Genomic DNA, 916,471 nt, shown 5'->3' on the forward strand with positions numbered 1-916,471 from the left:
CCGCTCTTGCGGGCTGGTTTCCAGGTACGGCACGTGCAACTCGATGGTGTGCTTCTGGCCGATCCGGTCCAGCCGGCCGATTCGCTGTTCCAGCAGGTCCGGGTGAGAAGGCAGGTCGAACAGCACCAGGTGATGAGCGAACTGGAAGTTGCGTCCTTCACTGCCGATTTCCGAGCAGATCAGCACTTGCGCGCCAAACTCTTCGTCGGCGAAGTACGCGGCGGCACGGTCGCGCTCGAGGATGTTCATGCCTTCGTGGAATACCGTGGCCGGGATGCCGGAGCGCACGCGCAAGGCATCTTCCAGGTCCATGGCGGTTTCGGCATGGGCACAGATCACCAGTACCTTGGTGCGCTTGAGCATTTTCAGTTGGTCGATCAGCCACTCGACGCGTGGGTCGAATTTCCACCAGCGTTCTTCTTCGCTGGCATCCGGTTGGGCCTGGAAGCTGACTTCCGGGTACAGCTCGGCGTGATCGCCCAGCGGCAGCTCGAGGTATTCGTCCGGGCACGGCAGCGGATAAGCGTGCAGTTTACGCTCCGGGAAGCCCTGTACGGCGGCCCGGGTATTGCGAAACAGCACACGGCCGGTGCCGTGACGGTCCAGCAATTCGCGGACCAGGCGGGCGCTGGCTTCGACGTCGCCATCGTTGACGGCGGTCAGCAGCGCTTCGCCTTCGTTGCCCAGGAAACCGTGGATGGTCTTGTGGGCTTCGGGCGAGAGGCGGCCCTTGTCCAGCAGCTCTTGCACAGCCTCGGCCACGGGGCGGTAATTTTCGCTTTCGGCGCGGAAGGCCTTGAGGTCATGGAAGCGGTTCGGGTCCAGCAGGCGCAGGCGGGCGAAGTGGCTGTCCTGGCCCAACTGTTCCGGCGTCGCGGTCAGCAGCAATACGCCGGGGATCGTCTCGGCAAGCTGTTCGACCAGCGCGTATTGCGGACTGACCTGATCCTCGTGCCACACCAGGTGATGGGCTTCGTCGACCACCATCAGGTCCCAGCCGGCGGCGAACAGCGCGTCCTGGGCCTTCTCGTCGTCCACCAGCCATTCCAGCGCCACCAGCGCCAGTTGCGTATCTTCGAACGGGTTGCTCGCATCGCTTTCGATGAAGCGTTCCTCATCGAACAGGGCGACTTGCAGGTTGAAGCGCCGGCGCATTTCCACCAGCCACTGGTGCTGAAGGTTTTCCGGGACCAGTATCAGTACGCGGCTGGCGCGCCCGGACAGCAGCTGGCGATGAATGACCAGACCGGCCTCGATGGTCTTGCCCAACCCCACTTCGTCCGCCAGCAATACCCTGGGTGCAATGCGGTCGGCCACTTCCCGGGCGATGTGCAACTGGTGGGCGATGGGCTGGGCCCGAACGCCACCCAGGCCCCAGAGCGGGGACTGCAATTGGCGGCTGGTGTGTTCCAGGGTGTGATAGCGCAGGGAGAACCAGGCCAGCGGGTCGATCTGGCCGGCGAACAGACGGTCGCTGGCCAGGCGGAACTGGATGAAGTTCGACAGCTGGGTTTCCGGCAGGGTGACGACTTCGTTCTGTCCGTTAAGGCCGTGATAGACCAGCAGCCCGTCGACATCATCGACTTCGCGCACGGTCATTTTCCAACCTTCGAAGTGAGTGATCACGTCGCCCGGCGAAAACCGTACACGTGTAAGAGGCGCATTCCGTAGCGCGTACTGGCGAGTATCGCCAGTGGCCGGGTAGAGCACGGTCAACAAGCGGCCGTCCTGTGCCAGAACGGTGCCTAAACCCAGCTCGGCTTCGCTGTCACTGATCCAGCGTTGCCCCGGTTGATACTGCTGCGCCATGCTGCCTGACTCCCGCCTTGAAAAAGCCGATTATCTTAACGGAATGATCCTCCAGACCAAAGAAATTACGCACGCAACGGGCTGTTATGGCGGCTGATCCTTCGACTGGTCTGATGGAACTTCAGCGGGTTTGGCGATCAAACAGGCTTGTACCTGCCGTGCGTAATGCCAACCGGGTCACAAGTTTCGGACCAGCGGTTCAAGCCGCCTGCGCCGCAGCCGATAGCCTGATGACAGGAGATTTCTATGTTGCTACCCACGCTCCCTTTGAGCGCCGTCCCCATCACTGCACAACAGGATCCAGTCCGCCAGCGACCGGACATCCCGCCCGTGGCCCCGGTACAGCAGACCTCCAGTGAAAGCACCATTGACCTGCAAAAGCGCGATCCTGAAGAGGCTGCGCTGTTGCTGCGCGAGGAGCAGCGTCGCCAGCAGGAGCGTGAAAGGCGCCGTCGCGAGGCCGATGAGGACCCCGAGGAACACCTGGCCATACCGGGAACCGAGCTCAACGCCGATAACACCGTGCCGGTGAAACCTCTGATAGACGATGAGGCGCGCCAGGGCCTGTGGGTCGATATCCAGATCTGATTTTCGGTATTTGTCTACGCGCGCAGGCTGGTCAACGCTGCCAACAGCCCCCATCATGAGCACATTCGCACTCACTGCATGATGCCGACACGCCATGAGCCAAGACGACAAACTGATTGACCTGAATACTGAGCGCGCCAAGCGTGTTCACGACCTCAACGAAAAGCGCCTCAATGAAGTCCGACAGGCGTTCGAGCAGGCGATGCCTCTGGGCAAAGCCAAAAAAAAGCCGAAGAGCAAACCGAAAAAGCGTTGACGCACCCCCCGATCCATTGATGTAGATCAGTTATTTCCCTTCCTTTTCGCTCGGTCCCGAGCGTTATTGACCCCGGTCAATGTTCATCCCTGCTCGAATGGTTAACTTGGCTCCAACACAACAGGGGCAGGACCAGGAGGCCAATCATGTTTTTCGACAATGTGGTGTTTGCTGGAATGTTGACGGTCGGCTTCATGTTGGTATTTTTCGCCGTTTTTGGATTATTCATCTGGAGAGACGCACACAAGCGCAAAAAACCGTAGGTCTTTCCGGCTGTAACGAGCACGCAAGGCATTTTGGGCGACTTCGGTCGCCCTTTTTTTTTGTGCCAGATTCTTGCCCACACACCAAAGCCCTGTTCGAGCCTGTGGGAGCAAAGCTTGTTCCCACAGGGGCTGGTATTCCGGGCATAAAAAAAGGTGCGATCCGCAAGGATCGCACCTTTTTTGTGAGCCGCTGGAATCAGCTGCCCAAGGCCTTGGAAGCCAGCCAGAACAACCCGGCCGACAGCGCCACCGTCGCCGGCAGGGTCAGCACCCAGGCCAGCAGGATGTTACGGACTGTGCCGCCTTGCAAGCCGCTCTTGCTGGCGATCATGGTACCGGCCACGCCGGAAGACAGCACGTGGGTGGTGGATACCGGCAGGCTGAAGACGTTGGCCAGGCCGATCATGCTCGCGGTAGTGATCTGCGCCGACATGCCTTGGGCGTAGGTCATGCCCTGCTTGCCGATTTTCTCGCCGATGGTCAGTACCACACGCTTCCAGCCCACCATGGTACCCAGGCCCAGTGCCAGGGCGACGGCCAGGATCACCCAGAACGGAGCGTACTCGGTGGTGGCGGTCAGATCCTTGCGGAGTTTGTTCAGATCGTCTTTTTCGCGGGCTGACAGGTTTGGCAACTTGCCGACCTTTTTGGCCGTGTCGTCCAGGCAGAGCAGGTAGCGACGAATCTCGATGCGGCTTTCCGACGGCAGCGAGTGATAGTCGGCAACACCTTTAAGGGTATCGAGCAGCGCATTGATGGTGGGTTCGGTCTGCTGCGGGTTGCAACGGAATTTCTCCGGCAGGTCGCCTGGCACGCTTTTGCCCAGCGCCAGGTATTCGCCCAGGGATTCGCTGTTGCGCTGGTAGAACTGGCTCAGGTGCAGGGTCGCATCACGGGTGCGCTCGATCTGGTAGGTGGTGCTGCTCAGGTCGAGTACGAATTGCGCAGGCACAATGCCGATCAGCACCAGCATGATGAGGCCGATACCTTTCTGACCATCGTTGGAGCCGTGGACGAAGCTGACGGCCATGGCCGAAATCACCAGCACCAGGCGGTTCCAGAACGGAGGATGCTTCTTGTCGTCGACTTTGCGACGTTGTTCCGGTGTCTTGTGCATCTTCGACAGCGGACGCCACCATTTCAGGCCAATCAGCACAACGGCCGCAACCAGGAAGCCGGCCATGGGCGAGAACACCAGAGAGGCGCCGATATCGATCGCCTTCTGCCAGTTGACTCCGTCGCCCAACGGGATGTCGTTGATCAACGCGTTGGCCAGGCCCACGCCGAGGATCGAACCAATCAAGGTATGGGAGCTGGATGCCGGGATACCGAAGTACCAGGTGCCCAGGTTCCAGGTGATGGCCGCTGCAAGCAGCGAAAACACCATCGCCAGCCCGTGTCCGGTGTTCACGTTGATCAGCAGTTCCACCGGCAACAGGTGAACGATGGCATACGCCACGCCCACGCCGCCCAGTAGCACGCCGAGGAAGTTGAACACACCGGAAAAGAACACCGCCAGGTGCGGCGGCATTGCTTTGGTGTAGATAACAGTGGCAACCGCGTTAGCGGTGTCATGAAAGCCGTTGATGAACTCGAACGCGAGGACAAAAGCCAGGGCGAGCAAGAGGCTCACGAGCACCCAAGCATCCAGTCCGCTGAATAAATCGATCATGAAGGTTTTCTGACCCGGTCATAAGGGGGCGCGATTATGCCAGAAAACCTCGTTGATCGATGCATTGCCTGCTCATCGGTAACATTCTTCAATGAAATATTTTGTAGGAGCCCACCTGGAAGCAGCTATCCCAAGGGGCGCGCAACCCATTGATTCCGGGGGTTAAAGCCAGGAGGCAAGGGGCGTCTCGCAGCTGAGCAGGAGCCCTGGCAGTAGTATGAAATATCCGAAAAGAAGGGGGATCAGGGTTTCCTCCACCGTTTGGTGGAAGGAGAGGGGGCCCGCTCATGACGGGCGTCCAGCTACGGCGTCCGGCCTGGGTGATGACCGGATACCGTTTTCAAGGATGCAAGTGTGTCATCGCTCTTCAGGCCTGAGTTCCTTTTCCATTTTCTGAAGTTCCTGGGAAAAGGCCTGGTCCTGAACAGTGGCGCGTTTACGCCAGGGTTTGCGTTCCGGTTCAGGTTGTGCGGCGTAGGTGGTGACTTCCCCGCCGTAAACTTCCTTGTAACGTTGTTCCTGGCGCTCAAGTTCCGCGCGCAGTTCGTCTTTCGTCACAGTATTACCTAGCAAAGTGAAATTGAATCTGGTGATACGCACTGCATGTATCCACGCAGACGGCCACGGCACCAGAGCTGACAGCTGACGTAGCATCAGGGCTTCGTGTTGTTGCCAATACAGGGGAAGCGGCCATGGGGGCTTCAGGCACCTGAGGACGGAAGAGACCGATAGGCCGTACCGTCACTGCATTGCATTATAGCGGTCCACCCGAGGAACACTATCGGGAAATATTAAAAGGGCGGATTGTTGTGTGTACCCATGTTTGCATGTGCAACTTGTGGCAATTACGTTTCAAGCAATACCACTGGTGCCGATACCCTCGCGCCGTTCAAGGCGACAAGTTCAATATTGCAACTTCGTTGTTCAAAGTCAAATGCGCCTGACGCTGCTCTTCAAACATGTTTCGGATTTTTCGAGCGGTCGGACGACGCCCGGAGACGGTTTGGTCGATTGCGATTATCGGCCGAGGGTTCGATAATCGAACGGTCTTGAAGGGGCCGCTCTTGTTGTTCCTCAGGCCTCCGTTTGTAATAACCGTCACCGTCGGGGAAGCACCAGACATGAACGACCAATTGCGCAACGCCTTCTCTTCAGTCGCGCCACCGATTGTCGCCTCACCGGCCAAGCGGATCCAGGCCTTGACTGGCGATCCGGACTTCATGACGTCCCTGGCCCGCGGACTGGCCGTGGTCCAGGCCTTTCAGGAGCGCAAGCGACACCTGACCATTGCGCAGATCAGCCATCGCACCGAGATTCCTCGTGCCGCTGTCAGGCGGTGCCTGCATACGTTGATCAAACTTGGCTACGCCACCACCGACGGGCGTACTTATTCGCTGTTGCCCAAAGTATTGACTCTCGGTCACGCCTACCTGTCGTCGACGCCGCTGGCGGTTTCTGCCCAGCCATACCTGGATCGCATGAGCGAGCAGTTGCACGAGGCCTGTAACATGGCGACGCTTGAAGGCGACGACATTCTCTATATCGCCCGCTCGGCCACCACCCAGCGGCTGATTTCCGTGGACCTCTCCGTCGGTGGGCGCCTGCCGGCCTATTGCACCTCTATGGGCAGGATTCTCCTGGCGGCCCTGGATGACGCTTCGCTGCGTGACTACCTCGACCATGCCGATCTTCAAGCCAAGACCAGCCGGACGCTGCACACCCCCGAGGCGCTGCTCGAGTGCCTGCAGCAGGTGCGACTTCAGGGTTGGTGCATCGTCGACCAGGAGCTGGAGCAGGGCCTGCGGGCCATTGCCGTTCCGGTCTACGATGCTTCCGGCCAGGTAGTGGCGGCGCTGAATGTCAGTACCCATGCCGGGCGTGTCAGTCGCAGTGAGCTGGAGCAGCGCTTTCTGCCCAGTCTGTTGGGGGCCAGCCGGGACCTGAGCGCGCAGCTGTTTGCTTAAGCTGTTCGATAAACGCACAGAGACGTCTCGGGTGAATTGACGGTATTTATCCGGCCTCATTAATGTCGCGGCAGCGTCATCCGGCGCGATCGGGCCCGATCCGGTGATCGAGGAGCCCGGCACAATAATAATGAGAGATACGATGAACCAGCCCCAGACCTCCGTAGGCCATTGCCTCGACGTGCAGTCCTTCATCAATGCGCAACCCATTTCGCGCTATCAGTGGCGGGTGGTGATCCTCTGTTTTCTGATCGTCTTCCTCGATGGCCTCGACACAGCGGCCATGGGCTTCATTGCCCCGGCCCTGTCCCAGGATTGGGGAATCGACCGCGCCAGCCTCGGCCCGGTCATGAGCGCCGCGCTGATCGGCATGGTCTTCGGCGCGCTGGGCTCAGGGCCACTGGCTGACCGCTTCGGGCGCAAAGTCGTCCTGGTGGGCGCGGTCTTGCTGTTCGGTGCATTCAGCCTCGCGTCGGCCTACAGCGCCAATGTCGAACAATTGCTGGTGCTGCGCTTCCTGACGGGGCTGGGCTTGGGGGCGGGGATGCCGAACGCCACCACCTTGCTGTCGGAGTACACCCCGGAGCGCAAGAAATCCCTGCTGGTGACCAGCATGTTTTGCGGGTTCAACCTGGGGATGGCCGGCGGCGGCTTCATCTCTGCCAAATTGATACCGGCGTTCGGCTGGCACAGCTTGCTGCTGATCGGCGGGATCCTGCCACTGGTGTTGGCGGTGATGCTGCTGTTCTGGCTGCCGGAGTCGGCGCGCTACCTGCTTGTGCGCAATCGTGGCGCCGACAAAGTACGCAAAGCCCTGGCGCCAATCGACCCGGCCACCATCGCCCAGGCGGCCAGCTTCAGTGTGCCCGAGCAGAAAACCGTGAAGGCTCGAAACGTGCTCGCGGTGATTTTCTCCGGCACCTACAGCGCCGGTACGGTGCTGCTGTGGCTGACCTATTTCATGGGCCTGGTGATCGTTTACCTGTTGACCAGTTGGCTGCCGACGCTGATGCGTGACAGTGGGGCGAGCATGGAGCAGGCCGCGTTCATCGGCGCACTGTTCCAGTTGGGTGGCGTCTTGAGCGCAGTGGGCGTGGGCTGGGCGATGGACCGGTTCAATCCCCACAAGGTCATCGGTTTTTTCTACCTGATGGCCGGGGTATTTGCCTACGCCGTAGGGCAGAGCCTGGGCAGCATCACCCTGCTTGCCACCCTGGTGCTGGTGGCCGGGATGTGTGTCAACGGCGCGCAATCGGCAATGCCCTCCCTGGCGGCACGCTTCTACCCGACCCAGGGGCGTGCCACGGGGGTGTCGTGGATGTTGGGTATCGGCCGGTTCGGCGCCATTCTCGGGGCCTGGATGGGGGCGACCCTGTTGGGCCTGGGCTGGAACTTCGAACAGGTACTGACCGCGCTGGTCATTCCCGCAGCGCTGGCGACCGCGGCGGTGGTGATCAAGGGCATGGTCAGTCATGCGGATGCGACCTGACTCGTAACCCGAGCTCCTCACCCCGGTGGTATCGAGCCTGCTCGCGATGGCGGTCTATCAGTAGCGAGCTTATTGCCTGCTACACCGCCATCGCGAGCAGGCTCGATACCCCCGGAATTCGTTTGCCAAGTAAATCGATAGCCAAACAACAATCTGTTCGATAAACGAACACTCAGTCGATTATCGGATTGTTTGGTCTTTCCCCGCAGCTTAATCTTCAGTCACTCCGGCGCTGAACCTCGCGCCTTTTTCTTCATGTCGGTCCACTGGAAAACGGGAGCCTGCCCATGGCTGAAATCCTTTCGCTGCACGACGCGGTGAAGCAGTTCGTCAACGACGGCGATACCGTCGCCCTCGAAGGCTTCACCCACTTGATTCCGACGGCGGCGGGGCATGAAATCATCCGCCAGGGCAAAAAAGACCTGACCCTGGTGCGGATGACCCCGGATCTGATCTACGACCAGTTGATTGGCGCCGGCTGTGCTCGCAAATTGATTTTCTCCTGGGGCGGCAATCCGGGCGTGGGCTCGCTGCACCGCCTGCGCGATGCCGTGGAAAAGCAGTGGCCGCAGCCCTTGGAGATCGAGGAGCACAGCCACGCCGACCTGGCCAACGCCTACGTCGCCGGCGCCTCCGGCCTGCCATTCGCGGTGCTGCGGGCCTACGCCGGCTCCGATCTGCCGAAGGTCAACCCGCTGATCAAAAGCGTGACCTGCCCCTTTACCGGTGAAGTGCTGGCCGCGGTGCCTTCAGTGCGTCCCGACATCACCGTGATCCACGCCCAGAAGGCCGACCGCAAGGGCAACGTGCTGTTGTGGGGCATCCTCGGTGTGCAGAAGGAAGCCGCCCTGGCCGCCAAGCGTTGCATCGTCACCGTCGAAGAAATCGTCGACGACCTGAACGCGCCGATGAATGCTTGCGTCCTGCCGACCTGGGCCCTGAGTGCGGTCTGCCATGTGCCCGGTGGTGCTCATCCGTCTTACGCCCACGGTTACACCGAGCGTGACAATCGTTTCTACCAAACGTGGGACGCCATCGCCCGGGACCGTGAGGCCTTTACTGCGTGGATCAACGAATACATCCATGGCACTCGGGATTTCAGTGAATTGCAGACCAAACTGGCAGCCGCTTCGGAGGCGAAACAATGACGTACTCCACCAACGAAATGATGACCGTTGCCGCGGCCCGTCGGTTGAAGAACAACGCCGTGTGCTTCGTCGGCATCGGTCTGCCTTCGAAAGCGGCCAATCTGGCGCGGCTTACATCGTCGCCGGATGTCGTGTTGATCTACGAATCCGGCCCGATCGGTGCCAAGCCCAGCGTGTTGCCGCTGTCCATTGGCGACGGTGAACTGGCTGAAACCGCCGATACCGTGGTGCCGACCGGTGAGATTTTCCGCTACTGGCTGCAGGGCGGGCGTATCGACGTCGGATTCCTCGGTGCGGCCCAGGTCGACCGTTTCGGCAACATCAATACCACCGTGGTGGGCAATTACCATCAGCCAAAAGTCCGTCTGCCGGGCGCCGGCGGTGCACCGGAAATCGCCGGTTCGGCCAAGAGCGTGTTAATCATCCTCAGGCAGTCGGCGCGTTCCTTCGTCGATAAGCTGGACTTCATCACTTCGGTCGGTCACGGCGAGGGCGGCGATTCGCGCAAGCGCCTGGGCCTGCCGGGTGCTGGGCCGGTGGGTATCATCACCGACCTGTGCATCATGGAACCGGAAGCCGGTACCCATGAATTCGTGGTCACTGCGCTGCACCCCGGCGTGACCCGCGAACAGGTCACTGCCGCGACCGGGTGGGCGATCCGTTTCGCCGACCAGGTTCAAACCACCGCCGAGCCGACCGACGTAGAGCTGCGCGCATTGCGCGATCTTGAAGCTCGCACGGCAGCGGCCCACGGCCAGGCACCGGGAGAAGCCTGATGCGCGACGTTTATATCTGTGATGCGATTCGTACTCCCATCGGCCGCTTCGGCGGTGGTTTGGCCGCGGTGCGCGCCGATGACTTGGCGGCCATACCGATCAAGGCGTTGATGGAGCGCAACCCGTCAGTGGACTGGAGCGCAGTGGACGAGGTGTTCCTCGGTTGCGCCAACCAGGCCGGCGAAGACAACCGCAACGTGGCGCGCATGGCACTGTTGCTGGCAGGGTTGCCGGAGAGCATTCCCGGCGTGACCCTCAACCGTCTCTGCGCTTCGGGCATGGACGCCATCGGCACGGCGTTCCGCGCCATCGCCAGTGGCGAAATGGAGCTTGCCATCGCCGGCGGCGTGGAATCGATGTCCCGCGCACCGTTCGTGATGGGCAAGGCCGATGCGGCGTTTTCCCGCAACATGAAGCTGGAAGACACCACGATTGGCTGGCGCTTCATCAATCCGTTGATGAAGGCTCAGTACGGCGTGGACGCGATGCCACAGACCGCCGACAACGTGGCGGATGATTATGGGGTGTCTCGCGCCGACCAGGATGCGTTTGCACTGCGCAGCCAGCAGCGCACAGCGGCGGCCCAGGCTGCAGGATTTTTCGCCGAAGAAATCGTACCGGTACGCATTGCCCACAAGAAAGGCGAAACGGTGGTCGAGCAGGACGAACATCCTCGCGCCGACACCACGCTGGAGGCCTTGAGCAAACTCAAGCCGGTCAACGGTCCGGACAAGACCGTCACCGCCGGCAACGCCTCGGGTGTGAACGATGGCGCGGCTGCGTTGATCCTGGCCTCGGCCGACGCGGTGAAGAAACACGGTCTGACGCCTCGTGGCAAGGTACTGGGCATGGCCAGTGCCGGCGTGGCGCCACGGGTGATGGGCATCGGCCCGGTGCCGGCGGTGCGCAAGTTGATTGAGCGCCTGGGCCTGGCGGTCGCCGATTTCGATGTGATCGAACTCAATGAAGCGTTTGCCAGCCAGGGCCTGGCGGTGCAGCGCGAACTGGGGCTGGCGGACGATGCGCCGCAGGTCAACCCGAACGGCGGCGCCATTGCGCTCGGCCATCCGCTGGGCATGAGCGGGGCGCGACTGGTGCTGACGGCGCTGCATCATCTGGAAAAGACCGGCGGCAAGAAAGGCTTGGCGACCATGTGTGTCGGCGTCGGCCAGGGCCTGGCATTGGCTATCGAACGCGCCTGACGCGTCGAACTACTCATAAGAAACCGAGGAATGCTTCATGACTGACAAGCCTGGTTACCGTCGCCCCCAAGCGGGCACCCAGCCGGAATATCTGCATCCGCCGTATCAGTCCACCAATCTGCGCTCGCCCTCCAAGCCGCTGGTGTTCCTGCCCCACTCGCTGTCGGAAATCACCGGCCCGACCATCGGCGCCGACCGTGTGCAGGAGAAGGACAATGACCTGACCGCCCAGCATGCCGGCGAACCGCTGGGGGAGCGGATCATCATTCACGGGCGTGTCCTGGATGAGAACGGCCATCCTGTGCCGGGCATTCTGGTAGAGATCTGGCAGGCCAACGCCGCCGGTCGCTATCACCATGATCGCGACAAACACGATGCACCACTGGACCCGAATTTCACCGGTACCGGTCGGGCCATCACCGATGCCGACGGCTGGTATCAGTTCCAGACCATCAAGCCCGGCGCGTACCCGTGGGGCAATCACCACAACGCCTGGCGCCCGGCGCATATCCACTTCTCGCTGTTCGGGCCAAGCATCCTGACGCGCCTGGTGACGCAGATGTATTTCCCCGGCGACCCGCTGCTGGCCTACGATCCGATCTACAACTGTGTACCGGACACCAGCGCCAAGGAACGCCTGATCGCCAGCTTCGATCTGGAAAAAACCATCCCTCACTACGCCCTCGGTTATCGCTGGGACATCGTCTTGCGCGGCCGCGATGCCACGCCGATGGAGAAATAAGATGACGCTTACCGCCACCACGTCCCATACCGTTGGCCCTTACTACCACATCGGCCTGACCTGGCTGAATCGCGAAGACATGACGGTCGCCGAAACCCTCGGCCAGCGCGTGGCGATCACCGGGCAGGTGATCGACGGTAACGGCGAGTTCGTCAATGACGCGATGCTGGAAGTCTGGCAGGCCAACGCTGCCGGCAAATACGCGCATCCCGAGGACGATCAGGACAAACCCCTGGACCCGAACTTCGAAGGTTTCGGCCGCGTGCCGGTGGACGCCGAGGGCCGCTTCCGGTTCACCACCATCAAGCCGGGCACTGTGCCGGGCCTGGACGGCACGACTCAGGCACCGCACTTGGTGGTACTGGTATTCGCCCGTGGGTTGGTCAAGCACCTGCTGACGCGTATCTACTTCGATGGCGAACAGGCCAACGAAGCCGATCCGTTGCTGGCCTGCGTTCCTGAGGAGCGTCGCGCCACCATCGTGAGCAAACCCGATGCGTCGGGTGTGTACCAGTGGAATGTGATCCTGCAAGGGACGGATGCCGAGACGGTGTTCTTCGACTACTGAGTGAGTGCTTGAGATTGCATCGCGAGCAAGCTTTGCTCCCACAGGGTTGTCCCTTGTTCTGGGGAGTACACCTCTGTGGGAGCCAGGCTTGCCCGCGATGGCGCCAGTACAGGCACAGCAAAACTGTGGAACGGGGCTGTTACGAAGTGTGTCTAGTCTTTTGAGTCCCTGAGAGTGAATAGCCCATGACCACCTTAACCAGCCATTACACCGGTGAAGAACGCAACAAGCGCATCTTCGCCATCGTCGGTGCCTCCTCTGGCAACCTGGTCGAATGGTTCGACTTCTACGTCTACGCGTTCTGCGCGATCTATTTTGCGCCGGCGTTCTTCCCGTCCGACAACCCCACGGTGCAACTGGTCAATACCGCCGGTGTCTTCGCCGCCGGGTTCCTGATGCGGCCTATCGGCGGCTGGATTTTCGGCCGGGTGGCGGACCGTCACGGGCGCAAGAACTCGATGATGATTTCGGTGCTGATGATGTGCTTCGGCTCGTTGCTCATCGCGTGCCTGCCCGCCTATAAGGACATCGGTGTCTGGGCACCGGGCTTGCTGTTGCTCGCCCGCCTGCTGCAAGGCTTGTCGGTGGGTGGCGAATACGGCACCACCGCCACCTACATGAGCGAAGTCGCGCTCAAGGGCCAGCGCGGCTTCTTCGCGTCGTTCCAGTACGTGACGTTGATCGGCGGGCAACTGCTGGCGGTGTCGCTGGTGGTGATCCTGCAACAGTTCCTCAACGAAGACGAACTGCGCGCCTATGGCTGGCGAATCCCTTTCGTAGTCGGCGCCGTGGCCGCGTTGATTTCCCTGTTCCTGCGCCGTTCCCTGAAAGAAACCAGCAGCAAGGAAATGCGCGAGAACAAGGACGCCGGCAGCGTTGCCGCGCTGTTTCGTGACCACAAGGCCGCGTTCATCACCGTGCTGGGATACACCGCCGGCGGTTCGCTGATTTTCTACACCTTCACCACCTACATGCAGAAATACCTGGTGAACACTGCGGGCCTGCACGCCAAGACCGCCAGTTACATCATGACCGGCGCACTGTTTCTCTATATGTGCATGCAACCGTTGTTCGGCATGCTGGCGGACAAGATCGGTCGCCGTCACTCCATGCTCTGGTTCGGCGCGTTGGGGACACTGTGCACGGTGCCGATCCTGCTGACCCTCAAAAGCATCAGCAGCCCGTTCCTTGCGTTCGTCCTGATTACCCTGGCACTGGCCATCGTCAGCTTCTACACCTCCATCAGCGGTCTGGTGAAAGCTGAAATGTTTCCACCCGAAGTGCGGGCGCTGGGGGTAGGGTTGGCCTACGCGGTGGCGAACGCGATTTTTGGTGGTTCGGCGGAGTACGTTGCCTTGAGCCTGAAAGCCCAGGGCATGGAAAACGTCTTTTACTGGTATGTCACGGTCATGATGGTGGTGGCGTTCCTGTTCAGCCTGCGCCTGCCGAAGCAACCGACGTATTTGCACCATGATCTTTGAGCCACTCCTTTGATCCAGCCGCGACCGGCCGTGAGGCCGGCGCACCCAAGGACTGTTTATGAGCGAACGACCGGGCAATCAGCTGTTCGATGCCTACTTCACCGCCCGCGACATGCGCGAGGTGTTCTGCGATGCGGGCCGGCTGCAGGCCATGCTCGACGTCGAGGCAGCACTGGCCCGGGCCGAGGCTCGGGTAGGGCTGATCCCCAATGATGCGGTGGCCCCCATCGAGGCTGCCTGTCGTGCCCAGCTGTACGATTTTTCGGCATTGAGCGAAGCGATTGCCAGCGCCGGCAACTCCGCAATCCCGCTGGTCAAGGCACTGGGCAAGCGCATTGCCAGCGAGCATGCCGAGGCCGAACGTTACGTGCACCTGGGCGCCACCAGCCAGGACGTGATGGACAGCGGCCTGGTCCTGCAACTGCGCCAGGCGCTGCAACTGATCGAGAGTGAGCTGGCGCAACTGGCTGTTATCCTGGCCCGCCAAGCCGAGCGCTACGCCGCCACACCGTTGGCCGGGCGCACTTGGCTGCAACATGCGACACCGGTGACCCTGGGTATGAAAATCGCCGGTTGGCTGGGGGCGATCACCCGCAGCCGCCAACGTCTGCTGGAACTCAAGCCCCGCTTGTTGGTGCTGCAATTTGGCGGTGCTTCAGGAACGCTCGCCGCATTGGGTGAACATGCGCTGCCTGTTGCCGAAGCCTTGGCCGCCGAGTTGCAATTGAGCCTGCCGGAGCAACCCTGGCACACCCAGCGCGATCGGCTGGTGGAGTTCGGCTCAGTGCTGGGCCTGATTGCCGGTAGCTTGGGCAAGCTCGGCCGCGACATCAGCTTGTTGATGCAGACCGAGGCCGGCGAAGCATTCGAGCCGTCGGCACCGGGCAAGGGCGGTTCGTCGACCATGCCCCACAAGCGCAACCCGGTGGGCGCGGCGGTGCTGATCGGTACGGCGACACGGGTGCCTGGGTTGTTGTCGACGCTATTCAGCGCAATGCCCCAGGAACATGAGCGCAGCCTGGGACTGTGGCATGCCGAATGGGAAACCTTGCCGGAGATTTGCTGCCTGGTGTCCGGTGCCCTACAGCAGGCGCGATTGCTGGCTGAAGGGCTGGAGGTTGACGCGGCGCGCATGGCCCGCAATCTCGAACTGACCCAGGGACTGGTACTGGCTGAAGCGGTGAGCATCGTCCTGGCCCAGCGCGTCGGACGGGACACTGCGCATCATCTGCTGGAGCAGTGCTGCAAGCGTGCCGTGACCGAACAACGTCATCTGCGGGACGTGCTGGGGGACGATCCCCAGGTTTGCGCACAGTTGTCCGCTGCCGAACTCGATCATTTGCTCAACCCCGCCCATTACCTCGGCCAGGCCCAGACCTGGGTCGCCCGGGCAGTGGCTGAACACCTTGCCTTGAAGGCCTGAAAGGAGATTGTTGTGGGATTCGTCAAACTCGCCGATGGCGAACTGAACTATTGCTTCGACGGGCAGCAAGACGCGCCGGTGCTGGTGTTGTCCAACTCCCTGGGCACCGACCTGCACATGTGGGACGAGCAGGTCGCGGCGTTCAGCGAACACTTTCGCGTACTGCGTTTCGACACCCGTGGTCACGGTCGGTCGCTGGTCACCGAGGGCCCTTACAGCATCGAGCAACTGGGCCGCGATGTGCTGGCGATGCTCGACGCGCTGGATATCGACAAGGTCCACTTCTGCGGTTTGTCCATGGGCGGTCTGATCGGCCAGTGGCTGGGCATCAATGCCGGCGAGCGACTGCACAAGCTGGTGGTGTGCAACACCGCTGCCAAGATCGGTGATCCGTCGATGTGGAACCCACGCATCGAAACCGTGCTGCGTGACGGCAAGGCGGCCATGGTGGCGCTGCGCGATGCCTCGATTGCCCGCTGGTTCACTCCGGACTTCGCCCAGGCCAACCCGGATACGGCGAGGAAAATCACCGACATGCTCGCCGCCACCTCGCCCCAAGGCTATGCAGCCAACTGCGCCGCAGTGCGCGATGCCGATTTTCGTGATCAACTGTCCTCGATCCTTGTGCCACTGCTGGTGGTGGTCGGCAGCGAAGATGCCGTGACGCCGCCGTCGGGGGGGCGTTTTATCCAGGAGCGGGTCAGCGGGGCGCAGTACGCCGAGTTCCATGCCGCGCATTTGTCCAACGTCCAGGCCGGCGCTGCGTTCAGCGAGCGGGTGTTGGATTTCCTGCTTGATTCCAGTCGCGCCTGAGGAGTTTTTTGTGGACGAGAAACAACGCTACGACGAAGGCATGCAAGTCCGCCGCGCGGTGCTGGGCGATGCCCATGTGGATCGCAGCCTCAATGCTTTGACCGAATTCAACAGCGAATTCCAGGAGATGATCACCCGTCACGCCTGGGGCGACATCTGGACCCGTCCGGGCCTGCCGCGCCACACCCGCAGCCTGATCACCATCGCCATGCTGATCGGCATGAACCGCAACGAAGAGCTCAAGCTGCACCTGCGCGCCGCGGCCAACAATGGCGTGAGCCGTGGCGAGATCAAGGAAGTGATCATGCAGAGCGCCATCTACTGCGGCATTCCTGCCGCCAATGCAACGTTCCACCTGGCCGAGTCGGTGTGGGACGAGTTGGGTGTCGAATCGCGGAAGTAGGCTCACCGTAATCCCGGTGGGGCAGTCGATGAAGATGTTGAATGTGCCACCGCTATCGCGAGCAGGCTCGCTCCCACAGTGGTTCAGTGCAATATGCAGATTCTGCGTACACCGCAAATCCCCTGTGGGAGCCTGCTCGCGAAAGCGGTGGGTCAGCTTGCATAGAAGTTGGATGTACCGCCGCCATCGCGAGCAAGCTCGGCTCCCACAGTGGTTTGGCGTCGCGTGCAGATAATGTGTTCATCACCATCCCCTGTGGGAGCGAGCCTGCTCGCGATAGCGGTGGGTCAGCCGTCACTTGAGCGACAGACCCACCGCAGCCGCTTTACAACAAGCTGATCGGGTAGCTGATAAAGAGGCGGTTCTCGTCGAACTCATTGCTGCTGTAGTCCCGACGGATCGATGCATTACGCCACTTTACGTTGAGACTCTTCAGCGCACCGCTCTGCACGGTGTACGCCAGTTCGGTCTCACGTCCCCACTCCTTGCCGTCGTCCACCGTGGCGGTGTGCACGTTGTCGCCGCTGATGTAGCGGTTCATCAGGGTCAGGCCCGGTACGCCGACGGCGGCGAAGTTGAAGTCGTGGCGCACTTGCCAGGATTTTTCCTTGGCGTTGTCGTAGCTGGAGTTGTAGCTGTCGTTGGCCAGGGTCCCGCCGCTGGTGCCGTTGACGCGCATCCAGGCATCGTCGCCGCTGAGTTTTTGCAGGCCGACGTAGAAGGTGTTGCCACCGTACTTGGCCGAGAGCATGGCGAAGGCGGTCTTGTTGTCCAGGTCACCGGCCAGGGCACTGCCGTTTTCCTTGCCGATGAAGTAGCCGAGGTTGGCGCCCAGGGTCCAGTCGCCGATGGGCTGGCTGTGGGTCAGGTTGAAATACTGCTGCTGGTAGATGTCGCTCAGTTCCGAGTACCAGACGCCGACCTGGGTGCGTTTGTCGTTGAAGGCGTACTCGCCGCCGCCGAAGTTGAAGCGATCGGAGGTGAAGGCCGGGCGGCCGTTCATGAACATGTCTTCCATGCTCGCATCGTTGCGCGGGCTGTTGGCGCGGAACTGGCCACCGTAGAGGCTCAGGCCGCTGATTTCGGTGGAGGTGACCTGGCCGCCACGGAAGGTTTGCGGCAGGGAGCGGCCATCGTCGGAACGCAGGATCGGCAACACCGGTGCCCATTCGCCGACCTTCAATTCGGTCTTCGACACCTTGGCCTTGAGGGCGACACCCAGGCGGCCGAAATCATCGGCCGGGCGGCCGTCATCGTGCACCGGCAACAGCTGTGTTCCTGTGGTGCCGCGACCGCCATCGAGCTTGATCGAATACAGGCCCAGCACGTCCATGCCGAACCCCACCGTGCCCTGGGTGAAACCGGACTTGGCGTCGAGGATGAAGCTCTGGGTCCATTCCTCGGCCTTGCCCTGGGCGTTGTTCGGGTTGGTGAAGTTGCGGTTGAAGTAGGCATTGCGCAGGGTCAACGTGGCCTTGGCGTCGTCGACAAATCCCGACTCTGCGGCCAGGACAGGCAGGGCAGAGCCGGCCAAGGCAACCGCGATGAGGCTGGGGAACAAATGTTGTGTGGACTTCATGGGCGTGTCTCTGTTTTTTATGGATGAAAAGAGCCGTTGCCGCAAACCTGGGGTTGCAGACGGAACGGTGGAGTCGAGGGGAAATAGCTGAGGATCAGCCGGGCGAGGCGGGGCGTGTGGTCATGGCGAGGAACCTGTCGTTCTTGTTATGTGTGAGGGATGGTGAAGGGCAGGCCGGGATCGCTTCAATTGGCGATAAACGGTTTTGGGCGATTATCGAACGGCAAAAACACCTGAGCTCAACCCAAAAACCTGTGGGAGCGAGCCTGCTCGCGATAGCGGCGTGTCAGACAACACAGCTGTGCCTGGTCCTCCGCTATCGCGAGCAGGCTCGCTCCCACAGTGGATTGGGGTGCTCCCAAATCCAGCGTCTACCCCCCAGTTCGGTGGGAGCGGGCTTGCTCGCGAAAGCGGTGGGTCAGCTTGCATCCGTGTCGAATGTGCCGACGCCTTCGCGGGCAAGCCTGCGGCGGCATGTCGCATTGGGCGTGGCGCAGATGATTGAATTGAGTGAGCTATTGGCTAATCGTGCGTTGGATATCGTCGACCCGCGTTAGCCAAGTGGGGTTTATCCCCCAGCTGGGCTGTGGGAGCAAAGCTTGCTCGCGATGGCAGTACTTCAGTTGGTCACCGCGTTTTGGCTCTTGCTTTTGATCTTGATCTTGATCTTGAATGCCCCATTAACCACGCTGGCTGAACGCAGGCATTGCGCAGTGGGCATCCCGGCATGGATGCCGGGATAGCCGCGCTGGGCCATGGATGGCCCTTCGCGGCGGGCACACCGAGCGTAGGCGAGGTGCCGAGTGGTGGGGCCAGCGTTCTTTGCTTACTTTCTTTGGCGTTTGAAAGAAAGTAAGTCGCCGTCAGGGCGAAACCCTAAGTGGCCGTTACCGCAGCAATGGATATGTACTCAGTAAACAAAACCCCGGCCGCCTTGCTCCCACACAACCCTGTAGAAACCCAAACAAAAAGCCCACCTCTCGGTGGGCTTCGTGTTTCAGCGTTCAAGCATCAAGTCAGAACAATTTCATCTTCGGCGCTTCTTCTTTCACCGGCTCGTTCTTGCCGGTCTCGGCATTCCAGCCGCCACCCAGTGCCTTGTACAGATTGACCTCGCTGGTCAATTGCGCCAGGCGGTCGGTGATCAGCGATTGTTGGGCGCTGAACAGCTGGCGTTGGGCGTCGAGGAAGGTCAGGTTGCTGTCGACACCAATGCGATAGCGACGCTCGGCCAGACGGTAGTAGTCCTGGTTGGCGGCGACGAAGTCGGTCTGGGCCTGCAACTGTTCGTTGTAGGTCTGGCGCGCGGCCAGGCCGTCGGAGACTTCCTGGAAGGCCGTCTGAATCGACTTCTCGTACTGAGCGACGTTGATGTCTTTCTGGATCTTGGCGTAGTCCAGGCTCGCTCGCAGGCTGCCGGCGTTGAAGATCGGCAGGTTGATCTGCGGGGCGAAGGTCCAGGTACCGGAGCCGCCCTTGAACAGGCCGGACAGGTCCGGGCTCAACGTGCCAGCGTTGGCCGTCAGGCTGATACTCGGGAAGAACGCGGCCCGAGCGGCACCGATGTTGGCGTTGGCGGCGAGCAGGTTGTGTTCGGCCTGGAGAATGTCGGGACGACGTTGCAGCAGGTCCGACGGCAACCCGGCCGGCACTTCGCTGAGCAGATCATCGCTCAGCGGTTGCGAGTTCAGGTTAGCCGGCAGGCCGGTGCCCAGCAGCAGGGTCAGGCTGTTTTCGTCCTGGGCCACCTGGCGGGTGTAGCGGGCCAGCTGTACGCGGGCGTTTTCCACTGCCGTGCGCGCCTGGCTCAGATCAAGCGCCGAGGCGACGCCAACATCGGCGCTGCGCGTGGTCAGCTTGAGGCTCTGCTCGTAGGTTGCCAGGGTTTCCTGGGTCAGCTTGAGCAGTTCCTTATCGGCCTGCCAGGTCAGGTAAGCGTTGGCGACGCTGGCTACCAGACTGATCTGGGTGCTGCGGCGGGCTTCCTCGGTGGCGAAGTAGCTTTGCAGCGCTTGCTCGCTCAGGCTGCGAACCCGACCGAACAGGTCCAGTTCATAGGCGCTGATGCCCAAGGTGGCCGAGTAGGAGCTGCTGATGGCCGCTTCACCGGTTTGCGAGGCCCGTGCCGGTACCCGCTGGCGGCTGCCGGAACCCGTGGCCGAGACCGCCGGGAACAGGTCAGCCCGCTGGATGTTGTACTGCGCGGCGTAGGCATCGATGTTCAGCGCCGCGACGCGCAGGTCGCGGTTGTTCTCCAGGGCGACCTGGATCAACTGTTGCAGGGCAGGGTCATGGAAAAACTGCTTCCAGCCCTGTTCCGCGGCAGCCTGACCGGCCGCCTTGGCCGGCTCGTAGGCCGGGCCTTGCGGGTATTGCGCCGCGACCGGTGCTTCGGGCCGCTGATAGTCGGGGATCAGCGAGCAGCCGCTGAGCACGACGGCGGCGATGGTCAGAGAGAGTAGCGACTTGCTCATTGCCCAGCCTCTTTAAAAGTTTCAGGGGTGTCGTCCTGCTTGCGACGACCTATCGACGATATGGTCACGAAGAACAGCGGCACCCAGAAGATCGCCAGGACGGTGGCGGTGATCATCCCGCCGATGACCACGGTGCCGATGGCATGCTGGCTGCCTGAGCCTGCGCCTGTGGAGATCGCCAGAGGGACGACGCCAAGGATAAACGCGAGCGAGGTCATGATGATCGGCCGCAGTCGCATCCGGCAAGCCTCGATGGCCGCCTCCTGCAGGCTCTTGCCATGCTCGTGCAATTCCTTGGCGAACTCGACGATCAGAATGGCGTTTTTCGCGACCAGGCCGATGGTGGTCAACAAACCCACCAGAAAGTACACGTCATTGGAAAGACCGCGCAAGCTGGTGGCCAGCAATGCACCGATGATCCCCAACGGCACCACGAGTACGATCGCAATCGGAATCGACCAGCTTTCATAAAGCGCAGCCAGGCAGAGGAACACCATCAGGATCGACAGGGCGAACAGCGCCGGCATCTGGGAGCCTGACAGTCGTTCTTCATACGACAGTCCGGTCCAGGAAATACCGACACCGGCCGGCAGCTTTTTGGCGATGGCTTCGACTTCGGCCATCGCTTCACCCGTGGAGTAACCCGGAGCCGGGGTGCCGAGCACTTCCATCGCCTCCACGCCGTTGTAACGGGACAGCTTCGGCGAGCCATAGATCCACTCGCCCTTGGCGAACGCGGTGAACGGCACCATGGTTCCCGCGCTGTTGCGCACGTACCACTTCTGCAGGTCTTCGGGGCTCATGCGAGCGCCTGCCTGTCCTTGGATATACACCTTCTTCACCCGACCACGGTCGATGAAGTCGTTGACGTAGCTACTGCCCAGGGCAATCGACAGCGTGTTGTTGATATCTGAAATGGTCACGCCCAGTGCGCTGGCCTTTTCGTCGTCGATTTCCAGCTGGTATTGCGGCTCGTCGTTCAGGCCGTTCGGACGTACCTGGGCCAGTACCTTGCTTTGGGACGCCATCCCCAGGAACTGGTTACGCGCTTCCATCAACTTCTGATGGCCAACGCCGGCACGATCCTGCAGGAACACGTCGAAACCGGTGGCGTTACCCAACTCCAACACCGCCGGTGGGGCAAAGGCGAACACCATGGCATCGCGGAAGGTGAAGAAATGCTGCTGGGCGCGGGCAGAGATCTTGAACACGCTGTTATCGGCGTTACGCTCTTCCCACGGCTTGAGCATGATGAACGCCATGCCCGAGCTCTGGCCGCGGCCGGCGAAGTTGAAGCCGGTCACGGTGAATACCGAGGCCACGCCATCACCTTCACCGCCATCCTTACCTGGACGCAGCAGGTACTCACGCATCTTGTCCACCACCACCTGGGTGCGCTGGGCGCTGGATCCGGCTGGCGTCTGGACCTGGGCAAACAGCACTCCCTGGTCTTCCTCGGGAAGGAACGAGGCCGGAATACGCATGAACAGCCAGATCATGCCGACGACGATAATCAGGTAAACCAGCAGGTACGGCGCTTTATGGCGCAGGATATTGCCGACACCCCGCTCGTAGCTTTGCACGCTGCGATCGAAGTTACGGTTGAACCAGCCGAAGAATCCACGTTTCGCCACGCCATGCTCACCCTTGGGAATGGGTTTGAGCATGGTCGCGCAGAGTGCCGGGGTGAAGATCAGCGCCACCAGTACCGACAGGGCCATGGCCGAGACGATGGTGATGGAAAACTGTTTATAGATCACACCGGTGGAGCCGCCGAAAAACGCCATCGGCAGCAGTACCGCCGACAGCACCAGGGCAATACCCACCAGGGCACCCTGGATCTGGCCCATGGACTTCTTCGTCGCCTCCTTGGGAGACAGGCCTTCCTCGCTCATCACCCGCTCGACGTTTTCCACCACGACGATGGCGTCGTCCACCAGCAAGCCGATGGCAAGCACCATGCCGAACATGGTCAGGGTGTTGATGCTGAAGCCGAACGCCGCGAGGATGCCGAAAGTACCCAGCAGCACCACCGGCACCGTCATTGTGGTGATGATGGTGGCGCGGAAGTTCTGCAGGAACAGGAACATCACCAGGAACACCAGGGCGACTGCTTCCACCAGGGTTTCCACCACCCCTTTGATCGACTCGCTCACCACTGGCGTGGTGTCGTAGGGGAACACCACTTCCATGCCTTGCGGGAAGAACGGCTTGAGGTCATTGATGGTCTTGCGCAGGGCCTTGGCCGTGTCGAGGGCGTTGGCGCCGTTGGCCAGTTTGACTGCCAGACCCGAGGCCGGGGCACCGTTGAACTGGGCGCTGATGCTGTAGTTCTCGCCGCCGAGGCCGACATCGGCGACGTCACCGACGCGCACTTGCGAGCCATCCGGATTGACCTTTAGCAGAATCGCCTTGAACTGCTCGGCGGTCTGCAGGCGGGTCTTGCCGATGATAGTGGCGTTCAGTTGCTGGCCGGGCAAGGCAGGCAGGCCACCGAGCTGGCCGGACGACACCTGGACGTTCTGCGCGGCGATAGCGGTTTTGACGTCCACCGGGGTCAGGGCATAGTTGTTCAGCTTGGCCGGATCGAGCCAGATCCGCATCGCGTACTGGGCGCCGAAGACCTGGAAATCACCGACACCGGCAGTGCGCGAAATCGGATCCTGCATGTTGGACACGATGTAGTTGGACAGGTCGTCCTTGGTCATGCTGCCGTCACGCGACACGACGCCGATCACCATCAGGAAGTTTTTCACTGACTTGGTCACGCGGATACCCTGCTGCTGCACTTCTTGCGGCAGCAACGGGGTGGCCAGGTTCAGTTTGTTCTGGACCTGAACCTGCGCGGTATCGGAGTTGGTACCCTGCTCGAAGGTCGCGGTGATGGTCATGCTGCCGTCGGAGTTACTCTCCGAGGACACATAACGCAGGTTGTCGATACCGTTGAGCTGCTGCTCGATGACCTGAACCACGGTGTCCTGCACGGTTTGCGCGGATGCACCCGGGTAGGTGACCTGGATCGCGATGGCCGGCGGCGCGATGCTCGGGTACTGGTTGATTGGCAACTTGAGGATCGAAAGAGCCCCGACCAGCATGATCACCAGGGCAATCACCCAGGCGAAAATCGGACGGTCGATAAAGAATTTCGACATGGTTTACTCCCCTTTGCCGCCGGCTGCTTTGTCAGCTGCCTGAGCGGGGGCCGGGTTCTTGGTGGCTGTGCTGGTGCTCACGTTGGTGGCTTCGGTGGCCTTGACTTCAACTCCTGGCCGTACGTACTGCAGGCCTTCGGTGATCAGGCGGTCGCCGGCCTTGAGCCCGTCTTCGATCAGCCACTGGCTGCCGACGGTGCGACTGGCCTTGAGCTGACGCAGTTCGACCTTGTTGTCCGGGCCTACCACCAATGCGGTCGGCATGCCCTTGAGGTCGCGGGTCACGCCCTGTTGTGGCGCGAGAATCGCCGCGCTGTTCACACCGGCCTGCAATTGCGCATGGACGAACATGCCCGGCAGCAGGGTGTGGTCAGGGTTGGGGAACACGGCTCGCAAGGTGACGGAACCAGTGGTCTGGTCGACCGACACTTCGGAGAACTCCAGCTTGCCTTCGTGAGCGTATGGACTGCCATCTTCCAGAGTCAGCTTGACCATGGCGGCGTTGTCGCCAGCCTTCTGCAACCGGCCGCTTTCCAACTCACGGCGCAGTTGCAGCAGTTCGACCGAACTCTGCGTCACGTCGACATAGATCGGGTCCAACTGCTGGATAGTTGCCAGGGCGTCGGCCTGACCGTTGCTGACCAGCGCGCCCTCGGTTACCGAAGAACGACCGATGCGGCCGGAAATCGGTGCATAGACCTTGGTGTAGCGCACGTTGATCTGGGCGGTTTGCAGGTTGGCTTCCGACTCGAGGCGGTTGGCCATGGCGGTGTCGAATTCCTGGCGGCTGACGGCCTGTTCATCCACCAACTGCTTGTAGCGATCGGCGATGGATTTGGTCGATCGCAGGTTGGCCTCGGCGCTCTTGAGGGTCGCTTCGTACACGGCCGGGTCGATCTGATACAGCTGCTGGCCGGCCTTGACGTCGGCGCCTTCCTTGAACAGACGCTTGAGGATGATGCCGTTGACCTGTGGACGGACTTCCGCGGCACGGAACGCGCTGGTCCGGCCGGGCAACTCGGACGTCAAGGTGAAAGGCTGGGTTTTGAGGGTTACGACGCCGACCTGAGGGGGTGGAGCGGCGGGGGCCGCCTCTTCCTTTTTGCATCCGCTGAGCAGTGATGTCAGGGCGATGGCGGTAACCAGAGCGGTAACAGCTGGCTTGAATTGCATGGAAATCCTCGGGTCAGGCGCGCAACAGGCGCACTCGAAAGGTGGAAGGTTAAAAAGGCAGCATTATTCAACGATAAAAAAAGGCAGCATTTTTCAATTAGTAGGTTGCTAAGAAATATACTTACGTACATGGTTGTTTGTAAACAGCCAAATTGCGTACCATCCAGCTTTACAAAAGCCTGACAAAGGCCCTGTTGACCGGAGACGCGCTCTATGCGCAAGCGTTCTCTATTCGCTCAGCTGACCTTACGCATTGCTGATGCATCCTGATTGAGGTGTTTACTGCCATGGTTCGTCGTACCAAAGAGGAAGCCCTGGAGACTCGCAGCCAGATACTCGAAGCGGCCGAAAAGGCTTTTTTCGAGCGTGGCGTGGCGCGCACGACGCTGGCCGACATTGCGACCCTGGCCGGTGTGACACGCGGGGCTATCTACTGGCATTTCAGCAACAAGGCGGATCTGCTCCAGGCCATGCTCGACACCTTGCATGAGCCGCTCGATGATCTGGCCCGTGCCAGTGAAAGTGAAGAAGAGCTGGACCCGTTGGGCTGCGTCCAGAAGTTGCTGGTGCGGTTGTTCCAGCAGGTGGCCCTGGATCCGAAAACCCGACGCATCAATGAGATTCTTTTCCATAAGTGCGAGTTCACCGATGAGATGTGCGATTTGCGCCAGCAGCGGCGCGAAGTCAGCCTCGACTGCAATGTGCGTATCGCGCTGTCGTTGCGTAATGCAATGAAGCGTGGACAGTTGCCGGGTGATCTGGACCCGGAGAGGGCAGCGGTTGCCCTTCATGCCTATATCGACGGCATCCTCTACCAGTGGTTGTTGGTCCCCGACAGCTTCGCCCTGGCTGGTGAGGCCGAGCGCTGGGTGGACATCGGGCTGGATATGCTGCGCCTGAGCCCCAGCCTGCGCAAATGAAACAAAATGCGTAATTGCGTCGATATGTGTCAATAGCGGATAGCACATACCCCGTCGGACTTTCAGCCCGACGGGGTACTTTATAGATGAACCGCAGGCAGATTGGCAGCGCGTAGGTCGCTACCGCCTACCGACCCTCTGGTCTATTCGACGATCAGGCGGACGGTGTAGTTGAAGGGCGGCTCGAGCATTTTTCGGGTGATTTCTGTTCTGCAAGTGAACTGGCCATTGCCGGTGTAGTTCGCTCGACTTTTCCAGTCCGGCTTGTAACTGGGTTCCAGGGCGCCAATAACGATGGGCGCCTGGAAGCGGGTTTGCATCTGGCACTCGAAATTGAAGTTGCTCATTTTGTAGTTGAGAACGAGTTCGATAGGTTTGACTTTTTTCAGCGTGGGCTGCCAGCCGGATGTTGGGTAAGTGTAATTTCTTTGGTGGGCCACACGGAGAATGTAAGTTGATTTTGGCAGTACGTCATGAGCACTTAAGGGGAAGTCCGCGTCTTGCGCTGGGTCAGTCAACAAGTTGGTCATGTTCAATGTGCCGCGAGTATTGTTTGTGATTTCCACGGTGACTTCGGTGGCGGCCATGGTATGGGCAACCATGGTGGTGCCCATTATCAGTGCAGGGATAAGATTTTTCAGGGGGTTCATAGTCATGGGTCTCTCATGAATGCAGGGCTCGCTGAAGCCTGCATGCGTTGGGCGTGTATGCTGTTGTGTTTGATCAAGTCAATGTTGTTGCTGATTTCCATTGATCAGCGTTTTGAATGTTTTCTAGAAATAAATATATATAAGCGTCAGTCCTTTGAGTGGGGCAGGTGTCGTTCGGGTTTTATTATTGGCGTTGTTCGAGGCGGGAATCCATAGTGAGCAGGTTTTGTCTTGTTATTTGATATTTCGGCTTTGAGTGAATAATGCAGGCTTAAAGTGGATAGGCATAAAAAAGCCCCGGCTCTTTCGAGTCGGGGCTTTTCAGTAGGGGGCGTTCTGGAACTTACATTACCGGATAATCGATATAACCCACCGGGCCTTTCCCATAGAATGTTTCCGGGTGTGGTTCATTCAGCGGAGCATCGGCTTTCAAGCGTGCCGGCAAGTCCGGGTTGGCAATGAAAGGCACGCCAAATGCCACCGCATCGGCCTTGCCTTCAGCCAGCCAGGCATTGGCGCTGTCCTTGGTGAAGCGCTCGTTGGCAATGTACGGGCCGCCGAAGGCTTGCTTGAGTTGCGGGCCGATGCTGTCGTCGCCTTCCTTCTCGCGGGAGCAAATGAACGCGATGCCACGCTTGCCCAACTCGCGGGCTACATAGCTGAACGTTTCCAGGCGGTTCTCATCGCCCATGTCATGGGAGTCGGCACGTGGCGCCAAGTGCACGCCAACCCGGCCAGCGCCCCAGACTTCGATGGCGGCGTCAGTCACTTCCAGCAACAGGCGAGCGCGGTTTTCCAGGGAGCCGCCGTAGTTGTCGGTGCGCTGGTTGGTGCTGCTTTGCAGGAACTGGTCGAGCAGGTAGCCGTTGGCACCGTGGATTTCCACGCCGTCGAAACCGGCGGCCTTGGCGTTCTCGGCGCCTACGCGGTAGGCGTCGACGATGTCGGCGATTTCAGCGGTTTCCAGGGCCCGTGGCGTCGGGTAATCGGCCAATGGACGCACCAGGCTCACATGGCCTTTAGGCTGTATGGCGCTGGGTGCCACCGGGGTTTCGCCATCCAGGTACGACGGATGGGAGATCCGGCCGACGTGCCACAGTTGCAGGAAGATCTTGCCGCCGGCACCGTGGATCGCCTTGGTCACGTTGGACCAGCCGCGCACCTGGTCGTTGGACCAGATGCCCGGGGTGTCCGGGTAGCCCACGCCCATTGGCGTGACGGAGGTGGCCTCGCTGAGGATCAGGCCGGCGGAGGCGCGTTGCACGTAGTACTCGGCCATCAACGCGTTGGGCACGCGGCCTGCGTCGGCGCGGCAGCGGGTCAGTGGCGCCATGATGATGCGGTTGTTCAGCTCGATGTCGCCGAGTTTGATCGGGTCGAAAATAGTCGTCATGAATTACAAGCCTCGAAAGTGGAAGGTAGAAGTCAACGAGTTGCCGGAGCCAGGTCGGGGTTAGCGCTCTGGCGGAAAGTAATCAGGGTGGTCAACAGCGCCAGTACCGCCAGCGCACCGGCGGCCAGGGGGACGGTGGTCAGGCCCAGGCCCTGGTCGATGACGCTGCCGCCGACCCAGGCGCCCAAGGCGTTGCCGATGTTGAAAGCGCCGATGTTCAGGGTGGAGACCAGGTTGGGCGCCTCTTTGCCGAAGGTCACCACGTTGACTTGCAGGGCTGGTACGGCCGCGAAGCACGCGGTGGCCCAGAGGAACAGAGTGATTTCGGTCGGGATCAGCGCCACGCTGGTCCAGCTCAAAATGGTGGAGACCACGGCCATGGTGATGAACACACCGATGAGCGTATTCGCCAGGCTCTTGTCCGCCAGCTTGCCGCCGATGATGTTGCCCAGGGTCAGGCCCAGGCCGATCAGCACCAGGGTCCAGGTCACGCCACGGGGCGACACGCCGGTGACTTCACCCAGCAACGGGGCGACGTAGGTGAACAGGGTGAACACCGAGGCGGAAAACAGCGCCGTCATGCCCAGGGACAGCCACAGGCCCGTTCCCTTGAGCGCCACCAGTTCCGAGCGCATGTCGAGCTTTTCTTCATCGCGCTTGGCCGGCAGGAAGCGGATCAGACCGATCAGCGCCACCACGCCGATGAGGGTCACGGCCCAGAAGGTCGAACGCCAGCCGGCTTCCTGGCCCAGCGCCGTACCCAGCGGGACGCCGAGCACGTTGGCCAGGGTCAGGCCGGTGAACATCAGGGCAACGGCCGAGGCACGCTTGTTGGGCGCCACCAGCCCGGCGGCCACCACCGAACCGATCCCGAAGAAGGCGCCGTGACACAAGGCGGTCACGACCCGGGCGAACATCAGCACGTTGTAGTCGCTGGCAATGGCGCACAGCAGGTTGCCGATGATGAAAATCCCCATCAGCGACACCAGGGCGGCCTTGCGCGGCAGCCGGGCGGTGGCCAGGGCCATGAAGGGAGCACCGATGGCCACGCCCAGGGCGTAGCCGGTCACCAGCCAGCCGGCGCCGGGTATCGATACACCCAGGTCAGCCGCCACATCGGGCAACAGGCCCATGATGACGAACTCGGTGGTGCCGATGGCGAAGGCGCTCAGGGCCAGGATAAGGAGTGAGAGGGGCATGGCGAATCCTTGTCAGAGCTCTTGGCTCATTTGCTTGAGGAACTGCTGGATCACTTCCTCGTTGCGTTTGAAGAAGTGCCACTGACCGACCTTCTGGCTGGTGATCAGCCCCGCCCGTTGCAACACCGCCAGATGGGCCGACACCGTGGACTGCGACAGGCCGCAACGCTGGTCGATCTGTCCGGCGCAGATGCCGAATTCGTGGTTGTGCAATTGTTCAGGGAACTGGACCTTGGGGTCTTTGAGCCAGTTGAGGATGTCTCGCCGTACCGGGTGTGCCAGTGCTTTTATTATTTCGTCGAGGTCGAGGGTCATAAGGGCAGTTCGTAGTGGGTTCAGAGGGATAGAACGCTATATCGCGATGAAGCGAACTTTAAATCGTTATTTCGCGATATACCAATATGGATTTGATCTGAATCCCGAACGAATCGCTATATCGGGTTATAACGATATTGGCGTGGCGGTGCTAAGCTGCACCTCATGAACTACCTCGCGCATCTGCACCTCGGCGGCTCCGGCCGGGAACAACTGCTCGGCAGTCTCTATGGCGACTTCGTCAAGGGGCCGCTGCAAGGCACCTATGACCCACGGATTGAAGCAGGCATTGCCCTGCATCGACGCGTCGATCAGTACACCGACCAACACCCGCTGGTAGATACCGCGTTGTCGCGTTTTTCCACGGTACGGCGACGCTACGCCGGCATCGTGCTCGACGTGTTTTTCGACCATTGCCTGGCCCGGGATTGGGTGCTGTATGGCGACGGGGCACTGGCGGACTTCACCTCCCGAGTGTACCGGGTGCTGGCCGACGAACCGCAGTTACCGGGACGCCTTGCGCACATCGCGCCCTACATGGCCGCAGATGACTGGCTGGGGTCCTACCAGGAATTCGAGGTGCTCGGGCAGGTACTGCGGGGCATTTCCCGACGCCTGTCCCGACCGGAGGAACTGGCGGGCGCGATGGAGGAGTTGATCCGGCTCTATGAGCCGTTGAGCGAGGATTTCCGCTTGTTCTATCCGCAGCTTCAAGCGTTTGCGACGAACCCCGCCACGCCGCAAATCTAAATGTGGGAGCGAGCCTGCTCGCGATAGCGGTGTAACAGTCAACATCGCTATTGAATGTCAGACCGCTATCGCGAGCAGGCTCGCTCCCACAGGGAATGGCGCCAGGGAGTGGATCAAGCCGCAATGGCAGGACGCATCGGGGCCAATTGCTTCTCGGGAACCGTACCGAACAAGGCCTTGTGCACCGCCTGCTGCGCCTGGAAGGCCAGGGCGGCACGTTCCTGTCCGTGACAGGTGATGGGTTGCAACAGGTGGATGTGCACATCACCCAGATCGTTGCTGAACAAGCGCATCAGATGCGACAACAAGTCGTCGTCGCCAATGAATGGCGCCAGCGAATCAGGCTCGCCATTGCGCAGGTAACGGATCGCCACGGGCTGCAACGCTACATCGGCATCAATGGCTGCCGACAGCAGGCGACCATGGAACGTGCGCAACGAGCGGCCATCGGTGGTGGTGCCTTCCGGGAACATCAGCAGCGGATGAGCCTGTTCCAGATGACGACTCATCTGCTTGCGGATCAACTGGCTGTCACCCGAGCCGCGCCGGATAAACAGGCTGCCGGCCTTGGCCGCCAGCCAGCCGGCCACCGGCCAGGTGCGCACTTCGGCTTTGGACAGGAACGACAATGGCGTGAGCATGCCCAGCAGGGGAATATCGGTCCAGGACACGTGATTACTGACCCATAACATCGGCCGTTGTGGCAACTGACCGTGGACGGTGACGGAAAAGGGCAGGGCATTACTCAGACGAGCCATGAAGAATCTTGACCAACGTTGACGACGCATCATGGAGTTGGCATGTCCCAGGCGTTCGAACAGACCGAACACGCAGGCCATCGCCAGGCCCAGCGCTACCACCAGCAGCACTCGCGCGATACGCGCGTACACCCGTAACCGACTCATCACACCGCTGCCTTGAAGTGGCGGGCGTAGCGTGGGCAGAGGTCGTCGCGCTTGAGCAGGATAAACACGTCGGCCACCTGGAAGTCTTCGTCCCAGCACGGCTCGCCGCAGATCTTCGCGCCCAGGCGCATGTAGGCCTTGAGCAGCGGTGGCATTTCGGCGATGACGTTGGACGGTACATCGAGGGCAGGCAACGGTTTTTTCGGCACGGCTTGAAGGTGGTCGGTGCACAGGTAGCGCTCGCGCAGGCGCTGCATGATCGCCTGGGCCTGGATGCCACCATCCTGCATCGGAATGCTCGCGCACCCCATCAGGTAGCTGTAGCCGCCTTCGTTCAGGACTTCGGCCAGTTCACCCCAGAGCACCGCGATGGTGCCGCCGTTGCGGTAGGCCGGGTCGACGCAGGTACGGCCGATTTCCAGGATCGGACCCTTGAGGTGGATCAGGCCGTGGAGGCTGAATTCTTCCTCACTGTAGAAACGGCCCAGGCTGCTGGCGGCCTGGTGATCGAGCAGGCGGGTGGTCGCCACGAGGCGGCCGGTGTTCAGGTCGCGTACGCCGATGTGGGCGCAGTGAACATCGTAGTCATCCATGTCCAGACCCATTTCCGCGCCCTTGAGCTTGGCGTTGAATTCGCCGCTGAAGACGTTGAAGCGCAGGGCTTGGGCTTCTTGCAAGGCTTGGGCGCCGACCAGGCGTTCGGCTTGCAGGCGGCGTTCATTGCCGGTGTCGCTGATGCGGGCGATCTGAGTCATAGCGAATCTCCGTGCGGGCTGTGCACCCGTCTTGGGGTTGAGCCAATCGACTTTCTTTATGCAGCCATGTTGTGCAAAGTCAGGCTATGTAGCCCCGGTGTCATCGCCATGAAGCTTCGGTGATGCTTATGTGACAGCCCTTCCAAGGAGCTCCCATGCCCTGGCAAACCCTGATTGAACATGCTGAACGACTGCCCGCCCAGCCGGACCTGGCCGAGGGCTACGCAACTTTGCTGCAACGCTTGGGGCCGGTGACGCCGTTCGAGTTGGCCGTGGCGGGTGCACGGTTGATGGCGACACCGGGGCTGGCGTTCCTGGTGGGTTATCAGGCGGCGTTGCGCGTGCTCTGGCCGAGCGCGCCCCGGAGTCTTGGCGCCCTGTGCGCCACCGAGCAACGCAGTCTGCGCCCGGCGGACCTGCAAACCCGCCTCAGCGATTTGCGCCTGAATGGGCGCAAGGATTTCGTCACCGCCGGCGACGCGGCCGAATGGCTGCTCATCGCCGCTCGCAGTGAAGGACCCGGTGAAACGCCGCGACTGAGCCTGGCGGTGGTCTATGCCGGTGAGCCGGGCGTAACCCTGGAGAAGCTGCCGGCGATCCCGTTGATGCCCGACATCAGCCACGGCCGCGTGTTGCTCGATGGCGCGCCGTGCGAGTTGCTGGCGGGGGATGGCTGGGACGCCTACGTCAAACCGTTTCGTACCCTGGAAGACATTTATGTGCTCAGCGCCATGACCGCCTGGCTGTATGGCGTAGGGCAGGAGTGCGACTGGCCGCAATCCTTGCAGTTGCGCCTGTTGGCGTTGTTGGCGGGGTGCGCAGAAGTGAGCCGCCATAACCCGTCCAGCAGCGTAGGGCATGTGTTGTTGGGCGGGCTTTTCGCGCAGTTCCAGGGCCTTGATGGCGAGTTGAATGAAGCGCTGGCCTCCGGGCCGGCGTCGTGGCGCGAGATGTGGGTGCGGGACAAAGCGGTGATGGACATGGCGGCTGGAGCTCGGGCGAAGCGGCTGGCCAAGGCGTTGGGATAGTCTTTTTTCGAGTGATAGCTAGCCCCTGTGGGAGCGAGCCTGCTCGCGATAGCGGAGTGTCAGTCACGTCAATGTCACCGGTCCGGTGCTATCGCGAGCAGGCTCGCTCCCACAGGGGACGACGCGGTCAGCAAAACTGTCATCAACCTAGACTAAGCTCGACAGGTTCAATCCTCCGAGCCCCACAGCATGTGCAAAGGCTGGTACCTGATTCCCATCCTGCTGTTCAACCTGAGCGTCCACGCCGAAGACTGGCCCGACGAGCAATGGCCAACCGGTCCGACGCCCGTCGGATCGGCCATCGAAGCCTTTGAGCAATACGCTTTTGCGCTGCGCGACGATGCCACCCGCCAAGGCATTCGCACTGACGCGCTGCTGGTGGTCCAGGACGGGCGCCTGGTCTATGAACGCTACGCCGGTTTCACCACCGCAGACACCCCGCACCTGACCTGGTCCATCAGCAAGAGCCTGATGGCGACGGTGTTTGGCGTGGCCTACGGTGAACAGCGGTTTGCCCTGCAGGATCCGGTAGCCAGGTATTACCCCGCGTTGAGCCACTCGCCGGACCTGACCCTGGCCGATCTTTTCCATTGGGCCTCGGGCCTGGACTGGCAGGAAGACTACGAATACGCACCGCTCCATTCCTCGGTGGTGGCAATGCTCTACACCCGGGGACGCCGCGACATGGCGGCGTTCACTGCGCAGCACGAGCGCTACCGTCCACCGGGGGAGTCGTTCCGTTATTCCAGCGGCGACAGCAACCTGTTGGCGGCGGCATTGAAAAATATCGTCGGCCCGGCGCGATACCCCGACTACCCCTGGACGGCGCTGTTCGAACCGCTGGGCATCCGCCATGCTGTCTGGGAAACCGATGCCAGCGGCACCTTTGTCGGTTCGTCCTACGCCTACCTCACAGCGCGCGACCTGGCCCGTGTCGGCTTGCTGATGCAGCGCGATGGCCGTTGGGGCGAGCGGCAACTGATACCCAGGGATTGGGTGGCGTTCAATCGCGAACCCTTCGCCCGGTTCCAGGCCGGCCAGGACGAGGCCGTGCCCGGCGGACACTGGTGGCTCAACCGCGCCGTCGACCCCACCCTCCGTCCCTGGCCCGATGCGCCGGCAGACACCTACGCCGCGCTTGGACATTGGGGGCAGGCGCTGTATGTCATCCCCAGCGCCCGGCTGGTCATCGTGCGTTACGGCGACGACCGCGACGGCAGCTATCGCCATAACGAATTGCTCAAGCGCGTCATGGCGGCGTTCGCCGCGGCGGTGCAACCATGAGACGCAGGCCGTTGCTGACCTTGATGGTGGCGTTGCTTATCGCGCTGCTCAGTTGGATCTGGATCGATCGGGTGGCGCTGCGTGCATTCCCCGACATCATCAGCGCCTACACCGCCAAAGAGTATTGTTCGTGCCGCTACGTGATGGGGCAACCGGCGGAGTACTGCCGGGGCTACGTGAAGCAATCGGTACCCATCAGCGATTTTCTCGAAACTCCTGAAACGAAGCGCGTGACGGTCGCCGGGTTGGGGCGCAGCCACAGCGCGCGGTGGTTGGGGGAGCGGCAGGGGTGTCGGTTGGAACCATGAACTTGGTGCAACGCGAACCCAATATGGCAAGCGGATGGATCTGCGGCTAGGGGACTCATCTGTGGCTAGGGGATATTTTTCTGTGGCGAGGGGATTTATCCCCGCTGGGTTGCGAAGCGACCCCAGGATCTATCAGCCACTGCGATGAATCAGGCTGGACGCAAGGGGGGTTGCTTCGCAACCCAGCGGGGATAAATCCCCTCGCCACAGATGAGTCCTCTGCCACAGATAAATCCCCTAGCCACAAGGAGTCTGCTGGCCGGGCGATTGGTTAAACAGACAGTTTGCAAGCGTCCTCGGCCCGGTTAAGGTTCGCCACAGGTTTATCTGTCCTCCGAGTGTGTATGTTCAAGCGGTTTCTTTCCCTCGCTGTCGCGACTTTGCTGCTGGCCGGCGCTGTGCTGCCTGCCCGGGCCGACTGGTACCTGGACGGTGAGTCGTCAAGGTTGTCGTTTATCAGCAGCAAGAACGGCAATGTTTCCGAGGTCCAGCGCTTCCTGGTGTTGCATGGTCAGGTCCAGCCCAAGGGGTTGGCGCGGCTGGAAGTGGAGCTGGAGTCGATCAATAGCGGCATCCCCCTGCGAGATGAGCGCATGCGCGCCGAACTGTTCGACATCAAGCAGTTTGCCGAAGCCACCATCACTGCACAGATCGACCTGTTGCCGATTCAGGACCTGGCCAACGGCGCACAGCTGGAGCTGCGCCTGCCGCTGACTGTGGACTTGCATGGCAAACAACATGAGTACAACGTCGAACTCCTGGCGACGCGGCTGGATGAGCGCCGCTTCCAGGTGGTGACCCTGGAGCCGGTGGTGCTCGACGCGGCGGACTTCGACCTGGCGCCGGGGCTGGAGACGTTGAGAAAAATGGCCGGGCTGTCGGCCATCAGCCTGTCGGTACCGGTGAATGCGGTGCTGATCTTCACGGCGCGCTGACATGAGTGGCCCGGTCTTTCCATGGCGTGAAGGCAATCGGTTCGAGCTGTTGATTGACGGCCCGCAGTTCTTTCCACGCATGCTCGTGGAAATCGCCCGTGCCCAGGAGCAAGTCGAACTGGAGCTGTACCTGGTGGAGGCGGGCGCCTGCGCCGAAGCGATGGTCCAGGCCCTTGTCCAGGCCGCTGAGCGCGGTGTCCGGGTGCGTTGCCTGTTCGATGACTACGGCAGTCTGGCGTTTACTCTTGGCCTGCGTAATCGTCTGATCGAGGCCGGTGTGGAACTGCGTTTCTACAACCGCCTGAGCTGGCGCCGCTGGGTGCTTAACTTCTACCGCGACCACCGCAAACTGTTGTTGGTGGACCAGCGTCTGGCGGTGGTCGGCGGTACCGGGGTGACCGACGAGTTCTGGAACCCTGTCGACGACCGCAGCGAGTGGCATGAAGTGATGGTGGAAATCGTCGGCCCGCTGGTGCTGGACTGGCAGATGTTGTTCGATCGCCAGTGGCTCGCCAACCGCCATCGCCAGGCCTGGAAGCCCGCTTCCAATTTCGGCCTGCCGCGTCTGCCCAGGGTTCCACCGGCGGGCGAGGGCATGGGCCGGGTGGCGTATGCGGATGCCCGTCAGCACCGCGATATCCTGCAATCATTGTTCCGGGCCTTGAACAGCGGCCAGAAACGCATCTGGATGGCGACGCCGTACTTCCTGCCGACCTGGAACGTGCGCCGATCCTTGCGCAAGGCCGCAGCCCGGGGCATAGACGTACGGCTGTTACTCACCGGCCCGCGCACCGACCATCCGTCCGTACGCTACGCCGGGCACCGGTACTACCCGCGCCTGCTCAAGGCCGGCGTGAAGATCTTCGAGTACCAGCCGTGTTTCCTGCACTTGAAGATGGTGCTGGTGGACGACTGGGTCAGCATCGGTTCCTGCAATTTCGATCACTGGAACCTGCGCTTCAACCTGGAGGCGAACCTCGAAGCCCTGGATTCCCGGCTCAGCCGTGCAGTAGCGGCAAGCTTCGAGCAGGACTTCACCCAAAGCCTGCAAGTCAGTCTCGACGCCTGGCAGCGCCGACCGTTGTGGAAGCGCCTCAAGCAGCGGTTGTGGGGGTTGGTGGACCGGTTGGTGGTGAATCTGCTGGATCGGCGGGGCTGATCCAGACACCCATAAACAACTGTGGGAGCGAGCCTGCTCGCGATAGCGGTGAATCAGTCAACCACTCAGTTGGCTGACATACCGCTATCGCGAGCAGGCTCGCTCCCACAGGGGAGTCATGTCGCTCTGGAGTCAGAGCAACTCAAAACTCTGCTGCTTCACATCCTGGGAGTCCAGGCCGATCTGCACGTTGAATTTGCCTGGTTCAGCCGCATACTTGAGCTGGGCGTTGTAGAACTTCAGGTCGTCTTCGCTGATGGTGAAGTGAATGACCTTCTTCTCGCCCGCCTTGAGCATCACCTTCTGGAAGTTCTTCAGTTCCTTCACCGGGCGGATGATCGAGCCGGTCACGTCCTGGATGTACAGCTGCACCACGGTTTCGCCGTCACGCTTGCCGGTGTTCTCCACGGTCACGCTGGCGTCGAGCTTGCCGGTCTTGTTCAGCGTGGTGGAGGACAGGGCCATGTCTGACAGGCTGAACTCGGTGTAGCTCAGGCCGTAGCCGAACGGGTACAGCGGGCCGGTGGTGTCATCGAAGTACTGCGAGGTGTAGTTGCCTGGCTTGCCCGGGGTGAACGGACGGCCAATGCTCAGGTGGTTGTAGTAGGTCGGAATCTGACCCACCGAGCGTGGGAAAGTGATTGGCAGTTTGCCCGACGGGTTGTAGTCGCCGAACAGCACGTCGGCGATGGCGTTGCCGCCTTCGGTGCCGCTGAACCAGGTTTCCAGGATCGCATCGGCCTGCTGCTTTTCTTCCCGCAACGAAAGCGGACGGCCGTTCATCAGTACCAGCACCAGCGGCTTGCCGGTGGCCTTCAGGGCCTTGATCAATTCGCGCTGGCTGGCGGGGATGTTCAGGTCGGTGCGACTCGACGACTCGTGGGACATGCCCCGGGACTCACCCACGGCGGCCACTACCACATCGGCTTGCTTGGCGGCTTCTACCGCTTCGTCGATCAGCACCTGCGCCGGGCGCGGATCGTTCACCACTTCCGGTGCGTCGAAATTGAGGAAGTTCAGGTAGTCGAGCACCTTCTTGTCGCTGGTGATGTTGGCGCCACGGGCGTAGATGAACTTGGCGTCACCGCCAAGGGCACGGCTCATGCCATCGAACAGGGTGACCGACTGCGCAGGGCGACCGGCGGCGGCCCAACTGCCCATCATGTCGATCGGTGCCTTGGCCAGCGGGCCGACCAGGGCGATTTTTGCGTTCTTCTTCAGGGGCAGGGTCTGGTTGCGGTTTTCCAGCAGGACCATGCTGCGGCGTGCCACGTCGCGGGCATCGCTGCGGTGCAGTCGGCTTTCGGCGTAGGTGTCGGCCGGGTCATCCTCGGCCTTGCCGATGCGCAGGTACGGGTCTTTGAACAGCCCCATGTCGTACTTGGCGACGAGCACTTCACGCACGGCGTTGTCGATGTCGCTCTGCTCGATCTCGCCGGATTTGAGCAGTCCAGGCAATTCCTTGCCATACAGCGAGTCGTTCATGCTCATGTCGATGCCGGCCTTGATCGCCAGTTTTGCCGCTTCGCGGCCGTCCCGGGCGACGCCGTGCTTGATCAGTTCGAAGATGGCGCCATGATCACTGACGGCCAGGCCCTTGAAGCCCCATTCCTTGCGCAGCAGATCGTTCATCAGCCAGGTGTTGGCCGTGGCCGGCACGCCGTTGATGGAGTTCAACGCGACCATCACTCCGCCGGCACCGGCATCGATGGCGGCGCGGTAAGGAGGCAGATAGTCCTGGTACATTTTCACCGGGCTCATGTCCACGGTGTTGTAGTCCCGGCCGCCTTCGACGGCACCGTACAAGGCAAAGTGCTTGACGCTGGCCATGATGCTGTCGGCCGCGTTGGCGCCGCTGCCCTGGAACGCCTTGACCATCACCCCGGCAATGCGCGACACCAGGTAGGTGTCCTCACCAAAGCCCTCGGAGGTCCGGCCCCAGCGTGGGTCACGGGAAATATCGACCATCGGCGCGAAGGTGATGTCCAGGCTGTCGGCCGCGGCTTCCTTGGCGGCGATGCGGCCGGAGTGGTAGATGGCGTCCATGTCCCAGCTCGAAGCCAGGGCCAGGGGAATAGGGAAAATGGTGCGGTGACCGTGGATCACGTCATAGGCGAAGAACATCGGGATCTTCAACCGGCTGCGCATGGCCGCGTCCTGCATCGGGCGGTTTTCGGCGCGGGTGATGGAGTTGAACGTGCCGCCGATGTTGCCGGCGGCGATTTCCTTGCGGATCATCTCCCGGGGCATTTCCGGGCCGATGCTGATCAGGCGTAACTGGCCGATCTTTTCCTCGAGGGTCATTTGTTTCATCAGGTTGCTGATGAAAGCGTCCTTGTTCTCTATGGGGGCTGGCAGGTTGTCGGCTAATACGGATTGACTGGCCAGACTGACAAACAGGCCCAGCAAACACAGCTTCTTCATGAATAGTTTTCTCGCAGGCCCAAAGGCGGTAATCAGGACACGCCGTCAGCCAAAATGTGAGGAGTGGCTATTGTTGTTCGGTCAAATGCAGCACACTTTCGAACCCATGGGGCTGAACTTAGTTTCGCACCGCGCATCTTTTAGCCCATCGATCCGTTTCAATCCAGTGTGGCGGCAGATTATGCCCCAGACACTGGGGATAGGTGGTCGTGTTTTCCAATGTAAAGGCAAGGGAGAGCTTCACCTGATGAATCTACGAATGAACCACCGAAGCGGCTTGCAAATGCTGGCCCTGATGCTGTTCACCTCGCTGCTGGCCGGCTGCGGAATCAACACTATTCCGACCCTCGACGAACAAGCCAAGGCTGCCTGGGGTCAGGTACAGAACCAGTACCAGCGCCGCGCCGATCTGATCCCGAACCTGGTGGAAACCGTCAAGGGCTATGCCGAGCATGAGCAGGAAACCCTGACCGCCGTCATCGAGGCGCGGGCCAAGGCCACCTCGATCCAGGTCGATGCCAGCACTCTGGACAACCCTGAGAAACTCAAGCAGTTCCAACAGGCCCAGGATCAGTTGACCGGTGCGCTGAGCCGCTTGATGGTGGTGTCCGAGCGCTATCCGGACCTCAAGGCCAACCAGAACTTCCTGGCGCTGCAATCGCAGCTCGAAGGCACCGAGAACCGTATCGCCGTGGCCCGCCGCGACTTCATTCTGGCGGTGCAGAAGTACAATACCGAGATCCGGACCTTTCCGGGGCGGTTGTGGCACAGCGTGATGTACAGCGACCTGCCGATCCGCGAAACCTTCGAGGCCACTAGTCCCGACGCCGAAAAAGCGCCGCAGGTGAAATTCTGATCGATACCCGGCAGCCTGAAGCGTTGTGGGAGCGGGCTTGCTCGCGAAGGCGGCAGCACATCCAATAATGTTGCCCGCTGACCCACCGCTTTCGCGAGCAAGCCCGCTCCCACAGAGGTTCCAATGCGTGTGTTGAAATTTGGCCTGGTGCTGTTGCTCTGGGTGTTTGCAGTCACGGCCCAGGCCGAGTTGAAGTTTCCGGCGCTGACCGGGCGGGTGGTGGACACCGCCCAACTGCTCCAGCCAACGGTGCGCGATCAGCTGGACGCGCAGCTCAAGGCCCACGAGCAGGCGACCGGCGAGCAGGTGGTCGTTGTCACGCTGCCGGACCTGCAAGGTTCCAGCATCGAAGACTTCGGCTATCAGTTGGGGCGCCACTGGGGCATCGGGCAGAAGGACAAGAATAACGGCGCACTGTTGATCGTGGCCCGGGACGACCGGAAACTGCGGATCGAAGTGGGCTACGGCCTGGAAGATCGCCTGACCGATGCCCAGAGTTCGGTGATTATCAACCAGATCATCACTCCGGCCTTCAAGACCGGCAACTTCAACAAAGGTATCAGTGACGGCGTGGCGGCGATGCTGGTGGTGCTGGGGGGCAGCCCACTGGAAGCGCCGGCCGCTGCATACGCTTCAGGCGAGCAGGAGGAGGGTGACTTCGTCTCGCGTCATCCGTGGACGTTCGTGATGCTGGTGATGCTGTTCATCGTCACGATCATGGTCGGCCAGGTGCTGGGGATCCTGCCTGCCGGACGGGGCGGCTCCAGCGGCTCGAGCGGAGGCGGCTTTGGCGGCGGCGGTTTCGGCGGTGGCGGGGGGGGCGGTTTCAGCGGTGGCGGTGGCAGTTTCGGGGGCGGCGGTTCGTCGGGCGGCTGGTGACAATAATAATGAGCAGGCACTTTTAACCATGGCATTACTGACTGAACACGAACAACGCAAGGTGGCCGAAGCCATCGCCCGGGTCGAGCGGGACACTGACGCCGAACTGGTCACGGTGCTCGCGGCACGTGCCGACGACTATGCTTACATCCCGTTGCTATGGGCCAGCCTGCTGGCCCTGGTGGTGCCGGGGGTGCTGTATTACCTGTCGGGCTGGTTGACCATGCACAGCCTGCTGCTGGTGCAATGGATCAGTTTCATCGTGCTGTGCCTGGTGTTTCGCATTCCGAAGGTCACCACCCACCTGATCCCTCGCTCGGTGCGCCACTGGCGGGCTTCCAACCTGGCTCGCCGACAGTTTCTCGAACAGAACCTGCACCACACCGTGGGCAGTACCGGAATGCTGATCTTTGTCAGCGAGGCCGAGCGTTACGTGGAGATCCTGGTGGACGAGGGTATTTCCAAACGCCTCGACAACCGGAACTGGGATGCCATTGTCGCGGCCTTCACCGAGCAGGTCCGCCAGGGGCAGACGTTGCAAGGCTTCGTGACCTGCATCGAAGCCTGCGGCGAATTGCTCAAGACGCATGTCCCGGTGACTCATGAGCGCAATGAGCTGCCGAACCGGTTGGTGGTGCTGGGCTAGAACCTGCCGGCGGAACACATTGGGGGAGGAAACTGTGGGGAACCTGTGGGAGCAAGGCTTGCCCGCGATGAAGGCGCCTCGGTCCCAGGGTAGGCTGCGGCGATAACTTCATCGCGGGCAAGCCTTGCTCCCACAGATAAATCCCCTCGCTACAAGAATTCCCCGTGCCCTGACACTTCATTCCTCTTAAAATACCCACCACTCCCGATCCGTCCGTCCCGAGGCCGCTTTTTCATGTCCGTCACTGCAACTCCCGCCCGTCCCGCGCCGGATCATCACGCCCAGTTCATTGAATTGCTGCAGGCCAGCCTCGAACAGAACGCGTTCATCAAACTGGTGCTGGCCAGGCATGTCGGCGACGAAGCGGACCTCCAACGACTGATCATCAAGCAGCTGACGGTCAAGGAGCAGCCTTGCCTGTCCTTCGTCTATCGTTACAAAACCCGCGACATCACCAAGAATTTCCCTCTGGCCGAGGGCGTGGCGGCCATCGCTGCGTTGTTGCCGACGTCTTTCAAGAACGCACATTTGCTGGCGGTCACCGACGAGGCGCAGCTGGAATACAGTAAAAAAGGCAAGTCTTCACTGTTCAGGAGCAAGCCCCAGCAATTGCGCGAAGTACCCTCGGTGGAACACAACCGTGAGAAAAACCGCTTCCTCGACCTGAGCCGACCGTTCCTGGCCGACCTGGGCGTGACCAACCACAAGCACGAGCTGATCCCGGCCATGTCGCGCAAGTGGAAGCAGATCAACAAGTTCATTGAGGTCTTCAGCCATGCGTTGACTTCCTCGCCTCTTGCCCTGGACAAACCGGTGCGGGTGTCGGACTTCGGTTCGGGCAAGGGCTACCTGACCTTCGCCATTCATGACTACCTGCGCAACACCCTGCAGGCCGAAGGCGTGGTGACCGGCGTCGAGTTGCGCGAGGACATGGTCCGGCTGTGCAACGAAGCCGCCGCGCGCCTGGAACACCCGGGCCTGAGCTTCCAGCACGGCGATGTGCGCAGCGTGGCGCCGGGCGCGGTGGACGTGATGATCGCCTTGCATGCCTGCGACATCGCCACCGACTATGCGATCCACATGGGCATTCGCTCGGGCGCTTCGATCATCATGTGCTCGCCGTGCTGCCACAAGCAGATCCGCTTGCAGATCCAGAGCCCGGCGCTGCTCAAGCCGATGTTGCAATATGGCCTGCACCTTGGCCAACAGGCGGAAATGGTCACCGACAGCCTGCGGGCGCTGTTCCTGGAAGCCTGTGGCTACGAAACCAAGGTGTTCGAGTTCATTTCCCTGGAACACACCAACAAGAACAAGATGATCCTGGCGGTCAAACGCGCCACGCCGGTCGATCCGGCCGAACTGCTGGCGAAGATCAAGGAACTGAAGGCGTTCTACCACATCAGCGAGCACTGCCTCGAAACGCTGCTGCGGGCGGACGGTTATCTCGCCTGAAGCGGGACAGATGCAACGCCGTGGGAGCATAGCTTGCTCGCGATGAACGACGACTCAATTGTTTTGCTGAACCTAGGCGCTGAATCGCAAGCAAGCTTTGCTCCCACAGAGCAACATTCGACCTCCATCGTCGTGCAGCCCGTCAGATGACGGGTAAAGCCTCCCCCACCGGACTACCTTTAATGCGTTCACCCCTCACGCATTCCAAAGGAGTCCAACCCATGGCCGCTAAGAAAATCCTGATGCTGGTCGGCGATTATGTCGAAGACTATGAAGTGATGGTGCCGTTCCAGGCCCTGCAGATGGTCGGCCATACCGTGCACGCGGTGTGCCCTGACAAGACCGCCGGGCAGACCGTGCGCACGGCTATCCACGACTTCGAAGGCGACCAGACCTACAGCGAGAAACCGGGCCACCTGTTTACCCTTAATCATGACTTTTTCGGTGTCGGCGTGGCTGACTATGACGCGCTGCTGATCCCCGGCGGGCGGGCGCCGGAGTACCTGCGCCTGAATGAAAAAGTCTTGCAACTGGTGCGCGATTTCGACGTGGCCGGCAAGCCGATCGCTGCGGTGTGTCACGGCGCGCAAGTGCTGGCGGCGGCGGGCATTCTGGAAGGGCGTGAATGCAGCGCTTATCCGGCCTGTGCCCCGGAAGTACGCCTGGCGGGCGGGACCTTTATCGACATACCGGTGAGCGAAGGTCATGTCCAGGGCAACCTGGCGACCGCACCGGCCTGGCCTGCTCATCCGAACTGGCTGGCGGGATTCCTGACGTTGTTGGGCACGGCCATCACTCTGTAGCGGGATCGACTGGCAGAGCCGGCGGGGCAGGTCTTTACTCTTGAGGCTCTTGACCTTTCAAGGAAATGATCATGTCCGGATGGTACGAAATCAGCAAAAACAGCAGTGGCCAGTTTCGGTTCGTGCTCAAGGCCGCCAACGCCGAAACGATCCTGACCAGCGAGTTGTACACCAGCCGCAGCGGTGCCGATGGTGGCATCGCCGCGGTGCAGAAGAACTGCCCGCTGGCCGAGCGTTATGAGCTCAAGGACACCAGGGATGGCCATCCCTACTTCAATCTCAAGGCCGCCAACCATGAGGTGATTGGCAGCAGCGAAGCCTATTCATCGGAGGCCGCCCGGGACAAGGGTATTGCCAGTGTCAAGGCGAACGGGCCGACCACGATGATCAAGGACAAGACCCTGTTGGCAATGTAGGAGCTGCCGCAGGCTGCGAGCTTTTGCTTTTGATATTCCACCCAGGATTCAATTGATTGTGGAAGGATCGCAGCCTCGTCTCACTCGGCAGCTCCTACACCTCCACCGGTACCGACAGCTTCGGATCGCCCAACGGATGGCTCTTGGCATCGAAGAACCGCAGCTCGATGTCCAACCCTTGGAACAGCTTGGCGTAGTGGCGCTTCTGGTGCTGGATGAATGCCTGGCTGCGGGGGTAGATCGAAATGGCCATGAGGCGGGGTTTCGCCTGGTGCAGGGCGCGGATGATGTGCTGGTCCTGCTCGCCCAGGGCGTGGCCGAACAGACACAGGTTGTCGCCATGGTGCAGCAGTTGGTCGTAGCAGAATGACAGGTAGTCGGAACTGCGGATGGTCTTGAGCTTGTCCTTGCTCGGGCCTTCATTGACGAACAACGGTACGTCGTCGAGGGTCTTGAGGGTGTTGTTGATGGCGAAATTGCCCAGCAGCGTGCCTTCGGTGGATGTGAGCTTACGCGCCGTGCCGTCCTGGTTGCGCACCAGGTGAAGACCGCCGTGCAGATACAACAGGCGCGGTTTGTCCGTGGTCACTTGGCTCAGATCGAAACTGTGGTCGGCGCCAGTGAACAGATCGGTAAGGGGTTGTGGCCCATGCTGGATCGCCCAGTGGTTGAGCAGGTCGTAGTTGGTGGTGAACACCGTGGCATACCGGCTCAACTCCTGGTTCAGCGTCGTCAGGGTCGACGGCTGTACCAGTCGCCATGGGATATGCACCGCGTGCACGGTGTTGATCAATGCTTCCTTGATCGCGTAGTAGCGATTGCGCGGAGCGGCTGAGCTGACGGCGAGGGCCTTGTTGACGCGGCTGGTGGTTTTCAGTGCACCGAGTACCTGTTCGAAGCTGCGGGTCTGCAGCGCGTCGAACACGCTCAGCTCCGACGGCGTCAGGGGTTTTTCCTCGACGGTGCGGGCGTTTTCGAACAGCGAGTCGTAGCCGAAATCATCCCATACGGCGCGGCTGGCACCATTGCCCACCAGCAACCCGCTGAAGGGAGTATGGGCGCGCAGGGTCTCCCAATCTTCAAGCCGGGCGTCGTATTCCTGGAAGTCGGTCATTGGAAAGTCATCTCAAAACGTGGCAAGGGCAGGGCGCGACTTTATCACGACCGACTCTTGAGCCAGATCAAGGAACGGCGTGACTGACTGGTCAATCCTGTATGCCCGTGCCTATCCGGCCTCTTTCAGGAGCGTGTCCCCATGAGTAGCACTTTTTTCATTCCCGCCGTGAACGTCATGGGGCTGGGTTGCCTTGACGAAGCCATGACCGCCATTCGCAACTATGGTTTTCGCAAAGCCCTGATCGTGACCGACACGGGGCTCGCCAAGGCCGGTGTTGCGGGCAAGGTGGCCGACCTGCTGGCGCAGCAGGACATCGAATCGGTGATTTTCGACGGTGCCAAGCCCAACCCGAGCATCGCAAACGTCGAGAATGGCCTGGGATTGTTGAAGGAAAGCCGATGCGACTTCGTCGTGTCGCTGGGCGGCGGTTCGCCCCATGATTGCGCAAAGGGCATTGCCCTGTGCGCCACCAATGGCGGGCAGATCCGCGACTACGAGGGTGTCGACCGGTCGGGCAAGCCGCAATTGCCGCTGATTGCCATCAATACCACTGCCGGTACCGCCAGTGAGATGACTCGCTTTTGCATCATCACCGACGAATCGCGCCATGTGAAAATGGCGATTGTCGACCGCAACGTGACGCCGCTCATGTCGGTCAACGACCCGGCGTTGATGGTGGCAATGCCCAAGGGGCTGACGGCTGCGACGGGCATGGATGCGCTGACCCACGCGGTCGAGGCTTATGTGTCCACGGCCGCCACCCCGATCACCGACGCCTGTGCCCTGAAAGCCATCACCTTGATCAGCAATAACCTGCGGCTGGCGGTGCGTGACGGTAACGATCTGGCGGCACGGGAGAACATGGCCTACGCGCAGTTTCTAGCCGGGATGGCATTCAACAATGCTTCGCTGGGTTTCGTGCATGCCATGGCCCACCAGTTGGGTGGTTTCTATGATTTGCCCCACGGCGTGTGCAACGCGGTGCTGTTGCCCCATGTGCAGAGCTTCAATGCCTCGGTGTGCGCCACACGCCTGACCGATGTGGGCCGTGCCATGGGTGTCGATACGCTCCGATCCAGCCCGGAAGAAGGCGCCCAGGCCGCCATCGCCGCGATCGTCAGCCTGGCCCGGGACGTGGAGATTCCGGCCGGCTTGCGTGAGTTGGGCGTGCGCCTCGTTGACGTGCCGGTGCTGGCCGCCAACGCTCTGAAGGACGCTTGCGGCCTGACCAACCCGCGGGCGGCGGATCAACGGCAGATCGAGGAAATTTTCCGCAACGCGTTTTAAAGACCCCGGGGCGGCATGGCCTTCACGCAGGCCATGGCCGCCACCGCAACAACGTGCACAACGTCGCCAACGGCCAGGCCTGTTGACTCGATATACCGATGCCCTGGATCAACCTGAACGCCAGGAACCCCTCTACCGAGGTACCAAACGGCAGGGCCAGGTTGCCCAGCCCGTACAGCCCCAATAATGCCGCCAGCAAGACCGGTTTACGCCCCAGGCGTTCGCTCAGGCTGCCCCATGCCAACATGGGCAGCGCCATGCCGATCAGGTAAACCGACAGGCCCGAGGACACCCGGGACGCATCGGCCACAAGACCCCGGGCAATATCAGGCAGTGCGGGTAAGTAGACGCTCATTCCCGGTTGTGCCAGGAAAACAGAGTGCAAGTGACGATCAGGGTGTACGGCTTTATCATCGAGGACTCAAGTCAGGGGCGGATATCGCGCCCGTGGGCCTGCAGCAGGTTGGTGATCTGTTCGCAAAAAGCCCGGATCACGCTCGTTTCCATGTCAGCACGCAGGGTTATGCGTATGGCCGCCTTGTCTTGTGGTACCGCGGGGAAAAACACTGCCGAAGTGAAGTACCCCAGTTCAGCCAGCTCAACCGCCAGGCGGCTGGCCAGGGCGGCTTCACCACAGGGCACCAGGCGTATCGCCATCGGGTTGCCGTGTTGTTCGGTACGGACAAGGTTGTCGAAGAAGCGGATATTAGCCTGCAAACGTTCCTGTAACGAGACCAGCTCCCGGCTGCGATGCAGGCGGATTGAGGCCATGCCGGCCCCAATGGCCGCTGCGTTCAAACTCTGGGACCAGTTGCTCGGTCCACCGTAACGTTGCACCAGTGTCTTATGCCGTTCGCTGCCGAACATGACCAACCCGCCACTGGCACCGAACGATTTGGCCAGTGAGGCGACGATCAGGGTGCGCTCGTCTACGGCGGGAAGACGCGGGCGAACCAGCCCCGCACCGCATTTCCCGACGGTGGACAACGCGTGGGAGTCATCCAGGTACAGGAACAGACCGTACCGCTGTTTGAGAAACAGCAGGCTGTCCAGGTCCGCCATGCCGCCCATGCTGTAGGCACCGTCAGTCACATAGGTGACGTTGCGCTCTCGTTTGCACAGGTCCTCGATGAAGTCCATGTCGTTGTGCGGACAGGTGATGACCCGGGTTTCATCGGCGCAGGCGGTCTTGAAGTAGTTCATCGAAGAGTGGGCACGCTTGTCGAACACCATGACAGGGGGACGATTGCCCGTCAGCGCACCGCTGGCCAGCAGCGGCAGGATTCCGGCGCTGGCCGCGCTGCAGGACAGGGCACTCAGGCAGCTGGCGCCGAACAGTTCCGACAGTTGGGTTTCGTACTGCGCCAGGATCGCCAATTTGCAGCGACTCTTCGAGTCGGCGACACGCAGGGTTCCGGTGTCCCAGAGTGCAGTCATGGCGCCATCCAGCACGGCGGGATGATAGTCCAGGCCCAGATAGGACGTTGTACAGAAGTGATGAAGGGTACGGCCGTACTGGTCGACGAGAACGTTGGGTGTCTTGACCTCGACGTTGAGCCCCGAGATTTTTCCGGCTTCGGCGCACTGCCAGTCCTGATCTGCGAGGGATATGACCTTTCGGTAGTTGGTGAAACGATGGGTAGGTTGCGCGATCTGGTTCATGGTGCAATTACATTCCTTGGTTGAGAGGTGCTGTCCGTGGGTTGTTTCAATATCTGTGTGTTTCCGGACTTTACAGACCACCGCACAGGGCTTTGAATCGGCTGTTTCCGGCGTATTTGAGGGCTGCCGGAGTCTTCCGTGTAGGACCTTGCCTATGGACGTGGACGGGAAATCCCTTCGGGGGAGTCGGAGCATGCCGGGTTTATCTGGATGTTCCCGGATCCGCTGCGTTTTCCTTGGCTTGGGCCGCTGTCAAGGCATAGGCAAACGGGCGTAACATCCACTTCTTTTTACGGAGGTCGCCTGTCGATGCTCTCAGGCCTCAATCACTTGACCTTGGCGGTCACCGATCTGGATCGAAGCGTCGAGTTCTATCGCGAGTTGTTGCAACTGCGTCTCGAGGCACTGTGGGAAGGCGGGGCATATCTGTCCCTGCCCGGATTGTGGTTGTGCCTGTCTGTCGATCCTCAACGTAAAACCGAACCCGGGGCGGACTACACCCATTACGCATTCGGCCTGGCAGCCGAACACTTTCCGGTGCTGGTGGCACGACTGAGCGCAGCGCAGGTAACGTCATGGCGGGACAACCGCAGCGAAGGTGATTCGTTTTATTTTCTCGACCCGGACGGGCATAAGCTTGAAATTCATGTGGGGGACCTCGCGTCCCGGCTGGAGGCCTGCCGAAAGGCTCCTTATGCCGCAATGGCGTTCTTCACGACGCCGTGATCGACCGGCTGTCATACCGACTAGCAAATAGATGGCCTATTGCAATCAATTTCTCGGGTGACCTGATTGCCTGCGCTATTCTCTGTTTTATCGTGGGTGTACGTCCGATCACCCAATTCGTCCACCGCTGCATTCTCCGGATGGCTTCCAGCTCCATGGATACTCGAGATTCCGCGCCGCTGGCCAGCTACATAGACCTTTTGCTGGACGCCGTGTGTGCCGTCGACGGCCAGGGGTGTTTCGTATTTGTCAGTGCCGCCTGCGAACGCATTTTTGGTTATACCCCCCAGGAGCTGATCGGTCGGCCGATGATCGAACTGGTTCACCCTGGCGACCGCCAGCGTACCCTCGAGGCGGCGCGGGAGATCATGGACGGCGAGCCCAAGCTCAACTTCGAGAATCGCTACCTGCGCAAGGACGGTCGGGTGGCGCATATCCTGTGGTCTGCGCGTTGGTCAGAAATTGATCAATTGCGCATTGCCGTGGCCCGTGACATTACCGAACGCAAACAGGCCGAGTCCCGACAGGCAGCGCTGTATGCCATTTCCGAAGCGGCCCATGTCGCGGCGGATCTGCTGGCGTTGTTCAAGCGTATCCACCTGATTATTGGCGAATGGTTGCCGGCGCTGAACTTCTCGGTGGCGCTGTACGATGAACAATGCGCTCAATTGAATTTTGCCTATCACGTCGACGATCAGGAGCAGCAACCCGAACTGCCGGGGACAATCACCGGGCGCTTGTGCACCGAGGTGATCCGAAGTGGTCAGCCGATCTTGCTGGCATCTGATTGCAATCCACTGCCACCGGTTTTTTTCGACATCGTGGCGCAGCCGGGCGCGCCGTGCTGGCTGGGTGTGCCGCTGAACTCGCAAAACGGCACGATTGGCGCGCTGATCCTCAAGAGTGCTCAGGATAATGAGCGCTACACCGAGGAGGACATGGAGTTGCTGCAGTACGTCTGTGCGCAGATCACCATCGCCATCGAGCGCCAGCAATTGCACGCTCGCTTGCAGCGTATGGCGCAATACGACCAACTGACCCAGGTAGCGAATCGCGAGTTGCTGCGTGAACGGTTCAAAGCCGCACTGGCGAGTGCCCGCACAGCGTCAGGGCGCATGGCATTGCTGTATATCGACCTGGACCGCTTTAAACAGGTCAACGACACTTATGGTCACAGCGTCGGTGACATGTTGTTGCAAGCAGTGGCCAGTCGGCTCCAGGGCTGTGTACGTGATTCCGACACAGTCGCGCGTATTGGCGGCGATGAGTTCGTAGTGTTGCTCCATAGCATCCAGGCTCTGGAAGATGCCCAGGGCGTGCAGGAAAAAATCCGTCAGGCGCTGACCCAGCCATTGCGCCTGGATGGACACTGGCTGAGCATCGAACCGAGCATCGGCGTGGCCTGTTTCCCAGACCATGGTGTCGAAGACGTGGCGCTGTTCCGTCACGCCGACGAAGCGATGTACGCCGCCAAGCGTCAGAATCACAGAGTCCTTGGCACCTGATTGCACGTCACCGTTCGTCGTGGCGCTGCTTGTTTATTCAAACCTTGCGCCCCTGATTCTTTCGAATGTCAGGCGGGCCCTGCTCGCCAACATCCACGCATCTGGAGGGCCAGACCATGCCGGATTTACGCCACATTCATCCCGCAAACTTCGCCCACGATCGAACCAAGGTGTCCGAAGCGGGTCGCAAAAGTGGGAGAACCACCATCATGACCGTCGACAAGCCCCCATTGAAAGCCGAAATCGGTCGCTGAGCAGTCATTGGTGGTTCTGATTCAGAGGCAGGGAGACCTGCCCGAACTTTTTATTACGAGGAGGGCGCGACCATGAGCCGGATGGCCACCTTTTTTCGCACCACCAGTCTCGTTGTGCTGATGGGCCTGGGTGCCAACAGTGCCTGGGCCCAATCGCCTGCCGAATTCATCAACGATGCCTCCGCCAAAGGCATGGCCGATATCGAGGCCAGTCGCATGGCCCACGGCAAAGCCGAATCCAGGGAGGTAAAGGACTACACCATCATGGTGATCAACGACCGCACCACCGCCAATCAGCATCTGGCAAAGATTGCGAAAAAACTCGACTTGCCTGTCGCTCCGCGGGAGGAAGTCGCTGACAAAGCCAAGACTATGATTCCGCAGATGCAGGAAGGCGAGTCGTTCGAAGCCGCTTATGCCGCTAGCCAGGTCAAGGCCACCGAGGAAGCCATCGCGCAGATCGAGCAGGAGGCCCAGACCACCGAAGTGCCGGAAATCAAAGCGTTTGCCGATGAAACCCTGCCTAAATTGCAGACCCACCTGGAAATGGCGAGGGCGCTGCAGGCCAGTCGCTGATCGTGGCACGTCCTATCTTCAGGGCCGGGGCATTCGCCCCCGGCTTGTCTTGCCCGCTGAAAGGAGAACCTCGATGTCAACACGCCGAGACCCCAACCAATACGCGATGCAGAACCCGCTGACCCAATATCCTCGCCCGCCTTTTCCCGACCAGCCGCAATCGCCGCCTGGCATCGATCAGGAGATGGTGCCCAAGCCCGATCATGGTGAAAAAAGCTATCAAGGCTTCGGCCGTCTGGAGGGTCGCAAGGCGCTGGTGACCGGCGGCGACTCGGGTATCGGCGGCGCGGCAGCCATTGCCTACGCCCGGGAGGGGGCTGACGTGGCCATCAATTACCTGCCCAGCGAAGAGCGTGACGCTCGGCAAGTCATCGAACTGATCGAAGCCGAAGGCCGCAAGGCCATTGCGATTCCCGGTGATCTCAAGGACGAAGCCTTCTGCGTCCAGTTGGTGAGGAGCGCCCACGAGCAATTGGGGGGCTTGGATATCCTGGTGAACGTTGCCGGTAAGCAGGAGGCGCAAAAGGACATCGCCGATATCACCACCGCGCAATTCGATGACACCATGAAAACCAACATCTACGCGATGTTCTGGATCTGCAAGGCCGCGGTGCCGCTGATGCCGGCAGGGGCAACGGTCATCAATACCGCCTCGATCCAGTCTTACGATCCGTCCGCGACGCTGCTGGACTACGCCACCACCAAGGCTGCCATCGTGGCATTCACCAAGGCATTGGCGGGGCAGGTGATCAGCAAGGGCATCCGTGTCAACGCCGTGGCGCCCGGACCGATCTGGACGGTGCTGCAACCCAGCGGCGGACAACCCCAGGAGAAAATTCCTACCTTTGGCTCCCAGGTGCCGATGAAGCGTCCCGGACAGCCGGCCGAATGTGCGCCGTTGTATGTGCTGTTGGCGTCTCAGGAGTCGAGCTACATCACTGGCGAAGTCTTCGGTGTGACGGGGGGTAATCCGCTGCCTTGAGGCTCGTTCAGGATGTTCAGGATGCGCGAGTGGCGCCATACCACTCGCGCATCGTGATCAACACTTATTCAGATCGATCTTGTTCTTCTTCTCCAACCCTTCAAGACTTTTAGCCTCGTCTTGTCCCATGGTTTGGTAATGCTTCCTCAGCGCTTCCAGTTGCTTGAGGTCCAGCGCCTCAAGCCCGAGCATTGCGTTTTGCGCTTCGCTGGTCGCGCGCAACAACTCGTCGATCTTTAGGTGCAGGATATCGGTGTCGCGGTTTTGCGTGTTCTGGATCAGGAACACCATCAGGAAGGTAATGATCGTCGTGGACGTATTGATGATCAGTTGCCACGTATCGTTGAACTTGAACAGAGGCCCGCTCAAGGCCCAAAGCACCAGTAGCACGATAGCCCCCAGAAATGTCTTGGGGCTCCCCGCCCAAAGGGACAGTTTTTGCGCGATTTTGGCGAAGGTCATTGCTGTGTTCCTTATGGGATTGCACCTGTCTGGTGTGACAGCAACGAAGTGGTGAAAATTCTACTTACATTTGACGGCGCCCTTGGGCGAACGTCTATCGTCCTGGCTGAAGACTTCCGCAACCATTTGCCGTCTGCATCGGTCTCTGCTTAAAGCCCTCAGCCGGAGTACACCATGAACCTTACGCGCACGTTCTGTCTCGCCTGCAGCCTGATCGTCCTGCAAGGCTGTTTCGACAACTCGGACAATGAAACCAAGGACAACACCGACGGCACCAAGTCTTCGGTGCAGATGAAAGAGTCCGACGCCCAGAAAAAATAGACATGGACCCGCCATCCCTGTGGGAGCGAGCCTGCTCGCGATGGCGATGGTTCAGCAACATTGGCGTTGCCTGGCACACCGCTATCGCGAGCAGGCTCCCACAGGTTTCGTATCCAGGCGCCAGCTTTTTATCGCCCTTGCTGCAACACCTTGAGTGCCGCCGAAGCCAGGAACCCGGAGCGGCTCTTTTCTTCAGGATGATGCAGAACGTATTCATCGATACGGTTAAGCAGGTAACCGGGCAGGGTGATATTGAGTTTCTGCGCCTTGCCCAGGTACTTGGTCACATCAATGTCCACTAATGCCCAGGTACAACCGGCATAGTGCGGATTGGCCGCGTGAACGGTGACTTTACTGGCTGACGGAATCGGCGAGCCGTCTTCGGCGAGTATCTCGAAATGACCTTCGATGGCCTCGCGGGCCATGGCCATGGCGTCATCCAGATCATCGCCTGCAGAAAAGCATCCGGGAATATCCGGTACTTCAACACCCCAGGCGTGTTCTTCATCACCCATGGAAATCGCAATCGGGTACAGCATGTTGATCGTCCTCCGGGAACGCAGGGCAACGGGGGTGTGGAGCAGAGCCTGTTGCAGAATACTAATGGCCGTTTTCTTGAGCAGGTCCTTCTTCGGGTGAGAAACGGTGACCAGTCCCGGTTTGGTCGGGTGCTTGAAATGATGATGGCGGCCTCGAACCCGCACCAGGTACCAACCGTCCGCGAGAATTTGGCTTATCAGAAATTGGCTGTTCACATCACCTCCGTGTGGTGAGCTTGGTGGTGACTATACCTACTATTATTTTGTGATCAACACTATAACCACCATGCCGAATTGGACGGGCAGACGTGTTCATCGCAACGAAGTCTAGAAGTCGCGGCAGATAAGGCCGGGGGGAGAGGGGGCGGGATTATTACCGGATATGAAAGGACGGGGAAAAAACGTAGCGAGAGAGCTTGCTCCCGCTGGACCGGGAGACGGCCCCGGACTGAAGGCTCACAAGGGCGAGCCTTTGCGATCATCCGCAGCTATGCCTGTTGTACGAACGTCACCCGCACCGCAAAACCAATCAACAGGCTCCCAAACAGCCACTGCTGCAGACGCTGAGCGGAAGGGGAACGCTGCAACCAGCGCCCAAGCGCCACCCCCACCAGTGCGTAGGTGCAGTCGAACAGCAAGCCAACGCCCACCAGGGCCACGCCGAGAGTTGCAAATTGCCCAAGTACCGGGCCGCCCTGCGGGTCGATGAACTGCGGCAGCAAGATCGAACAGAACAGCAATGCCTTGGGATTGAGCAGGTTGGTCAGCAAACCGCGCCGAATGGCCTGGCCCCAACGCTGCTTTGCGGGTTCGATACCGGCCGCTTCAAGGCTTGGCAACAAACGAGTCCGCAGGCATTGAAAGCCGATCCATAGCAGGTAGGCAGCACCGACCAGGCGCACCGCATCGAACGTCCAGGGAGCGGTCTTGAACAATGCCGAGAGCCCCAGTGCGGCTAATGCGACATGACATCCCCGAGCGATTCCCAACCCCACCGCCGTCGCCAGTGCCGGGCCTTTACCCTGACGTGCACCGGTTTGCAGCAACAGAATCATGTCGGGGCCCGGCAACAGGTACACCACCGTCAAGGCCATCAGGAACAACCAGAACTCTGCCATGCCACGCCTCCTCCATAACATTTGAGAGTGCCAGTCTAAGGTGGGAGGGCAGGGCAGGTGGTTGCGAAGTCAGCTTCTAAGTTGGCAAAAGTTGGCATAACCTGCCAATGATCAAGCAAAAGAAATTGGATAATGCCAAACCATGAAACTCGATGCCTTCGATCGCAAGATCCTCGCCGCGTTGCAACGCGACGGTCGCCTGAGCAATGTGCAATTGGCCGAGGAAATCGGTCTGTCACCTTCACCGTGCCTGCGCCGCCTGCGGATGCTCGAAGAGGCCGGCGTGATTCGCGGCTACCAAGCCATCCTTGACCGCGACGAAGTGGGCCTTGGATTGACGATCTTTGTCGGTATCAAGGTTGAACGGCATAACGATGAACAAGCCGAAGCGTTTTACCAGGCTGTCACGGCATTGCCGGAGGTTATTTCAGCGTTCCTGGTATCGGGAGAGTCGGACTTTCTGCTGCAGGTGGTGGTGCCGGACCTACGGGCGTACGACCGCTTTCTTACGGGGCGACTGCTCAAACTGCCGGGTGTCAGTGATATCCGCAGTAACTTTGCAATTCATACCGTGAAGACCCCGGGGGCGTTGCCGTTGGGGCATTTGCCTGGTGCCTGAATCATTCAGTCGAGATGTCGGGCCTCGCTTACGCTTGCCTGACGATATCGACCGATATCTCCGTCGCGGCAATCGTGCCTCTGTTTTCAAGCCAGTGTGTGGTGTTCCTGTCCTCTGGCCAACCCACTCCCGGCCCATAGTCCGTGGCAACTCCATTTCGATGGTCAGTGATTGTTCCTTGCAGTATGTAGACGGTGCCGGGCCTGTCTTTATGGTTGTGAAGCGGCCCGAAGACGCCACCAGGTTCGATGGTTACCATGCGCATTCTGAGTTGGCGTCCCTCCATGCCCTCGATCTCTGCACCGAGGTCAACCGTTGCGAGTAATGTCACCGAAACACCTTTTGTCTCAGGTACTGCCAGTTCGTTGTTCATCGTGCTCTCCTCTCTGTACATACACAGCCCGACCAGTAGCTGATACACGAAAAGGTGTGCTCACATGCATTGATGATAGGTCTATAAATATGCCGGCGCCAAAGTGTGCCTAGCGGCTACTCTGGTCTTCCAGACAATCCCTTGTGGAGCAGCGCAATGTTCAAGAACTTGAGTGGTCAGGTCGCATTGGTCAGTGGCACCGGCAGCGAACATGGAATTGGCCTGGCCATCGCGCGGCGGCTTGGGGACGCAGGTGCAAGGTTGATCATCACCGGCAGCAGTGACCGCATCCATGATCGAGTCGCGCAGTTGGGCGCGGCAGGTTATGAGGTGCAAGGACGCACTGCCGATCTTACTCAGCCGGCTCAGGTCGACGAATTGGTGATCTGGGCTGAATCGCTATGGGGGCGAATCGACATACTCGTGAACAACGCCGGTATGGCGATTCAGGGTGACGCTGAAACGTTCTCTGAAGTGGCCACTATGAGCGTCGAGACGTGGAACACCGCGATTGCCCGTAATCTGACCACTGCATTTTTGCTGACCCGCGCGGTGTTGCCGGAGATGCAGAATCGTCGTTACGGACGCATCGTGCAGATCAGTTCGACGACCGGTACCCGTGTCAGCAACCCTGGCGAGGCCGCATATGCGGCGGCGAAAGCGGGAATGGTGGGTATGAACATGAGCCTGGCGCTGGAAGTCGCGCCATACGGTATCACCGTGAACGCTGTTGCTCCCGGTTGGATCGCGACGCAGTCCAGCACAGCGGAGGAAATGAGCGCAGCGCAGTACGTTCCCGTCGGGCGTGCCGGTAGACCGGATGAAGTCGCTGCGGCGGTGGCTTTTCTGGCTTCCCCGGAGTCCAGCTACATTACCGGTGAGGTTCTCGTGGTGGATGGGGGCAACTGCCTCTCCGAGAATAAAAGCCCCAGGGTCGACGTCCCAGGCTTCGGAAAGTTTTAGCCAAGGGAGTGCATCGCTATTGGATTAGGACGCGTTGCAATTCCCCAAATTCAAGACCAAAAAAAACCGGCCATCCAGTGCCGGTTTTTTTATCCCCCGTCAAAACCACCACGACGCGAGACCCGAATTCGATTGGAGCGGGTGAAGGGAATCGAACCCTCGTTATCAGCTTGGGAAGCTGGAGTAATGCCATTATACGACACCCGCTCAGAGCGGCTGACTTTGTACCAGATGTGGGCGCGGATTTGAAGTTTTTCTTTGCCTGCGGTGAGGTTCCCGGTCCACCCAAGCCTCAAACCAGAGCGGTCATTCGCGAGCAAGCCCCATTGTCGAGGGGACGGGGCTTGCTCGCGAGGACGCGGTTTCAGATTGCCAGTGCATGGTAGCCCTGCACCTGGCTGTAGCGTGGTCGGCTTTCGTGGTGGCCCGGCTTGAGGAAGCCCAGCAAGGCGTTGCGGCTATCCCGGAAGGCGGCCTTGTGTTCCATGTCCAGGAAGTGCCCGGTGGCTTGCAGCGTGCTGAACGTACTGTGTTGCACATAGTCGGCGAACAGCCTGGCATCGGCGGCCGAGGTGTACTCGTCCCATTCACCGTTCAGGAACAGCACCGGCACGTTGATGTTTTTCGCCGCCCTTGCGTAGCAGCACAGGTCGCTCTGGAGCACTTCGCTGATGTGGAAATGCATCTGCCCATACTCATGCTCGGCCAGGCTGCTGACATGGCGATGGTTGAAGCGCTTGAACAGCGGCGGCAGATGTTTGCCGATGGTGCTGTTGACCAGATGCCCCACGCGGTCGCCGTCCAGGTTGCCCAGGTAATCGACGCCACGCTCGAGGTAGTCGCGCATCGGCGCGTTGAGAACCGGTGAGAATGAGCTGATCACTGCTTTTTCAATGCGCCGTGGACGGTGGGACAGCGCGGTCAACGTGGCGGCACCACCCCATGAGAATGACAGCACGTGTTCGGCGGCGAAATGGTCGATCAGCTCCAGCAGGATCTGGCCCTCGACCTCCTTCGTCAGCATCTTCTCGTGCCGGTTGTGGGGCTTGGACTTGCCCGCGTAGGGCTGGTCATACAGCACGACGTTGAATTGCGGATGAAGGTTCTTGACGGTCTGTGCAAACGACGCGGTAGTGGCCAGCGAGCCGTTGACCAGAATGATGGTCTTTTGTGCGGCGTCTGCGCGATAGAACTCCGTGTAAACCCGATACTGACCTTGTATATCCAGCACAGCGATTTCTGGCCTCATGTCATAGACTCCTGGCAAGCGGGTATGCGCGCAATGAGATTGCACGGGCAATGTGACAGGTAGGCATTCGCCTGGAAGATCAGGCCCAGGTCGATCCAATGGAACCGGTCGACGGGTATTGTTATTAGGCGGGCAGTCTGTCGGCGGGCAAGGCGGAACCAGAGGGTTCTGGCCGACAAAAAGTTTCTTAGAGGTATGGGGTGACTCATCGGTCACATTTCGGCCGACGGTTTGATTCAAGCAGGGGGACGGCCGTTGCGCAAGTGTCCTTTTGAAAATTGTTCGACACTTCTGCCCGGCGGTCATCGGCTCAGATCAGGCAGACCTCTTCTGGGGTCAAGGCGCGGTATTGGCCCTGCTCGAGATCTGCATCCAGCGAAAGCGGCCCCATGCGTTCGCGGTGCAGGCGCAGCACTTTGTTGTCGAAGTGGCCGAACATGCGCTTGATCTGGTGGTAGCGTCCTTCGACGATGCTCAGCCGCGCCGAGTTCGGACCCAGCAGCGTCAGCTCCGCCGGCTGGGTGGTGAGGTCTTCGAAGGCAAAGTACAAGCCACGGGCGAAGGTGACGGCATAGTCGGCAGTGATGGTCTGCTCGGTCTCGACGTAGTAGACCTTTGGCAGCTTCGTTTGCGGCTGGGTCAGGCGTCGCGACCAACTGCCGTCATTGGTGATCAGCATCAGCCCGGTGGTGTTGAAATCCAGGCGCCCGGCGATGTGCAGGTCGTCCTTGTCCGGTTCGTTCAGCCAATCGAGCACGGTGGGATGCTGCGGATCGCGCGTGGCACTGACGCAGCCAGCAGGTTTATGCAACATGAAATATCGCGCCGCTCGGCCTGCCTGCAGCAGTTCGTCGTCGACTTCTACGCGGCTGAACTCGCGGACCTGGGCGTGCGGGTCGCTGATCACCTGTCCGTCGATGCGCACCCGGCGCGCCACCAACAACAACCGGACCTGTTGGCGATTGAAGCGCGGCAGATTGCTGAGGAAACGGTCGACACGCATGGGGCAATTCAGGCCAGGGAGCGGAGGGCGGGAATCTTACGCGATCGGCGGCTGCTTGGCGCGCAATTGGCTTTCGACCTGGGCACAGCGCGGGCACAGGCAGGATTGATCGCGCAGCTCGACCGGCAGTGCCTCGAGCACGGCCGGGTCGATACTCACGCCGTAACACCAGCAGGTTCGGTCGGCTGTTTTCGGGTTGGCCAGGGTGCAGTCATTGGCGCCGCCGCAGGCAGGGCACAGGTCGGGTTTATTCATAACTGGAGTGAGGCATCTCAACGCAGGTTCGGTTGCTTCCGGTCTGTCGGGCACGTTGCAGCGCATGATCGGTCCGCGACAGCAGGCTGTGCAAGGTGTCATTCTCTTGCAAGGTGGTGAGGCCGATGCTGATGGTCGCCAACAGTTGCTTGCCACTGCAGAAATAGCGCTGCTTCTCGATGTGCTGACGAATCTTTTCGGCGATTTTCAGACCTGTCTGTCCGTCGGTGTCCTTGAGCAGGACGACAAAGGTGTCGGTACTCCAGCGACACACGATGTCCGAATGCCGCAGGCTATCGCTCAGGTCGCGGGCAAATCCGCTCAGCAGCTGGTCGCTGACGATGTGACCGTGGGTGGTGTCCAGCCGTTTGAAGTCGTCCAGCTCCATCAGCAGCGCCGTCAAGGGTTTGGGCTCGCGCTGGGCTTCGTGCAGGGCTTGCACGGCCAGTAGGTCGAAGCCACGACGGTTTGGCAATTCGGTCAGGCTGTCGAGCGTTGCCTGGGCGTCGATGCGGCGTTGATAGCCGCTGATGATCCGACATAGCACCGCCAGTACCACTAGCGTTACCAGCAGGCCAATCACAAGATTCAGGTACAGGACCTTCAGCAGGTGGTCCCGTATCGAGGTGTGGGCGACGTAATAGCCCAGCAGCGAAATCACCAGAAAGCCCGTCCCCAACAGTATCGCCAGTGTCAGGAGCGGTTTGCGTTGGGAATACAACGGCGAACGGGGCGGCATGGCGATTCCCTGAGCTGCGATCGGATGGATTCAGTTTAGTGGCTTGTAGGAGATGGCGACGGGATTTGTGGCGGACGCACTGTGGCGGGGGGGGGCGAAACGGGCAAAACGCTACATGTTTCAACTTATTGCGAAATCGCACCAGATTCCGTTTTTGTTGTCAGATTAATCGACAGTGCCGAAAGGCGGCTGCCGCCCATCAGCGTCGCTGATGTGGCCCATCCGCGGTCCAGGAGGCCGCCATGTATCGACGACTGCTGCTCATTGCGTTTCTCGGTTTGACTCTTTCGGCCTGCGTGCCTTACTACGACGGAGACTCGAGCTATTACCGTTCCGAGGTCTATACCTCACCAGCGCCGGTCTATTACGGTGGTGGGAGCTACTACTCGGCGCCGCGCTACTATTCGGCACCCAGGTATTACCAACCGGCGCCACACTACTATTCGGCACCGCGCTACTATCAACCCGGCCCTCACTACTATTCACCGCCGCGGGCGGCCTATCGGTCTTATCCGAGTCGGGGCGGCTGGGACGGCCGTGACCGGGGTGGTTGGGATGATAATCGGCGTGGCGGGCATGATCGGCGCGGTCGGGGCGATCATGATGGACGGGACAGTCACCGCTGATCTTCAGATTATTGAAAGCGGCGCATCGAGCGCCGTTTTTTTTGCCTGCAACAAAACCTGTGGGAGCGAGCCTGCTCGCGAAAGCGTCGGGTCAGTGACATTAAAGTTGGCTGATACGCCGCTATCGCGAGCAGGCTCGCTCCCACCCGGTTTCGCTCGGGACTTCTACTCATTGGCCAGATCCGCAAGCGGATGCCGCCCCTCCCAGGCTTTGTGGAAATGCGCCTCCACCGCCGCTTCAGGCACATGGTTGATGTCCGGCCAGTGCCAGTGGGGTTTCTGGTCCTTGTCGATCAACCGGGCCCGCACGCCTTCGCTGAATTCAGGATGTCGGCAGCAATTGAGACTCAGTGTGTATTCCATGCGAAACACGCTGGCCAAGGACAAGTGCCGTGCCCGGGCGATCTGCTCCCAGACCAGATGAGCGGTCAGCGGTGAGCCTTCGGTCATGGTCCTGGCGGCCCGGGCGATCAGCGGATCCGGATGATCCACCAGCAGGCTGAGGGCCTTCCAGGCGCAGCGCACGTCGCTGACATCCAGCCATTCGTCGATTTGCTGTCGACGTGGCAACCATTGGGCTTCGGGTAACCGGTCGAGGGCTTCGCGCTGCAAGGCCTTGAGCAGACTGTTGAGTTGCATGTCGGTCTGTTCCTGCCAGTTGAGCTGCAGCAGGCCTTCGATCAAGTCGTCCTGTTGCTCGTCCAGCAAGAATCGGTCGGCCAGGCCCAGGTCGATGGCATCCCGGGCGTTCATGTGGGCGCCGGTCAGCCCAAGAAACAGCCCGAGCTTGCCCGGCAGACGCGACAGGAACCAACTGGCGCCGACATCCGGGTATAAACCAATGCTGATCTCCGGCATCGCCAGGCGACTGCTCGGTGTGACGATCCGGGTGCTTGCGCCCTGCAACAGGCCCATGCCGCCGCCGAGCACATAGCCGTGCCCCCAGCACAGCAAAGGCTTGGGATAAGTGTGCAAGTTGAAGTCCAGGCGATATTCCGCTGCAAAGAACTGCGCCGCCAACGGCGGTACTTCGCCGGGATGGGCGCGGCAGGCTTCCACCAGGCTGCGAACTTCGCCGCCCGCGCAGAAGGCCTTGGCGCCGTTGCCACGCAGTAATACACAAACGATTTGCGGTTCCCGGGCCCAGGCATCAAGACGATCGCGCAGCGCGTTGATCATCGGCAAGGACAGGGCGTTCAAGGATTTTTCGGCGTCCAGGGTAGCGATGCCGATACGGGCCCCAGTGATGCCCGTGAGCTCTTCGAAGTGCAGATTCATCGTGACCTCGATCAGAAATTGAATATTCAGTATGAACGCTGCGTGGGAAAGTGCCGGTTCTGCGTCAGATCAATTGACAAGCCATGTAGGCTTTCCTAGGGTGCGCCCATTGTTTTTACCGGGTGCAATCATGACTGCTGACGAACGTATCAAACTCGAACCGAGCTGGAAGCAGGCGCTACGTGCCGAGTTCGACCAGCCCTACATGGCAGAGTTGCGCGAGTTCCTGCGCCAGGAGTACGCCGCCGGCAAGGAGATCTATCCGCCGGCTTCGTTGATTTTCAATGCCCTCAATTCCACGCCTCTGGACAAGGTCAAGGTCGTGATCCTGGGGCAAGACCCGTATCACGGTCCGGGCCAGGCCCACGGCCTGTGTTTTTCGGTGCAGCCGGGCGTACCGGCGCCACCATCACTCGTGAATATCTTCAAGGAACTGAAGCGCGACCTGAACATCGACATCCCCAACCATGGCTACCTGCAAAGCTGGGCCGACCAGGGCGTGCTGCTGCTCAATACCACCATGACCGTGGAGCGCGCCAATGCCAACGCCCATGCGGGCAAGGGCTGGCAACATTTTACCGACCGGGTCATCGAAGTGGTCAGTGCGCATCAGCCGCATCTGGTGTTCCTGCTATGGGGCGCCCATGCCCAGAGCAAGCAGAAACTGATCGACGCCACCAAGCACCTGGTGCTGACCTCAGTCCATCCGTCCCCGTTGTCGGCTTATCGTGGTTTCCTGGGATGCGGGCATTTTGGCCGGACGAACAAGTTTCTCGAACAGCACGGCGAGACGCCGATCGATTGGCGGTTGCCGCCAGTTTAAGTGTTCGACAGTGCGGGCCTCATCGCGAGCAGGCTCGCTCCCACAGAGGATGTGCGGCGCTGGCACAGATCAATGTGCGAGCCTGCTCGCGAAAAGGGCGACACGAATGATCAGTCGGGACCCGGTCGTCGCATCCAATACCTGAACAACGGCTCCGCCAGAAACAGCACGAACAGCAGCCGCATCACCTGCAATGCCGTCACCAGCGGTACCGACAATTGCAGCGTCTCTGCCGTCAGGCTCATTTCCGCGATGCCGCCGGGCATCATGCCGAGGGTCAGTGAGCGCAGGTCCAGGCGGGTCAGGGTGCTCAGGCCCAGGGCCGCCAGGGTGGCGATCAGCATCGTCAACACCGTGCCAATCAGGGTACGCCCCATGAACGACGGAGCTCGTCGAAAGAACTGCCGGTTGAAATGACAACCCAGGCCGCTGCCGATCAGCCACTGGCCAATCTGGCTGCCGCCGTTGGGCAGGCCGATGTGCAGGTCCCAGCCGATACTGACCGCCGCACTCACCAGCAGCGGCCCGAACAGCCATGGGTTGGGTTGACGCAGGCGTTCCCAGACCCAGGCGAGCAGGGCGCCCGCCGGGAACAACAGCGCCAGCCACAGCCAATCCACGGTGGTGGCGTGCTGCACCGGTGCGCCTTCGCCCAACAGGTATTTGAAGGCAGCAGGCACGCACAGCACCACCACCAGGACTCGCAAGCTCTGGCCCGCGGCGACGCGGCTCAGGTCCGCACCATTGCGCGAGCCAAGATTGACCATTTCGCCGGAACCGCCCGGCATGCTGGAGAAAAAAGCCGTGGCGCGGTCTTCGCCGGTGCGGCGCATCAGCCACACACTCACCACGCTGGACACGCTGGTGATCAGTGCGCCGAAGAAGATCAGGCCAAAGTGGTTCAGGACCTGTTCCATCACCACCGGGGTGAAATGCAGGCCAATACCGATGCCCACTACCCATTGGCCGCATTTGCGGCCCCCGGGGATTTCCATCAACTGCCACGGAGTCAGGCAGCGCACCAGGATGATCGCCAGCAACGAGCCGACCATCCAGGGCAAAGGCCAGCCGATCAGGCTGGCCAGGTAACCGCCGGCCAAGCCGACCAGCGGTGTTCCCCACCATTGTCTGAAGGTCGCTTCAGGCATCGGCCACGGCGCGTCGTTGGGCGCTGCGGCGACGCCAGATCCGCAGCAGTGGCATTAACAGCATGATCGCCGTCAGGATCCAGCAGCCGAGAGTGATCGGGCTCGACCAGAGGATTTCCAATGCACCGTTGGAAATCGACAGCGCACGCCGCAGGTTTTGCTCCATCAGACCGCCGAGGATGAAGCCCAGCAGCACAGGCGACAGGGGGAAGTCCAGCTTGCGCAGGATGTAGCCGAAGATGCCGATGCCGATCATCAGGAACAGGTCGAACGTGGTGGCGTGAACCGCGTAGACACCGATGCCGGTGATGATGGCGATGACCGGCACCAGTGCCCAGTTAGGCACTGCCAGGATGCGGGTGAACACGCGGATCATCGGGATGTTGAGGACCACCAGCATAATGTTGGCAACGAACAACGACGCGATCAGACCCCAGACGATGTCCGGCTGTTGCTGGAACAACAGTGGGCCCGGAGTGATGTTGTACAGCGACAGCGCGCCGATCATCACCGCCGTGGTGCCCGAGCCGGGAACGCCGAGCGTCAGCATCGGCACCAGCGCACCGCAGGCTGCGCCGCCGATGGCGGTTTCCGGGGCAGCGAGGCCGCGCTTGTCGCCCTGGCCGAAGGTGCCGCTGGTGCCGGCGATGCGTTTTTCAGTCATGTAGGCCACGGCACTGGCCAGCGTTGCACCGGCGCCTGGCAGCACGCCCATGATGAAACCAAGCACGCCGCAACGCAGGTTCACGACGAACACCGACGAGGCTTCCTTGAAGTTGAACATCATCCGTCCGGTGGCTTTCACCGCCTCCTGGCCGTGATGGGTTTTTTCCAGCATCAGCAGGATTTCGCTGATAGAGAACAGACCCAATACCAGCACGACGAACTGGATGCCGTCGGCCAGGTGGACGCTGTCACCGGTGAAGCGGTACACGCCGCTGTTGGCGTCGATTCCGACAGAAGACAGGAACAGACCGATCAACGCCGCGATGAACGTCTTGAGCGGTCGGTCGCCCGCCATGCCGCCGAGGCAGACGATGGCGAACACCATCAGGACGAAATATTCCGCCGGTCCAAAGGCAATCGCCCATTTGGCCAGCAGCGGGGCGAACAGCACCATGCCGCATGTGGCAATGAATGCACCGATGAACGAACTCCACGCCGACAGCGACAACGCCACACCGGCCAGGCCCTGGCGGGCCATCGGATAGCCATCGAGGGTCGTCATCACGGTGGAGGCTTCTCCGGGGATGTTGAGCAGGATCGAGCTGATGCGCCCGCCATATTCGCAACCCAGGTACACCGCCGCCAGCAGGATCAGTGCCGATTCCGGCGGCAGGCCCAGGGCAAACGCAATCGGGATCAGCAGCGCCACGCCGTTGATCGGGCCCAGGCCGGGCAGCAGGCCGACCACGGTGCCGATCAGAGTGCCGGTCAGCGCGGTGACGAGGTTGTAAGGCGTCAGTGCGACACCGAAACCCTGGCCGAGATAATTCAGGGTATCCATATCAATTCTCCAGGACGTCGAGCAGGCCCAGGGGCAGCGGCACGTCCATCAGCTTGTCGAACAACAGATAAAGACCGATGGCCATCAGGCTGATGATCACCACGCTCGGCACCCAGCGGCCGCCATACAGGCGAGCCATCGGCACCCCGATCAGGATGCTGGAGAGGATGAAGCCCAAGGGCTCGAAGGTTCCGGCGAATACCAGTAACAGCACCACGCAGATGCCGATCTTTTGCAGGGTTTCACGGTCCAGTTGCGGTTCGTCTTCGCTGTGCACGATGGGAACAGGACGGAACACCATGTACAGCAGTGCCAGGCCCATCAGTCCCAGCATCAGCAAGGGAAAGGCACGAGGGCCGACTGGTTCGTAGGAAAAAGCGGCCTGGTACGGCCAGGCCATCAGCGCGAGGCCAATACAGACCAGCAACAGCACCGCGGCAAAAATACGTTGGAGGGTGAGCATGACTAACTCCTGGGCAGCGCCGGGGGAGCCGGTGCCGCCGCGAGAACAGAGACGGTTACTGGATCAGGCCGAACTCTTTGGCCAGCACCTTGTAATCGGCCACTTGCTTCTTCACGTAGGTGTCCAGTTCCGGGCCGGTCATGGCGAACGGGAACAGTTCGCGCTGGTCACGCAACTTGGCAAACTCTTCGGAAGCCAGCAGCTTGTCGAACGCGTCTTTCCACCAGGCGTAGTCCTCGTCACTCACCTTCGGCCCGAGGTAGAAGCCGCGCACCACCGGCCACAGGATGTCGTAGCCTTGCTCGCGAGCGGTGGGGATATCTTTCATTTCAGGCTCGTCCAGGCGCTTCTCGGAGAACACTGCCAGCAGGCGCATGTCACCGCTCATGATGTGGGGCATGGAGTCGGAAATGTCCGTACTGCCCACCTGGATGTGACCGCCAAGCAGGGCGGTGGCGATTTCACCGCCGCCTTCGAGCGCCACGTAGCGCAGTTTGCGTGGGTCGATACCGGCGGCCTTGGCGACCAGTGCGGTTTGCATCCAGTCCTGGCTGCCGACAGTGCCGCCGGAACCGATGACGACGGATCCAGGATCTTTCTTCAAGGCCTGTACCAGATCGTCGAGGTTCTTGTAGGGCGAATCGCTTTTCACCGCAATGGCGCCGTAGCTGGTGCCCACGGCTGCCAGCCAGCGCACATTGGTTTCGTCGAAACGACCGAACTTGCCCTGTGCCAGGTTCAGCAGTGAACCACTGGACCAGGCCACCAACGTGCCGGCGTCCGCCGGGCGTTGCGCGACCACGGCGTTATAGGCTACCGCGCCGACACCGCCAGGCATGTAGGTGACACGCATCGGTTTGGTCAACAGTTTCTGGTTTACCAGCGCGCTTTGCGCCAGCTTGCAGGTCAGGTCAAAACCACCGCCGGGCGCTGCGGGGGCGATGCACTCCGGGCGTTTCGGTTCGGCGAGCAATTGTCCGGCGAACATCAGGCATCCGACGGCCAGGGCTACTTTACGCAGTGATAGGTTCATTCTCGTCTCCACAGGAGTTGTTGTTGTGTGTTGCAGTCTTTGCGCTGCCGAACCCTTTGGATCAGGCAACAGGTCCATAACAGGAACTTGAATCTATAGCTGACCCACCGGTACATGTCCGGGTATTCGCTGGCGGCACTGGCCACGAGGGGGTGGGTTGGGGCGGGAAAAGCGAGCAGGCATAGGCGCCTGGGGCTGCATGGACAGCATGGGGATACTCCGCTTTATTGTTCTTATGTGAAAACGCATCGGGGCGTTTCTCGTTCGCGATTGTGTAAGGCGATCGGCAGTCGAGACTGTCCGTAACAGGACTCTAATAGCCCAACCTTTCGCTAACCTTTCAAAAGCTTTCAGGATGTTTTTTGGCTTCACAGCAGCGGATGCGGCTGTAAACTTCGCGCCAGTGAATGGCGTCGACCATTCCTGAATCGAGGAAAAACCATGCGTGTTCTGCTCGTCGAAGACCATTTGCAGCTTGCCGAAAGCGTTGCCCAGGCGCTCAAGAGCACCGGTTTGACCGTGGACGTGCTGCATGACGGGGTTGCCGCCGATCTGGCACTGAGCAGTGAGGAATACGCGGTTGCGGTACTCGACGTCGGGTTGCCGCGCATGGACGGCTTTGAAGTGCTGGCGCGCTTGCGGGCCCGGGGGAAAACCCTGCCGGTGTTGATGCTGACGGCTCGCAGCGACGTCAAGGACCGGGTGCATGGCCTCAACCTCGGTGCCGACGATTACCTGGCCAAACCTTTCGAACTCACTGAGCTTGAGGCTCGGGTCAAGGCGCTGTTACGGCGTAGCGTACTGGGCGGCGAACGCCAGCAGCGCTGTGGCGGGCTGATCTATGATCTGGATACCCGTCGCTTTACCCTGGACGATGAACTGTTGGCCCTGACGTCCCGCGAGCAAGCCGTGCTGGAGGCGTTGATCGCGCGGCCGGGGCGGGTAATGAGCAAGGAGCAGCTTGCCGCCCAAGTGTTCGGTCTGGACGAGGAAGCCAGTCCTGATGCGATTGAAATATACGTTCACCGCCTGCGCAAGAAACTCGACGGGCATGCCGTGGCGATCGTGACGTTCAGGGGCCTGGGTTATCTGCTGGAAACCCGCGATGCATAAACCCGACAGCCTGCGCTGGCGACTCCTGCGCAACCTGGCGCTGTTGCTGGTGGTGTTGATGCTGGCCAGCGGCCTGAGCGCCTATTGGAACGGTCGTGCAGCGGCGGATACCGCCTATGACCGGACCTTGCTGGCCTCGGCCCGAACCATCGCCGCAGGCTTGTCACAACGCGACGGCAGTCTGAGCGCGGATGTGCCCTACGTAGCCCTGGACACCTTTGCCTACGACAGCGCCGGGCGCATCTATTATCAGGTCAATGACATCAACAAGAAGCTGATCTCCGGCTACGAAAACCTTCCCGGCCCACCGCCCGGCACCCCGCGCACGGACGATTACCCGGCGCTGGCGCGCTTTTACAACGCCCGTTATAAGGGCCAGGATGTGCGGGTAGTCAGTCTGCTCAAGGCCGTGAGCGAGCCGAACATGAACGGCATGGCGGAAATCCGTGTGGCGGAAACCGAAGAGGCGCGCATCAGCATGGCCCGCGGCCTGATGGCCGACACGCTGCTGCGTCTGGGCATGCTGGCGGTGGGCGCCCTGTTGTTGGTGTGGTTCGCGGTCAGCGCGGCGTTGCGTCCGCTGGAGCGCTTGCGTACGGCGGTGGAAGAGCGCCAGTCGGACGATCTACGACCATTGCCACTGGTGGAAGTGCAGCACGAGTTGTGGCCTCTGGTGCGGGCCCTCAACCACTTTACCGAGCGTTTGCGCGGGCAGTTCGAGCGTCAGGCGCAATTTATCGCCGACGCCGCCCATGAACTGCGCACGCCCCTGGCTGCGCTCAAGGCGCGGCTGGAACTTGGGCTGCGCGCCAGCGAACCGGCGATCTGGCGGGAGACCCTGGAAACCGCAGCCCAGGGCACTGATAGGTTGACGCATCTGGCCAACCAATTGTTGTCCATGGCGCGGGTGGAAAACGGTGCGCGGGCCATTGCCGAAGGGGGCGCGCAGTTGCTGGATCTCAGCCAGTTGGCCCGCGAGCTGGGCATGGCCATGGCGCCGCTGGCTCATGCGCGGGGCGTGGCATTGGCCTTGGAAGCCGACGAGCCGGTGTGGCTGCGCGGTGAACCAACGCTGTTGAACGAGTTGTTGAGCAATCTGGTGGATAATGCCTTGGCCCACACGCCCTCGGGTGGCAATGTGATTCTGCGGGTTGCCGCACCGGCGGTACTGGAGGTCGAGGACGACGGCCCCGGCATTCCTTTACACGAGCGCGACCGTGTCTTCGAACGCTTCTACCGGCGCAACCAGCAGGTTGCCGGCTCTGGCCTTGGCTTGGCCATTGTGGGAGAAATCTGTCGCGCCCACCTGGCCCAGATCAGCCTGCATGACGGGGTAGAGGGTGGGTTGAAGGTGCGGGTGAGTTTTATCCCTGGCTCAGACTGATCCTGAGTCGAACCTGGTTGTGGCGAGGGGATTTATCTGTGGCGAGGGGATTTATCCCCGCTGGGGCGCGAAGCGGCCCCCCTGCGTTGTATCAGACAAAACGCGGAGGGCCGCTTCGCAGCCCAGCGGGGATAAATCCCCTCGCCACAGATAATCCCCTCACCACCAGATAAATCCTTTCGCCACAGGTGATCCTCCTGGTCTAGTAAAACATCGACCGCGCCTCTTCGAGATTCGCGCATCGTTCCTTGTCGCTCGGGTCGATGCCCAGTTTCTGGAATGATGGCACCTTGAATACGTCGATTCGGCCAAGGGGATGATCGGTGTCCTTGTAGCAGTACAGCGCAGCGACCTGCACCAGGTCTACGTAGTCAAGTTGCCGGGATTCCCTGGCGAAATCCAGGTAAAGCCCTGGCAATTTCACCAACCTCTCCGGAAACTCCCAGACGCTGAGCAGCTTGTCCCCCAGCACAGGGTGAATCGTTTCGATGACATGGTTGAGGCTGACCGGGTCTGACAGCAGCTCATTATGGTCTTCGGCGTAGGTCAGGATCGGCAGTACGCCGATCTGGTGCACCAACCCTCCCAGCGCTGCCTGGTCGGGCTTGAGCTGCGTATAGGTCCGGCACAACGCATAGCTGACGCCGGCGATCTCCAGGCTTCTACGCCAGACATCGCGCATCTTTTGTTCTACCACCTCGGAGCGCGCGTGGAAAATCTGCTCCATGACCAAGCCGATGGCCAGGTTACTGCTGTAGTTGACGCCCAGTCGGGTGATGGCTGTGTGCAGGTCGGTGACTTCCTGGGTGGCACGCAGCAATGGGCTGTTGACCACTTTTATCAGGCGCGCCGAAAGCGCCGTGTCGCGGCCGATCACCTTGCTCAGGTTGCTGACGCTGATTTCCGGGTCTTCGGCGGCCCGGCGAATCTGCAGGGCCACTTCCGGCAATGTCGGCAGAACCAGGTCATCGTTATCGATGGCCTCTACCAAGTCCCGTTGGACCTTATCCGCCAAATCGCTCATTTCGATTCTCTAGGTATTGCCACAAATGCTGCGATCAGCGCTGGATTTCGCGGTCGCGGTCCAGTTCGTAAGGCAGGTCCAGCAATTTCAGTATCGGGCCTTCCAGGCTACCGAGGTGCACACTGCCCTCATCTGCTGCTTCGGCCTGCAACACCGCCAGCAGTTCAATGTTTTGCTCGGTGTGTGCGGCGATCACCACCTCACCGACGGCGCTCCCGTGGGCGGGGGAGAACAGGGCCGTGCCGGGTTCCGGCAGTTCGCCGGCGTCCAGTTGCAGGCGATACAGGCGTCGCTTGAGCTTGCCCAGGTACTGCATGCGGGCAACGATTTCCTGGCCGGTGTAGCAGCCTTTCTTGAAACTCACGCCGCCGACGGCCTGCAGGTTGAGCATCTGCGGAATAAAAAGCTCGCGTGTGGCAGGCATGACCTGGCCGATGCCTGCGCGGATCTGGCCCAGCAGCCACGAGTTCAGGTCTGTCTCGGTCAAGGTGGCGAGCAGACGGGTTTTCAGTGCGTCGGCCTGTTCGGCAGGAGCCCACAGTTCGACTCGGCCAGGGGACACACGGATGGCAATCATGGATTCGTGGCGGGCCACGCTATCAATATCTTCCGGCAGTGCCAGGCCCAGTTGGTCCAGTGTCGTGTCGGCGTTCTCCAGGCCGAAGCGAACCCAGGCTGTGCTTTCGTCGGTGAGCCTGGATTTGGAAAATACGGCGTATTTCTTCAGGTCCGCCAATTGCGGCTCGAGCAATCCGGTAGCCATTGCCATCAGTACACCGTCGCCTTCGAGCAGGATTCGAAAGCTCGACTGCATCCGGCCCTTCTGGGTGCAGCGGGCACCGAGGCTGGCCCGGCTGTCGCTCAGGTAGTTGAGGTTGCAGGTCAATTGGCCCTGCAGGAATTTGCCGGCGTCCACGCCGCGGACCGCAAGAACGCCTTCGTGGGACAGGGTGCAGAAAAAAGCGGAATCAGCCATGAGTCATCGCAGGGTAAAAAGTCTGGTGGACATCATAAGGGCGCGCCCTTGAAATGGGTAGTTCACAAAGGATCGGTGGTGACTGACCAAAGCCGTCTGTTTCACCGCGGCGGTGCCTGTATACTTGCGCTCTATTTGAGGAGCGCTCCATGGTCGAAGATGTAGAACTGAATCGCCTCTACTGGCACAGCCGCCGCGGCATGCTTGAGCTGGATGTCTTGCTGGTGCCTTTCGTGAAAGAGGTCTACCCCCACCTTAATGAAGTGGACCGTGCCTGCTATGTCCGCCTGCTCGAATGTGAAGACCAGGACATGTTCGGCTGGTTCATGGAGCGCAGCGAATCCGAAGATCCGGAACTGCAGCGCATGGTCCGGATGATCCTGGACCGTGTCCAACCGAAGTAATCGCTTCGAATGCCGCTGGCAGGCCTCCGGGCAACTGCTGGCGGCCTATGGCCTGGCCCAGCTCTTCGCACTGGGCTCGTTGCTCCTGATGTCTGTCTCGCCAGGGTTCTCAGGGCTTGGCGTTATGCTGTGCCTGGCCCACGGTGCCTGGACGATACCGCGCCACGTGTTGCTGACTCATCGCCAGGCATTCCGCGGATTGCGTCGGGATGTCAATGGCTGGCAGCTCTGGAGCAAGGCCAGTGGCTGGCAGGCGGTGCAGTTGCGCCCCGACAGCCTGGCACTGCCACTGATCGTGATATTGCGCTTTCGCTTGAAGGGCGAGCGGCGGATCCGCTCGTTGTGCGTGCCCCGCGACGCGCTGGCGCCCGATCTTCATCGGCGCCTGCGGGTGCGGCTCAGGTTCAGTCGGCGTAGGTGGGCGGCACCAGAATAGTGTCCAGTGCCTCGGGCAGCAGATTCGGATAATCGAGGGTGTAATGCAGCCCTCGGCTTTCCTTGCGCTCCATGGCTGAGCGAATCATCAGCTCGGCAACCTGGGCCAGGTTGCGCAATTCGATCAAGTCTCTGCTCACTTTATAATTGCTGTAGAACTCGTCGATCTCATCCAGCAGCAGGCGCACCCGATGCTGGGCCCTTTGCAGGCGCTTGTTGGTACGCACGATACCCACGTAGTCCCACATGAATCGCCGCAGTTCATCCCAGTTGTGGGCGATGATCACATCTTCGTCCGAGTCGGTGACCTGGCTGGCGTCCCACGAGGGCAGGGCGGCCGGGATAGCAATCTGTGGCAACTGTTCGAGAATGTCCGCCGCGGCCGAGCGGGCATAGACAAAGCACTCGAGCAGTGAATTGCTGGCCATGCGGTTGGCACCATGAAGACCCGTGAAGCTGGTTTCGCCAATGGCGTACAAGCCCGGAACGTCGGTGCGGCCCTGCTGGTCGACCATCACGCCGCCGCAGGTGTAATGCGCTGCCGGTACCACCGGGATCGGCTGTTTGGTGATATCGATGGAGAATTCCAGGCAGCGTTCGTACACCGTCGGGAAATGGCTTTTGATGAACGCCTCGGGTTTATGGCTTATATCCAGGTAAACACAGTCGATACCCAGGCGCTTCATTTCATGATCGATGGCCCGGGCGACGATGTCCCGCGGTGCCAGCTCGGCGCGCGCGTCGAAGCGCTGCATGAAGCGCTCGCCATTGGGCAGCTTCAAGTGCGCACCTTCGCCGCGCAGGGCCTCGGTGACCAGGAAACTCTTCGCCAGCGGATGATAGAGGCAGGTGGGGTGGAATTGATTGAATTCCAGGTTCGCTACCCGGCATCCCGAGCGCCACGCCATGGCGATACCGTCGCCGCAGGCGCCGTCGGGGTTGCTGGTGTACAGGTAGACTTTGGCTGCGCCACCGGACGCCAGGATCACGAAGCGTGCGCCGTAGGTGTCGACTTCGCCGGTGCCGCGATTAAGCACGTAGGCGCCCAGGCAACGATCGCCGGCCAGGCCCAGGCGTTTTTCGGTGATCAGGTCGACCGCGACTCGCTGTTCCAGCAGCTCGATATTCGGTCGCCGCTGGGCCTGGGCCAGCAGCGTCTTGAAAATCGCTGCGCCGGTGGCATCGGCCGCATGGATGATGCGCCGATGGCTATGGCCGCCTTCCCGGGTCAGGTGGAATTCAAATCCGCCGTCTTCAGTGCCGGACTGCTCGTCGCGGGTAAAAGGTACGCCCTGGTCGATCAGCCACTGGATGGCTTCGCGGCTATGCTCGACAGTGAAGCGCACCGCGTCAGGATTGCACAGGCCGCCACCGGCGTTGAGGGTATCGTCGACATGGGACTCGATGGTGTCGGTGTCATCCAGCACGGCCGCGACGCCGCCCTGTGCCCAGAACGTCGAACCGTTGGCCAGGTCGCCTTTGCTCAGCACTGCAATGCGCAGGTGCTCCGGCAACGTCAGTGCAAGGCTCAATCCGGCGGCACCGCTGCCGATTACCAGAACATCATGTTGGAACTGTAGGCTCATTCGATAGGTTTCCGCTCAAGGCGACCCGGGTCGGGGTTGGCGCAAGGCATCCGCTTCAGCGGAGTCAGGCAGCCACGCAGCCCACTAGTATATAGAGGGGTGGAACGGCACAATAGCCGGGCATTCATGGCAATGTGAGACCAGCGTGACAGAAAAGCGAAGCGCTTCGTCGGATCGCTTTTCTCGCGGACGGAAGACAAGGCCGCTTTTTCGAGGAAAAACGCGGCCGATCACATCATGGTTGCTCAATGTCTGCTTTGAACAATGACTGTAAATAGCGGGAACTTTTGCCGAGCGCCTACGTTCAATAGACGGTTGTCTGCAAAAGGGAGCAGCGTCGGGTTGGTGCAGGATATCGATACGAGTCCTTGCCGACAGGCCCGGCGACAGATTATTCGCGCAGCCGGGGAATCTCGCGCTGCGTTTTTCGTGCGTGCCGGGATCAGAGCGCGCCGGAAACTTGCTTGAAGGGGGAGAACTTTTGCGAAAAGCCCGAGTCTATGTTTGCAAGTCCGGTCAATTAGCCATGCAAGCCTCCTTCGAGCTTATCGAGGAGTGTTCATGCTAACCCAGGAAGAGGATCAGCAGCTGGTCGAACGTGTTCAGCGCGGCGACAAGCGAGCTTTCGATCTGTTAGTGCTGAAATACCAGCACAAAATTCTCGGGTTGATCGTGCGGTTTGTGCACGACACCCATGAAGCCCAGGATGTCGCCCAGGAAGCCTTCATCAAGGCCTACCGCGCACTTGGTAATTTTCGCGGGGACAGCGCGTTTTATACGTGGCTTTACCGCATCGCCATTAACACGGCGAAAAACTATCTGGTTTCACGCGGCCGTCGGCCGCCGGATAGTGATGTAAGTTCCGAAGATGCAGAGTTCTACGATGGCGATCATGGCCTCAAGGATCTCGAATCCCCGGAGCGAGCGTTGCTGCGGGATGAGATCGAGGGCACCGTCCATCGGACCATCCAGCAACTGCCTGAAGATTTGCGTACGGCATTAACTTTACGTGAATTCGACGGTCTGAGTTACGAGGACATTGCGAGCGTCATGCAATGTCCGGTAGGCACCGTGCGCTCCCGGATCTTCCGCGCTCGGGAGGCCATCGATAAAGCCCTGCAACCGTTGTTGCAGGAAAACTAAAGACAGCGGCGACAGCCAAGAGAGGAACGCCATGAGTCGTGAAGCCCTGCAGGAATCGCTGTCCGCAGTGATGGATAACGAAGCGGACGAACTGGAGTTACGTCGGGTATTGAATGCCTTTGACGATGTTGAAACCCGTGAGACCTGGGCTCGTTACCAGATCGCCCGGGCTGTCATGCACAAGGACCTGCTGCTTCCGCGCCTGGACATCGCTGCGGCCGTTTCTGCTGCATTGGCTGACGAAGCCGTACCGGCTAAAGCTTCCCGTAGCCCATGGCGTAGCCTGGGTCGTCTGGCAGTGGCCGCCTCGGTAACTGTCGCCGTTCTGGCCGGTGTACGTCTGTACAACCAGGATGAAATAGCCGGAGTTCAGATGGCCCAGCAGTCCAGCCAGCCAGGCCTGGTCGCTCCACTGGTCAAAGGCCCAGCGGTATTGGCCGGTTACAGCGAAAGCTCGGAAGCCGCCGGTCCCATGGTCAACGGTGTCTTGCAGGGTCAGCCAGGCTGGCACGATCAGCGTCTGCCCAACTACCTGCGTCAGCATGCCCAACAAGCTGCCCTGAAAGGGACTGAAAGCGCATTGCCTTACGCCCGTGCAGCCAGTCTGGAAAACCGTTAAGGATAACCCTTGCGCGCCATACCTCTATTTACGCTGCTGCTGGGTGGCTGGTGTGCTTTCCCAGCGTACGCCGATGAGGCTCAGGACTGGCTGAATCGTATGGGCCAGGCCGAGCTACAGCAAAGTTTCCAAGGCACCTTCGTTTACGAGCGCAACGGTAGTTTTTCTACCCATAACATCTGGCATCGTGTCCAGGATGGCAAAGTGCGCGAGCGGTTGCTGCAGCAGGATGGCTCGGCACAGGAAGTCCTGCGCATTGATGGAAATACTCAGTGTGTCAGTGGCTCCCTGATCTCAGGGGTTGGGAACACCGAGGGCACGGCCCGTGCGCTCGATCCGCAAAAACTCAAGAATTGGTACGACCTTGCCGTCATCGGCAAGTCGCGCGTGGCCGGGCGACCGGCTGTCATCGTTTCCCTGACGCCCAAAGACCAGCATCGTTACGGTTTTGAGCTGCATCTGGACAAAGAGACGGGGCTGCCGCTCAAGTCCCTGCTGCTTAACGACAAGGGGCAGTTGCTCGAACGTTTCCAGTTCACGCGCCTGAGCATTGCCGAGCCGGTGGACAGCGACCTGCAAGCCAGTGCCGAGTGCAAGGCAGTCGTCCGGGACGCCGGTAAGGCTGCTGTGGCGAAGGCCACCTGGCATTCGGATTGGCTCCCCCCCGGCTTCGAGTTGACCAACAGCGCCGTGCGCAAGGATCCGGAGACCGGCGCTCAGGTCAGCAGTCTGATGTACGACGATGGCCTGGCCCGTTTCTCGGTGTTCCTGGAGCCATTGAACGGCGCGACTGTCACCGACACGCGTACCCAGCTTGGCCCGACGGCAGCCGTCTCGCGTCGTCTCACGACACCCCAGGGTGAAATGATGGTGACCGTGGTCGGCGAGATCCCTATTGGTACGGCTGAACGGATTGCGCTTTCGATGCGGTCCGATGCCACGGCGACTCAGTAAAGTGCTGCCGTGGTCGTTCGGTCCTGATCGAATGCCGAAACTTCCTGTCAGCATTTTCATTTGCAAAACTTCTGTTTTTTTTCTATTAGGTCAGAGGTGCTTGGCTCTGTCCTTGCCTGTTTTTCCGGAACGATGACACCGGCGTATCTTTCCACCGGTATTCCTTGTTCCATATCGCTTAACCCTGCTCGTCGTAACGGGAGCTGTATGTCGATACCAAGCTTGAAAACCTATTTCTCCATCCTTGCCACCGTGCTGGTGCTCGGCCAGGCCGTTCCCGCCGTGGCGGACAGCTTGCCTGACTTCACCCAGTTGGTCGAAAACGCCTCGCCTGCAGTGGTGAACATCAGTACCACCCAGAAGCTACCGGATCGCCGCGTCTCGGACCAGCAGATGCCGGATCTGGAAGGGTTGCCCCCCATGCTGCGCGAGTTCTTCGAGCGCGGAATGCCGCAGCAGCCTCGTTCGCCTGGCGGTGGTCGCCAGCGTGAGGCACAGTCCCTGGGCTCGGGTTTCATCATTTCGCCCGACGGCTACATCCTGACCAATAACCATGTGATCGCCGATGCCGACGAAATCCTGGTGCGCCTGGCCGATCGCAGTGAACTCAAGGCCAAGCTGATCGGTACCGACCCGCGTTCCGACGTGGCGTTGCTGAAAATCGACGGGAAGGACCTGCCGGTGCTCAAGCTCGGCAAGTCCCAGGATCTGAAGGCCGGTCAGTGGGTCGTGGCCATCGGCTCGCCGTTCGGATTCGATCACACCGTGACCCAGGGCATCGTCAGTGCCATCGGTCGCAGCCTGCCGAACGAAAACTACGTTCCGTTCATCCAGACCGACGTGCCGATCAATCCGGGCAACTCCGGTGGTCCGTTGTTCAATCTGGCCGGTGAGGTGGTGGGCATCAACTCCCAGATCTACACCCGTTCGGGCGGCTTCATGGGCGTGTCTTTCGCGATTCCGATTGATGTGGCGATGGACGTGTCCAACCAGCTGAAAACCGAAGGCAAGGTCAGTCGCGGCTGGCTGGGTGTGGTCATCCAGGAAGTGAACAAGGACCTGGCCGAGTCGTTCGGGCTGGAGAAACCGGCGGGTGCGCTGGTGGCGCAGATCCAGGATGGTGGGCCGGCTGCCAAGGGTGGCCTGCAGGTCGGTGATGTGATCCTGAAGCTCAATGACCAGCCGATCATCATGTCTGCGGACCTGCCACACCTGGTAGGTGCCCTCAAAGCCGGTGCCAAGGCCAACCTGGAAGTGATTCGCGATGGCAAGCGCAAGAACGTTGAACTGACGGTTGGTGCCATTCCTGAAGAGGGCGCCGAGCTGGAATCGCAACCCAAGTCCGGCGTTGAGCGCAGCAGCAATCGCCTGGGTGTGGCAGTGGTCGAGCTGACGGCCGAGCAGAAGAAAGCTCTGGACCTGCAGGGTGGCGTGGTGATCAAGGAGGTGCAGGACGGTCCTGCCGCCCTGATCGGCTTGCAACCTGGTGACATCATCACGCACCTGAACAACCAGGCTATTGGCTCCACCAAGGAGTTCACCGAGATCGCCCAGGCCTTGCCGAAGAATCGCTCGGTCTCGATGCGGGTTCTGCGTCAGGGGCGTGCGAGCTTTATCACCTTCAAGCTGGCCGAATGATCGGTTAGTGGCTCAATGAAAAACCGCCTCGAGAGAGGCGGTTTTTTTGCGCCCGATGGATGGGGCAATCAATGGCGAGCAGGCCCTCTGTGGGAGCGAGCTTGCTCGCGAAGGGGCCGACACATCCCACATCACTGCAAGCTGACCTACCGCTTTCGCGAGCAGGCTCGCTCCCACAGGGGCAGAGCCGACCGCGAAACTTGTCTTCTCAGCCCATCATGTCCTTCACCATGCGCTCCTGCTCCATGAGCTCCCGCTGCCGGGCATCGATGCGTGACGACAGCGGGAAGTTGGTGCCGGCGCGCCGTTTGGCGAAGTCCAGTTGCTGGATGGCCTGGCGGTAGTCACCCACCAGGGCGAAGTACTCGGCGCGGGCTTGGTGCAAGCCAATGATGTTACCCGAAAGCCCGCGAGTCTCGGCGACCATGTACCAGACATCCGGATCGTCCGGGCGGGTCTTGAGCAGGGTTTCCAGAGCTTTTTCAGCGTCGGCGGGCCGGTTCTGCTTGAGCAGCAGGTCGACACGCACCTGATTGAGTGGGTAATTGCCCGGATACTGGGCCAGCATCCGGTCAACACGAGATTGAGCATCGGCCAGCTTGTTGCTGGTGATGTCCAGGTCGACCTGGGCCAGGTTGTAGATGATTTCGTTGGGTGACTTGGCCAGTAGCGGCGCGAGGTTTCCCCGGGCTTCGTTCAACTGGCCGCCCTTGATCTGCGCAATTGCCAGGCCATAGCGGGCCACGTCGTTCTTGGGGTTCTCATCCAGTTGCGCCCGGAAGCGCTTGGCGCCCAGGCCAGGGGTTTCTTCATAGATCAACTGGACCCGTGCGCGAATCAGTTGGTAACGCATGCTGTCTTCTATGCCGCCCGGCTTGGCTTGTTCGGCACGGTTGCGGGTGTCGGCGATCCGGGACTCTGTGACCGGGTGGGTCAGCAAGAATTCAGGTGGCCTGGCGTCGAAGCGGTACTGGCGCATCAGCCGCTCGAACATGGTCGGCATGGAGCGTGGATCGTAGCCGGCCTTTTCCAGGTTCTGGATACCGATGCGGTCGGCTTCCTGCTCGTTCTGGCGCGAAAAACGCCGTTGTTCCTGGATGGCGGCCGCCTGGGTGCCGGCAATGGCAGCGATCCCCGCATCACCACCGCCGGCGGCGGCAATCACGATACCGGTCAGCAGCGCGGCCATCATGGGGACCTGCATGCGCTGCTGGGCTTCGACGCCGCGGGCGAAGTGGCGTTGAGACAGGTGAGCCAGTTCGTGGGCCATCACCGAGGCATATTCGCCTTCGGTCTGGGCGTTGAGGAACAGGCCGCCGTTGACCCCGACGATCCCGCCAGGTGCGGCGAAGGCGTTGAGCTGCGGGCTGTTGATCAGGATGAACTCCAGGCGTCGGTCGTTGACCTGGCTGGTTTCAACCAGTTTGTACACGCTGGTCTCGACGTAATCCTTGAGCTGTGGATCGTTGAGCTGTGCGACCTGGCTGCGCAGCAGGGCCAGCCAGGCGCGACCCAGTTGGTGTTCCTGCTCCGGCGAGACAATGGCAGAACTGGCATCGCCAAGTGACGGCAGGTCGTCGGCGAAGCCTGGTGAGGCGAGCAGGCAAGCGAGCGTCAGCAGGGTGGGGCGCAGAAATGTCATGCACGGGGCCTTAGTCGACAAAGACCCTACTGTAGCCGGACACCGGCCCCGGGACCAGATATTCTAGGCGGCTCTACGACCTGCTGCGGAGTGAAACAATGACCGATGCTGTAGCCCACGATGCCGAACTGGATGCCAGCGGCCTGAATTGTCCGTTGCCATTGCTCAAGGCCAAGCTGGAGCTCAACCGCCTGGCCAGTGGCGCCGTGCTCAAGGTCATCGCCACGGACGCGGGCTCCCAGCGTGATTTCCGCACCTTCGCCCGGCTGGCCGGTCATACGCTGCTGCATGAAGAAGACGACAATGGCGTCTACCGTTACTGGCTGAAGAAAGCCTGAATAACCGATGGTGTTGCTTAAGGATTTTTAATGTTCAAAGTGTTACGCGACTGGATTCAGCGCTACTTCTCCGACGAAGAAGCGGTGGTGCTGGCAGTGCTGCTATTCCTGGGGTTCACTGCGGTCCTCACCTTGGGCGGCATGCTGGCACCGGTGCTGGCGGGGATGGTGCTGGCGTACCTGATGCAAGGCCTGGTCACGACGCTGGAGCGCCTGCGGCTGCCCGGAACCGTGGCGGTGTGCCTGGTGTTTGCCCTCTTCATGGGGCTGTTGGTGGTGTTCGTCGTGATAATCGTGCCGTTGCTCTGGCACCAGTTGGTGACGCTGTTCAACGAGTTGCCGGGCATGCTCGCCAAATGGCAGTCCCTGCTATTGCTGCTACCCGAGCGCTATCCGCATCTGGTATCGGACGAGCAGGTGCTCCAGACCATAGAAGTGGTGCGCGGCCAGATCGGCAAATTCGGCCAGTGGGCGCTGACGTTTTCGTTGTCCAGCCTGCCGCTCCTGGTGAACATCATGATTTACCTGGTGCTGGTGCCTATCCTGGTGTTTTTCTTTCTCAAGGACCGGGAAGTGATCGGGCGCTGGGTCCGCGGCTACCTGCCGCGTGAACGGGCGCTGATTACCCGGGTGGCCCAGGAGATGAATCGCCAGATTGCCAATTACATTCGCGGAAAGGTCATCGAAGTATTCATCTGTGGCGGCGTGACCTACATCGGCTTCGTGGCCCTGGGGCTCAACTACGCCGCATTGCTGGCGCTGCTGGTGGGTATTTCGGTGGTGGTGCCTTATGTCGGCACGGTGGTGGTGACCGTGCCGGTGGCCTTGATCGCACTGTTCCAGTGGGGCTGGAGCGATCAGTTCATCTATCTGATGGCGGTCTACGGAATCATCCAGACGCTGGACGGCAACGTGCTGGTGCCGTTGCTGTTCTCCGAAGCGGTGAACCTGCACCCGGTGGCGATCATTTGCGCAGTGCTGCTGTTTGGAGGGCTGTGGGGATTCTGGGGGGTATTCTTTGCGATTCCCCTGGCGACGCTGTTCAAGGCTGTGCTGGATGCGTGGCCGAGCAAGGAACCGATTGTGGCGCCGTTGCTCTAGCTGACTGATCAGGTGAGGCTGATGGCCTCATCGCGAGCAGGCTCGCTCCCACATGGATTGTGTAGAACCCTGTGGGAGCGAGCCTGCTCGCGATGGGGCCCGACAGGCAATAAAAAGCCTCAGGCCTTATCGAGCGCCTGAGCCGCCGCCAGCACGGCATCCACATGCCCAGGCACTTTCACACCGCGCCATTCCTGGCGCAGCACGCCGTCCTTGTCGATCAGGAACGTGCTGCGATCCACGCCCAGGTATTCCTTGCCATAGAGCTTTTTCAGCTTGATCACATCGAACAACTGGCAGACGGCTTCGTCCTTGTCGCTGATGAGCTCGAACGGAAATTCCTGCTTGCACTTGAAGTTCTCGTGGGACTTGAGACTGTCCCGGGAGACGCCGAACACTTCGGTGTTGGCAGCCTTGAACTGCGCGTACTGGTCGCGAAAGCCCTGGCCTTCGGTGGTGCAACCGGGGGTGCTGTCCTTCGGATAGAAGTAGATCACCACCTGCTTGCCTTTCAGGGCTGCGAGGCTGACGGTCTGCCCGTTGGTGGCGGGCGCCTGGAAATCGGTAACCGGCTGGTCGATGGCAACGGTCATGGGCGCTTCCTTACATTGGGTTTTGTGGGCGCCACGGTTCGATCAGTGCATCCAGGTTCATCGCGTCGGCGAAGTCCAGGAACTGATCGCGTAGCCAACTGATCTGGGTGCCGGCCGGAAGCGTCACGGTGAACGTGGCGTTGAGCATGGTGCCGCCGGTCTGCGGGGCCTGATAGGTGTCGCAGGTGAGGTTTTCCAGCTCGACGTGGTGGTCCGTGAAGAACTGGCACAGCTCGTTGATGATGTCCGGGCGGTAGGCCGAGCTCACATAGGCCACGTAGGGCAGGGCTTGGGGACGGTTTTCCAGCGCTGCGCTGCGCACCACGTTGACGGTGAAGGTGTGCTTCTTGGCCAATACCGGCAGGCTGCCTTCCAGGCGGGCCAGGGCGTCCCAGCTGCCGGAAACCTCAAGCACGAGCGCACTGCATTCGCCGTGGCGGGTCAGGCGTGAGGTCACGACGGCGCAGCGGTTTTCATGGCTGGCGCGGCACAGGACGTTGGTCAGCTCCATGGGGTTGGCGCCAAGGGCACTGATGACAAGGAATTGTTCGCGGACTGTGGGGGTGGACATGCAGCATTCCTAAAGCGATGAGCGGTCGATACCTACGCCATTCTGCAGGGGGCGGCCTGCGAAAACGAACGACTCAAGCCCTGTGCCTGGCGTTGCACGGTATTCCGCATACGCCGGGGCAAACGCAGGATCGGGGCTTGTGGCGACGAAAACGGAGGCTGGGAACCGGCCTGTGAACGTGTCGGTACCGATCAAAGTCTGAAGGGTAGCGAAAACCATCGCCAAGGGGAATGGGAGTTCGCTTGTACAAGCATCTTGGCGCCAGTACCATTACGGCTCTCTTTTTCCGGCAGGAGCGGTTTCATGATTGCGGGCAGTATGGTGGCACTGGTCACACCCATGGATGCACAAGGGCGTCTTGACTGGGCCAGCCTCAGCAAACTCGTGGACTTCCACCTTGAAAACGGCACCCACGCCATTGTCGCCGTCGGTACCACCGGCGAGTCGGCTACCCTCGATGTCAACGAGCACATCGAAGTCATCCGTGCCGTGGTCAAGCAGGTCAACGGTCGCATTCCGGTCATCGCCGGTACTGGCGCCAACTCGACCCGCGAAGCCGTCGAGCTGACCCGCAACGCCAAGGAAGCCGGTGCCGACGCCTGCCTGCTCGTCGTTCCGTACTACAACCGGCCGACCCAGGAAGGCCTGTACCAGCACTTCAAGCACATCGCCGAAGCGGTCGACATCCCGCAGATCCTCTATAACGTCCCGGGCCGCACCTCCTGCGACATGCAGGCCGAGACGGTGATTCGCCTGTCTACCGTTCCGAACATCATCGGCATCAAGGAAGCCACCGGCGACCTGAAGCGCGCCAAGGCCATCCTCGATGGCGTGAGCAAGGACTTCATCCTGCTGTCCGGTGACGATCCGACCGCGGTCGAGCTGATCCTGATGGGCGGCAAGGGCAACATTTCCGTCACCGCCAACGTCGCGCCGCGGGAAATGGCCGACCTGTGCGAGGCCGCGCTCAAGGGCGACGCCGAGACCGCACGGGCCATCAATGAAAAACTGATGCCGCTGCACAAGGACCTGTTCATCGAAGCCAACCCGATCCCGGTGAAGTGGGCGCTGGTGGAAATGGGCCTGATGCACGAAGGCATCCGCCTGCCGCTCACCTGGCTGAGCAACGCCTGTCACGAACCGCTGCGGCAGGCCATGCGCCAGTCCGGCGTCCTGGTTTAATTGAGGAAGTACACCGCATGAAGCGAATTGCCGGACTTTCCGCACTTGCCTTGATTATCTCCAGCACCAGTGGCTGTGGGTGGATCTGGGGCCCGGAAGGTTACTTCCGTGATCGTGGTAGCGATTACCTGAACGCGCAACAGACTGCACCGATGCAACTGCCGCCGGACGTCCAGGTCGCCAAGCGCCTGGATCCGCTGCTGCCGATTCCGCGTAACGTGGCCGACGACACCGCAAAGGGTGAATACGAGGTTCCTCGTCCGCAGCCGCTGTCGGCCATGGCCGATGCCAGCGACTACACCCTGCAGAAGAGCGGCGACTCACGTTGGGTCATGGCCCAGCATCCTCCGGCCGAAGTCTGGCCGGTGGCGATCCAGTTCTTTCAGGACAACGGTTTTCGCATCGATGAACAGCGCCCCCAGACCGGCGAGTTCACCACCACCTGGCAACATGCCGATGAACTGTCCGCCGCCATGGGCAAGCGCCTGAGTGCTGCCGGCGTCGCCAGCGACAGTGAGTCCCGCGTGCGGGTGCGTATCGAGCCGGGCGTGCAGCGCAACACCAGTGAAATCTATGTGGTCAGCGCCGAGCGTCCTGCCGGCAGCACCGCCGACGTGGCGTTCACCAACCGTTCGGTCAATACCGGTCTCGACGCTGCGCTGGTGGACGACATGCTTGCCAGCATGAGCCGTTCCGCAGAGCAGGGCGGTTCGGTTTCGATGCTGGCTTCCCGGGATTTCGACACGCCGAGCCGTGTCAGCCTGACCGAGGACGGCAGCGGCAACCCGGTGCTCAACGTCGGCTCCGACCTGGACCGTGCGTGGTCGAGCGTCGGCCGTGCGCTGGAGCAGGGCGAATGGCGGGTTGAAGACATCAACCGCAGCCTGGGCCTGTACTACATCAACCTCGCCGAAAAAGCCGAGAAGAAAGACGAGAAGCCCGGCTTCTTCAGTGGTCTGTTCGGCGGCAAGCCGGACAAGGAAGAAATCGAAGCCCGCGCCGAGCGCTATCAGGTTCGCCTGAGCAAGGTGGGCGACAACGTCCAGGTGACCGTCGAGAAAAACATCAATACCGTGGCGCCGGCCGAAGTGGCCCGCAAGGTGTTGGGTGTGATCCAGGACAACCTGGGCTGATCCGATGCGTTTTGCCGTTCTCGGCAGCGGTAGCCAAGGGAACGGCACGCTGGTAGCCAGCGCCGGTACGTATGTGCTGGTCGACTGTGGTTTCTCCCTGCGGGAAACCGAGAAACGCCTGCTGCGTCTGGGTGTGCATCCGGCGCAACTGAGCGCGATACTCGTGACCCACGAACATGCCGACCATGTGCATGGCGTGGGTTTGCTGTCCCGGCGCTACAATCTGCCGGTCTACCTCAGCCGCGGAACGCTGGGAGGGCTGCGAAAACCCATCGAGCCAGCCGGTTTCGTGGCCGGTGGCGAACAACTGCGCATTGGCGCCCTGGATATCGACGTGGTCAGCGTAGCCCACGATGCCCGGGAACCGACGCAATATGTGTTCAGCGACGGCGAGCGGCGTTTCGGCTTGTTGACCGACCTGGGATCGTATTGCGACAGGGTCATGGACAGTTATCGGGATCTCGATGCCTTGATGATCGAATCCAACCACTGTCGCGACATGTTGGCCCGTGGTTATTACCCGTACTTTCTCAAGCAACGGGTAGGCGGGGAACGCGGACATTTGAACAACCACCAGGCGGCGTACCTGGTGGCCGAGTTGGGCTGGCAGGGCTTGCAACACCTGGTCCTGGCCCATCTGAGCAGCAAGAACAACCTGCCGCAGCTGGCCCGGCAATGTTTTGTCGACACCCTCGGGTGCGACCCGGACTGGCTGCAACTGGCCGATCAAGATTCAGGGCTCGACTGGCGACATATCGCCTAGCCCATCTACTTAGCAAGCGGAGCCCATCATGGAAAAACGTGAAGAACTCTACCGCGGCAAAGCCAAATCGGTTTACAAGACCGACGACGCTGACCGCTTGATCCTGCTGTTTCGCAACGACACCTCGGCGTTCGACGGCAAGCGCATCGAACAGCTGGACCGCAAGGGCATGGTGAACAACAAGTTCAACGCCTTCATCATGCAGAAGCTCGAAGCCGCTGGCGTGCCGACCCAGTTCGACAAGCTGCTGGGCGACAACGAGTGCCTGGTCAAGAAGCTGGATATGATCCCGGTGGAATGCGTCGTGCGTAACTACGCTGCCGGCAGCCTGGTCAAGCGTCTGGGTGTGGAAGAGGGCATGAAGCTCAATCCTTACACCTTCGAGTTGTTCCTGAAGGACGACGCCAAGGGCGACCCGTTCATCAACGAATCCCACGTCGTGGCATTCGGCTGGGGCACCGCCGAGCAACTGGCGCGCATGAAGGAACTGTCCCTCAAGGTCAACGAAGTGCTGAGCAAGCTGTTCGACGACGCCGGCCTGCTGCTGGTGGACTTCAAGCTTGAATTCGGCGTGTTCAGCGATGGCTCCATCGTCCTGGGCGACGAATTCAGCCCGGATGGCTGCCGTCTCTGGGACAAGGCCACCAAGAAGAAGATGGACAAGGACCGCTTCCGCCAGGGCCTCGGTGACGTCATCGAAGCCTACGAAGAAGTCGCCCAACGCCTGGGTGTACCGCTGTAATCGACGCAAGCATCTGATAGCACGGAAAAAAATTCGCTCGGGGGTTCGCTTCCGGCGAATGTGCTGGTATGATGCGCGCCACTGGAGAGATGCCGGAGTGGCCGAACGGGACGGATTCGAAATCCGTTGTACTGGCGACAGTACCTAGGGTTCAAATCCCTATCTCTCCGCCATTATTGAATACGACTAAGCCCCTGAAATGGTTGAACATTTCAGGGGCTTTTTCGTTTCTGGCGTTTTAATGCTCCGCGGTTCATGTCGTCGAGCAGTAGACACATCTGGGCTGCAAAGCGACCCCGCTTTGTGAGCGCTCCGTACTCACATGGAGCAAGCCCCCTCGTCACGTCTGCATTACCGTACGGGATTTATCAACGATAACCATTGGGTTTCTGGACTAATCATCCAGATCAGGAAACACGATCTTGCCCAATACCCAAGGCTCCACGATGTCGCGATGAATCGTACGCAAGAACGACCCCCATTGCGAACGACTATGAGCATCGGGTCCAGTAATTGTCAGCAACAGATATTCATCTCTGAGATCATCGTATGCATAGATCAGCCAGAAGTCATTGGCTGGATCGTCTTTCAAGGCGGTGCGATAGTATTGACTATCCATTTTTGCCCAGCGGATTTGTGTCTTTTCAGTGCTCGCGAGATGAATGTGATACATCTCGCTCAAGTCGAGCCCTTCATCCCTGCCGAAGATGGCTGGGATTTCGCCGCATACTTTGTAGTTGTAAAAGTGTGCGGCGAAGTTTTTCCAGTTATGTATTTCTTCAAACAGAGCGGAAATTTTAATGGCTGGCATCAGGCCTACTTTGTAATAGGAAGCTTGCCAGTGATTACAAATTTATCGAATGCTTTTTGCCCATCACGCGCGGCCTGCCTGACATCAAGAAAAGTCAGCTCGTCGTGAATGACTTTTTTCTGCGGTTTATCGGCTTTTTTTGTGGTGGCCATCGGAGCCTCCGAGGTCTGTGTATTCATGCTGATCAGCTTATGTGAATAATCGTATCCGGGCAATGAGAGGTCGGGGGCACAAGTCCCCCGCGGCTTGCTGGGGGCTTTTCTATTAAGCAGGTTCTGCATCCAGTCGTCGTGCTATGACGTCTAGCACGTCGCAACCATCCCTTAAGGGAATGCAGCACAGTTGCGCAAAGTCTTGAAGTATGATTGCGTCGGTTGAAATGTCTCCTCGCATCGCGAGGTTTTCTAAAAGCTGGGTTACAGCGCGTATTCTATAGCCTGCCGTGTCGAGCAATATGTGTAAAGGAGCAGTGGTGTCGACGAAGAGAGGTTGATCATCGGCATTGCTTGTAAGAGCCATGTATTTGTTCATTTGGAACTCCATTTGATTGAAGCCAACTTAATCGTCGCCAAACGAAAAAGGTGGTGGCTGTACGCAGGTTGGCGAACCGGGACAAATGGAAAGACCGGCAGATCCGAAGATCTCCCGCGCACAGCCACCGGAAAGCAGCATATTGCGCGCAGAAGCAATCCGCAAACATGCGGGAGGTTTCTGCGTATTTGTCTTCGAGTCGCCAAACCCGAGTCGTCTTGCGACGGCACCTGAACTATGGGTTTTTCTGCCGAGATCATCAATAAGATGGTGTGTAAGACGATTCTTTGAATTGCGTAGGCGCAGGGCGTAAGAAAAAAGTCCCTCCACCGTTCGTCACCACCCTGTGACAATTGGGCTAATGTCTCTCTAGCAGAATGCACATCCTGCCGATAGGTAGGGCATACCTTAAAGAGGAGTGACACCCATGCCACGATTTTTCGCCGACCTGGGCTTTCGCTGGAAAATCACCTTGCCAATCGCTTTCCTGGCGTTGCTGTTGGTGTTGATGGGCTGGACGGGCGTGCGTGGCATCGATCAGGTGACTGACTCCAGTACGGAATTGACCAAGCGTTATCTGCCGGCCATCAGTCTGCTGCTTAATGCCGACCGCGATCTCTACCAGGCGTTTGTGGCCGAGCGCAGCCTGCTTGTCGGCAATGCGGGCGACCATGTGCAAGCACTGCGCGCCAGCCATGCCGAGAATATGAAGCAGGCCTATGATCGCGTGCACAAATACGCGGCGATGCAGCCGGGGGCCGAGGCGCTGGCGCTGGTCAAACAGTTCGATGACAGTTTTGCCCAGTGGACGCAGCTGTCGCGGCAAGTGGTCGAGCAGGCCGCGACCAATCCGCAGGCGGCCAGTGCCCTGAGTTTCGGCGACAGCGAACACCGGTTCGATACTATGCGCGATGCTATCGACAAGCTGGGCGAGCTGGAGGATCAGGCGTCGCTTAACGAGGGGCAGGCGGCGATCGACCATGGCGAGGCGGTGGGGCGGCAACAGGGTGGGATTCTGTTGATCGGCCTGCTCGGGTGCATCCTGCTGGTTTTTGTCCTGCCGCTTGTGGTGCTGCATCCCATGCGTCGGCTGCTTCACCGCGTCGAGCAGATTGCCGAGGGCGGCGGTGATTTGAAGGGGCGCCTTGAAGTACGTTCGGCTGACGAGTTGGGGCAGCTTGGCAGTGCTTTCAACCGTTTCCTCGACAAGCTCCAGCCGCTGATTGCCGAGGTAGGCCGGGTGACCGGGGAGGTCGATGCCGCGGCCCGCACCATGGCCAGTATGGCCGCGACCAATGATCAACTGATCAGCAGCGAACATGCGGCGCTGGATCAGGTCAGTACCGCCGCCACCCAGATGAGCGCGGCCGTGCATGAGGTGGCGCACAGCGCGGTGAACGCCTCGGACGCCGCCAAACAAGCCAGCAGCCAGTCCCGTGACGGCGCCGAAGTGGTCAGCAGCACTGTTGAGTCGATCCGCCAACTGGCCCAGGAGGTGGAAAGCGCCTCGGGTACCATTGGCGCTTTGGCCCAGGAAACCTCCAGCATCGGTGCCGTTCTCGAGGTGATTCGAGGCATCGCCGAACAGACCAACCTGCTGGCGCTGAACGCCGCGATCGAGGCTGCGCGGGCCGGTGAGCAGGGTCGCGGTTTTGCCGTCGTTGCCGACGAAGTCAGGGCCCTGGCGGCTCGTACCCAGGATTCGACCAAGGACATCCAGGTGCGTATCGAACGGCTGCAGAGCGGTGTGGCAAAGGCCGTGCAAGCCATGCAGGCCGGCAGCGACAAGGCCCGCGACAGCGTCGAGCGCGCCGCGGGCGTCGATCAGGTGCTCAGCGGCACCAGTGGCTCGATACAGCGGATCAACGACATGGCTGCGCAGATTGCCAACGCCTGTGAAGAGCAGAGCAGCGTTACCGAGGAGATTGCCCGCAACATCTCCGACATCCGCGACCTGTCCAATGAAGCGGCAGAGAATTCCGCCCAGAGCATGCAGGCCAGCCGGCAGCTATCCACTCTGTCGAAGAGTCTGGCGGAACTCACCGGCCGCTTCCGCACCTGAGTCGGCACCACCGTGTCTACCCGCAAGTCCCAGGCGGCACTCACCCGTGACCGCCTGCGGGCCCTGCATCAGGACGGCTTCGTGCTGTTGCCGGCAGTATTGGACACCGCGCAAATCGTAGCGGTGCGCCAGGCAATCGACCGGCTCAAACCCCTGCACTGGGACTACAGCGGTGTCATCGATCATTACAAATGCGTTTTCAACCGCGACCCATTCTGGTTGCCATTTCTGGACGTGGACGGCGTGATCGAACTGGCCGAGGCGGCCTTGGGGGATGATTGTCACGTCATCGGCCAGACGGCCTGGCGTTGCCATCCCGGTTTCATCGGGGCGCCCCTGCATCTGGATTACCTGCCGATGGCGTTGCCGCCAAGCCTGTTGGTCGACCCCGCCTTCGAGTTGCCGATGCAGATCTGTACCGCGCAGTTCTATCTCGACGACATCGATGCCGACTTGAGCCCGACCCGTGTCATCCCCGGCAGCCACCGGGCGGGGCGGGCACCCGTGGCGGGTGAAACCCAGTGGTCGGGGCATGCTGCGCAGCCGGTGTTGTGTCGTGCTGGCGATGTGCTGGTGTTGCGTAGCGAGTTATGGCATGCCGGCAGCGACAACCAGACCGCCGACCGCACGCGTTACCTGCTGCAAGTGCACTATGGCCGACGCATGGTGGCGCAGAAGTTTTCGCCTTACCTGCACTGGCAATTCAACCCGGCCGTCCTGGCGGCCGCGTCACCTCGCCAGCGGCGCCTGTTGGGCGAGCATCAGGAGGCTGAGTACGACTGATTCTCCGCTGCCGATTCCAGTCAGATCCAGACATCGTTGTCTGCCGTTCGCTCATGGGTTTCCCCCGTGTTGATGACCCCACGAGGTTCGATCAGCAACACTTTCACTTCCTGTGCGGCCCAGGGCTTGTGTTCGATGCCTTTCTTGACGACGTACATCTCGCCAGGGCCTATCGTCACCGCTCCGTCGCGAAAATCGATACGAAGCTCGCCCTCCAGCACGATGAAGGTTTCATCGGTGTCGGCATGGGAATGCCAGACGAAATCACCTTCGAGCCGGGCGACCTTGAACTGGTAGTCGTTCATCTCAGCCACGACCTTGGGGGCCCACTGATCCTGGAACAGGGCGTATTTCTGGGCAAAGTTGACAGGGGACTCATGGGTAGCCATCGCGCAATGCTCGCTGTGGGACTTGGATGGGCCGCAACAAGCTGCTCGACAGGCTGGGCCCGGCGGAGCAGCTCATAGGGGTAATGGTGCAACGCTGCTTCAGATTTCCTTCACTGGCGTCTCGCCCTGGACGTTCTTGATCAGCCCTATGACATGCAGGCAGTCAGCCTTGTTCACATAGGATTCGCCGCTGGCGATCGTTTCGTGGTTACCTGCGCGCAGGCGCCAGCGCCATTGGCCTTTTCCGCTGCTCTGGTTGCCTCGGGTCTGTCTGTAGATTTCAAAATACATCGGTTCGCTCCCTGCGATTGACTCATTCAAGACATGTTTTTGAACATGTCGTCGAAAGCCTAGCCAAGCTGAAAGTTTTCGCTATTGGAAATACGTTTCCAATGGTTATGAATTATTGCCGATAATGACAGCGTTCGCTCGAACCGACTCGAGCCGGGAGCAATAAGCATGAACCGCAACGAATTGCGCAAGGCTGACATCAACCTGATGGTGGTTTTCGAAACGCTGATGCTGGAGCGCAATGTGACACGGGCGGCAGAAAAGCTGTTCCTGGGCCAGCCAGCCATCAGTTCGGCCCTCAACCGATTGCGCGCTCGGTTCAACGATCCGTTGTTCATCCGCGTCGGCCATCGCATGGAGCCCACTGCGCGGGCGGAGGAGATTATCCAGCACCTGTCGCCGGCATTGGACTCGCTGTCGGTGGCCCTGAGCCTGACCCACGATTTCGACCCGACCAGCAGCAACATGACGTTTCGCATCGGCCTGTCGGACGATGTCGAGTTCGGCCTGTTGCCACCGCTGTTGCGCAGCCTGCGCCAGGAAGCGCCGCAGGTGGTGTTCGTGGTCCAGCACGTCGATTACTGGCGGATTCCCGATTTGCTGGCGTCGGGCGACATCACCGTGGGGATCAGCCAGACCCGCGGGCTGCCGGCCAATGCCAAGCGTAAATTGCTGCGACACATCCAGCCTTGCGTGTTGCGGGCTGACGCCTCGGAAACGCCGCTGACCCTGGACGACTATTGTTCGCGGCCCCACGTGCTGGTGTCCCATACCGCGAACGTGGCCGGATTTGCTGACGAATGGCTGGCCGAGATCGGCCGCAAGCGTCAGGTGGTCTTGTCCGTGCCGCAATACAGCGCGTTGCCGGCGTTGCTGGCCGGAACCGATATGATTGCCAGTCTGCCGGACTACACCGCCGTCGCCATGGCTGCTTCGGGCCAGTTGTTCAGCGAACCCTTCCCCTTCAAGACCCCGACCCTGGACCTGTCCATGGTCTGGCTGAGCCATGTCGACAGTGACCCGGCGGAGCGCTGGTTGCGCTCCCGGCTGGAGGCGTTCATGAGTGAGCGCGGGGTATCGGGGCAAGCGGTCGGTTAAAGCAATAACGCTGTACGTGGCGCTTCGCTAATTCCCTTGCCATAGGGTTCTGTGCTTGAGCGCCAAGTAGGGGTATCGTGCGTCGGCTGAATTCGCGTCGTCACATTTCGAACAGGAGTCGAACACATGCCTCACCTGCACATCGAGTACACCGCCAACCTGCCCGAGCTTAACGCCGACGTCGCACTGTTGCGCTTGAATAACACCCTGGTGGCGTCCGGTCAGTTCGCGGAGGCGGACATCAAGAGCCGGGCCGTGAAGGTCGAGCATTTCCGGGTGGGCACCGGTTTGGGCGAGCGTGGTTTCGTGCATGTGCAGTTGGCGTTGTTGAGCGGTCGTTCGCCGGAAATCAAGAAGCAGCTGGGGGAGAGTCTGTTGACCGTGGTCCAGGACCTGGGCCCATGGCCGGCCGGTCTCAGCGTGCAGTTCAGCGTAGAGATCGTCGATATGGATCGCGGCTGCTACGCCAAGGCCATCCTCGACAACTGAGGTTCAGGCGTCAGCCGGCTGCCGGCCTCGATCGCCTGTCCGCACAGCCAGGCGATCCGGCAGGGGGGAGCCGGCACCGGCGTGGCACAGGTTGATGCTTTGCAGGATGGTGCGCACATGAGCGTACATGCCTTCGGCCTTGAACGTGGGGCGCATGCCGGTGCGGGTATTGATGAACAGTTCGTCCTTGAAGCAGGTCCGCAGTTTCTTCAGGCAGTAACTCACCGTTGACTGGCTGACACACAGTGCCTCGGACACGCCGCTGACACTGCTTTGTTCGTACACGGCGCTAAACACCATGAGGTCCTGCATATCGAGCTTTCTGAGAGAGTTACTGTTTATTAGCATCCATTGCTTCTCGCTGTGCTCCTTGCGCGGATCTTGCGCAAACAAGATCCGTGATCCTAACGGAACGATGGTCCCAAGTGAATGCCGTGGGGGCTGTTTCGCTGTCGGGAACGGGACAGATAATGTAGGGAACACGACGAACAGCACGTCTTTGGCACTAGGTGGATTGTTTAGCGCATTCCCATCCACGCTCCATCAAATCCGGGTTTAACGACCCGGGGCGGCGTGGGACGCTCGCGGGGTGTGTTTACTGTGATGCGTTTATGGACGGTCGGCCCGCAGCATTCCTGTACCCATCATTTGCCGAGGTCGGTCCGGTCGGTCGACTCACGCCTGTCTTCGCACCGTCACTTTCCGCGCTGCCCTCCGAACTGGCTTTCTGGGCCCTATGGCATTGTCGCCATGCCCGTCCTCCGGACATTCGTATTTCCTGTTGATCCCTTCACGACGTCCGCTCATTGCGGGCACAGATTGACGGCGCCTTGGTGTCCGTCCGACATGAAAATACGAGCATTCTAATGAACAATGCCAATCCTGCTTTCGCGCCCGTTGAACACGCCCGGGCATTCCTGGCCCAGCACCCGGATATCGAACTGTTCGAACTGTTCATCCTCGACAACAACGGCGTGCCCAGGGGCAAGCTGCTGCATCGGGATGAATTGCTGGCGGTCTATGAAAGTGGTCGTCCGCTGCCGAGCACGATTCTTGGGTTGACCGTCAATGGCGACGATGTGGAAAACTCGGGGCTGGTGTGGGATGTCGGGGACATCGACTGCCGGGCCTATCCCATCAGCGGCAGTTTGCAGCGCATGCCGTGGCGGCTGATCCCCACCGCTGCCGTGCAGGTCGCCATGCATCCTCGGGAGGGCATGCCGGCAGCCATCGCCGACCCGCGTTATCTGCTCAGCCGGGTGATCGAGGGTTTGCAGGCCGATGGCTATTACCCGGTGATGGCGGCGGAGCTGGAGTTCTATCTGTTGGACGCGCAACGCGACAGCCAGGGGCGGCCACAACCGGCGCGGGATGCCGATGGTGGCCGGCCGCGCGCTACCCAGGTCTACGGTTTGCGCGAGTTGGAGCAGATCGAGCCGTTCCTGGCGGACCTTTATGCCGCCTGCAAACTCCAGGGCATTGCGGCTCGCACGGCCATTTCCGAATATGCCCCCGGTCAGGTGGAAATCACCCTCGAGCACCGCATCGATGCGTTGCAAGCCATGGATGAAGCGGTGCGCTACAAGCGACTGGTCAAGGGCGTGGCGCATAGACATGGCATGGTGGCGTGTTTCATGGCCAAGCCTTTCGATCATCTGGCGGGTTCCGGCATGCACATGCACGTCAGCCTGGCGGACCGCGAGGGCAACAACCTGTTTGCCAGCGAGGCCGCCGATGGCACGCCGTTGCTGCGCTGGGCGATAGCCGGGATGCTCGACACACTGCTCGATTCGTTACTGATGTTCTGTCCGAACGCCAACTCTTACCGCCGATTCCAGAGCAACAGCTACGCGCCTCTCTCGGCGACCTGGGGGGTGGACAACCGCACCGTGAGCTTGAGGGTGCCAGGTGGTCCGGCTTTTTCGCGGCACATCGAGCATCGCGTCTGCGGCGCTGACGCCAACCCGTACCTGGCGGCTGCGGCGATACTGGCCGGCATCCATCTTGGTATACGGGAGCAGTGCGATCCCGCTGCGCCCATTGAAGGCAATGGTTATGCACAAGCGACCGGACTACTGCCCACCGATTGGCTCACCGCGCTGCGCGCGCTTGAGGCTTCGGCCTGGGCGCGAGAAGCCTTCGGCGGCGAATTCCTTGGCGTTTACCTGGCGGTCAAACACGCTGAATACCGTCAGTTCATGGGCGAGGTGGGGGAGCAGGACTGGCGTTGGTATCTGAATTGGGCTTGAAGCAGTTGCAAGCAGCAAGCAGGTCATGGTCCTGCCGCTTGCCACTTAAATAATAATTTAATAGCAACTTTTTCACGAAAAATTGATGGTGGGCTGCCTAAAGTCTGTGCTGCCGTAGAAAACGTATTTTTCACATTTTCTAAGGCGCTTCTTCTCCAAAAAGCAACTTTCAGGAAAACGCCCACCATCATGCTGACCATTAAAGCCGTGCGCCCGGAGTGGGTGACGCTGCTCGCCAGTGCCTTTTTTTTAGTTGGCTTCAACGCCGTTCTCTGGCAGCACTTGCTGACGATTACGACAGTTGACGGTCGGGGCTTGCTGATGTGCGCGGCCTTTGGCGTGATGATTCTCTGCGCATTCAACCTGGTGCTGACGCTCGTGGCGTTCCGCCCGGTGCTCAAGCCCGTATTGATGCTGATGTTCCTGATCAGCGCCAGCGTGGCTTATTTCATGGCCCAATACGGTGTGATGATTGATGTCGGCATGCTGCGCAACTTTGCCGAAACCAATGCCACCGAAGTCCGTGACCTGTTGTCGCTGAAGTTATTTGTCTATCTCGGGTTACTTGGCATCTTGCCTTCCTGGTTATTGTTCAAGACACCAATCAAGTACCGTAGCTGGCCCAAAGAGTTGTTAAGTAAGCTGTTGGTCGGTGTGGCTTCGGCGGCGATGATTGGCGTGGTTGCCCTGGCGAATTACCAGGGGCTGTCTTCCCTGTTTCGCAACCATCACGAATTGCGCCTGATGATCGTGCCAAGTAACTACATTGGTGCTTCGGTCGGCTACCTGCGCGAGCAGGTCGTGTCGGCCAAGCAACCGTTCATCAAGCTGGGCGAGGATGCGAGTCGCAATCCGGCCTGGCAGACCCACGCTCGCAAGTCCCTGACCGTACTGGTAGTAGGGGAGAGTGCTCGCGCCGAGAACTTCGGCATCCTCGGCTATAACCGTGACACCACGCCGACGTTGAATCACGAGGCCGGCCTGATCGCTTTCACTGACGTGCATTCCTGCGGTACCGAAACCGCCGTGTCTGTGCCGTGCATGTTTTCCAATATGGGCCGCAAGAACTACGACGCCAGCAAGGCCAAGCATGAAGAAGGCCTGCTGGATGTGCTCCAGCGCGCCGGTCTGGACGTGATCTGGCGGGACAACCAGTCCGGCTGCAAAGGGACCTGCGACCGGGTTACCCTGCAGGATGTGAGCAATCTCAAGGACCCGACCCTGTGTGCCAACAGCGAGTGCCGGGATGAGATCCTGCTTCAGGGGCTGCAGCATTTCATCGACACCTTGGACAAGGACACCGTGCTGGTGCTCCACCAGATGGGCAGTCACGGGCCTGAGTACTTCAAGCGTTATCCCAAGGAGTACGAGCATTTCACGCCGGTTTGCGAAAGCAACGCGCTGAACAATTGCAGTCGCGAAAGTATCGTCAATGGCTACGACAATACGCTGGTGTACACCGACCACGTTCTTTCGACCCTGATCGATCTGCTACGGGCCAATCAGGACAAGGTCGATACGGCCATGCTGTACCTGTCGGACCATGGTGAGTCCCTGGGCGAATACAACCTGTTTCTCCATGGCACGCCCTACATGCTTGCTCCGGAGCAGCAGAAACATGTGGCGATGCTCGCCTGGTTTTCCGACGCCTATCAGAAGTCCTTCGCAGTGGATACGCATTGCCTGCAGTCGAGTCGGGAAAAGCCCTTGAGCCAGGACAACCTGTTCCACTCGATGCTCGGGTTGCTGGAGGTCAACAGCAAGGTCTATAACCGGGACCTGGATCTGTTCGCTGGTTGCCGCGGCGCGGTGATTGATGGTGTGTTGGCGCGCAAGTGATCGCCTACACCTTTTTTTCACGCCGCGTCGTTTAACCTGTCATCTGTCCATTTTCCAAGAGCCGTTTGTATGTCCGGGCTACCCCCCTCCACCGTCGAACTTGAGTTCGCCAGGCATCACGACCAAGAGCATGCGCAAGTCTGCTCCCGGCCGGCGCCTCGACGGCTGCGCCTGGCGTTCTGGCGCGATGAGCACATGGTGCGCAACGCCCTGAAGGTGGCCGGTGAGCCGGGACTGGTGCTGGACGTGGCGTGCGGGGCGGGGCGGTTCTGGCCAGTGCTGGCCGAACATGCCAACCGGGTGATCCTGGCGGCGGACCCATCTGCGGACATGCTCGAACACGCGCTTACCCACCATGGCGGCGCATTGCTCAAGCGGGTCAAGACCTTTCCGAGTTCGGCGTTTACCATCGGGCTGTCGGAAAACGCGGTGGATTGTATTTGTTGCCTGCAATTGTTTCGCCACGTGAGTGCCAGTGAGCATCGCCTGGCGCTGCTGCGCGAGTTTGCTCGGGTCAGTCGCGACACGGTTATCGTGTCGGTACAAATCGACGGGCGTTTCAAACTTGGTCACCCGCCACACCGAAACCTGGCAGGCAAGGCCGATGTCGAGGCCGAGTTCCTCCAGGCCGGTTTCAACGTGCTGTGGCACCAAGACTTTCTGCCTGGTTTTGCGTTGACGCGGGTTTATGTGTTGCGTAAGACCAGTTAGTTTTCAATGTAGGACTATTCTTGCCGTTGCGCAGGCGATTTCTCTCAGGCTCATGCTCTATGGATGCTCGCAATCGCTGACGGCGATATATACTGCGCGCCATTCTTCAAGGGAGAGCCGTGTGGCCATCGATATTCACTGGATTCGCGACAACGATAGCCTCGGTCGGTTTTGCACCGAATGGCAGCAGTTGCCCTTCGTCGCCCTCGACACCGAATTCATGCGGGTCGACACCTTTTACCCCATCGCCGGTTTGCTGCAGATCGGCGACGGCAAGCGTGCCTTCCTGATCGACCCCTTGACCATCGACAACTGGCAGCCCCTGGCGGCATTACTGGAAAACCCGGCTGTGCTCAAGGTGCTGCACGCCTGCAGCGAAGACCTTGAGGTCCTGCTGCGCCTGACCCGCAGCCTGCCCGCGCCGTTGTTCGATACTCAACTGGCTGCCGCGTACCTGAACCTGGGTTTCTCCATGGGTTACTCGCGGCTGGTGCAGGAGGTTCTGGGCATCGAGTTGCCCAAGGGCGAGACTCGCTCCGACTGGTTGCAGCGGCCGCTGTCCGAAACACAGATCAGCTATGCCGCAGAAGATGCGGTGCATCTGGCTGAGGTTTTCGTACAACTGCGTCCCAGGCTTTCGGATGAGAAGTACGCCTGGGTCCTGGAGGATGGTGCTGAGCTGGTCGCCAACCTGCGCCGCGAAGTCGATCCCGATGAGGTGTACCGCGAAGCCAAGCTGGCCTGGAAACTCTCCCGCGCACAACTGGCCGTACTGCGAGAGCTCTGCGCCTGGCGCGAGCGCGAGGCGCGGGCCCGTGACTTGCCGCGTAATCGCATCATTCGCGAACATTCGCTGTGGCCCCTGGCCCGCACCCAGCCGGATAATCTTGGCGCATTGGCGAAAATCGAAGACATGCACCCGCGCACCGTGCGTCAGGACGGCGAGTTTCTGCTGGATCTGATCAAGCGCGCTGCCAGTGTGCCGCCAGAGCAATGGCCGCCGGCCGTGGCCGAGCCGTTGCCCATCGAGGCCGCGGCACTGGTCAAGCGTCTGCGGGCCCTGGGGCAAGCTGAAGCCGAACGCCTGGGTATTGCACCGGAACTGATGCTACGCAAGAAAACCCTCGAAGCGCTGATCAAGAGCGGCTTCCCCGAGGGCCCTTATCAATTGCCTGATTCGCTGCGTGGCTGGCGTCGCGAACTGATGGGCCAGGCGTTGCTCGACAGCCTGGCCACTGCCGGAGAACAGCCTTGAAACGTATCTGCTCCATTTACCGCAGCTCGAAGAAAAACGAGATGTACCTGTATGTGCTCAAGAGTGATGCCTTGGCGCGCGTGCCCGAGCCGTTGATGGCGGCCTTTGGCAAGGCGACCCATGCCTTCGATCTGGTTTTGAGTCCTGAGCGGCAGTTGTCCCGGGAGGACATCAACAAGGTGCTGGAGAACCTGGACACCCAGGGTTATCACCTGCAGATGCCACCGGCCGAAGAAGAGTACATCGAGCATTTGCCTGAAGAGTTGCTGCGACGCAACGACCCGGTCTGACGCCGTACCGGGGTACCCGTCCAGGGATCCCTGGAGACACATTGGAATTTTTTGACGATCGCCGCATGGATGGAGCGACACTCTGTCGGCGTTCGTCTGCACTGTTTTTAAAGGTTTGATTCATGCGCGTTCTGATTGCCGAACACGACCACGCGGTATATGCCCAACTGTTGCGCCAGGCGGCGCCCGATATTGAAGTGCTGACCAGCGGTGACTCCGCTGAATTATCCCGGCTGGCCGCCGATTGCCCGGTCTGGTTTGGCCAGCCCGATCTGCTGGCTACCCTGCTGCGCCAGGGCCATCGGCCCCAGTGGCTGCAATCGACCTGGGCGGGCATCACGCCACTGTTGGCCGAGGGGCTGACACGCGATTACCGGTTGACCCGGGCGGTAGGTATTTTCGGTCAGTTGATGGCTGAGTACGTGCTTACCTACATGCTTGGCCATGAGCGCGAGGTGTTGGCGCGGCTGGTCAGCCAGGTCGAGCGCAAGTGGGACAACCGCCAGGGGCAGGGGCTGGCGGGGCGCAAGGCGCTGATCGTCGGGACCGGTGATATCGGTCAACGGGTGGCGCAGTTCCTCGTGCCGTTTGGTGTGCAACTCTATGGCATTGCCAGCGAGGCCAGGGAGCTGGCCCCTTTTGTCGAGGTCGGGGCGATGAAGGATCTGCCGCGTCTGGTCGGCGAAGTGGATTACGTCATCAACCTGCTGCCCAATACGCCGCATACCCATGACGTGTACGACGCGGCGCTGTTCAAGCAATTCAAGCCCACCGGATTGTTCATCAACGCCGGACGCGGCGTCGCCGTGGTGGACGCGGACCTGGTGCAAGCCTTGAAAGACGGGCACCTGGCCGGCGCAGTGATCGACGTTTGTCGTCAGGAACCGCTGCCGCAGCGTCATCCGTTCTGGACGGCATGGGGCTTGCTGTTGACCGGCCACAGCTCGGCACCGACGTCGCCGCCGCTGATGACGCAACTGTTCCTGGAAAACCTGCGTGCCTACCAGGCCGGCAAGGCCTTGCGCGGGGAAGTGGATTTCACCCGGGGCTATTGACCCCCCCCAAAAAAATCCATTGTGGGAGCGGGCTTCGATCTGTGCAGGATTACAGGGTGGAGTTTGCCTCCGGCCAATCGCCTTACCGACAGTCGCCGCCGCTTGGCCTGAAGAGGTCCCGGCACTAGACTGTCGGCCTTTTCACCACCTGATGTTGATACTTGAGCCATGGCCGCCAAAGTCGAACCTTTCTGGATACGCAAGACCCTCGATCAGCTCGATGCGCAGGAATGGGAATCGCTGTGCGACGGCTGTGGCCTGTGCTGCTTGCAAAAGCTCGAAGACGAAGATGACAACAGCGTCTACTACACCCGCATCGCCTGCAAACTGCTGGACCTGAAAACCTGCCAGTGCACCGATTATCCGCGTCGCCGCGAGTCCGTTCCCGATTGCATCCAGCTCACGCCGGGCAAGGCCGATGAGTTCAAATGGTTGCCGCCGACCTGCGCTTACCGGCTGGTCAGCGAGGGCAAGGACCTGCCGCTGTGGCACCATCTGGTCTGTGGCGACCGCGATGCCGTGCACCACGAACGTATTTCCCAGTCCGGGCGCATGCTGGCCGAAGGCAGCGTGCCTGAAGACGATTGGGAAGATCATCTGATTTTTCGCGCCGGCTGAATCGTCGGGCGTTGCATCACCGGGAGAGCCCATGGATGCAGGGTTGAAACGGATGCTGGCGATCGGCGGGCTGCTGGCGGTGTGCGGCCCGCTATGGGCGGCACAGAAGGTCGATCTGGATTATCACGTGCACCTGTTGCCGCAGAGCGATCAGGCCGAGGTGCGCTTGACCCTGGCTCGAGGTTCGGCGGTGCGCAGCCTGGATTTCGATCTCGGCGACGGCAGCCGCTACAGCGATTTCATGGCGGACGGTCAGTGGCAACTGACTTCAGGTAAAACCACGCGAGGCCTCTGGCGCCCGAGCGCCGACAAGTCCAGCTTGACCTACCGGGTGCGCATCAGCCATGGGCGCAAGAATGGCACCTTCGAAACCCGCATGACCCCTGCCTGGGCCTTGCTGCGTGGTGATGACCTGGTGCCGTCGGCCCGGCTCGACCAGCAAGACGGCGTCGAACTGGTGGCGCGCCTGGACGTTGAATTGCCCGCCGGCTGGAAAAGCGTCGAAACGCCCTGGCCACGTATCGGCAAGCGACGTTTTCGTATCGACAACCCTTCGCGGTTATTCGACCGTCCCACGGGGTGGATGCTGGCCGGCAAGCTCGGCAGCCGCCGAACGCGGTTGGGTGAAACCGAAGTCACTGTGGCCTCGCCCCTGGGCCAGGGCATGCGTCGGATGGACGTGTTGACGCTGCTGACCTTCGTCTGGCCGCAGGTGCAGGCGCTGATACCGCGCCACCCCACGAAACTGCTGATCGTCGGTGCCCAAGACCCATTGTGGCGTGGTGCCCTGGCCGGCCATGAGTCGATTTACCTGCACAGCCGTCCGCCGCTGGTCAGCGAACGGGGCACCAGCCCGTTGCTGCGGGAGTTGGTGCAGACCCTTGCCCGTGTCCACGACCGTGAACGCAGTGATTGGATCAGCGAAGGCCTGGCTGAGTACTACGCCATCGAGCTGCTGCGCCGCGCCGGCGGCATGAGCGACGAGCGTTACAAGACCCTGGAAGAGCGCCTGGCCCGGGATAGTCAGGGTGTGACGACCCTGCGCGGCGAACAGGTCAGCCCCGCGATGATCGCCAAGGCGGTGCTGTTGCTGCAGGAGCTGGATCGGGAAATTCGTTTGAAAACCCGTAACAAACGCTCGCTCGATGATGTGCTGCAGGCGGCGATGCGCCTGGAAACGGTCGACACCCGCGAATTCGTGCAGCTCAGCGAGAGCATTCTGGGCGGTGCGTCTACGGTGCTGGATAACCGGTTACTCCAGTAATACCGCCATCGCGAGCAAGCTTTGCTCCCACAGGTTTTGCACTGTCTGATTCTTGCCTGACTGGCATCAGGGCAAGCTTTGCTCCCAAAGGCAGCGGGGTTCCTGTGGGAGCAAGGCTTGCCCGCGATTGGCCTTTAGCTGCGCTACAAGTTCAAAGCCCGGTCTTCGGTGAATCCAACGAATCATTCCCGGTCACCGTAGCCGTGCCGGTTGCCGCCTCGGCGTTGGCCTTCATGCGGCTCAGTTCATCGCCGACCTGCTCGATCCGGACACGGGCGTCGCTCAGGTTCTGGCGGCTCTTCTCCAGCAGCGTCTTGGCCGAGCAATGCCCGGTGATGCCCCGCGCCAGCGCCATGCCGCCGATTGCCAGTTGAGCCAGACCGATAATGCCGCCACGACGCAAGCCCTTGCCCATCATCAGCACGCCGCCCGCCAGGGAGCCGGCGCGTTCCCAACCGTGGACGTTTTGCGCTGGGCGGGATTGGAACGGCGTGCTCTCGATTGGCTCGAACGGATTGTTATCGCTCATGGCCTGTCTCCAGTGTGGGAATTGGTATAAAACTGACTGCCCGAGGGAATCCGTCGTTCCATGGAATTTCCCACCGGTCAGCGGAATTGTGGCCCCGAGCGGGTGTTGTTGCCTTTGGCCATGCGGTCGTACAGCACGACGTTGACGGTAGCTGCCAAGTTCATGCAGCCGGTGGTGGGGATGTACACCACGTCTTCGCACCAGTCCCGGATGTCCTTGTCCAGCGAGCCGTCTTCGGGGCCGAAGATATACAGTGCCCGATCCGGGTGGGTGTATTCGGGCAGGGGGCGGGCACCCTCCACCAGCTCCACGGCCACTGGCACACAGCCCAGGGGCAGGATCTTCTTCAGATCGTCGATGCCGATCAACGGAATGTCGTAGTGGACTTTCTTGGTGTCGGTGACGAAGTCGGCGGCCCGCTCATAGCGCTTGCCGGTATAAAACACCGACGCCACGCCGTAGCAACCGGCGGCACGCATGACCGAACCGACGTTTTCCGGTGATTTTGGGTTGAACAGACCGATGCAGCTGTAGCGTTTGTTGGCCACGGGCGGGGTGCCTTTGGGAAAAGGCGCGATTATACGGGGAATGGGGGAGGGGGTCAGTTTCAATATGGGTGGTGAAGGTAGCATCGCTATCGCGAGCAGGCTCGCTCCCACAGGAAACCGCATTCCAATGTGGGAGCGAGCCTGCTCGCGATGAGGGCCTGACAGGCGCTCGGTACCTTGCCGGTTACTCGTCTTTCTTCATCAGCCCGGCCAGCGCCGCAAACGGGTTGTGAGTCGCCTTGGCGATTTTCGGGGTGCTCAGGGAGCCGTCGCCGAAGTACTGCTGGTCGGTGTAGCGAGAGTGCTCGTTGTCGTGGCAGTACAGGCACAGCAGTTCCCAGTTGGAACCGTCCTGCGGGTTGTTGTCATGGTTGTGGTCGCGGTGGTGAACGGTCAGTTCGCTCAGGCGCTTGCCGGAGAACTCACGGGCGCAGCGGCCACAGACGTGGGGGTACATTTTCAGGGCTTTGTCGCGGTAACCCATTTCCCGGTCGCGCTGGGCGTCAGCGAGGATGCGATCCAGCTTCGCGGTATTGGAAGGAGGTGTTGACGAACTCATGGGTTCACCTTTGTAGATAAGACTGATGACGGTTGAACGAAGTTTAGCTCAGCCCTTGAGCTTCTCGGCAATCCAGATGGTGTGGCGGGTGCCTTTGTTGCCATGGGCGAACACCTGCACCTCTTCGGCCTTGAAGCCGGCCTTTTTAAGCTTGTCGGAAAACTGCCGGTCAGCACTGGCCGACCAGACCGCCAGCACACCCTTGGGACGCAGGGCCTTCGCGCAGGCGGCCAGGCCGCCGGCCGAATACAACCAACTGTTGGCTTTCTGGGTCAGGCCTTCGGGGCCGTTATCGACATCGAGCATGATCGCGTCGAAACCCTGGGGCTCAGCTTGCAGCACTTTGGCTACATCTTCCAGGCGGATCACCGTGCGTGGGTCCTCCAGCGGCCGCCCGGCCTTTTCGCCCAAGGGGCCGCGATTCCACTCCACCACGCCGGGTACCAACTCGGCCACCACGACTTCGGCGTTCTTGCCCAGATGCTTGAGGGCCGAGGCGAGGGTGAATCCCATGCCGAGGCCGCCGATCAGCACGCGTGAGTCCGGACGCCCGGCGACCTTGCGGCAGGGAATCTGCGCCAAGGCATCCTCGGAGCCGTGCATGCGGGTGTTCATCAGCTGGCCGCCGTCACCGCCCTGTATCTTGATGACGAAGTCTTCGCCGTACTCGAACAGGCACAGGGCACCGCCATTGTCGGGGATGGGAGTGGTGTCGAGCAGAACGAAACGTTTCATGGAAATCTCATGAGGGAGGGCGGGCCGGTGCGGTAGGGTCTAGCCTGAAGGTGACAGTAGCCACGGAGCCACTGATGAAGTGCATCATTCTAACGGCCATTGCCCTGGCGGTGCTCTCAATAAGTTGTGCACAGGCCCAGCAGCCGACGATTCCGGTCAGCCCACCCAGCATTCCTGGTTCGCCCGGTACCCCCACTCCGATGCCCTACCCACCGGTCGCACCCAGCAGCGTGCCCAAGGCTGGTTCCGGCAATGACGGGCCACCCTTGCTGCCACCGATCGAGATACCCAGGCCGCCGCCGGATCAACCGCTACCGGGGATGGAGGTGAAGCCGCCCAAGGCCAAGTCGCCGGGGGGCTGAACTTCATTCGGTTTGGATGCCGCTCCCACAGGGGAGATGTGCCGCTAGACCTGCTGCGACAACAACTGCCCATCGGCCATGCGCAGGCGCTTGGAGAGGGAGACGGCGAGGGCGCGGATGATTTTCGCGGCGACCTTGGGGGCATCGTTGAGCATTTTTTCCAGGGAGTCCTTGCCCAGGTTCAGCAGTTGGCAATTACTGGCGGCGATGCAACTGGCCGAACGCCGTTCGCCATCCAGCACGGCCATTTCACCGAACGCCCTGCCACTGCGCAGGGTGGCGATGGTCACCGGTTGCCCGTCGGGACCAGTCTTTTGCACGGCCACCTGGCCAGTGTGGATGATGCACATGAAGCTGCCGGCATCGCCCTCACGGAAAATCGCTTCACCCTGGGCGATGGCGCTGATGCTGAAGTAGCCCGACGCGGCGGCGAAGTCGACAGGCAGCAATTGATCGAACAGGCCGCAGTCCATCAGCCAGTCGCGGATTTCATTGTTCAGTAAGGTCGGTTCTGGCATGGCTTACGGTCTTTTTTGGTGTTCTTTGCAAGAGTGGGATGATCCCTGTGGGAGCGAGCAGGCTCCCACAGTTCTGAATTGTGCCAAGGCTGGGCCCAGCTCATGGAGCTAAGACCCGGCCCTCAAGCAGAGTTCCTCAAGCCTTGCCCAAAATCTTCAACACAAATGCGTATTCGAGTGCTACGTCACGCAACCCCTGATAGCGACCGCTCATTCCGCCGTGGCCGGCACCCAGTTCGGTCTTGAGCAGCAACGGGTTGTCATCGGTCTTGGTGGCGCGCAATTTCGCGACCCACTTGGCCGCTTCCCAATACTGCACACGGCTGTCGTTGTAGCCGGCGATCACCAATAGCGCCGGGTACGCCTGGGCGCGGACGTTTTCGTACGGCGCGTAGGCCCTGATCCGATCATAAACGTCCGGCTCCTCCGGATTGCCCCATTCGTCATATTCGGTGACGGTCAATGGCAGGTCCGGGTCGAGCATGGTATTGAGCACATCGACGAACGGAACTTCGGCTATCGCGACCTTGAACAGCTCCGGGCGTTGATTGAGGACCGCGCCGATCAGCAGGCCACCGGCACTGCCGCCGCTGATCGCCAGTTGTCCGGCAGTGGTAAAGCCATTGTCGATCAGATGCTCGGCACAAGCGATGAAGTCGCTGAAAGTGTTGTGTTTGTGCTCCTGCTTGCCGGCGCGGTACCAGGCTTCCCCCAGCTCGCCGCCGCCTCGCACGTGGGCAATGGCAAAGGCGACGCCGCGGTCGAGCAGGCTCAGTCGCGCATGGGAAAACCATGGGTCGAGGCTTTCGCCATAGGCGCCGTAGCCATACAGATACAGCGGCACCGGTTGGCCGAGGGCCTCGCGCTTGGCCACCAGGCTGATAGGCACCTGCGTGCCGTCCGGTGCCGTAGCCCAAAGTCGCTGGCTGACGTAGCCATCGGCATCGAACGGACCCAGTACCGGGGTTTGCTTGAGGACCACCTGTTCGCCACTGGCCAGGTCCAACTGGCGGATCTGCGCCGGGCGGTTCAGGGCTTCATAACGCAGGCGGATGCGTTCGCTGGCGAACTCCAGGCTGTTCTGCACATGGAGGCTGTAGGCTGCATCCGGCAGTTGTACGCGATAAGCCGGCAAGTCCTGCGGATGAACCTCGATGATCGGCAGGCCTCCCTCCCGCAGGCTCAGCGTCATGGCGCCGGCATTCAGGCTCAGGCCATCGATCATTACCGTGTCGCTGTGGGGGATCAGGTTTTGCCAGTCGGCCTCGGTCGGCGCCGCGCCCGTGTCGGGGGCCTGGTACAGCGCGAAATTGATCCCGTCGCGGTTGCTGCGGATCAGCCAGGTCCATTGGCCGTCGAGCAGGCCGTGATCGACGTCATATTCGTGATTTTCAACCCGTGGCGCCAGGCAGGTGAAGGACTGCTGGGGTTGGGCGGCATCCAGTACCCAGACTTCGCTGGTGGTCTTGCTGCCCAAAGACAGGATCAACTGCCGCTCGGAGCTCGAACGGTAGCAATGCAGGAAGAAACGCCCGTCCAGTTCATGAAACACTTCTTCGGCGGCGGTGCCATCAAGGCGATAGCGCCAGAGTTTGTGGGGGCGGTGGGTATCGTCCAGTTCGCCGAAAAACAGCGTGAGACTGTCGTTGGCCCACGTCATGCTGCCGTCGCAGTTTTCGAAGGACAGTTCACTGACTTTGTCGTTGGACAGTTCTTTCACGAACAGTGTGTAGGTCTCGTCGCCCGTCGTGTCCAGGCTGTAGGCCAGGCGCTGGTGGTCGGGGCTGATGCTGAAGGCACCCAGGGAAAAGAAACCGCCATTGGCCAGCGCGTTCGGGTCCAGCAGCAATTGTTCATGGTGTTCGTCCACGGTCAGGCTGTCGTCCGCCGGGCGCGGGCAGCGGTAGTGGCGAGGGTACTCGTCACCGGCCGTGGTGCGGGTGTAGTACAAGTAAGGACCCCAGGGCGAGGGCAGGGACAGATCGGTCTCGAGGATCCGGCCCTTGATTTCCTGAAACAGTGTTTCGCGCAGTTCGGCCTGGTCGGCGAGTTGATCTTCCTGGAAGCGGTTTTCGGCCTTGAGGTAGTCGAGCACGGCGTCTGTGTCGCGTTCCTGCAGCCAGGCATACGGGTCGACACCGGCGTCCTTTCGGGCTACCGGGGCGTTGGAAACATGGGCGGATAAGGACATGAAAGGCTCTCGAACATATTCATGGCGCACGTCTGGGCAGCCTGACGGGCGAAAAGCCGTTACTATAAGCGCCTCTTTGCCTGCCTTGCCATGGACACCATGACCGAGAACGACTATCTGATTGCCTGGGGCCTCTATGCCTTCGCCGCACTGGGCTGCCTGCTGGTATGGATGCGCATCACCCGCTGGATGTGGCGCTGGTTGCGCGAGCCGCTGCGGTTGCTGATGGCGGTGTTGCTGTTCTGCCCCACCATTGTCGACCCGGTGAAGGACAAATTCGCCCCGGCCCTGGCCATTGCTGCCCTGGACATTCTGTTCAAGGTTGGCAACAACGTCTGGCGGGCGGCGTCCGACCTGCTCATGTACGGCATGATTGCCTTCGGCGTCTACTTGATCTTCGCATTGATCCGCTTCCCCATCGAGCGTGCTTCCAACGCTCGCAAGGAAAGGGCCGCCGCCGCGAAAGCGGCGGCCGCTGCGGCTGATGCGCAGGACGACGAGCCGCCGTTCGGCGTGGCCGGCGATGACCGTTACGGTCGCCCGCCAGTGCCGAGCAACCCCCAGCGTTCGCGTATCGAGCCGCGTCTGTAACCCGGCCCGCCCCTTCAAGCGAGAGTCCGAGCATGTGTGAGTTACTGGGCATGAGCGCCAATGTGCCGACCGATATCGTGTTCAGCTTCACCGGGCTGATGCAGCGCGGCGGCAAGACCGGGCCGCACCGGGACGGATGGGGCATCGCGTTCTATGAAGGCCGTGGCCTGCGCCTGTTCCAGGATCCGGCGGCCAGCAGCGAGTCGGAAGTGGCGAACCTGGTGCAGCGCTATCCGATCAAGAGCGAAGTAGTGATCGGGCATATCCGCCAGGCCAACGTCGGCAAGGTCTGCCTTTCCAATACCCACCCGTTCGTGCGCGAGTTGTGGGGGCGGAATTGGTGTTTTGCCCATAACGGCCAGCTAGCCGGTTTCCGGCCGGGAGTGGGTTTCTACCGCCCGGTGGGCGATACCGACAGCGAAGCGGCGTTCTGTGATTTGCTCAACCGCGTGCGCCAGGCTTTTCCGGAACCGGTGGAGGTGGAACAACTGCTGTCCTCGCTGATCCAGGCCTGTTCCGAGTACCGCAGCAAGGGCGTGTTCAATTGCCTGCTCAGCGACGGCGACTGGCTGTTCTGCTATTGCTCGACCAAACTGGCCCAGATCACCCGTCGCGCGCCGTTCGGCCCGGCGCGGCTCAAGGACGTGGATGTGATTGTGGATTTCCAGGCTGAAACCACGCCCAATGACGTGGTTACGGTGATCGCCACCGAACCCTTGACCGAAAACGAAACCTGGACCCGCTATGAACCGGGCCAATGGAGCCTGTGGCGACGCGGCGAATGCGTCAGCCATGGCCGCACCGAATAAGGACGTCACGTTATGTTGCTCAGTTATCTAAGGCTGGTGTTGTTTGCAGTGGGCCTGCTGGTCGGAGTCCAGGTGCCGGGTTTCATCAGCGATTACGCCAAGCGGGTCGAAGCGCACCTGATCGAAGCCCAGAACGGCTTGCAAGGGTTTCAGGGCACGGCCAACCAGTTTTTCAAGGGTGACATGCAGGCCCTGGTGGCTCATTACCGTGCCAGTGAGGACCCGATCTTTCGCAGCGATGCCGACAGCCTGAATACGCTGCTTGTGCGCCAGCAGGCATTGGACAAGCAATACCAGGCGATGCAAGGCCCGTGGTATATCCGTTTGCTGCAAGTGGCGCTGGCCGCCGATCCAGACATCCGCAAGGAAACCTGGAACGGCTACAGCTACCAGGTCCTGCTGACCCCTGAAGCGATGATCTGGGGGATCAGCGGCGCCATGCTGCTGTCGTTCGGTCTGGAATGCCTGTTCCGCCTGATCGACTGGGTGGTGCTGGGCGGCAAGCGCCTGCGCCAGAGCCGGCCGATTGAAGAGCGGAATTTGCGCGGGCTTTGACACAGCCCCGATAGAGCTTTTCTGTGGCAAGGGAGCAAGCACCCTCGCCACAAGGGTGATCAACCACGCCCCCCGTTTTCCCACCCAATCAACTTTTTCTTATGACCCGTCCGCAATTTTATTCGTTGGACGCGCCGCGCCGTGGGCCCAAGAATCGGGGCAACCGGTCTCAACGTTCCCATCGTTGAGGCTTATAACAATAAAACCGTGGAGAACCACCATGAGTGCCCCTGACACACTCGGCGTCCCCCAAACCCAGGCCCGTTCCGGCCCGTTCGACTGGTATCGCAACATCAATCAGCAGGAGCGCCGCACCTTCTGGAGCTGCAAGATCGGTTATGCCCTGGACGGCATGGATACGCAGATGCTCAGTTTCGTAGTACCGACCCTGATCGCAATGTGGGGCATCACCACCGGACAGGCGGGGCTGCTCCAGACCAGCACCCTGATCGCCTCTGCCCTTGGCGGCTGGGTAGCGGGTATTCTCTCGGACCGCATCGGTCGGGTCCGCACCCTGCAATTGACAGTGCTGTGGTTTGCGTTCTTCACCTTCCTGTGCGGCCTGGCCCAGAGTTACGATCAACTGCTGATTTCCCGTACCCTGATGGGCTTCGGCTTCGGGGGTGAATGGACCGCCGGTGCGGTGCTGATGGGCGAGGTGATCCGCGCCAAGGACCGCGGCAAGGCGGTTGGCATGGTGCAGGCGGGTTGGGCTCTCGGCTGGGGCATGACGGCAATCCTGTACGCGCTGCTGTTTTCGGTGCTGGCACCGGAAGACGCCTGGCGTGCCCTGTTCATGCTCGGCCTGGTCCCGGCGATATTCGTGATTTTCGTCCGGCGCATGGTCAAGGAACCGGAAATCTATAACCAGACCAAGGCTCGCGAGGAACCGAGCAATCCCGCGAAGTTCTACGAGATTTTCGCCCCAGGCATTCTTTTCACCACGATTCGCGCTTCGTTGCTGACCACCGGTGCGCTGGGTGGCTACTACGCCATCACCTCATGGTTGCCGACCTTCCTGAAGAATGAACGTGGCTTGAGTGTGCTGAGTACCGGTGGCTACCTGGCGATGGTGATCGTTGGTTCCTATGTGGGTTACGTCATCAGCGCCTATCTGACCGACATCCTTGGCCGCAAGAAGAACTTTGTCCTGTTCGCCATCGGTTCGTTCGTCATCGTGTTGCTGTACACCCAGATGCCTGTGAGCAACAACGTGATGCTCTGGCTGGGCTTTCCCCTGGGGTTCTTCGCGTCGGGGATGTTCAGCGGCATGGGCTCGTTCCTTACCGAACTGTTTCCGACCCGTATCCGCGGTTCGGGCCAGGGTTTCTGCTACAACATCGGCCGCGCACTGGCGGCGCTGTTCCCGCTGCTGATCGGCCTGCTAAGCCAGAAGGTGTCATTGAGTGTCGGCATCGGTGCATTCGCGGCCGTGTCCTACGGCGTGGTGATCCTGGCGGCCCTCAGCCTGCCGGAAACCCAGGGCAAACAGTTGGATGCCGAGTAACTGATAATCTGTGGGGCGCAGGCCCCACGGCCAGAAAAGAAACAACCTACAGGAGCGTTCACTGTGAACCGCCTGCTACTGAACTGCGACATCGGCGAAAGCTTCGGCAACTGGACCATGGGTCTGGACGCCGAGGTGATGCCCTTCATCGATTGCGCCAACATCGCCTGCGGTTTTCATGCCGGTGACCCAAGCATCATGCGCAAGACTGTCAGCCTGGCCCTGAACCACGGCGTGCAAATCGGCGCACATCCGGCCTATCAGGATCTGGCGGGGTTCGGCCGCCGCTCCATGGCCTATACCGCCCAGGAGCTGAAGGACCTGCTGCATTACCAGATCGGTGCTCTCGACGGTATCTGCCGGGCCCAGGGCGGGCGGGTCAGCTACGTCAAACCCCATGGCGCGATGTACAACGACATGATGGCCAACCCGGCGCAACTGCGCGCCGTCATCCAGGCCGTCGCGGCCTATGACCCGCAGTTGCCGCTGATGCTGATGGCGACCCGGGATAACAGCGCCGCCCAGGCCCTGGGTGACGAATATGGTCTGACGTTGTGGTTCGAAGCCTTCGCCGACCGTGCCTATGACCGCGCCGGTCACCTGGTTTCGCGACACTTGCCGGACGCGGTGCATCACGATGCCGAAACCATCATCGGGCAGGCCCTGGCCATCGCTCGTGGCGACTCGCTGGTCGCCAGCGATGGCAGCGCGTTGCTCCTGCACGCCAATACCTTGTGCGTGCACGGTGACAACGCCAGCTCCGTGGCGGCGGTGCAACGCATCTGCGAAGCGCTGGACCGGCAGCGTGCATCATGAGACCACGGGTGGAAGTGGTCGCGGTGGACTGCCTGATGGTGCGACTGTTCGATGAGATCGCCGAGACCAACATGCCGTGGATGCTCGCTGCCAGCGAGCGTCTGCGCGAGGTGTTCGCCGAATACCTGATCGACTTGGTGCCGTCCTACACCACGCTGATGGTGCATTACGACATGTTGGCGTTGAACCCGGCGCAGGCTCGGGACCTGGTCAACGAGGCGCTGAACAATCTCTCCCCCGACGCCCGCTCGGTCGGCCAGAGCCATGTGCTGCCGGTGTGGTACGACGCCAGCGTGGGGCCTGAGCTGAGTCTGTTGTCGAGTCGTAGCGGATTGACGGTGGAGCAGGTGATCCGTCGTCACAGCGAGCACGAATACCAGGTGTTCGCCCTGGGCTTTGCACCGGGATTCGCCTTCATGGGGCTGGTGAACGAAATGCTGGCCGCGCCGCGCCTCGACACGCCGCGCAAGCGAGTGGCAGCAGGTAGCGTAGGCATTGCCGAGCGCCAGACCGCGGCGTATCCGCTGGTGTCGCCCGGCGGCTGGAACCTGATCGGCCGTACTCCGGCCAAACTGTTCGATCGCGAGCGTGACGGCTACAGCTTGATGCAGCCCGGCGACACGGTGCGCTTTGTCGCAGTTGACCACGCCGAATTCATCGCACTGGACGGCGACGACACACCGCAGGAGGCCCTGGCATGAGCCGTTTGTTGATCGAGGCCAGCACACCGCTGTGCCTGTTGCAGGACGGCGGCCGTTTCGGCGTCAGACATTTGGGCGTGACCCAGGGCGGCGCGGCGGATTGGCTGTCGATGGCCTGGGCCAACTGGATGTTGGGTAATGCTCTGGACGCGACGACGGTGGAGATCACCCTCGGCGGCTTCACGGTAGTGGCTGAAGAGGATTGCGTACTGGCGCTGGCCGGGGCCGATCTCGGGGCGCGGCTGGACGGCCAGGCCGTGGCATCGTGGCGCTATTTCAGTTTGCGCAAAGGCCAGACCCTGGCGTTGACCCAACCTGTGCTGGGTGCCCGGGCGTACCTCGCAGCCCCCGGTGGGTTCGATGCGCCGGCGGTGCTGGGCAGCCGGGCGACGGTGGTGCGTGAAGAGCTCGGCGGCCTGGATGGGCTGGGGCGGGCGCTGGGCCGTGGCCAGCACTTGAGCTATTCAGGCCCGGTCACGCCTCGGCCGATGCCGGGCAGGCTGATTCCGGATTTCCAGCAGGCTCAGCCGCTGGAGCTGATCCTGGGGGCGCAGAATGGCGCGTTCAGCGGACGGAGCCTGTTCGACGCGTTCAACACGCCTTGGACGCTGGACAGCCGCGCCGACCGCATGGGCATCCGCCTGCTGGGCGCTGAGCTGGAGTACCAGGGGCCTGCGATGATTTCCGAGGGCATTCCCCTGGGGGCCGTACAGGTGCCGCCGGACGGCCAGCCGATCGTACTGCTCAACGACCGGCAGACCATTGGCGGCTACCCGCGCCTGGGTGCCTTGACGCCATTGGCCCTGGCGCGGTTGGCGCAATGCCTGCCAGGGACCCAGGTGCGGTTGCGGCCGGTGGTGCAGGAGGTTGCGCATCGGCAGCAGGTGGAGTGCTTGCGGGGCTTTTTAGACCGCTAGAAGCATCGCGAGCAGGCTCGCTCCCACAGGGATCTCATGTGTGACGGAGATCCAGTGTGGGAGCGAGCCTGCTCGCGATGAGGCCCGAATGCTCGACAACAGTCCTTACTTGGAAAGAAACCGCATCCCTTCCTCCAACCCTCGCAGGGTCAGCGGATACATTCGGTCCTCCACCAATTCCCGCACGATGTTGGTCGAGGCGGTGTAACCCCAGGTGTCCTTGGGGTAAGGGTTGATCCAGATGAGTTTCTTGTACTTCTCCATGAAACGCTGCATCCACACATGGCCCGCTTCCTCGTTCCAGTGTTCGACGCTGCCGCCGGCCTGGGTGATTTCATAGGGGGCCATGGCGGCGTCGCCGATGAAGATCACTTTGTAGTCGGCGCCATACTTGTGTAGCAAGTCTTGGGTCGAAGTGCGTTCCGAGGTGCGGCGCAGGTTGTTTTTCCACACCGACTCGTACACGAAGTTGTGGAAGTAAAAGTACTCCAGGTGCTTGAATTCGGTCTTGCAGGCCGAGAACAGTTCTTCGCAGATTTTCACATGGGCATCCATCGAGCCGCCGATGTCGAACAGCAGCAACAGCTTGACGGTGTTGCGCCGTTCGGGGCGCATCTGGATGTTCAACAGGCCGGCGTCCCGGGCGGTGTGGTCGATGGTGCCATCGATGTCCAGCTCTTCGGCCGCCCCCTGGCGGGCAAACTTGCGCAGGCGGCGCAGGGCGATCTTGATGTTGCGGGTGCCCAGTTCGACCTGGTCGTCGAGATTCTTGTACTCGCGCTGGTCCCAGACCTTCACGGCCTTGCCCTGGCGTTTGCCGGCGTCGCCGACGCGGATGCCTTCAGGGTTGAAACCACCGGAGCCGAACGGGCTGGTGCCGCCGGTGCCGATCCACTTGTTGCCGCCGGCATGGCGTTCCTTCTGTTCTTTCAGGCGCTTCTTGAATTCCTCGATCAGCTTGTCGAGGCCTCCCAGGGACTGGATCTGCGCCCGCTCCTCATCGGTCAGCGAACGCTCGAACTCCTTGCGCAACCAATCTTCGGGGATCAGCGCCTGGAGATGGTCGTCGAGTTTTTCCAGGCCGTTGAAGTAAGCGGCGAACGCTCGGTCGAACTTGTCGAAATGGCGCTCGTCCTTCACCAGGATCGCTCGGGACAAGTAATAGAATTCGTCCATGTCGGCGAAGATCACCCGCTGTTTCAGCGCGTTGATCAGGTCCAGCAGTTCGCGCACCGACACCGGCACCTTGGCGGCGCGCATCTCATTGAACAGGTTCAGCAGCATGGCAGTGGCCCTCGCGCTTGTTGACGAAGAGGGCTCAACGCGTGCCGCGACGGCTCATGAACGCCAGGCGCTCAAGCAGCTGCACGTCCTGTTCGTTCTTGACCAGGGCACCGGCCAGCGGCGGAATGGCCTTGGTCGGGTCGCGCTCGCGCAGTACCGCCTCGCCGATGTTGTCGGCCATCAGCAGCTTGAGCCAATCCACCAGCTCGGAAGTAGAGGGTTTCTTCTTCAGGCCCGGTACTTTGCGCACGTCGAAGAACACGTCCAGCGCTTCGCTGACCAGGTCCTTCTTGATGTCCGGGTAGTGCACATCGACGATTTTCTGCAGGGTGACGCGGTCCGGGAAGGCAATGTAGTGGAAGAAGCAGCGGCGCAGGAATGCGTCCGGCAGCTCCTTCTCGTTGTTGGAGGTAATAATGATGATCGGGCGCTGCTTGGCCTTGATGGTTTCATCGGTCTCGTAGACGTAGAACTCCATTTTGTCGAGTTCCTGCAGCAGGTCGTTGGGGAACTCGATGTCGGCCTTGTCGATTTCGTCGATCAGCAGAATGACCCGCTCTTCGGACTCGAAAGCCTCCCAGAGCTTGCCCTTCTTCAAGTAGTTGCGCACGTCATGGACCTTGTCCACCCCCAGTTGCGAGTCCCGAAGGCGGCTGACCGCGTCGTACTCGTACAGGCCCTGGTGGGCCTTGGTAGTGGACTTGATGTGCCAAGTGATCAGACGCGCGCCGAAGGACTGCGCCAGTTGTTCGGCCAGCATGGTCTTGCCGGTGCCCGGCTCGCCCTTGACCAGCAACGGCCGCTCCAGAGTGATGGCGGCGTTCACGGCCAGCTTCAGGTCATCGGTGGCCACGTAGGCGCTGGTGCCTTCGAACTTCATCTGCAATTTCCTCGAACGTGTCGCTGGCCCGGCGAGGCGGGGGGCGCGAAATAAAATGTCGTGCTCGACTATAGCGCGACGTCCCGCCGACTGTGAACGCAGACGCTGTATTCAGTCTCTGAATGGGGCGTCACATGTTGACCCGGTCTCGGCGGGTGGCCGGATAAAGGAGGGCGGTTGTGGCGAGGGCGCTTGCTCCCTCGCCACGTGCTAATCCTTCGACGGCGGCGGCTGCTCGTAGCGCGCGTTGAAGGCCTCGACGAAACCGTTGCGCAGGATCTGCAGGAAGGCTTCGAAGGCGCTGATGTCCTGTTGATGGACATTGCCGCTGAGTTCAACCCGGGTAGCGAACTGGTTCTTGCGCTGGTTCTTCAGGGCGGTTTCGCCTGCGCCGACCAATGCTTCCCAGATCGAGCGGAAAATGTTCTTTTTCTCGTTTTCCACGTCCTGCTGCCAATTGAATACATCCACATCCCGCAGCAGCGGTTTGATGTAGCCGCTGAGTTTGGCGTTGTTCGCCTCAGCCTCGATTACCAGGTCACCATGACCGGCGTTGAAGTCGAACTTGCCATAGGCCGCGGCGAAATCGTTCAGGCGCTTGAGTTCGACGTTCCTGGCCCTCAGGCGGAAGTCGAAATCCTCGAACTTGCTCAACGGATCGAAAGTGGCTTGCACCTCCAGCGGCGCGTGTTCGGCCACCAGGGCCTTGCCCTCGAAACGAGCGTCGCGCTTGCCTTCGGTGTCGACCACATTGGTCAGGTTATAGAAGCTGGCGTTGACGTCGGTTGCCCGCAGGTTGACTGGTGGCTTGGAGTTGAAGTTGCGAAAGGTCACTTTGCCGTCCCTGATCCGCACCTCGTTGAACGTAATGGGCAGCAGTTTGCTCAGTTGCTCGCGCCAGTTGGTGCCTTGGCCGGTCTGGGAGTCCTGTCGGTTGCCACCGCCATCGACAAAGTTCACTTCGGGCCGGGCGAACTCTGCCTCGGCCACCACTGCGTGGTCATACCACAGCGAGTGCCAGCTGACGGACAGATCAACCAGAGGGGCGTCGACGAACGGTACCGGGACCTTGCCGTCGACCTTGATGATTTTCAGACCGTTGATCCGGTAGGCCCCGCGCCATAGCGCCAGGTCCACGTCAACGACCTGGCCCCGGTAATCGCCCATGTCGGCCAGTTTGTCGTTCAGGTAATTGCGCACGAGGTAGGGCAACGTGAAATGCAGGGCCACCAGCACCGCAACGATGGCCGCGAGGGTCCATAGTGGCCAGCTGTATCGACGCTTCATGTCATTCAGTCTCCGGCAATATTAAAAGCATTGACCGTTACAGCACTGCGAACGTTCGGTGCAACTGGACGCCCTTGGGCAACGGGCATACCTTTAGGCGCTTGAATTCACGCATCACTAAGGACCTAGTCATGAGCCGTATCTACGCTGACAACGCCCATTCCATCGGCAATACGCCACTGGTGCAGATCAATCGCATTGCTCCGCGCGGCGTGACCATCCTGGCCAAGATCGAAGGGCGCAACCCGGGGTATTCGGTCAAATGCCGGATCGGCGCGAACATGATCTGGGACGCTGAAAGCACCGGCAGGCTCAAGCCGGGCATGACCATCGTCGAGCCGACCTCGGGCAATACCGGAATCGGCCTGGCGTTCGTCGCCGCCGCTCGTGGCTACAAGTTGATGCTGACCATGCCGGCCTCGATGAGCATCGAACGGCGCAAGGTGCTCAAGGCTCTCGGCGCCGAACTGGTGCTGACCGAACCGGCCAAGGGCATGAAGGGGGCTATCGACAAAGCTGCCGAGATTGCTGCCAGCGACCCGTCCAGTTACTTCATGCCGCAGCAGTTCGATAACCCGGCGAACCCGGCAATCCACGAAAAAACCACCGGCCCGGAAATCTGGAACGACACCGACGGCGCGGTGGACGTGCTGGTGGCAGGCGTGGGCACTGGCGGAACCATTACCGGGATTTCCCGCTATATCAAGAACACCTGCGGCAAGCCGATCCTCTCGGTGGCGGTGGAGCCGGAGAGTTCGCCGGTGATCACCCAGGCGCTGGCGGGCCAGGAAATCAAGCCCAGCCCCCACAAGATCCAGGGGATTGGCGCCGGATTTGTCCCGGAGAACCTGGATCTGTCGATGGTCGATCAGGTTGAACGGGTGACGGACGATGAGTCCAAGGCCATGGCTCTGCGCTTGATGCAGGAAGAAGGCATTCTCTGTGGCATCTCTTGTGGCGCGGCGATGGCCGTGGCCGCACGCCTGGCGGAAAAACCGGAGATGCAGGGCAAGACGATCGTGGTGATCCTGCCGGATTCGGGCGAGCGGTACTTGTCGAGCATGCTGTTCAGTGATCTGTTTACCGAACAGGAAAGCCAGCAGTAACCCAGTGGCGAAGCCTTCAACAGGACTGAAGGTGTTTTGACTGGCGTCAGGCAGGGTTCAGGTGACGCCTGTCAGGTTTATTGCGTCCTGCACAATAGTGAATATTGCGTCAGACGATTTTTACCCGGGGCAAGAGCATTTAGCATCGCTCCCCGCCATGTCGGGCAGTTGACGTTGCCCCCGTTGTTTTTTGACAAGGAGTTATGAATGACCGTTTCGTTTGTCGCCAAGGCGTCGGTACTGCTGCTGTTTCTGGGCAGTACCCTTTACGTGCACCTGCGCGGCAAGGCCCGTTTGCCGGTATTGCGCCAGTTCGTCAACCATTCGGCGCTGTTCGCCCCCTATAACACATTGATGTACCTGTTCTCCGGCGTACCTTCCAGGCCGTACCTGGACCGCAGCAAGTTTCCCGAACTGGATGTGCTCAAGGACAACTGGCAGGTCATCCGTGACGAGGCGATGCACCTGTTCGACGAGGGTTACATCCGGGCTGCCGAAAAGAACAACGACGCCGGCTTCGGCTCGTTCTTCAAGAAAGGCTGGAAGCGCTTTTACCTCAAGTGGTACGACAAACCGCTGCCATCGGCCGAACTGCTGTGTCCCAGGACCGTCGAGCTGGTCAACCGGATTCCCAATGTCCGCGGCGCGATGTTCGCACTGCTGCCCGGCGACAGCCATTTGAACCCGCACCGCGATCCGTTCGCCGGCTCGTTGCGCTATCACCTGGGGCTCTCCACACCCAACTCCGACGATTGCCGGATCTTCGTCGATGGCCAGATCTATGCGTGGCGCGACGGCGAAGATGTGATGTTCGATGAAACCTACGTGCACTGGGTCAAGAATGAAACAGCACAGACTCGGGTGATCCTGTTCTGCGATATCGAGCGCCCCTTGAGCAACCGCTTGATGACCCGTCTAAATCGCGCTGTCAGTGGCATCCTCGGCCGCGCCACCGCTCCACAGAATCTGGATGACGAACGCGTTGGCGGCATCAACCAGGCCTACGCCTGGAGCAAGTCGTTCAGCGATGGTATCAGCGGCCGGGTCAAGCAATGGAAACGCAAGTACCCCAAGGTGTACCGGGTGATGCGACCGGTGCTGGCGGTGCTGGTGCTCACGGCCCTTGGCTATTGGTTGTTCGGTTAACCGTTGCGCAATGCGTCGGGCGCTGGTTATAGTCAGCGCTCGTCGGGTTTTCGAACCCACCTCTCCAAAGAGATCGGCTCATGCCTGTATCCCCTGTCATCGCGGTTGTGGTTCCAGCGTTCAACGCTGGCGTCGTGCCGTGCGGGAATCAGCAGCCTGTGCAGATCGGTCAATACCCCCCTCCTGTCAGTAGCCCACCGGTATACGCCGTCGTATCACCGCCGGGTGTTGGCGTTCAGGGCTGATCGGCAACGGTTGCCATCCCCTGTGCCTGCCTGAAAAAACTACTGGACTTCAGCTTCGGCTGAGTTGGCTTTTGCCTGACTACAGGTGGTATCCATGTTTTCCCTATCCAAAAACGCCTTGTTGGCGGCGGCTTCCACGAGCCTGTTCGTCCTGCTGTGGAGCAGCGGGGCAATCTTTTCCAAACTGGGCCTGGCCCACGCTTCACCTTTTGCTTTCCTGCTGATCCGGTTTGCCATTGCGCTGTGCGCATTGGTGCTGTTGATCCCGGTGTTCAGGTTCAAGCTGCCCAAGGTCGGCAAGCCGATGATCTTTGCCGCCACTACTGGATTGGTGCTGCTGGGTGCCTATCAGATTTTTTATCTGCTGGCCCTGCAAATGAACGTGACCCCTGGCGTAATGGCCACCCTGATGGGCGTACAACCGATCCTCACGGTGGTACTCGTTGAACGTCAGCGCTCCTGGTCGCGTCTGTTCGGCCTGGCGCTCGGGTTGGTCGGGTTGGTCATGGTGGTGTACCAGGGCATCGGGTTGGCCGGGATCTCCTTGACCGGAATGCTGTGCGGCTTGCTGGCACTGGTGTCCATGACCGCCGGCTCGATCATGCAGAAACGCATTACCGATAATCCCCTCGGCACGCTGCCGGTGCAGTACCTGGCCGGGCTTTTGCTGTGCGCGGTGTTCGTACCGTTCCAGCCATTCCATTTCGAGAGCAACGGGGGCTTCATCATGCCGGTGTTGTGGATGGGGTTGGTGGTCTCGGTGCTGGCGACCTTGCTGCTGTACCGGCTGATTGCACGGGGTAATCTGGTGAATGTCACCAGCCTGTTCTACCTGGTGCCGGCAGTGACGGCAGTCATGGATTACCTGGTATTCGGCAACCGGCTGGCGCTGTTGAGCTTGCTGGGGATGGTGCTGATCATCATCGGGCTGGTGTTTGTGTTTCGTAAGCGCCGCTAGCCATTAGCGGTTCAGTGACTGCAGTACCGCCATCGCGGGCAAGCCATGCCCCCACAGGACGTCGCATAACCTGTGGGAGCAAGGCTTGCCCGCGATGACATGCTCAAATGCGCCGATGTGCTATCGCGCGGACACCTCGACCGGCTTCTGCGCCGCCGGTTTCAACACCAGCCACAACGCTGCCGCAATCAGCACCCCGCCATACAGATGCGCCATCCCCAACGGCTCATCCAGCAACAACGCCCCCCACAGCACGCCGAAGGGCGGGATCAGGAAGGTAACGGTCATGGATTTGACCGGCCCGATGGCGCTGAGCAACCGGAAATAAAGGATGTACGCCAGCGCGGTGCACACCAGCCCCAACCCCAGCAGTGACAGCCAGACGCTCCAGCCACCCCAGCTGGCCGGGGGTTGGCTGATGACGCTGTAACCGAACAGCGGCAGCAGGAACACTGTGGCGCCGAACATGCTCCCCAGGGCGGAGAGACGGCTGTCCAACCCGCCTTGATGATCGAGCCAGCGCCGGGTGAGGAATCCGGCGAAGCCGTAACAGGTGGTGGCCATCAGGCAGGCGAGGGCGCCCATCAGCAGTTGCAGGTCGAAGGCCACCGGGCCGGCGCGGGTCAGGATGCCGACGCCGAGCAGTCCCAGGAACACGCCGCTGACCTTGGCCACCGTGAGCTGCTCGCTGAAGAACAGCCCGCCGATCAACACCCCCATCAACGGCGTCGTGGCGTTGAAAATCGCCGAGTAACCGGCTGGAAGGGTCTGGGCCGCCAAGGAATAGAACGTCGCGGGAATGCCCGAGTTGATCAGGCCCAGCCCCATCGCGACTTTCAGCTTGCCACGGAAATTCCAGTCGACCCGCATCAGGGCCAGGATCACCACCAACCCGACGAAGGCGATGGAGACGCGAAAAAAGGCCGTGGGGATCGTGCCGATGACGGGCGCGATAATGCGCATGAACAGGAAGCTCGCCCCCCAGATGGCGGCCAATGACAGCAGACGCAGGAGATCGACGGGGTTCACGAAGGATTCCTTCCATGGTTGGCTCGCAAGTGTCGCCCTCCTGTGGACTGATGGCAATGGTTGCGTTGCCGCGTGATTGGCCTCTAAGCTCAGCCGCTCATGACAAGACGTCCCGCCGAGGTTCTACCTATGCCGCAGCCATGGCCCGCCAGCGATATCGCCCGCTCGATTCTCGACGGCTTCGACGATTATCGTGAGCATTTCCGGCAGATTACCGACGGTGCCCGTGCCCGGTTCGAGCAGGCCCGATGGCAGGAGGCCCAAGCGGCGTCGGCGGCGCGGATCAATCTGTATGAAGAAAAGGTCTTCGAAACCGTGGCCCGGCTGCGTACGGCCTTCGACGCCGAGGCGCTGATGGATGTCGGCTGCTGGCCACTGGTGAAAAGTGCCTATATCAGTCTGATCGACCTGCGTTTCGACGATGAGCTGTCCGAGACCTGGTACAACTCGATTTTCTGTGGCCTCTTCAGCCATGACCTGATCAGCGACGGCACCATGTTCATCCACACCACCCGGCCGAGTCTGCGCCGGGCCCGCTCCGCGCAGACCCGCACCTACAAGCCCCAGGGACAACTGGACCGGATGCTCGCGGGCATCTTCGCCGACTTCCGTTTCAGCGAGGACTACGCCGACCTGGCGGGTGACCTGCAGCGCCTCGAGGCCCAACTGCGGGAAAACCTGCCGGATTGGGTCTGCAAGGACCCGGAACTGACCGTGGAGCTGTTTTCGTCAGTGCTCTATCGCAACAAAGGCGCTTACCTGGTTGGCCGGATCTTCACCCGCGATGACCAATGGCCGCTGGTGATTCCGCTGCTGCACCGCGAGGGGCGGGGCATCCAGATCGACGCGCTGATCACCGACGAGGCCCAAGTCTCGATCATCTTCTCGTTTACCCGCTCATACTTCATGGTAGACGTGCCGGTGCCGGCGGAATTCATCGGCTTCCTCAAGCGTATCCTGCCTGGCAAACACGTCGCCGAACTGTACACCTCCATCGGCTTCTACAAGCACGGCAAGTCCGAATTCTACCGGGCCCTGATCAATCACCTGGCGACCACCGATGACCAGTTCATCATGGCGCCAGGAGTGCGTGGCATGGTCATGAGCGTGTTCACGTTGCCGGGATTCAATACGGTGTTCAAGATCATCAAGGACCGTTTCTCGCCATCGAAAAACGTCGACCGCGCCACGGTGATCGAGAAGTACCGGTTGGTGAAGAGTGTCGACCGGGTCGGGCGAATGGCCGATACCCAGGAGTTCGCCGATTTCCGTTTTCCCTTGGAAAAATTCGAACCGACTTGCCTCCAGGAGCTGCTGGACGTGGCGCCCTCCACGGTGTCAGTAGAAGGCAATACGGTGCTGATTCGTCACTGCTGGACCGAGCGGCGCATGACACCGCTGAACCTCTATCTGGAAAACGCCAGCGAGGCCCAGGTGCGCGAGGCGCTGGAGGACTATGGCCTGGCCATCAAGCAATTGGCGGCGGCGAACATCTTTCCCGGCGACATGCTGCTCAAGAATTTCGGCGTGACCCGCCATGGTCGCGTGGTGTTCTACGACTACGACGAGATCTGCTTCCTCACCGAAGCCAACTTCCGTCACATCCCCCAGCCGCGCACCCCTGAAGACGAAATGGCCTCCGAACCGTGGTACTCCATCGGTCCGCTGGACGTCTTCCCAGAAGAATTCCCACCCTTCCTGTTCGCCGACGCCGGGCAGCGCAAGCTGTTCGACCAGTTGCACGGCGAGCTGTACAACGCCGATTACTGGAAAGGCCTGCAAGAGGCCATTCGGGCGGGGAAGGTGATTGATGTGTTCCCGTATCGGCGCAAGGATCTGGATAGCGAATAACCTTTGGAGTTTGGGCAACACCCCTGTGGGAGCAAAGCTTGCTCGCGACAACGGTCCGAAAATTGACATTGATGCAAGTTGGACCCTCCGTCATCGCGGGCAAGCCTTGCTCCCACAGGGGCGCAAATCTGCGACAATCGCCCCCTGCATAAAACCGACGACCCTTGCGTACCTGATGACTGACCAAGCCCCCGCTATCGACAAACTGCTGAAGAACCTCGACCACGCCATGCTCGCCGACCGTCACCGGTTGCGGCGGCAGTTGCTCGAGCTGCGCAAGAAACCCGATGAGGCCAAGCTGGCCCAGTGGGTGGCGCGCATGCAGGCGTCGTGTGACCAGGTGCTGGCGCGCAAGGCCAGCCTGCCGTTGATTCGCTACGACGACAATCTGCCGATTGCCGCCAAGCGTGACGAAATCAAGGAGGCGCTGCTCAAGCACCAGGTGCTGATCATTGCCGGCGAAACCGGGTCGGGCAAAACCACGCAGTTGCCGAAGATCTGCCTGGAAATCGGGCGCGGCCAGCATGGCCTGATCGGCCACACCCAGCCACGCCGGATTGCCGCCCGCAGCGTGGCGAGCCGGGTCGCCGAGGAACTGGCGACGCCGTTGGGCGCGCTGGTGGGTTATCAGGTGCGGTTCGAAGACCAGAGCGACACCAACACCCTGATCAAGCTGATGACCGACGGCATCCTGCTGGCCGAGACCCAGAACGACCGCTACCTCGAGCGCTACGACACGATCATCGTCGACGAAGCCCACGAGCGCAGCCTGAACATCGATTTTCTGTTGGGTTATCTCAAGACCCTGCTGCCGCGCCGTCCGGACCTGAAAGTCATCATCACCTCGGCGACCATCGACCTGGAGCGCTTCTCCAGGCACTTCGATGACGCGCCGATCGTGGAAGTCTCGGGCCGCACCTTCCCGGTGGAAACCTGGTATCGCCCGCTGACCCTTGAGCAGGACGAAGAGGGCAACCGCGTCGAGGACGACCTGACCGTCGACCAGGCGATTCTCGCCACCCTCGATGAAATCGCCGCCCATGAGCGCAGCGAGCGCCGCAGCCCCGGCGATGTGCTGGTGTTCCTGCCGGGGGAGCGGGAGATTCGTGACGCGGCGGAAATGCTGCGCAAGGCCCAGCTCAAGCACACCGAGATCTTGCCGTTGTATGCGCGCTTGTCCCCGGCCGAACAACAGCGGATCTTCCAGTCCCACCCGGGCCGTCGTGTGGTGCTGGCGACCAACGTCGCCGAAACCTCGCTCACCGTGCCGGGCATCCGCTACGTGATCGATAGCGGCACCGCGCGGATCAGCCGCTACAGCTATCGCGCCAAGGTCCAGCGCCTGCCCATCGAAGCCATTTCCCAGGCCAGCGCCAACCAGCGCAAGGGGCGTTGCGGGCGGGTCGAGCCGGGGATTTGCGTACGGCTGTACAGCGAAGAAGATTTCCTCGGACGGCCGGAATTTACCGACCCCGAGATCCTGCGCACCAACCTGGCGGCGGTGATCCTGCAGATGCTCCATCTGCGCCTGGGCGAGATCACTGATTTCCCGTTCATCGAGCCGCCGGATGGCAAGGCCATCAGCGACGGTTTCAACCTGCTGCAAGAATTGTCGGCAGTGGACCGCAACAGCCAACTGACCCCGTTGGGCCGTCAGTTGGCGCGCTTGCCGGTGGACCCGCGCATGGGGCGCATGTTGCTGGAAGCGGCGAAGCTGGGCAGCCTGCAGGAAGTGCTGATTGTCGCCAGCGCCATGTCGATCCAGGATCCGCGAGAGCGTCCGCCCGAACGTCAACAGGCCGCCGACCAGGCCCACGCTCAATGGAAGGATCCGGACTCGGACTTTGCCGGGCTGGTTAATCTGTGGCGCGGTTTTGAAGAACAACGCCAGGCCTTGACGGCCAGCCCGTTGCGCAACTGGTGCCGCAAGAACTTCCTCAATTACTTGCGCCTGCGCGAATGGCGCGACGCCCATCGCCAGTTGAGCCTGATCTGCCGCGACATGCAGTTGAGCCTCAACAAGGACCCGGCCGACTACCCGAAACTGCACAAAGCGGTGCTCTCGGGCCTGTTGAGCCAGATCGGCCAGAAAACCGAAGACGGCGACTACCTGGGCGCTCGCCAACGGCGCTTCTGGGTCCACCCTTCGTCGGGGCTGGGCAAGAAGCGTCCGCAGTGGCTGATGACCGCCGAACTGGTGGAAACCACCAAGCTGTATGCGCGCATGGTCGCCAAGATCGAACCGGACTGGATCGAACCGCTGGCCGGGCACCTGATCAAGAAAAACCACTTCGAACCCCATTGGGAGAAGAAGCGCGGACAGGTGGTGGCGTATGAACAGATCACCCTGTTCGGGCTGATCGTGGTCGGCCGTCGGCCGGTGCATTACGGGCCGGTGGACCCGGTGGTGTCGCGGGAGCTGTTCATCCGCGAAGCCTTGGTGCGTGGCGAGATCCAGTCCAAGGCCAAGTGCCTGGCGGCCAATACCCGATTGCTGGAGCAACTCGACGAGCTGGAAGCCAAGGCCCGGCGCCGTGACATCCTGGCGGACGAGGAAACCCTGTTCGCGTTCTATGACGCACGGTTGCCGGCCGAGATCCACCAGACCGCGACGTTCGACAGTTGGTACCGGATCAACAGCCAGAAAGACCCACAGTTGTTGATCATGCGCGAAGAGGACGTGTTGGCTCGCGAGGCCAGCGAAGTGACCGCCGCGCACTTCCCCGACACGTTGCGCGTCGGCGACCTGACGTTGCCCCTCAGCTACCACTTCGAACCCAACCATCCCCGCGACGGCGTGACATTGCGGGTGCCGGCGCCGCTGTTGCCGATGCTGCCGCCGGAGCGCCTGGAGTGGCTGGTGCCCGGCATGATCGAGGCCAAGTGCATTGCCCTGGTGCGCAACCTGCCCAAGGCCCTGCGCAAGAACTTCGTGCCGGTGCCGGACTTCGTCAAGGCGGCGCTGCAACGCATTACCTTCGCCGAAGGTTCGTTGCCGCAATCCCTGGGCCGCGAGCTGCTGCGCATGACCGGCGCGCGGGTCAGCGACGAAGCCTGGGCCGAAGCGGCGCAGCAAGTGGAAGGTCACCTGCGCATGAACCTGGAAATCGTCGACGGCCAGGGCAAGTTCCTCGGCGAGGGTCGCGACCTGGCCGAGCTGACAGCGCGTTTTGCCGAAGCCAGCCAGGCTGCCTTGGCCGTGCCGCAAACCGCGAAAAGCCAGGCGCCGGTGGAAGCCAAAGTCTTCGCTCCGGTGGCGGAAAAGACCCAGCAGAAGATCGCCGGGTTGTCGATGACGGTGTATCCGGCGTTGGTGGAGGAGGGCGGTGTGGTCAAGGAGGGGCGTTTCCCTACCCCGGCCGAAGCCGAGTACCAGCATCGCCGCGCCTTGCAACGGTTGTTGATGCAGCAGTTGGCGGAGTCGGCCAAGTTCCTGCGGAGCAAATTGCCGGGGCTGACGGAACTGGGCTTGCTCTACCGCGAACTGGGACGCATCGACAACCTGGTGGAAGACATCCTGCTGGCCAGTCTCGACAGCTGTGTGCTGGAAGGCGAAGCGAACCTGCCCCGTGACGGCGCCGCGCTGGCGTCCCTGGCCGAGCGCAAGCGCGGCGGCTGGACCGAACACGCCGAACGCCTGGCGAAGCTGACCCTGGATATCCTCAAGCTCTGGCACGGCCTGCAAAAGCGCTTCAAAGGCAAGATCGACCTGGCCCAGGCCGTGGCGCTGAACGACATCAAGCAACAGCTCAGTCATCTGGTGTACCCGGGCTTCGTGCGCGAAACCCCGCATCAATGGCTCAAGGAGCTGCCGCGCTACCTCAAGGCGATCGAGCAGCGTTTCGAGAAGCTGGGCAGCCAGGTGCAGAAAGACCGGGTCTGGAGCGGCGAACTGTCGAACCTCTGGGCCCAGTACCAGACCCGCGCCGGCAAACACGCCCAGGAAGGCAAGCGCGATCCGCAACTGGAGCTTTACCGCTGGTGGCTGGAGGAATACCGAGTGTCGCTGTTCGCCCAGCAGTTGGGGACCAAGGTACCTATTTCGGACAAGCGCCTGGGCAAGCAATGGGGGCAGGTGGAGCCCTGAGGCAACACCATTGATCCCTGTGGGAGCGAGCCTGCTCGCGATGAGGCAGTGTCAGTCGACATCCCTATCAACTGACAGATCGCTATCGCGAGCAGGCTCGCTCCCACAGGGCCTTGCATCTTCCACAAGGGTTTTGTGTCTTGATTGAGGGAGAATGGGCCAAACGCCAGCGTTTATGGCAAACTTCGCGCCTATAAATGCCGGTCCCGTGGTTTTGAGCTTCAATTCCCCGGGCGGATCGGAATAAAGCGATGCCAGGTCTGCTTCCCCAGGATGGGAAAAGACCCTTTGCGTATTGGTACGTCGGTACCAATACTTTCTGCCTGAACAGATCAGAGACACGACCATGCATAACGTCGTCATCAGTGGCACCGGCCTGTATACCCCGGCCAACAGCATTTCCAATGAAGAGCTGGTGCAATCCTTCAACGCCTATGTCGCGCAGTTCAATGCCGACAACGCCGAAGCCATCGAGCGCGGTGAAATCGAGGCGTTGACCGAATCCAGCGCGGCGTTTATCGAGAAAGCTTCCGGTATCAAGAGCCGCTTTGTCATGGACAAGGACGGTATCCTCGACCCGCAGCGCATGACCCCACGCCTGCCCGAACGCTCCAATGAGCAATGGTCGGTGCTCTGCGAAATGGCCATCGGCGCCGCGAAGCAGGCGCTGGAGCGTGCCGGCCGTACCGTCGCCGACATCGATGGAGTGATCGTCGCCTGCTCCAACTTGCAGCGCGCATACCCGGCCATCGCCATTGAAGTCCAGGAAGCCCTGGGCATCGAAGGGTTCGGTTTCGACATGAACGTGGCCTGCTCCTCGGCGACGTTCGGCATCCAGGCCGCGGCCAACAGCGTGCAACTGGGCCAGGCTCGGGCGATCCTGATGGTCAACCCCGAAGTGTGCACCGGTCACCTGAACTTCCGCGACCGCGACAGCCACTTCATCTTCGGCGACGCGGCCACCGCGGTGATCATCGAGCGAGCGGACCTGGCGACCTCGCCGCACCAGTTCGATGTGGTCAGCACCAAGCTGCTCACCAAGTTCTCCAATAACATCCGCAACAACTTCGGCTTCCTCAACCGCGCCGCGGAAGAGGGCATCGGCACCCGCGACAAGCTGTTCGTCCAGGAAGGCCGAAAGGTGTTCCGCGATGTGTGCCCGATGGTGGCCGAGCTGATTGGCGCTCATCTGGAAGAAAACCAGTTGAACGTCGAGCAAGTGAAGCGCTTCTGGCTGCACCAGGCTAATCTGAGCATGAATCACCTGATCGTGCGCAAGCTGCTGGGGCGCGAAGCCACTGAAGAGGAAGCCCCGGTGATCCTCGACCGCTATGCCAATACCAGCTCGGCGGGTTCGGTGATTGCGTTCCACCTGAACCAGGATGACTTGCCCAGTGGCTCGGTTGCGGTACTCAGTTCGTTTGGGGCGGGGTATTCGATTGGTAGCGTGATCCTGCGCAAACATTGATCCAGTTGTTAGCGGATTTATTGTGGCGAGGGGATAATTCCCCTCGCCACAATAGTGTCAGGCATATGAGAGCTTGAATGACTACCACCAACGACACTCAACTACTCCAACGCTTGCTGGCGGGGGAGCAGCGTGCCTACAAGGAACTGGTCAGTACCTACCAGAGCCCGATGCGTGCGGTCGCTTATGCCATCGTTGGTAGCCGCCATGCCGACGAAGTGGTGCAGGACGCCTGGCTGTCGGTGGTGCGCAACCTCAGTGGTTTCCAGGGCCGTTCCAGTCTCAAGACCTGGTTGCTGACCATTACTGCCAACGCTGCGAAGGGGCGCTACAAGCAGAACCGTCGCGAGGTGTTGCTCGACGACCTGCCATCGCCCCATGGCACATTGGGCGATGATCGTTTCGCCGCCGATGGCCACTGGCTGCTGGCGCCGTTCGCCTGGCACCAGGACACGCCGGAAGCGCTGCTGACAGAGAGCGAATTGCGCGATTGCCTTGAGCACACGCTGCTCAGCCTGTCGGAACTGCAAGGCAGCGTGTTGACCTTGCGCGAACGCCAGGGGCTGGAGCTGGAAGAAATTTGTAATCTTCTGGACATCTCGCTCTCTAACGTACGCGTGCTGTTGCATCGCGCCCGGCTAAAGGTCTTCGCGACCGTGGAACATTTCGAGGAGACCGGCGAATGCTGACCTGCAAGGAACAAGTGGCGCGTTCCAGCGATTATCTCGACGGCCAACTGAGCTTTCGCGAACGCTTGATGGTCCGTCATCACTTGATGTTCTGTCCCAACTGCCGACGCTTCATTCGCCAGATGAAGCTGATGCAGGCCACCCTCAGAAAACTCCCCGAGCCGCCCGTCCCCGACCTGGATCACCTCGCCGAAAAACTCGCCGCCGAGCGCCGCCGGCATTCACGCTGAATCTTGAGTCACCACAACACCCTGTGGGGGCGAGCCTGCTCGCGATGGGGCCGTGCCAGCCGACATCCCCGTCAACTGACAGACTGCTATCGCGAGCAGGCTCGCTCCCACAGGGGGGCGGCTGAACGAAAAAAGCCTGGCGTTGCTGAATCGGACGGATGATGGGGCCGATGCGGCAACGTCAGGTTGAAAGATGCGCGTCGAGCTTCCTTGCCCGAGCTGTAGAGCGGTGATCAGAACTTCGCTTCAGCATCCAGCTGCAGGGTGTTGATCTTCGAGTCCTTCAGCGTGGCGTTGGTGTAGTCGGAATCGGCCATGAAGTACGTCGCGCCGAGCGAGAAGTTCTTGTCCAGTTCGTAGCTCGCTTTCAGCTTGCTGCCACGCGAACCGGTGAAGCCGTTGGCGAAGTCGGAGTCGGTGAAGGCACCGACCACGGCGTTACGCTGTACGTCGCGATAGTTGTAGTCCAGGCCGAAGCCGAAGACTTTGGTCTTGGCACCCACCAGCCAGCCCATGTCCTGATCGTTGCTGGCGTCCTTGTTGTTGACCACCTGACCGTACAACGACAGTGGCATTGGCAGGCCGCCGATGTCGAGCTGGCCAAAGCCTTCATACAGCTTGAATTGTTCGTTCGCACTGTTGCCGTTGATGGCCAGGCGGCAGTTGTTGGCCGAGCAGGTGTTGTTGATGTCGTTGTCGTTATCGTAGGCGTAGATACTGCCACCCAGGGTCATTTTCAGATTGTCAGTGATCGCGAAGCGAGCGCCCAACTGGCCTGCGTAGAGTCGCAGATCGTGACGGAACTGCTTGCCTTCGCCGTCCACGTTGTCCTTGAGGGTGTAGTGGCCGGCGCTGCCGAACAATTCGGTGTTGGCGCCCAGCGGGTACTTGTAGGAAGCCGACAGACCTTCGGGGCTGATGTCGCTATCCCAGATGATGTCGCCCATGCTCACCCATTGCTGGGGCATTTTGCCGCCCACGAGGTGCAGGTTCTTGATGGCGTCCGGGTGGTAGTCGACGTAACCCTGGTCCAGCCACAGGTCCTTCTTGGTGAAGTTGTTGTCCAGACTTTGGTTGGTGGAGCGCGAATCGTTGTCGCTGCCGGTGGCGATGCGGATGCCGGTGTCCACTTGCGGGTTGATTTCGCTGTAGGTACCCAGACGAACGCGGATACGTTGGCGATCCTGGTCACCGGTGTTCGAGACGCCGTCGTTTTTCACGGTTTCATGACGGAAGCGCACGTCACCTTTGAACTGGGTCTTGGCCGCCCACGCCAGTTTCTGGTCGAAGGAGCTCAGCTCGTTGGCTTTCTTCGCGGTCGCGGCGATCTGTTCGTTGGTTTCCTGCTGAGCCTGGCGAGCGATCTGTTGTTCTTTTTGATCCCGGGCCAGTTCGGCTTGCAGTTCGGTGTACTGCGCGGTGGTAATCGAACCGTTGGCCTTGAGCATGTCGAGCAGTTTGGCGTCGACTGCGGCGCTGGCCGGTACACTCATGGCCAGCAGCAGACCCCCGCACAGGGCCGCCGCAGTTTTCGTGGAAGCAAGACGCATATCAATCTCCGAAGGATGAGAGGGGATGACGGGATCATCCGGGACACAACCGACCGTTGAAGGACGGAAACCGTGACCGGGTTAGAACCCGGCGCTCTAAAAACTGGCGCCAGTATCGCGATGGTTTATGACAAGGTGGTGGCAATGTGATGGCGCGCCGGTGACGATTCAGTGGCTTTTCTGAACGTGTTCCGGCAGGTCTTGTCGTCGTCGCGAGATGTGGAACTCGCGGTGATAAGCGATACTTGCGAGGCTCTGAATCGCGAAGTGGAGAAGAATCGATGCCGTTGCAGCGCCTGCACAGACTGTCTGAAATATCGCCACGCACCTGGGATGCCCTGGTACCGCAGAGCCAGCCGTTTCTGCGCCACGCCTTCCTCAGCGCGCTGGAGGACAGCGGCAGTGTCGGCCCGCATTCCGGATGGCAGCCCGAGCATTTGTTGCACACGGACGGTGACCGGTTGATCGCCGCATTGCCCAGCTATCGAAAGTGGCATTCCTACGGCGAGTACGTGTTCGATCATGGCTGGGCGGACGCTTGCGAGCGTGCCGGCATCGACTATTACCCGAAACTGCTGACTGCTGTGCCTTTCAGCCCTGTCAGCGGACCGCGTCTACTGGCGGCGACGGTCGAGGACGGTTTTGAGTTGCTCAAGAGTTTGCCGGGCTACCTGGAAATCGAAGGGCTAAGCAGTGCGCACATCAACTTTACCGATCCCTTCACCGATAAGGCGCTGGCCGCGCAAGAGGACTGGATGCAGCGGGTCGGCTGCCAGTACCACTGGCATAATCGCGACTATCGGGACTTTCAGGATTTTCTCGACGCACTCAGCTCCCGAAAGCGCAAGCAGATGCGCAAGGAGCGCGAACAGGTGGCGGGGCAGGGCATTGACTTCGAGTGGTTCGAGGGGCATCAACTGGACGAGGCGCAGTGGGATTTTGTCTACGCCTGCTACGCCAATACCTACGCCGTGCGCCGACAGGCTCCGTACCTGACCCGGGGATTTTTCAGCCTGCTGGCCGAACGCATGCCCGAGGCCATTCGCGTGGTGCTGGCCAGGCAAGGATCACGGTCTGTGGCGATGGCGTTCAGTCTGGTAGGGGGTGACAGTTTCTATGGGCGCTACTGGGGCTGCCTGGCAGAATTCGACCGCCTGCACTTTGAAACCTGTTTCTACCAAGGCATGGACTACGCGATTGCCCAAGGTTTGCGGCGATTCGATGCCGGTGCCCAGGGCGAGCACAAACTGATTCGCGGTTTCGAGCCGGTGATTACCCGCTCCTGGCATTACTTGCGCCATCCGGGGTTGAAAGCGGCGGTGGCGGATTTCCTTATTCGGGAGCAGGCGGGAGTATTGGCGTATGCCGAGGAGGCGAGGGGGGCGTTGCCGTATCGGCAGTGCTGAGTCCACTGGCTGAAATGGACCCCAGTGGCGAGGGGATTCATCCCCGCTGGGCTGCGAAGCAGCCCCAAGAGAGATCCAACTCAATCTGCCTGATACACCGAGGTGTCAGGCTTTAGGGCTGCTGCGCAGCCCAGCGGGGATGAATCCCCTCGCCACAGATAAATCCCCCTTGCCACAGGTGGTTGAGTCAGGTTTCAGTCGATCCCCACAAACCCTCCCGTCTGATGCTGCCACAACCGCGCGTACAACCCGCCATGGGCCAGCAGTTCGGCGTGGCTGCCGGTTTCGGCGATGCGGCCGTTTTCCAGCACCACCAGCCGATCCATCCGGGCAATGGTCGAGAGGCGGTGGGCGATGGCGATCACGGTCTTGCCTTGCATCAGCGTCTCGAGGCTTTCCTGGATCGCCGCTTCCACTTCCGAGTCGAGTGCTGACGTCGCTTCGTCCATGATCAGGATCGGTGCATCCTTGAGCAGCACCCGGGCAATGGCGATGCGCTGGCGCTGGCCGCCGGAGAGTTTCACGCCGCGTTCCCCCACATGGGCGTCGAAGCCGGTGCGGCCCTGGGCGTCCGACAGCAGCGGGATGAACTCATCGGCACGAGCCTTGCGCACGGCTTCCCAGAGCTGTGCGTCGGTGGCGTCGGGCTTGCCGTAAAGCAGGTTGTCGCGAATCGAGCGGTGCAGCAGCGAGGTGTCCTGGGTGATCATGCCGATCCGTTCGCGCAGGCTCTCCTGGCTCACCTCGGCGATGTCCTGGCCGTCGATGAGGATCCGCCCGGCCTCGACGTCATAAAGACGCAGCAGCAGGTTGACCAGGGTGGATTTCCCCGCGCCGGACGGGCCGATGAGACCAATCTTTTCCCCGGGCTTGATCACCAGGTTCAAGTCGCCGATCACACCGCTCTGCTTGCCGTAGTGGAAATCCACATGCTCGAAACGCACTTCGCCCCGGCCTACGACCAATGGCCTGGCGTGTTCGCGGTCGGTGACGCTGACCGGTTGGGCAATGGTCTGCAGGCCGTCCTGGACCATGCCGATGTTTTCGAAGATGCCGTTGACTACCCACATGATCCAGCCGGACATGTTGACGATACGGATCACCAACCCGGTCGCCAGGGCAATGGCGCCGACGCTGATCAGTGACTGGGTCCACAGCCACAGCGCCAGACCGGTGGTACCGACGATCAGCAGCCCGTTCATGCTGGTAATAACCACGTCCATGCTGGTCACCACGCGGCCGGCCAACTGGGCTTTTTCGGTCTGCTCCTGGATGGCTTCGCGAGCGTATTGCTGTTCGAAATTAGTGTGGGCGAACAGCTTCAGCGTGGTGATGTTGGTGTAGCCGTCGACGATCCGGCCCATGAGCTTGGAGCGGGCATCGGACGACACCACCGAGCGCTCTTTGACTCGTGGCACGAAGTAATAGAGCGAGCCGATGTAGGCGGCGATCCACAGCAGCAGGGGAATCATCAGGCGCCAGTCGGCTTCGGCGAACAGCACCAGCGAGCTGATGGCATAGATCAGCACGTGCCACAATGCGTCCACGGCCTGCACCGCTGAGTCACGCAGGGAGTTGCCGGTCTGCATGATGCGCTGGGCAATGCGTCCGGCGAAGTCGTTCTGGAAAAAATTCAGGCTCTGCTTGAGCACATAGCTGTGGTTCTGCCAGCGGATCAGGCTGGTCATGCCGGGGCTCAGGGTCTGGTGCACCAGCAGGTCATGCAAGGCCACGAAAATGGGTCGCAGGACCAGCGCCACCACTGCCATCCACGCCAGTTCCAGACCATGGATCTTGAAGAAGTCGACGTTGGGCGTGCCTTGGGCCAGGTCGATGATGCGACTCAGGTAACTGAACAGCGCCACTTCGATCAGTGCGCCGATCAGGCCCACCACCAGCAGGACGGCGAAGCTCGGCCAGACTTGTCTCAGGTAATACGTATAGAAGGGCAGGACGCGGTTCGGCGGGGCAGAACTGGGGGCGTCGTGGAAGATGTCGATCAGCTTTTCGAAACGGCGATAAACCATGGTAAACAGCCCGGGCAGGGCGCTCCTTGTTTGCTGTGAGCGGCGCGGGATCGCCGTCGCCGCTCAGGCTTGCCCTGTACCTTCAGTCAGTCGATGCGCTTGGCCGACTTGATGATCACAGGGTCGATCGGCACGTTTTGCATGCCTTGCTTGGTGGTGGTCTGGGAGTTGACGATGATGTCCACGACGTCCATGCCCTTGACCACTTTGGCGAACACGGCATAACCGGCGTCACGGCCTGGGTCGAGGAACGCGTTGTCCGCCACGTTGATGAAGAACTGGCTGGTGGCCGAGTTCGGATCGGAAGTGCGGGCCATCGACAAGGTGCCGCGAACGTTATGCAGGCCATTGCTGGCTTCGTTCTTGATCGGCGCCTTGGTGTCTTTTTGTTGCATCTGCTGGGTGAAGCCACCGCCCTGGGCCATGAAGCCCGGGATCACACGGTGGAAAATCGTGTTGTTGTAGAAGCCGCTGTCCACGTACTCGAGGAAGTTCTTGGTACTGATGGGCGCCTTGACCGGGTCCAGTTCGATTTCGATCTGGCCGTTGGTGGTGTCCAGCAACACGTGTGGTGCGGGTGCGGCCATCAGGTTGGCGGCAAACAGGATGGAGCCGGCGGCGAGGGCGATCTTTTTCAGCATGGGTTCATTGATCCTGGGTGGTGGAATCGATTGCGATCAAAAAGTCGAGCAGGGTTTGGTTGAAGCGTTCGGGTTGGTCCAGCGGAGTAGCGTGCCTTGAATCGGTGAAGACCACCAGCCGTGCATCGGGCAGCAGTTTTACATAGGCTTCTTTCAGTGCCACCGGGGTGTAGTCATGGTCGGCGCAGATGACGAGGGTTGGACAGGCCACCTGCGAAAGTCGTTCCTGGACACCCCAGCCCACGACGGCATCGAAGCTGGCGAGATAAGCATGTTTGTCGTTTTTTGCCCAGCGCCGGGCCATTTCAAAGCGTAAATCCGCCTGATCGGGTTTGGGAAACAGCTTGGCCCCCAGAGCCTTGCCGATGGTCTCCAGGCTGAGGATACGCATCAGGCTCCAGCGCTTGAACCACTGCCAGCAGTCGTCCAGGGTGCGGACCTTAACTTGCGGCGCGCTGTTGACGATGCACAGGCTCTTGACCCGCCCGGGCTCATCCACGGCCAACTGAAAGGCGATCATGCCACCCATGGACCAGCCCACCAGGTGCACCGGGCCCAGGCGCAGGTGTTCGATCAGGGCAATCAGGTCGGCGCTGAAACCTTCAATGCTGTAGGGACCGCGGGGTTTATCGGAGCGTCCATGGCCGCGCACATCCACCACGATCAGGCGGTAATGGGCGGATAACACCGGGATCTGTTTTTCCCAATCCAGGGTGCTGGAGCCCAGCCCATGGACCAGCAGCAGGGGGGCGCCGTGGCCGTATTCCTCGTAGTGCAGATTGCAGTCTTCGTGTGCGAAATAGGCCATGGCGAACTCCTTGTCAGGCTTGTTCAGGGGCGGCGAACGGCGCATCCAGCGGCGCGGTATCGAAGGTGCGCAGCAGTTCGATGAGGATCTGCGTGGCCGGGCCCAGGGGTTTTTCCTTGTTCGAATACAGGTAGAAACTCGGGTTGCGGCTGCCCCCCTGGTCCAAGGGTAGCCGCTTGAGCGTGCCTTCCCGCAGTTCCCGCTCGATCATGTGCCGGGGCAGCCAGGCAAAGCCCAGGCCGCTGCTGACGAAGGTCGCGGCGGTGGCAAGGCTGCCGACGGTCCAGCGTTGCTCGGCACCGAGCCAGCCGACGTCCCGGGGTTGCTGGCGACCGGAATCACGGATCACCACTTGCAACTGGCTTTCCAGGTCCTGGAACGTCAGCTCACGATTGAGTCGATGCAACGCGTGTTCGGGATGGGCCACCGCGACGAACTCCACGTCGCTCAGCTCCGCCCCGAGGTAGCCGGGGATGCTGAAGCCAACGATGGCCAGGTCAGCGACGCCTTCGAGCAGCACCTCTTCCACGCCCGACAGCACTTCTTCACGCAGGCGCACCCGGCAGCCGCGGCTCTGCGGCATGAACGCCGCCAGGGCTCGGACGAGGCGGGCACTGGGGTAGGCGGCGTCGACCACCAGCCGTACTTCCGCTTCCCAGCCTTGTTCCATGTGATGGGCCAGGTCTTCCAGTTGGCTGGCCTGTTTCACCAGTTGCCGGGAGCGCCGCAACAGCACGCCACCGGCTTCGGTCAGCACCGCTTTGCGTCCATCGATACGCAGCAAGGGCACGCCGAGCTGATCCTGCATGCGGGCCACGGTATAGCTCACCGACGATTGGGAGCGGTGCAGCACGTCGGCGGCCTGGGCGAAACCGCCGTGGTCCACCACGGCCTGCAACGTTCGCCATTGATCAAGGGTCACGCGGGGCGCTTTCATATTGAGCTCCTCTTGTCCTAAGCTGGCGGTCCCTTGGTGGAGACAACCGAATGAAGAAAATCTGTTGTGCAGTGCTGGCCATGTTGCCGCTGACTGCGTTCGCGTACCCGATCGACGTGGAAAAACACCTCGACGGTCTGAAGATCGACTACACCGCCTACGACACTGATGCCGACATCGGCTCTATCCAGGTCAACAACTACGGCAGCACCGACGCGGCCTGCACCGTGGTGTTTCGCAATGGTCCGGAAGCCCCTCGTACCCGCAAGGTCGAGGTGGCCGCCGGCAAGTTCAAGAACGCCACCGCCAAGTTCAACCGCAACATCATCAAGCTGCGCATCGAACTGACCTGTAAGCCAAAGTAATCCGAAACTGGGACGCTGGTTCAGCTTATAAACGAATTTATCGATGCTTTGCAGCAAATATTTGCGCTTTTTCATCGATATAGTCCCTATTAGTCTCTGCTCCATCGACTGACAACTCATTCAGATGGAGCCTACATCCCATGTCCCGCGTTCTGATCATTGAAAGCAGTGCCCGCCAGCAAGACTCGGTTTCCCGTCAACTGACCCAGACCTTCATCAAGCAGTGGAAAGCCGCTCACCCGGCCGATGAAATTAATGTCCGCGACCTCGCCGTCAATGCCGTGCCTCATCTGGACGCCAACCTGTTGGGTGGCTGGATGAAGCCCGCCGAGCAGCGCAACGACATCGAGAACGCCTCGCTGGAGCGCTCCAACCAACTGACCGATGAGCTGTTGGCCGCCGATGTACTGGTGATGGCCGCGCCGATGTACAACTTCGCCATCCCCAGTACCTTGAAAGCCTGGCTCGACCACGTGCTGCGTGCCGGCGTGACCTTCAAGTACACCCCCACCGGACCTCAAGGCCTGCTGACTGGCAAACGTGCTTTCGTGCTGACCGCCCGCGGCGGCATCCACGCCGGTGGCAGCTCCGATCACCAGGAACCCTACCTGCGCCAGGTCATGGGTTTCATCGGGATCCACGACGTGACCTTCATCCATGCCGAAGGCATGAACCTGGGCGGTGACTTCCAGGAGAAGGGCTTGAATCAGGCCAACGCCAAACTGTCCCAGGTCGCCTGACTTGTTAATCCTCGGGTAATCGTTGAGTGGTCTAGTGGCTTGGCGATTCCCTTCAAGCCGTTTCGCGCATCAAACCTCCCTTTGCACTTATTGCTCCTGAGTGCCATAGCCCGATTGAACGCATTGGCGAGATCGGGCTTTTTTTTGGAAAATGGTTTTTGACCGCTCTTCACTCTATGCTGGGCGCACAGTATGGAGGCTGTGAAGATGTTTAAACTCAGGCGGAAAACATGGGCATTGCTGTTGGTCTACATCGTAGGGGTCAGTGGCTACATCTATTACCTCTATGTTGAGACTCAGGGAATCCTGACTGACAACATCAACAGCAAGCTGCTGCATGCCGCGCTGGGTGCTTCGGCCATCCTCGGTGACGGCTATCATGACAACCTGATCGACAAACAGTCCAAATCGCCGGCGCAGGACTGGGACGCCATTCAGCGGCTTTCCAGTTTCAACGAGTCAATGGGCACTGCCTTTGTCTACAGCGTGATCAAGCGTGATGGAAAGGCGTATCTGATCAGTTCCAGCGCATCGAAGAAGGAAATCGAGGAGAAGAACTTCGTGCGATTCTTCGATCCTTATCCCGATGCCAGCCAGGCGCTACTCGACAGCTTTGAGCGCAGCGAGCCTACCTGGATCGACTACTCGGATCATTGGGGGGACTTTCGCGCCGTCTTCGTTCCAATGAAGTCGAAGGACGGTACGATTTATGTGGCGGGGGCGGAGATGACGCTGGCGGACTACTACCACCAACTCAATCAGGATTCGCTGCACCATATCATTCTTGCCATTCTGGTTTTTCTCGCATTCAGTCTCTTCCGCACTCGCGGTCATCTCCAGCAGTTGCAAACGAACGAACGGATATTGAACGAGGCAAAAAATGCCGCCGAGGAAGCAGACCGTTCAAAAACCAGATTTTTAGCCACCATGAGTCATGAAATCCGTACCCCCATGTACGGGGTCATCGGCGCAACCGAACTGCTGGCACGTTCGCCCCTGACCGTCGAGCAGAACAACCTTCTGAAGACGATTCATACCAGTGGACGAAGCTTGTTGTCGCTGATCGACAACGTTCTCGATCTTGCAAAAATCGAAGCGGGCAGACTTGAGTTGAAGCCTCGTGTATTTGAAGTGCGAACGCTGGTTTCATCCAGCGTTGAAATCATCCAGCAAAACATCAAGGACAAGCCGATCGTCATTGAGACTCAGGTTTCCGCAAGCGTACCCCGTTGGGTTAAAACCGATCTCGATTGCCTGCGCCAGATACTGGTCAATCTGCTGGGCAACGCGGTCAAGTTCACCGAAACCGGAAAAGTATCGCTCGTGGTCACGACGAGCCAACACGACGCTGGTGCCCGACTCGACGTTTCCATACACGATACCGGCATAGGCATCCCCGAAGAGCGGCAAGACAGTCTGTTCGAGCCCTTCGTTCAGCTGAAAGGACAGGCCAGTCAACGTTTCAGTGGGAGTGGCCTCGGTCTTTCAATCTGCAAGAAACTGGTCGAAGCCCAGCAGGGGACTTTATCTTTTACCAGCCAAGCGGGTATCGGTTCTACGTTCTCCTTCTCGCTCCCCCTGGAGCCATTCCGAGGCTCGGAAATCCCCTTGGGCGAGGACCAGGTGGCTGTGGGTTTCGACTCATCTTTTGCCAAGCGTTACCCGCTCGATATCCTGCTGGTGGAGAACCATCCGGTGAACCAGAAAGTGGCCATGGGGATGCTGGAAGCGCTAGGGTATGCCCCGGATCTTGCACCCGATGGCCTGGAGGCGGTCAGGCGTTGTGCGATTTCGAGGCCCGAGGTCATTCTCATGGACATCAACATGCCTGGTATGGATGGGGTGGAAGCGATCCGCAAGATCCGTACGCTGCCCCAGGGCAGTGCTTGTTACATGGTTGCCTTTACCGCGAGTGTCTTTACCCATGAGGTCGAACGTTTCAAGGCGGCCGGTGCCGACGACATTCTTGCCAAACCGGCGAATTTCCAGGCCATGACTAGGGTGCTTCAGCGTGCAGCCAACGATCGCCAGCAACGCCAGGTCCGTACGCCGGAAGATGAAGTTTCCTCTTGAAGTGGACCTGGGGATAAACGCCATCACCTGAACAGTCAGTGTCGCAGAACTCTGTGACGAGGGGATGAATCCCCTCGCCACAAGAGCTGTGTATAGCTTCTATTTTTTCTTAACTGGCAGGCATTGGCGTATGGGCTATCTACTTTTTGTGACGTTGATCCAGGCTTTTTCCTTCAGCCTGATCGGTGAATACCTGGCCGGGCACGTGGACAGTTATTTCGCGGTGCTGGTCCGAGTGCTGCTGGCCGGGCTGGTATTCATTCCCTTGACCCGCTGGCGCCAGGTTGAAGCGTCGTTCATGCGCGGGATGCTGTTGATCGGTGCCTTGCAGTTCGGCGTGACCTACGTTTGCCTGTACCTGAGCTTCCGGGTGCTGACGGTGCCCGAGGTGCTGCTTTTCACCATCCTCACGCCGCTGCATGTGACCTTGATCGAAGACGCGCTGAACCGCCGTTTCAATCCCTGGGCACTGGTGGCTGCGCTGGTGGCCGTGGCCGGCGCGGCGGTGATTCGCTATGACCGGATCAATCCGGATTTCTTCATGGGCTTTCTTCTGCTGCAACTGGCCAACTTCACCTATGCGGCCGGGCAGGTGCTGTACAAGCACCTGGTGGCCCGTCACCCGAGCGCCCTGCCGCACTACCGGCGTTTCGGCTACTTCTACCTCGGTGCGCTGGCGGTGGCGTTGCCGGCTTTCCTGCTGTTCGGCAAGGCGGATTTCTGGCCCGAAGCACCACTGCAATGGGGCGTACTGCTGTTCCTCGGCCTAGTCTCCACGGCACTGGGGCTGTACTGGTGGAACAAGGGCGCCTGCCTGGTCCAGGGCGGAACCTTGGCGGTGATGAACAATCTGCACGTGCCTGTAGGGCTGTTGTTGAACCTGCTGATCTGGAACCAGCACGAGGCATTGGGCCGGTTGTTCCTGGGCGGCGGTGTCATTCTGCTTGCGGTGTGGATCAGTCGGTTGAGCCTGCGCAAGCCGCAGCCTGTCTAGTCGCCAGTTGTTCGACCAGGAAGTCGATGAAGGCCCGGGTTTTCTGTGGCAGGCGCCGGGCTGACGAATACACCGCGTTGATGCTGATCGCCGGCGCTTGCCATTCGCACAGCACCGGCACCAGCCGCCCGGCCGCCAGAGCGTCTTCCACAATGAAATCGGGCAACAGCGCAATGCCCATGCCGGCCTCGGCGGCCTGCGCCAGCAAGTCGCCGTTGTTGACGTGCAAGGGGCCGGTGACATTGACCCGTTGCGTCTCCTTGCCATTGCTCAATTGCAGGCTCACGCCACTTTGCAGGTAGCCGTAGTTGAGGCACTGGTGGGTGCGCAGGTCCTGGGGCGTCTGCGGGACGCCCGCACGGCTTAGATAGGCCGGGGCGGCAACCATGATGCGCGGCGCCGGCGCCAGTTGCCGGGCGATCATGGTCGAGTCGGGCATGCTGGCGATGCGAATGGTCACGTCGAAACCGCCGCGCACCGGATCGACCTGCTGGTCGCTGAGTACCACTTGCAGTTCGATGTTCGGATGCCGCTCATGGAACAGCGGAATCAGCTTGCCCAGCCGTCGCAGGCCGAACGACATCGGCGCGTTGACCCGCAACACCCCGCGTAATTCACCGATCCCGTCCCGTGCCCGCTGTTCGGCCTCATCCAGTGCAGCCAGAACCTCTCGGGCCGCATCGAAATACTCAGCGCCTGCTTCGGTGAGATGCAGGCTGCGCGTGGTGCGTTGCAGCAATTGCACGCCGATGGATTCTTCCAGCGCTTGAATCTGCTTGCTGACCTTCGACCTCGGCACATCCATGGCCCGGGCGGCTGCCGCGAAGCCGTTCTCGCCCACAGTGACGACGAACGCGCGCATGCATTCGATGCGATCCATGATTGTTCCTTTTTTAGAATCAATGATTCTCGATTTTAGGTAATTGTCCCTTTTATGGCCAGCCCCTAAAGTACACCCATGCCGACGACATCACCGCTGAAGCGAACGTCGACAAACCCTAACCGATTGAAATCTCGACATTAAAAAGGAACACACCATGTCTATCCGCGAACTGCTGAATCCAACCAACTCCGCCCTGATCCTGATCGACCACCAGCCACAAATGGCCTTCGGCGTACAGTCGATCGACCGTCAGACCTTGAAGAACAACACCGTCGGCCTGGCCAAGGCAGCGAAGATCTTCAACGTACCGACGATCTACACCTCGGTCGAAACCGAAAGCTTCAGCGGCTACATCTGGCCTGAGTTGTTGGCAGTCCACCCGGATCAGAAGCCTATCGAGCGTACTTCGATGAACTCCTGGGAAGACAAGGCGCTGGTCGACGCGGTGAAAGCCACCGGCCGCAAGAAACTGATCATCGCGGCGCTGTGGACCGAGGTCTGCCTGACCTTCCCGGCACTGGAAGCACTGGCTGAAGGCTACGAGGTCTACATCGTCACCGACGCCTCGGGCGGCACCAGCAAAGAGGCGCACGACATGTCGGTACAGCGGATGATTCAGGCCGGTGCGGTGCCGGTGACCTGGCAACAAGTGCTGCTGGAATACCAGCGTGACTGGGCACACAAAGAGACTTACGAGGCGGTGATGGAGCTGGTGCTGGAACACAGCGGCGCTTATGGCATGGGCGTGGACTACGCCTACACCATGGTGCACAAGGCTGCGCAGCGTCAGGTCAAGTAACTAGACAACAGCTACAACCCCTGTGGGAGCGAGCCTGCTCGCGATAGCAATCAGTCAGACGACATCAATGTCGCCGGGGATTGCCAATCGCGAGCAGGCTCGCTCCCACATGGGTTTATGGTGTCCATGACTTTTGGCTATGACACATGACCTGTGGGAGCCGAGCTTGCTCGCGATGACGGCGGCACATTCAAAAGAGATGTGACTGACCCACCGCCATCGCGAGCAAGCTAGGCTCCCACAAGGATCGGTGGTGAATTCAGATCACCTGCTTCTGCCCCTCCGGCACATGACTCGCCCCCAGCACCGCCGGCAGCAACCCCGAACGCAAATCCATGCCGCTGGGCTGTTGGTACAGGTTCAAGCCGAACTCCGGCATCACCGCCAGCAGATAGTCGAAAATATCCCCTTGGATGCGTTCGTAGTCGGCCCATGCGGTGGTGCGGGTAAAGCAGTAGATTTCCAGCGGGATGCCCTGGGCCGTGGTCTGCATCTGGCGGACCATGCAGGTCATGTTCGGCTGGATTTCGGGGTGGCTCTTCAAGTAAGCCAGGGCATAGGCCCGAAAGGTGCCCAGGTTGGTCATCCGGCGACGGTTGGCCGACATCGCCGCAACATTGCCCTGGGCTTCGTTCCAGGCCTTGAGCTCGGCCTGTTTGCGGCTGATGTAATCGGTCAGCAGGTGCACCTGGGTCAGGCGCTGTTCTTCCTCATCGTGCAGGAAACGCACGCCGCTGGCGTCGATGAACAGGCTGCGCTTGATCCGTCGTCCACCGGATTGCTGCATGCCGCGCCAGTTCTTGAACGATTCGGACATCAGCCGCCAGGTCGGGATCGAGACGATGGTCTTGTCGAAATTCTGCACCTTGACTGTGTGCAGGGTGATGTCCACCACATCACCGTCGGCGCCGACCTGGGGCATTTCGATCCAGTCGCCGACTCGCAACATGTCGTTGCTGGTCAGTTGCACGCTGGCGACGAACGACAGCAGGGTGTCCTTGTACACCAACAGGATCACCGCCGACATCGCACCCAGGCCCGATAACAGCAACAACGGCGAACGATCGATCAGGGTGGCGACGATGATGATCGCGCCAAACACATACAGCACCATTTTCGTCAGTTGCACATAGCCTTTGATCGAGCGGGTCCGAGCATGTTCGGTGCGGGCGTAGAGATCCAGCAGGGCATTGAGCAGGGCGCTGAGAGTCAGCATCATGAACAGGACGGTGAAGGCCGTCGCGACATTGCCGAGGAACACCAGGCTGGTTTTGCTGAGCCCGGGCACCAGGGGCAGACCGAACTGGATGAGCAGCGAGGGGGTCATCTGCGCCAGGCGATGGAAGACCTTGTTGTGGCGCAGGTCGCTGACCCAATGCAGGGCCGGCTGGCGACCGAGCAACTTGGCGCCGTGCAGAATCAGGTACCGCGCCACGCGTCCGAGCACCAGGGCAATGGTCAGCAGCAACACCAGGGCGAGGCCGGAATGCAGGAGCGGGTGCTGGTCGAGGGCGCCCCAGAGGTCTTGGATATTGAGCCAGAGCTGTTTGATGTCCATGGGCGAAACGGGTCTTCTATTGAAATGCGACGGGGGATTAGAGCATTTAAGCCTGTCGAAGTGACCGTTGATGGCGGCTCGGGCGTGAAAAAAGCCACTGATTGTCGCCGTTTGCATAAAGAAACTCGGCCTTCGCGCCTGAAACCGTTACCCTATGCAGCTGTTTTTTTGCATTTCTTCGAGGTAGCACCCGTGTTTTCCGAATTCGCCCTGCACGAACGCCTGCTCAAAGCCGTGGCCGAGCTTAAATTTGTCGAGCCAACGCCAGTGCAGGCAGCGGCCATTCCGCTCGCGCTCCAGGGGCGTGACCTGCGGGTGACGGCGCAGACCGGCAGCGGCAAGACCGCCGCGTTCGTGTTGCCGATCCTCAACCGCCTGATCGGCCCGGCCAAGGTCCGTGTCAGCATCAAGACTCTTATCCTGTTGCCGACCCGCGAACTGGCCCAGCAGACCTTGAAGGAAGTGGAGCGCTTCTCGCAGTTCACCTTCATCAAGTCCGGCCTGATCACTGGTGGCGAAGACTTCAAGGTCCAGGCTGCCATGCTGCGCAAGGTGCCGGACATCCTGATCGGTACGCCGGGGCGGATGATCGAACAACTGAACGCCGGCAACCTCGATCTGAAGGAAGTCGAAGTGCTGGTGCTGGACGAAGCCGACCGCATGCTCGACATGGGCTTTGCCGAAGATGTGCAGCGCCTGGTAGACGAGTGCGCCAACCGCCAGCAGACCATGCTGTTCTCCGCCACCACCGGCGGCTCGGGCCTGCGGGAGATGGTTGCCAAGGTGCTGAACAACCCGGAGCACTTGCAGCTCAATGCGGTCAGCCAACTGAACTCCACGACTCGTCAGCAGATCATCACGGCTGACCACAACGTCCACAAAGAACAGATTGTGAACTGGTTGCTGGCCAACGAAACCTACGAAAAAGCCATCGTGTTCACCAACACCCGGGCCATGGCCGACCGCATCTACGGCCGCCTGGTGGCACAGGAATACAAGGCGTTCGTGCTGCACGGCGAGAAGGACCAGAAGGACCGCAAGCTGGCGATCGATCGCCTCAAGCAGGGCGGTGTGAAGATCCTCGTGGCCACCGACGTCGCCGCGCGCGGCCTGGACGTGGAAGGCCTGGACCTGGTCATCAACTTCGACATGCCCCGTAGTGGTGACGAGTACGTGCACCGCATTGGCCGTACCGGGCGCGCCGGCAATGACGGCCTGGCGATCTCGCTGATCTGCCATGGCGACTGGAACCTGATGTCGAGTATCGAGCGCTACCTCAAGCAGAGCTTCGAGCGCCGCACCATCAAGGAAGTCAAAGGCACCTACGGCGGACCGAAAAAGGTCAAGGCCTCGGGCAAGGCCGTTGGCGCGAAGAAGAAAAAGGTCGACGCCAAGGGCGACAAGAAGAAGACCGCCGCCAAGGCCCCGACCAAGCGCAAGACCGCCAACCGTCCGAAGGCCGACGCCCCGGCGCTGGTCAGCAAGGACGGCATGGCCCCGCTCAAGCGTCGCAAGCCGCAGGTGCCTGCGGCTGAGTGAATCGGCCGTAAGGCTGTATAAAAGAACCGGACCTTGGGTTAATGCCAGTCAGTTAAGGATCAAATGGCACAACCCCTGTGGGAGCAAAGCTTGCTCGCGATAGCGACAGATCAGTCAACGTTGTTGCTGACTGACTTACCGCAATCGCGAGCAAGCTTTGCTCCCACAGGTTTGTGGCTTAACTGATCGGCATTAGAACCTTGGGTCCGGTTTTTTTATGCGTATTCGCCAAGCAATCAACCTGCCTTCTTCCCCGCATCCTTCAATTCCTCCAGGCGCTTATCAATCAACTGGCACTTGTCCGGCACCTCCTTGCTGGCGGTTTCCAGATCCATGGCCTGCAGCTCATCATTCATTTCCTTGGCCTTGGCCGGGTTCTGTTGGGTGAGCTTGCTCACTTCCTGAGCGAGCTGTTCACGCTTGGCGGTGGCTTCTTCCGGGCTGCAAGTGGCCCAAGCGGGCAGGGCGCAGGTGAGCGTGGCGGCGAGGGTGAATGTCAGAAGGATTTTCATGATGTGGGTCTCGTATTCCTTGTTGGGCAGGTAATGGGTTGAGGCCGATGTCGGGTGGAAAGTTCATTGACCGCCGTCCTGGTGACTTCTTTTCGGAATGGCCCTGGCCGATATTAAACAGTCGACTACCATGGAAAAACGACCGATGGCGTTGCGCCTGCAATGCTGGGCCGCTTCTTGACCAGGATTATTCAAAGGAATGAAAGCTATGACCCTTAGAGCGGTATTCAGCCGACTGATGTTGTGCCTGTGCAGCGTGTTCGCGGTCTCATCGACTTATGCGGAAAGCGTGATCATTGCTACTCCGCAACGAGGTGTGGGGATTGAAGTGGATGTATTCGATAGTCCTGATGCCATCAATGGAAAACCGTCTGTAACCAGCAGTGTGCCAGCCACTTCGGTTGGGTTGTTTACACCCGCAGTGCAATCGTTCAAAGGCAAGCTGTATATGTTCTGGGTCAGCGATAATGATACCGCTCATATCTATTTTTCCACTTCGGTGGAGGGAAATAATTGGTCTCCTCCACAGCCCATCCCCGTCGCCAACATCCTGGGTAATGTTTCAGTAACGGTGTTCAAGCAAAAGCTGATACTGACCTTTACCGGCCAGGCTCAAATAAACAGCATCAGTTCCGAAGATGGCATGAGCTGGTCCAGCGTCAGTCCTGTCACGGCCTCCAGTGATGCGGCCTATAACAGTCCTGTGGTGTACAACGGACAATTGTTTGTTTTCTACTGCGAAGAGGACGATAGCACTGTTTACTACGTAACCTCGGACGACGGTCTTCAGTGGAGCCAGCCAAATCTCGGGTTCAAGGAGAATGCTTACAGGATCCTGAGCATAGTGCCGGTGGTTTATAACGGTGAACTGTTGCTCTACTACTCTTATGATATTGGCCATTTGGCCGTGCGTGCCTACGACCGCAGTGCTCATTGGGGTGATGAGCAAACGCTGTCGGGTATAGCCAATGAGCTTCTGTTGAGCCGCGCAACAATGATTGGCAACCGAATTTTCATCAGCAGTGGCACTAATACGTTCGCTTCAACCGACGGGGTCAACTGGAGTCCCTATTTTTCCAAAACGTTCGGGGATTTGACGGGCGCGCCGGGACTGGGTGTTTCCTATGCCATTACCACAGGCGATCTGACGACGGACAACCCGCAGCTGCCTGCGGACCTGGCGACGGGGCTCAGCCATACCGACTATGCAACCTTCGCCTGGCGGAGCTTTTTCGCCCTGAACAATACGGCCAAGACCCCGTTGCCGGCTAACCGTGGCGTCGGCAATCCCGACAGCAGCTTTGCCGATTCGGGCAAGGCTTCACAATCTCCCAACCCCTTGTTGTGGCAAACCTTTGCTCACCGTACCGAGCTGTTTCCGGGGGCAAAAGAGCAAAAAAACTCCGCAGGCGGTCCTATGCGCCCGTTTGGTTCCGAGCCTCAATACAGCTACATCCAGTTCCCCACCGGAGCACCCTTGGCGGCAGGCGCTACCTATGCCCATTACAACAATCTGGACGAGGCGACCCAGATAGGGCAGAACGCGATATTTTTCCCGGTCAACCCGCCGAATGCGGCGAAGACAGGAAGCGACTATGCCCCTTCGAACGACAGTCAGATCCTGTTCGAGGCCAAGGCCAACCCTGTCGTTTACGAATACGCGAGAACCCTGAGCAGTCTTCCAGACCATATCGTGCTGCCCGACGGTGCGGTGGAGGTCAAGGCAGCATGGCGCAAGCTGGCAGACATTCCGGTAAAGAATCGCGCGCGCTACCATACGGCGACGGTGGTGACCTATCAGGGTAAAGATGATGCGCCGGTGGCGCACAATGAAGACTACGCGCTGGTCGCCCTGCATATCATCCACAAGACGCCCAACTATCCGACTTTCATATTCGCAACGTTCGAGCACGAGGATGCCCTGACCTTGTCCGATGGCAAGTCGCCGAGCGGACTCTATTACATCGCCAACTACAACACGATTGCCTACCCCGGTCTCGATCCTGCAGACAATCCCCCGACCGCCACCTTCTCCGACGGCAACAAAACCCATACGGTCCCTTTGCCTAAGGCGGGGCTCGTCGCCATGGCAAATCTGATTCCGCCGGTCTACTCCAACAGTAACGGGATTCCCGAGGGGCAGGCCGGCCCGATCCGAGTGGTGCAACCGCCGACCATTTATTCCGAGGTTGAAGCGGTGAACAACAGGGTCAAACAGCTCATGGACGGCAGCAGTGAGTTCGATAATTCGGTCTGGAAGCACTATCGCCTTAAAGGCGTGCAAGCCATCCCGTCGAGCACTCAAACCGATCCGGATTACTACCTGGCCAATATCATGGTCGAAAGTAGCCAGCCGGGGATTCAGCTGTTTCGTGGAAGCAATGTATTCCCGATTCCGAATGACAACACCCTGACCAATGCGCGCAACCACGCGAACATCAATGTGCCGGATTACGCTCACAGTACTCAAAGCCTGACCATGGGTGGCTGCATGGGGTGTCACGGCATTGCCCAGAGTTCGCTGAAACAAGGTTTCAGTTTTCTGTTCGATGCCATCAATCCTACGCTCGGTAATAAACAAACCGGCTTTGCGAACCCGGAGACCGTAGGCTTGCCGGACCCGCGCACGATGAAGGAACGAGCCCTGAAATACTCTTTCGGTCCCCGGAATAGGGAGGCTATTGAGAAGGAGGCAAGTAGCAGACAAACACCTTGAGCGGTGAAGCGCGCAAGCACGGATAACCCCGCCTGCTGAAGCGGGCACCGCGCGCTTCGAAAAAAACCGGACGCAGGGTCTAATGCCACTCAGTTAAGCCACAAACCTGTGGGAGCAAAGCTTGCTCGCGATTGCGGTAAGTCAGCCAGCAGCAATGTTGACGGGGCTGTCGTTATCGCGAGCAAGCTTTGCTCCCACAGGTTTTGCGCCGTTTGATCCTTAACTGACTGGTATTAGACGCTGGGTCCGGTTTTTTTATGGGGACAGTGGCCACGTTGTCTGTCCGGTCGCGACTATTGGCCACTGAATAGGAGGCATCTGATTTCAGATCAAGGGTTCCAGCCAGTAGCCTAAAAACTCGAATATTTAATTGACGTCAATATGATGGCTAACTAGTATCGCGCCACTATTTTGATGTCACTTATATCGAGGGATCGAACATGTCCTCACCCGCCCTTTGGGCGAGGTTGTGCCTGGTTTTGCTGTGCCTGTCTCCGCTTACCCTGGCTCACGCCGCCCCCACCCCCGGTGAAACCGACCTGATCCGCGAGCGCCAGAACCGTTTGCTCGAAGAGCAGCGTCGTCGTCTGGAAGAGCTCAAGGACCTGCCCGGCCAGGAGGCGAAACCGACCCGGCCGGCCGCGCCAGTCGATACCCGTTGCTTCCCCATCAAGACCATCGAACTCAAGGGCGCCGACAGCCTTTCGGCCCGTGAGCGCGAGCGGCTGCTCAAGCCCTACATCGGCCAATGCCTGGGCGTGCCCCAGCTCAATGAACTGCTCAAGGTCATCACTGACCACTACATCGAGAAAGGCCTGGTCACCAGCCGTGCCTACTTGCCGCAGCAGGACCTGTCCGCTGGTCACCTGCAGGTGCTGGTGGTCGAGGGCCGGCTCGAAGGCTTGAAAGGCGCCGAAAACAGCCAGCTGTCGGCGCGTGAATTGGCCATGGCGTTTCCCGGCAAGACCGGCGATCTGGTCAACCTGCGGGAAATCGAGCAGATGGTCGACCAGCTCAATCGCCTGCCATCGAATCAGGCGCAGATGGAACTGACCCCCGGCCAGAACGTCGGCGGCAGCGAAGTGCTGGTCAAAAATACCCCGCAGAAGCCTTGGCGCGCCGGGCTGTCCCGGAGCAACGACGGCCAGCGCAGCACCGGCGAGCAGCAGTGGGGCACCCGCTTCGAGTGGGACAGTCCACTGGGCCTGGCCGACCAACTGATGTTGCGCGGCGGTCATGACGCGATGAGCGATCACCAGCACACCTCGCGCAACGCCATGCTCTATTACAACCTGCCGTTTGGCTGGTGGAACGTCAGCTACACCTACAGCCAGAGCGAGTACCGCTCGCAGATCGCGGCCAACGGTTTCAACTTCAAGCAGACCGGCGACAGCCAGAACCATCAGCTGCGGATCGAGCGAGTGATCTACCGCGACGCCCTGAGCAAGACCTCCCTCAACACCGGGCTGGCGTACTTGCGCAGCAACAACTTCATCGAAGACAGCAAACTGGCCCTCAGCAGCAATCGCCTGAGCGAAGCGCAGTTCGGTATCAACCACGGCCGTCGAGTCGGCAGTGCCTTCGTCAACCTGGACTTGGGCATGCAGCAAGGCATCGGCGCCTTCGATGCCCAGGCCAACCACGACCCGGCACCCGGCCAGGCTGACGCCCGCTATCGCAAATACACCGCCACGGTCAGCTATCTGCAACCGTTCAAACTGTGGGACGAGTCTTTCAGCTTCAGCAGCTTGATGACCGGCCAGTACAGCGAAGACGTGCTGTTCAGCCCGCAGCGCCTGAGCTTGGGCGGGGAGTCCTCGATTCGTGGCTACAAGGACCAATCGTTGGCCGGTGACAACGGTGGCTACTGGCGCAACGACCTGCGCTGGAGCCGCCCGGTGACCCTGGAATGGCTGCGCCCGGTGTTCGCCGAATACGGCACCAGCCTGGGGTATGACCAGGGCGTGATCAGCGGGACCCGCTACAACGGCGATCAGCACGGGCGCATGTCGAGCAACTCGCTGGAGCTGTTCGCCCGTGGGCAGCACCTCACCACCAGCGTCACCTTCGCCCACTCCCTGGAACGCCCGGATGCGCTGACCGAGCGTGAAGCGCCGATCTATTTCCGCGTTGATCTATCCATTTAATTCTGTTGCAACGAGACCTGATCATGGACGACCGCCAATACGCCTTGCTGGCCCGCCAACCTTCTGCTGCCCTGCAAAACCGCGAACGGTTCTGCGGCATGCCCAAGCGCGGCCTGGCATTCCTGCTGGCCAACGTCATGTTCTGGCAGCCGATGTGGGCCCAGGCGGGCGGCATTGTCGTCAGTGGGTCGGGCACCAGCCTCGGCCAGGCGGGCAACGGCGTGCCCATCGTCAACATCGCCAAGCCCAACGGCAGCGGCCTGTCCCATAACCAGTTCAAGGACTACAACGTCGGCAGCAACGGCGTGATCCTCAACAACGCCACGTCGCGGACCCAGTCCACTCAACTGGGCGGGATCGTCCTCGGCAACCCGAACCTCAACGGCGCGGCCGCCACCACCATCCTCAACGAAGTCAACGGCGGCAGCCCGAGCCAGTTGCGCGGCTACACCGAAGTGGCGGGGCAGTCGGCCCACGTCATCGTCGCCAACCCCTACGGGATTACCTGCAACGGCTGCGGTTTCATCAACACCCCCCAGGCAACTTTGACCACCGGCAAACCGGTGGTGGAAAACGGCCAGTTGACGCGCTACCAGGTCGACCAGGGCAGCATCACCGTCGAAGGCGCGGGCCTCAACGCGACCAACGTCGACCGCTTCGAAATCATCACTCGCAGCGCCAAGATCAACGCCGAGATCCAGGCCAGGAACCTGACCATCGTCACCGGCCGCAACGACGTCGACGCCACCAGCCTCGATGCCACCGCCCGCGCTGACGACGGCAGCACCAAACCGCAACTCGCCATCGACTCCTCGGCCCTGGGAGGCATGTATGCCGGGGCGATCAAGTTGGTGGGCACCGAGGCCGGTGTCGGCGTGAAGCTGGACGGCAAGATGATCGCCAGCGGTGGAGGCATCCAGCTCGACGCCAACGGTCATCTGAGCCTGGCCGACACCTCGGCCACCGGCGCGGTCAACGTCAAGGCCGCCAGCGCCGACGTGCAAGGCGCGGTCTACGCTGCCAGCGTCAACGTGCACACCAGCGGCGCGCTGGACGTGCAGCAGAGCATTGCCGCCCGCGACCAGATCAGCTTGAGCAGCGGCGGGCAGTTGACCAACAACGGCGTCATCGAAGCCGGGGTCAATGCCGACATCACCCGTAACGTCACAGGCGATGTCAGCCTCACCGCGCAGAATCTCAACAACAGCGGCAAGAGCGTGATCGCCAGCCGCAACCTGACGACCCACGTCACGCAGACCCTGAACAACCAGGGCGGGACCTTGAGCGCCGGACAGGCCTCGACTGTAGAAGCCGGAACCCTGGACAACCAGAACACGGGCCGGGTACTGAGCAGCAAAACGCTGACCGTCACCGCCGACACCCTGCTCAACACCCAGGGCGTCGTCAGCAGCGATGGTCACCTCACGGCCACTGTCGGGCAGTTGAACAACCACGCCGGCCAGATCCAGTCCGCCCAAGACATGCAACTGACTGTCGAGGCCCTGGACAATAGCCAACAAGGCCTGCTGAGCAGTCAGGCCGGGCTGCGGGTGGATGGCGCGCAACTGAATAACGCGGCTGGCCTGCTCACTGCGGTGGGCCCGGTGCACCTGGAAACCAGCGAAGTCGATAACACTGGCGGGCGCATCTCCAGCAAGAGCGACCTCAGCGCAAACGTCGCCGAACTGACCAACCAGGGCGGCGAGCTGGTTGCCCAGGGCCCGTTGACCGTCAACGGCCAGGGCCTGGATAACCGCAACGGCGGCCTGGTCGGCGCGACAGGCGCGCTGACCCTCAACGTCGACGCCGTGGACAACCGTGGCGGGGAGATTTCCAGTTCGCTGGGGATCGACATCGACGGTCTGCGCCTGGACAACAGCGACAACGGCAAGGTCCTGGCCGGCACCGACCTGGGTCTGAAAGTCGCGGAAATCATCAACCAGACCAAGGGCCTTCTGTTCAGCACCGGCACCAGCACCGTCACCGGACAAAGCCTGGACAACAGCGGCGGCAGCCTCGTCGCCCGCCAAGGCCTGGATATTCGCCTCGACAACGCCCTGAGCAACGTCGCTGGCCTGATCAGCAGCGAAGGTACCCTGATCGCGAATGCCGGCAGCCTCACCAACACCCTGGGCAGCGTCTCCAGTGCCGGCGCCCTGGGACTCAAGCTCGACAATGCCTTGCTCAACCAGGGCGGCGAGATCGTCACCGACGCCGGCCTCACGGTCAAAAGCGCCAGCCTCGACAACCGCAATAGTGGCACCATCAGCGGCAAGCAAGGCGTGCTGGTCGAGACCGGCGCGTTCGACAACAGCCAGTCCGGCCGCCTGAGCAGCGCTACCAGCCTCGACCTGAGCACGCAGAAACTGACCAACCAGGACGGTGGCCGCATCGCCAGCAACGGCGCACTCACCGCCAGCGTCACCGGTCTTGACCAGCAGGGCGGCCAACTCTTCAGCAACACCGCCCTGACCCTGGACCTCAACCAGGGCCAGCTCAACAACCAGGGCGGCCTGATCAACGCACCGCTGCTGATGCTCAAGCACCTTAAGAGCGTCAACAACGACGGCGGCGAGATCTCCAGCGCCCAGGCGTTCACCCTGGCCGCGCAAAGCCTGGACAACGACAGCGGCAAACTGCTGAGCAACCAGGCCCTGACCCTGCGCGTCGATAACGCCCTGACCAACCTCAAGGGCCTGATCGCCGCCGCGGCACTGGACGTCGAAGCCGCAAGCCTGAACAACAACGGCGGCACCCTGACCAGCCGCGCCAACCTCGACCTGGCCCTCAGCGGCCAGTTGAACAACCAGGGCAACGGGCTGATCAGCGCCACCGATGCCTTGACCGTCACCACCAGCGGCCTGAACAACCAGCAAGGCTCGTTGCTCGGCAGTGCCATCGCCGTCGACTTCGGCGCCACCACCGGCGACCTCAACAACAGCGCGGGCCTGATCACCACCGCCGGCACCCTCAGCCTCAAGCACCTGCGGGACCTGAACAACCAGAACGGCGAAATCTCCAGCAGCCAGAGCCTGGACCTGAACACCCGCGACCTGGACAACAGCGCCGGCCAACTCATCAGCAACGGCGTGCTGACTGTGGGCGCCCGCGACGTCATCAACCAAGGCGGTTTGCTGTCCGGCTTCAAGGGCCTGGGCCTGACCGCTGCAAGCCTGGACAACCGCAACAGCGGCACCCTGTCGAGCCGCGACGAAGACCTCAGCGCCACCCTCAGCGGCGCGCTGCTCAACGGCAACGCCGGCGCACTGGTCGGCAAGAAACAACTGACCGTCAGCGCCGCCAGCCTGGACAACGGCGGTGGCATCCTCTCCAGCGGTGGCGACCAGACCCTGACCGTCACGGGCGGTGTGCTCAACAACGCCCAGGGCGGCCTGATCGACAGCGGTAACGCCCTGGTCATCAACGCCATGACCCTCGGCAACGCCGGCGGCACCGTCAACGCCCAGAATGCTCTGAGCGTCACCGGCACCACCCTGGACAACACCGGCGGCCAGCTGATCGGCAACGCCGCCGTGACCCTCGACCTGCTCGGCGCCCTGACCAACACCAACGGCAAACTCGCCAGCGTCGGCCCGCTGCGGGTCGACCGCGCCACGCAGATCACCAACCAGGGCGGCCAGATCGCCAGCCAGGGCCTGCTGACCCTGCTCACCGCCGGCCTGGACAACCGCAACCGCGGCACCGTCGCCGCCAATGACCAACTCATCCTGACCAGCACCGGCACCGTGCAGAACGACGCCGATGGCCTGATCTACAGCCAGAACGGCGGCGTGCAGATCGACGCTGCCAGCCTCACCAATGGCAAGGGCACCGTGCAGAGCCAGGGCGCCATGACCCTGACCGTCGCCAACGACCTCGACAACCAGAGCGGTCGCCTTCAGGCCAAGGCCGGCGACCTGATGGTCGTCGCCCGCAACCTGGACAACCGCGGCGGCGTGCTCGCCAGCCTGCAGGGGTTACTCACCACCCAACTGAGCGGCGTACTGAAAAACGGCTACGACCTCAACAACAACCGTCAGGGCGGTATTACCCAGGCCCAGCGCCTGAACCTGATCGCCCTGGGCGGCCTCGACAACTACGGCGGGCGCCTCTCGGCGCAGACCGGCGACGCCAGCGTCACCACGCGCAACTTCGACAACCGCAACGGCGGGTTGTATGCCAAGGGAAAGATCAGCGTCACCGCCAACGATTTCGACAACAGCGGCGACAACGACGGGCAGATTGCCGGTAGCCAGATCGATCTGGATCTGACCGGGGCGTTGAACAACCGGTTGGGCATCATCGAGAGTGACAGCACCCTGGCGATCAAGGCGGCGAGCCTGGATAACCAGACGGGGCAGTTGCGGGCGTTGGGGGTCGGGGGCAAGACCAACTTCCAGATCGGCGGGCTGTTCGACAACCGCAACGGCATCTTGGAAACCGCCAACAGCGATCTGACGCTTGGCGCCGCCAGCTTCCTCAACACCGGTGGCAGCCTGCTACACGTGGGCACAGGGCTGTTCGACATTTCCAGCGCGAACGTCATCGGCGCCGGCGGCACGCTCGTTACCCGTGGTGGCCTGACCATCAACATCGACACATGGCGCAACAGCGATGTCATCCAGGCCGGGCGCCTGAACGTCAACGTCAACAACTTCACCCAGACCGCCAGTGGCCAACTGTTGGCCTCCGACAGCTTTACCGGCAGCGGCGTCAACTGGTTCAACGAAGGCCTGCTTGCCAGTAACGGCAGCATGAACATCGGCCTGAGCGGTGCCTACTGGGGCGCTGGTCGCCTGAGCAGCCAGGGCACCCTGGGGCTTGGCGCCGCGCAAGTGAGCCTGAACAGCGTCAGCTCCAGCATCGCCGGCGGTGGCAACACCACCGTCAACGTCAGCGGACAACTGGATAACGCCGGCCGGCTGACCTCCGCCGCCAACCTGGTGGTCAACGCCGCTGGAGTGAACAATTTCGGGACGTTGGGCAGCGGTCAGGGGCTGACCGTCACGACGGGGTTGCTGGTGAACAATCAAGGGTTGATCTTCAGCGGCGCCGACATGGGCCTGCGGGTCGACACGCTGAACAACCTCGACGCCAATATTTACAGCTTGGGCAACCTTACCGTTGACCGCAACGGCCAGGGCGCCCTGGCGAGCAGCATCCTCAACCGGTCCGGCTCGATTCAAAGCGACGGCAGCATGAGCCTGGCGGCCAGCACGATCCAGAATATCCGCACCTTGCTGACCGTCGGCAATGCTGGGATCTACGCCGCCAGAATCGACGAAGCCACCTGCATCGAGGGCTACAACGCCGGGGACTGCAGCGGTAAACAGAACCACGTCTGGGAAATCCTGCAGCGGGAGAAAACCGAAGTCACCGCCGCCAGCGCCGCCTCCAGCATCACCGCTGGCAGCAACCTGACCCTGCGTGGCGGCGATCTGCTGAACCAGAGCAGCACCATTGCCAGCGGCGGCAACTTGACCGCGTCACTGGCCAACCTGACCAACAGCGGCGTCGAAACGGGTGAAACCGAAACCTCGCGGACTTACATGTCCGAACGGACCCGAAATGCAGGTGGCTGGTATAGCGCGGCGAGCAACTTCAACAACCAGTACTGGTTCGAAAGCGCAGGTTACAACGCCAATAACCTGGGCGGCCTCGAGGGAGGCATCGCCAGTTTCATCGGCATGACCGAAACGGAGCTTGGGCAATTTCGCAAGACCACCCAACTCGCCGGCGGCGACCAAAGCTACGCGGCCGTGATCCAGGCCGGCGGTGCGGTCAACATCTCGACCCAGAACAACATCGACAACAACGTCGTACGCCCGGGCTACAGCTACATTGGTAGCGGCCCACGCACCAGTACGGCGGCGGCAGGCAGCCAATACTCGACCCGCATCACCCTCAACCAGCAACTGCCCCCCAACCTGGCGCAACAGCAAGTCAATCCGGTCGCCTTGCCCGGTTTCAGCCTGCCCTCCGGCCAAAATGGCTTGTTCCGCCTGAGCGGGCAGGATGGCAGCGCTCCGGCCAGCAGCGGTCCACAAAGCTGGACCCTGGGCACCGTAAGCCTGACGCCGGCCCAGAGTCAGCAGACACCGCCCACTGGCCAGGCGAGCACCTTCGACACCAGCACTACCGTGACAGGCACCTTGCCCGGTCGTAGCGCCGACTTCACGCTCAACCGCGTCCAGGGCCTGCCCATCAACACCGTGGCGGCCAACCCGCACAAATACCTGATCGAAACCAACCCGGTGCTCACCGACCTCAAGCGCTTCATGAGTTCGGACTACCTGCTCCAGAACCTCGGCTACGACCCGGACCAGAGCGCCAAGCGCCTGGGCGACGGCTTGTATGAGCAGACGCTGATCCAGCAAGCCGTGGTCGCCCGCACCGGCCAACGCTTCATCGACGGCCAGACCTCCAACGAGGACATGTTCAAGTACCTGATGAACAACGCCATCGCCAGCAAACAGGAACTCAACCTGTCCATCGGCGTGAGCCTCACCTCCGAACAAGTCGCGGCCCTGACCCACGACATCGTCTGGATGGAAAACGCCGAGGTCAACGGCGAACAGGTCCTGGTGCCGGTGCTGTATCTGGCCAACGCCAACAACCGTCTCGCGGCCAACGGCGCGTTGATCCAGGGCAGCGACGTGACCCTGATCGCCGGCAAGGACCTGAACAGCGCTGGCACTCTGCGCGCCAGCAGCAACCTGTCGGCCAAAGCCACCAATGACCTGGTCAACAGCGGCCTGGTGGAAGCCGGCAACCGCGTCGACCTGCTGGCGGACAACAACCTCGTCAACAAGGCCGGCGGCATCATCGCCGGACGCGACGTCAGCCTTACCGCTACCCGCGGCGACGTGATCAACGAACGCACCGTCACCACCCACGAAAGCGACAGTGGCTATCGCAGCGAGCGCACCGACTTCATCGACAGCGCCGCCCGCATCGAAGCCGCCAACAACCTGACCCTCAACGCCGGACGCGACATCAACAACGTCGGCGGGGTGCTGAAGAGCGGCGCCGATACCACCCTGAGCGCCACCCGCGACGTCAACCTCACCTCGGCCGAACGCGTCGCCAGTGGGACCCGCGGTCTGCATCGTGATGAAGACATCAAGCAATACGGCTCCAGCCTGGACATCGGTCGCGACCTGACGGCGAAGGCAGGGCGTGATCTGACGGCGGTTGCGAGCCAGATCGATGCCAAGCGCGATATCAGCATGAGCGCGGTGGGTGATCTGACGTTGGCGTCGGCGGCGGATGAGCAGCATTCGTATGGGAAGACCAAGAAGGTTACGGCTCAGGAAGACCATGTGAGTCAGGTGTCCACCAGCGTGACGGCGGGTGGGAATGTGATGCTCAGTGCCGGGAAGGATTTGGGGTTGATTGCCAGCAAGGTCAATGCTGGGGATGAAGCCTATCTGGTGGCGGGCGCGAACCTGGTGCTGCAATCGGCCGAGGATTCGGATTACAGCTTCTATAGCAAGACCAAGAAGTCGTCTTCCGGGAAGAAGTTCCGGCTGGATGAGACCAGCTCCGTTACCAACGTAGCCAGTTCGGTGACGTCCGGTGGCAACAACGTGCTGAGCGCCGGCAACGATCTGCTGATCAAAGGCAGCAACGTCACTTCCGAAAAAGGCAGTGTCGGTCTGGGGGCGGGCAACGACGTGCAAATCCTCGCCGTTACCGACTCCAACAGCGCCCGCCATGAGCGTAAGAAAAGCAAAAGTAGCTGGGGTGGCTTGAAGTCGAGCAAGGTCAAGGATCAGTTGGCCGAAACCCAGACCACCGCCGTCGGCAGCATGATCTCCGGCGACACCATCGCTGTCGTCGCCAAACGCGATGCCACCGTCACCGGCTCGGCCTTGGTCAGTACCGACGACCTCACGGTACGTGCGGGACGTGACCTGACCATTGACGCGGCAGAAAACACCTTTTCCCGCACCCAAATGCACAAGGAAAAAAATCGCGACCTGACGGGTGTATTAACGGGTAACAACCTGGGCCTCGATGACATCACCGGCAACCAGCACCTGTCGATCAGTAATCAGAAACACAACGGCACGGCGTCACAAACCACTTTGACCGGCAGCACCATAGGTTCCAGCAAAGGTAACGTCAGCCTCGTGGCGGGTGGCGACCTCAACGTCATCGCCAGTGACCTGGTCAGCACCAAAGACATGAGCCTGCGTGGCTCGAATGTCACCATCGCAGCGGGCATGGAAACGGCGACGCAAAGCACCGTCGACAAGGCCAACAGCCTGGCGGTGGGTCGTGTCGTCGGTGGTGCGATCATCGATACGGTCAACACCATTCGCTCTTCCGTCGAGGCCGCGAAGGATACGGATGATCCTCGCCTCAAAGCGGTGAAACTCGCCCAGGCAGCCTTGGCGGCCTACAACCTCGGCGGTATGGCGGAAGACGCGAATGCTCAGAAAACCGGTTTCGCCGATAAACAGGGCGGCACTGCGAGCAACGGTTCGCTGATCAAGATCGGCACGGAACTCGCCAGCACCCATAGCAAAAGCACCAGCGATTACGCCAGCCAAACGGCCAAGCAAAGCACCCTCAACGCGGGCAGCACCTTATCCATCATCGCCAATGGCAATGCGGCGGAAGACGAGGGTGATCTCCACGTTATCGGCAGCAGCATCAAGGCGGGCAACACGTCATTGCTTGCCAGTAACAACATCATCCTGGAGAGCGCGCAAAACACCGCCAATTGGTCCAACCACAACAGCAACAACAAAACCGCCATTGGTGCCAGCTTCAACATCGGCCAGCAAAACGGCTTCACCCTGGACCTGGGCGCCCAGCTCGCAAAAGGTATGGGCAACGGCAGCTCCGTCACCCAGGTCAACAGCACGGTGAACACCGGTTCGCTGTTGCTGCGCAGTGGTGCCGACACAACGTTGGCAGGGGCTCAGGTCCATGCCGACGAAATCAAGGCGCTGGTCGACGGCAACCTCAACATCGTCTCCCGTCAGGACACCCAGGACCAGAAGAGCAAACAAAGCAGCGGCGGTTTCGGCGCCAGCATCTGCATCCCACCGTTCTGCTACGGCACACCTGTCGCGGCCTCGGCAAACGTGGCCGCGGGCAACATGAACAGTGAATACAAAGCGGTTACGGATCAGACCGGTCTCTTCGCCGGCACGGGCGGCTACACGGTCGATGTCGGCAAGACCACCACCCTCGAAGGCGGTGTGATCGCCAGCGATGCTTCGGCCGACAAGAACACGCTGATCACCGACCGGCTCATCGCCACCGATATCAAGAACGTCAGCGAAATCCACGCCCAATCCGCAGGAGCCAGCATCTCGGGCAGCTATAGCGGCGCCGGCGCTTCAGCTTCGGTGGGGGGGCTGTACGGGATCTCCCTCAGTGAGTCGGATAAGAGCCACACGCGTAGTGCCGTGAGCGAAGGCACGATCATCGTTCGCAATCCGGAAGGTGCGAAGGATGTTGTCGGGTTGAACCGCGATACGGCGAATGCCAATGAGACGCTCGATAAGCCTGATGAAAAGGCTATGAATGACCGCATCGAGTTGGTGAAGAGCTCGGTGGAGTTGGTTAAGGGCGTAGGGGACGCAATTGCTGCGGCGAAGATCGAGGAAGCTAAGAATTCCAATAGTGAGACATTCAAAGCCGCACGGCAAAAGTTGCTCGATAACGGCGTCGTTAACCCAAGTGATGATCAAATCTTCAAGCAGGCTCAAAGTGATTATGGCGTTGGCAGTAGTTTCCAAAAAGCCAGCCAGGCAGTCACAGCCATCGTTCAAGGACTGGTGGGTGGAAGTATTGGCGGTGCTATAGGGGGCGCAGCTGCGCCTTATCTGGCGCAAGCGGTCAAGGACATGACCGAGGGGGATGCAACAGCCAACTTAATGGCCCATGCGGTTTTGGGGGCTGTGATCGCCAGAGCTGGCGGTAACTCGGCTTTAGCGGGCGCAACGGGGGCTGTTGCTGCCGAGGTGACCGCACGCCTGATCCGGAACGAGCTCTATGCCGGAGTGAGCGACGAAGAGCTGACGCAAGAGCAGAAACAAACCATTTCTGCGTTAGCCACATTAGCCGGGGGTATTGGTGGAGCAGTTACAGGCAAGGATGCTCTGTCTGCCGTGGCATCTGCTCAGATCGGGAAGAATGCGGTAGAGAACAACTTCCTGAGTCCCGCTGATCAGACGTTACTGGACAAACTAAGGCAGCAGAGGTTGAGCGGCGATACTCGCGTCTCGGTTGCCAAGAAACTGGTCGAGCTGGATAGGTTGGATCAGATTTCCAACGCATTGCTGGAACGTTATCGTCTGCACAGCGACACGATGTCCGATGCTGACAAGGCACAGCTCAACGCCTACCTGCAGGAGTACACCTACGCACTGATAAATGCTTATGGCCCAGAAGCGGCACAAGCAAAAATCAACGCGATGACTCGGAGCGGGCCATTAAAACAAAGCGATACCGTCGCCTATGCCAGCTACGGTGCGGATAAGCAGGCTTCATTGGATAGGCTGTACCCAGGCGGAATCATCGATCAGATGGGGCGCCCATTAAGCCAAAACGAGCAGCTTTATCTTGATTCACTCGGCACTCTGCGTATCAATCAGGATTACCAAGCGCTTGCCGATGTAGGGACCCCGGCGCTGTACCTGATGAGCGGCAGCCTGGGCGCGAGCATCCGTCTGCTCGCTGCCGAAAGTGGGGCGCTTCAGATCGCGTATGGGGGGGTACAGGCCTATCAAGGAGATGCGTGGGCGGCCGCTGGCAATATTGTGATGGGGGCTCTGAACGTTGTAGGTTCGGGGGTCGCCGGGGGGGTGAAAGGGGCGGGAGTTGGGGGAGCGGTAAAAGAAACCGGTACCCTTACAAGTGGGGCAAAAGGAGGCTCTTCAGAAACAGTTCCCTACTTCAGGGTTGAGGGAGGTGGGTCCGGAACACAAACCAGCCAATACCGCATCAGTGCAAATGATGATGGAACCATCAGCATCAATCCTGGGTGCACGGGCCAACTTTGTGTGAGCGTAGGTAATGCTGACCATTCCATTTACTATTTGACGAACAGACGGCCTGATGGTTCTGTAGTGGTCTTCGACGTTGATGCGGCTCTTCACAAGGAAATTATGGACCGGGTAATCCCTCAGCGGCCCGTTGTTGGTATTCCGAAAGATCCTGATGCGCCGAAGAGGGTAGACAAAGGCCAGCCCGGTTACTCCCTTGAGCTGCCAAAAATGTGGGAGTCGTTACTCGAAAAACACTCGAGTAACGCTCGTGTTTATACACAAGAGGAATTTTTCAAGGAGTTTAAGCAATGACGGTGAGTCAATCAGTGTTTGAGGATCTTTGGGGAGGGGAGAAAAGTGTCTGCTTTTTTGTGCACTCCGGAAAGTGTTATTGGGTTGTGGATGAGAAGTACAATTTTTCTCTTGATGCAGAGAAAGACTATCGCGCCTACCTTGAAGATGGCGAAATAACCAAAGAGCAATATGAGCAGTCTTGCAGAAGTTTCAGAGGTGGCATTCTGAAAATGACGGCGGAAAATTTTCCACAGTATTTGAAAAATTCAAGTGGAAAGATTTTATCTCCAAGTGATTTAAGTGATTTTATAGGCGCGGATTTCGAGGTTTTTGAAAAGATTGAATATTATTTTTTAACCGGTGAAGGTTTGACCCAAGATTTGTTTAAGCGTGCCAATATAATTCATTCCAGATTTCCTAGGTTCTACATAAATTTTGACAGAAAAATTTTTATGCACATGGATGACGCGCGTGTTCATGAAAGTCTGGCTTATCCAGACTGGATCGCTGAATGCTTTGATTTTAGCTTTTTGATTCCGGCTAGCGAGCGGTATTGGGTGGTGGCGGGAAATGACTATTGGAAACTTCGGTTTGTATAAGCGAGAAGGTGCATCCTTATTAGGGTGGGTCACGATTGTTTGGATTAAAGTCAGCTATTTTTGAGAAGCGGGGGCAGACCAAGTTTTCAAGTTCGGTCTTCCATCTGGGGTAATTAGGTCTTGGTAGTTAATAATTTGCTGCATAAATCGCATTTATGATCGGGCGTCGAGTTTGGCTGGATGCTTACGGCGACCGGGGAATTACCCAGTTTTATAGCTAGAAAACGTGGTCTGTCCCCTTCTTCTACCTTTTTCTATCTTTGGGGTTCTGGGGATTCCAAACCGATAAAGTAGGCTGATATGTACTCTCGACAGATATTGGATTTAGGCGCTAAATTTGAAGGTCGTTTGGAAGCTGTTTTTCTGGAGGGGGCGTTAGATTATATAAAATATAATGAGGAAAAATTAGCTTTGGAAATTCTCTGTGAGCATATTTGCGAATATGATGTTGTCTTATCTGCTGATGAGCTAAGGGAAATTCGGTTGTTGGCCTCAGTCATGGGGTTTGATATTGAAAAAGCTCCTTTTAAGTATCTGCGGGCGTTGACGAAGCTTGAAAACTAACAGTTCGTCAGGGACAGGCCATGATTAAGTTGGCTGAAAATCGGTTCGCCTTTTCATTGTGGACTGTCCCTGAGGTGTCTAAATATCGATTTTGGCCTGTTGATAAAGATTGGAAGTTAACGATGTGCTTGGAGCATTTATGAAGAAAACCACGCTGCTGTTGCTGTCCCTTGTCCTGACGTTACCAGGCTGCAAATCCAACGTCCGAGATTCTTCCCCAACCCTGCTCAACAACGGCATCCAACTCCAGCAAAACAAAGTGACCGCCGACGCCCAGCACGCCAAGGTCATCATGAAAGCGACCGGTAACGTCGTCCCGGTAGAGTTTTCGATCAGGCGCGCAATGGATCCTGACCAGCGCCTGGATGTGCAGGGAACGGTGGTGGATTCCGGTCGCGGCAAAGTGTTTGGCTGGATCGCCAAGCTTAACGAAGCGACTCACAGCGCGATCTTGAAGCACTTCCCTCAGTTGGAAGTACAAGCGGACCCCGATCAGCCATTCGAAGTATCGGGTTACGCCAGTGGTGAGAGTATCAACCGTGGCTACCGCTGTGGTCCGATCAACACCACGTTCACGCCGGAGAAAGGTAAGGTTTATCTGGCGGAGTTTCAGTTTGTGGGTCAGGGCTGTGAACTGCATGTCTATGACACCACACAGCCTCAGCAGCGCATTCTTGTTACGAGCGCACCTAGCCTCTGATCTGGTTAGCCAATGCGAAACGGGTGACCGCGCGTCTGCTGTTCGGTCGAGCAGGAGCAAGCCCCCTCGTCACAGGGGGCTTTGCTCGACTGAGGTTAGATGAGTCTTCGCATCAACCGTGGCAGCAACTATGAGGCTTCGCATCCTCGTACTTATCATGATGCCGCACCCAATCCATGATCTCGTCCTCATTACGCCCCTTCGGCGTCAAGTCAAGGTAGTGGTAGGTCCCGACCAGCATGTCCAGACCTCGCGCGTAGGTGGAGTAGGTGTGAAAGATTTCGCCGGCTTCGTTGCGATAGAAGACGCTCAAGCCGGGGAGTTCGCCTTCGGCGGTGTCGGTTTTTTCGTAGTTGTAGGTGGCTTTACCGGCGGCGGTGTCTTCGGCTTTGAAGCTGACGCCGAAGTCGTAGTTGAAGTCGCAACCGTTTGAGGAGACCCAGTCGAAGGCCCAGCCCATGCGGCGTTTGAATGGCTGGAATTCGGCGAACGGCGCGCGGGAGACGGCTACTACGGCGACGTCGTGGTGGGCCAGGTGTTGGTTGGCGCCGTCGATGTGGTCGGAGAGGAAGGAGCAGCCTTGGCAGCCTTCTGTCCAGCCGGGGCCGAACATGAAGTGATAGACGATCAGTTGGCTGCGGCCGCCGAACAGGTCGGCCAGGCTGAGTTCGCCGTCAGGCCCCTGGAAGCGGTAGGGCTTGTCGATCTTGACCCAGGGCAGGGCGCGGCGTTCGGCGCTGAGTTTGTCCCGTTCGCGGGTGAAGGCTTTTTCGTGGGTCAGGTGTTGTTGACGGGCCTTGAGCCATTCTTCCCGCGAGACGACTGGATGATTCTCTACATTCATGGTGATTTCTCCTGGAGGCAGGGCGTTTCAACCAGTGGTCGTCTGGCCCTGGATGAATTCGACAGACCGTTGGTCGGTTGTCGAGACGGTCCGCCTGGAAGCCTGGCTGAACGGTGGCGTGGCGCCTCGGTCACAACTTGAGTAGACATCTCACTCTTTGGAGGATGGACCAGGATGACGACTTATAACTGGGACTTGATCGAACGGTTGTTGCACGAAGTGCAGAACGGTGCCGGCCACAGTTTTACCCCTCGGCCTTATGCGGAGCAGTACGCGGCGGCGAAGGCGGCTGCAGGCGAGGAGATCGAGAACCTCGATCATCTGAAGGCGGTCGCCGGGGAGTATGAGAAGTTGCTGCTGGAGCGTGGCTTCATTGAGCCTCGGCCGGAGGAAGAGGGCGGCAATGGCGAGAATTTCGTGCTGACGGTACGGGGTTCGCGCTTGTTGAGCCTGATCGACAGCAGCATTCCTGGTAATGATCATCCGCGCCAGGTGTTGGATGAGCAGGAGGATGCGCTGGATGAGTTTACCTTTGATGATCTGGCTTCGAAGGCGCAGATTGCCTGAGGGTTGTACACAACATTTGTGGGAGCGAGCCTGCTCGCGATAGCGGTGTGTCAGTCGCCATGTAGCAGGATGACACTCCGCTATCGCGAGCAGGCTCGCTCCCACAGGGGTTCTCAGTGTTTTTGAGAGCTTGTTCGTTCAGTTTCTTGCCGCTTTCAGACATTTCAAGTCACTGAAATCTTTCTTCACCCCGTCGATCTTCTTCAGCAGCCGTTCGCGCTGGGGCGGGGTGCTGTCGGCCATCAGGTCTACCAGCAGGCTGCGGGCCTGGGCTTCGGTGTTGTTGTAGGCCTCGCGGTAGGCCGGGGTCCAGAGGCTTTCGCGGTTGACCAGCAGTTGCTCGATGCGTTTCGGAAAGTCGGGGGCGTGGCGCTGGGCCACGGCGGCGCTGAACTGGTTTTGCCAGTGGGCGCGGTTGGCAATCCATTGCTGGTTCTGGTCGCCCAGGGCGGTGGACCAGGCCACCACGCGCTGGCGTTGGGCGATGTTGAGGGGGCCGAGCCAGTCGTTCAGGCGTTTTTCCATGCGCTCGCTGCGTTCCTGGATCTGCTGTTGCAGCGACGGTTTGAGGTATTCCTGCTGGCGCTTGCGTTGGTCCCTGGTGAATGCAGCGTCCATGTCGTCGACTTGTTCGTCGTTCAAGCCTTGCAGCAATTCGATGGCTGACGGCGTGATTTCCCGAGCGGTTTCAGCGATGGCGGCCTTGGCTTCCTCGGTGCGCTGCTGCAGGGCTTCATCGGTCACCTGGTTGGTTTGGACCATGCTCCTCAAGCGGTCCAGCCAATCGAGGTAACCGGGCAATTGCGTGGTGCAGTGCCAGCTCAGGTGCTCCTTGAGGCGTTCGTTGAACCAGTCTTTTTGTTCGCGGTTGATATCCAGGTAGTCGTTGAGGGTCCAGGGGATGATCAGGTCGAGGTTGCGGTAGGCCAGGCCGATGCGGCTGCAGGCCGTCAGCAACAGCAGCAGGGCGATAAACAGGACGGTGCGTGCAAACCAGCGCGACATGAGCGAGTCCTTGCGAAGCCATCGGTGTTTTGTTTGAGCATGGCAGGCGCGCGGCAGTTCAGCCTAGTAAAACGGATGGGCCATCTTCAGGGTCAGCAGGCCGTCGCATTCGCTGTTGTGGCCGGAGTAGGCCGAACAGCTGCTGCCGCTGAGGCTGGAATCGCTGTAGATCAGGTCCAGGTCGATGCCGCGCCACGGACGGGAAATTTTCAACGACCAGTCGCTGAAACTGCCTACATAGCCATCCTCGACCGAAACCGGTGTATTGAGCTGATGGGTGGTGTACTTGGCGCTGACGCCGATGCCGAACGGCACGTTACCGCCCAGGTCTGCGAACAGCGTGCTGTTCTGTTTGTCCGGATCGTTGCTCAGGGCTAGGCCGAAACGGCTGCCGAGCACAGTCAGCCCGCCATAGAGTTCCTGGCTGTCGAGGGTGTCGACGGTGGGATAGCTGTAGTGGATAAGGCCGACTTCGTAGCCAAGGGTCTGGTCGAAGGGATGCTTGAACCCCATGTAGGAATCCACCTCGAGGTTGGCGGATGAGGTCAGGCCGGCGCTGGGCGACCATTGTCCAAAGTACCAGCCGCTGTCGTGACTCAGGTCCAGGCCTCCGTGAAACGAGCCAGTGCTCGAAGGCGTGACGAGGCCTTGGGCCATGCTACGGCTGGGGTTGGTGCCGAGCTTGAGGTCGAAGTCGCCGAGTTCGCGCTGGAAGATCTGTCCGTGAGCAGGCGGGCAGGTCAGCAGGCTGATGCTCAGCAGGGTAATGGGGAGGCGCATGCTTCACTCCGTGAATAGCGAGGAGCAGAATAAGCTGGAACACTTGAGTTAGAGAGGTGCAAGCATACCGGCGAATACCCGGCGATGAAGGCCGTTCGTCGATTTTTCCGAGTGGGATGTGGCAGGGGAGGTTCCAGTCCAAGCGCTTCGAAGCTCAAAGCGCTTTGGGACCAGGTGATGCGGGGATTACTTTTTGCCCAGGCTGATCTGCTTGGACGGGCCGAATGTCTGGCCGCTGACGCCTTTGGCGATTTGCTGGATTTCACCGCCGGACTTGAGGAACGCAGCGATCTGGTCGTTGATCGATTCGCTGGTTTCAACGGCTGGAGCTGGCTTTGCTTTGCTGTTGGATGCTTTTACGCGCATGGCGGCCATTAACCTGTCGATAATTAATTGGGCCAGGTATCGTACAGGAAATACGTGACCCTTGCTTGGCTGATATCCCGTTGAGTGATCTGGATAGGGCCGGATAATGGCTGGATTTATGCCGCAGTCGTTGCCCTAAGCCACTGTTTTAAATAAAAACCGACAAGGAAATATAACGTCGAGCAGCCTGTGCGAATCAGTCGCATGGTGTGTCGTCCGCCTGACGAATGGCCGCTTCCGGCAGGATAACGCTGGCAGATCAAGGTCGGGACGGGCGCTTTCCCGCCGGTCACGAATCGCACCGCAAAACCGGGTAGAATGCCGCCCACGCAATGAGGGTATTCGGAAATGGCTTTAGTCGGGCGCTACAACAGTTTGCAAGTGGTTAAACACACGAACTTCGGTTTATATCTGGACGGTGGTGCGGACGGCGAAATTCTTTTGCCCAATCGTTATATCCCCAAGGATATTCCCAGCGAAGATGAAGATTGGCTCAATGTCTTTATTTATCTGGACAGCGACGACAAACTGATCGCGACCACGGAAAAACCCAAAGTCCAGGTCGGCGAATTCGCCAGCCTGAAAGTGGTTGAAGTCAACAGCATCGGTGTGTTCCTCGATTGGGGACTGCCCAAGGATCTGCTGCTGCCGTTCTCGGAAGAGAAACGCCAGATGACTGCCGGGGATTATTGTGTGGTGCACGTCTATCTCGACAAGCACACCCGCCGCATCACCGCCACGGCGCGCCTTGACCGCTACCTGGACAAGACTCCGGCCAACTATGCGCCGGGGCAGGAGGTGGATCTGCTGGTTGCCGAGGCCACCGACATGGGCTTCAAGGCGATCGTCAATAACCGCCACTGGGGACTTATCCACAAGAACGAAGTCTTCAAGTTCCTGCGCCCAGGCAAGCAGGAAAAAGGTTACATCAAGGAAGTCCGCGCAGACGGCAAGATCAGCCTGAGTCTGCAACCGGTGGGCCAGGAAGCCGCCACCAGCTTGAATGCCAAGATCCTCGCCAAGTTGCGTGACAACAACGGCACCCTGCCGGTCAGCGACAAGAGCGATCCGGCGCTGATCAGCAGCCTGTTTGGGGTGAGCAAGGGCAACTTCAAGAAAGCCATTGGTGCGCTGTACAAGAATGGACAGATTGTCATTCATGCGGATCGCATTGAGTTGAGCTGATCTGCAGCCTGACAAAGTGACTTGTGGCGAGGTGGTTTGTGGCGAGGGGATTTATCCCCGCTGGGCTGCGTAGCAGCCCCAAGCCCTGACATCTCGGTGTGCCAGGCAGAACAAGTTGACTGTTTTGGGGCCGCTTCGCGCCCCAGCGGGGCGGTGCGACGTTTCGCTAAATCCCCTTGCCACAAGCGCTGGGTCTAGCCTTTTGATCTGGCTGTATACAAAATCCTGCACCTTTAGCATGCACTCACGCCCTGTTCGTGGGCGTATCCATCTTCTCGGCTGCCTTTCAGCACTGTCGTACACCTCGGTTTGTCTCACATCCTCCGCCTATGGCACGCATTCTGCGTACCGCTTCGTATACAAACCATGCCGGCTCCCGTGCGCAGTATGGTGAGCAACTCATCCCGGGGGCACGGCGGTACTCATAAGGAGCCCCGCGATGTCCGAGCAATTACCCAACGGTTATAGCCCCCGTCTCTATAACGAAGACTTGGGCCCGCTGCCGCAGAAATGGAATTGGTACAACATTTTCGCGTTCTGGATGAGTGATGTGCACAGCGTCGGTGGTTATGTGTTCGCCGCCAGCCTGTTCGCATTGGGGTTGGCGAGTTGGCAGGTGTTGATTGCGTTATTGGGCGGGATTTGCATCGTGCAGGTGATCGCCAGCCTGGTGGCCAAGCCGAGCCAGCAGGCGGCGGTTCCGTATCCGGTGATCTGTCGGCTGGCGTTCGGCGTGTTCGGGGCGAATATCCCGGCGGTGATTCGCGGTTTGATTGCCGTCGCGTGGTACGGCATTCAGACGTACCTGGCGTCCAGTGCGCTGATCATCGTGGTCCTGCGGTTCTTTCCCACAATGGAAGTGTATGCGACGCCGCATTTTGCCGGTTTATCTTACCTGGGCTGGTTTGGTTTCCTCAGCCTGTGGTTTGTCCAGGCGCTGGTGTTCTGGACGGGCATGGAGTCGATCCGCCGTTTCATCGACTGGGCGGGGCCAGTGGTCTACGCCGTGATGTTTCTGCTGGCCGGCTGGATCGTGTGGAAGGCCGGTTGGAGCAACATCAGCTTTACGCTGGCGGAAAAATCCCTGTCCGGCTGGCAGGCGTTCGGTCAGGTGATCGTGGCGACGGCGCTGGTGGTGTCATATTTTTCCGGGCCGACCCTGAATTTCGGCGATTTCAGTCGCTACTGCCGGAGCATGTCTGACGTGCGTCGGGGTAATTTCTGGGGGCTGCCGCTGAATTTCCTGGCCTTCTCGCTGGTCACCGTGGTGATTGTTTCCGGAACCTTGCCGGTGTTCGGCGAAATGCTCCATGACCCGATCGCCACCGTAGCGCGCATCGACAACGATGTGGCGGTGTTGCTCGGGGCCTTTGCCTTCGTGACGGCCACCGTCGGCATCAATATTGTCGCCAACTTCGTCTCGCCGGCCTTCGACTTTGCCAACGTCGCACCCAGCAAGATCAGTTGGCGTGCCGGTGGCATGATCGCTGCGCTGGCGTCGATTTTCATCACGCCCTGGAACCTGTTCAACAATCCTGAAGTGATCCATTACACCCTGGATGTGCTGGCAGCTTTCATCGGTCCGTTGTTCGGGATTCTGCTGGTGGACTTCTATCTGATCAAAAAGCAGTCGATTGACGTCGATGCGCTGTTCAATGACGGCCCGAGCGGGCGCTATTACTACAGCGGCGGTATCAACTGGACGGCGGTCAAGGCGCTGGTGCCAGCGACGTTGATGGGGGTGGCGATCACCTTCACGCCGCTGTTGCAACCGATGGCCAGCTTTGCCTGGTTCACCGGCTGTTTCCTCGGCGGGGTGTTGTATTTTGCCCTGGCGCGGCGTGAGCCGGCCGCGCAACCGAGCCCATCGTTCAGTTCGGTTGGCCAGGCCTGATCAACGCAGGACGGTTTGAGCACAAGGGTTTACCGCGCTCCGGCGCGGTAGCAACAACCCACCGGCCAGCACCAGGCCGCAGCCGGCAACGATCAGCGCCGGTTGCAGACCCCCGCTGAAGTGGCTGCTCAGCGCCGCCAGCAACGGTCCACTGAGCTGGCCCACGGCAAAACAAGCGGTCAACAGCCCGGCGTTGCGCTGGGTGGCGTGGGGGGCCAGTTCCCGGGAGCGCAGCATCACCAGTTGCATGCACGCCAGGAACGGCGTGCCACACAGGATGACCCCAAGCGCCAGCCCCGGCCCGCTGCCCAACAGGCAGGCGAACACTCCGGCGGCCTGTAGCCATAACGTGCCGATCAACCAGCGACCAGTGGTGTTTGGGGTTGGTCGACGCAGGCTCACCAGCAGCACACCGAGGGCGGCCGCCAGGCCGAAGCAGGGCCAGAACAAGTCGGCCTGCCATTGACCATGGAATTGCGCCGAAGCCATTTGCGACAGGAACGTGGCGGGGATGATGTAGCCCACGCCGTACAAGGCGTACACCACGCCGAGCCGGGCAATGCCACGGTTCGCTGATGAGCCGGTCGGCGGCGCAACGGTCATGGCAGCAGCGGGTTGCGGCAGGATCGGTAGCACCACCAGCAGCATCGCCAGAGCCACACCGGCATACACCAGCCACAGTGTGGCGGATGTCTGGCCCAACAGGTTAGAGCTCAAGGCCAGCAGGCCTGTGAGAAAAATCCCCAGCCCCGGTCCGGCAAATACCAGCGCGCCCAATCGTGGTCGTCCCGCCGCGGCTGCCAGAGGTTGGCTCAAGGCCGTGATCATCACCAGCACCCAGGCACTTGCCACGCCCGTGCCGAAGCGCAGTGCAAGGTGCGGCCAGAAGCCCCAGGCCCAGAACGACGCCAGGGTCAGCAGCACGCACAGCCACAGGCCGCCGAGCAAACGTCGGCGCACCTGCTCCGGGCGGCGGGCGAACATGGCGTCCAATGCGCCGAGGAAATAACCCAGGTAATTGGCGGCGGCAATCAGACCGGCGGCGGTCAAGTCGATCTGACCTTCGCCGATGAGATGAGGTAACTGAGGTGTGAGGGCGAAGCGGCCGATGCCCATGGCCATCATCAAGGCAATGAAGCTGGCAAGCAGGCGAACAAGGGGCGACATGGTTGTTCTCCACATTGAGGCGAATGACCGTCAGGCTAGAACCGATTGACTTTCATTAAAAATGAATAATAGTGAGTAACTTGTTCCTTTTTGGAGAATGTCGTGGAGTTCAGCCAGTTGCGGATTTTCCAGGCGGTGGCCGAGGAAGGGTCCATCACCCGCGCCGCCGAGCGCCTGCACCGGGTACCGTCGAATCTGTCGACCCGGCTCAAGCAGCTCGAAGAGCAATTGGGTGTGGATCTTTTCCTGCGGGAGCGTCAGCGCTTGCAGCTATCGCCTGCGGGAAAAGTCCTGTTGGACTATGCGGCCAAGCTCTTTGCCTTGCATGACGAAGCCCATGCGGCCGTGCAGGGTGGGCAACCGGCCGGGGAGTTTGTGCTGGGCACCATGTACAGCACAGCGGCGATTCATCTGCCGGACCTGCTGGCCGGTTATCACCGGGCGTATCCGGCGGTGAATCTGCAAGTACAGTCCGGGCCCAGCGGCGAATTGCTCGAGGGCTTGCTCACCGGGCGGCTCGATGCGGCGCTGGTGGATGGCCCGCTGGAGCTGGCGGGACTGGACGGCGTGCCGTTGTGCGACGAGCGATTGGTGGTGATTACCGAGGCCGATCATCCGCCGGTGCGCAGTGCGCTGGATGTCCAGGGCCGCTCGGTGTTTACCTTTCGCCGGGGCTGTTCGTACCGCATGCGCCTGGAAGCCTGGTTTGCCCATGATCATGCAACCATGGGGCGAGCGATGGAGATCGAGTCATACCAGGGGATGCTGGCGTGCGTGATAGCCGGGTCCGGAGTGGCGTTGTTGTCCGAGTCGATGCTGACCAGCATGCCGGGTCGCGAGCGGGTGGCAGTGCACCCACTGGCCGAGCCGTTTGCCAGCGCCACGACCTGGCTGATGTGGCGCAAAGGCATGGTCGGAGCCAACCTGAACGCCTGGATCGAGTTGCAGCAACAGGCCTGGCCACGGATGCCCGTGGCAACGGCCCAATCGGCTTGAACTACGGGCGTGGGATTTGGATCAATTCAGTAACAGATCATTGCAAACAGAGACGAGCATTGCGCAGCACATCGGACTATTATCAACGCGAAGGGGCCACAGAAATCTGCCGCTCGCACGACCCTGAGGGGGCACCACGATGAAAGAGAAAATCCAGAACTGGCTTCACGACTTGGGTGTCGCGCTCGGGCTGATCGAACCGCCCATGCAGCCGATACCGATTCGCACCGATGACGAGCAACGCCGCCGCTAACCTGTGGCGAGGGGATTTATCCCCGCTGGGCTGCGAAGCAGACCCCAAACAAACCCACTCCATTCGTCTGTCATGTTGGAATAATCCTGATGCGAGGGCCGCTCCGCGGCCCAGCGGGGATAAATCCCCTCGCCACAACTGCGTCTATTTCTATTTTTGCCTTAAGCAAATAAAAAAGGTGTGGTCACCGACACCACACCTTAGAAGAAAACTTTTCTCAGTTGTAGATCAAACCATCTTCGCCACCACGTTCGAGCGTGGCGACAACAGACTGACCACCACAAAGCTCACCAGCGCCACGCCCAGGCTGTAGTAAATCGGCGTGTTGGCGTCCAGGCCATCCTTGAGCATGAAGAACAGCGCCGTCAGGAAGCCCAGCGACATACTGGTGATCGCCCCCGCCGTAGTGGCGCGTTTCCAGTAGATGGCGCCGATCAGCGGGATCAGCATGCCGCCCACCAACAGGTTGTAGGCCAGGGTCAGGGCACTGATCACGTCGCTGACCACCAGGGCGATGCCTAACACAACCACCCCCATCAACAGCGTCGCGATGCGGTTTTCATGGGCGTCGCCGCCGGTGTTTTCGCGGCCTTGGCGCAGACGGGGCAGCAGATCCTGGACCACGGTGGTCGAGGCCGCGAGCAGGCCCGCCGCGGCGGTGGACATCAGCGCTGCCAGTGCGGCGGCGACCACCAGCCCGCGAATGCCACTGGGCAGGCTGGTCTGGACGATGCTGGCGAAGGCGTTGTTGACGTTGGCAAGGTCTGGCAGCAACACCTTGGCCGCCATGCCGATCAGCGCCCCGGCCAAGCCATACAGGACGCAATACAGGCCCGCTGCGGTGCCGGCCACTTTTGCCACGCCTTCGCTGCGAGCGGTAAACACCCGCTGCCAGATGTCCTGGCCGATGAAGATGCCGAAGAAGTAGATCAAGAAGTAAGTGATGATGGTGTCCCAGCCAATCGCGGTGAAATCGAAATAGCTGGCCGGCAGTTTCGCCACCATCGCATCCCAGCCGCCGGCGTCCATGATGGACATCGGCATCAGCAGGAACACCAGGCCGACGGTCATGATCAGGAACTGCACGATGTCGGTGAGGGTCAGCGACCACATGCCGCCGATGGTGGAATACAGCACCACCACACCGCCGCCCACCAGGATGGAAGCCCAGAAGGGCAGGCCGAATAGCACCTGCATGACGGTGCCAATGGCGATGGTCGAGGTGGCACCGATCATCAGTGCGTAAACCAGCATGATCAACGCACTGGCGTGGCGTGCGGCCGGGTTGTAGCGACGCTCCAATACCTGGGTAACGGTGTAGATCTTCAGCTTGAGCAACGGCTTGGCCAGGAACAGGCTCAGGCCGACGATCCCCAGGCCGATGGCGCCGCACAGCCAGAACCCGGAAATCCCATGGACATAACCCAGGCGCACGGTGCCGATGGTGGACGCGCCACCCAGCACTGTGGCGGCCATGGTGCCCAGATAAAAGCCCGGGCCGAGGTTGCGCCCGGCGACCAGGTAGTCGTCACGGGTCTTGGCGCGGCGCATGCCGTACCAGCCGAGGGCGATCATGCCGGTGGCGTAGATGAGAACGACGATTAAATCCAAAGCCATGATGGCGTGTCTCCGATTGTCTTTTTTATAGTGAAGTCGGGGCGTGTGCTGCCTTTGTGGCGAGGGGATTCAGCGACCCGTCGCACCGCCCCGCTGGGCTGCGGAGCGGCCCCAAAGGCAGTCAACTTGATCTGTCTGTTACACCGAGGGGTCAGGGTTGGGACCGCTGCGCGCTCCAGCGGGGATGAATCCCCTCGCCACAGGGTCAGCGCTCGGCTGGTTCTTGTTACGCGGATCATCCGGCCCATACACCGCCTTCGGTTCCGGGAACATCCCGAGCAACACCAGGTACACCACCGAAGCCAGGCCCAGCGTTACCGGCAGGCTGATGTCGATGCCGCCGGCCAGTTCGCCCAGCGGGCCGACGAACTGCCCCGGCAGGTTGACGAAGCACAGCCCGACCAGCGCGCTGGGGATCCAGGCCCCCAGGCCACGCCAGTTCCAACCGTGGCTGAACCAGTAGCGGCCGCCGGTTTCGCCCCGGGTGAACACTTGCAGGTCATCCGGGCAGTAGAAGCCGCGTCGCACCAGCAGGCCAATGATCATGATCACCATCCACGGGGTGGTGCAGGTGATGATCAGCACGGCGAAGGTCGACACGCTTTGCACCAGGTTCGCCGCGAAGCGTCCGATAAAGATGAAGGCAATCGACAGCACGCCGATCAACAGCGTCGCCTTGACCCGTGACAGCACGCGAGGAAACACGCTGGACATGTCCAACCCGGTGCCGTACAGCGACGTGGTGCCGGTGGACATGCCGCCGATCACCGCAATCAGGCATACCGGCAGGAAGAACCAGGTCGGTGACACGGCCAGCAGCCCGCCCACGTAGTTGTTCGCCGCGATGTAGTCCGGTGCCTTGATCGCCACGATGGTGGCGGTGGCGAGGCCGAACAGGAACGGAATCAGCGTCGCCAGTTGCGCGGCGATCACCGCTGCCATGATGCGACGCTTGGGCGTGTGGCGCGGAATATAGCGCGACCAGTCACCGAGGAATGCGCCGAAGGAAATCGGGTTGCTCATGGCTACCAGCGCCGCACCGATGAACGCTGCCCAGAAACCCGGCTGGCCGAGGCTGACCGTACCGGCGAACTGGCTGTCAAAGGTCGGCGCGAAGGCGAAGATGCCCAGCAGGAACAGCAGGCTGGCGGCCCACACGGCGATACGATTGACCCATAGCATGAAGCGGAAGCCATAGATGCACACCGTCAGCACCAGCAGGGCGAACAGGCCGTAGGCCAAACCCAGGCTCAGGTCGGTTTCCGGCACGCCGACCAGGCGTTTGGCGCCGCCGATCAGCGCATCCCCGGAACTCCAGACAGACAGCGAGAAGAACGCGATGGCGGTCAGCAGCGACAGGAACGAACCGACGATCCGCCCATGTACGCCGAAGTGCGCACCGGAAGACACGGCGTTGTTGGTGCCGTTGAGCGGACCAAACAGACCCATGGGGGCGAGGATGATCGAACCCACCAGCACGCCCAGCACAATCGCCCAGACCCCGGCCTGGAACGACAGGCCGAACAGCACCGGGAAACTGCCGAGCACGGCGGTGGCGAAGGTATTGGCTCCGCCGAAGATCAGGCGAAACAGGTCCCCCGGGCCGGCGGTTCGTTGGTGGTCCGGAATCTGTTCGACTCCGTTGGTTTCGATTTGCGTAAGGCTGTTGTCGTTATTGTTATGCATGATCTGCTCCGATCATAAAGGCGCGCCCGTCGTGTGCGGGCGTCACCTGTTGCTAAGGGATTGGCAGCCCTTCCGGCATTGCGGACAAATGTTCGTGACAGGCCAGCCATAGGCCTTGTTGTTCTTGGCGAAACACAATGGTCTCGCGCTCCTGGCTAAAGTGAAGCTCCCCTAGCATGCGCAGCTCGGTGGCCACGTCATGGATGAAAACCGCCACGTCCCCTTGCAGGCTGACGAAGGCGTTGCTCGAGGTGCACGAGAGCACCTCGAAACCCTCCTCGGACCGCCAGCGGTCCCACAACACCTGGTAGGCATCGCGAGACAGCAGGGGCTGTTCGAGGGTGTGGAACACGAAGCTCGCGTCAACGGTGAACGCGTCGAAGTAGGCGTCACGATCGTTGCGAGCGAAAGCCGACACCAGCTCCGCGGCGGCCCTGAGTACTTGATCCTGTTCGTTCATGACGACGCCTCAGCGATGGGCCACGCCGGGCAGTACGCAGAGCATCTCGTACAGCAGGTTGGCGCCCAGCAGCGAGGTGTTGCCGGTGGTGTCGTACGGTGGCGAGACTTCCACCAGATCGCAACCGACCAGGTCGAGGCCCTGGCAGCCGCGCACGATTTCGATGGCCTGGATGGTGGTCAGGCCACCGATTTCCGGGGTGCCGGTACCGGGGGCCCAGGCTGGATCGATGCCGTCGATGTCGAAGCTCAGGTACACCGGGCCGCCGCCGACTTTCTCCCGGACTTCGGCCATCAGCGGTGCCAGGGAATGGTGCCAGCACTCTTCGGCCTGGACCACGCGGAAACCCTGGCGGCGGCTCCAGTTGAAGTCATCGGCGGTATAGCCCTGGGCCCGCAGGCCGATCTGCACCACGCGGTCGCAATCGAGCAAGCCTTCTTCGACGGCGCGGCGGAAGGTGGTGCCATGGGCGATTTTCTCGCCGAACATGTGGTCGTTCACATCGGCGTGAGCGTCGATATGCACCAGACCGACCTTGCCGTGCTTCTTGTGGATGGCCCGCAGGATCGGCAGGGTGATGGTGTGATCGCCGCCCAGGGTCAACGGGATGACGTTGTGTTCGAGGATCTTGTGGTACGACTCCTCAATGATCCGTACCGCGTCCAGCAGGTTGAAGGTGTTGATCGCCACGTCGCCGATGTCGGCCACCGACAGCGAGTCGAACGGCGCGGCCCCGGTGGCCATGTTGTAGGGGCGGATCATCACGGATTCGGCGCGGATCTCCCGGGGCCCGAAGCGGGTGCCGGCGCGCAGGGAGGTGCCAATGTCCAGCGGCACGCCGACGAAGGCAGCGTCCAGGCCGGCGGCAGTCGGTACATGGGGAAGTCGCATCATGGTGGCGATGCCGCCGAAGCGCGGCATTTCGTTGCCGCCCAGTGGTTGGTGAAGAATCTTGTCCACGGGTAGGGCCTCATCGTTTGTTTTAGTTATCAGGGGCCGATTCTGCGAAAAGCCGTGGCCGCGAAGAATCGCTGGGGGCAAATACTTAGTTCAGATTTTTCTAAACTAATGCGGAGCGGGGCGATAGACTCCAGTCCAGCAAGGCTGGCCCTGATGGATACCCTGTGGCGAGGGGATTTATCCCCTCGCCACAAGGTTTTGCAGTGAACGCCGGTATGGAGAACCCCCAATGACCAACGCTCTACCCGACCTGAAACTGCTGCGCATTTTCGTCAGCGTGGTCCGGCACCAGGGATTCGCCAATGCCCAGCACGAACTCAATCTCTCTACATCGGCCATCAGCACTTACATGAGCCAGCTTGAGTCGGCCCTGGGCCTGGTGCTGTGTCATCGCGGTCGGGGCGGGTTCAGCCTGACCAGCAAAGGCGAGCTGTTCCATCAGGAAACCCTGCGCCTGTTGGGCGAGCTCGAAGGTTTCGAGCAGTACGCCGCCGCCCTGAAGGGCGAGCTGCGTGGCACGTTGAACCTGGGGGTGATCGACTCCACCGTCAGTGACAAGGCCCTGCCGTTCGCCGAGGCCATCGGCGCCTACAGCCTGGAGCATCCGGCCGTGCACCTGCACTTGTCGGTCATGAGTCCTTACGAACTGCAACTTGGCGTGCAGGACAACCGCCTGGACCTGGCCATCGGTGCGTTTTCCACGCGCATGAGCGGGTTGGTCTACATGCCGCTGTACCGCGAGCAGCACTGGTTGTACTGCAGCAACCGCCACCCGCTGTTCAACGAACGGCGTATCCCCGAACAACTCATCACCCAGCAGCGCATGGTCGGACGCGGTTACTGGAGCCAGGCCGAGCTGGCCCGCCACGGCTTCAAGCACAGCGCCGCGACGGTGGAGAGCATGGAGGCGCAGCTGATCCTGGTCCTGTCCGGCGCCTACATCGGTTACCTGCCCGAGCACTACGCCCAGGCCTGGGTCGACAAGGGCGACTTGCGGGTGCTGCTGCCGGCCACGTTCGGCTACCAGGCGCCGTTTTCGATGATCATGCGCCGGGGCCGCAGCCGCGAGCCGTTGATCCAGACTTTCCGCGATCTGCTTAAAGCGCAGCTCCACCAGGCCTGAGGTGACGATGTCCAGAATCCACTGCCCGCGCTGCCACAGGCCGCAAAGCCACTGCTTGTGCCCGCTGATACCCAGCCTCGACAGCCGTACCCGGGTCCTGTTACTGCAACATCCCAGCGAAGTGAACCACGCCTTGAACACCGCCCGGCTGGCGGCGCTGGGGCTCAACAATGCCGAGTTGATCGTGGGCGAAGTGTTCGAGCATCTGCCTGCGTTGCTCAATCGACCGTGTTATCGGGCCTGCCTGCTGTTTCCCGGTGAAGATGCGCAGCCGATGCAGGCCTATGGACCGTCCGATGATCCGCTGCTATTGGTTGTGCCAGACGGCACTTGGCGCAAGGCGCGCAAGTTGCTGCACCTCAATCCTTTGCTGGCGGCGTTGCCGAGGGTGACGCTGGTCGAAGGCGGGATATCTCGTTACCGCTTGCGCAAGGCACCGGGGCCGGGCGCGTTGTCGACGGTGGAGGCGATTGTCCAGGCGTTGCAGGTACTGGAAGCGCCGATGAGTTTCGAGCCGTTGCTCAGACCGTTCGAGGCGTTGATCGAGGGACAGATCGCGGCCATGGGGGAGGAGACTTACCAGCGTAACCACACCCACTGATGATCGTTCCCACGCTCCGCGTGGGAATGCCGCCAGGGACGCTCAGCGTCCTCCCAAGCGTGACGCGGAGCGTCACAGGATGCGTGCCCACGCAGAGCATGGGAACGATCAGGCCATTACCGCTCGCGCATCGCCTCGGTCCGTGCCTTCAACACCGGCTTGAGCAAGTAATCCAGCACACTTTTTTCCCCGGTAATAATGTCCACCGTCGCGACCATCCCCGGGATGATCAGCAGTGGCTTGGTGTCGCCGCCCAGATGATTCTTATCGGTACGCACCTGGATCAGGTAGAAGCTGTTGCCCTTGTCGTCGGTGATGGTGTCGGCGCCGATCAGTTCGAGCCGGGCGCTCAGCCCGCCATAGATCGTGTAGTCGTAAGCGCTGAACTTGACCATGGCTTTCTGGCCCGGATGCAGGAAGGCCACGTCTTGCGGGCGCACCTTGGCTTCGATCAGCAGGTTGTCCTCCATGGGCACGATTTCCAGCATGTCGCTGCCCGGCTGCACCACGCCACCGATGGTGTTGACCTTGAGCTGCTTGATCACCCCATGCACCGGTGAAACCACGGTGGTGCGGGTCACACGGTCGTCGATGGCGATGCTCGAGGCGGTGATCTTCGACAGATCCGTGCGTTTCTCGTTGAGCTCCTTGGCCGCGTCGGAACGGAAGGTTTGCTCCGATTCGTCGATCTTGCTCTTGATTTCGTTGATTGCCGATTCGGCCCGGGGAATCGCCAGGGTGGTGGCGTTGAGCGAGCCGCGGATCTCCACCGCACTGCGCTTGAGCCGCAGGATTTCCACCGGTGATACCGCGCCGGTGCTCACCAGCGGCGCGGACATGTTCATTTCCTCTTGCAGCAGGGCCAGGCTGGAACTGAACTGGCCTTGCTTGGAACGAAACTCCGCCAGCTCCTGAGTCTTCTGCCGCAGTTGCTCGGTCAGGGTCCGTTGTTCGCTGGCCAGCAATCGTTGCCGTTGCTCATACAGCGCGCGCTCGTCTTCGGCCACTTGCGGAGCGTTGGCGGTCACTTCGGCCGATACCTGAAACGGCCGCCCCTCAGCCTCCGCCGACAGCCGCTGGACCTGCGCCATCAACGCATAGCGATCAGCCTCGCTCTCGCCCTTGTTCGACCGATACCGCGTATCGTCCAGGCGCAGCAGGGTGTCGCCCTTGTTCACCATCTGGCCTTCGCGGACGAAAATCTCAGTGACGATGCCGCCCTCCAGGTTCTGGATCACCTGGACTTTGCTCGAGGGAATGGCCTTGCCCTCGCCGGTGGTGACCTCTTGCAGGATCGCCAATTTCGCCCAGACCAGTGCAGTAACGATCAGCCCGGCGGCCAGCCACACGGTGACGCGGGATCGGCGGGGTGAATCCTGCAGCGCCGCACCGGCGGTTTCCGGCATGAACTCGCTTTCGGCACTTTTGCTGAAACTGCCGAAGTAGCTTCGGGCGGCTTGATCGGATGTTTGGGCAGACATGGGGATACCCGTCGGTTAAGTGAAGTAATGCTGGGCACGGCTTTTGTGGCGAGGGGATAAATCCCCTCGCCACAAAGATTCGGTGGTGCTTGCTAGGCCGTTCCGGAACCCACCCGCCCCTTGCGCAGCGCATCGATCACCACTTCTTTCGGCCCATCCGCGACGATCCGGCCGTTGTCCAGCACCACCAGGCGATCCACCAGGCTCAGCATCGAGGTGCGGTGGGTGACCAATAGCAAGGTCTTGCCCTGGATGTGGGTGTGGAGCTTTTGTCGCAAGGTGTCTTCGCTGCTGTTGTCCATGGCGCTGGTGGGTTCGTCCAACAGCAGGATCGGTGGATCGAGCAGCAGGGCCCGGGCCAGCAGCACGGCCTGGCGCTGGCCGCCGGAGAGCAGTTGGCCGCGCTCGCCCACCGGGCGGTCGAAGCCCTGGGGATGCTGGCGGGCCAGTTCGCTGACGCCGGTCAATTCCGCCACTTCGAGCATGCGTGCATCGCTGATGTAGCGGGCCCCGAGGGTCAGGTTGTCGCGCAGGCTACCGGCCAGCAGCGGCAGGTCATGGGCGACATAGCCGATCTGCTGGCGCAGGTCGGCGACATCCAGTTGCCGCAGGTCCAGGCCGTCGAGGAGCAGTTGGCCCTCTTGCGGTTCGTAAAATCCCATCAGCAGACGCGCCAGGGTGCTTTTGCCCGAGCCGCTGCGACCGATGATTCCGACCCGCTCACCGGCCGTGAGATGAAAGCTCGCGTTCGACAGTGCCGGTGTGCTCTGGTCGTTGTAGTGGAACGTTACGCCTTGGACCTCCAGTGCCCCCTGCAATTGGGTGCGGTCCAGCGGCCGCTGCTTGGCATCGCGTTCCTGGGGTAACGCCATCAGGGCGTCGGTGCTGCGCATGGTGAGTTGGGCCTGCTGGTAACGGGTGATCAGCCCGGCGATCTGCCCCAATGGCGCCAGGACCCGGCTGCCCAGCATATAGGACGCCACCAGCGCGCCGACGCTGAGGTTGCCGGCGATGATGCTGTAGACCCCGGCGACGATGGTGGTCATGCCGGCCAGTTGTTGCAGGAACAGGGTGCCGTTGGTCGCCAGCGCCGAGAGGTTGCGTGCGTGGCTGTCCAGGCGAGTGAGGGCACCATGGGTGCTTTCCCATTGATGCTGGCGCTCGCTTTCCGCGCTGCAGGCCTTGAGGGTTTCCAGACCGCCGAGGGTTTCGATCAGCAAGGCCTGGCGCTGGGCACCCAGGGCCAGGCTCTTCTGTACGGTGTCTCGCAGGCGCACCTGGATGATCATCGCGAAGATGATCGTGATCGGGAACGCCACCACTGGAATGACCACCAGCCAGCCCCCCAGCAAACCGATCACCAACAGCATCAGCACGGCAAAGGGCAGGTCGATCAAGCTGGTGAGGGTCACGGCGGTGAGAAATTCCCGCAGGCCCTGGAAGTCATGGATGCTCTGGGCGAACCCGCCGATGGTCACCGGCCGGGCCTTCATCGCCATGCCGGTGATGCGCTCGAACAGGGTGGCAGAGAGAATCACGTCGGTTTTCTTGCCGGCGCTGTCCAGCAGGTGGGCGCGCACCACTCGCAGCACCAGTTCGAAGCCGGTGCCAATCAACAGCCCTACGGCCAATACCCACAGGGTGGACGTGGCCTGGTTCGGCACCACGCGGTCATAGGTCTGCATGACGAACAGCGGCACCATCAACCCCAGCAGGTTGATGAGCAGACTCGCCAGGATCGCGTCGCTATACAGCCAGCGCGACAGCTTCAAGGTGTCGCGAAACCAGGCTTCGACCCGTGGCACCAGGGGCGAACGCAAGTCTTCGAGTTCATGGCGTGGCCGGGCAAACAGCGCCTGGCCACTGTAATCGGCAGTCAGTTCCTCGCGGCTGACCCATTGCTCACCGCCATCGGCTTCGCACGGCAGGATCAATGCCTGGCCGTTCTCGTGCCAGCGTCGCAATACCGCGCAACGACCACCGGCCAGGATCAGCATCACTGGTAGATTGAGGGGGGAAATCTCGGCAAGGCCACGGCGCAGCACACGGGCCTGCAAACCGGCCCGGGCCGCTGCACGAGGCAGCAGGTCCAGGCTCAGCCGTTGGTGCGCCATTGGAAGCCCGGCGCTGAGGCTGGCGCGACTGACCGCCGCGCCATGGAGTTTGCAGAGGATCAACAGACCATCCAGCAGAGGGTCATCGAAGCTCAGGCGCGGGTCGGCGCCGGGGATAGCGGGTTCCATGCTGGTCACATTGATCGCTCCCAGTGGGCTACTTCAATTCGGGCAGCCGTGCTTCGCTCTTGACTTCAGTCTGGGCGATGGCATCGGCCGGCAGCACGATCCGTTGTTTGCTCAACAACAGGCCCATGTTCGCCAGCACCCGGTACATCGAGTATTCCTCGGTGTAGCGCACTTCGGTGTAGCGACGGTTGGCGTTGTACAGCTCGTTTTCGCTGTCGAGCAGGTCGAGCAGGGTCCGCTGGCCGAGGCCGAACTGATCCTGGTAGGCGGCGCGCACCCGGGCGGTGGTGTCGGCGTATTCCCGGGCGGTGGGGGTCTGTTTGCGAGCGTTGAGCATCGCGTTCCAGGCCAGGCGCGTATCTTCGTTGAGCTGGCGCAGGGCGTTGTTGCGGATGTCCATGGCCTGGTCGATCTGGTGCGCGTCGGATGCCAACCTTGCCTTGTCGCTACCGCCGCGGAACAGGTTGTAGTTCATCACCACACCGACCCGCCAGTTGTTGTCATGGCCTTCTTCGCCACCGATGTTGTTATTGGCGCCCACCGCAGCTTCGGCGTCGAAACGGGGGTAGAACGGCGACTTGGCCACTTCATATTGGCTCTCGGCGGACTGCACGTCAGCCTGGGCCGATTTCAGGTAGGGGTGGTTTTCCACCATGCTCTGCTGGGCTTCGCGCAGGTCGGCGGGAATTTCACCTTTGGTCGACGGCGGTGTTTCCAGCTCATCGGGCATGCGCCCGACCACGCTGTAGAAGTTCGCCTCGGCGTCGGCCAAGTCGACCTGGGCTGTGTCGTAGTTGTTTTCCGCCAGCGCCCGACGGGCATTGGACTGATCGGAGTCAGCCGCGCTGCCTACTCCGCGCTGGGTGCGCAGGCCGATCTGGTCGTTGACCCGCAGATGCGCCTGCAGGTTGTTCTTGGCCAGGGTCACCAGTTCGCGACGCTTGAGCACTTCGAGGTAGACCTCGATGGTGCGCAGGGCCAGGTCCTGAGCGGTGCCTTGTGCGTAATAGGCCCGGGAATTGACCACGCCCTTGGTGCGTTCCACCTCATTGCTGGTGTTGAACCCGTCAAAGAGCATCTGCCGCAGGCGCAGTTCCGACTGGGTGTAGTTCAGGGTGTTGGTGTTGTGATTGCCTTGGGCGCGGGTGTTGGGGTTGTCGCTATAGCCACGGCCGTAGCCGGCATTCAAATCCACCGACGGAAAGAAGCCCCCCCTGGCGACCTTGACGTCTTCATTGGCCGACAGACGGCTGTCCACCCGTTGCGCCAATTCAGGGTGAGTCGCGATGGTGCTCTGGATCGCTTCGGTCAGCGACATCGCCTGCGCAGAAGAAGAGCAGGCTATCGCCAGCAAAACCGCGCTGCAAAGAGGGGATAAAACGCGCATGGGGTGCATCTCCTGAGATCTGTTGTGCTTCTGTGTCGCCAGAATATTGACGTATTTAAGATCAAAACCGTTTCAACCTTGTAACAACACAGCTAAGAACATCCTGCGGGAAACCTAAGAAGAATTTCTCATAAGACTTATGCCGAAAAAAACTTATGTACACGGAAAAAAGCGGCACATTGTTCAAAGGCGAATCCTTTGAAATTGCGGGCTCTGACGGCTTTTGGACGTCAAATAAAAGTTCCCTTGGAACTTTGAAACCAACATGAAGAGATGCAAACAGGGCAGGGCGAGCAGGCTTTTAAAGCGACGGTTTTTTGTCATTGTGGCGGATGGCTAGCGCTTCTGAAGCCTGTGGAAGCTGGCAAATTTTCCAGATTTCCTGACTGCCTCTGAGCACGGATTCTTCACCCAAACAGGTGCCGACCGCGGTTGGCAACGGAGGAATGCACATGGCAGCGCTCATCGGTACCGTCAGCAAAATTGTGGGGCAGGTTTTCGCAGAGACTGCCGCGGGCCAGCGGCGGCCTTTGGTCGAAGGGGATCGGCTGTATGCCGGCGATCACCTGATCACCGGTGCCGAAGGGGCAGTGGCCGTACACCTTGAGAACGGCCAGGACCTGACCCTGGGTCGTGAAAGCAACCTGACCCTCACCCCACAACTGCTGGCCCACCAGGCCCCTCATGTCGACGCGCCTGAAGTGGCGACGCCGACGGCCGGGCAACTGACCGATGTGCAGAAACTGCAGCAAGCCATCGCTGCCGGTGCCGACCCGACCCAGACTGGAGAAGCCACGGCCGCTGGCCCCGGTGCTGGTAATGCGCCCGGTGCTTTGGGTGGGGGGCATAGTTTTGTCCTGCTGGAGGAGGTGGGCGGCGCGGTCGCACCGCAGATAGGCTTCCCTACGGCCGGGTTCAACGGGATTCCCGAGTTTCCACTGGTCCGTCTGGCTGGCGATGAGAACGGCAACAATCAAACCGTGCCACCGGTGACCCCTGAACCTCCGGACAATCCGGTGACCCTCGACGGCCTGAGCGTGGAAGGAGGCGAACTGACCGCCAACGAGGCCAACCTGCCCGATGGTTCAGCCAGCAATCCGGGCGCATTGGTACAAAGCGGCACGTTCACCGTCAACGCGCCTGACGGGTTGAGCAGCCTGAGCATCGGCGGTATCGGCGTGATCGTCGGCGGCGTCCCTGCAGGTTTTCCTCAGGCCATCACCACCGCACTGGGCAATACCCTGACCATCACTGGTTACAATCCCGCCACCGGAGTGATCAGCTATACCTACACCCTTCTCGACAACGAAACCCATCCTGCTGGCGAAGGTGCCAATACCCTCACCGAACAGTTCCCGGTCGTGGCCGTGGACAGCGACGGCGACAGCGCCAGCGGCACCCTGGACGTCAATATCACCGACGACGTGCCCCAGGCGGTCGACGACAACAACGCCAGCACCGCATCGGAAACCTTGGTCACGCTCACCGGCAACGTGTTGCCCAACGATCACCAGGGCGCTGACCGCATTCCCACCGGCCCCGACAGCGGGCCGATCATCGGCGGGACGTTCACCGGCACCTACGGCACCCTGGTGCTCAACCCTAACGGAACGTACACCTACACCCTGGACACCAGCGACCCGCAATTCGTGGCGCTGCATGGTGGAGGAAGCGGTACCGAAACCTTCACCTACACCCTGACCGATGCGGACGGTGACACCAGCACTGCGAACCTGGTGCTGCAAGTGCACAACAACGACGATCCGGTGATCATCACCGGCCTGGACACCGAGGGCGGCGAGCTGACGGTGCAGGAGAAAAACCTCAGCGACGGCACGAGCCCGGATGCGTCGGCCCTGACCCAGAGCGGCACCTTCACCGTGACCGCGCTGGACGGCGTGCAGACCTTGAGCGTCGGCGGTATCACCGTCGTCAGCAGCGGGGTGGCGGCAGGTTTTCCACAGTCCATCACAACGGCATTGGGCAACACCCTGACCGTCACTGGCTTCAACGCAGTCACAGGGGTGGTCAGCTACAGCTACACCTTGCTGGACAACGAAGCCCATCCAAACGCCAACGGTGCCAATAGCCTCAGCGAGCAGTTCACTGTCGTCGCCACGGATGACAACGGCACCACGGCGACCGGCAATCTCGATGTGAACATCGTCGATGACCTGCCTCACGCCGTGGACGACAGCAACGCCGGTACTGCGTCGGAAACCAACCTGACCCTGACCGGCAGCGTCCTGACCAATGACACCGAAGGCGCAGACCATGTCGCTTCGGGGCCCATCACACCGGGCACGTTCACCGGCACCTACGGCACCCTGGTGCTCAACGCCGACGGTTCCTACACCTACACCCTCAACCCTGCCGACACGGATTTCAAAGGTCTGCACGGTGGCGGCAACGGTACCGAAACCTTCACCTACACCCTGACCGATGCGGACGGTGACACCAGCACTGCGAACCTGGTGCTGCAAGTGCACAACAACGACGATCCGGTGATCATCACCGGCCTGGACACCGAGGGCGGCGAGCTGACGGTGCAGGAGAAAAACCTCAGCGACGGCACGAGCCCGGATGCGTCGGCCCTGACCCAGAGCGGCACCTTCACCGTGACCGCGCTGGACGGCGTGCAAAGCTTGAGCGTCGGCGGCATCACCGTCGTCAGCAGCGGGGTGGCGGCAGGTTTTCCACAGTCCATCACAACGGCGCTGGGCAACACCCTGACCGTCACTGGCTTCAACGCAGCCACAGGGGTGGTCAGCTACAGCTACACCTTGCTGGACAACGAAGCCCATCCCAACGCCAACGGTGCCAATAGCCTCAGCGAGCAGTTCACTGTCGTCGCCACGGATGACAACGGCACCACGGCGACCGGCAATCTCGATGTGAACATCGTCGATGACCTGCCTCACGCCGTGGACGACAGCAACGCCGGTACTGCGTCGGAAACCAACCTGACCCTGACCGGCAGCGTCCTGACCAATGACACCGAAGGCGCAGACCATGTCGCTTCGGGGCCCATCACACCGGGCACGTTCACCGGCACCTACGGCACCCTGGTGCTCAACGCCGATGGTTCCTACACCTACACCCTCAACCCCGCCGACACGGATTTCAAAGGTCTGCACGGTGGCGGCGACGGCACTGAGACCTTCACCTACACCCTGACCGATGCGGACGGTGACACCAGCACTGCGAACCTGGTGCTGCAAGTGCACAACAACGACGATCCGGTGATCATCACCGGCCTGGACACCGAGGGCGGCGAGCTGACGGTGCAGGAGAAAAACCTCAGCGACGGCACGAGCCCGGATGCGTCGGCCCTGACCCAAAGCGGCACCTTCACCGTGACCGCGCTGGACGGTGTACAAAGCTTGAGCGTCGGCGGCATCACCGTCGTCAGCAGCGGGGTGGCGGCAGGTTTTCCACAGTCCATCACAACGGCGCTGGGCAACACCCTGACCGTCACTGGCTTCAACGCAGCCACAGGGGTGGTCAGCTACAGCTACACCTTGCTGGACAACGAAGCCCATCCCAACGCCAACGGTGCCAATAGCCTCAGCGAGCAGTTCACTGTCGTCGCCACGGATGACAACGGCACCACGGCGACCGGCAATCTCGATGTGAACATCGTCGATGACCTGCCTCACGCCGTGGACGACAGCAACGCCGGTACTGCGTCGGAAACCAACCTGACCCTGACCGGCAGCGTCCTGACCAATGACACCGAAGGCGCAGACCATGTCGCTTCGGGGCCCATCACACCGGGCACGTTCACCGGCACCTACGGCACCCTGGTGCTCAACGCCGACGGTTCCTACACCTACACCCTCAACCCTGCCGACACGGATTTCAAAGGTCTGCACGGTGGCGGCAACGGTACCGAAACCTTCACCTACACCCTGACCGATGCGGACGGTGACACCAGCACTGCGAACCTGGTGCTGCAAGTGCACAACAACGACGATCCGGTGATCATCACCGGCCTGGACACCGAGGGCGGCGAGCTGACGGTGCAGGAGAAAAACCTCAGCGACGGCACGAACCCGGATGCGCCGGCCCTGACCCAGAGCGGCACCTTCACCGTGACCGCGCTGGATGGCGTGCAGACCTTGAGCGTCGGCGGTATCACCGTCGTCAGCGGCGGGGTGGTGGCAGGTTTTCCACAGTCCATCACAACGGCGCTGGGCAACACCCTGACCGTCACTGGCTTCAACGCAGCCACAGGGGTGGTCAGCTACAGCTACACCTTGCTGGACAACGAAGCCCATCCCAACGCCAACGGTGCCAATAGCCTCAGCGAGCAGTTCACTGTCGTCGCCACGGATGACAACGGCACCACGGCGACCGGCAATCTCGATGTGAACATCGTTGACGACCTGCCCACCGCCCACGCCGATTCCGCCTCGGTGAATGAAGGCGGGACGGTCAGCGGCAATGTCCTGGACAACGACGTGGGCGGTGCCGATGGGCCCGCTGCCAGTGGCGCGGTGATCGGCGTACGCGCCGGTGACGACACCTCGACTCCGGCGATTGGCGGCCTCAACACTCAGATCAACGGTACCTACGGTTACCTGACCCTGGATGCCAATGGCAATGCGGTCTACCACAGCAATCCGGACACCGTCAGCGCACCCGGCGCCACGGACGTGTTCACCTACACCGTGCGTGATTCCGATGGCGATGAAAGTACGACCACCATCACCATCGACGTGCACGACGTCTGCCTTGTCGCCACACCGGATCAGGACATCAGCGTCCACGAAAAAGCCCTCGACCTGAATCAGGACGGCCAGGACCTGGCCCCCGGCACCGTCACCGGCAGTGATCCGAGTGCCACCAACGAAACCGCCACCGGCAGTCTCGTGGGGGCGGTGACCGGTGCTGTTGGCGCCGTGACCTTCGCCCTGGTGAGCGACGCCACCGGCGCCCATGGGCAGTTGCTGCTCAACCCGGACGGTTCCTACACCTACACGCTGACCTCGCCTGCCACGACAGCGCCCAGTGCCAACGACGGTCCGAACGTGACGAGTGAAAGTTTCACCTATCAAGCCACGGACTCCCTGGGCAACACCGTCACCAGCACCATCGTCATCAACATCGTCGACGATGTGCCCAAGGCTTATTGCGATACCGCCGCAGTAGTGGAGGGCGGGACGGTCAGCGGCAATGTGCTGGACAACGATGTGCTCGGCGCCGACGGCGGTACCGTCATCGGCGTACGGGTTGGCAGCGATACTTCAACCTCGGCGGTTGGCGGCCTCAACACCCAGATCAACGGTACCTATGGCTACCTGACCCTGGATGCCAGTGGCAATGCGGTCTACCACAGCAACCCGGACGCCGTCGGCGCATCCGGCGCCACGGACGTGTTTACCTACACCGTGCGCGATGGTGATGGTGATGAGAGCACCACCACCATCACCATCGATGTGCACAACAGCTGCCTTGTCGCCGAAACCGACCACGACGTGACCGTCTACGAAAAAGCCCTCGACCTGAACCAGGATGGCCAGGACCTGGCCCCCGGCGCTGTTACCGGCAGCGACCCGAGCGGCACCGGCGAAACGGCCAGCGGCAGCCTTGTCGGTTCGGTGTCGGGTGCCACTGGCGCGGTGACCTTCACCTTGGTGGGCAACGCCACAGGGGCTTATGGTCAACTGCTGCTCCATCCTGACGGCTCCTACACTTACACCCTGACCTCGCCCGCCACGACGACCCCACACACCAATGACGGCCCGAACGTCTTGAGCGAAAGCTTCACCTATCAGGCCACGGACTCCCTGGGCAACCACGTCACCGGCAGCCTGGTGGTGAGTATCGTCGACGATGTGCCCACCGCTGTTGCATCCGAACGTTCGGTGACGGCGGTGGAGATCGATTCGAACCTGCTGATCGTGCTCGATGTGTCCGGCAGCATGGCCGATGATTCCGGCGTACCGGGGCTTTCGCGGCTGGACCTGGCGAAGCAGGCCATCAGCGCCTTGCTCGATAAATACGATGACCTGGGAGACGTGAAGGTCCAGCTGGTGACCTTCAGTAGCAGTGCCACTGACCAGACTTCAGTGTGGGTCGATGTGGCCACCGCCAAGACACTGCTCACCAGCCTGACGGCTGGCGGCGGGACCAACTACGATGCGGCAGTGGCGACGGCCAAGACCGCGTTCGTCACCTCCGGACAACTGACCGGGGCGCAGAACATCGGTTATTTCTTTTCCGACGGCAAGCCGACGTCGGGGCAGGAAACCGGTGCGGCCGATGAAGCCGCCTGGAAGGCCTTCCTCGACGCCAACGGCATCAAGAACTACGCCATCGGTCTGGGCAGCGGCGTCAGCAATGCCAACCTCGACCCGCTGGCCTACGATGGCAGCACCCATACCAACACCGACGCCGTGGTGGTGACCGATCTCAACCAGCTCAATTCGGTATTGTCCGGCACTGTGCAAGGTGTGCCGGTCACCGGTAGCCTGTTGGGCGAGGGCGGTACATTCGGTGCCGACGGCGGGTATGTCAAAAGCCTGGTGGTCGACGGCACCACGTACAGCTATGACCCGGCCGCCAACGGTGGCCAGGGTGCATTGACGGCCAGTGGCGGAGCCGACCATGGCACGTTCAACAGCCTGAACAACACCGTGACCATCGCCACTGCCCATAACGGTACGCTGGTTATCAACCTCGACAGCGGCGAGTACAGCTACACCTCCCAGACCACCACCAGCACGGTGATCAGCGAAAACATCGTCTACACCGTCAGCGACAATGATGGTGACCTGGCAAGCTCCAGCCTGGTGATCAACGTCGTGCCCAACAGTCCACCCGTGGCGATGAACGACAACGTCATCACCAACGTGCTGTCGGGCAATATCGTGGTACCGGGGGAACTGCTGCTGGGCAATGACAGCGACGCCAATGGCGATCCGCTGACCGCGTCACCCACCAGCTTCAACACCGGTTGGGTCGGCAAAGGCGCGGACTTCACCGGCAGCACCGGCACGGTCAGCTTCACCGGCAACAACGTGCAGTCGATCAACCTCGACCGCAGTACCTTTGTCGCCAACGCTGCCGCCATGACCGCGGTGCTGGTGGTCAGCGGTGCACTGGGGATGGTGTCCAACAACAATACCAACGATGAGGACCGCCTCAACATCAGTCTCAAACAGGGCGAAACCCTGACGCTGGACCATAATCTGTCGGCCGGCCATATCGCCATGGAATACTCCCTCAATGGCGGACCGTTCATCGCCATCAACGATGGGGCTTCGTTCACCGCAGCGGCGGACGGCAACTACCAGATCCACGTCACCAATATCCCCAACCCTGGTGGCGGCAACGTCAACGCCGCGGAAAACTACCAACTGACCCTGACCGTCAACTATGCCAGCGCCCAGGACAGCACGCCGGATTACCACGGCAGCTACACCGCCAGCGATAACCACGGCGGCAGCGACAGTGCGGCGGTGAGCATCAGCTACCAGTCGGGCCATACCTTGAACGGCACCACGGGAGACGACGTGTTGCTGGCCGGCAATGGCGACAACCTCCTCAACGGCGGAGATGGTAACGACATCCTCAGTGCCGGTTCGGGCAACAACACCTTGCACGGCGGAGCAGGGAATGACTTGCTCTACAGCGGCGCCGGCAATGACCTGCTCGATGGCGGTACCGGCAACGACACCGCCAGCTACGCCCATGCCACTGCCGGCGTCACGGTGAACCTGGGCCTGCTCGCCGCGCAAAACACGCTAGGCGCCGGTACCGACACCCTGGGCGGTATCGAAAACCTCGTCGGTTCGAACTTCAACGACACCCTCACCGGCGACGGGGCCAACAACCGCATCGACGGCGGACTGGGTCATGACGTGCTCAATGGCGGTGGCGGCGATGACATCCTGATCGGCGGCTTGGGCAACAACACCCTTACTGGCGGCAGCGGCGCCGATACCTTCCAGTGGATGGCAGGTAATAGCGGCCATGACGTGATCACCGACTTCACCCCCGGCCTCGACAAACTTGACCTGTCACAACTGCTGCTGGGAGAGAACGGCACCAGTGCTTCCCTGGATGACTATCTGCACTTCACCATCACTGGCAGCGGCGCATCGGTCATCACCAGCATCGACGTCAGCGCCACCGCTGGCGCGACGCCGAACCAGACCATCGACCTGGCCGGCGTCGATCTCGCCAACCACTACGGCGTGACACCGGGCGCAGGGGGGATGATTGCGGGCGGGGCGGACACGGCGACCATCATCAACGGGATGTTGAATGATCATTCGTTGAAGGTGGATACGGTATGAGGTAAGTCGTACTGTGGCGTTTGGTGTGAACCCTGCGAGAGCAAATTCCCTCACCACAGGATGTGATGGCGACCGAGGCGAACTGACGTTATCCGGCGTTCAGTTCGCCCACTGCCAACTATTGATGACTATTCCGGGTATTGGCCGTCGCGCGCTCATCTCGGGTCAGCACAATCAGAGTGAACGTCACCGACTTGCCGTTGGATGTCGCGATTACCGTCACGAAACCGATTTTGTTGCCGGCGATCAGCTTCGGTGACACTGCGTCGCCATGACTGCTGGTCGTGGCTGTCGGCGTCTGATCGGCCCCGACGAATAGGGTTCCGGTTCCACCATCATTGGTGATCGTGTAGGTGACCCAGGCAGCCTCTACTGGATCTTGGTCCTGATTCGAAGTCCGTGTCGTGAGGGGGAGGGCGAACTCAGTACCTTCTGACGCGAACTGTCCATGCCCAGCGATCACGGATAGATGCTCCACATCCTCCGTCGGGTCACCCTCTTGCGACACCACCCGCAAGTGGAACGTAGCCGTCCTATCGCTAGACGTGGCGGTAACCTGCAGCGTACCCGCCTTGGCGCCGGCCACCAGCGTTGGCGACGTAGCATCACCCTCGGCGTTCGTCTGCACGGTCGGTGTCTGGTCGCCCCCGTTGAACCGTGTCCCTGTCCCACCGTCATCAGTGACCGCGAAGGTAACCTCCGTACCCACGACAGCCGCGTTCAAGGGGTCTGTGGCTCGTGCGGTCAATGGTTTCGGAAACCTGCTGTCCATTGAGACGGCCTGGAAATTCCCCGCTTGCGTTTGTAGCGACTGAACCTCGCCTGGCCACCGCGACATCACGTTCAGAGCGATGTTGTTCGCTCCGCGTATCTGTCCTGTATCGGACAATAGCCGTACCCGGCCATTGGTGATGTGGCCGTCGGCGGCTGTGTCATCCACGCGCAGCGTCGCCGACTGTGCTGCGGTCCAGTTCGCTGCGCTTGGCAGGGTGCATGACGCGGCGTTGCCGTTCTCGGCGATCCACTTGGTAGTCCCGCTCTGGCAGGACACGTCGGTGATCACAGTGTGTGCGGGAGCGTTGTAATACAGCTGTTCGCCGGGTGCCCCTACCACCGGGGATTTGCCGTCCACCTGCGTCACTCGCACCGGAACCTGTACGCCAACCCCTCCCGGCTTGGCCAACGGTATGGTCAGCTGTCCCACCGGGATACTGCCCTCGGGCAACTTGCCACCGAAATACTGCGCGATACGGGGCCAGATGCTGCTCATCTGCGCGCCGGTGTTGTACCCCGAACTGTAACCATAGTTCAGGGCAATAACTGCATTGGTCCGCGCATCGATCACTGGCGACCCGGAAGACCCTGACTCGGTATCGCAGTTGTATTTTGCGAAATCAGCGAAGCCGTTGTTATTCACTGCGGTCACCCAGCAGGGACGTCCGTCATCGTGAAAGCGCGAGATCCGCTTCGGCCCGCCCCTGGGATGCCCCGCAATGTAGACCGGGTCGCCAACCTCCGAGATACGGGTATCCACGCCCAGATAACCGAAGGAATCCAATACGCCGCTGTCAACCACATCCGGATCCAACTCAAGTAGCGCAGAATCGGTAAAGTTATGAGAGGTCAAGATCCGCGCCACTGGCACCTGGACAGCAGGCCGCACAGCATCCGAATCGCAGCTGGGTTCCTCGTAATCGAACGCCACGACCATCCGACTCGGATCCGGATTTTCACCAATGACATGCAGGTTGGTGAGCACAAGGTTTCCAGGCCCTATCCGCCATGCAGTCCCATAGCTGGGCCCGGTATAAATCCTGCCGACTGCGCGTGAGCGCCGGTATTTTGCCGGGTCCGACTCCTGTACGCATCGAGCCTTCTCAAGCTGACTTTCCCCGATGATCTGACCTGGAGTGATCGGGGTGGGAGGCGCAGTCTCCACGGCAGCGACCGCCGCCCCGGCGCCCAGTACCAGCCCAAAGAAGGCCAGCGGCACTGAAATTTTTTTCGGTTGAGTCAGCATGGCGGAAGCTCCGGTCGCTTAGGGACGATGGAGCGATTAATGAAGTGGAACCTGTTCTCTGCCTACTGTCAGGTCTGACAGGCTGAGCAGATTGCTGACGGATGGTCGGCGCTGCTGGAGGTTTGCCTTGTGGCGCGGACAGGGGATATTGATCGTTCCCACGCTCTGCGTGGTAATGCAGCCTGGGCGTCCCCAGGAGCCGAACGCAGAGCGTCCCTTGAGGCATTCCCACGCAGAGCGTGGGAACGATCAAGGGCGGAGTGGCTAGCGATGTTCGACGTTGTCGAGTGCCCGGTTCGCGAGCAATGCACCCAGTTCAATCAATTGCTGGATGCCCAGCGCCACATGCCGCCGAGAACCGTTCAGCTCGAAGGCCAGATCACTGACCATGGCATTGGCCGAGGCCAGGGTTTCGCTGAGGTTGGCGAGCAGGATTTCAGTGTCGATACCGTTGACGATGGTAAAGAGTTGATCGAAGGGCGGATTGATCTCGGACCCGCTCGGTTTTGGTTTCAAGTAAAAGTCGAGGGCGCGATCGGCGGTTTTGTCGTAAGAGGATGTGGGGTCGGTATCCGGGGTGCTGGGCATAAGGTGGAGCTCCATGCATGACCACCATTGAACAGATGTCAAGAAAGCCATCGTCAAGGTGATGCTATATGTCATGTGGCATACGGGCTACCAAACCCGATCACTGATTTGTCAGCGATGGACAAACGATAGAGCCTGTCCTCTTGGCACACAAGCCGGCGAATTCTGGCGTAGTCGTAGGCAATGGCGTAAGACGACGTAGCCCGTCCAGCAGTGTCCTACTGTGAAATAAACATAGGGGCGCAATGCCGGTCAGTTGAGCCACAAACCTGTGGGAGCAAAGCTTGCTCGCGATGATTGATCGTTCCCACGCTCTGCGTGGTAATGCAGCCTGGGACGCTCTGCGTCTCCAAGAGCCGAACGCAGAGCGTCCGTTGAGGCATTCCCACGCAGAGCGTGGGAACGATCAACTGCTGCTGGGAGAGAACGGCACCAGTGCCTCCCTAGACGACTACCTGCACTTCACCGTCACCGGCAACGGCGCATCGGTCATCGCCAGCATCAACGTCAGCGCCACCGCCGGCGCCACGCCGAACCAGACCATCGACCTGGCCGGCATCGACCTCGCCAGCCACTACGGCGTGACACCGGGAGCAGGGGGGATGATTGCGGGCGGGGCGGATACGGCGAAGAACCGCATTACGCAAACGAAGCCCCGCGCGCCGAAATCGAAGCCACGCCGGTCGGCCTCAAGGCGCACATTGCCCGTCAGTTGGCCTCCGACGAAGAATTCGAGCTGCCCTGCGAGCTGGACCTGGGCGATGACCTGGACGACTCGGAACTGCGATAGAGCCTGGCTCCCGGGGGCTCAGGTCGGCGAGCCTTCTTCCAGCTCGCGGGTATCGGGGTAATCCTTGGGAGGGCGCAATCCCGGAGGAAATCCGAAGGCGTCCAGGAACAGTGGGGCAGGTCCTAAGGATTCAACTCCAACATGAGGAATAAACCAGTTGTGAGGGCGCTTATAGACATAGCCGTATTTGATGCTGACCGTGTAATAGCTTCCGTCTCCTGAATTTTGATGCGTCCAATATTCCGATAGGTTGGGGTCGGGAACACCGCTTTCGTTTGTGCCACCCAGCGTCCAGTTATACCCCTGTTGCATATCCCCCCATTCCCCAAACAGGGTCCCTAACCCCCGCACGCCCTGTCCTGAAGTCAAATGCCCCGGTGCAGGCAGTCTGCCACGGCCCGCGGCGGCGGACCACGTCTCGTAGCCATAAAGTCCTGTGAACCATAAGGCCGCTTGTTTCATTGCAAAGGTGGCACGGTTGGGGGTCGGTTGCGCAGCGTCCGTTACCGTAAAGGTAACTTCATGATAAGTGATTCTTGTCACTTCACCGGTTTCTGCATGGATGGACGCCCATGCGGAATTCGATGCAGAAAACAAATAAGGAGGCCGTCCTCCTGCCACGTTTATTTTGAAACGTGCGCCATTGAAGCCTGTAGTCGGGAAGCCGCTATCGGGCGCGAACGAATACTCCGCGCCACGAGGCGAAGCGGTCAGCGAGACCACTCTGATGGCCTCCACCACCGTGAGGGTGCGTGCGTTGGAGTAGACATTGCCACTGTGATAGAGCGACTTTGCGTACAGCCGGCGAGGGCCCAGTTCGACCGTTATCTCGAGTTCCCAAATGCCGGACGCGTTATCAGCGGTTGCCTCACCCTTGGAGACAGGGTTGGGGTCATTGCCTTCGAAAATTTCGACTTTCCGGCCTTTGCTGGCTTGGCCCGACAGTTTCAAAGTGGTGCTGACGGTGGTGGTACCGTCCGGGATCTCCACCTCGTTGGCGTCCTGGACGCTGTCGAGGGTAGGGAGGACCAGCGCAGAGCCAAGATGAATATCCAAACGTTTGGTAGGCGACCGGTTGACGTTGCCCAACTGGTCGAAAACCACGAACTCCGCCAGCGTATTGGGATTGTCACCCGCCTGTTGAAAGGTGTCGGTGAACAGGGTTTTCACCACCGGTATCGAACTGTCGGTGATTTCCCATTCAACCGTCGCATTGCCCAGCAGAAGGCGAATATGGTCGTAGTCTCGCCGGTGGCTGTAGTCGAAGCCGAACTCCACGCCCTGCGCCGCCCGCTCGGCGCTGACCCCATCGTTGACAACGTCGGGCGGGATCACCAGATCCAGGCCTGTCGGTGCCGGCTCACCGGGTGCGCGCAGGTGATACAGGACATGCAGGTCCCTGGAGGGCGCGGCGTTTTCACCGGGGCGGGTCACTTTGTAATGCAGCCTGTTGACCCCATGAATCAACTGCCCATGGGGGATGTACAAGGGGAGGCGATCCTGCTCTTCCCCCGGATCTACGGTCTTGCCGGCGACGGGAGTGGGATCGTCATTGACGAACAGGTCAGCGCGATCATAGGCCGCCATTGTCCAGGATTGACGCTTGAGCTCCGTCCACGGATCAATCAGGCAGAGAAGCCCCTGAGGCTGGCCGTCGTAAAGGCTTTTGGGAATCCCACCATCGGCGATGCCGGCCGGTTTCACTGGGGTGATCCAGCCTGGAATGATCACGGGATACAGCTCGAACAAATCGTCCAGGGTAGAAGATTGGATATCCATCGGATTCTCCTGGCAGGTAACGGACGTTAGGGGTATCACACGTCAGGCCGAGGCAATTGCCTACTGTCAGAACTTACAGGTGAGCGCGGATTTAAGACGAGCGGTGGTGTGGAGTTGGCGGATGCCTCCCCAGAGTTGCTCGGGGGCAGACTTCTATGGTGAGAGGCTTATCCCAGTCCGACTGCGCGACAGTCGCAAAACGGTTGACGGGGTTGTTCTGTTGCACCGCGTCGTCCGGTTTGGGGGCGCTTCGCACCCCAGCGGGGATGAATCCCCTCGCCACAGGAGGTGTATTGTCTTGGCTAGCGCTGGTTGATCGTTCCCACGCTCTGCGTGGTAATGCAGCCTGGGACGCTCTGCGTCCCCAAGAGCCGAACGCAGAGCGTCCCTTGAGGCATTCCCACGCAGAGCGTGGGAACGATCAAGGGCGGAGTGGCTAGCGCTGTTCGACGTTATCCAGCGCACGGTTCGCTCAGCTCGAAGGCCAGATCACTGACTATGGCATTGGCCGAGGCGAGGGTTTCGCTGAGGTTGGCGAGCAGGACTTCAGTGTCGATGCCATTGACGACGGCAAAGAGCTGATTGTTGATCGTTCCCACGCTCTGCGTGGTAATGCAGCCTGGGACGCTCTGCGTCCCTCAGGAGCCGAACGCAGAGCGTCCGTTGTGGCATTCCCACGCAGAGCGTGGGAAGGATCAAGGCGGACGCCCGGTTCGCCTCTTTTGAACAGGAGCTACTCCTGCTTCCCCCGGATCGTGTAGGTTCGTGACGGAAAGGTCACCGCCTCGGCTTCGACGTTGCGTTGGTCAAAGGCAGCCTTGAAACCCACCGTTAGCGTACTGCCATCGCGTAACCCCTGAAGGTCGCCAAGCGATGCGGTGCTATTGGTTGCGAAGCCATCTGATACCCATTTGTCTGAGACCCGGCTCCCGTTGGCATCTCCCCATAGGGTGCGTTCATAGTCCGAGCCATCGATCTTCGTACCTGCCAGGTGCAGCCATACGTACTGGCCTGCCGCGATATGTGGCCAACTGTCGATTCGCACGCTGGCGCTGCCGGTTAACGTGTTCACGTCCAGTTCCGGACCGTCACCATTATTGGCCGCTTGCAATATCTTCGGCTTGGCTCGCAGCAGATCGTCTTGGGAGAGAGGCAGTACCATCAGACTGAGTGGAATCGACGTCGCTGGTTCCACGTTGTGGTGGATGACCGTGTAGGTGACCGTCACCGACTTGCCCAGGTTAAAAGCCATCACCGTGTTGGGGATTGGGATTTCCAACCCGGCGCTGACCAATGATTCGTCCGAAGTGTATGAACCCCCCGCCGGTGTTCCCGGTGCACCGGCCCAGGTGACCTTCAGTTTGTCGTCGGGAAGCAAGCCGATGCTGGTTGGCACCATGACGGTCAGCGAGTCCTCGGCATCGATCGGGTTCAAGGTGGTGCCATCGGCCTCTTTCACCGAAGGAGGGAACGGTAAGACCTGCCCATGGACGGTATATGTACGCAACGGGAAGGTCACCGCCTGGGATTCGTCCGTGCTTTGGCTGAGCGCGGCCTTGAATTCCACGCTCAATACACTGCCGTCGCGCAGGGCCTGCAAGTAACTGTAGGGGACCGGGGCTTTCAGGTAGCGGCGATCATATTCCGACGGCGTAACCCGCGACGGGGCCTTCCACACCGTGTAGTCGTGCCTGGTGCCATCGGTTTTTTCTCCCCTCAGACGCAACCATACGTACTGGTTCTTGGCCATGTGCGGCCAGCCTTCAATGCGTAACTCGACATCGGGGTTTGCCAGGGCCAGGTCAAGCTCAGGCCCTTCGCCATTGTTGGCCGCTTGCAATATCTTTGGCTTGGAGACCAGCAGATCGTCCTGGGATAGAGGCAGTACCGTCAGACTGAGTGGAATCGACGCCGGCGACTCCACGTTGTTGCGGATGAATGTGTAGGTAACCGTCACCGACTGGCCCAGGTTAAAAGCCACCACCGTGTTAGGGATCGGGATCTCCAACCCGGCGCTGACCAACGATTCGTCCGAGGTGTATGAACCCCCGGCCGGTGTTCCCGGCGCACCGGCCCAGGTGACCTTGAGTTTGTCGTCGGGAAGCAAGCCGATGTTGGATGGCACCCTGACGGTCAGCGAGTCCTCGGCATTGACCGGGTCGAGGGTATTCCCGTTGGCTTCTTTTACCGAAGCGGAGAGGGGGGCTATCTGATCGTCTGGATTGAAGCTGAAGACGCTGCCGTCCGTAGCCGAAAGGTCAACACCAACGACAGGCAGGAAGCGCCCCGTGTGCAGGAAGTAATCCTTCTGAAAAAAGACCGCGTTGGGTTTTGCTGCGACGGTTGTGTAGAAAAAGGCTTCTAGCGGAAGTTGCTCTCCGATGTCCTGCGGCCATTTGGCGAGGATGATTTCATTCTGCTCTCTCTGTACAGCGGGATCCAACAAAGCTCTGGCCTTGAGGCTGACATCAAAGGGTATTGTTTCTCCTGTGAAGCTGCACAACGTATGTTTACTGGCCAGCGCATTGAAATGCGCTAGCCATTGGTGTTCGTCAGTAATGCCTTGTTCGGCGCACGGTATGCTTGTTTGCGGTGCGCCGGAATGTTCATTGCAACTGTCCGAGCGATAAAAAGTGGCCCCGTCATAAGGATAGGCACAGCGTACCGTGAGCGGGTGGGCGGTGGGGGCCGCTAACTCTTTCAGGATCAAGCCCTGGTTCTTGGCCCAGGCGAGTTTGGGCACATACACATCTGCCCGCATATAGGAAAATGACACACCGTTGCGCTGTATGGAGCCGGGACTGGGATTCCACGCCCGAAAATCCAGTGAGGCATCGGTGGTTCGAATCAGCACGCCACTGCAGTTGTAGGCGGGTGTATCGCCCTGGCACGCCGCTGCCGTATTGGCGTACCGGGCATTGAGCCGAGACGCTACTTGATAACCGGCGTACAACTGATCCTGGGTATTGAAACCAAAGACCGCATCCGGAGCATGGTTCAGATCCATTCGCAGGACCGGCAACCACTCTCCGGTAGCGGTGAAGTAATCGCGTTGGTCCTTTTGCGCGTCCAGCAGGGCCCCTGTTTGTGTCGTGTCATAGAACAGGCCCTGCAAAGGCAGCCGTTCAGGTGCCTGGGCATCCCAGTTTCTGATCTGCAACAGGTTAGGCTTGGCGGCCCACTCGGAATCGATGAGTTGGTGGGCGACCAGGCTGGCCTTGAACTGCGCGGCCACGCGGCTGCTCAACGAGCATTGCTGCTCAGGCTGTTGGGTCTGTTGCTGAAAATGCGTGAGCCAACTGGAGGCGTCACTGATCCCCAATGCGGCGCATGAACTGGGATCTTGCGTGGTGTTCGTCGCAGTTGGCAATCCACAACCATGGTCGGGGCGATGACCTGAAACGGTCATTTCGAAGGGGTAGGCGCACAACACGTCGAGAGATTTACCCACGCCAATGGCCGTGAACGAATCGGAAAACACGATTCCATTTTTTTGCGACAACTGGCGAGTATCGAGATCGGCCCGTAAATAGTTGAAGCGCTCGGCACCTGATTGGATGGACGCGGCGTCATGTGTCCAGAAGGTGTCCGAGCCTTGACTTCCACGTACCAACACGCCACTGCAGAAGTAGGCCGGCTTGTTGACCGGGCATTCGGCAACGGTGTTCTTGTAGCGGTTGTTGAGCAGTTGCGCGACTTCGGGGCCGGTGACCGCAAGCGTCGGGACACTGGCGAACAGCAGGGTGAGTACCAGGGTTTGCATGAACACAATGGGATAGCGCATGAGCTTGATGCTCCTGGTAAAACCCTTCAATCAGTCACTACCACCCTTCATTATCCGGGTTGGGGGTGATGCCTTGGATCAGTGCCTGCGTCGATGTGCCCAGGACCGTTTGATCCTGCGGTTCGAAACTGAACGGATGACCATCGGTGGCGAGTAGATTCAAGCGCACGATAGGCAGGAAGTTTTCCGCGTGCAGGAAGTAGTCACGCTGAATGAACGCGGCGTTCGCGAACCCCGTTGCGCTTCCCGAGGTATAAAAAAGCGCTTCGAGTGGCAGCTCTTTGGGAATGTCGTCGGGCCAGGCCGCGATGATTATTTCGTTCCATTTCAGTATCGCTGGGGGACTGCTGAAGGTCGGGCGTACAGCGATGCTGAGTTGGAACTGAGCAGGGTTGCTAGCGAATGCACAACTGTTTCCCGGGTTGCCGGCGTACCTGGATTGCCAGGCGGCGACCGTCGTCACGCCCTGAGACTCGCAGCTTGCGCGGCAACTGTCAGGAATCGAGGCGGTCCCGGCGTTGGCCGGATAAGCGCAGCGCAGGGCCACCGGATAACCTGTCGGGGCGAAGGTTTCCCTGAATATGAATCCCTGGGTGCCCGCGAGCTGTTGGGTGCCGACATCGGCTCGTACGTAAGAAAATGAAACACCGTTACGACTGATCGAATTCGGGCTGGGATTCCAGGCGCGAAAACCGGCCGAGGCATCGGCGGCCCGAATCAGGACACCATTGCACCTGAACGCCGGTTGCTCGCCCTGGCAGCTCGCAGAGACATCGCCATACCGCGCATTCAACTTCGATGCGACTTGATAGCCGACGTACAACTGGTCCTGCTGGTTGAAGCCGAATACGGCCCCCGGTGCCTGACTCAGGTTCATGCGCAAGATGGGCAACCAGTCACCCGTTGCGTTGAAATAATCCCGCTGATCCTTTTGGGCGCCGAGCAGGGCATCCGCCTGCGTTACATCGTAGAACAGACCCAGAATCGGCATCTGCCTGGGAGCGTTGGCATCCCAGTTCCTGATCTGAACTTGCATAGGCAGGACCGACCAGATGCTGTTGAGGCTTTCGTGGGCGATCAGGCTGGCCTGGAATTGTTCGGCCTCAAGGCCGCTGAAAGAACATTGGCCAGTAGGCCGCAGGTTTTGCTGACGAAAATGTTCGAGCCAGCCTTCAGCGTCGCTGACGCCTTGGGCTGCGCAGGAAGCGGGATCCGTTGCCGTACTGGCATTGGCCGCGATCCAGCCACAGCCGAAGTCGGGCCGGTCGGCTTGCGGGGTAAATTGGAAAGGGTAGGCACACAATACGTCCAGGGCTTTGCCCTGGCCGATGGCCGTGAATCCATCGCTGAGCAATACGCCGTAGGGCAGCCCCAGGGATTGCGTGCCAATGTCGGCGCGCAGGTAGGTGAAGCCTTGTGCGCCCAGTTGCGACGATATCGGATCATGTTTCCAGAACTCCCCCGATGCCGGACTTCCCCGGGCCAATACGCCGCTGCAGGCATATGCCGGTTTTTGCGCTGCGCACCCGGGGGGGGCAAACTGGAAATTACGATTGAGCAACTGTGCGACTTCCGGGCCTGTCGCCGCATCGACCGTCATGGCTATCAGGGCGACAATCGACACCAGCCAAGCGACTATCCGATGAGTCATTCCTTTGCTTTTGGCTACGAATAACCCATTCATGGCGAGTAAATACCTACCACTTGATGGTGTGTCTGGGTGTCCGAGCCATCGGCATTGTCGTTGACGGAGTCGCCGTTGAGGTCGTACTGCCAGGCTGTTCCGGCGCCCAGCGCGGTGCCGGTCCAGACGGGGTAGTTCAACCAGCCCAGATAGGTTCCCACACCTTCTTGCAACCCCGCTTTGTACAGCGTCCAGAATTGCTTGATCTGCGTCAGCGTCACGGGCTCGAGGCCGGCCTGCGCACAAAGGTTTTTCATGCCTTCCCAGTCTGCGTTATGGGTCAGGAAATGCAGTTCCTGTATGCCCTGGATCGTCAGTGAATAATGCTGGGTTTGGGGCGGTGTGCTGCTGTCGGTGGCGCTGATGGTGCATTGCCCGTTGCGCCGGGCAGTGACCTGGCCGCTGCTCTCATCGACAAGCGCGATGTGAGCGTCGCTGCTGCTGAAGGTATAGGGACCGCTCCCCCAATCCGCCGTGCGCGTCAGGCGAGCGTAGTCCGGCACTTGCAACGGCGGCTTTTCGACGGCGGCGATGTAGTTCCTGCCGCTCAGGTCGAGCTTGGCGTCGGCTTCGAAGCCTGCATACAGCCTCAGTGGCAGCACCGCAGATTTCTGTGCCGGCCCGACGCCTTCGAATTGCACCTCGTAGTAGATCTCCACGACGTCGTCCCGGGCGTTATCGATAAACACCTGGGCGGTTACGGGAAACTCAACGTCCTTATCCACCGCACCGGCAGCGATTGGAATGTAGTCGATGAGTTCGTCATAAAAGTACAGCGTGACGATGTCGCGAAACTTCATTGGGATGTAGGGTTCGATGCGGACTGTCGCACCCTCGGGCGGAAGGTTCGCCGGGTCCAGCACCTCATCCGGCGCTTCGTCCACGGACGCTTCTTTCAGATCATCCAGAGTCGTTGGCATGTCGACGTTTCCTGAGGAGGTAGAGGATTACCGAACGAGGCCGGCCAGCCGATTGGCTTTGAGTGCAAGACCTCTTGAAGCCGAGTTGGCCGTGTAGGAAACCTGGCCCTCCAACTTGTCTTGCTTGGCACTGCTGTCTCCCCCTCCATCGGGATGCCCCCAGGTCACCACCCGACCGTCGGCAGTCAGCGCCACGAAGCCGTGGGTGTTGCTGTAAAGCGCCTGCACTTGCGTCAGTTCTCCTACGACGCTCGTGGTATCGCCGCCGACTGTTGCATTACCCCACGCCACCACCGTGCCGTTTTTCCGCAAGGCGGCAAATGCCATCGACGAGCCGGTCACCTGGACGATGTCATCCAGTGTGGCGATATCGTCTGGCACTAGACCACCTTCCGCTGGCCTGCCCCAAGCCACGACATGGCCGTTTCCTCGGCGTGCGGCGAAGGCGCGCCAGGTGGAGGATATTTCAACGATGTCGGTGAGCCCTTCAATCAAAGGGTCAATCGTGCCGCCATATTCAGCGGTTCCCCAGGCGACGACCTGGCCGGTGGCGCGCCGGGCGGTGAAGGCTTGGGCATTGGCGCAGCTCAACTCAGTGATATCGGTCAAGGCCGCGATCTCGGGCGGTACGCTGGCACCATAGGTATCGTGACCCCAGGCGACGATCCTTCCGTTGCCTCGATGGGCGGCAAAGGCCCCGAAGCTGCCGATAACGGTTTTGATATCGGTGAAGCCTTCGATGTCGGAAGGCACTGTTCCACCGTTATCGGCAAGACCCCAGGCCACCACCTGTCCGGTGGCCCGTATCGCCGCGAAGGCCTGCCCGGCGGAGATCACTTCAAGAATGTCGGTAAGATTACCGATTGCCTCGGGAATCGTGCCGCCGTCGGTTGCGACGCCCCAGGCAACTATTCGGCCATTGGTTTTCAATCCGGTGAAGGCCGTGGCGTTGCCCACGACCTGGGCGAAGTTCAATGGATCGATCCCGGTCATGGCCCCACCTTCGGTCTCGGTTCCCCAGGCCACTACGGCACTGTTGGCGCGCCGGGCCGCATAGGCGCTGCGGGTGCAACTCACTTCAACGATGTCGGTCAGGGTGATGATGGTAGCGGGGATCTTGCCGCCATAATCCTCGTTGCCCCAACCGACGACGTCACCCACATCGCGATGGGCGACGAATGCCGCGAACCCGGTCACGGTAGTGTCTATCCCGTTGCCGATGATGTTGGCCGGATTGAGGGCAAGTTGATCGTCGGTCGTGCGTACCTGAAGGGGTTGATGCGGCTGGGTGTCGCGCCAGGTGGCGGCCGTTGTCCAGGCCGTTTCGGTGGGGTACTTCCACTGGGCCTGTATCGGTTGACCGGTGGTGGCATTGAATGCGCTCAAGATTCGGCTGGCGGCGGAGGCCCTGTAGGTGCTGCGGGTATAGCGGGCACCCATGACCTTCAGGGTTCCAGACCCGATCACGCGGCGAACGTCGTACTCGGTCGGTGTTGACGGACCGTCCGTGCCACCGGCCTTGCGTGCGACCGTGTAGTCCAACGCAATGCTGTTGCCCTCATTGGCGTTGATTACCGCGTGGGGCACTTTGATCGACGCCAACTCCTTGTCGGCTTCCGTTGGCAGGACTGTGTGTGAGTAATAGGTGGTGGCCTGTCCCTGCACCGTTACGGTGATTTCATCATCGGTCTTCAATTGTGCGGTCGCCGGGATGATGACAGTGGCACCGTTGGGGTAGGCGTCATCGGGATTCAGCTGGTCCTGTCCCGGGCCAGTCGCTTCCCTGAAGGTTGCCTCAGGCAGCCTGAACGCCTGGTGTTGTACCAACAGCTCGTAATCCTCGCCGGGTTGGTCGCCTCCTTCGAGCAACTCGACCCGGTAGCTGACGATGACGGTTTTATCCTCACTGGCCAGCACGATACTGCGGGGTACCGGGAACTCGACGGGCTTGCCCTTCATACTGCCGGTGATCGATTTGTCATCGGTGTGAGTTGTTGCGCCATCGGTGGTGGCCCACGTGACATAGAAGTGATCGCCGGCATTTTCTGCACGGTTGGGTTCGATGTCGATGTGGGCGCCGCCCGTTGCATCGGCCGGATCCAGCACATCATCGATGGCCTCGCGTACCTTGGCCGGATCCAGCAGCGGCTGTCGCGCTTCACCGATCACAAATTCCAAGGGGGTTGCATAACTGTACTTACCCGTGTCGAAGCGCAGGATGTCGTATTTGACGGTCAGTTCTTCACCACGATGAGCCTCGAAGTGCTGCTGCACAAATGCAGCATTGAGGGGGAAATCCACATTCTTGCCGGCGTTCAGCGCAGTGAGGGTCTTCGAGTCGTCGAAGAGTTTTGTGCCTTGGGCGTCGAACAACTGCCAACTCACCACATCCCCGGATTTGGTCGGGTTCGCCACGGGGGCGGGACACGTGACCTTGCTGGTGCCGTTGGGCAGGTCGCCCGGTTCCAGCGCGCCGTTCTGCTCGCCGACGACGATGGCCCTGACCAGTTCGAACTGTGGCTCGCCCACATTCACGGGCGCTGCATGTCGGGAGCCACGGCTGACGATCTCGCCGTTTTCGTCGCTGAGCAGGTTGTAGGAAAGGTCAAGCGTGCCGCCCTCAAGGGTCTTGAGGTGGCGACCGTCGACGGGAATGAAGAAGTCCTCCTTGGACTCGACTTCGTCCCGGCTGGGGAAGTACCACTCCAGTTCCGGTTCGTAGCTGCTTTGGTCGGGACGGGTACCGAACCATTTGAGTTCGATGGCCATGTCTTCCTCGATGCGCTCATCGAATGGAATGCGGATCCGGGTACTGGTCAGGTCCGGATCGAGCGCACCGCCCTGGGCGTCCTCGGCAATGGGCGCCGCCAGGAGATTGGGCTCGCCGATGATGTTGATGAAGCGGCCCTTGGATTGCTGGATGATCGTGCCACCGCGTTCCAGTTTGTAGGAGAACACTGCCTGGGTCTTGGCCAGGGCGCGGGCGGCGCTGTTGGGCAACAGGACATTGACCACGGTGGGCGGGTTTTCTTCGATCGCTTGACGAGCGGTTTCCTCGATAGGGTCACCGTCGAGCGTGGTGCCCTTGATGCGCATGATGATCACATCGTTCTTGGCGAATAAGGTGGTATTGGCGGCCCAGACCTGTAGTTGGAGCGCTGCATCGCCGAGGGTGTCCAGGTCGAGCAGGTTGCCGTCGGCCTGTTCGAGAATCGGCGCCTCCAGTCGCGAGTTGCCGGTGTCGACCACCAGGCGCGTCTCTGGGCACCAGTCCTCGGAAGCATTGTTGACTCGGTCATGGATCTTGAACGTCACGGCCAGCCCCTCGGGGCCGGAGTCTCCGGCTTCGTCGCGAATGACCGTTTCGCTGACATGGACGATGATGGGGTTGTTGCCCGGATCATCGATCTGCGCCTGGCTGACCGGATCGGAGATCACCTCGACGCCGCCCCAGCTCAAATAGATCAGGTCGCCCTCGGCAATGTTGGGGTAGGGCTGCGGGCTGGGGCTGCCCGGCTTGGCCTTGATGGTGATGTCGACGCCGTTCCGGGCGTCGTCGTCGTCCACCCCGTTTTCGACGAGCTCGGGGTCAATGTCCATATACAGTTCGGAATGCGAACCAGGGTCCGGATCGGTATCCTGGCCGCCGGGCAGTTCCAGCTTGACGTACAGTCTGACCGGTGGGGTGTAGGTTTCTTCTGTCTGGCTGGGCCGTTTGACCACATAGGTCAGCTCGTAGGAACCGGTCTGGAGGCGTCCCGGTGCGACCCACAAGGTCACGCGTTCACCCACTTCGACAGGTTGGGTGATGGTGTGCTGATCGACCTGGCCGCCGTCCAGCAGCAACTTGACGTTGTCGCCTATGCCCGTGCCTGTGATCGGCCAGCTGGGAATGTGGACCTTGAGTCCCTTGTTGGGATGAGTGCCCAGGACGGCGGCAAGGTTGAGGCCCCACTCACCGGAGGGCAGGTCCTGCTCGGAGCGTCCGGGAATGTCCGGCGCGCGCAGTGCCAGCGGAGCAGGGTATTTTCTGGGTTGATTCAGCATGGGGGGCACTCCAGTCGCGGCGGGGACGATGGAGTGATTTATGCCCGGGGACGAGGGGAGTGGCTACTGTCAGAACTTACAGGTGTGGGGCGGTTGTAGACGAATGGTCGGTGTTGGGCATGTTCCCTGTGGCGAGGGAGAGCTCCCGTTCGGTCGGTCCGACGCCTCGGGCGCAGCGACCGCCGAAAAGAAGGCCTGCTGCGCAGTCCAGCCGGAGCAAGCTCCCTCGCCACAGAGGTGGTGTGTCAGCCAGCACGGTCTGATCGTTCCCACGCTCCCGCGTGGGAATGCCGCCTGGGATGCTCCGCGTTCCGTTTCTGGAGTTGAATGAAAGAGCCTACTGGCCCGGATCGACGTTATCCAGCGCCCGGTTCGCCAGCAATCCCCCCAGCTCGATCAATTGCTGAATACCCAACGTCACATGTTGTCGAGAACCGTCCAGTTCGAAGGCAAGATCGCTGATCATGGCATCGGCAGAGGCCAGGGTTTCACTGAGGTTCGCGAGCAGGCACTCGGTGTCGACGCCATTCACAACGGTGAAGAGCTGGCCTGGCGGCGGATTCGTGTCGGGCTCGGGTTTGAGGTAGAAGTCGAGGGCGCGTTTGGCGGCTTTGTCGAAGGCTGCTGGGTTCGGATCGGTGTCTGGCGGATTGGGTGTTGGTTTGAACATGGTTGAAGCTCCAATGCAATGAAAGAGGAACCATCACCCTCTCGCTACCAAACGAATTAGGGTGGCGGCCATACGAAGGTTGGTAGACCGGGCATTGGAACCGGCGTCTCCGGAGAGACCCTGCGCATGGCCACCAAAAGGCAAAGCGCATGGATGCGCTTGCAGGAGGTGACGCTATGCACCAACGACCCGGGCTACCAAACCCGATCACTGATAAATCAGCGACCGGAAAACGATAGAACCCGCTCACCAGGTGCACAAGCCGGCGGATTCTGGCGCAGTTGTAGGCAATGGCGCAAGAAGGTGTAGCCCCGAGCGGCCGTGTCCTACATCAAGGCTTACAGTCTTTCGAAAATAAATGCGTCCCCTTTTTCGCCCTTTTTCGCCTAAGCCTAATGTGTTGAATTCCTTTTATAGCTGGCGTATTCGGATGTTATCCACATCGATAGCACCCAGTTGATCTGACCACAATAACAGCTGACTGGATACCTTGAGGAGAGTGCCCTGTTTTGAATATGGCGCCCAGTCACGAGTAAGATTGACGTTAAACTGAAACCCAGTGTTCTCAGATCCAGCGGCCCAAAACATTAAGCGGCTGCTGCCTAAAACGCTACGGGCGACAAAACTGACCTCATAAAGCACACCCGCTTGGAGTGTAAGATCCAATACTGCCATCCCAATCTCTGCCGGAATGTCATGAACAATTCGGCCAAAATAATTACCAGCCTCGTTATAGACCCCAAACCCATTTCCGTTGTGCCAACCATTGGCATTCCCACCATCAAACGGGGTGTAATGAACCACCATCGGCTCTTCATTTCGAACCGTGTAGGTTCGCAATGGGAAGGCAACTGCCTCTCCCTGGTTGCTACTTCGATTGAACGTCACCTCCAACACCACTTTGAGCGCTGAACCAACGCGCAGTTTTTCAAGTTCTGTCCGAGGGATTTCCTTGGACAACCCGGTCGATACATCGCCCGACTCCAGCTCTGTGCCGGTGTAAAGCGTAATCGTGTAATCCGAGCCATTGCTGGCAGTTCCTTCGCAGCGCAGCCAGACCCGCTGGCCGGCGGCAATCAGCGGCCAGGGTGCCGCCGTGACCCTCGCATCGCCGCTGAAGCTACCCAAATCCAGCTCGCTACCGATGCCACCCTGTGCCGCTTGTGGAATCAGCGGCATCGCCAGGCTGGCCATAGGCATCGCTTGTACATTCAACGTCAAGGGAGCCGAGGGCGGCAGATCCACGCCACCCTGATTGACCGTGTAGGTCACCGTCACCGCTTTGCCCAAGCTAAACGCCACTACACTGTTGTCGATCGGGATTTCCCAGCCGTCCCTGACCAGCCATTCATCCGAGGTATATGAACCCTCGGCCGGCGTGCCCGGTGCGCCGGTCCAGGTGACTTTCAGCTTGTCGCCAGGCAGCAGCGCGGGGTTGGATGGCACGATAATCGTCAGCGTGTCCTTGGCATTGACCGGATTCAGGGTCGCACCACTGGCCTCTTTGACCGAGGGTGCGCGGAGCTCCAGGGCCGAGCCGATGCTCAGGTGCCGGACGATGGAGTTGCCCAATGAAGTCGTGCCCCGGGTAATGGAGTAGCTGACATCCACCGTCCCGTTCAGGTTGCCGCTCACATAAGTGAACGGCACGGTAAAAGGCACCACCTTGCCCGCCGTATTCGCGGTCAGGGTTCTTGGCTGGTCCGGGGCATTGCTCGACGAGCCGCGCCAGCGCAGCACGACGACATCCCCGGGCAGGGTGGCGGTGTAGGTCGCGATTACATTAGCGCCGATGGCGGGATTGACGTCGTCAGGATCCAGCACATCGTCGGGGGCTTCCACCACCGTGGGAATCGGCAACGACGGCGCCGCGACGCCCACGCTCAGTTGCAGGAAATCCGAATCCGGTTGGCCGTTCACGCTGTAGTACACGGTCAGCGAACCGCCATCGAGGCGCTTGACTTGCTCTTTAGCCAGGTTCGCCAGCACCGGTTCGCCGACCGCCTCCCCACCGACGATGGCGATCACCTCATGGTAGGTCGGCTGGGTGGTGGCGGTACGGCCTTCACACACGATGATGATCTCGTCGCCAGTGGTACGTCCCGGATAGTCGGGAATGGACAGGGTGTAGTAATTCAGGTCCGGGTCCAGGGTTCCCGCGACGGCTTCCACGATCTCGGGCGGCAGGTAGCGACGAGTATCGCCCGTCACGGTCACCGCCGCGCTTTTCGAGGGACGGTCCACCTCACCGCTCCTGACCCGCACGTAGCCTACCGAGGCTCGTCCCTGGGAGATGGCGGCGACATCGGCATGGGGAATAGTGAAGTCGTAGAAGTAGGGAATGGTTGCAACCGTTTGCTCCAGCGGGCCGACGATCACCGACGAACCGTCGGCGGCGGTGCCACGCCAGGTCAGGCGCAGGAGATCACCCACGACATGTTCGTGGCGGTTGGTGTTAACACGAGCGATGACGGGTTCGCCGGCCAGTTCGGCGAGGTCGATTTCGTCCACCGGCAGGCCGTTGACCAGCACCAGTGGCGGGTCGAGCCGGTCATTGTTCACATCGACCAGGACGTGGGTCACCGCAGACCAGCGCCAGTACCCGCCGGGGTAGTTGCCGCACTCATCCACCACCTGGTAGGCCACGGCGAGGCCATCGCTGTCGTCGGCTCGCTCGATGACCTCAAGGGGGATAGTGACGATGATTTCCCCACCCACCTCACCCTCGGCCACCGTGTGCTCGACATTTTCCGCTCCCCAGGCCACGTTGATCTTGTCATTGCGGCGCATGAACAGGTACGGCTTGATGGTGATCGGCACACCGGCCGCGGCCTCTTCGGGGCCAACGCCGTTGTCGAGGATGTCCTGGGGGATCGAATACTCCAACCCCGAGTGTCCCGGGGTGCCCTGATCCTCATCGAAACCGCCGGGCGGGTCGAGTTTGACCAGCAGTTTCCACTGCGGCTGCGACTCTTCAGGCACCGTCGTACCCACCCGCAGTACACTGTAGAACACCGGAAAAGCGTCACCCCTGACGATATGCCCCGCGTCGATACGAAAAACCAGGCGCGCCCCTTTCTGGTTCAGATCGATCTCGGTGCTCCAGACCGGTGTAGTGGTGTCTTTCCAGTAAAGGCTGAAAACATCACCGATCTCCATCTGGGTCCAGGGATCGACGATGCACAGCAGTCCTCCTTCCACCAGCCTGGCCGGAATACCCGCGTCATAATCCTCGACGAAAAGTGTCCAGCCCGGAAACCAGGGCGGCTCAAGGCCGGCAAGCGGTTGGCTGTCTGGTGAATAGCTTGGGGGAAATCGCTTTTCCATGGGGGTACACCTCGGCTGGTTGAGGGGCCGCCAATAAAGCAGTAGAGGCGCAATGCACGTGGGGATTATTAGGACGCGCCGGGATGAGGGCGTCTACTGTCAGATCTGACAGTCATCGGGGATGTTGGAGTGACTGATGAATCTGTGGCGAGGGAGTATCGCAGGGACATCAGGCCTTTTTGTTCTGCTCGACCTCCTTGCCGCAGGTATCGATGAAAAAATCCAGAGTGTTTGAATAGCTATACGCTCCGGTAGCGTGCTTGAGGGCGTAGCGTACTTTTACGGATTGCCCGATATGGCCTGTCACGAATTCGGCATCCACTCGAAACGTCACAGGTTTACCGGCAGACACCGTTGTGATGGGTATCCAGCCGCTGGTACTGGCGGAAGGATTGGAGCCGGTCCAATAGTAAGTCAGGATGTCGCCTTTGACCGTGCCCGTGTAGTCGACCAATGCCCGGACCTTATCGAAGATTTTCGAGGGATCGAGGATGCCGTTTTCGACCCCCTCGACCGTGGGGGGCGGTAGCGTAGCCATCAAGGCCTGGACCGTGACCAGCAGATGTTCGGATTCGCTTTGTCCGTAGACACCCACTTGGTCGTTGGACACCTGATACCACAGATCAAGGCGGCCGTTGGCAAGTACGCTGATGTGCTCGTCGGATACGTACAGCGTGACCGCTTTGTCTTCGGCTTCACTCCTGCTGACACTATGGGTTTGCGGATACACATAAGGCGTGCCGTCGGATCGCGTGCCTTCCCAGATCAGCTCGATGAAATCTCCATCGGCGATACCTGGGTACGAGATGTCCACGTTGGCCATCAGCGTGTCAGGTTCCAAGATATCGCCCAGTTGTTCGTGAAGGACCGGGGCGGGGTGGGCATAAAGGTCGCCCACCACATTGGCAAATGCGCGCTTGGACGAAAGAGGCGGATCTCCGTTTTCCTTGGTCAGCACATACGACGCTTCGGCCGATCCCATGGCAATGGCGCGGACTTCTGCGTAAGGCACCTTCAACGCAAGGATGGTGGGTGTTTTCGTGATCTGCTGTGCCTGGATGTGGATCAGCGGCTTGCCGACTTGTGGCGTGCCGATCCATGTCATGGTCACCGTATCGCCGATTTTGAAGTCTTCCGTCCGGACCAGGATCTGCACGGTGACGTCCTGCTGGTTCAAGGTCTTGAGATCGATGATCCCGTCGATCGCCTCCTCGATGATCGGTGCTTCCAGGCGCCAGGCCCCGGCATCGACTCGTACGGTTGTGGAAATCGACCATTTTTCCGAATAGTTCCACACCTCGTCGTGCACCACGTACTGTACCAGCAGGGCGTTGCTGTCGCCGCCGGCTAGTATCGCGGCCTGATCGGCGATGATTTCGATGGGTTGTGTGCCCGCGGCCTGCTCCGGTGACAGGCTCAGGGGGTCGAGGAAGACACTGCCCCATTTCACCTGGATGACGTCACGCACGGCAATGTTGGGGTAGGGCTGGATTGTCATGGGCACGCCCTTGGCGGCCCATTCGGCATCGACGCCTTGAGTGATCACTTCGGGTGGCAACTGCACCCTCTTGAGTTCCGAGTGCCCCGGCAGATGCGGTTCCTTGTCGCGACCGCCGGGTCGGTCCAGCTTGACCAGAAGCCGTAGGGGCGCGGATGGATCGTCAGGTGTCGTTTCATTTTTGCGCAGCAGTACGTAATAGCACTGTTCGATCCAACCGGGCACAAACCATTGCCGGTCCACGAAGAAGAACAATCTCTCGTTCTGGTCAGCGAGCAGTTCGTGATGCCAGACATTGTTCGAGTCCAGGTAGACATCGATGATGTCACCCTCCTGCATGGGCGACCACGGATCGATGATACAGAAAGCACCCTCTGTGTGATCTTCAACCACGGCCAGATTGATGCCGCCATCGCCGTCTGCGACAGGGCTGGTCATGCCCGCGATCATTAGAGGCCACAGTGCCCGCTGACCGTCGGTGGAGGACCTGAATGGCGGTAGGTAAAGACGGAAAGAGGTCACGGCCAGCTCCTGGTCCAGAACGATGCGATGGTGTTGAATCGCAAGGCGATGGAGCACATTTGACGTGACGGCGACCGCGCCTGACTACTGTCAGAGCTTACAGGTGTGGCGTGTTATTCGACGAGTGGTAGGCGAAGCCAAGGGCATGGGCGCCTGCTGTTCTCTCAAGCAGGCGGTCTCACCATCAAGGCCTGCGCAAAGTCTTTTGCTTGAGGATATAAACCGTCACCAACACCGCACTCGTCAACATGAACCCCCGTGCCCACGGCAAGGGCACCAGGTAGCACGACAGCAGAATGCTCGCCCACATCAACCCGATAGCGTAGACCTTGCCCTTGAGCGGGATGCCGTTGCCGCTGAGGTAGTCCTTGATCCACGGACCGAGTCGCGGGTGCTCCACGAGCCATTGGTAGAAACGCGGCGAGCTGCGGGCGAAGCAGGCCGCCGCCAGCAGCAGGAAGGGCGTGGTGGGCAGCACCGGCAGGAAAATTCCGATCACCCCCAATGCCACGCTCAGCCAGCCGATGGCCAGCAGCACGTAACGCAACATCAGGGGGCGGTTGCCTATGGGGTTGTCCATAGGCCGCGTCTTAGTGGTGACGAGGCTTGAGGATCGCCGGCTTCTCGTCCGGAGCGTTGCACAGCAGGTACAGCGCGGTGAGGGCTTCCGGGATCTGTACGATCATGTCGTCCATCAGGTTGGCATCGGCGGCGATGTCGGAGAACTCCGGTTGTTCGTCGAACAGGCCGGAACCGACCATGATCGGCAGCAGCATTTCGCTGACTTCCTCTTCGGCGGTTTCGAACCAGGCCGCTTCGCGCAGGAACACCCCTTCCATGAAACCGATGCACCAGCCGCGCAGTTCCGAGTCGTCCGGGTCATCGCCCAGGTCCAGCTCGCAGGGCAGCTCGAATTCTTCGTCGGAGGCCAGTTGACGGGCAATGTGGGCCTTGAGGCCAACCAGCGTGGCTTCGATTTCGATGCGTTGGGCTTCGTCGGTGTAATGTGGCTCTTCGGCGAAGAGGGCGTCGATCCACTCGCGATCCGGCACCTGCTCGGAACAGATCGACAGGGCGGTCAGGTAGCCGTGAGCGGCCACGTAGTCCAGCGCTTCCTCGTGCAGCTCATCGGCGTCGAGGAAGACTTGCAGGCGGGTCAGTTGCTCAGCGAAGGACATTACGGGCTACCTTGGGGGAATAAACAATGCGGGAATTCTAGGCCTTCTTGAGCGCCCAGGCCAGCCGCTTGGCTGATTTGCCTGTGGCGAGGGGATTTAGCGAAACGTCGCACCGCCCCGCAGGGCTGCGAAGCGGCCCTGAAGCCATACGCTCCGGTGTGTCAGGTAGATTGAGTTGCATGTTCTGGGGCCGCTTCGCAGCCCAGCGGGGATAAATCCCCTCGCCACAGAGTGCAATGTCAGGCCTTACAGATCTTGAACACCTCTTGTCAGCAACGCCCTCTGCACAGAGGGCCTCGGGTATACTGCCGCGCTTTGTGATGCCCTGCGGTGTCCCACCGGCTCGAAACTCGCACTTACGATTTGCCGGTGCAGCATGTTCGATTCTGAACCAGCCTTGCAGGGATGTTTTGGTGATTTTTGGAGTTTCTATGCTCGAACAGGCTCAACGCGTCCTCAAGGACATCTTCGGCTACGACAGTTTTCGTGGCCGCCAGGGTGCCATTATTGAGCGCGTGGCCAGCGGTGGCGATGCCCTGGTGCTGATGCCCACCGGCGGCGGCAAATCCTTGTGCTTCCAGGTCCCGGCGTTGTTGCGCAACGGTCTGGCGGTGGTGGTTTCGCCGCTGATCGCCTTGATGGACGATCAGGTCGCGACGCTCGAGGAACTGGGCGTCGCCGCGGCTTCGCTGAACTCCACCCTGAGTGCCGAGCAGCAGCGGGACCTGGCGGCGCGGATCCGGCGCGGTGAGCTGAAAATGCTCTACCTCGCCCCGGAGCGCCTGGTACAGCCGCGCATGCTGGCTTTCCTGCAGAGCCTGGAAATCGCCCTGTTTGCCATTGACGAAGCCCACTGCGTGTCCCAGTGGGGTCACGATTTCCGGCGCGAATACCTGCAGCTGGGGCAGTTGGCGGAGCTGTTCCCCGATGTACCACGCATCGCCCTGACCGCCACCGCCGACAAACGGACCCGGGAAGAAATCGTCGAGCGCCTGCATCTGCAAGACGCCGAGCGGTTCCTTTCGAGCTTTGACCGCCCCAACATCTTCTATCGCATCGTGCCCAAGGAGCAGCCACGCAAGCAGTTGCTGGCGTTCCTCGCCGAACGGCGCAGCGATGCGGGCATTGTCTATTGCCTGTCACGGAAAAAAGTCGACGAAGTCTCGGCGTTTCTCTGTGAACAGGGGTTTCCGGCGTTGCCCTATCACGCAGGACTGCCCAACGAACTGCGGGCCTATCACCAGAAGCGCTTTCTCAACGAGGAAGGCTTGATCATGGTGGCCACCGTGGCCTTCGGCATGGGCATCGACAAGCCCAACGTGCGTTTTGTGGCGCACCTGGACCTGCCCAAGTCCCTTGAGGCCTATTACCAGGAAACTGGTCGTGCCGGCCGTGATGGCTTGCCGGCCGACGCCTGGATGGCCTACGGCCTGCAAGACGTGGTGATGCTCAAGCAGATGCTGCAGAACTCCGAAGGTGACGAACGCCACAAGCGCCTGGAGCAGCACAAGCTCGATGCCATGCTCTCGCTGTGCGAAGAAACCCGCTGCCGCCGCCAGACCTTGCTGGCCTATTTCGACGAAGACATGCCCCAGCCGTGCGGGCACTGCGACAACTGTGTCGACGGCGTGGAAACCTGGGACGCCACTGAACCGGCGCGTCAGGCGTTGTCGACCATTTTCCGCACCGGGCAGCGCTATGGCGTGGGGCACTTGGTGGATGTCTTGCTGGGCAAGGACAACGAGAAGGTTCGCAGTTTCGGCCACCAGCATCTGTCGGTGTATGGCGTAGGCAAGTCCCGCTCCGAAAGTGAATGGCGTTCTCTGTTCCGCCAACTCGTGGCCCGTGGCCTGGTGGACATCGACCTGGAAGGCTACGGCGGCCTGCGTCTGAGCGAGACCTGCCGGCCGTTGCTCAAAGGCGAGGTGAGCCTGGAACTGCGCCGCGATCTCAAGCCGGCGACCGCGATCAAGAGCAGCAAGAGCCAGGCCAGCCAACTGGTCCGCGGCGAGGAGCGCGATCAGTGGGAAGCCTTGCGTGCCTTGCGGCGCAAGCTGGCCGAGGAACATGCCGTACCGCCATACGTCATCTTTCCCGACTCGACGCTGCTGGAAATGCTGCGCAGCCAACCCACCTCCCTGGCGGAGATGGCCCGGGTCAGCGGCGTCGGCGCGCGTAAGCTGGAGCGCTATGGTGAGGCTTTCCTCCAGGTGTTGGGCGGCGAGGCCGAGGCGCCGAAGGCGGTGGCCGATGTACGCCATGAGTTGATCACCCTGGCGCGGGCCGGCATGACCCCGTTGCAGATCGCCGGACAGCTCCAGTGCTCGGAGAAAAACGTCTACACGATGCTTGCCGAAGCCATCGGCCAGCAGCAATTGTCGCTGGAACAGGCCCTGGATTTGCCCGAGGAACTGATGGGCGAGGTCCAGGATGCGTTTCTGGATGGCGAAGGCGAGTTGCCAGCGGTGGCGGAAGTGGCGGCGCTGTTCGCCGGTCGGGTGCCGGAAGGTGTCTTGTATTGCGTTAGGGCTGCGTTGCAGTCGGAATTTGAAGTCTGATCAGTAAGTTGCATGCCTTTAACGATTCAGTGCGGGGCAGGCCTTGCTTGAATCCAAAGTGCATGCTTAGCTGACTAATAATTAGTATTTCTCCTATTTCAGATCTGATGAGTTTTTTATGTCGTTAACCGATCAACACCGTTTTGGCATGCAATTGGCGCAGATGTCCCGGGGCTGGCGTGCCGAACTGGACCGTCGCCTGGCCGGACTGGGTCTGTCCCAGGCGCGGTGGCTGGTGCTGTTGCACCTGGCCCGCTTCGAACACGCCCCGACCCAGCGCGAACTGGCCCAGAGCGTTGCCGTCGAAGGCCCGACCCTGGCCCGTTTGCTCGACAGCCTGGAAAGCCAAGGGCTGGTGCAGCGCCAGGCCGTCGCCGAGGACCGCAGGGCCAAGAAAATCGTGCTCTGCTCGCCGGCACGGCCGTTGATCGAACAGATTGAAACCATTGCCACGCAATTGCGCAGGGAGCTGTTCGAAGGCATCGACGAGGAGGACATGCGGGTGTGCATGCGGGTTCACGGCAGAATTCTGGCGAATCTGGAAAAATCCTGAGGTACATCTGCCATATCCCGACTTTTGAGATTCGATGATTAGCGAACTATAACCAGTACTAAGCGATCGTATTGGAAGCGCTCGAATCGTAAAGGGATACCCATGCTTGAAAGTTTGCAGTCCACGTTGCGCAGTTGGGTCAACGTGTCAGTTGTCTTGGGTGCATTGGGATATCCGGCTTTGGCGTCTGCGCTGGGGCTGGGAGAAATCACGCTCCATTCCGCCCTGAACCAGCCGTTGCGCGCCGATATCGCACTGGTCGATGCGGCGGGACTCAGCGAGGGGGATCTGTCGGCCAGCCTGGCTGGTCCGGACGACTTCAATCGTGCCGGCGTGGAGCGGGTGTTCTTCCTCAGCAACCTGCGCTTTACCCCGGTGATACGCGGCGAGCGCAGTTTCATTCGGGTCACTTCCAGTAAACCGGTGGAAGAACCTTTCCTCAATTTCCTGGTGCAGCTCAATCAGCCCAACGGACGTCTCCTGCACGAATACACCGTGCTGATCGACCCACCGGGTACGCCGGGTATCGTGCCTGCATCCGACGAGCCCGCGGCCTCTCCCAAGTCTTCGATCTCGACTCCGGCGCCGGCCATCAAGCCGCCCCCGGCGACCCAAGGCAAGCGCTATACCGTCGTGCAGGGAGACAGCCCCTGGGTAATTGCCAAACGCCTGCACGAGGCTGGCAGCGGCGCCTCGATCCATGAGTTGATGCAAGGAATTCAGGCCCTGAACCCAGGCAGCGACCGACTTTCTATCGGCCAGCGCTTGCTGCTGCCCGATTCGGCCGTGTTGCCATCCCCGACGGAAACCGCCGCCGCGTCGACCGCCGTTGCCGTCGACGAGCAACTGGCGGCCAGCGTGCTGCAGAATCAGCAGCAACAGAAAACCGTCGACGAGTTGCGGGCCCGGCTTCAGGCCCAGGACGAAGAAATTGCCGATCAGCGCAAGCAGATCAGCGAACTGCAGGCGAAACTGGCTGAGGTCGCGCCGGGCCCGGCTACGCCTACTGCGTCGCCAGCCGTGCCTCCGGTCACTGAGACGGCGAAAGACATGCCGGTGGCTGAGCCGCAGCCAGTGACAGCGCCCCCTCCTGCGGCAGAGCAGCCGGAGCCCGACGGCATCAATTGGCTGTGGGTGGCAGGACTGGTGGGGCTGTTGGGATTGCTTGCATTGCTGCTGTTCATCCGTCGTCGACAAGAGCAGGCTGGCGTACAGCCGATGTCGGAGCGCCCTGAGCCGATGCTCGAAGATGCTGTCGACACCTATGCAGCGGCGGCTGATACGGAGCAGCCCGAGGTCGCTTCGTCTTTCAATAACGGTGATGCGCCGTTGGGAGATGTGCTGGAAGGGGTCGGGATCTACCTGACCTATGGCCGCTTCACCGAAGCCGCGGGGTTGTTGCGCGCGGCGTTGCTGGCGGAACCGGAGCGCACCGACCTTGGCCTCAAGTTGCTGGAGGTGCTGGGCAAGCAGGGCGACACCATCGGCTTTCAGGCCCAGGAACATCATTTATCGGCGCAGGGCGTCGATGCCAGGACACTGGAAGACATCCGCGGGCGTTATCCGAGAGTTGCTGTGGTCGCCGCGCCCATGGTGGTGATGCCGCCGCCAGAGCCTCAAGCACCTGAAGCCCTCGCTCCTGTGCCTGTACACGTTCCCGGCGATGAGTTCGAGCTGGATCTGGATGCGCTGTCCATGGAGAGCAACTGGGACCTGACCGATGAGCAGGACGGCGCCGAGGAAAAAAACGCCATCGCGACGCCTGCCGTTGACGTCTCTGAGGAGTTGTCTCTGTCGGGATTCGACGAGCCGGAGCTGCAATGGAGCGCGCCACTGGAAACCGAGTCGCTGGACGATGCCTTTCTAGATGGGTTCGCCGATGAAGAGCAGGTGCTGGAGCTGGAGGCGCAGCCTCTTGAGCCTGAGTCTGACTTATCGTCCCTGGCGTCCATGTCCCTCGAGCCCGAAGCGCCGGAACACGCTGAAAAACTGGAGCAGGCGCAGAACTGCATTGATGATGGCGACTTGAAGACAGCGATCACCCTGCTTGAAGAATTGCTCCAGGAAGGCGACGAACCCCTCAAACAGACCGCCCGAGTGCTGCTGGCCGGGATTCGCTGAAGGCACGGCTTCCCGTGTGGGAGCGAGCCTGCTCGCGATAGCGGTGGGTCTGCTGGCATTGGTGTCGAATGTGCTGCCGCCATCGCGAGCAGGCTCGCTCCCACAGGTATTGAGCATCGTCTATCTCGGGGGCGAACGGTCAAAGGCGAGTATCATGGCGGCGCCTTCGAAGCCACGAGTGGACGTGCAATGACCGAGCAAAAACCGGAAGTCATCATTACCTATTGCACCCAGTGCCAATGGTTGCTGCGTGCTGCCTGGCTGGCCCAGGAACTGCTCAGTACCTTTGGTGACGATTTGGGCAAGGTGTCCCTGGTGCCGGGCACCGGCGGGGTGTTCCACATCAGTTGCGACGGTGAGCAGATCTGGGAGCGCAAGGCTGACGGCGGTTTCCCCGAGGCCAAGGTGCTCAAGCAACGGGTCCGCGACCGGATCGACCCGGAGCGGGACCTGGGCCACAACGACCGGGTTCAGTGAGAGGGGGCTTCGCTGCCTGTCACCGGTTTCTTCGCGCCGCTTAGCTGGCTCGACACGACGATGGCGGCGATGATCAGCACGCCTCCCAGCAGCATGCGCAGGGTCGGGGTCTCGCCGAACAGCAGCCAGGCCACGCTGATGCCGTAGACCGGCTCCATGGCGAACACCACCGCCGCTGTGCGGGCCTTGATCACGCTCAGGCTGGCGACGAAGAGGCTATGGGCCAGGCCGGTGCAGAACACCCCGAGCAGGCCGATCCACAGCCAGTCGAGCGGGCGTACCGCGCTCAGTTGTGGCGCGGCGATCGGCAGCAGGCATGCCCCGACGACCAGGTTCTGACACAGCGCCGCCTGCACGGGTGGTACAGCGCCTGCGCCGGCGCGGTTGGTCAGCGACAGCAGGGAAAACAGCAACCCCGACGCCACAGCCCACAGCAGGCCGGTGGTGGCGCCGCTGGCCAGGTCGAAGTCCGGGGTGACCAGCACCAGGCCAATGCTTACCAACACCACCAGCAGGATTTCATTGGCCCGAATCCGCTCGCGAAACACCAGCCCTTCGAGTAGCACCGTGAAGGCCGGAAAACTGGCAAACCCCAGTGTGGCGATCGCCACTCCGGCGATTTTTACCGCGATGAAAAAGCTCACCCAGTGGCCGGCCAGTAGCAGCCCGCTCAGCAGCAGTCGCCAGCCGTCCCGTATCTGGAGTTTCTGCCATGGGGTGCTGCTGGCGAAGCGGGCGAAGGCCGCCAGGGCCAGCACGGCAAACAGGGCGCGGCCAAATACGATGATCGCCGGCGAGGCGGCGGCGAGTTTGCCGAACACACCGGTCAGGCCAAACATCAGTGCGCCAATGTGCAGGGCGCCCAGGGCGGTACGGGGAGTCATTGCAGTCCTTAGATCAGCCATCACTATTCCCTGTGGGAGCGAGCCTGCTCGCGAAAGCGGCCGATCAGTCAGCATTTCTATCAACTGACACACCGCATTCGCGAGCAGGCTCGCTCCCACAGGGATCAATATTTAAACCCTTTGGATGAGTGGGTGTCTGTCGCGATCCTGGCGTTTTTTAGCGTCAGGCTAGCGCGAACGCCGCAGTTTGCCTGGCGACGTGCCGAATTCGCGCAGTATCGCCGCGGCGAAGGCGCTCTGGGAGCTGTAGCCGACCCGGTGGGCAATCTCACCGATGGGCAGATCCGAGTCGCGCAGCAGTGCTACAGCCTTGTGCAAGCGGCGGCTGCGGATGTAATCCATCGGGGTTTGCCCGCATTCGGCGACGAAGCGTGCGTGCAGGCGAGCAGCGGAAAGTCCTGCGATCCGGGCCAGGTCAGCCACTTGCAGCGGGTAGGCGGCGTATTGGTCAATGTGCGCGTCAAGGGCAGCATAGGGTAGGCGTCGGCGGCCGGTCGCTTCCTGGCGAACACCGTTGAGGCTGGCCAGGAGCAGTACCGCTCCTTGCTGGGCGATCAGCGGATCGTTTACCGGGCTGCCCGCGAGCCAACTGACCAATTGGCTCTGTCCCGCATCCAGGGGCAGGCGGACGGTGCTGTCCAGCAAGCGACGGCTGGCGTCGGCGTGATCCCCCAGGCACTGAGCGACCCACTCATCGTCCGGCACATCCAGCACCAGGCAATGGCTGCCACGAGGGCTACCGCAGGCATGATGAGCACCGGCCGGCACCACCACGAAACTTTGCTGTACCACCTGGCTGCCACGCCCCTCCACCTCGAAATCCAGCGCGCCCGACAGTCCGAAGACCAGTTGGGCGTGGTCATGGCTGTGGACGATCAGGTCGTGGCTGTAGTGGCGCAACGTGAGGATCGGTCTCATCGCGGTCTCCCGGGGCAGGCCGCCAGCATACACCGAAGGTGTATCGCGTGGCCTTGTCATGCAACCGACATGTGTCTGTCATGGGCCATTAACCGCCGGTGTGCACAGTGGTGAAAACGATCAGAGGGGGTGCCCATGACCAGCGCCGAGCTCGCCAGACCCAGCCGCAAGCAGCGTGTCCGCACCCTGTGGATATCCGATGTGCACCTCGGTACCCGGGATTGCCAGGCCGAACATTTGTCGCAGTTCCTCAAGGGCTATCACGCTGACAAGATCTATCTGGTCGGTGACATCATCGATGGCTGGAAACTGCGCGGCGGCATGTATTGGCCCCAAGCCCACACCAACGTCATCCGGCGTTTGCTGACCATGAGCAAGCGCGGTACCGAGGTGATCTACGTCACCGGTAATCACGACGAGTTCCTGCGCCGCTATTCGAAGCTGATCCTGGGCAATATCCAACTGGTGGACGAGGCGGTGCACGTCACCGCCGACGGCCGGCACTTGCTGGTAATTCACGGCGACCAGTTCGATGTCATCACCCGTTACCACCGTTGGCTGGCGTTTCTCGGGGATTCAGCCTACGAATTCACCCTCACGCTGAACCGCTGGCTCAACCATTGGCGGGCCCGCTACGGCTACGGTTACTGGTCGTTGTCGGCGTACCTCAAGCACAAGGTCAAGACCGCCGTCAGCTTCATCAGTGACTTCGAAGAAGCCATCGCCCATGAGTGCGTGAAGCGCGAATTGCATGGTGTGGTGTGTGGCCACATCCACCACGCCGAGATCCGCAAGGTGGGTGAGGTCGACTACCTCAATTGCGGCGATTGGGTCGAATCCTGTACGGCGCTGATCGAGCATTGGGACGGCTCGATCGAGTTGTACCGGTTGGCGGATGCCCAGGCGCGCGAAGCTCAGTTGAAGGCGCTCAAAGTCGCCGAACCGGCCTGAGCCTGACACTTCCTCCAGGCAGAAGGCTTCTGTAGGAGCTGCCGAAGGCTGCGATCTTTTTCCAGGCGATAAAGAATCAAGATCAAAGATCGCAGCCTTCGGCAGCTCCTACCACGGAACCTTGCCCCGCAGCATGTCGCGGTACATGACGAAATCGCCAAGCAGGCTGTAGAGCGGGTGTTGGAAGGTCGCCGGTCGGTTCTTTTCGAAGAAGAAGTGCCCGACCCAGGCAAAGCCGTAGCCGGCCACCGGCAAGGCGATCAACCACCACCAGGCCGTTGCGGCGATGGCCAGGACGAGAATCAGTATGACCAGGGAGGTGCCGATGAAGTGCAGTCGTCGACATGTGCTGTTGCTGTGCTCGCCCAGGTAGTACGGATAGAAGTCAGCAAAACTCTTGAATTGTCTGATGTTTTCCAAGACTGCAGGCTCTTTGGTGAGGGTTCTGTTTTTCAAGTCTAGAGCGCCCCTCTGCAACGGCCAGTGACAATGAGCGCCACTTTAGTATCCTTCGCAAATCCGGCCGTACTTTGCGGCTTGTCATGCAAGTGATACCTCATGGGTGAACGAACGACTTCTTCAAGCTGGGCGATGGGGATTGTCAAGGCGCTGGAAATGGACGGCCTGGATTGTCGTGTGCTGTTCAATCAGTTGGGACTGGACTTTGATGCGCTGGAAGATCCGGACGCCCGTTTCCCCCAGGACTCGATGACGCGGCTCTGGCAACTGGCGGTGGAGCTGTCGGGCAACCCGTCCATTGGCTTGAACATGGGCAAGGTAGTGCGCCCGGCGTCGTTCCATGTGGTCGGTTACGCCCTGATGTCCAGCCGGACGTTGATCGAAGGTTTCCAGCGATTGGTACGTTACCAGCGGATCATTGCCGAAAGTGCCGACTTGAGTATCCGCCAGTTGGATGGCAACTATGCCCTGATTCTGACGGTGCACGGAGATCATCTCCCAACTACCCGGCAAAGTACCGAGGCGTCTCTGGCTTGTGCGCTAAGCCTGTGCAACTGGCTGACCGGACGCACCTTGCATCCGGTGAAGGTGCTGTTCCAGGGGGCCGAACCGGTTGATCGTGCGCCTTACCAACAAGTGTTCTGTGCGCCGTTGGTGTTTGGTGCGCCCTTCGACGCGCTGGTCTTCAAGCGGGCCGACATGGAGGCACCGCTGCCCACGGCCAACGAGGCCATGGCGCAGCTCCACGATCGGTTTGCCGGTGAGTACCTGGCGCGTTTTTCGGAAAGCCGGGTGACCCACAAGGCGCGCCAGGTGTTGTGTCGGTTGTTGCCCCAGGGGGAACCCAAGCGTGACGTGGTGGCGAAGGCGCTGCATTTGTCACAGCGTACCTTGCAACGGCGCCTGCAGGAGGAGGGCACGAGTTTCCAGGCCCTGCTCGACGATACCCGTCGCGAACTGGCCGAGCAGTACCTGGCGCAGCCGGCCATGACCTTGCTGCAGATCGCCTATCTGTTGGGGTTCGCCGACCCGAGCAATTTTTTCCGCGCCTTTCGCCGCTGGTTCGATGTCACGCCCGGCGAGTATCGGGCGACGAGATTGGCCAAAGAGGTCAGTGACGCCAGAACGCCGGGATGCACAACACGAATACCGTGATGATCTCCAGTCGGCCCAACAGCATGCCACCGGACAGAATCCATTTGGCGGCATCCGGCAGTGGTGCGAAGTTGCCGGCCGGGCCAATGGTCTCACCCAGCCCCGGGCCGACGCCGGACACGGTGCTGGCCGCGCCGGTCAGCGCCGTCATCCACTCCACTCCCAGCAGCGACAGCAGCAGGGCGATCACGCAGATGGTGATGGCGAAAAAGAACGAGAACGTCAGGATCGAACGCACGATTTCTTCGTCGAGGCGGTGACCGTTGTATTTCTGCTTGATCACCGCACGTGGGTGAATCAGCTGCATGAGGTTGGCCCGGAGCAGGATATAGGCGACCTGGAAGCGAAAGATTTTGATCCCGCCGGCCGTCGATCCCGAGCAGCCGCCGACGAACCCCAGGTAGAAGAACAGCATCAGCGAGAAGTTGCCCCAGAGGCTGTAGTCCCCCAAGGCGAAACCGGAGGTGGTGACGATCGAGGTCACGTTCAGGGCCACGTGTCGCAGTGCGTCCAGCCAATGCAGGTCGGTGGTCGCCCAGTACCAGGTGCCGAGCACCAGCCAGGTCACCAGCAGCACGCCGATCAGGCCCTGGACCTGTTGGTCCCTGATCAGCGCCCGGCGGTTGCCTCGCAGCATCGAGACGTACAGCGCGAACGGCAGGCTGCCGAGGATCATGATGACGATGACGACCCAGTGCACCGCCGGCTCGGTCCATTTGGCCAGGGACAGGTCCGAGGTGGAGAAACCGCCGGTCGAGATGGCCGACATCGAATGGTTGACCGCATCGAACGGGCTCATCCCGGCCCACCAGAGGGCCAGGGTGCCGAGAATGGTGATGCCGACATAGGACGCCACGATCAGCCGTGCAACCATGTGGGAGCGAGGCATGACCTTTTCCGAACGGTCCGAGGATTCGGTCTGGAACAGGCGCATGCCACCAATGCGCAACAGCGGCAGGATCGCCACCGCCATGCCGATGAAGCCGATCCCGCCGAGCCAGTGCAGCAGCGAGCGCCACATCAGGATGCCCGGTGACATGGTGTCGAGGCCGCTCAGGACTGTGGCACCGGTGGCCGTGATTCCGGACATGCTTTCAAAGAACGAGTCCGTGTAGCTGATGTGCTGGGTCAGCAGGAACGGCAACGCGGCAAAGATGCACACCACCAGCCAACTGCTGACCGTCAGCAGATACATGTCTCGCGGGCGCAGGTGCACGTGCTCGGGGCGTCCGGGCAGCACCAGAGCCAGGCCGGCGACGAAGGTGATCATGCTGGACCAGAGGAACGAAGGCAGATCCCCGGTGCGCTCGAAGATCAGCAGGGTGGCCATGGGCACGACCATGAAGATCGCCAGGGTGATCAGGAATATGCCGATGATGAAGCCAATGATCCGCAGGGTCGGCAACGCCATGAAGTCCGCTCGGGCTGAAAGGGAAGGGCGCCATTCTACCGACGGCTCGCGGCATGTAAACCGCGCCCGGCGCGACTGGCCTGTGCATCGTCTGCTAATTTGCGCTAACGAACTTGCCGTACAGAACACTAGAATAGCCAGACATTTTTTCAGGGAGGTGGCCGATGCAGGCTCTCGATGCTTTGCTCAACCGTGTTTCCGTTCCACGCCTGGTGGAACCGGCACCCACGCCTGAACAACGGGAAATCATGTTCGCCGCGGCGATGCGCGCTCCCGATCATGGCCAGTTGCGGCCCTGGCGTTTTCTGACGGTTGAAGGGCAGGCTCGTTATCGCATGGGCGAACTGCTGGCCGACGCGGCGCGATTCAATGATCCGCTGGTGTCCGAGGCGGTTGTGGAAAAGGCCCTCAATGGTCCGCTGCGGGCGCCGTTGGTCGTGGTGGTGGTCGCACGTTTGCAGGACCATTTCAAAGTCCCGAAAGCCGAGCAATTGCTGGCGGCCGGCTGCGCTGCCCACGGGATCCTGCTGGCGGCCTATGCCCTGGGTGTTGGCGGAGTGTGGCGTACGGGTGAACTGGCGTACTCGCCGCACGTGGCCAAGGGGCTGGGTCTTGACGTGGGGGAAGAGGTGATCGGTTTCCTGTACCTGGGCACACCGCAGAAAGAAGCGCGGACGGCACCGAAGGAAGACATTGCTGAATTCGTTCGCGAGTGGACTGGGTTGCAGTGATGGAATGACGAGCTTTTGTGGCGAGGGGATTTATCCCCGCTGGGCTGCACAGCAGCCCCCAAACTGCCTACATCAGAAGTAATCTGACACACCGCAGGGACTGATTTTGGGGCTGCTTCGCAGCCCAATGGGGATAAATCCCCTCGCCACAGACAAAGCCTTTCCCCACAGGGTTATGCAGGTACAGCAGTTATTTGCAAACGTCCGCAATCGCCTCGGCCAGCCGGTCCAGGCGAGTCGCATCGATGCCGGCCACGTTGGCCCGCCCCGTGCCGACCATGTACACGCTGTGCCGCTCACGCAATTGCTTGACCTGCTCGGGCGCCAGGCCGGTGTAGGAGAACATGCCGCGTTGCACCCCGATATGGGAGAAGCGCTCCCGCAGGCCGTGGGGTTCGAGGGCGTCCAGCAGGCCACTGCGTAGCTGGGCGATGCGCAGGCGCATGGCTTCCACTTCGTCGGCCCACAGACGCTTGAGTTCCGGAGTACCCAGGATCGTCGCCACCACCGCTGCGCCATGATCCGGCGGTGTCGACCACAGGTTGCGGGCGATGTTGGCCAGTTGGCTGCGGATGTCCACCAGCTTGTCGGCGTCGCGGGCGCAGACGATCAACGCACCGGTGCGATCGCAGTACAAGCCGAAGTTCTTCGAGCAGGAACTGGTGATCAACACCTCGGGCAATGCCTGGGCGAACAACCGGACTGCCCAGGCATCCTGTTCCAGGCCGTCGCCGAAGCCCTGGTAGGCGAAGTCGATCAGCGGCAACAGCTCACGACTGCGCACCACCTCCAGTACCTGGCGCCATTGATCCTGGGACAGGTCGAAACCGGTAGGGTTGTGGCAGCACGCGTGCAGCAGCACCACGTCACCCTTTGGTGCCTGGCTGAGGGTTGCCAGCATCGCCTCGAAATCCAGGCGATTGTCGCTGCCCACGTAGGGGTAGTGGCTGGCCTTGACGCCCGCGGTGGCGAAAATGGTTTCGTGGATTGGCCAGGTCGGGTTGCTCAACCATACGCCACGGCCTGGCAGGCACTGTGCAATGAAATCGGCACTCAGGCGCAGGGCGCCGGTGCCGCCCGGGGTCTGGGTGGCACCGGCGCGTTGTTCGGCGATCTGCCGGGCGTCGGCACCCAGGACGAGCGCAGTGATCAACCGCCCGAAAGTGGCGTCGCCATGCCCGCCGATGTAGGTCTTGGTGGTCTGATGATCCACCAGCCGTCGCTCGGCCTGCTTCACCGATTCGAGAATCGGCGTCAGGCCCTGGGCGTCTTTATAGACGCCCACACCCAAGTCGAACTTGTTCGGGTTGCTGTCCGCACCATAGGCCTCCATCAGGCCGAGGATCGGGTCGCCGGGCACCCGGCCGATGGCGTCGAAATGCATTACTTGCGGCCCTCGGCGGTCTTGGCCACGTCATCGGTGCGGGCGGCCATGATGAAGTCGTTGCGGTGCAGGCCCTTGATGGAGTGGCTCCACCAGGTCACGGTGACTTTGCCCCACTCAGTGAGCAGGCCTGGGTGATGGCCTTCGGCCTCGGAGATTTCACCAACGGCGTTGGTGAATGCCAGGGCGTGCTTGAAATTCTTGAACAGGAAAACCTTTTCCAACTGCATCACGCCGTCGCGCACTTCGATGTTCCAGTCCGGGATCTGCTTGATCAGTACCGGCAGTTCTTCGTCGCTGACCTGTGGGGCGTCGGCACGGCAGGCTTCGCAATGGGCTTGGTTCAGAGTGTTCATGGTGTGTTCCTGGATCGAATTGGGTAGAACGTCGATGCACCCACGCTAAAGCAAAGCCGTGCAGTGCAACAGACTCACTTGGGATCAAAAAACGCCATTCAGGCGGCTTTCGGCGGAAATTTTGGTGTGTGCAGGCCCAGTTCCCGACCGCGCTTGACCATGCCCATGATGTCTTCATGGGCCAGGTCGAACAGACGCTTGAGCTCTGGCAGGACGAAATACACCGGTTGCAGGATGTCGATGCGATACGGCGTGCGCATGGCCTCCAGCGGATCGAAGGCCTGGTGCTCCGGCTCGTCCGACAGGCAGTACACGGTTTCCTTGGGTGAAGACAGGATGCCGCCACCGTAGATGCGTCGGCCCTGCGCTGTTTCCACCAGCCCGAACTCGATGGTCATCCAGTACAGGCGCGCCAGGTAGACACGCTCTTCCTTGGACGCCTGCAGGCCGAGCTTGCCATAGGTGTGGGTGAATTCGGCGAACCAAGGGTTGGTCAGCAGCGGGCAGTGGCCGAAGATCTCGTGGAAAATGTCCGGCTCTTGCAGGTAGTCCAGTTCTTCCCGGGTGCGAATGAAGGTCGCCACCGGAAACTGTTTGCTGGCGAGCAATTCGAAGAAGGTCTGGAAGGGGATCAATGCGGGTACCCGGGCAACTTGCCAACCCGTGGTTGCACCCAGCACCTTGTTGATTTCGCCCAACTGCGGAATGCGGTCGTGGGGCAGGCCAAGCTTGTCGATGCCGTCCAGGTATTCCTGGCACGCACGGCCTTCAATGACTTTCAGCTGGCGGGTGATCAGCGTATTCCACACCGCATGTTCTTCGGCGGGGTAGTGGATAAAACCTAGCGCATCGGGCTCACGGGCCACGTACTGCGTCTGCTTCATGCTGCTCTCCTGCTGATTTCCCTCGAGGGGAAGACTGTTTGTTGTTATGTCCAGCGATGTATTAGAGATAACCCGAAGTTTTCGTAGGTGCAGCAGGGCGGTGCAGGTGTGTCCGAGGTAATAGAGGTTATTTCGTAAACTTTTCGTTACGATCGCCCTTGAGATCCAGTCGTGCCTGGATTTTTCTATGGGAATTTGCCTGGAGTCGTCACATAATCTTTACAAGAATTTGCGTCGCTCGGTAAAAAAACGGGTGACAAAGAGCAGTCACCGAACCCTTGGGTCTTTTTATGCGCATCAAAGTCCACTGCCAGAATCGCATCGGCATCCTGCGGGACATCCTCAACCTGCTGGTGGAGTACGGCATCAACGTCGCCCGGGGCGAAGTTGGTGGCGAGCACGGTAATGCGATCTACCTGCACTGCCCGAACCTGATCAACATTCAATTCCAGGCGTTGCGTCCGAAATTCGAAGGTATCGCCGGCGTGTTCGGCGTCAAGCGGGTAGGGCTGATGCCCAGCGAGCGTCGGCACATGGAGCTCAATGCGTTGCTCGGCGCCCTGGAGTTTCCAGTGTTGTCCATCGACATGGGCGGTTCCATCGTCGCCGCGAACCGGGCGGCCGCTCAGTTGCTCGGGGTGCGGGTGGACGAGGTACCGGGAATTCCGCTGTCGCGCTACGCCGAGGATTTCGATTTGCCGGAACTGGTGCGAGCCAACCAGTCGCGCATCAACGGGCTGCGGGTCAAGGTCAAGGGCGATGTGTTCCTGGCCGACATCGCCCCGTTGCAATCGGAGCATGACGACAGCGAGGCCATGGCTGGTGCGGTGTTGACGCTGCATCGGGCCGACCGGGTCGGTGAGCGCATCTATAACGTGCGCAAGCAGGAGTTGCGTGGCTTCGACAGCATCTTCCAGAGTTCGAAAGTGATGGCTGCGGTGGTCCGCGAAGCCCGGCGCATGGCCCCGCTGGACGCGCCGCTACTGATTGAAGGCGAAACCGGCACCGGCAAGGAATTGCTGGCCCGGGCCTGCCACCTGGCGAGCCCGCGCGGGCAGTCGCCACTGATGGCGCTTAACTGTGCCGGGCTGCCGGAGTCCATGGCCGAGACGGAACTGTTCGGCTACGGTCCCGGCGCCTTCGAAGGCGCCCGTGCCGAAGGCAAGCTGGGGCTGCTGGAGTTGACGGCTGGCGGTACCTTGTTTCTCGACGGGGTGGGGGAAATGAGCCCACGCCTGCAGGTGAAGTTGCTGCGCTTCTTGCAGGACGGTTGCTTCCGGCGGGTCGGCAGCGATGAAGAGGTATACCTGGATGTCCGGGTGATTTGCGCGACCCAGGTGGATTTGTCCGAACTCTGTGCCCGGGGGGAGTTTCGCCAGGACCTGTATCACCGCTTGAACGTCTTGTCCTTGCACATTCCGCCGCTGCGCGAGTGCCTCGATGGCCTCGCGCCGCTGGTGGAGCACTTCCTCGACCAGGCCAGTCGCCAGATCGGCTGTGCGCTGCCGAAACTGGCCACGGCGGCGATGGACCGCCTCAGTCATTACCATTGGCCGGGCAATGTCCGGCAACTGGAGAACGTGCTGTTCCAGGCCGTTTCCCTGTGTGACGGTGGGACGGTGAAGGCCGAGCATATCCGTCTGCCGGACTATGGTGTGCGCCAGCCCCTGGGTGACTTTTCACTGGACGGCGGGCTGGACGAGATTGTCGGGCGATTCGAGAAGGCGGTGCTGGAACGGCTCTATTCCGAGCACCCCAGCAGCCGGCAACTTGGCAAGCGGTTGGGGGTGTCCCATACCACCATTGCCAATAAGTTGCGCGAGTATGAGGTGGGTAAAGAGCCTGGGATGTAATCCGTTACCTGTGGCGAGGGGATAAATCCCCTCGCCACAGGTAACGGCGGGTCTGCCCCACGGTAATCCTTTGCCTTTGAGCGGCATGACACCGCCGGTTTTTCGTCTTCGATACATTTCATTTTTCCCCGCAAAATTCTGCAAGCCCTTTGTTTGCCGGGCCAGGAGCCGCCAGAAAAAAAGTTGGTCTGCAAATTGCTTAAGGCTGTGCAACACAGCAGTGGGCGGCAAACGTCCGGCATGCAGAGGAACGACAGTGGACAAGTACCTTTATGTGGCAATGACCGGCGCCAGCCAGAACGCACTGGCGCAGCGGGCCCATGCCAACAACCTGGCGAACATCTCCACCAATGGTTTTCAGAAAGACCTGGAGCAGGCGCGCTCGATGCCGGTGTTCGGCGACAGCTTTCCGGCGCGGGCGTTTGCAATGTCCGAGCGGCCTGCCACCGATTTCACCCCGGGTGCGCTGGTGGAAACCGGTCGCGACCTCGACGTGGCGGTCAGTGGGCCGGGCTGGATGGCCGTGCAGAACCCCGACGGCGGTGAAAGCTACGTGCGCACCGGCAGTCTCAACGTTGACGCCCTGGGCGTGCTGCGGGCCGGCAATGGCATGCCGGTGATGGGCAATGGCGGTCCTATTGCCGTGCCGCCGGAGCAGAAAATCGAAATCGGCCAGGACGGCACCATCAGTATCCGTGCCATGGGCGAGGGCCCGCGCGTGATGGCTGAAGTGGACCGTATCAAGCTGGTCAACCCGGACCTCAAGAACATGACCAAGGGCCTGGACGGTTCTATCCGTACCAAGGATGGCCAGCCGGCACCGATCGACGCCAGCGTGCAATTGGTGTCGGGCTTCCAGGAAGCGAGCAACGTCAATGCTGTGGACGAGATGACTTCGGTGCTGGCCCTGGCCAAGCAATTCGAGCTTCACGTGAAAATGATGAACACCGCCAAAGAAGGCGACGAGGCCATGGCTCGGGTCTTGCAGATCTAACCATTAATTAAAGCGTCGCGCCGAAAATCAGGCGTACGAGGAGAATCGAATGCTTCCGGCTCTGTGGGTTGCCAAAACAGGTCTGTCCGCCCAGGACACCAACCTGACTACCATTTCCAACAACCTGGCGAACGTCTCGACCACGGGTTTCAAACGTGATCGTGCCGAATTCCAGGACTTGCTGTACCAGGTCAAGCGTCAACCGGGTGCCCAGTCGACCCAGGACAGCGAACTGCCGTCGGGCCTGCAAGTCGGTACCGGTGTGCGCATTGTCGGTACCCAGAAAAACTTCACCGCCGGCAGCCTGCAAACCACCGAGCAGCCGCTGGACATGGCCATCGACGGTCGCGGTTTCTTCCAGATCCTGCAACCGGACGGCACCACGTCCTACACCCGTGACGGTACGTTCCACCTGGACTCCAATGGCCAGATCGTCAACGCCAGCGGTTTTGCCCTGGAACCGGCCATCATCATCCCGAACGATGCCCAGACCTTCACCGTGGGCCGCGACGGGACCGTGTCCATCACCGTGGCGGGCAACCCGGCCGCTCAGGTGATCGGCAACCTGCAGACCGCCGACTTCATCAACCCGGCCGGCCTGCAAGCGGTGGGTAACAACCTGTTCCTGGAAACCGCTGCCAGTGGTGCGCCGCAAATCGGCACCCCGGGTTTGAATGGTTTCGGCACCACGCTGCAGAACACCCTTGAAACGTCCAACGTGAGCACCGTTGAGGAGATGGTCAACATGATCACCACCCAGCGCGCCTACGAGATGAACTCCAAGGTGATCTCCACTGCCGACCAGATGCTTTCGTTCGTTACGCAGAATCTGTAATCACTTCTATAGGGCGGCCTCAGGGTCGCCTGCAACACCGAGAGGTAGGGTCATGAAACGCTTTGTATCTGTTCTGGCATTGAGTGGGGTCACCGCGCTCGCCGGCTGTGTCGCGCCTACGCCAAGGCCCAATGACCCGTACTACGCCCCGGTGTTGCCGCGCACGCCGCTGCCGGCCGCTGCCAACAATGGCTCGATCTACCAGGCCGGTTTCGAGCAGAACCTGTACAGCGACCGCAAGGCATTCAGGGTCGGTGACATCATCACCATCACCCTGAACGAGCGGACCCAGGCGAGCAAGAACGCTAACTCCCAGGTGGACAAAACCAGCAATACCAGTGTCGGCCTCACTTCGTTGTTCGGCTCCAGCCTGACCACCAACAACCCCATTGGCAGCAATGACCTGAGCCTCAACGCCGGTTATGGCTCCGACCGGGCCACCAAGGGCGACAGCAAGTCCGGCCAGAGCAACAGCCTGACCGGCTCCATCACCGTGACCGTCGCCGACGTATTGCCCAACGGCATCATCGTCGTGCGTGGCGAGAAGTGGCTGACCCTCAACACCGGTGACGAGCTGGTGCGCATCGCCGGCATGGTTCGCGCCGACGACATCGCTACCGATAACACCGTTTCTTCCACCCGTGTGGCGGATGCGCGCATCACCTACTCGGGTACCGGTGCCTTCGCCGATGCGAGTCAGCCGGGCTGGTTCGACCGTTTCTTCCTCAGCCCGAAGTTCCCTTTCTAGGTGGTCCAGTTGAATCTTAAGCGGTTGAACCTCAAACAGCTGTTGATGGGTGTGTTGGTGATGTCGGCAGCCTTCACCGCTCAAGCCGAGCGTCTGAAGGACATCGCCAGTATTTCCGGCGTGCGTTCCAACCAGTTGATCGGCTACGGCCTGGTCGTGGGCCTGAACGGTACCGGTGACCAGACTACCCAGACCCCGTTCACCCTGCAGACCTTCAACAACATGTTGTCGCAGTTCGGCATCAAGGTGCCGCCAGGCTCGGGCAACGTCCAGTTGAAAAACGTCGCGGCGGTGTCCATCAATGCCGATCTGCCGGCGTTCGCCAAGCCCGGCCAGCAGGTGGATGTCACGGTTTCGTCCATTGGTAACTCCAAGAGCCTGCGCGGCGGTACGCTGCTGATGACGCCGCTCAAGGGTATCGACGGCAACGTCTACGCCATCGCCCAGGGCAATCTGGTGGTGGGCGGTTTCGATGCCGAAGGACGCGACGGTTCGAAGATTACCGTCAACGTTCCGTCGGCCGGCCGTATCCCTGGCGGTGCGTCGGTGGAACGTGCGGTGCCGAGCGGTTTCAACCAGGGCAACAGCCTGACACTGAACCTCAACCGCTCCGACTTCACCACCGCCAAGCGCATCGTCGACAAGATCAACGACATGCTCGGCCCAGGCGTGGCTCAGGCCATTGACGGTGGCTCGATCCGCGTCACCGCGCCCCTGGATCCGAGCCAGCGGGTCGACTACCTGTCGATCCTGGAAAACCTCGAGGTCGACCCGGGCCAGGCGGTGGCGAAAGTCATCATCAACTCGCGCACCGGCACCATCGTGATTGGCCAGAACGTCAAGGTTTCGCCGGCCGCCGTGACCCACGGCAGCCTGACCGTGACCATCACCGAAGACCCGATCGTGAGCCAGCCGGGCCCGCTGTCCAACGGTCAGACTGCCGTCGTGCCCCGTTCGCGGGTCAATGCCGAACAGGAAGCCAAGCCGATGTTCAAGTTCGGCCCGGGCACCACTCTGGATGAAATTGTCCGGGCAGTGAACCAGGTCGGCGCGGCACCGGGCGACCTGATGGCGATTCTCGAAGCCTTGAAACAGGCCGGCGCGTTGCAAGCCGACCTGATCGTGATTTGAGGAGCGGGCCATGGATATGCGCAAGGGCGCTTTGATCAGTGGGGACTCGGGCTCCTACTCGGACCTGAACCGCCTGAACCAACTCAAGGTTGGCGACAAGAACAGCGATGGCAACCTGCGTAAGGTGGCCCAGGAATTCGAGTCGCTGTTCCTCGGCGAAATGCTCAAGTCCATGCGTTCCGCCACCGAGGCATTGGGCAAGGACAACCCAATGAATACGCCTGAAGCCAAGCAGTATCAGGAAATGTACGACCAGCAGTTGGCCGTTTCCATGTCTCGCGAGGGTGGCGGTATCGGCCTGGCCGATGTCCTGCTGCGCCAGATGTCCAAGAACAAGCCGCTGGCGCCGGGCGAAGCAGCCGCTGCGTCGGCTGCCAAGCAGCAAGAGGCGCTGGACAAGGTCAAGGCGGTGCCCACCCCGGTGGCTGCCGGAACATTGCCCACCAACGGGCCATTGTCGCGCCTCAGCGGCCAGCGTCCGCTCTGGGCTTCGCGGGCCGTCAGCGCACCGCAAGGGGCGGGCGAGGGCAGTCATCGAAACGACATGGAGCTGCTCAACCAGCGTCGACTGGCCTTGCCGCCGAAACTGGCCGACCGTCTGTTGGCCGGGCTGGTGCCGTCGGCTATCAATGCGCCGGTCCAGAACATCCGCTCGGATCGCGCTGTCAGCGCCACCCAGTCCACCTCCGGCGAAATGGCCAATGGCGACTGGCTGGCCGCGCTCAAGGCCTCCGGGTCGAGTGGGGACATGCAGGTCTATGGTCGCGCCGTGGCACAACCACCACTGGCGCCGGCCCGCAAGGCCTTCCGGGATGCCGACGAATTCGTCAACGCCATGTTGCCCATGGCCAAGGAAGCGGCGGCCCGCATCGGCATCGATCCGCGATACCTGGTGGCTCAGGCGGCCCTGGAAACCGGCTGGGGCAAGTCGGTCATGCGCCAACCCGATGGCAGCAGCAGCCACAACCTGTTCGGCATCAAGGCCAGCCAGAACTGGAAGGGCGATTCGGCGCGGGCAATCACCAGTGAGTTCCGCAATGGCGAGATGGTCAAGGAGACGGCCGAGTTCCGTTCCTACGCCTCGTATCGCGACAGCTTCCATGACTTGGTCAATCTGCTGCAAAGCAACAGTCGCTATCAAGCTGTGCTGAAGTCGGCCGATAACCCGGAACAGTTTGTACGCGAGTTGCAAAAGGCCGGTTACGCCACCGACCCGCACTACGCCAGCAAGATTTCGCATATAGCCCGGCAGATGACCAGTTCCCAGAACTACGCATCCGCAGGCGCCACCACGACTTTATAAGGTCTGAACCATGAGTTTGCTCAATATAGGGATGTCGGGTCTGTCAGCCAGCCAGACCGCGTTGGTGACCACGGGTAACAACATTGCCAACGTCGATACCGCCGGATATTCGCGTCAGCAGACCGTGCAGACCACCAAGGCCTCCAATCAATACGGCAACGTGTTCATCGGATCCGGCACGACCCTGGCCGATGTGCGCCGGGTCTACAACTCCTACCTTGAAGCGCAACTGAAAACCACCACCTCGCTCAACAGCGATGCGGCGGCTTATCAGGGCCAGATCACGCCTCTGGACTCCTTGCTCTCGGACAGCGGCACCGGCCTCAACGGCGCGCTGACCAAGTTTTTCGCGTCGGTGCAGAACGTCAACGCCAAGCCTGGTGACGATGCGTCCCGCCAGTTGCTGCTCAGCGATGCCCAGGCCTTGAGCAATCGGTTCAACTCGATTTCCAGTCAGTTGACGGAGCAAAGCGAAAACATCAATGGCAACCTGTCGAGCATGGTTGAACAGGTCAACAAACTGGCTTCCACCATTGCTCAGTTGAACAAGAAAATCGCCGAAGTTTCCAACTCGGGCGGCGCGCCTAACGACCTGCTGGACTCCCGTGGCGAAGCCATTCGCCAGCTTTCCACCTTCACCGGTACCCAGGTCGTGGAGAACGGCAGCAGCCTGGACATCTACCTGGGGTCCGGTCAACCGCTGGTGATGGGCACTGTCACCAATACCCTGGAGGCCGTGCCGGACAAGAACGATCCGGGGCGCACGGGTATCCAGCTCAACAGCAGCTCCAGCTCCATGGACCTCACTTCGGTGCTCACCGGTGGCGAAATCGGCGGCCTGATGCGCTACCGCAGTACCGTCCTCGATCCGGCCATGAACGAGTTGGGCCGCGTCGCGCTGGTGATTGCTGACCAGATGAACACCATACAGGCGTCGGGCATCGACCTGAACGGTGCCTTTGGTTCCAACCTGTTCAACGACATCAACAGTACCGCGCAGGTCAGTCAGCGCAGCGTTGCCGCGCTGAACAACAGTGCAGGTTCCGGCAATTTCAACGTGGCCATCACGGACGCCGGCCAACTGACCACCAACGACTACAAGGTCACGTTCACCAGCGGTACCAACTACACCGTCCAGCGCCTGCCCGATGGCTCGTCGATGGGCGCGTTCAGCACCGCGACGACGCCTGCGCCGGAGATCGACGGCTTTTCGCTGACCTTCGCCAACGGCACCGCAGCAGCCGGCGACTCGTTCAAGATCACCCCGACCCGCAACGCGGCGGGCAACATCAAGACCGAGATGACCGACTCCAAGCGGCTGGCGATTGCCGCGCCTCTGGGCGCAGCCATCGTGCCGGGTGGCAGCGGCACGCTGACCATCCCTGCCAGTGGGCAGCCGACCCTGACGACGAAGCTGGATATCTACGACGCGGCCACGACGACGGTCATTCAGAACGGCATCAAGACGTCCATGCCGGTCAAGGTGGTGTTCGGAGCGACCTCGGCCGACGGCACCAGCCAGGCCTACCAGTTACTCGATGCCAAGGGCGTACAGATCAGCAATGGCACGATCAAGCCCGGTGAGAGCAATACATTGAGCCTGAGTGTTCCGCTCAAGGACGCCAGTGGCAACCCGATCATGGATTCGGCCGTGCCACCGGTACAGCGCACGGTCACCTTTGACATGTCCATCGCCGGTTCGCCGTCCAATGGTTCCTCCATCAATGTCAGCCTCTCCCAAGCTGGCAGCCTGGACAACCGTAACGGCAGCGTCCTGGCCGGTTTGCAGACGGCCAAGACCGTCGACACCGGCTCCTCCAGCGGCGGTATTTCCCTGAACGATGCCTACGGCAAGCTGGTGGAGGGCGTAGGCTCCAAGGCCGCCCAGGGCAAGCTCGACAGCGCTGCCACCGGCGCGATCCTGAACAACGCCAAGAGCGCGCGCGACTCGCTGTCAGGCGTGGATCTGGACGAGGAAACCGGCAACCTGGTCAAGTTCCAGCAGTACTACACCGCGTCTTCGCAGATCATCAAGGCGGCGCAGGAAATCTTCAGCACATTGATCAACAGTCTTTAAGGAGCCGTAGCCCATGCGCATCTCTACCTCACAGTTTTACGAAAGCACGGCTGCGAACTACCAGAAGAACTTCGCCAATGTGGTCAAGACCAGCGAAGAGGCCAGCAGCCTGGTGCGCGTGAACACTGCTGCCGATGATCCGGTGGGTGCTTCTCGCCTGCTGCAGTTGGGCACGCAGGCGTCGATGCTGTCCCAGTACGAAACCAACGCCAATACCATCAAGGCGACCCTGGGGACCACCGAAGCAGTGATGACCAGCATTGGCAATGTGCTGCAGCGAGCCAAAGAGTTGGCCGTCGGCGCCGGCAACGCCGGTTATACCGATGCGGACCGTCAGGCCAACGCTTCGGAGTTGGGACAGATCGAAGAACAGCTATTGACGCTGATGAACAGCAAGGACGAGAACGGCAAGTATATTTTCGCTGGCTCCAAGGGCGATACCGTTCCATTCACCCGCAACAATGATGGTACTTACAGCTACAACGGTGATCAGGTGACTCTGGATCTGCCTGTCGGTGACACCATGTCCATGGCCACCAACAGCACTGGCTGGGAAGTTTTCCAGCAGGCCGTCAATACCAGCCGCAGCCAGGTCACCATGACCGCGCCGGCGGTGGATGATGGGCGCGTGGTATTGTCCAACGGCCAGGTGTCGTCCAACGTCACCTACAACAACCAATTCCGCAGTGGCGAGCCCTACACCGTAGAGTTTGCCAGCGGTACTCAGTTGAAAATCACAGACTCAAGCGGTAACGATGTGACTGCCGAAGCTAGCCAGGGCGGTGCTTTCGACCCTGCCAGCAAGAGCGGCCAAGGGGTGACGTTCCGTGGTGTGGAGCTGACCCTGAACATCAACCTGCAAACCGGTGATACAGCCGGTGCCGTGTTGCCCGGGCATACCTTCACATTGGCTGCCAAGCCGGACACTTTCGTCCCGACACGCAGCCCGGGCAATTCGACCGCGACGCAGATCACGGACAGTGCCATCACCGACCCAGTGGCATACCACGCCAGTTTCCCTACTGGTTCGGCGGTACTGAAATTCACCAGTGCGACCGATTTCGATCTCTACGCCGCCCCATTGACCGCTGACAGCCAGCCGGTTTCCAGCGGTACCCTGGTCGGCAACGTGGCAACCGCTTCGGGCGTGAGCTTTACTCTGAATGGCGCGCCAGCGGCTGATGATCAGTTCAGTATTGCGGTCAACACCCATGAAACCCAGAACATTCTGGATACCGTAAGCCAACTGAAAGCCGCGTTGAATACTCCTACCAATGGTGACCCGATCGCGGTGCAGAAGCTGCAGGCCTCGCTGGCCTCTGGCATTGGCAATCTGGCGAGCGGTACCGATCAGTTGTCCAGTGCACTGAGTTCGGTAGGGGGGCGTGGCCAGGCACTGGACACCCAGAGCGATACCAATCAAAGCTTGATCAAGGCCAACACCCAGACCCAATCGTCAATTCGCGATTCCGATGCGGCCGAGGTAATGACCCGCCTGACCTTGCAGCAGACCATGCTTCAGGCCTCTCAGCTGGCCTTCAGCAAAATTGCCCAGTTGGGCCTGTTCAACAAGATCTGAGCCGGTATCAACCGAGCCGCCAACCGTCTTTCTAAGCGGTTCCGGGGCTCCGGCCTGAAAGGGTCGGAGTCCGCCGCTCGAGATTTTTGCCGTGAAGCCACTTCCCCTCGTCAGCATCGTCATCCCCGCATATAACCCCCGTTTTTTTGACCAGGCACTGCTAAGCGCCTTGGCCCAGACCTACGAACACGTCGAAATCATCGTTTGCGACGATTCGCCTGGCGATGAGATTCGCCACATCGTCGAGTCTTTCACCGAGCCGGCCCATCCGGTCCGTTACCTGAAAAATCCACAGCGTTTGGGACTTCAGGGCAATCTGTTGCGTTGTGTCGAAGAGGCGCAAGGCGAGTTTATCAAGGTGCTGTGTGATGACGACCGGCTGTTTGCGCCGAGTATCGCCATCCAGGCCCAGGCGCTGATGGATCATGCTGATGTAACCGTGGTGTTTGCGCTGCGGTTGTTGTGTGACGCGGGTAACTTCATTTTGCCGCCGCGTATTGATAACTGCCGTTTTTCGCCAAGCGATGCCGTGCTCAAGGGCGACGACATGCTGGCGATTCTCGAAAGCACGCCGACCAATTTCATTGGGAATTTCAGTTCTGCCCTGATGCGTCGCGTCGATGTGCTGGAGTTGTTGCCTGCGTTGATTCAGGACGGCGCCGGTTTTGTCGCCATGCTCGACTTCGCACTGTTCGTCTGCCTGATGCGGCGTGGCAATCTGATCGCGTTGAGCACGGTATTGAGCGTCGAGCGCAAGTATGCAGAGCGTTTGGGCAGAACCCCTGAAATGCTGAAGGCTGCCAAGGTGGAGTGGGAGTGGTTGGCACAAATGCTCTCTGCTCGCAGTGGTGAAGCCGCACCAGCATCGGGATGGGTGCGCTATATCGAGTTGAGCAAAACCACTGATAAGCCTCATGCCTGGCAGGAACTCTGTGTTACCCGCGTACTGGGCAACCGCAATACCGTCGTTAATGGCCGGGTAGGGGCGCAGAGTGAGAGTTACGCGGACTTTTACCGCGAGTGGTTGGCCATTCGCCGGTTCAGCGAGGCGGAGCAGCGTGTCATGCCGGCGCGCATCGATAGCTGGCCGTTTCGTCCGAACATCGTGCCCGTGATCATCGATGCCCAGGGCGATGCGACGTCGCTTGCGAAGACATTGTGCAGCCTTGATGGCCAACTGTACCCGGCACAGGCCGTGGTGGTCCTTTCCGATGCCCATTGCGAGGCCGGCGAGCGAGTGTTGCAGTTGCCCTACCAAGCCGATTGGCCGCGCCAACTCAATACCATAGTTGCACAGCTCGAAGGTGCGCACTGGTTCTACCTGTTGCAAGCGGGCGACATCCTGCGCGATTCGACATTATTGATCCTGGCCGAGCGTGTGGCGGGTAGGCAGGGAGTTCTCTGCATATACAGCGACGAAGGGGCGCTGGTGGATGGGGAGTCCTTCGAGCCAGTGTTCAAGCCGGATTTCAATCTGGACTTGATGCGTGCCTATCCCTACATCGGGCGAACCCTGGCCTTCGAGCGTGAGCGGTTCATGACCCTGGGCGGTTTCGATCCGGCTCGTGGTGAGTTGGCGCCTCAGGATCTGGTATGGCGTCTGGTCGAAGAAGCTGGCCCACAAACCATTGAGCACATTGCCGAAATCCAGGTCGAATCCACCCTGAGTTTCGCCCAATGGCTATCGTCGCCCGAGGTCATCGAGGGCAATGCCGCACTGGTCTGCGCGCACCTGGATCGCATCGGCGTGAGCCATGAGATTCAGCGGGATACCCTGCCGCTGATCAATCGCATCAGCTACCACCATGATGCTCGTCCGTTGGTGTCCATTATCGTGCGCACCGGTGACTCGCTTGCAGCACTGCAGCATTGCACCGAAAGCCTGATCGAACGCACGGCCTACACTCACTACGAAATACTGATCGTGGACAGCGGTGTCCGTGACCCGGCCATGCTCGACTGGCTGGCAAGCATGGCCCAGTTGGGCGCGAGCATGTTGCGCGTGCTGCGTTATGCCGGCGATGACAGCGACGCCGCAGTGCGCAACTTTGCCGCGGGCCAGGCTCGGGGCGAATACCTGCTGCTGCTCAGTCCGCAGGTTGTCATCTGTGAAAATGACTGGCTGGATGAGCTGCTCAATCATGCCAGGCGCCCGGAAGTCGCGGTGGTTGGCGCACGGATACTCAGTCCCCAGGGCGCGATTGTCGGCGGTGGACAGATCCTTGGTCTGGCCGGGCCGGTGGGCACGCCGTTTCATGGTGAATCGGCGGCCTCCCGCGGCTACATGCAACGTTTGCATACGACGCAGAACTGGAGTTCGGTCAGCAGCGATTGCCTGATGGTTCGCAAGCAAGTATTCGAGGAACTGGGCTGCCTCGACGAGGCAACTTTCAGTCTCGGCCTCAGCGATGTCGACATGTGCTTGCGCGCGGGCAAGGACGGGTACCTGGTGGTCTGGACGCCCTATGCCAGTGTCATGCAGGTTGCCCCTCAGTCGACGTCTGTCAAGCCTGAAGAGGCGACATTGCTGGAGCGTGAGCGCGAAGTCTTCTATCGCAAATGGTTGCCGCAGATCGCACGGGATCCGGCCTACAGTCCCTCTCTGGGGCTTGGGGCGTCAAGCTTCAGCCTCGAACCCTCATTGCGTAACAACTGGAACCCGTTCTGTACCCGTGCGCTGCCATTGATACTGGGGCTGCCGGTCAACGCCACTGCGGTCGGCCATTATCGCGTCACGGCCCCCTTGGCCGAACTTGAAGCTGCCGGACGGGTGATTGCCCGGATCGCCTACGAGTCGCCCTCTACTGTCGACATCGAGCGATTGTCACCGGATAGCATCGTATTGCAAGGGCGATACAGCGAAGGTTCTGCCGGCGATATCCTGCGAATGAAGAAATATTCCAGCGCCTTGCGGATCTTCGAACTCGACGACTATGTGGTCAGTGCTCCCAAGAAAAACACCCACGCTCGCAACAAGCCGGTCAACACCGAACAGATGCTTCGTGAGGGCATTGGCCTGTGCGATCGCGTCGTGGTGACGACCCAGGCGCTGGCCGATGCCTTGTCCAGCATGCACAGCGAGATTCGCGTCGTGCCCAACATGCTGACACCCGAGCCGTGGGCCCGGTTGACCAGCCGTCGCGGTACGTCATCCAAACCACGGGTTGGCTGGGGCGGCGGGACCAGCCACAGCGGCGATCTGGAAATCATCGCCGACGTGGTCCGTGAACTGGCCGATGAGGTGGAATGGGTATTCTTCGGCATGTGCCCGGAGGCGTTGCGGCCCTATGTCCATGAGTTCCACGGCTCAGTTGCGCTGAACCACTATCCGTTCAAGCTGGCCAGCTTGAATCTCGACCTGGCCCTGGCCCCCTTGGAGTTCCACATCTTCAACGACTGCAAGAGCAACCTGCGTTTGCTGGAGTACGGCGCCTGTGGCTATCCGGTCATCTGCACCGACACCAAGGCCTACGACGGCTTCCTGCCCTGTACCAAAGTGCGCAGCAACAGTACCGAGGAGTGGATCGGGGCGATTCGCATGCACCTGGCCGATCCTGATGCCAGCTATCGCATGGGCGATGAACTGCGCGAAGCGGTGCTGCGTGACTTCATGCTCAGTGGGGATAATTTGCAGCATTGGTTGTGGGGGTGGTTGCCGGATTGAATGTCGCGTACTGCGGGAGCGAGTCGGCTCGCTCCCGCAGGTTTCCTTCTATTGATCGTTTTGCCTGACTCTCTGTTCCCTGCCTCCAGATGGGTGTTATCGAGCTGGCGCGTTTCCTGCAAGTCCCCCCTCATATCGCCATAAAACGAGCGCTTGCGACGAACTCGGAGCGCTCTGAACGGCATTGACGGTGTAATCCCTGCGCCCGCAAAGCGAAACAACGCTTGGCCGAGCCTGGTGATGAACGAGAGGGGAGACGATGAAGGCAGTTATCCTGGCAGGTGGGCTCGGAACGCGAATCAGCGAGGAGTCGCACCTCAAACCCAAGCCGATGATCGAGATCGGTGGCAAGCCAATTCTTTGGCACATCATGAAGCAGTATTCCGCCCATGGAATCCACGACTTCGTCATTTGCCTGGGCTACAAGGGCTACGCCATCAAGGATTTCTTCGCCAACTACTTCCTGCACACCTCCGATGTCACCTTCGACATGTGCAACAACCGCATGGACGTTCACCAGAACTACAGCGAGCCGTGGCGGGTGACCTTGATCGATACCGGTGAAGACACCATGACCGGCGGGCGGCTGCGTCGTGCGGCACGTTATCTCGAAAACGAAGAGGCGTTCTGCTTCACCTATGGTGACGGCGTGTCGGACCTCAACATCGGCGCTTTGGTGGATTTCCACCTGTCCCACGGCAAGCTGGCCACGGTGACGGCGGTCCAGCCGCCAGGGCGTTACGGTGCGTTGGAGCGCGACGGCGATAGGGTTCTGGGTTTTACCGAGAAGCCTCGCGGTGACGGCGGCTGGATCAATGGTGGTTTCTTCGTGCTCTCGCCGAAGGTCCTGCCCTACATCTGCGACGATCAGACGTCCTGGGAAGTCGAGCCGCTGGCGGCATTGGCCACACAGCAGCAACTCCAGGCCTTCCAGCACGAGGGTTTCTGGCACCCCATGGACACCTTGCGGGATAAAAACCATCTCGAGGCCCTGTGGCAAAGCGGGGAGGCTCCTTGGAAGCAATGGACTTGACCCCGGAATTCTGGCGTGGCAAACGCGTGCTGGTGACCGGCCATACCGGCTTCAAAGGCAGCTGGTTGACGCTGTGGCTGCAAAGCCTGGGGGCCCAGGTCAGCGGTTTTTCCCTGGCCCCGGCCACCGAACCGAGTCTGTTCGAACTGGCCCGGGTGAGCGAGGGCATTGATGATCGACGCGGTGACTTGCGGGATCTCGGCGCTCTTTTGGAACTGCTTGCCGATGTGCAGCCGCAGATTGTCCTGCACCTGGCAGCCCAGCCGCTGGTGCGGGAGGGGTATCGCGACCCGTTGGGCACTTACTCCAGCAATGTCATGGGGACCCTTAACCTGCTCGAGGCGATTCGTCAGGTTGGTGGCGTGCGCGCCTGTGTATTGGTGACCACCGACAAGGTCTATGCCAATCAGGAATGGTTGTGGCCGTACCGCGAAAACGAAGCCTTGGGCGGCCATGATCCCTACAGCAGCAAGGCCTGCTGTGAACTGCTGGCGCAGTCCTACGCCGCGTCGTTCTTTTCGGCTGAGCGGTATGCCGAACACGGCCTGGCCCTGGCCACGGCACGGGCCGGTAACGTGCTGGGCGGCGGCGATTTCGCCCCTGAGCGCCTGATTCCGGATGTGCTCAAGGCCTGGTCGGCGGATGAGCCCGTGACGTTGCGCTACCCCCAGGCAGTTCGCCCGTGGCAGCACGCCCTGGAGCCGCTGGCTGGCTATCTGCAACTGGCTGCCAGGCTTCATGAACAAGGCCCGGAATTCGGCGGTGCCTGGAATTTCGGGCCTGGCGAGGCGGACATGTGTAGCGTCGGCGAAGTTGTCCAACTGCTTGCCGAGCGCTGGCCGCAAGCGCCAGGGCTGCGGATTGAATCGAGCGACCTGCATGAAGCCGGCCTCTTGCGCCTGGACAGCAGTCGAGCCCGGACACTGTTGGGCTGGCAGCCGCGTTGGTCTTTGCAGCAGTGCCTGGCGCAGACCCTGGATTGGCACCTGGCCTGGCAGAACGGTGACGACATGCGTCAGGTCAGCCTCGGCCAGTTGAATTTGTACCGAGGCGCGCTGTGAGCGAGTTCACGTTGAAGGCACTGCCACTGGCCGGTCTATTCAGTGTCCTGCACAAACGGTTTGAGGATCAGCGCGGGCATTTTTCCCGGCTGTTCTGTGAAGGCAGTCTGGACGCGTTCGGGCAACCGTTTCATATCCGGCAGATCAACCATTCCTGCACGCGCGAGCAGGGCAGTGTGCGTGGCTTGCATTATCAGGACGCGGCGCAACCGGAATCCAAGTTGATCACTTGCCTGCGTGGTGAAGTCTGGGACGTAGCCGTGGACTTGCGCCCCGATTCCGAAACTTTTCTGCACTGGCACGCCGAGCATTTGAAGGCGGGTGACGGTCGCAGCCTGTTGATCCCGGCGGGGTTTGCCCATGGATTTCAGACCCTGACCGACGATGCTGAGTTGCTCTATCTGCACAGTGCTGACTACACACCGGAGCATGAAGGTGGTTTGTCGGTGAACGATCCGCGGCTGGCGATCGCCTGGCCGCTGCCTGTCAATAATCTGTCGACCCGGGACAGCAACCATCCCTTGCTCGATGAGCATTTCGCTGGAGTGCGTGTATGAATTGCCGAGGTTGCGGGACTGCCCTGGCGTTGCCACTGATTGATCTCGGCACGTCGCCGCCGTCCAACGCATATGTGCGTGCTGACCAACTGGAGCAGGCCGAGCAGTGGGTACCCTTGAAGGTCGCTGTTTGTCAGCACTGCTGGCTGGTACAGACCGAGGATTACACGCGCGCCGACAGCCTGTTTGACGCCGAGTACGCCTATTTCAGCTCGTTCTCCAGCACCTGGCTGGCCCACGCCGAACGGTATGTCGACGAGATGGTCGAGCGCTTTGGTCTGGGCGTCGACAGCCGGGTGGTGGAAGTCGCTGCCAACGACGGCTACCTGTTGCAGTACGTGGCCAGGCGCGGCATTGCGTGCCTGGGCGTCGAGCCAACCCGCAGCACCGCCGAGGCGGCGCGTGCGAGAGGCCTGGAGATTCGCGAGCTGTTCTTCGGTCGCGATACCGCTTCGCAATTGAAAGGCGAGGGCTGGGCGGCCGACCTGATGGCGGCCAACAACGTGCTGGCCCATGTGCCGGACATCAATGACTTCCTCAGTGGCTTCGCCACGCTCCTCAAGCCAGCCGGGGTAGCCACCTTCGAATTTCCGCAGTTGCTCACGCTGATGGCCGGACAGCAATTCGACACCCTGTATCACGAACATTTCTCCTACCTGTCGCTGACCGCTGTACAAACCTTGTGCGAGCGCAACGGCCTGGAGGTGTTCGACGTCAGCCAACTGGCGACCCACGGCGGTTCGTTGCGGGTGTTCGTCCAGCGCGCCGATGGCGTTCGTCGCCCGGTGCTGGCTACGGTGCAACAGCAGTTGCAGGCTGAACTTGATGCTGGCGTCAAAACCCGCACCTATTACGCAACGCTGGCGCCGGCCGCCGAAGCCATCAAGCACGGTTTGCTGCGTTTTCTGTTGCAGGCCAAGGCCGAAGGCAAGCGCGTGGTGGGTTACGGCGCGGCGGCCAAGGGCAATACGCTGCTTAACTACGCCGGGGTCAAGCCTGATCTGTTGGCCTGGGTGGCCGATGCCAATCCGCATAAGCAGGGCAAGTACCTGCCGGGCAGCCGGATTCCCATCGTATCGCCTGAGCGTATAGCGCTGGAAAAGCCCGATTACGTCCTCGTCCTGCCCTGGAACCTGTTGGGGGAAGTCAGCCAGCAGTTGGCTGAGGTTCGCCAATGGGAGGGGCGATTCGTCATCGCTGTGCCTGAGTTGACAGTGCTATGAAAATTTTGGTGACCGGAGCCACCGGGTTCGTCGGCCGTCATCTGGTCGAGGCCTTGCTGGCGCGTGGTGGTCAGGTAAGGGCTGTAGCGCGTCGGATCGAGTCGGCCCAGGCATTGCCGTGGTTTGACCGGGTCGAGTTCGTGACGGCCGATGTTCACGACGAAGGGCTGGACGTCGCCGGTCTGATTGACGGGGTCGATGCATTGGCGCACCTGGCGTGGCCGGGGCTGCCGAATTACCAGGCGTTGTTTCACTTCGAACACAACCTGATGGCCGATTATCGGTTCATCAGGCAGGTGGTTAAAGCAGGTATTTCCCAGGTCATGGTCACCGGCACCTGCTTCGAATATGGCATGCAGAGCGGGCCACTCGACGAGCAGACGATGCCGCAACCGGCCAATCCCTATGGGATGGCCAAGAATACCTTGCGCCTGTTCCTCGAGCAGTTGCAACGCGAGTGTCCGTTTACCTTGCAGTGGGCACGTCTATTCTATCTCCATGGTGCCGGCCAGAATCCCAGTAGCTTGCTGGCCGCACTGGATCGGGCCATCGATGCCCAAGCCACGACATTCGATATGTCTGGCGGTGAACAATTGCGTGATTACCTGCCGATCGAAACGGCAGCCGCTTACCTGGCGCAGTTGCTAGGGCGGCGTGAATTCAATGGTGTGGTCAATTGTTCGAGCGGCCAACCGGTATCGGTGCGGACGTTGGTCGAAGCACGTCTGCGGGAGCGAGAGGCCGCCCTTTGTCTGAACCTTGGTCATTATCCGTACCCGACTCACGAACCCATGGCGTTCTGGGGTGTGGCCGAACGTTTGCAAACCTTGTTGGGGGCTCCACATGATGCGTGAGCTGTACCGGGCCACCGGTCTTCCCGTTCTGCAGAACCGTACCTTTGTCGATGAGCCGTCAGCCAAGGCCTCGGCGAGTGCCGATATGGTGTTGGTCCAGAACGAAGTGAGCGGGTTGGTATTCAATCAGGCATTCGATGCCGACAAACTCAGCTACGACAGTGATTACCAGAACGAACAGGCCCATTCGGGCCAGTTTCAGCGACACCTGGCTGATGTGGAGAGCATCATCGCCCGGCATTTCACCGGCCAGAAATTGATTGAAGTCGGTTGTGGCAAGGGCTATTTCCTGGAACTGCTCAAGGGCCGGGGCTATGCCGTCACCGGCATAGACCCGGCCTACGAGGGCGACAGTGTCGATGTGATCAAGGCGCCGTTCACTCGCGAGCTGGGCCTGTCGGCCGATGCGGTAGTGCTGCGTCATGTACTGGAGCATATCCAGGACCCGGTGGAGTTCCTGGTCGAAATAGCAGCGGCCAACCAGGGCGGACAAATCTATATCGAAGTGCCGTGCCTGGACTGGATCCTGGAGCATCGCGCCTGGTTCGACCTGTTTTATGAGCACGTCAACTATTTCCGCCTCGACGATCTGCGTCGGATGTTTGGCACGGTGTACGAGGCTGGACATCTGTTCGGTGGCCAATATCTGTACATCGTTGCCGACTTGGCGACGTTGCGCCTGAGACCGGAACAACCGGTGTCGAAACTGACCTTGCCCGACGGATTCACTGGCAGCCTGGGGCGTACCGTACAGATTATCCAGACCTCCCCGGGCCAAGGCTCTGCTATCTGGGGGGCATCTTCCAAAGGGGTAATCTATTCGCTGTTCCTGCAGCGGGCCGGTGTCGCGGTGGACTGCGTGGTGGATATCAATCCGGCCAAGCAGGGACGGTACCTGCCATTGAGTGGTATGCGCGTCTCTTCGCCCGACGAGGCGATGCACCTCCTGCCCGAAGGGGCAAACGTATTTGTGATGAATTCCAATTACCTCGAAGAAATCAGGCGAATGACGGCTGGACGCTACGTCTACCACGCCGTTGACAGCGCTTCGTTCCAATAACCGCGAGATTCGAACATGACCGACAACACCATTCATAACGCTTTCCAAGCCCAATGCCAGACCGAAATTGCCGGTCAGGGCCAAGACCAGAAACTTGTCAGCCTGGCCAAGGAGTTCTTTAACGAGTCGGCCAAGCACAAGTACAGCTACCACTTCTCATGGATGGGCCGGCCAATCATCCAGTTGCCGCAGGACATGATGGCGATGCAGGAACTGATCTGGCAGATCAAGCCTGATCTGATCATCGAGTGCGGCATCGCCCATGGTGGTTCGATCATCTACTACGCCTCGTTGCTGGAGCTGCAAGGCCACGGCGAAGTGCTCGGCATCGACCTGGATATTCGTCCTCACAACCGCGAGGCCATCGAAAGCCATCCGATGAGCAAGCGCATCACGATGATCGAAGGGTCGAGCATCGATGCCGCGATTGCCGAGCAGGTTCATGCCGCCGCCCAAGGCAAAAAAGTCATTCTGGTACTCGACTCCAATCACACCCATGACCACGTGCTCGAAGAGCTGCGCCTTTATGCACCGCTGGTGTCGGTAGGCAGTTACTGCGTGGTAATGGATACAGTCGTGGAAGACATGCCTGCGGACTTTTTCCCGGACCGTCCATGGGGCCCGGGGGATAACCCGAAGACTGCGGTGTGGAAGTACCTGGAAGAAAACGGCGACTTCGAAATCGACCGGCAGTTGCAGAACAAGCTGCTCATCACTGTTGCACCGGACGGCTATCTGCGTCGGGTCCGTTAACTCATCCGTTTCAAGTCATTGGCGTCTGGCAGGTTGTGGGGACAGGAAATATGCAGGTTCGAAACACTCTTCAAGACAACGTAGCACCGCTGAGCGAGCGGTTCACGGTGGTGGTCATTTCCCATAACCGCAGCGCATTCCTGCGGCGTACGCTGCATTACTACAGCAGCTACCCCTGCTCGGTGCTGGTGCTGGATTCCTCGGTCGAATGTGATGAGCAGATAGCCCGGGACTTTCCCTCGGTCGACTACCGGCATTTGCCGCAATTCACCTACAAGGGGCTGCAGGACAAACTGGTTTATGGGGTCAGCCAGGTCACAACGCCTTACATGGTGTTCGCCGCCGATGACGACTTCCTGTTGCACGATGCTTTGACCGAGTCGGTGGAGTTTCTCGAAGCCAATCCCGATTACGGGCTGTGTCACGGTTACGGGATCATGTACCTCTCCTGTGCAACCGAGGTGTGTTACTTCCGTCGTGATCGCAAGGTGCATGAGGATTACAACAGCGAACTGGCCGAAGACCGGGTCATCCGTTTCATGGATCAGTTCCTGCCGCCGTTCTATGCCGTGACTCGTACCGACCTGCTGCAGCAGTGGTACAGCTTGTTGCCGCCAGGGACCAGTTTCGAATGGCAGGAAATCGGACACACCTTTTACCTGCTGGCTTGCGCCAAGGCACGGATCCTGCCGATCCCGTTCGCTGTTCGCGAACTCAATTATGGCGGCTCCGAGCACAATACCAACGTGCTGACTGTGCTGAGCTACAAGGACGCAAAAAGCGTCGCCGAGCGAGAGCAGTTTGCCGAGTTCCTGGCGTCCCTCCCTACGCCGCTCATTGAACAGGCCCCCGGGCGTGTCAAACAGATCGCTCTGGACAGCTTTGCAGCCATGGCTGATTGCTTGCTCCAGGGGCGCTCACTCAAAGGTACGCAGATCATTCGCTCGGCCTGGTTGGAGGCTGGTGGCGAGCCTGTGCGCTCATTTGGGCCGCAGCAGTTTGTCGAAATGCCTTTCTACAACCAGCGGGTATTCGATCTGCTGACCGGGTTTGAATTCCTCCTGCATGCCATGCCGGCAGGGCGCCTGCAGCTTCAGCAATTGGAAGGCATTCTGCTGCGTCAACAAGAGTTGATGCGCGTACAGCCCAACGACAATGAACGCACGATACGCAGCCGTTTGTGGGAAGCCCAAGGCCTGTACGCTTTCAACCGTACTGTGGTGAAGCGCCTGGCCGAGTCGTTGAAAAACAGTGACGAGCCCGAGGAAGCGCTGAAGTTGTTGGCCTGGGGCGAGCAACTGGACTCGGTACCGGGCCAACAGGATCGGCAACTTCTGGAGAACATGCACTCCGGGCGGCTGCTGAGCTGGCTCGAAGCGCGTAATCCCGACACGCAGCAGCTCAAGGCCATTAACGGCCATCTGGCTGAGCATCAGGGCGGGCCTCGCTTCAGTATCCTGTTGTTGGACCTGGACGCTGACATGTTCAAGTTGCAGGCGACTTTCGACAGCCTGGTCAACGGTCAATGCAAAGCGTTCAACGTCGTGGTCTTCACCACCGGCGACCTGCCGGCGACTACCACGGTGCGTGACACCGTACACTTCGTCAAAGTCAGCACCACCAACTATGTCGATCGCATCAATCAAATCATCGGTCAATCCACGGCCGACTGGCTGATGCTTGCCGAGGCCGGTGACCAGTTCACCGCCAGCGGCCTGCTGCGCGCGAGCCTCGAACTGATCGATGCAGAAGGCGTGCGCGCCGTGGCCATGGACGAAATTCAGCGCAAGGCCGATGGCAGTCTTGGCGACGTGTTCCGTCCCGGGGTCAACCTTGATCTGCTGCAATCGGCCCCTTCATTCATGGCTCGGCATTGGTTGATTCGTCGTGAAGTCCTGGCTCAGGCCCGTGGATTTACCGCCGAATACGTCCAGGCCCTGGAGCTGGATTTGCTGTTGCGCCTGATCGAGGACGCAGGGCTGGCAGGGTTGGCGCACCTGGCCGAGCCGTTGTTGATCTGCAACGCCCCAACAGAGCAGGAAAACCCCCAGGAACGTCAGGTCCTGAAGCGTCACCTGGCCGCACGGGGTTATCGTGCCCAGGTCAGCTCGGCTCAGCCGCTGACGTATCAGATCGATTACCAGCATGCCGAGCGGCCACTGGTGTCGATCATTCTCGAAAGCCGTGATAATTTCGAACAGGTACAGCAGGCGCTGGTCAGCGTGCTGCAACGGACCCGTTACCATCGCCATGAAATACTGATCGCTGATAATCACAGCCAATCCGAAGAACTGGCTCAATGGTTGGACAGTCTGGAAGGCAAAGGCGACCGGATCCGCATCCTGCGCAGTGACCGCCGCCTGAATACATCGGCTTTGTATAACTGGGCAAGCACCCAGGCCAAGGGCGATTACCTGGTGCTGTTGTCGGCCCAGGCGCAAGTAATCAACGCCAACTGGCTCGACAGCCTGCTCAACCAGGCCCAGCGGCCTGAAGTTGGGATCGTTGGCAGCAAGCAGATGGACATTCGCGGCATCACCACCCAGGCGGGCCTGGTGCTCAAGCCTGACGGTGGGGTGGGCTCGGTATTCATTGGCGAGCGCAAGGACGCCAAGGGTTACCTCAACGGCCACCAGGCGGAGCAGAACTACTCAGCGGTGTCCGGTGCCTGTCTGATGATCCGCAAGGCGCTGTACGAGGCTATCGGCGGTCTGGACGAAGGACCCTTTGCCGAGGCCTTTGCCGATGTCGACTTGTGCCTGAAGGCGGCCGATGCAGGTTTTCTCACGGTCTGGACGTCCCAGGCGCAGATGCTGCATCCCGGCACATTGCCCGACGCGCCGCAGGCAGCCGAGGCCTTGCAAGAGAAATGGCAAGCCCGTTTCGAACACGACACAGCCCGTAATCCCAATCTGGCTTTGATTGGTACCGGTTTTGCGCTGGGTACTGCCGTGGCTGTGGATTGGGCGCGGTTGCTTGCGTAGCTCATCCGTCTCCTGTCCCCAACCCAAGAGCCCTTGCAAAAAGGGCTTATTGGGAAAAATCTCGTGACCTGCGAGTCATAACGCGCATCTTCACTGTATTGTATTGACCGGGAAGATGGCGCCTGGCCCTCATCAGGCCCAGTGATAGCCCTCCGTACTTCCCGATTGTCGGCGCCCCTCGATTCGTTGCGAGCGGTGGTATTGGGCTGTTTTTGATTGGGAAGCCGTAATGATTGGCATAAAAAGCATTGCGAGCTACGTTCCTGTAGCCGGCGTGGACAATTACGCACAGGGTGCGAAGTTTGAGAAGGATGAAGAGTTCATCCTGGGCAAGATTGGTTCCGCTTTCTTACCGCGCAAGGATGATGGACAGGAAACCTCGGACCTGTGTGTCGAAGCGGCCAATGCGTTGTTTGCCAACAATCCCGGTTTGAAACGCGAAACCATCGACGTTTTGATCGTGGTCACCCAAAATGGCGACGAAGAAGGATTGCCCCATACGGCAGCCATCGTTCAGGACAAGCTTGGCTTGCCTACTACCGTGGCTGCATTTGATATCTCCCTGGGCTGTTCGGGTTATGTCTATGGCATTTACGCTATCAAGGGCTTCATGGAAGCCGCTGGCCTGAAAAATGGGCTGTTGATAACGGCTGATCCGTATTCAAAAATCGTCGATCCGGAAGATCGGAACACGACGATGCTGTTCGGCGACGCCGCCACCGCCACTTGGATGGGCGAAAACGCACCGTGGCAGTTGGGCAGGTCCAAGTTCGGCACCGACGGTTCCGGTGCGCCGCACTTGAAGGTCAGCGACGGCGTGTTCTTCATGAATGGCCGGCAGGTGTTCAACTTCGCCTTGCTCAAGGTGCCGGCTCACTTGCATGAGTTGCTTGCCGACTCCAATCTCCAGCCCGATGATATCGATGCATTCTGTATCCATCAGGGTAGCGCCGCGATTGTCGATGCCGTTGCGCGGCGTTTTGAAGGCGAACCCGAGAAATTCATCAAGGACATGGTCGAGACCGGGAACACCGTATCCTCGAGCATCCCGTTGCTGCTGGAAAAACATGTGCTCGACTCCAATTGGAGGCGTGTGGCATTGAGTGGTTTCGGCGTTGGGCTGTCCTGGGGGTCAGCGATTATCTATCGCCCTTGAACCACCTGAAACCCGTGCATAAAAAATAGCGTCCAAGGGTGTAACCTTGAACGCTATTTTTTTGCCCAATGGAAAGTCGAGACACCATGAGCGAGTTCTTTGAGCGCAATCTCCAGGTGATCGAGCAGCGCTGGCCAGCCATGGCCGAGCGTTTGCTGTTGGAGGAAGTCGACGGGTTGCAGGCCGATCTGGTGGAGGGACTGGGCTCGACCTTGAGCATCAATGGCATTCAATTGACCAGTCGACATGACCGCCGTGCCGAGGCTGAGCTGCAGGCGTCCAGCCTGCCGTCGGACGCTGCCGTCGTGCATCTCTATGGCACGGGATTGGGGGATTTGCAGAGCCGTTTGCTGGAGCGGGCAAAGCTTGAGCGCCTGCACGTGAATATTCTTAACGGCTCGGTGTTCGCCTTGGTGCTGCGGGTGTTGGATCAATCGCAGTGGCTCGATGATCCGCGAGTCGAACTGTTTTACGCAGGAGACCAAGCGGAAATTCAGTTACCTTTCTTCGCCTTGCCCGCCGAACTGGTACTGGCCGATGACTTCAGTGCAAAGATTCGCGACCGGTTGGTTAGTGAAACCCATCTGACATTCAACAATCGGGAGTTCGACCCAGCAGCCCCTGAAATCATTGAGCGTCTGCATTCCACCTTCCATCTCGTGCAGGGGGATCGCGACGTGGGGGAGCTGTTCGGCTCTTTCAAAGAGCGCGAAGCGTTTGTCATCGCTACCGGGCCTAGCCTCGAACGGCATTTCGAGAGACTGCGCGGCTTGAGTGAGCAGGCCGAACGACCATTGTTGATCTGTGTTGATACGGCCTACCGGCCATTGATCAACCATGGGATCCGACCGGATATCGTGGTCAGCATCGATCAACGTATTACCGCACGCCATCTTCCGCCTGACGACACCGATGAGATTGCGCTGGTTTACCTCCCAATGGCCGACCCGTTGGTGATTGGCGCTTGGCGGGGGCCGCGTTATGTCGGTTATTCCGCCAGCCCGATCTATCACCGGATGCGTCAGCAATTGAGCCGGCATGAGTTGTATGTAGGCGGCAGCGTAATCCATCCGGCCGTTGATCTGGCCGTGAAGATGGGGGCGCTACGGATCACTCTGTTCGGTGCCGACTTTGCGTTTCCCCATGATCGGACTCACGCAGGTTGGAGCGATGGCGACCTGGGCCCCCAGTTGGAGGTGGCCAGGCACTGGGTACTCGACGGACATGGCCAGAGGGTCAAGACACAGCTCAACTTCCGTAGCTATTTGTGTGAGTTGGAGCGATTTATCGCCGGACATCCTCAGGTGCGTTTTTATAACAGCAGTCGGGACGGGGCGATGATCGCCGGTACTGATTTCCATCCGGAGTTTACGAAGTGAGCGGGCTTCAAGAGGTGATCGATGAGGCCCGTGACTGTGCCGGACTTTTTCGTCTGGGACGGGATGTCGAGGCAGGACTGGCCATGGTCGCGCTGGTTGAAGCGGCTCAACCCTGGATTGAACGGATGCCAGGCGATGTCCAGTCGTCTTGGGGCGTGTTGTTAGGGGTGATGTTCACTGATCAGCAGTCGCAGAACTGGATTTCGTTGGCCGACTATCTTGAGTATGAGCTGGTGGAATTGCTGAGCACCGGGCTGGCTTTTTGAGCACTTTTCAATTGATCGGCGCTGATGGCCCTCCTGGGGTCAGGTTCGGACGGTTCCCTGGCGCCATTTTTTTTACCTCCTGAGCGCAGCCAAGTCCTTGATTTAAGAGGGGTGGCACCCTGATGGCAAAAATTTTGAAAAAACTGCTAAAGCAAGTTCCGAATACGACGATAACTATTACGAAGGTTCTCTAGGCCACACCCGGCGGTTGCCAGGGCCGGAAGCCGCAGTACCCAACCAACGAGGAATTCGTCATGGCTTTAACAGTAAACACCAACGTCACATCGTTGAACGTTCAGAAAAACCTGAACCGCGCTTCCGATGCTCTCTCCACCTCGATGACTCGTCTGTCTTCCGGCCTGAAAATCAACAGCGCCAAGGACGACGCCGCCGGCTTGCAGATCGCTACCCGTATGACTTCGCAGATCCGCGGTCAGACCATTGCGATCAAAAACGCCAACGACGGTATCTCCATCGCTCAGACCGCTGAAGGCGCTCTGCAGGAATCTTCCAACATCCTGCAGCGTATGCGTGAACTGGCTGTACAGTCGCGAAACGACTCCAACGGCACCGCAGACCGTACCGCTCTGAACAAAGAATTTGCTCAGATGTCGGACGAACTGACCCGTATCGCCAACTCGACCAACCTGAACGGCAAGAACCTGATCGACGGTTCCGCTGGCACCATGACCTTCCAGGTCGGTTCCAACACCGGTACTGACAACCAGATCACCCTGACCCTGGACAGCGGCTTCGACGCAGCGACTCTGAGCGTTGACTCTGGCACCATCGTGATCAGTGCTGTTGACAGTGCCTCTGCCGAAACCAACACCGCTGCTGCTATCGACGCGATCGACGCGGCTCTGGCAACCATCAACTCCAGCCGTGCGGATCTGGGTGCTGCTCAAAACCGTCTGACCAGCACCATCTCCAACCTGCAGAACATCAACGAAAACGCCAGTGCTGCACTGGGTCGTGTACAAGACACCGACTTTGCTGCTGAAACTGCACAGTTGACCAAGCAACAAACTCTGCAACAAGCATCTACCGCAGTTCTGGCCCAGGCCAACCAACTGCCATCCGCTGTACTGAAGCTGCTTCAGTAATAGCTGGATGAACTTTAGCGGGGGAGTGCGCTTGCGTACTCTCTCGCTTTTTCCGTTCAAGAGGTGATGGACATGGATATGAGCGCCAAGCTGAACTTGTCTTATCCAGCGGCGAAACCGACGCCCACCGTGGCCGCCAAGTCGTTGGAGAAGCCTCAAGCCGATCCCGCTGTCGTGACACCGGTCAAGAAAGCCCCTAAAGACGCTGCTGCCGACCAGGAAACACTCAAGAAGGCTGTGCAGGAGATCGAAAAGTTCGTTCAGTCGGTCAAGCGTAACCTGGAGTTCTCAATTGATGAGCCTTCAGGCAAAGTGGTAGTCAAAGTAATTGCCAGTGGTTCCGGTGAAGTGATTCGCCAGATCCCGAATGAAGAAGTTCTGAAACTGGCCAACAGTTTGAATGATGCCAATAGCCTGTTGTTCAGCGCGGAAGTCTGACAGCTGGCACGAATTTTGTTGTTCTGTTCTTTTGGGCGTTGTAGTGGTCAAAAGGCCGGCGGCATACTGAAGGGAGTTTCACATGGCAAGTCCAATTCTACCTGGCTTGGGTTTAGGCTCGGGCCTTGATACCACCGCAATCGTCAAGGCGCTGGTGGATTCCGACAAGGCGGCCAAGCAAGGTCAGATCGACCGCGCCACCAAGACCAATACCGCCAACATTTCTGCGATTGGCACCCTGAAGTCACTGCTGGCTACGTTCCAGTCTTCGCTCACAAGCCTGGGCAGCACGACCACTCCTCAATTCACCGGGGTCGCTGCCACTTCGGCCAACACCAGTGCGCTGACGGTGACGGCCGGTAACTCGGCGGTGAGTGGTACCTACTCGATCAACGTAACCAAGCTGGCGACCTCTTCAAAAGTAGCAACGGCGGCATTCGCCGGTGGTACCTCCAGTGCAGTGGACCCCGGTACCTTGACTATCACTCAGGGGTCTACCAATTACGCTCTTGACGTTCCGAGTGGCTCGACGCTGCAGTCGGTTCGGGACGCAATCAACAGCAAGTACTCTTCCAATGGTCTCACCGCCAACATCGTGACCGATAGCTACGGTTCGCGTCTGGTGGTGGGGTCGACTAAGACCGGTGCGGGCAGCGACATTTCCCTCAGTGGCATTACCGGCCTGGAAGCGGATGGTTCTGTCCTGATGGGGACGCCGAGTGCAACCTCATCCGGTTCCATCGGCCTCGCCCAGGACGCAGAGTTCACTGTCGATGGGCTGGCAATGACCAGTCCTACCAACAAACTGGACAACGTTGTCTCAGGGTTGAGCATGACGCTGGTCGTTGCCGGTAGTGGTCCGACAACGGTAACGGTTGCCACCAACTCCGACGGCTTGAAAGCTTCGATTCAGAAATTCGTCGATGCTTACAACGCCATTGCCAAGGCTGTGACCGCCCTGACCAAGCCGTCGACCGATGCTGATGGTAACCCGGTTTCAGCTGCGTTGACCGGTGACTCATTGCCACGATCTTTGCTGGCGGCCATGCGTGCGCCTTTGTCGGAAACCGGTGCCGGCGACAAATTGACCGTTTTGTCTCAGCTTGGGATCACCACCAACCAGACAACGGGTGCCCTGGATTTCGACAGTGCGAAGTTCACTACGGCGCTCAACGATAAGCAGTTGGGTGGAGAAGTCCAGACGCTGTTCACCGGGGACAATGGCTTGATCGAGCGCATGCAGAACGCCCTCAAGCCTTACACCGAGACCGGCAGGAAGGACTCAAACGGAAAGACCGTCGATAACATTTTGACGACTCGATCCAAAAACCTCGATCTGATCAAGTCGAAACTGGGCGATGATCAGTTGGCACTGGATCGCCGGATTGAAACCCTGACCGCGGTGCTGACGAAAAAGTACAACGACATGGATACCCTGGTCGGCAAGCTGAAAGCCACCGCCAGCAACATCACGTCCATGTTCGAAGCACTGACGGCACAGCAGAAAAACAGCTGAGTTTGATTGATGCAAAAAGCCCGGTAGCGTTCTTGAGTGCTCCGGGCTTTTGGCTTTTTCGATCTAAAGTTTTTTGACGCGGCGTCGATATGGTGTTTATACGAACCGCAGATTTTGATGAGGTAGAACATGAATCCAATGTTAGCCCTTCGCCAATACCAGAAGATTGGCGCTCAGGCGCAAACCTCCGAAGCAAGCCCCCATCGTCTTGTACAGATGCTCATGGAGGGCGGGTTGGATCGTATCGCCCAGGCCAAGGGGGCGATGGAGCGTAAGGATATCGCCAATAAAGGTGTTCTGATCGGCAAGGCGATTGGCATCGTTGGCGGCTTGCGTGAGGGCCTGGACCTGGAAAACCAGGCCGAAGCGGTGGCTGAGCTGGACGCCCTCTATACCTATATGATGAAGCGCTTGGCCGAAGCCAACGCCAAGACCGACCCGAAGATCCTCGACGAAGTCGCCGGTCTGCTGCGCACGGTCAAAGATGGCTGGGATGCCATCGCCGCGCCTGGTCCGCAATTCTAAGGAGTGCTCCCATGAGTCTTGTCCTGCAGCGAATAGAACAAACCCGCGACGCCCTGGTTGATGCCCTGGCCGAGCGTAACTGGGAAGCCATTGGTCAATTGGACCTGGCATGCCGTACCTGCATGGAAGACGTCATGAGCGAGTCTGGGCTGGACGAGGCGGCGTTGCGCAATAATCTTGAGGAGTTACTGGGGGTCTACAAGCAACTGCTCGAGGCGGCGACTGGGGAGCGTCAGGCGATAGTCGACGAGATGTCGCAAGTCCATCAAGCACAAAACGCTGCAAAGGTTTACCATCTGTTCGGTTAATGCTTAGTTAATCCGAACAAAGTGCGCCATAAATTTGACTGTGCACCGTTTTTTGACTTAACTAGTAGCTGTTTACAGATTTCAGGCGTCTACAGGCATGACAAGTCTGCAAGCGTCTAGCTTGCCCCCTAAATTTCGGGCACTGAGTTGACTAGGGAAGTTGCTATTGCATGTGGCGTGAAACCAAAATTCTCCTGATCGATGACGACAGCGTCCGCCGCCGTGACCTGGCGGTGATTTTAAATTTTCTTGGCGAAGAAAATTTACCTTGCGGAAGCCATGACTGGCAGCAGGCCGTCGGCTCGCTGGCGTCCAGTCGTGAAGTCATTTGCGTCCTCATCGGGACCGTAAATGCCCCCGCAACTCTATTGGGCTTGCTAAAGACACTCTCAACCTGGGATGAGTTCCTTCCGGTTTTGTTAATGGGCGAAAATTCTTCCCTTGACTTGCCAGAAGACCAGCGTCGTCGAGTGCTTTCCACGCTCGAGATGCCGCCCAGCTACAGCAAATTGCTCGATTCGCTGCATCGCGCCCAGGTTTACCGCGAGATGTACGATCAGGCCCGTGAGCGCGGCAGGCATCGCGAACCCAACCTTTTCCGCAGTCTCGTCGGCACCAGCCGGGCGATCCAGCACGTGCGCCAGATGATGCAGCAGGTCGCCGATACGGACGCCAGCGTGCTGATCCTGGGCGAATCGGGCACCGGCAAGGAAGTGGTTGCGCGCAATCTGCATTACCACTCCAAGCGTCGCGAAGCGCCGTTCGTGCCGGTGAACTGCGGAGCAATTCCGGCCGAGTTGCTGGAAAGCGAGCTGTTCGGGCACGAGAAGGGTGCCTTCACTGGCGCGATCACCAGCCGGGCCGGGCGTTTCGAACTGGCCAACGGCGGCACGCTGTTTCTCGACGAGATCGGCGACATGCCGTTGCCAATGCAGGTCAAGCTGCTGCGGGTCCTGCAGGAGCGCACCTTCGAGCGCGTGGGCAGCAACAAGACCCAGAGCGTCGACGTGCGGATCATCGCTGCGACCCACAAGAACCTCGAAAGCATGATCGAGGTCGGCAGTTTTCGCGAAGACCTCTACTACCGCCTCAATGTATTCCCGATCGAAATGGCCCCGCTGCGTGAGCGCGTCGAGGATATTCCGCTGCTGATGAACGAGCTGATTTCGCGCATGGAGCACGAAAAGCGCGGTTCAATCCGCTTCAATTCGGCGGCGATCATGTCCCTGTGCCGTCATGGCTGGCCGGGCAACGTTCGCGAATTGGCCAACCTGGTGGAGCGCATGGCGATCATGCATCCCTATGGTGTGATCGGTGTGGCTGAGCTGCCGAAGAAATTCCGCTACGTCGACGACGAAGACGAACAAATGGTCGATACCCTGCGTAGCGACCTGGAAGAGCGCGTGGCGATCAACGGCCATACACCGGATTTCACCAGCGGTGCCTTGCTGCCCCCGGAAGGCCTCGATCTCAAGGATTACCTGGGTGGCCTGGAACAAGGGCTTATCCAGCAGGCCCTGGATGACGCCAACGGTATTGTCGCCCGTGCAGCGGAACGCTTGCGTATCCGTCGCACCACCCTGGTGGAGAAGATGCGCAAGTACGGCATGAGCCGTCGCGAAGGAGATGAGCAGGCGGATGATTGACGCCTGTTCATGACCGCCTGATTTTTTATGATGAGGGAATTTATCCCCGCTGAGGTGCGTCGCGGCCCCAAAAACTGGGCCGCTTCGCGCCCCAGCGGGGATAAATCCCCTCGCCACGGAGTTCCAGCTACAGCTCGGTTCATGTTTACCACCTTCCGGCACGGGTATTGCTAAAGCTCTCTCAACAGTCCGTTTAACTGACGGTCAGCCAAGCGAGAGAGTTCGATGAACCAAGCCGCCCACGTCCAGATGTCTCCTGTCCCTGAGTCGGGGCTCATGCCGTCCGCCGAGCAGGCAAGCCGCGCTGGGCTCGAGCAGGCGTTTTCGCTGTTCAATCAGATGTCCAGCCAGTTGACCGATTCCTACAGTCTGCTCGAGGCCCGGGTCACTGAGCTCAAGGGCGAGCTGGCGGTGGTCAGCGCCCAGCGCATGCAGGAGTTGGCGGAAAAAGAGCGTCTGGCCAACCGGCTGCAGAACCTGCTCGACCTGTTGCCTGGCGGCGTCATCGTCATCGATGCCCATGGTTTCGTTCGCGAGGCCAATCCGGCGGCCTGTGAGCTGCTCGGGTTGCCGCTTGAAGGTGAGCTGTGGCGACACGTCATTGCGCGTTGCTTTGCTCCTCGCGAGGACGATGGTCATGAAGTGTCCCTCAAGGACGGCAGGCGCTTGTCTATTTCGACGCGCTCGCTGGACGCCGAACCCGGCCAGTTGGTGCTGCTCAACGACTTGACTGAAACCCGTCACCTGCAGGACCAGTTAGCTCGTCACGAGCGCCTGTCGTCCCTGGGGCGCATGGTGGCATCCCTGGCTCACCAGATTCGCACGCCGCTGTCCGCTGCGTTGCTGTACGCCAGTCATTTGACCGAACAGCAGCTACCGATGGAAACCCAGCAGCGCTTCGCCGGACGTCTGAAAGAGCGCCTGCATGAGCTCGAACATCAAGTGCGGGACATGCTGGTGTTTGCTCGCGGTGAGTTGCCATTGACCGACCGGGTAACCCCGAAAACTCTCCTGCAATCCCTGCAGGCCGCAGCATTGACCCATGTGCGGGATCTGCCGATCCGCTGGCAGTGCGACAGCCATGCCGGGGAAATTCTCTGCAACCGCGACACCTTGGTGGGTGCGGTCTTGAATCTCATCGAGAATGCCATTCAGGCCGGTGGCGAGCACGTACGACTGAAGGTTCATCTGTACAGCCGTGACAGTACCTTGCACCTGTGTGTCAGTGACAATGGCGGCGGTATCGAGCCGGCGGTGCTGGCACGTCTCGGCGAGCCGTTCTTCACGACCAAGACCACCGGGACCGGCCTCGGCCTGACTGTGGTCAAGGCTGTGGCTCGTGCGCATCAGGGAGAATTGCAACTACGTTCGCGACTGGGGCGTGGTACCTGCGCGCTGGTGCTCCTGCCGCTGTTTTCCGGCGCGTCGGAGGTGGAGTGAAGTCGATGGTGATCAAGGTGTTGCTGGTTGAGGATGACCGGGCCTTGCGTGAAGCATTGGCCGACACGCTGGTGCTGGCCGGGCACGACTACGTTGCGGTCGGTTCGGCAGAGGATGCGTTGCTGGCCGTGGGTCGGGACACCTTCAGCCTGGTGGTCAGCGATGTGAACATGCCGGGCATGGACGGCCATCAATTGCTGGGACTGTTGCGTGCTCGCCAACCTCAGTTGCCGGTCTTGCTGATGACGGCCCACGGGGCGGTCGAGCGAGCGGTGGACGCCATGCGCCAGGGAGCTGCGGATTATCTGGTCAAGCCATTCGAGCCCAAGGCGCTGCTCGATCTGGTGGCTCGTCATGCGCTCGGCGTTCCTGTGGTCGAGGGAGAGGGGCCGGTGGCGCTCGAGCCGGCCAGTGCCCAATTGCTCGAATTGGCCGCACGGGTGGCGCGCAGCGATTCCACTGTGTTGATTTCCGGTGAGTCGGGTACCGGCAAGGAAGTGCTGGCGCGATACATTCACGAGCAATCCCGACGCGCCAACGAACCGTTCATTGCCATCAACTGCGCGGCGATTCCCGATAACATGCTTGAGGCGACGCTGTTTGGTCACGAGAAGGGTTCGTTTACCGGTGCCATTGCGGCTCAGGCCGGCAAGTTCGAGCAGGCCGATGGCGGCACGATTCTGCTCGATGAGATTTCCGAAATGCCCTTGGGCCTTCAAGCCAAACTATTGAGGGTGTTGCAGGAGCGGGAAGTTGAGCGGGTAGGGGGACGCAAGCCCATCAGTCTGGACATCCGTGTGGTGGCGACCACCAACCGGGATCTGGCCGGTGAGGTGGCGGCAGGACGTTTTCGGGAGGACCTTTATTACCGCCTGTCGGTATTCCCTCTTGCCTGGCGTCCATTGCGCGAGCGTACTGCCGATATTCTGCCACTGGCCGAGCGTCTGCTGGCCCGGCACGTCAATAAAATGAAGCATGCGGCGGCCAGGCTTTCGCCCGAGGCGCAGGCCTGTCTGATTGCTTATCCCTGGCCTGGAAACGTGCGGGAACTGGATAACGCCATTCAGCGTGCGCTGATCCTTCAGCAGGGTGGTCTGATCCAGCCGGAGGATTTCTGTCTGGCAGGTCCTGTGGCGTGCGCGCCGTTGCCGGCGCCGGTACCAGTCCCACCGAGGTTGGAAGTGGAGAGCGAGTCGGCCGGCGCGTTGGAAGACGACCTGCGTCGACGCGAATTCCAGATGATCATCGATACCCTGCGGGCCGAACGCGGTCGTCGCAAAGAAGCGGCCGAACGCCTGGGTATCAGCCCACGCACCCTGCGCTACAAGCTGGCGCAAATGCGTGACGCAGGGATGGATGTCGAGGCGTATCTGTTCGCCAGTTGAATTGTGTAAACCAGCAAATTCCTTGTGGGAGCGGGCTTGCTCGCGAAGACGTGGCTCAGTCGATGCATGTTTCGACTGACAGGCCGCTTTCGCGAGCAAGCTCGCTCCCACGCAGATCTGTGTGAGCATTTGTTTCATGTCGCCATGGAGCTGGCACCCTTGTTGCTAACACCTGTGTACCCATTGAGTAAGCGTCAAAAAAACGCGGGCCGCCAGAGAGAGTAGACCATGAGCCAAGGTATTGAATTTAATCGGTTGATGCTGGACATGCGGGCCATGCAGATGGACGCGATGTCGCAGCCCAAATCGGTCGCGGCCCCCCAGGTGGGCGGCAGCAGTTTTTCCGACATGCTTGGTCAGGCCGTCAATAAAGTGAACGATACCCAGCAAGCGTCGAACCAATTAGCCAGTGCTTTTGAAATTGGCAAAAGTGGCGTTGACCTGACCGACGTGATGATCTCTTCGCAGAAAGCCACTGTCTCGTTCCAGGCGCTGACCCAGGTTCGCAACAAACTGGTCCAGGCCTACCAAGACATCATGCAGATGCCGGTCTAAGGAAACTATTGAGTCATGGCAGAAGCAGCCGTAGATAACGTTCCGGCCAAGGCCACCCCACCAGACGGCAAACCGCCGCTGTTCGGGCTGTCCTTCCTGGAAAACCTCTCCGAGATGACCATGTTGCGTCAGGTAGGCCTGTTGGTCGGCCTGGCTGCCAGTGTGGCAATTGGTTTCGCCGTGGTGCTGTGGTCCCAGCAGCCAGACTACCGTCCCCTGTACGGCAGCCTGGCGGGCATGGACGCCAAGCAAGTCATGGAAACCCTGGCTTCCGCCGACATCCCCTATACCGTCGAGCCGAATTCCGGCGCTTTGCTGGTCAAGGCCGACGATGTGGCACGTGCGCGTCTGAAGTTGGCTGCCGCTGGCGTGACGCCTACCGATGGCAACATCGGTTTCGAAATCCTCGACAAGGACCAGGGCCTGGGTACCAGCCAGTTCATGGAAGCGACTCGTTATCGTCGCGGCCTGGAGGGCGAGCTGGCGCGTACGATCTCCAGCCTGAACAATATCAAGGGCGCCCGCGTGCACCTGGCGATTCCGAAAAGCTCGGTGTTCGTGCGCGACGAGCGCAAGCCAAGCGCCTCGGTCCTGGTTGAACTGTACCCAGGCCGCTCTCTTGAGCCAGGGCAGGTCCTCGCCATCGTCAATCTGGTGGCGACCAGTGTGCCCGAGTTGAGCAAGTCCCAGATCACCGTGGTCGACCAGAAGGGCACCCTGCTGTCCGACCAGGTGGAAAATTCCGAGCTGACCATGGCCGGCAAGCAGTTTGATTACAGCCGTCGCATGGAAAGCATGCTGACCCAGCGGGTGCACAACATCCTGCAACCGATCCTGGGTAATGACCGCTACAAGGCCGAAGTTTCGGCAGACGTGGATTTCAGCGCGGTCGAGTCGACGTCCGAGCAGTTCAACCCTGACCAACCGGCGTTGCGCAGCGAGCAGTCGGTGAACGAACAACGCACCGCCAGCAACGGCCCGCAAGGTGTACCCGGTGCACTGAGCAATCAGCCGCCGTCGCCGGCCAGCGCGCCGCAAACCACTGGGGGCGCTACTGCCGCCGCCGGCATGATACAACCAGGCCAGCCGCTGGTGGACGCCAACGGCCAGCAGATCATGGATCCGGCCACCGGCCAACCGATGCTGGCGCCGTACCCGGCCGACAAGCGTCAACAATCGACCAAGAACTTCGAGCTCGACCGCTCCATCAGCCACACCAAGCAACAGCAGGGCCGTGTGACGCGCCTGTCGGTTGCGGTGGTGGTGGACGACCAGGTCAAGGTCAACCCGGCCAATGGCGAAACCAGCCGTGCACCCTGGAGCGCCGACGAATTGGCGCGCTTCACTCGCCTGGTCCAGGACGCCGTCGGTTTCGACGCCAGCCGTGGCGACAGCGTCAGCGTGATCAACGTGCCGTTCTCTTCGGAGCGCGGTGAAGTCATCGCCGATATTCCGTTTTATTCGCAACCCTGGTTCTGGGATGTGGTCAAGCAGGTATTGGGCGTGGTGTTCATCCTGGTACTGGTGTTTGGCGTGCTGCGTCCGGTGCTCAACAACATTACCAATGGCGGCAAGAACAAGCAGTTGGCTGGCTTGGGCGATGTAGAGCTGGGAGGCATGGGCGGCCTGGATGGCGAGTTGGCTAACGATCGCGTCAGCCTCGGCGGACCGCAGAGCATTCTGCTGCCAAGCCCGAGCGAAGGCTATGACGCTCAGTTGAACGCCATCAAGAGTCTGGTGGCAGAAGACCCGGGTCGTGTGGCCCAGGTCGTGAAAGAGTGGATCAACGCAGATGAGTGATAATCGAGCCGCTGTTGCCAAATTGTCCCGGGTCGACAAAGCCGCGATTCTGCTGCTGTCCCTGGGATCGACCGACGCTGCCCAGGTGCTGCGCCACATGGGGCCCAAGGAGGTCCAGCGTGTGGGCGTGGCCATGGCCCAGATGGGGAACGTGCACCGCGAACAGGTCGAACAGGTGATGAGCGAGTTCGTCGACATCGTTGGCGATCAGACCAGCCTGGGCGTGGGTTCCGACGACTACGTGCGCAAGATGCTCACCCAGGCCCTGGGCGAGGACAAGGCCAACGGCCTGATCGACCGTATCCTGTTGGGTGGCAACACCAGCGGCCTGGACAGCCTCAAGTGGATGGAACCGCGCGCCGTTGCCGACGTGATCCGTTACGAGCACCCACAGATCCAGGCGATCGTGGTGGCTTACCTTGACCCCGACCAGGCCGGTGAAGTGCTGGGCAATTTCGACCACAAGGTGCGCTTGGACATCATCTTGCGGGTGTCTTCGCTCAATACCGTGCAGCCAGCGGCCCTGAAGGAATTGAACCAGATTCTCGAGAAGCAGTTCTCGGGCAACTCCAATGCCTCGCGCACCACCCTGGGTGGCATCAAGCGTGCGGCAGACATCATGAACTTCCTCGACAGTTCGATCGAAGGTCAACTGATGGATTCGATCCGCGAGTTCGACGAAGACCTGTCCGGTCAGATCGAAGACCTCATGTTTGTGTTCAACAACCTGGCCGATGTCGATGATCGTGGCATCCAGGCGCTGTTGCGCGAAGTGTCCTCCGACGTGCTGGTCCTGGCGCTCAAGGGATCGGACGAAGGCGTCAAGGAGAAGATCTTCAAGAACATGTCCAAACGGGCGGCCGAACTGTTGCGCGACGATCTCGAGGCCAAGGGCCCGGTGCGCGTCAGCGATGTGGAAACCGCGCAGAAGGAAATCCTCACCATCGCCCGCCGCATGGCCGAAGCCGGAGAGATCGTGCTCGGTGGCAAGGGCGGCGAAGAGATGATCTAAGGTCGTTATGTCTGCCAAGAGTGATGATTCATCCAGCGACCTGATCCGCGCCCGGGATGTCGGTGGTTTCGACGTCTGGTCGCTGCCCAGCTTCGATCCCCATGTACCCGAGCCTGAACCGGAGCCGGTGGAAGAACTGCCGGAGATGGAAGAGGTGCCGCTGGAGGAAGTCCAGCCGCTGACGCTCGAGGAGGTCGAGAGCATTCGCCAGGAGGCCTACAACGAAGGCTTTGCCATCGGTGAAAAGGAAGGCTTCCACAGCACCTCGCTCAAAGTCCGCCAGGAAGCTGACGTGGCGCTGACGGCCAAGCTGCGGGCATTGGAATCGCTGATGCTCAACCTGTTCGATCCTATCGCCGAGCAGGACACCCAGATTGAAAAATCCCTGGTGGGGTTGGTGCAACACATTGCCAGGCAGGTCATTCAGCGTGAACTGGCCATCGATTCGAGCCAGATCGAACACGTCATGCGCGAGGCCCTCAAGCTTTTGCCGTTGGGCGTTGGCAACGTCCGGCTGTACATCAATCCCCAGGATTTCGAGCTGGTCAAAGCCCTGCGCGAGCGTCATGAGGAAACCTGGCGCATCGTCGAGGATGAAACCCTGTTGCCGGGCGGTTGCCGGGTGGAAACCGAACACAGCCGCATCGATGCGACCATCGAAACCCGCATCAGCCAGATCATGGCCAAGCTGTTCGACCAGTTGCACGAGCAGGCCCTGCATCCGGCCGCCGCCGATCTGAGTCTGGAATTGCCCGACGAACCCCCGGTCGTTTTTCCCGTCGACCCTGACGGTGCCGAGTTGATTGCTGCTGAGCCGGATGGCCGCGATGCGTCTTGAGCGCACCAGCTTCGGCAAGCGTCTGGGCGGCTACGCCGAAGCCACCGAGCTGGCCGGCCAGCCGATTCTCGAAGGACGGCTGTTGCGTATGGTCGGCCTGACCCTCGAAGCCGAGGGCCTGCGTGCCGCCATGGGCAGTCGCTGCCTGGTGATCAACGACGACAGTTACCATCCGGTGCAGGTCGAGGCTGAGGTCATGGGCTTCTCCGGCAGCAAGGTATTCCTGATGCCGGTGGGCAGTGTGGCCGGGATTGCCCCTGGCGCGCGGGTGGTTCCCCTGGCCGATACCGGTCGCTTGCCCATGGGCATGAGCATGCTCGGACGGGTGCTGGACGGGGCCGGTCGGGCCCTGGACGGCAAGGGCGGGATGAAGGCCGAAGACTGGGTGCCGATGGATGGCCCGACCATCAACCCCCTCAAGCGCGACCCCATCAGCGTACCGCTGGATGTGGGCATTCGTTGCATCAACGGTTTGTTGACGGTCGGGCGAGGCCAGCGTCTGGGCCTGTTCGCCGGTACTGGGGTGGGTAAAAGTGTCCTGTTGGGCATGATGACCCGCTTTACCGAGGCCGACATCATCGTAGTGGGGTTGATTGGCGAACGGGGTCGTGAGGTGAAGGAATTCATCGAACACATCCTCGGTGAAGAAGGCCTCAAGCGTTCTGTCGTAGTGGCATCGCCGGCAGATGACGCGCCCTTGATGCGCCTGCGGGCCGCCATGTACTGCACGCGCATTGCCGAATATTTTCGCGACAAGGGCAAGAATGTCCTGTTGCTGATGGATTCGCTGACCCGTTTTGCCCAGGCCCAGCGGGAGATCGCTCTGGCCATCGGTGAGCCGCCAGCGACCAAGGGTTATCCGCCTTCCGTGTTCGCCAAGCTGCCGAAGCTGGTGGAGCGCGCCGGCAACGCCGAGAAGGGTGGCGGTTCGATCACGGCGTTCTACACCGTCCTGTCCGAAGGCGACGATCAGCAAGACCCCATCGCCGACTCGGCGCGGGGCGTGCTCGATGGTCATATCGTGCTATCGCGGCGGCTGGCCGAAGAAGGTCATTACCCGGCCATCGACATCGAAGCGTCCATCAGCCGGGTCATGCCATCGGTCATCAGTGCCGAGCACATGAAACGTGCCCAGCAGTTCAAGCAATATTGGTCGCGTTACCAGCAAAGCCGCGACCTGATCAGTGTCGGCGCCTATGTGCCCGGCGGCGACCGTGAAACCGATACCGCGATCAATCTCTATCCGGCGATGGCCGTTTATCTTCGCCAGAGCCTGAATGACAATATCGGCATGGGCGCCAGCGAAGCGCACCTGCAAACCATCTTCGCTCCGGTCGCCGGCGGGTAATCGGCCATGGCCACGAGTCGTGCGGCGCGCCTTGCGCCAGTGGTGGACATGGCCGAAAAGGCCGAGAAAACCGCTGTTCAGCGACTGGCTTATTTCCAGGGGCAGGTGGCGGTCGCCGAAAGTAAGCTGGCGGACCTCGAGAACTTCCGTCTCGAATATCAGAAACAATGGATCGCTCGTGGCAGTCATGGCGTTTCCGGCCAGTGGCTGTTGGGGTACCAGGGCTTCCTTGCACAATTGGGTACCGCCATTGACCAGCAGCGCCAAAGCCTGGTCTGGCACCAGAACAACCTGGATAAGGCGCGTCAGAGCTGGCAAGAAGCTTTTGCCCGGGTAGAGGGGCTGCGCAAACTGGTGCAGCGCTATATCGATGAAGCGAGGCAGCTGGAAGACAAGCGCGAGCAAAAACTGCTGGATGAGTTATCCCAGCGCCTGCCGCGCCAGGATTCGTTTTGAACGTGAAGTCGGGATTTTGTCGGTTGGGTTATCCAAAACCTTGCTCAGTCCTTTACCAGATGCTAAACCTTGTACACGTATGTCCATGACAGGGAAGCCAACTATGTCAGTCGTTACCGAAGTATCCGATGATGGGAAGAAGCTGACGATTTCGATCAAGGGTCGATTCGATTTTGGCCGGCATCAGGAATTTCGCGAGTCCTATGAAAAGCTCAACCGCAAGCCTGAAACCTACGTCGTGGACCTGAAGGATACAACCTACCTCGACAGCTCTGCGCTGGGGATGCTGCTCTTGCTCCGTGATCATGCCGGTGGTGAAGATGCCGACGTGAATGTCACCAACTGCGGCGCGGATGTGCGCAAGATTCTCGCGATTTCCAATTTCGACAAACTGTTCGATATCGACGGCCCGCAAGACGACAAGTCGGAGAAGGACAAGTCGCAGGCAGCGCCAGCCCATCAGGACAAACATCATCACGACGAATTCCACCCGGGAAAATCCCATCCGGGTAAAGCCTGATCGACAGCCATGTTGTCCGATCTGGAGTCGCTGACGGTCCTGATTGCCGAAGACAGTGCCGCTGACCGACTGCTGCTGTCGACCATTGTTCGCCGCCAGGGGCATCACGTGATCACCGCAGCCGATGGCGCCGAAGCGGTCGAAATCTACACGGAGCAACGTCCGCACCTGGTGCTGATGGATGCAATGATGCCGGTCATGGATGGATTCGAGGCTGCTCAGAAGATCAAGCAATTGGCCGGTGACCAGTTGGTGCCGATCATCTTCCTCACGTCATTGACCGAAAGCGAAGGCCTGGCCCGTTGCCTGGAGGCTGGCGGTGACGATTTCCTGGCCAAGCCCTACAACCATGTGATCCTGGCCGCCAAGATCAAGGCCATGGACCGTTTGCGCCGGTTGCAGGCCACGGTCGTGGAGCAGCGCGACCAGATCGCCTTGCACCACAACTACCTGCTCAACGAGCAGCGGGTCGCCAAGGCGGTGTTCGACAAGATCGCCCATTCCGGCTGTCTGAGCGCGCCGAATATCCGCTACCTGCAATCGCCCTATGCCCTGTTCAACGGCGACCTGCTGCTGGCTGCGTTCAACCCGGCCGGCGACATGCATGTCCTGCTGGGGGATTTCACCGGACACGGCCTGCCGGCGGCGGTCGGTGCGATGCCGCTGGCGGAAGTGTTCTACGGAATGACCGCCAAAGGTTATGGCTTGGCGCAGATCCTGCGGGAAATGAACGCCAAGCTCAAACGAATCCTTCCGGTGGACATGTTCTGTTGTGCGACGCTGCTCTGCCTGGGCTTCCAGCGCTGCACGGTGGAAATCTGGAATGGCGGCATGCCCGACGGGTACTTGCATGACGGTCTCACTGGGGTGCGCACGCCACTGCCGGCGCGGCACTTGCCATTGGGGGTGCTTACGCCTCAGCTATTCGATGATCGGACCGAAGTGCATCCCATGGCGGTGGGCGATCGGGTCTTCCTGCTGTCCGACGGCGTGATCGACACCAGCGATGACGATGACCAGTTGTTCGGTGTGGAACGCTTGCAGCAGGTATTTGCCGCCAACCGTGAGCCCGATTGTCTTTTCGAAGATATCCAGCAGGCCCTGCGGGACTTTCGCGGCGAAGCCCGCGATGATTTCAGCATGGTTGAAGTGCGGATGGTCGCGCCGACGCAACTCAATCCGCCGCCACCGGTCTACTCCGATAGCGGCCAGTCCAGTCCGCTGGACTGGTCAGTGAGTTTCGAGTTTCGGGCCGAGACCCTCAAGCGCTTTAACCCGATGCCGTATTTGCTGCAATTGCTGCTTGAGGTGCATGGACTGAGGGCTCAAAGTGGCGCGCTTTACAGCGTTCTTGCGGAGCTTTATTCCAATGCCCTGGAGCATGGGGTGCTGGGGCTCGATTCGAGCATCAAGCGCGATGCATCGGGCTTTGCGCGCTATTACATGGAGCGCAGCACCCGTCTGGATGAGCTGGATGCCGGTCACATCCGGATACACTTGCATGTCACGCCCCACGGCGACGGTGGTCGACTGGTGATTGAGGTTGAAGACAGCGGTGAGGGCTTCGATGTTGCCCGCGTGTTGGCCCGGCCGTTGGACAGTGATCGGTTGTCGGGACGTGGTGTAAGCCTGGTGCGTCAGTTGAGCCATCGGGCCTGTTGGTCAGACGATGGTCGTAGTGTCCGCGTGGAGTTTTTCTGGGAGGCTCTGGCATAATCCGCGTCACTGTTGGTCAGGGAGCGAACAAGTGAACGAGATTCATCTGGACCGCGACGTGCTCAGCACGTTGAAGGAAGTCATGGAGGATGGGTATCTGGAGCTGCTGGATACGTTCCTCAACGACTCCGAGGCACGCCTGCGCGTGTTGCATGAAGCCCGCGACGCCGAAAGGCTGAGCGCCACCGCCCATAGCTTCAAGGGCAGCAGCAGCAACATGGGCGCCATCCGCTTGGCCGAACTGTGCGGCGAACTGGAGCAGCGAGCCAAACAACCGTCCTTGGGCGGCATCGAGAAGCTGGTCAGCGAAATCGATAGCGAATTTGCCCACGTGCGAAATCTTTGCAGGGAAGAGCGCGAAAGCTTTCACTGCTGAGTGATTGATTATCTGCCGGACATCGCCGCTGTCCGAACGTTGGCCCGCCCCTTGCATTGTCCAGTCTCGACTGTACCTATGATTTCAGTGCAGCGGAGACCTTTTTATGCCCGTTACGCCCAATACACTGCTTCAGGCCACTGCCCAGGCCAAGCCACAGGCTGCCGTCAATCCGCCGGCAGCGGCTCCGGACCTCGGCAATAGAGCCTCCAGCTTCGCCCAGGTCTTCGCCCAGCAAGCTCCCGTCAAATCCTCGTCGGCCTTTGAGCCTGCGATGAAGCCGGTGCGCGACAAGACGCCCGACGGCGGCGTCAAAAAAGACTCCAGCGATGAAACGGCTGCCGCTCCGGAGCCGACCGTTGCCGATAGCGGCAAATCCTTGCCCGCCGACAAGCCGGTCAAGGCCGATAGCGCGACAGACAATGACGCCGACGGCGACACCGAGACTCCGGTGGCGGACGCTGTCCCTGCCGATCCTGCTGTCGACCCGATTTTGCCGCCGGACGCGGCTGTGCCTGTGGTTCAAGCCGACGTGGTACCCACGCCTGCGGTAGACGCTTCGACTGTGCCGCAGGTCGCGGCTGCGGTGGCGACCCCGGTCGTTCCCCTGGTCCCGGTAGTCCAGGCCGCGCCGCCGGAGGATCCGAAGTTCGACCCCGAGGCCGATCCGCTCGATGCCTTGCCGGCGTTGCGATTGGCGATGGAGCAGGGCGGTCACGTCTCCGCTACCAGCCAATCCAAAAACACCGCCCCGGCTGCGCTCGACGGTGAGCCGACGTCGGCCCAGACGTTTGCCGCCGGTATGGCAAGCATGCTCACGGTGCAGGCCGATCAGAACAGTACCGGTCCTGGCAGCCAAGGTGGGGAAAAAGCCTTCAGCGGCCTGATCGGCGAGGGTCTCAAGGATCTGGGCGCGGCTTCCAGTGACACCCGCGTGGATGATTTTGCCAACCGCCTGGCCGCCCTGACCCAGGCCGCTACGCCCAAAACCGCCAATGCGGTGCCGGTCAACCAACCCATTGCCATGAATCAGAGTGGCTGGACCGAAGAAGTGGTCAACCGGGTGATGTATTTGTCGAGCGCCAATCTCAAGGCCGCCGACATCCAGTTGCAGCCTGCTGAACTCGGTCGTCTGGACATTCGCGTGAACATGGCGCCGGATCAACAGACCCAGGTGACCTTCATGAGTGCCCACTCCGGTGTTCGCGAAGCCCTTGAGGGCCAACTGCATCGCCTGCGGGACAGTTTCGCCCAGCAAGGCATGGGCCAGGTCGACGTCAACGTGTCCGATCAGTCCCGTGGCTCACAGAACCCGGACCAGCAGGCGCAGCAGCAGGCCCAGACCGGACGCACATCGTCATCCGGTGGGCGAGTGGATTCGACAGATGAGCATCTGCCGGTCAGTGTTGCTGAGGTGGCGACCGCTACCACCAGCGTCATCGGTACCAGCGCGGTCGATTACTACGCCTGACCCGGGTGCGGTAACCCCTTGTGGGAGCGGGCTTGCTCGCGAAGGCGGTGTGTCAGTTGATAGTCATGTCATCTGACACACCGCCTTCGCGAGCAAGCCCGCTCCCACAGTTGTTTTAGGGTGGCGCAAATTGCTTCTGGCATAACACTTGCTCCTGCCTTGCCATGCAACCGTAAACCCCCCGATTAGTGACGGATTATTGGCATGGCGAAGAGCGAAGCAGCAGCTGTAAAAGACCCTGCAACCAAAGGCAAACTCAAGATGATCATCCTGATCGTGGTGGGTTTGCTCCTGGCGATCGGTGTGTCCGTGGGGGCAACCTGGTATTTCATGCACAACGCTCAAAGCAAGGCGGCGGCTGTGGTGGAAGCCGCACCGGTGGGCAAGCAGCCGGCGATTTTCGAGCCCATGGCACCTGCATTTGTCACCAACTACACCCAGAATGGCCGTCAACGGTACATGCAGGTCAGCATCACATTGCTGGGCCGCAACCAGGCTGACCTGGAAGCGCTGCGGGTGCACATGCCGCTGATCCGCAACAACCTGGTGATGCTGTTCTCCGGACAGAATTTCGACACCCTCGCTACCCCCGTCGGCCAGGAAATGCTCCGTCAGAAAGCCACGGCCAGCGTGCAGGAAGTGGCTCAGAAAGAGCTCGGCAAAGTGGTGATCGAACAGTTGCTTTTCACTAACTTCGTATTGCAGTAGGAACCCGCCATGGCCGTGCAGGACCTGTTGTCCCAGGACGAAATCGACGCGTTGTTGCATGGTGTCGACGACGGCCTGGTGCAGACCGAAAACGCTGCTGAACCGGGCAGCGTCAAAAGCTACGACCTGACCAGCCAGGATCGCATCGTTCGCGGACGCATGCCGACCCTGGAAATGATCAACGAACGTTTCGCCCGCTATACCCGCATCAGCATGTTCAACATGCTGCGTCGCTCGGCCGATGTGGCGGTCGGTGGCGTGCAAGTGATGAAGTTCGGGGAGTATGTACACTCGCTCTACGTGCCCACCAGCCTCAATCTGGTGAAGATCAAGCCCTTGCGCGGCACCGCGCTGTTCATCCTCGACGCCAAGCTGGTATTCAAGCTGGTGGACAACTTCTTCGGCGGTGACGGTCGTCATGCCAAGATCGAGGGCCGTGAGTTCACCCCGACTGAGTTGCGGGTGGTGCGCATGGTGCTGGAGCAGGCCTTCGTGGACCTGAAGGAAGCCTGGCAGGCGATCATGGAAGTGAACTTCGAGTACATCAACTCGGAAGTGAACCCGGCCATGGCCAACATCGTCGGTCCGAGCGAGGCGATCGTGGTATCGACCTTCCATATCGAGCTCGACGGTGGCGGCGGGGACCTGCATGTGACCATGCCGTACTCCATGATCGAGCCGGTGCGCGAAATGCTCGACGCCGGTTTCCAGTCCGACCTCGACGATCAGGACGAGCGCTGGATCAACGCCCTGCGCCAGGACGTGCTGGATGTCGACGTGCCGATCGGCGCGACGGTTGCCCGGCGTCAGTTGCGGCTGCGGGACATCCTGCACATGCAGCCGGGAGACATCATTCCTGTCGAAATGCCGGAAGACATGATCATGCGTGCGAACGGCGTGCCGGCCTTCAAGGTCAAGATGGGCTCTCACAAAGGCAACCTGGCGTTGCAGGTGATCGAGCCGATCGAACGCCGCTGAGCAATGTCGAACGCTTTGATTTGTAGCTGAATTTACGTTTTTAACTGATTTTTGCCCGCCGAGGACAAATGATGGCTGATGATATGAACAACCAGGACGACCAGTCGCTGGCTGATGAGTGGGCTGCTGCCCTGGAAGAAGCCGGTGAAACCGGACAGGCCGACATTGACGCCTTGCTGGCCGCCGACACGGGTGCCCAAGCGTCCAATCGCCTGCAGATGGAAGAGTTTGGCAGCGTGCCGAAAAGCAACGAGCAGGTGACGCTGGACGGGCCGAATCTGGACGTGATTCTGGATATCCCTGTGTCGATTTCCATGGAAGTAGGCAGCACCGACATCAACATCCGCAACCTGCTGCAACTCAACCAGGGCTCGGTGATTGAGCTGGATCGCCTGGCGGGTGAGCCGCTGGACGTGCTGGTCAACGGCACCCTGATTGCCCATGGCGAAGTGGTGGTGGTCAACGAGAAGTTCGGCATTCGCCTGACGGACGTGATCAGCCCGAGCGAACGCATCAAGAAGCTGCGCTGAGTGAAAGGTCTTTTCGCTATCGCCTTGATGCTGCCATTCAGCGTTCTGGCGGCCGAACCTGCGAGTACCGCGACCACGGCGTCGACGGCCGGCAGCGGCATGGCCGGACAGCTCACGCAACTGGTGCTCGGCCTGTTGCTGGTGCTGGGGGTGATCTTCTTGCTGGCCTGGCTGTTGCGGCGCGTACAGCAGGCGGGGCCGACCGGCAAAGGGCAGGTCATCGATATCGTCGGTTCGCGGGCGCTCGGCCCGCGGGACCGGTTGGTGCTGGTGCAGGTCGGCAACGAGCAGATCCTGCTGGGCCTCAGTCCGGGTACCATCACTGCGTTGCATGTCCTCAAGGAGCCGGTGCAGGTGCCCGCCACCGACCAGGCCACCCCCGAATTTGCCCAGCGCCTCATGGAATTGCTGGGTAAAGACCAGAAGGATAAGAAGTAATGCCGTTGCGCATTCTGTTGGCGCTGGCCTTGATGCTGGCCGCGCCGCTGGCGTTCGCCGCCGATCCGTTGTCGATCCCGGCAATTACCCTCGGCACCAACGCCCAGGGGGCCCAGGAATACTCGGTCAGCCTGCAGATCCTGCTGATCATGACCGCGCTGAGTTTCATCCCCGCGTTTGTCATGCTGATGACCAGTTTCACCCGGATCATCATTGTCTTTTCGATTCTGCGCCAGGCCCTGGGGTTGCAGCAGACGCCGTCGAATCAGATCCTCACCGGCATGGCGCTGTTCCTGACCATGTTCATCATGGCCCCGGTGTTCGACCGGGTGAACCAGGATGCGCTGCAACCTTACCTGGCGGAAAAGATCACTGCCCAGGATGCGGTGGCCAAGGCTGAAGTGCCGATCAAGGATTTCATGCTGGCCCAGACCCGCAGCAGTGACCTGGAGCTGTTCATGCGCTTGTCCAAGCGTACCGACATCGCCAGTCCCGATCAGGCACCTCTGACCATCCTGGTGCCCGCGTTCGTCACGTCCGAACTGAAGACCGCGTTCCAGATCGGTTTCATGATTTTCATCCCGTTCCTGATCATCGACCTGGTAGTCGCCAGCGTACTGATGGCGATGGGGATGATGATGCTGTCGCCGCTGATCATTTCCCTGCCGTTCAAGATCATGCTGTTCGTGCTGGTGGATGGCTGGGCCTTGATCATCGGCACCCTGGCTGGCAGCTTCGGCGGTGTTTAGACCATTTGCAGGTAGGGCGATATGACTCCTGAAGTAGCGGTAGACCTGTTCCGCGAAGCGCTCTGGTTGACGACCATGATGGTCGCCATCCTGGTTATTCCCAGTCTGTTGGTGGGTCTGCTGGTTGCGATGTTCCAGGCCGCGACCCAGATCAACGAACAGACCCTGAGCTTCCTGCCACGCCTGCTGGTCATGCTGGTGACGCTGATTGTCTCCGGGCCTTGGCTGGTGCAAACCTTCATGGAATACATCCTGCGGTTGTACGGCAGTATTCCGCAGTTGATCGGCTGACCCGATGTCGATGCTCGCGCTGACGGACACCCAGATCGGCTCCTGGGTAGCGGCTTTCGTCTTGCCGCTGTTTCGCGTTACTGCCGTGTTGATGAGCATGCCGGTCTTCGGTACGACCCTGGTGCCGAGACGCGTGCGCCTGTATTTCGCCCTGGCGATCACGGTGGTCATCGCGCCCGGTTTGCCACCGATGCCGCCGGTTCATGCCCTGGACCTCAGTGCGCTGATGCTGGTGGCCGAACAGATCCTCATCGGGACCCTGATGGGGTTTTCGCTGCAACTGTTCTTCCAGGCGTTCGTGGTGGCCGGGCAAATCATTTCGATTCAGATGGGCATGGCTTTCGCGTCCATGGTCGACCCCACGAACGGCGTGAACACGGCGGTGATCGGTCAATTCCTGACGATGCTGGTGACGCTGCTGTTTCTCGCCATGAACGGGCACCTGGTGGTGTTCGAGGTGCTGACCGAGAGTTTCACTACGATGCCGGTGGGCAGCGCGCTGCTGGTCAACCATTTCTGGGAGGTCGCCGGCAAGCTCGGCTGGGTCCTGGGGGCTGCGATGGTATTGGTACTACCCGCGATCACGGCTTTGCTGGTGGTCAACATCGCGTTTGGGGTGATGACCCGGGCGGCGCCACAGTTGAATATTTTTTCCATCGGCTTTCCGCTGACCCTGGTGCTGGGCATGGTGATCTTCTGGGTCACTCTGGGGGACATTCTCAATCAGTATCAGCCCCTGGCCACCCAGGCCCTGCTGCTGCTACGCGAAATGGCACAGGCACGCTGAACCATGGCCGAAAGCGAGAGTGGCCAGGACAAGACAGAAGATCCCACGGACAAGCGCAAGCGCGAGTCCCGGGAGAAAGGCGAGATTGCGCGCTCCAAGGAGCTCAATACCCTTGTCGTGATGCTGGCCGGCGCTGGAGGACTGCTGATCTATGGCGGGGGATTGGCCCTGGACCTGCTGGAAATCATGCGCCTGAATTTCTCCCTGCCGCGCGAAGTACTGCTCAGTCCGGGGGCCATGGCGCAGTACTTGTTGCACTCGGGGAAAATCGCGATTGTGGCGGTGCAACCGATCCTGATTTTCTTGCTCCTGGCCGCTTTCATCGGCCCGATTTCACTCGGGGGGTGGCTGTTCGCCGCCGGTAGCCTGGCCCCCAAGTTCAGTCGGATGAATCCACTGTCGGGCCTCAAACGCATGTTTTCCACTTCGGCTCTGATGGAACTCCTCAAGGCCTTTGGGAAATTCCTGTTGATCCTGTTCGTGGCGTTGACCGTGTTGCAGTCGGACATCGACGACCTGCTGCGCATCGCCCATGAGCCGTTGGAACAGGCCATCATCCACAGCGTGCAATTGGTGGGCTGGAGCACCTTGTGGATGGCTTGCGGCCTGATTCTGATCGCAGCCATCGACGTGCCGATCCAGCTGTATCAGAGCAAGCAGAAACTGATGATGACCAAGCAGGAGGTCCGCGACGAGTACAAGGAGCAAGAGGGCAAGCCAGAGGTCAAGCAGCGGATTCGCCAGTTGCAACATGAGGTGTCCCAGCGACGGATGATGTCGGCGATCCCGACTGCCGACGTGGTCATCACCAACCCGACCCACTATGCCGTGGCGCTCAAGTACGACCCGGAAAAAGGCAACGCGCCGGTGTTGCTGGCCAAGGGCAGCGATTTCCTGGCGCTGAAGATCCGTGAGATCGCCGTGGCCAATGAAGTGATGCTGCTGGAGTCGCCGGCCCTGGCGCGGTCGATCTATTACTCCACCGAGCTCGACCAGGAAATTCCTGGCGGGCTGTACCTGGCGGTGGCCCAGGTGCTGGCCTATGTCTACCAGATCCGCCAGCACCGCGCCGGCAAGGGCAAGCGCCCCGATCCACTCAAGGATTTGCCGATCCCGCCGGATCTGCGCCGCGATCCAGAATAAGGTGTGCGCCGGGTCCTGCTGGTGACAGACCCTGTGGGAGCGAGCCTGCTCGCGATAGCGGCCTTCCAGTCAATTCCGTCATCACTGAACTACCGCCATCGCGAGCAGGCTCGCTCCCACAGGGTCCTTATTTGTGCTCCCGGGCTTGTATTTCCAGGTCTGGCAAAAGTTGGAAGGCTTCTTGCAATACCCCGTCTGCGCCTGTACCGGGCGTCAAAAGTTTGCTTCACAGGAACGGGGAATTTTGGTGGATCGCTCTCAGATACTCAGCGCCGCGCGCAGCAATGTCGTAGACCTCAGTCGGGGCAATCTGGGCGTCCCGCTGTTGCTGATGGTCATGCTCGCCATGATGATGCTGCCGGTGCCACCGTTCCTGCTGGACGTGTTCTTCACGTTCAACATTGCCCTGTCGATCGTGGTGTTGCTGGTGTGTGTGTATGCCCTGCGCCCGCTGGATTTCGCCGTGTTCCCGACCATCCTGCTGGTGGCCACGCTCTTGCGCCTGGCGCTGAACGTGGCGTCCACCCGCGTGGTCATGCTCCACGGCCAGGAAGGTCACGCCGCCGCAGGTAAGGTAATCCAGGCCTTTGGTGAGGTGGTGATCGGCGGTAACTACGTGGTCGGTATCGTGGTCTTCGCCATCCTGATGATCATCAACTTTGTGGTGGTCACCAAGGGTGCCGGGCGTATTTCCGAGGTGAGTGCGCGTTTCACCCTCGACGCCATGCCCGGTAAGCAGATGGCAATCGACGCCGATCTCAACGCCGGTCTGATCGATCAGAGTCAGGCCAAGCTTCGTCGTCTGGAAGTGGCTCAGGAAGCCGAGTTCTACGGCTCCATGGACGGTGCGAGCAAGTTCGTACGCGGTGACGCCATCGCGGGCCTGTTGATCCTGTTCATCAACCTGATCGGCGGCGTGGCCGTCGGTATCTTCCAGCATCATATGAGTTTCGGTGATGCGGGTAAGGTATATGCCTTGCTGACCATTGGTGACGGTTTGGTGGCGCAATTGCCATCACTGTTGTTATCCACAGCTGCGGCGATCATGGTGACCCGTGCTTCGGGCTCCGAAGACATGGGCAAGCAGATCGGTCGGCAGATGTTCGCATCGCCCAAGGCCCTGGCCGTGGCTGCCGGACTGATGGCAGTGATGGGCCTGGTGCCAGGTATGCCGCACCTTTCCTTCCTGAGCATGGCAGCCGTGGCGGCAGGCGGTGCCTATCTGTTCTGGAAGAAGCAGAACGTGCAGAAAGTCCAGGCACTGGAAGAGGTCAAGCGCCAGCAGGAACTGTTGCCATCGCCGGCCCGTGCCCTCGAGACCAAGGAGCTGGGCTGGGATGACGTGACCCCTATCGACATGATTGGCCTGGAAGTCGGCTATCGCCTGATTCCGCTGGTGGATCGCAACCAGGGCGGCCAACTGCTTGCGCGGATCAAAGGGGTACGCAAGAAGTTGTCCCAGGACCTGGGCTTCCTGATGCCCACCGTGCATATCCGCGACAACCTCGATCTGGCGCCCAGCGCCTATCGCCTGACGCTGATGGGGGTGATCCTGGCTGAAGCCGAGATCTACCCGGACCGCGAACTGGCGATCAACCCGGGTCAGGTCTATGGTTCGCTCAACGGCATTACCGCCAAGGATCCAGCTTTTGGCCTTGAAGCGGTGTGGATTGAAATCAGTCAGCGGGCCCAGGCCCAGTCCCTCGGTTACACCGTGGTGGACGCCAGTACGGTAGTTGCGACCCATTTGAACCAGATTTTGTACAAACACTCCAGCGAGCTGATTGGTCACGAAGAAGTCCAGCAATTGCTGCAGGTGCTGGCCAAAGGCTCGCCGAAGCTGGCCGAAGAGCTGGTGCCCGGCGTGGTTTCGTTGTCGCAGTTGCTCAAGATTTTGCAGGCGCTGCTGGCCGAACAGGTGCCGGTACGTGACATCCGCAGTATTGCTGAAGCCATCGCCAACAACGCATCCAAGAGTCAAGATACCGCCGCCATGGTGGCTGCGGTGCGGGTCGGCGTATCCCGCGCAATCGTCCAAAGCATTGTAGGCACTGAGTCGGAGCTGCCTGTGATCACGTTGGAGCCAAGGTTGGAACAGATATTGCTCAATAGTCTTCAGAAGGCAGGGCAAGGCTCGGAAGAGGGCGTTCTGCTGGAGCCAAGCATGGCCGAGAAGCTGCAACGTTCGTTGATCGAGGCAGCCCAGCGGCAGGAGATGCAAGGCCAACCGGTGATCTTGCTGGTGGCGGGTCCGATTCGTGCGATGCTTTCGCGATTCGGTCGCCTCGCGGTTCCGGGGCTGCATGTGCTGGCGTACCAGGAAATACCGGACAACAAGCAAGTGACCATTGTTGCGACAGTAGGGCCCAACGGCTGAGGTAGTGGGTTATGCAAGTGAAGCGTTTTTTCGCCGCCGATATGCGTCAGGCCATGAAGCTGGTTCGTGACGAACTGGGCGCCGAAGCAGCCATCATCGGCAACCGCCGGATCGCCGGCGGTGTCGAGCTGACGGCTGCTCTGGACTATAAGCTGTCTGCGCTGGCCCCGCGGGTTCCGAACATGGAGCTTGAGGATGAGCTGCGCAAGACCCAGTCGCGAATCGCAAGCGCCCAGGCCGAATTGAGCCTGCGCAGCAGCGAAGGCGAGGCTGTCGCGGGTACCAATCGTCAATTGTTTGCCGGTCAGCCGTTGACCGCAGGCCTGCCGCTGACCGCTGCCGAACCGCTGATCGAGCCGACCCCGGCCGAGCCGCGTCGCCCTGCGCCTGCCCCGGCCGCAGCGGCGCCTGGTGTCGATCCGCGTGCGCTGGACTCGATGCGTTTCGAACTCAACAGCCTGCGCGAGCTGATGGAAGTCCAGCTCGGCTCCCTGGCCTGGAACCAACTGCAAGGCAGTCGTCCAGCCCAGGCCAACCTGTGGCGCCGCCTGCAACGCATCGGCCTGTCCGGCCCGCTGGCCCGCGACCTGTTGGCGCTGATCAACGATATCCATGAACCTCGCCAGGCCTGGCGCATGCTGCTGGCGCATCTGGCGCGCATGATCGCCACGCCGGAAGTCGAGCCGCTGGAAGAGGGCGGGGTGATTGCCATGGTCGGCCCGGCCGGCATGGGCAAGACCACTACCTTGGCCAAGCTCGCCGCCCGTTATGTACTCAAGTACGGTGCCCAGAGCATTGCCCTGGTCAGCATGGACAGCTTCCGTATCGGCGCCCAGGAACAGCTCAAGACCCTGGGCCGGATTCTCAACGTGTCGGTGACCCATGTGGATCCGGGTCAATCCCTGGCCCAGGCGCTCGAACCTCTCTTGCGCAAGCGCGTCGTGCTGATCGATACCGCAGGCTTGCAAGCCAGCGATCCGGCTCTGCGCATGCAGCTTGAAAGCCTGGCCGGGCGCGGCATCAAGTCAAAAAATTATCTCGTGTTGGCAACCACCAGCCAGAAACAGGTTCTAACCGCCGCCTACCACAGCTACAAACGCTGCGGATTGGCCGGTTGCATCCTGACCAAGCTGGACGAAACGGCAAGCCTGGGCGAGGTATTGAGCCTGGCGATCGGTCACGATCTGCCGGTGGCGTACCTGACTGATGGACCGCGGATCCCGGATGATTTGCATCTGCCGCGTCGCCACCAACTGGTCAGCCGTGCCGTGAGTGTGCAAATGCAGGACGAACCCAGCGAAGAAGCCATGGCTGATATGTTCGCTGATATCTACCACAGCCCGACCAAGCAGGTTGGCTGAGGTAATCATGAATATTTTTTGTACCTACATCGATGGTCTGCCAGGCAATGTTCCGTATGTGAACGCGCAGCCAGTAATGTGGCCTCCGTCTAAGTAAGACAGGTAAAGAACGAACATGGGCAGCATGCATCCCGTACAGGTGATCGCGGTGACCGGCGGCAAAGGTGGCGTCGGCAAGACTAACGTGTCAGTGAACTTGTCCCTGGCTCTGGCAGAGCTTGGCCGACGGGTCATGCTGCTGGACGCCGACCTGGGCCTGGCGAACGTCGACGTGCTGCTGGGGCTCACTCCCAAACGCACGCTGGCGGACGTCATCGAAGGCCGGTGCGAGCTGCGCGACGTACTGTTGCAGGGGCCGGGCGGGATTCGCATCGTGCCGGCGGCTTCCGGCACCCAGAGCATGGTTCATCTGACCCCGGCCCAGCACGCTGGCCTGATCCAGGCATTCAGCGACATCGGCGACAACCTCGATGTGCTGGTGATTGACACGGCGGCGGGTATCGGTGATTCGGTCGTCAGCTTCGTGCGCGCCGCCCAGGAAGTGCTGCTGGTGGTCTGCGACGAACCCACCTCCATCACCGACGCCTATGCCCTGATCAAGCTATTGAACCGCGACTACGGCATGAACCGCTTCCGCGTCCTGGCCAATATGGCCCAGAGCCCCCAGGAAGGGCGCAACCTGTTTGCCAAGCTGACCAAGGTCACCGATCGCTTCCTGGACGTTGCCCTGCAGTACGTCGGCGCCGTGCCGTACGACGAGAGCGTTCGCAAGGCCGTCCAGAAGCAACGTGCCGTCTATGAAGCTTTTCCCCGTTCCAAATGCGCGCTTGCGTTCAAGGCTATCGCCCAGAAGGTGGATACCTGGCCACTGCCGGCCAATCCGCGCGGGCATCTGGAATTTTTCGTCGAGCGTCTCGTGCAACAAACAGCAGGGCCCGTGTTATGACAGCCAGCGGTTACAACCACCTCTACAAAAAATCGGCACGGGACGCCCAATACGAGTTGATCGAGCGTTACGCGCCCCTGGTCAAGCGCATTGCCTATCACTTGCTGGCGCGGTTGCCGGCCAGTGTCCAGGTCGAAGACCTGATCCAGGCGGGCATGATCGGCTTGCTCGAAGTGGCGAACAAATACGACGCGAGCAAGGGTGCCAGTTTCGAGACATACGCAGGCATTCGCATTCGCGGCGCGATGCTCGACGAAGTCCGCAAGGGCGACTGGGCACCCCGTTCGGTGCACCGCAATACCCGCATGGTCAGTGACGCCATTCGCGCTATTGAAGCGAAAACCGGACGAGACGCTAAAGATCACGAAGTTGCGGCCGAACTCCAGTTGAGTCTCGATGATTATTACGGGATTTTGAACGATACCTTGGGCAGCCGCCTGTTCAGTTTCGACGACCTGTTGCAGGACGGCGATCATGAAGGGCTGCACGAGGATGGCGCGAGTACTCACATGGAGCCTGCGCGTGACCTGGAAGACGAACGTTTCCAGAGCGCGCTGGCCGATGCGATTGCCAATTTGCCGGAGCGTGAGCGACTGGTCTTGGCGCTGTACTACGACGAAGAGCTGAACCTCAAGGAAATCGGTGAAGTCCTGGGGGTCAGCGAATCGCGGGTCAGTCAGTTACACAGCCAGTGCGCCGCCCGTTTGCGGGGGCGTTTGGGGGAGTGGCGAGCGCGCTGACAGTCGGTGCGGGGAGGTTGCGAACAGGGTTTGCGTGGCACGCGTTGCGCAGTCTCGATCCGTTGTGTCCCGCACCGTTGTCGAATGCTGTACCGGATTGATTGAAATGGCGCGTTCAGGTGCTGCACGCGTTTAAGACTGCTTGGAGGTCGAATTGGACAAGAACATGAAAATCCTCATCGTTGATGACTTTTCAACGATGCGGCGGATCATAAAAAACCTGTTGCGTGACCTTGGGTTCACCAACACGGTCGAGGCTGACGATGGCACCACTGCCATCCCGGTTCTCAACAGCGGGAGCATCGACTTTCTGGTGACTGACTGGAACATGCCCGGCATGACCGGTATCGACTTGCTGCGCCATGTGCGCGCTGATGAAAAACTCAAGCACCTGCCGGTGCTGATGGTCACCGCCGAAGCCAAGCGCGAGCAGATCATCGAAGCGGCCCAAGCCGGTGTGAACGGCTATGTGGTCAAACCCTTCACGGCCCAGGCGTTGAAAGAGAAGATCGAAAAAATCTTCGAACGCATCGGTTAACGGCGCCACGGGGGAGCTATGGAGAATAACGAAGCTTCAATGGGCGATTTCGAATCGACCCTGAAAAAACATGCCCGCGAACTGGTCGACAGCCTTGAAAAAGGTCGTTTCGGCGATGCTGTCCAAATGATCCACGAGCTCAATCAGACCCGGGATCGTGGTCTGTACCAGGAAGTCGGCAAGCTCACCCGTGAACTGCACAGCGCGATCGTCAACTTCCAGATCGATCCGAACATGCCCCAGGCCGAGGAGGTCTCGCAGATCACTGACGCGACCGAGCGGCTGTCCTACGTAGTCAAACTGACCGAGGCTGCCGCCAACCGCACCATGGACTTGGTGGAAAGTGCCACGCCTCTGGTCAACGGCCTTGGCGATGAAGCCCAGGCCTTGAGCGTCGACTGGGGCCGTTTCATGCGTCGTGAAGTAGGCGCGGAAGAATTCCGGGAGCTGGCACGTCGGGTCGACGGTTTTCTGACACGCAGCAGCGCCGATAACCGCGCGGTCGCGAGCAACCTCAACGATATTCTGCTGGCTCAGGACTATCAGGACCTGACCGGCCAGGTGATCAAGCGCGTCACCCAATTGGTCACCGAAGTCGAAAGCAATCTGCTCAAACTGGTGTTGATGGCCAGCCAGGTCGACCGCTTTGCGGGCATCGAACACGACCGTGAAGCGATGCTTGCTGAAAAAGATCCACAAAAACATCTCTCTCAGGGTGAAGGTCCGCAAATTCATGCCGATAAAAGAGAAGACGTTATGTCCGGTCAGGACGATGTGGACGATTTGCTGTCCAGCCTTGGATTTTAGCCCTGTTTTAGGAGCACCCCATTAATGAGCTTCGGCGCCGATGAAGAGATCCTTCAGGATTTCCTGGTTGAGGCCGGCGAGATTCTAGAGCAACTGTCCGAGCAATTGGTCGAGCTGGAAAGCCGACCGGATGATGCGGATTTGCTTAATGCAATCTTTCGCGGTTTCCACACTGTAAAAGGAGGCGCCGGCTTCCTTCAGCTCAACGAGCTGGTGGAGTGCTGCCACATTGCCGAGAACGTGTTCGACATCCTGCGCAAGGGTGAGCGTCGCGTGGATTCGGAATTGATGGACGTGGTGCTCGAAGCGCTGGACGCGGTCAACAGCATGTTCAGCGAGGTGCGTGACCGTTCACCGATCACCGCCGCCACCCCTGAGTTACTCGCTGCGCTGTCGCGCCTGGCCGAGCCGCAATCGGCTGACGAAGTCGCTCCGGTCGAGACCGCGGTTGAAGAACCCGTCGCCGAGGAGCCAGTCGCCGAGGAATCGGGCGATATTACCGATAACGAATTTGAACAGTTGCTGGACTCCCTGAGTGCCGTCAAGGCCGAAGCCCAGGCCCAGGCCCAGGCTCCTGTCGCTGCTGCGCCCGCCGATAGCGGCGTGGCCAGCGATGAGATCACGGATGCGGAGTTCGAGTCGCTGCTCGATCAACTGCACGGCAAAGGCCAGTTCGCCGTCGATGCGGTTGTCCCGACGACAGCCCCTGCCGCGCCGAAACCCGCGGGCGACAGCTCCGACATCACCGACGATGAATTCGAAGCCTTGCTCGATCAGTTGCATGGCAAGGGTACTTTTGCCGTTGATGCCCTGGAGTCGGCCATTGCCTCCTCGCCGGCTCCGAACAAGCCTGCCGCCGCAGCGGCCGGCAGCGACCTGATCACCGATCAGGAATTCGAATCGCTGCTCGACGATTTGCACGGCAAAGGCAAGTTCAGCGAAGTCGGCACGGCCTCTGCCGCGCCAACTGCCGCTCCGGCAACCAAGGCGGCGCCAAAACCTGCTGCCAAGGCACCGGAACCCAAGGCCGAGACGCCGGCACCGGCTCCCGCACCCAAGCCTGCTGCCGCAGCTGCGCCTGCCCGTGCACCGGCCGCGTCTGCACCGGCAGACAAACCAACCAGCGAAGCCGAGACCACCGTTCGGGTCGATACCGCGCGTCTGGACGAGATCATGAACATGGTCGGCGAACTGGTGCTGGTGCGTAACCGCCTGGTGCGCCTGGGCCTCAACAGCCAGGACGAAGCCATGTCCAAGGCCGTGTCGAACCTCGACGTGGTCACGGCCGATCTGCAGACCGCCGTCATGAAGACCCGGATGCAGCCGATCAAGAAAGTCTTCGGACGCTTCCCGCGTCTGGTACGTGACCTGGCTCGCCAGCTCAAGAAAGAAATCAATCTGGAACTGGTGGGTGAAGAAACCGACCTCGACAAGAACCTCGTCGAGGCCTTGGCCGACCCGCTGGTCCACTTGGTGCGCAACGCGGTCGACCATGGCATTGAATCACCGGAAGAACGTGAAGCCGCGGGCAAGGTCCGTAGCGGTAAGGTGATCCTGGCCGCCGAGCAGGAGGGCGACCACATCCTGCTGTCGATCTCCGACGACGGCAAAGGCATGGATCCCGAGGTGCTGCGTGCCATCGCCGTCAAACGCGGCGTGATGGACAAGGACGCCGCCGACCGCCTGAGCGACACAGAGTGCTACAACCTGATCTTCGCCCCCGGCTTCTCGACCAAGACCGAAATTTCCGACGTGTCGGGTCGTGGCGTGGGGATGGACGTGGTGAAAACCAAGATCTCCCAGCTCAACGGTTCGATCAACATCCACTCGGTCAAAGGTTCTGGCTCGAAGATCCTCATCAAGGTCCCGTTGACCCTGGCGATCATGCCGACCCTGATGGTGATGCTGGGCAACCAGGCGTTTGCTTTCCCTCTGGTCAACGTCAACGAGATTTTCCACCTTGATCTGTCGCGCACCAACGTGGTGGACGGCCAGGAAGTGGTAATCGTGCGAGACAAGGCGCTGCCGCTGTTCTACCTCAAGCGCTGGCTGATCAGCTCCGCGGCGCATGTGGAGCAGGGCGAAGGCCATGTGGTAATCCTTTCGGTGGGCACCCAGCGGATCGGCTTCGTCGTTGACCAGCTCGTGGGCCAGGAAGAAGTGGTTATCAAGCCATTGGGCAAGATGCTCCAAGGCACCCCGGGCATGTCCGGCGCTACCATCACCGGCGACGGTCGCATTGCGCTGATCCTCGATGTGCCGAGCATGCTCAAGCGTTACGCCGCGCGGCGTATTTGATTCTGGAGGGGGGCGGCCCAGCGCCGCGCCTCGTCTAACGGAGTGTTTATGGTAGTTAAAGTCCTGGTGGTGGACGATTCGGGGTTCTTCCGCCGCCGCGTCTCGGAAATTCTCTCGGCGGACACGACGATTCAGGTCGTCGGTACCGCGACCAATGGCAAAGAGGCAATCGATCAGGCACTGGCACTCAAGCCGGACGTGATCACCATGGACTATGAGATGCCAATGATGGACGGCATCACCGCAGTGCGGCATATCATGCAGCGCTGTCCGACTCCGGTATTGATGTTCTCGTCCCTGACCCACGAAGGCGCCCGTGTCACCCTCGACGCGCTGGACGCCGGTGCGGTGGATTTCCTGCCAAAGAACTTCGAGGACATCTCGCGCAATCCCGACAAGGTTCGGCAGTTGCTGTGCGAGAAGGTCCACAGCATTTCCCGCAGCAACCGCCGTGTGAGTGCCTACACCCCACCGGCTCCCGCGCCTGTGGCTGCACCGAGTCCTGCACCGTCGTCGGGTAGCTTCAATCCGCCCCCGGTTCGTAGTACCCCGACCCCTGCGCCCGCACGCCCGGCCCCGGCCAGTGCATCGTCGCCGGCCCCCAAGCGCAAGGCCTACAAACTGGTCGCCATCGGCACTTCCACCGGTGGTCCGGTGGCGTTGCAACGGGTCCTGACCCAGTTGCCGGCCAACTTCCCGGCCCCCCTCGTGTTGATCCAGCACATGCCAGCGGCCTTTACCAAGGCGTTCGCCGAGCGCCTGGACAAGTTGTGCCGCATCAGCGTAAAGGAAGCCGAGGACGGCGATATCCTGCGCCCTGGCCTTGCGTTGCTGGCTCCAGGTGGCAAGCAGATGATGGTTGACGGGCGCGGCGCGGTGAAGATCCTGCCGGGTGACGAGCGCCTGAACTACAAGCCATGTGTGGACATTACCTTCGGTTCCGCAGCCAAATCATACGGTGACAAGGTTCTGGCGGTGGTGCTGACCGGCATGGGCGCCGATGGTCGCGAAGGCGCACGTCTGCTCAAGCAGGGCGGCAGTGCGATCTGGGCCCAGGACGAAGCCAGTTGCGTGATCTATGGCATGCCGATGGCGATTGTCAAAGCGGACCTGGCCGACGCGGTGTACGGGCTGGACGACATCGGTAAGTACCTGGTCGAGGCGTGCCTGTAATGGATGTCCTCAGCCTGATCGGCATCATCATGGCGTTCGTTGCCATCATTGGTGGCAACTATCTGGAAGGCGGTCATCTCGGCGCCCTGGCCAACGGCCCTGCCGCATTGATCGTGCTCGGTGGCACCATTGGCGCCGCATTGTTGCAATCGCCCATGAGTGCGTTCAAGCGCGCCATACAGGTGCTGGTCTGGATTCTGTTTCCTCCGCGGGTCGACTTGGCCGGCGGTATTGACCGCGTCGTGAACTGGAGCCTGACTGCCCGCAAGGAAGGCCTGCTCGGCCTGGAAGGCGTGGCCGATGCCGAACCTGACAACTACTCGCGAAAAGGCCTGCAGTTGCTGGTGGACGGCGCCGAGCCGGAAGCCATTCGCAGCATCCTGGAAGTGGATTTCTACACCCAGGAAAGCCGCGATATCGAAGCGGCCAAGGTTTTCGAAAGCATGGGTGGTTATGCGCCTACCATCGGCATCATCGGTGCGGTGATGGGCCTGATCCACGTGATGGGCAACCTGGCCGATCCCTCGCAACTGGGTAGCGGTATCGCCGTGGCGTTCGTTGCCACCATCTACGGTGTGGCCAGTGCCAACCTGGTGCTGCTGCCGATTGCCGCCAAACTCAAATCAATTGCCTTGCGCCAGTCGCGTTATCGCGAAATGTTGCTGGAAGGAATTCTGTCGATCGCCGAAGGTGAAAACCCGCGCTCCATTGAATTGAAGCTCCAAGGCTTCATGGATTAATGGGAGTAATGGACCATGGCGCGTCGCAGGCATCATGAAGAGCACGTCAATCATGAACGTTGGCTGGTGTCCTACGCCGACTTCATCACATTGCTGTTCGCCTTTTTTGTGGTCATGTACTCGATCTCCTCGGTCAACGAGGGCAAGTACAAGGTCATTTCCGAGGCATTGATCGGCGTCTTTACCGACTCGGACCGCGCCCTCAAGCCAATTCCCATTGGCGACGAACGGCCCAAGACGACCACGCCGGCCAAGCCGCTGGTCCGTGACTCCGAGCAGGTCGATGCCGGCATTGCCGGTGGCAGCGACCCATTGAAAAGCATCGCCGACGACATCAGTGCGGCATTCGGCGACCTGATCAGATCCAACCAGATGACCGTTCGCGGCAACGAGTTGTGGGTGGAAATCGAACTCAACTCCAGCCTCTTGTTCGGCAGCGGCGACGCCATGCCCAGCGACATGGCGTTCAACATCATCGACAAGGTGGCGGCGATCCTGAAGCCGTTCGACAACCCGATCCATGTGGAGGGGTTCACGGATGACCAGCCGATCCGCACCGCGCAATATCCGACCAACTGGGAGCTGTCTTCGGCGCGTTCGGCGAGCATCGTCCGCATGCTTGCCATGCAGGGTGTGAACCCCGGTCGCCTGGCATCGGTGGGGTATGGCGAGTTCCAGCCGGTGGCCAACAACGCCACCGTCGAAGGGCGGGCAAAAAATCGGCGCGTGGTGTTGGTGGTGTCACGCAACCTTGATGTACGCCGTAGCCTGACCGGTACCGGCACGGCCAACGCAACGCCGGACGCCGCATTGAAGCGGGCTGGCACACAAACTGCACCAACCCCGGTCAAGACACCGGGAAGACAGAGTGCCGTCAATTCTCCGTCACCCGCTTTATAACCGAGCTATTTCTCGGCCGAGCCCGTTTCGGTCGGGAGGAACGATCCGAATGAGAGTCTGGGCAGTTGCCAATCAAAAAGGTGGAGTGGGTAAGACCACTTCTTCCATCGCTTTAGCCGGATTACTGGCAGAGGCGGGCAAGCGTGTGGTCATTGTCGATCTGGACCCCCATGGCTCGATGACCAGCTATTTTGGCTACGATCCCGATAGCCTGGAGCACAGCAACTACGACCTGTTCCTGCACAGGGGCAATGTGCCTGAGGGCTTGCCGGGGCAATTGTTGCTGTCCACGAGCGACGAGCGGATTTCGCTGTTGCCTTCGAGTACGGCGCTGGCCACCCTGGAGCGGCAGTCGCCGGGGCAGGGCGGCTTGGGACTGGTGATCGCCAAGAGTCTGGCGCAACTGTGGCAGGATTTCGATTACGCGATCATCGACAGTCCGCCCCTGCTGGGTTTGCTGATGGTCAACGCCTTGGCGGCCAGCCAGCAACTGGTGATCCCGGTGCAGACCGAGCACCTGGCGGTCAAGGGGCTGGAGCGGATGGTCAATACCTTGGCGATGGTCAACCGCTCACGCAAACAGTCGCTGCCGTTCAATATCGTGCCGACCCTGTTCGACCGCCGTACCCAGGCGTCCATGGGCACCCTGCGCGTTTTGCGGGATATGTACCCGGATGAAATCTGGCAAGGCTACATCCCGGTCGACACGCGCTTGCGCGATGCCAGCCGCGCCGGTGTGACCCCTTCCCAGTTCGATGGCAAAAGCCGTGGCGTACTGGCCTACCGGGCCTTGCTCAAGCACCTGCTGGCCCAGCAGCTTGTTCCTCAGCAGGTGGCCTGATTGAACACGTCTAAACGCTCTGCAGGCTCAAGTCTGATGGCACCCATGCCGATAACGTTCATATGCGGCGCACTGTTTTCATGAGCCGCCCGATCAAGACAACCTCGCGTCCGCAAATGGCCTTGCAGTCCTACCTGGACGGGCTGTTGCAGGAAGCGACCGAAGAATTGCCACCGGAACCGATCGTGCCCGAGGCTTTGCCCGCGCCGGTCGAAGCCGAAGGGGTGCTGGATGAGTTTCAGGCGGCGGTGCTTGAGGAGCAGGCCCGTGATGCACGCAAGTCAGTGATTGCCGCAGCGGTGGAGGCACCGTTCGCCAGGCCAGCGGTGAAAGTCATGGAGGCACCGGCGCCAGTGCTGGCGGCGGTTTCCACCGTTGCACCGTTGTTGCAGGGGCTGGTGACGCCGGTGGTGGAAGTCCATCTGCCACCGAGCAACACGCCACCGCCGGTTGAGACTGACGACCGTCCGGCCTGGGCCGCGGAGCCGTTCGAGTGCCTGCTGTTCGATGTGGCCGGGTTGACCCTGGCGGTGCCACTGGTGTGCCTGGGGTCGATTTACTCCCTGGCCGGGCATGAATTGACGCCGCTGTTTGGCCAGCCGGATTGGTTCCTTGGGATCCTGCCGAGCCAGGCCGGCAACCTGAAGGTACTGGATACCGCGCGCTGGGTGATGCCGGACCGTTATCGCGATGATTTTCGCCAGGGCCTGCAATACGTGATTTCGGTACAGGGTTACGAGTGGGGATTGGCGGTGCACCAGGTCAGCCGTTCGCTGCGCCTGGACCCGAACGAGATCAAGTGGCGCAGTCATCGAGGTCAACGGCCATGGCTGGCGGGTACGGTGATAGAGCACATGTGCGCCTTGCTGGACGTTTCCGAGCTGGCCGAGCTGATCGCCAGTGGCGGGGCAAAACACCTGGGCGGCACCAAGCCGGTCCAGAAACCGAAATAACACAGTCGGTGGCGCACAGCGTCACGGCGCAGAACATACCGCCACAGGCGGTTTTTCGAGGGGTCAGGGTATGAATGATAAGGCGTCGTCTCTCAAGGGTTCCGAAGATCCGATCCTGCAATGGGTCACCTTCAAACTCGATAACGAAACCTACGGCATCAACGTAATGCGCGTGCAGGAAGTGCTGCGCTATACCGAGATCGCTCCGGTTCCGGGTGCGCCAAGCTACGTGCTGGGTATCATCAACCTGCGTGGCAACGTGGTCACGGTGATCGATACCCGCCAGCGTTTTGGCCTGAACTCCACCGAGGTCAACGACAACACTCGTATCGTCATCATCGAGGCCGACAAGCAGGTGGTCGGTATCCTGGTCGACAGCGTTGCTGAAGTGGTTTACTTGCGTCAGTCGGAAATCGAAACCGCGCCTAACGTCGGTAACGAAGAATCGGCCAAGTTCATCCAGGGCGTCTGCAACAAGAACAACGAGTTGCTGATCCTGGTCGAGCTGGAAAAAATGATGAGCGAAGAAGAGTGGTCGGAACTGGAGAGTATCTGATTGATTCTTGAGGTAGCAGTCATTGTCCTGTTCCTTTTCTGGGCAGGCACGCTGGCGATGTTCCTGGCGTATATACGAGCCCAGCGGCAGATCGCCGCTCAGCAGGCCCAAGGCGATGCGCTGCGTGATCAGCGCATCAAGGACCTGGCCAAGCGTGTCGACGATTACCAGAACGGTACCGTGCGCATGGGTGAAGCCATCCATGAGCTGCGTGCCGTGGTCGGCCCGTTGCCGGACAAACTGGCCCAGTTGGAACAGCGAGACCCCTCGAGCCTGTCCTTCGCCCAGGCCGCACGGCTGGTGGGCATGGGCGCCAGTATCGACGAGCTGACCCAGGCCTGCGGCTTGACCCAGGCCGAGGCGGAGTTGATGAGCAAGTTGCATAGGGGCTGATGATCGCTTCCAGTCAAGGATCAAACGCCCTGGAACCTGTGGGAGCAAAGCTTGCTCGCGATAGCGGTAGGACAGTCAATGGCATTCTCGACTGGCGGTGCCCAATCGCGAGCAAGCTTTGCTCCCACAGGCTTCTTCGCTGTAGCCATGTGGCCTGGAATCAGTAATCATCCCCGCGCTCCGTCACATCCTTCTCCACACTCGGTGCATGCGGGTCGAACCCTTTGGGAAACTTGCCCTTGAGTTTCCAGGCAAACGCGATGATCTCGGCGATGGTGAGGTACAACTCCTGCGGAATACTCTCCCCCAGTTCCAGCCGGGCCAGGAGCTTCACCAGTTCGGCATTCTCATAGATCGGCACTTCGCTTTCCCGGGCGATCCGCAGGATTTCCTCGGCCAGGGCTTCATCGCCCTTGGCGGTCAGGGTCGGTGCGTGGTGGCCGTCGTATTTGAGGGCGATGGCCTGGCGCGGTTCGGTGTGGGTTGTCATGCGGTTTCGTCCACCCAGCGTTGTTCGAGTCGGGTCTTGGGGCCTTTGGGCGGGATGCCGACATGGCAATCCAGATCTGCAACGTTCACGCCGCAGGTCACCAGACGCTCGCGCAGTGCCGCGAGGTTGCGTCCGATCAGGTCTGCGGTGTAGGGCCGTTCCGCCCATAACTGGCTCGACAGGCTGCCGCTGAGCAATTGCGCCTGGACCTGCAGCGGCCCCAGCGGCTCCAGATCGAATGCCAGCTCGACCCGCCAGAGCTGCTGCTTGGCCTCGCGATCTTCTCGCCGTTCGTTGGGTTGTTCCCGCGGCGGGGTTTCCTCCCGTTGAAACTTGACCTGCAACGGCACGATGTCTTGCAGGTTGCGCATCGGGATCTCCAGTTGCCAGGTGCTCATCAACCGCCCGTCGTCGGTCAGTCCCGTCTGCTCCAGGCTCGACAGTTGGTGACTCTGCAGGCGCGACACGGCAGCCGCGGCGAGGCGCAGCAGGTGTTCCAGGTCACCTTCGTCGTCCTGGCCCTTCAGCAGGCGCGAAGGCAGGGGGAAGCTGGTGGGTTGCGGCTTCGCGCTGACCTGGCCGAGGGTGCCCAGGGCGTTGCGCACGAAGCTGGGCAGGGCCTGGGCCAAAGTGTTGGCGGCAATGACTGCGCCGAGATTGGTGGAAGCGGGCAGGGTCGTGGTCAGTTGGGCGATCAACTTCAGCAGGTCACCCTTGAGGTCCGCAGCCAGGCTCGGAGGTTGTCCGGCCAGCAGTTTGCTTTCCAGGAATACACCGCTGGCGGCCAAAGCCTGGGCCAGGCCCTTGGGCGTGCTCAATTGCTGCACATCCGGCAGGTTGGCGAGCAGGCGCGTCACCGCGGCACGCAGCTCGACGCCGGTCCCATCCGTGGCGGGCAGCTCCTGCAGGGCGCTGATCAGGCTGTCCAGCGAACCCTGGCGACTAACCTGGGTCAGCAGTTGCTGGCTCACGGCCAGTTGTTCCTGGCGGTTGCTCAGCGCAATGAACTTCAAGGCCTGGGCGTCCTGCACCTGGGCACTCAACAGCATGCCGATACGCAGCGGCTGGGGGCTGTCGATATCCAGGGTGCTGCCGGCCTGAGCGGTGTTGAGCAGGCTCACCAGCGACCGATACACCGCCGGTTGTCCAGGCAACTGGGGCAACGCCTGGCTGGTAATCACCTTGCCTTGCAGCAAGGTGCCGACCGGCAACTGCGTGGTGTCGATCCGGGTCAGGGTCGCAACGCTGGAGGCAACGGCCTGTTGTACGGTAATCGCCAGATTGCTGGCGGATGGCTGGGTCACCGCCAGGCTGGTGCCTTGTGGCAACGGCTGGGCGCTGGTGGCCTGTACGGTGGTCTGGCGGCCGCTATCCAGGGTGACCTTGAGCAATAGCTGGAAAGTCTGGTCCGCCTGCTTGAGCGACAACACCTCCGCACTGGCCGTCTGGCCGGCAGCGATCAGGCCCTCGACGGGCGTCAGCAATTTGAGCAGCTCGCCACCGACCGCCGGCGTACGCGTTGTTACCGTGGGCTGGGGCAGCGGCTGGATGTTCATGTCGCCTGTCATCTGCGGTCTTACCCTGGAACTAATTGAGAACGCCCTCTGGGGGCATGGCATGTATAATGCCGCCCGTCTTTCAGGGAGCGGCGAAAACCTTGCAATTGTTTGACGCAGCTCTGTGGAACAGGCCATCAATGCATCTATGCTGCATCTCTTTAACGGCCGCTGCACCGCCGACTTAAACCGTATAAGGCCCGCGATCCCTTGACCAGTCCTCTCTTGCAAACTGTCGGCCTCGCTTGTGAGCGTGACTTGCGGCTGCTTTTCGAACATCTCGAATTGAGACTCTCGCCTGGCGATATGGTGCAAGTCAGTGGCCCCAATGGCAGTGGCAAGACCAGCCTGCTGCGTCTGCTGGCCGGGTTGATGCAGCCGACCGCCGGCCAGGTGCTGCTCAACGGCCAGCCCTTGCAGGACCAGCGCAGTGAACTGGCCCGCAACCTCCTCTGGATTGGCCACGCCGCCGGGATCAAGGATCTGCTGACCCCCGAAGAAAACCTCAGCTGGCTCTGTGCGCTGCATCGACCCGCCGACCGTGAGACGATCTGGCAGGCGTTGGCCATGGTGGGATTGCGCGGCTTCGAAGACGTGCCGTGCCATACCTTGTCCGCCGGTCAGCAACGTCGCGTGGCCCTGGCCCGGTTGTACCTGGACAGCCCGCCGCTATGGGTTCTCGACGAACCGTTCACCGCCTTGGACAAGCAGGGCGTGGCGCAGCTTGAGGAACACCTGGCCCGGCATTGCGAGGGCGGTGGTATGGTGCTCCTGACCACCCACCACACACTGGCCCGGATGCCGTCCGGTTATCGCAGTATTGATCTGGGGAACTGGGCCGTATGAGTGTGTTTGGCCTGTTGCTTGCCCGCGAAGCGCGCCTGTTGTTCCGCCGCCCGGCTGAACTGGCCAACCCGTTGGTGTTCTTCGCGATCGTCATTGCGCTGTTCCCGTTGGCCGTCGGACCGGAGACTCAATTGTTGCAAACCTTGTCGCCAGGACTGGTCTGGGTGGCGGCGCTTTTGTCGGTCCTGCTCTCGCTGGACGGGCTTTTCCGCAGTGATTTCGAAGACGGTTCCCTGGAACAGTGGGTCCTTTCGTCGCACCCCCTGGCCCTTCTGGTTTTGGCCAAGGTACTGGCACACTGGGTTTTTTCCGGCCTGGCGCTGGTATTGCTCTCGCCGCTGCTGGCGATGATGCTGGGGTTGCCCGCCGCGTGCATGCCGGTGCTGCTGGTCTCGCTGCTGCTGGGCACACCGGTGTTGAGTTTGCTCGGTGCGGTGGGGGCAGCCCTGACTGTGGGCTTGAAGCGCGGCGGCCTGTTGCTGGCGTTGCTGATCCTGCCGCTGTATATCCCGGTGTTGATCCTCGGCAGTGGCGCCTTGCAGGCCGCCTTGCAGGGCATGCCGGCGATCGGTTATCTGCTCTGGCTGGGGAGCCTGACCGCCCTGGCGATAACCTTGACACCCTTTGCAATAGCCGCTGGCCTGAAGATCAGCGTCGGCGAATAATAATGAGGCCTGGTCAAAAAACGACCACTTCCTGTGAAGTTAAGGCAGACCCGGCGGCGCGTGACTGCGTGCCGTAACCGTGATGGAAACAGCAATGAACTGGACCTGGTTTCATAAGCTCGGCTCACCCAAGTGGTTCTACGGCATCAGCGGCAAATTGCTGCCCTGGCTGAGCATCGCCGCACTGTTGCTGATTGGCATCGGCGTGGTCTGGGGCCTGGCGTTCGCGCCGCCGGATTATCAACAGGGCAACAGCTTTCGCATCATCTACATCCATGTGCCGACGGCGATGCTTGCCCAGTCCATCTACGTGATGCTGGCAGTGTGTGGCGTTGTCGGGCTGGTGTGGAAGATGAAGCTGGCCGACGTGGCCTTGCAATGCGCCGCGCCTGTCGGCGCCTGGATGACCGCCGTGGCGCTGGTCACCGGCGCCATCTGGGGCAAGCCGACCTGGGGCTCGTGGTGGGTCTGGGATGCCCGACTGACGTCGATGCTGATCCTGCTGTTCCTGTACTTCGGTCTTATTGCGCTGGGCAACGCCATCAGTAATCGTGAGAGCGCCGCCAAGGCCTGCGCGGTACTGGCGATTGTCGGCGTGATCAACATCCCGATCATCAAATACTCGGTCGAGTGGTGGAACACCCTGCATCAGGGCGCGACGTTCACCCTCACGGAAAAACCGGCGATGCCCGTGGAAATGTGGCTGCCGCTGCTGCTGACCGCCCTGGGTTTCTACTGTTTCTTCGGCGCGGTGCTGTTGTTGCGCATGCGCCTGGAAGTGCTCAAGCGCGAAGCCCGGGCCAGTTGGGTGAAAGCCGAAGTACAGAACAGCCTGGAGGCCGCTCGATGAGTTTCGCTTCATTCGGCGATTTCCTCGCCATGGGCCATCATGGCCTGTATGTCTGGTCGGCCTATGGCATCTGCCTGGCGGTGCTGGTCCTCAACGTGGCGGTGCCGATCCTGGCCCGCAAGCGGTATTTGCAACAAGAGGCGCGTCGTCTGCGCCGGGAGAATGGTCAGTGAATCCGCTGCGCAAAAAACGTCTTGTCATCATTCTGGCGATCCTGGTGGGTGTCGGTGCTGCGGTCGGCCTGGCCTTGAGCGCCCTGCAGCAAAACATCAATCTGTTCTACACCCCGACCCAGATCGCCAATGGCGAAGCGCCCAAGGACACCCGCATCCGGGCCGGCGGCATGGTGGAGAAGGGCTCGCTGGTGCGTTCCGGGGATTCGCTGGACGTGAAATTCAACGTCACCGACTTCAACAAGACCGTGACCATTACTTATCGCGGCATCCTCCCGGACCTGTTCCGTGAAGGACAGGGCATCGTTGCCCTGGGCAAGCTCAACGCCGATGGCGTGGTGGTGGCCGACGAAGTGCTGGCCAAGCACGACGAAAAATACATGCCGCCGGAAGTGACCAAGGCTCTGAAAGACAGTGGTCAGTCGGCGCCCGCTCCCGTGAAGGAGGGCTGATCGATGAACACTGGCATCTTTATTCCCGAGTTGGGCCACCTGGCGATGATCCTGGCGCTGTGCCTGGCGCTGGTGCAAGCCGTGGTGCCGCTGCTCGGTGCGTGGCGCGGCGATCGCTTGTGGATGAGCCTGGCCCAGCCGGCGGCATGGGGCCAGTTCGCCTTCATGGTGTTCGCCTTCGGTTGCCTGACCTACGCCTTCATGACCGATGATTTTTCCGTGGCCTATGTCGCGAGCAACTCCAACAGCGCCTTACCCTGGTACTACAAGTTCAGTGCGGTGTGGGGTGCCCATGAAGGTTCGCTGCTGCTCTGGGCCCTGATTCTCGCCGGCTGGACTTTCGCCGTCTCGGTGTTCTCCCGGCAACTGCCCCAGGTGATGCTGGCCCGGGTGCTGGCGGTAATGGGCATGATCAGCACCGGTTTTCTGCTGTTCCTGATCGTCACGTCCAACCCGTTCGAACGGATCCTGCCGCAGATGCCGATGGATGGCCGCGACCTCAATCCGCTGTTGCAGGATATCGGCCTGATCGTTCACCCGCCGATGCTCTATATGGGCTACGTCGGCTTTTCCGTGGCGTTCGCCTTTGCCATCGCCGCGTTGCTGGGCGGTCGCCTCGATGCTGCCTGGGCCCGCTGGTCGCGTCCATGGACCATCGTCGCCTGGGCCTTCCTCGGCATTGGCATCACCCTCGGTTCGTGGTGGGCCTACTACGAACTGGGCTGGGGCGGCTGGTGGTTCTGGGATCCGGTGGAAAACGCCTCGTTCATGCCTTGGCTGGTGGGCACGGCACTGATTCACTCACTGGCGGTCACGGAAAAGCGTGGCGTGTTCAAGAGCTGGACCGTGTTACTGGCCATCGCCGCATTCTCCCTGAGCCTGTTGGGGACCTTCCTGGTGCGTTCCGGCGTGCTGACGTCGGTGCATGCCTTCGCCTCGGACCCCGAGCGCGGGGTGTTCATCCTGATGTTCCTGCTGTTCGTGGTCGGCGGCTCGCTGACGTTGTTCGCCCTGCGGGCGCCAGTGGTCAAGAGCCAGGTTGGCTTCAACCTCTGGTCCAGGGAGACGCTGCTGCTGGGCAACAACCTGGTGCTGGTGGTGGCCGCGTCGATGATCCTGCTGGGAACGTTGTACCCGCTGGTGCTCGATGCGCTCTCCGGGGCCAAGCTGTCGGTCGGGCCGCCGTACTTCAACGCCCTGTTCATTCCGCTGATGGCGATCCTGATGGTGGTGATGGCAGTCGGTGTACTGGTGCGCTGGAAAGACACGCCGGTCAAATGGCTGCTGGGCATGCTCACGCCGGTGCTGCTGGGCACCGCCGCCCTGGCGGTGGTGGCCGGGATCGCTTATGGCGATTTCAACTGGGCCGTGCTGGCGACCTTCGTGCTGGCAGCCTGGGTATTGCTGGCCGGAGTTCGGGACATCTTCGACAAGACCCGTCACAAAGGCCTGGTCAAGGGCCTGCCGACTCTGACCCGCAGCTACTGGGGCATGCAGGTCGCCCACCTGGGCATCGCCGTCTGCGCCCTGGGCGTGGTGTTGTCCAGCCAGAACAGCGCCGAACGCGACCTGCGCCTGGCGCCGGGAGAGTCCATGGACCTGGCCGGCTACCAGTTTGTTTTCGAGGGCGCCAAACATTTCGAAGGCCCGAACTTCACCTCCGATAAAGGCACGGTGCGGGTCACTCGTGACGGCCAGGAAGTGGCGGTGCTGCATCCCGAGAAACGCCTGTACACCGTACAGAAATCGGTAATGACCGAGGCCGGAATCGACGCCGGGTTTACTCGCGATCTCTATGTGGCATTGGGCGAATCCCTGGGCGATGGCGCCTGGGCGGTGCGGGTGCACGTCAAGCCGTTCGTACGCTGGATCTGGTTCGGTGGTCTGCTGACCGGACTGGGCGGGGCGCTGGCGGCGCTGGATCGGCGTTATCGAGTCAAGGTGAAAACCCGGGTGCGTGAAGCCCTGGGTGTGACGGGAGCCACTGCATGAAACGTTGGTTGATGGTACTGCCGCTGGCGCTGTTCCTGGTGGTGGCGGTCTTTCTGTACCGGGGGCTTTTTCTGGACCCGTCCGAGTTGCCCTCGGCGATGATCGGCAAGCCGTTCCCGGAGTTCAGCCTGCCGTCAGTGCAGGGCGACAAGACGCTGACCCGCGCCGATCTGCTGGGTAAGCCGGCACTGGTCAACGTATGGGGCACCTGGTGCATTTCCTGTCGGGTCGAGCATCCGGTGCTGAATAAGCTGGCCGAGAAAGGTGTGGTGATCTACGGCGTCAATTACAAGGACGTCAACGTTGATGCCTTGAAATGGCTCGCCGAGTTCCACAACCCGTATCAACTGGACATTCGTGATGAAGAGGGCTCCCTGGGCCTGAACCTGGGGGTCTACGGGGCTCCGGAGACCTTCTTCATCGACGCCAAGGGCGTCATCCGTGACAAGTTCGTCGGTGTGATCGACGAGCAGGTGTGGCGCGAAAAACTCGCCGCCAAGTACCAGGCTCTGGTGGACGAGGCCAAACCATGAAGCGCTGGTTAGCCGCCGTCGTCCTGGGGTTGAGTCTCGCGGGCGTGGCCCATGCCGCCATCGACACCTACGAATTCGCCAACGAAGGCGAACGCGAGCGGTTTCGCGAGCTGACCAAGGAACTGCGCTGCCCCAAGTGCCAGAACCAGGACATTGCCGACTCCAACGCCCCGATTGCCGCCGACCTGCGCAAGGAAATCTTCCGCATGCTCGGCGAGGGCAAGGACAACCAGCAGATCATCGACTTCATGGTGGACCGCTACGGTGAGTTCGTGCGTTACAACCCGGCCCTGTCCTCCAAGACCGCGCTGCTCTGGTTCGGCCCCGCCGGGTTGTTGCTCGGCGGTTTCGTCGTCATCGCGCTGATCGTGCGCCGCCGCCGGGTGCAGCGAACCGCCGCTCCGGACACGCTTTCCGTCGAAGAGCGCCAGCGCCTCGACCAACTGTTGGATAACACCAAGCATGATTGATTTCTGGCTCGCCGCAGGTCTGCTTCTCCTGATTGCCCTGAGTTTTCTGTTGATCCCCGTGCTGCGCGTCCGTCGCGCCCAGCGGGAGGAGGACCGTACCGCGCTCAATGTGGCGCTGTATCAGGAGCGCGTCGCCGAGTTGCAGGCCGAGCAGGCGGAGGGCGTGCTCAACGCTGCGCAACTGGATACGGGACGCGCCGAAGCCGCCCGGGAACTGCTCGCCGATACCGAGGGCGCCGAGACGCCGCGCGAATCGCGCATGGGCAAACCGTTGCCGTTTCTTGCCGCCGTGCTGGTGCCGGTGCTGGGCCTGGGCCTGTACTTGCATTTCGGCGCGAGCGACAAGGTCGAACTGACCCGCGAATTCGCCCAGGCGCCGCAGTCGATGGAAGAAATGACCCGGCGCCTGGAAAGGGCGGTGGCGGCACAGCCGAATTCCGCCGAGGGCTTGTATTTCCTGGGGCGTACCTACATGGCACAGGATCGGCCAGCGGATGCGGCGAAGATCTTCGAGCGTACCGTGGCGGTGGCGGGGCGGCAGCCCGAGCTGCTGGGGCAGTGGGCCCAGGCGCAGTATTTTGCCGATGGCAAGAAGTGGTCGGACAAGGTCCAGGCCTTGACCGACGAGGCCCTGAAGCTTGATCCCAAGGAAGTCACCAGCCTGGGCCTGTTGGGTATCGCTGCCTTTGAAGGCGAGCGTTATCAGGACGCGATTGATTACTGGGGGCGTCTGCTGGCGCAACTGCCGGAGGGCGACAAATCCCGCGAGGCGCTGCAAGGCGGCATTGCCCGCGCCACCGAGAAGCTGCAAGCCAGCGGCGGCAAGGTGACTCAGGCTCCGGCGGCCAAGACTGGCGCGCTGCTCAAGGTACGTGTCGACCTGGCGCCTGCGCTCAAGGCCAAGGTGCAGCCGGGTGACAGTGTATTCATCTTTGCCCGCGCGGTTTCCGGCCCGCCTGCGCCGCTGGCGGCCAAGCGCCTGACTGTCGCCGACCTGCCTGTCAGCGTCGAGCTGGGGGACGCGGACGCGATGATGCCGCAACTGAAACTGTCGAACTTCCCTGAAGTCCAACTGGTGGCGCGTATTTCCCGAGCCGGGCAGCCGACTTCCGGTGAGTGGATCGGCCGCAGCCAACCGCTGGCGAGCAGTACCACGGCGCCGCAACAACTGACCATCGACAGTCCGGACCAATGACAGGAACCTGCACCATGACCGCCATCGCCCGTATCACTCTGCTGACGCTCGTCCTGGGCTTGAGCGCATGTGCGGTTCATCGTCCGCCGGAGCCCTCGACACCGCTGCCACCCATTCCGCCTTCGGGGCCGACCACCAAACCGGTGCCGTCCACCGCACCAGGCAAACCGGTCACTCCGAACAAACCGGCCAAGCCGTTGCCGCGCACGTCTGCCAGTTTCGCCCCGCCGCCCGGGGGCAACAGTCACTGGGATGCCAAGCTTGGGGTCTATGTACTGGATAACCAGCCCAATACCTTCTACCGTCAGCGCACCTACTACCGTTGGAACAACGGCTGGAGCCGTTCCGTCAGTCCGAACGGGCCTTGGGAAGACACTACTATCGAAGGCGTACCGGGGGGATTGGGGCGCCAGTTCCACTGAAAAGTGCTTGCTCCTCTGACCTGCAGGAGCTGCCGAAGGCTGCGATCTTCTCGCTGGAGACTCAATTGTCTGGGCACAGATCGCAGCCTCGCTTCGCTCGGCAGTTCCTACATCGCTCCTGCAAGGTTCGACCTGTCATCCCCATCGTCGTAGAATGCGCGCCTTTGTGAGCTATCGGAGCACCTGACCATGACGACCACCCCGACCGGCGACTACCTGGAAACCCTCTACGAAGGCTACGGCCAACGTTTCCGGATGGACAAGCTGCTGCACGAAGTGCGTACCGAGCACCAGCATCTGGTGATCTTCGAGAACCCGCGCATGGGGCGAGTGATGGCACTCGATGGCGTGATCCAGACCACCGAAGCCGATGAGTTCATCTACCACGAGATGCTCACCCACGTGCCTCTCCTCGCTCACGGCAAGGCCAAGCGTGTGCTGATCATCGGTGGCGGTGATGGTGGCATGTTGCGCGAGGTGACCAAGCACCTGAGCGTCGAGCACATCACCATGGTGGAAATCGATGGCACAGTGGTAGACATGTGCAAGGAGTTCCTGCCCAACCATTCCAAGGGGGCCTACGACGACCCGCGACTGAACCTGGTGATCGACGACGGCATGCGTTTCGTCTCCACCACCCAGGAGAAGTTCGACGTCATCATTTCCGACTCCACCGACCCGATCGGCCCGGGTGAAGTGCTGTTCTCGGAAAACTTCTACCAGGCTTGCCACCGCTGCCTGAACGACGGTGGCATCCTGGTGACTCAGAACGGCACGCCATTCATGCAACTGGGCGAAGTGCAGACCACCGCCGGCCGACTACGAGGCCTGTTTGCCGACTGGCATTTCTACCAGGCTGCCGTGCCGACCTACATCGGCGGCGCCATGACCTTCGCCTGGGGCTCGACCGATAGCGCATACCGCAAACTCTCCCGTGAAACCCTGCACGAGCGGTTCATCGGCAGTGGCATCGTCACCCGCTACTACAACCCTGAGATTCATCTCGGTGCGTTTGCCATGCCGCAGTACGTGTTGCAGGCGATCAACAAGCCGAGTAACGACTGATTTGGCTGAGGGGGCTTTTTGTGGCGAGGGGATTTATCCCCGCTGGGCTGCTAAGCAGCCCCACTAGTTGCAACTTGGTGTGTCAGGCTGATTGGGTTTCTGGGATGGGGCTGCTGCGCAGCCCAGCCGGGATAAATCCCCTCGCCACAATAGGGGCGGCCTGATATTGAGGTTGGTTCAGGCATTTTGTGTTTCCAGATATTCATTGAACAAAATTTTCACAAAATCTTGCGGACAATCTCCCGCGCTTTTATTGCCGCCGGTTATTTAATGGCAATGCCGTAGCCGTTCGTGCAACATCTGCGCTCTTGCGCAAACCCCGGGCCAGGCTTTGGTCAGCGGAGGGTGTGCCTTGGTACTTTGTCACTTTCAACTCCAATAGGGTCCTCAAACGACATGGCAATTCCGGACGCCCTGAGTCAGCAGCGAAGCACGCATCGCCTGTTGCAACCAACCGTCAAATCGCACCTGGCCTACACATTGCTCTGCGCCCTGGTGATGATGGTGATGTTCAGCCTGCTGCGCGTGGCGCTGCTGGTCTATAACCGCCAGATGATCCTCGATACCCCGGCCTCGACTTTCGTTGAAGCCTTCGCCAACGGCCTGCGTTTTGACCTGCGCCTGGTGGTCTACCTCAGCGTTCCGCTGCTGTTGGCGCTGTTCAGTGTCCGCGCCATGGCGGCCCGCGGCTTCTTTCGTTTCTGGCTGACCGTCACCTCCAGCATTGCGTTGTTCCTGGGCTTGATGGAATTGGACTTCTACCGTGAGTTCCACCAACGCCTCAACGGTCTGGTGTTCCAGTATGTGAAGGAAGACCCGAAAACCGTGATGAGCATGCTCTGGTACGGTTTCCCGGTGGTGCGCTACCTGCTGGCCTGGGCCGGTGGCACCATTATCCTGAGCCTGGCGTTCAAGGGCGCAGACCGAGCAACCCGTCCGCGTGGCCCCTTCAGCGGTGGTAGCATCAGTACCCGTCAGATCGCGCCGTGGTACGGCCGAGTAGTGGTGTTCGTCGTCTGCCTGATGATGGCCGTGGTTGCGGCCCGTGGCACCCTGCGTCAGGGGCCGCCGCTGCGTTGGGGTGACGTCTATACCACCGATTCGAACTTCGCCAATCAGTTGGGCCTCAACGGCACGCTGTCGCTGGTGACGGCGGCCAAGAGCCGGATGTCCGAAGACCGTGACAACATCTGGAAAGCCACCCTCGAGCAGCCATTGGCGCAGCAAACCGTGCGCGACATGCTGGTGTTGCCCGACGACAAGCTGGTGGATACCGCCACTGCTGCCGTGCGCCGCGACTACACGCCGCCGGCCGACAAGACGCTGCCGATCAAGAACGTGGTCGTGATCCTCATGGAAAGCATGGCCGGTCACTCGGTAGGCGCCCTGGGCGCACCCGGCAACATCACGCCTTACCTGGACAAACTGTCCAAGGAGGGCCTGCTGTTCGACCGCTTCTTCTCCAATGGCACCCATACCCACCAGGGCATGTTCGCCACCATGGCGTGCTTTCCGAACCTGCCCGGTTTCGAATACCTCATGCAGACGCCGGAAGGCAGCCACAAGCTGTCGGGCCTGCCACAGTTGCTCAGTGCCCGTGATTACGACGACGTGTATGTCTACAACGGCGATTTCGCCTGGGACAACCAGTCGGGTTTCTTCAGCAACCAGGGCATGACCAACTTCATCGGGCGAAACGACTTCGTCAACCCGGTGTTTTCCGATCCGACATGGGGCGTGTCCGACCAGGACATGTTCGACCGTGGCCTGATCGAGCTCAAGGCGCGGGAAAACGGCAAGCCGTTCTATGCGTTGCTGCAAACCCTGTCCAACCACACGCCTTATGCTCTGCCGACCCCGCTGCCTGTGGAGCGGGTCACCGACCGTGGCAGCCTCAACGAACACCTGACCGCCATGCGTTACTCGGACTGGGCGCTGGGCCAGTTCTTCGAGAAGGCACGCAAGGAGCCTTACTTCAAGGAGACGCTGTTCGTCGTAGTCGGCGACCATGGTTTCGGTAACGAGCGCCAGATCACCGAGATGGACCTGGGGCGATTCAACGTACCGATGCTGTTGATCGGTCCGGGTATCCAGGAAAAATTCGGCCAGCGTAACCACACGGTGGGTACCCAGGTCGACATCGTCCCCACCATCATGGGGCGGATCGGCGGACAGGTGCGCAACCAGTGCTGGGGCCGTGACCTGTTGAACCTGCCGCAAGGCGATGCCGGCTTTGGTGTGATCAAGCCGTCGGGGAGCGAACAGACTACAGCGATCATTCGTGACGACAGGATCCTGGTACTGCCGAAAGACAAGGAGATGGCACCGAAGATGTACCGCTATGAGTTGGGTTCCAACCCGCATGCGGAAATTATCCCGCAAGCGCAGGACACTGCGCAGATGAAGCTGCAACTTGAATCGTTCCTGCAAACCGCTACCAAGAGCCTGCTGGATAACACCGCCGGCGTAGTAGATGGCAAGCCGGACTGATTAACGACGACGCATAAAAAAGAGGCCTTTTAAAAAGGCCTCTTTTTTTGGCTATTGATTTATATCTTGCCCAGTAACAGCAGTATCAACAGCACTACTAACACTACGCCGATGATGCCGGACGGGCCATAACCCCAACTTCTGGAGTGTGGGAAGACCGGCAGGCCGCCGATCAGCAGGAGGATCAGAATAATGATGAGTATTGTGCCCATTGTTGATTTCCTTATTGGTCAGTTTTGGAGTGATAGAACTTTCAACTGCCAGCACGCTGCATTAAATCGGGGCGGCTTATTAAATCCGACCGTAACGTCCTGTAAAAAATTCAAAGTTTTTTAGGCACTGTACGAAAAGTCTTGAGACGAAGGTCAGGCAAGGCGAAAACAGCCGTGCAAGCGCGGTATATTGGAATACGTGAGCATTCCGAGGCTGTTTTCAACGCAGCATGAACGAGTATCAAGGCTTTTCGTACAGAGCCTGGTGCCAGGCAGCCAGAAAACCTGTGGCGAGGGAGTGTGCTCCCGCTGGGCGGCGAAGCGGCCCCAGTATCGTCCGACTGCTGCGCAACCGAGCGGGGGCAAGCTTCCTCGCCATGGCCTCCACAACCCATTACGGTTTGCCCCCGCCATTCAGCAATCTGATGGAGCGTGGGTCCCGCTGGCGCCTTCGCTACACTCGGCCCATCTCTCCCGGAACAACAAGGCTGTTTCCTATGCAAAATCGCATGATGATCACCGGTGCCGGCTCGGGCCTGGGCCGCGAAATCGCACTGCGCTGGGCCCGCGAAGGCTGGCGCCTGGCCTTGTCGGATGTCAGTGAGCCAGGCCTTCAGGAAACCCTCAGGCTGGTGCGTGATGCCGGCGGCGACGGCTTTGTCCAGCGCTGCGATGTGCGTGATTACAGTCAACTGACGGCGTTCGCTCAGGCCTGCGAAGAGAAGCTCGGCGGCATTGACATCATCGTCAACAACGCCGGCGTAGCCTCGGGCGGGTTCTTCAGTGAGTTGTCCCTGGAAGATTGGGACTGGCAGATCGCGATCAACCTGATGGGTGTGGTCAAGGGGTGCAAGGCCTTCCTGCCGTTGCTGGAAAAGAGCCGCGGCAAGATCATTAACATCGCGTCCATGGCGGCACTGATGCAGGGGCCGGCCATGAGTAACTACAACGTGGCCAAGGCTGGAGTGGTGGCGTTGTCGGAAAGCCTGCTGGTCGAACTGGCGCAGCAGGAAGTCGGCGTGCATGTGGTCTGTCCGTCGTTCTTCCAGACCAACCTGCTGGACTCCTTCCGTGGTCCGACCCCGGCCATGAAGGCCCAGGTAGGCAAGTTGCTGGAAAGCTCGCCCATCACCGCCGCCGATATCGCTGATTACATCTTCCAGCGGGTGGCCCAGGGTGAGTTCATGATCCTGCCTCACGAACAGGGCCGCATGGCCTGGGCGATGAAGCAGAAGAACCCGCAGTTACTGTATGACGAAATGACCACCATGGCCGACAAGATGCGCGCCAAGGCCCGACAGAACCCGACTTGACCTTGATATGCAGTGTCCTCAGGATGACGCCATCCGGCCTTCCTGATGGACAACTGCATGCTCAACTATCTGTGGTTCTTTCTCGCTGCGCTGTTCGAAATCGCTGGCTGCTTCGCGTTCTGGATGTGGTTGCGCCAGGGCAAGAGCGCCTGGTGGATCGCACCGGCGGTGCTCAGCCTGACGGTATTCGCCCTGTTGCTGACCCGCGCTGAAGCGACCTATGCCGGTCGTGCCTACGCCGCCTATGGCGGCATCTACATCATCGCCTCCATAGCCTGGCTGGCGATGGTGGAGCGGGTACGACCGCTGGGTTCCGACTGGATCGGCGTGGCGCTTTGCATGCTGGGCGCCAGTGTGATTCTGTTCGGCCCTCGTTTCTCGGGGCCTTGAAAACGGCGCGGTCCGAGCCGTTCTTGCAGGAAGTTTCCTTCAGTTCTCAGAGTCTTGTTTGTAGGGGTTTACTGAATTCTTCTCCGTGTCTTGTGAACAGGAAACAGGCCGGGCATGGTCAGGGTTCAGACCTTCTTAAGGACAAGAACCATGCTCGTACTAAGCCGTGCCGTGGGTGAACTGATTTCCATCGGTGATGATATTTCCGTTCGTGTGCTGTCGGTCAACGGCACCACTGTGCGGTTTGGCGTGGAAGCGCCGCGGCACATAGATGTTCATCGCTTCGAGATATACGAAAAGATCCAGAGAAAGAAGAGTCAGGTCGCCCGCAAGGCGTGCTCAGTCAAATAGGTGTTTGGGCACGTCGTGCTTGAGCATCAATTGACACTGCTCGCTCTCCGGATCGAAGACGATCATCGCCTGGCCCTTGGTCAAAGCCTGTCTGACGCGTAGCACACGGGTTTCCAGGGGAGTGTCGTCACCGTTGTCGGTGCCGTCGCGGGTCACGAAGTCCTCGATCAGGCGAGTGAGCGTGTCGACTTCGAGTTGGTCGTGGGGGATCAGCATGGTGGACCTCGGCTGGATAATGTCGCAAATGCTACGGCCTATGGACCTTCGCGGCTAGCCTTGGATTTGCGGTGCCTATTGCGGCCTCATCGCGAGCAGGCTCGCTCCCACAGTGGATCTACGCCACTCGTCCCTGTGGGAGCTAGCCTGCTCGCGATGGCAATCCCCGGAAAGCAAGAGTCCTCTGTCAGTTATCCGAACGCTGCCCCACCAGGCTATCCACCGAAGGCACCCGGGTATCGCTCTCCATCTGCGCATCGTGTTCGATCTGGTGGCTGAAACGGTCCAGAGACCCCTGGGCCGGTTGCGCATCGCTGGCGAACACCGGTGGGCTGAGGATATAGGCACCGAGCAGACGGCTGAGGGCGGCCAGGCTGTCAATATGGGTGCGTTCGTAGCCATGGGTGGCATCGCAGCCGAAGGCGAGCAGGGCAGTGCGGATGTCATGGCCAGCAGTGACGGCCGAGTGGGCGTCGCTGAAGTAGTAGCGGAACAGGTCGCGGCGTGCCGGCAGTTCGTTCTCCTTGGCCAGTTTCAGCAAGTGTCGTGACAGGTGATAGTCGTAGGGCCCGCCCGAATCCTGCATTGCCACGCTCACGGCATGTTCGCTGGAGTGCTGGCCGGGCGCGACGGGCGCGATGTCGATGCCGACGAACTCACTGACGTCCCAGGGTAGCGCTGCGGCTGCGCCACTGCCGGTTTCCTCGGTGATGGTGAACAGGGGGTGACAGTCGATCAGAAGCTCCTCGCCGCTGTCGACGATTGCCTTGAGCGCCGCCAGCAACGCCGCGACTCCGGCCTTGTCGTCCAGGTGACGCGCGCTGATGTGGCCGCTCTCGGTGAACTCCGGCAGGGGATCGAAGGCGACGTAATCGCCGACACCCACTCCCAGGGTTTCGCAATCGGCACGGGTGGCGCAGTACGCGTCCAGGCGCAATTCAATGTGATCCCAACTGATGGGCATTTCATCCACGGCGGTGTTGAAGGCGTGCCCGGACGCCATCAAGGGCAATACGCTGCCGCGGATCACGCCGGTGTCGGTGAACAGGCTGACCCGGCTGCCTTCGGCAAACCGGCTGGACCAGCAGCCCACCGGCGCGAGGGTCAGGCGACCGTTGTCCTTGATGGCCCGCACCGTGGCGCCGATGGTATCCAGGTGGGCCGACACGGCCCGGTCGGGACTGTTCTTGCGACCCTTGAGGGTGGCGCGGATCGTGCCGCGGCGGGTCATTTCGAAAGGTATACCCAACTCTTCGAGGCGTTCGGCGACATAGCGCACGATGGTGTCGGTGAAGCCGGTCGGGCTGGGGATGGCGAGCATTTCCAGCAGGACTTTTTGCAGGTATTCGAGATTCGGTTCGGGGATTTTGCTGATCATGGAAACTCCTGAACGTTTGCGTATCCGATCGTTCCCACGCTCTGCGTGGAAATGCAGCCGGTGACGCTCTGCGTCATCTGGACGCGGAGCGTCCCTTGAGGCATTCCCACGCGGAGCGTGGGAACGATCAGTCCACTATGGGGGGTGTCAGACCACCCCCTGACTATGGGGAAACAGCAGATCCACAAAGCGTTCGGCAGTGGGTTGTGGTTCGTGGTTGGCCAGGCCGGCGCGTTCGTTGGCTTCGATGAACACGTACTCGGGTTGATCGGCAGCCGGCACCAGCAGGTCGAGGCCGACCATGGGGATGTCCAGGGCGCGTGCCGCGCGTACCGCCGCATCGGCCAGGGTCGGGTGCAGGGTGTCGGTGACGTCTTCCAGGACGCCGCCCGTGTGAAGGTTTGCAGTGCGTCGTACGAACAAGTGCTCACCGGACGGCAGCACGCTGTCGTAGTCATACCCTGCGGCACTCAGCGTGCGCTGGGTTTCGGCGTCAACCGGAATCTTGCTTTCCCCTCCGGTGGCCGCCTGTCGTCGACGGCTTTGGGCTTCGATCAAGGCACCAATGGTGTGCTGGCCGTCGCCGATGACTTCCGCAGGCCGCCTGATCGCCGCCGCCACCACTTCAAAGTTGATCACCAGGATGCGCAGGTCGAGCCCTTCGTGAAAGCTTTCCAGCAACACCCGGCTGTCGAACTGCCGGGCCGCCTCGATGGCACTCTGCACTTCTTCGATGGTGCGCAGGTCCACCGCCACGCCCTGACCCTGTTCACCATCCAGCGGCTTGACCACCACCCGCTCGTGTTCGTCGAGGAACGCCAGGTTGTCATCGGCATTGCCTGCCAACTGTTGTGCCGGCAGGTTCAGGCCGGCGTTCTTCAGGACTTTATGGGTCAGGCTCTTGTTCTGGCACAAGGTCATGCTGATGGCGCTGGTCAGGTCACTCAGGGATTCGCGGCAACGTACCCGACGGCTACCGTGGATCAGGGTGAACAAACCGCCTTCGGCGTCGTCCACCTGTACTTCGATGCCTCGGCGGTGCGCTTCCTCGACGATGATCCGCGCATAAGGGTTGAACTGGGCCTCGGGTCCAGGCCCCAGGAACAGTGGTTGATTGATGCTGTTCTTGCGCTTGATGGCGAACGTCGACAGGTTACGAAAACCGAGCTTGGCATAGAGGTTCTTGGCCAGGCGATTGTCATGCAGTACGGACAGATCGAGATAACTCAAGCCGCGGCTCATGAAATGCTCGATGAGGTGACGCACTAGCACTTCGCCAACACCGGGTCGTGAACACTGCGGGTCCACGGCCAGGCACCAGAGGCTGCTGCCATTTTCCGGATCGTTGAAGGCTTTCTGGTGATTGAGCCCCATGACGCTGCCGATGACTGCGCCACTGTCATCGTCTTCGGCCAGCCAGTAGACCGGCCCGCCCTGATGACGTGGCGTCAAGCGCTGTGGATCGACCGGCAGCATGCCACGGGCCTGGTAGAGCTGGTTGATGGCTTGCCAATCGGTGTCGTTCTGGGCGCGACGAATCCGGAAGCCGCGAAACACCCGTGTGGCCTGTCGATAGTCGCTGAACCACAGGCGCAAGGTGTCGGAAGGGTCGAGGAACAACTGCGCCGGTTCCAGCCCCAGAACCTGCTGGGGGGCCGCGACGTACAGGGCAATGTCACGTTCGCCGGGTTGTTCGTTGAGTAACTCCCGGCCCAGTGTCGCCGGGTCCGGGAAGGTGTGGCCGATCAGCAGTCGGCCCCAGCCGCAATGCACCGCAATCGGGGCGGCGCCCAGTTCGCTGCCGTCTACGGCCAGGCGCGCCTGCAAGCGTTCGTAGGAAGGCGCCTGGCCGCGCAGCAGCCGTTGGTTGTGAACCGTTGTGTGGGGTTTCATCGATCAGATTCCTTGCTCGCTGAGCCACAGGTTCAGCGCCGCCAGTTGCCACAGGCGGGAGCCGCGTAGCGGGGTCAACTGACCGTTGGGGTCGGTGAGCAGGCGGTCGAGCATGGCCGGGTTGAACAGGCCGCGATCCTGGCTCGGATCCAGGAGCAATTCGCGGACCCAGGCCAGGGTGTTGCCTTCCAGGTGCTTAAGTCCCGGCACCGGGAAATAGCCTTTCTTGCGATCAATGACTTCGCCGGGAATTACCCGCCGGGCCGCTTCCTTGAGGACTTGCTTGCCGCCGTCGGGCAGTTTGAATTTCGCCGGAACCCGCGCCGAGAGTTCCACCAGCCGGTAATCCAGGAACGGTGTGCGTGCTTCCAGGCCCCAGGCCATGGTCATGTTGTCGACACGCTTGACCGGGTCGTCCACCAACATCACGGTGCTGTCCAGGCGTAGGGCCTTGTCGACGGCAGCATCGGCGCCCGGTTGAGCGAAGTGTTCCTTGACGAAGTCACCGGCGGCGTCGTTGGCGGTCAGCCATTTCGGCTGCACGGTGGCGGCGTACTCTTCATAGCTGCGATCGAAGAACGCGGCGCGATAGGCCGCATAGGGATCGCTGGCGCCGTCCACTTGGGGATACCAGTGATAACCGGCAAACAACTCGTCGGCGCCCTGGCCGCTTTGCACCACTTTGCAGTGCTTGGCCACTTCCCTCGATAGCAGGTAGAAAGCGATGCAGTCATGGCTGACCATTGGCTCGCTCATGGCGCGGAAGGCTGCCGGCAGTTGCTCGATGATTTCTTTTTCGTCGATGCGCAGTTGGTGATGGCGGGTGCCGTAGTGCCTGGCGATCAGGTCCGAATACTGGAACTCGTCACCCCGTTCGCCGCCGGCATCCTGGAAACCGATGGAGAACGTGGACAGGTCGTCCACGCCCACTTCTCGCAGAAGCCCCACCAGCATGCTCGAGTCCACGCCACCGGAAAGCAGTACCCCTACATCCACGGCGGCCCGCTGGCGAATGGCGACGGCTTCTCGGGTGCTGTCGAGCACGCGGTCGATCCAGTCTTCCAGGTACAGGTTCTGCTCATCTGGCCGGGGACCATAGGGCAAGGTCCACCAGGTTTTCTGCTCGATGCTGCCATCGGCTTCTACCCGCATCCATGTGGCAGGCGGCAGCTTTTCAATGCCGGCCAGCAGGGTGCGAGGTGCCGGGACCACGGCATGGAAATTCAGGTAATGGTTGAGGGCGACCGGGTCGAGCATCGGGCTGATGTCGCCGCCCTTGAGCAGTGCCGGCAACGCCGAGGCAAAGCGCAGGCGTTGGCCTGTGCGGGAAAGATACAAAGGCTTGACGCCGAGACGGTCGCGGGCGATGAACAGGCGTTTGGCATCACGCTCCCAGATGGCGAAGGCGAACATGCCGTTGAGCTTGGGCAGCAGCGCTTCGCCCCAGGCGTGATAGCCCTTGAGCAGCACTTCGGTGTCGCCACCGGAGCAAAAGGCGTAGCCCAATGTCTCCAGTTCGTTGCGCAGTTCCGGGTAGTTATAGATCGCCCCGTTGAAGGCCAGGGACAGGCCCAGTTGATTGTCGATCATCGGCTGGGCCGAGGCATCGGACAAGTCCATGATCTTCAGGCGTCGGTGGCCCAGGGCAATCGGGCCCTGGCTATGGAAACCCCACGCATCGGGGCCGCGAGGGGCCAGGTGATGGGTCATTCGCTCTACGGCCGCAAGGTCCGCAGGTTGTTGATCGAAACGTAACTCTCCAGCTAATCCGCACATATCCTAAAAGGCCTTGTGTTTGCTGGGTCTAGGCGCATCTACCTCGAATCAAGTACCAATTTTGTACCGTTTTTCGGCAAATCCAGCTTTTCAAGCTCCGCAAAATCACTCGAGGAGCTGATCCACTTGGCATAGGTTGAAAGCAGCACTTGGACGCTGTGTCCGAGTTGCGCAGCGATGAATGCCGGGTTCATTCCGGACATCAGGCACATCGTTGCGTAGGTGTGCCTGGTGTCGTACATCCGGCGATATCGAATGCCCGACTTGCGCAGCGCTGCCAACCAATAGCGCTTAGCCCCTGTTTCGGAACGGATGTACAGCTCTGATCTTTCACCCGATCCTTCCGGCGCGAAAACGTAATCAGAGCGCGCCGCCGTAAGAGGTCTGGCTTTTTCGAGTGCCTGTAGCGCTCGATCGTTCAATAAAACTTCCCGAGACACCTTCGTCTTCGTCCTCTCCTTGATCTTGCCGTACAGCCTGATGCGGCACACCTTGGCGCGCCTCGAGCGCGTATCAACCTCGCTCCAGCGCAGGGCCATCGCCTCGCCTGGACGCATTCCTGTATAGAAAGAAAACTCAAAAAAACACGCGTATATGGTCTGTAGACCACTCGTCACTTCGTATAGCTTGCCGATCAGATCATCCGCCTCTTCACGGCTGAATGGATCGATCTCTCGCTTGATCACCCTGGTTGGCGGGATCGAGTTCGCCGGATTCCTCAGAATCAACTCGTCTTTCACGGCCTGGGATAGCAGCCCGGTAACAAGCCGGATGGCCCCCTTCCTGCGGATCGGCGAGGTCCAAGTAATCGCGTTGACGACCTTGCGTATCAGGACCGGTGTGATTTTGTCGAGCGGGTACTGGGCAAGGTATGGGACCCAGTAGTTTTGCATGGTGCCGCGGTAGTTTTTGCGGGTGCTGTCTTCGATCTGAAGGCTGTTCAGCCAGTCCTGGGCATAATCGAAAAAGATCGGCATATGCCCATTCGAGTCGCTTCGACTGTTCGGGAACAGCTCCCGGTACTTCTCGGGCGTCAGCGCGCCAAGCTTCGCCAGCTGCGTCACTTGAGCACGTAGAGCCTCGGCTGCTGCGATTCCCTTTGGGGTTTGCGGCAGAGCGAGCGTTTCGCAGTGCCGCTTCTTGTTCCAGGAGAACCTGATCCGGATCGACTTTCCGACAAGCTCAACTCCGGTGGGCAGCTCCATTGGCTCTCTAGCCATTCGTCATACCTCCATTTGCTGTACATGATTCGTCCGTCGATCTTCGACCAGACGCTGGCGGGGATGATGTTACGTTCTCGCTTGCGCTGCAGGGCTTTCGGTGTGGTGCCCAACAGTTCGGCCATTCGCTTCTCGGTGACCTTGTCGTGGCCGGACTCATCGCCCAGCTTTTCGGCTGTTGCCATGGTGGTTCTCCGCGCCGCGCTCGGCGGCAGACGTTTAATGAAGGGTTACGCTGTCTTGCCCAACGGCAACCTGGCGTGCCTGTTGCTCTGTGCGAAAGGACATGTGCTGCTTGATACCGCCGCAGTCGGCGACCACCCACCAATAACCGCCAAAGCGGTGTGGGCCTTTGATGATCCTGGTGATGGTCATGGGTGTGCTCCATGCCGCGCGTGGCGGCAGAAGGTGGTGATGGGGTTAATCAACCTGGTACCAGACGCCGCAATCGACGCCGTCGGCGATCAGTGATTTGTACATGGCCTGCACGCCGGCGTAGCGCCGGTTGCCTTGGCCGGGAAACGGAGCGCCGAGGTGGAACGCCCGGGCGTGGTATGTGCTGGCGGACTGCATCCATCCCTCAAGGCCTGCATCGTGCAACGTCTTTTCGCGCAGCAGGCCGACGCGGAGGTAGACGCGATCAAGGTTGGCGCTGCCGCCGTCGTCAGGAGCAGCCACCGCCGCTGCTTTCCCGGCCTCAATGGCGCGCGCGACCGCAGCCGCCAGTTCCGGCAACTGTTCTTTTTTCATTGGGTATACCTCGCCCGCCATTCACCGGCAGGCATGTAGGGGGAGTGGGGTTATAGGGCCAGTTCGGCCTGGGCTTCTCGTTGCCAGATCGGCGAACTGTTATGAGCTTCGATCCGGTCAGCGATCACGTTTGCTCGCTGGCCGGCGGTGGGTGGCGCATACATGCCGAAGCGGCTGATGCTGCCGCCGTTCACTGCCGCGTTTGTTGAGTCGGCGGAGGCGAAGGGCAGGTGCTGGAAGATTGCGGGGTCGAGCATACGCAGTCCGTGTAACCGGCACAGCGGTCGTCCCTGGTCGTCGCAGACAGCGTCCATCGCGACGCCCATCCGCTTCCACCATGATCCAGTGCCTGGTGTGGCCCATTGCCCAGAACTGCCCAGGGCAACTGTTCGCCAGCACCTCGCCAGCCGCCGCAGCCGCTCGAGCGATTCATGCAAGTGCCAGACAGGCACGCCGCGAAGCTCCTCTGGCCATTGCCGAACAAGGTCGTCGTTGGCCTCCTCGTCGCCGTCGATGACGTCCGGGATGAGCGCCCAAGTGAATCCGGGGTGTCGGTGCCAGTCTTCGACCCAGCGTGTATAGCCGTCGACGTCAACTTGGCCGCCTTTCTTCCACACTGTGAACGCGCCGTTATCGAAAACGAACGACTTGCACACATCGGCGACAATCCCGAGATCGTCCTTGCGTGGGAACGGTACCAGGGCGTGCCGGCCGGCCAAGAACTTAGCGGCATCCTCGCGCTTACCGCCGACAGGCGTGCCGTGGTAATGAATCATCCGCTGAGCCTCACGGTTTCAATCTCGACGCCCTGGTGCGTGGCAATGATCGTTTGATCGCCGCCCAAGGTACTGGATAGGTGATCCGCGATCTGTTCGTGCCAGCCAGTCTTGATCAGAGCTGTCGCCGCCTTGATGTGCTCGACGTGAATCATGGCGTTTGATCGCAGTTCTAGCCGGTAGAGGATCGTTTCGCCGTCGGAAGGGCAGACGGCCGCGAAGGTGTGTCGATAGGTATTCATGGCCTCGGCCCCCTGTACACCAGCCAGGCCATGTAGAGCAGGGGGAGGATCATGGCTGAACCCTCTTGAACTCGACGACCCAGACCCAGGGGTTGGCGTCCCAGTCGCCTCCAGTGGATACCCAAAGGTCATGCCATGCCGTTCGCAATGTAGGGCGACCTTCAACGCCTGATCCTGCGTGGCACATGTCGTACCGGTCTTGGCCATCGGTCAGCGCATCAAGATCAATACCTTCGCGCTCGATTTGCGCATCGCTGATGTCCTGCAAACGCTCAATCCGGACGGCGGTGATCTCCAGCAGAATGCGACTTGCCCAGCGCGGCATGTGTATAGAGGGTCGGCCTTTCCCTGGCGTGAGCATCGAGCATCCGGTCTGTCGGACCGCCCCATCCGCCGGGTATCGGATCGGCTCGCCTTGGCTCAGGTCTCGCGGCGCTATCGCATCAACCTGTGCGTCAGCTACCCAAGCCTCGCGCACCCACAGTCGGTCGCCTGGTTTGCCGTATGGACAGCGGTTGACGTCTTTACCGGTCTCCCACCATGCGCCCATTGGTTTTCCTTCGGCGGAGGTGGTGTGAGCGTTGGCGCTCGGTTGAGGCTTGCAGGCCCGCCGCGTGACCGTCTTCCGGTCTTCCAAGATGGCGCGCACCATCGGCGCCGAGAACAGGATCGGCCGCTCCTTGTTTGCGGTCATGGCATCACCTTCTGGCCGAGCAGCACATCGCTGACGACCTCCCAGAGTTGAGCAGGCGACCATTGGTACCGGTCGAAGTCGGTGTCTGGCTGAACGCCGTAGACGCAGGTCGAATGGGCGCCCTCCGAATACTCGCCGCGCTTCGCCATGATCGTGGCGACTCGACCATCGCCGCCAGGCTCTGTGCGGTGATAGTGGTATGCCCGAGTGTTGTAGTCGTTGCCGGCTTCCACGGTTATCGTGCCATCCGGTATCAGGTGGGCGCGGCCGTCTGGAGTCCACGGCCTGCCGCCACCTGGTGTGCGGGCGCCCTCATGCAGATACAAAACGAAGCCGCCTTCGTCGCTCCGCTCCAACTCAAAGCAGTGATTGATCTGCTTGCCAACGATCACTCGGGAGGTGAAGTTGAAGCGGTGGTCATGGATCGCCGAGTACTTGAAGCATGCCCGGCGCGGCAGCTCTGGGTGCCACACGTGCAGGCGCTGATTGCCTTCGAGCTGAACCTGCACAAAGCCCAGGCCGTGCAGGGTGATCTTATCGGTCATTACGTCGTCGATGATCATCAATAGTCTTCCCAGTTCAAGCCTTGGATGTATTCGTTCGGGATGGCCACGACCGCGTCCGGTATCGCGCTTTCGACCTGGGTATTGCCGAAATACCCGATAGCTGCCCTCGCTCGCTCCATCGACAGCTGGGCATGCTTCAACTGCCAGGCTTTGCGTGTCTTGTAGGAGCGCAGTGCCAACGCCTTGTCGGTGTAGGCGAAGCGACGGCCCCACTCAGCTCCCTCTTTCAGCACGCGCTTGCGACGTTTCTTGATAGCCTCAGCGGTCCAGCTGTATTGCGGGCCCTTGATCAGGTCGCAGGTGTGGGTGTCGCCGATGTAGTAGCACTGCTCGGTTTCGCCGATGACCTGGTAGGTGATGCAGTGCACCTCGAGCCCTTCCGGGCCGATGGTGTCGATGTAGCGGTAGTGGTCCGGCCAGGCTTTCGCAATTTCTTCAGGCATGACTTCGTCCTTGCCGCTATAGCGGCTGACTTTGAAGGGGGAGGGGTTACTGCTGGTTTGTTTGGCGCGCGTACTGACGTGCAGCCTGCATTTCTGCATCGGTGGCCTTGCGGCCTGACACCCACATGCCGTCCGGATGCTTCTTGAATGTCCAGCCGTAGTGGGCGTTCGCCTCGTCGATCATGATGGCGAACTCGCCGCCGCGGGCTGCGATCATGCCTTTGATGGGTGCATCCTCTGGGCGATGGGGCGCGGGCTGAACCAAGCGCATTTCATTGGGCGCCAGGGTCGGGTCGACCACAACGGGAAAGCCGAACGCCGTGGCGGGCCGCTCAGTCCGGCACCAGAAGGCCAGCACCTTTTCGCCGTCACCGCTGAATGGCGCAAGCCACTGGCCGTCGACACGCTCGTGAGAGAAGGAAAGGTGAACGGCGCGGGTTCGCTCTTTGCCGTCTTCGAAAACATCGCCTGGCACGCGCAGCATCGACAGCGGGCGTAGCTCCTGGTCCAGTGTTTCGAGTTGTTGGATCAACTGCCGAACTGTCTTCGGCGCACCCCATTCCACCGGCTCGGCCTTGCGCTGGGTCAGCTCATCAATCCGCTGATCCGCTGCGTTCAGGCGCTGCTGCAGGGCGTCACGCTCGGCTGTGACCCGGTCGAGTTTGTCAGTGCTGGCGCTGGCCTCGATCATCGGCAGCCATCCAACAGGTGTGCCGACGCCCTGCGTGAAGTGGTCGTGAGTCCAGCACCATCCCGCGAAACACCAGGCATCCTCGCCATCGTTGTCGAAGTTGTTCGCGCCAATGGTCGGAGCTTCGTCAGCATCTTCAGTTGAATGCTCATCGAAGGCGACCAGCAGGCGAAGCAGCGTTCCATCCTTCGGTGCGCTTTCCATGTCGCGCCATTTCGGATCGTGGTTTTCTTGGGTTCCGCACTTGGTGCAGACCAGCAAGAACTCGCCGTCGTCAGTCCATGCGTGATCGCACACCGACTTTGCATCGGCTTCCGGTGCGGCAGGGGCTGATCCAACCATGGCAGCCCAGCAGAGCTTCGCGCGGAACGCCGCTTGCTGACAGCCGCTCATCTCTTGGTACTGCTCCCAGACTTCATCTTCGGTGAAGCACTCGTTCGGCACCGACTCAAAACCGTTGATAACCATGGTTTCGGTCGGCTCGACCGGTACCAGTTTCCATTGACTGTTCATCCTGCAATCTCCATCGATACCAGATCATGGGCATTCACAACCCGCATGCCGAGCTCGCGGGCTATGTGCACTTCGAGCCGGGCGCCTTTGGAGTTTTCCCAGCCGGGCAGCACCGCGACCTGGCCGCACAGGCCCAGGCGGGTCAGGTCATAGGCCATGTAGTCGGCCCAGTCGGCACCTTCCACGACGCCGTGCTCTGCCGGGTTTTCGACGACGTAGCCACGGGCACGCAGCTCGGCGGCCATCTTGTTGAAGGCGGGAAAGTTGAAATCTTCGAAGCCAGTCATCGGCCCGGCCAGGTACAGGCGGTTGGCGCGGCTTGCGGCTAGCGTGATCCCGCCCTTGGTCATCTGCTTGCCACGGTCCAAACCCATGGCATAGGCCTCGTCCTGGAACGCAATCAGGTCATCTGAGAACCGCTCGATCTTGCCGACGTAATGCTGGTGGAGGCGCTCGATAGCGGCGTGGTCTTCCGGGTGGTTTCGGTTTTCTGCGGGCATGGCTATGTCCTTGCCGGGGCATGCCCGGGCGGTGGAGTGGGGGAGTTATGCGGCGTCAGTCGTTGCTGGTGAGAATGGCGAATGCTGTTGCTGCCACTCGCGGAACTTGTCCATTGCCAAGGGCTTTAATTCGGTCGGATCTGAAATCTACGCCCATCGCAACTCTGCCGATCGCCTTCCTTTTTCTTTCAGGCATGAAGGGCTCCCGCAAAGGGTTGACCGTCTCGATCGCTTCGGCATGAATTCCACCAGGCATATTTCGCACTGGGCAAACTTGATCGATCCTCGGCCCCAATCTCCCGCAGCTACATGGATAGCTTTGTGGCAGGCCTGACAAAGCACTTGCACATTCTCCGGGGCATTGTTCGTCGGGTTCCGGTCCTTGTGATGCCTCTGAAGGGTCTTTTGCGTACCACATGTCTCGCACTCCTTCGCTTCGAAGGTTCGCTGCGCCTGTTTCCTGCCAGAATTTGAATTCTTCATTGTTCAGAGGCTCCAAACTCGTCCAACCTATCGGCCAATTCATCAGCCACTCGACCCATTCCGGGTTCAACTGGCCACCGTCGGAGGCCATCACCGCATGGTCGATTCGATCGTTCACGCGGCTCTTGCCGGACTTGCGTGTCAGGCTCGCCTGTGACGATCCTTTGCTCGCGCTCGCACACGGAGTCGGCCAAGACCTGGCTGATACTGCCTCTATCAGCGTTCCGCCTTCCCGGCTCTTGCGCGGGGTCACTCTGCCACCTTTCGTTGCCAGTGTTGCCGTTGGCGCTGGCCACTGTTTCACGGCGCTGCTCAGGCCCCGCCCGGCATTCATGCTGCTTCCAGGCTGATTGTGGTTGCCGTGCACGGTTATCGTGGGCCACAAGCCAGCAGCGGTCCCGCTGATGGGGCGCTCCGCAGTCGGATGCTGAAACAATGCACCACTGCGCGTCATACCCCATTTCGGCAAGGTCACCGAGGACCACGGCAAGTCCTCTTCCCACAAGCAGAGGTGAGTTTTCCAAGTACGCCTTTGCAGGTCGTACTTCGTCGATGATTCGCGCCATTTCGCGCCAAAGGCCGGAGCGAGACCCATCGATGCCGGCGCCAGTCCCGGCAGCTGATATGTCCTGACACGGGAATCCGCCAGAAACCACGTCAACAAGGCCTCGCCAAGGTCTTCCGTCAAAACTGCACACGTCAGACCAAATCGGGAAAGCTGGGAGGGCTCCATCGTTTTGTCGTTGCGCCAGAACTTGTGCGGCGTAGGCATCACGCTCAACGGCGCAGACGGTGCGCCACCCGAGCAGGTGGCCGCCGAGTATTCCTCCACCAGCGCCTGCGAAAAGAGCCAGCTCATTCATTGATCCTCCGTGCAGCCTCTGGCCTCGCCAGGGTGGCGTGAAGTGGGTTTGTGGGCTATTTCTTCTGGTAGGTCTTGGTCAGCGTTGAGTTCACGCTGTTGCCGCGCTTCAATACGACGCGAGCGATGGCGGTTACTTCCAGGTTTCACCCGTGATAACCGCCCAGACAGTTCGCTGCGAAACGCCAAACTCCTTTGCCATTGCGCCACTACTGTTGGTTCGGCAGTAAGGCTTGTAGCGCCTTCGGATTTCGGCGGCCTGGTCTTTGGTAAGCCTGGCTAGTGAATGCAACTCCCCTGTCGGGCGGTTGCAACGCTTTCGGTCAGCCATTTCCTTCATGTTCTCAGCATGCGTGCCCGGGGTCAGATGAGATGGCTCAATGCAAGATGGCGTGTCGCAAGAGTGGAGCAATTCCAGTCCTTCAGGTATCGGGCCGATATTCAGCTCGTACGAAACGCGATGGGTCGCCCGATTCTTTCCTTCATGCCATGCGTAGCCATAACCGCCAGGATTCAAGCCGCCTCGCCAGATCAGGCAGTCACCGACACGCTCTGATCTGGCTTTTAGCGATTCATGTGTCGCCATTGATTTAAGCCTCGAACGGACAAGCTTCGGTCAGAACTCTGCGGACGGGGCGGACGCGGAGCTCGCTGTACTTGGCGAAGTTGAACTGAATGCCATCATCGAAGCCCATGCCGAATGCGCCGTAGGCGGAGCGCTGCGAACTCGACCAGTAGGCGCGATCCTGGAACGCCTCAGGCCCGCCTTCCTGGAAGGCTTCGATGCTGGTCTGGGTTGGCGACTCTTCGGTGTACAGCAGGCCGACCGGCTCGCTGTTGGGGTTGTCACCGCTGCGCCCGTACTGCCAGTTCTCTTCGGTGGTCGGTTTGAAGTAGCGATACTGCAGCTCCTGCACATCGCGGGCCGGGATCGCCCAGTCAGTAAAGCCGCCGATATCCAGGGCCAGGACCTTCTGAGCCAGTTCGCTGCCAGCGGCGGCCATGGCTTCGGTGTTGGCCCGGCTGTTGGTGAAGCTGTCGGCGCCCTCGATCTTCTCGCCGTACTTGCCCCAGGCGCCCACCAGCTCATGCTGAGCGCCGGCGGTGATGTTGAGATAGCGCTTGCCCGTTTCCGGGTCGCGGGTGATCCCAGTGACGTAGCCGCCGCCATAGGCCTGGCCGATTGTCGGGAGGCTCACTGCGGGTACTGCTTGAGCTGTTGCGGACATGGTCTTTCCTCTTTTCGAAGGCAACAAAAAAGGCGCTTCTGCGCCCTGGTGCCGGATCAAGAACGGATGAATGAAGGATTAAATAAAGAATCTGCGGACGGGGCGGACACGGAGCTCGTTGCCCTTGTCGTTGTGGTTCTGACTGCCACCAACGAAGTACATGCCGAATGCGAAGTAGGCGGAGCGCTGCGAAGATGACCAGTAGACACCCTCACTGATCAGGTCATTGGCCCAGGCCTGGTACAGCTCAGCAGCCGCAGGCAGATAGAAATCATTGTGCCCATCTGCCGCATACTCGGCGCAGGCATTGGCCGCTGGATAGTCTTTATCGTCGAAGCACATCAGCTCTGTGTTGAGCTTGCCGTCAGTCTTGCTGGTACCGGGCAGGTCAGTGTTGCGTGGGCCCCATTGGTGTTCGCCAATGTCTGCCTTGGCGAAGATCAGGTAGTGCGCCGGGACATTGCCGCGAGCCGGAACGAATCCGCCATTCAAGCCGCCCTGGCCGGGCCAGTACTCACCCAGTGCGGGAACGGAGAGGGGTTCTACTGGCTGAACATTCGCCGCTGGCGGTAGCACCTGTGCGAAGACGCTTGCCATCGCCAGCTTTGCCAGGGATGACGTCGGCATCTTGATCGATGCGTCGCCGTACTTCAGGGTGATCATTTCGGGCTTCATGGGTATTCCTCAGGATGACGCCAGGCCCGTCACCGGGGGATCGGCGTTTTTTGTGGTTATTCGTCGTGACAGATGCGAAGGGATTCGCGGTTGTAGGCGAGCTGCAACTTTGCCGACACGTTTTCGGGTATGACGTATTCGTGTCGCGGTGGTGCGAGAAACTGCGCTGATACTGCTGGGCCGAGGGCGTGCAAGTGGTGAATCATCAAGGTCATCGCCTCGCCCTGCTCCTCGATGCCGTGCCAGGCCATGAGATCAGCCAAGGCCTGACGGGTGCCGGCCATGGTGTGGAGTCGCAATTCCTCCTCGCCGCGAGTCTTTCGCCTCGCCGCAGTCTTTGCCGATCGTTCTTTCTGCGCGGCTGCCATGGCCTACCTCATCAATTCCACTGGCCGGCAAGTCCAGCCAGGTCTGTCGTTTGCGTTGTTGGGTGCGGAAACGTCTCACCGAATCGATCCGCCCTCTGCCAGTTCAATCAGGAACTTCGCGGCAATCTGCTCAATCTGCGGGGTATTGAGCTTGTGCCCAAGCGTCCTCAGCTTGTCGCGGACTTGGACGGGAGTGCGTCGGACCGAGCCGTACTCTGTGGCCACCGTCGCATTGTCGCGGATCACTTGGGCCAGCTCGCTTTCCTTCTGCTCAAACTCACGACGAGCACCCTTGCGCCGGGTGATTGATGAGTTCCACATGCTGACCGGCTTTGGCCTGGTTTCACTGAGTCCGCACTGGCGAACTTGTCCGCCAGAATTGAAGAAGGCCGCTTTCGCAGCCTCCAGTTCTGCTTGGCGGTCATAGCCAAGCTGGATGAGTGTGTCCACCATAGCGATCTCCGAATCAATCGAATGGAATGTCGTCCCAATCATCGGGTGGAGAAGACTGGTCTTGTGATTGGCTGTAGGTATCGGTGCTGACTTGACCTTTTGGTCGGCGATCGATCAGCGGTTTTGCCATCACGGCCTGAACCATTTTTTCCAGCTTTGCAGGTGTCGCCACCTTGCTCAGAATTTCGCTTGCCGTCTTCTCGCTCTCGGCGGAGAAGGGGGCGTAGATGGTTGGGCGCGGTAGGCCTTTTTCGCTGGTCTTCTCGATTTCCATCTGGAGGAGAAGCCCGATCGGCTTGTTCATAAGCGCTGGGAAGCCTTGTATCTGGACCTTTTCGCGCTGTTTCGTTTCGCTATTCCACTTCTCGACTGTCACTGGCGCCGGATCTCCTGAGCCATTCAGTCGCAAGCAGGCGAGAATCGCACTGACAGTCTGGGCCCCACCGTTGTTTTGCTGCATCTGCCCGTCTTTCAGATAGCTGGTGTTGATGTAAAACTGGGCCTCACTGCCGCCGTCAGTTTTAAAGGTCAAGCCAAGGCCGACAGATCCGGTCTGACCTTTCACCAGTTCGGCACGGGTGAACGTGCCGATGTATTTGCCAGCGTCATCAATGAACGCTGATTTGTTGTCGGCAGCGCACGCAGCGTTGCGATCGAGTGCAAACATGGGTGGATCTCCTTAAGCGGCTTGTAGCGTAGGTATGTCGTAATAGGCGCAGATCGCGGCATCTACTGCCGCCAGATCGTTTTCAATGAAGGGATCGTCGAACATGCCCATGGGGGCCTTTGTTGTGTCCGAGCCGTTATTTCTGGTGCTGAACAAGTGCTGGCCGTCCTGCACAACAGCGCGTAAGACAATGGAGACCATGCCCTCCAGGGTTATTTTCTCGTCCAGCATCTTGCCGATGGTCTTCATCTTGATTTGTCCAGCATCCGTCTCTTCGGTGTGGCTCAAGATGTAGACGCGAACGTCATCCGGAAGGCGCAGAAGGGCTTCGAAGATGTTCCAGGTATGGCGACCTATCTCGGTGAATTTATCGAACCCTTTTTCCTCGCTGCGCCGCATGAACTCGTTTGCAAGGATGTATTGAAAGTCATCGATGATGATTACCTTGCGACCACCCTTTTCAACGGACGCCCTGGCTCTGCCGATGATGTGGCTCCAGTCATCAGTCACGTAGGCCTTCCATGCTTTGGCGTCACGAAATGGGAGAGGCTTGGGGATGACTTGAATCAGGGATGATTCTGCGGGCTTCAGGTTTCGTAGCGAACTGCTTTTCCCGCTGCCGGATTTGCCAAGGATGATAGATACGGTTGCCATGGCGACCTCAGATTGGTTGGTTGTCCCACTGCTGCTGTATGCGGCGGGCTTCGTCTTCGTATTCTTTGCGCTGGTCACCGGTGAACCGTTCTGGCGAGAACTCGCCGACCGTGGCCCAGTCACGCCGGGCTGTCATCGCGGGACTCATGAGGCCCTCCTATGGCTCAGGCCCATCAGCTTGGCGGCCTCTTCCATGTTGATTGGCTGCACGATCCCCATGTTGCTGGCGACTCGCTTGATCGTGATCAGGCCGTCAAGAGTGCGAGCTCGATCGATGTATGCAGCCAGCGTGATCAGCTTTTGCTTGCTGCTGCTTATTGCCATGCCCAGTTCCACTTGATTGAGCTGCCTGGTGTCTTTGCCCAGAATCGTGCTCAACGATTGGTGAAGCTGATCCAGCTTTGCGGTCGCGAACTGGGCCTCGATGTCCGAGCGCTTTCGATCATCAATTGCCGTGGCCAGACGCGATTCGAGATCACGAACCAGGGCTGCGGCATCGCCGAGTTTTGACATCCGCTCACGATCCGCCTGCCGCTGAGCCTCGCTGAGCTCATGGCGTTCAGCTGCGGCGCTCGGGGCTGCATATGCGCTCAGCCGCATCTGTGCTGAGAGCGGAATATCTTGATTATCTTTGGACATGACTCCTCCAGCGTGGCCAGTTCAGGCCGCGGTGTTGGTGAGGTTCAGTGGGGGGGGGAATTACAGGGGCTCGCCGGTAAGCTGCTCGCCTATAGAAACCAGTGCATCAAACAGGAAGTTCTGCATGGCGTACGACTCGTCACGCAGCTTGTGGCGCAGATGAATGAACTCTTCGATGAGCGTGCCGCAGAGCATCTTCGTTCCCATCATGAGCGTGCGTTTGCTGATGAAGATTCGCTCGTTGTGGGCGCGGCCCAGCACCTCTTCACCCAGAAACTCGGTAACGATGATGGGGTATTCGTCGACTTTGTACCCGATCCTGCGGCAGAAGCTGATCGCCTTATCCATGCGCATCTGGTCAACGCTGTTCAGCGGCATGTGTTCGACTTCAGCCAGCGAGTCGAGAAGGTTGCCGCGACATGCGGTTACTGCTGTATGGTTCAGGTTTTTGGTGAACGTCTTCGCGAGAACTCGCACCACGGTCGAGAACTCTTCGCTTGGCGAAGTGTTGGAGAAGTCGATAGACCGCTCATAGAGCCCATCACCAGCGGTAACCACCTTGGATATCGCGTGCTTGTCAGTGAGACGGCTCAGTCCTTGCCGGATGTAGTGATCGGCATAGAACGAATGTTTGATCGTCCGGTCCTCGGTAAGGTCAAGCGAAGATTTGATGTTGTAGGTGTACATGGATGGGTTGGAAAGCTTCAGCGCCCGGATGCCTTTGTAGAAGACAAATTCAGAAGCCCCGGCGTGCACATCAATCCCATCCAGTCTGTGCAGAGGTTCGGAGCCGAGAATGATTTCGCTACGATTGACCCAGGCATCGTGAAACTCTTTGCTTCTCACGACGATCAGCGTTTCATCGTCGGCGGGCTCCGGCTCCTGATCTGTCACAAAGCACTCGCCTTGTTCGTCCAGGGTGTTGCAATACAGCTCGCGAAAGGCTTGCCAGGTTTCCCAGGTCTTGCCGACTTCGGTGGTGAACCCCAGGGCCTGGCCGTTCATAGTCACGAAGGTGAATTCGTCGACGCGGATCTTCTCCTGGCGCGTGCCGAACTCCATTTTGTCCATGCCGGCGTATATGGTGATAGAGCCGCCCTGGCGCAGGATAATGGAGATAGCGTACTTCAGGCCGGTGCCGAAGAAGCCGATTGCCCCTTCGCCTTCCTTGGAGGAAACGCCGAAAGTGGTGATGCTTTTCGGGTCAATGACGCCCTTGTTACGGAAGGCCACGATTTTTTTCGACATGACTGTCTCCCGCGCCATCCTTGCGGGGCGCCTGATTTGATTTGGTGAAAGTTGGTTACTTGATTTCGAGCAACCGGGCGAGTGCGCAGGCTTCGTTGTGATCGCGGCGGAACCCAACGACCTTGCCGGTGCGGCTGTCAACCACATGGAAGAAGTCGCGACCCGCTGGCTTTACGACAAAGCGGAAAACAGCCGCCGGTGCTTGCCGCCCGATCAGGCGATAGAAGTCTGCGGTTGCGAGCATGGAACGTTGATGCAGGCCGGCGACGATATCGCGGCGTGTTTGGATGCTCTGATGCATGGCGACCTCCAGTGTTTGGGGTTAGGCGGCTTCGGCTTTCGGTTCATCCTTGTCGTACTTCTCGCCGCAGAACATGCAGTAGTTAGCCAGCATGCTCATCGACCGCTTCTTGCCCTTCATCACGCCAGCCTTGGTCGGGGCCTGAAACGTGACTTCAATGGGCATGACCTGCTTGAACTGCGCCCTCTGCCCGCCAAACAGCATTGCGTAGCCGGTCAGCCGAGCACTCAAACCCTTGAAGCCTTCCGGGAGTTCGGCGGGCAACGCCTCAAGCAGCCGCGCTTCGGTATCTTGTTTGCAAGTACACATCGCTGGTTTCCTCTGTAGTTGATCCAACAAATTCCGGCTGCACACGATCCTTCCGCTGGTTGCCGTTGGGCGCGGTGTCATGTGCATGCGGGATTGGTCGGGGGAGGGTGCCGGTCTTTCCCGGCTGTCACGGCGCTTGTGCCAGATCAAGGTAGCTCGCCAATACCAGGTTGGCGCTGACTCTGCGCAATGCGAGTTAAGCTATTCGCCGGTTGATGCAGGTGGGCGGTTATAGGCCGCAGTTTCGTCCGCATCGGGGTGTGATCTGGCCGGCGCTGATCTCCGGCTTGTTGGAGTTGCCGCTTCAGGTCGTGAGCCCGAATCCAACCGGGCCTTGGCGCTTCAGCCTGCGCATTCAGATCACACTCCGATGCGCTCTCAAGGAGAGGGTCGGACAATTTATGCGGTGGCTTTGAGGATCGCGGCATCTGCAACAGCCAGAGCTGCGTGGTACTTGTCGATACGGGCGGCGCCGAGCCGTGCAAGGCCGACAAGATTTGTCAGCGCCTCTAACAGATCAGGCGAGGCAGCCATGACCTTGGCTCGGGCCAGAGCCTCGTCATACGTGATTTCGCAGTCAGCAATGATCGGATGTGCGTCACGCTGAACTACCAGCGCAACACCCTGATAGGAGATTGCGGCGACCGCCGTATCAATGATCCGGTACCCGCCAGTTACTGCTGTTGTGTCGACTTCAAGAGCCATGTCATGTCCTCGGTTGATTTCCCGTCTGGCCCTGTCGCTAAGGCCAGCCAGCGAAATCGTCACTCCTCAGATTTCCACTTCAGCACCGCTTCCCGCTTTTCCTGTTCGCGCAGGTGGCTCCACTTGACGCCGTTCTTTTTCAGCCAGTCTTCAAAGCTAATTTTTGGTGCGCTCATCGTCGTGCCCTCGGTTGTTTTCCCAATGCACCCGTCACCAGGTGCATCAGTGAAAAATTCCGTGTTTCTCCGCACCCGCTTACCAGGTCATTCACTCAGTTCGGTCAACACCTCGTCCGCCGTCGCAGTGGGCTGCGCGTGGGCAGGCTTTCGGGCCTGTCGGATCGCCGGTCGCCGGTAGAGGCAAGTGCGGTTTTGTTCATCGGTTTACTGACCTCCCACCGATGGAGCCGGGAGTGACCTAACCGGACTGGCCGGGTAGTCGTTCATGGCGCTGGTTGTTAAAGAGCGGCGGGTCTGTTGAGGCCCTGGCGAGGCGCTGTGGCGTCTCGATGGATGAACAATACCGATGGCATTATTATTCGTCAATACCGATGGCAATAATATTTTTCATGGGCAATAAAAAGCCCGCAGCAAGCGGGCTGGATTTATCTCGGATTCATTACCTTGCGTACATGCCCCACCAGAAGACGTGTCCGAGGATGACTATCTGCTCTTCCTGCATTTGCATGAAGCTGTAGTCCTCATCGGGATGGTCGTCGCGGTTGAAGCTGCGAAGCCGAATGCCGTGCGGGAGCCGGAAAAGCTGTTTCACGCGGAGCTGGCCGTTGTGGTTGATCGCATATAGATCACCATCGATGACGTCGCCAAGAGCCGTCTTACCGAGGTCAACACCCACGGTTGCGCCATCGCGGAGCACTGGCGTCATGCTGTTGCCGCGAACGGTGACGCACTTTGCGTGGCCGAACTGAACATTGTTCTCCCTGAGGTTCTTCTTCTTGAACCGAAGGCTCTCCCCAATATCCTCCTGGATAACAAATCGCCCCGATCCGGCTGCGAGCTCTACTTCCCGCAAGAAAGGCACCTCCACCTCATCGTCGCGCACTGGGGTTTTCTCATCCCATTCATCAATGTCGTTGAGTTGAGACGCATTCGATGACACATCACGGAAGTCGTCATCTACAAACTTCTTTACCGCCGCCCTGGCCCTCAGATCAGTAGCGAAGCCCACCAGGTCGGATATCTGTTCGGCCAGGCGAGGGCTGAATTCCTCAACCGGAACGCTCAGTATTTTGGCGAACGCCGCTGCGGCCGGTGCATTGAGCGGATTAATACCGTTCAGGTAATGGCTCACAGAGCTCTGGTTCATATCAAGAGCATGCGCAAGCTTTTCCTGGGTAAGGCCGAGCTCGCGCTTCTTCGAATTGAATATCGCCTTGAGCCGCTGGGACTCGGCTTTTCTTTCGGGATCTAGGGTTTTCTTGGTCATCCGCAAATCTTATTCCTGCTGGTAATACTATCCAAATGCCAACGGCATTTACTTTGTTAAATGCCATAGGTAATATCCGCCCATGAGTAACCCATGGGAGAAGACCATGAATCGCGTTCACATCAAGGATTTCGCAACGAAGCTCGGCCAGACCGAGGCGGCGATCCTGCTCGGCATGACCCAGGGCGGCCTCAGTAAGGCTATTCGGGTCGGTCGAGACGTTTACGTCACTGAGCACCCAGACGGTACCTACACCGCCGAGGAAGTGCGCCCGTTCCCAACCCAAACGGTTGCAAAGAAAACCGCCGCTTAAACCCACCTTGCATGCTCAAAGGAGCCAAACGATGCACTTCGACCCAAGCCACATGCACGACAAACCCACAAAGGTCCGCCTGGATGAGGTGGCCGACGATCTGCTGACCGCTATGGCCAGATTCCAGCGGACCCAGAAAGCCGTGCTCGCCCGCGAAATTCTTGAGCGCGGCCTGAACCAAATGATGGAAGAGCTTAACGCGAAAACAGACGTGGCCTGAAGTTGCCGAGGAGGCCCTGTGCCTGAAAGAAAGCCGCTGGAAATCCAGCTCGACTGGCAGGGACTCGCTGATCTGGAGCTACTGGCCAGACGCAACGGGTTAACACCAGAAGAGATGGCCGCATCAATCATGAATCGGGCGCTTGATCGAATGACGCGCCCGCCAAAAAGCCGCAGCAACGTCGCTTCCATAGGACGCAAGGGCTGATAAGTCCCCAAGGGACTATTGAGGATCTGCCAATGAAACAACCAAGCAGTAAATCGGACGCACAAAAAAGCCACCGGGCAAGGGTGGCTTTTCGTGCAGCAATTTCAAATCAGTTCTGGAGCGAATAATGCCTATTCCCCAATCAATCGTCAACACCAACCAATCCGCGACACGTTTTATGCAATCACAAAACGTGTCGCAACCCGTTTCGATGAGCAGTCTTGAGCTTGTCAACTTCATCAATAGCCAGCGAGGCCAGGACGACCCCATTCTGGATCACGCCGACTTCATGAAGAAGGTGCCCAGAGTGCTCAGGAAAGATGCCGGAAATTTTTCCGACATCTACCTCGACTCGATGAATCGAAAGCAGAAATGCTACCGATTCCCCAAGCGCGAATCGTGCCTGATGGCTATGTCGTATAGCTACGACCTTCAGGCGGCCGTGTTCGATCATATGACAGAGCTTGAGGAGCAGCTTTCCAAAAAGGTAGCACTCCCGTCCTACGCTGAAGCGCTTCGCCTGTATGCCGACCAAATCGAGCAGACAGAGGTGCTTCGCATCGAGAACCACCATCAGGCCGAGAAGATCGCCAGCCTTGAATCCATCTTCCAGGTCGGTATGACCCCTACGCAGTTCTGCAAGCGTCTGAACGGCGTGAACTGCCAACAGGTCAACAACGCGCTACTGGCCCGCAAGTGGATCTTCAACTCAGAGCGAGATGAGAGGCGCTCGGTCAAGTTCCGGGTTGGATCAATCGCCCGCGACAAGTACCTCACCGAGAAGGTGACCAATATCTCGAACGAGGGCATGGACACCTTCGCCAAGTACACGCCGATCCTGCTCAAAGAGGGAGCCAAGCGCCTGCATGACCTCTACATGGCACAGAAGCTTCCGATGAAGAAGACCTGGGACGGCCAGTTCTGCCATTGCAAGGCTACAGAGGAGGACTTGGCATGAAAGAGCCCACCTACCAGCAATTGATCGAGCGGGCCGCCCAGACCGCGCTTGAGCACTATCAGGCGCAGAACACTAAAAAGGCCCTCAAGGCTGAACTGCGCTCGCTGTACGACACCTACTTCCAGGCCCATGGCCGGCCTGACGGCAAGTTTGACCCATACAACGACGCCTTCGTCCCTGTGATGGATTTCACCGAGGCGCAGTTCCAGCGCGTTCGTGCTGCCAAGAAGGCCGAGTACAACGCCAAGCGTCGCCACCACACCGCGCTGCGTGCGCTCGAAGCTTTCCGGCCAGCCAATATCAAGGGGGTCGCATGATGCACTACTTCAAGAGAAACATTGGCGACTACCACAAGAAGGCCGGTCGCCTGACCATGCTTGAGCATGGCGCCTACACGCTCCTACTTGATGCCTGCTACGACCGTGAGCGCTTCCCTACTTTCGAGGAAGCAATCGACTGGTGCTGGGCACGCAACAAGGAAGAAATCGACGCAGTTGAGCTTGTTTTGCGCAAGTTCTTCGATCTCATTGATGGTCGGTACGTGCAGGCTCGAATCCAGGAAGAAATCAGCGCCTACCATGCTACAGCACTGAAAAATAAGGAGATTGCAGAGAAGCGTGAGGCTACTCGACGCACGAAGCGTGCACCAGTCGTGCACGCTTCGTGCACGGATGGTCACCTAACCACTAACCATAAACCACTAACCATTAACCAAGAACCAATAGATCAAAAGCCTTGCGCACCTGCGGTGCTTGAGCAGGAGGATCTGTTCCCGAAGTTCTGGTCGCTCTACCCGCGCAAGCAGGACAAGGCCAAGGCTCAGAAAGCCTGGGCGAAACTCAAGGTAACTGATGACCTGTTTGCCCTCATCGCCACAGGCCTGGCCGCTCAGGTCGTTTCTGCCGACTGGCTCAAGGAGGGCGGGAAATACATCCCCATGCCAACTACTTGGCTCAACGGCAAGCGCTGGGAGGATGAGGTAAAGCCTGCCAGCAACGTCCACCCGTTCCCGGCCTCTCGCCACACCGGCTTCGCTGATCGCGATTACACCGCCGGCCTGATCCCGCGGGAGGACGGCACCTATGCCTTCTGAAAACGTCGTCTCCGTCGCCTCGCCGGCCTACCCACCTGGCACCAGGGTCCAACCTGCCACCTGTGAAACCCACGGGGAGTACGAGCAGAAGGTCTTTTCGGTCCTGGGTCGCGATCTGAAGTCCGGTTGCCCGGAGTGCAGCCGCCTGCGCGCCGAGGAAGAGGAAGCGCGTCGCCAGGCTCAAGAGGCCACCGCGCTGCGCATCCGCATGGCCGAAAAGCTCGGGGCCGCCCTGATTCCGAAGCGCTTCGCGGGAAAGACATTCGACCAGTACCTCGCCAATACCGCTGAACAGCGCAAGGCCTTGAACACCTGCCGGCGATACGCGGCCGAGTTCGTGGACATCGCCGAGACTGGCCGCTGCCTGTTGCTGCTGGGTAAGCCCGGTACCGGCAAGACCCACCTGGCCGTAGCAATCGCCAACGAGATCATGGCGACCACCACCGCTACCGCCGTGTATCGCACCGTCGGCTCAGTGCTCCAGGCCATCCGGGCCACCTACGACAACGCCAGCGAGAAAAGCGAAAGCCAGATCCTGTCGAGCCTGATCAGCCCCTCACTGCTCATCCTTGACGAGATCGGCGTCAGTAAGGAGAAGCCCAGCGACTTCGAACTGACGACCCTGTTCTCAATCATCAATGGCCGCTACGAGGAGCTGAGGCCCACCGTGATCGTTTCCAATCTCGATGCCAAGGCATTGGCTGCGGCTATCGGAGATCGTTGCGCAGACAGGCTCAGAGAGGGCGGAGTGATCGTGATCCCGTTCGAGTGGGAATCGCAACGTGGCAAGGAGGGTTTTTGATGCGAGCCAATGTGAAAGACCTTCGCGCCTCTCTGATTTTGGCAGAGACATTTGCCAAGCACGGCGTGCTGTTCGTGCCGATGCCGGTCGCAGACGCCAAAGAGCTCGAAGAGCTCAAGGCTAAGGCCTGGCAAAAGTTGGATGAAATGGAAGCTGAAGCGGAGCAACGGACATGACTGACTACACCGAACTGAAGCGGCTGGCCGACGAATTGGTCGCCGCAAATGATCTCTTTAACGAAAGCCCGCAAGACAACGAGGTTGGCGATACTTGGAGCGTGGCGAACGACCGCTTTACTGAAGCTGCATCGCCTGAAGCCATCCTGGCCCTGATCGCCGAGCGCGACCAGCTCAAGGCCGAGAACGAGGCGCTTCGAGACGGAGCCAGCTTCAGGGCGATCCAGTCCCTGCGCCAAGATTGCGAGGCGCTGCGCAAGGCGCTCGGTGACTGTGCTGACGAGCTCTCGGCTGAGATCATCTGCAAGCACGGCGGACAGAAGCTCGAAGACATGCACCCTGTAACACGCCGACTTTACGAGCGTGACATGGCCGCTGTAACCGAAGCGCGCGCCGCCATGGGCCAGGGAGGGCAGTCATGAGAATCCCGACCTTCAATCCAAGAGGCATCCGCCCATGGATGATCAAGTATCCGCTTGCGGCCCGTGCCTTCTGCTTGGTGATGCTCCCGGTTGCACCATTCATTTATGCCGCTGCAATCCTATGGCAGAACCGTAGCGACTTCGCCGAGATGAGCATGCTCGCCCGGGCGGCCTTCTTGCCGTGGAGGAGGAAGCCATGACCAACATAATCCACAAACCCCGTCACTTCTGGTCGTCCGGCAAAAGCCGCATTCGCGAAGTGTTCCGCCTGGCCTACCTGTTCGCCACTGAGCTGGCCGCCGCCGGCGCCGTGGAAATCATTGTCCGTCCGGTGAAGTCCCGTCGCACCCTGGAACAGAACGCCAAGCTGTGGGCAATGCTAGGCGATATCTCCCGCCAGGTTGAATGGCCGGTGAATGGCGTCATGCAGAAGCTCGACAGCGAGGACTGGAAGGCGCTCATGACGGCAGCAGCCCGCCAGGAGATCCGCATGGCCCAGGGCATTAACGGCGGCGTGGTGATGCTGGGGGAGAGCACCAAGCGCATGAGCGTTGCCGAGCTGGGTGACGTGATCGAGTGCATGTACGCCTTCGGTGCCGACAAGGGTGTGGTCTGGAGTGAGCCGAAGGGGCAGATGCCCGAGCAATGGGAGGCGGCAGCATGAATGCATCCAAGCCATTCAAATTGGTTGCCGGTCTGATGCTGGTCATCGCGGTCACCGCCTTCACCCAGACGACCGATCATACGCATGGAGCCGTAGTGTTTCTGGTGGCGGGCGCGACCTTCCTGATGGGCTACTTCGCAGGGGAGGACATCTGATGCTCGCAGCCAAGCAGCCACGCCCGAAAAAGTGCCGCGTCGAATCGTGCAGGGCCTCATTCGTGCCTCAGCGCCTGGGTCAGCGGGTATGCAGCCCAGCGTGCGCAATCCTCGATGCTCCCACCAACCAGGCCAACCAGGAGAAGGCCCGCAAGTCGCTTGCCCAGGTCGAGCGCCGGGAGATCAAGGTACGCAAGGAGAAGCTGAAGAGTCGCGGCGACCACATGAAGGATGCAGAGAAAGCCGTCCGCGATTACCGCCGCACCTACGAACTGAGCATTGGCAGTGGGTGCATGAGTTGCGGCCAAAGCCAGGAAGAGATCAAGGCCGCCCAAGGCTGGAAGGTGGGCGGCGCTTTCGATGCTGGGCACTACCTCGGCAAGGGCGCCCGACCAGAGCTTCGCCTGGAGCCGAACAATATCTGGCTTCAGTGCAAGGCCTGTAACTCGGGCTCCTACATGCACGCTCGCAAGGGCTACACCGTTTCGCAGGGGTTCCGCGCCGGCCTAATCGCACGGATCGGCCTGGAAGCGGTGGAATCGCTCGAAGCTGACCATGAGCCGCGCAAGTACACAGTGGAAGAGTTGAAAGCAATCACCGCCGAATACCGGGCCAAGACCCGCGAACTGAAGAAGGGGCAGGCAGCATGACTCAGGTCGCGCAAATAACCGGAGGAGCGTCCCGCCCCTCGAAGGGCTGGCTTAAGCCGATGTTCCCCATCACCGGCAAAGCCCACTACTTCAGTCAGGAAAAGGAGTACGCCGCCATCACCGCCCATGGCCGTGCCTATTTCTGGCGGTCGCTCTGCGGTATCGACACCGTGAGTACCGACAAGATGCCCATGTTTGAGCCAGGGAACTGGGAACGCTGCAAGAAATGCGGACACAAGCTGAATCGGGGGAGCGAAGCATGAAAATCAACTCAGCGCGCCAGGCTTGGCACGACTGCAAGTACAACCCAGCCCCGGGCCAGGCCTCGGACGTTGTCCAGCTCGGCGTGGTGGTGCAGAACACCGAGCGCGGGCCGACGGCCAACCAGGCTGTCCATGGAGCCCTGGCGGGTCACATCCAGTCGGCAATCGCCAGGCTTCACCCGCAGATCCGTGTGTTTGGCGATTTCATGTATGCCGCCGCTCAGTGCGACGATATCCGGGAGGCGGCGGAGGAAGTGGTATTCGGCTTGGTGCAAAGCCGATCGCCGCGGATGACGGCGGCCAAGCGGGAAAAGCTCGAGTACGTGGTCAAGGGAGTGATGAGCCGGTACCGGTACATGCACCAGGGCGGTCAGTCGGCCAACGAAGACCCGCTCGCCAATGCCGAGAAGTTCAGGGCCTGGATGTGGCAGGTCTACGAAGTTCGCTTGGAGTCGTGCAACTGGGAGCGGGATTGGGGTGGTGTGCTGCAATTGATCTTCGAGTGCTGCGAGGATCTGGATCGGCGGGCATTGAGCCCGGTTGCAGCAGTGATTTATGAAATGCGGGAGGCGGCATGACCTTGACGGCTGAGCGTCTGCGCGCTGCATTGAGATACAGCCCAGTCGTAGGCGTGTTCGAATGGCGAAAGTCTGGCCGAAGGATTCGAGTTGGCGGTCTTGCTGGCGCGGTAGTGCGGCCAAGTGGGTATGTTCGAATCGTGCTAGACGGGATTCCCTACCCCGCGCACCGCCTTGCGTGGCTGTACATGACTGGCGAGTGGCCTGCCGACGAGGTAGATCATATCGACGGCGACAGGTCAAACAACGCATGGAAGAATCTTCGGCAGGCTACGCAGACTACAAACTCCTGGAATAAGAGGAATTCACAGAAGCCGTCCCTCGGAGCGAAGGGAGTTTCTTTTTTAAAAGGCACCGGGAGGTGGCAGGCGAGGATAGTAAAAAACGGGGAAACGTGGCGTAAAACCTATCCCACCCAGCAAGAGGCGGAGGCGGCGATCGTCGAAAAACGGAAAGAGTTGCACGGCGAGTTTGCCAATCATGGAAAGCATGGGTTTGAGATCGAAGAAATGATTGGTTGATGGCCTATTGACCTTCCCGTGCGGCTCAGATAGATTGATCACCACTGTTAGAGTTTTGCCTTCGGCAAATTACTCAAATACAGAACCCGGCCATCGCGCCGGGTTTTTTATTGCCTCAGTTTCACATGTAGCCAGGACAGCCCTCGGGAAGGCCTGGACGTCGATAGCCGGATAGTGCGACGTACGGAATCAACACCGGCAGCCCGCGCACTCTTACCTCACATGCTTGTAGAGTGGCGCGAGACAGGAAGGGCGAGATCGATGCATTGGGGCGTCGACGCTTGGATCGACTTCGGCAGACAGTGCGGAAAGACGCGCGCACCTATTCAGGCCCTCGACATTGATCGGGGGCTTTTCGTTTTCGGCCCCGCCACACCCATTGCCCCGAGCTGGGAGTTCTGCTGGAGCCACCTATTCCATCGTGCTGTTCCTCACCGCACTTTGCCCGCTCACACCGGGCCTTTTTATTCCTCGGAGAGACCAATGGCAGAACCAACGAGCACTGCCGCCAGCGTGTTGCTGGTGAAGTACGGCGTGGTCATGGCTGCTTTCATCGGCTCGATCCTGTCCCTCGGTTTTCTGAAAGACCTAACCCGGGGCCAGGCGGCAACCGCTGTAGCCACCGGCTTCTGGTTTTCTGTGTACCTGACGCAGCCTGTAACGCTATGGATTGCCCCAAAGCTCGACATGGATGTGAATGATGGTCTGCTGTGTGGCGTGGCATTCGTGCTGGGCCTGACAGCGATGAACATCATTCCAGCCCTGAAGGCCGCTTTGGGATCGTTCGTAACGGCGCGAGGTGCCTGACATGAACAGCATTCTTGTATCTGCGCTGGGCCTGGTTGATGCGGCCCTGTGCCTCGTCGTGGCCTTAGCCGCTTGTGACTACCTTCGCCGGCTGCGTCCAATCGACCAGCCGCTGCTAAGCGCTGCGTTCTACCTGGTCGCGATTGGCGCCTTCGGCTCATTCGTCACTTCCATGCAAGGCCACTGGGTCAACCCCATGGGCGCGATGCTTCATGCCGGGATGGTTGCATACGCCTGGGCCCGCCGTGGGAATGTTTGTGAGCTGAAGCAATAATCCGCGACACGTTTACGAATGCGCCAGATCGTGGCGCGCAAAAGGATTCACATGACCGACAAGCAACCAGCCGACTGGGAGCGCATAGAGCAGCTCTACCGGGCTGGTGTGCTGTCCCTGCGTGAAATCGCCATTGCGTGCCCAGGCCCAAACCATGTGGCAATCGCTCGGCGTGCAAAGAAGTTTGGGTGGGTTCAAGACCTGTCCGCGAAGATCAAGGCAAAGGCAAACGACCTTGTAACAAGGCAGGCTGTAACAGCGGATGTAACAGCAGAACGCGCTGTATCAGACAAGGCCGTCATTGAGATCAACGCCCAGGCCATTGCAAGCATCAGGATGGCGCACCGAGGCGATATCGCCCGGGGGCGTCGACTCACCAACAAGCTGCTGGATGAGCTTGAAGCGCTGACGGACGAGCAGGGCACCATCAAAGAGTTGATTGATCAGCTCAAGGATGGCGACCACGAAGACGGCGATGCGATGGCTGATGTCCTGAAGCTGGCCAGCAAGATGAGTGCTCTTCCGAATCGGACCAAGACCATGAAGGAATTGGCCGACACCCTGAAGACGCTCGTTGCCCTTGAGCGGCAGGCATTCAATCTTGATGAGGCTGAAGGCGATAAGCCGACCGGTGTGGATGCTGGCCGGGCCACTGTCGATTCAACGCTCATCGCCGCCCTGGTAGACAAGCTGGTGGACTGATGGCTATCAAACCGATCGAGTGGGACGCGCTGAGCCACGCTGAGCGCTCCGCCTTGGTCGCGGCTGGCGAGCATAGTCCGCTGGCCTTCACCAGCCTGTGGTTCAACATCACCCAGGGCGACAGCTTCAGGACGAACTGGCACCACCACTATTTCGACTACGCCGCCCGCAAGCTGCTTGCAGGCGATGCGCAGAACATCGTTGTGAACATCCCGCCGGGGGGGACCAAGACCGAGTTCTGGTCTGTGCACCTGCCGGTATACACGATGGTGAAGCACCGTCGGGTGCGCATCCTCAACACCAGCTACTCCAAGAGCCTGGTGGACGAGAACAGCGAGCGCAGTCGCGCCCTGGTCAAGTCGGCCGAGTTCCGCGAGTTCTACCCCTTCGAGATCGAGAAGGACAAGGTAGACGACTGGACGCTCGCCAAGGATGGGAAGCGCGTACACCAATTGTTCAGCCGCTCCAGTGGCGGGCAGATCACCGGTGTCCGTGGCGGCTACATGGGCGACGATTACAGCGGCCACATCCAGGCGGATGACTGGGACAAGATCGACGACCTCTTCAGCGAGGCGAAGCGCCGCAAGTCGCACACGCGTCTGGTGAACACCCTGCGCAGCCGCAAGGCGCACAGCGGCACGCCGTTCGTAGCGATCCAGCAGCGCGGCCACATCGACGACTCGACCGCGTTCCTGCTGTCTGGCGGCATGGGCTTGAAGATCGACCTGCACATCAAGATCCCGGCCCTGGTCAATCAGGAATACATCGACTCACTGCCTGACGGTATCCGCGAGCGCTGCATCAAGAGCGTGTATGGATCTGAGCAGGTTGATGGTTACTGGTCGTACTGGCCCGCCAAGGAAAGCGTTCACGACCTGATCGCGCTGCGTACGGCTCACCCGTACACGTTCAGCAGCCAGTACATGCAGGACCCCGACACGCTCGACGGCGGGATCTTCTCGGCTGATGACTTCCAGTACTACGGAGATGTAGACGCTGGTGCTGATCTGCCGGTGCCGGACAAGTTCGACTATCGCTTCATCACCGCGGACACCGCCCAGAAGACCAACACCTGGAACGACTGGACGGTGTTCGGGGAGTGGGGCGTGGCCGAGGGCCGCATATACCGGCTGAGCATGAAGCGCGGGCGGATGGATGCCAAGACGCTGCGCCGTGAGTTCGAGGCATTCGTCAAGGGTGCTTGGGCCAAGAACGGGAAGACCAACGGCATCCTGCGCCGGGTATACGTCGAGGACAAATCGAGCGGTACCGGCCTGATCCAGGAGATGGAAAAGCGCCTGCCGCTCAAGGTGACGCCAGTCCCTCGCGATCGCGACAAGCTGACCCGCGCCCTGGACGTTCAAGGCTTCCACGCCGCCAAGCTGGTGTGCCTGCCCTACGACGACAGCCAAAACTACGAGTTCGTGTGTGAAGTCGCGTCGTTCACCGCCGACGACAGCCACAAGTACGACGACCAGACCGACGTGATGATCGACGCCCTGTCCGAGGTTTACATCAAGGGCAAGCGCTCGATTCGCGACCTCCTATGACCATTGGTGAATACATGAGCAAGAAGGGCCAAGCGCCAGTCGGCAAAAAGCTGGGCAAGGCCCTTGTTCGGGCCCTGTCCGAATACAACTCAAGCATGAAGGCGACCAGCGACGGCCTGGTCAACGTTGTTTCCGGTCTGGGCACAGATAAGGCCAAGCGCTCACACAACCAGTTCCAATACGGCTTTCTGAACGATTTCCAGCAACTGGACGCGGCGTATCAAACCAGCTGGCTTGCCCGGGCGATCGTGGACTACCCGGCCGAGGACATGACCCGCGAGTGGCGCACCCTCAAATGCGACGACGCGGACATCATCCGGGCCGAGGAAGACCGGTTGAACCTGCCTGCCATGGTCAGCGAGGCAACAAGCTGGGCGCGCCTGTACGGTGGTGCTGGCATCCTCATGCTGACGAATCAGGACCTGACCAAGCCGCTCAATCCGGAGAGGATCAAGAAGGGCGACCTATATCGCCTGCTGGTCATCGACCGCTTCGACATGACGGCGCAGGACCTCAACCAGACCAACATCCTGGCCGCGAACTACCTGCAGCCAGAGTTCTACACGATCTCCGCCGGCGCCCAGCAGATCCACTGGACGCACTTCGCCCGGTTTGCCGGTGCCAAGCTGCCACGCCGCCAGCGCGCACAAACGCAGGGCTGGGGCGACTCAGAGCTGCGCAAGTGCCTCGACGACGTGATGGACATCGTAGCCAGCAAGGACGGCATCGCCGAGCTGATGCAGGAGGCGAACGTGGACATCATCAAGCGTGTCGGGCTCTCGGATGAGCTGGCGAGCGATCAGGACGACGTCATCACGGCGCGCTACGCCCTGTTCAGCATGATGAAGTCCTCGATCAATCTGGCGCTGCTCGACGACGATGAGACATATGACCGCAAGACCCTGGACCTTTCCGGGGTTGCGCCGGTGCTCGACTTGCTGATGACGTGGATCGCTGGCGCCGCCGGAATTCAGGTGACACGCCTGTTCGGTGAGTCAGCCAAGGGCCTTGGTAACACCGGTGAAGGCGATGACACCAACTACCACAACCAGCTGTCCTCGAAGCGCCTCACGCAGATCGACCCAGGCCTGCGCCAGCTCGACGAGGTCCTGGTCCGTTCCGCCACCGGCAAATGGATCGAAGACTTCAACTACGTCTGGAACCCGTTCAAGCAGCCAGACCTGGTGCAGATCGCCCAGGCCAACAAGGCCAACGCCGAGACGGACATCGCCTACAAGGATGCGGGAGTCATCACCACCAGCCAGATCCAGCGCAAGTTGCAGGCCCAGGAGCTCTACCAGTTCGACGACGACAAGATCGCCGCGCTGGAAGAGGACGAGGACCTGACCATGTTCAACGATCCGCCTGGAGGTGATGACGATGACGCACCCGTATGATTTGCCACCGGTGCGCAATTTGCTCCCAATGCCGCCGGTCAAGCCGCCAAAGCAGGAATAGCTGATGGACATGATCGGCATCCAGTACAACGCCAAGCTGCAGCGGCTGGTGAAGCAGGTCAAGGCGTCGATCAGCAAGGAAATCATGCCTCTGGTTCGCCAGTTGGCGCCGGAGTACACGCAGGACGCGGTGGCCACGACTGACGCCTGGTCTGACCTGATCCTCAACGCCATCTCCACGCTTGTGAGTCGCTGGAGTTCGCCGGCGGTACAGGCAGCAGGCGCCCGCATCGCTGGCGAGTTCGTTCAGTCGTCGCTCAAGAAGTCAGAGCGCGACCTGAAGAAGTCGGCCGGCATCGACGTATTCAGCGGCTCCAAGTCGATGCAGGACTACCTGCACGCCTCGGCGCAGCAGAACGCCCAGCTCATCAAATCCATACCGGCCAAGTACCTGGAAGAGGTGCAGACACTGGTCATGGCCAACATGCGCTCCGGCATGCGCCCTGGCTACATCGAGAAGGCGTTGCAGGAGCAGTTCGGCGTGACGCAGCGCCGGGCCAAGATGATCGCCCGCGACCAGACATCAAAGATCCAGGGCGAACTGGCCGAGAAGCAGCAGAAGGACGCGGGATTCGAGTACTTCCAGTGGATCGACTCCGATGACAGCCGGGTCAGGACCCGCCACCGGGAAATCGCCGAGAAGGTCACCGCGTACGGCAAAGGGATCTACCGCTGGGACGACCTGCCGCTGAGCGATAAGGGCGTTCCGATCAAACCCGGGTCTGACTATTCGTGCCGATGCATCGCGCGCCCAGTGAGCGCACGCGAGGTCAAGGCCAACCAAGACGCAGGCCGAACAGCGCCGGGCGTCCTTCGATAATTCACCCCATCCGCGAGGCCGCAACATGAAGTGCACGGTTTTCGACCGGGCTGGGTATCGCATCACCCAGCGAGAGTACACCGACGAGGGGTTCCTCAAGGTTCCGGGCCGGGTAGCACGCACCGGGATTCAGGAATACCTGGCTCGCGAGCTTGGACTTGATGGCGATCCGATGCGCGTTGTCCGGGTTTACCGGCCAGAGGAAGAGGTTTTCAGCGACTCATCGCTGGGCACCTACGACGCGTCTGACGTGACGAACAACCACCCGAAGTCGCTTGTTACGGCGGCTACCTACAAAGGCGTGGCGGTCGGCGTTGTACGCGGCCCTGGTCGCCGTGATGGCGACTTTGTGGTCTGCGACCTGATCGTCAAGGACCAGAAAACGATCGATGACATCAATTCCGGCAAGTGCGAGCTGTCCGCCGGCTACACCGCCATCTACGACGAAACCCCGGGGGTTACCGAGGATGGCCAGGCATACGACTACATCCAGCGCGACATCAAGATCAACCACGTCGCGATCGTAGAGAGAGCAAGAGCGGGCGCCAATGCTCGCGTTTTTGACCATAACCCAGGAGGCAACACAATGCCTGTACTTATCACCACCGATAGCGGGCGCAGCGTTGATGTTGCTGATCCTGCGAACGCCCAAGTGGTCGCCGACTCGTTCGACCGGCTGCTGAAGCGTGCCACTGATGCGGAATCCAAGGCTGATAAGGCCCAGGCTACCGCCGACAAGGCTGCCGAGGATCTGGCCGAGGCCCGCAAAGCTTCGAGCGATGTCGCCATCGGCGAGCGCGTCAAAGCCATCAGCGAAACCCAGGCCCTGGCCCGCAAGGTTGCCGGCGACGGTTTCACCTGCGACAGCCTCGACGTGATCGAGATCAAGCGTGCAGCGCTGGCAGTCAAACGCCCGAAAGTTGCGTGGGGCGACAAGTCCGTCGGCTACGTGGAAGCCGCCTTCGATGCCGAGTCCGAGAAGGACGATGACGAAGAAGACGACGACAAGAAGCCGAAGATGCCGACCGGTGACGCCGCGACCCTTCTGGCCCAGCTGACCCAGCTGGCAAAGGACGGTGCAACCACCAAAACCACGGCTGACGCCGCGCCAACCCCATACCAGGCGCACAAGCAAAGCTTGTCCGGCGCCCACAAACAGAAAGGAGCCTAACCATGCCAGTTCAAGGTGGTAACGCAATCAACCACGGCATCGCCTACGTGGGCATGGTCGCTGATGGCGAAGTGTCCAACGGCGTCTCCAAACTCAACAAGGGCACTGTCAACATCGCCTACGGCCTGGGTGTCGTGAGTGACGGTGACGACGGCGCCAAGCTGCCAGTCGCTGCATCGACTGCCGCCCAGTTCATCGGCGTTGTTCGCCGTGAGCTGAACCGCGCCTACACCTCTACCGACGTGTTCGGCGCTGTCGCCAAGCGTGACATGACCGTCGAGACCATGGCGCCCATCTGGGTTACTGCCCGCGTGGCGGTGGCCAAGGATGACCCGGTTTACCTGGTAGTCGGTGACGGCACCGGTGCCAACCAGGGCCAGTTCTCCAACGTGGTCGGCGCCGCCGCCACTCTGGCAGTCCTGATCCCGAATGCCAAATGGGTCAGCTCGGCCGGTGCCGGCGCTCTGGCTAAAATTTCTCTGAAGATCGGGGGCTAATCGACATGACCCAGCTTAAAAAAATCGTCGTAGCCATCGATGCCGCTATTGCGCACCAGATCGGCCGGGACGCTCACCAAGTGACCTTCGTCGACGGTCTGCCGACTCTTGACGACGGCCTGGCGTTCTACATCAGCCAGTTGGCGAACCTGGAAGCTCGTATCTACGAGGCCAAGTACGCTGCGATCAACTACATGGAGTTGATCCCCGTCGACACCTCGCTGCCTGAATGGGTAGATGAGTGGAATTACATCAGCTACGACGGCGTGACCATCGGCAAATTCATCGGCGCCAGCGCTGACGACTTGCCTGACGTAACCATCAACGCGAACAAATCCAGCGTTCCAATCGGCTACGCCGGCAACAAGTACAGCTACAGCCTGGATGAGCTGCGCAAATCGCAACAACTGCGCATCCCTCTGGACACCACCAAGGCGCGACTGGCCTTCCGTGGCGCCCAGGAGCACACCCAGCGCGTTGCGTACTTCGGTGATGCTGCTCGCGGCATGACTGGCCTGTTCAACAACCCGAACCTCGCGTTGTCGAACTCGACGCTGGACTGGTACGACGCTGCCACCACCGGTGACCAGATCGTCGCGGACCTGAACAAGATCCTGGTTGATGGCTACATCAACTCGGCGACCGTTCACCTGTTCGACACCGTCATCCTTGATGCTGCCCGCTTCGCATTCATCTCGAACAAGCGGATGGGCACCATCACCGACAAGACGATCCTCGAGTACTTCCGCACCAACAACCAGTTCACCGCGCTGACGGGTCGCCCGATCAACATCTTCAGCCGCCTGCAACTGTCCGCTGCCCAGCTGGCTGCCGCCGGCGTGTCCAACGGCAGCAAGGACCGCATCGTCGCTTACGAGCTGAACGACGAGAACCTTGGTATGCAGGTGCCGATCCCATGGCGCTCCCTGGCTCCGCAGTTCCACAACCTAACGGTTAGCGTGCCGTGCGAGTACAAGCTGTCTGGTGTGGAATTCCGCTACCCGTTCTCTGGCGCGTACCGCGACCAGTTCTAACCAGCCGATCCATGGCCGCCTCCGCTATGCCCGGGGCGGCGGCCAATGATTCCGGGCGAGGATTCGACATGTTCCTGAAGAACGAAGCAGCACGACTGATCACTATCAACCTCCTGGTGGGCGACAAAGAAACCAGCTACCCGATCCTGCCTGGTGAAAACCCAGCGGTTGAAGTGCCGGATGCGGTGGCAAAGATCGATTTTGTCAAAGCTCTGCTGAAGAACGGCGACCTGCGCCGCGTTGGCGCCGATGAGCTAGAAAGCGAAGAAGACGAAGACGAGGACGACCTCGAAGCCCTTCGCGCTGAGGCTGTAGAGCTCGGCATTGAAGTCGGCCGCTGGGGCGCTCCACGCCTTCGCACTGAGATCGCCAAAGCCAAGGCCGAGTAACACCCGGGCGCCTAGCGCCCACCCATTCAAGGTGAACGCATGCAGATCACACCAGAAATTGTCGCGTCATTCCGGCTGGTCCAGCTCGCGTTCACGGACACCACCAAGTGGCCTGAAGCTATCGTGCAGGAGGCGCTTTGCGAGGCCGACTGCGAAACCGGTAGCAGCCGCTGGGGTGCTTACGAGGATGATTGCCACAACCTCAAGCGTCGAGGCCTGTACTACTTCGCCGCTCACTGGCTGTCGGTCACTTACCCGACTGGGCTTGGCGCTACTGACCCGACAAATGTCCCGTCTACCGCCCGCCTCAACGTGGCGGCCAAGTCGATTGGCGATGAATCGGTGACATACCGGGTCGGCGCCATTCAGGAAACCGAGAACGACTGGCTTTCCCTCACCAACTACGGCGTTCAGTTCCTTCGCTTGCGCCGTCGGGTTGGCATGGGTGCCAAGGCGGTTTAGATGATTGACTTAACGCTGATCGGTTTCCAGGAGATGCAGGACGAACTCTCCAAGGAGTTGGCTGCACTGAGGTCTGACAAGGTGGTCACCGTCGGCATTCACGAAGAGGCCGGTAACGTCGAGTCGGGCGACATCACCATGGCCGGCCTGGGCGCCACTCATGAGTTCGGCGCCGAGATCAAGCACCCTGGTGGAACGTCCTACGGATACGCCAGCAAGGCAGCTGCCGACCGCGATGAAGTCCGCTTCCTGAAAACAGGTGCCGGATACATGCAGTTGGGCGTGACTCAGCCGCACAACATCACCATCCCGGCCCGGCCATGGCTTGAGCCTGGAGTGGCAAGCGCCACGCCCGAGGTCCTACTTACCATTCAGGACGGCATGGAAGCTGGTCGTTCTATGGAGCAGATCCTGGAAGGCGTCGGTGTTGTGGCTGCCGCCGCAGTGAAGGTCTACATGACCGAGCTGAAGACCCCGCCAAACGCCGCCTCGACCATCCGCAAGAAGGGCAGTAGCAACCCGCTGATCGATACCGGTGCAATGCGCCAGTCGGTCACACATAAAGTATCTATTGGGCCAGTGACGGAGGGCTTGGAATGAGCAGCACGCTAAGCATGGCCGGGCACGTCGACGATACCTTTGTCAGTGTTCCGGCATCGCGCACTGTTTCGGTGGATGGCCAGTGGGTAGAGGGTATATGGGTGCCGGGCACGACCGAAACGAAGAACTACACCGTCAACATCCAGCAGGCCAGCGACCGTGAGGTGGATTTCATCCGCCAGGGCCTCGAGCGCATCACCGATGTGCGCCGGATATACATCAACGACGGCGACATGCAGCTGATCGACCAGACCGGCACCTGGGAATTCCTGGGGCAGCAATGGAAGGCTACCGCGTGCGATAACCGCTACTGGCGCGACTACTGCAAGGTCATCGTCATGCGGATCGACGATCAGTCAGGCGGCCCAGCATGACCAACCAAGAATTATTCGCGAAGCTGCGACCGATCGTGATGCTGGCGACCGGTGTGCCTGAGTGCATCCTGGCCGACCAGATCGGACCGGGCAGCATGGGCGCGCCACAGGGAGCCTACGCAACGATTACTCCCAGGCAGTCACCAACTCGTAGAGGCCAGGCCAACATCGTCTCGCGCGATGTGCCGGGCGACCAAGTGGAGGTGGATGTTCGGGCGCAAATCATGTGCTCCTGTAGCGTCAACTTCTACCGTGGGGAGGCCTTGATGTTCGCTGAGCGGCTCATCGAAGCCAACAAGCGCCCCGACATCAGCATCATGCTGTTCAAGGCCAAGATCGGCTGGAACGGCACCGACGCTGTCAACAACCTCACCAGCCTGCAATCGGCCAACTTCGAGCAGCGGGCGCAGATAACCATACGCCTCATGTACGAGACCAGCAGCCTGCCGGTCATCAACAACATCCTGAGCGCCACCGTGGTGCTCGAGAACGAGAAAGCGCAGGTCCTCGAGACCTTCAGCGTGGATGTCGCCCCCACATAACCCAATGGAGCTAGCACAGTGAGCTATCCAGCTACCAACATCATCCGGATTAATGCCCGGATCAGCCCGGCAGGCCTGGGCAATGCGAACTTTGCCAGCGCCATGCTGTTCGCCCCTGAAACCGAGTTGCCGGCCGGTTTCGCCGTCGACACGTACCGGTCGTATTTCTCGCTGGTAGCGCTGTCCGAAGACTTCGCAGACACGACCGAGACCTACAAGGCTGCCCAGCGCTTGCTTGGCGGTATCCCTGCCACCCGTGAGTTGAAGGTATGGGGTGCGGCAACTGCTGACGCAACTCGCGCAGCCACGCTCAACAAGGCCAGGAACATCCTGTGGTGGTACTGGACCATGTGGACCGCGCCTATCCTTGCCGTCAAGGCGGACGTTCTGGCTATCGCCCAGTGGTGCGAAGACAACACCAGCATGTTCATCGACAACCAGACCGGCGCGTCGGTTGTCGAGATCCGCGACCCGGCTGATGTCGACGACATTGCCACTCAGTTGACGACCGCCGGATTCCGCCATGTCTATACCGCGGCGCACGCGACTGATGCCTACGCAGGGTCGGCCCTGGCCAAGCACTTCGCTGCGGTCAACTACAGTGCCGACAACTCAACAATCACCGGTGAGTTCAAGAAATCACCAGGTGTTGCTGCTGAATCTCTCAGCGGGACCGAGTACACAGCGATGCAGAGCGCCACCAAGAAGGCGACGTTCTACTCCGTCGTGGACAATCAGGGATCGATCGACTCGGGCCGGTGGCTGAACACCACCACGCACAGCACATACGGCGAATTCATCGACGATGTCGTGAACCTCGATGCGTGCGTCAACTTCCTGACCACTTCGCTCTACAACGCTACCGCCAATCAGACGACCAAACTGCGCCAGACTCCTCAAGGCCAGGCAGTGCTCATAGGCGCAGCCAGGGCAACCATGCAGCAGTTCATCAACAACGGCTATTTGGGCCCGCGCAACTACATCGACCCTGACGACGGCCTGGAGAAATACACCGCCGGCTTCGAGATCCTGACCAAGCCCGAGGATATCCTCGATCTGTCGGATGCCGATCGCGACGCCCACAAGTCCGCACCGCTGCGTATTCGCCTGTTCCGCGCCGGCGCCATCCACATTGTTGACGTCGATCTCGACGTTTATTGATAGGTGACCCCATGTCCTTGAGTAATTTTTCTACAGAACTGTGTGTCATCACGGTAAACGGTCGACAACTGCAGGATTTTGGCGAAACAGCCACGCCTGTGACTGACGCGCCAATCGATGCAAAAAGCCAGCTGCGCCGGGGGCAGGGCGGCAATGCCGTGCGCCTCGACCGCATCAATCCAGGGCGTGAGGTAAACGTTTACCTCAATCCCGGCTCGCCAGACTCTGCGTACATGCAGGGTCTGTTCAACTCGAAAGCCAACATCACGTACACCTACACACAGATCGGCACCCTGGAAACCGCGCTGGGCTCCGAAGGGGTCATCGTGAACGATGGCCAGCGCGGCCGAGCCGGCTCAACCATCACGGACGACCAGTTCACGATGCAGTTCAACATCTGGGAAGCGACAAGGGGCTGATAGATGAGCGTAAAAGCATTCACCATCGGTGGCGTGCAGTACAACGCCGCCATGGCCAGCGCCGTCGACCAAGATCGCCTGATGTCCCTGCTGTCCGCCGCCGTGCTGGAGCGATTCGCCACGGCGGCACAGGCGGACGTTGAGGTTGACGAAAAGGTCCTCTCCATGATGCTTATGTCGATGCGCCAGGAGGTTAAGGCCCAGGTTGCGCAGATGCTCATGGGCAAAGTGCTGATCAATGGCACCGAGCGCCCGGTCACCGTCGCCGACTTTGGCGGCAAGATGGTGCAGTACAACCAGCTCCTGGCCGAGTTGCTGCGCTGGAATCTCTCCGATTTTTTCGACTGGCTGCCAAGCGCCGTAAAAGACGCTCGGCAGGACGTTCAGGAAAGCCCAGCGCAGTAAATTGGTTCCTGATGCGGCCATGCGTCGGGATTGTCGGCATTTGTCCACCGCTCTGCACATGGTCGCAACTGACCGACGGATCACTTTCCATAGCGGACGTTGAGCGCTTCAACCAGGCCATGGACGAACTGCTGGATCAAAAAGAGGCAATCACGAATGGCTAGCAAGGTACTGAAGTCGTTCCTGATCGGCATCGGCTATGACACCAAGGCCCTTGAGGCGGGCGACAAGAAGATCAACGCCAGCCTGGGAAATATCAAGTCTGGGGCGCTGGGTATCTCGGCGGCGCTGATCGGAGCCTTCGGCACCGCTGCAGGCTCAATTGCAGGCGTGGCTGGGCGCGTGGATAAGCTGGCCATGTCCACGCAGAACCTGCGCACCTCCCAGGCTGCCGTCTACAACTACGGAAATGCCATCAAGTTGATGGGCGGGGATGCGTCCGATGCCATCGACACCCTGCAGCGCTTCGAGGAGATCCAGAACAACCTGCGCCTGAAGGGCGATGCCGGACCGATCAATGATCTGGCCACGGCTGGCATCGATGTCAGCTCGCTCTACGCCACCAGCACCGGTGAGGAATTCATGCGGGCGCTTGCGGAAATGATTCCGCGACTCGACGAAGGTCAGCGCGCCCAAGTCCAGGGTTCGCTGGGCCTGTCGGATGCAGCGTTTCGCTCCCTGGCCGGAGGCGTTGAAAAGCTCGACGAGACCATGAAGCGCGCCAGCGGGCTGACTGGCAGCGTCGACCAGATGACCGAAGAAGCAAGGAAGCTTGCAGACAACTCGGCAGAGTTCGGGTTGATCATCGAAGGCATCAAGAACGAGCTGGCTGACAAGTTCTTGCCGAGCCTGATCGGCGCCGGCAATGCGGTGAACAACTTTCTCAAGGAGTACCGCCCCGAGATCAGCAAAGCCATTGATTATGCGGCCGACAACGCCGGTGCAACCGCCTTGCTTGGCGGATCAGCTACAGCCGCAGTCACCGGCGCGGCGGCGGCAAAGCTCGGACTCAGCACAGTGGGCGGCGCGGTCAGCAAGGCGGGCACGGCAGGCGTGGCCTTCACCGGTAGCGCGATTGGCGCCAACGTGCTTAACCGGACGCTTGACGAGTATGTGCCCGGGTACGGCGCCGCCTCACGCAGCTTTGACGAACTGCTCAAGAGCATCACCGGGCTCAACCGAATCAAGGGTCCTATGGAGTTGTTTTTCGGCGGCGAAAACCCGGCAAGCAGCGACCAGCCCAGGGATACGGTAGGGCCTGACCAATATCCTGGCCAGGTAATTCGATCCCAGGACGATATCGACTATCTCAACCATCGCGACAGGTCGGCCTCGGACAGCCTCCCGCCAGCATCCGCATCAACACCTGAAGAGGATCGCCAGGCCAGCGCCGAGGCACTTGCTGGAGCGCTGAGTCGAACTCCTATCAAGGTGGAAAATCAGCTCGGCGTCACGCTGCAGCTCGATGGGCAGGCGCTGGAGACGAAAATCATGCAGGTCAACGAGCGGCAGAATTACGAAACCCTGAACGACCTGAAGACGACCACGGAGCGATAGCCCTTGAGCATCATCAACATCTTCACGCGCCAGGCGCCGACCATTGCCGGCTACTCGTTCGACGCGGTGCTGGAGGATACGTTCGAGGCTACGGTAACCATCACCTCCGTACCGATCGAGTCGGGGGTGAGAATTGCCGACCACCGCATCCTCAACCCCTTCAAGTGGGTGATGACTGGGGCAATCAGCAACAACCCGGTCAAGGTCCAGCTGACGGACTTTCTGGGCGGTGCTCTCTCAAACCTCACGGACAACCCCATCGTTTCCACGGTAGCCGGCCTTTCTGCTGGCTTCCTGGCCGGCAGTGATGAGACCCGGGCAAGCACTACCCTCGACTTCCTGCTCTGGCTCATGAGGTCGGCGGACCCGTTCGACATCGATGCCGGTGACATCCTGCTCAAGAACATGGCGATTACTCGCCTGTCGCGCACAAAGGAGCCGAGGAACGAGGTCGGCCTGGAGTTCGTTGTCGAGCTGCAGGAGGTCATCAGCCTGGACCGGATCGTGCGCGATACCGAGTGCTCGCTGCCGCAGCTCAGGGATGGTGACCCGTCCAAGAGCGCTCTTTCCAGGGCGATCAGCAAGGGGCAGGCAATCGCCAAGGAGGCGACTGATTCAGTTGCGAGCGCAGTCAATAACATAATCGACGGGGTGGTCTGATGCTTGTAATCCCTCTGCTTGCTGGAGCCGCGAACGCTCATCCGCGCTTTTCAGTCCAGCTCGGCGAAAATTTAATCGCGTTTGAGCTCGACTTCATTTCATACCTGGACGAGCCAGCATGGTCGATGAACCTGTTGCGAGACGGCAGCCGGATAGTTTCCGGCGCGATGCTTGAACCTGGCAGCGACATCATCGAGAGCTACCGCACCGGCATCGGACAGATGGTTTTCACCGGCGCCGATGTCACACTGGATAACCTGGGCATTGAAAACTTCCTGGTTTGGGTTCCCCCACTGGTGGAAATATGAGAGAGCGCGTTTGGTCGATTGATATCAACGGCCAGCCCTATATCAGTCCGCAGTCTGGGCGCCGGCAATTCCGGATCCAGTTCAGTGTCGACATATCTCCGGGCGATGCTGTTTCGTTCGCAGATATCCGCCTGTACAACATGAACAAGGATTCCCGAATAGCCCAGGGGTCTAGCATCGTCCTGCGTGCCGGCTACAGTGACAACATGGATGCGATATTCACCGGCTACGTGACAAATGCACTCCGCGAGCGCGAGCCCGGGGCGCCCGAGATCATCACGCGGCTGATTTGCCGGTCTGGGCAGCCCGCCGGCGACCGGGCATCTGCTCAACTGTCCTTCGGCATCGGTACCAGGGTTGAAGAGGTCATCCGTGCTCTGGCTGCTGCATGGCCGCTGCCGATCGATATCGACAATGCTCAGTTCGCCGATGCCAAGCCATTGTCATCAGGCCTTGTGGTTGATGGTGATATTCCAGCAGCTCTGACAGAACTGGCCTACGCCTACAAGTTCGACTGGATGCAGGACAGGGGCCGGATCGTCATCACAAAACCCAATCTGCCGCGCACCACCATCCCGGTGCAGGTTGATCAGTTCAGCGGCATGATTGGCATTCCAGAGGTATCGCGCGGGCCTGACGGGCTCGGCGTGTTCGTGACCGTCCAGCTCAACCCAGCACTGCGAATCAACGGGAAAATCAACGTTGAGAGCGAGTTCGCCACCTTCAACACAGGAAATCTATTCGTTACCGAACTTAGTGGCGATGCAACTGCTAACGGCGAATACAACATCTTCGCCATGAAACACTCCGGCGATTCGCATGGTGACCGATGGCAGACTGAGACCGATGGCCTGCGTGCCGGTACCACGCCCACGGCAGCCGAAACGGCGACCAAGGAGAACGGTAAGCTGATCTGGGGCGCCAGGGTTGACCAGGCGTTCCGCGTCAAGGTACGGGAGATCGGAGACCGTCTATCCATGGACCCGAACTGGATCATGGCCGTGATGGGGTTCGAGACCGGTTATACGTTCAGTCCAGCGGCCCGTAACCCGGGGAGCACGGCTACCGGACTGATTCAGTTCATCGAGTCAACAGCGCGCAGCCTGGGCACTTCCACCGCTCAGCTAGCGCGCATGACAGCGGTTCGCCAGCTGGATTTCGTGGAGTCCTACTTTCAGCCTTATTCGGGCCGCATCCGCAACCTTGGTGACGCCTACCTGGCCGTTCTGTGGCCGGTTGCAGTGGGTCGACCCGACTCCTACGTTATGTGGGAGCGCGATTCCGGCCCCTACCAGCGCGAGTACGCAGCGAACTCTGGCCTGGATGTGAACCACAACGGGTTCATCACTCGCGGCGAGGCCGTTGCGTCGGTGAATACCTCCTATCTGCGCGGCCAGCAGTTCGTCCGCTAGACCCCGATGCCGATGGCCTGATAAATATCCCGGCATCAGTCAAGGGGTAGCGGTCATGAATAAAGGAAGGGGATTTTTGTTTTGCGCGGCAACGCTGATGCTTTTGATCTGCTCGAGCGCGTTTGGCTCGGGCGGTGAGCAGGCGGCACCGGCGGAAAAAACGAAATGCTACGGCGTGACGGCCTACGTCATGTCAGGCAGGTTTGTTCGGGCCAAGGTTCACGCTCCTGAGGCAGCGCAGTTCCCGCCTTACAAAGCGACCGGAGTAAACATCCGCGAGCTCGGCCCATGCCAGTACGCGATCGACAGCTACGTCGATGTGCGGGCCTACGACGGCCAGATGCACCGCCATTACTACACCGTGACCATGCAGGGCGACCTGAATGGCGATGTGTGGCGGGCGGAAAACCTAATTATTGAATGATGCCGCTGCCTCCGGCGCGGAGGAGTCGGCAAAATGCTGAAGCCAGAAGGACGTGCAAAGCAGGCGCGAATGATTCGCGACGCTTTCCGCGAGCTGATGAAAGGGGTTCACACCTCGATCCCCGGGCACATCCTGACCTTTGATCCGGCTACCCAGCTTGCCCAGGTCCAGGTCGGTATCGTCAGGGTAGATATCAACGACGCCGAATTCACCCTAAAGCCAATAATCGAGACGCCGGTCTACTTCCCCGGCGGCGATTACTGCGTCGAGTATCAAATAGACCCAGGGTGCGAGGGCGACATTCTCATCTCCGAACGTTGTATTGACGGCTGGGTACAGGCCGGCGGTGTTGCAGCAAACCCGATTGGTCGATTCCACAACCTGCAGGACGCCATGTTCCTTCCGGGCTTTCGTTCTCGGCCCAATGCGCTGCCCGACTTCCAAAACAACGGCGTGCGTATCCGCAACCGAGCCGGCACCCAATTCGTCTGGCTGAAGAACGACAACAGCATCTCCATGGATAACGGGGTTGCCAGGTTCAACGTCCTTGCCGACGGCACAACCCTCATGCAGAACGGCGCCGGAAGCTTTCAGCTGCTGGCGGACGGTTCATTCCTGATCAACGGGCTGACCATCACGCCAGATGGAAATGTCATTACCGCCACCGGCGTCAACCTGAACCTGCATATCCACAGCGGTGTAACGCCCGGATCGGGCAATAGCGGAGCGCCAGTGACATGACCGTGCGCAGACTCGACGAAAACGGCGACATCGTGACCAGGGGGCAGCAGTTTCTCAGCGGAAAGGAGGAGATTGCTCAGACGGTCCTGACCCGGCTTCGCCTGTTCCTGGGGGAGTACTTCCGGGACATCACCGACGGCACGCCATGGTACGAGCAGATCCTTGGCAAGTTCACCAACCTTTCCGCCGCCGAGGCCGCGCTGAGAGCGCGCATTGCCAATACCCCTGGCGTGATCCGCCTCACCAGCTTCTCCGCTGATTTCGACATCACCACCCGCCGCTACAGCGTGACCGCTGGAATACTCACTGAGTTCGGCACGGATGAGGTAACACTGAATGGCTAGCCTGACTTCTACCGGCTACGTGCTCCAGACTCAGAACGACTGGTTCGCCCAGGAGCGTCAGTTCTACGTCGATATTGATCCGCTTTGGAACCTCGACCCATCTACACCAGACGGTCTGAAGATGGCGCACGACGCCGAGATCTTCTACGCCCTGGACGAGACCTTGCAGCGTGCGTACAACTCGAAAGACCCGAACAAGGCCAAGGGGGCCGACCTTGATATCGTCTGCTCCTTGACCGGTACGAAGAGGTCCAGCGGATCGCCTTCAAACGTGGCGCTGACCCTAACTGCCACCCCGGGCACCGTGATCCTGTCGGGTAGCCGTTTCGAGTCGGTCACCACTGGCAGTCGCTGGTCTACAGATCAAACTGTTACCGCTGACACGTCTGGCACGGCCACCGTGAACGCTACCTGCACAGTGGTCGGCCCAACCCAGGCCGACGCGAACACCATCACCAGGATCGTGGATGTGACTGCCGGCCTCGCCGCGGCAACCAATGATGACCCGGCCACACCAGGATCCGATGCTCAAAGCAACGAACAGCTTCGCGTCACGCGAGCTACTGCAGTTGGCCGGCCTGGCAACAATCAGATCGATTCCTTGATTGGCGAGTTGTTTAGCGTTGCAGGGGTTCGTCGGGTGAAAGTCTACGAGAACGACACGGACTCTGCCGCCGTCTCAATTGACAACCCATACGGGCTTCCCAAGCACTCCATAGCGCCAATTATCGATGGTGGAACCGATGATGATCTGGCCATGGCCATCTACCTGAAGAAGAATCCAGGAGCAACGCTGTATCAGGCCGGCACGCCATTCGAGGTAGAGGTCACTTCGCCGAAGTACCCAACCAATAAAAAGATCATCCGTGCAAGTCGCCCCATTTATGTCGATGGAGTTCTGCTTCTCAGCGTAAAAAACGACGGAACGCTGCCGGCGAACGCAGACCAGTTGATCAAGGAAGCGGTTCTTGAGTTCGCCTCTGGCGACCTGATCCCTGCTGATGTTGGGTTCAAAATCACCGGCTTCGATATTGGCGAGTCTGTTCCGTTCAGCACCATCCTGACTCCGGTCAACCAGGTGATCGGCTCCTACGGAAACAGCTATGTCGATATCTCGGCGTCCAATCTGAACGGATCAACAGGGACGCTTGCGATCGCCTTCAACGAGATGTCTCGATGGACTGAAAGCAACATCACTGTGGTGATTACGTGATGAACATCCCTGACCGGATCTACGCGCAGTACAACAACAAGCCCAAGGCAGTGGCCTGGTACGAGATCGCCAGGAAGCTCGGTGGGAGCATTGAGGCAGCTGCCGAGGCTGTTCGGAAAAGCTACGACATCGACAATGCCGTCGGCGAACAGCTGAGTGTCATTGGCCGGATCGTGGTCGCACCACGCAGCTTTATTGGTGCGATACCAATGATGCCGGGGCTTTTCGCCCTGACAGATGGCGACGAGTTTGGCGATGAAGGCGCCATGTTCAGCGACCTGACAATCGACCAAGACGGGCAGCTTTCGGATGAACTCTACCGCCTGGTCATCAAGGCCAAAATCATCAAGAACAATGGTGATGCCACCATCGAAAATATTCTGGATGGCATGAATTTCCTGCTGCCGAATGCGGATGTGCTTCGCGTTACTGATGGCGAGGATATGTCGTTCAGCATCGAGTTCTATGGGCAAATAACAAATCTGGAGCGGTTCGCGCTACTGAATGCTGGCCTGGTGCCAAAGCCTCAGGCAGTGAGATTCAACGGGTTCCTTGAGGGAATCGGCATGGTCGAATTTGGTGATGTAGATGCCGAGTTCGGTGACGAAGACGCAGAATTTGTAGGATTTATAGGGGTTTAACATGTCACTGAAGCTGAACGAGCGTTACCCAGGCCGGTTCGACAATCCGTCTGCCGGATACCCTCAGGGGTCATTCAAGAATCGCACCGCCCCAGGTGCTCTCGATGGTTCATACCTTGAGAAGGATTGGGCAAACGATAAAGAAGGATTCTTTCAGTCGCTCTTGAGCGCTGCCGGGTTTGTAGCGAACGGCGTCGTCGACTCTGTGGGGGCCTCTCAGTATTACGACGCCCTTGCTGCCGTTATCGGAACACTAGCACCCGCCGCACCTGACGCATCAACCACAGTTAAAGGCATCGTAGAGCTGGCCACAAGCGCAGAAACCCAGACTGGAACTGACTCAGTGCGAGCAGTAACACCATCCGGACTGGCATCTATCGCGACAACTTCAGCGCTTGACGCCACGACTGGAAGACTTGCACGGATTGGCGATTTTGGTCTAGGTGGAATAGGTCCTGATGCTGCAAACGCAGACACCATCGCCGCATCAGGTGTTTACACCGTGTCGGCAGGGACTGGGGGAACTCTGCCTTCGCCAGGATTGCTCGGAACATTGCTGCATTTGGAGCGCAACAGTTCCCTAGGCCGTGCGCAGATCCTTGCTGACTCTTCTGGAGTGCTGTGGAGCAGGACTACAGTGTTTGGCACTGGTTCTTGGCGCGCTTGGGCTACCATCACTCCAGGCCAGGCCACTACCTCTACTCAAGGTATTGTCGAGCTTGCCACTGCCGCTGAAACTACGGCAGGGACTGACACTGTCCGAGCAGTGGTCCCCAATGGCTTGCAAACCAAAATGTCTGGCGTGATATCGGGTCAATACCCAATTACTCCTGGTGCTCAAGCTGTTTTCAACCATAACCTCGGCGTAATTCCGTTTATGGTTGAGTTCAGTTTTGTTTGCCTAACTGCTGAAGGAGGTTGGTCGGCCGGAGATGTAGTTCACCGTGGTAACTGGTATCAAAATAGCGTAAGCACAGACGGCTCTCCGGGAATTTTTTGGTACGGGGAGACAACTACTCAAGTTACGTTTGGTAATGGATCCACTCAAATTCTACTGCCAACAAAAACCACAGGGTTTAGATTTGCGGCGACCGCCGCAAACTGGAGATTCGTTGCGAGGGTAATCGGATGAATTCCACACCAAAACTCTATGTTGATTCCAATGGTAAATATTTGGGGGCAATGGACGGCGATCTTCTGAAGGGCTCCCCTCACCCCTACCCAAATGGGAAAGAAGTAGGCTCTGCGCCTGACAGCGTTGAGGATCTCTGGAGCTTCACCGAAAAGCGCTGGATTATCACCGGGGAGACTCCAGATGAATGACGTCACCGTAAAGGCAACTATTGATGGCGTAGATTCGAATATAAGCATTTCCGATTTGAAGTTGCTTATTTCTCAAGCTCAGATGCCTTTTGTAATGGATGAGAACGCAACCTTCATTGACGAAGGTGAGTCTATGACGGGATGGAGCATCACAAACGGTTCGAAGACGCAGGCTAATAGCTGCATCAGAAATACCAAGTCTAGTGCCGCGGGTCCGGGGCTTTCATCCACGCTGTCCAAGCTGGTGCAGTATCCACCATCTGGAAAAGATTTCTTGATGCTGGGGGGTGTAAGGGCCAAGAAGGCAGCAGGTCAGTTCTCGGTGGTCTGGCTACTCAGCGGGACCAAGAGCATTTCGATATGGCTCGGCAGTGCTGATGCGGCGACAGCGACCCCTGGAGCAATTTCAATTCGCGGCATCACTGGTACAACCGCCAACGTGCTGCAAGTTGCCACTGGTGTTGACTACGAAAACGAACTGGTCGAATTCGCGCTGCACTTTGATTCAAAGTTCAATACCGTGAATTGCTACTTCATGCGTTCAGGACAACCTCCAGAGTTCGCCGGCCGTGTGAAGTGCGACTACTTTCAGGCACCCTCCATACAAACAGTCACCGGGAGTATGACCAGCCCAGGAAACTGGATAGAACACGATTATCTGATGATCTGCAAGCCAAACATAATTGGGATAGGTGATAGCATTGAAGATGGACGCGTGGCGTTCAGCGCTGACCCATCACTGAATGCTGTAAATCATCAAAGCACTTGGCGAGCACATGCAAATCTTCTTCCAGGCCTTCGCAATCGGATTGTGGTTGATAAAGGTGTTCCAGGAAATACGAGCGCTCAGATTCTTTCGCGCGTCGTTGCCGATGCTATTGAGCATGGCCCCCGGTGCATTTTCGTTGGGTGCTCCAACAATGATTATGCCAACTCCGTGTCCGCCGCTAGCCGAAAAGCAAACATACAGGCAACTGTAGATACGGTTACTCAGTCAGGAATAAAGTGTGCGCTCCGAAACAGCCTTTATGGAACGTCTACCCCAGTTGTCAGTGGGTCGGCAGTTACGAATGGCGCATATCTTAATTACCACAAGTCGTGGTGGGACAGCTACTCGTCGCAGATTTCAGGCGTTGACTATCTTGTAGATGTCATGGCTGCAATGAAGAATCAAGACGATTGGTATGTAAATCCAGCATATGCAGGGTCGGATGGTGTTCACCCAAATGTCGCTGGCTACACGGCCATGGGATCTGCTTTGGAGATATCAATCGCCTAGATAAGTCGAGGTTTAGTCAACGCTTCGGTAGACATTGCTCTACCGGAGACCCCTCATCAATTAGGTTTTCAACTTTTTCCGGATAGCCCATCTCCCCGCCACTACGGATACAGGTCGCTCTCTCCCAAAATTCATAGGCGAGAATGCAGACAATAAGTAAAACCAGCGCTGAAACGATCAACGTTTCGTTCTTGTTGATTTTTGTCACTGATCGCCTCATGCGGTTTTTGGTGTCGGACTGGGAGGATTATGCCACAGCTTTATCTTGTATCTAGATGCCCGCCTATCCGCGGGCTTTTTTTCGTCTGGAGAAAATTTATGACCGCTTCCGAAAGAGACCGCGACATCCTGGCCCGCACATTATTCGGCGAGGCCCGCGGCGAAGGGCTGGCCGGCCAGATCGCCGTGGCCTGGACCATTCGCAATCGCGTGTTCGATGGCAAGGACCGTTCGTGGTGGGGCGAAGGATACACCGGCGTCTGCCTGAAACCCTGGCAGTTCAGTTGCTGGAACAAGAACGACCCGAACTATCCGTACCTGAGTGGCGCCAAGGAGATTCCTCCGAAGCAGTTCGCCCAGGCACAGCGGGCGGCGGATCTGGTGATCTCCGGCGCAGAGCCCGACCTCACCAAGGGTGCGACTCACTACTACGCCACGACCATGCCGAAGCCACCGGCCTGGGCCGCCAAGGCCACGCAGACCCTGCGCCTGGGCAATCACCTGTTCTTCAAGGACGTGCCATGAACTCGATCCTGCTGCGAATCCTGCCTTATATGGCGGCGCTGGCCATTGTTGCCGGTGCGCTGTTTGGCGCATACCACCACGGCCTGTCGGTGAAGGACGCCGAGTGGCAGGCCAAGTGGTCGGATCGCGATACCCGGGACGCCGAGGCCCGGGCCGCAAACGAGTCTGCCGTCCGAGCGCGCGAGCAGGCCTACCAACATTCAATCGACAAGGCGGTTCAAGATGGGCAACGCACGATCGATCAACTCACTGCTGATGCCGCTGCTGCTCGCGCTTCTGCTGACGGCCTGCGCGGGGCCGCCGACGCCCTTGCCGCTCGACTCGCAGCCAGTCAAGCCGGCGGCCATTCCTGCACTGCCGCCGCAAGCCAGGCAGCTACCCGTGCCGTCCTGGTGCTTGCCGACGTGCTCAAGCGCGCTGATGAAAGAGCGGGAGACCTGGCGGGATATGCTGATCAAAGCCGGGGCCGCGGAGTGACCTGTGAGCAGGCGTTTGATGGCCTTTCGAAATAGGGATTGTGTTCGGTCGGCAGAACGCCGGAGGAAGGGTGTTCGATCTCGTACCAGTTTCTGTACCAACTGATGTTCCCTTGAGGGACTCTGCGGGGCCTAAGAAGGCGCTGAAACCCCTTGTCTAGCGCCTTCTGAATACTCCAGCTAATCCGCACATAAGTCCTTACCGGTTTTTCCGTTGGGGAGGGTACGCGCCGAAATGGCGGGTACCCTGGAACTGACCGATGGGATTGCCGTGAGTTTTAGATCGATGCGTTATAAGGCGACGGGTGGGGGCGGGTTGGCGGGATGTCGTAGGGCCTTTGTGGGAGCGAGCCTGCTCGCGATGGGGGCGGCATGATCAACATTAAAGCCAGCTGATCCATCGTCATCGCGAGCAGGCTCGCTCCCACAGGTTTGGCGGTGGGCGTTCAGCTGCGTCAGGCCTTGCCGCGGATCAGCGCCCTTAAGGCAAACCTGTTCGGATGGCAGGCCTCGGCCACGCTCCGGGGCAAGGGCAAAGGTTCGTTGTCCAGCCAGGCGGCGATCAGTTCGCCGGACAGTGGCGCGGTGATCAGGCCGCGGGAGCCATGACCGCTGTTGACGTACAGGCCATCGAGCCAGGGGCAGGGGGTGTCCGGGACCTGGCGGGCATCTTTGCTCAGGGCGTGATACGCCTTGGTAAATGCCCGGTTGTCCGCCAACGGCCCGACAATCGGCAGATAGTCCGGGCTGGTGCAACGAAACGCCGCACGGCCTTCGAGCTGCTCCGGATCCAGGAGGCCGGCGTCCAGGCGGTCCACCAGGTCGAGAGAGATTTCTTCGAGCATTTGCAGGTTGCCGGCATGTTCGGCGGCGGTGGGTGTCAAGTCATCGCTCTTGAAGTCGAAACTGGCCCCCAGCGTATGTTCGCCCATTCGCGGCGGGGCCACGTATCCCTCCGCGCAGACCACCGTGCGCAGGCTCTGGCTGCGGGCCGTCTGCGGCAGGCGGGTGATTTGCCCGCGTATGCGCTTGAGGGGCAGGTCGGCGGCTGCTTCGAAACGTTTTATCTCGGCAGCGCTAGCCAGGATCGCCACCGGTGCGCTGGCCAGGCAGCGCTCACCACCCCAGGCTTGCCACTGGCCGTCGACGCGGCGCAGATCCAGCACTTCACGGTGAGGCAACACCTCGATCGACGAGCCCGAGGCCTGCCAGCGGCACAGCGCCGGCGGATGTACCCAACCCCCTTCAGGGTAGAACAGACCGCCACAGGCCAGGCCGATGCCGGACAGCTCCTCGGCTTCGGGTTGCTCCAGTGTGTGCAGCAGATCGGCCGGGAACGCGGCGGCCAGTTGCGCCTGGCGCTCGGCTTCCTTGTGGTTGAAGGCCAACTGCAGGACACCGCAGCCGTCCCAGTCCATGCCCCGCTGCAGGTGTTCCAGCAAGCGCCGCGTGTAGCCGAAGCCGCTGAGGATCATCTGCGACAACGCCGTGCCGTGAGCGGAAAGCTTCAGGTACAACACCCCCTGGGGGTTGCCGGACGCTTCCTCAGCCAACCCGGCATGCCGCTCCAGTAACGTCACCTGCCAGCCACGGGCCGCGAGGCTCGCCGCGCTGGCGCAACCGGCCAGGCCACCGCCGATCACCAGGGCCCGGCGTTCGTCGGTGAGCGGAGCGGGGCGGGCATACCAGGGTTTTGCCGGAAGGGGGGCGGCCTGCTCCTGTGATTCCGGCCAGCCAAGGAACACGCCCCGCAGGATTTCCCATTTATGCCCGATGCCCGGCGTGCGCTTCATCTTGAAGCCCGCCGCGTTCAACAATCGTCGCACCCAACCGGTGCTGGTGAAGGTGCTCAGAGTGGCGCCAGGCGCCGCCAGCCGGGCCAGTTCGGCGAACAGCTCGGCGGTCCACATGTCGGGGTTCTTGGCTGGTGCGAAACCATCCAGGAACCAGGCGTCGATGTGTCCGTCCAGCTGTGGCAACTGTTCCAGGGCGTCACCGATTATCAGCGTCAGCGTCACCCGTCCGCCCGCCAGTGTCAGGCGCTGGAAACCTTGATGGATCGCGACGTATTGCTCAAGCAATTGATCGGCCTGAAGCTTGAGGGACGGCCACAGGGCAAGGGCCCGGTGCAGGTCTTGAGGGCTCAGGGGGTATTTTTCGACGCTGACAAAATGCAGTCGCGCCCCGGCGGGCGCGCATTGCTCGAACAACTGCCAGGCACACAGGAAATTCAATCCAGTGCCGAACCCCGTCTCACCGATCACCAACCTCCCGTGATCCGGCAACGCGGCGAAGCGCTCGGTCAGGTTGTTCTGTTCAAGGAACACATAGCGGGTTTCTTCCAGACCCGACTGGTCGGAGAAATACACATCGTCGAACACCCGCGAACGGGGCAGACCCTGGTCATCCCAGTCGAGTTGGGCGTGGTGCTGTACGGGGGGCATGGCAGGCTCAGTGAAATCCGGGACGCTATTCTAGCCTCGTTCCCACGCTCCGCGTGGGAATGCCTCTACGGACGCTCCGCGTTCGGCTCTACACCGGACGGCGTCCAATCCGCTAGTCTTGCCCCAACCCCAGGAAGGAGCTGCCTATGTTCGAATCCGCCGAAATCGGTCACGCCATCGATAAAGACACCTATGAGGCCGAAGTGCCGGCTCTGCGTGAAGCACTGCTCGAAGCCCAATTCGAGTTGCATCAGCAAAGCCGCTTCCCGGTCATAGTGCTGATCAACGGTATCGAGGGCGCGGGCAAGGGCGAGACGGTGAAGTTGCTCAACGAGTGGATGGACCCGCGGTTGATCGAGGTGCGCACGTTCGACCAGCAGACTGACGAAGAGCTGGCGCGGCCACCGGCCTGGCGTTACTGGCGGATGTTGCCGGCCAAGGGGCGCATGGGGATTTTCTTTGGCAACTGGTACAGCCAGATGTTGCAGGGGCGGGTTCACGGCGAGTTCAAGGACCCTCGGCTCGATCAGGCGATCAATGCCGCCGAGCGCCTGGAAAAAATGCTCTGCGATGAAGGCGCGCTGATCTTCAAGTTCTGGTTTCATCTGTCCAAGAAGCAGATGAAAGCCCGGCTCAAGGGGCTCAAGGATGATCCGTTGCACAGTTGGCGCATCAGTCCACTGGACTGGCAGCAATCCCAGACCTACGACAGGTTCGTCAAGTACGGCGAGCGGGTGTTGCGCCGGACCAGTCGAGATTACGCCCCGTGGCATGTGATCGAAGGCGTGGACACCTGTTATCGCAGCCTCACGGTGGGCAGGATCTTGCTCGAAGGCATGCGCCATGCGCTTGACCGGGTGAAGACCAGACCGGAAAAAGTCAACGTGACACCGCTACCGGCGCTGGATGACCAGGTGACCCTGATCGACAGCCTGGACATGACCTTGCGCCTGGACAAGGACGATTACGAGGAACAACTGATCACCGAGCAGGCCCGGTTCGCCGGCTTGCTGCGGGACAAACGCATGCGTCGACACGCCCTGGTGGCGGTGTTCGAAGGCAACGATGCGGCCGGCAAGGGGGGAGCGATCCGGCGGGTTGCCGCGGCGCTCGATCCACGCCAGTACAGCATCGTGCCGATAGCCGCGCCCACCGAAGAAGAGCGTGCCCACCCTTACATGTGGCGGTTCTGGCGGCACATTCCGGCGCGGGGAAAATTCACCGTATTCGACCGTTCCTGGTATGGCCGGGTGTTGGTGGAGCGGGTCGAAGGCTTTTGCAGTCGGGCCGACTGGCTGCGGGCCTATGGCGAGATCAATGATTTCGAAGAGCAGATTGCCGACGCCGGTGTGGTGGTGGTCAAGTTCTGGCTTGCCATCGACAAGGAGACTCAGCTCGAGCGATTCCAGGAGCGCGAGCAAATCCCCTTCAAGCGCTTCAAGATCACTGAGGATGACTGGCGCAACCGTGACAAGTGGGACGCCTACCGGTCGGCGGTATGTGACATGGTCGACCGCACCAGTACCGAAATCTCTCCCTGGACCCTGGTAGAGGCCAATGACAAGCGCTGGGCGCGCGTCAAGGTATTGCGCACCCTCAGCGAAGCGCTGGAGGCGGCTTTCAAGCGCAGCGAGAAACTGGCTCGCAAGAAATAGCCAATGGGCCTTTAGGGTTGATTCGTGCACGTGGGTTAACCGTACAGGCCGCTCGCGATGAGGTCGCATATGCGGGGTGAATGATTGTCGCAGTCGGTTATGGGGTGGATTTATGCTCGATCCATTCTTGACCGCCTACAACAATGAGGAACAGCCATGCGTGAAGTAGTGATCGTCGACAGCGTACGGACCGGCCTGGCCAAGTCGTTTCGCGGCAAGTTCAACATGACCCGCCCGGATGACATGGCGGCCCATTGCGTCAATGCACTGTTGACGCGCAACGACATCGACCCGGCCAGCGTCGAAGATTGCATCGTCGGTGCCGGCTCCAACGAGGGTGCTCAGGGCTACAACATAGGTCGTAACGTAGCGGTGCTTTCCCACCTGGGTATCGGCACCGCTGGCATGACCCTCAACCGCTTCTGTTCCTCGGGCCTGCAAGCCATCGCCATTGCCGCCAACCAGATCGCTTCCGGTTGCAGCGACATCATTGTCGCCGGCGGGGTGGAGTCCATCAGCTTGACGATGAAAAGCGTCAACACCGACAACCTGATCAATCCGCTGCTCAAGGAACAGGTACCCGGGATCTATTTTCCCATGGGCCAGACCGCCGAAATTGTCGCCCGCCGTTACCAGGTCAGCCGCGAAGCGCAGGATCGCTACGCCTTGCAGAGCCAGCTGCGCACTGCCCAGGCCCAGGCGGCCGGGTTGTTCAATGACGAGATTGTACCGATGGCGGTCAAGTACAAGGTGGAGGATAAAAATACCGGTGCGGTACAGATGCTTGACGGCGTGGTTGACCGCGACGATTGCAACCGCCCGGACACCACCTACGAAAGCCTGGAAGGCCTGAAGCCGGTGTTCGCCGAAGACGGTTCGGTGACGGCGGGTAACTCATCGCAGCTATCCGACGGCGCTTCGATGACCCTGGTGATGAGCCTGGAAAAGGCCCTGGCGCTGGGACTCAGGCCCAAGGCCTTTTTCCGCGGCTTCACCGTGGCCGGTTGCGCGCCGGATGAAATGGGCATCGGTCCGGTGTTCTCGGTGCCGAAACTGCTCAAGGCCAAGGGGCTGCGGATCGCCGATATCGATTTGTGGGAACTCAACGAGGCGTTCGCGTCCCAGTGCCTGTACAGCCGTGATCGCCTGGAAATAGACAATGAAAAATACAATGTCAACGGCGGCTCGATTGCCATCGGCCATCCGTTCGGCATGACCGGTTCGCGCCAGGTCGGACATCTGGTGCGGGAGCTGCAACGGCGCAACCTGCGCTATGGCATCGTGACCATGTGCGTGGGCGGTGGGATGGGAGCGACGGGGTTGTTCGAGGCTGTGCGTTAAACGCGAAGCTGAGAAAAGACACTATTTTTGGCGAGGGGATTTATCCGCGCTGGGCGCGCGACGCGTCCCCAAAACCAGGCGACTCGGTGTATCAGATAGATTGAGTCAGCTGCAGGGCTGCTTGGCAGCCCAGCGGGGATAAATCCCCTCGCCACAGATAAATCCCCTCGCCACAGGCTGGGCGGGGGTCAGCTGGCGATCTCAAGCGCCTTCTGCACCCGCTCTATATACGCCGCGACTTCTTGTTCTGCAGCCTCACGACTGGCAAACGGTCCTTCCTGGGTTCCTTCCCGGGTACTGAAATAGAATTCACCGTTTATCCGACAGATCCGGTCACTGGGAAAGACCATCGCAGGGGCGAGGTCCTGGGCGCGTTTGCCAAGCATGGGGGCTCCAAGAAGCGTAAATATCGGTTGTGTGAAGTTTATTCGTTGACATCAACTGGCGCTTGCTCAGCCGATGGGCGGCAATGTGCCATCTATCCTTCTCGCGAACGACCTTCGAACTGTTAGTGCGTAACTGTCCCTGTGTCGCCGACGCTTCTCCCCCTAGAATAGTCGCTCTTTTCTTGAGCCTCGGGGATTGCATGCACATTTCGTCCGGTCGCTGGGTCTACGGCCTGTTCCTCGCCCTGTTGACCGCGCTGTTGTGGGGAATCCTGCCGATCAAGCTCAAACAGGTACTGCAAGTGATGGACCCGGTCACCGTGACCTGGTTTCGCTTGCTGGTGTCCGGCGGTTTGCTCTTCATCTATCTTGCTGCCACCCGACGCCTGCCCAGCCGCAAGGTGCTTGGTCCGCGCGGCGGCTGGTTGGTGGCCATGGCGGTGCTGGGGCTGGTCGGCAACTACGTGTTGTACCTGATGGGGCTGAGTCGCTTGAGCCCCGGCACCGCGCAGTTGGTGGTGCAGATGGGGCCTATCCTGTTGTTGGTCGCCAGCCTCTTTGTGTTCAAGGAGCGTTTCAGCCTGGGGCAGGGGATGGGCCTGATGGTGCTGCTGATCGGCTTCACGCTGTTTTTCAACCAGCGTCTTGCCGAGTTGCTGACCTCCCTGAGCGAATACACCGCCGGGGTCTTGATGGTGTTGCTGGCGTCGGCTGTCTGGACGTTCTACGCATTGGGTCAGAAGCAGTTGTTGACGGTGTGGAATTCGTTGCAGGTAATGATGGTGATCTATCTGTTCTGCGCGTTGCTGCTCACGCCGTGGGTCCATCCGTTGGAAGCGCTGCAACTGAGCCCTTTGCAAGGTTGGCTGTTGTTTGCCTGCTGCCTCAACACCCTGATTGCCTATGGCGCATTTGCCGAGGCGCTGGCTCACTGGGAAGCCTCACGGGTCAGCGCGACCCTGGCGATCACGCCGCTGGTGACCTTCGCTGCGGTAGCCGTGGCTGCCTGGTGGTGGCCCGATTATGTGCATGCCGAGCAGATCAATCTGTTGGGGTATGGCGGGGCCGTGCTGGTGGTGGTGGGCTCAGCGTTGGTGGCGTTGGGGCCTTCGCTGATTGCCGGGCTCAGGGCCCGGCGTGAGCGGTTGGCGGTAGGGCGATAGACCGAGTTATCGTTCTTCGCGAGCAAGCCCCACAATGGATCTTGGTCGAACATACAACTTGTGTTCAATGAAGACCTATGTGGGAGCGGGCTTGCTCGCGAAGACGGACTGTCTGCCAGCAGAAAACTCAGCCCTGGCTACCGGCCTCCAGCATGTTTTCCGGTCGCACCCAGGCATCGAACTCCTCATCGGTCAGATAGCCCAACTGCAACGCTGCCTCGCGCAGGGTAAGCCCTTCGCTGTAGGCTTTCTTGGCGATCTCGGCGGACTTGTCGTAGCCGATATGCGGGTTCAACGCCGTCACCAGCATCAACCCACGCTCCAGGTGCGCCGCCATCTGCTCGCCATCGGGCTCGAGCCCGGCGATGCAATGTTGCTGGAAGTTGCTGCAGCCGTCGGCGAGCAGGCGGATCGATTGCAGCAGGTTGTGGATGATCACCGGCTTGAACACGTTCAACTGCAAATGGCCCTGGCTGGCGGCAAAGCCGATGGTCACGTCGTTGCCCATGACCTGGCAGGCCAGCATCGACAAGGCTTCGCACTGGGTCGGGTTGACCTTGCCGGGCATGATGGAACTGCCCGGCTCGTTGGCCGGCAATTTCACTTCGGCGAAGCCGGCCCGAGGGCCGGAGCCCAGCAGGCGCAGGTCGTTGGCGATTTTCATCAGGGTCACGGCCAGGGTTTTCAGTGCGCCGGAAAGCGTCGTCAGCGGCTCATGCCCCGCCAGTGCCGCAAACTTGTTTGGCGCGGTGACGAACGGCAAACCGGACAGCGCCGCCAGCTCAGCGGCAATCGCTTCACCGAAACCGTGGGGCGAATTGAGCCCGGTGCCGACCGCCGTGCCGCCCTGGGCCAGTTCACAGACCGCCGGCAGCGCGGCGCGGATTGCCCGTTCGGCATAGTCGAGCTGGGCGATGAAGGCCGACAACTCCTGGCCGAATGTGATCGGCGTGGCGTCCATCATGTGGGTGCGGCCGGTCTTGACCAGTTTCATGTGGCGCGCCGCCAGTTCCGCCAGCCCGCCGGATAATTCGCTGATGGCCGGCAACAATTGCTGATGGACGGCCTGCGTGGCAGCGATGTGCATGGCCGTGGGGAAGCAGTCGTTGGAGCTCTGGGAGCGGTTGACATGGTCGTTGGGGTGCACCGGGGTCTTGCCGCCGCGGGGGTTGCCCGCCAGCTCGTTGGCGCGCCCGGCGATCACCTCGTTGACGTTCATGTTGCTCTGGGTGCCGCTGCCGGTCTGCCAGACAACCAGCGGGAACTGATCGTCATGCTGGCCGGCCAGTACTTCATCGGCGGCCTGTTCGATCAATCGGGCAATGTCGGCGGGCAAGTCGCCATTGCGGTCGTTGACCCGCGCGGCGGCTTTCTTGATCAGGGCCAGGGCGTGCAGCACCGACAGTGGCATGCGTTCGTTACCGATGGCGAAGTTGATCATGGAACGCTGTGTCTGGGCGCCCCAGTAGGCGTCCTCCGGGACTTCAACCTGGCCAAGGCTGTCGGTTTCGATACGGCTCATTGGGTCAAACTCCTGATAGGTCTGAATGCGCAGTTTAGGCCCTGTGGGGCGGCGCCGGTTCCCTCAATCTAGGAGTGGTCGGTTCGGTCCGTCAATCGGAGACGGCAAGCGCCGGGGTTGAGGACCGGCGTTTTTTAGGCGCAGAATGACCGCCCTTGAGGTTTTACCTCGCCAGTTAGATAAGGAAACTCGATGACCCGTCTTCGCGCCATCTGTACCGCAGTTGCTCTGGTGTGTGCCAGCGGTCCTGTTCTCGCCGATACCGCCAGCCACAACGCCAGCGCCGAAGCGTTCCTGACCTTGGCACACGCCGACAAACTGGGCACTCCGGTGTACATGCAGGTGCAGCAGATGTTTGCCCAGCGCTTCGAACAGACCAAGGCTCCCGAGTCGAAAAAAGCCACCCTGGAAACCTACCAGGCCAAGGCCAACGCCGCGCTTGACCAAGCCATTGGCTGGAACAAGCTCAAGCCGGACATGGTCAAGCTCTACACCACCAACTTCAGCGAATCGGAGCTCAAGGACCTGGTGGCCTTCTACCAGTCGCCTCTGGGCAAGAAAGTCCTGGAAAAAATGCCACAGCTGACCCAGCAGTCGGCCCAACTCACCCAGGCCAAGCTTGAAAGCGCGGTGCCGGTGGTGAACAAGCTGCTGGCGGACATGACCGCCGAGCTCGAGCCGAAAGCTGCTGCCCCTGCCAAGAAGAAGCCTTAAACGGAGCCAGGTATGAGCATGCAACAACGCATCGAATCGACACTCGGCCTCCTGCAGCCCGAGCATCTGCAGGTGCTGGATGAAAGCCACATGCACAGCCGTGGGCTGCAGACCCACTTCAAGGCGGTGGTGGTAAGTCGGCAGTTCGAGGGGCTTAATCGGGTCAAGCGCCACCAGAAGGTCTACGGCACGCTGGGTGAGCTGATGGGCGAATTCCATGCATTGGCGCTGCACACCTACACCCCCGAAGAATGGGCACAAATCGACGCCGCCCCGGCTTCACCGACCTGTGCCGGTGGCGGGTAGGAGCTGCCGCAGGCTGCGATCTTTTGATTTTGATCTGAGTGCTCGCGATTCAACTGTCAGGGACAAGATCGCAGCCTCGTTGCACTCGGCAGCTCCTCCAGATTGGTTCAGGCGGGATAAACCCCTTCGCAGAGTTGGAATCCAGTCCTGTAACGCCAATGTTTTTGTTAGAATCCGCAACGCGCCGCTGACCCGGCGCGTTTTTTTTGCATCCGGTTCACCCTTTACGAGGGTAGCCACCTGGAGAAACACCCATGACACAACCCATTGTCGTGGCGGCACTGTATAAGTTCGTCACCCTGGAAGATTACGTCGAGCTGCGTGAGCCCTTGCTCAAGGCGATGCTCGATAACGGTATCAAAGGCACTCTGCTGATCGCCGAAGAAGGCATCAACGGCACGGTCTCCGGTACCCGCGAAGGCATCGACGGCTTGCTGGCCTGGCTCAAGAACGACCCTCGCATGATCGACATCGATCACAAGGAGTCGTACTGCGACGAGCAGCCGTTCTACCGCACCAAGGTCAAGCTCAAGAAAGAAATCGTCACCCTCGGCGTCGAAGGCGTGGATCCGAACAAGCAGGTCGGCACCTATGTCGAACCCCAGGACTGGAACGCGCTGATCAGCGATCCGGAAGTGTTGCTGATCGATACCCGTAACGACTACGAAGTGTCCATCGGGACATTCGAAGGCGCAATCGATCCCAAGACCACCAGCTTTCGCGAGTTTCCCGACTACATCAAGGCCAACTTCGACCCGGCCCGGCACAAGAAGGTCGCGATGTTCTGCACTGGCGGCATCCGCTGTGAAAAGGCCTCCAGCTACATGCTCAGCCAGGGTTTCGACGAGGTCTTCCACCTCAAGGGTGGCATCCTGAAATACCTCGAAGAGGTTCCCCAGGAAGAAACCAAATGGCGCGGCGACTGTTTTGTGTTCGATAACCGCGTGACCGTTCGCCACGATCTCAGCGAAGGCGACTACGATCAATGTCATGCGTGCCGTACACCGGTGAGCCTGGAGGATCGCGCTTCGGAGCACTATGTGCCTGGCATCAGTTGCCCGCATTGCTGGGACAAGCTGAGCGAGAAGACTCGCCGCAGCGCCATCGACCGGCAAAAGCAGATCGAACTGGCCAAGGCTCGCAACATGCCGCACCCGATCGGCTACAACTACAAGCAATCATCCTCCGAGGCCTGAACCATGCCGCCACGCCTGCTGTATGTCATGGACCCGATGTGTTCCTGGTGCTGGGGCTTCGCGCCGGTGGCCGAAGCATTGGTCGAGCAGGCGCGGGCCCGGGGTGTGGAACTGCATCTGGTGGTGGGTGGTTTGCGCACGGGCAGCGGTTCGGCCCTGGAGCCCACTACCCGGCGTTACATCCTGGAGCATTGGCAGGCTGTCACCGAGGCCACCAGCCAGCCGTTCAAGCTGGAGGGCGCGTTGCCGGACGGTTTTGTCTATGACACCGAGCCGGCCTGCCGGGCGCTGGTGACGGCCCGTAGCCTGGCACCGGACCTGGCCTGGAAGTTGCTGAAGCTGATCCAGCAGGCTTTTTATGTGCAAGGTCGCGACGTGACCCGTGCCAGCGTCCTGGTGGAACTGGCCGAACAGGCCGGGTTGCCACGCATTGAATTTGCCGCGGCGTTTGACAGCGCTGATCAACATGCTGCCACCGCTGCGGATTTCACCTGGGTGCAGGACCTCGGCATTGCCGGATTCCCCACGCTACTGGCCGAGCGCGACGGGCAACTCGCCTTGCTCACCAACGGTTATCAGCCCTTGAGCCAGCTGTCTCCATTGCTTGGCCGCTGGCTGGAGCGCGCGGCCTGTGCCTGACCTGCCGGATGGCACTTCTGAGCCACAGCGCGTCGATCGATTGAGCTGGGCGGAAATCCGTCGCCTGGCCTTCACACACAAGAAAGCCCTGTGGATTGCCAACGGCGTGGCCGTGCTGGCGACGCTGTGCAGTGTGCCGATCCCCTTGCTCTTGCCGCTGTTGGTGGACGAAGTGCTGTTGGGGCGTGGCGACGCCGCCCTGAAGGTGATGAACCACGCCTTGCCGACGGGCTGGCAGAGTGCTGCCGGCTATATCGGGTTGATGCTGCTGGCGACCTTGACCCTTCGGTGCGGCGCGTTGCTGTTCAACGTGTTACAGGCGCGCTTGTTTGCCGGGCTCGCCAAAGACATCGTCTATCGCATCCGTATCCGCCTGATCGGGCGTCTCAAGCGTATTTCCCTGGGTGAATACGAAAGCCTGGGCAGCGGTACCGTGGCCGCTCACCTGGTCACCGACCTGGACACCCTGGATAAATTCGTCGGCGAAACCCTCAGCCGTTTCCTGGTGGCGATGCTGACGCTGGTGGGCACCGCCGGCATCCTGATGTGGATGCACTGGAAACTGGCGCTGCTGATCCTGTTGTTCAATCCACTGGTGATCTATGCCACGGTGCAGTTGGGTAAGCGGGTCAAGCACCTCAAGAAGCTGGAGAACGACAGCACCTCGCGCTTCACCCAGGCATTGACCGAAACCCTGGACGCGATCCAGGAGGTGCGTGCCGGTAACCGCCAGGGCTTTTTCCTCGGACGCCTGGGCCAGCGCGCCCGGGAGGTGCGTGATTATGCGGTCAATTCCCAGTGGAAAAGCGACGCGTCGGGTCGCGCCAGTGGCTTGCTGTTTCAGTTCGGCATCGACATTTTTCGTGCGGCGGCGATGCTCACCGTGCTGTTTTCCGACCTGTCCATCGGCCAGATGCTGGCGGTGTTCAGCTACCTCTGGTTCATGATCGGTCCCGTGGAGCAGCTATTGAACCTGCAATACGCCTATTATGCGGCCGGCGGCGCATTGAGCCGTATCAACGAACTCCTGGCCCGGGCCGACGAGCCGCAGTACAGCGGCGGCATCGATCCGTTCAAAGGCCGTGATACCGTGGGCATCGACATCCAGGGGCTGAGCTTCGGTTATGGTGAGGAACTGGTGCTCGATCAGTTGAACCTGTCCATCTCCCCCGGCGAAAAGGTCGCCATCGTTGGCGCCAGCGGTGGCGGCAAGAGCACCCTGGTGCAGCTATTGCTGGGCCTGTATACACCGAAGTCGGGCAGTATCCGGTTTGGCGGCGCCACGCAGCAGGAAATCGGCCTGGAAACCATCCGGGAAAATGTCGCGGTTGTGTTGCAGCATCCTGCGTTGTTCAACGACACGGTACGAGCCAACCTCTCCATGGGGCGCGACTGCAGCGACGAGGCCTGCTGGCGGGCATTGACCATTGCCCAACTCGATACCACGGTGCGCGCGTTGCCCCAAGGGCTGGACAGTGTGGTCGGGCGTGCCGGGGTGCGGCTGTCCGGTGGACAGCGTCAACGCCTGGCCATTGCCCGCATGGTATTGGCCGAGCCGCGGGTGGTGATTCTCGACGAAGCGACCTCTGCACTGGACGCCGCCACCGAGTACAACCTCCATCAGGCGCTGTCGCGTTTCCTGAGCGGGCGCACCACGCTGATCATCGCCCACCGGTTATCAGCCGTGAAACAGGCGGATCGGGTATTGGTGTTCGACGGGGGGCAAATCGCCGAAGACGGCGACCATTTGCAGTTGATCGCCGAGGGTGGCCTGTACGCGCGACTCTACGGTCATTTGCAACAGATACAGCAGCCTTGAGTTTCCTGTGATTTTCTGCGCTTAGTATCCAAAAAAGTCAGCTGAACGCCCCCGGTTTCTTCGAATTTCCACCCAAAGCCTGTCGATTCTCCGATCCAGCCGTTCCAAGGGTCGAAAACTGGCCTAGGCTCTGGAATCAGAAGCGGATTTTCCCCGGGTGCTCATTGGCAATGCCTGTGCAAGGGACCTCATGAAGCAAAAGCGGACTCTCGGAACGCCTCGGTTGTTGGGCATCGTCTGGCCCTTCATTGCCGTTGTGCTATTTCAGGCATTGCTCGGGGGCGTCAGTCTCTACGTATTGTCGGCAGTTCGCGGCTATGTAGCGGGGGAAAGCCTCTGGTCCAAGGGGCAGAAAGACGCTATCTACTACCTCAACCTCTACGCCGACAGCCGTGATGAGGCGATTTTCCGCAAATACCAGCAAGCCATAGCCGTGCCCGAGGGCGGGCATGACTTGCGGGTGGCACTGGATCGTCAACCACCTGACCTGGAAGCGGCGCGGGCGGGTATCCTCCAGGGGGGAAACCACCCGGACGATGTGGCCAGCGTGATCTGGCTCTATCTGAATTTCCGTCATTTCAGTTATCTGGAAGAAGCCATCGATCTCTGGACGGTGGGCGACGGTTATCTGATCGAGTTGGATAATGTCGCCCGGCAGATGCACGAAAGCATTACCGAAGGGAGTGCTTCAGAGGCCGATATCCGGGGCTGGAAGGCGCAGATCTTTGCCATCAACGACTCCGTAACCCCAGCAGCCAAGGCTTTCAGCGACGCGCTGGGTGAGGGATCGCGCTTTATTCTGCGCCTGTTGCTGGTGATCAACTTTGCCACCGCGCTGGGGCTCATCGTCCTGGCGTTGTTACGTACCCACAAGCTGCTGGCCCAGCGACAGGTGTTCGCCAACGCTTTGCAACTGGAGAAGGAGCGTGCGCAGATCACCTTGCAATCCATTGGCGATGGCGTCATCACTACCGACGTCGAAGGCGCCATTGCATACATGAATCCCGCCGCCGAGGCGATGACCCACTGGAAGGCCGAGCATGCCACCGGGCTGCCCTTGGCCGCGCTGTTCAATCTGCTTGACGACAATGCCCAGACCGAAAGCCTGACGCTGATCGAACACATTCTCAGTGACCGGCTCGGTGGCGGCAGCGAACATTCCAAACTGATCCAGCGCCTGGATGGCAGTACGGTGTCGGTGACTCTGGTGGGTGCGCCGATCCGCCATGCGGGCAAGGTCAGCGGCGCCGTACTGGTCTTGCACGACATGACCCAGGAGCGCCAGTACATTGCCAACCTGTCGTGGCAGGCTACCCATGATGCGCTGACCGGCCTGGCGAATCGCCGGGAATTCGAGTACCGGCTGGAGCAGGCCCTGCATAACCTGACGCGCCAGGCCGGGCGCCATGCCTTGATGTTCCTCGACCTGGACCAGTTCAAGCTGGTCAACGACACCTGTGGCCACGCGGCGGGTGACGAATTGTTGCGGCACATTTGCGCGTTGCTGCAATCGGGCCTGCGGGAAAACGACACCCTGGCCCGGTTGGGCGGGGATGAGTTCGGTATCTTGCTGGAGAACTGTTCGCCGGAGGCCGCGGAGAAGATCGCCGAAGGGCTGCGCCAGACCGTGCAGAACCTGCACTTTGTCTGGAAAGGCCGGCCGTTCGTGACCACCGTGAGCATCGGCCTGGTGCACATCGCCCAGAACCCGACGACTTTGGAAGCTTCCCTGCGTGCCGCCGACATGGCCTGCTACATGGCCAAGGAAAAAGGCCGCAATCGAGTCCAGGTCTACCATGCCGACGATTCGGAGCTGTCCCTGCGCTTCGGTGAGATGGCCTGGGTCCAGCGCTTGCACATGGCCCTGGAGGAAAACCGCTTCTGCCTCTATGCCCAGGAAATCGCCGCCCTGGGGCCTGGCGACCATGGCGGCGGGCATATTGAGATCCTGTTGCGCCTGCACGATGAAGCTGGACGGATGATTTTGCCGGACAGCTTCATTCCAGCGGCGGAGCGCTATGGCCTGATGACGTCCCTGGACCGTTGGGTGGTGGAAAATGTCTTCAAGATCATCCGCCAGTGCCTGAACGATTCGCGGCAGGGCCCCATGGCGATGTGTGCGATCAATCTGTCAGGCACGACTATCGGAGACCAGGCATTTCTCGACTTCCTGCGTCAACAGTTCGCGGCGTATTCGATTCCACCGGAAATGATTTGTTTTGAAATTACAGAGACCAGCGCTATTTCGAATTTGGGCAGTGCCATTCGCTTTATCAATGAACTCAAGAGCTTGGGTTGTTACTTCTCGCTGGACGACTTTTGCGCCGGAATGTCTTCATTCGCTTACCTGAAACATTTACCTGTAGACTTCTTGAAGATCGACGGGAGTTTCGTAAAGGATATGCTGGACGACCCGATTAACCGTGCAATGGTCGAGGTGATCAACCACATCGGCCACGTCATGGGTAAGCGCACCATTGCCGAGTTTGTGGAAACTGCCCAGATCGAGCAGGCATTGCTGGAGATTGGAGTGGATTACGCTCAGGGGTATGTCATCGAGCGCCCGCAGTTGTTTACCTGTGACACGTTGCAATGCAGGCCGGCCCGGCCCCAGCCATTGTTATTCAAGGCCCCCGGCACGTTCCGCTGAGCCTCTTGTTGATCCGGAAAAAAATCACAATCAAAAGGAGCCCGACAGTGATCGACACATTCAACCGAACAGGCCCGCTCATGGACGCCAAAAGCTATCCGAAATGGGCACAGCAGCTCATTGCCGATTGCGGCGAGAGCAAGCGCCGGGTTGTCGAACACGAGCTGTATCAACGCATGCGCGACAACAAGCTCAGCGCCAAGACCATGCGCCACTACCTCATCGGTGGTTGGCCGGTTGTTGAACAGTTCGCCTTATACATGGCACAGAACCTCACCAAGACCCGCTTTGCCCGCCATCCCGGCGAGGACATGGCCCGTCGTTGGCTGATGCGCAACATCCGTGTCGAACTCAATCACGCCGACTATTGGGTGAACTGGAGCGCCGCCCACGGTGTGACGCTGGAGGATCTGCAGGCACAGCAGGTACCGCCCGAACTCCACGCGTTGAGCCATTGGTGCTGGCATACCAGCTCTTCGGACTCGTTGATCGTGGCCATCGCAGCGACCAACTATGCGATTGAAGGCGCGACCGGGGAGTGGTCGGCGCTGGTGTGTTCCAGCGGCATCTATGCGGCGGCCTTCGCCGAGGAAGATCGCAAGCGAGCCATGAAATGGCTGAAGATGCACGCCCAGTACGACGACGCCCACCCGTGGGAAGCGCTGGAAATCATCTGCACCCTGGGGGGCATGAATCCGAGCCAGGCATTGCAGACCGAACTGCGCCAGGCGGTGTGCAAAAGCTACGATTACATGTATCTGTTTCTGGAGCGTTGCATGCAACTGGAACAGTCGGAGGTCGCCGAAAAGTCGGCATCCCCACGCGAGCGCCTGGCGCTGGCCGGGAGCTGACGCCTAGCTGACGATGTGGGAGCGGGTCTGCCTGCAAAGAGGTGCGGTCAGCCAACGGGGAGGTTGGCTATCGGATCGCTGTCGCGAACAGGTTCGCTTCCACATTATTGTTTGATGTAATCAGACTCACATCGTATCCCTGTGGGAGCGAGCCTGCTCGCGATAGCGGTGGGCCAGCTAGTAGAAATATTGAACATGCCACCGCCTTCGCGTGCGGCTCCCGCACTCAGTCTGGCTCGCGTGTTCTCAATCAACCCGCCATTGCCAACCGATTCCGCCCCTCGCGCTTGGCCACATACAACGCGCTGTCGACCCGGCGGAGCAGGCTTTCCATGGACTCACCCGGCAGCAGCGTCGCGCAGCCGAGGCTGACCGTTAGCTCAATCCTGACGCCGGCTGCGAAATAATCCTGCAGTTGGGCGGCATAGCGCAATCGCTCGCCAATCGTGGCAGCGGCTTCCCGACCGGTATTGGAAAGCAGGATCAGAAACTCCTCTCCGCCGAACCTGAACACCATGTCCACGTTGCGCAACTGATCCTTGATCGACTCGGCAACGGCCTTGAGCACCTCATCGCCGGCGCCGTGGCCATAGGTATCGTTGATGCGCTTGAAGTGATCGATGTCTAGCATCAGCAGCGACAACGGTTGCATGTGACGCCTGGCCATGTCGATTTCCCGCCCCATGACCTGGTCCATGGCGATGCGATTGCCGGTTCCGGTCAACGGGTCGCGCAGGGCGCTCTGGGTTGCGGCGCGGTAGAGCAGGGCGTTGCGCAGTGGAAACAACAGGGTGGACATCACTGACTCGAGATCACTCTGCTCCGCGTCGCTAAAACGCTGATTGCGACGGAATACCAATTCGCCCAACTGTTCGTCTTCATGGCTGAGGTTGTAGCTGAGCAGATGATGTCCGCGTTGACCGAACTCCAGTCGCAGATCGCTGGGCTTGTGTTGATAGGCCAGTGCATCCAGGGGCACCAGTCGTTGAACCTCGCGGAAAAACAAGCCCAGGATCCGTTGTGGTTCCAGGCTGGTCTGCAATTGCTGACTCAATTGCTGGCGCAGTTGCGAAAGACTGACGGACCGCGCGACGAGCGGTGACGGCTGACCGAAGCCCAGGCGCTGCAGTTTGGCGCTGTCGAAATCAATCGCGTTGGTCTGGATGGGCGTTTTCATTTGGCGTGAGCCCCTAAGCAAATCTGTCCTGGCAGGCTGGGTGAGGGGGGCTTTGGGCTGCGCGTCGTACCGTCCCGTCAGTCCCATAGGATGCTGATTTGAGTTTAGTCTGCTTTCCTTGGCTGACGCAGGCCTCGTATCTATCTCCGTTCCCCGCCGGACATGGCGTGTTTGGAAGGGTTAGAGCGAAAGTCGTGCCAGTCTGTTCACTTCGGAAAAATCCATTACAAATCAATGAAGTGAAAAAAACACGAATATCCCCCCGGCGTTGCGCGACATGGCTTTGGCGGTTCGTCTGGCTTGCTACCGAAGAATTCGAGCGTTGCGACGGTAAACCGCCGCAACGTAGGGGCGAGTTTTTACTGCGCGTTGAAGGCCTGGCCGTTGACGCCTTTGCTGTCCGGTCCCATCAAGTACAGATAGACCGGCATGATCTCTTCCGGTGTCGGATTATTGAGCGGATTTTCCCCCGGATAGGCCTGGGCGCGCATGCTCGTGCGGGTGGCGCCAGGGTTGATGCTGTTGGCACGCACCGGCGCGACGGTATCGACTTCGTCGGCCAGGGTCTGCATCAGCCCTTCGGTGGCAAACTTGGACACCCCATAAGCGCCCCAGTACGCCCGACCCTTGCGACCAACGCTGCTTGAGGTGAACACCACGGACGCATCCGTGGACAACTTGAGCAGAGGCAGCAAGGTGCTGGTGAGCATGAACATGGCGTTGACGTTCACGTGCATCACCCGCATGAAATTCTCGCCGGACAGCTGTTCCAGTGGTGTGCGCGGGCCGATGATCGAGGCGTTGTGCAGCAGGCCGTCCAGATGACCGAACTCGGCTTCGATCATGGCCGCCAGTTCGTCGTATTGATGGGGCAGGGCGGTTTCGAGATTGAATGGAATCACCGCCGGCTGTGGATGGCCAGCCGCTTCGATTTCATCGTAGACCTGGATCAGGTTGGCTTCGGTCTTGCCCAACAGCAGCACGGTGGCACCGTGGGCGGCGTAGGCCTTGGCGGCAGCCGCGCCGATGCCGCGACCGGCACCGGTGACCAGGATGACCCGGCCGGCGAGCAGGTCGGGGCGGGCGGAATAATCAAACATAAAAACCTCACGAAACATAACGATGCGTGGTGATGCACGGTGTGGCGACGGGTTGTATTGTGGCGAGGGGATTTATCACCGCTGGGTCGCGAAGCGACCCCTTGCGTATTGCTTGATACAACGCAGTGACTGACATCTCTTGGAGGCGCTTCGCACCTCGGCGGGAATAAATCCACTCGCCACAAAAAATCTACTTACTTGTCTTGCCACACGAAGTAGTCAGTTCAGCAACTGCACAACGCGTTATCCAGCACTTCGCGCAACGCCAGCGGATGATCGATCACCACGTCCGCGCCCCAGTGCCTGGGGTTGTCGTCCGGGTGGATGTAGCCGTAGGTCACTGCGCAGGTCTTGGTGCCGGCGCTGCGCCCGGACTCGATGTCCCGCAGGTCGTCGCCGACGAACAACACGCTGGCCGGGTCCAGGTCGAGCATCTTGCACGCCAGGGTCAGCGGCTCTGGGTCCGGCTTGCTGTTTTTCACGTGATCGGGGCAGATCAGTACCTTCGAGCGTTCGGCCAGGCCCAGTTGCTGCATGATTGGCTCGGCGAAGCGCACCGGTTTGTTGGTGACCACGCCCCAGATCAGGTTGGCCGCTTCAATATCGGCCAGTACCTCGGCCATGCCGTCGAACAGATGGCTGTGGACGGCGCAGCCCTTGAGGTAGCGGTCGAGGAACTCCTGGCGCAGATCCTCGAAGCCCGGTGACTCCGGGTCCATGGAAAAGGTCACCGCGACCATCGCGCGGGCGCCACCGGAAATTTCGTCACGAATGTGCTGCGTATTCATCGGTGGCAGGCCACGGTCGGCGCGCATGGCCTGGCAGATGGCGATGAAGTCCGGCGCGGTATCGAGCAGCGTGCCGTCCATGTCGAAGAGAACCGCTTTGAGACGCATCGACTTATTCCTCGCGCAGGGTCTGGATCATGTAGTTGACGTCAACGTCGGCGGCGAGCTTGTAGTGCTTTGTCAGCGGGTTGTAGGTCAGGCCGATGATGTCCTTGACGGTCAGGCCTGCCGCGCGGCTCCAGGCGCCCAGCTCGGAAGGGCGGATGAACTTCTTGAAGTCGTGGGTGCCCCGTGGCAGCAGTTTCATGATGTATTCCGCGCCGATGATAGCGAACAGGTACGCCTTCGGGTTGCGGTTGATGGTGGAGAAGAACACCTGTCCACCGGGCTTGACCATGCGGAAGCAGGCGCGGATGACCGAGGAGGGGTCCGGCACATGTTCGAGCATTTCCAGGCAGGTGACCACGTCGAACTGGGCGGGCATTTCCTCGGCCAAGGCTTCGGCGGTGATCTGCCGGTATTCCACACTGACGCCGGATTCCAATTGATGCAATTGCGCCACCGCCAGCGGCGCTTCGCCCATGTCGATGCCCATCACCGTCGCGCCGCGCTGGGCCATGGCTTCGCTGAGAATGCCGCCGCCGCAGCCGACGTCGAGTACCTTTTTGCCGGCCAGGTTGACCCGTTCGTCGATCCAGTTGACCCGCAGCGGGTTGATGTCGTGCAGCGGCTTGAATTCGCTTTCGCGGTCCCACCAGCGGTGAGCCAGGGCTTCGAATTTGGCGATTTCGGCGTGGTCGACGTTGCTCATGTGCAGATCCTCGAAAAACTTGAAAAAGTCAGTTGCCCCGAGCCGTGGCTCAAGAGGCATGGTTATTCGTCGTGACCGCTGATGCGGCGACCCCAGGCCTGGGCCGTGGCGGTCAGTTGCGGTTCGTCCAGGCGGGTCAGTTGGCCGTCCTCAAGCAACGGCTTGCCGGCCACCCACAGGTGTTTCACGCAATCGCGGCTGGTGGCGTAGATCAACTGCGACACCGGGTCGTAGATCGGTTGTTGTGCCAGTCCCGACAGATCGAAGGCCACGAGGTCGGCGGCCTTGCCGACTTCCAGGGAACCGACGGTGCCCTCTATACCCAGCGCCCGCGCGCCATTGAGCGTGGCCATGCGCAACGCCTGATGGGCATCCAGGGCCGTGGCCGAGCCGGCGACAGCCTTGGCCAACAGGGCAGCAGTGCGGGTTTCCCCCAGCAGGTCCAGGTCGTTGTTGCTCGCCGCGCCGTCGGTGCCGACCGCGACATTGACGCCGGCCTGCCACAACCGCTCCACCGGGCAAAAACCGCTGGCCAGCTTCAGGTTCGATTCCGGGCAATGGATCACACTGCAATTGCTTTCTACCAGCAAGGCCAGATCGTCATCGCTGATCTGAGTCATGTGCACGGCCTGAAAACGTGGCCCCAGCAGGCCGAGTCGCCCCAGGCGAGCCAGCGGCCGCTCGGCGGTGTTATCCACGGCCTGCTGAACTTCGAAGGCGGTTTCGTGAACATGCATGTGAATGGCCGCGTCCAACTCTTCTGCAATCACGCGGATTTTCTCCAGGTTCTCGTCGCCCACGGTGTAGGGCGCATGCGGGCCGAATGCGACTTTGATCCGTGGATGGTGCTTGAGGTCGCCGAACAATTCGATGCCCTGACGAATGGCGTCGTCGGCACTGGCGGCCCCTGGAATCGGGAAGTCGAGGATCGGAATGGCGATTTGCGCACGGATGCCGCTGTTATGGACGCGTTCGCTGGCAACCTTGGGGTGGAAATACATGTCAGAGAAACAGGTGATGCCGCCCTTGATCTGCTCGGCGATCGCCAGGTCAGTGCCATCGCGCACGAAGTCCTCGTCGACCCATTTGCCCTCGGCCGGCCAGATGTGCTGTTCGAGCCAGGTCATCAGGGGCAGGTCGTCGGCCAAGCCGCGGAACAGGGTCATCGCCGCATGTCCATGGGTGTTGATCAGGCCCGGGCTGAGCAGCATGCCCGGCAATTCGCGGACCTGGGCAGCCTCGCATCTCAGGGCTTCGGCCCTTGGGCCGAGGAACACGATGCAACCGTCGCGGATGCCGAGGCCATGATCCTTGAGTACTACACCGGCAGGTTCGACAGGCACCAACCAGGTTGGCAGCAATAATAAGTCGAGCGCAACGGCAGGCTTGGGCATCGTGGATCGGTTCCGTGGGTTATAAAGGATGGCGAAGTATACCCGAGCGTCATCATGCAGGGATCGCTATAATCGGCGGCTTTGTTCAAGAGTGCGGAGTGTAGGATGCGCGATCAACTGTTGGCTGCGGAGAAGGTGAAGGCCATCGATTGGCGGGATGGCGCCCTTTACCTGCTGGATCAGCGTGTTTTGCCGTTCGAGGAAAACTGGATTGCCTACACCAGTGCGGCCGGCGTGGCCGAGGCCATACGCGCGATGGTGGTGCGCGGCGCGCCGGCTATCGGCATCAGTGCGGCTTACGGCGTGGTGTTGGCCGCACGGGCGAGGATGGCCGAGGGTGGGGACTGGGAAGCGGCGCTGGAGGCTGATTTCGCTTTGTTGGCCGAGTCCCGGCCGACGGCAGTGAATCTGTTCTGGGCCCTGGATCGGATGCGTGACCGGCTGGTGCGCTTGAAAACGCATGCAGAGCCGCTGGCTGCCCTTGAGGCCGAGGCTATCGCCATTCACGAAAGTGATCGTGAAGCCAACCTGACCATGGCCCAGCTCGGCGTCGACCTGATCCGCAAGCATCAGGGCAATGCCCAGGCCATCCTCACCCATTGCAATACCGGTGCCCTGGCCACCGGTGGCTTCGGTACGGCCCTGGGGGTGATCCGCGGTGCATTCATCGAGGGGATGGTCGAGCGGGTCTACGCCGACGAAACCCGTCCGTGGCTGCAGGGCTCGCGCCTCACGGCCTGGGAGCTGGCCAACGAGGGCATCCCGGTGACCCTCAACGCCGATTCCGCTGCCGCCCACATCATGAAGACCAAGGGTGTGACCTGGGTAATCGTCGGCGCCGATCGCATCACCGCCAACGGTGATGTGGCGAACAAGATAGGCACCTATCAACTGGCGGTCTGCGCCATGCATCATGGCGTGCGTTTCATGGTGGTGGCGCCGAGTTCGACGATCGACATGAGCCTGGCCAGTGGCGAAGACATCCCGATCGAAGAACGCGACGGGCGCGAACTGCTGGAAGTTGGCGGCAAGCGGGTCGGCGCGGAGGTTGATGCGTTCAACCCGGTGTTCGACGTCACCCCGGCTGACCTGATTGATGCCATCGTCACCGAGAAGGGCATCGTCGAGCGTCCGGACACCGCGAAGATGGCGCAATTGATGTGTCGCAAGCGGCTGCATTAAGACGGTTTTGTCAGGTGCATTGCCTTCGCGAGCAGGCTCGCTCCCACATGGAATTGCGGTGTGTCAGGAACCCCGGGCATACAAAACACTCCTGTGGGAGCGAGCCTGCTCGCGAAGAGGCCCTTGAAAGCTGTGAATCTTCTTGCATTTGAGCACAAATTCTTCAGTCGCAGCGCTTCTAAGCCCCTCTCGTCCCATATCAGCCTGTCACCGGTCAACTAACTATGCTCCATGCGCATCTGGGGGATAGGTGCGTGGCGGCTCTTGTGATAACATCCGGCGGTTTCCAGGGCCGCTTCACGAAGCGGTCTTTACTGCGCAGATCCATGGCATAACTCGTTGATTTGTCGTAAGTCGCTGCATGGCACCGCCCTGTAGCGGCGAGCTTCGTTCGTCCCGTCTGGATGTGACGAGGTTTCACCAGAAAAAGGAATCAGGCTTCTCATGGGCGAACTGGCCAAAGAAATCCTCCCGGTCAATATCGAAGACGAGCTGAAACAGTCCTACCTCGACTACGCAATGAGCGTAATCGTCGGGCGGGCGCTGCCGGATGCGCGCGATGGCTTGAAGCCCGTGCACCGGCGCGTGTTGTTCGCGATGAGCGAGCTGGGCAACGACTTCAACAAGCCGTACAAGAAATCCGCCCGTGTCGTCGGTGACGTGATCGGTAAGTATCACCCGCACGGTGACACTGCCGTTTACGACACCATCGTCCGGATGGCGCAGCCATTTTCCTTGCGCTACCTGCTGGTAGACGGCCAGGGCAACTTCGGCTCCGTGGATGGCGACAACGCCGCGGCCATGCGATACACCGAAGTGCGCATGACCAAGCTCGCCCACGAGCTGCTGGCCGACCTGCACAAGGAAACCGTGGACTGGGTGCCGAACTACGACGGCACCGAAATGATCCCGGCGGTCATGCCGACCCGTATCCCGAACCTGCTGGTCAACGGTTCCAGCGGTATCGCCGTGGGCATGGCAACCAACATCCCGCCACACAACCTCGGTGAAGTGATCGACGGTTGCCTGGCCCTCATCGACAACCCGGAGCTGACCGTCGATGAGCTGATGCAGTACATCCCCGGCCCGGACTTCCCGACCGCCGCGATCATCAACGGTCGTGCCGGCATCATCGAAGCCTATCGTACCGGTCGCGGCCGCATCTACATGCGTGCGCGCTCAACCGTCGAAGACATCGACAAGGTCGGTGGTCGCCAGCAGATCGTCATCACCGAACTCCCGTACCAGTTGAACAAGGCTCGCCTGATCGAGAAGATCGCCGAGCTGGTCAAGGAGAAGAAGCTCGAGGGCATCACCGAGCTGCGGGACGAGTCCGACAAGGACGGCATGCGTGTCGTGATCGAGCTGCGCCGTGGCGAAGTGCCTGAGGTGATCCTCAACAACCTCTACGCCCAGACCCAGCTGCAAAGCGTGTTCGGTATCAACATCGTTGCGTTGATCGATGGCCGTCCGCGGATCCTGAACCTCAAGGACCTGCTGGAAGCCTTCGTGCGTCACCGTCGCGAAGTGGTCACCCGTCGTACCGTGTTCGAACTGCGCAAGGCCCGTGAGCGTGGTCACATCCTGGAAGGCCAGGCCGTTGCCCTGTCGAACATCGACCCGGTCATTGCCCTGATCAAGGCCTCGCCGACGCCGTCGGAAGCCAAGGAAGCGCTGGTCAGCACGCCTTGGGAGTCCAGTGCGGTGATGACCATGGTCGAGCGTGCCGGGGCCGATTCCTGCCGTCCGGAAAACCTCGACCCGCAATACGGTCTGCGCGACGGCAAGTACTTCCTGTCCCCGGAACAGGCGCAAGCCATCCTCGAACTGCGCCTGCACCGCCTGACCGGCCTGGAGCACGAGAAGCTGCTGGCCGAGTACCAGGAGATCCTCAACCAGATCGGCGAGCTGATCCGCATCCTCAACAGCGCCACGCGCCTGATGGAAGTGATCCGCGAAGAGCTGGAAGTGATCCGCGCCGAATACGGCGACGTGCGCCGCACCGAGATCCTCGATGCGCGCCTGGACCTGACCCTGGGTGACATGATCCCGGAAGAAGACCGCGTGGTGACCATTTCCCACGGTGGCTACGCCAAGACCCAGCCGCTGGCTGCCTACCAGGCCCAGCGTCGCGGCGGCAAAGGCAAATCGGCTACCGGCGTCAAGGACGAGGACTACATCGCCCACCTGCTGGTTGCCAACAGCCACACCACGCTGCTGTTGTTCTCCAGCAAGGGCAAGGTGTACTGGCTCAAGACCTACGAAATTCCCGAGGCGTCCCGTGCTGCCCGTGGCCGTCCGCTGGTCAACCTGCTGCCCCTGGACGACGGTGAGTACATCACCACCATGTTGCCGGTCGAGGAATACACCGAAGGCCACTACATCTTCATGGCGACCGCCAACGGCACCGTCAAGAAGACCCCGCTGGAGTCCTTCAGTCGCCAGCGCAGCGTGGGCCTGATCGCCCTGGAACTGGACGAAGGTGACGTACTGATTTCGGCTGCCATCACCGATGGCGAGCGTGAGGTCATGCTGTTCTCCGACGGTGGCAAGGTTACCCGCTTCAAGGAATCCGACGTTCGCGCCATGGGCCGTACCGCCCGCGGTGTGCGCGGCATGCGCCTGCCTGAAGGCCAGAAGCTGATTTCCATGCTGATCCCCGAAGAGGGCAGCCAGATCCTTACCGCTTCGGCGCGTGGTTATGGCAAGCGTACCGCCATCAGCGAGTTCCCCGAGTACAAGCGTGGCGGGCAGGGCGTGATCGCCATGGTCAGCAACGAGCGTAACGGTCGTCTGGTCGGTGCAGTCCAGGTGCTCGATGGCGAAGAGATCATGCTGATCTCCGACCAGGGCACCCTGGTGCGTACGCGGGTCGACGAAGTATCGAGCCTGGGCCGTAATACTCAGGGCGTGACACTGATCAAGCTGGCCAGCGATGAAACGCTGGTGGGGCTTGAGCGGGTGCAGGAGCCTTCGGAAGTCGAAGGCGAGGAGCTGGAAGGCGAGGACGACGTGGCGTTCGACGGTACCCTGGGTGCCGATGTCGACGACATGGCCGGCGACGATCAATCGCTTGACGCTGCCGCAGACGAAGAAGAACCGCAGGAATAAGCGGACACGCAGGGGGCGGATGAAGATTCGCCCCCTTGTTGTTTGTCCCTTTTGAAAGTTTGCGAGACTGTGCATGACAGCGCAACTGTGGGAGCGAGCTGTGGGAGCAAGGCTTGCCCACGATAGCGATAGATCAGTCGACATTCATGTTGAATGCAAGTCTGTAATCGCGGGCAAGCCTTGCTCCCACAATGGACACCCGCTGATACCGTATTAATGTGTGACCACCAGATCAGAGCGAGATTGGATGTGAGCAAGAGAGCCTATAACTTCTGTGCCGGCCCGGCGGCGCTGCCTGAAGCGGTCCTGAAGCGTGCCCAGGGTGAACTTCTCGACTGGCATGGCAAGGGCCTGTCCGTCATGGAAATGAGCCATCGCAGCGATGAGTTCGTGTCCATTGCCACCAAGGCCGAGCAGGACCTGCGTGATCTGCTGAACATCCCGGCCAACTACAAGGTGTTGTTCCTGCAGGGCGGCGCCAGCCAGCAATTTGCCCAGATCCCGTTGAACCTGCTTCCGGAGAGTGGCAAGGCTGACTACATCGACACCGGTATCTGGTCGCAGAAAGCCATTGAAGAAGCCTCGCGTTACGGCCACGTCAACGTTGCCGCTACCGCCAAGCCCTACGACTATTTCGCCATTCCCGGTCAGAACGAGTGGAACCTGTCCAAGGACGCGGCCTACGTTCATTACGCACCGAACGAAACCATCGGCGGCCTGGAGTTCAACTGGATCCCGGAAACCGGTGACGTGCCATTGGTGGCCGACATGTCTTCGGACATTCTTTCGCGCCCTGTGGATGTCTCCCGTTTCGGCATGATCTACGCCGGCGCCCAGAAGAACATCGGCCCGAGCGGTATCCTGGTCAACATCATTCGCGAGGACCTGTTGGGTCGTGCCCGTTCCCTGTGCCCGACCATGCTCAACTACAAGGTCGCGGCCGACAACGGCTCGATGTACAACACGCCGCCGACCCTGGCCTGGTACCTGTCGGGCCTGGTGTTCGAGTGGCTGAAAGAACAGGGCGGTGTCGAAGCCATCGGCAAGCTCAATGAAGTGAAGCAGCGCGTGCTCTACGACTTCATCGACGCCAGCGACCTCTACAGCAACCCGATCAACAAGACCGACCGCTCCTGGATGAACGTACCGTTCCGCCTGGCCGACGACCGCCTCGACAAGCCGTTCCTGGCAGGTGCCGACGAGCGCGGGCTGCTGAACCTCAAGGGCCATCGCTCGGTCGGTGGCATGCGCGCCTCCATCTACAACGCCGTGGATATCAATGCGGTCAACGCATTGATCGCCTACATGGCGGAGTTCGAGAAGGAACACGGCTGATGTCAGAGCAAGAACTCAAGGCGCTGCGCCTGCGCATCGATGCCCTGGACGAAAAAGTCCTGGAGCTGATCAGCGAGCGCGCGCGCTGCGCCCAGGAAGTCGCCCGGGTGAAAATGGCCTCCCTTGCCGAGGGGGAAGTGCCGGTGTTCTATCGCCCCGAGCGTGAGGCTCAGGTACTCAAGCGGGTCATGGAGCGCAACAAGGGTCCGCTGAGCAACGAAGAAATGGCGCGGCTGTTCCGTGAAGTCATGTCGTCGTGCCTGGCCCTCGAGCAACCGCTGAAAGTGGCGTACCTGGGCCCTGAGGGGACCTTTACCCAGGCCGCCGCCATGAAGCACTTCGGCCACGCAGTGATCAGCAAGCCGATGGCGGCCATCGACGAAGTCTTCCGCGAAGTCGCGGCCGGCGCGGTGAATTTCGGCGTGGTGCCGGTGGAAAATTCCACCGAAGGCGCGGTCAACCACACGCTGGACAGCTTCCTCGAGCATGACATGGTGATCTGTGGCGAAGTCGAGCTGCGCATCCACCATCACCTGCTGGTGGGCGAAAACACCAAAACCGACAGCATCAGCCGGATCTATTCCCACGCCCAGTCCCTGGCTCAGTGCCGCAAATGGCTGGATGCCCATTATCCGAATGTCGAGCGCGTGGCGGTATCGAGCAACGCCGAGGCGGCCAAGCGGGTCAAGGGTGAGTGGAACTCGGCGGCGATCGCCGGGGATATGGCGGCCGGCCTCTATGGACTGACCCGTCTGGCTGAGAAAATCGAGGATCGTCCGGACAACTCCACGCGATTCCTGATGATCGGCAACCAGGAAGTGCCACCGACCGGGGACGACAAGACTTCGATTATCGTCTCCATGAGCAACAAGCCCGGTGCGCTCCATGAGCTGTTGGTGCCGTTCCATGACAATGGCATCGATCTGACCCGGATCGAGACCCGTCCTTCGCGTAGCGGCAAATGGACCTACGTGTTCTTCATCGATTTCGTCGGCCACCACCGCGATCCGCTGGTAAAAGGTGTGCTGGAGAAAATCAGTCAGGAAGCAGTGGCACTCAAGGTGCTGGGTTCCTACCCCAAGGCAGTTCTTTAAGGGCGGATAGCAAATGAGTGGCAACTTCCTCGCCCTGGCACAGCCAGGCGTGCAACAACTTTCGCCTTACGTTCCGGGCAAGCCCGTGGACGAACTGGCTCGCGAGCTGGATCTGGATCCGGCCAGCATCGTCAAACTGGCAAGTAACGAAAACCCGCTGGGTGCCGGTCCCAAGGCGCTGGCGGCGATCCGTGACGAACTGGCCGAGCTGACCCGCTACCCCGATGGCAACGGGTTTGCCTTGAAAAGCCTGCTGGCCGAGCGCTGTGGTGTCGAGCTGAACCAGGTGACCCTGGGCAACGGTTCCAACGACATTCTCGAACTGGTGGCGCGTGCCTATTTGGCGCCGGGCCTCAATGCGGTATTCAGCGAGCATGCGTTTGCCGTCTACCCGATCGCCACCCAGGCGGTCGGTGCCGATGCCCACGTGGTTCCGGCCAAGGATTGGGGGCACGATCTGCCGGCCATGCTGGCGGCCATCGACGCCAACACCCGGGTGGTGTTCATTGCCAACCCGAACAACCCGACCGGCACCTGGTTCGACGCCCAGGCCCTGGACGACTTCCTGCAGGACGTCCCGGAGCACGTGCTGGTGGTGCTGGACGAGGCGTACATCGAGTACGCCGAAGGCAGTGACCTGCCCGATGGCCTGGACTTCCTCGCGGCGTACCCGAACCTGCTGGTTTCGCGCACGTTCTCCAAGGCCTATGGCCTGGCATCGCTGCGGGTCGGCTACGGCCTGTCCACCGCCGTGGTGGCCGACGTGCTGAATCGCGTGCGCCAGCCGTTCAACGTCAACAGCTTCGCCCTGGCTGCCGCCTGCGCCGCGTTGCAGGATGAGGAATACCTGGCTCAGAGCCGTCGTCTGAACGAGACCGGCATGCAGCAGCTGGAAGCGGGTTTCCGTGAGTTGGGCCTGGGCTGGATTCCATCGAAAGGCAACTTCATCTGCGTCGACCTGGGTCGTGTTGCTGCACCGGTGTTCCAGGGCCTGTTGCGTGAAGGCGTGATCGTGCGTCCGGTGGCCAATTACGGCATGCCGAACCACCTGCGTATCACCGTTGGCCTGCAAGCGGAAAACAGCCGTTTCCTCGAGGCGCTGAGCAAGGTCCTGGCTCGTGGTTGATGTCACCTCGCTGCAACCTGCTGCACCTATGATCGGTCGCCTGGTGGTGGTCGGTCTGGGGTTGATCGGTGGTTCGTTCGCCAAGGGCTTGCGCGAAAGCGGTCTGTGCCGCGAGGTGGTCGGCGTCGACCTGGATCCGCAGTCGCGCAAGCTGGCGGTGGAACTAGGCGTAGTGGACCGCTGCGAAGACGACCTGGCGGCTGCGTGCCAAGGGGCTGACGTGATTCAGCTGGCGGTGCCGATCCTGGCCATGGAGAAACTCCTGGCACGGCTGGCGACCATGGACCTGGGGCAGGCGATTCTGACTGATGTCGGCAGTGCCAAGGGCAACGTCGTGCGCGCAGCCACCGAAGCCTTTGGCGGGATGCCGGCACGCTTCGTTCCGGGTCATCCGATTGCCGGTTCCGAGCAGAGCGGTGTGGAAGCTTCCAACGCCGGGCTGTTTCGTCGTCACAAGGTCATATTGACGCCTCTGGATCAGACCGATCCGGCTGCGTTGGCGGTGGTGGACCGCTTGTGGCGAGAATTGGGCGCCGATGTCGAGCACATGCAAGTCGGGCGTCATGACGAAGTCCTGGCCGCCACCAGCCATTTACCGCACCTGTTGGCGTTCGGTCTGGTGGATTCATTGGCCAAACGCAATGAAAATCTTGAGATCTTCCGTTACGCTGCCGGCGGTTTCCGCGATTTCACGAGAATCGCCGGTAGCGACCCGGTCATGTGGCACGACATCTTCCTCGCCAATCGCGAAGCTGTCCTGCGCACACTCGATACATTTCGCAGCGACCTCGACGCCTTGCGCGACGCGGTCGATGCAGGGGACGGGCACCAATTGCTGGGCGTTTTCACACGCGCCAGGGTGGCCCGCGAGCATTTCAGTAAAATCCTGGCCCGTCGGGCCTATGTGGACGCTATGAATTCCAACGATCTGATTTTCCTGGCACAACCTGGTGGCTCCCTGAGCGGGCGTATTCGTGTACCGGGCGATAAATCGATTTCCCACCGCTCGATCATGCTCGGCTCCCTGGCCGAAGGCGTGACCGAGGTGGAAGGCTTCCTCGAGGGCGAAGATGCCCTGGCGACGCTGCAAGCGTTCCGCGACATGGGGGTGGTCATCGAAGGGCCGCACCACGGTCGCGTGACGATCCACGGTGTTGGCTTGCATGGCCTCAAGCCTGCGCCAGGCCCGATCTACCTGGGTAACTCCGGCACTTCGATGCGCCTGTTGTCCGGCCTGCTGGCCGCGCAGGATTTCGACAGCACTCTGACCGGCGACGCGTCGCTGTCCAAACGGCCGATGAACCGCGTGGCCAACCCGCTGCGGGAAATGGGCGCGGTCATCGAGACGGCCGCCGACGGTCGTCCGCCGATGGTCATCCGTGGTGGCAACAAACTCAAGGGCCTGACCTACACCATGCCAATGGCCAGTGCCCAGGTGAAATCCTGCCTGCTGCTGGCCGGTCTCTATGCCGAAGGCAAGACCACTGTCACCGAGCCGGCGCCGACCCGTGACCACACCGAGCGCATGCTGCGTGGCTTTGGCTATCCGGTCACGGTCGATGGCGCTACGGCGTCCGTTGAGTCGGGCGGCAAGTTGACCGCGACCCACATCGAAGTCCCGGGCGACATCTCTTCGTCGGCGTTCTTCCTGGTGGCCGCGTCCATCGCCGAAGGCTCCGAGCTGGTGCTCGAGCACGTAGGCATCAACCCGACCCGCACGGGCGTGATCGATATCCTGCACCTGATGGGCGCCGACATCACCCTGGAGAACCAGCGTGAAGTGGGCGGCGAGCCGGTGGCGGACCTTCGCGTAAGAGCGGCTAAACTCAAGGGTATCGAGATTCCCGAGGCGCTGGTTCCGCTGGCGATCGACGAGTTCCCGGTGCTGTTCGTGGCTGCCGCCTGTGCAGAGGGGCGGACGGTGCTGACCGGCGCCGAAGAGTTGCGGGTCAAGGAATCGGACCGTATCCAGGTGATGGCGGATGGCTTGCTGGCCCTGGGCGTCAAATGCGAGCCGACGCCGGACGGCATCATCATCGATGGCGGCCAGATCGGCGGCGGCGAAGTCCATGGTCACGGCGACCATCGCATCGCCATGGCCTTCAGTGTTGCGTCCCTGCGGGCGAGCGCGCCGATTCGCATCCATGACTGTGCCAACGTCGCGACGTCGTTCCCGAACTTCCTGGCGCTGTGCGAACAGGTCGGCATTCGAGTGGCAAAAGAGGCACAGTCGTGAACATCAAGGCACCGGTCATCACCATCGATGGCCCGAGCGGTTCGGGCAAGGGCACCATCGCCGGGATTCTGGCCAGACAACTGGGCTGGAACCTCCTCGATTCCGGAGCCCTGTATCGCCTGCTCGCGTTTGCGGCCAGCAACCATGGCGTGGACCTGACCAACGAGGAGCTGCTCAAGGCTCTGGCGGCGCATCTGGATGTGCAATTCATTGCGGCGACCGATGGTCAACTGCAGCGAATCGTCCTGGAGGGCGATGAAGTCAGCGACGTCATCCGTACCGAAACCGTGGGCGCCGGGGCCTCCCAGGTCGCCGCGCTGCCGGCGGTACGCGAAGCGTTGCTGCAGCGCCAGCGTGCGTTCCTGGAGCCGCCGGGGCTGGTGGCCGATGGCCGCGACATGGGCACGGTTGTCTTTCCGGACGCGCCATTGAAAATTTTCCTCACCGCCAGTGCGGAGGAACGGGCTCGTCGCCGATATTTGCAGTTGAAGGGCAAAGGCGAGGATGTTAGTCTGTCGAGTCTGCTAGATGAGATCCGTGCACGTGATGAACGTGACACCCAGCGCGCAGTAGCCCCGCTCAAACCGGCGGCTGATGCGATACAGCTGGATTCCACGGAGTTGTCCATCGACCAGGTGTTGCAACGCATCATGAGCGAGATCGCCATTCGCGATATCGCCGGGTGACAGGAAGCTCCGCAGGGGACCAGTCATAGTCCTGCGGTGCTTCTTCTATATGAAACTAACCCACACCGTCTGGGGTGTGGAGGCGGGCGTATTCTTCGCCCTAATCAACAGGAATTAAAATGAGCGAAAGCTTTGCGGAACTCTTTGAAGAAAGCCTGAAAACCCTGAACCTTCAGGCAGGCTCCATCATCACCGGTGTTATCGTTGATATCGATTACCAAGCTCGTTGGGTAACCGTTCACGCTGGTCTGAAGTCTGAAGCACTCATCCCGCTTGAGCAGTTCTACAACGATGCTGGCGAGCTGAACATCAATGTCGGTGACGAAGTTCACGTTGCTCTGGACTCGGTTGAAGATGGCTTTGGTGAAACCAAGCTGTCCCGTGAAAAAGCCAAGCGCGCTGAATGCTGGATCGTTCTGGAAGCGGCTTTCGCAGCTGAGGAAGTGGTCAAGGGCGTTATCAACGGTAAGGTTAAAGGCGGCTTCACTGTCGACGTTAACGGCATCCGTGCGTTCCTGCCAGGTTCCCTGGTTGACGTCCGTCCAGTGCGCGACACCACGCACCTGGAAGGCAAAGAGCTGGAATTCAAGGTCATCAAGCTGGACCAGAAGCGCAACAACGTTGTCGTTTCCCGTCGCAGTGTCCTGGAAGCCGAAAACTCCGCCGAGCGCGAAGCTCTGCTGGAATCGCTGCAGGAAGGCCAGCAGGTCAAGGGTATCGTCAAGAACCTCACCGATTACGGCGCATTTGTCGATCTGGGTGGCGTCGATGGCCTGCTGCACATCACCGACATGGCCTGGAAGCGTATCAAGCATCCTTCGGAAATCGTCAACGTTGGCGACGAGATCGATGTCAAGGTTCTGAAGTACGATCGCGAGCGCAATCGTGTTTCCCTGGGCCTGAAGCAACTGGGTGAAGATCCATGGGTCGCTATCAAAGCCCGTTACCCAGAAAGCACCCGCGTCACCGCTCGTGTTACCAACCTCACCGACTACGGCTGCTTCGCTGAGCTGGAAGAAGGCGTTGAAGGCCTGGTACACGTTTCCGAAATGGACTGGACCAACAAGAACATCCATCCTTCGAAAGTCGTACAAGTCGGCGACGAAGTGGAAGTCATGGTTCTGGACATCGACGAAGAGCGTCGTCGTATTTCCCTGGGCATCAAGCAGTGCAAGTCCAACCCATGGGAAGACTTCTCTGGCCAGTTCAACAAGGGCGACAAGATCTCCGGCACCATCAAGTCGATCACCGATTTCGGTATCTTCATTGGTCTGGACGGCGGCATCGACGGCCTGGTTCACCTGTCCGACATCTCCTGGAACGAAGTGGGCGAAGAAGCCGTACGCCGCTTCAAGAAGGGCGACGAGCTGGACACCGTTATCCTGTCGGTTGACCCAGAGCGCGAGCGCATCTCCCTGGGTATCAAGCAACTGGAAAGCGATCCGTTCTCCGAGTACGTTCAAGAGAACGACAAAGGCGCAATCGTTAAGGGTATCGTGAAAGAAGTTGACGCCAAAGGCGCCATCATCACCCTGGCCGACGATATCGAAGCGACTCTGAAAGCCTCCGAAATCAGCCGTGACCGCGTTGAAGACGCGCGTAACGTTCTGAAAGAAGGCGAAGAAGTAGAAGCCAAGATCATCAGCGTTGATCGCAAGAGCCGCGTAATCCAGCTCTCGATCAAGTCGAAAGACGTTGAAGACGAGAAAGAAGCTATCCAGAGCCTGCGCGACAAGCCAGTTGCTTCGGATGCTCCAGTAGCGACCACCCTGGGTGACCTGCTGCGTGCTGCACAAGCGGAAAAACAGAACTGAGTTCTGATTTTCTGTAAAAAGGGCGACTTCGGTCGCCCTTTTTTGTGGCTGTGATTTCGTTCATTTCAGCTTTCCGACTGGGCATGCCTACGGGGGGGGGGGGCTCATGCATGCCACGATGAAACCAATTCTTTGATAGAACGGTCTCTTTTGTTAAGTGGATCAAATATCTATATGGCGATCAGGGGCCGTTTGAAATTGGATGGAAACCCTGCCTGTGGGACTTGAATGAACAGACTCTTTCTTGTGTTAGTGGTATTGGCGCTGGCAGCTTGCTCCACAAACGCCAAGACCCACGCAGTACGCGGTGTCAGCGGTATCGAGATCGATTGCTCAGGGTTGGGCTCCGGTTGGGATAAGTGTCATAAGCGGGCTGCCAGGGAGTGCAAGGGGGCGGGTTATAAAGTGATTACCCGATCCGACGATGCGAAGGATGAAAGCTCTTATCCCTTCGGCTTCAATCCGGCGGGTTATCTGACGCGGACGATGTTGGTCATGTGTCGGTAGCTTGAGGAAGATCCCGCATCTGTGTGGGAAGAGCGACAGGGGAATAAAGATGAATGTCAATACTTGGGCTGTTCAAATCCCTTCGACCATGCTAAAACCTTTTCAAGCGATTTTCCTAGCTGCTTGAAAAAGAAGGGAAAAATATGACGAAGTCGGAATTGATCGAACGTATTGTCACCCATCAAGGGCTACTCTCATCCAAGGATGTGGAGCTGGCTATCAAGACCATGCTTGAGCAAATGTCCCAATGCCTGGCTACGGGAGATCGTATCGAAATCCGTGGTTTCGGCAGCTTTTCCTTGCATTATCGCGCTCCGCGGGTAGGACGTAACCCTAAAACCGGTCAGTCTGTGAGCCTTGACGGCAAATTCGTACCTCATTTCAAGCCGGGCAAGGAGCTCAGGGATCGGGTGAATGAGGAGGAGGGTGATGAGTTTTGACGTCGCATAAAAGTAAAGAGGTATTTGTGGGGAACTTTAAGCGTTTGGTGCTTGTCGCACTAGGACTGCTCGTGGCTGCAGTCATTGTTCTGTTCGTGCTCGAAAACAATCAGCCTGTTGGTTTGCTGTTTCTTGGCTGGTCGGCTCCGCAGCTACCGGTTTCGGTTTTCGTGCTGGTGGCGCTGCTGATGGGTATGATCATTGGTCCGTTGCTGACATGGTTCAATGGAATGCGGCGGCGACTGAAATAACGGAGTGTGAGCCTGGTAGTCTTGTAGTAAGGATCGCTGCCAACAATATTTTTGACTACGGGTGTTTTGGTTTGTGTTTAATTTGAATCGGTTTGTTACGGTGTTCATCGGGGCTTTGCCTGCTGTCCTGTCTCTTCATGCGTTCAGTTTGTCTGCAAGCGTGATGTCAAACAAAGGTGGCGAGGCCTTACATGCAAAATGACCGTGCTGAAGTACGTGGCTCTGATGAGATAGATCTGATAGAGCTTGTGCGTGGGCTTTGGGCTCAGAAGTGGTTGATTGTGGGGGTGACGTTGTTGGTCACTATTGGCGCGGCCGCCTACGCATTTCTTAGTAAGCCAGTTTACGAAGCCAAGCTTTTCATTATGCCGCCTACTCAGAATGGTATTGCTGAGTTGAATTACGGGCGGGGGAAAAGTACTGATCTTGATACTTATTCCATTAGACATGTCTATGACGTGTTTGCTCGGAATCTTCAGGCGGAGTCGATTCGCCAAAAATTCTTCAATGAAATCTATCTTCCCTCGCTTGATGAGTCCCAACGAAAGGGAGCGCTTGATCGTGTATATGAGCGTTTCTCTCGAGAGCTGGTCGTCAAGGGACCGGGTAAGGATACTCCTGATCGTTTCTCGGTAACCGTACAAGGCGGGGACCCTGTCCGAGCGACAGAATGGGCTAAGGCCTATGTGCAGCGCGCCAGTGAGGCCGCGGAATCGGAGCTTATCAAGAACGTTACGACTGAGGCTTCTGTAAAGGCGCGGAATATCGAGCAGCGGATCGTTAGCTTGCGTGAAACCGCGCAGCGGCTGCGTGAGGATCGGATTCAACAGCTACGAGAGGCTCTGAAGATCGCCGAAGCGATTGGGTTGACAACTCCGACCATAAACTCTTCTGCTGCTGTTGATATCACTGTTGATACGGGTAGCAAGATGGATTATCAGCGAGGCAGCAAGGCGCTGGCGGCGGAAGTCAATGCGTTGGAGTCGAGGACATCTGATGATGCATTTATATCAGATCTTCGATCACTGCAAATGCGCTACAACTTTTACCGTAAGTTGAATATTGATCCTGAGCGTATTTCGGTTTATCGGCAGGATGGTAGTGTTGAGGTGCCGGAGAGTCCTATTAAACCCAAGAAAATGTTGATTGTTGTGTTGGGGGCGATCACTGGCTTTATATTGGCCGGGTTTATTGCTTTGATTCGTTTTGTTTTGCGTCCGACTAAATAGGGTAAAATTTGGTCGGCCGGATTTGAAGCCTGACTAGTTTAAGAGTCTGCCGTCATAAAGCTTTACGACGGCGGGCTTTTTCTTTTTTAGGGTGGGCGGTGTTTTTCAGTCAGGGGTACGATCCATTGGGGGCAGCGAAGCATCGCTGCTCTGGACGGGTAGCCTGAATGCCTTGGTTGTCGTGTTTTCGATGCTGGTGGATAATACGCTCTTGGAGCTGTTTTTTCACATAATTGTCCGAGATCAGCAATGGATTCTGTAGCTGGTGTATGGTGCAGCCCTAAGGGACGGTATGCGTAAAATGAGCTCACACCTAGACCGCAGAGATACTTTAGAATAGGGATGCAGAAGAAGCTATGCTAACAAAATATAAAGTTATGCGGGGCTTGTTTAAGCGCAGAGTGGTCAGAGATTTAATTTGGAAACTCGTGGCTTTTTTTAATAAAAGGCGATTGGGCGTTTTTTTTGAGGAGCAGATAAAGCGAAAGCATGAGTCTTTTGTTGAGTTTGATGAGGCGCACATTGCTTCGGTAGTCTCAGAGTTAGAGGCAAGCGGCGCGCTGGTTGGGCCTAGGTTGCCGGCGGAAGCGATTCAATATCTTTTGAAGTACGCTGAAGCGCATCCATGTTTTGCTGATCGGGATCAGACAAAAGGTTTTTATCTGAGAGACAAGGCGAAGGCAGAAACGTCGCTGAAAAAAGAGCTTCTTCTGGCTCAATACTTTAACGCAGAACACGATGCGATGATTGCTAAAATTGCCAATGATCCATATCTGCTTTCAGTCGCCGCAAGCTATTTGAAGGTTCCACCTAAATTAATGAGTGTCAATATGTGGTGGACTTTTCCGGCTAACGCAAGTGAGGAGGATAGGGCGCGTCATGCACATGTCTTTCATTTTGATTTGGATGACTTAAAGTTTGTTAAGTTTTTCTTCTATTTGACTGATGTGGATGATCAGGCAGGTCCGCATGTTTTTGTGAAAACTTCGAATAGAAAAATTAAATATAAGTCTCCGATGTTCAGGTCGCGTCGTTTTACGGATGAGGAGATCGTTTCAGGCTATGGAGAGGAAAATATAGTAAAGGTGTTGGGGCCTGCCGGAACCTGTTTGATAGAGGATACTATCACTGTACATAAAGGAATGACCCCTGTTTCTAGTGCCAGACTCATGCTGCAGTTCGAATATTCAATTAATACTTACTCGGAAATTAGCTGTGTTGGCGATAGGAATGCTCAAAAAATATTCGTATAGGCTGAGCGCATGGTCTTATCTTTTATTTGCCGGCGCTGCTTCTATGATTGCCGCACTTAAAGGTTTTGCCTATGCCCATCTACTTTCGGCAGATCAATACGCTCTAATAAATTACTATTTATTGATTGTAGGGTTGGGAGTGCTGGTTGTTGGGTCGGGAGTGATAATTAAATGTCATTCTGAAATGCCATTGCTTGTTGAGGATGAGGGGCGGTTGTCGGAGTTTTCCTCAAATGTGAAATGGTTTGGTAGTGGATGTTGGTTGGCTGCTCTTGTTGGATTGGTTGTATATAGTTTCTGGGCTGGAGCCCCATTTTCTATTTTGTTGCTGTCGTTTGTTCAGGTTCTGGTGTTTTTTATTTTTACTGTCGATTTAATGGTGGTAAAAAGTAAGAAAAATTTTGTGGATTATGCTAGGCGATTATTTTATCGAAATTTATTTGTTGCTTTGGCTGGTCTTGCTGTGGCGTTGGCTACAAAAAATGCTGAGTTTGCAATTTTGGCCGAGGTCAGCATAGGTGTTATCCTTTGTTTGAAGTCTCTTATGTTGTGGCTTGTGAATGCGAAACTCCCTGGTTGGGACTTTATAATTGATTGCCTTAAATTCGTTCCTGTTACGTGTGTTGGTGCTTTTATGCAGTATGTCGACAGGGTTTTTGCCGCATACTTTATGAGTGCGCAGGAGTTTTCTAGATTTTCTTATCTCTCTCTTGTTGTAATGGTGGGTCTATCAATACAGCAATTGATAAATACCCGAGTGATCACCTTGCTTCCCGAAATCTGTCGAGAGGATCCTAGTGCTGGATTCAAATATGTTGTCAGAATTTCTTTTTTTGTATCCATATTTTTGTCGGTAATATTGTCATGTCTTTTATGGCTTCTGCAGAGTCGCTGGTTCGCAACGGAATGGCTTGAGGTGGGGGTTGGCATAAGTATTGTTTTTTGGGGTTGTGCGATTTTACGGGCAGCTGATTTTTACTCATCTTATTTGTTAGTTATGTCTCAGAGAAACAAACTTCTGATGATTCAACTTGCTATGTTGGCTATTTTTTCCTTTCTGACGCTTCTCTACGGCTTTTGGTTTCGGTCTGAAGGTGTATTTGGGTATGTGCTATTGATGTGTGTTGGTTTTTCTGTATCGTTGATAGTTTTGGTTTATGCCTCTTGGAGAGTAAGTCTTGTTAAGAAAAATATATGATGGAATATATGTGCAGTTTCGGATTCTCTGCTTATTCATTTTGGCTCTTTCAAGAAGGTCGCTGATTTCTCCTTTTGCAAGAGTTTCCAAAGGGGGACGCATATTGATCGGACGGCGAACGACTGTAAAAAAAGCGCTACTGAATGCGGGCGCCGGAACGATTCAGTTGGGTGACGGCGTGTGGCTAAATGATGGCGTTGAGCTTTCGGCAATGGCGAGAATTTCTGTCGGTGAAGGGACGACAGTCCAACGGAACGTCACCATAAACGGTGACGTTTCTATTGGTTGCGAGTGTCTTTTAGCGCCAAATATTTTCATTTCCTCTGCCTCGCATGTGCATGACCGCTATGCTGGGGTGAGCATCCGGGAGCAGGAGCGCCGAATCGCTCGAGAGGATTTTCTAGCGAACTACAATAAGCCAATCGAGATTGGTGACGATGTCTGGGTAGGGGCAAATGCGGTTATAATGCCCGGTGTTAAAATTGGATCGCATGCGGTGATCGGTGCGAACTCCGTGGTGACCAGAGATGTTCCGGTAGGGGCGATAGTCGTAGGTGGTCCTGCAAAAATAATTAAGTTTCGCTTTGGGTTTGAGGGCGTCTAGATGTTAAGCAATAAAACGATTTTGGTAACCGGCGGCACCGGCTCTTTCGGTAATACATTTGTGCCAATGACCCTGGCCAAATATAACCCCAAGAAAATTATCATCTTTTCGAGAGATGAGATGAAGCAGTGGGACATGGCGAAGAAGTTTGAAGGCGATTCGCGTGTTCGCTTCTTTATCGGCGACGTTCGTGACAAAGAGCGTCTGTATCGCGCCCTTGACGGGGTTGACTATGTTGTTCACGCCGCCGCTACGAAGATCGTTCCCACCGCTGAGTACAACCCTTTCGAGTGCATCAAGACCAACATCAACGGTGCGATGAACCTGATCGATGCCTGTATCGACAAAGGCATCAAGCGCGTCGTTGCGTTGTCTACTGACAAGGCCAGCAGCCCGATCAATCTATACGGTGCGACGAAGTTGGCGTCCGATAAGCTGTTCGTTGCGGGTAATTCCTATGCTGGCGGTCATGAAACCCGCATGGCAGTGGTGCGTTATGGCAACGTCATGGGCTCGCGCGGTTCGGTGATCCCGTTTTTCATGTCGATCAAGGATAAGGGGGAATTGCCTATTACCGACGAGCGCATGACCCGTTTCATGATTTCGTTGGAGGAGGGGGTCGAACTGGTCTGGCACGCCTTTGAGGACATGGAGGGCGGTGAGATCTACGTGAAGAAAATCCCGTCGATGAAAGTGACTGATCTTGCTCGGGTCGTAGCGCCTGATGCTAAGCAAAAAATCGTCGGTATTCGTCCTGGGGAAAAATTGCACGAGCAAATGATCAGTGCCGAGGATTCATATTACACTTATGAGTACCCGGAGCACTTCAAGATTTTACCTGTTATCAATGAATGGGCGACTTGTCCGAGCCGTATCAAGGACGGTAAGAAAGTTTCAGAAGGTTTTGTTTACGCCAGCGACAATAATACTGAATGGATGAGTGACGAAGATCTGCGTAATTGGATCACCGCTAACGAAGCGAAGATCGGGAGTATCTGATTTATGATTCCATACGGTCGTCAGGATATAACCCAAGCGGACATTGATTCGGTAGTCGAGGTGTTGAAGTCCGACTTCCTTACGCAGGGCCCTATGGTGCCGCGTTTCGAGCAGCAAGTTGCTAGTCACGTGGGTGCCGGCTATGCATTGGCAATGAACAGTGCTACATCTGCGCTTCATGTCGCATGCCTAGCCTTAGGGCTTGGTCCGGGCGATCGTTTATGGACAAGCCCCATTACATTCGTAGCCTCTGCAAATTGCGGATTGTATTGTGGTGCTCAGGTTGACTTTGTGGATATCGATCCTCGTACCTACAACCTTTGTTCTCAAGCGCTGGAGCGTAAGTTGGAGCTGGCTGAGAGAGAAGGTACTTTACCAAAAGTGGTTGTACCGGTTCATCTCTGTGGCCAGCCTTGTGATATGCAAGCCATTCACAAACTGGCTAAACGATTTGGTTTCAAGGTGATCGAAGACGCTTCACACGCAGTCGGTGGAAAATACCAAGGCGAATATATAGGCAATGGTAGATACAGTGATATTACAGTCTTCAGCTTTCATCCGGTCAAGATCATTACAACCGCCGAAGGAGGGATGGCTCTAACCAACGACTCCGATTTGGCAGATAAAATGACTCTGTTACGCAGTCACGGGATTACGCGTGATCCGCAACTAATGACGCATGAAACTGACGGCCCTTGGTATTACCAGCAAATTGATCTTGGTTTCAATTATCGGATGACCGAGCTACAGGCTGCTCTTGGCATAAGCCAGATGGAGCGTCTGGACCAATACATTACCAGGCGCCATCAGCTAGCCGCTCGCTACAACGATTTGTTGGAAGCCTTGCCAGTAGTAATCCCTTGGCAACATGCAGACAGTTACTCAGGACTCCATCTGTATGTAATTCGCCTAAAGCTGGGCGAAATAGCTAAAAGTCATCGGCAAGTGTTCGAGTCTTTGCGTGAGCAAGGAATAGGCGTAAATCTTCATTACATTCCGGTCTACACTCAGCCATATTACGCGCAGATGGGATTCAAGCCTGAAGACTTTCCAATGGCGCAGGAATACTATCGTGAAGCCATCAGTATTCCAATGTTTCAGACAATGAGTAATGAACAGCAAGATCAGGTCGTCGCTGCTATTGCTAAGGCTTTGGCGACATGAGGTTGGCCGTCATTCCTGCCCGAGGTGGCAGCAAGCGAATCCCGCGAAAGAATATCAAGATATTTTGCGGCAAGCCGATGATCGCTTGGTCAATTGAAGGGGCGCTGACGAGTGGCTGCTTTGATAAAGTCATTGTCTCAACGGATGACGACGAAATAGCAAACGTTGCCAGGCAGTACGGAGCCGATGTGCCTTTCATGCGTCCGGCGGAGCTATCTGACGATTACACCGGAACCATCCCGGTCGTCCAGCATGCTATCGAAGCGCTCAAGGCTGATGGGTATGAGGCTCGTCAGGTGTGTTGCCTCTATGCTACCGCTCCTTTTGTCGACCCTGAAGATTTACGGCGTGGTTTGACTATTCTTGAACAGACGGAAAGCAAGTACGCGTTCTCGGTGACCAGTTACGCATTTCCAATTCAGCGAGCGATTCGTTTGACAGAGTCGGGGCACGTTGAAATGTTTGACGCTGAGCAGTTCAGCACTCGCTCTCAGGATCTTGAGGAGAGTTTTCACGATGCCGGGCAGTTTTATTGGGGGTTGACGAGCGCATGGTTGGCAGGGACTGTGATTTTCGGTCATGAGTCCAGTGCGGTGTTGTTACCACGTCACCGAGTACAAGACATCGATACGCCAGAGGATTGGACCCGTGCGGAGTGGCTGCATAGAGCCCTTCAAGCGGAGGCTGGGCGGCCGTGAATGGTATGAAAGTGGTGTTTCGGACCGATGCCTCGCTGCAAATGGGGAGTGGGCATGTCATGCGTTGCCTGACGCTGGCCGAGGCGCTGAAAGCAGAAGGCGCAGAATGCTACTTTATTTGTCGGGAGCTTCCAGGAAATCTCCTGCATATTATTCGCGGTAAAGGTTTCAACGCACATGGATTGATGACCGATGGGAGCTCCGCGCCTTCACTACAAATAGCTGACAAACCCTTGTATCACGATTGGCTAGGCGTAACTCAGGACCTTGATGCTGAGCAGTGTTCGTGTCTATTGGATATTTTGCAACCTGACTGGCTAGTTGTCGACCACTATGCACTAGATATAGCTTGGGAACTGAAATTAAAGCGGAAAGGAGTTAAGCTATTAGTCATAGATGATCTGGTAAATCGAGCGCATGCTAGTGATGTTTTGTTAGATCAGACTTTAGGGCGTGAGGCTGGTGATTATTTTTCTCTAGTGCCTTCCCGTTGTGCTGTTCTATGCGGATCAAGATATGCGTTGCTTCAGCCGGACTTTAGAAGGCTAAGAGTTAGCAGTTTGATCAGGAGAGCTCAGCACAGGCTTGAAAATGTGCTGATTACCCTGGGAGGTGTTGATAAAGACAATATGACGCGGCAGGTGCTTGAAGGATTAAAGCTATCAGCGCTACCTAAAAGTTGTCGGGTCACTATCGTGATGGGGGCAACGGCTCCATGGCTTGAAGATATTCAGCAGCTAGCGAACATGTTGCCTTGGCACACCGAAGTTAAAGTAAATGTTAGTAACATGGCACAGCTAATGGCTGATAGCGATCTCTCAATTGGAGCGGCCGGTTCGACATCTTGGGAGCGTTGTTGTCTTGGAGTGCCTACTATCATGGTCGTGTTGGCCGATAATCAGAGATTTGCCGCTGCTCAATTGGCCCGTGCAAACGCAGTCTTAATGATCTCATTGGATGGGGATGTCGTTTCGCAACTGGCACGGGCGGTTGATAATGTCGTCAATGATCCTGCGTTGCTAAAGTCGCTAAGTGAGTCTTCAAAGCAAGTCACTGACGGGGGCGGTTGTGAATTGTTAATAAAAAAAATAACTGAAGTCAGTCGTGTCGATGGGTACTAAAATGGAAGCGCTCGGTAAACTTCGTGAAATTAATGACGATGAGCTTGAGTTGATGCTCGCTTGGCGGAATGCTCCGAACGTTAGAGCTAATATGTACACAAGGCATGAAATCAGTCTTGAAGAACATTTAGCTTGGTGGAAGCGGGTTCAGCTTCGTAGCGATCAACGTTACTTTATGTATGAGCTTGATGGAAAGCCAACTGGAATAGTTGGTTTTAATGATTTGGATGTTGTGAATGCAATATCATCTTGGGCATTCTATGCTAGCCCCGAAGCTCCAAAGGGGGCGGGAAGTAAGATGGAATTTCTTGCCTTGGACTACGCATTTTATAATATGTATCTGCATAAGTTAATGTGTGAAGTGTTGGCTTTTAATTCGGCAGTAATAAAGCTTCACCAGAAATTCGATTTTAAGGTTGAAGGCATTTTGCGGGAGCACCATTTGGTTGATGGTCAATATGTGGATGTCTATAAGTTGGGGCTTCTCTCTCTCGAGTGGGAGTTACGTCGACCTACTATGTATGAAAAAATATTAAAATTATCCAAGGGTTGAATGTATGAATCCGGAAATTTCTATAAATGGACGCAAAATAGGGGGGGCGCACCCTCCATATGTTATTGCTGAGCTTTCCGCTAATCATAATGGAAAGTTATCCACTGCGCTCAAGATAATTGAAGCAGCCAAAAAGGCAGGCGCAGACGCGGTAAAGCTACAAACCTACACCGCCGATACCATAACCCTTGATTCCAAAACCTCTGAGTTTCAAATAAAGGGAGGTTTGTGGAGTGGTAAATATTTGTATGACTTGTATCGTGAAGCTCAAATGCCATGGGAGTGGCACACCTCCTTGTTCGAGTACGCAGGTAAACTAGGAATCACCATCTTTAGCTCCCCGTTCGATAATACCGCGATAGATCTTCTAGAAAGTCTGGGGGCGCCGGCTTATAAAATTGCTTCGTTTGAAGCTGTTGACTTGCCACTGATAAAATATGCGGCAAGTACAGGGAAGCCAATGATTATCTCGACTGGTATGGCTGACGCTGAGGAGATAGCGGAAGCTATAGACGCTGCTCGCGAGGGTGGTTGTAAAGAGCTTGCGGTTCTTCATTGTGTAAGTGGCTATCCTGCTCCGGCCTCTGACTACAATTTACGTACGATACCAGACATGATCCAACGTCATGGTCTAGTAACAGGTTTGTCTGACCATACCCTAGATAACACAACGGCGGTTACTAGCGTTGCACTGGGGGCATCGATCATCGAAAAACACTTCACACTGGATCGAAGCGGCGGCGGTCCAGATGATAGTTTTTCGCTCGAGCCATCTGAATTGCTAGCGTTGTGTCGGGATAGCAAAACAGCGTGGGCAGCGTTGGGTAAGGTTGATTATGGTTGTAAATCAAGTGAGCAGGGGAATGTTCAGTTCAGACGGTCTTTATATGTTGTAGAAGATATTGCAAAAGGTGAACGCATAAGCCTCAAGAATATCAGGAGTGTCCGTCCGGGGTATGGCCTGGCACCCAAGTATCTGGAGAGTGTTTTAGGTAAGGTTGCTGTGGTAGATATCAAGAAAAATACTCCTCTGAGTTATGATTTTTTAGATCAATAAATACGTGGTGAGTGAGTGGAATTGATAGTTACAAGTAAAAAATTAAGGCAAATGTTTTCGCCCATTATCATAGTTTTAATGGTGGCGCTGTTTTTTGTCGTCTTGGAGATATCCATTCCATTCACTTCTGCCTTTGCAGACGTATATCCCGCCTATGGAGTATATGCTCTATTTTACATCTTGCTCTCCCTCGCATATTTTGCTTTATCCTTGAGTTTGCATTTGCTTGCGCCTTGCTCAGTACCGAAACTTTTTCGCGAACCACCCCGAGAACTATATTTGGTGATGCGATTTTCATGTTGGGTTTCAATAGTGGGGCTCTTTTTTTTGATAATTGATCGCTCGCTTTATCAAGGAGTCGATTTTATTAATGATAATTTTGTCGAAATACGAACTCGCCTGAATAATGAAAGGGCGACCGGAGAGGGGGTTTCGTCGATTTTTAGTGTGGTTGGGAATCTTTTGCAGTTTTGGTATTATTTTGCGTTCGTGTTTTTGATTTATTACTATGAGTTTTTTTCAGTAGGACAAAGGCGCAAGTTGGCAATTTTAATTTTTGTTGCGCTGCTTACTGGGTCATATATTTTAGGGGGACGATCTCTGATAGCCGTACTGGCTGTAAGTTTCGTTGCGGTAATGATTGCTCGCGGGAGCTCTGGTCGTGAAATTTATTCTAAGTTGTTCAAGGTGAGATCTTTGATTTGGATGTTTGTTTCTGGAATGCTATGTCTGATAGTGATTATGTATGTCTTTTACGCTAGAGCCTCTGTCGGAGGAAATGACTCGGAGTCATATCTGAATAGCTTTGTTGATCATTTACATGGCATAAAAACTCAATCCTATGAAGCGTGCAGCGTGGGGATTTCATGTGATTTAAAGAATTATCTCCTACTCACGGCGCTATATGTAACTCATACATTTTGGGTGCTTTCGGAAAGTATTCAGTACATGCCTGGTGATGCGGGGGGCTCAGCGCTATGGGGTGGGGTACTGGCGTTGTATGCCAAAATTGGCGGTCCGGTAGACGGTAACTATCCATATGCTGGGTTATTCAACTCGCTACCAGGTTCCATTTACTATGAGTATGGCTGGCTTGGCGTTGCTGTAGGTGCTTCGCTCCTAGGAGCTATGCTTGCATGGATGAACTTTTTGTTGTTGCGCTCTGCGGGGGTGTTCAAGATTATTTTTTATGTTGCCTTATTGGATACTTTGCTGGTAGCGCCGGTGCTGTCATCCCTGAATGTTATCATGTTTATATTTGTCTTGGTGTCGCTGTGTGCGGCAAGTGTTATCTATATCTCTATTCGTTCGATGAGGATGTCACGATGAGAATTGGATTTGTTAATGTGTTCTCATTTCGACCTCACGTCGAGCATCTCTATTATTTAGCTACCACTGTCGCAAAAGATAATCATGAGGTTTTTTTTCTGACCTGTGATAGCGCGGTTTCTAATTGCTATTCTCGTGCTATTAAGGGTAAGCAAAAAATATCAGAGTGTCCTAAATGTATATTGGGTGGTGTTAGAAGCTTTCCTGTGCAAAATATTACCTCTTTGACTGGTAAGTCTGGAAGCTTGGATGAAGAAATTTTGGATGAGTTGGCACTGTCCAGTTCGTGTACTTTGAATCGAACTGAGTCTGAAGCAGAGTGGAACGAACCCCAAGTGGTTGCTATTAGGGAAAGTTTGTATGAGCCTATCGACAAAGTTTACGAAGGTGCATCGCGCTGGATAAAGGATAATAAGCTTGAAGGCGTTGTTTGTTTCAACGGGCGTATGGATTTGACGCGCGCGATAACTTATGCTTGTGAGCAAATGCAAATTCCTTACGTCACACATGAACGGACTTGGTTTGGCGATGGAATTCATTTAATTCCAAATGCAAATTGTTTGTCTCTTAGGGCTTTAAGTCAAATGGTCAAAGAGTACGATAATAAACCGCTGACTCTTACGCAGGCGAAACTGGCTGGTCGGCTAGCCGGAGAACGGTTTTTACAAACTAATTCTCTCGAGTGGCGGTTATATAATCAGAACCCGGAGCCTGCGCCTTGGCCATTAAATAGTGACGGTCCGAAAGTTCTGGTTATCCCAAGCAGTAAAAACGAATTTGCCGGACATAACGAATGGCGAACCGATTGGGAAGATAACACGAAGGCATTAGATGATTTGTTCGAAGCTTTTTCCATAAAGCCTGAGCAAGTGGTAGTCCGTTGCCATCCGAACTGGGCGGAAAATATCGGTCAGGCTGTGGGCGACCGTTCGTTGTCTTTATATAAGGAATGGACTGAAAGGAATAGTATTTACTGTATTTCCAGTGAGCAGAAAGCCAGTACCTATGATCTTATTCAGCAGGCCGATATTGTCGTTTTGAACGGTGGAAGTTCGGCAGTAGAGGCGGGGGTTTGTGGTAAGCAGGTGATTTGCATGGGACCGTCGACTTACCAGGAGGCTGGCTTTGTCAGGGTCTTTCGCGATAAGCAATCCTTGTATGCGAGTGGAGCACTTATACCTCTGGATCCAGATATGGTCATCCGTAAGACCTTGCGTTTCCTTTATCTGCGATCCCATCGTTTTCCTCAGTATGTGGAATATGTCCGTGCTTTGGAAACGACTCGTTACGAGTATTTTGAAGGGGCCGATCCTGAGCGACTCATCTCCATGCTGAGGACAGGTAAGATGGTTGCCGATGACTCTTCCTTTTCTACCGACAACCGGGATGAAGATGAAGTCGTTGCAGCTTTGAAGAATAAAGAGTGGAAGAAATTGGCAAGCCATACGGTAGAACGTATCAAGCTGAAGCCGCTTCCGATTCAACGACGTTTTGGACTGCGCTGGGTCGATAATGTTAGGGCTAAGATGCCAAGAGGAGATAGAGGTTGAGTGAGTTAGCTCGGGAACTGGTTTCCATAATCATGCCATCCTATAACGCAGAGGCGTTAATCGGGAAATCAATTCAGTCTGTGATTGACCAGGCTTATGATGACTGGGAACTGATTGTTGTAGACGACTGCTCGAAGGACTCGACTCGCCAGGTTGTTCAGTCATTTGTAGAGAAAGACTCGAGAGTCAAGCTTATTCCTTTAGATCGTAATAATGGTGCTCCCGCAGCCCCCAGAAATATTGGCGTTCGCAACGCGACAGGCTCATGGATAGCTTTTCTGGATGCAGATGACATCTGGCATCCAGAAAAACTGACCTTACAGATGGATGCACTTGAGAAACATAACGTAAGTTTTTGCTGCACCCAGATGAAAGATTTTACTGACGATAAGCTTTTGTCTTTTCAGAGTGTAGGAACTGTTGGCTGTGAACAGATCAGTTTTGCTAAGCAGCGGATAAAGGGGCGGATTCCGACTTCTAGTGTCGTTTTGAAAAAGGAGGTTATGTTGCGTTTTCCTTTTAACGAAGATATTCGCTATAAAGCTGTTGAGGATTATCATTGCTGGCTAAGAGTGCATGAAGCGGTAGGTGAAAGCATAAAGCTCTCTTACCCTTTGTTGAGTTATCGACGAATTGCCGGTCAAATTTCGGGCTCAAAGAAGTATATGCTCGAACGTATGTATATGGTGCATAAAGAATATCCGGGAACCTCCAGTGTTCAGGCGGCGTTTTATACGCTTACTCATGCATTAGGTGGATTTTATTATAGGGTCTTGAGGAAGGGATTATGAAACGTGTAATGGTGACTGGCGGCGCTGGATTCTTAGGCTCCCACTTATGCGAGCGACTGCTTGATCAAGGCGCGGAAGTGTTGTGTGTTGATAACTTTTACACGGGAGCAAAGCGTAATATCGCCCACTTGCTGGCTAATCCTTATTTCGAGCTTCTTCGGCATGATGTTACTTTTCCGTTGCATGTGGAAGTTGACGAAATATACAACCTGGCTTGCCCCGCGTCGCCGGTTCATTATCAGTTTGATCCAGTGCAGACCCTGAAGACAAATGTCCATGGTGCTATTAATATGCTTGGCCTTGCCAAGCGCACCAAAGCGAAAATCTTTCAGGCGTCCACCAGTGAAGTTTATGGTGATCCCGAGGTGCATCCGCAGCCAGAATCTTATTGGGGAAAAGTGAATCCTATTGGTATTCGCTCTTGCTATGACGAAGGGAAACGTTGCGCTGAGACTCTGTTTTCCGATTACCATCGTCAACACAACGTCCGTATAAAAATTGCACGCATCTTTAATACGTACGGTCCACGCATGCACCCAAATGACGGTCGGGTGGTGAGCAATTTTATCGTTCAGGCGCTTCGTGGTGAAGATATCACGATCTATGGTGAAGGACAGCAAACACGTAGCTTCTGTTATGTAGATGATCTTGTTGAAGGCTTCCTGCGCCTAATGAATACGGCCGACGAGGTCACTGGACCAGTTAACTTGGGGAATCCAGGAGAGTTTACAATTAGACAGTTGGCTGAGCGCGTGCTTGAATTGGTCGGTTCAAACTCTAAGCTTGTTTTTCAGCCGTTGCCCCAAGACGATCCACAGCAGCGGCAACCCGATATTAGCTATGCTAAGCAAATTCTCGACTGGCAGCCGACGATAATGCTTGATCAGGGCTTGGAGAAGACAATAAAGTATTTTGATAATCTGCTGTCGGAAAAATAATTAAAAGTTGGTTTTGATGAAAATTACAGTATTTGGTAGTGGGTATGTAGGGCTTGTCACGGGCGCTTGTCTGGCTGATGTTGGGCATTCGGTGATGTGTATTGATATCAATAAGGAAAAGATTGATGGGTTGAATAGGGGGGTTATACCCATCTATGAGCCTGGCCTAGATGAACTCATTTTCAATAACGTCCAGGCTGGACGGCTGAGATTTTCGACAGACGCGGTAGAGGGAGTTGAACACGGATTCTTGCAGTTCATTGCCGTTGGTACTCCTCCGGATGAGGACGGAAAAGCCGATTTGCAGTATGTTTTAGCAGTGGCTAGAACTATAGGCCTTTATATGAGCAGTGAAAAGCTGGTCATTGATAAATCAACTGTTCCGGTGGGCACCGCTGATAAAGTTAAGGTCGCGATACAAGAGCAGCTCGAAGCCAGGAATAAGGTCGTAGAGTTCAATGTGTGCTCCAATCCCGAATTTCTTAAGGAGGGAGCCGCCATTGATGATTTCACAAAGGGACCTCGAATTATCGTAGGTACTGATTCGGAAAAAGTCGTTGAAGCCATGCGTAATTGCTATGCGCCCTACAACCGGAATCATGACAAAATTATGTTCATGGATATTCGTTCGGCTGAGTTGACGAAGTATGCAGCTAACTCGATGCTGGCAACCAAGATCAGCTTCATGAATGAGTTGGCCAATTTGGCTGAGCGCCTTGATGCAGATATCGAAAGTGTTCGTCTTGGTATGGGCTCTGACCCACGGATTGGTTATCACTTTATTTATCCGGGATGCGGTTACGGTGGATCATGTTTCCCCAAAGACGTTCAGGCTCTGGCCCGGACGGCTCAGGAAACAGGCTATCAACCTGAACTCCTATTAGCTGTCGAGGCGGTCAATAATCGTCAGAAAGATATATTGTTTAAAAAGCTGCTTCAGGCGTTCGACGGGCAGTTGAAAGGAAAGTGCATTGCACTGTGGGGACTCGCCTTCAAGCCAAACACCGATGATATGCGAGACGCCCCTAGTCGAACGCTGATGGAGGCTTTATGGGCCGCGGGAGCCTCGGTCAAGGCTCATGATCCTGAGGCCATGGAAGAATGCAAAAGAATTTATGGCTTTCGCGATGACCTTGAATTGTGTCATTCGCGGGAGGATGCCGTCGAGGGTGCTGACGCTCTGGTCATTTGTACTGAATGGAAAGCTTACAGGGCACTTGAGCTTGATTGGTTGAAGAGAACGCTTCGTTATCCAATCGTTGTGGATGGACGAAACGTATTCAATCCAGCTGAGATGGCACGCGCAGGGCTCTTGTATTTTGCAATTGGGCGAGGGCTTACTGGCCGTGAATATCAATAGTCGAGGAGGGGGGCATAAGGTTCTGGTAACGGGAGCTAATGGATTCATTGGTAGAGCGCTGTGCCGGAAGCTTTTAGAGAGCGGCTACGAAGTGCACGCCGTAGTGCGGAAGCTGTCTGACCCTGTCGAACATGTAAGGTATCTGGTGGCGGATCTTGAAAGTAATGCCATGCTGGATATTAAAGACCTCGGTATTGACTGTATCGTTCACTTGGCTGGGCGGGCCCATATACTGAGCGAGCAAGCCTGCGGGGCTCTTGAGCGTTACCGTGCAGTTAATTGTGAAGCGACGGTGCGTTTGGCTCAGTGTGCTATCGACGCGGACGTGAGACGTTTTATATTTATCAGCTCAATTGGTGTTAATGGTTCGGAAACTGGCCTCGGCCCTTTCGATGAGCTGTCGATTGTGCAGCCACATGCGGATTATGCCGTTTCGAAATACGAAGCCGAATTGCAACTTGGGGCGATGCTGGCGCATTCTCCCGTTGAGCTTGTTATTGTTCGTCCACCATTGGTCTATGATGCAGGCGCCCCAGGAAATTTTGCCAGACTTTTACGGCTGGTTTCTGCTGGGTTACCGCTTCCTTTTGCAGCTGTAGATAATAAGAGAAGCATGGTGTCGCTTGGAAATCTGGTGGGATTTCTCGAGGTGTGCATAAAGCATCCAAATGCGGCGCGAGAACTATTTTTGATAGCCGATTGTCATGATTTATCAACGACCGAGATAGTGCAATCTATGGCCGAGGGCATGGGTAAGCGCTTACGTTTGTTTTCCGTTCCGATTCGCTTGGCGTCGTTCGGTGCGAAGCTGATTGGTCGTCAAAACTTATATGTTCAACTGTTTTGCTCGCTGCAAGTTAATTCAGCCAAAGCCCGTCGCTTGTTGGATTGGCATCCGGAGGAGAACGCACAGGACGCGTTGGTCAAGGTCGGACGCAATTGGCGTGAAAAGCGCTCCGATTGACATATTAGCTGGCTGTAATCAGGTTCGAAATGGGGCTTCGGTTTGGATCTTATGACTGTGACGTTGCTATTACTTTTACTAGTTGTGGGTTTTTCAGGTGCGCTTACCTGGTTACTGCGTCGTTATGCGTTGCTCCGAAGCATCATCGACGTTCCTAACGCCCGCAGCTCACATACGGTACCAACTCCTCGTGGAGGCGGCGTGGCAATTGTCCTCAGCTTCCTCTTGGCATTGCCCATATTGGTCACTACCGAATTCCTGACCTGGCCAGGTATGTGGGCGATGTTGGGTGCCGGGGCGGGAATTGCAGTGCTTGGGTTCCTGGATGATCATGGTCATATAGCTGCCCGTTGGCGTTTGTTGGGGCATTTTGCGGCGGCAGTCTGGGCGTTGTACTGGCTGGGCGGTTTGCCGGCAATTACGTTGTTTGGTCTTCATTTTGAGTTAGCTTGGCTTGGAGATGTTCTGGCTGTCTTTTATCTGGTTTGGATGCTCAATCTTTATAACTTCATGGATGGTATCGACGGTATTGCCAGCGTCGAAGCGATTTGTGCTTGTCTTGGAGCCAGTGTGCTCTATTGGATAGGTGGGTTTGAAACCCTGATTGTGGCTCCTTTAGTGCTTGCCATGGGGGTGGCGGGGTTTCTGTATTGGAATTTTCCCCCCGCCCGTATTTTTATGGGAGATGCGGGTAGTGGATTTCTCGGCGTTATTCTGGGAATCCTCTCGCTGCAGGCGGCCTGGGCCTCACCAAAGTTGTTATGGGTCTGGCTCATTTTATTGGGCGTATTTGTCGTTGACGCTACCGTAACCTTGATACGGCGCCTTTTACGAGGGGACAGGGTTTACGAGGCTCATCGCAGTCACGCTTATCAATTCGCTTCACGCCAATATGGTCGACATTTACCCGTGACACTGGCAGTGGCAGTGATCAACGTGTTTTGGCTGCTGCCTATCGCAGCATGCGTCATGCTATGGAGTCTGGACGGAGCGCTAGCTTTGGTTGTGGCTTATATACCGTTAGTATTGCTGGCTGTCAGGTTTCATGCTGGTGAGCTTGAGAAGGCCTGAGTTCAGGGTGAGGTTCACGTTTTTCGTTTATCCGTTGTCCAAAGGTCGATGGCATCGCCGCAGGCATCAGGAATGGATCTGTTTTAGGAGCTACCCAGGGGTGCATGAGGAATTTATGGGTAAATTGAGAACGGCTTTGCTGGGGTTGCCAAGACGCCACAAGCGGGCGATTCAGGTGGCTACAGACGTAATCCTGGTCTGGGTCGCGCTATGGCTCGCGTTTGTCGTTCGTCTAGGTGTGGAGGCATTGGCCACTCCGATCGAAACGCACCTTTGGCTTTTCGCATCCGCCCCTCTGGTCGCCATTCCGATCTTCATCCGCTTTGGTATGTACCGCGCCGTCATGCGTTACTTCGGCAACGACGCATTGATTACCATCTGTAAAGCGGTCAGCCTCTCTGCTTTGCTGCTGGCCCTCGTAGTGTATTGGTACAGCAATCATAAAACGGTCGTACCTCGCTCGATCATCTTCAATTACTGGTGGCTTAGCCTGATCATGATTGGCGGCTTACGCCTGATGATGCGCCAGTACTTTCTGGGAGACTGGTTCACCGCTGCCCAGCATGTCCCGTTTACCAACCGTGACGACGGCTTGCCCAAGGTTGCTATTTATGGCGCCGGAGCCGCTGGGAACCAACTGGTGGCCGCCCTGCGAATGGGGCGGGCAATGCGACCGGTCGCGTTCATTGACGATGACAGCAGCATCGCAGACCGCGTCATCGCCGGGCTTCAAGTCTACGAGCCCAAGCAGATTCAAAAAATGATCGATACAACGGGGGCGCAGGAGATCCTACTGGCAATACCTTCATCGTCCCGTGGTCGTCGTCGAGAGATCTTGACCTTGCTTGAGGGGTTCCCGCTGCATGTACGTAGCGTCCCGGGTTTCATGGACTTGGCCAGTGGCCGGGTCAAGGTTGATGACATCCAGGAGGTGGATATTGCGGACCTGCTCGGGCGTGACCCGGTCCCTGCGCAGCCTGATTTGCTTGAGCATTGCATCACTGGACAGTCGGTTCTGGTCACTGGGGCAGGCGGATCAATAGGCTCTGAACTCTGCCGGCAGATCCTGGCGCTCAAGCCCACCACGCTTTTGTTGTATGAACATAGCGAATTCAATCTTTACAGCATTTTGTCCGAACTTGAACCTAGAGCTGCCCGGGAGTCCCTGTCTGTTCGTTTACTTCCCATACTGGGATCGGTGCGGGATCAGGCCAAGTTATTGGATGTGATGAAGACCTGGAATGTCGATACGGTCTATCACGCTGCGGCTTATAAACATGTCCCTATGGTCGAGCACAATATTGCCGAGGGCGTCCTGAATAATGTCATCGGGACGCTGAACACTGCCCAGGCTGCATTGCAGGCGGGTGTATCGAACTTCGTCTTGATCTCCACTGATAAAGCCGTACGCCCCACCAATGTGATGGGTAGTACCAAGCGGCTCGCGGAACTGACATTGCAAGCCCTCAGCCGTGAGCTGGCGCCCGTATTGTTCGGCGACAACGCCAATGTGTCTCGAGTCAACAAAACTCGTTTCACCATGGTCCGGTTCGGCAATGTGTTGGGATCGTCCGGTTCGGTTATCCCCCTGTTCCATAAACAGATCAAATCCGGCGGACCGTTGACCGTTACCCATCCGAAGATCACGCGTTATTTCATGACCATTCCGGAGGCCGCACAGCTAGTGATTCAGGCAGGCTCCATGGGCCTGGGTGGTGATGTGTTCGTTCTCGATATGGGCGAACCGGTGAGAATTGTCGAACTGGCGGAGAAAATGATTCACCTGTCTGGCTTGAGTGTCCGCTCGGAGAAAAACCTTCACGGTGATATTTCAATCAAGTTCACAGGCCTGCGGCCCGGTGAGAAGCTTTATGAAGAGTTGTTGATTGGTGACAACGTCGTTGCTACCCAGCATCCAATGATCATGAGTGCCAACGAAGATCATCTTCCCTGGGATGTGCTCAAGGCCAGGCTGGCTGAGCTGCTGGCTGCGATTGAACACGATGACTACACCCGTGTTCGCCAATTGCTTCGGGATACTGTCAGCGGGTATGCCCCGGACGGAGAGATTGTTGACTGGATCTACCAGCAGCGTCGCCTTGAGCCATGATTATTACATAATCTGTAACGTACACATTTTTGACAGCGATTCATCATCGCCTAAGTTTGAGAGGCAGCTTCGGAAAAGCTGCTTCTCTCTTAACGATGTCATGGAGCGTCACTTATGCGTACAGGCTATTTCTACTCCCTGGTCTTTGCCCTGCTGACCAGCGCCTCTATTGCGGCCATTGCTGCACCCTCAGCCAGAACGGAGACGCCGCCGCAGGCAGTGGACATCGCGGCGAAGCCGCAAGACGCCAAAGTGAACCTTAACGAGGCGGATGCCCCTACGCTACAGCGAGAGCTGGCGGGTATAGGTGAGGCCAAAGCGAAGGCGATTGTTGCATACAGAGAAACAAATGGGGCGTTCTCTTCGGTTGAGGAACTGTTGGAGGTCAAGGGAATTGGCAAGGCGATCCTGGACAGAAATCTCGACAAGCTGGAAGTGAATTGAAGTGAGATAGCGAAAGAGGCCGGTCGAATGACTGGCCTTTTGCATTTTGGCGAAAAAGAAACCAAGCAACGATTCGGCGGCATCCGATAAGTAATAGAACTTGGCATAGATCATGATTACTCAATACCAATCGATTGTTGAACAATCAAGAGGCATTGAGCATGAAGACGGGTCTTTCCCTCGCCGACCAGATCACCCTCGAACTGCGCGCCGACATCATCGGTGGTTCCCTCCTGCCGGGCATGGCCTTGGTGGAAAACGATCTGGTCTCGGCCTATAACGCCTCACGCAATACCATTCGTGAGGCGTTGCATCGCTTGGGGCAGGAAGGGCTGACCCGTTATGTGCGCAACAAAGGGGTGATGGTCCGCAGGTTGGGCAGTGACGATGTACGGGATCTGTTCAAGGTCCGTCGCACCCTGGAGCTTCAGGCGATCATGAACAGCCAGCCATTGGGCGCGTATCGATCCAACCGGATGCTCGAGGCGCTTGAGGCGGCCGAGCTGGCCCGGGAGCGTGAAGATTGGCGCGCGGTCGGGACCCATAGCCTGGCTTTCCATCAACACATTGTCGGGTTGATGGGCAGCCCTTTACTCGACGAGTTTTTCACCAACGTGGTTGCGCAGTTGCGCCTGGCGTTTTTTTCGGCGCCTGATGAACCATGTTTCCAGGCGCCGTGGCTGGCCCGCGACCGGCAGATCCATGATTGGCTGGCTGAAGGCGACAAACAGGCGGCGCAGGAGGCAATGAGCCTCTATCTCGACGATTCCGAGCAAATGCTCCTGCAGTTGATGACTCCCATTAATAAACACTGATCAAAGGACCGCGCCATGTACAAAGACTATCCAGCCGCCTACCAGGTCAGCAAAGGCTCGGCCCTGCAGGTGGATAAACCCTTCTACGACCGCATCCGCGCCGAGCAGGACAAACGCACGCTGATCGAGCAATTCGAAGTGCCGATCCGCACCGGTCGTGCCTGGCATGTGCCGGCCGGCCACGTGTTTCGCGTCACCACTCCGGTAGGTCCGCAGGTAGGCGATTTCAACGTCTGGAATGCCCACGATCCGCGGGAGCGGTTGTGGGCGGCGCGCACCCGGCAACTGCAAGGCGCTCATGTCAGCACTCATGACCGGCTCTGGTCGAACCTGCCTTTCTTGAGACCCCTGGTGACCATCACCGATGACAGCCTGGCCGGCTACGGCATCGACGAGCATGGCGGACGGCTACACGACTTGCTGGGGACTCGTTGTGACCCCTACGTGAACAGGATGCTGACCGGTGAGGATTTCCATCATCACTGCCATTCGAACCTGACCCGTGCGGTATTGCCTCACGGTCTTACAGAGTTCGACGTGCACGATGTGTTGAATATTTTCCAGTGCACCGGGCTCAACCATGACGACATGTACTTCATGAAGGCCTGTCCGGCGCAGAAGGGCGATTACCTGGAGTTTTTTGCCGAGATCGATCTGCTCTGCGCCTTGTCCACTTGCCCTGGCGGTGACCTGTCATTGGCAATGTGGGGGCCGGACGCACAGGATCCGCTCAGTGTCTGTCGTCCGCTGGGCGTGGAGATCTATCAGTTGGAGGATGCGTTACTCGAAGGCTGGAGCCAGCCCGAGCGGGCGGCCTACAAGGGGTTGCATGGCTTGCAGATTGCCAAGGCGGATTGGGAGAAATAACACTTCTTTTGTGGCGCGGGGATTTAGCGAAACGTCGCACCGCCCCGCTCGACTGCGCAGCAGTCGTAAACCGGCCAAGCGGTTTTCCTGTTAGGGCTGGGTGCTCGGTTTTAGGGCCGCTGCGCAGCCCAGCGGGGATAAATCCCCTCGCCACAGAAAGCGGTACGCAGCTCAAGCCATCAACGATCCTTGGCCTCCTTCGCATCCATCTCCGCATTCCTCTCGGCCACGCGCTTGCGTTGCTCATCAGTCAGTTCGACCTTGTTAGCAGTGTCGCGCAGCATCATCAGGCCTCCGACGATCGAGCCGATTGCAACGATCAAAATCAGCCAGGCATACCAGGGCATAGGACTCTCCTTGAGGGCGGGCCAGTGGGCGTTGTTCACCCAATCCGCAACACCTACTACTTATGAGCGAAGGTTGCTCGCAGTGGTTCAATACTACCCCTGTTCTACCGGATGTATCTCATAACGCGGCCAGCAGGCCATCGTTCATTTTTACGAATTCTTTATTCCTCGACCCAACTCTCGATCTCGTTCCTTTACAGCCTCCCTGCCGACAATCACTCCACACGCGGCACGACGCCGCACCACGGAGAAACCCCATGAGTGTCCTGGACGGGGTGTCATTGCTGCTGGCAGTGGCGCTGTTCATTTATCTGCTGGTTGCGCTGTTGCGCGCAGACCGGAACTAGGAGCGGTTATGCACGGTTATGACTACGGGCTGATCATTGCCTTTTTCGCGCTGGTACTGATCCCGGCTCCATTTCTCGGGCGGTTCTTTTACAAGGTCATGGAAGGGCAGCGCACGTGGCTTTCCCCGGTTCTCGGGCCGCTGGAGCGAGGCTGCTATCGGTTGTCTGGGGTGGATCCTCAGGTCGAGCAGACCTGGCAGAAATACACCCTGGCCTTGCTCGCTTTCAACCTGGCGGGGTTCGTATCGCTGTTCGCGATTTTGCTGTTACAGGGGCATTTGCCACTCAACACCGAACAAATGCCAGGCATGGAGTGGACTCAAGCTTTCAATACGGCCGTCAGTTTCATGACCAACACCAACTGGCAGTCCTACAGCGGTGAAGCGTCCCTGAGCTACCTGAGCCAGATGATTGGTCTCACCGTGCAGAATTTTGTCAGCTCCGCCACTGGCCTGGCTGTGCTGGTGGCGCTGTGTCGCGGGATCGGGCGTAAGTCGGCCAGGACCCTGGGCAATTTCTGGGTCGACATGACCCGGGCCACCCTCTACGGACTCTTGCCGTTGTGTATGTTACTGGCCTTGTTCCTGGTGTGGCAGGGCGTGCCGCAGACGTTTGCGCACTATGTGCACGGCGTGACGATGCAAGGGGCCGACCAGGTGATTCCACTGGGGCCGGCCGCCAGCCAGATTGCGATCAAGCAACTGGGCACCAACGGCGGCGGTTTCTTCGGCGTCAACTCGGCGCATCCGTTCGAGAACCCGACAGCCTGGAGCAACTTGTTCGAGCTCGCTTCGATCATCCTGATTCCCGCCGCGCTGGTGTTCATGTTCGGCCACTACGTCAAGGATCTGCGTCAGAGTCGGGCGATCATCGCCTGCATGCTCGCGCTTTTCCTGATCGGTGGCGCGACTTCGCTGTGGGCCGAGTACCAACCCAATCCGGCATTGGCCGATGCGGCCGTGGAGCAGACCGCGCCGTTGGAAGGCAAGGAGGCGCGTTTCGGCACCACCGCGTCGGTGTTGTGGTCGGTGACCACCACGGCGGCGTCCAACGGCTCGGTCAACGCCATGCACGACAGCCTCAACCCCCTCAGTGGCATGGTCGCGCTGGTGAACATGATGGTCGGCGAAGTGATTTTCGGTGGGGTCGGGGCCGGGCTCTACGGGATGTTGCTGAACGTGCTGATTGCAGTGTTCCTGGCCGGCTTGATGATTGGTCGCACGCCGGAATACCTGGGCAAGAAGCTCGGTGCCCGGGAAGTGCAACTGCTGGTGGTGACTCTGCTGGTGATGCCGGTGAGCGTGCTGGTGCTGGGCGCCGTCGCCGCAAGCCTGCCCGGGCCTGCCGCTGCGGTGAGCAACCCTGGCGCCCATGGCTTCAGCCAGTTGCTGTACGCCTACACGTCGGCGGGGGCAAACAACGGTTCGGCATTTGCTGGATTTGGCGCCAACACGCCGTTCCATAACCTGATGCTGGGCCTGGGCATGTTGATCGGCCGTTTCGGCTACATCCTGCCGGTGCTGGCGTTGGCCGGCAGCCTGGCGCTGAAGAAAACCGCCCCGATCGGCCAGAACAGTTTCCCCACCCACGGCCCGCTGTTCGTGACCTTGCTGACCGTGACTATTTTGTTGATGGGCGGCCTGACCTTCCTGCCGACCCTGGCCCTGGGCCCAATTGCCGAACACCTGAGCATGGGCTTCTGAGGATCCGATGATGAATATGCCCGCACCCCACGCGGTTCCCACCCAGGCACCGCAAGCGAAAACCGCCATCTCCGCCCTGTGGCGGCCGGCTTTGATACAAGCTTTTGTCAAACTCGATCCGCGCCAGTTGCACCGTGCACCGGTGATGCTGGTGGTGGAGCTGACGGCAATACTCACCACTGTGCTGTGCTTGATTCCCGACAGTGCCGTGCCGACGTTCGTTGCCGCGCAGATCGCGCTCTGGCTTTGGTTCACCGTGCTGTTCGCCAACTTCGCCGAAGCCTTGGCCGAAGGGCGCGGCAAGGCGCGGGCCGACAGCCTCAAGGCTGGCAGCGAAGGCCTCAGCGCACGTTGTCGGACCGCCAATGGCTTTGAAGTCGTTCCCGCCACCCGTTTGCGCAAAGACGATGTGGTGCGTGTGGAGGCAGGGGAGATGATTCCGGGCGATGGCGAAGTGATCGAGGGCATCGCCGCGGTCAACGAGGCGGCGATCACCGGTGAGTCTGCGCCGGTTATTCGTGAATCCGGCGGTGATCGTTCAGCGGTCACCGGCAACACCCGGTTGGTCTCCGATTGGTTGTTAGTGCGCATTACCAGCAACCCCGGCGAGTCGACCCTGGACCGTATGATCGCCCTCGTCGAAGGCGCCAAGCGGCAGAAGACGCCGAACGAGGTGGCTCTGGACATTCTGTTGATCGGCCTGACTCTGATCTTCCTGTTGGTGGTGGTCACGTTGCAACCCTTCGCCCACTTCGCTAACAGCAGCTTGCCACTGGTTTTCCTGGTGGCGCTGTTGGTCACGTTGATTCCCACCACCATTGGCGGGTTGCTGTCGGCCATCGGCATCGCCGGGATGGATCGGCTGGTGCGCTTGAACGTGATCGCCAAATCCGGTCGCGCGGTGGAAGCGGCGGGGGACGTGCACGTGCTGATGCTGGACAAGACTGGCACCATCACGTTCGGCAATCGTCGTTGTGCAGCGGTTCATGCCGCTCCGGGGGTGAGCGTGAAGGAGTTGGCCGAAGGGGCGCTGTTGGCTTCATTGGCCGACGACACCGCTGAAGGCAAGTCCATCGTGGAACACCTGCGAGCGTTGCACCCGCAGCCCGAGCCTGCCCTGGAATCGCTGACCGCGGTACCGTTCAGCGCTGAAACCCGTTTGTCCGGTGTCGATCATCAGGGGCGGGTATATCGCAAGGGGGCGGTGGATTCGCTGCTGGATTTTATCGGCCTGCCGCGCAACCAGTTACCATCGATGCTGGCCCGAGAGGTCGACCAGATTGCCCAGAGCGGCGGCACGCCCCTCTTGGTGTGCGTGGACGGCAAGTTGCTGGGCGCGATCCATCTCAAGGATGTGGTCAAGCCGGGTATCCGCGAGCGTTTCGCCGAGCTGCGCAAGCTGGGCATCCGTACCGTGATGGTCACTGGCGACAATCCGCTGACCGCCGCCGCGATTGCCGCCGAAGCGGGCGTCGACGATGTGCTGGCCGAGGCCACGCCGGAGAAGAAACTGGCGCGTATCCGCCATGAGCAAAATGACGGTCGACTGGTGGCCATGTGCGGCGACGGCGCCAACGACGCCCCGGCCCTGGCCCAGGCCGATGTCGGCATGGCGATGAATGACGGCACACAAGCGGCGCGGGAGGCGGCCAACATGGTCGACCTCGACAGCGACCCGACCAAGTTGCTGGACGTGGTGCAGGTCGGCAAGGAGCTGTTGGTGACCCGTGGGGCACTGACCACCTTTTCCATAGCCAATGACATCGCCAAGTACTTCGCGATCCTGCCGGCGTTGTTCGCCTCGATTTATCCACAGCTCGGCGTATTGAACGTGATGCACCTGAGCAGCCCGCAGAGCGCCATTCTCTCGGCCATTGTGTTCAACGCATTGATCATTGTGGTGCTGATCCCCCTGGCCCTGCGCGGCGTGCGGGTGCAGGCGGCGAGCGCGGCGGCGTTGCTGCGGCGCAATCTGTTGATCTATGGCCTGGGTGGGATCGTGGTGCCGTTCGTGGGGATCAAGGGAATAGATGTGTTGCTGACGGCGTTGGGGCTGGTTTGAAGTTTGAAGCGTGCAGCTAACCCCTTGCCACAAATAGGTTTCAACTGAGGATCTCTGTATGTCTATGCTAATTCGTCCGGCCCTGAGCCTGTTACTTCTGATGACCTTTATCACCGGCATAGCCTACCCCTTGCTGGTCACCGCAGTGGCGCAAACCGCCTTTCCCGTCCAGGCCAACGGCAGCCTCGTCGAGGGTGCCGACGGCAAGGTGCGCGGCTCCCTGTTGATCGCCCAGGAATTCCAGGGGGATGCCTGGTTCCATCCACGTCCCTCGGCCGGCACCTTCGCCACGGTTGCCAGCGGCGCCAGCAACCTTTCCCCGAGCAATCCGGCGCTGGCCAAGCGGATAATCGATGATGCCCACACGCTTTTGGTACCGGGTCAGGGCCCGGTACCGCTGGCGCTGTTGACCACCTCCGGCAGCGGGCTGGATCCGCACTTGCCACCGGCAGCGATTGCCTATCAACTGGCGCGAGTCGCCGCCGCGCGCAACCTGCCGGTCTCGACCTTGCAGCAGTTGCTCGACACTCACATCGAGCGACCTCTGGTGGGGCCGCCGGTAGTGAATGTGCTGGCGTTGAACCTGGCGCTGGAAAAGCTGTAATCCCCCCTTGTGGGAGCGAGCCTGCTCGCGATAGCGGTGTATCAGTCACACATCTGCAAGCTGATATATCGTCATCGCGAGCAGGCTCGCTCCCACGAGGGTTCCATGGCGCCTGTGAGAATGGGCATACCATCAATACCCGAAAGCAAGAGAACCACACCATGAGCGACTCCGGCCGCGCCGACGCCCTGTTAGCCAAACTGCCCCGTACTGGCCGTGGTCGGCTCAAGGTCTTTCTTGGCGCGGCACCGGGTGTCGGCAAGACCTTCGCCATGTTGCAAGCGGCCCATACCCAGTTGCGTCAGAACGTGAAGGTCATCGCCGGCGTGGTGGAGACACACGGTCGAGCCGAAACCGAAGCGCTGCTCGGTGGCCTGGTGCAGCAGCCTTTAGTGCGCTCCGAATACCGTGGCGTGATGCTTGAGGAGATGGACCTCGACGGTCTGCTGGCCGCCCGGCCAAAGCTGGTGCTGGTTGACGAACTGGCCCACAGCAATGCTCCCGGAAGTCGCCACGCCAAGCGCTGGCAAGACATTCAAGAGCTGCTTGCTGCCGGCATCGACGTCTACACCACCGTCAACGTCCAGCACCTGGAAAGTCTCAATGACCAGGTACGCGGCATCACCGGGGTGCAGGTTCGAGAAACACTGCCGGATTGGGTCCTGCAGGAAGCCGATGAGCTGCTGCTGATCGACCTGCCGGCCCGAGAACTGCTGGAGCGCCTGCGTGATGGCAAGGTCTATGTGCCCGAGCAGGCCCGTGCGGCGATCGATGCTTTCTTCACCCAGACCAACCTGACGGCCCTGCGTGAGCTGGCGATGCAGACCGCCGCTGCGCAAGTGGACAACGATCTGGCGCTCGGCTATCGGCAACTGGGGCAGGCCGCCCCGGTGGTGCGTGGTCGATTACTGGTGGGAGTCGACGGCGATACCCAAGCCGAGCGCCTGGTGCGCCATGCCAGTCGCGTCGCCCAGCGTCGGCATCTGCCGTGGAGCCTGGTGCACGTGGACAACGGTGGCGCTCCGGACGAGACCTCGCGCCAGCGCCTGCAGAATGCCCAGCAACTGGCGGAGCGTCTGGGCGGTGAGGTGGTGCTGCTGCGGGCCGGCGAAGTGGCCAGGACTCTGATTCAGCATGCCATCGAACGTCGGGCCACGCTGCTCCTGGTCGGGCAGTCCCGACCGCGCCTGCGCAGGCGTTGGTTTGGCGGCGGCCTGGCCTCACGCTTGTTGCGCGATGCCCGGGGGCTGGAGATCAACGTGCTGGACAGCGATGAGCAACTGCGTCCAGCCCGCGTTTATTCAAGTCGCGTCCAGACTGGTTTCGACTACGTGCTGGCGTTGTTGGCGACCGTAGCGGCCAGTGCATTGGCCTGGGGCATTTCCGGGCTGCTGGAGTTGCCCAACATCTCCCTGGTGTTTCTGATGGCGGTCTTGCTGGTGGCGGTGCGCAGCAGCCTCGGCCCGGCGTTGGCTTGTGCGGCACTGTCGTTCCTGGCCTACGACTTTTTGTTCATCCCGCCGAACTTTTCCTTCACCATTCAGCGTGACGAAGATGTGCTGACGCTGGCGTTCTTCCTGCTAATGGCGGCCTTGACCGGCAATCTTGCTGCCCGTCAGCGTCGGCAGTTGCAGGCGCTGCGCGACACTCAGCAGGAAACCGGCGAATTGCTTGATCTGTCCCGCAAGCTCACGGCTGCCACCGACCGTCAGGCGGTGATCAGCGCCGCCGCGCAGCACTTCAACGGCTGGCATGACTTGCAGCTGTGTCTGCTCAATCGAGAAGGCCAGAGTGGCTGGAAGGTCGAGACCGCTGAGGCGCTGACGTTCGTCGAGGCCGAACGTGCGGCGGCCGATTGGGCCTGGCAGCACGACCAGCCGGCCGGCGCCGGTACCGGGACACTGCCGCTCGGGCGCTGGTGGTGGTGGCCGTTGTCGGTGGAGGGTGGACCGCTGGCGTTGCTGGGCGTGCGTTCGAAAGACGACAGTCCTTTGAGCGGTCAACGGCGTCGCTGGTTGGCGGCCCTCAGTCAGCCGCTGGCCCAGGCGCTGGCCCGGGCGCAGTTGGCTCAGGATCTCGAGGCGGCGCGCCTGCACGGCGAGACCGAGCAACTGCGCAGCGCTTTGCTGGCCTCGGTCTCCCATGATCTGCGCACGCCGTTGACCGCCATGCGTGGCAGCATCGACAGCCTGCTGGCACTGGGGGAGGCGATCCCGCTGGCGGATCGTCGCGAATTGCTCGAAGGCACCCGCGATGAAGCCGAACGCCTGGATCGCTACATCCAGAACCTGCTGGACATGACCCGCCTCGGCCACGGAGCCCTGAAACTGGCGCGGGACTGGGTGGCGCCGGCCGATATCGTCGGCAGCGCGTTGAACCGCCTGAGGGCGATGCTGGCGCCGCTGATGGTCAGCGTCGAGGTGCCTGCCCAATTGCCATTGCTGTATGTCCACGCGGCGCTGATCGAACAGGCCCTGGTGAACGTGCTGGAAAATGCCGCGCGTTTCTCGCCGCCCCACGGACGTCTGTCGCTGAGCGCAGGTGCGACGGACGGTGAAGTGTTTTTTGCCGTGGCCGATGAAGGGCCGGGGATCCCCGAGCAAGAGCGGGAGAAAATCTTCGACATGTTCTACACCGCTGCGCGCGGCGATCGGGGCGGGCAGGGCACGGGTCTGGGGTTGGCGATCTGTCAGGGCATGGTGGGTGCCCATGGTGGGCGCATCAGTGTGGGCGAAGGCCTCGATGGGCGTGGCACCTGCATCACCTTGCACCTGCCATTGCAGGCACAACCGGACATGGGCGATGAAGCTTGAGCCGGGCTGCGTTACTCTCTGCCATTTGATTTTCAGTGAACCGAATCCATGAGCCAAACCGCGACCCTCCTGGTCATCGATGATGAGCCGCAGATCCGCAAATTCCTGCGCATCAGCCTGGTCTCCCAGGGCTACAAGGTGCTGGAGGCCGGTACAGGGACTGACGGCCTGGCCCTGGCGGCATTGAATAAGCCTGATCTGCTGGTGCTCGACCTGGGCCTGCCGGACATGGATGGTCAGCAGGTGCTGTGCGAGTTCCGCCAATGGTCGACGGTGCCGGTGCTGGTGCTTTCGGTGCGGGCCAGTGAAGCCCAGAAAGTCGAGGCGCTGGACAACGGCGCCAACGATTACGTGACCAAGCCGTTCGGCATCCAGGAATTCCTGGCCCGCGTCCGCGCTCTCTTGCGCCAGGCACCGGCAGGCGAGGCCCGGGAAGCGGCGCTGACGTTTGGTCCGCTGACGGTGGACCTGGCCTATCGACGGGTCCTGCTGGACGGCGCCGAAGTGGCCCTGACCCGCAAGGAATACGCCGTGCTGGCACAACTGGCGCGGCACCCCGGACGGGTCATCACCCAACAACAGTTGCTCAAGGACATCTGGGGCCCGACCCACACCGAAGACAGTCACTACCTACGCATCGTCGTCGGCCACCTGCGTCAAAAACTGGCCGACGACCCGACGCGTCCCCGGTTCATTGCGACCGAGGCGGGGGTGGGGTATCGGTTGTTGGGAGAGGGTGGGCTTTAGTTCATCTTCGCCAGGGCGATTGCCTTCGCGAGCAGGCTCGCTCCCACGTTCGAATCGAGACAGGACTCCCTTGGTGAACACAGCCCGTTCAATGTGGGAGCGAGCCTGCTCGCGAAGAGGTCCTGAGAGCCGCTGAAAATCTCAGCTCTGTTCACTTTCATACCGATCCAGAGTGTCACTGGCAATCTCCCGCCCCAGAGCGATCAACTCCGGCGCCTTGTAGAACTCGAAGAACCGGCACACCCGTTTCGGTACGTTGATCAATACATCCGGCGGATACCCGGCGATTTTGTATTGGGCCAGCGAGGTTTGCATCACCTCGAAACTCTGGTTGATCAAATCCAGCAACGAGGCCGGGCCGACGTTATCGATGATGAATGAACCGGTGGCGGACTTCGGTGCGCCTTCAGTCTCGGGCGCGGCGGCCGGTTGCTGGCCTTCAGGCTCGGCGGATTCGAGCCAGGGGTTGATGTCGGCGGCCTCGGCCTTCAACGCTTCCTGCTCCAGCAGCAACAATTGCTCGGCCTGCTTGCGACGAAATGGCAATTTCGACCCCAGGGAACTGATGAGATTGTCGAATCGGCTCTTGAACGCAGCGGGACGCGGGATGACCGGCAGGCTGTATTGTCGCTGGTTGGTGGCATTGAGGTTGACTGCGATGATCAGGTCACAGTGACTCGATACTACCGGCACGATCGGCAGCGGATTGAGCAGGCCACCATCCACCAGCATGCGGTTGCCTTGCATCACTGGCGTGAACAGGCTGGGAATCGCCGCCGAGGCGCGCATTGCCTGATGCAGGCAACCTTCCTGGAACCAGATTTCCTGTTGGTTGGTCAGGTCCGTGGCTACGGCGGTGTAGGGAATGCGCAGGTCTTCGATATTGAGTTCGCCGACGATCTTGCGGATCTGTCCGAAGACTTTTTCTCCGCGGATCGCACCAAGGCGGAAGCTGACGTCCACCAGCCGCAAAACGTCCAGGTAGTCCAGACTTTCGATCCAGTCGCGGTAGTCCCTGAGCTTGCCGGCGGCATAGATTCCACCCACCACGGCACCCATTGAACAGCCGGCGATGCAGGCAATGTCATAGCCACGTCGTTCGATTTCCTCGATCACCCCGATATGGGCGTAGCCTCGGGCGCCGCCCGAACCCAATACCAATGCGACACGTTTTGTCATGACCCTGCCTCTTGTCGAACAGACTTCAACAATGCACTGATCGACGGCCCGGCTCAATCGTTGTGGCACAAACGTCGTTATTTGACACGCGGGAGTGACATTTTTGTATGCTCGCCCACACTTGAATTAAGGCGCTCGGCACAAGGCACTTTTTGCCTTTAAGGCCGTCTTACCAGCACGACTGTTTGACCTGACTGAGGTGTAATGATGAAAGCCCGGATCTGCCTGCCCCTAGTAGCATCCCTGATGGTTCTGGCCCTGGCTGGTTGTGCAGGCAAAACAGCTTATCGTGACAGCTGCGGTACCCAGCTCGATGCCGCCTGGCATGAACTGGACCTGGCCAAGGCCGAAGGCTTTGCCGGTACTGTCAGCTACTCCAAGGCCCTGTCGCTGCTGACCGGTGCCAAGACCCAGCAGCAGTTCGAAGCGTTCGAAGGCTGCTCCAGAAAGGCCGAGAAAGCTCGCTTCTACATCCGCGAGTCCCGTGCGGGACGATAAGATCAACGGCAAGTTATAAGCGACAAGCTGCAGGAGAGAAGCATGCGACACGCCTCTACTTGCAGCTTGAAGCTTGAGGCTTGCAACTGCGTACGGAGTACGCCCTTATGATCGATCGGCTGGTGGCCAGGATTCTTGGCCTGGAAGTCCGCCTGCTGGCCTGCCAGGCCCGCTTGAATGCCCATACCGACAGTGAAGCGCTGCATGACCTGCGGACCACGGTTCGCCGTTTGCGCAGCTTGCTCCGCCCATTGCGCGGCTTGCCGGGTGTTGAACAGCTGGAAACAGCCGCTTCAGCGGTTGGTGCCCTGACCACGCCGCTGCGTGACCGGGAAGTGCTGGCGGCTTATCTTGAGCTGCAGGGCAAGACCAGCGCGGCGCAACGGCGCCGGCTGCAGATGGCCCAGGCCTATCCAGCCGTGGCCGCTAGTCGGGAGTTGGCGCAGCTGTTGATGATCCTCGATGCATTTCCGCGCTTCGTTCGCGCTGCCCAGCATCAGGGGCTGCTAAAGGGCTTGCGCAAACGCATTGAAAAGCGTCTGGACAAACAATGGAAAAAACTCGGTGAAGCGTTGCGTGATCCGGCCCATGACCGCCACCGGTTGCGGCTGCTGATCAAGCGCGTGCGCTATGCGATCGAAGCCTACCCGGAACTCGATCGCCTGCCGGAATCGGCCATGCCACGACTCAAGTCCGCCCAAGGCGCCCTGGGCGATTGGCACGACTGCTGGCAATGGCTGGCCCAGGCTGAACGGGAACACGACCTGCAACCCTGTGTGCCGGTCTGGCGCACTACCATGACCCAGGCCGAAGCCAAGGCTGACAAGGTGCTCGATAAGCTGATCGCGAGCTGCTTCGAGAAATCCTGAAAAAACCACCCTCTATCTCCCTGTGGGAGCGAGCCTGCTCGCGATAGCGCCGGCTCAGCTTGCCCCATGCTGACCAACCCTCCGCCATCGCGAGCAGGCTCGCTCCCACAATGCTCTATGCGTTGATTAAAGTGTGGCGGCCTATCTGTCAGCCTCTTTGGCCGGAATGAGCGCTGTGTCGCTGATCCCGGCTGGTTAAGATCCTTCATCCTTCTCCGACGCTTTCGAGGTTGCCATGCGCTTTTCCGATTTGATCGATGCCGTGCGCCGTCAGCCAGACGCCGTGACCATCGCCCCTGAATGGGGTCAGGGACGCGCCACTTTTGGTGGGCTGGTGGCGGCACTGCAATATGAGGCGATGCGCGCACGGGTGCCGGCGGATCGTCCGGTGCGTTCGCTGGCAATCACCTTCGTTGGCCCGGTCGAACCGGACGTGCCCGTCAGTTTTGAAGTCGAAGTGTTGCGTGAAGGCAAAGCGGTCAGCCAGGTGCAGGGGCGCGCGATGCAGAACGGCCAAGTGGTGACAGTGGTGCAAGGCAGCTTCGGTGCGTCGCGCTCCTCCGTGGTGGCGGTGCAGGCCGACCCTGCGCCTGAGTTCAAAAGCATCGAGCAATGCCAGGAGCTGCCTTATATCAAGGGTGGCACGCCGGAGTTCATGCGTCACCTGGCGATGTGCTGGAGTGTCGGTGGTCTGCCATTCACCGGCAATAAATCCCGCAGCATGGGTGGTTGGGTACGGTTGCGTGGGGATGTCAAGGAAGAGCCGCTCAACGAGGCCCACATCCTCGCGCTGGTGGATGCCTGGCCGCCCGCGTTACTGCCGCACCTGACACAGATGGCGCCGGGTAGCACGCTGACCTGGACCATCGAATTCGTCCAACCGGTGCTGGCGCTCACGACGTTGGACTGGTGCAAGTACCTGGCCGAGATCGAGCACGCCCAGGACGGCTACGGTCACGTCGCTGCGAAGTTCTGGAGCGCCGATGGCCGCCTGATCGCCATGAGCCGGCAGACGGTGACGATTTTCGGCTGAGGTATGTGGGCGCTCAATGAGTGTGGCGCAGCAGTCCCAGCGAGGCGAATACCGCGATGATACCGATGCTGATGTCCGCCAGGTCAAGGTTGAGCGCGCCCGAGATGATCAGCAGCGATGCGATGATGAGCAATGGCACGGCGATCAGTTGCAACACCAGATGGGCTGGATTGAAGGTGTGCCAGTGCCAGCCTGCAAGGGTAGGGTGACGTTTGTGCATGATGCTGCTCCTTATGCCTGACATCTGTTGATACAAGAATAGGCATGGCGGGGCAGGGCGGCGAATCGCGGTTGGCTATGGGAGCGATAGAGTCAGAGTCAGTTCTCGGATGAAGCCATCGCGGGCAAGCCTTGCTCCCACAAAGCACGCTGGACCTGCGAGGGCCAAGCCTTGCTCCCACAAAGCACGCTGGACCTGTGAGGGCCAAGCCTTGCTCCCGCAAAGCACACATGGACCTGCGAGGGCCAAGCCTTGCTCCCACAAAGCACGCATGGACCTGTGAGGGCCAAGCCTTGCTCCCACAAAGCACACATGGACCTGTGGGAGCAAGGCTTGCCCGCGATGGCGGTTTCAGAGTCTGAGCTGCCCGATCGCCTTGCTCAATTCGCCCGCCAGGGTCGCCAGTTCATGACTGGTGGTGGCCGAGTCCACAGTCTGGCGTACGGTGTTTTCGGTCACGTCGCGAATACTAACCACCGCCCGGTTCATTTCCTCGGCAACCTGGCTTTGCTGCTCGGCCGCGACGGCGATCTGGGTGTTGCTCTCGCGCATCTGGGCCACCGCCCCGGTGATCTGCTCCAGCGCCTCGCCGGCCTCGCGGGCCTGTTGTACGCAATCGTCGGCCTTGTAGGAACTTTCCTGCATGAAGTCCACCGCGTCCTGGGTGCCCGCCTGCAGGGCCGAGACCATGGTGGTGATTTCATCCGTTGAGGTTTGTACCCGTTTGGCGAGATTGCGTACCTCGTCGGCTACCACGGCAAACCCCCGGCCCATTTCCCCGGCCCGTGCCGCTTCGATGGCTGCGTTGAGGGCCAACAGGTTGGTTTGCTCCGCGATGCTGTGGATCACACTGACCACGCTGTTGATCTTCTGGCTGTCTTCGGCCAGGCGCTGGATCATTTCGGCGGTCTGCTGCACCCCGGAGGAGAGGCCGGTGATTGACTGTTCCACACGATTGACCACGTCGCGACCATTACCAGCCAGGGTGTCGGCGGTTTTCGAAAGGTCGCGAGTGGCGCCGGCATGCTGGGCGATGTGATACACCGTGGCGGACATCTCATTGATCGCCGTCGCCGCCTGATCGGTTTCGCTCTGCTGCCCAAGCATGCCGTGGCGAACCTCGCTCATGCTCGAGGCCAATCGCGCCGCGCCGCTGTCCAGTTGCCGGGCGGTGCTGGCCACGGTATCGACTACCCGTTGATAACCGGCTTGCATGGCATTGAATGCGGCGGCCATCTGTCCCACTTCGTCCTCGCAGGCCAGGGGTACGCGGGCGGACAGATCGCCGGTTTTCTCCACATGCAGCATCACGTCCTTCAGCGTGTTGAGCTGGCTCAACAGGAAGCGGATCAACAATTGCGACGCACCCAGCATGGCAAGCATCAATACGAACACTGCTGCGGCGTATTGGCTGAAACGCTCGCCGAACACCTGGCTCAGGCTTGCACCCTGGGCCAGGACGGCGAGTTGTTGACCGTCGCCGCGTCGGATCACTTCTGCACCCAATAACGGTTGATTGCCGACTAGTGGCTTGATATCGAGATCGACCCAGCCCTGCGCCTGCGCCAGTGAAGGCAACGATTGATTATTGAATGTAGGCATCTGGCCTTGCTGGAAAGACAGCAGATTCTCGGCCTTGGGCAACGGCTGACCGACCGGCCAGGCGCTGAGCAGGCGCGCCTGGGCCTGGGCATTCACCCGGGCCGCATCATTGCGGGCCTGTTGTTCAAGCTGCAGTGCATAGAGCACGAGCAGCAAGGTGGTTACAAAGGCGACCGCGTTGACCGCCCAGAATTTGTATTTCAGCGAGATATTGCTAAGCCAGGCACCCATGGAAGGTCTTCTCTGATAGCGGAAACAGTTTTGGCAAGGTGCCATTATTTTGCCGCTATCCCGGGAGGTGGAGTGTTGATGTGGGTCAACAGACCTGATGCTAGGAACCATGGGCTGGCCCGGATTCCCTGTGGGAGCGAGCCTGATCGCGATAGCGGAGTGCCAGCCACTGACTTGCAAGCTGATTCACTGCTATCGCGAGCAGGCTCCCACAAGGGATTTGGGCGGCTCAGGAGATCGCGGGCAGCCCGAAAAACGCCCGCGCGCACGCTGTGCTGTGAGCGGCCAGGTCTTCTTGGGTCTCGCCCCGATGCAAGGCGATTTCCCGCAAAACCTCCGTCAGGAAGGCCGGCTCGTTGCGACCGTTCTTGGGTTTGGGGCGCAGGGTGCGGGGCAGCAGGTAGGGCGCATCGCTTTCGAGCATCAGCCGGCCGCGAGGGATCTCGCGTACCAAGGGGTGCAAATGCGTGCCCCGGCGCTCATCGCAGATCCAGCCGGTGATACCGATGTGCAGGTCCAGGTCAAGGTAGCTGAACAGCGCCTTTTTCTCACCGGTAAAGCAATGCACCACTGCGGCCGGCAGACGGTCGCGGAAGTCCCGCAGGATCTCCAGCAAGCGCTGGTCGGCATCGCGTTCGTGAAGAAAGACCGGAAGTTGCAGCTCCGCCGCGAGGGCGAGGTGTTCTTCCAGCACCTTCTCCTGCTGCGGACGAGGGGAGAAGTCCCGGTTGAAATCCAGTCCGCATTCTCCCACGGCACGGACGTGATCTTGCCCCAGCAGGTCCTTGAGATGCCTGGCGCTGTCGGTGGTCCAGTCGCTGGCGCTGTGGGGATGGATGCCGGCGGTGGAGAACAGGCGCTTGCCGGTCTCGTCCAGCTGTTGACACAGTTCGAGAGCCTGTTCGCTGCCCTCGATGCTGGTGCCGGTCAGGATCAGTTGGCAGACCCCTGCTTCATAGGCGCGCTCAAGCACCGCCTGGTGTTTATCGGTGAAACTGGGGTTGGTCAGGTTGACGCCGATATCGATGAGTTGCATGGTGCTACCTCGGCCCAAAGGCCGGAAAGCATATCAGAGCTGTAGATTTATAAGAAAAGCCAAGAACTACAACGAGTTGAGGCTGTCTGTTGAGGCCACGAGACAGGTCGGATTGGTATAAAAGCCATCACTGTGCCAGTCTTTCGCACTTTTCAGCGCCCCAAGGTGCTCTGTTTCTGTCGGCCCAAGCCTCGTTTTTCAAGAAGGCGGGTCGCGGTATCCCTTCCGGAGAGTGGATGACACGTCCCCAGGCGTTGCTACTGCTGTGTTGTTCGCTGCTGCTGCCGATGCCGGCCGAGGCGCGGCTGCCTGGCCCGGTGCAGGCGGTGGCGCCTGGGACGGTGCGTGACTTGGCGCAGATCCGCAGCAGTCGCGTGCTGAAAGTATTGGTCAATCAGAGCCGCAACAGTTCCGGTGAAGTCCAGGGGCAACCCATCGGCGTCGAATACCATCGGTTGCGGGCGTTCGAACAGTACCTCAACGGCCATGCCCGGGATGGCCAGGAAATCACCCTCAAGATCATTCCCAAAGCCAAGGACCAGCTACTCGGTGCCTTGCAGCGCGCAGAGGGCGACCTTGTGGCACCGGGGGAATTGCTCGAGCCCTTGCCCAGTCATGCGGTCAGTGCCAGCGATCCGATTCGCCGCGACGTGCCCTTGATGCTGGTAGGCATCAAGGGGGAGAAACGCTACACGCGGGTGGAGCAGTTGTCCGGCAAGACTCTGGCGTTGCCCAACGGCAGTGCGGCGGGGGACGCGGTGGGCCAGATCAACCAGAAGCTGGCGTTGCTCAAGTTACCGCCGGTGAAAATCGAATGGGTCGACCCCACCCTGGCGGTGGAGGATGTGCTGGAAATGGTCCAGGGCGGCATTTTCCATCTGACCATTGTCGAGCAACCCATCGCCGAGCGTTGGGGCAAGATCCTGCCCAAGTTGCGTTTCGACCGGCAGTTGCTGATCGGTGAGCCGGATAACGAACACTGGTTCGTTCGCCGCGACGCCGCCATGCTGCGGGCGAGCATCAACGGATTCCTGACGACCTACAAGGCACCGTCCAACGAGGATGCTGCTTTCCTGCGCATCTACCGCCGTTTGTACCAGGTTCATTATCCGCTGGCCCGGGCCGACCGCCAGCGGCTGGAGAAACTGCGCCCTGTGCTGCAAAAACACGCCGAAGCTCAGGACATGGACTGGCTCAACCTGGCGGCCCTGGCCTTCAAGGAGTCCGCCCTGCAGCCCGGCGCCCGCAGCGGCAGCGGCCCCACCGGGCTGATGCAGATCACTCCGGCGGCGGCCCAACGAGTCGGCGTTGGCAATATTCAGAACCTGGATGCCAATGTCCAGGCCGGTGCCAGGTACCTGGCCATGATCCGTCGCAAGTTTTTCTCCAGCCCAAAGCTTAACGAGCGCGAGCGCATGGCCTTTGTGCTGGCTGCCTACAACATGGGGCCCGAGCGTGTTCAGGGCATGCGTGCCGAGGCGCGGCGGCGAGGGTTGAATCCCAACCAATGGTTTTTCCAGGTCGAACGCATTGCCATGGAGCAGGTAGGAATGGGCGCCGTCAGCTACGTTAATAGTGTGAACAAATACTATCTGGCGTTTGATCGGGAGCGGGAGTCGTTGGAACCGAAGGATCAGAAGGTTGTAGTGCGCAAGTGATCGAATAAGTAGATTTGTATGGCGGACTTTTTGCGCTTTTCATATGGATTTAACTGATTAATATGGCGACCAACCCACACATTCCAAGGAAATGAACCTATGAGCTCCTTCATCAACAAAATCCTGTCTACCCGTGCCGGCTACGGCCTGACCGTGCTGCGCATCGCCGTCGGTGTCATTTTCGCTGCTCACGGCTCGCAGAAACTCTTCGGTATGTTCGGTGGCTATGGGCTGGCGGGTACCGCGCAGTGGATGGAAAGCATCGGCCTGACACCCGGCTACGTGATGGCCACATTGGCCGGTGGCACCGAGTTTTTTGCCGGGTTGGCCTTGATCGTGGGCCTGCTGGCGCGTCCGGCGGCATTGGGGCTGGCCTTCCTGTCCCTGGTAGCTATTTTCTCCGTGCACATCGGCAACGGTCTGTTCATGGCGAACAACGGTTATGAGTTTGCCCTGGCGTTGCTGGCCGCGAGCATTGCGGTGTTGATCGAGGGGGCTGGCAAGCTGTCGGTCGATCGTGCCATCGCCGGCTGATCACTGAGTCGAACCATCGAAGGCCCGTCTGGTACGGGCCTTTTTTGTGAGTGCAGATTCTTGACACTGGCCGGTTGGCTTCTCTAGGATGCTGCTCATGCGCCGATTTAAACAGCTACTTGCGGGGCGCCAGGTGACTCATCCAGTTACCGTCAGAAGCCTGGAACAGGCTTCGAAATACCGCTAAAGCGCTGGTTCGGTGTTGCCTCTCACCTGCCATGCAGACTTTTTGAGGCAGAGACACGACACGATGAACGCACCCAGTCCCCTTGTACGTCTTGCGCCGATCACGGCGAGCCTCCTGCAGCGCAATCCAAAAATCCTTTTGGGCGGTACCCATCAGCCAACGCTGTTGCGTTATCTCGATGGCTGGCCGCGGCGCAGTCACGGGCCCGCTGCATTCCTGATCCAGTTTGTCGAAGATGGCGAGTCCCTGGCACGTTTCGCCAACGACAGCTTCGATCTGGCGGTCATTCAGTCGCCCAGCGCTGCGGATGCCCCTGAAATGATCCGGCAGTTGACCCGTGTGGCGCGGCAAGGGCTGATCACCCGGCGTTGAGGCTGTCTGCCTTGGCCATCGCCCTGAGTCCGTTGGCGTGCATGCAGTTGAATACAATCCGGCTGCGGGTCGACCAGTCTGTGTTGATGATGTGGAAGCGCTGGATATAGCTGTTGCTGTTCCTGGACTCAAACCACTCATCTATCTTTTCACTGAAGTCGTCTGGAAGATGAAAGGGCAGCACGTATTTGGCGCATTGTATCGAGCGCAATACGAAGTCGGGTTTCTTCCGTGCCGATTGCTCATCCATGAATCTTTTCAAGGCTGCGGTAGTGTTCAGGTTCTGACCGCTCCATTGATGTTCCACGCCTTTCCAGTACTTTGCCCTTACGCGGTGATTGTAGGAAATTACAACGGTCCTCTCCGGACGATGGGTCCATATCTCTTCCAGCGTTGAACGCCGCCAGTTCCGGGGGAGCAGCCGTTGTCCGATTTTTGAATCGATCAGGCTGTGCAACTCCTGATGGATGGCTCGGTTGAAATGCTTGAATTTATGAAAGTTCAGGATAACGATTTCCTTTGCCCTCGCCGCCTTGTGGTCGGGATCATCGTAAAAATCATTCAACGGCGCCAGAACGTCGCCACCCACCGTACGTCCGGAGGAGGCGAGGTGAAACAGCTGGAAGCGTTTGTCGCTGCCGATGGGAGCGTTGGCGGAGAAGACCACGCGCAGGTCGAGCACACGAAAGCCTGCCAGGATCTGTTCGATGATCGGCACGTCCTGGGTCTTTTCCTGAGGCAAAGTGGGATTTGGCGCTTTTTTGTCTGCGCCGGAGTCATGGGTGCCGGGCAGAATAAGTTCGTCGATACGCAGTTTGCATAACTGAGGGGTGTTGTACATCCAACTGTCCAATCCATGGTGAGTAGCCTTCATGATTATTCATCCTTGAATAATGTTCTGAGCGAAAGGCGCAAGACAGCGCGCGCGGTCATTTTGCGCAGCGCTGTCATCTTGTCAAAGCTTCAAGTTTGCTGGGATGTTTCGAGGCGGCCTTTATCCGCCGGGTTATGGATAGGTGATGTCCACGACATACACCCGCTTCTCGCCTGTCGGTGTCTGCACCCTGACTTCAGCATCCAATGCCTTGCCAATCAGCGCCCGCGCCAGTGGCGAGTCGATACTGATCAGGTTCTGTTTCAGATCCAGCTCGTCAGGCCCGACGATGCGATAGCGGGCCTCGTTGCCGTCCTCATCTTCGACCGTGACCCAGGCGCCGAAATACACCTTGTTGGGATCGCTGGGTTTTTCGCTCACGACTTTGAGGGCTTCGAGGCGCTTGGTAAGGAAACGGACGCGGCTGTCGATTTCCCGCAGCATTTTCTTGCCGTAGGTGTATTCGGCATTTTCCGACCGATCACCCTGGGCCGCTGCCTCGCTGACAGCCTGGGTCACTTGGGGGCGGCGCACATGCCAAAGCTCATGGAATTCAGCGCGCATCCGCGCCTCGCCCTCGGGGGTGATCAGCGCGGTGCCAGCGGTGCGAGGTGGGCGATAACGGCTCATGGCAACTTCTTTGATGGGTGTGGACGGAAGTCTATCAACCCTCGCGCAACACTGTCAGCGGGCTGGCGTTGAGTGCCCGTCGGGTACCGAACACCCCCGCAGCGCCGATCAGTAACGCGCCCACCAGCGGCAACATCAGCAACCATGGATGCGGATGCCAGGGCAGGTCGAAGGCAAAGCGGTAGAGCACCAGGCTGACCAGTTCCGAACCCAGGGCCGCCAGCAACCCGCTGACCGCACCCAACAGGCCGAACTCGATGCGTCGAGCCTTGACCAGCAAGGGGCGCTCGGCCCCCAGGGCACGCAATAACGCGCCTTGGCGAATCCGTTCATCAAGGGTGGCCTGCAGGCCGGAGAACAGCACGGCCATCCCTGCCGCCAGCACAAACAGCAGCACGTACTCCACGGCCAGGGTCACCTGGGCCAGAATGCTGCGCAGTTGTTGCAGCAAGGCTTCGACCTGCAGGATTGTGACCGCCGGGAAGGCCCGGGACAGGTCGACAATCTGCTGGTCGTGACCGGCGGCCAGGTAGAAGCTGGTGAGGTAAGTGGCCGGCAGGTCCTTCAAGGTGCCGGGTTGGAAGATCATGAAGAAGTTGGGTTGGAAGTTGTCCCAGTTGATCTCCCGCAGGCTGGTGACCTTCGCTTCGCGGTTGACGCCTCCCACGCTGAACACCAGCCGGTCGCCGAGTTTGATCTGAAGGTTCTCGGCCACTTTGCCTTCTACCGAAACCCCCGGTATATCGTCCGGTGGCTGCTGCGGCCACCAGTTCCCGGCGGTGACAACGTTTCCTTCCGGCAGGTCCGCGGCCCAGGTCAGGCTCAGGTCGCGCTGCAGTGCCCGGTCCCCGGCCGAATCCTTGGTGACGAACTCCCTGGCCGGCTCGCCGTTGATGCTGATGAGGCGCCCTGGTACCACGGGATAGAGCGGGGCCGACTGTGCCGACAACTGCAACAGTTTGTCGGTGAAGGCCTGCTTGTCATTGGGCAGGATGTTCAGGGCGAAGTAATTGGGGGCGTTTTTCGGCAGCTGGTTTTGCCAGGTATCCAGTAATTCACCGCGTAACAGTGCGATCAACGCCATGGACAACAGGATCAGGCCGAATGCCAACGCCTGGCCGGCCGCTGCAAGGGGGTGGCGCAACAACTGGCCAAGCCCCAGCCGCCAGGGCAGGGATGCGCGGGCGAGCATCCGGCGCAGGCTCTGGAGCAGCAGCAACAGCAGGCCGCCGAGCACCAGCGCGGCGACGACACCGCCGCCGAGCAGGGCGAAGGTCAGCACCAGGTCCAGGCTCAGGCGCCACATGATCAGGCCAAGGGCACCCAGCGCGGCACCATAGACTGCCCAGGTGCTGGACGGGATGGGCAGCATGTCCCGGCGCAATACGCGCAACGGCGGCACCCGACCCAATGCGGCCAGGGGCGGCAGGGCGAACCCCGCCAGCGCCACCAGTCCGGTGCCGATACCGGCGATTGCTGGCAGCAGGCCACCGGGCGGTACGGTGGCGGGTAGCAGGTCATGCAGCAAGGCGAACAGTCCCAGTTGGGCGATCCAGCCGAGCAGGGCGCCGCTGAGGCTCGCCAGCAGGCCCAGTACCGTCAGTTGCAGGCTGAACAGCACCATGGTTTCCCGCCGTGACAGGCCCAGGCAGCGCAGCAGTGCGCTGGCATCGAAGCGTCGGCTGGCGAAACGATTGGCGGAGAGCGCGACCGCAACGCCGGACAACAGCACCGCCACCAGGCTGGCCATGTTCAGGTAGCGCTCGGCCTTGCCCAGGGCGCCACCGATCTGCCGGTTGCCGTCGCGGGCATCCTGCAGGCGCTGGTTGGCTTCCAGGCCCGGCTTGATCAGGTCGCGATAGGTTTGCAGGGCGGACGCCGGGCCTCGCCAGAGATCACGATAGCTGACGCGGCTGCCAGGCTGTACCACGCCGGTGGCTTCCAGGTCCTTGAGGTTGATCATGACCCGGGGCGTGAGGCTGTAGAAATTGCCGGCGCGATCCGGCTCGTAAGTCAGCACCCGACTCAGGCGCAAGGTGGTATTGCCGACGTCGATGCTGTCGCCGATCTTCAGGTCCAGTGCTGTCAGCAGCCGGGCTTCGACCCACGCCTCGCCAGGTTTCGGTCGTCCGCCGGATTCCTCCGGGGCGAAGGGCGAAGGTGCGCTTTTCAGCTCGCCGCGCAACGGGTAGAGATCGTCGACAGCCTTGACGCTGGAAAGCTGGATACCGTTGTCGGTGGCGACGACGCTCGAGAACTCCACGACAAGGGCATGCACCAGGCCCAGCTCGGTGCCGCTGCGGATTTGCTCGGGGCGGGCAGGCGAGCTGCCTTCCAGCAGCAGGTCCGCGCCGAGGAATTCGGTGGCGCGCAGCATCATCGCGCCGTTGAGACGGGCGCCGAAGTAGCCGATGGCGGTGCTTGCCGCCACCGCGACCAGCAAGGCGAAGAACAATACGCGCAACTCGCCGGCGCGGGCGTCGCGCAGCAATTGACGGACAGCGAGACTGAACAGGCGCAACAGCGGCAAGCGTGCCATCAAGGCTCCAGGGGCGCGACCATCTGGCCGGCTTCAAGTCGGATCAGGCGCCGGCAACGATGGGCCAGGCGTTCGTCATGGGTGACCAGCACCAGGGTCGTGCCGCTTTCCTTGTTCAGTTCGAACAGAAGATCGCTGATGCGCTCGCCGGTGTGGCTGTCGAGGTTGCCGGTGGGCTCGTCGGCGAAGAGCACGTCGGGCTCGGCAGCAAAGGCACGGGCAATTGCCACGCGCTGCTGTTCGCCACCGGATAGCTGGCGGGGCGAGTGGGTCAGACGCTGGCCCAGGCCGACCCGTTGCAACAGCTCGGTGGCGCGTTCGCGGGCATCCTTGCGACCGTCAAGTTCCAGCGGCAGCATGACGTTTTCCAGCGCGTTCAGGCTGTCGAGCAACTGGAACGACTGGAAGACGAAGCCGACGTGCTCGGCGCGGATCCGCGCCCGCTGATCTTCATCCAGCGCACTGAGGGCCTGCCCGGCAAGGGTCACTTCACCGCTGCTGGGCAGGTCCAGGCCGGCCAGCAGGCCCAGGAGAGTGGATTTGCCGGAACCGGATGCGCCGACAATGGCCAGGCTGTCGCCCTTGTTCAGTTCCAGGCTGAGTTCGTGCAGGATGGTCAGTTCACCTTCCGCGCTGGGAACCACTTTGCTAAGGTCCTTCGCGGTGAGAATGCTTGAGCCCATGGAGAATCCGATGCGTGTGTGGTTTTTGAGTGCCGGCCTGGCCTTGATGTGTATGGTCCAGAACGCAGCGGCGGGTACAGTCCTGATCGTTGGCGATAGTATCAGCGCGGCTTTCGGCCTGGATACCCGGCAAGGCTGGGTGTCGTTGCTCGAGCAACGGCTCAAGGCCGAGGGTTTTGACGACAAAGTGGTCAACGCGTCTATCAGTGGCGATACCAGCGCAGGAGGCCAGGCACGGCTGCCGGCGCTGCTTGCAGCCCATAAGCCGGACCTGGTGATCCTGGAGCTGGGCGGCAACGATGGCTTGCGCGGACAGCCGCCAACACAATTGCAACAAAACCTTGCGGCGATGATCGACAGCTCCCGCGCCAGCGGTGCGAAGGTACTGCTGCTGGGTATGCAACTGCCTCCTAACTACGGTCGGCGTTACACCGATGCCTTCGCCAAGGTCTACAGCACCCTGGCCGATGAGAAAAAAGTGCCTCTGGTGCCGTTTTTCCTCCAGGACGTCGGTGGGGTTCCGGGGATGATGCAGGGCGACGGATTGCACCCGTCCGTCGCGGCCCAGGGCAAGTTGCTGGAAAATGTCTGGCCGACACTGAAACCGCTGCTTTGACGCTTTTCTACAGGCGGTCTTTCGGCTAATGTGGCGCCCCCGATTTGGAGCCCCCGATGCCGCGTCCCGCCTGGTCCCTGTTTGCCTACCAACTGATCGAGCCTGACGAACAGCTGGACCTGTTCGCCTGCCAGGAAGTGCGGGTGCATCTGGTGACCCGGCAACTGGAGCTCGGTGGCTCGGCAGACCGGACGCTCTGCGGCAGCCTGCTGCCGGCCCAGCCGCGCTGGTCTGCCGTTGATCGCCGGATATTCCAGGATCATCGCCTGTGCTCGCTGTGCCGGGCGATCCTCGAGTCCCAGAAGCGCGGTACCTCACCGATCTGGCCGGAGCTGCGATTCGAGTTGTAGTCGCCAGGTTCCAAGGCTGGGCCTCTGTGGGAGCCGGGCTTGCCCGCGAAAGCGGTGGCACAGTCAATATCTGTGTGACAGACACTCCGCCTTCGCGAGCAAGCCCGCTCCCGGCCACCCTGATTGCGGGTTGGTCACAACATCCGAGAACTATGCCAATCCCCTGTGCGAGCCTGCTCGCGATGACGTCGGCACATTCAATGGCAATGCAACCAGACCCACCGCTATCGCGACCAAGCTCGGCTCCCACAGGACGCATATCGGACGCACCATCGCCGCTCTCCCCGTAATACCGGCCTGCGGTGTACAATCGCCGTTTTAATACCTCTATTCGATCTGCGAAGGATGTCCCGGATGTTGCTGCGCTTGCCTGCCGTCGCCCGCTGCCTGTCTCTTGCCGCCCTGTGTATGGCGGGGCCCGTTGCTGCACTGGAGCTGCCTCTGCCACCGCCGGGTGAGGACATCGTCGGCCAGGTGCAGGTGATCAAGGCCAAGTACGAAGACACCTTTGCCGACCTGGGTACCACCTATGACCTGGGTTACACCGAGATGGTCGCTGCCAACCCGGGCGTCGACCCCTGGCTGCCGGGAGCCGGTACGGAAATTGTGCTGCCGACCCGTTTCATCCTGCCGCCAGGTCCGCGCGAAGGCATCGTGATCAACCTTGCCGAGTACCGCCTCTACTACTTCCCCAAGGGCCGGAACGTGGTCTACACCTTCCCGCTGGGGATTGGTCGTGAAGGTTGGGGCTCGCCAGTCGCCCACACGAGCATCATTGCCAAGACGCCGAACCCGAGCTGGACCCCGCCAGCGTCTATCAGGGCCGAACATGCCGCCGACGGCGACCCGTTGCCAAGCGTGGTACCGGCGGGTCCCGATAACCCGTTGGGGCCATTCAAGTTCACACTGGGCACCCCGGGCTACCTGATCCATGGCTCGAACAAGAAATTCGGCATCGGCACGCGTACCAGTCACGGTTGCTTCCGTATGTTCAACAACAACGTCCTGCAGATGGCCAGCATGGTTCCGGTAGGTACGTCGGTGCGGATCATCAACGACCCCTACAAACTGGGCTTGAGCGGTGGCAAGGTTTACCTGGAAGCTCATACACCGGTCGACGACAAGGGCGACCCATCGGTGGTGGACAAGCACACCGCGGTGATCAACGCGATGCTCAAGCGTGAAGACATTACCAGCAACCTGCGCATGGACTGGAACGTGGTGCGTGACGTGGTGGCCGCCGAAGATGGCCTGCCGGTCGAGATCGCTGTTCCGAATACTGCTGCGCCGATGGTGTCGAGCGCACCGATCGACTTGCAACAATAAGGTCCTGTTTCGGCCCGCCGGGGTTTCGCGACGCCGGCGGGTTTTTTATTGCCGTGGGAAACGTCGGGCAATAAAAAAGCCGACCCAAAAATGGGTCGGCTCGATAACAATCCCGAAGGACTATTACTTGCGGCTGGTTTTTTCCAGCATGCGCAGAGCGCGCTCGTTAGCTTCGTCAGCAGTCTGTTGTGCTTTTTGAGCAGCAGCCAGAGCTTCATCAGCTTTACGGTAGGCTTCGTCTGCACGAGCTTGGGCGCGAGCTGCTGCGTCTTCGGTAGCAGTCAGACGTGCTTCGGTTTCTTTCGATGCGCTGCTGCAACCGGTAGCCAGAACTGCGGCCAGGGCCAGAGCAGAGAATTTCAGAACGTTGTTCATCGTTTTCCCCTTCAAGGACTTTCTATTAAGTGACTGTCTCCTCAGAGTGAGGAGTTAGCCGGCGTACATACTACCCATTACTTGTAGTAAGTAAACTGACGTAGCGCAAGAAGCAAAAAAATTGTAGGCGGTGATTCTTTTTCGAGCAATTTTTCTTGCTGTTGTTTGAAAAATATACAGCGCCAGGCCCTTGAATGGAGCACGCCAGTGCACAAAAGTTCCGCTGGCGAGAGGAACTCTTGCGGGGGCGCTAAAGTCGCTGTTTATTGATACGGTTACACTTTTGTTCATTTTTTGCGCAGCGTTCCGCCATCTTTATTGGTAAGGCCTGGTGACTTTAACTACGCGCGCTCGTCTCAAGACTCAACAACTGGCGATGTTCAGCTATTGCGCCTTCGCTGACTTCAGCGCAACGGTGGCGTTCAAGTCGCTAAATCCGACGAGGCTGCCCTCCGATCACAGGTGTGTCTTGAGCATTTGCGTCATTGATGCCTACTATTCACGACGTGCTCGGGTTTGAGTGATTGATTTTTTGCGCTCGGTGACCGGACAGGCACGGGGTGGCGTAGATGTTCCTTCGCCGGAAAAACATCGGTAAGGTAGGGGTCAGCATTCAGACCCGCGAGGAGTAGTGATGAGCGAGGCGTTGTCCATCCACCATGACCAGGCTGGTCATCAGTTCGAGACCACTGTGGACGGTCATCGTGCCTATCTGACCTATATGGACCTGGGCAAACAGACCCTGGATATCTATCGGACGTTCGTGCCCAACGCTCTGCGTGGCAGAGGGATTGCGGCGGCCCTTACCGAAAAGGCGCTGCAATACGCCGAGGACATGGGGTACACGGTGATCCCGTCCTGCTCTTACGTGGAGCGCTACATGGAGCGTCACCAGCGGCACGCGGCGAAGCTCTGACGCAACGGATTCCACAATAAAAAACGCCGGGTTGAAAGCCCGGCGTTTTTTATTGTGCGATGAAATGGCCGATCAGCTGCGCTGACGCTTTGGCAGCACGTCCTTGAGTTTGGCGTGCATGCTGCGCAAGGTGTTCTCGGTCGCACTCCAATCGATGCAGGCGTCGGTGATGGAGACGCCATACTGCAAGTCGGCGAGGTCTTTCGGGATCGCCTGGCAGCCCCAGTTCAGGTGGCTCTCGACCATCAGGCCGATAATCGACTGGTTGCCTTCCAGGATCTGGTTGGCCACGTTCTCCATCACCAGGGGTTGCAGCGCCGGGTCCTTGTTGGAGTTGGCGTGGCTGCAGTCGACCATGATGTTCGGCTTGATCTTCGCCTTGTTCAGCGCCTGTTCACACAGCGCGACGCTGACCGAGTCGTAGTTGGGCTTGCCGTTGCCGCCGCGCAGCACCACGTGACCATAGGCGTTGCCCTTGGTGGTGACGATCGACACACCGCCTTCCTGATTGATGCCGAGGAAGCGGTGTGGGCTGGAAACCGATTGCAGGGCGTTGATGGCGACGGTGAGGCCGCCGTCGGTGCCGTTCTTGAAGCCCACGGCCGAAGACAGGCCGGAGGCCATCTCACGGTGGGTCTGGGATTCGGTGGTGCGCGCGCCGATGGCGGACCAACTGATCAGGTCCTGCAGGTATTGCGGGGAAATCGGGTCGAGGGCTTCGGTTGCGGTGGGCAGGCCCATTTCGGCCAGGTCCAGCAGCAGTTGGCGACCGATGTGCAGGCCATCCTGGATCTTGAACGAGTCGTCCAGATACGGGTCGTTGATCAGGCCTTTCCAGCCGACGGTGGTCCGCGGTTTCTCGAAATACACCCGCATGACCAGATACAGGGTGTCGGAGACTTCCTCCGCCAACACTTTCAGGCGCTCGGCATATTCGTGGGCAGCCTTGATGTCATGGATCGAGCAGGGCCCGATGACCACGAACAGGCGATGGTCGGTGCCGTCCAGAATGTTGCGAATGACTTCCCGCCCCTTGGTCACGGTGCGCAGGGCAGCGTCGCTCAGGGGGATATCGCGCTTGAGCTGGTCAGGCGTGATGAGGGTCTCGTTGGAGGCGACGTTAAGGTCATTGATCGGTAAATCAGCCATCGTGTTACTCGTCAGGTCACGGGTGCCGGCCGCCAGCGATCCCCGCGCGGCGGTGCACAGCGGATTTAAGCGCGTCGGGGAGCCGAACCTTATCGCGTTACGAGGTTGCTCGACAATGGGCAGGGGCTGGTTTAAAGGGGATTTATCCCAGCTTTTGTGGGAGCAAGGCTTGTCCGCGATGAAGGCGCCTCGGTTCCATGGTAAACCGCGTAGACTTCATCGCGGGCAAGCCTTGCTCCCACAGCTTTACCAGAGGAGTCGCAAAGATGCAGGCAGGCGTAAAGCCCCGGATCGGGATTATCGGTACCGGGGCAATCGGCGGGTTCTACGGGGTCATGCTGGCGCGCGCCGGTTTTGATGTGCACTTTTTGTTGCGCAGCGAATTCGCAGCGGTGGCCGAGAACGGCTTGCGTATTGACAGCGCGGTCCACGGGCCCTTGAACCTCGATCCGGTCCAGGTGTATTACAGCGCGGCGGACATGCCGCCCTGCGACTGGCTGCTGGTCGGTGCCAAAACCACCAGCAATGCCGACCTGGCCCCGGCCATCGTCCAGGCGGCGGCTGACGGCGCGAAGGTCCTGCTGCTGCAGAACGGCCTCGATGTCGAAGAGGCGCTTCGTCCCTTGCTGCCTGAATCGCTGCATCTGTTGGGAGGCTTGTGCCTGATCTGCGTGCACCGCGTTGGCCCAGGCGTCATCACCCACCAGGCCCTCGGCTCGGTCAATGTCGGTTATCACAGCGGCCCTTGTTACGACCAGGCTGAACGCATGACGCTTGCCGAAGCGGCGGCAGCGCTGTTCCGTACCGCCGGCGTGGATGCCCAGGCGATGCCCGACCTGCAACAGGCGCGCTGGCAGAAACTGGTGTGGAACGTGCCCTATAACGGTCTTTCGGTGCTGTTGGGGGCCAGTACCACGCCGCTGATGGCCGACCACCACAGCCGCGGGCTGATCCAGACGCTGATGGCTGAGGTGGTGCGCGGTGCCCGGGCCTGCGGACATCACATTGCACCGGACTACGCCGGGTATTTGTTCGCGATGACCGAAAGGATGCCCGATTACTGGCCGAGCATGTATCACGATTATTCCCACAAACGTGTTCTGGAACTGGATGCGATCTACGGCCGACCATTGGCGTCGGCGAAAGCGGTGGGCTGTGAGCTGCCGAAAATCGAAGCCTTGTACCAGGCGTTGGCGTTCATGGACCGGCGCAACCGCTGATCGGGCGAAGGGGGAGCGATATGGCTAGCAACATCGATGACAAGCTGGTATTGGCGATTTCGTCGCGGGCTCTGTTCGATCTGAGCGAAAGTCACAAGGTGTACCTGTCGAGCGGCGTCGAGGCCTATCGGCAGTACCAGATCGAACATGAAGACGAAGTTCTCGAACCCGGCGATGCGTTCGCCCTCGTGCAAAAGTTGCTGAGCCTCAACCAGCATCTGGGGCGTGCCCGGGTCGAGGTGATCCTGGTGTCGCGCAACAGCGCCGACACGGGCTTGCGGGTGTTCAACTCGATTCACCACTATGGCTTGGCGATCTCCCGCGCTGCGTTCGTCGGCGGGCGCAGTCCTTATCCTTACCTCAAGGCATTTGGCTGTGATCTTTTCTTGTCCACCCATGCCGAAGACGTACGCAGTGCCCTGGACGCGGGCTTTGCTGCGGCCACCATCCTGTCGGGCGGTGCAAGCCGCGCCGCCAGTGAGGAACTGCGTATTGCCTTCGATGGCGATGCGGTGCTGTTTTCCGATGAGTCGGAGCGGGTCTATCAGACCGGCGGTCTGGAGGCGTTCCAGGCCAGCGAGCGGCAGTCTGCCCGCGAGCCATTGCGGGGCGGGCCATTCAAGGGCTTCCTGGCGGCGCTCAACGCACTGCAACGGGAGTTCCCGGAAGACGCCTGTCCGATCCGCACGGCACTGGTCACCGCCCGTTCGGCACCGGCCCACGAGCGGGTTATCCGGACCTTGCGCGAGTGGGACATCCGCCTGGACGAGTCGCTGTTTCTCGGTGGCCTGACCAAGTCTGCGTTTCTCGAAGCCTTTGCCGCCGATGTGTTTTTCGACGACCAGACGGGCCATTGCGAACTGGCTCGCGAGGTGGTCGCCACCGGTCATGTGCCCCACGGTATCAGTAACGAAGTGAAGCCCTGACTGTCCGGTTTTTCCGGGCCCGTCGCACTCTTCAAGGCACTGCTAAGCTGAATCCATCTCCGCCATTCTGGCACGCGAGGAGGTCACATGATTCGCTCGATGCTGTACGCCACAGACTTGGGGCTCTACGCCCCTTATGTGATGCAGCATGCCTTGGCGTTGGCACGGACGTTTGAAGCCGAGTTGTATGTAGTGCATGCGGTGGAACCGATGGGGCTGTTCGCCGAATCGGTGTTACAAAGCTATCTCGACGAGCAGGCGCTGAACGAATTTCATCGACAGGGTCTGAATACGGTGATGGCCAATATCGAACAACGGGTTCTCGACAGTTTCCGGGAGGAGTTGGGGGAGGGGCAGCAGGATTTGAAGCTGATCAGGTCGGTCAGGGTGTTTCAGGGCGATCCTTCCCAGGTCATTCTCGAACAGGCGGCGAAACTCTCTGTCGATTTGCTGATCGTGGGCAGTCACTGCCAGGGGGCCAGCGGTGAGACGCCCCTGGGCAGGACCGCCGCCCGGGTTTTGCAGTTGGCTCGGGTGCCGGTCTATATGGTGCCGCTGGTACAGCGTCGGCGCCAAGGGGAAGCTTGAGGCTTAATGATGGCCTTTTTATAAAAAGTTCTAGATTTATTGTTGCGACCATTCATATAGTTATATGTCGCCGCTGGCGCCCGTGGCGTCCAACTGCTTTGAGGGATACATATGAAGCTTCAACAACTGCGCTACATCTGGGAAGTGGCGCACCACGACCTCAACGTTTCCGCTACCGCACAAAGCCTCTACACGTCACAACCTGGCATCAGCAAGCAGATCCGCCTATTGGAAGACGAACTGGGCGTCGAAGTCTTTGCCCGCAGCGGCAAACACCTGACCCGCGTGACGCCGGCCGGTGAGCGCATAATCACCACGGCCGGCGAGATCCTGCGCAAGGTCGAAAGTATCAAACAGATCGCCCAGGAATTCTCCAACGAGAAAAAAGGCACCTTGTCGATCGCCACCACCCACACCCAGGCGCGCTATGCACTGCCTCCGGTGATCAGCAACTTCATCAAGCAATACCCGGACGTGGCGCTGCACATGCACCAGGGCTCGCCGATGCAGATTGCCGAAATGGCTGCTGACGGTACGGTGGATTTTGCCATCGCCACCGAAGCCCTCGAATTGTTCGGCGATCTGGTGATGATGCCCTGCTATCGCTGGAACCGTTGCGTGGCCGTACCACAGGGCCATCCGTTGACCAAGCTGCCGAAGTTGACCCTGGAAGCCTTGGCCGAATACCCCATCGTGACATACGTGTTCGGCTTCACGGGCCGCTCGAAACTCGACGAGGCCTTCAGCCATCGCGGGTTGACGCCGAAAGTGGTGTTCACTGCCGCCGACGCCGACGTGATCAAGACTTATGTGCGCCTCGGCCTGGGTGTGGGCATCGTGGCGAAGATGGCTGTCGATGCCAAGCTCGACAGCGACCTGGTGGTGCTGGATGCCAGCGAATTGTTCGAATCCAGCGTGACCAAGATCGGCTTCCGTCGTGGCACATTCCTGCGGGGTTTCATGTGCGATTTCATCGAGAAGTTCGCGCCGCACCTGACCCGGGACGTCATGGCCAAGGCCATCCAGTGTCACAACAAGCAGGAACTCGAAGAGCTGTTCGAGGGCGTCGAGCTACCTGTGCACTGACACCCGCCAGGGGCCTGTACGTTAATCCGGGTACACGAATTAGCCATACAGGCCACTAGATCGCTTCGGTGATAGCGAACTGTTGCCGGGCGCCCGCTACGACGATCTCCACTTCATCCCCTTCGAACTTGCCCAGCAGGCCTCGGCCCAGCGGTGAGCGAGGGGTGATGACGGTGATCGGCTGCCCCACCAGCGACACTTTCAATCCTGCGGCATCCGGTCCCAGGAACAGCCATTGCTGGCGCCCGTCTTCATCCTCCAGCCCGATCAGGGTTCCCACCTGGATGCCACGCTGCTCGTCATAGGCTCTGAGGGTCAGATTCTGGCAGAGGGCGAGGGCCTGACGGATTTCTTCCACGCGCCTGGCCTGTCCGGCGGCAAGGTAGGACGCTTCGAGGCCCAGGGTGTCGTATTTGTTCTCGGCGATGTTCTCTTCGTGGGTCGCGGTTTCGTAGGCAGTCTGCGCGGCGCGTTCGGCGATATCGAGATCGACCTTGAGCTTGTCGAGGATCAACTGGTGTACGGTCTGTTTGTTCATGATCAGTCGCAGAATTGCAAAACGTTGGCGCGGGTCTTCTCGCTCGGCGCGTTCCGGTCCTGTTCCAGCCAGAACTGGCATTTGGAGTTGGACTGATTGCGCGGGTTGCTGCGGGCCTGGTCGAGGGCCTGTCGTTGTTCGTTGCGCTGAAGGTTCTGCTGGTATTGCTCGAACATGGGACTCGGCGGCTCGGGAGGCGGTTGCACGATCGGAGGTTGCGCCAGTTGATGCACGGCGGCAGCTACCGGGGCGAGTTGTTCACCCAGGACGAATTTCGACAGCAACCAGCCCGTCAGCACGATGGCGAGGAACCCCAGCCACAGGCCCAGGGCGATGCTGACGGTCAGTTGCAAGGCGGTGAGGCGCGGGGCGGGAGGGTGATCGGGCATGGTTGCTTCCTGGCAAGGGCATGGATAGGCGACGATTGTCGCATGAAGATTAATCGCCGTCGGCTCTTCTGCATCATCGGTTTATTCGGGACAATCAAGGCTTTGCCACAGGGAATCGGGAATGGCCGTGCGTTGGGATATTTTTTGCACCGTCGTCGATAACTTTGGCGACATCGGCGTCACCTGGCGCCTGGCGCGGCAATTGGTGGCCGAACACCAGTGCGCGGTCCGGCTATGGGTCGATGATCTGCGTGCCTTCGAACGGCTGTGTCCGGAAGTCGACGTGACGCTGGCCGAGCAATGGCAACAAGGCGTGGATGTTCGCCATTGGCCCAAGGACTGGCCGGGCGCCGATGCCGCGGATGTAGTGATCGCCGCGTTTGCCTGCCAGTTGCCGGGTGCCTACATGGACGCAATGGCGGAGCGCCGGACCACGCCGCTGTGGATGAACCTGGATTACCTCAGTGCCGAGGATTGGGTGACCGGTTGCCACGGGTTGCCGTCGGTCAAATACCGGCATGTCCAGAAGTATTTCTTTTTCCCCGGCTTTCGCGAGGGGACCGGAGGTTTGCTGCACGAGTCTGGATTACTGGAGCGACGTCGGCAGTTTCAGCAGGATATCGCGGCGCAACGGATGTTTCTGCAAGGGCTGGGCGTCGAGCGGACGCCGGATGCGCGGCTGATTTCGCTGTTCGCCTACGAAAACGCCGGGCTGGCCAGCTGGTTCGATGCGATGGCCGGAGATACCCAGCCGTCCCATGTGCTGGTTCCCGAAGGGCGGGTGCTGGGAGATGTCGAGCGTTGGCTCGGGGTTGCCAACCTCAAGATCGGTGCATTGCATCGACGCGGCGCCCTTACGGTACAGGTGCTGCCGTTCCTCCGGCAGGACCAATACGATCAGTTGCTCTGGTGCTGCGATTTCAATGCCGTGCGCGGCGAAGACTCTTTCGTGCGTGCCCAATGGGCAGGTCGACCTTTCCTCTGGCATATCTACCAGCAGGAAGAAGACGTTCATCTGGAAAAGCTCGACGCATTTCTCAGGCTATATACCCAGGGGCTTCCAGGGCCGGCCGAAAAAGCGATGAGCGGTCTCTGGCGGGCGTGGAATGCCGGCCAGGACATGTCCGGACACTGGGAAACCACCTGCGAACAGCAACCGGCGCTGGCTGAACATGCCCGTGCATGGTGTCTGGAACAGGCCTCGCGACCCGATCTTGCCGCGGCGCTGGTGAAGTTTTATGGAAATTGGATATGATACGCGGCCTAGATTTTTGTAAATCCCATCCAAATTCGGATATTCGCAATGAAAACTGGTAAAGAACTCAAACCCGGTACCGTGATTCGTATCGACAACGATCCTTGGCTGGTTCAGAAAGCTGAATTCACCAAGTCGGGTCGTAACAGCGCGATCATGAAGACCAAGCTGAAAAACCTGCTGACCGGTTACAAGACCGAAACCGTTTACGGTGCGGACGACAAACTGGACGACGTGATCCTCGACCGCAAGGAAGCGACCCTGTCCTTCATCAGCGGCGACTCCTACACGTTCATGGACACCACTGACTACACCATGTACGAGCTGAACGCCGAAGACATCGAAAGCGTTCTGCCATTCGTGGAAGAAGGCATGACCGACGTCTGCGAAGCCGTGTTCTTCGAAGGCCGTCTGGTTTCCGTAGAGCTACCGACCACCATCGTGCGTCAGGTTGACTACACCGAAGGTTCCGCGCGCGGCGACACTTCCGGCAAGGTGATGAAGCCTGCCAAACTGAAGAACGGTACCGAGCTGTCGGTTGCTGACTTCATCGAAATCGGCGATATGATCGAGATCGATACCCGCGAAGGCGGTTCCTACAAAGGCCGCGCTAAATAAGCGAAGTCTTGTGTGAAAAAAAGCCCGACCATTGAGTCGGGCTTTTTCATTTCTGCGGGGGCCTGTCAGTCCCCTCGCCATCCTTCATTTCAGATGCTGTTTCAACTCTTCAGACACCTGCAGCATTGCTGAACGCACTGCCGGCACCTGGCTGACCACGTTGAGCAAGCCATAGTCGTGAATCATGCCGTTGTAGCGTACCGCTGTGACCGGCACACCGGCCGCATCCAGTTTGCGCGCATAGGCTTCACCTTCATCGCGCAGTACATCGGCCTCGGCGGTCTGTACCAGAGCGGGCGGCAGGCCCTTGAGTTGTGCGGTGCTGGCTCGCAGCGGCGAGGCATAGATCTCGTTACGTTGCCCGGCATCGGTGGTGTAGTTGTCCCAGAACCATTTCATCATGTTTTTGCTGAGGAAATGTCCCTCGGCGAATTGGTTGTAGGACGCGGTCTCGAAGTTCGCATCGGTCACCGGCCATAACAGCGCCTGGAAGCGGATCGCCGGCGTGCCCTTGTCCTTGGCCATCAAGGCCACGACGGCTGCCATGTTGCCGCCGACGCTGTTACCCGCCACGGCCAGGCGCTTGCCGTCGACATTGATCTGCTTGCCATGCTCGGCCACCCATTTAGTTGCGGCATAGGCCTGGTTGATCGCCACCGGGTAATGCGCCTCGGGGGAGGGCGTGTAGTTGACGAACACCGCCACGGCACCCGACCCCGCCACCAGGTCCCGAACCAGGCGTTCGTGGGTCGGGAAATCTCCCAGGACCCAGCCACCGCCGTGGAAGAACATGAACACGGGTAACTCACCCTTGACCCCGGCCGGGCGAACGATGGTCAGGCTGATCGACTGACCATCGACCTTGATGGTCTTCTCGCTGACATCCGCCTTCGGCAAGGCCAATTTCACCCCCGCCTGGGCACCGACCAGTACTGCGCGGGCATCCTTCGGCGACAGTTGTTCCAGGGGCTTGCCGGTGCCGGCATTCAATGCGTCGAGAAACGCCTGGGTATTGTGCTCGACGATGCCGTCGGCGAAGGCGCTGCTGACGCCAAGTGCGAGAAGGGTGCCGGTCAGGGCCTTGGTGAACGTGTTCATGGGAGTCTCCTTGATTCGGTCCGGATCGGTGGGTTTAAACGGTCACGTGCAGGCGAACATCAACGTTGCCGCGGGTGGCGTTGGAGTACGGGCAGACCTGGTGAGCCGCGTCCACCAGGCTTTGCGCGTCGGTCTGGTCCAGGCCGGGCAAGCTGATGTGCAGGTCGATGTCGAGGCCGAAACCGCCGGGAATCTGACCGATGCCAACATGGGCGGTGATCGAGGCGTCGTCCGGAATCTTGCGTTTGCTTTGGCCGGCGACGAATTTCAGGGCGCCGATGAAGCAGGCCGAGTAGCCGGCAGCAAACAGTTGTTCCGGGTTGGTCGCCGCACCGCCGGCACCGCCGAGTTCTTTAGGCGTGGCGAGTTTTACGTCGAGGATGTTGTCGCTGGAGATCGCACGACCGTCACGGCCGCCGGTGGAGGTTGCGATTGCGGTGTAGAGAGTTTGCATGGTGAGAGCCTCGTTTCTGGGGTGGTGTTATCGCGCTAAATGTTTGCGCGCTAAGTAGGTGTGAAGAGAATATAGTCAGCAAATATTTAGCGCGCAAGATAAATTTTTGGTCGAGGTTCTGCTTTTCAAACTCAATAGCCATGAAAGCCTTGAGTTAAAGCTGTTTGATTGGATGAAATTTTTTTAGCGGAGGCTGGAGTGACGCCATCGCGAGCAGGCTCGCTCCCACAGTGGTACTGGGATGTTCTCGGAAAACGCGTCCATCACAAACCCCTTGTGGGAGCGAGCCTGTTCGCGATAGCGGTGGGTCAGTTGAAGAGGGGCTGATGTCTTCGCAGACCTGCCCCCTGGAGATGGGGTTACAGACTGTCCTGCAAGTGGCTGCGCAGCGCCTGCAGCTCCAGTTGCAGCTTCTTCAGCTGTTCCATGGTCTGGCCGCTGGCGCCAAGGATGCACTGTGGAATATCCAGGGCCTTCTCTCGCAGGGTGCGGCCCTGTTCGGTGAGTTCGACGATCACCACGCGTTCATCTTCACGGCTGCGGGTGCGGCTCAGCAGGCCTTCGGCCTCCAGGCGCTTGAGCAGGGGTGTCAGCGAGCCGGGGTCGGTGAGCAGGCGCGTACTGATTTCACCGACGGTCAAGCCGTCTTTCTCCCACAACACCATCATCGCCAGATATTGGGGATAGGTCAGGCCCAAGGCTTGCAGCAACGGTTTGTAGACCTTGGTCATCATCAGCGATGTGGAATGCAGGGCAAAGCAGACCTGGTTATCGAGCAACAGGGCTTCGCAGGGTTCGGGGGTGTCGCGCTGGGAGCTCATGGCAAAACCTTCAATCGATAATCCAACGAATCTAGCGTGCGAACCTTTAAGGCGCCAGATAATTCCTGCGTTCTGATCAGATGTTGCGTTTCCCCACTGACACCAACTGCGTAGGATAGACGCCCTGATGAAGGGGGAACGTCCGTGATCGAAGTTGCATTGTATCTGGTGTTGGGAGCTGCATTGGGCACCTTGGGGGGATTGTTCGGGATCGGTGGTGGGCTGATCGCGATTCCGGTATTGGGCGTATGGTTCGGCCTGGACCAGCAGATTGCCCAAGGTACCGCCCTGGTGATGGTGGTCCCCAATGTGATGCTCGCGCTGTGGCGGTATCATCAGCGCAATCGCATTGAGTTGCGTCACGTGCTGCCATTGGCTTCCATGGGCTTCTGCTTTGCCTGGCTCGGCTCGATCTGGGCCGTAGGTGTCGACGCCGAAAGCATGCGAGTCGGATTTGTCGCGTTCCTGGTGGTCCTGGCGGCCTATAACCTGATCCGAATGTTTACCGGCACCGCACCGGCTTCAGCGCAGATGCGCCACGGCTGGCCATGGCTGGGGGTATTGGGGGCGGCATCCGGGACCATGGGCGGTCTGTTCGGTGTCGGCGGCGCCGTCGTTGCGACTCCGGTTCTGACCAGCCTGTTCGGTACCTCCCAGGTAGTCGCCCAAGGTTTGTCGCTGTCGCTGGCATTGCCCAGCACCGGCGTTACCCTCGCTACCTATGCATTCCACCATCAAGTGAACTGGTGGATCGGCTTGCCACTGGCCGTCGGCGGTTTGCTGAGCATCAGTTGGGGAGTGAAGGTCGCCCACGCGATGCCGGAGCGGCTATTGCGCGGACTGTTCTGCGGGTTCCTGGTGCTGTGCGCAGTGCTGCTCGCCTTTAAAGTTTGAAGCCTTCAACGATGTGCTCGGCCAGGCACTCGGTGATGGGCGATGGATTGTGCAGGTTGCGGATCAGCATGATGCTGGCCTCAGGCAGCTCCGGCAGGTTTTCGGCCTCGCCGAGTACGCGCATGTCCGGTGTCAGCAGGCTTTCCAGTTGCGCGGTGATCGCCAGGCCCGCGCCCACCACTGCCATCAGTGCCGACAGGCTGGAACTGTTGTAGGCCACCCGATATTCGCGGCCCATGGCATCCAGGGCATTGCAGGCCCATTGCCGGCAGAAGCAATCGCTATTGAACATCGCCAGTGGCAGCGGTGTTTTCTCATGGGCGCTGAAACACGCTGCTTCGGCCCAGACAAAGCGCTCCTTGCGCAATAACTGGCCGATTTCATCCCCTGGTTTACGGGTCACGATGGACAGGTCCAGGTCCTGGCGCAACAGCAACTGCTTGGACGATTCGCAGTGCACTTCAATTTCGATCAGCGGATAGAACTGGGCAAAGCGCTGCAGGATGCCGGGCAAAAAGCGCATCACGTAGTCATCCGGCGTGCCGATACGCACGGTGCCGACCATATGCGGTTCACGCAAGGTGTTGAACACCTCGCTGTGCAGCTTGAGGATGCGCCGGGCGTAACCCAATAGCACCTGGCCTTCGGCGGTGAGCTTGACCTGGCGCCCGTCACGCTCGAACAACCGGCGCTGCAAGACATCTTCTTCGAGGCGCTTCATCTGCATGCTGACGGCGGATTGGGTGCGATTGACCAATTCACCGGCGCGGGTAAAACCGCCCTGGTCGGCAATGGCGACGAAGGTCCGCAGCACTTCCGTATCGATGCTCGGGTAACTCGACAATTGATCAATCTCCGAGATGTATTGCATAAGAAACATTCGTTGGATTGATCTTAGCCTTGGGGCGAGACTTGAACCACCCCCAACGGAGGACATCACGATGAAAGGTCAGAAAGGATACGTATCGATAGATAGACATTCATTCCATTTTTCCCTCAGCGACCTGCTGCACAAGTTTAGCCGCTGGTATGAATTGCACCACGAGCGCGAATTGCTCGCCGGTCTGAGCGACGAGGCGCTCAAGGACATCGGCGTCAGTCGTGCAGATGTAGAGCAGGAAGTGGTTCGGCCATTCTGGGATGACCCAATGCACAAATGAGCCATCCCTCCCTACACAAATCAGTAACTGGTGAGGTAGGTTGCGAGCAGAGAAGGAGATCTCCATGCCCGCGACTGTGTCCTTTACCCTCAAACAGGCCCGGCGTCTGGCGTTGGCCGCTCAGGGATTCAATGGGCGGCTGGCGCCGGCTTCGGTGCAACCCGCACGTCTCAACCGCCTGATCGAACGCCTCGGCGTGCTGCAGATCGATTCGGTCAATGCGCTGGTGCGTTCGCATTACCTCCCGCTGTTTTCCCGCCTCGGTCATTACAACCCCGATCTGCTCGATCAAGCGGCCTGGAGCCAGGGGCGGCGTCGCACGCTGTTCGAATACTGGGGACACGAAGCGTCGCTGTTGCCCCTGTCGATGTATCCGCTGATGCGCTGGCGCATGACCCGCGCGATACGTGGCGAAGGCATCTATCAGCAATTGGCGCGCTTCGGCCGCGAGCGGCAGGATGTCATCCGCCGCGTCTTGGCGGCAGTCCGGGAACAAGGCGCCCTGGGCGCCGGCAGTCTATCCACACGGGCGGAAAAGGCTGGCCCCTGGTGGGATTGGAGTGCCGAGAAGCACGCGCTGGAGTGGCTGTTCGCCGCGGGCGAGGTCACGGTGGCCGGGCGGCGTGGCTTCGAGCGGCTCTACGACTTGCCGGAGCGAGTACTTCCGGCCTCGGTCCTGGAACAACCGGTTCCGGACGAGGCCCAGGCCCAACGCGCCTTACTGTTGCATGCCGCCGGAGCATTGGGCGTCGGCACTGAAAAAGACCTGCGCGATTATTTCCGTCTCGATCCGACCGACAGCCGTGGGCGACTGGCCGAGCTGGAGGAAAACGGTGAGCTGTTGCGTTGCCAGGTGCAAGGCTGGAAGCAGCCGGCCTGGTGTCTGCCGGGTGGGAAAATTCCTCGCAACGTGACAGCCAGCGCCTTGCTCTCGCCGTTTGATTCGCTGGTCTGGGAGCGCAATCGTACCGAACGGCTATTCGACTTCCGTTATCGACTGGAAATTTATACCCCGGCCCACAAGCGGGTGTATGGCTATTACGTGTTGCCTTTCCTGCACAACGAACGAATCGCTGCTCGGGTGGATCTTCGGGCAGAGAGAGCCCAAGGCCGGTTGGCGGTGCACGCCGTGCATGAGGAGCAGCCGGGGTTGGACGAGGAGGGGATACAGGTCTTGGCGATGAATCTGCGGCGCATGGCCGACTGGTTGGGGTTGGAGCGGGTTCAGCTCAATTGCCAACGGGCGAGTGGGGTTCGGTTGGCGGGGGCGTTGGCTGGAATCGACGGTGGTTGATCGGGCCCCATCGCGAGCAGGCTCGCTCCCACATTGACCGTGCTGTTCACAACTATTGTGTGCACCGAATCACCTGTGGGAGCGAGCCTGCTCGCGATGGCGTTTGAAAGACGTTAGCGCCGAACCTGCTTCAACGTCTCGGCAATCAGGAACGCCAGCTCCAGCGACTGATCGGCATTCATCCGCGGATCGCAATGGGTGTGATAACGATCCGACAGTCCATCCTCGGTAATCGGCCGCGCACCGCCGATGCATTCGGTGACGTTTTGTCCGGTCATCTCGATGTGAATGCCGCCGGCATAAGTGCCTTCGGCTTCGTGGACCTGGAAGAACTGCTTCACTTCGCCGAGGATCTGCGCGAAATCCCGGGTCTTGTAGCCGCTGCTGGCCTTGATGGTGTTGCCATGCATGGGGTCGGAGCTCCACAGCACCTGCTTGCCTTCGCGCTGCACGGCGCGCAATAGCTGGGGCAGATGATCGCCGACCTTGTTCGCGCCCATCCGCGCGATCAGGTTCAGCCGACCCGGGTCGTTGTCCGGGTTGAGCACGTCGATCAGGCGAATCAGGTCGTCAGGGTCCATGCTCGGGCCAACCTTGACCCCGATCGGGTTGTTCACGCCGCGCAGGAATTCGACATGGGCACCGTCCAACTGGCGGGTGCGGTCGCCGATCCAGAGCATGTGGGCAGAACAGTCGTAGTAATCGTTGGTCAGGCTGTCACGGCGCACGAACGCTTCTTCGTAGTTGAGCAGCAGCGCTTCGTGTGCGGTGAAGAAGCTGGTTTCGCGCAGTTGCGGCGAACTGTCCATGCCGCAGGCGCGCATGAAGGCCAGGGTTTCGTCGATGCGGTCGGCCAGGTGGCTGTACTTTTCCGCCAGAGCCGAGTTGGCGATGAAATCCAGGTTCCACTTGTGCACTTGATGCAGGTCTGCAAACCCACCCTGGGCGAACGCCCGCAGCAGGTTCAAGGTGGCGGTGGACTGGTGGTAGGACTGCAGCAGGCGTTCCGGGTCCGGTACGCGACTCCGCTCGTCGAAGCCGATGCCGTTGACGATATCGCCCCGGTAGGCCGGCAGGGTCACGCCGTCGATGGTTTCATCGTTGGCCGAACGTGGTTTGGCGAACTGCCCGGCCATGCGTCCGACCTTGACCACCGGGCAGCCGGCGGCAAAGGTCATGACGATTGCCATCTGCAGCAGCACCTTGAAGGTGTCGCGGATCTTTGCCGCGGAGAACTCCGCGAAGCTTTCGGCGCAATCGCCGCCTTGTAGCAAAAAGGCTCGGCCCTGGGTGACTTCGGCGAACTGGCGGCGCAGTTCCCGGGCTTCTCCGGCAAACACCAGCGGCGGATAGCTGGCAAGGGTCTGCTCGACTTGCAGCAGGTGCGCCGCGTCGGGGTAGCGGGGTTGTTGCTGGATCGGCAGGGCGCGCCAGCTGTCAGGGCTCCAGGGTTGGCTCATCATGATCTCTAGGTGATTGACGCTCGGACAGCCATGTTATCAGCAAATTAGTGCGTGACCTGTTCCCGTCGCTTGGCCGACAATCGCGCTTTTGCCGCCGTCCGCCCGGCAGCCATCAGGAGATGAAATGACAGAGGAGCGCGTCGAGCATCTGCTCGCCGAGGTGCACGACGAGTTCGGCATGATCCGGGTCCTCGAAGTGGCCGATTACCGGTTTCTCGAATTCGGCGATGCCATCGAGCAGAGCTGCGTGTTCACGGCCGATCCAAGCTGGCTCGAATATGACTACACCCGCGCAATGCTGATCGGCGCGTTGTGCCACGAGCAGCCGGAAAGCGCGCTGTTCCTGGGGTTGGGCGCCGGTACACTGACCCAGGCCTGCCTCAGGTTCCTGCCGCTGGAGGACGTCGAGGCCATCGAACTGCGTCCCGATGTGCCGCGCCTGGCCATCGAATACCTGGGGCTGGATGACGATCCGCGGCTGTACATCCGCGTCGGCGATGCCCTGGAGTTGTTGGAAACGGCAGAGCCTGCGGACCTGATCTTCGTTGACCTCTACACCGATGTAGGCCCCGGTGTGGGCCACCTGGCCTGGGGTTTCCTGGAAAACTGCCAGAAGCGGTTGAACCCCGGCGGCTGGCTGGTGATCAACCAGTGGGCCACCGACGACGGCAAGCCGCTGGGCGCGGCGCTGTTGCGTGGCCTGTATCACCGGCACTACTGGGAATTGCCGGTGAAGGAGGGCAATGTGATCCTGATCGTGCCGGCGGACCTGGAACAGGCGATGGATATGCAAGGTCTGACCGCACGGGCCGAAGCGCTTGCACCGCGATTGGGTTATTCGTTGCTGCCGTTGATCAAGGCTATCCGACCGGCAACCTGATACAACCGAGAATCCTGTGGCGAGGGGATTTATCCCCGCTCGGCTGCGAAGCAGGCGTTGGCTTTAAAACCCTATGGGCCTGCTTCGCAGTCCAGCGGGGATAAATCCCCTCGCCACATAGGTGAACCGGTTTAGTGGCTCTAAAAAAATCTCCCTTTTCAGGCGAATTCCGGTATAGTGCGCGCCGGCCTTTAGCCGGGCCGCGTCAAGGTAGCGCAATTTTTCGAAGCCAGCTTCGGTTGCATGTCCCCACAACGGATGCTTCCACGACGTTCTTTTTCATTCATTCGTTTTCGCAAATCCCCGCCGACAAAGCTGCCAGGGCGACTCTTGAGTCTCAACACGGCATGTGCAGCTTTGGAGCATGGGTCTTTGCGGATGCACTTAGAGGCAGACCCATGACCCAGGAAATCGGCGGCTTCGCCGCTCTTGAACTTCATCCCAATATTGTCGCTGCAGTAGTCGCTACCGGCTATGAAGAGCCTTCGGCCATTCAGCAGCAGTCGATCCCGATCATTCTCGCCGGTCACGATATGATTGGTCAGGCGCAAACCGGTACGGGTAAGACCGCCGCGTTCGCCTTGCCTATCCTGCACCGCATTGATCCGTCCAAGCGCGAGCCGCAAGCTCTGATCCTGGCCCCAACCCGTGAGTTGGCGCTGCAAGTTGCAACTGCTTTCGAAACCTACGCCAAGCAAATGCCGGGCGTAACTGTTGTGGCTGTCTACGGCGGCGCGCCGATGGGCCCACAATTGAAAGCCATCCGTAATGGCGCACAGATCGTTGTCGCCACCCCGGGCCGTCTGTGCGACCACCTGCGTCGCGACGAGAAAGTCCTGGCCACCGTGAACCACCTGGTTCTCGACGAAGCCGACGAAATGCTCAAGCTGGGCTTCATGGACGACCTGGAAGTGATCTTCAAGGCCATGCCGGAAACCCGTCAGACCGTACTGTTCTCGGCCACCCTGCCGCAGTCGATCCGTGCGATCGCCGAGCGTCACCTGAAGGACCCGAAACACGTCAAGATCCAGAGCAAGACCCAGACCGTCACCGCGATCGAACAGGCCCACCTGTTGGTTCACGCCGACCAGAAGACATCCGCTGTCCTCAGCTTGCTGGAAGTGGAAGACTTCGACGCCCTGATCATGTTCGTGCGCACCAAGCAAGCGACCCTGGACCTGGCCAGCGCCCTGGAAGCCAAAGGCTACAAAGCCGCTGCGCTGAACGGTGACATTGCCCAGAACCAGCGTGAGCGCGTGATCGACTCCCTCAAGGATGGCCGCCTGGACATCGTTGTGGCGACCGACGTGGCTGCCCGTGGCCTGGACGTTCCGCGCATCACCCACGTGTTCAACGTGGACATGCCGTACGATCCGGAATCCTACGTTCACCGTATCGGCCGTACCGGTCGTGCTGGTCGCGAAGGTCGTGCGCTGCTGCTGGTGACTCCGCGCGAGCGCCGCATGCTGCAGGTGATCGAGCGTGTCACCGGGCAGAAGGTGGCTGAAGTTCGCCTGCCGGACGCCCAGGCCGTTCTCGATGCTCGCATCAAGAAGCTGACCAACAGCCTGTCGCCGCTGGTGGCTGACGCCGAATCGACCCACGGTGATCTGCTCGATCGCCTGACTGCCGACATCGGTTGCAGCCCACGCGCCCTGGCCGCCGCCCTGTTGCGCAAGGCCACCAATGGTCAGGCACTGAACCTGGCTGCCATCGAGAAGGAGCGTCCTCTGGTGCCGAACAGCGCACCACGTGGCGATCGTCCCGAGCGTAGCGGGGACCGTCCGGACCGTGGCGACCGTGAGCGTCGTGCACCGATCCCGCTGGCCGAAGGCCGTGCCCGTTGCCGTACCGCGCTGGGTGCCCGTGACGGCATCGCCGCCAAGAACCTGCTGGGCGCGATCCTCAATGAGGGTGGCCTGGCCCGTGAAGCCATCGGTCGCATCCAGGTGCGTGACAGCTTCAGCCTGGTGGAATTGCCGGAAGATGGTCTGGAGAAACTGCTGACCAAGCTCAAGGACACTCGCGTAGCCGGCAAGCAACTGAAGCTGCGTCGTTATCGCGAAGATTGATCGGCCCTTGGGTTGATTGATCGAGCATGAAAAAATCCCCGACTGGTTCGGGGATTTTTTTTGCCTGTCGTCTGGTGTTCTTTCGGGTTGATTGGTGGTGCTTCATTCGCGAGCAAGCCCGCTCCCACACTTGACCTGTACCAACCGTGATATCCGCAACAACCCCAAACCCCACTGTGCGGGCTTGCTCGCGAAGGGCGCGACCCGGTCCTCTCAATCGAAGCGGTAGATATCCATCCCCAATGTCCCCATCGTGAACCCCTCGTGGACCACGCTGAATCTTGCGCCGGCGCCCCGGGCGAAATACAGCGGCAGCAGGTGCTCGTCGCTGGGATGACTGCGCACGGCATTGGGTGCCTGGCGTCGATAATCATGCAGCGCGGCCTCATCGTCGGCCGCCAGTTTTTCCACGATCCAGTCGCGAAAACCCTTTGCCCAGGGCTCGACGCTCTCGGGGCCGGCGTTCCAGTCGAGGTCGCGCAGGTTGTGGGTGATGCTGCCGGAGCCGATCAGCAGGATGTCCTGCTGGCGCAGGCTCGCAAGCGCCTGGCCGACCCGCGTCTGCAACACAGGGCCTTGGTCGCTGGGCAGTGAAACCTGCACCACCGGGATATCGGCCTGGGGATACATCAGGGACAACGGTACCCAGACGCCGTGGTCTGATGGCCGCTGCACGTCGAGCCGCGCCGGCAGGTGCGCGGCATTGAGCAGGTCTGCCACCCTGGCTGCCAGTTCCGGCTCTCCCGGTGCGGGATATTGCACTTGGTACAGGGCCGGGGGGAACCCGCCAAAATCGTGCCAGGTGCGTGGCTGTGGATTGGCGCTGACCAACAGCTCGCTGCTTTCCCAATGAGCGGACACAATGACGATGGCCGTGGGCCTGGGCAATTGTGCAGCCAGGCGAGCCAGCGCCGGGCCGCTGTCGCCGGGCTCAAGCGCGAGCATTGGCGAGCCGTGGGAAATAAACAGGCTGGGCAGCATGGACGAGCTCCTGAGCGTTAAGATGTGGTCATCTTCTGTCAGGTCAATGATCTAAATCTAATATAAGTTTTAACCTGTTTTGATCGAATTTTTGGAGCGAGTCATGGAGCCCGAGTTTTGGCATAAGCGTTGGTCAACGAATCAGATCGGCTTTCATTCATCGCAAGTGAACCCGTACCTGCAGCGTTTCTGGCCGCAGATGGGCCTGGAGCAGGGCAGCCGTGTGCTGGTGCCGTTGTGTGGCAAGACCCTGGATCTGTTGTGGCTCTCCCAGCAGGGGTATTCGGTATTGGGTGTGGAGCTGTCGGAAAAGGCCATCACTGATTTTTTCGATGAGCATCAGTTGGTGCCGAGTGTAAGCGAGGAGGGGGCTTTCAAGGTGTTCCGTGCCGGAAACATGGAAATCCGCTGCGGTGATTTCTTTGCCTTGGGCCAGGATGACCTGGATGATTGCGAGGCGCTTTACGATCGGGCTGCGTTGATTGCCTTGCCTGCGCAGATGCGTGAGCGATACACGGCACACCTGCAAAGCATCCTGCCGCGCTGCGTCGGGTTGCTGATTACCCTTGAGTACAACCAGGCTGAAATGCCCGGCCCGCCATTTTCCGTGAGTGATGATGAAGTGCAGCGGCTGCTGGGGAATAGCTGGAAGCTGGAGGTCTTGCAGGAGCAGGATGTGCTGGGGGAGAGCTGGAAGTTCCTGCAGGCCGGGGTGACCAGACTGGATGAGCGGGTTTATCGGATTTCCATGGGTTGATGGCGATGGGGGCCGGACAGCAGTACAAGAAAAAGCCCGCATTGCTGCGGGCTTCTTTTTGACGCTCTAACCTATCAGCCGCGGCGACGCAGTGCGTCGATGCGCTCTTCCAGCGGCGGGTGGCTCATGAACAGGCGAGCCAGGCCGTGCTTGATGCCACCGTTGATACCAAAGGCATTCAGCGTGTCGGGCATGTGTACCGGCAGGCCTTGCTCGGCACGCAAGCGTTGCAGCGCGCCGATCATGGCGCTGGTGCCGGCCAGGCGTGCGCCGGCGTCGTCGGCGCGGAATTCGCGTTTGCGCGAGAACCACATGACGATGGCGCTGGCGAGGATGCCCAGTACCAGTTCGGCGAAAATGGTTGCCACGTAGTAGGCGATGCCCTGGCCTTCTTCGTTCTTGAAGATCACCTTGTCGACGAAGTTGCCAATGATGCGTGCAAAGAACATCACGAAGGTGTTCACCACGCCCTGGATCAATGCCAGGGTCACCATGTCGCCGTTGGCGACGTGGCCGATCTCGTGGGCCAGCACGGCTTTGACTTCATCAGGGGAGAACCGCTCGAGCAGGCCCTGGCTGACAGCAACCAGGGCGTCGTTCTTGTTCCAGCCCGTGGCGAAGGCGTTGGCCTCATAGGCCGGGAAAATCCCGACTTCCGGCATCTTGATACCGGCTTCACGGGACAGCTGCTCGACAGTTTGCAGCAGCCATTGCTCGTGGCGCGTGCGCGGCTGGCTGATGATCTGCGTGCTGGTGCTCATCTTCGCCATCCACTTGGAGATGAACAGCGAGAACAGGGAGCCGGCGAAACCGAATACCGCACAGAAGATCAGCAGCTGATTGAGGTTGAGGTCAACCCCGTTGGCCGCCATGAACCCGTTGAAGCCGAAAAGGCTCAGGGTGATGCTGGCAATCAGCACGACCGCCAGGTTAGTGGCCAAGAACAGCAGGATGCGCATCATGGTGGTAGCAATCTCCTCATGCTAAAGATGTAGCGTTATGCGGGGTATATAAGGTGCAGCTGCAGGCTATTCAACTCGGCGACTATTTCAAACTGTGTCCTACAGACGTCCCAAATGAATGAAAGACTTTTCTGAAAGTGGCTGTGGAAAAGCCGGATGCTGCCCTTGCCCCGTGAACGTTGGGCCACGTCGCCCGTCCGCTGCTGAGGTTTCAGTGTAGAAGGCCTGCCGGAGCCGGCGGAGCGGATATGTTGCTGAATCAAACAGCGCGCGAGGTGAGGCGCCTCGCGCGCTACGGCTTACTGTCGGTAGGACTTGAGGAAATTGCCGATCCGGCCAATGGCCTGTTCCAGATCGTCGACTCGCGGCAGGGTCACGACACGGAAATGGTCCGGCCACGGCCAGTTGAACGCCGTGCCCTGGACAATCAGCAGTTTTTCCGACAGCAACAGGTCGAGTACGAATTTTTCATCGTTGTGGATCGGGCAGACCTTCGGGTCGATCCGTGGGAATGCATAAAGCGCGCCCATCGGCTTGACGCAGCTGACGCCGGGAATGTCATTGAGAAGCTCCCAGGTGCGATTGCGCTGTTCCAGCAAGCGGCCTGGTGGCAGGACCAGATCATTGATGCTCTGGTAGCCGCCCAGCGCGGTCTGGATCGCATGCTGGCTCGGTACGTTGGCACACAGGCGCATATTGGCTAGCATGTCGATGCCTTCTATGTAGCTCTGGGCATGATGCTTGGGGCCGGAGATGGCAATCCAGCCGGAGCGGAAACCCGCCACCCGGTAGGACTTGGACAAGCCGTTGAATGTCAGGCACAGCAGGTCCGGCGCCAGGGATGCGGTGCAGATGTGCACCGCATCGTCGTACAGGATCTTGTCGTAGATTTCGTCGGAGAACACCACGAGGTTGTGCTGGCGGGCCAGTTCGAGCATGCCCAGCAATACTTCTTTGGAGTACACCGCACCAGTCGGATTGTTCGGGTTGATGATGACCAGCGCCTTGGTGTTCGGCGTGATTTTGGCCTTGATATCCGCCAGGTCCGGGAACCAGTCGGCCTGTTCATCGCACAGGTAATGCACCGGGTTACCGCCGGACAGGCTTACGGCAGCGGTCCACAGGGGGTAGTCCGGCGCCGGTACCAGCACTTCGTCGCCGTTGTTGAGCAGGGCCTGCATGGACATCACGATCAGCTCGGACACCCCGTTGCCCAGGTAGATGTCTTCGATTCCGACGCCTTCGACCTGCTTCTGCTGGTAGTACTGCATCACGGCCTTGCGCGCGCTGAACAGGCCCTTGGAATCGCTGTAGCCTTGGGCGGTCGGCAGGTTGCGGATCACGTCCTGGAGGATTTCATCGGGCGCCTCGAAACCAAAGGGTGCCGGGTTGCCGATGTTCAGCTTGAGGATGCGATGGCCTTCCTCTTCCAGGCGTTTGGCGTGCTTGAGCACCGGGCCGCGAATGTCGTAGCAGACGTTGGCGAGCTTGTTCGATTTGCTGACCTGCATGGCGATGTGTTCCCGAAGATGAACGATCCAGGTGGCGTGTGGATGGCCGTGCTGGTGATCTTGCGTCTGAGGCGGGCCTGACGCGGCATGGCGTCACAATCCGTTTGAATACCCATGACGCGACTGCCAGACTGGCGCTGACGAGGCGCAATCATACGTGCCGCCCGACCCGCGGAAAAGCGTCGGATCGGGCTTTTTCAATTGCCGAGGTGGGATGATGGAAAAGTTGGAGAAAACCCTTGAGGAATGGCGCGCCATGCTCGACCCCGAGCAGTACAACGTCTGTCGCTTGAAGGGCACCGAACGGCCGTTCTCGGGTAAATACAACGGCACCAAGACCGATGGTGTGTACCACTGCGTCTGCTGCAACGAGCCGCTGTTCGATTCGCAGACCAAATTCGACTCCGGTTGCGGCTGGCCTAGTTTCTACGCGCCAATCGAGGGCAGCGCGGTAGTGGAGGTTCGGGATATCAGCCACGGCATGATCCGCACCGAAGTGGTCTGCGCCAAGTGTGATGCCCACCTGGGTCATGTATTTCCCGACGGCCCGCCGCCCACGGGCTTGCGTTATTGCATCAATTCAGTGTGCCTGGATCTCGTTCCCCGAGAGTAGATCTGTGGCGAGGGGATTTAGCGAAACGTCGCACCGCCCCGCTGGGCTGCGTAGCAGCCCCAATAGGCGTCTACCTGAAGGATCAGGCCGATGCATCCCTCCTTGGGGCTGCTGCGCAGCCCAGCGGGGCGGTGCGACGTTTCGCTAAATCCCCTCGCCACAGGTTTGTGTCAGGGTCTATGGAGGTGGCTGAATAATTAAATTGCACACAATTGAATTGCTCGCTATCTTGCACGCCAGTCCCATTTCTAAGGAGCCTTGCCATGAGCGACAACCTGCTGAGCATTCCCTGCACCACCATCAAGGGTGAGCAAAAGACCCTGGCCGATTTCGCCGGCAAGGCCGTGCTGGTGGTCAACACTGCCAGTCAGTGCGGTTTCACCCCGCAGTACAAGGGGCTTGAGCAGTTGTGGCAGACCTACAAGGATCAGGGCCTGGTGGTATTGGGCTTCCCCTGCAATCAGTTCGGCAAGCAGGAGCCGGGCAATGAAGGGGCGATTTCCGAGTTCTGCGAGCTGAACTTCGGCGTGAGTTTTCCGCTGTTCAAGAAAATCGAGGTCAATGGTGCCAACGCCCATCCGCTGTTTGTCCAGCTCAAGCAGCGGGCACCCGGTGTGCTGGGGTCCAAGGGCATCAAGTGGAATTTCACCAAGTTCCTGGTCGGCAAGGACGGTCAAGTGGTCAAGCGTTTTGCTCCAACCACCAAACCCCAGGACCTGACCCATGAGATCGAAGCCCTGCTCAAATGAATGACCTGCCCGTCGATTCGCTGAAGCTCGACAGTCAATTGTGCTTCAAACTGTACGCCGCTTCGCGGGCGGTGATCCGGGGCTACAAGCCGATGCTCGACCAGCTCGGCCTGACCTACCCGCAATACCTGGCGATGCTGGTGTTGTGGGAGTGGCAGGACGCTGCGCCGGAACAACCCACGGTCAAGGCCCTGGGTGAACGGCTGCTGCTGGATTCCGGCACGTTGACGCCGCTGCTCAAGCGCCTGGAGCAACTCGGCCTGGTCCAGCGCCAGCGTTCGGCCCGGGACGAGCGGGAGGTGCACCTGAGCCTGCTGCCGGCGGGTCTGGCGTTGCGCGAGCAGGTTGGTCCCCTCAAGGCCCGTCTGCTGTGCGACAGCGGGATTGATCTCGATCGCCTGGGGGAACTGCGTAAGGGGCTCGATCATCTGCTGGGGCAGATCAAAGCGCTGACGTAGTCGGCACCCATTGATCCAGCATCGCTGCCAGTTCTTCGCGGCGGAATGGCTTGGACAGGTAATCGGTCATGCCGGCACCCCGGCAGCGTTCTCGCTCCTCGGGCATGGCGTTGGCCGTCAGCGCGACAATCGGCAGGTCTGGCCAGCGACCGCTACGGCGAATCTGCCGGCTGGCTTCGTAGCCGTCCATCACCGGCATGTTGCAGTCCATCAGCACCAGGTCGAAGGTGTGCTGTTCCAGTTGTTCCAGGGCCTCGGCGCCATGGGCGGCGACAATCACTTCGCAGCCGAGCTTGACCAGCATGCCCTTGGCGACCAGTTGGTTGACCGGATTGTCCTCCACCAGCAGCACCCGTGCGCGCCTGGACGGCGGCAAGGCTTCGATCTGCGTGTCATCGATGGTGATCGTCTCGCTCTGCAGGGCACGACGCAGGATCTGATACAACGCATGACGTGCCAGTGGCCGGGCCTGTTGAAGCAGGGGAGCCAAGGCGGCGGCCTGCTCGCTGGGCATGAAGCTGCCGTAGGCGGTGACGAGCAGGATCGGTGCGTTGAAGGTTGGCCGCAGGTTGAACAGGCATTCAGGGCAGTCGGTAATCAGGACATCAGGCTTGAGGCCCAGTAGGTTGTCATCCACGGAGCGTCTCAAGTAGTCCAATCCCCAAGCGGGCAACAGCATGCCCAGTAGCTCGGCCAACCCGCTGCTGTTGGCGGTAATGGCGACGATATTGCCACGCAAGGGGTCGACCGGCGTCGCCGGGGTGTGGCAGGGCAGAGGCAGATCGGCATAGAACTGGCTGCCGAAACCGGCTTCGGAACTGATCGTCAAGCGGCCCTGCATGGCTTCGCAGAGATTGTTGGTCAGCGCCAGGCCCAGCCCGGTGCCACCGAACTGGCGGGTAATCCCGGCGCCGGCCTGGGTGAACGGCTGGAAGATTCTCGCCTGGGCATCCTGGGGAATGCCGATGCCGGTATCGCAGACCGCAATCCGCACCCCGCCTTCATAAGCGCTCAATCGCACATCGACCCGGCCGAAGCGGGTGAACTTGAGCGCGTTGGACAACAGGTTGCTGACGATCTGGCGCACACGGGTCGGGTCGCCGAGCACTTGCGCGGGGAATTGCGGATCAATCAGGCAGGCCAGCTCGACGCTGGGTGCGGCATTCTGCGAAAGCAGGTTGGCCGTGTCTTCGATCAGGGCGCCGAGATCGAACGGGATGCGTTCGAGTTCCAGCTGGCCGGCGTCGAATTTCGACAGGTCGAGAATGTCGTTGAGCAGCTCGACCAACACTTTGCCGGAGTCATGGGCGATCGATAGCTGTTGCTGTTGTTCGGCGGTCAGGGGGCCGTCCAGGGACAAGGCGATCATTCCCAGCAGGCCATTCAATGGCGTGCGGATCTCATGGCTCATGCTGGCCAGGAACGCGGAGCGTGCTTCGGCCATGTCCAGGGCGGTACGCCTGGCCACTTCCAGTTCTTCGTTGGACTGGCTGAGTCGGGCGTTGATGGCCTTGAGTTCGGCAGTGCGAGCCGAGACGATGTTTTCCAGCTGCGCCAGGTATTCGGTAAGGCGATTTTCGGCCATGCGCCGCTGCTGGATTTCGGTGGAGATATTTTCGAACTGCTGGTTGGCGACCGATACCAGTACGCCGATTTCATCGTATTGATGGCCTGAAGGGCATTCCAGGCTGCTCTGTTCGTTGTTGCTCGGGTCGCGGCTGCTCAGCTCGCGGATGACCCGTACCAGGGGTTTGGTCAGCATTACGTAGAACAGTGCCAGTAACAGGCCGGTCAGGATCAGACTGCGGGCGAACCCGTTGAGCAACGTGACTTCGGCCCGACGCAGAAACCGACTGCCGAAAGCATAGGTGTCGACGTCCAGTCGCAAAACACCCAGGGATTCGTTGGGCAGATGGTCCAGGTAGAGCCGGTCTTCGAACCGGCGCTGGGCGCCAAACAGAAAATCGCTGATGAAACGGTACCCGTTCTGCAGCTCGGGTCGTTTGACACTGGCCAGCACGGCATTGTTGTTATCGACCAGCTCGGCGCTGATGATGGCGGGCGAGCGCAACAGGCCCAACGCCAGCTCCTGAGCCAGTTCGGCGTCGATGTTGTAGGCAATGCGCGAGGCCGGGTTGTGGCTGATTTCCAGCAACGACAGGATCTCGCGGTTGATCGATGCGTCTTCGCTGGCATAATCGATGCCGATCTGCATCAGGCTGAGCAAGGTGCCCAGCACGAAGCCCACCAGGACGGTCAGTCGGGCCTGCTTATACGACAGCCGTTGGGTGAATCTGATGTCCATGGAATGGTGAACCACTTACGTTTCCCTTCGCCGGTCAAGCATAGCTGATCATCTCTGGATACCGGTGCGGCCGGTGTGTGCCGGATGGGATGAACCCATCCTTGAGAGCGGCGTTTCGGCGCAGCAGCGCCATCATTACTGTGAATTTGTCCGAGGAGAAGACGTGGACGCCCGATTGAATGCTTTTCTTGAGCGCGCCGATGCCGTGCTGGCCCGCATCGAGCCTCTGTTGCCCGCTCCCCGGCCCGCCATCGACTGGACCGCGACCCTGGCTGCCCGCTGGCAGCGCGACGGACGCAGCGGCTATCTGCTGCCCCTGCAGGTCAGCCTCGACATGCGCCTGTCGGACTTGATCGGCGTTGATCGCCAGGTCGAGCAACTGGGCCGCAACACCCGGCAGTTCATTGATGGCATGCCGGCCAACCATGCGTTGCTCTGGGGCTCGCGGGGTACCGGCAAGTCGTCCCTGGTGCGTGCCTTGCTGGCCGAGCACGCAGCAGATGGCTTGCGCTTGATCGAAATCGAGCGCGATCACCTGGCCGACTTGCCGCGGCTGGTCGAACAGGTTGCCAGGCTGCCCCAGCGCTTCGTGCTGTTCTGCGATGACCTGTCGTTCGAATCCGGCGAGGGCGATTACCGCGTGCTTAAAAGTGTGCTGGACGGCTCCCTCGAACAGGCGCCGGACAATGTGTTGTTGTACGCCACGTCGAACCGCCGTCACCTGGTGCCGGAGAAGGAAAGCGACAACGAGAACTGGAAGCGGGTCGACGGCGAGCTTCATCCCAGCGAAGCCGTGGAGGACAAGATCGCGTTGTCCGACCGTTTCGGGTTGTGGCTGTCGTTCTATCCATTTACCCAGGAGCATTACCTCAACGTGGTGGAACACTGGATCGGCGAGCTGGCGGCGAAGGCCGGGCTGGCTTGGCAACGTGACGATGCACTGGACGTTTTGGCGGTACGCTGGGCCACTGGGCGCGGCAACCGCAATGGCCGTTGCGCCTATCAGTTTGCCCGATATTGGGTGGGTCTGAAGCTGCTGGAGCACAAGGCATGATTGACTTGAAGAGTACGGGCACAGGCCTTGATGGCTACGGCTTGCTATCGGCACAACTGGAGTCCCTGTTGGCGGATGAGCGCGATTTCATCGCCAACGCTGCGCAGTTTTCGGCCTTCCTGTTCAGCCAGCTGGACGATTTGAACTGGGCCGGTTTTTACCTCAATCGCAACGGAGAACTGGTGCTGGGGCCGTTCCAGGGCCAGATCGCCTGTGTGCGGATTCCTTTCGGACGAGGTGTCTGCGGCGCTGCGGCGGCGACCGGCCAGACCCAGCGTGTCGAGGATGTCCATGCCTTCCCCGGCCACATTGCCTGCGACAGCGCCTCGAACAGCGAACTGGTGGTGCCGCTGGTCAAGGACGGACGGCTGATCGGTGTGCTCGACCTGGACAGCCCGAAACTGGCGCGCTTCAGTGAACAGGACCAGGCAGGCATCGAGCAACTGGCGCAGATTTTCCTGCGTTTGACCGATTGCTGAATGGATGGATCCCACTGTGGGAGCAAGGCTTGCCCGCGATGGCATGGCACGGTGGACATCATCGCCCACTGATCTGTCGACTCGCGAGCAAGCTCGCTCCCACAGGGATTGCGGCATGATCAGCATGAGCGCAATCCCGCCCGGGCCAACAGGCTGTCCGCGTCGACGTCGTCGATCTGGTGCGGATCGAGAAACTGGCTGGCGTAGCTCAGGTAGATCTGTTCATCGATGAACAGCCCGAACAGCTCGGGATCGATGTGGGCGTCACGGCACATGGTGGCCATGATGCCCAGGGCTTCGCTCAGTTTCTTGGCTTTCTTGTAGGGACGGTCGGCCGCTGTCAGTGCTTCGAAAATGTCTGCAATGGCCATCATGCGCGCCGGCAGGCTCATCTGCTCGCGCTTGAGCCGCTTGGGATAGCCGGTGCCGTCCATTTTCTCATGATGACCCCCGGCGATTTCCGCCACATTCTCCAGATGGCTGGGGAAGGGTAACTGGCTGAGCATCAGGATCGTCTGCACCATGTGGTGATTGATGACATAACGCTCCTCACGGGTCAGCGTGCCCCGCGCGATGCTGAGGTTGTAGAGTTCGCCACGGTTGTATTTCCATTGCGGAACATCCAGCTGGAAACCCCAAGGGTTGTCCGCCGGGATCAATTCGGCATCGTGGCGTTCGAACAGATGCTCGGGCTTGTCCGCCAACAATGGTTCCATGACAGGAAGCGCTGGCCTGGGCGTACGCGCCTGGCGCCGACTTTCCTCCCAGGAAACCCCCAGGCGGTCGTCGAGGGTTCGGGTCCATGGACGTTGTGCGATGCGTTGCAGGCGTTGCAGATCGGCGTCGGCCATGGCTTCGGAGCCCAGGTTGCAGCGGGCGACAAAGGAAAAGTCATCGTCGAGGCTGGCCAGCGTCGCATCGCGTGAATGGGTCAGTGCAGCTGGCTCGCCCCCCATCGCCATGGCTTGCCAGTAATCGACCCAGGCGTCGCGTTTCAGCACTTCGAAGCGGGTCCGGATTTCGTGGATGCGGTCGTTCAGGGTTTCCAGTTTGGTGGCTTTGTCCACCACGTATTCGGGAGTGGTGACTTTTCCGCAATCATGCAGCCAGGCAGCGATGTGCAGGGCTTCCCACTCATCTTCAGTCGGTCGATAGGCCTCGAACGCCGGTGCCTGGCTGTTGGCGGCGGCCTGGGCGAGCATCAACGTCAGGGCCGGCACTCGCTGGCAATGGCCGCCGGTGTAAGGGCTCTTGGCATCGATTGCACCGGCCAGCAATTGGATGAAGGAATCCAGCAGTTGTTTTTGCCTGGCCTGCAGACGCTGGCTTTCGATGCTCACGGTGGCGGCACCGGACACGGCCTGCAGGAACGCGATACGGTCCGGCTGCAGTTTTTCCAGGTCGGCTTCGGTGCCGCTGTCGGCGATCAGCAGCACCAGAACGCCCACGGTTTCCTGGTGACGGTTGCGCAGATGAATGCCGATCAGGTGGACCCGTGGAGAGTCCAGCGCCCTCAGGACGCCTTGCAGGTCCCCCGCCTGCTCGAAACCCAGGGAGGTGACGAGGTTATCCGCGTCAGCCAATTGCTGAAGCCAGGGAGGACTGTCGTTGCCGGTCAGGGCATGGCCTTGCAACTCGAAGGCGCCCAGGTCCTGCGGGGTCTGATCGATCACCAACCCATAGGGTTTTACCTGGTCGCTGTCGTTCTCGCGCAGGTAGATCAGTCCGGCCTGGGCCTGACCGATCTTCACGGTTTCGAACAGCACTCGCTCCAACAGCGGAGCGAAGCGGGTTTCGGCGCGCAGGCTGGCGGTGATTTCGAAGAAGCTTGCCAGGGTTTCTTTCATTCGGGCCATCGAGAGGCTCAGTTGATCGACCTCCAGCACCAGGGAGCGGCGGGACACCGGGTAATGAAAGTCGAAGCTGCGAATCGCATCGGCCTCCTGCACCAGCGCGTCCAAAGGCTTGACCAGTATCCTGGAGGTCAGCCAGCCCAGGGGCAGGCACAGCAGCAGGGTGGCAAGGGTAATCAGCGCGCCTTGCCAGCGCATGCGATAGGCATCGGCCAGCAGTTCATCTTCCGGGACCAGTAACGCCAGTTCCAGCCCCTGGGGACCGCCTTCTTGCATGTGGCTGCGGGAAACGATCCATCGACGGCCGGACACCTCCAGGCGCGAGGCATCATCGCGCTCGTCCAGCGCGGCGGCGATGGCCGGACTGAGGTCGCGGGCCTTGATCAGGCGAGCCGAGCGGTTGTCGGTGAGCAGCCGGTTGCTGTCCGGATAGCCCACTGCGTTGCCAAGTGGGTCGAGCAGCACAATTTCGGTGCCGGCGGTAACCTTGTGCTTGGCGAGGGTCTGGGACAGGGCTGCCAGGGTCAGGTCGGCACCGATGACCGCCTGGTTGCCGCTACGCTGGGCGAGGGTGGTGCCGATGTCGTGGCTGGAGAAAAACACGTAGGGCTCGGTGGTGATTTGGCCGGCAGTCTCCAGCGCGCTGCCAAACCAGCTTCGGCGGCGTGGATCAAAGGTGTCGTCGGGGTTGTCCTCGCGGGCGATGAGCGTCAGCGCCTGATCGTAGAACAATGACTGGGAACGAACCGGGCCTGCAGGGGTTGCGCGCTCCACGGTCCAGACCTGATAAAACGCATTGGCGGGCGCTTTCAGGGTGGTCTTCAGTGCCCCGGTGCGCAGTGGCCGGACCATCAGGAAGTTGCCTTTGTTATCGCCCAGGTACAACGACGCCAGGTTCGGGTTGTCACGCAATGCCTGACTGAAGGGCCCGAGCAGGGCCAGGCGCTGGTCCAGGCTGGATGCCTGTGTCGCCGGATACTCGGCCAGCAGGCTCAACACGTGACGGATCGGCTCGTAGGTGTCGTACAAGTCCAGGCGCACGTCCTGCTCAATCCGGTTGAACAGCTTTTCACTGCTGGAGAGGATGATCTGCGTCGTCTGCCGGTAGTTGAAGACGCCCAGTACCACACCCGTCAGCAACAGAAGCAATGTAAACATCACGCTGATGTGGACATGCAGGGGGAACCGGCGTTGTTCCGGACGCGGCGCGCTGGGCATTGCAATCCCTCCAGGAGTCAGGCGTTCTCAATGGTTTTGCACCGCGTTGTGCATTGAAGCGGGCCAGGCAAGGGCGCGGAGGGGAACACCATTGAGAACGCCCCAGGTGCGCACTGCTGAGTCAACAGCATAGTAAACACCAGTTTATTTTGCCTTGGCGATCTCTGTTTCCAGGATCTGCTCCAGCTCGGTCATGGCGTGTTCCAGGGCACTGGTGCATTCGTCGATCCGGTCGCGTGCCTGTACTTCATGGCAGGCCTGCTCCAGTGCCTCGCATCGCTGGATCAGCAAGGGTGACTGCACGATCCGGGCGGCACCTTTTATCTTGTGCGCCGCTTCGGTCAGTGCCTGGCGGTTCCCGCCGCGGGCGATATCGAGCAGTTCCTGGCGGTCCGAGTTGTTGCTGCTGAGCAGTTCTTCCAACAGGCGCCGGGTATACAAGGGATTGCCGCCGGTCAATGCGTCCAGATTCTGTACATTGAAAATGTTTGAGCGGCTGATGGGCTTGATGGCCTTCATCCATTGGCTCAAGGCGCTCAGGCTGATCGGTTTGAACAGACAGTCGTCCATGCCCGCGGCCTGGCAGCGTTGTTTTTCCTCAGGTTGTGCATTGGCGGTGAACCCGAGAATAGTGCAGGGCGGCAGTCGTTGTTCGGACTCGTGCTTGCGAATCGCCCCGGCAAGATCGTAACCGCTCATGACGGGCATGTTGCAATCGGCAATGACCAGGTCGAAGTCCCCTTCAAGCCAGGTCTTGAGCCCTTCAGCCCCGTCATGGGCAACATTATAGTGATGGCCGAGATACTCCAGCTGTTGCGACATCAACAAGCGATTGGCCGAATGGTCGTCCACCACCAGAACCTTCAGGGCGTTCGTAGCGGTTTCTATCACCGGTTCAGGGGGGGCGCCAGCCGTTACCGGGGGCAGGACGGTCAGCTCCAGGCAGACCCGGACCTGGGTGCCGGTGCCCGGCTGGCTATTCAAGTACAGGTTACCCCCCATCATCCGGCACAGGTTGCGACTGATCACCAGGCCCAGCCCGGCACCCTTTCGGGCCATCCGGCCGGTGTTGTCGGCCTGGGCAAAGGGTTCGAACAGACGTTGCAGGTCGGTGGGGCTTATGCCTATACCGCTGTCGCTGACCTCCAGTTGCATGTGCAGGGTATCGTCCTGGGCGGATCGGGTCAGTCTGACCTCGACCTTTACCCAGCCCTGTTCGGTGAATTTGAGTGCATTGCTGATCAGGTTCGAAAGTACCTGCTTGAATCGCAGAGGATCGACCAGCACATCCGGATCGTCGTCCGTCGGTTCGAACTGCAATGACAGCGCAAGATTCTTCTGCCGCGCCACGCCTTCGAATACCCGTATGACCGATTGCAGCATGGCCCTGAGATTGACCCGTTCGGGTGCCAGGCTCAGGTGACCCGATTCGATGCGTGCGATGTCCAGAATGTCACCTATCAGCTCCAGCATGCCGGAGGCCGATTCGTAGGCCACTGCGATTGTCGAGCGATCCACGTGGCCTTTGTCGGCGTGCATCAACGCCAGTTCAAGCATGCCGATCACCGCGTTCATGGGGGTGCGGATCTCATGGCTCATGGTTGCCAGGAAGGTGCTTTTGGCCCGGTTCGCGTCATCGGCCCGCTCCTTGGCCGCGCGCAGCTCGTCGAAGAGTTGGCGTCGTTCACTGATGTCGATCCAGCCACCGATGATGCCCTGCACCTGTGCGGCGGAGTTTCGGTAAGGCAGGATCCAGTGATAGATCGTCAGCTTCCGGTCCCCGATGTGCAGCGGCCGGTCCACGATCAGGGCGGTGCCTTCGGCCATGACGCGCTGATAGTCGGCCTGATATTCCTGGGCTTCGAAGGCATTGCTCATCGATCCGGGCATTACGTTCTTGCCGATGACGTCTTCGCGTTTTGTATCGAACACTTCCAGGTAGCTGTCGTTGCAGCTTTGCAGAACACCGTTGCGATCCCTCACGTAAATGGGGTGAGGTGTGCCGTTGACCAATGAGCGCATGAACTCGAGCTGATCGTTCAACGCCAGTTCGGCCCTTTGTCGTTGGCGGATCTGTCTTTGCATGTAGGCGTTCCAGGCCAATGAAATCAGCAATAGCAGGCCGACGCCCGCAACGATCTGGAAGAACAGGCGGTTATAGGTACGCCAGGTATGTTCCGACGCCGAGACGTAGCCTCGCCAGCGGTTGTTGATCACGCCCAGTTCGTCGGGGTCGATGCTGGTCAAGGCTTTGTCGAGAATGGCGTTCAGTTCGGTGGCGTCCTTGGCTGTGGCCAGAGAAAACATGGCCTGCTGGGTGCCGACAGTGCTGCTGATCTGCAGCCTCTCCCGGAACGAATGCGACGAGAGAAAGTAATTGGCCATGACCAGGGCATTCACGCTGCCGTCGGTCTGTCCCCGTGCAAGCAGTTCAACGGCGTGCGCGGGGTCGTTGGTCTCGACGATCCTGATTTCCGGATACCGCTTGCGCAACCACTCGATGACCGGATTGCCCTTGGCGATCGCCAGGCTCCTGGTCCCGAACTGGTCGAGTGTGACAGGCGTGTCGGACTGCTTTCTGGTCAGCAGGACGAACGAGCTGTCGACGTAGGGGCGACTGAATTTCAACTGCTGCTGTCGCTCGCTGCTCGGCACAAGTGCCGCAATCAGGTCGGCCTGACCGTTCAAGACAGCGGCGATAGCATCGCTGTCGTTGCGCTTGTGCTGAATTTCCAGACGCAAACCAGTACGCAGGCGGATCAACTCCAGCAGATCGGCGCTGATCCCGCGAAAATCGCCGTCCGAATCAAAGAAAGTGAACGGGGCGAAGGTTTCGTTCACGGCCACCCGAATTGCCGGATGCCCGGTCAGCCAGCGTCGTTCCCGTTCGGTCAGTTGAATTCTGTGTTCCGTGAGATAGAGGTCGGCGCCTGCGCTCCAGCGTTTGGAGATCGCGGCTTGCTCGGCGATCGGGATCTGGCTCAGCGTGGCGTTGATAATCTCCAGCAAGCGGGAGTCGCGACGTCGCAGCGCGAACCCGAACCCGTAAGATTCATGTTTGCCGAAGCTGGCCATCCGGATGTTGCTCAGGTAACCCTTGCTGATCATGTAATGGGTGGAAATGGTATCGCCGAGGAATACGTCGGCCTGGCCGAAGGCGACGGCGTTTATGGCGTTCTGATAGGACGGGTAGGCGGTGATGTGCGCCTTTGGGTAGAGTTTTTCAATGTCCTGCAACGGCAGGTAGTGATAGACCATGCTTAGCCGCAACCCCTCGAGATCCTCGCTCAGGGAGCGGGTTTCATTGGTTCGGGTGACGAGCACGGGCTGGTCCACGGCATAGGGAGCCGACAGGACAAGATCGGGGTCGCGGGCTTCGAAACCGTTGGCACTTCCCAGCAAGTCGATTTGCCCATGCTTGAGCGCCGCAATCGCTGCCTCACGGGAACCGAACCGCAGGACTTTGATCGGCAGGCCGGTTGCGTCGGCGACGAGCCCGGCGTAGTCGGCGGTCATGCCTTCGTAGTCGCGTCCGCTGGTGGAGAGATCGAAAGGCGGGTAATCCGGTGCGGAGGTTCCCAGGACCAACTCCTTTCGCCCCAGTAGCCAGGCACGCTGGGCATCATCCAGGCTGACCTCGGAGTGGGCCGAAGTGGAGCGTCCCAGCAGTGTGTAGTGCTCGGGCGCACCCGGCGCCGCAGCGAGAAATCCTGCATATAACCCTGCTATCAATAGCAGGAGGCATCCTTTCATGCATCTGAACATCCTGTTTATTCTCACACCAATGCGTTTCGTTTCGCCATTTCAATCAGTTCTACCAGGGACTTGACCTTGAGTTTTTGCATCAACCGTTTTTTATAGGTACTCACGGTTTTATTACTTAGGAACATGCCTTTGGCTATTTCCTTGTTGGTGCGGCCCTGGGCAAAAAGTTGCAGTACCATCAACTCCCGATCATTGACGTTCTTGAAAAGATCCAGCTCTATACTGCGCGGATCATCTGGGCGCACCGGATTCAATGCCTGACTGGGGAAATAGTTGTAGCCGGATAATACGGCCTTGATTGCGCTGACCAGCTCGCTGAGGTCTTCCTGTTTACAAACATAACCGGAGGCTCCGGACTGCATGCACCTGATACCGAACAGAGTCGGTGACTGTGCCGTGAGCACCAGTGTTTTCAGGGGGGTTGTCATGGCGTTGAAGCGCGAGAGGATCTCCAATCCGTCCAGCTTGGGAATGCTGATGTCCAGGATAACCAGGTCCGGCATGCATTCGCGCACCATTTGCATCGCATCGACGCCATTGTCGGTTTCTCCTACGACTTTATAACCCTCATGCTCCAGAAGCATGCGAACGGCGAGGCGAATGACCGGATGATCGTCGACAATGAAAACGGAGTTCATGAATAAAGTCCCTTGCGAGCTTAATAAAGCGCGCACCTTAGCCCAGTTACAGTCGCGGTCGTACGAGGAGACGGGCGTACATATTCAATTTCGGAAGTTTCCTACAAAAAAAGAAGCGGGGTACTACGAGGTAATTGGGTTTTTAGTAGGTAATGGGAATGAGAGGGGGGCATTTTTATGAGCGGACTATAGGTCAGGAAAAGGTTTTAGAGCGTCAGCTCTTATAAGCAGGGAGAAATTATGTCGTCAATACTGTGTAACCAGGCTCTGTACGAGAAGTCTTGAGACGAAGGTCAGGCAACGCGAGAACAGCCGAGCAAGCGCTGTGTACTGGAGTACATGAGCATTCCGAGGTTGCAACGCAGCATGAACGAGTACCAAGGCTTTTCGTACAGAGCCTGACGTTGCAAATCCGTTGTGGGAGTCAGCCGGCTTCCGAAGCGGAGTGTCAGTCGCCACGAGGGCAAACGGATCGGACGCTATCGCGAGCAGGCTCGCTCCCACGGGGGGAATGTCACTGGCGGGTACGGCCGGTCATCTCCTGTGCCATCTCGCTGGCGTAACTGTCGGTCATTCCGGCGATGAAATCGATCATCCGCAGGAACGCGGCGTGCAAGGGGCCATTGGGATCGGGTGCATTGTTCCCCAGCAGATCGAGAATACGACGATTCTTGAATGAAGGTGAGCGACCCCCATGCTGTTCCAGGGCCGCTCCGCAGAACCCGTTGAGCAGGATTTCAAGCGTGGTGTATGCACCGATTTCATTCAGGGTCTTGCGCTTGTCCTGGAATATTTTCTTGCGCGCCATGTCCTTGGCATTCAACACGCAACGCTTGGCCGGGCCATGCATATGCTCCACCAGGTCGCCCGGTAGCGTGCCGGCCAGCAAGGCTTCCTGCTGCTCGACGAACGCCCGGGCGGCGGCGTTGGTCAGGTGTTCGATAGCCTTGCCCCGCAGGATCGCCAGTTTGCGTCGTCGGGAATCCAGAGGTCCGAGTTGGCGGTAGGTATCCGGAATATCATCGCCCACCAGATCCAGGAGCAGCGATTCCACCTGGGAGTAGTCCAGCAGCTCCATTTCCACGCCGTCTTCCAGATCGATCAGCGCGTAGCAGATGTCATCGGCGGCCTCCATCAAGTACACCAGCGGATGCCGTGCCCAACGTTGATCCTCAAGCTGGGGCAGGCCTAGCTTGTGGGCAATCTGTTCCAGCAATGGCAATTCGCTCTGGTAGCAACCGAACTTGTGCTTCTTGTAACCCAGGGAGTCGGCATGACGGGCGGTCCAGGGGTATTTCAGGTAGGTACCGAGGGTGGCATAGGTCAGTCGTGTGCCTCCATCGAATTGATGGTATTCAAGTTGCGTGAGGACCCGGAACCCCTGGGCGTTGCCTTCGAAATTGAGAAAGTCGCTGCGCTCGGCCTCGCTCATGGCATCGAGCCAGCCGCGGCCTGCTGCCTGCTGGAACCAGTAGCGGATGGCGTCCTCGCCGGAGTGACCGAAGGGTGGATTGCCGATATCGTGGGCCAGGCAGGCGGATTGCACCACCATGCCCAGATCGCTCGGTTCGCACCAGTCGGGCAGGGCGCTACGGATGGTTTCCCCCACGCGCATGCCCAGAGAGCGCCCGACGCAACTGACTTCCAGCGAATGGGTCAGGCGCGTGTGGATGTGGTCGTTGCTGGAAACCGGGTGGACCTGCGTCTTGCGTCCGAGGCGACGAAAGGCTCCGGAAAAGATGATGCGATCATGGTCCTTGTGAAAAGGGCTACGGCCCAGCTCTTCCGGGCTGTGCACGGGTTTTCCGAGGCGTTCGCGAGTCAGCAGGGTATGCCAATCCAAGGCCGGTTGCTCCGTTGATATAGAGATGCCCTAGCTTCCCGGTTCGTGAAGCGTCCCGCAAGCCCATCAGGGCTTGCGTACGTTGCGGGCCAGTTTGATCAGCGGTACCAGCGTCGTTGCCAGCCGGATCAGGCGAACCAGGCCACTGCTGCGTCCGCTGCGGGTCCGTTTGCCACCGATGAAGCCGAGCAAGGACACGGCCGCCATGCCCCAGAGTGGCGCATGTTTTATACCGAAGCCTTCGTGCCAGCTCTGTCCAAGACCTCGTACCCGCTGCAGCGGTTGCAACAGCTGGCGCGTTTCCTGGCGGATTTCCTGGCGATGCATTTCCATGCGCAGGCGTACCAGTGCCTTGCGCATTTCCTGGCGGGTCCTGGCTTGAGGAATGTCAGGCAGACTCATGGCAGCAGGCGCTCCCGGTCATTGTTCAGTTCTTCGAGTGTGGCGTGGAAGGGTGTCGATTCATCGTAGATCGCTGCCCTGAGTCGAAGGCCGCAGAACAATGCCGCCAACAGATAGAACAGGCACAGGCCGATGATGCCCGCAAGGCGATAGGTGTCCCACACCAGAATCAGCACCAGGGTCGAGAGGCCTACCAGCAGCAGCAGGGCGAACACCAGCGCCAGGCCGGCGAACAGCAGCAGGCTGACAGTCCGGGCTTTCTGTTCCTGCAGCTCCATCCCGAACAGTTCGACGTGGCTGTGCAGCAGCCCGAGGAATGCTGCACCCAGGCGGCGCGCTGAAGAAGCTGTGCCCGATTCGGACGAGCTGGAGTCGTTGATATCCATCATCAGCGCCGTGTTGCCAGCAGGCCGATCAGAAAGCCCACGCCAGCAGCGATGCCGACAGACTGCCAAGGGTTGGCCTGTACGTACTCCTCGGTGGCGATGACCGCAGCCTGGCCGCGCTCACGCATGGAATCTTCGGTCAGCTTGAGAGTGTCGCGCGCGCGCAGGAGCGTCTCGTGGATCTGGTTGCGCAGCTCATCGGCCTGGTCCCCCGCCAGCGTAGCCGTATGGTCCAGCAGCCGTTCGGTGTCGCTGACCAGCGTCTGAAAATCTTCTATCAGGATTTCTTGAGCAGTCTTTGCCTGGGTTCTGGCCATGGGTGAATCTCCGTAAATGACGTCTGAATCGTTCGAGTGTAAGCCTTGCCGGAAGGTTCAGTGAAAGTGGCTGGTACAACTTTTGCTCTGTTTTGGCTCAAGGTTTTGCCATGTGCTGGTGCGTCGCCCCGTGTCACTGCGCTGAAGCTGGGCGCAGCCCGCAAAACCTTAACCCAAATAATCAAAACCCGCGAAGCACCTCGCAACGGAACATCGCATTGCCATTTTTAACGCACCAAAGCGGTTCGCCGGCTTTTAATCGGCAAGCGAGCCGTCTCAACTTGGTGCGTTGACGGGTCGAGCGAGCCGCTTTGGTGCTTCTTTCAACTTTTTCAGGTCTGCCAACACCATGGAAAATATGCAAAGCGCTGTGGACAGTCTGATCCACAGTTCCAACACTCTGTTCATCCTGCTGGGTGCGGTCATGGTCCTGGCCATGCATGCCGGCTTTGCGTTCCTGGAAGTTGGAACTGTCCGGCAAAAAAACCAGGTCAATGCGCTGTCGAAGATTCTCAGCGATTTTGCCGTCTCGACCCTGGCCTATTTCTTTATAGGCTACTGGATTTCCTACGGCGTGACGTTCCTGCAACCGGCCGCGGTGCTGAGCACCGATCACGGCTACAGCCTGGTGAAGTTTTTTTTCCTGCTGACTTTCGCCGCCGCCATCCCGGCGATCATATCCGGCGGTATTGCCGAACGTGCACGCTTTGCGCCGCAGCTGTGTGCCACGGTGTTGATCGTGGCATTCGTGTATCCATTCTTCGAAGGCGTCGTCTGGAATGGAAATTTCGGCCTCCAGGCCTGGTTGCTGGCCCGCTTCGGTGCCAGTTTCCACGACTTTGCCGGCTCCGTGGTCGTGCATGCCATGGGCGGCTGGCTGGCGCTGGCGGCCGTGCTGTTGCTCGGGCCTCGTAACGGCCGTTACCGGGAGGGGCGCCTGGTGGCGTTCGCGCCGTCGAGCATTCCATTCCTGGCCTTGGGGTCGTGGATCCTGATTGTCGGTTGGTTCGGTTTCAACGTGATGAGCGCCCAGACCCTGCCAGGGGTGAGCGGTTTGGTGGCGGTCAATTCGTTGATGGCCATGGTCGGCGGTACAGTGGCGGCATTGCTCGTTGGACGCAACGACCCCGGCTTCCTGCACAACGGTCCGTTGGCCGGGCTGGTGGCGGTCTGTGCCGGTTCCGATCTGATGCACCCGGTAGGCGCGCTGGCCACTGGTGCCATTGCGGGCGCCTTGTTTGTCTGGTGCTTCACCGCGGCCCAGGGCAAATGGAAGATCGACGATGTGCTCGGTGTCTGGCCCTTGCATGGGTTGTGCGGGGTCTGGGGTGGCATTGCCTGCGGCATCTTTGGCCAGGACGTCCTGGGCGGCCTGGGTGGGGTCAGCCTGGTCAGCCAACTGATCGGCACTGCCCTGGGCATTGTCATCGCATTGGTCGGCGGGTTCGCGGTCTACGGCGTGATCAAGGCGCTGTTGGGGCTGCGCTTGTCCCAGGAAGAAGAGTATTACGGCGCTGACCTGTCGATTCACAAGATCGGTGCGGTCAGCCAGGACTGAGTCGTCACGCGTCCTTGTCCTGGTTACCGGGATAAAAACCGTGTAGCAGGCGATAGCGATCGTGACGGACCTGATCCACGTGCTGTCGGACCTGCTGTTCCGGCAGCCCGAGCATGATCAGGGCGTGGGAGGCCAGCATCAGGCTCGACTCCAGCAGCTCCGGGACCACTTCGCTGGCCCCGGCGGCCTGCAATTCGGCCAGTTGACTGTCGTCGCGGGTGCGCACCAGGATCGGAACCTGAGGGTTGACCCGCCGGGCCGCCCTGAGCACGGTCAAGGCGATGTCGGTCTTGTCGACCGCGATCACCAGTAATCGTGCGCGGTTCAGCCCCACGGCGACCAGCAGATCCCCTCGTCTCGAATCTCCATAATGCACGCAGCTTTCCCCAACGCTGGCTTCCTGGATGATGACCGGGTCATCATCCAGGGCAACGAACGCCTGGCCCTCCCGACGCAGAAACCGAGCGATGGACTGACCGACGCGCCCGTATCCGCAAATGACCACATGACCCGACAGGTCCGCGTTCAGCGCGTTGATCTGGTCCAGTTGGGCTTCTTCGTTGGGTTTGCGATGCAGGCGTGCGGCGATGGTTGGTGCGGCCCGCAGCAAGAGTGGTGTGAGCAGCATTGAACAGAACGTTGCTGCCAGCAGCAGACCGCCGATGTCGGCGGGCAGGAGGCGGTTCTGTTGCATCAGCGCCATCAGGGCGAAACAGAATTCGCCGCCCTGGGCCAGGGCCAGGCCGCTGCGCCAGGCGGTTTCACCATCGCTGCCGCGCCATTTCACCAGGGCGGCGACCACACAGCCCTTGATGAGCATCAATCCCAGGGTCAGTCCGAGGATCAGCAGGCCGTCATCGACGAACAGTTGCAGATCGATCAGCATGCCGATGCTGACGAAGAACAGCCCCAGCAGAATGTCACGGAACGGGCGGATATCGGCTTCGATCTGGTGTCGGTAATGGCTTTCCCCCAGCAGCATGCCCGCCAGGAAAGCGCCCAGGGCCGGTGAGAGGCCGAGCAGATGGGTCAGCCAGGCGGTCAGCAACACGATCACCAGGGCCAGCAGCACGAACAATTCAGCAGAGCGGGACGCGGCGACTTCATGGAACAGGCGTGGCAGCAGCAGGCGGCTGGCCAGCAGCAAGCCGCCGAACAGGACCAGCGTCTTGCCCAGTGTCACGGGCAGTGCCCAATACCACGCCTGCGAACTGCTGCCGGCGAACACCGGCACCAGGGTCAGCAACAGCACCGCGACAACGTCCTGGAACAGCAATACGCCGATGGCGTTCTGTCCGTGGCTGCTGAAGATCTCCCCCAGGCTGGTCAGCTCCTTGCTGACAATGGCAGTCGACGACAACGCCAGTCCGGCCCCGAGCAGCAACGCGGCCAATACCGGCGCGCCGCAGAGCACCAGCAGCACACCCAGGAGCGCTCCCGAGCACACCACCTGGAGGCTGCCGAGGCCGAACACCACGCGGCGCAGCTCAAGCATCCTGGACAGAGAGAATTCCAGCCCCAGCGAAAACAACAGGAATACCACGCCGAGTTCGGCCAGGTCCGGCAGTCCCTCGCTGTCATTCACCCAGTCCAGGGCGGTGGGGCCTATGGCCAACCCGACGCAGAGGTAACCCAGCACCGGTGGCAGGCGCAGTCGTCTGAACAGGGCGATGACCACCAGTGACGAGGCGAGAATGATCAGCAGGTTGGCAAACAAGGGACACTCCGTTTCAAGGCTCGGTAGACAGCGTAGAAGGGGAAAGCTGACCAGGGTTGTCGAAAAGACATTTGCGTTCAGTGATTTGCATCAGCGTTTTGCCGATGCGGAATGCCCGGCTCGACGGTTTCCGAGGGTGCGCCTAGAATGACCGTCTATCTTTTGTGGGTCTACCAGCCATGCCTCCTGAATGCCAACTGTTCGGTACCCTGGGTTGTCATCTCTGCGAAGTTGCCGAAGGGGTGTTGATGCCTTTCGTTGAGCACGGCTTGCTGGTGGAACTGGTGGATATTGCGGAAAGCGAGGCGATGTCCGACGCTTATGGACTGCGCATTCCGGTGCTGCGCCGGGTCGATACCGGTGCCGAACTTGACTGGCCTTTCGATGACCCCGATCGGGTTGCCGCCTTTCTGCGCTGACCGGTCCGTCCGTCATGTCCTCATACCGCCATTGGCGAAAATGGTGCTCTTCGGTTACTGTATGCCTATACAGTTATCTGGAGTGCATCCCTTGGTCAATGTCGAACAATTGAAGAACAGCGTGAACAGGATGTCCGTGGACGTTGTGCGCGAGGCTGTCCTGGAACTGCGCCTGGACGGGCTGGTGACCGAAGGCAAGACACCGTTCAACAAGCTGCATTTCAACACCTGCTTCGCTGAGATCGAAGCGCTGTTCCAGCGTGCCGGATATCACAAGCAACTGGATGTGGTGGGCTATCAGGGCTTGTTGTATGCGCTGTACGACCCGGGTCGCTGGGAGGCGGTGGAAGTGCTGCGCTGGTTGAAGGAGTTCACCGAGGCGGCGGCACGTCCTGTCTCGCTTCCGGCGTGAGGTAATCATTGCTGGGCTGGCTTGTGCGACTGTCGGATAATGTCGCCCCGCAAAATGTTCAAGAGTGTCCGATGTCCGGTTCATCGTTTTCCGCTGCACACCATCAGGCCAGCACTTTATACCTGCCCCCCGGTTCCTGGCAGACGGTGCTGGATTGCCTGTGCGAGCATTTCAGTGCCATCAGCCGCGAGCAGTGGCGAGACCGCATTGCCCGGGGCCGGGTGCTGGACGCAGAGGGCAAGGCGATTCCTGTTGATCTGCCATACCGTGAAGGCTTGCGCATTCATTACTTTCGTGAAGTGGCCGACGAGAAGCCGATCCCGGTCGTGGAGTCGATCCTGTACGTTGATGAACATCTGGTAGTGGCGGACAAACCGCATTTCCTGCCTGTCACTCCGGCGGGGGAGTACGTCGAGCAAACCCTGTTGCGACGCTTGATCCGGCGGCTGGACAATCCTCATCTGGTGCCCTTGCACCGTATCGACCGGCACACGGCCGGGCTGGTGCTGTTCTCGGCCAATCCCCAGAGCCGATCGGCTTACCAGTCATTGTTCCCGACGCGAAGGATCGAGAAACGCTACCAGGCCATTGCCCGTGCGTTGCCTCAGCTAACCTTTCCGCGGGTGCATAGAAGCCGGATGATTGATGGCGAACCATTCTTCCGGATGCAGGAAGGAGCGGGCGAACCGAACACTGAAACGACCATCGAGGTTCTGGAAAAAAACGCTGAGCTGTGGCGCTACGGCCTGTCTCCGGTCACCGGGAAGAAGCATCAGTTGCGGGTTCATATGAATGCCCTGGGGGCGGGTATCTGCAACGACCCGTTCTACCCTGACGTGCTCAGGGATGTGGAGGATGACTACGCCAATCCCCTTAAACTGCTGGCCCAGGGGCTGCGTTTCATTGATCCGGTCACGGGTGAGGAGCGAGTGTTCGAAAGCGGTATTACGCTCCAGTGGTAGCTTCGCTTGTCGAGCAGTCATCAAAAAGCCCGCAATATTGCATTGCGGGCTTTTCTGTATCGGGTTGCAGCATCGGGGCTTACAGATCTTTGACGGTGCGAACCTGATCCTTGTTCACGCGGGTGTGCTTGCCGTCCAGTTGTTCGAACTCGTAGAAGCCAGTGTCTTCATCGTACTGGGGGGTGTCGACGGCCTGGATTTCGCGACCGTCATTCAAGGTAATCACTGTAGGCGATGCGCAACCGGCAAGAGTGGCGAGGCCCAGTGCGAGCATGAAAGTGGCGAGGGTCCGTTGTGTCATGGTACTTCTCCGAAAATGAATTCTTCAGGTTACTGACCTTCAGACGTATACATCTCACGCAAGTTCCTGGCTAGTGGCCTTTATGTCGCGTCAGCAGTTCCGGCGTGTTCAGGTTCGCCAGCCGGGGATCGTCGGCCGGACATTGCAATGCAATGGCGTGCAGTGTGCGCATGATACGGCCGGGGCTGCGTTCGCCTTCGCGCCAGGCCTCTTCGAACGCTGCCGCCAGGGCCAGTGGAATGACGCATAGCAGCGGTTCCCAATGTTCGCCGTGGCGCACCATCAGCGGCACGTGGGGATGCTGGCTGGCCATCGTGCGCATACTGTCGAGAAGACCGGAATCAATCTGCGGTACATCGCACGGCAGCACCAGCAGATACGGATGCCTTGCCACCTTTAGGCCGGCCCGGATGCCTGCCAGGGGGCCGGGATAATCGCCTTCATCGTCATGTACCAATCGATCGGCATACAGCGCATAACGTTCAGGGTTGCGGTTGCAGGAGATGATCAGGTCATCGCTCAATGCGCGGGTCTTGCGCTGGAGATGGACGATCAACGGCTCGCCCTGCCATTCCACCAGGCCTTTGTCCCGCCCACCCATGCGTTGTCCGCGGCCACCGGCCAACAGCAGGATGGAGCAGGGTGGCAGGGCAGTATTCGAGGTCATGGTGTGTCTCCGCACAGGCGAAAAAATGAAGCGCTGTGATATAACACCGGGCTGTTTCCCCTACAACTGGACGAGCTATGAAAGCCAAGGCTGATGTACCTTTCGTGCCGCTCAACATCGCGGTGCTGACTGTCAGTGATACCCGTACCCTGGAAACCGACACGTCCGGGCAGGTTTTCGTCGATCGGCTCTGTGCGGCCGGGCATAACCTGGCGGCGCGAGTCCTGCTCAAAGATGATCTGTACAAGATTCGGGCGCAAGTTGCGAGCTGGATTGCCGATGAGGTAGTGCAGGTGGTGCTGATCACCGGTGGCACCGGTTTTACCGGACGTGACAGCACCCCGGAAGCGGTCGCGTGCCTGCTGGACAAGCAGGTCGACGGTTTCGGTGAGTTGTTTCGGCAGATTTCCGTGGCCGACATCGGCACCTCCACCGTTCAGTCCCGAGCACTGGCGGGCCTGGCCAATGGCACGCTGGTGTGCTGTTTGCCGGGCTCTACCAACGCGGTGCGCACCGGTTGGGACGGGATTCTCGCCGAGCAACTGGATGCGCGGCACCGACCCTGCAACTTCGTGGCCCATCTGAAACAGGCGGCTCCTTGTGAATCCCGTGGGTAAACCTGGCAAGACCGGCGCTTTGATGGCTGTCGAAGTCGCATTGGAGCAACTGCTGGCAATGGCCGCGGCCACGCCGGTGACCCAGCACGAGCGCCTGCCGCTGGCTGAGGCGCAAGGGCGGGTGCTTGCGGAGGATCTGGTGTCGACCCTGGATCTGCCGCCGTGGCCCAACAGCGCCATGGACGGTTATGCATTGCGGCTGGCTGACTGGAAAGGTGAACCGCTGGCGGTCAGCCAGCGGATCTTCGCCGGGCAGGCTGCGCAACCGCTGGCTGTCGGGACCTGCGCGCGGATCTTTACGGGAGCGCCGGTTCCCGCCGGGGCCGACTGCGTGGAAATGCAGGAAAACGTCCTGGTTGAAAGCGACCAGCGAGTACGGTTTACCGAGTCCTTGTCCAACGGACAGAACATCCGCCCCCAAGGGCAGGAAACCACCGTTGGCGAACAGGTACTGGCTGCCGGCACTCGCCTGGGACCGATCGAATTGGGGCTGGCCGCATCCCTGGGCTGCGCGTCCCTGGATGTGATACGCAAGGTCCGGGTCGCGGTCCTGTCCACCGGTGATGAACTGGTCGAGCCCGGTCAGCCTCTGGGCCCCGGCCAGATCTATAACAGCAACCGCGTGCTGCTCTGTGGCTGGCTGCAGCGACTGGGTTGTGAAGTGGTTGACGCAGGTATCCTGCCGGACGACTTGTCGACTACCCGGACCCGCCTGGCCCAGCTGTCGGATGTTGATCTGATCCTGTCTACCGGTGGTGTATCGGTAGGGGAGGCGGATTTCCTGGGCGTGGTGCTACGCGAGGAAGGAGAGCTGACACTCTGGAAACTCGCCATCAAACCCGGGAAACCCCTGACGGTTGGGCACTTCCGTGGCGTGCCGGTCATAGGCTTGCCTGGAAATCCTGCCTCGACCCTGGTGACTTTTGCGTTGCTGGCCAGGCCTTACCTGCTGCGACGCCAAGGCGTTCAATCGGTGGTGCCGCTGAAGTTCAAGGTGGCGGCCGGGTTTGTCTGGTCCAAGGCAGGCAGTCGGCGAGAATACCTGCGAGGCCGTATGGAAAACGGCCGGGCAATCATCTACCGGAATCAGAGCTCCGGGGTTCTGCGCAGTGCGGCCTGGGCCGAAGGACTGGTAGAGGTGCTTGAGGGGCAGACGTTGGTCGAGGGTGATGAAGTGGGCTTCATCCCTTTGAGCGAACTTCTGGGCTAGTGACCTGCACGAAATAGCCACACAGGCCACTTATATCCCGTCTCGCAGATACAGACTTTTTGACGGCAGCTTTCACGGCAACAGACGCCATCGGAAATAAACTGTATTTGTGCGACGGGACACCACCTCTGCAGGCGGTGTATTCCGGCACAAGTCGATGTCCGATGCCTGCGTCCATCGCTTTATCGCGACAGCAGCGTCACCAGTTGATCGAAACGGCTGTTCGCGATCCAGCCCATAAGGCCGACGATCACTGCCGCCGCGCCGGCCGAGTAGGCAAGTCTGTGTCGGATTACCTTTACATCGGTACGGATTTCATCCATGTCTCGGCGGATGTACTTAAGGTGGGTTTCCAGTTCAACGACGCGCGGTTCCAAATCGACTCCTCCAACGGGATTGCTGCAACTTTTGCATTCGTTCTGAGCATCGGCCCGCTCGCCCCCGAGAGGTGCGAACTGTCGAGGCGACAGCTTGTATTCATGGCTATGCATGGGACGCTTCATCCCTTCGGCCACTATTGTTCGAACCACTGATCCGTACCCTGCGGGCCGTGACGTATCCATCCATGGGTTAGCACATCCTTGTGTAATAAGTGTTTTTTATCGGTCCAGCACAACAGAGTGCCAAGGTGTCTCAATACTGCTGGAGGGTCAATTGAGCTGTTTCGCCAAGTCTTGTAAGAAAACTCTTTGCGTGCGGAAACGTCGCTCCGATGCGCCGGCTGGCGGCTTAGCCGTGGACCAGGTATGGATATTTTCCGGTTAAATTGACGTGGCGAGGGCTTTTTCAGCCAAATGCGCGGTCCCAATCCCTGGAACCTTCCAACGACGGAGATAGGGATGAGCAAGGGCAAGGCGCTATTGATTCTGCATGGCAAGCAAGCGCTCAACGAAGAGGTTCGCGCCGCAGTGATGCTTAGGCGCAAGCAAGGCTGGGACCTGGCGGTCCGGTTGACCTGGGAGGCGGGCGATGCCCGGCGGTGTGTCGAAGAAGCGCTGGAGGCCGGTTATACGCGGCTGATTGCCGGTGGCGGTGATGGAACCTTGCGTGATATCGCCGAAACGCTGGCCCTCAAGCCCGGCGATGCCAGTCTGGTGTTGCTGCCCCTGGGCACCGCGAATGATTTTGCCCGGGCGATCGGGGTCCCGCTGGAGCCGGATCGTGCCCTGGATCTGCTGGACGTTGAACCGCACCCGATCGATCTGGGTGAGGTCGGCGGGCGGATTTTCCTCAACATGGCCACGGGCGGTTTCGGCAGCCAGGTCACGGCGAATACCTCCGAAGAGCTCAAGAAGGTACTGGGGGGCGCCGCTTACCTGTTTACCGGAATCACGCGTTTCAGTGAGTTGAGTGCGGCCTATGGCGAATTGCAGGGGCCCGGATTCAGTTGGCAGGGCGATCTGCTGGCGTTGGGCATCGGTAACGGCCGGCAGGCCGGAGGAGGCCATGAATTGTGTCCGCAGGCACTGGTCGATGACGGATTACTGGACATCAGTGTCCTGCCGGCCCCCCAGGAAGTGGTCAGCACGCTAAAGGACTTGCTGGCCGGTGGTCTGGGCATCGACAACATGTTCGTGCGTGCACGCTTGCCATGGGTGGAGATCAAGGTGGCCCAGGGCCTGGATATCAATCTGGATGGCGAACCCTTGCAGGTAGATGACCTGCGCTTCACAGTGCGTCCGAAAGCGCTGCGTGTACATTTGCCACCCGACTCGCCTTTGCTGGTCGCCTCGGCGCAGCTCAATCGTCCAGGCTGATAATCTGCTCACGCACAGCGAAAAGCACCAGGCCGGCCACGTCGTGGATCTGCAGGCGCTTCATGATCTGGGCCCGGTGGGTTTCCACGGTCTTGATGCTCAGGCTCAGGCCGTTGGCAATTTCGCGGGTGGATTTGCCTCGCACGATCAGCCGCAGTATTTCCAGCTGGCGTGCCGTCAGATTGTGGGTATGGGCAGGGGAGGGCGGATGCTTCTGCTGGGTGCGGGTCAGGGCCTGGTTGATCACGGTATGGGCGATGGCGGGACTCAGGTAGTGTTCATCGTTACGTAGTGCGTTCAGGGCGTGTTCCAGCTCAGTGGCCGTCGTATCCTTGAGCAGATATCCGTGGGCGCCGGATTCCAGCGCCTGCATGATCAGCGCCGGATCGGTATGCATCGACAGGATCAGTACCTTGCTGCGCGGCCGTGCCCGCTTGAGCTCGCGCAGGGCGTCCAGGCCGCTGGTGTTCTTCATGGAGATGTCCAGCAGCACTATATCGGGGTCCAGCCGTTCGACCAGCGCCAGCAGTTGGGTACCGTCACTGGCTTCACCGATGACGGCATAGTCGGGCAGGTCCATGATCAGTGCGCGCACGCCGGCGCGGATCAGTGAATGGTCATCTACCAGAAGCAAGTTACAAGTCAATGGAGAACCTTATTTTTATTGGCCCGTGCCAGGGCGCGAGGCGCCCAGGGAAAACGGGCTTCGATATGCGTGCCCTTGCCGGCTTCACTGGTGACTTCCAGCGTGCCGCCCAGCTGTTCGACTCGCTCTGACATGCCGGCCATGCCGCGTTGTCCTTCGCGAGCGGGGTGGGATGCGGGGGCGAAGCCATGACCGTCGTCGCGTATCAGCAGGAACAGGCCTTCTGGCAGGCGCTGCAGGCGTACCAGCAGATTATTCGCTTGGGCATGGCGCAAGACGTTGGTGACTGCTTCCTGAGTGATTCGAAAAGCGGCGACTGCCATTTCCTCCGGGATGCCCGTCATGCGCTGCTGGCAGTCGAGGCTCCATTTTACCGGGGTATTGGCCAATGTCTTGAGCAGGTGGGCGCGCAGGCTGGCTTCAAGCCCGAGGCTGGTCAACTGCCTCGGGTTGAGAATGGCCGATACATCGCGGACTTTGTTGAGGGTTTCGTCCAGGGTTTCGCCGAGTATCGAGCACTGCGCTTGCAGATCATCCGGCACTCGGCGCTTGAGCCACTCGCTCTGCAGTTTCGCCGCTGTCAGTAGCTGGCCGATGTCGTCATGCAGTTCGCGACTGAGCCGATGGCGCTCATTTTCCTGGACTTCGAGCAGCCGGTCGGCCAACTCCTGGGGTTGGAACTTGATGGACTTTCGCGACAACTGGTATTGGGTCCAGACACAGGCCAGGGCCGCAATATTCAATATCAGCAAGCCCAAGGGCAGTGTGCGGGCGAACAGATAGATCAGCAGGCAGCCGAGAGTCGAGCAGGTACACAGAAACAGTGTGAACCGGCGGGCGTTTTCTCGGGATGGTGGCCAGGTGATGAATGACTTGAGGCTGGCGTACATGACGGATGGAGCCAATGAATGTTCGCTGCGGGCGAGCCGGTCAGCACAGGGGACGGCCCGGGTCGGTAAATGGTTCAGGTCGAGGCTGGCTTCAGATTGACGGTATTTCCTGTCGTCGTGTTGAAGCCTCTGACGCGAGACATAGTACCACTTCATCCATGGTTGGTCGCGCTCGGCATGGCGGCTTGAAAGCACCGTGGAGCACGCGCGTCGGGCTGGGCCCGCATCGCCGGTATCACGCTTGTTTCTGTGAATAGGTAAGCAGGCTCAGTGGAGGTGCTGCGGTCAATATCTCGCAGGGATTCTGGCCCACCTGGAGCGCAAATGCTTCGATCAACGAGGTCTGTTCGCTGTTGTCCAGGCCGAGCTGGCCGGTGGCAGGATCGACCAATTCAAGTTGCCATGCCATCAGCGTGAAGCAGTCCTTCAATGCCTCCAGCGCCTGATCGTGCAATTCCATGTGGTTTTGCGCATGGCTGAGTAAGCCATGGATATGCAGAGAAAACTCCGAAACGGCTTCCAGCGCCAAGGCATTTGCCTTGTTTGCCAGCTTCAGCAGGGAGCTGAGCATGCAATCGATCGCGTCCTTGTCGTTGTTGATCAGTTGCAGGTGGCTCAGGCATTCCTCCGACTTGGCCAGAAGTGTCTCGGCTTCGGTCAGGAATTCGGGAAAGCGCTGGAGCCAATTCTTACGATCGTTCGGCATGCTTATCTCCACAACATCATGTCAGGCGAAAGGAAACCGCTTGAGGCGAACGACGGGACCGAGCGCTCGGCAACGAACGAACCTGCGTCGTTGCGCCCTTGCCTTGGGTAAGGACGAGCCTGCAAGCGATTGCACTGGCGGGATCGGCCGAAAGGCTGGAAGTCCGATGTCCTGCGGTCGCACACAAAGGCCTGACTCCGTTCAGCAATGAGAATGGCGTCACATTAATGGCTATTGGATATTGGGAATATCAGGTTGGACCTGATTGTACCTAGGGGAATCCCTTAGGCAGGGGAACCTTATGCGCAAAACGAGGTCGCGCGGCGGGGAGAACAAGCGGGGTGAAGGGTGAATGCAGTAAAGCATGATGTTAAGGTGATATCAATCCTGCGCGCAGCTATTTTGGTCAGGGGTCAAGATCCGCTTTGGGCGGCCGATAGCTGTTCTATTGGATTCATCCGAACAATCCCAGGAGTCATCGATGGCCAGCATTCTCGACACGGTAGATCAACGAACCCAGCTGGTGGGTGAGAATCGCCTGGAAATTCTCATGTTTCGCCTGGCGGGCCGGCAATTGTTCGCCATTAACGTTTTCAAGGTCCAGGAAGTGCTGCAACTGCCGAAGTTGACCCTGATGCCGCAACGCCATCCATTTGTCTGTGGCGTGGTCAACCTGCGAGGCCAGACGTTGCCGGTGATTGATCTGTCCCAGGCTATCGGCATGCGTCCATTGGTGCCGGGAGCCAACAGCACCATTATTGTGACTGAATACAATCGCTCGGTTCAGGCGTTCCTGGTGGGGGGGGTGGATCGCATCGTCAACATGAACTGGGAAGCGATCCTGCCGCCTCCGACCAGCGCCGGCCGTGAACACTACCTGACCGCCATCAGCAAGGTGGACGATCAGTTGGTGGAAATCATCGACGTGGAAAAAGTCCTGGCCGAAATCGTGCCGTACAATGCCAAGGTTTCCCGAGACAAACTCGAAGACCCGGTGCTGGAGCGTGCCCGTGGACGTGAAGTGTTGCTGGTGGACGACTCCAACGTCGCGCTGTCGCAACTGCGTGACACCCTGGGTCAGTTGGGCATAAAGATGCATATTGCCAGCGACGGATTGAAGGCCCTGAACATGCTCAAGGCCTGGGCCGACAGTGGTGAGGTGATGACCGATAAGCTGCTGATGATCTTCACTGACGCGGAAATGCCGGAAATGGATGGCTACCGCCTCACTACTGAAATCCGTAACGACCCGCGGTTGCGTGGGCTTTACGTGGTGTTGCATACCTCGTTGTCCGGCAGCTTCAACGACTCGATGGTCAAGAAGGTCGGCTGCGACAATTTCCTCTCCAAATTCCAGCCGGACAAACTGGTCGACGTGGTGCGCCAGCGACTGATGCTCGACTGAAGCCGATCGTGGTTTGCTTCGATGGCGGGCTCGTATATGGTGGCGTTTTTTCACCATCCGGGAGCTGACCATGTTGCGTCTGAGCGCGCTGTACCGTTATCCGTTGAAGTCCGGTAAGGGCCAGCCCCTGCAAGGGATTGGCCTGGACAAGCTCGGCCTGGACGGTGACCGGCGCTGGATGCTGGTGGATGAAGCCAGTGGGCGCTTCCTGACCCAGCGGGCCGTGGCGAAGATGAGCCAGCTCTCGGCATTGTGGAATGAGGCGGGAGGTCTGACCCTCAGTGCGCCGGGCTACGGCAGTATCGACGTGCCGCTGCCCTCTGCCCGGGAAGAGCAGCGCCGCGGGGTGATTATCTGGCGCGATACCCTGCGCGTGCCGGATGCTGGTGACGAGGCGGGGGCCTGGGTCAGCGAATTCATCGGCAACGCCACGCGCCTGGTGCATGTGCCGGTGGAACTTGCACGTACCACGGCGGCCGGTTATGGCAAGGACGACGACAAGGTTGCCTTCGCCGACGGATTCCCGTTACTGCTGATCGGCCAGGACTCGCTGCAGGATCTGTCGAATCGGGTCGGTCGTCCGATGGAGATGCTGCGTTTTCGTCCCAACCTGGTGATCGAAGGCAGCCAGGCGTTTGCCGAGGATGGGTGGAAGCGCATTCGTATCGGCGATGTGGTGTTCCGGGTGGTCAAACCCTGCTCGCGTTGCATCATGACCACGGTGGACCCACAGACCGGCGAGCGCGATCCGGGCCGTGAACCTTTTGCCACTTTGCAGCAGTATCGTTCGACACCGGACGGTCCGATGTTTGGTCAGAACCTGGTCAATGACAGCAATGGCCGGCTTGAAGTCGGCATGCCGGTTGAAGTGCTCGAGTAAATCCTGCGCAGTCCTCTGTAGGAGCTGGCGAAGGCTGCGATCTTTTGATATTGGTCTTTTGCTAAAGACTCAACTGCCTGGGACAAGATCGCAGCCTCGTTGCACTCGACAGCTCCTACGGGCGGTGTTCACAGGTAGGCAGTGTCGACAGCTCTTACGCGCGGTATTCACACAGGTAGGCTGTGTCGACCGCCACCTTGAGCTGGAACTTGCTGTCGGCCGGTACCTTGAACTGGCTGCCGGCCTCGAAGGTTTCCCATTCGGTGGCGCCGGGCAGCTTCACGGTCAGGGCGCCGGACACAACGTGCATGATTTCCCGCTGGGCCGTGCCGAACTCGTATTCGCCCGGAGCCATGACGCCGATGGTCGCAGGGCCTTCAGCCGTACCGAATGCGATCGACTTGACGGTTCCGTCGAAGTACTCGTTGACTTTGAACATGGGCGATTCCTCGAAAAAGGGCTGAAAAAGGCCGGCCAGTATGCACAAGGCTTCGACACTCGTCATCTGTGGCGCAGACCGATCAATCCGCCAGCACCAGGGGCAATAACCTTGCCGTATTGCGCGCATCTTCCAGGGCGCGATGCTGTTGACCGGAAAACTGCAGGCCGGCCAGTTGTAACGCCCCGTTAAGTCCCAGAGGCCGATCGAGCCGACGGGCCTTGGCAAAGCGTTGCTTGAGATTCATGTGGGGTACGTGGGCAAGAACACTGTGCAAGTGTTGCTGCTGCCATTCCTGGAGCAACTGTTTGCGATCATAGTCGCCCCAACTGACCCAGCCCCCCAGGTTCGCGTGGTAGGGCGCCAGCCAGCGTTCGAACGCTGGCCAGACCTCGGAGATGGGCGCCGCGCTGTCGATGCTGGCTTGGGTGATGTGCGTCAGCTCGCGGCAAAAGGACGTGAGCAGCGGTCGTCTCAGGGGGCGCACGAAACGCTGGAAATGATCCAGCTCGCGCCCGTCACGGTTCACCAGCGTGGCGCCGATCTCGATAATTTCCATTTCGGCTACCGGCCAGCCACCTTCATCGGTGGTGGCCTCCAGATCAATCACCAGCCATTGAGGCATCGTGGGGTTCCCGGTGTCGGCGTGCAGATGGCTTTGAGCGTAGTCAAATGCGATACATTCGCCTAGTGGCCTGTACGGTTAATTCGAGTACTCAAATTCTGCCCGAGCGCTTGCCTGGGTGGCCGGCTCGGCTTAAATTGCCGGCGCCACGACGACTGCGGGAGAGAATGGGTGGACGAGCAAAAAGCCCTGACGGTGATGCATGAGCTGGTTGGCCTCGGACAATTGACCGACCCAGGCAGCGCTCGCGGCAAACTGCTCCAGACCGCCGCCCATCTGTTTCGCAACAAAGGCTTCGAACGCACCACGGTGCGCGACCTGGCGAGCGCCGTGGGCATTCAGTCCGGCAGCATTTTCCACCACTTCAAAAGCAAGGACGAGATCCTGCGGGCGGTGATGGAAGAAACCATCCGCTACAACACCGCCTTGATGCGTGCGGCACTGGCCGAGGCGGGCAGTGTGCGCGAACAAGTGCTTGCTCTGATCCGCTGTGAATTGCAGTCGATCATGGGCGGCACCGGCGAGGCAATGGCGGTATTGATCTATGAGTGGCGCTCGCTATCTCAGGAAGGGCAGCGGCAAGTGCTGGCATTGCGGAATATTTACGAAGACTTGTGGCTCGAAGTATTGGGTCGGGCCAAGGATGCCGGGTATATTCGCGCAGACGTGTTCATTACCCGGCGTTTTCTCACTGGAGCATTGTCCTGGACCACTACCTGGTTTCGCGCCGAGGGTTGCCTGAGCCTCGACCAACTGGCCGAGCAAGCGTTGATTCTGGTACTGGAACAAAAACAATAATCAAGCGGCCGCTTCAAGGGGTCGCAGAGCTGGCTAAGTGGTTGAAACCGCCTAGCTTGAATGTATGCATGGACTTTTGGGGAGTGGTGCCTTGACGTTTTCGCCGAAGAGGATGACCTCGCGTGTCTTGCTGGCTGCACTGGCTGTTTTCCTGATGGTGCCGGCCTCGGCGGCGCAACTGGTCAGGATCGGAGCTGCGCATTTTCCACCCTACACCGTGCGCCCGGAAAACGGCGTCGACACCGGCCTGCTTCCGCAGTTGGTCGAAGCCCTGAATCACTCCCAGACCGATTATCAGTTCGAACTGGTACCGACGTCGATTCCCCGCCGTTTCAATGATTTCAAGCAAGGCCGGGTCGATATGGCGATCTTCGAGAACCCCGACTGGGGCTGGAAGGATGTGCCTCATACCGCAGTGGACATGGGGCTGGAAGATGCGGAAGTCTTCGTCGCCCAACGTCAGCCGGATCGCCAGCAGAGCTACTTCTCCGACCTGAGGGGCAAACGCCTGGCGCTGTTCAGCGGCTACCACTACGCCTTTGCCGAGTTCAACGCCGACCCCAAGTTCCTGATTGGCCAATACAACGCCACGCTGACGTACTCCCACGACAGCAACCTGCTGATGGTCTTGCGGGGGCGGGCGGACATCGCCCTGGTGACCCGTTCGTACTTGAACGATTACGTGCTGCGCAACCCCGAGGTCGGTCCCCAGTTGCTGGTGTCCGAACGTATCGACCAGGTTTACCACCACTATGCACTGATCCGGCCACAGGCGCCGATTACCAGTGAAACGTTTGGACAATTGCTGCAGAAGCTTCGGGATAACGGCCAACTGCTGGCGATTTTCAAGCCTTACCAGATTGAACTGGTGCCAACTCACGCTCATTGACCGCAGTCCCTGTTTCCCCTTCTTGCTCACGTCTCGCGAGGGACTTTGGTCATGGCTGTTTCCCCATCGACTGTTGTGAAATCTCACGCTATCGCCGGCAACCGGGTCGGTCTACTGTCAGACCTTACACGTGCCGGTCGCAACACGGATGGCCTGGCGATTGACGGCTTGTCGTACGGCACGTCAGTCTGGCCGGGTTTTTTACACGCAAACAAGGAGGTCATCGATGCCCTTTGCAACCCTTGACGGACAACCGCTTCACTACCTGGACCAGGGCCACGGCCCGGTGGTGGTACTGGGTAGCAGCTATTTGTGGGATCACGGCATGTGGGCACCGCAGATCGAAGCGTTGTCGCGGCAATACCGGGTGATCGCCCCGGACCTGTGGGGCCATGGTCAATCCGGGCGTTTGCCTGAGGGCACGACTTCCCTGGACGACCTGGCTCGCCAGGCCCTGGGGTTGATGGATCAGTTGGGTATCAATCGCTTCAGTCTGGTGGGGCTCTCGGTGGGCGGCATGTGGGGGGCACGGCTGGCGTTCATGGCTCCGGAGCGGCTCCAGGCGCTGGTGTTGATGGACACCTATGTGGGCGTCGAGCCGGAGCCGACGCGCCTGTATTACTTCTCGCTGTTCGACAAGATCGAAGCCAGTGGCAGCATTCCCGAACCGTTGCTGGACATTGTTGTGCCGATCTTCTTCCGACCAGGCATTGATCCGCAGTCGCCCCTGTACCGGCAATTGCGCACCGCACTGGCCGCGCTGCCGGCTGATCGTCTGCGCGACAGCATCGTGCCGTTGGGACGGATCATTTTCGGCCGGGACGATATCCTGCCGCGCCTGGGAGAGCTGGATGCCGGCAGTACTTGGGTGATGTGCGGTGACCAGGACAAACCACGGCCACCTTCCGAGTCTCTGGAAATGGCCGGGTTGATCGGTTGCCCCCATGCGCTGATCCCGGAGGCGGGGCACATTTCCAATCTGGAGAACCCAGGGTTCGTTACCGAGGCATTGCTTGAGTTTTTGCGTAGCTGATCCTCTGCAATCGCGAGCAGGCTCGCTCCCACATTGACCTGCCAAGCCCGCTGCCACAACGATTTCCAGGGTTGGTTATTTCGGTCCGAGGATCTTCACCAGTTTGTCCGGTGATGGAGCGCCTTGTTGCTGTTGCAGCTCGCCTTTGTCATCCATGTAGAAGATCGCCGGGGTGGCGGATAGCTCCAGCTCATCCATCAACTGCTGGTTGGCGTCAAGTTTGGCCTGAATGGTGGGCGGTATGTCTTTGAGGGGCTTGAGTGTGCTGCCCTTGCCGGATCTTTCATGGTCCTCCAGGGCTTTTTGCGGGTCCTTGGCCGCCAGCAGCGCGGCGGATTTCCCGGGGCTGTCTTCACGGATGATGCCCACCATGATGTGGCGCAACTGCACCTTGCCGGCCTTTACCCATGGCCGGGCCTGTTCCCAGAACATGTTGCAGTACGGGCAGTTGGGGTCACTGAACAGGTATACGGTGCGCGGTGCGTCCTTGTTGCCGTCGGCGATCCAGTTGCTCGCCTCCATTTTTGCCCATATTTCCTTGGCCATCGGTGCATAAACCAGTCTCTGCAGCGGCTCGGCGCTCAGGTCCTTGCCGTCGGCGTCGTACAGGTTGCCGAGCAGGACGTGTTGGCTGTCCGGGGTCAGGTACAGTGCCATGCCACGGTTCTGGTATTGCGCCGCGTAGCCGCGTAGCCCGTCCGGTGCCTCGAAGGTGCCGACGATCTTCGCGCCCTTGGCTTCGATTTTCTTGATGGCTGCTGGCAGTTCTTCGGCCTGTAGCAGCGGCGCTTGCGACAGCGCCGTGGCGACGGCCAGAGTCAGCAGGTGGCGGAGGCGGGGCATGGCGGTTTCCTTGTGGCGGTGTGGGGCGCCGTAGTTGAACCCGGCGTTTCGAAGTTTTCCAGGGCTCGGGCCAGGCTCGCCTCCGACAGTTCTCCCAGGTGACTACCCAGCAGTCGGCCGTCGGCGCTGTAGAACAGCGTCGTCGGCAGCGCCATGGAACCTACGGCCTGGCCGAGGCGACCGCTGCCGTCGAACAAGACGTTGTCCAGACTCAGGCCCTGGGTGGCGAGGTAGGTGCTGACGCTCTGCATGCTTTCGGCCTGGTTGACGAACAGGAAAGTCAGGTCCGGCCGCTGCTGTTGGGATTCTTCCAGTACTGGCATTTCGCGCCGGCATGGCGGGCACCAGGTGGCCCAGAGATTGATTACCAGGGGGCCGCCCTGATAGTCGGTAAGTTTCACGGTCTGTCCGTTGGCGTCGCGCAGTTCGATGTCCGGCAACCGGGTGCCCTGTTCATAGATCGTCAGTGCCATCGTCGCCACCAGCCAGAACAGCAGGCCGCTGCCGACGCCGAATCCCAATGGCCGGCGCAGGGCCGGTCGACGTCTGGCCCACAGTAACGTCCCGATCACCAGTGCCACGATGCCTGGCCAGGCCAGGAAGCCGCCGTCGCGCAAGTCGACGATCTGCCATGGATCGTTCTGGTAATGGTTCCAATAGGCGACGACAAAGCTGATCCGCGCGGCGATAAGCCCGATCAGGAACAGCACGAACAGCACCGACTCGGGGTTCTCGCCACCGCGCTTGGCCACTCGCCAGCCCACGAAGGTCGCCAGCGCCAGGGCACTGATCAGCAGCAGGTGGTTAAGGGCGATGGCGAAGGTGCCCAGGGTGAATGTCAGCATCAGTTCGTGTCCCGGGTACTGTTCCAGCGTTCCAGGAAGCCCTTGGCATCGACTTCCCCGGTGATGCGCTGGCTGCGGCGTTCTTCACCGTCGGCGCCGATCCACAGCAGGCTCGGCGGCCCGGGTACCTGATAACGCTTGAGCAACTCGCGGCTGGCGGCGTTGTCTGCGGTCACGTCGAGGCGCAGCAGGCGGACGTCTTTCAAGGCGTTCAGCACCTCGGCTCGGCCAAACACCTGTTTTTCCATGATTTTGCAGGATACGCACCAGTCGGCGTAATAATCCACGAGCACCCATTGACCCTGGGCCTTGGCCGCGTCCAGTTCCTGTTGCAGAACGGCAGGTTCGCTGACCGTGACGAAGGCGTCGTGGACGCTGACGGTCGCGCCGCCCTGGGCGCCGGTGTAGACCTTCAGGGGCTGGAAGAAGTCGTCACTACCACCGGCAGCACCCACCAGCAGCACGCTGCCCCACAGGCCAAACAGCAGTGACGCGCTGCCGCAGGTGTAGGCCATGCGGCCGAACCCTTCGGTCTGGCGCCAGGCGCTGTAGGCGGCGATCAATAACAACATCCCCCACAACCCGACCCACAGCGAGCCGTCGATGACCGGACGGATCATCAGCAGCGCGGTGCCCAGGAACAGGAAGCCGAACACGCCCTTGACCAGGTCCATCCAGGCGCCGGGCTTGGGCAGGAAGCGATTGCCCACGGTCACCAGCAGCAACAGCGGCAGGCCGATGCCGACGCCCATGGCGAACAGGATCAGGCCGCCGTGCAGTGCATTGCCGCTCTGGGCGATATACAGCAGCGCACCGGCCAGCGGGGCGGTCATGCACGGACCCACCAGCAGACCGGACAGTGCGCCGAGAATCCCTGCGCCCACCAGGCTGCCGCCGCGGCGCTGACGCCCGGCATTCTCCAGGCGGTCGCGCAACGTAGTCGGCAGTTGCAATTCGAAGAAACCGAACATGGGCAGCGCCAGCACCACGAACACCGTGGCGAAGGTGCCCAGCAGCCAAGGCTGTTGCAGCAAGGCCTGAAGGTTGGCGCCCAGCAGCGCGGCCAGCACACCCATGGCGGCGTACACCAGGGCCATGCTGATCACGTAGCTGCCCGCCAGAGCCAGGCCGCGTCGAGCCCCGGCACCGCTGCCGACGACCAGGCCTGCGAGGATCGGCAACATAGGCAGGGAGCAGGGCGTAAACGCCAGCAACAGCCCCAGGCCGAAGAACACCAGCAGGCTCCAGCCCAATGCCCGTTGCTGCAGGCCGCTGGCCAGGGCCTGGTCCGGCGCTTCGCCGTTGACCACTGCAGGGCCACCGCCGCCCAGGTCGACCACCTGGGTCTGAGGTGGGTAGCACAGTCCTGCATCGGCGCAGCCTTGGAATCCCACTTTGATCTTGCCGGTGACGCCTGCCGGAACCTTCAGCTCCAGTGCCTGGCGATAGACCTGTTGGTCGCCGAAAAACTCATCACTGTGGGCTTCTCCCTCGGGGAGTTCAGGTTTCTGCGCGTCGGCAAGACCATCGAATTTGAGTCGCTGCCGATACAGATAGTACCCATCGGCGATTTGCCAGAAGAGCTGGGTTTCCCCGGAGTCCAGGCGTTCGGAAGTAAACACGAAGGCTTTTTCCACCGGCAGGAAATCGGGTTTGGTTTCGAAGGGGTTGGCCGCCTGGGCCAGGCCCGAAATCAGCAGCAGCCACAGCAAAAACAATCGACGCATGGATAAAGCCTTAGAACGAAGCAAGTGGAAAGCACGATGGCGCCTGGCGATTAACCGTCGATTAAACGGCGAGGGCCGGTTTGCCGCAATGATCGCCCATGTTTGCCGCACTCGTCGCATAATGTCGGCTTAATCGGCCGGCGGCCTAATGTACCTTTTTCCACGAGGCTTACCATGCGTGTACTGGTTTGCGAAGACGATGAACTGATCGCCAGCGGGATCGTCGCCGGTCTCACGGCCCAGGGCCTGACCGTCGAGCACGTGGGGTCGGCCTCGGCGGCGCGGGCGATGATCGGCGTGGCCGAGTTCGATGTCATGGTGCTGGATCTGGGGCTGCCCGATGAAGACGGTCTTAAACTGCTCAAGCAATTGCGCCAGCAAGGGCTGGAGATTCCGGTGCTGATCCTCACCGCGCGGGATTCGGTGACCGATCGGGTCGACGGTCTGCAAGCTGGCGCTGATGACTATCTACTCAAGCCTTTTGACTTGCGCGAACTGGCGGCGCGCCTGCACACCTTGCTGCGACGCGTGGCGGGTCGCAGCATCAACCTGATTGAGCACGGTCGACTGACTTACGATCCCAGCAGCCGTGAAGCCCTCCTGGATGGCCAGCCGGTGGATTTGTCCCGGCGTGAGCAGTCACTGTTGCAGGCGCTGTTGCACAGCCGTGGCCGGGTGTTGTCCAGCGAGCAGCTCAAGGACAGCGTGTACGGCTTCAACGACGAACTGGAAAGCAACGCCCTCAACGTCCATATTCATCACCTGCGGCGCAAGCTCGGCAATGGAATTGTCGAGACTGTACGCGGGCTGGGTTATCGCCTCGGACCGGCCGATGGCGGAGAGTCCTCCAAGTGATGAGCCTGCGATTGCGCCTGAGCCTGACCCTGGGCGCGGCGTTCACCCTGATCTGGGCCCTGGCGGCGGCATGGATGCTCAGCGATCTGCGCAACCAGATGATGTTTTCTCTCGACCAGCGCCTGGTGGCATCGGCGCGGATGGTCGCCGGCCTGCTGGAGCAGTTGCCGCCGCTGCCCAGCAAGGGCGAGGGCACGCATTTCAGCGCCGAGCAGTTGAGCATTCCCGGTGGCATGGCTTGCCAGGTCAGTTCCTTGCGCGGCGAAATCCTGGCCCGCAGTCATGGCACCCCGGAACAGGTCCTGGAAGCCGAGAAAATAGGGTTTCACGACCAGATGATCGACGGCGCACCCTGGCGCAGTTTCACCCTGGCCCGGGGCGACGTGCGCATTACCACCGCCGACCGCCAGATCGAACGGGAAGCCCTGAACATGTCGATTCTGTTGGCGGCCTCGGTGCCGGTAGGGGTGGCGCTGCTCGGGTGCCTGTGCCTGCTGTGGTTGGGCATCGGCCAGGGCCTGGCACCGCTCAACCGCATGCGCGATGCGCTGATGCGCCGCAATGCCGACTCCCTGGAACCCTTGCAGATCCATCCATTGCCCAGCGAGCTGCGTCCCCTGCTGGAGACGCAGAATCAGCTGTTCCAGCGCATCGGCAAGACCATCGAGCGCGAGCGAAGGCTGACCGGCGATGCAGCCCATGAACTGCGCAGCCCTCTGACGGCCATCAAAACGCACCTGCAAGTGGCGCGCATGACCGAAGGCGTCGCGCGCGACCAGTCCCTGGCCAGGGCCGAGGAGGGCGCCGACCGCTTGCATCGCACGCTCGAGCAATTGTTACTGCTGGCCCGGGTGGAGGGCAGTCTGTCCTTCGACGATGGGGTACAGTGCAACGCCGAGCAAGTCGCGAGGCTGGCGATTCAGGATGCGGCCAGTGGCGATCCCGGGCGAATCAGGTTGCATGTGTCTGCTGGGGTATCCGATGCGCCGGTGCAGATGCCGGCGGTGTTGTCCATCGCGGCATTGCGCAACCTGCTGGATAACGCGCTGCGTCATACCCCGGAGGGCACCGAAGTGGAGCTGAGCCTGGAGATGATTGGTCAGCGGGTACGTTTCCAGGTCCGCGATCACGGTCCAGGCATCGCTGCCGACGATATCCAGCACTTGACCCAGCGCTTCTGGCGCAACGGTCAGAGCACCGGTTGCGGCCTGGGATTGGCAATCGTCCAGGCCATTGTCCAGCGTTGTGGCTGCAGCCTGCATTTCGACAGCCGTCCGGACGGGCTGCGGGTGGAATTGACGATGCCGGTGCAGGTGGGGGTTCGGTAGCTGACTGCTCGAAGCTTCCTGCAACCATTGCTATTGGCGCATCCGGGTCATCCGGGTCTATGTTTTTTCAGCTCGACTCAAGGACTGAGGAAAACAGCGACAATGGACACCTTCATCGAAATCAGCACCGCTGTGCCTGGCGATGCCGGCATCATCAGCCGGATCGCCGAGCGCTCCATCCGGGTCGGTTGTGCCGCAGAGCACCGTAATGACCCGCGCATTGTAGCCGCCTGGGTCCGCAATAATGCCCCAGCGCGTATTCGCCCCTGGCTGGCCGACCCGCGGTTGCGCCTGACCCTGGCACGCCTGCATGGGCGGCCGGTGGGCGTCGCGATGGCCTCGGTCAGTGGCCGGATCGCGTTCTGCTATGTGCAGCCGGAGTGGTTTCGGCGTGGCGCCGGGCGGGCGCTGGTGCAGGACATGGAAGCGTGGTTGTATGGCCGCGGACTGACCCAGGTGCGTCTGAACAGCACAGGCACCAGTCATGGGTTCTATCGCCGCCTGGGGTTTGAGCAAAGCGCCAAGGCGTTTGTCATTGGCGGCATCGCGGCCATTGCGATGCACAAGTCACTGGGCAAGCGGTTGAAGCGTTAGGCCAGGGCGCTGGATGCCCAATGCAGGCGGGTCAAGCCCATTCCTGTGGGAGCAAAGCTTGCTCGCGATAGCGGCCTCAATCGCGAGCAAGCTTTGCTCCCACGGGGCTCGCAGTGTGTCCGCGGTTACTTGAATCGCCGCTCCACGCCTTTCTCCACCAGGATCTTCGCCGAAATCTCCTCCACGGAAAAATGCGTGGAGTTGATGTGGGGGATGTTTTCCCGCCGGAACAGGTTTTCCACCTCGCGCACTTCGAACTCACACTGGGCGTAGCTCGAATAGCGACTGTTGGGCTTGCGTTCGTTGCGGATCGCGGTGAGGCGGTCCGGGTCGATGGTCAGGCCGAACAGCTTGTGCTGGTGGGCACGCAAGGCGCTGGGCAGTTGCAGGCGCTCCATGTCCTCTTCGGTCAGCGGATAGTTGGCTGCGCGGATGCCGAACTGCATCGCCATGTACAGGCACGTCGGTGTCTTACCACAACGCGACACCCCCACTAGGATCAGGTCGGCCTTGTCGTAATAATGCGTGCGAGCGCCGTCATCGTTGTCCAGCGCGAAGTTGACCGCCTCGATCCGCTCCATGTAATTGGAGTTGTGACCGATGGAGTGGGATTTGCCGACCGAGTAGGAAGAATGCTCGCTCAGCTCCTGCTCCAGGGGGGCCAGGAAGGTAGAAAAGATGTCGATCATGAAACCATTGGACGTTGCGAGAATCTCACGGATGTCTTGATTGACGATGGTATCGAAGATGATCGGGCGAAAGCCGTCGGTTTCGGCGGCTTTATTGATTTGCTGTACCATCGCCCGCGCCTTGTCGACGCTGTCGATGTACGGACGTGTCAGCTTGGCGAAGGTAATGTTTTCGAACTGCGCCAGTAGGCTTTGGCCCAGGGTTTCGGCGGTGATGCCGGTACCATCGGAGATAAAGAAAGCAGATCGTTTCATTTGCACCTTGGGCCTTAAGCTAATAGCGTTTCTTGGATATGATAGGCGCGATTTGCCGGCCGCCAATGGCCAGCATTCTCACTTATTTTCCAGGTCCAGGCCATATCGCCGGCCAACGCTCCCCAGGAGTCGCCGGTGCCTTGAGCTTTTCCAACACAGTTAGTGGAGAGATCACCTTGGTAGAGTACGTAGTTTCCCTCGATAAGCTCGGCGTCCATGATGTGGAGCATGTGGGGGGCAAGAACGCATCCCTGGGCGAGATGATCAGTAACCTCGCCGGCGCCGGTGTCTCGGTGCCGGGTGGCTTCGCCACGACAGCTCAGGCTTATCGTGATTTCCTGGAACTGAGCGGCCTGAACCAGCAGATCCATGATGCCCTCGATGCCCTGGATGTCGATGACGTCAATGCCCTGGCCAAGACCGGTGCCCAGATCCGTCAATGGATCATGGAAGCCGAGTTCCCCGAGAAACTGAACAGCGAAATCCGCACTGCCTTCGCCAAACTGTCCGAAGGCAACCCCGATATCGCTGTCGCCGTGCGCTCCTCGGCCACCGCCGAAGACCTGCCCGATGCCTCCTTCGCCGGCCAGCAGGAAACCTTCCTGAACATCCGGGGCGTGGACAACGTCATCCGTGCCGCCAAGGAAGTCTTCGCCTCTCTCTTCAACGACCGTGCCATTTCCTACCGTGTGCATCAGGGCTTCGACCACAAGCTGGTCGCCCTGTCCGCAGGCGTGCAGCGCATGGTCCGCTCCGAAACCGGCACTGCCGGCGTGATGTTCACCCTCGACACCGAGTCGGGCTTCCGTGACGTAGTGTTTATCACCGGTGCCTACGGCCTGGGTGAGACCGTCGTCCAGGGCGCGGTGAACCCGGATGAGTTCTACGTCCATAAAGGTACTCTGCAAGCCGGCCGTCCGGCCATCCTGCGCCGCAACCTGGGCAGCAAGGCCATCAAAATGATCTACGGCGACGAAGCCAAGGCAGGTCGTTCGGTGAAAACCGTCGATGTGGACAAGGCCGAGCGTGCCCGTTTCTGCCTGACCGACGCCGAAGTCAGCGAGCTGGCCAAGCAGGCCATGATCATCGAGCAGCACTACAAGTGCCCGATGGACATCGAATGGGCCAAGGACGGTGACGACGGCAAGCTGTACATCGTGCAGGCCCGCCCGGAAACCGTGAAGAGCCGTACCCAGGCCAACGTCATGGAGCGCTACCTGCTCAAGGAAACCGGCACCGTGCTGGTGGAAGGGCGTGCCATCGGCCAGCGCATCGGTGCCGGCAAGGTGCGGATCATCAAGGACGTCTCGGAGATGGACAAGGTCCAGGCCGGCGACGTGTTGGTCTCAGACATGACCGACCCGGACTGGGAACCGGTGATGAAGCGCGCCAGTGCCATCGTCACCAACCGTGGCGGACGTACTTGCCACGCGGCGATCATTGCCCGTGAACTGGGTATCCCGGCGGTGGTGGGGTGCGGTAATGCCACCCAACTGCTCAAGGACGGTCAGGGCGTGACTGTTTCCTGCGCCGAAGGTGATACCGGCTACATCTTCGAAGGTGAGCTGGGCTTCGACATCAAGAAGAACTCCGTGGATGCCATGCCGGAGCTGCCGTTCAAGATCATGATGAACGTCGGCAACCCGGACCGTGCCTTCGACTTCGCGCAATTGCCGAACGCCGGTGTAGGCCTGGCCCGCCTGGAGTTCATCATCAACCGCATGATCGGCGTGCATCCCAAGGCGTTGTTGAACTACAGCGGCTTGCCGCCAGAGATCAAGGGCAGTGTCGACAAGCGTATTGCCGGCTACGACGACCCGGTCGGCTTCTATGTCGAGAAACTCGTGGAAGGCATCAGCACCCTGGCGGCGGCGTTCTGGCCGAAAAAGGTCATCGTGCGTCTGTCGGACTTCAAGTCCAACGAATACGCCAACCTGATCGGCGGCAAGCTCTACGAGCCGGAAGAAGAAAACCCGATGCTGGGCTTCCGCGGTGCTTCGCGCTACATCAGCGAAACGTTCCGTGACTGCTTCGAACTCGAATGCCGTGCCCTCAAGCGCGTGCGCAATGACATGGGCCTGACCAACGTCGAGATCATGGTGCCGTTCGTGCGTACCCTGGGCGAAGCGAGCCAGGTAGTCGACCTGCTGGCGGAAAACGGCTTGGCCCGTGGCGAAAATGGCCTGCGCGTGATCATGATGTGCGAACTGCCGTCCAACGCGATCCTGGCGGAAGAGTTCCTCGAGTTCTTCGACGGTTTCTCCATCGGTTCCAACGACCTGACCCAGTTGACCCTCGGTCTGGACCGTGACTCCGGGATCATTGCGCACCTGTTCGACGAGCGGAACCCTGCGGTCAAGAAGCTGCTGGCCAATGCCATCGCCGCCTGCAACAAGGCTGGCAAGTACATCGGCATCTGCGGCCAGGGCCCTTCGGACCACCCGGACCTGGCCAAGTGGCTGATGGAACAGGGCATCGAAAGCGTGTCGTTGAACCCGGACTCTGTGCTGGAAACGTGGTTCTTCCTGGCCGAGGGCCAAGGCGCGGCCTGAGTGGAGCGGGGCCTCTAACGGCAATGCCGATGAGTTGAGCTGCAAATCTGTGGGAGCGAGCCTGCTCGCGAAAGCGCTGTGTCAGTCGCCATCAATGGGCCTGATCCACTGAATTCGCGAGCAGGCTCGCTCCCACAAGGCTTTGTCGCCAAGCCCCTTTGATTTAAGTAGGGCGGGCTCCTGTCGGAAGCCGCCCTTTTTTGTGCAAGAGTATTATGCAAAGCAGCAGCAACCTTTTTCCTGTCGCCCTGATCAGCGCCGAGCGGCGTGGCGATCTGAGCGAAGATGTCTACCGGCTGAAACCCGGCAACAGCCCGGACCCCAGCGTCGAACTGGCTGTTACCCGCCTGGGCATGGCCGACGCCGGACAGGTCCGCGGCGTCCCGGTGATCCTGTTGCACGGCAGCTTCTCCAACCGGCGCTTCTGGTACTCGCCCAAGGGGCTGGGCCTGGGTGCGTATCTGACGCGGTTGGGATTCGATGTATGGATTCCCGAGATGCGCGGTCATGGGCTGTCCCAGCGCAACCAGGACTATCGCAACAATCGTGTGGCTGATTACGCCCGCTACGACTTGCCGGCCATCGGCGCCTTTGTGCGCGAGCAGAGCGGGCAAGTGCCGCATTGGATCGGCCATTCCCTGGGGGGCATCACCCTGGCGGCGGCCTTGGGCGGCCAATACCTGGGCGAAGCGGCCGTAGCATCGGCGGCGTTCTTCGGCACTCAGGTCAGTCGCACCTACTGGCCGTTGAAAATCCCACCGGTGGAGTGGAGCGGGCGGTTCATCCTCAAGCGTTTTGCGCAGTTGTCCGGCTCCCGACTCAAGCGCGGTCCGGAGGACGAACCCATCGGCCTGGCTTTGGAGAGCATGCGTTGGTACGGCTTGTTCGGGCGTTTTGGCGATGCCGATAAGGACTGGTGGGCGGGCCTGGCCGAGGTGCCAGTGCCGGTGCTGGCAGTGAGCGCCGCCGGGGATCACCAGGACCCGACCTGGGCTTGCCGCAAGCTCTTCGAGCAGGTGGGTTCCGAGCACAAGCGGTTTGTCTGCCTGGGCCGGGAGCACGGCTTCGGTGACGATTTCGGTCATGTGGAGATGCTGGTCAGCAAGGCTGCCCACGCTGAGATCTGGCCTCTGGTGGCGCGTTGGCTGGAGGAGCAGAGTATGCCTTTACCGACACCCCGGCCGGTTCTAGCCGAGGCGGTTTGAGAGACGAGGGCATTTCGCTCTGGTCGGCTTGCGGCTAAGATATGACGCGTTAAACGGTTTCGGTCACAAACGGTTGCTCATTCAGTCTGACGTTCCAGCCCTTCAGGAGTTGTTCGATGAACCATTACCTCACGCCCGACCTGTGCGATACCTATCCGGACCTGGTGCAGGTGTTGGAACCGATGTTCAGCAATTTCGGCGGCCGCGATTCGTTCGGTGGCGAAATCGTGACCATCAAGTGCTTCGAGGACAACTCCCTGGTCAAGGAGCAGGTTGAACTCAAGGGCAATGGAAAGGTACTGGTTGTCGACGGCGGGGGCTCTCTGCGTCGGGCGTTGCTGGGCGACATGCTGGCCGAGAAAGCCGCGAACAACGGTTGGGAAGGGCTGGTGATCTACGGCTGCATCCGCGACGTGGACGTCATTGCCCAGACCGACCTTGGTGTCCAGGCCCTCGCCAGCCACCCGATGAAAACCGACAAGCGCGGTATCGGTGATCTTAATGTATCCGTGACCTTTGCTGGCGTGACGTTTCGTCCGGGCGAATATGTCTATGCGGACAATAACGGCGTGATCGTCTCGCCAAGCCCGCTGAAAATGCCTGAATGAAGCTTCACAGCTGTAAGGGATGAGGATGTTCGAGGAAGAAAACGCGCAGTGGGGGCTGGTGCATGCCCTGGTGCTGGATGGCAAGGGCGGCGCGCGTTCGATCGCCCGGACCGAGCTCGACGACCTACAGTTGCAGGCGCACGAAAGCCTTTGGCTGCATTGGGATCGCAGCCATCCGCAGACCCATACCTGGTTGCGCAAATCCAGCGGACTGAGTGAGTTCAACTGCGATCTGCTACTGGAGGAAAACACCCGGCCGCGCTTGTTGCCATTACCCGAAGCCGAGCTGCTGCTGTTCCTCAGGGGCATCAACCTCAATCCGGGCGCTGAACCTGAAGACATGGTTTCGGTGCGGATTTTTGCGTCCGCCCAGCGGGTGATCTCCCTGCGTCTTCGCCCTTTGCGCGCCACGGATGAGCTGCTGGCGCACCTGGCCGAAGGAAAGGGACCGAAAACCGCGTCGGAACTCATCCTTTATATGGCGCAGTACCTGACCAACAAGGTCCAGGATCTGGTTTCCCAGCTTTCGGAAATCGTCGATGGCGAAGAAGAAATGCTTGATGCCGACGAACGGTATACGCCCGAGCACGATGCCATTTTGCACATTCGCCGCCGAGCCGCCGGGTTGAAGCGATTCCTGGCGCCGCAACGGGACATTTTCGGGCAGATGTCGCGTATCAAACTGCCGTGGTTCGTCGAGGACGACGGCGATTACTGGAATGAATTGAACAACAGCCTGACCCGTTATCTCGAGGAGCTGGAATTGACTCGAGAGCGCGTGGGGCTTGTGCTGGAGGCTGAAGACCGGCGCCTTTCCGTGCGCATGAACCGGACGATGTATCGCTTCGGCATCGTCACCGGGATCTTCCTGCCGATGAGTTTTCTCACGGGCCTGCTGGGCATCAATGTCGGCGGTATTCCATTTTCCCAAAGCCCCTACGGCTTTCTGGTCGCCTGCCTGCTGATGGCCGGTGTGGCCCTGGGACAGTGGTGGCTGTTCCGTCGTCTGCGCTGGGTGTGACAGGTTTCATGTGACCCGACGAAATTTGATCGCGTCTTTCACAGACATCACGAGAGGTGCGTATGCACGATCCGTTTGAACAGTCTTTGCGCGACATGCTCAAGGCCTCGCCGTCCAGTCGGGACGACGATGCATGCCTGGGGCGTGTGCTGAAAACCGCCAACCGCCAGGTCGGCGCCGGCGATCTGTTCAGCCTGCTGGGCCGTTGGCTGCCCGCGCTGATGATCGCCTTGAACAACGGGTCGGCCCATGTCTCGCCGGTTTCCCGTCGTAAACCTGTTACCCGCACCGCTGATAAGGCTGACTGAATATGGAACTGAATCTCTGGACCCAGAGCCTCGTCGCGGCAATGACTGCGCTGTGGACCAAAGTGGCCAATTTCATCCCGAACCTCTTCGGTGCACTGGTGGTGGTGCTGTTGGGATTCGTCGTGGCCAAGTTGCTGGACACGCTGCTTTCCAAGCTGCTGGCCAAATTGGGTCTGGATCGCCTGATGGGCGGTACTGGCCTGACCAAGTTGCTGTCCCGTGGCGGCATCCAGGTACCGATCTCGACCCTGGTGGGCAAAATTGTCTACTGGTTCGTGTTGCTTATTTTTCTCGTTTCCGCGGCTGAATCTCTAGGTCTTGAACGGGTTTCGGCAACCCTCGACATGCTTGCGCTGTACCTGCCCAAGGTTTTCGGAGCAGCCCTGGTGTTGCTGGTCGGCGTGCTGCTGGCTCAACTGGCCAACGGGCTGGTGCGCGGGGCAGCCGAAGGCGTAGGGCTGGATTACGCCTCGGGCCTGGGGCGAATCGCCCAGGGACTGGTGATCATCATCAGTATTTCTGTCGCGATCAGCCAGTTGGAGGTCAAGACCGACCTGCTCAATCATGTGATCGTGATCGTATTGATTACCGTTGGTCTGGCGATTGCGCTGGCGATGGGATTGGGAAGCCGGGAAATCGCCAGCCAGATTCTTGCGGGAATCTATGTGCGTGAACTGTATGAGGTTGGGCAACAAGTGCGGGTTGGCGAGGTCGAAGGCCAGATCGAGGAGATCGGCACGGTGAAGACCACATTGCTGACCGAGGAGGGCGAACTGGTGTCGCTCTCCAATCGGATCCTCCTGGAGCAGCATGTGAGTAGCCGCTAACCTGGCAAACTCTGCTAATGTATGCCGCCGCAAAACGCCCGCTATCGCAGGCTGCGGCGCACATTGACCTAGACCGTCGGTCCGACTTGTTTTGAACAAACCCCAATCGTTGTCCATGCGCTATGACCCCCGTGATCTCTCTGATGAGGAGTTGGTCGCGCGCGCGCATACGGAGCTGTTCCACGTAACACGTGCTTACGAAGAGTTGATGCGCCGTTACCAGCGTACATTATTTAACGTTTGTGCACGTTATCTAGGGAACGATCGCGACGCTGATGATGTCTGTCAGGAGGTGATGTTGAAGGTGTTGTATGGCCTGAAGAACTTCGAGGGGAAATCTAAGTTCAAGACGTGGCTATATAGCATCACTTACAACGAATGCATCACACAGTATCGCAAGGAACGGCGAAAGCGTCGTTTGATGGACGCTTTGAGCCTTGACCCTCTCGAGGAAGCGTCTGAGGAAAAGGCGCCCAAGCCCGAGGAAAAGGGTGGACTCGATCGCTGGCTGGTTTATGTGAACCCGATCGACCGTGAAATTCTGGTGCTACGATTTGTCGCAGAACTGGAATTCCAAGAGATCGCAGACATAATGCACATGGGTTTGAGCGCGACAAAAATGCGTTACAAGCGCGCTCTCGATAAGCTGCGTGAGAAATTTGCAGGCATTGCTGAAACTTAAGTTCGGCGCAAATATCTCTTACGTGTAGGCAAGTTCTGATAGACTTGCCGCCGAGTTGTCCCCCGGTTTGCGGGACTGCTTCACAATCACCAGATGGGGATTTAACGGATGAAACTGAAAAACACCTTGGGCTTTGCCATTGGTTCTCTTATTGCCGCTACTTCGTTCGGCGCGCTGGCACAAGGCCAAGGCGCAGTTGAAATCGAAGGCTTCGCCAAGAAAGAGCAATTCGACAGCGCTCGTAACTTCAAGAACAACGGCAACCTGTTCGGCGGTTCGGTTGGTTACTTCCTGACCGACGACGTTGAACTGCGTCTGGCCTACGACGAAGTACACAACGCACGTTCCGACGACGGTCGTAACATCAAGGGCGCCAACACTGCACTGGACGCTCTGTACCACTTCAACAACCCAGGTGACATGCTGCGTCCGTACGTCTCGGCCGGTTTCTCCGACCAGAGCATCGGTCAGAACGGTTCCAGCGGTCGTAACCGTTCGACCTTCGCCAACGTTGGCGGCGGCGCCAAGCTGTACTTCACCGAGAACTTCTACGCCCGTGCCGGCGTTGAAGCTCAGTACAACATCGACCAGGGCGACACCGAGTGGGCTCCAAGCGTCGGTATCGGTGTGAACTTCGGTGGCGGCTCCAAGCCTGCTGCTGCTCCAGTTCCAGCTCCGGCTGAAGTCTGCTCCGACAGCGACAACGATGGCGTGTGCGACAACGTCGACAAGTGCCCTGACACCCCAGCCAACGTAACCGTTGACGCTGATGGCTGCCCAGCAGTTGCTGAAACCGTACGTGTTGAGCTGGACGTGAAATTCGACTTCGACAAGTCGGTCGTCAAGCCAAACAGCTACGGCGATATCAAGAACCTGGCTGACTTCATGAAGCAGTACCCAGCAACCACCACCACTGTTGAAGGTCACACTGACTCCGTCGGTCCTGACGCTTACAACCAGAAACTGTCCGAGCGTCGTGCAAACGCCGTCAAGCAGGTTCTGACCAACCAGTACGGTGTTGAATCGTCCCGCGTTCAGTCTGTTGGCTACGGCGAAACCCGCCCAGTTGCCGACAACGCCACTGACGCTGGCCGTGCTGTTAACCGTCGCGTAGAAGCGCAGGTTGAAGCCCAAGCTAAGTAATTAGCCCACAGCTTTGAAAAAGCCCGGCTTATGCCGGGCTTTTTCTTGCCTGCGATTTGCCCAACACGAAGTAAAAACCCTGTGGGAGCCTGCTCGCGGTAGCGGTATGAATGCACCGCCACCTTCATGAATGCACCGCCACCTTCGCGAGCAATGACGGGTTACAGGACTGAAGCCTGGCGCCATTCGGATTGGGATTTTGCCAGTTCAACTGCACCGGCCACTGCACCAATCACCAGGATCGCCGGGCTTTTGAGTTGAAACGCAACTGCGTCGGTCTCCATCGAAGCCAGGACGCTGCGGCAGTCTCGCTGATGAGGCAGGGAGGCGTTCTCGATCATGGCTACGGGGGTGTCCGCTGCCAGGCCACCCGCCAGCAGTTGCTCGCGGATCTCGCTCAGTTTCGCCACCCCCATGTACACCACCAAGGTCGTCCCGCCCTGTGCCAGGGCTTGCCAGTTCAAGCGGCTGCCGTCCTGGGTGTGGGCGGTGACCAGCGTCACGCCCCGGGCGATGCCGCGCAAGGTCAAGGGAATGTCGCACTGGGTTGCTCCCGCCAGCCCGGCCGTGATGCCATTGACCAGTTCCACTTCGACGCCATGCTCACGCAGCCATTGCGCCTCTTCACCACCTCGGCCGAAGATGCAGGGGTCGCCGCCCTTGAGGCGGACCACGCATTTGCCTTGGCGCGCATAACGCAGCATCAGCCGGTGGATGAAGGCCTGTGGCGTGGAGCGGCAGCCGCCGCGCTTGCCTACGGCGATGATGCGGGCACCGGAGCAATGTTCCAGCACCGCTTCGTTGACCAGATCGTCGATCAACACCACGTCGGCTTCGCGCAGGGCTCGCACGGCCTTGAGGGTCAGCAATTCAGGGTCGCCAGGACCCGCACCCACCAGCCAGACTTTTGCGTTCATAGTGTTTTCCTCACGATAGAGCGGCCGTCGGTTGCGCAGTGGCGACCAGCAGGCGCTTGATTTCCGGTACGCAGGAGCCGCATTGCGTGCCACAGCCCAGTTCCTGTTTCAGCCCTTGCAGGTCCAGCCCTCGTTCAATGCCAGCACAGATCGCACGCTGACTGACGTTCAAGCAGTTGCACAGCGTTTTGCTGCCCCCGGCCGCCGCGCCAGCATTGCCCGGTGGTGCACTCAACGGCGCCAGTAGCCAACGGCGCAGTTGCTCATCGGCACGACCTTCCTGCCACAGGTTCTGCAACCAATGGCGGGCAAGGGTTTCCCCGGCCAGGCGGATGGCCGTGATGCGACCGTTTTCGATCCGCACCCGTTTACCGATGGCGCGACGGGGATCGTCATAGGCCAGTACCGGCCCGTCGATCAGTCCCAGTTGTTCGTCGATCGTTTGCAGCAGTTCTGGATCAGGCGCTACGGCGCTGGCAGCGCGAATCAGCAACGCGGGACGTTCACGACCGGTCAGGCTCATACTGACGTAGGCAAACGCCTCACACAGCGGACGCAACGTCTCCAGATGCTGTTGGATATCGCCTTCGATCAGCGCGAAAAGCTGCCAAGGCAGGTTCACCGGTTCCAGGCGCACGCCGCTGTGCTTGAGTTCCGGTTGTTTCGACAGGGGATCGAATGCCGGTTGAGTCAGGGTATTGACCCCACCCTTGAGGAACCGGTCCCCCCAGTGCATTGGCAGGAACGCCTGGCCGGGCCGCACGCTTTCGTCGCTGTCCACGGCCACGATCACCGCGCCACGACGACTCTTGAGGCTGACCAGATCGCCCGGTTGCAGGCGCTGGCGCTGCAGTTCGTCGGGGTGCAGGCTGAGTACGGCTTCATTCACATGACCGAACAACTGCGCGGCGGTGCCGGTGCGGCTCATGCCGTGCCACTGGTCCCGCAGTCGGCCGGTGTTGAGGGTCAACGGGTAGCGCGCGTCCCGCAGCTCCCTGGCGGCGCGATACGGTTCGGCGACAAACCGCGCTCGGCCGCTGTCGGTGGGGAAAATGCCATCCACGTACAGACGCGCCGTCCCGACCGTGGCGCCCTCAGGGAAGGGCCACTGCTGGGGGCCAAGTCGATCAATCAGCCCATGGCTGATACCGGACAAGTCGAGATCTCGCCCCCGGGTCAACTGCTTGTATTCGTCGAACAACTGGGCTGGCGCGTCAAAGGCGAACAGGCTGGGCTGGCCCGGCCGCAGACGTTTCTCCAGGCGTTGTGCGAAATCCACGGTAATGGCCCAGTCTGGTCGTGCTTCGCCCGGTGCGTCGATAGCCCGGCGTACGTGGGATATGCGTCGTTCGGAGTTGGTCACCGAACCTTCTTTTTCACCCCAACTGGCTGCAGGCAGCAGCAGGTCGGCAAACCCGGCGGTTTCGGTGGTCCGGAAAGCCTCTTGCAGCACCACGAACGGGCAGGCCTGCAGGGCCTCCCGGACCGCCGTCTGGTCCGGCATCGATTGAGCCGGGTTGGTGCAGGCAATCCACAAGGCCTTGATCTTGCCGTTGCGCATCTGCTCGAACAACTCGATTGCGCTCAAGCCGGGGCTTGCGGGCAGTTGCTCGACGCCCCAGTACTCGGCGACTTCGGCGCGATGTTCCGGGTTGGCGGCTTCGCGGTGGCCTGGCAACAGGTTCGACAGGCTGCCGGTTTCCCGACCGCCCATGGCGTTGGGCTGGCCGGTCAGCGAGAAGGGCCCGGCACCCGCACGACCGATCTGCCCGGTGGCCAGGTGCAGGTTGATCAATGCACTGTTCTTGGCGCTGCCGGCGGTGGACTGGTTCAGGCCCATGCACCACAACGACAGGAAGCTGGGGGCCGTGCCGATGGCTTCGGCACACTGATGCAGCTGATCGACGCTGATGCCGCACATCTGGGCAACCATCGTGGGTGTGTAATCGCGTACCAGGTTCTTCAGGTCCGCAAAGCCCTCGGTATGGGCCTTGATGAAATCGCGATCGACCCAGTCTTCCCACAACAGCAGATGCAAAATCCCATGAAACAAGGCGACATCGGTCCCTGGCAGGATGGCCAGGTGCAGGTCCGCCAGGTCGCAGGTATCGGTGCGCCGAGGGTCGATGACTATGATCTTCATCTGCGGGCGGCGGGATTTGGCTTCTTCGAGGCGGCGAAACAGGATCGGGTGGGCGTAGGCCATGTTACTGCCGACGATCATGACGCAGTCGCTCAGTTCCAGGTCTTCGTAGTTGCAGGGCGGCGCGTCGGCGCCGAGGCTGCGCTTGTAGCCCACCACGGCCGAGGACATGCACAACCGGGAGTTGCTGTCGATGTTGTTGGTGCCGACCAGGGCACGGGCAAGTTTGTTGAAGGCGTAGTAGTCCTCGGTCAGCAATTGGCCGGAGATGTAGAACGCCACGCTGTCGGGGCCATGTTCGGTGATGGTCTCGGCGAATACGCCGGCAGCGTGCTCCAGGGCGCTGTCCCAGTCGGTACGGGCACGGGGCAGGGTTTTGCCCAGGCGCAGCTCGGGGTACAGGGCCCGCGCCGCGAGGTCGCCGGTCAGGTGCAGGGTCGAGCCCTTGCTGCACAGTTTGCCGAAATTGGCCGGGTGGGCGGGATCGCCACTGACGCCGAGGATGCGCTCGTTGTCGTGCTCGATCAGTACGCCGCAACCGACCCCGCAGTAACAGCAGGTCGAGGCAGTAGTCTGGCGGTTCATCAGCTTGCGTTCCTTAGCGCCAACAGCACCCGGCCATTCTCGACCCGGGCCGAATGATGATGGGCACAGCCCACGTCCGGCGCCTGGGCCTGGCCGGTCTCCAGGTCGATCTGCCAGTTGTGCAGCGGGCAGGCCACGCGCTTGCCATAGATCAAGCCCTGGGACAACGGGCCACCCTTGTGCGGGCAGCGGTCATCGAGTGCGAACACTTCATCGTCGCTGGTACGAAAAATCGCGATGTCGCCCTTCGGGCCGTTGATGATGCGCGAACCCAGGGCATTGATGTCTTCCAGCGCGCAGATATCCAGCCAGTTCATGCTGGCACCTCCAGGTTCTTCACGGGGATGACTTCAAATTCTTTCTTCAACTGGGGTTGTTCCAGGCGCTGTTTCCATGGGTCCTGCTCCAGCGAAAGGGAAAACTTCAGGCGCTCATGAAGGGCCTTGCGCCGCGCCGGGTCTTCGAGCACGGCTTTCTTGATGTGCTCCATGCCGACCCGCTGCATGTAATGCACGGTACGTTCGAGATAGAAGGCTTCTTCGCGGTACAACTGCAAAAAGGCACCGTTGTATTCGCGCACTTCCTCGGCGGTCTTGAGCTTGACGAAGAACTCGGCGACCTCTGTCTTGATCCCGCCATTGCCGCCGATGTACATCTCCCAGCCGGAATCGACACCGATAATGCCCACGTCCTTGATGCCGGCTTCCGAGCAGTTGCGAGGGCAGCCCGAGACCGCCAGCTTTACCTTGTGCGGCGACCACATGTTGAACAGGTCGTGTTCCAGTTCGATGCCCAGCTGCGTGGAGTTCTGCGTGCCAAAGCGGCAGAACTCACTGCCCACACAGGTTTTCACCGTGCGGATGGATTTGCCGTAGGCATGGCCGGACGGCATGTCGAGGTCAGCCCAGACACCGGGTAGGTCCTGCTTCTTGATACCCAGCAAGTCGATGCGCTGGCCGCCGGTGACCTTGACCATGGGCACGCTGTATTTGTCGGCCACGTCGGCAATGCGTCGCAGCTCCGACGGCGTGGTCACGCCGCCCCACATCCGCGGGACAACCGAATAGGTGCCGTCCTTCTGGATGTTGGCGTGGGCTCGTTCGTTGATCAGCCGGGATTGCGGATCGTCGTGGGCTTCACCGGGCCAGGTGGAAATCAGATAGTAGTTCAGCGCCGGACGACAGGTGGCGCAGCCGTTCGGGGTGCGCCAGTTCAAGTAGTTCATGGTGCCGGCGATGGTCAGCAGGTGCTCGTCGCGGATCGCCTGGCGGATCTGGCCGTGGTTGAGGTCGCTGCATCCGCAGATGGCTTTTTCGCTTTTCGGTTTGACGTCTGCCGCACCGCCGACGGTGTTGATGAGAATCTGCTCGACCAGCCCGGCGCAGGAGCCACAGGAGCTGGCGGCCTTGGTGTGTTTTTTTACGTCATCGACGCTGAACAGGCCATGTTCCTGGATCGCCTTGACGATGGTGCCCTTGCACACGCCGTTGCAGCCGCAGACCTCAGCGGAGTCGGCCATGCTCATGGCTTTGTCCTGGCCCTGATGGCCTACGTCTCCCAGCGCGTTCTCCCCAAACATCAGGTGATCGCGGATCTCGCTGATGGCAGCATTCTCGCGAATCTGGCGGAAGTACCAGCCGCCATCTGCCGTATCGCCGTACAGACAGGCGCCGACCAGCACGTCATCCTTGATCACCAGTTTCTTGTAGACGCCGCCGATGGGGTCGGAGAGGGTGATGGTCTCGGTGCCTTCTCCGCCCATGAAGTCCCCGGCGGAAAACAGGTCAATGCCGGTGACCTTGAGTTTGGTCGAGGTCACCGAGCCTTTATAGGTGGCGAAGCCCAGTTGAGCGAGGTGGTTGGCGCAAACCTTGGCCTGTTCGAACAGCGGGGCCACCAGACCGTAGGCGGTGCCGCGATGGTTCGCGCATTCACCGATGGCGTAGATGCGCGGATCATAGGTCTGCATGGTGTCGTTGACCAGGATCCCGCGGCTGCAGGGGATGCCGGATTTTTCCGCCAGTTCGACGTTGGGGCGGATGCCGGCCGCCATCACCACCAGATCGGCGGGGATGATGTCGCCGTTCTTGAACTGCACCGAGCCGACCCGGCCATTGCCAGCGTCGTGCAGGGCCTGGGTCTGCTCGCAGAGGCGGAATTTCAGGCCGCGATCTTCCAGGGCCGTTTGCAGCAGTTGGCCGCTGGTCTTGTCCAGCTGACGCTCCAGCAGCCATTCACCCAGGTGCACCACGGTCACGTCCATGCCCCGCAACTTCAGGCCATTGGCGGCTTCCAGGCCCAGCAGGCCGCCACCGATCACCACGGCATGCTTGTGGGTCTTGGCGGTTTCGATCATCGCCTGGGTGTCGGCGATGTCACGGTAGCCGATCACGCCGTCAAGCTTGTGGCCGGGAATCGGCAGGATGAACGGTGTGGAGCCGGTAGCGATCAGCAGGCGATCGTACTCGGCCTCAGTGCCGTCTTCGGCGATGACCCGACGCTTGACCCGGTCGATCTCCACGACCTTGCGGTTGAGCAGCAGGTTGATGTGGTTGTCCTGGTACCAGCTCAGGTCGTTGAGGACGATTTCTTCAAAGGTTTGCTCGCCGGCGAGCACGGGGGAGAGCAGGATGCGGTTGTAGTTGGTGTGAGGCTCGGCGCCGAACACCGTGATGTCGTACAGCTCGTTGCTCAGCTTGAGCAGTTCTTCAAGGGTTCGAACCCCGGCCATGCCATTGCCGATCATCACCAGTTTGAGTTTTTTCATCAGGGTTCTCCGCAAGCCCAGGCCCGGTTTCGTCACGTTTCATCACGGCGATCGGACTGGCTCGGCAATTTTCACGAAAACAAAAAAAGGCGTCCCGCTAGTGTGCTAGCGAGGACGCCTTTGTCCTGGTCCCGTTCTCTCGGGAAGCACCGCCTTCATCGTTGGAGGCGTTGCTTTATGTCTGTTGGGATGGGATATGCAGTGGTTGTGCCAAGTGGCTCCAAGGCACGGATTTATTGCGGGAAGCGTGGGGCGGGGGTGTTGGAAGGGGATTTATTGCACCGAATCAAAGCGTGTCGCCCGGTAATGGAGCGTGGCAGACGATAGCTTTGTAGTGGCAGGCAGGCCGCCATCGCGAGCAAGCTTTGCTCCCACAGAGGATCTGCTGCCACTGGGGATCTGCTGTGGGAGCAAAGCTTGCTCGCGATGGGCGCGACCGGATTTCAGCTATGAAATACCAGGAACAGCAACACAATATTCACCACCAACGACACCAATGCCAATGTCCGCCAGACCTTCAACGGCTCGCGCTCCAGCAGCGGCCTGGGCCTGACGCTCAAGCTGCGACGCTCGCCTTGCTCCAGCAATAACAGCCATTCCTCGGCGGTCTCAAAGCGCTCGTCCGGATCCGCTGCAACAGCGCGTTCCAGGCTTTGTCCGAGCCATTCGGGCAGGTCCGGCCGATAGCGGCTGGCACTGACCGGCACGCCAAAGCGTGGTCGCTGGAATGCCTCGACTTCGCCGTAGGGATAGTGACCGGTCAGCAGGAAATACAGGGTCACACCGACGGCATACAAGTCCTGTTGTGCCGTCGGTGCGACACCGCCGAAGGCTTCCGGGGCGATATAACTGGGTGTACCCGGCAACACGTTGGCCTGGTCTTCGGACAGGCCGGGGCAGTACGCCAGCCCGAAATCCAACAGCCGCAGTTCGCCGTCGTCCCCCAGATGCAGGTTTTCCGGCTTGATGTCACGGTGGTAGATCTGCCGTCGATGCAGCAGGCCCACCGCCCGCACCAGCCGTTGCGCCAGGTCCAGCCACTGAGCCAAGGGCAAGGCGCCGGCCTGGTGGAACCGTTCGGCCAGGGTCATGCCCGGATATTCGCGCATCACGTAATACAGATGCTGGCGCTGGGGAACGCCATGAACTTCCGGAAACTGCCTTCCGGCGACCCGCTTGAGAAACCATTCTTCCGACAGCAATGCCTGCCCGGCCCGGCTGTCGTCCCGTAGCTGTCCTGGCAAGGTTTTCAGCAGCCACGGCTGGCCCTGGCCGTCGTGTACCCGGTAGAGCAGCGATTGCTGGCTCTGGCCGAGCAGCCTTTCGACCTGCCAACCCTCGAACGCCTGGCCCGGTTTCAGCGCCGGGGGGAGGGGCCATTGCTGCAGTTGGATCAGCGCATCGCCGATGCTCGCTTCGCCCAGCGTATCGACCCGTACCAGCAAGGCACTGGCGTTGTCCTGGCTGCCGGCCAGGTGCGCGGCGTTGACCAGCGTCTGGGCGGCAAGATTCAAGTCCGGCTGGTCCCGAAGGATGCCGGCAATGGCCGTATCCCCCAGAACCGCCCAGACGCCATCGCTGAGCAACACGAAAGTCTCTTCAGTGCGCAGTTCGCCGTCGAGGAAATCCAGAATCAAATGTTGATCCAGCCCCAGGGCGCGCTTGAGCACATGTTGCATGCCCTGCTGCTCCCAGACGTGATCCTCGCTGACCCGTTGCAGATGATCTGCGTGCCAGCGGTAGACCCGGCAATCGCCCACGTGGGCGAGGGTGAAGCGCCGGCCTCGCAGCACCAGGGCACTGACGGTGGTGAGCAACGGCTGCCCGCCCCCGTTGGCCTGTAACCAGCGATTCTGTGCCAGCAACAGCCGGTCCAGCGCTTGGGCCACGCCCCAGGTTTGCGGTGTGGAGTAATAATCCAGGGCCAGTGCCTGCAAGGTCGAACGGGCGGCCAGACCACCGTCGGCGCATTGGCTCACGCCGTCGGCGATGGCGAACAGGTAGCCTTTACTGGCGGCCAGGGCCGGGGCCGGGGTGACCAGGCGCAGGGCGTCCTGGTTTTCCTCTCGCGGGCCGATGGCCGTGGCTTCAGCGAAGCTCAGTTGCAGACTCATGGTTGCTGTTTATACCCGAGCGGCAGTGACAGCTGCCGAGCCCCAGGTGGTTCTCCAGCGACGCTTGACGCCGTACAGGCCGAACCAGGCCAGCACGCCCAGGCTGGCGAACAACCACAACGCCAATTGGTAGCTGCCAGTGCTTTGCTTGATTGCGCCCATGCTCGCCGCCAGGGCAAAGCCACCGATGCCGCCGGCCATACCGATCAGCCCTGTCATCACGCCGATTTCGCGACGGAAACGTTGTGGCACCAGTTGGAACACGGCGCCGTTGCCGGCACCGAGACCGAGCATGGTGCAGACGAACAGCGCCAGCGCCGCGTAGGAGTTCGGCAAGTTGAAACCCACCGCTGCGATGCAGATGGCCGCCACGGTGTACATGCCCAGCAAGGTGCGGATGCCGCCGAAACGGTCCGCCAGGGCGCCGCCCAACGGCCGCATCAGGCTGCCGCCGAAGACACAGGCTGCGGTGTAGTAGCCGGCGGTTACCGGGCTCAGGCCATATTGGTCGTTGAAATAGCCGGGCAGCGCGCTGGCCAGGCCGATGAAGCCGCCAAAGGTCACGCTGTAGAAGAACATGAACCACCAGCTGTCACGGTCACCCAGAGCCTTGAGGTAGTCGGCCATGGATTTGGCTTTCGGTCGCTCGGGAGCGTTTTTAGCCAGCAAGGCGAAGGCGATCAGGGTCAGAACCAGCGGGACCAGCGCGAAGCCGAACACGTTGCTCCAGCCGAAGGCGGCTGCCATCAGTGGTGCGAAGATCGCGGCCAGCACGGTGCCCGAGTTACCGGCACCGGCAATGCCCATGGCCTTGCCCTGGTGTTGCGGCGGATACCACTGAGAGGCCAACGGCAGGGCGACGGCGAACGACGCACCAGCCATGCCCAGGAACAGGCCCAGCAGCAGTGCCTGCTCGTAGCTGTGGATGCCCAGTTTCCAGGCGCAGAACAGCGCGCAGATCACGATCACCTGACCCACCATGCCGGCGGTTTTCGGTGAAGTCCGGTCGGCCAGCAGGCCCATGAACAGGCGCAATACGGCGCCGGCCAGGATCGGTGTCGCCACCATCAGGCCTCGTTGCTGGGTAGTCAGATGCAAGTCCGTGGCAATTTGCACCGCCAGGGGCCCGAGGAGGTACCAGACCATGAAACTCAGGTCGAAATAGAGGAAGGCCGCGAACAGGGTCGGGGTGTGGCCGGATTTCCAGAAGCTTGAATTCATCGCGCACCTCAGCTGTAAAAGTCTCGAGAAATGAGTCAGTGCTCAGAGCAGTGCGCCGTCTGTGGTCGCACCACCGGCCCCGAAGAGCCAAAACAAAAAAACGCCGCAACCCGGATTGCCAGCGAGGCAAGAAGGGTGTGCGACGTCTTTGTCGTAGGTGGGGCAACCGCCGTTGGTTACCTGTGGGGATGCTTAAGCGAGATCTGTGCCAACAGCAGGTATCGAGGGGAGGTCATCGCGAGCAGGTGGATTGGGCGGTACTCGGAATCCTTGTGGGAGCGAGCCTGCTCGCGATAGCGCCGGGCCAGGCGCCGCGGGGTCTCAGCCCAGCAACTCATTCATCGCAATGATCTGCTCGGCCACCTGGATCAGCTTCTGCTGGCGACTCATGGCCTGGCGGCGCATCAGGGTATAGGCCTGTTCTTCGTTGCAGTCCTTCATCTTCATCAGCATGCCCTTGGCCAGTTCGATGCGTTTGCGTTCGGCCAGTTGCTGGTCCCGGGCCAGGAGCTGGGCGCGCAGGGCCTGGTCGCTTTCAAAGCGGGCCATGGCCACGTCCAGGATCGGTTGCAGGCGTGCGGCGTGGATGCCTTCGACGATGTAGGCACTCACCCCCGACTTGATCGCCTGGCGCATCACATCCGGGTCGTGCTCATCGGTAAACATGACGATCGGTCGTGGCTGGTCGCGGCTGACCAGCACCACTTGTTCCATGACATCCCGTCCGGGTGACTCGGTATCGATCAGGATCACATCCGGACGCACTGTTTCGACGCGTTCCGGCAGGTCGATGGTCAGTCCGGATTCGTCAATGACGTCGAACCCGGCTTCCACCAGGGCTGCCTTGAGGCGGCCGACTTTTTTCGCGGTGTCGTTGATCAGCAGGATACGCAGCATGGTCGGGCTCCTGTCAGCGGCTGGCGAAAAGGGGAGCCGCATCGCTCAAGGCGTGCAGTTTGAAGCTGCGGGCATACCCGGCCGGATTCGAGCCGTCCCAGATAGTGCCGTCGATCAACTGGCTGCTGCGCATGTCCGGGTGAGTGGACGAAATGCCCAGTGCCGTGCACGCCTGGCGATACAGTTCGAGCTGCTGGACCTCCTGTGCCACGGCCAGGTAGTCCGGGTCTTCCCGCAACAGGCCCCAGCGTCGGAACTGGGTCATGAACCACATGCCGTCGGACAGATAGGGCACGTTCACCTCGCCGTTACCATGGAAGCGCATGGCATGGGGATCCTGCCAGCTATTGCCAAGGCCATCGGCATAGATCCCCAGCAGACGGGGTTCGATGCAGTCCAGCGGGGCATCGAGGTATTCGGGGGCGCTCAACAATTGTGCGGTACTGCGGCGGTTCTCGGTGCTCTGCTCGATGAAACGGCTGGCCTCGAGGATCGCCATCACCAGCGCTCGCGCCGTATTGGGGTATTGCTCGACGAACCCGCGGGTACAGCCCAGGACTTTTTCCGGGTGATCAGGCCAGATGGTTTGGGTCGTCGCCAGGGTGAAGCCGAGGTTCTGTTTTACCGCACTGGCGCACCAGGGCTCGCCGACGCAGAGTCCGTCGATACGCCCGGCCTGCAAGTGCGCAATCATCTGCGGCGGCGGGACCACTACGCTGTCGACATCCGACAAGGGATGAATGCCCTGGGCGGCGAGCCAGTAGTAAAGCCACATCGCGTGGGTGCCAGTGGGGAATGTCTGGGCGAAGGTCAGTTTCGGGCGAGTTTGGTGCACGTGGCGTTCCAGTGCCTCAGGACTGGTCACGCCCATCGCCTGCAAGCCGTGGGAGAGGTTGATGCTCTGGCCGTTCTGGTTCAGCCCCATCAGTACGGCCATGTCGGTCGGCGCGACACCGCCGATGCCCAGGTGCACGGCATAGATCAGACCGTACAGGCTGTGGGCCGCGTCGATTTCACCGCTGACCAGCTTGTCCCGCAGGTTGGCCCAGGACGTCTGGCGCTTGAGGTTCAAGGTCAGGCCGTAGGGTTGGGCGAAGCCCTGGGTGGCGGCCACCACCACCGGGGCGCAATCACTCAAGGCCATGAAGCCGAGATCGATTGCGCTTTTTTCCGGAGCGTCGCTGCCGTTGACCCAGGCCAGGGGGTTGGCTGGAATTTCATTCATCTGGGCATCACCTTCCACATAAAAACGCGCCGTACCCGGATGACTGCCGGAGCAAGGCCGGATGACGACGCCGTTGTCCTTTAAACCGTGTGGCACTCATTCCATCGCTGGCATGAGCGTCGATGAGCAAAGGGGTGCAAGGCATATGCCATCGGCGCTGTTTTGCGCAGGCACCTCGCTTGAACCGCGGTTGCGCGGCTATAATCGCCGCCTCATTTCGTCGCCCGAGTCAAAGCCGCCCATGTACACCCTGGCCCGTGAACTGCTGTTCAAACTCTCCCCGGAAACCTCCCACGATCTGTCCCTGGACCTGATCGGCGCGGGCGGACGTTTGGGCCTCAATGGTCTGTTGTGCAAGGCACCTGCAACGTTGCCGGTGAATGTGATGGGCCTGCAATTCCCCAATCCGGTCGGGCTGGCAGCGGGCCTGGACAAGAACGGCGCGGCCATCGATGGCTTCGCACAATTGGGTTTCGGCTTCGTGGAGATCGGCACCGTCACGCCACGGCCACAACCAGGCAACCCCAAGCCACGGCTGTTTCGCCTGCCGCAGGCCGAGGCGATCATCAACCGCATGGGTTTCAACAACCTCGGCGTCGACCATCTGCTGACCCGCGTGGCTGCCGCCAAGTACAAGGGCGTGTTGGGCATCAACATCGGCAAGAACTTCGACACGCCGGTGGAGCGTGCCGTCGACGACTACCTGATCTGCCTGGACAAGGTCTACGCTCACGCCAGCTATGTCACTGTCAACGTCAGCTCCCCGAACACCCCGGGGCTGCGTAGCCTGCAGTTCGGTGACTCCCTCAAGCAACTGCTGGCCGATCTGGCCCGGCGCCGGGCTGAGCTGGCGGTGATCCATGGCCGGCATGTTCCGTTGGCTATCAAGATCGCGCCGGACATGACCGACGAAGAAACCGCCCAGGTGGCCCAGGCCCTGGTCGAGACCGGCATGGACGCGGTGATCGCCACCAACACCACACTGGGCCGCGAAGGGGTCGAAGGGCTGGAGCACGGTGACGAAGCGGGCGGGTTGTCCGGTGCGCCGGTGCGTGACAAGAGCACTCACACCGTAAAGGTGCTGGCCGGGGAGTTGGCGGGACGCTTGCCGATCATCGCAGCCGGTGGGATCACCGAAGGACGGCATGCCGCCGAGAAGATCACCGCAGGGGCGAGCCTGGTGCAGATTTACTCGGGCTTCATCTACAAGGGGCCGGCGCTGATTCGCGAGTCGGTGGATGCGATTGCGGCGTTGGGCTGATTTCGCAACTGGCAGATACTTCTGTGGCGAGGGGATAAATCCCCTCGCCACAACAGTGTTCGCAACTGGTTTCCGATGGGCATTAAAAAGGGCTCCTCGAAGGAGCCCCTGGGCCGGAGCCCGCCGTCCGGATGGGACGCGCGTGGTTAAATCGTTGTGTGGATCGAAATTGTCGAGTTCCTGAGTATTGAGCCCTGTGTCAGCCGACGGCGTGAAGTTCGTTGAGTCTGTGGATACCCGCAGTGCCGGTCATACCGTCCCAGTTGTCGCCGCGTCCTTCTCGCCAGCCATTGATCCAGGCTTGACGTACCGACGGTAGAGTAAAGGGGCAAAGCTCACGGGATTTACCACCAACACCATATTGGTAACCGCGTAAAAATGCTCTTTCCAACGGATCACGCTTAAGTCTTCTCATAGGGTATTGCCCTCACTTGTTGACTGTTACTTCGCGTCGGCCTCTGTTGAGGCCGGGGCAGAATCATTCTGCCGTTGGTGGCTCGTTGCCGGCGTGACGAGCCAAGGTGTTGGCGCCGTTGTGACGTCAACCTGTGTTGAGTTCTAACCAAAGCGTCACATGGATGGAATGATCGTTTTGTCATAAGCACGTAACATTAAAGATGTTAGGGCGATAAGTAACAGAGTGTTCGGCGTCCGCTTTTGAGCAAGACCCCTGTATGATCGGCCCTGCGCTGAAAGGCGTGGTCTTTTTTTGGATGAGAATGTCCCCCTGTTGCACTCGGGTACTATTCGACGAAAGGGGCGAGTTTTTCACTATTTGTTACACCGAATTTTTTATCTGCCCCTGCATCTAAGCTCTTTTAACCTGAGCGGCGAGGGTGGGACGGCACACCTTCGTGCCACCGGGTGCTCTTGAGAAAAGCACCTGATTGAACCTGACCCGGCAATGCGTTGCCCCGGTCCACTTAGCCAAAGGCTCTGGAACTCCCCATGTCCGATCGTTTCGAACTCTTCCTCACCTGCCCCAAGGGCCTCGAAGGCCTGCTTCTCGAGGAAGCCATCGGGCTTGGCCTTGAAGAGGCGCGCGAGCACACCTCTGCCGTTCGCGGCATGGCCGACATGGAGACGGCCTATCGCCTGTGCCTGTGGTCGCGCCTGGCCAACCGCGTGCTGCTGGTTCTCAAGCGTTTTCCGATGAAAAACGCCGAGGACCTGTACCACGGCGTGCTGGACGTCGACTGGCAGGACCACATGCTGGCCGATGGTACCCTGGCGGTAGAGTTCAGCGGCCATGGCTCGGGCATCGACAATACCCACTTCGGTGCCTTGAAGGTCAAGGATGCCATCGTCGACAAGCTGCGTACGCCCTCCGGCGAGCGGCCATCCATCGACAAGCTCAACCCGGACCTGCGTATTCACCTGCGCCTGGATCGCGGTGAAGCGATCCTCTCCCTGGACCTGTCCGGTCACAGCCTGCACCAGCGTGGTTATCGCCTGCAGCAAGGTGCCGCGCCGCTGAAGGAGAACCTCGCCGCCGCCATCCTGATCCGTGCCGGCTGGCCGCGCATTGCCGCTGAAGGCGGCGCCCTGGCCGACCCGATGTGCGGCGTCGGCACCTTTCTGGTGGAAGCGGGCATGATTGCCACCGACATGGCGCCGAACCTGCGTCGTCAGCAGTGGGGCTTCACCGCGTGGCTGGGCCATGTGCCGGCGCTGTGGAAGAAGCTCCACGAAGAAGCCACCGCCCGCGCCGCCGCCGGTTTGGCCAAGCCACCTCTGTGGATTCGCGGCTATGAAGCCGACCCACGGCTGATCCAGCCAGGTCGCAACAACGTCGAGCGTGCCGGCCTGAGCGAGTGGATCAAGATCTATCAAGGCGAAGTCGCCACATTCGAGCCACGTCCCGACCAGAACCAGAAAGGCCTGGTGATCTGCAACCCACCGTATGGCGAACGCCTGGGTGATGAGGCCAGCCTGCTTTACCTCTACCAGAACCTCGGCGAACGCCTGCGCCAGGCGTGCCTGAACTGGGAGGCGGCGGTGTTCACCGGCGCGCCGGACCTGGGCAAGCGCATGGGCATTCGCAGCCACAAGCAATATTCTTTCTGGAACGGTGCCTTGCCGTGCAAACTGCTGCTGATCAAGGTGCTGCCGGACCAGTTCGTCACCGGCGAGCGTCGTACGCCGGAACAGCGTCAGGCCGAGCGCGAGCAGGCCCGCCTTGACCAGGAAGAGCAGGATCAGGCGCCCCAGGTACCGCAAGAGCGCCAGTACAACAAGAATGGCAACCCGATCAAGCCGACCCCCGCCCCCGCGCCTGTAGTCGAGCAGGCGCGTTTGAGCGAAGGCGGGCAGATGTTCGCCAATCGCCTGCAAAAGAATCTCAAGCAACTGGGAAAATGGGTCAAGCGCGAAGGCGTGGACTGCTATCGGGTCTATGACGCCGACATGCCGGAATACTCCATGGCGATCGACCTCTATCACGATTGGGTACACGTGCAGGAATATGCCGCGCCAAAATCCATCGACCCGGAAAAAGCCTCGGCCCGGCTGTTCGATGCCCTGGCGGCCATTCCCCAGGCGCTGAATGTCGACAAGAGCCACGTGGTGATCAAGCGTCGTGAGCGCCAGAGCGGCACCAAGCAATACGAGCGCCAGAGTGCCCAAGGCAAGTTCACCGAGGTCAATGAAGGTGGCGTGAAGCTGCTGGTCAACCTCACCGACTACCTGGACACTGGGCTGTTCCTCGATCACCGGCCGATGCGCCTGCGGATCCAGAAAGAGGCGACCGGCAAGCGCTTCCTCAACCTGTTCTGCTACACCGCGACCGCCAGCGTCCATGCCGCCAAAGGGGGAGCCCGGAGCACCACCAGCGTCGACCTGTCGAAAACCTACCTGGACTGGGCGCGACGTAACCTGTCGCTCAATGGTTTTTCGGACAAGAACCGTCTGGAGCAGGGCGACGTGATGGCCTGGCTTGAAGCCAGCCGTGACGAATACGACCTGATCTTCATCGACCCGCCGACTTTCTCCAACTCCAAGCGCATGGAGGGCGTGTTCGATGTGCAGCGCGATCACGTCCAGTTACTGGACTTGGCCATGGCTCGCCTGGCGCCGGGGGGCGTGTTGTATTTCTCCAACAATTTCCGCAAGTTCCAGCTTGAGGAGAACCTCGGCGAGCGCTACGCGGTGGAAGAAATAACCGCCGCAACCATCGATCCCGACTTTGCCCGCAACAGCAAAATCCACCGCGCCTGGAAAATCATGGCTCGTTGAGAATTCCGGATTGGATCCACGAAGCCTTGTAAATCAAGGCTTCCAGCCGATTTTAGGACTGGTCAAAGTGATGGCTAATAGCTATAACTGAGGCTGTGGCCAGGCCTGTACCGACGCCTGCCCCTTTTCGAGTTGTGTCCTATGGCATTGCATCCGGTGCGTCCCAGGATCCTGGGCTTTATCAGCGAAGATGTATCGGCCTGGCTGGTGGCTTCACTGGTCTTCCTGGCCGGCGCGCTCCTGACTGGTTTGCTGAGCTGGGCGATGATGAGCCTGTTCAATCAGCAACTTCGCCAGCGCTTCGAGTTGCAAGCCGAGGAGCGCTTCAGTCGTATCGAGGAAAGGTTCCAGGAGCAGGAGCAGCGTCTCGACAGTCTGAGGCGTTTCTTTGCCAATTCGGCGGCGGTTTCCGAAAAGGAATTCCACGGCTACGCCGAACCGTTGTTGCGGCGTACCCAGGCCTTTGCCTGGGTGCCACGAGTGCTCCGTGACGAGCGTCAGGCCTTCGAACAGCGGGAACGGAACAGGCGAATCAACCCGTTCATCATTCGTGAAACCGACGGTTCCGGCGGTTTGCGTCGGGCCGCGGAACGGGACGAGTATGCGCCGATCCTCTATGTGCAGTGCCAGGCTTCCCAAGAGTCAACGCTGGGTTTCGATCTGCTTTCCCATCCATTGCGTCGCGCCGTGCTCGAGCGGGCTCGTCGCCAGAACAGCCTGGCGGTATCGCAGCCGCTGGACCTGGTGGGGGTCGACCCGGCCTTTGTCCGTGGCGTGTTATTGGTGGCGCCGGTCACCCGGGCCCTGTCAACGGAGCCTTTCGGTTACGTGGTAGCGGCCATCAGCATGCGCCAACTGGTGGGCGATGGTCTGCCTTCGGTCAGTCATGACAATCTTTCGATGCGTGTCCTGGACCTGTCCGAGGCCGACCAGGAGGAGGTGCTGTTCGATTCTCCCGAGCCGCCGGGGGACAGTGACCTGGCAGCGATCCGCGTGTTGCGCCTGGCGGATCGTGACTACCGGGTAGAGTTACGGCCCAGCCGCATGTTCCTGTCGACCAACCATTCCACGATGGCGAGCCTGGTGGTATTGGGCGGTTTGCTCAGTTTCCTGCTCAGTGCCTTGCTCTACGTCCTGGTCAGCCAGCGCCAACGGGCCCTGACACTGGTGGAGCAACGTACCCAGGAGCTGCGCGCCCGGGAGCAGGAACTACGGGGCACCCACGGCCAGTTGCGCGGTGTGCTGGACGCCGCGACCCAGGTTGCGATCATCGCCACGGATCTGCGTGGCGTCATCACCACGTTCAATGCCGGCGCCGAACAGATGCTGGGCTACCAGAGCTGCGAAGTCCTGCAGAGCATGACCCTCGAGAGCCTCCACGTGCCCCGGGAACTCCAGGCCCGGGCCGCAGAGCTTGGCGCCCGGTTCGGCAAGCCGATTCCTACCTGTCACGCGATGCTGCTGGAGGGGGGCGAGGCGGGTGGCCAGCAGGCCCGGGAGTGGACCCTGGTACGGCATGACGGCAGTCACTTGACCGTGAATATGCTGGCCACGCCGGTGCTCGACGATCAGGGGCTCTGGGTCGGACACCTGGCGATCTGCATCGACATCACCGAACGCAAGCGCGTCCACGAGGCCCTGGCGGCCCGGGACTTGCTGTTGAAAAAGCTCAGTGCCCACGTGCCAGGCGGCATCTACCAGTTCAAAATGGATTTCAACGGCCGCTTCAGTGTGATCTATGCCAGCGATGGCATTCGTGACATCTACGAACTGGAGCCCAGTGTCTTGGTCCAGAACGCGGAGACCGTCTTCTCCCGTATCCATCCGCTGGACAACGCGCGGGTCCGTGCGTCGATCCGGGCCTCGGCCGACACCCTGAGCCCATGGCGCGAAGAGTATCGGGTGCAACTGCCACGGCGCGGCCTGCGCTGGGTGCGTGGCGAGGCGACGCCCGAGCAACTGCCGGGCGGTGGCGTGTTGTGGCACGGCTATGTCTCCGATATTTCCGATCTCAAGCGAGTGGAAGAGGAATTGCGGGCGCTCTCCGTGACCGATGCCTTGACCGGTATCCGCAATCGGCGTTATTTCCAGGAGCGCTTGAGTTCGGAAATGATACGGGTCGAGCGCGGCTCCGGGGAGCTGTCGGTCATCATGCTCGACATCGATCACTTCAAGCGTATCAATGACCAGCACGGCCATGCGGTGGGTGACCGGGTGTTGCAGGCGGTTTGCCAGCGTGTCACCCAGCGCCTGCGGCGTACCGATGTCTTTTGTCGGTTGGGCGGGGAAGAGTTCGTGGTGCTGTGTCCCGACACCGACGGCGAAAGCGCCCATGCCTTGGCCATTGGGCTGTGGGAGGGACTGCGCGGGGCGGAGATCGAAGATGTGGGCGTTGTCACCGCCAGCTTCGGTATTGCCAGCTGGCGTGTCGGGGAGGGCGCGGATGCCCTGCTGTTGCGGGCTGACTCGGGTGTTTACGTGGCCAAGCAGGCCGGGCGGGATCGGGTCGAGATGCAGGTGGGGTAAACGACCGGTGAACAAGTGGGAGCGAGCTTGTCGCGATAGCGGGCGTGTCGGTTGACGGCTGTTTGGACTGATCCACCGTCATCGCGAGCAGGCTCGCTCCCACCCGGACCCCGGCGGACACAGACCCATGCACCCCATCAGACCCCTGTGGGAGCGAGCCTGCTCGCGATAGCGTCAGCTCAGCCCCACGCATGCCAGTTGAATGGCGGCTATCGCGAGCAAGCTTGGATCAGAGCGCCGAAGCCGTCTGCGGCAGTTTCGGCTGGCGGTACAGGTCCAGCAGGACCTGGTCCAGCACCGACGAAGCGCCCCATGGCTTCGGATCGTTGAGGATCGCCACCACCGCCCAGGTGTTGCCGTTGACGTCACGGCTGAACCCGGCAATGGCACGCACGGTGTTCAGGGTGCCGGTCTTGATGTGGGCTTCGCCGGCCATGGCCGTGGTCTTGAGGCGTTTGCGCATGGTGCCGTCGGTGCCGACAATCGGCATCGAACTGATGTACTCGGCCGCGTAGGGGCTGCGCCAGGCGGCCTGCAGCATTGCTGCCATTTCGCGCGCGCTGACCCGTTCGGCGCGGGACAGGCCGGAGCCGTTCTCCATCACCAGGTGCGGTGCGGTGATGCCTTTCTTGGCCAGCCATTGGCGCACGACCCGTTGCGCAGCCTTGGCGTCGTCACTGTCGGCTTCGTTGCGGAACTGCGCGCCAAGGCTCAGGAACAATTGCTGGGCCATGGTGTTGTTACTGTATTTGTTGATGTCGCGGATGATCTCCGCCAGGTCTGGCGAGAACGCCCGGGCCAGCACTTTGGCGTTGCTCGGGGTCGAGGCCAGACGGTCCTTGCCCTGGATGCTGCCGCCCAGTTCTTTCCAGATTGCCCGCACCGCACCGGCGGTATAAGTGGCGTGGTCCAGCAGCGACAGGTAGGTCTGGGAGCTGCAGCCATCGCCCAGCTGCCCGCCGACGGTCACGGCCACGCTGCCGTCCGGCTGGGGCACCGGGTTGTAGCGCACGCCGCCGGCGCATTGCTTGGAGTTGACTGCCTTGACCTGGTTGTCGATATGAATGCTGGCAATCGGTGGCTCCACCGACACCAGTACCCGGCCGCCATCATTGCGGGCAACGAAGCGCAACGCCTTGAGGTTGACCAGCAGGGAGTCGGGCTTGACCAGGAAAGGCTTGTTTTCGTCGTTGCCGTCGTCGTTGAACTCCGGCAATTGCGGCTGGATGAAGAAACCGCGGTCGAGCACCAGGTCGCCGGTGACCTGCTGTACGCCGTTGGCCCTCAAGTCGCGCATCAGCAGCCAGAGTTTTTCCATGTTCAGCTTGGGGTCGCCGCCGCCCTTGAGGTAGAGGTTGCCGTTGAGGATCCCGCCGCTGAGGGTGCCATCGGTGTAGAACTCGGTCTTCCACTGGTGATTGGGGCCGAGCATTTCCAGGGCGGCGTAGGTGGTCACCAGCTTCATGGTGGAAGCCGGGTTCACCGAGACGTCGGCGTTGTAGATGGTCGGGGTGCCTGGGCCATTGAGCGGCACCATTACCAGGGACAGCGCGTTGTCTTGCAGCTTGCTGGTCTTGAGGGCCTTCTGCACATTGGGCGACAGGGCAGTGTTGATCGTAGCGGCGCTGGTAGAAGCAGGGAGGGCCAGGGGAAGAAGAAGGCTGGCCAGAAGCATTGGACGCAAAGATTTGATCATTTGTAATAAAACCCTACGGGCGAGGGGAGAAAAACGAGGACATGAAAATGAACGTCCTCAACGGTCAAGAAAGTGTCGGCATTATGCCCCAACGCGCAACGGCATGTGCCGTGCCTGAGGCTTTCGTGAGGCAATTTTTTACCGACGGTAGGCCGATATGCCCGATCAACCGGGCAATCGTTGCACCAAACTGGTAAAGTGCCGGCCGTTATTACTTATGAGGATTGTTCTAATGGCGACTAACCGTTCCCGGCGTCTGCGCAAAAAGCTGTGTGTGGATGAATTTCAGGAGCTGGGGTTCGAACTGAACCTGGATCTCAAAGAAGATCTGGACGATGAGGCGATTGACGCTTTCCTCGACGCTTTCCTGAAAGAAGCCATGGAAGCCAACGGTCTGGGCTATGTCGGCGGTGACGACTACGGTCTGGTTTGCCTGCAGAAGCGTGGCTCGGTTTCCGAAGAACAACGTGCTGCCGTTGAAGCCTGGCTCAAGGGCCGTAGCGAACTGACCAACATGACCGTCAGCCCGCTGATCGACGTGTGGCACCCGGACATGCCGATCAACGCCAAGGCGTGATGTCCTGAACCGGCGGCCCGATTGGGCGCCGGTTTTTTTGCCTGATGATTGGGTTTTTGGTTGATCTTCAGGCCGCTATCGCGAGCAGGCTCGCTCCCACAATTGGATCGCGTTTCCCTGTGGGAGCGAGCCTGCTCGCGAGCTTTAGGCTTTACGCCAATTAAGAATCAGCAAGGTCAGCACCCCCGCCACAATCCCCCAGAACGCCGAACCGACGGAAAACAGCGTCAGTCCCGACGCCGTGACCATGAAGGTGATCAGCGCCGCTTCCCGTTCCCTGGCTTCGCTCATGGCGATGCTCAAGCCATTGATGATCGACCCGAACAGCGCCAGTGCCGCGATGGACAGCACCAGTTCCTTGGGCAACGCCGCGAACAACGCCGCCAGTGTGGCGCCGAACACCCCGGCAATCCCGTAGAAGATCCCGCACCAGACCGCCGCCGTGTAGCGCTTGTTGCGATCCTCGTGGGCATGGGGCCCCGTGCAGATGGCGGCGCTGATGGCCGCCAGGTTGATGCCATGGGAGCCGAACGGTGCCAGCAGCAGCGAGGCGATACCTGTGCTGGTGATCAGGGGGGAGGCCGGTACGTTGTAGCCATCTGCCCTGAGCACGGCGATGCCGGGCATATTCTGGGAGGTCATCGCCACGACGAACAGCGGAATGCCGATGCTGATGGTGGCCGCCAGGGAGAAGTGTGGCGTGGTCCAGAGCGGTGTCGCGACTTCAAGGGCGAAGCCGCTGAAGTCCAGCAGGCCCATCAGGCCTGACAGCGCGGTGCCGATCAGTAGCGCCGCCAGCACGGCATAGCGAGGCGACAGGCGCTTGACGATCAGGTAGGTGAAGAACATGCCCAGCACCAGGCCGGTGCGATGCTGGGTGGCGACGAAAATCTCGCTGCCGATCTTGAACAGGATGCCGGCCAGCAACGCCGCTGCCAGCGACGCCGGAATGCGCTTGACCAGGCGCTCGAAGCTGCCCGTCAGCCCGCAGATCGTCACCAGTACCGCGCAGGTGATATAGGCACCGATGGCCTCGCCATAGCTCACGCCGCCCAGGCTGGTAATCAGCAGTGCCGCACCGGGCGTCGACCAGGCGATGGTGACCGGCGTGCGGTAGCGTAACGACAGGCCGATGGAACATACCGCCATGCCAATGGAGATCGCCCAGATCCACGACGAAATCTGCCCGCTGGTCAGCCCCGCCGCCTGGCCGGCCTGGAACATCAGCACCAGGGAGCTGGTATAGCCGGTCATCATGGCGATGAACCCGGCAACAATGGCTGAGGGCGAGGTGTCGGCCAATGGGCGAAGTGGCGCAGTCGTGACTTCGGTCATGGTGGGCGGGGGTCCTTGGATAGATTATGTACTTGTAGGAGCAAGGCTTGCCCGCGATGACGGTGCCTGGGTTTCAAGGCTCACCGCGTCAGCTTCATCGCGAGCAAACCATGCTCCCACAGTTGCCACAGGTGTCACAGATTGAGGGTTTAAGCCTAAACTCAACCCAGTGGGCAATTGCAATACAGCCAAGCCCGTAAACAGCCGTACAGTCGTGTTGCCATCAGAGGTTGTGTACAATCGCCGTGTTTTTTACGCGATACTTGCCAGCGACCCGCTGTGCCGTATTACAGTCACGGTCAATTCGCCGCAGTTCTCCCGACCCGAGTGCCCATGAACGAACAGTTGCAGCCCCTCAAGAAACAACCGCGAGCAGGCAAAGCCGGCCGCAGCGGAACCCAGGACGATATCGTCTATGCACATATCTTCGAGGCTATCCTCGAACAGCGCCTGGCGCCGGGTACAAAGTTGAGCGAAGAGGCGCTGGGGGAGATTTTCGGAGTCAGCCGCACCATCATCCGTCGTGCGCTGTCGCGCCTGGCCCACGAGGGCGTGGTGTTGTTGCGGCCTAATCGCGGCGCGGTCGTTGCCAGCCCGAGTGTCGAAGAGGCTCGCCAGGTGTTCATGGCCCGGCGCCTGGTGGAACGGGCGATCACCGAGCTGGCGGTGCAGCACGCTACCGCCGAGCAGCTTGCCGAGTTGCGGCAGATGGTCAGCGACGAACGCGACAGTTTCTCCCGTGGCGACCGTGGCGCCGGCATCCGCCTGTCGGGTGAGTTCCATCTCAAACTGGCCGAAGCGGCGAGGAATGCACCGCTGATCAGCTTCCAGCGCAGCCTGGTGTCCCAGACTTCGCTGATCATTGCCCAATACGAAAGCGGCAACCGTTCCCATTGCTCCTATGACGAGCACACCCAGTTGATCGACGCCATCGAGGCGCGCGATGCGACGCTGGCGGTGGACCTGATGATGCACCACATGGACCACATCGACAGCAAGCTCAACCTCGACGAAGAGGGTGCGTCGGACGATCTGCACGCGGTGTTTTCGCACCTGTTGCAGAGCAAGAAGCCTGGGCGGTCGACGGCCAAGCTTTGATGGTCTGCTGAGGCAGTCATACCGAGTCGCCTTCATCGCGAGCAGGCTCGCTCCCACAGAGCGCCATAAATCCCCTGTGGGAGCGAGCCTGCTCGCGATAGCGGTCTAGCGTTGATGCACCAACCGCCCCGCCGCAAAGGTCTGCGCCACCGTTCGGTCATCCCCCAGCGTCATCAACACGAACAATATCTCGGCAATGTCCCGGGCCTGCTTCAGGCGATAGCTCAACAATGGCGTAGCGTTGTAGTCCAGCACCAGGAAGTCAGCATCGGTGCCCGGCTGCAAGGTGCCGATACGGTCTTCCAGGCGCAGGGCCCGGGCGCCGCCGAGGGTGGCCAGGTACAGCGATTTGAACGGGCTCAGCCGCGCGCCCTGCAACTGCATCACTTTGTAGGCTTCGTTCAGGGTCTGCAACAGCGAAAAACTGGTGCCGCCGCCGACGTCCGTGCCTAACCCCACGTTCACCTTGTGCTTCTCGGCCATCGGCAGGTTGAACAGCCCGCTGCCCAGGAACAGGTTCGAGGTCGGGCAGAACGCGATGGCCGAACCGGTTTCGGCCAGGCGTGCACACTCTTCGTCGCACAGGTGCACACCGTGGGCGAACACCGAACGTTCGCCGAGCAACCGGTAGTGATCGTAGACGTCCAGATAGCCCTTGCGCTCGGGAAACAGCGCCTTGACCCATTGCACTTCCTGCAGGTTTTCACTGATGTGGGTCTGCATGTACAGGTCCGGGTACTCCCCCAGCAACTGGCCGGCCAGCGCCAACTGTTCGGGTGTGCTGGTAGGGGCGAAGCGCGGGGTCACAGCGTAGTGCAGGCGGCCCTTGCCGTGCCAGCGCTCGATCAGCGCCTTGCTCTCGGTGTAGCTGGATTCGGCGGTGTCAGTCAGGTAGTCCGGAGCGTTGCGATCCATCATCACTTTACCGGCGATCATCCGCAGGTCGAGTTTCTCGGCTGCCTCGAAAAAGGCGTTCACCGACTGTGGGTGCACACTGCCAAACACCAGGGCCGTGGTGGTGCCGTTGCGCAGCAACTCTTTGATGAAGATATCGGCGACGGCTTCGGCGTGGGCCGGGTCGGCGAACTGGCGTTCACAGGGGAAGGTGTAGGTGTTGAGCCAGTCCAGCAGTTGTTCGCCATAGGCGCCCACCATGCCGGTCTGCGGCAGATGGATGTGGGTGTCGATGAAGCCGGGGGTAATCAGCGCGTCCGGGTAATGGGCGATTTCGATGTCCGCCGCCAGGCTCGGCAGCAGGTCATTGGCGTGGCCAAGGGCGCTGATCTGGCCGTTTTCCACCACCAGCAGGCCGTCCTCGAAATATTCATAAGAGGCTTCGAGGCCGACTTCGGCCGGGTCGGCGAGGCTGTGGAGCAGGGCGGCGCGGTAGGCTTTGCGTGTCGTGGGCATGGGCAATCTCAAGATTTGGCTTGGCTGCGACGCGAGGCCGGCAGCAGCTTGGCAATGGGTTCGGCGCGGGCGGTGTGCTGGCCGAAATCCGCGTTATAGGTGGCGATGATTTCACCGGCGATGGAGATGGCGATTTCCACAGGCAGCTTGCCTTTGACTTCGCCAATGCCCATCGGGCAACGCATGCGTTGCAAGGTGCCGCTGTCGAATCCGCGATCGCGCAGGCGGTGTTCGAACTTGACCCGCTTGGTCTTCGAGCCGATCAGGCCGAAGTAGGCGAAGTCGTTGCGCTTTAGGATCGCCGCGCTCAGCTCCAGATCGAGCTGATGGTTGTGGGTCATGACGATGCAGTAGCTGCCGGCGGGCAATTCATCGACCTCGTCCAGCGGGTCTTCGCTGACGATTTTCTGTACGCCATGGGGCAATTGTTCAGGGAACTCGGCTTCCCGCGAGTCGATCCAGCGCACCCGACAAGGCAGGCTCGCCAGCAGTGGCACCAGGGCCCGGCCGACATGACCGGCGCCGAACACGGCAATCTGCGCCTGCACCTGACCCATGGGCTCGAACAGCAATACGGTCACGCCGCCACAGCACTGGCCCAGACTGGCACCTAGGCTGAAGCGCTCCAGATGCGTGCCCTGCTGGCCGCTGGCGAGCATTTGCCGGGCGATCTCCATGGCCTTGTATTCCAGGTGCCCGCCACCGATGGTGTCGAACGTCTGGCTGGCGCTGATGACCATCTTCGAACCGGCGTTGCGCGGGGTCGAGCCGAGTTCTTCGATGATCGTCACCAGCACGCAGGGTTCACCGCGGGTTTGCAGGTCGGCGAGGGCGCTGATCCAGTTGTACATGTTCACCTCGACATCTCTTTTGTCTGTCCCGGCCTCATCGCGAGCAAGCTCGGCTCCCACAGGAACTCTGTTAACTCTGAGACCCCTTGTGGGAGCCGAGCTTGCTCGCGATAGCCGCGCCGCGGTCTAGAGCGAAGCCATCTCGGTTTCAGGCTCTACCGCCTTCACCTTCAACCCGCGCATCTGCTCACAGCCCCACAACACCCGTTCCGGTGTCGCCGGGGCGTCGATTTTCGGCTGGTGTCGGTAATCTCCCAGGCTCGCCACGGCATCCTTGATCGCACACCACGCGGCGATGCCGAGCATGAACGGCGGCTCGCCCACGGCCTTGGAATGGAACACCGTGTCTTCGGGGTTCTTGCGGTTCTCCACCAGCTTGACCCGCAGGTCCAGTGGCATGTCGGCCACGGCCGGGATCTTGTAGCTGGCCGGGCCGTTGGTCATCAGCTTGCCCTTGTCGTTCCACACCAGCTCTTCCATGGTCAGCCAGCCCATGCCCTGGATGAATCCGCCCTCGACCTGTCCGGTATCGATGGCCGGGTTCAGCGAGGCGCCGACGTCGTGGAGGATGTCGGTGCGCAGCATCTTGTATTCGCCGGTGAGGGTATCGACGATCACCTCTGCACACGCCGCACCATAGGCGTAGTAGTAGAACGGCCGGCCACGGGCCTGGCTGCGGTCGTAGTAGATCTTCGGGGTCTTGTAGAATCCGGTGCTCGACAACGAGACTTGGGCAAAGTACGCCTGTTGCACCAGCGCTTCGAACGTCAGGATGTGATCGCGCACCCGCACATGGCCGTTGTGGAACTCCACGTCTTCTTCACTGACCTTGTACTGTCGTGCGGCGAACTCCACCAGGCGCCGCTTGATGGTTTCGGCGGCATTCTGCGCGGCTTTGCCGTTCAGGTCGGCGCCGCTGGATGCCGCGGTAGGAGAGGTGTTCGGTACTTTGTCGGTGTTGGTCGCGGTGATCTGCACCCGGTCCATTTCCACTTGGAACACCTCGGCCACCACCTGCGCAACCTTGGTGTTGAGCCCCTGGCCCATTTCGGTGCCGCCATGGTTCAGGTGGATGCTGCCGTCGGTGTAGACGTGGATCAAGGCACCTGCCTGGTTGAGGAAGCTGGCGGTGAACGAGATGCCGAACTTGACCGGCGTCAGCGCCAGGCCCTTTTTCAGGATCGGGCTGCCTGCGTTGTAGCGACGGATCGCTTCGCGCCGTTCGGCGTACTGGCTGCTTTCTTCCAGCTCGGCGGTCATTTCCTCGAGCATGTTGTGCTCGACGGTCTGGTAGTAGTGGGTGACGTTGCGCTCGGTCTTGCCGTAGTAGTTGACCTTGCGCACCGCCAGCGGATCGAGCCCCAGGTGCCGGGCAATGGCGTCCATGACTTCTTCGATGGCGACCATCCCCTGCGGGCCGCCGAAGCCACGGTAAGCGGTGTTCGACGCGGTGTTGGTCTTGCAGCGGTGGCCGTTGATGGTCGCGTCGCCCAGGTAATAGGCGTTGTCGGCATGGAACATCGCTCGATCGACAATCGACGCCGACAGGTCCGGCGAGCAGCCGCAGTTGCCGGCCAGTTCCAGGGCGATGCCGTGCAGGCGTCCGCGGCTGTCGAAGCCCACGTCGTATTCGATGTAGAAAGGATGACGCTTGCCGGTCATCAGCATGTCTTCGACCCGGGGCAGGCGCATCTTGGTCGGCTGGCCGGTGAGGTGCGCGATCACCGCGCACAGGCAGGCCGGGCTGGCAGCCTGGGTTTCCTTGCCGCCAAAGCCGCCACCCATGCGGCGCATGTCCACCACGACCTTGTTCATCGACACGCCCAGCACCTCAGCCACCAGTTTCTGCACTTCGGTGGGGTTCTGGGTGGAGCAGTAGACAATCATTCCGCCGTCTTCGGTGGGCATCACCGAGGAGATCTGGGTTTCCAGATAAAAGTGCTCTTGGCCGCCGATGTGCAGCGAGCCCTGGATGCGATGTTCGGCACTCGCCAGTGCGGTGGCTGAATCGCCGCGTTGATGGGTATGGCTGTCGAGCACGAAATGCCGTTTGCGCAGGGCTTCGACCACGTCCAGCACCGGCTCCAGGTCTTCATATTCGATGATCGCGGCCATCGCCGCGTTGCGTGCGGTTTCCAGGTCCCTGGCGGCAACGGCCAATACCGGCTGGCCGACGAACTGCACATCGTCAATCGCCAGCAGCGGATCGCCAGGCAACAATGGGCCGATGTCCTTGAGGCCCGGGATGTCTTCGTGGGTAATGGCGATGCGCACGCCTTCGAAGGCGTAGCAGGGCGTGGTATCGATGCGCAGGATCCGGGCGTGGGCGCGGTCCGACAGTCGCGCGTAGACGTGCAGTTGGTTAGGGAATTCGAGACGATCATCGATGTACTGCGCTTCACCGGTCACATGCTTGGCGGCGCTGTCATGCTTGACGCTACGGCCGACGCCAGTGGTCAGGTCGCGGACGAACATCTCGGCCAGTTCGGCCTGGGTCTTTTCTACGGTGTGATGGTTAGACATAAGCGGTCACCCGAGTCTCGATGTGCGGCGTTTGCAGTTCGATGAAGTATTTGCGCAGCAGGTTGCGGGCGCCGAGCAGGCGATATTCCTTGCTGGCGCGGAAGTCCGACAGCGGCGTGAAATCTTCGGCCAGGGCGGCGCAGGCGCGCTCCAGGGTACTGTCGTTCCACTGCGCGCCGATCAATGCGGCTTCACAATGCTTGGCACGCTTGGGAATGGCGGCCATGCCGCCGAAGGCCACGCGGGCATCGCGGACCACGCCATTGTCGATGCGCAGGTTGAATGCGGCGCACACTGCGGAGATGTCATCGTCCAGTCGCTTGGACACCTTGTAGGCACGGAACGCCTGCTCGGCGCTGGCCCGTGGCACGATGATTTTTTCGATGAATTCGCTTTCCTGGCGGGCGGTGACCCGGTATTCGATGAAGTAATCCTCCAGCGCCAGGGTGCGACGGACCTGGCCCTTGCACAGCACGATCTGCGCGCCAAGGGCGATCAGCAGAGGTGGCGAGTCACCGATGGGCGAGGCATTGCCGATGTTGCCGCCCAGGGTGCCCTGGTTGCGGATCTGCAACGAGGCGAAGCGCTGCAACAGTTCACCGAAGTCCGGGTACTCGGCTTTGAGCGCCTCATAGCAATCGGAAAGCGCGGTGGCGGCACCGATTTCCAGGCGATCGTCGAAGCGCTCGATGCGCTTGAGTTCAGCGACGTTACCCACGTAGATCATCACCGGCAGGGTGCGGTGGAACTGGGTGACTTCCAGGGCCAGATCGGTGCCGCCGGCCAGCAGGCGCGCCTGGGGATAGGCGTCGTAGAGATCGGCCAGATCGGCCACGGTCAGCGGCACCAGGCAACGTTTATCGCCACAGTTGAGCTCGCCGGTTTCCTTGGGAGCGATGGCTTTGAGGCGAGCGATAGTCTCGGCCTCGCGGGTGTCGAACTGGTCGGGTTGCTTGCCGCTGCAGGCCTGTTCGGCGGCAGCCAGGATCGGCCGGTAGCCGGTGCAGCGACACAGATTGCCGGCCAGCGCTTCATGGGCCTTGTGGGCGTCAGGTTGATCGCTGTTCTTTTGCAGGGCAAACAGTGACATGACGAAACCCGGTGTGCAGAAGCCGCATTGCGAGCCGTGGCAATCGACCATCGCCTGCTGGACGCTGTGCAACCGGCCCTGGTGCTTGAGGTCTTCGACGCTGATCAACTGCTTGCCGTGCAGGGACGAGACGAAGGTCAGGCACGCATTGAGGCTGCGATAGCGAATGCGCGAGCGGCCGCTTTCATCCATGTCCAATTCGCCCACCACCACGGTGCAGGCACCGCAGTCGCCGCTGGCACAACCCTCTTTGGTGCCGGATTTACCAGCATGCTCGCGCAGATAGTTGAGCACGGTCAGGTTCGGGTCCAGGGTGTGCTCGCTACGGAGTTCCTGGTTGAGTAAAAACTGGATCACGGAAGGCCTCGCAGATTCATTATTGTTGTATCGACGTAGGCCGAATTTAGCAGGTCTGACTTTTCGGTCAACGTTTTTCTGACTTGAAGGTCAGGAAAATCCGGTTTGTCGATGAGCAACGTTCTATAGACACTGTAGAACCTTGTGGGAGCCGAGCTTGCTCGCGATGGCGGTGGCACATTCAACAGGGATGGAGGCCGGCATGGCCATTGCGAGCAAACTCGGTTCCCACAGAACCTTTTTTTGCTTGAAACGTGCCAAAAACCCCATACAGGCCCTGCGCCATGCCTTATCGAGTGCGCTACACTGCGCCGCTTGTGCAGATCGAAGAGTTTGAAGGACAACCATGACGTTCAAGGCCCCGGACAGCCTCGCCGAGCAAATCGCCCACCATCTCGCCGAACGCATCATTCGCGGTGAAATGAAGCCGGGAGAGCGCATCCAGGAGCAAAAGGTCACGCTGGCGCTCAACGTCAGCCGCGGCTCGGTCCGCGAGGCCTTGCTGATCCTGGAGCGACGTCATCTGATCGCCATCCTGCCGCGCCGTGGCGCCCACGTCACCGAACTCACCGAACATAACGTGCGCAGCCTCTGTACGCTCATGAGCGAGCTGTACATCCTGCTGGGCAACGCCGTGGCCCATGGTTGGCGGGATTCGGCCGACATGGCGCCGTTCCTGCAGATCCAGCAGCGCCTCAAGGAGGCCTTCGAGCGCCAGGACATCCGCATGTTCGTCGACGAGAGCTTCAGTGTGATGCGCGCGGCCTATCCGTTTGCCAATAACCCGTACTTGCAGGAAACCGTCGAGAACCTGCAGCCGGCCATGAGCCGCGCCTACTTCCTGGCCCTGGAACAGCGCAAAGCCGAGATGAGCGAGTTTCTCGACCTGTTCCAACGCTTGCTCGTCGCGGTGCTGGCCCGTGATCTGCCGCAGATTCGCATTGTGCTGATGGCTTACTGTCAGCGCAGTTGCGATCTGGTGGTTGCCGCCCTGACGAAGGCCTGAACGTGCGCCTCAAGTGCATCAAGCTGGCGGGGTTCAAGTCCTTCGTCGACCCGACCACGGTGAACTTCCCCAGCAACATGGCGGCTGTGGTGGGGCCCAACGGTTGCGGCAAGTCGAACATCATTGACGCCGTGCGCTGGGTGATGGGCGAGAGTTCGGCCAAGAACCTGCGCGGCGAATCGATGACCGACGTCATCTTCAACGGCTCCACCAGCCGCAAGCCGGTCAGTCAGGCGAGCATCGAGCTGGTGTTCGATAACTCCGACGGTACCTTGATCGGCGAATACGCGGCCTACGCGGAAATCTCCATCCGCCGCAAGGTGACCCGCGACAGCCAGAACAGTTACTTCCTCAACGGCGCCAAATGCCGGCGTCGCGACATCACCGACATCTTCCTCGGCACCGGCCTGGGGCCGCGCAGCTACTCGATCATCGAACAGGGCATGATCTCCAAGCTGATCGAGGCCAAGCCTGAAGACCTGCGCAACTTCATCGAAGAGGCCGCCGGCATCTCCAAGTACAAGGAGCGCCGGCGCGAGACGGAGAACCGAATCCGTCGCACCCACGAAAACCTGGCTCGCCTGACCGACCTGCGCGAAGAACTCGACCGTCAGCTCGAACGCCTGCACCGCCAGTCCGAGGCCGCGCGCAAATACCAGGAATACAAAGGTGAGGAGCGTCAGCTCAAGGCCCAGCTCTCGGCCCTGCGCTGGCAGGCATTGAACGAGCAGGTCGGTCAGCGCGAAGCGATCATCGGCAATCAGGAGGTCAGCTTCGAAGCCCTGGTGGCCGAACAGCGCAACGCCGATGCCGCCATCGAGCGCTTGCGTGACGGGCACCACGAATTGTCCGAACGTTTCAATCTGGTGCAGGGGCGCTTCTATTCGGTTGGTGGCGACATCGCCAGGGTCGAGCAGAGTATCCAGCACGGTCAGCAACGACTGCGCCAGTTGCAGGATGACTTGAAGGAAGCCGAGCGCGCGCGCCTGGAAACCGAGTCTCATTTGGGGCACGACCGCACTTTGCTGCTGACTCTTGGCGAAGAGCTGGAGCGGCTCACGCCAGAGCAGGAAATCACCAGTGCCGCTGCCGAAGAGGCTGCCGCGGCCCTGGAAGAAGCCGAACTGACCATGCACGGCTGGCAGGAGCAATGGGACCGGTTCAACCTGACTTCCGCCGAGCCGCGGCGTCAGGCCGAGGTCCAGCAGTCGCGCATCCAGCAGTTGGAAACCAGCATGGAGCGCCTGGCCGAGCGTCAGCGTCGCCTGGCCGAAGAGCGTGCGTTGCTTGCGGCAGACCCGGAAGACGCGGCGATCCTGGACCTGAGCGAGCAATTGGCCGCCAGCGAAGCCACCCTCGAAGATTTGCAGGCCAGTGAAGACGCCCAGGTCGAGCGGCTCGAACAACTGCGCCAGGCCTTGCAACTGGCCCTTCAGAATCAGCAGCAGGCCCAGGGCGAGCTGCAACGGCTCAACGGGCGTCTGGCCTCGCTGGAAGCCTTGCAGCAAGCCGCGCTGGACCCGGGCACCGGCGCCGCCGAATGGCTGCGCGACCAGCATCTGGCCGAACGCCCGCGGCTGGCCGAAGGGCTGAAGGTCGACGCCGGCTGGGAGCTGGCGGTGGAAACCGTGCTGGGCGCCGATCTGCAAGCGGTGCTGGTGGATGATTTCGCCGGCTTCGACCTCTCGGGGTTCACCCAGGGTGATCTGCGCCTGCTCAGCCCGGCCAGTGACGGCGTGCGGATGCCGGGCAGCCTGCTGGACAAAGTCGAGGCCAAGGTCGATCTGGCGCCTTGGCTGGGGCAGGTCAGGCCGGTGGAAAACCTCGAACAGGCTCTGGCGTTGCGCGGGCAACTGGCGGCGGGCGAGAGCCTGATCAGTCGCGACGGCTATTGGATCGGCCGGCATTTCCTGCGGGTGCGTCGGGCCAGCGAAGCCGAGAGCGGCATGCTCGCCCGGGGCCAGGAAATCCAGCGTTTGGGCGCCGAGCGCGACGAGCGCGAAGCCAGTGTCGAAGCCCTGGAAACCGAGTTGCAGAATCTGCGGGCGCAGCAGCGTCAACAGGAAAACGGCCGCGAACACCTGCGCCGGCTGCTGCAGGACGAGGCGCGCCAGCAGGGCGAGCTCAAGGCACAGCTCTCGGCCGGCAAGGCCAAGGCCGAGCAGTTGGCCTTGCGTCGTACTCGTCTGGAAGAAGAGATCGCCGAGCTGGGCGAGCAACGGGCACTGGAGCACGAACAGATCGGCGAGGCGCGCCTGCAACTGCAGGAAGCCCTCGATGCCATGGCGCTGGACACTGAGCAGCGTGAACTGTTGCTGGCCCAGCGCGACAGCCTGCGCGAACGCCTTGACCGGGTGCGCCAGGAAGCGCGTCAGCACAAGGATCATGCCCATCAGTTGGCGGTGCGCCTGGGTTCGCTCAAGGCGCAGTACGATTCCACGCGCCAGGCTCTCGAGCGTTTGGAAATGCAGTCCGAACGGCTGACCGAAAAACGCGAACAGTTGAGCCTGAACCTGGAAGAGGGCGAGGCGCCGCTGGAAGAGTTGCGCCTCAAACTCGAGGAACTGCTCGACAAGCGGATGAGTGTCGATGAAGAGCTCAAGACGGCGCAGATCGCCCTGGAGGACGCCGACCGCGAACTGCGCGATGCCGAGAAGCGCCGTAGCCAGGCCGAGCAGCAATCCCAGCTGATTCGCGGCCAGATGGAGCAGCAACGCCTGGAGTGGCAGGCCCTGACCGTGCGCCGCAAGGCCTTGCAGGACCAACTGCTGGAGGACGGCTACGACCTCAACGGCGTGCTCGCTACCCTGGTGGCCGGGGCTAACGAGAAAGACGCCGAGGAGGAGCTGGAGCGCATTGCTGCGCGGATCCAGCGCCTGGGCGCGATCAACCTGGCGGCCATCGACGAATACGAGCAACAGTCCGAGCGCAAGCGCTACCTCGACGCCCAGGACGCTGACCTGGTGGAAGCGCTGGAAACCCTGGAAAACGTCATTCGCAAGATCGACAAGGAAACCCGCAACCGCTTCAAGGATACCTTTGATCAGATCAATGGCGGTTTGCAGGCGCTTTTCCCAAAAGTTTTCGGTGGCGGCAGCGCTTACTTGGAACTGACGGGCGAAGATCTACTCGATACTGGGGTGACGATCATGGCGCGGCCTCCCGGAAAGAAGAACAGCACCATTCATCTGCTCTCCGGTGGCGAAAAGGCGCTGACCGCATTGGCCCTGGTATTTGCCATCTTCAAGTTGAATCCGGCGCCGTTCTGCATGCTCGACGAAGTCGATGCACCGCTGGACGACGCGAACGTGGGCCGTTACGCGCGTCTGGTAAAGGAAATGTCTGAAACGGTGCAGTTCATCTACATCACCCATAACAAGATCGCCATGGAAATGGCCGATCAGTTGATGGGGGTGACGATGCACGAGCCGGGCTGTTCGCGGTTGGTGGCGGTGGATGTCGAGGAGGCGATGGCAATGGTGGATGCCTAGCGGCGAGCGGCGAGCTTCAAGTGGCAAGCTGCAAGCGATGCAGCTTCGGCTTGAAGCTTGAAGCTGCTGTTATGTAGCTTGTAGCTGTTGGTCATGCTAGTTTAATGTCAATTTTTCGTGTGCGTGGGCAAAACGCCATTCAGAACATAGAGTTGGCGCCACGTTTTAAAGCGGTTTGCAAATAGCTAAGCCCCTTATTTTTCAGCATTTTTATAGAGGCACGGGATTACATGGAAATCGGTCTGCGCGAGTGGCTGATCGTCATCGGCATCATTGTCATTGCCGGTATTCTTTTCGATGGCTGGCGCCGCATGCGCGGCGGCAAGGGGAAACTCAAGTTCCGCCTTGATCGCAGCCTGTCGAACCTGCCGGACGACGATGACAATGCCGAACTGCTGGGGCCGCCCCGGGTGCTGGACACCCACAAGGAGCCGCAGCTGGACGAGCATGACCTGCCGTCGATGAGCGCGCCGGTGCGCGAACCCCGCGAGTCGGGCTCCAAACGCGGCAAGCGCAACAACGAACCGTCCCAGGGAGACCTGAACCTCAACCTGGACCTGGATGGCGGCCCGAGCTTCAGCAGCCGCGACGATTTCCCGGACGAGAGCAAGGCGTCGAGCAGTGACAAGGACCAGGCCCAGGCGGAAGAAGTCCTGGTGATCAGCGTGATCTGTCGCGATCCGGCCGGCTTCAAGGGCCCTGCGTTGTTGCAGAACATCCTGGAAAGCGGCCTGCGTTTCGGCGAGATGGACATTTTCCACCGCCACGAAAGCATGGCCGGCAACGGCGAGGTGCTGTTCTCCATGGCCAATGCCGTCAAGCCGGGGGTGTTTGATCTGGACGACATCGATCATTTCAGCACGCCGGCGGTGAGTTTCTTTCTCGGTCTGCCGGGCCCGCGTCATCCCAAGCAGGCCTTTGACGTGATGGTGGCGGCGGCTCGCAAGTTGTCCCAGGAACTCAATGGCGAATTGAAGGATGACCAGCGCAGCGTGCTGACCGCCCAGACCATCGAGCACTACCGTCAGCGTATTGTCGAATTCGAACGTCGGGCATTGACCCAGAAGCGCTGATCAGAGCGCCTCTGGTAGCCGCTTGTGGCAAACCGCTTTTGTGGCGAGGGGATTTATCCCCGCTGGGCTGCCAAGCAGCCCTCAAAATGTTGTGTTGCCACAGAGTTTGCGAGTGCTGCGCACTCGAGCGGGGATAAATCCCCTCGCCACAGGTTCTCTGCCGAGCGTTACTTGACTGATTGAAATGAGCAGCCTCGGCTGCTCTTTTGCTTTATGAGAGAACACCCATGAATGCCGTCGAAACCCGCATCCTAGAGCTGCGCACCGAACTGGAGCAGCACAACTACCGCTATCACGTCCTTGATGAACCCACCATCCCGGATGCCGAGTACGACCGGCTGTTCCATGAGCTCAAGGCCCTGGAAGCGCAGCACCCGGAGTTGGTGACCAGCGACTCACCGACCCAACGGGTCGGCAGCGTGGCGCTGTCGGCGTTCAGCCAGGTCCGTCACGAAATCCCGATGCTCAGCCTGGGCAATGCCTTCGATGAAACCACCATGCGTGAGTTCGACCGCCGGGTGACCGAAGGTCTCGATCTGCCGATAGGCGATCTGCTGGGCGGCGGTGCGGCGGTGGAGTACAGCTGCGAGCCGAAGCTCGATGGCCTGGCGGTCAGTCTGTTGTACCAGGACGGCCTGTTGGTACGCGGTGCCACTCGCGGCGACGGCACCACTGGCGAAGACATCAGCGTCAACGTGCGCACCGTGCGCAACATTCCCCTCAAGCTGCAAGGCAGCGGCTGGCCACCCGTGCTGGAAGTGCGCGGCGAGGTCTACATGTCCAAGGCCGGTTTCGAGCGCCTCAACGCCACGCAGTTGGAGGCGGGCGGCAAGACCTTCGCCAACCCGCGCAACGCGGCGGCCGGCAGCCTGCGCCAGCTTGACTCCAAAATCACCGCCAACCGCCCGCTGGAGTTCTGCTGCTACGGCATTGGCCAGGTGACAGCGGATATCGCCGATACCCACATTGGCAATCTCAAACAGCTCAAGGCCTGGGGCATGCCCATCAGCCGCGAACTGAAACTGGCCCACGGCATCGACGAATGCCTGGATTACTACCGCGACATCGGCGAGCGGCGTAGCGCGTTGCCCTATGAGATCGATGGCGTGGTGTTCAAGGTCAACAGCATTGCTTCCCAGCGTGAACTCGGCTTCCGCGCTCGCGAGCCGCGCTGGGCCATCGCCCATAAATTCCCCGCCAGCGAGGAGCTCACCGAGTTACTCGACGTCGAGTTTCAGGTGGGTCGCACCGGGGCCGTGACGCCTGTTGCGCGGCTCAAGCCGGTCAAGGTGGCCGGCGTGACCGTGGCCAATGCCACGCTGCACAACATGGACGAGGTGGCGCGCCTGGGATTGATGATCGGCGACACGGTGATTATCCGTCGCGCCGGGGACGTGATCCCCCAGGTGGTTCAAGTCGTCACCGAGCGCCGCCCGGAAAATGCCCGCCCGGTGGAAGTGCCCCAGCAGTGTCCGGTGTGCGGTTCCCACGTGGAGCGCACGCAATTGATCAAGCGCAGCAAGGGTCGCGAAACCATCAGCGAAGGCGCGGTCTATCGCTGCGTCGGGCGCCTGGCCTGTGGGGCGCAGCTCAAGCAGGCGATCATTCACTTCGTCTCGCGCCGGGCCATGGACATCGAAGGGCTGGGGGAAAAGAGCATCGAACAACTGGTGGACGAGGGCCTGGTGGGATCGCCGGCCGATCTGTATGCCCTGACCTTCGAACAAGCGGTCGACCTGGAAGGCTTTGCCGAATTGTCGAGCCGGAAGTTGTTGGCGGCCATCGTCGACAGCAAGAAGCCCAGTCTGGCGCGCTTCATTTACGCCCTCGGCATCCCGGATGTCGGCGAGGAAACCGCCAAGGTCCTGGCGCGCTCCCTGGGCTCGCTGGAGCGCGTGCAAGCGGCGTTGCCCCAGGTGCTCACTTATCTGCCGGACGTGGGCCTGGAAGTGGCGCATGAGATCCACAGCTTCTTCGAGGACCCGCACAACCGTCAGGTGATCGCGGACCTGCTGCGTCATGGTCTCGATATCCAGGACCAGGGCGAGCTGGGCGCCGAGTTCTCCGCCAGCACCACCCTGGGCGGCTTCCTCGACAAGCTGTACATCCCGTCGGTCGGACCGGGTGGTGCGCAGAAACTGGCAGACAAGTTCGGCTCCCTTGAGGCGGTGATGAACGCGGACTGGCTGGACATGCGCCAGGCCCTGCCGGAAAAGCAGGCCAACGCCGTGCGGGAGTTCTTTGCCATTACCGAAAACCGCCAGCAGGCCGAGGCCGCGGAACAGCAGTTGCGGGACTTCGGCATGCACTGGCGAAGCGAGAAAAAGGTGGTCGAAGGCTTGCCCGAGGCGGGTCACACCTGGGTACTGACCGGTTCGCTGGAATTGATGAGCCGAGACGTCGCCAAGGACAAGCTGGAGAGCCTTGGTGCCAAGGTCGCCGGGTCCGTGTCGGCGAAAACCCATTGCGTGGTGGCCGGGCCGGGCGCGGGCTCGAAGCTGACCAAGGCCAATGAACTGGGGCTCAAGGTGCTGGATGAAGAGGCGTTCGTGGCGTTTCTTGGCAAGCACGGCATCACGGTCTAGCCCTTGTGGCGCGGGGATAAATCCCTTCGCCACAGGGGTGCGTCACCAGGCTGAACGTCTGTGCCAGAAGACGATCTAGTGTTGCAGGCCCCAGGGAGAGATCGCCATGTACCGCTTCTTCGAACAACTGAGCTCACGCATCGCCGCGCCGTTCCTGGGTGACCGTTCGCGCAACAGCAAGGTCTGGCCGTGTCGCTGCGGCCAGTCGCTGTTTTTCCGCAACAGCCAGTGCCTGGCCTGCCTGGCGGCGTTGGGCTACCAGCCGGAGCAGAGTCGTCTTTCGTCCCTGCAACCCGGTGATCTGCCTGACACCTGGACCCTGGATGCCGACCCACAGGCCGGTCTGTTCCGTCGCTGTGCCAACCTCGATACCGCGGCAGCGTGCAACTGGCTGCTGCCGGCCGGGGGGCGCGACACCTTGTGCATCGCCTGCAGGCTGAACCGCACCATCCCCGACCTGTCGATCCCGGAGAACCCTGAACGCTGGCGCAAGGTCGAGACGGCCAAGCGCAGGCTGGTGGCGCAACTGATCACCCTCGGTCTGCCGGTCGCGCCGAAAAGCGTCGACGAATCCACGGGCCTGGCCTTCGACTTCATCGGCGTCGACCCTGACGGCACGCCACCGACCACCGGCCATGCCAGCGGCTTGATCACGCTCGACATCAAGGAAGCGGACGACGCCCACCGTGAGGCCGTGCGCCAGCAGATGCACGAACCGTATCGCACCTTGCTCGGGCACTTTCGTCACGAAGTGGGGCATTACTACTGGGATCTTCTGATTGCCAACAGTCACTGGCTTGAAGCATTCCGCGGATTGTTCGGCGATGAGCGCGCCAGTTATGCCGACGCGCTGGAGCGGCATTACCAGCAAGGAGCACCGTTGGACTGGCAAACCCGTTACGTCAGTGCCTACGCCACCATGCACCCCTGGGAGGACTGGGCCGAAACCTGGGCTCACTACCTGCACATGATGGACGCCGTGGACACGGCGCTGGGCTTTGGCATGAGTGCCCAGGACATGGACTTCGACTACCAACCGTTCCCACCCGATACCCTGTTCGATCCCGAGCACACCGGAGGCGCGGCGTTCCTGTCGTTCGTCAACGCCTGGATCGAACTGGCAGGCATGCTCAACGAACTGTCCCGCAGCATGGGCCAGCCGGATTTCTACCCGTTCGTCGTGCCGGCAACCGTCATCACCAAACTGCATTTCATCCATCTGGTGATCCAGGAGGAGGGCGGCCGGGCAGATGAGGTGCTGCTGTAGCGATGGGGTTTGGCGGGATGGCTGTGCTCTTGGCTCACCCACGATCTACTGTGGAAGCGAGTCTGCTCGCGATGGCGGCAGCTCATTCAGTCCTGATGCAAGCCGACCCACCGCTTTCGCGAGCAGGCTCGCTCCCACAGGGTTCTTCGGGGTGCTGCAGAAATCATCTCCACCCCCATAGCAAGTGCTTGAACATCTTCGCTTTTTTAATCCGGTGCGAACGGTTGTAACTTCCCGTCAGATAGGTACAATGGCGCGGCTCGCCGTCAGGCGGGCGTCGTTATGGTGACCCCATCGGTCCCCCCGCAACGATTACCCGTGAACCTGGTCAGATCCGGAAGGAAGCAGCCACAGCGGGAACATTGTGTGCCGGGGTGTGGCTGGTGGGGTTGCCTCCATAACGCCCCAGGCCTTCATTCGCAAGGTTTGTCAGATTGTCCCTTATTTCTCTTGTTCTGATCGAATTCGGTCGATGCCTTCTGCTGTCTGCTCTATTACCGTTGATCGGCACTGTCATTTCTGACAGTAGAATTTCACGTTGTGCCTTTCTAGGGTTCGTGTAACCGGCCAGAGGGCAGCGTGATGAACAACGACATGGTGTTGACGCAAAGCAGGGGGGCAATCGCCGTGAAGGTCGCGGCGGCGCTGGGATGGTTTGCATTGCTTCTCCAGCTTTACCTGGTCCTGGCCTCGCGCTGGCAGGCCGAGAAGAGCCTGTTGGGTGGCGTGGAGATCTTTTTCAGCTATTTCACGGTGCTGACCAATGTCCTGGTGGCGATCGTGCTGACCTGCGCGGCGACGACAGGAGACTCGGCGCTGCGACGTTTCTTTCTCCGGCCTTCGACCCAGACGGGGGTGGCGGCTGCCATTTTGCTGGTCGGGGTGGCGTACAACCTGCTCCTGCGCCAGACGTGGAATCCTCAAGGCTGGCAGTGGGTGGCTGATGAGTTGTTGCACGACGTGATGCCGGTGCTGTTCATGATCTATTGGTGGTTCTGTGTGCCAAAGGGAACCCTGCACTGGAGCAATGTATGGGCGTGGCTGATCTATCCACTGGTCTATTTCATTTACGCCCTGATACGTGGCGAGATGATCGGCTTCTACCCCTATCCGTTCATCGAGGCGAACAGCTTGGGTTATTCACAGGTGCTGGTTAATGCGGTGTTGGTGTTGGTGGGGTTCGTGGTGATTTCACTGGTGCTGGTCGCGGTGGATCGAGCGAAAGGCGGGCGCTGATTGACTGGTTATTTTTCTGGATGCCCATACACCCAGTGTTCGCCACCGATCCCTTGTGGGAGCAAAGCTTGCTCGCGATGGCGGTGGGTCAGCTTGCATTGATGTTGCCTGATATTCCGTTATCGCGAGCAAGCTTTGCTGCCACAGGTTGTGTGCGTCAGGTGCGGGTAGCCGGGGAGCGATCACGCCGGCTCAAGGCTTGGACAGCGCCTGATCCACCGCCGCGATCAGCTTGCCCAGGTCCTTCGGCGTGGCCTTGTGTATGACTCCGAACAGATAGGCGCGCTGTTCGTCTTCATCGTTCATGTCGGCGAAAAAGGCTTTCAGTTGCACGTCCAACACGTTGGCGAGCAGGAACAGGGCTTCGATGCTGGGCATGTAGATGCCGGTTTCGAAGCGGCTGATGGTTTTGGGGTCAAAACCGGTTTTTTCGCCAAGTTCAGCCTGAGTCAGCCCCGCTACTTTGCGGTAGCGTCTGATGGCTGCACCCAAACTTGAAATTTGCATCGCTCAATTCCCATTTAGAATCAAGAACTTAACGATAGATTTTCGCATTAGGCAACCGCGCAATCCATCACCTTGCTTTGCAAAATGTGATGCGTTTCGTAGAATCATCGTTTGGGACGGGCATTTGGTGACCTGCTTCAGATGCCGGAATGCGCAAAAAGAAATGGGCCGCGCGCTCATTGTCGTCGCGCCGGGCAGGCGTTCTGGACTTTCAGGTGGCACCGGCGACGCCGTGCTCCCGCTTTTCTCAAGGTGTTTGAGCCTAGTTGATTTTCGCCTGTCCGAAGGCGGTGCAACCGCGTGCGACAAATGAGCCTGACTCATGGATGACTGCTTCGATGGATAAGAAGTACCGCAGAGCCGTTGACGCCGCCGCGATTTTTTCCGAAACCGATGCGAGCGGGCGTATCACTTACGTCAACGACCAGTTCTGTAGCCTCTTCGGCTACCGGCGCGATGAACTGCTGGGGGCGAACCATCGCCTGCTCAATTCCGGTCATCACCCAGGCGAGTTCTTCAGTGACATGTGGCACACCATCTCGTTGGGACAGGTCTGGAAGGGAGATATCTGTAACCGCGCCAAGGACGGTACGTTGCATTGGGTCGACACCACCCTGGTACCGGTGATCGACGACGCGACGGGGCAGGTCGAGCGCTACCTGGCGATTCGTTTCGACGTCAGCGACAAGCGTCGACAATTGCACTCCCTGCAATGGCGAGTCGGGCACGACGTGCTGACCGGGCTGCCAAATCGCACCTACTTGTCTGAACTGCTGGACCAGGCCCTGGCGTTTTCCCAGTCGGAAAACTTCCCCCTGGCGGTCTGTATGCTCGACCTCGATGGCTTCAAGGCGGTCAATGACGGTCACGGCCATGCCAGTGGCGATCAACTGCTGATCGAGGTCGCTAGGCGATTGCGCAGCATCGTGCGAGGCGAAGATGTGGTTGCGCGGCTGGCGGGGGACGAATTCGTGCTGGTGTTGCGTCACGTGCCTGGGATGGATGAGTTGCATGGGGCTTTGAACCGGGTGCTGGTTGCCGTGTCCACGCCCTATGCCATTGACGGAAAAAGCATCAAGGTTTTCGCAAGTATCGGCGTCACGTTATTCCCTTGGGACAACGAAAACGCCGAGACGTTGCTGCGCCATGCCGATCAGGCTATGTACATGGCCAAGCAGAGCGGTCGCAACCGCTTCCATCTGTTCGATGTATCCAGGGACAAGGAGGTGCGGGCCACCTACCAGACCGTCGAGCGGGTTCGGCAGGCATTGGCCGCCCAGGAGCTGCGGCTGCATTTCCAGCCCAAGGTCAACATGCGCAGCGGTGCCGTGGTGGGGCTTGAGGCCTTGCTGCGTTGGAAGCACCCGCAACGTGGCCTGGTGCCGCCCCGGGAGTTCCTGCCGCTGGCGGAGGAGACCGACCTGATCGTCGAGATCGGCGAGTGGGTCATGGAGCAGGTCATGACCCAGTTGCAGCTTTGGCAGCAAGCGGGACCGGGGTGGCCGGTGAGCATCAACATCTCGGCGCGGCATTTCCAGCGGGCGGACTTTGTCGAGCGGCTGCAGCAGATGCTGGGGCGGCACTCGGACGTGGCGCCGCGGATGCTTGACCTGCAAATCGTCGAATCCGTCGCGGTGGAAAATCTCCAGCATGTCAGCACTTGCCTGCAGGCTTGCCAGGCCTTGGGGGTAGGGTTCTCCCTGGGCGGCTTCGGGACGGGCTACTGCTCTCTCAATGACCTCAAGCATTTGCGTACCCAGACCATCAAGATCGATAAGACCTTCATCCGCGACATTCTTGTGAACCGGGATGACCTGGCCTTGACCAAGGCTGTGATCGGTCTGGCCCAGGCGTTCGATCGCGAAGTCGTCGCCGAGGGGCTGGACAGCCTCGAGCATGGGCAATTGCTGCTGCGCCTGGGTTGTGAAGTCGCCCAGGGTTACTTCATCGCCCGGCCCATGCCACCGGAGCAGATACCGGGTTGGGTGGCGAGGTTTGTTCCGCCGCCGCAATGGCAGCAGCGTCCGGGCATTCAGGGGGAGCCGGCTTCAGCTTCGGATGCCGCGTTGCGGCCGGTGTAGAGCTGGATGATCGCGTCGATTTCCCCTGATGCCTTCATGTCCTGCAAGGTGCGCAGAATACGCTGTACCGGGATTTTCGGATCATTGCGCAGGTAGCAGCCCAATTGCTGTTCCTGGAGAATGGTCACCCCTTGCAGTTGGCGGTCAGCGGTGTGTCGTTGGTTGAACCAGTCCAGTGCCCATTGATTGCTCACGCCGTAGCGGTAGCGGCCGGCAAGCAGTTTTGCCAGCACCTGTTCCTGACTCCGTGCATCGTCGCGCCGCAGATGGCCACTGTCGAACAGGGGTTGCAAGGTCGGGTAGGTATAACCGAGCACGGTGCCTATGAACTGCTGCCCCAGCGTCGCCGGTGCCACCTTTGCCGGGGCACTGGCCGTACCGACCAGCAGGTCGCGCTGGAAGAACAGCGGCACGCTCCACAGGTAATCACCGCCTTTATCCTTCACCCAATCCTGGCTGACATAACAGCGTATGTCGACTTCGTCGCGTTCCATGGCGCCGTCGAGCCGGGCCCGGGACAGGACGTGAAACTCGGCTGGCATGCCCACCCGGGTCGCCAGACTGCTCATGACGTCAGGGAGTATTCCCTGCGTCGGGCGACCCTGTTCGATCTGCACCATGGGCATGGCCCAGCCGTCGGTCACGGCAAAGCGCAAGGGTAATTCGGCGGCGGAACATTCTGTCCCTAATAACAGCAAAGCCCCCATGGCCAAGCGCATAAGCTCTCCTGACGGTCTAAAAACGTGTCGACAACCGAGTCCCTGATCCAAGCTTAGTCAGATTAGAACGGTGCACCGGATGCAATTTCGCCCCTGCTCCGCTAGCATTAGCCGCTTATGTTCCTTCGTTGCGATGGTTTTCGATGAGTTATCAGGTTCTTGCACGTAAATGGCGTCCGCGCTCGTTCCGCGAAATGGTCGGCCAGACCCATGTGCTCAAGGCTCTGATCAACGCCTTGGACAGCCAGCGCCTGCACCACGCCTACCTGTTCACCGGGACCCGCGGCGTGGGCAAGACTACCATCGCGCGGATCATAGCCAAGTGCCTGAATTGTGAAACCGGCATCACTTCAACGCCTTGCGGCGAATGTTCGGTCTGCCGGGAAATCGACGAAGGTCGTTTTGTCGACCTGATCGAGATCGACGCCGCCAGCCGCACCAAGGTCGAGGACACTCGCGAGCTGCTCGACAACGTGCAGTACGCCCCGAGCCGTGGGCGCTTCAAGGTCTACCTGATCGACGAAGTGCACATGCTCTCCAGCCACTCTTTCAATGCGCTGCTCAAGACGCTTGAGGAGCCGCCGCCCTACGTCAAGTTCATCCTGGCCACCACCGATCCACAGAAGCTTCCTGCAACGATTCTGTCCCGCTGCCTGCAGTTCTCCCTGAAGAACATGACACCGGAACGGGTCGTCGAGCACTTGACCCACGTGCTGGGCGTTGAGAATGTGCCGTTCGAAGACGATGCGCTGTGGCTGTTGGGCCGCGCTGCCGACGGCTCGATGCGTGACGCCATGAGCCTGACCGACCAGGCCATTGCCTTCGGTGAAGGCAAGGTCATGGCTGCCGATGTGCGGGCCATGCTCGGTACCCTTGATCACGGCCAGGTCTATGACGTGTTGCATGCCCTGATCGACGGCGACGCGAAGGCGTTGCTCGAAGCGGTGCGCCACCTGGCCGAACAGGGGCCGGACTGGAACGGCGTGCTGTCGGAAATTCTCAATGTATTGCACCGTGTCGCCATCGCCCAGGCCTTGCCCGACGGCGTCGACAATGGCCACGGCGACCGTGATCGCGTGCTGGCCCTGGCCCAGGCGTTGCCCGCCGAAGACGTGCAGTTCTATTACCAGATGGGCCTGATCGGTCGTCGTGACCTGCCTCTGGCACCGGATCCGCGCGGCGGCTTCGAGATGGTGCTGCTGCGAATGCTGGCGTTCCGGCCTGCCGACACGGCGGATGCGCCGAGGCAGGCGCTAAAGCCAGTGGGGATCAGTCAGGCCACAGCTGATTCCGCCAAGCCAGTGGCTGCCGCGCCCGTTGCTGCGCCGGCAGTGGCTTCTGCTCCGGCTGCGGTGCCGCCGGTCATGGAAGCGGCCCCAGCGCCTGTCGTCGAGCCTGAGCCTGTTCCCGAGCCTGTCGCCGAAGTCGTTATCGATCTGCCCTGGAATGATCCGGTCGAGCCCGAGATCGTCCAGCAGCCTGTCGTCGAGCCTGTACTGGAAACCGTTGCCGAGCAGCCCGATCTGCCGCCGATGCCCCTGCCGACGCCCGACAGCGTGGTGCCGGAGGCGCCCGAGTGGGTCGCCGCACCGATGCCCGAGCCGACTGTCGCCGATGTTGATATGGCCACGCCGGGCGTGGACCTGGACGACGAGCCTCCGCTGGATGAGGATTACATCGAGCCTGACATGGACTCGGCCTATAGCTACCTGGACGATCTGGCCAGTGAGCACGCCGCCGAGCCGGCACCTGAGCCGGAGCCGGAGCCCGCGGCGATGCCGGCTACCGGACTGGCCCTGCAATGGCTGGAACTGTTCCCGAAATTGCCGATCACCGGCATGACCGGTAGCATCGCCGCCAACTGCACGCTGATCGCGGTGGAAGGCGACCACTGGTTGCTGCACCTGGACCCGGCCCACAGCGCCCTGTTCAACGCGACCCAGCAGCGGCGTCTCAACGATGCACTGAACCAGTATCACCAGCGCACCTTGACGCTGAGCATCGAGCTGATCAAGCCTGAGCAGGAAACCCCGGCCCAGGCCGCGTCCCGGCGTCGTGCCGACAGACAGCGCGAGGCCGAGGAATCGATCCACAGCGATCCGTTCATCCAGCAGATGATGCAACAGTTCGGCGCGGTGGTCCGTCACGATACTATCGAACCTGTCGAAGCCCCGGTCACCCAGGGCTCATAATTGAAGGCGCCGGGCCGAAAGGGCCGGGCGCGGTGTTTATCCAAGTACTTTCGAGGTGATTCCCATGATGAAAGGTGGCATGGCCGGCCTGATGAAGCAGGCGCAGCAGATGCAGGAAAAAATGGCCAAGATGCAGGAAGAGCTGGCCAACGCCGAAGTCACCGGCAAGTCCGGCGGCGACATGGTGACCGTGGTCATGACCGGTCGCCACGACATCAAGCGCGTCAGCATTGACCCGAGCGTGGTCGAAGGCCTGAGCGAAGATGACAAGGAAATGCTCGAAGCCCTGTTCGCCGCCGCCGTCAACGATGCCGTGCGCAAGATCGAAGCCAACAGCCAGGACAAGATGTCCGGCATGACCGCCGGCATGCAACTGCCGCCGGGCATGAAACTGCCGTTCTGATTCGCCATCCCGGTCGGGATGGGCTACACCCAATGCCAGGCATTGCGCCTGGCATTTTTGTTTCTGGTGCATGGCTGTGATGGTCGGAACCGTTGTAGGAGCAAAGCTTGCTCGCGATAAGCGCCGGGGCCCCCTGAGAGACCGCGTTGAATCCATCGCGGGCAAGCCTTGCTCCCACAGCGATAAACATCGAACGCCACCCCCCAGGCAATGGTCTGCTCCCTATACGTGCCCATTCAACGATCAAGGAGACGTTTCCATGTCACAAGCATCGACCTCCAACCAGCGCATCGTCCTCGCTTCCCGTCCCAAGGGCGCTCCCACCACGGAGAACTTCCGCATTGAACAGGTGACTCTGCCAGAGCTGGCGGACGGGCAGGTCCTGCTCAAGACATTGTTCCTATCCCTGGATCCCTACATGCGTGGGCGGATGAGCGACGCGCCTTCCTACGCTGCGCCGGTGGAAATCGACGAAGTGATGACCGGCGGAGCTGTCAGCCGCGTAGTGCGCTCGAAGCACCCGAAATTTCACGAGGGCGACCTGGTAGTGGGGGCCACGGGGTGGCAGAGCCACAGCATCAGCGATGGTCGCAACGTCATACCCATTCCATCCGGGTTGCCCAGCCCGTCGATGGCCTTGGGGGTGTTGGGCATGCCGGGCATGACCGCCTACATGGGATTGATGGACATCGGTCAACCCAAGGCCGGGGAAACCCTGGTGGTGGCCGCCGCCTCGGGTGCCGTGGGTTCCGTGGTTGGCCAGGTGGCGAAAATCAAGGGCCTGCGGGTCGTCGGGATAGCTGGCGGCAGCGAGAAATGCCAGTACGTGGTCGATGAGTTGGGATTCGACGCCTGCATCGATCACAAGAGTGAGCACTTTGCCGAAGAGCTGGCCCGGGTTTGCGACAAAGGCATCGACATCTATTACGAAAACGTTGGCGGCAAAGTCTTCGACGCGGTGCTACCGCTGCTCAACGCCAAGGCCCGCGTCCCGCTCTGTGGCTTGATCGCGTCCTACAACGATCAACATGCTCCGAGCGGGCCGGATCGCTTGCCGCAATTGCAGCGGACCTTGCTGACCAAACGGGTGCGCATGCAGGGCTTTATCGTGTTTGACGACTACGGTGACCGTCAGCCGGAATTCATCAGCGCCATGGCGCCATGGGTGCGGGATGGTCGGGTCAAGTTCCGTGAAGACGTGGTCGATGGTCTGGAGAATGCGCCACAGGCATTCATCGGGCTGCTGGAGGGGCGCAACTTTGGCAAGCTGGTGGTGCGGGTGGCACAGGATTGAGTATTTGACGCTGCTCAGAGGCGCGGGTATAAACCGCGTCTCGTTGTCATGTCGGACATTTCCTCGATGAGCTTCAGCCCTTTGATTCGCCAACTGATCGATGCCCTGCGAACCTTGCCGGGTGTGGGCCAGAAAACTGCCCAGCGCATGGCATTGCAATTGCTCGAGCGTGATCGCAGCGGCGGTTCGCGCCTGGCCCAGGCCCTGAGCCAGGCCATGGAAGGGGTTGGGCATTGCCGTTTATGCCGCACCCTGACCGAAGACGACCTGTGCCCGCAATGTGCCGATTCGCGTCGGGACGACACACTGCTGTGCGTCGTGGAAGGGCCCATGGATGTGTATGCGGTGGAGCAGACCGGTTTCCGTGGCCGGTATTTCGTGCTCAAGGGACATCTCTCGCCCCTCGATGGCTTGGGGCCAGAGGCCATTGGCATCCCCGAGTTGATGGGACGGATCGAAGAGGCGGGGACTTTTACTGAAGTCATCCTTGCCACCAACCCGACGGTGGAAGGCGAAGCCACCGCCCATTACATCGCCCAACTGCTGAGCAACAAAGGCCTGGTTGCCTCCCGCATCGCCCACGGCGTGCCGTTGGGGGGCGAGCTGGAGTTGGTCGATGGCGGAACGCTGGCGCACTCGTTTGCCGGGCGCAAGCCGATTACGCTGTAACCACCGTATGACCCCTCTGTGGGAGCGGGCTTGCTCGCGAAAGCGGTGTGCCAGTCAATAAATCATGTGGCTGTCACTCCGCTATCGCGAGCAGGCTCGCTCCCGCATTGGTCGGGGGTAGCTTTAGTATTCTGCGGCCGCACACAACCCCTGTGGGAGCGAGCCTGCTCGCGATGGCGGTAAGTCAGTTGGCGATAATGTGACTGATACACCGTTTTCGCGAGCAAGCCCGCTCCCACCGAACCGATGATGGTCGGGCGGTTATCGTTCGCTCAGGGAGAACTGCGTCAGGCAGAACGTTGGAATCCCCATGTCGGTCAGTCGCTGGGAGCCCAGCAATTCCGGCAAGTCGATGATCGCCGCCGCTTCGTGGACCTTGGCGCCCATGCGGCGGATCAGGTTGGCTGCGGCGATCAGCGTACCGCCGGTGGCGATCAGGTCATCGAACATCACCACTGAATCTCCCTCGCACAGGCTGTCGGCATGCACTTCCAGGAAGGCTTCGCCGTATTCGGTCTGGTAACCCTCGGCCAGCACATCGGCCGGCAGCTTGCCTTGCTTGCGGAACAGCACCAGAGGCTTGTTCAGCTGGTAGGCGAGGATCGAACCGATCAGGAACCCCCGGGCATCCATCGCGCCGATGTGGGTGAACTCGGCCTCGACATAGCGGTGGACGAAGCTGTCCATCACCAGCCGCAGGGCCGTGGGAGACTGGAACAGTGGGGTAATGTCGCGGAAGATCACGCCGGGTTTGGGGAAGTCGATTACGGGGCGGATCAGGGATTTGATGTCGAAGGAGTCGAAGACCATCGTCGAAGTGTCCTGGCAGGCTGCAAACGCGGCAGTATAGCGCGGCCAGGGAAATCCCTCAGCCGCGCCCGTTCATCAGCCTTCGATCGAGCCGCCGGCCAGGGCGCAGAGCTGGATCGGATCGAGAATGTGGATCTCCTTGCCTTCGGCGGCAATCAACTCATTCTGCTGGAAACGGGTGAACACTCTGGATACGGTCTCCACGGCCAGGCCCAGGTAGTTGCCGATTTCATTGCGCGACATGCTCAGGCGGAACTGATTGGCCGAGAATCCACGGGCACGGAAGCGAGCGGAAAGGTTGATCAGGAAGGTCGCAATGCGCTCGTCGGCGGTTTTTTTCGAGAGCAGCAGCATCATCTGCTGATCGTCGCGGATCTCCCGGCTCATCACCCGCATCAACTGGCGGCGCAACTGCGGTAGTTGCAGCGCGAGTTCATCGAGGCGGTCGAAGGGGATCTCGCACACCGACGTGGTTTCCAGTGCCTGGGCCGAGACCGGATGGCTTTCGGTGTCCATGCCGGACAGTCCCACCAGCTCGCTGGGCAGGTGAAAGCCGGTGAGCTGCTCTTCGCCGCTGTCGCTCAGGTTGAAGGTTTTCAACGCGCCCGAGCGCACGGCATAGACGGAGTCGAAGGTGTCACCCTGGCGAAACAGGAACTCACCTTTCTTCAACGGTCGGCCCCGTTTGACGATCTCATCCAGCGCGTCCATGTCCTCCAGATTCAGCGACAATGGCAGACAGAGAGGGGCCAGGCTGCAATCCTTGCAATGGGCCTGGCTGTGGGCGCGCAGTTTGACTGGCTCGGACATTTCTTTAATCCTTGTGGGGAAACACACATAAGGCGTAAGGGTAACCCAGCTCCGGGTCCTCGGCCAGTGCGGCTCCTCGTCAAATTGTCGCGCTCAGATGACGCGTGAGAAGCGCTGCCGGTTTTGCTGCTCCAGATAGCTATCGAACACCATGCATACCGAGCGCACCAGCAGGCGCCCGGCAGGCAATACCGTTATGTGGGAGTCATCCAGCTCGATCAGCCCGTCCTCGGCCATCGCCTGCAATTGCGGCCACAATGCTGCGAAATAGCGGTGGAAATCGATATTGAAGGTTCGCTCGATCTCTGCGAAGGCCAGCTCGAAATGGCAGATCAACTGCTGGATCACCGCCCGTCGCAGCCGGTCGTCGGCATTGCACAGCAGGCCGCGATTGGTCGCCAGTTGTCCGTCTGCAAGAATGTTCTGGTATTGGTTCAGGTCGCTGCTGTTCTGGCAGTACAGGTCGCCGATCTGGCTGATGGCCGACACGCCGAGGCCGATCAGATCGCAATGCCCGTGGGTGGTGTAGCCTTGGAAGTTGCGTTGCAGGGTGGCCTCTTCCTGGGCGATGGCCAGGTCGTCGTCGGGCAGGGCGAAGTGGTCCATGCCGATGTAGCGGTAGCCGGCGGAGGTCAGTTGTTCGATGGTGCCTTGCAGCATCGCCAGTTTCTGCTCCGGGTTCGGCAGGTCCTGGCTGTTGATGCGCCGCTGGGGCATGAAGCGCTCCGGCAGGTGGGCATAGTTGAATACCGACAGGCGGTCCGGTTGCAGGTCGATGACTTCTTCGACGGTACGGGCGAAATTGTCCGGGGTCTGCTTGGGCAGGCCGTAGATCAGGTCGACGTTGATCGAACGGAACTGCAAGGTCCGGGCAGCTTCGATCACCGCTCTGGTTTCGTCCAGGCTTTGCAGGCGGTTGACGGCGCGCTGCACGGCTGGATCGAGGTCCTGCACGCCGATGCTGACCCGGTTGAAGCCCAGTTCCCGCAACAGGCCCATGGTCGACCAGTCGGCTTCCCGGGGGTCGATTTCGATGCTGTAGTCACCAGAATCGTCATCCAGCAGGTTCAAATGCTGGCGTAGCGTGGCCATCAACTGGCGCAGCTCGTCATGGCTTAGGAAGGTCGGAGTGCCGCCACCCAGGTGCAACTGCTCGACGCGCTGGGCCGGATCCAGGTGGCAGCCGATCAACTGGATCTCTTGTTCCAGGCGTTGCAGGTAGACATGGGCGCGACCACGGTCCTTGGTGATGACTTTGTTGCAGGCGCAGTAGTAGCAGACGTTCGCGCAGAACGGCACATGCACGTACAGCGACAACGGTCGCATCGCCTTGCGGCTGTCGCGCAGGGCGTGGAGCAGGTCGAAGGTACCCACCTGGCCGGCAAACTGCGCCGCAGTCGGGTACGAGGTGTAGCGAGGCCCCGCTACGTCGTAGCGGCGGATCAGGTCAGAGTCCCAACGAATGGCGTCGAGCATGCGGGCGTTCCCCGGATAGGCTGGCATGAGCGCGAGTCTAGGAGGGTGGACGCTGGGGCGTGTTGATTTGCATCAACGGGGGAGTGCTGTTCAAGACCCTGTCGGATGGGGGCTAAGTGTGGAGTACAACTTGTGGGAGCCGAGCTTGCTCGCGATAGCAGTGGGTCAGTCAATTGAGTATTGATGGTGCCGTCCTCGATCGCGAGCAAGCTCGGCTCCCACAGGTGGCAGTGACAGGGAATCCCGATCAATGCCCCATGAGCCAATGCTGGTGCGGCCCTGGCAAGGTCCAGATGCCAAAAACAATCACCAGCAGGCCGCCGGCCATGCGCACGCTGCGTTTGCGCAGCAGGGCGGTGACGCGCTCGGCGGCCAGGCCGGTGGCGAGCAGTACCGGCCAGGTTCCGAGACCGAAAGCCAGCATCAGCAACGCGCTGTCCAGGGCGTTGCCCTGGCTGGCGGACCACAACAGGGTGCTATAGACCAGGCCGCAGGGCAGCCAGCCCCACAGCGCACCAAGCAGCAAGGCTCGGGGCAGGCTAGATACAGGCAGCAAGCGGTTGGCGATCGGTTGGATATGTCGCCACAAACCCCGGCCGACGCCTTCAATACGGGTCAGGCCACTCCACCAGCCCGCCAGGTACAGGCCCATGGCGATCAGCAACAATCCGGCCAGTACCCGCATGATCATCGCCGCCGGGCTGTTGGCGACTGCCCAGCCGGCCAGGCCGATCAACAGTCCGGCGATGGCATAACTCAGGATTCGTCCCAGGTTGTACGCCAGCAACAGCCGGAAGCGCCGGCTGCGTTGTTCCTTGGGGATCGCCAGGGTGAGGGCGCCCATCAGGCCGCCGCACATGCCCAGGCAATGGCCGCCGCCCAGCAGGCCGAGGATCACCGCCGAAACCAGTAATGGCGCCAGATCAAGCATGGGGCGGGGCCTTGTCGTCCGGCCCGTGGGTCTGGCCGTCGGCTTCGTCCACGGCGGCCTTGTGATTGGGATCCTGATCGTCGAACAGGATGCTGTGGGCCGGACCGTCGAGGTCGTCGTACTGGCCGCTGTCCACGGCCCAGAAGAAAATGTACACGGCGATGGCCACGATCAGCAGCGCGGCCGGGATCATCACGTAAAGAGCTGGCATTTCGGAACTCCAGGCTCGCGCGGCTCAGGCCGGCAGCGGGCGGGTATCGGGCGCAGCGTCGAACATCTGCACCTTGGGCTGGCGGGTCAGCCTGAGCGCATTCAACACCACGGTCAACGAGCTGATGGACATGCCGACCGCGGCCCATACCGGGGTAATCCAGCCGAGGGCGGCGAACGGCAACATGAGGCCATTGTACAGCGCCGCCCACACCAGGTTCTCGATGATCACCCGACGGGTGCGCCGGGCCAGGCTGAAGGCGTGGATCAGGGCATCGAGACGGTTGGACAGCAACACTGCGTCGGCGCTGGTCTTGGCCAGGTCGGTGGCCGAGCCCATGGCGACACTGATGTCCGCTGCCGCCAGCACGGGCACGTCGTTGACCCCGTCGCCGAGCATCAGCACCTTGCGCCCTTGCTGATGCAACTGTTGCAGCACTGCCAGTTTGTCATCCGGGCGCAGACCGCCCCGGGCTTCATCGATGCCCAGTTCTGCGGCAACACTGGCAACCATCGGCGAACTGTCGCCCGACAGCAGGAGGGTTCGCCAGCCTCGCGCCTTGCAGGCCGCCAGCAAGGCCGGGGCGTCGGCACGCAGACGGTCGTCGAGGACGAGCCAGGCCAAGGGCCCCCCGGTATCGCCCAGCAGCAGCCATTGGCCGGGTTCGTCTGGCATCTGCGGTACTGCCGCGGGACTCAACTCGCAGACAAAACCGGGTTGGCCGATGCGCAGGCGCTGTTCGCCGACTTGGCCCTCCAGCCCCAGCCCTGGCGTGCTTTGTACCTGTTCGGCGGCCAGCGGCGCGCGGCCAAAGGCCCGTGCGATGGGGTGTTCGGAGCGGTTTTCCAAGGCGGCGGCCAGGGCCAGGCACTGGTCGCTGTCGAGGTCTGCCAAGGGACGAATGGCGCGCAAGGCCAGGCGACCTTCGGTGAGGGTACCGGTCTTGTCGAAGATCACTGTATCGATCTGGTTCAGGCCTTCCAGCACATGACCCCGAGTCAGCAGCAGACCAAGCTTGTGCAGGGTGCCGGTGGCGGCAGTGAGGGCGGTCGGCGTGGCGAGGGACAGCGCGCAAGGACAGGTGGCAACCAACATCGACAGGACAATCCAGAAGGCGCGGGACGCATCCAGGTGCCACCACAACAGGCCGATGGCGGCTGCGGCGATCAGGGAGAACAGCAGGAACCATTGGGCCGCGCGGTCTGCGATTTCCGCCAGTCGCGGCTTTTCGGCCTGGGCTCGCTCCAGCAGCCGCACGATGGCAGACAATCGGGTGTCCTGGCCCAGTGCCTGCACCTCGACGGTCAAGGCGCCTTCGACGTTCAACGTGCCGGCGGTCACGGCATCGCCCGCCTGGCGGGGTTGTGGCAGGTATTCGCCGGTCAGCAGGGATTCGTCGATGCTGGACTGGCCGTCGAGAATCCTGCCGTCGGCCGGCAGGACCGCCCCCGGATGCACCAAGACCCGGTCGCCGGTACGCAACTCGCTGAGCAGGATGCGTTCGCTCTGGCCGTCGCTTTCGAGACGCAGGCACGAGGCCGGCAACAGATTGACCAGTTGCGCCGTGGCAGCAGCGGTACGCTCCCTGGCTCGTCGCTCCAGGTAGCGGCCGGCCAGCAGGAACAGCGCGAACATGCCCACGGCGTCGAAATACAGCTCGCCCACGCCAGTGACAGACGTCCAGATCCCGGCGATATAGGCGCTGCCGATAGCCAGGGACACGGAAACGTCCATGGTCAGGTGGCGGGTGCGCAGGTCGCGCATCGCGCCTTTGAAGAAGGGCGCGCAGCTGTAGAACACGATGGGGGTGGTGAGAAACAGCGCAACCCAGCGCAGGATGGTGTGCATCTCCGGGCTCAGGTCGATATTGAATTCCGGCCACGTCGCCATGGTCGCCATCATTGCCTGGAACCACAGCAGCCCGGCCACGCCGAGCTGGCGCAGGGCCAGGCGGTTTTGCGCGGCTAGTTGCTCGCTGGCCTGGTCGGCCTGGTACGGGTGGGCGACGTAGCCGATCTGGCGCAACTCGGCGAGCAGGGTGCTCAGCGGGAGTTCAGCGTCGGCCCAACGGACCTGCAGGCGATGATTGGACAGGTTCAGCCGTGCTTCAGCCACGGCCGGCAGGCTGCGCAATTGTTTTTCGATCAACCAGCCGCAGGCTGCGCAACTGATGCCTTCCATCAACAGCGTGGTTTCGGCCAGCTCGCCTTCGTGGCGCACGAACGACTGCTGCACGTCAGGACGGTCGTACAATGCCAGCTCATCGGTCAATTGGACGGGCAAGGTCTCGGGGTTGGCCGATGCTTCGCTGCGATGCTGGTAATAACTTTCCAGGCCGCCGGCGACAATCGCCTGGGCCACTGCCTGGCAGCCCGGGCAGCACAGCTCACGGGTTTCACCCAGAACAACGGCGGTGAAGCGGCTGCCGGGGGGGACGGGCAGGGCGCAGTGGTAGCAGGGCAGGGGCGTAGTCATTGCGTTTTCACAGAACGTTGTCCAATGATCGTTCCCACGCAGAGCGTGGGAACAATCAGAGCTACAGAAAGACGGCCTACTTCTTCAGGTCTTCAGCGCCTTGCAGCGGTTCATCACCCAGCAGGATGGCCTGGTCATGGTTGACCTGCTCTTCTTCGAACAGGCGCCAGGTCTTGTCGTTCTCCACCCCCAGCAATTCGACAAAGCGTCGTCCTTCGACCTTGTCCGTCAACTGACCGATGTACCGCCCCGGCTCGCTGTCGTTGCGGGTCAGGACGATCTTGCGGTCTTTCTCCGGCTGGGTCGGCGAAATCAGGCTCAACTCCAGGGTCTGGGGTCGACTGTTGCCGCTCAGGCGCAGGTCCACCTCGCCAGTGACACCATCCATCCGCACGTTGGCATGCAACTGCAGGGTCTGGGCCAGCAGTTCGCGCTCCAGCGAGCGGTTGATGCCCTTGCCGGCTTCGTAATAGTTGTCGTTGACCAGGTTGTCCGGATTCTTCACTGCAATGGTCACCATCGTCAGGCTCAAGGTCACCGAGCAGGTCAGGATCCCGATAATGATCCACGGCCACAGGTGCTTGTACCAAGGGCTGGTGGCGGTTGCTGCAGGCATGTTCAGTTCTCTCAACGAATTTGTGGGCCGATGAACCGGCTCTTGGCTTCGACATGAACGCTGTCGTCATCGGCATCCTTGAGGATGAAGGTCACCTCGTTGGTGCTCGACGGCAGTTGGTCCGGTGCGCTGGACAACTCCACCGGCTGGCTGAAGATATCGCCGGCCGCGACCTTGATTTCCCGTCGGCCTTGCAGCTTCAGGTCAGGCAGGCCGGTGGCTTCCAGCACATACGTGTGATCGCGCTGGTCCTTGTTCATGATCTTCAGGCTGTAGACGTTCTCGATCCGGCCTTCGGCGTTCTCGCGAAACAGTACGCGGTCCTTGCTGACGTCGAAACCCACCAGTGAACGCATGAAGAACGCCGTCACCAGCAGACTGATCATCGCCAGCAACACCAGCGCATAGCCGATCAGGCGCGGGCGCAGTTTATGGGTTTTTTGCCCTGAGAGGTTGTGCTCCGTGGTATAGCTGATCAGGCCGCGCGGGTAATCCATCTTGTCCATGATGTTGTCGCAGGCATCGATGCAGGCGGCGCAGCCGATGCACTCGATCTGCAGGCCGTCGCGGATGTCGATGCCGGTAGGGCAGACCTGGACGCACATGGTGCAATCGATGCAGTCCCCCAGGCCCAGAGCCTTGTAGTCGATACCTTTCTTGCGTGGGCCACGGCTTTCGCCGCGACGCGGGTCGTAGGAGACGATCAGCGTGTCCTTGTCGAACATCACGCTCTGGAAGCGGGCATAAGGGCACATGTAGATGCACACTTGCTCACGCAGCCAGCCGGCGTTGCCGTAGGTGGCGAGGGTGAAGAAGCCGACCCAGAAATACGACCAGCCATCGGCCTCACCGGTAAAGAACTCGAACACCAGTTCGCGGATCGGCGTGAAGTAACCGACGAAGGTCATACCGGTGACGAAACCGATCAGCAGCCAGAGGCTGTGCTTGGCGAATTTGCGCAGGAGCTTGTTGACCCCCATCGGCGCCTTGTCCAGCTTGATGCGCTGGTTGCGGTCGCCTTCGGTGACCTTTTCGCACCACATGAAGATCCAGGTCCACACGCTCTGCGGGCAGGTATAGCCGCACCACACCCGACCGGCGTACACCGTAATGAAGAACAGGCCGAAGGCGGCGATGATCAGCAGTCCGGACAACAGGATGAAATCCTGGGGCCAGAAGGTCGCGCCAAAAATAAAGAATTTGCGTTCCGGCAGGTTCCACCAGACAGCCTGATGACCGCCCCAGTTCAACCAGACGGTACCGAAGTACAGGAGGAACAAAAAGGCTCCGCCGACCATCCGCAGGTTGCGGAACAGACCGGTGAAGGCTCGGGTGTAGATTTTTTCCCGAGAGGCATACAAGTCGACGCTCTTGTTGGCATCCTTGGCAGGCGGGGTAACGTCATGTACCGGAATCTGATTGCTCATCAAATGCATCCCACGGCAGTGGAAAAGTGCCGAGGCCAGTGCGTGCCGACCACGGTCAGAAAGGGTGCTGCAATGGCGCAATGATACGCCTGTCGCTCTAGCCCAAGGGTGCGACCTTTGGTCGCGTTGGGCGCAAGGGGTGAATGGTGTAGCGGATGTAACAAGTCATGACCCAGGTCAATTGACTTGTCGAGTATAGTCGTCCAGCCGTAGCGGACGATTTGTAATATTGGTTATTAGGTGTCATAGCGGTGGGTGTGCAGGCATGCGCAAAAAAGGGCATATCGATACGCTCGGTATGCCCTTTGTTTTCTGATACTTGGCAGCTATCGCGGATCGACGTTATCCAATACCCGATTCGCCAATAAGTAACTCAGCTCGATCAATTGCTGAATGCCCAGGGCAATGTGACGTCGTGAACCGTCCAATTCGAAGGCCAGATCGCTGACCATTGCGTCAGCTGAAGCCAGGGTTTCGCTGAGGTTGGCGAGCAGGCATTCGTTATCGATATCTTTCACGATGGTGAATAGCTGGCCTTGTTTCGGAGCGTCTTGAGATTGTTCCTGTTTGGGTAGCAGGTAGTAATCAAGCGCCCGGTTGGTGGCTTCGTCGTATTTCTTGGAACCAGTATCAGCTTTGCAGGAGGAGGTGGAATCCGCCTTCGGCGGATTGGGTGTGACTTTGAACATGATGAACTCCTTTCGTAGGGGAACCATCACCGTCTGCCGCCAAGCAGATGGGGTGACGGATTACACAAGGTTGGCGGACCGGAACGAAAGGAACCCGGCATCCCCGAAGGGATCCTTGCGCAACCCGCCATAACATACGAAAGCCAATGCTAAAAGCATCGCAGTCATATTTGAAGGATTGTTACGCCTTTCGAGTACCGGGCCGCCAAGCCCGGTCGCTGAATCTGCAGCGACGGGATTACGATAGGACGGCATGACTAAGGCGCACAAGCGGGCGGATTCTGGCGTAGTTGTAGGTAAAGGCGCAAGGTTGCGTAGCCTGGACGAGCGCGATAGCCAGTGTGTAGGCACGGTCTGAAAGTTATCTGCAATTCGTGGCGAGGGAGCTTGCTCCCGTTCCGAGGGCGCAGCCGTCGTAAAGTAGTTAGCGCGGTCTGCCTTCAGGACTGCGCCGACGCGGTTGGGGCGTAACTGCACAGACCACTAGTGGCTTTAAAAGCCGTTCATAGGACAAAGGCTCGAACAGGTTTATCTTTATCTGAAATCGGGTATTCAGAAGCTCTTCAAGCGGGAGGCAGAGGGCGTTGAGTATATCCATCTGCGTACAGAAAAATTGAGTCTTCTGAAATGTATATTACTTTCCTGTCTGGATGAGGCCGGACAGAAGTGATCAATAATTCACGCAGGTCGCCGGAGGCCTTGGCTTCATCAAGAAAACTTGTGAGGTCGTCTCGTGTCGCTTTACATAGCGCTCCCTTGAATATTATTTTTTTGCCTTTGGTGGCAATGAGTTTGTGCGCCACATAGTAGTAGTCTGAGGTCAGATGAGCCTCCAGATCTTCAAGCGAGTCAAGTACTTGAATGAAGTCGCCTGACAAGGTGGGCTGTAGCATCAGCGAAAAAATCGCCTCGCTGTTTTCATTTGGACCTAAGTCAAGCTTTTTGAGTCCTTCCAGACGATAATCGCTTTTCATGTCAGTTCGGAATGTCATAGAAAATATGACCATCCGCTCCATTGTTGTACCACTTAATATGAGGTGTGTCCCCAAAGCCACCCTCGGGAGCCATATGTTGTTCGTAGCCTTTAGGGTATTTTGCCGCACCATCGGCCCGAGCGCTTTGGGTATGAGCTTTGTAGCGGTTCATGTTGCCTTGTGATTCTTTCAGGAACGCTTTGGCATCTGAGCTGGATTTTACCTTTACTTGAAATTTTTCTCCTTTGGTCATAGCCGTCCTGCTATCTATGACGGCCTGTTTCCATTCTTTTGAGCCTTTGGCCAAAGGTCGCATCTGTGATGCTTTTTGGTTCAATTTTCCCTTGTACGCGCTGCACGCCAAGCCTTTGGGGTCGATCCAGCTGAAAGTATTAGGGGCGTACTGATAAAGATTGAGACCACCTTCCAACCCAATCGGATCCGGCGTCGTAAACCTTCCGACATCCGGATCATAAAACCTGAACGTATTGAAATGCAGCCCCGTCTCCCGGTCCAGGTACTGCCCCTGGAACCGCAGGTTCTGCTCTTCGATGTAATACGGCTCGCGCACCTCTTCCAGCGTGTTGCCCCAGACACGATAGGTCGCCTGCCAGACGCTGTGCCCGTCGGCCTCGGTGAGCTGTTCCGGCAGGCCGTTGAGGTCGATGTGGTAGTAGCGGACCTTTTGCAGTGGGCCGGTGCCATCGACGCGGGCCAGGGGTTCGTAGCTGTTATCGTCGTAGAGGTACAGGCTGCTCTGCTGGTGGCGATGCTCCTGCAACAGGCGCAGGCCGTCCCAGGTGAAGCGGGTTTCACCGAGCGGATAACCGTTATTGTCATGCTCGTTCTTGACGATACGTCGGCCCAGGGGGTCGTAGGTCATGCGCACAATGCTGCCGTTTTCGTTGCGCACTTCGATCAGGCGACTTTCGGCATCGTAGGCAAAGCGTTGCAGGCCGCGTTTTGCGCTGCGTTTTTCGATCATCCGGCCAAAGGCGTCGTAGCGGTACCGCTTGTCCTCATACGTCAGCAATTTGTTATGCACCACCCGGCCGGCACCGGCTTGCGTGCCGTCCAGCAGGTTAGCGGCGGCGTCGTAGACAAAGGTTTCGCGTTGGCCGTGAAGGCTGTCCTGGCTGGCGATAATGCGGCCGGTGGTGTCGTAGTGCAGCAATTGGCGGTGCTGTGCGGCCGGTTGCTGGTCGAGTTTGCCGATCAGGTTGCCGGCGGGGTCGTACTCGAAGTGTTTTTGCACCGTTGCCGGCAGGAGCGACGGTTGGCTGGTGTGGCGGCGTTGGCGCGAGCGAAGGCGGCCGCTGCGGTCATACTCGCTGCGGGTGCTGATCTGCCCTTGGGTGCGCAGCACTTCACGGTGCAGGCGGTCGCGTTCGAAGTCGCTGATGACCTGGCCGTCGAGGTTGATCTGGTGCAGGTGGCCGCTGCCGTAGTACAGCCGGTTGAGCCAGCGGCCATCGGGCAGTTGGGTCTGGATCAGGTTGCCGAGTTCGTCGTAGCGGTGTTGCAAGCTGTCGGCGGCGCTGTTTTCGGTCAGCAACTGGCCGAGGGCGTCGTAGGCGAAGCTCAGGCTTTGGGCGTTGCCCTGGTGGTCGGTGAAGGTGACGGCGGTGAGCTGGTCCCGCGGGTCGTAAGCGTACTCAGTGCGGCCATCGTCGGTGATTTTGGCGATCAGCCGACCCACGGCGTCGCGCTCCAGTCGATGGACGATGGGCGGCGGAGGCGCTTCGGAGACGACTGCCAGGCCGGTGCCGTGAGGGGCCGGAACGGCCGTCACCGCCGCGAGGTTGTTCAGTCGGTCGTAGGCGTAGCGCTTGGCGCTGCCATCCAGATCCTGCTGTTCGGCCAATCGGTCGCCAGCATCCCAGGCAAACCGATAGCGTTCACCATTCTCATTGACCAGCGCCTGCAGTCGTCCATAGCTGTCATACGCAAACTGCACCTGCCGGCCCTGGGCGTCGGTGCGCTGGCGGACCTGGCCGCGGCGGTTGTGTTGGTAAAGAGTTGTGTGCCCGGCCGGGTCCGTATAGCCGGTCAATTGGCCGGCGACGTCACGCTGGTAAAGCTCGCTGCGGCCGTCCGGCAATTGGCTGCCGAGCAAGCGACCTTGGGCGTCGTAGCTGAACTGAGTGCGCTCGCCGAGGGCATCGGTGATGGTGTGCAGGTAGCCGCGATGGTCGTAGCTGAACCGCGTCGGGTAACCCGAGCAGCCGACATGCTCCACCAGTTGTCCGAACGGGTTCCAGCGCAGCTTCTTGCTCTTGCCGGTGGCGTCGATGATTTCGATGACCTGGCCGTGGGCGTCGTAGCGGTAGCGGGTGACATGGCCCAGCGGATCGGTTTCGGCGATGCAGTTGCCGCGCTGATCATAGCGGTACGTCCAGCTGTGGCCGGCGGCGTCGGTGTCCACCTGCGGCAGGGCCCAGTGTTCGAGCCAGAGGGTGGATTCGCTGCGACCCAGCGGGTCGGTTTCGCTGATCAGGTTGCCGGCTTCGTCGTAGCTGTAGGTGTAGTGCCCGCCCTGTGGATCGGTGGCGGCCAGCATCTGGCGCTCGTCGTTCCACTCGAACGACCAGGTCTGGCCGAGCGTGTCGGTGAATTGGGTGATCTGGTGCTGGCTGTTCCAATGGCGGGTGCTGACCCGCTGCAAGCTATCGCTGATGCGGGTGATGCCAGCCATGAGGTCATAGTCGAACTGGTAGGCATCGCCCTCGTCGGTCCAGTGACGGACCACGCGCCATTCCTGGTCCTCGATCAAGGCCCAGTCGTAGAAGCACTGCAGGCCCGTGGGCAACTGGTGCTCCACCATGCGCCGGCCCGCGTCGTAGGCGAAGCGTCGTTGCACCTGGCCGGTGGCGTCGCGTACTTCGGTCAGGTTGCCCGTCGCGTCATAGCCGTAGCTGACCAGCACTTCCCGTTGCTGGTCGGGGTACAGGCGTTCGATCTGGCTGACACGTTCACGTTCGTAAGCCAGCTCGACCTGTACCAGGTCGAAAGCGTCGCGCAGTCGTACCAGGCGCCCGATTTCGTCGTAGTCGAGGTAGATACGGTTGTCGTTGCGGTCGCCCAGTTGGCTGAGGCGCAGCAACGCCGCGTTCCCCGGTGCCGGTTCGAACAGACGATACAGGCCGTCCGCGCTTTCGATCAGCAATTGCCCGTTGGCATGGCGCCGCACGGCGAGGCCTTCGCCGGCGCTGAACACCGCACCGCCCAAGGGGATTGAGCCCATGTCGATGGGGCGGCCCTGTTCGTCGGTGTAGACCAGGGTCTCGCCGCCCTCGGGGTGGGGCAGGATCTCTACGTGTATTTCGTAGGGCACGCTCCAGCCGACGCCGAACAGCCCTTCGCCGCGCTCGTCACGGCTGTTATAGAAGCGCTGCCAATCGATCGGCTGAATCCCCGGCAGTACGAAATCCAGCTCTTCATCGCCGCCCAGGACCTTGGCCCCGGTGGCGGCATGCACCGGGTTCGACGAGCCCATGGCCGCGTTGGCCGCCGCGCCCATGGCACTGCTGACCGCCATCGACGCCGCTGCGCCGGCCAGCATGCATGGCAGCTTGCTGAAGAATTTGCCCTTGCTGCCCTTGAGCATCAAGAGGGCCGTTACTGCCAGGCCCACGCCCGGCGTCTTGCCGCTGCGGATCTCGCGCACCACCACGGTGCCGCCGCCGATGGTCACATCGGGGGAAATCAGCCCGGACGACACCACCTTGGCTTCGCAGGTACTGCGGTCGCCGCTGCGCACGGCGGGCTGGCCGTTGATGGTGACCTTGTCCGAACCTTCAGCCAGGAACTGCGGCGGCATCGGCGGGTGCTTCAGGCAGGTGATCATGTCCAGCGGCTTGGGCACGGCACCGGGGGCGGGTGTGGCGACGGTGGGCCGCCACATCTGCGAGAAGAAACTCTCGGCCATGTCCAGGTAGCTGGGCTCGGGCGCTTCCAGCTCGGTGCCGGCCGGTGCGACATGGGACTCGATGGCCCCGGCGGCGCGGGCGGCGGGAATGTTGTTGGTCAGGGTGTCGGTGGAGCCGGTGAGGATGTTGGCCTGCACCGTGGGCGGAAAGAGGGCGTTGCCGATGCCCTCGCAGAGATTGCTCAGGCCCTTGTCGGCGCCGGTCTTGCTCATGGCGAGACCAACGACCGCGCCGACCACGGCGCCGAGCAGGAAGCAGCCCAGGCCGCCGGTCGCGACCGTGATGCCGGTGGCCGCAACCACGGCAGCGGTGGCGACGGCCGTGATCGCGATGTTGGCCGCCACTTCCAGCACACCGCCGAGGATGTCGGCCATCATCGAGGTGTGATCCAGCGCATCGCCCAGGCGAGCGGCCCAGAGCGCGTCAGACATGCACGTTGCCCGTGCAGTGGGAGCCGCCGGCTTCTATCGGTTCAAGCGTGGTGATGCCTTCCATTGCATCTTCTCCTTGTCAGTCATGGCCTGCGTCTCCGTGCGCACCGGGCATTGGATCAGCTTCGGCCCCATCAGGCAATCGGCCGGTTTTTCATCTCGGCCAGCCGCACCGCGTAGTCAGGCCACCCACGGGTTGAGCAGCGTAACCCCGCTGGCCTCGAAGTCCGCTACGTTGCGAGTGACCACGGTCAGGCCATGGATCAGTGCCGTGGCAGCGATCAGCGCGTCGCATTCATTGCTGCGATCGGGCACGTGCAGCCGGGCGCAGCGCAGCGCCACGGCGCGGTCCACCGCCAGGATCCTGCCGGCAAAGGCGGGCAAGACGTGGTTGTCCAGCCAGGCACGCAGGCGGCTGCCCTGGCTCGGGTCCTTGCGTTCGAAGCGCAACACACCGGTTTCCAGTTCCAATACGGTAATCGCCGAAACATACAGGCTGGGCGCGGCTACGCTGCGGGCCCAGGCCTGCACGTTTCTGTCGGCCTGGGGTTTGCGCAATTCCGAAATGACGTTGGTGTCGAGTAAATACATCAGGACAGGTCTACCGCTCGAGGAGTGATGACGGCGCGCTCGGTGTCGAAATCGATATCCGGCGCATCGGGCATGACCAGCAGCTCGACAATGCTGGCGCCGATACCGGTCAGTTTCTGATACTCCTCAATGCTTAGCAGCACATGGGCCGGCTTGCCACGGTCGGTGATGATGACGGGCCCTTCGCGGGTCGCTTTTTTGGCACCACTTGTGTCGTGGTTGAATTCGCGGCTGGACATGGTAGTGATGGACATGGGCGTGCCCTCATTAAACTCTAATGTAGGCACGTTACTACTTGGGCTGATGAGCGGCAAGAGAAACGGCTGTGCTCTATCGGGGCTGGCTATGAAAAAGGCCCCGTCAATGTGCATTGACGGGGCCTTTCGTGTATCAGGCGTAAGCCTTACTGGGCGTCAGCGGCCGGGGCCTTTTCGCCGTGGGACAGGCTGTAGACATAGGCGGCCAGCAGGTGGACCTTGTCGTTGCCTTGCAGGTCGGCCTGGGCAGGCATCTGGCCCTGGCGACCGTAGCGGATGGTCTGCTGCAGTTGAGCGAAGCTCGAACCGTAGATGAACGCGGCCGGGTGCGTCAGGTTAGGTGCGCCCATGGCGGGAGTACCCTGGCCTGCCGGACCGTGGCAGGCCACGCAGTTGGCAGCGAAGATTTTCTGGCCGTTGGCCGGATCGGCCTTGGCGCCTTCCGGCAGTTTGCGACCGTGCAGGCTGGTCACCAGGTACGACGCCACGTCGGCGACACCTTGCTCGCCGACCACGGCGGCCCAGCCCGGCATCACGGCATGACGACCGCCCATGATGGTGGTCTTGATGGTTTCCGGCTCGCCGCCCCAGCGCCAGTCGGCGTCGGTCAGGTTAGGGAAGCCGTAGGCACCCTTGGCGTCGGAACCGTGGCAGACCGAGCAGTTGGAGGCGAACAGACGGCCACCCATCTTCAAGGCTTGCGGGTCCTTGGCAACTTCTTCGATCGGCATGGAGGCGAACTTGGCGAAGATCGGACCGAACTTGGCATCCGAGCGCGCCATTTCCTTTTCCCACTCATGCACGCCGGTCCAGCCGGTCTGGCCGTTGGCGAAGGCGGTCTGCTTTTCGTTGTCCAGGTAATTATAGCCTGGCAGCAGGCCTTTCCAGTTGCCCAGGCCAGGGTAGAGCACCAGGTAACCGAGGGCGAACACGATGGTGCCCACGAACAGCATGAACCACCATTTTGGCAGCGGGTTGTCGTATTCCTCGATCCCGTCGAAGGAATGGCCAACCGTCTCTTCGGTGGCCTCGCTGCGCTGGCCCTTGCGGGTCGACAGCAGCAGCCAGGTCAGGGAGAAGATCGTTCCCAGGCTGAGGACTGTGACGTACAGACTCCAGAACGTTGTCATTCTTTGTTACTCCTAGAAGCTTGCTCGACGTGCTTGACGGCTTCGGGATCATCCGCGAACGGCAGCAAGGTCGCGTCGTCAAACTCCGACTTGCGCTTGGGGCTGAACACCCACAGGGCCAGACCGATAAAAGCCACCATCACGACGACGGTGCCCAGGCCGCGAATCATCCCGATATCCATTAAGAATCACCGTTTGCTTTTGATGATGGTGCCCAGGCCTTGCAGATAGGCCACCAGCGCGTCCATTTCGGTCTTGCCCTTCACGGCATCCTTGGCACCGGCGATGTCTTCGTCGGTGTAAGGCACGCCCAGGGTGCGCAGGACTTCCATTTTTTTCGCGGTGTCTTTGCCGTCGAGCTTGTTTTCCACGAGGAACGGGTAGGCCGGCATTTTCGACTCGGGCACAACGTTGCGCGGGTTGTACAAGTGCGCACGGTGCCAGTCATCGGAGTAACGACCGCCAACGCGGGCCAGGTCCGGACCGGTACGCTTGGAACCCCACAGGAACGGGTGGTCCCAGACGCTTTCGCCAGCGACCGAGTAGTGGCCGTAGCGTTCGGTCTCGGCGCGGAACGGACGGATCATCTGCGAGTGGCAGCCGACACAGCCGTTGGCGATGTAGATGTCGCGGCCTTCCAGTTCAAGGGCGGTACGTGGCTTCATGCCTTCGACCGGCTTGTTGGTCACGTCCTGGAAGAACAGCGGGACGATCTGGGTCAGGCCGCCGATGCTCACGGCGATGACCATGAAGAAGGCCAGCAGGCCGATATTCTTCTCTACTGCTTCGTGCTTCATCAGTGAGCTCCAACTACGGCGATCTTGGCGGCGGCTTCAGCTTCAGCCGGGTCAGAAGCACGAACGGTGCGGTACACGTTGTAGGCCATGAACAGCATGCCGCTGGCGAAGAACGCGCCGCCCAGAGCACGGACGATGTAACCAGGGTGGCTGGCTTGCAGCGCCTCGACGAACGAGTAGGTCAGGGTGCCGTCATCGTTGATCGCACGCCACATCAGGCCCTGGGTAATGCCGTTGACCCACATCGAGGCGATGTAGAGCACCGTACCGATGGTGGCGAGCCAGAAGTGCGCGTTGATCAGGGGAGTACTGTGCATCTGCGCACGACCGAACAGTTTCGGGATCATGTGGTAGATGGCGCCGATGGAAATCATCGCGACCCAGCCGAGCGCGCCGGCGTGTACGTGGCCGATGGTCCAGTCGGTGTAGTGGCTCAGGGAGTTGACGGTCTTGATGGCCATCATCGGGCCTTCGAAGGTCGACATGCCGTAGAACGCCAGGGATACCACCAGGAAGCGCAGGATCGGGTCGGTGCGCAGCTTATGCCAGGCGCCCGAAAGGGTCATCATGCCGTTGATCATGCCGCCCCAGCTTGGCGCCAGCAGGATGATCGACATGGCCATGCCCAGGGACTGCGCCCAGTCCGGCAGCGCGGTGTAGTGCAGGTGGTGCGGACCGGCCCAGATGTACAGGGTGATCAGTGCCCAGAAGTGGACGATGGACAGGCGATAGGAGTAGATCGGACGCTCGGCCTGTTTCGGCACGAAGTAGTACATCATCCCCAGGAAGCCGGTGGTCAGGAAGAAGCCCACGGCGTTGTGGCCGTACCACCACTGGATCATCGCGTCGGTCGCGCCCGAATAGGCCGAGTACGACTTGAACAGACTGACCGGCAGCGACATGTGGTTGACGATGTGCAGCATGGCCGTCACGACGATGAAGGCACCGTAGAACCAGTTACCGACATAGATGTGCTTGGTCTTGCGCTTGACGATGGTGCCGAAGAACACCAGGCCGTAGGTCACCCAGACAATGGCCAGTAGAATAGCCAGGGGCCATTCCAGTTCCGCGTATTCCTTGGTGGTGGTAAAACCCATGGGCAAGGTAATGATCGCGCCGACGATGACCGCTTGCCAACCCCAGAAGGTAAAGGCCGCGAGGCTGTCGGAGATCAGTCGCGTCTGGCAGGTTCGCTGCACGACATAGTAGGAAGTGGCAAACAACGCACAACCACCGAAGGCGAAGATCACCAGGTTGGTGTGCAGCGGGCGCAGGCGTCCAAACGTCGTCCATGGCAGATCGAAGTTCAACTCCGGCCAGACCAGTTGCGAGGCGATGAAGACACCGAGCCCCATGCCAAGGATCCCCCAGACCACCGTCATGATGGCGAACTGGCGGACTACCTTATAGTTATAAGCAGTCGGACTGATTGCTGTGCTCATTCTAAGGTTCCACGGTTTGGGTGTTTTATTAGGATAAAAATCGGCCGCAAGTATGGAGAAAGCGGGGGGTCATTGCAACGCGCCATGACCTGGGTCAATGCTTTCAAAAGCTGATTCTGCGGCCTTTCCATGCGCCGCGTAAGGACAAAATGAGCCCTCGACAAAGTGTCGCGCCGAAGGAAAGAGGCGAGGGGGGCAGGTCGGTTGTAACGGGGTGTGTTCAAACACGGCGTTCGGGTGACACCGGGACATTGTCGTCACAGCCGGTATCTGCCTGTCTTTACGGCGTTTTGTCGAACGATTGTCGAACACATCGGGTCGGATCGACCTGAAACCAGCAGTCGCCAGTGCACGCAGAGGCAAGCTTAGACCCGATTCCGTGGAACCGAAAGAAAGACCTTGGGAGGGTGCGACAAATAGAAGCAGCTACGAGCTGCAAGCTGCAAGCGTCAAGTAGGTACTCGTCGCTTGCAGCTCCAGCTTTTGCCTTACTTGACGTTTGAGGCTTGCGGCTCGCCGCTCAACTGCTCATTCCCCTTCGAAAGGCTATAAACATAAGCCGCGAGCAGTTGCACCTTGTCATTGCCGAGCATTTCGTTCTGCGCCGGCATATGGCCTTGGCGGCCGTGGCGGATGGTCTGTTGCAACTGGGCCAGGCTGGTGCCGTAGATGAAGCCCGCCGGTTGTGTCAGGTTCGGCGCGCCCATGGCTTCGGTGCCTTGGCCGTTGGCGCCGTGACAGGCGGTGCAGGTGGTGCTGAACGTCTGTTTGCCGGCTTCCAGGTCGGCGCCGCTGTCGGCTGGCAGCGACAGGCCGGCCAGGTCATGACGTACATACGCTGCTACGTTCTTGACTCCGGCATCCCCCAGTATTTCGCCCCAGGCCGGCATCGCCGCCATGCGTCCCCCCATGATGGTGGTCTTGATGGTGTCGGCCGCGCCGCCCCAGCGCCAGTTGTTGTCGGTCAGGTTGGGGAAGCCGAAGGCGCCCTTGGCATCCGAGCCGTGGCAGACGGAGCAGTTGGAAGCGAACAGGCGGCCGCCCATTTTCAAGGCCTGCGGATCCTTGGCGACTTGTTCCAGGGGCATCGCCGCGAATTTGGCAAAGATCGGCCCGAACCGGGCATCGGCCTTGGCCATTTCCTTTTCCCACTCATGGGCACCGGTCCAGCCGTTCTCATAGCCAGGCAGGATGCCTTTCCAGTTACCCAGGCCTGGATAGAGGATCAGGTAGCCGACGGAAAACACCAGGGTGCCGGCGAACAACAGGAACCACCACTGCGGCAGTGGGTTGTCGTACTCCTCGATGCCGTCGAAGCTGTGGCCCATGGTCTGGTCGACGCTGCCCTTGGTCTCGCCCTTGCGGGTACCGATCAACAGCCAGGTCAGGCCGATCAGGCTGCCGAGGGTCAGTACGCAGATCCACGTACTCCAGAAGGTGGTCATGGCCGGGTACTCCTTGTTGCAGGGTCTTGGGGATGGGCGATGTCGGCGGGTGGTTCGTCGGCGAATGGCAGCAGGCGCGCCTGGGCGAATTCCGGGCCGCGCTTGCTGCTGAATGCCCACAGGATCAGACCGATGAAGGCCACGAACACCACGACCGTGCCCAGGCCGCGGATCATTCCAGTGCTCATCTCAAAAAACATGGGACTCACCTCTTGCTCTTGATGGCAGTGCCGAGCACTTGCAGATAGGCCACCAGTGCGTCCATTTCGGTCTTGCCCTTGAGCGAGGCCACGCTGCCGGCGATGTCGTCGTCGGTGTAAGGCACGCCGAGGGTGCGCATGGCACGCAGCTTGGTCTCGGTGTGGCTGCTGTCCACCGCCTGGGTCACCAGCCACGGGTAGGCTGGCATCTTCGACTCAGGCACGACGTTGCGCGGGTTGTACAAGTGCGCGCGGTGCCAGTCGTCGGAGTAGCGCGCGCCAACCCGGGCCAGGTCCGGCCCGGTGCGCTTGGAGCCCCACAGGAAAGGGTGGTCCCAGACACTTTCGCCTGCCACCGAGTAGTGGCCGTAGCGTTCGGTCTCGGCGCGGAACGGGCGGATCATCTGCGAATGGCAGCCGACGCAACCTTCGCGGATGTAGATGTCGCGGCCTTCCAGTTGCAGGGCGGTGTAGGGCTTCATGCCGTCCACCGGTTTGTTGGTCACGTCCTGGAAGAACAGCGGCACGATCTGGGTCAGGCCGCCAATGCTCACGGCCAGGACCATCAACAGCATCAGCAGACCGACGTTTTTTTCGATTGTTTCGTGTTTCATGGCGGACTCCTCAAGCCATCTGCGCGGCAGCGGCGGCTTCGGCAGGCTGATAGGCCCGCACGGTGCGCCAGGTGTTGTAGGCCATCAGCAGCATGCCGCTGAGGAAGACCGCCCCGCCCACCAACCGTACGATGAAGCCGGGGTGGCTGGCCGCCAGGGTTTCGACGAAGGAGTAGGTCAAGGTGCCGTCCTCGTTCACCGCGCGCCACATCAGGCCCTGGGCGATACCGTTGACCCACATCGAAGCGATGTAGAGCACGGTGCCGATGGTCGCGAGCCAGAAGTGGGCGTTGATCAGGCCGATGCTGTGCATCTGTGGCCGGCCGAAGACTTTCGGGATCATGTGATACAGCGCGCCGATGGAAATCATCGCCACCCAGCCGAGCGCGCCGGCGTGGACGTGGCCGATGGTCCAGTCGGTGTAGTGGGAGAGGGCGTTGACGGTCTTGATCGCCATCATCGGACCTTCGAAGGTCGACATGCCGTAGAACGCCAGGGACACCACCAGGAAGCGCAGGATCGGGTCGCTGCGCAACTTATGCCAGGCGCCCGAGAGGGTCATCATGCCGTTGATCATGCCGCCCCAGCTGGGTGCCAGCAGGATCAGCGACATCACCATGCCCAGGGACTGCGCCCAGTCCGGCAGCGCGGTGTAGTGCAGGTGGTGGGGGCCGGCCCAGATGTACAAGGTGATCAGTGCCCAGAAATGCACGATGGACAGGCGATAGGAATACACCGGACGCTCGGCCTGTTTGGGCACGAAGTAGTACATCATCCCCAAAAAGCCTGCGGTGAGGAAAAAGCCCACGGCGTTGTGCCCGTACCACCATTGCACCATCGCGTCCGTGGCCCCGGCGTACACCGAGTAGGATTTGGTGAAGCTCACCGGCAGTTCCAGGTTGTTGACGATGTGCAGGATCGCCACGGTCAGGATGAAGCCGCCGAAGAACCAGTTGCCCACGTAGATGTGCTTGGTGTTGCGCTTGGCCACGGTGCCGAAGAACACGATGGCGTAGGCGACCCAGACGATGGTGATCAGGATGTCGATCGGCCACTCCAGCTCGGCGTACTCCTTGGAGCTGGTGTAGCCCAATGGCAGGCTGATGGCTGCCAGCAGGATTACCAGTTGCCAGCCCCAGAAGCAGAACGCAGCGATTTTCGGTGCAAACAACTGGGTCTGGCAGGTGCGCTGTACCGAATAGAACGAGCTGGCAAACAGGGCACAGCCACCGAAGGCGAAAATCACCGCATTGGTGTGCAACGGACGCAGACGACCGAAGCTGGTCCAGGGCAAATCGAAGTTGAGCTGCGGCCAGACCAATTGGGCAGCGAGAAAAACCCCGAGCCCCATGCCGACGATGCCCCACACCACCGTCATAATGGCGAATTGGCGGACCACCTTGTAGTTGTAGGCGGTACTGATAGAAGTGTTCATGGTTCCCCATCCACGGTTCAGCCGAAGAGCGCGCCTGCGCAAGGCAGCGCGGCATCTTCGTCTGGAGTTATAGGCAGACTGAAAGCGAGGCAAGCATGGACAAACAGCACAAGGCCAGTATTGACGGGGATCAATGGGCGCGGTGCGTGGCACAACAGGGTTGGCTATGGACGGCCGCGCAATCGGATGCCGCTGCCGAGGCGCCCACCCTGATCCTTGCCCATGGGGCTGGCGCGCCTATGGACAGCGGATTCATGGACGAAATGGCCGCGCGCCTTGCTGCCCATGGGGTCAACGTGCTGCGCTTCGAATTTCCCTACATGGCCCAACGGCGCCTGGACGGCGGCAAACGTCCTCCCAACCCGGCCCCCAAGTTGCTGGAATGCTGGCGTGAGGTGTACGCCACGGTGCGGCCTTATGTCGCTGGACGACTGGCCATCGGTGGCAAGTCCATGGGCGGGCGGATGGCGAGTCTGTTGGCCGATGAATTGGGGGGTGACGCGTTGGTGTGCCTGGGCTATCCGTTTTATGCAGCGGGCAAGCCGGAGAAACCACGGGTCGAGCATTTGGCCGGGTTGAAGACCCGGACCTTGATCGTCCAGGGCGAGCGCGATGCATTGGGTAATCGTGAGGCCGTGCGAGGGTATGTCTTGTCACCTGTCATCGAGGTGATGTGGTTGGCGGCGGGGGATCATGATTTGAAGCCGCTGAAGGCCTCGGGGTTCAGTCATGAGCAGCATCTGGAGGCAGCGGCGCTGGGCGTGGCGGGGTTTCTTCTTCAGGTGTGAGGTGATTGGGCGGGCCTCATCGCGAGCAGGCTCGCTCCCACAGGGAATTGCATTCCAAATGTGGGAGCGAGCCTGCTCGCGATGGCGGTCTGACAGAACAAAGCCAACAGTCAGCGGTTGAACCGCTCCACCAAGGAGTACTGGGTGTTGGCCGTACGGGTCAGTTCTTCGCTCAGTAACGCCGAGCTGTGCGCCTGCCCCGAGGTCTGATCGGCCAGTTCCGAGATGTTGCTGATGTTGCGGCTGATCTCCTCGGCCACCGAGCTCTGTTCCTCTGTGGCGGCAGCGATCTGGGTGGTCATGTCGGTGATGTTGGCCACCGCTTCGCTGATGCCCACCAGCGCTGCGTCCGCTTCCATCACCCGTGCCACGCCTTCTTCGGCCTGGCGATGACCGGCGTCCATGGTTTGCACGGCATTGGTGGCGGTTTGCTGGAGCTTGGCGATCAAAGCGTGGATCTGCCCGGTGGATTCGCTGGTGCGTTGCGCCAGTTGCCGGACTTCATCGGCCACCACGGCAAAGCCGCGGCCCATTTCGCCGGCACGGGCCGCTTCGATGGCGGCGTTGAGCGCCAGCAGGTTGGTCTGGTCGGCGATGCCTTTGATCACATCCACCACGCCGCCGATCTCGTCGCTGTCTTTGGCCAGTTGGGTCACGGTCTGGCCGGTTTCGCCCACCACCACGGACAGGCGTTCGATGGCCTCGCGGGTTTCCCCGGCGATGTCGCGTCCGCGACCGGTCAGGCGGTTGGCTTCCTGGGTGGCGTCGGCGGTGCGTTGCACGTGGCTGGCGACTTCCTGGGTGGTCGCGGCCATCTGGTTGACCGCCGTGGCCACCTGTTCGGTTTCCACGCGCTGGCGTTCCAGGCCGCTGGAGCTGTTGTGGGCCAGGGTGTTGGACTGCCGCGCCTGCTCGTTGAGGTGCTCGGCGGTGTCCTGCAGACGGGTCAGGCAGGTTTTCAGGCGAGCCTCCTGGCTGAGGATCGACATCTCCAGGCGTGCCTGGACGCCACGGCTGTCGGTGTACATCCGGGCGATCAGCGGGTCGGACGTGGTCTGTTCGGCCAGGCGCAGCAGGCGCTTGATCCCGCGTTGCTGCCATTGCAGGCCCATCAGCCCCAGGGGCACCGACAGCAAGGCTGCCAGGGCAAACCCCCAGGAGGAATTGAGGAAGGCACCAACGACGAAGCTCAACTGGCTGACCAGGATGAATGGCAGCCAGTCCTGGATCATCGGCACCCATTTGTCGCTACGCGGGACCGCTGACTTGCCTTGGTTGATGCGTTGGTAGAGGGCTTCAGCCCGGCCGATCTGCTCGGCGCTGGGCTTGATCCGGACCGATTCGTAGCCCACCACCTGGTTGCCTTCGAACACGGGGGTGACGTAGGCGTTGACCCAATAGTGATCGCCGTTCTTGCAGCGATTCTTGACGATGCCCATCCATGGCAAGCCTTGTTTCAGGGTATTCCACATATGGGCGAACACGGCCGACGGGACGTCGGGGTGGCGCACCAGATTGTGGGGCGAACCAATCAGTTCTTCCTTGGAGAACCCGCTGATGTCAACGAACGCGTCGTTGCAGTAGGTGATCACGCCCTTGGCATTGGTGGTGGAGATCAACCGTTGCTGGGCCGCAAAGGTCCTTTCGCGTTGTGTGATAGGTTGGTTGTTACGCATGGTGTGATAATCCGCAAGGCTTTGAAAGGTTGTCGGCAACGTCCGGTGTTTGTTGAAGTTATTTTTCCCGTCGGTATCACGCCAGCATCGGGTAGGTAAATAGGGCGAAATGAAGCAGATTGAGACCGAAGTGGGTGGCTATTGCCGAGCCCAGGCCGCCAAAGCGATAGGCAAGGCCGTAGCCGACTCCCGCCAGGCCCGACAGCAACACCCATTGCCAACCCGCGCCAGCATGGACCAGGCCGAACAGCAGCGAGGCCAGGAGCAACGCCAGGTTGTCGCCCTGGGCCAGATGACTGAAGCGCCGGCTCAGGCCGCCTTGAATGTAGCCACGAAACAGCGCTTCCTCCACCACTGTCACCAGTAGAAGATTGTTGGCGACCCAGATCCATGCCTGGTCCGGCCACTTCGGAGCCCAGTGGATCATGCCCAGCATGACCGCCCCCCCCAGGGCCAATATCGCGCTCAGCGTCAGGCCCAGGGCTGTGGCCAGGACCGACAGGCCAAGCGTGCGCCGGCCTACGATCCATGGGCACGCCAGCAACAACCAGAAACCGATCAGTGGCTTGTCCTGATTGAAATACATGGCAAAGGCTACGGCATCGTCGGTCAAGCGATGGGCCGGGATTGCCCGGCCGTTGAAAAAGCCCGGCATCCAGTGCAGGGCCAGGGCCAGGGCCAGGACGAGGAAAAGGGCATGGCCGAGAAACCTGCCGACCGGTATCTGCTGCTGGCGAACCGCATAGCCGGCGAGTAGCAACAGTGCGATTGATATGGCGGCGGTCCAGGCCAGTGTTCCATAGGCCAGGGCCAGGCAGTAGCCGACTGAAAGGAGGGCCAGGTAGGGCCAGGGTAGAGCGGGCATATAACATCCTTTTAGGGCTGTGAAGCTTTGGCGAAAATGGTCGCAGCGCTTACGACGTTGCCATGTCGCGCAAAGAACACATATTTGTATCCATGCAGATTCATGCGTAGGTGTGGAAAAATCGCCGGCTGACTCAGATCCTTGAGTGCCGGCGGGGGGAGTATAAGCGGAGCGATACAAAAAGCGGTGATTGATCTGGTGATTGATACTTTTCAGCCAAGGACAGGGCTGTGGGAGCGGGCTTGCTCGCGAAAGCGCCGGGCCAGTCAATGCAGCAACAGAACGACTGCCTTCGCGAGCAAGCCCGCTTCTACAGGGATTGCGCTTTAACCGGCAATCAATTGCCGCAGGACGTAGTGCAGGATCCCGCCCGCCTTGAAATACTCCACTTCATTCAAGGTATCGATCCGACACAACACCTCGATCTGCTCCTGGCTACCGTCCTCGCGGGTGATCACCAGTGGCAGGTTCATCCGTGGCGTCAGTTCGACGTCGTTCAGGCCAAGGATGTCCACGGTTTCCTTGCCGGTCAGGTTCAGGCGCTTGCGGTTCTGGTCGAGCTTGAACTGCAACGGCAGTACGCCCATGCCCACTAGGTTGGAACGATGGATGCGCTCGAAGCTTTCGGCGATCACTGCTTTGACCCCCAGCAGGTTCGTACCCTTGGCTGCCCAGTCCCGACTGGAGCCGGTGCCATATTCCTGTCCCGCGATCACCACCAGCGGCGTGCCCTTGGCCTGATACAACATGGCGGCATCGTAGATCGGCATTCTTTCGCCGCTGGGAATGTAGATCGTGTTGCCGCCTTCCTCGCCGCCGAGCATTTCGTTGCGGATCCGGATGTTGGCAAACGTGCCGCGCATCATCACCTGATGATTACCGCGCCTTGAGCCGTAGGAGTTGAAATCCCGGGGCTCGACGCCCTGTTCACGCAGGTAGCGGCCAGCCGGACTGTCGGCCTTGATATTGCCGGCCGGGGAGATGTGGTCGGTGGTGACCGAATCGCCGAGCAGGGCCAGTACCCGGGCGCCTTCGATGTTGCGAATGGCCGGTGGCGGCCCGTCAATGCCGTCGAAGAAGGGCGGGTGCTGGATATAGGTCGAGTCCGGCTGCCAGACGTAGGTCGCCGCTTGCGGCACCTCGATGGCTTGCCATTGCTCGTCACCGGCAAACACGGCGGCATATTCCTTGTGGAACATGCTGGTGTCCACCCGGGCCACGGCTTCGGCGACTTCTTTGCTGCTGGGCCAGATGTCTCGCAGGTACACCGGATTGCCGTCGCGGTCGTTGCCCAGCGGTTCGCTGCTGATATCGATGCGCACGGTGCCGGCCAGGGCATAGGCCACCACCAGGGGCGGCGAGGCCAGCCAGTTGGTCTTGACCAGCGGATGTACGCGGCCTTCAAAGTTGCGGTTGCCCGACAGCACCGAGGCCACGGTCAGGTCGGCCTTCTGGATGGCTTTCTCGATTGGATCCGGCAGGGGGCCGGAGTTGCCGATGCAGGTGGTGCAGCCGTAGCCCACCAGGGCAAAGCCCAGTTGATCCAGATATTCGGTCAGGCCGGCGGCCTGGTAGTAATCTGTGACAACCTTCGAGCCCGGTGCCAGGGAACTCTTGACCCAGGGCTTGCGGGTCAGGCCTTTTTCCACGGCTTTTTTCGCCAGCAGCCCGGCGGCCATCATCACACTGGGGTTGGAGGTGTTGGTGCAGGAGGTAATGGCCGCGATCACCACCGCACCGTTTTTCAGGCGATGCGTGTGGCCTTCGAACTCGTACTCGGCCTCACCTACCTGATCGGCATTGCCCACCGCAACGCCACCGCCGCCTTCGCTTTCCAGGCGACCTTCTTCCTTGCTGGTGGGTTTGACCTGCAGTCCCAGGAAGTCGCTGAAAGCCTGGCCGACATTCGGCAGCGAAACCCGGTCCTGAGGGCGTTTCGGCCCGGCCAGGCTGGCTTCGACGCTGCCCATGTCCAGTTCCAGAGTGTCGGTGAACACCGGTTCCTTGCCAGGCAAGCGCCACAAGCCCTGGGCTTTGCAATAGGCTTCTACCAGTTTCACCGTGTCCGCCGGGCGCCCGGACAGGCGCAGGTAATCCAGAGTGACGTCGTCCACCGGGAAGAAGCCGCACGTGGCACCGTATTCCGGGGCCATATTGGCGATGGTGGCGCGGTCGGCCAGGGGCAGGTCGGCGAGGCCATCGCCATAGAACTCGACGAATTTGCCCACCACGCCTTTCTTGCGCAGCATCTGTGTGACGGTGAGGACCAGGTCGGTGGCGGTGATGCCTTCGCGCAGCTTGCCGATGAGTTTGAAACCGATGACCTCGGGAATCAGCATCGACACTGGCTGGCCGAGCATGGCCGCTTCGGCCTCGATCCCGCCGACGCCCCAGCCCAGCACACCCAGGCCATTGATCATGGTGGTGTGGGAGTCAGTGCCCACCAGCGTATCGGGGAAGGCATAGGTGCGACCGTCTTCCTCCTTGGTCCACACGGTGCGCCCCAGGTATTCGAGGTTGACCTGGTGGCAGATCCCGGTGCCCGGCGGCACCACGCTGAAGTTGGCGAAGGCGCTCTGGCCCCAGCGCAGGAAGGCGTAGCGTTCGCCGTTGCGCTGCATCTCGATGTCGACGTTCTGCTCGAACGCCTGGCGGCTGGCGAACTTGTCCACCATCACCGAGTGGTCGATCACCAGGTCCACCGGCGACAGCGGGTTGATCCGCTGGGGATCGCCACCGGCCTTCTCCACGGCGGCGCGCATGGCGGCGAGGTCGACCACGGCCGGGACGCCGGTGAAGTCTTGCATCAACACCCGTGCCGGGCGGTATTGGATCTCGCGGTCGGAACGACGTTCTTTCAGCCACCCGGCCAGTGCCTTGAGGTCGGCGCCGGTGACGGTTTTTTCATCTTCCCAGCGCAGCAGGTTTTCCAGCAGCACTTTCAGGGACATGGGCAGCTTGTCCAGGTCACCGAGGCTGCGGGCGGCGTCCGGCAGGCTGAAATAGTGGTAGACCTTGGCGTCGACCTGCAGTGTTTTAAGGGTTTTCAGGCTATCGAGGGATGGCATTGAAATCACTCCTTTGAGTCCGCACGGTTACGGACTGACGGGACGGACAGAGCCTTTAACCTAGCCCTGTTTCGAGCGTATGACTAATCACTGGACTCTATGGGCAGGTTCGGGGTTCCGAAGTCCGCTATCATGCGCCGATTTTCGTGACAGGCTTTGCTACGGAGTTTCAATGAACACGCTTTTCATGCACTGCCGGCCGGGCTTCGAAGGCGAGGTCTGTTCCGAGATCGCCGAACACGCCGCCAGGCTCAACGTAGCCGGCTATGCCAAGGCCAAACCGGCCAGTGCCTGCGCCGAATTCGTCTGCACCGAAGCGGACGGCGCCGAGCGGCTGATGTGCGGTCAGCGTTTCGCCGACCTGATTTTTCCGCGCCAGTGGGCGCGTGGTACCTTCATTGATCTGCCGGAAACCGACCGTATCAGTGTCATCCTGTCCCACATGGCGCAGTTTCCGGCCTGTGGCAGCGTGTGGCTGGAAGTGGTCGACACCAATGATGGCAAGGAACTGTCGAACTTCTGCAAGAAATTCGAAGGCCCGCTACGCAAGGCACTGACCGGTGCCGGCAAGCTGGTGGACGATCCGCACAAACCGCGCCTGCTGCTGACCTTCAAAAGTGGCCGTGAAGTGTTCCTGGGGCTGGCGGAGGCGAGCAACTCGGCGATGTGGCCCATGGGGATACCACGTCTGAAGTTCCCTCGGGAGGCGCCGAGTCGCTCCACCCTCAAGCTCGAAGAGGCCTGGCACCACTTTATTCCTCGGGATGAGTGGGATGAGCGCTTGCACAGTGATATGACCGGCGTGGACCTGGGGGCCGCGCCGGGCGGTTGGACCTGGCAACTGGTCAATCGCGGGATGCTGGTGACCGCCATCGACAACGGCCCGATGGCCGAAAGCCTGATGGACACCGGTCTGGTGCAACACCTGATGGCGGATGGCTTTACCTTCAAACCCAAGCAGCCGGTGGACTGGATGGTCTGCGACATCGTCGAAAAGCCGGCGCGTAATGCGGCGATGCTGGAAGAGTGGATCGGCGAGGGCCATTGTCGCGAGGCAGTGGTCAACCTCAAATTGCCGATGAAGCAGCGCTATGCCGAAGTGAAACGCCTGCTCGAACGCATTGCCGAGGGCTTCAAGGCCCGGGGGATCAAGGTGGAGATCGGGTGCAAGCAGCTGTACCACGACCGCGAAGAGGTGACGTGCCATTTGCGGCGGCTGGACAGCAAGAAGCCTGTGGGAACCAAGCCTGGTGGGAGCAAAGCTTGCTCGCGATGAGTCAACGCGGTCTTTCAGAATCGCGGCGCCCGCATCGCGGGCAAGCCTTGCTCCCACAACCTTGCTCCCACAGAACCGAAATATGCGGGCTTTGTTCCAACCCGACATTGCGCGACAATGCCGGCCAGTTTCAGGAGTAGACCATGAGTGAAATACACGACACGCCGGTCGACGGCACGCTGGATGCCACCGGCCTCAATTGTCCGGAGCCGGTGATGATGCTGCACCAGCACATCCGTGACCTGGTGCCGGGCGGGCTGTTGAAGGTGATTGCCACCGACCCCTCGACCCGCCGCGACATCCCCAAGTTCTGTGTGTTTCTTGACCACGAACTGGTGGCCCAGGACGAAGTGGACGGTACTTACCGCTACTGGATCCGCAAGAAGCTCGCTTAACTCGTCGAACGGCTGATGCGGATCTGCTTGCGCGCGCTGCGGGCCAGGCGGATCGACAGCATCAGCGCCGCGCAGCTCAAGCCCACGATCAGGCCTTGCCACAACCCGCTCGGGCCGCTGGCTGCGCCGAACCAATCGGTCAGGCCCAACGCATAACCCACCGGCAAGCCGATACCCCAATAGGCGAACAGGGTCAGGATCATCGTCACCCGGGTGTCCTGGTAACCACGCAACGCGCCGGCGGCGGTGACCTGGATGGCATCGGAAAACTGGAACAGCGCCGAGTATACGATCAGCATCGACGCAACCTCGATCACCACTGGGTCGGCGGTGTAGATCGCGGCGATGGAACCGCGCAGCGCCAACATCAGGCTCGCCGACAGGCAGGCATACGCCAGGGCCGCGCCCATGCCCACGCCAGCGGCGAAACGCGCCTCGCGAGGCTGGTCACGTCCCAGCGTCTGGCCGACCCGTACAGTCACGGCCATGGCCAGGGAGTAGGGAATCATGAACACCAGGGAACTGAAGTTCAGCGCGATCTGATGCCCGGCCACCACCGCGGCGCCGAGGCTGCCGATCAGCAGCGCAATTACCGCAAAAATGCTCGACTCGGCAAACACCGCGATGCCTATCGGCAGGCCGATGCCGAGCAGGCGTCGAATGACTGCCCATTGCGGCCAATCGAAGCCGCTGAACAAATGGCTCGACCGATAGGCCAGACCCCAGCGCGTCCAGCCGGCCATGCCCAGGGCCATGACCCACATCACGATAGCGGTGGCCCAGCCGCAACCGACGCCACCCATGGCCGGAACGCCCAAGTGCCCGTAGATGAAGATGTAGTTGAGCGGAATGTTCAGCGCCAACCCGCACAACCCCAGCACCATTGCCGGTCGCGTACGGCCCAGGCCGTCGCTGAAGCAGCGCAGTACATGGTACAGCGCCACTGCCGGCAGGCCGGTGCCGATCCCGCGCAGGTATTCCATGCAGGGACCGATCAGCTCCGGATCCACTTTCATGATGTGCAGGATCGGCTCGGCACTCAACAGCGCCAGCGTCGCGATCAACCCTACCACCAGCGCCAGCCACAGGGCCTGGCGCACCAACGGGCCGATCTCGTCGAAGGTTCCGGCACCGAAGCGCTGGGCGACTTTCGGCGTAGTGGCCAGCAGCGTGCCGGTCATCAACAGGAACACCGGCACCCAGATCGAGTTGCCCAACGCTACTGCCGCCAGGTCCCGTGGGCCGACACGTCCGGCCATCACCGCATCGACGAAGCCCATGGCGGTGGTCGCCAGTTGCGCCACCATGATCGGCAGCGCCAGGGCCAACAGTGTCTTGATCTCCAGGCGAACCCGGGCCGGGCGGGAGAGCAGGGTGGGGGTGTCGATCACGGGATTCACAGGGGAAACGTCCGAAAAAATAAGCGCAAGGCGGCGGATTCTACGCGTTGACGCAGTGGTCAGGAAAAAAGCTGTGTTGGGGATTTGTAAGCGGTCCCTTGGGTGCGCAACCTGTGGGAGCAAGGCTTATCCCAATGTCGGCAAAACCCGTGGGAGCAAAGCTTGCTCGCGATAGCGGTAAGTCAGCCAGCAATAATGTTGGCCGGCCTGCCGCTATCGCGAGCAAGTTTTGCTCCTACGGCTTAACTGACCGACATTGGGATAAGCCTTGCTCCCACAGAGAGCTGCGACTGCCCGCTCACCGTCATTCACTTCCGGTAATGCGCAGACACACCGGAACGCCTACACTGCCCACCCCGCCAAAGGAGCTTTGCCATGCTGATCGTCGCCGACGAAAACATTCCCCTGCTCGATGCCTTTTTCAAGGGTTTCGGTGAGATCCGCCGGGTGCCGGGGCGCGGCATCGACCGGGACATGGTCGCGCAGGCCGATGTGTTGCTGGTTCGCTCTGTCAGTCGGGTCAATCGTGAGTTGCTGGAAGGCAGCAACGTGCGCTTTGTCGGCACTTGCACCATAGGCACCGATCACCTGGACCTGGATTACTTCGCCGAGGCCGGTATTCGCTGGGCCAGTGCGCCGGGCTGCAATGCCCGGGGCGTGGTGGACTATGTGCTGGGCAGCCTGATGACCCTGGCTGAAATCGAAGGCGCGGACCTGGGCCAGCGCACCTTCGGCGTGGTTGGCGCAGGCCAGGTGGGCGGGCGCTTGGTCAATGTGCTCAAGGGCCTGGGCTGGGACGTGAAGGTGTGCGACCCACCCCGTCAGGCGGCCGAGGGCGGCGACTATGTGAGCCTGGAGCAGATCATCGAACAGTGCGACGTGATCAGTCTGCACACCCCCCTGACGCGTGACGGCGAGCAGCCGACCTGGCATCTGTTCGACGAGAAGCGCCTGAATAGCCTCAAACCCGGTACCTGGCTGATCAATGCGGCTCGCGGGCCCGTGATCGATAACACCGCGTTGCGCAACGTGCTGCTGGAGCGCGAAGACCTGCAAGCGGTGCTGGATGTCTGGGAGCAGGAGCCCACGGTGGATGTGGACCTGGCCGACCTGTGCGTGATTGCCACGCCGCACATTGCCGGTTACAGCCTCGATGGCCGCCAGCGCGGCACGGCGCAGATCTATGAGGCTTTGTGCGCGTTCCTGGAGGCACCGGTCGCGGTCAGCCTCGGCGATCTGCTGCCTCGCCCCTGGCTGGGCGGCGTCACCCTGGACGCAGCAACCGACCCTGCCTGGGCGCTGGCTGCGCTGTGCCGTGGCGTATACGACCCCCGTCGTGATGATGCGGACTTTCGCCGTAGCCTGGTGGGGACGACCAGCGAGCAGCGCAGTGCCTTCGATGCCCTGCGCAAACATTACCCGCCACGCCGGGAGGTCGACAGCTTGAAAGTACACATTGAAGGGCAATCAGCGGCGTTGCAGCAGATCGTGACCGCGCTGGGGGCCACCCTTGTCTAGGCACGGCCTTTGTGGGAAAGAAGGGCTGCTCCCGCTGACCCTGTAGGGTGCACCCGAGCGGGAGCAAGTTCCCTCGCCACAGGGCAGCACAGACCGAAGGCACAAAAAACCCGACATCAAGGTCGGGTTCAATCGAAGACGGGCTGTATCACTTTTGTTCGGCAGGCTTGACCAGTCGTTTTTCCAGTTCGCTGCAAGCTTTCTGGATCATTTCTTCCGTGATCGGTACTTCGCGCCCTTGCGCGTCGATGAACGAGCAGCCCAGGGACTGGTCCGGTTGCGTGCGGATCACTTGAATCTTGTCGTCGCTGCTGTGTTGCAAGGACATGGCCTGTCTCCTCGTCAGGTTGTGTGCCTAGTGGCCTTTATTCGAATCGGCCACGCAGGCCACTAATGTATTGTCGTCAGGTGACCGAGCCATGACACTCCTTGAAGGCCATGACGACAGTTCTACTCAAACAGAAACGCCAATACGTTTCCAGTCAGACTTTAGACCGATACCCTCTAGCGGATAGTCGTCGCGGTCATATTTAACCTGACTCATTCTGATTCAATAAGGTTCCGCCGCGCTTCGGTGCCGTTGACCGGTCCTTTTCCTGTTGCATTACTGGACGCTACTGATGCTTTCTTCCTTACATCGCCGGGCCATTGGCCTGGCCATTGGCTTTATCGCTCCTTACCGCAAACAGGTCGCCGGTGCATTGCTGGCGCTCATCGTCACGGCGGGCATCACCTTGTCCATGGGGCAGGGCATCCGGCTGTTGGTGGACCAAGGGTTCATGACGCGCTCTCCTCAACTGTTGAACCAGTCCATCGGCCTGTTCATGGTGCTGGTGATAGGCCTGGCGATCGGAACCTTTTCCCGGTTCTACCTGGTGTCGTGGATTGGCGAGCGCGTGGTGGCCGATATCCGGCGACAGGTTTTCAACCACCTGGTGTACCTGCACCCGGGGTTCTATGAAAACAACCGCAGCTCGGAGATCCAGTCACGGCTGACCGCCGATACCACGTTGTTGCAGTCGGTGATCGGTTCGTCCTTGTCGCTGTTCCTGCGCAATGCCCTGATGGTGATCGGCGGCATCGTGCTGTTGTTCATCACCAACCCCAAGCTCACCAGCATCGTGGCGATTGCCCTGCCGCTGGTGTTGGCGCCGATCCTGGTGTTCGGGCGTCGGGTGCGCAGCCTGTCCCGCCAGAGCCAGGACCGCATCGCCGATGTCGGCAGTTACGTTTCCGAAACCCTGGGCCAGATCAAGACCGTGCAGGCCTACAATCATCAGGTCCAGGATGAGCGTCGTTTTGCCGTCACGGTGGAGCAGGCGTTCGACACCGCCCGCAAACGCATCGCCCAGCGGGCCTGGCTGATCACCCTGGTGATCGTGCTGGTGCTGGGGGCGGTGGGCGTGATGCTCTGGGTGGGCGGCATGGACGTGATCGCCGGGCGGATTTCCGGCGGTGAGCTGGCGGCCTTCGTGTTCTACAGCCTGATCGTCGGCAGTGCGTTCGGTACACTGAGCGAGGTGATCGGCGAGCTGCAGCGGGCCGCCGGCGCGGCTGAGCGCATCGCTGAGTTGTTGCGATCGCAGAACATCATCCAGCCACCGACCTCGGATCTTGTAACGTTACCGGAGCGGGTCCGGGGCGATTTGCGTCTCGAAGGCGTGCGGTTCTCTTATCCGTCCCGACCGGAAAGCTATGCGCTCGATGGCCTGGACCTGACTGTCAACGCCGGCGAAACACTCGCCCTCGTCGGACCATCCGGTGCGGGCAAATCGACGGTGTATGACTTGTTGTTGCGTTTCTACGACCCGGCGCAAGGCCGGATTCTCATCGATGATGTGCCGCTGACCCGACTCGATCCCCTGGACCTGCGCCGTCATTTCGCCCTGGTCTCGCAAAATCCGGCCCTGTTTTTCGGCACCGTGGAAGAAAACATCCGCTACGGCAATCCCGACGCGACCGTCGAGCAGGTGCGCGAGGCGGCCCGGATTGCCCATGCCCACGACTTCATCGAAAAGATGCCCGATGGCTACCAGACCCACCTGGGGGACGCAGGGCTGGGGTTATCCGGTGGCCAACGCCAGCGCCTGGCCATCGCCCGGGCGCTGTTGGTGGACGCGCCGATCCTGCTGTTGGACGAAGCCACCAGCGCCCTTGACGCGCAGAGCGAACACCTGATCCAGCAAGCCCTGCCCAATCTGATGAAGAATCGCACCACCCTGGTCATAGCCCACCGCCTGGCCACGGTGAAGAACGCCGACCGGATCGCGGTGATGGACCAGGGCAGGGTGGTGGCGGTGGGTACGCATCAGGAGCTGGTGGCCAGCAATGAGCTGTACGCGCGGTTGGCGGCGTTGCAGTTCAATGTGGGGCATGCGGCGGTAGCCGACTGAACACGCACACCGGTGGGCGCGAGCCTGCTCGCGATGACGGCGGCATATTCAACATTGATGCAAGCTGACCCGCCGCTATCGCGAGCAGGCTCGCTCCCACAGGGGATTGTGGGGATAAAGCTGACCATAAAAAATGCCCGTATCGTTTGATACGGGCATTTTTGTTTTCAGGCATGGCTTGTCGCTTGAGCCTCACTGATCGTCAAAATACCGCTCATGCCAGTCCACCAGCGGTTGCGGCGAGTTGAGTTTCTGGCCGTAGATCACCGAGTACGACAAAACGTTCTGCACGTACTGGCGGGTTTCGTCGAAGGGGATGCTTTCGACCCAGACGTCGAAGCTCAGGTGGTCGGCGCCGCGCAGCCACTGGCGTACGCGACCCGGGCCGGCGTTGTAGGCGGCCGAGGCCAGGACACGGTTGCCGTTGAACTGACTGTGGACCTGGCTCAGGTACGCTGAGCCGATCTCGATATTCTTGTCCGGATCCAGCACCTGTCTGGGCGAGGCCAGGGGAATGCTGAACTTGCGCGCGGTTTCCTTGGCGGTGCCGGGCATCAGTTGCATCAGGCCGGTGGCACCAACGCCGGAGCGGGCGTCGTCCATGAAGGCGCTTTCCTGGCGGGTGATCGCGAACACCCAGCTTGAATGCAGGCCACGAGCCTTGGCTTCGCGCACCAGGGTATCGCGATGCGCCATCGGGAAGCGGATGTCCAGATCGTCCCAGTACTTGGCCTGACTGATGGTGCGGATGGCCGGGAAATACCATTTCAGATCGTAGGCCAGCTTCGCCTGGGCGACCATTTCGTCGCGGTTGAAATGCCGGCTGACGTGATACCACTCGCGGCGCCCGTCGACGATCTGCCCACGGGCATGGAACTCCAGGGCGCGGCGAATGCCAGGCGTGTTGCGCACTTTGTTGATCAGTGCCTGGCTCAGCACCAGGGGCTTGTTGGCGAGTGAGTAGGGCGATTGGGAGCGGTCCGCGGCCAGAAAGCCGTAGAAGTCCCGCTCGCGGGCAAGATGTTTGTAAAGCGTCAACGCTTCGGGGTTCTGCGGTTGAGCCAGTTCCAGGCTGCGAGCCTGCCAGTAGCGCCAGCGGTTGGTGCTGGCCAGTGACTCGGGCAGGCGACGGGTCAATTGATAGGCGTCGTTCCAGCGGCCCAGGCGCAGGAGCAGGCGCAGGCGCCACTCCGAAACAGTGTCGTCCCGCAGCTCCGGGTCATATTGAGTCATCACGTCGAGGGCGCGACTGTCGAAGCGCTTGGCCAGGGTCAGGCCGATCTCCCGGGCGATGGCGACTTTTTCGTCGCGGGAAAAATGCATGGTGCTGGCGTAGCCATCCAGCAATGCCATGGCTTTATCCGGATCCTGGCGGGCGAGGCGACGCAGGCCGAGGCTGACGATGTCCGACATCGGCTCATCGGCCGGGACGAAGCGTGAGGGCTGGTTGAGCAGTTCGGGTTTCTGCGCCACGTCCACCAGCAATTTGCCGCGAGGGGCGAGGGTGACCAGGCCGCTGACCAGGCTGTTGGCCAGTGGATAGTTGCGGGCCTGAGCCGCCAGTTTGGCACGCTCCCAGCGTTTCTGCTCGGTCAACTGGCCTTGGGAGGCCCACAGGCCGAACAGCGCGTCACAGGCCTGCGGCTGGGATTTTCCGGTGAGCCAGAGCTTTTCGGTGTTGGCGTAGCCCTCGGCCTTGAGGCCATGGCTGAGCTGATATTGGGCGTTAAGGCAGTCCAGCTCGGTGAAGTTGAGCTTGGGGTCGTAGTATTTGACGAAGGTTGCCCAGTCGCCGCGTTCGGCCAGCCAGCGCAGCCAGCGCAGTTTCATCCAGTTGGCCTGGGGCAGGTCGCCATGTTCGGCAAGAAACTTCTCGATTTCGGCGTTGCTCGCGCTCTTGAGGCGAGCGGTCAGTTCGTCGTAGGCCAGGTACGGTTCCAGTGGATAATCGCGCAGGGCCTGGCTGTAACGGAAATAGGGGCCGGTATCACCCTTGGCCAGGGCCCGCTTTGCTTCATCGTAATACTGGCGCTGGGTGGAAATATCCACTGCGTGAGCGGCTTGGGCAGCAGTGGCGCATATGAAAAAACAAGACAAAACAGTAATAAGGCGACTGCGCATGAGACATCCGGGCAGAAAAAACATGAAAAGCCCAAGGGAGAACCCAGGGTAACTGCCTGTAGCTTAGCCTTTTGCCAGCAACCGGCGAAAGCTTTGCGGGGCCGTCGGCGCAAGTTCGCAACATTTGTTATGCAGAGTGATTCAACGACGAAAATGGCGGACCCCTGAAGTCGCATCTCAGGTAGAATGCGCGCCCGGTTTTTGGAGAAGCTCATGACCCTGCTCAAATTCAGCGATGTGTCCCTTGCTTTCGGCGCGATGCCGTTGTTGGACAAGGTGTCCTGGCAGATCGCCCGTGGTGAGCGGGTGTGCATCATCGGTCGCAACGGCACCGGCAAGTCCAGCATGATGAAGCTGGTCAAGGGCGACCAGAAGCCCGATGACGGCTCGGTCTGGCGTGCCCCCGGCCTGAAGATCGGTGAGCTGCCCCAGGAACTGCCGCTGGCCGACGAGCGGACAGTGTTCGATGTGGTTGCCGAGGGCCTGGACGGTGTCGGCGCGCTGCTGGCCGAATATCACCACCTGAGCCAGAACATCGTCACCGATGCCGACCTGGAAAAACTGATGCATGTGCAGCACGACCTCGAAGCCCGCGATGGCTGGCGTCTGCAGCAACTGGTCGACAGCACCCTGAGCCGCCTGCAACTGCCGGCCGACAAGACCCTTGCCGAGTTGTCCGGTGGCTGGCGTCGTCGCGTCCTGCTGGCCCAGGCCCTGGTCTCCGAGCCGGACCTGCTCTTGCTCGACGAACCGACCAACCACCTGGATATCGGCGCCATTGCCTGGCTTGAAGAAGCCTTGAAGGATTTCCAGGGGGCGGTGCTGTTCATCACCCACGACCGTTCCTTCCTGCAGAACCTGGCGACTCGCATCCTTGAACTGGACCGTGGCGGCCTGATCGACTGGAACGGCGACTACGCCAGTTTCCTGGTGCACAAGGAAGCGGTGCTGGCGGCGGAAGAAACCGCCAACGCTTTGTTCGACAAGCGCCTGGCCCAGGAAGAAGTCTGGATCCGCCAGGGCATCAAGGCCCGTCGTACCCGTAACGAAGGTCGCGTACGCGCCCTCAAGGCCCTGCGCGTCGAGCGCAGCGAGCGTCGCGAGCGCACCGGCAAGGCCAACATCCAGCTGGAAACGGCTGAAAAATCCGGTAAGCAGGTGATGGTGCTGGAAAACGTCAGCTTCGCCCATCCAGGCGGACCGTTCCTGGTCAGGGACTTCTCCATGGTCCTGCAGCGCGGCGACCGCATCGGCCTGCTGGGCGCCAATGGCACCGGCAAGACCACCTTGCTCAAGCTGATGCTCGGTGGCCTGGTCCCGAGCAGCGGCAAGGTGGAAGAGGGGACGAAGATCGACGTCGCCTACTTCGATCAGTTGCGTCACCAACTGGACCTGGAAAAGACCGTGATCGACAACGTGGCCGAAGGCCGCGACTTCATCGATATTGATGGCCAGAGCCGCCATGTATTGAGCTACCTGGGTGATTTCCTGTTCAGCCCCCAGCGTGCCCGTACCCCGGTCAAGGCGTTGTCCGGCGGCGAGCGCGCCCGTCTGCTGCTGGCGAAGCTGTTCAGCAAGCCGGCGAACCTGCTGGTGCTCGATGAACCGACCAACGACCTGGACGTGGAAACCCTCGAGTTGCTGGAGGAGGTGCTGCTGACCTTCAACGGCACCGTGCTGATGGTCAGCCACGACCGGGCATTCCTCGATAACGTGGTCACCAGCACCCTGGTGTTCGAAGGTGAAGGTCAGGTTCGCGAATACGTCGGCGGGTATCAGGACTGGCTGCGCCAGGGCGGCTCGCCGCGCCTTCTGGGCGTTACCGAGAGCAAGTCCGGCAAGGCCGACTTGAATTCGGCCGTGGTCAAGGGCGAGCCTGCTCCGGTAGCTGCCGCAGTCCAGGCCCCGGCCAAGAAGAAGCTCAGCTACAAGCTGCAGCGCGAGCTGGAAGCGTTGCCGGGTGATATCGATGCCAAGGAAGCGCAGATCACCGCAGTGCAGGCCGAGATGGCCGATGCCGGTTTCTACCAGCGACCGGCTGCGGAAACCGCCAAGGTGATTGCGCACCTGGAGCAGTTGCAGGCTGAGCTGGATGCGCTGGTGGAGCGTTGGGCCGAGCTGGATGCCTGATTTGAAAGGCGGCCCTTTGTGGGAGCGAACCTGCTCGCGATAGCGGTGTGTCAGCTGACAGCGGTGTCGACTGTGCTGGCGCCATCGCGAGCAGGCTCGCTCCCGCGGGGGCTCATGGTGGTTATGCGCGCTTGACCAGGTGCACCGCCAGTACATCGCAAGGCGCGCCATGCAGCACGTCGTTGGCGGTGGAGCCCAGCAGCAACGCCAGGCCATGGCGACCGTGACTGCCGACCACGATCAGGTCGCAGCCCTGCTCCTTGGCCAAATGATGGATCTCCTGGCGCGGCTGGCCATAGGTCAAGTGGCTGTTCTCCCGTTTCAAGTCCGGGTATTTCACGATCAGGCGATCAAGGCGTTCCTTGGCCTGATCGAACTGCTGTTGCTGCAGTTGGGAAAGGTCCATGGGGACATCACCACCAAAGGCCATTGCCATCGGCTCGACGATATGCACCAGTGACAGCTTGGTTTCTCGGCCATCGCACAGGGCGCGAGCACGTTTGATGACGGGATCGCATTCTTCAGTGAGGTCGACGGCGACCAGGATGTGTTCGTAATACATGAAAAGCACTCCAGAGAATGGCGATACGGTTAAGTATGGCTGGTTTCAAGCGCATTGACGGCGACAGGGGTCAATGGCTCATCAGAATTCGGGAGTACTGATATGACGGTCTGGATAGTGGTGTCAATCCTGTTGGTGGTATTGAGCCCCCTGGCATGGTTGCGTCCGTCCCGTGTACAGAGCGGTCGCATGGCCCTTCGCATGGAGGCCCGTCGCCTCGGCCTGGCCATGCAATTGGCCCCCCAGGAGTGGCCGCACTGGCTCGATCCCCAGCCTCCAAACCCCTGCGCGCAGTACCATCGGCCCCGGCGTGGCAAGCAGCCAGCCTGTTGGAGTTACTGGCAGAGCGCGCCGGGCGTCTGGGTCAACCAATGGCGGGAAGTTTGTCAGGATGAGTCGTTACTCGAGCATTTTCGGAAATTGCCGGCCAACGTCTACAAGATCGAAGCCGACCGGCAAATGATCACCTTGTACTGGGGCGAGAAGGGCGAAGCCGTTGTTTTGCAGGATATTGCCGCAGTGCTCAAGGCCCTGGCCTGACGCAAAAAAAGCCCGACAGTCTCGTCGGGCGGGTTGGCCAGGCAGGCCGTAAACCATTCAAAACCGGGCGTTCGTTCGTAACGTCCTTGCGCCAAGCGCTTCGATCACCTATCCGCCAGCATAGCCGGTTGCATTCTCCACGCCCGGAATTAGGGCGACTTTTCTAATTATTGATTCTATGAATGTCTCGACATGCAGCGTTTTGTTGCGGATCTGCAGGGTAATGGAAATGACCGTCAAGTCGCGCCCGAGGCCTTGTTTAGGGCGATTGACAATTGTCGGAAATTCCGTGAAGGTGACGTACCCAAATCAAACGGGCGTATGAATTGAGCGTTTGTATTTTCCGAACGTTCCTACAGAACCCCGACTATCGCGTTGACGGGTGTGCCTGGCGGATTGGCGTAGCATCGACGGTAACGTCAATGCCGAACCAGTGGTCAGCGTTCAACGTGTACTGTTCAGCTTCCATATCGTGGAGATCAGTTGATGATTTACGAAGGTAAAGCCATCACGGTTAAGGCTCTTGAAAGCGGCATCGTCGAACTGAAGTTCGATCTCAAGGGTGAGTCCGTCAACAAGTTCAATCGTCTAACCCTGAATGAATTGCGTCAGGCTGTGGACACTATCAAGGCAGACGCTTCGATCAAGGGTGTGATCGTCAGCAGCGGCAAGGACGTATTTATCGTCGGTGCCGACATCACCGAATTCGTCGACAACTTCAAGCTGCCCGATGCCGAACTGATCGCTGGCAACCTCGAAGCCAACCGTATTTTCAGCGACTTCGAAGATCTCAACGTACCGACCGTCGCAGCCATCAACGGCATTGCCCTGGGTGGCGGCCTGGAAATGTGCCTGGCAGCGGACTTTCGCGTGATGTCTTCCGCCGCCAAGATCGGCCTGCCGGAAGTCAAGCTGGGCATCTATCCGGGCTTCGGCGGTACCGTGCGCCTGCCGCGCCTGATCGGTGCCGACAACGCCATCGAATGGATTGCCGCCGGCAAGGAAAACCGTGCTGATGACGCGCTGAAAGTCGGCGCCGTGGATGCGGTGGTCGAACCTGGCAAGCTCCAGCAAGCGGCCCTTGAAACGATCAAGCGCGCCATCAGCGGCGAGTTCGACTACAAGGCCAAGCGTCAGCCGAAGCTGGAGAAGCTCAAGCTCAATGCCATCGAGCAGATGATGGCCTTCGAAACTGCCAAGGGTTTCGTGGCCGGTCAGGCGGGCCCGAATTACCCGGCTCCGGTCGAAGCGATCAAGACCATCCAGAAAGCCGCGAACTTCGGTCGTGACAAGGCCCTGGAAGTCGAAGCCGCCGGTTTCGTCAAACTGGCCAAGACCTCGGCGGCACAGAGCCTGATCGGTCTGTTCCTCAATGACCAGGAACTGAAGAAAAAGGCCAAGGCCTACGACGAAATCGCCCGTGACGTGAAGCAGGCCGCCGTGTTGGGCGCCGGCATCATGGGTGGCGGTATCGCCTATCAGTCGGCATCCAAAGGCACGCCGATCCTGATGAAGGACATCAACGAACACGGCATCGAACAGGGCCTGGCCGAAGCCGCCAAGCTGCTGGTGGGACGCGTCGATAAAGGCCGCATGACCGCGGCGAAGATGGCCGAAGTGCTCAACGGTATTCGTCCGACCCTGTCCTATGGCGATTTCGGCCATGTCGACCTGGTGGTCGAAGCGGTCGTCGAGAACCCTAAGGTCAAGCAAGCGGTATTGGCTGAAGTCGAAGACAAGGTCAAGGAAGACACGATCCTCGCGTCGAACACCTCGACCATTTCCATTTCTCTGCTGGCCAAGGCCCTCAAGCGTCCGGAAAACTTCGTCGGCATGCACTTCTTCAACCCGGTGCACATGATGCCGCTGGTGGAAGTGATCCGTGGCGAGAAGTCCAGCGAACTGGCCGTTGCCACCACTGTTGCCTACGCCAAGAAAATGGGCAAGAACCCGATCGTCGTCAACGACTGCCCGGGCTTCCTGGTCAACCGCGTGCTGTTCCCGTATTTCGGCGGTTTCGCCAAATTGGTCAGCGCTGGCGTGGACTTCGTGCGCATCGACAAGATCATGGAAAAATTCGGCTGGCCGATGGGCCCGGCGTACCTGATGGACGTGGTCGGTATCGACACCGGTCACCACGGTCGCGACGTCATGGCTGAAGGCTTCCCGGACCGCATGAAGGACGACCGTCGTTCGGCTGTCGACGTGCTCTACGAAGCCAAGCGCCTGGGTCAGAAGAACGGCAAGGGTTTCTACGCCTACGAGACCGACAAGCGCGGCAAGCAGAAGAAAGTGGCCGATCCGTCGGTGCTGGAAGTGCTCAAACCGATCGTTTACGAGCAGCGCGAAGTCACCGACGAGGACATCATCAACTGGATGATGATCCCGCTGTGCCTCGAAACCGTGCGTTGCCTGGAAGACGGCATTGTCGAAACCGCCGCCGAAGCCGACATGGGTCTGGTCTACGGTATCGGTTTCCCTCCATTCCGTGGCGGTGCGCTGCGCTACATCGATTCGATCGGTGTGGCCGAGTTCGTTGCCCTGGCTGACCAGTACGCTGATCTGGGCGCGCTGTACCACCCCACCGCGAAGCTGCGTGAAATGGCCAAGAACGGCCAGAGCTTCTTCGGTTAAGCGCCCAACGACTAGAGCGAGAGAACATTTATGAGCTTGAATCCTAGAGACGTCGTGATTGTCGACTTCGGTCGTACGCCGATGGGCCGCTCCAAGGGCGGCATGCACCGTAACACTCGCGCCGAGGATATGTCGGCGCACCTGATCAGCAAACTGCTCGAGCGCAACGTCAAAGTCGACCCGAATGAAGTCGAGGACGTGATCTGGGGCTGTGTGAACCAGACTCTGGAGCAGGGCTGGAACATCGCCCGCATGGCCTCGCTGATGACTCAGATCCCTCACACTGCGGCCGGTCAGACCGTCAGCCGCCTGTGCGGTTCGTCCATGAGCGCGCTGCACACCGCCGCCCAGGCGATCATGACCGGTAACGGTGATGTGTTCGTCGTCGGCGGCGTCGAGCACATGGGCCACGTGAGCATGATGCATGGCGTCGATCCGAACCCGCACATGTCGCTGTACGCGGCAAAAGCCTCGGGCATGATGGGCCTGACCGCGGAAATGCTTGGCAAAATGCACGGCATTACCCGCGAACAGCAGGACGCCTTCGGCGTGCGCTCCCACCAACTCGCCCACAAGGCGACCGTGGAAGGCAAGTTCAAGGATGAAATCATCCCGATGCAGGGTTACGACGAGAACGGTTTCCTGAAACTGTTCGACTACGACGAAACCATTCGTCCGGAAACCACCCTTGAAAGCCTGGCGAGCCTCAAGCCTGCCTTCAACCCGAAGGGCGGCACCGTGACAGCCGGTACTTCGTCGCAGATCACTGACGGTGCTTCGTGCATGATTGTGATGTCGGCCCAGCGTGCCCAGGACCTGGGCATCCAGCCGATGGCGGTGATCCGTTCGATGGCCGTGGCGGGTGTGGACCCGGCGATCATGGGCTATGGTCCAGTACCGGCGACGCAGAAAGCCTTGAAGCGTGCCGGCCTGAGCATTGCCGATATCGACTTCTTCGAGCTCAACGAAGCGTTCGCCGCACAGGCCCTGCCCGTGCTGAAAGATCTGAAAGTGCTCGACAAGATGAACGAGAAGGTTAACCTGCACGGCGGCGCGATCGCCCTGGGTCACCCGTTCGGTTGCTCGGGTGCGCGTATCTCCGGCACGTTGCTGAACGTCATGAAACAGAACGGCGGCACTTTTGGCGTGTCCACCATGTGCATTGGCCTCGGCCAGGGCATCGCCACTGTCTTCGAACGCGTCTAAGCGTTGCGTCGATGGAAGCCGGGGCCAAGTGCCCCGGTTTTTTGTTTTTCCGGGTTTAATAAAAAAATTTTGTTTTTATTTTGAAAAGATTTCAGTGAGGGCCAAAACATGCCGATACAACCTGGGCTCTACCAGCATTACAAAGGTCCGCAGTACCGCGTATTCAGCATTGCGCGGCATTCCGAAACCGAGGAAGAAGTGGTCTTTTATCAAGCCCTGTATGGTGATTACGGCTTTTGGGTGCGTCCCTTGAGCATGTTCCAGGAGTCCGTCGAGGTTGACGGCGAACAAGTGCCGCGCTTTGCTTTGGTGCAGGCCGAAGAAAGCATTTTCCCCAAGCCTTGAGGCCAACCTGCGGGCAACCCTGCGCTTGACCTCACCTTGCAGCCACTATATATAGCGGTGCCGCGTCAGGCGCCAACCGCCTTTCACTTTTTAGAATTCAGGAATTTTCTGATCCATGGGCAAATCGCTGGTCATTGTGGAATCCCCGGCTAAGGCCAAGACCATCAACAAGTATCTGGGCAACCAATACGTGGTGAAGTCGAGTATCGGCCATATCCGAGACCTGCCCACCAGCGGTTCGGCTAGCGCCAGCAAGGAGCCAGCCGCCAAGCGCGGCAAGGCGGCTGCTGGTGAAGCGCCGGCGCTGTCGCCAAAGGAAAAGGCGCGCAAGCAGCTGGTCTCACGCATGGGTGTCGATCCGGAACATGGCTGGAAAGCCAAGTACGAGATCCTCCCGGGCAAGGAAAAGGTCATCGAGGAGCTGCGCCGGCTCGCCAAGGATGCCGACATCATCTATCTCGCGACGGACTTGGACCGCGAAGGGGAAGCCATTGCCTGGCACCTGCGCGAAGCCATTGGTGGCGATGACAGCCGCTACAAGCGCGTGGTGTTCAACGAAATCACCAAGAAGGCCATTCAGGAGGCGTTCTCCGAGCCGGGTGAGCTGGACATCGATCGGGTCAATGCTCAGCAGGCGCGTCGCTTCCTCGATCGCGTGGTGGGCTACATGGTCTCGCCATTGCTGTGGGCCAAGATCGCCCGTGGCCTGTCGGCCGGGCGGGTGCAGTCGGTGGCTGTAAAGCTGGTGGTGGAGCGCGAGCGGGAGATCCGTGCGTTCATCCCTGAAGAGTATTGGGAAGTCCATGCGGACCTTGGCACAGCCAAAGGCGCCAGCGTGCGCTTCGAAGTGGCCCGGGAGAAGGGCGAAGCCTTCAAGCCACTGAACGAAGCCCAGGCCATGGCTGCCCTGGAGAAGCTCAAGGCTTCCACCTACAGCATCGTCAAGCGCGAAGACAAGCCGACCAGCAGCAAGCCATCGGCACCGTTCATCACGTCCACGCTGCAACAGGCCGCGAGCAACCGCCTGGGCTTCGGTGTGAAGAAAACCATGATGATGGCCCAGCGTCTGTATGAAGCCGGCTACATCACCTATATGCGTACCGACTCCACCAACCTCTCGGCCGATGCCGTGGCGATGGCGCGTACTTATATAGAAAGCGAGTTCGGCAAGAAGTACCTGCCGGACACGCCAAACGTCTACAGCAGCAAGGAAGGCGCACAAGAGGCTCACGAAGCGATTCGTCCTTCCGATGCCAACACCGAGCCAAGCAAGTTGTCGGGCATGGAGCGCGATGCCGAGCGTCTCTACGAGCTGATCTGGCGCCAGTTTCTGGCTTGCCAGATGCTGCCGGCGCAGTACCTGTCCACCACCGTCAGCGTCGGTGCCGGAGATTTCGAGCTGCGCGCCAAAGGCCGTATTCTGAAGTTCGACGGTTATACCCGCGTCATGCCGCAGATTACCAAGCCTGGGGACGACGACGTCTTGCCGGATATGGCCCAGGGTGACGTGATGAAGCTGATCAAGCTTGATCCGACCCAGCATTTCACCAAGCCGCCGGCCCGTTACTCCGAAGCCAGCCTGGTCAAGGAGATGGAAAAACGCGGTATCGGTCGTCCTTCGACCTATGCGGCGATCATTTCGACTATCCAGGATCGCGGCTACGTTGCGCTGCACAACCGTCGCTTCTATTCGGAAAAGATGGGTGACATCGTTACCGAGCGATTGTCCGAAAGCTTCTCGAACCTGATGGACTACGGTTTCACCGCCGGCATGGAAGAGCATCTCGACGATGTGGCCCAAGGGGAGCGGGACTGGAAGAACGTCCTCGACGAGTTCTACGGCGACTTCAAGAAAAAACTCGAAGTGGCTGAAAGCCCTGACAGCGGCATGCGGGCCAACCAGCCGGTGATGACCGATATTCCATGCCTGACATGTGGTCGTCCGATGCAGATCCGTACGGCGTCCACCGGCGTCTTCCTGGGCTGCTCGGGCTACAGCCTGCCGCCCAAAGAGCGCTGCAAGGCGACGGTCAACCTGGTGCCGGGCGACGAAATCGCCGCGGACGATGAGGGTGAGTCCGAATCCCTGGTGTTGCGTGGCAAGCATCGCTGCCCGATCTGCAGCACGGCGATGGATGCCTATCTGCTGGACGAAAAGCGCAAGCTGCACATCTGCGGTAACAACCCGGATTGCGCGGGCTACGAGATCGAAGAGGGCACGTATCGCATCAAGGGCTACGAAGGACCAAGCCTGGAATGCGACAAGTGTGGCAGCGAGATGCAGCTCAAGACCGGCCGTTTCGGCAAGTTCTTCGGCTGCACCAACCCGACCTGCAAGAACACTCGCAAGCTGCTCAGGAGCGGTGACGCCGCGCCGCCGAAGATGGACCCGGTGAAGATGCCGGAGCTCAAGTGCGAGAAGGTCAACGACACCTACATCCTGCGTGATGGTGCGTCCGGCCTGTTCCTGGCGGCCAGTCAGTTCCCGAAGAACCGCGAGACCCGCGCACCCTTGGTGATGGAGATCGTGCCGCACAAGGACGAGATCGATCCGAAGTACCATTTCCTCTGCGAAGCACCGCAGAAGGATCCGGATGGCCGCCCGGCGGTGATTCGCTACAGCCGCAAGACCAAGGAGCAGTACGTGCAGACCGAGGTCGACGGCAAGCCTACGGGCTGGAAGGCGTACTACGACGGCGGTAAATGGACGGTGGAAGACAAGCGCTGATTGATGGAGGCAGGGGGCTTCCCCTGTGCCGATCAGTCAAGCAAACAACTGTGGGAGCGAGCCTGCTCGCGATAGCGGTGAATCAGGCAACATTGATGCTGATTGTTGCGCCGCTATCGCGAGCAGGCTCGCTCCCACAGGGTATCGCTTGATCCTTTGACTGTATTTGGCTTGCAGTGGTCTTGGTTGATCCATGACACTGTCGCCCTTGCGTGAAGCTTTCATGTCGTTGGGAGAATGCCGTCATGGCCCACGAGCTCTATACCCGCACCAACCAGAAAATCTACTTCGCCGGCCTGTCGCTCGAAGCGCTCGCCAGGACCGAGGATGGGCGCGCGATGAACTCCCCGGCGCTGCTCCAGGCCGGACGCGAGTCGGCCCTGTTTCACCTGTACGGTGCGTTACTGGGCTTGTGCCATGAAATAGCCGGTTTCTATCGGCTTCCCCTGGCGAGCGCCCCACGGGCCGAACTGTTGCTGACCCGGGAGGTGTTGCAGGACATTGCCATCCCGGAATTGGCTGAAATGATCGAGCTGGCTCATAACCCGGAAACCTGGCTGGCCAAGTTGCTGGCAGCCCACGCGGCGCTGTTCCAGCCACCACGGGCTCCTCGCAAGCCCAAGGGTGACGTGACCCAGCCATTGATCGTGGCGGTCAATCTGGATGAAGAAGAGCCGGAGCAGGAGCTCAGTCGGGAAGAGCTGGAGAGCTGGCGTCAGAACCTCAAGAGCCTGGCGTTGCGCTTCCGTGAAGGGTTGAACGAGTGCTGAAATTTCTTTCAGCCCAAGCCCCTCATTGATAACGCTTGGTCAAGTTACCGAGCGAAGCCTGGCCGATGACTATATAATCCTCGCCTTTCGTGGAGAACAGACTTTTATGCCAACGTCCTTTCTAGAAATTGTCGAACTTCCTGATGGCCGTATCGAGCTGCGCAGGGCTGAGGACGAGGGTTCCCTGGTGACTCTGAGCTTCTCCGAAGATGCCAAGGCGTTCCTGCAAGGCCAACACGTCGAAGTCGCCAAGGCGATGCTGAGCGTGGGTGTCCAGATGGCAGGGCGCCTGGTTGAAGGCGAATTCAATAACAAGGAAGAAGAGGGACCGCGGGTTCTGCATTGATCCCGTTTGTCGGTTTCCTGGAAGTGGTGTTGCTGCCTGGCTTCTCTGTCCTGGAGAAGCCCCTGTGTTTGTCTTAGCCCAGTCGAATGTTCAGGCTCTGTGCGTCCCCGGTGCGAGCGGCGCTGATCAACTGTTGTCGAGCCGTTGAGCTCAACGGGTTGAGCCAGCTGACCACCGTATGACTGCGACCCAGGCGCAAGGCTTCGCAAGTCAGCTGTTGAGCGCTCTGGGTGCCCCGTGGTTGCAGCAGCAGGATTCGCTCGCGATTAAGACCTGCGTCCCGCAACCAGGCCTGGGTGACGCTGGCTGGAGGCGCGATCAGCGTCAACCAGCGGGCTTCCTGGTCCTGGCTCAGCTCCCGCAGAATCGGTGCCAGTAGATTCAGGCAGTTCCCGGCTGCACCACGCAGTGACAGTTCACTGAAGGCCTCGGGCTCTACGCCCCAGGGGGCCTCGATCACATCTTTCAGGACTGGAGCCAGTGGCTGGGCCATGAAGGCCTCGAACAACGGGAGTTGCGTATGCTGTTGTGTTTGAGGGAACTGCATAAAGCCTCCTTTAGCGGCGGATGACGCCGACACTCAAGCCTTCGATGACCAGATCCTGTTCTTGCAGGTCCACTTCGATGGGTGCGAACTCGGGGTTCTCGGCAATCAGCCAGACCTTGCTGCCATCGCGCTTGAAGCGCTTTACGGTGACTTCGTCACCGATACGCGCCACCACGATCTGGCCGTTGCGGGCTTCCCGAGTGGTGTGTACCGCCAGCAGGTCACCGTCGAAGATGCCGATGTCCTTCATGCTCATGCCGTGTACACGAAGAAGATAATCGGCCCGTGGATGGAAGAAGGCAGGGTTGATGTTGCAGGACTCCTCGACATGTTGCTGAGCGAGGATCGGAGCACCCGCCGCCACACGACCGATGATCGGCAGGGTGGTTTCGTCAGCCTTGGCTTCGAAGCCGGGAATGCGAATGCCTCGGGATGCACCCGGGGTCATTTCAATCGCACCCTTGCGGGCCAGTGCCTTGAGGTGTTCTTCAGCCGCATTGGGCGACTTGAAACCCAGTTCCTGAGCGATTTCCGCGCGGGTCGGCGGATAGCCGTTGTCCTCGAGGCAGCGCTTGATGAAGGCCAGAATCTCTGCTTGGCGTGGCGTCAGCTTTAGCATATTGATCGCTCTGTCTTTTTATACAGTGACTGGGATTATATACAGTGAGCGCCGCTTGGCAATCCTCCTTTTTTCGCGGGCCGCTGGACGGTCGGTCGGGTGGTTCAGCCTGCTGGGGCTACAGGCTGGCAAAGGTGTGGTTAAATAGCTGACCGGGCGTTCGCAAAACGTCCCGTCAGGCTTGACAACCCCAAGGTCGAAACGTATGTTTCAAACAAGTGTTTGTCAGGCGGAGTAACCATGGCCCAGTCGGAAACCGTTGAGCGCATTCTCGATGCTGCTGAACAGCTGTTCGCGGAGAAAGGTTTCGCCGAAACCTCGTTACGCCTGATCACCAGCAAGGCCGGGGTCAACCTGGCGGCGGTGAACTATCATTTCGGTTCGAAGAAGGCGTTGATCCAGGCGGTGTTCTCGCGATTCCTCGGGCCTTTCTGTCTCAGCCTCGACCGTGAACTGGAGCGGCGCCAGGCCAAGCCGGACGTCAAGCCTACTCTGGAAGAGCTGCTGGAAATGCTGGTCGAGCAAGCGCTCGCCGTGCAGCCGCGCAGCGGTAACGATCTGTCCATTTTCATGCGCTTGTTGGGCCTGGCGTTCAGCCAGAGCCAGGGGCACCTGCGGCGGTACCTGGAAGACATGTACGGCAAGGTGTTCCGCCGCTATATGCTCCTGGTCAACGAGGCTGCTCCCCGGATCCCACCGATCGAGCTGTTCTGGCGCGTGCATTTCATGCTCGGCGCCGCCGCGTTCAGTATGTCCGGCATCAAGGCCCTGAGGGCGATCGCCGAAACCGATTTTGGCGTGAATACTTCGATCGAGCAGGTAATGCGCTTGATGGTGCCTTTCCTGGCGGCCGGCATGCGCGCCGAAAGTGGCGTCACCGACGTCGCCATGGCGGCCGCCCAACTGCGTCCGCGCAATAAATCCACGCCGGCTCTCGCCAAGGCGTGAACGGGTGGGCGCGGCAGCTTACATCCGCTAAGCTAGCCGCCCATGCCGACTCTCGTTTCTAATCCGTTTCAAATGTCACCGCACGACCACGACTTGCCGGGCCTGGCGCCTGACGGTGCGGTCGTGTCTGTACTGCCGTGCGGGTTCATCGTTACTAAGGAAATGCTATGACTGCTGGCCTGCAAGGCTCGTTGATGGTGGACGTCGCCGGTACCTGGCTGACGGCCGAAGATCGTCACCTGTTGCGTCAGCCGGAAGTGGGTGGGCTGATCATCTTTGCCCGCAACATCGAGCACCCACGCCAGGTGCGGGAACTGAGCGCGTCGATCCGCGCCGTTCGTCCTGACCTCTTGCTGGCGGTCGATCAGGAAGGCGGGCGCGTTCAGCGTCTGCGCCAAGGGTTTGTGCGGTTGCCGGCGATGCGGGCGATTGCCGACAATCCGAATGCCGAATACCTGGCCGAGCAGTGCGGCTGGATCATGGCGACCGAAGTGCTGGCGGTGGGTCTCGACCTGAGTTTCGCCCCGGTGCTGGACCTCGACTATCAGCGCAGCGCGGTGGTTGGCAGCCGTGCCTTTGAAGGCGATCCGGAGCGCGTCGCGCAGTTGGCGGGGGCATTCATTCGCGGCATGCGAGCGGCCGGCATGGCCGCCACGGGCAAGCATTTCCCTGGTCATGGCTGGGCCGAGGCCGACTCCCACGTGGCGATTCCCAACGATGAACGCAGCCTCGAACAGATCCGCGCCAATGACCTGGTGCCCTTTGCCCGATTGAGCAAGCAACTGGCCGCAGTGATGCCGGCCCACGTGATCTACCCCCAGGTCGATGCCAACCCGGCAGGTTTTTCCCGGCGCTGGCTGCAGGACATCCTGCGTGGCGAACTGCAATTCGATGGCGTGATTTTCAGCGATGACCTGTCGATGGCCGGTGCTCATGTGGTCGGCGATGCCGCCAGTCGTATCGAGGCCGCGTTGTCGGCCGGTTGCGACATGGGCCTGGTGTGCAACGACCGCGCCGCTGCGGAGTTGGCCTTGAGTGCCGCCCAGCGCCTGAAGGTCAAGCCGTCGGCACGGATCGCACGCATGCGCGGCCAGGCCTTCGCCACCGCCGAATACCGCCAGGATCCACGCTGGCTGACGGCAATCGGCGCGCTGAAAGCCGCCCAATTGATTGATTAAGGACGTTTTGTCATGACCATTTACGCAATTATAGGCGGCACTGGCCTGACCCAGCTCGAAGGCCTGACCATCCGCCGGTCCCTGGCGGTAGAAACACCTTATGGTGCACCGTCGGCCGACGTTCAGATCGGCGACTACGCCGGGCGCGAAGTGTTGTTCCTGGCCCGTCATGGTCACCCTCATCGGTTGCCGCCCCATCAGGTGAACTATCGCGCCAATCTCTGGGCACTGAAGCAGGCTGGCGCCGAGGCGATCCTGGCGGTCAATGCCGTGGGCGGGATTCATGCGGCGATGGGTACCGGGCACTTCTGCGTGCCTCATCAATTGATCGACTACACCAGCGGTCGCCAGCACACCTATTTCGCCGATGATCTGGAAGCGGTCACCCACATTGATTTCAGCTACCCCTACAGCGAGTCGCTGCGCCAGAAACTGATCGCTGCCCTCGCCGCCGAAGGCTGTAGCTACAGCAGCCATGGTGTGTACGCCTGCACTCAGGGGCCACGACTGGAAACGGTGGCCGAAATCGCCCGTCTGGAGCGAGACGGTTGTGACATCGTCGGCATGACCGGCATGCCGGAGGCCGCCCTGGCCCGTGAATTGGAGCTGGACTATGCCTGCCTGGCCCTGGTGGTGAACCCGGCGGCGGGCAAGTCCGCGGCGGTGATCACCATGGCGGAGATCGAGCAGGCGCTGCATGACGGAATGGGGAAGGTGAAGTCGACCCTGGCGCGGGTGTTGATGTAACGCTATCGCGAGCAGGCTCGCTCCCACACTGAAACTGCGATGTACTCGCTATGGCTGCACGACGCGAAACCTGTGGGAGCGAGCCTGCTCGCGATGGCGCCAAATCATTCAACATCGCAGTAGCCTGAGACACCGCTATCGCGAGCAGGCTCGCTCCCACACTGGAACTGCGGTGTACTCACTATGGCTGCACGACGCGAAACCTGTGGGAGCGAGCCTGCTCGCGATGGCGCCAAATCATTCAACATCGCAGTAGCCTGAGACGCCGCTATCGCGAGCAGGCTCGCTCCCACACTGAAACTGCGATGTACTCGCTATGGCTGCACGACACGAAACCTGTGGGAGCGAGCCTGCTCGCGATGGCGACGGAACATCCAGTATCGTAGTTGCCTGGGGCACCGCTATCGCGAGCAAGCTCGGCTCCCACAGGTATCGGGCCGCCATATACGGGCCTCAGCGCTTCTCCAGCTTATCCGGCAAGGGCGCGAACAACGCCTCGATATCGTCGCTCTGCAGCTTCCAGTCTCCGGCCACACGGCCGTCGAGCACGCCAGCGGCGAGGTCGGATTTTTCCTTCTGCAGCAGCTGGATTTTTTCTTCCACGGTGCCCCGGGCAATCAGCTTGTAGACGAACACCGGCTTCTCCTGGCCGATGCGATAAGCCCGGTCGGTCGCCTGGTTTTCCGTTGCAGGGTTCCACCATGGGTCGTAGTGGATCACCGTATCGGCTTCGGTCAGGTTCAGGCCCACGCCACCAGCTTTCAGGCTGATCAGGAAAATCTGGCGCTTGCCACTCTGGAATTCCTTGACGGGTGTGCGTCGATCCCGGGTCTGGCCGGTCAGGATGGCGTAGTCCACACCGCGTTTTTTCAGCTCATCTTCGATGAGCGCCAACATCGACGTGAACTGGGAAAACAGCAGTACCCGACGTCCCTCTTCGAACAGCTCTCCCAGCATTTCCATCAGGCTGTCGAGCTTGCCCGAGGTGCTGCCTCGGGCAGGTGGGGCATCGCTGATCAGTCGCAGGTCGCAACACACCTGGCGCAGCTTGAGCAGCGCTTCGAGAATGATGATCTGGCTGCGGGCGACGCCCTTGCGGGTGATTTCGTCGCGCACCTTCTTGTCCATGGCCAGGCGCATGGTTTCGTAGACGTCCCGCTGGGCATCGCTGAGTTCGACCCAGTGGACGATCTCGGTCTTGGGTGGCAATTCCGTCGCGACCTGCTCCTTGGTCCTGCGCAACAGGAAAGGCTTTACCCGGCCATTGAGGTGCTGCAGCCTGATGTCGCTGCCGCGCTTTTCGATCGGCACGCGGTAATCGCGATTGAAGCTCTTCACGTCCCCGAGCCACCCGGGCAGCAGGAAGTGAAAAAGCGACCACAGCTCGCCCAGGTGATTTTCCAGCGGCGTACCGGAAAGGCACAGTCGCTGCCGGGCATCGAGCTCGCGGGCGGCCTGGGCGGCCTTGCTGGTGGGGTTCTTGATGTATTGGGCTTCATCGAGGATCAGCACATGCAATGGCTGCGCTTTCAGGCGTTCGACATCCTTGGGCAGCAATGCATAAGTGGTGAGCACCAGGTCGTAGTCGGCCAACCGTTCGAAGTGCTTCTTGCGCCCGGCGCCATATAAGGCCAGCACCTTCAGTTGCGGCGTGAAGTGGGCGGCCTCGTCGAGCCAGTTGGGAATCAGGCTGGTGGGCATCACCACCATGCAGGGACGGTCGAGGCGGCCGGCGTTTTTTTCGCTGAGAATGTGCGCCAGGGTCTGTAGGGTCTTGCCCAGGCCCATGTCGTCCGCGAGGATGCCGCCGACTTCCAGTTGTCGCAGCGACTGCATCCAGCTCAAGCCTTCGAGTTGATAAGGCCGCAGCGTCGCGTTCAGGCCTTCTGGCACGGTGGCTGTGTAGTCCTTGATGTCCCGCAGGCGTTGGGCCAGGCCACGAATGTGTTCGCCGCCTTCCCAGCGCAGTGGCATGTCTTGCAGGGGATTGAGGCGCAAGGCATCCGCGCTGTTCAGGCGCAGCTTGGTGGTGCCGGGCTCGTGCAGGTAAAACTCGCCGAGGGTTGCCAGCACCGGTTTCAGCCGGCCGTAGGGCAGGGCCACTTGTTGCGGGCCGAACTCCGAGTTCGGACGATTCGGCAAGTTGACCAGGATGAGTTCGTCATCGCGGCGCCTCGCCAGGCGTTCCGGGTTGAACAGTTCGATGTGCGAGCGCATCAGGTTCAACAGGATCGGCAGCAGGCTCAATCGCTCGCCATTGACGATGATCCCCAGTTCCAGATCGAACCAGTCCCGCTCCGGGGTTTCCTCGACGGTGGCGTACCAGTCGTCCACGGCGGTCAGGTCGAAGCCGAAATCTTCATCGATCTGCAGCTCCCAGCCCTGGCTGCGCAGTTTCGGCAGATCATTGAGCGTGAACGTTAGCCAGGCGCTGTCGTTGACCATCTCGTACAGTTCGCCGGCACTTTCCGGTAGGGCCTTGCTTTGCCGGGTCGCGATCTTGAAGCCGAGGATCCGTAGCTGCTCGCGGTAGGACTGCTCCACATCGGTGTGGCGTTTTATTCGCAGCGTCTGTGTTTCCTGGCGAATCAGCACGTCAGTATTGCGTTGGCCGCTGACGTACTCGTCCAGATAGCTGAACGACAGGGCCGCGCGGTGTTGGATGTAGCGCTGCATCTTGCCGTTACGCGGCTCGAAGGCGCTGAACTCTATGCTTGCCAGCCACAGGCGCGGCACCGGCTGAACATTGTCCACCAGCACCTGCGGCGGGGCCTTGGGGTTGCGATTGTCCAGCACCGCCTGGAGTTTCTCCAGCAACTGGGCGTCTTTTTCGGCAGCCGGATAGGCCAGGGTTTCCTGGACTTGCAGCAACACCGCCGCGCAGTGCTTGCAGTTGATGCGCACCGGACAGGAGCACGCGGCTTCGAGCAGAATCAGTGTGCCCTTGGCTGACTCTTTAAGGCGAATGGTCTGACGATAAACATTGCCGCCGGAGCCTTCGCAACTGGCGGTGATGGTGCTTTCTCCGGCCTCGACGATCCTGACGCGGTTCTCCAGTGCGTAGCGGCGTCCGCGCTCCAGGCTCTGCTCCTTGAATCGATTGACCCAGGAAGGTGCAAGGGGTTTGCTCAGGGGCGAGGGCATAGGCGCGCCGATCAGTCCGGAATGACGTCAGGTGCCTGCCGTGGAGCGGGCGCGGTCAGCGAGGTGATCTTGATCAGCAAGGCCAGTTGGCCATTGTCCAGATAGTTGAGCTGGCCGTTCTTGGTATGGCTTTTCTGCTGCAGGCGTTCGCTCGCGGTGACCAGGCCATTGGCATCGATCCGGTTGATCCAGAAATCGGCATCCACGTCGGTGAAGCGTCCCAGTTTCAGCTCCAGGGTGCCTTCAATGGGAAACTGACCGAACTGTTCGGTGCCGTCGCTGATGGCCACCTTGCTGCCCTGTTCCCCGAGGTTCTGCTGCCAGGCCTTGTGCATCAATATCGTGTATTGGCCGCTGGCGTTGAGCTTCTCCACGATGTTCCCCAGTGCAGGGGTGCGCTGGCTGTCGGCGGGCAGGTGTTGCGCGCCGGCGTCCCAGTCTTCCGGCGCGGCGCGGCTGATAATCACCGGTTCGGCATTCTGGCGTATCAGAATCATTTCTACCTGATACAGGTCGTCGGCAAACGCCAGGGGAGCGACCAGGGTCATCAGCAAGGTCAATGAGCGAAACAGGCGCATGGGGCGTCCTTCAAGCAGTGGTCTGGGTAAGGCGCTCGAACAGCGCTTCTACGGTGTTGAAACGTTCTTCCGGGCGCTCCATGGGCACCATGAATTTGAACATCGTGGCGCCTTCGAATTTGTAGCGCTTTGGCTGGCCCTGGATCAGTTTGATCAGTACCAGCGGATCGACCGGCGTCTGGGCTTCGAACTCGATCCGGCCACCGTTGGGGCCACCGTCGACCTTCTTGATGCCCAGCTGTTCGGCCTGGAGCTTGAGCAGCGTGGTTCGCACCAGGTTCTTGGTCGGTTCCGGCAGCAGGCCGAAGCGGTCGATCATCTCCACCTGCAAATCCTTGAGGTCCTCCTCGTTGGTGGCCGAGGCAATACGCTTGTAGAGGATCAGCCGTGCATGGACATCCGGCAGGTAATCCTCCGGGATCAGCGCCGGCACCCGCAGGTTGATTTCCGGCCCGCCCCCCAGGGGCTGGTCGAGATTCGGCTGCTCACCCTTGCGGATCGACTTGACCGCCCGTTCGAGCATTTCCATGTACAGGGTGAAGCCGACGGCCTGGATCTGGCCGCTCTGGCCGTCGCCCAGCAGTTCGCCGGCACCGCGGATTTCCAGGTCGTTGGTGGCGAGCACGAAACCGGCCCCCAGGTCCTGGGTATTGGCGATGGCCTCCAGGCGTTTTTCCGCGTCGGGGGTGATCTGCTGGCGCGGTGGCGTCAAAAGGTAGGCGTAGGCCTGGTGGTGACTGCGCCCGACCCGGCCGCGCAACTGGTGCAACTGGGCCAGGCCGAACTTGTCGGCCCGTTCGATGATGATGGTGTTGGCGCTCGGCACGTCGATGCCGGTCTCGATGATGGTCGAGGCGATCAGCACGTTGAAGCGCTTGTGGTAGAAGTCGCTCATCACCTGTTCGAGTTCGCGTTCGCGCATCTGTCCGTGGCCAATGCCGATCCGCGCCTCCGGTACCAGCTCAGCCAGGTCGGCGGCGCATTTCTCGATGGTCTTGACGTCGTTGTGCAGGTAATAGACCTGGCCGCCGCGCAGCAGCTCACGCAACAAGGCTTCCTTGACCGTGCTCTTGTTCTGTTCCATGACGAAGGTGCGCACCGACAGGCGACGGGCCGGCGGTGTGGCAATGATCGACAGGTCGCGCATGCCCGACACCGCCATGTTCAGCGTGCGCGGAATCGGCGTGGCGGTCAGGGTCAGGATGTCGACCTCGCTGCGCAGGGCCTTGAGTTGTTCTTTCTGGCGAACACCGAAGCGGTGTTCTTCGTCGATGATCACCAGCCCGAGGTTCTTGATCTTCACATCGTCCTGCAGCAGCTTGTGCGTGCCGATGACGATGTCGATCTTGCCCTCGGCCAGGTCGGCCACGGCGGCGTTCACTTCCTTGGCGGACTTGAAGCGGCTCATCACTTCCACGGTGACCGGCCAATCGGCGAAGCGGTCGCGGAAGCTGTTGTAGTGCTGTTGGGCGAGCAGGGTGGTCGGCACCAGAATCGCGACCTGCTTGCCGCTGTGCACGGCAATGAACGCGGCGCGCATCGCCACTTCGGTCTTGCCGAAACCGACATCGCCGCATACCAGCCGGTCCATTGGCTTGGGCGCGAGCATGTCGGCGCGCACGGCTTCGATGGTGGTCTGCTGGTCGACGGTTTCCTCGAACGGGAAACCGGCGCTGAAGGTTTCGTAGTCGGCTTTCGGGTCGGCGAAGGCATACCCTTCGCGTGCGGCGCGGCGGGCGTAGATGTCCAGCAGTTCGGCGGCCACGTCGCGCACCTGCTCGGCGGCCTTGCGCTTGGCCTTCTGCCAGGTTTCCGAGCCCAGGCGATGCAGCGGGGCCAGGGCATCGTCGCTGCCGGTATAGCGTGCGATCAGGTGCAGGTTCGCCACGGGCACGTAGAGTTTGGCGCCTTCGGCATATTCCAGTGTGAGGAACTCCGCCGCCTGGTTGTCGATCTCCAGTGTCGCCAGGCCCAGGTAGCGGCCCACGCCGTGGTCGATGTGTACCACCGGCGCGCCTTCGCGCAGCTCGGTGAGGTTCTTGATGACGGCGTCGTTGGCGGCATCGGCGCGTTTCTCACGACGTCGGCGTTGCATGACGCGCTGGCCGAACAACGGGCTTTCGGCCACCAGCGCCACCGCCGGATCGTCGAGGACCAGGCCCTCGTCCAGCGGTGCGATGGTGATTGCCAGTCGATCCTTGCTTGCGACGAAATCCGGCCAGCTCTCGACCGATTTTGGTCGCAACTTCAGCCGATCGAGCAATTCCAGTAGTACTTCGCGTCGCCCGGCGGATTCGGCGGTAAACAGCACGCGGCCGGGAAACTCGTCGAGAAAACCTGCCAGCGCCGCCAACGGCTGCGTGGCCTTGGCTTCGATCGCCAGGTCCGGCAGGGCCTTGGCGGGGAAGCGTTCACGGCCGACGCCGGTCTCCACGTCCTGCTGGCTCGCCACCACGCGCGGCCAGTTCTTGAGACGGGCGAAGCAGTCCTCTACCGGCAGGAACAACTCGGCGGGTGGCAATAAAGGCCGGGAGGGGTCGACGCGACGCTCTTCGTAGCGATTACGCACGTCGTTCCAGAAGTTTTCCGCAGCCTGTTCGATGCCTGGCAACGAGAACACCTGGGTGTCCTGGGGCAGGTAATCGAACAGGGTGGAGGTCTCTTCGAAGAACAGCGGCAGGTAATACTCGATGCCGGCAGGGGTGATCCCGCTGCTCAGGTCCTGGAAGATCGGGCAGCGCCGGAAATCCACGTCAAAGCGTTCGCGAAACCGCGCCTTGAAGCGGGTTACCGCGTCCTTCTGCAGCGGGAATTCCTTGGCGGGCAACAGGCGGACCGACTGAACCTTGTCGATGGAACGCTGGTTTTCCGGATCGAAGGTACGCAGGGTTTCGATTTCGTCATCGAACAGGTCGATGCGATAAGGCAGCTTGCTGCCCATCGGGAACAGGTCGATCAATGCGCCACGTACCGCGAACTCGCCGTGCTCGTACACGGTGTCGACGCAACGATAGCCGCTGGCCTCCAGGCGGGTGCGCATCTGCTCCACATCCAGCTTCTGGCCGATATCCAGCACCAGGCTGCTGCCGAGCAGGAACCGGGTCGGCGCCAGGCGATGTAGGGCAGTGGTGATCGGCACTACCAAAACGCCATGACTGAGCTCCGGCAACCGATAGAGGCTGGCGATTCGCTGGGAAATGATGTCCTGGTGCGGTGAGAACAGATCGTAGGGCAGGGTTTCCCAGTCCGGAAAATGCAGAACCGGCAGATCCGGGGCAAAGAAACCCAGCTCCTGCTCCAGCCGCTCGGCGCTCTGGCTGTCGGCGGTCAGCAGCAGGGTGAAGCGCTTTGCAGCGCTGGCAGCCTCGGCAATGGCCAGGCTCAGGGCGGCACCGGGCAGATTGCCCCAGTGCTGTTTACCTGCCGTGGCAGGGAGAAGCGGAAGACGCAGAACGGGCACGGAAGGTTGAGCTCCAAGCGTTGCGACAAAGTCGACAATTGTAGCGGGGTAAAGGGGCGGCTGTCAGTCGCAGACTACCCGGGCAGAGGGGAAAACCACGGCGCGACAGGCGCGCATTGCTCCGGCGTGGACTCGGCGGCATAATGTAGCCCCTTTTTTCAGCCCCTACATGTGGAAGGTTCCCGTGACTCAGAAGCCCGACCAGTGTCTTGGTGAATGGATTGATCGTGAAGCACTCGCTGAAGCGATGATCCCTCTCATCGGTCAGCTCTACCGCAATAACAACGTGGTGAGCTCGATCTATGGCCGCAGCCTGATCAACCAGTCTGTCATCGCGATTCTCAAGGCTCACCGCTTTGCTCGCCACCGTTCTTCCGACGACAGCGAACTCTCCGTCCACGAAACATTCCCTCTGCTCAAAGCCATGAGCGAGCTCAAGCTCGGCGCGGCTTCGGTGGACCTGGGCAAGTTGGCGTTCAAATTCCGCAACGAAGGCAATGGCCGTAGCGCCGAGCAGTTCGTGCGTGAAGAGATGGCTGATGTGGTTGGCCAGCAGAACGTTTCGGCTCGCAAAGGCACTGATGTGGTCCTGTACGGCTTCGGTCGTATCGGCCGTCTGCTGGCGCGCATCCTGATCGAGAAAACCGGTGGTGGCGACGGCCTGCGCCTGCGGGCCATCGTGGTGCGTAAGGGCGCCGAGAACGACCTGACCAAGCGTGCCAGCCTGCTGCGCCGTGACTCGGTCCATGGTTCGTTCAACGGCACCATCACCATCGACGAAGAAAACAACACCATCACCGCCAACGGTAACCTGATCCAGGTGATCTACGCGAAGAACCCGACCGAGGTGGACTACACCCAGTATGGGATCAAGGATGCGCTGCTGGTGGACAACACCGGTGTATGGCGTGACGCCGACGGCCTGGGCCAGCACCTGGCCTGCCCGGGCGTCGACCGCGTTGTCCTGACCGCGCCTGGCAAGGGCAAGCTGAAGAACATCGTTCACGGCATCAACCACGGCGACATCACCGCGGACGACAAGATCGTCTCCGCCGCCTCTTGCACCACCAACGCCATCGTGCCGGTGCTCAAGGCAGTGAACGACAAGTTCGGCATCGTCAACGGTCACGTCGAAACAGTTCACTCGTACACCAACGACCAGAACCTGATCGACAACTTCCACAAAGGCGATCGTCGTGGCCGCAGCGCCGCGCTGAACATGGTCATCACCGAGACCGGTGCCGCCACCGCCGCCGCCAAGGCCCTGCCTGAACTGGCCGGCAAGCTGACCGGCAATGCGATTCGTGTGCCGACGCCTAACGTGTCGATGGCCATTCTCAACCTGAACCTTGAGAAAGCCGCCACCCGCGAAGAGATGAACGAGTACCTGCGCTACATGGCGCTGCACTCCGATCTGCATAAGCAGATCGACTTCGTCAATTCCCAGGAAGTGGTGTCCACCGACTTCGTGGGCTCGCGCCACGCCGGTGTCGTGGATGCTGAAGCCACCATCAGCCAAGACAACCGCGTTGTTCTGTACGTCTGGTACGACAACGAGTTCGGTTACAGCTGCCAGGTGGTTCGCGTGATGGAAGACATGGCCGGTGTGAACCCACCTGCGTTCCCACGCTAAGCGCTAGCCGCCCATAAAAAACGCCCCGACTTGTCGGGGCGTTTTTTTGTCTGTTGTTTTATGGTGCCTGAACTGGCCTCTTCGTCGGATCGCCGCCCGGAGCAAGCCCGCTCCCACATTTTGACCGCGTACACTCTGTGGGAGCGGGCCTGCTCGCGATAGCGGTTGATCAGGCGCCGCTAACGGCTGAAGCCTGCGCAGTCCGCAGTTGATGACGATTGCCCTTGAACAGCACCAGGGTAGCAATCAGCCCCAGCACCGCCGCACCGCTGAGCCATATCCCCGGCGCAGCCTTGTTGCCCAGTACATGAATCAGATAAGTGCATGCCGCAGGTGTGAATCCGCCGAAGGTTGCGGTCGCCAGGCTGTAGGCCAGGGAGAATCCGGTAGTACGCACTTCCACCGGCATGATTTCCGTCAAGGCCACCACCATGGCGCCGTTGTAGGATCCATACAGGAACGACAACCACAGCTCGACGATCAGCAGATGGTTGAAGCTGGGGTTCGCCACCAGCCAGGACAGCGCCGGATAGGCCGTCAGGATTGCCAGGATGGTTGCGGCGAGCAGTAGGGGTTTGCGTCCGACCTTGTCGGAAAATGCCCCCATCACCGGCAGCCAGAAGAAATTCGACAGGCCAATGCACACCGTGACCAGCAACGCATCCAGATCCGACAGGTTCAACTCGGATTTACCGAAAGTCGGTGTATAGGCAGTGATCAGGTAGAACGACACCGTTGTCATCACCACTAGCGCCATGCCGGCCAAGACGATGCCAAAGTTCTGACCGATGGAGCGGATGATTTCCGGCAGGGTAGGGCGGTGCTTTCTCGCCTGGAATTCAGGTGTTTCTTCCAAGGAACGACGAATCACGAAGATCGCCGGTACGATCATGCAACCCACCAGGAACGGCACGCGCCAGCCCCATTCACCCATTTCCTGCGGGCTCAGCCAATGATTGAGGCCCACCCCCAGCAGCCCGGCGAACACCACGGCAGCCTGTTGGCTGGCGGATTGCCAACTGACAAAGAAGCCCTTGCGCCCGGGTGTGGAGATTTCCGCCAGGTACACCGACACTCCACCGAGCTCGACCCCCGCGGAGAAGCCTTGCAGCAACCGGCCCAGCAGCACCAGCAGCGGTGCCACCACACCCAGGGCGGCGTAGCCCGGTACGCAGGCGATCAGCAGGGTACCGGCGGCCATCATCGCCAAGGTGATGATCAGACCTTTGCGGCGACCATGGCGGTCGATGTAGGCACCGAGAAAGATCGCTCCCAGCGGGCGCATCAGGAACCCGGCCCCGAAGGTGGCCAGGGACAGCATCAGCGAGGCGAAAGCACTGCCGGTGGGGAAGAACGTCTTGGCGATGGCCGTGGCATAGAAGCCATAGACCATGAAGTCGAACATCTCCAGGAAGTTGCCGCTGACAACGCGAAAAATCGCCTTGCCGTTGCTCGTGTTGGAAGACATTTAATGTACTCGCTCTGGTAGAACTTTTTGGAAATGCAGTGCCTGCGGGAACGAGCCTGTGGGAGCAAGGCTTGCTCGCGATGAACGAAGGCACGGTCTTGCAGGTGGACCGAGTCGTTTGCGTCGCGAGCAAGCTTTGCTCCCACAGGTCTGCTCCCATAGATCTGGTCCCACAGGTTGTTGCATCTGGACTGGCGGACACTGAAGCCCATAATGGCCATCGCGGTTTTGAGGGGGGGTGAAGATTTGTTAATTGGACGATGGGGCGTGCTTGTGGTCCTGGCGGGCCTTATGTCTGGCTGCGGCAACGGCGATACCCTGGAGCATTTCGGCGGCCCGACCATGGGCAGTCACTATTCCATTCAGTACGTCAGGCATTCGGCCACGCCCGGCCCGAAAGCGGTGCGGGCAGAGGTGGAACAGATCCTTGCCGACGTGGATCGGCAGCTTTCCACCTATCGCAGCGATTCGGACATCGAACGTTTCAATGCGTTGCCGGCCAACAGCTGTCAGGTCATGCCTGATCCGGTGCTGGAATTGATTCGCGTGGGGGAACAGTTGTCCTCGCAAAGTGGCGGTGCTTTTGACCTGACGGTGGAACCGCTGCTGAACCTGTGGGGCTTCGGTCCCCAGTCCCGGGAAGAGAAGGTACCAGGCGTCGAAGCCCTGGCCCAGGTGCGTCAGCGTGTCGGCCATGGTCATTTGCGTATCGACGGCGACCGGCTGTGCAAGGACGCCGCGGTGGAAGTCGATTTCAACAGTATTGCCGCCGGTGATGCCGTCGACCGGATCGCCGCGAGGTTCCAGGCCTTGGGCATCGACAGTTACCTGGCCGAAGCCACCGGAGAACTCAAGGCGGCCGGGCGCAAACCTGATGGTTCAGCGTGGCGTGTCGCCCTGGAGGCGCCTCGGGATGACCAGCAGGTGGCCGAGCGCGTCATCGAAGTCGATGGCTACGGCGTTTCAACATCCGGCGACTACCGCCGATATTTCGAACAGGATGGCACGCGTTATTCCCACGCCTTCGACGCACGGACCGGTGCACCGGTCCTGCACAACCTGGCGTCAGTCACGGTAATTCATCCTTCGGCGATGATGGCCGATGGACTGTCGACGCTGTTGCTGATTCTCGGGCCTGAACAGGGGTGGGACTATGCCGAGAAACACGATATCGGCGTGTTTTTCGTGCTGCGGGACAAAGATCGTTTTGTCACCCGCAGCAATGAGACGTTTGAACGGATCAGCCGCGGGAAAACCCAATGAACACAACAATGTCGGGTAGTGATGACAGGCTGGTGAAAGCCTAGGTGTGGCGAAATAGCGCAGGCAAAACTAGCCTACGACGCGACCAAGGGGTAATGTGCGCGGCGTTGACGCTTCGATAGACTGCGGCCGGGCGCGTGAGCCGGCCCAAAATTGTTCCTTCATGCCGCAACCCGGCGTGATTTAGCCGTCGGTGCCATATCGGGTGCCGCGGCCTGTTCTGAGGAGTACGCATGGCTGTCTACAACTACGACGTGGTGGTACTGGGTTCCGGCCCGGCGGGAGAAGGCGCGGCAATGAACGCCGCCAAGGCAGGACGCAAGGTGGCGATGGTCGACAGTCGTCGCCAGGTCGGCGGCAACTGCACCCACTTGGGTACCATTCCGTCGAAAGCCTTGCGTCACTCGGTCCGGCAGATCATGCAGTTCAACACCAACCCGATGTTCCGGGCCATCGGCGAGCCGCGCTGGTTCTCCTTCCCCGACGTGCTCAAGAGCGCCGAGAAGGTGATCTCCAAGCAGGTGGCCTCGCGCACCGGTTACTATGCCCGCAACCGTGTCGACGTATTCTTCGGGACCGGCAGCTTTGCCGACGAGCAGACCGTGGAAGTGGTTTGCGGCAATGGCGTGGTGGAAAAACTGGTGGCCAAGCACATCATCATCGCCACCGGCTCGCGCCCTTATCGTCCTGCCGACATCGATTTCAGCCACGCGCGTATCTACGATAGCGACACCATCCTCAGCCTGGGGCACACCCCGCGTAAGCTCATTGTCTATGGCGCCGGGGTGATCGGTTGCGAATACGCATCGATCTTCAGTGGTCTGGGTGTGCTGGTGGAACTGGTGGATAACCGTGGCCAGTTGCTGAGCTTCCTGGACTCGGAAATCTCCCAGGCCTTGAGCTATCACTTCAGCAACAACAACATCACGGTGCGCCACAACGAAGATTATGACCGCGTCGAAGGCGTGGATAACGGCGTGATCCTGCACCTCAAGTCCGGCAAGAAGATCAAGGCCGACGCCTTGCTCTGGTGCAACGGTCGTACTGGCAACACCGATGCCCTGGGCCTGGAAAACATCGGCGTGAAGGTCAACAGCCGCGGCCAGATCGAAGTCGACGAGAACTACCGCACCTGTGTGCCGAACATCTACGGTGCAGGTGACGTGATCGGCTGGCCGAGCCTGGCCAGTGCCGCCCACGACCAGGGTCGTTCGGCCGCCGGCAGTATCGTCGACAACGGTAGCTGGCGCTTTGTCAACGACGTGCCGACCGGTATCTATACCATTCCGGAGATCAGCTCGATCGGCAAGAACGAGCAGGAACTGACCCAGGCCAAAGTGCCTTATGAGGTGGGCAAGGCCTTCTTCAAGGGCATGGCGCGGGCGCAGATCGCCGGCGAGCCGCAAGGCATGTTGAAAATCCTGTTCCACCGCGAGACGCTGGAAGTCCTCGGTGTGCACTGCTTCGGTTACCAGGCGTCGGAGATCGTCCACATCGGCCAGGCGATCATGAATCAACCGGGTGAGCTGAACACGCTGAAGTACTTCGTCAACACCACGTTCAACTACCCGACCATGGCCGAAGCCTATCGGGTAGCGGCCTATGATGGGCTCAACCGGCTTTTTTGAGCGGCTCCGGCCGGTGGCCTGAGCCGGCCGGGGAGACCGATTTCAGCCATTCTCGAGCGTGGCGGTGGCCAAACCGGGAAAGTCTGTAATCAGGCTGTCAGCGCCAAAGTCGGCGAGTCTGCGCATCAGCGCAGGCTCGTTGACGGTCCACACCGACACATGCAGCCCCTGGCGCTGCGCCTTGATCAGGCGCTCGGGCGTGCATAAGGTCCAGTTCAACGCCAGAATCTCACAGCCGTAACTCTGGGCGACCTTCAGCGGGTCGAGCCAGGCGTACTCGGCTACCAACCCGCGGGAGATGTCCGGCGTCAACTCCAGGGCGGCCTTGAGCACTTCCCGGGAACTGGAGGTGATGGTGACCCTGTCCAGCAGGCCGAAGCGCTGGGCCATCTCGCGGATTCCCAGCACAGTGGCCGCTGCCCGGGTGCGTGAAGCGCTCTTGACCTCCAGTTGCCAATGCTCGAAATCACACTTCTCGAATAACTCTTCCAGGCGGGGGATCGGGCATGGCGTGATCCAGCCCGGTCCACCCTTGCGCGCATCGTAGGTCACCAGTTCGGCGGCGGAGTGCTCCACCACCTTGCCCCGGCGATCGGTCGTGCGCTTGAGGGTAGGGTCATGGATCACCATCAACTCGCCGTCCATGGACAGGTGCAGGTCCAGCTCGCAACGGCGCACACCGTGCTTGAGACATTCCTGAAAACCGGTCAGGGTGTTTTCCGGTGCTTCGCCCTTGGCGCCGCGGTGGCCATAAATGAGGGTCACGGTTCTTCCTTATTGATACCTGATTCGTTCAGTTCCCGCGCCAGGCGGCGTTCTTGCGCCTGTTTCTGCAGGATGTAGCGGGCCAGCAGTTGGCGCTGGGCGTCGGTCGGGCGTTCGAACTCGGTGCCCACGTCGTAGCCGTCGCCCTTGGGGTCGCAATGGGTGACCCGCGCTCGCAGCAACAGCCCCAGGGCCTGGGGCATGAGCACCAGTTTGATCGACAGGTGCGCGCCGATGGCGATGGGGGTTGCATACTGGAAGTCGATGCCGCCTTCGGAAATGATCACCGGCTGCGGTTCGCCGATTTCGCCGAGCACGGTCAGGGCAATGACCTGACTGAGCAGATCGATACGTCTGTTCATGACCTTGAGATAGGCCGCGATGCTGCGCTCGCGCTCGCTGATCTGGCGCAGCAGGTGCTGTGACTCGAACTCGCTCAGGTGCAATTCGCTGAGCAAGTTGAACAATGGAGAGGGATCCTGCAACACTTCCTGGTCAGCAGCTTCAGGAATGGAGAGGGGCCGAATTTCCAGTGCGATCATGTCCTCGATACGGTAGTATTCGCGGCGATCTTCTTCATCTAATGTCGACATGGCGAACCCATGGTAGCGGCGGTGGTCTGAGTGTAAAGCTGGTTTGAGACCCCCGCCACAAGGACGTTCCTTTTCCCTCCGAACAAGCCCCGACATGTTCAGACCTCTCTTCGTATTCATCGGCACGCGTTATACCCGTGCAAAACGTCGCAATCATTTCGTATCGTTCATTTCCCTGACATCCATCATCGGGCTGGCCCTTGGCGTGGTCGTGATGATTGTCGTGTTGTCGGTGATGAACGGCTTCGACCATGAGATGCGTACCCGCGTGCTGGGCATGGTGCCCCACGCCACCGTCGAATCCGGCGAAGCTATAAGCGACTGGCAGAGCCTGGCCGCCAAGGCCAAGCAGAACCCGCAGGTGCTGGCCGTTGCGCCTTTCACCCAGATGCAGGGGCTGCTGACCCACGACGGCAAGGTGTCCAAGGTCCTGCTCAACGGCATCGACCCCGGACTCGAGCGACAGGTGTCGATCATCGATAACTTCATGCAGCAGGGGCGGCTCGACGACCTGGCGCCGGGCAGTTTCGGCATCGTGATCGGCGACAAGGCCGCGACCAAACTGGGCGTGGCCATCGGTGACAAGCTGACCTTCGTCGCGCCGGAAGTCACCGTAACGCCGGGCGGTGTGTTCCCGCGCATGAAGCGCTTTACCGTGGTCGGCATTTTCCATGTCGGCGCCGGGGAGCTGGACGGTTACCTGGGCGTCACCAACCTCCAGGACCTGGCGCGCCTGCATCGCTGGAAACCGGACCAGGTCCAGGGGCTGCGGCTGAAATTCGATGACCTGTTCCAGGCACCACGTGCCGCGTGGGCCATCGCCCAGCAGCTCGGCGAAGACCGTTACTACGCCCGGGACTGGACCCGCACCCACGGCAACCTGTACCAGGCGATCCGCATGGAAAAAGCCATGATCGGCCTACTGTTGCTGCTGATCGTCGCTGTCGCTGCGTTCAACATCATTTCCACGCTGGTGATGGTGGTGAATGACAAGAAGGGGGATATCGCCATTCTGCGGACCCTGGGCGCCACGCCGGGACAGATCATGCGCATCTTCATGGTCCAGGGCACCGTCATCGGTGTGATCGGGACCCTGGTTGGCGCCCTGGTCGGAATGTTCGCCGCGCTGAACGTCAGTGCCGCGATTGCCGCCCTGGAAGGTCTGATCGGGCACAAGTTTCTCAACGCCGACGTGTATTTCATCGACTACCTGCCATCGCAACTGCAGGCCGACGATGTGTTGATGGTCTGCGGCGCCGCGTTGATCCTGAGTTTCCTCGCCACCCTGTATCCAGCCTGGCGTGCTGCGCGCACCCAGCCTGCGGAGGCGTTACGTTATGAGTGAGTCGGGCATGAGTGAAAAAGCGATCTTGAGCTGCCGCAACCTGGGCAAATCCTACGAGGAAGGCCCGGAGTCGGTAGTGGTGTTGTCGGACCTGCAGCTGGAACTGCATCCGGGTGAGCGGGTGGCGATTGTCGGTACCTCCGGGTCGGGCAAAAGTACCTTGCTCAACCTGCTGGGCGGTCTCGATACACCGACCGCCGGCAGTGTCTGGCTGGCTGGAGAAGAACTCTCGGCGCTGAACGAGAAAGGCCGTGGCCTGTTGCGCAACCGCTCCCTGGGCTTCGTCTACCAGTTCCACCATTTGCTGCCCGAGTTCACTGCCCTGGAAAACGTCTGCATGCCGCTGTTGATCGGTCGCACCGCGATTCCAGAGGCCCGCCAGCGCGCTACCGCGTTGCTGGAGCGGGTAGGGCTGGGCCATCGCCTGGAGCACAAGCCGGCGGAACTGTCCGGTGGCGAGCGCCAGCGCGTGGCGATCGCCCGGGCCCTGGTCAACAAGCCTGGCCTGGTGATGCTCGACGAGCCGACCGGCAACCTCGATTCCCACACCGCCCAGGGTATCCAGGACCTGATGCTGGAGCTCAGCACCTCGATGCGTACCGCGTTCCTGGTGGTGACCCACGACATGAACCTGGCCCGGCAGATGGACCGCGTCCTGCATTTGCAGGAAGGTTGCCTGACGCCTATCTGACCGCCCGCAACCCGGCGTCGGTAACACGCGCCGGGTCTTCAATTTTCTACGGTGCTCCGCGAATGTTCAGACCGTTATCGATCTTCATCGGCACGCGCTATACCCGCGCAAAGCGTCGCAATCGCTTTGTTTCGTTCATATCCATGACCTCGATGATCGGCCTCGCCCTGGGTGTGCTGGCGATGATCGTGGTGCTGTCGGTGATGAACGGCTTCCAGCGTGAGATGAGCTCGCGCATCCTCGGCATGGTGCCCCATGCCACGATTGTCGGGGTCAAGCCGATCGATGACTGGCAGCCAGTGGCCGCCGCCGCGCTGAAAAATCCCGAGGTGACCGCCGCCGTGCCGTTCACCGAGATGGAAGGCATGTTGAGCTATAAGGGCTCGATGCAGCCGATCCAGATCAGCGGCGTCGACCCGGCCCAGGAAGGCAAGGTGTCCATCGTCGCCCAGCATATCGTCCAGGGTCGTCTCGATGCCTTGAAACCGGGTGAGTTTGGCGTGGTGATCGGTGAAATCACCGCCCGGCGCTTCCGCCTGAACGTCGGCGACAAGCTGACCCTGATCGTGCCGGAAGTCAGCACCGCGCCGGGCGGTATCACGCCGCGGATGCAGCGACTGAATGTGGTCGGCGTGTTCAAGGTAGGCGCCGAGCTGGATGGCTCCATGGCCCTGATCCATCTGGCCGACGCTGCACAGATGCAGCACTGGCAGCCGAACCAGGTGCAGAGCGTGCGCCTGGCGGTGAAGGACCTCTACGCCGCGCCAAAGGTGTCCGGTGATATCGCCACGAGCCTGGGTACGGACTACAGGGCCGACGACTGGACCCACACCCAGGGCAGCCTGTTCAGTGCCATGAAAATGGAAAAGACCATGATCGGCCTGCTGTTGCTGATGATCGTCGCCGTGGCAGCGTTCAACATCATCGCTACGCTGATCATGGTGGTGAACGACAAGGGGGCGGACATCGCGATCCTCCGTACCATCGGTGCCACGCCGCGGCAGATCATGGCGATCTTCATGGTCCAGGGCACGGTGATCGGTATCGTCGGCACGGCGATCGGCGGTGTGCTAGGGGTGATTGCGGCGCTGAATGTCAGTGAGCTGGTGGGGTGGCTGGAGCGAGTCACCGGTCAGCATATCTTCAGTTCCGATGTGTACTTCGTCAGCAACCTGCCGTCTGAGCTTCAGCGTGGCGACGTGGTGTTGATCTGTGCCGCAGGCTTCATCCTGAGCTTCCTGGCCACCGTCTACCCGGCGTGGCGCGCGGCCAAGATCGAGCCGGCGCAGGCATTGCGATACTCGTAAGCCCCGCAGTCCCCTGTGGCGAGGGAATAAATCCCCGCTGGGCTGCGAAGCAGCCCAAAAAGCTCCCATTCAATCTGGCAGATCGGGTTGGCAGGTTTAGGGCTGCTTCGCGCCCCAGCGGGGATAAATCCCCTCGCCACAGGGTTGGCGTTCGGCTCAACCTATTTTGGCAACTCAATCACGAACCGCGTCCAGCCATCGGCTGATTCACAGTGAATCTCTCCGCCATGGGCGCGGATGATCGAGCGGGTGATCGCCAGGCCCAGGCCGGCATGTTCGCTACTGCCTTCCCGGCGGGCCGGGTCGGCGCGATAGAAACGGTCGAACAGGCGCGGCAGCAAGTCCGCCGGGATGCCTTCGCCGCTGTTCTCCACGCTCACGCTCAACGCCTGGGCAGTCTCGATCATTCGTACCCGCACTTCACCGCCCATGGGGGTAAAACGCAGGGCATTGTCCAGCAGATTGGACAGGGCCCGGCGCAACATGCCGCGATCCCCCTCGAGGCGACCACTGCCCTCGCGGCTCAAGCGAACCTGGGCGTCTTCGGCCAGTGGCGCAAAAAACTCCAGCAGCACATCCACTTCCTGCGCCAGTTCCAGCGGCTCGCGGTGAGGCGTCAACAGGCCATGGTCGGCCTTGGCCAGGTAGAGCATGTCGTTGACCAGTTGGGCCATCCATTGCAACTCTTCGAGATTGCTGTGCAATGTCTCGCGGTAATCTTCCAGTGTGCGCTCGCGGGTGAGGGTGACCTGGGTGTGGGTCAGCAGGTTCGACAGCGGCGTGCGCAGTTCATGGGCGATGTCAGCGGAGAACGCTGAAAGCCGTTGAAAAGCGTCATCGAGGCGTCCGAGCATGGCGTTGATGCTGTGGGCCAATTCCGCCAGTTCGGCCGGCATGCGGTCTTCGGGCAGTCGGGCATTGAGTGAGCGCGCCGAAACCCCGCCAGCGATTGCGCCCATGCGTCGTAGCGGCTGCAAACCGCGTCGGGCAACCCAGGCGCCGAGAAGGGCGGTGGCCAGGGCCGACAGGCCAACGGTCAGCCAGATCAGGCGCTGCATGCGTTGCAGGAAATGCTGGTGGTGGGTGATGTCCAGCAGCAGCGTCAGTTGTGGCGAGTCCGGGCGGTCGGGGTACAGCGCTGCATTCAGGACCCGGTAATCGGTGTCGGCGTCATTGAGGGTGGAAAGGCCAGGGCTTTCGGGCAGTCGGGCAGGAATCCGGATCGAACTGTCATACCAGCGCACGCCGTCGCTGTCTTTGATGCGCAGCGCCAGATCGGCCTGTCGGCTCAATTCATCTTCCAGGCGGCGCTGGGTCTGTCCGGCATCCAGATCCTGAAGGGCGCGCCGCAGACCGATCAACTTGTCTTCCAGCAACTGCTGGTCCAACTCGATGAAATGCGCCTCGCTGGCGCGGCTGAACAGTACCCCGGCAAACAAGGACACCACGGCGGTGCAGGCGGCGAACAACAGTGCCAGCCGGCTGCTCAACGACCACCGGCCTCTCACAGGCTGCGCTCTTCAAGCACATAGCCCATGCCCCGCACGGTGTGGATAAGCTTGCTGGGGAACTCATCGTCGATCTTGAGCCGCAGTCGCCGGATCGCGACTTCAATGACGTTGGTATCACTGTCGAAGTTCATGTCCCAGACCTGGGAGGCGATCAAAGATTTGGGCAGTACCTCGCCCTGGCGGCGCAGGAGCATTTCCAGCAGGGCGAACTCTTTGGCGGTGAGGTCGATGCGCCGACCGCTGCGTTCGACGCGGCGGCGGATCAGATCCAGGCGCAGGTCCGCCAGTTGCAGGCTGGTTTCCTGGGGCATCGAACCGCCCCGGCGCAACAGACTGCGGACCCGCGCCAGCAACTCGGAAAAAGCGAACGGTTTGACCAGGTAATCGTCGGCGCCCAGTTCCAGGCCGTGTACCCGATCCTGTACCGCATCCCGCGCCGTCAGGAACAGCACGGGGGTATCCAGCCCGGCTCCGCGGACCGCTTGTAGAATCTGCCAGCCGTCGCGTCCGGGCAACATCACGTCGAGGATCAGCAAGGCGTAGTCACCGCTCAGGGCCAGTTGCTGGCCGCTGATGCCGTCGGTCACCAGGTCGGCGTTGAACCCGGCTTCGCCCAGGCCCTGGCGCAGGTATTGGCCGGTTTTCGTTTGGTCTTCGACGATCAGCAGTTTCATAGGGCGGCTCAGGACAGGTTTCGGCGTGAGGTTATACCGTGCCAGGCACCGCTGCGGCCGAAGCTGACAAAGTTGTAATCAAGCCGTCAGCCGACTGGCAGCCCCACCGGGATAGAGTTTTGCGCAAGCTGAATATTATCCGGTTGGAGTATGGACATGTTGATGGGAAAACGTTTGATCCTGGCCGCTTGTGCGCTGGCCTTCAATGCGTCGTCATGGGCGTCGCCGGGCCAGCATTTCGATTTCGGCGAGCCTGCTCCGGCGGCCAGGGCCAGCCGCACCATTGATGTGGTGATGGGAGACATGACCTTCGATCAGCGCACACTCGACATCAAAGCTGGCGAAACCGTGCGATTCGTGCTGATCAACAAGGGCCGGTTGCTGCACGAATTCAATCTTGGCGACGCCGCGATGCACGCCGAGCACCAGCAGGAGATGCTCAAGATGCAGCAGAGCGGGCAGTTGATGCCGACTGGGATGGGGCATGGCTCCATGGATCATGGTTCGATGGATCATGGTTCGATGGGGCATGACATGGCCGGCATGAGTCATGACGACCCCAACAGCGTGTTGGTGGAACCGGGCAAGACCGCCGAGCTGACCTGGACGTTCAGCAAGGCCACACGCCTGGAGTTCGCCTGCAATATTCCCGGTCATTACCAGGCGGGGATGAAGGGTGACTTGACCGTCAGACAGTAAGCACTCAAAGGCTTGGGCAAAGGCTGATAGAATCCGCTGATTCTTCAGTCAGGTTTCCGTCATGCATCCCGCAGCCGAACATTCGCCGCTGGGCAAATCCAGCGAATACATCGCCACGTACACGCCGTCCCTGCTGTTCCCGATCCCGCGCACCGCAAAGTGGGCGGAGTTGGGCCTGACGGCCGATACACTGCCGTACAAGGGCGTGGATTTCTGGAACTGTTTCGAGCTGTCATGGCTGTTGCCGTCCGGCAAGCCGGTGGTGGCGATCGGTGAATTCGCGATTCCGGCGGACTCACCGAACATCATTGAGTCCAAGTCGTTCAAGCTGTACCTCAACTCGCTGAACCAGACCCCGTTCGCCGATACCGCAAGCCTGGAAGCGACGTTGCGCCAGGACCTCTCGGCTGCTGCGGGTAAACCGGTGCAGGTGCGGGTTCGCAGCCTCAAGGACGTGGAACGTGAGGGCGTCGTGGCGCTGCCCGGTGTCTGCATAGACGACTTGGATATCAGCGTCGACTCCTACGCGCATCCCCGTCCCGAGCTATTGCAATGCGATGAGTCGCGCATCGTCGAAGAAAGCCTGCACAGTCACTTGCTCAAATCGAACTGCCCGGTGACCAGTCAGCCGGATTGGGGCAGTGTTGTCGTGGAGTACCGCGGCGCGGCGCTGGACCCGGCCAGCCTGCTGGCTTACATCGTCAGCTTCCGCCAGCATTCGGATTTCCATGAGCAATGTGTGGAGCGAATCTTTCTCGACTTGCAGCGCTTGCTCAAGCCGGAGAAATTGACGGTGTATGCGCGGTATGTCCGGCGTGGCGGGCTGGACATCAACCCCTATCGCAGCACTGAAAGCGTGCAACTGCCGAACCTGCGGCTGGTTCGTCAGTAACCACCTGGCAGAGGGGATCCCCTGTGGGAGCGAGCCTGCTCGCGATAGCGATGGATCAGACAGCATTGAGGTCGGATGTGCTGCCGTCTTCGCGAGCAGGCTCGCTCCCACAAAGATGGCATTTCAGGTTGCAGTATAAAAAAGCCCCGCCATCGATGGAGCGGGGCTTTCTTTGTCCGGTGTTTCAGATCCCCATGTTGCCCAGCGTCAGCATGATGTTGCGCAACGTCCCTGCAACGGCTGGGTGGCTGACTTCGAAGCGTTCCACGGCCAGGTTCACGCCATCCACCAGGTTGGTGTTCTGAAGGGTGTTCTCCAGCTGGATTTCGGCTTCGATCTGAGCCATCAGTTGTTGCAGGTTTTCGCGCTCAGGTTCGGACAGGGGCGGGTTCTGGTCCAATTGCTCGCGCAGGGCATTGAGTTGTTCTTGCAGTTCGAGGCGCGCCATTGGCATTAACTCCCATAATTGATAAGCACAGCCATGGACCGCGACAGTGCGTCAAAAGTCCATGGCATGTCCTAAGAGTAATCCACCCTCACGCTCCCTGCATGATCCCGGTCAGGGCTTCTCGCCTTTGATCCGACGCAAACTGATGTCCGCCAGGCAGGTATCCAGTTCGCCCAGATGATCGATGACCGAATGCACCCCCAGGCTAAACAGCTCTACCGTGGCCTTGGCGCGCCTGATTTCCCGCTGTTGTTGGCTCAGGGCTTGCCATTCGCTGGGTGTCAGGCCACACAGCGAGCCGCAGGAGGCCAATCCGATGGTCCACAAACCGGCGTTGAGCCCTGACTGCAGCAAGCGGGGTTCGCCGCTGACCAATACACATCCGTCCAATTGCTGGACGTTCAGCGCCATCAGTGCCTGCCAGCAGGCATGAGGGGCCGGCCACGGATTATTTGTTGCAGGAAGTTGCGGCGATTTGACCCACGCCGGTAACGACGCCGCCAGGCCATGACTGACGGCTGGCGGCAGTTCATCGAGCCAGGCGCAGGGGATTTCCTGACGTTGCAGGTTCCGCAGGCTCTCGAGGGCGCCGGGTGTCGGTTGCGCGTGTTCGGCCGGTGCTGCCCCTGGGTGGCGAATGCGCGCGCCGAAATCCACCAGGCATCCGCTAAGGCCAAACAGTACGGCGGTGAGGCTGGGAGCGGGGAGAGGCAGGGCTTCGGCGCGCGGCATGGGGATCGTCCTTGAAATAAGCCGAGCCTAACGGGTTTCAATGACAGACCTGTGACAGAGAAATGAAAGGGTTGGTCATGGAAACGTCCTACAAGCAGCTTCTTTTTCCATGCTGCCTATCGACGCTTTCCACCTTATACTAGCGGCATCCTACCGCCTGGGCTCGGCGCCCTTGCTCGAATAAACCAAGGAGTTTTCCCTTATGCGCTGGAGCCATCGCCTAGCTCAGCTGTTTCTTTCCGCCAGTGTACTGCTGGTCCCGTTTGCCGCTCAGGCCGCTACGGAAGAAGATCCTTGGGAAAGCATCAACCGTCCGATCTTCACCTTCAACGATACCGTCGATACCTACGCGCTCAAGCCACTGGCCCAGGGTTATCAATACGTGACGCCGCAGTTCCTTGAGGACGGCATCCACAACATGTTCCGTAACATCGGGGACGTGGGCAACCTGGCTAATGACTTGTTGCAAGCCAAGCCGGCCGCCGCCGGGGTCGACACAGCCCGGTTGATTTTCAACACCACGTTCGGCTTGCTGGGCTTCTTCGACGTAGGCACCAAAATGGGCCTGCAGCGTAGCGATGAAGATTTTGGCCAGACCCTCGGCTATTGGGGGATGGGCAGCGGTCCTTACGTGATGCTGCCGTTGCTGGGGCCTAGCACGCTGCGCGATGCACCGGCCAAGCTCGTCGATAACTACACCACGCCCTATCCCTACATTGACAATGTGTCGGTGCGCAACTCGATCTTCGGCCTGAACGTCGTCGATACCCGTGCCAGCCTTTTGTCGGCCGAGAAACTGGTGAGGGGCGACAAGTACGTGTTCATCCGCAACGCTTACCTGCAGAACCGCGAGTTCAAGGTCAAGGATGGCCAGGTCGAAGACGATTTCTGATTCGATCCAGAAACAAATGGAAGGCGGCCTTGATGGCCGCCTTCCGTACTTTTGCGCTTTGTCTGGTCGGTTTGACCTTCCATTGAGTTACGCTTCGCTCGGTTCTTATAACTCTCTGTACTTTGACAAATAAAGACGGCAAGCGGCTATCCGCATGAGCTTGAAACGCCCCGCGGATGGGAGTACCGTCTGCGCCTTAGAAGGGCACCTCTGATGTAATAGTGTGTAGGGCAAAGGCCTGAAGCCGGTACGACAGAGTGGCTAGAAAGCGAATCCAGTAGTGCGTGCGAGGCCAGATGGCCCAGCCGGCTACGCCAACCTAATTCTGGCGCCGTTTGCCCACATGCCAAAAACCAGTGCCACGCTGCTGATAATCGATGATGACGAAGTGGTGCGAGCCAGTCTCGCAGCCTACTTGGAAGACAGTGGTTTCAGCGTCCTGCAGGCCAGCAACGGCCAACAGGGTCTTCAGGTATTCGAGCAAGACAAGCCCGACTTGGTCATCTGCGACCTGCGCATGCCGCAGATGGGCGGACTTGAACTCATTCGCCAGGTCACCGAGATCTCATCGCAGACGCCGGTGATAGTGGTCTCGGGCGCGGGTGTGATGAATGACGCGGTCGAGGCATTGCGTCTGGGCGCGGCAGATTACCTGATCAAACCCCTCGAAGACCTGGCGGTGCTTGAGCACTCGGTGCGCCGGGCTTTGGACCGTTCCAGGCTGTTGGTTGAGAACCAGCGTTACCGCGAAAAGCTGGAAACGGCCAACCGTGAGCTGGAAGCCAGCCTCAACCTGTTGCAGGAAGACCAGAACGCCGGGCGCCAGGTGCAGATGAACATGCTGCCGGTCAGCCCCTGGGCCGTCGGCGATTTCCGTTTTGCCCACCAGATCATCCCGTCGTTGTACCTGTCGGGGGATTTTGTTGACTATTTCCGGGTCGATGAGCGACGAGTGGCGTTCTACCTGGCGGATGTCTCCGGCCATGGTGCTTCGTCGGCTTTCGTTACGGTGCTGCTGAAGTTCATGACCACGCGGTTGCTGTTCGAATCCAAGCGCAACGGTACGCTGCCGGAGTTCAAGCCTTCCGAGGTCCTGGGGCATATCAACCGGGGCCTGATCAGTTGTAAGCTGGGTAAACACGTCACCATGGTCGGTGGAGTTATCGACGAGGAGACAGGGTTGTTGACCTATAGCATCGGCGGTCACCTGCCGTTGCCTGTGTTGTACACGCCAGACAGCGTTCGGTATCTGGAAGGGCGTGGTTTGCCGGTGGGCCTGTTCAACGAGGCGACCTACGAAGACCACGTGCTGGAATTGCCGCCGGTATTCAGCTTGACGCTGATGTCTGATGGCATTCTGGATCTTTTGACAGAACCTACACTCAAAGAGAAAGAAGCGGCCTTGCCTGAGCGGGTGAGTGCAGCGGGCGGCAGCCTGGAAGGCTTGCGCCAAGTGTTTGGATTAGCCACGCTAGGGGAGATGCCGGATGATATCGCCCTGTTAGTGTTGAGCAGGAACCTTTGATGAGTACTGGTAGAATCCAGTTCGCCGAGCAGGACGGCACATTTGTCCTGAAGTTTGTCGGTGAAGTGCGCCTGACCCTGTGTTCGGCGCTGGATGCGACTATTGAGCGGATCTTCACCGCGCTGAATTTCAGCGCCATCGTAATCGACCTGACTGAAACCCGCAGCATCGACAGCACCACCCTTGGCCTGCTGGCCAAGTTATCGATCCTGTCGCGGCAGAAGGTTGGCCTGCTGCCCACCGTCGTCACCACCCATAACGACATTACCCGTCTGTTGCAATCGATGGGGTTCGACCAGGTGTTCAACATCGTGAGTGACCCGGTGCCGTGCCCTGAGTGCCTGGATGACCTGCCTGACCAGGACCAGTCCGAGGAAGAAGTGCGGGTCAAGGTGCTCGAAGCCCACAAGATCCTCATGGGGCTGAACGAGTCCAATCGTGAAGCTTTCCATGATCTGGTGAACGCGTTGGAACGTCCCTGATCCTGGGATGACCTGGCGGGCCCCATCGCGAGCAGGCTCGCTCCCACAGGGATTGGGCTGTACTCAGATGAGGGTTACGCGAAACTTGTGGGAGCGAGCCTGCTCGCGATGACGTCTGTTCTGTCGTCCAATCCCTCAGTGCGAAGCCAAGCCATTCCAACATGAAAAGGGGGCGAACCCATCAAGGTTCGCCCCCTTTTGCATGCCTGTGAATCAACTCAGAGCTTGGCTTGCAGCAACGCCTCAAGCTTCTCCTGGTCCCGAGCAAACTGACGGATACCTTCTGCCAGCTTCTCGGTTGCCATGGCGTCCTCGTTGGACAACCAGCGGAACTGCGCTTCATTGAGGCTCAAGCGTGCTTCACCGGCCTGGCCCGGTGCCAGCTTGCGCTCCAGCTTGCCTTCGTCAGCGGCCAGCTTCTCAAGCAATTCCGGGCTGACGGTCAAGCGGTCGCAGCCGGCCAGTTGCTCGATCTGATTGAGGTTACGGAAGCTGGCGCCCATGACCACGGTCTTGTAGTCATTGGCCTTGTAGTAGTTGTAGATGCGTGTCACCGACTGGACACCAGGATCATCGGCACCGGTGTAGTCGTTGCCATTGGCCTTCTTGTACCAGTCGTAGATACGTCCCACGAACGGCGAAATCAGGAACACCCCGGCATCGGCACAGGCCGCGGCCTGGGCGAAAGAGAACAGCAGGGTCAGGTTGCACTGGATGCCTTCACGCTCCAACTGTTCCGCGGCGCGAATGCCTTCCCAGGTCGACGCGATCTTGATCAGCACACGATCACGGCCAATGCCGGCCTTGTCGTACAGTTCGACCAGGCGATGGGCACGCTTCAACATGGCGTCGGTATCGAACGACAGGCGCGCGTCCACTTCGGTGGAAATGCGCCCTGGAATCACCTTCAGGATCTCTTGTCCGACCGCCACACCAAAGCGGTCACTGGCCAGTCCCACATCTCCCTTGCAGTCCGCCACGCAGGCGTTCAACAGCTCGGCATAGCCGTGCATGGCCGAGGCCTTCAGCAGCAGGGAAGGGTTGGTGGTGGCATCTACCGGCTTGATGCGGGCAATGGCTTCGAAGTCGCCGGTGTCGGCCACGACGGTGGTGAATTGCTTGAGTTGTTCCAGCTTGGAAGTCATGAGCGTGCTCTGTCCTGTGGGTCTGTTGACATTACCCGAGGGCCGGCGGCCACTCAAGGGCGTGTGCGGGGATCGATGGCCCCTGTGGCAACAACCTGAAAACGGCTGTTTGAAAGGGCGGGGCAGGTACCGGTAGATACGATGCCAAAACCGCGTGCAGGTTCAACACGATCGCCTGATGGTCATGCATGTTGTGTGTTCAAGAACAGGCCCGCAATACTTGTTGGTAGTAGCGTCGTCGAGATCAGAATCAATCGCTGGCCCGCCCTTGTCATTGCCATATAGAGTTTGCGCGAATTCTGTTCCCGCTCCTGGGCAGAAAGCACGCCCTCTTGAGCCGTTTCTCTCATGAGCTTTTCCAGGCCCAGCAGCAACACGATACTGGCTTCAAGCCCTGTAGCGGTGTCCACTGTGGAAACACGCAGATTATCTGCGTCCACATGAACGGACTCCATGCTGTTCAGATCCCAGACTTTGCGCGAACCGAATCGATCGCTCAACGCCTTGAGCAGCAGCTTCTTATTGGTGTCCCGGCCATATAGCACAAGCATGTTCGATAGATTGATCTGCTGGGTTTGCAAGTAGCCGGCTATCTCGTTACAGGCCTGTATAACCGCATCCTGGGGTGTGTCCGATCGGATCAATAGCGGGGCGATGCCTTCGTCCATGCCATTGAAATCAGGCTGCAGATAATCGTCCGGGTCGGTTTGGGTAAATTCGGCCAAAACAAGACCGGCTGCCCGCAGTATGGCCTGAGTGGTTCGGTAGGAGTGATGAAGCTTCTTTGTTTTACCCGCCACATCCAGGCCGACACGCTTCCAGCTGAGTCGGCTTTTCAAAAAGCCCTGGTTGGGGTCGGCACATAAAAACAGGCTGCCTTCTGAGTCGGCCAAGGTGCTTTTGACTAGTTGAAACCAGGTCGGCGCGAAGAATTGGGCTTCGTCTACCAGGATGTGTTGATACTTATCGAGCTTGTCGAGCTTGTCGAGCTTCGTCAGACACAGATCCCGGGACAATGAACTCCATAAACGAGAGCCTTGCTTGCGCAATGCATCAGTGACCTGCCCGTAGAGCGCCCATACCTGGCCCCGTTCTTCCTTGCGCAAGGCAAACCCTTGGCCGGCGCGTTCGGCGTCCAGATAGCCTTGCTCGTCGCTAATCAATGACTCATTGATGAAGTCGAACTCGTCCAGGAGTTGTTCATTCCCGGGCTTCAAGTCCGGAAAGGATTTCCGATAATGGCCAATTTGGCTGGTGACTTCTTTAGGGAATACCATCTCTGGTTGCAACTCAAAATGGTTCACCCATTGCTGTCGTATCCATGCCAGCGCGGTCACGATTGTCAGGTTGCGCGGCAAACCCTCCGGGCTGGCCTTTTTCAAGCGGTGCTTGAGGTCTTTAACCACCGGCACATTGTGGATTAGCATCAATATCTTTTGATCTGGAAATTTTTTCGCCAAGATCAACGCCCGGTTAGCGGCAATCAATGTCTTTCCGCTTCCGGCAACGCCATTGACCAGCCGCACCGAGAAATCATTCAAGGTTTGCGTTTGTTCCTCAGGCAACTCCAAGTCCAACTTACTGGCCCACTCTTGTTGTGTGTCCAGGAAATAACGTGTGGTCTTTGCTGAGTTATCTCGTGAGAAATGCCGGCGGGTCGTGCAGATTGCCGGTATTTCGGCTTCTGGAAAATAGTGCCCCATGAGCGTGTCGCTGGCTTCGCGGCTCAGCGAGCTGAATAACTTGGGCAATTGTTCGTGGCCAAGCTCGATAAAGGTGCTCTTGGACATGAGCCGCGGGCCGTCAGGCGTTGAGTAGTGCTGCCACAGGCGTTTGGTCTGTTCGGGCGTGCAGTTCCACATGATGATCAGTTTGCCGAGTCGCTGCCCGGCCGGCATCTTGTCGGGCTCAGTCGCTTCGAGGTGCGAAACCAGCTCTGTAAAGGTCTGTTGTTCGGTAGCGGTGAACAGTTGATCGGGGTCTAGTGTGTCAAAAGAGGTTTCACACAACACAGTAGCCAGCCATTGATGTTGTGCATGTTGGAGGAAGAAGTCAGGGGCCCAGGCTTCCCGAGCGAGGCACTGGCGTACAACATGGTTATCATCCAGTTTGCGCAACGTACGTTTAACGTGAACATAGGCGCCAGTACTGCGCTGCCATTCAGGGATAAAGAGTGTCATAGGGGCAGTACCACTTTGCGGCATCGACTGATCAGACTCAAATACTCATCGGCCCATAGCTGCGTAACGTTGTTACTGCACTCAATCCCCTGGGCCAGCTCAGGCCCGATAATGATCAATTTGGTCATCGCCCGGGTGATGGAAACGTTCAGTCGCTCAGGCTGGAAGAAAAACTCTGCGACAGCACCAAGGAATGCCTCATCGCCGCTGGCCAATGACACGATGATAAGTTCGCGTTCCTGCCCCTGCATGCGTTCAACGGTATCTGCGACGATGGTTTGGGCGAGTTCGCGTCCAAAATGACGAGTCAATAACGTTCGAATCGCCCGGCCCTGAGCCCGGTAAGGTGTGACAATGCCGATATCTGCCGGGGCGACACCCATGGCATGGGCGACTTTGCAGAGTTCAAGTACATGCTGAGCATCCCGAAAGTTTCGGGTTTTTGCCGTTCTGTCAGTCGTGGGAATAAATATGGCGCTTGCCTCTGGATCAAAGACGCGATCCATCGGGGACTCGACCTCAACGTAGTTGAAGCGTCGGTCTTTATTGGGGCCCGCCGCACGTAACTTGCCTTCGTAGTAATTTTGGCCCGGCCATTCGGTCAACCATTGATTCATCCGGTAGGTTTCTTCAAGCATGACCGTGTGGTCGGCTGTTTGTGAGGTAAGACGGCCAAAGATCGACATCGATTCGCCAGAAAGGACCGACTGGGACAACAGCACCGGCGGCAGTTGTTTCTGGTCTCCAATGAAGATAAAGCGTCTACCTTTGCGCATGGCCATCAGCGCGAGGGGGAGGGTAATCTGACTGGCTTCGTCAAAGATCACCGTGTCGAATTTGAAATGTTCAAGCTGGCTGCAGGTGGCGAACGGAGTCGCGCCAATGACATAGCCGCTGCCGTCCGCAGGCAGGTTCTCCCAATCGGCGGGTGTTTTTGCCCAGTCAACGGTTTTGCTTACATCCTCAGGACGGCCACCAATCTTCACCGTTGGTATGTTGCGCTCGGCAATCTTTGCAAGGGCATTGTTGATAGCCATGTGCGTGTGAGAGGTGACAAATACCCGTTCCTGACGCTCGACCAGTAGCTGGGCAATAAGCGCGAGTGCACGGGTCTTGCCGGTCCCGGGTGGGCCTTGGATGCAAGCAATTTGCTCAGCGGCAAAGGCCATGGCGACAGCCCGGGCTTGATGTTCGTTACACTTGTTTTGGATGGCGAAACGTTCAGCGTAATCTAGGTCCGCGTCGTTGAACGTGATGGCTGGCGCATCGCCGAGCAGCGGGATAATCAGGTTGTCGGTATTGATTGAATCTGCAATATCTTCCAGGGTCTTTTCATAGCGGGGCGTCAGATCCAGCGCGTCCATATCCGCATAGCAAGGTCCGCCCTGGTAGTTGTCCCATACCGTATTAGCCAGTTTCTCGCTCAGCAGCCATCGCCCTTCTTCTTCGCGTTCAAAGGTCATCCTGGCGCACAACAGCCCGGTAGACGGATCGCCAAGGTGCAAACGCAGCATATCCCCTTCACGAAAGCGTGATTCGCTCTCATCAAGGTGCGCCCAAAGACAAGTAGCTTTGTCGGCTCTTTCTAGGTGCGTGAAGCCCTGAGTCAAACCCTTTTCAAGCTTCTCATGCAAGGGGCGCTGCCAGGTTTGCAAAAGTTGCTGAAGGTTCGCATCGCGCTCGGCATAGATAAATTTAAAAAGCTTTTTAATAAGCGGATGCTGCCCTTGCATGGCGATATTCGTCCCTGAACGGTGATGGCACAACAGTGTTGCATACTGTTGAAGCGAGGCGCGAGCGATATGGATCCAATATCCTCACGCGAACCCGATCGCACGATTGAATGCAACTGCAGCTCAGCGAATTTTCACCTAGGACGATGCTTGCCTCAGATGCGCGTATTAACGCCCCTCCAGCAACTGCCCCGCCTGGTCCAACAGCGCCAACGGATCCTTGGTCTTGTGAATGTCCACCGACAACAACTGCCGAAACCGTCGCGCTCCTGGAAAACCAGTGCCCAGGCCCAACACATGACGGGTGATATGGTGCATCGCCCCACCAGCGGCCAAGTGATTGGCAATATAGGGTCGCAGTTGTGCCAGCGCCTCGGCCCGGGTGATGACCGGCGAGGTGCTGCCGAACAGCTGTTGATCGACCTCGGCCAGCAGATAGGGGTTATGGTACGCCTCGCGCCCCAGCATCACGCCGTCGAAGGTCTGCAGATGCTCATGGCACGCCTCAAGCGTCTTGATCCCGCCGTTGAGCACGATTTCCAGCTCCGGAAAATCCGCCTTCAACCGCGCCACCACGTCATAGCGCAGGGGCGGGATATCACGATTCTCCTTTGGCGACAGCCCCTCCAGGATCGCGATCCGAGCATGCACGGTAAAACTCGTGCAACCGGCCTCGCGCACCGTGCCAACGAACTCACACAGCTGCTCATAGCTGTCCCGCCCGTTGATCCCGATCCGATGCTTGACCGTCACCGGGATCGACACCGCATCACGCATCGCCTTCACACAATCGGCCACCAACCCCGGGTGCCCCATCAGGCACGCACCGATCATGTTGTTTTGCACCCGGTCGCTTGGACAGCCGACATTGAGGTTGACCTCGTCGTAGCCATGCTCCTGGGCCATCTTCGCGCAGGCGGCCAGATCCCCCGGGACACTGCCGCCCAACTGGAGCGCCAGGGGGTGTTCGGTTTCGTGATGGCGCAGGAAGCGCTCATGGTCGCCGTTGAGCAGGGCGCCGGTGGTGACCATTTCGGTGTAGAGGAGCGCGTTTTTGGAGAGGATGCGCAGGAAGTAGCGGCAGTGGGCGTCTGTCCAGTCCATCATCGGGGCAACGCTGAAACGGCGGGACAAGGGCTGCGGGGGAGCTGGGTATAGAGACATCGGATATCTGGACGGGAAGGCGGAAGGCCGCAGTTTATCAGGAAAGCGCTCTGCGAGGTTTGAAGCTGCAGGATCGCGCAATGCCTGGTGGCGCGTTTCAAGGTCTGACACGTGCAGGCGAAGTGTCGTACCCGTTTCCGTATTCGATTATGGGCGCATTGTTATGCAGGTTGTGGTGTCCGCATTGATTTCCACAAGACTCAATGCCCCATCGTGAAAGGAACAGCCGGTGTCGATGTAGACGACATTACCCAGGCAGGTGACGCTCGATACGGTTGAGTGCCCGACGTAAAGCCGGCTTATTCCCCTGATGGGGTCATTATTCTGCTGTTCGATTTTTCCCCGGGCATACAGAGCTGTTTTCAGGGCGCGGTGGCGGCTGTCTTCTCCAAAATGTCCGGACAAGGCGTCTTTGGCAGTCTGCCAGTCGCCATCGTCGTGTAGTAACGGAGCTTCGGCGTGCACGATGCCCATTTTTCTTCCGTCTACCAGGTCAACTTCAATGATCAGCGGAAGTCCCTGGAGGACATTGGACAGTTCATGCTGGGTCGTGGCTGCCAGCTCATAGAGCCAGGCCCCGCCGTTTCGGGTATGCCTGGCAATGTCGCCCTGTCCGGACACACAGTCGATGAGCATCTGTTCATGATTGCCTCGGACCGCGTGAAACCAGGGCTCCGTGAGCCAGTTCATCACGTCCAGGGAGTCCGGGCCGCGATCGATCAGGTCGCCAACCGAGAAAACACGATCCCGTTCTGCCTTGAAATTGGCGTTAACCAAAAGCGACTTCAGAAGTTTGAAGTGTCCATGGACATCACCTACGACAAAGTCCCGGCCTTTTCCATTGGGGGAGAACGTTCTGATCGTGTTCATCGTCGGCATTTCATGTGGAGAGGGGAGAAGAAGCAGCTTGCTCGCTCTTCTGGCCCGATAACATTATTTTTTCAATTGATAGTCCTGGCCCCACACCCGTACAGAACTGATGGGCTCGTTCTGCCCATCGAAGATGAACTTCTGCCGCACGGCGGCCTTGGGTGGGACGGTGACTTCATCCGGGTTTTCCATTGCCTTGAGGCTGTTGGCATAACCTGCCTGGTCGATAGCCAGCAAGACGCCCGTCTGCCTGAGGTTGATCAGGCGCAGTTGCGTGTCGGTACTGTTCTTGAAACCGAGAGTGACTGTAAGGTTGTCATCACTGGGCTCCAGTTTCAGCACCTCGACGCCGATCCGATCTTTCATTTGTTCGCCGGAGGAAATGATCGCTGCGCCATCGGTGCCCTGGGCTGATTCGCGGCCATCGAGTACACCTTCGCTCACACCGCCCAACAAGTTCTTCCCTGCGGTGATGAACGATGAAACGGCGGCTTTGGTCGAGTCCTTGATGAGGCTGCCATCGGCCGGTTCAGCTTCGGCGAAGCACAAAGTGCTGGCCATGAGGCTGGAGACAAAGAAGAGGGAGCGTGACGGCAAGAGAGTCATACTAGAGTCCTTGAGAATGATCTGCAGCGTCGAGGCATGCAATGGCTGTCGAGTTTATCGCTGACCTACCCGCAAGATGAAATAAATCGATGCGGTTTCGAAGGGTGCAGGGGTTGAGCGATTCGATGATAGTGCGATCAGTTCATGGGGCAGCATCAGCTGCACTGGCTTGAATCGCCTGACCAATGCACTTCTCGAACACCTGCACCATGGGGCCAAGTGTGCAGTTGTAAGCTGCAATGTTTGCAAAGATCCACTCTTCCTTTTCGATGCCCCACCAACTGATTTCAAACCCGGCATTCATGATGAGATGTTCGAAGAGAATGCGTTGGGCACGTCCATTGCCTTCGCGAAAGGGGTGGACGACGTTGATATCGGAATAGGCATCGGCCACGGCAACGATCAGGTCCGCCCGGGACAGTCCTTCGAACCAATGGGCGGCGGCCATGTTGCTGAAAATTTTCCCGGCTTCTTTTTCCATGAACTGCGGCTGGCAGAAGCGTGTGTCTTGCTTGGCCATCCCGACGGTGCGCAGTTCTCCGGCCCACTCGTACAAATCCGAGAAGAGTTGCCGGTGGATGTTCTGGAGGTAGGCCAGGTCGTAAGGGGGAGGGTTGAATTCGACATGGTCCGCCGCGATGGCCGTGAGTTGTTGTTCGGCTTCGCTCAAGGTGGGTTCGTCGCGGATATCGAGTTTGTTGCGAAGGACAGTGGAGCCCGGGTAGCAATAGGCGTCTTCACCGACCCCATATTTGTCGGGCATCAGGTTCTGGTCTTGGTGAAGGTCTTCAAGACTTCTTCACGGGTCGGCATTTTGCATTCGCCATCGGAAAAGGTCACTTTGAAGCCTTCCAGGCGCAGGCTGGCCGCATAGTTGGACCGACGTGTCCTGGCCGCGTAGGCCTTCTTGGTTTCAAGGCTGATAGTGCCCATGAGGCTGGACCTCAAATCGCGTGGGTGAATGGATTATAACCCACCGATGACCAATGGCGCTTGCATCGCCCTGCTTCTCCAAATACTGTATGCATAACCAGTATCGAGAGCCCTCCCATGCAACTGATCGCCAAGCTCGGCATTCTCGCCGACGCTGCCAAGTATGACGCCTCCTGCGCCAGCAGTGGTGCACCCAAGCGCAGCTCTCGCGGTCGTGACGGGTTGGGGGCCACGGACGGCATGGGCATTTGTCATAGCTACACGCCGGATGGGCGCTGCGTTTCGCTGCTCAAGGTGCTGCTGACCAATTTCTGCCTTTATGACTGCCAGTACTGCGTCAACCGCCGCTCCAGCAACGTGCCGAGGGCGCGCTTTACGCCGGAGGAGGTGGTGCGCCTGACGCTGGATTTCTATCGTCGTAACTGCATCAGCGGGCTGTTCCTGAGTTCCGGCATCATTCGGTCGGCCGACTACACCATGGAGCAACTGGTACGCGTGGCGCGTCGGTTGCGGGAGGTGCATCAGTTTCGGGGCTATATCCACCTCAAGACCATTCCCGATGCCGATCCGTTGCTGATCGAGGAGGCCGGGCGGCTGGCCGATCGCCTGAGCGTGAACATCGAATTACCCAGCGAGGCCAGTCTCAAGCGCCTGGCGCCGGAGAAGCAACTGGTCACGATCCGCCAGGCCATGGGCACCATCCATCAGGGCCAGCAAGCAGTGGCCGGAGAAGCGCGGGCGCCTCGCTTTGCCCCGGCCGGGCAGAGCACCCAGGTGATTGTCGGGGCCGATGCCACGGACGATCATGCGATCCTGCGGAATGCCGAATCGCTCTACCAGGGGTATGGCCTGCGGCGGGTCTACTACTCGGCTTTCAGCCCGATTCCCGACAGCCCCGCCAGCGTGCCATTGGCGGCGCCGCCGTTGTTGCGCGAGCACAGGCTGTACCAGGCTGACTTCCTCATGCGCGGCTACGGCTACAAGGCGGGTGAAATCCTGGGGGGCGCCGGCAACCTGGACCTGGACATCGACCCCAAACTGGCCTGGGCTCTGGCGAACCGTGAGGTGTTCCCCCTCGACGTCAACCGTGCCGAACCCGCGTTGCTGGCGCGTATTCCGGGAATTGGCTTGCGCAGCGTGCAACGCCTGGTGGCGCTGCGCCGGGAACGACGGGTCCGCTACGACGATCTGGTGCAGTTGCGTTGCGTGCTGGAAAAGGCGCGACCGTTCATCGTCACCAGCGACTACCGGCCCGTCGACGCTCAGATGCGCAGCGGCCTGCTGCGGGCGCGCTTGCGTGAGCCCCAAGGGCCCATGCAAATGGGGTTGTGGGGATGATCGCGTTGGATTGCCAGGACGATTTCCTGGTATGGCGAGATCAGGCCCGCAAGCTGCTTGGCCACGGCATCGACCCCGCTGACGTGACCTGGACCCAAGGCCCCATGGCCGACCTGCTGGCCATGCCGACGCCGCTGCCGTCAGGCCCGGGTCCGTTCTCAGCGCGAGTGCCGGCGGCCTTGTTGACCCAGCTCGAGCAGGCTGGCCGTTACCAGGGCGAACAACGCTGGAGCCTGTTGTACGAAGTGCTCTGGCGCGTCGCCCATGGCGATCGCACGGCGATGCTCGCCGGTGATCGCCTGGGCAGCGAATTGCAGCGACGGATCAGGCAAGTCAACCGCGAGGCCCATCATCTCCATGCGTTTGTACGCTTCATACCCTTGCCGCAGGCGCTCGCCGAGCAGTTGCAACTGGACCTCGTAGCCTTTCACGAGCCGGCCCATGACATCCTCGAAAGCGCGAGCGGCCATTTTGCCGAGCGACTGGGCCGACAACGCTGGCTGATAGCGACGCCTCGCGATGGCATCCGGTTCGATGGCCAGGCCCTGGATTATCAGCGCCAATGTCCTGAGCCCTGGCAGCAGTGGGCGCGTCACGCAGAAGACCCGGACGCCGAGTTATGGCGTACTTACTATCGACACACCTTCAACCCGGCGCGGGTCAATCCGCAGGCACTCAGACAGCACATGCCCGGGCGATTCTGGCAACACTTGCCGGAGGGGGAGCTGATTCCCCGGCTGGTTGGGCTGGCGAGGCAGGGAAAGCAACGGGATGGGCAGGCGTTGGAGGTGGGGGAGAAGGTGGGGAAGCGGATCGTTTGGGGTGGCAATGGCTGAGGCCCCTGGGCCGGGGGCTGTGCTTTGCGTTTGAGTGACGGGAGGTTTCAGCTTATACCGATGCCTTGGCCTTGGCCTTGCCGGGCTTGGGCGAATCCATCATCTTATGTAATTCTTCAGCCATAGCGGCCAACTGTTTTTCCAAGCCTTTCACGTCGGCTTGGGTAACGCCGTTTGCGTAGGGTTTGTCTATTCGGGTCCGCTTTTGAGCTACTGGCGCCAAATGGTGGGCAGTCTGAGGTATCAGGGCCTGACGCAATAGATTATTAATAACGGTTTGATACCCAGCGCCGGCATTTTCGGCACATTCGCGAGCAGCCTCGATCACGTCGTCATCCCGCATGATGGTGATGCGTGTTTTGCCTTTGCTGCTCGCAACCGGGCCACGCTTGGCTTTGCTGAAATCGTATTCTTCTTTCATGGCTCAACCCTCCAGATACTGGCGCTGTTCATTGCTTGCCGCGAAGGATGGCTGCGCCCAAACCATACGACGAAATTTTTGTTTTCATCTACGGATTTGAGAGCCAATTCGTATCAGGGTAAGTCGTTGTGATTTCCCACGCCTCCCGGACATTTATGGACTCCCCTATCGGAAATTTCCCGCAATCCGCATCGCCCCCCGCCGACTATCCGCGAATCATCCCTCACGCTAAGTTTGGTCTGTCGCTGCACATTCAGCGGCAGGGTGTGGAAGCCCTCATAACTCCAGACGCGTAGCGTCGTTAAATTTAAAAGCAGGCACTTTTCTTATGTCTGCTGTTAGATTATGGCGGCTGTACGCGGGGCACCTTCGGGTGCGCCGGTTCCTGGATACGGTCTTCCACACCCGCGTACAGCTACCACCACCATCATGTGGAAGTGATGGTGGTAGTGACTTTTCAAATCCAGGAGGTCAACCGATGAAAAAATCACATCCAAACGCTTCGAAAGACGTATGCGTTCAACCTCAACCAAGATGTTCAGTTCCATCTCCTGCAAATCAATCGAACCGTCAACCGGATTCGATCTCATCGTCAGTGGCATCTCGATCTCCAACGCGCCATCTACCAGCCATCTCGCAGGAGTAAACAACCATGTCTCGCTACATGCCCATCACCGGTATCGAAAATAACTACCACGCCCTCCTGATCGACACGGAAGCACCCTTGGACGTGCTCCACGACACTGCCGCCTATCGCATCGCCGCCGTCACGCAACTGCTGGAAAACCTCGCAATGCGTTCCGACATCAGCACTGACGCCGTGGTCTTGCACGATTTCGCCCAGTTACTGGCGATCCCATTGCGCGACGGTTGTGACTTGCTGGATGTCATTGGGCGCCGACTGCATGCGCAGGTTCTGGCGTCATAACGAAGTGGGGCGACCGTGAAGGGCCGCCCGCTTTCAGTGCCGATTCGTAAAAAGTGTCAGCTTCGACCCTTCGTTCAGATCCGCTCCGCTCAAAGCCAGGTCAGTTCATCACCAGTACGAATACGGTGAATGCTGCCCACCGGCAAATGCCTTATTTGTGCAGATCCCAAACAGGTCCTGTGCCGTCCCCACTGTGTTCAAGCGCGGGACCTCTTTCTAGCATTCCTTCCCTCAACAACCAGGAAGGGAAATTCCCATGCAACGATTCACCCGCCGTTTCCTCGCCGCCTGTGCATTTTCCGGCATTGTCGCCAGCAGCGGCGCACTCGCTGAAAACCACCCAACCATCCGTGCCATGTCAGGCGCAACGCCGACCAGCCAGTTGCCTGTTGGTAAAACCGCGTTACTGGTGATCGATTTTCAGAACGAATACTTCACCGGTAAGATGCCGATTCCTGATGGCGCGGCTGCGCTGGCCAATACCCGTAAGCTGATTGCCTTTGCCGATGAGCACAAGATGCCGGTTTTCCATGTCCAACACATCGCCCCTGCGGGTTCGGCGGTGTTCGCGAAGGACGGTGAAAGCGTGAAGTTTCATCCGGACATGCAACCCAGGGCCCAGGATGTGGTGTTGCAGAAAACCACCGTCAGCGTCTTCGGCAGTACCGACCTGGACAAGCGTCTGAAGCGTGCCGGAATCGAGAACCTGATCATTTCCGGTCTCATGACCCATGCGTGTGTGGCGGGGGCCGCCCGGGATGCGGCGCCTTTGGGCTACAACGTACTGGTCGCCTCCGACGCGTCGGCGACTCGCGCGATTACCCGGGTCAACGGTGATGCCATCGACAAGGACGCCTTGCACAAGGCCGCGCTGGCTGAAGTCGAGGATACCTTCGGTGATGTCATGACCACCGAGCAGATCATCAATTTACCGATACGCTGAGTCGATATGAATCAGATGCTCGCCATGGGCGTGTTCCGTTGCATTGTGGAAACCCAAGGTTTTTCAGCCGCGGCTGAGCGGCTGGACACCACTCATTCCTCGGTGTCGCGACACTTGCAGCAATTGGAAAGCGCCTTGGGCGTGCGTCTGCTCAATCGCAATACCCGACGCATGAGCCTGACCGCGGCCGGCGAAAGGTACTACGCGGCTTGCGTGGATATCCTGGACCGCGTCGAGGCCGCCTCCCGTGCCGCCACTCAGGAGCAGGAGCGTCCTTCCGGCCTGCTGCGGATCAGCGTGCCGCTGGTAACCGGTACGTTGGAACTGGCCCATTGGTTGCCGGTCTTCCAGCAACGCTATCCGGACATCCAGGTCGACCTGTCCTGCTCCGATCCCCTTGTCGACCTGGTGGCCGATGGGGTCGATGTGGCGTTGCGGATCTGCGGGCCGTTGGCCGACAGCAGCCTGGTCGCCCGTTTGCTCGGGGTGTCATCGCAAGTCTTGGTGGCGGCGCCGAGCTATGTAGCCAAGTACGGTCTTGCGCACAGCGTCGTAGAGCTCAATGAGCACCGGCTACTGACGTATGCGTCGGCCACCCAGTGGTCGTTGGTCAGCGAGGGAGGGGAGTCGATGACACTGGATTGCGACAGTACCTTTCATACGGACACCATCACCGCCTTGCACGCGTGCGCCTTGTCAGGCGGGGGAATCGCGGCGTTCACCCTGGCGACGGTGCGGGACGATCTGCTGACGGGAAGGTTGGTGCGGATTCTGCCGGAATACACCCTGGGGATGAGGCACTACTATGCGCTGTACCCTCATGCCCGGAACTTGCCCCTCAAGGTCCGCGTGTTTGTTGATCACATGGCCCAGTACTACGAAGGAAAACTCTGAGTGGGGGATGGAAATGTCCTCCGGGAAACGGGTTCAGCTTTTCATGGCCAGCTTGGCGGCTTGTTGTACCTGGGCGGCAGACAGGCTCCCATTCTTGCTCAGTTTTTCCAGGGAGGCGCTCGCTGTCATCAGGCTGGCGGTGAGTGTCGAGAGCGTCGTCTGCAACGCGCTGATTTTCGTCTGCTTGGTTTCCGGGGACATACTCTGATCGGCTATGAGTGCCTGCATTTCTGACTGCTTTTCCTGGATTTTCTGCTTCAACTCCCGAATCATTTTCAGGAGCTTCTGCACCTGGTCAGGCAACCCGCTTTCTTCAATGTCCTTGTTGGCATTGGCGGAGCGTTCATTCGCGGCTTTTTGGAGGCCAACGCCTGACAGCGTCACTTTTACCCCTTCAACTTGCGTGCCGGTAGACGGTTTGGTTGCCGATGCCTCCGATATTTCATCCGCTGATTTATTTGGCTCTACGCTGAACACGGAGGGTTGGCTGCTGTTGTAGGTCGGTGCGCCGGTAATCATGTTCAGTCCCTGGATGAGTTGGATACTGGAAAGCTATCGGCATGTGGTTTAGCGCCTTTAGATCTTTTGGGACAGAGAATTGTTAAAGAGTGTATTCCCGGGAAAAAGACGACCAGGCACGTCGATTCCCGCTTGTTGACAGCGTACGTTCGTCTCTTCAAACAGCGTCTGCCGGCTATCGCAACGAAGCCCCCTCCAACGTCTTCCACAGCTTGCGCATCGTCGGGTTCCGATTGTCAATCGCACAGTACGAGCGAATCTCCAACTGCGTGCTCCATTCGTCGCCCCCGGCCCTGACAGCCCTGAACCCTGGCGCCTCGATGTACCAGATAGATTATGTTTGGCTGTCTAGGGGCTGCTTCGCAACCCAGCGGGGATAAATCCCCTCGCCACAGGATGATTTGCATCAAGCCTTGTTCCGTAGCCCGGCAATATCCCGCTTGGGTGGCGCGCCAAACAAGCGGCCATATTCGCGGCTGAACTGGGAGGGGCTTTCATAGCCCACTTTGAAGGCCGCGTTCGCCACATCCATGCGTTCGTTGAGCATCAGACGTTTTGCTTCGTTCAGTCGCAGCCATTTCTGGTACTGCAGCGGGCTCATCGCGGTGAGTTGGCGGAAGTGATGGTGGAACGTCGGGGCGCTCATTTGCACGCTCGCCGCGAGGTCTTCCACGCGGATGGGGGCGGTGTAGTTCAGTTTCAGCCAGTCGATGGCCTTGGCGATCCGGTAGCCTTGGCTGTCGACGGAGGCGATCTGCCGCAGCCGGGCGGCCTGCTCGCTCATCAGCAGTCGATAATGGATTTCACGCAGGATCAGCGGCGCCAGTACCGGTATTGCATCCGGCTCATCCAGCAGGGCCAGCAGGCGTACGAACGGCGCGAGCAGATCGGGCGTCACCGCGCCGATGTTCGCACCGACCCCGACGGGGCGATCCCGGGCGGGTGCCAGGCTGCCCTGGGCAACCAGGTCGGCGACCAGGCGCAAGTCGAGTTTCAAGACCAGGCCAAGGCAGGGCTGCTCCGGGCTGGCCTGGGTCACCTCGGAATCGGCGGGCAGGTCCAGCGAGGTGATCAGGAAGCGCGAGGCATCGTAGCCAAAGGCCTCGCCGCCGAGCCACAGTTGTTTTGCACCCTGGGCCACAAGGACGATGCTTGGTCCGATCATGCAAATGGCAGGCGGCGTCGGGGCTTCACGCCGAAACAGGCTGAGGCCGGCGATCGATGTTTCAAAGTCTCCCGTTCGGAGGGCCCGCGCGCCAATAGTGTCGGCGAGCGTCTCTTGCAATGATGTGCGGCGGATCGTCATGGTGGGCAGGCTTCATGTTGGCTTGAGAGCTTTAGGCAGAACATTACCTCGCCAAGCGAAGCGTTGACCATAGGGTACGTGCAGGTTCACAGAATCGGGCAAGAATCACAGAGAAATACTCTACCGGTCATCTGGAGATAACCGCTGAAATGATCGTGAGCTGCCGTGTGTTTCCCAGGTCATGAGCGACCCGGTCTTGCTGCCCGGCAAAAGCGCCACCTCCAGCGACAGGATACCTACCCGATGACCGATACCCCTTTGCCGAGATCACCCGGCCAACCCGCCTGGAGTGCTGTACTCGCCATGGCGCTCGCCGCGTTCGCACTCGTAGCGTCGGAATTCATGCCGGTCAGCCTGCTGACACCGATCGCGGCGGACCTGCATGTCAGCGAAGGGCAAGCCGGCCAGGGCATTGCCGTTTCCGGTGCCTTTGCGCTGATCACCAGTCTGTTCATTGCCTCGATTGCGGCCAGGGTCGCCCGTAAATGGCTGCTGTCGGGTCTGACGCTGCTGATGATCCTCTCCGGGGCGGTGGTCGCGCTGGCGCCTGATTACCTGACGTTCATGGTGGGGCGCGCCTTGATCGGGGTGGCGATCGGTGGCTTCTGGTCGCTGTCGGCGGCCACGGCCATGGCACTGGTGCCGGACAATCATCTGCCCCGTGCCTTGGCCATCGTCAATGGCGGCAATGCCCTGGCGACGGTGGTGGCGGCGCCGTTGGGCAGCTTCCTGGGAGCGATCATCGGTTGGCGTGGCGCGTTCTTCTGCATCGTGCCGGTTGCAGCGATTGCCCTGGTCTGGCTGCTGTTGCGGATGCCGACATTGCCGGTACGGCGCACTCGAACCCAACGCGGCAGCGGCAATGTATTCAGGTTGATGACCCGCGCGCCGGTTGCGTGGGGCATGTTGGCGGTCAGCTCGTTCTTCATGGGGCAGTTCATGCTGTTCACCTACCTGCGCCCGTTCCTTGAAAGCGTGACCCAAGTGAGCGTGTCACTGCTTTCGTTCATGTTGCTGGTCATCGGCGTGGCCGGTTTCCTGGGCACGTTCCTGATTGGCGCATTCCTGAAAAATGGCTTGTATCGGATCCTGATCACTATCCCGTTGTTGATGGCGGCGATTGCCATTGCGCTGGTGGGGTTCGGCGCATCCGTGGTTGCCACGACCGTCTTGCTGGGGTTCTGGGGGCTGGTGGCGACTGCCGCACCTGTCGGATGGTGGACCTGGCTGGCGCGGACTCTGCCGGACGATGCCGAGTCCGGAGGCGGGCTGATGGTGGCGATCGTCCAGCTCGCCATCGGGGCTGGCGCGACGGTCGGCGGCGTCCTTTTTGATTTGAACGGCTACCAGGCGACCTTCGAAACCAGCGCGGCGGTGCTGGGCGTTGCTGCGATCCTGGCCGTGTTGGCCGCCCGTGCTGCGGCTCGGGAATCGACAGCGATGCCGGAGCCTGCGGCATTTGGCGCGGCAGGTGGCTGAGCATTCAGGTGACCGTTGAGCGCTTGCGGTTGGTGGCCTATTGATATCTTGCTAAGCTCTACTTTTGCGATCTATCGAGCCGTCAGTTGTGTCTAGCGAACGAATTTCCCAGTTGGAGCAAGCCCTTATGGCCGTTATTGCTGCGGCGGGGAAAATGGGTATCTGCAGCGATGAGCTGTGCGCCCAGGCGGTGGGCGGATTGATGTCCGATCACTACTGGAGCTGGGCGAATGCCCAACATGCACAAGGCGCGGCCGACGAGATCGACAACGCCCTGAATGTTCTGCTGAGACGCCCGATGGCGCAAATGAAGTCGCCGGACACTGAAGTCGGTGACGGCGTGACATTCCAGTTGCCCTCTCAAGCCTGCAATTGAACCGCGTGGGTTAAAGCCCCAAACCTTCCTCTACCAGTGCAAGCAGCGCATCTTCGTCCAGTGCTACGGGCTCGGGCTGCGGTTTTACGCTCGACTGGACATGCCAGCGCGATTCGCCATGCGCACCGACGCTTCGCAGAAGGCAGCGTGTCTGCCCCTTCAGGTGGATTTCAATACAGCCCTCTCCATGAGAGGAGAAGCGGGCAATCGGGTCGAGCTCGATGCGGTGATGGTTCCCTTCCATCACCAGTTGATCAATGGCGTAGTTGTACGTCGATCCGCTGGAATGGCTTTCGAACACGTGAGTGGGATTGCGCCGAATCGTCAGCCCAGCCTCGCAGACCGGCGCCAGCCAGGTTTCGATCTGGTGGTACAGCTCATAGACCTGGGCGGGCCAATGTTCAATCGCCAAATCAGCGTTGTTATCAGTGTCGGCACGGCTTTGCCGGGTCTGCCTCAGTTTGGCTGCCAGCTCGTCTGCCTTGCTCATGTCGATGCTCCCTGTCGTAGTGATGAGGTGAGCTTAGTTGATGGGGGCAGCTGTTCAGTTGCGCTGGGTCAGGGGAAGGCTTTGGAGTGTAGGGGCGAGCAAACTCGCTCCCACGGGGTTCCGGTTGAACCTGATCTCAGCTTGGTATTAGCGCCGTACCTGATATTTCGGCGTCGCCTGCGTCGAGATTTCGTGGTCGCTTTCCTTGGTAGGTTGCGCAGTCATGTGCGGCAGCGAAGCGACGTGAACGGTTCGCGCAGGAATCGCGAAGCGCACGCCGATTTTCGCGAATTCTTCCATCATGCCCAGGTTGATCGCCTGCTGGATGTCCATGTAGATGTTGTAGCCGGGGTCCAGCACGATATACACCGTTTCGAATTCCAGCGCGCTCTGGCCGATACCGCGAAAGTGCGAGCGGTCGAAGCGGGTCTTTTCCTGCGCCTTGATGATGCGTTCGACGATGACCGGCACCTGCCTGAGCTGTTCCGTGGAGCAGTCGAGGGGCAGGGCGAATTCGAAAACGATGCGTCGTTCCTGAAGCCGTTTGTAGTTCTGGATGGTGGTGCTGATCATCTGCGCGTTGGCCATCACGATCTGTTCGCCGCCCAGGCTGCGGATCCGTGTGGTCTTCAGGCCGACGTGTTCGACGGTACCGGCCAGGGAACCGACGACGATGAAGTCGCCGACTTCGAAGGGTTTGTCCACGGCAATGGACAGCGAGGCAAACAGGTCGCCGAGGATGTTCTGTACCGCGAGCGCCACGGCGATGCCGCCGACGCCGAGGCTGGCGATAAACGCGGTGATATTCACACCGAGGTTGGAGAGCATCGCCAATAGCACCATGCCCCAGAGAAATACCTTCGCGCCCCACAGGCTAAGGGTCGCCAGGGCACTTTTCTGATGGATTTCGGTGTGGTTGTGGCGGGCAAAATAATGCAGGAGCGCTAGGGCGATCGCCCGGTTGGCCCACAGTCCCATCTGCAGGGCCGCCACTACGAACCAGAGACTGCTGACCCGACCGAGCCAACGCGCCGGCAAGTCCAGGACGCCGATGCCGATCAGGATCGAGGCCAGCAACAACAGAGTGTTGCTGGTGCTGGAGAGCACTTCGACGGCGATGTGGCTGAGATAGGCGTTCGGCTTTTGCGCCCGGGTCCGTACATTCCTCAGGAGGAAGCCGATGCTCACCCTGGCGACGATAAAGCTCACTGTCATCACGCCGAGGGCGAGCAGCCAGTTGGCGATGGAGATGCCCAGCAACTGGGTATCGGTAAAGATTTCAAGGGAGCTTGAGTCCATGGATCGGTCACCTGCGCCGTTGCGTTTCGGATTCCGGCCCTATCGAGTACAAGTCATTAGCGTGAGAGTCTGGACAGGGCCACGAACTTCATTAGGCGGTGTGAGGTATGGGCCGTTCAATTTTGTTACCTGCCAGCGGTTGCGGGCACCGAGAGGTGCGGCGTAATTTCCAGTGCAAGTCCGATGAAAGAGTGAAAGCCATGCACATGACTGCACTGAGTGACGATGATCTGGGCCCCTTGCGCGAAGCGCTCATCCTGGCCGGTTTGCCTGCGGATGACCTGAGCCTGCCCGGCCGGCGGTTTTTCAGGTTCAGACAGCAGGACAGTGACCTGGCGTTTGGCGGGATCGAGGGGGCGGGGCTGCCCACGGTTATCAGGTCCAGGAGCGTTCGCTGGCGCCCACGTCAATCGGCGCGACGGTTCAGTTCAGGAGCTTATGCCCGGCTTCGGCCACTTACCTGAGCAAGCGACTCACTTAACGCAACAGGTGTACCGCCAGTCCGGCCAGCCCGCACGCCACCAATACCTGGATCACGCCCCGCTTGTAGCGAAACAATGCAATGGCCGCCAACAGGGCAATGATTGCCGATGGCCAATCCAGCGCACCGGCAAAGCCGCTGGGCCAGAGCACGTGGTAGCCGAAGAAGCACGCCAGGTTGAGGATCACGCCGACCACTGCCGCGGTAATCGCCGTCAGCGGTGCGGTGAACTTCAGGGCGTTGTGGGTCGATTCGACCAATGGGCCGCCGGCCAGGATGAACAGAAACGAAGGCAGGAAGGTGAACCAGGTCACCAGGGTGGCCGCCACGGCGCCGGCGAGAAAGGCCTGTTCGGGGCCGAACACCTGCATCACATAGCCGCCAACGAAACCGACGAAAGCCACCACCATGATCAAGGGGCCTGGGGTGGTTTCACCCAGGGCCAGGCCGTCGATCATCTGTGTCGGCGTCAGCCAGCCGAAGTGTGTAACGGCTCCCTGATACACGTAAGGCAGAACCGCATAGGCGCCACCGAAAGTCAGCAACGCCGCCTTGGTGAAGAACCAGGCCATCTGCGTGAAGGTGCCTTCCCAGCCGAACATCAGAGTCAACAGGCCCATCGGCAAGATCCACAGCAAGGCACCGATGACTGCCAGACGGATCAGCCTGAAGCTGCTGAACCGGGCATGGTCGGGGGGTGGGGTGTCATCGTCGATCAGGGCTGGCCCGAAGGATCGATGCCCGGCGGCCTGGCCGCCGAGGCTGAATTTTTCCGGCGCCCAGCGACCACCGAAATAGCCGATGACGGCGGCCCCCATCACGATCAGCGGAAAGGGGACATTGAAAGCGAATATTGCAGCGAACGACGCGATGGCGATTGCCCACAACCCACTGTTCTGGAGCGCACGGGAGCCTATGCGGTGAGCGGCATGGGCGACTATTGCCGTCACGGCGGGCTTGATGCCATAGAAAATGCCGGCCACCACCGGCACTTCACCGAAAGCGACGTACAGCCATGACAATGTGATGAGGATAAACAGCGAAGGTAGTACGAAGAGCGCGCCAGCGATGACTCCGCCCCGACCACGGTGCATCAGCCAACCCAGGTAGGTCGCCAACTGCTGGGCCTCGGGTCCCGGCAACAGCATGCAGTAGTTGAGGGCATGCAGGAAACGCCGTTCGGAAATCCAGCGCCGGCGCTCCACCAGCTCCTGATGCATGATCGCGATCTGTCCTGCCGGCCCGCCAAAACTGATGAAGCCCAATTTGAGCCAGAACCAGAAAGCTTCGCGCAGGCTGACGGTCGAGGGGGCTTCGATGGTTTGGGAGGGTTTTTCCATGGTCGGCGGTGCACTTGCAGGTGGAAGGCGATCTACGTTATGGGGCGTTACGTAATTTGGATAGCCCCCGCCAGGGTTTCCCTGTAAAAAACACCTCCCTTCACCGGCTTGAAACATAGTCCTTGAACACTCACCGACCGAATCGACGTCACTGCTTTCTACAGGGCTGCCCAAGGAGCGGGTCAATGAAACAACGTTTTGCGATAGCCATGCTGCTCGCGCTGACTATGGGCTGCATGGGAACGGGCAATGCCCGTGAGTCACGTAATGCCCGGGCGGAATCCGTCGCCGGGGTATTCGATTACTACCTGCTGTCACTGTCCTGGTCCCCGACGTTCTGCCTCACTCACTCGGGCGATGCCCAATGCTCCGGCAAAGGCTATGGCTTTGTCCTGCACGGCCTCTGGCCGCAATACGCCAAGGGTGGCTGGCCGCAATCCTGTGAGCCGAGGGTGCCGCTTACGGTTACCGAGCGGGAAAAGGGCCTGACGCTGTTTCCGACCCGCAAGTTGCTGGAGCACGAGTGGACCAAGCACGGCACTTGCAGCGGCCTCGGCGCCATGGGCTTTCTGGAGGCGTCCGACAAGGCGTTGGCGAGGGTGAAAATTCCGTCGCAGCTGCAACCCCCCGGTTCCTCGTACTATTTTGAGGCCGAGGAGATCGCCCGGCTGTTCCGTCAACGCAACCCCGGTATTCCGGCCGATGGTATTGCAGTCATCTGCAACGGGCCGCAATTGTCGGAAGTCCGAGTGTGCATGGACAAAAATCTGGTGTTCACCCGTTGCGGCAGGGGCGTCAGGACGCAGTGCCGGGGCGGAGATATCCGGGTGCCGCCAGTGCGTTGACAGCTCTTGTGGCGAGGGGATTTATCCCCGCTGGGCTGCGAAGCGGCCCTGAACCCTGACTCCACGGTGTATCAGACAAGACATCGGTTGGGACTGCCAGGCAGCCCCGCGAAATAAATCCCCTCGCTACGAGAGTCGGGTGCTGATTTTGGATCCGCTTTTCCGCCCATCAGCTGGGTCGCACCGGCAAATTGCCGCCCTACAAGCGGTAGGCTAAGCTCTCGCCTATAGGGGGCTTTGAGCGATTCGCTCATGCTTTGCCCTCCCGGGAATCCGTTTGCCTATCCTCATCCATGATCCGCTCAATACCCCCGGCGGTGCCCTCAAGCGCCTGCCGTTGCTCAAGGCAGCGGTGGCGTTTATCGCGGCGGTCTGCCTGTGCCTGTGCGGTTTGCTTTATCTGCAACTGGAACAGTCCCGACGCCACGACCTCGAGGCCGCGGGTATTGCCTCGGCCAACCTTACCCGGGCCATGGCCCAGCAGGCCCAGGATACTTTTGTGCAGGCTGACCTGGTGCTGAGCAGCCTGACCGACTGGATTCAGGTCGATGGCTTCGGCCCGGCGCTGCAACCGCGTCTGCACAAAACCTTTGCCCGACGCGTGCAGTCACTGGAGCAGTTGCACGGCCTGTTTCTGTTCGACAAGAGCGGGCACTGGGTCGTTACCTCCTTTGATGACTTGCAAAAAGGCGAGGGGGTGGCGGACCGGGAGTATTTCGTTTTCCATCAGCAGAACGCTTCGTTGATCGCCCATATCGGGCCGGCTATTCGCAGCCGACAAAATGGCGATTGGATCATCCCCATCTCCCGGCGCGTGAATGATCAGGACGGCAATTTCCAGGGCGTGCTGCTGGCCGGGATCAAGATGTCCTACTTCGATAAGTTCTTCAAAAGCTTCAGCCTCGACGACAAGGACGAGATGACCCTGGCCTTGTCCGACGGAACCTTGCTGGCCCGCCGTCCCTTCGATGAGACGCAGATTGGCCGGACCGTGTCCCAGGAGAGCCTCTTTCGGCATGACCCGCGGATCAAGGACCCCGACACCGCGATGATCCGCTCCGCCGACGGCGTTGTCAGGCTGTATGATCACCGGCACTTGCAGGCCTATCCGCTGATGGTCACTGTCGCAATGTCCGAAAAGGCGATCCTCGCCGGCTGGTATGGCAAAGCCTTTCAGTCCAGTCTCATCGTGGCCCTGGTGGTCACGGGCATTTGCTTGTTCGGTTGGGTGTTTGTGCGCCAGGTGCGTAACAGCGAGCGGATCGAAGCCGACCTGCGCAAGGCCCAGGAAGCGTTGAGGCTGATTGCCACCCATGACAGCCTGACCGGGCTGGCGAATCGTCGGCTGTTCGAGCGGGCTCTGGACATCGAATTTGGCCGGGGCGCCCGCCAACGCTCTCCGTTAAGCCTGATCCTGCTCGATATCGACTACTTCAAGCGCTACAACGACGCCTACGGGCATGTGGCCGGGGACCATTGCCTGGCGGAAGTGGCGAAATTGCTCAGGGGTTGCTGCCATCGCAAGGCCGACCTGGCTGTACGTTATGGTGGTGAAGAGTTCGCCGTGCTGCTGCCCGATACCGACCTGCAGGGTGCCATGACGTTGGCTGAGCAGATCCGCCGGAGTCTCGTCGATAAGCACATCACTCATTCCGGGTCCCCCACCGGCTATCTGACGATGAGCCTGGGCTGCCACGCCTTCGTGCCAAGCAGCCTGGACAGTATCGAGGTCTTTATCCAGAGGGCCGATGCGGCGCTTTATCAGGCCAAGCACAGTGGCCGCAATCGGGTGGCGGTGTGGTCGATTGAAGGTGGCCTCGATACGCTGGAGCGTTCGGACCGTTGAGATCCGTTGGAATCATCGCCGGCTGAAGAAGGTCCATTGCTCAGGCAACTCGCCGTCAGTTGATCGGACAGGAGCAGGTAAATGGAGACCGCCGCCGATATTCCTTCCAATGTCATGCGCCACACGCCGATTACCCGGCGCCTGGTGGTCGCGGTCGCCGGGTTGTTTGTCCTGGGCGTCCTGGTGGCCGTTGCGGCATTGTTCAACATTGCACGGGAGCTGGACGCAGAGGACGTGCGCAAGACGCACTTCTACACCGAGCGCGCCGTGGAAAATCGCATCATTGCGTCAAAAAACTACATCACCAGCTACACCTACTGGACCACCGCCTATGAGCACCTCAACGGTGAGGTCGATGTGCAGTGGGCCTACGCGGAACAGAACATGGGCAAGACCCTGTTCACCAATGATGGGTATGAGGGTGTGTTCGTCGTCGACCGTGAGCGCACCAAATACGCGGTGGTGCGGGGGCAAAATGTTCAGGCAGAAGCGACAGCGTATCTCGACCTACCGTTAAAGGACCTGGTGGATCAGCTCCAGGGGCAGTCTGATCTCACCGTTCCTGCGGTCCGCTACACGTTGTTCGATGGCTGGCCAGCCATCGTCACCGCGTCGGTGATCCTGCCGAATGACGAGCGTCCCCGGGTCGACGCCAAGGGAACGTCGATCCTGTTGTTCGTCGACCAACTGACCTACGTCAAACTGCGCGCGCTGGGCAAGCGTTATGGCCTCACCGACCTGAATCTCAAGAAGGACAACGCGCTTGCGCCCGGTCAGCCTGCGGTGCCGCTGGACAGCACCGGCTACAGCCTGGTCTCCCGTCTCGAACAGCCGGGCCGGCAATTGCTTTGGTCCTTGATGCCACCACTGGGTGGGGCGCTGCTGATCCTTGTGCTGCTCACTGCCTACTTTTTCCGCTACGCCCTGCGTACTGCAAGGCAGGTGGATGCCAGCTACGACAGCCTGGAGCGTTCGACCCTGGCCCTGGAAGCCAGCGAGGAGCGTTTCCGGGCCGTGGCCGAGGCCGCTTCCGACTGGATCTGGGAAATCGATGCTCAACAGCACATCACTTATCTGTCGGGCCGCTTCAATACGGTCACCGGTTTTCCCGCCGAGCAATGGCGGGGCCAGGACATCGAGCAACTGCTGTATTGCGACACCACCCCGATTACCCTGTGGCTGGGGAGCCTGACGGAAGAACAGAGTGCGAGCAACCTGCGTTGTTCCTACCGCGATCAATCCGGACAACTGCGCTTTTGCCGGGTATCGGCGCGGCCAATCTACGACAGGTCCGAAGTGGTCGGGTACCGCGGCACCGCCAGCGACATCACCGATGAGGTGGCTGCCCACGCCCAGGTCCAGCATCTGTCGATGCACGATGCACTGACCGGGCTGCCGAACCGCAACAAGTTGGCGCGGCACCTGGATGAGGCGCTGGTCGCCAAGGAGCATTCCGCTCCCTTGACCTTGCTGATGGTGGATCTGGACAACTTCAAGCCGATCAACGACTCCTTGGGCCACCCTGCCGGCGACGCGGTGCTGCTGGAAGTTGCACAGCGCCTGCGTGACAGTACCCGTGAGCAGGACCTGGTGGCGCGACTGGGCGGCGATGAATTCGTCGTGGTGCTCAGCGGGATGGAGAACACTACTGAGATCGACCGATTCTGCGCGCGGTTGATCGAGAGCTTGCAGCAACCGATTCACTACGAAACCCATGCCCTTCACATCGGCGCCAGCATTGGCATTGCCGTGAGTCGTCGCCAGGGTTATGTGCCTGGCGAGTTGATTCGCTGTGCCGACATTGCCATGTATCAGGCCAAGTCCGAAGGCAAAAGGACCTGGTGTTACTTCGCCTCGCAGATGAACGACCAGATCCAGCATCGACGCCAGCTGGAAAGCGACCTGCGCCAGGCGCTGAAGAACAACGAATTCATCTTGCATTTCCAGCCACGCTACAAAGTCGACGGCCGGGAGATCGTAGCCGTCGAGGCATTGGTGCGCTGGCAACATCCCACCCAGGGCCTGCTCGGCCCCGACGCTTTCATTCCGCTGGCCGAGCAGACCGACCTTATTGTTCCGCTATCGCGTTGGGTGTTACGTGAGGCTTGCGAAACCGCGCTGACCTGGCCGGGGAACCTGATGGTTTCGGTCAATCTGTCGCCAGCGCAGTTCGAGCGCAGCGATGTGGTGGAGGACGTACGGCAGGTGCTGGTCGAAACCCGTTTCCCAGCGAGTCGCCTGGAGCTCGAGATCACCGAGAATGTGATGCTCAACGATGTGGACGGTGCCCTCCAGGTCATGAATACCCTGAAAGAACTGGGGGTGCGTCTGAACATGGACGATTTCGGCACCGGATACTCCTCCCTGGGGTACTTGCGCACCTATCCCTTCGATGGCATCAAGATCGACAAGCGCTTTATCGCGTCCATGAGCAACAGCAGCAACGACCGCGCGGTGGTCCAGGCGATCATCAACCTGGGCAAGGCGATGGGCCTGACCGTCACGGCCGAGGGCGTGGAAACCCTGGCCCAGTTGGGTTCGCTTGGTTCGGATCAATGCCATGAGGTACAGGGCTATTTCCTCAGTCGTCCGATCGATAAACAGGCTTTTTCGAACTTGTTGGAGAACCCGCAGGCGCTGCCGAAAACCGGTTCCTGAAAACCCCTGACGTCCTGGCACTTTGAGGTCCTTGCCCATGAAAAAGCTGCGCATCGCGACTTTCAATATCAATGGCATTCGCGCCCGGCTGCCCAACCTGCTGGAGTGGCTGGAGCGGGAGAAACCCGACATCGCCTGTCTTCAGGAACTCAAGGCGCTCGACAAGGATTTCCCGGCGGCCGAGCTGGAGTCGGTGGGGTATGGCTCGATCTGGCACGGCCAGGCATCCTGGAACGGCGTGGCGATACTGGCCCGAGACGCGCAACCACTGGAAAGCCGGCGCGGCTTGCCGGGCGATGAGGGCGACAGCCACAGCCGCTATCTGGAGGCGGCCGTACATGGCGTGCTGGTAGGTTGTCTTTACCTGCCCAACGGCAATCCGCAGCCAGGGCCCAAGTTCGATTACAAACTGGCGTGGTTTGAACGGCTGATTGATTACGCCCAGGCGTTGCAGGCCAGCGATCATCCCGTGGTGCTGGCTGGCGACTACAACGTGGTGCCCACCGACATGGATATCTACAACCCCCGTTCCTGGCTCAAGGATGCGCTGCTGCAACCCGAAAGTCGCGAGTGCTACCAACGGTTGCTGGATCAAGGCTGGACGGACTCGCTGCGCCAGTTGTACCCGGACGAGCGGATCTACACCTTCTGGGACTATTTCCGGCAGCACTGGCAGAAAAACTCCGGGCTGCGGATCGATCACCTGCTGCTCAACCCTGCGGCAAGCCCTTATCTGAGTGAGGCGGGCGTGGACGCCTGGGTCAGGAACCAGCCGCACCCCAGTGATCATGCCCCTACCTGGATCCGGCTGGCTTCTCGCAAGCGGCGCTGAAAGTCCAACGTATCTCGGTCCGTTGTTGTCTATGGAAGGGTAATGCCTTATATCTGGCGCCAAACACAGCATGCTGCCTGTCAGCCCTGCACCGGACCAGGAAAAGGACACCCTTATGAGCCAGCCCCGACTGAGCGATTCGCGCCGTTATCTGCAACGCTTGGGCTTCGACACCCCGCCAGCCCCGACGCTCGATACATTGCGCCAGCTTCAAAATCGCCACACGGCCGAATTCTCCTTTGAAACCCTCTCGACGCTGCTGCGCCAACCGGTGCCCATCGATTTCGAGTCGGTGGAGCGCAAGGTTTTCGAGCAGGGCCGTGGCGGCTACTGCTACGAGCTCAACCAGTTGTTCCTGGCCCTGCTGCAGGAACTGGGTTTCGACGCCCGCGGAATCACCGGCCGTGTGGTGATGAACGCCCCCGAGGGCGCTTGGACCGCCCGGACCCATCGCCTGAGCCTGGTAACGATTGGCGGCGTGCGCTACACCACCGATGTCGGCTTTGGTGGCATGGTTCCCACCGGGCCACTGCTGCTGGACAGCCGTGACATCCAGGCTACTCCCCATGAGCCGTATCGCATCGAGGACCATCCGGACGGCTACCTGCTGCGTGCCAACGTTGGGGGCGAGTGGCGACCGATGTACCTGTTCGACCTTCAACGCCAGGAGGAGATCGACTACACCCTGGGTAACTGGTACGTCTGCAACCATCCTGACTCCCCGTTCATGGGCCGGCTGATGGTGGCCCGCACTGGTGACGGTTTGCGCAAGACCCTCAACGGCAACAGCTATGCCGTGCACCGGATGGGGCAGGAGAGCGTGCGACGGCTTATCACCGATGCCGATGAACTGATCGATCTGTTGGAAAACGAATTCGGCCTGCGGGTACCGCCACGGGAATTGTTACGACCTGCGGTGGCGGGGCTTATCTAGTGGCCTGTACGGTTGATTTGAGTAAACGAATTAGCCACACAGGCCACTAGGGGGGCGTTTCGCTACTCGGGCAGGGCAAGTTCCCTTGCCGCGTTGATGCGGTGATGGAAAGTTGTATACAACTCTATGGACATTTGTCCTGAGTTTTGAATACAGTGTGCCCATAACAAAAAAACAGGGAACCCCCGAACCATGAAAACGCCCCATGTTTCACTCCCACGGCCCGAGGACGAAAACCTTGGTGTCGGCGCGAATATGGCTTACGGCCTGCAGCACGTGTTGACCATGTACGGCGGTATTGTCGCGGTGCCCTTGATCATCGGCCAGGCGGCAGGTCTGTCCTCGGCGGACATCGGCCTGTTGATTGCAGCGTCATTGTTTGCAGGGGGGCTGGCGACCCTGTTGCAAACCCTCGGCCTGCCGTTTTTCGGTTGCCAACTGCCGTTGGTGCAAGGCGTATCGTTCTCCGGTGTTGCGACCATGGTGGCGATTGTCGGAACCGGCGGAGAGGGCGGCTTCCAAGCCATCCTGGGGGCCGTGGTCGCCGCGTCCCTGATCGGTTTGCTGATCACACCGGTGTTCTCGCGAATCACTCGTTTCTTTCCGCCACTGGTCACCGGCATCGTCATCACCACCATTGGCCTGACGTTGATGCCGGTAGCAGCGCGCTGGGCCATGGGCGGCAACAGTCACGCCGCTGATTTCGGCAGCATGGCCAACATCGGCCTGGCTGCGGTCACGCTGGTGCTGGTGCTGTTGCTCAGCAAGATGGGCAGCGCGACCATTTCCCGCTTGTCGATTCTGCTGGCGATGGTCATTGGGACGGTGATCGCGGTGTTCCTTGGCATGGCGGACTTTTCATCCGTTGGCGAAGGCCCGATGTTCGGCTTTCCCACGCCATTTCACTTCGGCATGCCGACCTTCCACATCGCCGCGATCCTGTCGATGTGCATCGTGATCATGGTGACCCTGGTGGAGACCTCGGCCGACATCCTGGCGGTGGGCGAGATCATCGACACCAAGGTCGACTCAAGGCGCTTGGGTAACGGTCTGCGGGCCGACATGCTGTCGAGCATGATCGCGCCGATCTTCGGTTCCTTCACCCAGAGTGCTTTTGCCCAGAACGTCGGCCTGGTGGCAGTGACTGGGATCAAGAGCCGTTTCGTGGTCGCCACGGGAGGCGTGTTCCTGGTGGTACTGGGGTTGTTGCCATTCATGGGCCGGCTGATCGCTGCGGTACCCACTTCGGTCTTGGGGGGCGCGGGTATCGTGCTGTTCGGTACCGTGGCCGCCAGCGGCATCCGAACCCTGTCGAAAGTGGACTACCGCAACAATGTCAATCTGATCATCGTTGCCACCTCCATCGGCTTCGGCATGATCCCCATCGCCGCGCCAGGCTTCTACGACCATTTCCCGAGCTGGTTCGCGACGATCTTCCATTCGGGCATCAGTTCCTCGGCGATCATGGCGATCATCCTGAACCTGGCCTTCAATCACTTCACCGCAGGCAACTCCGATCAGCAATCAGTCTTTGCCGCCGGCACTGAGCGGGTGCTGCGTTATCAGGACCTGGCGGCGCTGCGTGAAGGCGATTATTTCAGCGACGGCAAGCTGCATGACTGTGACGGCAACGAGATTCCGGTGCTGGAAGAGCCTTCCCACCCGACCGCGGAGCATGGGCCGGTACGACTGAAAAGCAGTGAACATGTCTGACTTTGCCAACTGAGCATCAGCGGCAAATCCCCTGTGGGAGCGAGCAAGCCCGCTCCCACAGGTATTGTGGTGTTCACATAAAAAAACAGCTTGTGATCCTTGATCACAGGCTGTTTTTTGTTCGGTTACCAGCGACCGTAATGACCGCGTGGTGGGCCGTAGTAGTAGCCCCGTGGTGGCCCGTAATACACCGGCGCCGGGCGATAGTAGATAGGCCGCTCGATGTACACCGGCTGTGGCTCGTAATAGACCGGTGGGGGTTGTTGGACATAAACCGGTTGCGGCTGGACGTAGACCGGTTGTTGCACGTACACCGGCCGGTCACGGTTGATGAGCGCCGAGCCGACAATAGCCGAACCGACGATTGCACCAAACACTGCGGGTCCCTCCCAACCACCGCGACCATGGGCGGATGCCTGGCCGGTGACCGCGAGTGCCCCCATGAGCAGGGCGATGACAGGGAGTTTACGATTCATGGTGATTCCTCGTCTGGCCCCGTTTGTAACAGACCGATATAGGGTCACGGGGATACTTGCTCTGACAACGATTTTCCCAGGATTTGCACCGCCGTTGGGTAAATATTGTGTAAGGTCGGGCGGGCGGTGATCCCGCTTGTCAGAAAGTGAATGCAAAGGAAACAAACATGCAAATCAATCCCAACAAAGACACCCAGTTGTGCATGTCGCTGTCGGGGCGTCCCGGGAATTTCGGCCTGCGTTTTCATAATCACCTGTACGAGCAGCTGGGCCTGAATTTCTACTACAAGGCCTTCAGCAGTCGGGACTTGCCCGGTGCGGTCGGCGGTATCCGCGCGCTGGGCATTCGCGGGTGCGGGGTATCGATGCCGTTCAAGGAAGCCTGCATAGCCTTGGTCGATGAGCTGGACGCCTCCGCCGCGGCGATCCAGTCCATCAATACCATCGTCAACACTGATGGCCATTTGAAGGCGTATAACACCGACTACATCGCCGTCGCTCAATTGCTGCACACCCATGCCGTGCCCAAAGATTCGACCTTCGCCCTGCGCGGCAGCGGCGGGATGGCCAAGGCCGTGGCCAGCGCCCTGCGTGACGGCGGCTATAAGCAGGGGCTGATCGTTGCCCGCAACGAAACCGCCGGACGGGCCCTGGCCGAGTCCCTGGGGTATGAGTGGCAAACTGAACTGGGCGATCAGCATCCCCGGATGCTGATCAATGTCACGCCGATCGGCATGGCCGGGGGGCCGGAAGCCGATCATCTGGCGTTTGAGCCCGACGCTATCGCCGCGGCCGAGACCGTGTTCGATGTGGTGGCAATTCCGTCGGAAACGCCGCTGATCGTTCGAGCCCGGGCTGAGGGCAAACGGGTCATCACCGGGTTGGAGGTGGTTGCGATCCAGGCTCTGGAGCAGTTCGTGTTGTATACCGGTGTGCGGCCCAGCCTGGAACAGTTCGAGAAAGCCGTAGCGTTTGCCCGGTCCGCATAGGACCTATTCCAGCCGCGCGAGCCGTTCTTCCAGCGCCGCGATTCGGGCTTCGAGTTCTTCGATGCGCTCCAGCGACACGCCGCTGCCGGCACCGCGCTCCACCGGGTGCTGGCGGGCGGCGAGGATCGCTTCAATCTCCGCCGGGTCGCCCATGGCGTGGACGTAGCGGTCTTCCCGCTGTCCGGCCAGGCGTGGCACCAGCAGCGCCAGTCCTCGGGCAATCAGGCGTTCAAGTTGATGCAACACCTGGTCGGTGTCTTCGAAATCATGCATGCGACCGCTACGGGTCAATAGCTCGTTGACCGTTTGTGGGCCGCGCAGGAACAGCAGGCCCATCAGGATGACCTGGGCCGGCACCAGCTCCAGGGCCTTGTCGACCCGATGCTCCCAGCGGTCGGCGCGGCTGCCCATGACCAATTTGCTAAAGCCGCGGCCCTCCAGTGCCCGCAAGCTCTGGCCGACTTGGCCAGGTGTGAGGTTCATCACCGGTTCACGGCTGGTTTTCTGGTTGCAGGCCAGTACCAGGGCGTTGAGGGTCAGCGGGTAGGTTTCCGGGTTGGTGGCCTGTTTTTCGACCAGGGCACCAAGGATGCGGATTTCCGTGCTGTTGAGCCGTGGTTCTTCGGCCTGGCCTTGTTCTTCGATGCTCATCGCGCGTCCCCTATGCTGTGAAGCCGCCTAGCCTAATCCTTGCGCAATAAAAGACAAGGTGTGCAACAAGCCGTGGCTATAATCGCCTCCGTTTGATGTATTTCTTTCCTCTCACCTGCATGAGATCGCCATGACTATTTCCCTGTACGCCGCTTCCATCCCGGTTTTCAAGCAGATGCTCAACGCCATGAGCGACGTCCTGAACAAGGCCGAAGCCCACGCGACTGCGAAAAACATCGACCCGAACGCTTTCCTGCAAGCCCGCCTGTACCCGGACATGTTTCCGCTGGTGCGTCAGGTGCAGATCGCCGTGGATTTCGCCAAGGGCGTGTCCGCTCGCCTGGCCGAGATTGAAGTGCCCAAGTATGACGACAGCGAAACTACCTTCGCCGAGCTGCAAGCCCTGATCACCAAGGTACTGGCCTTCATCGATGGCATCAGCCCCGAGCAGGTCGATGGCAAGGAGAACATCGAGATCGTCACCCGTCCGGGCACGCCGAAGGAAAAGCGCTTTACCGGTCAGAACTACCTGCTGACCTACGGCCTGCCGCAATTCTTCTTCCACGTCACCACTACCTATGCGCTGCTGCGTCATAACGGTGTGGAAGTGGGCAAGCGCGACTACATGGGCGCGTTCTAAGCTCACAGCCATGAAAAAGCCCGGAACGGTGTGAGCCGTTCCGGGCTTTTTTGTGGCTGTCTGTCATGTCCTTGGCGTATATACCTCCGCTATCGCGAGCAGGCTCGCTCCCACATTGTGGTTGCCGCTGGCCCCTGTGGGAGCGAGCCTGCTCGCGATGACGGTGATGCATCCACCGCAACGGTTATGCCGTGCGCGCAAGCCTTTCTTCCTCACCCAGGCAAGCCGCTGCGGTGAACAGCACATCGGTGGAAGAATTCAATGCCGTCTCCGCCGAATCCTGCAGGACGCCGATGATGAATCCCACGGCAACCACCTGCATGGCGATTTCGCTCGGGATGCCGAACAGGCTGCATGCCAAGGGGATCAGCAGCAGCGAACCGCCGGCTACGCCAGACGCCCCGCAGGCGCAAACGGCCGCGACGACGCTCAGCAGCACCGCTGTCGGAATATCGACCACGATCCCCAGGGTATGTACCGCGGCCAGGGACAGCACTGTAATGGTGATGGCGGCGCCGGCCATGTTGATGGTCGCGCCCAGCGGAATCGATATCGAGTAGGTGTCCTCGTGCAGGCCCAGGCGTTTGCTCAACTCCAGGTTTACCGGGATGTTGGCCGCTGAACTGCGGGTGAAGAACGCAGTGATGCCGCTTTCGCGCAGGCAAGTGAATACCAGCGGATATGGGTTGCGACGCAGTTTCCAGAACACGATCAGCGGGTTGACCACCAGTGCGACGAACAGCATGCAGCCGATTAGCACGGTCAACAGGTGCAGGTAACCGAGCAGGGCGCCGAAGCCTGAGGTGGCCAGGGTCGACGCGACCAGCCCGAAAATCCCCAGCGGGGCGAAGCGGATCACCAGGCGCACGATCGCGGTCACGCCGTTGGACAGGTCATCAAGCATGGTGCGTGTGGTCTCGCCGGCATGGCGCAAGGCTATGCCCAGGCCAATGGCCCAGGCCAGGATGCCGATGAAATTACCGCTGGTCAGCGCCCGGACCGGGTTGTCCACCACGCTGAGCAGCAGGCTCTGCAGCACTTCACCGATGCCACCGGGAGCGGTGACAGCGACGTCCTGGGCGGACAAGACCAGGCTGGATGGAAACAGGGCACTGGCAACGACCGCAACCACCGCCGCCGCGAAGGTGCCCAGCAGGTACAGGAACAGGATCGGACGGATATGGGTTTCCTGGCCTTGCTTATGGTTGGCGATCGAAGCCATGACCAGCACGAACACCAGGATGGGAGCCACGGCCTTGAGGGCGGATACGAAGACCTTGCCAATGAATGCGGTGGATTTGGCTACGTCCGGGGCCAGCCAGGCCAACGCAATACCAATGATCAGACCGATGACGATTTGCGTGACCAGGCTGGTGCGTTTGAAGCGTTGCAAAAGGGACGGGGATAAAGCAGTCATACGGCTATCCATGTGTTTTTTGTTGTGGGCAATGGTCGACGTTCAGGGCAACAAGCGGGCAGGCCACATGAGCGGGACCGGAAGAAATGTTCGATGTTTGCGGGTCGCGGACTTTAGCACAGCCCGGTAAAGAATCTGACGGACCTGTGACGATCCGTCACTCAGGTGTTTGAGCACATTTGTCTGCGGCCCACATTCTGTTAGGCTTGGATTCTCTCACCTCTCTCTTCCTCCAGCGGGCCCTCAAGCCAACGCTGGTGTTGTCGTTTTGTCGGAGTTCTGCATGTTGTTACCCATTTTCCTGCTGTCGGCCGCCGGTTTCACCGTGCTGACCACGGAATTCATCATTGTTGGCCTGCTGCCATCCATCGCTCGCGACCTGCACGTCAGCATTCCCCAGGCCGGATTGCTGGTGACATTGTTCGCGTTTACGGTAGCGGCGTTCGGGCCATTCCTGACAGCCTGGTTTGCCCGTTTCGAGCGACGCAGGCTGTTTATCAGCGTACTGCTGATGTTCGGCCTGGCCAACACATTGGCGGCCGTTGCCCCCGATATCTGGGTCATGGCCATTGCCCGATTGATCCCTGCCCTCGGCCTGCCAGTGTTCTGGGCGCTGGCCAGCGAGACAGCGGTGGACATTGTCGGGCCGCAACACGCCGGACGGGCCATCGCCCGGATCGGCTTCGGCATTGTCTGCGCCACGGTATTCGGGATTCCGGTGGGAACGCTGATTTCCGATGCATTCGGCTGGCGCAGTGCTTTCGCGATCCTGGCCGTCATCGCTTTCGCCAAGGCGTTATTGCTGTTCATCTACCTGCCGAAAACCAACCTGCACTTGCATCAGGTCAGCTTCCGCTCGCAGTTCAAGATCCTGCGCAGTCCGTTGATGCAAGGCCATGTGCTGTTGTCGATCCTGGTGTTCAGCGGCATGTTCACCGCCTACACCTACCTGGCCGACATCCTCGAACGTCTCGCCGGGTTCGATGGCACGCTGGTCGGTTGGTGCCTGATGGGGTTCGGCGCCGTGGGGCTGGTGGGCAATTCCCTGGGTGGCCGGGCGGTGGATCGGCATCCCCTGATGGCGTCGATGGTGTTCTGCCTGTTCATGATCGGCGGTATGGTAGCGTTGGTGCCAAGCATTCATTCGGCCTTGTGGCTGGCCGCGGCGATGGCGATCTGGGGCGTGACCCAGGCCGCGCTGTTCCTGGTCAGCCATGTGCGATTGATGAAGGCAGCACCGCAAGCGCCAGCCTTTGCGGCGTCGCTGAACATTGCTGGTGCCAACCTGGGGATCGGTCTCGGAGCGATGGTCGGCGGGCGAGTCATCGATACATTGGGCCTGGGCAGCGTCGGTTTTGCGGCGGCCGGGTTCATTCTTGTATCGATCCTGCTGGCGCTGCTGCTGATGACCTTCAAGCCCCGGCCCGTTTGCAGCTAGTGGAACAACTCGCGGCGAGCACCTTCGGCAATCGCGACGATACCTGGATGGCTGACCTTGCGCTCCACGGAGATGGCATAGAATGACTCGCTTACCGCGTCAGTCTGACCGATCTCCTGCACGCCGTACTGGCGCTTCACTTCTTCGGCGATCACGCTCGGGCCGATGAAAATCCCGCTGCCTGACTGACCGAAGGCCTGCATCAACGCGCTGTCATCAAACTCCCCCACGATGCGCGGCTGGATCTGCTGCTCGGCGAACCAGCGTTGCAGGCGGCTGCGGACCACGGTTTCGGGGCCGGGAATCAGCAGGGGAGCGTCCTGCAGGCTTCGGGGGAAATCCTGCCCGTAGCGTTCGGCCAGCGCAGCGGTGGCGAAAAAACTGATGCCGCATTCCCCCAGTTTCTGGCTGTAGCCCTTGATGTCCAGGTGGCTGGGCATAGGACTGTCGGAAATCACCAGGTCCAGGCGCTGGATCGCCAGGTCCGCGAGCAGCCGCTCGAGTTTGTCCTCGCGGCAGGTAACGCGCAGCGGTTCGCTCAGTTCCATGGTTGGCGCCAGCAGTCTATAGACGATTGACTTGGGCACCACGTCCGCCACTCCGACCCGGAACAGCGTCTGCTGTTCGTTGGGCTGGGCGCGGAGCATCAACTCCAGTTCGCCCCCCAACTGGAACATGTGCTCGGCGTAGGGCAGCGTCTGGCGTCCGGCTTCCGTCAGCTCCAGTTGCCGTCCGACGCGGCGAAACAATTTGATGTTATACGTCTGCTCGAACAAGGAAATCTGTCCGCTGATGGTTTGCGGAGTCAGGTTCAACTGCTCGCACGCCCGCACGATGCTGCCTGTCTTGGCCACCACCCAGAAGTAATGCAGTTGTCGATAATTGAGCATGGGTTCACTCGGATTCGTAAAAACCGAAGTATAACCGCTGAAAATACGAATTTTCCTGAAGTATCGACGTCTCTAGAATGCCTGGCCATTGGTGAGCCATCTCCGGGCTCCGTGTTTCCTCAGAGGCTTCTAACCATGACATACAAATCCCTGGGGCTTGCTGCCTTGCTGGCAATGTCTTCAATGGCACTCGTGGGCTGCGAACAGGCGGAGAAAAGCGCTGAACAATTGGCCCAGCAGTTGAAGGAGCAAGCGGTCGATGTGGCCAAAAAAGCCATCGACGATACCCATAAAGCTGCCGAGCAGGCGCTGAACGACGCCACTGGCGGGTTGATCAGTCCCAAGAAAGAGCCGGCGGACGATGCTGAAAAAACCGAATCATCCACCCAAGCCATCTAACTCCGTCATATCGAGCCAGGACTGACCCATGGATTATCTTCTACAACTCGCTGCCAGCCCCACTGCCTGGATCGCCTTGGCGACCCTGGTTGTCATGGAAATCGTGCTGGGTATCGATAACCTGATCTTCATTTCGATCCTGACCAACAAGCTGCCCGCACAGCATCGTGCCAAGGCGCGGCGGATCGGTATCGGTATGGCGCTGATCCTGCGGCTGGGCTTGTTGAGCACCATCGCGTTCATTGTGCAGTTGACTGAGCCGGTCGTCGAAATCCTCGGCCAGGCGTTCTCCTGGAAGGACATGATCCTGATTGCTGGCGGTCTGTTCCTGCTGTGGAAGGCCACGACCGAGATCCACCACAGCATGGACCCGGCGCCAAACGATCCCAAGTCGGCCACCTCGGGCGTGACCCTCGGATTTGCCGCCGCAATCGGTCAGATCCTGATGCTCGACCTGGTATTTTCCATCGACAGCATTATCACCGCTGTGGGCATGACCGAGCACTTGCCGATCATGATCATCGCCGTAGTGGTGTCGGTACTGGTGATGCTGTTGGCAGCCGAGCCTCTGGCCCGATTCATCAATAACAACCCGACGGTGGTCATGCTGGCGCTGGGCTTCCTGATCATGATTGGCATGACGTTGATCGCCGAAGGTTTCGGCGCCCATGTGCCCAAGGGCTACATCTACGCTGCCATGGCGTTCTCGGCCGCGATTGAGGTACTGAACATGATGGCCCGTCGCGCCCGGCAAAAGGCGTTGGGCAACGAAGCCTGACAGCAGGCATGCACAAGCCGCCCGGGTCCAGCCCGGGCGGCTTTTTCTGACTTTTTGAAAGTGGCGATCAGTGTGCGGCGGCGTGGCGCTGGCTGGGCTCCGTGGGCTTTTCTGTGCTCGATGGGGACGGATGATGATAGCGACGGGTGATCCGCAACACGCCCCACAGCATCGCCGCCGCTACGCTCAGCCAGCCGAATAACAGCATCAGGATTGTCGTTGTCAGGCTCATGGGGGCCTCCCTCAGCCCCGGTCCGGGGCAATGCACTCAGTTCAATGGACAGTCTAGTCGTTCAAGTGTTGCAGGCAGTCGTTCGTGGTCGTCGGCGACGGACGGGTTGGTTCTATCGCATTAGCGAGACTGCTGTTTAAGGCTATACCCCGGCCTGTGGGCGCTTTATGATCGACGGCCCAAGCCTGGCCCGTTCATCGGGTACCTGAACTAGAGACTCATCATGTTGCCGGTCATTCCCTCTTTTCGATCACTGGTATTCGCGACGGCTTGCCTTGCAGCCCTGGCGGGTTGCGCGGGCAGCGTGCCGCCCCAGATCCAGCGCCTGCCCGAGCGGGTGGAACTCAACAGCGTGCCGTTCTATCGCGGCGATATGTACCAGGGTGCCCCGCAATCTCTGGCTGCAGTGTTGACCTCGCAAGGTACGGTGATTACCCCGGGGCTGCTGGAGAAACCGTTGCATCTGCCAGGTGGTGAAGCCGGCTTGCAGCAGAATATGCAGACCCTGGCACGAGAATACGGGCTGGTGGTGTATCCCCTCGACAGTGATTTGTCCGCATTGTTGGAGCAGGTTGCGGCGGGCAACCCGGTATTGCTTCGCTACACCGAAGGTACGGCATTTTGGTCTGGGCCCCGATACGGGATTCTCGCCGGCTATAACCGGCAGAAGCGCACGATCTTGCTGCGTTCGGGCATGAACCGGCGACTATTGATGAGCTTCAGTGGGTTCGAGTCGGCTTTCAAGGATGCCGGCGGCTGGGCGGTTCTGCTCCAGCGGCCCACGCAACTTCCGGCCAACGTCAACCCGCAGCGCTGGTTGAAGGCCGCGGATGAGTTGGCCGGGGCAGGGCAGGAGCAGGCGGCAGCGCGCGCCACCAAGACCCTGGGTGCAACGCATTGACGGTTTGCCCCGTTCGTCACCTGCCGGGCACGACCCCGCACGCCTGAAGTTCTTATCGTCAGGGTCCGGATTGTCCGGGCCATGATTCAAGGAGGCAGGTATGGCACAGTCGAAAACGCCCACGGGGCCCCATTCTTCCGAGCATTCATCCGCTGGTGACGAGCTGGGATTCGATCCGGATTCGCCGGACCTCGATGATCCGCAAGTCGATCCGATCGGGCCGGCCAAGGCCCCTCGTGACGAGAAAGACGATAAGGGGGAGCCCCGGGCCAAGGCCTATGATCCGCTTGGTGACCTGAAGCATTGAGCGAAAAAAAGCCCGACGAGTTGGGTCATGTTGCTCCCCAGGGTTTATGAGCCATTGTGGCGAGGGGATAAATCCCCCCCGCCACAGATGCCGGCGCATTCGTCAATTACTTGGAGGCTTCCACGACGCCGCTCTGGCGACTCTTGAGGTTCTTCGCCGCCTTGTACTGCATGGCCACCGCCGGCACATTGGTGCTCTTGCCCGTTTCCACCCAGCTACGAATCCGGCTGGCGTCGGCGAAGTGAGTGTACTTGCCAAAGGCATCGAGGATCACCAGGGCCATCGGCCGATTACCCATTTTCGTCACCAGCACCAGGCAGTGACCGGCCTGGTTGGTGAAGCCGGTCTTGGTCAACTGAATATCCCAATTATCCTTGTGGATCAGGTGATCAGTGTTGCGAAAGCCCAGGCTGTAAACCGGTTTGCGGAAGGTGACGGTCTTTTCCTTGGTGGTGCTCAATTCGCTCAGCAGGGGGTATTTGCGAGCAGCTATCAGCAGCTTGGTCAGGTCCCTGGCGGTGGATACGTTATGGATCGACAGGCCTGTCGGCTCGACATAGTGAGTGCTGGTCATGCCCAGTGCCTTCGCCTTGGCGTTCATGGCGGCGATGAACGCTGCGTAGCCGCCCGGGTAATGGTGCGCGAGGCTGGCGGCGGCGCGGTTTTCCGAGGACATCAGCGCAATCAGCAACACGTCGCGACGCGACAGTTCGCTGTTGAGTTTGACTCGGGAAAACACCCCTTTCATCTCCGGGGTGTTGGCGATGGTCATGGAGATGTACTCGTTAAGGTCCTGCTTGGCATCCAGCACGATCAGCCCGGTCATCAATTTGGTCACCGAGGCGATGGGTACCACCACGTCCGGATTGCTGGAATAGACGACTTTATCCGTTTGCAGGTCCAGCAACATCGCGCTGCCCGAAGCGACTTGCAGTTTTGACGTGTCTCGTGGAGCTGCGATGGTTTCCTGCGCGTTGATATCCTGCGTGATAAGCGCGCCTGAAAAAGCGATGAACAGGCTGAGGATCGAAATACGGATTTTCACGCGAATAGGCTCGGTAGAATTGAAGATGAAGAGGCCGTTCAGTAGCGGCTTTTGAAAAAAGCGCTGCATTTTATGAGTATGGGCGACAACAGCGCTACATGCCTGTACCACTGAGGCTTGCGAATAAATAAAGTTTAATAAAAGGGGGATCCAAACCAATGTGGGAGCGAGCCCGCTCGCGAAGTTGGCGTGTCAGCGCGTTGATGGCTGACTGACACACCGCTTCGCGAGCAGGCTCGCTCCCACAGGGTTTCGTTTTGGCGGGAGAAACTCAGCTATGCAGCGTCTCGGCCGCGTACAGCGTGTTTTCCAGCAGGCAGGCACGGGTCATCGGGCCCACGCCGCCGGGTACCGGTGTGATCCAGCCGGCACGGGGCAGGGCGGTCTCGTAGACCACGTCACCCACCAGCTTGCCGTCATCCTGGCGATTGATGCCCACATCGATGACGATGGCGCCTTCCTTGATCCACTCGCCCTTGACCAGGCCAGGCTTGCCGGCTGCCACGACCACCAGGTCGGCGCGTCCGACATGGCCGGCCAGGTCCTTGGTGAAGCGGTGGGTCACGGTCACGGTGCAGCCGGCCAGCAGCAACTCCATGGCCATCGGCCGGCCAACGATGTTGGACGCGCCCACGACTACTGCATCGAGGCCATAAAGGTCCACGCCCGTGCTTTCCAGCAGCGTCATGATGCCTTTTGGTGTGCAGGGGCGCAGCAGCGGGATGCGTTGGGCCAGGCGACCGACGTTATAGGGATGGAAGCCGTCGACATCTTTGTCCGGCCGGATGCGTTCCAGGAGTCTGGAGGCGTCCAGATGCTCAGGCAGGGGCAGCTGGAGCAGAACGCCGTCGATGTTCGGGTCATCGTTCAGGCGATCGATCAGATCAGCCAGCGCTTGCTGGGTGGTTTCGGAAGGCAGGTCGTAGGCCTGGGAAAGGAAGCCGACCTCTTCACAGTCTTTACGCTTGTGCGAGACATAAACCTGAGAGGCGGGATCGCTGCCGACCAGGATCACCGCGAGACCGGGCGTGCGCAGGCCTTGCTGGCGACGCTCGGTGACGCGTTGGGCGATCTGCTGGCGCAGGCTGGCGGCGATCGATTTGCCGTCGATAAGTTGTGCAGTCATTGCGCGTGGTTAACCATCGAGAGGGGAAAAAAAGAGAGCGCATTCTCGCATGCCGAGGCGTGAGGGCAAAGGCGCTTGGTCTGCAAATTCCCCTAACCCCTTTAATTAAATGAATTTTTTTTAAAAAAGAGTTGACGACCTATCAGGCCGTCTATAACATTCGTCGCACTTGTCGGGCACAGCCTAGCACTGGTTAAGAAGGTGGAGCGGAGTTGGTTGTTTTAACTCGGCAAAACTGAAAGCATTTAGTTTGTAGTCGTCAAAGAATACAGATTAAAAAGGCGCCCGTAGCTCAGCTGGATAGAGCATCCGCCTTCTAAGCGGATGGTCGCAGGTTCGAGTCCTGCCGGGTGCGCCATTAGGCAGCTTTGGCACAAGTAACGCAACAAGGCAATATGGTGGGCGTAGCTCAGTTGGTAGAGCACGGGATTGTGACTCCCGTTGTCGTGGGTTCGATCCCCATCGTCCACCCCATATTCTAGAAAGGCGCCAGATCTAACAATCTGGCGCCTTTGCTTTAAAAGCTTGCTACGCGGATGTGGTGGAATTGGTAGACACACTGGATTTAGGTTCCAGCGCCGCAAGGTGTGAGAGTTCGAGTCTCTCCGTCCGCACCATACAAGTCGCTATTTGAATAGCAGAGAACGGCGCAGTACCTGAAGAGGGCTGCGCCGTTTTTGTTTTCGGCATTCGGATGGTTTGTCGTCTGTCTTGTTTCGGGACAGGTTTGGCAATGGGTTGTTGCGATTGTGTTTCGCGATGATGCGCGGTATGCCCGTCGGTCTCCTGGCGGTACTCGAGTGCCGGGAACGTGCAGGTTCACGTTTCTATATATAGAAGCGTTGGCGCAGAGCCTCTGGAATGATCGGCTGTATTTGCAATCCGGGCGGGGCATGACTGTTTGCCTCGCTCCTAATGCCGGCGCCTGTTTTCCAGTCATTTTCAGTAGGGTGACTTCTTGAGTTTGACCTACTAGAATGCATGCCCTTGATTCTGGGGTCGGAAAACGCCCGGCCAACGTCTGTGCAACGAGGAATATCCATGCAAGTTTCTGTTGAAAATACTACTGCTCTTGAGCGCCGCATGAGCATCACCGTGCCGGCTGAGCGCATCGAGACTCAGGTCAACAAGCGTCTGCAGCAGACTGCCCAAAAGGCCAAAATCCCAGGTTTCCGTCCAGGCAAGGTGCCAATGAGCGTGATCCGTCAGCGTTACGAAGCTGATGCGCGCCAGGAAGCCGTGGGCGACGTGATCCAGTCTTCGTTCTACGAAGCTGTGGTCGAGCAGAAGCTGAACCCGGCCGGCGCGCCATCGGTCGAGCCTAAAGTGCTGGAAAAAGGCAAGGACCTGGAGTTCGTTGCCACTTTCGAAGTGTTCCCCGAGTTCACTGTTGCCGGTTTCGAGTCCATTGCCGTCGAGCGCCTGAGCGCTGACGTGTCGGATGCCGACCTGGACAAGATGCTGGATATCCTGCGCAAGCAGAACACCCGTTTCGAAGTGACCGATCGCGCTGCCCAGAACGAAGATCAACTGAACATCGATTTCGTCGGCAAGGTCGACGGTGAAGTGTTCGCAGGCGGTTCTGCCAAGGCCACCCAGTTGGTACTGGGCTCCGGTCGCATGATCCCAGGCTTCGAAGATGGCCTGGTCGGCGCGAAAGCCGGTGAAGAGCGCGTTCTGAACGTGACCTTCCCAGAGGACTACCAGAACCTGGACCTGGCTGGCAAAGCCGCCGAGTTCACCGTGACCGTAAACAGTGTTTCCGAGCCGAAGCTGCCTGAGCTGAACGAAGAGTTCTTCGCCCAGTTCGGTATCAAGGAAACCGGTCTGGAAGGTTTCCGCGCCGAAGTTCGCAAGAACATGGAGCGTGAGCTGCGTCAGGCCATCAAGTCCAAGGTCAAGAACCAGGTCATGGACGGTCTGCTGGCTTCCAACCCGATCGAAGTGCCGAAAGCGCTGCTGGACAACGAAGTGAACCGTCTGCGCGTGCAGGCTGTTCAGCAGTTCGGTGGCAACATCAAGCCTGATCAACTGCCGGCCGAGCTGTTCGAAGAGCAAGCCAAGCGTCGTGTCGTACTGGGCCTGATCGTTGCGGAAGTGGTCAAGCAATACGAACTCAAGCCTGACGAAGCCCGCGTTCGCGAGCTGATCCAGGAAATGGCTTCGGCCTACCAGGAGCCTGAGCAAGTCGTGTCCTGGTACTACAAGAATGACCAGCAACTGAACGAAGTCCGTTCGGTTGTGCTCGAAGAACAAGTTGTGGATACTGTTCTGCAGAAAGCTAGCGTGACCGATAAAGCGGTCTCTTACGAAGAAGCGGTCAAGCCGGTGGAAGCTCCACAAGCCGATTGATTGTTCTGCGGTAAGAAATACACACCATAAGCCAGCCTTCGCGCTGGCTTATGCGTATTCAAGACATAACTATTTGGGAGTGACTGCGAGACATGTCCCGCAATTCTTTTTATCAGCAGAGCTCTGACATCCAGGCCGCAGGCGGCCTGGTCCCGATGGTTATCGAGCAGTCCGCCCGTGGCGAACGTGCCTATGACATCTACTCGCGTCTGCTCAAGGAACGCGTCATCTTCCTGATCGGACCCGTTGAAGACTACATGGCCAACCTGGTCGCGGCGCAACTGCTGTTCCTTGAAGCGGAAAACCCGGACAAGGATATCCATCTTTATATCAACTCACCCGGCGGCTCGGTGACAGCAGGCATGTCGATCTACGACACCATGCAATTCATCAAGCCAGACGTTTCCACCATCTGCATCGGCCAGGCCTGCAGCATGGGCGCTTTCCTGCTCGCCGGTGGTGCAGCGGGCAAGCGTCATTGCCTGCCTAACTCGCGCATGATGATTCACCAGCCATTGGGCGGCTTCCAGGGCCAGGCGTCGGATATCGACATCCATGCCAAGGAAATCCTCCACATTCGTTCGCGTTTGAACTCGCTGTTGGCTCATCACACCGGTCAAAGTCTCGAGACCATTGAGCGTGACACCGAGCGTGACAACTTCATGAGCGCCGAGCGTGCAGCCGAATATGGCCTGATCGACTCCGTGATCAACAAGCGTCAAATGCCTGCCTGAGCCACTCAAAATGCAGGTGGTTGGGATGACCGGCCGCCTGCGGGCTTGAAAAAGCCCGCAATTGCCTTCATCTTGTGTTGCAAGCCTATCGGATTTGGATCGATCGAATGACTGACACCCGCAACGGCGAGGACAACGGCAAACTGCTTTATTGCTCTTTCTGTGGCAAAAGCCAACATGAAGTACGCAAATTGATTGCCGGCCCCTCGGTCTTCATTTGCGACGAGTGCGTCGACCTGTGCAATGACATCATCCGCGAGGAGGTGCAGGAAGCCCAGGCCGAAAGCAGCGCGCATAAGTTGCCTTCGCCTAAAGAAATCAGCGGCATCCTTGACCAGTATGTAATTGGTCAGGAGCGTGCGAAAAAGGTATTGGCCGTAGCGGTTTACAACCACTACAAACGCCTGAACCAGCGTGACAAAAAGAATGACGAGGTCGAACTCGGCAAGAGCAACATCCTGCTGATCGGTCCGACAGGCTCGGGTAAGACCCTGCTTGCCGAAACCCTGGCCCGTTTGCTGAACGTTCCGTTCACCATCGCCGACGCAACCACCCTCACCGAGGCGGGTTACGTGGGGGAGGATGTCGAGAACATTATTCAGAAGTTGTTGCAGAAGTGCGACTACGATGTCGAAAAGGCCCAGATGGGCATTGTCTACATCGATGAAATCGACAAGATTTCCCGCAAGTCCGACAACCCGTCCATCACTCGGGATGTATCCGGTGAGGGGGTACAGCAGGCCTTGCTCAAGTTGATCGAAGGCACGGTCGCTTCCGTTCCGCCCCAGGGTGGTCGCAAGCATCCGCAGCAGGAATTCCTGCAGGTCGACACCCGTAACATCCTGTTCATTTGCGGCGGTGCATTCTCCGGGCTGGAAAAGGTTATTCAGAACCGCTCCACTCGTGGCGGCATCGGCTTCAATGCCGAAGTGCGCAGCAAGGAAGAGGGCAAGAAGGTTGGCGAGTCCCTGCGTGAAGTCGAGCCTGACGACCTGGTCAAGTTTGGCCTGATCCCTGAGTTCGTCGGTCGTTTGCCGGTTCTGGCGACGCTGGACGAGCTGGATGAAGCTGCGCTGATGCAGATCCTGACCGAGCCGAAGAACGCCCTGACCAAGCAGTATGCAAAGCTGTTCGAAATGGAAGGTGTAGACCTGGAGTTCCGTTCCGACGCGTTGAAATCGGTGGCCAAGCGTGCCCTGGAGCGTAAGACCGGTGCCCGTGGGTTGCGCTCGATTCTCGAAGGTGTATTGCTCGATACGATGTATGAAATCCCCTCGCAGTCCGAGGTGAGCAAGGTCGTGATCGACGAAAGCGTCATAGAAGGCAAGTCCAAGCCGCTGTATATCTACGAAAACAGTGAGCCGGCTGCCAAGGCTGCACCGGACGCTTAAGTGTCCTGCTGGAACAAAGGAGGGGCCTTCGGGCCCCTTTTGCTTTTGGCGTCCTTTTGGAGCGTCTCAGGGCTCAATGCCAGGCCACCAGGCCGTGCAAGCAAAACGTGCTCGCGATAGCGGCGGACCAGCCGATATCGTGGTTGACTCACAGATCCCGATCGCGAGCAAGCTTTGTTCCCGCAGGCTCTGCGCCGTTTGATCCTTAATTGACTGACATCAGCCTTAGCGCTTGTTTTTTTTCAAGGCTGCCCCCATCTTGGTTTCAAGCTTACTTCCATCTGTTTCCGGCCTTGTGGCCGCCGTTGAGGCGAAATCATGAAGACAACCATCGAATTGCCTCTCTTGCCATTGCGCGATGTCGTGGTATATCCGCACATGGTTATCCCGCTGTTCGTGGGGCGCGAAAAGTCCATCGAAGCCCTCGAGGCCGCGATGGCGGGTGACAAGCAGATTCTGCTGGTGGCCCAGAGAAATCCTGCTGACGATGATCCTGGTGAAGATGCGCTCTATCGCGTAGGTACCATTGCAACGGTTCTGCAATTGCTCAAGCTGCCCGACGGCACCGTCAAGGTCCTTGTCGAAGGCGAGCAGCGCGGGGCGGTCGAGCGCTTCAGCGAAGTGAACGGCCATTGTCGCGCCGAAGTATCACTGATCGACGAAGCCGACGTGCCCGAGCGTGAGTCGGAGGTGTTCGTCCGCAGCCTGTTGTCCCAGTTCGAACAGTATGTCCAGTTGGGCAAGAAAGTACCGGCTGAGGTGCTCTCTTCGCTTAACAGCATCGATGAGCCTGGTCGGCTGGTCGATACGATGGCCGCCCACATGGCGCTCAAGATCGAACAGAAGCAGGAAATCCTCGAGATCATCGAATTGTCCGCCCGTGTCGAACACGTGCTGGCATTGCTCGATGGCGAGATCGATCTGTTGCAGGTCGAAAAGCGCATTCGTGGTCGCGTGAAGAAACAAATGGAGCGTAGCCAGCGCGAGTACTACCTGAATGAGCAGATGAAGGCCATTCAGAAAGAGTTGGGCGACGGTGATGAAGGCCATAACGAAGTCGAAGAGCTGAAAAAGCGCATCGACGCCGCTGGTTTGCCCAAGGATGCCCTCGCCAAGGCCCAGGCTGAGCTGAACAAGCTCAAACAGATGTCGCCGATGTCCGCCGAAGCTACCGTGGTGCGCTCCTACATCGACTGGTTGGTGCAGGTACCGTGGAAAGCCCAGAGCAAGGTGCGCCTGGACCTGGCTCGTGCCGAGGACATTCTCGACGCCGACCATTACGGCCTGGAGGAGGTCAAGGAACGTATCCTCGAATACCTCGCCGTGCAAAAGCGCGTGAAGAAAATCCGTGGTCCGGTGTTGTGTCTGGTCGGTCCTCCGGGGGTTGGTAAAACCTCCCTGGCGGAGTCGATTGCCCACGCCACCAATCGCAAGTTCGTACGAATGGCCCTTGGTGGCGTGCGCGACGAAGCGGAAATTCGTGGTCATCGCCGTACCTACATCGGTTCGATGCCAGGAAGATTGATTCAAAAGATGACTAAGGTCGGCGTGCGCAATCCGCTGTTCCTTCTGGACGAAATCGACAAGATGGGTAGCGATATGCGTGGCGATCCTGCCTCCGCATTGCTCGAAGTGCTTGATCCGGAGCAGAACCACAACTTCAACGATCATTATCTTGAAGTCGACTATGACTTGTCGGACGTGATGTTCCTGTGCACTTCCAACTCCATGAACATCCCGCCGGCGTTGCTGGATCGTATGGAAGTGATTCGTCTGCCGGGCTACACCGAGGACGAGAAGATCAATATCGCCGTCAAATACCTTTCGCCGAAGCAGATCCAGGCCAACGGCTTGAAAAAAGGCGAACTGGAATTCGACGAGGAGGCGATTCGCGACATCATCCGTTACTACACCCGCGAAGCCGGTGTGCGGGGCCTGGAGCGACAGATTGCCAAGGTCTGCCGCAAGGCGGTGAAGGAACATGCGCTGGAAAAACGCTTTGCGGTCAAGGTCACTTCGGACCTGCTGGAGCATTTCCTGGGCGTGCGCAAATTCCGCTACGGCCTCGCCGAGCAGCAGGATCAGATCGGTCAGGTGACCGGCCTGGCGTGGACTCAGGTTGGTGGTGAGTTGCTGACCATCGAAGCTGCCGTGGTACCGGGCAAAGGGCAACTGATCAAGACCGGTTCCCTGGGTGATGTGATGGTCGAGTCGATCACGGCAGCGCAGACGGTCGTTCGCAGCCGTGCCCGGAGCCTGGGCATTCCCCTGGACTTCCATGAGAAGCGCGACACGCATATCCATATGCCTGAAGGGGCTACGCCCAAAGACGGCCCTAGCGCCGGTGTAGGCATGTGCACGGCCCTGGTATCGGCACTGACCGGCATTCCGGTGCGCGCCGACGTGGCCATGACCGGTGAAATTACTCTGCGCGGGCAGGTACTGGCAATTGGTGGTTTGAAGGAAAAATTGCTGGCGGCACACCGTGGCGGGATCAAGATCGTGATCATTCCCGAGGAAAATGTGCGCGATCTGAAAGAAATTCCTGACAATATCAAGCAGGATCTTCAGATCAAACCCGTTAAATGGATTGACGAGGTCCTGCAAATTGCGCTGCAATACGCGCCGGAGCCCTTGCCGGATGTGGCTCCGGAGATTGTCGCGAAAGATGAGAAGCGAGAGTCTGACTCTAAGGAAAGAATTAGCACGCATTAATACGCATTTGCCTGGGGGGCTTCCTTGACAGTTTTTTAGAGCCCTTGTTATAAAGCGGCTCTTAAGTGTCTGTAGGCCATTCAGCACTCGTTTTTGCTTTCACCAAAAAAACTTAGAATCATCTCAAATAGATATAAGGGGACTTAGAGTGAACAAGTCGGAACTGATTGATGCTATCGCTGCATCCGCTGATATCCCGAAAGCTGCTGCTGGCCGCGCGCTGGACGCTGTAATCGAATCCGTCACTGGCGCTCTCAAGGCTGGCGACTCCGTTGTTCTGGTTGGTTTCGGTACCTTCTCCGTTACCGATCGTCCAGCTCGTACCGGCCGCAACCCGCAAACTGGCCAGGCACTGCAGATCGCTGCTGCCAAGAAGCCAGGCTTCAAGGCTGGTAAAGCACTGAAAGACGCCGTTAACTAAGTTTCATTGAGTTTATCCGGGTCGGGGTCATGCCTGGCTTGGCAAGCGGAGCGGTAGTGGGATCGGTTCCAACCGGTCTGTCGTGCCAGGGCTCGCGGGGTCGAGCCCGGTCCGCTCCGCCAGTTACGAGAAGGCGCATCCTCGGATGCGCCTTTCTTCTATCCGGATTCTACCCACGCTCCACGGTTGCCTAATTTGAAGTTCAACCGTTTCTGGGGGACGCATGCTGCAGAATATCAGGGACAATTCACAAGGCTGGATTGCCAAGACCATCATCGGGGTTATCGTCGCGTTGATGGCGTTGACCGGTTTCGATGCCATTTTCAGAGCCACCACCCACAGCAATGACGCGGCCAAGGTCAACGGCGAGAACATCAGCCAGAACGAGCTGAGTCAGGCGGTCGACATGCAACGCCGCCAGCTCATGCAACAGCTGGGCAAGGACTTCGACGCCTCTCTGCTGGACGAAAAGATGCTCCGCGATTCGGCGCTCAAGGGCCTGATCGATCGCAAGTTGCTGCTGCAAGGCGCGCACGATGCGAAGTTCGCTTTTTCCGAAGCCGCGTTGGACCAGGTGATCCTGCAGACGCCTGAGTTCCAGGTCGATGGCAAGTTCAGCCCGGAACGTTTTGACCAGGTGATTCGCCAGCTGGGTTACGGTCGCCTGCAATTCCGCCAGATGCTGGCCCAGGAAATGCTGATTGGCCAACTGCGTGCTGGCCTGGCCGGCAGTGGTTTCGTCACTGATGCCCAGGTACTGGCGTTCGCTCGTCTGGAAAAGCAGACCCGCGACTTTGCCACCTTGACCCTCAAGGCTGATCCGTCGGCAGTGAAGCTGACCGATGACGAGGTCAAGGCTTACTACGACAAGCACGCCAAGGAATTCATGACCCCCGATCAGGTGGTGATCGATTACCTTGAGCTGAAGAAAGCCGATTTCTTCGATCAGGTCAGCGTCAAGGATGAAGACCTGCAAGCGGCGTATCAGAAAGAAATCGCCAACCTGTCCGAACAGCGTCGGGCGGCCCACATCCTGATCGAGGTGAACGACAAGGTCACCGAAGCCCAGGCCAAGGCGAAGATCGAGGAAATCCAGGCTCGCCTGGCCAAGGGCGAATCGTTTGAGGCCCTGGCGAAGGAGTTCTCCCAGGATCCGGGCTCGGCCAACAATGGCGGTGATCTCGGTTACGCCGGTCCAGGTGTCTACGATCCGGCGTTCGAAAAGGCGCTGTACGCGTTGAGCAAGGATCAGGTTTCGGCACCGGTGCGCACCAGTTTCGGTTTTCACCTGATCAAGCTGTTGGGTGTCGAAGCGCCTGAGGTCCCGACCTTTGCCAGCCTCAAGGGCAAGCTGACCCACGAGCTGAAAACCCAGCAGGTCGAGCAGCGTTTCGTCGAGGCGGCCAAGCAATTGGAAGATGCTTCGTTCGAGGCTTCCGATTTGGCGCAGCCGGCCCAGGACCTGAAACTCACCGTCCACACGTCGGCGCCGTTTGGGCGCGAAGGTGGGGAAGGGATTGCGGCCAACCGCGCTATCGTCACTGCCGCGTTCAGCCCGGAAGTGCTTGATGAGGGTGCCAACAGCAGCGCGATCGAGCTGGATCCGGAAACCGTCGTGGTGCTGCGTGCCAAGGAGCATCGCAAGCCTGAGCAACTGCCGCTGGAAAGCGTGGAAGCTGCCATCCGTACTCAGTTGGCCAAGGAGCGCGCCAGTGAGGCCGCGAAGACCCGGGCCGATGAGCTGATCGCCAGCTTGCGCGAAGGAAAGACCCCGCTGGCCAAGCCTGTCGACGGTCAGAACTGGAAGGTCATCGAGGCGGCAACCCGCAGCCAGGAAGGTATCGAACCGACGGTGCTGCAGGCGTTGTTCCGCATGCCAAAGCCCGAGTCCAAGGACAAGCCGACGTTTGCCAGTGTGACCTTGCCTGACGGCAATCTGATGCTGGTGCAACTGCGCGGCGTGAATGAAGCGGCGGCACCCACTGATGCGGAGAAGGCCGAATATCGTCGCTATCTCGCATCCCGTGTTGGCCAGCAGGACTTTGCGGCTTATCGCAAGCAGCTGGAAAGCGAGGCGGACATCAAGCGTTACTGATGCCCTGATGGCTTGCTCAAAAGACCTCGGCTGAAAAAGCCGGGGTCTTTTTGTATCCACCCATTGCCAGATGACAAGATGTTCATCGGCCCACTGGATTTACGTCTTTTTCCCGTCAACAACCCCCAGTAGACTTGTAACCCCTTTGAGACACGAATACCCACGCTGCCGATGGGCGTTCTGTTGCACAATACGCCCCCGGACCGTTTTCCTCAGGATGTTCAATGTTCAGATCATTTCACATGCGCACCGTCGGACTGGCGCTGATGCTGGTTGCCGCAGCCGGTTGCTCGTCGAAGAAGGCTGCTATTTACGAGCATGAGAACTTCGATGATTCCGGTACGTTCTCCCGCACCTATCCGGTGAGCGACACGGTGACCTGCGAAGCGGGGCGCCGGGCCTTGCTCAGCCAGGGCTACATCATCACCAGCAGCGACCCGAAGCTGGTCAGTGGTCACAAGAGTTTCCAGCAGACCGGTGATACCCACATGGAGATCAGCTTCAACCTGGTCTGTGCCGAGGACGGTGGTGCTGGACATCATGCGACCATGTTTGCCAACGCGTTGCAGGACCGTTATGCGCTGAAGAAAATCAACAACTCCGCCAGCCTGGGCGTGGGTGTGTTGGGGTCGGTATCGATGCCGATCGGCTCCTCGGATGACTCGATGGTCAAGGTGGCCAGCGAAACCGTATCGGCGACCAAGTTCTACGAGCGTTTCTTTGCCCTGGTGGAGATGTTCCTGCCTGCGGAAGCGAAGAAAGGCGCGTCGGTTGCTGCAAAGCCCGATACTGAGTTGGGGGTACCGGAGCCCAAGGCCGAACCAGCTGCGTTGACACCGGCTCCGGCTCCGGTTCCGACGCCAGCGCCAGCGCCGACGCCTGTTGCGCCGGTAGAGCAAGCTGTCCCAGCCGAAGCCGCACCTGCAGCGTCGCAGCCTGTCGCCCCGCCTCCAGAACCTGCGCCGATTGCACCCAGCGAACCTGCGCCATACATAGGCCCGGAATCGACGCTGGAAGTCGTCACGCCACCCCCTCCCAGTGATTTGCCGCCGCCGACCGAGGCAATCCAGCCGCTTCCTTCATCCTGAATACCATGACAAGGCAGTCATTCCTTGTCACACCTGCATAGGTTGATTTCCCATCGCTGTGCTACGTTTAAAACATGAAGCCTTTGCTTCATGTTTTGTTCATAAAGCAGCTTTATTCTGACACCAAGGCCATCAGGCATCGGTTCAATGATATGGGAAGGATTCAAAATGGATGATTATCAGGAAGAGCTGCTGGAATACCAGGCCTACGAGCTGGACCCGCTGGAACCCGCCGAGGATGCGACGGAGTTATAAGGGGGGTCGCAAGCGGCGAGCTGCATGAAACTTGAACTTCAACTCGCCCTCTGGCTGCGGCGAAACTCTCCCGGCGTCTGGCCATTCCAGCGTTTGAAAGCGCGCTGGAATGCCTCGGCTGAGGCGAAGCCCAGCAAGTAGGCGATTTCGCCGAACGCCAGTTCGGTATCACGAATGTAGGTCATGGCGAGGTCGCGACGCGTGTCATTGAGGATCGCGCGAAATTGCGTGCCTTCTTCTGCCAGTTTCCGGCGCAGTGTCCAGGTCGGCAGCTTCAGGCGCGCTGCCACTTCTTCCAGGTCGGGTTCCCGGCCACCGTTGAGCAACGGCCCCAGCAGTTGAGTGATGCGTTCGCGCAGGCTGCGGGTGCGGGTGAGTTGTTCCAGTTCCCCCTCACACAGCAGAACCAGATGCCGCCAGGTGCTGGGGCAATGCTGCGGGTTGCGTCGGGCAAGGTCTTCCAGGCCCAGGCGCAGCTGGTTCTGGCCGGCGCCGAACAGGATCGGGCAATCGCCAAGTGTACGGTAGGCGTCCAGGTAAGCCGGAGCCTCGAATTCGATCTCGATGCGCTCGGCCCGTAGCGGGGTGCCGCTTACGCTGGATAACTGCTGGAGCCAACCGGCAATGATCGAGTCCACGACGAAGCGGTTATAGGCGTTATAGGGGCTGATGGAATAGAACCGTAGCCAGGCACCCCGGGCGTCCTCGTGAAAACTCGATTGGCCACGGTAGTTGGAGCCATACAACGGCTCGAAGCGGATCAAGCAGCGTGCCGCTTCGCGTACCGTCGGGGCCTGGGCCGCAGTAACGCCAGCGAGACCGGCCTGGCTCAAGCGGCTGAGCTGACCCATGCGCAGGCCCAGGGCCGCATCCTGGGTCTGCTGGATCGCAGCGTGACCGAGGCGCATATAGCGTGGAATCGATAATCGGGCCCGGGGCTCGGCCAGGCGCGCGGTGTCGAGGCCATACTGTTCGAGTAGGGGTTGGGGATCCTGGCCATGGCTGGCTACCGCATCGGCCAGGCTGTGGACGAAGCCCACGGACAGGTCGCCCAGGCGCATCGATGGCGGCTTCATGTTCACAACCACAAGTTCAGCAGGAGGGCGCCACGGGCTTCGCCGTCGGAGAAGTGCTGGCCGTCGTGGCTGATGAAACTCTGACCGGCGCTGCCGTTGTCCCAGAACTGGCCACGCAGAAACACGCTGACACCGCCCTTGGCCTGGCTGATGGGTAACTGACTGGTCAGCGTCAGGCGGTGCCAGGCCTGGCCTTCGCTCATCTCACCGGGCTTGAGACTCACCTCGCTCGGTGTGGACAGGCCTTTATAGCCGTTCCAGGGTTTGTTCCAGGTGTCACGCCCACTGATAAAGGCGGGCACCGCGATCAGTTGCGCGCCCTGATCGTTGAGTTGTCGGTAATAGCGCGGATACCAACTGTCGCTGCCGATCAGCACGCCCAAGCGTCCGGCGGGGGTATCGACGACGCGCAGGGCTTGCTGGCGGTCGGCCTCCAGCACATCCCGTTGCTCGAATACCGGATGCTGTTGACGTTGGGGCTGCCCGAGCGGTAGGCCGTCGCTGCCAAACACCAGGCTGCTGTTATACAGCGCACCTCGGCCGATCTTCAGTTCACCTTCGCTGACACTGGGTTCGGGCAATATGATGGAGCCGGCCACCAGGGTCACGCCGAACTCCCGGGCCAGCCCGCCGAACATGGCCTGGTAATCACGTGCCATGGTGTCGGCTTTCATGCGCAAGTAGGCATCGTCCAGGCGGTTATCGCCTTGGGCACTGATCAATCCTCGGATGAACGCCAGCGGGTTGCTGATCGCCAGCCAGTTCATGGCTTCCTTCAGTGTGCCGGCCTGGTACAGCTCGTCCTTTTCTCTGCTGATCATCAACCAGGTGCCGATGTGCTCGGGCAAGACCACGATGGTCTTGTCGCTAAGCAAACCCAGGTCGTGGGCGGTCTGCAGGTAGGCTGCCAGTTTGCGGCGCAGGTGTCCGGGGTTCTGGTAGTCGGTGGGGAACAGTTCAGGCTGGATGCCCAGCAGGTTGCCTCGATCGGCAGGGACACCCTGGTCGACCGCCAGGTTGATGCGCAGGTCAGAGAGGTAGTGCCCCGTCGGACGATCCGTCGTCCACAGTGCATAGCTCATCAGGGCGGCGATCAGGGCCAGTGAAAACAGCAGGTACAGAAGTTTACGCATGGAGAGCAGTCAGCGGCCGTGTACGATTCTTACGGGGCAGGGTACGGGAAAACCTGAAATTAGCAAAAGAGAAGTCCCTGTGTGGGAACGAGCCTGCTCGCGATGACGCCGGTTCAGCAAGCTCAATGGTGGCTGACACACCGTTATCGCGAGCAGGCTCGTTCCCACAGGAGAAATGGACAGGCTTCAACACTGATCGGCTGTTCAGTGACTCTTGGCCTTTCTGATCCGCAGCATGATCAACAACATGATCAGCAGTACCGGTGGTGTCATCCCCAGCAGTGCTTCGCGCGCCGATAGATCCGCCCCCAGCGTATGCAACCCGCTATAGACCAGTTTGAACAGGTTGATCAGATAGTAGGTGATGGCGATGATCGACAGCCCCTCTACCGCACGCTGGATCTTTATCTGTGCATCGGCCCGCGCATTGAGACTGCGCAGAATCTCTGCATTCTGGTCTTCCATCTCCACTTGCACCCGCGCCTGGAGCAGGTCGCCCAGGTTGGCAACGCTCATGGCCAGTTGTTCCAGGCGTTGCTCGGTCGCCGCGCAATAGCGCACGGTCGGCTTGAAGCGTCGCTCGATAAACACGCCCAGCCTCTGGCAGTCGCCCAGATGGCTTTCATGCAACTCACCCAGGCGCTCGAATACCAGTTGTGCGTAGGCCCGGGTCGCGCTGAAACGATGGCGATTTTTCACTGAGCTGCCGACGATCCGGCGAGACAGTTGCGCGATATCCTCCAGCAAGGCCTTGGCATGCACGCCGCTGGCATTGGCGTTGCGTTCGGAGAGTGTCACCAGGCTGCGGTCGAACTCGTTCAACTGTGGGTCCAGCGCCTTTGCGACACTGAGCGACAAGGACGCCATCATGCGATAGGTTTCGATCTCGAGCAGGCGCCGGATCATGCGTCCCTGGCGATAGGCGTTGAGCCGTCGATTGATAAACAGGAAGCGGTTGGTGCCGTCCTCGGTGAGGCGAAAATCGCTCCAGACCACGGCATCGCCACCCCCCACGCTTGAGCCGCAGGGATCCTTGAAGCCGTATTCGGACAGGTCGAGGCCGTCTTCCGAGCGCACCACCACCTGAACCGAATTGATGATTTGCCGAGTGTGACCTTCGATACCTTGCGCCAGGCATTCAGGTAGCGTCGTCCACTGCAATTGGTGACTGCTGGCGGGCACCACCAGGGTCAGGGTGAAGAACTCTGCGTGACGTTCCCACTTGAGCGGGTGTCCGTCGATCCGGGTGATACCCTGGGCTGCCTGATCCACCACGCTATCGGGGCAAAGCCGCTCTAGCAGGGCCGTGCATTGGACGCTATCGCCCAGGAACGCCAGATGGAAAACATGGGCCGGTTCGTCGAAATACAGCGACGGACGGGCGTGCAGTTCGTTGTGCAGGATCTTTCGCTGGGGATGCATGCGAGCGGCCTGTGTGGTTTGAATTGTTTTCTGTTCAGCCGCTTGGGCCACTGAGCATAGGACTGGCCCATCCCACTGGGAGTCACTTGGGTTCGCTCATCCATTGGTACTGGATCGCTGCACATTTGGATCAATAACTTGTCAGTTTCGGTCATTGAGCACGGTTGTTCCGGCTCTTAGGCTGTGGGGCATGACTGATGGAAGCCGCAGAGCTTCCACACTTTCCGTGATCGCCCGTTGTGGAGTTACCAATGACCGCCCCTCATTACCCGCATCTGCTGGCCCCGTTGGACCTGGGTTTTACCACGTTGCGCAACCGTACCCTGATGGGGTCGATGCACACGGGCCTCGAGGAAAAGCCCGGTGGTTTCGAGCGTATGGCGGCATATTTTGCCGAGCGTGCCCGTGGCGGTGTGGGCCTGATGGTGACGGGCGGGATCGGACCGAATGACGAGGGCGGCGTGTACTCCGGCGCCGCCAAGTTGACCACCGAGGAAGAAGCGCTCAAGCACCGGATCGTTACCCGGGCCGTTCACGAGGCCGGTGGCAAGATCTGCATGCAGATTCTCCATGCCGGACGCTACGCCTACAGCCCCAAGCAAGTAGCGCCGAGCGCGATCCAGGCACCGATCAATCCGTTCAAGCCCAAGGAACTGGATGAGGAAGGGATCGAGAAACAGATCAGTGACTTCGTCACGTGCTCGATGCTGGCCCGGCAAGCTGAATACGATGGCGTCGAGATCATGGGCTCGGAAGGGTATTTCATTAACCAGTTCCTGGCGGCCCACACCAACCACCGGACCGACCGTTGGGGCGGCAGCTATGAGAACCGCATGCGCTTGCCGGTGGAAATCGTACGACGGGTGCGCGAGGCGGTAGGACCGGACTTCATCATCATTTTTCGCCTGTCGATGCTCGACCTGGTGGAGGGCGGCAGCTCCTGGGAGGAAATCGTCCAGTTGGCCAAGGCCATCGAACAGGCCGGCGCGACGATCATCAACACCGGTATCGGCTGGCATGAGGCACGCATTCCCACCATTGCCACCAAGGTTCCCCGGGCGGCGTTCAGCAAGGTCACGGCCAAGCTGCGCGGTTCGGTAAGTATTCCCCTGATCACCACCAATCGTATCAATACGCCGGAAGTGGCTGAGCAGATCCTCGCTGACGGTGACGCCGATATGGTTTCCATGGCGCGACCGTTCCTGGCGGATCCGGATTTCGTCAACAAGGCTGCCGCTGGCCGGGCGGATGAAATCAATACCTGCATTGGCTGCAACCAGGCCTGCCTCGACCATACCTTCGGCGGCAAGCTCACCAGTTGCCTGGTGAACCCGCGGGCGTGCCATGAAACCGAACTCAACTATCTGCCAGTTACTCAGGTGAAGAAAATTGCCGTGGTTGGCGCCGGTCCGGCCGGGTTGTCCGCGGCCACGGTGGCGGCCGAGCGCGGGCACCAGGTGACGCTGTTTGATTCGGCCGGCGAGATCGGTGGCCAGTTCAACGTCGCTAAACGAGTGCCGGGCAAAGAGGAGTTCTTCGAAACCCTGCGTTATTTCAAGCGCAAATTGCAGACCACTCATGTCGAGCTGTGTCTCGACACCCGTGTAGATGTGGAACAACTGGTGGCTGGCGGTTACGACGAGATTATCCTCGCCACGGGGATCGCGCCTCGGTTGCCGGCGATTCCCGGGGTGGAACATGCCAAGGTGTTGAGCTACCTGGACGTGCTTCTGCAGCGCAAGCCGGTGGGCCGCAGCGTGGCGGTGATCGGGGCCGGTGGTATCGGCTTCGACGTGTCGGAGTTCCTGGTGCACCAGGGCGTAGCCACCAGTCAGGACCGCGAGGCGTTCTGGAAGGAGTGGGGGATCGACACCCGACTCGAGGCACGCGGCGGCGTGGCCGGGATCAAGGCCGAGCCCCATGCGCCGGCGCGGCAAGTATTCCTGTTGCAGCGCAAGACCTCCAAGGTCGGTGACGGCCTGGGCAAGACCACCGGCTGGATTCACCGCACGGGACTGAAGAACAAGCAAGTGCAGATGCTCAACGGTGTTCAGTACCTGAAGATCGACGACGAAGGCCTGCACATCCGTATCGGTGACAGCGGCGAGCCGCAGGTGCTGGCCGTGGACAACATCGTGATCTGCGCCGGCCAGGATCCGCTGCGTGAATTGCAGGAAGGCCTGGAAGCGGCGGGGCAGAGCGTCCATCTCATCGGCGGTGCCGACGTAGCGGCGGAGCTGGACGCCAAGCGGGCCATCAACCAGGGTTCGCGGTTGGCGGCGCAGTTGTAAGGCACCCGGGGTTGCCGCAGATCCCCTGTGGGAGCGGGCTTGCTCGCGATGACGGCGGCACATCCGACATTTCTGTCGACTGGACCACCGCTATCGCGAGCAGGCTCGCTCCCACAGGGGGATGTGGTGAGGCTGAATCTGCGGTCATCCGTGACCGCCTGTTAGAATGCGGGCCTCTTCGCGCCAGGCCTGCTTGCAATGCTTCTTTCTGCCCTTGACTGGCACCCCAGCCCCAAACTCGAACCCCTTCATCTGGACTGGCTCACCCGCGCCGGTGTCGAAGTGGCGGTGTTGCGCCTGGACCGGATCGATCCCCTGATCAGCGGCAACAAGTGGTTCAAGCTGGTTCACCATGTGCGCGCCGCACACGAGGCCGGTGCCGAGGGGATCATGAGCCTGGGCGGTGCCTATTCCAACCATCTGCATGCACTGGCCGCCGCAGGCAAGCGCTTTGGCTTTCCAACGGTCGGGCTGCTGCGTGGCCATCCCCGGGAAACGCCGACGGTGCTCGATCTGCAAGCATTCGGCATGCATCTGCACTGGTTGGGGTATGGCGGATATCGTGAGCGGCACGCCGCGGATTTCTGGACACCCTGGCAGGCGCGGTACCCCCACCTGCACCCGGTGCCCGAGGGCGGCTCTGGTTTGCCGGGCGCGCAGGGCTGCAAGGCCTGGGTGACCAGCGCCCGTGAACAACTGGAGGCATTGGGTTGGACGGATTATTACGGCTGGTGGCTGGCTTGCGGGACTGGAACGTCGTTGGCGGGGCTGGTGTTGGCCGAAGCGGGCGCGCATCCGGTCCATGGTGTGCTCGCGGTGCCCGAGGACCATGGTGTGGCGCAGCAGGTCGATGGCGTCGTGCGAGAGGCAGGCATTGCCGATCCACGTTATGAATTGCTCGACGGCAGCCGTGGCGGTTTCGCCCGGGCCGACGCGCAACTGAACGCCTTCATCGACGCCACTGGTGCCATCGAACTGGAGCCGCTCTACACCGGCAAGGCGTTGATGCTGCTCAAGTCGCACGTCGAGGCTGGCCGGTTTGCCCAAGGCACGCGCTTGATCTTCGTCCACACCGGCGGTTTGCAAGGCCGCCGGGGGGGGGCGTGACCTTCATCAGCCGCGCTTTGGCATCATCCGCAGCAGCGTGTTATCGCGCACGACGTAGTGGTGATAGAGCCCCGCCAGGGCATGCAGGCCGATCAGCCAGTAGCCGATAGTGCCGCCCAGTACATGCCAGCCTTCCAGCCGTTTGGCGAAATCCTTGTCCTGATCGATGAGCAGCGGCAGATCGAAACCGTAGAACATCACCTGATGCCCTTCGGCGCTGGTGATCAGCCAGCCCAGCAGCGGCATGGCGATCATGAACAGGTACAGCGCCCAGTGCATCAGGCGTGCAAGGATGGTTTGCCAGGCAGGCGAAGCCGGGAAGATGGCCGGCGCCTTGCCGATGCTGCGGGCGAACAGACGCAGCCAGACCAGCAGGAAGACCGTCAGGCCGAGCATGAAATGCGCTTCTTTGATCAGGGTTCGGCCGCCGCTGCCCTTGGGGAAGATCCCGCGAAGTTCAATGCAGGCATAAACCACAGCCAGCAGCACCAGCATCAACCAATGCAAGGTGACCGTGACGGTACTGTAGCGGCTTTCGGAATTTTTCCAGGGCATGCGGGGTATCTCCAGACATCAGGGTAAAGCGCCGTCTTGAGCAGCGTTGGGGGTTACTGTAAGCCCGTTTCGCTGGGTTTGCATGAGTCAGATCAGGTTTTGTCCATGGGAACCCGGTTTGCGTCCGCTGGCGAGCCGGGCTGCCCATCAAGGTATTTGGTGATGCGTCACGGCTTTGTGTCGGGAGGGTTCAGCAGCCAGTCGAACAGCAGCCTGACGTCGGTGTTGCCCGGTGCCGGTTTTGGCTGCGCCATGATGCGCCCGCCGCCGCTATCGATGCCGCCCGGGCACAGCACCGGCCGGTCGGGATCGCCGTCGAGAAAACTGACCAACACTTCACTGCCTGTCATCAGGGGCAGGTTGTCGTGGGGGCTCGATCGCGACATGGGCAGGGGAATGCCTTCGTCATCCGGGCCCCACAAACTGACAAGGACCTGACCTCGCTCATCGGGTCCCGCCGGCTGCCCGGCGGGACCGAGTACATGCGCCACGTGGTAGCCGGGAATACTGGGCCTGGGATGCTTGAGGGCGGGCCTGAACACGGTGGACCATGGGATGGCCGAGAACCTGTTTCGATAGTCCCGGGCAGACGACACGGGCGACTGATTCGCTTCAAGGATCGAGAACTGCCGCCCGCGATGCTGGACCTCGATGACCAGCCATTGATCGTTGAACGTCGATACCGGGTGATCGCTGATCTGCACTATGTGGCCGCTGCGCAGGGCCGGTTGACTGCTGTGGCCGTGGATTTCCCGCTGCCGGCAGCGCAGGCGTTCCAGGTTCCGGCGCCCGATCTGATAGGTGTGAGCCAACGCTGGATTGCCTCGCATCGCTTCGTGATCGGTGCCGTTGAGCCCATGATTCGCTGCGCTGGTTTCTGCGGGCGCCATTGCCCGCTCGGCGAAGCGGGCGGGCAGGGCAGGCAATGTCGGGTGGTGACGCTGGTACAGCCGCTCAAGTGCCGGTTGTTCATCGGCTTGCTTGCGCAGTGCCAGCTCGACCGCCCGCGCCGGGAAACTCTTGGGATCTTCGGCAAATACCAGGACATGGCCGGATGGCGAGTGTTCGAAGTGGTAATGAATGCCTTCTTGCTCGCACAGCCGCTGCAGCAACTCCAGGTCGCTTTCCTCGTACTGGATACAGAACGGGCGGGATGGGTACTGTCCGTGGGGCAGTTCGAAACGGTAGCTGTGAGCGGGCAGCGCATTGTCATCCAGCAGCCGTTGCAGGATCTGTACGACGCTGAGCTGATGGAAAACCCGTCGTCTCGGGCCATGCTCCAGACGCTGGAGATGGGGAACCAGTGCCAGGCGATAGCCGGTGCGGTTTGGTGCATGGGCGTTCAGGCTGACACTTTGGACAATGCCATGTACGCCGGAATCACCGTCCAGGCGCAGGAACGCTGGTTGCCCCAGCAGCGTGTCGGGATTGATCGGCGGCGTGAGGCCGATCAGTTCGAGGTCGAAGCGGTACGGTTGGTTGAGGGCCTCCCTACCGCTGAACCGCAGCACTTGCAGGCGCAAGTCGCTTTGCGTGAGTGTCAGGCTGAAGGGGCTTTCCGTGTCGTTGCGCATCGCGGTGCTTACTTGAAGAGAAGAAGCCGCGAGGGTACGAAACCGCGGGGCGAAACGGTGCTCCCGAATCGCTATTTCGGAAACTGCCTACAACACGTTGTGAAAATGTCGATTCGCCGGGGCGCATTTTTTGGTCGATCAGCCGGTTTAGGCCGTATAAACTTGCGCCACAGCGCCGGCCGGCAGATGTCTTGGCGCGTCAGACAAGAGAGTGAATGATGGGCGCACAGTGGAAGGTTAAACACAAAGAGGCGGCTGCCAACGCCAAGGGCAAGATCTTCGGCAAGCTGGTGAAGGAAATCACCATTGCCGCGCGCAACGGTGCCGATGTGGCGACCAATGCACACCTGCGGTTGGTGGTCGAGCAGGCGAAGAAGGCCTCGATGCCCCGCGAGACCCTGGAGCGCGCGATCAAGAAAGGTTCTGGCCAGCTCGGCGAAACCGTGCAGTACCACCGTGTGACCTACGAAGGGTTTGCGCCGCACCAGGTGCCGCTGATCGTTGAATGCGTGACCGACAACATCAACCGAACCGTGGCCGAAATCCGCGTCGCGTTCCGCAAGGGCCAGTTGGGCGCTTCGGGGTCGGTGGCCTGGGACTTCAACCATGTCGGCATGATCGAAGCCGCCCCGGACAGCCCGGACGCCGATCCGGAAATGGCCGCCATCGAGGCCGGCGCCCAGGATTTCGAACCGGGCGAAGAGGGTGCGACGCTGTTCATTACTGATGCGGCCGACCTTGATGCCGTGCAGAAAGCGCTGCCGGCCCAAGGCTTCACGGTGTTGTCCGCCAAACTGGGCTACCAGCCGAAAAACCCGGTCAGCGGCCTGACTGACGAGCAGATGGCCGAGGTCGAAGCGTTCCTTGAAGGCCTCGACAACCACGATGACGTGCAGGATATGTTTGTCGGGTTGGCGGGTTAACAGGATTCCCTGAAGAGCGAATGTCTTTGTGGCGAGGGGATTTATCCCCTCGCCACAAAGACATGCGTTCGATCAGCCGGTGGTCAAACAGCCGGCCAATACCCGCTCGATCTCCTCGAACCCCGGCCGCGCCAGCACGTCTGGCTGGCAGCAACGCGCCTTCAACGCCTGTAGCGCAGCAAGCTGCACCTCATCGCCCTCCGGCTCGATCCGCGCCAGCAACTCACCGAGCAGAATCCCGAAGGCCCGCACTTCGATGCGTTGCAGTGCGCGGGTTTGCGGGGTGTCTGCGGTGGCGTGGAAAGACGCCGCGCCAAAATCCCCCAGCAGGCAGTCGCCCTGGTCGTTGTAAAGGATGTTGTGCCCGTACAGATCCCCATGGGTGATGCCCTGGCGGTGCAGGTGTGCCGCCACCGAGGCGATGCCCCGGGCGATACGCAAAGCCGCAGAGGGGTTCAAGCGCAACGTGTCGGCATACACGTCGCGGCTGCAAGAGGCCAGGCTCGGCAGCCCGGCCAGGTTTCGGTAACTGGGCTCGATCAGCGCCATGACCAGCCCGGCCTGCCTTTCGGGATGTGCGGCGACCTGACCCAACACTTCAATCAGATTCGGATGCCGGCCCGCAGTGATACAGGCATGCATTTCATGCAGTGGGGAGCCGTCGCTGGTCATCTCGCCCTTGTACATTTTAACCGCGACGTTTCGCGCCGGTTGGCCTGCCGATTGCCACAGCGCCTGATGAATCACTCCCGAGGCGCCTTCGCCCAGTTGTTGTTGCAGGCTCAGTTGTGCCCAGTCGATGGGGTTGGTGCTGTGCAATGCGGCGTCATCGGCCTGGGCTTCCAGCGGGTTGCCGGCATAGGCGAGCCAACTGAGGCGGGGCAGTTCCAACAGCCATTGCGGCAGATCGACCAACTGATTGGCGGCGATGCGCAGCAGCTCAAGTCGGTGACACTGGGCCAGGCTGGCGGGCAATTGTTGCAGACGGTTGCCGGCCAGCATCAGTTTTTGCAGATGTGGGCGGTGTCCCAGCTCATCTGGCAGTTGGCTGATGCGGTTGTCCGTCAGGATCAGCCAGCGCAGCAGCGGTGGCAGAGCCGCGGCGGGGACGTGCTCGATGCGGTTGGCCTTGAAACCGACCATGGTCAATGCGGTACACCGGCCCAGGCATTCGGGCAGTTCGGTGAAGCGATTGTCCGAGCAGAACAGCACCCGCAGTCGGGTCAGCCGATGCAAGTCATCGGGCAGGGTTTCCAATTGGTTGCCGCTGAGGTTGAGCACCTCGAGGGAGTCCGCCAGGTCGAAGATTTCCCGGGGAAACTGTGTCAAGCCGCAGGCCAGGTCCAACCGGGTGATGCCTGACAGCTGGCCGGCGCGGAGTTGGGCGAGGGTGTTCATGGGAGGGGGCACCGTTGATCAAGAGAAGTCCGATGCCACCTAGTTTGTTACAAAAACCTTGTGGCGAGGGGATAAATCCCCTCGCCACAAATGCCAGTTCGGCTAGCGCTCGATATTGCGGCTCCAGCGCGCATTCCACGCCGGACGCTGTTCATTGACCTGGTCCCAGTCCACCGCAATCGCCGTTTCCAGATACTGCTTCATGGCTTCCACCTGGCCACGGGTCTTGTCGGTGGTGGGGGTGTTGGGGTTGGATGGGATCTGGTCGCCTTCTTCCAGGGCAATGGCCTGGGCTTGAGGTGTAAGCAGGAAGGCGGCGAGCTTCTGCGCCAGCTCGGGTTGGGTGTTGTGGGCGATGGCGCATTCGGCGACGTTCAGCACCACGGCGCCTTCCTTCGGTTGCGCATATTCCACTGGCATGCCCTTGAGTTTCAATGCAGTCACTTGGGTCGGCGTCAGCGGGAACAGCGCGGCTTCGTCGGTCTGCAGCATTTCGGAAATCTTCGCCGAGCTGGGGATGTATTCCAGCACGTTGCGCCCTACGGTGTTCGGCCAGGCCTTGAAGCCTGGCTCGACGTTGGTCTCGTTGCCACCCTGGATCCGGTTGAACATCAGAAAGCCGTGCAGGCCGAAGGTGGAGGAGGCCACCGACTGGAACACCAGTTTGTCCTTGAAGCGCGGATCGGCCATGTCCATCCATGACGTCGGGGCGCTCCAGCCTTTTTCCTTGAACAGGCGCGTGTTGTAGGCGAGCCCTGTCACACCGAGGCTGACGGCCGCGGCCTGATCCTTGATACGGCCCTTGGCGGGGATTTGTGCCAGGGGCGGGCTATCCTCGAGTTTGTCGCAAAGCCCCATGGAAATGGCGCGGTACATGATGCCGTCATCCAGGAATATGACGTGCATCTGTGGGTTGTCTTTGCTGGCCTGTACTTTCGCCAGGATGTCCGCCGAGGTCCCGGGTACGATCACCACTTTGACGTTGTTGGCCTTTTCGAAGGCCGGCAAGACCTTGTCGGCATAGAGGCGCTCCATGGTGCCGCCGTTCATGCCCAGGTAAAGCGTTGGCTCGGCGTGTGCCTGGCCGACGGCGAACAATGCGCTCAAGCAGGAAAAGCCCAGCAGTGCAGTGCGTTTGACGTGATTCATGGCGCGACCTTCCTCTATCAAGAAACGGGGATGGAGTGAAACCGTGTGATGGAAAACGCATCCAGCGACGTTTTCGATTCGCCGCAACAGATGATTTCGGTGAGCGCCTGGCCCACCGCCGGGCCGATCTGGAAGCCTGCCCCGGCGAAGCCGAACGCGTGCAACAGACCGGGTTGGGTGCTGCTGTGTCCGATCACCGGCTGGCGATCGGGCAGGTAACCCTCGGTGCCGCTCCAGGTACGAATCGCCTGGGCGCCCTTCAGGAACGGATAGAGATCGACCGCCTGGCGCAGGATCTCGATCACGGCATTCTGGCCAGGCCGGGCGCGAGCGTCGTCCAGGGCGAAGCCCTGGCCGCCGCCCAGTACGCAGTTACCTCGGGCAACCTGGCGCGCGTAGATTCCACCGCCTTCCACGCCGGTGCTGGCATCCATTACCAGGGGCAAGGGCTCGGTCACCAGCATCGCCGGGTGCCCGGCGTGCATGGGCACGGTTTCACCGAACTGTGCGGCGAAATGGCTGGCCCAGGCGCCGGCGCAGTTCAGTAGCCAGGGCGCGCGGAGCATCAGGCCCGTTTCGGTCCGCACGATAAAGCGCTGGCCGTCGTGCTCCACCAGGCTGACCGGGCATTGTTCATGAACCTGAGCGCCGTGCCGACGGGCGGCGTGGGCAAAGGCCGGGGACACCAGTCGTGGATTGGCGTGCCCGTCGTCCGGGCAAAGCGAGGCCCCGACAGCCACTGCGCCCACCCAGGGGAAACGCGCGTGCAGTGTTTGACGATCCAGCAGTTGCAAGTCGAGGCCAAAGCCCTGGCTGCTGACGGCGTAGTCCTGCAACGCACGCATGTCCTCGGCGCTGCGGGCCAGTTTCAGATGGCCGCTGCGCTGGTATTCGCCGTCGATGCCGATCAGTTGGGGCAAATGGCTCCAGATTTCGTGGGCCCGTTGCGACAGGGGCAGTTGAGACAAGGGCCGCCCCTGGCGTCGCACACCGCCATAGTTCACGCCACTTGAGTGCGAGCCGCAGAAGTCCCGTTCCAGCAGGGCCACCCGACGTCCGGCTTTGCTCAGGAACAGCGCCGCCGACGAGCCGACGATGCCGCCGCCGATGATCACCACGTCGACTTCGATCATGGTTCGATCTCCAGGCCAAACGGTACGGGTTTGACCGGTGCCTGGGCCCGCAAGCGGCCGATACCGCAGATGGGCCGTCCACTTTCGCTGGCGATGATCTCCGCCGCCGCGGTGCCACACATTCTTCCCTGACAACGGCCCATGCCGACCCGGCAATGAGCCTTGACCCGGTTGATTTCCCAATGGCCTTCGCCGATCACCCGGCGGATGTCGCCGACGCTGACTTCTTCGCAACGGCAAATCGTCAATTCGTCCGCCGCGTCGGCGGCCCAGCTTTGCGGAAAGGCAAAGGCACGTTCCAGGCCTTGCCGGAAGTGGCCGATGCGCTCCAGTTCTTTCTCCAACTGGGTGCAGCGCTGCGTATCGACTCGGTAGCCGCTGTCTTCGAGCAAGGCCAGGGCGGCGCGTTCGCCGGCTTTTTCGGCTGCGTCGGCGCCCATGATTCCCGCACCGTCACCCGCGAGGTAGACACTGGTCACGCTGCTGCGGCCAGCGCTGTCCCGCTGGGGCAGCCAGGCGCGGTTGAGGGAACTCCAGGTGAATTCGCAACCCAACAGGTCGGCCAGTTGGGTTTCGCTGCGCAAGCCGTGGGCGAAGGCCACCGCGTCGCAGTCCAGGGTTTGCTCGCCTTTTGCGTTGTGCCATTTCAACGACTGCACCCGTCGTTCGCCGTCGATACGCGACAGGCTCGCGCCTTGATGCACGGCGATGCCATGTGCGGTCAGCCAGCCCCGGTAGTAGATACCCTTGGCGAGCGTGGCCGGTTGCGCCAGCAGGCCGGGCAGGGCGCGGGCCTGGGCGCCCAGGGGGGAGCTGTCGAGCACGGCGACCACGTTGGCGCCAGCCTTGGCGTATTGATAAGCCACCAGATAAAGCAACGGGCCGCTGCCGGCGAACACCACGCGCTCACCGATGGCGCAGCCCTGGAACTTCAGGGCGATCTGCGCAGCACCGAGGCTGTACACCCCCGGCAACGTCCAGCCCGGAACGGGCAGGATCCGGTCGGTGGCGCCTGTGGCGACGATCAGGCTCGAATACTCCAGCCGGGCGGCGCGCCCCGCATGCAAAGTGTCCAGCACGCCGGATTCGGCGTTCCATACCAAGGTATCGGGACGATAGTCGAGCTGGTTGCGCAGCTCATCGATGGTCTGGTGGATCGACCGGGCCTTGTGCGCTTCGAAGCCATACAGCTTGGCTGGCGAGCGTTTGAAATTGTCCGGTTGCCGCCGGTAGATCTGCCCACCACCGCGCAAGGCTTCATCCAGCAAGACAGGGTACACGCCGTGGGCGACCAGGGTCTGGGCGGCACGGATTCCGGCGGGGCCGGCGCCGATGATGGCGATTGTTTTCATGATTGCCTCATCGACAAGATCGGGGGCCATGTGGCGCTGTCGAAGGCGCTATCGCGAGCAGGCTCGCTCCCACAGTGGAGCGGTGCGGAACGCCGATTTTGTGAGCGCCGCAAAACCCCTGTGGGAGCGGGCTTGCCCGCGAAGGCGGCGGCACATTCAACGAAAGTGGCGGCAGGCAGACCGTTATCGCGACCAATGAGGGACATGTTCATACCTGGCGTCCCGGTTCGCGGGTGATCTGCTGGCCGGCTTCGAGCAGGGTGGCGCAGGCGCGGACGCGGCGGCCGTCGCCGAGGCGGACCCAGCAGTCCTGGCACGCGCCCATCAGGCAGAACCCCGCCCGCGGTTCGGCGCTGAAATCGCTGCCGCGCAGGTGTTCGCCGCAGGTCAGTACGGCGGTCAGCAGCGTGTCACCCAACAGGCCGGTGGCCGGCTGGCCGTCGAGGGTAAAATCCAGGGCCGGGCGGTCGCCTTCGGCCAGTCGTTTCAGCAGCGCCATGGTGCCCTCATTGTTTACCCACCAGAACCCGATCCAGGCCATAGACCCGGTCGAGCAGAATCATGGTCAGCGCTGTAAGCGCAATGACCAGCGCCGACACCGCCGCCATCATCGGGTCGATGGATTCGGTGGCGTACACATACATGCGCACCGGCAGGGTTTGAGTCGCCGGTGACGTGACAAAAATCGACAGCGTGACTTCATCGAAACTGTTGATGAAGGCCAGCAACCAGCCCCCGGCCACCCCCGGCAGGATCATCGGCAAGGTGATTTGCCGAAACAGTGTGAAGCGCCCGGCACCCAACGATTGCGCAGCCTGTTCGGCGCTGCGGTCCAGGCCGATGGCCGACGCCAGCACCAGGCGCAGCACATACGGAGTGATGACCAGCACGTGGGCGAAGATCAGCCAGGTGAAGTTGCCATTGACCCCCATCAGGGCAAACAACCGCAGCAACGCCACACCCAGCACCAGGTGCGGGATGATGATCGGTGACAGGAACAGGCCATTGAAAAAGTCCCGGCCGGGAAATTCGAGGCGGGTGATTGCCAGCGCCGCCGGTACCGCGATCAACGTCGCCAGCGAGGCCGCGCAGAACGCCAGGGCCAGGCTGTTATAGAACGCATCGACGAAATCCGCGCGCTCGAACACGGCGCGGAACCAGCGCAAGGAAAACTCCGTGGTCGGCAGGCTCAGGGTGTTTTCCGGCGTGAAGGCGACGAGACAGACCACCACCAGCGGCGCCAGCATGAACACCACGACCAAGGCGTGAAACAACAGGGCGAAAGGACCGTTCCTGGACATGACGAGTTACCCCAGTGACTTCTTGTAGCGGCCTTCGATCATGCGGTTCCACGACAGCATGATCAGCAGGTTGAGCAGCAGCAGCGCAATGGCGATGGTCGCGCCCATGGGCCAGTTGAGTTCCGACAGGTACTGGTCGTAGATCAGCGTGGCGACCATCTTCAAACGGCGTCCGCCGAGCAGGCCGGGAATGGCGAAGGAGCTGGCGGCCAGGCCGAACACAATCAAGGTGCCGGACAGCACGCCGGGCATGATCTGCGGCAGCACGACCTTGCGGATCACCGTGAGCTGGCTGGCCCCGAGGGACAGCGCGGCCTGTTCCGCGGCCGGGTCGAGCTTCTGCAGCGAGGTCCAGACCGGAATGATCATGAACGGCAGCATCACGTGGACCAGGGCGATGACCACGGCAAATGGGGTATAGAGCAACTTCACTGGTGAACCACCGAGCACTTGCAGCGTCTGGTTGACCAACCCGTCGGCGCCCAGCAGCAGGCTCCAGCCGAAGGCCCGGACCACCACCGAGATCAGCAACGGGGTGAGAATCAGGATCAGGAAAATCGAGCGCCATGGCGCGCCCATGCGGCTGAGCACATACGCCTCGGGCACGCCGATCAGCACGCACAACAGCGTGGTCAGGGCGCTGATCCAGAAGGTGCGAAAAAAGATCTCGTAGAAGTACGAATCGCCCAGCAGGCTGATGTAGTGATCGAGGGTGTACGCGTTGCTGTCGATGCCCGACCCGTAGTCGAAGACGTTGAACGACAGCACCAGTGTCAACCCCAGGGGAATCACCAGCAAACCCAGGTACAGGGCCAGGGCCGGTGCGGACATCAGGTAGCCTTGTCGGCCCCGGCGCATTCCGTCCAGCAGCTTCATGCCGACACCTCGTCGACACTCAGCACCCGCAGCAGCGCCGGATCCCAGTCCAGGCCCACTGCCGTGCCTTCGCTCATTGGCGCAGAGCCGTCATTTCGGCGCACCACGCAAAGCTCACCCAGGCTGGTCGAGACGCCATACAACCATTGGCTGCCGAGGAAGAAGCGGCTGACGATCGTACCCTGCAGGCGGCCCGTGCCGGCGGCGCACAGGTCGATTTTCTCCGGGCGCAGGCTCAAGGTCAGTTCGCCCTGGCCCGACTGACAGGCTTGAACGTCGCCGGCGCCGTCGCGTTCGCCGGGCAGCAGGTTGGCCTTGCCAACGAAACCGGAGATAAAGGTGGTGCGTGGGTGTTCGTAAAGGGTGTAGGGCGAGTCGATCTGGGTGATGCGCCCGGCTTGCATCACCACGACGCGGTCGCTGATGGAGAGCGCTTCGGACTGGTCATGGGTGACCATCAACGTGGTGATGCCGACTTCCCGCTGGATGCGGCGGATCTCGAATTGCATCTCTTCGCGCAGGTTGGCGTCCAGGTTGGACAGCGGTTCGTCGAGCAACAGCACCGGCGGTTCGATCACCAGCGCCCGGGCCAGTGCCACGCGCTGACGCTGGCCGCCCGAGAGTTCCCGGGGGTAACGCTCGGCATGCCGGTCCAGGCGCACCAGTTTCAGTACCCGGTCCACTCGTTGCTGGAGTTCGCTGCCCGGCACCTTGCGCATGCGCAGGCCGAAAGCGACGTTGTCGCGGACGGTCATGTGGGGGAACAGCGCGTAGCTCTGGAACACAACACCCAGGCCACGGCTGGCGGGTTTGGCGTGGGTAATATCGCGGCCGTCCAGCAGGATGCGCCCGCTGCTGACTTCGACGAAGCCGGCGATCATTTGCAGGGTGGTGGTCTTGCCGCAACCGGAAGGGCCCAGCAGCGAGACGAATTCGCCTTTCTCTACCGCGAGGTCGGTGGCAACCACGGCGTCGATGTCGCCGTAGCGTTTACTCAAGTTTTCAAGTTGCACGAAAGCCATGACTGCGCTCCACCTGAGATTGTTATGCGTCGCCGTAAGGCGCGCTTTTTTGTAAGGGCAGATACGAAGGGGTGACGCAGGACACTCGGTGCGTTGGCGCTCGATCTGGATCGGCTGCCGTTGTTGTTCGAATCGCCCCTCTATGGACGCAGAGTAGGACGAAGAATAGGATGGGCTCAATGGCCTATTTCACTGAGGCGATGACTATTTTCAGTTTCATTCGATCAGTGAATTGATGAGTGAAAAACAAGATGAATGATTCCGCTGATCGGAATACAGAAAAAAGTGAAGTAGGGGTTGGCGCTGTCTCCAGGTTATTCGCCGTGTTGCGCAGTCTGGGTGACACCACCGAAGGCGGGGAGCGGGTAACCCTACTGGCCCAGCGCATCGGCCTGTCCCAGCCGACTACCCATCGCCTGCTGCGCAGCCTGATGGATGAGGGCATGGTCGAGCAGGACGGGCGCAGTAAACGCTATCGCCTGAGCCTGGACTTTTTTGCCCTGGCCGCCCGTGCCGGGAACACCGGCAACCTGCGTGAACTGGCGCGACCGGCCATGCTGCGGCTGTCGGCGTCCCTGGGGGACTCGTTGTTCCTGCTGGCGCGTAGCGGCTTCGATGCGATCTGCCTGGACCGCAGTGAAGGGCCATTCCCGATCCGCACCTTTACCGGTGACATCGGCGGCCGGGTGGCGCTGGGCGTGGGCCAGGGCAGCCTGGCGATCCTGGCATTCCTGCCGGAAGAGGAGCGCGACACGGTGATTCATTACAACTTGCCACGGCTCAAGGACTTTCATCTGTACGACGAAGTCTTCCTGCGCTCGGAAGTGGAGAACGTGCGCAGCCTGGGCTATGCCGGACGCAACACCGGGGTGTTGCAAGGGATGGCGGGGGTGGCGGTGCCGATCCTGGATCGCGGCGGCCGTGCCGTGGCGGCCCTGAGTGTCGCCACCATCAGCGACCGTCTGGGGCCGGATCGCCTGCCGACGGTGGTGGAGATGCTCAAGCGCGAGGCGGCGTTGATCGGCCCTCGGATCAACCCATTCGACCCGCTGCTGCGCCGGCCTTCGCAGGTGTTTGGGCAGGGGTGAAGTTCGGAGTCCTTTGTGGGCGAGCCTGCTCGCGATAGCGCTGGATCAGTCTGCACCCCTGTTGAATGCGCCGCCGCCATCGCGGGCAAGCCCGGCTCCCACAGGTAGGCGTCGGACCCCGATGCTGCGGCCATCCGCAGCTCCAGTGTGGGAGCGAGCCTGCTCGCGATAGCGCTGGATCAGTCTGCACCCCTGTTGAATGCGCCGCCGTCATCGCGGGCAAGCCCGGCTCCCACAGGTAGGCGTCGGACCCCGATGCTGCGGCCATCCGCAGCTCCAGTGTGGGAGCGAGCCTGCTCGCGATAGCGCTGGATCAGTCTGCACCCCTGTTGAATGCGCCGCCGCCATCGCGGGCAAGCCCGGCTCCCACAGGTAGGCGTCGGACCCCGATGCTGCGGCCATCCGCAGCTCCAGTGTGGGAGCGAGCCTGCTCGCGATAGCGCTGGATCAGTCTGCACCCCTGTTGAATGCGCCGCCGCCATCGCGGGCAAGCCCGGCTCCCACAGGTAGGCGTCGGACCCCGATGCTGCGGCCATCCGCAGCTCCAGTGTGGGAGCGAGCCTGCTCGCGATAGCGGTGGATCAGTCTGCACCCCTGTTGAATGCGCCGCCGCCATCGCGGGCAAGCCCGGCTCCCACAGGTACGGCGTCGGACCCCGATGCTGCGGCCATCCGCAGCTCCAGTGTGGGAGCGAGCCTGCTCGCGATAGCGGTGGATCAGTCTGCACCCCTGTTGAATGCGCCGCCGCCATCGCGGGCAAGCCCGGCTCCCACAGGTAGGCGTCGGCCCCCGACGCTGCGGCCATCCGCAGCTCCAGTGTGGGAGCAGGCTCCCACAGGAGATGGCGGCGGGGTCAGAAGTCCAGGGTCTGCTTGAGTTTTTGGGCCGCCGGCATGTCACTGGGAATCACCACCGCATAGTTGTACCCCGGACCGGACCAGTATTCGGCCTGCAACTCGCCGTCACGCCGGCTGCCACGAGGCAGCAGGAAATTCCTGGGTCCCGGCGGGCGTACGTAGAAACTGATCTTCTGACCGCTTTCGTCCTGGTAGACGATCATCGCCGCCGCGCCTTGTTCGGTACTGAGCAATCGGCCGCTGACCGGCTTGAAGCCGGCACCGGAAAGATCCGGCAGACGATTGGCATGGCTGAAGTAGCGGTCGAGCCAGCCTTGCATGCTGTTTTCGTCACTTGTCTGGTAATCGGCCGGCAGGATGCCTTGCTGAGCAAACAGCCGATAGGCCTGCATGGCGTCAGCCATGGGTTGGGCGGCGCTGAGGAGGGTCATCTGACGGGCCTGCCAGCCACCGAAACCACCCACGCTGACGGCCAGCAACAGCATCGCGGCGCTGGCCAAGTGTCGGCGGGTGCGTTGCTTCAGCCGTTGGCGGATCATCGCCGGGTCGAGAGCCGGGTTGGCCGGTTGCTGCAAGGCGCCGCTCAGGGCGGTGCGCAGGCGCAACGCGTCCTGTTGCCAGGCCCGGACCCGGGCGGCGACGTCGGGGTGGCCGCCGAGGTAGGTTTCCATAAGGTGCTGGTCGGCCTCGCTTAAACGGCGATCGACGTAGGCGTGCAGGTCGCTGTCGCTGGGGGGCATGTTGATCATTTGAGTATCCGCAAGGTGGGGCGGGTGATTTCGCCTTCGCTGAGTTGGCGCAATGCCTGGCGGGCGCGGGACAGGCGTGACATCACGGTGCCGGTCGGCACGCCGAGGATGTCGGCGACTTGCTGGTAGCTCAAGCCTTCCACCGACACCCACAGCAACAGCGCTCTCTGTTCGGTGTTGAGTTGGTCGAAGGCCTGCAGGGACGACTGGGCGATCACGCTGCGCTCGGCCGAGGGGTGTGTCTCGTCGCGGCCGGTGAAAAACTCCAGCATGCGGGCGTAGCGTCGGGAACGGCGGTGGGCATCGAGAAATTGCCGGTACAGGATGGAAAACAGCCAGGCCCGCAGATCGCCGTCTGGACGCTTGTCGTTCCATTTTGACAAGGCCCGCTCCAGGCACGTTTGCACCAGGTCGTCGGCATTGCTGGGGTTGCGCGTCAGCGACAGGGCAAACCGTCGTAGCCGGGGGATGAGCATGCGCAACTGTTCGTCGAGTTCGTTCATGGGCGTTTGGCGTCCGGTGAGCCGTCGCTGAGTGAGACTGGAAAGACGATCCTCGAACGAGGTTATTCCAGCGTAGGGAAAATAAATACGAAGCTTGGGAATAAAACCTTCAGGCCTTCGTCTGACGGGTCCTTTCCTTGAATGGCCTTGAGCCTTGGAGCTTCGTCATGGTTGACCCTTCTTCTTCTCCGGACCCAGCATCGGGTCGGCCGCCGTTGAGTGCCGCCAGTCTGACACTGCGTCTGGGTGGCATTGCGGTTATTGTTGCCGCTCTGGCGGGGGCATTTGCCTACGTCAATGGCACCCTTGACCCACAGCGCCTGACGCCCAAGGCGCTGGTCAATGTGCTGGAAAAGAACAATGGAGTTCATCCGGGCTTCCGGCGCAATCACTCGAAGGGTGTCTGTGTCGCCGGTTATTTCGAAAGCAGCGGCGAGGCGCGAGCCTATTCCAGCGCCCAGGTGTTCATGGACGCACGGACGCCGGTTGTTGGACGTTTCGCCTTGCCCAGCGGCAACCCTTACGCGCCGGACGGCAGCGTACCGATCCGCAGCCTGGCGTTGCGCTTCACTCAAGCCAACGGCCAGCAATGGCGTACCGGCATGAACAGCATGCCGGTTTTCCCGGTGGGCACGCCTGAGGCGTTCTACCAACTCCAACAGGCTCAGTCACCGGATCCTGCCACGGGGAAACCGAACCCGACGGCGGTGCCGGCGTTCTTTGCCGCCCACCCGGAAGCCGTGCCGTTTCTGCAATGGATCAAGACCGCCAAGCCTTCGGCCAGTTATGCCACCGAGACCTACAACGGCATCAATGCGTTTTACCTGGTCAATCAGGCCGGGCAACGTCAGGCGGTGCGTTGGGGCGTGGTCCCGCTGACCGCGGACGCGCCGGATGCGCCACCCGCCCAGGGCGCCGACTATCTGGAGCAGGACCTGACCAAACGTCTCGCCGCCGGACCGTTGCGCTGGCGGTTGAACATCACCCTGGCCAATCCTGGCGATCCGGTGAATGACGCCAGCAAGCCCTGGCCCACGGATCGCAAGGTGCTTAACGCCGGCACGCTGGTGCTGGAGAGTGCCCAGGCGCAGGACAACGGCGACTGCCGTGACATCAACTATGACCCGCTGATCCTGCCCAGCGGTATCGAAGGTTCCGAAGACCCGCTGCTGGCCGCGCGTTCCGCCGCGTATGCCAGTTCCTATCTGCGGCGTACCAGCGAAGTGAGCCGGTTGCCCGCCACCCAGGAGTCCCGCCCATGAGCGTCCCCCGTCACTTCGCACCCTTGGCCCGGTTGCTCCACTGGTTGATGGCATTGATGATCATCGCCATGTTGTTCATTGGCGCGGGCATGGTGGCCTCGGTATCCGAGCGTCATGAGTGGCTGCTCCAGTTGCACAAACCCCTGGGCATCGCGATTCTGCTGCTGGTGATTGTGCGCCTGGCGGTGCGCTTTACCACGCGCCCACCGGCACTACCCAGGGATCTGCCTGGCTGGCAGGTGCTGGCGGCAAAGGCCTCCCATGTCCTGCTGTACGCTTTGATGTTGGTCTTGCCGCTGTTGGGCTGGGGTATGATTTCGGCGGCGGGGGATCCGGTGATGCTCAGCAGTTCGCTGCAACTGCCCTCGATCCTGCCGGCGAATGCCCAGACGTTCGCGTGGTTGCGCAAGGCCCACGGGTACTTGGCCTACCTGCTGTTCCTGACCGTACTGGTGCATTTGGCGGCAGCACTGTTTCACGGCTGGGTGCGGCGGGATGAGGTGTTGGACAGCATGTTGCGCGGGCGCGATCGGGCCTGAATCCTGCCGGCCCCTGCAGGAGCTGCCGAGTGCAACGAGGCTGCGATCTTTCCCCTGGCAATTGAGTCCAGAGATCAAAAGATCGCAGGCTTCGCCAGCTCCTACAGACCCTCACACAGGTTGATGATCAGGTCGTTGGATCAGCGCAGCTCATCGACCATATCCGCCACAGTGCTCAACACATCTTTGCCCAGTTGCATAGAGCGCTTGCCGGACCAGCCGGTCTGCGGGTTCGGGTGATCGTCGTGGTCCTTGAACGGCATTTCCAGGGTCAGGGAGAGGCAGTCGTATTTCTGGCCGACCGCGTTGCAGGCCAGGGTCATGTTCGCCTGGCCCGGTTCGTCGCGGGTGTAGCCATGGGTGGTCTGGAAGTCCTTGGTCTGGTGCTTGAGGTGGCTGCGAAAGCGCTCTTCGAGCTTGGCAAGGCGTGGTGAGTAGCCGGGGTTGCCTTCGCAACCTGCGGTGAAGACGTGGGGGATTTCCTCATCACCATGAACATCGAGGAACAGATCGACGCCGTACTTTTCCATCTGCTGCTGTACGAAGAATACCTCGGGACTGATTTCCAGGCTGGCGTCCTGCCAGGCACGGTTGAGGTCCTGGCCCATGGCGTTCGTACGCAGATGGCCATGGAACGCGCCATCCGGGTTCATGTTCGGCACCAGATAGAGATCGGCCTTGGCCAACAGGTGGTTCAGTTGGGCGTCGTCCTGATCCTGCAGGCGTTCGACCACCCCTTCCATGAACCACTCGGCCATGTGTTCGCCGGGGTGCTGCTGAGCGATGATCCAGACCTTGCGCCGGCCTTCGGCACCGCTGCCCTTGCGCAGCAACTGGATATCACGTCCCTCGACGCTTTTACCGGTGGCCAGCAACTCGGCTCCAGCCTTGTGCTGCGCCTGTTCGATCAGCCAGTCATGACGGCCACGGCTGTAGGGCTCAAAGTAGGCAAACCAGGCGTGGGGCTGTTCGGCTTCAAGGTAAAAACGCAGTGAATCGCCTTCGAACTGAGTGGGAATGCGGAACCAATTGACGTGATCGTAGGAGGCGACGGTCTGGTAACCCGTCCATGCCTTGTTGTAGGACGATTGACTGGCGTTGAGCAGGCGGAAGGAATGTTCCTGGCCAACATGCAGGCCGCTGGCCTTGAAGTGGAACCACTGGAAGTGGGGGCTGCGGGTGTCGGGGCGGATTTTCAGCAGCGTTTGCAACGGGTTGCTGATATCCACGACCTGGATGTTGCCGCTGTCGAAATTGGCGCTGATATCAAAAGACGATTTAGCCACGGTCACGATTCCTTTGAGAGGATTTCCATGGCCATTACTTTACACGCAAGGAAGGGTAGATCGGGACGATTTGCGTCATGAAACAGGGGGCGTCCTCCCTGGACGCAGAAGCAGCTTAGAGAGTCCGCATCTGATTCTCAAGTGCTGGCTGTCGTTAGTTTTGACGGGTGAGGTGCGGTAAATGAATGATCATCACCGTCGTCAAATCGGTAACAGCCACTGAAGATCTCATCAGCCTGAAGCCATAAGCCGCAAACTCGGCAAAAAAAGACCCGGCAGGAGCCGGGTCAAAAACCGTGATTAGCCTGATGAGGAGATACCCCAGAAGTCCGACCTAAGGCCTTCTGGACTATCGACTGATCTCGCGACCAGTAGCTGCAATAATAATCATTATCATTTGCAAGTCAAATGTTTTTATTGCACGCATTGGAAAATATTTCCTGACCTTGTGTAAGCGCGCGCGCACTTTGGCACCGATGAGCGCGCACTTTGGCACTCACTGGGCAGCCTAGGCCGGACGCACGGGCCGATAGGCACGATCAGGGTAGTTGGGGGCACCATCTTTCCATGCCCGAACCTGCACCCTATAGGCTCTCCATTGGTCTGCTGTCCCTGGCTCAGCGCTGGGGTCGTTATCTTCCAGCATCAGAAGCTGCTCAGCGATAAATGCCAGCTCACCTGGCGTTGCTACCGTCGGGTCACCGTCACGCCATATCGCCTCAATTGCAGCGGCCTTGGCTTGCAACGTGTCTTCAGTGATTGCCCAGGTGCCGTCAGCCTGCGCCGTGTAGTCGTCGCTGTCGGGTCTGTAGCCCTGCATTTCGATGAACCCCTCGGGACAGACGGCATCCCCAACAGATTGAAACGAATGCCCAACCATCGCGTAAACAGGCAATGTCATCCTTTGATCCTCCAAACTTGAACTCGACATTGAGCACTAGTGATGTTCGATGCGGGCTGGGTGGGGTAAGTACCGATGCCCGAAACGGCGGTGGATGTCGCCAGGCCACCGGTCCCAGTACGGACAATAATGTCCGCCACCCGGCCTGCTGCCAGTACACCGAATGTATTGTCCGTTGAGGTGCCTGGAGAGGTTACCGCCACCGTCTCCCACACACCGGAGACCAATATTTGAGGAATGCAAATCACGGGAGCGCTACCGAACGGATTTGTCTCCACATATCGAGAGTTGTTGCTGATGGATGCTGGCGAGGCCGCATTCCCACCATTCGGGTAAAGATAGGTGAATGCGATGCTGGAGGACATTTGAAGCTCACCCCAGCCAAGCCACGTGCCTGAGCCCAATTGAGCCGACCGGGTATAGATGGTTCCCACCGAGTCGTTAAACAACTGCCATCGCCCGGACGAGCTTCCCCTCTCTTGATGCAACAGCGTACCTATCGCACCAGCATAAGGCAGAGTCCCCAGCGTAGAGGCAGCCACGATGTATGGACCGTTGATCCGGAGGGCGTCTATGTCTGCCGCTGAGCGAGCAGTATCAAGATCGGACTTGCTGTAAGCGTCAACGATTCCGTAGCCTGCCAGAGTCGTCGCCTTGCTGGCCTTACCCGCTAACGCATTCGTCATCGTAGTGGCAAAGCTTGGGTCGTTGCCCAATGCAGTGGCCAACTCTTTCAACGTATCCAACGCACCCGGTGAAGAGTCTACCAAGCCCGCGACGGCGGTCTGAATGGCACTTGAAGTCTCCGTCTTGGTAAAAGCATCCGTGATGCCGTACCCGGCTACAGTGGTGGGCTTGCCGGTGATTTTTGTCCAGGTGCTCATCGCCGTTTGAAGGGCTTGTATAGCCTTGAGCACCTGCGAATCGTCGGCGGGATTCAGCGTCAGACTTGCGCCTTGAATGAGGTTCACCAGCTCGCGCTGAATCGCGTTTAGCCACGCGGCAGTAATGAGCGTGGCATTGATGCCCGAACCTGGATTGCCCTCGGTGTATTCACCGGCAGCGTTTGCTGTCGTGGTACTGCTTCCAATTTTCTGCATTAGCTGGCTCCGTAACCAAATAGCAAAATGGACTCAGCCGGTTTCATTTGGCTGAGCCTGCATTCAAGTGATTTGTTGCCCCACGATGCCAAGGGATCGCCAGCAGCAGTTCTCCCAGCAACGGCATGGCTGACCGTGACAGCCGGGGCGTTTACGCGCCAAGCGAAGCTCCAGTCGCCACCATAGATAGGGTCGCCCGCACGTGCGCGACCGGCATATGCGGGGCGGAAGGTGGTGATGGTGATGTCATAGCCAAGAGATTTTGCGAGCGCGATAAAGAAGGGCTTGCTCTGTCCACCACGCGTTCCAAGCTTGCTGACGACTGCATTTATTCGCTGCTGTGTCGATTGCTGGATGCCAACAAGGCAAGGGTCAGGCAGCGCCAGGACTCTTTCCCAGTCCGTGAGACCCGCACCAGTGTCAGGAAAGATTGCGCCATAGACCTGGTCAGTGGCCTGCTCAGCCAGCGTCAATGCAGCAGCCTCCGCTTCGATCACCCCCGAAAGCGTTTTGGCGTTGGGATCGTAGGCTTCAAGCGGGAGCAGCAGACGCAGTTGATCAGCTAGGCGAGTCATACCATTGGCACCAGGGTTATGGTGCCCGGCCTGATCCAGCCGATTAGCGAACTGTCCAGCGACGCAGCCACGTTCCCCGCAGGGGACGTCACGGCCCGATCTGAGACGCCAGGCAAGCTACTCACCATCGTTTCGATCTGAGAGCGCCGAAGCCCTTCTTTCGGCTTCAACGCCCCCAGCAGCGCGTCATAGGCGCTCTGAGCGGCAGCTTGTACGTCAGCCAATTCGTAGCCATCTTGTAGCTCGACCTGGGCAATCGAATCGACGGTTCTTAGAGTGGGCAGAAATACCAGCACGTCTGCATAGACCGAACACAAAGACTCAACGTGCGCCTGGCACGCCGCGACTACTTCAGCGGACGGTAATCCATTGCTTGCGGTGATGACGATGTCGACCGTACCGCCACCGCGACGCCTGGGCAAAACCAGCGCGTAAGCAACACCATCGACCTCTTTGGCCCATCGTGCATAGTCGTAATCCGCACCACCTACGGCCGGCTTCTGCATCACGTCCAGGAGGCGAGCCTGCAAGGATTCAACTGACTCCTGATCTTCTCCACCCGTGGTTGCAGCGGAAAAGCTGGTCGATGCGTTCATGCCCAGCGGCGGACTGGTGAGCGTGAGCGCGCCCGTAAGGTTGTTGAGTTGTGAACCCGGTGTTTCTGCTCGGACCACAGCCGAGACAACCCCTGCTGAACTCAGGGTGACGTCTTCGGTAGTCAGGAAGACTGCGCCGGTCGCAATATGGGTTAGGCGAGAGGATGCGAACAGCGTCACACCTGGCGTACCCGTTAGCGGGACCGGTCCCGTTGACGACACGGCGCCCTTTAAATAAAGCCCACGCAATCCCGCTTCATGAATGACTTCATCGTCGTCGGCTTCGTCGGGAAATATCTGCCTGTAAAGCCACGTAAGTTTCTGATAATAGCCTTCAAGCGCCGCTGCAAAGGATGCAGAACGCACGTAATTATCGCTATCAGTGCCAATGTCCGCCTCGGCATTCTGGTTACGGATATCGCGCAGGATGTTGCTCAGTATCGCGTCGTATGTCGGAACGGTGAATGCCATCAGATGACCCTTACAGGATGCTGAAAAACTTGCTCGGCGCCTGCGCTGTCGACCACTGTCACCAACAGAAGCAGCCAGCCGTTATGCGGCTGTTCAACGTCGACAGAAACGGACGCGGCTCGTCCATCATCAATCAGCGGCTGTAGAGCCTCTGTTGCATATTGCTTAGCGAGAACACCGACCCTGGACAAGTCCTTGGAGCGGCGCAGCAGGTAGAGGCGCGAGCCCAAAGTGGGATCGGCCCACCAGGAGCCGAGTGGCACGGTGAGCCGGAGATAAATGGCGTTGGCAAGCGTTTTGATACGCTTGCCGGTTAAGTCGCCTGAGATTGGGTCTATGCCTGCGTCCATGCGAGCATGATGAGGGAGTGGCGTCAGGGCTGGATTAAGCTTCCTTATAAGAATCAGAAAGCCACCCAGCTCGATTATCACATGCTGATGGTGCCGCTTGAATTGGGAGCGATGCTGCCCTGAGCGAGGATGTTGCCGCCAGCCCCGATGCTGCCGTTGGTCACGATGTTACCTTTCACTGCCAGTCCCTTTTCAATCGTTACGGTGCCGCTCGTTTCTAGCAACGGCGTTTGAAACGAGACCTTAGTGGTGGCCTTCACGATCAGAGTGTCTGTCTCCACCTCGATCACCCTACCGCGCTTGAGATGCACCTTGTCACCCTCGTCGGTGTACAGAGCGACCTCCCCGTTATTCAGCGTCAGCCGATATCGGCCATCCTCGCTGGCAACTACCACGGCATGCTGACTACTCCCACCTACCGGGATGCAGATGTATTCAGCACCAGCCAGCGGCGATGACGTAAAGCCGTAATGCTGGAACAACTCTCCCGCCACGGTCTCACCGGCCAGGCCCTGCATCTGCACTCCGATCAGTTTGCCCTGAGTCGAAGCGCTGGCCACGGCTCGAAACGCCTGGCGCACGCTACTGCGCTCGCGGGCAGCCTGCTCCCGCATCATTCGTCCTAATGTTCTCACTAAAGCCCCTTAAGCATTTCAATGAATGCGGCGTCCGGGTTGTTCTTCCCTTTGTGCTTCTTCAGTTTGGCACCGTCGAGCACCCACATTTTGTCTTCCCGCAGGCGCAGTTCTGTGATCGCGCCCTGGCTTCGCGTGAGCCGCAGAGTGCGAGACATCAAGAAGTAAGTCCCGTCCAGCCCATGAGGCTCGCTCTTCACTCGCACGCGCTGACCTGGTGCCCACACGGCGCCATTGCCACAGCGATGACCCTTAACAATCGCCCGCATTTCGAATCCTTCCAACCGACTGTCAGCGAGCAATTTGCGGGCGCGAGTTGTGGCCATGTCCTGGTTCTCGGTGCTGCTGTCGATCACCACCTTAGGCCGGAAAATCCCCCGCTTGGCCAAAGTCTCGTCCTGGATCACTGACCGCAGGTGCGAACGAGTGGTGTCCAAGCCGTCATTGTCATACTGCCCATGCTGGCCGAGCAGCGTGATCTGGCTGTATCGATTGGCAATGGACCGACGAACGCCAAGGCGCTCCACGTTGTTACCCTGACCGTTGCGGTTCAGGATCAGTTGGGCCACTGGCGGAGCCTCGTAGTTCGGACCACCAACGACCAGTGTGCCGTCTGGCTCAAACCAAGGCCAAAGGCCGTTGGCCTCGGCGACCTGCATCAGCGCCTCCCAAGCCGACTGCCCTGGTTCAATCTGCACACGGCGCCGCGACTTGGCGGCGTCTGTCTGGATGCTTACCTTGCTGATTCCCAGCGGCTTCACCACCAGGTTGATAACCTCAATCAGCGACGCTTCCCGCATCGAAACGAACGGACATGAGCAATCGACCAGAGCAGCAGCTCCATCGCGACCATTGATGCGGATCGCGACGCCTTGGCGGTTCACGTCGTGCTCGAATTCGTCGATCTGGCCGGTCAGTACCCTGTCACGACCGAGGTTGAGCGTGCAGCTTGCCCCCTCGACCAGGACGGATGGCAAAGTGGCCGTGTCCTTGATGTAAAGCTCCAACTCAAAGGCATCGGATGGGGTGAGCAAATCCGACTCTACAGACCAGCCATCCCAGGTCGCGTGGGTGAGTCCACCGATGGTCAGCGTAATAGCGTCATTTTGCGTAGGCACGAAGCACCTCACCTGGCTGGATGTCGTAGGGAGCGCTCAGGCTCGGATTCAGTCGCGCAAGCTCGATGGCCCGCGAATGGTCGCCGTACCAGCGGTGAGCCAGCAGCCGCAAGTTCGCGGCTGACTCAACGGCACGCTCGATCAGTGGTGGACTCAGCAAGATCACAGAGCGGGCACGGGCCTGGATCAGAGCAGCCATGGTGCGCAGAGCATCGATCACCGGCAGAGCGGCCTCTACGTCGTACAGGCGCCTATGCAGCAGGATGGCCGACTCCAGGAGCGACCGGGACAGGTTGACCAGCGATTCCACATCGTCCGGACTGAGGGTCTGCGTGGTCGCTTCGTCTTCAATGATGGCTGCCACAGCCTGTGCGTTGGACAGCGCCGTCTCCGTGACGATCAGAACCACCAGTGCCAAACTGGCCGCTTCCACGGGATCGGCTGGCATGCTGTCAGGGATCAGTGCCGCATCTGGCTCAGTACCCTGACGGGCACTGACGAAAAGCTCTGTGCCTGCTCTCGATGCTTCTGCTGTCAAGCTGGTGCTGCCCGGCACCGTGGATGGGACACCACGCCGGGACAGCAACTCACGTGACGTTGACGGTGTGCTGTTTTGGATGACTGCTCGAATTTCCGTTGGCGTCCTGGCCAAGTCTACCAATGGGTCAAATGCTGCCATGGGATTGCTAGTTGCCATACTGACCACCTGCGATACCACCCCCATGATTTGGCTGCGCAGTTGCTGCAAGCGAAGACCAATGCCAGGCAGTCCCAAGGACTTTTCCATGAAGCCAGTCCAACCACCACCGATCCAACTCTGAATCTCGGTAACCAGAGAGTCGACTTTGGCCAGGAGGTCAAAAACACCGTCCTGCCAAGTAGTTTCGTCTTCGGCATAAGACGATTTGACCAACGTCCGTACCAGGTCACGATCAAAGAACGGCTCATCAGGGGAGCATTCCAGGAATTGAAGAGCCACCTCGGCGTAGTCCGGGCGCTCGGCGGTGTGCTGCACATCCAGAGTCTGGGTGACGACGGTGACACTACCGTAGATCGGATGCACCAATTCGCCTGGCCCGAGCACATCAAGTGCATCAAGTAGCGCCTTCAGCCCGAACTCATAGTTCGGACCGTTGAATATGACCCGCAGAGCGAAAACTCTACCGCCGCGCCCCATATCCTCAGCCGAGTCACCTTGTTTGTATGGGGTGCCATGCTGACCAGTAAACCACTGGGCTTGTAAGTTTTCGCCCGCAACGTCGAGTGGAACACCTCGAAACGAGGCGTCCAGCAAGTTCTCTTTCCAGCTCAATTTCCGCGCCTCACTTGAATGTCGGTTCGGCGCTCAACTTCGGCTTGAACCATTTCAGAATTAAGCCGCAACTCCAGAACCAGCGGCTTATCAATTAGAGAGCGCAACCGCTGTTCGGCCATGTTGTCGGCGCCCTGTTGAAGCGGGCCGATACCCGCCTGGGTAAGACGGCTGGCCGCGTTTTGCGCCCAACTGACGGCTCCGGCCGCTGAAGTGCCCCAGGCTGTTAGTCCGGATTGTTGATGCGCCAGACGTTGGGCTTGGCTGGTCAACCATTCTTGCGACTGATCGGGGTTCTGTTCGGCCAGGGCAATGCGATTGCTGTAGAACGCTGTTTGATAGGCACGCTGCCCGTCATTGATCAGTTTGTTCCTGGGGACCATCGCCAGGCGGTCTTCGTCCGTATTCTGGCCGGTAGAGCCGCTTATCTGCGTGGCGGTTAAACCGAGCATGATCGGTGCCAACCAGGGCGCAATAAAACCACCTGGCTTGCCCTTAGAAGAAGGTGTATTAGGAAGATCGGGCACACCAGATGTACCGAGATTCATACCGCCGCTTGGCCAATTAGTGACGAATACAGAAGTTACGCCTGCTGCTTCCTCCAGCACTTTACCAACAGCGATATTCTTTAGTGTTTCAGGGCCGCCCATGAACTTATTAATAAGTGCGCCTGCACCTGATTTGACGCCGCGACCGGCATAATAACCACCGACACCAGCCACAGCACTACCAGCCAATAGTTGCTCGCCCGATAGATTCAAGTCATCGAGCAAGTAGCTTCCAAAGTCTGCAAAGCCTTTGTTAAGTGGCTTCGCCATGCGATCAATAGCCTCGCCCAAGGTCGCCTTCATTCGAGCACCAGCGCCGGTGGCACTTTCAACGTTGTCCTTTAGGTCGCTCTCGAAAATTGGTTTAGCGTTTTGAATCTCGCCTGATTGCTGTTTGAATGTATCGAGTTTATTGCCGCCGAGCATAATGCGCATACCACGGATGGTATCCTGGTCCATGCCCTTGAACACCGTCCCCATAAACTTGCCGCGTTGTTCGTCGGTTTTCATCCCGTCGTATTTGCGTTTCAAATCCGCAAATACTTGCTCCGGGTTACGCGATGCACCTTTCGAGTCAAAGAACTTTACGCCGGACGCTTTCGTGACCTGGTCACGATAAGTTTTGTTGCTGAACACGCGCAGAGTCGACTCAGCGAGCGTGCCTAATCGTTCCGGTTGCATCTCAACGGTTGAAAGTGTCTCGGTAAATGCCAGGGCCTGTGCCAGCGACATGCCCGCAGCCTGTGCTGCACCACCGATTTTCGGGAACAGGTCGGCTAGGTTCTCCAGCTCGGCGTTACCCTGGCGTCCGGCCACCGTCATCTTTTGCAGCAGATCGAGCGCGACACCGGCCTTGTTCAAGTCCAGATTGAAGGCACTGGCACCCGCGACAACGGCTTTACCCAGTACCGCCGAGTCAGCCCCTGTGACTGCCGTCGCCTGGCCAATTGCATCGGAGGTCTCCTTGGAGGCGCCATAGTTCACGCCAGAAGCGATCAAGGTATTGAAGCCGCTATCGACGTCGGTCCGGTCGAGGCCGTACTTCTTCGCGATCCGGAAGCCTTCCTGGCGCCACTCTTCGCGATCCGCGTTCGTCATGCCTGCGGTCTGCTGGGTTCGAATCAGCGAACGATCTAACCTAGCGCTTCCGGTTAGCCCTGCACCGACACCAACGCCGATGCCCAAGCCGGTCAACTTACCCTGTGCGCTCTGGCCAAAGCCCTTCAACCGGTTGAACTCTTCACGCACACCAGCAGCCAGTCGCTTAAGCAGGCGCAGATTGCCGCCGCCTGATTGAGCGAGGCGCCGCATGCTGACTTCCGTCTTATCCACCGACTGGCGGAGCTGGTCCGCGCCTTCTTTGGCGGCCTTGGCCAATTCGGTTTTGGTCTCCCGCGCTGCCTGGCGTCCTGCTTGGCCCATGGCCTTAAGATCCGCACTGGTCTGAGTGACACCCTGCCGGAACACACCCTGTCCCTGCGCCGTCTCCCGCATTGCCTGACGCACGATCTTGTAACTCGTTGCGCCCGTCTGGGCGGACTTATTGAGGGCGGTCCCGGTCCTGTTCGCCTCATCCCCCAGCGCTTTGGCGCCGTCCCTGGCGGCTTTCTTCAGGCCCTGCTCAAGCGCCTGGACCTCGCGGCGACTGTTGCCGGAGGTCGCTTGAATCCGCAGGGCAACCCGTAAATCACTCATTGCTACGACTCCAGCAAGGTCTTACATAAAGAAGAAAGGCCCGTCTCCGGGCCTTGAATCAGTGGATGGTATGAGTCGGAGCCTTGGCCGGTTCCCATCCCAGCTTGGCGCCGCCACCAGGGCTGATACTGACGGTGAATCGGCCGTCACCTTCAGGCTGAAAGCCGAGACGTTGAGCAGATTCCCGTAGGTCATCCTGGAAGGCTTCCATGGGGCACCTTGCTCCGATCACCAACACCGAGGCACCGCGCCTGGCACGCAGGTTGTTCTCCAACGTTTGCAACTCGATTGCGCTCAGTGCTACGGATTGACGCTGGCTCATGATTTCTTCTTCCCCCTGGCGACATACCTGGACGTGTTCTTCTTGCGACCCAGCAGAAGGTCAATACGGGTATCAATCTCCGCCTGAGTCATGCTGCGAATCTCGTCTAAGCGGTAGCCGTGTCGGATAAGGGCGTGCTCGATCCGGCGCCAGGCAAGGGTGCTGCCTCGCTCGGCAGCGCGAGCTTTTTTTCCAGCGCCTCATCCGCCTCGGCAAGAATCGCCAGATCCACCTCCGCCAATTGCTCCAGGAGCAGTTCAGTGGTCAGCGATTCCGAGGGAATGTCGCCCAGCGACAGCAACTGACGGCGGTAAGCCTCGACTGTGATCAACTGGAGCGGGCCTTGGGGGTGAGCCTGCTGGGCGGCGACCATGTCACCGGCCACCGGCACGCGAAGCGTGAAGGTCTTATGGCGACTACCCGCAAACAGCACGCCGATACGCAGTTGGCCGGTGGCGGTCAAGCCATCCCAAGCTTTGGAAGTACTGGTCATTTTGATTACTCCGAAGACGAATATCTGAGGGCTGAAAGGGTGAGGTCGCGGGTGGCCTCTCCTTCGAGTTGGTACTTGCTGCCCATCTCGATCAGCGACACGCCGGTCCAGCTTTCTTTCTGGCCGCCGCCATCGACTGGCTCAATGGTGATCTTGGCGTCAAGCATGGCGCGCCAGTTCGGCTCCCCGGATTTCGGAATGGCCACTGACACGCGAAGGTCGTGCTCTTCCATGCCCGCAGCAGTACCGGAGGGGACGCCTGAGCGGTTCATGGTCTTGACGACGGTTCGCCCGGTTTTCAGGGTGTGGTCCAGGGACTTGATCTCATAGTCCGAACCGTTGATGGTCAGGACGATCTGCCCGACGTAGTTATCCGACATGGGATTGGCTCCTTGTTACAGCAGCAGGTCGATGCGACCGGCAAACACGTGCAGGCCGTTCACGACATCGGTTGGAATGGCGGCGTTCAGCCGGCTGACGTCCTGTGCCGAGCGCTCGACCACCAGGGACGGAGCATTGGCTTCGACTTCCTCGACGATCTCCAAAACCTCCAGCTTTTGCAGCACGTCGAGCAGTTCGCTGCGGACAGCGCCCGGCGTCTTTTTGGAAAGCTTGGAGCGAGGGAAGCGCAGGCGAATACGTTCGCGGCAGGCCTGGCGCACGTAGTAGAGGGTGCGAATGGTGGTGAGGTCGAGCAACGAGACATCCGTGGCTCCGGCCGCGCTCTTGGTGTACGTGGTGATCGCTCGAACAATCTGGACCAGGTCACCTGGGCCTACTTCAAGTGGAGTAACCCCGCTGTTGAGGCACGCTTCCTGCTCGGTACGGCCCAGGCGAACGGCAATAGGCGGCACCGCGATGCCGGTCAGTGCCAGGGTGTTGAGCGGACGCGCCGGATCCTCTTCAGAGGCAATCATGGCTGCATAAGCGGCCGCAACCTGGCGAGCCGTGGAGGTAGTGCCGGGTAGCAAGGCAATGGTAATGGCGCCGGAGTTCAAAGCCGTGGCCAAGGCAGCGGCGGCCGACATAGTCGAAGTCACCGCCGCCACACCGATGATGGACTGCTGCTCGATGGAGTCGGTATAGGTGTTGATATGGGTGCGCAGTGCGGTGAGCGCGGTCTGACTGAACCAGGCTGGCACCAGAATGGTGTAACCACCCAGCGCCGTCGCTGCCAGTGCCGCCGAGATATCGGGCTCGGTGTCGCCACTGATCGTCACACCGACGCAGGACACCGCAGCATAGCGATAGGCCGTAATTACTGCGCTCACCATTTCTTGAGCCACAGCGCCGAACTTGGCAAGGGCTTCGGGCGCACTGAATACCTGAGTTGGGACATTGGGCAGCGCGGTCGCCTCAGCCTCCAGCGGGACGATCAGGCAGATGCTCTGTCGGTTGGTGGGAAGGTTCCGCACCGCCAGAGCAAGGTTGAACTCCATGTACACGCCAGGTTTGCGAATGCTGGCCGGAATGGTGTCGAGGACTACGGTCATTACTTGGCCCCTTTAGCGGTGTTTTTGGCACTGCTTTTCGTGCTGGAGTCGGCCGACTCATCGACCAGCTCCAGCTCACCCGAAGCAATGCGGCGCTGGTAATAGGAATGGGCTGGCACCTCCACCGGCTCAGCCGGTGCAGGCATGATTTTTCCAGTGTCTGCCTGGCCTGCAACCGGCAGCAGCGGCACTGGGTGTTCTGTCGCAATCACGAGCATCACAAGTCCCTCAATTCGATCTTGTCGGTAGCAACGCCTTCCGGGTTGTCCGACGGGCTGTGGTAAGTCAGGTCGATGCCTTCGAGCATCGGCATTTCTTCTTCAGGAATGTCCCAATCCAGCGCGACAGCGAAGCTCTGGCCCAGCACCGAGAGGTGGCTGGTTTGGAACTTGCCATTCACCAGGTTGGCGAATTCGGTCGGCGAGACCCTGGCGCCGCCTTCCTTGTGCTGCCACCCTGTCAGGAGCCGCATACAGGCCTCCCAGATCCAGTAACTGCCAGGATCTCGGGCCACCGTGCCGCGTCGGGTTTCGCGCTCGCCGCGCACCGAGGCACTGGCAATGACCAACCGAAACACCACTGCCGCCTTGTAACGCCGGGTCTGGCCTGCCTTGCTGAACACTACCCGTGGGGTGGTGATCAGCACGCTGGGGGTGACCTTGAGCATGTCGACCAACAGGTCCGGGTCGCTCAGCTCACCGCCGTAGCTGTCCAGGTGCAGCCGTGGGAGCTGCTGTTTCAGCTCCGCAAGTCGCGCCTGGATGGCGTCCTCCAGTTCGCCCAGCATCACAAACCACCCAAGGTGCTACGGCTGAACATCCGAGGCTGCTGAGTGATCAGCGGACGTGACGAACCCGACTCGGATGCGCCGCGTTTTTCGTCTTCAGTGGCCAGGCTTTGCAGACGTTTGATGATGTCCAGGTAACGCAGGCGGACCGCCGATTCAGCACCAGCCTTTTCCCCATACAGGTGAAAGCGGGTCAGTTCCGGCAAGTCGTCTGCTACCCAGCCCGGCGCATCCTCACCGGGCTTCCGGTAGCGGAGGTAAAACTGCACCTCGCTTCGGGCTCGGGTCGCGGCATCGGCCATCCGGGCCATCGCCGCCACAGCCGCCGCAACGTCCTCGGCATCCCAACCATCCAGCGATTCCCCCCTTACCGCTGCCTCCAGCAACTCGGGATCAATCGGCCTACTGGTGGCAGGCACGGCCAGATCGGCCATCTCCTTGGCGCCGAAGCGATTGACCAGGATCAGTGCGGTAGGCAGCGAGAGGTTCATTTATCGTCTCCCTTTCCCGAACCACGCTTGGAGCGACCAGCCGGTTTATCAGCGTCCTGCTTATCGGTCGCTACAGCTCCTGAGTCAGCACCCGACGGCGAAGTACCTGGCGCAGCCTGCGACGTGCTCTGCGGCGCTTCAGCACCGCTGGAGTTGTCGAGCGTTGTATCGCTTTCATCGTTGGGCGCCTCCGGGCTGGCCTGTACAGGCTTGAGGTGTTGACTGATCAGCGACAGCAGCGTGTCCCCTGCGATGCAGATCACACCTTCAGTCGTGGGGTCTGCTGGTTCCAGCGCTTGGGCCTCTGCGACGATCAGGGCCGGGGCCGCTTTTTGCTGCTCCAGAATCCTCACCAGATCAGCAGATGCGGTTTTCAGCCCGGCGCGGGCGTTTTCCAGCGAGTGCTCCAGCGCGGCGATGGTGTTACCCATCTCCCCCAGCAGCGGTTCGTCCTGACCGGCGCTGGTGAACGGTTCGGCCTGCTCGGTCACTACCAGTTGTGGATCGTTGCGAAAGGCCTTGAGCTGGTCTTCGGTCAACGCTCCGTCGGCATAGAACACCCCAGCGGCCATATGCGCGATGCCACCACGGCGGAAGCCGTCACGGCGTGCAGTGATAACTACGCCCATGATCAGACCCCAGTGCCGGTGGAGCCGAAGGCCATTTGCCAGAAGCCGTAGCCACCGGCAGCGCGAGCCTCAGCGCCGAACTTGAACTTGCGACGGTTGAATACGTCGTCCGCTTCAGCATCGACCTGCTGCACGAAGACCGGGGCCTTGCGTTCCTGGTAGATGAACGGGCGTACAGGCTTGCTGGTGTCCAACAGGAACCAGGCGGTGTCGGAGGTCAGGCGCGATTCCACGACCAGCTCGGCGGTGCCCTTGTACGGGTTCGGCTTACCGTCCTCCAGGCGCTCGACCGTCAGCAGAGCGCGAGCGGTGTCTTCCAGCGCTGGCGGCACCAGGAGAACAGTCGGGATGGCGTTGATCGGGCGACCGTCTTCATCCTTGAACTTGCGCATGGCGGTTCGAGCCGCACCGTAGCTTGCCTGAGCGGCGGCGAGAGTCGAGACGCTGAGCACTTTGGTGCTCATGTTGCTGACACTGGAATCCGCCACCGGGTGATCGGTGTCGAAGAAGTATTGACCGTCGTAGCAAAACTTAGTGAAAGCGTTGTTCACCAGCTCATAGACGATCTCGTCAGGCAGTTGCTTGGCCGAGAAACCCGCCATCTGCGCTTGCGGCGCATAGATGCCCATCTGGTCATCTTCGATGTGGTTGCGGTCGACTTCGACGGTGGCCTCAAAGTCCTCGTTGACTACCGAATAGCTGTAGGCCTTGAGGTTTTTGATGTGCTTCTCGCCGATCCAGCGGCGCATCTTGGGAAAAGCCGACAGCCAGGCATAGAGGTTGCTGCCCGTACTGGACGGCACCTTCATGGCGATCTTGTCCCAGGTGCTTGGCGCAGACGTGAACGCGTTGTTGAACAGTGTTTTCAGGGCGACGAAAGCCGCCTGGATGGAAGATTTATTAACCAGCATGCGCAGTGCGCTCCTATATAAGAGGGTTACTCGACCCAAACACCGTCGGAATCGATGCCGACGATGCGGCCAGCAGCAGAGCGGGTACCGCTGCTGTCGGTCGCGGCAACGGTGGCGTCGTCGACGATGTAGGCGGTCTTGAACATTTGGGCTTGGGTGACGGTGCCGTCGTTAGCCCATTTGAATGCTCGGTTGCGACGAACCGGGACACTTACCGCTCCGTCGGCGCCTCCCGTGTTGTCCACCAGCTCTTCAGCACGCCCCACATAGGTCAGGCCTGCGCCGGGCTTGCCGGGGATGGCAAAGCCGCTGGCATTCAGAACAACCATGGAGCCACCGAAGATGCGCAGACCGGCACCGACGCCAATGGCGACGATGTCGGTGTGCTTCATGGGGGTATTGCGGTCAGCAGTCAGCGGCATGACTTAGGCCTCACTCTTCAGGGTCTTGGCGAACTCGACCGGGTCCACACCGAACTGAGCACACATTGCTGCCTGCTCGGCGTTCAACGCGGTGGCGGTGCCTGGATTGTTGGGCTGGATGCCGGACAGGCCGGACACGTCAGCGACGACTGGCGCGGCTTGGACGTAAGAGCGGAAACGGTCCAGGCCGCCTTGCTCGGCGCAGGCCGCACGGTGGTAGTCGGCGGTGGCCGGGGTGATCTTGCCCGCCTTCAATGCCGCTTCAATTTCGGCGTTGATGGACTTGTCGCGCTCGGTGCGCTGGTGGGTAGCCAACGCCGTTTCAGCATTGAGCGCCCGGGTTTGCACCGCGTCGTAGTCTGGACGAGGCACGAAACGACTGAGGTCCGGCTGCTCGCTGTTACGGGCGGCGGCAGCGGTTTTCAATTGAGTGGCGGCCGCGATGGCTTCGTTTTCCGTAGCAGACTCGGCAATGCCGAGCGCCGCACACAGGGCGATGGGTAGTGGCACGTGATGCTCCTGGGTTTCGTGGTTGAGAGCGGTGAGAAAGAGGTTGGGCTTGTTGGTCAGCCCGATGCTGACCATGCGGCTAATGCGCATGAAGGTCAGGTCGTAGTCGAAGACCGGAGAAAGGAAGCGGTACTCGCGGATGGCTACCTGAGCAGCGGCAGTCGGGGTCCAGGCGATGTGACCCCAAAGAGCGCCGTCGCGGATCTCCAACTGATCAATCCAGCCAGAGGCGGGAGCAGGCTGCCCAACCGGCGCCAGGATCTCGCTGGCATGCTCCCAGTCGACGGCCAAGTCGATGCCACGCGATGTGAACGCATCGAGCACCAGGCGCTGAGCGAGGTCGTCAAACAACCAGGTGCGACCATCGCGGCCGATCACGGTTGGACCAGGGGGGATAAGCTCGACCCATTCGGGGGCTTTGCCGTCGGCAGAGGCCGTGGCCGAAAGGTCAGTATTGAGTGCGAGTAATGTCTTCATGCCGCTAGTGTCAGCGGCGACCCGTGGAGGGTGAGTTTAAGGTCGGCTTAAGATGTCAGTGTCTGACGGAAACCGATTGGGGATTTAGTGCGGGGCGGCCATTCTATACCGCATTTCACAAACTTCGCTCGAACCATCAACCCCGAATAGTGCTGAGAGCAAATCTAACGCTTGTCTAACGCTACGCACCGACAACAGCCGCCCCGGTTGTACCGTAGAAGCCCCTCAAACGCCGCCTAAGCGCTTAGATTTGATCGCCCTCAAATGCCCCCTTTAGGTAGTTTCCGACGATCTCAGCCACTTCCAGTTCGTCATCGGCGGACAATCCAAGGTAGGGACGTGCTGGCATCTCGGTTGATCGCGCACCATGCGTGACCCACTGGGCAAAGTTGGAAGCGCTCTTCTTCACAAACCGATTGCCGACGCCGTCCTTGCCCGCCTTGAAGTAAACCTGCTGGGATCGGGCCGCGTGATGGATGGCTCCGCCGAACTGGTGGATGGCGCCATAGGGGCGGTCGGTGCCAAAGTCCAACTCGTTGTTGGATACCTGGTGCCGGAACGAGTCCTGCAACATGCCGCTTTCGCGCAGGATCTTTTCCTTGTTGCGTTTCTTTCGGGCCAGTGTCGACGGTGACAGTGGAGCCCAGGGCGAGCCGTCCGGCCCGACCTTGCGCCGAAACCTGTCATCGGTGGAAAGGTGCAGGTATTCGGCAATGTCATTCAGCGGGGTGGTGACATCGCCCAGGCGCTCGATCAGCTCCAGCAGCGCCTTGCTCGCCTGGTCGGTCGTGGTGGTGACGGTGAGGATTGAACCTGCCATGGGCGCCTCTACTTAGACCGGCGATAAAGACGGACACCTACCCGCAGACTGGCCAGCAGATCATCCGCCCCCGCGCCGTCGTGGAAGGTCGATGTCCAACCATCGCTGCCCGCCTCAAATACGACAGCCTCTGGCTCGGCCTGTCCTGCCACGGCGAAGTGCGCGATATAGCGCTTGCGAAAGACGGCACGCTTCTGATCCTCCAGCCAGTCGAGGCGGGCCCATATCTCGTCAGGTTCACGGATGGCCCGAGCCAACAGCAGCAGATCACCAGGTGGAAGGCGCAATTGGCCTTTCGCACCCTCGAACAGCTCGCGACCGATCACCAGCGGATCTCCCGCCAGATCACGGAACACCGCCGGAGCATCGGCTTTGGCACCAAACGTCTTCAGGAAGCGCTCCACTTGCGCGGCTGGCTTGAGGCCTTGCGGCATGCGCTCGACCTCAGCAGCAGGCCTGGCGCCTGGCAGCGGGCGCACCGGAGTGCGGCTAGGCACGCCCGGCGCCGGTTCGACCTTTTGGCCTGGCTCCCGGATCTGAGGCACTGCACCGCTCAGCCTGGATTGACCAGGTGCGTAGTCGAAGCCTGGATCGATGCCCACCGGCACCCTGACTGAGCGAGGGCCAAGCGGGCTGTTCATGCCCACCACCTTCTGCTCGTACTCAATGGCGGGGGCCGGGCCGACTTTCAGGCCCTGCCGTTCCACGTCGCGCTGGCTGACCATGAACTTCTTGCACTTGCAGCCCCAGCCGTTCTGCGGGCTGTGAGTGGACCACCACGGATCGTCCAGGGGCAACACCGTGCCATTCCAGGACAAGTGCATTGGTCGTGGATGGGCGCTGTCCCCGTGGCGATACAGCCCGTATGGCCTGGCCTTCCTTAATTCAGGGTCCGCCATCTGCGCTTCGCGGCCTGCGTTGTAGCTCTGGCGCAGGTTGGTCTCGTAGATCACGCGGGTACGCCAGCCACGGCCACCGTTGTACTGCCAGCCATGCTTGGCGACGACCTGGTCAAAGTCCTTGCGGAACTGTTCCAGGGTGCCGCCACCGGCTATGGCCTTTTCAACCGAGCCCCGCAGGTCAGTCAGCAAGTCCCGCTTGGATGCACCGGCCACCACAAAGGCCCAGTCGTGCTCTTCTTTATATACGTCCGCCCAAGCCCGCGTCGGCAGGCTGGTCTTGCCACGAAAGAAGTCGATCTGTTCCTGGAACGGGAGAGAGCCGTGGGAGACCGCCATTACAGCCCCCTCAGCACGTCATAGCGCCCGGCGAGGTTGGCCGCGATCAAGCCGTCCGCCATGGCGTCGGCCAGGTCGGCACTGTTCATGGCTGGATAGGCCTCGATCAGTCGGTCCCGGAAATCCTCCAGGCTGTCCGAGGCGTCCAGTAGCTCTTTGATTGCATCGACCATGTCATCCATTCCGACCGCTGCCTGACGCTCCAATGCTTGCACCTGGTTGTCCACGATGTCCCGCGTGGACGGAGAGCCCGCAGCCGACTGCTCGCGGTTGGTTGCGGTGGCCAGCGCGGACGGCTGGGCGGCTTGAGCGGTGACGCCAAGGATCTCTGCACCTTCGGCCGGGGCCGGAAGGTTCAGCCTGTCCCTGATCACCGACTGCTCAACGCGCAAGCCCAGCGGCACCAGATCCTTGAGCGCACTGACCAGGAGCTGGACGTTTTCCGGCTCCGGAACGTCGACGATCAAGCGCGGGTATGGCCGACCAGGTGCATAGTTGAGGTCACAGTATGGGCGCACCAGGTGCCGGTTGAGCGTATTGCTCAGGGCCTTTGCATCGGCGGTGAGCAAGTCCAGGCGCACCTCGTTGTGGACCTTGGCTTGTGCCAGGCTTGCGCCGTCGTCGGCACTCATGGTCTGGCCGACCACCGCCTTGCTGACTTGCTTGTCCCACCACTCAGCCAACCCCTTGAAGAACTCGCCAGCCCCGGCGACGTTGGCCGCAGCCTGGAAGTCGATGCGCATGGAATCGGGAATCACGGCCGCAGCATCGCTGCCCAGGTTCGCCACGGCCGACAACAGCACGCCGATATCGTCGGCACTGGCACCAGGGCCGTAGCGACCGACGCGCATGGGAATGCCGTAGATGTCCGCAAAGCCCATCCAGTCCTTCCACGTCCACGCTTTGCACATATATGCAACGGTCGCCAGCCTGGCCAGGCCGCCACGGATGGGCAAACCTGAACGGATGCGAGGCAGGTGCGTGATGAACTTGTACGGCGCGAGGGCGAGTCCGTACATAGGGTCGGCCTCATCGAGCAGGCGCAGCTCACGCCCGGTGGCCTGGTCGAACTGGAAAAAGCGCTGGTCGCGTTGCTCATAGCGCTCCGGCATCCATTCCTTTCCGCTGCGATCCCAGATGATTTCCGACACGGCATAGCCCTTGCCCAAGGCGTCGACCAGGTCCGCTTGCAGCTCCCCGAACTCCGGCTGGGCAACCAGCGCTGTGAGGGCTTCGGCCCGGCGCACATCTTCAGCGTCATCGCTGGCCGCTTCGATACGGACATTCAAGCCAGCGACTGCCAGCTTGCGGGTGCCCAGCACCGACGCGTAGTGCAGATCCCGCTCTTCCATCTCTTCTGCGAGGGTCAGATAGTCATGAGCCTGGCCTTCGACAGCGCCCTGCAGGATGGATGCAAGCCGACCTGGTGTGAGGCCGCTGGCCACTGATGAGTGCCAAACCTGCCGCACGCCGGTCAGCCTTGGGGCGGCCAGCTCTTGAGTAAGCTGGCCGAAGTCGATTGGTCGGCCGTGTTGATCCACGATGCGCGATTGAGCCATTACCAGATGCCTTTTCTGTTGCGCCAGTTACCGCCTGATCCGACCTTGTGGCCTGATTGGGCGCCGGGCTGGACGCGGTGATATTCGAATATTTCGGTTTCTTGGCGAGATGCGTAGTCGGCCAGAACGGCTGCGATACCGGCGTCACCGTGACGTTTATCGCCGCTCTTAGAGCCATCGCCCTTTTCGGTGGTGCGCTTCTCCGGGATGCGGGCAACGCCTTTCACGATCCGGAAAGCCCGGATATCGCCGGTCACATCGCGGTCGGCCGGGATCTCGTCGAAGGTGCCGTCCTCAAGCGCTGCCTTGAATGGCGGCATGTTGTCGCGATACCAGCCCTCACTGAGCATGACCCGCTCAATGCGGTTGAATCCGTACCGCACGGCCGCGCTCTCGGCGAGCTGCGATCCGTTGCCCCTGGCATCCGGAGCGCCTTTGAGGAAGTTGGGCAGGCGGTCGACGATGTAGAACAAGATCTGCTCTTGCTGCTTGAACGGCACGTTTCGCAGCTCGACCAGGAAGGGCGTGCGCTTGCGCAGGTTCTGCTCTTTGACTAGCGGCCAGATCACCGAGAGGTCGCCACTACGGGCGAAGTCGTGCCCGTAGTAGCTATAAACGTCGGTCGGGATCTGGGAAAGGAGCGGCAGCAATTCGCGCTCGCACCACTCCAGCGACTCGGCCATGCGCAGATGCTCAGCGATGGTTTCGTATCCTGGAGGGTATTTGAGCCGGACCACCGGCACATCCTTGCTGGTCCGCTGCTCGATGAGCGCCATGCTCAGGTATGCACCGCCACCCTGACTGGGGACGCAGTCCAGCTCTTCTTCTGCCGCATCGCCGTAGAAGTCGTAAACATCCTGCACCCAAGCTTTCTCTTCCTCGGGGTCGTATGGGATGCCTTTGCGTAGACAGACGCGCTTGTAAAGCCCGTCCGCCACGGCTTCGCGGAAGGTGCAACGAAACAGCTCGCCCTTGCGCTTGCCAGCCCGGATCTCTTCGATCAGGTCATTGAACGGGTTTTCTGCGCCGTCGTGGGTACTGATCACATGCACTTCACCGCCCCAGATCAGCAGAGCGAGCGCCGCCTTGAGCAACTGGGCCAGATCCGCATGGAATCCGGCCTCATCAATGACCACCACGCCCTGTCGCCCCCGCAGGTTGCTCGGGCGACTGGTCAGGGCCACGATCCGGTGCCCTGATGGGAAGGCGATGGCGTAGGTCTTGATGTGCTTGTCAGGGTCGCTGTCAGGCCAGATGCCTTCTTCGATTTCCCCGGCGGCATAGTTGAAGGCCCGCGCCCAAAGGGCGCAGGCCTGGATATACTCGACCGTCATGTCCTGGTTGTATCCCAGGTAATAGACGTTCTGGCCGCCCGCGGGTTTTTCGGACGCGCACACAAGGACGTTATCCGCAGCCTCAGCCCACGTGAGGCCAATACGGCGGGACTTCTCACCGACCTTGAGCGGCGCCCTGATCCCGATCCAATCCTTTTGGTAGTCCAGGAGCACGGCCGGAGCGTCCAAGCCTGCGGTGTTGTCCAGGACAACAGGAATGCTCATGCTTTTTTCCTGCGGCCGAGATACCACGCCATCGTCAGGAAAATCGCGACATTAAGGTCGCAGGACAGGAGCTGATTAGCGTTGCTCTCGTTGGCTCCCAGTGCTGTCAGGCCCGCACAGATTGCAAAGGAAATGAGGTAATTCATGAGGCCATCCCTAGAATCTCGCGGCGGATCTCGTCGACCGTCGCTGCATTGAGCCCACCTTTCTTGGCGATTTTTTCCACCCGAGCAGCGGCCGCTTCGGCCTTCTCGCGGAATTCGGCCTGCCACTTTTTCTGAACCACGGAAGCGCGTCCCAGCTCTGCAACGGCCTTGGCCACCTTGGGTAGATCGATCTGGTCACCGTCGGACATGAGCAGCTTGAATAGATGTTCCTGGACGAGCCGCATCAGGGCCTCGTTGACAGCACCTTCTTCATCGGGGGCGGCCTGAACCACGGCACGGGCCTGCTCGCTGGCCATCTTCAGGGCGGACAGCTTGTCCTCAAACTCGGTGCCATACCGGTGTAGCGCCGATTTGCCGATGGAATAACCACGGCTTTCCAGCTCGCCGGACAGCAGCTCGTAACCGGAAAAGTTGTTCTCGACCAATGACTGATCAAGCCAAGCCTTCACTTCGGCCGGGAGTGCGGCCACCTTGCTACGGGGCGGCATGGGTCACGACCAGTATTTTTCAGGGCGAGCAATGCCCGGATTGCAGGGGATGGTGTACTCGGCGATGTCGACGCCATAGTGGGTCAGCCCACAGATCCATACACCATTCGGCTGCTTCACCAGGGTGACCAGCGACCGGTCAGCCAGGTAGTCCAGTTCGCGGCGCAGCTCCAGCGCCGTGGAGTCTGGATAGATGCCTTGGATGGTAGAGAGCACCACTGCTTCGTGGGGATCGACCGGGCGACTGGTGTTCAGGGTAAGCAGGATGTACCAGCGCAGCGATTCGCGGCGGGTTTTGGCTGGGTCAATCATTGACGCGCTCCTTTGAGCTGGACGTTTTCAAGCTTGAGCGCCAAGGCATCAAGCTTGGCTTCGATCACGGTCTGGTTGCGCACGTAGTCTTCTCGGCGCACGTAGTTCAGGGGCATCTCACCGCGCAGGCGCTCCAAGCCGATCTCGACTTGACGCAACCGCTCCGAGTCCTTGGCTACGGCGTTGAAGCGGTCATCCATGACGGCAAAGCGCTGGTCCAGGCGTCGTTCGGTCTGGGCCAGCAGCAACTTCACCAGCCCGGCGAACATGGCCAGTAAGCTGACGCCAGAGGCGAGCAGTTGCCAGGCTGGTATCTCGATAGTCGGCATCATCGGCGCATCCGCTCCTGGCGATCCTGGCATTCCACACACAGTTCAACACCGGGGATGATCTGCCGTCGGGCTTCTGGAATATCCCCACCGCAGTCCTCGCAGTGCTCCGCAGATGGCCGTTCAGATATTTTCTTTTGTTGTGCCAAATGCGCCGCTATGACCGCAGCGCGGTGGTCGTCTTCGCGCTTAGAGGCAATGTCAATTACGTCCATGAGTATTCCAGTCGATCAGGTGATTGAGTTGTGCGCGGCAGGCGGCGGCGCGCTCACCGTTGCGGGTGTGGTTGAACAACAGGGCTGCTTGGGTAAGTCCGGAAGCCAGGCTGTCAGTGGCTCCGGCTCCTCCGGTCGACGCAGCAGCTCCGCTGGAGCCGGTGCTGGCTTGCATTGTTGTAGCACTGGCAATTCCAAGGGCGCTGTTCCACACCCGGATAAAGCCATTGGTAAAGACAGCAGGAGGCAACGGCTCAAGCTGCGCATCGAGCGCACGCCGGTAGTTGGTGGTGACATTGGCGATTTCCTTGTTGAGTTTTTCGGTGGTGCGGCGCAGCACGTCCTTCTGGTCGGCCAGTTGGTTGGCCAGGCTGTTGCCTCGGTTGGTCTCCGCCAAGAGCCGTTCCGATGCCGCTTCAGCCGCTTGCTTCGCCGCCAGGGCCTGACGAGCCACCTCGTCGGCGTGCATCGCCTTGAGGTCGCTGAGCGCCGCATTGCCTTCGGCCTGGGCTTTACCAAACCCGTCGCTGTAGCCATCCTGGTAGTTCATATGTGCCGTCCACTGGAACAAACCCGCGACGGCGGCTATCAGGGCCAGCGGAACAAGCGCCCTCACAAACGTATTCATGAACAGCTCCCCTTGCCCCAACCGGCCTGGATGTAGATGGGCTCCCACTGACGCAGAATCAGCCGTGGGTATGCCCGGTTTTCTTTGAATGCGGCTGCTGAGCGCCCCGCGTTGAAGCGCTCAACCGAACCGAACCAAGTCAGCTTGTCGGCGCCCTTAGCCGAGGCCAGCTTGCGGTCACGGATCAGCCACCCGAGGCCGCCGTTGTAGGAAGAGAGGATCATGGCCGCCTGCTCGCAGGAGTCGGCGGCAGTAATCCGGCTGGCCAGCCAATGGTCGTAACTGACAAGTGCCTGCATCGACCAGGTGGGGTTATACGGCTCGTTCTTCCCCAAGACCTTTGGGAACGTTGCAGCCAGCCAGGCGGCGGTCGAGGGCATCACTTGGCCCAAGCCTTGCGCGCCGACAGGCGAGCGCGCATCGAACTTCCAGCGGCTTTCCTGGTGGATCTGGCCAGCAAACATGGCGACCGGTGCGTCCAACCCCCACTCAGCCTGCGCGATACGGGTGAGGTCGCGCTGGTATCGCTCCGCAACGACGGGAATGTCAGCAAGCGCCATGATTGGCACCAGAGCCCCGATGACCAATCCGATTAGTAAGATTCGCCGCATGGTCAGAGCCCCAGTGTCAGACCGAGGATGCAGGCCATCACGACCAGGGCGCGGCGCAGGCCTGCCCAGGGTTGGTGGACTCGCATTACCTGGTTAGGGCGGGCATAGGGAAACAGCGCCCGGTCGATCCAGTAACCCAGCACACCGCCGCCCGTTACCAGACCGGCCTTGTACAGAACTACTGGGAGTTTGGTTGGCGCGATCAACGCCAGGACGATCAGCATCGCCAGGGTGATGACGATCCAGTTGGTCATGCGAGGCGCACGGGGGCGCCCACGTCCTTTTCGAAAGTTCATGCGCGAAACTCACTTGATGGTTTGATGGATGAACGCAACCCGGCCAGGTGCTGGGCGGCTACTTCGGGATTACCGCGAGAGCGCTGGGGCTCGTGGTATGCGGCATGCGCGATGGGTTTGGCTTTTGGTGTCGGTCGTAACTTCTCACGCTGACGGACCGTTTCCGCATCGCGCTCTTCGGCGATGGAAACGTGCTTGAGTGCCAAGTCCAGCCAGTCCGATGGGCATGCCTGGATAGCGGCTTTGCGACCCTCCTGAGATGCAGTTGCATGAATCAGGGCGGCGTACGCACGGGGCGAAGTTGGCTTTGGCTGGGTGGACATGACGCGAATCCGTCTGCGAGAAGTACCCGGCTAGATTCGCGTCTATTGAGAGAGGGGAGAGTTTCTTAAACGCACAAGAAAAAGCCCCGCACTTGGCGAGGCTTCGGAGGTCGTCAGTTCACTATGATCAGGTACAACAATGCGGCTGAAGTAAAAAACGATACTATCAGTTTTAGGCGTGACCCTTGGGTCACTCGATGCCGTACGTAAAGATAAACTGTTGCCACGTAAAATTGCCCAAACAGCACAGGCACAGCCCACATATAGGCAGGCTTCGAATATCCTGCGCGCCTAAGCATATGAACATCCAGGACGATGACACAGCACCACGCGAGTATCGCAACGACACCTACTGTCGGGATTTTAGCTACAGGTGCGGTGTACACCATCACAACCCAAAGTGCAGGAAAAACCGCCACCAACCAAGCCCATAGCTGAAACATGCTTTCTTTGCGAATGGGGGGAGGCAGTGTGAGACCGCTAGCGAGGTTCGTTTCGCTCAGCGGCCCCCAATCGAGCATGCCCGTTTGCCAAACTAGAGTATCGAGACGTAACTTGTTCTGTCGCACAAGCTCCTGCATCGCAGTGGTTGTTACTGGCCCCTTCCTGGTGCCCGAATCATCGTAAAACCACTGCTCGTCTGACATTAATGAATGCTCCCTTTAGGTTCGTCGAAACCAAACAAATCGGGCTCGTTGCGGCGATGCAGTGCCCGTTGCCGGGCGATGATGTCATAAATTGTAGGAGAGGCAAGCCGATACTTCCTAACCAGGTCAGACGGCTGGATATTATTGTCCCGCCAATCACGAAATATCGACGCATCCCGCATGGCCTTCTTGAGCGCCTCACCGCGTGGCAAATAAACCACGCTGCCCCCCATCACATCGCAAATCGCAAAGACCACGAAACGGGCGATCTCAGGGACATCAGTTCGTTCACCCAACTTGGCGCGCAACTCAGCTTCAGCGATCTCAACCATTTCCTTAAGCGTGCCTTCCCAACGCAATAGGACTGCGGGGTCTTCCATGTGTGCCAAGACTTTGTTCGGGTCCAGGCTGTCCGTATCATCGGGGAACAGAGATTCCGTCATGATGCTTGAGCCCCCCGGCGCTTAGCGTCGTACCCAAGAGCCGCAACTACACCCTGGAGTTGCTTTGGGTTCAGCCATTCTGTTCGCTCAACTTTGTACATCCGCTTGGCCATGCCATCGGCATAGGCCCAAGTGCGGCCAGCGGTGGTCAACAAAGCACCGATCTTGTTTATCAACTTCTCACGCTCCGGGCTCGCCTTTGGTGCAGCTCGACCGGTGTTCTTCTTGGGCTTCCAGCCCAGCCGCTCAAACTCGCTGAGCACTGCGGCCATCTGTGCTGGCTTCAACCCCTTGGACGATTGTGCGCCTGTGACGCGCATAAGAAGTGCGCGGTAGGTGTCGTCATCAATTCCCAAGTCTTTTTTGGCGATGTGGATCTTTGATAACTGAATGCTTCGTGTATTCATAGTGTTCATCCTTCCATATGGACGCCTATCCTGACCGGGAGGCGATTAGTGCAGGCGCGTGATGTCCTTGTTATTGGCAACCAGATGTTTTTTCAGAGAGGTAAAGCTCTTCCACGACCAGTCGTACGTGTAGAACTTGATTGCTGCCAACCGTGTTGCCTCACGCTTTCCGTACATTTTCCGGTAGAACTCAATGCTCTTTTTCGAATGGAGAGAACGAGTCACCTTGCGATAAAAGCGGCGGGTTTCCTCATGCTCAGGCTCACCGGTTTTGTTATCGCACTTCAACCAGATACCTTTGATATACCCGTTAACGTAGACCGTTGTGCCCCAGCTCTTCTTTCCTGGCTCTGTGATCTGCACAACGTCGACTTCGAAGTCATCACACTTCAGTTTCATGGATCCGTATGGGCTGTCCATCTGCTCTTTCAGTTCATTCCAGTCTGCCTGTTCCATCGTGTTCCTCGGCTGCTCATCAGTACCGGGCAACCACACCCGGCAGACCGCCCCGGTTTCCCGAGACGGTTTCGCTTTAATGGAGGGTTGGTTTGAGAATCAGCTTCTCGCGCATTGCCATGCAGATATCGCAGTCGCAGCCACCAAGGTGACGCTCAGAGGTTTCAAGAGGCAGCCGGGCAATCAGCCTGGCTGACTGGACCATCGCGGTTGCGACGCGGCCAGCTTTGCTGCCGTGGATCTGTGCTTGGTTATCAACAGAGATGGAAACGCCATCGGTGCTGTCTTCTACAACGATTTGGAACTTGCTCATTCGCACTACTCGCTAGGTTCGGATGTTGGCTGGCAGATTTATTAGGGACAGATCAGTGCAGGGTTGATGGCGCGCTATCCGCCACGAAGATGCTTGCGATATCCAACGGGATCGGCGCGTACTGATCCGATTCCCCGATACGCTCATAAACCCTGATGTAGCTCTTCGAACCCACCACCTGGACGGCCTCGCCGATGGCAGTCATTGCCCGCTTCCAACGGTCATCCAGGATCTCCAGCCGACGCAGCGCGAGTACGCGACCGGTGCTGATCTCGCCAGCCTTGTCAGCACGAAAGGCCTCGTTGACCAGGACGCGCACCTCGCTACGTGCATCCTGGGTCCACTCCGCCGCGCACTCGTCGATGAGAACGCGAGCGGCTTTAAGGCGCTCATCGAACTTGATGGAGTCCTGGACGGCGTGGACGATCTTGAATTGCCCATCAAACGAGAACAGGGTTACGTTCCCTTTCTTGCCACCGATGGTCGCCTTGTACTGCTCTGCCGACATCTCTACGAATGCCTTGATGTCACCGAATGCGGCGACCTTGAACTTTGCCAACGCGCTGGAGACGGCCTTAGCGCCCTCGACAAGTTCGTTGACCAACTGATCTCGGGCCAAGTCGATTGGCTTGATCAGCACTTCCGGAACCAGGTGGCCCCTTGCGTCCTTCCGAAAACCTTCTGGGATGTTGTTCATTGCTGTTGTTCCATGTCTGTTGGTTTAGAGGCCCTGTCTTGCAGCTCCGCAAACGCTGCCATGGCCTGTTTTTTTGACTCTTCGATCTCGTTGTCCGACTTGAGGGCCGCATCTGGATTAGCCCGGCGCTTCATCCTCGCCATGAGCTGATCTAATGCTTCATTCCCCGTCCGGATCTGTTCTTCTGTCCGCTTCTGTTTGATGTAACGCTGCTCAACTGGCTGAATCGGCAGCTCCCGCAGCAACAGGGCTGGAGGAGGCCAACGCTCACAGTTGGCAAACAACGTTTCGAACGCTTTGGCGATGCGTGAGGCGTCCTGTTCCTCGTTCCACTCCCGCCCTTTGGTCATAGCCACAAGCCAGATGTCCGCTGTTTTGGTGGCGGCATCTGCCGCTGGAGCGCCATCGAGCCGTAGAGCGAGCAAGCCAGTTACACCCTTCGCGATTTCGCGCTTGAGCCAACCGTTACCCATTCGCCCAGTTCTCCAGTGCGTTGATCGCTGCTGCGGTCTGGCTTTGCGGACGCTGGCGCGCCGGTAAGGTGTGGCTCTCTGGTGCCAAAACCATCGCTCCACCAACCGCGGCGGGCTGATACTGGGTCATGACCTGGTACAGCCAGCCATGCCCCTTGAGCGGCGTTGTAAGCCTGCCGGACTCACGGGCTATCAGCGCTTGATCGATAGCCCACAACCAACATTCAGGCGGGGCTTCGAACACCTGGCCGCTGCGCTCGATGCGCTGTGCCTGGACATCTGGCAACAGCTCTCCGAGCAGCTTCGCAACTCGATCCAACGTCAGCTCGCGGGCCTCGGGACGGAACAACCCGAGGTAACGCACCAGGGCATTACCGAGAGGGCCGGACATCTTGAATGCAATCCCCAGCGCATCGCGGGCGCCGTCATGCGCAATCAGGGCATCGAGCGAAAGTGTGGTGCCGCAGTTCGGGCAACGGGTGCGCATCAATGCACCCCCTGATAACGAATGCGAAGTACACCGCCACAGGCTGAGGCCATGGGGGCCGGATGGGTCTTGAACCAGGCGATCTGAGCGTCCGACCATTCGCCTTCCGCTTCGCTTTCAGGCATAGACCGGTGATAGGCCTCCACCTGATCGCGAAACTGACCAGCTTCCGCCGCTGTAGGGAAGGCAGCAATTTGGAAAGCACCACCTTCGAACTGAGCATCCAGCACCTCGACAAGCCACACACCAGCCTTGCGGGAACCAAACGTTAGACTCTCAGTCGTATCTGCCGCAGATACGTCCAAAATTTGAGGATCAACCGAAAAGCTGGACTCCAGCTCGCTCGCCCGGATCTGCGCAAAACCGCGTGAGGCGGCGAAGCCAATCACTCGGCCTTCGCTGCATAACCGAAACATACGGCCGCTCTCATGGATCTGAATCTCAGGCTTAGTGGACGGTTGCATAGCCATCGCCTCCGCAGTTCGGATTGTTTGGGCATTGCTGGCATGCGCGCCAGTGCTGCATCGCCATGGGGTTGTGCGTAGGCGCAGGGCGTTTATAGAAGCCTTGGCATTGCTCGACGGTCAAAGTGTCGCCAACAGCAACGCAATCGATCCGCCCCAGCACTTCCATTACACGGCGTTCAACTCCAGCGGTGCTTGGGCTGGTGTACTTGTTTACAAGAATCAGGCTGACCGCTGTGCGACTCATCCCGATTCGCTCACCAGCCTTGGCGCGATTGGTCGCCGCAGCCTCGGCGGCAAGTAGGCGTACGAAAAGCGGCGGTTCGTCACCCCACCCGGAAATTTTTACTTGGCTCATTGCAGACCTCCAGACTCGCCCGGTGTTGCCAGCTCCAACTGAGTGCGCTGCACCAGATCAGGGGACGGCTTGACTGTCGTCTTGCCACCATCAGTAAGCTTCAACCATTCGCCAAGCAGATCGCGGGTACGCAACAGCGCAACACCTGGTTCCACCAAGCTGCGATCAGCATCTATTGAGCCTGTAGTTTTGGCGTATACCAGCTTGTTCAAGTTCGGGTCATAGACTTGAAGCGAATCGAGTTTACGAATCTCAGGTGGGCGAGGCCCCGTGTGTTTGCCCGGAACAAGTTGGTAAGTCTCAGGGGTGTTCCTGTCGCACTCGGTCTTATCGAGATATCCAGCTTCGGCCAAAGCGTGGAGGTATTGGCGAACCCTGATAATTGTCATAGGAACGCCACCGGCAGATGCTGTATGCAACACGGTGTCAGCAGTGAAGGCTCCCTTGAGAATTCGAATGCTGCGCCAGATATTTTCAGTGATCAGATGGAGATAGGTGCGCTCACCCTTCCTATTTAGCCGAGGATATTCAACGCCTTCGTCGCGCACCAATGAGTACACACGACTCTCTTTCCCGTCTGGCGATTCAACAAGCTGAATGATTCCAGCCTTTGCCAACACACTGAAAAAGTCGTTGATCTCTCTTGGCATCTGACCACTACGCCTGGCGATATCATTGATCGAGAACGCTGGGCCGAGTATACGAATGGCTTCCCAAATACGCTGACGTGGCTCTTTTCCACCAGTTACGACAAGGTGTGGTTTACGACCGACCATTTAGATAGACCTCCGGACAGGGGCTTCGCCAGTAAACCACCCGCGCTTGCCCCACGTAGCCAGGTCGACCCGGTCCCACATGTTTGCAGAGGCTTCGCATTGCACTTTGTAAAGGTTCACTGCAACTCGGCGCAGGCATCCGCGAACGGATTGGCACAGGTCCTCAAGCAGATCCTCGCCAATTTCAAGATCCGGATAATTCGACTTCGACAGCTCAATGACATCTTCGACCGATGCCCGCTGGGCCGGCACCCACTCCACTACTCGATTGTGGAGACGTTCGAGTTTTGCCAAAGAAGTTGGCACGCGCTCTTCACCGATTAGGACGATTGTTCCCTGGCTTGCGTTGTAGAGGTCGGTGAGAATGTTCGCGATTGCTTTGTCCAGCATGTACTGAACATCGTCAACGATCAGTGGCCGCCTGGACCGTGACAGCTGTTCCGCGATCTGCTCCATCATTTCGCCGACGGTGCGACCCGGTGCAACAGCCATGTCTTTAAGGACTGCCATCAAGAAGCCTTTCTTGGACCAGGTTTCTTTACACTCAACGTAGTACGCACGGTGCTGATTTGCAGCAAAGGACGCCGCGACAGATTTACCCAAGCCACTCGGTCCATACATCACGACCAGACCAGGCAGGCCCGCCGGACGAGCTTGCGCACGTTTTACCGCTCCTGCGAGTAGGCCAACATTGGTAAGGGCTACGATTTTAGTTACACTCATTGTGCTTCTCCTTTCTCTAGCGTGCGTCAACACGCTGGTCTCCAATAAACGCGGGCTCTCAACCCGCGTGTTTTTCAATACCTTCCATCAGCTCACGCTGATAAGTCAGATCCGGGTGGGTGGAATAGCTCTTCCACCAACGCGCTTCAAAATCATCAAGTTCTTCGCCAGATGCTTGGCGCGTATCCAGCTTCTTCCAAAGTCGATAACGCGCTACGTCGTTATCTGGAATCTCAAAGCTCGGCCGTTGCGCGACTACTTCCCTGGCATATTCCAGCGCCGCTGCTCGCTCGTCTTGTTGCAGGGCCGCTGAGGGTGCGGTGGAAGGAGCGATCATTTCCACGCGATGCCCTGTAAGCACCTCCAGCTTGTCTACGGCACGCTTGAACTGGCCTTTTTCACGCTTCTCACGTGCCTGCTCGACCATTGTTCTCGGCATGTAGTCCGTGGTGTTTCCATCAAGCTGGGCGGCACCGATCAGTTCCCCGTCTAACGTGTACGCCCAGATCTGGCTAGCATCTCTAACGTCGTAGGCAATACGTATTTCTTGATCATGAAAGGCCGTTAGATCGGGGGCGAAATAGGTGTTACCTGACCAGGCAATTTCGCCCCGTCGAGATTTCCTGATGACCTGCGGCCGCATCAGTGAATCCACCAACGAGCTAGGTGCGACGATTGGTTCCCATCCTTCAGATATCGCGGCCTGCCATGCTTCATTCGGGGTCATGTGGCGTAATACGCCAGTCTCAGGGTCGCGAAACTTGGAAAGCCCACGGTGCGGTGTGCTGTTGTAGGCGGCGATTTCGTGTTCCATGCCTGACATGAATTCGGCAAACGTCGGCAAGACCTGGCTTTTCCCCATCTCGCGTAGCTCTTTACGGCCGATACGATGCACACGGGTCCCCGCGTGTTTGTCCATATCCGCCCCGATATAGCTGGTTAGTTTCTTTGCTGCGCGTACCCAAATGGTTTGGTGCCCCCGCTCAGAAAGACCGCGAGCCTGACTGTTGTAGGGAAGCGAATGGGTCATCGTTCCGCCGATGCGATCTACGACCTCTCGCACGGTGTCGTTGGCAAAGCCGGACCCGTTGTCGACATAGAAAATGGCGAACATGCACTCACGAATAGCGTCGCGCAGCGCGTCCAGCACGCCGATGGCGGATTCGGATTCTCCGACCGAAACGCCAACAACTTTTCGGGTTGCCACGTCGAGTACCGTTGTGATTTCAGGGCGGTACGGTTTGCCTGTTAGAGGATTGATTACCTCGGCATCGAACTTATGACCGTCCGCTGTGTACACATCTCCAGGAAACAGGCTTTTCGTAGATCGCCGCCGGAACGATTGCAGGGATTTCAACTCCTGGGGGCTCATACGCCCAGCGTTCAAGGCGTCTGGAGATAGTTTTTTCAAGAACCGCTTTACAGCGTGGATACTTGGTACGGTCCCGCCGTACCCGCTGGCAAACTCCATATAACTCGCCGCCACGCTTGGCTTTGTTGGACGCTGGTAGCACCGAAGGAACTCTTTAGCCCACTCGGGAATCGCGAGATTTGGTCGCTGCCTCAACGGAGCCAATCCACTCTCACCGTGAGCCTTATACGCAGCTATCCACCGTTTCAGCGTTCGTTCGGATAGGCCTCGATCTCCAGTCTTGCGGTCATTAGCAAGGTCCACACGCTCCATCAGATAGGGACTCAATGCGCAGTCGCGTGCCTGTTTGACCAAAATGTCTATTGCGCGGCTCTGAGACACGGCGACGGACATACGCTCGATCTCACGAACGAAGCAAAGCCGAGCAACCATCACCGCTTTTTGTGTGTCGTTCAGCCGGTCGCTCACTTTGACGGCTTGCGAGGTATTGACCGCTGGAAGGCTCTCTTTTGGTGCCGCTGCATCTCCACTTACCGATAGAGCAAGCAGCGCCGTCTGGGTTTCTACAGGCAATTGGCTGAACGAGTATTCCACCGCCTTACTGCCCAATCGGCGCTGTCCTTCCCAGCCCATACGCTCTGCGAGCTTCCTGATTCCAGGTACTGTTCCCGGTAGGCCTGGCAGCCCCGCCAATTCTTGAAGCGTATAGAAACTACGCATCTCGGTTACCCTGCTTGGTTTTACTGTTACCAACCGGACTAGATCCGGTATGCTTTCGATATACCGAATTCGCTTCCGCACGATTCGGGCGTTGGCGGATTGGTGATCCGTCAGCGTTCCACCGCTCGGGCCACAGTTGCTCAGGCTTCAGGCCCAAAGCGTCGGCAATCGCACGCTCCACCCTTGGGTAGGGGCGCTGCTTGGCGTTGCGGATGGCTCGCTCGTTCAGATCGTGATCTCTCGCAAGATCGGCAAAGCAGGTGCCGCGTACACGGAGTTGGAATTTGATCCACTCCCACCGGCTTTCCAGATCAAGAGGTATGTCGAAGGTTTTCATTCAATAACCATCATCTAGGGTGGTTTTTTTCGGCTTTCTAACGGCCGGTTTAGGACAATATATCCCGTATACGGGAACCGGTAAACCGAATTCGGGAGTTTTTATTCCTGTTTTCGAGATGTATCAACCCACATTCGGATAAACCCTTTTGAAATCAGGCAGTTACGGCGGAAAAAATAACGTCCCCAGTGGAACGGATGCAGTTTCTTTTCCGAATTCGGGAATAGAAACTCGCATAGCGCAGGTCGCCAGCCTTTTTGATTCCCGAAAACAGGCTGCGGAGTCTGCGAATGTGGCGCTGTCCTCTCTAATGAGATGGATTTCGGGCGAAGGTATGCCTGCGTTCAACTCGCTGGCCCTTCTGGCATCCGCTAAGGGGGTTTCACTGGATTGGATTGCTTCGGGCAAGGGGCATATGTTTGCAGGCGTACAGCCCCAGCAGAGCGCCGAGGACCTGGAGGACGTATATGCGTACGTTCCGCTCTATGACGCCAGGATAAGTCAGGGCCATGGGGCGTGGACCGAAGGTGCTCGGGTCCTGACAATGTTGGCATTCACGAAATACAGCCTAAGAAAGAAAGGACTTGTTCCAGCCAACCTGGCTGCGGTGCGTGTAGACGGTGATTCAAACGAACCGATAATGAAGGATGGGGATACTGTGATGGTGGATCTGTCACGTAACCACATTCAGGGTGACGGCTTCTATGTAATTCGCCTTGATGACTTGCTATACGCCAAGCGTTTACAGCGCCAGTTGGACGGTGGGGTGACGGTAATCAGCGCTAACTCGGCGTATCATCCTATCCACGTTCCCGGCGAGCACCTCGACAGACTGCACATCGTTGGCCGGGTGGTTTGGTCTGGTGGCTGGATGATTTGAACCGCCTATGCCAAAAAGCCCGCACCTTGGGGCTTTTTTCTTCTTGTAGCTTCTTTTCCCTCGGTGCGCATGCTTTGGCACTGTTTCTTTAGCCAAGCCCTTATTTTTCCCGGCTCGGCCCGTTTCTTCCGGGTTCTTCCCACCTGTTTCTTTTAGTGCCAATCACATAACCCCCTCACACCTTGGCATCCGCGGAGCCGTTTTCGTTGACTACGCTGCTTAACGAGTGGGGTAGCCGTCCAGGGACCGATCCAGCATGACTTTGGCCAGATCAATCATATGCACCACCGAAAATGCCAGATCCCGGCTCGAACCCTGTAGACGGTTGGCCGACTCGTGAGCGGTGGCTGCCGCGCAGCGCAGCAGGTCGCACGCATGAACAAGGGCTTCTTCGCCATTGATGTTGCGGTTCACGTCGAAAAAGCGGTGTTCCTGTTCATCCGAAACACCCGGTTTCAAGTAATAGTCCAGGGCCCGTTGGGCGGCCGGGCAATCCTGTAGCGAGGGGAATGGGGTATTGAAAGGGTTGCTGGACTCGTCTTTGTTGAAGGTATCCATGGTGTCGAGGTTCTCCGTAGTGGGCTGAAATCCTCGATCCAGAATAGTACGCATCGTAATTGTGACGGAAATTTAAATACTACAATATGTGTTTTGATGGTCGGAGTCCTCCACGTATCGTGCCGCTCATGGATAAATGGATAGAGTTGGTCAAGGCCAAAATGAAGGAGCTGCGCGTCACGCAAGTGGTGCTCGCAGAACGTCTGGGAATGTCACAGGGCGGCGTCGGCCATTGGCTGACCAAGCGCCGGCAACCCAGTGTCGAAGACATGAACCGGGTCCTGCAGGAGTTGGGGATGGAGTTCCTCGAAGTGGCGATGGTGATCCGCGAGCCGGATACCTCGACCGAAGAGGGCATGACCCTGGCGCAGAAGTACAATCCGTACTTCCGCTACCCGGTGAGTGACTGGCACGACGTCGGCGAAATCCGCGAAATCGATCCTGATCGATACAGCCAGGCGCGTTTTGAGTTGACGGATTACCACGCCCAAGGAGACGCATTCTGGCTGGTGGTGATGGGCGATGCGATGACCGCACCGGCCGGGTTGAGCATTCCCGAGGGCATGTCGATCCTGGTGGACCCGGCCATCGAAGCCGTGCCTGGCAAGCTGGTGGTTGCCCAGTTGCCGGGCAGCAGCGACGCGACCTTTCGCAAACTGATCGAAGAGAGCGGGCAGCAGTACCTGGTTCCGCTCAATCCGACTTACCCGAAAAGCCTGTACACCGAGCAATGCCGCATCATCGGTGTGGTCGTGCAGGCCACCATCAGGTTCTAATCGGATCGGCCCTTGGACGGGGCCGATACCTACTCCTCGAATGCCACCAGTGCGCTGCCCTCGCTGACCATTTCCCCTTCCTGGCAATACAGTGCCTTGATCACTCCGGCCTTGGGCGCACGAATGCTGTGTTCCATTTTCATCGCTTCCAGGACCACCAGTTGCGCGCCTGCCTCTACTGTTTGGCCGGGGCTTACCAGCACCCGCACGATGCTGCCGTTCATGGGCGCGATCAGACCGCCCTCGTGGCTGTGGCTCGCTTCGGCGGCGGCCAGCGGGTCGTACAGCTCGACGCGACGCAGATCACCCTGCCATTGCAGATACAGGCTGTCGCCCTGGCGGATGGCCCGGTGGCTTCGACGCAGGCCGTTGTGGCCGACCACCAGGTGCTCGCCGCGTAGCTCGGCGATTATGCCCTGGACGTCCAGCGTCATCGCCCGATCCTGATCTTCACAGCTCAAATGCAACGTGGTTTCCCCTGGCAGTCCCAAACGCAGGCCGGTGATATCGGACCAGGGGGAAGCGGCGTCGTCGGGGCGTATCCGCGGTGTCAGACCCAAGGCGAAAGCCTGGGCGGCTGCGGACCAGAAGTCGTCATCCAGTTCATCAGGTGCTGGCAGTAACTGCGCCTGGTAGCGTGGGATAAAGCCGGTGTCCAGCTCAGCTGCGGCGAAGGCCGGGTGGGCAATGATGCGACGCAGGAAGCCGATGTTGGTTTTCAAACCGCCGATGGCAAACTCGTCGAGCATGCTCAACAGCCGCAACCGCGCCTGTTCACGGTCCTCGCCCCAGGCAATCAGCTTGCCGAGCATCGGGTCGTAGAAGGGCGAGATCTCATCACCTTCTTCGACGCCGCTGTCGACCCGTCGCCCCGGTCCTTTGGCCGATTCGCGGTACAGCGCCAGGCGGCCGGTGGCCGGCAGGAAGTCGTTGGCCGGATCTTCGGCATAGAGCCGAACTTCGATGGCGTGGCCCCGCAGTGGGACTTGTTCCTGGGTGATCGGCAGCGGCTCGCCTTGGGCGACGCGAATCTGCCAGGCCACCAGGTCCAGGCCGGTGATCGCTTCGGTAACCGGGTGCTCGACTTGCAACCGGGTGTTCATTTCCATGAAGAAAAACTCGCCCCGCGAATCCAGCAGGAACTCCACCGTGCCGGCCCCGACGTAGCCAATCGCCTGGGCCGCGCGCACGGCCGCTTCGCCCATTGCACACCGCAACGCCGGGGTCAGGCCTGGGGCTGGCGCTTCTTCCACGACTTTCTGGTGACGGCGTTGAATCGAACAGTCGCGCTCGTTGAGGTACAGGCAATGGCCATGCTGATCGGCGAACACCTGAATCTCAACGTGACGTGGCTTGAGCAGGTATTTTTCCACCAGCATCCGCGAGTCACCGAACGACGATTGCGCCTCGCGCTGTGCCGAGGCCAGGGCTTCGGCCAGTTGGCTGACGTCCTCGACGACTTTCATGCCCTTGCCGCCACCCCCGGCGGTGGCCTTGAGCAGCACCGGATAACCGATGCGCTCGGCAGCGGCGCGGAACGTCTCCAGATCCTGGGCTTCGCCATGGTAACCGGGCACGAGGGGCACGCCGGCGGTTTCCATCAAGGCCTTGGCCGCGGATTTGCTGCCCATGGCGTCAATGGCCGAGGCGGGCGGGCCGAGGAAAATCAGCCCGGCGTTTTCGATGGCCCGGGCGAACCCGGCATTCTCCGAAAGAAAACCGTAGCCGGGGTGGATAGCCTGGGCGCCACTGGCCTGGGCGGCAGCGATCAATTTGTCGATTTGCAGGTAGCTATCGGCCGCCTTGCTGCCGCCCAGGTCGACCCGGATGTCGGCTTCACGGGTATGGCGGGCGTCGCGGTCGGTGGCGCTGTGCACCGCAACTGTGGTCAGACCCATGGCTTTGGCGGTACGCATCACACGGCAGGCGATTTCACCGCGATTGGCCACCAGCACGGTGGTGAGGACTGGGGCGCTCATCGACGGGGCTCCTTATGTTTCGATGGGGCAGGTTTCGAAGGGGCAGGGGGCGACTCGGCCTGCCAGTTCGGCGGCCGCTTCTGCAGAAAGGCGCGCAGGCCTTCCTGCCCCTCCGGGCTGACGCGGATGCGGGCGATGGCATTCTCGGTGTAACGTCGCAGCGCCGGGGTCAGGGCGCCGTTGCCGACTTCGCGCAACAATTCCTTGCTGGCACGCATGGCCGCCGGGCTGTTAAGCAACAGGTTATCAATCCATTGCCCAACTTGATCGTTCAGCATCTCGGGCGGGTAACTTTCCGACAGCAAACCAATCTCTTTCGCCCGTTGTCCGCCGAAACGTTCAGCGGTGAGGGCGTAACGCCGGGCAGCCCGTTCGCCAATCGCCTGCACCACAAACGGGCTGATCACCGCCGGCGCCAGGCCGATGCGCACTTCCGACAGACAGAACTGCGCGTCATCGGCGCCAATGGCCATGTCACAAGCGCTGATCAATCCCAGTGCGCCGCCAAACGCCGCGCCTTGGACGACTGCCAGCGTAGGAATTTTCAGCTTGGCGAGGTTGTACATCAGCTCCGCCAGTTCCCGGGCGTCGTCGAGGTTGGTGTGGTAGTCGAGCTCGGCCGACTGCTGCATCCAGGCCAGGTCGGCACCGGCACTGAAATGTTTGCCACGACCGCGGATCAGCAGGAAGCGCACGCTTTGATCGCTGCTGACCTGGTCCAGAGCGAGAATCAGCTCGCGGATCATTTCGGCGTTGAACGCATTGTTTTTCGACTCGCGGCTCAACCACAGGGTGGCAACTCCGCGCGAGTCGGTCAGCAATTCGAGGGTGTTGAAATTGTCCATGGGCATTCCCCGGTTACATCCGGAACACGCCGAAGCGGCTCGGTTCAATAGGTGCGTTCAGTGACGCGGACAAGGCCAGGCCTACTATGTCGCGGGTCTGGGCCGGGTCGATGACGCCGTCGTCCCACAGTCTCGCGCTGGAATAGTAGGGGTGACCCTGTTCTTCGTACTGATCGAGAATCGGTTGCTTGATCTCGGTCTCCTGGGCGGCGCTGAACGGATGGCCGCTGCGTTCAGCCTGTTCGCGCTTGACCTGCACCAGCACGCCGGCGGCCTGCTCGGCGCCCATCACGCCAATTCGCGCATTTGGCCACATCCACAGGAAACGTGGGTCGTAAGCTCGTCCACACATGCCGTAGTTACCCGCGCCGAAGCTGCCGCCAATGATGACCGTGAACTTCGGTACCCGGGCACAGGCCACCGCGGTGACCAGCTTCGCGCCATGTTTGGCGATGCCGCCGGCTTCGTATTTCTGCCCGACCATGAAGCCGGTGATGTTCTGCAGGAACAGCAACGGGATGCCGCGCTGGCAGGCCAGTTCGATGAAGTGCGCACCCTTTTGCGCAGCTTCGGCGAACAGGATGCCGTTGTTCGCCAGAATCGCGACGGGGTAGCCGTGCAGATGGGCAAAGCCGCACACCAGTGTGGTACCGAACAGTGCCTTGAACTCATCGAACACCGAACCGTCCACCAGGCGTGCGATCACTTCCCGGACATCGAAAGGCTGCTTGGCATCGGCCGGCACCACCCCATACAGCTCGTCGCTCGCATACAGCGGGGCAATCGGGGTGCGTGTCTGCACGTCGCCAAGCTTGCGCCAGTTGAGGTTGGCGACACTGCGGCGGGCCAGCGCCAGGGCATGTTCATCGTTGTCGGCGTAGTGGTCGGCCACGCCGGAAATCTTGCAATGCACATCGGCGCCGCCCAGGTCCTCGGCGCTGACCACCTCGCCGGTGGCGGCTTTTACCAACGGTGGGCCGGCCAGGAAGATGGTTGCCTGTTCGCGGACCATGATCGCTTCATCGGCCATTGCCGGAACGTAAGCCCCCCCGGCCGTGCACGAGCCCATGACCACTGCCAACTGCGGGATACCCTGGGCGCTCATGTTGGCCTGGTTGAAGAAGATCCGGCCGAAGTGCTCCCGGTCCGGAAACACTTCGTCCTGGCGCGGCAGGTTGGCGCCGCCGGAATCCACCAGATAAATGCAAGGCAGGCGATTCTGTTGGGCGATGGTTTGGGCGCGCAGGTGTTTCTTCACGGTCAGTGGGTAATAGGAGCCCCCTTTGACCGTCGCGTCGTTGGCGACAATCATGCATTCGACGCCTTCCACGCGACCGATGCCGGCGATCACCCCGGCAGCAGGGACGTCTTCGCCATAAACCTCGTAGGCAGCCAGCGGACTGATCTCCAGGAAGGGCGAACCGGGATCCAGCAACCGGTTGATGCGCTCCCGAGGCAGCAACTTGCCCCGGGAGGTGTGTCGTTCCTGGGCCTTGGGACCGCCGCCCTGTTGGACTTGTGCGAGCAGGGTGCGCAAGGCGCCGACCTGTTCGAGCATGGCGTCGCGGTTGGCGATGAACTCCGGCGAGCGTGAGTTGAGCTGGGTGTGCAGAATCATGGCTACTCCGTAGCAGCTTTGAGCTTCAAGCTACAAGTAAAAGCGCGGCTCTCTTGCCGCGTATGGCTTGCCGCTTGCCACTGACGAAATTCATTTCGTCTCGTTGAACAGTTCGCGTCCGATCAGCATCCGACGGATCTCACTGGTGCCGGCACCAATTTCGTACAACTTGGCGTCACGTAGCAGACGCCCGGCCGGAAACTCGTTGATGTAACCATTGCCGCCCAGGATCTGGATGGCGTCGAGGGCCATCTGCGTGGCGCGCTCGGCGGTGTAGAGGATCACCCCGGCGGCGTCCTTGCGAGCCGTTTCACCGCGCTCGCAGGCCTGGGCCACCGCATACAGATAGGCCCGGCTGGCGTTGAGCTGGGTGTACATGTCGGCCACCTTGCCCTGGATCAGCTGGAATTCACCGATGCTTTGGCCGAACTGCTTGCGGTCGTGGATGTAGGGCACGATCAGGTCCATGCACGCCTGCATGATCCCGGTGGGACCGCCGGACAACACCACGCGTTCGTAGTCCAGGCCACTCATCAGGACCCTGACGCCGCCGTTGAGCACACCGAGAATGTTCTCTTCCGGCACTTCGACGTCGTCGAAGAACAACTCGCAGGTGTTGGAGCCACGCATGCCGAGCTTGTCGAACTTGTTGCTGCGGCTGAAGCCTTTCCAGTCGCGCTCGACAATGAATGCGGTGATGCCGTGGGGGCCCTTTTCCAGGTCGGTCTTGGCGTAGATCACGTACGTGTTGGCGTCGGGGCCGTTGGTGATCCAGGTCTTGCTGCCGTTGAGCACGTAATGGTCGCCACGCTTGTCGGCCCGCAGCTTCATGGAAACCACGTCGGAACCGGCGTTCGGTTCGCTCATGGCGAGGGCGCCGATGTGTTCGCCGCTGATCAGTTTCGGCAGGTACTTGGATTTCTGCTCGTGGTTGCCGTTGCGGTTGATCTGGTTGACGCAGAGGTTGGAATGGGCGCCGTAGGAGAGAGCGACCGAGGCCGACCCGCGGCTGATTTCCTCCATTGCCACCACATGGGCCAGGTAGCCCAGGCCGGCACCACCGTATTCCTCCGGTACGGTGATGCCCAGCAGGCCCATGTCACCGAATTTGCGCCACATGTCGGCAGGAAACAGGTTGTCGACGTCGATCTGCGCCGCCCGTGGCGCCAGCTCGGCCTTGACGAAGGCCTGCACCTGGTCGCGCAACATGTCGATGGTTTCACCGAGGGCAAAATTCAGGGATGGGTAGCTCATGGGACACCTTTGGCTTTTTTATCGGGTGTGGAGAGGGAAGGGAGTGCTCTCACCTTTACGTTAACGTAAACCTGCAATAAATGGCTGTCAATCACCTTTACGTTAACGTCAACTTGGTCCAGAGTAGGTGCGGCTGACAGCGTGACCCTGTGGGAGCCGAGTTTGCTCGCGATGAACGATAACGCCATTTTCCGGCATTGAACCGAGGCGCCTTCATCGCGAGCAAGCTTGGCTCCCACGGGCTTTGGCTTCACAGGTTCAAGCGTAGCAACCCACTAATAAAGACAAGAGGGGGCGTCATGGATCAACCCGGTTCGCATTCGCAGCTCAGCTACACCCGCGGCTCCCAGGCCAAGGCCTTGTTGACGCAGACCATCGGCCAGGCTTTTGACCAGACCGTGGCCCGTTACCCCGATAACGAGGCATTGGTGGTTCGCCATCAAGCGCTGCGCTATACCTGGCGGCAATTGGCCGAAGCGGTCGATCTGCATGCCCGAGCCTTGCTGGCGTTGGGCCTGAAGACCGGTGACCGTCTCGGCATGTGGGCTCCCAACTGCGCCCAGTGGTGCATCAGCCAGTTCGCCAGCGCGAAGATCGGCGTGATCCTGGTCAATATCAATCCGGCCTACCGCAGCTCTGAACTGGAATACGTGCTCAAGCAGTCCGGGTGCCAGTGGCTGGTGTGCGCCGGGGCGTTCAAGACCTCGGACTATCACTCCATGGTGCAAACCCTGGCGCCGGAGCTGGCGGAACAACCGATCGGGCAGTTGCACTGCGAACGTTTGCCGGACCTGCGCGGCGTGATCAGCCTCGATCCCCGGCCACCGTCAGGTTTTCTGCCCTGGTCGCAACTGGCTGACCTGGGTGCAGCGGCTTCGCCGGAACGGTTGGTCGAGCGCCAGGCCAGCCTGCACATCGAACAGCCAGTGAACATCCAGTACACCTCAGGTACCACCGGATTCCCCAAAGGCGCGACCCTCAGTCACCGCAACATTCTCAACAACGGCTACATGGTTGGCGAAAGCCTGGGCCTTGGCGCCGATGACCGCTTGGTGATCCCGGTGCCGCTCTATCATTGCTTCGGCATGGTCATGGGGAACCTGGGATGCATGACCCACGGCAGTACCATGATCTACCCCAGCGACGCCTTTGACCCCTTGCTGACCCTGAGCACCGTGGCCGAGGAAAAAGCCACCGCGCTGTACGGCGTGCCGACCATGTTCATCGCCATGCTGGATCAGCCGCAGCGACGGGGATTCGATCTGTCCAGCCTGCGCACCGGGATCATGGCCGGCTCGACCTGCCCGATCGAAGTGATGCGACGGGTGATCAACGAGATGCACATGAACGAGGTACAGATTGCCTATGGCATGACGGAAACCAGTCCGGTGTCGTTGCAGACCGGTCCTTCAGACGAACTGGAGTTGCGCGTTACCACCGTCGGCCGCACCCAACCGCAGTTGGAAAGCAAGATTGTCGACGAAGCCGGCGATATTGTCCCCCGTGGCACCATCGGCGAGTTGTGTACCCGTGGCTACAGCGTGATGCTCGGTTACTGGAACAATCCCAAAGGCACTGCCGAGGCCATCGACCGGGATGGCTGGATGCACACCGGGGACCTGGCGACCATGGACGAGCAGGGTTACGTCTGCATTGTCGGACGCAACAAGGACATGATCATCCGGGGTGGCGAGAATATTTACCCGCGTGAGTTGGAAGAGTTCTTCTTCACTCACCCTGCGGTAGCCGATGTGCAAGTGATCGGTATCCCTTGTTCGCGCTACGGCGAAGAGATCGTGGCCTGGATCAAGTTCCATCCCGGACACAGTGTTACCGAACAGGAGTTACAGGCCTGGTGCAAGACGCGCATCGCCCACTTCAAGACGCCACGTTACTTCAAGTTCGTCGAGGAGTTCCCGATGACGGTAACGGGCAAGATCCAGAAATTTCGCATGCGTGAAATCAGCATCGAAGAGTTGCGCGATCGATAAGACTCGCCACAACACCTGTGGGAGCCTGCTCGCGATAGCGGTCTGTCAGTTGATAGGGATGTCGATTGACACGGCCTCATCGCGAGCAGGCTCGCTCCCACAAGAAAAGCCAATCGCCAGACAGCACAAAGGGGAGCCGAAGCTCCCCTTTAATTTTGTCGTCGCGTGCTCTTTTTTTATTATTGAGGGGCGGCCTGTTGTTGTTTTTGGTAGCCGTGACCCTTTACCGCTGTTTTTGGCGATCCCCATCCGGGATCAAGAGCAAACGTATTTTTTTGAGCGCTGATCTGCCTTTTCGCCATGCGATCCAACCGATTCGGGTCCTACCTGAAGGTAGCCTTATTGTTCTCTGCCCGGTTGCGGGTTGCTCCTGGAAGCACCCTGAAAAGCCCATCTTCTCCAAAAAAATCTGTTAGCTGCGTCTCTGCCGTGTTGTTTTTGTTATGTCAGAGTCGTTTCGTCTTGTTTTTATTGGGTTTGCCGCTTTTTTTATTCTTGTTATGCCAGAGAGATAGCAGGTGTCGTGCCAACTTTTAAAAATCCTTATAAATCAATGTGTTGAGTTTTCAGGATGAAAGGGCACGTGCGGTAGATCTGACAAATTGTTTCCGTGTTACTCGTTTCACCTTCCTGGCGATGGGGTGCGGTAACACCTTCATTGAGCGCTGCGTGCCTTGGCGACGCGCGAGCCGGTCGGGCGTCCGAGTACGTCGCAGATCTGTCGGCCCGCGACGATCAACGCATCCAGGTCGACGCCGGTTTCAATGCCCAGGCCATTGAGCAGGTACAGCACGTCTTCGGTGGCGACGTTACCGCTGGCACCCTTGGCGTACGGGCAACCGCCGAGACCGGCGATGGAACTGTCGAATACGGCGATGCCTTCAAGCAGACTGGCGTACAGGTTCGCCATGGCCTGGCCGTAGGTGTCATGGAAATGACCGGCGAGCTTGTCCCGGGGAACATCCGCCGAAACCACTTCGAACATCTTGCGTGTGGCGCCGGCGGTGCCTGTGCCGATGGTGTCGCCCAGGGATACCTCGTAACAGCCCATTGCATAGAGCTCCCGAGCGACCCAGGCAACTTGCTCGGGTTTGACAGCGCCTTCGTAAGGACAGCCCAGCACGCAGGACACGTAGCCGCGTACGCTGATGCCATTGCGCCTGGCGGCCTCCATGATCGGTACGAAGCGCTCCAGGCTTTCCTTGATGGAACAGTTGATATTGCGTTGGGAGAACGCTTCGGATGCGGCGGCGAATACCGCCACTTCCTTCACGCCGGCCGCCAGCGCGTCTTCAAAACCACGCAGGTTCGGCGCCAGGGCTCCATAAGTGACACCGGGTTTGCGTTGGATCTGGGCGAACACCTCGGCGGAACCGGCCATCTGCGGCACCCATTTGGGCGAGACAAAGCTACCGACTTCGATGTAACCCAGGCCGGCGGCACTCAGCGCATCCACCAGGCGCACCTTGTCGGCGACGCTGATGGGTTGCGCTTCATTCTGCAGACCGTCGCGGGGGCCGACTTCGATCAGGCGTACAAAGGAGGGAAGGGGCATGGGGATAGACCTTTAATGGGTTGCCAATATACCGGGGGCGACGGCGATCCAATGTGGGAGCGAGCCTGCTCGCGATAGCGGTATGTCAAACAACATTGATGTTGGCGGTTAAACCGCTATCGCGAGCAGGCTCGCTCCCACAATGGGTATGACAGCTATACAGCTTCCTGACCCTTGAGCGTCTGCTCCAGCGCCTGGATGCAGCGTTCTTCGGCGGTGTCGAGCTCCAGTTTCATCTGTTCGATGTCCAACAGTTGCTGCTCGAGTTGCTCACGGCGCTCGGTGATTTTCGCCAGCATGCTGTGCAGTTGTTTCTGGTTACCGCTGGACGGGTCGTAGAGCTCGATCAGCTCGCGGCACTCGGCCAGGGAAAAGCCGATGCGCTTGCCCCGCAGGATCAACTTCAGGCTGACCTTGTCCCGCGGAGAGTAGATGCGCTCCTGACCCCGTCGCTCGGGACTCAACAGGCCTTGCTCTTCATAAAAACGGATGGCCCGGGTAGTGATGTCCAGTTCCCGGGCGAGGTCGGAGATGCTGTAGGTCTGACTGCTCATGGAAGCGCTCGAAACGATAGGGGCTGGCGCTAAGCTAATGTCAGGTTGACGTTCACGTCAAGCAATGAAACCTATGGGAGCGAGCCTGCCCGCGACAGCGGTGGATCGGCCTGCATCCCTGTTGACGGACCTGACGCCATCGCGAGCGGGCTCGCCCCACCTTTGATCTTTATGCGCTCTCAAGCTTTTTCTCATGGGCCGTCACCTGTTGGCACAGCTCGATCATCTGCTCGCGCATCCAGCGGTTGGCCGGGTCCTGGTCGGTGCTTTCGTGCCAATAGAGATGGGTTTCAACCGGCGGCACATCGTTGACCGGCAGCTGGAAAGCGTGCAAGTCGTGACGACGGGCAAACCGTTCGGGAACGGTCATGACCATGTCGGTCTGCTGTAACACCTGGGAGGCCATCAAGTAATGCTGTGAGCGCAGGGCGATCTTACGCTGGATGCCCATCTTGCCCAGGGCCAGGTCGACATAGCCCAGCCCATTGCGGCGGCTGGAGATATGCACGTGGGTCTGGGCGAGATAGTCATCCAGGCTGATTTTTTCCTTGCCCGCCAAGGGATGGCCCTTGCGCATGGCACATACGTAACGGTCTTCCATCAGTTTGACGTGACGCACCTGCGGGTCGGTATTGAGCGGGGCGTCGACGGCGAAGTCGAGGCGGCCGGCGGCCAGTTCCTTGGTGGTTTCACGGCGCTTGGACAGGAAACTCTCGATGGCCACGGTCGGCGCCAGGCGTCGCAGGCGCTGGAACAACGGGGGCAGGATCACGCCTTCGGTGAGGTCGGTCATGCTGATGCGGTAGGTCTTGACGGCCTGCAGCGGATTGAAAATCCGGCTTTCCTGCACCGACACCCGCAGCAGCGACAGCGCATTGCGCACCGGGCCGATGATGTTCTGGGCCATGGGCGTGGGCACCATACCCTGGGCGGTGCGCACGAACAGTGGATCGTTGAAGGTTTCCCGAAGGCGCGCCAGGGCGTTGGACACGGCCGGCTGAGTGATGCCGACGATCTGCCCGGCGCGGGTCAGGTTGGCTTCGGTATAGATCGCATCGAAGACGATGAAGAGATTGAGATCGACCTTGCTCAGATTCATGGCGCTGCACTCTTGTTTTTAGACGGTTTCTCGGGCGTGTCGTGAGGTGTCGTGTGGCGATGGAAATCAGTGAACCATATATCGGTGATGAATGTTAATACACGCCGAGAATAGGTTAGGTAAATTTTCGTAGCTGAACTAGCATCGATTCCATGATCTGAAATCAACCTCTGCCAAGAAGGTGTTGCCCATGGATTTTGCCTATTCCCCCAAGGTTCAGGAATTGCGTGAACGCGTCACGGCGTTCATGGATACCTACGTCTATCCGGCCGAAGCGGTGTTCGAACGGCAAGTGGCCGAAGGTGATCGCTGGCAGCCCACTGCCATCATGGAAGAGCTCAAGGCCAAGGCCAAAGCCGAAGGCCTGTGGAATCTTTTCCTGCCCGAGTCCGAACTGGGCGCCGGCCTGACCAACCTGGAGTACGCACCGCTGGCGGAGATCATGGGTCGTTCGTTACTGGGGCCGGAGCCGTTCAACTGCTCGGCGCCGGACACCGGCAACATGGAAGTATTGGTGCGTTACGCCAATGAGGAGCAGAAACAGCGCTGGTTGCAGCCGCTGCTGCGGGGCGAGATCCGTTCGGCCTTCGCCATGACTGAACCGGACGTGGCGTCCTCGGACGCCACCAACATGGCCGCCCGCGCGGAGCGCGAGGGTGACCAATGGGTGATCAACGGCAAGAAGTGGTGGACCTCCGGCGCCTGTGACCCGCGCTGCAAGATCCTGATCTTCATGGGGCTGAGCAACCCGGACGCGCCGCGCCATGCCCAACACTCGATGATTCTGGTGCCGGTGGACACCCCCGGGGTCAAGATCGTGCGGCCGCTACCGGTATTCGGTTACGACGATGCGCCCCACGGCCACGCCGAAGTGCTGTTCGATAACGTGCGGGTGCCCTACGAAAACGTTCTGCTGGGTGAAGGACGCGGCTTTGAAATTGCCCAGGGGCGCCTCGGCCCGGGCCGTATCCATCACTGCATGCGTTCCATCGGCATGGCCGAGCGGGCGTTGGAGTTGATGTGCAAACGCGCCGTCAGTCGCACCGCTTTCGGTAAACCGCTGGCGCGCCTGGGTGGCAACGTCGACAAGATTGCCGACTCACGGATGGAAATCGACATGGCTCGTTTGTTGACCTTGAAGGCGGCTTACATGATGGACACCGTCGGCAACAAGGTGGCGAAAAGTGAAATCGCCCAGATCAAGGTGGTCGCGCCGAATGTGGCCCTGAAGGTCATCGACCGTGCGATCCAGATCCATGGCGGTGCCGGGGTGTCCAACGATTTCCCGCTGGCCTACATGTATGCCATGCAGCGCACCTTGCGCCTGGCCGACGGCCCGGACGAAGTCCATCGCGCCGCCATCGGCAAGTTTGAAATCGGCAAGTACGTGCCCAAGGAGATGCTGCGCAGCGAGCGCTGAGGGCTCTGTAACCACAGACCCCGTGGGAGCCGAGCTTGCTCGCGATGGCGATGGGTCAGCCGACTGGGAGGGTGACTGTGACGCCGTCATCGCGAGCAAGCTCGGCTTCCACACGGGATCTGTGGTGAACACACATTTCGCAGTTATTCCTTGACGCTCATGTACTCCTCGGCCCAGCGGATGTATTCCTCGGGCTGGGTGTAGGTATGGGTCAGTTCGGTGGCGCTGAGGTCCGAGGCCTGGGTGAAGATCTGCCGTTGCTCGCGAAGGCTGTCATAGGTGGCCTTGATCGCGGCGAAGTAGGCCCCGTGACCGTCAATGGTGACCCGCACGCCCAGCTCGGCCAGGCGTTTGTCGTCGCGCAGAAGCGGATTGCCATAGGTGACGAGCATCAAGGGCACCGTCAGATTTTCGCTGATCTTCTCCAGGTGCTCGAAGTCCTGCACGCCCACCATGCAAATCCCGTCCGCACCGGCTCGTTCGTATTGCCGGGTACGGCTGATGATTTCCTGGACCGGCAGGATCCCGGCATTGGTGCGGGCGATGATTGCCATCTCCGGATCGACCCGGGCTTCCAACGCTGCGCGGATCTTGCCAACCCCTTCCGCAACGCAGATCAGGTCGGTGGATTTGCGGCCAAACTGGGCCGGTAGCAGCGTGTCTTCGATGGTGAGGGCTGCCACGCCGGCGCGTTCGAGCTCGATGATGGTTCGCATCACGTTCAGAGCATTGCCATAGCCATGATCGGCATCGGCGATCACCGGTAGTTGGGCTACTCGGCCGATGCGGGTGGCCTGTTCGGCGAACTCGCTGAGGGTGATCAACGCAAAGTCTGGTGCACCCAATACTTGTAACGACGCAACCGAGCCGCCGAGGATTCCCACTTCGAAACCCAAGTCGGCGGCAATGCGCGCCGACATCGGGTCAAACACCGATGCGGTGTGGTAGCAGGTCTGGGAAGCCAGGAGTTGGCGGAAGCTGCGGCGCAAATCTTGATGGGATAGCCTGGACATATGAGTTCCACCAATGGAATGGAAGGGCTTGAGCAAAAGTGTCAACGCCGAAAGAACCAAAGGCTATCATGTGGCAGGAGTAAAGATGATGACGAATGCGCATGGGCCATGTTTGCCGCGCATCAAAAAGGCCGCAGACCCGGAAAGTCTGCGGCCTGGGCCGATCATCCGATAGCTACTCAGTCCTGGGGCGGCAAGCTCCAGATTTGCTTGATTTCATGGATGTTTCCCACGTTGAAGCGGGTTGGGAACCCCGGAATGGTGCAGTGGATCTCGCTGGTGAGCTGCATGGCGGTATCGACCACATTGGTCGCCGCGCGCAACAAGGGGCTTTCATCCCAATTACTCATCGGATTATTCACGGTTTACTTCCTTTTTGGGTTATTGGACAGCGAATGACTGCCCAGGGGGGAGCAATGACAGCATCTGTGTAAACAGTGCGGTCTCTTGCGCAGCGATGCCGGGGTAAAGCGGCATGTAATGTTCGTCAAAACACCAGGCTTGGTCAGCGTGGGTCGAATGTTCAGGATGAATAAGCAGACTCAGCGATGCGGACATTGATAGGGGGGCGATTTGCTTATGGATTTCCCTAAGGGGCGGCATATATAAGACTTCGCCGGGCGAAAGTTTGATGCTGCGCGGTTTCCCCAGTCGAGGTATCTTGCCTGCTTGCAGTGGCAGGTCGTCCAGTATTTCGCGGATGACTGTCGTGTAGCCGTCGCCACTGTAGCCGACGGTATACATTTCAAAATCATGACTGTGGTTCAGGTTGTAGATAAAGGTTTCACGTTCATCATGCAGGTTGACCGGTGACCAGAATCCCAGGCGAAGAGTGAACAGGTCATCGCTGTGCAGTACAAAGGCATAGGCATTGTAGAGGCTGCTGCGGATACTGAAGCCATCCTGCTGGATCGAGGCATAAAGATGCTCGCTTAATAAGCAGCGGTTTGAAGCCAACTGGCGCAGGTCGTCAATGATGCAGCTCTTGTCGCGCTGCAGATCATAGTTATATAAGCGCGCTATAAATGCGTCCAGGTTCATGCCACCTTCTCCAGTGGAGACAGCAAGTTATCCAGGCGCGGGTTCTTGAGTTTTTTTAACAGCGGGACATAGCTCAATGCCTTTTGCGGATCGGCCTGGTAAAGCAGCTGAAGGGCTTTCCACGCCACTGCCGGGTGATAGTGATAGACCAGCTCTTCGGCAACCCGCGATCCTCCTGGGTCGCGGACGGTTTCGAGCAGTTCCAGGCTCACCAGAAACCGGGCGGCGCTCTCGTCGTGAGGCAACCAGGCTATTTTCTGCAACGAAAGGCGATCAAATACGCTGATGTCGGCACTTCTGTCCAGCAAGTTGATTCGGCCCGCTAGTCGGGCAGTTTCCCGCTCTGCCGGAGCGTAGTCGAATAAGGTTCGACTGCCATCAACAATGAGCGGGTGTTGCTGATCAATGATAACGCTGTCGAGTTTTTCAAGTTGATGCTCATGGCGCACATAACGCTGCACTTCGAACGGTTGATCAAGTGTAAACAGAATGCTGTGTCCGGGAACCGAGTAAAGCGGCGAAAGAGCATTATCGGAAGTGAGTGTCCGGATGCTGATATTGCCGATATTCGTGCAATGCAATACGAGAGTTCCGGTGTGCGGATTGGAAATGTTCATGATGGTCGCACGCCGGGACTGTGCATTGGCAAACGCCGGTTGGGTATGCAAGTGGTTGATCAGTTGGTTGACTTGCGCGGTCATGTCGAGCGTTTTTATTTCTTTCGCTATATACTCTGGCGAAAAATTTTTACTAATAAGATTCTTGATCATGAGCGTTTTCGCTGCAGTAGGTCGATGCGCGAAAGTATGGTTTTTGTGCGAAGTGGCGGCAACTAAGGAATTGTCGACAAGTATTACGAATTAACTAAGGCGTTTTTATGCAGGGTAGGGAACCCTGCCGACAGGCCGCCAGTGATCCTGGGGGCCGCAGGTGGCTCATGTGTACTCGCTACGCCGCCACAGCCTGTCGTTCCCGCCCGAGCAGCGGCACGGCGCGTACCGTGTCGCCTGGCTGCATTTGCAGGCGCTTGGCGGTAAGACGGTCGACGACCAGGCTGTGACCGTTGTGATGGCCCCGGGCGCTGGTGACGCGGCAGTTTTCCAGGCGCCGGTTGTGGATCAGCCAGACGGGTGCCTGTTCGTCCGGTGAGCCGACGGCCAGGACCAGTGACTGGCTGTCGCGGATGCTGCGGATGGTCGAGACCGGCGCTTCGATCACCGGGCCGCCGTCGAAAATATCGATGTAACCCTTATGCCTGAAACCCTCGGCGCCAAGGATCTTCAAAGCCGGTTCGGTGTTCGGGTGGGCCTTGCCGATCACAGCCTGGGCCTGTTGGGTAAGCAGGCAGGTGTACAGCGGCTGGCGCGGCATCAACTCGGCGATGAATGATTTGTTGCCCATGCCGGATAACTGATCGGCGTAGGCGAAGTCTTTCTGGAAAAAGTGTCGTCCCAGGCTGTCCCAGAACGGCGAGCAACCGTGCTCGTCGGCATGGCCGCGTAACTCTGCGATCAGTTTTTCCCCGAACAGCTGAGAGAACTCCGCAACGAACAACAGACGTGCCAGGGACAACAGCCGCCCGTTATGACCCCGGCGCTGGGCGGGATGCAGGAACAGCGAGCAGATTTCCGACTGCCCGGTCATTTCGTTATTGAGGAACAGGGTGGGGATCTGTCGCTGGATGCCCAGCTCTGGCGCCGCACTGACCGTGACCCCGACCCGATAGTTGTACCACGGCTCACGCAAGCCCACCGCGCCGGTCAGGGCGCTGATACCAACCACTTGCCGGTCATCGTCCTCCAGCACGAACAGGTAGTCGGCGTCGGCCCGCTCGACCTGACCGGCAAAGGTACGCTGGGCCCAGCGTATGCGATGAGCCAGGCGTTCTTCATTGGCCGGCAGGCTGGTGAATCCCGGGCCCGCGCAGCGGGCGAGGTCCAGCAATGAAGGCAGGTCGGTGATGGCGACCGGACGGACAATCATGATGCAGCTCCTTCATCGTGTCGGCCTGGGACACGACGTTGCATGGCGTTCATAAGGCAACCACCCGGATCTGCTGTCCGTCAGTGATTTCCAGTGCTGCGAGCATCTCGGGCGTCAGGGTTACAGTGCCCTCGGTGCCAACGTCCAGTTCAGCCACGATCGCCCGGTAATGTCCCAGGTTGTCGTTGCTCACCAGATAGCGACCCCGGGCGTCAATCTGCGGGCTCTGCCGGGCCGAAGCCATACGACTTTCGGCGATGGAGCGAATATTCGCGACGCGGGCGTGCAGCGTCGGTCCGCCATCGAAGAGGTCCACGTAGCTGTTGGTTTCGAAACCCTCGCGCGCCAGGATGTCGAAGGCTTCCTGGCCGTCAGGGTGCACCTGGCCGATACAGGCCTGGGCCGCTGGCGGCAACATGGGGACATAAATGGGGTACTGGGGCATCAGCTCTGCTAGGAAAGTACGGCTTTGCAGACCACACAGGCGTTCGGCTTCGGCGTAGGGCAAGTCGAAAAAATGCTGGCCGATGGCGTCCCAGAACGGTGACTGGCCGTCTTCGCTGCTGAAACCGACGATTTCCGTGATGACCGATTCGGCGAAGCGTTGCGGGTGAGCGGCGATGAACATCAGCCGGGCCCGGGACAGCAGTTCCGATTCCGGCGTACGCACCCGTTCGGCGTTGATGTGAAAGCCGCGCAGCAGGGTCTGGCCGTTGAGGTCCTGGCACAGAGACAGTGCCGGTACGCCGTGGTGGATGTTCAGTTCCCGGGAGGCGCTGGAAAACGGTCGGTTGCGCAGGCTATAGAACGGTTCGTTGCAACCGGTGCTGGCGAGAATCTCCGAACAGCCGACCAGGCGCCCGGAGACCAGGTCTTGCAACACGAAAAAATAATTCTCCCCCGCCGGGCTTTGTACGTCGGCGTCGAACGAAGCGCACGAGTCGAGAATTTTTCCCCGCAGGCACTCGGTATCGTCTGGAAGCGAGGTGACCCCCACCAGGCTGTCACGGGCCAGCTGCTGCAGTTGTTGCAGATCGCTTAACTGAACTGGACGTAAGGCCAGCATGGATTGCACTCCTGTTCCAGGGCCCGGTGACTGCACCGGGCTTGACGATCACTGTCGATGTCCACGCGTTGTAACGATTACAACCGCAGCGGCGGCTGGCCGCCCCTGCGACCAGCTCCTGATTTCAATGGCCCGTCGGGTCGGGCAGGGCGTTGTGGCTGCCGAACTTGATGAGTACGCACAGATAGATCAGACCCGCTGCAATCCAGACCAGGCCCAGCTTCTGCGCATCCACGCCCATGTTGTACATAATGGCCGCGACGATGCCGAAGCCGACCAGCGGGCAGATCAGGTGACGGATCAGTTGCCCGGACCGCTGGCGGCGCCAGTAGTGGTTGATCACGGTAATGTGCAACAACATGAAGCCGCTCAATGCGCCGAAGTTGACCAGGGACGTCAGGGTGTCCACGGCGTTGATGAACAGGTAGCAGATCAGCAGCGACAGCACGGCAACCAGATAGATGCTCATGTAGGGCGTGTTGTGTTTCGGATGGACCTTGGCCAGTACCTTGGGCAACTTTCCGTCCCGGGCCATGCCGAACAACAGACGCGACACCGCGGCCTGGGAGGTGATCGCCACCGCCACGCCCCACGCCAGCGCGGTGGCGACGGCTGTCAGGGTTGCCAGCCAACTGCCGGCCGCCAGTTCGGCGATTTCATAGAAAGCGGTGTCGGCGGACTTGAAGCCCATCCCGGCCGCCAGGTCCGTGGCGATCCAGGTCTGCACCACGAAAATCGCGCCCATGACCAACAGGGTCACCAGTGCTGCCTTGCCAATGCTGCGTCCCGGATCATCCTTGATTTCTTCTGCCAGGGTGGAGATGGCATCGAACCCGAGGAACGACAACACGGCGATCGACACGGCTTGCATCAGCAGGGCGAAGTTGAAGTGTTCCGGGCTGTACAGCGGCGCCAGGGTCATCTGGCCGTTACCGGCTCCGCCGTGCAGGGCATTCCAGGCGTAGAACAGGAAAATGCCCAGCACCACCAGTTGGGCAAGCAGAAAAATGATGTTCATCCGTGCGGTGAAGGTGATACCCCGCAGGTTGACGAAGGTCGCACTCACCAGGAAGGCCAGGATGAAACCGACCTTGGGAATGTCCGGATACAGGTGATTCAGTGCCATGGCGGCGTAGACATAGAGCAGCGGCGGGATCAGCAGGTAGTCCAGCAGCATCAACCAGCCGGCAATGAACCCAACGTGTGGGTTAAGGCCCCTTTGGGCGTAGGAATAGACGGAACCGGCAACCGGGAAGGCTCGGGCCATGCTGCCGTAGCTCAGCGCGGTGAACAGCATCGCCACCATGCCGATGATGTACGCCAGCGGCACCATCCCCGGCGCCTCGGCGTTCACGTAGCCATACACGCCAAACGGTGCGATGGGAATCATGAAGATCATCCCGTATACCACCAGGTCCGTCAGCGACAGGCTGCGCTTCAATTCCTGTTTGTAGCCAAATGCCTCGATACTCACAAGCCGTTCTCCCTTTCAGCCAATCGTTGATTTTGTTTTTCTATCGTTTGTTGTTGCCCGTCACAGCAGCGGCGCCAGGTAGGCGCTCCAGGTGCGCACCGCTTCGGGACTACGCAACAGGTCATTGCGCACTTCGATCAACACCGCATCCAGGCCGCGACTATCGCCGTGGACCGGAACGGTCATGTCGCTCAACGGGTTGATCCGGTAAGGCTGGTTGCCTGCCACCCGCAGCGAATGCTGGCTCAGCCCATCGACGATGCGCTGTGCGTAGTCCACTGCTTCGGCGAACAGTACGCCGGCTTCCAGGGCGCGCGGCTGGCCATAGAACACGGGGGTGAAACTGTGGATGCCCACCACCCGCGTCGGTCGGTTGTCGGCCAGGCGCTGGTCGATCAGCGACCGCAAGCGGTCATGGAACGGGTGGAACAGGTACTGCTGACGGTACTGCCGCGTGGCTTCGTCCAGGGACTGATTGCCCGGGACCTGATAGATCTCGCTCTGGGGCGGGATGCTGTCCGGCACGTGGAGCGGGCGATTCAGGTCGATCAGCAGGCGTGAATAGTTGGCCGACAGCAAGGTCGCGCCCAGCGTCTCGGCCAGGTGTTCGGCCAGGGCCAGGGCACCGATGTCCCAGGCAATATGTTCATGGGCCGCGGTCTCGTCCAGGCCCAAATCGTTCAGCGCGGCGGGGATGAAGCGGCTGGCATGTTCGCACACCAATATCAATGGGTGTTCGGCGTTCTCCCGGATCAGCCGGTAGGGCGGCTCGGTGTAAAGCCCCGACTCGGCGCACTCAATAGATTCGCGCATAGTGCTCACATCGCTCGGCAGGTGACAGCGCCTGGGTCAAGGCCAGTTCCTGGGCCTTCAAGGCGAAGTAGGTTTCGACCAGCGGGCCGGGCAGCGCATCCACCAGTGCCCCGCTGTGACGCAGGCAATCCAGTGCCTGGGCCAGGGTGGTCGGCAGGGCGATAATGCCACGAGTCCGGCGTTCTTCTTCATCCAGGTCGTCGGGTATTTCATCGGTGACGGCACTGAGCGCCAGTCGTTGTTCGATGCCCAGTCGTCCGGCGATCAGCAGGGCCGCCATCGCCAGATGCGGTGACGCGGTGGCGTCCATGGCGCGGAATTCCAGGTTGTACTGGTTCGCCAGCGGCTTGCCACCCAGGCTCACGGTCGGGCAGATGCGCAGCGCCGCCTCGCGGTTGCGCTGTCCCAGGCAAGCGTAGGATGCGCTCCAGTGATGGGGTTGCAGGCGTTCGTAGGAAACCGGCGTGGGCGCGGTCAGCGCACACAGTGCCGGCAGATGCTGCAGTACACCGGCGGCCCAGTGACGACCAAGGCTGGACAGACCGTTGCTGCTCGCGTTGTCGTGGAACACGGGATCACCGTCCAGGTCTTGCAGGCTCAGGTGCAGGTGTACACCGTTGCACACGGCATCTGCCGATGTCTTGGCGGCGAAGCTCGCCTCCAGGCCCATCTGACGGGCGATCTCGCGGGTGATTTCCCGCACGTTCACCGCACGGTCGGCGGCGGCGACGCCCAGGGTCGGGCGGCACGTAATCTCGTATTGATGCTTGCCGTATTCGGGCAGGAACATTTCCGGCTCGACGCCCCCGGCCCGCAGGGCACTGAGCAGCCACCCGGCGAAACCGGCCTGCTGGCGCTGGGCCTGGAGGCTGAAAGCCAGGCGATCGGGTAGGGGCAGGGGGGACTTGAGATTGAACTCATGTTCAAACGCGGCGAAGACCTGCAAGCCCAGCTCGGTGCGATAGCGTTCCACTTCGTCGTGCAGCAGCGTACGCGGGCAAGCGCCCCAGGGCCGGCCGTCGGTCTCGCGCACGTCACAATGAATGAAGTCCAGCGCCGGGGCCTCGGCGTCAGGGCCATTGCTGATGGTGACCCGACTGGACAGGTCCGGCACCAGCCGCAGATCGCCATACGCCCCCCAGGGGTTGCTCGAGGCAATGATGTCCTGGGGCGTCAGCGCACTGTTGGCCGGCACCCAGCCACAGCCGGCAGTGACGTAGTGGGACAGTTCATCGCTGGGAAAGGAGCGCCCGCGGGTCACGCCGATCAAGTCGGTGCTCACCAGCGTGGTGACGGGCAGCGGCGCGAGTGTTGCGGCTTCGAGACGGCTCACGGTTGCATCTCCTGCAAACGACCGAGCACGGTGTCGGTGTCGGTGATCCAGCAATAACCCTTGATGGCGTTCAGGCAGGCCAGGTGACGCTGTTCGGTATACGTGGCGCAGGCGTCCTCCACCAGTGTGACCAGATAACCGCGGTCGGCGGCGTCGCGCACGGCCATGTCGACGCACTGGTCAGTGACGATGCCGGCGACGATCAGGTGCCGGACCTGCAGGTTGCGCAACACATAGTCGATATTGGTGGAGTTGAAGACCCCCGAGGAGGTCTTGGGCAACACGATCTCGTTTTCCTGCGGCGTCAGCTCGGCGATGATCTGCGCCTGCGGGCTGCCCTTGGGCAAGTGCATATCCGACAGCTTGTGATCCAGGGAGCGGTCGCGGCCATCGGCAGTGAGGCTTTCGATGTGGGTATGCAACACGTTTTGCCGGGCTGCACGCACCCCGTCGAGCAGGCGTTGCTGGTTGGGAATCACGCTCTGGCGGGCGCGGCGAATGAAATAGCCGGCTTCGGGCGTGTCCAGATGAGCATCGAACTGCGGTTCCAGCCAGGCGCATTGCATGTCCACCAACAGCAACGCCGTATGGTCGCGGGTGAACGGCAGATCCCGGGGGGAGCGGTGAGGGAGTGAGAACATCCTTATTTTTCCTCCAACAGGTGCGTGTTGAACTCGGTGCGCAAGGCGTCGATACCGTCCAGGCGTTCGGCCAGGCCAGGACATTGCAACGTCAGGCAGGCGATCAGTGCTTCGACCTGGGCCAACGCCGGTACCAGGCTGTCGAAGGCCGAAACCGACTCCACCGGCGCGCTGATAATCAGGTCGGCCAGTTCGCGCAGGGGCGAGGCATAGACGTCGCTGAACAGTACGACCCGGGCATGGCGTTCCTTGGCCGCGCTGGCGACACGAAGGGCCTGGGCCTGGTAGCGACGATAATCGAAGATCAGCACCACATCCTGGCGTTGCACATCGAACAGACGGTCGGGCAGTTGGGCGTTGTCTTCCAGGGCAAAACAACCGGCCCGCAGCAGGCGCAGGTGATTGAGCAGGTAATGGGCGAGAAAGCTGCTGAAGCGTCCGCCGAAGCAATGCACCTGGTGCCGGGTCTCGAGCAGCCATTGCACGAGAATGCGCACGTCTTCTGGCTGCGTCAGGGCTTGGGTTTCCAGAAGACTGCGCTGGCTGGCCACCAGGTATTGGCTCCAGGTGTCGCCTTGCTGCAATTTGGTCCGAGGCTGCAACATCGTGCGGGGAGAGCGCAGGCGGTGGTCCATGTCGACCAGCAGCGCGTCCTGAAACTCGGCATAGCCACCGAATCCAAGTTTCTTTACCAGGCGCACAATGGTCGGATCACTCACGCCGGCATGTTCGGCCAGGCGCGACATCGGGCCCAAGCCATTGCGCGGGTAATGATCAAGCAGCGCACGTACGACCTTGCGTTCCGACGGCGTCAATATCAGACCGGGATCGGTAATAAGGTCCCTGAGAGGCGGCATCCGTGCTCCTTGCTGGACGGGGTGTTGAATTTATTTCATAACTTCTTAAAACAGTATTTATGTAGCCAGTGCTACATGTCCAGTGGTTTTTACGTTTCGTTTAAAATGCCCAGAAATGGTGCGAAAGTCCTGTAGGGCGGGGGCTTGGGATGAGTGGAGTGGTATGTCAGCCATTGCTTTTTTCCGTGTCAGACATAACGACTTTTTGTCTCGGATATTTGATTTCATATAAGGTGCCGTATACGAAAAGATCCCAGTATCCAGTCTCCGCTAGTGTGAGTATTCCGCGTGCAAGCCACTCGTCTGACCTTGATCAGTCATGCCCGAACCGTCGCCCAGAAACAGGCGCGTTTCGCCCTGGACGAATCACTGGACGCTGATTGGCTGGCCAGGCGCCTGAAGGCCGGCCACGGCTATCGGAACGCTTCGCACATCCTGTGTGGGCCTGAGTTGCGCACCCGCCAGACAGCCGCGTTGTTCGGCGACGAGTTCCAGGTGGTCCAGGTCCTGGCCGATTGTGATATGGGGCGGTGGCGCGGGTTATCCATCGACGCGTTGCTCCAGGCCGAGCCGGAACACCTGCAAGCCTGGCTCAATGATCCCCATGCCACTCCCCATGGCGGCGAGTCCATCGACGGGCTGTGCCGTCGTGTCGGGGACTGGCTGGCAAGCCTGGAAAATGAACCGGGACACCTGCTTGCCATCACTCATCCATTCGTGATCCGGGCGGCCCTGATGAATGTGTTGCAATGCCCGGCAACCACCTTCAACCGGATCGACATCGAACCGCTATCCTCTCTGGAACTGCGCTTCAATGGGATGTGGCGATTGCGCACGTTGGGGTCTGAGCAGGGGGCACGTGAATGAAGAGACTTTCAGTCATCGGCATCGGCGCGGGTGATCCGGATTACCTGACGATGCAGGCAGTAAAAGCCCTGAATCGGGTAGATGTGTTCTTCCTCATGGACAAGGGACCGACCAAGCACACCTTGCTGGACCTGCGGCGCGACATCTGCATGCGCTACATCGTTGATCGTCCTTATCGTTTTGTCGAAGCCTGCAGTCCTGAACGTCAACGCGGCGACCCGGACTACGCCGGCAGCATCGAAGATCTGAACCGCGCGAAGCAGGCGACGTTCGCAAGGTTGATCGACGAAGAGCTGTCCGACGGGCAATGCGGTGGATTTCTGGTATGGGGCGATCCGTCGTTGTACGACAGCACTGTTCGCATCTTGCAGGCCCTTCTCGAGACGGGGCGCTGCGACTTCGAGTTCGAAGTGATCCCGGGTATCACCAGCGTCCAGGCCCTGGCGGCGCAGCACAAAGTACCGTTGAACAGCATTGGCGGCGCGTTGGAGATCACTACGGGGCGGCGGTTGGCGGCGGGGCAGGTGGGCGACGCGGCGAGCGTGGTGGTGATGCTCGACGCCGAGGATGCGTACCGCCAGGTGAGCGATCCCGATACGCATATTTACTGGGGCGCTTACGTCGGGACGCCGGACGAGCTGCTCATCGCCGGGCGGTTGGGGGACGTGGCCGATGACATCGAGCGCACCCGCAAGGCAGCGCGGCTGGCAAATGGGTGGATCATGGATACCTATTTACTGCGCAAGCGTTGATATCCAAATGGCGCCGCTGCATCAACTTTGTGGCGAGGGGATTTATCCCCGCTGGGCCGCGAAGCGGCCCCCTTACTGTTTCAGGATGATCCCATCATGTTTGAGGCTGCTTCGCAGCCCAACGGGGATAAATCCCCTCGCCACAACGGTGCCCGCCAGTTTTGATCGCTGCCCATCCGGGGTCACCCGCGCCCAAACCGCTCCCGATACGCCGACGGTGCCAACCCCACCACGCTGCGAAACGCCACGCGAAAGCTTTCCACCGAACGGTAGCCGCACAGATGGGCAATGTTGTCGGTATTGTCCCTGGTGCTTTCCAGCAGCTCCCGGGCGCGCGCCAGGCGTTCATGCTGCAGCCAGGCCCTGGGCGACAGACCGCAGGCCTGGGTAAAGCGGCGCAGGAACGTTCGTTCGCTCATGGCCGCCTGACTGGCGAGTTCGCGCACGCCGAGGGGTTCGTGCAGGTGTTCACGGGCCCACTGCATGACCCCGGACAAATCACTACGTGGGGTGCGGCTGACCGGCGACGGAATGAACTGCGCCTGGCCGCCGGTGCGTTGTGTCGGCATCACCAATCGGCGCGCAACGGCGTTGGCGACTTGGGCACCGAAATCCCGCGCCACCAGATGCAGGCAGGCATCGATGCCTGCGGCGCTGCCGGCCGAGGTGATGACCTGGCCTGAATCCACGTACAACACATCCGGATCGACCAGGATGGCCGGAAAGTTTTCGGCCAGTTCATCGGTGTAACGCCAGTGGGTCGTGGCTCCCAGCCCGTCCAACAGTCCGGCGGCCGCCAACACGAATGCCCCGGAGCATATCGACAGCAGGCGCGCGCCTCGGGCATGAGCTCTGCGCAGTGTTTCCAGCAAGTCTTCGGACGGAGGCTCGCTGCGGCTGCGCCAGCCGGGAATCACGATGGTCCGGGCCGCATCCAGCAGCTCCATGCCTCCATCGGCCAGCACCTGGAAGCCGCCCATGGCGCGCAATGGGCCATCATCGACGGCGACGATCCGGTGTTCATACCAGGGAAAATCGAACTCGGGTCGGGCCAGTCCGAAAATCTCGACGGCGACGCCGAATTCGAACGTGCACAAGCCGTCATAGGCGAGGACCGCGACCAGGCCGGGGGAGGGCTGCATTTGGCGGAAAATTCCCACTGAGTGTCTTGTGCGCCACTTTAGCGGTTAGCATAGGCCGGATAAAGTCTCCTTACGCCCTCATCCCCCTTGGAGTACCCACAATGCCCAGCCCGGTTAGCGAAGTGCCTGCTGCTCCGTCCGACATCGCCTTACAGCATTTCAGTCGTCGTCTGACGTTCGAAACAGATTGTTCCGACGTTCACGCCAGCCAACAGGCCGGCGAGGTCGATTTTGTACTGGTGGATGTCCGCGGTCCCCTAGCGTATGAGCGCGGCCATGTGCCTGGCGCGATCAATATCCCGACACGCTCGCTCACCGCCCAGTCGCTGGCCGCTTATCCGAAAACCACGCTGTTCGTGGTTTATTGCGCGGGGCCCCACTGCAACGGCGCGAACAAGGCAGCGGTCCGCCTGGCGACCCTGGGCTATCCGGTCAAGGAAATGATCGGCGGTGTCATGGGTTGGCTCGACGAGGGTTTTCGCCTGACCGGCCTGGTGGAGCGCGTGGCGGACACGGCGGTCAGCTGCGACTGCTGAGTTTTTGCAGCGATCTGCTGTGGCAAGGGACTTGCTCCCTCGTCACAGCAGTTTGTCCTGTCAGGTTTTTCGCAAACTTCAAGGACATGGACACACCTGGTTATTTTTATAACTATCTGTCGCCTCAACACAATCCCCCCCTCTGAGTGCCCCTCTAGACTCTCGGCCACTTCGGTTTTTGCCAACCGAACGCTGCCTACGATCTGCCAATAAAAAACCTGCGCACTCAGGAGCAAAAATGAAGAAGCTAGCAATGTTCAGTGCCCTGGCACTGTCCGTATTGTCCTTGTCGGCCATGGCCGCTGACGCCCAGCCGCTGCGCCTCGGGATCGAAGCCGGTTACCCACCGTTCTCGATGAAGACCCCTGACGGCAAACTGGCCGGTTTCGATGTCGATATCGGTGATGCGTTGTGTGAACAGATGAAGGTCAAATGTGTCTGGGTCGAGCAGGAGTTCGACGGCCTGATCCCGGCGTTGAAGGTGAAGAAAATCGACGCGATCCTGTCGTCCATGACCATCACCGACGACCGCAAGAAGAACGTCGATTTCACCATCAAGTACTATCACACCCCGGCACGCTTCGTGATGAAGGAAGGTTCCGGGGTCAAGGACCCGCTGACGGAACTCAAGGGCAAGAAAGTCGGTGTGCTGCGGGCCAGTACCCACGACCGCTTTGCCACTGAAGTGCTGGTGCCGGCGGGCATCAACCTGGTGCGCTATGGTTCCCAGCAGGAGGCCAACCTGGATATGGTTGCCGGCCGCCTCGACGCCATGCTCGCCGATTCGGTCAATCTCGACGATGGTTTCCTGAAAACCGACGCGGGCAAAGGCTTCGCATTCGTGGGCCCGACCTATGACGATCCGAAGTACTTCGGCGGCGGCGCCGGCATTGCCGTGCGCAAGGGTGATCAGGCCCTGGCCGAGAAATTCAACGCCGCCATCACCGAAATCCGTGCCAACGGCACGTACAAGAAAGTGCAGGACAAGTACTTCGCCTTCGACATCTACGGGCATTGATCGTTGAAACCAAGGTGGCCCACCGTTGACGCGGTTGGCCACCTTTTTCATGGGCGATTGTTTTACCCTGCGCGATGAGCGCTTTCGTATCTGGAGATTTCATGCAACGCATCGACCATACCCTGCCATGGAGCCACCTCGGCACCGAGCGCCGGCTCAGTGTGTTTCGTTATGGCCATGGCCCACGCAAGGTGTACATCCAGGCCAGCCTGCACGCCGATGAGTTGCCTGGCATGCGCACGGCTTGGGAACTGAAGCAGCGGCTCAACGCGCTCGAGGCCCAGGGCTTGCTCAAGGGAGTGATCGAGTTGGTGCCGGTGGCCAACCCCATCGGCCTGGATCAGCATCTGCAGAGCGCCCACATGGGGCGTTTCGAGCTGGGCAGCGGCAAGAACTTCAATCGCTCCTTCATGGAACTCAGCGTCCCGGTGGGGCAACGTGTCGGCGACCGATTGGGGGACGATCCGGCGGCCAATATCACCTTGATCCGCCAGACCATGCTCCAGGTGCTGGACGAGTTGCCCGCCCCCCCTTCGCAGCTCGAAGCCCTGCATCGTCTCCTGCTGCGCCATGCCTGCGATGCCGATATCACCCTCGACCTGCACTGCGATTTCGAGGCGGCGATTCATCTGTATGCCTTGCCGCAACAATGGCCGCAGTGGCGCTCCCTGGCCGCGCGGTTGAAAGCCGGCGTGGCATTGCTGTGCGAGGATTCTGGCGGCAGTTCGTTCGACGAATCCTGTTCCACCCCCTGGCTGCGCCTGGCCAGGGCGTTTCCCGAGGCGGCGATCCCGCCGGCCAACCTGGCGACCACCCTGGAACTGGGGAGCATGGGCGACACACGAGTGGACCAGGCCCAGGCCAATTGCGAAGCCATCCTCGGATTTCTCGCCGAGCAGGGTTTTATCGGCGGCGACTGGCCCTCCGTACCCGCCCAATGCTGTGAAGGCTTTCCGTTCGAGGGCACCGAGTACCTGTTCGCGCCGCACCATGGCGTGGTGAGTTTCCTGCGCGAGGCGGGCGAATGGGTGGAGCAGGGCGATCCCTTGTTCGAAGTGGTCGACCCGTTGAGTGATCGGGTTACCACGGTACGGGCCGGCACCAGCGGCGTGCTGTTCGCCCTGGACCGTGGACGTTATACCCAGCCGGGAATCTGGCAGGCGAAAGTGGCGGGACGGGAGCCGATGCGTACCGGGAAATTGACCAACGACTGAAAAGTGCTGTCTACCTCACCGTACGGCCCCAGCCATGGGCTCTCGAATGATGGAGGAAGATCAATGTTCAAAGCGTTTGCCCTGTTCCTGTTGCTGGTCTCGTCCGGGCTGCAAGCCCAGCCCTCGCTGCACACGGACTTGCCGCTCAGTTATCTGGCCCAGGCCGACGAGCAGGCCAGGGACCGGCCGCTGGTGATATTCCTGCAGGGTTCCGGCAGCAACGAACGGGACCTGTTCGAGCTCAAGGACGAGTTGCCCCGACACTACAACTACCTCTCGGTGCGGGCGCCGAAGAGCATGGAACCGGGCCATTACCAGTGGTTTGCGAAGAAGGGCGAGGGCGCCTATGACGGCGACACCTTGGATTTGAAGGCCAGCGGCCAGATGTTGCTGGACTTCATCGAAAAGGCCCGGGCCAAATACCCGACGGACGCCAGCCAGGTCTATCTGGTGGGCTTCAGCCAGGGCGCGATGATGAGCTACGAAGTCGCCCTGCGACACCCCGAAGCCGTCGGTGGAATCGCCGCGATGGGCGGGCGGGTTCTGTCCGTGCTGCAAGCCGAACTGACCCCCGACGAGTCGCGGCGGTCGTTGGCGGTGTTCATCGGCCATGGCACGGCAGACCCGATCATTCCCTACCATGACGGCACCGAGGCCGACACGTTCCTGAAGACCCTGGCCCTGGAGCCGGAATTCCATGCCTACCCGGGCGTGGGGCACACCATCAGTGCCTTGGAAGTGCAGGACCTGCGGGCCTGGCTGGAGCGGCTCAATCCCTAGCGGTTTCAGGTTGAATCTCTGTTGCATGGGCTGACGCCATCGCGAGCGGGCTCGCTCCCACATTTGCTCCCGGGCGCTCATACGATTTATGCCCACCGCAAAACCCTGTGGGAGCGGGCTCGCTCGCGAATGAAGCAACGCGGTCCCTCAGGCACTCCGCGCCCAGGCCATCACTTGCCGCTGGCGATCTGTTTCACCAACGCCTCATGACCGTTCTTGTCACTGGCCCGGGAGATGATCTGCACCACGGCCAGGCGTGTCCCGGAGGCTCCCAGCAACGTGGTGTCGAGGGTCGGCCCGCCGCCCTGGGTGGCGCTGGTGTCGAGTTGGCGCAAACCCAGGCCACTGCCTTTCTGGGTCAGGTTTTTCTCGCTGAGGATCTTGGCGTCCGGCAAGGCTTTGCTTCGCTGGGCGGCGAAGCCGGCCATGGTCGTGTCGAGGAAAGCGCCATCGTCATCCTTGACCTTCGCACCATTGACGATGGTGTTTTCAGCCGTAATTACGACGGTTCTGCTGATGGCATTGCTGTACATGGTCCCCGTCGCACCCGCCGTGCCCTGGGCGGCATCGCCGGCAGGCAGCTCCGTCGCGGTGAAACCCTTGGGCAAGGTAAAGACAAGTTTGCCACCCAGCATCGATACTTTCCGGGGCGGCAGATCGCCGGTGGTTTCAGCCGGGGCCGAATGGGCAGGCACGACAACCAGGCTGGCAACGGCTGTCAGCAACAGTGCAGCAGTGTGTTTTATCAACAATGACATTGAAACTCTCGGCATGGAGGGCGTCTTGGGAGGCCGATCATCACACGGGCATCCCGCCGGACTCCAGTGCTACGCAGGCCTCCCAACGTGTCAGTCAGGCTCGACATCGAGCTGCAGGCTGTCATCGGCCAGGCGCTCGGCGCGCCGGACAATCGCGCTGATCCGCCGCCCCTCGGCGGTGAACACCACGATCTGGGCCTTCTCCAGATCATCCGGCAGCGGAGGGCGAATATGCAGCGCGAACCATGGTGGCTCACCGTCATCGAGGCGTTTGACATCGAACTGGCAGTCGACACTTTTGGTGTCCCGGCCGAACAGCGTGTCGAGGCCGTAATCAAGGTGGGTGCTGTCGGCAGCGGCGGGGGAAAGGGACATCGGCAGTCTCCTGTTGAGCACTCGGTTGATGTTCAAGTGATTCTTGCGATGTACGAAAATTCCATCGCCAATGCCCCCGATCAGAATTGATAACCTACCCCAGCATAGTATCCCCAGCCATCGGAGCGGGCGCGGAAGTTGCCATCGCCGAAGTTCAGTTCGCTGCCATCTTCCCAGTTGCCGCCGTTGTGGAAGTAACGGCACACCAGGGTGAAGCGCAAGTGGGTGAAGGAATACAGCAGCACATTGGTGGCAACCGTGGCGTTGGCGGTGCGCGCCGGATTGTCCTTGTGCAGGTCCGAGCCGAAATCGAAGTTGGTGAAGCCGATGTAGGTCAGGGAAGCTCCATTGCTGAACCGACTGATCGGCACGATGTACTTGAGTTGGGCGCGGTAGCCATCCCAGGAGTATTCATTGCTGGCGCCGTAGTTTTCCCATTGATACCGACCGTAGACGTTGGCCGACAGGTTGACCCTGGAATGGGTGTCGATGTCGGTGCCCAGTCCGCTGTACAGAGTGTTGCCGCGATTGGCGCTGTTGCTGCCGTGGTCATAGATCCAGTCGAACGCCACATACCATTCCTTGAACGGCCCGATGGCCAGGCTGCGGCCGGCCAGGTAGTCGATGGAAATGCGCGGTTCGTGCTCCATGAACAGTGGCGAACCATGATCCCATGCCCCTTTGTCGTGGCTGTTGCCGATGTCGAAAATTTTCGGAATGTCGACGTAGCCGTACAGTTCGAACGGCCCTTTGCGGCCGAAATACTCATACTCCAGGTACACATCGTCGACCGGCTGCGGGCCGAAGCTGATGTCCTTGCTGCCGATGATTGTCAGGTTCTGGTTGTACCAGTCTGACAGATAGGCGCCTTTTTTCGGCGCAGCGGTTTGGGGGCTCAGGGCTTCTCCCTGGGCAGAGTCGTTCGGTGAGGCTTGGGTTGCAGTGCTGGGTAGTCCGGTAACGGCGGTCAGTAGCAGGGAGGCTGCGAATACACCGGGCACGGCGCGACGCCGGAAAATGAAATGCATGAAAAGTCCTTGTTCGTGCGGGCCGAAACCCGTGTTCCTTGATGAAAGAAAAAACACCCGATAAGAGCGCTCAAACGGGGCTCGCAAACGTTTGCACATCCCGTACCAGTTTTTCCTGGCCGCTGTGGCACAAGCACTGGAGCGTCGAGGTTGCTGCTAGAATCGCTCACCTTGACTGATGAGAGGTATGCCCATGAGCGAGCCCATTCGCCTGACCCAGTACAGCCATGGCGCCGGTTGCGGCTGCAAGATTTCGCCGCAGGTGCTGGAAGTGATTCTGGCCGGCAGCGGTGCGCAGAACCTTGACCCGAAATTATGGGTCGGCAACGCCTCCCGGGACGATGCCGCGGTATATGCCATCGACGAGGAACGCGGGGTGGTGTCGACCACTGACTTCTTCATGCCGATTGTCGATGACCCCTTCGATTTCGGCCGCATCGCCGCCACCAATGCCATCAGTGACATCTACGCCATGGGCGGTGATCCGCTGATGGCCATTGCGATTCTCGGCTGGCCGGTCAACGTGCTGGCCCCGGAAGTCGCACGGGAAGTGATTCGCGGTGGTCGTTCGGTGTGTGACGAGGCTGGTATTCCGTTGGCTGGCGGGCATTCGATCGATGCACCTGAGCCGATTTTCGGCCTGGCCGTCACCGGCCTGGTGCAAAAGCGCCACATGAAGCGCAATGACACCGCCACTGCCGGCTGCCGCTTGTACCTGACCAAGCCCTTGGGCATTGGCATCCTCACCACGGCCGAGAAGAAGGGCAAATTGCGCGCCGCCGACGTTGGCCTGGCCCGCGACTGGATGTGCACCCTCAACAAACCCGGCAGTCGCTTCGGCAAGCTGGATGGCGTGACGGCCATGACCGACGTCACCGGTTTCGGTCTGCTTGGGCATCTGGTGGAAATGGCCGACGGCAGTCAGTTGACCGCACGTATCCGCTACGATGCGGTGCCGCGCCTGCCAGGCGTCGAATATTACCTCGACTTGGGCTGCGTGCCGGGCGGTACGCTGCGCAACTATGACAGCTACGCCAGCAAGGTCGGTCGCGTCCAGGAACTGCACAAGCGTGTGCTGTGCGACCCGCAGACCAGCGGCGGTCTGTTGGTCGCCGTGACGGCGCAAGGCGAAAGCGAGTTTCTTCAGGTGGCCGCTGAACTGGGCCTTGCGCTGGAGCCGATTGGCGAGCTGGTTGAGCGACAGACCAGCGCGGTCGAGGTGTCTTGATGAGCAACGACATTACCGATTACCGCGCCATTTTCCTCAATGATCGGCCGATGATGGATACGCGCGCCCCCATCGAGTTTCTCAAGGGTTCGTTTCCCGGCGTGGTCAATCTGCCGCTGATGACTGACATCGAGCGGCAGCGGGTCGGTACTTGCTACAAACAGCAGGGCCAGCAAGCAGCAATTGTCCTGGGGCATCAGTTGGTGTCCGGCGACACCAAGGCGCAACGCATCCAGGCCTGGGCCGATTTCGCCCGGGCCCATCCTGACGGTGTTCTTTACTGCTTTCGCGGCGGCCTGCGCTCCCAGATCGTCCAGCAATGGCTCAAGGACGAAGCCGGCATCGAGTACCCCAGGGTCGGTGGCGGCTACAAGGCAATGCGCACGTTCCTGCTGGACACCGTAGAGCAGGCGGTCGCCCAGTGCGATTTCGTCTTGCTGGGCGGCATGACCGGCACCGGCAAGACCGAAGTGCTGACCCAGCTTGTCAACGGGCTGGACCTCGAAGGTTACGCCAATCACCGGGGTTCGAGTTTCGGCAAGCGGGCCACGGGGCAGCCTTCCAATATCGATTTCGAAAACCGCCTGGCCGTGGATGTGCTGAAAAAGCGCGCCGCCGGTATCGGGCAATTCGTAGTGGAAGATGAGAGCCGCATGGTCGGCAGCTGTGCCTTGCCGTTGCCGCTGTACCAGCGCATGCAACAGGTTCCGATGGTCTGGCTTGAAGACAGTGTGGAACGACGGGTCGAGCGGATTCTGCGCGATTACGTCATCAACCTGAGCGCCGAGTTCATCGCCATACACGGCGAGGAGGGGTTCTCGCTGTTTTCCGAGCGGTTGCTGGCGAGTCTGGACAACATCCACAAGCGCCTGGGCGGCGATCGTCATCGTCGTCTGATGGCAATCATGGAAGCCGCCCTGGCCGAGCAGGCCGATAGCGGTGCCGTCGACTTGCATCGTGGCTGGATCGAAGGATTGCTGCGCGAGTATTACGACCCGATGTACGTGTTCCAGCGGGAAAAGAAGGGCGTTCGGATCGAGTTTGCAGGGGAGCAGGCGGCTGTCCTTGAGTATCTGCGTGAGCGCGCCGTCCGGACAGGATGACCCCGGGACCTCATGGGAACGGGCTGCCGCTATCGCGAGCAGGCTCGCTCCCACATGGGCCTGAGGTGATCGCAGAGGTGTCGTCCACTGTAAATTCCCTGTGGGAGCGAGCCTGCTCGCGATAGCGGTGGATCATCCGGCGGCGATGTCAGTCTTGAAACCTTAAAGCAACACCGCTCCGATCAACCCGAAGACGATGCCGACCAGCATGGTCAACAGTGCCACGGTCACCAGCACTCGGGCATCGAAGTCCTTGCGTAGCATCAGCAACGACGGCAGGCTGATGCTCGGCAGTGTCATCAGCAACGCCACGGCCGGTCCGGTACCCATGCCCAGGGTCATCATCGTTTGAACGATAGGGATTTCCGCTGCGGTGGGAATCACGAACAGCGTGCCGACAATGGCCAGCGGCACCAGCCACAGCAGGCTGTTGGCCATGGCGCCATCCACATGGGGAAACAGCCAGACCCGTGCCGCGCCCAGGACCAGCACAGCCAGCACATAAACGGGAATGGTGCTCCAGAACAACTGCCACAAGGTCCGCCCCCAACGAGCCAGGAAAGGCTCGGCATCGACCTCGCTGGCCTCGGTCACCGCTTCTACGGCCGCCTCGGGCAATACTTCGGGGCGGGCGATGCGTTGGGCCACCATCGACACGCCGAAGACCAGCACAATGCCCGCCGCCAGCCGCAGGGCGGTGAAGCCCCAGCCCAGCACTAGGCCCATGAACACCAGGGTCGCGGGGTTGAGTACCGGGTTGCCGATCCAGAAGGCCAGCGCCGCGCCCACCGAGACATTCTGCCGACGCATGCCGGCCGCCACTGGCGCCGCGCAGCACGAGCACATCATGCCGGGCAGGGCGAACAGTCCGCCGCGCAGGGTCGAGGCAAAGCCGGCTTGGCCGAACAGGCGCAACAACCAGTCACGGGGAATCAGTACCTGCAACAGGGAGCCCAGGATCACCGCCAGCACCGCCGCTTTCCAGATCGCCAGGAAATACACCTTGGCGTAAGTCAGCGCGGCCATCAGCGGCGCGGTCTGTGCGTCGTTGAGGATCGAACCGCCGATGCTGTGGTTATCGGCGGCGACAAACGCCTTGAGGTAATAGGGCGACCATTTGACGTAGTAGAGACCGACGCAGGCCACCAGCAGGAACAGGGCGGGTTTCCACCAGAACGACCAGCCCCGAACGGGAGCGGCAGAAGATAAAGACATGGAGAAGGTCCGGGCAGTAGGGATGTAGGCGCATCATACTCTGTGGCGAGGAAGCTTGCTGTGGCGAGGGTGCTTCCGCCGGGCTGCGTCCTGTAGGAGCTGTTGACTGCAACGAGGCTGCGATCTTTCCACTGACAATTGAGCCTCAAGGGAAAGATCAAAATCAAAAGATCGCAGGCTTCGCCAGCTCCTACGATGCCTGCCGCTTACGTGGGACAGGTTTGCTGCCCGTTATCCAGGCCCTGCTTGTAGCTCCGGCTGGACAGGCTGGCCTTGCCGTTGTGCCAGATCAGGGTCAGTACATACAGCGAATCGAAATCCCCCGATTCCCAGTCTTTGGCAATGGTCTGCTTCTTGCCCACGGCCTCGCCGGCCACCTTGTTGATCAGTTCCGGCAAATAGCCGTGAGACCACGCCGTGTAGATAGTAGCGTTGTGGTACTTGTCATGCAGCAGTTCGTCGGCCAGGGCGCTGGTGTCGTTGGCCGAGTATTCGATATTGACCGGCAACCCGAGTTTGATCGCGCTGGGACTGATGGTCATCAACGGGCGAATATAGCTGTAGGAATTATCACGTTCGCCTTCTTCCACGTTGCGGGTCGGGTTGGCCGCGAATACGTAGTCGGCCTTGCCGAACTTTTGTGGCAACAGGGTGGCCAGGTTGATGGCGCGATTGAGCCCCTGGCAGTTGAGTTGGCCCAGGCCACCGGCGGGTTTTTCGGCGTGGCGCAGAAATACCAGGGTCTGGATGCCATCGACCGGCTGGGCGCGACTGACGCTGGACTCCAATGACAGCGCCAGACCGCAGATCACGAGCAGCGTCGGCAGGATCAGCCATGAACGGCGTTGGAGGTGTCTGGTGAACTTCAGGGGATTAATCATCGGATTATGTTCTTCGGCTGTCTCGAGTCAGGCTTCGAGTCAGGCTGACAAACCCTGGTACCGCGAAGCCTTGGCTTCGGGGGTTTTCCTTGTCGTTACGCCGCTTCGATTCCTCGGGGCATTGCTCTGAGTCTCCTGAAGCCCTTTGGTTCGATGCTGCCACGGCTCTCTTCCGTGAGATGGAATGAACATTAACGACAGGATGTTGCGAAATTAATAACGGCCGGCGTGAATACCGTGACCGTCAGGAGGGGGGCATTTCCTGATGCTATCCACCCGATCCTCAATTATGCTCCAGCATTTCCCTCCTGCCATGGAGCTCCCCATGCCCAACCTGACCCAATTCCCCATCACCCGGAAATGGCCGGCCCAATACCCCGAGTGGCTCCAGCTCTACTCCCTGCCAACCCCAAACGGCGTGAAGGTCTCGATCATGTTGGAAGAGATCGGTCTGCCCTACGAACCCCACAAAGTGGATTTCGGCAGCAATGATCAACTGTCCCCTGAGTTCCTCTCCCTCAACCCGAACAATAAGATCCCGGCGATTCTTGATCCCCACGGGCCGGGGGATCAGCCGCTGGCGTTGTTCGAGTCCGGGGCGATTCTGATTTACCTGGCGGACAAGAGCGGTCAACTGCTGGCCCAGGAGTCGGCGGCGCGCTACGAGACGATTCAGTGGTTGATGTTCCAGATGGGCGGTATCGGGCCGATGTTCGGGCAGCTGGGTTTCTTCAATAAATTCGCAGGCAAGGATTATGAGGACAAGCGACCTCGCGACCGTTATGTGGAGGAGAGCAAGCGGTTGCTCAAGGTACTCGATGGTCGCCTGGAAGGGCGCGACTGGATCATGGGCGAGCGCTACACCATTGCCGACATCGCCACCTTTCCGTGGGTGCGCAACTTGATCGGGTTCTATGAGGCCGGCGATCTGGTGGGAATCCAGAACTTCCCCAACGTGACGCGGGTGCTGGAACGCTTCCTGGCGCGGCCGGCGGTGGTCCGTGGTTTGAAGATCCCGGAATGAGCGGAGCGATGACCCGCCGATTCGATTTCAAGCAACTGGACGTGTTCAGCAACGTGCCGCTCAAGGGCAATCCGCTGGCCGTGGTGCTGGGGGCCGATGAGCTCAGCGATGAACAGATGATCGCTTTTGCCAACTGGACCAACCTCAGCGAAACCACTTTCCTGTTGGCACCGCAACATCCGGAGGCGGACTACCGGCTGCGTATTTTCAGCACGTCGACCGAGTTGCCGTTTGCCGGGCATCCTACCCTGGGCAGCTGTCATGCCTGGTTGGAGGCCGGTGGCGTATCGAAAGGCCGGGAGATCGTGCAGGAGTGCGGCGTAGGCCTGGTCAGGATTCATCGCAATGAACACGGGTTGGCGTTCCTGGCTCCGCCGCTGCTCAAATCCGGTCCGCTGGACGTTGATCTGTTGGAACGGGTACGCAGTGGGCTGAGGCTGCCGGCCGAGGCGATTGTCGACGCGCAATGGGTTGATAACGGCGCCGGTTGGCTGGCGTTGATGCTCAAGGATCGTCAGCAGGTGCTGACGCTCAAGCCTGACTATCACCAGCTTCTGGATTTGGCGGTGGGGGTCGTCGCGCCTTGGGATCCGGCCGTGGATGGTGATGAGGCTCAGTTTGAAGTGCGGGGTTTCATCGCCGGTGATGGCATGCCGGAGGATCCGGCCACCGGCAGCCTGAATGCCGGTCTTGCCCAGTGGATGCTGGGCAAGGGGCTGGCGCCGTCGTCTTATGTAGTCAGTCAGGGATTGACCATGGGGCGTGCTGGACGGATTCATGTCGAGCAAATCGCTGAAGATGTCTGGATCGGTGGCGCGGTGGTGACCTGCATCAATGGTTCGCTGAGCTTGTGAGTGGATTATTGCCCTGCCGGTAACACTCTGTTCTCCAGGCGGTGTTTGTGGCCTGGCCGGCCAGGGCATAAGCTTTGTCCCCCTGTGATTGACCCATTTGCCCAGGAATCCCATGTCCAGCCAGTTCCCCGAAGCACGTCCACGCCGCCTGCGTCGTAATGCCAGCCTGCGCAGTCTTTTCCAGGAAACCGAGTTCACGTTGAACGACCTGGTCCTGCCGATTTTCGTCGAAGAAGAAATCGATGACTTCGTGCCGATCAAGAGCATGCCGGGCGTGGTGCGCATTCCTGAGTCGAAACTGGCCGGCGAGATCGAGCGATATGCCCGTGCGGGCATCAAGTCGGTGATGACCTTTGGCGTGTCCCATCATCTGGACAGCGACGGCAGCGACACCTGGAACGAGCGTGGTCTGGTATCGCGCATGGCCGCGATCTGCAAGGACGCGGTACCGGAAATGATCGTGATGTCCGACACGTGTTTCTGTGAATACACCGATCACGGTCATTGCGGTGTGCTTCATGGGCATGAAGTGGACAACGACCGGACCCTGTTCAACCTGGGTCGACAAGCTGTGGCAGCGGCTCGCGCCGGTGCCGATATCATTGCTCCGTCCGCGGCGATGGATGGGCAGGTCCAGGCGATTCGCAAGGCCCTGGATGAAGCCGGCTTCAGCCAGACGGCAATCATGGCCTATTCCACCAAATTCGCCTCGGCGCTCTATGGCCCGTTCCGTGAGGCTGGCGGCAGTGCTTTGAAGGGCGACCGCAAGAGCTACCAGATGAACCCGATGAACCGTCGCGAAGCGTTGCGCGAATCCCTGCTCGACGAACAGGAAGGCGCCGATGCGTTGATGGTCAAACCGGCCGGTGCCTACCTCGATATCATCCGTGACATCCGCCAGGCGTCTAACCTGCCGCTGTCGGCCTATCAGGTCAGTGGCGAGTACGCGATGATCAAGTTCGCCGCCCAGGCGGGTGCAATCGACGAAGCCCGAGTGGTGCGTGAAAGCCTTGGCGCGATCAAGCGGGCGGGGGCCGATCTGATCTTCACCTACTTTGCGATAGACCTGGCATCGAGCGGTATCTGATTCCCCCATGTCCAGCTCAATTCCCTTGTGGGAGCGAGCCTGCTCGCGATGACGTTGGGTCAGTTTGCATTGATGTTGTGTGTGCCGCCGTCATCGCGGGCAAGCCCGGCTCCCACAGGCCCGAGGTGCCCGCGGACTTGCTGTCCAGCTCAATTCCCTTGTGGGGGCTTGCTCGCGAAAGCGGTGGATCAGCTTGCATTGATGTTGTGTGCGCCACCGTCTTCGCGGGCAAGCCCGGCTCCCACAGGCCCGAGGTGCCCCGCGGACTTGCTGTCCAGCTCAATTCCCTTGTGGGAGCGGGCTTGCTCGCGAAAGCGGTGGATCAGCTTGCATTGATGTTGTGTGCGCCGCCGTCATCGCGGGCAAGCCCGGCTCCCACAGGCCCGAGGTGCCCGCGGACTTGCTATCCAACTCAATTCCCTTGTGGGAGCGAGCCTGCTCGCGATGACGTTGGGTCAGTTTGCATTGATGTTGTGTGCGCCACCGTCTTCGCGGGCAAGCCCGGCTCCCACAGGCCCGAGGTGCCCGCGGACTTGCTGTCCAACTCAATTCCCTTGTGGGAGCGGGCTTGCTCGCGAAAGCGGTGGATCAGTTTGCATTGATGTTGTGTGTGCCGCCGTCATCGCGAGCGGGCTCGCTCCCACATGGGTTTTGCGGTGTTATTGAGCCACCGAACATAGCCTGCCCCCGCTTTTGATCGTATGGTGCTCTGGAGTCCAAACCTGATGGAGCCCTATGCTTTTCAATCGATGGTTGTTCATTTTCCCGGCATTGCTGGTCCTGGCCGGTTGCGGCAGTCGTCAGGCCCAGGAGCCTGAGCGCCAGCCTGCCGAGGTCAAGGCGCAGATCGTGCGGTTGTTGCCGGCCAAGACCGCGGATCGCGAAGGCTGGGCCACGGACATCTATGTTGCGTTTACCGCGCAGCAGATCCCGCCTACAACGCAGAATATCTGTTCGGTCCTGGCGGTCACTGAGCAGGAGTCGACGTTCCAGGCCGACCCCACTGTGCCGGGTTTGGGCAAGATTGCCCGGCAGGAAATCGACCGCCGTGCGGCGAAGCTGCATATTCCCGGGATACTGATCAGCGGCGCGCTCCAGGTACGTTCATCCAATGGCAAGAGCTACAGCGACCGGCTCGCCGCGGTACGCAGCGAGAAGGAGCTGAGCGGCATTTTTGATGACTTCATTGGCATGGTGCCGCTGGGCAAAACGCTGTTCGACGGCTTCAACCCGGTGCACACCGGCGGGCCGATGCAGGTCAGTATCGCCTTCGCCCAGGCCAATGCCCTACATTATCCTTATGCAGTGGAGGGTTCGATTCGCAAGGAAGTGTTCAGTCGTCGCGGAGGGATGTATTTCGGCATTGCACATTTGTTGGGGTATCCGGTGAGCTACACCGAACCGCTGTATCGCTTTGCCGATTTCAATGCCGGTTGGTACGCCAGCCGCAATGCAGCATTCCAGCATGCAGTGAGCCGCGCCTCAGGTATTTCCCTGGCACTCGACGGGGACCTGATCCGGCATGACTCCATCATGCCTGGCAGCACCGAGCTGGCGGTGCGCACGCTTGGGAAATCATTGGGAATGCGCAACCCGACCATTCGCGATCAGTTGGAGCAGGGCGACAGCCTGGCGTTCGAGGACAGCAAACTCTACAGGCGCGTCTTCGAACTGGCCGACAAGGCCGAGGGTAAGCCGTTGCCCCGTGCGGTGTTGCCGGGGATCGTGCTCAAAAGCCCGAAAATCACCCGCAAGCTGACCACCGCATGGTTTGCCAAGCGCGTGGATGAACGTTATCAGCGGTGCATGACACGGTCGGCGGGACGGTAGCGAGCAGGATCATGAAAAAAGCCCGGCGGATGAGGCCGGGCCTTTGTCGGGCAGAGCAGGGCGGCAAGTCATGCGCGGTTCTGGGTCAAACGATCGGAACCACTTTCAGCCACGCGATTCTGGTTCAGACGATCGGAGCCACCTTCAGCCACGCGATTCTGGTTCAGACGATCCGAGCCACCTTCAGCTACGCGATTCTGGTTCAGACGATCCGAGCCACCTTCAGCCACGCGATTCTGGTTCAGACGATCGGAGCCACCTTCAGCTACGCGATTCTGGTTCAGACGATCCGAGCCACCTTCAGCTACGCGATTCTGGTTCAGACGATCCGAGCCGCCTTCAGCCACACGGTTCTGGTTCAGACGATCCGAACCACCTTCGGCCACACGGTTTTCAATCAGTCGATCGGAACCACCTTCGGCAACGACCTGATGGGAAGAAGCGGCAAATACGTTGGCTGCGAGAACCGAGAAAGCGAGGCTGAGGATGATTTGGCGTTTCATGATGGTGTGCTCCGGGGGTGCAGTGGGTTTGTGTGGGGCCATTGTTGCGTCGGACAGTCATCATGAGAACTTCATTGGCGTGATGGTGAACATCGATGGCGGTGATAGCTGGTGGATGTGCAGCTCGTCCACGGACTGGAACATCGGTCGCCCTCGAAGTTCTATCGACTGAACCTTCCCAGGAGGCAGGCTATGTTTCATTTATTCGGCTACAGGCAATCCGGTTCTTCGGCGGTGGAGATTGCCCTGTGCCTATGTGGTGTGCCTTATCGCCGGGTCGATGCCTATTCGACCGAAGATAATGACGCGGCCAAAGCACTTGAGGCGTTGAATCCTCAGAAACAGGTTCCGACCTTGCGGATGCCGGACGGCTCGGTGCTGACTGAAGCCGCGGCCATCCTCATTCACCTCGGGTTGACCTATCCGGAATCGAAGTTGCTGCCCGAAGACCAGGTCCAGCGTGCACAAACCATACGGGGCCTGGTTTACATCGCCGCCAATTGCTACACACCCATCGGTATCATCGATTTTCCGGAGCGCTGGTTGGTCGAGGCGGATGAGGCGACACGGCAGCAACTGGTGTCGGGCACGAAGCAACGCCTGTATCGCAACTGGGCGTTGTTTGCCGATCAGTTTGCGGCGCAACCGTTCTTCAGCGGCGCCGAGCCGGGAGCGCTGGATATTCTCGCTGCGGTGATTACCAAGTGGGCCGGAACGCGAGAGGCGATGCTCAGCGCCCGACCGGAATTTCATGCGGTGCTGGAACGCATCGACCAGCATCCGCGTGTGGCCCCGGTGCTGTCACTGCATTGGCCTGCGTAGACGTGTCCGAAAGGTCATGGGCATGCCTTTCGAGTGATAGCCTGGGCGATGAGGTTGGCGAGCTGCCGGACATTATCCTGATGAGCCAGCACCAGTTCGTCGAGGGTGTTTGCGGCAGACGTCTGCAGGACGCTGCGGCAGGTAAAGGCGTGGGCTTCGCCGCTCAGGATGCGCAGGCGCCACTGCACGTCCATGCGGGCGTACCGGCCGGGGATCGAGTCGAAGCGTTGTACGTCTACCCGCAGTAACGCTTTCGGCGCGCCGGGATTGCTCAGTTGTTCCTCCAGACTGCTGCGCAGCTCATCCGCCAGGCTGGCGCCCCACCACTCGGTCTCCAGGATCGCCAACCCGCTGTTGCCTTGGCGAATGACCATCTGGGTGCGATCCACCTGAGGCGGGACACTGAGCTGCTCGATCCGGATGTCGAGGCTGGAGAGTGGTTTACCCGTTGGTTGGACCGGGCTCAGCGTGTGGTAATGAATAGGATCGCTGCGGCAGGCACCGAGCAGCAACATCGTGGCGACCAGGGTGAGTCTCAGTATCGGCGGCATGGCACGCGCTCCTGTAATCATTCTTCCACCGGGAATGTGAGAGGGGCGTCCTTGGGACGGCCGCGCAGCAGCGATTCGGGATGACGGCTCAAGTAGTCGGACAGTTCACGCAGCGAGCGCGACATGCGGCCGAGATCATCGAGGGTCTGGGTCAACTGTTCGCGCTGCGGCGAGTCTTCGGCCAGCGTGGCGTTGGCCGATTGCAGGGTCTTGCTGACGTCGTGCAGGGTGTTCTGCACGCCAGGCAGCGTCTTGCCGTTGAATTGCTTCAAGCCCTTGCGCAACTCCACAAGGCTGCCATCCAGGTTGCTGGCGATGCTTTCCAGGGGCAGCTTGTTGATCCGCTCGACCACCGACTGCAGTTGCTCCTGCAATTGCTGGAGGCTACCGGGAATGGTCGGGATGCGGACGGGGCGGGCGTTGGGGTCGAAAGCGACTTTTTCAGCCTTGGGATAAAAGTCCAGGGAAATGTACAACTGCCCGGTCAGCAGGCTGCCGCTGCGGGCCTGGGCGCGCAAGCCTCGTTCGACGAAACTGCCGATCAGACGGGCCGAGGCAGCTTCGTCTTCCGGGTCGTGATTGAGGGCCTTGAGCAGTTTCTCGTGGGCTTTGCCCAAGCGCTGGGGGTAGATCACTACACCGACGTTGACTGGGAAACTGCGCTGCTTCTCGTCAAAATCCAGGTTGATGGCGACGACCCTGCCCACTTCGACACCGAGGAACTCCACCGGTGCATCGACCTTCAATCCGCGCAACGCCTGGTCAAAACGCAGCGCCAGGTATTGTGCCTTGCCACTGGGCGGCGCCAGAGCGCTTTGCTGATTGGCGAACAGTTCATAGTTCTTGTCTTCGGCTGCCGGCGCATCGTTGGGGCTGTATGCCGGAGCCCTGAACGCGATGCCGCCAACCAGCAACGCCGAGAGTGATTCGGTCCTGACCGCGAAGCCATTGGCGCCGACGTTCAGGTCCACGCCGCTGACGTTCCAGAATCGGGTGTTTTCGGTGACATAGGCGTCGTTCGGTGCGTTGATGAACACTTCAATATTGACCCCTTTGCCGTCGGCATCCAGGGCGTAGGAAACCACCTGACCCACCGGGATCTTGCGCAGGTAAACCGGCGAGCCAATGTCCAGTGAACCGAGGTCCTGGGAGTGCAGAGTAAAGCGCTTGCCTGGTTCGCCGTAGGTGATCGGCGGCGGAGCCTCGAGGCCGATGAACGACTTGGCGCGTACTTTCGAATGTCCGGCGTCGGCCCCGATGAAGTCCCCGGACAGCAACGTATCGATCCCGGAAATGCCACCGGCGCCGATGCGCGGCCGGACCACCCAGAACACCGAGTCTTCGTGAGTGAAGGTATCCGCGTTCTTGGCAAGCTTGACCGTGGCGGTGACGTTCTTCTGGTCGTCGCTCAATTGCACGTCCGTGACCTGGCCGATCACCACGTTGCGGTATTTCACCGCGGTCTTGTTGGCGGTCAGGCCTTCGCCGGTCTTGAAGGTAATGGTGATGGTCGGGCCTTCCTGCAGCCAGTTGTGGACCACCAGCGACAGGCCCACCAGCACCGCTATGATCGGGACGATCCACACCAGCGACACCGACCAGCGACTGCTGGTGACGTGGGCGCGACCCGGCGCAGGTTGCGGTTCGTCAGTGACTTGCGACTTCATCCATGGCCTCCTCGGGTGGGGGGGTATCCCAGATCAGCCGCGGGTCGAAACTCATGGCCGAAAGCATGGTGAACAGCACGACGAGGCCGAAGAACAGGATTCCCGGTCGCGGTTCGATATCGCTCAGTGCCTGGAACTTCACCAGCGCCGCCACCAGGGCCACCACCAGCACGTCGAGCATCGACCAGTAGCCGATGACCTCGACCAGCCGGTACAGCTTGGCCCGCTGCAGTTGGGCCCAGGTGCTGCGTCGTTGCACGGTGACCAGCAGCAGAGTCAGGACCACGAACTTGATGCCGGGCACGGCGATGCTGGCGATGAAAATGATCAGCGCGATGTCCCAGGCGCCGCTGCGCCAGAATTCGATCACGCCACTGATGATCGTGCTGTCGGCACCGTCCCCGAGCATTCGGGTGTTCATCACCGGCAGCAGGTTGGCCGGAATATAGAACACCAGCGCGGCCAGCATGTAGGCCCAGGTCCGGGTGAGGGCATCGGGTTTGCGTCGGTGCAGGGTGGCGTCGCAACGCGGGCAGGTCTCTGGCTCATCGGTCATGTCGCAGGCCAGGCCACAGCCGTGGCACAGGCACAGCTCCAGATCACCGGCCAGCGGCGGGGTAGTCGCCGGTTCGCCGCTCACAGGCTGCTCCACAGGTCGCGCACGTCGCGCCCGGCGATCCGGATCATCAGCAGGCTCAAGGCTGCCAGGGCGAACAGACCGATGCCCGGCAGTACGTCGAGCATCCCGGCAAGTTTGATCACCGCCACCAGCGCGCCCAGCAGGCAGACCTCCAGCATGCTCCACGGCCGCAGCGTTTCCAGGCTGCGCATGCACAGGTTGAACCCGGGCGCACGACGATTGGCGTAGGCATGGCCCAACACCCAGAGCAGGAGTGCCAATTGCAGGACCGGTGCGATGATGATAGCCACCGCTGCCACCAGGGCGATGAAGGCAATCGGCCCCTGGCTCAGGGCCACGATGGAATCCCACAGGGTAGCGCTGTTGCTCAGGCCCTGGAAGCGGATGCTCATCACCGGGTAGACGTTGGCGAATGCCCACAGCACCGCTGCCGTCACGCTCAAGGCCAGGCGTTTTTCGATGGTCAGCCCGTTATAGCGCTGGATCACCGCGCCACACCGTACGCACGAGGCCTTTTGATGCGGGACGAGCTCCACCGGCTCGTACACCGCATCGCAATGTTCGCAAATGATCAGTCGCTCGGCGTCGGCCATCGGGGTGCTCGGGCAGGGACAACCCCTTCAATATAGAAGTGGGTTGGGAATGAGCAACCTGACGAGCCGATCATTCGCCGCGAATGTATTGCTCCAGTTGTTGGATCAGGTTCGCCTGTTCGGCAATGGCTTCCTTGACCAGGTCACCGATGGACAGCAGGCCGACGAGTCTGCCGTCGTCGACCACGGGCAAATGTCGCAGGTGTTTTTCGGTCATGATGCTCAGGCAGGTCTCGACGGTCTGGTGCGGATCAATGGTGATCACGGGGGATACCATGATGTCGCTGACCTTCGTACCTACCGATGAGCGGCCGTGCAAAACCATTTTGCGCGCATAGTCGCGCTCGCTGATGATGCCCAGCACTTCATCGTTCTTCACCACCAACAAGGCGCCGACGTTTTTCTCGGCCATGCGCATCAACGCCTGCAATACCATGTCGTCCGGTGAGATGGTGTGCACTTGCTGGTTCTTCTCGTCCTTCATCCGGAGCAACTGCGCGACGGTTTTCATTGGGGGCCTCGGGGTGTTTTGCAGGTGTTGTTAAAGAATCGTAGACCCAGCGGCGCAGGGCAAGCGGTAAAACGGCGGCCAGTCGTCCAAAAACGCCATCGGCGGTGAATTTATCATTGTGGCGAGGGGATAAATCCCCTCGCCACACAGGTTCACTGTTTCCCTGAGAGATGGCGGGTAGAATCACCCCTTACCCAAGATTCGAGGTCACAGCGGTGGATTTACAGCAGGGCTTCGTCCTGACCCGGCATTGGCGCGATACCCCAGCGGGCACCGAAGTCGAATTCTGGCTGGCGACAGACGCCGGGCCACGGCGCGTGCGGCTGGCGGTGCAGCCGTCGGTGGCGTTCGTGCCGCAGCTCCAGCGTGGCCAGGCCGAAGCCCTGCTGCAAGGGGAAAAGGACATTGAACTGCGCCCCCTCGACCTGCTGGATTTTGAGCATCGACCGGTGTTGGGCCTGTATTGCCGCCAACACGCCCAACTGATGCGCGTGGACACGACCCTGCGCCGGGCCGGCGTGGAAGTGTTCGAGGCCGATATCCGGCCGCCGGAGCGCTACCTGATGGAGCGTTTCATCACCGCGCCGGTCTGGTTCAGTGGTACGCCGGGCGACGACGGGCTGTTGCTGGATGCTCAGATGAAACCGGCCCCCGATTACCGTCCGGCGTTGCGCCTGGTGTCCCTGGATATCGAGACCACGGCCCAGGGTGAACTGTATTCCATTGCCCTGGAAGGCTGCGGCGAGCGCCAGGTGTACATGCTCGGCCCGCCCAACGGCGACGACAGCGATGTGGATTTCCAGCTTGAATACTGTGATTCCCGCACGGTGCTGCTGAAGAAACTCAACGACTGGTTCGCCCGTTTCGACCCCGACGCGATCATTGGCTGGAACCTGGTGCAGTTCGATCTGCGTGTGCTGCACGAGCATGCCCGGCGGCTGGCCGTGCCGTTGCGCCTGGGGCGAGGTGGGGAGGAGATGCAGTGGCGTGAGCACGGTGCGCGCAACAACCACTTCTTTGCCTCGGCGGCTGGACGACTGATCATCGATGGCATCGAGTCCCTGCGCTCGGCCACCTGGAGCTTCCCTTCGTTCAGCCTGGAAAACGTCGCCCAGACGTTGTTGGGGGAGGGCAAGGCCATCGGCACCCCTTATCAGCGCATGGACGAAATCAATCGCATGTTCGCCGAGGACAAGCCGGCCCTGGCCCGCTACAACCTCAAGGACTGCGAGCTGGTGACGCGGATCTTCGCCAAGACCGAGCTGCTCAAGTTCCTGCTGGAGCGGGCCAGTGTTACCGGCCTGCCGGCGGACCGCAGTGGCGGTTCGGTGGCGGCCTTCACGCACCTGTACATGCCGCTGATGCACCGCCAGGGGTTTGTTGCTCCGAATCTTGGCCAGCGCCCGCCCCAGGCCAGCCCGGGCGGCTTTGTCATGGATTCCCAGCCCGGGCTCTACGAGTCGGTCCTGGTGCTGGACTACAAGAGCCTGTATCCGTCGATCATCCGCACGTTTCTCATCGACCCGGTGGGTCTGATCGAAGGCCTGAGGCATCCGGACGATAGCGAGTCGGTGCCGGGCTTTCGCGGCGCACGGTTCTCGCGCACCCGCCATTGCCTGCCGTCCATCGTGGCACGCGTTGCCGAAGGCCGGGAAACTGCCAAGCGCGAACACAACGCGCCGCTGTCCCAGGCCTTGAAGATCATCATGAACGCCTTCTACGGCGTACTCGGCTCCAGCGGTTGCCGCTTCTTCGATCCAAGGCTGGCCTCATCCATTACCTTGCGCGGCCACCAGATCATGCAGCAGACCCGGCAGTTGATCGAAGCACGGGGGCATGTGGTGATCTATGGCGATACCGACTCCACCTTCGTCTGGTTGCGCCGGGCCCATGGCCAGGAGGAGGCAGCCAGCATCGGTCGTGAGCTGGTGGCTTACGTCAACCAGTGGTGGCGCGAATACGTGCATGAGACGTTCGGGTTGCAGAGTGCGTTGGAACTGCAATTCGAAACCCACTTCAAGCGTTTTTTGATGCCGACGATTCGTGGCGCCGAGGAGGGCAGCAAGAAACGCTACGCCGGGTTGGTGACCCGTGCCGACGGTAGCGATGAAATCGTCTACAAGGGGCTGGAGGCCGTGCGCACCGACTGGTCGCCGCTGGCCCGGCAATTCCAGCAGGAACTGTACGAGCGCATCTTCCACCGCAAGCCTTACCAGGATTACGTGCGCGATTACGTCCACCAGACCCTCGCCGGTGCGTTCGATGAGCGACTGGTCTACCGCAAGCGCTTGCGTCGGCCGCTGGATGACTACGAGCGCAATGTTCCGCCCCACGTGCGAGCGGCGCGGACTGCCGACGCGTTCAACCATCGCCAGGGTCGCCCGCGGCAATACCAGAACGGCGGCTGGATCAGCTACGTCATCACCGTCGCCGGCCCCGAGCCCCTGGAAACCCGCAGCGCCGCTATCGACTATGACCACTACGTGAGCAAGCAGCTGCAACCGGTGGCGGATGCGATCCTGCCGTTTGTGGGGGATGATTTTCTGACGTTGGTGGGCGGGCAGATGGGCTTGTTCTGAGGATGCTCGTCATACCCATGACGAAAGGGTGATGACGGCGACCGGCAGGGCAAGCGCGGCGAGCAGCGTCTGGCCGGCGATGATGCCGGCCATCAGGGGGGCATCACCGCCCATTTGCCGGGCCATGATGTAGGACGACGATGCCGTCGGCAGGGATTGGAAAAGCAGCACCGCAATCGCTGCATCGCCCTGCAGGCCGGTCAGCCGGCAGGCGATCAAGGTCACGACCGGCATGATCACGAACTTGGTGAACGAGGACATACCCATCGGTCTCAACCAGCTGTGCGCCGTCTTCAGGTTCAGGGCCGCACCGACACACAGCAGGCCCAGGGGCAGTGACGCCTGGCCGAGTGCCTTGAGTACGGCTTCCGGCCCACGAGGTATTCCTATCCCTGTCCCTTGCAAGAAGATGCCGGCCAGACACGCCAGTATCAGTGGGTTCGTTGCCAATTGCCTGGCGATGAGCTTTATCGGTAACCGTCCCCCGGGACCAAAACGGGCGAACACCAGCACGCAAAGGATATTGACCGTTGGCACAATCGCCGCGTTGGCAACCGCTGCCAAGGTAACGCCGGATGTGCCGAACAATCCGACGGCCGCGGATACCCCCACATAATTATTGAAGCGCACGCCGCCCTGGAAGACTGAGGTGAAGGCTGCGTCATTACCTGGGAAGAGACCTCGCGACCCCACCAGCAATACCGCCACCGTGACGGTCGACAATACCAGCGCCAGAATCATCCCGCCCACCGGGACATCACCGAGCTGGGCGGTTGCAAGGCCATGGACGAACAGCGACGGCAACAGCACGTAGTAGCCCAGCCGCTCGGCCTGGGGCCAGAAACTGTCGGCCAGGAAGTTCGATTGCCTGAGCCAGGCGCCCAATGCGATCAACAAGGCAATGGGAAAGAGGGCAAGCAGCAACGCCAGGGTCATCTTGCATTCACCAATCAATCAAGGAGAACAGAGTCTCTTCAAGGCTGCTGTACAGCCCAGGGGGTTGTATTATTCCTTCGGGGGACAGTGAATAAAAAACGATAATAAATTGATCGATGGTCAATTATTTCTCATCGGTCACGCCGCCACTCCGACAGTTGCGAATTGCCTGTGCCAAGGCCGCAGCCAGACGAGCGACGGGACGGTCCTCGCGTTCTAGCAGGACCACTTGGCGCAGGCCTTGCGGTTCACCGAATGGACGTATATCCAAGTCCTGCAGATACTCGAGATCCCGTGCCGACAAAGGCACCACGGCCACGCCGAGTCCACCCGAAACCATGTGGATGATAGCTTCCTGGCTGTCCAGCTCCATGGCTGTCTGGACCCGCAGGCGCATGCGACGCAGTTCCCGCTCGATGGTTCGTCCTGCCCATGCGCGCCGGTCAAAGCGAATGAAGGGCTGCTCCTGGAGCAATTGTCTCAGGGGCAGATCCTTGAGATGCGGGGGCGCAATGATCCAGAACGCTTCCTGATACAGCGGTGTACTCACCAGCCCGTAGGGATGGGGTTTGACCGGTTGTGTGGTCACGGCGGCGTCCAGTTCGCCGGCTTCGACCCGCGTCGCCAGTTCCGCCGACATCCCGGACGCCACATTGATGCGCAGATGCGGATGACTTTTGCTCAGCGCCGCCAGGGCTGCCGGGAGTATGCCGGCCAGCGCAGTGTGGATCGCCCCGACTCGCAGGCGCCCGCGCAGCTCACTGTTCTCGCCGACGTCCGCAGCGATGCTGTCATACAGTGCAAGGATTTCGTTGGCTCTTTCCACCGCCAGGTGTCCGGCCTCGGTGAGCACCGGCAAGCGTCGAGACCGATCGAACAACGGCGCGTTGAACTCATCTTCCAGGCTTTTGACATGCAGACTCACCGCGGACTGAGTCAGGTGCACCGCTTCGGCGGCTCGTGCAAATGAGCCGTGCCGGGCGATGGCGACCAGTGTGCGCAGTGCTCGTAGGGACATTGTGATTCGCTCTTGGATGGAAAACGCTAGTGGCCTGTACGGTTCAAACAGGCCCCTAGCCCTCGAAAACGCTATCTGCATAATTCCTTGTGGGAGCGGAGCGTGCGTGAAGGCCTGGTTGCGATAGCGTCATGAAAATTTATCTCAAACCTGAAAATCAAGGCTTTTCATTCATTCGAGAGGAATAAAACCTCTTCACCCCGCCAAGTACCACACTTCCAGGAGAATCTGATGCACGATCTGCGACTCAACCGTGAACATCCCCGAGCGGTGGCCCATGATGCGGTACGGTGTGATCCATATGGAAACGAGCCTGCTCGCGAAGTGGCGTGTCCGTCGACGAAAGTGTTGCCTGGTATTCCGCCATCGTGAGCAGATCGCTCCCGCAGGGGATGTAGTACGAACCTTCCATTCATCCATCGTGCGGCTAGCGCCCTGGTGACTTGAAATGAATCACTCCGTAGTCGCCACGCCTTCAGGTTTGCGTGGCCTGCTCATCCGTTCGATGGGGCCCGTGGCGACGATTGCCGTGGCCCAGCTGTTCGGCACCTCGCTGTGGTTCAGTGCCAACAGTACCGCCGAAGAGCTGATGCGCGCCTGGAACGCGACGTCCACCGACATCGGCTGGCTGACCAACGCCGTGCAGTTGGGCTTCATTCTCGGCACATTGAGCCTGTCGCTTAGTGGCGCAGCCGACCGTTTTCGCGCGAGCACGCTGTTCGTATGCAGCGCCATCGTCGGCGCGCTGTTCAACCTGGGTTTTGCCTGGCTGGCGGAGGGGCTGCTGAGCGGTGCAATGCTGCGTTTCGGTGTGGGTATCACGTTGGCCGGTATCTACCCCATGGGCATGAAACTGATCGTGGGCTGGGCGCCGCAGCGTACCGGCCTGGCCCTGGCTCAACTGGTGTCGATGCTGACCCTGGGCACCGCGCTGCCCCATGCCTTGCGGATGGTGGGTGCCGATTGGCCGTGGCAGGCAATCATCACCGCATCCTCGGTGCTGGCGCTCGCCGGTGCGGTGCTGATCGGTGTGTTGGGCGAGGGCCCCCATGCTCGTATCGGCACCGCCCCTGAACCCGGCAAGACCCCGCGACCAGGAGCGATTCTCGGTGCCTTCAGGATCGGTCGCTTTCGGGCGGCAACCCTAGGCTACTTCGGCCACATGTGGGAGCTTTACGCGTTCTGGACGCTGGTGCCGCTGATCGTGAGCCGTACCGGGTTGGCGTCTTCTTTCCCGGCCTTGGGTGTGGCGGGCCTGTCGTTTTGCATCATGGCGCTGGGGGCAGTGGGGACGATCCTGGGGGGGCTGTTGTCCCAGCGTACAGGCAGCGCCAAGGTGGCGCTGGGAGCGTTGAGCCTGTCCGGGGCCTGCGGACTGCTGTTTGTCCTCTGGGCCGAGCATTTTCCGGCGTGGGCCCTGTTGGCGCTATTGGGTGTCTGGGGCGCGTCGGTGGTGGCCGATTCGCCGCAGTTCTCTGCACTCGCGGCCCAGGCCTGCCCGCGCGAGGCCGTCGGCAGCGCCCTGGCCATCCAGAACAGCATCGGCTTTGCCATCACCGTTGTCTCGATTGCCGTCACCAGCTGGCTGTTCGAGCGCATCGGTATCGACGCGCTGTGGTTACTGATACCGGGTCCGGTACTGGGTGTCACCGGATTCATCCTTTCCTCCCGCCAGGCATGAAGCTTGGTTCTGGCGGGCAGGGAGGCGTCAAACCATCGCCAGTCGCTGCTTGTCCTGGGGCTGTGGAAAAATCAGGTCCAGGGCTGCCAGGTCCTGGGGTGCCAATTGCAGGTTCGCCGCTTCGGCGTTCAAGCGCACATGTTCGGGTTGCACAGCCTTGGGAATGGCGATGACCTTGTCCTGGCGCAGCAACCAGGCCAGTGCAATCTGCGCCGACGTCGCACCGTGGCGCTCGGCGATCTGCCGCAGGGTGTGGTCCTTGAGCAGACGCCCACCCTGGCCGACCGGACAATAGGCCATGAGCGGCATGGCGTGTTGCTGGCACCAGGGCAGCAGATCGAATTCGATACCCCGCTCCTGCAGGTTGTACAGCACCTGGTTGGTGGCGCAGGCCGGCGAAGCCAGCTCTTCAAGATCCTCCACATCAAAGTTCGATACACCCCAGCGGCCAATCTTGCCTTCTTCGCGCAGGCGTTCGAAGGCTTCGACGGTTTCTTCCAGCGGGTATTGGCCGCGCCAGTGCAGCAGGTACAAGTCGATGTAGTCGGTGTCGAGTCGCCGCAGGCTGCGTTCGCAGGCCAGCGGGATGCCTTTGCGGCTGGCGTTGTGAGGGTAGACCTTGCTGACCAGGAACACCTGGTCCCGCAGGCCGGTGATCGCCTCGCCAACGACGACTTCGGCACCGCCCTCGGCGTACATTTCCGCCGTGTCGATCAAGGTCATGCCCAGTTCGATGCCCAGGCGCAGGGCAGCTACTTCTTTCTTGTGAGCGGACGGTTCCTCACCCATGTGCCAGGTGCCCTGGCCGATCATGGGAACGGACACGCCAGCCAACTCCAGAGTCTTCATGCCGGTCTCCTATATGCTTGAACATCAGACATGTGGCAGCAGGATAGTCCAAGTGTTCAGGCCGATCGACGAGAAGCCTGCGCCGTTCTTGTGGGAGCGAGCCTGCTCGCGATAGCGGTGGGTCAATTGGCAAAGATGTCGGTGGACACACCGTCATCGCGAGCAGGCTCGCTCCCACACTTCAGACGGCCAATGTGGGAGCGATCAGAGGGTTATTTCGCAGAGAACTTCAGCACCATGGTCTGGGTGTAGGTCTGACCCGGATCAAGTCGCGTGGATGGGAATTTCGGCTGGTTCGGCGAGTCGGGGAAATGCTGGGTTTCCAGGGTGAACGCACCCCAGTGAGGATAGACTTTGCCCTGCTTGCCCTTGATGGTGCCGTCGAGGAAGTTGCTGGTGTAGAGCTGCACACCGGGCTCGGTGGTGTAGAGCTGCAAGCGGCGCCCCGACTGCGGATCGTAGACATCGGCGGCCGGTTTGTTCACATCACCTTGGGTGTCCAGGACCCAGTTGAAATCGAAGCCACCCTGTTTCGGTTCAGCGAACTTGAGTTGTGGATGGTCAGCCTTGATGTGGGTGCCGAAGGCGGTGGGCTTGGTGAAATCCATGGGCGTGCCGGCCACGGGCGCCAGTTCGCCGGTGGGGATGAGCTTGGCGGTCACAGGGGTGTAGTGGGTGGCGTACAGGGTGGCGACCTGTTTCAGGATGTCGCCGTTACCGGCACCTGCGAGGTTGAAATAGCTGTGGTTGGTCAGGTTCAGCACCGTGGGTTTGTCGGTGGTTGCCTTGTAGTCGATACGCAGCTCGTTCTGTTCGGTGAGGCTGTAGGTGACATCGGTCTTCAGGGCACCCGGGAAGCCCATCTCACCGTCCGCCGACAGGTAGGTCAGGGTCACGCCCACCGAGTCCTTGCCGTTATGGGGCTCGGCTTTCCAGACACGTTTGTCGAACCCTTGCGGTCCGCCGTGCAGGGAGTTGCCGTGATCATTCTGGGGGACCTGGTAGCGCTTGCCGTCCAGTTCGAATGCACCGTCGGCCAGACGATTGCCGAAGCGGCCAATGGTCGCGCCGAAGTACACATTGCCGTTCTTCTGATAGCCCTGGACATCATCGAAGCCGAGTACCACGTCGGCGGCCTTGCCGTGTTTGTCCGGCACGATCAATGACTGGAGAATCCCGCCGTAAGTGATGACGGTGGCCTCCATCCCATGACTGTTGCGCAACACATATTTCTCTACTGCGGTGCCATCGTCGGTCTTGCCGAACGCAGCGCGTTCATTGGTCAGGCCGGCGGCCTGGGAGGCAGAGGTGGCGATCATCAGAGACACTCCGAGGGCCGTGAGCAGATGTCTGGATTCAAGCATGGTAGACCTTCCTTCCTGTGGTTTTGTTGTTGTTTTGAACGCGGGTCGAGTCGATTACTTGGTCGGACAGCGGTGAGGGTTTTTCTGTTCAGTAGTCTATCTATTTGACGGGTTAGAAGGGATTTATAGCCACAAATCGAAATTTATCAATTAAAAAGTAATACTAATTAAGCGAGACGAGTCTTGCCCAAGCGTCAGATGCCACACGCAGTACTGCACTTTTAGGGTTTTTGTCGCTCTATCCATGGCCAGGAAGCGGCGACTCCCCACCGCTTCCCCTGCCCAGATCGAGATTCAATGGCCGGTGTTTCCTATTGTCTGATGGTGTTACGACGTTGCTGTCCCGCGCTCCTGGGTGGGGCGTTGATATTGCTCAGTGGTGGTTGCAGCCGCCAGCAGGGCCAGGACATGGTCACTCAGTTCAGCAACACTCGGCCCCAGGAGTTCTTGCAGACCAGCGTCGATCGCATGGCCACGTTGTCGATGCACGACAACCTGCAGAGTCTCTACCTGTTGATGAGCAAGCTTTACCTGCGCAATCCCCAGGAGTTGCGCAAATCCGGCTTCCTCGATGCCCGCACGGCGGAAAAGCAGGTGCGCATGGCTATCGAGCAGCAGCAACCCTTGCCGACCCTTGGCGGCAAGAAGGACCTGGCGGCCCTGAGCTACGCCATGAGCCCGGAGTTTCTCGGTGATCGGGTCGGTGCGTTCATCTATGCCATCGGCAGCATGCTGGTGACCGCCCATGGCAATCGGCTCGAGTTCTACATGACCGACACAATTGACCCGCGCTTTGTCAGCAACGCGGCGCGCAATATCGAAAAAGCTACCTGGATACTGAGTCAGCGACAGGATAAGGACGGCAACCTGCTGCTGTTTTCCAACGAAATCTCGGAGGAGGGCAGCAATCTGAGTTTCGCTGTGGAGTTCGGGAAGATCGTCGCACGGCTGGACTTGCTGACACAGATGCTGGATGAGCGTTATCGGCGGATCGGGCTGAACTATGCGCAGAGTCTGCTGTTTCTCAACTTCTTGCCGGTTCAGTAGGCTTCGGGGGAAAAGGCATAAAGATAGATCACAACGTTATAGGTCGGTTATAAGAAAAATCGCTATGCTCGCGGCGAGATTTTCCACGCGGTTATGCTGAGACGGGTTTGATGGATTTCGGTAATGTCGGTTTAGTCGCAGCTGGCCTGGTGGTCGGCTTCATCGTCGGAATGACCGGTGTCGGCGGCGGTTCGCTGATGACTCCCATTCTGCTGTGGTTCGGTATCAACCCTGCGACTGCGGTGGGGACGGACTTGCTGTACGCGGCCATTACCAAATCCGGTGGTGTGCTGGTGCATGCCAGGAATCGCAATATCGATTGGGCAATCACCGGTTGGCTGACCTTGGGCAGTGTGCCGGCGGTCGGGCTGACGCTGTGGTTTCTCAGCAGCCTGCACAGTTCGCCGGATGCCATGAACGCCGTCATCAAGCAGGCCCTGGGTTTCGTGCTGTTCGTCACTGCCCTGGCAATCCTGTTCAAGAAGCGTCTGTTGCAATTCGCCCATGATCGCGCTGGCGGTCACTACAATCCCTCCGGCACGCGACTCAATGTGCTTACGGTCGTTACCGGCCTGGTGCTGGGCACAATGGTCGCGTTGACCTCCATTGGTGCCGGCGCCCTGGGCACCGTCGCCTTGTTCATTCTCTACCCGTTCCTGGTCACCAAGCGCCTGGTAGGCACCGAAATCGCCCACGCTGTGCCACTGACCCTCGTTGCCGGCCTCGGCCATGCAAGCATGGGCAACATGGACTGGCACATCCTCGGTTATCTGCTGGTTGGCTCGTTGCCGGGTATCTACCTGGGCAGTCATTTGTCTGGACGCATCTCCGATGAACTGCTGCGCCCATGCCTGGCGGTAATGCTGGCGATGATCGGGTTCAAATTGGCGTTCTGATTGCTGTGGCCGGACACAGCTCTCAGGCATTTCACAAGACCCTGTGGGAGCCTGTTCGCGATAGCGGTGGGTCAATCAGCATTGATGTCGACTGACACACCGTCAGCGCGAGCAGGCTCGCACACAGTAGTCCGTGTCTGCCTCTGCATCGACTGACTCCCTCCCGCACCACGGTTGCGCAATAACCCCGCTGACCTAAGCTTCATGGCAGGCTGGCGCAATATGGGCGACTCTCTCGCGGAACAATTGTCGCCCTGTGCAATCAGTACAGCGTGAATATCAAAAGGAGAGGCGCATGCTCATTCGGTCGTTGACCTTGGCAACCTTGCTGGCCGTCGCCGGCCCCCTGTTCGCCGCTGATGGTGACTCACCCCTGGCGGCGGAGGTGGGCAGGTCCCGCCCCCTGATCGTCATCGCGCCCAGTACCGTGGACCCTGCATGGGTCAGCCTGAAGAAAGCCCTGGGCGAACCGGCGGGCAAGCAGGGTTTTTCCGAGCGCAACATGGTGCTCTACACCGTGCTCAACACCATCGGGCAGCGCGACGGCAAGGATCTGGATCCCCAAAGCACCATGGCGCTGATCCGTTCGCTCAAGCTGGGGGCTGGTGCCCAGACCAAGATCATCCTGGTGGGCAAGGATGGAGAAAAGAAGCTTGAGCATTCCGGGGCGATCGAACTGAAGGAACTCTTCGACACCGTCGACAAGCTTCCCGCGGCGGAGAAAGAAGCAACGCCGCCCGCGCCAGCTCCAGCGCCTGAAGTCGCACCGGCCAAGGATGCGAAGGGCGCGAAAGCCGGCAAGGCAGCCAAGCCTGCGGCTGCACCCAAGCCGTTGGATGATTGACTTCAAGGAGATGACTTTCCTGGCGGCGGTTGTGGGAGCAAGGCTTGCCCGCGATGAGGACGATACGTTCTTCAGCGGAATCGCGGTGCCTGTATCGCGAGCAAGCTTTGCTCCCACAGTTTGCTCCGGCAGCGATCCCTTGCCTTATCGGTCTTCCAGTGCCGTCAGGATCCGGTGCGCGGCCTTCACCCGTTCCTCGATGGGGTAGTTCCTGTTCGCCAACAGCACGATGCCCATGTTCTTGCCAGGCACGAAAGCCGCATAGGCGCCGAAGCCGCCGGTCGACCCGGTCTTGTTGATCCACGCGCCGTTCGGGGCCGGGCGGGGCGGGTCAAGAGGTTCGACCTTGTTCGGCTTCATGGCAACTTCCACCGAATTACCAGCCAGCAGCTCGCTTACTGTCACCGGGTAAGGGTAGAACTCCCAGCCCAGTCCCTGGGTCATGCCGCCAACCTTGTAGAACCCGGTGTGGGTGGTGGAGATGGCTTGCTGCAGATCAGGGTCGAGTTTTTCCGGCCGCAGGTTGGCCTCCACGAAACGGATCAGGTCCGAGGCGCTGGTTTTCACACCATAGGCCTCGGAGTCCATTGCCCCGGGACCGACCCGGACTGGTTTGCCGTCCTTAGCGTAGCCTTGGGCATATCGGTTCGCCTCTGATGCCGGCACTCGCAGGTAACTGTGCTTGAGGCCCAGGCCCGGCATCAACGTCTGCTCCATCGCCTCATCGAAGGGGCGATCCAGGCTGCGGGCTGCCAGATAGCCGAACAGGCCGATACTCGGGTTCGAATAGAGTCGTTGGGTGCCCGCCGGGTAAAGCGGGTTCCAGGCCTTGTAATAATCGAACATCCGGTCCGGGTGATCCGCGGCGTCGGGAAATTGCAACGGCAACCCACCCGCGGTGTAGGTGGCGAGGTTGAGAAGACTGATGTTTTCCAGGGCTGCACCGTGCAACTCGGGGGCGTAGCGGCCGGCCGGATCCGATAGCGACAGCTTGCCCCGGGCCTGGGCATAGGCGCCGAGGGTCGCGGTGAAGGTCTTGCTGACCGAGCCTATTTCAAAGAGGGTCTGGTCTGTGACCGGCTGTTTCGTCTCCCTGGAGGTCACGCCGTAATTGAAATAATGGGGCTGGCCGTCCAGCGTGATCGCCACGGCCATGCCGGCGATGTCCTGTCGTTTCATCAAGGGTTCGATAACCGCATTGACGGTGTCTTCGAGGCGATCCTGGGCAAAGCCCGGCATGATTCCACACCCCAGCAAAAAGGTGCCTGCGAGTATCGATCGGGTCATTTGCATATTGACCGTTCTCCATGAATGGCAAGAGTTCAAGCCGCTCTGCATCCGGCAGCCTTGACGGCTCAATGCACTGTTGGGGTGCATGCTTTGGAGCGCACTCTAGGAAGTTTTCGGTGACCAGGCAACCCGAGGCCTTCCGCTTGAGGGCAGGTTCCGAGTCATCCGACGAGGGAGAAAGAGCAATCCTACAAAAAGCCTGGGTCGCGCAGGCCGGTTGTCCATTGGCAAACCACCACAAATCCATGGCCTCCGGGTAGACTTGCGCTCTTTCCAGAGGAGTTCACATGAGTTACTACCAGCCCGGCATTCTTGCCACCCCTGTTCCGCCTCAGGCCCGTCACTTGTTTTTCGCCCTGGAATCGGTCGAGGCGCTGCCGGCTGCGATCGACAGGTTGGTGCTGCAACTGGACGGTCGTGAGGTGATCGGTCTTGGCGAGTCGCTGGTCCAGGCGTTGGGCGCGCAGATCGAAGGCTTGCGGGCGTTTCCTGCCCTGGCGGGCGTGGGCGTGGACAATCCTTCGACCCAGCACGCATTGTGGTGCTGGCTGCACGGCGAAGACCGTGGCGAACTGCTGCACCGCAGCCGCGCCATCGAGGCGGCGCTGGCACCGGCGTTGCGCCTGGTGCAAATGAACGAAACCTTCCGCCACATGACCGGCCACGATCTGACGGGTTACGAAGACGGCACCGAGAACCCGCACGACGAAGCCGCCATCGCCGCGGCCCTGGCACAGGGCGCCGACGGGCTGCGAGGCGGCAGTTTCGCGGCGATCCAGCAGTGGCAGCACGATCTGGACGGCTTTGCGGCCCTGCAACCCCACGAGCGCGACAACATCATGGGCCGGCGGCTGAGCGACAACGAAGAGCTCGACGATGCGCCGGAGTCGGCCCACGTCAAACGCACCGCCCAGGAAAGCTTCGCGCCAGAAGCCTTCGTCGTGCGCCGCTCCATGCCGTGGATCGAGGGGGATCGGGCCGGCCTGATGTTTCTCGCGTTCGGTTTCTCCCTCGACGCTTTCGAGGCGCAACTGCGGCGCATGAGCGGTCTTGAAGATGGCATCACCGATGGCTTGTATCGCATGAGTCGGCCAATTACCGGCGGCTACTACTGGTGCCCGCCGTTGCTGGACGGGCGCCTGGATCTGCGGGCCCTGGTCGGGGGTTGTGCAAAAGCGTGACGTGAACGCTATTCTTGGCCCCGGATGTCTACCGTGAAACAGGGGAAGCAGCGTGGATAAAGTCATCGTGATCACCGGTGGTGGCCGTGGTATCGGGGCGGCTACGGCGTTACTGGCTGCCGAACTGGGATATCGGATCTGCATCAACTACCAGTCCGATGAAAACGCCGCGCAGGATGTGCTGGCGCAGGTCCGCGCCAAGGGCGCGCAGGCCATTGCCGTGCGCGCCGACGTGAGCATCGAGGATGAGGTGATCGGCCTGTTCAACCGGGTGGATGCGGAGCTGGGGCGCGTCACGGCACTGGTGAACAACGCCGGTACCGTCGCGCACAAGTCCCGGCTCGATGAGATGTCCGAGTTCCGCATCCTCAAGATCATGAAGACCAACGTGCTGGGGCCCATTCTCTGCGCCAAGCACGCCGTGCTGCGCATGTCCCCCCGGCATGGCGGGCAGGGCGGCAGTATCGTCAACGTGTCATCGGTGGCCGCCCGTCTGGGCTCGCCGAACGAATACGTCGACTATGCCGCTTCCAAGGGCGCGCTGGATACCTTCACCATTGGCTTGTCAAAGGAAGTGGCTGGCGAGGGTATCCGCGTCAATGCGGTTCGTCCGGGTTACATCTACACCGATTTCCATGCACTCAGCGGCGATCCGGAGCGGGTCAGCAAGCTGGAATCGGCAATCCCCATGGCCCGGGGCGGTCGTCCGGATGAAGTGGCCGAAGCGATTATCTGGCTGCTGTCGGACAAGGCTTCGTATGCCACCGGGACGTTTGTGGATTTGGGTGGGGGGCGCTGAGTTTCGTCAGTACCCGCCCCATCGCGAACGGGCTCGCTCCCACAATGAATCTCCGGTGGTCTTGTACTCAGGTTCACAGCGGATCATGTGGGAGCGAGCCTGCTCGCGATGGAGCCGCCAGCGACAGCCCGATCTCAGAACGACCGGATAATCCGTCCCAACGTCTCCATGGCCTTTTCCGAAGCTTCGTTCCAAGGGCTGCCGTAGTTCAAGCGAATGCAGTTCCTGAACCGCCGGGTCGCTGAAAATATCGGGCCCGGGGCGATGCTGATGCCTTGGGCCAGAGCCATCTGGAACAATTTCAGCGAGTCTATCTGTTCCGGCAGTTCCAGCCACAGGAAGTAACCCCCGGCCGGGTGGCTGACGCGGGTCTGGGCCGGGAAATGGCGGGCGATGGCGGCGAGCATGGCGCTTTGCTGTTCTTCCAGGGCGTAGCGCAGTTTGCGCAGGTGACGGTCGTAGCCGCCGTGCTGCAGGTAATCGGCGATGGCGGCCTGGGCCGGCATCGAGGCGCACAGCGAGGTCATGAGTTTCAGGCGCTCGATTTTCTGCGCGTAGCGGCCGGCGGCAACCCAGCCGATGCGGTATCCCGGTGCCAGGCTCTTGGCAAACGATCCGCAGTGCATCACCAATCCTTCGGTGTCGAACACCTTGGCCGGCTTCGGAGCCTGCTGCCCGTAATAGAGTTCGGCGTACACGTCATCCTCGATCAATGGCACCTGATGGCGACGCAACAGCGCCACCAGTGCCTGTTTCCGTTCCTCGGGCATGGTCGCGCCCATGGGGTTCTGGAAACTGGTCATGCACCAGCACGCTTTGATCGGATGGCGTTCCAGGGTTTGCTCCAGTACGTCCAGGTCGATGCCATCGCGCGGATGCACGGGGATCTCCACGGCCTTGAGCTTGAGCCGTTCCAGCACTTGCAGGCTGGCATAGAAGGCCGGTGCCTCGATGGCCACCAGGTCGCCGGGCTCGGTCACGGCTTGCAGGCACAGGTTCAAGGCTTCCAGGGCGCCGTTGGTGACCAGCAGTTCCTCCATGGGTAGCATCAGCCCACCGATCATGTAGCGCAGGGCGATCTGGCGGCGCAATTGCGGGTTGCCCGGCGACATGTCGGTGACCACCACCCGCGGGTCCATATTCCGCGTGGCGCTGGACAGTGAGCGGGACAACCGTTGCAGCGGGAACAGTGTCGGGCTGGGAAAGGCCGATCCGAAGGGCACGGTGCCCGGATCCTTGATTGAATTCAGTACCGAGAACACCAGTTCGCTGACATCGACCTCAGTGGATTCGTGCACCTGGCTACTGATGACCGGCTCGGAAAATGGTCTTGGCGCATGGTTATTGACGAAGTAGCCCGAACGCGGCCGGGCGCGAATCAGACCGCGCCGTTCAAGCAGGTAGTACGCCTGGAACACCGTCGACGGGCTGACGCCGTAGGTCTGGCTGGCGTAGCGCACCGACGGCACTCGCTGTCCCGGTCCCAGCATGCCGGAGCGGATCAGTTCAGCGATGTCGTCGGCGAATTTCTCGTAGCGTTTCATTTCCGGTCCAGTCATCAACGGTTCAGGTTGCGCATCAACTGTGGGGGAGCCTGCTCGCGATGAGGCCAGTACAATCAACCTTGATGTGTCTGACGGTCCGCTATCGCGAGCAGGCTCGCTCCCACAAAAAATAGCTCTGCATCTTAAGGCTTCAGCGATTCATCGGTGCGACAAAGCGGCTTTTCGCCACGCTATGGATGGCAGGTTCGTCGCTGTCGGCCACCTTGAAGACAATTTCCTGTGAACCGCTGCGGGGGTGTTCGCTGAGCATCGCCACCGACACCGGTACATCGACGATTTCCCCCGGCGCCAGGCTCAGCCGGGTCTTGCCCTGCAGGACGAAGTCGTCGCCGTCCACCAGGGAAAGCTGATAGTCCTGGTGTTGCTGGGTCTTATTGATGATCTTCAGGCTGTAGATGTTCTCGATCAGGCCCTGACTGTTTTCGCGGAACAGGCCACGGTCCTTGCTCACGTCCAGGGATACCATGGGCCGCTCCACCAACGCCACCACCAGTGCGGCGATCATCACCAGCAGCACGGCGGTATAACCAATCAGCCGCGGTCGCAGCAGGTGAGTCTTGCCGCCCTGCAACTGACGTTCGGAGGTGTATTTGACCAGCCCGCGGGCGTAACCCATCTTGTCCATGATCGAATCGCAGGCGTCGATGCAGGCCGCGCAGCCGATACATTCCATTTGCAGGCCGTCGCGGATATCGATACCGGTCGGGCAGACCTGCACGCACATCTGGCAGTCAATGCAGTCCCCCAGGCCGAGATTGGCCGGGTTCACGTCGCGCTTGCGGGGGCCGCGGATTTCGCCGCGGGCCGCATCGTAGGAAATGGTCAGGGTGTCCTTGTCGAACATCACGCTCTGAAACCGTGCATAGGGGCACATGTGCATGCACACCGCTTCACGCAGCCAGCCGGCATTGAGGTAGGTGGCTCCGGTGAAGAACAGGACCCAGAACAGGCTGACACCGGCCATCTGCAGGGTCAGTAGCTCTTCGGCCAGGGGGCGGATCGGCGTGAAGTAGCCGACGAAGGTCAGACCGGTGAGCAGGCTGATCGCCAGCCACAATGTGTGCTTGGCCGAGCGGCGCAGCAGTTTATTCAGGCTCCAGGGCGCGGCGTGCAGCTTGATGCGTTGGTTGCGATCACCCTCGGTGATCTTCTCGCACCACATGAAGATCCAGGTCCAGGAGCTCTGCGGGCAGGTGTAGCCGCACCACACCCGGCCGGCGAATACGGTGATCGCAAACAGGCCGAAGGCGGCGATGATCAGCAGCGCCGACAGCAGGATGAAATCCTGGGGCCAGAAGGTTGCGCCGAAAATGTGGAATTTGCTTTCGGCCAGATCCCAGAGCACCGCCTGGCGTCCGCCCCAGTTCAACCACACCGTGCCGAAGAACAGCAGGAACAGCACGCCGGCGCCGCTGATGCGCAAGGTGCGGAACAAACCGCTGAAGCTGCGGGTGTGGATCAGGTTGTCGGTGGTCCTGGCCTTGATCTTCACGGGCGCAGGTTCGAAGGTCTGTATCAACTGGACGGGGATTCTATCGCTCATGGTCGGTCGCTCATCAGCCTTATCTGGCCTGCGCACTATGACCATCGAACTGTTTTCATAACAGACTCAGGTGTTTCGATAAAAACCGGATCAGATGGCCTGGAGGCCAGATACTGCGACAGGTTGAAGCACCCTTATTTCCCCATGGTGAGGGTTTATCTGTGGCGAGGGGATGAATCCCCCGCCACAAGGTGCCCACTTGCCGACAAGGTGGTGCTCAAATCGCCGAGCCGCTGTCGCTGGCCTTGAGGTGCTTGCGCTCATCGGTCGCGCCGGCCACGGTCAAGGCATCAGCTTCAGCCTCGGTGATGTAGACGCGCTCGCCATCGAGCTCCACCGCCGACATGGCCTTATCCGCGTCGGTGATGATCATCAGCTCGCTGGCGCAATAGTGTCTCGGGCCATTGGGGGTATCGAAACTACAGGTCTGGCGGTCGATGGTTACGGTCATGGTGTTGCTCCTTCCTGATGTCCTGAGCGTTAGGCGCCTCCCGCTTGCCAGGGTTCGTTGCGCCGGATCAGCGGTCGGTGCACCTCTGGCGTCCGTTGCGGTCCATCGTTTATCGACTGCATGAGGAGGGGGCGTATGGAGGCGTGGTGGCATCAGGTCTGGATCACCCTGCAATCGGAATTCGCCGACATCGGCGATACCGAACAGATGACGCGGGTCACGGTGCGCCTGCTGATGGCCGCGCTGCTCGGTGGCATTCTGGGGTTCGAGCGTGAACACAAGGGTAAGGCTGCCGGCGTGCGCACCCACATGCTCGTAGCGATTGGCGCGGCGCTTTTCGTGCTGGTGCCGCAGATGTCCGGCTCCCAGGATGACGCCATGAGCAGGGTGGTGCAGGGCGTGATCGCCGGCATCGGTTTCCTGGGGGCGGGCACGATCCTGAAGAACAACCAGGGGGATGAAAGTCACGTAAAGGGCCTGACCACTGCCGCCGGCCTGTGGATGACGGCGGCCATCGGTGTCGCCGCCGGGTTGGGCCGGGAAGCGACCGCAGTGCTGAGCACGTTGCTGGCATTGGCGGTCTTCAGTGTGATGCCGGTGATCGTCCGGGCGCTGGACAAGGATGACAAGCCGTGATCCGGTGTTAAGCCTCAATACAACACCTGTGGGAGCGAGCCTGCTCGCGAAGCGGTATGTCAGTCACAGATGGGGCGCCTGGCATTCCGTCATCGCGAGCAGGCTCGCTCCCACAGGTTCTCCACTACGCTTGTCTTTCACACCCGTTCCGGCGGCGCCTCGTTCGGTGGATCGCCCACCGGCTGCTGTGGGGCGAGTGGAGGGTCTTTCTCCGGAATAGGTTCCGGGTCGGGACCGGGAGGCGGCAGGGTGGGGTCGTCGATATTGGGATCGGGGGTTTCGGCCGGGATGGGAATATTCATCAGGACGGGTCTCCGTGACACACATGGCTTGAGTCGTGCTTACTGCTGTTGACCACCCTGGGCCGGGTTTTATCCCGGTCACCGCCAGGCAAATCCCGCTGAACTTTTCCCTGCCGGTCCGGTTCGGAGTTTAAGTGAGTTCTTTCAGGGACCAATTTTCAAAGACCAGTGGGCCTTCACCGCCATAACGTCCATGGGGCGTAAAAGGAGCGATGCTCGATGACTGCCGAACACCCGACCGACTTGGCGTACAACCCGAATCTACCGCTGTCCCACGCCTTGTTGCTGCCACGTATTGCGATTGAAGACACCATGCCGGTGATCGACGGCGGGCAGTTTGCCGCCAAGGCCGTGGCGGGGCAGGACGTCACGGTGACCAGCAAGGTCTTCACCGATGGCCATGACAAACTGGCCGTGCGAATCCGCTGGCGTGCACTGGACGATGAGGCGTGGAACAGCGAGGTCATGACCGACCTGGGCAACAATGGCTGGCGGGGCCAGTTCAATGTGCCTGCCCAGGGTCGATATGTATTTTGCATCGAGGCGTGGTTCGACCAGTTCGCCAGTTTCTGCTACGAATTGGAAAAGAAGTACAGCGCCGGCGTCCCCATCAGCCTGGAATTGCAGGAAGGGCGCAATCATGTGCTACAGGCCGCCGAGCGCAGCGAGGGCGAGTTGCGCGAACAACTGGCCGCGTTGCATCACGAGCTTTCGGGGTTGTTGCCGGCCGAGCAGGTGGCCTTGTTCCTCATACCGCACAGTGCCGAGCTGATGTCTCTAGCCGATCACCGGCCTTACCTGAGCATCAGCCCCGAGTACCCACTGGATGTCGAGCGAGAACGGGCCGAGTTCGCCAGTTGGTATGAACTGTTTCCCCGCTCGATCACTGATGATCCCAGTCGTCACGGCACGTTCAACGATGTGCATTCGCGCCTGGCGATGATCCAGGACATGGGCTTTGACGTCCTGTATTTCCCACCGATTCATCCCATTGGGCGCAGCTTTCGCAAAGGGCCGAACAACTCCCTCACCGCCGGCCCCGACGATCCTGGCAGCCCTTATGCTATCGGTAGCGAGGAGGGTGGGCATGAGGCAATCCATCCGCAACTGGGCAGCCGGGAAGACTTTCGGCGCCTGGTGGCGGCGGCGCAGGCCCATGGCCTGGAAATCGCCCTCGATTTCGCCATCCAGTGTTCCCAGGACCACCCCTGGCTCAAGCAGCATCCGGGCTGGTTCAGTTGGCGGCCGGACGGCACGATCAAGTACGCGGAAAATCCGCCGAAGAAATATCAGGATATCGTCAATGTCGACTTCTACGCGGCGGAGGCAATTCCCAGCTTGTGGACGGAGTTGCGGGACATTGTGGTGGGGTGGGTCAACGAAGGCGTGAAGATGTTCCGCGTCGACAATCCCCATACCAAACCCCTGCCGTTCTGGCAGTGGCTGATCGCTGATGTGCGGGCCCGACATCCCGAGGTGATCTTCCTCGCCGAAGCCTTTACCACGCCGGCGATGATGGCCCGGCTGGGCAAGGTCGGCTATTCCCAGAGCTACACCTATTTCACCTGGCGCAACACCAAGACCGAGCTGGCGACCTACCTCAGCGAGCTCAACCAGTCGCCGTGGCGCGAGTGCTATCGACCGAACTTCTTCGTCAATACGCCCGACATCAATCCGGCTTTTCTCCATGAGTCGGGGCGCGCGGGTTTTCTGATCCGTGCGGCGTTGGCGACCATGGGCTCGGGCCTGTGGGGGATGTATTCGGGCTTCGAACTCTGCGAGTCGGCGCCGGTGCCGGGCAAGGAGGAATACCTCGATTCGGAAAAGTACGAAATCCGGCCGAGGGAATTCACCGCACCGGGCAACATCATTGCCGAAATCGCCCAGCTCAACCGTATCCGTCGCCAGAACCCCGCGCTGCATACGCACCTGGGCCTGAAAATCTACAACGCCTGGAACGACAACATTCTGTTTTTCGGCAAGCGCACGCCTGACGGCAGCAATTTCATCCTGGTGGCGGTCAGCCTCGATCCGCACAACCCCCAGGAAGCCGATTTCGAACTGCCGTTGTGGGAGATGGGCCTGCCGGACGACGCCCAGACCCAGGGCGAGGACTTGATGAACGGGCACCGCTGGACCTGGTATGGCAAGTACCAGTTCATGCGCATTGACCCGGGGTACCAACCGTTCGGGATCTGGCGGATCAGCACGTCTTGAGAGGTTCTATGGCGAGCGCAATGGTGAGGCAACCTGTGGGAGCAAGGCTTGCCCGCGATGAAGCTGACGCGATCTTCCAGAAACCGAGGCGCCTGTATCGCGAGCAAGCTTTGCTCCCACAGACAGATCCTCTTGCCCTAAAGAACAGCGCAAGCCCGTCCCAGCGGCTTTATTGAATTCATCAGGAGTTGCACATGGCGAAGAAACCGCGGTCAGCCACCTTCATCAAGGACCCGCTCTGGTACAAGGACGCGGTGATCTATCAGGTACACGTCAAATCGTATTTCGATTCCAACAACGACGGTATCGGCGACTTTCCTGGTCTGATCGCCAAGCTGGACTACATCGCCGACCTGGGCGTCAACACCATCTGGCTGCTGCCGTTCTATCCATCGCCCCGGCGCGACGATGGTTATGACATTGCCGAGTACCGTGGCGTCAGTCCCGACTACGGCACCATGGCCGATGCGCGGCGTTTCATCGCCGAAGCCCACAAGCGCAACCTGAGGGTCATCACCGAACTGGTCATCAACCACACCTCCGACCAGCACCCGTGGTTCCAGCGGGCACGCAAGGCCAAGCGCGGCTCCAAGGCGCGGGATTTCTACGTCTGGTCCGATGACGACCACAAGTACGACGGCACCCGGATCATTTTCCTCGACACCGAGAAGTCCAACTGGACCTGGGACCCGGTGGCCGGCCAGTACTTCTGGCACCGCTTCTATTCCCACCAGCCGGACCTCAACTTCGACAACCCTCAGGTCATCAAGGCCGTGCTGTCGGTGATGCGCTATTGGCTGGACATGGGCATCGACGGCTTGCGCCTGGACGCGATCCCGTACCTGATCGAGCGCGATGGTACCAACAACGAGAACCTGCCCGAGACCCATGATGTCCTCAAGCTGATCCGCGCCGAGATCGACGCCAACTACCCCGACCGCATGCTGCTGGCCGAAGCCAATCAATGGCCGGAGGACACCCAACTGTACTTCGGCGATGTCGATGCCCAGGGACTGAACGGTGACGAATGCCACATGGCGTTCCACTTCCCGCTGATGCCGCGCATGTACATGGCGCTGGCCCAGGAAGACCGCTTCCCCATCACCGACATCCTGCGCCAGACGCCCGAGATTCCGGCCAATTGCCAATGGGCGATTTTCCTGCGCAACCATGATGAGCTGACCCTGGAAATGGTCACCGACAAGGAGCGCGACTACCTGTGGAATTACTATGCGGCCGACCGTCGGGCGCGCATCAACCTGGGCATCCGTCGACGCCTGGCGCCGCTGGTGGAGCGCGACCGTCGTCGGGTCGAATTGCTCAACAGCCTGCTGCTGTCGATGCCCGGCACGCCGACCTTGTACTACGGTGACGAAATCGGCATGGGCGACAACATCTACCTGGGTGACCGCGACGGTGTGCGCACGCCGATGCAGTGGTCCATCGACCGCAATGGCGGCTTCTCCCGGGCCGACCCGGCCAGCCTGGTGCTGCCACCGATCATGGACCCGCAGTACGGCTATCAGTCGGTCAACGTCGAAACCCAGGCGGGCGATCCGCATTCGCTGCTCAACTGGACCCGGCGGATGCTGGCGGTGCGCAAGCAGTCCAAGGCTTTCGGTCGTGGCACCCTGAAGATGCTGTCGCCGAGTAACCGGCGGATCCTGGCCTATACCCGCGAATACACCGGTGCGGATGGCAAGCATGAAATCATCCTGTGCGTGGCCAACGTGTCCCGCAGCGCCCAGGCCGCCGAACTGGACCTGTCGGCTTACGCCGGCATGGTCCCGGTGGAGATGCTGGGAGGTAATGCCTTCCCGCCCATTGGCCATCTGAATTTCCTCCTGACCCTGGCGCCTTATGGCTTCTATTGGTTCGCCCTGGCGGCGGAAAACCAGATGCCGAGTTGGCACGTGGAGCCGGCCCAGAGCCTGCCGGACTTCACCACTCTGGTCTTGAAAAAACGCCTGGAAGAGTTGCTCGAAGCGCCTTCGCGCACCACCCTGGAGCAGACCATCCTGCCGAGCTGGTTGCAGAACCGGCGCTGGTTCGCCGGCAAGGACAGTGCCATCGAGAAGGTCGACATCGTCTATGGCGTGCGCTTCGGTGATCCTCAGCACCCGGTGCTGCTCAGCGAAATCGACGTCACCAGCGGCGGTCAGACGCTGCGTTATCAACTGCCCTTCGGTCTCCTGGCAGAAGATCAGGTCGGCGCGGCGCTTCCGCAACAACTGGCGCTATCCCGGGTCCGCCGGGTGCGTCAGGTGGGGTTGATCACCGATGCGTTCAGCCTGGAAAGCTTCATCCGGGCAGTGCTGAACAGCATGCAGGCGGCCACGGTGCTGCCATGCACCGATGGCGAGTTGCGTTTCGAACCCACCGAGGGGTTGGCTGCGCTGAACCTGGGCGCCGAGCCGCAGGTGCGTTACCTGTCCGCGGAGCAGTCCAACAGTTCGGTGGTGGTGGGCGGCAGCCTGGTGCTCAAGCTGATCCGCAAGGTCGCTTCCGGGGTGCACCCGGAACTGGAGATGAGTGCCTACCTGACCGCCGCGGGTTTCAGCAATATTTCACCGCTGCTGGGTTCGGTGATCCGTCGCGACGCTCAGGGTGAGGATGCGCTGTTGATGATCGCCCAAGGCTACCTGAGCAACCAGGGTGACGCTTGGGAGTGGACCCAGAACAACCTTGAGCGAGCCTTGCGCGATGAGCTGGCTGATGCGGTGTCCGAGCAGGAGCAGCATTACAACGCCTTGGGTGAACTGAAGGACTTCGCCGGCATGCTCGGCCAGCGACTGGGTGAAATGCACCAAGTGCTCGCCCAGGCCACCGAGAACCCTGACTTCGCCCCGCAGAAAACCACGGCCAGGGACGCCCAAGCCATCGGCCGCGACGTGGCCGCCCAGGTGGAAAACGCCTTGCGTTTGCTCAAGCAGCACCAAGGCCGATTGAACCCGGCGGACCAAGCCATGGTCGCACGCTTGCTGGAGCAGAAAAAAACCGTCCTGGCCCACGTTCAGGAGTTGGCTGGCAAGGCCGTCGGTGGCTTGCGCATCCGGGTTCATGGCGACTTGCATCTGGGACAGGTGCTAGTGATCAAAGGCGATGCCTACCTGATCGACTTCGAGGGCGAACCGGCGCGGCCGTTGCATGAGCGTCGGGGCAAGCACAGCCCGTACAAGGATGTCAGCGGCGTGCTGCGCTCCTTCGACTACGCGGCGGCCATGGCGATTCACTTGCACACTGTCGACAGCACGGCCGATGCCGACGCGGCGCGGCAACGCGTCGCAGATCGTTATTTAACTGAGGCGCGTCAGGCATTTATCCAGGCATATCGACTGGCGGCAGCTAGTCTTGCCCATGAGTGGAAGGATGCTGAAGGCGAAGACGCCGCGCTGGCGTTGTTCGGCCTGGAGAAGGCGGCCTATGAAGTGGCCTATGAAGCCGAGAATCGCCCCGCCTGGCTGCCCGTGCCGTTGCACGGTCTGTACGGGTTATTGAGTGGGCTTGAACCCTTTTCCGACTTGGGCGGACCGATTTAGTGGAGAGCATCATGAGCGTCTCGAACAAGGAACCACAGGGACAGGCCAAAGAATCTTTGCTGCCGTCCCCCCGTGATATCGACGCGCTGGTGCGTGCCGAACATCACGATCCGTTTTCCATCCTGGGGCCACACGGTGACGGTAGCGGCGGACAGTTCATCCGGGCGTACCTGCCCGGTGCGCTGAGCGTGCACGTGATCGCCCGTGACGGCGCCGAGGAGTTGGGCGAGCTGCATCTGGGCGACACGCCGGGACTGTTCGTCGGCCACTTCGATCATGCCCAGCCTTATCTGCTGCGCACCCGCTGGGCCGGTGGTGAGCAGGTGGCCGAAGATCCCTACAGCTTCGGGCCGTTGCTGGGGGAAATGGATCTCTACCTGTTTGCCGAAGGTAATCATCGCGATCTCAGTTCCTGCCTGGGAGCGCAACTGACCACCGTCGATGGTGTCGACGGCGTGCGGTTCGCCGTCTGGGCGCCGAATGCTCGACGGGTGTCGGTGGTCGGTGACTTCAACGCCTGGGACGGACGCCGGCATCCGATGCGCATCCGTTATCCGTCGGGCGTATGGGAGTTGTTTATCCCGCGCCTGGGGGCTGGAGAAGCCTACAAGTATGAAGTCCTTGGCGCTCACGGCATCCTGCCGCTCAAGGCCGACCCGGTGGCGCTGGCCAGCCAGATGCCTCCGGACACCGCGTCGAAAGTCGCTTCGCCGTTGAAAATCGAATGGCAGGACGGCGAATGGATGCAGCACCGTCGCGAACGCCAGGTGCCCAGTGCACCGTTGTCGATCTATGAATTGCACGCCGGTTCCTGGCAATGCGAAATCGACGAGGCCGGGGAGGTGGCCCGGCAATACAACTGGCATGAGCTGGCCGAGCGGCTCATTCCCTACGTCAAGGAGCTGGGCTTTACCCACATCGAGCTGATGCCGATCATGGAGCACCCGTTCGGCGGCTCCTGGGGTTATCAGCCCTTGTCTCAGTTCGCGCCGACGGCGCGCTTCGGCTCTCCGGACGATTTTGCCGCGTTCGTCAATGCCTGCCACCAGGCCGACCTCGGCGTGATTCTCGACTGGGTGCCGGCGCATTTCCCCACCGACACCCACGGCCTGGCCCAGTTCGACGGCACGGCGTTGTACGAGTATGGCAATCCGCTGGAAGGCTTCCACCAGGATTGGGACACCCTGATCTATAACCTGGGACGCACCGAGGTCCACGGCTTCATGCTGGCTTCGGCCCTGCACTGGTTGAAGCATTTCCATGTCGACGGCCTGCGTGTGGATGCCGTGGCGTCGATGTTGTATCGCGACTATTCGCGCAAGGCCGGGGAATGGGTGCCTAACCGCCACGGTGGGCGCGAGAACCTGGAGGCCATCGATTTCCTGCGCCACCTCAACGATGTGGTCGCTCTGGAGGCGCCGGGCGCGCTGGTCATCGCCGAAGAGTCTACCGCGTGGCCAGGTGTCAGCCAGAGCACGCAACAGGGTGGCCTGGGCTTCGCCTACAAGTGGAACATGGGCTGGATGCACGATTCGCTGCATTACATCCAACAGGATCCTGTGTACCGCGCCCATCATCACAACGAATTGAGCTTTGGCCTGGTGTACGCCTGGTCCGAGCGGTTCGTCTTGCCGATTTCCCATGACGAAGTGGTTCATGGCAAACGCTCGCTGATCGACAAGATGCCCGGTGACCGCTGGCAGAAATTCGCCAACCTGCGCGCCTACCTCAGTTTTATGTGGGGCCATCCGGGCAAGAAGCTGTTGTTCATGGGCTGCGAGTTCGGTCAGTGGCGCGAGTGGAACCATGACCAGCAACTGGACTGGTACCTGACGCAATACGCCGAACACCGTGGGGTGCAGAAGCTGGTGGGCGACCTGAACCGACTCTATCGCGAGGAGCCGGCGCTGCACGATCAGGATGACGCGCCCCAAGGGTTCCAGTGGTTGATCGGCGACGACGCAATGAACAGCGTCTACGCCTGGCTACGCTGGAGCAAGGAGGGCCGACCGGTGTTGGTGGTCGCCAACTTCACGCCGGTGCCTCGTGAGGCCTATCGCGTTGGCGTGCCTTTCGCCGGGCGTTGGGTGGAATTGCTCAACAGCGATGCCGACACCTATGCCGGCTCCAACTACGGCAACGGCGGCGGTGCCTCCACCGAAGCAGTGCCCAGCCATGGCCAGGCGTTGTCCCTTGAGCTGAACCTGCCGCCGCTGGCGGTATTGATCTTGCGCCCGGAGGGGTAGCCTCCTGCGTGATCCGGTAAGTCTGACCTGGCCGAAAGTGGGACGAGCCTGCTCGCGACAGCGTTCGTCACAGCCAACATCGCTCTGACAGTCAGCAGGCAAAAAAAACCGGCGCAACCGAGGTTGCGCCGGTGGTGTTGCCGGTGGCTTTGCGGATATTCGTGGGTCCGCTCAGCCACCGTTGAGCCCGTTGCCGGTTAAGGCCGTTCCAGGGCCAGGGCTACGCCCTGGCCGCCGCCGATGCACAGCGTTGCAAGGCCTTTGCTGGCGTCGCGCTTGATCATCTCATGCAACAGCGACACCAGTACCCGGCAGCCCGATGCACCGATCGGGTGGCCCAGGGCGATGGCACCGCCATTGACGTTGACCTTGTCCATGTCCCACTTCAGCTCCCTGGCCACGGCCAGCGACTGGGCGGCAAAGGCTTCGTTGGCTTCAATCAGGTCCAGTTGCTCCAGGGACCAGCCGGCCTTGTCCAGGCAGCGGCGGGTGGCCGAGACCGGGCCGATGCCCATGATGGCCGGGTCGACCCCGGCGTTGGCGTAGGCACTGATTTTCGCCAGCACTGGCAAGCCCAGGGTCTTGGCTTTTTCAGCGCTCATCAACAGCACCGCCGCCGCACCGTCATTGAGCGACGAAGCGTTGCCAGCGGTGACGCTGCCGTCCTTCTTGAAGGCGGGCTTGAGTTTACCCAGGGATTCGGCGGTGGTGCCGGCCCGTGGTTGTTCGTCGGTGGCAAAGGTCAGCGGATCGCCCTTGCGCTGGGGAATCAGGATCGGCGTGATCTCATCGGCGAAGCGACCACCTTCAATCGCGGCCACGGCTTTCTGCTGGGACGCGGCGGCAAAGGCATCCTGTTCCTCGCGACTGATGCCGTACTTGTCCACCAGGTTTTCGGCTGTGATGCCCATGTGGTAATCGTTGAAGGCGTCCCACAAACCATCGGTGATCATGCTGTCGATCATCTGTGCATGGCCCATGCGCAGGCCCGTGCGTGCGGCCGGCAGCACGTAGGGGGCCAGGCTCATGTTTTCCATGCCGCCGGCAATGATGACGTCGGCATCGCCGCAGCGGATCGCCTGGGCACCGAGGTGCAACGCCTTGAGGCCCGAGCCACAGACCTTGTTCAGGGTCATCGCGGGTACTGCATGGGGCAGCCCGGCCAGAATCGACGCCTGGCGCGCCGGGTTCTGCCCGGAGCCTGCGGTCAGTACCTGGCCTAGAATCACTTCATCGACCTGCTCGCCGGAAAGCCCGGTCTGCTCCAGCAGGCGGCGGATCACCGCTGCGCCGAGTTCCGGTGCAGCAATGGAAGCCAGCGAACCCTGGAAGCTGCCGATGGCGGTACGGGTGGCGGCGACAATCACGACTTCTTGCATCGAATCTCTCCTCACTGGGCAGCGAACTGCATTTCAGGAACATGGTCCGGCACGATCAATTTGCCGGCGGTCTTGGCGACGATTTCCTCGACGCTGACGCCCGGGGCACGTTCTTTCAGGATGAAGGCTCCGTCCTGGATTTCCAGGTAAGCCAGGTCGGTCAGCACGCGCTTGATGCAACCGGCGCCGGTCAGCGGCAGGCTGCAACGGGGCAGCAGCTTCGATTCGCCGTCCTTGGACGCATGGGTCATGGTGACGATGATGTTCTCGGCACCGGCCACCAGATCCATCGCACCGCCCATACCCTTGACCAGCTTGCCAGGGATCATCCACGAGGCAATGTTACCTTCGACGTCCACCTCGAACGCACCGAGTACGGTCAGGTCGATGTGACCGCCGCGGATCATGGCGAACGATTCGGCCGAAGAGAAAATCGATGCGCCGATACGTGCGGTGACGGTCTGCTTGCCGGCATTGATCATGTCGGCATCGACTTCGGCCTCGGTGGGGAACGCGCCCATGCCGAGCAAGCCGTTTTCCGATTGCAGCATGACTTCCATGCCTTCGGGGATGTAGTTGGCGACCAGGGTGGGAATGCCGATACCCAGGTTCACGTAGTAGCCGTCCTGCATTTCGCGGGCGACGCGTTGAGCCATTTGTTCGCGGGAAAGTGCCATGTCGTTATTCCTTCTTTGGCTGGAGGCTGGGGATCACTTGCGTACGGTGCGCTGTTCGATGCGTTTCTCGAACGTGCCGCAGATGACTCGGTCGACGTAGATGCCAGGGGTGTGGATCTGCGTCGGGTCCAGCTCGCCGGGTTCGACGATCTCTTCGACTTCGACCACGGTGATCTTGCCTGCCGTGGCGGCCAGCGGGTTGAAGTTCTGCGCGGTGTGGCGATAGACCACGTTGCCGAAATGGTCGGCTTTCCAGCCTTTGACGATGGCGAAGTCGCCGGTAATGGACTCTTCCATCAGGTATTGGCGGCCGTGGAATTCACGCACTTCCTTGCCCTCAGCCACCGGAGTACCGACGCCGGTGGCGGTGAAGAACGCGGGGATGCCTGCACCGCCGGCACGCATTTTTTCCGCGAGGGTGCCTTGGGGAGTGAGCTGGACTTCGATCTCGCCGCTCAACAATTGCTGCTCGAAGAGGGCGTTCTCGCCCACGTAGGAGGCAATCACTTTGCGGATCTGCCGGTCTTCCAGGAGCACGCCGAGGCCGAAGCCGTCGACGCCGCAGTTGTTGGAGACCACGGTGAGGTCGCGGATGCCCTTGCGCTTGATCTCGGCGATCAGGTTTTCCGGAATGCCGCACAGGCCAAAGCCGCCGGCAATGACGGTCATGCCGTCCTTCAAGCCAGCCAGCGCTTCTTCATAGGAACTCACACGTTTGTCGAAACCTGCCATAGACACCTCTTTTATTCTTGATGGGGTCGCAATGGGATGCAGTGTTGCGCCAAGTCATATATTTGTTAAGTTGATTTTTAGATTTGATTGATTGATAAATCTCAATAATTACCAATAATCCTGTAGGAGGCCATCCATGACCCTCAAGCAGATCCGTGCTTTTCTGGCCGTGGCCCAGAGCCTGAGCTTCGCCGTGGCCTGTGAGCGACTGCATCTGTCCCAGTCGGCCTTGAGCCTGACCATCAAGGCCCTGGAAGAGGGGCTTGGCGGACGCCTGTTCAGCCGCAATACCCGCAATGTGGCACTGACGCCTGAGGGAGAATCCCTGTTGCCTTTGGCCCGACGGTTGGTTGCCGACTGGGACAACGCCGAGGATGAGATGCGCCAGCGCTTCACCTTGCAGCGCGGACGCGTGACGCTGGCGGCGATGCCTTCGTTTGCCGGCAACCTGTTGCCACCGATCCTCAAGACCTTCCGCGCCCGCTATCCGAATGTCAACGTCACGGTCAACGATGTGATCAACGAACAGGTGCTGGAGATGGTGCGTGATCGTCACGTTGAACTGGGCGTTGCGTTCGAGCCGCTGCAGGGTTCGTCCCTGGCGTTCACGCCGTTGTACCTGGATCGTTTCGTTGCGGTGGTGCCGCTGGATTCACCATTGGCCCAGCGCAGCGAAATCCAGTGGCAGACGTTGCTGGAACAACCGTTCATCACCTTGCAGCGGCCCTCCACCGTGCGGGTGATGCTGGAGGAGCATCTCCAGGCCCGAGGCATGAAGCTGCCGGTGGAGTTCGAGAGCCATCAATTGGCGACGGTCGGACGCATGGTCGCCAGCGGCCTGGGCGTGAGCGCGGTGCCGGCGCTGTGTGTCGGGCAGATGCATGAGCTGGGGGCCCGCTGCATCACCCTGGGCGATCCGGTGGTGGAGCGCGCCATCGGTGTGCTGACCAAACCGGGGCATGAGCTCTCGGCGGCGGCGCAGGCGCTGTTCGATACCTTCAAGGATCAGGATCTGGGTGTTCGATTGGGCATGCGCTGAGCTCAAGACTTGTGGGAGCGGGCTCGCGTCTGTCGTAACGCCTTTCGTCGCCCTGTATCGCGGTTCCTTCAAACTTTCCCACTGCCTGGAACATCCACTTTTATGTGCGGTATTTCAGAACCGTCGTGCTGCGGTGCACTCGACCACGGAAAAGGAGAAGGAAATGGCAACGCCTAAAGAGAACCTGTTGGACTGGCTCAACGACGCCCATGCCATGGAGCAGCAAGCGGAAAAAATGCTCAAGGCCCAGGCCGAGCGGCTGGAGCACTATCCAGTGCTCAAGGCACGCATCGAAGAGCATCTGCAGGAAACCCTCGGGCAACAGAAGCTGGTGGAGCAGTGTATCCAGCGCCTGGGTGGCAGCACATCGATGCTCAAGGACATGGCCGGCAAACTCATGGCTTTCGGTCAGGCGGTCGGTGGCATGACCATGAGCGATGAAGTGGTCAAGGGCGCGATGAGTGGCTATGTGTTCGAGAATCTGGAAATTGCCTCCTACACCGTGCTGATCGAGGCGGCGAAAGCGGCCGGCGATGTCGAGACTCAGCGGGCCTGCGAACAGATCCTGCCACAGGAGATCGCCATGGCCGAATGGCTGCGCGACCACTTGCCGGAGATCACCCAGGCGTTCCTGGAACGTTCTGCCAACCCCCATACCGAAGCCAAGCGCTGAATGTGAAGAGCGGTCGACCCTCAGGGCCGGCCGTTCGCCAACCTGCCGGGTAGAGGAGGCGTATGAATCAGACCAGTGGTGAGGTGCGCGCCATCAATCGACAGAGCGCAATGGTGGGTGTGTACGTGGCGCAGGAGGATGGTCATACCGTGCTCGAGCTGCGTTCGGCCAACGATATCGACGTCGGTGACGTCATGGAATGGAGCAGCGGCACGGCTCTTGGCGTCCAGTCCTACCGCAACCTGACCAAAGGCTGGAGCGCCGAGGTGTATGTGGTCAAGCACGGTATCGCGGCCGCCAATCTCGAGGTCCAGTTGCTGGTGGGCTCCTAGGAGAATAAGCATGAGCGAATCGAAGATGAAATGCGGTTGCCCCGATTGCCAATGCGAGGTGGATCCGCAGCGGATGTTCAACCACGACGGCGAGGCTTATTGCAGCCAGGCCTGCGCAGAGCAGCATCCCAATGGAGAACCCTGTCCGGCCCCCGATTGCCATTGCGGGCGCAGTGGCAATGTTGGGGAGCGGGACGTCACCAATAAACAACTGGACGACGCGCTGGAGGAAACCTTTCCGGCCAGTGATCCGATTTCTCCCTGATAAACGGCAAATATTTCTCCGGGCAGCGGTGACAGGGTGTCCGGACGCCGCAAGCCGGCCAGTGCGGTGGTGCAAGATAACGCCGGCAGCCCGCGAGTTTTGACTTCCTGGAACGGCGCGAGGCATGGGTGACGAGACCGGTGCAGTGGGGTGCCGGCGCCATCTGGCCTTTGGCGGACGGCGTGGAAAGACACGCACTGTTTATTGAATATTGAGCGATATGGAGGTCCCTCGAAAGACCTTCAGTTATTTGAATAAATTTATCGGCTACCGCTGGTTCGATAGCGTTTGGTTGTACATTTGAAATGACTTTCAAAGTGCTGACCGTTCGTCGCCCTCTGCCGAACTTCGTTCAAACCTTATCGGCATCGGGTTCTCCGAATTACTACGAGCCGACAGGTTCGAGAACAGTAACTAACGAGGTGAATGAAATGGCTAATACAGGCAATAACAACCCTGGCAATTTCGCTAACGATCGTGAGAAGGCATCGGAAGCCGGGAAAAAAGGCGGGCAAGCGTCCGGGGGCAATTTTGCCAACAATCCTGAACGCGCTTCGGAAGCCGGCCGCAAAGGTGGACAGGCGTCCGGCGGTAATTTCGCCAATAACCCTCAACGCGCTGCAGAGGCCGGCCGCAAGGGCGGGCAGGCTTCTGGTGGCAATTTTGCCAACGATCCTGAACGTGCTTCGCAAGCCGGCCGCAAAGGTGGCCAGGCATCGGGTGGCAATTTTGCAAACGACCGGGAAAAAGCTTCGGAAGCCGGCAAGAAGGGTGGCGAAAGCGGTGGTCGTAAGTCGTAATGCACCATGACGTGCAGGCCCTCGGTCCCAAGCCAGGGCCTGCATTGTTAAATATAAAAGATACAGATTGTGGGCCTTTGGCCCTTTGTTCAATGGCTGAAGGTTGGGCGGATACATATTTGCCGCCGATCTTCGTTGTTGCATATGAAGTAAATTAAATTCCTTTCATATATATGCAGATTTTTGTCAGCCCGCCGTTTATCGGTAGGCCCATAAGTTGTGCCCTGATCGAGGAGTTCAATCATGTTTCTACATAACAAGCGACTGCAGTACACCGTGCGTGTGGCAGAACCGAACCCAGGCCTTGCCAACTTGCTGCTGGAACAGTTCGGTGGGGCCCAGGGGGAGTTGGCGGCGGCATCCCGTTATTTCACCCAAGCGCTGTCCGAGGAGGATCCGGGTCGCAAGGATCTGCTCATGGATATTGCCACCGAGGAGCTCAGCCACCTGGAGATCATCGGTTCGATCATTGTGATGCTGAACAAGGGCGCCAAGGGCAAGATGGCCGAAGGCGTGGAAAAGGAAGGGCAGTTGTATCGGGACATCAACGGTGCCGGCAACGACTCTCATATCACCAGCGTTCTGTATGGCGCAGGTTCCCCCCTGACCAACTCGGCGGGCGTGCCTTGGACCGCAGCCTACATCGACACTATCGGCGAACCGACCGCAGACATGCGCTCCAACATCGCCGCTGAGGCCCGGGCGAAAATCGTCTATGAACGGCTGATGAACGTCACTGACGATCCGGGCGTTAAAGAGGCGTTGGGTTTCTTGATGACCCGGGAAATCGCACACCAGTTGTCATTTGAAAAAGCCTTGCATTCCATCCAGCCCAATTTCCCTCAAGGGAAATTGCCAGGCATGCCGGAGTTTACGAATGTCTACTTCAACATGTCCCAGGGCGAGCCCGCGGTGCGCGGCCCATGGAACCAGGGAGACGATTGGGAGTTCGTCGAGAATCCCACGCCGGCGGTGGATGGCGGCGATGGTCTGGCCAGCGTACAGCTGAGTAAAAAAGACGAAGCCCTGTTGATGGACATGAAGGCGCGGACGATGTCCAACCCCGAGAGCGACCCCACCACGGGGGCCGACTTGGGTTCGGGAATGCAAGGTGACAAACTGTAGGAAAGCGGTGGGGGAGCCTGGGCTCCCTCGCTGAACCTTCCATTGGGCCTGGCTAAAGCCTGTAAGGATATTTGATGGACCAGTCGACTTCCCGGATCCGGTCGCCCTGGCGTACCTGGCTGGATCCTCTGCAAAACAACCTGCTGCTGGGTGCGAGCTTCTGGCTCGGGTTGCTGGCTGTCGCCGCGCTGTTGCTCTACAGCGGCTATAACGCATTGGTGGGCGCCGACCCCCGCCATTTGGGCTATGCGGTGTTGGGTGGGACATCCGGATTTGCCGCCACGGCCTTGGGCGCAATCATGGCAGTGGTATTGCGGGATATCTCCTCTCGCACCCAGGACATCATGTTGGGCTTTGCCGCTGGCATGATGCTGGCCGCCAGTTCGTTTTCGCTGATATTGCCGGGCATCGAAGCCGCTCAAGTGATTTGCGGCAATCAGTTGCTTGCCGCGTTTGTCGTGGTGCTCGGCCTGGGGTTGGGCGTTGCGCTGATGGTCGGCCTCGACCGGTTTGTTCCCCACGAACACGAATTGAGCGGTCGGCGTGGGCCGCAAGCCGAGCGTATCAATCGCGTCTGGCTGTTCGTGCTCGCAATTACCTTGCACAACTTGCCGGAGGGCATGGCCATTGGCGTCAGTTTTGCCGGTGGTGACTTCAAGGTCGGCCTGCCCCTCACCACGGCGATTGCCATACAGGACATTCCAGAAGGACTCGCCATTGCCATGGCACTGCGGGTCACCGGTATCAGCACCCTGCGTGCCGCGTTGATCGCGATCGGCTCGGGGCTGATGGAGCCGCTGGGGGCGGTTATCGGCCTGGGCATGTCGTCGGGCGTGGCCGTGGCCTATCCCATCAGCCTGGGCCTGGCGGCCGGAGCGATGATTTTCGTGGTGTCCCACGAGGTGATTCCCGAAACCCACCGCAACGGTCATGAAACTCCGGCGACCCTGGGCTTGATGATGGGGTTCGCGGTGATGATGTTCCTGGATACGGCGCTGGGCTGAAGGGTAATGCCCCGCACAGGGTGGGCCGCCAGCTGCATTGAGGTTGCATGGACTGCCGCAATCGCGAGCAGGCTCGCTCTCACAATGGTTCTGAGGTGTTCATGACCGCAGCGTCCACCGCACATCCCCTGTGGGAGCGAGCCTGCTCGCGATTGCGCTGGGTCAGCTTTGTTATTTCCTGCCACCTATACTCAATGCCATGGATGACATGAGTCCGGGGTGGCGCGATCGTGCTGCGTTCGCTGGTGCTGGCCGTTTTGATCGCTATGGCGGGGTGCGCCACGCCCCCGCGCGGCCAGCAGGTGAGCGCGGTTGCCCAGGACACCTGGCGGCAGGTCGACCAGCAGATCATCGCTGCGTCCAAAAGCGCTGTCGGGCAAGCCGAAGTCTATGCTCGCGGGTCGATGGAACATTGGCGGGTGCTGGTGTATGAACGCACCGAGGCTGAGTTCATCCCGTGGTTCAGCAGCTATTGGACCCAGGAATGGATGGCGGTGAAGGTCAGCTGGTACGCCGCCAGTGCCAAGGGCGAAGTGGATTCCGCCTCCAATCGCCTGGCGCTCTATCTTCAAGAGCAATACCGAGAGCGTGTGCTGGAACCGGTGGCCGTGGAGATCGATCCCGAAGCCATCAGGGCCGCCGCGACCAGCTATTACGTACGCCTGCTGGATCAGCAGGTCCGGGTGATCGCACAGAGGCATCAAATTCCGAACGAACTGATGAACCGGCGCCTTCACGGCATTCCCGCGATCAACCTGGGCCCGCCGGCGGCGCGCAATGCTTCGTTGTACGAGATGGTCCACACTGAGCCGCTGAATACCCTGCCGGCCTACGCCGCGTTGATTGATCATGTCAGCAAGGCCGCTCCCACGGGAGCCGGCCCCTCGGATGCGGTGATCGCCACGGTGGCGCAACGTACCAGCGAAAAGATCGAAGCCCAGTTCGCCACCAGAGGTGCGGCCAGCGCGGCTGCCGCCGTGGCCGGGAAGGCGGCGGGGGCATTGATTTCGGTGGGCGTGGCAGGCGTTCGAGCGATCATCCACGAAGGCGAGCGACCGGAAATGGAAGCGCAGATTCGCAAAAGCCTGAGCGCCGCCTTCGATGAGGCCTGGTACAAGTCACTCAAGCATCCCCTCAGTGGTGTACTGGCACCGGTGTACTACCTGGACGAAGAGATCGAAGGCGAGCTGGTAGAGGCGGAGCTGGCGAATCGGGCGGTAGTGTTGCCGGACATCAAACCGTGACGGGCGGGTTCATTCTGCGCCCAGCGTGACGCGACAGCCCTTGCGATGACGGATCTGCTCGTCCGAGGGGCGCTCCCTGATGAATTCGAAACGCGGCTCACCTTCGCTGTAGATCACCAGCCAGCCCCATTCCAGCTCGCTTTCGTCCTGCCCCGGCTTGGGCGGCGATGCCCACCAGGGTTCTTTTTGCATGATCTGACGCATCGTATCCTCCTGCCGGTTGGTCTTTCACTATAGACCGCTCGATTGTTTGCTCTGTGGGAGCATGGTTTGCCCGCGAGGCAGCGACTCGGTTCCAGGAGGGGCCGCATGGACTTCATCGCGGGAAAGCCTCGCACACAGCTACTCTCCTTCCCAGCGAAAGGTGAGCGGCTTGATACATGAGTGTGCTCTGATCCCGTCCGCCAGCGTCTAGGGTCTGTATCCCCGCACTCGAACGGGGAATGACTGGACCCCCGCATATGCAAGCACTGTTGAACGAGATCCTCGATGCGGTTCGCCCCCTGATCGGTCAGGGCAAGGTGGCCAACTACATTCCGGCCCTGGGCAGCGTGCCTGGCAATCAGTTGGGCATTGCCGTGTATGGCAACGATGGCGAGATGTATTGCGCAGGTGATGCCGAAACGCCATTTTCAGTACAGAGTATTTCCAAGGTATTTAGCCTGGTGCAGGCCATCGAGCACTCCGGCGAAGCCATCTGGGAGCGTCTTGGGCATGAGCCGTCCGGCCAGCCATTCAACTCCCTGGTGCAACTGGAGTTCGAGCGCGGTCGCCCACGCAACCCGTTCATCAACGCCGGTGCCCTGGTGATCTGCGATATCAACCAGTCGCGTTTTGCCGCCCCTGCGTTGTCGATGCGCGATTTCGTACGACGTCTGTCGGGCAATCCCCAGGTGATGGTGGATGGCAAGGTTGCTGAGTCGGAATACCAGCACCGTGCCCGGAATGCGGCGATGGCTTACTTGATGCAATCGTTCGGTAATTTCCATAACGACGTGGAAGCGGTATTGCGCAGTTATTTCAGTCACTGTGCGTTGCGAATGAGCTGCATCGACCTGGCCCGGGCGTTCTGCTTCCTGGCCAACGACGGCTTCTGCAAGCACAGCGGCGAACAGATCCTGAGTCCCCGCCAGACCCAGCAGGTCAATTCCATCATGGCCACCAGCGGGCTGTACGACGAAGCCGGCAATTTTGCTTATCGTGTCGGCCTGCCTGGCAAGAGCGGTGTGGGTGGTGGGATTGTCGCCGTGGTACCGGGACGCTTCACGGTGTGTGTCTGGTCGCCGGAGCTCAATGCCGCCGGAAATTCCCTGGCCGGCATGGCGGCGCTGGAATTGCTCAGCCAGCGAATCGGCTGGTCAGTGTTCTAGCAGCCTGCGTGGCTCATTCGAGTACAGGTCACCAGGCCGAAAAAATGGCCCGTTCCTGATGGAGGAACGGGCCATTTTTTTCAACTGAAATCAGCAGAAGCGATCGATGACTTGCACTTGCGAAGTGTTTTGCATCGACTGCCAGGCCTGGGTCAGCGTTTGCAGCACGCGACCGATGAAGTCCTTATCGGCCGCAGCCTTCTTGCCCACGTAACCTTGGCCGCGGCGGTACATCTTCAGTCGGGCGCACAGGTCTTGCTGGTTCTGTTCGAACTCGTCTTCGTGAGTGTAGGGCGACAGGCAGTCCATATGGACCTGGCCAGTCTTGCTGATCCACAGGATATGGCTGTCGAGTGTGTCCTTGTGTGCTGCGAACATGCGAGCCAGTTCATCAATAGATGGTTGATTGTTCAGATTCATGTGTAAGCCCCTTGACCATTTGGTTGATCTGTCTGGTGGTTCGCAAAGATTTCGCTTCTCGGTAAGTGCCTGCCTGCTACCGAAACCAGGCCGTCAGCGTTCGTCCGTCAGACTTCGACGGGGTCGTGCATCGGTTGTGTAGTGCTATCGAAGGGCTGCTACGCAAATGCGTTACAACGGAGAGAAACAGCGAAGAACCTTAAGGCAGTGTCAACTTTCGAGGGTCGACCACGCGCGTCATGAGGACCTTCACCGACGTTTCTCGTCCTTGTTACCGGACGGTCATGCCAGGTCAGCACCTTCAATCTGCCTTGTGGGCAGTCCCTTATCCAAAAAACAGCTCGGCGGTCAGACGAGCTTGCTCAAACGGTTACCTGTACTCCCGATCGGGGAGACGTCTGCATCATGCAAGGGCTAATCGGCGACGTCAACGGTTTTGTAGTGATTATTTTTGGTCACTACATATTGTCGGACAAAATGGTTTGGGTATGAAAAATCTTGGAGCGCGCAGTGGGGGCAGGTCAGGTTTTGGATTATTTGTGGCGAGGGGATTTATCCCCGCTGGGCTGCGAAGCGGCCCCAAGTGAGTCGCCTCAATCTATCTGATATACGAGGTGTTGGTGTTTAGGGCCGCTTCGCGCCCCAGCGGGGATAAATCCCCTCGCCACAAGGTGCTTCAGGTTGTTTTGGCTTTGGCGGGCTTGCGCTTGACCGGCTTGCGCTTTTTCTTCCAGGGCGCAGCGGCGCGGCCGGCAGGGCCGCTGATGGTCAGGCTCATGCCCTGGCAGCGGGCGATGTGCTTGCTCATCCAGGCGGCTTGCCGAGTGACGAATTCTTCCAGGCTCATCTCACCGCTTTGCACCATGTCCAGCGCCTGCTCCCAGATGGCGGTGGTGCCTGGGTCAGCGATGGCGCGGGGGACAGCATCGATCAGGCTGAAGGCCGCCGGGGTCGCGGACAAGGCCTTGCCGTTCTTCACCAGGTAGCCGCGATCGAGCAAGCCCTGGATGATCGAAGCTCGGGTCGCTTCGGTGCCGATGCCGGTGGTGTCCTTGAGCTTCTGCTTGAGCAGTGGATCCTCCACCAGTTTGGCGACGTTCTTCATCGCCTTGATCAGGTCACCTTCGGTGAACGGCTTGGGAGGCTGGGTCCACAGGTCCTTGAGGGTCACTTCGTCCACGTCACAGCCGTGACCTTCGGCCAGTGCTGGCAAGGTTTGTGGCTGCGCCGCTTCACGTCCTTTGGCGGGGGCCAAGGCTTCGGGCAAGGCGCGTTTCCAGCCGGGCTCGACGATCTGCTTGCCCACGGCCCGCAGCGCCTGGCCGGCGCAGTCGAAGTCGGCCTGGGTCCGGTCGTATTCATGGTTGGGCAGGAACTGCGCGAGGTAGCGCGCGCGAATCAGTGTATAGACGGCCCGTTGCTTGCCAGCGAGCTTGTCGAGGTTCTTCGCCGCGGCGGTGGGAATGATGCCGTGGTGGGCGCTGACCTTGGCGTCGTTCCAGGCCCGGGACTTGCGTTGCGGTTGCAGGTGTTCACGCAGCGGCGCGAGGCCCGGGTCGGCCTGGGCGAGGGCAGCCAGGATGGCGGGGGCTTCGCTGTGCTGGCTCAAGGGCAGGTAGCCGCAATCGCTACGGGGATAGGTAATGACTTTGTAGGTTTCGTAAAGCGACTGGGCGATATCCAGGGTTTCCTGGGCGCCGAGACCGAGTTTCTTCGAGCAGATTTCCTGCAGGGTGCCCAGGTCGAATGGCAGCGGTGCCGCTTCGCGCAGGCGTTCGGTGCGAACCTTGGTCACCAGGGCGGTATGGGCGTTGCTCATGACTTGGGCGGCATCGCGGGCCAGGGCCTGGTTCAGGCAGCGCTCCTGATCGTCGCAGGCGTCAGGATCGGCACGCCATTGGGCCGTGAAAGCGGTGCCAGCGTGGCGCAGTTGCACATCGATGGCCCAATAGGCGACCGGCACGAAGTCGGCGATGCTGCGGTCGCGGTCCACCACCAGTCGCAGGGTGGGCGTCTGTACCCGGCCCACCGGCAGCACACCCTGGTAACCGGACTGCCGCCCCAGCAAGGTGAACAGGCGACTCATGTTCATGCCGATCAGCCAGTCGGCCCGGGAGCGGCCCAGGGCCGAATGATACAGGTTGAAGGTTTCGGCTCCCGGCTTGAGGGCGGCCAGGGCCTTGCGGATCGAGGCTTCGTCGAGGGCCGACAGCCACAGCCGCTGGATCGGCCCGCGATAGCGGCAGTGTTCCACCAGTTCCCGGGCGATCATTTCGCCTTCCCGGTCGGCGTCGGTGGCGATCACCAGTTCCTTGGCTTCCCCCAGCAGGCGCTTGACCGCCTTGTACTGGCTGGCGGTCTTTGGCTTGACGGTCATTTTCCATTGCGCCGGCACGATGGGCAGGTCGGCCAGTACCCAGCGCTTGTAGCGGGCATCGTAGGCGTCGGGTGGGGCGGTTTCCAGCAGATGGCCGATGCACCAGGTCACCGTGACATTCGCGCCCAGCCAACAGCCGTCACCGCGCCGTGTGGCGCCGAGCACCGCAGCGATGTCCTTGGCCTGGGACGGTTTCTCACACAGGTACAACCGCATAACGCCCTTTTCCTGAGCAGGTTTCATGGGGCGATAGCATGGTCAGGGATCGGCCCGAGAGCAAGCTTTATCTGTATGGATATACAGACAAAGCGTTGCGCTGCGTTTGGAGCGTCCGGGGTGACGTTCGGCGTTCGGTCTGTACTTGGAATGAATTTCTCGCGAGTGCGTCGCTCATAACTTTCAGAGCGGCTGAAACCGCGTAAACCATTGGCGGGATCAAGGAGAGTCACTTTATGAATTCGATGCCGAAGGGCGACGGACAGGCCACCACGCGTCTGATTCTCGTTGTTGAGGATGACCCGACGATACTGGAATTCCTGTGCGAAATCCTGGAGGACGAAGGGTTTGTCGTGGAGCCTCGGGAAAGCGCCGATTCGGCGTTGACATTCCTCGAGCAGAGCGCGGATTTTGTCGACCTGTTGCTGACCGATATCACCATGCCGGGCACGTTGGACGGTGCGGACCTGGCAAACCTGACCGGAGATCGCTGGCCACAGATACCGTTGCTGATCATGTCCGGTTTCGAAACGCCGGAAAGCGCCGGGATCAAGCACCACGCTGCATTCATCGCCAAGCCCTGGGCGCTGGGGCAGATGCTGGACCTGGTGGAGAGCACGGTGAAGGATCACCAGCTCCATTGACGGATACAGATGAGTATCTGTGGGAGCCTGATGCCAGTCAGTTGAGCCACGAACCTGTGGGAGCATAACTTGCTTGCGATAGCGATAGACCCGTCAACATTGTTGTTGGCCGACTTACCGCAATCGCGAGCAAGCTATGCTCCTAAAAACAGGAGTGACGCTGCTGTTTCTCAGTTCTTGTCCAGGTCCACATTCCTGGTTTCCCGCAGGCAGAGCATGCCCACCACCAGGCTTACCCCGGTGATCACCACGGGGTACCACAGCCCGTAGAAAATATCCCCGGTGTAGACCACCAGAGCGAACGACACGGTGGGCAGGAAGCCACCGAACCAGCCGTTGCCGATGTGGTAGGGCAGGGACATGGAGGTGTAGCGGATGCGGGTTGGAAACAGCTCGACCATCAACGCCGCCAGCGGACCGTAGCACATCGCCGAGATGATGATCAGCGCCACGATCAAGGCGACGATCATCGGCCGGTTGATCTGCTGGGCATCGGCCTTCTGCGGGTAGCCCGCCAGGGTCACCGCGCCGCGCAGGGCGGCTTCGTCATACCCGTCGATCTTCACGTCACCGACGTTGACCTGCACCGTGCTGCCCGCCGGTGCCGCGACGCTGCTGTAGGGCAGGCCTTGCTTGATCAGGAACGTCTTGACCTTGTCGCAGGGGCTATCGAAACGTGCCTTGCCCACCGGGTCGAACTGGAAAGTGCAGGTGGCCGGGTCGGCGATCACGCTGATCGGTGCCTGGCGACTGGCCAGGTCGATCGCCGGGTTGGCGTAGTGGGCCAGGGTCTTGAAGATCGGAAAGTACAACGCCGTTGCCAATAGCAGACCGATCATCAGCACCGGTTTGCGCCCGACCTTGTCCGAGAGCCAGCCAAAGAAGATGAAGAACGGCGCGCCGATTACCACGCTGACGATCAGCAGGCTGTTGGCCAGGGCCGGGTCCATTTTCAGAAATTGGGTGAGGAAAAACAGCACATAGAATTGCGCGGCATAGAAGGTCACCGCTTGCCCGGCATTGATGCTGAACAGCGCGATCAGCACCACCTTGAGGTTTTCCCATTGACCGAACGATTCACGGATCGGTGCCTTGCAGCACTTGCCTTCTTCTTTCATTTTCACGAAGGACGGTGATTCATGCAGGCTCATGCGGATCCAGGTTGAAATGCCCAACAGCAGGATCGACAGCAGGAATGGAATGCGCCAGCCCCAGACTTCGAACTGATCGCCCGTGAAGTAACGGCAGCCCAGTATCACCAACAGCGAGAGCAGCAGCCCGAGGGTGGCGGTGGACTGAATCCAGCTGGTGTGGAGGCCGCGCTTGCCGATGGGCGCGTGTTCGGCGACGTAGGTCGCTGCGCCGCCGTATTCACCGCCCAGGGCCAGGCCCTGGAGCATACGCAGTGCGACCAGAATGATGGGCGCGGCGATGCCGATGCTGGCGTAGTTGGGCAGCAGGCCGACGCAGAACGTCGCCAGGCCCATAAGGATGATGGTTGCAAGGAACGTGTATTTGCGCCCGATCATGTCCCCCAGCCGCCCGAACACCAATGCGCCGAATGGCCGCACGACGAAGCCGGCGGCGAACGCCATCAGGGCGAAGATGAACGCGGTGGTATCGTTGACGCCGGCGAAGAACTGCTTGCTGATCACCGCCGCCAGGGCGCCATAGAGAAAAAAGTCGTACCACTCGAACACCGTCCCCAGGGACGAGGCGAAGATGACTTTCTGGGTTTCCTGGCTGGTGCCGACGCTGCGCGTGGCTTCCAGGGGCTGAACATGCTCGGACATAGCGGTATCCCTCACAGTGATTGTTTTTGTTGTTCCACTGTCGATGCCGGATTGGCATCTCCTGCTTTGACGCATTCCTTGGGTGACTGTCGTTTCCTGTGGGAGCGAGCCTGCTCGCGATAGCGGTATGCCTGTTAACGAATAGGTTGACTGACACATCGCCATCGCGAGCAGGCTCGCTCCCACAAGGGACCTTGGTTGTTCTTCAGACCGTTGCTGTCTCCTTGGTGCTGACGGTGCTTGTCGCGTTCGTCGCCAGCATCATCCGCGCCGCCTTTTCGGCAATCATCAGCGTCGGCGAGCAGGTATTGCCCGAGGTGATGCGCGGCATGATCGAGGCATCGGCGATGCGCAGGCCCTTGATGCCGTGGACCCGCAGTTGCGCGTCCACCACCGCGTCAGCGTCCTGGCCCATGCGGCAGGTGCCCACCGGATGGAAAATCGTCGTACCGATGCGGGCGGCGGCCCGATGCAGTTCTTCTTCGCTCTGCAGGCCTGGGCCCGGCAGGTATTCCTTTGGCTTGAACGCTTGCAGGGCGGGCGCGGCGACGATGCGTCGGGTCAGGCGGATGGCGTTGGCGGCGACCCGCAGGTCTTCGGGATGGCTCAGGTAGTTGGGCTGGATCAGCGGCGCCTCGTGCGGGTCGGCCGAACGGATGTCTACCCGGCCGCGGCTTTGCGGACGCAGGTCACAGACTGACGCGGTGAACGCCGGGAAACTGTGCAGGGGCTCGCCGAAGCGTTCCAGGGACAATGGCTGCACATGGTATTCAAGATTGGCCGACGTCTGCTCCGGTCCCGAGCGGGCGAACGCGCCGAGCTGGCTGGGCGCCATGGACAGGGGGCCGCTGCGGTCATAAAGGTAGCGCAGGCCCATGCCCATCTTGCCCCACAGCGTGCCAGCAATTTGGTTCAGGGTCCGGGCATTTTCCAACTGGTAGATGAGCCGTAGTTGCAGGTGGTCCTGCAGGTTGCCGCCTACGCCCGGCAGTTCATGCACCACGCCGATTCCCAAGCGTTGCAGCAAGTTGCGCGGGCCGATCCCGGAGCGCTGCAGGATACCCGGCGAACCAATGGCCCCGGCGCACAGGACGATTTCCTGGCGCGCCTTGAAGGTCATGCCTTTGCCTTGCCAGCGGGCACTGACGGCGTAGGCCCGGTCATCGCGTAGCAGAACGCGGTTGACTTCGACTTCGGTGAGGATCGTCAGGTTGGCGCGCTGGCGAACCGGTTTCAGGAAGGCCTTGGCCGCATTCCAGCGCACGCCGGCTTTCTGATTGACCTGGAAGTAGCCGCAGCCTTCATTGTCGCCACCGTTGAAGTCGTCGACATTGGGTATGCCGCTCTGTTCGGCGGCGTTGCGGAAGGCGTCGAGGATCGGCCATGACAGGCGTTGGCGTTCGACCCGCCATTCACCGCCGGCACCGTGCAGTTCGGAATCCCCGGCAAAGTGATTTTCGCTTTGCCGGAACAGCGGCAGCACGTCTTTCCAGGCCCAACCGGAGTTGCCATCGGCGGCCCAGCCGTCGTAGTCCGCGGCCTGACCGCGCATGTAGATCATGCCGTTGATGGAGGAGCAGCCGCCCAGTACCTTGCCGCGCGGATAACTCAAGGCGCGCCCTTGCAGGCCGGGTTGTGCTTCGGTCTTGAAGCACCAATCGGTACGTGGATTGCCGATACAGAACAGGTAGCCGACCGGGATGTGAATCCATGGATAATTGTCGCGTCCGCCGGCTTCGAGCAGCAGCACCCGATGTTGGGGATTGGCCGAAAGCCGATTGGCCAGCAGGCATCCGGCAGGACCGGCGCCCACGATCACGTAATCGTATTCATCGACGACAGGTTGCATCCGCGACCTCATTTTTTGTTTTTGTCTGACCCATCCTAGTTGTTAGTTTTCGTTAAAAGAATGTTAGTTTTTGCGCAACGGCTGTGCGTTTATAAACAGCGATGTGCAAGGAGCGTTCATGTTCGATTGGAATGACCTGCGTTATTTTCTGGAGCTGCAACGCAGCGGCCGCCTGCTGAGCGCGGCACGGCGGCTGAACACGACCCATGCCACCGTGGCCCGGCACATCGAAGCCATCGAGAAAAGCCTGGGGACCGCGCTGTTTATCCAGCACGCCCAAGGCTATGAACTGACCCCGGCTGGCGAGACGCTGCTCAAGCACGCCGAGGCCATGGAGAACGTGGCGTTGCTGGCCCAGGAGGACATTACCCAGTCCAGCGCGCTTTTGGGCAAGATTCGCCTGGGGGTGACCGAGGGGTTGGGTATCATGTTCCTTGCCAGTCGCATGGACGGATTGTTCCAGCGCTATCCAGGGCTGGAGGTGGAACTGGTGGCGGTGCCGCGATTCGTCAGCATCCTCAACCGTGAGGCGGAAATCAGCATTCACCTCGAACGTCCTGCGGCCGACCTGCTGGTGACCCGCAAGCTCACCGACTACAGCCTGGCGCTGTATGCCAGCCAGGCTTACCTGGATCGCTCGCCGCCGTTGCGCAGCCGTGAGGACCTGGCCCGTCACGCCTGGATCGGTTACGTCGATGACTTGTTGTTCAGTCAGGAGCTGATGTTCCTCAACAGCTTTTGCCGCAACCCGCGGGTGGTGTTCCACAGCACCAGTGTCATCGCCCAGCAACAGGCCGCACGCTCGGGCCTCGGGATCGCCGTGCTGCCGTGCTACATGGCCAGCAACGACCCGGCGCTGGTGCCCTTGCTGCCCGACGAAACCCTGCGCCGCAGCTACTGGATCAGCACCCGTCGCGAACTGCACAAATCCGTGCGCCTGCGGGTGCTGTGGGATTACGTGGTGCAGTTGTGCGAGCGGGAGCAGGGGACATTGTTGCCCTGATCTGAATCGGGTGGACATGGCCCTGTGCAAAGCATTTCTGTGGCAAAGGAATTTCTCTGGCAAAGGGATTTTTGTGGCGAGGGGATAAATCCCCTCGCCACAGGTCCTCATGGACAGATATCAGCCCTGGCCGCCCAAGCCCCCTTTTCTGGCCCCCAATGACCTCAAGCCGACACGCCGGCGTGCCGTAACGTGGGAACTGCCAGACCCACAACAAGAAAGGTGCAGCCATGCGCCGCCGAGAGGGGCCTTATGTCGGCAAGCATTCCTTCTGTTCGGTTTCACATCGCGACCCTCACGCTGCTTGGCGCGCTGCTCGCTGGATGCGGCGAAGAGGCCAAGCCGCCTGCGCCCGCGACCCTCAACGCCATGCCCGCCGATGCGGCACTGGCTCAGGTCTACGACAGCAGTTGCAAGCTCTGCCATGCCAACCCCGGCGCCGGAGCGCCCCTGACCGGCGACGCCAATGCTTGGGCGCCGCGAGTGGCCCAGGGCGCCGACACCCTGCTGGATCACGCGATCAACGGCTACAACGGCATGCCGCCGATGGGCTTGTGCATGCACTGTTCCGAAGAGCAGTTCCTGGCGTTGATCGCCTTCATGTCCGGCCAACAATTTCAGTAGCGGGGGCATGACCATGGACTACTCACGACGCCAATGGCTGCAGCGGACCGGTGTGGTTGCCGCTTTCGCGGCACTCGGCAGCCAGGGCGCCCTGGCCGAGCTGATGCGCGCGCCACGCCTGATCCCATGGCGCAACTGGTCCGGTGCACAGAGTTGCCTGCCGGCCGCGCGCTTGGCGCCCAAGGACCTTGATGAACTGGTGCAAGTGGTGACCCGTGCCGAAGGACGGATTCGTCCGGTGGGCTCCGGTCATTCCTTCAGCGCTCTGGTGCCCACCGACGGAACCTTGTTGTCGCTGAGTTTTTTCAGCGGCCTGCTGGAGCATGACGCGGCCAGCCTGCAAGCCGAGTTCGGCGGCGGCACGCCGATGTCCCGCATGGGTCCGGCGCTCAAGGCCATCGGTCAGGCGTTGCCGAACATGGCTGACGTGGATTATCAGACCCTGGCCGGCGCCATTGCCACTTCTACCCACGGTACCGGCAAGGCCTTCGGCTCGTATGCGTCCCAGGTCATCGGCCTGCAATTGGTGACGGCCAGCGGCGAGGTGCTCGATTGCGATGCCAAGCGTCATCCCGAGGTGTTCAAGGCGGGACGTGTGTCGCTCGGAGCGCTGGGGTTGCTGACCCGTGTGCGCTTGCAGAACCGCGCTGCCTATCGGTTGCGCGAGCGCCAATGGGTGGCGAAAACCGAAGAACTGCTGGAAGAGGTGGACGCCAATACCCGGGACAACCAGCACTGGGAAATGCAGGTGGTCACCCATTCCGACTATGCGTTGTCGATCACCCTGAACGAAACCACCGATCCGGCCACGCCGCCCATCAGTCCCGAGGAGGAGGGCGGCAACGAATTCGTCACCCTGATCGAGAAGCTCGACAAGTACGGCAGCGACTTTCCGGCGATCCGCCGGTCGTTGCTCAACAGCCTGCGGCTGGTGGCCGACTTCGACGACCGGGTCGGCGATTCCCATGACATTTACGCCAATGCCCGCACCGTGCGTTTCAACGAAATGGAGTATTCAGTGCCGGCCGAGCATGGACCGGCGTGTCTGCGAGAGGTCCTCGCGCTGATCCGCGACAAGGACCTGCGGACCTGGTTTCCCATCGAGTACCGCTACGTGAAGGCCGACGACATCGCCTTGAGCATGTTCGAAGGACGGGACAGTTGTTCGATCTCCGTCCACCAGCATTACCAGATGGACCATCACAATTTCTTCGCCGCCATCGAGCCGATCTTCTGGAAATACCAGGGCCGACCGCACTGGGGGAAATTGCATTCCCTGAACGCCAGGGCGCTCCAGGCACTGTACCCGCGCTGGAACGAATTCATCCAGGTGCGCCAGGCCCTGGATCCCGCTGGGAAGTTTCTGAATGGGCATCTTTCAACGATCCTGGGGGTGAGCTGATGGCTGTCAATCGTCGTGGTTTGCTGAAAGGAACGTTGGGCGCCGGGGTGTTGCTGGCCGGTGTCGGGGCCTGGCTGCGGCCGGATGACCGAGGGGCGCCGTACAGTGATTATTTCCGTCAGTTGAACCGTGAGCTCAAGGCCCATGGCCCCATGCGTCCGGTGATGCTGATCGACTTGGATCGCCTCGATCACAATATCGATGTGGTGAAGGCTTCGGTCCGGCGCGCGGGCAAGCAGTTGCGGCTGGTGGAGAAGTCTCTGCCTTCGCCTCAATTGCTGAAGTACATCGGCGAGCGGGCCGAGACCCGGCGGTTGATGTCGTTTCACCAGCCGTTTCTCAACCACGATGCGCTGCAGTTTCCCGATGCCGATATCCTGCTGGGCAAGCCGCTACCGGTGCGTTCCGCCGAGCTGTTCTATCAGCTTCACAAAGGGCCGTTCGACCCGTCGCGTCAGTTGCAGTGGCTGCTGGATACGCCCGAGCGCGTTCAGCAATACCAGGCCCTGGCCCAAGGGCTGGGTACGCGCATGCGGGTCAATATCGAACTGGACGTCGGCCTGCACCGGGGCGGGGTGGCCGATGACGCGGGCCTGGACGCGATGCTCAAGCTGATTCGTGCCCATCCGGCGCAACTGGAATTCGCCGGATTCATGGGCTATGACCCCTTCGTGGGCATGGGCGTGCCCGAACTGTTGGCGAGCCCTGAAACGCTGCTGGCGCGGGTCATGGCGACCTATACCGCTCGGGTGGATTTCGTCCGGTTGCGCTACCCCGACCTGTGGCATCCGGGCCTGACCCTCAACACCGCGGGCAGCCCCAGCTATCGCCTGCATGAACAGGAACGCCTGAGTACCGAAGTGTCGGTGGGAACGGCCATGCTCAAACCCAGTCATTACGACTTGCCATCCTTGAGCGAGCATGTGCCGGCGGCCTACATCGCGACACCGGTACTCAAACGCACTGGCGCGGTGAACATCCCGGCGCTGGACGACAAGTCGCGGATTTTTTCCTGGTGGGACGTGAACCAGCGCGCGACATTCTTTCTCTACGGTGGCAACTGGATGGCCGATTTCGAATCCCCAGCCGGCTTGAAGAGCAACAGTCTCTATGGTCGCAGTTCCAATCAGGAAATGGCCAACGGCTCCGAGGCGGTGGGGTTGGCGGTGGAAGACCAGGTGTTCCTCCGGCCGACCCAGACCGAGTCGGTGCTGCTGCAGTTCGGTGATCTGCTGGCGGTGCGCGGGGGGCGGATTGTCGAGACGTGGCCGGTTTATAGCTGACTGTGTACTCATGCTCCACTGTCGATCCCTGTGGGAGCCGAGCTTGCTCGCGATAGCGGTGGATCAGTTGGCGAGAATGTTGATTGTGCCGCCGTCATCGCGAGCAAGCTCGGCTCCCACAGGGGATGCAGGTGTTCGCCCGGGTTTTATAGCTCAAACGGAATACTCAGCTTCGCCCAGAGCATTTCGCCTTCGGGGCGGTTCTCCACGTCGAATTCCTTGGCCCAGCGGATCTCGGCGCTGGCGTACTTGAGGAAGGTCAGGTGCAGCGCCGGGCCGATGGCAAAGACCTGGCCGCGCACGCCGTCGTCCACATCCTGCCCGGCAAATTGCACGGTGCGACCGAACTGTTTGTCGTCGGTGGTCTGCTTGAGGTAGTAGCCGTTGAGCCCCACCCTCAGGTTGTCGGTCAGCCGGTAGCTGGCGGAATAGTCGAAGTGGAAAATCTGCCCCGAGCGGTAGTCGGTGTCCTTGTTCTTCCGGTTGAAGCTGTAGGTGGTTTTCATCGACACCTCGGTGTTTTCCGTGGGCAGCCAGGTGAAGGAAAACAGTGGTTTGTAGGTGTAGAAGTTGTTGCTGGTGTTGGCCAGTCGGTCGCGACTGTATTCGCCAGTGGGCACGGTGATTTCCACGGCGGCAGCCAGGGTCAGGTTCTTGCCCATGTCCCAGAGCACGATCGGCGAAATGGTGGTATCGCCCATGCCTTCCCGGGTGTCGCTCATGCCGAACAACGCAACCTCCTGCTTGATCCAGGGCTGGGCGACATAGATCCCCAGTCGCCCGCCGGCGAACCGTAGCGGACTCAGGTAGTCGATGCGCGGGATCACCGCCGTGGACTCGATTTCCACCCCCGGTACCTTGCCGCCCAACGAGCTGATGTCGAATGTCCGGGCTTTGTAATGGTTGTAGTAGAGGTTGAACGCGACCATGTTGTCCGGAAGGCTGTCGACTTCCAGTGGCAACACCAAGAAGCCGTCGGTGCCGGGGCCGATGTTGTCGACTCCGTTTTCGGTGGCCAGGGCGGGCAGCGCAGAGCTGCAGGCCAGGGCCAGGGTCATTTGCAAGGCGAACGTCATGCGGATCGGGTTCATGTGAGGCGCTCATTATTATTGTTGGAGGTACACCGAAGGTCCGAGTCATACAAATAAGCCGTTCGCGGCCGGCCGGGCAGGGTATTGGCGGCCACACAGGGGGGCTTGGGCGGCCAGATTTCGCATCCCTCTTCCCATGGGGGCGTGCTAACGTTTATGAAACAACCGGTTACAAAAACGCCACCTAACGTGCCCGGGAACCCGCCATGCAGATGAAAGTCATCGACCCCACCTATGAGCTGGCGCTGGTTTCGCCATTCCTACTGCAGACCTTGGCCGAAGTCGTGGCGGACAAAGGTTTCGATGCCGCCAGTCTGTGTCGCGGCCTGGGGTTCGGCCTCGACGATCTGCAGGATCCCGCCCAGCGCATTTCCCATCGCCAGGCCGTGGTCATGATTCAACGGGCACTCAAGCTGTTGCCGGATCAGGGACTGGGGCTGTGGGTCGGCGACCGCAACGTGCTCGGTACCCTGGGTCTGCTGGGGCATGTGTTGTCGCTGTGCGAAACCCTGCGCGATGCCTTTGCCCTGGGGATCCGTTATCAACACACCACCGGCGGCATCGCAGTGAGCAGTGTCGAAGAAACCGCTGACCGGATCATGGTCGACGCAACCTGTCGCTTGCCCTTCGTCGAGGTCCAGGTGTTTGCGGTCGAAGAATTCTTCGCCAGCCTGATGGTGTATGGTCGGGCACTGGCGGGCCCGGATTTCAGGCCCCAAGCCGTGGAGTTCATGCACGCGGCGCCGTCCTATGCCTTGGAGTACCAACGGGTCCTGGGACCGGATGTGCGCTTCGGTTGCCGATACAATCGCATGCTGATCGACCTCCACTGGCTGGACGTGCGCCTGCCCAATCATCATCCGCTGGCCCTGCGCCAGGCATTGGCCTTGCTGGAACAGGAAGCGGCCGAGGTCCATCAGAAGATCGATCTGATCCAGGCAGTGGAGCGTGCGATTGCCCGGGACCTGACCCGGGGCAGTCACATCGAGAAAATAGCCGGCGACCTCAACATGAGCGGTCGCACCCTGCGACGGCGCCTGACCGAGCACAACCTGACGTTCGAAACCTTGCTCGAACAGGTGCGTCGCGGCCGGACGCTGAGCTTGCTGGCCAACCCCGAACTGTCCATCGAGCGCATCACCGAAGAGGTTGGCTACAGCGACGTACGCAGCTTCCGCCGGGCCTTCCGACGCTGGACCGGAATGAGCCCCAGTGCATTTCGCAGCGAGGCGGCCGAGAGCTAGTGGCCAGATAGCCCCCTCACCATCAATACCGGCTGACCCAGCGTTTTCGCGAGCAAGCCCGCTTCCACAAGGGATGTGCATGGCTGTGAACTGACTGGTGGTGCTTGTCAGAAAAAACCGACAGGAGTACAAATGTACTCCATGACGACTCTCACTCCCCGCCGCACCGCCATCCTGACCTTCATCCGCGAACGTATCGCCGAACAGGGCCAGCCTCCCAGCCTCGCTGAAATCAGCGAGGCGTTCGGTTTCGCCTCCCGCAGCGTGGCCCGCAAGCATGTGCTGGCGTTGACCGAAGCCGGTTTTATCGAAGTCAATCCGCACCAGGCCCGAGGCATCCGCTTGCTGAACCAGCCGCGGCGGCCCGAGCTGCTGGACGTGCCGGTGCTGGGGCGCGTGGCCGCCGGCCGGCCGATCGGCGCCGATGCCGAGGTTCACGACCGCCTGATGCTGGACCCGGCGATTTTCACCCGGGCACCGGATTACCTGCTGCGGGTCCAGGGCGACTCGATGATCGGCGACGGCATCCTCGACGGCGACCTGGTGGGTGTCCAGCGCACGCCCCAGGCCGCGAACGGACAGATCGTGGTGGCGCGGCTCGACGGTGAAGTCACCATCAAGCGCTTTGAGCGAGTCGGCGAGCGGGTGCGCTTGCTGCCGCGCAATCCGGCCTATCAGCCGATCATCGTCGAGGCCGACCAGGACCTGGCGATAGAAGGGGTGTTCTGTGGCCTGTTGAGGCAAGGCTGATGGGCGCGGTCGTTGCGCTGGACACGCTGTTCAATGGCGGCCAGGTCTGGAAAGGCCGGCCTGCGCCTCCGGCCGCCAGTCCGCAACCCACCGGCCATGCCGCACTGGACGCGGCATTGCCCAGTGGTGGCTGGCCGGAAGCAGCGTTGACGGAAATCCTTCTCGCCGCGCCGGGCCTGGGCGAGTTGCAACTGGTGTGGCCGACCCTGGCGCGACTGTCTGCGCAGGGGGAGCGGATCGTGCTGGTGGCACCGCCGTTCGTGCCCTATCCCCAGGCCTGGCAGAGCGCCGGGGTGGACCTGAGCCAACTGTCGGTGATCCGGGCCGATGAGCGCGATGCCCTGTGGGCCGCTGAACAATGCCTGCGTTCGGGCAGTTGCGGGGCGGTGCTGTGCTGGCCACGCCAGGCGAACGATCGTGCCTTGCGTCGCCTGCAAGTGGCCGCGGAAACCGGCCAGACCCTGGCGTTCGCCTGGCGTCCTGTCCAGGAAGCCATCAATCCGTCGCCGGCCGCCCTGCGCATTGTCATCGATGCCGGGCCCGGACAACTGCGCGTGCTTAAATGCCGCGGTGGTTTGGTCCGTTCGGCACCGATTGCCTTTGCCCACACCACGCCAACAGAGCATTGAGGTTGCGATGCGCTGGGTCTGTATCCTCTTTCCGCAATTGGCGTTGGACGCTGCGCTGCGTCAGCGCCCCGATCCCGAGGAGCCCCTGGCGCTGTTGACCGGCCCGGCCCAGCGTCGGGTGCTGCAAGCGGTCAACGAGCCCGCACGGGCCCTGGGCCTGCGTCCCGGTCAGACCATGGCCGCCGCCCAGGCCCTGAGCAAAGGCTTTGCCACCGCTGAGTACGACGCGGCGCAGATCGAGCACTGGCAACAGTTCCTGGCGGCCTGGGCCTACCGGTTCAGCTCCCAGGTCAGCGTGCATTACCCGCGCACGGTGCTGTTCGAGATCGAGTCGAGCCTGGGCCTGTTCGGGCCCTGGCCGGTCTTCGAGGCACGGCTGCGGGCCGAACTGACAGAGTTGGGGTTTCGTCATCGCATCGTCGCGGCCCCGAACCCGGTGGCGGCGCGGGTGCTCGCCAATGCCCATGATGCCCTGGTGGTACCGGATGTCGAGGGCCTGCAACAGCGCCTGGGACAGATGCCGGTGGATCGGATCGGCCTGCCCCCCGACGTCGCCACGGCGTTGTCGCGCATGGGGCTGCGCTGCCTGGAACAGGTCCAGGCCTTGCCCCGGCACACGCTGGCACGGCGCTTCGAAGCCCAGGTTCTCAAACACCTCGACGCATTGATCGGCAGTCGCACCCTGGCGCTGTCGTTCTACCTGCCGCCGGACCGTTTCGATGTGCGCATCGAACTCAACTACGACGTCCAGTCCCATCAGGCGCTGCTGTTCCCGTTACGCCGGCTGACCGGTGACCTGTCGGCCTTCCTGTGTGGCCGGGACAGTGGCGTGCAGCGTTTTGACCTGCACCTGGAACACGCCGGGTTGCCGGACACGATCATCAAGGTCGGCCTGCTCAGTGCCGAGCGGGACCCCTCGATGCTTTTCGAACTGGCCCGTGGCCGTCTGGAACAGGTGCAGGTCGAGGCGCCAGTGCGTGGCTTTCGCTTGTGCGCCGAGGACCTGCCGAGCTTCGTGCCCCAGCGCCTGGAGCTGTTCGATGAGCGTCCCCAGCAGTCCTTGCCTTGGGAGCAACTGCGGGAGCGGTTGCGCGCACGGTTGGGGGACGAGGCGGTTCAGGGCCTGGGGTTTCGCGACGACCATCGACCGGAGTGTGCCTGGCAGATGACACCTCAGCCCCGGCCCCAGGCCAGCGTGGTGCGCAGCGGTGTGCAGCGTCCCGGCTGGCTGCTGGACGAACCCCAGGCGTTGCCGGAAGGTCAGGTGCGCGTCCTCATGGGCCCGGAGCGCCTCGAGACCGGCTGGTGGGACGGTGCCGACGTGCGCCGCGATTACTACCTGGTCGAAACCCGTGCGGGGCAACGGGGCTGGGCTTATCGACCGGTGGGCGAGGGTGGTCCGTTGTGGTTGCAGGGCTGGTTCGCATGAACGTCGACTACGCCGAGCTGCATTGCCTGTCGAATTTCAGTTTCCAGCGTGGCGCTTCCAGTGCATTGGAACTGTGTCGCCGGGCCAGCCAACAAGGCTATCGGGCACTGGCGATCACCGACGAGTGCACGTTGGCCGGCATCGTTCGCGCCTGGCAAGCGGCCAAGGAACTGAACCTGCAATTGATCGTCGGCAGCGAGATCCGGATCGAACACGGTCCGAAGCTGGTGCTGCTGGTGGAAAATCTCGAAGGCTATCAAGCTCTGTGCCGTTTGATCACCCGCGCCCGCCGACGCAGCGAGAAGGGCCGTTATCGCATCGTGCGGGAAGACTTCGACGATCCCTGGCCGGGGTTGTTGGCACTGTGGGTACCCGATGGCAACGACGTCGAGGAGCAAGGCCGCTGGCTTCAGTCGGTCTTCGCCGGGCGCCTGTGGCTGTCGGTGCAGTTGCACTGCGGACAGGACGACCGGCGTCGCCTGGCCGACTTGCTGGCGCTGGCGGACCGCCTGACACTGCCTGCTGTCGCCACGGGCGATGTGCACATGCACGTGCGCGGTCGTCGCGCCTTGCAGGACACCATGACCGCCATCCGGCATCACGTCACGGTGGCCGAGGCCGGCCAACGCCTGCACCCCAACGGCGAGCGCCATCTGCGTAGTCTCCAGGCCCTGGCTGATCTCTATCCCCGCAGATTGCTCGATGAAACCCTGGTGATCGCCCGGCGTTGTACCTTCGACCTGGGTCAGTTGCGCTATGAATACCCTCGGGAGTTGGTGCCCGAGGGGCATGATCCGGCGTCGTGGTTGCGGGAACTGACCGAGCGGGGCCTGCGCGAGCGCTGGAAGAAAGGTGTGGAGGAGCGGATTCGGCGACAGATCGACACCGAGCTGGAACTGATCGCCGAGTTGGGCTACGACAGCTACTTCCTCACCGTGCAGGACATCGTCAGCTTTGCCCGCCAGCGCAACATTCTCTGCCAGGGGCGCGGGTCGGCGGCCAACTCGGCGGTGTGTTATGCCCTGGGCATCACCGAAATCGACCCGAGCCGAACCAACCTGTTGTTCGAGCGGTTCCTGTCCCGAGAGCGCAACGAGCCGCCGGACATTGACGTGGATTTTGAACATGAGCGCCGCGAAGAGGTGTTGCAATACGTCTTCCAGCGCTACGGTCGCCATCGCGCAGCACTGACGGCAGTGGTCAGCAGTTACCATGGCGCCGGGGCGGTGCGGGACGTCGCCAAGGCCCTGGGCCTGCCACCGGATCAGGTCAACGCATTGGCCGACTGTTGCGGTCGCTGGAGCGATGAGGCGCCTCCCGTGGAGCGTCTGCGCGAGGGTGGTTTCGACCCGGACACTCCGATCTTGCGCCGGGTGCTGGGCCTGACCCAGCAACTGATCGGCTTTCCCCGGCACCTGTCCCAGCATCCCGGCGGCTTCGTGATTTCCCAGCAACCCCTGGATACCCTGGTGCCGGTGGAAAACGCCGCCATGGCCGAGCGCACCATCATCCAGTGGGACAAGGACGACCTGGATGCGGTCGGGCTGTTGAAAGTGGATATCCTGGCCCTGGGCATGCTCAGCGCAATCCGTCGGTGTTTCGATTTGATCGAGCACTATCGGGGGCAGCGATACACCTTGGCGGGTTTACCCCGTGAAGATACCGCCACCTTCGAGATGATCAGCCGTGCGGACACCATCGGTGTGTTCCAGATTGAATCACGGGCGCAGATGGCGATGTTGCCCAGGCTCAGGCCCAAGAGTTTCTACGACCTGGTGATCGAAGTGGCGATCGTGCGGCCGGGGCCGATCCAGGGCGGCATGGTGCACCCGTACCTGAAGCGGCGAAATGGAGAGGAAGCCGTCACCTACCCGTCGCAAAAACTGGAGGTAGTGCTCGGGCGTACCCTGGGCATTCCGTTATTCCAGGAGCAGGTCATGCAGATCGCCATCGTGGCGGCCGACTATACCCCCGGCGAAGCGGACCAGTTGCGCCGTTCCATGGCCGCCTGGAAACGTCACGGCGGGCTTGAGCCGCACCGCGAGCGCCTGGCAGAGGGGATGGAGCGCAACGGCTACACCGCCGAATTCGCCGCGCAGATCTTCGAACAGATCAAGGGCTTCGGCAACTACGGTTTCCCGGAGTCCCACGCCGCCAGTTTCGCCTTGCTGACCTATGCCAGCAGCTGGCTCAAATGCCACGAGCCGGCAGCGTTCGCCTGCGCCCTGATCAACAGTTGGCCCATGGGGTTCTACAGTCCGGACCAGATCCTGCAGGATGCCCGCCGGCATCAATTGCAGATCCGTCCGGTGGACGTGCGCGCCAGCGATTGGGATTGCAGTCTCGAGCCTCTGGAGGGGCGGCAACCGGCGATCCGCATGGGCTTGCGTCTGATCAAAGGCTTTCGTGAAGACGATGCCCGGCGTATCGAGGCGGCCCGTCTGCAGCGGGCGTTCAGTGACGTGGCCGACCTGGGCGAGCGCGCGCAACTCGATGCCCGTGCCCAGGCGCAATTGGCTGACGCCGGGGCCTTGCGTGGTTTGGCCGGTGATCGCCATCGTGCGCGTTGGGAAGTGGCCGGTGTGGAAAAGCAATTGGGTCTGTTTGCCGGGCTGCCCCGCCAGGAAGAACCGTCGGTGAATCTGCCCAAGCCCTCGCTGGGGGAGGACCTGTTCGCCGACTACGCCACCCTTGGCACAACACTGGGTCCTCATCCTCTGGCCTTGTTGCGGCCTGAACTGCGTGCCCGACGCTGTCGCAGCTCGCGGGAGTTGCAGGGGGTGGAACATGGCCGCAATGTCAGCGTCGCCGGGCTGGTCACTGGTCGCCAGCGCCCCGGCACGGCCAGTGGCGTGACCTTCGTTACCCTGGAAGATGAATTCGGCAACCTCAACGTGGTGGTCTGGCGCGACCTGGCGGAGCGTCAGCGCAAGGTCCTGGTGGGCTCGCAGTTGCTTCGGGTCGATGGGCGCTGGGAAAGCGTCGGCGAAGTCCGTCACCTGATTGCCGGGCGCTTGAGCGACCTGACCGGGTTGCTGGCGGGCATCAACGTGCGCAGCCGCGATTTTCGCTGAGCCCGTTGTCATCTGGCCACGGGTGCTTTTGGCTCGGCCGGCATGAAACCAAATGCCAACCTTGCGCTCGAAGGTCTGAGCACAAGGGGCTCGCGACTTGCCGATTCCCAGCAGCCATTCGAGGTTCAGAGTCGCCCATGCAGTTCTTATCCCAGCCTCACGGATGTCCCGGGTGGGACGGTGAAATGGCCCGGCGCATCCGGGCGTACGATTGGCGCCAGACCGAACTGGGCCCTATCGAACATTGGTCCGCCAGCTTGCGCAGTGCTGTCCAGGTATTGCTGGCTTCACCCTTGCCGATGGTCATGTTGTGGGGTCGCCAGGGCTTCATGATCTACAACGACGCCTACGCCGAGTTCGCTGGCGGGCGTCACCCCTATCTGTTGGGCTGCGCGGTGGAACTGGGCTGGCCGGAAGTGGCCGAGTTCAATCGTCACGTGCTGGACGTATGCCTGGCCGGAGGCACGTTGTCCTATCGCAGCAAGGAACTGGTCCTGTTGCGTGATGGCAAGCCCGAAGATGTGTGGATGGACCTTTTCTACAGCCCGGTGCCTGGCGATGATCAGGCTCCCGCCGGCGTGCTGGCAATTGTTGTGGAAACCACCGAGCTGGTCTTGTCAGAGCGGGCTCGCCAGGCAGCGGAACGCAGTTATCGCGCCGTCAATGAACGCATCCAGCTGGCCCTTTCGGCCGGGCCGCTGCTGGGCTCGTTTGTCTGGGATGTCCAAGCCGATACGCTGTCCGGCGACGAGCGTTTCGCCCGCACTTTCGACTATCCGCCAGACACGCCGCTGGAGGCATTGCCCATCGAGATTGCCCGCCAACGTATCCACCCCGATGACCTTGATGAGGTCAATCAGCGCATTGAACTGACCTTGCGCACGGGGTCGCCCTTGAATGTCGAATACCGGGTGCGTCGTCCCGAAGGCGATGACCTGTGGGTGCAGGCCAGCGGTCGATGCGAGTTCGATGCGTTGGGCGAGCCACTGCGTTTCCCCGGTGTGCTGATTGACATCAACGAACGCAAGACCGCCGAGGCGTCGCTGCTCAGATTTACCCGTGACCTGGAGCAGCGGGTCGCCAATGAGGTCCAGGCGCGGCTGGCGGCCGAAGAGCAGTTGCGCCAGTCGCAAAAACTCGAGGCTATTGGCGGCCTCACCGGCGGCGTCGCCCATGACTTCAACAACCTGCTGCAAGTGATCGCTGGCAACCTGCACTTGCTGGCACGTCACGAGCCGGACAATGCCAATGTGCAGCGCAGGATCAGTGCCTCCATCGAGGCGGTGGAGCGGGGCGCCAAGCTGTCATCGCAACTGCTGGCCTTTGCCCGCCGCCAGCCGCTGTCGCCGGCGGTCTACAACCCACGTCGCATCTATGACGACCTGGAGGAGTTGCTGCAACGGGCCTTGGGCGAGACCATCCGGATCGAAGTGACCCTGCCCGACGAGCCCTGGTGCATCCATGTGGATCGCAACCAGCTGGAAAATGCCCTGCTGAACCTGGCGATCAATGCCCGCGATGCCATGGGTGGCGAAGGCACCATCCAGATACGGGGCGAGAACATCGTGCTCGACGAAGTCTCCTGTGCCGGCAAAGGCATCCCGGCGGGTGACTATGTGCGGTTGTCGGTGATCGACAGTGGCACAGGCATGCCGCCGGATATTCTCAGCCAGGTATTCGAGCCGTTTTTCACCACCAAGAGCGATGGCCAGGGCACCGGGTTAGGCCTGAGCATGGTGTTCGGGTTCGTCAAGCAGAGCGGCGGGCATATCGAGATAACCAGCGACCTGGGCCAGGGCACGCGGGCGCAGATGTACTTTCCTCGCAGCTTGCAGCCTGAAGCCAGAGAGCAGCCCCACGACTACACGCCTCAGCCCGGCAGACATGAGACGATCATGGTGGTGGAGGACAACGATGCGGTGCGCAGTGCATCGGTGGAGTTGCTTGAGCAGTCCGGCTATAGAACCCTCACTGCTGTCAACGCCGATGCGGCCATGAAGCTGTTGCTCGAAGGCGCCAAGGTAGACCTGATTTTCACCGATGTGGTCATGCCCGGCCTGATCAAGAGTTCCGACCTGGCGGCCTGGGCCAAGGTGCAGATGCCACCAGTGCCGGTACTGTTCACGTCAGGTCACACACGGGACATCATTTCCCGCAACCATCAACTGAGCCCCGACACCCATCTGCTGGGTAAACCCTATGGGCCGGAAGCGTTGACCCGTATGGTCCGGTCGGTGCTTGGCGGTTGATCGCGCTGCCGCAAACAAATGGAACCGAAGCCGTCGCGTTCCCTTCGAATGATCAAGGCCGGTCATCAACCCGGTCTCAGTCACGAAGAGGTGCCCATGAACGATGATCGTGCAAACACTGCGCAACAAGGTCAGACACAGAACCCGTCACCACGCAACGACCCGGCTATCGATCCCCAACTGCCTGGTGCCAGGCCGATCAGCCCGGCTGGAGCGGACCAGGCCCAGAGCGCTGCAGAGGAGGTCGATCAGAAGAAACACCACCAGGAAAATGACAACACCTTCAGTCCTGGCTTCAAGCCCGATCCTGACCGGCCGAAGTCCGGCGATGACACTGACGCCGATATCGACACCGACGGCGGCTGATCGACCTGCGCAAGAAAGGCTCGTCCTCCTGGAGGGCGAGCCTTTTTACGTTCACTGCCAGGAAAAACTACTTGCTGGGGTGTGCGGCCTGGAGTTTCTTGGCCAGTTCCAGATGGTGCTGCAGATCCGGCAGCATCTTCTGGGCGAACGCCTTGAGCTCGGTATTGCCGGGCTTCTTGTCGTCCGTCACGGTCTCGGCTTCTTTCTTGAACAGGGTGATGGTTTCTTCGTGGGCCTTGACCTGATTGTTGGCATAGGCGGCATCGAAGGATTCATCGCGCATATCGAGAATCTTGGCCTTTGCCTTTTTCACCAGTGTGGTTTCGTCCGGCACTTCGATGTCGTGCTTTTTCGCCAGGGTCATCAACTCCTGGTTGGCTTTGGTGTGGTCGGAAATCATCTTGTTGGCGAACTCCTTGACGTCCGCCGATGCGCTTTTTTCCAGCGCCAGTTTGCTGGTTTCGATTTCCGCAATGCCACCGGCTGCCGCGTTGTCGACAAAGTCGTTGGAGCTCGCGGCCCATGCCATGCCCATGCTGGTACTCAGGGCAACTGCCAGGCCGAGTTGACGCAGGGTAAATCCGTCCATAGGTATTCTCCGAACAGGTTGTACAAGTGATCTTGATGTCACTGTTCAATGGAGGGCGACGTGAGGGCAAAGGTTTGATCGCAAAGCGACACGGTACGACGAACGGTCGCCGCTGGTCGGATTGGCGGTCGACAGAACCCTGTCGGCAAGGCCATCCTGATGGTTGAGGCGCCCCTCGAAGGCGCCTGTCATTGACCGTCAGAAGGAGGTGTTCCATGCCGGTGTCCCATGATCTGTGCCAGGATCTCAAGTGCGAAAAAGACCACATCCAGCAAAAGCGCAGCGAGAATCCAAGACTCGACTCGCTGCTTCAAAAATACTCCCAGCTTGATGCCGAGGTGGTAGACGCCGAGAAACCGACGTCCGCCGCACTGTCCGACGTTGCCCTGGAGACGCTCAAGAAGAAACGATTGCAGGTCAAGGACGAGATCATGGAGCACTTGCGCAAGTAACCTGATGGTGCGGGGGCTGTTTCCGTGGCGGGATTCAGCGAAACGTCGCACCGCTCCGCGGACTGCGAAGCGGCCCCCGCTCTTTAACCCAATGCATCAACTCAGCGGATCCCAGCGCTGAGACCAATCGCTGCCGCTCTTGACGATTGTACGCAGCACTTCGAACGCCTGTTGCAACGCCGCCGAATCCCGGTCCCGGGAATAGACCAGGTAAGTCGGATAGTTGAATTCCGGTGCCTTGGGCACTCGTTCCAGGATGCCGCTGTCCAGGTAGCTCTGCACCACCCGTGTGCGGAAGTAGCCGCTGCCGCCGTTTTCCAGGATGTATTGCAAGGCCAGGGGACCGAGGTTGAAGGTGACTGCAGCCTTGGCCTTGTCTGGCAGGGCGGTATCGTGCTGGCGACGGAAATCGATGCCCCAGTCGATGTACACGTAGGGCTCCGGGTGGCTGGCCAGGCGCACCAGGATCAGTTTCTCTTCCAGGAGCTGTTCAACCTGCAGTCTCGGCCAGTATTCGGGCTGATACACCACCGCAGCATCCAACAGGCCCAGCTCCAGCTGTTGCAGCAGTTTCTCGCCGTCGCGGATGTCCATGCGCAAGGCATGGCCGGGAATCGCCCGACGCAGTTCACGGGCCCAACTGAGCATCAAGGGATTGCACAGGCTGACCTCGCCACCGATGTGCAGGACATTGCGATAGCCCTCGGGCAACGGCAGGTCCCGGCGGGCCGCTTCCCAGGTCTGCACGAGCTGGTTGGCGTAGACGACGAAGGCCTCGCCGTCGGTGGTCAGTCGCGCGCCGGCTCGGTTGCGCACGAACAGCGCGCAGCCAAGCTGGCTTTCGAGTTTCTGTACCCGAGCGGTAATCGCCGTCTGGGTGACATGCAGCCTGTCGGCCGCTGCGGCGAGACTGCCGTGGCGGACAATTTCCAGGAAGGTGCGGGCGAGGTCGATGTCCATGGTCAGGCCGATGCGGGGGATGCGGCATTGTAAGAGCTGGCACGCCTCCCCGATACCGACAATCACTGGACGGCTTCGGCCTCCGTCATCCGCGCCCATGGCGCAACCAGGCGTTCCGGCGTGCGACAGGCCTTGCGTTTGAACACGAAGTTGCGGCACTTTTCGGCAAAACCGTGGCGATTTTCTACCATGTCGCGCTGCATGTACTGGAGCTCGCCATCACGACATGCCTGGATCGCCGGCAGGCTTCGTTCGGTCTTGCGGGCCCGGATGGTTTCATAGGCTGGATCGTGCCATGCACCGTTGGCCCGTTGCAGCAACCACAGGCCGAACTCGTCGGGGCAGCGTGGACCGATTTCCTGGACCATGCCATAGCGCAACGCCTGGCGGGCGCTGATGGGCAGGCAGTCCTGGGTCAGTGTCCAGGCCAGGTCCGGCCCAACGGCGCGAGGCAGGCTGTAGGTCCAGTATTCGGAGCCGTACAGGCCCATGGTTGCATAATGGGGATTGAGCACGATGTCGCTGCGTGCCAGCACGACATCGGCGGCCAGGGCCAGCATCACACCGCCCGCGCCGGCATTGCCCGTGAGACCACTGACGACCATCTGCCGGGCGCTCAACAGCTCCAGACAGACATCGTCGATGGCTTGGATGTTGGCCCAGGCCTCCAGGCCCGGTTGAGCGGCGGCCTGAATCACGTTCAGGTGCACACCGTTGGAAAAACTGCCACGCCCGCCGCGGATCAACAGCACTCGGGTAGGCCTGGACTTGGCCCAGCGTAGCGCGTCCACCAGGCGCCGGCATTGCTCGGTGCTCATCGCACCGTTATAGAACTCGAAGGTCAGTTCACCCACATGGCCGCATTCCCGGTAGCGAATGGGTTGATAAGCCTCGTTACTGAACGGCTGTCGGGCCAATGAGCTGTCGAGTACCGGCACGCCGTCGAGTCGCCCCGACAGTACATGTCGCGCCGGCCGCTTGAAGGTCTGTTCACCGGGGCGCGGTTTTTGGCGCAGGGCGCCGATCCAGAGGCTCGCATCACCGGTTGCCACCAGCACCGCATCGTCACGCACGGCCAGCAGCGCACCAGGCAGGCCACGACGGCTATCCAGATGGGCGTCATACAGATAGAACTGGTTTCCAAGCAGGCTCGCCAGCACGCCTGGCTGACCATCGGCGGCGTCGATGCTGCGCTTGATGAACACCGCGCTGTCGTGCCAGCTGAACGTGCGATCATCCTGAGTCATATTCGGCCGCAGACGCCCGACCACGTCATGACGGCTGTAGTCCAGCGGTACCGGGACGAAACCGCTGGCAAATTTTTCCACGACTTCGCGGATGCAGCGGATGGCCGCATCGCTGACCGGACCGTTATACAACTCTGATTTGCGCAGACCTTCGGGCAGGATGAATTCGCAGGTGGCCCAGATCGGCCCGGCATCCATTTCCTCCACCGCTTGTAACGCCGTGACGCCCCAGCGTTCGGGTTGCCGCATGATGGCCCAGTCCAGCGCGCTGGCACCACGATCACCGACGATGCCCGGATGGATGATGACCACCGGTCGTCGGAGATTACGCCACAGTTGCTCGGGTACCCGGTCCTTGAGAAAGGGACAGATCACCAGGTCGGCCCCGCTTTGTTCGATCTGCCGACACACCGAATCCGGATCGGTGAACAACACCACGCTGGGACGATGCCCAGCCTCGCGCAGGTCCAGCCAGGCGCGTTGGGTCAGGCCGTTGAACGCGGTCGACAGCAGGATGATTTTCAATGTGGACATGAAATTCTCTTCCTTGAGATGAGCAAGTACCGGCTCCCGATGAGCCGTCCCTGGCTTCTGATGGAGGCGCTAAATTAGCGCTTGGAAGGCGAGCGGCCACTGACCGGGATCAAGGTTGCGTACGCAAGGCGAAATCGGGGAGGGGGCAGAAATGCGAATCCCGCCACGGGGGCGGGATTCGTTACAACCGGGGGCGCCCAGCGCGGGCGTGCAGTCTCAGGCCGGGAACAGCTCGGAGAGCTTCATCGACAGCATCATGTCGCCTTCGACACGCAGTTTGCCGCCCATGAACGCTTGCATGCCGTCGGTTTCACCGCTGACGATGCCCTTGAGGGTTTCGCTGTCCATCACCAGTGTGCAGTTGGCATCGGCATTTTCGCCTTCCTGCAATTCACAGGTACCGTCCTTGACGATCAGGGCGTACTGTTTGTCTTCGTCGGTGATATTGAAACCGAATACCAGGTCCAGGCCGGCAGCGGCGGCTGGGTTGAATTTTTCTTTCATCTTTTGTACGGCGTCGATTACGGAGGTCATGGTTTCGATCCTTATCGGGTTGATACAGCAAGGGTCTACGATTAATTCGGCCTCAGCGAAAGGTGATGAGGTCCGGGGTCTTCAGCAGTTGCAGGTGAGCATGACTGTTGAAAGAAGCCAGGGCCACGTCGCGCCCCCTGAATTTCAGGTGGTTGAGCGAGGTGTTGACAATTTGCCAGTTCAGTTCGAACGCCTGTTGGGCCGGTATCCGGGTGATCAGGTGGAGCAGGGCGGTAATCGTGCCGCCGGATGTGAACACGGCGATCTTGTGGCTGCTGTCGGCCTGTTCCAGGATGCGCTGCAGGCCGGCCTGGACCCGCTCGACGAAACCCTGCCAGCTCTCCAGCCCGGGCGGGTCATATTGGCCGCTGAGCCAGCGCTCGATCACGAGGGCGAAAATGCGTTGGAATTCTGCACGGTTCTGCGCGGCATTTCGCAGGATGTACAGGGCCTCGGGTTCCTGGGGCAGCATGTCCGGCAGCAGGGCGCGGATCACTGCGTCGGCATCGAACTCGTTGAACGCAGCATCGGTTTCCACTTCGGGAACCGGAATTCCGGCTGCGGACATCTGGCCCAAGGCGCCGCTGGCGGTATCCTGCTGACGACGCAGGTCACCCGAGAGGCAACGATCGAACACCACACCGAGCTCCGCCAGGTGGTTGCCCAGCACCTCTGCCTGGCGTATGCCATTGGGTGAAAGGACATCGTAGTTGTCCGCACCAAAGGAGGCCTGGCCATGTCGAATCAGATAGATACTGCCCACGTCCGCGTCATCCCGGTACGTTGAAGGTTTGGCGAGGTTATGAGGATGACAGTGTGCTGTCAATGAAAAAACATACGCTTGTTTGAAATGTCTGTTACAGCCTTGTCCAGCCGGGGCCGGGCTTAAGGTAACCACAGGTTTCCCGGCTGGTAGCGACGCAGGCGCATGGGTATGCTGGGAACGTTTAGAGTCCGCCGTCGAGCGGCGAGTCGAGAATCAATTAGGAGTGATCGTGGAGTTCTTTATCGAATACGCCGGGTTTCTGGCCAAGACCGTGACGCTGGTCATCGCCATTCTGGTGGTGCTGGCCAGTTTTGCTGCCTTGCGCAGCAAGGGACGACGCAAGGCGGCCGGCCAGTTGCAGGTGAGCAAACTCAACGACTTCTACAAGGGCCTGCGCGAGCGCCTGGAACAGACGCTGCTGGACAAGGATCAGCTCAAGGCCCTGCGCAAGAGCGAAGGCAAGGCTGAAAAGGCGCAGAAGAAACAGAAGGAAAAGCCGGCGGCCAAGACCCGTGTGTTCGTGCTGGATTTCGACGGCGATATCAAGGCATCGGCCACCGAGAGTCTGCGCCATGAGATCACCGCGCTGCTGACCCTGGCGACGCCGAAGGATGAAGTGGTACTGCGCCTGGAAAGCGGTGGCGGCATGGTCCACAGCTATGGACTGGCTTCGTCGCAACTGGCGCGGATCCGTCAGGCCGGCATACCGCTGACCGTGTGCATCGACAAAGTCGCGGCCAGCGGCGGGTACATGATGGCCTGCATTGGCGAGAAGATCATCAGTGCGCCTTTCGCCATCCTTGGCTCCATCGGCGTCGTGGCCCAGCTACCGAACGTCAACCGCCTGCTGAAGAAACATGATATCGACTTCGAAGTCCTGACCGCCGGCGAGTACAAGCGCACGCTGACGGTGTTTGGCGAAAACACCGAGAAAGGCCGGGAGAAATTCCAGCAGGACCTGGACATCACTCATGACTTGTTCAAGAACTTCGTGTCCAACTACCGTCCGCAACTGGCCATTGACGAAGTGGCGACCGGCGAGGTCTGGCTGGGTGTCGCCGCGCTTGGCAAGCATCTGGTGGACGAGTTGAAGACCAGCGACGAATACCTGGCCGACCGGGCCAAGAGCGCCGAGCTTTACCACCTGCACTATGCCGAACGCAAAAGCCTGCAGGAGCGCGTCGGCATGGCGGCCAGCGGCTCGGTGGATCGTGTGCTGTTGAGCTGGTGGAGCCGATTGACCCAGCAGCGGTTCTGGTAACTCTGCTACCTCAATCCTGTGGGAGCGAGCCTGCTCGTGATAGCGGTCTGTCAGTCACTGCAGCATCGACTGGATCACCGCCATCGCGAGCAGGCTCGCTCCCACACTGATCTTCGGTGATTGCTGGAAATAAAAAAGCCCTGAGCCGGAATGTCCGGTCCAGGGCTTTTTCATTGCAGCGGGCTCAGCGGCGACGAAACAGCGGCAGCGGTTCGTCAGTGGCAGCCTGGTAGGTCACCGAGAAGTCCTTGAGGCTTTCGAGAGCTTCGTAGGGGTCCTTGTCGGCACGCAGGGCGAACGCGTCGAAACCGCAGCGGCGCATATAGAACAGCTGGTCGCGCAGCACATCGCCAATGGCCCGCAGTTCGCCCTTGAAGCCGTAGCGATCACGCAGCAGGCGAGCGTTGGAGTAGCTGCGGCCGTCGGTGAAGGCTGGGAAGTTCAGCGCGATGACCTGGAGCTGATTGGCGTCGTCGCCAATCTCTTCCGCTTCCTCGTCGGCGTCCAGCCACACACCCAGGCCGCCGTCGCGGGCCTTGAGGTAGTGCGAATGGTCACGCCACAGGGCCAGGGGCACGATCAGGTCGTCGCAGTTGGAAATACCATCGAGGGTCGCGTCCTTGGGCAGCAGGTGCCAGGTTTCGTCGATGACCTCGTTGTTCTTAATGATTCGCTGCATAGACGCGTTCCTTGAAGAGGTCGATGCCGATACGTTGGTAAGTGTCGATGAAACGCTCGTCTTCGGTACGTTGTTCGATGTACACGTCGATCAGCTTCTCGATCACGTCGGGCATGTCGTCCTGGGCAAACGAAGGACCGAGGATCTTGCCCAGGCTGGCGTCGCGGGTGCCGCTGCCACCCAGGGAAACCTGGTAGAACTCTTCGCCTTTCTTGTCCACGCCGAGGATGCCGATGTGGCCGACATGGTGGTGACCACAGGCGTTCATGCAACCGGAAATATTCAGGTCCAGTTCGCCGATATCGAACAGGTAGTCCAGGTCGTCGAAACGACGCTGGATCGATTCGGCGATCGGGATCGACTTGGCGTTGGCCAGGGAGCAGAAGTCGCCGCCCGGGCAGCAGATCATGTCGGTCAGCAGGCCGATGTTCGGCGTGGCGAAGCCTTGCTCGCGCAGCTCGCCCCACAGGGTGAACAACTGGCTCTGTTCGACGTCTGCCAGGATGATGTTCTGCTCGTGGGACGTGCGCAGCTGACCGAAGCTGTAGCGTTCGGCCAGGTCGGCGACGGCGTCCAGCTGTTTGTCGGTAATGTCGCCTGGCGCAACACCGGTCGGCTTCAGGGACAAGGTGACCGCGATGTAGCCAGGCTTCTTGTGGGCCAGGGTGTTGCGGCTGCGCCAGCGGGCGAAGCCCGGATGTTCCTTGTCGAGTGCGGCGAAGTCCTGGTTGTCCAGGGCCTTGTATTGCGGGTCGACGAAGTGCCTGGCAACGCGGTGGACTTCGGCCTCGGTCAGGGTTGTCTGGCCGCCACGCAGGTGAACCATTTCGGCTTCGACCTTCTCGGCGAACACTTCTGGTGTCAGCGCCTTGACCAGGATCTTGATCCGCGCCTTGTACTTGTTGTCGCGACGGCCATAGCGGTTGTACACCCGCAGGATGGCGTCGAGGTAGCTCAGCAGGTCCTGCCAGGGCAGGAACTCATTGATGAATGCACCCACCACCGGCGTGCGACCGAGGCCACCGCCCACCAGCACGCGGAAGCCCAGTTCGCCTGCAGCGTTGTAGACCGCCTCCAGGCCGATGTCGTGGACTTCGATGGCGGCGCGGTCCGAGGTCGAGCCGTTGATGGCGATCTTGAACTTGCGCGGCAGGTAAGCGAATTCCGGGTGGAAAGTGGTCCACTGACGGACGATCTCGCACCACGGACGCGGGTCGATCAATTCATCGGCGGCGACACCGGCGAACTGGTCGGTGGTGACGTTGCGCAGGCAGTTGCCGCTGGTCTGGATCGCGTGCATCTGCACGGTGGCCAGCTCAGCCAGGATCTCCGGCACATCTTCCAGGGCCGGCCAGTTGTACTGGACGTTCTGCCGCGTACTGATGTGGGCGTAGCCCTTGTCGTAGTCACGGGCAATCTGGGCCAGCTTGCGCACCTGGCGCGAGGTCAGTTGGCCGTAAGGCACCGCCACTCGCAGCATGGGGGCGAAACGCTGGATGTACAGGCCGTTCTGCAGGCGCAGAGGGCGGAATTCTTCTTCGCTCAGCTCGCCTGCCAGATAGCGTCGGGTTTGATCACGGAACTGCTTGACGCGGTCCTCGATGATCCGCTGATCGTACTCGTCATATACGTACATATAAGTCTCGGTCTCAGGCTTGGGCCGATCAGAAACAGCTGCGTATTGGCTCGCTGGAATCGGGTTCTGCCTCGGCAATTCTGCGCGCACGGCCGCGCACTCCTATAGGAGCCGGTGCAAGATACCTGTTTTGAGTTATGCGCAAAAGTGATGTTTGAGTATATGTAAAGAACCAAATGACCTAATGGGATCTATCGGCTCGGAACCCACATTTGTCGTATGGGCAATCATCGTCTTAACTGTGGTCGAGTCCCTATGCAATCACCTAAAAAACCGACAAGAGGCGATGCAATGAGCAATCCGACCAAAGCAAGGAAAAGCGACAGCACTGTTGATGCTTGGGCCATTCTGTTCCTGATTATCCTGGTGGTAGGCACGGCGGTGTTCTGGGTCAGTCATCAGTAATCGGTCGTACAACGCAATAAAAACCTGTGGGAGCAAAGCCTGTGGGAGCAAAGCTTGCTCGCGATGAACGATGACGCGGTCTCGACCGTGTCGTTTGCGTCGCGAGCAAGCTTTGCTCCCACAGGTTCGCTCCCACAGGGATTGATGTGCAGGAAGATCGTTCTATATCCCCGCCAGATGCACCACCAGCTTGACGATGCCAAACAGCGTCAGGGCGAAGATCACCGTGAACGCGATCCCCAATATCACGAAGTGACTGGGTTTGCCGTGGGTGAAGTCACGGGCGCGGTTCTTGCCGCTCTGCACGCCGAAAGCGGCGGCCAGTACGCTGTGCATCATCTGCAGCAGGGTCGGCGGCTTGTTGTCGACTGGATCGTCCATAAATCCCTCGTCTGCCATGGGTATGGGACAAGCATAGACAACCCCTGCAAAAAGATCGCGGCCGCTGCCGGCCGCGATCTTCCGGATCAGCTGTCGTAACCCAGGTTCGGCGCCAGCCAGCGCTCGGTCACGCTCAGGTCCTGACCCTTGCGGCCGGTGTAGCTCTGCACCTGGTCCTTGTCGATCTTGCCTACGGCGAAGTATTGCGCCTGTGGATGGGCGAAGTACCAGCCACTGACCGCCGCCGCCGGGAACATGGCGTAGTGCTCGGTGAGGAACACGCCGCTGCGGCCGGCCTTCAGTTCGCTGGCCTCGGGATCAAGCAGGCGGAACAGCGTGGCTTTCTCAGTGTGATCCGGGCACGCCGGGTAACCAGGGGCAGGGCGGATGCCGGTGTACTGCTCCTTGATCAGCGCCTCGTTGTCCAGGCTTTCGTCTTTGGCATAACCCCAATGTTCCTTGCGCACCTGCTGATGCAGCCACTCGGCGCAGGCTTCGGCCAGGCGGTCGGCCAGGGCCTTGACCATGATCGAGTTGTAGTCGTCGCCGGCTTCCTGATAGGCCTTCGCCACTTCTTCGGCACCGATGCCTGCGGTGGTGATGAACCCGCCGACGTAGTCGGTCACGCCGCTGTCCTTCGGCGCAACGAAGTCGGCCAGGGAGAAGTTCGGCTTGCCGTCGGTCTTGATGATCTGCTGGCGCAGGTGATGCAGGCGTGCCAGCGGCTTGCCGTCGTCGCCGTAGACTTCCAGGTCGTCGTCATGCACCTGGTTGGCCGGCCAGAAGCCGAACACCGCGCGAGCGCTGATGAGTTTCTCATCGATCAGCTTGCGCAACATCGCCTGGGCATCGGCGTACAGCGCGGTGGCGGCTTCGCCCACCACTTCATCGGTGAGGATGCGCGGGAACTTGCCGGCCAGGTCCCAGGAAATGAAGAACGGCGTCCAGTCGATGTATTCGGCCAGGACGTTCAGGTCGATGTCGTCCAGCACCCGGGCACCGGTGAACGTCGGCTTGACCGGCTGGTAGCTGCTCCAGTCGAACTGCGGTTTCTTGGCGACAGCGGCGGGGTAGCTCAGGCGTTCGGTACGGGCGCTGCGGTTGGCGGTGCGCTCGCGAACCTCGATGTAGTCCTGACGGGTTTTCTCGACGAACGCCGGTTTCAGTTCCTTGGACAGCAATTGGGTTGCCACCCCGACGGCGCGGGAGGCGTCGGTGACATAGATCACCGCGTCATTGCTGTACTTGGGCTCGATCTTCACCGCCGTGTGGGCCTTGGACGTCGTCGCGCCACCGATCATCAGCGGCAGATGGAAATCCTGGCGCTGCATCTCACGAGCCACGTGCACCATCTCATCCAGGGACGGCGTGATCAGGCCAGACAAGCCGATGATGTCGCATTTCTCGTCCTTGGCCACCTGCAGGATTTTTTCCGCTGGCACCATCACGCCCAGGTCGACGATGTCATAACCGTTGCAACCGAGCACCACGCCGACGATGTTCTTGCCGATGTCATGGACGTCGCCCTTGACCGTCGCCATCAGGATCTTGCCCTTGGCCTCCGGCTTGTCGCCTTTTTCCGCCTCGATGAACGGAATCAGGTGGGCCACGGCCTGCTTCATCACGCGAGCGGACTTGACCACCTGGGGCAGGAACATCTTGCCGGCACCGAACAGGTCGCCGACGATGTTCATGCCGGCCATCAACGGACCTTCGATGACTTCGATAGGGCGAGCGAACGACAGGCGCGACTCCTCGGTGTCTTCGACGATGTGGGTGGTGATGCCCTTGACCAGTGCATGCTCCAGGCGCTTGTTGACTTCCCAGTTGCGCCATTCCTCGGTTTCCGCTTCCTTGGTGCTGCCGTCGCCCTTGTACTTGTCGGCGATGGCGAGCAGGGCGTCGGTGCCTTCCGGGGTGCGGTTGAGGATCACGTCTTCCACGGCGTCGCGCAGTTCCACCGGGATCTGGTCGTAGATCTCCAACTGGCCGGCGTTGACGATCCCCATGGTCAGGCCTGCACGGATCGCATACAGCAGGAATACCGAGTGGATCGCTTCGCGCACCGGGTTGTTGCCGCGGAACGAGAACGACACGTTGGACACTCCGCCGGAGGTCAGCGCGTAGGGCAGCTCGTCGCGGACATAGGCGCAAGCGTTGATGAAGTCCACGGCATAGTTGTTGTGTTCTTCGATACCGGTGGCAACGGCGAAGATGTTCGGGTCGAAGATGATGTCTTCCGGCGGGAAGCCCACTTCATTGACCAGGATGTCGTAGGAACGCTTGCAGATTTCTTTCTTGCGCGCCTCGGTGTCGGCCTGGCCGGCTTCGTCGAACGCCATCACCACCACGGCGGCACCATAGCGCTTGCACAATCTGGCGTGATGGATGAATTGCTCGACGCCTTCTTTCATGCTGATGGAGTTGACGATGCCCTTGCCCTGGATGCACTTGAGGCCGGCTTCGATCACTTCCCATTTCGACGAATCGATCATGATCGGCACGCGGGAGATGTCCGGCTCACCGGCAATCAGATTGAGGAAGGTCACCATGGCCTTCTTCGAATCGAGCATGCCCTCGTCCATGTTGATGTCGATCACCTGGGCGCCGGCCTCGACCTGCTGCAGGGCCACCTCCAGGGCTTCGGTGTAGTTGTCTTCGCGGATCAGCCGGGCGAACTTGGCGGAACCGGTGATGTTGGTCCGCTCGCCGACGTTGACGAACAGCGAGCTGCGATCGATGGTGAACGGTTCCAGGCCCGACAGGCGGCACGCCCGGGGAATGTCCGGAATCGGTCGTGGCGCATAACCGGCCACTGCCTTGGCGATGGCTTCGATGTGCGCCGGGGTGGTGCCGCAGCAGCCGCCGACGATGTTCAGGAAGCCGCTCTGGGCAAACTCTTCGATGACTTTGGCGGTTTGCGCCGGCAGTTCGTCGTATTCACCGAATTCGTTGGGCAGGCCGGCGTTCGGGTGCGCCGAGACGTGGGTGCTGGCCTTGTTCGACAGCTCTTCCAGGTACGGGCGCAGTTCGCTGGCGCCCAGGGCGCAGTTCAGGCCGACGGAGATCGGCTTGGCGTGGGCCACGGAGTTCCAGAAGGCTTCGGTGGTCTGGCCGGAGAGGGTGCGGCCGGAGGCGTCGGTGATGGTGCCGGAAATCATGATCGGCAGCTCGACGCCCAGTTCTTCGTAAACCCCTTGCACGGCGAAGATCGCCGCCTTGGCGTTCAGGGTGTCGAAGATGGTTTCGATCAGGATCAGGTCGGCGCCGCCCTCGATCAGGCCCTTGGTGGCCTCGGTGTAGTTCTCCACCAGTTCGTCGAAGGTCACGTTGCGGTAGCCGGGGTTGTTTACGTCTGGCGACAGCGAGCAGGTGCGGCTGGTCGGGCCGAGCACGCCGGCGACGAAGCGCGGCTTGTCCGGGGTCTCGAGGGTCTTGGCGTCGGCCACCTTGCGGGCCAGACGCGCACCTTCCAGGTTCAGCTCATAGGCCAGCCCCTGCATGCCGTAGTCGGCCTGGGATACCTGAGTTGCGTTGAAGGTGTTGGTTTCGAGAATGTCGGCGCCGGCATCCAGGTAGGCTTTCTCGATGGAGCCGATGACGTCGGGACGGGTCAGCACCAGCAAATCGTTGTTGCCCTTGACGTCGCTCGGCCAGTCGGCGAAACGCTTGCCGCGGTAGTCCTGCTCCTCCAGCTTGTAGCTCTGGATCATCGTGCCCATGCCGCCGTCGAGGATCAGGATGCGTTCCTTGAGGGCTTGCTGGAGAAGATAAAGGCGAGCGCTGCGATCGGACATAGGACTACCTGGAAAAAAAGACCATTACGGAGCCGGGAATCATAGCAAACCTGTGCCGGATTTGATCATGGGTGGCTTTTGCATGAATGTTGCTCATGTTTGCAACCGGTTGCTGGCCCGGTAGAATCGCTGCTCCATCTCTTAGGGATCAAGACATGCCGTACCGCGTCTTATTCGGCAGTCTGTTGCTGCTGTTGTCTTTTGCCGCAGCCGCCAAGGATCCCGTGCCAGCGCTGTCCTACACCCGCGACATCCAGCCGATCTTTACCGAGAAATGCGTGGCCTGCCACGCCTGCTACGACTCCGCCTGCCAGTTGAACCTGGGCAGTGGCGAAGGCGTGGCCCGGGGCGCGAGCAAAATGTCGGTGTATGACGGCGAGCGCCGCGAGGCCGCCGTCCCGACCCGCTTGTTCTATGACGCTTCCGGCCCGCAGGCCTGGCAGCGCAAAGGCTTTTATTCCGTGCTCGACGCCCAGGGCAGCCAGGCTGCGTTGATGGCGCAGATGTTGGCGCTGGGGCACGGCGCGCCGCTACAGCCCAACGCCAAGCTGCCGGAAGAGATCGTGCTGGGTCTCGGGCGTGAAAACAGCTGCGCGATGCCGGGGCAATTCGATGGATACGCCGCCGCGCACCCCAGGGAGGGCATGCCCATGGCGGTCACCGGCCTGACCGAGCAGCAATACCAGACCTTGCAGCGCTGGCTGGCCGCCGGCGCCCCCATCGACCAGCAAGCCTTGGCCCCAAGTGCCGCTGAAGCCTTGCAGGTGGTGCAATGGGAAAACCTGCTCAATGCCCCCGGCGCCAGGGAAAGCCTGGTGGCCCGCTGGTTGTTCGAGCATTGGTTCCTGGCGCACATCTATTTCAAGGACGGCGAGCCGGGGCATTTCTTCCAGTGGGTACGCTCGCGCACACCCAGCGGCCAGCCGATCGACCTGATCAACACCCGTCGTCCGAACGACGACCCCGGTACCCGCGTCTATTACCGGCTCTGGGCGGTGCAAGGGGTGATCGTGCATAAGACCCACATCACCTACGGGCTGAGCGCGGCCAAGATGGCGCGGATCAAGAGCCTGTTCTACAAGGGTAACTGGCAGGTAACGGCGTTGCCCGGCTACGGGCCGGAACGCCGGTCGAACCCGTTCTCCACCTTTGAAGCGATTCCGGCCCAGGCCCGCTATCAGTTCATGCTCGATAACGCCGAATATTTCGTGCGCACCTTTATCCGTGGCCCGGTGTGCCGGGGTCAGATCGCCACTGATGTGATCCGCGACAACTTCTGGGCGCTGTTTCAGGCCCCTGAGCACGACCTGTACATCACCGATCCGAACTATCGCGGGCAGGCTACGCCATTGCTGGCGATGCCGGGGCAGAACGACGATGTAGGCAGCGTCGTCAGCCTGTGGCTCGACTACCGGGACAAGCGCAACGCCTACGAGGCCCTGCGCCGGGACAATTACGCCGAATTGCCGGCGCCGAGCTGGTCGGCGCTGTGGGCTGGTAACGACAATGCTTTGTTGAGTATTTTCAGGCACTTCGACAGCGCTTCGGTCACCAAGGGGTTGATTGGCGAAGTACCGCAGACGATGTGGTTGTTCGACTTCCCGTTGCTGGAACGTACCTACTACCAGTTGGCGGTGAATTTCGATGTGTTCGGCAACGTGTCCCACCAGGCCCAGACGCGGCTGTACTTCGACCTGATTCGCAATGGCGCAGAACAGAACTTCCTGCGACTGATGCCGGCCGATGCCCGGGAAGGTTACCTCGATGACTGGTACCAGTCCGGCGGCAAATTCAAGATGTGGCTGGATTACGAGAGCATCGACAATGACAAGCCGACTGCCCTCAAGCTTGATGGGCGCGATCCCAAGGGTGATTTCGCCCGGCAATTGCTGCTCCGTTATGGCGAGCTGAATGCGCGCCCCGATCCGATCAACCGTTGCGACGGCGCCTATTGCTCGCGTCCGAACATCGTTCCGGACCTGCAGAACGCCGAGCAGTCTCTCAGTCGGCTGGTGTCGCGACCGGCGGCGGGGCTTCGGGTCATCGACCAGTTGCCGGAAACGACGATGCTGCGCGTCGAAACCGCCGACGGTCATCGCGAGATCTACAGCCTGTTGCGCAACCGTGCCCATAGCAACGTGGCGTTCCTGCTGGGCGAGGAGCTGCGTTACCAACCGGGGCTGGACACGTTGACGGTTTACCCGGGGGTGCTCAGCAGCTACCCGAACTTCATGTTCAATATTCCCGCCGCGCAAGTCCCTGCGTTCGTCGACGCCATGGAGAATGCCCAGGATGAGCAGGCTTTCGAGCGGATTGTCGAGCGTTGGGGGATTCGCCGCAGTCACCCGCAGTTCTGGCACTACTTCCATGACCTGAGCCGTTACATCGAGGAAACCGAGCCCTTGGAGGCCGGCGTGCTGGACATGAATCGCTACCAGAACCTCTGATCGACGTATCCGGCGGCGCCCCCGTGCCGCCGGCTGCTTTCCTGACAAAAATACTGGGACTTTGTCCGGCGCCCTGATTTGGCGTAAACTGCCGGCAAGCCTGCGAGGAGTTTCCATGACCGCCATTACGATTACCGATGCCGCCCACGATTACCTGGCCGACCTGCTGTCCAAGCAGAACACGCCGGGTATCGGGATCCGCATCTTCATCACCCAGCCCGGCACCCAGTACGCAGAGACGTGCATTGCCTACTGCAAGCCGGGGGAAGAAAAACCCGAAGATACCGCGTTGGGGCTCAAGAGCTTTACCGCCTACATCGACTCGTTCAGCGAAGCGTTCCTGGACGATGCAGTGGTCGATTACGCCACCGACCGGATGGGCGGCCAACTGACCATCAAGGCACCGAATGCGAAAGTGCCGATGGTCAACGCCGACAGCCCGATCAACGAGCGCATCAACTATTACCTGCAAACCGAGATCAACCCGGGGCTGGCCAGTCACGGCGGCCAGGTATCGCTGATCGACGTGGTGGAAGACGGCATCGCCGTGCTTCAGTTCGGCGGCGGCTGCCAGGGCTGTGGCCAGGCTGACGTGACCCTGAAGGAAGGCATCGAGCGCACGCTGCTCGAGCGTATCCCGGAACTCAAGGGCGTGCGCGACGTGACCGACCACACGCAGAAAGAAAACGCTTACTACTGATTGTTGCAGCCTGGACTACCGCAATCGCGAGCAGGGCTCGCTCCCACAAGGATTGGGCTGAACGCTGAATTTGCGATCACCCAGAACTCTGTGGGAGCGAGCCCTGCTCGCGATTGCGGCGGTACATTCAACATCATTTCTGCCTGATCCACCGCTATCGCGAGCAGGCTCGCTCCCACAGACAGTGGATATTGAGCGGTCAGGGCCTGTAGAGATGGGCATGCCCGGCGCGGTAGAGCGATGATTCGCTGAACACGTCGTTGCCCAGCACCCGTCCCACCAGAATCAGCGCCGTGCGGCGAAAGCCCTTGGCCTGCACCTTTGCGGCAATGTCGGCCAGCGTCCCCATGACCCAATCCTGATCCGGCCAGGTCGCCCGGTGAATCACGGCAATCGGGCAGTCCGCGCCGTAGTGGGGCAACAACTCTTCGACGATTCTTTCCAGATGATTGACCCCCAGGTGGATCGCCATGGTCGCTGTGTGCTGCGCCAGGCTAGCCAGTTCTTCACCGGCGGGCATCGCGGTCTTGTCCGCGTAGCGGGTAAGAATCAAGCTCTGGGAGACGTCCGGCAAGGTCAGTTCGGCACCCAGCAGGGCGGCGCAGGCTGAGGTCGCGGTCACGCCTGGAATGATTTCGAAGGGGATGCCCAGTTCCCGCAGGCAACGTATCTGCTCGCCGATAGCGCCGTACAGGCTCGGGTCGCCGGAATGCACCCGGGCGACGTCCTGACCGTTGCGATGGGCTGTCTCCATCAGCGCGATGATCTGTTCCAGGTGCAGTTCAGCGCTGTTGATCACCTGTTCGGCGCAATGGCCCTCGAGCACGGCGGCGGGCACCAGGGAGCCGGCATAAATGATCACCGCGCAGCTGCGCACCAGCCGCTGGCCCTTGACGGTGATCAGTTCCGGATCGCCGGGGCCGGCGCCAATGAAGTAGACGGTCATGACCGGTTCCTGAAAAAAGAGGGGAGAGCGATGCCTGAATGAAGATCGCTCATGATCCATGGAGGGCGATTATCGGTTTTTACGACGCGACCGCCAATGCCAGTGTGGCCTGGGCGCACTTCTGGCGAGGAATACGCAAGGTGGCAGCGGTCTGCCCCAGTTGTTCGGCGAGGGCCAGTGCCGCGCTTTCGGCAACGCCGTAGCAACCGGTGCGCTCGAAAGCGATCTGCGAGCGGTGGCTGAGGCGTTCCCGGTAACCCGACAACTGGCCGGCATTGAAGAAGGTCAGCGGCAGGGCCAGTTGCCCCGCCAATGCCAGCAGGCCCGGTTCGTCACACTTGAGATCGATACTGGCCAGGGCCCCCACCGCTTCAAGCGCGATGCCGTGGTTCAGCAATGCCTCATCCAGCAACGCGCGCAACACGCTGGCCGGGCAACCGCGCTGGCAGCCCAGGCCGACCACCAGCACCTGGTCGTTGCTCATGCCTCGTGGTGAGCTTGGCCGTCACGGCGGAACAGCCAGGTACTGATCAGGCCGAGGGCCAGCCAGAACGCGACGTTGGTCAATTGCGAGGCAATCTTGAATTGGCTTTCAAGGGCTTCGGGCGCCAGCATCGAGTGGACTTCCGGCTGCGGTGCGCCGATGACATGGGGCACCAGCAAAGTCGCCACGCCCAGCAGTTTGAGCAGCCAATGCCTGCCGAACGCGATCAGGGCGATGCCCACGGCCGTGGACGCTGCGGTGCCAATCCACCACATCTGTCGTTGAGCCAGGTCGGCCGCGGCAGTGCCGGGCAGTTCCGGCGGCAGGCCAAGGGTCGGCGCGAGGACGAAGGTGGCATAACCGGCCAGGCCCCAGAGCAGGCCTTGGGAGGTGCGGGTAGGTGTACGCAAGGTGTACAGGCCCGCGAGCATCAGGGCGAAACCCACTGCGACCACCAGGTTGCCACCGGTGGTGGACAGCACGCGCTGCCAGCCATCTTCGGGTTCCCAGGCTTCGGCATCGTGGGTATGGGCGACGCCGTCGGCATGCTGATGGGCCTCGACAGGGGCTTCGGCAGCCGGGGCTTTTTCATAGGTCTCGGCCTGCAGGATCAGCGGCGAAACCCATAGGCTTTGCAGGAGGGTCAGCAGCAGGGCGGCCAGCAAACCACTGAACCCGGCGGTTTGCGCGATACGCTTGATCATGTCGGCAGGTCTCAATGGCACGGGAAGGCGGCGCTGTGGCGGGTGTCGTGGGCCGCGTTGTGCACCGCCTCGATGTGGGAGAAACCGGCGAAATAGACCAGGCCAGCCCCCAGGATCGAGGCGAGGATTGCCGCGCTCAGGCGCTGGCTCAGGGCCGTGGTGTTGCTGGCGGTGCGGGCGGTGGTGCTGATGGTCGACATGGCGCTTCCCTCTGTTCTTGTCTTGGCCAGTGGGTAGATCGAGCGCAATGAAACCCCGGGCCAAGGCCCGTCAGGATCCGAACAGCGCCCGCCCACCGCGGGTTTGTTGATGTTTGAGTCATGGGCCGGTCTCCGGGCTCACGAGGGGCAGGGCCTGGGCCTTGCCTGCAAGCGTCACCTTCCCATGCCATCAGGCACAGTGGATCTGACGCTTCGCTCGCTTACCGTTGCGGGGGCAGCACCGGACTGACGTGGCCTTGAAGTAAAGCACACGATTCACCGGTTTCCCGTTTCACCCTGTGAAGGGCACCCGTAACTAGGCGCACAGGAGAGCATAGGGCGGGGTGGGGCGTCAATTGTCAGCAACTGGATCTGATGTGGGAACACCCTACCGTGGGAGCAAAGCTTGCTCGCGATCCAGACGACGCGGTGCTATGGAGCAAACCACGTCATCGTTTGTCGCGGGCAAGCCTTGCTCCCACGGTATGAGTTGTCCTTGAGCCTGCTTGCAGACATTGACCCGCCCGCACACCCTGCGTAGCCTTGCGCCTTCGAGGTTCTTCGGTTTGCGCCGAAGCTAAGAAGGGAACGCGGTCCAAGCCGCGGCTGCCCCCGCAACTGTGAACGGTGACGTTCCTGCCAGGCCACTGTGCATGCAGCACGGGAAGGCGCAGGAATTGCCAGGGCTTTCTATGAAAAGCCGGGACCGGCCCGCCGTCAGCCAGGAGACCTGCCTCGAGACAGATTCTCACTACAACCGGGCGGGGTGATCCGGTGGCGAAATCTTCCGCGCACGCCTGTGCCTGCGGTTGTCGTCCCGTTTGCCCGCCACCTTGCCAAAGGGCATCCGATGAAAACACTGGCCAAACTTCCCGTCACCATCGTTACCGGTTTCCTCGGCTCGGGTAAGACCACGCTGCTGCGACACATGCTCGACAATGCCCAGGGCCGACGTATCGCGGTCATCGTCAACGAGTTCGGCGAGCTGGGCATCGACGGCGAGATCCTCAAGCAGTGCTCCATCGGTTGCACCGAAGAAGAAGCCAGCGGCCGCGTCTATGAGTTGGCCAACGGCTGCCTGTGCTGCACCGTGCAGGAAGAGTTCTTCCCGGTGATGCGCGAGCTGGTGTCCCGGCGCGGCGACCTCGACCATATCCTCATCGAAACCTCCGGTCTGGCCTTGCCCAAGCCGCTGGTCCAGGCCTTCCAGTGGCCGGAGATCCGCAGTGCCTGCACCGTCGATGCGGTGATCACCGTGGTCGACAGTCCGGCCGTGGCCGCCGGCACTTTCGCCGCCTTCCCCGATCAGGTCGATGCCCAGCGCAAGCTCGACCCGAATCTGGACCACGAGTCGCCACTGCATGAACTGTTCGCCGATCAGTTGGCGAGCGCCGACCTGGTGATCCTCAACAAGGCCGACCTGATCAGCCCGGAAGACCTGGCGAAAGTCCGTCTTGAAGTGGCCGAAGAACTGCCACCGGCGGTCAAGGTCATCGAAGCCAGCAACGGTCGCCTGCCGCTGGAAGTGCTGATCGGCCTGGGTGCCGGTTCCGAAGAGCACATCGATAGCCGCCATAGTCATCACGATCACCACCATGACGGCGACGACGATGACCACGATCATGACGCCTTCGACTCCATTTCCATCGAGCTGCCCCAGGCCGACGAAAGCCTGCTGCTGGACGCGCTGACCCAATTGGTGGTCCAGCACGGCGTGCTGCGGGTCAAGGGTTTCGCGGCGATCCCGAACAAGCCGATGCGCCTGTTGATCCAAGGGGTTGGCACGCGTTTCGACAAGCATTTCGACCGGCAGTGGAACGCCGACGAAGCACGGGTAACGCGTCTGGTGTTGATCGGCCAGGCGCTGGATGCCGGGCTGCTTGAAGCGCAACTGCGCGCCGCCCTCAGCGTCTAAGTCATGCACCTGCTCAGGACTCAGCCCGGCGGCTTCGTCTCGGACGACAACATCGCCGACCTGGGGCAAACCCCCGCAGAGCTTGTGATCCTGTGCAGCGGCGATTCCAGCCTGGCGCTGTTGGCCGAAGCGGCGCGGCAGTTGCCGGATGATTACCCACAGTTTCGCCTCGCCAACCCGATGCAGGTGCAGAACCACGCTTCGGTGGATCTTTACGTCGAGGACGTGCTGCGTCACGCCAAGGTCATCCTGTTGTCACTGCACGGCGGTATCGGCTATTGGCGCTACGGCATCGAGCGCTTGATGGAGCTGGCCGGGCGCGGGGTGACGCTGATCCTGGTGCCGGGGGACGACCGTCCGGACCCGGAACTCAGCGACTTGAGCAACGTGCCCGCCGCCGACCGCGACCGGCTCTGGCAGTTTTTGCGCCAGGGTGGGCTAGGCAACGCCCTGGACCTGTTTCACAACCTCGGCAGCCAGTGGTTCGGTCGCGACTACGCCTGGGCTGAACCGCGGACCCTGCCGCGCACGGCCATCTACCATCCGCAGAAAACCAGTGCCAGCCTCGACGACTGGCAAGCCGGCTGGCAGGCCGATCAACCTGTGGCGGCGGTGCTGTTCTACCGTTCTCATCTGCAAGCGGCGAACACGGCGTTCATCGACGTGTTCTGTCAGCGTCTGCAAGTGGCGGGACTCAATCCGTTACCGATTGCGGTAGCGAGCCTCAAGGAGCCTGGTTGCCTGGCGCAGGTCGAAGACTGGCTGGACGCGGTCGAGGCAGGGGTGATCCTCAATACCACCGGGTTTGCCCAGTCGAGCCCGGAAGCGCCGCACTTGCGGCCGTTTCGTCGCAACATCCCGGTGATCCAGGCGATCTGCGCCCAGGACAACGAACCCGGTTGGCGTGCCAGCGAGCAGGGCCTGGGCCCGCGGGACCTGGCGATGCACATCGCCTTGCCGGAGCTGGACGGGCGGATCATCAGCCGCCCCATCAGCTTCAAGGACATGGCCTGGCGCAGCGAGCGCAGTCAGAGTGATGTGGTCTGCTACCGGGCCGTGCCCGAGCGCATGGATTTCGTTGCAGAGCTGGCCCGGCGCTGGACCGAACTGGCGCGCCTGCCCAATGGGCAGAAGCGCGTGGCGTTGATCCTCGCCAACTACCCGACCCGGGATGGACGCATCGGCAACGGTGTCGGTCTGGACACACCGGCGGCGGCGTTGAACATCCTGCGGGCCATGCAGGACGAGGGCTATCCGCTGCCCGCCGAACTGCCTGCCAGTGGCACCGCGCTGATCCAGCAGTTGCTGGGCGGGGTCAGCAACGACCTGGACAGTCTCGACCTGCGGCCGTGTCATCAGAGTCTGGCGCTGGAGGCTTACCAGGCCATGTTCGACACGCTGCCCGAGGCCAATCGCCAGGCGGTGCTGGAGCGCTGGGGCGCGCCCGAGACGGACCCGATGTTCCGCGCCGGTCGTCTGATGATCGCTGGCCTGCGTCTGGGCCTGACGTTTGTCGGCATCCAACCGGCCCGGGGGTATCAGGTCGATCCGAGTGCGGTCTACCACGACCCGGACCTGGTGCCGCCCCATGGCTACCTGGCGTTCTATTTCTGGTTGCGCCATACCTATGGTGCCCATGGCGTGATCCACGTCGGCAAGCATGGCAACCTCGAATGGCTGCCGGGCAAAGGCGTCGGGTTGTCGGAAAGTTGCTGGCCGGATGCGCTGCTGGGACCGCTGCCGAATATCTATCCATTCATCGTCAACGACCCAGGCGAGGGGGCCCAGGCCAAGCGGCGTACCCAGGCAGTGATCATCGATCATCTGATGCCGCCGCTGACCCGCGCCGAAACCTACGGACCGCTGCGTAACCTCGAGTTGCTGGCCGACGAGTATTACGAAGCGCAATTGCTCGACCCGCGACGTGCCCGAGAGCTGCAGCGGGACATCCTGAACCTGGTGCGCGAAACCCATATCGATCGCGAGCTGCAATTGGACGCCGACGCGGACGCGGCGATCTGGCTGCCGCGCCTGGACACCTACCTGTGCGATCTGAAGGAGTCGCAGATCCGCGACGGCCTGCACATTTTTGGCGAATCGCCCGGCGGACGGCTGCGCATCGACACCTTGCTGGCGTTGCTGCGCATCCCCCGGGGCGATGGCAAAGGCGCGCAGTCGAGCCTGTTGCGGGCACTGTCGAAGGCGTTCGGGCTGGGCTTCGATCCGTTGGACTGCGCCTTGGCCGACCCGTGGGCTGGCGACTGTCCCGAGGCGTTGCGGCAGGTCAGCGATGAGCCCTGGCGCACCGCCGGCGATACCCGCGAGCGCCTGGAGCTGTTTGCGGCAAGCTTGATCGAGCAGGCCTTGGAAGGCAGGGTCGAGCAATTGGAAGCGCCGGGTTGGCAGGACGTGAGCAGCATCATCGAGAGTCTGCGGTCCGTCGTGGCCCCGCGCCTGGATGCCTGTGGCCCGGCGGAAATGCGCGGCCTGCTCGATGCCTTGAGCGGACGCTTCGTGCCGGCGGGCCCCAGCGGTGCGCCGAGTCGTGGGCGCCTGGACGTGTTGCCCACCGGACGCAACTTCTTCTCGGTGGACGTACGCAACCTGCCCACCACCACGGCGTGGCGCATCGGTTTCCAGTCGGCGAATCTGATTCTGGAGCGGCACTTGCAGGATCACGGCGATCACCTGCGCCAGCTTGGCCTGTCGGTGTGGGGCACTGCCACCATGCGCACCGGCGGCGATGACATCGCCCAGGCCATGGCGCTGATGGGTGTACGCCCGGTGTGGGCTACGGGCAGCCAACGGGTGGATGATTTCGAGATCCTGCCGCTGAGCCTGCTGGATCGGCCCCGGGTCGATGTGACGCTGCGGGTATCGGGGTTTTTCCGGGACGCCTTTGCCAACCTGATCCGGCTGTTCGATGCGGCGGTGCAGGCCGTCGCCGCGCTCGATGAGCCGCCAGACATGAACCCCCTGGCGGCCAAGGTGCGGAGCGAGCGGGAGGCCCTGCTGGCTTCGGGCGTCGAGCCGGAAACGGCCGCCCGGCAGGCCGGCTGGCGGATCTTCGGCGCCAAGCCCGGAGCCTATGGCGCGGGCGTGCAGGGCGCCATCGACGGTCGCCTGTGGCAGAGTCGCGAAGACCTGGCCGAGGTGTACCTGAACTGGGGCGGCTACGCCTACGGCGGCTCAGATGAAGGCACCGCTGCGCGAGATCAGTTTTCCCGGCGATTGGGCCAGGTGCAAGCGGTGTTGCAGAACCAGGACAACCGCGAGCACGACCTGCTCGATTCCAACGATTACTACCAGTTCCAGGGCGGCATGCTGGCGGCGGTGGAAACCCTCGGTGGTACCGCCGCGGCCAGCTACCACGGCGATCACAGCCAACCGGACTTGCCCCGGATCCGTACCCTCAAGGAAGAGCTCAACCGCGTCATCCGTTCCCGGGCAGCCAATCCGAAGTGGATCGACGGGGTCAAGCGGCACGGCTATAAAGGCGCATTCGAACTGGCGGCAACGGTGGATAACCTGTTTGCTTTCGACGCCACGACACAGCTGATCGACGATCACCAGTACGCCTTGCTGGCCGATGCCTACCTGCTCGACCCGGACACCCGGGACTTCGTCCGTCAACACAACCCCGACGCCTTGCGGGACATGACCGAGCGCATGCTTGAGGCGCAGCAGCGGGGAATGTGGCAGGCGCCGGGGGCGTATCGCGAGGCGCTGGAGAATCTGTTGCTCGACATTGAAGAAGATGGTTGATGTGTACCATCAGCTGGCCATTTGCAGAACCTGTGGCGAGGTCGTCTGTGGGAGCAAGGCTTGCCCGCGATACAGGCGGCGCGGTCCGTCAGAAATCGAGGCGTCTTTTCGCGAGCAAGCTTTGCTCCCACAGTGCGGGGATAAATCCCCCTCGCCACAAGACTCTCTCCAAACCGACTTTACCGACCACCTTTGAGAATCGACCATGACCGACACCCCCCATTTCCCGCTCTCCGCCGTGGTCGGCGCCGATGACCTGAAACTGGCCCTGTGCCTGGCCGCCATCGATCCGAAGATCGGTGGTGTGCTGATCGAAGGTCCCCGGGGCATGGCCAAGTCGACCCTTGCCAGGGGACTGGCGGATCTGCTGGCCAGTGGGCAGTTCGTCACCTTGCCCCTGGGCACCACCGAGGAGCGACTGGTGGGCACCCTCGATCTGGACGCCGCCCTGGGGCAAGGGCGTGCGCAATTCTCTCCCGGTGTGCTGGCCAAGGCCGACGGTGGCGTGTTGTACGTCGATGAAGTGAACCTGTTGCCCGATCACCTGGTGGACCTGCTGCTGGACGTCGCCGCCAGTGGTACCAACCTGATCGAGCGCGATGGCATCTCCCATCGGCATCCGGCGCGTTTCGTGCTGATCGGCACCATGAACCCGGAGGAGGGCGAGTTGCGCCCGCAACTGCTCGACCGGTTTGGCCTGAACGTGGCCCTCGACGGTCATACCGCGCCGACGGAACGCGGACAGATCATTCGGCGACGGTTGGATTTCGACAGTGATCCCGTGGCGTTTTGCGCGCAATGGGCATCGGCCCAGGGCCAACTGCGCGAGCGTTGCCAGAACGCTCGCGAGCGCTTGTCACAGATTCCCCTGGACGATCAGGCCTTGGCGCAGATCACCGAGCGCTGCTTTGCCGCCGGCGTCGATGGCTTGCGCGCGGACCTGGTCTGGTTGCGGGCCGCACGGGCCCATGCGGCCTGGCGCGGGGCGCCGGTTATCGCCGCCGAAGACATCGATGCGGTCGCCGAGTTTGCCTTGCGCCACCGTCGGCGTGGGCACTCAGTCCCGGCACCTTCACCGTCCCAGGCGCCCTCGACTGGCGACCGAGCCGCCGAGCCGAGCGAAGGCCAGGGCCAGTGGGGCGATCTGCCGGCCCAGGCGCTACCGACCGGCGCCCGGCGTGACGTGCCGAGCTGGCCAAAAAAGCCCTAGGCATTCTCCCCCGTTCGGCCGCGGGGGCGAATGCCAGACCCCGTGCCGGGCTGTTGCAGCGGGGGCGTCAAGGCCGCAGCAAAGCGGCGGCCAGCGGCGTGGTGAATTGGCCGGGCACCTTGTTGAACGGTCGTCCGCGTTTGCGTGAAGACTTGCGTTGGCAGGCACGTCATCGCTCGCCCCATGAGCTCTGGCTGGTGATCGTCGATGCGTCGGCCTCGACCCGTCGTTATCGGGCCTTGAGCGATGGCAAGGGCCTGCTGGCGCAGCTGTTCGACGACGCCTACCGGCAGCGCGCCCGGCTGGCGCTGCTGACGGCCAGCGGCAGTGTCCCGAACTGGCAGGTGCAGGGGCTCAAGGCCTCGGCCGGTTTGCGCGACTGGCTCGACGGGCTGGGCGCCGGCGGCGGTACGCCGTTGCTGGCGGCGCTGCAGGAGGCCGGTCATTGGCTGGTCGCCCGGCGCAAGCGCTACCCAGCGGAGCAGCAAAGGGTGTTGCTGATGACGGATGGGCGAGTGAAGGAGGGCTTGCCGCTGTCGCCACTCGATTGCCCCTGCCTGTTGGTCGACATCGAGCGCGGCCCGATCCGCCTGGGCCGGGCCCGGCAGTTGGCGGAGCAGTTGGGGGCGGAGTATCGGCATATTGATGATGGGGTATCTGACTGATATCCGTTGGTTGGATGGGCCCCATCGCGAGCAGGCTCGCTCCCACAGGGAGTTGTGGCGTAGATCAATCATGTATTCACAGCACATCCCATGTGGGAGCGAGCCTGCTCGCGATAGCATCACCTCGGTCCCCGATCTACCCCAGTCGAATCCCTGATCTATGCTGAGGCAACTTCACAGGAGTGAACCATGCGCATACTCGTCACCAACCCCCAGGACGACTTCCGGGTCAAGGCCTATGCCGGTACCAATGGCGTGCTGCTCGCCATGGACCTGGCCGAATCGCGGCGCGAGGGCCTGTTGGGGTTTGCCATCGAGAAGCAGCAGGGCAACAAGCCCTGGTTGTTCCTGTTCAACAGCCTGACGTTCCCCGACAAGGCTCACACCTTCCCCCAGTTCCACGCCACGCCCAGCGACAAGGCGCCGTTGCAGAAATTTCGCTGGGCCGACTATGCCATCAATCCCGGTGTGACCATTCATTACCGTGTGCATCTGGCCTACGGCAGTCCCGACGCACCGCAATTGGGAGAGTCCCTGGAGGTCACGGTCACCAGCGATAACGGACAACCCGCCAACCAGCAAGTGATCTTCAATCGTGCCGTAGCCGCCAGCCAGGCGTTCCAGCGCAAGTTTCCCGAACTGGACGCGTTGATCAGTGCCAACCGGAGCCTGTCCATCGACGACTGGCCCGATGCGCCGCGGCGCTGGCTGGAGAACGGCCTGCTGGGACGCCTGACCGGCTTCATCGACCGGGCATTGGATGCCACCTGGGCCCTGGATGTCGCCATCTACGAGTACGAACTGCCGGTGATCATCGATGCGGTGAATGCCGCTTTCACCCGCGGCGCGCAGGTGCGGGTGCTGTACCACGCCGAGCCGGGCGACGACACCACACTGCGCAACGAGGCCAGCCTGGAAAAACTGCCGCCGGCCAACAAGCGGGGACGGGTGACCCAAGGCATTTTCCACGACAAGTTCATCGTCTTGAGCAAGGTCGATGGCAGCGGTGCGTTGGATCCCGAGGCCGTGCTCTGCGGCAGCACCAATTTCACCGCCAACGGTGTCTACCGCCAGGCCAATGTCGTTCATGTGCTGGACGACCCCCGGGTGAGCGACAGCTATCGCCAGGTGTTCGAGCAGATCTGGGCCGCACCCCGGGACGTCGATGCCACCCGCCAGTGGCTGACCCAGAGCAACCCCATGGACCCGCAGCAACGGTTATTCACCGGGTTCTCGCCGCGCACGGGAGAGGGCGACCTGGACCGCTTCGTCGAGATCATCAATGCCGCCCGCAAGGACCTGCTGTTCGTTACCGCCTTCGTCCTGCCCGACCGGATCCTTGACGCCTTGCTCGGCCAGCCCAACGACGATGTCCTGCGCTACGGCCTGCAAAACACCACCAGCCGCATCACTGGATTCCATGCCGACCGCACCGCCGAATTCGCCGCCACCGCGTTGCTCAACACCGGGCTCGAAGGCTGGCTCAGGGAAAACATGAAAGGCCAGAAGGGCAACCTGCTGGTGCACACCAAAGCCATCGTCACCGACTTCACCAGCGACACGCCAACCATCATCAGTGGCAGCCACAACCTCAGCGCCGCGGCCAGCAGCAATAACGACGAGAACTACCTCATCATTCAGGGCGACACCGACCTGGCCGACCGCTACGGGCTGGAACTGCTGCGTTTCTACGAGCATTACCGCTTTCGTTATTTCGCCAGGAAGCTCGCGCTCAAACAGGTCAAGCCGCTGGCGGTGGATGACAGCTGGAGCGATGACTATTACCGCGACGGGGATCTGCGGATGTTGTCGAGGGTGAGGTTTTGCGGCCGCTAGCGGCAGCGGCAATTATTGCTACAAGCGCAAGTAGTCCCGGCACCGCCGACCCTTGTGGGAGCGAGCCCGCTCGCGAAGACGGCTTCACATTCAGCATCAATTCCAACTGACCCACCGCTATCGCGAGCAAGCCCGCTCCCACAGAGGGCATGCGGCACCGGTTTGGGGCCTTGCTACCCGCGCGTCGTAGCCAACGGTAGCAGTCTCGGGATCACGTCCCAAGTCGTCCACGCCCGGCCGATTTCTCCATCTCCCTGATTCCATTCACTTTCCATTTTCCTCGCCCATGGGCGTCCAGCCTGTGGCACACTTTCTGCTGTCTATTCCGTTGTTACATACTATGTTCCGGTATAGCGGAATAAACTCATCCTGGAGTGCTTGCCATGCATCGCCGACCTTCCTTGTTCAAAGCGTGTGTTTTTCTCTTCGCGGCCACGACGGCTGCCATGGGTGTCGCTCAGGCGGCCGACAGCAAGCTGGACAGCGTGCTGCAACGGGGGAAATTGATCGTGGGCACGGGCAGCACCAACGCGCCGTGGCACTTCCAGGGAGCGGATGGCAAGTTGCAGGGGTTTGATATCGACATCGCACGGATGGTCGCCAAGGGGCTGTTCAACGATCCGACGAAAGTCGAGTTCGTGGTGCAGTCTTCCGATGCGCGGATTCCCAACCTGCTGACCGACAAGGTGGACATGAGCTGCCAGTTCATCACCGTGACCGCCAGCCGTGCCCAGCAAGTGGCCTTTACCTTGCCGTACTACCGCGAAGGCGTGGGCCTGTTGTTGCCGGCCAACAGCAAGTACAAGGAAATCGACGACCTCAAGGCCGCCGGAGACGGCGTCACCGTCGCGGTGTTGCAGAACGTCTACGCCGAAGAGTTGGTGCACCAGGCGCTGCCCAAGGCCAAGGTCGACCAGTACGACAGCGTCGACCTGATGTACCAGGCGGTGAACTCTGGTCGTGCCGACGCGGCAGCCACCGATCAGTCCTCGGTCAAGTACCTGATGGTGCAGAACCCTGGCCGCTATCGCAGCCCGGCGTATGCCTGGAGTCCGCAAACCTATGCCTGCGCGGTCAAGCGCGGCGACCAGGATTGGCTGAACTTCGTCAACACCACCTTGCATGAAGCCATGACCGGCGTGGAATTCCCCACTTACGCCGCATCGTTCAAGCAGTGGTTTGGCGTGGACCTGCCGTCGCCGGCCATCGGTTTCCCCGTTGAGTTCAAATGATCCCGTGAGCCCGGGGCACCCCATGCGGGCGCCCCGTCGAAGGTACTGCCGACCATGAATTATCAGTTGAACTTTGCCGCCGTCTGGCGCGATTTCGACACCTTGCTGGCGGGGCTTGGCCTGGGGCTTTCCCTGGCGCTGGTGTCGATCGCCATCGGTTGCGTGATCGGCCTGGCCATGGCATTCGCGCTGCTCAGCAAGCACCGTGTCTTGCGCGTGCTGGCGTCGGTGTATGTCACGGTGATCCGCAATACGCCGATCCTGGTGCTGATCCTGTTGATCTACTTCGCCTTGCCGAGCCTTGGCATTCGCCTGGACAAGCTGCCGTCGTTCGTCATTACCCTGTCGTTGTACGCCGGGGCCTACCTGACCGAAGTGTTCCGCGGTGGGTTGATGAGCATCCACAAGGGCCAGCGGGAAGCGGGCCTGGCGATTGGCCTGGGCGAGTGGCAAGTGAAAGCCTATGTCACCGTGCCGGTGATGCTGCGCAACGTGCTGCCGGCTTTGTCGAACAACTTCATTTCGCTGTTCAAGGACACGTCCCTGGCGGCGGCGATTGCCGTGCCGGAGCTGACCTATTACGCCCGCAAGATCAACGTGGAGAGCTACCGGGTGATTGAAACCTGGCTGGTGACCACGGCCCTGTATGTCGCGGCCTGTTATCTCATTGCCATGCTGCTGCGGTATTTCGAGCAGCGCCTGGCAATCCGCCGTTAGGAGCGTCCCATGTACGAATCCCCCAGTTGGTTGCATGAGCTTTGGGTTGCCCGGGAGACGCTGTGGGCCGGGTTCCTGACCAGCGTGCAATGTTCGTTGCTGGCGATTTTGCTGGGCACGGTGATTGGCCTGGTTGCCGGTCTGGTGCTGACCTACGGCCGCACCTGGATGCGCGCGCCGTTTCGCTTCTATGTCGACCTGATTCGCGGCACGCCGGTGTTCGTGCTGGTGCTGGCCTGCTTCTACATGGCGCCGGCGCTGGGCTGGCAGATCGGCGCGTTCCAGGCCGGTGTCCTGGGCCTGACGCTGTTTTGTGGTTCCCACGTGGCCGAGATCGTGCGCGGTGCCTTGCAAGCATTGCCCCGTGGACAGATGGAAGCCAGCCAGGCCATCGGCCTGACGTTCTTCCAGGCCCTGGGTTATGTGCTGCTGCCCCAGGCATTGCGGCAGATCCTGCCGACCTGGGTCAATTCCTCCACCGAGATCGTCAAGGCCTCGACCCTGCTGTCGGTGATCGGCGTCGCCGAGCTGCTGCTCAGCACCCAGCAGATCATCGCCCGGACCTTCATGACCCTGGAGTTCTACCTGTTCGCCGGGTTTCTCTTTTTCATCATCAATTACGCCATCGAATTGCTCGGGCGGCACATTGAAAAGCGGGTGGCCTTGCCATGACTGACGTTTCGACTCCCTCCAACGCCCAGCCGCTGCTCGACATTCGCGGCCTGCGCAAACAATACGGCCCGCTGGAAGTGCTCAAGGGCGTCGACCTGAGCATGCAGCGCGGCAACGTCGTCACGCTGATCGGCTCCAGCGGTTCCGGCAAGACCACGCTGCTGCGTTGCGTGAACATGCTGGAAGAGTTCCAGGGCGGGCGGATCATGCTCGACGGTGAGTCCATCGGCTATGACGAAGTCGACGGCAAGCGTGTGCGCCATCCCGAAAAAGTCATCGCCCGGCACCGCGCGATGACCGGCATGGCGTTTCAGCAATTCAACCTGTTTCCCCATCTGAGCGCGTTGCAGAACGTCACCCTGGGCCTGCTCAAGGTGAAAAAACTGCCCAAGGACGAAGCGGTGGCCCTGGCCGAGAAGTGGCTGGAGCGGGTCGGCCTGCTGGAGCGCCGCAACCACTTTCCCGGTCAGTTGTCCGGTGGCCAGCAGCAGCGGGTGGCGATTGCCCGGGCGATTGCCATGAACCCCAGTCTGATGCTGTTCGACGAAGTCACCTCGGCCCTCGATCCGGAGCTGGTGGGTGAAGTGCTGAACGTGATCAAGGGCCTGGCAGAGGACGGCATGACCATGCTGCTGGTGACCCACGAAATGCGTTTTGCCTTCGAGGTCTCCGACAAGATCGTCTTCATGAACCAGGGCCGAATCGAAGAGCAGGGCCCGCCGAAGGAACTGTTCGAGCGGCCGCAGTCACCGCGCCTGGCGGAATTTCTCAAGAACACTCGTTTTTAATCCATTGAACAAGGAGATTCACTCATGAGCATCAAGCGCTACGGTACCGGCAGCACCGCGGGTGGCGGGCAGCCACGGCCATTTGCCCGCGCCGTCGAGGCCGATGGCTGGCTGCACGTGTCCGGCCAGGTGCCGGCGGTGAACGGCGAGATCATCGCCGGCGGGATTGTCGAGCAGACTCACCAGACCATGAAGAATGTGATCGCCATTCTCGAAGAGGCCGGTTACGAGCTCAAGGATGTGGTGCGCTGCGGTGTGTGGCTGGATGACCCGCGGGACTTCTGGAGTTTCAACAAGGTGTTCGGCGAGTACTTCAGCCCCGAACACGCTCCGGCTCGGGCCTGTGTGCAGGCGAGCATGATGGTGGATTGCAAGGTCGAGATCGATTGTGTGGCCTACAAGAAAAAGTGAGGCCATCGCGGGCAAGCCTTGCTCCCACAAGATCAAGCTGTGCCTGTGGGAGCAAGGCTTGCCCGCGATAGCGATCTACCAGACGCCACCGCTGTCTGGTTACACTCGCGGCCAACTGAATGGGAACCCAAGACATGACCGAAGACACCATCAAACGCCGGGCCCGGGGACTGGATCGGGCGTTCGATATCCTCGATTTCCTCAAGGAGATCGGCCAGCCGCTGCGCCCGAACGACATTGCCAGCGGCATCGGCAGCCCCAAGTCCACGGTCTACGAACTGGTGGCATCGTTGCTGGAACGGCGCATTCTCGAGCCGGTGGGCAAGGATGGCCATGTCTACCTGGGCCGCCAGTTGTACTTTCTCGGGCAGGCGCATTTGCGGCATTTCGATTTGAGCCGCGAAGCCGATCAAGCCTTGCAGGAGATCGTCCGCCAGACCCGGGAAACCGCGCAGATGTGCTTGCTCAACGGGCGCAAGTACACGGTGGCGCTGATGAAGGAAGGCGAGCGGCATTTTCGCATTTCATCGGACATCGGTGAAAACGCGCCCATCCCCTGGACCGCCTCTGGCCGCCTGCTGCTGGCGCATCTGAGCGACCAGCAGATCGTCGATCTCGTCGACCCCGACGACTTCATCCTGCCGGACGGCGAGCGCCTGCCGGTGGAGCAGTTTATCAAGGAGATCCGCCAGGCCGGCCGCGACGGATTTTTCTCCTTCGACAGCGTTGCCGACACCTTCACCCACTGCTTCGCCGCACCGGTCAAAGACCCCGGCGGCGTGGCCATTGCAACCCTGTGCATCGTCGCCCCCCGGGCCGACGCCAAGAACAATTACGCCGACTACCGCCGGGTGCTGATCGACAGCGCCAACAGCCTGGCCCGGCGCATCAATGAATAGACGATAGCGGTCACCCGCGACCGTTAGAGGAGTTCGACCATGTCTTCTACCATTCAGGACGCTGCCGTAGAGAAGGGCGCCGCCACCGTCGGCGCTCACCTGTTGCGCGACGTCAGCCTGCCAGCGCTGGTGCTGCATCGCGAAGCGTTGGAACACAATATCCGCTGGATGCAACAGTTCGTCAGCAACAGCGGTGCCGAGCTGGCACCCCACGGCAAGACCAGCATGACCCCGGCGCTGTTCCGTCGGCAGCTCGATGCCGGCGCCTGGGGCCTGACTCTGGCCACTGCCGTGCAAACCCGTGCCGCGTACGCCCACGGTGTGCGGCGGGTGCTGATGGCCAACCAGTTGGTGGGCACGCCGAACATGGCACTGATCGCCGATCTGCTGGCCGACCCGACGTTCGAATTCCACTGCATGGTCGATCATCCGGACAACGTTGCCGACCTGGGCGAGTACTTCGCATCCCGCGGTGCGCGGCTGAATGTGATGATCGAGTACGGCGTGGTCGGTGGTCGCTGCGGCTGCCGGAGCGAGGCCGAAGTGTTGGCCCTGGCGGAGGCGATCCGGGCGCAACCGGCGCTGGCCCTGACCGGCATCGAAGGCTACGAAGGGGTGATCCATGGTGACCACGCCGTCAGCGGCATCCGAGCGTTCGCAGCGTCTTTGGTCGGGTTGGCGGTGCAGTTGCAGGACAGCGGCGCGTTTGCCCTCGATAAACCGATCATCACCGCCTCGGGTTCGGCCTGGTATGACCTGATCGCCGAATCCTTCGAGGCCCGCAATGCCCACGGGCGTTTCCTCAGCGTGCTGCGTCCCGGCAGTTACGTGGCCCACGACCATGGCATTTACAAGGAGGCCCAGTGCTGCGTACTGGAACGGCGCAGCGACCTGCACCAAGGTCTGCAGCCGGCATTGGAGGTCTGGGCCCACGTGCAATCGCTGCCGGAGCCGGGCTTCGCGGTCATCGCCCTGGGCAAGCGCGACGTGGCCTACGACGCGGGGTTGCCGGTGCCGCTCAAGCGTTACAAACCCGGATCTGACGTGATAGCCGGCGACGATGTGAGCGCCTGCAAGGTGACGGCGGTGATGGACCAGCACGCCTTTATGACGGTGGCGCCGGGGGTTGAGTTGCGGATCGGCGACATTATTGCGTTCGGTACTTCCCATCCGTGCCTGACCTTCGACAAATGGCGGGTGGGATGCCTGGTGGATGAGCAATTGCGGGTGGTCGAAAGCATGGAGACTTGTTTCTAGGCTTGAAACCGAGTTGCGCCTATCGCGGGCAAGCCTTGCTCCCACAGGTCCTGCTCCCACAGGTCCTGCTCCCACAGGTCCTGCTCCCACTGGTCTTGCTCCCACAGGTCCTGCTCCAACAGGCTTGTGGGAGCAGGACCTGTGGGAGCAAGGCTTGCCCGCGACGACGGCCTGCCAGACACCACCGAATCATCAGGATTATCCATGACCCACTCCAAACCCCGCATCGCCCTGATCGGCGAGTGCATGATCGAACTGCAACAACGCGCCGACGGCAGTCTGCAGCAGAGCTTCGGCGGCGACACCCTGAACACGGCGGTCTACTTGTCACGCGCCTTGGGCGACAGGGCGGCGGTGGACTACGTCACCGCCCTGGGCGACGACAGCTTCAGCGATGCCATGTGCCGGAGCTGGGCCGAGGAGAACATCGGCCTGGAACGAGTCCAGCGCCTGCCCGGCCGCTTGCCGGGTTTGTATTGCATCCAGACTGATGCGGCCGGTGAGCGCCGGTTCCTGTACTGGCGCAACGAAGCGGCAGTGCGCGATTGCTTTACCACGCCGGCCGCCGCGCCGATCCTGGCGGCGTTGCCGGATTACGATGTGCTGTATTTCAGTGGCATCACCCTGGCAGTGCTTGGCGAGCAGGGACGCAGCAAGCTCATCGAAACCCTGATCGAAGCCCGTCGGCGAGGCGCCCTGGTGGTGTTTGACAACAACTATCGGCCAAGGCTATGGGCCTCGGTCGACGCCGCCCGCGCGGCCTACCGCAGTGTATTGCCTTATGTGGGGCTGGCGCTGCTGACGGTGGACGACGAGCAGGCGCTGTTCGGACATGCCGACAGCGAAGCGGTGTTCGCCGCCTACGAACAGCTCGGCACCCCGGAAGTGGTGCTCAAGCGCGGTGCCGAGGCGTGCCTGATCCGGTGCGATGGCCAATCGTATGAAGTACCGGCCCAGCGGGTCGAGCGGGTGGTGGACACCACGGCGGCGGGGGACTCGTTCAGCGCGGCCTACCTGGCGCGCCGTTTGATGGGCGGGAATCCGGTGGAGGCCGCCGAGGCCGGGCATCTGTTGGCGAGTCGGGTGATCCAGGTGCCGGGGGCGTTGATTCCCCGGTCATGAACCACCGCAGAGCCTCCTGTGGGAGCGAGCCTGCTCGCGATGGCAGTGTGTCAGTCACCATCAATATCAACTGACCCACCGCTATCGCGAGCAGGCTCGCTCCCACATGTGACCTGCGTTGGGCCCGATATCAATCCCGATAAAACACCTGCACCAGGTGATACCCGAACTTGCTCTTGATCGGCCCATGTACCACCCGCAGTGGCTTCTTGAAGATCACCGCATCGATCACGCCGACCATCTGCCCCGGCCGCACTTCACCCAGGTCGCCGCCGCGTTTGCCGGAAGGGCAGGTGGAGTATTTCTTTGCCAGCACATCGAACGCTTCGCCCTTGGCGATGCGTTGTTTGAGCTGTTCGGCTTCTTCGGCGGTTTTCACCAGAATATGGCGGGCTTGGGCTTTCATCGCAGCGGTGACCTGAACAAAAGGGAGCGATTATGCCTCAACTCAGGAGGCATGGTTGATCATCGTCCGAATCTTGTTCGCCAGCAAATCGAGGGTGAAAGGCTTGGCGACCATGTCCATGCCCTGTTCCAGGAAGCCCTGGCGTTCGGCGGCTTTCTGCGCATAGCCAGTCATGAACAGCACCTTCAGATCGGGCCGGTGCTGGCGAGCGATTTCCGCCAGTTGCCGGCCATTCATGCCGGGCAGGCCGACGTCGGTGACCAGCAGGTCGATGCGCTGGTCCGACTCCAGCAGCGGCAGGGCAGCGTTGGCGTCTTCGGCTTCAAGGGCGGTATACCCCAGCGCCTGCAACAGATCGAGAACCAGCATCCGCACCGCCGGGTCGTCTTCCACCAGCAATACGGTTTCGCCTGCGATAGCCGCCGGAGCCTCCATAGCCGCGGGCTGTGTCGATTGTTCGACGGGTGCTACGTGCAGCCGCGGCAGGTACAACTGCACTCGTGTGCCCTGGCCCGGTACGCTGTCCAGGTTCAGTAGCCCACCTGACTGTTGGGCAAAGCCGTAAATCATCGACAATCCCAGGCCGGTGCCCTGGCCGATGGGTTTGGTGGTGAAGAATGGATCGAAGGCCTTTGCCAGCACGGACGGGGTCATGCCGCTGCCATTGTCGCTGACGGCAATCATCACGTAATCCCCGGCCTTGACCGGTTCCAGGGTGCTGATGTCGCTGCCGTCGAGGTAGATATTGGCGGTTTCGACGGTCAGTTCACCGCCATCGGGCATGGCGTCCCGAGCGTTGATCACCAGGTTGAGCAGGGCGTTTTCCAACTGGCTGGCGTCGGTGCTGACGGACCAAAGCTCATCGGCCAGTTGCAGGCGCAGCGCGATGTGATCACCGGTGGTGCGACTCAGCAGGTCTTCCAGGGACAGGACCAGGTTGTTGGCGTCCAGCGGTTTGCGGTCCAGAGACTGGCGCCGGGAAAAGGCCAACAGCCGGTGGGTCAGGGCCGCTGCGCGATTGGCCGATGACACCGCCGCTTCGGTGAAGCGTCCGATCTCATCGGCACGGCCGTTGGCGATGTAGCGCTGCATCAGGTCCAGGCTGCCGAGGATGCCGGTGAGCATATTGTTGAAATCATGGGCGATGCCCCCGGTGAGCTGGCCCACGGCTTCCATCTTCTGGGCATGGCGCAGCGCTTCTTCGGCGCGTTCGCGTTCGAACATTTCGTTCTGCAGGCGGTGATTGGCTTCGGCCAATTGCTGGGTGCGGGCGATCACCCGTTCTTCCAGGGTTTCGTTGAGGTTGCGCAGGGCTTCCTCAGTTTTCTTGCGCTCGGTTTCGTCAATCACAAAGATGTAGAAACCATTCACGGCACCGTCCGCGCCATGACGGGGCAGGTAGTTGGTCAGCGCATGCCGCGGCCGGCCGTCGCGGTGGTCCGACTGGACAGCGAAGCTGCACGACTTGCCCGCCAGGGCCGCGGCAATCTGTTCGGCGCGGGCCGCATAGCCTTCCTCGCCGATCACTTCGCGAATGGTCTTTCCATAGAGTTCCTGCGGGGTCAGCCCGAACCAGTCCAGGTAGGCGCTGTTGTTCAGGCGGAAACGTTCTTCGCGGTCCACATAGCTGATGAGGATCGGCATGGCGTTGATGATCAGCTGCAGCTCGGTCTGGCTCTGGCGCAGGGCCTGTTCGGCGCGCTTGCGCTCGGTCAGGTCCAGAGCCGCGCCGAGAAAGCGCTTGGGCCGGCCGTGGCGATCCTTGTAGCAGCGACCGCGCACGAAGACCCAGCGCAGTTCGCCGTCGGGCTGCAGCAGGCGGTACTCCTCGGCATATTCGGTGCCGTGGGTGATGCAGTGCTTGATGCTGCGGGCGACCATAGCCCGATCTTCGGGGTGTACGCCTTCGAGGTAGGCACTGATGGGCAATTGCCGTGACAGACTGGGATCGACACCGTGCAACAGGGCGAAATGCGCATCGGCGATGAAGCGGTCTTCGCTGATATCCCAGTCCCAAGTGCCCAGGGCATCGGCAGCCGCCAAGGCCAATTGCAGACGCTCTTCGCTTTCCTGCTGGGCCTTGAGGCTGGCTTCGGAGCGGCGTTCGAACTCCAGGGCCAGGCGTCGCCGCTCGCTGGTCTCGATGGCGGTGATCAGGATGCCGGCCACGGCACCGCCTTCGTCACGCACGGGGCTGTAGGTCAGGTCCAGCCAGAGGTCGCAAAGGCGGCCGGCAAAGGGCAGGCGCCATTGCTGGTCGCGGCTGGTGTGTGTGCGGCCTTGCAACACGTTGTGGTAAATCGGTGCGCTGACGCTTTTGAGTTCAGGCCATGCCGTGTGGGTTGGCTGGCCGAACGCCTGGGGATGTTTATCACCGGCCAGTCGGGAAAAGGCGTCGTTGTAGAAGTGGATCAGTTGCGGCCCCCACAGCAAGGCCATCGGCATCGGCGAGTGCAGCACGATGTCCACGGCGGTGCGCAGGCTCTGGGGCCAGGTTTGGACAGCGCCCAGCGGGCTGGAACTCCAGTCCCGTCGGTCGATCAGGCGCTGTGTGCCGCTGCTGGCGGGTGTTGCGTTCATCACGGAATCCCTGGGTGGCGTGTCACGTCGACTATCCTCTGAAGGAGGTAAGCGCGGGTTGGTCTGCAGAGGTACGTGCTCGGGTCAGCTTGTTTCATTGATATCTCGCGGAAGTTTCAGTCCATGGAAATCGATCCCTTGTTACGCATCCTGGCCAGCCAGGAAGGCTCCGATCTTTACCTGTCCACCGGGGCACCGCCCTGTGCAAAATTCGAGGGTGTGCTCAAGCCCCTGGGCAACCAGGCGTTCAAGGTCGGTGACATCGCCGGGCTCGCCGAGTCTCTGATGGACGCCGAACAACGCCTTGAGTTCGATCGGGAATTGGAAATGAACCTGGCCATTTCTCTCTCGGGTGTCGGGCGCTTCCGGGTCAATATCTTCAAGCAGCGCAATGACGTGTCCATGGTGATCCGCAACGTCAAGCTGGACATCCCGCGCTTCGAGGACCTGAAGCTGCCCAGGGTGCTGCTGGATACCATCATGCAAAAGCAGGGGCTGATGTTGTTCGTCGGCGCGACAGGGTCAGGCAAGTCCACCTCCCTGGCGGCGCTGATCGATTATCGCAATCGCAACAGCAGCGGCCACATCATCACCATCGAGGACCCGGTGGAGTATATCCACCGGCACAAGAAGTCGATCATCAACCAGCGCGAGGTCGGTGTCGACACCCGCAGTTTCCATGCCGCCCTCAAGAACACTTTGCGCCAGGCACCGGATGTGGTGCTGATCGGCGAGATTCGCGACCGGGAAACCATGGAACACGCCCTGGCTTTTGCCGACACAGGGCATCTGGTGATTTCTACCTTGCATGCCCACAACGCCAATCAGGCCCTGGACCGGGTGATCAACTTCTTCCCGGAAGAACGCCGGTCGCAGCTGTTGAGCGACCTGGGCAACAACCTCCAGGCATTCGTGTCCCAGCGCCTGGTGCGCACCCGTACCGGCCAGCGCCGGGCGGCGGTGGAGGTCATGCTCGGCTCGCCCACGGTGGCCGATCTGATCCGGCGCAACGAGCTGGGCGAACTCAAGGGCATCATGGAGAAGTCGGAAGAACTGGGCATGCAGACCTTTGACCAGGCCCTTTTCAACCTGGTAGTCGAAGGGGTGCTCGATGAGGAAGAAGCCCTGAAGAATGCCGACTCGGCGAACAACCTGCGGCTGCGGTTGAAACTGCATGCCGAATCGGGCGCCGCGCCTGCGGCCGATCCGGCGGCGGGGGAGTGGGGGTTGATGGATTGATGGGGTTTTGCACATTCCCTGTGGCGAGGGGATTTATCCCCGCTGGGCTGCGCAGCAGCCCCCAATCCCATCAATACAAGTCTGTCTAATACACCGCGGTGTCTGGATTCAGGGCTGCTGCGCAGCCCAGCGGGGATAAATCCCCTCGCCACAGAAAGCGGTTTTGTGTGGTGCCTAGGAGGTAAGCTCCGGCCGATCCCGAAACTGCTCCAGCGCCTCCGGGTTGGCCAGGGCGTCGGTATTTTTCACCGCTTCGCCGTGCACCACATTGCGTACCGCCAACTCCACCACCTTGCCACTGATGGTTCGCGGAATGTCGCTGACCGCGAGGATCTTCGCCGGTACATGACGCGGCGTGGTGTTGGCCCGGATGACTTGGCGGATCCGCTGTTCCAGGGGGGCATCCAGGACCACGCCCTCTTGCAGACGCACAAACAGCACCACCCGCACATCGCCCTGCCATTGCTGGCCGATGGCGACACTGTCCAGCACCTGTTCGACCTTTTCCACCTGCCGATAGATTTCCGCCGTGCCGATGCGCACGCCGCCAGGGTTGAGCACGGCATCGGAGCGGCCATGGATCAGGAAGCCGCCATGGGGCAGTTCCTCGGCGTAATCACCTTGGGCCCACACGCCGGGAAACTGGCTGAAGTAGGACGCTCGCAGTTTTTCCTGCCGGGGGTCGTTCCACAGACCAACGGGCATCGCCGGAAAATGCCGAGTGCATACCAGTTCACCTTTCTCACCGATGACTGCCTGCCCGGCCTCGTTCCAGACCTGTACCGCCATGCCCAGGCTCTTGCCCTGCATCTCGCCGCGACGCACTGCCGAAAACGGGTTGCCGTTGACGAAGCACGACACGATGTCGGTGCCACCGGACATCGACGCCAGGCAGACGTCTGGCTTGAAGTCGCGGTACACATAGTCGTAACTATGGGGCGCCAGCGCCGAGCCGGTGGACAGCAGGGTCCTGAGGCTGCCCAGGTCGTGGCTCTGCCGAGGCTTCAAGCCCTGGCTCTCCAGGGCGGCCAGGAATTTTGGGCTGGTGCCGAACACACTGATGCGCTGCTGGTCGATCAGGTCCAGCAAGCGCTCGGGGCCGGGGTGGAACGGTGAGCCGTCGTAGAGCACCACCGCACTGCCAACGGCAAGGGCAGACACCAGCCAGTTCCACATCATCCAGCCGCAGGTGGTGTAGTAGAACAGCCGATCCTCGGGGCCGAGGTCGACGTGCAGGCCATGTTCCTTGACGTGTTGCAGCAGTACCCCGCCGGTGCCATGGACGATGCACTTCGGTACGCCGGTGGTGCCGCTGGAGTACAGGATGTACAGCGGATGATCGAACGGCACGGCGACGAATTGCGGCTCGCCACCGGCTTGGTAGAACCCGTCCCACAGTGCGACGCTGGCCGGGGTCGTGAAGTCTTCGGCGCAGGCATCCGGCTGAGCATAGGGCAGCACGATGAGTTGCTGCAGCGACGGCAGCCGTTCGAGGATTTCGTTGACCTTGGGCCGTTGGTCGATGACCTTGCCGGCGTAGCGGTAACCGGCGCAGGTGATGAGCACCTTGGGTTCGATCTGGCCGAAGCGGTCGATCACTCCCTGGGTGCCGAAATCCGGCGACGAACAGGACCAGATCGCCCCCAGGCTGGTGGTGGCGAGCATGCCCACCAGGGTTTGCCAGGTGTTGGGCATGCACGCTGCGACGCGGTCGCCTTGGGTCACACCGGCCGCTTGCAGGCTTTTCTGCAGGCCGGCGACGTGGGCCGCGAGTTCAACCCAGGTCAGATGTTCCTGGCCGCCATTTTCGTCGATGGCCACCACTGCCGTTGCTGTATCGCGACGGCGCAGCAAATGCTCGGCAAAGTTCAGCGTCGCCCCGGGGAACCAGCGGGCGCTGGGCATTTGCGCGCCTTCCACCAGTACCTCGGTGGGTGCTTGGTGAAAGCGGATCCCGAAGAAATCGACGATGGCCTGCCAGAAAGCTTCGCGCTGGTCGATGCTCCAGGCGTGAAGGGCGGGATAGTCGCTGAGTTGCAGATGATGCCGTTCGTTGACGAACTGGCGAAAGGCGTTCATGCGCGACCGGGCGATGCGTTCAGGGCTGGGTTGCCAGAGGATGTCGGACATGGCGTATCTCTTATTCTTTATGTACACGCAAACTATAGAGCGAGCCGGAGCTTCCGGGATCAACTTCCTGTGGGAGCAAGGCTTGCCCGCGATGAGGTCGATACGGTTCACCTTGGAATCGAGATACCTTCATCGCGGGCAAGCCTTGCTCCCACAGGGTTCACACAGGTTACTGGGCCAACCACCCACCATCGATATTCCACGCCGCGCCGCGCACCTGGCTGCCGGCTTCGCTGCACAGGAACAGCACCAGTTCCCCCAGTTGCGGTGGGGTGACGAACGCCAGCGACGGCTGCTTCTCGGCCAGCAGGTCATGCTGGGCCTGTTGCGGGTCGATGCCGCTGGCGATGCGATCATCGATCTGTTTCTGCACCAGCGGAGTCAGCACCCAGCCCGGACAGATGGCATTGCAGGTGACGTTGCTGGTGGCGGTTTCCAGGCCAACCACTTTGGTCAGGCCGATCACCCCATGTTTGGCTGCGACATAGGCGGCCTTGCCCACCGAGCCGACCTGGCCGTGTACCGAGGCAATATTGACGATCCGCCCCCAGCCCTTGCTGCGCATGCCCGGCAGGCTCAGGCGGGTGGCATGAAACACCGAGGACAGGTTGATGGCGATGATCGAGTCCCAGCGCTCCACCGGGAAATCCTCGACGGCGGCCACATGCTGGATGCCGGCGTTGTTCACCAGAATGTCGACGCCGCCGAACTCGCGCTCGGCGTAAGCGAGCATATCGGCGATCTGGGCCGGATCACTGACATCGGCCGGGTGATGGCCCACCTTGCCACCGAACTGCTGCACTTCGGCGATCACCGCCGACGCATCGCCAAAGCCGTTGAGGATCAAGTCGGCGCCGGCCTTGGCCAGGCTCAGGGCGATGCCCAGGCCGATGCCGCTGGTAGAACCGGTAACCAGGGCGGTTTTGCCGGAAAGAGTTGTCGTCATAAGAACCTCATACAATGCCAGTGGCGTAAAACACACCGATCACCACGAAAACCGCGAGGGTCTTGATCAGCGTAATGCAGAAAATGTCTTTGTAGGCTTCACGGTGGGTCAGCCCGGTCACCGCCAGCAGGGTGATCACCGCGCCGTTGTGAGGCAGGGTGTCCATGCCGCCGCTGGCCATTGCCGCTATCCGGTGCAGCACTTCCAGGGGGATATTGGCGGCGTGGGCGGCGTTGATGAAGGTTTCGGACATCGCCGCCAGGGCGATGCTCATGCCGCCCGACGCGGAACCGGTGATGCCCGCCAGCAGCGTCACGGTCACGGCTTCGTTGACCAGTGGATTGGGGATGCTCTTGAGCCAGTCGGCCAACACCAGGAATCCCGGCAGCGAGGCGATGACCGCGCCGAAGCCGTATTCCGAGGCGGTATTCATCGCCGCGAGCAGCGCACCACCCACCGCACTCTTGCTGCCTTCGGCCAGCTTGCTGCGAATGGCCCGGAAGCCGAACAGCAAGACCATGATGATGCCCACCAACAGCGCGGCCTGAACCGCCCAGATCGCAGTGAGCTTGGCGACGTCGCTGGTCACTGGTGTTGCCATCCCCGGCAGCGCCAGGCTGTGGGTCTTGCCGTACCACTGGGGGATCCACTGGGTGAACAGCAGGTTCATGATGCCGACCGCCAGCAGCGGCGAAACGGCGATCCACGGGTTGGGTAACTGGATGTCCTCCGCTGTTTCCGGCTCGTTGCGCAATTCGCTGCCGTAGCCTTCGCCCACGCGCTGGGCCTTGTTGCGCTGGCGTTGGAGGAACAGCATGCCGACGCTGAACACGAACAGCGTGCCGATCACCCCCAGCCACGGCGCGGCCCAGGCAGTGGTGTTGAAGAAGGTGCTGGGGATGATGTTCTGGATCTGCGGCGTGCCGGGCAGGGCGTCCATGGTGAAAGAGAACGCACCGAGAGCGATGGTGGCCGGGATCAGGCGCTTGGGGATATTGCTCTGGCGGAACATCTCGGCGGCGAATGGGTATACCGCGAACACCACGACGAACAGCGATACGCCGCCATAGGTCAGCAGGGCGCAGACCAGTACGATCACCAGCATCGCCTGGCGCGTGCCCAGCAGGCGAATCGCCGCGGCCACGATGGAGCGGGAGAAACCCGACAACTCGATCAGCTTGCCGAACACCGCGCCGAGCAGGAACACCGGGAAGTACAGTTTGATGAACCCGACCATTTTCTCCATGAACACCCCGGTAAAGGCAGGGGCGACGGCGGAGGGGTCGGTAAGCAGGACGGCGCCGAGGGCGGCGATGGGGGCAAAGAGGATGACGCTGTAGCCACGGTAGGCGGCAACCATCAGCAGCGCGAGGGCTGCCAAGGCAATGATCACACTCATGGTGTGTCTCCTGGGATTGTTATTGTTGTGGTGAAACGGTGGGAGGGCTTTAGCGAGTTTTGTGCCAGGTTGGTAACTTGTTGAAATATATGATGTTTCTTGTTTGGCTTGAGGAGATACGGAGAGTGCTGTCTCTTTTTTGAGATTTTTTGATTCGAATGGCCTTATCGCGAGCAGGCTCGCTCCCACAGGGGAATGCGGTCATCTGTGGGAGCGAGCCTGCTCGCGATGAGCGCGAAGCGCTCGGAAGGAGTTGTCTACAAAAAGAGAATGTATTTCTCTCTATTGAGACTCGGCAATCCCCAGCGCCACCATCTTCTTGTACAGCGTCGACCGCCCCAGCCCCAGCCGCTCAGCCGCTTCGATCACCTTGCCGTCGCATTGCGCGAGGGTGGTTTCGATCAACTGCCGGTCGAATCGCGCCCGGGCCTGGCTGAAGGTTTCCTGCGGCAGCAATTCCAGGCTTGGGTTGGTTGTCCGGGTGACCGGTGAGAACGTGCCGATGGCCGCGCGGATGTCGGCGGCGGTGAGCAGCAGGTTATCGCTGAGCAGCGCGGCTCGCTCCAGCACGTTGCGCAACTCGCGGATGTTGCCCGGCCAGGCGTGTTGCCCCAGCAGGTCGAGAGCATCGGGGTTCAGTTCGTGCTGGCTGCGCAGGTCTTCGAGGATTGCTTCGCTCAGGGCCGGCAGGTCATCCAGGCGCTCGCGCAGGGGCGGGACCTGGATAGGCAACACATTGAGGCGGTAGTACAGGTCGGCGCGGAACTCGCCGCGCTTGATCGCCGCTTCCAGGTCCGTTGACGTGGCAGCGATCACGCGGACATCGCTTTGCAGCACCTCGTTGGAGCCCACCGGTTCATATTCCTTTTCCTGCAGCACGCGCAGCAGTTTGCTTTGCAGCGGCAGCGGCATGTCGCCGATCTCATCGAGGAATAACGTGCCGCCCTGGGCGATCTGCAGCTTGCCGGCGCGGCCCTTGCGGTCAGCCCCGGTGAACGCTCCGGGGGCCGTGCCGAAGAACTCGGCTTCCAGCAGCGATTCCGGAATCGCCGCGCTGTTGATGCTGACGAATGCCTTGTGCGCCCGTGGCGAGGCGCTGTGGATCGCCTGGGCCAGCAACTCCTTGCCGGTGCCGGTCTCGCCGAGCAGCAGCACCGGAGAATCGGTACTGGCGCTGCGTCGGGCGCGGCGCTTGACCTCCAGCCCGGCACTGCTGGTGCCAATGAAATGGGCGAAGTTGTACTTGGTTTGCCGTGCCCGCAGCAGCGAACGGGTCGAGGCCAGCTCTTCCTGCATGCTTTGGTAGCGCTTGAGCATCGGCGACAGGCTGTGCAGTTCACCGAACAGGGCAAAACCGATGGCGCCGATTACCGCACCGGCGCTGTCGTGGATCGGTAGGCGCATCACCACCAGCGGCTCCTTGGGCATCTCCTGCATATCGAGCAATATCGGTTGTCCGGTACGCACCACCTCCCGCAGCAGGCTGCCGGGGATCACGCTTTCGCAGGCTCGTCCGATCGCTTCCTGTGCCGAGTTCAGGCCGAAGCGCCGGGCGTAGCGTTCGTTCATCCAGACGATGTTGGCGTCACGGTCGACGATGACCGTTCCTTCGCTGGATTGCTCGATGATTTCGAACAATGAACGAATCGCCAGGGTGCGTACGCGCTGGTAATCCTTGAGGTTTTCGGTGGGGCGCATCGGGCATTCCCAGAAAGAGGTGGGGGTATGGCGTCCTCTGATGAGTCTGTTGCCAGCGGCATTATGCCGTAGACGCAGCTGACGCGTCGCGACTCGGTCGAGAGTCCCTGAGGGTCGTGGTATCAATAAGGGGGAAGTTGTACATTTGATTTTGTCTTGTACATTTTTTTGGATGTCCCATGAACCCATTCAATCCTCGCAAACTCACGCTTTCCAAATGGACTGCCTGTGCACCGGTTAATCGAGAGAAGCATTTCCTGGTCATCAGGCTCCTCTGCGACGAGCTCGGCGTGCCGCTGCAAGTCGAACTGCAAGCGGTACACAGCGGGCGCACGGAGCTGCTGGACTGGCGCGAATTGCGAGATGACAAGCGGTGGCGCATTGGCTGGAAATGAAAGAGACCGGGCGGCCGAAGGCGCGCTGTTGGTCACATAAAAATTGTACATAAATAAAAATCTGTACAGTTATTTTGCGGTCATGGCTTAATGGCATCTCTCCAGCGAAAAGACGCCTGCGTCTTCAGGTGGCTCGATCCACGCATCCAACGTTCCGGAGTGGTGCCCATGTTCATTCGTACGCGCAAGCATCAGCAGGCCTTGCACGAAATTCAGGCCAGGCAGGCTTACCTTGAAGCGCAGTGCCATGCCTTGCATGCCTCAATGGCCGTGCTCGAGCTCGCACCGACAGGTGAAGTGCTGGGCGCCAGTCCTCTGTTCCTGCAAATGACTGGATACTCGCTCGACGAGATTCTGGGCAAGCCTCACCAGACATTTTGCGCCCCGGCGTACGCCCGCAGTCCAAAGCATGCAGCGCTGTGGCAGCGCTTGTTGCAGGGGGCAAGTGCCAGCGATCGGTTTTTGCAGCTTGCCCGCGAGGGACACGGGGCCTGGGTGGAAGCGGATTATGTTCCGGTGCGCCAGGCGAATGCAGGCGTACAGCGCATTATTTGCATTGTTCGCGACGTTACCGATGAGGTGCTTCGCTCCCAGGCCGAATCCAGCTTCACCCAGGCGATTGACCGGTCGATGGCGGTCATCGAGTTTGATCTGAACGGGCAGGTGGTGAGTGCCAACGCGAATTTCCTGAAGGTAATGGGGTATGGCCTGGAAGAAGTACGCGGCCAGCATCACCGTCTCTTCTGCTCGTCCAGCGAAGCGCAGAGCGAAGCCTATCGCGGCTTCTGGGCCGGGCTGAACCGGGGCGAGTACATGGGAGGGCTTTTCCAGCGAGTTGACAAGCGCGGCGCGACCGTCTGGCTGCAGGCCACCTACAACCCGCTCTATGATGCCCAGGGCCATCTGTATGGGGTGGTCAAGTTCGCCACCGATTGCACCGCAGAGATTGAGCAACGTCAGAGCGAATCGAAGGCGGCGCAGTTGGCCTTCGAGACGTCCCGACAGACCGATGAGCACACTCGGCTTGGCACCGCCGTCGTGCAAAAAACCGTGACCGTCGTGCAGAGCATCGCCGATGAACTCCAGGCTGTGGCAACGGGCATAGGGGCTCTGAGCGCGCAGTCCGAGGAAATTGGCAGTATTGTCGATGCCATCCGGGGCATTGCTGAACAGACCAACCTGCTGGCCCTCAATGCCGCCATTGAAGCTGCCCGCGCGGGGGAGCAAGGGCGCGGCTTCGCGGTCGTGGCCGATGAGGTACGCAACCTGGCCCGGCGTACGAGCCAGGCCACCGTCGCCATCACCGAGGTGGTCGGCAAGAACCGCGAACTCGCCAGGCAAGCGGTCACCAGCATGCAGTCGAGCACCCTCAAGGCAGAACAGGGGGTCACATTGGTGAACGAGGCAGGCGCGGTGATCCTGGATATCCACCGGGGCGCGCAACAGGTTGTGACGGTGATGGGTAATTTCGCCAACACCCTGGACCAGCGACGGAGCGCCTGAACCGCGGAGAAAGACTGGCCCGCGGGTTATGCGGGATGTGCCGCCGCCAGTAGCTCTCTGGTATAGGGGTGACGTGGCGACTCGAAAAGTTCATGACTTGCCCCTTGCTCGACCACCTTTCCGTCCTTGATCACGATCATGTCGTGGGCCAGGGCGCGCACCACCGCCAGGTCATGGCTGATGAACAGATAGGTCAGGCCGTACTTTTCCTGAAGTTGGCGAAGCAGGGTGACCACCTGTTTCTGCACGGTACGATCCAGCGCCGACGTGGGCTCGTCCAGCAGGATCAAGGCCGGCTTGAGCACCAGGGCCCGGGCAATGGCGATGCGCTGGCGTTGGCCACCGGAAAATTCGTGGGGGTAGCGGTGGCGACTCTGTGGATCGAGACCGACTTCCTTGAGGGCCTGAATTACCCGGGCCTCGCATTCCTGGGCGCTGGATGGGCTGTGAACCTCAAGGCCTTCGCTGATGATCTGCTGCACCGACATCCGCGGGCTGAGGCTGCCGAATGGATCCTGGAACACCACCTGCATCTGCTTGCGCCACGGTCGCAGCTCTTTCTGCGACAGGGCGTCGAGGGCCTGACCCTGGAAGCGGATACTGCCTTCGGATTCGATCAGCCGCAGAATCGCCTGGCCAAGGGTGGACTTGCCGGAGCCGGACTCACCAACGATGCCCAGGGTCTTGCCACGCTGGACTTTCAGGCTGATGCCGTCGACGGCGTGCAGGTATTCCTTGCGCCGGAACAATCCGCCGCCCAGGGCAAAACTCACCCGCAGGTCCTGGACCTGCAGCACGTCTTCGCGCTCGTCCCGGGGCGGGGCTTCACCTTCCGGCTCGGCGTGCAGCAGTTCACAGCTGTAGGGGTGCTTCGGCGCGCTGAACAGGGTTTCGCAGGGCGCCTGCTCGACGATTTCCCCGGCCTTCATCACGCACACCCGCTGGGCGATGCTGCGCACCAGGTTCAGGTCGTGGCTGATCAGCAACAGGGACATGCCCAGCCGTTGCTGGAGGGATTTGAGCAACAGCAGGATCTTGCGTTGTACGGTGACGTCCAGCGCGGTGGTCGGTTCGTCGGCAATCAACAGCTCCGGCTCGCAGGCCAGGGCCATGGCAATCATCACCCGTTGTCGCTGGCCGCCGGAGAGCTGATGCGGGTAGGCCTTGAGGCGTTCGACGGGTTTCTGGATGCCCACCAGGGCCAGCAGTTCCAGGATGCGCTGGCGTGCCGCTTTGCCGCCCAGGCCTTTGTGCAGCATCAGGGTTTCGCCGATCTGCTTTTCGACGCTGTGCAGCGGGTTCAGGGAGGTCATCGGCTCCTGGAAGATCATCGCGATGCGGTTGCCGCGCAGCTTGCGCAGGGTGCTGGTTTGGGTTCCGACCAGCTCCTGGCCGCGATAGCGGATACTGCCGGTGGTACGGCTTTCGGTTGGCGGCAGCAGTTGCAGGATCGAATGAGCCGTCACCGACTTGCCGGAACCCGATTCGCCCACCAGGGCCAGGCACTCGCCGGGGCGGATGTCCAGGCACAGGTTGCGCACGACGGCGTGGTCATCGAAGGCCACGCTCAAGTCGCGGATTTCGATCAGGTTGTCATGCGCGTCCGGATCAGGACCTGGGATCGAATGCATCACGCAACGCCTCGCCAATAAACACCAACAGGGAAAGAATCAAGGCCAGGGTGAAGAAGGCCGTCAGCCCCAGCCAGGGTGCTTGCAGGTTCTGTTTGCCCTGGGCAATCAGCTCGCCCAGAGACGCGCTGCCGGCCGGCATGCCGAAGCCGAGAAAGTCCAGGGCGGTGAGGGTGGAGATCGCCCCGGTGAGGATGAACGGCAGATAACTCAGGGTCGCGTTCATCGCATTGGGCAGGATGTGCCGCACGATTACCTTGCGGTCGGTCAGGCCCAGGGCCCTGGCGGCCTTGACGTATTCGAGGTTGCGCCCGCGCAGGAACTCGGCGCGGACCACGTCCACCAGGGCCAGCCAGGAGAACAGCGCCATGATCCCCAGCAGCCACCAGAAATTCGGTTCGACGAAACCGGACAGGATGATCAGCAGATAGAGCACCGGCAGCCCGGACCAGACTTCCAGCAGGCGTTGCCCCAACAGATCCACCCAGCCGCCGTAATAACCTTGCAATGCCCCGGCGGTGATGCCGATCAGGGCGCTGATGGCCGTCAGTGCCAGGGCGAACAGGATCGACACCCTGGCGCCGAAGATCACTCGGGCCAGCACGTCCCGGGACTGGTCGTCGGTACCCAGCCAGTTCACGGAGGTAGGCGGGCTCGGGGCCGGTTGATTGAGGTCGTAGTTGGGAGTGTCGTCGCTGAACGGGATCGGCGGGAACAGCATCCAGCCGCCGTCCTTGTGAATCAGATTCTGCACGTAGCTGCTGCGGTAGTCGGCCTGGAACGGTAGCTGGCCGCCAAATTCCTGTTCGGTGTGGCGCTTGAACACCGGGAAATACAGCGAGCCCTGATAACTCACCACCAGCGGCTTGTCATTGGCGATCAGCTCGCCGCCCAGGGTCAGGATGAACAGGCCGATGAACAACCACAGCGACCACCAGCCGCGGCGGTTCTTCTTGAAACGCTCGAAACGCCGTCGGCCCAAGGGCGAGAAACCGAACATCAGGCGTTCCTCGCGGCGAAGTCGATGCGCGGGTCCACCAGGGTGTAGCAGAGGTCGCCGATGAGTTTGATCAGCAAGCCGAACAGCGTGAAGATGAACAGCGAGCCGAACACCACAGGATAGTCCCGGGATACGGCTGCCTCGTAGCTCATGCGGCCCAGGCCATCGAGGGAAAAGATCACCTCGATCAGCAACGACCCGGCGAAGAACACGCTGATGAAAGCCTGGGGAATTCCCGATACCACCAATAGCATGGCGTTGCGGAACACATGGCCATACAACACCCGTCGCTCGCTCATGCCCTTGGCCCGCGCCGTGACCACGTATTGGCGGGTGATTTCATTGAGGAACGAGTTCTTGGTCAGGATGGTCAGGGTGGCGAAGCCGCCGATCACCAGTGATGTGACCGGCAGCACCAGGTGCCAGAAATAATCAGTGATCTTGCCCAGGATTGACAGCGATTCGAAGTTGTCCGACACCAGCCCGCGCACCGGGAACCAGTTCAGGGGAGTTCCGCCCGCGAACACCACGATCAGGAACATCGCGAAGAGGAATGCTGGCATGGCGTAGCCGATGATGATCGCCGTGCTGCTCCAGACATCGAAGGCCGAGCCGTGATGCACCGCCTTGCGGATGCCCAGCGGGATCGACACCAGGTAGGTGATCAGCGTGGCCCACAGCCCCAGGGAAATGGTCACCGGCATCTTTTCCAGGATCAGGTCGGTGACCGTGGCGCCACGGAAGAAGCTCTTGCCGAAGTCCAGGCGGGCGTAACTGCTGAGCATCAGCCACAGGCGTTCATGGGCCGGTTTGTCAAAGCCGTATTGTTTCTCGATGTCCTTGATCAGTTGCGGGTCCAGGCCGCGGCTGGCCCGGGAGCTGGCGGTCATGGCATTGCCCGAGCTGCCGACGCTGGCGCCGCCAATACCCTGCAGGTGGGCGATGGCCTGTTCCACCGGGCCACCCGGGGCAGCCTGGACGATGACGAAATTGACCAGCAGGATGATCACCAGGGTCGGAATGATCAGCAGCAGGCGTCGCACTACATAGGCCCACATCAGTGA

General features: G+C 60.4%; 857 protein-coding genes, 5 tRNA genes, 2 other RNA genes, 14 pseudogenes and 2 riboswitches (2 of these 880 cut by a window edge). Of the genes and pseudogenes, 482 read left to right on the forward strand and 396 right to left on the reverse strand.

Annotated elements, in window-relative coordinates; all coding sequences use genetic code 11:
• Positions 1–1,809, reverse strand: the 5' portion of a protein-coding gene (gene rapA / locus QZH45_RS08015) for an RNA polymerase-associated protein RapA (RefSeq protein ID WP_024780239.1). 1,038 nt of this gene lie to the left of the window's left edge; only the first 1,809 of its 2,847 coding nucleotides appear in the window; it begins with the start codon at positions 1,807–1,809; its stop codon lies beyond the left edge, outside the window.
• 246 nt (positions 1,810–2,055) lie between these two features.
• On the opposite strand from rapA, the gene QZH45_RS08020 reads away from it, so the two are divergent.
• From QZH45_RS08020 to ccoM, 3 genes are all read left to right on the forward strand, one after another.
• The gene (locus QZH45_RS08020) at positions 2,056–2,397 is read left to right on the forward strand and encodes a hypothetical protein (RefSeq protein WP_024780240.1); all 342 of its coding nucleotides are present in this window, start codon (positions 2,056–2,058) and stop codon (positions 2,395–2,397) included.
• A gap of 94 nt (positions 2,398–2,491) precedes the next feature.
• Complete coding sequence (locus tag QZH45_RS08025; RefSeq protein WP_167355728.1) at positions 2,492–2,653, forward strand: hypothetical protein; 162 nt, start codon at positions 2,492–2,494, stop codon at positions 2,651–2,653.
• Positions 2,654–2,799: 146 nt separating this feature from the next.
• A complete protein-coding gene (ccoM, locus tag QZH45_RS08030; protein ID WP_024780241.1) occupies positions 2,800–2,916 on the forward strand; it encodes a cytochrome c oxidase subunit CcoM in 117 nt (38 codons plus the stop codon).
• Positions 2,917–3,115: 199 nt separating this feature from the next.
• Here ccoM and QZH45_RS08035 read toward each other — a convergent pair whose 3' ends face one another.
• The gene (locus QZH45_RS08035; RefSeq protein WP_024780242.1) at positions 3,116–4,591 is read right to left on the reverse strand and encodes an inorganic phosphate transporter; all 1,476 of its coding nucleotides are present in this window, start codon (positions 4,589–4,591) and stop codon (positions 3,116–3,118) included.
• A gap of 357 nt (positions 4,592–4,948) precedes the next feature.
• Positions 4,949–5,149, reverse strand: coding sequence for a hypothetical protein (locus QZH45_RS08040; protein ID WP_080686273.1), 201 nt, complete (start codon positions 5,147–5,149; stop codon positions 4,949–4,951).
• Between the two features lie 563 nt (positions 5,150–5,712).
• On the opposite strand from QZH45_RS08040, the gene pcaR reads away from it, so the two are divergent.
• From pcaR to pcaC, 11 genes are all read left to right on the forward strand, one after another.
• Positions 5,713–6,555 (forward strand): pca regulon transcriptional regulator PcaR, encoded by an 843-nt coding sequence (gene pcaR / locus QZH45_RS08045; protein ID WP_024780244.1) that lies wholly within the window; start codon positions 5,713–5,715, stop codon positions 6,553–6,555.
• A gap of 142 nt (positions 6,556–6,697) precedes the next feature.
• On the forward strand, positions 6,698–8,044 hold the full coding sequence (locus QZH45_RS08050; protein WP_055135371.1) for an MFS transporter: 1,347 nt from the start codon (positions 6,698–6,700) through the stop codon (positions 8,042–8,044).
• A 287-nt stretch (positions 8,045–8,331) separates the two neighbouring features.
• On the forward strand, positions 8,332–9,192 hold the full coding sequence (locus tag QZH45_RS08055) for a CoA transferase subunit A (protein WP_024780246.1): 861 nt from the start codon (positions 8,332–8,334) through the stop codon (positions 9,190–9,192).
• On the forward strand, positions 9,189–9,968 hold the full coding sequence (locus QZH45_RS08060) for a CoA-transferase subunit beta (RefSeq protein WP_053192850.1): 780 nt from the start codon (positions 9,189–9,191) through the stop codon (positions 9,966–9,968). Before QZH45_RS08055 ends, QZH45_RS08060 begins: the two co-directional genes overlap by 4 nt.
• Positions 9,965–11,170, forward strand: coding sequence for a 3-oxoadipyl-CoA thiolase (gene pcaF / locus QZH45_RS08065; RefSeq protein ID WP_174549828.1), 1,206 nt, complete (start codon positions 9,965–9,967; stop codon positions 11,168–11,170). The genes QZH45_RS08060 and pcaF overlap by 4 nt, the downstream gene beginning before the upstream one ends.
• Positions 11,171–11,207: 37 nt before the next feature.
• Positions 11,208–11,912, forward strand: a complete 705-nt coding sequence (gene pcaH, locus QZH45_RS08070; RefSeq protein WP_055135373.1) for a protocatechuate 3,4-dioxygenase subunit beta — start codon at positions 11,208–11,210, stop codon at positions 11,910–11,912.
• Between the two features lies 1 nt (position 11,913).
• Positions 11,914–12,480 carry a protocatechuate 3,4-dioxygenase subunit alpha gene (gene pcaG / locus QZH45_RS08075; RefSeq protein ID WP_053192855.1) on the forward strand — a complete coding sequence of 189 codons (567 nt, stop codon included), beginning with the start codon at positions 11,914–11,916 and terminating at the stop codon, positions 12,478–12,480.
• A 185-nt stretch (positions 12,481–12,665) separates the two neighbouring features.
• Positions 12,666–13,961, forward strand: a complete 1,296-nt coding sequence (locus QZH45_RS08080) for an MFS family transporter (RefSeq protein ID WP_432783653.1) — start codon at positions 12,666–12,668, stop codon at positions 13,959–13,961.
• A 58-nt stretch (positions 13,962–14,019) separates the two neighbouring features.
• A complete protein-coding gene (locus QZH45_RS08085; protein ID WP_055135374.1) occupies positions 14,020–15,384 on the forward strand; it encodes a 3-carboxy-cis,cis-muconate cycloisomerase in 1,365 nt (454 codons plus the stop codon).
• A gap of 12 nt (positions 15,385–15,396) precedes the next feature.
• Positions 15,397–16,197 carry a 3-oxoadipate enol-lactonase gene (gene pcaD / locus QZH45_RS08090; RefSeq protein WP_055135375.1) on the forward strand — a complete coding sequence of 267 codons (801 nt, stop codon included), beginning with the start codon at positions 15,397–15,399 and terminating at the stop codon, positions 16,195–16,197.
• A gap of 10 nt (positions 16,198–16,207) precedes the next feature.
• Positions 16,208–16,600 (forward strand): 4-carboxymuconolactone decarboxylase, encoded by a 393-nt coding sequence (gene pcaC / locus QZH45_RS08095; protein WP_024780254.1) that lies wholly within the window; start codon positions 16,208–16,210, stop codon positions 16,598–16,600.
• Positions 16,601–16,925: 325 nt separating this feature from the next.
• Here pcaC and QZH45_RS08100 read toward each other — a convergent pair whose 3' ends face one another.
• On the reverse strand, positions 16,926–18,179 hold the full coding sequence (locus QZH45_RS08100) for an OprD family porin (RefSeq protein ID WP_055136258.1): 1,254 nt from the start codon (positions 18,177–18,179) through the stop codon (positions 16,926–16,928).
• Positions 18,180–18,577: 398 nt separating this feature from the next.
• Here QZH45_RS08100 and QZH45_RS08105 point away from each other — a divergent pair.
• A pseudogene (locus QZH45_RS08105) lies at positions 18,578–18,736 on the forward strand (DUF6124 family protein); the annotation flags it as partial.
• Positions 18,737–18,798: 62 nt separating this feature from the next.
• On the opposite strand, the gene QZH45_RS08110 reads toward QZH45_RS08105, so the two are convergent.
• The 4 genes from QZH45_RS08110 to QZH45_RS08125 all read right to left on the reverse strand — a co-directional run bounded on the left by QZH45_RS08110 (position 18,799) and on the right by QZH45_RS08125 (position 24,978).
• Positions 18,799–18,936: a hypothetical protein gene (locus tag QZH45_RS08110; RefSeq protein WP_055136232.1), complete on the reverse strand. Its 138-nt coding sequence runs from the start codon at positions 18,934–18,936 to the stop codon at positions 18,799–18,801.
• Between the two features lie 259 nt (positions 18,937–19,195).
• Positions 19,196–20,653, reverse strand: coding sequence for an AdeC/AdeK/OprM family multidrug efflux complex outer membrane factor (gene adeC / locus QZH45_RS08115; protein WP_024780673.1), 1,458 nt, complete (start codon positions 20,651–20,653; stop codon positions 19,196–19,198).
• Positions 20,650–23,805 carry an efflux RND transporter permease subunit EmhB gene (gene emhB, locus QZH45_RS08120; RefSeq protein WP_024780674.1) on the reverse strand — a complete coding sequence of 1,052 codons (3,156 nt, stop codon included), beginning with the start codon at positions 23,803–23,805 and terminating at the stop codon, positions 20,650–20,652. Before emhB ends, adeC begins: the two co-directional genes overlap by 4 nt.
• Before the next feature lie 3 nt (positions 23,806–23,808).
• On the reverse strand, positions 23,809–24,978 hold the full coding sequence (locus QZH45_RS08125) for an efflux RND transporter periplasmic adaptor subunit (RefSeq protein WP_024780675.1): 1,170 nt from the start codon (positions 24,976–24,978) through the stop codon (positions 23,809–23,811).
• A gap of 287 nt (positions 24,979–25,265) precedes the next feature.
• Here QZH45_RS08125 and QZH45_RS08130 point away from each other — a divergent pair, with 287 nt between their 5' ends.
• Positions 25,266–25,898, forward strand: a complete 633-nt coding sequence (locus QZH45_RS08130) for a TetR family transcriptional regulator (RefSeq protein WP_024780676.1) — start codon at positions 25,266–25,268, stop codon at positions 25,896–25,898.
• 143 nt (positions 25,899–26,041) lie between these two features.
• On the opposite strand, the gene QZH45_RS08135 is transcribed toward QZH45_RS08130, so the two are convergent.
• The 4 genes from QZH45_RS08135 to QZH45_RS08150 form a co-directional block, all read right to left on the reverse strand.
• Positions 26,042–26,554 (reverse strand): hypothetical protein, encoded by a 513-nt coding sequence (locus QZH45_RS08135; protein WP_024780677.1) that lies wholly within the window; start codon positions 26,552–26,554, stop codon positions 26,042–26,044.
• Between the two features lie 337 nt (positions 26,555–26,891).
• On the reverse strand, positions 26,892–27,941 hold the full coding sequence (locus QZH45_RS08140) for an alkene reductase (protein WP_024780678.1): 1,050 nt from the start codon (positions 27,939–27,941) through the stop codon (positions 26,892–26,894).
• 32 nt (positions 27,942–27,973) lie between these two features.
• The gene (locus tag QZH45_RS08145) at positions 27,974–29,140 is read right to left on the reverse strand and encodes an MFS transporter (RefSeq protein ID WP_055135171.1); all 1,167 of its coding nucleotides are present in this window, start codon (positions 29,138–29,140) and stop codon (positions 27,974–27,976) included.
• A gap of 12 nt (positions 29,141–29,152) precedes the next feature.
• Positions 29,153–29,455, reverse strand: coding sequence for an ArsR/SmtB family transcription factor (locus tag QZH45_RS08150; RefSeq protein ID WP_003198672.1), 303 nt, complete (start codon positions 29,453–29,455; stop codon positions 29,153–29,155).
• 165 nt (positions 29,456–29,620) lie between these two features.
• On the opposite strand from QZH45_RS08150, the gene QZH45_RS08155 reads away from it, so the two are divergent.
• Entirely contained in the window at positions 29,621–30,205 is a 585-nt protein-coding gene (locus tag QZH45_RS08155) for an ACP phosphodiesterase (protein WP_024780680.1), read from the forward strand.
• A 113-nt stretch (positions 30,206–30,318) separates the two neighbouring features.
• On the opposite strand, the gene QZH45_RS08160 is transcribed toward QZH45_RS08155, so the two are convergent.
• Entirely contained in the window at positions 30,319–31,110 is a 792-nt protein-coding gene (locus QZH45_RS08160) for a lysophospholipid acyltransferase family protein (RefSeq protein ID WP_055135172.1), read from the reverse strand.
• The gene (gene olsB, locus QZH45_RS08165; protein WP_024780682.1) at positions 31,110–31,865 is read right to left on the reverse strand and encodes an L-ornithine N(alpha)-acyltransferase; all 756 of its coding nucleotides are present in this window, start codon (positions 31,863–31,865) and stop codon (positions 31,110–31,112) included. Before olsB ends, QZH45_RS08160 begins: the two co-directional genes overlap by 1 nt.
• A 155-nt stretch (positions 31,866–32,020) precedes the next feature.
• On the opposite strand from olsB, the gene QZH45_RS08170 reads away from it, so the two are divergent.
• The 5 genes from QZH45_RS08170 (at position 32,021) to QZH45_RS08190 (ending at position 36,579) form a co-directional block, all read left to right on the forward strand.
• Positions 32,021–32,893 carry an acyl-CoA dehydrogenase family protein gene (locus QZH45_RS08170; RefSeq protein ID WP_024780683.1) on the forward strand — a complete coding sequence of 291 codons (873 nt, stop codon included), beginning with the start codon at positions 32,021–32,023 and terminating at the stop codon, positions 32,891–32,893.
• Positions 32,894–33,082: 189 nt separating this feature from the next.
• Complete coding sequence (locus QZH45_RS08175; RefSeq protein ID WP_053194269.1) at positions 33,083–34,177, forward strand: serine hydrolase domain-containing protein; 1,095 nt, start codon at positions 33,083–33,085, stop codon at positions 34,175–34,177.
• The gene (locus QZH45_RS08180; protein WP_024780685.1) at positions 34,174–34,485 is read left to right on the forward strand and encodes a hypothetical protein; all 312 of its coding nucleotides are present in this window, start codon (positions 34,174–34,176) and stop codon (positions 34,483–34,485) included. Before QZH45_RS08175 ends, QZH45_RS08180 begins: the two co-directional genes overlap by 4 nt.
• A gap of 344 nt (positions 34,486–34,829) precedes the next feature.
• Positions 34,830–35,420: a YceI family protein gene (locus QZH45_RS08185; RefSeq protein WP_024780686.1), complete on the forward strand. Its 591-nt coding sequence runs from the start codon at positions 34,830–34,832 to the stop codon at positions 35,418–35,420.
• Between the two features lies 1 nt (position 35,421).
• Positions 35,422–36,579, forward strand: a complete 1,158-nt coding sequence (locus QZH45_RS08190; protein ID WP_055135174.1) for a phospholipase D-like domain-containing protein — start codon at positions 35,422–35,424, stop codon at positions 36,577–36,579.
• 132 nt (positions 36,580–36,711) lie between these two features.
• On the opposite strand, the gene bglX is transcribed toward QZH45_RS08190, so the two are convergent.
• A complete protein-coding gene (bglX, locus tag QZH45_RS08195) occupies positions 36,712–39,003 on the reverse strand; it encodes a beta-glucosidase BglX (protein WP_024780688.1) in 2,292 nt (763 codons plus the stop codon).
• A 247-nt stretch (positions 39,004–39,250) separates the two neighbouring features.
• On the opposite strand from bglX, the gene QZH45_RS08200 reads away from it, so the two are divergent.
• The 6 genes from QZH45_RS08200 (at position 39,251) to QZH45_RS08225 (ending at position 44,055) form a co-directional block, all read left to right on the forward strand.
• Positions 39,251–39,859: a LemA family protein gene (locus QZH45_RS08200; RefSeq protein ID WP_024780689.1), complete on the forward strand. Its 609-nt coding sequence runs from the start codon at positions 39,251–39,253 to the stop codon at positions 39,857–39,859.
• A 123-nt stretch (positions 39,860–39,982) separates the two neighbouring features.
• On the forward strand, positions 39,983–40,738 hold the full coding sequence (locus tag QZH45_RS08205; RefSeq protein ID WP_024780690.1) for a TPM domain-containing protein: 756 nt from the start codon (positions 39,983–39,985) through the stop codon (positions 40,736–40,738).
• 28 nt (positions 40,739–40,766) lie between these two features.
• Positions 40,767–41,384 carry a TPM domain-containing protein gene (locus QZH45_RS08210; RefSeq protein WP_024780691.1) on the forward strand — a complete coding sequence of 206 codons (618 nt, stop codon included), beginning with the start codon at positions 40,767–40,769 and terminating at the stop codon, positions 41,382–41,384.
• Positions 41,385–41,618: 234 nt separating this feature from the next.
• On the forward strand, positions 41,619–42,836 hold the full coding sequence (locus QZH45_RS08215; RefSeq protein ID WP_024780692.1) for a class I SAM-dependent methyltransferase: 1,218 nt from the start codon (positions 41,619–41,621) through the stop codon (positions 42,834–42,836).
• A 221-nt stretch (positions 42,837–43,057) separates the two neighbouring features.
• Positions 43,058–43,639, forward strand: a complete 582-nt coding sequence (locus tag QZH45_RS08220) for a DJ-1/PfpI family protein (RefSeq protein ID WP_053194271.1) — start codon at positions 43,058–43,060, stop codon at positions 43,637–43,639.
• Positions 43,640–43,710: 71 nt separating this feature from the next.
• The gene (locus QZH45_RS08225; protein ID WP_024780693.1) at positions 43,711–44,055 is read left to right on the forward strand and encodes a YegP family protein; all 345 of its coding nucleotides are present in this window, start codon (positions 43,711–43,713) and stop codon (positions 44,053–44,055) included.
• A gap of 94 nt (positions 44,056–44,149) precedes the next feature.
• Here QZH45_RS08225 and QZH45_RS08230 read toward each other — a convergent pair whose 3' ends face one another.
• Positions 44,150–45,169, reverse strand: coding sequence for a DUF4917 family protein (locus QZH45_RS08230; RefSeq protein ID WP_055136224.1), 1,020 nt, complete (start codon positions 45,167–45,169; stop codon positions 44,150–44,152).
• Positions 45,170–45,310: 141 nt separating this feature from the next.
• On the opposite strand from QZH45_RS08230, the gene yiaY reads away from it, so the two are divergent.
• Entirely contained in the window at positions 45,311–46,459 is a 1,149-nt protein-coding gene (gene yiaY / locus QZH45_RS08235; protein ID WP_024780695.1) for an L-threonine dehydrogenase, read from the forward strand.
• An 88-nt stretch (positions 46,460–46,547) separates the two neighbouring features.
• Here yiaY and QZH45_RS08240 read toward each other — a convergent pair.
• Positions 46,548–46,873: pseudogene (locus QZH45_RS08240) on the reverse strand (MFS transporter); the annotation flags it as partial.
• Positions 46,874–46,885: 12 nt separating this feature from the next.
• Entirely contained in the window at positions 46,886–48,121 is a 1,236-nt protein-coding gene (locus QZH45_RS08245; RefSeq protein ID WP_024780697.1) for an aminotransferase class I/II-fold pyridoxal phosphate-dependent enzyme, read from the reverse strand.
• A gap of 309 nt (positions 48,122–48,430) precedes the next feature.
• Between QZH45_RS08245 and fos the strand changes: the two genes are divergently transcribed.
• The 4 genes from fos to QZH45_RS08265 all read left to right on the forward strand — a co-directional run bounded on the left by fos (position 48,431) and on the right by QZH45_RS08265 (position 52,164).
• Positions 48,431–48,847 carry a fosfomycin resistance glutathione transferase gene (gene fos, locus QZH45_RS08250; RefSeq protein WP_024780698.1) on the forward strand — a complete coding sequence of 139 codons (417 nt, stop codon included), beginning with the start codon at positions 48,431–48,433 and terminating at the stop codon, positions 48,845–48,847.
• Positions 48,848–49,002: 155 nt separating this feature from the next.
• Entirely contained in the window at positions 49,003–50,352 is a 1,350-nt protein-coding gene (locus tag QZH45_RS08255) for a sensor domain-containing protein (protein ID WP_024780699.1), read from the forward strand.
• A 326-nt stretch (positions 50,353–50,678) separates the two neighbouring features.
• Positions 50,679–51,182, forward strand: coding sequence for a DUF4142 domain-containing protein (locus tag QZH45_RS08260; RefSeq protein ID WP_024780702.1), 504 nt, complete (start codon positions 50,679–50,681; stop codon positions 51,180–51,182).
• Positions 51,183–51,255: 73 nt separating this feature from the next.
• The gene (locus QZH45_RS08265; RefSeq protein ID WP_055136072.1) at positions 51,256–52,164 is read left to right on the forward strand and encodes an SDR family oxidoreductase; all 909 of its coding nucleotides are present in this window, start codon (positions 51,256–51,258) and stop codon (positions 52,162–52,164) included.
• A 57-nt stretch (positions 52,165–52,221) separates the two neighbouring features.
• Here the strand turns inward: QZH45_RS08265 and QZH45_RS08270 are convergent, their stop codons facing one another.
• Entirely contained in the window at positions 52,222–52,626 is a 405-nt protein-coding gene (locus QZH45_RS08270) for a low affinity iron permease family protein (protein WP_024780701.1), read from the reverse strand.
• Between the two features lie 174 nt (positions 52,627–52,800).
• On the opposite strand from QZH45_RS08270, the gene QZH45_RS08275 reads away from it, so the two are divergent.
• Positions 52,801–52,947, forward strand: a complete 147-nt coding sequence (locus tag QZH45_RS08275; RefSeq protein WP_167355729.1) for a hypothetical protein — start codon at positions 52,801–52,803, stop codon at positions 52,945–52,947.
• Between the two features lie 128 nt (positions 52,948–53,075).
• On the opposite strand, the gene QZH45_RS08280 is transcribed toward QZH45_RS08275, so the two are convergent.
• The 3 genes and pseudogenes from QZH45_RS08280 to QZH45_RS08290 all read right to left on the reverse strand — a co-directional run bounded on the left by QZH45_RS08280 (position 53,076) and on the right by QZH45_RS08290 (position 54,604).
• A complete protein-coding gene (locus tag QZH45_RS08280; RefSeq protein WP_024781311.1) occupies positions 53,076–53,486 on the reverse strand; it encodes a type II toxin-antitoxin system HicB family antitoxin in 411 nt (136 codons plus the stop codon).
• Positions 53,487–53,591: 105 nt separating this feature from the next.
• Positions 53,592–53,702, reverse strand: a pseudogene (locus tag QZH45_RS08285) (type II toxin-antitoxin system HicA family toxin); the annotation flags it as partial.
• 272 nt (positions 53,703–53,974) lie between these two features.
• Positions 53,975–54,604, reverse strand: a complete 630-nt coding sequence (locus QZH45_RS08290; RefSeq protein ID WP_055136071.1) for a LysE family translocator — start codon at positions 54,602–54,604, stop codon at positions 53,975–53,977.
• A gap of 142 nt (positions 54,605–54,746) precedes the next feature.
• On the opposite strand from QZH45_RS08290, the gene QZH45_RS08295 reads away from it, so the two are divergent.
• The gene (locus QZH45_RS08295; protein WP_024781308.1) at positions 54,747–55,223 is read left to right on the forward strand and encodes an Lrp/AsnC family transcriptional regulator; all 477 of its coding nucleotides are present in this window, start codon (positions 54,747–54,749) and stop codon (positions 55,221–55,223) included.
• 28 nt (positions 55,224–55,251) lie between these two features.
• On the opposite strand, the gene QZH45_RS08300 is transcribed toward QZH45_RS08295, so the two are convergent.
• The gene (locus tag QZH45_RS08300) at positions 55,252–55,596 is read right to left on the reverse strand and encodes a cupin domain-containing protein (protein WP_024781307.1); all 345 of its coding nucleotides are present in this window, start codon (positions 55,594–55,596) and stop codon (positions 55,252–55,254) included.
• Between the two features lie 156 nt (positions 55,597–55,752).
• On the opposite strand from QZH45_RS08300, the gene QZH45_RS08305 reads away from it, so the two are divergent.
• Positions 55,753–56,559 carry an SDR family NAD(P)-dependent oxidoreductase gene (locus QZH45_RS08305; RefSeq protein WP_024781306.1) on the forward strand — a complete coding sequence of 269 codons (807 nt, stop codon included), beginning with the start codon at positions 55,753–55,755 and terminating at the stop codon, positions 56,557–56,559.
• Positions 56,560–56,692: 133 nt separating this feature from the next.
• Here QZH45_RS08305 and QZH45_RS08310 read toward each other — a convergent pair.
• The 5 genes and pseudogenes from QZH45_RS08310 to QZH45_RS08330 form a co-directional block, all read right to left on the reverse strand.
• Positions 56,693–56,766 (reverse strand) — tRNA-Gly (locus QZH45_RS08310).
• Positions 56,767–56,923: 157 nt separating this feature from the next.
• The gene (locus QZH45_RS08315) at positions 56,924–57,808 is read right to left on the reverse strand and encodes an alpha/beta fold hydrolase (protein WP_053192982.1); all 885 of its coding nucleotides are present in this window, start codon (positions 57,806–57,808) and stop codon (positions 56,924–56,926) included.
• A gap of 310 nt (positions 57,809–58,118) precedes the next feature.
• Positions 58,119–58,811, reverse strand: a complete 693-nt coding sequence (locus QZH45_RS08320) for a pseudouridine synthase (RefSeq protein WP_053192980.1) — start codon at positions 58,809–58,811, stop codon at positions 58,119–58,121.
• A gap of 36 nt (positions 58,812–58,847) precedes the next feature.
• Positions 58,848–59,066, reverse strand: coding sequence for a cysteine-rich CWC family protein (locus QZH45_RS08325; protein ID WP_055136070.1), 219 nt, complete (start codon positions 59,064–59,066; stop codon positions 58,848–58,850).
• Positions 59,059–59,664: pseudogene (locus QZH45_RS08330) on the reverse strand (GGDEF domain-containing protein); the annotation flags it as partial. The pseudogene QZH45_RS08330 and the gene QZH45_RS08325, both read right to left, overlap by 8 nt.
• 383 nt (positions 59,665–60,047) lie before the next feature.
• On the opposite strand from QZH45_RS08330, the gene QZH45_RS08335 reads away from it, so the two are divergent.
• Positions 60,048–60,431 (forward strand): hypothetical protein, encoded by a 384-nt coding sequence (locus QZH45_RS08335; RefSeq protein WP_081036876.1) that lies wholly within the window; start codon positions 60,048–60,050, stop codon positions 60,429–60,431.
• 165 nt (positions 60,432–60,596) lie between these two features.
• On the opposite strand, the gene QZH45_RS08340 is transcribed toward QZH45_RS08335, so the two are convergent.
• The gene (locus QZH45_RS08340; RefSeq protein WP_024781300.1) at positions 60,597–61,709 is read right to left on the reverse strand and encodes an enoyl-CoA hydratase/isomerase family protein; all 1,113 of its coding nucleotides are present in this window, start codon (positions 61,707–61,709) and stop codon (positions 60,597–60,599) included.
• Positions 61,710–61,839: 130 nt separating this feature from the next.
• On the opposite strand from QZH45_RS08340, the gene ung reads away from it, so the two are divergent.
• Positions 61,840–62,532 carry a uracil-DNA glycosylase gene (gene ung / locus QZH45_RS08345; RefSeq protein WP_024781299.1) on the forward strand — a complete coding sequence of 231 codons (693 nt, stop codon included), beginning with the start codon at positions 61,840–61,842 and terminating at the stop codon, positions 62,530–62,532.
• A gap of 110 nt (positions 62,533–62,642) precedes the next feature.
• Here ung and QZH45_RS08350 read toward each other — a convergent pair whose 3' ends face one another.
• The 4 genes from QZH45_RS08350 to QZH45_RS08365 are packed head-to-tail and all read right to left on the reverse strand — an operon-like array spanning position 62,643 to position 66,683.
• Positions 62,643–63,680 (reverse strand): AbrB family transcriptional regulator, encoded by a 1,038-nt coding sequence (locus QZH45_RS08350; protein ID WP_024781298.1) that lies wholly within the window; start codon positions 63,678–63,680, stop codon positions 62,643–62,645.
• A complete protein-coding gene (locus tag QZH45_RS08355) occupies positions 63,673–65,187 on the reverse strand; it encodes a tripartite tricarboxylate transporter permease (RefSeq protein ID WP_024781297.1) in 1,515 nt (504 codons plus the stop codon). Before QZH45_RS08355 ends, QZH45_RS08350 begins: the two co-directional genes overlap by 8 nt.
• Position 65,188: 1 nt before the next feature.
• Complete coding sequence (locus QZH45_RS08360) at positions 65,189–65,650, reverse strand: tripartite tricarboxylate transporter TctB family protein (protein ID WP_024781296.1); 462 nt, start codon at positions 65,648–65,650, stop codon at positions 65,189–65,191.
• Positions 65,651–65,705: 55 nt separating this feature from the next.
• Positions 65,706–66,683: a Bug family tripartite tricarboxylate transporter substrate binding protein gene (locus tag QZH45_RS08365; RefSeq protein ID WP_024781295.1), complete on the reverse strand. Its 978-nt coding sequence runs from the start codon at positions 66,681–66,683 to the stop codon at positions 65,706–65,708.
• A 441-nt stretch (positions 66,684–67,124) separates the two neighbouring features.
• Here QZH45_RS08365 and QZH45_RS08370 point away from each other — a divergent pair, with 441 nt between their 5' ends.
• The gene (locus QZH45_RS08370) at positions 67,125–67,796 is read left to right on the forward strand and encodes a response regulator (RefSeq protein ID WP_024781294.1); all 672 of its coding nucleotides are present in this window, start codon (positions 67,125–67,127) and stop codon (positions 67,794–67,796) included.
• Complete coding sequence (locus QZH45_RS08375) at positions 67,789–69,180, forward strand: sensor histidine kinase (protein WP_024781293.1); 1,392 nt, start codon at positions 67,789–67,791, stop codon at positions 69,178–69,180. The genes QZH45_RS08370 and QZH45_RS08375 overlap by 8 nt, the downstream gene beginning before the upstream one ends.
• Before the next feature lie 202 nt (positions 69,181–69,382).
• Here the strand turns inward: QZH45_RS08375 and QZH45_RS08380 are convergent, their stop codons facing one another.
• Both QZH45_RS08380 and QZH45_RS08385 read right to left on the reverse strand, forming a co-directional pair.
• A complete protein-coding gene (locus tag QZH45_RS08380) occupies positions 69,383–70,204 on the reverse strand; it encodes an HDOD domain-containing protein (protein WP_024781292.1) in 822 nt (273 codons plus the stop codon).
• 34 nt (positions 70,205–70,238) lie between these two features.
• Positions 70,239–71,180: a YgfZ/GcvT domain-containing protein gene (locus tag QZH45_RS08385; RefSeq protein WP_024781291.1), complete on the reverse strand. Its 942-nt coding sequence runs from the start codon at positions 71,178–71,180 to the stop codon at positions 70,239–70,241.
• Positions 71,181–71,329: 149 nt separating this feature from the next.
• Here QZH45_RS08385 and QZH45_RS08390 point away from each other — a divergent pair, with 149 nt between their 5' ends.
• The gene (locus tag QZH45_RS08390) at positions 71,330–71,584 is read left to right on the forward strand and encodes a succinate dehydrogenase assembly factor 2 (RefSeq protein ID WP_003184348.1); all 255 of its coding nucleotides are present in this window, start codon (positions 71,330–71,332) and stop codon (positions 71,582–71,584) included.
• A complete protein-coding gene (locus QZH45_RS08395; RefSeq protein ID WP_055136115.1) occupies positions 71,568–72,020 on the forward strand; it encodes a protein YgfX in 453 nt (150 codons plus the stop codon). The genes QZH45_RS08390 and QZH45_RS08395 overlap by 17 nt, the downstream gene beginning before the upstream one ends.
• Here the strand turns inward: QZH45_RS08395 and nadB are convergent.
• Complete coding sequence (nadB, locus tag QZH45_RS08400; RefSeq protein WP_024781289.1) at positions 71,989–73,605, reverse strand: L-aspartate oxidase; 1,617 nt, start codon at positions 73,603–73,605, stop codon at positions 71,989–71,991. The genes QZH45_RS08395 and nadB overlap by 32 nt on opposite strands.
• 561 nt (positions 73,606–74,166) lie before the next feature.
• On the opposite strand from nadB, the gene rpoE reads away from it, so the two are divergent.
• The 4 genes from rpoE to QZH45_RS08420 all read left to right on the forward strand — a co-directional run bounded on the left by rpoE (position 74,167) and on the right by QZH45_RS08420 (position 77,959).
• Entirely contained in the window at positions 74,167–74,748 is a 582-nt protein-coding gene (rpoE, locus tag QZH45_RS08405; protein ID WP_003172477.1) for an RNA polymerase sigma factor RpoE, read from the forward strand.
• A 31-nt stretch (positions 74,749–74,779) separates the two neighbouring features.
• Positions 74,780–75,367, forward strand: coding sequence for a sigma-E factor negative regulatory protein (locus QZH45_RS08410; protein ID WP_024781288.1), 588 nt, complete (start codon positions 74,780–74,782; stop codon positions 75,365–75,367).
• 9 nt (positions 75,368–75,376) lie between these two features.
• The gene (locus QZH45_RS08415; RefSeq protein ID WP_024781287.1) at positions 75,377–76,321 is read left to right on the forward strand and encodes a MucB/RseB C-terminal domain-containing protein; all 945 of its coding nucleotides are present in this window, start codon (positions 75,377–75,379) and stop codon (positions 76,319–76,321) included.
• A gap of 207 nt (positions 76,322–76,528) precedes the next feature.
• Positions 76,529–77,959 (forward strand): DegQ family serine endoprotease, encoded by a 1,431-nt coding sequence (locus tag QZH45_RS08420; protein WP_024781286.1) that lies wholly within the window; start codon positions 76,529–76,531, stop codon positions 77,957–77,959.
• A gap of 208 nt (positions 77,960–78,167) precedes the next feature.
• Here QZH45_RS08420 and QZH45_RS08425 read toward each other — a convergent pair whose 3' ends face one another.
• Positions 78,168–79,601 carry a M48 family metalloprotease gene (locus tag QZH45_RS08425; protein ID WP_053192972.1) on the reverse strand — a complete coding sequence of 478 codons (1,434 nt, stop codon included), beginning with the start codon at positions 79,599–79,601 and terminating at the stop codon, positions 78,168–78,170.
• 98 nt (positions 79,602–79,699) lie between these two features.
• Between QZH45_RS08425 and QZH45_RS08430 the strand changes: the two genes are divergently transcribed.
• The gene (locus tag QZH45_RS08430) at positions 79,700–79,939 is read left to right on the forward strand and encodes a sulfurtransferase TusA family protein (protein ID WP_024781284.1); all 240 of its coding nucleotides are present in this window, start codon (positions 79,700–79,702) and stop codon (positions 79,937–79,939) included.
• 30 nt (positions 79,940–79,969) lie between these two features.
• Positions 79,970–81,040, forward strand: a complete 1,071-nt coding sequence (locus QZH45_RS08435; protein WP_024781283.1) for an AI-2E family transporter — start codon at positions 79,970–79,972, stop codon at positions 81,038–81,040.
• A gap of 119 nt (positions 81,041–81,159) precedes the next feature.
• Here the strand turns inward: QZH45_RS08435 and QZH45_RS08440 are convergent, their stop codons facing one another.
• Both QZH45_RS08440 and QZH45_RS08445 read right to left on the reverse strand, forming a co-directional pair.
• Positions 81,160–81,633 (reverse strand): peroxiredoxin, encoded by a 474-nt coding sequence (locus tag QZH45_RS08440; RefSeq protein ID WP_053192970.1) that lies wholly within the window; start codon positions 81,631–81,633, stop codon positions 81,160–81,162.
• 10 nt (positions 81,634–81,643) lie between these two features.
• On the reverse strand, positions 81,644–82,204 hold the full coding sequence (locus QZH45_RS08445) for a glycine cleavage system protein R (protein ID WP_024780389.1): 561 nt from the start codon (positions 82,202–82,204) through the stop codon (positions 81,644–81,646).
• 303 nt (positions 82,205–82,507) lie between these two features.
• Between QZH45_RS08445 and dapA the strand changes: the two genes are divergently transcribed.
• The 5 genes from dapA (at position 82,508) to QZH45_RS08470 (ending at position 86,197) form a co-directional block, all read left to right on the forward strand.
• Entirely contained in the window at positions 82,508–83,386 is an 879-nt protein-coding gene (gene dapA, locus QZH45_RS08450; protein WP_024780390.1) for a 4-hydroxy-tetrahydrodipicolinate synthase, read from the forward strand.
• Between the two features lie 17 nt (positions 83,387–83,403).
• The gene (gene bamC / locus QZH45_RS08455) at positions 83,404–84,519 is read left to right on the forward strand and encodes an outer membrane protein assembly factor BamC (RefSeq protein ID WP_024780391.1); all 1,116 of its coding nucleotides are present in this window, start codon (positions 83,404–83,406) and stop codon (positions 84,517–84,519) included.
• A 4-nt stretch (positions 84,520–84,523) separates the two neighbouring features.
• Positions 84,524–85,282 carry an MBL fold metallo-hydrolase gene (locus QZH45_RS08460; RefSeq protein WP_024780392.1) on the forward strand — a complete coding sequence of 253 codons (759 nt, stop codon included), beginning with the start codon at positions 84,524–84,526 and terminating at the stop codon, positions 85,280–85,282.
• Positions 85,283–85,310: 28 nt separating this feature from the next.
• Complete coding sequence (purC, locus tag QZH45_RS08465; protein WP_016963914.1) at positions 85,311–86,024, forward strand: phosphoribosylaminoimidazolesuccinocarboxamide synthase; 714 nt, start codon at positions 85,311–85,313, stop codon at positions 86,022–86,024.
• An 83-nt stretch (positions 86,025–86,107) separates the two neighbouring features.
• Positions 86,108–86,197 (forward strand) — tRNA-Ser (locus tag QZH45_RS08470).
• Between the two features lie 221 nt (positions 86,198–86,418).
• Here QZH45_RS08470 and QZH45_RS08475 read toward each other — a convergent pair.
• The 3 genes from QZH45_RS08475 to QZH45_RS08485 form a co-directional block, all read right to left on the reverse strand.
• Positions 86,419–86,835 carry a type II toxin-antitoxin system YafO family toxin gene (locus QZH45_RS08475; protein ID WP_024780393.1) on the reverse strand — a complete coding sequence of 139 codons (417 nt, stop codon included), beginning with the start codon at positions 86,833–86,835 and terminating at the stop codon, positions 86,419–86,421.
• 5 nt (positions 86,836–86,840) lie between these two features.
• Entirely contained in the window at positions 86,841–86,987 is a 147-nt protein-coding gene (locus QZH45_RS08480) for a hypothetical protein (RefSeq protein WP_199275587.1), read from the reverse strand.
• Between the two features lie 112 nt (positions 86,988–87,099).
• Positions 87,100–87,366, reverse strand: a complete 267-nt coding sequence (locus QZH45_RS08485) for a hypothetical protein (RefSeq protein WP_024780394.1) — start codon at positions 87,364–87,366, stop codon at positions 87,100–87,102.
• A 427-nt stretch (positions 87,367–87,793) separates the two neighbouring features.
• Between QZH45_RS08485 and QZH45_RS08490 the strand changes: the two are divergent.
• The 3 genes and pseudogenes from QZH45_RS08490 to QZH45_RS08500 form a co-directional block, all read left to right on the forward strand.
• Positions 87,794–88,570, forward strand: a pseudogene (locus QZH45_RS08490) (MCP four helix bundle domain-containing protein); the annotation flags it as partial.
• Positions 88,571–88,648: 78 nt separating this feature from the next.
• A complete protein-coding gene (locus QZH45_RS08495; protein ID WP_371923852.1) occupies positions 88,649–89,428 on the forward strand; it encodes a methyl-accepting chemotaxis protein in 780 nt (259 codons plus the stop codon).
• A 12-nt stretch (positions 89,429–89,440) separates the two neighbouring features.
• Entirely contained in the window at positions 89,441–90,211 is a 771-nt protein-coding gene (locus QZH45_RS08500; protein ID WP_024780396.1) for a phytanoyl-CoA dioxygenase family protein, read from the forward strand.
• 20 nt (positions 90,212–90,231) lie between these two features.
• Here QZH45_RS08500 and QZH45_RS08505 read toward each other — a convergent pair whose 3' ends face one another.
• The gene (locus tag QZH45_RS08505; RefSeq protein WP_024780397.1) at positions 90,232–90,600 is read right to left on the reverse strand and encodes a cupin domain-containing protein; all 369 of its coding nucleotides are present in this window, start codon (positions 90,598–90,600) and stop codon (positions 90,232–90,234) included.
• A gap of 99 nt (positions 90,601–90,699) precedes the next feature.
• Complete coding sequence (locus QZH45_RS08510) at positions 90,700–90,891, reverse strand: YegP family protein (protein WP_024780398.1); 192 nt, start codon at positions 90,889–90,891, stop codon at positions 90,700–90,702.
• Positions 90,892–91,059: 168 nt separating this feature from the next.
• Between QZH45_RS08510 and QZH45_RS08515 the strand changes: the two genes are divergently transcribed.
• Together QZH45_RS08515 and QZH45_RS08520 are read left to right on the forward strand one after the other, a co-directional pair.
• Complete coding sequence (locus tag QZH45_RS08515) at positions 91,060–91,989, forward strand: LysR substrate-binding domain-containing protein (RefSeq protein ID WP_024780399.1); 930 nt, start codon at positions 91,060–91,062, stop codon at positions 91,987–91,989.
• A gap of 126 nt (positions 91,990–92,115) precedes the next feature.
• Positions 92,116–92,478, forward strand: a complete 363-nt coding sequence (locus QZH45_RS08520; RefSeq protein WP_055135333.1) for a 5-carboxymethyl-2-hydroxymuconate Delta-isomerase — start codon at positions 92,116–92,118, stop codon at positions 92,476–92,478.
• A 72-nt stretch (positions 92,479–92,550) separates the two neighbouring features.
• On the opposite strand, the pseudogene QZH45_RS08525 reads toward QZH45_RS08520, so the two are convergent.
• Positions 92,551–92,826 (reverse strand): annotated as a pseudogene (locus QZH45_RS08525) (LysR family transcriptional regulator); the annotation flags it as partial.
• A gap of 518 nt (positions 92,827–93,344) precedes the next feature.
• Here QZH45_RS08525 and QZH45_RS08530 point away from each other — a divergent pair.
• Positions 93,345–94,727, forward strand: a complete 1,383-nt coding sequence (locus QZH45_RS08530; RefSeq protein WP_055135332.1) for a glutamine synthetase family protein — start codon at positions 93,345–93,347, stop codon at positions 94,725–94,727.
• Between the two features lie 23 nt (positions 94,728–94,750).
• On the opposite strand, the gene QZH45_RS08535 is transcribed toward QZH45_RS08530, so the two are convergent.
• Positions 94,751–94,927: a hypothetical protein gene (locus QZH45_RS08535; RefSeq protein WP_155254760.1), complete on the reverse strand. Its 177-nt coding sequence runs from the start codon at positions 94,925–94,927 to the stop codon at positions 94,751–94,753.
• Here QZH45_RS08535 and QZH45_RS08540 point away from each other — a divergent pair.
• The 7 genes from QZH45_RS08540 (at position 94,917) to QZH45_RS08570 (ending at position 101,759) form a co-directional block, all read left to right on the forward strand.
• Positions 94,917–96,566 carry a phosphoethanolamine transferase gene (locus QZH45_RS08540; protein ID WP_055135331.1) on the forward strand — a complete coding sequence of 550 codons (1,650 nt, stop codon included), beginning with the start codon at positions 94,917–94,919 and terminating at the stop codon, positions 96,564–96,566. The two genes, QZH45_RS08535 and QZH45_RS08540, sit on opposite strands and share 11 nt — an antisense overlap.
• Positions 96,567–96,635: 69 nt before the next feature.
• Positions 96,636–97,277 carry a class I SAM-dependent methyltransferase gene (locus tag QZH45_RS08545; RefSeq protein ID WP_024780404.1) on the forward strand — a complete coding sequence of 214 codons (642 nt, stop codon included), beginning with the start codon at positions 96,636–96,638 and terminating at the stop codon, positions 97,275–97,277.
• Positions 97,278–97,398: 121 nt separating this feature from the next.
• Positions 97,399–98,532 carry a ribonuclease D gene (gene rnd / locus QZH45_RS08550; RefSeq protein WP_024780405.1) on the forward strand — a complete coding sequence of 378 codons (1,134 nt, stop codon included), beginning with the start codon at positions 97,399–97,401 and terminating at the stop codon, positions 98,530–98,532.
• Entirely contained in the window at positions 98,529–98,822 is a 294-nt protein-coding gene (locus QZH45_RS08555; protein ID WP_024780406.1) for a YcgL domain-containing protein, read from the forward strand. Before rnd ends, QZH45_RS08555 begins: the two co-directional genes overlap by 4 nt.
• Before the next feature lie 122 nt (positions 98,823–98,944).
• Complete coding sequence (locus QZH45_RS08560) at positions 98,945–99,877, forward strand: D-2-hydroxyacid dehydrogenase (protein ID WP_055135330.1); 933 nt, start codon at positions 98,945–98,947, stop codon at positions 99,875–99,877.
• A 168-nt stretch (positions 99,878–100,045) separates the two neighbouring features.
• Complete coding sequence (locus QZH45_RS08565; RefSeq protein ID WP_024780408.1) at positions 100,046–100,495, forward strand: YcgN family cysteine cluster protein; 450 nt, start codon at positions 100,046–100,048, stop codon at positions 100,493–100,495.
• 31 nt (positions 100,496–100,526) lie between these two features.
• The gene (locus QZH45_RS08570) at positions 100,527–101,759 is read left to right on the forward strand and encodes a hypothetical protein (RefSeq protein WP_024780409.1); all 1,233 of its coding nucleotides are present in this window, start codon (positions 100,527–100,529) and stop codon (positions 101,757–101,759) included.
• A gap of 151 nt (positions 101,760–101,910) precedes the next feature.
• On the opposite strand, the gene QZH45_RS08575 is transcribed toward QZH45_RS08570, so the two are convergent.
• The 4 genes from QZH45_RS08575 to QZH45_RS08590 form a co-directional block, all read right to left on the reverse strand.
• A complete protein-coding gene (locus tag QZH45_RS08575) occupies positions 101,911–102,288 on the reverse strand; it encodes a YgaP family membrane protein (protein ID WP_053192966.1) in 378 nt (125 codons plus the stop codon).
• 77 nt (positions 102,289–102,365) lie between these two features.
• A complete protein-coding gene (locus QZH45_RS08580; protein ID WP_003198862.1) occupies positions 102,366–102,836 on the reverse strand; it encodes an RNA methyltransferase in 471 nt (156 codons plus the stop codon).
• 184 nt (positions 102,837–103,020) lie between these two features.
• Entirely contained in the window at positions 103,021–103,395 is a 375-nt protein-coding gene (locus tag QZH45_RS08585) for a YajD family HNH nuclease (RefSeq protein ID WP_003184246.1), read from the reverse strand.
• Positions 103,396–103,443: 48 nt separating this feature from the next.
• On the reverse strand, positions 103,444–104,130 hold the full coding sequence (locus QZH45_RS08590; protein WP_024780411.1) for a spermidine synthase: 687 nt from the start codon (positions 104,128–104,130) through the stop codon (positions 103,444–103,446).
• A gap of 74 nt (positions 104,131–104,204) precedes the next feature.
• Here QZH45_RS08590 and QZH45_RS08595 point away from each other — a divergent pair, with 74 nt between their 5' ends.
• A complete protein-coding gene (locus QZH45_RS08595) occupies positions 104,205–104,492 on the forward strand; it encodes a hypothetical protein (RefSeq protein ID WP_080686279.1) in 288 nt (95 codons plus the stop codon).
• A gap of 44 nt (positions 104,493–104,536) precedes the next feature.
• On the opposite strand, the gene QZH45_RS08600 is transcribed toward QZH45_RS08595, so the two are convergent.
• Together QZH45_RS08600 and QZH45_RS08605 are read right to left on the reverse strand one after the other, a co-directional pair.
• Entirely contained in the window at positions 104,537–105,010 is a 474-nt protein-coding gene (locus QZH45_RS08600; RefSeq protein ID WP_024780412.1) for a cyclic nucleotide-binding domain-containing protein, read from the reverse strand.
• A 136-nt stretch (positions 105,011–105,146) separates the two neighbouring features.
• Positions 105,147–107,201 (reverse strand): S9 family peptidase, encoded by a 2,055-nt coding sequence (locus QZH45_RS08605; protein WP_024780413.1) that lies wholly within the window; start codon positions 107,199–107,201, stop codon positions 105,147–105,149.
• Positions 107,202–107,291: 90 nt separating this feature from the next.
• On the opposite strand from QZH45_RS08605, the gene QZH45_RS08610 reads away from it, so the two are divergent.
• From QZH45_RS08610 to QZH45_RS08640, 7 genes are all read left to right on the forward strand, one after another.
• A complete protein-coding gene (locus QZH45_RS08610) occupies positions 107,292–107,792 on the forward strand; it encodes a hypothetical protein (protein ID WP_024780414.1) in 501 nt (166 codons plus the stop codon).
• 32 nt (positions 107,793–107,824) lie between these two features.
• Positions 107,825–108,601, forward strand: coding sequence for a class II glutamine amidotransferase (locus QZH45_RS08615; protein ID WP_024780415.1), 777 nt, complete (start codon positions 107,825–107,827; stop codon positions 108,599–108,601).
• A 12-nt stretch (positions 108,602–108,613) separates the two neighbouring features.
• Positions 108,614–109,156, forward strand: a complete 543-nt coding sequence (locus QZH45_RS08620) for a DUF2937 family protein (protein ID WP_024780416.1) — start codon at positions 108,614–108,616, stop codon at positions 109,154–109,156.
• 220 nt (positions 109,157–109,376) lie between these two features.
• Entirely contained in the window at positions 109,377–110,663 is a 1,287-nt protein-coding gene (locus QZH45_RS08625; protein WP_053192960.1) for an MFS transporter, read from the forward strand.
• 63 nt (positions 110,664–110,726) lie between these two features.
• Positions 110,727–111,479 (forward strand): 5-oxoprolinase subunit PxpA, encoded by a 753-nt coding sequence (locus QZH45_RS08630; RefSeq protein WP_024780418.1) that lies wholly within the window; start codon positions 110,727–110,729, stop codon positions 111,477–111,479.
• Positions 111,476–112,180, forward strand: coding sequence for a 5-oxoprolinase subunit PxpB (pxpB, locus tag QZH45_RS08635; protein WP_053192959.1), 705 nt, complete (start codon positions 111,476–111,478; stop codon positions 112,178–112,180). The genes QZH45_RS08630 and pxpB overlap by 4 nt, the downstream gene beginning before the upstream one ends.
• On the forward strand, positions 112,177–113,097 hold the full coding sequence (locus QZH45_RS08640) for a biotin-dependent carboxyltransferase family protein (RefSeq protein WP_024780420.1): 921 nt from the start codon (positions 112,177–112,179) through the stop codon (positions 113,095–113,097). The genes pxpB and QZH45_RS08640 overlap by 4 nt, the downstream gene beginning before the upstream one ends.
• A gap of 105 nt (positions 113,098–113,202) precedes the next feature.
• Here QZH45_RS08640 and QZH45_RS08645 read toward each other — a convergent pair whose 3' ends face one another.
• From QZH45_RS08645 to QZH45_RS08655, 3 genes are all read right to left on the reverse strand, one after another.
• A complete protein-coding gene (locus QZH45_RS08645) occupies positions 113,203–114,381 on the reverse strand; it encodes a vWA domain-containing protein (protein ID WP_055135329.1) in 1,179 nt (392 codons plus the stop codon).
• A 34-nt stretch (positions 114,382–114,415) separates the two neighbouring features.
• Positions 114,416–115,261: an AAA family ATPase gene (locus QZH45_RS08650; RefSeq protein ID WP_024780422.1), complete on the reverse strand. Its 846-nt coding sequence runs from the start codon at positions 115,259–115,261 to the stop codon at positions 114,416–114,418.
• A 210-nt stretch (positions 115,262–115,471) separates the two neighbouring features.
• The gene (locus tag QZH45_RS08655; RefSeq protein ID WP_053192955.1) at positions 115,472–116,548 is read right to left on the reverse strand and encodes a DUF748 domain-containing protein; all 1,077 of its coding nucleotides are present in this window, start codon (positions 116,546–116,548) and stop codon (positions 115,472–115,474) included.
• A 131-nt stretch (positions 116,549–116,679) separates the two neighbouring features.
• On the opposite strand from QZH45_RS08655, the gene cysK reads away from it, so the two are divergent.
• From cysK to QZH45_RS08670, 3 genes are all read left to right on the forward strand, one after another.
• Positions 116,680–117,654, forward strand: coding sequence for a cysteine synthase A (cysK, locus tag QZH45_RS08660; RefSeq protein ID WP_055135328.1), 975 nt, complete (start codon positions 116,680–116,682; stop codon positions 117,652–117,654).
• Positions 117,655–117,861: 207 nt separating this feature from the next.
• The gene (locus QZH45_RS08665; RefSeq protein WP_024780425.1) at positions 117,862–118,800 is read left to right on the forward strand and encodes an aspartyl/asparaginyl beta-hydroxylase domain-containing protein; all 939 of its coding nucleotides are present in this window, start codon (positions 117,862–117,864) and stop codon (positions 118,798–118,800) included.
• Between the two features lie 339 nt (positions 118,801–119,139).
• Positions 119,140–120,003, forward strand: coding sequence for a DMT family transporter (locus tag QZH45_RS08670; protein ID WP_053192953.1), 864 nt, complete (start codon positions 119,140–119,142; stop codon positions 120,001–120,003).
• 120 nt (positions 120,004–120,123) lie between these two features.
• On the opposite strand, the gene QZH45_RS08675 is transcribed toward QZH45_RS08670, so the two are convergent.
• Positions 120,124–121,032, reverse strand: coding sequence for a DMT family transporter (locus QZH45_RS08675; protein WP_053192949.1), 909 nt, complete (start codon positions 121,030–121,032; stop codon positions 120,124–120,126).
• 129 nt (positions 121,033–121,161) lie between these two features.
• Here QZH45_RS08675 and aceK point away from each other — a divergent pair, with 129 nt between their 5' ends.
• From aceK to QZH45_RS08700, 5 genes are all read left to right on the forward strand, one after another.
• Positions 121,162–122,883 carry a bifunctional isocitrate dehydrogenase kinase/phosphatase gene (gene aceK / locus QZH45_RS08680; protein ID WP_024780428.1) on the forward strand — a complete coding sequence of 574 codons (1,722 nt, stop codon included), beginning with the start codon at positions 121,162–121,164 and terminating at the stop codon, positions 122,881–122,883.
• Positions 122,884–123,058: 175 nt separating this feature from the next.
• Complete coding sequence (hrpA, locus tag QZH45_RS08685) at positions 123,059–126,970, forward strand: ATP-dependent RNA helicase HrpA (RefSeq protein ID WP_055135334.1); 3,912 nt, start codon at positions 123,059–123,061, stop codon at positions 126,968–126,970.
• A 346-nt stretch (positions 126,971–127,316) separates the two neighbouring features.
• A complete protein-coding gene (locus tag QZH45_RS08690; protein WP_024780430.1) occupies positions 127,317–128,438 on the forward strand; it encodes a beta-ketoacyl-ACP synthase III in 1,122 nt (373 codons plus the stop codon).
• 77 nt (positions 128,439–128,515) lie between these two features.
• Entirely contained in the window at positions 128,516–129,127 is a 612-nt protein-coding gene (locus tag QZH45_RS08695; RefSeq protein ID WP_024780431.1) for an RNA polymerase sigma factor, read from the forward strand.
• Positions 129,121–129,357 (forward strand): anti-sigma factor family protein, encoded by a 237-nt coding sequence (locus QZH45_RS08700; RefSeq protein ID WP_024780432.1) that lies wholly within the window; start codon positions 129,121–129,123, stop codon positions 129,355–129,357. Before QZH45_RS08695 ends, QZH45_RS08700 begins: the two co-directional genes overlap by 7 nt.
• Positions 129,358–129,590: 233 nt before the next feature.
• Here QZH45_RS08700 and QZH45_RS08705 read toward each other — a convergent pair whose 3' ends face one another.
• Positions 129,591–130,907, reverse strand: a complete 1,317-nt coding sequence (locus QZH45_RS08705; protein ID WP_432783656.1) for a putative porin — start codon at positions 130,905–130,907, stop codon at positions 129,591–129,593.
• A gap of 281 nt (positions 130,908–131,188) precedes the next feature.
• On the opposite strand from QZH45_RS08705, the gene QZH45_RS08710 reads away from it, so the two are divergent.
• A complete protein-coding gene (locus QZH45_RS08710) occupies positions 131,189–132,313 on the forward strand; it encodes a GNAT family N-acetyltransferase (protein ID WP_053192943.1) in 1,125 nt (374 codons plus the stop codon).
• 194 nt (positions 132,314–132,507) lie between these two features.
• On the opposite strand, the gene QZH45_RS08715 is transcribed toward QZH45_RS08710, so the two are convergent.
• The 4 genes from QZH45_RS08715 to QZH45_RS08730 form a co-directional block, all read right to left on the reverse strand.
• A complete protein-coding gene (locus QZH45_RS08715; RefSeq protein WP_055136218.1) occupies positions 132,508–134,340 on the reverse strand; it encodes an ABC transporter ATP-binding protein in 1,833 nt (610 codons plus the stop codon).
• A gap of 86 nt (positions 134,341–134,426) precedes the next feature.
• Positions 134,427–134,981, reverse strand: coding sequence for a peptidylprolyl isomerase (locus QZH45_RS08720; RefSeq protein WP_053192941.1), 555 nt, complete (start codon positions 134,979–134,981; stop codon positions 134,427–134,429).
• 4 nt (positions 134,982–134,985) lie between these two features.
• A complete protein-coding gene (locus tag QZH45_RS08725) occupies positions 134,986–135,789 on the reverse strand; it encodes an alpha/beta fold hydrolase (RefSeq protein WP_024780437.1) in 804 nt (267 codons plus the stop codon).
• Positions 135,790–135,802: 13 nt separating this feature from the next.
• Positions 135,803–136,726, reverse strand: coding sequence for a LysR family transcriptional regulator (locus QZH45_RS08730; protein WP_053192940.1), 924 nt, complete (start codon positions 136,724–136,726; stop codon positions 135,803–135,805).
• A gap of 50 nt (positions 136,727–136,776) precedes the next feature.
• Here QZH45_RS08730 and QZH45_RS08735 point away from each other — a divergent pair, with 50 nt between their 5' ends.
• The 4 genes from QZH45_RS08735 (at position 136,777) to QZH45_RS08750 (ending at position 140,898) form a co-directional block, all read left to right on the forward strand.
• The gene (locus QZH45_RS08735; RefSeq protein WP_055136219.1) at positions 136,777–137,091 is read left to right on the forward strand and encodes a hypothetical protein; all 315 of its coding nucleotides are present in this window, start codon (positions 136,777–136,779) and stop codon (positions 137,089–137,091) included.
• A 140-nt stretch (positions 137,092–137,231) separates the two neighbouring features.
• Positions 137,232–137,831, forward strand: coding sequence for an FMN-dependent NADH-azoreductase (locus QZH45_RS08740; RefSeq protein ID WP_024780440.1), 600 nt, complete (start codon positions 137,232–137,234; stop codon positions 137,829–137,831).
• A 207-nt stretch (positions 137,832–138,038) separates the two neighbouring features.
• Positions 138,039–139,904, forward strand: a complete 1,866-nt coding sequence (locus QZH45_RS08745; RefSeq protein WP_055136220.1) for an ATP-binding protein — start codon at positions 138,039–138,041, stop codon at positions 139,902–139,904.
• Positions 139,905–140,034: 130 nt separating this feature from the next.
• The gene (locus QZH45_RS08750; RefSeq protein ID WP_055136221.1) at positions 140,035–140,898 is read left to right on the forward strand and encodes a carboxylate/amino acid/amine transporter; all 864 of its coding nucleotides are present in this window, start codon (positions 140,035–140,037) and stop codon (positions 140,896–140,898) included.
• On the opposite strand, the gene QZH45_RS08755 is transcribed toward QZH45_RS08750, so the two are convergent.
• Entirely contained in the window at positions 140,861–141,778 is a 918-nt protein-coding gene (locus QZH45_RS08755) for a LysR family transcriptional regulator (RefSeq protein ID WP_055136222.1), read from the reverse strand. The two genes, QZH45_RS08750 and QZH45_RS08755, sit on opposite strands and share 38 nt — an antisense overlap.
• 157 nt (positions 141,779–141,935) lie before the next feature.
• On the opposite strand from QZH45_RS08755, the gene QZH45_RS08760 reads away from it, so the two are divergent.
• Positions 141,936–142,580 (forward strand): hydrolase, encoded by a 645-nt coding sequence (locus QZH45_RS08760; RefSeq protein WP_024780444.1) that lies wholly within the window; start codon positions 141,936–141,938, stop codon positions 142,578–142,580.
• A gap of 259 nt (positions 142,581–142,839) precedes the next feature.
• Here QZH45_RS08760 and QZH45_RS08765 read toward each other — a convergent pair whose 3' ends face one another.
• Positions 142,840–144,138 carry a mechanosensitive ion channel family protein gene (locus tag QZH45_RS08765; RefSeq protein ID WP_024781018.1) on the reverse strand — a complete coding sequence of 433 codons (1,299 nt, stop codon included), beginning with the start codon at positions 144,136–144,138 and terminating at the stop codon, positions 142,840–142,842.
• A gap of 192 nt (positions 144,139–144,330) precedes the next feature.
• On the opposite strand from QZH45_RS08765, the gene QZH45_RS08770 reads away from it, so the two are divergent.
• Positions 144,331–145,677, forward strand: coding sequence for a DEAD/DEAH box helicase (locus tag QZH45_RS08770; RefSeq protein WP_024781017.1), 1,347 nt, complete (start codon positions 144,331–144,333; stop codon positions 145,675–145,677).
• A gap of 236 nt (positions 145,678–145,913) precedes the next feature.
• Here the strand turns inward: QZH45_RS08770 and QZH45_RS08775 are convergent, their stop codons facing one another.
• Positions 145,914–146,189, reverse strand: a complete 276-nt coding sequence (locus QZH45_RS08775; RefSeq protein WP_024781016.1) for a hypothetical protein — start codon at positions 146,187–146,189, stop codon at positions 145,914–145,916.
• 199 nt (positions 146,190–146,388) lie between these two features.
• Between QZH45_RS08775 and QZH45_RS08780 the strand changes: the two genes are divergently transcribed.
• The 6 genes from QZH45_RS08780 (at position 146,389) to QZH45_RS08805 (ending at position 164,218) form a co-directional block, all read left to right on the forward strand.
• Positions 146,389–148,905 carry a glycoside hydrolase gene (locus QZH45_RS08780; RefSeq protein WP_237140472.1) on the forward strand — a complete coding sequence of 839 codons (2,517 nt, stop codon included), beginning with the start codon at positions 146,389–146,391 and terminating at the stop codon, positions 148,903–148,905.
• A gap of 440 nt (positions 148,906–149,345) precedes the next feature.
• Positions 149,346–151,052, forward strand: a complete 1,707-nt coding sequence (locus tag QZH45_RS08785) for a ShlB/FhaC/HecB family hemolysin secretion/activation protein (protein ID WP_069018493.1) — start codon at positions 149,346–149,348, stop codon at positions 151,050–151,052.
• A 23-nt stretch (positions 151,053–151,075) separates the two neighbouring features.
• Positions 151,076–162,373, forward strand: a complete 11,298-nt coding sequence (locus tag QZH45_RS08790) for a hemagglutinin repeat-containing protein (RefSeq protein WP_432783658.1) — start codon at positions 151,076–151,078, stop codon at positions 162,371–162,373.
• Positions 162,370–162,954 (forward strand): hypothetical protein, encoded by a 585-nt coding sequence (locus QZH45_RS08795; RefSeq protein WP_055135961.1) that lies wholly within the window; start codon positions 162,370–162,372, stop codon positions 162,952–162,954. The genes QZH45_RS08790 and QZH45_RS08795 overlap by 4 nt, the downstream gene beginning before the upstream one ends.
• A 300-nt stretch (positions 162,955–163,254) precedes the next feature.
• A complete protein-coding gene (locus tag QZH45_RS08800; RefSeq protein ID WP_055135962.1) occupies positions 163,255–163,518 on the forward strand; it encodes a MafI family immunity protein in 264 nt (87 codons plus the stop codon).
• A 139-nt stretch (positions 163,519–163,657) separates the two neighbouring features.
• Positions 163,658–164,218, forward strand: coding sequence for a hypothetical protein (locus tag QZH45_RS08805; RefSeq protein ID WP_055135963.1), 561 nt, complete (start codon positions 163,658–163,660; stop codon positions 164,216–164,218).
• A gap of 112 nt (positions 164,219–164,330) precedes the next feature.
• Here the strand turns inward: QZH45_RS08805 and QZH45_RS08810 are convergent, their stop codons facing one another.
• Positions 164,331–165,062, reverse strand: a complete 732-nt coding sequence (locus tag QZH45_RS08810; RefSeq protein ID WP_055135964.1) for a DUF899 domain-containing protein — start codon at positions 165,060–165,062, stop codon at positions 164,331–164,333.
• 174 nt (positions 165,063–165,236) lie between these two features.
• Here QZH45_RS08810 and QZH45_RS08815 point away from each other — a divergent pair, with 174 nt between their 5' ends.
• Positions 165,237–165,629 carry a hypothetical protein gene (locus QZH45_RS08815; RefSeq protein WP_047701703.1) on the forward strand — a complete coding sequence of 131 codons (393 nt, stop codon included), beginning with the start codon at positions 165,237–165,239 and terminating at the stop codon, positions 165,627–165,629.
• Positions 165,630–165,767: 138 nt separating this feature from the next.
• On the opposite strand, the gene QZH45_RS08820 is transcribed toward QZH45_RS08815, so the two are convergent.
• From QZH45_RS08820 to QZH45_RS08830, 3 genes are all read right to left on the reverse strand, one after another.
• Positions 165,768–166,634: a DUF6279 family lipoprotein gene (locus QZH45_RS08820; protein ID WP_053192913.1), complete on the reverse strand. Its 867-nt coding sequence runs from the start codon at positions 166,632–166,634 to the stop codon at positions 165,768–165,770.
• 63 nt (positions 166,635–166,697) lie between these two features.
• A complete protein-coding gene (locus tag QZH45_RS08825; RefSeq protein WP_024779093.1) occupies positions 166,698–167,414 on the reverse strand; it encodes a TorF family putative porin in 717 nt (238 codons plus the stop codon).
• Positions 167,415–167,600: 186 nt separating this feature from the next.
• Positions 167,601–167,789 (reverse strand): hypothetical protein, encoded by a 189-nt coding sequence (locus QZH45_RS08830; RefSeq protein WP_016702300.1) that lies wholly within the window; start codon positions 167,787–167,789, stop codon positions 167,601–167,603.
• Between the two features lie 339 nt (positions 167,790–168,128).
• Here QZH45_RS08830 and QZH45_RS08835 point away from each other — a divergent pair, with 339 nt between their 5' ends.
• Entirely contained in the window at positions 168,129–168,965 is an 837-nt protein-coding gene (locus QZH45_RS08835; protein WP_024779094.1) for a CvfB family protein, read from the forward strand.
• Between the two features lie 439 nt (positions 168,966–169,404).
• Complete coding sequence (locus tag QZH45_RS08840) at positions 169,405–170,859, forward strand: NCS1 family nucleobase:cation symporter-1 (RefSeq protein ID WP_053192909.1); 1,455 nt, start codon at positions 169,405–169,407, stop codon at positions 170,857–170,859.
• On the opposite strand, the gene QZH45_RS08845 is transcribed toward QZH45_RS08840, so the two are convergent.
• On the reverse strand, positions 170,860–172,026 hold the full coding sequence (locus tag QZH45_RS08845; protein ID WP_024779096.1) for an MFS transporter: 1,167 nt from the start codon (positions 172,024–172,026) through the stop codon (positions 170,860–170,862).
• A gap of 102 nt (positions 172,027–172,128) precedes the next feature.
• Between QZH45_RS08845 and ptrR the strand changes: the two genes are divergently transcribed.
• Entirely contained in the window at positions 172,129–173,022 is an 894-nt protein-coding gene (gene ptrR / locus QZH45_RS08850) for a putrescine utilization regulator PtrR (protein ID WP_024779097.1), read from the forward strand.
• Positions 173,023–173,161: 139 nt separating this feature from the next.
• Positions 173,162–173,275 carry a PA1414 family protein gene (locus QZH45_RS08855; protein ID WP_282958520.1) on the forward strand — a complete coding sequence of 38 codons (114 nt, stop codon included), beginning with the start codon at positions 173,162–173,164 and terminating at the stop codon, positions 173,273–173,275.
• A 228-nt stretch (positions 173,276–173,503) separates the two neighbouring features.
• Here QZH45_RS08855 and QZH45_RS08860 read toward each other — a convergent pair whose 3' ends face one another.
• The 4 genes from QZH45_RS08860 to speB all read right to left on the reverse strand — a co-directional run bounded on the left by QZH45_RS08860 (position 173,504) and on the right by speB (position 177,998).
• The gene (locus tag QZH45_RS08860; RefSeq protein ID WP_024779098.1) at positions 173,504–174,892 is read right to left on the reverse strand and encodes a sodium:solute symporter; all 1,389 of its coding nucleotides are present in this window, start codon (positions 174,890–174,892) and stop codon (positions 173,504–173,506) included.
• A 138-nt stretch (positions 174,893–175,030) separates the two neighbouring features.
• Complete coding sequence (locus QZH45_RS08865) at positions 175,031–176,581, reverse strand: purine-cytosine permease family protein (protein WP_231995067.1); 1,551 nt, start codon at positions 176,579–176,581, stop codon at positions 175,031–175,033.
• 49 nt (positions 176,582–176,630) lie between these two features.
• Positions 176,631–177,038, reverse strand: coding sequence for a YybH family protein (locus QZH45_RS08870; protein ID WP_024779100.1), 408 nt, complete (start codon positions 177,036–177,038; stop codon positions 176,631–176,633).
• 9 nt (positions 177,039–177,047) lie between these two features.
• Positions 177,048–177,998: an agmatinase gene (speB, locus tag QZH45_RS08875; protein ID WP_024779101.1), complete on the reverse strand. Its 951-nt coding sequence runs from the start codon at positions 177,996–177,998 to the stop codon at positions 177,048–177,050.
• 229 nt (positions 177,999–178,227) lie between these two features.
• Here speB and QZH45_RS08880 point away from each other — a divergent pair, with 229 nt between their 5' ends.
• Complete coding sequence (locus QZH45_RS08880) at positions 178,228–179,121, forward strand: LysR family transcriptional regulator (RefSeq protein ID WP_024779102.1); 894 nt, start codon at positions 178,228–178,230, stop codon at positions 179,119–179,121.
• 7 nt (positions 179,122–179,128) lie between these two features.
• Positions 179,129–179,722 (forward strand): tRNA-uridine aminocarboxypropyltransferase, encoded by a 594-nt coding sequence (locus QZH45_RS08885; RefSeq protein ID WP_024779103.1) that lies wholly within the window; start codon positions 179,129–179,131, stop codon positions 179,720–179,722.
• A 116-nt stretch (positions 179,723–179,838) separates the two neighbouring features.
• On the opposite strand, the gene QZH45_RS08890 is transcribed toward QZH45_RS08885, so the two are convergent.
• The 3 genes from QZH45_RS08890 to QZH45_RS08900 all read right to left on the reverse strand — a co-directional run bounded on the left by QZH45_RS08890 (position 179,839) and on the right by QZH45_RS08900 (position 184,833).
• A complete protein-coding gene (locus QZH45_RS08890; RefSeq protein WP_024779104.1) occupies positions 179,839–181,203 on the reverse strand; it encodes an HlyD family type I secretion periplasmic adaptor subunit in 1,365 nt (454 codons plus the stop codon).
• Positions 181,204–181,295: 92 nt separating this feature from the next.
• Entirely contained in the window at positions 181,296–183,455 is a 2,160-nt protein-coding gene (locus tag QZH45_RS08895; protein WP_024779105.1) for a type I secretion system permease/ATPase, read from the reverse strand.
• 19 nt (positions 183,456–183,474) lie between these two features.
• Positions 183,475–184,833: a TolC family outer membrane protein gene (locus tag QZH45_RS08900; protein WP_024779106.1), complete on the reverse strand. Its 1,359-nt coding sequence runs from the start codon at positions 184,831–184,833 to the stop codon at positions 183,475–183,477.
• Positions 184,834–185,285: 452 nt separating this feature from the next.
• On the opposite strand from QZH45_RS08900, the gene QZH45_RS08905 reads away from it, so the two are divergent.
• On the forward strand, positions 185,286–193,139 hold the full coding sequence (locus QZH45_RS08905; protein ID WP_432783660.1) for a retention module-containing protein: 7,854 nt from the start codon (positions 185,286–185,288) through the stop codon (positions 193,137–193,139).
• Between the two features lie 118 nt (positions 193,140–193,257).
• Here QZH45_RS08905 and QZH45_RS08910 read toward each other — a convergent pair whose 3' ends face one another.
• Positions 193,258–195,159 (reverse strand): trypsin-like peptidase domain-containing protein, encoded by a 1,902-nt coding sequence (locus QZH45_RS08910; protein ID WP_053192904.1) that lies wholly within the window; start codon positions 195,157–195,159, stop codon positions 193,258–193,260.
• A gap of 264 nt (positions 195,160–195,423) precedes the next feature.
• Positions 195,424–195,747, reverse strand: coding sequence for a DUF6124 family protein (locus QZH45_RS08915; RefSeq protein WP_237140473.1), 324 nt, complete (start codon positions 195,745–195,747; stop codon positions 195,424–195,426).
• A gap of 404 nt (positions 195,748–196,151) precedes the next feature.
• Between QZH45_RS08915 and QZH45_RS08920 the strand changes: the two are divergent.
• Positions 196,152–196,376 (forward strand): annotated as a pseudogene (locus tag QZH45_RS08920) (type I secretion C-terminal target domain-containing protein); the annotation flags it as partial.
• Positions 196,370–196,534, forward strand: a pseudogene (locus QZH45_RS08925) (YecA family protein); the annotation flags it as partial. The pseudogenes QZH45_RS08920 and QZH45_RS08925, both read left to right, overlap by 7 nt.
• A gap of 21 nt (positions 196,535–196,555) precedes the next feature.
• Here the strand turns inward: QZH45_RS08925 and QZH45_RS08930 are convergent.
• The 11 genes and pseudogenes from QZH45_RS08930 to QZH45_RS08980 all read right to left on the reverse strand — a co-directional run bounded on the left by QZH45_RS08930 (position 196,556) and on the right by QZH45_RS08980 (position 215,946).
• On the reverse strand, positions 196,556–198,316 hold the full coding sequence (locus QZH45_RS08930) for a hypothetical protein (RefSeq protein WP_053192900.1): 1,761 nt from the start codon (positions 198,314–198,316) through the stop codon (positions 196,556–196,558).
• 452 nt (positions 198,317–198,768) lie between these two features.
• Positions 198,769–198,903 (reverse strand): annotated as a pseudogene (locus QZH45_RS08935) (DUF6124 family protein); the annotation flags it as partial.
• A 146-nt stretch (positions 198,904–199,049) separates the two neighbouring features.
• A complete protein-coding gene (locus tag QZH45_RS08940; RefSeq protein WP_069018497.1) occupies positions 199,050–202,100 on the reverse strand; it encodes a hypothetical protein in 3,051 nt (1,016 codons plus the stop codon).
• Between the two features lie 37 nt (positions 202,101–202,137).
• Entirely contained in the window at positions 202,138–203,751 is a 1,614-nt protein-coding gene (locus tag QZH45_RS08945) for a hypothetical protein (protein WP_174549820.1), read from the reverse strand.
• Positions 203,752–203,780: 29 nt separating this feature from the next.
• Positions 203,781–204,704, reverse strand: coding sequence for an Ig-like domain-containing protein (locus tag QZH45_RS08950; protein WP_055135436.1), 924 nt, complete (start codon positions 204,702–204,704; stop codon positions 203,781–203,783).
• A gap of 27 nt (positions 204,705–204,731) precedes the next feature.
• Complete coding sequence (locus tag QZH45_RS08955; protein ID WP_069018498.1) at positions 204,732–208,751, reverse strand: hypothetical protein; 4,020 nt, start codon at positions 208,749–208,751, stop codon at positions 204,732–204,734.
• Between the two features lie 337 nt (positions 208,752–209,088).
• On the reverse strand, positions 209,089–209,421 hold the full coding sequence (locus tag QZH45_RS08960; protein WP_024781257.1) for a DUF6124 family protein: 333 nt from the start codon (positions 209,419–209,421) through the stop codon (positions 209,089–209,091).
• Between the two features lie 411 nt (positions 209,422–209,832).
• Entirely contained in the window at positions 209,833–212,748 is a 2,916-nt protein-coding gene (locus QZH45_RS08965; protein ID WP_069018499.1) for a hypothetical protein, read from the reverse strand.
• Between the two features lie 169 nt (positions 212,749–212,917).
• Complete coding sequence (locus QZH45_RS08970) at positions 212,918–214,684, reverse strand: hypothetical protein (protein ID WP_055135351.1); 1,767 nt, start codon at positions 214,682–214,684, stop codon at positions 212,918–212,920.
• Between the two features lie 268 nt (positions 214,685–214,952).
• Positions 214,953–215,348, reverse strand: a complete 396-nt coding sequence (locus QZH45_RS08975) for a YbaN family protein (protein WP_053192891.1) — start codon at positions 215,346–215,348, stop codon at positions 214,953–214,955.
• A gap of 10 nt (positions 215,349–215,358) precedes the next feature.
• Positions 215,359–215,946, reverse strand: a complete 588-nt coding sequence (locus QZH45_RS08980; RefSeq protein WP_024778612.1) for a YecA family protein — start codon at positions 215,944–215,946, stop codon at positions 215,359–215,361.
• Positions 215,947–216,377: 431 nt separating this feature from the next.
• On the opposite strand from QZH45_RS08980, the gene recQ reads away from it, so the two are divergent.
• The 4 genes from recQ to QZH45_RS09000 all read left to right on the forward strand — a co-directional run bounded on the left by recQ (position 216,378) and on the right by QZH45_RS09000 (position 221,655).
• Positions 216,378–218,504 carry a DNA helicase RecQ gene (gene recQ / locus QZH45_RS08985; protein ID WP_024778613.1) on the forward strand — a complete coding sequence of 709 codons (2,127 nt, stop codon included), beginning with the start codon at positions 216,378–216,380 and terminating at the stop codon, positions 218,502–218,504.
• Positions 218,505–218,622: 118 nt separating this feature from the next.
• Positions 218,623–219,057 carry a MarR family transcriptional regulator gene (locus QZH45_RS08990; RefSeq protein ID WP_024778614.1) on the forward strand — a complete coding sequence of 145 codons (435 nt, stop codon included), beginning with the start codon at positions 218,623–218,625 and terminating at the stop codon, positions 219,055–219,057.
• A gap of 102 nt (positions 219,058–219,159) precedes the next feature.
• Positions 219,160–221,178: a FimV/HubP family polar landmark protein gene (locus QZH45_RS08995; protein ID WP_055135349.1), complete on the forward strand. Its 2,019-nt coding sequence runs from the start codon at positions 219,160–219,162 to the stop codon at positions 221,176–221,178.
• Positions 221,179–221,367: 189 nt separating this feature from the next.
• Positions 221,368–221,655, forward strand: coding sequence for a SelT/SelW/SelH family protein (locus QZH45_RS09000; RefSeq protein WP_024778616.1), 288 nt, complete (start codon positions 221,368–221,370; stop codon positions 221,653–221,655).
• On the opposite strand, the gene QZH45_RS09005 is transcribed toward QZH45_RS09000, so the two are convergent.
• Positions 221,649–222,539, reverse strand: coding sequence for a DMT family transporter (locus QZH45_RS09005; protein WP_024778617.1), 891 nt, complete (start codon positions 222,537–222,539; stop codon positions 221,649–221,651). The two genes, QZH45_RS09000 and QZH45_RS09005, sit on opposite strands and share 7 nt — an antisense overlap.
• A 189-nt stretch (positions 222,540–222,728) precedes the next feature.
• Positions 222,729–223,478, reverse strand: a complete 750-nt coding sequence (locus QZH45_RS09010) for a helix-turn-helix transcriptional regulator (protein ID WP_024778618.1) — start codon at positions 223,476–223,478, stop codon at positions 222,729–222,731.
• A 135-nt stretch (positions 223,479–223,613) separates the two neighbouring features.
• On the opposite strand from QZH45_RS09010, the gene QZH45_RS09015 reads away from it, so the two are divergent.
• On the forward strand, positions 223,614–224,429 hold the full coding sequence (locus QZH45_RS09015) for a UDP-2,3-diacylglucosamine diphosphatase (protein ID WP_024778619.1): 816 nt from the start codon (positions 223,614–223,616) through the stop codon (positions 224,427–224,429).
• Between the two features lie 108 nt (positions 224,430–224,537).
• Here the strand turns inward: QZH45_RS09015 and QZH45_RS09020 are convergent, their stop codons facing one another.
• Entirely contained in the window at positions 224,538–224,849 is a 312-nt protein-coding gene (locus tag QZH45_RS09020) for a DUF962 domain-containing protein (RefSeq protein WP_024778620.1), read from the reverse strand.
• A gap of 138 nt (positions 224,850–224,987) precedes the next feature.
• On the opposite strand from QZH45_RS09020, the gene QZH45_RS09025 reads away from it, so the two are divergent.
• A complete protein-coding gene (locus QZH45_RS09025) occupies positions 224,988–226,043 on the forward strand; it encodes an AraC family transcriptional regulator (protein WP_080686229.1) in 1,056 nt (351 codons plus the stop codon).
• Here the strand turns inward: QZH45_RS09025 and QZH45_RS09030 are convergent.
• Entirely contained in the window at positions 226,000–227,454 is a 1,455-nt protein-coding gene (locus tag QZH45_RS09030; protein ID WP_024778622.1) for a TrkH family potassium uptake protein, read from the reverse strand. The two genes, QZH45_RS09025 and QZH45_RS09030, sit on opposite strands and share 44 nt — an antisense overlap.
• 164 nt (positions 227,455–227,618) lie before the next feature.
• Here QZH45_RS09030 and QZH45_RS09035 point away from each other — a divergent pair, with 164 nt between their 5' ends.
• Positions 227,619–228,185: an NAD(P)H nitroreductase gene (locus tag QZH45_RS09035; RefSeq protein ID WP_024778623.1), complete on the forward strand. Its 567-nt coding sequence runs from the start codon at positions 227,619–227,621 to the stop codon at positions 228,183–228,185.
• A gap of 190 nt (positions 228,186–228,375) precedes the next feature.
• On the opposite strand, the gene QZH45_RS09040 is transcribed toward QZH45_RS09035, so the two are convergent.
• The 3 genes from QZH45_RS09040 to phhA all read right to left on the reverse strand — a co-directional run bounded on the left by QZH45_RS09040 (position 228,376) and on the right by phhA (position 230,809).
• Entirely contained in the window at positions 228,376–229,569 is a 1,194-nt protein-coding gene (locus QZH45_RS09040; RefSeq protein WP_024778624.1) for an amino acid aminotransferase, read from the reverse strand.
• Entirely contained in the window at positions 229,569–229,925 is a 357-nt protein-coding gene (locus QZH45_RS09045) for a 4a-hydroxytetrahydrobiopterin dehydratase (protein ID WP_003184087.1), read from the reverse strand. The genes QZH45_RS09040 and QZH45_RS09045 overlap by 1 nt, the downstream gene beginning before the upstream one ends.
• A gap of 98 nt (positions 229,926–230,023) precedes the next feature.
• Positions 230,024–230,809 carry a phenylalanine 4-monooxygenase gene (phhA, locus tag QZH45_RS09050; RefSeq protein WP_024778625.1) on the reverse strand — a complete coding sequence of 262 codons (786 nt, stop codon included), beginning with the start codon at positions 230,807–230,809 and terminating at the stop codon, positions 230,024–230,026.
• Between the two features lie 290 nt (positions 230,810–231,099).
• Between phhA and QZH45_RS09055 the strand changes: the two genes are divergently transcribed.
• The 60 genes and pseudogenes from QZH45_RS09055 (at position 231,100) to QZH45_RS09350 (ending at position 296,022) form a co-directional block, all read left to right on the forward strand.
• Complete coding sequence (locus tag QZH45_RS09055; protein WP_024778626.1) at positions 231,100–232,662, forward strand: sigma-54-dependent phenylalanine hydroxylase transcriptional regulator PhhR; 1,563 nt, start codon at positions 231,100–231,102, stop codon at positions 232,660–232,662.
• 256 nt (positions 232,663–232,918) lie between these two features.
• Positions 232,919–233,656: a flagellar basal body rod protein FlgF gene (locus tag QZH45_RS09060; RefSeq protein WP_024778627.1), complete on the forward strand. Its 738-nt coding sequence runs from the start codon at positions 232,919–232,921 to the stop codon at positions 233,654–233,656.
• Positions 233,657–233,705: 49 nt separating this feature from the next.
• Positions 233,706–234,491 (forward strand): flagellar basal-body rod protein FlgG, encoded by a 786-nt coding sequence (flgG, locus tag QZH45_RS09065; RefSeq protein ID WP_024778628.1) that lies wholly within the window; start codon positions 233,706–233,708, stop codon positions 234,489–234,491.
• Between the two features lie 52 nt (positions 234,492–234,543).
• A complete protein-coding gene (flgH, locus tag QZH45_RS09070; RefSeq protein ID WP_024778629.1) occupies positions 234,544–235,239 on the forward strand; it encodes a flagellar basal body L-ring protein FlgH in 696 nt (231 codons plus the stop codon).
• Between the two features lie 45 nt (positions 235,240–235,284).
• Positions 235,285–236,370, forward strand: a complete 1,086-nt coding sequence (locus QZH45_RS09075) for a flagellar basal body P-ring protein FlgI (protein ID WP_033034505.1) — start codon at positions 235,285–235,287, stop codon at positions 236,368–236,370.
• A gap of 10 nt (positions 236,371–236,380) precedes the next feature.
• Positions 236,381–237,673 carry a flagellar assembly peptidoglycan hydrolase FlgJ gene (gene flgJ, locus QZH45_RS09080; protein WP_055135394.1) on the forward strand — a complete coding sequence of 431 codons (1,293 nt, stop codon included), beginning with the start codon at positions 236,381–236,383 and terminating at the stop codon, positions 237,671–237,673.
• 10 nt (positions 237,674–237,683) lie between these two features.
• Positions 237,684–239,750 carry a flagellar hook-associated protein FlgK gene (flgK, locus tag QZH45_RS09085; protein ID WP_024778632.1) on the forward strand — a complete coding sequence of 689 codons (2,067 nt, stop codon included), beginning with the start codon at positions 237,684–237,686 and terminating at the stop codon, positions 239,748–239,750.
• Between the two features lie 13 nt (positions 239,751–239,763).
• Positions 239,764–241,329, forward strand: a complete 1,566-nt coding sequence (locus QZH45_RS09090; protein WP_024778633.1) for a flagellar hook-associated protein 3 — start codon at positions 239,764–239,766, stop codon at positions 241,327–241,329.
• A gap of 91 nt (positions 241,330–241,420) precedes the next feature.
• Positions 241,421–244,993 carry a glycosyltransferase gene (locus QZH45_RS09095; RefSeq protein ID WP_055135393.1) on the forward strand — a complete coding sequence of 1,191 codons (3,573 nt, stop codon included), beginning with the start codon at positions 241,421–241,423 and terminating at the stop codon, positions 244,991–244,993.
• Between the two features lie 259 nt (positions 244,994–245,252).
• Positions 245,253–246,026, forward strand: a complete 774-nt coding sequence (gene rfbF, locus QZH45_RS09100; protein ID WP_024778635.1) for a glucose-1-phosphate cytidylyltransferase — start codon at positions 245,253–245,255, stop codon at positions 246,024–246,026.
• Positions 246,008–247,087 (forward strand): CDP-glucose 4,6-dehydratase, encoded by a 1,080-nt coding sequence (gene rfbG, locus QZH45_RS09105; RefSeq protein ID WP_432783663.1) that lies wholly within the window; start codon positions 246,008–246,010, stop codon positions 247,085–247,087. The genes rfbF and rfbG overlap by 19 nt, the downstream gene beginning before the upstream one ends.
• Positions 247,084–247,644, forward strand: coding sequence for a dTDP-4-dehydrorhamnose 3,5-epimerase family protein (locus QZH45_RS09110; protein WP_024778637.1), 561 nt, complete (start codon positions 247,084–247,086; stop codon positions 247,642–247,644). The genes rfbG and QZH45_RS09110 overlap by 4 nt, the downstream gene beginning before the upstream one ends.
• Positions 247,641–248,867: a class I SAM-dependent methyltransferase gene (locus tag QZH45_RS09115; RefSeq protein WP_055135392.1), complete on the forward strand. Its 1,227-nt coding sequence runs from the start codon at positions 247,641–247,643 to the stop codon at positions 248,865–248,867. Before QZH45_RS09110 ends, QZH45_RS09115 begins: the two co-directional genes overlap by 4 nt.
• Complete coding sequence (locus QZH45_RS09120) at positions 248,864–249,721, forward strand: NAD-dependent epimerase/dehydratase family protein (protein ID WP_024778639.1); 858 nt, start codon at positions 248,864–248,866, stop codon at positions 249,719–249,721. Before QZH45_RS09115 ends, QZH45_RS09120 begins: the two co-directional genes overlap by 4 nt.
• Positions 249,711–250,781 carry a class I SAM-dependent methyltransferase gene (locus QZH45_RS09125; protein ID WP_024778640.1) on the forward strand — a complete coding sequence of 357 codons (1,071 nt, stop codon included), beginning with the start codon at positions 249,711–249,713 and terminating at the stop codon, positions 250,779–250,781. The genes QZH45_RS09120 and QZH45_RS09125 overlap by 11 nt, the downstream gene beginning before the upstream one ends.
• Before the next feature lie 15 nt (positions 250,782–250,796).
• Positions 250,797–251,534, forward strand: a complete 738-nt coding sequence (locus QZH45_RS09130) for a cephalosporin hydroxylase family protein (RefSeq protein ID WP_024778641.1) — start codon at positions 250,797–250,799, stop codon at positions 251,532–251,534.
• 50 nt (positions 251,535–251,584) lie between these two features.
• Positions 251,585–254,518, forward strand: coding sequence for a TIGR00180 family glycosyltransferase (locus QZH45_RS09135; protein WP_055135391.1), 2,934 nt, complete (start codon positions 251,585–251,587; stop codon positions 254,516–254,518).
• A gap of 229 nt (positions 254,519–254,747) precedes the next feature.
• Entirely contained in the window at positions 254,748–255,674 is a 927-nt protein-coding gene (locus QZH45_RS09140) for a ketoacyl-ACP synthase III (protein WP_053192877.1), read from the forward strand.
• An 86-nt stretch (positions 255,675–255,760) separates the two neighbouring features.
• Complete coding sequence (locus QZH45_RS09145; RefSeq protein ID WP_024778644.1) at positions 255,761–257,053, forward strand: motility associated factor glycosyltransferase family protein; 1,293 nt, start codon at positions 255,761–255,763, stop codon at positions 257,051–257,053.
• Positions 257,050–257,319 (forward strand): hypothetical protein, encoded by a 270-nt coding sequence (locus tag QZH45_RS09150; protein ID WP_024778645.1) that lies wholly within the window; start codon positions 257,050–257,052, stop codon positions 257,317–257,319. Before QZH45_RS09145 ends, QZH45_RS09150 begins: the two co-directional genes overlap by 4 nt.
• A 254-nt stretch (positions 257,320–257,573) precedes the next feature.
• Positions 257,574–258,425, forward strand: a complete 852-nt coding sequence (locus QZH45_RS09155) for a flagellin domain-containing protein (protein WP_024778646.1) — start codon at positions 257,574–257,576, stop codon at positions 258,423–258,425.
• A gap of 72 nt (positions 258,426–258,497) precedes the next feature.
• On the forward strand, positions 258,498–258,863 hold the full coding sequence (locus tag QZH45_RS09160; RefSeq protein WP_024778647.1) for a flagellar protein FlaG: 366 nt from the start codon (positions 258,498–258,500) through the stop codon (positions 258,861–258,863).
• An 82-nt stretch (positions 258,864–258,945) separates the two neighbouring features.
• Complete coding sequence (gene fliD / locus QZH45_RS09165; protein ID WP_024778648.1) at positions 258,946–260,379, forward strand: flagellar filament capping protein FliD; 1,434 nt, start codon at positions 258,946–258,948, stop codon at positions 260,377–260,379.
• A gap of 129 nt (positions 260,380–260,508) precedes the next feature.
• Entirely contained in the window at positions 260,509–260,904 is a 396-nt protein-coding gene (gene fliS / locus QZH45_RS09170; protein ID WP_024778649.1) for a flagellar export chaperone FliS, read from the forward strand.
• 11 nt (positions 260,905–260,915) lie between these two features.
• Positions 260,916–261,212, forward strand: coding sequence for a hypothetical protein (locus QZH45_RS09175; protein WP_024778650.1), 297 nt, complete (start codon positions 260,916–260,918; stop codon positions 261,210–261,212).
• A gap of 170 nt (positions 261,213–261,382) precedes the next feature.
• Positions 261,383–262,858: a sigma-54 dependent transcriptional regulator gene (locus tag QZH45_RS09180; protein ID WP_024778651.1), complete on the forward strand. Its 1,476-nt coding sequence runs from the start codon at positions 261,383–261,385 to the stop codon at positions 262,856–262,858.
• A gap of 249 nt (positions 262,859–263,107) precedes the next feature.
• Complete coding sequence (locus QZH45_RS09185; protein WP_174549829.1) at positions 263,108–264,298, forward strand: sensor histidine kinase; 1,191 nt, start codon at positions 263,108–263,110, stop codon at positions 264,296–264,298.
• Between the two features lie 5 nt (positions 264,299–264,303).
• A complete protein-coding gene (locus QZH45_RS09190; protein ID WP_024778653.1) occupies positions 264,304–265,683 on the forward strand; it encodes a sigma-54-dependent transcriptional regulator in 1,380 nt (459 codons plus the stop codon).
• Positions 265,684–265,911: 228 nt separating this feature from the next.
• Positions 265,912–266,238: a flagellar hook-basal body complex protein FliE gene (gene fliE, locus QZH45_RS09195; RefSeq protein WP_024778654.1), complete on the forward strand. Its 327-nt coding sequence runs from the start codon at positions 265,912–265,914 to the stop codon at positions 266,236–266,238.
• 15 nt (positions 266,239–266,253) lie between these two features.
• Entirely contained in the window at positions 266,254–268,038 is a 1,785-nt protein-coding gene (gene fliF, locus QZH45_RS09200) for a flagellar basal-body MS-ring/collar protein FliF (protein WP_024778655.1), read from the forward strand.
• Positions 268,031–269,050 (forward strand): flagellar motor switch protein FliG, encoded by a 1,020-nt coding sequence (fliG, locus tag QZH45_RS09205; RefSeq protein WP_024778656.1) that lies wholly within the window; start codon positions 268,031–268,033, stop codon positions 269,048–269,050. The genes fliF and fliG overlap by 8 nt, the downstream gene beginning before the upstream one ends.
• 7 nt (positions 269,051–269,057) lie before the next feature.
• Positions 269,058–269,888, forward strand: a complete 831-nt coding sequence (gene fliH / locus QZH45_RS09210; protein ID WP_024778657.1) for a flagellar assembly protein FliH — start codon at positions 269,058–269,060, stop codon at positions 269,886–269,888.
• Entirely contained in the window at positions 269,878–271,236 is a 1,359-nt protein-coding gene (gene fliI / locus QZH45_RS09215; RefSeq protein WP_024778658.1) for a flagellar protein export ATPase FliI, read from the forward strand. Before fliH ends, fliI begins: the two co-directional genes overlap by 11 nt.
• 6 nt (positions 271,237–271,242) lie before the next feature.
• Positions 271,243–271,692: a flagellar export protein FliJ gene (gene fliJ / locus QZH45_RS09220; protein WP_055135389.1), complete on the forward strand. Its 450-nt coding sequence runs from the start codon at positions 271,243–271,245 to the stop codon at positions 271,690–271,692.
• A 103-nt stretch (positions 271,693–271,795) separates the two neighbouring features.
• Positions 271,796–272,095, forward strand: a pseudogene (locus QZH45_RS09225) (STAS domain-containing protein); the annotation flags it as partial.
• 126 nt (positions 272,096–272,221) lie between these two features.
• The gene (locus QZH45_RS09230) at positions 272,222–273,928 is read left to right on the forward strand and encodes an ATP-binding SpoIIE family protein phosphatase (protein ID WP_024778661.1); all 1,707 of its coding nucleotides are present in this window, start codon (positions 272,222–272,224) and stop codon (positions 273,926–273,928) included.
• 31 nt (positions 273,929–273,959) lie between these two features.
• Complete coding sequence (locus QZH45_RS09235; RefSeq protein ID WP_024778662.1) at positions 273,960–274,304, forward strand: Hpt domain-containing protein; 345 nt, start codon at positions 273,960–273,962, stop codon at positions 274,302–274,304.
• 106 nt (positions 274,305–274,410) lie between these two features.
• Positions 274,411–275,775: a flagellar hook-length control protein FliK gene (locus tag QZH45_RS09240; RefSeq protein ID WP_024778663.1), complete on the forward strand. Its 1,365-nt coding sequence runs from the start codon at positions 274,411–274,413 to the stop codon at positions 275,773–275,775.
• 204 nt (positions 275,776–275,979) lie between these two features.
• On the forward strand, positions 275,980–276,483 hold the full coding sequence (gene fliL / locus QZH45_RS09245) for a flagellar basal body-associated protein FliL (RefSeq protein WP_024778664.1): 504 nt from the start codon (positions 275,980–275,982) through the stop codon (positions 276,481–276,483).
• 9 nt (positions 276,484–276,492) lie between these two features.
• The gene (gene fliM, locus QZH45_RS09250; protein ID WP_003184019.1) at positions 276,493–277,461 is read left to right on the forward strand and encodes a flagellar motor switch protein FliM; all 969 of its coding nucleotides are present in this window, start codon (positions 276,493–276,495) and stop codon (positions 277,459–277,461) included.
• Positions 277,462–277,532: 71 nt separating this feature from the next.
• Complete coding sequence (gene fliN / locus QZH45_RS09255) at positions 277,533–277,991, forward strand: flagellar motor switch protein FliN (RefSeq protein WP_024778665.1); 459 nt, start codon at positions 277,533–277,535, stop codon at positions 277,989–277,991.
• Between the two features lie 27 nt (positions 277,992–278,018).
• The gene (gene fliO, locus QZH45_RS09260) at positions 278,019–278,429 is read left to right on the forward strand and encodes a flagellar biosynthetic protein FliO (RefSeq protein WP_033034509.1); all 411 of its coding nucleotides are present in this window, start codon (positions 278,019–278,021) and stop codon (positions 278,427–278,429) included.
• Positions 278,429–279,178 (forward strand): flagellar type III secretion system pore protein FliP, encoded by a 750-nt coding sequence (fliP, locus tag QZH45_RS09265; RefSeq protein WP_024778667.1) that lies wholly within the window; start codon positions 278,429–278,431, stop codon positions 279,176–279,178. Before fliO ends, fliP begins: the two co-directional genes overlap by 1 nt.
• Before the next feature lie 21 nt (positions 279,179–279,199).
• Positions 279,200–279,469, forward strand: a complete 270-nt coding sequence (fliQ, locus tag QZH45_RS09270; protein ID WP_024778668.1) for a flagellar biosynthesis protein FliQ — start codon at positions 279,200–279,202, stop codon at positions 279,467–279,469.
• A gap of 4 nt (positions 279,470–279,473) precedes the next feature.
• The gene (fliR, locus tag QZH45_RS09275) at positions 279,474–280,256 is read left to right on the forward strand and encodes a flagellar biosynthetic protein FliR (protein ID WP_024778669.1); all 783 of its coding nucleotides are present in this window, start codon (positions 279,474–279,476) and stop codon (positions 280,254–280,256) included.
• Positions 280,257–280,259: 3 nt separating this feature from the next.
• A complete protein-coding gene (gene flhB, locus QZH45_RS09280; protein ID WP_053193675.1) occupies positions 280,260–281,399 on the forward strand; it encodes a flagellar biosynthesis protein FlhB in 1,140 nt (379 codons plus the stop codon).
• Between the two features lie 247 nt (positions 281,400–281,646).
• Entirely contained in the window at positions 281,647–283,776 is a 2,130-nt protein-coding gene (gene flhA, locus QZH45_RS09285; RefSeq protein WP_024778671.1) for a flagellar biosynthesis protein FlhA, read from the forward strand.
• Positions 283,777–283,787: 11 nt separating this feature from the next.
• Positions 283,788–285,137 carry a flagellar biosynthesis protein FlhF gene (flhF, locus tag QZH45_RS09290; protein ID WP_024778672.1) on the forward strand — a complete coding sequence of 450 codons (1,350 nt, stop codon included), beginning with the start codon at positions 283,788–283,790 and terminating at the stop codon, positions 285,135–285,137.
• Positions 285,138–285,252: 115 nt separating this feature from the next.
• Positions 285,253–286,083 carry a flagellar synthesis regulator FleN gene (fleN, locus tag QZH45_RS09295; protein ID WP_003184001.1) on the forward strand — a complete coding sequence of 277 codons (831 nt, stop codon included), beginning with the start codon at positions 285,253–285,255 and terminating at the stop codon, positions 286,081–286,083.
• Positions 286,080–286,823, forward strand: coding sequence for an RNA polymerase sigma factor FliA (gene fliA / locus QZH45_RS09300; protein ID WP_024778673.1), 744 nt, complete (start codon positions 286,080–286,082; stop codon positions 286,821–286,823). Before fleN ends, fliA begins: the two co-directional genes overlap by 4 nt.
• 166 nt (positions 286,824–286,989) lie before the next feature.
• Entirely contained in the window at positions 286,990–287,361 is a 372-nt protein-coding gene (locus QZH45_RS09305) for a chemotaxis response regulator CheY (protein WP_003183998.1), read from the forward strand.
• A gap of 18 nt (positions 287,362–287,379) precedes the next feature.
• Positions 287,380–288,168: a protein phosphatase CheZ gene (locus QZH45_RS09310; protein ID WP_024778674.1), complete on the forward strand. Its 789-nt coding sequence runs from the start codon at positions 287,380–287,382 to the stop codon at positions 288,166–288,168.
• A 24-nt stretch (positions 288,169–288,192) separates the two neighbouring features.
• Positions 288,193–290,466, forward strand: coding sequence for a chemotaxis protein CheA (locus QZH45_RS09315; protein WP_024778675.1), 2,274 nt, complete (start codon positions 288,193–288,195; stop codon positions 290,464–290,466).
• Positions 290,467–290,514: 48 nt separating this feature from the next.
• The gene (locus QZH45_RS09320) at positions 290,515–291,639 is read left to right on the forward strand and encodes a protein-glutamate methylesterase/protein-glutamine glutaminase (RefSeq protein ID WP_024778676.1); all 1,125 of its coding nucleotides are present in this window, start codon (positions 290,515–290,517) and stop codon (positions 291,637–291,639) included.
• Positions 291,639–292,379 carry a flagellar motor protein gene (locus tag QZH45_RS09325; protein ID WP_024778677.1) on the forward strand — a complete coding sequence of 247 codons (741 nt, stop codon included), beginning with the start codon at positions 291,639–291,641 and terminating at the stop codon, positions 292,377–292,379. The genes QZH45_RS09320 and QZH45_RS09325 overlap by 1 nt, the downstream gene beginning before the upstream one ends.
• Before the next feature lie 15 nt (positions 292,380–292,394).
• Positions 292,395–293,279 (forward strand): flagellar motor protein MotD, encoded by an 885-nt coding sequence (gene motD / locus QZH45_RS09330; RefSeq protein WP_024778678.1) that lies wholly within the window; start codon positions 292,395–292,397, stop codon positions 293,277–293,279.
• 49 nt (positions 293,280–293,328) lie between these two features.
• Positions 293,329–294,120: a ParA family protein gene (locus QZH45_RS09335; RefSeq protein ID WP_024778679.1), complete on the forward strand. Its 792-nt coding sequence runs from the start codon at positions 293,329–293,331 to the stop codon at positions 294,118–294,120.
• 80 nt (positions 294,121–294,200) lie between these two features.
• Positions 294,201–295,073 (forward strand): CheW domain-containing protein, encoded by an 873-nt coding sequence (locus QZH45_RS09340; RefSeq protein ID WP_024778680.1) that lies wholly within the window; start codon positions 294,201–294,203, stop codon positions 295,071–295,073.
• A 70-nt stretch (positions 295,074–295,143) separates the two neighbouring features.
• On the forward strand, positions 295,144–295,629 hold the full coding sequence (locus QZH45_RS09345; RefSeq protein WP_024778681.1) for a chemotaxis protein CheW: 486 nt from the start codon (positions 295,144–295,146) through the stop codon (positions 295,627–295,629).
• On the forward strand, positions 295,630–296,022 hold the full coding sequence (locus QZH45_RS09350) for a DUF2802 domain-containing protein (RefSeq protein WP_024778682.1): 393 nt from the start codon (positions 295,630–295,632) through the stop codon (positions 296,020–296,022).
• A 160-nt stretch (positions 296,023–296,182) separates the two neighbouring features.
• Here the strand turns inward: QZH45_RS09350 and QZH45_RS09355 are convergent, their stop codons facing one another.
• Both QZH45_RS09355 and QZH45_RS09360 read right to left on the reverse strand, forming a co-directional pair.
• Positions 296,183–296,512: an EscU/YscU/HrcU family type III secretion system export apparatus switch protein gene (locus tag QZH45_RS09355; RefSeq protein ID WP_024778683.1), complete on the reverse strand. Its 330-nt coding sequence runs from the start codon at positions 296,510–296,512 to the stop codon at positions 296,183–296,185.
• The gene (locus QZH45_RS09360; protein ID WP_024778684.1) at positions 296,509–298,080 is read right to left on the reverse strand and encodes a flagellar hook-length control protein FliK; all 1,572 of its coding nucleotides are present in this window, start codon (positions 298,078–298,080) and stop codon (positions 296,509–296,511) included. Before QZH45_RS09360 ends, QZH45_RS09355 begins: the two co-directional genes overlap by 4 nt.
• 198 nt (positions 298,081–298,278) lie before the next feature.
• Here QZH45_RS09360 and ccmA point away from each other — a divergent pair, with 198 nt between their 5' ends.
• The 12 genes from ccmA (at position 298,279) to QZH45_RS09420 (ending at position 309,221) form a co-directional block, all read left to right on the forward strand.
• Positions 298,279–298,914 (forward strand): cytochrome c biogenesis heme-transporting ATPase CcmA, encoded by a 636-nt coding sequence (gene ccmA / locus QZH45_RS09365; protein ID WP_024778685.1) that lies wholly within the window; start codon positions 298,279–298,281, stop codon positions 298,912–298,914.
• Complete coding sequence (gene ccmB, locus QZH45_RS09370) at positions 298,911–299,579, forward strand: heme exporter protein CcmB (RefSeq protein ID WP_024778686.1); 669 nt, start codon at positions 298,911–298,913, stop codon at positions 299,577–299,579. Before ccmA ends, ccmB begins: the two co-directional genes overlap by 4 nt.
• A gap of 94 nt (positions 299,580–299,673) precedes the next feature.
• Positions 299,674–300,429 (forward strand): heme ABC transporter permease, encoded by a 756-nt coding sequence (locus tag QZH45_RS09375; RefSeq protein ID WP_024778687.1) that lies wholly within the window; start codon positions 299,674–299,676, stop codon positions 300,427–300,429.
• The gene (gene ccmD, locus QZH45_RS09380) at positions 300,426–300,602 is read left to right on the forward strand and encodes a heme exporter protein CcmD (protein ID WP_024778688.1); all 177 of its coding nucleotides are present in this window, start codon (positions 300,426–300,428) and stop codon (positions 300,600–300,602) included. The genes QZH45_RS09375 and ccmD overlap by 4 nt, the downstream gene beginning before the upstream one ends.
• Complete coding sequence (gene ccmE, locus QZH45_RS09385; protein WP_024778689.1) at positions 300,599–301,054, forward strand: cytochrome c maturation protein CcmE; 456 nt, start codon at positions 300,599–300,601, stop codon at positions 301,052–301,054. The genes ccmD and ccmE overlap by 4 nt, the downstream gene beginning before the upstream one ends.
• A 3-nt stretch (positions 301,055–301,057) precedes the next feature.
• On the forward strand, positions 301,058–303,046 hold the full coding sequence (locus tag QZH45_RS09390) for a heme lyase CcmF/NrfE family subunit (RefSeq protein ID WP_024778690.1): 1,989 nt from the start codon (positions 301,058–301,060) through the stop codon (positions 303,044–303,046).
• The gene (locus tag QZH45_RS09395) at positions 303,043–303,579 is read left to right on the forward strand and encodes a DsbE family thiol:disulfide interchange protein (protein WP_024778691.1); all 537 of its coding nucleotides are present in this window, start codon (positions 303,043–303,045) and stop codon (positions 303,577–303,579) included. The genes QZH45_RS09390 and QZH45_RS09395 overlap by 4 nt, the downstream gene beginning before the upstream one ends.
• On the forward strand, positions 303,576–304,049 hold the full coding sequence (locus QZH45_RS09400) for a cytochrome c-type biogenesis protein (RefSeq protein ID WP_024778692.1): 474 nt from the start codon (positions 303,576–303,578) through the stop codon (positions 304,047–304,049). Before QZH45_RS09395 ends, QZH45_RS09400 begins: the two co-directional genes overlap by 4 nt.
• A complete protein-coding gene (ccmI, locus tag QZH45_RS09405; RefSeq protein ID WP_024778693.1) occupies positions 304,042–305,244 on the forward strand; it encodes a c-type cytochrome biogenesis protein CcmI in 1,203 nt (400 codons plus the stop codon). Before QZH45_RS09400 ends, ccmI begins: the two co-directional genes overlap by 8 nt.
• Positions 305,245–305,258: 14 nt before the next feature.
• On the forward strand, positions 305,259–305,666 hold the full coding sequence (locus QZH45_RS09410; RefSeq protein WP_024778694.1) for a hypothetical protein: 408 nt from the start codon (positions 305,259–305,261) through the stop codon (positions 305,664–305,666).
• Between the two features lie 189 nt (positions 305,667–305,855).
• Positions 305,856–306,731 (forward strand): polyamine aminopropyltransferase, encoded by an 876-nt coding sequence (speE, locus tag QZH45_RS09415; RefSeq protein ID WP_024778695.1) that lies wholly within the window; start codon positions 305,856–305,858, stop codon positions 306,729–306,731.
• 396 nt (positions 306,732–307,127) lie between these two features.
• Positions 307,128–309,221 carry an LTA synthase family protein gene (locus QZH45_RS09420; protein WP_024778696.1) on the forward strand — a complete coding sequence of 698 codons (2,094 nt, stop codon included), beginning with the start codon at positions 307,128–307,130 and terminating at the stop codon, positions 309,219–309,221.
• Between the two features lie 59 nt (positions 309,222–309,280).
• On the opposite strand, the gene QZH45_RS09425 is transcribed toward QZH45_RS09420, so the two are convergent.
• Positions 309,281–309,433: a DUF3309 family protein gene (locus tag QZH45_RS09425; protein WP_018606531.1), complete on the reverse strand. Its 153-nt coding sequence runs from the start codon at positions 309,431–309,433 to the stop codon at positions 309,281–309,283.
• 497 nt (positions 309,434–309,930) lie between these two features.
• Between QZH45_RS09425 and QZH45_RS09430 the strand changes: the two genes are divergently transcribed.
• The 3 genes from QZH45_RS09430 (at position 309,931) to csrA (ending at position 311,487) form a co-directional block, all read left to right on the forward strand.
• Positions 309,931–310,746 carry an SDR family oxidoreductase gene (locus QZH45_RS09430; protein WP_024778697.1) on the forward strand — a complete coding sequence of 272 codons (816 nt, stop codon included), beginning with the start codon at positions 309,931–309,933 and terminating at the stop codon, positions 310,744–310,746.
• A gap of 57 nt (positions 310,747–310,803) precedes the next feature.
• Complete coding sequence (locus QZH45_RS09435) at positions 310,804–311,136, forward strand: YnfA family protein (protein ID WP_024778698.1); 333 nt, start codon at positions 310,804–310,806, stop codon at positions 311,134–311,136.
• 150 nt (positions 311,137–311,286) lie between these two features.
• On the forward strand, positions 311,287–311,487 hold the full coding sequence (csrA, locus tag QZH45_RS09440) for a carbon storage regulator CsrA (RefSeq protein WP_024778699.1): 201 nt from the start codon (positions 311,287–311,289) through the stop codon (positions 311,485–311,487).
• On the opposite strand, the gene QZH45_RS09445 is transcribed toward csrA, so the two are convergent.
• The 30 genes from QZH45_RS09445 to QZH45_RS09590 form a co-directional block, all read right to left on the reverse strand.
• Positions 311,476–311,703 carry a YheU family protein gene (locus QZH45_RS09445; RefSeq protein ID WP_024778700.1) on the reverse strand — a complete coding sequence of 76 codons (228 nt, stop codon included), beginning with the start codon at positions 311,701–311,703 and terminating at the stop codon, positions 311,476–311,478. The genes csrA and QZH45_RS09445 overlap by 12 nt on opposite strands.
• A 187-nt stretch (positions 311,704–311,890) precedes the next feature.
• Positions 311,891–313,081, reverse strand: coding sequence for an osmoprotectant NAGGN system M42 family peptidase (locus QZH45_RS09450; protein ID WP_024778701.1), 1,191 nt, complete (start codon positions 313,079–313,081; stop codon positions 311,891–311,893).
• Between the two features lie 147 nt (positions 313,082–313,228).
• Positions 313,229–314,974 (reverse strand): N-acetylglutaminylglutamine synthetase, encoded by a 1,746-nt coding sequence (ngg, locus tag QZH45_RS09455; protein ID WP_024778702.1) that lies wholly within the window; start codon positions 314,972–314,974, stop codon positions 313,229–313,231.
• Between the two features lie 3 nt (positions 314,975–314,977).
• Positions 314,978–316,750 carry an N-acetylglutaminylglutamine amidotransferase gene (locus tag QZH45_RS09460; RefSeq protein ID WP_053193668.1) on the reverse strand — a complete coding sequence of 591 codons (1,773 nt, stop codon included), beginning with the start codon at positions 316,748–316,750 and terminating at the stop codon, positions 314,978–314,980.
• A gap of 38 nt (positions 316,751–316,788) precedes the next feature.
• Positions 316,789–317,970 (reverse strand): tyrosine-type recombinase/integrase, encoded by a 1,182-nt coding sequence (locus QZH45_RS09465; RefSeq protein ID WP_432783668.1) that lies wholly within the window; start codon positions 317,968–317,970, stop codon positions 316,789–316,791.
• 219 nt (positions 317,971–318,189) lie between these two features.
• Positions 318,190–318,345, reverse strand: coding sequence for a hypothetical protein (locus tag QZH45_RS09470; protein WP_432783669.1), 156 nt, complete (start codon positions 318,343–318,345; stop codon positions 318,190–318,192).
• 45 nt (positions 318,346–318,390) lie between these two features.
• On the reverse strand, positions 318,391–318,720 hold the full coding sequence (locus QZH45_RS09475; RefSeq protein ID WP_432783670.1) for a hypothetical protein: 330 nt from the start codon (positions 318,718–318,720) through the stop codon (positions 318,391–318,393).
• Positions 318,721–318,770: 50 nt separating this feature from the next.
• Positions 318,771–319,496, reverse strand: a complete 726-nt coding sequence (locus QZH45_RS09480; RefSeq protein WP_208554813.1) for a hypothetical protein — start codon at positions 319,494–319,496, stop codon at positions 318,771–318,773.
• Positions 319,493–319,738 carry a hypothetical protein gene (locus QZH45_RS09485; RefSeq protein ID WP_208554812.1) on the reverse strand — a complete coding sequence of 82 codons (246 nt, stop codon included), beginning with the start codon at positions 319,736–319,738 and terminating at the stop codon, positions 319,493–319,495. Before QZH45_RS09485 ends, QZH45_RS09480 begins: the two co-directional genes overlap by 4 nt.
• A gap of 49 nt (positions 319,739–319,787) precedes the next feature.
• Positions 319,788–320,432, reverse strand: coding sequence for a hypothetical protein (locus QZH45_RS09490; RefSeq protein ID WP_432783671.1), 645 nt, complete (start codon positions 320,430–320,432; stop codon positions 319,788–319,790).
• Positions 320,429–320,995, reverse strand: a complete 567-nt coding sequence (locus QZH45_RS09495) for a hypothetical protein (RefSeq protein ID WP_432783673.1) — start codon at positions 320,993–320,995, stop codon at positions 320,429–320,431. Before QZH45_RS09495 ends, QZH45_RS09490 begins: the two co-directional genes overlap by 4 nt.
• Positions 320,995–321,441 carry a hypothetical protein gene (locus QZH45_RS09500; protein ID WP_432783674.1) on the reverse strand — a complete coding sequence of 149 codons (447 nt, stop codon included), beginning with the start codon at positions 321,439–321,441 and terminating at the stop codon, positions 320,995–320,997. The genes QZH45_RS09495 and QZH45_RS09500 overlap by 1 nt, the downstream gene beginning before the upstream one ends.
• A gap of 46 nt (positions 321,442–321,487) precedes the next feature.
• Positions 321,488–322,645: a hypothetical protein gene (locus QZH45_RS09505; RefSeq protein ID WP_432783675.1), complete on the reverse strand. Its 1,158-nt coding sequence runs from the start codon at positions 322,643–322,645 to the stop codon at positions 321,488–321,490.
• The gene (locus tag QZH45_RS09510) at positions 322,642–323,145 is read right to left on the reverse strand and encodes a DUF4406 domain-containing protein (protein WP_432783676.1); all 504 of its coding nucleotides are present in this window, start codon (positions 323,143–323,145) and stop codon (positions 322,642–322,644) included. Before QZH45_RS09510 ends, QZH45_RS09505 begins: the two co-directional genes overlap by 4 nt.
• Before the next feature lie 55 nt (positions 323,146–323,200).
• Positions 323,201–323,341, reverse strand: coding sequence for a hypothetical protein (locus tag QZH45_RS09515; RefSeq protein ID WP_432783677.1), 141 nt, complete (start codon positions 323,339–323,341; stop codon positions 323,201–323,203).
• Between the two features lie 283 nt (positions 323,342–323,624).
• Positions 323,625–324,491, reverse strand: a complete 867-nt coding sequence (locus QZH45_RS09520; protein ID WP_432783679.1) for a DNA cytosine methyltransferase — start codon at positions 324,489–324,491, stop codon at positions 323,625–323,627.
• A gap of 132 nt (positions 324,492–324,623) precedes the next feature.
• Complete coding sequence (locus tag QZH45_RS09525) at positions 324,624–325,076, reverse strand: HNH endonuclease signature motif containing protein (protein ID WP_432783680.1); 453 nt, start codon at positions 325,074–325,076, stop codon at positions 324,624–324,626.
• A gap of 4 nt (positions 325,077–325,080) precedes the next feature.
• Positions 325,081–325,719 carry a DUF1566 domain-containing protein gene (locus QZH45_RS09530; RefSeq protein WP_432783681.1) on the reverse strand — a complete coding sequence of 213 codons (639 nt, stop codon included), beginning with the start codon at positions 325,717–325,719 and terminating at the stop codon, positions 325,081–325,083.
• Positions 325,720–325,797: 78 nt separating this feature from the next.
• Positions 325,798–326,394 carry a DUF1566 domain-containing protein gene (locus QZH45_RS09535; RefSeq protein ID WP_432783682.1) on the reverse strand — a complete coding sequence of 199 codons (597 nt, stop codon included), beginning with the start codon at positions 326,392–326,394 and terminating at the stop codon, positions 325,798–325,800.
• A 56-nt stretch (positions 326,395–326,450) separates the two neighbouring features.
• Positions 326,451–326,762 (reverse strand): hypothetical protein, encoded by a 312-nt coding sequence (locus QZH45_RS09540; RefSeq protein ID WP_432783683.1) that lies wholly within the window; start codon positions 326,760–326,762, stop codon positions 326,451–326,453.
• A 75-nt stretch (positions 326,763–326,837) separates the two neighbouring features.
• The gene (locus QZH45_RS09545; RefSeq protein WP_432783684.1) at positions 326,838–327,215 is read right to left on the reverse strand and encodes a hypothetical protein; all 378 of its coding nucleotides are present in this window, start codon (positions 327,213–327,215) and stop codon (positions 326,838–326,840) included.
• A 13-nt stretch (positions 327,216–327,228) separates the two neighbouring features.
• Positions 327,229–327,882: a hypothetical protein gene (locus tag QZH45_RS09550; RefSeq protein WP_432783685.1), complete on the reverse strand. Its 654-nt coding sequence runs from the start codon at positions 327,880–327,882 to the stop codon at positions 327,229–327,231.
• Positions 327,883–327,894: 12 nt separating this feature from the next.
• The gene (locus QZH45_RS09555; protein WP_432783686.1) at positions 327,895–328,536 is read right to left on the reverse strand and encodes an AAA family ATPase; all 642 of its coding nucleotides are present in this window, start codon (positions 328,534–328,536) and stop codon (positions 327,895–327,897) included.
• 7 nt (positions 328,537–328,543) lie between these two features.
• On the reverse strand, positions 328,544–328,684 hold the full coding sequence (locus QZH45_RS09560) for a hypothetical protein (RefSeq protein ID WP_432783687.1): 141 nt from the start codon (positions 328,682–328,684) through the stop codon (positions 328,544–328,546).
• Entirely contained in the window at positions 328,681–329,175 is a 495-nt protein-coding gene (locus tag QZH45_RS09565; protein ID WP_432783688.1) for a hypothetical protein, read from the reverse strand. The genes QZH45_RS09560 and QZH45_RS09565 overlap by 4 nt, the downstream gene beginning before the upstream one ends.
• A 60-nt stretch (positions 329,176–329,235) precedes the next feature.
• A complete protein-coding gene (locus QZH45_RS09570; RefSeq protein ID WP_432783689.1) occupies positions 329,236–330,423 on the reverse strand; it encodes a hypothetical protein in 1,188 nt (395 codons plus the stop codon).
• Between the two features lie 55 nt (positions 330,424–330,478).
• The gene (locus QZH45_RS09575) at positions 330,479–330,724 is read right to left on the reverse strand and encodes a hypothetical protein (protein WP_432783690.1); all 246 of its coding nucleotides are present in this window, start codon (positions 330,722–330,724) and stop codon (positions 330,479–330,481) included.
• A gap of 21 nt (positions 330,725–330,745) precedes the next feature.
• Positions 330,746–331,033, reverse strand: a complete 288-nt coding sequence (locus tag QZH45_RS09580; protein WP_432783691.1) for a hypothetical protein — start codon at positions 331,031–331,033, stop codon at positions 330,746–330,748.
• Positions 331,034–331,432: 399 nt separating this feature from the next.
• Positions 331,433–331,738 (reverse strand): hypothetical protein, encoded by a 306-nt coding sequence (locus tag QZH45_RS09585; protein ID WP_432783692.1) that lies wholly within the window; start codon positions 331,736–331,738, stop codon positions 331,433–331,435.
• A 618-nt stretch (positions 331,739–332,356) separates the two neighbouring features.
• Positions 332,357–333,184, reverse strand: coding sequence for a LexA family transcriptional regulator (locus QZH45_RS09590; RefSeq protein WP_432783694.1), 828 nt, complete (start codon positions 333,182–333,184; stop codon positions 332,357–332,359).
• Between the two features lie 106 nt (positions 333,185–333,290).
• On the opposite strand from QZH45_RS09590, the gene QZH45_RS09595 reads away from it, so the two are divergent.
• The 44 genes from QZH45_RS09595 (at position 333,291) to QZH45_RS09810 (ending at position 362,772) form a co-directional block, all read left to right on the forward strand.
• On the forward strand, positions 333,291–333,497 hold the full coding sequence (locus QZH45_RS09595; RefSeq protein WP_432783695.1) for a Cro/CI family transcriptional regulator: 207 nt from the start codon (positions 333,291–333,293) through the stop codon (positions 333,495–333,497).
• A 31-nt stretch (positions 333,498–333,528) separates the two neighbouring features.
• Positions 333,529–333,717: a hypothetical protein gene (locus QZH45_RS09600; protein WP_010568074.1), complete on the forward strand. Its 189-nt coding sequence runs from the start codon at positions 333,529–333,531 to the stop codon at positions 333,715–333,717.
• 18 nt (positions 333,718–333,735) lie between these two features.
• On the forward strand, positions 333,736–333,924 hold the full coding sequence (locus QZH45_RS09605) for a hypothetical protein (protein ID WP_186643048.1): 189 nt from the start codon (positions 333,736–333,738) through the stop codon (positions 333,922–333,924).
• A 127-nt stretch (positions 333,925–334,051) separates the two neighbouring features.
• Positions 334,052–334,882 carry a Rha family transcriptional regulator gene (locus tag QZH45_RS09610; RefSeq protein WP_432783696.1) on the forward strand — a complete coding sequence of 277 codons (831 nt, stop codon included), beginning with the start codon at positions 334,052–334,054 and terminating at the stop codon, positions 334,880–334,882.
• Complete coding sequence (locus QZH45_RS09615) at positions 334,879–335,199, forward strand: hypothetical protein (protein ID WP_432783698.1); 321 nt, start codon at positions 334,879–334,881, stop codon at positions 335,197–335,199. The genes QZH45_RS09610 and QZH45_RS09615 overlap by 4 nt, the downstream gene beginning before the upstream one ends.
• Positions 335,199–335,975: a YdaU family protein gene (locus QZH45_RS09620; protein ID WP_432783793.1), complete on the forward strand. Its 777-nt coding sequence runs from the start codon at positions 335,199–335,201 to the stop codon at positions 335,973–335,975. Before QZH45_RS09615 ends, QZH45_RS09620 begins: the two co-directional genes overlap by 1 nt.
• Positions 335,965–336,777 (forward strand): ATP-binding protein, encoded by an 813-nt coding sequence (locus QZH45_RS09625; protein ID WP_432783699.1) that lies wholly within the window; start codon positions 335,965–335,967, stop codon positions 336,775–336,777. Before QZH45_RS09620 ends, QZH45_RS09625 begins: the two co-directional genes overlap by 11 nt.
• Positions 336,777–336,953: a DUF1382 family protein gene (locus tag QZH45_RS09630; protein WP_432783700.1), complete on the forward strand. Its 177-nt coding sequence runs from the start codon at positions 336,777–336,779 to the stop codon at positions 336,951–336,953. Before QZH45_RS09625 ends, QZH45_RS09630 begins: the two co-directional genes overlap by 1 nt.
• A complete protein-coding gene (locus QZH45_RS09635) occupies positions 336,950–337,375 on the forward strand; it encodes a hypothetical protein (protein WP_432783701.1) in 426 nt (141 codons plus the stop codon). The genes QZH45_RS09630 and QZH45_RS09635 overlap by 4 nt, the downstream gene beginning before the upstream one ends.
• A 196-nt stretch (positions 337,376–337,571) precedes the next feature.
• Positions 337,572–338,039 carry a recombination protein NinB gene (locus QZH45_RS09640; RefSeq protein ID WP_432783702.1) on the forward strand — a complete coding sequence of 156 codons (468 nt, stop codon included), beginning with the start codon at positions 337,572–337,574 and terminating at the stop codon, positions 338,037–338,039.
• Positions 338,036–338,194 (forward strand): hypothetical protein, encoded by a 159-nt coding sequence (locus QZH45_RS09645; RefSeq protein ID WP_432783704.1) that lies wholly within the window; start codon positions 338,036–338,038, stop codon positions 338,192–338,194. The genes QZH45_RS09640 and QZH45_RS09645 overlap by 4 nt, the downstream gene beginning before the upstream one ends.
• Entirely contained in the window at positions 338,194–338,844 is a 651-nt protein-coding gene (locus QZH45_RS09650; protein ID WP_432783705.1) for a recombination protein NinG, read from the forward strand. The genes QZH45_RS09645 and QZH45_RS09650 overlap by 1 nt, the downstream gene beginning before the upstream one ends.
• Complete coding sequence (locus tag QZH45_RS09655) at positions 338,841–339,107, forward strand: hypothetical protein (RefSeq protein ID WP_432783706.1); 267 nt, start codon at positions 338,841–338,843, stop codon at positions 339,105–339,107. Before QZH45_RS09650 ends, QZH45_RS09655 begins: the two co-directional genes overlap by 4 nt.
• A complete protein-coding gene (locus QZH45_RS09660) occupies positions 339,104–339,685 on the forward strand; it encodes a hypothetical protein (RefSeq protein WP_432783707.1) in 582 nt (193 codons plus the stop codon). The genes QZH45_RS09655 and QZH45_RS09660 overlap by 4 nt, the downstream gene beginning before the upstream one ends.
• Positions 339,682–340,206 carry an HNH endonuclease gene (locus QZH45_RS09665; RefSeq protein WP_432783708.1) on the forward strand — a complete coding sequence of 175 codons (525 nt, stop codon included), beginning with the start codon at positions 339,682–339,684 and terminating at the stop codon, positions 340,204–340,206. The genes QZH45_RS09660 and QZH45_RS09665 overlap by 4 nt, the downstream gene beginning before the upstream one ends.
• Positions 340,207–340,689: 483 nt before the next feature.
• The gene (locus tag QZH45_RS09670) at positions 340,690–341,013 is read left to right on the forward strand and encodes a peptidase M48, Ste24p (RefSeq protein WP_432783709.1); all 324 of its coding nucleotides are present in this window, start codon (positions 340,690–340,692) and stop codon (positions 341,011–341,013) included.
• 1 nt (position 341,014) lies between these two features.
• Positions 341,015–341,287, forward strand: coding sequence for a hypothetical protein (locus QZH45_RS09675; RefSeq protein WP_432783710.1), 273 nt, complete (start codon positions 341,015–341,017; stop codon positions 341,285–341,287).
• A 51-nt stretch (positions 341,288–341,338) separates the two neighbouring features.
• Positions 341,339–341,989, forward strand: coding sequence for a hypothetical protein (locus tag QZH45_RS09680; protein WP_432783711.1), 651 nt, complete (start codon positions 341,339–341,341; stop codon positions 341,987–341,989).
• A complete protein-coding gene (terL, locus tag QZH45_RS09685; protein ID WP_432783712.1) occupies positions 341,989–343,539 on the forward strand; it encodes a phage terminase large subunit in 1,551 nt (516 codons plus the stop codon). The genes QZH45_RS09680 and terL overlap by 1 nt, the downstream gene beginning before the upstream one ends.
• Before the next feature lie 14 nt (positions 343,540–343,553).
• On the forward strand, positions 343,554–344,936 hold the full coding sequence (locus QZH45_RS09690) for a DUF1073 domain-containing protein (RefSeq protein WP_432783713.1): 1,383 nt from the start codon (positions 343,554–343,556) through the stop codon (positions 344,934–344,936).
• Positions 344,937–345,000: 64 nt separating this feature from the next.
• On the forward strand, positions 345,001–345,816 hold the full coding sequence (locus QZH45_RS09695) for a phage head morphogenesis protein (protein ID WP_432783715.1): 816 nt from the start codon (positions 345,001–345,003) through the stop codon (positions 345,814–345,816).
• 25 nt (positions 345,817–345,841) lie between these two features.
• Positions 345,842–346,987: a DUF2213 domain-containing protein gene (locus tag QZH45_RS09700; RefSeq protein WP_432783716.1), complete on the forward strand. Its 1,146-nt coding sequence runs from the start codon at positions 345,842–345,844 to the stop codon at positions 346,985–346,987.
• A 2-nt stretch (positions 346,988–346,989) separates the two neighbouring features.
• On the forward strand, positions 346,990–347,484 hold the full coding sequence (locus QZH45_RS09705) for a structural cement protein Gp24 (RefSeq protein ID WP_432783717.1): 495 nt from the start codon (positions 346,990–346,992) through the stop codon (positions 347,482–347,484).
• A 5-nt stretch (positions 347,485–347,489) separates the two neighbouring features.
• Positions 347,490–348,518, forward strand: coding sequence for a DUF2184 domain-containing protein (locus QZH45_RS09710; RefSeq protein ID WP_432783718.1), 1,029 nt, complete (start codon positions 347,490–347,492; stop codon positions 348,516–348,518).
• Between the two features lie 68 nt (positions 348,519–348,586).
• A complete protein-coding gene (locus QZH45_RS09715; RefSeq protein ID WP_432783719.1) occupies positions 348,587–348,907 on the forward strand; it encodes a hypothetical protein in 321 nt (106 codons plus the stop codon).
• A 39-nt stretch (positions 348,908–348,946) separates the two neighbouring features.
• Entirely contained in the window at positions 348,947–349,369 is a 423-nt protein-coding gene (locus QZH45_RS09720; RefSeq protein WP_432783720.1) for a DUF4054 domain-containing protein, read from the forward strand.
• Positions 349,370–349,969 carry a hypothetical protein gene (locus tag QZH45_RS09725; protein WP_432783721.1) on the forward strand — a complete coding sequence of 200 codons (600 nt, stop codon included), beginning with the start codon at positions 349,370–349,372 and terminating at the stop codon, positions 349,967–349,969. It abuts the gene before it with no gap.
• Positions 349,966–350,343: a hypothetical protein gene (locus QZH45_RS09730; protein ID WP_432783722.1), complete on the forward strand. Its 378-nt coding sequence runs from the start codon at positions 349,966–349,968 to the stop codon at positions 350,341–350,343. Before QZH45_RS09725 ends, QZH45_RS09730 begins: the two co-directional genes overlap by 4 nt.
• Positions 350,340–350,885 carry a phage neck terminator protein gene (locus QZH45_RS09735; protein WP_432783723.1) on the forward strand — a complete coding sequence of 182 codons (546 nt, stop codon included), beginning with the start codon at positions 350,340–350,342 and terminating at the stop codon, positions 350,883–350,885. The genes QZH45_RS09730 and QZH45_RS09735 overlap by 4 nt, the downstream gene beginning before the upstream one ends.
• Before the next feature lie 18 nt (positions 350,886–350,903).
• A complete protein-coding gene (locus tag QZH45_RS09740; RefSeq protein ID WP_432783724.1) occupies positions 350,904–352,046 on the forward strand; it encodes a DUF3383 family protein in 1,143 nt (380 codons plus the stop codon).
• 11 nt (positions 352,047–352,057) lie between these two features.
• Positions 352,058–352,465, forward strand: a complete 408-nt coding sequence (locus QZH45_RS09745; protein WP_432783726.1) for a hypothetical protein — start codon at positions 352,058–352,060, stop codon at positions 352,463–352,465.
• A gap of 3 nt (positions 352,466–352,468) precedes the next feature.
• Entirely contained in the window at positions 352,469–352,870 is a 402-nt protein-coding gene (locus QZH45_RS09750) for a hypothetical protein (RefSeq protein ID WP_432783727.1), read from the forward strand.
• Positions 352,871–353,026: 156 nt separating this feature from the next.
• Complete coding sequence (locus QZH45_RS09755; protein WP_432783728.1) at positions 353,027–354,427, forward strand: hypothetical protein; 1,401 nt, start codon at positions 353,027–353,029, stop codon at positions 354,425–354,427.
• A gap of 3 nt (positions 354,428–354,430) precedes the next feature.
• Complete coding sequence (locus QZH45_RS09760; RefSeq protein ID WP_432783729.1) at positions 354,431–355,087, forward strand: phage baseplate protein; 657 nt, start codon at positions 354,431–354,433, stop codon at positions 355,085–355,087.
• On the forward strand, positions 355,087–355,395 hold the full coding sequence (locus tag QZH45_RS09765) for a phage baseplate plug family protein (RefSeq protein WP_432783731.1): 309 nt from the start codon (positions 355,087–355,089) through the stop codon (positions 355,393–355,395). The genes QZH45_RS09760 and QZH45_RS09765 overlap by 1 nt, the downstream gene beginning before the upstream one ends.
• Positions 355,392–356,807 carry a baseplate hub protein gene (locus QZH45_RS09770; protein WP_432783732.1) on the forward strand — a complete coding sequence of 472 codons (1,416 nt, stop codon included), beginning with the start codon at positions 355,392–355,394 and terminating at the stop codon, positions 356,805–356,807. The genes QZH45_RS09765 and QZH45_RS09770 overlap by 4 nt, the downstream gene beginning before the upstream one ends.
• A gap of 55 nt (positions 356,808–356,862) precedes the next feature.
• A complete protein-coding gene (locus QZH45_RS09775) occupies positions 356,863–357,231 on the forward strand; it encodes a hypothetical protein (RefSeq protein WP_432783733.1) in 369 nt (122 codons plus the stop codon).
• A gap of 33 nt (positions 357,232–357,264) precedes the next feature.
• Positions 357,265–357,972 carry a Gp138 family membrane-puncturing spike protein gene (locus QZH45_RS09780; protein WP_432783735.1) on the forward strand — a complete coding sequence of 236 codons (708 nt, stop codon included), beginning with the start codon at positions 357,265–357,267 and terminating at the stop codon, positions 357,970–357,972.
• On the forward strand, positions 357,969–358,316 hold the full coding sequence (locus QZH45_RS09785) for a hypothetical protein (RefSeq protein WP_432783736.1): 348 nt from the start codon (positions 357,969–357,971) through the stop codon (positions 358,314–358,316). The genes QZH45_RS09780 and QZH45_RS09785 overlap by 4 nt, the downstream gene beginning before the upstream one ends.
• On the forward strand, positions 358,309–359,529 hold the full coding sequence (locus tag QZH45_RS09790; protein ID WP_432783737.1) for a baseplate J/gp47 family protein: 1,221 nt from the start codon (positions 358,309–358,311) through the stop codon (positions 359,527–359,529). The genes QZH45_RS09785 and QZH45_RS09790 overlap by 8 nt, the downstream gene beginning before the upstream one ends.
• Positions 359,529–360,170 (forward strand): DUF2612 domain-containing protein, encoded by a 642-nt coding sequence (locus QZH45_RS09795; protein WP_432783738.1) that lies wholly within the window; start codon positions 359,529–359,531, stop codon positions 360,168–360,170. The genes QZH45_RS09790 and QZH45_RS09795 overlap by 1 nt, the downstream gene beginning before the upstream one ends.
• Before the next feature lies 1 nt (position 360,171).
• Positions 360,172–361,302, forward strand: coding sequence for a hypothetical protein (locus QZH45_RS09800; protein WP_432783739.1), 1,131 nt, complete (start codon positions 360,172–360,174; stop codon positions 361,300–361,302).
• Entirely contained in the window at positions 361,299–361,493 is a 195-nt protein-coding gene (locus tag QZH45_RS09805) for a hypothetical protein (RefSeq protein ID WP_432783740.1), read from the forward strand. Before QZH45_RS09800 ends, QZH45_RS09805 begins: the two co-directional genes overlap by 4 nt.
• Positions 361,486–362,772, forward strand: coding sequence for an SGNH/GDSL hydrolase family protein (locus QZH45_RS09810; protein ID WP_432783741.1), 1,287 nt, complete (start codon positions 361,486–361,488; stop codon positions 362,770–362,772). Before QZH45_RS09805 ends, QZH45_RS09810 begins: the two co-directional genes overlap by 8 nt.
• Positions 362,773–362,788: 16 nt before the next feature.
• Here QZH45_RS09810 and QZH45_RS09815 read toward each other — a convergent pair whose 3' ends face one another.
• Positions 362,789–362,980: a hypothetical protein gene (locus QZH45_RS09815; RefSeq protein ID WP_432783742.1), complete on the reverse strand. Its 192-nt coding sequence runs from the start codon at positions 362,978–362,980 to the stop codon at positions 362,789–362,791.
• A 110-nt stretch (positions 362,981–363,090) separates the two neighbouring features.
• On the opposite strand from QZH45_RS09815, the gene QZH45_RS09820 reads away from it, so the two are divergent.
• A complete protein-coding gene (locus tag QZH45_RS09820; RefSeq protein ID WP_432783744.1) occupies positions 363,091–363,516 on the forward strand; it encodes a cell wall hydrolase in 426 nt (141 codons plus the stop codon).
• Complete coding sequence (locus tag QZH45_RS09825) at positions 363,513–364,028, forward strand: DUF2514 family protein (RefSeq protein ID WP_432783746.1); 516 nt, start codon at positions 363,513–363,515, stop codon at positions 364,026–364,028. The genes QZH45_RS09820 and QZH45_RS09825 overlap by 4 nt, the downstream gene beginning before the upstream one ends.
• Positions 364,029–364,447: 419 nt before the next feature.
• On the opposite strand, the gene mnmC is transcribed toward QZH45_RS09825, so the two are convergent.
• Positions 364,448–366,436 carry a bifunctional tRNA (5-methylaminomethyl-2-thiouridine)(34)-methyltransferase MnmD/FAD-dependent 5-carboxymethylaminomethyl-2-thiouridine(34) oxidoreductase MnmC gene (mnmC, locus tag QZH45_RS09830; RefSeq protein ID WP_432783748.1) on the reverse strand — a complete coding sequence of 663 codons (1,989 nt, stop codon included), beginning with the start codon at positions 366,434–366,436 and terminating at the stop codon, positions 364,448–364,450.
• Positions 366,437–366,582: 146 nt separating this feature from the next.
• Here mnmC and pap point away from each other — a divergent pair, with 146 nt between their 5' ends.
• Both pap and QZH45_RS09840 read left to right on the forward strand, forming a co-directional pair.
• A complete protein-coding gene (gene pap / locus QZH45_RS09835; RefSeq protein WP_024778705.1) occupies positions 366,583–368,091 on the forward strand; it encodes a polyphosphate:AMP phosphotransferase in 1,509 nt (502 codons plus the stop codon).
• Between the two features lie 156 nt (positions 368,092–368,247).
• Entirely contained in the window at positions 368,248–369,432 is a 1,185-nt protein-coding gene (locus tag QZH45_RS09840; protein WP_024778706.1) for a thiolase family protein, read from the forward strand.
• Positions 369,433–369,620: 188 nt separating this feature from the next.
• On the opposite strand, the gene QZH45_RS09845 is transcribed toward QZH45_RS09840, so the two are convergent.
• On the reverse strand, positions 369,621–369,818 hold the full coding sequence (locus QZH45_RS09845) for a DUF6316 family protein (protein ID WP_024778707.1): 198 nt from the start codon (positions 369,816–369,818) through the stop codon (positions 369,621–369,623).
• Positions 369,819–370,018: 200 nt separating this feature from the next.
• On the opposite strand from QZH45_RS09845, the gene QZH45_RS09850 reads away from it, so the two are divergent.
• Positions 370,019–370,981 (forward strand): DMT family transporter, encoded by a 963-nt coding sequence (locus QZH45_RS09850; RefSeq protein WP_053193660.1) that lies wholly within the window; start codon positions 370,019–370,021, stop codon positions 370,979–370,981.
• Positions 370,982–371,108: 127 nt separating this feature from the next.
• Here QZH45_RS09850 and QZH45_RS09855 read toward each other — a convergent pair whose 3' ends face one another.
• Complete coding sequence (locus QZH45_RS09855; RefSeq protein ID WP_053193658.1) at positions 371,109–372,503, reverse strand: class II fumarate hydratase; 1,395 nt, start codon at positions 372,501–372,503, stop codon at positions 371,109–371,111.
• Between the two features lie 192 nt (positions 372,504–372,695).
• Between QZH45_RS09855 and QZH45_RS09860 the strand changes: the two genes are divergently transcribed.
• From QZH45_RS09860 to QZH45_RS09890, 7 genes are all read left to right on the forward strand, one after another.
• Positions 372,696–373,217 (forward strand): DUF2059 domain-containing protein, encoded by a 522-nt coding sequence (locus tag QZH45_RS09860; protein ID WP_024778710.1) that lies wholly within the window; start codon positions 372,696–372,698, stop codon positions 373,215–373,217.
• 12 nt (positions 373,218–373,229) lie between these two features.
• Complete coding sequence (locus tag QZH45_RS09865) at positions 373,230–373,523, forward strand: BolA family protein (RefSeq protein ID WP_024778711.1); 294 nt, start codon at positions 373,230–373,232, stop codon at positions 373,521–373,523.
• A gap of 254 nt (positions 373,524–373,777) precedes the next feature.
• The gene (locus tag QZH45_RS09870; RefSeq protein ID WP_024778712.1) at positions 373,778–374,719 is read left to right on the forward strand and encodes a rhodanese-related sulfurtransferase; all 942 of its coding nucleotides are present in this window, start codon (positions 373,778–373,780) and stop codon (positions 374,717–374,719) included.
• Positions 374,720–374,722: 3 nt separating this feature from the next.
• On the forward strand, positions 374,723–375,358 hold the full coding sequence (locus QZH45_RS09875; protein WP_024778713.1) for a DsbA family protein: 636 nt from the start codon (positions 374,723–374,725) through the stop codon (positions 375,356–375,358).
• Complete coding sequence (locus QZH45_RS09880; RefSeq protein WP_024778714.1) at positions 375,351–377,177, forward strand: ABC transporter ATP-binding protein; 1,827 nt, start codon at positions 375,351–375,353, stop codon at positions 377,175–377,177. The genes QZH45_RS09875 and QZH45_RS09880 overlap by 8 nt, the downstream gene beginning before the upstream one ends.
• Positions 377,178–377,367: 190 nt before the next feature.
• On the forward strand, positions 377,368–379,827 hold the full coding sequence (locus QZH45_RS09885) for an EAL domain-containing protein (RefSeq protein ID WP_024778715.1): 2,460 nt from the start codon (positions 377,368–377,370) through the stop codon (positions 379,825–379,827).
• An 80-nt stretch (positions 379,828–379,907) separates the two neighbouring features.
• The gene (locus tag QZH45_RS09890; protein WP_392396945.1) at positions 379,908–380,678 is read left to right on the forward strand and encodes a TenA family transcriptional regulator; all 771 of its coding nucleotides are present in this window, start codon (positions 379,908–379,910) and stop codon (positions 380,676–380,678) included.
• Positions 380,679–380,928: 250 nt separating this feature from the next.
• Here the strand turns inward: QZH45_RS09890 and QZH45_RS09895 are convergent, their stop codons facing one another.
• The 5 genes from QZH45_RS09895 to QZH45_RS09915 form a co-directional block, all read right to left on the reverse strand.
• Complete coding sequence (locus QZH45_RS09895; RefSeq protein ID WP_053193652.1) at positions 380,929–381,855, reverse strand: GGDEF domain-containing protein; 927 nt, start codon at positions 381,853–381,855, stop codon at positions 380,929–380,931.
• Positions 381,856–382,214: 359 nt separating this feature from the next.
• A complete protein-coding gene (locus tag QZH45_RS09900) occupies positions 382,215–382,955 on the reverse strand; it encodes a YciK family oxidoreductase (protein ID WP_024778718.1) in 741 nt (246 codons plus the stop codon).
• 224 nt (positions 382,956–383,179) lie between these two features.
• On the reverse strand, positions 383,180–383,851 hold the full coding sequence (mupP, locus tag QZH45_RS09905; RefSeq protein ID WP_024778719.1) for an N-acetylmuramic acid 6-phosphate phosphatase MupP: 672 nt from the start codon (positions 383,849–383,851) through the stop codon (positions 383,180–383,182).
• 4 nt (positions 383,852–383,855) lie between these two features.
• Positions 383,856–384,554, reverse strand: coding sequence for a bifunctional 2-polyprenyl-6-hydroxyphenol methylase/3-demethylubiquinol 3-O-methyltransferase UbiG (gene ubiG, locus QZH45_RS09910; RefSeq protein WP_024778720.1), 699 nt, complete (start codon positions 384,552–384,554; stop codon positions 383,856–383,858).
• A 62-nt stretch (positions 384,555–384,616) separates the two neighbouring features.
• Positions 384,617–385,948, reverse strand: a complete 1,332-nt coding sequence (locus tag QZH45_RS09915; RefSeq protein WP_024778721.1) for a TRZ/ATZ family hydrolase — start codon at positions 385,946–385,948, stop codon at positions 384,617–384,619.
• A 105-nt stretch (positions 385,949–386,053) separates the two neighbouring features.
• On the opposite strand from QZH45_RS09915, the gene mtnA reads away from it, so the two are divergent.
• The 32 genes from mtnA to QZH45_RS10075 all read left to right on the forward strand — a co-directional run bounded on the left by mtnA (position 386,054) and on the right by QZH45_RS10075 (position 421,845).
• Positions 386,054–387,130, forward strand: a complete 1,077-nt coding sequence (mtnA, locus tag QZH45_RS09920; RefSeq protein WP_024778722.1) for an S-methyl-5-thioribose-1-phosphate isomerase — start codon at positions 386,054–386,056, stop codon at positions 387,128–387,130.
• 444 nt (positions 387,131–387,574) lie between these two features.
• The gene (gyrA, locus tag QZH45_RS09925; protein WP_024778723.1) at positions 387,575–390,241 is read left to right on the forward strand and encodes a DNA gyrase subunit A; all 2,667 of its coding nucleotides are present in this window, start codon (positions 387,575–387,577) and stop codon (positions 390,239–390,241) included.
• 249 nt (positions 390,242–390,490) lie between these two features.
• Complete coding sequence (gene serC, locus QZH45_RS09930) at positions 390,491–391,576, forward strand: 3-phosphoserine/phosphohydroxythreonine transaminase (protein ID WP_055135268.1); 1,086 nt, start codon at positions 390,491–390,493, stop codon at positions 391,574–391,576.
• Positions 391,576–392,670, forward strand: a complete 1,095-nt coding sequence (pheA, locus tag QZH45_RS09935; RefSeq protein WP_024778725.1) for a prephenate dehydratase — start codon at positions 391,576–391,578, stop codon at positions 392,668–392,670. Before serC ends, pheA begins: the two co-directional genes overlap by 1 nt.
• A gap of 13 nt (positions 392,671–392,683) precedes the next feature.
• A complete protein-coding gene (gene hisC, locus QZH45_RS09940; protein ID WP_024778726.1) occupies positions 392,684–393,796 on the forward strand; it encodes a histidinol-phosphate transaminase in 1,113 nt (370 codons plus the stop codon).
• A 28-nt stretch (positions 393,797–393,824) separates the two neighbouring features.
• On the forward strand, positions 393,825–396,032 hold the full coding sequence (locus QZH45_RS09945; protein WP_024778727.1) for a bifunctional prephenate dehydrogenase/3-phosphoshikimate 1-carboxyvinyltransferase: 2,208 nt from the start codon (positions 393,825–393,827) through the stop codon (positions 396,030–396,032).
• Entirely contained in the window at positions 396,029–396,718 is a 690-nt protein-coding gene (gene cmk / locus QZH45_RS09950; RefSeq protein ID WP_024778728.1) for a (d)CMP kinase, read from the forward strand. Before QZH45_RS09945 ends, cmk begins: the two co-directional genes overlap by 4 nt.
• 119 nt (positions 396,719–396,837) lie before the next feature.
• On the forward strand, positions 396,838–398,532 hold the full coding sequence (gene rpsA / locus QZH45_RS09955) for a 30S ribosomal protein S1 (RefSeq protein ID WP_024778729.1): 1,695 nt from the start codon (positions 396,838–396,840) through the stop codon (positions 398,530–398,532).
• Between the two features lie 228 nt (positions 398,533–398,760).
• Positions 398,761–399,039: a hypothetical protein gene (locus QZH45_RS09960; protein ID WP_024778730.1), complete on the forward strand. Its 279-nt coding sequence runs from the start codon at positions 398,761–398,763 to the stop codon at positions 399,037–399,039.
• Positions 399,040–399,182: 143 nt separating this feature from the next.
• A complete protein-coding gene (ihfB, locus tag QZH45_RS09965) occupies positions 399,183–399,479 on the forward strand; it encodes an integration host factor subunit beta (RefSeq protein WP_003183877.1) in 297 nt (98 codons plus the stop codon).
• Positions 399,480–399,505: 26 nt separating this feature from the next.
• The gene (locus QZH45_RS09970; protein ID WP_024778731.1) at positions 399,506–399,730 is read left to right on the forward strand and encodes a LapA family protein; all 225 of its coding nucleotides are present in this window, start codon (positions 399,506–399,508) and stop codon (positions 399,728–399,730) included.
• 191 nt (positions 399,731–399,921) lie between these two features.
• Positions 399,922–400,959 (forward strand): LPS O-antigen chain length determinant protein WzzB, encoded by a 1,038-nt coding sequence (locus QZH45_RS09975; RefSeq protein WP_053193642.1) that lies wholly within the window; start codon positions 399,922–399,924, stop codon positions 400,957–400,959.
• Between the two features lie 356 nt (positions 400,960–401,315).
• Positions 401,316–402,212: a phytanoyl-CoA dioxygenase family protein gene (locus QZH45_RS09980; protein ID WP_053193639.1), complete on the forward strand. Its 897-nt coding sequence runs from the start codon at positions 401,316–401,318 to the stop codon at positions 402,210–402,212.
• A complete protein-coding gene (locus tag QZH45_RS09985) occupies positions 402,190–403,410 on the forward strand; it encodes a hypothetical protein (protein WP_147460427.1) in 1,221 nt (406 codons plus the stop codon). Before QZH45_RS09980 ends, QZH45_RS09985 begins: the two co-directional genes overlap by 23 nt.
• Complete coding sequence (locus tag QZH45_RS09990) at positions 403,391–404,014, forward strand: acyltransferase (protein ID WP_269458257.1); 624 nt, start codon at positions 403,391–403,393, stop codon at positions 404,012–404,014. The genes QZH45_RS09985 and QZH45_RS09990 overlap by 20 nt, the downstream gene beginning before the upstream one ends.
• Complete coding sequence (gene pseB / locus QZH45_RS09995) at positions 404,015–405,013, forward strand: UDP-N-acetylglucosamine 4,6-dehydratase (inverting) (RefSeq protein WP_024778733.1); 999 nt, start codon at positions 404,015–404,017, stop codon at positions 405,011–405,013.
• Positions 405,014–405,016: 3 nt separating this feature from the next.
• Positions 405,017–406,177, forward strand: a complete 1,161-nt coding sequence (gene pseC / locus QZH45_RS10000) for a UDP-4-amino-4,6-dideoxy-N-acetyl-beta-L-altrosamine transaminase (protein WP_053193630.1) — start codon at positions 405,017–405,019, stop codon at positions 406,175–406,177.
• Positions 406,174–406,875, forward strand: coding sequence for a pseudaminic acid cytidylyltransferase (pseF, locus tag QZH45_RS10005; protein ID WP_024778735.1), 702 nt, complete (start codon positions 406,174–406,176; stop codon positions 406,873–406,875). Before pseC ends, pseF begins: the two co-directional genes overlap by 4 nt.
• Before the next feature lie 5 nt (positions 406,876–406,880).
• On the forward strand, positions 406,881–407,996 hold the full coding sequence (gene pseG, locus QZH45_RS10010; protein WP_055135270.1) for a UDP-2,4-diacetamido-2,4,6-trideoxy-beta-L-altropyranose hydrolase: 1,116 nt from the start codon (positions 406,881–406,883) through the stop codon (positions 407,994–407,996).
• 1 nt (position 407,997) lies between these two features.
• On the forward strand, positions 407,998–408,549 hold the full coding sequence (gene pseH, locus QZH45_RS10015) for a UDP-4-amino-4,6-dideoxy-N-acetyl-beta-L-altrosamine N-acetyltransferase (protein ID WP_122319485.1): 552 nt from the start codon (positions 407,998–408,000) through the stop codon (positions 408,547–408,549).
• 4 nt (positions 408,550–408,553) lie between these two features.
• Positions 408,554–409,606 carry a pseudaminic acid synthase gene (gene pseI, locus QZH45_RS10020; protein ID WP_053193621.1) on the forward strand — a complete coding sequence of 351 codons (1,053 nt, stop codon included), beginning with the start codon at positions 408,554–408,556 and terminating at the stop codon, positions 409,604–409,606.
• A 15-nt stretch (positions 409,607–409,621) separates the two neighbouring features.
• Positions 409,622–410,935 carry an oligosaccharide repeat unit polymerase gene (locus QZH45_RS10025; RefSeq protein WP_147460426.1) on the forward strand — a complete coding sequence of 438 codons (1,314 nt, stop codon included), beginning with the start codon at positions 409,622–409,624 and terminating at the stop codon, positions 410,933–410,935.
• Positions 410,932–412,485 (forward strand): capsule biosynthesis protein, encoded by a 1,554-nt coding sequence (locus tag QZH45_RS10030; RefSeq protein ID WP_055135271.1) that lies wholly within the window; start codon positions 410,932–410,934, stop codon positions 412,483–412,485. The genes QZH45_RS10025 and QZH45_RS10030 overlap by 4 nt, the downstream gene beginning before the upstream one ends.
• On the forward strand, positions 412,482–413,276 hold the full coding sequence (locus QZH45_RS10035; protein ID WP_170167964.1) for a glycosyltransferase family 2 protein: 795 nt from the start codon (positions 412,482–412,484) through the stop codon (positions 413,274–413,276). The genes QZH45_RS10030 and QZH45_RS10035 overlap by 4 nt, the downstream gene beginning before the upstream one ends.
• Entirely contained in the window at positions 413,273–414,214 is a 942-nt protein-coding gene (locus QZH45_RS10040; RefSeq protein ID WP_053193612.1) for a UDP-glucuronic acid decarboxylase family protein, read from the forward strand. Before QZH45_RS10035 ends, QZH45_RS10040 begins: the two co-directional genes overlap by 4 nt.
• 16 nt (positions 414,215–414,230) lie before the next feature.
• The gene (locus QZH45_RS10045; RefSeq protein WP_053193609.1) at positions 414,231–415,574 is read left to right on the forward strand and encodes a UDP-glucose dehydrogenase family protein; all 1,344 of its coding nucleotides are present in this window, start codon (positions 414,231–414,233) and stop codon (positions 415,572–415,574) included.
• On the forward strand, positions 415,561–416,538 hold the full coding sequence (locus QZH45_RS10050) for an NAD-dependent epimerase/dehydratase family protein (protein WP_231994995.1): 978 nt from the start codon (positions 415,561–415,563) through the stop codon (positions 416,536–416,538). Before QZH45_RS10045 ends, QZH45_RS10050 begins: the two co-directional genes overlap by 14 nt.
• 51 nt (positions 416,539–416,589) lie before the next feature.
• Positions 416,590–417,609 carry an MraY family glycosyltransferase gene (locus QZH45_RS10055; RefSeq protein ID WP_053193606.1) on the forward strand — a complete coding sequence of 340 codons (1,020 nt, stop codon included), beginning with the start codon at positions 416,590–416,592 and terminating at the stop codon, positions 417,607–417,609.
• Positions 417,610–417,724: 115 nt separating this feature from the next.
• The gene (locus QZH45_RS10060) at positions 417,725–419,719 is read left to right on the forward strand and encodes a polysaccharide biosynthesis protein (RefSeq protein WP_053193603.1); all 1,995 of its coding nucleotides are present in this window, start codon (positions 417,725–417,727) and stop codon (positions 419,717–419,719) included.
• A 114-nt stretch (positions 419,720–419,833) separates the two neighbouring features.
• Positions 419,834–420,163 (forward strand): ComEA family DNA-binding protein, encoded by a 330-nt coding sequence (locus QZH45_RS10065; protein ID WP_053193600.1) that lies wholly within the window; start codon positions 419,834–419,836, stop codon positions 420,161–420,163.
• A 161-nt stretch (positions 420,164–420,324) separates the two neighbouring features.
• A complete protein-coding gene (locus tag QZH45_RS10070; RefSeq protein ID WP_055135272.1) occupies positions 420,325–420,978 on the forward strand; it encodes a GntR family transcriptional regulator in 654 nt (217 codons plus the stop codon).
• 15 nt (positions 420,979–420,993) lie between these two features.
• On the forward strand, positions 420,994–421,845 hold the full coding sequence (locus QZH45_RS10075) for an urea carboxylase-associated family protein (RefSeq protein ID WP_024778746.1): 852 nt from the start codon (positions 420,994–420,996) through the stop codon (positions 421,843–421,845).
• A gap of 179 nt (positions 421,846–422,024) precedes the next feature.
• Here the strand turns inward: QZH45_RS10075 and QZH45_RS10080 are convergent, their stop codons facing one another.
• Positions 422,025–422,192, reverse strand: coding sequence for a DUF2897 family protein (locus tag QZH45_RS10080; protein WP_003183831.1), 168 nt, complete (start codon positions 422,190–422,192; stop codon positions 422,025–422,027).
• A 257-nt stretch (positions 422,193–422,449) separates the two neighbouring features.
• Between QZH45_RS10080 and kdpF the strand changes: the two genes are divergently transcribed.
• The 6 genes from kdpF (at position 422,450) to QZH45_RS10110 (ending at position 430,468) form a co-directional block, all read left to right on the forward strand.
• Positions 422,450–422,539 (forward strand): K(+)-transporting ATPase subunit F, encoded by a 90-nt coding sequence (kdpF, locus tag QZH45_RS10085; protein WP_003218754.1) that lies wholly within the window; start codon positions 422,450–422,452, stop codon positions 422,537–422,539.
• A gap of 8 nt (positions 422,540–422,547) precedes the next feature.
• On the forward strand, positions 422,548–424,242 hold the full coding sequence (kdpA, locus tag QZH45_RS10090) for a potassium-transporting ATPase subunit KdpA (RefSeq protein WP_055135273.1): 1,695 nt from the start codon (positions 422,548–422,550) through the stop codon (positions 424,240–424,242).
• Positions 424,243–424,252: 10 nt separating this feature from the next.
• Positions 424,253–426,304, forward strand: a complete 2,052-nt coding sequence (gene kdpB, locus QZH45_RS10095) for a potassium-transporting ATPase subunit KdpB (RefSeq protein WP_053193594.1) — start codon at positions 424,253–424,255, stop codon at positions 426,302–426,304.
• 58 nt (positions 426,305–426,362) lie between these two features.
• Positions 426,363–426,908, forward strand: a complete 546-nt coding sequence (gene kdpC / locus QZH45_RS10100; protein ID WP_024778749.1) for a potassium-transporting ATPase subunit KdpC — start codon at positions 426,363–426,365, stop codon at positions 426,906–426,908.
• Positions 426,909–427,069: 161 nt separating this feature from the next.
• Positions 427,070–429,721 (forward strand): sensor histidine kinase, encoded by a 2,652-nt coding sequence (locus QZH45_RS10105; RefSeq protein ID WP_055135274.1) that lies wholly within the window; start codon positions 427,070–427,072, stop codon positions 429,719–429,721.
• 48 nt (positions 429,722–429,769) lie between these two features.
• Positions 429,770–430,468 (forward strand): response regulator, encoded by a 699-nt coding sequence (locus QZH45_RS10110; RefSeq protein ID WP_055135275.1) that lies wholly within the window; start codon positions 429,770–429,772, stop codon positions 430,466–430,468.
• 141 nt (positions 430,469–430,609) lie between these two features.
• On the opposite strand, the gene QZH45_RS10115 is transcribed toward QZH45_RS10110, so the two are convergent.
• Complete coding sequence (locus QZH45_RS10115; protein WP_055135276.1) at positions 430,610–431,647, reverse strand: patatin-like phospholipase family protein; 1,038 nt, start codon at positions 431,645–431,647, stop codon at positions 430,610–430,612.
• 207 nt (positions 431,648–431,854) lie between these two features.
• Between QZH45_RS10115 and QZH45_RS10120 the strand changes: the two genes are divergently transcribed.
• From QZH45_RS10120 to QZH45_RS10130, 3 genes are all read left to right on the forward strand, one after another.
• A complete protein-coding gene (locus tag QZH45_RS10120) occupies positions 431,855–432,145 on the forward strand; it encodes a hypothetical protein (RefSeq protein WP_024778753.1) in 291 nt (96 codons plus the stop codon).
• Positions 432,146–432,252: 107 nt separating this feature from the next.
• Positions 432,253–433,014: a CHAD domain-containing protein gene (locus tag QZH45_RS10125; RefSeq protein WP_069018506.1), complete on the forward strand. Its 762-nt coding sequence runs from the start codon at positions 432,253–432,255 to the stop codon at positions 433,012–433,014.
• A 235-nt stretch (positions 433,015–433,249) separates the two neighbouring features.
• Positions 433,250–434,047, forward strand: a complete 798-nt coding sequence (locus QZH45_RS10130) for an acyl-CoA thioesterase (RefSeq protein ID WP_055135278.1) — start codon at positions 433,250–433,252, stop codon at positions 434,045–434,047.
• Positions 434,048–434,060: 13 nt separating this feature from the next.
• Here the strand turns inward: QZH45_RS10130 and QZH45_RS10135 are convergent, their stop codons facing one another.
• The 3 genes from QZH45_RS10135 to QZH45_RS10145 all read right to left on the reverse strand — a co-directional run bounded on the left by QZH45_RS10135 (position 434,061) and on the right by QZH45_RS10145 (position 437,136).
• The gene (locus QZH45_RS10135; protein ID WP_024778756.1) at positions 434,061–434,267 is read right to left on the reverse strand and encodes a hypothetical protein; all 207 of its coding nucleotides are present in this window, start codon (positions 434,265–434,267) and stop codon (positions 434,061–434,063) included.
• A gap of 351 nt (positions 434,268–434,618) precedes the next feature.
• Positions 434,619–436,100 (reverse strand): methyl-accepting chemotaxis protein, encoded by a 1,482-nt coding sequence (locus QZH45_RS10140; RefSeq protein ID WP_024776667.1) that lies wholly within the window; start codon positions 436,098–436,100, stop codon positions 434,619–434,621.
• A gap of 229 nt (positions 436,101–436,329) precedes the next feature.
• On the reverse strand, positions 436,330–437,136 hold the full coding sequence (locus QZH45_RS10145; RefSeq protein WP_024776668.1) for a TatD family hydrolase: 807 nt from the start codon (positions 437,134–437,136) through the stop codon (positions 436,330–436,332).
• Positions 437,137–437,372: 236 nt separating this feature from the next.
• Here QZH45_RS10145 and QZH45_RS10150 point away from each other — a divergent pair, with 236 nt between their 5' ends.
• The 3 genes from QZH45_RS10150 (at position 437,373) to QZH45_RS10160 (ending at position 439,887) form a co-directional block, all read left to right on the forward strand.
• Positions 437,373–438,794 (forward strand): transglycosylase SLT domain-containing protein, encoded by a 1,422-nt coding sequence (locus tag QZH45_RS10150; RefSeq protein WP_024776669.1) that lies wholly within the window; start codon positions 437,373–437,375, stop codon positions 438,792–438,794.
• Between the two features lie 99 nt (positions 438,795–438,893).
• Positions 438,894–439,328 (forward strand): DoxX family protein, encoded by a 435-nt coding sequence (locus QZH45_RS10155; RefSeq protein ID WP_024776670.1) that lies wholly within the window; start codon positions 438,894–438,896, stop codon positions 439,326–439,328.
• Between the two features lie 250 nt (positions 439,329–439,578).
• Positions 439,579–439,887 (forward strand): hypothetical protein, encoded by a 309-nt coding sequence (locus tag QZH45_RS10160; protein ID WP_024776671.1) that lies wholly within the window; start codon positions 439,579–439,581, stop codon positions 439,885–439,887.
• Here QZH45_RS10160 and QZH45_RS10165 read toward each other — a convergent pair.
• The 4 genes from QZH45_RS10165 to QZH45_RS10180 form a co-directional block, all read right to left on the reverse strand.
• Positions 439,874–440,761 carry a hypothetical protein gene (locus QZH45_RS10165; RefSeq protein ID WP_024776672.1) on the reverse strand — a complete coding sequence of 296 codons (888 nt, stop codon included), beginning with the start codon at positions 440,759–440,761 and terminating at the stop codon, positions 439,874–439,876. The two genes, QZH45_RS10160 and QZH45_RS10165, sit on opposite strands and share 14 nt — an antisense overlap.
• Positions 440,762–440,893: 132 nt before the next feature.
• Positions 440,894–441,391 carry a transcription elongation factor GreB gene (greB, locus tag QZH45_RS10170; RefSeq protein WP_024776673.1) on the reverse strand — a complete coding sequence of 166 codons (498 nt, stop codon included), beginning with the start codon at positions 441,389–441,391 and terminating at the stop codon, positions 440,894–440,896.
• 34 nt (positions 441,392–441,425) lie between these two features.
• The gene (locus QZH45_RS10175) at positions 441,426–443,930 is read right to left on the reverse strand and encodes an ABC transporter permease (RefSeq protein WP_024776674.1); all 2,505 of its coding nucleotides are present in this window, start codon (positions 443,928–443,930) and stop codon (positions 441,426–441,428) included.
• Positions 443,930–444,613 (reverse strand): ABC transporter ATP-binding protein, encoded by a 684-nt coding sequence (locus QZH45_RS10180; RefSeq protein ID WP_024776675.1) that lies wholly within the window; start codon positions 444,611–444,613, stop codon positions 443,930–443,932. Before QZH45_RS10180 ends, QZH45_RS10175 begins: the two co-directional genes overlap by 1 nt.
• 10 nt (positions 444,614–444,623) lie before the next feature.
• Here QZH45_RS10180 and QZH45_RS10185 point away from each other — a divergent pair, with 10 nt between their 5' ends.
• The 3 genes from QZH45_RS10185 (at position 444,624) to QZH45_RS10195 (ending at position 446,905) form a co-directional block, all read left to right on the forward strand.
• A complete protein-coding gene (locus tag QZH45_RS10185) occupies positions 444,624–445,229 on the forward strand; it encodes an arylesterase (RefSeq protein ID WP_024776676.1) in 606 nt (201 codons plus the stop codon).
• Between the two features lie 56 nt (positions 445,230–445,285).
• Positions 445,286–445,579, forward strand: coding sequence for a hypothetical protein (locus QZH45_RS10190; protein WP_024776677.1), 294 nt, complete (start codon positions 445,286–445,288; stop codon positions 445,577–445,579).
• A 354-nt stretch (positions 445,580–445,933) separates the two neighbouring features.
• On the forward strand, positions 445,934–446,905 hold the full coding sequence (locus QZH45_RS10195; protein WP_024776678.1) for a L,D-transpeptidase family protein: 972 nt from the start codon (positions 445,934–445,936) through the stop codon (positions 446,903–446,905).
• 123 nt (positions 446,906–447,028) lie between these two features.
• Here the strand turns inward: QZH45_RS10195 and oprI are convergent, their stop codons facing one another.
• Positions 447,029–447,280: an outer membrane lipoprotei OprI gene (gene oprI / locus QZH45_RS10200; RefSeq protein WP_024776679.1), complete on the reverse strand. Its 252-nt coding sequence runs from the start codon at positions 447,278–447,280 to the stop codon at positions 447,029–447,031.
• 634 nt (positions 447,281–447,914) lie between these two features.
• On the opposite strand from oprI, the gene QZH45_RS10205 reads away from it, so the two are divergent.
• On the forward strand, positions 447,915–448,196 hold the full coding sequence (locus tag QZH45_RS10205) for a GNAT family N-acetyltransferase (protein WP_024776680.1): 282 nt from the start codon (positions 447,915–447,917) through the stop codon (positions 448,194–448,196).
• 72 nt (positions 448,197–448,268) lie between these two features.
• On the opposite strand, the gene QZH45_RS10210 is transcribed toward QZH45_RS10205, so the two are convergent.
• Positions 448,269–449,345 (reverse strand): 3-deoxy-7-phosphoheptulonate synthase, encoded by a 1,077-nt coding sequence (locus QZH45_RS10210; RefSeq protein WP_024776681.1) that lies wholly within the window; start codon positions 449,343–449,345, stop codon positions 448,269–448,271.
• 266 nt (positions 449,346–449,611) lie between these two features.
• Here QZH45_RS10210 and QZH45_RS10215 point away from each other — a divergent pair, with 266 nt between their 5' ends.
• The 4 genes from QZH45_RS10215 (at position 449,612) to cysB (ending at position 453,165) form a co-directional block, all read left to right on the forward strand.
• Positions 449,612–450,565 (forward strand): putative 2-dehydropantoate 2-reductase, encoded by a 954-nt coding sequence (locus QZH45_RS10215; RefSeq protein WP_055136082.1) that lies wholly within the window; start codon positions 449,612–449,614, stop codon positions 450,563–450,565.
• A 20-nt stretch (positions 450,566–450,585) separates the two neighbouring features.
• Positions 450,586–451,491, forward strand: a complete 906-nt coding sequence (locus QZH45_RS10220) for a 5'-nucleotidase (RefSeq protein ID WP_024776683.1) — start codon at positions 450,586–450,588, stop codon at positions 451,489–451,491.
• 87 nt (positions 451,492–451,578) lie between these two features.
• Positions 451,579–452,079, forward strand: coding sequence for a universal stress protein (locus tag QZH45_RS10225; RefSeq protein ID WP_055136081.1), 501 nt, complete (start codon positions 451,579–451,581; stop codon positions 452,077–452,079).
• A gap of 111 nt (positions 452,080–452,190) precedes the next feature.
• Positions 452,191–453,165: an HTH-type transcriptional regulator CysB gene (gene cysB, locus QZH45_RS10230; protein ID WP_024776685.1), complete on the forward strand. Its 975-nt coding sequence runs from the start codon at positions 452,191–452,193 to the stop codon at positions 453,163–453,165.
• A 55-nt stretch (positions 453,166–453,220) separates the two neighbouring features.
• Here cysB and QZH45_RS10235 read toward each other — a convergent pair whose 3' ends face one another.
• Together QZH45_RS10235 and QZH45_RS10240 are read right to left on the reverse strand one after the other, a co-directional pair.
• Positions 453,221–453,703, reverse strand: coding sequence for a GreA/GreB family elongation factor (locus tag QZH45_RS10235; protein ID WP_024776686.1), 483 nt, complete (start codon positions 453,701–453,703; stop codon positions 453,221–453,223).
• A 2-nt stretch (positions 453,704–453,705) separates the two neighbouring features.
• A complete protein-coding gene (locus tag QZH45_RS10240; RefSeq protein WP_055136080.1) occupies positions 453,706–454,092 on the reverse strand; it encodes a cytochrome b/b6 domain-containing protein in 387 nt (128 codons plus the stop codon).
• Positions 454,093–454,213: 121 nt separating this feature from the next.
• Here QZH45_RS10240 and earP point away from each other — a divergent pair, with 121 nt between their 5' ends.
• Positions 454,214–455,347: an elongation factor P maturation arginine rhamnosyltransferase EarP gene (gene earP / locus QZH45_RS10245; RefSeq protein WP_055136079.1), complete on the forward strand. Its 1,134-nt coding sequence runs from the start codon at positions 454,214–454,216 to the stop codon at positions 455,345–455,347.
• A gap of 48 nt (positions 455,348–455,395) precedes the next feature.
• A complete protein-coding gene (locus tag QZH45_RS10250; RefSeq protein WP_007955690.1) occupies positions 455,396–455,965 on the forward strand; it encodes an elongation factor P in 570 nt (189 codons plus the stop codon).
• Positions 455,966–456,049: 84 nt separating this feature from the next.
• Here QZH45_RS10250 and QZH45_RS10255 read toward each other — a convergent pair whose 3' ends face one another.
• From QZH45_RS10255 to QZH45_RS10265, 3 genes are all read right to left on the reverse strand, one after another.
• Positions 456,050–457,063 (reverse strand): alpha/beta hydrolase, encoded by a 1,014-nt coding sequence (locus QZH45_RS10255; protein WP_024776689.1) that lies wholly within the window; start codon positions 457,061–457,063, stop codon positions 456,050–456,052.
• 34 nt (positions 457,064–457,097) lie between these two features.
• Positions 457,098–457,517: an organic hydroperoxide resistance protein gene (locus QZH45_RS10260; protein ID WP_024776690.1), complete on the reverse strand. Its 420-nt coding sequence runs from the start codon at positions 457,515–457,517 to the stop codon at positions 457,098–457,100.
• Between the two features lie 359 nt (positions 457,518–457,876).
• Positions 457,877–458,338 carry a MarR family winged helix-turn-helix transcriptional regulator gene (locus QZH45_RS10265; RefSeq protein ID WP_024776691.1) on the reverse strand — a complete coding sequence of 154 codons (462 nt, stop codon included), beginning with the start codon at positions 458,336–458,338 and terminating at the stop codon, positions 457,877–457,879.
• 144 nt (positions 458,339–458,482) lie between these two features.
• On the opposite strand from QZH45_RS10265, the gene QZH45_RS10270 reads away from it, so the two are divergent.
• Positions 458,483–459,232 (forward strand): sulfite exporter TauE/SafE family protein, encoded by a 750-nt coding sequence (locus tag QZH45_RS10270; protein ID WP_024776692.1) that lies wholly within the window; start codon positions 458,483–458,485, stop codon positions 459,230–459,232.
• Here QZH45_RS10270 and QZH45_RS10275 read toward each other — a convergent pair.
• Positions 459,222–460,076: a LysR substrate-binding domain-containing protein gene (locus QZH45_RS10275; RefSeq protein ID WP_024776693.1), complete on the reverse strand. Its 855-nt coding sequence runs from the start codon at positions 460,074–460,076 to the stop codon at positions 459,222–459,224. The two genes, QZH45_RS10270 and QZH45_RS10275, sit on opposite strands and share 11 nt — an antisense overlap.
• A 97-nt stretch (positions 460,077–460,173) precedes the next feature.
• On the opposite strand from QZH45_RS10275, the gene QZH45_RS10280 reads away from it, so the two are divergent.
• Both QZH45_RS10280 and QZH45_RS10285 read left to right on the forward strand, forming a co-directional pair.
• A complete protein-coding gene (locus tag QZH45_RS10280) occupies positions 460,174–460,392 on the forward strand; it encodes a DUF1127 domain-containing protein (RefSeq protein ID WP_041020071.1) in 219 nt (72 codons plus the stop codon).
• 64 nt (positions 460,393–460,456) lie between these two features.
• A complete protein-coding gene (locus tag QZH45_RS10285; RefSeq protein WP_055136077.1) occupies positions 460,457–461,686 on the forward strand; it encodes a winged helix-turn-helix domain-containing protein in 1,230 nt (409 codons plus the stop codon).
• 113 nt (positions 461,687–461,799) lie between these two features.
• Here QZH45_RS10285 and QZH45_RS10290 read toward each other — a convergent pair whose 3' ends face one another.
• The gene (locus tag QZH45_RS10290; RefSeq protein WP_024776696.1) at positions 461,800–463,146 is read right to left on the reverse strand and encodes a class II 3-deoxy-7-phosphoheptulonate synthase; all 1,347 of its coding nucleotides are present in this window, start codon (positions 463,144–463,146) and stop codon (positions 461,800–461,802) included.
• A gap of 127 nt (positions 463,147–463,273) precedes the next feature.
• Between QZH45_RS10290 and QZH45_RS10295 the strand changes: the two genes are divergently transcribed.
• Complete coding sequence (locus QZH45_RS10295; protein ID WP_053193579.1) at positions 463,274–464,029, forward strand: spermidine synthase; 756 nt, start codon at positions 463,274–463,276, stop codon at positions 464,027–464,029.
• Between the two features lie 364 nt (positions 464,030–464,393).
• Positions 464,394–466,101 (forward strand): annotated as a pseudogene (locus QZH45_RS10300) (DEAD/DEAH box helicase).
• A gap of 213 nt (positions 466,102–466,314) precedes the next feature.
• Here the strand turns inward: QZH45_RS10300 and QZH45_RS10305 are convergent.
• A complete protein-coding gene (locus QZH45_RS10305) occupies positions 466,315–467,082 on the reverse strand; it encodes a DODA-type extradiol aromatic ring-opening family dioxygenase (protein WP_055136913.1) in 768 nt (255 codons plus the stop codon).
• Positions 467,083–467,185: 103 nt separating this feature from the next.
• Between QZH45_RS10305 and QZH45_RS10310 the strand changes: the two genes are divergently transcribed.
• Positions 467,186–467,839: a thiopurine S-methyltransferase gene (locus QZH45_RS10310; RefSeq protein ID WP_053193571.1), complete on the forward strand. Its 654-nt coding sequence runs from the start codon at positions 467,186–467,188 to the stop codon at positions 467,837–467,839.
• Between the two features lie 74 nt (positions 467,840–467,913).
• Here QZH45_RS10310 and htpX read toward each other — a convergent pair whose 3' ends face one another.
• Both htpX and QZH45_RS10320 read right to left on the reverse strand, forming a co-directional pair.
• A complete protein-coding gene (gene htpX / locus QZH45_RS10315) occupies positions 467,914–468,801 on the reverse strand; it encodes a protease HtpX (protein ID WP_024776701.1) in 888 nt (295 codons plus the stop codon).
• Positions 468,802–469,100: 299 nt separating this feature from the next.
• Complete coding sequence (locus QZH45_RS10320; protein WP_024776702.1) at positions 469,101–470,312, reverse strand: pyridoxal phosphate-dependent aminotransferase; 1,212 nt, start codon at positions 470,310–470,312, stop codon at positions 469,101–469,103.
• Between the two features lie 217 nt (positions 470,313–470,529).
• On the opposite strand from QZH45_RS10320, the gene msrB reads away from it, so the two are divergent.
• The 3 genes from msrB (at position 470,530) to QZH45_RS10335 (ending at position 472,132) form a co-directional block, all read left to right on the forward strand.
• Positions 470,530–470,925 (forward strand): peptide-methionine (R)-S-oxide reductase MsrB, encoded by a 396-nt coding sequence (msrB, locus tag QZH45_RS10325; RefSeq protein WP_024776703.1) that lies wholly within the window; start codon positions 470,530–470,532, stop codon positions 470,923–470,925.
• Between the two features lie 263 nt (positions 470,926–471,188).
• Positions 471,189–471,674 carry a glutathione peroxidase gene (locus QZH45_RS10330; RefSeq protein ID WP_024776704.1) on the forward strand — a complete coding sequence of 162 codons (486 nt, stop codon included), beginning with the start codon at positions 471,189–471,191 and terminating at the stop codon, positions 471,672–471,674.
• The gene (locus QZH45_RS10335; protein WP_024776705.1) at positions 471,671–472,132 is read left to right on the forward strand and encodes a MarR family winged helix-turn-helix transcriptional regulator; all 462 of its coding nucleotides are present in this window, start codon (positions 471,671–471,673) and stop codon (positions 472,130–472,132) included. Before QZH45_RS10330 ends, QZH45_RS10335 begins: the two co-directional genes overlap by 4 nt.
• Here QZH45_RS10335 and QZH45_RS10340 read toward each other — a convergent pair.
• Complete coding sequence (locus QZH45_RS10340; RefSeq protein WP_024776706.1) at positions 472,116–474,437, reverse strand: hybrid sensor histidine kinase/response regulator; 2,322 nt, start codon at positions 474,435–474,437, stop codon at positions 472,116–472,118. The genes QZH45_RS10335 and QZH45_RS10340 overlap by 17 nt on opposite strands.
• Positions 474,438–474,600: 163 nt before the next feature.
• On the opposite strand from QZH45_RS10340, the gene QZH45_RS10345 reads away from it, so the two are divergent.
• Complete coding sequence (locus QZH45_RS10345; RefSeq protein ID WP_024776707.1) at positions 474,601–475,491, forward strand: ATP-binding protein; 891 nt, start codon at positions 474,601–474,603, stop codon at positions 475,489–475,491.
• Complete coding sequence (locus QZH45_RS10350) at positions 475,488–475,970, forward strand: GAF domain-containing protein (RefSeq protein ID WP_024776708.1); 483 nt, start codon at positions 475,488–475,490, stop codon at positions 475,968–475,970. Before QZH45_RS10345 ends, QZH45_RS10350 begins: the two co-directional genes overlap by 4 nt.
• A gap of 119 nt (positions 475,971–476,089) precedes the next feature.
• On the opposite strand, the gene QZH45_RS10355 is transcribed toward QZH45_RS10350, so the two are convergent.
• The 7 genes from QZH45_RS10355 to QZH45_RS10385 form a co-directional block, all read right to left on the reverse strand.
• Complete coding sequence (locus tag QZH45_RS10355; protein ID WP_055136029.1) at positions 476,090–479,041, reverse strand: HD domain-containing phosphohydrolase; 2,952 nt, start codon at positions 479,039–479,041, stop codon at positions 476,090–476,092.
• A 144-nt stretch (positions 479,042–479,185) separates the two neighbouring features.
• Positions 479,186–482,794 (reverse strand): transporter substrate-binding domain-containing protein, encoded by a 3,609-nt coding sequence (locus QZH45_RS10360; RefSeq protein WP_392397179.1) that lies wholly within the window; start codon positions 482,792–482,794, stop codon positions 479,186–479,188.
• Positions 482,795–482,817: 23 nt separating this feature from the next.
• Positions 482,818–483,444, reverse strand: a complete 627-nt coding sequence (locus QZH45_RS10365) for a response regulator transcription factor (protein ID WP_024776711.1) — start codon at positions 483,442–483,444, stop codon at positions 482,818–482,820.
• A gap of 514 nt (positions 483,445–483,958) precedes the next feature.
• Positions 483,959–485,287 (reverse strand): deoxyguanosinetriphosphate triphosphohydrolase, encoded by a 1,329-nt coding sequence (locus tag QZH45_RS10370; RefSeq protein ID WP_024776712.1) that lies wholly within the window; start codon positions 485,285–485,287, stop codon positions 483,959–483,961.
• Positions 485,288–485,353: 66 nt separating this feature from the next.
• Positions 485,354–485,689 (reverse strand): hypothetical protein, encoded by a 336-nt coding sequence (locus tag QZH45_RS10375; RefSeq protein ID WP_047701523.1) that lies wholly within the window; start codon positions 485,687–485,689, stop codon positions 485,354–485,356.
• Positions 485,686–486,075 carry a phage holin family protein gene (locus QZH45_RS10380; RefSeq protein WP_024776714.1) on the reverse strand — a complete coding sequence of 130 codons (390 nt, stop codon included), beginning with the start codon at positions 486,073–486,075 and terminating at the stop codon, positions 485,686–485,688. Before QZH45_RS10380 ends, QZH45_RS10375 begins: the two co-directional genes overlap by 4 nt.
• Positions 486,076–486,077: 2 nt before the next feature.
• A complete protein-coding gene (locus tag QZH45_RS10385) occupies positions 486,078–486,392 on the reverse strand; it encodes a DUF883 family protein (protein WP_024776715.1) in 315 nt (104 codons plus the stop codon).
• A 349-nt stretch (positions 486,393–486,741) separates the two neighbouring features.
• Here QZH45_RS10385 and QZH45_RS10390 point away from each other — a divergent pair, with 349 nt between their 5' ends.
• Entirely contained in the window at positions 486,742–487,950 is a 1,209-nt protein-coding gene (locus QZH45_RS10390; protein WP_055136170.1) for an ammonium transporter, read from the forward strand.
• 4 nt (positions 487,951–487,954) lie between these two features.
• On the opposite strand, the gene QZH45_RS10395 is transcribed toward QZH45_RS10390, so the two are convergent.
• Positions 487,955–489,667, reverse strand: a complete 1,713-nt coding sequence (locus QZH45_RS10395) for a cation:proton antiporter (protein ID WP_024776717.1) — start codon at positions 489,665–489,667, stop codon at positions 487,955–487,957.
• A 179-nt stretch (positions 489,668–489,846) separates the two neighbouring features.
• Between QZH45_RS10395 and QZH45_RS10400 the strand changes: the two genes are divergently transcribed.
• The 3 genes from QZH45_RS10400 to QZH45_RS10410 all read left to right on the forward strand — a co-directional run bounded on the left by QZH45_RS10400 (position 489,847) and on the right by QZH45_RS10410 (position 491,460).
• Complete coding sequence (locus tag QZH45_RS10400) at positions 489,847–490,086, forward strand: glutaredoxin family protein (RefSeq protein ID WP_024776718.1); 240 nt, start codon at positions 489,847–489,849, stop codon at positions 490,084–490,086.
• 91 nt (positions 490,087–490,177) lie between these two features.
• Positions 490,178–490,498: a transcriptional regulator gene (locus QZH45_RS10405; protein ID WP_024776719.1), complete on the forward strand. Its 321-nt coding sequence runs from the start codon at positions 490,178–490,180 to the stop codon at positions 490,496–490,498.
• A 71-nt stretch (positions 490,499–490,569) separates the two neighbouring features.
• Positions 490,570–491,460, forward strand: a complete 891-nt coding sequence (locus QZH45_RS10410) for a pseudouridine synthase (RefSeq protein WP_024776720.1) — start codon at positions 490,570–490,572, stop codon at positions 491,458–491,460.
• A gap of 79 nt (positions 491,461–491,539) precedes the next feature.
• Here QZH45_RS10410 and QZH45_RS10415 read toward each other — a convergent pair whose 3' ends face one another.
• A complete protein-coding gene (locus QZH45_RS10415; RefSeq protein ID WP_024776721.1) occupies positions 491,540–491,761 on the reverse strand; it encodes a YgdI/YgdR family lipoprotein in 222 nt (73 codons plus the stop codon).
• Positions 491,762–491,831: 70 nt separating this feature from the next.
• Positions 491,832–492,428: a molybdenum cofactor guanylyltransferase MobA gene (gene mobA / locus QZH45_RS10420; protein WP_024776722.1), complete on the reverse strand. Its 597-nt coding sequence runs from the start codon at positions 492,426–492,428 to the stop codon at positions 491,832–491,834.
• A gap of 77 nt (positions 492,429–492,505) precedes the next feature.
• Between mobA and moaB the strand changes: the two genes are divergently transcribed.
• The gene (gene moaB, locus QZH45_RS10425) at positions 492,506–493,045 is read left to right on the forward strand and encodes a molybdenum cofactor biosynthesis protein B (RefSeq protein ID WP_024776723.1); all 540 of its coding nucleotides are present in this window, start codon (positions 492,506–492,508) and stop codon (positions 493,043–493,045) included.
• A 22-nt stretch (positions 493,046–493,067) separates the two neighbouring features.
• Complete coding sequence (locus QZH45_RS10430) at positions 493,068–494,255, forward strand: molybdopterin molybdotransferase MoeA (protein ID WP_162164401.1); 1,188 nt, start codon at positions 493,068–493,070, stop codon at positions 494,253–494,255.
• A gap of 182 nt (positions 494,256–494,437) precedes the next feature.
• On the opposite strand, the gene QZH45_RS10435 is transcribed toward QZH45_RS10430, so the two are convergent.
• Positions 494,438–494,746 carry a hypothetical protein gene (locus QZH45_RS10435; protein WP_024776725.1) on the reverse strand — a complete coding sequence of 103 codons (309 nt, stop codon included), beginning with the start codon at positions 494,744–494,746 and terminating at the stop codon, positions 494,438–494,440.
• A 348-nt stretch (positions 494,747–495,094) separates the two neighbouring features.
• Between QZH45_RS10435 and yegS the strand changes: the two genes are divergently transcribed.
• Positions 495,095–496,012 carry a lipid kinase YegS gene (gene yegS, locus QZH45_RS10440; protein ID WP_024776726.1) on the forward strand — a complete coding sequence of 306 codons (918 nt, stop codon included), beginning with the start codon at positions 495,095–495,097 and terminating at the stop codon, positions 496,010–496,012.
• On the opposite strand, the gene QZH45_RS10445 is transcribed toward yegS, so the two are convergent.
• The 3 genes from QZH45_RS10445 to QZH45_RS10455 form a co-directional block, all read right to left on the reverse strand.
• Positions 495,996–496,658, reverse strand: coding sequence for a response regulator transcription factor (locus tag QZH45_RS10445; RefSeq protein WP_024776727.1), 663 nt, complete (start codon positions 496,656–496,658; stop codon positions 495,996–495,998). The genes yegS and QZH45_RS10445 overlap by 17 nt on opposite strands.
• Complete coding sequence (locus tag QZH45_RS10450; protein ID WP_024776728.1) at positions 496,655–497,548, reverse strand: sensor histidine kinase; 894 nt, start codon at positions 497,546–497,548, stop codon at positions 496,655–496,657. The genes QZH45_RS10445 and QZH45_RS10450 overlap by 4 nt, the downstream gene beginning before the upstream one ends.
• Positions 497,549–497,783: 235 nt before the next feature.
• A complete protein-coding gene (locus QZH45_RS10455) occupies positions 497,784–498,254 on the reverse strand; it encodes a hypothetical protein (protein ID WP_024776729.1) in 471 nt (156 codons plus the stop codon).
• Positions 498,255–498,735: 481 nt separating this feature from the next.
• Here QZH45_RS10455 and QZH45_RS10460 point away from each other — a divergent pair, with 481 nt between their 5' ends.
• Positions 498,736–499,659: a chemotaxis protein CheV gene (locus QZH45_RS10460; RefSeq protein WP_024776730.1), complete on the forward strand. Its 924-nt coding sequence runs from the start codon at positions 498,736–498,738 to the stop codon at positions 499,657–499,659.
• A 70-nt stretch (positions 499,660–499,729) separates the two neighbouring features.
• On the forward strand, positions 499,730–500,539 hold the full coding sequence (locus QZH45_RS10465) for an MOSC domain-containing protein (RefSeq protein WP_024776731.1): 810 nt from the start codon (positions 499,730–499,732) through the stop codon (positions 500,537–500,539).
• A gap of 154 nt (positions 500,540–500,693) precedes the next feature.
• Here QZH45_RS10465 and QZH45_RS10470 read toward each other — a convergent pair whose 3' ends face one another.
• Both QZH45_RS10470 and QZH45_RS10475 read right to left on the reverse strand, forming a co-directional pair.
• Positions 500,694–500,978 carry a pyrimidine/purine nucleoside phosphorylase gene (locus QZH45_RS10470; protein WP_055136173.1) on the reverse strand — a complete coding sequence of 95 codons (285 nt, stop codon included), beginning with the start codon at positions 500,976–500,978 and terminating at the stop codon, positions 500,694–500,696.
• 82 nt (positions 500,979–501,060) lie between these two features.
• Positions 501,061–501,603: an exonuclease domain-containing protein gene (locus tag QZH45_RS10475; protein ID WP_024776733.1), complete on the reverse strand. Its 543-nt coding sequence runs from the start codon at positions 501,601–501,603 to the stop codon at positions 501,061–501,063.
• Positions 501,604–501,774: 171 nt separating this feature from the next.
• On the opposite strand from QZH45_RS10475, the gene QZH45_RS10480 reads away from it, so the two are divergent.
• The 3 genes from QZH45_RS10480 to QZH45_RS10490 all read left to right on the forward strand — a co-directional run bounded on the left by QZH45_RS10480 (position 501,775) and on the right by QZH45_RS10490 (position 504,323).
• Complete coding sequence (locus QZH45_RS10480; protein WP_024776734.1) at positions 501,775–502,401, forward strand: TetR/AcrR family transcriptional regulator; 627 nt, start codon at positions 501,775–501,777, stop codon at positions 502,399–502,401.
• Positions 502,402–502,513: 112 nt separating this feature from the next.
• Entirely contained in the window at positions 502,514–503,290 is a 777-nt protein-coding gene (locus QZH45_RS10485; protein WP_055137373.1) for a substrate-binding periplasmic protein, read from the forward strand.
• Between the two features lie 226 nt (positions 503,291–503,516).
• On the forward strand, positions 503,517–504,323 hold the full coding sequence (locus QZH45_RS10490) for an alpha/beta fold hydrolase (protein WP_055136172.1): 807 nt from the start codon (positions 503,517–503,519) through the stop codon (positions 504,321–504,323).
• Between the two features lie 75 nt (positions 504,324–504,398).
• Here the strand turns inward: QZH45_RS10490 and dsbG are convergent, their stop codons facing one another.
• From dsbG to dsbD, 3 genes are read right to left on the reverse strand one after another with little or no spacing between them, the layout of a single operon-like run.
• Positions 504,399–505,166, reverse strand: a complete 768-nt coding sequence (gene dsbG / locus QZH45_RS10495) for a thiol:disulfide interchange protein DsbG (RefSeq protein WP_053193542.1) — start codon at positions 505,164–505,166, stop codon at positions 504,399–504,401.
• Positions 505,142–506,011 (reverse strand): TlpA disulfide reductase family protein, encoded by an 870-nt coding sequence (locus QZH45_RS10500; protein WP_024776738.1) that lies wholly within the window; start codon positions 506,009–506,011, stop codon positions 505,142–505,144. The genes dsbG and QZH45_RS10500 overlap by 25 nt, the downstream gene beginning before the upstream one ends.
• Entirely contained in the window at positions 506,011–507,738 is a 1,728-nt protein-coding gene (gene dsbD, locus QZH45_RS10505; protein ID WP_024776739.1) for a protein-disulfide reductase DsbD, read from the reverse strand. The genes QZH45_RS10500 and dsbD overlap by 1 nt, the downstream gene beginning before the upstream one ends.
• A gap of 174 nt (positions 507,739–507,912) precedes the next feature.
• On the opposite strand from dsbD, the gene QZH45_RS10510 reads away from it, so the two are divergent.
• The 3 genes from QZH45_RS10510 to QZH45_RS10520 all read left to right on the forward strand — a co-directional run bounded on the left by QZH45_RS10510 (position 507,913) and on the right by QZH45_RS10520 (position 510,515).
• The gene (locus QZH45_RS10510; protein ID WP_053193537.1) at positions 507,913–508,593 is read left to right on the forward strand and encodes a response regulator; all 681 of its coding nucleotides are present in this window, start codon (positions 507,913–507,915) and stop codon (positions 508,591–508,593) included.
• Positions 508,590–509,921 carry a sensor histidine kinase gene (locus QZH45_RS10515; protein WP_055134900.1) on the forward strand — a complete coding sequence of 444 codons (1,332 nt, stop codon included), beginning with the start codon at positions 508,590–508,592 and terminating at the stop codon, positions 509,919–509,921. Before QZH45_RS10510 ends, QZH45_RS10515 begins: the two co-directional genes overlap by 4 nt.
• A gap of 102 nt (positions 509,922–510,023) precedes the next feature.
• Positions 510,024–510,515 (forward strand): GNAT family N-acetyltransferase, encoded by a 492-nt coding sequence (locus QZH45_RS10520; RefSeq protein ID WP_024776742.1) that lies wholly within the window; start codon positions 510,024–510,026, stop codon positions 510,513–510,515.
• 125 nt (positions 510,516–510,640) lie between these two features.
• On the opposite strand, the gene ppsR is transcribed toward QZH45_RS10520, so the two are convergent.
• Entirely contained in the window at positions 510,641–511,459 is an 819-nt protein-coding gene (ppsR, locus tag QZH45_RS10525) for a posphoenolpyruvate synthetase regulatory kinase/phosphorylase PpsR (RefSeq protein ID WP_024776743.1), read from the reverse strand.
• A gap of 176 nt (positions 511,460–511,635) precedes the next feature.
• Between ppsR and ppsA the strand changes: the two genes are divergently transcribed.
• The 8 genes from ppsA (at position 511,636) to QZH45_RS10565 (ending at position 519,805) form a co-directional block, all read left to right on the forward strand.
• Positions 511,636–514,011, forward strand: a complete 2,376-nt coding sequence (gene ppsA / locus QZH45_RS10530; RefSeq protein WP_024776744.1) for a phosphoenolpyruvate synthase — start codon at positions 511,636–511,638, stop codon at positions 514,009–514,011.
• 215 nt (positions 514,012–514,226) lie between these two features.
• Positions 514,227–515,216 (forward strand): alpha/beta fold hydrolase, encoded by a 990-nt coding sequence (locus QZH45_RS10535; RefSeq protein ID WP_055134899.1) that lies wholly within the window; start codon positions 514,227–514,229, stop codon positions 515,214–515,216.
• A 116-nt stretch (positions 515,217–515,332) separates the two neighbouring features.
• Positions 515,333–515,824, forward strand: a complete 492-nt coding sequence (rraA, locus tag QZH45_RS10540) for a ribonuclease E activity regulator RraA (protein WP_024776746.1) — start codon at positions 515,333–515,335, stop codon at positions 515,822–515,824.
• 25 nt (positions 515,825–515,849) lie between these two features.
• Positions 515,850–516,845 carry a zinc transporter ZntB gene (locus QZH45_RS10545; protein WP_024776747.1) on the forward strand — a complete coding sequence of 332 codons (996 nt, stop codon included), beginning with the start codon at positions 515,850–515,852 and terminating at the stop codon, positions 516,843–516,845.
• 62 nt (positions 516,846–516,907) lie between these two features.
• Positions 516,908–517,153: a hypothetical protein gene (locus tag QZH45_RS10550; protein WP_014337331.1), complete on the forward strand. Its 246-nt coding sequence runs from the start codon at positions 516,908–516,910 to the stop codon at positions 517,151–517,153.
• Positions 517,154–517,155: 2 nt separating this feature from the next.
• Positions 517,156–517,980, forward strand: a complete 825-nt coding sequence (locus QZH45_RS10555; protein ID WP_024776748.1) for a mechanosensitive ion channel family protein — start codon at positions 517,156–517,158, stop codon at positions 517,978–517,980.
• A gap of 91 nt (positions 517,981–518,071) precedes the next feature.
• On the forward strand, positions 518,072–518,662 hold the full coding sequence (gene sigX, locus QZH45_RS10560; protein WP_024776749.1) for an RNA polymerase sigma factor SigX: 591 nt from the start codon (positions 518,072–518,074) through the stop codon (positions 518,660–518,662).
• Positions 518,663–518,770: 108 nt separating this feature from the next.
• The gene (locus QZH45_RS10565; RefSeq protein WP_024776750.1) at positions 518,771–519,805 is read left to right on the forward strand and encodes an OmpA family protein; all 1,035 of its coding nucleotides are present in this window, start codon (positions 518,771–518,773) and stop codon (positions 519,803–519,805) included.
• Between the two features lie 161 nt (positions 519,806–519,966).
• Here QZH45_RS10565 and cobA read toward each other — a convergent pair whose 3' ends face one another.
• The 8 genes from cobA to QZH45_RS10605 all read right to left on the reverse strand — a co-directional run bounded on the left by cobA (position 519,967) and on the right by QZH45_RS10605 (position 531,674).
• Positions 519,967–520,722: a uroporphyrinogen-III C-methyltransferase gene (cobA, locus tag QZH45_RS10570; protein WP_055134898.1), complete on the reverse strand. Its 756-nt coding sequence runs from the start codon at positions 520,720–520,722 to the stop codon at positions 519,967–519,969.
• 10 nt (positions 520,723–520,732) lie between these two features.
• Positions 520,733–523,450 (reverse strand): nitrate reductase, encoded by a 2,718-nt coding sequence (locus tag QZH45_RS10575; RefSeq protein ID WP_055134897.1) that lies wholly within the window; start codon positions 523,448–523,450, stop codon positions 520,733–520,735.
• Positions 523,450–523,767 carry a nitrite reductase small subunit NirD gene (gene nirD, locus QZH45_RS10580; RefSeq protein ID WP_055134896.1) on the reverse strand — a complete coding sequence of 106 codons (318 nt, stop codon included), beginning with the start codon at positions 523,765–523,767 and terminating at the stop codon, positions 523,450–523,452. The genes QZH45_RS10575 and nirD overlap by 1 nt, the downstream gene beginning before the upstream one ends.
• Complete coding sequence (gene nirB, locus QZH45_RS10585) at positions 523,764–526,217, reverse strand: nitrite reductase large subunit NirB (RefSeq protein WP_024776754.1); 2,454 nt, start codon at positions 526,215–526,217, stop codon at positions 523,764–523,766. Before nirB ends, nirD begins: the two co-directional genes overlap by 4 nt.
• A 443-nt stretch (positions 526,218–526,660) precedes the next feature.
• The gene (locus tag QZH45_RS10590) at positions 526,661–528,331 is read right to left on the reverse strand and encodes a bifunctional protein-serine/threonine kinase/phosphatase (protein ID WP_024776755.1); all 1,671 of its coding nucleotides are present in this window, start codon (positions 528,329–528,331) and stop codon (positions 526,661–526,663) included.
• 9 nt (positions 528,332–528,340) lie between these two features.
• A complete protein-coding gene (locus QZH45_RS10595; RefSeq protein ID WP_024776756.1) occupies positions 528,341–529,552 on the reverse strand; it encodes a nitrate/nitrite transporter in 1,212 nt (403 codons plus the stop codon).
• 321 nt (positions 529,553–529,873) lie between these two features.
• A complete protein-coding gene (locus tag QZH45_RS10600) occupies positions 529,874–530,449 on the reverse strand; it encodes an ANTAR domain-containing response regulator (protein ID WP_024776757.1) in 576 nt (191 codons plus the stop codon).
• A 13-nt stretch (positions 530,450–530,462) separates the two neighbouring features.
• Complete coding sequence (locus QZH45_RS10605; RefSeq protein ID WP_024776758.1) at positions 530,463–531,674, reverse strand: CmpA/NrtA family ABC transporter substrate-binding protein; 1,212 nt, start codon at positions 531,672–531,674, stop codon at positions 530,463–530,465.
• 241 nt (positions 531,675–531,915) lie between these two features.
• Between QZH45_RS10605 and QZH45_RS10610 the strand changes: the two genes are divergently transcribed.
• Positions 531,916–532,935, forward strand: a complete 1,020-nt coding sequence (locus QZH45_RS10610; RefSeq protein ID WP_024776759.1) for a quinone-dependent dihydroorotate dehydrogenase — start codon at positions 531,916–531,918, stop codon at positions 532,933–532,935.
• 199 nt (positions 532,936–533,134) lie between these two features.
• On the opposite strand, the gene rmf is transcribed toward QZH45_RS10610, so the two are convergent.
• Entirely contained in the window at positions 533,135–533,350 is a 216-nt protein-coding gene (gene rmf, locus QZH45_RS10615) for a ribosome modulation factor (protein ID WP_003223300.1), read from the reverse strand.
• A gap of 533 nt (positions 533,351–533,883) precedes the next feature.
• Here rmf and rlmKL point away from each other — a divergent pair.
• Both rlmKL and QZH45_RS10625 read left to right on the forward strand, forming a co-directional pair.
• Positions 533,884–536,169, forward strand: a complete 2,286-nt coding sequence (gene rlmKL / locus QZH45_RS10620) for a bifunctional 23S rRNA (guanine(2069)-N(7))-methyltransferase RlmK/23S rRNA (guanine(2445)-N(2))-methyltransferase RlmL (RefSeq protein WP_024776760.1) — start codon at positions 533,884–533,886, stop codon at positions 536,167–536,169.
• A 141-nt stretch (positions 536,170–536,310) separates the two neighbouring features.
• Positions 536,311–538,695 (forward strand): sensor domain-containing diguanylate cyclase, encoded by a 2,385-nt coding sequence (locus QZH45_RS10625; RefSeq protein WP_055136167.1) that lies wholly within the window; start codon positions 536,311–536,313, stop codon positions 538,693–538,695.
• A gap of 229 nt (positions 538,696–538,924) precedes the next feature.
• Here the strand turns inward: QZH45_RS10625 and dacB are convergent, their stop codons facing one another.
• Positions 538,925–540,391, reverse strand: coding sequence for a D-alanyl-D-alanine carboxypeptidase/D-alanyl-D-alanine endopeptidase (gene dacB, locus QZH45_RS10630; RefSeq protein WP_055136168.1), 1,467 nt, complete (start codon positions 540,389–540,391; stop codon positions 538,925–538,927).
• Between the two features lie 232 nt (positions 540,392–540,623).
• Between dacB and QZH45_RS10635 the strand changes: the two genes are divergently transcribed.
• On the forward strand, positions 540,624–540,968 hold the full coding sequence (locus tag QZH45_RS10635) for a YggL family protein (protein WP_024776763.1): 345 nt from the start codon (positions 540,624–540,626) through the stop codon (positions 540,966–540,968).
• A 144-nt stretch (positions 540,969–541,112) separates the two neighbouring features.
• On the opposite strand, the gene QZH45_RS10640 is transcribed toward QZH45_RS10635, so the two are convergent.
• A complete protein-coding gene (locus tag QZH45_RS10640; protein WP_024776764.1) occupies positions 541,113–542,303 on the reverse strand; it encodes a benzoate/H(+) symporter BenE family transporter in 1,191 nt (396 codons plus the stop codon).
• Between the two features lie 333 nt (positions 542,304–542,636).
• Here QZH45_RS10640 and QZH45_RS10645 point away from each other — a divergent pair, with 333 nt between their 5' ends.
• Positions 542,637–543,401, forward strand: a complete 765-nt coding sequence (locus QZH45_RS10645) for a GntR family transcriptional regulator (RefSeq protein WP_024776765.1) — start codon at positions 542,637–542,639, stop codon at positions 543,399–543,401.
• Positions 543,402–543,506: 105 nt separating this feature from the next.
• Here the strand turns inward: QZH45_RS10645 and guaD are convergent, their stop codons facing one another.
• The 4 genes from guaD to xdhA form a co-directional block, all read right to left on the reverse strand.
• Positions 543,507–544,811 carry a guanine deaminase gene (gene guaD / locus QZH45_RS10650; RefSeq protein ID WP_024776766.1) on the reverse strand — a complete coding sequence of 435 codons (1,305 nt, stop codon included), beginning with the start codon at positions 544,809–544,811 and terminating at the stop codon, positions 543,507–543,509.
• Positions 544,812–544,819: 8 nt separating this feature from the next.
• Positions 544,820–545,662 carry a xanthine dehydrogenase accessory protein XdhC gene (gene xdhC, locus QZH45_RS10655; protein ID WP_053193681.1) on the reverse strand — a complete coding sequence of 281 codons (843 nt, stop codon included), beginning with the start codon at positions 545,660–545,662 and terminating at the stop codon, positions 544,820–544,822.
• Between the two features lie 126 nt (positions 545,663–545,788).
• A complete protein-coding gene (xdhB, locus tag QZH45_RS10660; RefSeq protein WP_055136037.1) occupies positions 545,789–548,185 on the reverse strand; it encodes a xanthine dehydrogenase molybdopterin binding subunit in 2,397 nt (798 codons plus the stop codon).
• Positions 548,178–549,632, reverse strand: a complete 1,455-nt coding sequence (gene xdhA, locus QZH45_RS10665; RefSeq protein WP_024776769.1) for a xanthine dehydrogenase small subunit — start codon at positions 549,630–549,632, stop codon at positions 548,178–548,180. The genes xdhB and xdhA overlap by 8 nt, the downstream gene beginning before the upstream one ends.
• Positions 549,633–549,978: 346 nt before the next feature.
• Here xdhA and QZH45_RS10670 point away from each other — a divergent pair, with 346 nt between their 5' ends.
• The 7 genes from QZH45_RS10670 to QZH45_RS10700 all read left to right on the forward strand — a co-directional run bounded on the left by QZH45_RS10670 (position 549,979) and on the right by QZH45_RS10700 (position 560,290).
• Complete coding sequence (locus tag QZH45_RS10670; RefSeq protein ID WP_024776771.1) at positions 549,979–550,638, forward strand: GntR family transcriptional regulator; 660 nt, start codon at positions 549,979–549,981, stop codon at positions 550,636–550,638.
• A gap of 2 nt (positions 550,639–550,640) precedes the next feature.
• Positions 550,641–554,129 (forward strand): chromosome segregation protein SMC, encoded by a 3,489-nt coding sequence (smc, locus tag QZH45_RS10675; RefSeq protein WP_024776772.1) that lies wholly within the window; start codon positions 550,641–550,643, stop codon positions 554,127–554,129.
• A gap of 230 nt (positions 554,130–554,359) precedes the next feature.
• A complete protein-coding gene (gene zipA, locus QZH45_RS10680) occupies positions 554,360–555,202 on the forward strand; it encodes a cell division protein ZipA (RefSeq protein WP_024776773.1) in 843 nt (280 codons plus the stop codon).
• Positions 555,203–555,429: 227 nt separating this feature from the next.
• Positions 555,430–557,787 (forward strand): NAD-dependent DNA ligase LigA, encoded by a 2,358-nt coding sequence (ligA, locus tag QZH45_RS10685; RefSeq protein ID WP_432783755.1) that lies wholly within the window; start codon positions 555,430–555,432, stop codon positions 557,785–557,787.
• 106 nt (positions 557,788–557,893) lie between these two features.
• The gene (locus tag QZH45_RS10690) at positions 557,894–559,054 is read left to right on the forward strand and encodes a zinc-binding metallopeptidase family protein (RefSeq protein ID WP_055136039.1); all 1,161 of its coding nucleotides are present in this window, start codon (positions 557,894–557,896) and stop codon (positions 559,052–559,054) included.
• A gap of 292 nt (positions 559,055–559,346) precedes the next feature.
• Positions 559,347–559,443, forward strand: an RNA gene (ffs, locus tag QZH45_RS10695) — signal recognition particle sRNA small type.
• A 193-nt stretch (positions 559,444–559,636) separates the two neighbouring features.
• On the forward strand, positions 559,637–560,290 hold the full coding sequence (locus QZH45_RS10700) for a Pr6Pr family membrane protein (RefSeq protein ID WP_053193503.1): 654 nt from the start codon (positions 559,637–559,639) through the stop codon (positions 560,288–560,290).
• Between the two features lie 192 nt (positions 560,291–560,482).
• On the opposite strand, the gene QZH45_RS10705 is transcribed toward QZH45_RS10700, so the two are convergent.
• Positions 560,483–560,797, reverse strand: a complete 315-nt coding sequence (locus QZH45_RS10705) for a helix-turn-helix domain-containing protein (protein WP_024776777.1) — start codon at positions 560,795–560,797, stop codon at positions 560,483–560,485.
• A 338-nt stretch (positions 560,798–561,135) separates the two neighbouring features.
• Here QZH45_RS10705 and QZH45_RS10710 point away from each other — a divergent pair, with 338 nt between their 5' ends.
• Positions 561,136–562,878 (forward strand): putative bifunctional diguanylate cyclase/phosphodiesterase, encoded by a 1,743-nt coding sequence (locus tag QZH45_RS10710; RefSeq protein WP_053193500.1) that lies wholly within the window; start codon positions 561,136–561,138, stop codon positions 562,876–562,878.
• Here QZH45_RS10710 and QZH45_RS10715 read toward each other — a convergent pair.
• A complete protein-coding gene (locus QZH45_RS10715) occupies positions 562,830–563,597 on the reverse strand; it encodes a substrate-binding periplasmic protein (protein WP_053193497.1) in 768 nt (255 codons plus the stop codon). The genes QZH45_RS10710 and QZH45_RS10715 overlap by 49 nt on opposite strands.
• 143 nt (positions 563,598–563,740) lie before the next feature.
• Here QZH45_RS10715 and dnaX point away from each other — a divergent pair, with 143 nt between their 5' ends.
• From dnaX to recR, 4 genes are all read left to right on the forward strand, one after another.
• Entirely contained in the window at positions 563,741–565,789 is a 2,049-nt protein-coding gene (gene dnaX / locus QZH45_RS10720) for a DNA polymerase III subunit gamma/tau (protein ID WP_053193494.1), read from the forward strand.
• 64 nt (positions 565,790–565,853) lie between these two features.
• Positions 565,854–566,192 carry a YbaB/EbfC family nucleoid-associated protein gene (locus QZH45_RS10725; RefSeq protein ID WP_003183512.1) on the forward strand — a complete coding sequence of 113 codons (339 nt, stop codon included), beginning with the start codon at positions 565,854–565,856 and terminating at the stop codon, positions 566,190–566,192.
• 259 nt (positions 566,193–566,451) lie between these two features.
• Positions 566,452–567,486 (forward strand): NADP-dependent oxidoreductase, encoded by a 1,035-nt coding sequence (locus tag QZH45_RS10730; RefSeq protein ID WP_024776780.1) that lies wholly within the window; start codon positions 566,452–566,454, stop codon positions 567,484–567,486.
• A gap of 66 nt (positions 567,487–567,552) precedes the next feature.
• Positions 567,553–568,155: a recombination mediator RecR gene (recR, locus tag QZH45_RS10735; RefSeq protein WP_024776781.1), complete on the forward strand. Its 603-nt coding sequence runs from the start codon at positions 567,553–567,555 to the stop codon at positions 568,153–568,155.
• 261 nt (positions 568,156–568,416) lie between these two features.
• Here the strand turns inward: recR and QZH45_RS10740 are convergent, their stop codons facing one another.
• The 21 genes from QZH45_RS10740 to ccoN (QZH45_RS10840) all read right to left on the reverse strand — a co-directional run bounded on the left by QZH45_RS10740 (position 568,417) and on the right by ccoN (QZH45_RS10840) (position 590,845).
• Entirely contained in the window at positions 568,417–568,965 is a 549-nt protein-coding gene (locus QZH45_RS10740; protein ID WP_024776782.1) for an adenine phosphoribosyltransferase, read from the reverse strand.
• A gap of 75 nt (positions 568,966–569,040) precedes the next feature.
• On the reverse strand, positions 569,041–569,775 hold the full coding sequence (gene fnr / locus QZH45_RS10745; RefSeq protein WP_024776783.1) for a fumarate/nitrate reduction transcriptional regulator Fnr: 735 nt from the start codon (positions 569,773–569,775) through the stop codon (positions 569,041–569,043).
• Positions 569,776–569,868: 93 nt separating this feature from the next.
• Entirely contained in the window at positions 569,869–571,251 is a 1,383-nt protein-coding gene (hemN, locus tag QZH45_RS10750; protein WP_024776784.1) for an oxygen-independent coproporphyrinogen III oxidase, read from the reverse strand.
• A 247-nt stretch (positions 571,252–571,498) separates the two neighbouring features.
• On the reverse strand, positions 571,499–572,182 hold the full coding sequence (locus tag QZH45_RS10755) for a sulfite exporter TauE/SafE family protein (RefSeq protein ID WP_053193488.1): 684 nt from the start codon (positions 572,180–572,182) through the stop codon (positions 571,499–571,501).
• Positions 572,175–572,393, reverse strand: coding sequence for a cbb3-type cytochrome oxidase assembly protein CcoS (gene ccoS / locus QZH45_RS10760; protein ID WP_024776786.1), 219 nt, complete (start codon positions 572,391–572,393; stop codon positions 572,175–572,177). The genes QZH45_RS10755 and ccoS overlap by 8 nt, the downstream gene beginning before the upstream one ends.
• 24 nt (positions 572,394–572,417) lie before the next feature.
• Positions 572,418–574,868, reverse strand: a complete 2,451-nt coding sequence (locus tag QZH45_RS10765) for a heavy metal translocating P-type ATPase (protein WP_024776787.1) — start codon at positions 574,866–574,868, stop codon at positions 572,418–572,420.
• Positions 574,869–574,944: 76 nt separating this feature from the next.
• Positions 574,945–575,484, reverse strand: coding sequence for a FixH family protein (locus QZH45_RS10770; protein ID WP_024776788.1), 540 nt, complete (start codon positions 575,482–575,484; stop codon positions 574,945–574,947).
• A gap of 11 nt (positions 575,485–575,495) precedes the next feature.
• The gene (ccoG, locus tag QZH45_RS10775; protein WP_055136102.1) at positions 575,496–576,911 is read right to left on the reverse strand and encodes a cytochrome c oxidase accessory protein CcoG; all 1,416 of its coding nucleotides are present in this window, start codon (positions 576,909–576,911) and stop codon (positions 575,496–575,498) included.
• A gap of 326 nt (positions 576,912–577,237) precedes the next feature.
• Complete coding sequence (locus QZH45_RS10780) at positions 577,238–577,600, reverse strand: DUF6124 family protein (RefSeq protein ID WP_024776790.1); 363 nt, start codon at positions 577,598–577,600, stop codon at positions 577,238–577,240.
• A gap of 563 nt (positions 577,601–578,163) precedes the next feature.
• Positions 578,164–578,574: a hypothetical protein gene (locus QZH45_RS10785; RefSeq protein WP_223194630.1), complete on the reverse strand. Its 411-nt coding sequence runs from the start codon at positions 578,572–578,574 to the stop codon at positions 578,164–578,166.
• Position 578,575: 1 nt separating this feature from the next.
• Positions 578,576–582,934: an RHS repeat-associated core domain-containing protein gene (locus QZH45_RS10790; RefSeq protein ID WP_081325361.1), complete on the reverse strand. Its 4,359-nt coding sequence runs from the start codon at positions 582,932–582,934 to the stop codon at positions 578,576–578,578.
• A gap of 180 nt (positions 582,935–583,114) precedes the next feature.
• Positions 583,115–583,525: a type II toxin-antitoxin system VapC family toxin gene (locus QZH45_RS10795; RefSeq protein WP_024777888.1), complete on the reverse strand. Its 411-nt coding sequence runs from the start codon at positions 583,523–583,525 to the stop codon at positions 583,115–583,117.
• Positions 583,525–583,779, reverse strand: a complete 255-nt coding sequence (locus tag QZH45_RS10800) for a type II toxin-antitoxin system Phd/YefM family antitoxin (protein ID WP_024777889.1) — start codon at positions 583,777–583,779, stop codon at positions 583,525–583,527. The genes QZH45_RS10795 and QZH45_RS10800 overlap by 1 nt, the downstream gene beginning before the upstream one ends.
• Before the next feature lie 149 nt (positions 583,780–583,928).
• On the reverse strand, positions 583,929–584,912 hold the full coding sequence (gene ccoP, locus QZH45_RS10805; protein ID WP_024777890.1) for a cytochrome-c oxidase, cbb3-type subunit III: 984 nt from the start codon (positions 584,910–584,912) through the stop codon (positions 583,929–583,931).
• Complete coding sequence (locus tag QZH45_RS10810; protein WP_024777891.1) at positions 584,909–585,094, reverse strand: CcoQ/FixQ family Cbb3-type cytochrome c oxidase assembly chaperone; 186 nt, start codon at positions 585,092–585,094, stop codon at positions 584,909–584,911. The genes ccoP (QZH45_RS10805) and QZH45_RS10810 overlap by 4 nt, the downstream gene beginning before the upstream one ends.
• 6 nt (positions 585,095–585,100) lie before the next feature.
• The gene (ccoO, locus tag QZH45_RS10815; protein ID WP_003199605.1) at positions 585,101–585,709 is read right to left on the reverse strand and encodes a cytochrome-c oxidase, cbb3-type subunit II; all 609 of its coding nucleotides are present in this window, start codon (positions 585,707–585,709) and stop codon (positions 585,101–585,103) included.
• Entirely contained in the window at positions 585,709–587,151 is a 1,443-nt protein-coding gene (gene ccoN / locus QZH45_RS10820) for a cytochrome-c oxidase, cbb3-type subunit I (protein ID WP_024777892.1), read from the reverse strand. Before ccoN (QZH45_RS10820) ends, ccoO (QZH45_RS10815) begins: the two co-directional genes overlap by 1 nt.
• Before the next feature lie 488 nt (positions 587,152–587,639).
• Positions 587,640–588,596 (reverse strand): cytochrome-c oxidase, cbb3-type subunit III, encoded by a 957-nt coding sequence (gene ccoP / locus QZH45_RS10825; protein WP_024777893.1) that lies wholly within the window; start codon positions 588,594–588,596, stop codon positions 587,640–587,642.
• Positions 588,593–588,796 carry a cbb3-type cytochrome oxidase subunit 3 gene (locus QZH45_RS10830; protein WP_053193481.1) on the reverse strand — a complete coding sequence of 68 codons (204 nt, stop codon included), beginning with the start codon at positions 588,794–588,796 and terminating at the stop codon, positions 588,593–588,595. The genes ccoP (QZH45_RS10825) and QZH45_RS10830 overlap by 4 nt, the downstream gene beginning before the upstream one ends.
• 5 nt (positions 588,797–588,801) lie before the next feature.
• Positions 588,802–589,410 carry a cytochrome-c oxidase, cbb3-type subunit II gene (gene ccoO, locus QZH45_RS10835; protein ID WP_024777895.1) on the reverse strand — a complete coding sequence of 203 codons (609 nt, stop codon included), beginning with the start codon at positions 589,408–589,410 and terminating at the stop codon, positions 588,802–588,804.
• A gap of 10 nt (positions 589,411–589,420) precedes the next feature.
• Complete coding sequence (gene ccoN / locus QZH45_RS10840) at positions 589,421–590,845, reverse strand: cytochrome-c oxidase, cbb3-type subunit I (RefSeq protein WP_024777896.1); 1,425 nt, start codon at positions 590,843–590,845, stop codon at positions 589,421–589,423.
• 95 nt (positions 590,846–590,940) lie between these two features.
• Here ccoN (QZH45_RS10840) and QZH45_RS10845 point away from each other — a divergent pair, with 95 nt between their 5' ends.
• The gene (locus QZH45_RS10845) at positions 590,941–591,633 is read left to right on the forward strand and encodes an alpha/beta family hydrolase (RefSeq protein ID WP_055136020.1); all 693 of its coding nucleotides are present in this window, start codon (positions 590,941–590,943) and stop codon (positions 591,631–591,633) included.
• 110 nt (positions 591,634–591,743) lie between these two features.
• Here the strand turns inward: QZH45_RS10845 and QZH45_RS10850 are convergent, their stop codons facing one another.
• The 3 genes from QZH45_RS10850 to acnA all read right to left on the reverse strand — a co-directional run bounded on the left by QZH45_RS10850 (position 591,744) and on the right by acnA (position 597,242).
• A complete protein-coding gene (locus QZH45_RS10850; RefSeq protein ID WP_024777898.1) occupies positions 591,744–593,309 on the reverse strand; it encodes a methyl-accepting chemotaxis protein in 1,566 nt (521 codons plus the stop codon).
• A 76-nt stretch (positions 593,310–593,385) separates the two neighbouring features.
• Positions 593,386–594,174, reverse strand: a complete 789-nt coding sequence (locus QZH45_RS10855) for a CPBP family intramembrane glutamic endopeptidase (protein WP_024777899.1) — start codon at positions 594,172–594,174, stop codon at positions 593,386–593,388.
• 326 nt (positions 594,175–594,500) lie between these two features.
• The gene (acnA, locus tag QZH45_RS10860; RefSeq protein ID WP_024777900.1) at positions 594,501–597,242 is read right to left on the reverse strand and encodes an aconitate hydratase AcnA; all 2,742 of its coding nucleotides are present in this window, start codon (positions 597,240–597,242) and stop codon (positions 594,501–594,503) included.
• Positions 597,243–597,414: 172 nt separating this feature from the next.
• Here acnA and rlmM point away from each other — a divergent pair, with 172 nt between their 5' ends.
• Both rlmM and tusA read left to right on the forward strand, forming a co-directional pair.
• Positions 597,415–598,518, forward strand: coding sequence for a 23S rRNA (cytidine(2498)-2'-O)-methyltransferase RlmM (gene rlmM / locus QZH45_RS10865; RefSeq protein ID WP_055135919.1), 1,104 nt, complete (start codon positions 597,415–597,417; stop codon positions 598,516–598,518).
• A 143-nt stretch (positions 598,519–598,661) separates the two neighbouring features.
• A complete protein-coding gene (gene tusA / locus QZH45_RS10870; protein ID WP_024777902.1) occupies positions 598,662–598,913 on the forward strand; it encodes a sulfurtransferase TusA in 252 nt (83 codons plus the stop codon).
• On the opposite strand, the gene QZH45_RS10875 is transcribed toward tusA, so the two are convergent.
• A complete protein-coding gene (locus tag QZH45_RS10875; RefSeq protein ID WP_055135920.1) occupies positions 598,910–600,313 on the reverse strand; it encodes an MATE family efflux transporter in 1,404 nt (467 codons plus the stop codon). The two genes, tusA and QZH45_RS10875, sit on opposite strands and share 4 nt — an antisense overlap.
• A gap of 375 nt (positions 600,314–600,688) precedes the next feature.
• On the opposite strand from QZH45_RS10875, the gene pdxB reads away from it, so the two are divergent.
• Complete coding sequence (gene pdxB, locus QZH45_RS10880) at positions 600,689–601,831, forward strand: 4-phosphoerythronate dehydrogenase PdxB (protein WP_024777904.1); 1,143 nt, start codon at positions 600,689–600,691, stop codon at positions 601,829–601,831.
• A gap of 148 nt (positions 601,832–601,979) precedes the next feature.
• Here the strand turns inward: pdxB and QZH45_RS10885 are convergent, their stop codons facing one another.
• Positions 601,980–602,159 (reverse strand): PA1571 family protein, encoded by a 180-nt coding sequence (locus QZH45_RS10885; protein WP_024777905.1) that lies wholly within the window; start codon positions 602,157–602,159, stop codon positions 601,980–601,982.
• A gap of 292 nt (positions 602,160–602,451) precedes the next feature.
• Between QZH45_RS10885 and QZH45_RS10890 the strand changes: the two genes are divergently transcribed.
• Positions 602,452–604,224, forward strand: coding sequence for an ABC transporter transmembrane domain-containing protein (locus tag QZH45_RS10890; protein WP_069018512.1), 1,773 nt, complete (start codon positions 602,452–602,454; stop codon positions 604,222–604,224).
• A gap of 192 nt (positions 604,225–604,416) precedes the next feature.
• On the opposite strand, the gene QZH45_RS10895 is transcribed toward QZH45_RS10890, so the two are convergent.
• On the reverse strand, positions 604,417–606,345 hold the full coding sequence (locus QZH45_RS10895; protein WP_055135169.1) for a transglycosylase SLT domain-containing protein: 1,929 nt from the start codon (positions 606,343–606,345) through the stop codon (positions 604,417–604,419).
• Positions 606,346–606,558: 213 nt separating this feature from the next.
• Here QZH45_RS10895 and QZH45_RS10900 point away from each other — a divergent pair, with 213 nt between their 5' ends.
• A complete protein-coding gene (locus QZH45_RS10900; protein ID WP_055135168.1) occupies positions 606,559–608,475 on the forward strand; it encodes an ATP-binding cassette domain-containing protein in 1,917 nt (638 codons plus the stop codon).
• 121 nt (positions 608,476–608,596) lie between these two features.
• Here the strand turns inward: QZH45_RS10900 and QZH45_RS10905 are convergent, their stop codons facing one another.
• Entirely contained in the window at positions 608,597–609,037 is a 441-nt protein-coding gene (locus QZH45_RS10905) for a universal stress protein (RefSeq protein ID WP_024777909.1), read from the reverse strand.
• Positions 609,038–609,139: 102 nt separating this feature from the next.
• On the opposite strand from QZH45_RS10905, the gene QZH45_RS10910 reads away from it, so the two are divergent.
• From QZH45_RS10910 to QZH45_RS10940, 7 genes are all read left to right on the forward strand, one after another.
• Positions 609,140–609,577 carry a hypothetical protein gene (locus tag QZH45_RS10910; RefSeq protein WP_024777910.1) on the forward strand — a complete coding sequence of 146 codons (438 nt, stop codon included), beginning with the start codon at positions 609,140–609,142 and terminating at the stop codon, positions 609,575–609,577.
• Positions 609,578–610,063: 486 nt separating this feature from the next.
• Entirely contained in the window at positions 610,064–612,211 is a 2,148-nt protein-coding gene (gene fadB / locus QZH45_RS10915; protein WP_024777911.1) for a fatty acid oxidation complex subunit alpha FadB, read from the forward strand.
• A 30-nt stretch (positions 612,212–612,241) separates the two neighbouring features.
• Positions 612,242–613,417 carry an acetyl-CoA C-acyltransferase FadA gene (fadA, locus tag QZH45_RS10920; protein WP_024777912.1) on the forward strand — a complete coding sequence of 392 codons (1,176 nt, stop codon included), beginning with the start codon at positions 612,242–612,244 and terminating at the stop codon, positions 613,415–613,417.
• A 108-nt stretch (positions 613,418–613,525) separates the two neighbouring features.
• Positions 613,526–613,762, forward strand: a complete 237-nt coding sequence (locus tag QZH45_RS10925; RefSeq protein ID WP_041020099.1) for a DUF1653 domain-containing protein — start codon at positions 613,526–613,528, stop codon at positions 613,760–613,762.
• A gap of 115 nt (positions 613,763–613,877) precedes the next feature.
• Positions 613,878–616,490: a type I DNA topoisomerase gene (topA, locus tag QZH45_RS10930; RefSeq protein WP_024777914.1), complete on the forward strand. Its 2,613-nt coding sequence runs from the start codon at positions 613,878–613,880 to the stop codon at positions 616,488–616,490.
• Positions 616,491–616,735: 245 nt separating this feature from the next.
• Positions 616,736–617,260, forward strand: coding sequence for a DUF6586 family protein (locus QZH45_RS10935; protein ID WP_024777915.1), 525 nt, complete (start codon positions 616,736–616,738; stop codon positions 617,258–617,260).
• A 106-nt stretch (positions 617,261–617,366) separates the two neighbouring features.
• Positions 617,367–617,606 (forward strand): hypothetical protein, encoded by a 240-nt coding sequence (locus QZH45_RS10940; RefSeq protein WP_024777916.1) that lies wholly within the window; start codon positions 617,367–617,369, stop codon positions 617,604–617,606.
• A 73-nt stretch (positions 617,607–617,679) separates the two neighbouring features.
• On the opposite strand, the gene sulA is transcribed toward QZH45_RS10940, so the two are convergent.
• On the reverse strand, positions 617,680–618,153 hold the full coding sequence (sulA, locus tag QZH45_RS10945; protein ID WP_024777917.1) for an SOS-induced cell division inhibitor SulA: 474 nt from the start codon (positions 618,151–618,153) through the stop codon (positions 617,680–617,682).
• A 10-nt stretch (positions 618,154–618,163) separates the two neighbouring features.
• Positions 618,164–618,772 (reverse strand): transcriptional repressor LexA, encoded by a 609-nt coding sequence (lexA, locus tag QZH45_RS10950; RefSeq protein ID WP_024777918.1) that lies wholly within the window; start codon positions 618,770–618,772, stop codon positions 618,164–618,166.
• 240 nt (positions 618,773–619,012) lie between these two features.
• On the opposite strand from lexA (QZH45_RS10950), the gene QZH45_RS10955 reads away from it, so the two are divergent.
• From QZH45_RS10955 to QZH45_RS10965, 3 genes are all read left to right on the forward strand, one after another.
• Positions 619,013–619,720, forward strand: a complete 708-nt coding sequence (locus QZH45_RS10955) for a TetR/AcrR family transcriptional regulator (protein ID WP_024777919.1) — start codon at positions 619,013–619,015, stop codon at positions 619,718–619,720.
• Positions 619,721–619,899: 179 nt separating this feature from the next.
• The gene (gene nagZ / locus QZH45_RS10960; RefSeq protein WP_174549830.1) at positions 619,900–620,898 is read left to right on the forward strand and encodes a beta-N-acetylhexosaminidase; all 999 of its coding nucleotides are present in this window, start codon (positions 619,900–619,902) and stop codon (positions 620,896–620,898) included.
• A 12-nt stretch (positions 620,899–620,910) separates the two neighbouring features.
• Positions 620,911–621,645: an S-methyl-5'-thioinosine phosphorylase gene (locus QZH45_RS10965; RefSeq protein ID WP_053193455.1), complete on the forward strand. Its 735-nt coding sequence runs from the start codon at positions 620,911–620,913 to the stop codon at positions 621,643–621,645.
• 453 nt (positions 621,646–622,098) lie between these two features.
• Here the strand turns inward: QZH45_RS10965 and QZH45_RS10970 are convergent, their stop codons facing one another.
• Genes QZH45_RS10970 through mfd form a run of 3 tightly spaced genes read right to left on the reverse strand, consistent with a single transcriptional unit; the run spans position 622,099 to position 628,827 of the window.
• Positions 622,099–624,789: a DEAD/DEAH box helicase gene (locus QZH45_RS10970; RefSeq protein WP_055135069.1), complete on the reverse strand. Its 2,691-nt coding sequence runs from the start codon at positions 624,787–624,789 to the stop codon at positions 622,099–622,101.
• Between the two features lie 11 nt (positions 624,790–624,800).
• Positions 624,801–625,367 carry a CsiV family protein gene (locus QZH45_RS10975; protein WP_053193449.1) on the reverse strand — a complete coding sequence of 189 codons (567 nt, stop codon included), beginning with the start codon at positions 625,365–625,367 and terminating at the stop codon, positions 624,801–624,803.
• A 10-nt stretch (positions 625,368–625,377) separates the two neighbouring features.
• Positions 625,378–628,827 carry a transcription-repair coupling factor gene (mfd, locus tag QZH45_RS10980; protein WP_024778201.1) on the reverse strand — a complete coding sequence of 1,150 codons (3,450 nt, stop codon included), beginning with the start codon at positions 628,825–628,827 and terminating at the stop codon, positions 625,378–625,380.
• Between the two features lie 169 nt (positions 628,828–628,996).
• Between mfd and QZH45_RS10985 the strand changes: the two genes are divergently transcribed.
• Positions 628,997–630,460 (forward strand): glyceraldehyde-3-phosphate dehydrogenase, encoded by a 1,464-nt coding sequence (locus tag QZH45_RS10985; RefSeq protein WP_041020650.1) that lies wholly within the window; start codon positions 628,997–628,999, stop codon positions 630,458–630,460.
• Between the two features lie 169 nt (positions 630,461–630,629).
• On the opposite strand, the gene QZH45_RS10990 is transcribed toward QZH45_RS10985, so the two are convergent.
• The gene (locus tag QZH45_RS10990; RefSeq protein ID WP_024778203.1) at positions 630,630–631,928 is read right to left on the reverse strand and encodes an MFS transporter; all 1,299 of its coding nucleotides are present in this window, start codon (positions 631,926–631,928) and stop codon (positions 630,630–630,632) included.
• Between the two features lie 213 nt (positions 631,929–632,141).
• Here QZH45_RS10990 and QZH45_RS10995 point away from each other — a divergent pair, with 213 nt between their 5' ends.
• Together QZH45_RS10995 and sthA are read left to right on the forward strand one after the other, a co-directional pair.
• The gene (locus QZH45_RS10995) at positions 632,142–633,191 is read left to right on the forward strand and encodes an FAD:protein FMN transferase (RefSeq protein ID WP_053193446.1); all 1,050 of its coding nucleotides are present in this window, start codon (positions 632,142–632,144) and stop codon (positions 633,189–633,191) included.
• 233 nt (positions 633,192–633,424) lie between these two features.
• Positions 633,425–634,819, forward strand: coding sequence for a Si-specific NAD(P)(+) transhydrogenase (sthA, locus tag QZH45_RS11000; RefSeq protein ID WP_024778205.1), 1,395 nt, complete (start codon positions 633,425–633,427; stop codon positions 634,817–634,819).
• Between the two features lie 42 nt (positions 634,820–634,861).
• Here sthA and QZH45_RS11005 read toward each other — a convergent pair whose 3' ends face one another.
• The gene (locus QZH45_RS11005) at positions 634,862–635,584 is read right to left on the reverse strand and encodes a glycerophosphodiester phosphodiesterase (protein WP_024778206.1); all 723 of its coding nucleotides are present in this window, start codon (positions 635,582–635,584) and stop codon (positions 634,862–634,864) included.
• Positions 635,581–636,177 (reverse strand): PilZ domain-containing protein, encoded by a 597-nt coding sequence (locus QZH45_RS11010; RefSeq protein WP_024778207.1) that lies wholly within the window; start codon positions 636,175–636,177, stop codon positions 635,581–635,583. Before QZH45_RS11010 ends, QZH45_RS11005 begins: the two co-directional genes overlap by 4 nt.
• A gap of 94 nt (positions 636,178–636,271) precedes the next feature.
• Between QZH45_RS11010 and QZH45_RS11015 the strand changes: the two genes are divergently transcribed.
• From QZH45_RS11015 to QZH45_RS11025, 3 genes are all read left to right on the forward strand, one after another.
• A complete protein-coding gene (locus tag QZH45_RS11015) occupies positions 636,272–637,522 on the forward strand; it encodes a lipoprotein-releasing ABC transporter permease subunit (protein WP_053193443.1) in 1,251 nt (416 codons plus the stop codon).
• Positions 637,523–637,529: 7 nt separating this feature from the next.
• Complete coding sequence (lolD, locus tag QZH45_RS11020; RefSeq protein WP_167355730.1) at positions 637,530–638,213, forward strand: lipoprotein-releasing ABC transporter ATP-binding protein LolD; 684 nt, start codon at positions 637,530–637,532, stop codon at positions 638,211–638,213.
• Positions 638,214–638,275: 62 nt separating this feature from the next.
• Entirely contained in the window at positions 638,276–639,520 is a 1,245-nt protein-coding gene (locus QZH45_RS11025; RefSeq protein WP_024778210.1) for a lipoprotein-releasing ABC transporter permease subunit, read from the forward strand.
• A 161-nt stretch (positions 639,521–639,681) separates the two neighbouring features.
• Here QZH45_RS11025 and QZH45_RS11030 read toward each other — a convergent pair whose 3' ends face one another.
• Positions 639,682–641,028 carry a heavy metal sensor histidine kinase gene (locus QZH45_RS11030; RefSeq protein ID WP_053193440.1) on the reverse strand — a complete coding sequence of 449 codons (1,347 nt, stop codon included), beginning with the start codon at positions 641,026–641,028 and terminating at the stop codon, positions 639,682–639,684.
• Complete coding sequence (locus tag QZH45_RS11035; protein ID WP_053193437.1) at positions 641,025–641,705, reverse strand: heavy metal response regulator transcription factor; 681 nt, start codon at positions 641,703–641,705, stop codon at positions 641,025–641,027. The genes QZH45_RS11030 and QZH45_RS11035 overlap by 4 nt, the downstream gene beginning before the upstream one ends.
• Positions 641,706–641,861: 156 nt before the next feature.
• On the opposite strand from QZH45_RS11035, the gene copI reads away from it, so the two are divergent.
• Both copI and queF read left to right on the forward strand, forming a co-directional pair.
• Positions 641,862–642,404 (forward strand): copper-resistant cuproprotein CopI, encoded by a 543-nt coding sequence (copI, locus tag QZH45_RS11040; protein WP_053193433.1) that lies wholly within the window; start codon positions 641,862–641,864, stop codon positions 642,402–642,404.
• Between the two features lie 61 nt (positions 642,405–642,465).
• On the forward strand, positions 642,466–643,296 hold the full coding sequence (queF, locus tag QZH45_RS11045; protein ID WP_053193430.1) for an NADPH-dependent 7-cyano-7-deazaguanine reductase QueF: 831 nt from the start codon (positions 642,466–642,468) through the stop codon (positions 643,294–643,296).
• Positions 643,297–643,480: 184 nt separating this feature from the next.
• Here queF and QZH45_RS11050 read toward each other — a convergent pair whose 3' ends face one another.
• On the reverse strand, positions 643,481–643,744 hold the full coding sequence (locus QZH45_RS11050; RefSeq protein ID WP_024778215.1) for a DUF4404 family protein: 264 nt from the start codon (positions 643,742–643,744) through the stop codon (positions 643,481–643,483).
• Between the two features lie 111 nt (positions 643,745–643,855).
• Entirely contained in the window at positions 643,856–644,476 is a 621-nt protein-coding gene (locus QZH45_RS11055; RefSeq protein ID WP_024778216.1) for a phosphatase, read from the reverse strand.
• 202 nt (positions 644,477–644,678) lie between these two features.
• Between QZH45_RS11055 and QZH45_RS11060 the strand changes: the two genes are divergently transcribed.
• The 3 genes from QZH45_RS11060 to rssC all read left to right on the forward strand — a co-directional run bounded on the left by QZH45_RS11060 (position 644,679) and on the right by rssC (position 647,375).
• Positions 644,679–645,368, forward strand: coding sequence for an MlaA family lipoprotein (locus tag QZH45_RS11060; protein WP_024778217.1), 690 nt, complete (start codon positions 644,679–644,681; stop codon positions 645,366–645,368).
• A 343-nt stretch (positions 645,369–645,711) separates the two neighbouring features.
• Positions 645,712–646,893 carry a two-component system response regulator RssB gene (gene rssB / locus QZH45_RS11065; RefSeq protein ID WP_024778218.1) on the forward strand — a complete coding sequence of 394 codons (1,182 nt, stop codon included), beginning with the start codon at positions 645,712–645,714 and terminating at the stop codon, positions 646,891–646,893.
• Positions 646,893–647,375: an anti-sigma factor antagonist RssC gene (gene rssC / locus QZH45_RS11070; RefSeq protein ID WP_024778219.1), complete on the forward strand. Its 483-nt coding sequence runs from the start codon at positions 646,893–646,895 to the stop codon at positions 647,373–647,375. The genes rssB and rssC overlap by 1 nt, the downstream gene beginning before the upstream one ends.
• Before the next feature lie 218 nt (positions 647,376–647,593).
• On the opposite strand, the gene tal is transcribed toward rssC, so the two are convergent.
• The 8 genes from tal to QZH45_RS11110 form a co-directional block, all read right to left on the reverse strand.
• Positions 647,594–648,520: a transaldolase gene (gene tal / locus QZH45_RS11075; RefSeq protein ID WP_055135395.1), complete on the reverse strand. Its 927-nt coding sequence runs from the start codon at positions 648,518–648,520 to the stop codon at positions 647,594–647,596.
• Between the two features lie 182 nt (positions 648,521–648,702).
• Complete coding sequence (locus tag QZH45_RS11080; protein ID WP_055135396.1) at positions 648,703–650,700, reverse strand: UvrD-helicase domain-containing protein; 1,998 nt, start codon at positions 650,698–650,700, stop codon at positions 648,703–648,705.
• Positions 650,697–652,433 carry a DEAD/DEAH box helicase gene (locus QZH45_RS11085; RefSeq protein ID WP_024778222.1) on the reverse strand — a complete coding sequence of 579 codons (1,737 nt, stop codon included), beginning with the start codon at positions 652,431–652,433 and terminating at the stop codon, positions 650,697–650,699. Before QZH45_RS11085 ends, QZH45_RS11080 begins: the two co-directional genes overlap by 4 nt.
• Positions 652,434–652,601: 168 nt before the next feature.
• Positions 652,602–653,597, reverse strand: a complete 996-nt coding sequence (dusA, locus tag QZH45_RS11090; RefSeq protein ID WP_055135397.1) for a tRNA dihydrouridine(20/20a) synthase DusA — start codon at positions 653,595–653,597, stop codon at positions 652,602–652,604.
• Positions 653,598–653,744: 147 nt separating this feature from the next.
• The gene (locus tag QZH45_RS11095) at positions 653,745–654,467 is read right to left on the reverse strand and encodes a metallophosphoesterase (protein WP_024778267.1); all 723 of its coding nucleotides are present in this window, start codon (positions 654,465–654,467) and stop codon (positions 653,745–653,747) included.
• Between the two features lie 63 nt (positions 654,468–654,530).
• Positions 654,531–655,073, reverse strand: coding sequence for a hypothetical protein (locus QZH45_RS11100; protein WP_024778268.1), 543 nt, complete (start codon positions 655,071–655,073; stop codon positions 654,531–654,533).
• Positions 655,074–655,215: 142 nt separating this feature from the next.
• A complete protein-coding gene (locus QZH45_RS11105) occupies positions 655,216–655,836 on the reverse strand; it encodes a putative adenosine monophosphate-protein transferase Fic (protein WP_055135398.1) in 621 nt (206 codons plus the stop codon).
• Positions 655,836–656,006, reverse strand: a complete 171-nt coding sequence (locus QZH45_RS11110; protein ID WP_122319437.1) for a YhfG family protein — start codon at positions 656,004–656,006, stop codon at positions 655,836–655,838. The genes QZH45_RS11105 and QZH45_RS11110 overlap by 1 nt, the downstream gene beginning before the upstream one ends.
• Before the next feature lie 117 nt (positions 656,007–656,123).
• Here QZH45_RS11110 and QZH45_RS11115 point away from each other — a divergent pair, with 117 nt between their 5' ends.
• On the forward strand, positions 656,124–657,344 hold the full coding sequence (locus QZH45_RS11115; RefSeq protein ID WP_055135399.1) for a putative DNA modification/repair radical SAM protein: 1,221 nt from the start codon (positions 656,124–656,126) through the stop codon (positions 657,342–657,344).
• Complete coding sequence (locus QZH45_RS11120) at positions 657,335–658,180, forward strand: TIGR03915 family putative DNA repair protein (protein WP_080686217.1); 846 nt, start codon at positions 657,335–657,337, stop codon at positions 658,178–658,180. Before QZH45_RS11115 ends, QZH45_RS11120 begins: the two co-directional genes overlap by 10 nt.
• A 52-nt stretch (positions 658,181–658,232) precedes the next feature.
• Here the strand turns inward: QZH45_RS11120 and QZH45_RS11125 are convergent, their stop codons facing one another.
• Together QZH45_RS11125 and QZH45_RS11130 are read right to left on the reverse strand one after the other, a co-directional pair.
• Positions 658,233–658,601 carry a BrnA antitoxin family protein gene (locus tag QZH45_RS11125; RefSeq protein ID WP_055135400.1) on the reverse strand — a complete coding sequence of 123 codons (369 nt, stop codon included), beginning with the start codon at positions 658,599–658,601 and terminating at the stop codon, positions 658,233–658,235.
• Between the two features lie 338 nt (positions 658,602–658,939).
• On the reverse strand, positions 658,940–659,203 hold the full coding sequence (locus QZH45_RS11130; protein WP_055135401.1) for a hypothetical protein: 264 nt from the start codon (positions 659,201–659,203) through the stop codon (positions 658,940–658,942).
• 50 nt (positions 659,204–659,253) lie between these two features.
• On the opposite strand from QZH45_RS11130, the gene QZH45_RS11135 reads away from it, so the two are divergent.
• The 3 genes from QZH45_RS11135 to QZH45_RS11145 all read left to right on the forward strand — a co-directional run bounded on the left by QZH45_RS11135 (position 659,254) and on the right by QZH45_RS11145 (position 661,366).
• Entirely contained in the window at positions 659,254–659,529 is a 276-nt protein-coding gene (locus tag QZH45_RS11135; protein ID WP_024778274.1) for a hypothetical protein, read from the forward strand.
• Positions 659,530–659,785: 256 nt separating this feature from the next.
• Positions 659,786–660,472 carry a cysteine hydrolase family protein gene (locus tag QZH45_RS11140; RefSeq protein ID WP_024778275.1) on the forward strand — a complete coding sequence of 229 codons (687 nt, stop codon included), beginning with the start codon at positions 659,786–659,788 and terminating at the stop codon, positions 660,470–660,472.
• A gap of 6 nt (positions 660,473–660,478) precedes the next feature.
• Entirely contained in the window at positions 660,479–661,366 is an 888-nt protein-coding gene (locus tag QZH45_RS11145; RefSeq protein WP_055135402.1) for a LysR family transcriptional regulator, read from the forward strand.
• A 33-nt stretch (positions 661,367–661,399) separates the two neighbouring features.
• On the opposite strand, the gene QZH45_RS11150 is transcribed toward QZH45_RS11145, so the two are convergent.
• From QZH45_RS11150 to QZH45_RS11160, 3 genes and pseudogenes are all read right to left on the reverse strand, one after another.
• Positions 661,400–661,885, reverse strand: a complete 486-nt coding sequence (locus QZH45_RS11150) for a coiled-coil domain-containing protein 60 (RefSeq protein WP_237140474.1) — start codon at positions 661,883–661,885, stop codon at positions 661,400–661,402.
• 175 nt (positions 661,886–662,060) lie between these two features.
• Positions 662,061–662,183, reverse strand: a pseudogene (locus QZH45_RS11155) (LysR family transcriptional regulator); the annotation flags it as partial.
• Positions 662,184–662,291: 108 nt separating this feature from the next.
• Positions 662,292–663,191 (reverse strand): AraC family transcriptional regulator, encoded by a 900-nt coding sequence (locus QZH45_RS11160; RefSeq protein ID WP_024778278.1) that lies wholly within the window; start codon positions 663,189–663,191, stop codon positions 662,292–662,294.
• 243 nt (positions 663,192–663,434) lie between these two features.
• On the opposite strand from QZH45_RS11160, the gene QZH45_RS11165 reads away from it, so the two are divergent.
• Both QZH45_RS11165 and QZH45_RS11170 read left to right on the forward strand, forming a co-directional pair.
• Positions 663,435–664,670 (forward strand): MFS transporter, encoded by a 1,236-nt coding sequence (locus QZH45_RS11165; protein ID WP_053193419.1) that lies wholly within the window; start codon positions 663,435–663,437, stop codon positions 664,668–664,670.
• Between the two features lie 127 nt (positions 664,671–664,797).
• A complete protein-coding gene (locus QZH45_RS11170; RefSeq protein WP_050593842.1) occupies positions 664,798–665,046 on the forward strand; it encodes a hypothetical protein in 249 nt (82 codons plus the stop codon).
• A 10-nt stretch (positions 665,047–665,056) separates the two neighbouring features.
• On the opposite strand, the gene QZH45_RS11175 is transcribed toward QZH45_RS11170, so the two are convergent.
• Together QZH45_RS11175 and QZH45_RS11180 are read right to left on the reverse strand one after the other, a co-directional pair.
• Positions 665,057–665,536, reverse strand: coding sequence for a hypothetical protein (locus tag QZH45_RS11175; RefSeq protein ID WP_024778281.1), 480 nt, complete (start codon positions 665,534–665,536; stop codon positions 665,057–665,059).
• Positions 665,537–665,683: 147 nt separating this feature from the next.
• Positions 665,684–666,835: a mechanosensitive ion channel family protein gene (locus QZH45_RS11180; protein WP_053193416.1), complete on the reverse strand. Its 1,152-nt coding sequence runs from the start codon at positions 666,833–666,835 to the stop codon at positions 665,684–665,686.
• Positions 666,836–667,035: 200 nt separating this feature from the next.
• Here QZH45_RS11180 and QZH45_RS11185 point away from each other — a divergent pair, with 200 nt between their 5' ends.
• Positions 667,036–667,299, forward strand: coding sequence for a hypothetical protein (locus QZH45_RS11185; protein WP_055135403.1), 264 nt, complete (start codon positions 667,036–667,038; stop codon positions 667,297–667,299).
• A gap of 13 nt (positions 667,300–667,312) precedes the next feature.
• Here the strand turns inward: QZH45_RS11185 and chrA are convergent, their stop codons facing one another.
• Positions 667,313–668,656 carry a chromate efflux transporter gene (chrA, locus tag QZH45_RS11190; RefSeq protein ID WP_055135404.1) on the reverse strand — a complete coding sequence of 448 codons (1,344 nt, stop codon included), beginning with the start codon at positions 668,654–668,656 and terminating at the stop codon, positions 667,313–667,315.
• Positions 668,657–668,841: 185 nt separating this feature from the next.
• Between chrA and QZH45_RS11195 the strand changes: the two genes are divergently transcribed.
• From QZH45_RS11195 to QZH45_RS11220, 6 genes are all read left to right on the forward strand, one after another.
• Positions 668,842–669,501 (forward strand): ribonuclease T2 family protein, encoded by a 660-nt coding sequence (locus tag QZH45_RS11195; RefSeq protein ID WP_055135405.1) that lies wholly within the window; start codon positions 668,842–668,844, stop codon positions 669,499–669,501.
• Between the two features lie 277 nt (positions 669,502–669,778).
• Positions 669,779–671,347, forward strand: coding sequence for a sensor domain-containing diguanylate cyclase (locus tag QZH45_RS11200; protein ID WP_024778286.1), 1,569 nt, complete (start codon positions 669,779–669,781; stop codon positions 671,345–671,347).
• A gap of 81 nt (positions 671,348–671,428) precedes the next feature.
• On the forward strand, positions 671,429–674,005 hold the full coding sequence (locus tag QZH45_RS11205) for a bifunctional diguanylate cyclase/phosphodiesterase (protein ID WP_024778287.1): 2,577 nt from the start codon (positions 671,429–671,431) through the stop codon (positions 674,003–674,005).
• A 37-nt stretch (positions 674,006–674,042) separates the two neighbouring features.
• Positions 674,043–674,837: an exodeoxyribonuclease III gene (xth, locus tag QZH45_RS11210; protein WP_024778288.1), complete on the forward strand. Its 795-nt coding sequence runs from the start codon at positions 674,043–674,045 to the stop codon at positions 674,835–674,837.
• Between the two features lie 115 nt (positions 674,838–674,952).
• The gene (locus tag QZH45_RS11215; RefSeq protein ID WP_024778289.1) at positions 674,953–675,771 is read left to right on the forward strand and encodes an arylamine N-acetyltransferase family protein; all 819 of its coding nucleotides are present in this window, start codon (positions 674,953–674,955) and stop codon (positions 675,769–675,771) included.
• 192 nt (positions 675,772–675,963) lie between these two features.
• The gene (locus QZH45_RS11220; RefSeq protein WP_024778290.1) at positions 675,964–677,484 is read left to right on the forward strand and encodes a nucleobase:cation symporter-2 family protein; all 1,521 of its coding nucleotides are present in this window, start codon (positions 675,964–675,966) and stop codon (positions 677,482–677,484) included.
• A 125-nt stretch (positions 677,485–677,609) separates the two neighbouring features.
• On the opposite strand, the gene QZH45_RS11225 is transcribed toward QZH45_RS11220, so the two are convergent.
• A complete protein-coding gene (locus QZH45_RS11225; RefSeq protein ID WP_024778291.1) occupies positions 677,610–677,960 on the reverse strand; it encodes a hypothetical protein in 351 nt (116 codons plus the stop codon).
• A gap of 167 nt (positions 677,961–678,127) precedes the next feature.
• On the opposite strand from QZH45_RS11225, the gene QZH45_RS11230 reads away from it, so the two are divergent.
• The gene (locus QZH45_RS11230) at positions 678,128–678,949 is read left to right on the forward strand and encodes a shikimate 5-dehydrogenase (protein WP_024778292.1); all 822 of its coding nucleotides are present in this window, start codon (positions 678,128–678,130) and stop codon (positions 678,947–678,949) included.
• A 3-nt stretch (positions 678,950–678,952) separates the two neighbouring features.
• Here QZH45_RS11230 and QZH45_RS11235 read toward each other — a convergent pair whose 3' ends face one another.
• Positions 678,953–679,600, reverse strand: coding sequence for a YceH family protein (locus QZH45_RS11235; protein WP_024778293.1), 648 nt, complete (start codon positions 679,598–679,600; stop codon positions 678,953–678,955).
• 130 nt (positions 679,601–679,730) lie between these two features.
• Between QZH45_RS11235 and QZH45_RS11240 the strand changes: the two genes are divergently transcribed.
• The gene (locus tag QZH45_RS11240; RefSeq protein ID WP_024778294.1) at positions 679,731–680,240 is read left to right on the forward strand and encodes a DUF1993 domain-containing protein; all 510 of its coding nucleotides are present in this window, start codon (positions 679,731–679,733) and stop codon (positions 680,238–680,240) included.
• Positions 680,241–680,424: 184 nt separating this feature from the next.
• Here QZH45_RS11240 and sstT read toward each other — a convergent pair whose 3' ends face one another.
• Positions 680,425–681,657 (reverse strand): serine/threonine transporter SstT, encoded by a 1,233-nt coding sequence (gene sstT, locus QZH45_RS11245; protein ID WP_024778295.1) that lies wholly within the window; start codon positions 681,655–681,657, stop codon positions 680,425–680,427.
• A 283-nt stretch (positions 681,658–681,940) separates the two neighbouring features.
• On the opposite strand from sstT, the gene QZH45_RS11250 reads away from it, so the two are divergent.
• Positions 681,941–683,095, forward strand: a complete 1,155-nt coding sequence (locus tag QZH45_RS11250; protein WP_024778296.1) for an MFS transporter — start codon at positions 681,941–681,943, stop codon at positions 683,093–683,095.
• Here the strand turns inward: QZH45_RS11250 and nhaR are convergent.
• Positions 683,092–683,985, reverse strand: a complete 894-nt coding sequence (gene nhaR / locus QZH45_RS11255) for a transcriptional activator NhaR (RefSeq protein WP_024778297.1) — start codon at positions 683,983–683,985, stop codon at positions 683,092–683,094. The genes QZH45_RS11250 and nhaR overlap by 4 nt on opposite strands.
• 135 nt (positions 683,986–684,120) lie before the next feature.
• On the opposite strand from nhaR, the gene QZH45_RS11260 reads away from it, so the two are divergent.
• Positions 684,121–684,384: a hypothetical protein gene (locus QZH45_RS11260; RefSeq protein WP_024778298.1), complete on the forward strand. Its 264-nt coding sequence runs from the start codon at positions 684,121–684,123 to the stop codon at positions 684,382–684,384.
• A 28-nt stretch (positions 684,385–684,412) separates the two neighbouring features.
• The gene (locus QZH45_RS11265; RefSeq protein ID WP_024778299.1) at positions 684,413–685,162 is read left to right on the forward strand and encodes a TerC family protein; all 750 of its coding nucleotides are present in this window, start codon (positions 684,413–684,415) and stop codon (positions 685,160–685,162) included.
• 67 nt (positions 685,163–685,229) lie between these two features.
• On the opposite strand, the gene QZH45_RS11270 is transcribed toward QZH45_RS11265, so the two are convergent.
• Complete coding sequence (locus QZH45_RS11270; protein WP_167355731.1) at positions 685,230–685,394, reverse strand: hypothetical protein; 165 nt, start codon at positions 685,392–685,394, stop codon at positions 685,230–685,232.
• 223 nt (positions 685,395–685,617) lie between these two features.
• Here QZH45_RS11270 and QZH45_RS11275 point away from each other — a divergent pair, with 223 nt between their 5' ends.
• Both QZH45_RS11275 and QZH45_RS11280 read left to right on the forward strand, forming a co-directional pair.
• Entirely contained in the window at positions 685,618–686,295 is a 678-nt protein-coding gene (locus QZH45_RS11275) for a hypothetical protein (protein WP_069018515.1), read from the forward strand.
• 100 nt (positions 686,296–686,395) lie between these two features.
• Positions 686,396–686,602 carry a DUF6021 family protein gene (locus tag QZH45_RS11280; protein ID WP_024778301.1) on the forward strand — a complete coding sequence of 69 codons (207 nt, stop codon included), beginning with the start codon at positions 686,396–686,398 and terminating at the stop codon, positions 686,600–686,602.
• Between the two features lie 106 nt (positions 686,603–686,708).
• On the opposite strand, the gene pbpG is transcribed toward QZH45_RS11280, so the two are convergent.
• Both pbpG and folD read right to left on the reverse strand, forming a co-directional pair.
• Positions 686,709–687,647: a D-alanyl-D-alanine endopeptidase gene (gene pbpG / locus QZH45_RS11285; protein WP_024778302.1), complete on the reverse strand. Its 939-nt coding sequence runs from the start codon at positions 687,645–687,647 to the stop codon at positions 686,709–686,711.
• A gap of 271 nt (positions 687,648–687,918) precedes the next feature.
• Entirely contained in the window at positions 687,919–688,773 is an 855-nt protein-coding gene (folD, locus tag QZH45_RS11290; RefSeq protein WP_024778303.1) for a bifunctional methylenetetrahydrofolate dehydrogenase/methenyltetrahydrofolate cyclohydrolase FolD, read from the reverse strand.
• 281 nt (positions 688,774–689,054) lie between these two features.
• Between folD and QZH45_RS11295 the strand changes: the two genes are divergently transcribed.
• From QZH45_RS11295 to QZH45_RS11340, 10 genes are all read left to right on the forward strand, one after another.
• Positions 689,055–689,131: transfer RNA gene (locus QZH45_RS11295), tRNA-Arg, on the forward strand.
• 40 nt (positions 689,132–689,171) lie between these two features.
• A tRNA-His gene (locus tag QZH45_RS11300) sits at positions 689,172–689,247 on the forward strand.
• A gap of 58 nt (positions 689,248–689,305) precedes the next feature.
• Positions 689,306–689,390 (forward strand) — tRNA-Leu (locus QZH45_RS11305).
• A gap of 424 nt (positions 689,391–689,814) precedes the next feature.
• Positions 689,815–691,125, forward strand: coding sequence for a trigger factor (tig, locus tag QZH45_RS11310; RefSeq protein WP_024778304.1), 1,311 nt, complete (start codon positions 689,815–689,817; stop codon positions 691,123–691,125).
• A 92-nt stretch (positions 691,126–691,217) separates the two neighbouring features.
• A complete protein-coding gene (gene clpP / locus QZH45_RS11315; protein ID WP_003183177.1) occupies positions 691,218–691,859 on the forward strand; it encodes an ATP-dependent Clp endopeptidase proteolytic subunit ClpP in 642 nt (213 codons plus the stop codon).
• A 107-nt stretch (positions 691,860–691,966) separates the two neighbouring features.
• On the forward strand, positions 691,967–693,250 hold the full coding sequence (clpX, locus tag QZH45_RS11320; protein ID WP_024778305.1) for an ATP-dependent Clp protease ATP-binding subunit ClpX: 1,284 nt from the start codon (positions 691,967–691,969) through the stop codon (positions 693,248–693,250).
• Positions 693,251–693,568: 318 nt separating this feature from the next.
• Complete coding sequence (gene lon / locus QZH45_RS11325; protein WP_024778306.1) at positions 693,569–695,965, forward strand: endopeptidase La; 2,397 nt, start codon at positions 693,569–693,571, stop codon at positions 695,963–695,965.
• A 148-nt stretch (positions 695,966–696,113) separates the two neighbouring features.
• On the forward strand, positions 696,114–696,386 hold the full coding sequence (locus tag QZH45_RS11330; protein ID WP_024778307.1) for an HU family DNA-binding protein: 273 nt from the start codon (positions 696,114–696,116) through the stop codon (positions 696,384–696,386).
• 223 nt (positions 696,387–696,609) lie between these two features.
• Entirely contained in the window at positions 696,610–698,481 is a 1,872-nt protein-coding gene (locus QZH45_RS11335; protein ID WP_024778308.1) for a SurA N-terminal domain-containing protein, read from the forward strand.
• A 224-nt stretch (positions 698,482–698,705) separates the two neighbouring features.
• A complete protein-coding gene (locus QZH45_RS11340) occupies positions 698,706–699,569 on the forward strand; it encodes a DUF2242 domain-containing protein (protein ID WP_055135407.1) in 864 nt (287 codons plus the stop codon).
• A 293-nt stretch (positions 699,570–699,862) separates the two neighbouring features.
• Here QZH45_RS11340 and QZH45_RS11345 read toward each other — a convergent pair whose 3' ends face one another.
• From QZH45_RS11345 to QZH45_RS11355, 3 genes are all read right to left on the reverse strand, one after another.
• Positions 699,863–700,900 (reverse strand): AraC family transcriptional regulator, encoded by a 1,038-nt coding sequence (locus tag QZH45_RS11345; RefSeq protein ID WP_024778310.1) that lies wholly within the window; start codon positions 700,898–700,900, stop codon positions 699,863–699,865.
• 2 nt (positions 700,901–700,902) lie between these two features.
• Positions 700,903–702,033, reverse strand: coding sequence for a carbon-nitrogen hydrolase family protein (locus QZH45_RS11350; protein WP_055135408.1), 1,131 nt, complete (start codon positions 702,031–702,033; stop codon positions 700,903–700,905).
• A gap of 204 nt (positions 702,034–702,237) precedes the next feature.
• Positions 702,238–703,455, reverse strand: coding sequence for a DUF3422 domain-containing protein (locus QZH45_RS11355; RefSeq protein WP_055135814.1), 1,218 nt, complete (start codon positions 703,453–703,455; stop codon positions 702,238–702,240).
• A 251-nt stretch (positions 703,456–703,706) separates the two neighbouring features.
• On the opposite strand from QZH45_RS11355, the gene QZH45_RS11360 reads away from it, so the two are divergent.
• Positions 703,707–705,746: an FAD-dependent oxidoreductase gene (locus QZH45_RS11360; RefSeq protein WP_024778313.1), complete on the forward strand. Its 2,040-nt coding sequence runs from the start codon at positions 703,707–703,709 to the stop codon at positions 705,744–705,746.
• Positions 705,747–705,944: 198 nt separating this feature from the next.
• Positions 705,945–706,853 carry a 1-aminocyclopropane-1-carboxylate deaminase/D-cysteine desulfhydrase gene (locus tag QZH45_RS11365; RefSeq protein WP_069018517.1) on the forward strand — a complete coding sequence of 303 codons (909 nt, stop codon included), beginning with the start codon at positions 705,945–705,947 and terminating at the stop codon, positions 706,851–706,853.
• 6 nt (positions 706,854–706,859) lie between these two features.
• Here the strand turns inward: QZH45_RS11365 and QZH45_RS11370 are convergent, their stop codons facing one another.
• Both QZH45_RS11370 and QZH45_RS11375 read right to left on the reverse strand, forming a co-directional pair.
• Positions 706,860–707,408, reverse strand: coding sequence for a cytochrome b (locus tag QZH45_RS11370; RefSeq protein ID WP_053191500.1), 549 nt, complete (start codon positions 707,406–707,408; stop codon positions 706,860–706,862).
• Positions 707,409–707,575: 167 nt separating this feature from the next.
• Positions 707,576–708,982 (reverse strand): type VI secretion system Vgr family protein, encoded by a 1,407-nt coding sequence (locus QZH45_RS11375; RefSeq protein ID WP_055135811.1) that lies wholly within the window; start codon positions 708,980–708,982, stop codon positions 707,576–707,578.
• Between the two features lie 218 nt (positions 708,983–709,200).
• On the opposite strand from QZH45_RS11375, the gene QZH45_RS11380 reads away from it, so the two are divergent.
• Positions 709,201–709,905, forward strand: a complete 705-nt coding sequence (locus QZH45_RS11380; protein WP_047703746.1) for a YebC/PmpR family DNA-binding transcriptional regulator — start codon at positions 709,201–709,203, stop codon at positions 709,903–709,905.
• Positions 709,906–709,977: 72 nt separating this feature from the next.
• On the opposite strand, the gene QZH45_RS11385 is transcribed toward QZH45_RS11380, so the two are convergent.
• The 8 genes from QZH45_RS11385 to QZH45_RS11420 all read right to left on the reverse strand — a co-directional run bounded on the left by QZH45_RS11385 (position 709,978) and on the right by QZH45_RS11420 (position 718,136).
• Positions 709,978–711,303 (reverse strand): leucine-rich repeat-containing protein kinase family protein, encoded by a 1,326-nt coding sequence (locus QZH45_RS11385; protein WP_055135810.1) that lies wholly within the window; start codon positions 711,301–711,303, stop codon positions 709,978–709,980.
• A gap of 102 nt (positions 711,304–711,405) precedes the next feature.
• The gene (locus QZH45_RS11390; protein WP_024778319.1) at positions 711,406–712,452 is read right to left on the reverse strand and encodes an ABC transporter substrate-binding protein; all 1,047 of its coding nucleotides are present in this window, start codon (positions 712,450–712,452) and stop codon (positions 711,406–711,408) included.
• Between the two features lie 17 nt (positions 712,453–712,469).
• Positions 712,470–713,585, reverse strand: a complete 1,116-nt coding sequence (locus tag QZH45_RS11395; protein ID WP_024778320.1) for an NAD(P)/FAD-dependent oxidoreductase — start codon at positions 713,583–713,585, stop codon at positions 712,470–712,472.
• Entirely contained in the window at positions 713,582–714,937 is a 1,356-nt protein-coding gene (locus tag QZH45_RS11400; protein ID WP_053191501.1) for an NAD(P)/FAD-dependent oxidoreductase, read from the reverse strand. The genes QZH45_RS11395 and QZH45_RS11400 overlap by 4 nt, the downstream gene beginning before the upstream one ends.
• A 208-nt stretch (positions 714,938–715,145) precedes the next feature.
• Positions 715,146–715,436 (reverse strand): (2Fe-2S)-binding protein, encoded by a 291-nt coding sequence (locus QZH45_RS11405; RefSeq protein ID WP_024778322.1) that lies wholly within the window; start codon positions 715,434–715,436, stop codon positions 715,146–715,148.
• A 7-nt stretch (positions 715,437–715,443) separates the two neighbouring features.
• Positions 715,444–716,238 carry an ABC transporter permease gene (locus QZH45_RS11410; protein ID WP_024778323.1) on the reverse strand — a complete coding sequence of 265 codons (795 nt, stop codon included), beginning with the start codon at positions 716,236–716,238 and terminating at the stop codon, positions 715,444–715,446.
• Between the two features lie 6 nt (positions 716,239–716,244).
• Positions 716,245–717,114, reverse strand: coding sequence for an ABC transporter permease (locus QZH45_RS11415; RefSeq protein ID WP_024778324.1), 870 nt, complete (start codon positions 717,112–717,114; stop codon positions 716,245–716,247).
• The gene (locus QZH45_RS11420; protein WP_024778325.1) at positions 717,111–718,136 is read right to left on the reverse strand and encodes an ABC transporter ATP-binding protein; all 1,026 of its coding nucleotides are present in this window, start codon (positions 718,134–718,136) and stop codon (positions 717,111–717,113) included. Before QZH45_RS11420 ends, QZH45_RS11415 begins: the two co-directional genes overlap by 4 nt.
• 251 nt (positions 718,137–718,387) lie before the next feature.
• On the opposite strand from QZH45_RS11420, the gene QZH45_RS11425 reads away from it, so the two are divergent.
• Positions 718,388–719,224, forward strand: coding sequence for an IclR family transcriptional regulator (locus QZH45_RS11425; RefSeq protein WP_024778326.1), 837 nt, complete (start codon positions 718,388–718,390; stop codon positions 719,222–719,224).
• A gap of 853 nt (positions 719,225–720,077) precedes the next feature.
• On the opposite strand, the gene QZH45_RS11430 is transcribed toward QZH45_RS11425, so the two are convergent.
• Together QZH45_RS11430 and QZH45_RS11435 are read right to left on the reverse strand one after the other, a co-directional pair.
• Positions 720,078–720,830 carry an anti-sigma factor family protein gene (locus QZH45_RS11430; protein WP_055136105.1) on the reverse strand — a complete coding sequence of 251 codons (753 nt, stop codon included), beginning with the start codon at positions 720,828–720,830 and terminating at the stop codon, positions 720,078–720,080.
• Positions 720,827–721,333: a sigma-70 family RNA polymerase sigma factor gene (locus QZH45_RS11435; RefSeq protein ID WP_024780892.1), complete on the reverse strand. Its 507-nt coding sequence runs from the start codon at positions 721,331–721,333 to the stop codon at positions 720,827–720,829. Before QZH45_RS11435 ends, QZH45_RS11430 begins: the two co-directional genes overlap by 4 nt.
• A gap of 167 nt (positions 721,334–721,500) precedes the next feature.
• Here QZH45_RS11435 and QZH45_RS11440 point away from each other — a divergent pair, with 167 nt between their 5' ends.
• Together QZH45_RS11440 and QZH45_RS11445 are read left to right on the forward strand one after the other, a co-directional pair.
• Complete coding sequence (locus tag QZH45_RS11440; RefSeq protein WP_055136104.1) at positions 721,501–722,595, forward strand: catalase family peroxidase; 1,095 nt, start codon at positions 721,501–721,503, stop codon at positions 722,593–722,595.
• Positions 722,592–723,134 carry a cytochrome b gene (locus tag QZH45_RS11445; protein ID WP_024780890.1) on the forward strand — a complete coding sequence of 181 codons (543 nt, stop codon included), beginning with the start codon at positions 722,592–722,594 and terminating at the stop codon, positions 723,132–723,134. Before QZH45_RS11440 ends, QZH45_RS11445 begins: the two co-directional genes overlap by 4 nt.
• 140 nt (positions 723,135–723,274) lie before the next feature.
• Here the strand turns inward: QZH45_RS11445 and QZH45_RS11450 are convergent, their stop codons facing one another.
• The 49 genes from QZH45_RS11450 to QZH45_RS11690 all read right to left on the reverse strand — a co-directional run bounded on the left by QZH45_RS11450 (position 723,275) and on the right by QZH45_RS11690 (position 757,474).
• On the reverse strand, positions 723,275–724,426 hold the full coding sequence (locus QZH45_RS11450; protein WP_053191508.1) for a M14 family metallopeptidase: 1,152 nt from the start codon (positions 724,424–724,426) through the stop codon (positions 723,275–723,277).
• 502 nt (positions 724,427–724,928) lie between these two features.
• Complete coding sequence (locus QZH45_RS11455; RefSeq protein ID WP_055134849.1) at positions 724,929–725,321, reverse strand: hypothetical protein; 393 nt, start codon at positions 725,319–725,321, stop codon at positions 724,929–724,931.
• Positions 725,318–726,421 carry a hypothetical protein gene (locus QZH45_RS11460; protein WP_055134848.1) on the reverse strand — a complete coding sequence of 368 codons (1,104 nt, stop codon included), beginning with the start codon at positions 726,419–726,421 and terminating at the stop codon, positions 725,318–725,320. Before QZH45_RS11460 ends, QZH45_RS11455 begins: the two co-directional genes overlap by 4 nt.
• Positions 726,421–726,996, reverse strand: a complete 576-nt coding sequence (locus QZH45_RS11465) for a YmfQ family protein (protein WP_055134847.1) — start codon at positions 726,994–726,996, stop codon at positions 726,421–726,423. Before QZH45_RS11465 ends, QZH45_RS11460 begins: the two co-directional genes overlap by 1 nt.
• The gene (locus QZH45_RS11470) at positions 726,993–728,063 is read right to left on the reverse strand and encodes a baseplate J/gp47 family protein (RefSeq protein ID WP_055134846.1); all 1,071 of its coding nucleotides are present in this window, start codon (positions 728,061–728,063) and stop codon (positions 726,993–726,995) included. The genes QZH45_RS11465 and QZH45_RS11470 overlap by 4 nt, the downstream gene beginning before the upstream one ends.
• Positions 728,063–728,413: a phage GP46 family protein gene (locus tag QZH45_RS11475; RefSeq protein ID WP_055134865.1), complete on the reverse strand. Its 351-nt coding sequence runs from the start codon at positions 728,411–728,413 to the stop codon at positions 728,063–728,065. Before QZH45_RS11475 ends, QZH45_RS11470 begins: the two co-directional genes overlap by 1 nt.
• 77 nt (positions 728,414–728,490) lie before the next feature.
• Positions 728,491–729,030, reverse strand: coding sequence for a phage baseplate assembly protein V (locus QZH45_RS11480; protein WP_081036463.1), 540 nt, complete (start codon positions 729,028–729,030; stop codon positions 728,491–728,493).
• A gap of 17 nt (positions 729,031–729,047) precedes the next feature.
• The gene (locus QZH45_RS11485; RefSeq protein WP_055134845.1) at positions 729,048–730,166 is read right to left on the reverse strand and encodes a phage baseplate assembly protein; all 1,119 of its coding nucleotides are present in this window, start codon (positions 730,164–730,166) and stop codon (positions 729,048–729,050) included.
• Positions 730,150–731,478, reverse strand: coding sequence for a DNA circularization protein (locus tag QZH45_RS11490; protein WP_055134844.1), 1,329 nt, complete (start codon positions 731,476–731,478; stop codon positions 730,150–730,152). The genes QZH45_RS11485 and QZH45_RS11490 overlap by 17 nt, the downstream gene beginning before the upstream one ends.
• Positions 731,475–733,721, reverse strand: coding sequence for a phage tail tape measure protein (locus tag QZH45_RS11495; protein WP_055134843.1), 2,247 nt, complete (start codon positions 733,719–733,721; stop codon positions 731,475–731,477). The genes QZH45_RS11490 and QZH45_RS11495 overlap by 4 nt, the downstream gene beginning before the upstream one ends.
• A 58-nt stretch (positions 733,722–733,779) precedes the next feature.
• The gene (locus tag QZH45_RS11500) at positions 733,780–734,043 is read right to left on the reverse strand and encodes a hypothetical protein (RefSeq protein WP_055134842.1); all 264 of its coding nucleotides are present in this window, start codon (positions 734,041–734,043) and stop codon (positions 733,780–733,782) included.
• Positions 734,044–734,149: 106 nt separating this feature from the next.
• On the reverse strand, positions 734,150–734,536 hold the full coding sequence (locus QZH45_RS11505; RefSeq protein ID WP_055134841.1) for a hypothetical protein: 387 nt from the start codon (positions 734,534–734,536) through the stop codon (positions 734,150–734,152).
• A gap of 5 nt (positions 734,537–734,541) precedes the next feature.
• Entirely contained in the window at positions 734,542–734,916 is a 375-nt protein-coding gene (locus QZH45_RS11510; RefSeq protein ID WP_055134840.1) for a hypothetical protein, read from the reverse strand.
• A 15-nt stretch (positions 734,917–734,931) separates the two neighbouring features.
• Positions 734,932–736,029 (reverse strand): phage tail sheath subtilisin-like domain-containing protein, encoded by a 1,098-nt coding sequence (locus QZH45_RS11515; protein ID WP_055134839.1) that lies wholly within the window; start codon positions 736,027–736,029, stop codon positions 734,932–734,934.
• A complete protein-coding gene (locus tag QZH45_RS11520; RefSeq protein WP_199275571.1) occupies positions 736,029–736,175 on the reverse strand; it encodes a hypothetical protein in 147 nt (48 codons plus the stop codon). Before QZH45_RS11520 ends, QZH45_RS11515 begins: the two co-directional genes overlap by 1 nt.
• 71 nt (positions 736,176–736,246) lie before the next feature.
• Entirely contained in the window at positions 736,247–736,816 is a 570-nt protein-coding gene (locus tag QZH45_RS11525; protein ID WP_055134837.1) for a phage protein Gp37, read from the reverse strand.
• Positions 736,816–737,307 carry a phage protein Gp36 family protein gene (locus QZH45_RS11530; protein ID WP_055134836.1) on the reverse strand — a complete coding sequence of 164 codons (492 nt, stop codon included), beginning with the start codon at positions 737,305–737,307 and terminating at the stop codon, positions 736,816–736,818. The genes QZH45_RS11525 and QZH45_RS11530 overlap by 1 nt, the downstream gene beginning before the upstream one ends.
• Positions 737,304–737,936 (reverse strand): HI1506-related protein, encoded by a 633-nt coding sequence (locus QZH45_RS11535; protein ID WP_055134835.1) that lies wholly within the window; start codon positions 737,934–737,936, stop codon positions 737,304–737,306. Before QZH45_RS11535 ends, QZH45_RS11530 begins: the two co-directional genes overlap by 4 nt.
• 2 nt (positions 737,937–737,938) lie before the next feature.
• Positions 737,939–738,847: a Mu-like prophage major head subunit gpT family protein gene (locus QZH45_RS11540; protein ID WP_055134834.1), complete on the reverse strand. Its 909-nt coding sequence runs from the start codon at positions 738,845–738,847 to the stop codon at positions 737,939–737,941.
• 26 nt (positions 738,848–738,873) lie between these two features.
• The gene (locus QZH45_RS11545) at positions 738,874–739,269 is read right to left on the reverse strand and encodes a hypothetical protein (protein WP_055134833.1); all 396 of its coding nucleotides are present in this window, start codon (positions 739,267–739,269) and stop codon (positions 738,874–738,876) included.
• 3 nt (positions 739,270–739,272) lie between these two features.
• Complete coding sequence (locus QZH45_RS11550) at positions 739,273–740,256, reverse strand: phage protease (protein ID WP_055134832.1); 984 nt, start codon at positions 740,254–740,256, stop codon at positions 739,273–739,275.
• Between the two features lie 244 nt (positions 740,257–740,500).
• Entirely contained in the window at positions 740,501–741,076 is a 576-nt protein-coding gene (locus QZH45_RS11555) for a phage virion morphogenesis protein (protein WP_055134831.1), read from the reverse strand.
• A gap of 8 nt (positions 741,077–741,084) precedes the next feature.
• Complete coding sequence (locus tag QZH45_RS11560; protein ID WP_055134830.1) at positions 741,085–742,314, reverse strand: PBECR2 nuclease fold domain-containing protein; 1,230 nt, start codon at positions 742,312–742,314, stop codon at positions 741,085–741,087.
• Positions 742,314–743,873 (reverse strand): DUF935 domain-containing protein, encoded by a 1,560-nt coding sequence (locus QZH45_RS11565; protein ID WP_055134829.1) that lies wholly within the window; start codon positions 743,871–743,873, stop codon positions 742,314–742,316. Before QZH45_RS11565 ends, QZH45_RS11560 begins: the two co-directional genes overlap by 1 nt.
• Positions 743,873–745,432: a hypothetical protein gene (locus tag QZH45_RS11570; RefSeq protein WP_055134828.1), complete on the reverse strand. Its 1,560-nt coding sequence runs from the start codon at positions 745,430–745,432 to the stop codon at positions 743,873–743,875. The genes QZH45_RS11565 and QZH45_RS11570 overlap by 1 nt, the downstream gene beginning before the upstream one ends.
• A complete protein-coding gene (locus QZH45_RS11575; RefSeq protein WP_199275570.1) occupies positions 745,429–745,578 on the reverse strand; it encodes a hypothetical protein in 150 nt (49 codons plus the stop codon). The genes QZH45_RS11570 and QZH45_RS11575 overlap by 4 nt, the downstream gene beginning before the upstream one ends.
• Positions 745,575–746,087, reverse strand: a complete 513-nt coding sequence (locus tag QZH45_RS11580) for a DUF3486 family protein (protein ID WP_055134827.1) — start codon at positions 746,085–746,087, stop codon at positions 745,575–745,577. The genes QZH45_RS11575 and QZH45_RS11580 overlap by 4 nt, the downstream gene beginning before the upstream one ends.
• A 3-nt stretch (positions 746,088–746,090) precedes the next feature.
• Positions 746,091–746,399, reverse strand: coding sequence for a hypothetical protein (locus QZH45_RS11585; RefSeq protein ID WP_055134826.1), 309 nt, complete (start codon positions 746,397–746,399; stop codon positions 746,091–746,093).
• Positions 746,396–746,731: a hypothetical protein gene (locus QZH45_RS11590; protein ID WP_241775212.1), complete on the reverse strand. Its 336-nt coding sequence runs from the start codon at positions 746,729–746,731 to the stop codon at positions 746,396–746,398. The genes QZH45_RS11585 and QZH45_RS11590 overlap by 4 nt, the downstream gene beginning before the upstream one ends.
• Positions 746,728–746,943 carry a TraR/DksA C4-type zinc finger protein gene (locus tag QZH45_RS11595; RefSeq protein WP_055134825.1) on the reverse strand — a complete coding sequence of 72 codons (216 nt, stop codon included), beginning with the start codon at positions 746,941–746,943 and terminating at the stop codon, positions 746,728–746,730. The genes QZH45_RS11590 and QZH45_RS11595 overlap by 4 nt, the downstream gene beginning before the upstream one ends.
• On the reverse strand, positions 746,930–747,571 hold the full coding sequence (locus QZH45_RS11600) for a hypothetical protein (protein ID WP_055134824.1): 642 nt from the start codon (positions 747,569–747,571) through the stop codon (positions 746,930–746,932). The genes QZH45_RS11595 and QZH45_RS11600 overlap by 14 nt, the downstream gene beginning before the upstream one ends.
• Positions 747,568–748,182 carry a transglycosylase SLT domain-containing protein gene (locus tag QZH45_RS11605; protein ID WP_055134823.1) on the reverse strand — a complete coding sequence of 205 codons (615 nt, stop codon included), beginning with the start codon at positions 748,180–748,182 and terminating at the stop codon, positions 747,568–747,570. Before QZH45_RS11605 ends, QZH45_RS11600 begins: the two co-directional genes overlap by 4 nt.
• Positions 748,183–748,184: 2 nt before the next feature.
• On the reverse strand, positions 748,185–748,478 hold the full coding sequence (locus tag QZH45_RS11610) for a putative holin (protein ID WP_241775211.1): 294 nt from the start codon (positions 748,476–748,478) through the stop codon (positions 748,185–748,187).
• Positions 748,475–748,801: a hypothetical protein gene (locus QZH45_RS11615; protein ID WP_152980059.1), complete on the reverse strand. Its 327-nt coding sequence runs from the start codon at positions 748,799–748,801 to the stop codon at positions 748,475–748,477. The genes QZH45_RS11610 and QZH45_RS11615 overlap by 4 nt, the downstream gene beginning before the upstream one ends.
• A gap of 113 nt (positions 748,802–748,914) precedes the next feature.
• On the reverse strand, positions 748,915–749,448 hold the full coding sequence (locus QZH45_RS11620; RefSeq protein WP_055134821.1) for a DUF4339 domain-containing protein: 534 nt from the start codon (positions 749,446–749,448) through the stop codon (positions 748,915–748,917).
• Positions 749,448–749,891, reverse strand: a complete 444-nt coding sequence (locus QZH45_RS11625) for a Mor transcription activator family protein (protein WP_055134820.1) — start codon at positions 749,889–749,891, stop codon at positions 749,448–749,450. Before QZH45_RS11625 ends, QZH45_RS11620 begins: the two co-directional genes overlap by 1 nt.
• Positions 749,888–750,298, reverse strand: coding sequence for a gp16 family protein (locus QZH45_RS11630; RefSeq protein WP_055134819.1), 411 nt, complete (start codon positions 750,296–750,298; stop codon positions 749,888–749,890). Before QZH45_RS11630 ends, QZH45_RS11625 begins: the two co-directional genes overlap by 4 nt.
• A gap of 45 nt (positions 750,299–750,343) precedes the next feature.
• Positions 750,344–750,754 (reverse strand): hypothetical protein, encoded by a 411-nt coding sequence (locus tag QZH45_RS11635; RefSeq protein ID WP_055134818.1) that lies wholly within the window; start codon positions 750,752–750,754, stop codon positions 750,344–750,346.
• A 6-nt stretch (positions 750,755–750,760) separates the two neighbouring features.
• An RNA gene (locus QZH45_RS11640) (hammerhead ribozyme type II) lies at positions 750,761–750,831 on the reverse strand.
• Positions 750,831–751,067, reverse strand: a complete 237-nt coding sequence (locus QZH45_RS11645) for a hypothetical protein (RefSeq protein ID WP_055134817.1) — start codon at positions 751,065–751,067, stop codon at positions 750,831–750,833. The genes QZH45_RS11640 and QZH45_RS11645 overlap by 1 nt, the downstream gene beginning before the upstream one ends.
• 52 nt (positions 751,068–751,119) lie before the next feature.
• A complete protein-coding gene (locus QZH45_RS11650; protein WP_055134816.1) occupies positions 751,120–751,764 on the reverse strand; it encodes a DUF3164 family protein in 645 nt (214 codons plus the stop codon).
• The gene (locus tag QZH45_RS11655; protein WP_055134815.1) at positions 751,761–752,237 is read right to left on the reverse strand and encodes a hypothetical protein; all 477 of its coding nucleotides are present in this window, start codon (positions 752,235–752,237) and stop codon (positions 751,761–751,763) included. The genes QZH45_RS11650 and QZH45_RS11655 overlap by 4 nt, the downstream gene beginning before the upstream one ends.
• Positions 752,230–752,724, reverse strand: a complete 495-nt coding sequence (locus QZH45_RS11660) for a hypothetical protein (protein ID WP_055134814.1) — start codon at positions 752,722–752,724, stop codon at positions 752,230–752,232. Before QZH45_RS11660 ends, QZH45_RS11655 begins: the two co-directional genes overlap by 8 nt.
• The gene (locus QZH45_RS11665; RefSeq protein WP_152980058.1) at positions 752,724–753,188 is read right to left on the reverse strand and encodes a hypothetical protein; all 465 of its coding nucleotides are present in this window, start codon (positions 753,186–753,188) and stop codon (positions 752,724–752,726) included. The genes QZH45_RS11660 and QZH45_RS11665 overlap by 1 nt, the downstream gene beginning before the upstream one ends.
• Positions 753,172–753,546, reverse strand: coding sequence for a hypothetical protein (locus QZH45_RS11670; protein WP_055134812.1), 375 nt, complete (start codon positions 753,544–753,546; stop codon positions 753,172–753,174). Before QZH45_RS11670 ends, QZH45_RS11665 begins: the two co-directional genes overlap by 17 nt.
• Positions 753,543–754,322 (reverse strand): hypothetical protein, encoded by a 780-nt coding sequence (locus tag QZH45_RS11675; protein WP_055134811.1) that lies wholly within the window; start codon positions 754,320–754,322, stop codon positions 753,543–753,545. The genes QZH45_RS11670 and QZH45_RS11675 overlap by 4 nt, the downstream gene beginning before the upstream one ends.
• Positions 754,323–755,045 carry an AAA family ATPase gene (locus tag QZH45_RS11680; RefSeq protein ID WP_055134810.1) on the reverse strand — a complete coding sequence of 241 codons (723 nt, stop codon included), beginning with the start codon at positions 755,043–755,045 and terminating at the stop codon, positions 754,323–754,325.
• A 58-nt stretch (positions 755,046–755,103) separates the two neighbouring features.
• The gene (locus QZH45_RS11685) at positions 755,104–757,137 is read right to left on the reverse strand and encodes a DNA-binding protein (RefSeq protein WP_055134809.1); all 2,034 of its coding nucleotides are present in this window, start codon (positions 757,135–757,137) and stop codon (positions 755,104–755,106) included.
• Complete coding sequence (locus QZH45_RS11690; RefSeq protein WP_055134808.1) at positions 757,130–757,474, reverse strand: helix-turn-helix domain-containing protein; 345 nt, start codon at positions 757,472–757,474, stop codon at positions 757,130–757,132. Before QZH45_RS11690 ends, QZH45_RS11685 begins: the two co-directional genes overlap by 8 nt.
• A gap of 148 nt (positions 757,475–757,622) precedes the next feature.
• Between QZH45_RS11690 and QZH45_RS11695 the strand changes: the two genes are divergently transcribed.
• Complete coding sequence (locus QZH45_RS11695) at positions 757,623–758,354, forward strand: LexA family transcriptional regulator (protein WP_081036462.1); 732 nt, start codon at positions 757,623–757,625, stop codon at positions 758,352–758,354.
• Between the two features lie 219 nt (positions 758,355–758,573).
• Here the strand turns inward: QZH45_RS11695 and QZH45_RS11700 are convergent, their stop codons facing one another.
• Positions 758,574–758,912, reverse strand: a complete 339-nt coding sequence (locus QZH45_RS11700) for a DUF6124 family protein (RefSeq protein ID WP_024780888.1) — start codon at positions 758,910–758,912, stop codon at positions 758,574–758,576.
• A gap of 128 nt (positions 758,913–759,040) precedes the next feature.
• Here QZH45_RS11700 and QZH45_RS11705 point away from each other — a divergent pair, with 128 nt between their 5' ends.
• Complete coding sequence (locus tag QZH45_RS11705) at positions 759,041–759,688, forward strand: LexA family protein (RefSeq protein WP_055134850.1); 648 nt, start codon at positions 759,041–759,043, stop codon at positions 759,686–759,688.
• Between the two features lie 29 nt (positions 759,689–759,717).
• Here QZH45_RS11705 and QZH45_RS11710 read toward each other — a convergent pair whose 3' ends face one another.
• The 4 genes from QZH45_RS11710 to QZH45_RS11725 all read right to left on the reverse strand — a co-directional run bounded on the left by QZH45_RS11710 (position 759,718) and on the right by QZH45_RS11725 (position 765,384).
• A complete protein-coding gene (locus QZH45_RS11710) occupies positions 759,718–761,667 on the reverse strand; it encodes an acetyl/propionyl/methylcrotonyl-CoA carboxylase subunit alpha (protein ID WP_055134851.1) in 1,950 nt (649 codons plus the stop codon).
• A complete protein-coding gene (locus QZH45_RS11715) occupies positions 761,664–762,512 on the reverse strand; it encodes a gamma-carboxygeranoyl-CoA hydratase (protein WP_024780885.1) in 849 nt (282 codons plus the stop codon). Before QZH45_RS11715 ends, QZH45_RS11710 begins: the two co-directional genes overlap by 4 nt.
• A 13-nt stretch (positions 762,513–762,525) precedes the next feature.
• On the reverse strand, positions 762,526–764,130 hold the full coding sequence (locus tag QZH45_RS11720) for a carboxyl transferase domain-containing protein (protein WP_055134852.1): 1,605 nt from the start codon (positions 764,128–764,130) through the stop codon (positions 762,526–762,528).
• A 90-nt stretch (positions 764,131–764,220) separates the two neighbouring features.
• The gene (locus QZH45_RS11725; protein WP_053191514.1) at positions 764,221–765,384 is read right to left on the reverse strand and encodes an isovaleryl-CoA dehydrogenase; all 1,164 of its coding nucleotides are present in this window, start codon (positions 765,382–765,384) and stop codon (positions 764,221–764,223) included.
• A 299-nt stretch (positions 765,385–765,683) separates the two neighbouring features.
• Here QZH45_RS11725 and QZH45_RS11730 point away from each other — a divergent pair, with 299 nt between their 5' ends.
• Positions 765,684–767,375: an AMP-binding protein gene (locus QZH45_RS11730; RefSeq protein WP_024780882.1), complete on the forward strand. Its 1,692-nt coding sequence runs from the start codon at positions 765,684–765,686 to the stop codon at positions 767,373–767,375.
• A 655-nt stretch (positions 767,376–768,030) separates the two neighbouring features.
• Here the strand turns inward: QZH45_RS11730 and QZH45_RS11735 are convergent.
• From QZH45_RS11735 to QZH45_RS11745, 3 genes are all read right to left on the reverse strand, one after another.
• The gene (locus QZH45_RS11735) at positions 768,031–768,930 is read right to left on the reverse strand and encodes a hydroxymethylglutaryl-CoA lyase (RefSeq protein ID WP_055134853.1); all 900 of its coding nucleotides are present in this window, start codon (positions 768,928–768,930) and stop codon (positions 768,031–768,033) included.
• A 155-nt stretch (positions 768,931–769,085) separates the two neighbouring features.
• On the reverse strand, positions 769,086–769,484 hold the full coding sequence (locus tag QZH45_RS11740; RefSeq protein WP_024779786.1) for a MerR family transcriptional regulator: 399 nt from the start codon (positions 769,482–769,484) through the stop codon (positions 769,086–769,088).
• Positions 769,485–769,653: 169 nt separating this feature from the next.
• Positions 769,654–770,583 carry a LysR family transcriptional regulator gene (locus QZH45_RS11745; protein WP_024779787.1) on the reverse strand — a complete coding sequence of 310 codons (930 nt, stop codon included), beginning with the start codon at positions 770,581–770,583 and terminating at the stop codon, positions 769,654–769,656.
• 190 nt (positions 770,584–770,773) lie between these two features.
• Here QZH45_RS11745 and QZH45_RS11750 point away from each other — a divergent pair, with 190 nt between their 5' ends.
• Positions 770,774–772,003: an acyl-CoA dehydrogenase gene (locus QZH45_RS11750; protein ID WP_024779788.1), complete on the forward strand. Its 1,230-nt coding sequence runs from the start codon at positions 770,774–770,776 to the stop codon at positions 772,001–772,003.
• A gap of 143 nt (positions 772,004–772,146) precedes the next feature.
• Here the strand turns inward: QZH45_RS11750 and QZH45_RS11755 are convergent, their stop codons facing one another.
• The 11 genes from QZH45_RS11755 to QZH45_RS11805 all read right to left on the reverse strand — a co-directional run bounded on the left by QZH45_RS11755 (position 772,147) and on the right by QZH45_RS11805 (position 782,224).
• The gene (locus QZH45_RS11755; protein ID WP_024779789.1) at positions 772,147–773,016 is read right to left on the reverse strand and encodes an isocitrate lyase/PEP mutase family protein; all 870 of its coding nucleotides are present in this window, start codon (positions 773,014–773,016) and stop codon (positions 772,147–772,149) included.
• A gap of 179 nt (positions 773,017–773,195) precedes the next feature.
• On the reverse strand, positions 773,196–773,378 hold the full coding sequence (locus QZH45_RS11760; protein ID WP_024779790.1) for a hypothetical protein: 183 nt from the start codon (positions 773,376–773,378) through the stop codon (positions 773,196–773,198).
• Positions 773,379–773,397: 19 nt separating this feature from the next.
• Positions 773,398–774,057: a transposase gene (locus QZH45_RS11765; protein WP_024779791.1), complete on the reverse strand. Its 660-nt coding sequence runs from the start codon at positions 774,055–774,057 to the stop codon at positions 773,398–773,400.
• Positions 774,054–774,827: a hypothetical protein gene (locus QZH45_RS11770; RefSeq protein WP_055134854.1), complete on the reverse strand. Its 774-nt coding sequence runs from the start codon at positions 774,825–774,827 to the stop codon at positions 774,054–774,056. The genes QZH45_RS11765 and QZH45_RS11770 overlap by 4 nt, the downstream gene beginning before the upstream one ends.
• Before the next feature lie 178 nt (positions 774,828–775,005).
• A complete protein-coding gene (astA, locus tag QZH45_RS11775; RefSeq protein ID WP_024779793.1) occupies positions 775,006–776,040 on the reverse strand; it encodes an arginine N-succinyltransferase in 1,035 nt (344 codons plus the stop codon).
• 49 nt (positions 776,041–776,089) lie between these two features.
• A complete protein-coding gene (locus tag QZH45_RS11780) occupies positions 776,090–777,106 on the reverse strand; it encodes an arginine N-succinyltransferase (RefSeq protein WP_024779794.1) in 1,017 nt (338 codons plus the stop codon).
• A gap of 124 nt (positions 777,107–777,230) precedes the next feature.
• Complete coding sequence (locus tag QZH45_RS11785; RefSeq protein ID WP_055134855.1) at positions 777,231–778,580, reverse strand: APC family permease; 1,350 nt, start codon at positions 778,578–778,580, stop codon at positions 777,231–777,233.
• 60 nt (positions 778,581–778,640) lie between these two features.
• Positions 778,641–779,393, reverse strand: coding sequence for an N-formylglutamate amidohydrolase (locus QZH45_RS11790; RefSeq protein WP_024779796.1), 753 nt, complete (start codon positions 779,391–779,393; stop codon positions 778,641–778,643).
• Entirely contained in the window at positions 779,377–780,726 is a 1,350-nt protein-coding gene (locus tag QZH45_RS11795; RefSeq protein WP_055134856.1) for a glutamine synthetase family protein, read from the reverse strand. The genes QZH45_RS11790 and QZH45_RS11795 overlap by 17 nt, the downstream gene beginning before the upstream one ends.
• Positions 780,723–781,367 (reverse strand): cysteine hydrolase family protein, encoded by a 645-nt coding sequence (locus QZH45_RS11800; RefSeq protein ID WP_024779798.1) that lies wholly within the window; start codon positions 781,365–781,367, stop codon positions 780,723–780,725. The genes QZH45_RS11795 and QZH45_RS11800 overlap by 4 nt, the downstream gene beginning before the upstream one ends.
• 2 nt (positions 781,368–781,369) lie before the next feature.
• Positions 781,370–782,224, reverse strand: a complete 855-nt coding sequence (locus tag QZH45_RS11805; protein ID WP_024779799.1) for a MurR/RpiR family transcriptional regulator — start codon at positions 782,222–782,224, stop codon at positions 781,370–781,372.
• Positions 782,225–782,512: 288 nt separating this feature from the next.
• Between QZH45_RS11805 and QZH45_RS11810 the strand changes: the two genes are divergently transcribed.
• Together QZH45_RS11810 and cobF are read left to right on the forward strand one after the other, a co-directional pair.
• Positions 782,513–783,091 (forward strand): histidine phosphatase family protein, encoded by a 579-nt coding sequence (locus QZH45_RS11810; protein ID WP_053191521.1) that lies wholly within the window; start codon positions 782,513–782,515, stop codon positions 783,089–783,091.
• Positions 783,088–783,843, forward strand: a complete 756-nt coding sequence (cobF, locus tag QZH45_RS11815; RefSeq protein ID WP_024779801.1) for a precorrin-6A synthase (deacetylating) — start codon at positions 783,088–783,090, stop codon at positions 783,841–783,843. The genes QZH45_RS11810 and cobF overlap by 4 nt, the downstream gene beginning before the upstream one ends.
• Positions 783,844–784,025: 182 nt before the next feature.
• Here cobF and ftrA read toward each other — a convergent pair whose 3' ends face one another.
• Positions 784,026–784,985 carry a transcriptional regulator FtrA gene (gene ftrA, locus QZH45_RS11820; protein WP_024779802.1) on the reverse strand — a complete coding sequence of 320 codons (960 nt, stop codon included), beginning with the start codon at positions 784,983–784,985 and terminating at the stop codon, positions 784,026–784,028.
• Positions 784,986–785,086: 101 nt separating this feature from the next.
• Between ftrA and QZH45_RS11825 the strand changes: the two genes are divergently transcribed.
• The 4 genes from QZH45_RS11825 (at position 785,087) to QZH45_RS11840 (ending at position 788,533) form a co-directional block, all read left to right on the forward strand.
• Complete coding sequence (locus QZH45_RS11825; RefSeq protein WP_053191523.1) at positions 785,087–785,521, forward strand: rhodanese-like domain-containing protein; 435 nt, start codon at positions 785,087–785,089, stop codon at positions 785,519–785,521.
• Positions 785,522–785,759: 238 nt separating this feature from the next.
• Complete coding sequence (locus QZH45_RS11830) at positions 785,760–786,539, forward strand: ABC transporter substrate-binding protein (protein ID WP_055134857.1); 780 nt, start codon at positions 785,760–785,762, stop codon at positions 786,537–786,539.
• A gap of 101 nt (positions 786,540–786,640) precedes the next feature.
• Positions 786,641–787,753 carry a M14 family metallopeptidase gene (locus QZH45_RS11835; RefSeq protein WP_055134858.1) on the forward strand — a complete coding sequence of 371 codons (1,113 nt, stop codon included), beginning with the start codon at positions 786,641–786,643 and terminating at the stop codon, positions 787,751–787,753.
• A 63-nt stretch (positions 787,754–787,816) separates the two neighbouring features.
• Positions 787,817–788,533, forward strand: a complete 717-nt coding sequence (locus QZH45_RS11840) for an alpha/beta hydrolase (protein WP_053191527.1) — start codon at positions 787,817–787,819, stop codon at positions 788,531–788,533.
• 170 nt (positions 788,534–788,703) lie between these two features.
• On the opposite strand, the gene QZH45_RS11845 is transcribed toward QZH45_RS11840, so the two are convergent.
• The 3 genes from QZH45_RS11845 to QZH45_RS11855 all read right to left on the reverse strand — a co-directional run bounded on the left by QZH45_RS11845 (position 788,704) and on the right by QZH45_RS11855 (position 790,694).
• Positions 788,704–789,291, reverse strand: a complete 588-nt coding sequence (locus QZH45_RS11845; protein ID WP_024779807.1) for a hypothetical protein — start codon at positions 789,289–789,291, stop codon at positions 788,704–788,706.
• A 90-nt stretch (positions 789,292–789,381) separates the two neighbouring features.
• Positions 789,382–789,666: a hypothetical protein gene (locus tag QZH45_RS11850; RefSeq protein ID WP_024779808.1), complete on the reverse strand. Its 285-nt coding sequence runs from the start codon at positions 789,664–789,666 to the stop codon at positions 789,382–789,384.
• A gap of 80 nt (positions 789,667–789,746) precedes the next feature.
• The gene (locus QZH45_RS11855; protein WP_055134859.1) at positions 789,747–790,694 is read right to left on the reverse strand and encodes a nucleoside-specific channel-forming protein Tsx; all 948 of its coding nucleotides are present in this window, start codon (positions 790,692–790,694) and stop codon (positions 789,747–789,749) included.
• 193 nt (positions 790,695–790,887) lie between these two features.
• Here QZH45_RS11855 and selD point away from each other — a divergent pair, with 193 nt between their 5' ends.
• Both selD and mnmH read left to right on the forward strand, forming a co-directional pair.
• Complete coding sequence (gene selD / locus QZH45_RS11860; RefSeq protein WP_055134860.1) at positions 790,888–791,922, forward strand: selenide, water dikinase SelD; 1,035 nt, start codon at positions 790,888–790,890, stop codon at positions 791,920–791,922.
• Positions 791,922–793,025: a tRNA 2-selenouridine(34) synthase MnmH gene (gene mnmH, locus QZH45_RS11865; protein WP_024779811.1), complete on the forward strand. Its 1,104-nt coding sequence runs from the start codon at positions 791,922–791,924 to the stop codon at positions 793,023–793,025. Before selD ends, mnmH begins: the two co-directional genes overlap by 1 nt.
• A gap of 162 nt (positions 793,026–793,187) precedes the next feature.
• Here mnmH and QZH45_RS11870 read toward each other — a convergent pair whose 3' ends face one another.
• Both QZH45_RS11870 and QZH45_RS11875 read right to left on the reverse strand, forming a co-directional pair.
• Positions 793,188–794,240 carry a permease gene (locus QZH45_RS11870; protein WP_055134861.1) on the reverse strand — a complete coding sequence of 351 codons (1,053 nt, stop codon included), beginning with the start codon at positions 794,238–794,240 and terminating at the stop codon, positions 793,188–793,190.
• Positions 794,241–794,446: 206 nt separating this feature from the next.
• Positions 794,447–795,121, reverse strand: coding sequence for a hypothetical protein (locus QZH45_RS11875; protein WP_053191533.1), 675 nt, complete (start codon positions 795,119–795,121; stop codon positions 794,447–794,449).
• 325 nt (positions 795,122–795,446) lie between these two features.
• Here QZH45_RS11875 and QZH45_RS11880 point away from each other — a divergent pair, with 325 nt between their 5' ends.
• The 4 genes from QZH45_RS11880 to QZH45_RS11895 all read left to right on the forward strand — a co-directional run bounded on the left by QZH45_RS11880 (position 795,447) and on the right by QZH45_RS11895 (position 799,916).
• Positions 795,447–796,145, forward strand: coding sequence for a glutathione binding-like protein (locus QZH45_RS11880; RefSeq protein WP_041024530.1), 699 nt, complete (start codon positions 795,447–795,449; stop codon positions 796,143–796,145).
• An 8-nt stretch (positions 796,146–796,153) separates the two neighbouring features.
• The gene (locus QZH45_RS11885) at positions 796,154–796,999 is read left to right on the forward strand and encodes a PhzF family phenazine biosynthesis protein (RefSeq protein ID WP_055134862.1); all 846 of its coding nucleotides are present in this window, start codon (positions 796,154–796,156) and stop codon (positions 796,997–796,999) included.
• Between the two features lie 112 nt (positions 797,000–797,111).
• On the forward strand, positions 797,112–798,086 hold the full coding sequence (gene hemB / locus QZH45_RS11890) for a porphobilinogen synthase (protein ID WP_055134863.1): 975 nt from the start codon (positions 797,112–797,114) through the stop codon (positions 798,084–798,086).
• A gap of 735 nt (positions 798,087–798,821) precedes the next feature.
• Positions 798,822–799,916: a DUF1615 domain-containing protein gene (locus QZH45_RS11895; RefSeq protein ID WP_024780795.1), complete on the forward strand. Its 1,095-nt coding sequence runs from the start codon at positions 798,822–798,824 to the stop codon at positions 799,914–799,916.
• Between the two features lie 68 nt (positions 799,917–799,984).
• Here QZH45_RS11895 and QZH45_RS11900 read toward each other — a convergent pair whose 3' ends face one another.
• The gene (locus tag QZH45_RS11900) at positions 799,985–800,419 is read right to left on the reverse strand and encodes a phage infection protein (RefSeq protein WP_069018520.1); all 435 of its coding nucleotides are present in this window, start codon (positions 800,417–800,419) and stop codon (positions 799,985–799,987) included.
• Positions 800,420–800,611: 192 nt separating this feature from the next.
• Here QZH45_RS11900 and QZH45_RS11905 point away from each other — a divergent pair, with 192 nt between their 5' ends.
• Complete coding sequence (locus QZH45_RS11905) at positions 800,612–801,241, forward strand: glutathione S-transferase family protein (protein WP_024781337.1); 630 nt, start codon at positions 800,612–800,614, stop codon at positions 801,239–801,241.
• A 14-nt stretch (positions 801,242–801,255) separates the two neighbouring features.
• Here QZH45_RS11905 and QZH45_RS11910 read toward each other — a convergent pair whose 3' ends face one another.
• From QZH45_RS11910 to QZH45_RS11930, 5 genes are all read right to left on the reverse strand, one after another.
• The gene (locus tag QZH45_RS11910; RefSeq protein WP_024781336.1) at positions 801,256–801,792 is read right to left on the reverse strand and encodes a PqiC family protein; all 537 of its coding nucleotides are present in this window, start codon (positions 801,790–801,792) and stop codon (positions 801,256–801,258) included.
• A gap of 17 nt (positions 801,793–801,809) precedes the next feature.
• A complete protein-coding gene (locus tag QZH45_RS11915; RefSeq protein ID WP_055135181.1) occupies positions 801,810–803,459 on the reverse strand; it encodes an intermembrane transport protein PqiB in 1,650 nt (549 codons plus the stop codon).
• Positions 803,440–804,099: a paraquat-inducible protein A gene (locus QZH45_RS11920; RefSeq protein WP_055135182.1), complete on the reverse strand. Its 660-nt coding sequence runs from the start codon at positions 804,097–804,099 to the stop codon at positions 803,440–803,442. The genes QZH45_RS11915 and QZH45_RS11920 overlap by 20 nt, the downstream gene beginning before the upstream one ends.
• Positions 804,096–804,692, reverse strand: coding sequence for a paraquat-inducible protein A (locus tag QZH45_RS11925; RefSeq protein WP_024781333.1), 597 nt, complete (start codon positions 804,690–804,692; stop codon positions 804,096–804,098). The genes QZH45_RS11920 and QZH45_RS11925 overlap by 4 nt, the downstream gene beginning before the upstream one ends.
• Before the next feature lie 70 nt (positions 804,693–804,762).
• Positions 804,763–805,203 carry a CBS domain-containing protein gene (locus QZH45_RS11930; RefSeq protein WP_024781332.1) on the reverse strand — a complete coding sequence of 147 codons (441 nt, stop codon included), beginning with the start codon at positions 805,201–805,203 and terminating at the stop codon, positions 804,763–804,765.
• A gap of 215 nt (positions 805,204–805,418) precedes the next feature.
• On the opposite strand from QZH45_RS11930, the gene QZH45_RS11935 reads away from it, so the two are divergent.
• Entirely contained in the window at positions 805,419–807,782 is a 2,364-nt protein-coding gene (locus tag QZH45_RS11935) for a DNA polymerase II (protein ID WP_167355732.1), read from the forward strand.
• Positions 807,783–807,791: 9 nt separating this feature from the next.
• On the opposite strand, the gene QZH45_RS11940 is transcribed toward QZH45_RS11935, so the two are convergent.
• Positions 807,792–808,718, reverse strand: coding sequence for an AEC family transporter (locus QZH45_RS11940; RefSeq protein ID WP_024781330.1), 927 nt, complete (start codon positions 808,716–808,718; stop codon positions 807,792–807,794).
• 124 nt (positions 808,719–808,842) lie between these two features.
• Positions 808,843–809,736, reverse strand: coding sequence for a LysR family transcriptional regulator (locus tag QZH45_RS11945; protein ID WP_024781329.1), 894 nt, complete (start codon positions 809,734–809,736; stop codon positions 808,843–808,845).
• Positions 809,737–810,184: 448 nt separating this feature from the next.
• Here QZH45_RS11945 and QZH45_RS11950 point away from each other — a divergent pair, with 448 nt between their 5' ends.
• Positions 810,185–811,417 (forward strand): MFS transporter, encoded by a 1,233-nt coding sequence (locus tag QZH45_RS11950; RefSeq protein ID WP_024781328.1) that lies wholly within the window; start codon positions 810,185–810,187, stop codon positions 811,415–811,417.
• Positions 811,418–811,444: 27 nt separating this feature from the next.
• On the opposite strand, the gene QZH45_RS11955 is transcribed toward QZH45_RS11950, so the two are convergent.
• Both QZH45_RS11955 and QZH45_RS11960 read right to left on the reverse strand, forming a co-directional pair.
• Entirely contained in the window at positions 811,445–812,266 is an 822-nt protein-coding gene (locus QZH45_RS11955; RefSeq protein ID WP_024781327.1) for an aldo/keto reductase, read from the reverse strand.
• A 212-nt stretch (positions 812,267–812,478) separates the two neighbouring features.
• Entirely contained in the window at positions 812,479–813,630 is a 1,152-nt protein-coding gene (locus tag QZH45_RS11960; protein WP_024781339.1) for an aldose epimerase family protein, read from the reverse strand.
• Positions 813,631–813,951: 321 nt separating this feature from the next.
• Between QZH45_RS11960 and QZH45_RS11965 the strand changes: the two genes are divergently transcribed.
• The 3 genes from QZH45_RS11965 to QZH45_RS11975 all read left to right on the forward strand — a co-directional run bounded on the left by QZH45_RS11965 (position 813,952) and on the right by QZH45_RS11975 (position 816,417).
• Positions 813,952–814,677: a hypothetical protein gene (locus QZH45_RS11965; protein WP_231995066.1), complete on the forward strand. Its 726-nt coding sequence runs from the start codon at positions 813,952–813,954 to the stop codon at positions 814,675–814,677.
• A 110-nt stretch (positions 814,678–814,787) separates the two neighbouring features.
• A complete protein-coding gene (locus QZH45_RS11970; protein ID WP_024781341.1) occupies positions 814,788–815,573 on the forward strand; it encodes a sulfite exporter TauE/SafE family protein in 786 nt (261 codons plus the stop codon).
• Positions 815,574–815,868: 295 nt separating this feature from the next.
• Entirely contained in the window at positions 815,869–816,417 is a 549-nt protein-coding gene (locus tag QZH45_RS11975; RefSeq protein ID WP_024781342.1) for a DUF4174 domain-containing protein, read from the forward strand.
• Positions 816,418–816,561: 144 nt separating this feature from the next.
• Here QZH45_RS11975 and ampC read toward each other — a convergent pair whose 3' ends face one another.
• Positions 816,562–817,710 (reverse strand): class C beta-lactamase, encoded by a 1,149-nt coding sequence (gene ampC, locus QZH45_RS11980; protein ID WP_024781343.1) that lies wholly within the window; start codon positions 817,708–817,710, stop codon positions 816,562–816,564.
• Between the two features lie 284 nt (positions 817,711–817,994).
• On the opposite strand from ampC, the gene QZH45_RS11985 reads away from it, so the two are divergent.
• Positions 817,995–818,888 carry a Dyp-type peroxidase gene (locus QZH45_RS11985; RefSeq protein WP_024781344.1) on the forward strand — a complete coding sequence of 298 codons (894 nt, stop codon included), beginning with the start codon at positions 817,995–817,997 and terminating at the stop codon, positions 818,886–818,888.
• Between the two features lie 52 nt (positions 818,889–818,940).
• Entirely contained in the window at positions 818,941–819,687 is a 747-nt protein-coding gene (locus QZH45_RS11990; RefSeq protein ID WP_024781345.1) for an SDR family oxidoreductase, read from the forward strand.
• Positions 819,688–819,821: 134 nt separating this feature from the next.
• Here the strand turns inward: QZH45_RS11990 and mapR are convergent, their stop codons facing one another.
• From mapR to QZH45_RS12005, 3 genes are all read right to left on the reverse strand, one after another.
• A complete protein-coding gene (gene mapR, locus QZH45_RS11995; RefSeq protein WP_024781346.1) occupies positions 819,822–821,231 on the reverse strand; it encodes a GntR family transcriptional regulator MpaR in 1,410 nt (469 codons plus the stop codon).
• A 151-nt stretch (positions 821,232–821,382) separates the two neighbouring features.
• Entirely contained in the window at positions 821,383–822,795 is a 1,413-nt protein-coding gene (gene ccoG / locus QZH45_RS12000; RefSeq protein ID WP_024781347.1) for a cytochrome c oxidase accessory protein CcoG, read from the reverse strand.
• 217 nt (positions 822,796–823,012) lie between these two features.
• The gene (locus QZH45_RS12005; RefSeq protein ID WP_024781348.1) at positions 823,013–823,246 is read right to left on the reverse strand and encodes a DUF3203 family protein; all 234 of its coding nucleotides are present in this window, start codon (positions 823,244–823,246) and stop codon (positions 823,013–823,015) included.
• Positions 823,247–823,381: 135 nt separating this feature from the next.
• Here QZH45_RS12005 and QZH45_RS12010 point away from each other — a divergent pair, with 135 nt between their 5' ends.
• Complete coding sequence (locus QZH45_RS12010) at positions 823,382–823,882, forward strand: MgtC/SapB family protein (RefSeq protein WP_024781349.1); 501 nt, start codon at positions 823,382–823,384, stop codon at positions 823,880–823,882.
• Positions 823,883–824,019: 137 nt separating this feature from the next.
• Here QZH45_RS12010 and QZH45_RS12015 read toward each other — a convergent pair whose 3' ends face one another.
• Entirely contained in the window at positions 824,020–824,184 is a 165-nt protein-coding gene (locus QZH45_RS12015; protein WP_167355733.1) for a hypothetical protein, read from the reverse strand.
• A 219-nt stretch (positions 824,185–824,403) separates the two neighbouring features.
• Between QZH45_RS12015 and QZH45_RS12020 the strand changes: the two genes are divergently transcribed.
• The 3 genes from QZH45_RS12020 to glgB all read left to right on the forward strand — a co-directional run bounded on the left by QZH45_RS12020 (position 824,404) and on the right by glgB (position 832,186).
• Positions 824,404–826,401: an alpha-1,4-glucan--maltose-1-phosphate maltosyltransferase gene (locus QZH45_RS12020; protein WP_053191556.1), complete on the forward strand. Its 1,998-nt coding sequence runs from the start codon at positions 824,404–824,406 to the stop codon at positions 826,399–826,401.
• Positions 826,402–826,595: 194 nt separating this feature from the next.
• On the forward strand, positions 826,596–829,940 hold the full coding sequence (gene treS, locus QZH45_RS12025; protein WP_055135134.1) for a maltose alpha-D-glucosyltransferase: 3,345 nt from the start codon (positions 826,596–826,598) through the stop codon (positions 829,938–829,940).
• A gap of 11 nt (positions 829,941–829,951) precedes the next feature.
• Positions 829,952–832,186 (forward strand): 1,4-alpha-glucan branching protein GlgB, encoded by a 2,235-nt coding sequence (gene glgB, locus QZH45_RS12030; RefSeq protein WP_024781352.1) that lies wholly within the window; start codon positions 829,952–829,954, stop codon positions 832,184–832,186.
• A gap of 197 nt (positions 832,187–832,383) precedes the next feature.
• On the opposite strand, the gene QZH45_RS12035 is transcribed toward glgB, so the two are convergent.
• From QZH45_RS12035 to QZH45_RS12045, 3 genes are read right to left on the reverse strand one after another with little or no spacing between them, the layout of a single operon-like run.
• A complete protein-coding gene (locus tag QZH45_RS12035; protein WP_024781353.1) occupies positions 832,384–833,565 on the reverse strand; it encodes an acetyl-CoA C-acetyltransferase in 1,182 nt (393 codons plus the stop codon).
• An 11-nt stretch (positions 833,566–833,576) separates the two neighbouring features.
• Positions 833,577–834,242 (reverse strand): CoA transferase subunit B, encoded by a 666-nt coding sequence (locus QZH45_RS12040; RefSeq protein WP_003180355.1) that lies wholly within the window; start codon positions 834,240–834,242, stop codon positions 833,577–833,579.
• Positions 834,243–834,275: 33 nt separating this feature from the next.
• Complete coding sequence (locus QZH45_RS12045; RefSeq protein WP_041023642.1) at positions 834,276–834,974, reverse strand: CoA transferase subunit A; 699 nt, start codon at positions 834,972–834,974, stop codon at positions 834,276–834,278.
• A gap of 136 nt (positions 834,975–835,110) precedes the next feature.
• On the opposite strand from QZH45_RS12045, the gene QZH45_RS12050 reads away from it, so the two are divergent.
• From QZH45_RS12050 to QZH45_RS12085, 8 genes are all read left to right on the forward strand, one after another.
• Complete coding sequence (locus tag QZH45_RS12050) at positions 835,111–836,013, forward strand: LysR family transcriptional regulator (protein WP_024781355.1); 903 nt, start codon at positions 835,111–835,113, stop codon at positions 836,011–836,013.
• 163 nt (positions 836,014–836,176) lie between these two features.
• Complete coding sequence (locus QZH45_RS12055; protein WP_024781356.1) at positions 836,177–836,686, forward strand: ferritin-like domain-containing protein; 510 nt, start codon at positions 836,177–836,179, stop codon at positions 836,684–836,686.
• A 62-nt stretch (positions 836,687–836,748) separates the two neighbouring features.
• Complete coding sequence (locus tag QZH45_RS12060; RefSeq protein ID WP_024781357.1) at positions 836,749–837,018, forward strand: hypothetical protein; 270 nt, start codon at positions 836,749–836,751, stop codon at positions 837,016–837,018.
• Positions 837,019–837,028: 10 nt separating this feature from the next.
• Positions 837,029–837,283 (forward strand): metallothionein, encoded by a 255-nt coding sequence (locus tag QZH45_RS12065; protein ID WP_392396947.1) that lies wholly within the window; start codon positions 837,029–837,031, stop codon positions 837,281–837,283.
• Positions 837,284–837,714: 431 nt separating this feature from the next.
• Positions 837,715–838,083 (forward strand): general stress protein, encoded by a 369-nt coding sequence (locus tag QZH45_RS12070; RefSeq protein ID WP_024781359.1) that lies wholly within the window; start codon positions 837,715–837,717, stop codon positions 838,081–838,083.
• 243 nt (positions 838,084–838,326) lie between these two features.
• A complete protein-coding gene (locus QZH45_RS12075) occupies positions 838,327–839,208 on the forward strand; it encodes a manganese catalase family protein (protein WP_024781360.1) in 882 nt (293 codons plus the stop codon).
• Between the two features lie 74 nt (positions 839,209–839,282).
• Positions 839,283–840,212: a ZIP family metal transporter gene (locus tag QZH45_RS12080; protein ID WP_024781361.1), complete on the forward strand. Its 930-nt coding sequence runs from the start codon at positions 839,283–839,285 to the stop codon at positions 840,210–840,212.
• Positions 840,213–840,442: 230 nt separating this feature from the next.
• On the forward strand, positions 840,443–841,456 hold the full coding sequence (locus QZH45_RS12085) for a hypothetical protein (RefSeq protein ID WP_081036503.1): 1,014 nt from the start codon (positions 840,443–840,445) through the stop codon (positions 841,454–841,456).
• Between the two features lie 9 nt (positions 841,457–841,465).
• Here QZH45_RS12085 and QZH45_RS12090 read toward each other — a convergent pair whose 3' ends face one another.
• On the reverse strand, positions 841,466–841,660 hold the full coding sequence (locus QZH45_RS12090; RefSeq protein WP_024781363.1) for a hypothetical protein: 195 nt from the start codon (positions 841,658–841,660) through the stop codon (positions 841,466–841,468).
• Between the two features lie 257 nt (positions 841,661–841,917).
• On the opposite strand from QZH45_RS12090, the gene glsB reads away from it, so the two are divergent.
• Positions 841,918–842,826: a glutaminase B gene (gene glsB / locus QZH45_RS12095; RefSeq protein ID WP_024781364.1), complete on the forward strand. Its 909-nt coding sequence runs from the start codon at positions 841,918–841,920 to the stop codon at positions 842,824–842,826.
• 90 nt (positions 842,827–842,916) lie between these two features.
• Here glsB and QZH45_RS12100 read toward each other — a convergent pair whose 3' ends face one another.
• Positions 842,917–843,246 carry a hypothetical protein gene (locus QZH45_RS12100; protein ID WP_024781365.1) on the reverse strand — a complete coding sequence of 110 codons (330 nt, stop codon included), beginning with the start codon at positions 843,244–843,246 and terminating at the stop codon, positions 842,917–842,919.
• Positions 843,247–843,922: 676 nt separating this feature from the next.
• Positions 843,923–845,839, reverse strand: coding sequence for a DNA topoisomerase III (locus tag QZH45_RS12105; protein ID WP_024781366.1), 1,917 nt, complete (start codon positions 845,837–845,839; stop codon positions 843,923–843,925).
• Between the two features lie 236 nt (positions 845,840–846,075).
• On the opposite strand from QZH45_RS12105, the gene QZH45_RS12110 reads away from it, so the two are divergent.
• A complete protein-coding gene (locus tag QZH45_RS12110) occupies positions 846,076–846,483 on the forward strand; it encodes a response regulator (RefSeq protein ID WP_024781367.1) in 408 nt (135 codons plus the stop codon).
• Positions 846,484–846,653: 170 nt separating this feature from the next.
• On the opposite strand, the gene QZH45_RS12115 is transcribed toward QZH45_RS12110, so the two are convergent.
• Positions 846,654–848,276 carry an MFS transporter gene (locus QZH45_RS12115; RefSeq protein ID WP_024781368.1) on the reverse strand — a complete coding sequence of 541 codons (1,623 nt, stop codon included), beginning with the start codon at positions 848,274–848,276 and terminating at the stop codon, positions 846,654–846,656.
• 205 nt (positions 848,277–848,481) lie between these two features.
• The gene (locus QZH45_RS12120) at positions 848,482–850,125 is read right to left on the reverse strand and encodes a GMC family oxidoreductase (RefSeq protein WP_055135131.1); all 1,644 of its coding nucleotides are present in this window, start codon (positions 850,123–850,125) and stop codon (positions 848,482–848,484) included.
• A 118-nt stretch (positions 850,126–850,243) separates the two neighbouring features.
• On the opposite strand from QZH45_RS12120, the gene QZH45_RS12125 reads away from it, so the two are divergent.
• The 4 genes from QZH45_RS12125 (at position 850,244) to QZH45_RS12140 (ending at position 854,437) form a co-directional block, all read left to right on the forward strand.
• Positions 850,244–851,128: a LysR family transcriptional regulator gene (locus tag QZH45_RS12125; RefSeq protein ID WP_024781370.1), complete on the forward strand. Its 885-nt coding sequence runs from the start codon at positions 850,244–850,246 to the stop codon at positions 851,126–851,128.
• 252 nt (positions 851,129–851,380) lie between these two features.
• Entirely contained in the window at positions 851,381–851,752 is a 372-nt protein-coding gene (locus tag QZH45_RS12130) for a c-type cytochrome (protein ID WP_024781371.1), read from the forward strand.
• 103 nt (positions 851,753–851,855) lie between these two features.
• Complete coding sequence (locus QZH45_RS12135) at positions 851,856–853,154, forward strand: D-arabinono-1,4-lactone oxidase (protein ID WP_167355749.1); 1,299 nt, start codon at positions 851,856–851,858, stop codon at positions 853,152–853,154.
• A gap of 74 nt (positions 853,155–853,228) precedes the next feature.
• Positions 853,229–854,437, forward strand: coding sequence for a DSD1 family PLP-dependent enzyme (locus QZH45_RS12140; protein ID WP_167355750.1), 1,209 nt, complete (start codon positions 853,229–853,231; stop codon positions 854,435–854,437).
• Positions 854,438–854,583: 146 nt separating this feature from the next.
• Here the strand turns inward: QZH45_RS12140 and QZH45_RS12145 are convergent, their stop codons facing one another.
• Positions 854,584–855,528, reverse strand: coding sequence for a SphA family protein (locus tag QZH45_RS12145; protein ID WP_024781374.1), 945 nt, complete (start codon positions 855,526–855,528; stop codon positions 854,584–854,586).
• Between the two features lie 206 nt (positions 855,529–855,734).
• Here QZH45_RS12145 and QZH45_RS12150 point away from each other — a divergent pair, with 206 nt between their 5' ends.
• From QZH45_RS12150 to QZH45_RS12180, 7 genes are all read left to right on the forward strand, one after another.
• Positions 855,735–856,772 carry an AraC family transcriptional regulator gene (locus QZH45_RS12150; RefSeq protein ID WP_024781375.1) on the forward strand — a complete coding sequence of 346 codons (1,038 nt, stop codon included), beginning with the start codon at positions 855,735–855,737 and terminating at the stop codon, positions 856,770–856,772.
• 132 nt (positions 856,773–856,904) lie between these two features.
• Positions 856,905–857,522: a transcriptional repressor LexA gene (gene lexA, locus QZH45_RS12155; protein ID WP_024781376.1), complete on the forward strand. Its 618-nt coding sequence runs from the start codon at positions 856,905–856,907 to the stop codon at positions 857,520–857,522.
• Entirely contained in the window at positions 857,522–858,151 is a 630-nt protein-coding gene (gene imuA, locus QZH45_RS12160; protein WP_055134872.1) for a translesion DNA synthesis-associated protein ImuA, read from the forward strand. The genes lexA (QZH45_RS12155) and imuA overlap by 1 nt, the downstream gene beginning before the upstream one ends.
• Before the next feature lie 7 nt (positions 858,152–858,158).
• Positions 858,159–859,580 (forward strand): Y-family DNA polymerase, encoded by a 1,422-nt coding sequence (locus tag QZH45_RS12165; protein ID WP_055134871.1) that lies wholly within the window; start codon positions 858,159–858,161, stop codon positions 859,578–859,580.
• A complete protein-coding gene (locus tag QZH45_RS12170) occupies positions 859,556–862,654 on the forward strand; it encodes an error-prone DNA polymerase (RefSeq protein WP_167355734.1) in 3,099 nt (1,032 codons plus the stop codon). Before QZH45_RS12165 ends, QZH45_RS12170 begins: the two co-directional genes overlap by 25 nt.
• 137 nt (positions 862,655–862,791) lie before the next feature.
• Positions 862,792–864,903: a hybrid sensor histidine kinase/response regulator gene (locus QZH45_RS12175; protein WP_055134869.1), complete on the forward strand. Its 2,112-nt coding sequence runs from the start codon at positions 862,792–862,794 to the stop codon at positions 864,901–864,903.
• Positions 864,904–864,999: 96 nt separating this feature from the next.
• The gene (locus QZH45_RS12180; protein WP_024781381.1) at positions 865,000–865,269 is read left to right on the forward strand and encodes a hypothetical protein; all 270 of its coding nucleotides are present in this window, start codon (positions 865,000–865,002) and stop codon (positions 865,267–865,269) included.
• Between the two features lie 67 nt (positions 865,270–865,336).
• Here QZH45_RS12180 and QZH45_RS12185 read toward each other — a convergent pair whose 3' ends face one another.
• Positions 865,337–865,858, reverse strand: a complete 522-nt coding sequence (locus tag QZH45_RS12185; RefSeq protein ID WP_024781382.1) for a DUF4142 domain-containing protein — start codon at positions 865,856–865,858, stop codon at positions 865,337–865,339.
• A gap of 215 nt (positions 865,859–866,073) precedes the next feature.
• On the opposite strand from QZH45_RS12185, the gene QZH45_RS12190 reads away from it, so the two are divergent.
• Positions 866,074–866,310, forward strand: coding sequence for a YdcH family protein (locus QZH45_RS12190; protein WP_024781383.1), 237 nt, complete (start codon positions 866,074–866,076; stop codon positions 866,308–866,310).
• Positions 866,311–866,406: 96 nt separating this feature from the next.
• Here QZH45_RS12190 and QZH45_RS12195 read toward each other — a convergent pair whose 3' ends face one another.
• From QZH45_RS12195 to QZH45_RS12210, 4 genes are all read right to left on the reverse strand, one after another.
• Positions 866,407–867,270, reverse strand: coding sequence for a LysR family transcriptional regulator (locus QZH45_RS12195; RefSeq protein ID WP_024781384.1), 864 nt, complete (start codon positions 867,268–867,270; stop codon positions 866,407–866,409).
• 62 nt (positions 867,271–867,332) lie between these two features.
• A complete protein-coding gene (locus tag QZH45_RS12200) occupies positions 867,333–869,051 on the reverse strand; it encodes a hydrogenase maturation protein (protein ID WP_024781385.1) in 1,719 nt (572 codons plus the stop codon).
• 216 nt (positions 869,052–869,267) lie between these two features.
• A complete protein-coding gene (locus QZH45_RS12205) occupies positions 869,268–869,585 on the reverse strand; it encodes an SCP2 sterol-binding domain-containing protein (RefSeq protein ID WP_024781386.1) in 318 nt (105 codons plus the stop codon).
• Between the two features lie 52 nt (positions 869,586–869,637).
• Positions 869,638–870,348 (reverse strand): histidine phosphatase family protein, encoded by a 711-nt coding sequence (locus tag QZH45_RS12210; RefSeq protein WP_053191573.1) that lies wholly within the window; start codon positions 870,346–870,348, stop codon positions 869,638–869,640.
• 232 nt (positions 870,349–870,580) lie between these two features.
• On the opposite strand from QZH45_RS12210, the gene sohB reads away from it, so the two are divergent.
• Positions 870,581–871,612 carry a protease SohB gene (gene sohB / locus QZH45_RS12215; protein WP_024781388.1) on the forward strand — a complete coding sequence of 344 codons (1,032 nt, stop codon included), beginning with the start codon at positions 870,581–870,583 and terminating at the stop codon, positions 871,610–871,612.
• A gap of 184 nt (positions 871,613–871,796) precedes the next feature.
• Here sohB and QZH45_RS12220 read toward each other — a convergent pair whose 3' ends face one another.
• From QZH45_RS12220 to metH, 4 genes are all read right to left on the reverse strand, one after another.
• Complete coding sequence (locus QZH45_RS12220) at positions 871,797–872,291, reverse strand: DUF934 domain-containing protein (RefSeq protein WP_024781389.1); 495 nt, start codon at positions 872,289–872,291, stop codon at positions 871,797–871,799.
• Positions 872,275–873,927, reverse strand: a complete 1,653-nt coding sequence (locus QZH45_RS12225) for a nitrite/sulfite reductase (RefSeq protein WP_053191575.1) — start codon at positions 873,925–873,927, stop codon at positions 872,275–872,277. The genes QZH45_RS12220 and QZH45_RS12225 overlap by 17 nt, the downstream gene beginning before the upstream one ends.
• 567 nt (positions 873,928–874,494) lie before the next feature.
• The gene (locus QZH45_RS12230) at positions 874,495–874,713 is read right to left on the reverse strand and encodes a DUF2970 domain-containing protein (RefSeq protein WP_041021302.1); all 219 of its coding nucleotides are present in this window, start codon (positions 874,711–874,713) and stop codon (positions 874,495–874,497) included.
• 86 nt (positions 874,714–874,799) lie between these two features.
• Positions 874,800–878,510: a methionine synthase gene (gene metH, locus QZH45_RS12235; RefSeq protein ID WP_055135713.1), complete on the reverse strand. Its 3,711-nt coding sequence runs from the start codon at positions 878,508–878,510 to the stop codon at positions 874,800–874,802.
• Between the two features lie 155 nt (positions 878,511–878,665).
• Here metH and QZH45_RS12240 point away from each other — a divergent pair, with 155 nt between their 5' ends.
• The gene (locus QZH45_RS12240) at positions 878,666–880,957 is read left to right on the forward strand and encodes a fatty acid cis/trans isomerase (RefSeq protein WP_055135714.1); all 2,292 of its coding nucleotides are present in this window, start codon (positions 878,666–878,668) and stop codon (positions 880,955–880,957) included.
• A gap of 115 nt (positions 880,958–881,072) precedes the next feature.
• Positions 881,073–881,657, forward strand: a complete 585-nt coding sequence (gene nfuA / locus QZH45_RS12245) for a Fe-S biogenesis protein NfuA (protein WP_024781251.1) — start codon at positions 881,073–881,075, stop codon at positions 881,655–881,657.
• Positions 881,658–881,856: 199 nt separating this feature from the next.
• Here the strand turns inward: nfuA and cobM are convergent, their stop codons facing one another.
• The 4 genes from cobM to QZH45_RS12265 form a co-directional block, all read right to left on the reverse strand.
• Positions 881,857–882,603, reverse strand: a complete 747-nt coding sequence (gene cobM / locus QZH45_RS12250; protein WP_055135715.1) for a precorrin-4 C(11)-methyltransferase — start codon at positions 882,601–882,603, stop codon at positions 881,857–881,859.
• Between the two features lie 79 nt (positions 882,604–882,682).
• The gene (locus tag QZH45_RS12255; RefSeq protein WP_055135716.1) at positions 882,683–883,087 is read right to left on the reverse strand and encodes a cobalamin biosynthesis protein; all 405 of its coding nucleotides are present in this window, start codon (positions 883,085–883,087) and stop codon (positions 882,683–882,685) included.
• The gene (locus tag QZH45_RS12260) at positions 883,084–883,791 is read right to left on the reverse strand and encodes a CbtA family protein (RefSeq protein ID WP_055135717.1); all 708 of its coding nucleotides are present in this window, start codon (positions 883,789–883,791) and stop codon (positions 883,084–883,086) included. The genes QZH45_RS12255 and QZH45_RS12260 overlap by 4 nt, the downstream gene beginning before the upstream one ends.
• Before the next feature lie 11 nt (positions 883,792–883,802).
• Positions 883,803–883,991, reverse strand: a complete 189-nt coding sequence (locus QZH45_RS12265; protein ID WP_055135718.1) for a CbtB domain-containing protein — start codon at positions 883,989–883,991, stop codon at positions 883,803–883,805.
• Between the two features lie 106 nt (positions 883,992–884,097).
• A riboswitch (cobalamin riboswitch) is annotated at positions 884,098–884,320 on the reverse strand.
• Between the two features lie 208 nt (positions 884,321–884,528).
• A riboswitch (cobalamin riboswitch) is annotated at positions 884,529–884,743 on the forward strand.
• 98 nt (positions 884,744–884,841) lie between these two features.
• On the opposite strand from QZH45_RS12265, the gene cobW reads away from it, so the two are divergent.
• From cobW to QZH45_RS12330, 13 genes are all read left to right on the forward strand, one after another.
• Positions 884,842–885,906, forward strand: a complete 1,065-nt coding sequence (gene cobW, locus QZH45_RS12270; RefSeq protein ID WP_024781246.1) for a cobalamin biosynthesis protein CobW — start codon at positions 884,842–884,844, stop codon at positions 885,904–885,906.
• 3 nt (positions 885,907–885,909) lie between these two features.
• Positions 885,910–889,671, forward strand: coding sequence for a cobaltochelatase subunit CobN (cobN, locus tag QZH45_RS12275; RefSeq protein WP_069018522.1), 3,762 nt, complete (start codon positions 885,910–885,912; stop codon positions 889,669–889,671).
• Positions 889,672–889,876: 205 nt separating this feature from the next.
• Positions 889,877–890,881, forward strand: coding sequence for an ATP-binding protein (locus tag QZH45_RS12280; protein WP_055136308.1), 1,005 nt, complete (start codon positions 889,877–889,879; stop codon positions 890,879–890,881).
• 53 nt (positions 890,882–890,934) lie between these two features.
• Complete coding sequence (locus QZH45_RS12285; RefSeq protein WP_231995044.1) at positions 890,935–891,546, forward strand: vWA domain-containing protein; 612 nt, start codon at positions 890,935–890,937, stop codon at positions 891,544–891,546.
• Positions 891,547–891,735: 189 nt separating this feature from the next.
• On the forward strand, positions 891,736–893,382 hold the full coding sequence (locus QZH45_RS12290; protein WP_055136204.1) for a phospholipase D-like domain-containing protein: 1,647 nt from the start codon (positions 891,736–891,738) through the stop codon (positions 893,380–893,382).
• 383 nt (positions 893,383–893,765) lie between these two features.
• Positions 893,766–894,614 carry a transporter substrate-binding domain-containing protein gene (locus QZH45_RS12295; protein ID WP_024781241.1) on the forward strand — a complete coding sequence of 283 codons (849 nt, stop codon included), beginning with the start codon at positions 893,766–893,768 and terminating at the stop codon, positions 894,612–894,614.
• Positions 894,615–894,668: 54 nt separating this feature from the next.
• Positions 894,669–895,331, forward strand: a complete 663-nt coding sequence (locus tag QZH45_RS12300) for an amino acid ABC transporter permease (protein WP_003182819.1) — start codon at positions 894,669–894,671, stop codon at positions 895,329–895,331.
• Positions 895,332–895,340: 9 nt separating this feature from the next.
• Entirely contained in the window at positions 895,341–896,003 is a 663-nt protein-coding gene (locus QZH45_RS12305; protein ID WP_055136205.1) for an amino acid ABC transporter permease, read from the forward strand.
• The gene (locus QZH45_RS12310) at positions 896,000–896,791 is read left to right on the forward strand and encodes an amino acid ABC transporter ATP-binding protein (RefSeq protein ID WP_047703615.1); all 792 of its coding nucleotides are present in this window, start codon (positions 896,000–896,002) and stop codon (positions 896,789–896,791) included. Before QZH45_RS12305 ends, QZH45_RS12310 begins: the two co-directional genes overlap by 4 nt.
• A gap of 24 nt (positions 896,792–896,815) precedes the next feature.
• The gene (locus QZH45_RS12315; protein ID WP_024781238.1) at positions 896,816–897,202 is read left to right on the forward strand and encodes a RidA family protein; all 387 of its coding nucleotides are present in this window, start codon (positions 896,816–896,818) and stop codon (positions 897,200–897,202) included.
• A gap of 134 nt (positions 897,203–897,336) precedes the next feature.
• Positions 897,337–898,101: an IclR family transcriptional regulator gene (locus tag QZH45_RS12320; protein ID WP_024781237.1), complete on the forward strand. Its 765-nt coding sequence runs from the start codon at positions 897,337–897,339 to the stop codon at positions 898,099–898,101.
• 39 nt (positions 898,102–898,140) lie between these two features.
• The gene (locus tag QZH45_RS12325) at positions 898,141–899,358 is read left to right on the forward strand and encodes an amino acid deaminase (RefSeq protein ID WP_024781236.1); all 1,218 of its coding nucleotides are present in this window, start codon (positions 898,141–898,143) and stop codon (positions 899,356–899,358) included.
• Between the two features lie 204 nt (positions 899,359–899,562).
• Positions 899,563–900,480, forward strand: coding sequence for a sugar kinase (locus QZH45_RS12330; protein ID WP_055136202.1), 918 nt, complete (start codon positions 899,563–899,565; stop codon positions 900,478–900,480).
• Positions 900,481–900,610: 130 nt separating this feature from the next.
• Here the strand turns inward: QZH45_RS12330 and QZH45_RS12335 are convergent, their stop codons facing one another.
• The gene (locus tag QZH45_RS12335; RefSeq protein WP_003182808.1) at positions 900,611–900,886 is read right to left on the reverse strand and encodes a peptidylprolyl isomerase; all 276 of its coding nucleotides are present in this window, start codon (positions 900,884–900,886) and stop codon (positions 900,611–900,613) included.
• A 42-nt stretch (positions 900,887–900,928) separates the two neighbouring features.
• A complete protein-coding gene (locus QZH45_RS12340; RefSeq protein WP_069018525.1) occupies positions 900,929–903,466 on the reverse strand; it encodes a hybrid sensor histidine kinase/response regulator in 2,538 nt (845 codons plus the stop codon).
• 123 nt (positions 903,467–903,589) lie between these two features.
• Here QZH45_RS12340 and QZH45_RS12345 point away from each other — a divergent pair, with 123 nt between their 5' ends.
• Positions 903,590–904,705 (forward strand): PilT/PilU family type 4a pilus ATPase, encoded by a 1,116-nt coding sequence (locus QZH45_RS12345; RefSeq protein ID WP_053191596.1) that lies wholly within the window; start codon positions 903,590–903,592, stop codon positions 904,703–904,705.
• 174 nt (positions 904,706–904,879) lie between these two features.
• On the opposite strand, the gene QZH45_RS12350 is transcribed toward QZH45_RS12345, so the two are convergent.
• From QZH45_RS12350 to QZH45_RS12365, 4 genes are all read right to left on the reverse strand, one after another.
• Complete coding sequence (locus QZH45_RS12350; RefSeq protein WP_055135942.1) at positions 904,880–906,835, reverse strand: acetoacetate--CoA ligase; 1,956 nt, start codon at positions 906,833–906,835, stop codon at positions 904,880–904,882.
• Positions 906,836–907,004: 169 nt separating this feature from the next.
• Entirely contained in the window at positions 907,005–907,781 is a 777-nt protein-coding gene (gene hbdH, locus QZH45_RS12355) for a 3-hydroxybutyrate dehydrogenase (protein WP_055135943.1), read from the reverse strand.
• A gap of 7 nt (positions 907,782–907,788) precedes the next feature.
• Entirely contained in the window at positions 907,789–909,180 is a 1,392-nt protein-coding gene (locus QZH45_RS12360) for a GntP family permease (protein ID WP_024781229.1), read from the reverse strand.
• Positions 909,181–909,462: 282 nt separating this feature from the next.
• On the reverse strand, positions 909,463–910,878 hold the full coding sequence (locus QZH45_RS12365; RefSeq protein WP_055135944.1) for a sigma-54 interaction domain-containing protein: 1,416 nt from the start codon (positions 910,876–910,878) through the stop codon (positions 909,463–909,465).
• Between the two features lie 179 nt (positions 910,879–911,057).
• Between QZH45_RS12365 and QZH45_RS12370 the strand changes: the two genes are divergently transcribed.
• The 3 genes and pseudogenes from QZH45_RS12370 to QZH45_RS12380 all read left to right on the forward strand — a co-directional run.
• The gene (locus QZH45_RS12370; protein ID WP_055135945.1) at positions 911,058–911,273 is read left to right on the forward strand and encodes a TIGR02450 family Trp-rich protein; all 216 of its coding nucleotides are present in this window, start codon (positions 911,058–911,060) and stop codon (positions 911,271–911,273) included.
• Positions 911,274–911,441: 168 nt separating this feature from the next.
• A pseudogene (locus QZH45_RS12375) lies at positions 911,442–912,221 on the forward strand (PAS domain-containing protein); the annotation flags it as partial.
• A 108-nt stretch (positions 912,222–912,329) separates the two neighbouring features.
• Positions 912,330–912,776: pseudogene (locus tag QZH45_RS12380) on the forward strand (methyl-accepting chemotaxis protein); the annotation flags it as partial.
• Positions 912,777–912,802: 26 nt separating this feature from the next.
• On the opposite strand, the gene QZH45_RS12385 reads toward QZH45_RS12380, so the two are convergent.
• The 4 genes in view from QZH45_RS12385 to QZH45_RS12400 are tightly spaced (each overlapping or abutting the next) and all read right to left on the reverse strand, a layout consistent with a single transcriptional unit that may run on beyond the window.
• Positions 912,803–914,407 (reverse strand): ABC transporter ATP-binding protein, encoded by a 1,605-nt coding sequence (locus tag QZH45_RS12385; protein ID WP_024781225.1) that lies wholly within the window; start codon positions 914,405–914,407, stop codon positions 912,803–912,805.
• Complete coding sequence (locus QZH45_RS12390; protein ID WP_053191609.1) at positions 914,385–915,407, reverse strand: ABC transporter permease; 1,023 nt, start codon at positions 915,405–915,407, stop codon at positions 914,385–914,387. The genes QZH45_RS12385 and QZH45_RS12390 overlap by 23 nt, the downstream gene beginning before the upstream one ends.
• The gene (locus tag QZH45_RS12395) at positions 915,407–916,465 is read right to left on the reverse strand and encodes a microcin C ABC transporter permease YejB (RefSeq protein WP_053191611.1); all 1,059 of its coding nucleotides are present in this window, start codon (positions 916,463–916,465) and stop codon (positions 915,407–915,409) included. Before QZH45_RS12395 ends, QZH45_RS12390 begins: the two co-directional genes overlap by 1 nt.
• On the reverse strand, positions 916,465–916,471 hold the end of the coding sequence (locus QZH45_RS12400) for an extracellular solute-binding protein (RefSeq protein ID WP_024781222.1). Its footprint extends 1,862 nt past the window's final position; 7 of the gene's 1,869 nt are visible here — the last part of the coding sequence; its start codon lies off the right edge, out of view — the gene reads right to left on this strand; it ends in the stop codon at positions 916,465–916,467. Before QZH45_RS12400 ends, QZH45_RS12395 begins: the two co-directional genes overlap by 1 nt.

This window comes from Pseudomonas corrugata, assembly GCF_050920615.1.
GTDB lineage: Bacteria > Pseudomonadota > Gammaproteobacteria > Pseudomonadales > Pseudomonadaceae > Aquipseudomonas > Aquipseudomonas corrugata.

Coding starts and splice junctions, on each gene's coding strand:
- QZH45_RS08020 (WP_024780240.1), top strand. CDS start 2,056: ATGTTGCTACCCACGCTCCCTTTGAGCGCCGTCCCCATCACTGCACAA.
- QZH45_RS08025 (WP_167355728.1), top strand. CDS start 2,492: ATGAGCCAAGACGACAAACTGATTGACCTGAATACTGAGCGCGCCAAG.
- ccoM (WP_024780241.1), top strand. CDS start 2,800: ATGTTTTTCGACAATGTGGTGTTTGCTGGAATGTTGACGGTCGGCTTC.
- QZH45_RS08035 (WP_024780242.1), bottom strand. CDS start 4,591: ATGATCGATTTATTCAGCGGACTGGATGCTTGGGTGCTCGTGAGCCTC.
- pcaR (WP_024780244.1), top strand. CDS start 5,713: ATGAACGACCAATTGCGCAACGCCTTCTCTTCAGTCGCGCCACCGATT.
- QZH45_RS08050 (WP_055135371.1), top strand. CDS start 6,698: ATGAACCAGCCCCAGACCTCCGTAGGCCATTGCCTCGACGTGCAGTCC.
- QZH45_RS08055 (WP_024780246.1), top strand. CDS start 8,332: ATGGCTGAAATCCTTTCGCTGCACGACGCGGTGAAGCAGTTCGTCAAC.
- QZH45_RS08060 (WP_053192850.1), top strand. CDS start 9,189: ATGACGTACTCCACCAACGAAATGATGACCGTTGCCGCGGCCCGTCGG.
- pcaH (WP_055135373.1), top strand. CDS start 11,208: ATGACTGACAAGCCTGGTTACCGTCGCCCCCAAGCGGGCACCCAGCCG.
- pcaG (WP_053192855.1), top strand. CDS start 11,914: ATGACGCTTACCGCCACCACGTCCCATACCGTTGGCCCTTACTACCAC.
- QZH45_RS08080 (WP_432783653.1), top strand. CDS start 12,666: ATGACCACCTTAACCAGCCATTACACCGGTGAAGAACGCAACAAGCGC.
- QZH45_RS08085 (WP_055135374.1), top strand. CDS start 14,020: ATGAGCGAACGACCGGGCAATCAGCTGTTCGATGCCTACTTCACCGCC.
- QZH45_RS08100 (WP_055136258.1), bottom strand. CDS start 18,179: ATGAAGTCCACACAACATTTGTTCCCCAGCCTCATCGCGGTTGCCTTG.
- QZH45_RS08110 (WP_055136232.1), bottom strand. CDS start 18,936: ATGGCCCAGCGCGGCTATCCCGGCATCCATGCCGGGATGCCCACTGCG.
- adeC (WP_024780673.1), bottom strand. CDS start 20,653: ATGAGCAAGTCGCTACTCTCTCTGACCATCGCCGCCGTCGTGCTCAGC.
- emhB (WP_024780674.1), bottom strand. CDS start 23,805: ATGTCGAAATTCTTTATCGACCGTCCGATTTTCGCCTGGGTGATTGCC.
- QZH45_RS08125 (WP_024780675.1), bottom strand. CDS start 24,978: ATGCAATTCAAGCCAGCTGTTACCGCTCTGGTTACCGCCATCGCCCTG.
- QZH45_RS08130 (WP_024780676.1), top strand. CDS start 25,266: ATGGTTCGTCGTACCAAAGAGGAAGCCCTGGAGACTCGCAGCCAGATA.
- QZH45_RS08135 (WP_024780677.1), bottom strand. CDS start 26,554: ATGACTATGAACCCCCTGAAAAATCTTATCCCTGCACTGATAATGGGC.
- QZH45_RS08140 (WP_024780678.1), bottom strand. CDS start 27,941: ATGACGACTATTTTCGACCCGATCAAACTCGGCGACATCGAGCTGAAC.
- QZH45_RS08145 (WP_055135171.1), bottom strand. CDS start 29,140: ATGCCCCTCTCACTCCTTATCCTGGCCCTGAGCGCCTTCGCCATCGGC.
- QZH45_RS08150 (WP_003198672.1), bottom strand. CDS start 29,455: ATGACCCTCGACCTCGACGAAATAATAAAAGCACTGGCACACCCGGTA.
- QZH45_RS08155 (WP_024780680.1), top strand. CDS start 29,621: ATGAACTACCTCGCGCATCTGCACCTCGGCGGCTCCGGCCGGGAACAA.
- QZH45_RS08160 (WP_055135172.1), bottom strand. CDS start 31,110: ATGAGTCGGTTACGGGTGTACGCGCGTATCGCGCGAGTGCTGCTGGTG.
- olsB (WP_024780682.1), bottom strand. CDS start 31,865: ATGACTCAGATCGCCCGCATCAGCGACACCGGCAATGAACGCCGCCTG.
- QZH45_RS08170 (WP_024780683.1), top strand. CDS start 32,021: ATGCCCTGGCAAACCCTGATTGAACATGCTGAACGACTGCCCGCCCAG.
- QZH45_RS08175 (WP_053194269.1), top strand. CDS start 33,083: ATGTGCAAAGGCTGGTACCTGATTCCCATCCTGCTGTTCAACCTGAGC.
- QZH45_RS08180 (WP_024780685.1), top strand. CDS start 34,174: ATGAGACGCAGGCCGTTGCTGACCTTGATGGTGGCGTTGCTTATCGCG.
- QZH45_RS08185 (WP_024780686.1), top strand. CDS start 34,830: ATGTTCAAGCGGTTTCTTTCCCTCGCTGTCGCGACTTTGCTGCTGGCC.
- QZH45_RS08190 (WP_055135174.1), top strand. CDS start 35,422: ATGAGTGGCCCGGTCTTTCCATGGCGTGAAGGCAATCGGTTCGAGCTG.
- bglX (WP_024780688.1), bottom strand. CDS start 39,003: ATGAAGAAGCTGTGTTTGCTGGGCCTGTTTGTCAGTCTGGCCAGTCAA.
- QZH45_RS08200 (WP_024780689.1), top strand. CDS start 39,251: ATGAATCTACGAATGAACCACCGAAGCGGCTTGCAAATGCTGGCCCTG.
- QZH45_RS08205 (WP_024780690.1), top strand. CDS start 39,983: ATGCGTGTGTTGAAATTTGGCCTGGTGCTGTTGCTCTGGGTGTTTGCA.
- QZH45_RS08210 (WP_024780691.1), top strand. CDS start 40,767: ATGGCATTACTGACTGAACACGAACAACGCAAGGTGGCCGAAGCCATC.
- QZH45_RS08215 (WP_024780692.1), top strand. CDS start 41,619: ATGTCCGTCACTGCAACTCCCGCCCGTCCCGCGCCGGATCATCACGCC.
- QZH45_RS08220 (WP_053194271.1), top strand. CDS start 43,058: ATGGCCGCTAAGAAAATCCTGATGCTGGTCGGCGATTATGTCGAAGAC.
- QZH45_RS08225 (WP_024780693.1), top strand. CDS start 43,711: ATGTCCGGATGGTACGAAATCAGCAAAAACAGCAGTGGCCAGTTTCGG.
- QZH45_RS08230 (WP_055136224.1), bottom strand. CDS start 45,169: ATGACCGACTTCCAGGAATACGACGCCCGGCTTGAAGATTGGGAGACC.
- yiaY (WP_024780695.1), top strand. CDS start 45,311: ATGAGTAGCACTTTTTTCATTCCCGCCGTGAACGTCATGGGGCTGGGT.
- QZH45_RS08245 (WP_024780697.1), bottom strand. CDS start 48,121: ATGAACCAGATCGCGCAACCTACCCATCGTTTCACCAACTACCGAAAG.
- fos (WP_024780698.1), top strand. CDS start 48,431: ATGCTCTCAGGCCTCAATCACTTGACCTTGGCGGTCACCGATCTGGAT.
- QZH45_RS08255 (WP_024780699.1), top strand. CDS start 49,003: ATGGATACTCGAGATTCCGCGCCGCTGGCCAGCTACATAGACCTTTTG.
- QZH45_RS08260 (WP_024780702.1), top strand. CDS start 50,679: ATGAGCCGGATGGCCACCTTTTTTCGCACCACCAGTCTCGTTGTGCTG.
- QZH45_RS08265 (WP_055136072.1), top strand. CDS start 51,256: ATGTCAACACGCCGAGACCCCAACCAATACGCGATGCAGAACCCGCTG.
- QZH45_RS08270 (WP_024780701.1), bottom strand. CDS start 52,626: ATGACCTTCGCCAAAATCGCGCAAAAACTGTCCCTTTGGGCGGGGAGC.
- QZH45_RS08275 (WP_167355729.1), top strand. CDS start 52,801: ATGAACCTTACGCGCACGTTCTGTCTCGCCTGCAGCCTGATCGTCCTG.
- QZH45_RS08280 (WP_024781311.1), bottom strand. CDS start 53,486: ATGCTGTACCCGATTGCGATTTCCATGGGTGATGAAGAACACGCCTGG.
- QZH45_RS08290 (WP_055136071.1), bottom strand. CDS start 54,604: ATGGCAGAGTTCTGGTTGTTCCTGATGGCCTTGACGGTGGTGTACCTG.
- QZH45_RS08295 (WP_024781308.1), top strand. CDS start 54,747: ATGAAACTCGATGCCTTCGATCGCAAGATCCTCGCCGCGTTGCAACGC.
- QZH45_RS08300 (WP_024781307.1), bottom strand. CDS start 55,596: ATGAACAACGAACTGGCAGTACCTGAGACAAAAGGTGTTTCGGTGACA.
- QZH45_RS08305 (WP_024781306.1), top strand. CDS start 55,753: ATGTTCAAGAACTTGAGTGGTCAGGTCGCATTGGTCAGTGGCACCGGC.
- QZH45_RS08315 (WP_053192982.1), bottom strand. CDS start 57,808: ATGAGGCCAGAAATCGCTGTGCTGGATATACAAGGTCAGTATCGGGTT.
- QZH45_RS08320 (WP_053192980.1), bottom strand. CDS start 58,811: ATGCGTGTCGACCGTTTCCTCAGCAATCTGCCGCGCTTCAATCGCCAA.
- QZH45_RS08325 (WP_055136070.1), bottom strand. CDS start 59,066: ATGAATAAACCCGACCTGTGCCCTGCCTGCGGCGGCGCCAATGACTGC.
- QZH45_RS08335 (WP_081036876.1), top strand. CDS start 60,048: ATGTATCGACGACTGCTGCTCATTGCGTTTCTCGGTTTGACTCTTTCG.
- QZH45_RS08340 (WP_024781300.1), bottom strand. CDS start 61,709: ATGAATCTGCACTTCGAAGAGCTCACGGGCATCACTGGGGCCCGTATC.
- ung (WP_024781299.1), top strand. CDS start 61,840: ATGACTGCTGACGAACGTATCAAACTCGAACCGAGCTGGAAGCAGGCG.
- QZH45_RS08350 (WP_024781298.1), bottom strand. CDS start 63,680: ATGCCTGAAGCGACCTTCAGACAATGGTGGGGAACACCGCTGGTCGGC.
- QZH45_RS08355 (WP_024781297.1), bottom strand. CDS start 65,187: ATGGATACCCTGAATTATCTCGGCCAGGGTTTCGGTGTCGCACTGACG.
- QZH45_RS08360 (WP_024781296.1), bottom strand. CDS start 65,650: ATGCTCACCCTCCAACGTATTTTTGCCGCGGTGCTGTTGCTGGTCTGT.
- QZH45_RS08365 (WP_024781295.1), bottom strand. CDS start 66,683: ATGAACCTATCACTGCGTAAAGTAGCCCTGGCCGTCGGATGCCTGATG.
- QZH45_RS08370 (WP_024781294.1), top strand. CDS start 67,125: ATGCGTGTTCTGCTCGTCGAAGACCATTTGCAGCTTGCCGAAAGCGTT.
- QZH45_RS08375 (WP_024781293.1), top strand. CDS start 67,789: ATGCATAAACCCGACAGCCTGCGCTGGCGACTCCTGCGCAACCTGGCG.
- QZH45_RS08380 (WP_024781292.1), bottom strand. CDS start 70,204: ATGAGCGATTTGGCGGATAAGGTCCAACGGGACTTGGTAGAGGCCATC.
- QZH45_RS08385 (WP_024781291.1), bottom strand. CDS start 71,180: ATGGCTGATTCCGCTTTTTTCTGCACCCTGTCCCACGAAGGCGTTCTT.
- QZH45_RS08390 (WP_003184348.1), top strand. CDS start 71,330: ATGGTCGAAGATGTAGAACTGAATCGCCTCTACTGGCACAGCCGCCGC.
- nadB (WP_024781289.1), bottom strand. CDS start 73,605: ATGAGCCTACAGTTCCAACATGATGTTCTGGTAATCGGCAGCGGTGCC.
- rpoE (WP_003172477.1), top strand. CDS start 74,167: ATGCTAACCCAGGAAGAGGATCAGCAGCTGGTCGAACGTGTTCAGCGC.
- QZH45_RS08410 (WP_024781288.1), top strand. CDS start 74,780: ATGAGTCGTGAAGCCCTGCAGGAATCGCTGTCCGCAGTGATGGATAAC.
- QZH45_RS08420 (WP_024781286.1), top strand. CDS start 76,529: ATGTCGATACCAAGCTTGAAAACCTATTTCTCCATCCTTGCCACCGTG.
- QZH45_RS08425 (WP_053192972.1), bottom strand. CDS start 79,601: ATGACATTTCTGCGCCCCACCCTGCTGACGCTCGCTTGCCTGCTCGCC.
- QZH45_RS08430 (WP_024781284.1), top strand. CDS start 79,700: ATGACCGATGCTGTAGCCCACGATGCCGAACTGGATGCCAGCGGCCTG.
- QZH45_RS08435 (WP_024781283.1), top strand. CDS start 79,970: ATGTTCAAAGTGTTACGCGACTGGATTCAGCGCTACTTCTCCGACGAA.
- QZH45_RS08440 (WP_053192970.1), bottom strand. CDS start 81,633: ATGACCGTTGCCATCGACCAGCCGGTTACCGATTTCCAGGCGCCCGCC.
- QZH45_RS08445 (WP_024780389.1), bottom strand. CDS start 82,204: ATGTCCACCCCCACAGTCCGCGAACAATTCCTTGTCATCAGTGCCCTT.
- dapA (WP_024780390.1), top strand. CDS start 82,508: ATGATTGCGGGCAGTATGGTGGCACTGGTCACACCCATGGATGCACAA.
- bamC (WP_024780391.1), top strand. CDS start 83,404: ATGAAGCGAATTGCCGGACTTTCCGCACTTGCCTTGATTATCTCCAGC.
- QZH45_RS08460 (WP_024780392.1), top strand. CDS start 84,524: ATGCGTTTTGCCGTTCTCGGCAGCGGTAGCCAAGGGAACGGCACGCTG.
- purC (WP_016963914.1), top strand. CDS start 85,311: ATGGAAAAACGTGAAGAACTCTACCGCGGCAAAGCCAAATCGGTTTAC.
- QZH45_RS08475 (WP_024780393.1), bottom strand. CDS start 86,835: ATGCCAGCCATTAAAATTTCCGCTCTGTTTGAAGAAATACATAACTGG.
- QZH45_RS08480 (WP_199275587.1), bottom strand. CDS start 86,987: ATGGCCACCACAAAAAAAGCCGATAAACCGCAGAAAAAAGTCATTCAC.
- QZH45_RS08485 (WP_024780394.1), bottom strand. CDS start 87,366: ATGAACAAATACATGGCTCTTACAAGCAATGCCGATGATCAACCTCTC.
- QZH45_RS08495 (WP_371923852.1), top strand. CDS start 88,649: ATGGCCGCGACCAATGATCAACTGATCAGCAGCGAACATGCGGCGCTG.
- QZH45_RS08505 (WP_024780397.1), bottom strand. CDS start 90,600: ATGGCTACCCATGAGTCCCCTGTCAACTTTGCCCAGAAATACGCCCTG.
- QZH45_RS08510 (WP_024780398.1), bottom strand. CDS start 90,891: ATGTATTTTGAAATCTACAGACAGACCCGAGGCAACCAGAGCAGCGGA.
- QZH45_RS08515 (WP_024780399.1), top strand. CDS start 91,060: ATGAACCGCAACGAATTGCGCAAGGCTGACATCAACCTGATGGTGGTT.
- QZH45_RS08520 (WP_055135333.1), top strand. CDS start 92,116: ATGCCTCACCTGCACATCGAGTACACCGCCAACCTGCCCGAGCTTAAC.
- QZH45_RS08530 (WP_055135332.1), top strand. CDS start 93,345: ATGAACAATGCCAATCCTGCTTTCGCGCCCGTTGAACACGCCCGGGCA.
- QZH45_RS08540 (WP_055135331.1), top strand. CDS start 94,917: ATGCTGACCATTAAAGCCGTGCGCCCGGAGTGGGTGACGCTGCTCGCC.
- QZH45_RS08535 (WP_155254760.1), bottom strand. CDS start 94,927: ATGGTCAGCATGATGGTGGGCGTTTTCCTGAAAGTTGCTTTTTGGAGA.
- QZH45_RS08545 (WP_024780404.1), top strand. CDS start 96,636: ATGTCCGGGCTACCCCCCTCCACCGTCGAACTTGAGTTCGCCAGGCAT.
- QZH45_RS08560 (WP_055135330.1), top strand. CDS start 98,945: ATGCGCGTTCTGATTGCCGAACACGACCACGCGGTATATGCCCAACTG.
- QZH45_RS08565 (WP_024780408.1), top strand. CDS start 100,046: ATGGCCGCCAAAGTCGAACCTTTCTGGATACGCAAGACCCTCGATCAG.
- QZH45_RS08570 (WP_024780409.1), top strand. CDS start 100,527: ATGGATGCAGGGTTGAAACGGATGCTGGCGATCGGCGGGCTGCTGGCG.
- QZH45_RS08575 (WP_053192966.1), bottom strand. CDS start 102,288: ATGAGCGATAACAATCCGTTCGAGCCAATCGAGAGCACGCCGTTCCAA.
- QZH45_RS08585 (WP_003184246.1), bottom strand. CDS start 103,395: ATGAGTTCGTCAACACCTCCTTCCAATACCGCGAAGCTGGATCGCATC.
- QZH45_RS08590 (WP_024780411.1), bottom strand. CDS start 104,130: ATGAAACGTTTCGTTCTGCTCGACACCACTCCCATCCCCGACAATGGC.
- QZH45_RS08595 (WP_080686279.1), top strand. CDS start 104,205: ATGAAGTGCATCATTCTAACGGCCATTGCCCTGGCGGTGCTCTCAATA.
- QZH45_RS08600 (WP_024780412.1), bottom strand. CDS start 105,010: ATGCCAGAACCGACCTTACTGAACAATGAAATCCGCGACTGGCTGATG.
- QZH45_RS08605 (WP_024780413.1), bottom strand. CDS start 107,201: ATGTCCTTATCCGCCCATGTTTCCAACGCCCCGGTAGCCCGAAAGGAC.
- QZH45_RS08610 (WP_024780414.1), top strand. CDS start 107,292: ATGGACACCATGACCGAGAACGACTATCTGATTGCCTGGGGCCTCTAT.
- QZH45_RS08615 (WP_024780415.1), top strand. CDS start 107,825: ATGTGTGAGTTACTGGGCATGAGCGCCAATGTGCCGACCGATATCGTG.
- QZH45_RS08620 (WP_024780416.1), top strand. CDS start 108,614: ATGTTGCTCAGTTATCTAAGGCTGGTGTTGTTTGCAGTGGGCCTGCTG.
- QZH45_RS08625 (WP_053192960.1), top strand. CDS start 109,377: ATGAGTGCCCCTGACACACTCGGCGTCCCCCAAACCCAGGCCCGTTCC.
- pxpB (WP_053192959.1), top strand. CDS start 111,476: ATGAGACCACGGGTGGAAGTGGTCGCGGTGGACTGCCTGATGGTGCGA.
- QZH45_RS08640 (WP_024780420.1), top strand. CDS start 112,177: ATGAGCCGTTTGTTGATCGAGGCCAGCACACCGCTGTGCCTGTTGCAG.
- QZH45_RS08645 (WP_055135329.1), bottom strand. CDS start 114,381: ATGCTGCTGAACCTGTTCAATGAGATGCGCGCCGCCAAGGTGCCGGTG.
- QZH45_RS08650 (WP_024780422.1), bottom strand. CDS start 115,261: ATGAAGTTCGAAGGCACCAGCGCCTACGTGGCCACCGATGACCTGAAG.
- QZH45_RS08655 (WP_053192955.1), bottom strand. CDS start 116,548: ATGAAGCGTCGATACAGCTGGCCACTATGGACCCTCGCGGCCATCGTT.
- cysK (WP_055135328.1), top strand. CDS start 116,680: ATGAGCCGTATCTACGCTGACAACGCCCATTCCATCGGCAATACGCCA.
- QZH45_RS08665 (WP_024780425.1), top strand. CDS start 117,862: ATGACCGTTTCGTTTGTCGCCAAGGCGTCGGTACTGCTGCTGTTTCTG.
- QZH45_RS08670 (WP_053192953.1), top strand. CDS start 119,140: ATGTTTTCCCTATCCAAAAACGCCTTGTTGGCGGCGGCTTCCACGAGC.
- aceK (WP_024780428.1), top strand. CDS start 121,162: ATGCCGCAGCCATGGCCCGCCAGCGATATCGCCCGCTCGATTCTCGAC.
- hrpA (WP_055135334.1), top strand. CDS start 123,059: ATGACTGACCAAGCCCCCGCTATCGACAAACTGCTGAAGAACCTCGAC.
- QZH45_RS08690 (WP_024780430.1), top strand. CDS start 127,317: ATGCATAACGTCGTCATCAGTGGCACCGGCCTGTATACCCCGGCCAAC.
- QZH45_RS08695 (WP_024780431.1), top strand. CDS start 128,516: ATGACTACCACCAACGACACTCAACTACTCCAACGCTTGCTGGCGGGG.
- QZH45_RS08700 (WP_024780432.1), top strand. CDS start 129,121: ATGCTGACCTGCAAGGAACAAGTGGCGCGTTCCAGCGATTATCTCGAC.
- QZH45_RS08705 (WP_432783656.1), bottom strand. CDS start 130,907: ATGCGTCTTGCTTCCACGAAAACTGCGGCGGCCCTGTGCGGGGGTCTG.
- QZH45_RS08710 (WP_053192943.1), top strand. CDS start 131,189: ATGCCGTTGCAGCGCCTGCACAGACTGTCTGAAATATCGCCACGCACC.
- QZH45_RS08715 (WP_055136218.1), bottom strand. CDS start 134,340: ATGGTTTATCGCCGTTTCGAAAAGCTGATCGACATCTTCCACGACGCC.
- QZH45_RS08720 (WP_053192941.1), bottom strand. CDS start 134,981: ATGCTGAAAAAGATCGCCCTCGCCGCCGGCTCCATCCTGTTTGCCGCC.
- QZH45_RS08725 (WP_024780437.1), bottom strand. CDS start 135,789: ATGGCCTATTTCGCACACGAAGACTGCAATCTGCACTACGAGGAATAC.
- QZH45_RS08730 (WP_053192940.1), bottom strand. CDS start 136,726: ATGAAAGCGCCCCGCGTGACCCTTGATCAATGGCGAACGTTGCAGGCC.
- QZH45_RS08735 (WP_055136219.1), top strand. CDS start 136,777: ATGAAGAAAATCTGTTGTGCAGTGCTGGCCATGTTGCCGCTGACTGCG.
- QZH45_RS08740 (WP_024780440.1), top strand. CDS start 137,232: ATGTCCCGCGTTCTGATCATTGAAAGCAGTGCCCGCCAGCAAGACTCG.
- QZH45_RS08745 (WP_055136220.1), top strand. CDS start 138,039: ATGTTTAAACTCAGGCGGAAAACATGGGCATTGCTGTTGGTCTACATC.
- QZH45_RS08750 (WP_055136221.1), top strand. CDS start 140,035: ATGGGCTATCTACTTTTTGTGACGTTGATCCAGGCTTTTTCCTTCAGC.
- QZH45_RS08755 (WP_055136222.1), bottom strand. CDS start 141,778: ATGGATCGCATCGAATGCATGCGCGCGTTCGTCGTCACTGTGGGCGAG.
- QZH45_RS08760 (WP_024780444.1), top strand. CDS start 141,936: ATGTCTATCCGCGAACTGCTGAATCCAACCAACTCCGCCCTGATCCTG.
- QZH45_RS08765 (WP_024781018.1), bottom strand. CDS start 144,138: ATGGACATCAAACAGCTCTGGCTCAATATCCAAGACCTCTGGGGCGCC.
- QZH45_RS08775 (WP_024781016.1), bottom strand. CDS start 146,189: ATGAAAATCCTTCTGACATTCACCCTCGCCGCCACGCTCACCTGCGCC.
- QZH45_RS08780 (WP_237140472.1), top strand. CDS start 146,389: ATGAAAGCTATGACCCTTAGAGCGGTATTCAGCCGACTGATGTTGTGC.
- QZH45_RS08785 (WP_069018493.1), top strand. CDS start 149,346: ATGTCCTCACCCGCCCTTTGGGCGAGGTTGTGCCTGGTTTTGCTGTGC.
- QZH45_RS08790 (WP_432783658.1), top strand. CDS start 151,076: ATGGACGACCGCCAATACGCCTTGCTGGCCCGCCAACCTTCTGCTGCC.
- QZH45_RS08795 (WP_055135961.1), top strand. CDS start 162,370: ATGACGGTGAGTCAATCAGTGTTTGAGGATCTTTGGGGAGGGGAGAAA.
- QZH45_RS08800 (WP_055135962.1), top strand. CDS start 163,255: ATGTACTCTCGACAGATATTGGATTTAGGCGCTAAATTTGAAGGTCGT.
- QZH45_RS08805 (WP_055135963.1), top strand. CDS start 163,658: ATGAAGAAAACCACGCTGCTGTTGCTGTCCCTTGTCCTGACGTTACCA.
- QZH45_RS08810 (WP_055135964.1), bottom strand. CDS start 165,062: ATGAATGTAGAGAATCATCCAGTCGTCTCGCGGGAAGAATGGCTCAAG.
- QZH45_RS08815 (WP_047701703.1), top strand. CDS start 165,237: ATGACGACTTATAACTGGGACTTGATCGAACGGTTGTTGCACGAAGTG.
- QZH45_RS08820 (WP_053192913.1), bottom strand. CDS start 166,634: ATGTCGCGCTGGTTTGCACGCACCGTCCTGTTTATCGCCCTGCTGCTG.
- QZH45_RS08825 (WP_024779093.1), bottom strand. CDS start 167,414: ATGCGCCTCCCCATTACCCTGCTGAGCATCAGCCTGCTGACCTGCCCG.
- QZH45_RS08830 (WP_016702300.1), bottom strand. CDS start 167,789: ATGGCCGCCATGCGCGTAAAAGCATCCAACAGCAAAGCAAAGCCAGCT.
- QZH45_RS08835 (WP_024779094.1), top strand. CDS start 168,129: ATGGCTTTAGTCGGGCGCTACAACAGTTTGCAAGTGGTTAAACACACG.
- QZH45_RS08840 (WP_053192909.1), top strand. CDS start 169,405: ATGTCCGAGCAATTACCCAACGGTTATAGCCCCCGTCTCTATAACGAA.
- QZH45_RS08845 (WP_024779096.1), bottom strand. CDS start 172,026: ATGTCGCCCCTTGTTCGCCTGCTTGCCAGCTTCATTGCCTTGATGATG.
- QZH45_RS08855 (WP_282958520.1), top strand. CDS start 173,162: ATGAAAGAGAAAATCCAGAACTGGCTTCACGACTTGGGTGTCGCGCTC.
- QZH45_RS08860 (WP_024779098.1), bottom strand. CDS start 174,892: ATGGCTTTGGATTTAATCGTCGTTCTCATCTACGCCACCGGCATGATC.
- QZH45_RS08870 (WP_024779100.1), bottom strand. CDS start 177,038: ATGAACGAACAGGATCAAGTACTCAGGGCCGCCGCGGAGCTGGTGTCG.
- QZH45_RS08880 (WP_024779102.1), top strand. CDS start 178,228: ATGACCAACGCTCTACCCGACCTGAAACTGCTGCGCATTTTCGTCAGC.
- QZH45_RS08885 (WP_024779103.1), top strand. CDS start 179,129: ATGTCCAGAATCCACTGCCCGCGCTGCCACAGGCCGCAAAGCCACTGC.
- QZH45_RS08890 (WP_024779104.1), bottom strand. CDS start 181,203: ATGTCTGCCCAAACATCCGATCAAGCCGCCCGAAGCTACTTCGGCAGT.
- QZH45_RS08900 (WP_024779106.1), bottom strand. CDS start 184,833: ATGCGCGTTTTATCCCCTCTTTGCAGCGCGGTTTTGCTGGCGATAGCC.
- QZH45_RS08905 (WP_432783660.1), top strand. CDS start 185,286: ATGGCAGCGCTCATCGGTACCGTCAGCAAAATTGTGGGGCAGGTTTTC.
- QZH45_RS08910 (WP_053192904.1), bottom strand. CDS start 195,159: ATGCTGACTCAACCGAAAAAAATTTCAGTGCCGCTGGCCTTCTTTGGG.
- QZH45_RS08915 (WP_237140473.1), bottom strand. CDS start 195,747: ATGCCCAGCACCCCGGATACCGACCCCACATCCTCTTACGACAAAACC.
- QZH45_RS08930 (WP_053192900.1), bottom strand. CDS start 198,316: ATGGATATCCAATCTTCTACCCTGGACGATTTGTTCGAGCTGTATCCC.
- QZH45_RS08940 (WP_069018497.1), bottom strand. CDS start 202,100: ATGCGCTATCCCATTGTGTTCATGCAAACCCTGGTACTCACCCTGCTG.
- QZH45_RS08945 (WP_174549820.1), bottom strand. CDS start 203,751: ATGACTCATCGGATAGTCGCTTGGCTGGTGTCGATTGTCGCCCTGATA.
- QZH45_RS08950 (WP_055135436.1), bottom strand. CDS start 204,704: ATGCCAACGACTCTGGATGATCTGAAAGAAGCGTCCGTGGACGAAGCG.
- QZH45_RS08955 (WP_069018498.1), bottom strand. CDS start 208,751: ATGCTGAATCAACCCAGAAAATACCCTGCTCCGCTGGCACTGCGCGCG.
- QZH45_RS08960 (WP_024781257.1), bottom strand. CDS start 209,421: ATGTTCAAACCAACACCCAATCCGCCAGACACCGATCCGAACCCAGCA.
- QZH45_RS08965 (WP_069018499.1), bottom strand. CDS start 212,748: ATGGAAAAGCGATTTCCCCCAAGCTATTCACCAGACAGCCAACCGCTT.
- QZH45_RS08970 (WP_055135351.1), bottom strand. CDS start 214,684: ATGACCAGCCCTGTCGCAGACGGCGATGGCGGCATCAATCTGGCCGTG.
- QZH45_RS08975 (WP_053192891.1), bottom strand. CDS start 215,348: ATGGACAACCCCATAGGCAACCGCCCCCTGATGTTGCGTTACGTGCTG.
- QZH45_RS08980 (WP_024778612.1), bottom strand. CDS start 215,946: ATGTCCTTCGCTGAGCAACTGACCCGCCTGCAAGTCTTCCTCGACGCC.
- recQ (WP_024778613.1), top strand. CDS start 216,378: ATGCTCGAACAGGCTCAACGCGTCCTCAAGGACATCTTCGGCTACGAC.
- QZH45_RS08990 (WP_024778614.1), top strand. CDS start 218,623: ATGTCGTTAACCGATCAACACCGTTTTGGCATGCAATTGGCGCAGATG.
- QZH45_RS08995 (WP_055135349.1), top strand. CDS start 219,160: ATGCTTGAAAGTTTGCAGTCCACGTTGCGCAGTTGGGTCAACGTGTCA.
- QZH45_RS09000 (WP_024778616.1), top strand. CDS start 221,368: ATGACCGAGCAAAAACCGGAAGTCATCATTACCTATTGCACCCAGTGC.
- QZH45_RS09005 (WP_024778617.1), bottom strand. CDS start 222,539: ATGACTCCCCGTACCGCCCTGGGCGCCCTGCACATTGGCGCACTGATG.
- QZH45_RS09010 (WP_024778618.1), bottom strand. CDS start 223,478: ATGAGACCGATCCTCACGTTGCGCCACTACAGCCACGACCTGATCGTC.
- QZH45_RS09015 (WP_024778619.1), top strand. CDS start 223,614: ATGACCAGCGCCGAGCTCGCCAGACCCAGCCGCAAGCAGCGTGTCCGC.
- QZH45_RS09025 (WP_080686229.1), top strand. CDS start 224,988: ATGGGTGAACGAACGACTTCTTCAAGCTGGGCGATGGGGATTGTCAAG.
- QZH45_RS09030 (WP_024778622.1), bottom strand. CDS start 227,454: ATGGCGTTGCCGACCCTGCGGATCATTGGCTTCATCATCGGCATATTC.
- QZH45_RS09035 (WP_024778623.1), top strand. CDS start 227,619: ATGCAGGCTCTCGATGCTTTGCTCAACCGTGTTTCCGTTCCACGCCTG.
- QZH45_RS09040 (WP_024778624.1), bottom strand. CDS start 229,569: ATGCATTTCGACGCCATCGGCCGGGTGCCCGGCGACCCGATCCTCGGC.
- QZH45_RS09045 (WP_003184087.1), bottom strand. CDS start 229,925: ATGAACACTCTGAACCAAGCCCATTGCGAAGCCTGCCGTGCCGACGCC.
- phhA (WP_024778625.1), bottom strand. CDS start 230,809: ATGAAGCAGACGCAGTACGTGGCCCGTGAGCCCGATGCGCTAGGTTTT.
- QZH45_RS09055 (WP_024778626.1), top strand. CDS start 231,100: ATGCGCATCAAAGTCCACTGCCAGAATCGCATCGGCATCCTGCGGGAC.
- flgG (WP_024778628.1), top strand. CDS start 233,706: ATGCTTCCGGCTCTGTGGGTTGCCAAAACAGGTCTGTCCGCCCAGGAC.
- flgH (WP_024778629.1), top strand. CDS start 234,544: ATGAAACGCTTTGTATCTGTTCTGGCATTGAGTGGGGTCACCGCGCTC.
- QZH45_RS09075 (WP_033034505.1), top strand. CDS start 235,285: ATGGGTGTGTTGGTGATGTCGGCAGCCTTCACCGCTCAAGCCGAGCGT.
- flgJ (WP_055135394.1), top strand. CDS start 236,381: ATGGATATGCGCAAGGGCGCTTTGATCAGTGGGGACTCGGGCTCCTAC.
- flgK (WP_024778632.1), top strand. CDS start 237,684: ATGAGTTTGCTCAATATAGGGATGTCGGGTCTGTCAGCCAGCCAGACC.
- QZH45_RS09090 (WP_024778633.1), top strand. CDS start 239,764: ATGCGCATCTCTACCTCACAGTTTTACGAAAGCACGGCTGCGAACTAC.
- rfbF (WP_024778635.1), top strand. CDS start 245,253: ATGAAGGCAGTTATCCTGGCAGGTGGGCTCGGAACGCGAATCAGCGAG.
- QZH45_RS09115 (WP_055135392.1), top strand. CDS start 247,641: ATGAATTGCCGAGGTTGCGGGACTGCCCTGGCGTTGCCACTGATTGAT.
- QZH45_RS09120 (WP_024778639.1), top strand. CDS start 248,864: ATGAAAATTTTGGTGACCGGAGCCACCGGGTTCGTCGGCCGTCATCTG.
- QZH45_RS09125 (WP_024778640.1), top strand. CDS start 249,711: ATGATGCGTGAGCTGTACCGGGCCACCGGTCTTCCCGTTCTGCAGAAC.
- QZH45_RS09130 (WP_024778641.1), top strand. CDS start 250,797: ATGACCGACAACACCATTCATAACGCTTTCCAAGCCCAATGCCAGACC.
- QZH45_RS09135 (WP_055135391.1), top strand. CDS start 251,585: ATGCAGGTTCGAAACACTCTTCAAGACAACGTAGCACCGCTGAGCGAG.
- QZH45_RS09140 (WP_053192877.1), top strand. CDS start 254,748: ATGATTGGCATAAAAAGCATTGCGAGCTACGTTCCTGTAGCCGGCGTG.
- QZH45_RS09145 (WP_024778644.1), top strand. CDS start 255,761: ATGAGCGAGTTCTTTGAGCGCAATCTCCAGGTGATCGAGCAGCGCTGG.
- QZH45_RS09155 (WP_024778646.1), top strand. CDS start 257,574: ATGGCTTTAACAGTAAACACCAACGTCACATCGTTGAACGTTCAGAAA.
- QZH45_RS09160 (WP_024778647.1), top strand. CDS start 258,498: ATGGATATGAGCGCCAAGCTGAACTTGTCTTATCCAGCGGCGAAACCG.
- fliD (WP_024778648.1), top strand. CDS start 258,946: ATGGCAAGTCCAATTCTACCTGGCTTGGGTTTAGGCTCGGGCCTTGAT.
- fliS (WP_024778649.1), top strand. CDS start 260,509: ATGAATCCAATGTTAGCCCTTCGCCAATACCAGAAGATTGGCGCTCAG.
- QZH45_RS09175 (WP_024778650.1), top strand. CDS start 260,916: ATGAGTCTTGTCCTGCAGCGAATAGAACAAACCCGCGACGCCCTGGTT.
- QZH45_RS09180 (WP_024778651.1), top strand. CDS start 261,383: ATGTGGCGTGAAACCAAAATTCTCCTGATCGATGACGACAGCGTCCGC.
- QZH45_RS09185 (WP_174549829.1), top strand. CDS start 263,108: ATGTCTCCTGTCCCTGAGTCGGGGCTCATGCCGTCCGCCGAGCAGGCA.
- QZH45_RS09190 (WP_024778653.1), top strand. CDS start 264,304: ATGGTGATCAAGGTGTTGCTGGTTGAGGATGACCGGGCCTTGCGTGAA.
- fliE (WP_024778654.1), top strand. CDS start 265,912: ATGAGCCAAGGTATTGAATTTAATCGGTTGATGCTGGACATGCGGGCC.
- fliF (WP_024778655.1), top strand. CDS start 266,254: ATGGCAGAAGCAGCCGTAGATAACGTTCCGGCCAAGGCCACCCCACCA.
- fliG (WP_024778656.1), top strand. CDS start 268,031: ATGAGTGATAATCGAGCCGCTGTTGCCAAATTGTCCCGGGTCGACAAA.
- fliH (WP_024778657.1), top strand. CDS start 269,058: ATGTCTGCCAAGAGTGATGATTCATCCAGCGACCTGATCCGCGCCCGG.
- fliI (WP_024778658.1), top strand. CDS start 269,878: ATGCGTCTTGAGCGCACCAGCTTCGGCAAGCGTCTGGGCGGCTACGCC.
- fliJ (WP_055135389.1), top strand. CDS start 271,243: ATGGCCACGAGTCGTGCGGCGCGCCTTGCGCCAGTGGTGGACATGGCC.
- QZH45_RS09230 (WP_024778661.1), top strand. CDS start 272,222: ATGTTGTCCGATCTGGAGTCGCTGACGGTCCTGATTGCCGAAGACAGT.
- QZH45_RS09240 (WP_024778663.1), top strand. CDS start 274,411: ATGCCCGTTACGCCCAATACACTGCTTCAGGCCACTGCCCAGGCCAAG.
- fliL (WP_024778664.1), top strand. CDS start 275,980: ATGGCGAAGAGCGAAGCAGCAGCTGTAAAAGACCCTGCAACCAAAGGC.
- fliM (WP_003184019.1), top strand. CDS start 276,493: ATGGCCGTGCAGGACCTGTTGTCCCAGGACGAAATCGACGCGTTGTTG.
- fliN (WP_024778665.1), top strand. CDS start 277,533: ATGGCTGATGATATGAACAACCAGGACGACCAGTCGCTGGCTGATGAG.
- fliO (WP_033034509.1), top strand. CDS start 278,019: ATGCTGCCATTCAGCGTTCTGGCGGCCGAACCTGCGAGTACCGCGACC.
- fliP (WP_024778667.1), top strand. CDS start 278,429: ATGCCGTTGCGCATTCTGTTGGCGCTGGCCTTGATGCTGGCCGCGCCG.
- fliQ (WP_024778668.1), top strand. CDS start 279,200: ATGACTCCTGAAGTAGCGGTAGACCTGTTCCGCGAAGCGCTCTGGTTG.
- fliR (WP_024778669.1), top strand. CDS start 279,474: ATGTCGATGCTCGCGCTGACGGACACCCAGATCGGCTCCTGGGTAGCG.
- flhB (WP_053193675.1), top strand. CDS start 280,260: ATGGCCGAAAGCGAGAGTGGCCAGGACAAGACAGAAGATCCCACGGAC.
- flhF (WP_024778672.1), top strand. CDS start 283,788: ATGCAAGTGAAGCGTTTTTTCGCCGCCGATATGCGTCAGGCCATGAAG.
- fleN (WP_003184001.1), top strand. CDS start 285,253: ATGGGCAGCATGCATCCCGTACAGGTGATCGCGGTGACCGGCGGCAAA.
- fliA (WP_024778673.1), top strand. CDS start 286,080: ATGACAGCCAGCGGTTACAACCACCTCTACAAAAAATCGGCACGGGAC.
- QZH45_RS09305 (WP_003183998.1), top strand. CDS start 286,990: ATGAAAATCCTCATCGTTGATGACTTTTCAACGATGCGGCGGATCATA.
- QZH45_RS09310 (WP_024778674.1), top strand. CDS start 287,380: ATGGAGAATAACGAAGCTTCAATGGGCGATTTCGAATCGACCCTGAAA.
- QZH45_RS09315 (WP_024778675.1), top strand. CDS start 288,193: ATGAGCTTCGGCGCCGATGAAGAGATCCTTCAGGATTTCCTGGTTGAG.
- QZH45_RS09320 (WP_024778676.1), top strand. CDS start 290,515: ATGGTAGTTAAAGTCCTGGTGGTGGACGATTCGGGGTTCTTCCGCCGC.
- QZH45_RS09325 (WP_024778677.1), top strand. CDS start 291,639: ATGGATGTCCTCAGCCTGATCGGCATCATCATGGCGTTCGTTGCCATC.
- motD (WP_024778678.1), top strand. CDS start 292,395: ATGGCGCGTCGCAGGCATCATGAAGAGCACGTCAATCATGAACGTTGG.
- QZH45_RS09335 (WP_024778679.1), top strand. CDS start 293,329: ATGAGAGTCTGGGCAGTTGCCAATCAAAAAGGTGGAGTGGGTAAGACC.
- QZH45_RS09340 (WP_024778680.1), top strand. CDS start 294,201: ATGAGCCGCCCGATCAAGACAACCTCGCGTCCGCAAATGGCCTTGCAG.
- QZH45_RS09345 (WP_024778681.1), top strand. CDS start 295,144: ATGAATGATAAGGCGTCGTCTCTCAAGGGTTCCGAAGATCCGATCCTG.
- QZH45_RS09355 (WP_024778683.1), bottom strand. CDS start 296,512: ATGACAACCCACACCGAACCGCGCCAGGCCATCGCCCTCAAATACGAC.
- QZH45_RS09360 (WP_024778684.1), bottom strand. CDS start 298,080: ATGACAGGCGACATGAACATCCAGCCGCTGCCCCAGCCCACGGTAACA.
- ccmB (WP_024778686.1), top strand. CDS start 298,911: ATGAGTGTGTTTGGCCTGTTGCTTGCCCGCGAAGCGCGCCTGTTGTTC.
- QZH45_RS09375 (WP_024778687.1), top strand. CDS start 299,674: ATGAACTGGACCTGGTTTCATAAGCTCGGCTCACCCAAGTGGTTCTAC.
- ccmD (WP_024778688.1), top strand. CDS start 300,426: ATGAGTTTCGCTTCATTCGGCGATTTCCTCGCCATGGGCCATCATGGC.
- QZH45_RS09390 (WP_024778690.1), top strand. CDS start 301,058: ATGAACACTGGCATCTTTATTCCCGAGTTGGGCCACCTGGCGATGATC.
- QZH45_RS09395 (WP_024778691.1), top strand. CDS start 303,043: ATGAAACGTTGGTTGATGGTACTGCCGCTGGCGCTGTTCCTGGTGGTG.
- QZH45_RS09400 (WP_024778692.1), top strand. CDS start 303,576: ATGAAGCGCTGGTTAGCCGCCGTCGTCCTGGGGTTGAGTCTCGCGGGC.
- ccmI (WP_024778693.1), top strand. CDS start 304,042: ATGATTGATTTCTGGCTCGCCGCAGGTCTGCTTCTCCTGATTGCCCTG.
- QZH45_RS09410 (WP_024778694.1), top strand. CDS start 305,259: ATGACCGCCATCGCCCGTATCACTCTGCTGACGCTCGTCCTGGGCTTG.
- speE (WP_024778695.1), top strand. CDS start 305,856: ATGACGACCACCCCGACCGGCGACTACCTGGAAACCCTCTACGAAGGC.
- QZH45_RS09420 (WP_024778696.1), top strand. CDS start 307,128: ATGGCAATTCCGGACGCCCTGAGTCAGCAGCGAAGCACGCATCGCCTG.
- QZH45_RS09425 (WP_018606531.1), bottom strand. CDS start 309,433: ATGGGCACAATACTCATCATTATTCTGATCCTCCTGCTGATCGGCGGC.
- QZH45_RS09430 (WP_024778697.1), top strand. CDS start 309,931: ATGCAAAATCGCATGATGATCACCGGTGCCGGCTCGGGCCTGGGCCGC.
- QZH45_RS09435 (WP_024778698.1), top strand. CDS start 310,804: ATGCTCAACTATCTGTGGTTCTTTCTCGCTGCGCTGTTCGAAATCGCT.
- csrA (WP_024778699.1), top strand. CDS start 311,287: ATGCTCGTACTAAGCCGTGCCGTGGGTGAACTGATTTCCATCGGTGAT.
- QZH45_RS09445 (WP_024778700.1), bottom strand. CDS start 311,703: ATGCTGATCCCCCACGACCAACTCGAAGTCGACACGCTCACTCGCCTG.
- QZH45_RS09450 (WP_024778701.1), bottom strand. CDS start 313,081: ATGATCAGCAAAATCCCCGAACCGAATCTCGAATACCTGCAAAAAGTC.
- ngg (WP_024778702.1), bottom strand. CDS start 314,974: ATGAAACCCCACACAACGGTTCACAACCAACGGCTGCTGCGCGGCCAG.
- QZH45_RS09460 (WP_053193668.1), bottom strand. CDS start 316,750: ATGTGCGGATTAGCTGGAGAGTTACGTTTCGATCAACAACCTGCGGAC.
- QZH45_RS09465 (WP_432783668.1), bottom strand. CDS start 317,970: ATGGCTAGAGAGCCAATGGAGCTGCCCACCGGAGTTGAGCTTGTCGGA.
- QZH45_RS09470 (WP_432783669.1), bottom strand. CDS start 318,345: ATGACCATCACCAGGATCATCAAAGGCCCACACCGCTTTGGCGGTTAT.
- QZH45_RS09475 (WP_432783670.1), bottom strand. CDS start 318,720: ATGAAAAAAGAACAGTTGCCGGAACTGGCGGCTGCGGTCGCGCGCGCC.
- QZH45_RS09480 (WP_208554813.1), bottom strand. CDS start 319,496: ATGATTCATTACCACGGCACGCCTGTCGGCGGTAAGCGCGAGGATGCC.
- QZH45_RS09485 (WP_208554812.1), bottom strand. CDS start 319,738: ATGAATACCTATCGACACACCTTCGCGGCCGTCTGCCCTTCCGACGGC.
- QZH45_RS09490 (WP_432783671.1), bottom strand. CDS start 320,432: ATGACCGCAAACAAGGAGCGGCCGATCCTGTTCTCGGCGCCGATGGTG.
- QZH45_RS09495 (WP_432783673.1), bottom strand. CDS start 320,995: ATGATCATCGACGACGTAATGACCGATAAGATCACCCTGCACGGCCTG.
- QZH45_RS09500 (WP_432783674.1), bottom strand. CDS start 321,441: ATGCCTGAAGAAATTGCGAAAGCCTGGCCGGACCACTACCGCTACATC.
- QZH45_RS09505 (WP_432783675.1), bottom strand. CDS start 322,645: ATGAACAGTCAATGGAAACTGGTACCGGTCGAGCCGACCGAAACCATG.
- QZH45_RS09510 (WP_432783676.1), bottom strand. CDS start 323,145: ATGCCCGCAGAAAACCGAAACCACCCGGAAGACCACGCCGCTATCGAG.
- QZH45_RS09515 (WP_432783677.1), bottom strand. CDS start 323,341: ATGCCTGAAAGAAAAAGGAAGGCGATCGGCAGAGTTGCGATGGGCGTA.
- QZH45_RS09520 (WP_432783679.1), bottom strand. CDS start 324,491: ATGAATGAGCTGGCTCTTTTCGCAGGCGCTGGTGGAGGAATACTCGGC.
- QZH45_RS09525 (WP_432783680.1), bottom strand. CDS start 325,076: ATGGCGACACATGAATCGCTAAAAGCCAGATCAGAGCGTGTCGGTGAC.
- QZH45_RS09530 (WP_432783681.1), bottom strand. CDS start 325,719: ATGTCCGCAACAGCTCAAGCAGTACCCGCAGTGAGCCTCCCGACAATC.
- QZH45_RS09535 (WP_432783682.1), bottom strand. CDS start 326,394: ATGAAGCCCGAAATGATCACCCTGAAGTACGGCGACGCATCGATCAAG.
- QZH45_RS09540 (WP_432783683.1), bottom strand. CDS start 326,762: ATGGCAGCCGCGCAGAAAGAACGATCGGCAAAGACTGCGGCGAGGCGA.
- QZH45_RS09545 (WP_432783684.1), bottom strand. CDS start 327,215: ATGGTGGACACACTCATCCAGCTTGGCTATGACCGCCAAGCAGAACTG.
- QZH45_RS09550 (WP_432783685.1), bottom strand. CDS start 327,882: ATGTTTGCACTCGATCGCAACGCTGCGTGCGCTGCCGACAACAAATCA.
- QZH45_RS09555 (WP_432783686.1), bottom strand. CDS start 328,536: ATGGCAACCGTATCTATCATCCTTGGCAAATCCGGCAGCGGGAAAAGC.
- QZH45_RS09560 (WP_432783687.1), bottom strand. CDS start 328,684: ATGAGTCCCGCGATGACAGCCCGGCGTGACTGGGCCACGGTCGGCGAG.
- QZH45_RS09565 (WP_432783688.1), bottom strand. CDS start 329,175: ATGTCCAAAGATAATCAAGATATTCCGCTCTCAGCACAGATGCGGCTG.
- QZH45_RS09570 (WP_432783689.1), bottom strand. CDS start 330,423: ATGTCGAAAAAAATCGTGGCCTTCCGTAACAAGGGCGTCATTGACCCG.
- QZH45_RS09575 (WP_432783690.1), bottom strand. CDS start 330,724: ATGCATCAGAGCATCCAAACACGCCGCGATATCGTCGCCGGCCTGCAT.
- QZH45_RS09580 (WP_432783691.1), bottom strand. CDS start 331,033: ATGTGTACTTGCAAACAAGATACCGAAGCGCGGCTGCTTGAGGCGTTG.
- QZH45_RS09585 (WP_432783692.1), bottom strand. CDS start 331,738: ATGGCTCTTGAAGTCGACACAACAGCAGTAACTGGCGGGTACCGGATC.
- QZH45_RS09590 (WP_432783694.1), bottom strand. CDS start 333,184: ATGACCAAGAAAACCCTAGATCCCGAAAGAAAAGCCGAGTCCCAGCGG.
- QZH45_RS09595 (WP_432783695.1), top strand. CDS start 333,291: ATGAATCGCGTTCACATCAAGGATTTCGCAACGAAGCTCGGCCAGACC.
- QZH45_RS09600 (WP_010568074.1), top strand. CDS start 333,529: ATGCACTTCGACCCAAGCCACATGCACGACAAACCCACAAAGGTCCGC.
- QZH45_RS09610 (WP_432783696.1), top strand. CDS start 334,052: ATGCCTATTCCCCAATCAATCGTCAACACCAACCAATCCGCGACACGT.
- QZH45_RS09615 (WP_432783698.1), top strand. CDS start 334,879: ATGAAAGAGCCCACCTACCAGCAATTGATCGAGCGGGCCGCCCAGACC.
- QZH45_RS09620 (WP_432783793.1), top strand. CDS start 335,199: ATGCACTACTTCAAGAGAAACATTGGCGACTACCACAAGAAGGCCGGT.
- QZH45_RS09625 (WP_432783699.1), top strand. CDS start 335,965: ATGCCTTCTGAAAACGTCGTCTCCGTCGCCTCGCCGGCCTACCCACCT.
- QZH45_RS09630 (WP_432783700.1), top strand. CDS start 336,777: ATGCGAGCCAATGTGAAAGACCTTCGCGCCTCTCTGATTTTGGCAGAG.
- QZH45_RS09635 (WP_432783701.1), top strand. CDS start 336,950: ATGACTGACTACACCGAACTGAAGCGGCTGGCCGACGAATTGGTCGCC.
- QZH45_RS09640 (WP_432783702.1), top strand. CDS start 337,572: ATGACCAACATAATCCACAAACCCCGTCACTTCTGGTCGTCCGGCAAA.
- QZH45_RS09645 (WP_432783704.1), top strand. CDS start 338,036: ATGAATGCATCCAAGCCATTCAAATTGGTTGCCGGTCTGATGCTGGTC.
- QZH45_RS09650 (WP_432783705.1), top strand. CDS start 338,194: ATGCTCGCAGCCAAGCAGCCACGCCCGAAAAAGTGCCGCGTCGAATCG.
- QZH45_RS09655 (WP_432783706.1), top strand. CDS start 338,841: ATGACTCAGGTCGCGCAAATAACCGGAGGAGCGTCCCGCCCCTCGAAG.
- QZH45_RS09660 (WP_432783707.1), top strand. CDS start 339,104: ATGAAAATCAACTCAGCGCGCCAGGCTTGGCACGACTGCAAGTACAAC.
- QZH45_RS09665 (WP_432783708.1), top strand. CDS start 339,682: ATGACCTTGACGGCTGAGCGTCTGCGCGCTGCATTGAGATACAGCCCA.
- QZH45_RS09670 (WP_432783709.1), top strand. CDS start 340,690: ATGGCAGAACCAACGAGCACTGCCGCCAGCGTGTTGCTGGTGAAGTAC.
- QZH45_RS09675 (WP_432783710.1), top strand. CDS start 341,015: ATGAACAGCATTCTTGTATCTGCGCTGGGCCTGGTTGATGCGGCCCTG.
- QZH45_RS09680 (WP_432783711.1), top strand. CDS start 341,339: ATGACCGACAAGCAACCAGCCGACTGGGAGCGCATAGAGCAGCTCTAC.
- terL (WP_432783712.1), top strand. CDS start 341,989: ATGGCTATCAAACCGATCGAGTGGGACGCGCTGAGCCACGCTGAGCGC.
- QZH45_RS09690 (WP_432783713.1), top strand. CDS start 343,554: ATGAGCAAGAAGGGCCAAGCGCCAGTCGGCAAAAAGCTGGGCAAGGCC.
- QZH45_RS09695 (WP_432783715.1), top strand. CDS start 345,001: ATGGACATGATCGGCATCCAGTACAACGCCAAGCTGCAGCGGCTGGTG.
- QZH45_RS09700 (WP_432783716.1), top strand. CDS start 345,842: ATGAAGTGCACGGTTTTCGACCGGGCTGGGTATCGCATCACCCAGCGA.
- QZH45_RS09705 (WP_432783717.1), top strand. CDS start 346,990: ATGCCAGTTCAAGGTGGTAACGCAATCAACCACGGCATCGCCTACGTG.
- QZH45_RS09710 (WP_432783718.1), top strand. CDS start 347,490: ATGACCCAGCTTAAAAAAATCGTCGTAGCCATCGATGCCGCTATTGCG.
- QZH45_RS09715 (WP_432783719.1), top strand. CDS start 348,587: ATGTTCCTGAAGAACGAAGCAGCACGACTGATCACTATCAACCTCCTG.
- QZH45_RS09720 (WP_432783720.1), top strand. CDS start 348,947: ATGCAGATCACACCAGAAATTGTCGCGTCATTCCGGCTGGTCCAGCTC.
- QZH45_RS09725 (WP_432783721.1), top strand. CDS start 349,370: ATGATTGACTTAACGCTGATCGGTTTCCAGGAGATGCAGGACGAACTC.
- QZH45_RS09730 (WP_432783722.1), top strand. CDS start 349,966: ATGAGCAGCACGCTAAGCATGGCCGGGCACGTCGACGATACCTTTGTC.
- QZH45_RS09735 (WP_432783723.1), top strand. CDS start 350,340: ATGACCAACCAAGAATTATTCGCGAAGCTGCGACCGATCGTGATGCTG.
- QZH45_RS09745 (WP_432783726.1), top strand. CDS start 352,058: ATGTCCTTGAGTAATTTTTCTACAGAACTGTGTGTCATCACGGTAAAC.
- QZH45_RS09750 (WP_432783727.1), top strand. CDS start 352,469: ATGAGCGTAAAAGCATTCACCATCGGTGGCGTGCAGTACAACGCCGCC.
- QZH45_RS09755 (WP_432783728.1), top strand. CDS start 353,027: ATGGCTAGCAAGGTACTGAAGTCGTTCCTGATCGGCATCGGCTATGAC.
- QZH45_RS09765 (WP_432783731.1), top strand. CDS start 355,087: ATGCTTGTAATCCCTCTGCTTGCTGGAGCCGCGAACGCTCATCCGCGC.
- QZH45_RS09770 (WP_432783732.1), top strand. CDS start 355,392: ATGAGAGAGCGCGTTTGGTCGATTGATATCAACGGCCAGCCCTATATC.
- QZH45_RS09775 (WP_432783733.1), top strand. CDS start 356,863: ATGAATAAAGGAAGGGGATTTTTGTTTTGCGCGGCAACGCTGATGCTT.
- QZH45_RS09780 (WP_432783735.1), top strand. CDS start 357,265: ATGCTGAAGCCAGAAGGACGTGCAAAGCAGGCGCGAATGATTCGCGAC.
- QZH45_RS09785 (WP_432783736.1), top strand. CDS start 357,969: ATGACCGTGCGCAGACTCGACGAAAACGGCGACATCGTGACCAGGGGG.
- QZH45_RS09790 (WP_432783737.1), top strand. CDS start 358,309: ATGGCTAGCCTGACTTCTACCGGCTACGTGCTCCAGACTCAGAACGAC.
- QZH45_RS09795 (WP_432783738.1), top strand. CDS start 359,529: ATGAACATCCCTGACCGGATCTACGCGCAGTACAACAACAAGCCCAAG.
- QZH45_RS09800 (WP_432783739.1), top strand. CDS start 360,172: ATGTCACTGAAGCTGAACGAGCGTTACCCAGGCCGGTTCGACAATCCG.
- QZH45_RS09805 (WP_432783740.1), top strand. CDS start 361,299: ATGAATTCCACACCAAAACTCTATGTTGATTCCAATGGTAAATATTTG.
- QZH45_RS09810 (WP_432783741.1), top strand. CDS start 361,486: ATGAATGACGTCACCGTAAAGGCAACTATTGATGGCGTAGATTCGAAT.
- QZH45_RS09820 (WP_432783744.1), top strand. CDS start 363,091: ATGACCGCTTCCGAAAGAGACCGCGACATCCTGGCCCGCACATTATTC.
- QZH45_RS09825 (WP_432783746.1), top strand. CDS start 363,513: ATGAACTCGATCCTGCTGCGAATCCTGCCTTATATGGCGGCGCTGGCC.
- mnmC (WP_432783748.1), bottom strand. CDS start 366,436: ATGCCCCCCGTACAGCACCACGCCCAACTCGACTGGGATGACCAGGGT.
- pap (WP_024778705.1), top strand. CDS start 366,583: ATGTTCGAATCCGCCGAAATCGGTCACGCCATCGATAAAGACACCTAT.
- QZH45_RS09840 (WP_024778706.1), top strand. CDS start 368,248: ATGCGTGAAGTAGTGATCGTCGACAGCGTACGGACCGGCCTGGCCAAG.
- QZH45_RS09845 (WP_024778707.1), bottom strand. CDS start 369,818: ATGCTTGGCAAACGCGCCCAGGACCTCGCCCCTGCGATGGTCTTTCCC.
- QZH45_RS09850 (WP_053193660.1), top strand. CDS start 370,019: ATGCACATTTCGTCCGGTCGCTGGGTCTACGGCCTGTTCCTCGCCCTG.
- QZH45_RS09855 (WP_053193658.1), bottom strand. CDS start 372,503: ATGAGCCGTATCGAAACCGACAGCCTTGGCCAGGTTGAAGTCCCGGAG.
- QZH45_RS09860 (WP_024778710.1), top strand. CDS start 372,696: ATGACCCGTCTTCGCGCCATCTGTACCGCAGTTGCTCTGGTGTGTGCC.
- QZH45_RS09865 (WP_024778711.1), top strand. CDS start 373,230: ATGAGCATGCAACAACGCATCGAATCGACACTCGGCCTCCTGCAGCCC.
- QZH45_RS09870 (WP_024778712.1), top strand. CDS start 373,778: ATGACACAACCCATTGTCGTGGCGGCACTGTATAAGTTCGTCACCCTG.
- QZH45_RS09875 (WP_024778713.1), top strand. CDS start 374,723: ATGCCGCCACGCCTGCTGTATGTCATGGACCCGATGTGTTCCTGGTGC.
- QZH45_RS09885 (WP_024778715.1), top strand. CDS start 377,368: ATGAAGCAAAAGCGGACTCTCGGAACGCCTCGGTTGTTGGGCATCGTC.
- QZH45_RS09890 (WP_392396945.1), top strand. CDS start 379,908: ATGGACGCCAAAAGCTATCCGAAATGGGCACAGCAGCTCATTGCCGAT.
- QZH45_RS09895 (WP_053193652.1), bottom strand. CDS start 381,855: ATGAAAACGCCCATCCAGACCAACGCGATTGATTTCGACAGCGCCAAA.
- QZH45_RS09900 (WP_024778718.1), bottom strand. CDS start 382,955: ATGTTTGATTATTCCGCCCGCCCCGACCTGCTCGCCGGCCGGGTCATC.
- mupP (WP_024778719.1), bottom strand. CDS start 383,851: ATGCGTCTCAAAGCGGTTCTCTTCGACATGGACGGCACGCTGCTCGAT.
- ubiG (WP_024778720.1), bottom strand. CDS start 384,554: ATGAGCAACGTCGACCACGCCGAAATCGCCAAATTCGAAGCCCTGGCT.
- QZH45_RS09915 (WP_024778721.1), bottom strand. CDS start 385,948: ATGCCCAAGCCTGCCGTTGCGCTCGACTTATTATTGCTGCCAACCTGG.
- mtnA (WP_024778722.1), top strand. CDS start 386,054: ATGCGCGATCAACTGTTGGCTGCGGAGAAGGTGAAGGCCATCGATTGG.
- gyrA (WP_024778723.1), top strand. CDS start 387,575: ATGGGCGAACTGGCCAAAGAAATCCTCCCGGTCAATATCGAAGACGAG.
- pheA (WP_024778725.1), top strand. CDS start 391,576: ATGTCAGAGCAAGAACTCAAGGCGCTGCGCCTGCGCATCGATGCCCTG.
- hisC (WP_024778726.1), top strand. CDS start 392,684: ATGAGTGGCAACTTCCTCGCCCTGGCACAGCCAGGCGTGCAACAACTT.
- QZH45_RS09945 (WP_024778727.1), top strand. CDS start 393,825: ATGATCGGTCGCCTGGTGGTGGTCGGTCTGGGGTTGATCGGTGGTTCG.
- rpsA (WP_024778729.1), top strand. CDS start 396,838: ATGAGCGAAAGCTTTGCGGAACTCTTTGAAGAAAGCCTGAAAACCCTG.
- QZH45_RS09960 (WP_024778730.1), top strand. CDS start 398,761: ATGAACAGACTCTTTCTTGTGTTAGTGGTATTGGCGCTGGCAGCTTGC.
- ihfB (WP_003183877.1), top strand. CDS start 399,183: ATGACGAAGTCGGAATTGATCGAACGTATTGTCACCCATCAAGGGCTA.
- QZH45_RS09975 (WP_053193642.1), top strand. CDS start 399,922: ATGCAAAATGACCGTGCTGAAGTACGTGGCTCTGATGAGATAGATCTG.
- QZH45_RS09980 (WP_053193639.1), top strand. CDS start 401,316: ATGCTAACAAAATATAAAGTTATGCGGGGCTTGTTTAAGCGCAGAGTG.
- QZH45_RS09985 (WP_147460427.1), top strand. CDS start 402,190: ATGCTCAAAAAATATTCGTATAGGCTGAGCGCATGGTCTTATCTTTTA.
- pseB (WP_024778733.1), top strand. CDS start 404,015: ATGTTAAGCAATAAAACGATTTTGGTAACCGGCGGCACCGGCTCTTTC.
- pseC (WP_053193630.1), top strand. CDS start 405,017: ATGATTCCATACGGTCGTCAGGATATAACCCAAGCGGACATTGATTCG.
- pseF (WP_024778735.1), top strand. CDS start 406,174: ATGAGGTTGGCCGTCATTCCTGCCCGAGGTGGCAGCAAGCGAATCCCG.
- pseG (WP_055135270.1), top strand. CDS start 406,881: ATGAAAGTGGTGTTTCGGACCGATGCCTCGCTGCAAATGGGGAGTGGG.
- pseH (WP_122319485.1), top strand. CDS start 407,998: ATGGAAGCGCTCGGTAAACTTCGTGAAATTAATGACGATGAGCTTGAG.
- pseI (WP_053193621.1), top strand. CDS start 408,554: ATGAATCCGGAAATTTCTATAAATGGACGCAAAATAGGGGGGGCGCAC.
- QZH45_RS10030 (WP_055135271.1), top strand. CDS start 410,932: ATGAGAATTGGATTTGTTAATGTGTTCTCATTTCGACCTCACGTCGAG.
- QZH45_RS10040 (WP_053193612.1), top strand. CDS start 413,273: ATGAAACGTGTAATGGTGACTGGCGGCGCTGGATTCTTAGGCTCCCAC.
- QZH45_RS10045 (WP_053193609.1), top strand. CDS start 414,231: ATGAAAATTACAGTATTTGGTAGTGGGTATGTAGGGCTTGTCACGGGC.
- QZH45_RS10055 (WP_053193606.1), top strand. CDS start 416,590: ATGACTGTGACGTTGCTATTACTTTTACTAGTTGTGGGTTTTTCAGGT.
- QZH45_RS10060 (WP_053193603.1), top strand. CDS start 417,725: ATGGGTAAATTGAGAACGGCTTTGCTGGGGTTGCCAAGACGCCACAAG.
- QZH45_RS10065 (WP_053193600.1), top strand. CDS start 419,834: ATGCGTACAGGCTATTTCTACTCCCTGGTCTTTGCCCTGCTGACCAGC.
- QZH45_RS10070 (WP_055135272.1), top strand. CDS start 420,325: ATGAAGACGGGTCTTTCCCTCGCCGACCAGATCACCCTCGAACTGCGC.
- QZH45_RS10075 (WP_024778746.1), top strand. CDS start 420,994: ATGTACAAAGACTATCCAGCCGCCTACCAGGTCAGCAAAGGCTCGGCC.
- QZH45_RS10080 (WP_003183831.1), bottom strand. CDS start 422,192: ATGCCCTGGTATGCCTGGCTGATTTTGATCGTTGCAATCGGCTCGATC.
- kdpF (WP_003218754.1), top strand. CDS start 422,450: ATGAGTGTCCTGGACGGGGTGTCATTGCTGCTGGCAGTGGCGCTGTTC.
- kdpA (WP_055135273.1), top strand. CDS start 422,548: ATGCACGGTTATGACTACGGGCTGATCATTGCCTTTTTCGCGCTGGTA.
- kdpB (WP_053193594.1), top strand. CDS start 424,253: ATGAATATGCCCGCACCCCACGCGGTTCCCACCCAGGCACCGCAAGCG.
- kdpC (WP_024778749.1), top strand. CDS start 426,363: ATGTCTATGCTAATTCGTCCGGCCCTGAGCCTGTTACTTCTGATGACC.
- QZH45_RS10105 (WP_055135274.1), top strand. CDS start 427,070: ATGAGCGACTCCGGCCGCGCCGACGCCCTGTTAGCCAAACTGCCCCGT.
- QZH45_RS10110 (WP_055135275.1), top strand. CDS start 429,770: ATGAGCCAAACCGCGACCCTCCTGGTCATCGATGATGAGCCGCAGATC.
- QZH45_RS10115 (WP_055135276.1), bottom strand. CDS start 431,647: ATGACAAAACGTGTCGCATTGGTATTGGGTTCGGGCGGCGCCCGAGGC.
- QZH45_RS10120 (WP_024778753.1), top strand. CDS start 431,855: ATGAAAGCCCGGATCTGCCTGCCCCTAGTAGCATCCCTGATGGTTCTG.
- QZH45_RS10125 (WP_069018506.1), top strand. CDS start 432,253: ATGATCGATCGGCTGGTGGCCAGGATTCTTGGCCTGGAAGTCCGCCTG.
- QZH45_RS10130 (WP_055135278.1), top strand. CDS start 433,250: ATGCGCTTTTCCGATTTGATCGATGCCGTGCGCCGTCAGCCAGACGCC.
- QZH45_RS10135 (WP_024778756.1), bottom strand. CDS start 434,267: ATGCACAAACGTCACCCTACCCTTGCAGGCTGGCACTGGCACACCTTC.
- QZH45_RS10140 (WP_024776667.1), bottom strand. CDS start 436,100: ATGGGTGCCTGGCTTAGCAATATCTCGCTGAAATACAAATTCTGGGCG.
- QZH45_RS10145 (WP_024776668.1), bottom strand. CDS start 437,136: ATGCAACTCATCGATATCGGCGTCAACCTGACCAACCCCAGTTTCACC.
- QZH45_RS10150 (WP_024776669.1), top strand. CDS start 437,373: ATGACACGTCCCCAGGCGTTGCTACTGCTGTGTTGTTCGCTGCTGCTG.
- QZH45_RS10155 (WP_024776670.1), top strand. CDS start 438,894: ATGAGCTCCTTCATCAACAAAATCCTGTCTACCCGTGCCGGCTACGGC.
- QZH45_RS10160 (WP_024776671.1), top strand. CDS start 439,579: ATGAACGCACCCAGTCCCCTTGTACGTCTTGCGCCGATCACGGCGAGC.
- QZH45_RS10165 (WP_024776672.1), bottom strand. CDS start 440,761: ATGAAGGCTACTCACCATGGATTGGACAGTTGGATGTACAACACCCCT.
- greB (WP_024776673.1), bottom strand. CDS start 441,391: ATGAGCCGTTATCGCCCACCTCGCACCGCTGGCACCGCGCTGATCACC.
- QZH45_RS10175 (WP_024776674.1), bottom strand. CDS start 443,930: ATGGCACGCTTGCCGCTGTTGCGCCTGTTCAGTCTCGCTGTCCGTCAA.
- QZH45_RS10180 (WP_024776675.1), bottom strand. CDS start 444,613: ATGGGCTCAAGCATTCTCACCGCGAAGGACCTTAGCAAAGTGGTTCCC.
- QZH45_RS10185 (WP_024776676.1), top strand. CDS start 444,624: ATGCGTGTGTGGTTTTTGAGTGCCGGCCTGGCCTTGATGTGTATGGTC.
- QZH45_RS10190 (WP_024776677.1), top strand. CDS start 445,286: ATGCCGCGTCCCGCCTGGTCCCTGTTTGCCTACCAACTGATCGAGCCT.
- QZH45_RS10195 (WP_024776678.1), top strand. CDS start 445,934: ATGTTGCTGCGCTTGCCTGCCGTCGCCCGCTGCCTGTCTCTTGCCGCC.
- oprI (WP_024776679.1), bottom strand. CDS start 447,280: ATGAACAACGTTCTGAAATTCTCTGCTCTGGCCCTGGCCGCAGTTCTG.
- QZH45_RS10205 (WP_024776680.1), top strand. CDS start 447,915: ATGAGCGAGGCGTTGTCCATCCACCATGACCAGGCTGGTCATCAGTTC.
- QZH45_RS10210 (WP_024776681.1), bottom strand. CDS start 449,345: ATGGCTGATTTACCGATCAATGACCTTAACGTCGCCTCCAACGAGACC.
- QZH45_RS10215 (WP_055136082.1), top strand. CDS start 449,612: ATGCAGGCAGGCGTAAAGCCCCGGATCGGGATTATCGGTACCGGGGCA.
- QZH45_RS10220 (WP_024776683.1), top strand. CDS start 450,586: ATGGCTAGCAACATCGATGACAAGCTGGTATTGGCGATTTCGTCGCGG.
- QZH45_RS10225 (WP_055136081.1), top strand. CDS start 451,579: ATGATTCGCTCGATGCTGTACGCCACAGACTTGGGGCTCTACGCCCCT.
- cysB (WP_024776685.1), top strand. CDS start 452,191: ATGAAGCTTCAACAACTGCGCTACATCTGGGAAGTGGCGCACCACGAC.
- QZH45_RS10235 (WP_024776686.1), bottom strand. CDS start 453,703: ATGAACAAACAGACCGTACACCAGTTGATCCTCGACAAGCTCAAGGTC.
- QZH45_RS10240 (WP_055136080.1), bottom strand. CDS start 454,092: ATGCCCGATCACCCTCCCGCCCCGCGCCTCACCGCCTTGCAACTGACC.
- earP (WP_055136079.1), top strand. CDS start 454,214: ATGGCCGTGCGTTGGGATATTTTTTGCACCGTCGTCGATAACTTTGGC.
- QZH45_RS10250 (WP_007955690.1), top strand. CDS start 455,396: ATGAAAACTGGTAAAGAACTCAAACCCGGTACCGTGATTCGTATCGAC.
- QZH45_RS10255 (WP_024776689.1), bottom strand. CDS start 457,063: ATGAACACGTTCACCAAGGCCCTGACCGGCACCCTTCTCGCACTTGGC.
- QZH45_RS10260 (WP_024776690.1), bottom strand. CDS start 457,517: ATGCAAACTCTCTACACCGCAATCGCAACCTCCACCGGCGGCCGTGAC.
- QZH45_RS10265 (WP_024776691.1), bottom strand. CDS start 458,338: ATGAGCTCCCAGCGCGACACCCCCGAACCCTGCGAAGCCCTGTTGCTC.
- QZH45_RS10280 (WP_041020071.1), top strand. CDS start 460,174: ATGAAAGGTCAGAAAGGATACGTATCGATAGATAGACATTCATTCCAT.
- QZH45_RS10285 (WP_055136077.1), top strand. CDS start 460,457: ATGCCCGCGACTGTGTCCTTTACCCTCAAACAGGCCCGGCGTCTGGCG.
- QZH45_RS10290 (WP_024776696.1), bottom strand. CDS start 463,146: ATGAGCCAACCCTGGAGCCCTGACAGCTGGCGCGCCCTGCCGATCCAG.
- QZH45_RS10295 (WP_053193579.1), top strand. CDS start 463,274: ATGACAGAGGAGCGCGTCGAGCATCTGCTCGCCGAGGTGCACGACGAG.
- QZH45_RS10305 (WP_055136913.1), bottom strand. CDS start 467,082: ATGCTGCCCAGCCTGTTTATTTCCCACGGCTCGCCAATGCTCGCGCTT.
- QZH45_RS10310 (WP_053193571.1), top strand. CDS start 467,186: ATGGAGCCCGAGTTTTGGCATAAGCGTTGGTCAACGAATCAGATCGGC.
- htpX (WP_024776701.1), bottom strand. CDS start 468,801: ATGATGCGCATCCTGCTGTTCTTGGCCACTAACCTGGCGGTCGTGCTG.
- QZH45_RS10320 (WP_024776702.1), bottom strand. CDS start 470,312: ATGCAGGTCAGCAAATCGAACAAGCTCGCCAACGTCTGCTACGACATT.
- msrB (WP_024776703.1), top strand. CDS start 470,530: ATGGAAAAGTTGGAGAAAACCCTTGAGGAATGGCGCGCCATGCTCGAC.
- QZH45_RS10330 (WP_024776704.1), top strand. CDS start 471,189: ATGAGCGACAACCTGCTGAGCATTCCCTGCACCACCATCAAGGGTGAG.
- QZH45_RS10335 (WP_024776705.1), top strand. CDS start 471,671: ATGAATGACCTGCCCGTCGATTCGCTGAAGCTCGACAGTCAATTGTGC.
- QZH45_RS10340 (WP_024776706.1), bottom strand. CDS start 474,437: ATGGACATCAGATTCACCCAACGGCTGTCGTATAAGCAGGCCCGACTG.
- QZH45_RS10350 (WP_024776708.1), top strand. CDS start 475,488: ATGATTGACTTGAAGAGTACGGGCACAGGCCTTGATGGCTACGGCTTG.
- QZH45_RS10355 (WP_055136029.1), bottom strand. CDS start 479,041: ATGCCCAGCGCGCCGCGTCCGGAACAACGCCGGTTCCCCCTGCATGTC.
- QZH45_RS10360 (WP_392397179.1), bottom strand. CDS start 482,794: ATGAAAGGATGCCTCCTGCTATTGATAGCAGGGTTATATGCAGGATTT.
- QZH45_RS10365 (WP_024776711.1), bottom strand. CDS start 483,444: ATGAACTCCGTTTTCATTGTCGACGATCATCCGGTCATTCGCCTCGCC.
- QZH45_RS10375 (WP_047701523.1), bottom strand. CDS start 485,689: ATGAGTCTGCCTGACATTCCTCAAGCCAGGACCCGCCAGGAAATGCGC.
- QZH45_RS10380 (WP_024776714.1), bottom strand. CDS start 486,075: ATGGATATCAACGACTCCAGCTCGTCCGAATCGGGCACAGCTTCTTCA.
- QZH45_RS10385 (WP_024776715.1), bottom strand. CDS start 486,392: ATGGCCAGAACCCAGGCAAAGACTGCTCAAGAAATCCTGATAGAAGAT.
- QZH45_RS10390 (WP_055136170.1), top strand. CDS start 486,742: ATGGAAAATATGCAAAGCGCTGTGGACAGTCTGATCCACAGTTCCAAC.
- QZH45_RS10400 (WP_024776718.1), top strand. CDS start 489,847: ATGCCTCCTGAATGCCAACTGTTCGGTACCCTGGGTTGTCATCTCTGC.
- QZH45_RS10410 (WP_024776720.1), top strand. CDS start 490,570: ATGTCCGGTTCATCGTTTTCCGCTGCACACCATCAGGCCAGCACTTTA.
- QZH45_RS10415 (WP_024776721.1), bottom strand. CDS start 491,761: ATGACACAACGGACCCTCGCCACTTTCATGCTCGCACTGGGCCTCGCC.
- mobA (WP_024776722.1), bottom strand. CDS start 492,428: ATGACCTCGAATACTGCCCTGCCACCCTGCTCCATCCTGCTGTTGGCC.
- moaB (WP_024776723.1), top strand. CDS start 492,506: ATGAAAGCCAAGGCTGATGTACCTTTCGTGCCGCTCAACATCGCGGTG.
- QZH45_RS10430 (WP_162164401.1), top strand. CDS start 493,068: ATGGCTGTCGAAGTCGCATTGGAGCAACTGCTGGCAATGGCCGCGGCC.
- QZH45_RS10435 (WP_024776725.1), bottom strand. CDS start 494,746: ATGCATAGCCATGAATACAAGCTGTCGCCTCGACAGTTCGCACCTCTC.
- yegS (WP_024776726.1), top strand. CDS start 495,095: ATGAGCAAGGGCAAGGCGCTATTGATTCTGCATGGCAAGCAAGCGCTC.
- QZH45_RS10450 (WP_024776728.1), bottom strand. CDS start 497,548: ATGTACGCCAGCCTCAAGTCATTCATCACCTGGCCACCATCCCGAGAA.
- QZH45_RS10455 (WP_024776729.1), bottom strand. CDS start 498,254: ATGCCGAACGATCGTAAGAATTGGCTCCAGCGCTTTCCCGAATTCCTG.
- QZH45_RS10460 (WP_024776730.1), top strand. CDS start 498,736: ATGGCCAGCATTCTCGACACGGTAGATCAACGAACCCAGCTGGTGGGT.
- QZH45_RS10465 (WP_024776731.1), top strand. CDS start 499,730: ATGTTGCGTCTGAGCGCGCTGTACCGTTATCCGTTGAAGTCCGGTAAG.
- QZH45_RS10470 (WP_055136173.1), bottom strand. CDS start 500,978: ATGTTCAAAGTCAACGAGTACTTCGACGGAACCGTCAAGTCGATCGCA.
- QZH45_RS10475 (WP_024776733.1), bottom strand. CDS start 501,603: ATGCCTCAATGGCTGGTGATTGATCTGGAGGCCACCACCGATGAAGGT.
- QZH45_RS10485 (WP_055137373.1), top strand. CDS start 502,514: ATGACCTCGCGTGTCTTGCTGGCTGCACTGGCTGTTTTCCTGATGGTG.
- QZH45_RS10490 (WP_055136172.1), top strand. CDS start 503,517: ATGCCCTTTGCAACCCTTGACGGACAACCGCTTCACTACCTGGACCAG.
- dsbG (WP_053193542.1), bottom strand. CDS start 505,166: ATGCCCCGCCTCCGCCACCTGCTGACTCTGGCCGTCGCCACGGCGCTG.
- QZH45_RS10500 (WP_024776738.1), bottom strand. CDS start 506,011: ATGCTGACATTCACCCTGGGCACCTTCGCCATCGCCCTTAACCACCTG.
- dsbD (WP_024776739.1), bottom strand. CDS start 507,738: ATGCGTCGATTGTTTTTGCTGTGGCTGCTGCTGATTTCGGGCCTGGCC.
- QZH45_RS10510 (WP_053193537.1), top strand. CDS start 507,913: ATGCGTGTACTGGTTTGCGAAGACGATGAACTGATCGCCAGCGGGATC.
- QZH45_RS10520 (WP_024776742.1), top strand. CDS start 510,024: ATGGACACCTTCATCGAAATCAGCACCGCTGTGCCTGGCGATGCCGGC.
- ppsR (WP_024776743.1), bottom strand. CDS start 511,459: ATGAAACGATCTGCTTTCTTTATCTCCGATGGTACCGGCATCACCGCC.
- QZH45_RS10535 (WP_055134899.1), top strand. CDS start 514,227: ATGCAAAGCAGCAGCAACCTTTTTCCTGTCGCCCTGATCAGCGCCGAG.
- rraA (WP_024776746.1), top strand. CDS start 515,333: ATGAACCATTACCTCACGCCCGACCTGTGCGATACCTATCCGGACCTG.
- QZH45_RS10545 (WP_024776747.1), top strand. CDS start 515,850: ATGTTCGAGGAAGAAAACGCGCAGTGGGGGCTGGTGCATGCCCTGGTG.
- QZH45_RS10550 (WP_014337331.1), top strand. CDS start 516,908: ATGCACGATCCGTTTGAACAGTCTTTGCGCGACATGCTCAAGGCCTCG.
- QZH45_RS10555 (WP_024776748.1), top strand. CDS start 517,156: ATGGAACTGAATCTCTGGACCCAGAGCCTCGTCGCGGCAATGACTGCG.
- QZH45_RS10565 (WP_024776750.1), top strand. CDS start 518,771: ATGAAACTGAAAAACACCTTGGGCTTTGCCATTGGTTCTCTTATTGCC.
- cobA (WP_055134898.1), bottom strand. CDS start 520,722: ATGAACGCAAAAGTCTGGCTGGTGGGTGCGGGTCCTGGCGACCCTGAA.
- QZH45_RS10575 (WP_055134897.1), bottom strand. CDS start 523,450: ATGAACCGCCAGACTACTGCCTCGACCTGCTGTTACTGCGGGGTCGGT.
- nirD (WP_055134896.1), bottom strand. CDS start 523,767: ATGAACTGGCTGGATATCTGCGCGCTGGAAGACATCAATGCCCTGGGT.
- nirB (WP_024776754.1), bottom strand. CDS start 526,217: ATGAAAAAACTCAAACTGGTGATGATCGGCAATGGCATGGCCGGGGTT.
- QZH45_RS10590 (WP_024776755.1), bottom strand. CDS start 528,331: ATGAGTCTGCAACTGAGCTTCGCTGAAGCCACGGCCATCGGCCCGCGA.
- QZH45_RS10595 (WP_024776756.1), bottom strand. CDS start 529,552: ATGAATTCAAGCTTCTGGAAATCCGGCCACACCCCGACCCTGTTCGCG.
- QZH45_RS10600 (WP_024776757.1), bottom strand. CDS start 530,449: ATGCTGCGTATCCTGCTGATCAACGACACCGCGAAAAAAGTCGGCCGC.
- QZH45_RS10605 (WP_024776758.1), bottom strand. CDS start 531,674: ATGAATGAAATTCCAGCCAACCCCCTGGCCTGGGTCAACGGCAGCGAC.
- QZH45_RS10610 (WP_024776759.1), top strand. CDS start 531,916: ATGTACACCCTGGCCCGTGAACTGCTGTTCAAACTCTCCCCGGAAACC.
- rmf (WP_003223300.1), bottom strand. CDS start 533,350: ATGAGAAGACTTAAGCGTGATCCGTTGGAAAGAGCATTTTTACGCGGT.
- rlmKL (WP_024776760.1), top strand. CDS start 533,884: ATGTCCGATCGTTTCGAACTCTTCCTCACCTGCCCCAAGGGCCTCGAA.
- QZH45_RS10625 (WP_055136167.1), top strand. CDS start 536,311: ATGGCATTGCATCCGGTGCGTCCCAGGATCCTGGGCTTTATCAGCGAA.
- dacB (WP_055136168.1), bottom strand. CDS start 540,391: ATGATCAAATCTTTGCGTCCAATGCTTCTGGCCAGCCTTCTTCTTCCC.
- QZH45_RS10635 (WP_024776763.1), top strand. CDS start 540,624: ATGGCGACTAACCGTTCCCGGCGTCTGCGCAAAAAGCTGTGTGTGGAT.
- QZH45_RS10640 (WP_024776764.1), bottom strand. CDS start 542,303: ATGACCGAAGTCACGACTGCGCCACTTCGCCCATTGGCCGACACCTCG.
- QZH45_RS10645 (WP_024776765.1), top strand. CDS start 542,637: ATGAACGAACAGTTGCAGCCCCTCAAGAAACAACCGCGAGCAGGCAAA.
- guaD (WP_024776766.1), bottom strand. CDS start 544,811: ATGCCCACGACACGCAAAGCCTACCGCGCCGCCCTGCTCCACAGCCTC.
- xdhC (WP_053193681.1), bottom strand. CDS start 545,662: ATGTACAACTGGATCAGCGCCCTCGCCGACCTGCAAACCCGCGGTGAA.
- xdhB (WP_055136037.1), bottom strand. CDS start 548,185: ATGTCTAACCATCACACCGTAGAAAAGACCCAGGCCGAACTGGCCGAG.
- QZH45_RS10670 (WP_024776771.1), top strand. CDS start 549,979: ATGACGTTCAAGGCCCCGGACAGCCTCGCCGAGCAAATCGCCCACCAT.
- zipA (WP_024776773.1), top strand. CDS start 554,360: ATGGAAATCGGTCTGCGCGAGTGGCTGATCGTCATCGGCATCATTGTC.
- ligA (WP_432783755.1), top strand. CDS start 555,430: ATGAATGCCGTCGAAACCCGCATCCTAGAGCTGCGCACCGAACTGGAG.
- QZH45_RS10690 (WP_055136039.1), top strand. CDS start 557,894: ATGTACCGCTTCTTCGAACAACTGAGCTCACGCATCGCCGCGCCGTTC.
- QZH45_RS10700 (WP_053193503.1), top strand. CDS start 559,637: ATGAACAACGACATGGTGTTGACGCAAAGCAGGGGGGCAATCGCCGTG.
- QZH45_RS10705 (WP_024776777.1), bottom strand. CDS start 560,797: ATGCAAATTTCAAGTTTGGGTGCAGCCATCAGACGCTACCGCAAAGTA.
- QZH45_RS10710 (WP_053193500.1), top strand. CDS start 561,136: ATGGATAAGAAGTACCGCAGAGCCGTTGACGCCGCCGCGATTTTTTCC.
- QZH45_RS10715 (WP_053193497.1), bottom strand. CDS start 563,597: ATGCGCTTGGCCATGGGGGCTTTGCTGTTATTAGGGACAGAATGTTCC.
- dnaX (WP_053193494.1), top strand. CDS start 563,741: ATGAGTTATCAGGTTCTTGCACGTAAATGGCGTCCGCGCTCGTTCCGC.
- QZH45_RS10725 (WP_003183512.1), top strand. CDS start 565,854: ATGATGAAAGGTGGCATGGCCGGCCTGATGAAGCAGGCGCAGCAGATG.
- QZH45_RS10730 (WP_024776780.1), top strand. CDS start 566,452: ATGTCACAAGCATCGACCTCCAACCAGCGCATCGTCCTCGCTTCCCGT.
- recR (WP_024776781.1), top strand. CDS start 567,553: ATGAGCTTCAGCCCTTTGATTCGCCAACTGATCGATGCCCTGCGAACC.
- QZH45_RS10740 (WP_024776782.1), bottom strand. CDS start 568,965: ATGGTCTTCGACTCCTTCGACATCAAATCCCTGATCCGCCCCGTAATC.
- fnr (WP_024776783.1), bottom strand. CDS start 569,775: ATGTCCGAGCCAGTCAAACTGCGCGCCCACAGCCAGGCCCATTGCAAG.
- hemN (WP_024776784.1), bottom strand. CDS start 571,251: ATGCTCGACGCCATTCGTTGGGACTCTGACCTGATCCGCCGCTACGAC.
- QZH45_RS10755 (WP_053193488.1), bottom strand. CDS start 572,182: ATGCTTGATCTGGCGCCATTACTGGTTTCGGCGGTGATCCTCGGCCTG.
- ccoS (WP_024776786.1), bottom strand. CDS start 572,393: ATGCCAGCTCTTTACGTGATGATCCCGGCCGCGCTGCTGATCGTGGCC.
- QZH45_RS10765 (WP_024776787.1), bottom strand. CDS start 574,868: ATGACTACGCCCCTGCCCTGCTACCACTGCGCCCTGCCCGTCCCCCCC.
- QZH45_RS10770 (WP_024776788.1), bottom strand. CDS start 575,484: ATGCCTGCAGCAACCGCCACCAGCCCTTGGTACAAGCACCTGTGGCCG.
- ccoG (WP_055136102.1), bottom strand. CDS start 576,911: ATGAGCAATCAGATTCCGGTACATGACGTTACCCCGCCTGCCAAGGAT.
- QZH45_RS10780 (WP_024776790.1), bottom strand. CDS start 577,600: ATGTTCAAAGTCACACCCAATCCGCCGAAGGCGGATTCCACCTCCTCC.
- QZH45_RS10785 (WP_223194630.1), bottom strand. CDS start 578,574: ATGAAAAGCGATTATCGTCTGGAAGGACTCAAAAAGCTTGACTTAGGT.
- QZH45_RS10790 (WP_081325361.1), bottom strand. CDS start 582,934: ATGTCTGACGCGCTCTGGGCCGCTCGCCTGGGCGATGCGCTGGATCAC.
- QZH45_RS10795 (WP_024777888.1), bottom strand. CDS start 583,525: ATGTATTTACTCGACACCAACGTCATTTCGGAATTGCGCAAACCCCAG.
- QZH45_RS10800 (WP_024777889.1), bottom strand. CDS start 583,779: ATGTCCATCACTACCATGTCCAGCCGCGAATTCAACCACGACACAAGT.
- ccoP (WP_024777890.1), bottom strand. CDS start 584,912: ATGACAACGTTCTGGAGTCTGTACGTCACAGTCCTCAGCCTGGGAACG.
- QZH45_RS10810 (WP_024777891.1), bottom strand. CDS start 585,094: ATGGATATCGGGATGATTCGCGGCCTGGGCACCGTCGTCGTGATGGTG.
- ccoO (WP_003199605.1), bottom strand. CDS start 585,709: ATGAAGCACGAAGCAGTAGAGAAGAATATCGGCCTGCTGGCCTTCTTC.
- ccoN (WP_024777892.1), bottom strand. CDS start 587,151: ATGAGCACAGCAATCAGTCCGACTGCTTATAACTATAAGGTAGTCCGC.
- ccoP (WP_024777893.1), bottom strand. CDS start 588,596: ATGACCACCTTCTGGAGTACGTGGATCTGCGTACTGACCCTCGGCAGC.
- QZH45_RS10830 (WP_053193481.1), bottom strand. CDS start 588,796: ATGTTTTTTGAGATGAGCACTGGAATGATCCGCGGCCTGGGCACGGTC.
- ccoO (WP_024777895.1), bottom strand. CDS start 589,410: ATGAAACACGAAACAATCGAAAAAAACGTCGGTCTGCTGATGCTGTTG.
- ccoN (WP_024777896.1), bottom strand. CDS start 590,845: ATGAACACTTCTATCAGTACCGCCTACAACTACAAGGTGGTCCGCCAA.
- QZH45_RS10845 (WP_055136020.1), top strand. CDS start 590,941: ATGGACAAACAGCACAAGGCCAGTATTGACGGGGATCAATGGGCGCGG.
- QZH45_RS10850 (WP_024777898.1), bottom strand. CDS start 593,309: ATGCGTAACAACCAACCTATCACACAACGCGAAAGGACCTTTGCGGCC.
- QZH45_RS10855 (WP_024777899.1), bottom strand. CDS start 594,174: ATGCCCGCTCTACCCTGGCCCTACCTGGCCCTCCTTTCAGTCGGCTAC.
- acnA (WP_024777900.1), bottom strand. CDS start 597,242: ATGCCATCCCTCGATAGCCTGAAAACCCTTAAAACACTGCAGGTCGAC.
- rlmM (WP_055135919.1), top strand. CDS start 597,415: ATGAACACGCTTTTCATGCACTGCCGGCCGGGCTTCGAAGGCGAGGTC.
- tusA (WP_024777902.1), top strand. CDS start 598,662: ATGAGTGAAATACACGACACGCCGGTCGACGGCACGCTGGATGCCACC.
- pdxB (WP_024777904.1), top strand. CDS start 600,689: ATGCTGATCGTCGCCGACGAAAACATTCCCCTGCTCGATGCCTTTTTC.
- QZH45_RS10885 (WP_024777905.1), bottom strand. CDS start 602,159: ATGTCCTTGCAACACAGCAGCGACGACAAGATTCAAGTGATCCGCACG.
- QZH45_RS10890 (WP_069018512.1), top strand. CDS start 602,452: ATGCTTTCTTCCTTACATCGCCGGGCCATTGGCCTGGCCATTGGCTTT.
- QZH45_RS10895 (WP_055135169.1), bottom strand. CDS start 606,345: ATGCGCAGTCGCCTTATTACTGTTTTGTCTTGTTTTTTCATATGCGCC.
- QZH45_RS10900 (WP_055135168.1), top strand. CDS start 606,559: ATGACCCTGCTCAAATTCAGCGATGTGTCCCTTGCTTTCGGCGCGATG.
- QZH45_RS10905 (WP_024777909.1), bottom strand. CDS start 609,037: ATGTATTACGAACACATCCTGGTCGCCGTCGACCTCACTGAAGAATGC.
- QZH45_RS10910 (WP_024777910.1), top strand. CDS start 609,140: ATGACGGTCTGGATAGTGGTGTCAATCCTGTTGGTGGTATTGAGCCCC.
- fadB (WP_024777911.1), top strand. CDS start 610,064: ATGATTTACGAAGGTAAAGCCATCACGGTTAAGGCTCTTGAAAGCGGC.
- fadA (WP_024777912.1), top strand. CDS start 612,242: ATGAGCTTGAATCCTAGAGACGTCGTGATTGTCGACTTCGGTCGTACG.
- QZH45_RS10925 (WP_041020099.1), top strand. CDS start 613,526: ATGCCGATACAACCTGGGCTCTACCAGCATTACAAAGGTCCGCAGTAC.
- topA (WP_024777914.1), top strand. CDS start 613,878: ATGGGCAAATCGCTGGTCATTGTGGAATCCCCGGCTAAGGCCAAGACC.
- QZH45_RS10935 (WP_024777915.1), top strand. CDS start 616,736: ATGGCCCACGAGCTCTATACCCGCACCAACCAGAAAATCTACTTCGCC.
- QZH45_RS10940 (WP_024777916.1), top strand. CDS start 617,367: ATGCCAACGTCCTTTCTAGAAATTGTCGAACTTCCTGATGGCCGTATC.
- sulA (WP_024777917.1), bottom strand. CDS start 618,153: ATGCAGTTCCCTCAAACACAACAGCATACGCAACTCCCGTTGTTCGAG.
- lexA (WP_024777918.1), bottom strand. CDS start 618,772: ATGCTAAAGCTGACGCCACGCCAAGCAGAGATTCTGGCCTTCATCAAG.
- QZH45_RS10955 (WP_024777919.1), top strand. CDS start 619,013: ATGGCCCAGTCGGAAACCGTTGAGCGCATTCTCGATGCTGCTGAACAG.
- QZH45_RS10965 (WP_053193455.1), top strand. CDS start 620,911: ATGACCATTTACGCAATTATAGGCGGCACTGGCCTGACCCAGCTCGAA.
- QZH45_RS10970 (WP_055135069.1), bottom strand. CDS start 624,789: ATGCCCTCGCCCCTGAGCAAACCCCTTGCACCTTCCTGGGTCAATCGA.
- QZH45_RS10975 (WP_053193449.1), bottom strand. CDS start 625,367: ATGCGCCTGTTTCGCTCATTGACCTTGCTGATGACCCTGGTCGCTCCC.
- QZH45_RS10985 (WP_041020650.1), top strand. CDS start 628,997: ATGTGGAAGGTTCCCGTGACTCAGAAGCCCGACCAGTGTCTTGGTGAA.
- QZH45_RS10990 (WP_024778203.1), bottom strand. CDS start 631,928: ATGTCTTCCAACACGAGCAACGGCAAGGCGATTTTTCGCGTTGTCAGC.
- QZH45_RS10995 (WP_053193446.1), top strand. CDS start 632,142: ATGGCCATCGCGGTTTTGAGGGGGGGTGAAGATTTGTTAATTGGACGA.
- sthA (WP_024778205.1), top strand. CDS start 633,425: ATGGCTGTCTACAACTACGACGTGGTGGTACTGGGTTCCGGCCCGGCG.
- QZH45_RS11010 (WP_024778207.1), bottom strand. CDS start 636,177: ATGTCGACATTAGATGAAGAAGATCGCCGCGAATACTACCGTATCGAG.
- QZH45_RS11015 (WP_053193443.1), top strand. CDS start 636,272: ATGTTCAGACCTCTCTTCGTATTCATCGGCACGCGTTATACCCGTGCA.
- lolD (WP_167355730.1), top strand. CDS start 637,530: ATGAGTGAAAAAGCGATCTTGAGCTGCCGCAACCTGGGCAAATCCTAC.
- QZH45_RS11025 (WP_024778210.1), top strand. CDS start 638,276: ATGTTCAGACCGTTATCGATCTTCATCGGCACGCGCTATACCCGCGCA.
- QZH45_RS11035 (WP_053193437.1), bottom strand. CDS start 641,705: ATGAAACTGCTGATCGTCGAAGACCAAACGAAAACCGGCCAATACCTG.
- copI (WP_053193433.1), top strand. CDS start 641,862: ATGTTGATGGGAAAACGTTTGATCCTGGCCGCTTGTGCGCTGGCCTTC.
- queF (WP_053193430.1), top strand. CDS start 642,466: ATGCATCCCGCAGCCGAACATTCGCCGCTGGGCAAATCCAGCGAATAC.
- QZH45_RS11050 (WP_024778215.1), bottom strand. CDS start 643,744: ATGGCGCGCCTCGAACTGCAAGAACAACTCAATGCCCTGCGCGAGCAA.
- QZH45_RS11055 (WP_024778216.1), bottom strand. CDS start 644,476: ATGCCGCGCGCCGAAGCCCTGCCTCTCCCCGCTCCCAGCCTCACCGCC.
- QZH45_RS11060 (WP_024778217.1), top strand. CDS start 644,679: ATGCGCTGGAGCCATCGCCTAGCTCAGCTGTTTCTTTCCGCCAGTGTA.
- rssB (WP_024778218.1), top strand. CDS start 645,712: ATGCCAAAAACCAGTGCCACGCTGCTGATAATCGATGATGACGAAGTG.
- rssC (WP_024778219.1), top strand. CDS start 646,893: ATGAGTACTGGTAGAATCCAGTTCGCCGAGCAGGACGGCACATTTGTC.
- tal (WP_055135395.1), bottom strand. CDS start 648,520: ATGACTTCCAAGCTGGAACAACTCAAGCAATTCACCACCGTCGTGGCC.
- QZH45_RS11080 (WP_055135396.1), bottom strand. CDS start 650,700: ATGACACTCTTTATCCCTGAATGGCAGCGCAGTACTGGCGCCTATGTT.
- QZH45_RS11085 (WP_024778222.1), bottom strand. CDS start 652,433: ATGCAAGGGCAGCATCCGCTTATTAAAAAGCTTTTTAAATTTATCTAT.
- dusA (WP_055135397.1), bottom strand. CDS start 653,597: ATGTCTCTATACCCAGCTCCCCCGCAGCCCTTGTCCCGCCGTTTCAGC.
- QZH45_RS11095 (WP_024778267.1), bottom strand. CDS start 654,467: ATGAACACGATCAGAACGTTCTCCCCCAATGGAAAAGGCCGGGACTTT.
- QZH45_RS11100 (WP_024778268.1), bottom strand. CDS start 655,073: ATGACTCTCTTGCCGTCACGCTCCCTCTTCTTTGTCTCCAGCCTCATG.
- QZH45_RS11105 (WP_055135398.1), bottom strand. CDS start 655,836: ATGCCCGACAAATATGGGGTCGGTGAAGACGCCTATTGCTACCCGGGC.
- QZH45_RS11110 (WP_122319437.1), bottom strand. CDS start 656,006: ATGGGCACTATCAGCCTTGAAACCAAGAAGGCCTACGCGGCCAGGACA.
- QZH45_RS11115 (WP_055135399.1), top strand. CDS start 656,124: ATGCAACTGATCGCCAAGCTCGGCATTCTCGCCGACGCTGCCAAGTAT.
- QZH45_RS11125 (WP_055135400.1), bottom strand. CDS start 658,601: ATGAAAGAAGAATACGATTTCAGCAAAGCCAAGCGTGGCCCGGTTGCG.
- QZH45_RS11130 (WP_055135401.1), bottom strand. CDS start 659,203: ATGCCACTGACGATGAGATCGAATCCGGTTGACGGTTCGATTGATTTG.
- QZH45_RS11135 (WP_024778274.1), top strand. CDS start 659,254: ATGTCTCGCTACATGCCCATCACCGGTATCGAAAATAACTACCACGCC.
- QZH45_RS11140 (WP_024778275.1), top strand. CDS start 659,786: ATGCAACGATTCACCCGCCGTTTCCTCGCCGCCTGTGCATTTTCCGGC.
- QZH45_RS11145 (WP_055135402.1), top strand. CDS start 660,479: ATGAATCAGATGCTCGCCATGGGCGTGTTCCGTTGCATTGTGGAAACC.
- QZH45_RS11150 (WP_237140474.1), bottom strand. CDS start 661,885: ATGATTACCGGCGCACCGACCTACAACAGCAGCCAACCCTCCGTGTTC.
- QZH45_RS11160 (WP_024778278.1), bottom strand. CDS start 663,191: ATGACGATCCGCCGCACATCATTGCAAGAGACGCTCGCCGACACTATT.
- QZH45_RS11165 (WP_053193419.1), top strand. CDS start 663,435: ATGACCGATACCCCTTTGCCGAGATCACCCGGCCAACCCGCCTGGAGT.
- QZH45_RS11170 (WP_050593842.1), top strand. CDS start 664,798: ATGGCCGTTATTGCTGCGGCGGGGAAAATGGGTATCTGCAGCGATGAG.
- QZH45_RS11175 (WP_024778281.1), bottom strand. CDS start 665,536: ATGAGCAAGGCAGACGAGCTGGCAGCCAAACTGAGGCAGACCCGGCAA.
- QZH45_RS11180 (WP_053193416.1), bottom strand. CDS start 666,835: ATGGACTCAAGCTCCCTTGAAATCTTTACCGATACCCAGTTGCTGGGC.
- QZH45_RS11185 (WP_055135403.1), top strand. CDS start 667,036: ATGCACATGACTGCACTGAGTGACGATGATCTGGGCCCCTTGCGCGAA.
- chrA (WP_055135404.1), bottom strand. CDS start 668,656: ATGGAAAAACCCTCCCAAACCATCGAAGCCCCCTCGACCGTCAGCCTG.
- QZH45_RS11195 (WP_055135405.1), top strand. CDS start 668,842: ATGAAACAACGTTTTGCGATAGCCATGCTGCTCGCGCTGACTATGGGC.
- QZH45_RS11205 (WP_024778287.1), top strand. CDS start 671,429: ATGGAGACCGCCGCCGATATTCCTTCCAATGTCATGCGCCACACGCCG.
- xth (WP_024778288.1), top strand. CDS start 674,043: ATGAAAAAGCTGCGCATCGCGACTTTCAATATCAATGGCATTCGCGCC.
- QZH45_RS11215 (WP_024778289.1), top strand. CDS start 674,953: ATGAGCCAGCCCCGACTGAGCGATTCGCGCCGTTATCTGCAACGCTTG.
- QZH45_RS11220 (WP_024778290.1), top strand. CDS start 675,964: ATGAAAACGCCCCATGTTTCACTCCCACGGCCCGAGGACGAAAACCTT.
- QZH45_RS11225 (WP_024778291.1), bottom strand. CDS start 677,960: ATGAATCGTAAACTCCCTGTCATCGCCCTGCTCATGGGGGCACTCGCG.
- QZH45_RS11230 (WP_024778292.1), top strand. CDS start 678,128: ATGCAAATCAATCCCAACAAAGACACCCAGTTGTGCATGTCGCTGTCG.
- QZH45_RS11235 (WP_024778293.1), bottom strand. CDS start 679,600: ATGAGCATCGAAGAACAAGGCCAGGCCGAAGAACCACGGCTCAACAGC.
- QZH45_RS11240 (WP_024778294.1), top strand. CDS start 679,731: ATGACTATTTCCCTGTACGCCGCTTCCATCCCGGTTTTCAAGCAGATG.
- sstT (WP_024778295.1), bottom strand. CDS start 681,657: ATGACTGCTTTATCCCCGTCCCTTTTGCAACGCTTCAAACGCACCAGC.
- QZH45_RS11250 (WP_024778296.1), top strand. CDS start 681,941: ATGTTGTTACCCATTTTCCTGCTGTCGGCCGCCGGTTTCACCGTGCTG.
- nhaR (WP_024778297.1), bottom strand. CDS start 683,985: ATGCTCAATTATCGACAACTGCATTACTTCTGGGTGGTGGCCAAGACA.
- QZH45_RS11260 (WP_024778298.1), top strand. CDS start 684,121: ATGACATACAAATCCCTGGGGCTTGCTGCCTTGCTGGCAATGTCTTCA.
- QZH45_RS11265 (WP_024778299.1), top strand. CDS start 684,413: ATGGATTATCTTCTACAACTCGCTGCCAGCCCCACTGCCTGGATCGCC.
- QZH45_RS11270 (WP_167355731.1), bottom strand. CDS start 685,394: ATGAGCCTGACAACGACAATCCTGATGCTGTTATTCGGCTGGCTGAGC.
- QZH45_RS11275 (WP_069018515.1), top strand. CDS start 685,618: ATGTTGCCGGTCATTCCCTCTTTTCGATCACTGGTATTCGCGACGGCT.
- QZH45_RS11280 (WP_024778301.1), top strand. CDS start 686,396: ATGGCACAGTCGAAAACGCCCACGGGGCCCCATTCTTCCGAGCATTCA.
- folD (WP_024778303.1), bottom strand. CDS start 688,773: ATGACTGCACAACTTATCGACGGCAAATCGATCGCCGCCAGCCTGCGC.
- tig (WP_024778304.1), top strand. CDS start 689,815: ATGCAAGTTTCTGTTGAAAATACTACTGCTCTTGAGCGCCGCATGAGC.
- clpP (WP_003183177.1), top strand. CDS start 691,218: ATGTCCCGCAATTCTTTTTATCAGCAGAGCTCTGACATCCAGGCCGCA.
- clpX (WP_024778305.1), top strand. CDS start 691,967: ATGACTGACACCCGCAACGGCGAGGACAACGGCAAACTGCTTTATTGC.
- lon (WP_024778306.1), top strand. CDS start 693,569: ATGAAGACAACCATCGAATTGCCTCTCTTGCCATTGCGCGATGTCGTG.
- QZH45_RS11335 (WP_024778308.1), top strand. CDS start 696,610: ATGCTGCAGAATATCAGGGACAATTCACAAGGCTGGATTGCCAAGACC.
- QZH45_RS11340 (WP_055135407.1), top strand. CDS start 698,706: ATGTTCAGATCATTTCACATGCGCACCGTCGGACTGGCGCTGATGCTG.
- QZH45_RS11345 (WP_024778310.1), bottom strand. CDS start 700,900: ATGAAGCCGCCATCGATGCGCCTGGGCGACCTGTCCGTGGGCTTCGTC.
- QZH45_RS11350 (WP_055135408.1), bottom strand. CDS start 702,033: ATGCGTAAACTTCTGTACCTGCTGTTTTCACTGGCCCTGATCGCCGCC.
- QZH45_RS11355 (WP_055135814.1), bottom strand. CDS start 703,455: ATGCATCCCCAGCGAAAGATCCTGCACAACGAACTGCACGCCCGTCCG.
- QZH45_RS11360 (WP_024778313.1), top strand. CDS start 703,707: ATGACCGCCCCTCATTACCCGCATCTGCTGGCCCCGTTGGACCTGGGT.
- QZH45_RS11365 (WP_069018517.1), top strand. CDS start 705,945: ATGCTTCTTTCTGCCCTTGACTGGCACCCCAGCCCCAAACTCGAACCC.
- QZH45_RS11370 (WP_053191500.1), bottom strand. CDS start 707,408: ATGCCCTGGAAAAATTCCGAAAGCCGCTACAGTACCGTCACGGTCACC.
- QZH45_RS11375 (WP_055135811.1), bottom strand. CDS start 708,982: ATGCGCAACGACACGGAAAGCCCCTTCAGCCTGACACTCACGCAAAGC.
- QZH45_RS11380 (WP_047703746.1), top strand. CDS start 709,201: ATGGGCGCACAGTGGAAGGTTAAACACAAAGAGGCGGCTGCCAACGCC.
- QZH45_RS11385 (WP_055135810.1), bottom strand. CDS start 711,303: ATGAACACCCTCGCCCAACTCCGCGCCGGCCAGCTGTCAGGCATCACC.
- QZH45_RS11390 (WP_024778319.1), bottom strand. CDS start 712,452: ATGAATCACGTCAAACGCACTGCACTGCTGGGCTTTTCCTGCTTGAGC.
- QZH45_RS11395 (WP_024778320.1), bottom strand. CDS start 713,585: ATGATCGAAGTCGACGTGGTGATCATCGGCGGCGGCATCGTCGGCTCG.
- QZH45_RS11400 (WP_053191501.1), bottom strand. CDS start 714,937: ATGAAAACAATCGCCATCATCGGCGCCGGCCCCGCCGGAATCCGTGCC.
- QZH45_RS11405 (WP_024778322.1), bottom strand. CDS start 715,436: ATGGCGCTGCTGAAACGACTGGCCGAAGGCGACCGCCCGGCCCTGGAT.
- QZH45_RS11410 (WP_024778323.1), bottom strand. CDS start 716,238: ATGTCCAGGAACGGTCCTTTCGCCCTGTTGTTTCACGCCTTGGTCGTG.
- QZH45_RS11415 (WP_024778324.1), bottom strand. CDS start 717,114: ATGAAGCTGCTGGACGGAATGCGCCGGGGCCGACAAGGCTACCTGATG.
- QZH45_RS11420 (WP_024778325.1), bottom strand. CDS start 718,136: ATGGCTTTCGTGCAACTTGAAAACTTGAGTAAACGCTACGGCGACATC.
- QZH45_RS11425 (WP_024778326.1), top strand. CDS start 718,388: ATGAATGATTCCGCTGATCGGAATACAGAAAAAAGTGAAGTAGGGGTT.
- QZH45_RS11430 (WP_055136105.1), bottom strand. CDS start 720,830: ATGATCAACATGCCCCCCAGCGACAGCGACCTGCACGCCTACGTCGAT.
- QZH45_RS11435 (WP_024780892.1), bottom strand. CDS start 721,333: ATGAACGAACTCGACGAACAGTTGCGCATGCTCATCCCCCGGCTACGA.
- QZH45_RS11440 (WP_055136104.1), top strand. CDS start 721,501: ATGGTTGACCCTTCTTCTTCTCCGGACCCAGCATCGGGTCGGCCGCCG.
- QZH45_RS11445 (WP_024780890.1), top strand. CDS start 722,592: ATGAGCGTCCCCCGTCACTTCGCACCCTTGGCCCGGTTGCTCCACTGG.
- QZH45_RS11455 (WP_055134849.1), bottom strand. CDS start 725,321: ATGACATTGCCTGTTTACGCGATGGTTGGGCATTCGTTTCAATCTGTT.
- QZH45_RS11460 (WP_055134848.1), bottom strand. CDS start 726,421: ATGCAGAAAATTGGAAGCAGTACCACGACAGCAAACGCTGCCGGTGAA.
- QZH45_RS11465 (WP_055134847.1), bottom strand. CDS start 726,996: ATGACTCGCCTAGCTGATCAACTGCGTCTGCTGCTCCCGCTTGAAGCC.
- QZH45_RS11470 (WP_055134846.1), bottom strand. CDS start 728,063: ATGGCATTCACCGTTCCGACATACGACGCGATACTGAGCAACATCCTG.
- QZH45_RS11475 (WP_055134865.1), bottom strand. CDS start 728,413: ATGGACGCAGGCATAGACCCAATCTCAGGCGACTTAACCGGCAAGCGT.
- QZH45_RS11480 (WP_081036463.1), bottom strand. CDS start 729,030: ATGATGCGGGAGCAGGCTGCCCGCGAGCGCAGTAGCGTGCGCCAGGCG.
- QZH45_RS11495 (WP_055134843.1), bottom strand. CDS start 733,721: ATGAGTGATTTACGGGTTGCCCTGCGGATTCAAGCGACCTCCGGCAAC.
- QZH45_RS11500 (WP_055134842.1), bottom strand. CDS start 734,043: ATGAGCCAGCGTCAATCCGTAGCACTGAGCGCAATCGAGTTGCAAACG.
- QZH45_RS11505 (WP_055134841.1), bottom strand. CDS start 734,536: ATGACCAGTACTTCCAAAGCTTGGGATGGCTTGACCGCCACCGGCCAA.
- QZH45_RS11510 (WP_055134840.1), bottom strand. CDS start 734,916: ATGTCGGATAACTACGTCGGGCAGATCGTCCTGACCATCAACGGTTCG.
- QZH45_RS11515 (WP_055134839.1), bottom strand. CDS start 736,029: ATGACCGTAGTCCTCGACACCATTCCGGCCAGCATTCGCAAACCTGGC.
- QZH45_RS11520 (WP_199275571.1), bottom strand. CDS start 736,175: ATGCCTGCACCGGCTGAGCCGGTGGAGGTGCCAGCCCATTCCTATTAC.
- QZH45_RS11525 (WP_055134837.1), bottom strand. CDS start 736,816: ATGCTGGGCGAACTGGAGGACGCCATCCAGGCGCGACTTGCGGAGCTG.
- QZH45_RS11530 (WP_055134836.1), bottom strand. CDS start 737,307: ATGAACCTCTCGCTGCCTACCGCACTGATCCTGGTCAATCGCTTCGGC.
- QZH45_RS11535 (WP_055134835.1), bottom strand. CDS start 737,936: ATGGGCGTAGTTATCACTGCACGCCGTGACGGCTTCCGCCGTGGTGGC.
- QZH45_RS11540 (WP_055134834.1), bottom strand. CDS start 738,847: ATGCTGGTTAATAAATCTTCCATCCAGGCGGCTTTCGTCGCCCTGAAA.
- QZH45_RS11545 (WP_055134833.1), bottom strand. CDS start 739,269: ATGCCGCTGACTGCTGACCGCAATACCCCCATGAAGCACACCGACATC.
- QZH45_RS11550 (WP_055134832.1), bottom strand. CDS start 740,256: ATGAAGACATTACTCGCACTCAATACTGACCTTTCGGCCACGGCCTCT.
- QZH45_RS11555 (WP_055134831.1), bottom strand. CDS start 741,076: ATGGCAGGTTCAATCCTCACCGTCACCACCACGACCGACCAGGCGAGC.
- QZH45_RS11560 (WP_055134830.1), bottom strand. CDS start 742,314: ATGGCGGTCTCCCACGGCTCTCTCCCGTTCCAGGAACAGATCGACTTC.
- QZH45_RS11565 (WP_055134829.1), bottom strand. CDS start 743,873: ATGGCTCAATCGCGCATCGTGGATCAACACGGCCGACCAATCGACTTC.
- QZH45_RS11570 (WP_055134828.1), bottom strand. CDS start 745,432: ATGAGCATTCCTGTTGTCCTGGACAACACCGCAGGCTTGGACGCTCCG.
- QZH45_RS11575 (WP_199275570.1), bottom strand. CDS start 745,578: ATGAATTACCTCATTTCCTTTGCAATCTGTGCGGGCCTGACAGCACTG.
- QZH45_RS11580 (WP_055134827.1), bottom strand. CDS start 746,087: ATGCCGCCCCGTAGCAAGGTGGCCGCACTCCCGGCCGAAGTGAAGGCT.
- QZH45_RS11585 (WP_055134826.1), bottom strand. CDS start 746,399: ATGATTGACCCAGCCAAAACCCGCCGCGAATCGCTGCGCTGGTACATC.
- QZH45_RS11590 (WP_241775212.1), bottom strand. CDS start 746,731: ATGATGCCGACTATCGAGATACCAGCCTGGCAACTGCTCGCCTCTGGC.
- QZH45_RS11595 (WP_055134825.1), bottom strand. CDS start 746,943: ATGGACGTAATTGACATTGCCTCTAAGCGCGAAGACGACCACCGCGCT.
- QZH45_RS11600 (WP_055134824.1), bottom strand. CDS start 747,571: ATGAATACGTTTGTGAGGGCGCTTGTTCCGCTGGCCCTGATAGCCGCC.
- QZH45_RS11605 (WP_055134823.1), bottom strand. CDS start 748,182: ATGCGGCGAATCTTACTAATCGGATTGGTCATCGGGGCTCTGGTGCCA.
- QZH45_RS11610 (WP_241775211.1), bottom strand. CDS start 748,478: ATGAACTTTCGAAAAGGACGTGGGCGCCCCCGTGCGCCTCGCATGACC.
- QZH45_RS11615 (WP_152980059.1), bottom strand. CDS start 748,801: ATGTCCACCCAGCCAAAGCCAACTTCGCCCCGTGCGTACGCCGCCCTG.
- QZH45_RS11620 (WP_055134821.1), bottom strand. CDS start 749,448: ATGTCAGACGAGCAGTGGTTTTACGATGATTCGGGCACCAGGAAGGGG.
- QZH45_RS11625 (WP_055134820.1), bottom strand. CDS start 749,891: ATGACGGAATCTCTGTTCCCCGATGATACGGACAGCCTGGACCCGAAC.
- QZH45_RS11630 (WP_055134819.1), bottom strand. CDS start 750,298: ATGAATACACGAAGCATTCAGTTATCAAAGATCCACATCGCCAAAAAA.
- QZH45_RS11635 (WP_055134818.1), bottom strand. CDS start 750,754: ATGGAACAGGCAGACTGGAATGAACTGAAAGAGCAGATGGACAGCCCA.
- QZH45_RS11645 (WP_055134817.1), bottom strand. CDS start 751,067: ATGAGCAAGTTCCAAATCGTTGTAGAAGACAGCACCGATGGCGTTTCC.
- QZH45_RS11650 (WP_055134816.1), bottom strand. CDS start 751,764: ATGAACAACATCCCAGAAGGTTTTCGGAAGGACGCAAGGGGCCACCTG.
- QZH45_RS11655 (WP_055134815.1), bottom strand. CDS start 752,237: ATGGGTAACGGTTGGCTCAAGCGCGAAATCGCGAAGGGTGTAACTGGC.
- QZH45_RS11660 (WP_055134814.1), bottom strand. CDS start 752,724: ATGCGCACCCGTTGCCCGAACTGCGGCACCACACTTTCGCTCGATGCC.
- QZH45_RS11665 (WP_152980058.1), bottom strand. CDS start 753,188: ATGCAACCGTCCACTAAGCCTGAGATTCAGATCCATGAGAGCGGCCGT.
- QZH45_RS11670 (WP_055134812.1), bottom strand. CDS start 753,546: ATGAGCCAAGTAAAAATTTCCGGGTGGGGTGACGAACCGCCGCTTTTC.
- QZH45_RS11675 (WP_055134811.1), bottom strand. CDS start 754,322: ATGGTCGGTCGTAAACCACACCTTGTCGTAACTGGTGGAAAAGAGCCA.
- QZH45_RS11680 (WP_055134810.1), bottom strand. CDS start 755,045: ATGAGTGTAACTAAAATCGTAGCCCTTACCAATGTTGGCCTACTCGCA.
- QZH45_RS11685 (WP_055134809.1), bottom strand. CDS start 757,137: ATGCGTAGTTTCTATACGCTTCAAGAATTGGCGGGGCTGCCAGGCCTA.
- QZH45_RS11690 (WP_055134808.1), bottom strand. CDS start 757,474: ATGAAAACCTTCGACATACCTCTTGATCTGGAAAGCCGGTGGGAGTGG.
- QZH45_RS11700 (WP_024780888.1), bottom strand. CDS start 758,912: ATGGATACCTTCAACAAAGACGAGTCCAGCAACCCTTTCAATACCCCA.
- QZH45_RS11705 (WP_055134850.1), top strand. CDS start 759,041: ATGGATAAATGGATAGAGTTGGTCAAGGCCAAAATGAAGGAGCTGCGC.
- QZH45_RS11710 (WP_055134851.1), bottom strand. CDS start 761,667: ATGAGCGCCCCAGTCCTCACCACCGTGCTGGTGGCCAATCGCGGTGAA.
- QZH45_RS11715 (WP_024780885.1), bottom strand. CDS start 762,512: ATGGACAATTTCAACACCCTCGAATTGCTGACCGACTCGCGCGGAGTT.
- QZH45_RS11720 (WP_055134852.1), bottom strand. CDS start 764,130: ATGATTCTGCACACCCAGCTCAACTCACGCTCGCCGGAGTTCATCGCC.
- QZH45_RS11725 (WP_053191514.1), bottom strand. CDS start 765,384: ATGAGCTACCCATCCCTGAATTTTGCCCTCGGTGAAACCATCGACATG.
- QZH45_RS11730 (WP_024780882.1), top strand. CDS start 765,684: ATGGATCAACCCGGTTCGCATTCGCAGCTCAGCTACACCCGCGGCTCC.
- QZH45_RS11735 (WP_055134853.1), bottom strand. CDS start 768,930: ATGCCCCTTCCCTCCTTTGTACGCCTGATCGAAGTCGGCCCCCGCGAC.
- QZH45_RS11740 (WP_024779786.1), bottom strand. CDS start 769,484: ATGAGCAGTCAGACCTACAGCATCTCCGACCTCGCCCGGGAACTGGAC.
- QZH45_RS11745 (WP_024779787.1), bottom strand. CDS start 770,583: ATGAATCTGAGCAAGGTCGATCTCAATCTCTTCATCGTCTTCGATGCG.
- QZH45_RS11750 (WP_024779788.1), top strand. CDS start 770,774: ATGGATTTTGCCTATTCCCCCAAGGTTCAGGAATTGCGTGAACGCGTC.
- QZH45_RS11755 (WP_024779789.1), bottom strand. CDS start 773,016: ATGTCCAGGCTATCCCATCAAGATTTGCGCCGCAGCTTCCGCCAACTC.
- QZH45_RS11765 (WP_024779791.1), bottom strand. CDS start 774,057: ATGAACCTGGACGCATTTATAGCGCGCTTATATAACTATGATCTGCAG.
- QZH45_RS11770 (WP_055134854.1), bottom strand. CDS start 774,827: ATGATCAAGAATCTTATTAGTAAAAATTTTTCGCCAGAGTATATAGCG.
- astA (WP_024779793.1), bottom strand. CDS start 776,040: ATGATTGTCCGTCCGGTCGCCATCACCGACCTGCCTTCATTGCTGGAC.
- QZH45_RS11780 (WP_024779794.1), bottom strand. CDS start 777,106: ATGCTGGCCTTACGTCCAGTTCAGTTAAGCGATCTGCAACAACTGCAG.
- QZH45_RS11790 (WP_024779796.1), bottom strand. CDS start 779,393: ATGCGCGAATCTATTGAGTGCGCCGAGTCGGGGCTTTACACCGAGCCG.
- QZH45_RS11800 (WP_024779798.1), bottom strand. CDS start 781,367: ATGTTCTCACTCCCTCACCGCTCCCCCCGGGATCTGCCGTTCACCCGC.
- QZH45_RS11805 (WP_024779799.1), bottom strand. CDS start 782,224: ATGCCGCCTCTCAGGGACCTTATTACCGATCCCGGTCTGATATTGACG.
- cobF (WP_024779801.1), top strand. CDS start 783,088: ATGAAGAGACTTTCAGTCATCGGCATCGGCGCGGGTGATCCGGATTAC.
- ftrA (WP_024779802.1), bottom strand. CDS start 784,985: ATGCAGCCCTCCCCCGGCCTGGTCGCGGTCCTCGCCTATGACGGCTTG.
- QZH45_RS11825 (WP_053191523.1), top strand. CDS start 785,087: ATGCCCAGCCCGGTTAGCGAAGTGCCTGCTGCTCCGTCCGACATCGCC.
- QZH45_RS11830 (WP_055134857.1), top strand. CDS start 785,760: ATGAAGAAGCTAGCAATGTTCAGTGCCCTGGCACTGTCCGTATTGTCC.
- QZH45_RS11835 (WP_055134858.1), top strand. CDS start 786,641: ATGCAACGCATCGACCATACCCTGCCATGGAGCCACCTCGGCACCGAG.
- QZH45_RS11840 (WP_053191527.1), top strand. CDS start 787,817: ATGTTCAAAGCGTTTGCCCTGTTCCTGTTGCTGGTCTCGTCCGGGCTG.
- QZH45_RS11845 (WP_024779807.1), bottom strand. CDS start 789,291: ATGTCATTGTTGATAAAACACACTGCTGCACTGTTGCTGACAGCCGTT.
- QZH45_RS11850 (WP_024779808.1), bottom strand. CDS start 789,666: ATGTCCCTTTCCCCCGCCGCTGCCGACAGCACCCACCTTGATTACGGC.
- QZH45_RS11855 (WP_055134859.1), bottom strand. CDS start 790,694: ATGCATTTCATTTTCCGGCGTCGCGCCGTGCCCGGTGTATTCGCAGCC.
- selD (WP_055134860.1), top strand. CDS start 790,888: ATGAGCGAGCCCATTCGCCTGACCCAGTACAGCCATGGCGCCGGTTGC.
- mnmH (WP_024779811.1), top strand. CDS start 791,922: ATGAGCAACGACATTACCGATTACCGCGCCATTTTCCTCAATGATCGG.
- QZH45_RS11870 (WP_055134861.1), bottom strand. CDS start 794,240: ATGTCTTTATCTTCTGCCGCTCCCGTTCGGGGCTGGTCGTTCTGGTGG.
- QZH45_RS11875 (WP_053191533.1), bottom strand. CDS start 795,121: ATGATTAATCCCCTGAAGTTCACCAGACACCTCCAACGCCGTTCATGG.
- QZH45_RS11880 (WP_041024530.1), top strand. CDS start 795,447: ATGCCCAACCTGACCCAATTCCCCATCACCCGGAAATGGCCGGCCCAA.
- QZH45_RS11885 (WP_055134862.1), top strand. CDS start 796,154: ATGACCCGCCGATTCGATTTCAAGCAACTGGACGTGTTCAGCAACGTG.
- hemB (WP_055134863.1), top strand. CDS start 797,112: ATGTCCAGCCAGTTCCCCGAAGCACGTCCACGCCGCCTGCGTCGTAAT.
- QZH45_RS11895 (WP_024780795.1), top strand. CDS start 798,822: ATGCTTTTCAATCGATGGTTGTTCATTTTCCCGGCATTGCTGGTCCTG.
- QZH45_RS11900 (WP_069018520.1), bottom strand. CDS start 800,419: ATGAAACGCCAAATCATCCTCAGCCTCGCTTTCTCGGTTCTCGCAGCC.
- QZH45_RS11905 (WP_024781337.1), top strand. CDS start 800,612: ATGTTTCATTTATTCGGCTACAGGCAATCCGGTTCTTCGGCGGTGGAG.
- QZH45_RS11910 (WP_024781336.1), bottom strand. CDS start 801,792: ATGCCGCCGATACTGAGACTCACCCTGGTCGCCACGATGTTGCTGCTC.
- QZH45_RS11915 (WP_055135181.1), bottom strand. CDS start 803,459: ATGAAGTCGCAAGTCACTGACGAACCGCAACCTGCGCCGGGTCGCGCC.
- QZH45_RS11925 (WP_024781333.1), bottom strand. CDS start 804,692: ATGGCCGACGCCGAGCGACTGATCATTTGCGAACATTGCGATGCGGTG.
- QZH45_RS11930 (WP_024781332.1), bottom strand. CDS start 805,203: ATGAAAACCGTCGCGCAGTTGCTCCGGATGAAGGACGAGAAGAACCAG.
- QZH45_RS11940 (WP_024781330.1), bottom strand. CDS start 808,718: ATGACCCTGGCGTTGCTGCTTGCCCTCTTTCCCATTGCCTTGTTGATC.
- QZH45_RS11945 (WP_024781329.1), bottom strand. CDS start 809,736: ATGTCCCTACGAGCACTGCGCACACTGGTCGCCATCGCCCGGCACGGC.
- QZH45_RS11950 (WP_024781328.1), top strand. CDS start 810,185: ATGAATCACTCCGTAGTCGCCACGCCTTCAGGTTTGCGTGGCCTGCTC.
- QZH45_RS11955 (WP_024781327.1), bottom strand. CDS start 812,266: ATGAAGACTCTGGAGTTGGCTGGCGTGTCCGTTCCCATGATCGGCCAG.
- QZH45_RS11960 (WP_024781339.1), bottom strand. CDS start 813,630: ATGCTTGAATCCAGACATCTGCTCACGGCCCTCGGAGTGTCTCTGATG.
- QZH45_RS11965 (WP_231995066.1), top strand. CDS start 813,952: ATGGTGTTACGACGTTGCTGTCCCGCGCTCCTGGGTGGGGCGTTGATA.
- QZH45_RS11970 (WP_024781341.1), top strand. CDS start 814,788: ATGGATTTCGGTAATGTCGGTTTAGTCGCAGCTGGCCTGGTGGTCGGC.
- QZH45_RS11975 (WP_024781342.1), top strand. CDS start 815,869: ATGCTCATTCGGTCGTTGACCTTGGCAACCTTGCTGGCCGTCGCCGGC.
- ampC (WP_024781343.1), bottom strand. CDS start 817,710: ATGCAAATGACCCGATCGATACTCGCAGGCACCTTTTTGCTGGGGTGT.
- QZH45_RS11985 (WP_024781344.1), top strand. CDS start 817,995: ATGAGTTACTACCAGCCCGGCATTCTTGCCACCCCTGTTCCGCCTCAG.
- mapR (WP_024781346.1), bottom strand. CDS start 821,231: ATGAAACGCTACGAGAAATTCGCCGACGACATCGCTGAACTGATCCGC.
- ccoG (WP_024781347.1), bottom strand. CDS start 822,795: ATGAGCGATAGAATCCCCGTCCAGTTGATACAGACCTTCGAACCTGCG.
- QZH45_RS12005 (WP_024781348.1), bottom strand. CDS start 823,246: ATGACCGTAACCATCGACCGCCAGACCTGTAGTTTCGATACCCCCAAT.
- QZH45_RS12010 (WP_024781349.1), top strand. CDS start 823,382: ATGGAGGCGTGGTGGCATCAGGTCTGGATCACCCTGCAATCGGAATTC.
- QZH45_RS12015 (WP_167355733.1), bottom strand. CDS start 824,184: ATGAATATTCCCATCCCGGCCGAAACCCCCGATCCCAATATCGACGAC.
- QZH45_RS12020 (WP_053191556.1), top strand. CDS start 824,404: ATGACTGCCGAACACCCGACCGACTTGGCGTACAACCCGAATCTACCG.
- treS (WP_055135134.1), top strand. CDS start 826,596: ATGGCGAAGAAACCGCGGTCAGCCACCTTCATCAAGGACCCGCTCTGG.
- glgB (WP_024781352.1), top strand. CDS start 829,952: ATGAGCGTCTCGAACAAGGAACCACAGGGACAGGCCAAAGAATCTTTG.
- QZH45_RS12035 (WP_024781353.1), bottom strand. CDS start 833,565: ATGCAAGAAGTCGTGATTGTCGCCGCCACCCGTACCGCCATCGGCAGC.
- QZH45_RS12040 (WP_003180355.1), bottom strand. CDS start 834,242: ATGGCACTTTCCCGCGAACAAATGGCTCAACGCGTCGCCCGCGAAATG.
- QZH45_RS12045 (WP_041023642.1), bottom strand. CDS start 834,974: ATGGCAGGTTTCGACAAACGTGTGAGTTCCTATGAAGAAGCGCTGGCT.
- QZH45_RS12050 (WP_024781355.1), top strand. CDS start 835,111: ATGACCCTCAAGCAGATCCGTGCTTTTCTGGCCGTGGCCCAGAGCCTG.
- QZH45_RS12055 (WP_024781356.1), top strand. CDS start 836,177: ATGGCAACGCCTAAAGAGAACCTGTTGGACTGGCTCAACGACGCCCAT.
- QZH45_RS12060 (WP_024781357.1), top strand. CDS start 836,749: ATGAATCAGACCAGTGGTGAGGTGCGCGCCATCAATCGACAGAGCGCA.
- QZH45_RS12065 (WP_392396947.1), top strand. CDS start 837,029: ATGAGCGAATCGAAGATGAAATGCGGTTGCCCCGATTGCCAATGCGAG.
- QZH45_RS12070 (WP_024781359.1), top strand. CDS start 837,715: ATGGCTAATACAGGCAATAACAACCCTGGCAATTTCGCTAACGATCGT.
- QZH45_RS12075 (WP_024781360.1), top strand. CDS start 838,327: ATGTTTCTACATAACAAGCGACTGCAGTACACCGTGCGTGTGGCAGAA.
- QZH45_RS12080 (WP_024781361.1), top strand. CDS start 839,283: ATGGACCAGTCGACTTCCCGGATCCGGTCGCCCTGGCGTACCTGGCTG.
- QZH45_RS12090 (WP_024781363.1), bottom strand. CDS start 841,660: ATGCGTCAGATCATGCAAAAAGAACCCTGGTGGGCATCGCCGCCCAAG.
- glsB (WP_024781364.1), top strand. CDS start 841,918: ATGCAAGCACTGTTGAACGAGATCCTCGATGCGGTTCGCCCCCTGATC.
- QZH45_RS12100 (WP_024781365.1), bottom strand. CDS start 843,246: ATGAATCTGAACAATCAACCATCTATTGATGAACTGGCTCGCATGTTC.
- QZH45_RS12105 (WP_024781366.1), bottom strand. CDS start 845,839: ATGCGGTTGTACCTGTGTGAGAAACCGTCCCAGGCCAAGGACATCGCT.
- QZH45_RS12110 (WP_024781367.1), top strand. CDS start 846,076: ATGAATTCGATGCCGAAGGGCGACGGACAGGCCACCACGCGTCTGATT.
- QZH45_RS12115 (WP_024781368.1), bottom strand. CDS start 848,276: ATGTCCGAGCATGTTCAGCCCCTGGAAGCCACGCGCAGCGTCGGCACC.
- QZH45_RS12120 (WP_055135131.1), bottom strand. CDS start 850,125: ATGCAACCTGTCGTCGATGAATACGATTACGTGATCGTGGGCGCCGGT.
- QZH45_RS12125 (WP_024781370.1), top strand. CDS start 850,244: ATGTTCGATTGGAATGACCTGCGTTATTTTCTGGAGCTGCAACGCAGC.
- QZH45_RS12130 (WP_024781371.1), top strand. CDS start 851,381: ATGTCGGCAAGCATTCCTTCTGTTCGGTTTCACATCGCGACCCTCACG.
- QZH45_RS12135 (WP_167355749.1), top strand. CDS start 851,856: ATGCGCGCGCCACGCCTGATCCCATGGCGCAACTGGTCCGGTGCACAG.
- QZH45_RS12145 (WP_024781374.1), bottom strand. CDS start 855,528: ATGAACCCGATCCGCATGACGTTCGCCTTGCAAATGACCCTGGCCCTG.
- QZH45_RS12150 (WP_024781375.1), top strand. CDS start 855,735: ATGCAGATGAAAGTCATCGACCCCACCTATGAGCTGGCGCTGGTTTCG.
- lexA (WP_024781376.1), top strand. CDS start 856,905: ATGTACTCCATGACGACTCTCACTCCCCGCCGCACCGCCATCCTGACC.
- imuA (WP_055134872.1), top strand. CDS start 857,522: ATGGGCGCGGTCGTTGCGCTGGACACGCTGTTCAATGGCGGCCAGGTC.
- QZH45_RS12165 (WP_055134871.1), top strand. CDS start 858,159: ATGCGCTGGGTCTGTATCCTCTTTCCGCAATTGGCGTTGGACGCTGCG.
- QZH45_RS12175 (WP_055134869.1), top strand. CDS start 862,792: ATGCAGTTCTTATCCCAGCCTCACGGATGTCCCGGGTGGGACGGTGAA.
- QZH45_RS12180 (WP_024781381.1), top strand. CDS start 865,000: ATGAACGATGATCGTGCAAACACTGCGCAACAAGGTCAGACACAGAAC.
- QZH45_RS12185 (WP_024781382.1), bottom strand. CDS start 865,858: ATGGACGGATTTACCCTGCGTCAACTCGGCCTGGCAGTTGCCCTGAGT.
- QZH45_RS12190 (WP_024781383.1), top strand. CDS start 866,074: ATGCCGGTGTCCCATGATCTGTGCCAGGATCTCAAGTGCGAAAAAGAC.
- QZH45_RS12195 (WP_024781384.1), bottom strand. CDS start 867,270: ATGGACATCGACCTCGCCCGCACCTTCCTGGAAATTGTCCGCCACGGC.
- QZH45_RS12200 (WP_024781385.1), bottom strand. CDS start 869,051: ATGTCCACATTGAAAATCATCCTGCTGTCGACCGCGTTCAACGGCCTG.
- QZH45_RS12205 (WP_024781386.1), bottom strand. CDS start 869,585: ATGACCTCCGTAATCGACGCCGTACAAAAGATGAAAGAAAAATTCAAC.
- QZH45_RS12220 (WP_024781389.1), bottom strand. CDS start 872,291: ATGCAGCGAATCATTAAGAACAACGAGGTCATCGACGAAACCTGGCAC.
- QZH45_RS12225 (WP_053191575.1), bottom strand. CDS start 873,927: ATGTACGTATATGACGAGTACGATCAGCGGATCATCGAGGACCGCGTC.
- QZH45_RS12230 (WP_041021302.1), bottom strand. CDS start 874,713: ATGGACGATCCAGTCGACAACAAGCCGCCGACCCTGCTGCAGATGATG.
- metH (WP_055135713.1), bottom strand. CDS start 878,510: ATGTCCGATCGCAGCGCTCGCCTTTATCTTCTCCAGCAAGCCCTCAAG.
- QZH45_RS12240 (WP_055135714.1), top strand. CDS start 878,666: ATGCCGTACCGCGTCTTATTCGGCAGTCTGTTGCTGCTGTTGTCTTTT.
- nfuA (WP_024781251.1), top strand. CDS start 881,073: ATGACCGCCATTACGATTACCGATGCCGCCCACGATTACCTGGCCGAC.
- cobM (WP_055135715.1), bottom strand. CDS start 882,603: ATGACCGTCTACTTCATTGGCGCCGGCCCCGGCGATCCGGAACTGATC.
- QZH45_RS12255 (WP_055135716.1), bottom strand. CDS start 883,087: ATGAGCAACGACCAGGTGCTGGTGGTCGGCCTGGGCTGCCAGCGCGGT.
- QZH45_RS12260 (WP_055135717.1), bottom strand. CDS start 883,791: ATGATCAAGCGTATCGCGCAAACCGCCGGGTTCAGTGGTTTGCTGGCC.
- QZH45_RS12265 (WP_055135718.1), bottom strand. CDS start 883,991: ATGTCGACCATCAGCACCACCGCCCGCACCGCCAGCAACACCACGGCC.
- cobW (WP_024781246.1), top strand. CDS start 884,842: ATGAAAACACTGGCCAAACTTCCCGTCACCATCGTTACCGGTTTCCTC.
- cobN (WP_069018522.1), top strand. CDS start 885,910: ATGCACCTGCTCAGGACTCAGCCCGGCGGCTTCGTCTCGGACGACAAC.
- QZH45_RS12280 (WP_055136308.1), top strand. CDS start 889,877: ATGACCGACACCCCCCATTTCCCGCTCTCCGCCGTGGTCGGCGCCGAT.
- QZH45_RS12290 (WP_055136204.1), top strand. CDS start 891,736: ATGCGCATACTCGTCACCAACCCCCAGGACGACTTCCGGGTCAAGGCC.
- QZH45_RS12295 (WP_024781241.1), top strand. CDS start 893,766: ATGCATCGCCGACCTTCCTTGTTCAAAGCGTGTGTTTTTCTCTTCGCG.
- QZH45_RS12300 (WP_003182819.1), top strand. CDS start 894,669: ATGAATTATCAGTTGAACTTTGCCGCCGTCTGGCGCGATTTCGACACC.
- QZH45_RS12305 (WP_055136205.1), top strand. CDS start 895,341: ATGTACGAATCCCCCAGTTGGTTGCATGAGCTTTGGGTTGCCCGGGAG.
- QZH45_RS12310 (WP_047703615.1), top strand. CDS start 896,000: ATGACTGACGTTTCGACTCCCTCCAACGCCCAGCCGCTGCTCGACATT.
- QZH45_RS12315 (WP_024781238.1), top strand. CDS start 896,816: ATGAGCATCAAGCGCTACGGTACCGGCAGCACCGCGGGTGGCGGGCAG.
- QZH45_RS12320 (WP_024781237.1), top strand. CDS start 897,337: ATGACCGAAGACACCATCAAACGCCGGGCCCGGGGACTGGATCGGGCG.
- QZH45_RS12325 (WP_024781236.1), top strand. CDS start 898,141: ATGTCTTCTACCATTCAGGACGCTGCCGTAGAGAAGGGCGCCGCCACC.
- QZH45_RS12330 (WP_055136202.1), top strand. CDS start 899,563: ATGACCCACTCCAAACCCCGCATCGCCCTGATCGGCGAGTGCATGATC.
- QZH45_RS12335 (WP_003182808.1), bottom strand. CDS start 900,886: ATGAAAGCCCAAGCCCGCCATATTCTGGTGAAAACCGCCGAAGAAGCC.
- QZH45_RS12340 (WP_069018525.1), bottom strand. CDS start 903,466: ATGAACGCAACACCCGCCAGCAGCGGCACACAGCGCCTGATCGACCGA.
- QZH45_RS12345 (WP_053191596.1), top strand. CDS start 903,590: ATGGAAATCGATCCCTTGTTACGCATCCTGGCCAGCCAGGAAGGCTCC.
- QZH45_RS12350 (WP_055135942.1), bottom strand. CDS start 906,835: ATGTCCGACATCCTCTGGCAACCCAGCCCTGAACGCATCGCCCGGTCG.
- hbdH (WP_055135943.1), bottom strand. CDS start 907,781: ATGACGACAACTCTTTCCGGCAAAACCGCCCTGGTTACCGGTTCTACC.
- QZH45_RS12360 (WP_024781229.1), bottom strand. CDS start 909,180: ATGAGTGTGATCATTGCCTTGGCAGCCCTCGCGCTGCTGATGGTTGCC.
- QZH45_RS12365 (WP_055135944.1), bottom strand. CDS start 910,878: ATGCGCCCCACCGAAAACCTCAAGGATTACCAGCGCGTACGCACCCTG.
- QZH45_RS12370 (WP_055135945.1), top strand. CDS start 911,058: ATGAACCCATTCAATCCTCGCAAACTCACGCTTTCCAAATGGACTGCC.
- QZH45_RS12385 (WP_024781225.1), bottom strand. CDS start 914,407: ATGCATTCGATCCCAGGTCCTGATCCGGACGCGCATGACAACCTGATC.
- QZH45_RS12390 (WP_053191609.1), bottom strand. CDS start 915,407: ATGTTCGGTTTCTCGCCCTTGGGCCGACGGCGTTTCGAGCGTTTCAAG.
- QZH45_RS12395 (WP_053191611.1), bottom strand. CDS start 916,465: ATGTGGGCCTATGTAGTGCGACGCCTGCTGCTGATCATTCCGACCCTG.